Source organism: Halalkalibacter sp. HAAS-P013 (genome assembly GCF_056619925.1).
This window is the reverse complement of the sequence record NZ_JBWQTU010000001.1, coordinates 57,672-743,827: the sequence shown is the minus strand read 5'-3', so window position 1 is coordinate 743,827 and position 686,156 is coordinate 57,672. Positions and strand designations below refer to the sequence as shown.

Here is a 686,156-nt window from a genome sequence, read left to right as displayed (position 1 = left end):
CTAGACGACTTGACGTACGATCCACTGTTTAACTAGGAAAAAGCATAATTGTAAAATTGTGGATAAGGACTGCCGTTTTACTTGCCTGTTGTCCTTTTTTCACTTTGACCTGAACAACAAAAATTCTGAATGTTCAGACTTGTACAGGTGACTAAAAAACAGTGATTTGACATTAGTAGAATTTATTTATGCAATGCTACTGACTTTCATTAGAGATAATCTGAAAAATAGATTTGATGACATACAAATATTACAATATAAAGCAAAGGAAGAACGAGAACAGTTTTTTAATTATATGGAAAAGAAGAAAGTTTCTTTTGAACAAGCAAAGAAAGAACTTTACCTTCCAAATACTATTAAGTTAGGTGAGGAGATTCAACTAATCCACCAGGTTAAAGTAGAAGATTTAAGCTATGAGTTTGGAGAAGAAATAACCAAGAATTTTGTTAGTTTATTTTCAATGATACGACATGATAGTAGTTTCTTTTATTATACTGAAAAAAATCCTTTTGAAACTTCTCCAATGTGGAGGAAGTCTGATAAATTATTATTTGTTCCTATGTGTGTACAAATTTTACACGCTATACAAATTCAACTTACTTCTTTACTAGAGAGTAGTGAATATAAAGAAAGATTCTATAAAAATAGAGATAAGAACTCTGAAGAAAAAACATTAGAGATTTTCCAAGGGTTTATTAAGGATTCAGCTAATTACTATACTTCAGTTTTTGAAAACAACAAATCACAGAATGAACATGATTTGCTAATTGAATATGGAGATACAGTTTTTATAGTGGAAGTTAAGGCTTCTAAAGTGAAGGAACCCTTTAGAGACCCAGATAAAGCTTATAAAAGAATCAAAAGAGACTTTAGAAGTGACGGTGGTATCCAAAAAGGATATAACCAGGGATTAAATTTAAAGAATCTCATTCTATCAAAAAAAGAGACAATCCTATACGATTCAAATGGTAATGAATTACTAAGGATAGAAAAAGACAAAATAAAAAAAGTGTTTATACTTGTAGTTACGGCAGAAGATTTTGGGATACTTTCCACGAATTTATCATACTTACTTGAAAAGCCAGAAGAAGAACCTTATCCGTGGGCTTGTAACTTACATGATTTAGAAACTGCTTTGGATGGAATCATATATAAAAAAGGCAGCATAAGTTCATTTATTCAATACTTGCATGAAAGAGAAGAATTTCATAAGTATTTAGTTGCTTCAGATGAATTAGAGATACTTGGCTACTTCTTAGAAAATGGAAGTTTGCAATCTTTAAACGCTAGTGAAGAAAAGTTCTTTGGTTTTGACCCGGATTTTGCAACAGTATTTGATGAGATTTATTTTGAAAAGAGAGGGATTTCAAACAACCGCATTGGACCCAAGTTCAATCAAAAGATAGAAAATCAAAGTAATATAAAAGCGAGAAGAAAAGATATTAAAAAGAAGAAGCGAAAACAGTCTAAAGCAAATAAAAAGAGAAATAGAAAAAAGTAAACACATTCAGGGAGGTTAAGTGATGGAGGAAGTTTATAGAAGTGCTGATACAATTTACATTCATAAACCAATGGCGAAAAAGTTAGCTAACGTCTTTGACTTGATTCATCTTCTTAACTCTTTATATATCAACGAAATGAATGTACGTTTTTATATGATAAAAAACCACCTTTGAATGGTGGCTTTATTTCATTATCTAATTCGTAAATTGCTACGATTAATAGTGGCTTGTGGTGAATACTTCTCTATCAAGCTTTCTAATAGGAGAAATTGTGCTTCGGTAGATTTTGGTCCGAGTGTAAATTCTGCTTCATTGAATATACCCGATTCTAACGGAACGTCTATGAATGTATTCTTAATTGGATATTTTTCAAGATTTAGAATGTCTTTTGTCAACTCATCATTTGGAAGGTACACTTCATCTGGAAATGCAAGTATCTTAAATCTCCATTCTTGTTCGTATTCCCAACACTTTTGCTTGAACATACCTAAGTCATATAAATTTATTCTAATATGGTCGCCCACGTTACTAATTACATTTGAAAGAAGGTATTTTTCTTCGTCTGAATAATGTATTTTATTCGGTCCTTGAAGCATAGTGGTACGATAACCATATCCTAAGCATTCTCTATCAATTGCAATAGCTTCCCCTTGTATAATACTTGCACCACCTTTATCAAATACTCTCGGGTTTTCTCTACCCTTGAACATATTAACGGGGAGTTTAATCCTAACCCCGTCCATATCCCTTGTGTACATTCTCCACATTGGAATTGATTCGTCAGAATGACTTGTCCAACTAGAGGTAAACACGGCGGTATTTGTATATGGAAGGTTTAGAGAAGAAGCTTCATTCATGTCATTTACTTTGTCAAGCCTACTAAAACGTAGCGAGTTATATTTTAGTATTAATGCAACTGTTTCTAATGAAGTGTAATGGTAAAGATATTCTGGTAATTCATATATTTGCATTTCTTCCCACATAAAATCATCTGTATATATTGTGTTTCCAAAATAATCATTCATAATCTTTCCCCCTTTGTTCCAATATATCACAACTCACAATGGGAAGGACACGGGGGAAGGGGGTAGGGCTACGGCTGGATTGGGGGTTCTGAATATTCGTACACCATTTTTAACCCGTGAATGTTACTTAATTGTAAATCAGTCTAGGGGATAGGTTTTTCATTAAAAAAATCGAAAATTGCTACAAAAAATTTTTGCCAAAAATTAAACCTCCGAATGTTACTTTGAAAAATGTTACAATTCGCTGCATTTCTTCCCAATTTTATGTAGACAGTTTTACAAAATGAATTATGAATAAATTATTTCTTTCTATACAATAAGGATATAAAGTAAGGGCGTTATTTCTGCGGTAACTTTGTATAATATGTGGTAATATTGAAATGGAAGTATTGTATTATTTTGGGATTTCCGATTAAGAGAGGTGACTAGTATTTTATTAGATACTTTAAGCAAAAACACGGTTATTGAATCACTATCAAATATATTAAATGTAAGACAAGAGTATATTGATTACTACATTATAAGAAATATGTTTAAGATTAATAAAGGAACGGTCAAAGACATAGACGTAAATGAGTTCTTTAAATTTATTTCAAAACTAACAAAAGAAAACCTTGAACCTAAATTTGACATCACCCACGTTACTATTTCTCATCTATCCCCACAAATGATACTGAACTAAGTAAGTATTTGAGAAAAGTAGGTTTGGTTTTTACCAATGAGAATAATCTTGTTAAAGTAACACACAATGATATGAAGATTGATTGGACGAAGTATGATTGTCCAACCGCCCAGATGATTATTAATAGGCTTGAAGGTAATAGGGTCTGGACTACAAGTGACAATTGCATAAATGGGTTCTTATTCAACGGAAATCTATAAAAATGGAAATGTAGGTCATATATTTAGAAATCCTGAAATCATGGAAAATATATTGAGGGTACTTGGTAGGTTAGATTTAATAAGTGATTACAACAAAAAATCTAAACCATATATTATTTGTTTTAAAGTACCTATTTCAGACATTGTTTTTGATGAAAATGGAAATCATAGATTAAATAATAAGCAAAAGAACTTTCTAATTCTTAGGTATTGTTTGTATTATCTTAGCCTACAAAAGAGTCATAATTGGAGTGAAAATAATAATCCTATCATTCGACTAAAGGATAATATGAACGTAGATATTAACAATATGGTTGCAGTATACGAAGTGAACAAAGATGACGGCGAATTAGTTCGTCTATCAATTTAATAAAAAAGGACGCTATCCAAAACAGGTAACGTCCTTTCTTGTTTATAAAAATTTATCTACATAGCCTTTGAATTGTTCCCAACCAAGTACAATTGTAATAATTGAAGATATGAAGCCTATGAGTAGGATTACTAAGCTAAGTAATTTCACAAATAAGTTATTTGACCACTTATAACTTGTGGTGTAATTGGTTATTCCCGTCCAATAGAGAAGCATTATAGGAAGTGTAACAAAGAATTGAACGCCTTCTCTAAGTAACACTAAGGGGTTTTTCATATCCCTTCTAATTTCGTCCATAGTATCGTTATAAGTTGCCATTTTCATAATCAGTAAGTTGTTAACCCAACCAAATTCTTCCGACATTAAGGACGGATTACGTAACGCTTGAACGGTATTGATTAAAACTTGATAGTTATTATACATGTAGCCAGCCCCTGCGGGTTTGTAACTAATTAAACCGTCGCTTCCTAATAAACGTTGTGCTTTTGGTGCTTTACCTATTAATTCCCCGTAAAGTTTATTTTCTTCTTCTGAATTAACACTTTTACCAAGGTACTTATTTAAATAATCAACGTATTTTTTGTTGTAGTCATGTAAGAAATCTAGGTCTTTACCAAACTTTATTAAACTCATTACTTCCTTTATAAAGCCAATTAAGATTAAGCCTAAAACCGTAAAAATTGTATATAAACCCATGTAATACGCCCGCCCCTTGTCCTAAAAGATACTAATATAATTATACTATAAATTGGAAAGGAAGCCTTGAGAAAAAATTTATGAAAGGGGCTTGTACAAAGGATAATTAATTAATATAATGGATATTTTTATATAGTCGTATGAATAGCGACGCAGGGAAAACCACAATTAACGTTTGAATATACGGTAATATCACGGTTTCTCAATGATATATATACTAATGAAATTTTTAGCACGACTCAAAATCGTGTCCATACATAAAAAGCTTGTAATAGTAAAAATCCACTACATCGTTAAAGCAGTGGATTTTTTGACATTTATTTTGAGAAAGTCTAGCATGCTTATTCTATTTAAAAACTGAATTAATGGGTGAAAATGTATTATGTTGCCGTTTAACATCTGTATCAGTCATTTGAATATATTTTCTCACCATAGACATATTGGAATGTCCTAAAATTTTCTGTAAACTGAACGGGTCCCCACCGTTTAATACATAAAATAATGCCCCAGTATGCCTAAATGTGTGAGGAGAAACTCGTTTAGAAGTAAGATTAGCCTTTTTACCCCATTCTTGTAAGTTTTTCCGTACAGTGTTATCTGAGAGAGGCATACCATCATAGGTAACAAACAAAACCTCAGAATTAAATTCTTCTGTTTCTATTATATAATCTTTTAAAATTGTAATTGTTTTTGTGGAAAGTGGCACTAGCCTCGCCTTTTTTGTTTTAGTTTCAGGAGCTTCGAGTTGAATTAAGCCTGTATCTAAATCTACGTTTTCCCTCCTGATTTGAATTAATTCAGAGCATCTCACCATCGTATCAAGTAGGACATAAACCAAAACCAAATCTCTAAAGCCTCTAAAAGTTGAATCATCAATTGTATTTATCAAGTCCTTTACTTCGGAAGGAGTAAAGGACTCTAATGTGTCTTCTTGTGTTTTTAACGGTTTAAACCGTTCGTGAATCGGTTCTTCAATCCATCCCTCTAAATAACAATGCCGAAGGAATGCTCTCATTGTACGTATTCGAACATTAGCTGTTACTGGAGATAAACCTTTATCATGCAGCATAAAACCAATATAACCTCGAAAGAGGTCTAAATTGATTTCTTCTTTTGTGAGGTCTTCACCCGTAAAATCAAGTAGACATTTGAAGTGAATCTGGTAATCATTCAATGTTCTTTTAGTTAACCCTTCAGTTTCTTTAAAGACCATGAACCTGTCAAACATCACACTTAAAGAAGAATTAGCCTTCGATTTGTTGGAGTTTCTCTTACTGGTTTTACTCCTAGAGTATTTTCTAACCCTTTTCTGCTCGTGATTTGCCATAAAAAAAACCTCCCACATTTTGTTTGTAGAAGGATACAGATTGAATAAATATGTAGACGAACCCAAGCGGTCTTACCTAAACGGTCTGCCACGGTTTCGTCTAAAACCTAACCGAGACCGTTTGATACCTAAAACCCTTGAAACCGAAAAAACCTTAGTTTGGCGGGACTGTGTAGGAATCGAACCTACCGGAGATGGCACGCACCTCCCAAGCGGTTTTGAAGACCGTGGCGAACACCAGTGTCACAGCCAGCCCCATAGTATAAATGCTTTAACCCTGTGGATAAACGGACTTGTCCATTTTTTCCACGCGGTCTATATACCATTCACACGTTCATTATACCTATATGACAATAGTTTAGCAAGGATTTAATACCAAACGGATTAGTGTAATTTTTGAAGAAGAACGTTCTAAAATAGATTTTTTTCTAAAAGAAAAATTGACTAAATGGAGACCTAGGAATAGACGTTGAACTACTTGGATAGTGAGAAGAAAGGGATTTTAATTTCAAATGGACTTTTGTATTAAGAAATAGGTAAGTTGAAATTCTCTATTTTACTGAAATTAATTATATAAGAATAATAAATGAAAGGGTGATTTTATATAAAATTAATAGTTTTTTAGAAAATGATATTGCGTGTAACACTGTATAGATAAGTAACTGTGATACTTGCACACTAAAAAATACCATTTAAGTATTATATTGTATATCTTTTGTTTTTGGTATATCATAATAGTAACTTGTTTTATTGGATTAAAAGTTAAAGAGAGAGAGGGAAAATAAATTGAAGATTATAGAGGGATATGTTTATTCAATTTCTTACAAACTTAATTCTAAGGTGTTATTTGGAGGAACAAGTAGAGATGGTCATTTGAGACTGGAGGAACATATTGGTGATCTAAGGAAGGGGACTGAAAGAAATAAACTATTACAAGCTGATTTTGATAAGGATGGAGAAGATAATTTCGATTTTCAAATTGTCTTTAAGACTGAGCAGTATAAACTTTGTGAGTTATTATTAATTGAACTTTTTTCAAGGGTTAAATTGTCATATAACAAAAGAAGAGGGGAAGCAATTAAATTAGTAGAAAGAGGTGAGGTTGTTGTACCTGAGTCTTTATATGATGATATAAAGACATATATACAAGAAAAATATCAAAATTCACCTTTCTTGGAAGGTTTATTGAATGAATTAGAAGATATGCAGATTCAGTTTGAGTCTAAATCAGAGGGGTTATATGAAAGGGAATTTAAGAGGAAATTTCTTTCTCTAAAATACAATGAAAATACCCAAAGGGTAACAAAACAATTGTTTAAGAAGGCTTATAACTTTGAGGAGAGAATGAATAAAGACTTATACAATTTCACGTTCAATGAAGCAGAAGAGTTTTTAAGTTCGCTGTGTGCAACAACAGTAGATAGCTTGAGGAACTTAATTGCTAAACTTTCTAACTATTTGGATTTTGCGATTGAACAAGGAGTAACTGATAACAAAATTAATTACTATAAGGCTTTGAGTAAAAGGGATGAAGTATCAAAGTATCTGCATAAAGAAGCTGAAGAGAATATGATCTTTGACAAAGATGAGATTATGTCCATGGCTGAAGATGCGGATAATCCTCAAGATGGAGTCATTCTTGGCTTAATTTTTGATGGTGTATCTCACAAGAATGAGTTTGAAGAGTTGATTAATCTTACAGAAGATGATGTTGATTTAGTTAATAAGAAGATTAATCTTCCTACTAGAGGGATTCCGATTAGCAGTGAGACTGCAGTATTAATCAAAGGAGCTATTAATGAAGGTACTTACTATAGCATTAACGGAGATAAGGTTCGTGAGTACAAGATAACTGAGAGCGAGAACGTTCTTAGAGGTCTTAGAAATAAGCATAAAGTAAAGTCTCAAATAATCAGTCAGAGAATCTTGAGAATAGCTGAGAAGAATGACTATGAATATCTAAATGCAACTACCATTTCAAATAGTGGGCAATTACACTTTGCTTTAACATTACTAGATAATAAAAAAATGTCTGTAAATGAAATAATTTCTGTAGTTCTAAAAAGGTTTGGAGTTCCAGACAATGCAATGTCACGATTTTATTTGAGAAAGAGAATTGAGGATTTTTTGAAGAAGAAAAACAACAAACGATAGGTATAGTATAGATAACATGATTCTATGCTTAATTAAAATAAAGCTTAAAACTCTTAAAACCTTACTTTAATATTATTAATATTTTATATGAGATAGGAGGTAAGCCCATGATAGGTAGCTCTTGTCAAATTTATAAAACCTGCCGCATTTGTAGAAAAACTAAATGGTATAAATCTTTTGAAACAAAAGGAAAAGGGAAACGAAAGACATATTGCAAACAATGTAAAGATCGAAAAACTGAATTGGAAAGTTCATCTTCATCTCAATATATGTTTGACACAAATATTTTAAAAAAGTCACGTATTGATGTTCGTCTAAAGTTACCAACCAAGAAAAGCGTTCGGTATTCGGTTTCCTATGAACAAGCAGTACTAATGGTAGAAGAGGGTATTGCAGGAATAGTCCATGAGACATTAATACATAGGCTCTATGATATGCAAACATTTAGAGAAATGGTATTAAATAGGGACAATTATCAATGCTGCTATTGCGGTCAATACGGAGGTACAATTGATCATATTATACCTAAATCAAAAGGTGGTCTTTGTACCTTCAACAATGTTGTTTGCTCTTGCACTAAATGTAACGCTATCAAAGGAGATCTAACATTAGAAGAGTTTCTGTATTGTGTCGAACCTATTTCATTTATTAATAAGATTAAAAACAAACGAATTGTAGAACAGGTTCAAGCGTTTAATCAATTACTTAACAATGTTAACATTATAAATAAAAAATTTAATTTTAACAAAAAACTAACAGCTGCAATAGTTGGGGAAATTGAACAGTTAGAATATAACTTGAGTAAAATAAAGAAAAACCTAAATTTCTGAGAAGCAGTCAATTTGGTTGCTTTTTTGAAAAAGGTGTAGTGGGGATTTTCCACTTTCTTAATTTTTATTGTTAGAGATAGGGATGAGAACGCTTCAACCTACACCAACACGGTGTAAAAAAAACGACACGAGGCAGATTTTTCGTGGTTTCCATCCAATGGAAATACCTTATCTATAAGTATTTCTAAAGTGAATCTCGAAACGTGTATATCTGACTATAGATGATGTTAATTTTAACGATAAAGAAATTAACCTAAAAGATAGAACGATATCTTTAAGTAATGAGACCGTCGTCTTACTTAGGAATGCCATAGATAAGAAACTTATTATTATATTGATAAAGTTACAAAAATAGTGGATTGATTATTGTAGAGTGATTTATTTAAGGGGGAGCAGCCGTTATAGCTGCTCTTATTTTTCGCTGTCTTTATGTTTATCTATTTCATCGTTAACCACTTTTAATATTTTATCTTTACTTTCTTGATCAAGCACGCTTAAATCATTTCCTAATAAACCGACAAAAAAATTAAAATTACCTCTATCTTTCCTCATCGATGTTAACAATGAATGCAGATTGATGATAACACTTTCAAAAGTTTGTGCATTTTTATCTATATTAAATGCAAGTTCCTTCTTGATATCTTCATTTTTCCTTTCAAGAATTTTAATTAATTCAATCATCCATTCACTTTCAATATTAATCCTCTCTTTTTCTAACTTGGTTACTGAATATTCTGGATCAGTATTAATGTCTTCTAGTCTCTTTGATAACATTTCTTCAATTTCTGCCGCTCTTCTTTCCTCCCAATCTTTTACTTCTTCTACATCAGCTGCAATCCTTTCAGGTGATTTAATTTGATAAAAGTTGTCTAGAAATTCATCAATCCTACTCTCTGTAAACCCTATATGCTTCAAAATGTCGTATGCTGTATCATAATCGGGCTTCTTAATTAATCCTCTTTCTAGCTGCGATATATATGTTTCGGCTTTTCCGATTAATCGCGATAATTCCCTAGAACCAATTTTTCTTTTTGTTCTTAATGCTTTTATATCCCTACCAAAGTTATTAATACTCATGGTATGTTCCTCCAATAATTAAAATGTAGTGTATGTAAATTATAACATACTTCATTTCACTAAAAAAGCACGATATTGAAATTACTTTATACTTCAAATGGAATAAACTATTTACACTGTTGTGTAAATATGCTACACTGTGTTTAGTTGATTAAGACTACTTACCACTTTTAACCACGCGACGATTTTAATCAAAACACCGATACGATAAGGGATAAGTCACAAATTTGTACAGTTGATTTCATAGAAGTCGCTGTATTTGTAAATGGAATATCGATAAGGATTAGGTTTTCTATAATTAAGGGTAAAAAAGGTAATGTGTTCTAAGTCAATCAAATTATGTGAAAACAACGGAGGATAAAAAATTATGAAGAATTCAAATGCAAAACAAAAATCATGTGAGGCGAAATTTTATTATCGAGGTAATAATGACCTGTACAATGAGAATGGTGAAAAAATTTTTGCTGCCTTTGTCAATAGTAAGGGTAATGTGTTTAAGATTACTACTACTCCTTTTCTGGAAGCTGAAGCACAAGGAATGGAATCGCAATTTAAAAAGGTAAAGAAGGTATGGGGATGTGAATGGAAGAAAGCGGAATGAAATTACTTAAAATACATTTAGATATGACTTTAATTTATAAAAAACAACAGAAAATTTTAAAGGAAGTGAGAGTTTAACAAATTGGATTATTTCAAGAAATGTGAGCAATTAAAAATTATAGATGCTACATGTGGAAAGGGAAAAACGTCATGGGCAATACAATATATGAATGAAGCGGAGTTATCAGAGAAGTTCATGTACATTACCCCTTTTTTAATGGAGGTGCAACGGGTTAAAGAATCAGTTATAAGAAGAAAATTTCAAGAACCGACTAAAAATGAGGGCAATGTTACTAAGTTAGAAAGCCTAAAACGTCTTTTAGAAAAAGGAGAAAATATTGTAGCTACACACTCGCTGTTTCTAAATGTCGATGACGAGATATTAAAATTAATTTTTCTTCAAGATTATACGTTGATTTTAGACGAGGTTATTAATGTTATTGAACAAGTGCCAATTAAACAGGATGATATTAAGGTATTACTTCAAGCAAAAAATGATGAGGAACAACCTTTTATTACTGTAAAAGAAAATGGCTATGTTAAATGGAATCATAGAAAATATAATGGAGACAGATTTAGCCATATAAAGCATTTAGCTTATACAAACAATCTCATCATCCATAACGATATAGCTATGTATTGGACTTTCCCTGCAGCAGTTTTTAAATCGTTTAAAGATGTATATATCTTGACCTATATGTTTTATGGACAACTGCAAAGATATTATTTTGATTTGTTTAATGTTAAATATAAATTCCATTCTGTTGATTACAATGAGAAAAAGGAAAAGTATGAGTTAACACAATATATTAGGCCTACACAGGAAAAGGAACTTCCTGAATTAAAAAGAAAAATACGTATCTATTACAAGAAATTCAACGATAAAAAGGATTTAAATGCTATTGGTGAAGAGAGAGGTGTATTTTCAAGTAGGTGGATTAAGAATCATTTGAATGATAAGTCAATTCTGAAAATGATTACAGATAATGCTTACAATTTCTACCGTAATAAATGTCATTCTAAATCTAATAAAGTAATGTGGACTTGTGTTAAAGAATTTGAAAAGAAACTTGCTGTCCCTAAGGCAAAGAAACAGTTTGTAGAAGTCACATGTAGGGCTACAAATAATTATGTTGAAAGGGATACATTAATCTATTTTGCTAATAGATATATGAATCCAGTTACAAGCCACTTTTTTAAAAGTCATGGTATTAAAATAGACGAAGATTTATGGGCATTGTCGGAATTAATACAATGGTTATTTAGAAGTGCTATTAGAAAAGGAGACCATGTTAACCTGTATATTCCATCATCCCGTATGAGAGATTTGTTAGAAAAGTATTTAAATGGGGAAGCCGTTGCATACTTTGAAGAAAAGTTTTTTGAGGATCATTGGAGAAAGCAGTCACAGTTGCAAAAACACTCTGAGAAATCTATATCATAGGCTGTTTATTAGTTTTCAGAGATCCTTTTTCATTAAAAAGGGGTAAATGGAAATTTAAACCCTTATAAAATATAGGGTTGTAGAGGGTATCCCTTATAAAAAAATATAAAAAAAGGTACAAATGAAGGGAGAAAGTTTCTACAGTCGGTACTACCGCCTACGCTTCGCTCCGTTACTGTTACGTAGTCCACTTCGTTGGGACTACGTGACTTCAAAGGCATCAATAAGGAATTCTTATTAAGATTAAATTAAAATGATAGAGTATTGAAATAGTTAGAATAAATCCGATAAAGATTTAGATACTGTGGTTCAGATACAGTTGGCTTATCTTAGACTAATCGTAGCGAAGCGGAGATTAGTGCTATGATAAGTCAACTGGTCGGGGAGGAATGAGTGAGGCACGAACGAATGACGGGCTGACAAGCCGATCTTTTCTCGGGTAAACACTGGGCAGCCTGCCCGACACTTCTCTATCGCTGCGTTCCTCCTCGGCAGTTGCTCGTTCTTCACTATGTTCAGAACGGCAACTATCCTTATCATTGGGGACTTTTATGAGCATCGAAAAGAATTAAGCATAATCATTGGGGATATATACATGAAAAAGGATAATGGTGGAGGTATTTGTCTTGTGGGAAAATTAGAGATTAATAAAGATGTATTACGTAAATTTAATAAGATGGGACTTTCTCTCGTATTTATAAATGCTTATTTCCAAATGTACATTTTTGATCATCTAATCAAGTACACTTTTGCTCATTATAACTCTTTCTATACAGGAGAATGAATAATTACAACTTGACACGGAGCCTCTACGGGTATGACTATACAGCCAGAAAGCCAGCAATATTAGGGGCTGGCTAGCCAACCAAGGCTATCATGCCCGCCACTCCATGTAAAGTCGTAATATACAGGTGAAATCAAAAATGTACACGGTTAAACGATCACTTTTGTACATTCTTAATTTAGCATTTGTAGTATTTGACGAAGATACAGAAAGTGCTTATTTATACACGCAATTCGGGGATATTTTTAACGAAGGAAGAAACGATTGAAGTGGTTAGAGGATTAATGAATTTCGTCGAGATTGTAGACGATAACTAAATCATTGAATACAACCAGCAACCACAAGAATATGTTGATTACCATCGTCAAGAGTTTAACCACTATCGGAATCTGAGTAGAAGAAAAAAAGGTTATGTATTCATTTACAAAGGATTAGTGTCTAATAACTATCGCTTTGGTGAAACGAAGGAACTCAGTAAACGTAAGGAAGCGTTACAAAACTCCTCTCCTGTTGCGTTAGATTTTGTAGTTGAAATGTATAGTGAAGATACAGTTTCTTTAAAAGAATATCTTCAAAATATGTTTGCTAATAGAACGGTAACAAATAATTGGTTTGCGTTAATAGATGAAGACATTTCTTTCATTAGGAATAAAGAATTTCAAGGAGAATTTCAGGAAATGCATCAACGACGTTATAATAAAAGAAAAAAGAACAATTTGTATGTTTGAACCCTTCCTGTGGTAAACGTGTGACTGATGAACGTCAACAATATTACTATGAATATTATGGCAACTATCGGTATAAATTCTGCTCTAAGGAATGTGTGGAAGCCTACTTTAAGACGTATTCAGGAGCATGATATCTTGATTAATTTACTTTAATTACAATATTTCTTACTTGACTTTTAATTACTAATTTATCTAAAAGTATATAATTTTTGCTTGTTATGAAAGAGTGCAAAAAGGGATGACTTGGATTAAGTTATCCCCTTTTTGTGTCTTGGGGCGGATGTCTGAACATAAGGGGAGTTCAAGACATAACTGTATACGGATTAATAAAACTGTGATTTTATGAAGACTAAATAATCCGTTTTATCCTTCTTCCCCCGCTTCATTAACTCAATACCGCATATCTAATAGAAATGGACAAATAAGGAAGTAAGCCACGATTTCAATCGTGGCTTACCTTCTTGTTATTCATCTAAGGTTTATTGACTAATTCAAGACAAAAGAAAGGGTAATAAACTCAAACTTTTTATTATCTAATAGTATTTTGTTTGGTATAATTTTACTATATAGGTTAAATATTTAATTGGAGGAGTTATTTATGCCAGAGATGGGAGAACGTGAGGCTGAAGTAGTAGAATATGAGTCTGATGTAGGAGAAAATGAAGAATTAAGATTAACAAGAAAAGCTACAATGACTAGATTTATTAAATCGTTTTCAAAAAATGATAATACAAGAATTACAGATGAAGCTAAAGAAGTCCTAATGGGGCAGTTAGAACAATTGACAATAATCTTGTTTAGAAGAGCGGAAGAGTTATCTAGAGAAGCACAGAGGCTTACTATTTATCCCGATGATTTGGAGAAGGCTTACGAGGAATTAATGAAACCTCATGTTTTTATAGAGGAGATTGTTGATAAATTAGATGCTCAAAAAATTGAACTAAGAGAAATAGCTAGGAAATCTGTTTTAAGGCATATGGAGGATTAATAATGGCATCAAAAACCTTTTTCTTTAGGGAAAGTTATTCTATCAAAGAGATGGAAGAAAGAATATTTGCAGATGATTTCATTAAAGTTTTTAAAGGATATGCCGCTTATGTTTCCGATAGTGATGAAGAAGATATCGAAATTAACAAACGTAATTGTTATAGAGGTATTATAGCTGCATGTGTAGGAAATGAAGAAAGATTAGTCAAAGAGATGGAAAGATGCTTTAATGCTTATGGGAGAAAGGGGGATAGGTTAAATGTAAAATTGCATGTTTTAGAAGACTTCAATATTACTTCATTAGAGGCTACAAAAAGCAGGATTGATGACTTGGTTCTCCAAAATGAAAATATAAAAGAGATTGACTCTTTATCCATGGGTTTAAATGATAATATCTTTCTTGAAGCAACTAAGGCAAGTAGTAATAAAATAGACTTTAAATTTAAATTGGAACTAGTATCAATTAATACAGATTTGCCAATACCAGTTGAAGAAATCAGAATTATACATATTGAATGTAGATTATATATAAACTCAGGTTTAATAGCAGTGTTTAATCCTAATGGTACAGCTACACATACAAAAAATGTGTTATCAATTATCCATCTACTGTTTAAAGGATATTCCCCAAGATTTTACGAAGTGAGTTTAGACGAGGCACAATTAATAATGATTAACCTTCGTTTAAATGGTCAGGTTTCTTCTCCAAAGTTCACTTCTACTAAAGATGAACTAAGGATAGAAATATACGGGTTAAATCAAGGGAATCAAGAAAATCCTTTTGTTAAATTTGTTGGAGATTCACAATTAGAAATTTATGAATTGGCTATGAATGCTGTTATTCATGGTCATAATTGTACTGTAAAATTAAATGGTGACGGAAAAATCCAAATTGAAACATTTGTAACACCAGAGGTCTTAGATAGTATTATTTTAGATTTAGATTGGGTTATTTTCACAAAGGATTATTATAACGATTATAATGAACAGCTTGATAATTTTATCAAGCAGATAAATAGAGGGAGTCTTGAAGCTTTAAGAAAGAGGAAAATTAAAAAGATTGTAGACGAGTTTGAGAATTTGATAACAACACATATTCAAAAAGGCTTGATATTAAAAGAATTAAAACTAGTTACTACAATAATTTTCAATATTGGAATTCAGTTAATTGAATCTGATATGTTTAAATGTATTTCTCATGAAATCTTTGAAATTGGAAATGTATCCGTTTCCGAATACACTGAAATTTTAGAATCCTTGTCTAAGTATATGATTTTAAATAAAGGCTTAAATAGAAGTGAGTCTGATGAAAAAGCGTTATACATTCTTAGCTATTTACATAGTCTAGTAGTGGAGTCTAATGGAGATGGAGTTAAAATTATAGATATTTATGAGGAATGGTTAAAATGTCAAACTCAAATGTCGACTTCTATTCTGGAAGCGAGATAAAGTTAATAGATAGATTATTATCTTACAGTGAATGTAATAATGTAAACTCTTTAAATGTAAACTTAGATAATATAAGATATTTAGATTGGTTTGATGAACAGGACTTTCTTCAATTAAGATTAAAAGGGATAATCGATGTTCGAAGACTTTCAATTCCCAAAACGGAATTTGAAGACAGTCTTGAGAAAGTATCAATTCTTGAGAACGATTATTTATCCATTAACGAAGAAAATTTAATTCTATGCTGGATATATTCTGTATTTTATTACGCTGGTGAAAGTATTAGTCAAAACATAGAAATCATGAAAAAAGATGATTACTTTTATACTGAAATAGACATTGATATGGATTCTAAGATTCAAATTAAATTTATTGTTAACACAAGGTTTTCAGAAACACAGGGATTGTTTGTATCTTTTATAAATAACATTCATCAAGACTTATATGAAGACCTTATTTTTTGGGATGAACCAATTTCAAATCAAACATCAGCACTTGCATTTATTCAACATTTAAAACAACAAGGTAAGCTTTTAACTAATAAAAACTTCAATTATATCAATATCCCACCTCATCTAGAACCAAATGAATTAGAAGGGTTCAAATCTGTGATAAAAATTTATTTGGAAAAGCTGGGATATAGTACTTCTAATAGTTCTAAGGTTTTTCGACCAGAAAGTATTGATTATTCATTACCCGAGGAAATGATTAGAGAAGTGTATATACTTGGAGAACAAAAAATCTTTATTATTGAAAATCAAAAAAGAATTGAGTTTCATACTTTTACCAATGGGTTAAAGGAAGCAAATGATTTAATAACATTCCACATTAGTAAAATAAATCAACTTGTCGAAAAAAAGGTACAAATATATTCAGATAATAAATATCGAAAGAGTATGAATTTTGCAAAGGATATAAAATTTATATTAGCCTACATTATAAGTTTTGTTCCAAGTATCCTTACTTCTGCAAAAATTTTGTCTGCGGATAAATTGGATAATATAATAGGCACTAAGTGGTTGCTATACATCCACGTAGGGTCAGGTATTTTAATGATTATCCTTCTTTTTCTGATAGGACTTTATCCACAAATAAGGCTTTATTTCTTTTCGTGGAGTAGAAATGTAAGCAGCAAAGTGAAGAAATATAATAAGGAATTCAAAAAAAGGGTAAATCCCCGTATAGAGGAATCTGTTGGATAAGATAAATCTATAAAGCGGCAATAGGCTAATTAAAGTTTTTAAGTAAACTCTAAATAAAGTCATTTTCAAATGACCTTAAAAAGGACAGGGAGAATTATTAAACTCTCTGTCTTTTTGATTAGTAGTATGGTTACTATTATAAGAAACCATACTCACACACACTGTAATCCTTAAATATCCGACACGAGACGAATTATAGATAGGTTTTTAAGTACTCAAATAATGAAACAAGCAGTGATACACTAGTGGATTTCGATAAGAATTATTCTCGAATGAGGCTTTCTTTTTTGTTGCAGCAGTTGTTTGAACAAGGGTATCATCGTTCGAATTAAACTAATAAAACCCGTCTTTTATCTCGAGAACAATAACAGGTTGAATTGAACATTCTTATTACAGAATACAACAATTGCATTTATATGGACTTTTATGGAGTAGTAGTAGTTGCTGCTCTTTTTATTTATCTTCAAAAATTACGTATTAATATGGTATCATTTTCCTATATACTTGGTAAATTAGTAAGTTGGTTTTATGAGAATAGTTTCATTTAATCTGTAGAATAGAGGTGTTTAAAGGGTGGAATTACAACATAAAGAGGCTCTTGTTGTTCGCTTTTTAGAGTTGTTTGAACAATATGAATATGAATTTAATGAAAAAGGAAAAGAGGACTGGAATACTGCAAATATAGATGAACAGATTGAAATTATTACAGAATTTGCTTTTCATCACAAATTCATATGGGTAGCAAAAATTCTGTTAGAGTTTGCACAGAATCAAAATGAACGAATGTCCTTACAACCGCTCTTTGAGTCAACAAATAATTACTATGAAATTTCTTATTCCATTGATAAAGACAATACAAAATTTGATATAGAAGATTTAATAATTGAAGTTGTTAGCTACGGAGGTCAATTTGTCGGAGAACCATCATATTTAAAAAATAATACTTTAATTTATATATCTGTAGGGTTTGAGAATCCAATGCTTGCTTGGAAATTTCATAGAGAGTTTAGAAATGGAAAATTCTACAGTTGTACAAGAGAGTACCATAAAGAAATTGATGAAAAGATGATTAAAAAGGCAATAAATGAAGGTACGTTTGTATGGGATTATTATAATTTACATGATTTATTGCATAATAGTGGATTTTCTATTAGCAGAGGGACATATAATGATTGGTTGAATTTAGCTGCACTGTTACAAACAGGTTTTGTAGATATATCAGTTGAAGAATGTCCAATTCCAGAAATGCCAGAGCGTAAAATAGGTGACCCAATCAATGATAGTTATTTTAGTGCTTTATCTGTTAGAGGGACTGCTGAGCGGGGATTCCTTGCGTACTGTTCGTGGTATTGGCTAAACCAAAGAGGGGATGAAGAGATAAGTTTTCCTAGTAGTTTGTGCAATGTAAGTTCAGAACGATTGAAGACGTATGTAAAAGTAGGCGATGCTGAACCTTCACAAATAATCAGTTTTTTCTTATCTCAAGACAAAACATATGTTCATATGCCTTGTTTTACTACCCCTACTTTGATAATTTTCAAACCAAATGAGAAATATTTAGCTTATAAAAATGGAGATAAAAGAAGTAGGAGTCGTGTTAGTGAAGAATTTGAAAAAGTTATTGAATTAGAAGAGGAAAGAAAGGTACAAAGAGAGAAAAAAATGCAGCTGAGGAACTATAATTTGAGTCAGTTGAAAAAGCATGACGAGAACGCCATCTTTACTACTGGACAAGTTGGAAAAATTCTTACTAATGATGAAACAAGTCCATTTAAGGGTCAGAAGGTTTCGACCGAAAAGATAAGAAAGTGGATATTATCAGGTGAACTTAATGGTTTCAAAAATGATAATAAGTGGATGGTTAAAAAAGAAGATTTGATGGATTTTATGAATCGTAAAAGTAAATAAAAGTTAATTATCCATGAACTACTAGGGATGAATCTCTATTTCATTCAAAGTCTCGTCACTGGCTTGATAAACCTATCATTGGTTTGAATCCCGATGAAAGCGGAGGTTATCAAGCTATGGGAATACTTCACTTCATTAGATTAAACGATAAACACAAGGGAATTTTTAAGGACTTAAATACACATGAAGCAATAGCACTATTAGAACAGCAGGAGTTAAACTTTAGTCTAGTTATTCAATCTCTACAAAGGTATGAGAGATGGGAAAATATGGATTTGGAGGTAGTGGAGTCTAGAGCAGATAAGTTTATTCAATTAGAATCAATTGTCTCAGCTGTGCCAGCACAAATTGAAGTAACAGAGACTGAGAAAGAACAAGTCATTAAGTCTAGAATAGGTCAATCAACGTTTAAAAAGGCTCTTTTAGATATGGAAAAGAAATGTAGATTATGTGGTGTTGCTGATGAGCGATTTCTAGTAGCAAGTCATATCAAGCCATGGAGTCAATTTAATCATAAAGAGCGGTTAGATATTAATAATGGATTACTGCTTTGTCCAAATCATGATGCTATATTTGATAAAGGATATATTAGTTTTGATGATGATGGGTCGATTTTGATTTCTGATAGTTTGGATGAGGGTATAAGACAATTTTTGAATGTCAATGAAACTCTGAAAATCAGGTTGAATGAGAGTCAAAATAAGTATATGAAGTGGCATAAAGAAAATTTGTTTGAATCGAAAAAAACAGAAAAAAGTTAAAGACCTATTAACTAAAGATGAAAGGGTTAATGATAAGAATGATTACATTATTGTTAGGTATAGCTTTAATAGTTATAGGGATAGTAAATTGGACTGGATTATTTAATATAACTACAATAAGTTTATTCGGTTGTGTAATTTCAGCACTACTTTTTGTGATTTTTGACTTTTTTTGGGAAGTAACTGATAAGAAAAAAGGGCGGTTATTTTATTTATTAGCACAGATAACAGTTGTCGTCTCTCTAGTTATTTTCCCTTACATAACAAGTGAATTCCCAAATTTAGTAAAGGCAAATGATGCACTAACAATAATTGGGTTAGGAATAGTGATAGTAACAATCGCTTTTAGGGAAAAGAACTTATTAACAAGACTTATAGTAAGCCTAATTGATTTAATAAAACAAATCTCTAAAGAAAAAACATTAGAATCACGAAAAAGTCTCGAAAAAATGGAAGAACTCAATGATATCTGGGATAATACATTTAAACAAATGAAAGAGGTACATAAGCAACAGTTAAAACAAAAGGATGAAGCATGGGAAAAAGAACTTAAAAATGTTGCACATATTTTTAGTGGAAAAAATGATGAAATAGCAAATAAATATCAAAAGGTATTAAAAGAAGTAATTGAAATAAAGAATAAACAAATGGAAGAGTTATCAGTGAAATATGGAGAAGCGATGAAGCAGGCAATCAATAAGTTAATTGAAGAAGAACAAGAGAAAGAGAAAAAACAAAGAACAGACTAAGACTAATAAAATTTTGATTTTATTCAATCTGAAACTAATGTTTTTTGTTACTGCTTTAATAGAAAAATAAAGTTGTTATGAATATAGCATCTTTCTTAAGTAAATTTAGAAGAGTATAATTTATAAGCCTTAAATTCCAATAAAGGTAAAGAAAGTGAAGTTGCTTTCTTAATGATGGAGAACATGGAGGGACTAATGAAGTATTCAACTCAAATACAAAATAATCTTGAAGAAATTCAAGAAATTGTATCGAATTGGCCAGTTAACATAAGATTTGACGATGTTTTAAAATGGATTTTACAGTTTGATGTAGAAGATTTTGACTTGGCATTAAGAATAATCAGAAATCTAAATGTGTTGGGTTTTGATGACGTTAACGAAGCTATTAAAATAGCATATAGTAAATTAAATAGAGTAGCTATTAAAGAAGGCTCTAATATTAGTATGAAAAATACTGTGTATGCTGGGCTTGGTAATGCAGCTAAAAGTGGTTCAATGATTAGTTATCATTTTAGGGTCTTAAATGGTATATCTGAAAACAATTTCATTCATGAATCTCATATAGAGTTGATTAAGAATAAGGAGATTAAGAATATTGTTCTAGTAGATGATGTTATTGCTAGTGGTGATAACGCAGTAAAAGAAATAAATAATTTAAGGGAATCATTAATAATAATTAATCCTAGTATAAAGGTTTTTCTTTTGGCGGTATGTGGTATGAAAAAAGGGCTAGACCGAGTGAATGAAGAGGTTGGAGTTAGTGCTTTTGCAGCTTATGAATATACCGAAATTGATACTATTACTTCTTTAGACTCTCCATTTTATGAAGGTATTAACTTTGAAAGAAGAAACGTATTAAAAGAGAAAATAATTGAGTATGGTAAAATTACAAATAAAAGTGGACTTGGATATAAAGGTATAGGAGCGTTGATGGCTTTTCCATATAATACTCCAAATTGTACTTTGCCCGTTATTTGGGGAGATACAAATGGCTGGATTCCATTGTTCAGAAGGTCTGGGAGAATAACGGGTATTTCTTCTGTATTTGAGGACTTAAACAGAACAGCTGAAGAAAAGGTAGCTAAAGCAAAACAAGATAAAGGGAACCCCACAATAAAGACAGAATCTTCTGAACTAGACTTGTATGTTGAAGGTAAAAGAGATGAAGAAATGTTTAAATTTATATCGGAACGGTATAACCTTTCTTATGAACTTGGTTACTCAAAGGTTAATATTATTGCCATTGGAGGTTTAGTATTCTCTAAAAAGGTAATAGATTCATTAGAGTTTGCAAAGAATGACACTGTTTTAATTAGCGAGGAAGACACTAGACATCTCGAGGGAAAGTTTAAAAGTAAAGGTGGAGATGCCCCTATTATCTTCTTAAATCCATCTATAATGCAGTTTGTTGATTTAAAGAGATTTTTTGATACTGAGCAAATGAATACGTTCTTTTCAATAATACCAGGTTTTCTTTCAGATATAGCTGAAGAATTCAAGAATAAAGGCACGTTGTCTAATGAATCTTTTAGTAAATTAGAGCGTTACATCTTTACTAATAAGCTTTTAAATACTATATTGTTTGAAAAAGCTATTAACGATGAAGCAATAAAAGATTTTATAAAGGAATTAAAAGAAGTATTGAACAAGAAGTTATAATATACAGGTTCATCAAAGAGAGTGGCTTAATCAACCGCTCTTTTTAATTTGAAATCATAAAATGCATAATGAAATATCATGATTATTGAGTAATGGTTTCATAACATCGTTATTGTTAGAGTGTAGTTGAAAACAGGTTACTATTAATCTAAGTCTAGGTAACGGGGGATTAGTATTTATGATGGGGTTATATGGACATAGGAATTTAAATGATGAATTATTGCAAGAATGGATTTTGAATTGGAATGAACAAAAATATGTGGATTATGTAAATTCTAACATAACAATTAAATCAGATGGATTTAATAAGTATTTAGTAGAACATATTCAGCTTATTAAAGAAATTGCTTCACAGGGATGGAGTGGAGAAAAAGGTTACTTTTTTGATTCAATTATACAGTATATGAATCAGTTGATTTTTAATTGTTATTTTCGTTCGGGATTAACAATAGCTTCCGTTGCTAATTTTCATGAAGTATTAATTGAACCAGCTGATAACCATACTAAGAAGGCTTTACTAGAAGGATATGATTATATTGAAAAAGGTAATGTTAATATTCATTTAAACGGTGAAATTATAGGGAACATTGGTCATATGAGCGACTTATTTTGGCATGCTTTTTATGATGAATATATCGTACATGATGATTTTGGTGGAATAAGTCATTTGCGGGATAATCAGCAGGAATTGACCTTACAAATATGGGAGCCAAATATTATTAATAATAACTTTGAATTGGAGGAACTAATTGAAAAAATAATATATGATTGTACCGTTAAACTAGGGTTACATTTTAAAATAGCAAAATTTGATAGTTTCCAAAAAGATAAAGGAAATGCTAATCATTATTCACTTGAATTAAGCGATAAAAAACAAGAACGAATACCATTGCAATACTTTAATTTTGCAAACTATACGCATATAGGAAGACATAAATACTTGGCATATTACCAAGTAATAGAGTTTTTCTATGTAAGAGCAAGAAAGAAATTTAAAGGAGACAAGATTAAAGAAGTTGATATTGTAAAACACATTTTAACTGCTACAAATTACGATGATGAAATTAAAGAGTGGCTTTATTCTAATAATCAATTATTAGAATATTATACAATGGAAAACCATAGTTACTCCTCTATTATTCCTATTAATTTACAAGAAGATGTTATAGGCATAACGACCAGAAGAATATATTCAATTAGATGTTCACTAGTCCACTCTAAAGAATCGCCGCAAAATTCAAATTTCATTCCTAATCTAAATGATGAAATTTTAGATAAAGAAGTCCCCTTAATCAAATTTGTTGCAGCCAAAGTAATTGAAAATAGCAAATTGATTTAGTAATAATAAGATTTAATACAATGAATTTCTTATCTTAGTGAATTTCTTAGGTTTCCTGCTTATTTAAGTATGCACTTAAAATGAACCTGCTATATCGAAGAGTAAAGAGTCCAAAAAGCACACATGCTCCAACAGACACTCAGGATGGCTTGTAGTGGCTTTAAGAGGTCTCTTCTTCCTATTTCCTCCTCGATTCCCCGACCGTTATAAGTTATGTTTAGGATTAAATCTAAGGGCATAATATATGCCTTCTGTGGAGTTCAATGGTAGTGTGTCTGTTTGAGATAGAAACCACTCTCATCTACACACACATTCGGTAAATGTCCGACTCGATTCAAAATACAGGTACACTTTAGTGTGGTAAAACGGTAAATAGATTAGTAATACACTGATATAGTTCGATGATAATAACCGATAACAGGGATATAATCTATTAAGTAATATCAAAAGAAAAGATATCGCTGCTTTTTTCATGTTGTTATCGAAATTATTTGTAAATCTAGAGCGTGCCTTAAGTTTACAACCGATAAGCATTACCGTGATGTAAATCTGGGATTTGCATTCTGATTAATTTACAAATTGTAAATAAAGTTATAGATTCTAATTTTACATTATGCTATCTTTAATTCATCAGATAAGTACGGAAGGAAAGATGAATATGAACATAGCGTATATCAGAGTATCAACAGTTGAGCAGAACGAAGCAAGACAAAACGAAGTAATGAAGCAGTACAAAATAGATAAGGTTTATCAAGAAAAGGTATCTGCAAAGAATACAAATAGACCAAAGTTAATGGAAATGCTAGACTTTGCAAGAGAAGGAGATACTATTTATGTTGCTGACTTCTCCCGATTAGCACGCTCAACAAAAGACCTGTTAGAACTAATCGAACTATTAGAAATAAAAGGAGTTCAATTAGTATCAATTAAAGAGAATATTGACACTTCAACGGCAACAGGAAGACTAATGTTAAAAATGATTAGTGCAATTAACGATTTTGAGCGTGAAAATATGCTTGAAAGGCAGCGTGAGGGCATTGCGATAGCTAAAGCAGAAGGAAAATACAAAGGGCGAAAAGAAGTATCTATTCCAGACTTTGACAAGCAGTATCAACGTTATATGAATCGTGAAGTAACTAAATCTCGGCTTGCTAAAGAATTAGGAGTTTCCAGACCAACATTAGATAAGTTAATCAAAGAACATCAACAAGTAAGTTAATAAGAGACTCCTTAGGGGTCTCTTTCATTATGGTGAGGATATGGGGGATGTATTTCCACATTTTCGCTAGGTTTGAAAAGAGGCTAGAGCTATAGTTGGTTAAACCACACACCATGAAAATTTACAAGTGATTAAATATCTCATTACTGATTAAAAATTAGTTCAACAATACAGTATAATTTTAGTATTAAAGAGATGGTTTACGAAAGGAGAACATATGTCAGGGATTAAATTCTATTCTGAGTATGATATGGCTTGTGGTTGGGAACTAGAAAAAATAATAGAAAAAATTAATAATGAGGCTATTGATTCTGAATGGGGTATAATTGATTTATTAGAATTTCATAATGTTTTAAAATACATAAGCATTAAAAGGTTTAGTGACCATATTGTACAAGAGACAAGTATTGATATAAAAACGTATGAGAAGAAAATAAAGCAAAAAATCGGTAAGTTTATAGGCTGTCATAAGGATGACATCATTAATCTATATGATGAAATCGACTTTGATACCATTGATGATTTCTTTGAAGTTCTTGAAAGTTACAAGTTATATCAAAGAATTGAAATTACTAATTTTAGACAATTTCTTGAAAAGCAAAATTTACATATTTATCAGATACTCAAGTTCAAGAGGTTGACTGAGTACTTTAATGAACCAGTTAAAGATATAATATTATCTGACTCTAGAAATGCAGAGACCATTCTATCAAAGTATCTAAAAGAAGATGATTTATATTTGCCACCATCTTTGACTGAAGAAGATAAATTAAATTTGATTGATGAGTATATTGATTCACCATTAGTTAATATCAATGTATTGAGAAGAATCATTAACTTCCCAACAAAAAAAGGGTTAAGTATACCTGATAAAATCAAATTGCATGCTAAGAGAAAAGTTAAAGAAGAGGAAGAAAAAATCTTAAATGATGGAGTAGGGATTGAATCGGGAGTAAGGATTTCTTATCTGAAGGATCAAGATGAAGCTATATTAGTTACTATGGATGGTAGAACAGCAGACATTAAGGTAAGTCGAAATTGGATTGAAGATAATTTAGAATATCCTACACTCTGGAATAATTTTATTTATCTATTTGAATTTGTTGATGGTACGATGAGATTAGAATTCGATTCTAAAAAAAGTGAAAGTAGCACTCTAGAGTCAGTGTTTAGACCACAAGCAGCACACTTATATTATCAATCTACCTCTTTCTATTTCAAAGAAATTTTGTCTAATGCTGAGATATATAGTTATGTTAATGTGTTAAATGTACTTGGTGTAAGATTGGAAGAAATGATTGAATGGTTTTTTTGTGTATACGTCAAAGCAGAATTTCAAATTAATGATTTCATTGTTAAAATGCCGTCTAATGAAGCATCATATTTCGAAAAGTGTAGAACTATCCTTCCTGAGATAGAAAGAATTTTTAAACAATATAATACTCTAATTGAAGAAGGGATGATAGACCAAGAATTAATTCAAATGTCATCTTCAAGTGTGAAAACTAAAGATATTAAGTCGTTTAATAAAAAGAAGTATGTTTACTCTTCTAGTGACTGGTATAAAACAGCTTCATTCTTATTGTTTTCTGACCAGAGTAGAATATTCTATTTACCAAATAAAGAAGAGAAATATAAGAATTTTTACAACTTGATAATTTCTGAAAAATTAACTAGGAATGATTTTCGGGAATATCAATTGAAAAGGATGCAATGGTTATTTGATAATGAATTAATCTGTGAAAGTAACACGGGCTACTTAGAGTTTGTTGACCAAAGAATCATATATATTCTTAAGGAATTGTATTATAAAGAAGTAATTAATTATTGGTATTATCCTGAGGATATAAAAGTATCAATAGAGGAATTAAGAACTCGCAAACTTATTTATTTCGAAAACAGCCTGTTTTCAAAAAATGAACAAGATTATCTTGATTATTATCTCAATAAATCAAAATTCACCAATGGTCATGATATTCGAAATAGATACTTACATGGTACAAATACTAATGATGAGGAGCAATATGAGAAAGATTACTACTCGATTCTTAAATTGTTTGTCATAATAGTCATTAAAATAAATGATGACTTATGTATTAAAGCGGATGAACGCCAATAAATTTTTTTGGAAAGCGGTAAAGAAACGCCATCGCAGTGATTTAAAAATCAAAGAGTGTGGACATGCATGAATACCATTTACATAATCTCGACTGTACTTTTCAGATAGTTCAGCTATTTACTTTTGGTAACTTTGTTTGCTGATTTTCAAAGCGAAATTCAGATGTGAGAATTTGGACAAGCAACCAATGAAAATGGTTGCTTTAGTCAGGCAACATTATTAAAACGATTGAACCTGAATATAGAGATTTTGCAGAAGATTTTTTGAAACTATTCGGCAAATATAACATTAAAATGGAAAAGAGGAAGAAAAATGCAATTAATGTTAGACACAGTTGATGTGTATTCCTATTATACGCGAATGTGCGTTCTCTTATCGATGTAAAAGAAAAGCCTTCGCTTAAGTTAAGTGAGGCTTATTAAAGACTTTGTCAAAATAACTATGTTCATAAGCTAAATTAAATAAGATAAACTTCTTTAAATCTAATAATATAAATTGTTATTATCTTATGTCATTTTTTAGTTACGTATTAAATCGGAGTTGGTGAATCCCCCTCACATTCTCAATTTTTCACAGGGGAATAAGCCCCCCGTAATTATTTATAAACGCTTTTTAGTGCGCTATATGAGTTGTGACGTTTTTTAATATCTGTATTAGCCATTTGAACGTAGTGCTGAGTCATATTTATCGTGACGTGACCAAGAATGTCTTTAAGGCTGAATGGATCTCCACCATTCATAATGTAAAGAACAGCACCCGAATGTCTCCAAATATGAGGACTAATTGACTTACTAATTCCTGCCATTTCGCCATAGACTGCAAGTAATTTTCTTAAAGTATTGGATTGTAATTGTTCTCCGTCATAAGTAAGAAATAGTAATTCATTCTCAAAGTCTTCTGTTTCTTCAATGTACTCTTTTAGTAGTTTTACTGTTCGAGTGGAGATAGGTACAATACGTTCTGTTCTCGTTTTCGTATTATCGGCTTCTAGTCTGATTGTTCCTTCTTTGAGGTTGACATTGCTACGTTTCATAGATAATAACTCACTTGAGCGTACCATGGAGTCTAAAAGAGTAAATAACATGGCTTTATCTCGAAACCCTGCATACATTGAATCGTCAATCTGATTAAAGACTAGTTTTATTTCAGCTGGTGTCAATACGTTAATTTCTTTCTTAGGTGATTTAACTGTTTTGAATCGTTCATGGATTGAGTGTTCAATGTATCCTTCTTCAAAACAATAACGTAAAAATGCCCTCATAGTACGGATACGAATATTAACGGTAGATGGTTTTAATTGAAGTGTATTTAACATGTGACTACGATACTCTAGGAATAGTTCTGTTGTAATGTCTTCATTCATTAAATCAACTTCTACAAAGTCTAGGAGATAGTTGAAATGTAATTCATAGTCAGCAAGTGTACGTGGTGATAACGCTTCTGATGCCTTGTAGTTCATAAATTGTTGAAACATTTCTACAAGGGTGAAATTCGTTTTGATTTTACGTTGTGCGCTCTGTTGTATGCGTCCTGTGCGTCTGCCTTTTTTAATTGTTTTACGTTTATAAGACATGAAAAAACCTCCACAATTTTATTATTGTGAAAGGCATATAGACGCATTATATCCCACTCGGTCGTAGAGGTACGGTTCCCAACGGTCTATAGTGTAACCTCGGTTAAGACCGTGTGGCATAAGATTAATGAAACGTTTATGTACCAAGGGTTTGACGGCACGCGCCTCCCAAGCGGTTTTGAAGACCGTGGCGAACACCAGTGTCACAGCCAGCCCCATGAGTAATAATATTTACAACCTTATTTGGCTATCCCATATTTTTTTCGGAATCTCCAAACAAGACGATTTCTATTATGCACTATTTCGTTATAATATTCAAGTCGTATAATTGGGATTTGAGTGAAGAGTGTATGGAGGTTACTTGAAGAGTAAGAAGGAAAGGCATAATCATTATACGATTGATTATGCCAATTCTAACATGTACCTATCAAAAAATGTGTACTCTGAAATGATAACTTAATAGTACTGGACTAGTTGCTTGTTTGCTAGAATTTGATTTACATCTGCATTCTATTTGTCCATTTTTTATCATTTGTAAATGACACGGTAAGCCATTTTTTATATGTTACATCCATTGTCCGTTTGCTGATTTCTTCACGAATCGCATCTTGATCAGCAACTGTTTTTATTGTTGAGTGTTGATTAAGAACGAAGTCTATCTCAATAAAAAGCTTATTTCCAACTTTCGATATCCGTAAGATTGAGTCTTCAATCTGATAGCGTGCTTGAATCGAGTCGATAACCACTTTGATCTTCTTTTGAAGTTTTTGATCGGGTGCCATTTCAAGTACTTCCTTGAAGGCTTTTATCATTTCTAAAATTGGGACTTTGAGGAAGTATCCTGCTGCAATAAGAACCAATAGGGGATCAATATATGGAATAATACTATTATAAGAAGTAAAAGATATCGCAATTGCGGAAAAAAAACCAAAGAGGATTGCAGAACTTAATAACGTATCCATTTTCCATTGGTTTCTCTCAGCCTGAATGAAACTTGAATGTATCTTTTGTTTTTTTAGATAGAAGTAGATCCCCCAACACCCAACTGTTGAAAAAAAAGAGTAAAGCAGAGCGTAGCCAATGCTTGTTTCTCTTCCACCTGATAAAAGTGCTTCTATGGCTGACATAACGGCCGTAATACATAAGATTAAAATGGCTGTATATTTAATAATAATGACTATTGGTTCTAGCATTTCCTTACCAAATGGAAATCTCCGTGTATCGCTTTTATCAATAAATTGAGACGCTAGCAAGGAAAATAGCGACAAAATAACACTAATGAATGAATATAATCCATCAAATAAGACCATTTGGGAAGAAATGAATATCCCCCAAATGACCCCGACTACGGCAAACAATAACGCACTAAACACTGATATTTTTAATAACTTTTTTTCTAATGCATAAGACTTTTGCATGCAAAACACCCCATCTAGGTTTTGTTCATGAATGACAGTCAGTCAGCGCATTGTTAATAAAAGTTAAAACGTGAATCTTATTAATTTCTTTACCATTTTCGCATTGATTAGATAAATAATAAGCTTCCGCTGAGGTTTCAATTACATTTATGATCATCCGGGCCAGAGAAGAAGTTTCTACTTTTGACTGTATCAGTCCGCTTTCTATTGCCTTGTGAAGTTGTTCTTCCAGCCAGTTATAATAAGGCTGGTATAATTCTTCCCAACGCTCAAAGGAATGGTAATATGCTAAACCTGAATAACAAAATAAAATTAGTTCTTGGAAGTCTTTCGTTATCTCAAAAGTTACATTGATTATAGTTTCCATCGTTTTAAAGATAGAAGCTTCTAAATCCACACTTCCTATTATTTTTGTTAAGAGAGCATTTAATATCCTTTCAGCTATAGCAGGTACAACTGCACTTTTTGAGTCGAAGTATAAATAGAAAGTCCCTTGAGCGACCCCTGCTTTCTTAACGATCTGCGATACAGACGCTTTTTCAAATCCTTTTTCTTTCATAATGCTAATTGCCGCATTGACTAGTAATTCATATTTATTATCAATATTCATTATCAATCCTCCTACAATTCCACTCCAGAACTGACTGACTGTCATTCACTTTTATATTATCATATTGTATTTCTTTTTTCTACTCTGATTACAATAGAAAATGTTCTTTCATTCTTATACATCTGTATTAAAAAAACGCTTCATTATAAATAGTGTCCATCAATTTGTTTCAACTTTTCAATGACCCATTTACAAATCACACCAATAATAATATAAATAGGGAAGGAATAAATGTACTTCCAATGATAAATTTCGTATATCCCTAGCCATACAGTTATCGGTTCTAAAACAAATGATAAAAACAAAGCACATACAGTCATAACGAGTAAAAATGGTTTCCACTTAGGAAAATATTGATAAACAATCATATACACAATAGGTAGATGAAATTTATGGATTTCAATGATTGGAGGTATAATAGGAAAAATCCTATCAGGATAAGACCACATGACAAATGAAACTCCTGTTATATCCAAAAAGTATCCTATAGATCCAATCATAAGACCAAATGAAACAATTTCAACGATTCTTTTCTTATCTAATAATTTAAGCCAAATCAACACAAAAGCAATCGTTGTTATAATGAGGAACCACCAATTGAAAGTAAATAATGTTTCTGTTAGCCAATACTCCCATAGAAGGTTTCTTGATTCTCGACGTAATTCAATTATTTGACTCCAAAGAGAGCCGCTTTTCATGTTAATTATTGAGGAAGCGATTAAGATTTCCTGTATAAAAGTAAACATTTAGACCCTCCGATATACCATGACGTAATATATATTGTAGGTTATTTTAGCAATGTATATACGAGTGATGAAGTGAAGTCTGGGTAACAGTTTATGAACTGCCGATATATTTAGGCGATTAGATCAAATATTTCATTTACCGTATGAATTTGGAATTTATTGTTGACACCTAATTTCGAAGCGCTTACACTAAAGGTAGTTATTAGATATTAGTTTGATAGAAAAGCGAAAGAGTTGTTGTTGATGGCGTTAAGTAATGATAATCGGATTGGACGACACGCGATTCTTCTATTGCTTTCCGAGGATTCAGAGGGTCAGTTGAGAAAACTGGAACAGTCCAATTGGAGAAGTTGTACCGGAAAAGTCGGTTCAATGGAAGCGCATAAAGTAGTGGCAGCAATAGAGACTGCGGCGAAGAAAAATGGGATTATCCGGTCGAATGTATATCGTGAATCTCACGCGCTCTATCATGCAATTATGGAAGCATTGCATGGTGTAACGAGAGGCCAAGTTCAGTTAGGGTCCGTCTTGAGGACAGTTGGCTTATCGTTTGCCATATTGCGCGGGAACCCGTATGACAGTGAGTTAGAAGGAGATTGGATCGCAGTTTCCTTGTATGGCACAATAGGTGCACCTGTGAAAGGGTCAGAGCATGAAACGATTGGTTTAGGAATTAATCACATATAATTGCCCATAGTATTTTAGTTAATAGGGGGCTATATCTTGAGATCAATTTATTGATTTCAGTGATATAGTCCCCTTTTCTATTGCTCCTTTACTTAACTAAAGGAATGAAAGGAGAGAGAAAGATGGTTATTTTGAATGGTCAGACATTGACTTTTTCTGACGTGCGTAATGTACTGTTTGAAAAAGAGAACGTAACGTATTCAGATGAAAGCATGAGGAAAGTAAAAGAAAGCCGGAAAGCGGTTGAAAGAATCGTTGAAGAGGGAAAAGTAGTCTATGGCATAACAACGGGTTTTGGAAAATTTAGTGATGTATACATTGGCAAAGATGATGTTGAGGCTTTGCAATTAAATTTAATTCGCTCGCATGCTTGTGGCATTGGAGAGCCTTTTCCAGAGGTGGTCTCAAGGGCGATGGTTCTTCTCAGGGCTAATGCACTGCTAAAAGGATATTCAGGGGTACGACCGGTTGTTATTGAAAGGTTGATCGATTTAGTAAATGCCAATATTCATCCTGTTATTCCGCAACAAGGGTCACTCGGAGCAAGTGGAGATTTAGCTCCTTTATCGCATTTAGCACTCGTGTTAATTGGGGAAGGAGAGGTTTTTTATCATGGGGAAAGGATGAAAGCAATTGACGCTTTGACGAAGGAAGGAATTTTCCCAATCACGTTAACAGCAAAGGAAGGCTTAGCTCTTATTAATGGAACGCAAGCCATGACAGCAATGGGCGTCGTTGCTTACTTAGAAGCGGAAAGACTGGCTTTTCAATCTGAGGTCATTGCCTCAATGACGATCGAAGGGTTACGTGGTATTATTGATGCCTTTGACGAAGATATTCATCTAGCTCGGGGATATAAAGAACAAATTGAAGTCGCCAGGAGAATGCGCACGTATTTAGCGGATAGTCAGTTAACGACAAAGCAAGGCGAAGTAAGAGTACAGGATGCTTATTCGATTCGTTGCATTCCGCAAGTACACGGAGCAACTTGGCAGGCATTAAATTATGTGAAGGAAAAGTTAGAGATTGAAATGAATGCCGCAACAGACAATCCGCTTATTTTTGATGAAGGAAGGAAAGTGTTATCTGGCGGCAATTTCCACGGTCAGCCTATCGCCTTTGCGATGGATTTCTTAGCGATTGCGATGGCAGAACTAGCAAATATCTCAGAACGACGAATCGAACGGTTAGTTAATCCGCAGTTGAGTGATTTACCACCGTTTTTAAGTCCTGAACCAGGGTTGCAGTCTGGTGCGATGATTATGCAATATGCAGCCGCATCACTTGTATCTGAAAACAAAACATTGGCACATCCAGCAAGTGTTGATTCGATTCCATCATCAGCGAATCAAGAAGATCATGTCAGCATGGGAACGATTGGTTCAAGACACGCATATCAAGTCATTCAGAACGCACGTTGTGTTCTTGCTATTGAAACGATTTGTGCGATGCAAGCAGCTGAGTATCGAGGAATAGACAAAATGTCGCAAACTACGAATCTATTTTTCCAAAAAGGTAGAGAGTTAGTACCATCTATTACGAAAGATCGAGTGTTCTCAAAAGATATTGAAGCTATTTCAGATTGGTTAAAAGCTAGTTCGCACCATTTTGATCAAACAGAAACGAAAATTCATTCATAAAAGGAGCGAGGAACATGACAACAAAAAAACGCGTAGTCCGGGCAAAAACAGGTGTAGAAAGAGAATGTAAAGGTTGGGAGCAAGAAGCTGTATTACGTATGCTCTACAATAACTTGGACCCTGAAGTCGCAGAAAAACCAGAAGATTTAATCGTTTATGGAGGTATCGGGAAAGCGGCTCGAAATTGGGAGTCGTTTGATGCGATCGTGCGTTCTTTAAAAAAGCTTGAAGCAGATGAAACGTTGTTAATTCAATCTGGGAAACCTGTAGGAATGTTTAAAACGCATCCGGCCGCACCGAGAGTGTTATTGTCAAATTCAGTCTTAGTACCGAAGTGGGCCAATTGGGGTCATTTCAACAAACTTGAAAAAGATGGGTTGATGATGTACGGACAAATGACAGCAGGTAGCTGGATTTATATTGGCACGCAAGGAATTTTACAAGGGACCTATGAAACATTTGCCGAGATTGGCAGAAGACATTTTTCTAATAGTTTGAAAGGCACAGTAACATTAACAGCAGGTCTTGGCGGCATGGGCGGGGCACAACCTTTAGCGGTGACAATGAATGATGGAGTTGTTATAGCAGTAGATGTAGATGCAGAGCGTATTCAAAAGCGAATCGATACGAAATATTGTGACCAGATAACTTATTCGTTAGATGAAGCACTTGAATGGGCACAAGAAGCAAAGGAAAATGGTGAGCCTCTATCAATCGGTTTAGTTGGAAATGCATCAGCTATTCATCATGAAATCATTGAGCGCAATATTCATATTGACATTGTCACAGACCAAACATCAGCTCATGATCCACTAAATGGTTATGTTCCTGAAGGCTTCACCCTAGAAGAAGCTAAGCAGCTTCGTGAAAACGAACCAACTAGATATGTAAAACTAGCAAATGAAAGCATGAGAAAGCATGTGGAAGCGATGGTCACGTTGCAAAAAAGAGGCTCGATTGTATTTGATTATGGAAACAATATACGTCAAGTTGCAAAAGATGGAGGGTTTGAAGAAGCTTTTAGCTTCCCTGGCTTTGTTCCGGCCTATATCCGTCCTCTTTTCTGTGAAGGAAAAGGTCCTTTCCGTTGGGTAGCATTATCAGGTGATCCTGAAGATATTTATCGTACAGATGCGTTGATTAAAGAGCTATTCCCTGAGAATGAAGCCCTTTGTCGCTGGATTGGTATGGCTCAAGAAAAAGTCGCGTTTCAAGGTCTACCATCTCGTATTTGTTGGTTAGGTTACGGGGAGCGGAAAAAGATGGGGCTTGCAATCAATGAGCTCGTAAGAAAAGGAGAGTTAAAAGCACCAGTTGTTATTGGGCGTGATCACTTAGATTGTGGCTCTGTTGCTTCACCAAATCGTGAAACAGAAGCGATGTTAGATGGAAGTGATGCAGTAGGAGATTGGGCGATCTTAAATGCATTAGTCAATACATCTGCGGGTGCGAGCTGGGTATCGGTTCATCATGGTGGCGGAGTTGGAATGGGGTATTCGCTTCACGCGGGAATGGTTGTCGTTGCTGATGGTACGGAACTAGCAAAAGAGCGATTGGAACGTGTTTTGACAACTGATCCTGGTATGGGTGTCATTCGTCATGCAGATGCAGGGTATGAACTTGCAAAAGATGTCGCGAAGGAGAAGGATGTCGTTATTCCAATGAGCGAAAAAGAGTAATAAAAAGGAGGGAAACGTATGAAACAACATGTAGATTTACTACTTAAAAATATTGGGCAGTTACTAACGATGGAATCAGTTGGTCCAAAAGTAGGGAAAGACATGCAAGAGCTAGTTGTGCTTGAAGATGCTGTTGTCGGGATCACAAATGGCAAGGTTGCTTTTATTGGTGAGAGAGAGTCAGAAGGTGAAATTCAAGCTGCTGAAGTCATTGATTGTCAAGGAAAGCTCGTATCTCCAGGTTTGGTTGACCCGCATACACATGTTGTGTTTGGAGGTTCGCGTGAACATGAAATGGCATTAAAACAGAAAGGAGTTCCTTATCTTGACATTTTAAAACAAGGAGGGGGAATTCTTTCAACAGTTGAGCGTACTCGTGAAGCGACAGAAGATCATTTATTTGAAAAGGCAAGCTTTCACCTTGATCGGATGTTGTCATATGGGGTAACAACAGCTGAGATAAAAAGTGGCTATGGCTTAGATGTGGAGACAGAGTTGAAGCAATTGAAGGTGGCTAAACGGCTTCAGCAAAATCATCCGGTTGATCTTGTTTCGACGTTTTTAGGAGCACATGCCATACCTCATGAATATAAGGACGATCCGCAAGCCTTTTTAGATGAGATGGTAGGCATGCTGGATTTGATTAAAATTGAGAAGCTTGCTGAATTTGTTGATATTTTTACAGAGACAGGTGTGTTCACGGTAGAACAGTCTCGGGATTATTTAACGAGGGCACATGAAAAAGGATTTGGTTTGAAAATTCACGCTGACGAAATTCATCCTTTAGGTGGAACGGAGCTAGCGACTGATTTAGGGGCTATTTCAGCAGATCATCTCGTTGGGGCATCGGATGAGGGGATTAAAAAATTGGCTGAATCTGGAACAATAGCAGTACTGTTACCAGGAACAACCTTCTATCTAGGAAAAGAAACATTCGCACGGGCGCGAAAAATGATTGACGAGGGAGTGATAGTTGCATTAGCCACCGATTTTAATCCTGGTAGCTCTCCTACAGAAAACATTCAATTGATTATGACATTTGCTGCGCTAAAGCTGAAAATGTCTCCTGAAGAAATCTGGAATGCGATGACCGTCAATGCTGCTTATGCGATCGGGCGTGGTGAGCAAGCAGGTCAAGTGGTCATAGGACGCGAGGCAGATCTTGTCATCTGGGATGCTCCAAATTATCAATATCTTCCGTATCATTATGGAGTAAACCATGTAAATACCGTGATTAAGAGTGGTCAAATTGTTTCAAGAAGGAGGGAGATCAGTGAAACTATTTCCTTATCTCCAAAAAGCTAACACATCATTTATAGATCGTGAAGTAACAAAGATAGGCGATCTAATGAAAGAGTGGGACGGTGAAACGATCAGAGGGGTTGGGCTAATTGGAGCCCCCCTCTCCAAATCATCCATTAGTCACTCTGGAGCATGCTTTGCACCAGGTACGATCCGAAAAGCATTGTCAGGGTATTCAACCTATTCAATAGAGGAAAACATTGATTTAGCAAAGTGGATCATTCAAGACATAGGTGATATTTCGATACATGTGACAGATGTTCTTCAGTCTCAGAATCGCATTTATGAAACGGTTCAAAAATTGTTGAAAGAGAATTCATCATGGCTTCCCATTGTGTTAGGAGGAGATAATTCTATCAGCTATCCAAGCATTAAAGGGTTCAAGGAAGCAAAAGGGGAAGTCGGAGTTATTCAGTTTGATGCTCATCATGACGTCAGAAATTTGGAGGATGGGGGACCGAGTAATGGCACCCCGTTTCGAAGTTTACTTGAAACAAAAACGATTAAAGGCACCAACTTGGTTCAAGTAGGTATTCGTGATTTTTCAAATAGTAAACCATATCATGATTATGTAAACAAGCATGGTGTAACTGTAAATACGATGAAAGACGTACGTCAGACGAGTATAAAAGAGGTGATGGAAGCATCGTTAAAAAAGCTGGAACAGTCGGTTGATGCGATTTATGTTTCGGTTGATGTCGATGTAATTGACCAAGCACAAGCACCAGGTTGTCCGGCGATTGGACCAGGTGGAATGGATGCAGTTGACCTTTTTGAAGCGATCTCATATTTAGGAGAACATCCTATCGTTAAAGGGCTAGAAATTGTTGAAGTAGATCCGACGGTAGACTTCCGCGATATGACAAGTAGGGTAGCTGCTCATGTCATACTAAACTTTTTAAAGGGAAAAACAAAGAGGGGGATTAACGTTTGATTAATGCTGTACTCATATCTGTTATTGTAATGGTTGTTCTAAGTCTTCTTCGAGTAAATGTTGTATTGGCCATTCTTTTTGCTGCATTAACAGCTGGGATAGCCTCGGGTCTACCGGTAACAGATACAGTTGATATGCTCGTATCAGGTATGGGCGGTCAAGCAAATACGGCACTCAGTTACATTTTACTTGGGGCATTTGCAGTCATGATCGGTTATTCTGGTATTACTGGCTTTTTAGTAAGACATTTAGTCAATGCGTTAAAAGGGAAAAAAGCATTTTTATTACTGACAATTGCTGGTGTCGCTTGTTTATCCCAAAATGTCGTACCAGTTCATATTGCTTTTATTCCTATATTAATTCCTCCACTTCTTCAGTTATTTGATAAGATGAAGCTCGATCGCAGGGCTGTTGCCACTTCATTAACATTTGGTTTAAAGGCACCATACATCATGATTCCAGCGGGATATGGATTAATCTTTCACGGCATTATCGCAGATGAAATGACATCAAATGGAATGCCGATTAACATCATGCAAATTCCGATGGCGATGCTCTTACCGGGGCTGGGTATGATCATAGGTTTGTTAATCGCTATTTTCTTTACTTATCGGAAAGATCGAGTCGTAAATGCAGATTCTAATCACCATTCGGAAATTGCTGCGACTGTAGATGATGGATTAACTTTTTCTAGGAAGCATCTATTTACGATGATTGCTATAGTTAGTGCTCTTGCTGTTCAACTCCTTTTTAGTTCTTTAGAGTTGGGAGCACTTACAGGAATTGTCATTATGTTTTCGTTACGGGTTGTGCCATTTAAAGAAGGGGATTGGGTCGTCAATGATGGGATAAAAATGATGGGGATGATTGCTTTTGTCATGTTAATTGCTTCTGGGTATGCGACGATTCTAAAAGATACCGGAGCAGTCGACAGCTTAGTTGAGTCAGCGACCAGTTTTCTTGGTGGGAGCATGTTCTTTGCTGCAGTGATCATGTTGTTTGTAGGGATGCTGATTACAATGGGAATTGGTTCATCATTTGGCACACTTCCGATATTAGCAGCATTGTTTGTCCCGCTATGCGCGGCAATTGGATTTTCTCCTTTGGCAACAGCTGCGTTAATTGGAACAGCCGGTGCGATTGGGGATGCAGGTTCTCCAGCTTCTGATAGTACTCTTGGACCGACAGCAGGTTTAAATTCAGATGGCAAGCACAACCATATTTGGGATACATGTGTACCGACCTTCTTACACTTTAATATCCCTCTACTTATTTTTGGTTTGTTAGCAGCTTTGATTCTTTAATAATATGGAGAAAGGGTGTGATCTTGTGATTGCACTCTTTTTAGTTATTAAGTGGAGTGAAAAAAGAACTGATAGGGAAACTAAGTGTGAAAGGAGGGAATAGCATGACAAATATTATTGACGGTATGGATGCAGCTAGGTTTCAATCTGCCAATCATCCTGATGGAAAGAAACGTGAAAAGAACCTCAAGGAAGAAGAGAAAAAAATGCCTACCGTTTTACGAAACTTAAAGAACGGATCATGAAGATTTGATGAAAAAGGACCACACTTTAGAGTAATGTGGTCCTTTTTTATTAACTACTAGCGTTATGGTTCTGATTATGAGTTACATTACGTTGAATGCCTGAATTTGAATAGCTTTGAACCATTTTTTGCAGGTCTTTATGTGCCTCTCGTAATTCTAACGTTGCGTCAATAATTCTTTGAAACCCTTCCAAATCTTTATCTGACGCATTTAACAGCGATTTTGTCATGCCTTCGGCGATTTGTTGCAGGCTTAAGTCTCTGTTCACAACAACGACCACCTTTCTTTTCATTTTGTTGGATTTTTTTCTTCTTACTATTTTTTGATTGAATGAGCATTTTCCTGCAAAAACTTCTCTACATTTATCAGCAGATTGACGTAAATGTAAACAAATAACGAGTGAATGTCCTATATGTATTCAATTTGCGAATATGTGTTTAGTTAAAATATGTTTTGCAAGCTCATACATTTAATAGTTTACGCTATTATATTCGTAATTGGAAGGAAGTCGCTGTTTTCTCATTTTATTTGAGAAAATTATAGTTTTTTTAATAAATTTGTAATCTATTATTTTCTTTTAGTAAAGTAAGAGGATTAAAAATGGGTAATTGTGTTAGAATTGATAGATAATTCAAGTTTAACAAGTGGGTGGTCGTGTGGAGGAAAAACAACAACCGATTTTATCTCTCGAAGATGTAACGATGTCATTTAATAACAAAATGGTATTGCGGGCGATAAATTTAGAAGTTTATAACGGACAAATCATTGGTTACATAGGGCCAAATGGAGCAGGGAAAAGTACAACGGTGAAAATTATGCTCGGTTTAATTAAAGGTTATCATGGAAAAGTTACGATTTTTGGTAATGATATATCGACTGGAAAAGTAGATTATAAGAGGAAAATTGGCTATGTTCCAGAGACGGCTGAATTGTATGATAACTTAACAGCATGTGAATATTTATCATTTGTAGGTGAATTATACGATGTTCCTCCTGAACAAGTAGAGAGCAAAGCTAGAAGGTTAATGGCGAAGTTTGGCTTAGAGGAGGTCTATCATTCAAGGTTATCATCTTTTTCCAAAGGAATGAGACAAAAAGTACTACTTATTTCTAGCTTATTACATAACCCTGATTTATTATTTCTTGATGAACCGTTAAGTGGACTAGATGCTAATAGTGTCATGGTTTTTAAAGAAATTTTAGCACAGCTAGCAGCACAAGGAAAAACGATATTCTATTCTTCTCACATTATGGAAGTAGTCGAGAAAATCAGTAATCGAATCATCCTCCTATCAGAAGGGCAAATTATTGCAGATGGAAGCTTTAAACAATTAAAGGAACAAAATACGGAAGGGACATTGGAACAAATCTTTAATCAATTAACTGGGTTCCATCAACATCAAGAAATAGCAGAGGATTTTGTCTCTATTGTTCAAGAGGTGTAGGATGGAAAACTTTCAAACTCTTAAGCTACTAGATTATTTTAGAAAGCCATTTGAGAAATTGGGCGTAGATTACAGCATCATGAGGCGAATTTTGCAAGTGAAATTAACGATGGATAAAAGAAGAGTTCCGACGATTTTTACTCAATCAAACACAAAAAAAGAAGGAAATCAATTTCTTAAGTCTTTATGGCTTTATGCCCTATTTGGCCTTGCCTTCATCCCTTTTATTCTTCTTGGCGATAATTATTTGTTTCAAATGAGCATTGTCTTTGCGATTGCGATGTTTATTATTATGACGTCTATGATTTCAGATTTTTCGTCAGTCCTCTTAGATGTACGGGACAAAACAATTCTGCAAACAAAGCCTGTTAATCAAAAGACAATTAGTGCGTCGAAATTTATGCATGTTCTCATTTATTTATTTTTTTTAACAGGTTCGATTATGACCATTCCTTTGCTCGTTTCGTTGTTTGTAAAAGGGATTATATTTTTTCTCATTTTTCTGATTGAAATCATTTTTGTTAATTTGCTGATTATTGTCATAACAGCTTTGCTGTATTTGTTTACCTTACGCTTCTTTGATGGCGAGAAATTAATGGACCTTATAAATTATGTTCAAATTATGCTATCACTTGCTACGATCGTCGGGTATCAATTAGTGATCCGTTCCTTTGAGTTTATGAATGTTGATATTCACGTTACTCTGAATTGGTGGCATTTTTTCCTACCACCGCTGTGGTACGCAGCTCCATTTGAATGGGTATTAAATGGAAATGCAGCCGTGTATATCATGATTTATACGGTTTTAGCATTTCTAGGACCGGTTATTGCCGTTGCTTTCTACATTAAGTTAATGCCAGTATTTGAAAGAAATCTTCAAAAGCTCACGGCGCAAAGTGCGGGTAAATCAAGTGGACGTAAAGAGAGTTTCATAGGAAAGTGGATTTGTCGTAGCAATGAAGAAAGAACGTTTTTCCGTTTTGCTAATCTGATGATGAAACAGGAAAGAGAGTTTAAATTGAAGGTATATCCTTCTTTAGGTCTCGCATTAGCTCTCCCTATATTGCTTTTTTATAATGAGTTTCGCTATCGTTCTATGGAAGATATCGCATCAAGCCAATATTATTTGGCGATCTATATTTGCCTATTAATCGTTCCGACTATTATCATGATGCTGAAATATTCGGGAACGTATAAAGGGGCTTGGATCTATCAAACAGCACCAATTGAACACACAGCGCCAATTTTTAAAGGAACATTAAAAGCTTTTCTAGTTAAATTATTTCTTCCTGTATATATTCTGCAAAGTTTGATATTTGGGGTTATTTTTACAGTAGCGATCATTCCGCATTTAGTTGCTGTTTTATTAAGCTCTTTTCTGTATACAGTCTTGTGTTTCTTATCTCTAAAGAAGGCTTTGCCGTTTTCTGAATCTTTTACAGCAGGACAACAAGGTGAGGGCTTTACTATTTTTGTTTTGCTGCTATTAATTGGTCCTCTCATTGGACTCCATTATGTAAGTTCAATGGTTTCTTTTGGGGTTTATTATTACATCGCTGTTTTGTTACTTGCTAACTATTTTCTGTGGAGCGATCGTACTTTTAAAAGAGTAAAGATACGCTTTAATGATTAAGATAAAAACGAGGAGAGACGGGTGCTTTTGGTGAGCAAGCGTCTCTTTTTTTATTTGAACAAAGCATTAGTTTCTAAATTGCCCCTTTTCATGCACAAATTACGATGTTATAGTGTATATATAGATATACACAGTATAACAGTGAGGAGTTGTGAAGGTATGAGTGTTATTGAATTATTATGGGCATATATTCTAGTCTTTATTTTATCTGCTGTTCCTTTTCTTGAAGGGTATGCCGTTGTTCCTCTTGCCATTATCGCTGGTTTAGCGACAGTACCAGTTGTCATTTTAGGTTTACTTGGAAACATCGTAACGGTCTTTCTTGTCATCGTTTTTGTCAATAAAATTAAAGCTTGGCGCAAGAAGAAAAAGGGTGAAGAGGAAGGCCAAGTGGATAGCAAGCGCTCCATTCGTGCACAAAAAATTTGGAACAAATATGGGTTACCAGGATTATCAATCATTGGCCCGTTATTTGTAGGAAGTCATGTAACGGCATTTATGAGCGTGTCTTTAGGCGCCACTAAAAAGAAAGCTTTTGTTTGGATGACGGCTAGTATTACGATTTGGACGGTTGTATTTGTCATCTTGGCTCATTTAGGAATTGATTTGTTAGGTCATCAAGATGGTGGAGTATCGAATCGGTTCTTTAATTAAGGGAGGAATGGAGTATGTTAAATCAAGCATTTTGGCTTGTGAAAAAAGATTTAAGATACAATTGGAGAGGTCTTGTATTTACGTTCATTGCAGTTGTCTTCTTTGGATTGTTTACAACCATTTTTCTAGAACAAGCAGCTAGAACTTTGTTTGGCGATGGTGTGATGTATTATAACCATGTCGTGCTTGATATCTTTTTTGTTGCGATATTGCCTTCATTAGCAGCCATTTTCATGTCAGGTCCTTATTTATCATTTCAAACGATTAAAGACGATCCATTTACAAAAAGAATGGCTTTTTTGAGAACATTGCCGATTCCAGTTGAGTTAATAGCGTTAAGTCGAACGCTATTGATGTTGATCACTTTATTTATGATGTCTTTTGCTTTTTATGGAACGATTTTGACTCAACTACCTAATAGTTTTTATTCCTATTTAACAATGAATGAACTATTTATATTTATCCTTGTCTGGTTTGGATATTCTTTGGCACTTGGTGGAATGAACCCATTTATAGAGTACGGAACAAGCGGAAAAATATTGCATCTCTTACCATTTGTTTGGATTGCAATAATGATTGGTCTATTTATCGGATTTCGTTTAGTCGTAGGTCATAGCATTGTTGAATGGAGTCTTCTATTAGTGAAAGATTATGGCTGGATTATTGCTATTATTTCGATTGCTGTAGGTGTCGTTGGATGTTTTTTATGGCATAAATTGCTTACGTATCGTTTGGAAAAAAGAGATTATTTGTAATGGAAAGGAGGAAGGTCGATGAAGCTACCGATACGAGTTTCTGAAGAAAGCAGAGAACCTATTTATCATCAAATTGAAATACAAGTGAAATCACTCATTGTAGGCGGACAGCTTCCACCTGGTACACCGCTTCCTTCCATTCGGGTCCTTTCCAATGATTTACAATGTAGTGTGATTACAACAAGACGGGCTTATCAAAATTTAGAAAGCAATGGATTTATTAAGACTGTCCAGGGGAAAGGAACCTTTGTAAAAGAGATTGAAACAATCAAAATGGAAGAAACAAAACAAAAAGTTGTCATCGATGCTTTTGTGAAAGCGATTGAACAGGCTCAGCAAGTTGGATGTTCAAGTGAGGATATCCGACGTATTTTTAAAGAAGTGATGGAAAACAAGATGAACGGGGGAAGACTATGACCAGCTCTTTACTAAAGACAAACACATTAACCAAAAAATATAAGAAATTTACACTAGGTCCAATTGATTTGAAAGTCGAGACAGGAACAGCAGTTGCTATTGTAGGGGCAAATGGTTCTGGGAAAAGTACGTTCTTTCGCTTGCTTATGAATTTGATTCAACCCAATAATGGTTCTGTGCATGTATTTAATCACACGTATGAAGAAAATGAAGCGGAAATAAAGAAACAAATCGGTTATGCTGGAGAATTATTAGAGCCATTCGGTCATTTGACGATCCGTGAGCTTGCTACCTTCGTTTCTTTTTGGTATCCAAACTGGGACCGAAAATATTTTCATTATCTAATAAAAAGGTACCAAATTGATGATAATAAGAAGTATGCCAAATGTTCAAAAGGGATGAAAAAGAAAATAGAGTTTATCCTCTCGCTTACTCATCATCCAACATTGCTTATTTTAGATGAACCATCAACTGGTGTAGATATTATTTCTCAAAAGAAGATGAAAGAGGATTTGATTCAGTTTATGGAGGACGGTAACAGGAGTGTAATACTAGCAACTCATTCTATAGATGAGGTAAAGTCAATTTGTGATTGGATAACCGTTTTTCATGAAGGAAAAATCATTCAGGCTTTTGATAAAGATGAGATTTTTGAAAAATGGGGAAGAATATGGGTATCGGAGGTAACGGATAAAATTAGGGAACATCCAAATGTAATCGAAGTTAGCTCTAACCCAGTACAAATTGTTACAAATAATTTACGAAAACTTGAAATCGAATTGCAAAATGAACATATACAAATGACACATGTACAAAGGTTAACGCTAGAAGAAGGACTTGAGTATTTAATAGGTACTGAATTAACTGCAGATTAAATAAATGTAGGTACAAAAACCTTGATAGGTGATGACGATGGCTTATAAAAGAACCGTTTTGCTCGGCATATTGCTTTCTATGATCTTAAGTACGTACAGCTCGTCATACAACCAATTGCTGTATGAAGCTGATTACCAATTTTCCGAAACAATTGAAATGTCAATTAGTGAAGGAGGGCTTAATCCGCCTTCTTTTCAATCGGTAATTACTAGACTGTGGAACAGTCGTTTGATAGAAAGTAGTGCAATCCATTCGAACTACATTACGCAATTATTTCAATCACCAATTCCATCGGAGAAGCGGCTTTTTAATTTAATGACGGTGAAATTTCAAAGCACCTTTTTCTCTTCGTTGATTAGAAGTTAAATCAACGAAGAAAGAGGTGAAACCCATGCTGAAGAAAAAAGTCATTCATCCAGATTTAAAAGAACCGATTGGTGGCTTATTTGTAGGACTTGTTATGATGCTCATCGTATTTTTGATTGCCCATTTTGTATTTGGATTAGAATTTTTTTCATGAAAAAGATAAAGGGGGTGTCTCAAAAGGTCAAAAACATACCTTTTGAAACACCCCTTTACTATTAGTCTTGAGGACGAGTCCCTGGCTCCATCCCCGACTCAGATGCTGTCATTACAGGTTTAACGGTTAGATCTGATTGAACTCGAATTTGACAGGAAAGGCGAATGTTTTCTTCTCTAAATCCTTTAGCATCAAGAATTTTTGCTTCTGCCTCCTCAACTGGACCAGCATCTCCTTCAAGGATTTCAACACGACAGGTAGTACATTTTGCGTTTCCGCCGCAGCGATGCAGAATATCAACATCATTATCTTCTAAGGCAAGTACTAATTTTGTTCCTTCTTCAACTTGGAAAGAACCTTTTCCTTCTACTTGAATCTTTGGCATAACTATCTCCTCCTAAGGATTGTGGGACTTCAATGAAAACATTACCATAATTTGGACTAAATGTGTAATTTGTCTAATTTGCAGTGAGTTCCATGATCAAGGTAATTTGTCTGAGACTAAAAGATAAAGCTCGAAACAATTAATATATTTATAGTATAATGGGTGTTGGTGAATAATGGATTAGTTCAATATCATTTGGACTGATAATGACACAATTTAGATATAGTTGAAAGTGAGTGTTCATAATGGGGCGTAAGTGGAACAATATCAAAGAAAAAAAAGCGTCAAAGGATGCAAATACGAGTCGTATTTATGCTAAATTTGGACGTGAAATTTATGTAGTAGCTAAGCAAGGCGAACCAGATCCTGAATCAAACCGCGCGTTAAAAGTTGTACTTGAGCGTGCAAAAACGTACAGTGTACCAAAGGCAATTATTGATCGTGCCATTGAAAAAGCTAAAGGTGGTTCAGAAGAAAATTACGATGAGCTGCGTTATGAGGGTTTTGGACCAAACGGATCTATGGTCATTGTTGATGCTTTGACTAATAATGTTAACCGTACAGCGGCAGAAGTACGTTCTGCTTTTAAAAAGAATGGTGGAAACATGGGAGTTAGTGGTTCTGTGTCATTTATGTTTGATGCGACTGCAGTTATTGGCCTTGAAGGGAAATCAGAAGAGGAAGTACTTGAATTATTGCTCGAAGCAGATGTCGACGTTCGTGATATTATTGCAGAAGACGATTCGATTATTGTGTACGCTGAACCAGATCAATTCCATGAGGTGCAAGAAGCTTGTAAAATTGCGGGAATAGAGGATTTTACAGTTGCGGAACTAACGATGCTTGCACAAAATGATGTATCATTACCCGCTGATGCGAAGGAACAATTTGAAAAGTTAATTGACGCATTAGAAGATTTAGAAGATGTTCAGCAAGTGTATCATAATGTAGATCTAGGAGAGTAATGTTTCAACAGGCCTTTTAGGGACTACTTATTAGCACGTATAAAGCCAACAAGAGGGTGTACTCTTGTTGGCTTTATACGTGCTAATAGTGAGAAATTAATCTCGACTAGATCTCTCGTTAAGTACATCTTTTTGAAATTTTCTCAAGCGTTTCATCGTTAATCGCCAGTCACGCTGTTCACGCTTTTTCTTCCTTCTGAGCATAATTTTCAGCTCTTTTTTCCGAGAGTCTTCATGATTCATCACCAAACACACTCCTTTTTTTGTAGTAGCAAGGCGACTACGAAAGATACGTATGTCGAATATTGCCTGGACTATGCCTCGTAATTTGCATTTTCTTGGATAAGATGACATATATATTGCGTTTTACTTTCTTGCTTGTTGCGTACCATATAAGCAAACTCTTTAGCAGGAGGATGTAGAAATGGAAGAAAATTGTTTTTATTGTGGTGATGAAGTAAGTGATCGGTATAGCCATGGGGTGTTTATCCATCAAAACGAGCATGCCGACAAAACTCTTTGTCAAGATTGTTACAAAGAGTGGCTTGAAGGGACAAAGGAGTAAATTAAGTAAGCCTGAACTGGAAGAGTTCAGGTCTTATTTTAGTGGATACGGCGAGTGAAGTAGTAGTTACAAATGAAATACATTTCTCATGATTACTCATGGTTTTCCGGTTCTGTGATATCGAGGTCAATGTAGTCTTTTTGATCATTTTGTTGTTCTACTCGTGGTTCAAGAACATTTGTAATGAAAGAGTATGTGCTATCTATATCATTTAAGGTTTTTTCCGTGAAAACTTCTTTTGTATCTGGATCAAACACTTCAGCTGTAAAGTTCCGTTCTTCTTCGTTATAGTAAAGCTTTACTCCATCTCCAAATTCCTCGGGAGGCCTTGGATGTACAAAGATTTCATACTCGTTTTGATTAGCTGTTATGTTTTTAATTTTTTGCAGAATTTCCATTTTGTCCATCTTTTTTCTCCTTTATTGTGTGATTGCTTGTAGCTTGTACCTTTTCTAAAAGTAGCATTCATCGAGGCTACTGAAAAAGGTACGGTTTTGACCTTTTTCAGTGGCCTTTAAGCAATGAGCGGAACCGTTGCTTTGTCTTAAAGCCTGCTATGAGTGGTTTTCTCATAGCAGGCGCGCAACGTGTGGAGCCATTGCCGCTTCCTCGAATCCGCTAAAAAGGACTTTTTCAGCGGACTCCATTCATCGGCTTTCTTTTCTTTGTTTCCTGTAAGTGTATATAGTATGATAAAACACGATAGAAATTGGTCATAGTAGAGAGGGATTAGGTTGTTATGAATCATTATACAGTTGGAATGGCTGGTCATATTGACCATGGGAAGACAACGTTAACAAAAGCATTAACGAATATAGATACGGACCGTTTAAAGGAAGAAAAAGAGCGGAGTATCTCAATTGAGTTAGGCTATGCTCCTTTGAAATTAAACGAAGAAATGGAAGTGTCTCTTATTGATGTACCAGGGCACGAACGCTTTATTAGACAAATGATAGCGGGAGTAGCTGGAATAGATTTGGTGATGCTTGTTGTTGCTGCGGATGAAGGGATTATGCCTCAAACGCGTGAACATATAGATATTTTGCGCTTGCTCGGAATAGAAAAGGGGATCATTGTTGTAACGAAAATTGAGAATGTTGATGACGAGATGAGAGAGATTGTGGAACTGGATATACGGGAAGCGATAGAAGGTACTTTTTTAGAAGAAAGCCAGCTCTTTTTCGTAGATAGTCTTCGTTCTATTGGGATTGAAGATTTAAAGAAAGGAATAGTAAGTGAACTAGAAGGAAGATCAAGTCGTGATGTAAGTGGCGCGTTTCGCTTACCGATTGATCAAGTCTTTACAATTCATGGACAAGGAACCGTTGTAAGAGGCACTGTCTATGAAGGGATCGTGAACGAAGGGGATGTCCTAGATCTATTACCAAAGCGGATTCCAGTTCGAGCTAGACAATTACAAATACATCATCAAGCTCGAAAAAGTGGACGAGCTGGCCAACGTGTGGCTGTTAATGTCGGCGGCATTTCAAAGGATGAGATTAAACGAGGCGATGTTCTAGTTGCAAGTGGACATTATGAGACAACCTATACGATCGATGTTGGTCTCACAACAGTTGCAAAGCTAATGTATCCTCTAAAGCAAAGAGGAGCAATCAAACTACATATTGGTACGGCTGAAGTATACGGTAAGATTGTCTTTTTTGATCGAAATGAATTAGCAGAAGGCAATGAAAAAATAATGTGTCAAATTCGGTTGGATGAGCCAATCGTTACAAGAAGAGGGGATCGGTTTATTTTGCGACGGCCGACACCAATGGAAACGATTGGTGGAGGAACTGTAATTGACCCTCATGGAGCGAAATATCGCTTCGGTGAAGAGACGGTTCAAATGCTGGAACAAAAAATGGACGCAACACCTATTGAGCGATTGGAGCAACTTCTGCTAGATAAAAAATTGCTACCGGTAAAAGATGCTAGTAAAGAAATGAATTTGACAGAAGATGAAATGAAAGAAATGGTTCAACAAGAGGGAAAGACATATCAACTACCGACTGGGGAGATTACGAGTGAGAAAGTCATCCAGTCATTACGGGAGGCTTTTCAAATTGAGTTGGAGCGTTATCATATTGAATTTCCGTTCCGTACGGGGATTAAGAAAGCCGAAATAGTTCAAAGCTATACTCATACGTATCCAAAGCGATTATTGGATTGGTTGCTTGATGAGGGACATAAGCAAGGGTGGTTTGTCATTCAAGGACCATTTGTAGCTATATCTACACATACTCCTCACGCGCCGCGACAGTGGGAAAAACGGGTGGAGCATGTTTTAACAGCAATGAAGAATGAAGGGCTTCAAGTAACGCCAACTTCTGATCATTTAACAGCTCAACAAATACCGAAAGAATTGCATGAAGAAGTGATTCATTATTTTTACCAACAAGAACTTGTATATCAACTTGATGAGAAATTATCGATTCATAGAGAGCCTTTTAGAGAGGCTGTCGCTAAACTAGGAGAAGAGACAGATGACATTTTTGCCTTAAAAGAAGCCAAAGAGTCAACTGGATTATCACGTAAGTACTTAGTACCCTTTTTAGAAAAGCTAGATAAGCTCGGTTTGACGATTAGACAAGATCAAGAACGGAAATGGAGGGAGACTGAAGTTGAAAATTGGCTCGGTGACAAATCCTGAAATTATTCTATTCACTCCGTATTTTAAACAAAATCGTGGAAACTCTACAACGGCAAGACGTTTCGTAAAAGGGTTGAAGCAGTGGGGTGTAAGTGTTCGAGTCTTTGCTTATGAAGAAGAAGAGTGGAATTCAGATTGGGATTCTTCCTTCTTGGAGGCAGATATATATCATGTTATTCATTTGAAACGGTTTTCCCAATGGTTAAAAAAGTATCCACATCTGCATTTAAGTAAACCCTATATATTAACCTCTGGTGGAACGGATGTTAATGAGGATTTAAAGAACCCAGATGCTGTTAAATTAATGGTATCAGTAGCAGATGAGTCTTGTGGAATTACGGTCTTTAGTGAAGAAGGCAAAAATAAAATTATTCAAACGTATCCGGACTTAGCTGATCGCATCTATGTTATTCCACAAAGTGTAGATTTTCCAAAGGATGAGATGCAGGGCCCTAAGCCTGACATTTCTATCGGGTATCCAAAGTTTCTGCTGCCGGCAGGGTTACGGCCGGTTAAGGACGTCCTGTATGTAGCAGGTGAGTTGAAAAGATTGCGTCATAGGTGGCCTGAACTCACCTTTACAATTATAGGTCCAGTTCTTGATGACGGTGTATATCAAAAAGTACTGGAATTTGAAAAAAAGCATGAATGGTTTCGTTTTATAAAAGAAGTTCCGCTTGAACAAATGAAAGCTGTTTATCAATCTTGTGATTTTGTCTTAAATACATCCATTTCAGAAGGTCAGTCCTCAGCTGTACTTGAGGCGATGGCTATAGGAAAGCCTGTTGTAGCAAGAATGAATTCAGGAAATGCAAGTGTCATTTCTGATGGGGAAACAGGGGTGTTGTTTGAATCGCCTGAACAATTTCATAAAAAAGTACAAGAATTACTGACTTCTGAACGAAAGCAAAATAAAATCATTGAAAATGCAATCTTGTATATTGAAGAGCAGCATTCATTGGAAAAAGAAATGGAGCAATTTTTAGAAGTGTACGAGCATTGTTTAGCAAATGCTTATGTGTAAGGGTTATTTCTTTACAAAATCGGCTCTAAAATGGTAAATTCCTTCAGTAGATTAAATAAAAAGGTGGAGAAAAGATGAAGAAATGGATGATGACATTAGGGATGGCACTTGCATTAACTGCATGCGGAGCCGCAGACGATCCTGATGAAGTAGTACAATCACCGACTGTTGATGAACCTGGAGAAGAGGCTCCAGCAGCAGAAAATGACGATAGTGTATTCGAAATTGCTGTAATTCCTTCACAGTCAATGGGAGAAATGCAAACAGGACTTGATAATTTAGAAACTCATTTGACGGAACAACTAGGAAGAGAAGTCGTAGTAGAACAATACCCGAATTATAACGCTGTTGTTGAAGCGATTAATTATAACCATATTGATTTAGCTTTCTTAGGTCCGTTGACGTATTTAATTGCCCATGAGCAAAGCGGAGCGCAAGCGATCATTACTCAGGAAGTAGATGGAAGTCCCTATTACTATTCATACATCATTACTCAAAACGATCGAGAATGGGATGATTTAGATGATATGCTTGAGGACCGTGCGGATGTTGATTTTGCGTTTGCAAGTATCTCTTCTACATCAGGCCACTTAATTCCGGGCCTTCACCTACGCCAACTTGGTTTTTATGAAAGTGAAGATGATCATGAATTTAAGCAAATCCAATTTGCTGGATCTCATGATATTGTAACAACTCTTGTTCAAGATCAAACGGTCGATGCTGGTGCAGTAGATAGTGCGATCTTAGAAGCATTAATGAAAGAGGATGACCAAAACGGTGGAACAATGCGTGAAGACATTAAGGTTATCTGGCAATCGGAAGAACTATATCAGTACCCTTGGGTTGTCCCAGCTGGTATGAGTGATGAATTAATTGCAGAAGTACAAGAAGCTTTTTATGAAATTGCTGATGAAGAAATCCTCCGAATTTTCGGTGGTGCGACACGCTTTGTTGAAGCAGATGACAGTCAATATGCAGATGTGTTAGAAGCAGCTCGTGAATTCGAAATGCTTTCATTAGATTAGGAGCCTTTATACGATGGTTTGGTTTCGTAGGCGCTACATCATTTATCTGATCTTGATTATAGTTGCTCTTTGGTGGAGCATGGATATGACAGGGTTTGAATGGAGAAAGCTTACGCAAATCGGAAATATTTATCACATGGTGACCACTCGTTTTTTTCCGATTGAGTGGTCCCTTTTTCCGAGAATGGCGTATCACAGTCTTGTTACATTAGCTATAGCTTTTTTAGGGACGTTTTTAGCACTGATTGTAGCTTTGCCACTTAGCTTTTTGGCAGCAAAAAACACAAGTGGGTCTGTAGGGATGTATAGCACTATCCGTGGTGCATTAAGTGCATTAAGGTCTATTCCAGAGATTGTATTTGGTCTGATCTTTGTTTCGGCATTTGGGCTCGGACCATTTGCGGCTGTATTAGCAATTATTTTGCATAATATTGGTGTTTTAGGGAAATTAATTTCTGAATTGATTGAAGCAGCAGATTCTGGACCTCAAGAAGCCATGCGTTCAGTAGGGGCAACAAAATGGGTCGGACATTTATTTTCAATTTTGCCGCAAATATGGCCGAATGTATTGTCTCAATATTTTTATCGTTTTGAAGTAGCCATTCGGACGTCTCTAATCCTTGGGTTCATTGGAGGGGGCGGTATTGGTCAGCAGCTCTTTAATCATTTCCAAAGCTTCTACTACACAGCAGTAGCTCTAGATATCGTACTCATTATGATTATGGTTATCATAGTGGACTTCATCGGCGGCCGAATTAGAGCAAGAGTTATATAGAGTTCATTCAAAAAGGCGGTTTTCCTTTTTGAATGAACTCGAAGCGATGAGTGGAGCCATCGCAGCATGTTCGCACAATTACGAACAAGGTGAATTCCCTGAAAAGAAAATGAAGGATAGTAAAGTCATTCAAAAAGGCGGTTTTCCTTTTTGAATGAACTCTAGAGGAGGGGGCATTATGCTTACAATTGCAGATTTAGTTGTGCGTTATCCTAAAACAGATGAGAATGCCCTTGACCATGTCAATTTGACGTTTGAGAAGGGAGAATTTGTTTGTATCCTTGGTAAAAGTGGTGCAGGTAAGTCAACATTTATTCGTACAATAAATCGTTTGCAGTCGGCAACTACAGGGCAAATTACGTGGGAAGGGACGAACTTGACAAACCTCTCGGAAGGAAAGATGAGAAGGGTTCGCTCAGATATGGTTATGATCTTCCAGCACTTTAATTTAATTCCGAGAATGACTGTTTTGCAAAATACGTTAACAGGTTCTTTTGGAAAGCGACCACCATATAAAAATATTCTCGGGCTTTTTTCTGAACAGGAACAAAAGCGAGCATTAGAGGCATTAAAAGAAGTGGGATTGGAAAAGCATGTTCATAAGCGGGTGGAGGCACTAAGTGGAGGACAGAAACAGCGAGTAGGGATTGCAAGAGCCTTGCTACAAGATCCCAAGATTCTATTAGGAGATGAGCCTGTTGCTAGTTTGGATCCTACAACATCACGGAAGATTTTTGAACTGTTAAAACGAATTCATGAAGAACGTGAATTACTTTCCATTATTAATATCCATGATGTCAATTTGGCTAAAGAGTTTGCTACAAGAATTGTCGCTTTTCGTGATGGTCAATTAATTTTTGATGGAAAACCAAATGAGGTTGACGACCATATTTTTTCTGAAGTCTACCAATAATTCTTTCTTGTTAATCTTAAAGAACCCTCTGTTGTGATAGAGGGTTCTTTGTACGTTCAAAAATCCGATTTTAGGTCTGAGGTCACTTGCGGAATTTCTATTTACCAAATATTTTATAGTATTCGGGATGAAAAATAGATCTATTAGCATATGTGCTTTGTGATAAAATATCGGTTAGTACGTTAGTGGTCTAAGAAAAAGAAGAGGAGAAAGCGACATGCGGCAAAAACAAAAGCAATTACGAGCCAAAGTTAATGATGTTGTACAATCAAGATCATCACTGAATAAAGGTATTAAGCTTGTTGGTGTAGTGGTTGGTACTATAGCGATTTATTCCGTAACTCAGTATGAGCAATTATTTCGGTTGTTTGTTATTTTATTTTTAGTCGGCTTAGCCTATGTAATGAATAAAAAAATAAATAATCTTGCAGCGAAACAAACAGCGGAAGCAGCCACACCTGTAGTGGAACGAATTGAGGAGCAGCAAACACAGATTATTGAGGAAGCTGTAATTGAAAAAGAAGAAGCACTTGAGAAAATAGATTTCGATCGTACTCAATTGTTGGAGGAGCTTTTTTCAAAAGCGGATTTAGATGAGTTAGAAAAGCAATCGTATCGTGAAAAGATTAAAGAAAAAGAATCAGAAAGATCTAATACGATGCAAGACCTGCTAATTGTTAAGGGGAAGCTTCAAACAGCATTGCTTGAAACGAAGAAGTATTTTATCAAAGAAGACCCTATTAAAGAAATCGCGGCTTCACTAGAGCAAGAAAAAATTCAACACTCTTCGATTGCAGCTCTTAATGATGAAGTGTATGCCATTGTCACGCGGTTAAGTGAGCATACGATCAATGCGTTGAAAAAAAGCAATTATATTGATGAAGATCATAATTTAACTCGTTCCGGTTATAAAGCGTTAGTCAAAACAGTTGAAAAAGAATAAGCAACGCTATGGAAAAACCACTCCAGTTCGTTTCGAAACTGGAGTGGTTTTTGTTACTTCACAATAATAGGCTTGTCTTTTTTCTCAGTAACTGCACCTATTATAGACACATGAGCACCTGCTGCTTGCATAGATTCTACATAACGCTTTGCTTCATCAGGAGCCATGCTGATTAGCAGTCCACCTGATGTGATTGCGTCACAGAGGATGCTTTTTTCTACATCTGTAATGTCTGATGAATAGTCCACACAGCCTTCGAGCCAGCGCTCATTTGCTTTTGAACCTCCTGGAACAATTCCTTTTTCAGCTAGTTCTTTTGTCCCCTCAAGCATCGGAATACGCTCCATCTCAAGCTCAAACGTTACATCACTTCCATTAGCCATTTCATAACTATGGCCTAAAAGTCCAAAACCAGTTACATCCGTAACGGCATTTGGGTGTAAGCCTTCTAGCTGTTCTGCGGCCTGTTTATTTAATAGAGCCATCGTTTCAGTAACGGCTTTTTCTTGATCTGCTGTTACTGCTTCGCGTTTGATCCCTGTTGTTAATATCCCAACACCGATTGGCTTTGTTAATAGAAGAGAATCACCAGCATTAGCGCCAACATTTTTAAAAATACGATCAGGGTGTGCAAGTCCTGTTACAGATAAGCCGAATTTTGGCTCTTGGTCATCAATTGAGTGCCCACCAACAATAATGGCTCCTGCTTCTTTTGTTTTGTCTGCTGCCCCGCGTAAAATGTCTGCTAACGTTTCAGCTGGTAATTTCTTGATTGGGAAACCAACAATGTTCATTACTGTTGTTGGCTTGCCGCCCATAGCGTAGACATCGCTTAATGCATTAGCTGCAGCGATTTGTCCAAACATATATGCGTCATCAACAACCGGTGTAAAGTAATCAACGGTTTGAATCATTGCTAAATCATCTGTTAATCGGTATGCACCAGCGTCATCAGATGTATCTAAACCTACAAGTAAATTAGGGTCATGTGTCTGCTTTGGTAAATGACGCAAAACTTGCGCCAGGTCTTCAGGACCAATTTTGCAGCCTCAACCAGCTTTTGTTGAAAAAGAAGTTAAACGAATTTGTTCTTGTTTGTCCATTTTAGGACACCTCCTCCATCTTACTTTGGAACACGTATTAGTGTGTGTTTAATAAACAAATTTTTTGCATCATTCATCATATTATCCTACAATATAATGGAAACCAAAGTAAAGGAGTTTGATTCAAGCATGGAATTCAAAGTATCTGTAGAATTTTGCATGATGTGAAACTACGCACCAAAAGCCGTGAGTTTCACGGACGAGTTACTCGATCATTTTCGTGGGAAAGTGAAAGAGGTTAAATTAGTTACTAGTGGCGGTGGTGTTTTTGAAGTAACCGTCAATGATCAATTGGTTTACTCAAAAAAGGAAACAGGCTCATTTCCTGACCTTAAAGAAGTTATTGAAAAAATGGAAAAGATGGCTGAATAAATGAGGGGTGACGAATGAGTCACCCTTTTTTGAAGAAGGGTGGTTCATATAAAATGCATCAATTATTACGACAAATACCTGCGATTCATGAATTACAACAAGATCAGAACTTTTTGAGCTTGCTTGAAACAAGTAACATATCCAAAGTCAAGTTAACTGAGTGGTTACAAGAGACGGTTGCTGATATTAGGAAGGAACTACTTGCCGGTAACTTTTCAGTTGAACAAGACTCAATAAGATTTTCAGAAATCATTTTTAAACGGTTATCAGATCGTCTTAGTCATCATTCTACATATAAATTAAAACGTGTTATAAATGGGACGGGTACTGTATTACATACAAACTTAGGTCGAGCGCGCTTAAGTGAGCAAGCAATTAAACAAGTAGTTGAGACAGCTAATTCTTATTCCAATTTAGAATATAATCTTGAGCGAGGCAAACGTGGTTCTAGACATGAATTAATTGAAGAACTTGTTAAGGAAATGACCGGAGCTGAAGCGGCCATGGTCGTTAATAATAACGCTGCAGCTGTCTATTTGGTGTTAAAGGCGTTTGCAAAAGGAAAGGACGTCATCGTTTCTCGGGGTGAATTAGTTGAGATTGGCGGTTCGTTTCGTGTTTCATCCATTATGGAAGAGAGCGGTGCTCATCTAGTCGAGGTTGGGACAACGAATAAGACGCATTACTATGATTATGAACATGCCATTAGTGAAGATACTGCGATGATTATGAAAGTACATACGAGTAACTTTAAAGTAATCGGCTTTACAAAAGATGTCACAATTGAAGAACTTAAACCATTGGCAAAAGCTCATGATGTTTTGCTTTATGAAGATTTAGGCAGCGGCGCCATTTATGATTTGAGAAAAGATGCAATAGGGGATGAGCCAACTGTAATAGAAGCTTTAAATAAAGGGGCAGATCTTGTTACGTTTAGTGGAGATAAGCTTTTAGGAGGTCCGCAAGCTGGCATCATCGCAGGGAAGAAAAAGTGGATAGATAAGTTGAAGAAACATCAGCTTGCACGTGTATTACGAGTCGATAAAATGACACTTGCGGCTTTAGAAGCAACGCTGAAAGAGTATGCAAATGAGGAAACGGTGAAAGAAACTTTGCCTACGTTAAAATCTGTTTTATTGAAAAGAGAAGAGATCCTCACTCGTATTGAGAAGTTTTCAAGTGAGTTATCTCCTTTTTGGACCACGAAGGTAAAGTCGGATGTATCTCAAGTAGGTGGTGGGACGATGCCTGATGTCACACTTGATACAGCAATACTATTACTGTCCAATAGTAATCATACAGCTCAGGCTCTCCACAATCATTTAAGACTTGGAACTCCAGCTGTTGTTTCACGTATTATAGAGGATCAAATTGCTTTGGATTTTCGTACGATAGAGGAGCATGAATTCGCAGATCTACATAGACGTTTAAAAGAATTTGAATAGTGAAAGGTGAGGCATACGTGGAAGGAAAACGCGCATCGGAATCAAGAACGGTCATGACAGACCTTGTATTACCTCCTGATACAAATTATCATGGTACCATTTTCGGGGGAAATGTGATGGCCTATGTAGACAAGGTTGCAAGCATTGTTGCGATGAGACATGCACGTGCGATGGTTGTAACTGCATCAAGTGACAGTTTGGACTTTATTTCCCCTATTAGAACGGGAGAAGCTATCTGCTTGGAGGGCTATATTACGTATACACGAAAGACATCAATGGAAGTGTATGTAAAAGTTGAGGCTGAAAATTTATTGACTGGGGTAAAGCGGTTAACAGCCACGTCTTATTTGACATTTGTTGCATTAGATAACGAGGGGAAACCAACTAGTGTCCCTCCTATTATTCCTGAAACAGAAGAGGAAAAGTGGCATTATGAAGGTGCAGTAGAACGATTTGAACAAAGGAATAAAAGAAGACAAACACGAAAGGAAAGATTAAACCAAATAAGGGAGTAAGTTTTTTCGAGGGGACAAAAAAGGCTGGATTGCTTTTATTTGTCCCCTTCCTTTTTAACTGTATATCAGTTTATCCTTCACCATTAGTTTGATTAACTTGATTTCTTTTCTTTACCTTTTTCGAACCACTCAAAGGTTCAGGCTGCCCAGAGTTTTTTGGCTGATTTCTATGTTGGTCTTTATAAGTGTTATGCTCTGTCATCGCTAACATCCCTCCTCGGATGTAGTATAACTGGAAACGGCTGATGTATACGAATATTAGACGTTGTTTTTCACACCCTAAAATTGAGCTTTGTCAAAGGGGGGAGAACATGCAACTCTCCAGTAAGCAACAAATAGTTGAAGCGGGGCGTAAGGCAGTTGAGAAAGCTCGAAAAGCAGTTGGGAATATTAATGCTCATGAAGCAGATTTCTGTGCGGAAAGAAAAGACAACAATAATGATATAGATCATATTGATGAGTAAGTTTACATCTGCACCTTTTAGCAGATTTTCAAGGAAGAGGGGACTTTAGCATGATGAATCCCCTCCTTTTTACTTATTGACGCTTTTTCGTCTTTTTGTTGTGCTGGCGTTCCATTGTTGTTAAAGGTTCATTGGCTGTTTCTTCCTGGTGTTCTGCATTATAGTCAAGTACTCTTTTGTCTTTTTCATCTGGTTGTTGCTTCGCCATAATACCACCTCCCGTTGTAGTATGTTTTGTGTTTGTCACTGGGTTTATACAAGATCGTTAGCAAGGATGGGTGCTCGTAAAACAGAGTTTTTCCACTTTTGGAAGTTTACTTTAAAATTATTTGAAAAAATCATTTATTCTTCACAAAAGTTTTGATATTCTAAAGAGGGACTGTTTTGTCGAATCATTTAAGCGCTTTCTATTTTATTTGTGAAATAGACAGTCTAGTCGGTCTGATTTAGACAATGATGACAGTTTGCGGTATGATAGTCTTGTAAAGGGAGGGTATACATATGTCAACGAAAAACGATGTATTCAAAGCAAAAACATCCTTTTCTTTGGATGGAAAGACGATTAATTATTACTCTTTAAAAGCACTTGAGGATGCTGGTCTAGGCAATGTGTCAAAACTACCATATTCTGTAAAGGTATTACTAGAATCAGTTCTTCGCCAATACGATGGTTATGTTATTAAAGAAGAGCATGTTGAAAACTTAGCGAAGTGGGGAACAAACGAATTAAAAGAGATCGATGTTCCATTTAAGCCATCTCGTGTCATTCTTCAAGACTTCACTGGGGTACCTGCTGTAGTAGACCTTGCTTCATTACGTAAAGCAATGGCTGACCTTGGTGGGGACCCACAGCAAATCAATCCTGAAATTCCTGTAGATCTAGTTATTGACCACTCAGTACAAGTTGATAAAGCTGGAACAATGGATTCATTAGATTTCAATATGAATTTAGAATTCCAACGTAATGAAGAGCGTTATCAGTTCCTTAGTTGGGCAAAGAAAGCATTTGATAACTATCGTGCGGTTCCACCAGCTACAGGTATCGTTCACCAAGTGAATTTGGAGCATATTGCAAATGTTGTTCATGCTGTTGAACAAGACGGCGAAACATTAGCTTTCCCAGATACTCTTGTTGGTACTGACTCTCATACAACAATGATTAACGGTATTGGTGTACTTGGTTGGGGTGTAGGTGGTATCGAAGCCGAAGCTGGAATGCTTGGACAACCTTCTTATTTCCCTGTACCAGATGTAATTGGTGTTAAGTTAACTGGTTCCCTACCTAGTGGAACAACAGCTACCGATGTTGCATTAAAAGTAACGCAAGTATTGCGTGAAAAGAAAGTAGTTGGAAAATTTGTTGAGTTCTTCGGTCCTGGACTTGCAGAAATGCCACTAGCTGACCGTGCGACGATCTCAAACATGGCACCTGAATATGGTGCAACTTGTGGTTTCTTCCCAGTTGATGTTGAGGCACTTAATTACATGAGATTAACTGGTCGTTCTGAAGAACAAATTAAGCTTGTAGAAGCTTATTGCAGAGCAAATGGATTGTTCTACGTAGCTGGTGAAACACCTGATCCAACTTATACGGATACAGTTGAAGTGGATCTTAGCGAAATAGAAGCAAACCTATCTGGTCCTAAACGTCCACAAGATTTAATTCGTCTTTCAGACATGCAAAAATCGTTCCGTGATGCAGTTGTTGCACCACAAGGAACTCAAGGTTTAGGCCAAACTGAAGCAGAATTTGATAAAAAAGTACCAGTTAAGTTTAAAGATGGTCGCGAAACGGTAATGGAAACAGGTTCAATCGCTATTGCTGCGATTACAAGCTGTACAAACACTTCGAATCCATACGTTTTAGTTGGAGCAGGTCTAGTTGCTAAGAAAGCTGTGGAGTTAGGTCTTGAAGTTCCTGAATTCGTTAAAACTTCTTTAGCACCTGGTTCAAAAGTTGTTACTGGATACCTGACTGACTCAGGTCTTCTTCCATACTTAGAAAAACTTGGTTACAACCTAGTTGGTTACGGCTGTACTACTTGTATTGGTAACTCGGGTCCATTAGAGGACGAGATTGAAGAAGCTATTTCTAACAGCGATTTAACTGTAACTTCAGTACTATCAGGTAACCGTAACTTTGAAGGACGTATTCACCCGTTAGTAAAAGCAAACTATCTTGCTTCTCCACCGCTTGTAGTTGCATATTCTCTTGCGGGAACAGTGGATATTGATCTTCAAAATGATCCAATTGGTCAAGATAAAGACGGTAAGGATGTATTCTTTGCAGATATTTGGCCTACTGCAGATGAAATTTCTAAAGTGGTTTCTGAAACAGTTACACCTGAATTATTCCGTCGTGAGTACGAGAATGTATTTAGTAGCAATCCTCGTTGGAATGAAATTGAAACAACAGATGACGCTCTTTATAAGTGGGATTCTGAATCAACGTATATTGCAAATCCTACGTTCTTCGAAAACCTATCTCCGGATCCGGAAGATATTAAGCCATTATCAGATTTACGTGTCATCGGTAAATTTGGTGATACAGTCACAACTGACCACATTTCACCAGCTGGTGCAATCGGCAAGGATACACCCGCAGGTAAGTACTTAATCTCTAAAGGTGTTGAGCCTAAAGATTTCAACTCTTACGGTTCGCGTCGTGGTAACCACGAAGTTATGATGAGAGGTACATTTGCAAACATCCGTATTCGTAACCAAATTGCACCTGGTACAGAAGGTGGTTACACAACTTACTGGCCAACTGGCGAAGTTACATCAATCTATGATGCGGCAATGAAATACAAAGAAGAAGGTACTGGCTTAGCTATCCTAGCTGGTAAAGATTACGGTATGGGAAGTTCTCGTGACTGGGCTGCAAAAGGTACAAACCTACTTGGTATTAAGACAGTCATTGCTGAGAGCTATGAGCGTATCCACCGTAGTAACCTTGTTCTTATGGGTGTTCTTCCACTTCAATTTAAAGATGGCGATAGTGCTGAATCTTTAGGTTTAACTGGAGAAGAATCATTCGATGTTAAAATTACAAACGATGTTAAGCCACGTGAAATGGTGAAAGTCGTTGCAACAGATAAAGATGGCAAGCAAACTGAGTTTGAAGTTCTTGTTCGCTTTGATAGTGAAGTGGAGTTGGATTACTACCGTCATGGCGGTATCCTACAAATGGTTCTTCGTAACAAGCTTGCAAATTAATAAAAATAAGACCTTCTTTTACCCTCGGGTAAAAGAAGGTCTTTTACTATTTAAACTTAATTCTTTTCAAATTATCGCTTATATAGAACAAAAACTTGTGCATATTAAAACTGATAAATAAGGAAAGTGAGGTAGATATGATGGGGCGTCAGAAAAAAGGAAATGCAAATGCGCAAAGAAACAATAACGCTAAAAAACATGGAAAAGATAATCATCCTGAAACCGGATATGAAACATACGCTGAGCAAGAAGCACAGAAAATGAACCGAAATCAACGTTCCTAGGAGGAGGGATTAGATGACTGTTCAAACACAAATGCAACAAGCAATTGCCTCAGCGCAAAGCGTCCAAGCAAGCTTAGTGCAATTCTCACTCGAAACAGAGAACCAAAAGGCAAAACAGTTGTTCGAGGATTTAGCAGTGCAGCAAAAGAACATACTTACATTACTTGAAGGTAGATATCAACAAGTTTTGCAAGAAGAACCACAATTTAAGCAATCGAATCCTTAATAAATAGAGGTTGTCTCAAAAATAAGTTTCCTCTCCCTCGTTGTAAATGTTTTACCACATACACACGGGCAGGGTTCAATTTATGAGACAACCTCTTTACACCATGTAAAAGAGAGGAAGAACGGAGGAGTTTAGATTGTTTGACTTTTGGCAAGGGGCTGAAGGATTGCCGGTTTATGGCTATATGATTCGGGCAACAATTGTGTACTTTTATATCTTTCTTATTGTAAAAGTATTAGGACAGCGTTCGATGAGTTCCATTGATGCGCTTGACTTTATTTTTGGTGTTGTTATTGGTGATATTTTGGGAGAACCATTAACGGATGGAGAGCTTCCTCTAGCAGGTCCTGTTGGTGCTGCTGCGATGACTGCGGGGTTACATTTAGCACTATCTTTGTTCGCTTTAAAAGCACCGCGATTTCGTAGGGTCATTGAGGACGAACCGATTATCCTAATGAAAAATGGGAAGATCCTTCATAAGGAATTGAGAAAAGCTAAAATTACGATGGAAGCCTTTTTGATGGACTTGCGATTAAATAATGCGAGCGATTTGAACGAAGTGGATTATGCGATATTGGAGATGAATGGTTCAATCAGTGTCATTAAAAAATCAAATTATGATAGTGTCACTCCTAAAGATATGCAAATGAATGTTCCTTCGAAAGGGTATTCCTCTGTTTTAATTGAAGATGGACGAATTATTGATGCCAATGTTGAGAAGTTTGGTACTTTAGATTGGCTTAGAGAACAAGTTCACAAACATGGCTTTGCAAACCCTAGAGAGATCTTTTTAATGACAGTTGATGAAACTGGACAGATTTATACGAGTCCTAAATCGAATACCACTGAATCTTAATGTATAAAAGCACTTCTTTTTAGCCACAATGGTAAAAAGTTAAAGGAGTGTTTTGTCATGAGAAGAGTCAGAAAATTATCATTTGAGGAATTAGTTAGAGAAAATAAAGAAAAGTTGTTAAGAGATAAAGAGGCATTAGATCATTTGGAAGAAAAATGGGAACGGAAAAGAACCTCTGTTAATCAAGTGGAGATGTGAATAGGAATGCTTTTTAGAGGTAACCTATAGGTAGGGAGGGGTTACTTATGAAAAGCACAAAGTCACATTTTGCTCAGTTTCGACCTGACCATTTAGGTACACAACCTGTAAAGTCAAAGGCGAATAATGGAAAAAAGATGGCTCAAAAAAGCAATGAACAACCTAATTACGTTCCTCCTAAAGGATAATAACTACTATCCCTCAGATTATTTCTGAGGGATTTTGCATTTGGGATTTTACAAAAATTGTTGCTGAAGAAAGTTGTCGATGGAAAATGCTTGTCATATAGATGGATAAACGAAATAATGGAGTAGGAATGATGTCAGCAGGGGAGTGTAAAACATGAGACATCAAAAGTTAATTTTTACTACGTTATTTCTTTGTTACTTAATTGCTTTATTTTATGTGACGCTATTCGCGTGGAATTATGGAGCTTCCTTAGGACCAGCTGGACCAGGAGGTAGAAATTATAACTTAATTCCATTTCGAAGTATATATCGCATTGCTGTTTTCAGCCCTCAATTGGCAGATCCTATCCGTATACTACTTGGCAATGTCGTCTTATTTATGCCATTAGGATTTCTTTTGCCCATTATTTGGTCAAAAGCACGTCGGTTCGGTGTAATTATTGGGATTGGCTTTTCTATTTCATTATTTATAGAAATAAGCCAGTTTTTGTTTACTCAAAGGGTTGCAAATGTAGATGATTTAATTTTAAACACGTTAGGTGCGAGTATTGGTTTGGTCATTTTTTCGATAGTAAGATGGGTTAAACGAAGAACGGTTTATATTCATACATAAAAGGCGGCCAGTTGATTCTCTAAAAGGGAGAAGTTCAATCAAGGCCGCCTATTTTATTTTCTCGCTTGTGGAGTATATCGATTAAACAAACGAAAGAAAAAATAAACAATTAATAAAAAGGATCCGTAAAAAACAGTAATATAAAGTAAATCACTTGGGTTTGTCACAATAGTATTTCCAACTGTTGCGAACAAAATCATCGATGGTACTTTTCCTAGGGAAGAAGCAATGCTATAGCGCATAAAGGAAACGCGACTCAAGGCAGAATAAATATTGACAATGATCGAAGGGATCACAGGGATCAGTCTAGTTAAGAAAATAGTCATAAATGCATTCCGTTCAAAAAGGACGGTGACTTTAGATAACCGTTCATAACGGTAAAGCCATTTCTTCCCCCAGTCCTGATAACCGTATCTGACAAATACAAACATTACAATCGAAGCAAGTGATGACCCAACCCATGTAATGAGACTTCCAGCTACTGGGCCGTAAGCAGCACCAAGCACACCGCCGATGATAGGATATGGAATGATTGGAAACAATGCAAAAATCGTAGCAAGAATGGAAGTAACTAGCATATATTCAGTCCCGCCTTGCCGTATCCACTGGAGTAGCGACTCTCCGTAGAAGTACATCAAAACAGCAATTGATAAATATCCGATAAAGACAAAACCTTTTCTCATTTCAACCTTCCTTTCTCCACTGTTTATTTTCTCATATTGTTCCTCCGGTTGGCTTGTTTTCTTTTGTCACTTTCATGAACCTTTTTAAATAGACTGTGGTGTTAGCCTTGTTAAGCTAGGCTATTATTAATTACATCACAAATCGTTGCTCTTTTCGAACAGGCACTTATCTGCTAAAATAGGAAAAACAAACAGGATTACTAGGAAAAAGGTGAAAAGAATATGAAAAAAATGAAATGGTTATTTGTTATATGTATGGCGCTACTGTTGTTTCCTTTACATGTAGCAGCCCATTCCTATGTGACGGAATCTACTCCAAATGATGGGGAAGTAATAGAAGAGGAAGTTGAACAAATTGTACTACACTTCAATGCAGGTATTGAACGTGTCAGTACCGCTACGGTTTATAATGAACATGATGAAGAGATTGAAGTAGAAAATATTGACGTTGAAAGTCCTGATTTAACGATCTTTCTAATAGAGCCTCTGTTACCAGGTGAGTATGTAGTAGAGTGGAGAGCTTTAGGAGAAGATACTCACCAAACAGAAGGAAGTATCTCTTTTGAAGTACTAGAATATGAAATAGAAGAGGCAATGGAAGAACCTCCAGAGACAGAAATAGATGAAGTGACCATTGATGAGGAAGAAACAACAACGGATGTAGTGGATGAGCCTAATGTGGCTGAAAATGACGAGGTCGTAGTGGAGTCTTCAATGGAGCGGTTTCTCTTACCGATCATTATTACAGGTGCTATTGGTCTTCTTTTTACCCTACGTGTATTTTTAAAGAGGTTACGTAAATGATAGACTCATTAGCTAATGTGCTACTTTACATTTGCTTTTCTCTCTTAATGGGTTTCTTTTTCCTTCATGCTTTATCTATTCAATATCGTCCTAACATTAAAGTATCAAGTAATTTATTGAAGGGGTTAATTGCTCTCATACCGATTTTACTTCTAGTACCGGTTATTAGAGTTATACTAACTCTTTATAAACAATTTTCCGTGCCGCTCTTTGAAGCAATAGGCACGGTTGTTTTAGAATATTCAACGGGCCAAGCCTTTGTTCTTTCTGCTATTATTGCGATCATTCTCCTTGCATACTTTGCAAACTTAAAGGGGTCATGGCTAGCGGTCCTATTGGTCTTACTTCTCATTGTTTTAGCTAGTTGGTCAAGTCATGGTGCAGCAGTAGCGGGGATGTTTGGATTTATTGGAAACACACTTCATTTGGTTGCTGTTTCTATATGGATCGGTATCTTAGCCGTTGTTGGCTGGTTTGCCTCTGATTGGAAAGATCTGAGATTGTTTACACGTTGGTTTTCTTTCGTAGCGTTCGCAGCCGTTGCTATCATCATTGCCTCTGGATTTATGCTTATGGCAGCGATCGTGCCTGAATATGTTCAATCTTGGTTATTAACATATGGTCAGTTATTATTAGTAAAACATTTATTGTTCTTGCCACTGTTGGTATTTGGCTTACATCACTTTTTATTAGGGTTGCGTAATGCAATTGACAAGGTAAAGGTAACGAAGTCATTTCGAATTGAATCAGTAATCGCGTTGTTGGTGTTTGGAGTCTCAGCATTTATGACCGAACAAACTCCTCCACATGAAGTGGCACAGACGTTTCAAACTGAATCAGTTTCACCGCTGATGCAACTTTTTCTCACGGGTCCTATAAGTATTGGTGCTATTAATTTGTCTGTCTCAATCATATCGATTGGCTTCTTTGTTCTTGGATTATTCTTTTTTGTTTATGCGGCATGGATTCTTATTAAGTCAATGCATTTAAAAAAATCTGTAATTGCTTTTACGATCAGTATCGTCTTCCTTTATTTAACAATGATGTTTAGTGTAGAAATTGGAGGATACGAACAGGATGAAACGGTGTATTCATCTATCCAAGAAGCTGTTTCACAGACCTATCAGCCAGATGCAAGTATTGAAGTATTAGTTACAGAACAACACGCAGAAGAGGTTTACGTTGTATATACAGTTAATCAACATGATTTAGTAGCTGAAAAGGTTATTCATGTTGATGGCGGGTACAAACGTTTACCGGCCGCTATGTTGACGATTGGCGGAACAGCTGTTGTTTTCGAGAAACAAAAGATTCGAACGTTTCGTGTTCAAAGCGGAAACTGGCATGATGATCGGTATGCACACACATATGTCACGTTTGGTATGATTCAAGACCCAACTGATGTGGCGAGAGTACAAATTCACTATGAAGGTGGATCATACATTGCCCAGTTAGAGCAACAAACATTTTTAAATGTCGTATCGAGTAATGAGGATTGGGCAGATCAACATCCAATTGATTTCCTAGCAAAAAATGGCCAATTGATTGAAACATATTCGCGAAATGTGATGGAGGAAGGAGTTTACTGCCACTAACGGCTGTAAACTCCTTTCCATTTTCAAAAACACTATTTCGTTTATCGAAATAAAGGGGTAAAATGAAAAATAAAAAAGGAGAAGAGAAAATGGAGAGAAAAAAGCAGTGGGTAATCTATGGAATGTTAACTGTTGCGACAAGTACGTGGGGAAGTGCTTTTATTGCTGGGAAAATTGCTATTGAAAGTTTTGAGCCTGCAACGATATCCTTTTTACGTTTCTTTGGAGCTGCGTTACTTTTGTTTCCAATTATGTGGCTAGTGGAAAAAGATATCCCAAAACCAACGAGAATAGACTGGGGAATGTTTGCATTGCTTGGACTAACCGGAATTGCCATTTATAATATATGTTTCTTTTTAGCAAGTAAGCATGCGCCAGTGATTAAAAGCTCCTTATTTATTGCGGCAAACCCAATGCTTATTATGCTCTTGTCAGGACTCGTGTTAAAAGAGACTATCACGAAAAGAAACATCATTGGACTTTTGCTTGCTTTTGCTGGAATTGTGACGATTATTACAGAAGGAAATATCATGGCGTTGGTTCGTTTTCAATTTGAACCTATTGATTTCGTCTTGTTAGGAGCAGTTATAACGTGGGCTCTGTATAGTGTGCTTGGTCGGATTGTTCTTAGAAAGTACAGTTCCATTGTTTCAACGACCTATGCCGTCGGCTTTGGCACATTGTTTTTGCTCCCTTTTTCATTGTTTGAGAAGCCATGGGAACATGTTGCAACGAGTACATGGTCGGCTTGGTTAGCAATTGCACATATGAGTGTATTTGTGACAGTTCTAGGTTTCATTCTCTATTATTATGGAATTCAAAAAATTGGTGCAGCGAAAGCCTCAATCTTTATCAATGTTATGCCTGTATCTGCTGTGTTAATGGCTACAATCTTCTTAGGTGAAAAATTAACTGTATCGACAATAATAGGAGCTTTCTTTGTTCTATCAGGAGTATACGTTGGCACATCTGTGAAGCGTAGAAAAGAAGAACACATCAAACATGCAAAGACAGGATAATGATGATAAAATTGAAGAACGTGGATTTTTTTGGGTGTCTGAAAAGGTCTGTTTTTCAGTGCCCTCTGTTCCGGATTTTTGGGACAGTCCCTTAGTAATCGAAAAATACTGAAATAGGCTTGGTCTTTATCTATTTTGGTGGCTTCGTTTTTTAGAAAGTGGTGTAAATATGTTAAGAGATCGCTGGACGAACGAACAAATAGAAATGTGGCTTGACCGAATGGAACAGGGAAAGGAAGTGTTCCATGAAGGAAAAGCTTGGGAAATCCTTGAACAATTTGACCACACACATGGTGAAGATGACGAAAAAATGAAACTGTACCGATCAAAATTGCTTGCGCTGCTTGCTCAAACTAGGTACAAACGAGTGCAAAAGGTCGATCACTTAGTAGGGCGTTGGGTGAATGAGGCTTTGGAGCTTGATCACACGAATGCGTTAGCCCATCAGTTAAACGTTGAGACATTCTATGAGTTTTTATATCATATTCCGATTCCTAGCAAATTCCCGCCTATTCGGGAAACAGACCATGGATCTGCTAAGAAAAAGACAGCACATGAATACCATCAAATTGCTGAAACTTTTTTTCAATATGTAGATCAATACAAGGACCAATGGCAGGTTGTTAAAACGTCCCTTACTTATCTCGAGGACGTAGATCGTTCGCACGAAATTGAGCAGGTCATTCGCTTTTTTGATAATTTACAAAAACCGTTCAAAACGATACAGTCTGCTACAGCTGAATATGCAAACTCGTTAACTGGCGTATATTATTCAGCTGCACAATTTAAACAAATTCTTAATGCTACAAAAGAGATTGAACAAGTTAAGGAAGTATGGACGGAACTTTTTCCTTCAAAAAAGGTAGTTCAAGAACAAGAGACAGCGTTAGATGAATTACACCGATTAATAGGGCTAGATGATGTGAAGGATAGAGTGAAACAGCTCTACCAATTTTTGCATTATCAAAAAGAACGTCTGCGTCAAGGGTTTCAATCAAAAGATGGCATAAACTTACATATGATCCTTACGGGAAATCCAGGGACAGGAAAAACGCACTTGGCAAGGTTGATGGCTAAAATATATTATGAACTTGGGTTATTAGAGCGGGATGAAGTGTACGAAGTAGACCGTACTCAACTCGTCGGAGCTTATGTTGGTCAAACGGAAGAAAACACAAATAGAGCGATTGAGCGTGCTGCAGGCGGGGTCTTATTTATTGATGAAGCATATAGCTTAAAAAGAGCCGGAGCAGCCGGCAATGATTATGGTCAGACGGCCATTGATACACTCGTCTCAGCTATGACAAGTGGGAAGTATGCAGGAACATTTGCCGTCATATTGGCGGGCTATCCAGATGAAATGCGGACCTTTTTACGTTCAAATCCAGGTTTGAGAAGTCGATTCCCTGATCAAAATCAGATTGAAATAGAGAACTACACAGTAACTGAATTACTTCAAATTGCTGAAAAAATAGCTACAGATAATGATTATATCTTAACGAGTGGAGCAAAGCAGGAGTGCAGGAAACGGATTGAGAAAGCACAAGTTGATGAATCATTTGGCAATGCAAGAGCAGTGAAAAATATCATATTAGACGCTATTTTTCAAAAGGGTTCTACGATGTCTTTAGAACACCCGCAAACGGAAGACTTTATTCTTCTGCAAGCATGTGATTTTAAAGAAGAAACCGATCAATCAAGTGGTCAATCAGCGAAAAACGAGTTAAATCAACTTATTGGTCTGGAGCAAGTAAAAAAAGAAATGACACAGCTTACTTCATTTGTACAAATTCAACAGATGCGAAGAGAAAATGGACTTCAAGCATTACCCCTTCAGGTACATTCTGTCTTTACTGGGAACCCAGGAACGGGGAAGACGACAGTAGCAAAGCTATATGCAAAGTCGTTAAAGGAAATCGGTTTGTTGAAACGAGGACATGTCGTAATCGTATCTCGCGCTGATTTAGTCGCAGGGTATGTTGGACAAACTGCACAAAAAACAAAAGAAATTATCAAGGATGCCTTAGGTGGAGTCTTATTTATCGATGAAGCTTATTCACTTTTAGCTGAGGGCCAAGGAGACTTTGGAAAAGAAGTAGTAAATACACTTGTGCAAGAAATGACAGAACGTGAAGAAAACCTTGTTGTCGTGTTAGCAGGATATGGGAATGAAATGCAACGTCTCCTAGATAGCAACCCTGGACTTCGTTCACGTTTTAAGAAACACATTCATTTTGATGACTACTCCAAATCTGAGTTAGTTCAAATGATTGAAAGGCGTGCTGAGCAAACGGGATATCGTCTAACAAATGAAGCAAAAGATTTGTTAAAAGAACAATTGACTGAAGAGGGGCACGCTGGAAATGGCCGCTATGCTATGGACTTGTTTGATCGACTCGTACAAATTCAATCATTACGCCTCGTTGGCTTTGATCAGGTGAACATGGAGCAGTTAACTGTAATTGAGCAAGAAGACGTAGAGAGGCTACGAAAAGAAGGAGTATAAAACAGTATTTTTGGGAGGGATACATTTGTTTATATCTACAAGGGAAATTCAAGTGCTATACGCCGATACGGATATGATGGGAGTGATCTATCACGCAAATTATTTAAAATATTTCGAGCTTGGTCGTGGTGGGTTAGTTGAAGATGTTGGCTATAGCTATGTAGGAATGGAGGAAGCAGGTTATTTTGCACCAGTATACGATGTAACCGCAACATATAAAAAGCCAATACGTTATGGTGATCGAGCGTTCGTAAACACATGGGTTGAATTAAATGACGGCTTAAAAACAATTTATGGTTATTCAATTGTTAACGAACATGATGAAATTTGTGTAGAGGGAACGACGACTCACATCATTGTAAAAAAAGAAACGTTCAAGCCAACTGCTTTTAAAAAGGCTTTTCCAGACTGGTTTCAAAAGTATGAAGAAATTAAGAGAAAATAAAGCAAGGCGAATAAGTAGCAATGGCTCCGCACGCTATGCGCCTGCTATGAGAATACCACTTTTAGCAAAAAATCGACAGTGGGGACGTACATTGCTTAGAGGGTACTAAAAAAGGTAAATACGACTTTTTTTAGTGCCTCGTGAATAAGCCTATATTCGTTATCCATACTAAGCTTGCAAGTATTTCATTAAAAGGGGTAATGAAAATGGCTAAACCAGATAACCGTAATGACAATGTAGAAAAACTTCAACAAATGAAGGAAAACACGGAGCATAATATTGAGGCAGCGGAGGAATCTGTTGCTCATACAGATATGACTGAGTCTCAAAAACAATCTGTGCAAGAGAAGAATGAACGCCGCAAGGAAAGCATTAAAGGATTTGAAGCTGAAATGGCTGATGAAATGCAAGCAAGGCAAAATGGGTATCAAGACGAGCAATAAAATTACATGGGAAAATCGCTTGGGAATACTTTTCCAAGTGATTTTTCTTGTATGTACATCCTTATGTCAATTTATCTAACAAGAAATATTTTTCGATAGTGGAATTAGGTCTGACCTCGGAATTTATCATGAATTCGCCTCATAGGTTTCAAATTAGTAATCAGGTTGATCGATGTAAACAGTAGAAATGGTGTGCTATAATCAACCCAATCAATTCTAAAAGGTGATCATTTATGGCTTTTGGATTAAAAAGACGAACTCTGATCGAGTGGAAGCAGTTAGCAGAACAAGGAGAGATCGCTTTTTTAACTCACTTCTGGCTAGACGAACGTTTTCCTGGTTGTACGTCTGTTACAAAAGTAGCTTGTTCCGATATTTCTAAGCTTGAAAGTTGGGGAGCTCAGTATGGGTTAAAGCCGGAATGGATTCATCGCAGGGATAAGTACCCGCACTTTGATTTACTTGGAGAAAGGCAAAAAGAGATTTTAAGAAAAGAAGGCTTGGAAGAACAATTATCCAATCTAGGTTACGGCTTCCAACAATAGCGATTTCATGGTTATAATAAGTTATAAGTTGATAGGAGGATATGATATGGTAACACAAGCGACAATTATTAGTGATCTACAAACAAAGTCATCCATTGATCCAAAAGAGCAAATACGTACAAGAGTAGATTTTTTAAAAAATTATTTATTACATACTGGAGCAAATGGATACGTACTTGGAATTTCAGGAGGACAAGACTCTACGTTGGCTGGTAAGTTAGCACAAACTGCGATTAATGAGCTTAAAGACGAACATCCAGATAAAACATATTCGTTTTATGCTGTTAGACTTCCATATGGTGAACAACAGGATGAGGAGGATGCACAGGATGCCATTCGCTTTATTGAACCAACAAAGGCGATTACGGTAAATATTAAGGCTGCTGTGGACGCATCTGTAGAAGCCTTTAAGGCCGCTACAGGTGGAGAACAGCTTTCAGACTTTAACAAAGGAAACACGAAAGCCCGTGAACGTATGAAAGCACAGTATGATTTAGCAGCACATTACGGCTGTCTAGTTATTGGAACAGACCATGCTGCTGAAGCAATTACTGGTTTTTTCACAAAGCACGGCGATGGCGCGTGTGATATCGCACCATTATTTGGCTTAACAAAAAGGCAAGGAAAAGCTTTGCTTACGGAACTAGGAGCACCTGAACACTTGTACAAAAAAGCTCCGACAGCTGATTTAGAAGATAATAAACCTGGCTTACCTGATGAGGTAGCATTAGGAATGACATATGAAAATTTAGATGATTATTTGGAAAACAAAGAAGTAGCACCAACCATTGCCTCAAAGATTGAATCTCGTTACGAGAAGACGGAGCATAAACGTCAGCTGCCCGTTACAATTTACGATTCTTGGTGGAAGTCATAGTCATACTTAATCATTGTCTATCATAACTTAATTCGAGTGTCTTCAATTAATGCTTTTAAGATAATCGGTTAAGGAGAGAGAATGATGAAAAGGAAAGTCGTATTGTTAATTGGGTTATGTGTGTGTTTAGTATCTCTTGTTGGAGTATATAATTTCTTAGACTTTGGCACAGAGACATCTCAAGCTCAAACAATCGTTCAAGAGTCAAACGATGAAGAAACTGCCCGTGAAGTGAATGGAGTAAACATAACGTTAAATGGAGTTCGTACAGAAGAATCATCTCAATTAGATAGCCATTACGTTATTCTAGATCTAGAATTGATCAATAACAGAGAGACGGTTTATGAATTTTCAACGTTTAAAATAACATTAGTTGATGAAGAGAATTTTGCACATGGTGTAACTACACAGGTTGAAACAAAGGGAATACTTGGTGGTCAATTGCATCCTGGAAGAACAAACCGAGGAGAAGTGGCATTTCTAGTTCCGAAGGCCGAAGAGTATGAGCTTGTTTATACAGATCATTTACGAACAGGACAAGTTACGTGGCAAGTAAATGTTAATGAGGATGAGTAAATAAATGAATGGAAAGAAAAATAGCGACCTTCATATGCATTCAACAGCATCAGATGGAGGATATTCCCCAGCTGAATTAATGGAAAAATGTAAAAAGGCTGATTTAGAGATTGTCTCTTTAACGGATCATGATAGTGTTGAGGGCATTGAAGAAGCAATTAGAGTAGGGAATGATCTTGGGTTACAAGTTATTCCAGGTATTGAATTCTCGACAAAGTACAAAGGGAAAAGTGTCCATATTTTAGGTTATCAATTTGATTGGAATGATCAAAATTTACGAGCATTACTCGTTAATCAGAAACAACTGAGAAGGGAGCGGCTTGATACGATCATCCAACGTTTAGAAGCTGTTGGCTTACATATTCAAGCGCAAGATGTGTTAAAGCATGTGGATGGAGGCAGTATAGGAAGACCCCATGTTGCAAAAGCGTTAATAGCAGCTGGATATGTGGCAGATGTCGCTGAGGCTTTTGAACGATATTTGGCAGAGGGCAAACCATGTTACGTTGAGAAATCGCAAGAAATGACTGTTGAAGAAGCGATTGATTGGATTCACCGAACTGGAGGAGTCGCTATTGTCGCGCACCCTAACTATTATGGAGTTGATCATGATTTGATCGAATGGGTTAGAGACTGGGGATTAGACGGGATTGAAGTCTATCATCGTGATCATAACAAGGATGCTGTAAAACGTTACGAGAAGCTTTGTGATGAGATTAATGAACAACTAGGAATAACACTACTCCGAACGGGAGGGTCTGACTTCCATCATGAAGACTATGGAAGGGTTCCAGAACCTTTAGGCCTAACAAGACTGGACAATCATTTTGCTGAAATATTATTACAAAGAAATAAATCCAATAAATAAATCTAAAAAGAGGCTGTATAAAAAGTCCGTAATAGAGGTGGAAATGGCGTTCGCTACGCCCCTTGAGAGGAGAAACCCACTCCTCTCAAGGATTATAAAAGAGGTAGCGACGCCGCTCATTGCATCGGGGTGTCCTAAGATCAAAAGCGATTAGGACACCCCCTTTTTCATGAGTGAATCATACTTTTTCAATTACGCTTTCAATTTTCGTCCCTTCGAGTGCTTGAGTAGCCAGTTGATCTGCTTCTTTATTTAAACTTCTATCAATTAATTTATATTCTAACTTTAAGCCGAGCTTTGATGATAGCTCATCAATTCGGTCTAACCATTTACTATAATGTTCTTCATAGCAAGGCCATTCACCTGATGCTTGGTTCACAACAATCATGGAATCAGAATGAATTTTAACTGTTTGGTGATGAACATCCATCTCTTCTAACTGTCTGAATAATCGATAAAGAGCTGCATATTCAGCTTCGTTGTTATCTTCTAGAAGTTCAAATGTATCATTGAACCTCATTCGCCAGCTTTTATTATTTTGTTTGTAGTATATGGCGAGGCCGATTCCTGCATGGCGTGTATTAACGTCGAACCCACCATCAATGTATGCTTGAACATCGTGAGGTTCCGTCTCAAATTGCTTCAAGAATTTCGTTAAATCTTTTTTCGTCCATGTCGTATCATGATCATCTAGAAATTCAATGCATTTTAAGCGTCCCGTTTTTTCTAGATCCTCGCTTACCAATAGGGCAGATGCGACACTCATCCAATCAGACTTCATAAAAAAAGACTGTTTTGTTTTTGCGGGCGAATAGTACCATTCCAATCGAATTTTCATGAAATTCACCTCATGTATATAGAGTTAGGTAATTGCAGAATTTCTTTTTTCGTGATAAGTTAAATTATCGAAATGTTACGTTATTTCAGATGGTTCTAAGATCTTATCATGAATTTGAACGATAAAAACAATGTTTTTATATACTAGTAGTATACGCATTCGAAAAAGGAGTTCATGCATTATGCCTATTAAAATCCCTGATCATTTACCTGCAAAAGAGATCTTAAATGCAGAAAATATTTTTGTGATGGACGAGAGTCGTGCGTACTCTCAGGATATTCGTCCATTAAAAATCGTTATTCTTAATTTAATGCCAGTTAAAGAGACAACAGAAACTCAATTGTTACGGTTACTTGGGAACAGTCCTTTGCAAGTGGAGGTTTCTTTTCTATATCCGACTACGCATGTTTCAAAAAATACGTCACATGAGCACCTCCATGAATTTTATAAAACATTTGATGAAATAAAAACGAAGAAATTTGACGGGATGATTATAACAGGTGCTCCTATTGAAATGTTAGATTTTGAAGTCGTTGATTATTGGGAAGAGCTGCAAGAAATTATGAATTGGAGTGTCAACAATGTCACCTCAACTCTACATATTTGTTGGGGGGCGCAGGCTGGCCTCTATCATCATTTTGGAGTTAATAAATATCCGCTTGAAGCAAAGAAATTCGGGGTATTTCACCATACAATTGAGAAGCAAAATGTTAAATTGCTTCGTGGGTTTGATGATGAATATTTAGCACCTCATTCAAGGAATACAGATGTTCGCAAGGAAGACATTGAACAAGTAGATGACCTCGAAATATTGAGCATGTCAGATGAAGCAGGAGTTTATATTGCTGCTTCAAAAAATGGAAAGCAAATTTTTGTAATGGGGCATTCAGAATATGATGTCTGTACATTACAAGAAGAATATGAAAGGGATAAGGAAAAAGGGTTAAATATCGACATGCCTTATAATTACTTCCCGAATGATAATGACCAAAAACCCCCTCGTTTACGTTGGCGAGCTCATTCCAATTTGCTTTTCTCAAATTGGTTAAACTATTACGTGTACCAAGAAACTCCATATGACTTAGGAAAATAGTTCACAGAAAAACTTAGCTCTTTTGTAGCTAAGTTTTTTAGATCTTAATTGAGTGAAACGGATTGGTGCAAAAACACTTATTAATTTTTATTGGCTTTTTATTGGTTGTCTATTCTCACTAAATTATCTAAGCTATGATATAATAGATTTGCTAATATGAACGGGTATATAGTAGGTTAGGAAAGCGAAAGGCTGTACTTCAAAAGGAACATGTCTTTTGAGTGGAGGTGTGTGGAATGGATCCTTTAGATATTATGATGAATAAAGAACGGGTTATTCCTTATTATCAGCCAATCTTTAGTGCTGATAAACAACTTGTAGTTGGTTATGAGGTCTTGGCGAGACTTCAAACAGATGAAGGCGATAAAAGTTTAGGCTGGTTTTTTCAAGACAAGAATATTCCAGATGAGTATCGATTAGAATTAGATGATCACATCCAAAGGCTAGCTCTTGATCAATTTATTACAACAGATCAGAAGTCATATTTGTTTCTTAATTATGATACGTCATTACTCTTAAAGGACAATGGTGAGACGTTTATTAAATGTTTAGAAGGCTATCAACAAAAAGGCTTAAAACTAGAGCAAATTGTCTTGGAGTTAAAAGAAGATGACGTTGCTGACTATTTCTATAACAATAAGCACTTTTTTTATTATATTCAAAGTTTTGGATTTAGGCTTGCTCTCGATGACGTCGGTCATAATGGCAGCAACTTAGATCTAATTGCTATGTTAAAACCGAACATAATTAAAGTCGATGTAGCATTTATGGAAGATGAGGAGTTCCCGCATTTGTATTCTGAAGTCCATCAATCTCTTTCCATGCTTTCAAGAAAAATAGGTGCTACTTTGCTCTTTGAAGGAATTTCGAATTTTAATCAACTCAATTATTCATGGCGCAATGGTGGTCGTTATTATCAAGGATATTATTTGAGATCACCGAACGCTACATTTATTGAACCTGATTGTTGCAGAGAGAAAATGCAAAAGGAATTTCAACATTTTATTGTTTATGAACGCAAAAAGATGCAATCACAGTTTACTTTAACAAATGAGTTAACGATGCAATTGAAACATACGATGAAAACGATCAGTCCAGATGACACATATGACGAAATGATAACGAAAGTGGCAAATGATTGTGATCGCTATGCATTCCGTATTTATGTATGTGATGCAGAAGGATTCCAGCAATCATCAAATGCAGAGAAAAATGATGAAAATAAGTGGGTTTTAATTGAAGAAGGTCGCTCCAAAAACTGGAGCTGGCGTCCTTACTTTCTTGAAAATATCGTTCGAATGAACATTGAAAAAAGAGGCTTTTTATCAGATTTATATACGGATATCGAGCGTGATGAGAGAATTCGTACGTACTCGTATCCGATAACAGATAACTTATTTTTATTTCTTGATATTCCATATACGTATTTATTTGAACAAGATGGATTGCTGTGAGAGTTAGTCTGATTTAGTTGGAATACACAACTAGGTCAGACTTTATTATTGTAATGATCACCATGTGAATTCTATGAAAATACTGGTGCGTCATTGTTTAGGAGGACGTGTATGAATCACCGTTCGGTTTACCGTTTAATGGCTTATCTCTTTTTTGCTCATTCAACGATTACAATTATTAATGGCTATATCCCAGTATTCTTTAAATCCCAAGGGCTTACAGGATCACAAGTTGGTTTATTGATGGCAATTGGCCCATGTGCAACGATTATTGCACAACCTATGTGGGGATATTTAAGTGACAAGTATAAGAGTATTAAGAAGATGATATTAATTGCTTTAATCGGACTAAGTGTAACTGCGATTACGTTTATGTTTGTGAACACGTATGCAGGATATTTAGTCATGATGTTTATCTTGTTTTTCTTTGTATCACCAACCACTGCATTGGGTGATTCCCTTGCTCAAAAGACATCGGTTCAGAAAAAAGTTAGCTTTGGACGAATTCGGTTATGGGGATCGTTAGGATTTGCGATTACTTCGCTTGTTGTTGGCTATGTGTTAACATGGATAGGTGTCGAAAAAATAATGCTGCCAATGCTATTCATGGCTTTGACTGCATTAGCGGTAGCTTTCTATATCAAGGATGTTCCAGGAACAAATAAACCTGTAACCGTATTAGATGCTGTGAAATTAACGACAAACCCTTCGCTCTTTTTGTTCTTGCTTTTGGCATTTTTCATCTCTGTGTCACATCGAGCGAATGACATTTATCTCGGACTTTATATAGTAGAACTTGGCGGACCTGAAGCTATGATTGGTTGGGCATGGTTTGTTGGTGTCACAGCTGAAGCACTAATATTTGCTACAACTGCTTATTGGTATAGAAAATGGACTCCATTAACGTTTGTCATTCTTGCAGGTGTCCTATACGGTGCACGTTGGATTTTGATGGCATTCGTTGAAAACCCATGGTGGATCCTGCCAATCCAATTGTCACATGGATTAACGTTTGCTGTATTTTATATTGCTGCGTTCCAAATCATTAATAAATTAATACCTGAACATTTGCTAGCAACAGGTCATGTCCTCTTTATTACGGTTATCTTTGGACTTGCAGGAATTATTGGATCTTTGTTTGGAGGTTACGTTATTGAAGTCACTTCAATCCCGACACTTTATTTAATCGGTGCAGGAAGTGCTTTTATTGGTTCGATTGGTCTTGTTATTTTCCAAAAAAAAGCAAGTTCCAATCATACAAAAGAGGCGTCTTTTTAAAAAGACACCTCCTATTAACAAAATGAAAGGATGAGTTAGTATGAATATTATTCTAACGGAACGTGCAATTGATTTTTTTAATAGAACGGATCTTCATGAAAAAGCCATTCGTGTTAGAGCATATGATACGTTTGAATGAAGTACGATGGTTGCGTACGACCTCACTCTGGATGAGTCGAGGCTTAATGATTCACAAAAGGAGATAGAAGGACTTACTTTTGTATACGATGACAAAACAATTGAAGAGATTGGAGCATTTGTTAAAATCGATTACGTCCCTTCGCAAGGGCTTAAAATGATAAATGCTAATCAAACGCTCGCTTATGCTTTGCAACTAAAAATGTTGTAACTCATTTCTTAGCAAAGAGACTGCCAATTGTCTTTACAATAGGTGAAGCTTGATGAACTGTTTTAACAACTTGGTCAACGGTGCTTACCGTTTTGCCCATATCAAAATTTCCACTTTCATTTGTAAATGCAGATTTGAAAAAAGACGGCTTATTTGGCTTATAGCCCGGGTGTTTGCCCATTCCCATACCAGGTGCAAAAGGTGGTCTTGGTCGGCCTGGACCTTGCTGCATTGGTTGTATAAATCCATTCATCTGATGTGGTTGATGGTGATGAAATGGCTGTTGCCCAAACGGAGAGTATGGGGACTGGTACTGTGATGGATGGTGAAAATGTGGTGGCCTTTGCCCCATGGGATGCTGATGATTTTGACTAGGTTGAAACATTCCTAATCAACCTCCTTATTCAATTGGTATTTGTTTACGTTTGTTAGGAATAATGATTTTTAAAAGACCATTTTTATAAGTGGCTTTCACCTCTTGTTCATTAATGAAAAAAGGTACAGGAATGACTCGCTGTCTCGTTTGTGTTTGGTTGACTCGCTCTGTTATTCCGCTTTTATCATCTATATATTCAGAGCGTTCGTCCTGTGTGACCTGAATTCTGACTGCTTGGCGATAAATATCTAGGTTAATTTGACTTTTGCTAACACCAGGAAGTTCAGCTTCAATAATTAATGAATCATTCGTTTCGAAAACAGTGGTAGGAATAGGTGGTAAAAATAACGGATTATCATTAATTTGCTGCATCGTATTTTGAAAAAAGCCATCTATAGTCTTTAAAATATCTTGGTAGTTTTGAGGGAGTTTTTTTGACCAAGGTTGTTGATTTGACATCTTATGTCACCCCTTCTTAAGAGATTATTAGTATATATATATGAGAGAAAAAAAGTAATGGTGCAGGCAGAATAATTAAAGGAGGGATTATATGAGAATAAGAATTATTGATTCTCATTGTGACGCGTTGTTAAAATTGTGGGAGCGTCCAGAACGCAATTATTTGACTGATGTTGATATTGATGCAAATGTCGAAAGGCTAAAAGCGGGCAATGTTCATGTTCAACTATATGCTATATTTGTTGAACCGTTTATTAAACAAGATCAGAAGTTCCAGGTTGTAATGGAGCAAATTGAAATCTTTTATGAAAAGGTTTTGAAATCTAGTTCTAGGATACGCCATATAAAAAGATGGTCAGATTTTTATTCTTTAAAGGAGAATGAGATTGGAGCAATATTGACGCTTGAAGGTGTAGATGCAATTGGTGACGACTTAACAAAGCTTTCTATCCTATATCAATTAGGTGTTCTATCAGTTGGATTAACATGGAATCAAGCGAATCTTTGTGCTGATGGTGTAGGAGAATCTCGTGGAGCAGGTCTCTCTACTTTAGGAAAAAATCTTGTACGCATGAACAATGCAAACAAAGTGCTAACTGATGTTTCTCATTTAAGTATAAATGGTTTTTGGGATGTGATGGATTTAGCAAAATATCCGGTCGCCTCTCATTCTAATGCTCGTAATATTTGTGACCACCAAAGAAACTTATATGATGAACAAATTCAAGCACTCGTAGAAAAACAAGGGTACATTGGTCTCGTGTTCTGCCCAGAATTTGTAACCAGCAATGAACAGGCAACAATTAAGGACCTTCTGTTGCATGTAGATCATATGTGCAGTCTAGGTGCAGAAAATTATATTGGGTTCGGCTCTGATTTTGATGGAATTAGTAACAAAGTAATCGAATTAGAGCATAGCGGGCTATATGGAAACTTAATAGAGGAATTAATAAAGCATTATTCGGCTTCTCAAGTTCAAAAATTTGTAAGAGGTAACTTTGAGCAATTAGTAAATCGAATTGTATGATTTTCTTACGAGCTTTTAGTATAATTATCTTAAGTAGTAGAAATGAGGTGAAAGAAAGGTGAAAATTACAGATCGAGCAAAGGATTTTCTCGTAGAAACAATGAATGAACATGGATTAAATACAGTTCGTGTTGTTTTTGCTGGCATGGGTTGAGGAGGTCCTAAATTAGGGCTGGCTCTGGATGAACCAGCAGAATCGGATCAACAAGAAGTGATCAATGGTATAAATGTAGCTATTGAAAAAGACATAGTACAACAAGTAGCAGACTTGACTCTTGATTATCAAGAATCAGAGAGTGGAGCTGGTCTTGTTATGCTTGGCGGTGGCCAAGACTGTTGTTAATGATGGGAGAGGTGCCGCACACGGACCTCTTCTTTTAGTGAATAAAAAGTTAGTTTTCTTTAGTCCCTTCATTAGGTGCAGTTTTTTACATAGTTTTTCAAATAACATAGCGATGGAATAGACGGACCTTGTTATAGCGAGTGGGAATGTGTTTAGGTATTTCATAAGTTTTCATATTTGTCTTCGATTCAATAGGTAATTAGAAGGACTTAGACTGAAATTGAATTATATTTATGTTACAATAACCAAAGGTTTTCGAGATGAGAAGGGAGTTTGATTGACTTGAAAAAATTTGTAAGAGGAATTGGAATTTGTGCATTAGCATTTGGACTAGCTGCTTGTGGAGGAGATGAGGAGGCTGGACAAGAGGAGCCAGTCGCTTCTGAAGAGCCAGTTGAAGGCGAACAAGAAATGGATTCATTTATTGATACATCGGACATCCCTGATGTAATTGCAATTGTAAATGGTGAAGAGGTAGATAGAGAGATCTATGTCTCTACGTTAGAGCAAGAAGCGATGCAGCTTGCTATGCAAGGAATTGATGTTGACAGTGAGGAAGGCGCTGCCTATCTAGACCAAGTGAAAGATCAAGTACTAGATAGAATTATTAATTCTATCCTAGTTACACATGCTGCAAATGAGGAAGGTATCGAAGCAACAGAAGAAGAAATTGACATGGGTGTAACAGACTTGATGGCTCAGTTTGGACTTGAATCTGAGGAACAGCTCCAAGAATTATTAGAAGCACAAGGTGTCCCAATGGAAGAGCTTCGTGCTGATGTTGCTGAAAACGTGAAGAGCAATAAGTACGTAGAGCAAAAGGTTGCAGAAATTGAAGTTTCTGAAGAAGAGATTCAACTCTTTTATGATGAAGCTATCGCAGCTATGCCAGAAACAGAAGAAACAGAACTTCCAAGTCTAGACGAAGTACGAGGAGAAATTGAACAGCAATTGCAAATGGAAAAACTTCTTTCTACTTTAAGAGAAGAAAGTGACGTAACTGTTAACGTGTAATAGTTCCCAAAATAAAAGACTCGAACGAAGAAGCCGATTTTAAGTGGCTAACGTTCGAGTCTTTTTAAAATTGTAAGGACTTCTTGTAAATACTTCTTTCTCATGTCCCGGTCGTCATTTTCACTTCGCTGATTACTTCGGATCTTTATCATAAGGGTGAAAAAAGTAGGAGCTAATGCTCAAATTAGCAAGCCGGAACTTGTTCAACTCGTAGAAAGATTAGATGAATTAGTGGAAAGTAAATAGAAATAAGAGTAGGTTGTCTCAAAAACGGGGTTATCAAAAGGTTGAATCAACCTTTTGAGATAACCCCCTTATTTTTTTTGTAAGGATTTCTCCAACTGTTTCTTCTGTTCTTCTGTAAGTAAACCCATTTTATTAAACAAATGAGCATAATACAATGTGCGTTTCGTTATACTCATTTTCATTCCTCCTTTTTATTATATAGTATGCACACTTGTAAAAAAGTTGACAATGAGAAACTTTTTTTAGGAAGGTAAATAACTAAAGAAGTCTTTCATAGACAAGGCATGGAACATATTGATATGATGTGTAATAGGGAGTGACGTATATGAATATTCAAATTACAAAACCGGCATTGCAATGGTTTAAGGAAGAGCTTAATTTAAAAGGTGAAGGGGAATATGTGCGTTTTTTTGCAAGGTATGGAGGGTGTGGGTCCATTCAAAGTGGATTTTCATTAGGGATCAGTCAAGAAACACCTTCTATCATTGGTGCAAAAGAAGAGATTGATGGAATCACCTTCTTTATCGAGGAAGAGGACCTTTGGTATTTTAAAGGTCATGATTTGAAGGTGAAATTTAGTCGGAAGAATGAAGAGATCGACTTTGTATATGAGGTACAAGAATAAACTCACATATAAAAGAGAAAGCATATCCATTGATTTAGAAGGTGTCCAAAAGGCCCACATGGCCTTTTAGGACACCTTTTTTGTATATGCGAACAATAACTGCTCTATTATTAAAAGCTATGACTATTTAGAATTTATTTGCAATTTGTTAATGATTATTCTTCGTCCCGATAAATAGAAGGCTTTACCCATACAATTTGCTGAATCCGAACAAAAAATGGGCAATTTTTCACATCTATGACAACATGGTCTGCCTTTACATCGGCCACAACTCCGCGAACAAGACCTTCTGTTGTTTGAATAACGACATTCGTACGCAATAGAGATTGAAACGTTTGAATCATGAAAGGATCTACACCAGCAACCATTTGTGGACGGTTATGCTCAGTAGACTGAGGGGTAACGTTTTGATAATGCATGAAAAATGTCCTCCTTTAACTTTAAAATCCACTGTTATCCTATGCAGGTGCCCTCACATTGTCTAGGCTTCTGCCTAATAATGAATGAAAGATTAAATTGAATGTGCCTTATGCAATTCAAAAAGGAAGGAAAAAGTACAAGAAAGGAGCTATACTATTGCGAATAGGATACCCATGTTTATCGTGTGGTAGTTGAGGCGAAAGTAAAGAAATAGCAACAATTGAATGATTAAATACCAATAATTATAAAAAAGAAGGGGAATAGTATGAGTGAATTAACGTGTGAGAAGGCAACTTTTGCAGGGGGCTGCTTTTGGTGCATGGTACAACCATTTGATGAATTACCTGGCATCATAAAAGTGGAATCAGGATTTATGGGAGGACATGTTGAACAACCTACATATGAACAAGTCAAATCTGGGCAAAGTGGACACTATGAAGTGGTTCAAATTACATACGATCCGAAACGCTTCTCCTATGAGAAATTGCTTTCTCTTTACTGGCCGCAAATAGATCCTACTGATCCTGATGGACAATTTCATGATCGAGGATCGCAATACCGGACGGCTATCTTTTATCATAATCAAAGTCAAAAGGAAGAGGCCATAAAGTCAAAAGAAAAATTAGAGAATAGTAAACGTTTTGCAAAACCTATTGTGACAGAGATATTAGAAGCTTCGACGTTCTATGCTGCAGAAGAGAAGCACCAATATTTTTATAAAAAAAGTCCAAATAAATATAAAGAAGATCGGAGAAAATCAGGCCGTAATGAATTTATTAAATCGCACTGGGAGTGACGCTTCCATAAAAAATTAACCAGATGCTACTATCTGGTTAATTTTTTGTGAATAACAGAAAACAAAGCTAATAGTAGCACAATCTAAAAAAACTCACGTGAAATGTGTAAAAATATATAAAAAATTGTGAAAATATCTTATTGAAAAATCCTTTTTCTGATATAATAAAAGTATGGGAATAGTCTGATTCTTCTATGGGGGTGACGCTGTGAAAATAGTATTTGAGAAATTAGGCATATGGATGATGGTTGCGTCACTAGGGTTTGTAGTTAGTTCCCTTTTTGTTATCCTTTTTGTTCATTATTGGTCACATACAGAAGCAGGAAAAGTACCTCCAAAAACAGCTGTTTTGCTACATGCTGTTCATCATAACCTTGTTACACCAGATATGAGAGCTCCAAGATTTCTATCTAGTAGCGGGACACCTAGATTTATGAATGAAATGATTGAGATTCCAGTCTCTGATGGAACAACAATCGAAGGAAGGATGTATCGGCCAATTGAAGAAGGTCCTCATCCGATTATAATGTATTATCACGGTGGTGCCTTCATGGAGGGATATGGAAGCATCCATACCCATGATAATATTGTTCGCGCGCTAGCATCGAGAACGAATAGCATTGTCATTGCAGTAGGTTATCGTGTAGCGCCTAAGCATCCATTCCCGGCAGCAATAGAGGATAGCTACGATGCTCTAGTTTGGGCAAGGCAATATGCAGAAGAACTTGGTGGCGACCCTGCTAACATTGCTGTTGCTGGGGATAGTGCAGGTGGAAACATTGCAACGGTTGTTTCTCTTATGGCAAGAGACCGGAATGGTCCAGATATTAAAGCACAAGCTCTTCTATATCCGCTAACCACTTTTCAGGACATTGAGTTTGACTCTAGAACGACTTATGATAGTGGATATTACTTGCTTTCTAGGAGTGTAATGCTACGGGCACGTGATACGTATACACCGGATGAGTCTTTATGGATTCATGCTTACACTTCGCCGTTAGATGCAGAAGATCTCTATAATTTACCACCTGCTATTGTCATTACAGCAGAATTTGATCCTCTTCGTGATGAAGGGGAAGCTTATGCGAAGCGCCTTGCAGAACATGGCGTTCCAGTACAAACGATTCGTTATAATGGTGTGATGCACGGATTCATATCTTTCTATGAATTGATGTATCGCGGCAATCATGGGCTTAATCAAACGTCGAGATTTTTACGAGCAGCATTTGAAGAGGAGCCGACATATAAGCCATACCAACTTTATGTCTATGAAGGAACAACAACGAGATCGATGAAAGTGAGAGATCAAGCAGAAGCATACGCGATAGGAAGCTTTTTATTAGGAAAGCAAGCATTATCGATATTTGAATAAAGCAATAGGAGCCACTAGTTGGCTCCTATTGCTGTTGTTGTGCTCTTTTTACAAACATTCTTTCTTCCTCAATCAAACCGCAGGTCGCACATTGAACCCGCAATTCAGGACCTCGGTAAGTCATGTGTAATGGCCCTGCATTGTTATTTTCATATTGTTCAATAATATCGCCGCTTCTTGCGTCCATTTTTACAGGTGTGGCAACTTGTTGAATTAAATTAAAGCGAGAACGGTTCGTTTTACAGTTGGGACATAAATATGGATTTGTCATAACTATTCCTCCTTTACGGTTAGTCTTTCCAAAGAACGTATTGAAAGGAGAGGTAAGTTTAGGAAATAGAGTAAAAGAGTAAAAAGAGATCCTTAGGAATAAGGACCTCTTTTACTCTTTTTTATTTACTATTCATTTACAATACGTAAATCAATTCCGTGTGGATCTCCAGTTAGTTCAATAAGGTCAATTTTTGTCTTTGATTCAACATCAATAATGGAAACCCCAGGTGTCTCACCAGCCATATCATGTGTTCCTGTTGCTGGCTCAGGTCCACGGAGTGTTACGTAGAATAATGAACCATCAGGAGAGAATGTTACTAAATCTGGAGCATCTCCAACAAAGTCGATTGTATCAACTACTTCAAATGTTTCAACATCAATAATTGCAGCATCGTCAGTGACTCGATTAACCATCCAAAGGTGTTTTCCGTCTTTTGAAATGCGAACTCCATGAGCATCAATTCCGCCAGTTTCTCCTGTGAATATTAGCTCATCCGTTTCTGTGTCAAAAACATAGTACTCAGCTAGTTCTGTTGAACCGGAGTTAGCGAACATATACTTACCATCGGGCGAAAGAATTGTTCCACACCCATGAGCTCCTACTTGAGATTTGCCAAATGATTGAATGACTTCTAAATCTTCAACATCAACTACGACTAAGCCGCCACCGCCAAGAGTAACATAAGCTTTCTTACCATCCGCTGTGAATGCCAAGCAAATTGGATTCTGGTTAGGAAACTCCTCTTCATCTTGTAGAGCTTCAACAGCACTTAAATCTAATTCTCTTTCTACTACAAATTCTTCATTTTCTTTATCTATTGAGATATCCGAAAGAGAGCGAGCGGGTACATTTGCTACCAATACACGTTCTCCATCAGGACTAGGAATTGCAGCATGAGCTCCTTCGCCAGTTTCAAGAGTAGTTAGGACTTCACGGTCTTCTGCCCGAATAACAGAAACTGTTCCTGATCCCATATTTGCTACATAAGCATAATCGCCTTCATCATCGAATACTAACATATGCGGCTTATCACCAACATCATTAAAATCAATTGTTTCAATGATTTCATGGGTAGCACCATCAATTATATGTATTTCGTTTGTTCCTTGGTCCGCTACCCAAACTTCATAATTAGACGAAGTCGCTTCTTCAGTAATTTCTTCTTCCTCGTCACCGTTCGTATCAACTTCTGTACCCTCAGTTGATTCTTCAGTTGCAGTTTCTTCAGGCTGTTCATCAGTTGAAGAAGCCTCACCACATGCTGTAACAATGAATAAGATCATTGCTAGCATAAGGCTGAATAATACTTTTTTCTTAGTCATAATATCCCCCTAAAGTAAATAATTTTTAAAAACATATAAGATTAATATGTTTTTACGATTATAAACTATACCAAAAGTTTTAAATATTTACAACATTTTTACATTATTTTTATTGCTAATTATGAAATCAAACAAAAACAGCAATCTCTTGTTTGGAGGATTGCTGTTATATAAAATATTTTATTAAAACGCCCAATTCCCATCCCGGAAGATCGGCTCGCGCTTTCCGTCTTCGTACACTCCATCGATATTCATATCAGCAGAGCCAATCATGAAGTCAACGTGTGTTAGGCTTGTGTTTAAACCGTTTTTCTCTAGTTCTTCTTTATTCATATCTTTTCCGCCCTCGATACAGAATGCATAGGCTGAGCCAATAGCGAGGTGGTTTGATGCATTTTCATCAAATAGCGTATTGTAGAAAAGGATATTCGTATCTGAAATAGGTGATTTGTGTGGGACAAGCGCTACTTCTCCAATAAAACGGGCACCTTCATCCGTGTCAAGTAAACGCTTCAATGTTTCATATCCTTCTTCTGCTTTAAAATCAATGACTTTTCCGTCTTTAAACGTAAGAGAGAAGTTATTAATAAGTGTTCCGCCGTAATTTAATGGCTTCGTACTTGAAACCGTGCCGTTCACACCCGTTTTCTTAGCTGAAGTAAAAACCTCTTCTGTTGGCATATTTGCAACAAATTGCACGCCATCCTTATTCACGCTTCCACCGCTTACCCATAAATGAGTTTCAGGTAATTCAATTATTAAATCTGTTCCTTCAGACGTGTAGTGAAGAGCATAATAGTGCTTTTCATTTAACGTATTCATTTTATCATCAAGTAATGATAGGTGCTCCTGCCACGCTGAAACAGGATCGGCTTGATTAATACGAGTGGCTGCAAAAATTGCTTCCCATAATTTTTCAACGGCTTTCTCTTCAGAGTCTTCAGGGAATACCTTTTTTGCCCATCCTAAAGAAGGCACTGCAACGATAGACCAGCTAATTTTGTCAGACATAATGTATGAGCGGAAGCCTTCCATTGCTTTTCCGCTTGCTTTGTTTGCATTTGACACACGTTCAGGATCTGCATCTTTTAATAAGTCAGGATTTGATCCGGTAATGCTTAAGAAAGCAGCGCCTTTTTCAGCCATTTCTTCATAGCCTTTTGCCACCCATTCTGGAAATTCATTAAATGCTTCATCTGGCGCTAACTCATATTTTGTTTTTGTTAGCTCTTCATCGCTCCATTCAACATGAACATTTTTAGCGCCTGCTTCATACGCTTTTTTTGCTACCGCACGAACATATTCTGCAGCATTTAAGGGAGTTCTAACGACAAGTGTTTGCCCTGGTTGAATGTTAACTCCGACTTTCACCGCAAGCTCTGCATATTTTTCTAAATTCTCTTGAAAGGTTGACATATAATCAGTCCTCTTTTCTATTATGTATAAATTTACCTGCATTATCTATTTTATCAACTTTGCAACTGAGTGAAAAGAATAGCGGCCTAGAATACTTTTGTGATATTATATATAGTGGAAAAAGATAAGAGGTTCGCAAACTCCCTCTATAAAAAACTAAGGTGTTAACTGTACAGTCAAAAGAGTGCAGTTTCTTGTCATTTATAAAAAGACAATATTTTGTTCGTAATTAGAATAGGTACTTTCTAAATACACTATTCATAATGTCCCCTAATAAATAGACAATATGAGTAGTAGAGGAGAACAAATATACCCGTTTGGAGTTATCGAATGCTCTTTCTTCAAAGAGAGTTTATGTTGTCGTTTTGTTCGACTGTAAACTTTTTAAAAAAGGAGAAATGAGACATGAGAAATGAAAAAGCGGTCGTTGTTTTTAGTGGTGGTCAAGATAGTACTACTTGTTTATTGTGGGCTCTTGATCAATTTAAAGAAGTAGCAACAGTTACTTTTGACTATGGACAGCGCCACCATGATGAAATTGAATGTGCACGCGAAATTGCTGATGAATTGGATGTTTCTTTTCATGTGCTTGATATGACTTTAATTAACCAGTTATCTGCAAATGCACTTACTAGAAGTGATATAGAGGTTAAAGAGGGGGAGAACGGAGAACTTCCTTCAACGTTTGTTCCGGGTCGTAACCACTTATTCCTATCGTTTGCTGCCGTTTACGCACAAGCTATTGGGGCGCGTCATATTATTACCGGTGTATGTGAGACAGATTTCAGCGGATATCCTGATTGTCGTGATAGTTTTGTTAAATCATTAAACGTCACGCTAAATCTAGCAATGGATGAGCAGTTTATCATTCATACACCGCTTATGTGGTTAAATAAGGCTGAAACATGGAAGTTAGCTGATCAGTTAGATGCGCTTGATTTCATTAGAGAAAAAACATTAACTTGCTATCATGGTGTACGAGGTGATGGATGTGGGAACTGTCCTTCTTGTGATTTGCGCAAGAAAGGGTTAGAAGCATACCTTCTAGAGAAACAAGGGGGGAATAACGTATGATGCAGCAATTCTACCCGCAAGTGCCTCACTCGTATCGCTATGAGTTAAATAAAGATATGCATTTAGCTGCTGCTCACTTTATCCCAAATGATGCAGCAGGCCAATGCAGAAATATGCACGGACATACGTATTTTATTAATATTACTATTGGTGGAGATACTTTAGATGATTTAGGATTTCTCATTAATTTCAAACGAATAAAAGAACTTGTTCATAAACGTTTTGATCATACGGTCTTAAATGATCATCCTGAATTTAAACAAGTGTTTCCGACAACTGAAAGAGTAGCTGAGCAAATTTGGAAGGCTGTTCAAACAGAGCTGCAAACTCAGGATAACAAACCGAATTGCCTGCAAGTTGTCGTTCGCGAAACACCGACGAGCTATGTCGTTTACCGTCCGAAACCGGAGGAGTTAGCATGAAGATTCCGGTAATGGAAGTGTTTGGTCCAACGATACAAGGTGAGGGTATGGTAATTGGACAAAAGACGATGTTTGTTAGAACAGGTGGTTGTGATTACTCCTGTTCTTGGTGTGACTCTAGCTTTACATGGGATGGATCTGTCAGAAGTGAATTACTGGAAGCGGAGTCGATTGTTGAGCAGTTAAAGCAAATCGGTGGTGATTTATTCTCCCATGTAACGATTTCAGGAGGGAATCCTGCGCTTCATAAAGGTATTGTTGAACTTATCGACCTCTGTCACGAGCAAGGCTGGAAAGTGGCAGTTGAAACGCAAGGATCTATCTGGAAAGATTGGATGAGAAGAATTGACGATGTCACCATATCACCGAAGCCACCAAGTTCATTGATGGAAACGGACTATGAAAAGCTTGATTTCTATGTTAAAGAGCTTGAGAATAGAAACGTTAGTTTGAAAGTGGTTGTTTTTGATGATGAAGACTTCCGGTTTGCAGAGTCGATTCATTCGCGCTATCCACATATACCGTTTTATTTACAAATTGGTAATGAGGACGTAGCAACAACAGACGATCGTGCTTTATTATCAACATTATTAAGACGTTATGAATGGTTGATTGAAAAAGCGACAAAATCGCACGTTATGAATGATGCAAAGGTATTGCCACAGCTTCATACTCTGATTTGGGGAAACAAGCGCGGCGTGTAAAGAAGGAGAGAAAAAACAATGAGTGGAAGAAAAAAAGAAGAACTAGAAGGGGTAACGCTACTCGGTAATCAAGGAACAGCCTATGACTTTTCCTATAACCCTTCTGTGTTAGAAGTGTTTGAAAATAAACACCAAAATCGCGATTATTTTGTGAAATTTAACTGTCCGGAGTTCACATCTTTATGCCCGATGACAAATCAACCAGACTTTGCTACGATCTATATTAGTTATATTCCAGATGTGAAGATGGTTGAAAGTAAGTCATTAAAACTATATTTGTTTAGCTTTCGTAATCATGGTGATTTTCATGAAGACTGCATGAACATCATTATGAATGATTTAATTGAACTGATGGACCCTCGTTATATAGAAGTATGGGGCAAATTTACTCCACGCGGCGGGATTAGTATTGATCCGTATACAAATTACGGGAAGCGTGGAACAAAGTATGAGAAAATAGCAGAGCATCGATTAATGAATCATGATATGTATCCGGAGACGATTGATAATAGATAAATATAAAAATGAATGAGCTGTCACCAAATGCGAAGGGTTATCCCAAAGGTCAAAAATCTTTTTGGGATAACTCTTCTTTAATGTACAAACTTTGGTGATGAGCATGCTGACTATTAATCCCTGTTTTCGATAAGTGAATACAACCGCTCTTGCTCTATAATCTGTTTTTCTAAATCGAATCTTTCTTCAATGACCATTCTCGCTTGCTGAGCAAAGTTAGTCCAAATTTCAGGGTGATCAATCATATATTGCATACCAGCTGCTAGCTGCTTTGGTTTTTTTTCACTTACTAAAAAGCCACTTTCCATATGTTGAACTAACTCTGGAATTCCTGCGTGCTTTGTGGAGATAACAGGGAGGCCACTAGCCATCGCTTCTTTTAAAGCATTTGGGATCCCCTCAACATCGCCATCTTCGGCTGTTTCACTAGCTAGGCAAAATAAATGCGTCTGTTTTAGTTCTTCGACAATCTCTTCAGGGGTCATGAATCCTTTTAACAAAATAGCATGCTCTAAATTTTCTTTCCTAATAAGCAATCTGATACGTTGTTCATCCTGACCTGTACCGATAATGATTAATTGTGTATTTGGGTGTGATTTATTCACTTTCTTAAACGCTTTTAACAGTGTGAGAAACCCTTTTTTTTCTACCAGTCTAGCTATGGATACTATTCGTAGTTGATCATCGCTAGGATACTGTCTCTTAATAAAAGGGAACATCCCTAATTCGATTCCACCATATAGTACTTGAATTTTATCTTTGGAAAATCCTAATTCCAACATTTGGTCAGCTAAATATTGGCAAACAGGTAAAAATAGTGCTCCTTTCTTTGCTAGAAAAGAGTAACGTTCTATATTTGATTGCAGAGCTATTCCTTTTGCCGAGGCATCACGCCCCCTCATACTTACGATTAAGGGAACGTTATGTCTTACGCATATTGGCAAAATTTCAATTGCATGGCGGCCATGATGAGCATGGATGGCAATGATATTATGATCATTAAAGAATTGACGGAGATTAGGTATGTCATGAAGATTATAATAATTAGTAAATTGGAATGCAGCATCTGGACTTTGGGGAAAAAGCCCAATAACGATCGAATTATAATTTTGTAATTGTGTAATTTGATTATAAATAAACCGCTGATTCGGTTTGATATCTTCCATTAAAAAATGGCCAATTGTTTTCATTTTTGATCCCTTCCTATAATATAGATGCTATTTTTTCAATATTGAGAAACTTTTAAAAAAGGAACTCTCTCTTCTTTATCCTAGATTTGACTGAAGTATTTTTCGCATTAAATTTCTTAATTCAAGTTTATTTTTGCGTTTGAAATTTTTGAATGCTGACGATATTAACTCTTTGTTTACATCATTATTAAATAATAAGATTGACTTATTTGAGATAGCAACATGTTTATTTTTTGTCGAAGCAATAGGTTCAATAGAGCGGTTTTCTTTTTTCATAAATAGGTCGGTATTATCCTTTAGGTACTGATATTTTATAACTTCTCTTTCTGCAAGCAAAATGAGCTCATCCATAATATCGTCTATTTTAGTTATCATTTGTTTTTCAAATTGTCTGAGGATATGTCTGTGAAATTCATGAGGAAACATCATATCTACGCCATATATTTCTTTATATTTATCATCCTCTTTATTAATTTGAAAATAATAACGAAGTAGTCTCTTTAATTTAGGTTCTGGCGGGGAATTTGGTTTTCTTGTAAGAGACATCATTAAAAACCGAAAGTCCTCTATTGGTGGTCCATAATAAGCTCTGTCTAAATCAATTAAGATATAGTGACCATCTTCACTTAAATACGTATTTTGAGAGTTGAAATCGCCGTGGCAAATACTGTTACGATTTGAGACATCCGTTAAATATCGATCTAAATCAAGTCCTTTTAAGCGATTGTAAGTATCGTTAGCAATCGTAATCAATTTTGTTAGTATAGACTTTAATTTTTTCGATTTAGTGGTTGATAACCAATGTTGATAGTCTCTAATCTTGTCGGAATAATTCTTTAAGAAATCTTCTGAAGAGAGAGGATAACGAACTTTGTCAATCATATCCCTTAAGCTATCTGTCCTTGCAAATTGATGAAAGTTTGCAAGTGTTTCAATTCTTTGCAACTGTGTTAGTTTGGATGCTTTTCCAATGTATTCAGATAAATAAAAGAAATCTTGCTCTAATTCAACATACAGCTTTCCATTCCTTGTGCTGATCACTTTTGGGATTTGTAATCCCTTTTCAGAAAGGGTTTGCTGTAGACGAATTGGAAATAGTGTTTTTTTTGATTTCATACGTTTTAGTACATGTTTTTGTTTTGTTTTATGATTTTCCACAAACCAAACTTTATCTTTTTTAGGTTCTCCAAAAATAGAGACGTTTCTTGATAAGTTATACTCTGAAAGGATGTCATTTATTTTAATACCTTTATCTTTTGCCAACCCTTTTCTCCTCCTTTTTGATGACTGTGGGTTTGATGCGCAATTTTTGCCACTATTAATAAATGCTTGAAGATGAATCTTTGCTTGTACTGTTTACTAGTTCCTTAAAAGAAATTGAAAAAATAGGTGAGAGCTGACTGGATTTTTGAAGGTTTTTGAATGGGTAATTATTGCTTTCGGAGATAAGGAAGAAAATAAAGGGGGTGTCTCAAAAGGTCTGTTTTTGACCTTTTGAGACACCCCCGAAGCAATGAGCGGAGTCGCTACATCTTTTAAAAGCCTTTAGAGGAGTGGGGTTCTCCTCTCAAGGCGCGTAGCGAACGGAGCCATTGCCACGTCTGTTTCGGCCTTTTGGGACAGCCCCTTTATTGGTAACTTATTCAACTTTCTTATCATTTAAATTATGGATACTTGTAAGCAATTCAATATATCCTTCTTTCGTACCAATATCGTAACGTTCTCCTTTTATCTTATGGCCATAACATTTGCTTAATTGCAGCATCTCTTTTAAAGCATCAGTTAATTGTATTTCTCCGCCGCTTCCTAGTTTCACTTTAGACAAGTACGAAAAAATGGCAGGGTCTAGTACGTAGCGGCCGATAATAGCTAAATTGGATGGTGGAGACGTTTGCGGTTTTTCAACAAGGTCGTTGATTTCAATTAATTGCTCTTTAAAAGGTGTTCCGCTAATCACTCCATAATTTTTTAATAAATCCTTATGAACCTCTGTTACCCCAATAACATTTGACTGAACTTCATGATAGGCATTAATTAATTGTCCAATAACTGGTTTTTCGTCGATGAATAGATCATCAGGTAGAAGAACAGCGAAGGGTTCATCGTTAATAAATGGTTTCCCTAACCGAATAGCATCACCAAGCCCTCTTGCGACAGGTTGACGAACGAATTGAATATGGACATCTGGAACGGCGATCGATTTAATTAAATGACTTTTATTGTTTCTTTCTAAAAAAGTTTCAAGTTCAAGAGATCTGTCAAAATAATCTATGATCATATTTTTGTTTCTTGAAACAATGATTAAGATTTCCTCGATACCTGAAGAAATAGCTTCTTCAACAATATAATGAATCGCTGGTTTACCATCGATAGGGAACATTTCTTTTGGAACCACTTTTGTAATTGGGAGGCTTCTTGTACCATATCCTGCTGCTGGAATAATAGCCTTCTTAACTTTCATTTCATTCCCCCCTTACTTTATTACTTTTTCATATTATTCGGTCAAGCAAGGAAAAGGAAGTTGTCCTACGGAATTATCATTCTGTACACAAAAATTTAGGTTTATAGCGTTGGGATCGTCTGTCCGAAATCTGATACTGAAATTATGATGTTATAGACTAATGTTTATTTTTTTTTAACTAAATCACTATTAAGGTTCTATTTCAATAATATATATAAGATTTATTTAATTATTGTTATAGAGGAGTCGACGTTATGAATGTATGTGTGATCGGGGCAGGATATGTAGGTTTGACAACCTCTACTGTATTGGCAAATTATGGACATCGTGTTTATTGTGTTGATAAGCAAAAAGACAGAGTAGAAATGCTAAGAAGAGGTGAGGTTCCTATATATGAACCAGGGCTAGAAGAGATGCTTGTGGAAAATACAAAGATAGGTAATTTAATATTTACGACAGATTTAGCAACAGCTGTAAAAAAGAGCGATATGATTTTTATTGCAGTTGGAACTCCACAAGACGATGAAGGGAGAACGGACCTTCGGTTTTTTGAAGGTGTTATAAACGAGCTAGCCCCTTTAATTAATACGTATAAAGTCGTTATTACGAAAAGTACTGTACCTCTAGGGACAAATGAAGCTTTGGAGCAGAAATTAATTGAGGAGGGTGTAGTAAAGGAACACTTTGATGTCGTTTCTAACCCTGAATTTCTTCGTGAAGGTACAGCTATCCATGATATGCTTTACCCAGATAAAATTGTTGTAGGAGTTAAAGAATATAGGGCTGTACAAACATTACAAAAACTGTATCACTTTATCGATGCCCCGTATATTGTGACTAGTCTAAATGGGGCTGAAATGATTAAATATGCTTCGAATGCTTTTTTAGCAGTGAAAATTTCATTTATAAACGAACTTGCGAAAATTGGAGATGTTTATGGAGTAGACATTACAGATGTAGCACTAGGGATAGGTATGGACCCAAGAATAGGACATCACTTCTTGCAAGCTGGCTTAGGCTATGGGGGCTCATGTTTACCAAAAGACTTGTCCTCTTTAGAACACCAGTCGTTAAAGAAAAATATTACCCCGCATCTCTTACAAGCTGCCCAGACAGTAAACGATAGTATCATAGATCATTACCTGGCTAAACTTAAAAAAGTAATTCCTAATTACCAAAATAAAAAAATCACTGTATGGGGTGCAACATTTAAGCCAAACACAGATGATCTAAGACATTCTCAAGCACTTAAATTAGTCGAACGTCTTGTAAAGGAAGGCTCTCAAGTTCATTTATATGATCCGATCGTATCTCCGAATATTCACAACACGATCACATACAAGGATATGTATGACTCAATTAAAGATACGGATATTTTAATTATTGCAACTGAATGGAAGCAATTTATTAATGCAGATTGGAAGAAAGTAAGTGAACAAATGAGTGGTGACAAGGTATTAGATTGTCGAAATTGTCTACAGCCATACACCCTGAGAAAAAATGGATTAATGTATCTGGGGGTTGCTAGATCATGAATATACTAGTAACTGGTGCAGCAGGCTTTATTGGGTCCAATCTAGTCGAAAGGTTACTTGAGGATCAAAATGTTAAGGTGATTGGTATCGATTCATTTATCGGCCCCACTCCAGAAAACATTACTAGACAAAATCTAAAGTCGTTAATAAATCACCCACGCTTTACTTTTTATGAAGAAGATCTTTTAAAAGTAAATTGGAGATCATATCTTACTGGTGTGGATTATGTTTTTCATTTAGCTGGGATGCCTGGAGTTCGTTCCAGCTGGGGTCCAGATTTCCAAAGCTATGTAACGAATAATATAGATGTAACACAAAGACTGCTTGAAGCAAGCAAGCATTTTCCTTTAAAAAAATTTATATATTCTTCAACGTCTTCTGTGTATGGTGAAAAGATAGGGAAGGTGTCAGAAGACGCAACCTTAAAACCAATGTCCCCATATGGAATCACTAAATTAACAGGCGAATATCTATGTCATGTCTACCGTGAAAGTTTTGGCGTGCCTACAGTAATCTTAAGGTACTTCACTGTCTATGGTCCAAGGCAAAGAAGTGATATGGCCTTTCATAGATTTATTACAAATATTATGATGGGAAAACCGATTACCATCTATGGAGATGGCAAACAAACTCGCGATTTTACCTATATCAGAGATTGCGCCATTGCAACTGCATCTGTTTTACACGCAAAAGGAGTCATAGGAGAAACGATTAATATCGGTGGAAAAGAGAGAGCATCGGTATTGGATATTATTAACGAATTGGAAAAGTTATTAAATAAAAAAGCAACCATTCATTTCGTTGAAGCTGCAATCGGAGAACCAAAGCATACGTGGGCGGATATAAAAAAAGCAGAACAGTTGTTAGAATATAGGCCTAAATTTGATTTGAAGACAGGGTTAGAAGAAGAGATTAATTATATTAAAGGAATATATCCAAATAGTTGAATACAAAAAGTCAGCTTTTTGTTAGCTGACTTTTTTGGGGTTCTATAAGCTTCTTCTTCGCCTTTGGATACTTTGTTTTTTAAATGCTAATTTTTGAAATAGTTTTGCTGTAGTAATGTCATTTACTGTTTCAATTAATTCGTTCTTCTTCTCTTTTGGAGAATGTTGAGACTTGAGAAGGCTGTAGATATCGGTCATGACGGCATTCACGGCATCTCTATCATGTTCTGCATCATTATCATCAACAAATTCGGTTTTTTGTTGAACCTTTGATAATAGAATATCTAACAAATCTTCTTGTTTCGGCAGTTCGGATAAGAATAGCTTCTGCAGTCTTTTCTTTCTCAATAAAGGCTTCTCCGGGAGTTCAATAACTTTTGAATCTGAAGAATCCTTGCCATCCGAAGCAACTTGCTCATTTAAGTCATCAATGACGTCCTCAATCGGATTAGCCTTTTCATTAGAGGAAAACGGAACTAAACCCTCCTGGAAAGAATCTTCGTCATCGGAAGCGACTTGCTCATTTAGATCTTCAATGACATCCTTAATCGAATTAGTCTTTTCGTTAGAGGAAAATGGAACTAAATCCTCCTGGAAAGAATCTTCGTCATCAGAAGCGACTTGCTCATTTAGGTCATCAATGACGTCCTCAATCGGAGTAGTTTCTTCTTGAGAGGAGAACGTAGCTGAAACATCCTCGAAAGAACCCTCGTCATTAGAAGCTACTGTCTTATTCAAGTCCTCGATCACTCCATCTAATTGGGATGGATCAACAAAGTTCGCTTCTGTTCTTCGTTCGACTTGATCAACTTCTTTAACTGCAATCCCTTGTTTGATTCTATTTTCAACCTCAACCCAAACACTCTGAATTTCATTAATCACTCGATCCCATGTGTACTGTTTTTCAGCTAACTTTCTACCATTAGACCCTAGCTTTTCACAAAGAGAAGGACTAGAAAGCAAAGTATTGAGGTGTTCTGCAAATGGTTTAGGTTGCTCAGGTTGGTCGATAACAAACCCATTTTCATTTTGGTTGATTACTTCTGCATTTCCACCTCTATTGGTCGTAATAATAGGTAGACCTGAAGCCATAGCCTCATAATGTACACGCGCTAGAGGCTCTTGCCATTGAGATGTACACACAAAAACATCTGAAGCTGCAAACCATTCTTGAATATTAGTAGGGTGGACAAATCCAGTATTTATGACTGGAATAGGCAAACGTGCTGCGAGAGCACGGACGTAGCCGATATAGTCCGATACTTCATTCACACTAAACCATTTACTTCCAACGATAACTAGGGCTGCATCTGGGTGTTTTTTAGCTACTTCAGGCATTGCCCGAATTAGAACATCCACACCTTTATTTGGAGATAATCTACCTGCGAATAGAATCACTTTTTTGTTTTCGAGATTGTGTTCTTTCCGAATCATTTGGCGCATTTTTTTTGCTTGATCTGATTTTGGTGGAGCGAAGCGCGAGATGTCAACCCCAGAATAGATCGTTTTTAATTTGTTTGTTGCTTTTGGAAAACGGTCTGAAATGGTGCGTCCGATATAATCACTTACTGTAATAATCTTATCTAGTTCTTCAACTACTTCAGCAGCTTCTTCTTGATCTATTTTTTCTGGCTTAAACATATCATTATGCATACTCAATATAATTCTAGCATGCGGGGCGGCCTCTCTTACTGGGAGGACAAGTCTCGGTCTATTAAAGATATGAATCACATCGAACGTGTTTTCTGTAAGAAATTGTTTGACTCCTTCACGGTATATTTCCATGAGTCCACCAGGTTTTCTAACATAGCGAATGTTGTTAACTGTTTCATCTTCAGGAAGGGAAGAATCAGTTGTTCCTAAGATGGTTAGGTCGTGTTTATTTTTTAAATGAGAAGAGACGCCATCGATATAGGTTTGGATTGCTCCCCCCCTAACAGCTGGAACCGGAAGCTTTTCAGTACAGATTAATAGTATCTTCATTCCGTAAATGCTCCTTTCCATTCTTTCAGCTCTTCTAGTACAGGCCATTTTGATTGATCGAGTTTAATAATATTCTTTACGACAGAATTTACTTCTTCATCCAGAAAAACGGTAGGGTCATAGACCATGTCTTTTACTTGTAAATAGAACTCATTTGGTAGACACATGTCGATCCAAAGAATATTATAAAGATCTTTATCAATTGGATTTGTTTCATGATATGCTTCAATCATTCCTTTTATCCATTTTAAGTCCCAAACTCCTAGCTCTTCCATCTGATTTGTAATCAACTTGCGTAAATCCCTTATCGGAAGGTCATACGCTACACCGTCTAAGTCAATTAGCCAAACTCCGCCAGGTCCAAGCTGTCCATTTGCCCAACCATAATCTTGATGGACCAATCCCCATTCTTCATTACCTCTTTTTACTAACTGATCATAATTGGAGCTTTCTAATTGATCTAATGCTTTTTTTGCTTGATTTTCAAACATATCTAACACAGAAAGAATGGTTGAACTAGCTGGCATTTCTGGATATGAAGTTGTTATATCCCGAAACCATGCCATTTTCTTAATCATCTTTTCATATTTCCTAGGCCAACGATAAAGTCGTGATGGTTTTTCTGATCCATAAGGAGGTTCATATCCTTTTGAAAGGCGGTGGAAATCTCCGAGGCCAGCGCAAAGTAATTTTGCTCCTTCTAAATCTTCCGAGGCTTCAGTGAGGTCGATCCATTCGGCTATAAACCAAAGCTTTCCGCCCATTTCAACATAGTCGGCACCAGTTTTTGTCTTAAAAATAGGCGGTACTCTAGCTTTCTTTTCTTCAACTAAATAAGCCTGTGCGCCAAGACTAAACAAACTTCTTGTTGGGCGCCGATGTAAGACCTTCAAACTAAATGGTCCACGATTTGTTTCTATCTTCCAAATAAGCCCCCCTTTATCGGCTTTGGTTGCAATAACGTCAAGGTTGCTTACAGTGAGGTCGTAATGCTTCAACACTTTATATGCCATTTCTTCAATATAGGAAGGTACATAGGAGTCATCATTTAATGTACCGTCTACATCCCAAGGTGTGATGAGTTTTTCGGACATTTTTTTCCCTCCATTTCCTTTGTCATTAGTAAGGTATTCATCTATAGAAAATTCGTATAGATAATCACCTAATTTAAATAAAAGAAAGGAGGGATAATGAACTATAATCTTATCCTTTATTCCTTCTTTTTGTGTTCAATTTATTTAACAATTTAGCTGTTGTTAGCTCGTTTATATGATCGATAAATTCCTTAGGATTTTCCTTAGAATGAGCTAACGAGTTGTTATGAAGTAGATCAATAATTTGGCTAAAGTGATCATTGTTTACTAATTTTTTGCTTGGTTGTTGTTCATGATTATTAAAAAACGTTAACTGAGCAGCATTTCGCTTTGTTACTAGCTTGGATCTAAGGTTAGGGCGACTTGATATTTTTCTTCTTTTATTAAACTTCTCTGATAATGTTTTTGGATCGAGTAATGGAGATAGCATGTTGTTGTAAGACCTATCATCTGAAAATTGTTCTTTGGCTATGTTGTTTACTAAGTCAAGTACATCTTGTATAGTAGTGTTTTCATCATTGTAATCTGTTAAATCAAGCTCTTGTTCTAGATTTTCTTCGAGATTAGACTTTTTATCAGCTTCTTCAAGTGAATTGTTGTCAGAAGAGACTTCTGTAGCAGTACTTTCTTCAAGAGTGGTTTCGTTTTCGGAAGTATTTTCTTCATCTGTTACTTGTAAGTGATGATCTTCATTAGAGCTCTTTTCAAGAGGGGAGGTGCTTTCAGAGACCGTTTCCTCCTCGAAATCGGTAACGTGTTGATCTACAGAAGAGAGGTCTTCTAGAGTCTCGACATCGTTACTCTCGCTCTGTTCCTCCGTAGTTACAGGAATATTATTTTCTAGCCTATATTTAATTTCATCCCAGACATCGGCAATATCGGCTATTACTCGATCCCATGTAAACTTTTCTTCAACTAATTTTCTGCCGTTCCGCCCAAGCTTTTCTGAAAGTTTAGAGTCTGAGAGAAGTGGAATGATGAGGTCTGCGAAAGCTTTCGGATCCTCAGGTTGTTCAACAACAAAGCCATTTTTATTTGGTGTAATTACTTCCGGATTTCCGCCACGTTTGGTTGTAATGACAGGGAGTCCAGACGCCATCGCTTCATAATGTACTCTAGCTAGGGGTTCTTCCCATTGAGAAGGGCAAACAAATACATCGGCAGCTGCAAACCATTTTTGAATTTCACTAGGAGCTACAAATCCTGTATTCACAACTGGAATAGGAAGCCGGGAAGCGAGCGCACGTACATAGGCAACGTAGTCACTGACCTCATTCACACTAAACCATTTACTTCCAACGATAACAAGGGCTGTATCAGGATGTTTTTTTACCACCTCTGGCATCGCTTGAACAAGGATATCTGCTCCTTTATTTTTTGAGAGTCTTCCGGCAAATAAGATAACCTTTTTTCCTTCAAGATTGTGCTCTTTTCTAATTTCTTGCCGCATGTCTCGAGCATCTTTTGAATGAGGAGGAGCAAATCGATTAATATCAACCCCTGAGTAAATGGTCTTAAGTTTTGGGGCTGCTTGAGGAAATAAATCGGTAATTGCTGTACCAATATAATTACTAATCGTAATAATCTTATCGAGTTGTTCTATAGCAGCTGCAGCTTCGTCTGGTTCAATCTTTTCCCTTTTAAACATATCATTATGCATACTTAACACAATACGAGCGTTTGGTGCACATTCGCGAACGGCAAGGACTAATCTTGGTCTATTAAATATATGGATTAGATCAAAAGAGTCTGGTTCGCTTTGTAAAAATTGTTTTACACCATCTCGATAATCCTCAAGTAAGCCTCCAGGAGTTCGTACATAGCGAACATTGTTTACTTTCTCATCCATTGGCAATGAAGGGTCAGAAGAACCGAGAATTGTAAGTTCATGCTTTTCACTTAAACTTGAGGATACACCGTCAATATACGTTTGAATCGCCCCGCCTTTAACTGCAGGTACAGGCAACTTTTCTGTACAGATCATTAATATCTTCATATTGACGTAACTCCTTTCCACTCCCTTAGTTCTTCAATTGCTGGCCACTTTGATTTGTCTGTTTCGGCAATTGTATTACAAAGAGTCTCAATTTCAGCGTCTAGAAAAACGGTAGGCTCATATACCATTTCCTTAACATTTTTGTAAAATTCATTTGGTAGAGACATGTCTATGAGAAGTATTTCATATAGTGCATCTTCAATTGGATTTGCTTCGTGGTAGGCTTCAATCATACCTTTCATCCAATTAACATCCCAATACCCCATATCATCCATTTGCCCAGTAATAAGCTTTCGTAAATCCCTTATTGGCAAGTCATACGCGACACCGTCTAAGTCGATAATCCACATCCCATTCGGTCCCATTTGTCCATTTGACCAACCATAATCTTGGTGGACTAATCCCCAAGCCGTATTACCACGTGCAGCTAACTCATAATATGATGATTGTTGTAATTGTTCATAGGCTTTTTTTGCTTGTTCTTCAAACATATCAACATGGGCTAAAATTGCTTTACTAGCTGTCATCTCTGGATACACGTTGGCAATATTTCGGAACCAATCCATCTTCTTAATTGTCTTTTCATATGATTTAGGCCAACGATGGAGCCGCGAAGGGTTTTCAGATCCTTTTGGAGGTACATAGCCTTTTGATAGGCGGTGAAATTCTCCTAACGCATGGCAGAGTAATTTCGCTCCTTCTAAGTCATTGCCAACTGGGTAAAGAGGTTCGACCCATTCAGCCACAAACCAAAGCTTTCCGCCCATTTCAACATAATTTTCTCCTGATTTTGTTTTGTACAAGGGAGGTACTCTAGCACCTTTTTCCTTCACTAAATACTCTTGTGCTCCAAGACTAAAACGACTTCTTCCAGGACGGCGGTGTAAAATTTTTAAGCTAAATGGGCCTTTATCTGTATCCATTTTCCAAATAAGGCCCCCTTTGTCCGCTTTTGTTGTGATAACTTCAAGATTACTTACTTTCAGGTCGTAATGAGTTAAGACAACCTCAGACATATCCCAAATATATTGTGGTACAAAAAAATCATCTTCAAGAGTACCATCTATATCCCAAGGCACGATAAGTTGTTCTGACATGATAATCCCTCCAGTTTCAAATAATGTCATTAGTACAATATTCATAAAATAAGAATAGGTATAGATAAGCACCTAACTATGTAGAAAAAGCATGATTTTTGTGGAAAATAAAGGTAGAGCATTAGTAGAATAAATTACTAGACCATTCATTTAAAAAGGGAAAAAAATGTTAATTGAATAATAAATAAGTTCTGAATTTTTAAAGAAGATTATTAATTTTTCAGACCTTAATTGACTCAAGTATGAGGTTGAAATAAAAATTGATAATGATTATAGAAAAGCTTTTGATAGGTACTATAGAGGACTGATTACAAAGGAGCCAGCTTTATTTGAGGAATCAATGTTTTATTTCGAAAGGGCTGGAGATCAGTATTATAGGCAACTGCCTTTAAAAGAGTTAATAAAGATTTCTTAAAGGAGGTGATATTATGAAAAAATTAGTATTGGGTATGATTGTTGTATCAATTTTACTTGTTGGCGGTTCGTTAAGCAGTCTATCAATACCTAGTGATAATATTAGGGTGAATAGTGAGCCTGTAGAATTAGCGATTCCAAGTGATAATATAAGAGTTAATTCTAATACTTCTGTATAAAGGTAAAATTACATAAATACCTATTGAATCTGTCTAAGTTAATTAGATAGGTTCTTTTTCTATTCCAGTAGCAAGTAGTACTATATATTTCAATTCTTGATTCCTCCTATCTAAACCATTATGATTATAGTAAATTTAGTATGGAAGAAGGTAAGGTCTATGAATATCCCTAAATATCCGATGGATTTTAATGACAGCATAAGAAGCAAAAAAACTAGTGAGGAAGACCTTAATCATAAAATTAACGCTGAAATAGAAAAGATGATCCATTTTATGAATGAAAATCATACTAACAATCATTCCGTAGCCTTTGAGGATGTATTAATCATTATTGATCGAATTTATGAGGATGATGATAGTTATTTTGAGATTTCTGTTGCAAAACAACATAGCCGAGGAATTGTAAGATAAAAAGTTAAATTAATTCAATCAGCAGTTAAACCATAATATGAAATATAGAATTTACAACAAAAATCAAGTGAAAGCCTCAAAGGGCTTCCACTTGATTTTGTGTTTTAAAAAGGTAATAACGTTGCTTATTTCCGAGGCAAGCGCAAGAATTGATAAAAACAGACAAAATATTCTGTCATCTGTCGATTGCTCTGTTTTTTAACAATTCGGTGCAAGTAAGGGCAATTCAATGGTAAATGTTGTCCCGATTCCTTCTTGACTTTCAACTGTTAGTGAGCCCTCATGTGATTCAATGATCTTCTGACAGACTAACAAGCCAAGACCAGTTCCTTTTGGTTTCGTTGTGTAAAAAGGCTCTCCTAATTTCTTTAAGTTTTCTTTAGAAATTCCAGGGCCTTCGTCCTTTACGGAAAGAATCGCATGAGAGTTTGTTTTTTCTGCTGTAATCGAGATTGTACCTTGATTCATTACTTCAATTGCATTTTTAATTAAATTAATTAAAACTTGCTTAATTTTGGTGTCCTCACAATAAATACATAAGTTATTCGTTTTGAATTCAGTAATAATGGAAATGTTTTTTAAAATAGCTTGAGTTTCTAATAACATTTTCACATCATTTATAAGCGTCAGAATTTCATGTGGATGCCGCAAGTCTGAATGAGGTTTGGCTAAAATAAGCATTTCATTGGAAACTTGTTCAATTTTATCTAGTTCTTCCTCGATAATCTTGTAATATATTTCTTTGTTAGTAGATTCTTTAATAAGCTGAAAAAACCCTTTGATTGACGTTAATGGATTTCGTATTTCATGAGCAATACCAGCTGCAAATTGCCCAGCCATTGATAGTTTTTCTGAACGAATCATCAAATCTTCTGTCTTTTTCTCACGTTTGATTTGTTCATAGATAGAAGGGAAGGCAACCGATTTTTGATCTCCATTATAGAGATTAGAAGGTACTAACGATGTATCGGTCATAAAGTATTCATGGTAATATAACATATCTTCAAGCAGGGTAGCGGATAATTTATTCCCATCATAAGCACAAACCATTAATGTGTTACTATTCTCTTCTACGAATTCGTTACAAGTGCATTCATACACTTTAAGTAGATCAGCTTGAACATCGTATTTACTATTAACATTTCCCCATATTCGTATAGGTTTTCTAGATTGCAAGAAAGGCTTAATATACTGTCGGTAGTTCCAAAAGGTGTGCTCAATATTTTCTTGAAAAAAATAGTAGTCATCTGCATTCAAAAAAAGAATTTGATCAGAATGCTGCTTTGCTTTTAACAAAGGAATCAATTTATTCATATGTTCCTTTGAATCGAAAAATACGACTTGTTGGTCCTTATCCAGACCTTCTTGAATAAAACTGACAGCATTATTTACGTATGCATCTAATTGACTATAACTGTATAGTATATGGCAACCTGAAGATAGACGTAAGTTTGAGGTTAATTCAAAATCTCGTGAAGACATACGAAAAATATTCCTTTCCATTTAAGCCTTTTTATTAATAGTAATAGGTAGTGAGAGAATTGTCTAACTAATCTTATGAAAGAGAAAAGTACTTCTCTTTCCAACTATTAAAAAAGTAGCTTGCTTATACCTAGCAAAAGGAAAAGAATGCTCGGAATATAGGCCATATATCGAATAATAAATCGACTTTTGATTTCGTGACCATGGATGACCCCTATAATAAATGCGGCAAAGATTATAATTCCTGCCATTGGTGCAAACCAAAATGAACGATCCGATAATCCGGCTTGAATCCCGTATCCGAAACTATCAACATTCATTAATAATGCGATCATAACGAAATATGAACGTCGATAAAGAGGTATTTCATAGATAAGATTAAAGACTGCTATTCCAATTAGAAGTATTCCTGCCAAGGTTTGAATAATAGAAGTAGGAACTAAATCACCGATAAAACGCCCAATGCTCATGGAAAAGAATACGACAAAAGCTGAAAAAAAGGCAATCATTGCCACGATAATTAAAGGGATACGGATTTTCTTTAGTCCAAATAGAAATCCGATTGCGAAGGCGTCAATGCTAACAAGCATGGAGAGAAGAAGAAGCAAAATAAAAGCAAGCATATACTCACCCCAATGAAAGTCGTTCAAGTAAATATATGCAAGCCTGTCTTGTTTAGAAGCGTGTGGAAAAAGTAAGTGAAAAAAGTTGAAAACTGGCTATTTGTAGCCATTTTGCAATTCTCGAGCAACTGCGTGTAGAAGTTGTTGATATTCAGAAGGGTTTTGAAACTGGATCGGTTCCCAGTTTTTCTTTACCCAAGCAAGGAGTTCATGGCCACTTTGAAAGGTACGGTCACTTGTATCAAAAGTCTGTAGCTTAAAGATGCCATCTTTGGGTTCAACAGTAACGTAACATGGATCCTTGCTTTCGTTTGGCTCTAATTTCATCTCCACACGAATCAACTCCTATTTGAGTTTTTTTTAGGGTGTTTCGAAAACGAATAGTTATGCATGATCTACCTCGAGCTGATACACTATGTATATGAAAAGAAAGTGGAGGATGCATAACAAATGAAACAAATTTATTTAGATTACAATGCTAGTACCCCCCTTATTCCAGAAGTGGTTGAGGCGATGACACCATTCTTAAGCGAGCACTATGGAAATCCATCTACTAATCATTTTGCTGCAGTGGAAGCAAAAAAAGTAGTTGAAAAGGCAAGGGGACAAGTAGCAAGCCTAATTGGAGCTCACAAGGAAGAGATTATCTTTACTAGCGGTGGGAGCGAATCGAATAATCACGTGATAAAGAATGTCTTTGAAAAGCACCAAAGTAAGGGAAGGCATATGATTACGACAACAATTGAACACCCGGCTGTACATGAGCCATTACGATATCTTGAGAAATTTGGAGCAGAGGTCACGTATGTGGGTGTAGATCAATTTGGACAAGTTTCTGTAAAAGAGATTGAAAAGGCCATTCGTCCAGATACGATTCTTATTACAGTTATGCATGCGAATAATGAAGTTGGGACGTTACAACCAATTGAGCAAATTGGGGAAATTGCCCGTGAAAGAGGGATTCTCTTCCATACAGATGCAGCACAATCTATAGGGAAAGTTTCTGTCAATGTGGAACAGCTACATGTTGACTTTTTATCAATAGCTGGACATAAATTGTATGCTCCAAAAGGTGTAGGCGCACTTTATATACGTAAGGGTGTGAAGCTTGATCCATATATTCATGGTGCAGGTCATGAAAACGGCAGGAGGGCAGGTACAGAAAATGTTCTCTTACTTGCAGGATTAGGAGCTGCCAGTGAAAGTGCAAGTCGTTATTTAGAGGAGGGGACAGATTTCCTTAAGCTTAAAGAATATTTCCTTTCATTGCTTAAGCAAGCGTTCCCTAATCAAATTCGTGTGAATGGCCACCCGGTTGAATGTTTGCCAAACACAGTTAATGTAAGCTTTGAAAATAGGCTCGGTCAGGAAATTTTGGATGCTGTTCCTGAGGTTGCTGCTTCAACAGGATCAGCTTGTCATTCAGGTGAGGTGACATTATCACCAGTTTTAAAAGCGATGGGTGTAAATCCAGAGGATGGAAAGGGAACAATCCGCTTTAGTCTTGGCAGGAATACGACAAAGCAAGAGTTAGAAGAGACGGTTAGGTTACTTCAAAATCGATTAAGTTAAGCAATTTATTTTACAGAAAACGTATTTCTTCGAAACGATAAAAGGTATAAGAGTAAAAGGAGAGTCACATCATGTCAATAAGCTTAAGTCAACAAGAAAAACATGGTTTGTATAATATAATGGAAGAACGTCATTCCGTAAAGCATTACGAGCCTGGTTATAAGATCACAAAAACAGAGCTTGAGGAGATGCTTACAGTAGCAACTACTGCACCATCTGCTTGGAACTTACAACATTGGCGGTTCTTAGTTATCGAAGATCAAAAAAAGCAAGAGGAGCTACTCCCCATTGCTTATCATCAACAGCAAATTGCAGATGCATCTGCTGTAGTGGCCGTTTTAGGAGATTTAGAAGCAAACAAAGAAGCTGAAGGCGTCTATCAAGAAGCTGTAGAACAAGGGCTTATGTCTGAAGAAATAAAAAATACACTCGTTGGTCAGATTAATGGAGCTTATCAAAGAGGGGGCAGCTTTGCTCGAGATGCGGCATTTCTGAATGCGTCTTTAGCAGCAATGCAGTTTATGCTTGCAGCAAAATCAAAGGGCTATGATACTTGCCCAATCGGTGGTTTTAAACAACAGGAATTTGTCGATAAATTTGATATACCTGATCGTTTTACACCTATTATGCTAATAACTGTTGGGAAAGCAGCAAAAGAAGCGTATCCTTCCTCAAGAAAAACTTTGGACAAGGTAGTTACGTTCAATTCATTCTAAAAATAATTGTTTGTAAGGTGGCTAGTCTAAAAAAGGAAACTAGCCACTTTGCAGTTACTAACAAAATGGAGAAATGTTTCTTAATTAATGAGCACGATATCAATAAACTAGAAAGTGAGTAAACATATGATTGATTTGACGTTTGAAAAGTATACAGAATGTACTTTTACTAATTTACAAATAATCGACTCATATAATGTTCAACAATGGAAACATTATATTGTTTCATTTAAAGGAAACATTCCTGAAGAATTACAGGAGCCAGAAGCACTTGTTATTGTAGGACAGTCAAATGACATTTTACAAATTATTTTACGAGAAGAAGGTTGTGATTCTCCATTCTTTCAATTTACAGAGAATGAAAAGAATCAAATTTCAGAGTGGTTTCAAGCGCATCGAAATAATCAATCCAAATAAGGAGAGGTTGTCCAAAAAGTCCGAAACAGCGGAGGCAATGGCTCCGTTCGCTACGCGCCTTGAGAGGAAAAACCCACTCCTCTCAAGGCTTTTAAAAGATGTAGCGGCTACGCTCATTGCTTCGGGGGTGTCTCAAAAGGTCAAAAAACAAACCTTTTGAGACACCCCCTTCTAATTTTGTAAAGTTTTTAAATAGTGGACTACTGCGGAGGGATCTGACTGCAAGTCCACACCCAATTTCTTTAACGCTACTTCATGCGTACGTTGAAAAAGAGATTCTTCATGTTTAATTATATGTGTCCAAGATTGAAGCGACTCTTTTTCCTTCTTGTTTAAGTGAGCTTCAATTGAAAGGCAAATAAAGGAACGACAAACGGAGTTTTTAAATGAAGGGTCAAGAGAACACCCTTTTTCATTTTTGAAAAATTGACAAACCGAATAAGCATGCCGTAAGTCATCTGCTGCTAATTTTGAGAGCGACTCTTTATTTGTAATGTGTGCATAGTCAGGATGAACTTGTGCTTGAACTGTTATATGAAATGGAGAGGTATAAGCTTTTGGATGTCGTAATACATGATCAAGAAAAAAGACTTCGTCTTTGTTCACCATATTAGCAATTTCAAGTAAGTAAAATGTTGGACTATAAGAACAACATCCTACTTTTGGAATGTTGTTATTAGGTGGTTGAAAAAATTCATCCTCACATTGTAAGCATGCAGAAGATAGGATTTGTTTGTTGTTTTTGTCGAACTGAATCATTAATTTCATTCCCTTTTTTGAATACTAAATAAAAAAGTGAAAAAATTTCCTTTTTTTATGGAAAAACTAGATTTTCTATAAAAAAAGATTTACACTTTTTAGTGTAGAGTACATTTAATTTCTACTTTCTATATTGTAACGTTCATTGTCAAATGAGTGAATGAAATAAATCTATGAATAAGTAGATATATTCTTTAACAAATGTGACAATTATGTTAAAATGGTAATGAAAGCGTTACAATTATAAAAATTCATAGATTTAACTTGAAGTTAAACTAGGAGGTAATCATCTTATGTCAAGCAAGGGGCACAAAGCGGAAGAACCATGGCAAGGGTTTCATGGTCCGAATCTTGGCGTAGCAATTGAGCTTTACGAAGAATATTCCAAAAATCCAGAAGCTGTAGAAGAAGATTTGCGAGAATTATTTGATGTTTGGGGTCCACCACCTTCAGAAATTGAAAGTAAACCAAGTGCTACCCCAGATGTTTCTGCTGCCTCACCTAATATGGTTAGGAATTTTGTCAATGCAGTTAAGTTAGCGGATATGATTCGAAGAAAAGGGCATTTAGTTTCAGACATTAATCCTATTTTCAAACAATCAGAATACCCTCAGATTTTAGAATTGAGTCATTATAATTTAACTGAAGAATTCTTAAAGCAAGTACCTGTGGATATGATCTGTGAGCATTCACCCGCACATGTGAAAAATGGGTTGGATGCAATTAATTACTTAAAAGATGTTTATACAAAAACAACTGCATTTGAATTTAACCATGTTCATGATATGGATGAGAGAGAGTGGTTAATTAAAATGGTTGAGTCTGGTATGTATGTACCAAACTTAACAAAGCAGCAACGTCTTAATCTTTTGACTAGGTTAACGCAAGTAGAAGGTTTTGAAAAGTTTGTACATCGTACGTTCGTTGGTGCAAAGCGCTTCTCAATCGAAGGATTAGATATGTTAGTACCAATGCTTGATGAAGCTGTTCGCGAAGTTGTTCATGAAGGAACGCAAAATGTTCTTATTGGAATGGCGCACCGTGGACGATTGAATGTGTTAGCTCATACGTTAAGCAAACCATACAAGATGATCTTCTCTGAATTCTTATATGCACCAAGTAAAAATTTAGATCCAGCTGGCGTTTCAGCAGGAATAAATGGTTGGACAGGAGATGTGAAGTACCATCTAGGTGCTGATCGTCAAATTAGAGAAGAGAATACAGCTGAAGCTACTGTATCACTAGCAAATAACCCGAGTCACCTTGAATTTGTTAGCCCAATTGTTGAAGGTTATGCAAGGGCAGCTCAAGAAGTAAGAACTTCAAAAGGGTTCCCTGAACAATCAGTAACAAAAGCGTATTCTGTCTTAATCCATGGAGATGCAGCGTTTCCTGGTCAAGGAATTGTTACAGAAACGTTAAACCTTAGCCGATTGAATGGCTATCAGACTGGCGGGTCTCTTCATATAATTGCAAATAACAATATTGGATTTACAACTGAGACATATGATTCGCGTTCTACTACATATGCCAGTGATCCAGCGAAAGGGTTCGAAATTCCAATTGTCCACGTTAATGCGGATGATCCAGAAGCTTGCTTAGCTGCAATCCATTTAGCTGTTCAATATCGCAAGCGTTTCAAAAAGGATTTCCTCATCGATTTAATTGGCTATCGCCGTTTTGGTCACAATGAAATGGATGAACCAGCTGTGACACAACCGGCAACATATAATATTATACGTAAGCATCCAACAGTTCGTTCACTTTATGCAAATCAGCTTACAGTGAAGTCAGTTATTGATAACGATTATGGTGATAAGTTAGATAAAGAAACTCAAGATTACTTACAGTCTCAATATGATGATGTGATTGCCAACAAATCAAATCAACCAAAAGAGATGTCTCCACCTGATTATGTCGTCAATGGTTTACCTAGAGTGAAAACGAGTGTTCCATATAATACACTTAAGGAAATTAATGAAGACTTGTTAGCTTGGCCAGAGACTTTTAATGCAAATGTTAAGCTTGAGAAAATTTTAAAGCGTCGTCTTCAAGCATTTGAAGAAAACGCCAAAATCGATTGGGCGTTAGCAGAAACGTTAGCGTTTGCTACGATTTTACATGATGGAACTCCAATCAGGTTAACAGGGCAAGATTCAGAGCGAGGAACGTTTGCTCACCGTCATTTAGTGTTACATGATCGTGAAACAAATGAAGTTCACACACCATTACAGACGTTTGAAAAAGCGAATGCATCATTTGCTGTATACAATAGCCCGCTTTCAGAACAAGCGGTTGTCGGCTTTGAGTACGGTTATAATGTGCAAGCTCCAGAAACGCTTGTTCTATGGGAAGCTCAGTTTGGAGATTTTGCCAACGGTGCACAAGTCATGTTTGACCAATGGATTTCAGCAGGTCGTGCTAAGTGGGGGCAAAAATCTGGTCTTGTTGTTTTATTACCTCATGGATATGAAGGTCAAGGTCCTGAGCATTCGAGTGGGCGTGTAGAACGATTCCTAGTTCTAGCAGCTGAAAATAACTGGACGATTGCTAACTGTACGTCAGCAGCACAGTATTTTCATATTTTGAGAAGACAGGCGAAAATTCTCGAGAAGGATTCCGTTCGTCCACTCATTATTATGACACCGAAAAGCTTGTTACGGAATCAAGTTGTTGCTTCGGCTCATACTGAGTTTACAGAGGGAGAATTTAAGCCTGTATTTGAGCAAGTAGGACTTGGTCAAAAACCAGAAAAAGTAGAGCGACTTATTTTATGTAGTGGTAAGGTAGCTATTGATCTAGCTGATCGTATCGAGAAGAATAACGATCAAAACTGGGATTGGCTGCACGTTGCTCGCGTAGAAGAGTTGTATCCATTCCCGAAAAAGCCAATTAGAGAATTGTTGGCGCGTTTCAAAAATGTAAAAGAAATCGTTTGGGTGCAAGAAGAACCAAAAAATATGGGGGCTTGGCCATATATCGAATCTCGTATTCGTGACATCACACCTGAAGAGACAGCGGTTAGTTATATCGGTAGAACGCATCGTTCTAGTCCGGCAGAAGGTGACCCAGTCGCACATAAAAAAGAGCAAGAACGTATTGTAACAGAGTCTTTGACACGTAAACAATAGAGGAGGCCTTTTCCGTGATTGAGATTAAAGTACCAGAACTTGCAGAGTCGATTACTGAAGGAACCATTGCTCAATGGTTAAAAGCAGTTGGAGAGCACATTAATCAAGGTGAATATATTGCTGAGCTTGAAACAGATAAAGTTAATATCGAAATTGTAGCGGAGCACTCTGGTGTTATTAAGGAATTTAAGAGAGAGCCTGGTGACACAGTTGAAGTTGGGGAAGTAATTGCGATTATCGACGAAAGTGGAAGTGCTGCAGGTGAAACGAAGTCAGAAGCCGTTCAAGAAGACCCGAAAAAAGAAACGGTACCAGCAGGAAAAGAAGAAGCAAGTACACCATCTTCTACTGACCGACCGCTTGCATCTCCTGCAGCTAGAAAGTTAGCGCGTGAGAAAGGAATCGATTTAAGTACTGTATCAACTGGTGACCCATTAGGTCGTGTTCGTAAGCAAGACGTGGAATCTTATGGAACAAAGGCTCAGACGACACAGTCTGCACCTACTCCACCAGCTCCTACGGCACCTAAAAAGAGTCCTGCAGCGCCTGTTGCATCTGATGACCCAGCTAAGCCAGTAGAACGAGTAAAAATGACTCGACGTCGTCAAACGATTGCGAAACGCTTAGTTGAATCACAGCAAACAGCAGCAATGTTAACAACTTTTAATGAAGTTGATATGACAGCAGTGATGGATGTTCGTAATCGCCGTAAAGATGCATTTGTCGATAAGAATGGTGTGAAGCTTGGCTTTATGTCCTTCTTTACAAAAGCAGTAGTAGGTGCGTTGAAAGAGTTCCCATTACTAAATGCTGAAATTCAAGGCGATGAGCTTTTAATTAAAAAATATTATGATATTGGCTGTGCCGTATCAACAGATGAAGGCTTAGTTGTTCCTGTACTTCGTGATGCAGATCGCTTAAGCTTTGCAGGAATTGAAAAAGGAATTGGCGAATTAGGCAAAAAAGCACGTGATAACAAATTATCTATTGCTGATTTACAAGGTGGTACATTTACGATTACAAATGGTGGAGTTTTCGGATCACTAATGTCAACACCAATTTTAAATGCACCTCAAGTTGGAATTTTAGGAATGCATAAAATTCAATGGCGACCTGTAGCTCTTGATAAGGAGCGGTTTGAAAATCGTCCAATGATGTATATTGCTCTTTCTTACGATCACCGTATTGTTGATGGAAAAGAAGCAGTAGGCTTCCTTGTGAAAGTTAAGGAACTTTTAGAAGATCCTGAATCACTATTACTTGAAGGCTAAATAGAAGAAAGAGGCTGACTTAAGTCGGCCTCTTTTACTTGAGTAAATATTAAAGTTTCGTAACAGCTACGTAAATAAGTTGGCAATTTTTAATGATAGTCAGTATAATGGAAGCATACATATAGAATAGTTGAAAGAGAGTTGAGTTCATTGATCCATCAAATATGGTCTAATAAAGAAACGATCCGCACAATTGAGTGTGTTCATACAGATGCGAAAAAATATATGGTTAACCGTGCATTAACTAAAGGGAAGTCTTACGAGTTAAAGAACGAAACAGACGAGTTTTATTTTGTAATTGATAATACTGGGCAAATTGGCGGTTATTATAAAGATTACTTCAAAGGATAAGGCAGCGATTGCTGCCTTTCTTTTTCTTAATGGGACAAGAAAACAAGGAGGAGGTGTTCAATGGATACATTAATTTTTATTGATTTTATTAAGCAATATGGCTACATTGCATTGTTTTTTATCATAGCAGTTGGCTTGTTTTTCTTCCCTGTACCAAATGAAGTATTATTAATGAGTGGTGGCTTATTAGCAACAACCAAACTATTAGATCCTGTTCCTACGTTTCTTGTCATTTTTAGTAGTATTATTTTACATGGGACGATCCTGTATGTCATAGGGAATGCAGTGTACCAACATTCGAATTTTGATAAAAAAAGTCAATCAATCTGGTATTCTCGTGCTGAAAAAGGAAGAGAGCTGCTAGATCAATATGGTCTCAAAGCCGCTAGTTTTAGTTATTTCTTTCCTTTCATTCGTCATGCAGTTCCCTTTAGTATAGGAATGTCAGGTATTTCGTATCGCCTTTTTGCCATGATTGGTTTTAGTTCTGCTTTTATATGGTTATCAATCTATTTCTTCATTGGTTATTATTATGGTTCTTCAATCAGAGATTGGAACAGTTTTGTCCAAAATTTAATCTATACATTATTTGCCCTTTTAGCGGTTGTTATTGTTGTGCAAGTAATAAAAAGACGAAAACAGCGACAGCGCCGTTTGCTTTAATTTATAAAGCGAGAGCGGCAGCTGTTTTTTTGTCTAATCATGTATTAAATCGCTCATTTAGATGAGAGTCAATTTGTATGATCTACTATTCAATAAGAAAAAAGGATGACCCATAGCCATCCTTTCAAACCCTATTTCTTTGTTGTTTCTAAATATTCATTAAACGTCATTTGCTTATCAACTACACCATCAGCTGTTAATTCAATAACGCGGTTTGCAATCGTTTCATTAAATTGATGGTCATGAGAAGTAAAGATCATCGCACCTTTGTAATTAATTAGTCCGTTGTTCACCGCTGTAATGGATTCTAAGTCTAAGTGGTTGGTCGGTTCATCAAGAAGAAGAACGTTTGCACCACTTAGCATCATCTTGGATAACATACAGCGAACTTTTTCTCCTCCAGATAAGACGTTTGCTTTTTTCTTTACTTCTTCTCCAGAGAAGAGCATACGTCCAAGGAATCCACGTAAAAATGTATCACTGTCATCTTCAGGTGAGTATTGACGTAGCCAATCAACTAAGTTTAAGTCACTTCCTTCAAAATAAGCAGAGTTATCTTTCGGGAAGTACGCTTGAGAGGTTGTGATGCCCCATTTATACGTTCCACTATCTGGTTCCATTTCTCCAGTTAAGATTTTGAAAAGAGTTGTTTTGGCGATTTCATTGTCACCTACAAGGGTAATTTTATCTTCTTTATCCATCGTAAAGCTGATATTGTTAAGGACCTTTTCCCCATCAATAGTTTTAGTAATGCCTTCAACACGCAATACATCATTCCCGATCTCACGTCCGAGGGAAAAATGAACATATGGGTATTTACGTGATGATGGTTTAATGTCATCAAGTTCAATTTTATCAAGCAATTTTTTTCTAGATGTTGCTTGCTTTGATTTAGATGCATTTGCACTAAAGCGGGCAATGAAACCTTGAAGTTCTTTAATTTTTTCTTCTTTTTTCTTATTTTGATCTTGTGCCATTCTTTGAGCAAGTTGACTTGATTCATACCAGAAATCGTAGTTTCCAACATAGATTTGGATTTTGCCAAAATCTAAGTCAGCAATATGCGTACACACTTTGTTAAGGAAGTGACGGTCATGTGAAACAACGATAACCGTATTCTCAAAGTTAATAAGAAACTCTTCTAACCATTCTATCGCTTTAATGTCTAAGTGGTTGGTAGGCTCATCTAAAAGAAGTACATCTGGTTCCCCGAATAAAGCTTGAGCAAGTAGTACCTTTACTTTTTCAGAACCTGTTAAGTCAGCCATCTTCTTTGAATGAAGCTCTTCTGAAATGCCAAGGCCTTTAAGAAGAATGGCAGCTTCAGATTCTGCTTCCCAACCATTCATTTCAGCAAATTCTCCTTCAAGCTCTGCGGCTTTAATGCCATCTTCATCAGAGAACTCTTCCTTCATATAAATCGCATCTTTTTCTTGCATGACTTGATACAAGCGTGCATGTCCCATAATAACTGTTGTTAAAACTTCTACTTCTTCGTATTCGAAGTGGTTTTGCTTTAACACAGCAAGTCTTTGTCCTGGTTTCATATGAACATCACCTTGCTGAGGTTCAATTTCACCTGAAAGAATTTTAATAAAAGTTGATTTCCCAGCACCATTTGCTCCAATTAATCCGTAGCAGTTACCCGGTGTGAATTTAATATTTACCTCATCAAATAATTTGCGGTCGCCGTATTGTAATCCAACATTTGTAACAGTAATCATAAATATGTATGCCTCCAATGTCCATAATCGAATGAATTATACCATTCATTGTGGACAAGGGGCTAGTATTCTAACGATTTTTTTGAAATAAACCAACTTTTGTCTTTACTCGACCGATGATTTGGATCATGGTACGATGGAATAGTGTGTTATATATACCAGAAGAAATAAACGGCTAATCCAGCTATTGTTGCGAGCATCGTAATTGTGAGTAATTTCGTGGAACGCATTGAGTAGTTCACAATAATTGCTCCTAAAAGTACAGCGAAATAAAGTGAAAAGTCTAAAGGAAACAAACGAATCGCTGATACGAATCGTTCACCTGTAAATAACATAATGAAAATAGGTGCAAACATTATTAATGAAACAATAATTAAACAGAATGTATTTTTTTGTTTTAAAGTCATATTCATTGATATCACCTCGAAGTGTTATTAATTTATAAAGTGTCCAACGATCACTTTCTCATTCAAAAATAGAAAAGAGGAACTTTTGATGGAGAAAAATAAACTGCAGTTAGCGCAGGAAAAGTTGAAATCGATATATGGATATGATCAGTTCAGAGATGGACAAAGGGTCATTATCGAACAAGTGTTAAATGGCATTGATACAATTGGTATCATGCCGACTGGAGGAGGAAAATCACTTTGTTATCAAATTCCTGCATTAGTTTTGCCTGGAATTACACTCGTGATCTCTCCGCTCATTTCATTAATGAAAGATCAGGTTGATGCATTAAATGAACTGAATATACCTGCGACGTATTTAAATAGCACATTAAGTGCAAGTGAAGAAAGGGTGCGGCAATCGCGTATTAAGGAAGGTCATTACAAACTTGTCTATGTTGCTCCTGAGAGGTTGAATCATCCTTCTTTTCAACATTTGCTTGAGAAGATAACTATCTCGTTAGTAGCCATTGACGAGGCACATTGTATGTCTCAATGGGGGCATGATTTCAGGCCAAGTTATTTATCTATTTCATCATGGCTTGATGAGTTATCTCAAAGAGTTACAGTCTTGGCATTAACGGCAACCGCTACAAAGCAAGTTTGTTTTGACTTACAACAATTTTTACATATCGATGAACAAAATGTAATTACAACTGGCTTTGAAAGAACGAATTTAACATTCCAAGTAAAAAAGGGAGTAAGCAAACAAAAGTTTATGTCTTCCTTCTTAGCAGCAAGAAAGAATGAATCGGGAATTATCTATGCATCAACACGAAAAGAAGTTGAGCAAATTTTTGATGTACTGAGTTCAAAAGGTCTTGATGTTGCTTGCTATCATGGAGGGATGTCTGAAAGTCAGCGCTCAGCTAATCAAGAGGCTTTCATACATGATGAAGCTAAAATTATTGTTGCAACGAATGCCTTTGGAATGGGTATAGATAAGTCAAATGTACGGTATATTCTTCATTATAATTTACCAAGGACGATTGAGGCTTACTATCAAGAAGCAGGAAGAGCTGGACGTGATGGAGAAGCAAGTAATTGTGTGCTGCTTTTTAGTCCACAAGATGTCAGGACACAATCCTTCTTAATTGAACAATCTGATCGTACAAACGACAGACAGGAAATGGAATATAAAAAATTGCAGCAAATGACTGGATTTTGTCATACAGAACGTTGTTTGCAACAATATATTTTACATTATTTTGGTGAAGATACTAATAAGACTTGTGGAAAGTGTTCGAACTGTGTTCAAACAGGTGAGAAGGTAGATCGAACGAAAGAAGCACAGATGGTTTTTTCAACAGTTAAACGAGTGAGAGAACGTTTCGGAAAAACGATGATTGCTCAAATTTTAGTCGGATCATCGAATCAAAAAATTAAACAATTACAGTTAAACGATGTATCAACATATGGCTTAATGAAGGATTGGACTCAAAAAGATGTATCTGAATTTATTGACATTTTAATGGCTGAAGAATATTTACGAGCAACAGGAACTTCATATCCAACTATCCAATTAACAGAGAAAACGTTGGCAGTATTAAAAGGGGAGGAACAACTTTTTATCACTGAAACGTTAGCGCCGTCAGAGCCAGAAGAACAAGATGACGTCTTTGAAGCATTACGTCAATTGCGTAAGCAGCTCTCTACTGAAAGTAACATACCTCCATATATGATCTTTTCAGATCGCACCTTAAAAGAAATGAGCAAATATATACCAGTAACGCTGGATGAGTTGTCTGAAATTTCTGGTGTCGGTGAACAAAAAAAAGAAAAGTATGGACAAGCTTTTTTGGAGGTATTATTACAATTTAAAAATAATCAGCCCTTAATAAGTGAAAGAAAATTGAGAAAAAGCAGCGGCTCTTCCAAAAAAGGTCAATATTTGGAAACAGCAAAACGTTTTAAAGAAGGTGAATCGATCGAGCAGTTAGTTGAAGCCTTTTCTGTAACGGAGCAGACAATTGTTAAACACTTAATTCGTGCCGAACAAGAGGGATTAGAGTTACAATTAGCTCAATATGTAAAGGAAGAACATCGCCTCCTTATAAATGAAGTAGCAGAAGAGGTAGGAACCGAATTTCTTAAACCAATCAAAGAAAAACTCCCAGACCATATCACGTATCAGGAAATTCGCTTCACTTTAGGAAAGTAATTACTGGTATATAGTTTCATGATATGATGAGTTAGAATAGGCAATCTAAGTTAATTTTTTCTAGAAGATGTGATGAAGCTATAAAAGGGGAATGTAGAAATGACAATTAAGATCGTAACAGATTCAACTTCTGATTTAACGGAAGATCTAATTCAAGCATATGGAATTGAGGTAGTCCCATTATCAATTTCAGTGAATGGACAAACCTATTTAGATGGGATCGATATTACAAAAAGTGATTTTGTGAAATTATTGACTTCATCTGAGGAGCTTCCTAAAAGTTCGCAACCTTCTGTTGGTTATTTTGAGGAGACATATCGTCGGTTATTAGCCGAACCTGATACAACACACATCATTTCAATTCATCTTACGGAAGGGATGAGTGGTACATTTAATTCTGCTAGAACAGCAGCGGAAATGATCGGAAAAAATGTAACGGTTATTAATTCACTGTTCATCTCTCATGCATTAGCTTTTCAAGTGATTGAAGCAGCAAAGATGGCTAGCGCTGGACATAGTGTAGAAGAAATTGTTGGCAGGATAGAAGAAGTTCGTGAGCAAACTTCTTTATATTTAATGGTTGATACATTAGAATATTTAGTAAAAGGTGGTAGAATTGGACGAGGCAAAGCATTGCTTGGATCCATTCTGAAAATCAAGCCAATTGCTTCTCTGGCTGAGGGCGTGTATACACCTGTGAATAAAGTTCGTACTCATATGCAAATGATTGAGTATTTTAAGAAACAATTCATCGAGGAAACATCGTCATTAAAGGTAAAGGCAGTGGGGATTGCTCATATTGAGGCGGAATCACTTGCAAATAAATTGAAAGATGCTTTGCAACTGAAACAAATCCCTGTGACAATTACAGAAACGTCTCCTATTATTAGTACACATACAGGTCCTGGGGCAATTGCACTTATGTATTATTCAGACAAAGAATAAATATATATCATTCAATTAAATGGGAAGGATGAAAGAAATTTATGAGTATTCGTGAACTACTTAGTATTGACGACTGGAAAGAGATTTATCAATCATCTGGAGACAAGCCGGTTCTATTATTAAAGCATAGTACTACTTGTCCAATTAGTGCTGAAGCATTTAAAGAATTTCAAGCTTTTCAAAAAGGAGCAGAGAATGAATTTAGTTATGCTTTAGTAAAAGTGATTGAACAACGCCCTGTATCTAATGCCATTGCAGAAGAAACAGGTATCAAACATGAATCACCTCAATGTTTCCTCATAAAAGACCAGGAAATAACGTGGGTTGATTCACATTGGTCCATCACAAAGAGAGCGATTGAAAAAGCTATTAACGAATAAGGAAAAAGAGTGACAACATAGGTAACTATGAGTCACTCTTCTTTTTTTGACTTGTTTTAGCCATTTGAATATAAGTGAAAATTAAACAACCAGTTCCAAGAAACGTACATACATATTGTAAAATTCTCATCGTGTCCAAACCAAATACCTCCCTTGGTGATAGTATTGAAACGGAAAAGGGAACAATGCCTTTTTCTGCGCTTTCTACATGGTTTTACTTTTTCTAGAATGAATCGATCTTATTCGCTAAAATAAAAAAGGAATCGCTTACAAAATTAGTGAATAAATTAAGGAAGAAGAGTGATAGGAGGATGATGAGAATGAAGGCGGACGGGGAACTAAGAGAGTTGATTAGAAAAATGAATAATCATCCTGAGTATATTAGTAACGAGAAGGACCGTGTGTTCCAATTTGATTTAAAGGATGTTGGTACGTTTCAAGTTGTACTAAGAGAAGGCAAAGCATATTTACATGAAAGTCAAAAAGAGGAACCTGATGTTACATTGCAATTTTCAGAAAAAGATTTCTTGAAGTTGTTAGCAGATGAACTGAACACTACAGTTGCATTTATGACCGGGAAGGTAAAAGTAGATGGAAAGATAGGATTGGCATTAAAGCTACAAGAAATTGTGCGAGTGTATCAAACAGTATAACTGAGAGGCTGTCACAAAAGGTCTGCTCTTTGACCTATTGTGACAGCCTCGAAGCAATGAGCTAAGCCGTCGCAATCTTTTAAGCCGGATATGAGTGGGTTTCTCATAACAGGCGCGCGGCGAGTGTGCCATTGCAAATCTTTCAAAAGGTCTGCTCTTTGACCTATTGTGACAGCCTTCTAGATGTTAAGTGAAAAGTAATGCGTAAGATATGCCAACAACGCCAACAACTGATAAAATATAAACGGGCTTAATTGGCATTTCTCCATCTCTTTCCATAGCTTTTCCGAACATATAGAAAACAAGTGGGTGTACTAAAAATGGCATAGAAAAGATAAAAGGAATGAGTAAAGCTGCATCAGCACCAAACATTTCACCTTGAATGGCAGCAAATAAGCCAAAATGAGAAATAGCTGATGTTTGTGCCATAGCTGTATATTCAAAAGACATTGTACTAAAGCTTAAAAGCGCTAATCCCCCAAAAACGGCACAAATTTGCCAACCAAATGAAAATTGCATAAGAGCTTTTACTTCTTTTCGATCATCCCCATTGGCTTTACGTAAATTTAAGAGAGCTAAAATCGTTAGTCCGACTCCAATTGATACAATGATGGAAGAAGGTCCAATCCAAAGAGAGCCGCGCTCAGCACTGATTGCAAGAACTGAAAATACAAACACATGACCAAAGAAAGGAATATTAATCATAATTGGTGCACGTTGAGCCGCAACTTTTCCGAAATCTCCTGCAGTACAAGCTCCTGTTAAACCAGAATGAGAAAGAGAACCAGCCATACCAGGTGCTAAGTTTCGCGTATTTGCTGTTTTAGCAATAAGCATAATTAAGGAAATTCCCCCAAACATCCAAAAAAGCTGTCCGAAAAATCCGTACGCTAATACAGAATTCATCCCTTGAATTTCAAAGGCATCACCAATGCGAGACCCTCCAACCATAAAGTTTGCAGCAAGTACAACCGGAATCCCGGCAAAAAGTAGGGCACGTATAGTTGGACCAAATGTCCAATTGTGGAAAAACGCACCGAGGGCAGCTGAAATCATCATAGCGAAAAAGATTTGCGGTAACGCAATAATGGAAACGAATGCCTGAGCAATGTAAAAGGAAATAAGCAAAACGACAATGATTAAACCAAGTTCTACCAAACCTTTCCGAATATACAAATGCTTATTTTTTATGGTAGCTTTATTATCGATTAATATTACAGCGATAATAAGGCCAATGTAGGCAATGAGAGGATTATAAACAGCAAGTCCTTCAGCTGCTTGTCCTAGTAAGGTCATTCTGGTAAACCCTTCGATCCCAAGTAATAAGAAGAATGCTCGAACAATGTAAAAGAATTGAGTGCGTGTTGTTCCAAGAATTGTTTCTTCATCTGAGGGAACGACAATGTCAGAGACTTCAAGTTCCTTCTTACTTAGAATCTTTCGTAACTCCTGTCCTCCAACAAAGAAAGATACCGTTAGAGCAATAATGGTCGTACGAGCCATTAAATCAACAAATGGAAACTCAACTAAACCAGGTGTAGCGATTCCGACAGTAACTAAAAGAAAACCAAGCAATAAGCCAAAGATAACAATAATAAGTACAGGAGAAAATCTTGTACCGGCTACGATTGTTCTTGATATTAGTACCATAGGAACAAGGAAAAAGAGCAAAATCCAAAATTGATTTAATACTTGTAAATGAGCAATTTGATCAATAATTTCCATGATAGTAACTCCTTATTTATTTTTTGCTTTTAAAGCTTACCTCATAACGGTGCGGGGAGTAAACTTTTGTAAGCCTATACACGAATTTAACAGAATAGTAAATTAACCAAGTTGAAACCATTTAGCAGTTCCAGTCGTCCTATGTGTAGATTCTGGAGGTGTATAATGAAAAAAATAAAGGGTTTCCTTGGAATTGTTTTTTTAGTATTGGTTATTAGTGCGTGTAGTAGTCAGGAAGAGGTAAATGATTTGGCTGTTAGTGACCAAGTATTTGAAGAAGCAGAAGTAGCAACTCCTACCGAAAGCATGAATATGGATAGTGAAGTACTGAATCAAGTAAGTACAAAAGCAGAAGAGCGCATGGTCATTTATCAAGGATATTTGACTTTAGAAGTGAAAGACTTCTATTTAGCAAGAGACGAGATCCAAGAAAGGACTGATCAGTTAGGCGGCTATGTTGTTGAATCACATCATCATGAAGGGGCTGATGGCAACCTATTTGGGAGCGTTGTCCTTCGTGTGCCGAAGCAAGATTTCCACCCGTTTATCGAATATATAGGAACGACAGATGTCAAAATCGTTGAACAAAGCACACATGGCAATGACGTAACCGAAGAGTACATTGATTTAGAATCCCGGTTAAAAGCCAAGCGTGTAGTGGAAGAGCGACTGTTAGGGTTTATGGAACAGGCTGATAATACTGAAAATTTATTAAAGATCTCAAACGATTTAGCGAAAGTTCAAGGAGAAATCGAGCATATGACGGGAAGAAAGCTGTTCCTAGAAAATCAAGTTGAACTTTCGACAATAACCATTACAATTAATGAGGTTTCGATTGGAACATCAAGTATTCAAGGAGACGAATTGAATACGTGGGAACGGTCAAAAAAACTGTTTATTGATACAACTAATGTAGCTTTACTAGCAAGTTCAGCAATTGTAGTCTTTTTCATTGGTTTAAGCCCAGTTTTTGTACCAAGTATGATTCTTATTTTAATCATCATCACATATTACAAAAGGAAAAGGAAAAACCACGATCAAACGACGGATTAAAAAACAAGATTGTTGCAGGCTGCCAAGTGCATACTTTTTGCTTCAATTCAAACGATATAGATGAGGTGAACTAGATGAATCGACCAATGGTAACTGCGCTAACAACAATCGGAATTGCCCAATCATTAAAAATACCTATACACAAAGCAAAAACAGGGAAGTGGGATACAGGTTTGTTATTTGAAACAGGTGGGATGCCGAGTTCCCATTCAGCTGGGGTAACGGCATTAGCTACTTTTGTTGCCCTTGAACGTGGCATTTCTTCAGTTGACTTTGCTTTGTCTACTGTGTTTGGCTTAATTGTTATGTATGATGCACAGGGGATTCGTAGACAAACAGGTGAATTAACAATAAAAGTAAATGATATGAGTGAAGAAGTAAACCGTTTAACTGGATTGCATGACCCACACAAAAGCAGGGATCAAAGTAAAAAGTTAAGAGAGCGTCTTGGGCATATGCCTGAAGAGGTACTAGGAGGCGCGCTTTTAGGAATCGTAACTGGCACGCTTGGATATATGTTAACTGGTAAGTAGGCAATAAAGGTTTATTTTTTCCTTTGGGATTACCTCTGTTCCTGGCTTTTGAGACAGGGGAAAAAGAAGGCATTGACAAATTCTATTACAGTGCCTTCTTTACCTATATTAAGGTACCATCAAATTATGAGCGAGCCAAGATAAATAAAAAACCGTAATGATCCCTATCAACCCAATAATGCTATATTTGTCAAACATTGGGATATTGTCTTTTTGGTTTTTCCCATACATAATTTTTCACCTTTTTATGAGCCGTTTATTTTAACTTTCTTTCTTATGTTTTAACTTAAACGTAAGGTGTATACAGTATTTGAAAATAATTGCAGCTGTACACGAAAATAGGGGGGTGCACAGCTACTATAAAATTGAGCAGGATAATTTCCAGTTTGGTGGGAATTCATTTTTGGTTGTTTTTTCATATTTATAAAGGAGGAAACTGTCTCCTTATGCCGAATTAAGTTAGGTAAAGGGGGATGATACATAAATGTGTACTATTAATTTTTACATTGACGATAACTTAGTTAGGACAGCAAGTGGCGAAGAACTAGAAAAGGAAATGCCTAACTGGGATGGTAAATTTCATAAAGGTGAAAAAATGCTTTTTAAAGGTGAGGATAAGTTAATTAAGAATATAAAGGTCGAGTTCTCTGAGGGTACAATTAGTCTATTTTTAAAGTAAGTCACTCCTTGTGAGTGGCTTTTAATGTACTAAGAATTAGAACGATCTCTTTTAACTGAATAAATGTAATCAACAGGTAGACCAGACATCAAACTACTTTTGGTTTTTATGGACATCCTACTTTAATCAGGCAAGTAGAAGTAGCTAAATAATTCAATGCTTCTGTTGTGACTATATCGTGACCACTACAAAAAACAAAAAAACCATCTTACCAATGGGGCTCGCAAACAATTGATCCACTGTAGTTTTCGTGGTTAACCTCAATATCAAATTTATGCTTTTCATAAAAATGGATGAGTCTGTCAAGGTGGTCAAAGTCACGTTTGGCGAGGTCGCCTTTCATGTATTGGACGTTTTGGTCTTTGGTATGTTCACTGATGCTGCAAGTTCTATTCGTTATTACTTAAAATAGGAAGAGAAATTACAAGAGATTAATATATTTGGAAACAAAGAAGAGGAAGGCAGTCACAAGGAAGATAACTGCTTTTGTCTGTGAATAAAATCATTCCATTAAAAGTTTCATTAATATTGGAAGTGATAGTTTAAAAAGCCTATAAAATCTGAAATTTTTATAGGGTACAACAGAAAGGGGTAAGTGAAGAAAATTTTGGGAACATGGTGTGTGGTATTACTCTAGAGACTTTCGTAACTACACTTGAGATTAGTATTACTTATCTTTCTACTTAATCTTCCTATGGTATAATTCACTTAAAAGATAATATAAGAGGGATATCAATTTTTCTGAGGACAACACTAATTTCTTTCAATGAAATTATGAAATTCAAATGAATAAAAGTTAACATAGTAAAAGAAATGGGATTGTGAATAAGTTTTCAAATGATAGAAGTGGCATCAAAACAAGGAGTGGTTACTAATTATTATATCAGCACTATCTATTCTTTCTTTTTGGGTCATCACAACGTTTTTGTTCAAAATGACAAAAGGTCTTAGAACTATTCCTAATTTAACTGAAGCTGCAGGTGTTTTAAAAAAGGGACCCGCTGTTTCGGTTATTATTGCAGCAAAAGAAGAGGGCGAGCATATAGAAAAAACCATTCGTTACCTACTGGAACAAACCTATAAAAATTTGGAGATTATTATTGTTAATGATCGTTCGACCGACGATACGGGAGAAAAAATAGAACACATAAAAGAAAATTTAGTGAATATAGAAGGAATTACCTTTCGAACCCTTCATATTCAAAGCTTACCAGATGGTTGGTTAGGTAAAAATCATGCCTTGTATCAAGGTTATCTCCATTCTTCTGGGGACTACCTAATTTTCTCAGATGCAGATATTACCTTCAAGAAAGACACTATCTCGAAAGTTATGAATTATGTCGTTGAAAACAATGTGGATCATATGGCTATGTTACCTCGTATCATTTGTCGTCGTTTTGAATTGAGGGTGTTTATTCATGTTTTCCTACTTGTTTTTAGCATGTTTATTGAACCTTGGAAAGTATATGTCAAAGGTAAAAAAGGAAAGGGTGTTGGTGTTGGTGCCTTTAACTTAATCAGAAGAAATGTTTATGAAAAATTAGGAACACATGACTCATTTCCTCTACAGCCAATTGATGATATCGAACTTGGAAGAAAAGCGAATGACGTTCAGTGTAATCAACATTTCGTCGTAGGAAAAGAGTTAATCGAGGTAGAATGGTATCCAAGCTTAAAGCATGCAATAAAAGGTTTTAAGAAAAATTTTTTTGGTTCGGTCGGATATAAAATTGGTAATGTTATCGGTCTAGCATCCCTGCTTTTTTTACTAGGTATTTACCCATTTATCGGCATACTTTTATTTAATGGATGGGCGTTTATTTTACACGCTTCATCAATAATACTTTTGTTTATACTCTATGGAATATGTATCAAAAAACTTTCGAATAGTTCTTGGGAAGAGTTTTTTGCATTGCCTTTTATGCTATTGTGTTACATTTATACATTATTTTTATCTACCTTTTCTGTTTTAAAAGACGGTGGTGTTTATTGGAGAGGTACGTTTTACTCGTTAAAAGATTTGAAAAAACCTAACTTGGTACAAAAAGATCATTTACCAAAGGACGATTTGAAGTGAATTAAAGTCTATTAAAAATAGGTACAAACACAATATAAATAACCCCATCTTACCAATGGGGTTGCCAAACAATAGATCCACTGTAGTTTTCGTGGTTAACCTCAAAAATTATGCTTATCATAAAAATGGATGAGTCTGTCAAGATGGTCCCAAAACAGAATTGTGTCAACCTTTTGTGGGAGGGGTATTTTCCACCCTCATAGGTGTAAGCGAATTCATGATTTTATGGTTCTCCTCTGTCTAGAATCTTACTGTTTTAAAAGCCTTTCAAGTCTTTCAACGCTCTGTAAACTGGAATGTAAGCTCTGTGTTTGAGATAGATGATGTTGTTACGTGTCGCTTCACCAATCGTACTCTCGACCTTCTTCACAAAGTGCTTTGGAGGACGTTCTTCCTTTGGCTCTGTCCATTTTTCAACGCGTAAAATCAGTGTTTTGAGAGGGACTTTATCCATCAACGCAACCATCGCTGTCATCATGGCACTAGCGCCTTTATCCCCCCCAACTTCGTCTATTTTTGAGACGCTCCGCAAAGACACTCATGGTTCCCTCAGCACTTCCCATCGGGCGGAACCCTGTCGGAGCGATCCCCTGATCTTTCAGTCATTCTCTGTAATCTCCCAATGCTTCGGGGGATTGTTCAAGCTGATGAATCAACGCCTCTAAACGCTCTTCTTTCGCTTCTGTCTCAAGTGTTCCCACCGCACTGTTGAGCTCTGTTATAAGTGTTTCTCCATCGTACTTTGCGAGGGCTTTCTGCATAGCTCGATAACGCCTGTGATCTCGAAACAGTCTTCTGATGTCACGTGCCACATGAAAACGATCAATCGTGAAGAAGGCTCGTCTTTGAAAATAGTCTCGACAACCGGTAATCCAAGTCGCTCCATCCCCATTGATGACAAGTTGATGCACCGCTGGATCATAGGCGAACGTCTCCATGAGAAAGGTCTCTAAATAAACTGTCTATTTTTAGAGGCCGTTTATCTTTATAATGGAAGCGTTGCTTATCACGTTGTTGAACAATTTCTTCGTCATATGCCTCTGGCATGGAGGTCATCACACTTGAGAAGGTTTCCTGTAACTTCTTCCAGACTAGCTGTTCAAGTTCTTTTAAAGTTGGATATTCTGTGTTATTCTTTTGCATGGGGTTTCTCCTTTGAATCGGGTTTTCGTCGACTATGATTCTACCAAGGAGAGACCCTTTCTCATGTATTTTACTTAAACCCTACCGCGCTTTCGCTTGGTGGCCTCCTCAACCAGGTAATGGACTTCCATTACCTGGTTGAGGAGGTTATTTCTTCTCCCACAAACATTTTACTCATACCCAAAATATACTACTTGACTCTAATATTTTTTGAAGTAACTAGATATTAGGTTAACTTCTCTCTTATTTTGTAATACAAATGGAATTGATAAAGGAGATAATGAGTCTATAAGCAGAGAATTTTTAGTTACTAGTATATTAATTTCTCTTATTGGGGATATTGCAATCACACACAATAAAAGTGTGATGAATATGAGGGGATATATGTAAAGTGAAAAAGAATGAGTGAAAAAACTGCAATTTAATAAGGTTGAATCCAGTATCAATATTCCTAAAGAAATATTTACAGATCTAAAAAATGAAATTGAGAATAGTAGTATTATTTTTTCGGGTATATAACAGGGTTTATAAGCCGTTTCTACTTTTTGATTTATAAATATAATATTACCAAAGATAAGGAAGGAGGGGGAAATATGGGAATAATCTGTCCGCCGGGGCCACCGGGACCACCGGGACCACCAGGGCCACCAGGGCCACCAGGGCCAGCAGGACCAGCAGGACCAGCAGGACCAGCAGGTACGGCTGCTTCTACTGATTACGGTTACATTTATCAATCTACTGCTCAAAGCGTACCTGTTGGAAATGATGTTACGTTTGATACTAATGGAACTTTATTTGGAGGAATCGGTCATACACCTGGGGATGCAGAAATAGAAATAAACACTCCTGGTAATTACAAAGTAATTTTTTCAGTAACAGGAGAGCAGTCTAATCAATTCGCGCTATTTCTTAATAATAATATGCTAGTAGAAGGCTCATTATATGGTTCAGCTGATGAAAATCAACAAAACAATGGAGTTGTCATTATTTCGGTTCTTGAGCCGTCAACTATTACTTTGCGTAACCATATATCTGATGAAACGATTGACCTTGAGACTTTGGCTGGAGGAATAGAAGCAAATGTAACGGCTTCTATTTTCATTCAAAGATTGTAGCTAGATTATATGAAAGTATCGAATTTTGGAGGTGAACTAATTTGAGTAAAAGAAGTATAACGAGTTCCCAAGGGTCGCTAGGCCCAGAAGGCCCACCAGGCCCAGAAGGCCCACCAGGCCCACCAGGACCACCAGGACCACCAGGCCCAGAAGGCCCACCAGGTTTTTCATCAGACCATGGATATATTTATAATTTAAATACTCAGGTCGTTTCTCCAGGTGAAAATATCCAATTTTCCAATAATGGACCTATATTTGGAGGAATTTCTCATAGTCCAGGGTCAGATGAAATTACAATTGAAGAAGAAGGAGACTACGCTCTTCTTTTCTCTGTCACAGGTGCAACCATCAATCAATTTGCTCTTTTTCTAAATGGAAGCCCGATACAAGAGGTCATTTATGGCACCGATAATAATAACCAACAAAATAACGGGCAAGCGATCATCACGATTTCGGAGGTTCCGGCCGTTCTTACTTTAAGATATTTCGATAACATTCCCATTTTGCCGGTTACCTTACAAACACCGGCAGGGGGGAGCCAATCTAATACTACGGCATCTGTATTCATTCAGAAGTTAGGTGCACAAACCGTTGCCACAGTATTCACTGATGCAGAATTACTAGCTGCATTAGAAAACGAAATGATTAGCACGATTCAAGTTACTCCTGGAACATATGATCTAAGCGGGTTCCCACCAATTGTAAGAACGACTGCTGTAAGGCTAGAATCTGAATCACCAGGAGCAGTTATAGAGTTGAATCAAAATCAAGAATATGATTTTATAACGATTGGGGAAAACGTAACCATCATTTCAAACCGTATTCGCAACTTGAATCAAGGCATTGATTATCCGACCATTCCTTTAGCAATCGCAGCTGCAAGTCCTGGGGACACGATTCAGCTTTCACCAGGGCAATATACTCTGAACTCTCCCTTAATTATAGACCGACCTCTAACATTAAGAGGTATTTCAGCAAGGTTAACGGAAGTAGAATTTGTTCTTGCTCCGATACCTCCAACAGGGTTCTTATCTATTAGAGCAGATAATGTTATTATAGAAAATTTACATTGGAGTGGGCCAACTGCAGCAACTGGAGATAGTTGTTTATTCAATATACCGCCGTTAGGTTTTCCTGGAGTCATGTTTCAAAATATAATAATGCGATATAACACTTTTGAAGGGGGAAGGCGAACTGCCTTTATTAAAGCAGAGGATTTTTCTTTTATCGGTAACACGATTATACACAATGGAAACAGAGATGGATTAGTGTTAGAAAGAGTTGATGGCAACACATTTATATATGGAAACAGATTTAATGGAGGCCCCGTTAGCAGAAGAGTGTTTTCTATTGAAACAGCGAACGTATTTGATTTTGCAGGTGGAACGATTAATATCGCAAACAATTTTTCAATACGATTTTCTCAATATGTCTTATTTAATACCGTACCGGTTAATTTAGATTTGTTTATTCAGGAAAATTATATTGATCATATGGACCGAAGCGGCAGTTCTATTATCTTTTTACCATTTGGGGATTTTAATGAAATGGACACGATTCTAATAGACGACAATATTTTCATTAACCCAAACCCAGGTCGATTGGCTGTTTATTTAGATTATACGTTTGGCGGTACCTTTGTTCCATCAGATGACCAAATTCAAGTGTGGAATAACAAGTTCAGTATCCAAACACCATGGGGGTCTCCAACGGACACAGTTGATGATGATTTTCCTGTTGGTTTTAGCGTAAATGCTCCGGTTGCTATGAGTTTATCTGTATTCGACCTTCAAAATAATGTGAATTTTTAAATAGTATTAATGGTTTTACACTGTCATTAAATAATTAGGTGCCTATGACGTAAATGTTTTGGATAAGCATGTTTAGACTCAAATTTTGGAACCTAAAAAATGGGGAGTTCTCTTGTGACAATGCATCACAGAGAAGTCCCTTACTTTATTTATGTCCTTAAAGTCCTTTTACACAAAATATATGTCAACAAAGTAATACTTATCATTTAACCTGCACTTCATATTTAAACGGCAATTTACTGAAGAAATAACTTCTGCAAATGTATTTTTCCTTGATGCTGAAAAAGAGCAGCGCTAATAGACATTTTTATACCTTCTGCTATGGCTTTTCAAAATGCATCAATTATTACGTAACTATAACGATGTAACAAGAAGTAGCAGAACTATTAGATACCAACTTTTAATGTTTAAATTATGACTGTATGAAATCCTTTAGCAATACAAAAAAAACATCTTACAAATGGGGCTCGCAAACAATTGATCCACTTTGATTATCGTGGTCAACACAAACATCAAATTGATGTTTCTCATAAAAATGGATGAGTCTGTCAAGATGCTCCCAGTCCCGTTTGGCGAGGTCGCCTTTGATGTATTGGACGTTTTGATCCTGTGCATGTTCTTTTAAATAATCCATGCAGATCGAGCCGTAGCCTTTGTTTTCTTCGCCTTTAATGTCACCGATATGAATTGTTGATTGATTTTCATATTTAGCTTGAATGGAGAAGTCCCAGCTTCCGCGGAAGGCGGATTCACAGTCATTTAGCATGATCTTACATGCATGCCCATCATCTACAATAGACACAATCACCCATTTTTCTTCTTTTGTTTGTTCTATTCCTAAAATTTGTCGTTTTTTTGCAATTTCCTTGACGTTCGCTTGCATACGGAACATTTGAAACTCTAAATTTTCTAAGTCTTGCTCTAGTTCTTCAGGGTCTCTTTTCTCCTCCTCGGCCCCTAACTTAGTTAAAAGCACCGAATCACCTCTTCTATTAGTCTACTACTATTTTACAAGTTATATATTATAACGGGAGAGAGGGAAACGTGCAAGTTCTTAAAACCCAGATCTAATTTAAGAATCAATAAAAAATAGGTACAAATCAAGATGATCTGTACCTCAAATGTAATAAGTATGTTTATTTAAACGAATACGTCCAAAATCGCTCTGTTTGTAACCATTCAAGAGCGACTTTATCACCGCTTTCCCATTTGGGTTCAAGTTCTTTGAGCATCCATTCTGTTTGTGAAAGATGTGCTCGCATTGCTGCTTTCTTTTGTTCGGCAAATGGGGTGATGTCGTTTACGATATCAGCCGGACCAAGTTCTTGTTCATGGCCATTGGAGAAGGCGACACAATGAACGGTAGGGCGCTTGTGTTCTTCCAACCGTCTGACAGCTTCGATGACTGCACGGGCCGTAGCCTCATGGTCGGGATGAACGGAGTAGCCAGGATAAAAGGTAATGACTAATGAAGGATTCAGCTCTTCAATTAGGTTGTTCATTATAAAAATCATTTCTTCGTCGTCTTCAAACTCGACGGTTTTGTCCCGGAAACCTAACATACGTAAGTCATCAATTCCCATTGCCTCGGCAGCTTTAATTAATTCTTGTTTTCGGATTTTTGGTAGAGATTCCCTCGTTGCAAATGGTGGATTGCCAAGGTTTCTTCCCATTTCACCAAGGGTTAAGCAAGCATATGTAATCGGTGTTCCATTGGCAACATGCATCGAAATCGTACCTGAAACACCAAATGTCTCATCATCTGGATGGGGGAATATGATGAGGATCTGTCGTTCTTTTTTCATTTCAATTCATTCCTCTCTATTCAAAAGGTGTTTTGCTAATTTCTAATGCAACGGCTAACTTTCCATCGTTTCCGTGACCGGCAAGGAGAAGACGTCCTAATTCATCTTGCTCATAATGTGTTAATCCTTCAGCGTATACCCAACCGATTTCAAGCTTTAAGCCCACTCGGTAGGGACCATCTCCGATTATTTTTCCGTGCTCATACGTGATCTTTGCATTTCTTATGTAGGCACTTGCTGAGAAAAAAGATGAATCATTATGAGAAGCGTAGGCACCGTTTGTTGTCTCTAAGTGTAAATACACTTCTTGGTTAGCGTATGAATTAATCAAGTTCTGTACTTCCTGTATTGTAATAGCCTCCATGCGTTCCTCCTACGTATACAATCTTTTATTATTAGTATAATGCAAATTAGGGTGAACAACCAATGAATCGCCTGTCATGTAGTTGTGTTATCTCTTTTTCTTTTTTGTTAAAATGGAATAGATGATTTTAAAGATGGAGTGTCGTGTTGAAAGAAATTATGGATACTGCACCTGATTTAAAGATTATCGCAACTATGGTGCAGGGTTTAATAATATTGATGTAGAAGTAGAAACAGCTACCAAGAAAAAGATTCATGTAACCAATACTCCTGTTGTCTCAACGTACGCAACGGCAGAATTAATTAGACAATGTTATTTTAACCCCGCATATTGGAAATGCGACGGTGGAAGCTAGAAGAAATATGGCGGAATGGCTGCTAATAATATTATATCCGTGTTAAATGGTGGCGAACCGAAGACCCCGATTAATGTAGTTGACTAGTTGAGTTAGCAGCTATTATGTTGTAGAGTAGGTGATCTTATGAAAGATGATTATAGGTCTGAAGAAGAGGAGGAGTATGTCCCGAAGCCTGAGGATTTTCTTTTTGAGGAAGAGGATACAGAAGAAGAAATAAAAATGAAACAATCAAAGAGGAACCTCATCCGATTAGTAGGTGCTGGGATTGCTATTCTTCTTATTTTGCAAGTTGCCAACATTTGGTTTAACCTTTTTTCATCTGATTCCCGTGAATTAGTTCGGACGTCTGAAGAATTAAGTCAACAAGAACACATTGCTAATTTTAAAGAAGCGGTTGTGACGATTCAAGGTAGCGGAGGAAGAGGGACAGGGTTTGCGATTTCAGCTGATGGGTTTATATTAACGAATCATCATGTTATCCATAATCGGGAGCCGCTTGCTGTCGTATTTCCGAGTGGCGACATCTTTCATGCACAAATCATTCAATCTGAGGAAGACCTCGATGTTGCTTTGTTGAAAATTGATGGTAATGACGTACCTTATTTGCCACTGCGTTCGGAAGATGCAAAAGAACAGGAGAAGATCTATGTGATTGGCAGTCCACTATCCCAAACACAGATTGTCAATGAGGGGGAAATCTTAAATGAGGATGCTCCGTATCAAGTGTTGAAGATTTCAAATGCAATTTTCCCTGGACATAGTGGAAGCCCTGTTTTATCTGAAGAAGGAGAAGTGGTCGGGGTAGTTTATGCAAGGTCTCTTCCTTCGATCGGAAGTCAAGAAGAGGGACACGGGTTAGCTATTCCGATTGAACAAATTGTTGCTGAAATAGTTGAGGTAGAAGCACTCACGAATGAATAATAGGCGCCATCTATTTGGATGGGCCTGCTTTTTCTTTAAGATCATACTAACACTTGTACTATTCCTTAAACGATTGAAATAGGATAATAAAAAGAGGAATAGGAGGATATGTATGTCTACTGGTTTGCTTCTATTTTTTATAGCATCAACCGTTCTTTTTCTTTGCTATTATATGGTGATTGTACAAAACCGTCATGAGTCACAAATGAATCTTATGATGACAGCAATGGCCGGAGGTATGACAGCTGGTATCTTATTTGGGACTATTATGGGTTTATTGTTAAGAGGAGATTTTGTTCAGTCTACGATTCTAGGAATTGTGATTGGAATGACAATAGGTGCTTTTATCGGATTGCCTCACCAGTTAATTACAACACTTGAAGGGATGCTAGCTGGATTAATGGGAGGAATGATGGGGGCAATGATAGGGGAAATGTCTCCAATCGGTCAAGAAGATGTGCTATTAAAATTTTTATTTATGATTAGTTTAATCGTTTTAGTAATTACGACTCGAATGTTCCACGCTGAATCTAAATCAGTTATTGTGATTTTTTTAAGAAACCCTCTTATAGTGCTTCTTCTTGTTTTGTTAGTCTTTTTTGCTCTAGAACAAGTAGATACTTTCTTTCCAGAAAATCAGATCGATTCAAGTGATCATAAGCATTCTGTTTTAGGATAGTCGTTGACAAGCATTGTTTTTTATATGATAGTAGAATTATAAAAATAAGTTAAAGGAGATTCGCCGTGTCAAAAAAAATTGAGCTGAAGCAAATCGATCATCGACATTCACGTGAAAAAGAACAGTTGGTGAATCGACTAAAGCGAATTGAAGGGCAAGTAAGGGGAATTCAAAACATGGTAGAAAATGATCGATACTGTGTTGACATTCTTATTCAAATTTCTGCTATTAACGCAGCGATGAAAAAGGTAAGCTTGCAGTTAATGGAAAACCATACAAAGCACTGTGTAGCTGATGCAATCAAAAGCGGCAGTGGAGATGAATCAATTGCTGAGCTTATGGATGTCATAGAACGATTAACAAAAACTTAGTTTAGATTTTTTTGTTATCTTGATTACCCTAGGTGGGTATGGTACGATGGGTGTATCCTAATCAAATAAAAGGTGATGAACAACATGGAAAAAGCGACAATTCACGTAAAAGGAATGTCTTGCAATCATTGTGTATCTGCAGTTGAGGGAAGTGTCGGAAAACTGGATGGAGTACGTTCTGTTGAAGTAAACTTAGCAGCTGGTACAGTCGTTGTAGATTACGAAGTAAGTAGCTTATCACTCGATGCAATTAAAGAAGAGATTGAAGATCAAGGGTATGATGTAGTCTAGTTCCTAAAGTAACGTGCCCCAAAGGCACGTTTTCTTGTGTGAAAAAATATACCCTGCAGGGGTACGATATAAGGGCTTCTCAATGAGAGGGAGGGAAAGAATGATGGCAAAGGTAGAAGTAACGTTTTCCATAGGAGGTATGACCTGCGCTGCTTGCTCTGCAAGAGTAGAAAAAGGGATTAGGCGTATGGATGGGGTTCAAGCAGTCAATGTGAATCTGGCAACGGAACGAGCAAATGTTACTCTTGATACAGCTGAAACGAGTGTCAAACAAGTAACGGACAAAGTTGAAAAACTCGGATATGAATTGAGAGTTTTAAAGGCTGACTTTCATGTGACAGGAATGACCTGTGCTGCTTGCTCAAGTCGGATTGAGAAGAAGCTGAATCGTCTACATGGTGTTCAACAGGCAACGGTAAATTTAGCGCTTGAAACAGCAACGGTCGAATATTTAGATGGAGTGATTACAACTTCTGAAATGAAAAAGGCCGTTGATAAGCTAGGATTTGGATTAGAAGAGAAAAATGAAGAGACTACACAAATAGATGCAAAACAAAAAGAAATGGAAACCCAACTAGGCAAATTCTTATTTGCTGCTATTTTAACATTGCCATTATTTTGGTCCATGGTAACGCATTTTGAGTTTACATCGTTTATTTGGATGCCTGAGATGTTTATGAATCCTTGGGTACAATTAGCTCTGGCAACACCTGTTCAGTTTATCGTCGGAGCTCAGTTTTACGTTGGTGCATATAAAGCACTGCGAAACAAAAGTGCGAATATGGATGTCCTTGTTGCCCTTGGAACATCAGCTGCTTACTTTTACAGTATTTATCTAGGAATTGAGGCTATGGAGCAGGGGATTGCGATGCCTGATTTATATTTTGAGACTTCTGCTGTCATCATTACACTTATAGTGCTAGGGAAGCTTTTTGAAGCACGGGCGAAAGGAAAAACAAGCCAGGCGATTCAAAAGTTATTAGGACTTCAAGTGAAAACAGCAACGGTTATTCGCAATGGTGAGTCCGTTACTATTGCGCTATCAGATGTGCAAGTTGGAGATCATTTACTTGTGAAACCAGGAGAGAAAATCCCTGTAGATGGCAAGATTATTGAAGGACATTCAGCTGTAGATGAATCGATGATTACGGGGGAAAGTATCCCAGTCGATAAAAAAATAGGTGATGAAGTCATTGGTTCAACGATGAATAAAAATGGTTCGTTAACAATGGAAGCAACAAAAGTAGGAAAAGATACGGCCTTATCTCAAATTATAAAAATCGTTGAGAATGCCCAAGGTTCAAAAGCCAATATTCAGCGGATGACAGATAAAGTTTCGGGAATTTTTGTTCCGGTTGTCGTTGTCATTGCTATTGTCTCGTTTTTGGTATGGTATTTCATCCTTACCCCTGGCAACCTAGGTGCTGCCTTAATTCCGACAATCTCTATTCTTGTTATTGCATGTCCTTGTGCTCTCGGACTTGCCACACCAACATCAATTATGGCAGGTTCAGGCCGTGCAGCTGAATTAGGCTTGCTTTTTAAAGGTGGGGAACACCTTGAAAATACGCAATCGATTGAGACGGTTGTCCTTGATAAAACGGGTACAGTCACAAAGGGCGAACCGGTGTTAACGGATTTCTTTACTGAAGGTGCTCTTGAAAAGGCTACTCTTTTACAAATGGTTGCTTCGGCTGAAAGCAAATCAGAGCATCCATTAGCACAAGCAATTGTTCATTATGCTATAGAAGCAAAGATTAGTTTACTCCATACAGGTCAATTTGAAGCAATTCCTGGACATGGAATTCGAGCGGATGTAAATGGTCATACTCTATTAATTGGAACGAGAAAATTACTAGAAGACGAGAATGTCAGCTATGAAAAGGGAAATACAACGATGCTAGATTTTGAAAAAGAAGGAAAGACGTCCATGCTCATTGCTGTCGATGGTCGCTACGAGGGAATTGTGGCAGTTGCTGATACAGTAAAAGAAACGTCAAAACAGGCAATTACAAGGCTTATTAAGTTAGGCCTCGAAGTCATTATGCTAACAGGTGACAATGAACGAACAGCGAAGGAGATCGCAAAGCAAGTTGGAATTGAAAAAGTTGTTGCTGAAGTACTACCGCAAGAAAAAAGTGCTGTCATTGAAAGGCTACAACAAGAAGGAAAAAAGGTTGCTATGGTTGGTGATGGATTAAATGATGCCCCTGCTCTAGCTGTTGCTGATATCGGAATGGCAATTGGTACAGGAACTGATGTTGCGATAGAAGCAGCTGATATTACGCTAATGCGTGGAGATTTAAATAGTGTAGCGGATGCGATCATGATGAGCAGAAAAACGATGGTAAACATTAAACAAAATCTATTCTTTGCCTTCGTTTATAATTCGTTAGGCATTCCAATTGCAGCAGCTGGGTTATTGGCCCCTTGGGTAGCGGGTGCTGCGATGGCATTTAGTTCTGTTTCTGTTGTTTTAAACGCACTTCGTCTCCAAAAAACAAAGCTTGTTCAAAAAGAAATGGAGAGATCAATATGACGAATACAGTTCGTACATGGGTATTCTCCGCTATTGTGATTTTACTTGCTGTAGTAGGTATGTACAATGTAATAGGAACTAAGGATGAGGTAGATCATGCTCACCACCCGAATGATACACACGATGACGGTCGTGCTCATCATGCAAAAGGTGATTCAACGATTATTGTTGATGTCTCCTACAGCGATGACACATTAATGATCTCGTTAATGAATGAAGCTGGGGACATCCCAGAACTAGCCATCACACATGAAAAAAGCATGCATTTGATCTTAATTAGTCATGATCTAGATTCGTTTATTCACCTCCATCCAGAGGAAACAGAAGAAGGAACCTTTGTTGTGAATCAGCAGCTTGAACATACAAATTACCAAGTCTTTGTTGATATAAAGCCGGTAAACGAGGTATATGTACCTGAGCCGATCCCACTCGATCAGCATAATCATGATTATATAGAGATTCAAGTAGATGAAATGACGAAAATCGTAGAAGGAATTGAAGTGGAGCTTTCATATGACGAGCTTGTGGCTAGAGAATCGGCTAGATTACAGTTTGATCTGAAAAATGCTTCAGCAGAGCCGTATTTGGGAGCTTTAGGTCATGTCGTCATTGTTGATGAGCATCTCTCAACATTTATTCATGTTCATCCGCAGTCCAATGAAGAAACGGTTTTTGAAGCTTACTTTGAGGAGGATGGAATTTATAAGCTTTGGGCAGAATTTAAAGCTGATGGCAAAGTTTATGTTTTTCCGTTTATAATAGAAGTGAAATAAATTAGTTGAGAAGAGGGTTTCATCATGACAAAATCAGGAAAAGAGCGAAAAAACATTCAACCTGGAATAGAAGTTGATATTGTTCTAAAGCAAGATCAAAGAACTGGAAAAACAACTAGGGGGGTTGTTAAAGACTTGTTAACTAAATCCTCCAATCATCCGCATGGGATAAAAGTTCGATTGCAGAATGGGCAAGTAGGCAGAGTGAAAGAAATAGTAGAATAATAAATTGAAGCAGTAGTTTTAACTACTTTCGCTGAAAAGTTAGACACCTTATTACTAGGTAGGGGATAGGTTTTTATCTATTCTTTATATAGTATTAGGGTGTTTTTTTTTGACCGAAATTACTAAGTGTTTTCATATCAAAAAAGCAAACAAATCACTCAATCACTCTACTAAAGTCTTTAGAATAATAGTCTGTTAGACGAGTGCTAAATAGGTAATGGTGTTTCGAATTAAATGAGTATTCTACCTACTCACCATTTGATTCAAAGGACATATATATAAACTATGAATTTGTCACAAGTACAAACTCCCTTAAGGTACAAAAGTCAGATGATGATATTCATTTATTAAATTTTTAGATATTAGAAAGGGGAGGAAAAAATTGAAAAAAGCACATTTAGAAAAGCTACTTAATAGAGAGATTCAAATCTATAAAGGTGAGCCAGAAGCAAATGTTGGTAAATTATTGGATGTGAAGGATGATTATTTAGTTCTTCAAACGGATAGTGGGGAAACCATTTACTATGCTCACGAACACATCAAAAGTATAACTGAAAATGCTCAGGCTCGCTTTAATTCAATAGTAACACCAAATTCAAACAGTACTAACACAGATGAAGAGACTTCTAAGTTAGACTATACGGAGGCAAATAACCTAAGTGAGTTAGCTAAAATTATGAAAAAGCAACTTGTTTGTATTGATAGAGGAGGTCCTGAATCTAGAACTGGGACATTGTTAGAAGTAAATGGCGACTTTTTGATCCTTTATACTAATGAAGACGGACTGATCTTTTACAACAAACGCCATATAAAAAGCCTAAGTGCTGCTGTTAATACTCAGAAAGAAAAAAGTGAGGGGAATTTAGAATCAGCAGAAAACGCAGAAGAATCGGTTGAAAATAATGGCCAACAATTAGATAACCTTATGAAAATTTATGGTGATATTGCTGCAGATAACTTTCATGATCTTCTAAAAAATGTTAAATACACTTGGGTCAAATTAAACCAAGGCGGTCCTGAGAGTGTTGAAGGCTTATTAGTTGATAGTAATGAAGAACTCCTATTATTAGCAGTAAACAATGCAATTTTTAGGATCCCAATCTACCATTTAAAAAACTTCAGCATCAAACTGAATAATCAAGGTTCAAGTGAGAATTCAGAGAATGAAAACAATGAAGGAAATAAAGAAGATAAAGACAAGAATGGCAAAAAGAAAGATAAAAAAAATAAAAAAGATAAAAAAGATAAAAAGGATAAAGATTAATAGAAAAGTGATTCAGCATTACTAAAAGAGAATATGTAAAGAGGACGAAATATGGGTTTTATGGGGGAGGGGAAGAATGGTCATGTCTTATTTTATACTTTGTTCGGGTGTGTTTTTTATAAACTTTTGACACCTTCAAGACAAGAAACTCAAGTAGAAACTAAGTTGTATAAACAGAAAATGTTGAGTTTGTATAAAAATGAGGTAAATTCCAAAGGATAACATATTAGTGATTTTTACAATCGTTATATTTGCATTAACGATTTTATTTATTATGTGGCGACCTCATGTGCAATTCTATTAAATCGTAAGGATCACCCCGGTAATTTGGAGAAATACTATCGTTCTGACCCTTTTATTAATGCTCTCATATACTGTTAATAACTTGAAGTCGGGAGGTTGTATAAAGGGATGGAAAAAGTTGATTCTATGATTCGAGATAGTAAATTAGCAGTGAAAGGAAAACGTAAAATAGATTGGGTTAAAGGACGCATGCCGTTACTCAACACCATTGAGCAGCAGTTTGAGAAAGAATTACCTTTTAATGGTATGAAGGTGTCCATTTGCTTACATCTGGAAGCGAAAACGGGATATCTAGCCCAAGTGATCCAAGCAGGTGGAGCAAAAGTTGCTGTTTGTGGGAGTAACCCACTTTCAACTCAAGATGATGTTGTGGCAGCGCTTGTTGAAAGTGGGATTACGGCTTATGCTTGGCATGGTGCATCGGACGATGAGTACGTTATGTTTCTTAACAAGGTTTTAGATTTCAAGCCAGATTTAATCATTGATGATGGTGCTGATTTGATCAATCTTTTGCATACACAAAGAGTAGCTCAGTCAGAAGACATCATTGGTTGTTGTGAAGAAACGACTACTGGTATTATTCGTATTAAGGCACTTGAGAAAAAAGGTATGCTGAAATTCCCAGTGATGGCTGTAAATGATGCATATTGTAAATACCTTTTTGATAATCGCTATGGAACTGGTCAATCTGTATGGGATGGGATCAATAGAACAACAAACCTTGTAGCAGCAGGAAAAAGTGTTGTTGTTATTGGATATGGCTGGTGTGGGAAAGGCGTAGCTTTACGATCAAAAGGTTTAGGAGCAAAGGTAATTGTTGCAGAAGTTGACCCGATTAAGGCGCTAGAAGCACATATGGACGGCTTTGATGTTATGTCAATGAAAGAAGCGGCTATGTTAGGAGATGTATTTATAACGGTAACAGGAAGTCGAGATGTCATAAGGGGTGATCATTTCGATAAGATGAAAAGTGGTGCTATTATATGTAATGCAGGTCATTTTGATATCGAAATTAATAAAAAAGATTTGGCCAACCGAGCAAAAAAAGTAACGGAAGTACGTAAAAATATAGATGAGTATCTAATGAAGGATGGACGTAAACTTTATTTACTTGCCGAAGGGAGATTGGTCAATTTGGCCGCAGGAGACGGCCATCCGACAGAAGTTATGGACCTTACATTCGCACTCCAGGCTTTATCATTAAAGTATGTGTTGGAAAATAGAAAGAAACTTAAACCTGCAGCACATTCAGTTCCGGCGGAATTAGACCGCTATGTCGCCTCCCTATGCTTAAAGGCTCTCGGGATAAAAATTGATCAACTCACGAAAGAACAATCAGATTACTTTTTGGAATGATTACTGAAAAAAATGAAAGCTCAATCCATTTGTGGATTGAGCTTTCATTTTACAGTAGTTTTCTTATAAGTTCATCTTGTTTTATTTTCTGCGGGAGATCTCCACAAGTGTTTTCAGAAGATTCTAAGGTCCAACCGGCTATTTTTGTTCCACAAAAAACGGCTTTATTTAAAGGTAAACCCTGAATTAAACCCATTATAGAAAAATTTTTTCTAAAATAAGATCTGCTTCGAAATTGTTACATATAAAGCAATCTGTAGAGGAGAGGAAGGGGAACGATAGGATAGGGACAACAGGGAAAGGGATTGGTCCGTCTTAGGATTTTTTGATGATGTTTTAATCCAAGTTTTGCTAGTAAGTATAGAAGAATCGGTGTTGTAATTAATATACTGCCATCATTATTTAAAAAAAGAGTCATAAGAAAACAAAGCAGATTGACATACCAGAAAAGGCGCAACCCTGAACCACGAGCTTTTATTGCTAATCGATGTGCTACCCAAGTAAAAAAACCAAAGCTCTCAAGCACAAGGGACATGACTATTGTTGCTAAAATGGTAATTGCAGCACCACTTATTGTAGAAGTGATGACAATAAGGTCACTAAAGGTAACACTGCCAATTAAAAGAATACCTATTGCTCCTATCGTAGAGGGGATAGCTTCATTTATTCCTTTTGGACGCCACAGGATAAAAATAAGAGTGATGAGGAAGATGAAATGTAGCAATAGACAGACCAACCATAAGCTACCGCCTAACATTCGGTTCATTTTTATTTATTTTATTTTCATTTCCATTTCCAAAATGGTCATGTTTATGTTGCTTTTTAGGTGGTTTTAGTAAGAAATAAATACCTATTCCAGAAAAGATTGTTGCTATTAATTCGATAAACATACTATCCCCCAAGAAATTTTCAAGTGGCTGCTGAGTTATTCTATGAATGAAGGAAAGGTTAGGTGCAAGTCTAAGTTAGGTTACTTCGTGGGAATCAATAAGAAGGGATTTAGAAGATGAAATAATCATAATGGAGTCAAAGAAAGTAGAGGATTTCAAAAATCTGCATATTGTTAATTCTTTTCAAGGGGTTGTCCCAATAGGATAAACCCGAAGCCATGTCGATACATCTTCGGTTTTACTTGCTTTTCCCCATGTAACTAGATGTGTATTCAGCAAAAATATGAAACTATTTAGTTGTTCGAAATAAATGGTTGAATGTTGAGTGAAAAGGGTGTAAAATTTTATTAGAATAGTTAGGGGGCTAAGTAATTATGGATAGAAATTTAGAAGATCGAATTGGATATCAAATTGGCGTTGTGGCCCACCTTATGCAAAATCAATTTAATCAAAAATTAGCGGAATACGGGGTAACTCATGCCCAGTTTAAGGTGCTTTATCAATTATCAGAGCATAATGAACTTTTACAGTCTTCTTTACAAAATCGTCTATATATTAAAGCTTCTACAATGAATGGAATCATTGATTCTATGTTGAAAAATGGCCTGATAAATAAGAAAGAAAGTGAACAAGATAGGCGGTCGAAAATTATTAGTTTAACGGAAAAAGGAAAAGAACTCGAAGAAAAACTATGGAATGAAATGGGCCAAATGGATGAAAAGCTTATGAATAATTTTTCTGATGAGGAAAAACAGTTGTTTTTCTCTTTTTTACGTAGAGTGGCATATTTTTATCAAAACTAGAAAGTTGGTCATTACGAATGAAACAAAAAATGCAAAGTGAGCGCCTAGGAACCGAACCGATTCCGAAGTTGTTGAAAAACTTGTCCATCCCAGCTATGATTGGGATGTTTGTTATGGCGTTATACAATGTTGTTGATACGATTTTTATTTCTTATGGAGTAGGAATTGATGCCGTTGCAGGGGTAACCATTGCTTTTCCGATCATGATGATTATGATGGCAGTCTCAGCTGCTATGGGGATTGGGGGAGCTTCTGTCATCTCTAGAAGGTTAGGGGAGAGACGAGAAGACGAGGCGAATCATGTATTTGGGAATATTATTTCTGTCATTCTCATTATTAGTGTGTTAGGAATGATTGGTGCTTTTACGATACTAGAACCGACTTTGCGGTTATTTGGAGCAACTCCTGACATATTAGGCTATTCATTTGATTACATGTTTCCCATTTTGTTAGGAACTTTTTTCTTTTCTTTTGCATTTGCAACGAATAATATTGTCAGGTCAGAAGGCAATGCCCAATTTGCAATGATGACGATGATCATTCCAGCTGTCATTAATATTATATTGGATCCTATTTTTATTTTTGGATTTAACATGGGTGTACAAGGGGCTGCGATTGCGACAGTTATCTCTCAAGCTTCTGTGTCAATTGTTATTTTACGATATTTCTTAACTGGGAAAAGCTCATTACAGCTTCGGATGGTTGATTTAAAAATTAAGTTTTCTACTGTGAAAGAAGTAGTTGCAGTAGGATTACCTGCATTCGCGCAACAGGCAACTGGCAGTGTAATGATGATTGCGATTAATACGATGCTCATTCGTTTTGGAGGTGATCTCCATGTTGGGGTATTTGGGATTATTCAACGAATCATTATGTTTACAGTCATGCCAATGCTTGGTGTGATGCAAGGAATGCAGCCGATTGTCGGGTATAATTACGGAGCTCGGAACTTTGATCGTTTACGTGAAACAGTGATAATAAGTTTAAAAGTTACATTCTATATTTCTGTTTTCATTTTTATTTTAATTATGACTGTACCGCATTGGTTGATGAGGATATTCACGTCTGATCCAGTTGTCATTGCTGCTGGTGTGGAGTATTTACGAATTATGTTTGCAGCCTTTTTCTTAATCACCATTCAAGTAATTAGTAGTGGGTTATATCAAGCATTGGGTAAGCCAAAGCAAGCCTTAATCTTATCATTATCAAGACAATTGATTTTCTTAATCCCGCTCGTGCTAATTTTGCCACACTTCATTGGTGTGTATGGTGTCTTTTTAGCCTTTCCTATTTCAGATTTCTTTGCTTGCTTACTTGGAGCCTTATTGATGTATCGTGATCGTGATATCTTTTTTGGAAAAGGGAGAGGAAGAGACAAGGCAGAGAAAGACCCTGTTCCTGTGTCATCAGGTACGTAACTAGGCATGTATGAAGAGTATTGTTGAAAAAAATAGATATAAAAGTGAGTAACTCGACATGTGAGCTACTCTCTTTTTTTTAGTGGTACAATGATGTATGCTTACGTAAAAATAAAGCTCAATCTGTAATGTAAGAAAGTAGGGAAATAAATGAAGGATTTTCAAGCATTAGGTGTAAGTCAAGAGTTACATGCAAAGTTGAAAGAGTATGGCATTATAAGTCCAACTCCGATCCAAGAAAAAGCAATCCCCTTTGTTCGTACCGGAGGAGATCTCATCGCTCAAGCACAGACAGGAACAGGTAAAACATTAGCTTTTCTTCTCCCAATCATTGAGAGCATTGATCCAACCAAGTCAAATGTTCAAGCGTTAATTGTCGCACCAACAAGAGAACTTGCCCTGCAGATTACAAATGAAGCAAAAAAGATGGTAGAGCACTTACCTACTATTGATGTGTTAGCCGTATATGGAGGTCAAGATGTTTTGCAGCAGCTTCATAAATTAAAAGGAGCGATTCAGATTATTATTGCAACACCTGGTAGGCTCCTTGATCATATTAGGCGGGAAACAATTGATCTAAGCGAAGTATCGGTCCTTGTGTTAGATGAAGCAGACCAAATGCTACATATGGGCTTCTTACAGGAAGTAAAGGAAGTAATTCGACATACTCCTACCGTTAGGCAAACGTTGTTATTCTCAGCTACGATGCCTGAGGAAATCCGTGAGCTAGCAAATGAATATATGAAGCACCCTGAAAATATATATGTTGAACAAAAAAATGTGACGATTGACCGAATTAAACAAATTGTTGTTGAAACAACCGATCGAGCTAAGCAAGATACACTGAGAACGGTTATGAAACAAGAACAACCGTTTCTAGCGATTATTTTCTGCCGTACAAAACGAAGAGCAAGCAAGTTAAATGCAGCCCTATTAGCGAATCGATATCTCGTCGATGAATTACATGGTGATTTGTCTCAAGCAAAACGTGAAAAAGTGATGAAAGCATTTCGAGAATGCCAAATTCAATATTTAGTCGCTACGGATGTCGCGGCCCGTGGATTAGATGTGGAAGGGGTGACTCACGTCTTTAATTACGACATTCCACACGATGTCGAAAGCTATATTCACCGTATAGGGAGGACGGGCCGGGCTGGAGAGGAAGGACGAGCTTTTACATTTGTTGCACCGAAAGATCGCCGTCATTTAGAGTTAATTGAAAATGGAATTGGAAAGAGGTTAGAACGAAAAAGAATTGATCGTACTTAAAAGAAGTCTTAAAAACATATAGGTTTACAATAATTATGAAAAAACCACGGGAGATTTTCTGACCTGTATATAGAATACGTTTATTTTTTTTCGTATAGTAGCAGTGTAGTCAACTAAATAACTGCTTCTATTTTCGTATAACCTTGAGTAATATGGACCAAGGGTATCTACTTGGAACCGTAAATTCCTAGCTACGAAAAATGTGTATGATTGCTGCTTGAAAAGGTGAAAAGGGAACCATTTTCAGTGGCATTATTGCACATTTTTTGTGGCTTTTTTGTGCGGCTAAATTAATTTGGGGGTGGTTTCCTTGAGTAAAATATTACTTAAACAAGCTGAAATCGTAACAATGAACGAAAGTGAAGATATCTTTGTTGGAGATATTTTAATTGAACATGATCGAATAAAAGAAATAGGAGTTAATTTAGATTCGGCAACTGTAGATAAAGTGATTGATGCTTCTAATAAGACAGTCATTCCAGGGTTTGTACAGACACATATTCATTTGTGTCAAACCGTGTTCCGTGGAAGGGCGGATGATCTAGAATTGTTAGATTGGTTAAAAAAACGGATTTGGCCATTAGAGGCAGCACATGATGAAGAATCCGTATACTACTCAGCTTTGTTAGGTATCGGTGAATTGATCCAAAGTGGGACGACATCTATTGTTGATATGGAGACAGTGCATCATACGGATTCAGCTTTTCAAGCCATTGCTTCAAGTGGAATACGGGCATTATCAGGAAAAGTCATGATGGATAAAGGAGACGAAGTGCCAAAAATATTGCAAGAAAATACAAAACAATCGATTCAAGAAAGTGTTGATTTGTTAGAAAAATGGCATAACTATGATGATGGTCGAATAAAATATGCCTTTTCGCCCAGGTTCGTTGTATCTTGCACGGAACCTCTCTTAAAAGAGGTTGCAAAACTTTCAGCTAATTATGGGGTCAATGTCCATACTCATGCTTCGGAAAATCGCGGTGAAGTCAAAATTGTTGAACATGAAACGGGAATGAGAAATATTAAGTATTTGGATCATGTCGGCTTAGCTAATGATCGTCTTATTTTGGCTCATTGCGTCTGGTTAAGTGAGAATGAAAAACGAATTATAAAAGAAAAAGGAATTCATGTAAGCCATTGTCCAGGTTCTAATCTAAAACTAGCTTCAGGGGTTGCTGAGATTCCTAGTTTATTAAATGAACAAGTTTCTGTAAGTCTTGGTGCGGATGGGGCACCATGCAATAATAATCTTGACATGTTTAATGAAATGCGTTTGGCTGCCCTTATTCAAAAACCACTTCATGGACCTACTGCGATGGATGCCAAGACAGTTTTAAAAATGGCGACAATTGGTGGAGCAAAAGCAATTGGTTTGGAAAGTGAAATTGGAAGTATTGAAGTCGGTAAGAAAGCAGATTTAGTCATGTTAGATTTACACAACTTCCATACGTTTCCGTCCTTTGATGTTGATCCGATTTCTCGTATTGTTTATTCAGCTACTAGAGCTGATGTTATTACATCAATTATCAATGGGAACATCGTTATGGAGAACCGTATAATGAAAACGTTGGATAAGGCTACGGTTTTAGCAGAAGCAAATCGATCGATCCAACGAATGACAAAAAGAATCGCATCGATTGTTTAGTTAGATGTTTAAGGTTAAAAGGAAGTGATCGTTTGAGTGAACAAACTTATTTGGTCTTTGTTTACGGAACATTAAGGAAAGGAGGGGCAAATGCTCATTATTTAAATGAAGCGAAAGCCATCTCTTTAAAGTCCTGGGCTTTAGGCGAGTTACATGATACAGGGTATGGCTATCCAGTCTTAAAAGAAAACCCGGATCGAAAAGTATCAGGTGAATTATATGAAGTTACAATGGATGAATTAGAACATCTGGATCAATTAGAGGACTATGTATCTGGCCGGAAATCAAATGAATATGATCGAGTGGTGAGGGTTATATATACAGAGGAAGGCGAGAGAGAAGCTTTCGTGTACATTGCAGGGAAGCAACTGTTAGATTGTTACAATTTAATTAGAGGAAACGATTGGATTTCTTATAAAAAACGTTAATGCTCTTTTTTCTGTTTTTTAGAGAATTAAAACTTTGATACCTATTTTGAAAGAAGTAGGTCTAATCACTATTAGTGATTAGACCTACTCTTTTACATTTTTCTGACGTTTTTTGATAGCACATAATTCGACAATGAACTGGGAACGTTTTACTTATGGACCAAATTATATGGAGGGGTGCTTAATGAGTCGGAAGAGAAAGGGTTTCAAGTTTAAACAATTATTTCCCCCTCAACTACATGATGATAATAAAGCAAATCCGAACATTAAAGAGCCTATAACAAAAGATGCGATCCAAAAAAGCTTAGCCGATGTTGATGATTTTGTTATGAAAGATATAAAAATTGGTGATAAAACCGTAACAATCGTTTACTTAAATACGATTGTCGAAACGACTATTATGGATGAATTAGTTTATAATCCGCTTAATCAGTCAACCTCCACTAAAGCAGATGAAATTTTTAAAAATTATAAGACATTGAAAGAGGACGAACTTCCAAAGCTGATTCATGACGTATGCAGTGGCTATACAGTTTTACTATTTGAAGATGAGATAATTGAGATAGATACATTTAGTGCACCAGACCGAGCGATTACGATACCAGAGAATGAAACGACGGTTATGGGTCCCCAAGATGCATTTGTTGAAAGTGTGGCTACAAATATTTCCTTAATCAAAAAAAGAATACGATCACCACAATTAAAATCTAAGTCGTTTTTATTAGGAACAGAAACGAAAAACGATGTGGTGATGTTATATATGGATAATATTGCAAATGATGAAAATGTTAATCGAGTACAAAGAAGACTTGAAAATATCGAGTTTCATGGATTTATTGGCATGCCAGTTTTGAAACAAATGTTAGAAGATAAGCCATTCTCCCCTTTTCCACAGTTTGGGATTACGGTGAGAAGTGATAACTCAGTTGATGCTTTATTAAATGGAAAAATTCTCGTAATGATGAATGGAAGTCCAGAAGCGGCCATTTTACCAGCAACGTTTTGGGAAATGTTTATTTCACCAGAGGATTATTATAACCGCTGGACAACGGCAAGTCTCCTGCGAACGTTGAGAATGGCAGGTTTTTTCATTTCTATTTTATTAACGTCTACTTATGTGTCTGTGCTAACCTTTCATCCTGAGATGATGCCACCCCAACTGTTGCGGCTGTTAGCCGAGTCAAGAGCACAAGTTCCCTTCCCACCTGTAGTAGAGGCTCTTATCATCGAACTCGTCATTGAAGTACTTCGTGAAGCTGGGGCAAGAATGCCGACGAAAATTGGTCAAACGATTGGTATCGTTGGAGGGATTGTTATCGGTACGGCTGCCGTTGAAGCTGGACTTGCAAGTAATATTCTAATTGTTTTAGTTGCTGTAACAGCGTTGTTGTCCTTTATAGCTCCGAGTTACTTAATGAGTAATGCAATTCGATTTATCCGTTATATCTACATTGTTTTTGCCGGGCTATTAGGAATGTTTGGACAAATGATTGTACTTGCATGGATGATCAACCATTTGTCAAATATGACTTCATTAGGAACGCCGTATATTACACCAGTGATTCCGAGAAAATGGTCAGACTTGCTCAATTCAGTTATCAGAGTCCCAGGTAACTTTATGGTGGAAAGAATGGGGGTTGCAAGAGCAAAAAAAGATTTAGTGCGACCATTAGACGAGGAGTAATCACAGAATGGATACAGGTAATTTTAAAAAATTAAATGCTTATCATGTCGTGTTTTTAGTTCAAAATACAATGATTGGAATCGGGCTTTTTTCCTTACCTCACGCGCTAAGTAGTGTCGGTTATAATCAATGGCTTGTCCCTATCTTATTAGGGGCTTTGACTAACCTAACTCTCATTCCTATTATCATGCTTTGTAAGAAATATCCTGACGATTCTCTCTTTAAAATAACAGAGAAATTACTTGGGAAGATCATAGGAAAAGCAGTAAATGTTACGCTTTTGTTATACGGAATTGTTGGTGCAGCAACCGTTGGCCAGGAATATGTTCGTCTCGTTCAATCGATCGTTCTGCCTACGTTCACGATTGTATCATTTACTATTAGCCTCTTTTTTGTTTTAACCTGTATCGTCTTAGGGGGAATTAAGTCTGTAGCTCGTTTTTGCATGTTTTCCTTCTTTTTGACCGGTTGGATGATCGTCTTTCTTCAGTGGCCATTACAAGCAGGAAATTGGCTTCACGTTGTTCCCACATTTGAAGTAAGTGGAATTGCTTGGCTAGAAGCTTTGTATGACGGGTCCGTTGCGATGTTTGGCTACGGATTGATCATGTTTTACTTCCCATATATAAAAAAACCAAAAAAAGCATTCCTTCATGCGTCTTTAGGTATTTGGATTGCTGTTACGTATTATTTTCTAGTTTCAATAGCCGCGGTTGCTTACTTTTCACCATGGCAAATAGATAATTTGCTTTACCCTGTGTTAAATCTATTTCAAGCAATCCAATTACCGTTTGTTGAACGGATTGAAAATTTCGGTACTACTCTGTGGGTGTTTCTCGTACTTTCCACAGCGGCTACGTATTTATGGGTTGCGAAAAAAGGGATGGATGCCCTGTTTAACAAACATAAAAACCGAACGTGGCATGTCTACGTTGTTGCTCTAGTAGCCATTTTCAGTATTATCGGACCCATCCCCATTCATATTCAAGAACTAATTTTTGATGATTGGAGTACCTATTTTGCTTATACATTAAACACATCGCCAATCTTGCTGCTTCTCATTCATAAAATAAAAAATAAGTTAAGGAAGGAGCCGAAAGAGAAAGGAGTGGCTTCATGAAGAAAGCAGCACTATTAATGATGGCTGTTCTATTGTTGCTATTTGGTTGTGCTGATCCTAATTTGGAGCATCCGGTAATTGAGGACTTAGGAATGGTTGGGGTAATGGGTTTTGATTATGTTGATCAAAATACTACCAAGCTTTCGCTTACGCTGCCACAACCTTCAAAAGATGCCCAAGAACAGGTACAGCAATTTACATCCACCGTTCAGCTGCCACATGAAGCGATGATGGATATATCAACCTTAACAGAAAAAACTCTTACTGCTGCACAATTGCGGGTTGTGTTATTTAGCGAAGAGTTTGCAAGAAAAAGAGGGTTAATGAAAGAGCTAGAAAATCTTTATCGTGATCCACAAGTAGGCTCAAATGTTTTTGTGGCCGTTGTGAAAGGAAATGTAGAGGATATTTTGACAGCAACGTATAAAGATAAACCTGAAATTAATAATTATATAAATGAATTATTAACACCAAGAACCATGACGGCCTTTAGTCCTTTTTCGACGATTCATAACTTTATAAATCGAAAAACAGATGAAGTGTCTGATCCTTCTGTTCCTTATTTAGAACGTGTGAATGGCGATTCGTTAAAAATTACGAAAGTTGCGATCTTCAAAGAAGACAAAATGGTCGATGCATTGGCACCTGAAGAGGCTAAGTTAGTAGAAGCCATGAAGGGGAAAAAAAACCTGCCTCCTTTATCAATCACGATTCCTACACCTGAGCGGACAGGAAAAGAACAATTTATTATGAAATTTACAACGTCAAGAGTAAATGTAAAAGTAAATGGAGATTTGCAAAAGCCAGAAATATTCGTTCATTTATACGCAAGTGGAAGTATTGTTGATTACGATGGAACTAGGTATTTGTCTGTTCGAGAGAACAGGGAGGAAGTAGAAGCAGAAGCGAGTAAACATCTTGAGCAAAAGGTGTTACGAGCTTTGGCATTTTTCCAAGAAAATGAAGTGGACCCGATTGGAATTGGGGATTATTTCCGATTAAACAATGCCAAAGGATGGTCTAAAGAGAGGTGGATAGAAGCATTTAGCCAAGCTGATGTAACAACCCATGTAGAATTGAGAATCGTATCAACTGGTACTCTAAAGTAAACTAGCACTTAGCTAAGGTGCTAGTTCTTTAGTGTTTGTTGGTGCATCAATGGAAAGTTTACATAAATTTTGCTGTACAGGAAACGATAAAAGAGTGAAGAACGACGGAAACTTGGGGTGAACGTAAGAGTGGTTACCTTAATCTTTTTTGTTATTTTAGTTTCAATGTTGCTAGTAATGTCGATGTTTGACGCGATTATTTACGGAAGGGCTTTTTTTGAAAGCATTATTCATATATATCCATTTGAATTAGGGACGAGACGAACGATTGTTACAGCGGCTGCTGTCGTAGGGCTACTGGTTGCTATATATGTTGACTACAAAGAAAAGAAAGATCAAAAGGGGCAACAATCTGTAAACAAGTGAGTGAGTGCTATGAAGGCAATTGGGAACGAAAAAATATCATTATGGCAATTATTTATCTTGATCACGATTTTTGCGATAGGAACAGCCGTAGTCGTAGGAGCAGGAGAAGAAGCTAGGCAGGATCTATGGATTGCTGAAATATTGGCAGCATCGATGGGGGTAATCATCGTATGGAGTTACTTTCAACTTATCTCATTTGCTGATCAGAAAAATTTATATGAAATGCTTTATTTTGCATTTGGCAAAATTCTCGGTACAACCATGTGCATCTTTTACGCACTTTATTTTTTTTATATTGCTTCAAGAAACATTCGCGACTTTGGGGAGTTAATGAAAATTACCATTTTGCCGATTACTCCTATGGAAGTCATCGTAATCGTTATGATGCTTCCTGTTATGTATACCGTCTATTTAGGTCTTGAAGTGCTTGCTCGTGTGACAGAGATTATTTCTCCTTATATTATCGGGATCTTAGTTGTTGTTGGACTTTTCCTTTTTTTTAGTGACGGGCTTGAATTAACTCATTTATTACCGATTTTAGGGGACGGGTTTGGACCAGTGTTTGAGGCTTTATTCCCTACATTGCTAACATTTCCTTACGGTGAAGTCATTGTTTTTACTGTTATCATGACAGCTACAACACGATTTTCACATGTAGGAAAAGTGGGGGCAGCAGCCGTGGCAGTTAGTGGATTGTTAATTACGTATGCCAATATTATTCAAGTTGCTGCCCTCGGAGTTGATTTAAAAACGAGGACGCTATTTCCGTTAATGACAGCAGCAAGAGAGATTATGTTAATGGAGTTCATTGAGCGTGTAGATATATTGGTCGTTTTTATTTTAATGTGCGGAGTTTTTATAAAAGTAAGTGTTTTCTTTTATGCGGGACTAAAAGGGTTAGAGTACGTTTTTTCAATTCCTTTTAAAAAATATATTATCCCTATAGGTACGTTGATTCCGTTTTTTGCTATATTGAACTCTGTTAACATTGTTGAACATTTTGAAGAAGGCTTGGTTATTGTTCCTTATTTGCTGCACCTTCCATTACAATTTGGAATACCAGTGCTGTTGTTTTGTATCATTTGGATGAAAAAAAGAAAGAATAAATCAGTTTCGGGAGGGATCGCATCTTGAAAAAAGTATTTAAACAGATCACGTCCTCCATGAAAGTCGATGATACTAATTATAAAACGACTCCTGAAGACCTAGTAGATGATCAAAATGGCTTAATTAGCATATCACCGTCAATAAAAAAAAATGAAGAAGAATTTAATCAAACGTTCGAGAAGAATTATGATTTTTATATGGAGAAAGTCTTTGTCGGTAAGCAGGAAGGATTAATATTATACTTAACAAGTATGGTTGATCTTCCGACTGTAGCTGAGACGATTCGGCTGGCACTTGCTAATGCATACAGGGGACAAAAACAGGTATCGACAGCTTCAGAACTCGAAAATTTTCAAAAAGAATTTTTTTCTAGTAACGATTCCGTTGTTATAGAATACAACCATGAAGTGAGCTGGTATGCTCTCTCAGGCTATACAGTTATTTTAATTGATGGCTTATCAAAAGGGATTGCGCTCAGCACGATTACGACAGAAAGTAGAGCCGTTGAACAGTCGAAAACACAAACGATTGTTCGTGGGCCGCAAGATAGTTTCACAGAAGTGAAAGCAACCAATGTTAGTTTAATTAGAAGAAGAATAAAAAATCCTCATCTGAAGGTTGAGCAATTCACTGTAGGAAAAGATACACAAACATCAGTTTGTATTGCCTATTTGGACAATGTTGCAAGCGAGGATATTGTGAGTCAGGTTAGGCAACGAGTAAAGGATATTAAAGGAAGTGCGATTTTTGATTCTGGTAATATTGAAGAATTTATTGCAGACCGTGTCATTACTCCGTTTCCAATGTTATATCATACCGACCGTCCTGATACAGTATCGTCAAACATCGTAGAAGGAAAAGTAGCTGTCATTGTCGATGGGACGCCGTACGTTCTTTTGGCACCGGTTGTTTTTACTGATTTTTTTCAAGTAAGTGAGGACTATTACCAAGGCTTTATGATGGCATCGATGCTGAGGTTGCTCAGGTATTTGGCGTTTATAATTGCATTGTTGTTACCATCTTTCTATATTGGTTTAACAACATATCATCCGCAATTAATTCCAACGGGCTTAATTATTAGTATTCAAGCGCAAAGGGAAGGGGTGCCTTTTCCTGCTGTTGTTGAATTGTTGTTAATGGAAGTCACTTTTGAAATTCTGCGAGAAGCTGGAGTTAGGATGCCTAGAGTTGTAGGTCAGACAGTTTCGATTGTCGGAGCTCTCGTTATAGGACAAGCTGCCGTTGAAGCAGGGATCGTCTCTCATTTTCTTGTCATTATTGTCGCTTTAACGGCCATGGCAGGGTTTGTCTCCCCTGTTTATTCATTTGCTAATTCGACTCGTTTGCTGCGATTTTCCCTAATCTTCATGACAGCAGCTCTCGGGTTATTTGGAACCATCATTGGCTTTTTAATGATTATTGCTCACCTGGCAAGCTTAAGGTCATTCGGTGTTCCTTATCTAGCACCAATGGGACCTTTTATCTTGGAAGATCAAAAAGATGTATTCATCCGTTTCCCTATTCAACTTATGAAGCGTAGGCCAAATTATTTGCATCCGAAAGCAGATGTGAAAGAACCGAATCCTAATCCGTTACCTTCTAAGCAAAAGGAGGAGAGTTCATGAGAGGGAAAGGGATCTTACTTGTCCTTTCTGTAATTGTTATTCTAACTGGCTGCTGGGATCGTAAAGAATTAGACCAATTATCCTTAGTTACAGGACTAGCTTTAGAGATAAGTGATGATGAGGCGTTTAGCCTAACGATTGAAGCGATCAATGCGAGCGAGCTAAATGAACAAACGGCCGAAGGAATGACTCCGACAATTACGTATGAGCTTAAAGGACTAACAATGGCTGAATTGCTTAATAAAATGAATATGGGAATTACGAGAGAATTGAATTTTTCACATACGAGGACGTTAATTGTCGATGAGAAGGTTGCAAGAGAAGGAATATCAAGATTTTTACAGTTTTTAGAGAAAAGCGGACAATTTCGTAATGATTTTCAGATTATTGTCGCAAGAGGAGTGAGGGCTAAGGACATCATTACAACGACCTATCCAATTCAGAAAGTCCCTTCATTAAAAATGTACGAGCAATTTCGTACGATTAAAGATAATTGGGGAGGGTACCCAGAATCAGCTCTTACCGATTTTGTGTTTGCCTTGACATCACCGGGGAGACATCCTGTGGCTGCTGCGGTTACGATTAGGGGGGATCCTAGTGAAGGTCGTAATGTTGATGATAACAGAGAGCTAGATTTAGATGCGGTAATTGAATATGACGGTATGGCGATGTTTCATAAAGATCGCTTAGTCGGATTCTTATCTGTAGAGGAAACACGAAACTATATGTGGACTCAAGATATTGATCAAACAACGGCGACCGCTGATTGCGGAAAGGATGGATATTTTGCATTACAGATTTATAATTCTCATACAAAAGTGAGTGCTAATTATGAGGATGGGGCTCCCGCTTTAACTGTAAGAATTATCGTTGAGGGAGATATTCACGATAATCAATGCCCAGATGCTTTAGATGAAATAGAGACTTACGAAAAATATCAAAATATAATGGAAGAGCACTTAGAAAAAAAACTATCCACAACAATTACAAACGTGCAAGAAAAGTATGGAGTTGATGTATTTGGATTTGGGGAACACTTAAGCAAGCAACAATATAAAATATTTAAAGAACATAAGGATGACTGGGATGAGGAATTCAAAAAAGCTAAAATTAGTGTTGATGCTACGGTCTATATAAGAAGGGATGGAATGAGAACAAAGAGTTTTATTGAACAAGTGGATGAATAAGGGTAATATTAGAAGAGTGAAGAAATCAAACTGTAAAAGGTGTATTTGGAAGGGTGTTTTTTATTTGCAAGATTTACATTCATTTGGCTGGTATGCAGCAAAACTAAAACCTCACCTGCCGAAAAAAGCGTTTCAACCAGTTCCTACGAGGTTATGGGGTGGACTAGCTTATTTAGTCATTACGGTAGTGGGATTACTTACAATTGGGCTGTTAGACGTGTTTCCGCTGTTTTATGTACCTATCTCGATTGTTCTTGGAGCAAGCTTTGCTGCTTTAGGGTTTTTAGGTCATGAAATTTTACATGGTACGGTAGTTAGAAAACCATGGCTAAGAGATTTCTTAGGGGCTGTTGCTTTTTGGCCGTTAAGTACGGGGCCAAAGCTGTGGAGAAAATGGCATAACTTAACACATCATGTTCATACACAGCATGAGGAGCATGATCCGGATTCCTGGCCGACGCTAGAGAAAATCATGAAAAGTCGTTTCTTGCGCTGGGTATATAAACTGCCATTACCTGTTCGCGCTTTCTTTAGCTTTTGTTCGTTGTCGTTACAGTTCACAGTACACTCTGTAAATATGTTTGTGATCTATTTAAAGGAATTTAATCCTAAGAAGCGACCTGCAGTAATGTTCGAAGCAATCGTACCTTGGATGACATGGATTGGTTTGCTCATTTGGGTTGGACCAGTTAAATGGATCTTTATGTTTTTGATTCCATTGTTGATTGCCAACCTTATCGTGATGGCCTATATATCAACGAATCATCGCTTAAACCCAACGACAGAAGTAAATGATCCATTAGCTAATAGTTTAACGGTTACGGTTCCAAAATGGGTTGATGTTCTACATTTTAATTTTTCTTATCATACAGAGCATCATTTATTTCCAGGGGTGAGTTCTAAATATTATCCTGAAGTAAAAAAATTAATTACAGAACATTGGCCAGAGCGTTACCATGAAATGCGTTTTGATAAGGCTTTAATCGCGTTATGGAAAACTCCAAGACCTTATCAAGATCGTGTTCTCATTGATCCAAGTAGTGGAGAAGTATTCGGGGCTTTAGGTGAAGGATTAGACACCACAAACATTAAAAACGTGACAAAAAAGGCAAGGGAATCTGATCTTGTTTCTGCCTTATCTAATTCTAAAAATCAAAAATAATTGGTTACTACCAGAGAAGGACGCTGCGTCTTTCTCTTTTTTTTATAAGTGCATAGACAGAAGCTCAGTTAATATATTAAGAAGTGACCATTAAAGGAAAAATGCTACTTTAATGGTCACTTGATCGTTCTACGGATTTGTTGACCATAGGCCAGCAGATTTAATAAAGATTCGTGGATGGAGCTTTAGCTGGGCGACCATATATTCAGCAAGGTCTTCAGGCTGCATCACTTTTTCTGGGTTGCCATCTGTTAGGTTTTCTCTAAACGCAAGTTCGGTTGCAACTGTACTTGGTGTTAGTGCGGTTACACGAATATTATGTTTGCGAACTTCAAGGGCTAGCGATTCAGTAAGTCCGAGTAACCCAAATTTTGAGGCGCTATAAGCACTTGTGACCGGAGCACCTTTTTGTCCTGCTGTTGACGAGATATTAATAATATCTCCGCCAGTTTTTTCTATTAATTGCGGAAGTACGGTACGAGTCACATAATAGACTCCAAGTAAGTTAATGTCGATCATGCTCTTCCACTCTTCTGGAGTAAGTTCTAGAAATGATCCAAATTTACCCGTGCCTGCATTATTAATCAAAATATCAGCGAGTCCGAGCTTACTTGTTACATGGTCGATCGCTTGTTCAACTTGCTCTAATGATGAGACATCGACCGTAGCATAAGCTGCCTTTACGCCCATTGCTTCTATTTCATTTGCTACTTCAACAAGGTCAGACTCGGTTCGTGCAAGCAACCCAACTTGGACACCTTCTTTTGCTAAAGCAATGGCTGTTGCTCGACCAATCCCTTTTCCTGCTCCTGTAACGATGGCAACTTTTCCTTGAAGTGACTGTGCCATGACAACATCTCCTTTTCTTATGTAGAATAGAATTGTATTTTACAACTTGAGCATAATAGAGTCAAAAAAAATGCCTGCTTAACAATTTAGAGGAAACTGACAAGGTGAAAGTCGCCCGTTGAGAGTGAAGTTGGTGTTGGAAGTGCCTTTACTTTTTCGGTTCCCATCAAAGGAGAAGAAACATGAATAAAATAGAATTTGTTCCTTACGTAGAAGACATGGAGGAAATACTCAAGTACTACCAGCTTAAAGATGGTCAAGAGATGTTCGTCTTACATCCAAAGGAAGCCATTGATATTTGTAAATATGACCAAGAGAGACATCCATTTGTTTTGCAAGCTCGAGTTAAGATTGTTGGTTTCTTGGTTCTACACTGGGGAAAAGAAGTCCGTACCTTCAGTGAAGATGAACATACAGTGTTAGTTAGAGCGTTCTCGATTGATGCGAGAGAACAAGGAAAAGGGTATGCGAAAAAAGCTATGTCACAATTGCCGTCCTTTGTTGCTAAACACTTTCCTAAGACGACTGAAATCGTCTTAGCTGTGAATCAAAGAAATGTACGCGCACGGTCACTGTATGAAAGTATCAATTTTAAGTATACTGGAAGAAATATTGAAGGAAGAAGTGGTTTGCAAGACGTGATGCATTTTCCGCTGACTAAAATGAAAAATAAGTAAAATAAAAAAGGAGTTTAAAAAAGTGAGTAAGAAAAAAATTACCGTTATAGGTAGTATTAATATGGATTTAGTGACGATAACCAACATTCGCCCACAAGTCGGTGAAACGGTACTAGGTGAATCCTTTTCTACGGTTCCGGGTGGAAAAGGTGCGAATCAAGCCGTTGCAGCAGCGCGACTCGGTGCGGATGTAACTTTAATTGGCTGTGCTGGCTCTGATGCGTTTGGACAGGAATTAAGAAGTCGTCTTATGAATGAAGGAGTTTCTTTTCGTGAGGTGCAGAATGAGACAAAGAAACATACAGGGATAGCGGCTATTACGATAAGTGATCAGGACAATAGCATTATTGTCGTTCCTGGTGCAAACAAAGAAGTAACTCCTAATGGAATAGAGCCATTTATCGAAACAATTGCAGGTAGTGATATGATTTTGCTGCAATTAGAAATCCCAACACATACTGTTGAATATGTAATTAAAAAGGCAAGTCTTTATAAGGTTCCCATCATTTTAAACCCAGCTCCGTTTCATCCGTTCTCGATGGATACGTTGGAGAAAGTAACTTATATTACACCGAATGAGCATGAGGAGAAAATGTTACAGATCGTGAACATGAAAGAAAAGCTAGTAGTAACAAAAGGGAGTCAAGGCGTGTCTATTTGGGACAACGATGAATTTGTTGATATTGCCAGCTACAAAGTTGACGTCGTTGATACAACGGGTGCTGGAGATGCCTTTAACGGTGCCTTAGCTGTGGTATTAGCTGAAGGGGCCTCATTAAAGGATGCCTGTCGATTTGCAACGGCTGTAGGAGCCTTAGCTGTGACGAAGCTCGGAGCTCAGAGTGGAATGCCAACTAGAGAAGAAGTGGAAGCTTTTCTTGGATATCAAAAAAAATGATATGAAAGAAAAGCTTGACGTTCATAGCTTATTGTCAGAATATAAGCAAACAGAAAAAAGCTTATAAAAATACGCTTTTTTCTGTTAAACTAGCTTCTTACAATGCTAACATTTGTTTAATATCTTCAATGCTTAACGACTGTAATGTTTCTTCTCCTGGCTGGATAATGGAATCAACGAGTGCTTTCTTTTTTTCATGCATGGTAAGTATTTTTTCCTCAATCGTTCCATTTGCTATTAATTTAATGACTTGGACATTTTTCGTTTGACCGTACCGGTACACTCGATCAGCAGCTTGCTCTTCTATTGCTGGGTTCCACCATGTATCGTAGAGGATGACTGTATCTCCTCCTATTAAGTTAAGCCCAGTGCCACCTGCTTTTAAGGAGATCAAAAACAGTGATTTTTCACCATTATTAAATCGTTCGGCCATTTCTACTCGAGCTTTTGGTGGGGTTTGTCCATCAATATAATGGTACGTCCAACCTTTTTCATCAAATGATTTACTAATTAAGCTAAGCATGGAAGTGAACTGTGAAAAGATGACCATTTTTTGCTCTGATTGTAAACCTTCCTCTACATATTCAAGTAATCGTTCCATTTTCCCTGATTGATAAGTGGTATACGGGTCAATGAGATTTGGATGGCAGCAAATTTGACGTAAGCGCGTTAGGCCTGCGAGAATTTCAATTCGTTTTTGTTGAAATTCATTGCTCTTAATGGCCGCATCCACATCATTAGTCAGTTGTTTTACTTGTGCTACATACATTTTCTTTTGGTCTGGGCTTAAATCTGTATATTGGACAGACTCAACTTTATCAGGCAGTTCAGATAAGACATCTCGTTTTAACCTACGCATAATAAATGGCCGGACACGTTTTGAAATCGTCTCATTTGAAAGATCTTTAAATTGCTTTTTTGTCCCTAGCATTCCTGGTAAGATGCTATGAAAAATCGAATATAACTCATCTTGATGGTTTTCAATCGGTGTCCCGCTTAGTGCAAAACAACTATTCGATTGAAGGGTACGGACAGCTTTTGTTGTCTTCGTTGCGTCATTTTTTATTGCTTGAGCTTCATCTAAAATTAATGTAGAGAAATTACGAGATTCGTAAAGGTCACAATCTCGTTGAATTAATGGATAAGATGTAACAAGTACGTCAAAATCCGTTGCGATAAGTTCTTTTCTAACTTGTTTTGTTCCAGCAACAACCGCCACTTTTAAAGAAGGGGCAAACTTAGCTAATTCCTTTTCCCAATTATAAATTAAACTAGCAGGTGCAATAATTAATGCTTGAAAATTTGGTCTCTCTTCTTTTTCTCCTTGAATATAGGCGATGGTTTGCACCGTTTTTCCTAACCCCATATCATCAGCTAAAATACCACCAAGTCCAATTTGAGATAGGGTACGGAGCCAGCGGTAACCATTAATCTGATAATCACGTAACTCTGCATGCAGGTTAGAAGGAGTATTCCAATCACTAAATTCAGGTGACTGTATGTCAGATAAAAGTTGGTGAAGCTGTTTTGAGATTCTTGTCTGTCCATTTTGCCGATCTAGCTCAAATGCTTTATGCAAAGGGATTATCATTTCTTTTTGTAATTTTTGCTTTGGCGATGCCACCGTATTGATTACTTGCCTGACTGAATCAAAACGATTGTGATTCAGTTGAAGGTAAGATCCAGAAGACAATTTATAATATTTTGCATTTGTTTGTAAGGCGCGAAGGACATCGATTATGTCATCCTCTGCAATGCCTTCTAAAGAAAAAGTAACATCAAGCCAATTTGTCTCATTATTTACATCAAGCTGGACAGATGGCGTGGAACTTGGTGTGGCAATTACGTTCCGAACAGCAGACGTTGTATAGACTTCCATTTCTTTTTGCAAAATAGGAAGTTGTTCAAATAAAAATGGAACAATCGTTTCCCAACTTGTTAAAGTAAGTTGTCCGTCTACTATGTGGAAATCTGTTTCTTTCAAAGTAGCTAAGATCGATTCTTCTTTTTGAATGTCTCGTGTAATGATTTTCTCATTTATATGATTTGATTCCTCAAATGGATTACGTGCATGTTCTCCATATTCAAACGAAACTTTTCCTATGAGCGTTCCATCATGTAAATCGAGATAAAACTTAGCCATAAGAGGTTTTGTTTCAATTGCATCATATAGTTCTTCGGATAATTGAACGGTTCCGACCGTTTTAAGAGTAGGAAGAACATAGGAACAAAACGCCTCAAGTTGTTCTTTTGGAATGACATCAATTGTGTCCGTATCGTCGGCTTGTTCAGCGATAATGTGGACATGTTTTGCTTGATCGTCACTTAGCTGATAGATGTTATTTCCGTGAATCAGTGTGCAGAACTCTTCATCAACAAAGTCAAATTCGTATGCATTCTCACTAATTAGATGAACATGTGAATCATCCTCGTCAGACTCTAATTTAAAAGATAACACTTGAATATTTTCAAGCGACTTAATTTTAATCTGTTCTGATTGAAGTGTACCGTCGATTGTTAATACAACCGGCTTGTCTGCTAGTTGTTCGAGAAATGAAGGCAAACTAACTGCAGGAATTTCATATGATCGTTTTTGACTAGTACGATAATCATCATCTTTGTTAGCAGCTATAATTTCTAAATGAGTGTATAGCTGTTTCAAAAGGCTCGCATCACTCTCATTAATTTGATGACAACTAGGGTCATATGAAAAATTAGCTGTGAATGTATAGGATTCTGCCTTCATAAAAGAGTGTAAAAACTCTTCAATGTTTTTAACAACATAAAGGCGCTTTGTCCCAACTTTAAGCCTAAGTTCAACTCGATCTAGCAATGGGCTGAAAGAGGTGTGAGAGAATAAGAGCTCATATTGAACTTGAAGTGGTTCCTTTTCAATCGTAGTGTGCCTTTGATTTTTTGAGAATACGTTTTGAAACTTTTCAAGCATTTTACTGCGAAGTTGATTCGGTTGTGAAGAAGGAAAGGGGATGATAGACTCTTTCTCATCTTGCCATTCTTTAATGGCAAATAACATGGCAACGATATGCTTGCACGCACCTGGATACGTTGCTGATGCTTCACAATCACAAGAATAATAAATCGATTCTGGTCCTTTAAATGTAATTTCACATTCGTACAATAACGTTCCATCAATAAATGCATAAAACGTATTGGAAGCCGGTTCAAAATCAAGGTCAGCCACTCGCTCCAGTCGGAAGTAATTAATTCCTCTGTTAAAGGTAGATTGATTTGTCGCTATAGATAGTATATAGGTAGCAGTAAGCCACGGATAAGTCATTGAAAAAGTGCCTCCCCTAAAAAACAATATATCTATCATAACATGATATATGGAAATCGGACGATCAGCTAGGTAGTACGAAATAGATCGCTATGCTAGAAAACTTTTAAGCTAGTTTATTTGACTAAGTGAAAATTCTTGATTTATTGAAAATTAAGTGGTAAGATCCTTTTATTAAAGGGACTTTTTTCTTTGATCATTGGAATGAAAAAGAGTTTACCCTTACTATTAGTTCATAATTGAATAAGTTTCTTCGGGGCTGGGTGGAAATCCCGACCGGCGGTGATGAAGCAATGCTTCTTAGTCCGTGACCCGACTCTTTTTACAAGAGGCGGTGGACCTGGTGAAACTCCGGGACCGACAGTGAAAGTCTGGATGGGAGAAGGAACGAAACGGTACAGTACAGTAAGGTTTCTTTCATATTGTATTTTTGAAAAAAACGTTACTTTTTAGGGGAGTAGTCTATCCTTTTTTTGTACCAATTAACGTCAACTTTTTATTGTACGTTTATTTCGTGATATTTTTAACATGTAAGCCCTGAGGTATATTTGCTCAGGGCTTTTTCTGTATTTACTTGTAATGTGAGGGATCAGCATGAATGATGTTTACTATATGAGGCTTGCTCTTGACCTTGCAAAGAGCACAAAAGGGCAAACGTCCCCTAATCCAATGGTTGGATCTGTTGTGGTGAAAGATGGTGTAATTGTCGGTGTTGGTGCCCATTTAAAAGCTGGCGAGGGCCATGCCGAAGTGCAGGCACTTGCGATGGCAGGGGAAAAAGCGAGAGGTGCTACCATCTATGTGACGTTAGAGCCGTGCAGTCATTATGGGAGGACACCGCCATGTGCAGATCTCATTATTGAAAAGGGCTGTAAAAGAGTTGTTGTTGCGACAAAAGATTCAAATCCTGAGGTATCAGGTCGAGGTATTGCAAAACTTAAGGAAGCAGGGCTTGAGGTGGAGTTTGGCATTTGCCAGGATGAAGCCAATGAGATAAATGAAGTGTTTTTTCATTTTATGAAAAATCAAATCCCATATATTACCCTTAAATCCGCTACGACTCTTGATGGGAAAACAGCGACTGTAACTGGGAAAAGTAAATGGATTACAGGTTCAGATGCAAGAGAAGATGTTCATCGTTATCGCCATCAACATGATGCGATCCTCGTTGGCATTGGAACGGTGTTAGCCGATAATCCATCATTAACAACACGCCTTCCAAATGGTGGGAAAAATCCAATTCGAGTCGTTTTAGATCGCTCATTACGCATTCCAATTGAAACTAAGCTTGTTCAAGACCAAGAGGCCCCGACTTGGGTATTAACGACAGAACAAGCGTCAAAAGCGAAGCAATCAGAACTTGAGCAATTGGGTGTGAACGTCTATCGTTTACAAGATGATTCTGTTGAAGCGGCTTTAGCTTTACTAGGGACAAAAGGCATCACGTCTTTATTTGTTGAAGGTGGCGCAGAGGTGAATGGGAGCTTTTTGAAAGCTCGGGCCGTTAATCAAGTAATCACGTACTTAGCCCCAAAATTATTTGGTGGCAAAGAGGCACCAACTGCAATCGGTGGTGTTGGCTTTCATGATGTGGAAGAAGCAATTGAATTAGAAATTAAAGAAGTGACAACGATAGGAACAGATATAAAAATCGTCTCACGTGTGAAAGGTAGTGAGTAAATGTTTACAGGTATTATTGAGGAAGTAGGACAAATTCAAGAAATGCGATCAAGCGGTGAGTCGATGGTTATGAAAATAGGTGCGAACCGTATTTTGAATGACGTGAATCTTGGTGATAGCATTTCTGTTAATGGTGTTTGCTTAACCGTTACATCCTATACTTCTACTCATTTTACTGTCGATGTCATGCCGGAGACGGTTCGGGCAACGAGTTTACGTGGACTTGGCCGAGGTTCTCGCGTGAATTTAGAACGTGCCATGAGTGCAAAAGGCCGTTTTGGAGGACATTTTGTTTCTGGTCACGTTGATGGAATAGGGACAATTTTAGCGAAAACACCTGAACAAAATGCAGTTTACTATCGTATTGGCGTAACAGAAGAGCTACGTCATTATATGATTGAAAAAGGGTCAGTTGCTGTTGATGGCACGAGCTTAACGATATTTGCTGTGGATAATGAAAGTTTTACGATCTCGATTATTCCTCATACTATTGAAGAAACAATAATTGGAACAAAAGGGGTCGGAGATATCGTTAATATCGAGTGTGATATGGTTGGAAAATACATTGAACAATTTATTTCAAGACGATTGGAATCTTCGAAAAAGCCAAGTTCTTCATTAACAGAAAGTTTTCTTTCTGAACACGGATATAAATAATAGGGTAGGACGGTGAGAAGGATGGCGGAAAAAAAGGATGAAGCAAGATTATTTGATCCAATTGAAGAAGCGATTTATGAGCTGATGCAAGGTCGTTGTGTCATCGTATGTGATGACGAAGACCGCGAAAATGAAGGAGACTTTTTGGCAATAGCAGAGAAAACAACTCCTGAAGTGATTAATTTTATGGTTACACATGGACGAGGACTTGTGTGTGCACCAATTACAGAAGAGCGTGCCAAACAACTGGATCTTGTGTCAATGGTCGATCATAATACAGACCCACATGGGACGGCGTTTACGGTTAGTGTTGATCATTATACAAACACAACGGGGATCTCAGCGAAAGAACGTGCAGATACGGTAAGAGCTCTTGTTGACGATAATGCAAAAAAGCATCATTTTAAACGCCCAGGTCATACGTTTCCGCTCGTAGCGAAAAATGGAGGTGTCCTGCGTCGTGCGGGTCATACAGAAGCTGCGATTGACTTAGCTCGTCTTTCAGGTGCGAAACCCGCAGGAGTCATTTGTGAAATAATGAATGAGGATGGCACGATGGCACGAGTACCTCAGTTACGAAAGATTGCCGATGAGCATGAATTAAAGATGATCACGATTAAAGATTTAATTAAATACCGTCACCGCAAGGATAAACTTGTTAAAAGAGAAGTAGAAATTAAGCTTCCTACGGATTTTGGTAATTTCCGTGCAATCGGATTTTCTGATATTATCGATGGCAAGGAAAGTGTTGCTCTAGTAAAAGGTGAAATTATTGAAGGGGAACCGACGCTTGTCCGTGTCCACTCAGAATGTTTAACAGGTGATGTGTTTGGCTCACACCGTTGTGATTGTGGACCTCAATTGCATGCTGCTTTAGCTCAAATTGAACAAGAAGGTCGCGGGGTTCTTTTGTATATGCGCCAAGAAGGCCGCGGCATCGGATTAATGAATAAGTTAAGAGCTTATCAACTGCAGGAAGAAGGGTATGATACAGTTGAGGCAAATGAGAAGCTTGGTTTTCCTGCTGATTTACGCGATTATGGCATTGGAGCACAAATCTTGCGTGAACTGGGTGTAAGACAGATGCGCTTATTAACGAATAATCCACGTAAGATTACTGGATTAAAAGGGTATGAGCTTGAAGTGGTTGAACGTGTTGCACTTCAATTGCCTCATAACAAAGACAATGAGAAATATTTAAAGACAAAGTCAGAAAAACTAGGGCATATGCTTCATTTTTAATTAAGGAAAACAAGGCTGCATCACGCCTTGTTTACTACATAAAAAACAATAAAATAACATATTTCTTGAGGAGGAAAAGAAAAATGGGACAAGTTTTTGAAGGTCATTTAGTAGGTACTGGATTGAAGGTAGGGATCGTTGTTGGACGTTTTAATGAATTTATTACTAGTAAATTACTAGGCGGCGCACAAGATGCCCTAAAACGCCATGGCGTAAACGAAGTAGATGTGGATGTAGCATGGGTACCAGGTGCATTCGAAATTCCTTTTGCGGCAAAGAAAATGCTTGATACAGGTAAGTACGATGCTGTCATTACGTTAGGGACCGTTATTCGCGGAGCAACACCACATTTTGATTTTGTATGTAGTGAAGTGGCAAAAGGGGTAGGTTCTCTTTCTCTTTCAACAGGTAAACCAGTCATTTTTGGGGTATTAACAACTGATACAATTGAGCAAGCAGTAGAGCGTGCTGGAACGAAGGCTGGAAACAAAGGATGGGATGCTGCAACAGCTGCGATTGAAATGGCGAATTTAGGAAGAAGCTTCGAATAGATAGTAGCGTTGAGGTAATCTTAAAAGAATGAGAATCTATGTTTCCTAACTTAACATAAAGGGATGGGGAACAGTTCGATTTACTTTTTTAGATTGCCTCTTTTTTCTTTTACATGATTTTTTATTTCTCTTGTTTATTTCTGGCAAGAAAATTGATAAAATGGATGGTGGTTGTACATACCCTTCTAAAGGGATAAGGTTTCAAGGAATTATATTTTATACAAAAAAGGAGCAAAAAAATGGAAAAAGTTTTGATTTTTGGACACAAAAGCCCTGATACAGATACGATTACCTCTGCAATTGTTTATGCAGACCTTAAAAACAAACTAGGTGTCAATGCAGAGCCTGTTCGCTTAGGTGAAATCAATGGGGAAACACAATATGCGTTAGATCATTTTGGAGTAGAGGTCCCACGTTTAGTTGAGACAGTTGCAAACGAAGTGGAAAATGTTATTTTAGTGGATCATAACGAACGTCAACAAAGTGCCATGGATATTGACTCGGTACGTGTACTGGAAGTAATCGATCATCATCGGATTGCGAATTTCGAAACAAGTGATCCGCTTTATTACCGTGCAGAGCCTGTTGGATGTACGGCTACCATCTTAAATAAGCTGTACAAAGAACATGGTGTGGCAGTTGAGAAAAATATTGCTGGTTTAATGGTATCTGCTATTATTTCTGATTCTTTGTTATTTAAATCACCAACGTGCACGGATCAAGATATCGCTGCAGCACGTGAATTAGCTGAAATTGCTGAAGTAGACTTAGACAGCTATGGTCTTGAAATGCTTAAAGCAGGTGCTGATGTAAGCAGTAAGTCTGTTGCTGAACTTATTTCTTTAGATGCTAAAGAATTTACAATGGGAGAAAACAAATTAGAAATTGCCCAAGTTAATGTTGTAGATACGAATGATGTTTTCAATCGAAAAGTAGAAGTTGAAGAAGCATTAACAGCTGTTATTGAAGAAAAAGGCTTAGATCTTTTCTTATTAGTTGTTACAGACATTCTAGAAAATGATTCAAAAATTTTAGCATTAGGTAAATTATCAGATGCAGTAGAAAAAGCGTACAATGTAACGCTAGAAGACAATACTGCTGTTTTGAAAGGTGTAGTGTCTCGTAAGAAGCAAATTGTTCCAGGATTGGATACAGTATTAGCGAAATAATCGGGATTGAAGATTTATAAATAGTAGGGTAACTAAAAAGCGCTAAATAGCCATTATGTAATGGCTAGAGCCTTTTTAGTTACCCTTTTTTTCTTTCCGTATATCTAGCCTTTTAGGATCTTTGTAAGTTATTAAAATAATTGGATTTTAGTCAATAACAACTTTCATGTTCATTGCATATAGTAAAAACAAAACAAAATAAATGTTGAAAAAATCAAGACGAAATCTGCTGAATTGTGGTAAAATATTGTTGGTGAAAGCGCATACGATAACAACTCATCATCTGAGTTAGAATGTGAGAGGTCTATTATGCTTGTACCTTATAAGACTACGAATCAAAAAATTGCTATGGGGCTTCTTTCTTTTATGCCAAAGGAGAAAGATGTCAAAAAACTAACAAAAACAATGGAACGTTATGAAAATGATCCTGATTGGAAATTGTATTTATGGAAAGAAGATGATTTTGTCGGTGTGTTAGGTATTTCAGTCGAGGATGGAGAGGCAATGTTGCAACATCTTTGTGTGAATCCTTCACATCGGAGGGAAGGAATTGGCAAAACAATGCTCCAGGAGTTAAGGAAAATACTCCCTTGTGAATTGAAGCCGACAAAAGAAACAAAAAGTTTTCTATTAGCCTGTGTTGAAAAAGAAGAGAAAAGCGTATAATCGCTTTTCTCTTCTTATTTTTTAAACTTATTTTCGGTTATTTTTAAAAGCTAGCTGACGGGCTCTTTCTAAAATGACATCAGACCGGTCCCGCTTGGTATGTTTATGAATAATATCTTCATTGATTTTTTTTTGCACGTTCCAATCTATTCCTAACTTCTGACAACGCTCTTGGCAAGAAATGAGAATGTCTTCTTTTTCAAATGGCAAATCAATATCTGCAAAAGCTCCATTAGAAGAGGTAGCAAGAGTCTTTTGATCAACTAGTTGTCTTACTAATTCTGTACCATCTAAGCCAAGTTCTGATAAGGCAGCTTTGTTTTTGGAAAGGATCTTTATTGCTTTGTCATACATTCGATTAGCACCATTTAGATTGCCTCTTCGATGATGGTAAAGACCAACGGCAACTTGAATAAGCCCTACCCAGTGCGAAGAGCGGTTTTTAGGGTCATGTTCTTTCCAATATTCTTCTAGGACTTCATGACATTCAAAATAATCTCGTTCGACGTGAAAATAAATTAGGTAGTCTAGATAAGCGGAAGGGTACATTAGGAATCTCCTTTTTCGGACATATGTTTGTAAATAGTTTAACACAAAACAAGATGATGGTTCCCTTTACGTGTTTCAAATCAAGTCATTCAATTGTTTCGTTAAAAGAAGCTAACAGCTTAGGTTCCACGCATCTGTAAAGTATGATATAATCTCCTCTAGCAATAATTATATTAAGCTAGTGGTGGTTGGATGAATCCTTATAGTGTGAAGCTTGATACATTTGAGGGTCCTCTTGATCTACTTTTGCACTTAATTAATCAAGCAGAAGTTGATATTTATGATATTCCTGTTGCCGTTATTACGGATCAGTATTTAGCATATATTCGCGCTATGCAGGATCTAGAATTAGATATTGCTAGTGAATATTTAGTAATGGCTGCTACATTGCTTGCAATCAAAAGCAAGATGCTTCTCCCGAAACAAGAGGAGGAGCTTTTTGATGATGAATGGCAACTAGAAGAGGAAGAGGATCCACGAGATGAGTTAATGTATCGACTTATTGAATATAAGAAATATAAAGAAGCGGCATCAGAATTAAAAGAAAAAGAACAAGAACGTAGTCTTGTACATACACGGCCACCTGAAGATTTAGAGCCGTATATATCTGAAGAAGAGCGACGTGATATTGCCATTTCAGGTGTTTCTTTGTTTGATATGCTTAGTGCGTATCAAAAGCTAATGAAGCGAAAAGAATTAAAAGCGCCACGGACAACAACTGTGAAGAGTCAAGAATATTCGATTGAGGATCGAATGCAGGAAATTGTAAAAGAATTAAGAGCACGATTCAATGGATATTGTCACTTTCATGATTTGTTTCCAGTCCCTGAACGTAGTCATATTGTTGTAAGTTTTTTAGCGATTTTAGAACTGATGAAGACAAAAACGATTCGTTGTGAGCAATCCGGTAATTTTTCAGACATCATGATTTTCAGCATAGAGGAGGGAGTTCGCAGATGAAGATTCAGGAACTTCATGGAGCCATTGAAGGTTTATTGTTTGTAGTTGGGGATGAAGGGATGACAGTAGAAGATGTCGCGACTGTACTTGAGATGGAAGTACTCACGATCCAAGAAGCGATTCTCTCTCTTCAATTGTTATATAAAGAGCAGGAACGTGGGTTACAAATTGTTGAAATGGCTGGTGCGTTCAGGTTAACAACGAGACCTGAGCATGCACCTTATTTTAAAAAGCTAGCGGCATCTCCTCTCCATTCGAGTTTGTCCCAAGCAGCGCTTGAAACGCTAGCGATTGTAGCATACAGGCAGCCAATTACGCGAATGGAAATTGACGAAATTAGAGGAGTGAAATCAGATCGAGCAATTCACACGCTTTCCTCTAAATTGTTAATAAAAGAAGTAGATAGAGCGCCAGGCCCTGGAAGACCGATTTTATATGGAACAACGAAATTTTTCTTAGACCATTTCGGGTTAAATCATTTAGATGAATTGCCACCTTTACCTGAGAATATTGACGAACATTCACTTGAGGATGAGGCAGATCTATTCTTTAGAAAATTTGAAGAAACGCTAGAATCAGAGTAGAGATTAAACTGGAGTCCTCACAATTTTTTTTGTAAACAAACACACAGAGGCATCCATCTAACATAGTATAGAACGTTACTGCTATGTTACGAGGGAGGAATGCAGTGTGAATGAACATGAAAAAGCGATTTACGATTGGGCCAAAGAGGTAAAAAACATTTGGAATCAATATGGTTCTGAAGTAGAAGCACGGGTTGGATATGGTAAAATTAAACCTTTTATGAACTCATTGGTAACGTTACTTAATGAATGTGAACACCCGAATGAACAACGAGGACATAGCGATGAAACGAATTTAGACAGTCTTGCTGCTGAAGTGTATGAAAGGTGGGGGGAATTAGCACCTACTCGTGCAGAAGCGGCTCAAGCAGCTCAAGCTGCCTTTGACCCAGTTCCGATTGGGGGGCATAAGTTACCGCCATTGCCATATGCATATAATGCATTAGAACCCTATATTTCAGAGGAAATTATGCGTCTTCACCACCAAAAGCACCATCAAAGCTATGTCGATGGCCTTAATAAAGCTGAAAAGGAAATGCAAAAAGCAAGAAGGAAAAGCGACTATGATTTAATTAAGCATTGGGAAAGGGAAGCGGCTTTTAACGGAGCGGGACATTATCTCCATACAATTTTCTGGAATATTATGAGTCCTGGCGGTGGGGGGAGACCAAGTGGAGAACTAGCTCAACAAATAAATCGAGACTTTGGCAGTTTTAGTAAAATGAAAGAACATTTTTCAAATGCAGCAGAAAAAGTTGAGGCAGTTGGCTGGGCCCTCTTAGTATATTCACCGCGAACGCACCGCTTGGAGATTCTTCAAGCTGAGAAGCACCAAAATTTAAGTCAGCAAGATGTCATTCCTTTACTTGTTCTAGATATGTGGGAACATGCCTACTACTTACAATACAAAAATGAACGAAAGCCATATATAAATAATTGGTGGAATGTCGTAAATTGGCCAGAAGTGGAGAGGCGTTTTCTTGAGGCACGTCAATTAAGGTGGAAAACATACAAATAAATCCGAAAATGTTTTGAAGAGGTGCCTCATCGCGATTGAGTCACCTCTTTGATGTTATATATCCAATTATTTAATTACTCATCAAACAGTTCAAGAAAATATTCTTTTAAAGCTTCCATCCGTCGTTCATCTAGTTCCTTCTCTGTTCCAGAAACAATAATAGATGTAATGGTATCATTTTTATGGAGACCGCCATGTTCGCCACCTTCATTATGAACAGGTGCGCCTTCAGATTTCAACGTATATCCAGGCTTTGCAGTCACGATCATTGATTCAGAATGACTGTAAAGAGCCCCGTATAGTTGATGAAAAATATCGGGATAATCGCCATAGGCAATCGTTCCATCTTTTTCATTAACTTTAATATCAGCAATTTGTTCATTGCCTTCAAAAGACCACGTTTGTCCATATTGATCATGCCAACTTCCGCCTTCTTTAACCCGTAAATACCCTTCTGTTCCTACTTGATACAAAATTAATTCATTGCCAACGAGCCAAGCAAGATGATCAATTCGATTATCTTGCTGTAATTGATCTGCGATGTCGATAAAATCTATGTCTGGTTCAATTGCATATAAGTATGCTGAGCGGTGGTTGTTCGCTATAACAATATCACCGCTGGATGGCTCATCCATAAGTGATGCTACATGATAAGGGTCAAGCAAAGGTTCTAATTCTATAGAGGCTTTCTCTTTCTTATCTGTTAACAGGTCTTGCCCGTGGTCGCCCATGATCACAAAGATGTTTTCACGGAGAGCTTCGTCCCAACTGTCATATGCATTTAAAATACTTTGCAGGTACCCATCTGTTTTTGCAAAGTATTCAGGACTGACAGGACCGTGATGATGGGCATCTTTATCATAATCCGGAAAAAATACCATTAGAAAATCAGGTTGTTCATCTGCTTGAATCAGTTTTGCGGTTACTTCTGCTGAATAGGAGTCGTTAAGACCAAACTTTTGATAAAAGCTTTCGTCTAATTTGACTCCTTGAACCGCTTTTGGCTTAACTGCTTGACCAAAAGCAAGCAGGTCAGGTCCTTTTGTTTCTATTTTATCCGGTAGATGCAATAACGACTTTATATAGCCCGGAACGGTTACTTTGTGAGTTTGATCACCGCGATAAACAAGAAGGTTGATGGAACCACTCGTCCGACCTTTTTGTTTTAAGTCTTCATAAATGGTGCTTACTTTTGGTGAGATATGGCTTGTGTTTAGATGAGTTAATGTGTTCATTAGTGTATCGTTCATGCCTAATTTCCAATACTTTGAAATTGTAGAACCATAATCGACAATGACATCGCCATTAGGATCGTACCAAACAAGGCCTGGAACCTTATGTTCCTTTGGTGAGGTTCCAGTCACTAATGTGCTTTCAATAGCTACGGACATAGACGGAAATGGAGCGACTAAATCATTATAAATCTGTCCGCGTTCGGCTAAAAAAGACAGAGCAGGAAGAGAGCCGCGTTCCATTGTTTCCTCAATAACTGGTTTTGTCATTGAATCAATTACAACGACAATGACATTCTTCCCTTTCTCAAGAGTACCTGCTTCAGATGATTGTGCTAAGGTTTCACCCTCAGGACGTTCTTGTTGGCATCCAGTTACTAACATACATGCAATAAGGGTGTATATTAATATGATTCTCATACGACTCACCATCCATTTTTAGTACGTCTGAATTTCAAAACCTTCCCCATTTTGCCATTCTGCAATGAAGACTGCAGATGGTCCTGCGATTCCTCGGTTAAATAATTCATCCAGCAACCATGATTTCTCTTTATTTATTTGCGTTAACCCCTCCTCAATTACTTCTCCATCTAGAATAAGGAGGACAGGCAAATGAACAGCTTGTGGTGGAATTTGTAAATCACGATTAACTGGATAATCTACTGGTTGTTTACGCATTACATTAACTGCCCCGTTTGTCTCGAGAATTCCATATTCTACTTCTCGAATAGAAAAGACACCTTTATCACGTAATAAGTGCAGTAATTGATCTAGATCTAATTTGTTCTTTTTAAGCTCTTCATATTGAATCTTCCCTTGAGAGATAATAAGAGAAGGGGTTCCTTCAAGCCAAGGTCTAGACTTTCGTATTTTTTGTGTGATCATTTCAATCGTATAAATTAAAGATCCCCATACCACTATTGCATAAAGAACATAGTGGAGGCCGATATCTTTATCATAAATTGCATTTCCGACAAGCTCACCCAATACGAGGGCTGAGATGAAATCAAATGGTGTTAGCTGAGTGATTTGATTTTTACCAAGCGCTTTGGTCATGACTAGTAGAGCAAAAAAACCGACAAAGAGTTCTAAAGTTAAATGGAAAAAGTTCGTATTCACATTACTACCCCTTTGTTCGTGATCACATTTATTTTTTAGTGTGAGCGAACAAAGGGGTATTTATGAGGAAGAATTTAATTCAGTCAGCCAACGGTCTTTTCGTTTAAAGCCTTTATTTCGTTTTTACTTTTTTGTTGGTTACGTAAAATGATCCAAGTATATATAGTGTAGCACAAAATAACATAAAGGCTTTTCTTGACAATATTTGTTTCTTATAGTTTACACTCAACTCTCCATCCTACTAGTGAAGGACCACCTTCACCATAAACGAAACGATCTAGGGGTAACGACATTGACAGTAGCGGTTAAATTTAAACAAACATTAGCAGGGTTAAAAAGTGCACAGGCGAGTTTAGAAACATTTGCTCTTGATACGGAAAATCAACAAGCTAAGCAGTTATACCAACAAATGGCTCAGCAAACTCAAAGCGTCATTGATGGATTAGAGCCTCGCTTCCAGCAAATCCAAGAAGAAGAGCCCCAATACAAACAATAACCGTTTTAAAGTTGACAAAAATTGTATCTCATAGATACGAGCATTTTACTTAATCTAACAATACAACATTTGAGGAGGACGTCACCGTGACTGTCGCAGCAAAATTTAAACAAACAATAGCAGGTTTAAAAAGTGCACAAGCAAGCTTAGAAACATTCGCTCTTGATACAGAAAATGAACAAGCGAAACAGTTATATCAACAAGCCGCCCAGCAAACACAACAGGTTGTTGATGGACTAGAACCAAGGTTGCAGCAAATTGAACAGGAAGAACCACAATACAAACAGTAACGGAAAAAAGGTATCCCAAAAGGTAATAACACCCTTTTGGGGATACTCCCTTACTACATAGCGGTAAAAAAGGAGGAGTAAATCATGAAAGGATTCATAAGTGGAATGATCGTTTTATGCTTACTCGCAGGGTGCCAAAACCTAACAGGAGCTACTCCGGATGTGAAACCTATGCAATTACAAGAAAACGCTATAATCGATCAAGATCAAGCGGATGAAGCAAAAAAAATTGTTCTATCCATGGAGGAAGTTGTTGAAATCAAAGGAGTCTCAGATAACGATGACAACATTTATTTAGCACCTAGAGTAAAACACTTTGACCGATTTAGGTTAAAAGAAATAAGAAAAACAGGATTCGCCTCTGTAAAAAAACGCTATCCTGATGCAACTTTATTCTTATCAACGGACCAAAAGATCTTTATGGAACTAGAAAAGTTAGAAAAGGAATTAAAAAATCGAACAATAAGTGAACAACGGCTAAAAAAAGAATTGAAGAAACTTGAAGATATGATGAAAGGGTAAAGGGGCGAAATCAAATGTCGTCAAGTAAAGAAAAAAATATTACACCAGCTCAGCAAAAATATCAAATGTTGCAGAAGAAACATGAATTAAAGAGACCAGTCGTTAAAAACTGTTTCAGGGCATTTTTGGTTGGTGGTTTTATTTGTCTAATTGGTCAAGGACTTCATGTTTTTTATTATACTTTTTTTGATTTTACACAGAGAACAGCGGGTGACCCTACTGTAGCAACATTAATCTTTATTTCTGTTTTATTAACGGGGTTTGGAGTTTATGACCGAATTGCTCAGTTTGCTGGTGGAGGGACGGCTGTGCCTGTAACAGGGTTTGCTAACTCTGTAGCTTCAGCTGCTATTGAACATCGTACAGAAGGTTATGTTCTTGGCGTTGGAGGAAATATTTTCAAATTAGCCGGTTCTGTTATCGTTTTTGGTACAGTCGCAGCTTTTGTCATTGCTCTTATTAAAACGATTCTCATTCAATGGGGAGGGTTGTAGACGATGTTACAAGGTCATCAAACATGGGAGTTTGAAAACAAGCCTGTTATTTTGTCAACGGGTACTGTTGGTGGACCATTTGAAGCAGGCGGGAAATTAGCAGATGATTTTGACTTATTACATGATGATTTATGGATTGGACAAGATTCTTATGAAAAAGCTCAAAAGGTATTAGTTGAAGAGTCTGTGTCACGAGCTATTGAAAAAGCTCAGCTAAGAAATGAAGATATTCAATTTATGTTTGCTGGGGATCTGATAAATCAAATTACTCCATCTAGCTTTGCAGGACGTACACTAGCCATTCCTTATTTTGGATTGTTTGGTGCTTGTTCAACATCAATGGAAGGATTAGCGTTAGCTTCTTTTATTATTAATGCCAAAGGGGCAGAGCGAATTATTGCAGCAGCTTCGAGTCATAATGCTGCGACAGAAAAGCAATTTAGGTACCCAACAGAATATGGAGGGCAGAAGCCACCTACAGCCCAGTGGACAGTGACAGCATCGGGGGCTGCTTTGATTTCAAACGTTGGGGATGGACCAGTTGTTACATCGGCTACGATAGGGAAAGTAATAGATATGGGACTGTCCGACCCGTTTAACATGGGGGGAGCAATGGCTCCAGCAGCTGCTGATACGATTGTTTCGCATTTCCGTGATCGAAATTTACCGGCTGATTATTATGACTTGGTCGCAACAGGTGATTTAGGAAAGGTTGGACTTCCAATTGCAAAAGAGTTAATTGAAGAAAAGGGACTACAGTTACCTGAAGATACGTTTCAAGATTGTGGATTGATGATTTATCGAGAAGGACAGCCAGTTCTTGCTGGTGGGAGCGGCGCTGGCTGCTCTGCTTCCGTGACATATGGTCATTTGTTAAACCGCATGAAAAAAGGCGAACTAAAACGAATCTTAATCGTGGCAACTGGAGCGCTATTATCACCAATGTCTTTTCAACAAAAAGAAACGATTCCGTGTATTGCACACGCTGTTTCATTTGAAGCAGGAGGTGGCCTGCAATGATTTTTATTTCTGCCTTTGTTGTAGGAGGACTAATTTGTGTCATCGGACAAGTGTTAATGGATGTGTTTAAATTAACCCCTGCACATACAATGAGTACGCTTGTTGTGTCTGGTGCAGTTCTTGACGGGTTAGGACTATACGAACCATTAATTGATTTTGCAGGTGCAGGCGCAACGGTTCCAATTACAAGCTTTGGGAATGCTCTTGTACATGGAGCGATGGCTGAAGCTGAAGCGAATGGGATAGTTGGTGTCCTTACAGGGATTTTCGAGGTGACAAGTGCGGGGATCTCAGCAGCAATTATATTTGGTTTTCTCGCTTCTTTAGTATTTAGACCAAAAGGATAAAGGAGAATGATTCATGACAGTTGGAAGCAAAGTTCAAGGGCTGCTTATCTCATTACAGTCCATTGATGCCACATTAACTTCACTTGCATTGAAAACAAAGGAGCCGAAAGCTCGTGAAGCATTTCACCAAGGCGCATTAAAAACAAGAACAGTAATCCAAGAAATTAAAAAAAGAAAAGGTCAAATCGAATTTGATGAACCAACTTATCAACAAACATAAAGGAGGGGCTCTAAATGCTAGGATGGGTTGAAGTTGCGCTACGAAGTTTTGTTGGATTTCTATTATTGATTGCGATTGCGCGGCTTTTTGTTCGCAAACCCTTGGGTGAGACCTCACAATTAGAATTTGGCTTGATGGCTTCAGTTGCCGTGATCCTAGCTATTGGTTCGATTCAACTAGCGATCCCTATTGGATATTTATTAGTAGCTTTACTCATTTGGGCTGGTGGAGCAATTGGAATAATGTATTTTAGTGTCAAGAACGCATCATTCAGATCAGCTATTTATGGTAAAGGAATCCCGATCATGAAGGATGGAAAGATACTGGAAGATAATATGAAGAAACAGCATTTATCCACAGATGAATTATTACGAAAACTAAGAGGGAAACAAGTTTTTCAAGTAGCGGATGTTGAATTTGCTGTATTAGAAGGAAATGGTGAATTAAATGTTCTTGTAAAAAAAGAACAACAACCGATTACAGCGAAAATGCTTGATCATCAAGTGCCCCCAATCAAGGAACCGGAAACCGTTATTATGGATGGGAAGATAATACATGAATCGTTAGCAACAAGAGGGTTAAACCAAGAATGGTTAAAGGCAGAGTTAGAAAAGATGAATGCCATAATTGAAAATGTTTTTATGGCTCAAATCGATGAATACGGTCAATTAACCATCGATTTATTTGATGATGTTCTTCAAGTTCCACAACCGACAGAATTACCAATGCTTGAAGCTAATATAAAAAGCATTATAGCTGACCTTGAGACATTTACACTTGATACGGAGAATGCTCAGGCAAAAAAAAGCTATAAATGGTGTGCAGAACAAATGAAACAAGTTCATGATCAAGTCTCTCCGTTTACTAAAGCGTAAAATAACATATAAAACCTTCATAAAAAGGTAATTAACGTCCCCTTCGTTCTCGTTGCGAAGGGTTTTTTGATTATAAATTCTTTTAACATATGAGTTTATGATGCATTATTTGGGAATACTGGAAATAACCATCGTCCAGCTGTTGTATGTAAAATTTCGTATTTTAAAAAGGAGAGGAGAAGTGTTGGAATACATCATTTCATTTGGGAAAGCAATAGGATTGTTTGTTGTAGGGTTAACAGCATTTCGCTTTATGGGAAGCCAAGCAGTTAGCAGGTTAACTGACTTTGACTTGGTGGTGGCAATTGCGATAGGTGCGTTAATTGCTAAGCCATTGGCAGACCCAGAATTAAATCCATGGATTGCAATTGTAGCAATTTTTGCATTAGTTATAGCACAAATTGTTATAAGTTGGCTTTCACTTAAAAGTACAGTCTTTGAGCGAATTATTTCAGGTAAGCCTATTAAGATTATTGAAAATGGTTTAATTGTGATGAATGGGTTACGAAAAGCAAGGATCAGCAAAAATGAATTGAATGAAGAATTACGAGTAAAAGGATTTAAATCTCCCTCAGAAGTCCAACAGGTTATTCTAGAACCAAATGGTAAGTTTAGTGTATTTCCAAAATCTAAACAGGATGAGCTCAATAAGGATTAAAAAATTTACATTTGCAGTTCGTGTCCTCTTAATAAGTCAATTAAACTATCATATTGATCGGATAACTGTACAATAGAAACATCAAGGAGCTACTATAATGTTAATTGCACTCATTCAAAAAGTACTTCATAAAACAATTAAAATAGAACACTGGAAAATACTTCTAATGGGTTTTGTTTTTTTTGTTTTAAGTTCATTTATCGTTTATTTATTAGAGCCAAATGAATATAAAAATCCGCTTAACGGGTTTTGGTTTGTGATGACCACTGTATCACAAGTTGGTTTTGGTGATTATATTCCTAAAACAATCTGGGGTAGACTTTATACAGTTGTATTGTACCTTTTTGGGGTTGGCTTTTTTGCTATTATTATTGCTAAGTGGGTTGACTTAGTAAATAAATATGAGGAATTAAAGGAGGAGGAAATAATGGGGTATTCAGGAAAAGATCATATGGTGATGATTAATTGGTCTCAAAAAGCTAAAGAAACGATCGAGCAATTAGTAAATCTTCATCAAAATATTGATATAGTATTAATCGATCAATTGAATAATTCCCCTATCAACGATTCTAACGTTCACTATGTTAAAGGAGGTGCTACTAAAATAGATACTCTCGAAAGAGCCAATGTACTAGGTGCAAAGTCGGTATGTATTTTTGGACCTGATAATATAATGGATAACATCGCAGCTGATGGAAAGACTTTGTTAATTGCATCTACGATTAAACAATTGGCAAACCTAAAAAAGTCCAACCTTTATATAATTGCAGAAATTTCAGATGAAGACCATATTACGAATACGAATCTTGATTGTGTAAATGAATTCATTTTATCTAATAAGCCATTTTCTTACTTAATGGCGAAAACAGCCTTACATAAGCAACGTGATATTGTGCAGTAAATTGACAGGTAACTTATTTATGCTTATCTTATGTTGTCTATAAGTGTTTTTTAGCTGCCCTACGCGAAAGGCACATATAAGTCAAACTAATATATAAATCAAAGGTGTAAACAATAATCCACATGTAACTAATGATATTGAAAACTGGATTCTGAAACAATCCTTGATGTGGGTGTTGAAGCCATTCATTGAAATAAAACAATGGATAGCCAGGTAAACTATTTGATGTGTTGATATCGATGGCAAGCCAAGCTAGGTGAATAGCAAAAAAAGCAATGGTATGTATGAAAAATAACTGTTGCCGAAACTTTAAATAAAGTCGAATGTTATCGATGTTTCCAACTGCATTAGGTAAATTCCGGTGCTTTTTAAACTTGGTTTGTATATATTGATCGATACGTTTAAAATCTGCGCTTCCTAAAGTGCTGGCATATATAATAAAAAGAATTATAACGATTTGAAAAAAAGACACTTTGCCTGTGAAATAGTAATTAACGCTAGCTAATAAGCCTTGAAAAAGAGTGCAAAAGATAATGAGTGTCAAACACCACTGACTAATACGATCTAAATTATACCTGTATCGGCAAATGAAAAACAATAATGCCGCTAACCAAGTAAGTCCTTCTGAAAGAATAAATAAAATCCACCCATGTTCATATAGGAAAGGCACTCATTTCCCCCCTCTAATGCCTGTCTTAGTTAATTACCTATATGATATAAAGAGCACCATTATTCTGAAAGTCAGTTCTATGTCAATAAATCTTCTTATGAATGATTGCTATCATAAATATAAAGGCATTGGAAAAGGCGGAATCTCATAATAAATAAAACGATCATAGGGGGAAAATATATATGATAACTTGATAAGGAGGAGAGAAAAGTGACAGTAGGAACACAGGTTAGGCAAGCCTTAGCAAATGCCAAAAGTGTACAAGCAAATTTTGAGACATTTGCACTTCAAACGAAAGATGAAATGGCCAAAGAAAAGTATGCCAAAGCTGCTACGCAGATTCAAGAAGTTATTGATGGTCTTGAAACACGGATGAAGCAAATTGAGCAGGAAGAACCAAGTTTTAAAATGGATTCAGAAGTTTGAAGGGCTAGCATAAAATGTAGGGCTGACTCAAGATTAGGAGCTGGTCCTTTTTCTCTTCCTATACTTTTTACATATTATAAATAAAATTCAACCGATAGTGAATTTGTCTTAACCGTATTAAACTCTCTACTTGATCCTCATCCTTCACATTTTCTTTCAACAATTCAACTTCTAATTCAATGTCTTTATAATCATCTAGTGCAGCTAAAAGCTGTACCTTCCATTTTCGCATTGCATATGTATGTTCAAATTCTCTAATGTTCTCGAGGACATTGTCCCATTCTTCCTCTTCAATCAGTTGCTGTAGCTCTGAAATTATGCTGAATAATAATTCATCTTTTTCCGTTTTAACAAAAGCCCCAACATTACACCCTGAAATCGTCATGAAAATCAAACAGAATCCCAACATATAAGTAATTTGTTTACCCACATTCATTCTCCTTAATATCTAATAGTATGCTTACTATTACTTTACCCAATAATAAAAAAAGTACGCTTTACTTAGAATAAGAGGTGAGATAATGACAGAGCTAGAGACGGTTCTAATTAGAGGCGTTATCGGTATTCTTTTTATGCTTTTTTTAGCGAGGTTGATGGGAAAGAAACATCTTAGAGACATGACGTTTTATGAATATATAGTAGGAATTTCAATTGGAAGTATTTCGGCGGAATTAACGTTCGGAACTGAGGTCAGAATGTCTAATTTTCTTCTTGGAATGCTTATATGGGCGATCATTCCGATTATAATTTCTAAGATTGAATTGAAATCATTCCGCTTTCGTACAGTAACGGAAGGTCATCCTACTATATTAATCAAAAGCGGAAAAATCCTTGAAAAAAATTTAAAAAAAGAGAATTTAACAGTAGATGAAATGATGATTAGCCTACGGCAAAAAGATTTCTTTAAACTTTCCGATATTGAAACAGCTGTTATGGAGAAAAATGGACAAATAAGTGTTATGAAAAAAAGCGAGTTACAGCCATTAACTCCAAAAGATATCGGAAAAGTTGTTGAACAGGAACGTGAACCACGTATTGTCATAATAGATGGGAATGTGATGGAAAGAAGTTTAAGTGAATATGGTTATACGAAAGAATGGCTGCTTGGTGAAATTAAGAAACAGGGAGCAAAGAGTTTTTCTGATGTATTCGTTGCTCAAATTGATTCGATGGGAAATGTGTATATTGACTTGTATAACGATACGTTGAAAATGCCTCAAATTAAACAAAAATTATTAGTAGCAGCAAATATTAAGCAGCTTCAGGCTAATTTAGTTACCTTTTCTCTGCAAACGGAAAATAGTAATGCAAAAGAAATGTATAAAGGGTATGCAAAACAAATGGACAACTTGTTAGATGACATGAGTGGATATTTAAAAGAATAGTATACATAGTCCTTAAAGAAGATGTTCCCAAAGTCAAACTTGGGAACATTTTTTATTTTTTAAAAACTAAGACAATGAGAGAAGATTAAATAAGTTAAAAGCAGGTATTTCTATATTAAAAGCCATTCTTAGTGTTGGATTCGCTGATATTTGTCATCTTTTCGTGTGTAAGCAAGATGCAGTTGGCCCTCGTCATTCATCATGCAAAGGAAAATACTCTCTATGCGTACGATCCCTTCGTTTTGTAGACGTTGAAGAAGAGTTTCCTTTGTTACTTTTAGCTCCTGTAAAATTTCTTCTTGAATAACTCCTTCGATTATTACGGGGTAAGACATCCCGCTACTTTTCTTATTAATACCTAAATCTTCAATACTTGGAGTTGAGTTTTTAGGCTTTTTTTGAACACTAAGTTCACCATTTGCTTCAATTACACCAATTTGAACTTCACTTATATCGAAGACATTTTTCTGGCGTAGTAATTGAAGAATATTATCCATTGTATATTGGATTGTTTCTAAATTATGAATTAATAATTGTCCGTCTTTAATAACAACAGTAGGTTCAAATGTGATGAATTTTCCGAATTTCCGTTTTTTTAATGCTAGCTTTGCGATCGCTTTCTGAAAGAAGCCAATGGCCACAATAGCATAGGCTGTGTGAATATGGCTCACTGAAGGGTCTGCTAAATCAGCGCCGGTAACACTTGCGAGCGTAACGAAAATAAGGAAATCAAAAATAGGAACTTGTCCAATCGATCTTTTTCCCATAAATAATGTCATTGCTAGTAAAAGAGGAAAAATAGTTAAGATACGACCAGTTATATTCGCAAGTTCTAAAAGCATAGTAACCTCGTCCTTTTCTCTTATAGACTTCTAATTCATTATTGCCTAATTGAGTGAAGCTAAACTAATTAGTTAAGTAGTAATTCGTATAGTTGCTGTCATATCATTGGTTGTCCTGCATAGACTTGGCTAGTAAGAGAAGAAAAAAGACAGGCGCGAGATGTGTCACATCAGGAATCACATTATAAGACAGGACGGGGATCAGAAAATGGGGAAAAAACTTGGACTTATCATGATTGCAGTGTTATTGATTTTGCCAATATTGCCGCTTCATGCAAACGCAGAGCAACGCAATTTCTCGGTTTCTGCTCAGGCAGCTGTCTTAATTGAGCAGGAATCGGGACGAGTTCTATATGGGAAAAACGAACATACGCCACTGAGAATTGCGAGTATTACCAAAATCATGACAGCCATCCTTGCGATTGAATCAGGAAAAATGGAAGAGGTGGTAAAAGTATCTTCTCGTGCAGAAGGAACGGAGGGCTCCTCTATTTATCTGCGTGCAGGAGAAGAGATAAAACTGAAGGATCTCGTTTATGGACTCATGCTTCGTAGCGGCAACGATTCAGCAGTGGCAATCGCCGAACATGTTGGTGGTAGCCTTGAAGGGTTTGTTTATTTAATGAACGAAAAAGCTGGGCAGTTAGGAATGAATAATACAATGTTTCAAAATCCTCATGGTCTTGATGACCATGAAGACCACTATTCAAGTGCCTATGATATGGGAATCCTAACACAGTATGCAATGGATAATGCAATGTATCGTGACATTTCCTCAACGAAAAATTATCGTTCAGAAGGAGACCAAATCCGAGTTTGGCACAATAAGAATAGGCTATTAACCGAACTTTACAAATACTCAACAGGGGGAAAAACGGGTTATACAAAACGAGCAAAGCGTACCCTTGTTTCAACAGCGGAGAAAGATGATGAGAAACTGATCGCTGTGACATTAAATGCACCTAGTGATTGGCATGATCATATGAACTTATTTAACTGGGCGTTTGACACCTATGACTCGGAAGTCTTAGTTGAAGAAGGAATTTTAGAAGGGATCGAGGATGAGTTTTATAAGGACCATGTATATGCACCTTATTCGTTTCAATATCCATTGTCGCAATCTGAACAAGAATCTCTCTCAAAGGAGGTAACCTTATATAGACCACCAAGTGAAGAGAGAAAAGATAGATATGTTCCACCTCAACCAGTGGGCAAGGTAGAATTATTTATTAATAATGAAGAAATTGGGCAGGTTCCATTGCTATACGACCCTCCAAAACTAGAAGAAAAGAAAGGTTTCTGGACCCGTTTTCTCGATCTTTTTTCTTTGACTATTGGGGTGAGAAGTAGTGATTAATAAAATTTGGGTAGCGATGCTTGTCATTGGAATTGCCTTTGGAGCAGCAAATGGTCGCATGGAAGAAGTGAATGAAGCCATTTTTGCTGGAGCGAAGGATGCTGTGACTATTTGTCTTGGTTTGATAAGCATCCTCGTCTTCTGGCTCGGTTTAATGAGGATTGCACAAGAAGGTGGACTTTTAAATGTCCTTGCTAAGCTTATGCGTCCGATTGCTACTAGAATATTCCCTGAAGTGCCGGCCAATCACCCGGCAATGGGTTATATATTATCAAATATGACGGCTAATCTTTTTGGATTGGGAAATGCCGCAACACCGATGGGAATAAAAGCGATGCAGCAGCTAAAAGAATTAAATGGTGGACGAGACTCAGCTAGTCGCTCGATGATTACGTTACTCGCTATTAACACAGCTAGTATTACACTAATTCCAACAACGGTGATCTCAATAAGAATGAGTTATGGTTCTGTTTCACCTACTGAAATTGTCGGGACGACTCTTGTAGCAACGACTTGTTCGACAATTGGTGCGATTTTAATCGATCGGTATTTTTATTTTAGGCGAGTAAGGAAGGGGCGTGTCTAGATGGAATGGATCACGGTCATTTCGATTTGGTTTATTCCTGTCTTAATCGCGCTTGTCCTTATGTATGGAACGTACAAGCAGGTACCAACGTATGAAACATTTGTAGAAGGAGCAAAAGAAGGCTTTGGAATGGCGGTCTCTATCATTCCATATCTAGTAGGGATGCTCGTCGCCATTTCTGTTTTTCGGGCTTCAGGTGCAATGGACTTTATTATCGAACTAATGAAACCTGCCCTTCAAGCCATTGGTGTCCCTTCTGAGATCGTTCCATTAGCGATGATCCGACCAATTTCTGGAACAGGTGCTTTAGGGATGACATCTGATTTAATTGCCACTTACGGACCGGATTCCTTTATAGGAAGACTTGCATCAACAATGCAAGGTAGTACAGATACGACTTTTTATGTGTTAACAGTTTATTTTGGAGCAGTGGGAATTAAAAAGATGGGAGATGCATTGAAGGTCGGTTTGCTAGCTGATATTGTTGGGATCATTGCTTCCATTCTTATTGTTACGTACGTATTTGGAGTTTGAGAAACGCAGATAGAGATGTAGCGATTACGCTCATTGATTCGGGGTTATCCCAAAAGGTCAAAAGCAGACCATTTTGGGATAACCCCTTTTTTTAGAGCAAGTGAATTAATATCTTTTTAAGCAAATGGAAAGATTAAATTATAATAATGAATTGATAACGAATAACAACTAATAACAAAATTAAATGGCTTACCTTACCATGACAGATTCATAAAGGAGGAAGTGACATGGATCTACACTTTATTTGGAAAGCAGTTGTTATTGTCATTGGCGGGGTCCTTATTCTGCGATTAGCTGGAAGAAAATCTATTTCACAACTGACGGTTGCTCAGACCGTCATGATGGTTGCCGTTGGTTCATTGATTATTCAGCCAGTCGGCGACAGAAACATTTGGATTACTATGTTAATTACATTTTTACTTGTACTTACACTACTATTTATTGAGTATATTGTCTTGAAATTTGATTTCCTTGAAAGTTTTTTTTACAGCAAATCGATCTTGGTAGTTGAAAATGGACGAATTAATAACAGAAATTTAGCCAAATTACGTTTAACAGTTGATATGCTTGAAGTACGACTGAGACAGGAAAGCATTCAAAACATTAGTGATTTACAATGGGCTACGATCGAATCAAACGGTCAATTAGGGTATATGCTTAAGCCTGAAAAGCAATACGCTACAAAAGAAGATATTCAAATGCTACTATCTCTACTTCATGCAAACATGCCTAATTCACCTATTCAAACACCGGTTACTCAATCAAGTGAATCACCGAACTTATTTACGGAAGTGAAAAATAAAGAACATAGAATAAAGCATCCAAGGCATTTGAAATGAGGGAGAAAGAGTGAATGTAAAACTAAAGTATAAAACATTAATTTTTACCCTTTCAAAATGGATCGTTTTTGGGGCTATCATTGGGGGAATTATAGGATCCACAACGGCTCTTCTTTTACATACGAATGATTTACTTGGAGAAACACGCGAAAAAAATTCCTGGCTTATTATTTTTCTTCCTTTAAGTGGGGTCTTTTTGGGCTACATCTATATGAAATTGGGCAGGAAAGCTGGGAAGGATTTATATAAAGGCAATAATCTCGTAATAGAAGGCGTTCATGGCGAAACGAAGATGTTACGAAGGTTAGGTCCTCTCGTTTATTTGGGAACATTTATTACAGTCTTATTTGGCGGGTCGACGGGAAGAGAAGGGGCTGCCATCCAAATGGGAGGGAGTGCAGCTGAAGCGATAAACCGTTTTTTTAGAGTGAATCTAATTGACACAAAAATTTTGTTGATGAGCGGAATTAGTGCTGGCTTTGGGGCAGCCTTTGGGGCACCAATCACAGGAGCTATCTTTGGAATGGAAATGACTGCTTTAGGAAAAATGAAATATGACGCATTTGTGCCATGTCTTGTAGCAAGTTTCATCGGCCATTTTATAGCCGAGAAAGCTTGGAAAGTAGAACATGAAACATTCATTATACAATCAGTTCCAGAGCTATCCGCATTCTCCTTTTCTAAAGTAATTGTTTTATCAATTATGTTTAGTCTTTTAAGTGTTCTATACTGTCAATTGAGGCACGGGATACATAAAGTTTCTGAAAAATACACAAAGAAAAACCATATGGTAAGAGCGTGTATAGGGGGAATCATTATTGTTGTGTTAACAATGATACTAGGTACAGTAAACTACAACGGACGTGGATTAGACATGTTGGAACAATCTTTTACAGAAGAAGTTCCTCCCTTTGCCTTTCTAGCTAAACTCGTATTTACAGCAGTTACACTTGGAACTGGTTTTGTGGGGGGGAAGCAATACCTTTATTTTTTATGGGAGCAACTTTAGGAAATGCCTTGTATGGTCTTTTTGATTTGCCACTGTCTTTCCTTGCTGGAATTGGTATGATTGCTACCTTCGCAGGGGGAGCTAATACTCCAATAGCAGCGTTTTTATTGGCTGTAGAAATGTTTGATGGCAAAGGAATAGAGTTCTTTTTTCTTGCTTGTCTAATAAGTTATATTGTTTCGGGTCATCATGGACTTTGGCCTTCTCAAACCATATATGAGCCAAAAAGCAGATTATATAATATTCCAACCGGAGAAACAATTAAAAATATTGAACAAAAGAAACAATCTTAGGCTCCTCTTTATTTATTTGTATTGTTTCAATATAAGATTCTCCTTTTAATGAATAGGTGCCTCCTAAGTGCATGGAGGCCTCTGTACCTACCTTAGTAAAGGGGAGCAACCCTGGAGTTTATAGTTAATATCTTGCTTTGTCTATTAATCTATGGTAAAAATTTCATTATAAGGAAGAAAAGGAACGTACTAAGCAAAGGAGGAGAAGCAACATGAACAAATGGAATCTATTAATTGGTGGTGAGTGGGTAACACTCAATGAACAAATAAATGTAATAAATCCATCAACAGGTGAATTAGTTGGGAAAGTGCCAAAAGCAGGGGCAGCGGAAGCGAAACGAGCAGTAGATGCAGCTCACGTAGCCTTTTCAAAATGGTCTAATCTAACGGCAAATGAACGTAGTGAACTTATTATGAACTGGCATCAATTAATTAAAGAGGAAACAGAAGAGATTGCTAAGTTAATGACAGTGGAGCAAGGAAAGCCCTTAAAGGAAGCAATCGGAGAAGTAGGGTATGCCAATAGCTTTCTAGCTTGGTATGCAGAAGAAGGAAAACGAATTTACGGAGAAACGATTCCAGCTTCGGCTTCAAATAAACGACTTTTTGTTCATAGACAGCCTGTTGGCGTTATTGCTGCGATCACACCGTGGAACTTTCCGGCTGCTATGATTACAAGAAAAATTGCACCGGCTCTTGCTTCTGGTTGTACGGCTGTGATTAAGCCAGCGGAACAAACGCCTTTAACGGCTTTATATTTAGCTAAACTTGCTGAGAAGGCCGGAATTCCAGCAGGTGTCATTAATGTTGTTACGGGCGATCCAAAAGAAATTGGCACAACGTGGATGAGTGATGACCGTGTTAGAAAAGTGACGTTCACTGGTTCAACTGAAGTTGGTAAGCTTTTGATGAGACAAGCAGCTGACACGGTAAAGAAACTATCTCTAGAATTAGGTGGACATGCGCCATTTATTGTTATGAATGATGCTGATTTGGATTTAGCAGCAGAAGGGGCAATTGCTTCTAAGTTCCGTAATGCTGGGCAAACATGTGTATGCGCTAACAGAATCTATGTACATGAAGATGTTGTTGAACCATTTTTAGCAAAGTTTATTGAAAAAGTGAGAGATTTATCGGTTGGCGATGGTTTGAAAGATGGAAATGACATCGGACCGCTAATTAATGAGGATGCGGTTGCGAAAGTCGTAGAGCAGGTTCAGGATGCAAAAGATAAAGGGGCTCAAGTGTTAATTGGTGGAGAGACAATTTCTGGATTGTTTTATCAGCCAACTGTTATTGCGGGGGCTACAGATGAAATGATGTGTATGACAGAAGAAACGTTTGGGCCAGTGGCACCAGTTTCTACTTTTAAGACTATTGATGAAGTCATTCGGCGTGCCAATGATTCTCGTTTCGGTTTAGCTGCCTACCTTTATACACAAAATCTATCGAATTCTATTCAAATGAGTGAGGCGCTTCAATATGGAATTGTCGGTGTAAATGATGCTCTTCCTTCAGTTGCTCAAGCTCCATTTGGAGGCTTTAAGGAAAGTGGATTAGGGAGAGAAGGAGGACATCACGGTATAGAAGAGTTTCTTGAGACGAAGTATATTTCAATGAGGATTTAAACATACTGGTGTGATAGGAGCAAAGAACGCTATGGAGAGCTGTCAAATCTCCATAGCGTTCTTTTATTATATAATAAGCTGAAATTTCTTTCGCTTGAGAATTCATTAATGGAAGAGTATGATGGTACATGAGGTGAACGAGATGGAACGGTTACAGAAAGTAATAGCACAAGCTGGAATAACATCACGGCGTAAGGCAGAACAATTAATCATTGATGGAAAAGTAAGAGTAAACGGTAAAGTAGTACGTGAGTTAGGAGTGAAAGTAGCTCCGAACAAAGATGAGATCGAAGTAGAAGGTGTTCCAATTGATAGAGAGGAACCAGTATATTTTCTTTTGTATAAACCAAGTGGTGTTATATCGAGTGTAAAAGACGAAAAAGGTCGTAAAACAGTAACGGACTTTCTTGAAATTGAACAACGTGTGTTTCCAGTTGGGAGGCTTGATTATGACACATCAGGCTTGATATTGCTGACGAATGATGGGGACTTTGCTAATATGCTGATGCACCCCAAATTTAAAATGGAAAAAGTATATGTAGCGAAAGTTAAAGGCATCCCTTCGAGAGAAAAGTTAAAACAGCTACAGAATGGCGTCATTCTTGAAGATGGAAAAACAGCTCCTGCGAAAGTGAAAATGATGTCAATAGATAAGAAGAAACAAACAGCCATTATTCGATTAACAATTCATGAAGGGAGAAATCGCCAGGTACGTCGTATGTTTGATGCGATTGAACACCCTGTTATGAAATTAAAGCGTGAGCAGTATAGCTTTCTAGACTTAAGAGGGATGAACCCAGGCGACGTTCGACCTCTTAAGCCGATTGAAGTAAAGCATTTACGTGAATTAGCTGTCACGAAACCGTCATAAAGCTCCCATAGTTACATACAGTTTCTAACGTTATAATAGAGGAAATAGCGTATGGTGTTTTAGGAAGGGGGATCTGTTGTTGAAACAAAAAAGATTAATAATGAGATCGAGTATTTTGGCGATTATCGCGTTAGCGCTTGCCTATACATTTTACTCCAACTTCATGGCAGATCGTAGTGTAGCTAAAGCTGGAGATTTGTCTGTTAATTTTGTATTGCAAGACTTAGAAGGTGAACGCATTGAGCTCGAGGAATATAAAGGAAAAGGTGTCTTCTTAAATTTTTGGGGGACGTATTGTCCTCCGTGTGTAAAAGAAATGCCGATTATGGAAGAACTATACGCTGAATATAAAGAGAAGGGCGTCGAAATTATTGCCGTTAATGCCAATGAGCCAAAACTTACGGTTGAACGATTCGCAAGTCGTCTCGGCTTAACATTTCCAATTGTGATCGATAATGGGTTAAATGTCATTGAAGCATATGGAATTAGGCCGTTGCCAACAACTATATTGATCGATGAGCATGGAGTGATCGTGCGAGTGTTCACAGGCGGCATGACGGAGCAAATGGTGCGAGATTTCATGGAAGAGATTAAGCCTGGAACATAATTGAGGTGTGGGGAAATGAGTAATCTAACGTGTGAGTGCGGCCACGTAAACCCACGTGGAACGATTGTTTGTGAATCGTGTGGGAAGCCGCTTGGAACGAATGACAACCAAGAAAAGCTACTAGATATGAAATATGAAGGTGTGGCTAGAAGGTCTCAAACATATACAACTACATTTATAGATAAGGTTTGGATGTTTTTCTCTTCTGTAAAAGTAGGAATATGGATTATTATCATTACTCTTCTTGCTTCTGCATTAGGGACAATCTATCCGCAAGAAATGTACATCCCGCCTTCTGTTAGACCTGAAGATTATTATGCAGCGGAATACGGATTTACGGGCCAATTGTATTATCAATTAGGCTTTCACAATTTATATAGCTCATGGTGGTACATGCTTCTAATCGCTAGTTTAGGGGTATCCATTTTAATTGCTAGTATTGATCGTTTTTTTCCGTTGTACCGTGCGTTAAAAACGCAAAGGGTAACTAGGCATGCGAATTTTTTGAAAAGACAACGTGTGTTTGGGAATTCTGAAGCCGAAGACATTGACGGGTCGTTTGATGTTGTAAAAAAGAAGTTAAAAGAGAAAAAGTATAACATCTCTGAAGAAAACGGGAATCTAGTTGCAGAAAAGGGAAGGTTCGCGCGCTGGGGTCCATATATTAACCACATTGGTTTGATCATCTTTCTGATCGGTTGTATGTTGCGCTATTTTCCTGGTATGTACGTTGATGAGCATATGTGGATTCGAGAAGGAGAAACAACGGTTGTTCCAACTACAGGCGGGCAGTACCATATTGGGAATGAAGAGTTTATTATAGAACTTTACGATGAAGATGATTATATATTCGGCGAGGCGATGCAAAGAGCTGGAGGACCGATTGTTCGAACGTATCAAACTAACGCTGTTTTATACGAGAGAGAAAATACAGGAACAGTTGGTTCTGAAGGAGATTTAGTAGAAATAGATCGGGCGGAAATACGAGTGAACGAGCCTATGAAGTTTGATGATTTTGCCCTCTATCAAGTTGATTACAAGCTTCATGAATTAAACAGTATGAGTTTTGTACTAGAGGACAAAGAAACCGGTGAAACGTTTGGTCAAATTGATATTGATTTATTTAATCCAGAGTCAGTTTATGATCTTGGTGAGGGGTACATAATTGAAATAAGAGAGTATTTTCCAGACTTCGTGATGTCTAGCTCAAATGTCCCTTCAACTCGCTCGCAAATTCCAGATAATCCAGTGTTTATATTTGAGATGTTTACACCTGATACTCCAGAAGGAGAAGTCAGTTTTGTTGGAATTCGGACAAACCTTGAACCGATGGGGGAGAATGATTACAAGATGACCTTTGTAGATGTAGAAACAAAGCATGTCTCTGCTCTAATTGTTCGGAAGGATTATACGCTCCCTATCTTGATTATCGGTGGAATTATCTTTATGATTGGCCTTGTTCAAGGTTCTTACTGGGCACACCGTCGAATTTGGTTCCAACGAATAGCTGGACAGGTTTGGATAGCTGGTCATACGAATAAAAACTATCTTGCACTAAGAAAGGATATTGATTTCGTAATCTCTGATACGTCCTTATCTGCTCCGGTCGATCAGGTGGAAGAAGAAGAAGTAAACAATAAAAGTTAAATTAAAATATTTTAGGTTTTAGGAAGGGGATTGGGAATGGTGACATTCCTAGCCCTTTTTGTGAGGAGGATACATCAAATGGCAGCAATTAGTTCAAATTTCCTGCTTATTGCCTTTTTCGTCTATCTATTTGCGACGATTGCGTTTACTGTCTCTATTACAGGGAAGAAATGGCGTGACAAACAAGGGGAAATGACCGGAAACAGATGGGGCTTTTTTGGCTTCCTATTATCAATTTTAGGTTCTTTATTATCAATTGGGTATTTTAGCACGCGCTGGATTCATTCGGGACATGCTCCAGTTAGTAATATGTTTGAGTATATGACATTCCTTGGAATCGCGATTGGCTTTGCATTTGTTATTATTTATGCTATTTATCGCTCTAATTATCTTGGGTTGTTTACAATGCCAATAGTTATGCTCATTATTGCATATGGCTCAATGTTTCCTGGTGAAGTGGCACCGCTTATTCCAGCCCTTCAAAGTATTTGGCTGAAAATTCATGTTATTACAACTGCGATTGGTCAAGGAATCCTTGCTATTGGTTTTGTAGCAGGCCTTATTTACCTTATCCGGACGATAGATTTTACCAAAGCAAATAAACAAACTCGATCATTGGAATTTGTTTTGTATTCCATTTTAAGTTTAGTTGGCTTTATTTTAATGGGATCTATTTTTAATGCAATGAATTATGAAGCGAACTTTTCATACATCAATGAAAATGGAATGGAAGCCGAAATGACGTATACTCTCCCAGCCTTAGTCGGCCCGAATGAGGGGGAGCTTTTAACGGAAGGAGTTATGTCACCAATTGTTCACGCGCCGGCCATTATTGTAGCCAATGATTTAAATACAGTTATTTGGTCTCTGTTCACAGGTTTTGTTCTGTATTGGGTGTTAAGGCTCGTTTTACGGAAACGAATTGGTGCAGCAATCCAACCTATTTTAAAAGGAGTTAGCCCTCAAGCTGTTGATGAAGTCAGTTATCGTGCGATTGCAATTGGCTTCCCGATTTTTACCCTAGGTGGATTAATCTTCGCCATGATTTGGGCCCAAATTGCTTGGACTCGCTTCTGGGGATGGGATCCGAAAGAAGTGTGGGCACTTATTACATTTCTTTTCTATGCTGCCTATTTGCATTTACGTTTATCGAAAGGATGGCATGGGGAGAAATCAGCTTGGCTATGTGTAATTGGATTTGCAATTATTATGTTCAACCTAGTCTTTGTAAACTTAGTTATTGCTGGTTTACACTCATATGCATTATAAAGCACAATGAAGTAAGCGATAAGGCGAAAGTAACTGAGGCCTACTGAAAAAGGAGGAAGTCCCTTTTTTAGTAGGTCTCTGCTAAATGTACTGGGTTTTCTTTCATCTGATAATTTTGTGGTAAAATACATACAATAGCTTGATCCGAGGAGGAAAGAATAATGGAAAAAGAAGCACGAATTTTAGTAGTGGACGATGAGGATCGAATTCGCAGATTGTTAAAGATGTATTTAGAGCGTGAAAACTATGAAGTAGAAGAAGCAGAGAATGGTGAAGAAGCATTAGAAATGGCTCTTGGAGAGGAGTACGACTTAATCCTTCTAGATATTATGATGCCTGGAATGGATGGGATTGAAGTTTGCCAAGAACTTAGAAAAACAAAAGCTACACCTGTGATGATGCTGACAGCAAAGGGGGAAGAAGCAAACCGAGTTCAAGGGTTTGAAGTAGGGACAGATGATTACATCGTGAAACCATTTAGCCCCCGCGAAGTTATCTTGCGAGTAAAGGCATTATTAAGACGATCTTCTTCAACAAAATTCTTGCAAACGGACACACAGGCAAAAGATGTATTGGTTTTTCAACATTTGATGATTGATAATGACGCTCATCGGGTAACAGTATCAGATGAGGAAATTAGTCTGACTCCGAAAGAATATGAACTGCTTCATTATTTGGCTCAGTCGCCTGATAAAGTGTTTTCAAGAGAGCAGTTATTAAAAGATGTATGGAATTACGACTTCTTTGGAGATCTACGTACGGTGGATACGCATATTAAACGATTACGTGAAAAATTAAATAAAATTTCACCTGAAGCTGCTTCAATGATTTCCACTGTATGGGGGATCGGTTATAAATTTGAGGCTGTGAAATAAGAATGTTTTGGCGAAGTGTCGTAGGGAAGCTTTGGTTTACCATTTTAGCTTTAGTCTCTGTTGTCCTTAGTATTTTGATGGTGCTGATGCTTCAATCATTTGAGAGATTTCATGTAAATGAGGCAGAGTCCCAGCTCGTTAACCATGCGACAATGATTGCTTCTATGTATGAAGGCTATGAAAATGAAAGAGATGCTCTTTATACGATCGATCAATATGGACAGGCTTTTGATACCCATATTATTATCCTTGTAGATGGAGAGAAAACATGGAGCACAGATGAAGCTGAAGCTCATCAAGTAACGCTAGATACATTTTTTACAGATGAGACATTATCACAAGTGTTTTCTGGTGAAAAAGTCGTCATGACAGAAGGAGACTTTCTATTTGTAGGAGATGGGGAAGAAGTCCATTCAGAGATTATGGTTGTCGGCGTTCCGCTTTCTCCTGAGCGGTTTGATGATGGTGCTGTGTTTCTGTATCAATCATTAGCTGCCATTGAAGAGGCATCGAATGAAACAAAGCAAATTATTTATTTCTCCGCTGGTATTGCGTTAGTTCTAACAACGATTTTTGCTTTCTTCTTGTCGACTCGAATAAATGCACCATTGCGTAAAATGAGGGAAGTAGCTTTAGAGGTGGCTCAAGGTAAATTTGACACAAAAATACCGATCCTTACTCATGATGAGATTGGTCACCTAGCAATTGCATTTAACCGAATGGGCCGTGAATTAAATACGAATATTAATGCCTTAAACCAAGAGAAAGAGCAACTTTCCCGGATTTTAGGGAGTATGGCTGATGGTGTTATTACGTTGAACAAGAAAGGCCTCGTTGTTTTGACTAATCCACCGGCTGAGCGATTTATTCAATCTTGGTACTATGAGCAGGGAATGAAACATGATAGTGATGAGCCACTTCCAGCTGCATTACAAACATTGTTTGAGAAGGTTGTTTTGTTAGAAAAAGAACAAGTAGCTGAAGTAGAAATGCAAGGGAGAAGCTGGACGGTTTTAATGACACCATTATACGATCGTCAGGAAATCCGGGGAGCGGTCGCTGTTCTACGTGATATGACGGAAGATCGTAGGCACGATAAACTTCGTAAAGACTTTATTGCTAATGTTTCACATGAGCTACGGACACCTATTTCAATGTTGCAAGGGTATAGCGAAGCAATTATTGATGATATTGCTGGCTCTGATGAGGAGAAAAAAGAAATTGCTAAAATCATTTATGATGAGTCTTTACGAATGGGTAGATTAGTTAATGAACTTCTTGATATTGCTAGAATGGAAGCTGGACATGTTGAACTGAATATCGAAGAGTTGGATGTTCAATCATTTGCAGAACGTGTTATTCGAAAATTCCATGGTTTAGCTAGAGAGCAAGGAATTGAAGTTTCATTAGAGATGGTTGATATGACAACGATAAAGTGTGACCCAGATCGAATTGAGCAAGTATTAACAAATTTATTGCATAATGCGATTCGTCATACAAGTGAGAATGGCCAAGTCAAGCTAATTATTCGCGGTTATGAAGAAGGGTGTAAATTTGATGTTGTTGATACAGGCTCAGGCATACCTGAAGCAGATCTGCCATATGTGTTTGAACGTTTTTACAAAGCGGATAAAGCTAGGACGAGGGGACGTGGAGGGACAGGTCTTGGTCTTGCAATTGCGAAAAATATCGTCGAAGCGCATGATGGCCATATATCCGTTCACAGTAAAATGAAAGAAGGAACGACATTTTCCTTCTTCATTCCAGGAAATATACAATCTTAGGTAATAAAAGGGGCTGTCCCAAAAGGTGTGATTTTGACCTTTTGGGACAGCCCCGAAGCAATGAGCGGAGTCGCTACATTTTTTTAAAGCCTTGAGAGGAGTGGGTTTCTCCTCTCAAGGCGCGTAGCGAACGGAGCCATTGCCATCTCTGTTATCAAGCCAACCACTTTCTTTATCCTTATTAGTTCGATAACTTATAATAAACAGCAATCCAGCGTTCTTTTGTTTTCGGATCAGTGAATGAGAGATAATGAAATAATGTCAGTAAGCTCTTGCGGTCCATATTTTTAATAAAAGCAAGAATGACTTTCTCATCTTTTGTTTGATTTAAAAAGGTGATTAGTTCATATCTCATTAGCAGCTCCTTTTATTGAGTGACTTGTTTGGTTAGCTGATTTCTTGCAGATTTCGCAGCCTTCACCATGATCTCTAAAGTGGCAACTGTTTCTTTTTCACCACGTGTTTTTAACCCGCAGTCTGGATTTACCCAAAAGAGTTCAGCTGGTAAAACCGACAGTGCTCGTTCAATAGTTGAAGTCATTTCTTCTTCACTTGGAACACGAGGACTGTGAATATCGTACACGCCGAGTCCAATACCTTTGTCATAAACATTTGTTTCAAATGCAGAGATTATTTCCGCATGACTTCTTGATGTTTCAATGGAGATAACATCGGCATCAAGTTCTTTTATAGCTTCGATAATTTCATTAAAATCGCTGTAACACATATGTGTATGAATTTGTGTCGTTTCCGCTACATCTGATGTGCTCATCCGAAATGCTACAACGGCCCAATTTAAATACGTATCATGTTTTTCTTTCTTTAATGGAAGACCTTCTCTTAGAGCGGGCTCATCAACTTGTATCATGGTAATTCCCGCATTTTCTAGTGATTGTACTTCTTTTAGTATAGCTTCTGCAATTTGATAGGCCACTTCTTGGTGTGGGATATCGTTACGAACAAAGGACCAATTTAAAATCGTTACTGGACCGGTCAACATTCCTTTAACTGGGCGATCAGTAAGAGACTGAGCATAAAGTGTTTCATTAAGCGTCATCGGTTTATCGAGTGATACGTTACCGAAGATGATTGGTGGTTTGACGCAGCGTGATCCATATGATTGCACCCAGCCATTTTTAGAAAAGGCAAATCCATTTAACTTCTCACCAAAAAATTCAACCATATCATTTCGTTCAAATTCTCCATGTACGAGTACATCAATATCTAACTCTTCTTGAATGCGAATCCATCTTTCAATCATGGACTTGATATTTGCCTCGTATGTATCATTTGATAGTTCGCCTTTTCGCCATTTAAATCGAGCTTTCCTGATCTCCTTAGTTTGAGGAAAGCTACCAATTGTTGTTGTTGGAAGAAGAGGTAAATTCCATTTTTGGTTTTGTAATTGATATCTCTCCTGAAATTTCTTCGTTCGTTTTGTAAGAAGCCCGACAGTTTCCTTTCTCACACGCCAATTTGATTGGTTTAGCTTTTCAAACGTCTGTTGGTGACGGTTCAATAACGATTGTGATGACTGAATTGGGTCGTTTGTTACATCTCTTAGTAACCGTAACTCATCAAGCTTTTCGTCGCCAAAAGCTAAGGCATCTTTAACAATAGGATCTAGCTCTGTTTCATGCTTCAAACAAACAGGAACGTGCAGCAAGCTAGAAGATGGTTGAAGGATTTGATTTTTAAACGGAACAAGCTTGTTTAGCCTAGCTAAAAATTGATGGCTTTCAAGCAGGTTGCTTCTCCAAATATTCCTTCCATCAATGATCCCTACCCCTAGAATCTTGTCTTCAGGATAGCCGAATCGCTCAATAGCATCAACGTTTTCATTGAAGCCATATACAAAATCGAGCCCAATTCCTTTAACAGGAATTTGTACTAATTTTTCATAGTGAGAAACGGACTCAAAATACGTTTGCAAAATGATATCCACATTTGGTACGTTTGTTGCAATTTCACGGTAAAGGCTAGAGAATATCTCCATTTCCTCGTTTGTTATATCCATTACAAGATATGGTTCATCCACTTGTACGAGTTTCGCTCCTGCATCAGCAAGTTCAGATAACAATTGTGTATATACTGGAACAAAGCTGTTTAAGATGCTAGCAAACTCTTCTTCTTTATAGCCCTTTGCTAGTTTTAAGAAAGTAAAAGGTCCAAGAATAACGGGTTTACCAATTATATTTAATTCTTTTTTCGCTTCTAAGAATGCCTGAAGCGGTTTGTTTTCAACTAATTCAGGTTCTTTATCTTCTATTTCTGGAACGATGTAATGATAGTTAGTGTCAAACCACTTCGTCATTTCGCATGCATGTGCCCTTTGGTTACCACGGGCCATGGCAAAGTAAGTGGATAAAGAAACCGGGCCAGACGTATGGGCATAACGTTTCGGCACTAATCCAAACATAGAAGCCGTATCAAGTACGTGATCATAGTAAGAGAAATCACCGACAGGAATGTAATCAATACCTTTGTTTATTTGCTTTTGAAGGTGATGCAGGCGGTACTTTTTCATTTGTGTCAAAAATGTTTCCTCATTGAGAGTAGAAGCCCAAAATGCTTCTAATGTTTTTTTCCATTCGCGGTTCTCGCCTATGCGAGGATAACCTAAATTGCTGCTTTTTACTGTTGTCATGAATAGCCTCCTAAATAGTTTTAAAAACGACAAAAATGGATACCTTTACCGAAAATAGGGTAACGATATCCATAGAAAATCAATGATATATTGTTAACACCTCCCTATCTCCCGTAGGTAAAGCAGTGTTGTTAAAATAGGCAGGTCTCCTGGCTCTAGAATCAACGTCATCATGGTCTTCCCAGCATTGGCCAGTGACAATTCATGATAACTCCTCTAATACAGTGGCGGGACCGCTCCGGATTTTCACCGGATTCCCTTTTAAACCTTGAATCAACATTCAAAGTACCTATTTTCAACATATGAAATTGTTTTAAACTTTAGCTTAATAGGTGGTTGATTGTCAACAGTTATTTTTTTTACATTTGAAAATCTAGCGTTTTAAGTGGAAACAAAAGAATAAAAACAATAAATCATGTATACTAAAATGAACGGAGAGTCTCAGGTAATACTAATATCTAGGGTAGAGTGTACATATTTTTTAACAAGCGATTTTATAATAGATATTATTGTATTGAGATAATAAATAAGATGAAGGAGGATGTTAGATGAAATTATATACACGTACAGGAGATGAGGGAAAGACGAGTGTCATAGGGGGAAGGCTTGATAAGGATGATACTCGAGTTATTGCATATGGAACTACAGACGAATTGAATTCATTTATCGGTCAGGCTCTGGCACAATTAGATGAAGATCAGTTTCCTGATATAAAAATGGAATTAATAAAAATTCAACATGAATTGTTTGATTGTGGTGGCGACTTAGCAATGATGAGAGCAACAAAAGAATACCCTTACAAAGCCAAACAAGAAATGATAGATTTCTTGGAAAAGCGTATTGACGCTTATATTGAAGAGGCTCCTGAATTAGAAAGATTTATTTTACCTGGTGGTGCAGATGCCGCGGCTACTCTTCACGTGTGTCGAACGGTTACAAGGAGAGCAGAACGTTATGTGACAAGGCTTCAACGTGGGTCAGAGGTGAACCCGATTGTGTTAAAATATTTAAACCGATTGTCTGATTATTTCTTTGCTATTGCCCGAGTCGTCAACGCTAGGCTTGGGGTCAAGGATGTAGAATATGAAAGAAGTGCAATTGTTTTTAAAGGAGGAAAACGAAAGAAAGAGCAGTAAAATGAAGCCATACTATTAGAGAGGCCACTGAAAAAGGTACGGTTTTCACTTTTTTAGTGTCTTCCTATTTTTTAGTATGGTTTGTTCTCGATTTATAACAAAAATTGTGTATTTGCCTGGAATGAATCATATTTCTTCTCATATATTGGTAAATGTGTTTGAACAATTAGAGGGGGATATGGGATGAAAAAAAGTTGGCTTGTTGTTCTTTTATTATTAGCTGGGTGTAGTAATGATGTTTCGGCTGAAGGACCTAAACCTGTTGCTGCTCATTCTACCTATTTTCAGTCAGAATTGAGCTTTAAACAACCTGTATATTGGAAACTTAATTTAATTGATGAATGGAATGACGAACAACATGATGTCGTTCTAAATGACTATGGGTATATGTCTAGTCATTCGCTTGATGAAGAAGCTTTACAACAATTAGCTAGAGAGTTAGCTATGCAAATAGACACGGCGATGGAAAATCCACGCATCCTTGCAAATGGGGAATTTACTCCTGGGAAGGAACGGGTGATTTTGTCTGAGCAGGAGCTTGTTGAACAATTACAAGAGTTAAAAGCAGGAACAAGAGATCTGGTGATGCCGATTTCTGTCACTGCACCTTCTGTTTCAGAAGAAGATCTAGTTGGAATTGATCAACGAACGATAGGTGAATTTAAAACGCATTTTAACCCAGCCATTTCAGGCAGGTCAAAAAACGTGAAATTATCGGCAGAGGCTATTTCAGGGATTGTATTAGGTCCAGGTGACTCGTTTTCATTTAACCAAACAGTTGGAGAGCGGACGAGAGAGCGTGGGTATCAAGAAGCGAAAGAAATTGTGAATAAAGAGTTTGTTATCGGTATTGGTGGTGGGATTTGTCAAACATCCTCTACATTGTTTAATGCTGTAGATAAAGCTGGTTTAGAAATGGTAGAGCGATACACACATTCACGAGAAATTGGTTATGTAGCACCAGGTAGAGACGCAACGGTTTCTTGGGGAGGACCAGATTTTAGGTTTACAAACCCTCATCCTTACCCTGTACTAATAAAATCAGAAGTCAGTTTAGAGCGAGGAGAGGTCCTTGTGTCTGTCCATACACATTGAGAATGTAAGCTTGCAGATGCTTATGTTCTTTTTTTTGTGGGAAGAGAAGATGAGCTTAATTGAGTTTGTTACTAGAATGTTACCTTGCAACCGCATAATTGCCTCGATTCCATTTCATACTAACAGCGACAATGTATAGGGGAATCCGGAAAGGGTGATAGAAGTGCTTGGAAGATGGCTGTTGAAACAAATTCAAGATAAACGAAAAGAAACACTTCAAGATGCGTTACAGTTGTTTCAACAATCAAGTGATTTTGTCATGCATGATTTATTGATCGCCTCCAAAGGGTTTCATATTGCCTATTTTCAAACACTAATTGATACGGATCGTCTCAATAAGGACATCCTTCCATTTATCACGGAGTCAGAAAGTCAAACATTAGAGGAAATAGTAAGGGACATTCCCATTCAAGCTAAGGAAATCACTAAATCACCAAATGATTTACGTAAGAAGGTTATGCAAGGTTTTATTGTCATTTTTGAAGGGGGAAATCCTTCAAAATGTGCAATAGTTGAAGTGGCGCTGGATTCCGGTAGGGAAGTAGCTCCCTCTGAAAATGAATTTACCGTAGCTGGTCCACAAGAGTCCTTTATTGAGTCAATAGATACAAATATTAATTTAATCCGGAAACGTTTGCCTTTACCACAATTAAAAGTAAAAGAAATGAAAATAGGGAAAATGACACAGACTCGTGTGTCACTGTTGTACATAGATGGAATCGTTGATAAAGAAAACTTAAAAACAATAGAACAAAGACTATCAGACATTGAATTTGACCAGGTTATCGATTCAAATAGTTTAGCCCAAATGATTAGTGATAATCAGATGTCTGTTTTTCCTCAATTAATCAACACAGAAAGGCCAGAGCGAGTAGCCGCTGCTATAGCGGAAGGGAAGGTTGCCTTTTTAGCTGATGGGTCACCAGAAGCTATCTTCGGCCCAACAACTTTGGTTGAGTTTTTCTCATCGTTAGAAGACTATTATATGGCTTGGCACATCTCATCAAGTGTTCGTTTATTGCGTTTCTTCGCTGTCGCCTTTTCCGTATTAGCAACACCCGTTTATGTAGCTGTACTCACATTTCACTATGAATTAATTCCTAGAGACTTACTTTCGACGATAATTGCATCTAGGAGTAACATCCCTTTTCCACCGATTCTTGAGGCAATTTTTCTTGAATTAACGATTGAGCTATTACGAGAAGCCGGGGCTAGATTGCCGACGAAGGTTGGTCAAACAATTGGGATCGTTGGAGGAATTGTTATTGGACAAGCGTCGGTCGAGGCTGGACTTACGAGCAATATTCTTCTTATTATTGTTGCTTTGGCGGCACTTGCTTCCTTTACAACGCCCGTTTATCAAATGGGTAATACGATTCGGTTGATTCGATTTCCATTTTTACTAGCAGCTACTCTTATAGGTGGAATAGGGATAGCATTTTGTGCATTAGTAACAATAGTTCACCTTCTTCAACTGAAATCATTAGGCAGACCTTATTTTGAACCAATCTACCCACCGCGATTTAAAGATTGGAAAGATGCATTTGTCAGGTTGCCTTTTAACTGGATGTCATCACGGCCAGTTTATTTAAGGGCTCAGGATAAAGGCAGGTTTAATTTTTCCAGAGCCAGAAAGAAACAGGATATTGATGAATAATTGGAGGTGAGCAGATGGACAAGCCGATCAAAGAGAAATATTTAGTTTCAGGGTTTTTAACATTATTTCTTATTAATGGCATGCAAGTAGGAATGGGGGTTTTAAGCTATCAGCGTACGATTGTCAAAACCGCTGGATATGATGCGTGGATTTCTGTTTTAATGGGAGGAATGGTTGTCCATCTGATTATTGCCTGTATGTATATATTATTAAAGCGGGCCAATGGTGATTTAGTAACGATCCATCAACAAGTATTTGGAAAATGGCTTGGCAATACCATTAGTTTTTTTGCTTGTTTATATTTTATTGTCTTAGCAACTACCGTTTTAAGAGGATATATTGAGATTGTTCAAGTATGGATGTTCCCTGACCTTCCTACTTGGGCCATGGCGATTGTAGCAGCTGCTTTTTTTTATTATGTTGTGGCTGGAGGATTTCGGACTGTAGTTGGTCTCACGTTTTTAGGTGTCATTATTCCAATTGTTTTAATCCCGATTCTGTTACTACCATTAGAATTTGCTAACTTTATTAATATGCTTCCTATTTGGAAGCACTCGATTGTCGAGCTTGCATTAGGTGCAAAAGATACAACCTTAAGTTTTCTTGGATTTGAATTGTTATTGCTTTATTATCCATTTCTTAAAAACAAAGAGCTCACCCAAAAATGGGCTCAAATTGGAGCTGCATTAACAACGATGTCCTATACGGTACTTATGGTTGTTAGCCTGGCATTTTATAGTGAAGAGCAGTTGAATCGGACGATTTGGGCAACCCTCACCCTATACAAGGTCGTTCAATTGCCGTTTCTAGAGCGATTTGAATATATTGGAATTTCATTGTGGATGTTTTTGATCGCGCCAAATATTGCTCTTGCTTTATGGGGAGCAAGTCGTTGTGCAAAACGAATTTTTCAAATGAATCAGAGAATAGCATTGGTTATATCTCTAGCTATAATGGTTATAATCGTACTATTAATGCCGACTAGGCAAGAAGTAAGTATAGTTGATGAGTGGGTTGGAGAGATTGGGTTTTATCTCGTCTTTGTCTATATACCCGTACTTGTTGTTTTACAAGCAATCGTGCTGAAGTTCAGGAGGGGCAGCCATGAACAAACGACTACTATGTAGCTTGATGTTACTTTTATTGTTTGTTTTGTCAGGGTGTTTAGAGACAAGAATTGTTGATGAAGTTTCGATGATTCGTGCAGCCGCTTTTGATTTTGATGAGGAAAAAGGATTAAAATTTACGGTTACGTTTCCGACGTTCCCAGAACAAGGCCAAGAACAAGAATTGCAACAAGGAATTATTTCTGCAACGGGAGAAACGGCAAAAGGAACGAGAATATCTTTAAACAAACAATCTCAAAAGCCAATAAGGTTTGGGCAACTAAGACTGTTACTTTTTAGTCAGGAGTTAGCTGAACAAGGAGTGGAAAATGCCGTTAGAGCCATGTATCGTGATCCTTCCGTTGGAAATCGCATATTATTGGCAGTTGTAGAAGGAAATGATGCTGGTGCTGTGATTGATTCTGATTTAGGAATTGGTGAGTTGGCAGGGGTTTATTTGCCAGATTTAATTGAACAAAATAAAGATACGAGTATTTTACCTCCAACTAATATGCATGAATTTCTATTTAGTCTTTATAATGATGGGCGTGATCCTTACTTGCCAATGCTAGAACAAACGGAAGATAAACGAGTGTTGGTAATTGGAACGGCGTTGTTTGATGGAGAAACGTATCATTCCCACATCGATCTAAATGATTCTTTTCTTTTAAAAGTGATGGTTGATACAACCAAACAGGCCGTTCAGCAATTTGAAGTAGAATATGAAGGGGAGAAAAGTTATGTAGTACTAGATAAACTACATAGCAATGTGAAAAGGAGACTAGATAAATCAGGAGATGTCCCTGTATTTAAGATCGACATTTCAATAAAAGGAGCCATAGAGGATTATGACGGAAAGATGAATTTAGATGAAGCTGATATTATAGCTGACATGGAACAGTCTATTGAAGAACAAATAGCCAATCGAGGTCAGGAATTATTAGTTCAATTTCAAGAAGGAGGTATAGATCCGGTTGGAATGGGAGAAAAATATCGGAGCACAACCAGAAACTGGGATTCAGAGGAATGGGAAACGACATTATATCCAAGTGCTCAGTTTAACGTTCATGTTGATGTAAAGATCATTCAATCTGGAGCCATTGAATAAAAAGATTATGGAATAATTTGAACCTGGCATCCATAGGATAACTATGTAAAACAACTGGAAAATGAATAGTGAATATGAGGAGGAAAGTATGGTTGATTTTATTAAGCGCATTTGTATTGCCCTGGCCTTAGCTACGTTTATTGGCCTGTTATTCATAAGTACATCGACATCCTTTGCACAAACGAAGGAAGAGGTGCCAGAAGAGCTATTTGAAGCGCTCATCTGGCCCACCGTTGGTGAAATAACCGATACATATGGGACAAGATGGGGGAACCACTTTGGAATTGATATTGCTGCTCCGGAAGGAACAGTTGTTGTAACGATCGCAGATGGTACGGTCAGTAGATCGTACTATTCTGATACATATGGCAATGTCGTATTTGTGGACCATGAAAATGGACTTGAAACGGTATATGCTCATCTACATAAAAGAATGGTAGAAGAGGGACAAGCTCTAACAGAAGGTGAGAAAATTGGTACTGTTGGTACGACAGGAAGATCATCAGGTAATCATCTGCATTTTGAAGTACATAAAGGAAAGTGGAATTTAGAAAAAACTGAGTCAATTGATCCGTTTCTAGTTCTATCAAAAGAGCCTGAGTATATGTTTGCATCGCTCGGAGATGACTCTCCGTATGGACAAGACTGGAAGCAGCGAGAAACTATTTCAGTTATGAGTCCAACACGGTTGGAAGACGATGTTGACAGTAAGGAATACATAGAAAATATAATTGAAGTTACTGTAACAAAAGGAGATACGTTATGGAGTCTTTCACAAAAGTTTGGTGTATCAGTAGAGGAGTTAAAAGAGTGGAATAATCTCGCAAATGACGTGATTACAGTTAATGAAGTACTCGTTGTGTTTCAAACCAATCAGATCCACATCATCCAATTAGGAGAAACGTTAACCTCTATTGCAAGCAGCTATGGAGTGACAACAGCCGATATTATGGAACAAAACGATTTACAATCGGATATGATCATTCCAGGGCAGACAATTGTGATAAATTGATTGGACGAGTGTGTGAAAATCTTGTCGAATGTGGTAAAATTAAGTCAAGTTATGAGTGATAGGAATGAATATTTTGATGGGATTGGAACAAGTAAGGGCAAATACGGAGTTATTCCAGTGGCTCAATAAACAGACTGATTTGAATAGCTATCAAGTGGACTTGGTTGATGGTTTTATTTTTATGCTAAAAAAAATTAATCAGCACGGGTCGATTCGAATGATTAATGAAAAAGAGCTTCATCCACGCTTTTGGCGTTCTCATGATCGCACGTTTGGGTATGGATTGATGAGTCAAAGGACAAAACAAAATGGTGCGCATTTGTATCAATTTTATGTTGATGTCGCTTTTGCTGAGCGACTCGTTTGTCGAACTCGCGATCGGTTAACAATAACAGAACTAGGGAAAGCTTATTTATTAAAAGATATAGAAGAGCAGTTGGACCTTTTGTTCACATGTATTTGGTAGTTAAAAAAAGCAGGAACGTGAGAAAGAATTGTCCCTGCTTTTTTTATATTAGCACTCAATAGTATCAGCAAAGTGGATGCCTTCAATTTGTTTAAGTTCCTGAATAACCTTATCGTCAACAAGTTTATCGACAGCGACCATCATAACCGCTTCTCCACCTTCTTCTTTCCGACCAACTTGCATTGTCGCAATATTCACTTGATGTTCTGCTAAAAGCTGACCCATACGACCGATAACCCCTGGTCTGTCATTATGTTGGATGTAGATTAAATGGCCACTAGGAGTAAAGTCAACATTGAACCCATTAATATTAACAATTCGCGGGCCGTATTCTTTGACATACGTCCCTTTTAATTCAAATATCCGGTCTTCTCCTCGTACAACAGCGTGGACAATGTTTGAATAACCATACGTATAATTGATTTGTTTTTCGCCAAAGCTAATGCCTCGTTCTTTTGCAATTAAACTCGCATTTACGTCATTTACTGCTGCATCAACACGTGGTTGCAAAAAGCCTGCCATAAGACTACGTGTTGTAATAGATGTTTCTAAACCTGTAACCGTTCCTCCATAATTTACATTAATTTCTTGTACAGGTGTACGCATCACTTGAGAAAGAATATTCCCCATTTTTTTCGTTAGCTCATAAAATGGCTTAACTTTCTCATAAACTTCCTTTGAAAGTGTAGGTAAGTTAATGGAATTGCTAGCAGGTTCGCCTTCAAGGAAGCGCAAGACCTCTTCAGAAACTTGAGCAGCTACATTAAGTTGAGCTTCCTTTGTTGAAGCTGCAATATGTGGTGTTCCGATCACATTTGGAAAAGCAAGGAGCTCTTTATCTGTTGCTGGTTCTTCTTCAAATACATCAAGAGCGGCTCCGGCAATGTGACCGTTAGCTAAGAAATGTTTCAATGCCTGTTCATCAATGATTCCACCACGTGCGCAGTTAATTAAAAATGTACCAGGTTTTGTTTTGGCGATATTTTCCATACCTAGTAAACCTTTAGTTTCCTTCGTTAGTGGTGTATGGACGGTAATAATATCTGACCCAGCAAGGACTTCATCAAGAGTTGCTGTCGTTACACCAAGTTTTTCAGCACGCGATTTCGTTAAAAATGGGTCAAAAACGAGCAAAGACATTTCAAACGCTTTTGCACGTTGAGCCAATTGCGTACCGATCCTTCCAAACCCTACAATGCCAAGTGTTTTTCCGCGTAGTTCATACCCTTGAAATGCTTTTCGATTCCATTCTCCTGCCTTTATAGAAGCAACGGCTTGAGGGATATTTCTAAGTAAAGACATCATCATCGCAAATGTATGTTCAGCTGTGGAAATGGTATTGCCATCAGGCGCATTTACGACGACTACGCCCCTTTTTGTTGCTGCGTCAAGATCAATGTTATCTACCCCTACACCTGCTCTTGCAACAATTTTTAGATTAGTCATCTTGGCTAATAGCTCATCTGTCACTGTTGTTGCACTTCGAACAAGTAGTGCATCAAACAGAGATAAATCATCAACCTCGTTTACGTTTTTTTCAACACATTCAACTTGATTGCTCTCTAGTAGAGGGAGCAATCCCTCTCTGCTCATGCTGTCTGAAACTAAAATTTGGTATTTCTCTTTTGTTTGATTTCCTGTAGGACGATCGACAACTACTTGATTCTTCATTCTCTTCACTCCTCATCTTTTCAACTTATGTTAGTGAAATACGACAAAAAACCTTCTGCCCACACGACGGCTGTCGTGAGGGGCGGAAGGTTTAAACCGCGGTGCCACCCTCATTCATGCGCAAATATAGCGCATCTTAAGGAGATATGTCTCCAAGATAACGGATTATCCGAATGTACCTACTTACATTTCAGTACATGAACTCCGAAGGGCTATCAAGAATGGACCAAACTAGTTCGCAGCAAACACTAGCTCTCTGAATTGGTTTATCATTCTTTCATTCTTCATCATCGTTTCGTATATGTTGAATTGTCAATAAAGATGAAATAGTACTAATTGTTTGATAATTTACCACAATGTCGTTGAGCTGTCAATCTAAAATGTAGAAGTAAATTATGAAATTTATGAATTGGAAACAAGATAAATTTATTTCATTTGTATGGTCCAAAGCATTCGTTCATATAAATGAATCGAGGAGGGGTAGCATGAAACATATCGTTCAAAAAGGAGAAACCGTTAAAAAAATAGCGTATTTGTATAACATTCGTCCATTCGATCTTTTGTTATTCAACCCACATATTTATGCCGAAAATAGTTATGTACATCCGGGAATGGAAATTCATATACCAGCTATTCAAGCTGAACAAAACATTATTACTGATTGGGACAGTCAAACAGAATTTTCTCAAAGTGATTTAGAAAAAAAACTTCCTGATTTAAAGAATTTGGGTATTCGAGTAGAAATTCTAGGTTACTCCGTCATGAAACAACCGATTTATGCTCTTTCAATAGGGAGTGGCAAGAAAGAGGTGTTTTATTCAGGGGGATGGCATGCAAACGAATGGCATACAAGTAAATTCTTAACTCGTTACATACATGAACTTGCGACCTTTCATAAAAAAGGTGAGCTTATGTATGGATATGATGTATCAAAGCTGCTACAAGACGTGACTCTTTATGTTGTACCATTAGTCAATCCAGATGGAGTTGATCTCGTCCTTCAAGGAATATATCCAGATCATCCATTGTCCAAAGAGGTGCAACACATAAATAAAGGGGCAAAGAGATTTGAACATTGGTCGAGTAATATTAGGGGGGTCGATTTAAATCATCAGTGGCCAGCTGGATGGGAAGAGGAAGCAGAAGGTTCACCACAAATTCCATGGGCGAGGCACTATAGTGGTAAGGGACCGTTAACTGAACCAGAAGCGCAAGCTATATACCGATTTACAATGGAACATTCATTTGCTTATGTTCTAGCTTTTCATTCTCAGGGGCAAGTGATTTATTGGGGATACCGTGGATTAGAGCCAAAAGAAAGTAAAGAGATGGTTCATCGATTATCATTAGTAAGTTCATATACACCTGTTCGTACAGCTGAAAGTGACGGTGGATATAAGGATTGGTTTATTCAGGAGACAGGGAGAGCGGGCTTTACAATTGAAGTCGGTGTTGGCACCAATCCTTTACCTGTAGAAACTTTTGCAGAGGTTTGGTCCAATAATTGCTTACTTGCACTAGAAGGACTTACTCTTTAAGACGTTGCAACCGGAAAAAAAGATAGCTCAATTTTGAGCTATCTTTCAATGCTTATTCAAACTTAAGCGCATCCCCATCAAACGACTCATCTGCTACTTTGATGGAATCAGTTGGACAACCTTCTTGTGCGTCAATCATATCTTCTTCTAATTCTTCAGGAATTACTGCTGTTCCTTGATTATCGTCAAGAATTACAAATGCAATTCCTTCATCATCATAATCATAAATATCTGGTGCTGCAGCGCCACAAGCTCCGCATGCGATACAGGTATCTTTATCAACGATTGTGTACTTTGCCATCTTCAAAACCCTCCATTTAAATCCTATTCCATTTATTACTAGTTTGACAAAACTATATGATTTCTACTGACCTATTGTAAAACGGATTGCCAAACTTTTCAACCAATTTTGTTTCATATTAGAGAGAAATTTAAACGTGTTCGTTTTATTTATTTACTCATTGTGTACTTTTCAGCCGCTTTGTTCACTGGAATTTGTTACAATAAAAATATAGTTTTTTAAGGTGGTGAACACGTTTGGAGACAATAAGGCAGGCGATCATTGCGTCTATCGTTCAAGCTATTGGATCTGAGAGAACGATCTATGGTATTTTTCATTTGCTTAAGGGAAAAAAATCAGCACAAACTATTCAAGATGGAGCTTTTTTTGGTGTGCTTACTTATTTTGGATTGTTTCCGACGTTAACTCGTGAAAAGATTGAAAGTGATATTTCCAGTCTCATTTCTTATGGTTATCTTGAAAAGGTCGAAAATGACCGAGTTCGTTTAACCGAAGCTGGTCATAGGAAAATACATAAATTTCAAACAGAACATCCATATATTAACGATTTACAAGGTTGGAACTATCACCGTTTCTCGGGACAAGTATGGTTACGATTATCATTATATGTTCAAGTAATTACAAATGTTACTTTCGGTCAACATCGTTTTTTTCCAGTTACTCATCAAGTTGACGTTCAAGATTGGGTGAAATTGCACCTTCCAAAAGAGCAATGGAAAAGAGAAGAATTAGCTCGTCAGTTACACATTGAGCTAGAGAGTTTTCTTGAAGATTGTTCCGAAGTACAAGCTTTGGTTATGGTTTTACAGCTTAGTGGCAGGCGAAAAGTTGGTATGACGAAACAGCAAATAGCGGAGGAGTTGAAAATAAGTATTGAAAAAGTTAATGTAATCCACTTATCTACGTTGCATCGTTTGATTAAGAAGGCTGAACGTGATGAACAATTTGTGCATTTACCTCTATTAATTCAAGGGTTACAGAGCTCGTTTGTGTTAACTGAATCGGCAAGAGAGACGTATGACTTGTTGGAGGAAGGGAAAACAATTGAGCAAATAAGTCACATACGAAAGTTAAAACGAAATACGATTGAAGATCACATTGTCGAGATTGCCATTCAAAACCCTGATTTTTCGATCCGGCCATACATTCCTGTGGAGGTGGAGGAATCGATTGTGAAAGTATCAAGAAATCTCCAAACGACTCGCTTGCGTGATCTAAAAGAAAAGATTCCATTTGAAGTAGATTATTTTGTTATTCGATTGGCGTTAGCTAGAAAGAAGGTGAAACATGGAGATTGAGAAATCATTACAACATTATTTTGGGTATACAAGTTTTCGAACAGGACAAAAGGAAGTAATTGAGGCGTTACTTTCTGGAGAGGATATTGTCGCAATGCTTCCCACAGGAACTGGTAAATCGATTTGTTACCAGCTTCCATCCTTACTTTCATCAGGAGTTACGTTAATTGTTTCCCCATTATTATCACTTATGGAAGATCAAGTACAACAGCTGCGCAGTGATGGGATTAAGTCTGTAGCTGCCATAAATAGCTTCTTGTCAAAAGAAGAGCGACATTATGTGTTTTCAACATTACATATGTACAAGATGATTTATGTATCTCCAGAAATGCTGCAAATTCCGTACGTTCAAAACCAATTATCCAAAATTCATATTTCATTTTTTGTTGTTGATGAGGCTCATTGTATTTCTCAATGGGGACATGATTTTCGGCCTGATTATTTGCGCTTAGGTCAAGTGAAAAAAGCTCTTGGAAATCCTCCATGTCTTGCAATTACGGCGACAGCAACAAATGAGGTTCAACTAGATATCAGCGTTAGACTTCACATGAACGACCCTCGCTTTTTAATTTATTCTGTCGACCGTCCATCGATTACGTACCAGGTTGAAACATGTGAAACAAATCAAAAAAAAATGGAACGGGTTGAGCAACTTGTGGAATATTTGCAAGGGCCAGGAATGATTTACTTTTCTAGCAGAATATGGGCTGAAAATGTAGCAGCAACATTAAAACGTAAAGGTTTTGGGAGGATTGCTCATTATCATGGTGGATTGTCAACTGAAGATAGACTTTTAATTCAACAGCAATTTATGAATGGCCAGCTTGATGTCATTTGCTGCACAAGTGCATTCGGTATGGGAATAAATAAAAAAGATATTCGCTACGTTCTACACTTTCATTACCCTGTTGATATGGAATCGTATGTACAAGAAATTGGTCGAGCTGCTAGAGATGGAAAGCCAAGTGTAGCGATTTTACTCTTTTGTGAGGAAGATCGTGGCTTAAATACGCTTATACTGGAGGGAGAGAGAGCAACGGATCAGCAGCTAAATGAGATGCTGAACCACGTGAAAAATGTACGAACATGGACAAAGGAACAAGAGAGAATGTTATTGGAAAGGCTTAATGGAAATGAAATCGCGTGGCGTATGGTTCGATATCAATTAGAGACAAGAGGAATCATACAAGGTGGCAAGGTACGACCGTTTTCTGTTGATTCCGTCCGTTCTCGCATACGTGAAGATGAAGAAGAGTGGTTGCAGAGTAAGAGAAAGAAGCTTGGAACATTTTTAAGGTGGATACGTACGACCACCTGTCGTAGAGAGGAGCTTCTGCTTTATTTTTCAGAACAAATAGAGAGCAGGCCAAAGAATTGCTGTGATAATTGCGGGGCAACCTTACCAATGTTTAAAAATGAAAAGGAAGATAAGGTAGAAATAATTGAATCGTGGAGAGTCTTATTAGGCGATTTATTTGGGAGTAGTGTAAAGGTGAATGAAAAAACAAAGTGATGTTGTAGCTGAATTAACTGATCGGGAACTTAAGTTGAATGTTTATGCCACTCAAGCGATTATGCTTATTCTAGCTGGGATTTTTGGTTGGTTTGTATTTGAAAACTGGCACGAATTTATTGGCTTGTTTCAAGTAAATATTGGGCTTATTATAGGGGTAGGCGGGGGAGTTGCCTTTTTCATCGTTTTACTAGATATTATTCTTGATCGTTTGTTACCGAAATCATGGCTGGATGATGGTGGAATTAATGAACGAGTTTTTCGGCATTTATCTCTCCTAGAATTAACAATTCTTTGCCTCGTTATAGCAGTAGCTGAAGAGTTATTATTCCGTGCTGTTTTGCAATCAGCTTTTGGTTTAGTTATCGCTAGTACCCTTTTTGCTTTAATACATTTTCGTTATTTGTATAAACCAGTCCTTTTTTTAAATGTTTGGTTAGTAAGCTTTTTATTAGGAGCGTTGTTTTACTGGACAGGTAACATAATGGTAACGATCTTTGCGCATTTTTTGATTGATTTTTTATTAGGGTTATTTATACGTTACCGATACCGTGTTAAGAAAGGGAGTGAAGGAAATGGCTGAAAATTGGAAAGAGAATGATCAGGCAGATCCATTACGTGAAAAAGTGGAATCATTTCAACTGAAATCCGAAAGGGAGGAGCCGCTCCCACCAAGAAGTGAAATACATCGAAGAAGGTCAAGAAAAAAGAAAAAAACAATGACGCTTTCTTTTCCTCTTATAAAGGTGTTATTAATTTTGTTTTTTATGCTAATTATTGCTGCAGCCACTTCTACGTACTGGCTCTTTTAGAGGAAAAGAATTCATTGCTTCGTTCGTTCTTTTTATTCTAAAACATGTCCATCTTTCATACTAATGGTATAGGGGAGGTGGGGGATGAATGAAGCTATTAAAGGAATGGAATGTTAGAAAGTATTATGGACCAGAAATTGTTAAAGTGATGTTAGAAGAGCTTGTTGCGAGGAAAGAAAAGCTTGAGAAGTTTGAGAAAGCGAAAATGTATTGGTCTTTATTTGCTATGGGGTGTGCAGCATTATTCCTTTTGTTCGGGTCTACAGCATTAAGTAGACAACAAATGTCGTTAAATACAAATATATTAAGCGCAATGGTAGGTCATCCTCTCATATTATTATTAATGCTCCTTCTTTCGGTTGGTTTCATTCAATTGCGTTTATTTGTAAAAAAGGCAAAAAAGGCAGAAAAAGAATTTGATGAATTACGTGAAGAGATCATTGATCGAAGTTCGGAACTTTGGGAAAAGGATTCAGATTGGAAATCGCGAGAAGCGCTTTATTCCTATATAAAAAAAGAACATGATATAAATCTTTATCATAAATAAGAAGGGGTTATCCGAAAGGTTTGTTTGGACCTTTTGGATAACCCTTAAATAATGAGCGGAACCCATTGAAATAAAGTTTGTGCTATTTAGACAGCCTCTTTCTCCTCATGTATGAAGGGCATTCACACTTTTGATTTTTTTAAAGCAGGTTTTCCAAAAAAAAGGTAGGTGGAACGACAAAAATCATGATCACGTATGAGGATCTTTTGGTCATCGAATCCTTTTATTGGACCAAAAGCTAGCGTTTTGCCTTGTTTAGAGCAGAAAACTTCAACAGGAATCCCTAAACGGTGATTTAATTCAAGGTCTTGGTTTGTTACGAGCGATTTGTTCGTTAGTTTTGTTAAAATCAAGCCTATCACTCCTTGGTGAGAGAAATTTTATCACACTATGAAAGCGTTTCCTTTTGGCTCTTTCCTTAAGTATAGAATAAGTTTCCTAAATTTTCAATTTATTTGTAGGTTTTTCTTACAATTAATTCAAACGATGAATGGACAACCTAATAATACTTCCTTAATGAGTTGTCAACCTTATTTTGTGAAAAAACGGAAATTTCTTCAATTTGTCACAATGTTGTTTCTAAAGGTTTTCTCATTTATGCTACTATTTATATAGTGTAAATGTGAAAAAGTAAATGAGTTACTTAAACAGGGGAGTGAAGCAAAAAATGACAGCAGTACAACTTGTTGCAATTCTTAGCATTGGTCTATTGGCTATGGCTTCGGCTGTTGCAATGGCAATTTATATGATGAAGGTATCCGAGCATTCTGAATAAGTTGGTCAAGGAAGAGAGACAATGAGTCTCTCTTTTTTTATGTTTTCAGTTAGTAATTTGGGAAAAGTGCTAACATTCTGGGTTTTCTTTTCGGGGTACGAAGAGTACAATAGAATGATAAGGAGGGGTGTTCGTTGATAGATAAGTTGTTTATTAGATTAGAAGAATTATACCCAGAAATGGTTGATTTACGACGAATGCTGCACGCAGAACCTGAGTTATCGTTTCAAGAGGAGAAAACACCTGAAATGATTGCCGACTACCTTGAACGTTTAGGTGTGGTTGTAAAAAGAAACGTTGGTGGTCGAGGGGTAATAGGCTACATACACGGAGGAAAGCCAGGAAAAACAGTTGCATTACGAGCAGATTTTGATGCATTGCCGATTCATGAGGAAACAGGATTACCATTTGCATCGAAACGCCCTGGTGTCATGCATGCATGTGGACATGATGGTCATACCGCTACTTTACTTGTGCTTGCAAAAGTATTAATGGAACAGCGTGAACAAATAGAAGGCACGATTGTTTTGATTCATCAATTTGCAGAGGAGCTCGCCCCGGGTGGAGCAATTGAAATGATTAAGGATGGTTGTTTAAACGGTGTGGATGCGATATTTGGTACCCACCTTTGGTCAACGATGCCGCTTGGACAAATTGGATATCGTCAAGGTCCTATAATGGCTGCTGCAGATCGATTCGATCTTGTTATCCGTGGTCGCGGAGGACATGGAGCTAGCCCTCATGAGACGGTTGATTCAATTGCCGTAGCCGCTAGCATTGTTAGTCAACTACAACACATCGTAAGTAGAAATATTGATCCTTTAAAATCAGCAGTTGTTAGCATCGGTTCGTTTCATGCAGGTGGAGCGTTCAATGTGATTGCTGATTCAGCGACAATTGTCGGTACAGTTCGAACGTTTGACGAAACGGTACAAGAACTTATCATTGAACGAATCGAACAAATAACGAAAGGAATTTGTCAGGCGATGGGGGCGGATTATACGTTAGACTACAAAAAAGGGTATCCTGCCGTTGTGAATGATGAACAAGAGACAAATCATTTTGTTCAAGTAGCAAACCATATAGAACAAGACCTTGTTGTTCATGAAATGGATCCTGTTATGGGTGGGGAGGATTTTGCATATTATCTTCAACATGTACCAGGCACGTTCTTTTTTACAGGAGCAGGAAATGAAGAAAATGGAATTATTTATCCTCATCACCATCCGAAATTTGATTTTGATGAGAGAGCGATGCTTATTGCTGCTAAATGTTTAGGGAAAGTAGCACTCGAATTTTTAAGTCATACTGAACAAGTAAAAGAAGAACAACCTTCCTAGACATAAAACATAAAAATACGTAAAAGGGGTTCATAGGATTTGATCTTATGTACCTTTTTTCATTTGCTAGAATTTGTCTACTATAGATGGTTCTTATCGTGAAACAAGTCGTCTCTTTAGAAACATTGTGCATATAGTGTAATAGGAGGTGGCTTTCATGCTGGCAATATGGATTTATAAGAGATTTTTGTTGCTTATTGCGGCATATGGTGGAGTGTTGGTAGCGTTAAGTTTGTTCCCAAGTGTGCCAAATCGGTCACTGTCATCATTTCTTGGAGAAGTGTTATTTTCTCCATTAAAATTATTATTTGCTGTGTTTCTTTTTATAGTAGGTTTTCTTGCATATTCATTATTTGTCAGAGATGTCATCATCATATGGAAGACAAGTTATTCCGTTCCCTTCCACATTCCCCGAATGTTCTTTGTGGTTGCTGCTTGTTTATCTTGGATTCATTTATTATTTTATAATGGCATTGCAGCCTTTATCGTCTTAGGTTTGGCTTTGTGGTATGGTATTATGGATGTTGGATTAATTAGATAATGAAAAAGAGAAATGAAGGTGTTTCGTTCTTGGAAATGAGAGGATTCACGTTGTTATTTGTTGCAGGGGGAGCACTACTCATCCTATTCCTTTATATGGCATTCGAAGCAAAGAGAAATCGAATTAGAAAGAAAATCATTGCTTTTAGGTCACTTCCAAAGGCATTTGATGGTTATCGGCTCTTTTTTATTAGTGATATACATAGAAGAGTCATTCCGCAATCTCTACTGCAAAAAATAGCAAAAGAAACGGATATCATTATTATTGGTGGAGACTTGTGTGAAAAAAGAGTCCCGCTAGCACGAATAGAAACGAATTTAAAACATTTATCAAAGATTGCACCGTGTTTATTTATTTGGGGAAATAATGATGAAGAAGTCGGTGTTCATAACTTACGCAGGATGTTTAAGACACATGGTATTATCGAGTTAAGTGATAGTATGGAGTCTATTCAAAAGGGTGATGATGAACTAATTATTGCTAGTGTCAATGATGTTGAACATGATTTACCAATTGAGCACTATTTCATTCCTAAGAAGAAATTTTCGATTTTGGTTTGTCATTTTCCTGAAGTAACAGAGATTCTTAAACCAGATCATCCGTTTTCGTTAATATTAAGTGGCCATACCCATGGTGGTCAGATTAGAATTTTTGGGTGGGGGATAGCTAAAAAAGGTCAATGGATTGAGACCGCTTCTTTCAAACAGCTAATTAGTAATGGTTATGGGACCACAGGGCTGCCGTTAAGGCTAGGGGCACCTTGTGAAACTCATTTGATTACGTTAATGAGAGAAGAAGTTAGGTGAATTATGAGCTAATTGAGATTTTTAGATAATTTAAGCATAAAGGATGTACAAATTGGGAGGATTTTCCTAGGTGCATCCTCCTTTTGTTTTACACTTAAGTTTGTTTTCGCTATACTAAATGGATAATTAGGACGAATATGGTGTTCATTGAAGAATGGAATGTGTTTGTGGATCTAGGAGGAAAGAATATGGCTTCAAAAGAAGGGAAGTATAACATCAAGGCGATCTCAAAAATGCTTGGAATCCAAGCGGGAACCTTACGTGCTTGGGAACGTCGCTATCACATAATTGAGCCTGTTCGAAATACAGCGGGGCATAGACTCTATTCAGATGAACATGTCGCTATTTTAAAATGGCTAATTGACAAGGTCAACAAAGGTTTTACGATTGGACAAGCTGTTGACCTTTTTGAAAAAAGCTATGCTACGGTGGAGCCTGCTGAAACGATGTATGAGAATGACTATTCAATTCGGCTTGCTGATGAAATTTTAGGAGCCCTATTATCTTTTCAGGAGAACAAGGCGAATCAACTGTTGAATCAGGCATTTAGTATGTTTAGTATCGATAAAGTAACAATTGATATACTCGGTGCATTACTTGTTAAAGTAGGGAGCATGTGGGAAAGCAATGAAATTACTGTAGCACATGAGCATTTTGTGACTTCCTTTTTACGTACAAGAATTGGGATGGTCTTTCATGGGATGCCGATAGATGCGTTTAAACCCAACGTCGTTTGTGTATGTGGGCCAAATGAGAACCACGAGTTAGGGTTACTTATTTTCACGTTGTTTTTAAGACGGAAAGGTTTTGAAGTAGTATATCTAGGTGCAGGGATTCCAGAATCAGATCTTGAAGTAGTCATTCGTGAGGTAGAAGCTGATTTATTTTTCACATCGTGTACAATGGTGCAAAACCTTGATTCCACATTAAAAGTTATTGATGAATTGCAAGCACGTTTTCCTCATTTAATTATCGGAGCAGGTGGTTCTGGCTTTGATAGTCTTGGAGTTGATCAAAAGTCTACATATGAAAATAATATCATAGGGAAAACGCGAGAGGACTGGGAAATTTGGTTGAAAAATAACTTGTAAAATCGTAAATAATGGTCATGTGTATCGAACCTTCTTTTCTGTTTTCTCATATTGTGTAGTAAGACGATTTTGACGAAACGAGCAATGGGAATAGGTGTTCGTAAAAAGGAGGGTTTCAAATGCGTCTTGAGCGTTTAAATACAAACAAATTCAAAGCATTCCTAACCTTTGATGATATGCGTGAACGAGGATTAACGAAAGAAGACTTATGGCAAGACTTGCCGAAAGTTCATGATTTATTTCGTGATATGATTCTAGAGGCAGATGATGAACTTGGTTTTAAAGTAGATGGACCTATTGCGGTAGAAGTCTACGCAATGCCCGCGCAAGGAATGGTCATTATCGTTTCGAAAAGTACATCAGATGAAGATTTTGATGAAGAGGGATTTGAAGAAGGATATATTGAAATGCAAGTGACCCTTGATGAAACTGAAGATATCTTCTATGAATTTGCTGATATCGAAGATGTAATTGCTCTATCTTCTAGGCTTTTCCCGTTCGGAATTCAAGGTGGATCACTTTATTCATATAAAGACCAATATTTCATCAAATTTGAAGAGTTTGATGTCGATTTTGTCGATGAGGAAACATTTGTTGCGTTGCTTGCTGAGTTCGGAAACCCATCAACCGTTTCTTCTTATGTCGTTGAGGAGTATGGAAAACGACTCATTAAATACGATTCTATACGAGAGCTTTATGGAACATTCATTAATAAATAAGAACTGATAATTTTGTTGTCAGTTCTTTTTTTGTGAATAGGGAAGAGTAGCAAGTTTTTTTGAAATCTTTAAAGAAAAGTTATATTTAAGCTGGAAAAGTTAGGGCTGTTTCATTATAGTAAGAAGTGATAAAAAGCTTTAATCCCATTATTGAGGTGAAAAAGGAATGGCAGAAAATAAACAGCAAGCAGAACAATTAGACGTGCTTGCAGCGACACAAAGTGTCATTAAAAAGGCGTTGGACAAGCTTGGTTATCCAGAAGAAATGTATGAATTGATGAAAGAACCGATTCGTATGTTAACCGTTCGAATTCCTGTTAAAATGGATGACGGTTCGACTAAAATTTTCACTGGGTATAGAGCTCAGCATAATGATTCAGTTGGTCCAACAAAAGGTGGTGTCAGATTTCACCCAAGTGTAACAGAAAAAGAGGTGAAAGCTCTTTCTATTTGGATGAGTTTAAAAGCCGGCATCGTCGACCTTCCTTATGGTGGCGGGAAGGGAGGAATTATTTGTGACCCACGAGAAATGTCTTTCCGTGAACTTGAGCGTGTCAGTCGTGGGTATGTTCGTGCGATTAGTCAAATCGTAGGTCCTACAAAGGATATTCCTGCACCTGATGTTTTTACAAATTCTCAAATTATGGCTTGGATGCTCGATGAATATAGTCGCATTCGTGAATTTGATTCTCCTGGGTTTATAACAGGGAAGCCTCTTGTTCTTGGAGGTTCCCATGGCAGGGAATCGGCAACGGCTAAAGGAGTGACAATTTGCATTCGTGAAGCGGCTAAGAAAAAAGGAATTGATTTAGACGGAGCTCGCGTTGTTATACAAGGTTTCGGAAATGCAGGGAGCTTCTTAGCGAAGTTTATGCATGATGCAGGTGCATTAGTTGTTGGAATCTCGGATGCTTATGGTGGTCTATATGATCCTGACGGCTTAGATATTGATTACCTATTAGATCGTCGTGATAGTTTTGGTACGGTTACAAAGCTTTTTAGAGATACGATCTCCAATCAAGAATTGCTTGAATTAGATTGTGATATATTGGTGCCAGCGGCAATCGAAAATCAAATAACGGAAGCAAATGCGGACCGAATTAAAGCATCGATTGTCGTAGAAGCTGCCAATGGACCGACAACAATGGAAGCAACACGTATTTTAACCGAGCGTGATGTTCTTCTCGTGCCAGATGTTCTAGCAAGCGCCGGTGGAGTAACGGTTTCGTATTTTGAATGGGTGCAAAATAATCAAGGATACTATTGGACGGAAGATGAAGTAGAAGGAAAGCTGGAAGCTGTTATGGTTGGTTCCTTTGATAATATATATAGCTTAGCTAGAATTCGGAAAGTAGATATGCGTCTAGCGGCTTACATGATCGGAGTACGGAAGATGGCTGAAGCATCAAGGTTCCGTGGCTGGGTGTAATTAAATAAAGGATAAAAGGGAGACTCGGAAAGATCAAATGTGCCTACATATTAGAAATTTGGGACAATTTTGTGAGTTTCCCTATTTGATTTATGAAGAGAAGGTGAACATTATGATAAGGGAAGAGGTCGTTATAGTAGGTGGTGGGCCTTGTGGGCTTGCAGCAGCTATTGCTTGTATGGAGCAAGGACTCAGGCCACTTGTGATTGAGAAGGATAATGTCGTTAGTGCCATTCATCGTTATCCAACTCACCAAACATTTTTTAGTACGAGTGAAAAGTTGGAAATAGGTGGTGTGCCATTTGTAATTGAAGAACGAAAACCTAGACGAAACCAAGCACTTGTCTATTACAGAGAGGTGGTTAAGAGAAAAAATATACGGGTTAGAGCATATGAACAAGTTGAAACTGTTCAAAAGCAAAAAGAAGGTCATTTTTACATAAGAACATCAAAGGAAGAATACGTAGCCGATCACGTAATTATTGCTACAGGTTATTATGATTCTCCAAATATGATGAACATACCAGGGGAAGATCAGAGCCACGTATTTCATTATTTCAAGGAAGCTCATCCTTATTTTGATATGGACGTTGTTATAATCGGAGGTAAGAATTCAGCTGTAGATGCAGCATTGGAGCTAGAAAAGGCAGGGGCTCGAGTAACGAATTTGTACCGCGGCAGTGAATATTCTACTAGTGTTAAGCCTTGGATCCTGCCAGAATTTGACTCTCTTGTTCGTCATGAAAAAATAAACATGGTGTTTAATGCAGAGGTCGTAGAAATTACATATAATGAAGTTGTCTACCAAGTAGGAGAAAAGATAGAAAGGGTGCCTGCCCAATTTGTCTTTGCGATGACTGGTTATCATCCAGACCATTCTTTTTTAAGAGAAATGGGGGTTCTTGTTGACCCGGCGAGTGGACGACCATATTTTGATCCTGATTCAATGGAAACAAATGTAGAAGGATTATATATTGCAGGTGTCATCGCGGCTGGAAATAATGCGAATGAAATCTTCATTGAAAATGGACGTTTTCACGGGGGACAGATCGCTAACTCTATTCAAAGTAAGAAAAAATAAAAAATAGGCAGTCACAAAGGTGAGTTCTTTGACCTTTTGTGACTGCCTCGAAGCAATGAGCCAAGCCGTCGTAATCCTTTGAAGACTGTTATGAGTGGATTTCTTATAACAGGAGCGCGACGAGCATGCCATTGCTAATTTTTCAGAAGGTCTTTATCTGACCTTTTGAGACCTTGTATCGTATGATTTAAGAAGTCATTAATTTATAAAATGGGTGCTATGGGTTATTTATAAAAAAGTTCCTGAATCGTTGAGTGATCCGTCGATTGTTCTAAAACAGCCATGAGCTTCAGTCTTGCCTTTTGGCCATTTAAACCATTTGTAAAAATGATGCCGATTTCTTTTAACGAACGACCGCCGCCCTCGTACGCATAAGTATCTTGGACGACGCCGTTGAAACAACGCGATACCAGTACTACCGGAATGTTACGGGTGATCAATGACTTTAGTGCAGGCATAATGGTTGGAGGGACATTCCCTTGACCGAATGCTTCAATAACTAACCCGTCAATGTGAGTGGTAGCGACGGCTTCGATGATTGTTTCGTCCATGCCAGCATAGGTCTTTAACAAAGCTACTTTTTTCGTCATTTGTGTTACAGGATGGCAATCACGTTTCGTTAATGTATGGTGAAAAAACACCCCGCGTTTTGTAACAATTCCAATTGGGCCGTATTGAGGGCTTTGAAATGTCGCAATATTACTTGAATGAGTTTTCGTTACATTTTTTGCTGTGTGAATTTCGTCATTTAAGACAACGAGAACTCCTTTTCCTCGTGCCTCGTCACTTGCTGCTACTCTTACTGATGCAATTAGATTATGTGGACCATCTGCACCAAGCTCATTACTAGAACGCATCGCTCCTGTAATAATCACCGGAGTATCCCAATCAAGAATAAGGTCTAGTAAATACGCTGTTTCTTCAAGGGTGTCCGTCCCGTGAGTGACAACAATGCCATCTAATTGATCGTCTTTTACTCGCTCTTTTAACCTTTTTGCTAAATCAACCATTAAACTAGGAGTCATGTGAGGAGAAGGTAAATTTAAGTAATCATCCACAATCACAGAGGCAATGGTTGATAGCGATTCGATAGTGGAATATAATGGGTTTATTAAGTTTGGTTGGACTGCTCCATGTTCATTTTCTTGCATGGCGATGGTGCCACCAGTATGTAAAACAAGAATTTTCTTCAAAAAGGTCACCCCAATTTCACAATGTTTTGCATAATTATATTATATTACCATATAAGCTTTGGTTTGAGTAATAAATCGTAACGCAAGGAGAAAGGATTGGCGAATTGTTTGCACTTATTACAGCAGCAATAGCTCCAGGAATGGCATTATTATCATATTTTTATTTGCGAAATCATTATAGTTCGAATACGGTTTCGCTTGTTTTTCGAACGTTTTTAATTGGAGTGTTACTTGTATTTCCTGTTATGGTTTTACAGTATGCATTCACGACGGAAGGGTATTTTACACATCCGTTTACAAGAGCCTTCTTTTTGTATGGGTTCGTGGAAGAATTCTTTAAATGGTTTCTACTTTGGGTTTTTGTGTATCAACATGCGACCTTTGCGAGACGCTATGATGGAATCGTCTACGGCGCCTCTCTTTCACTAGGATTTGCAACATTAGAAAATGTTTTTTATTTAATAGCTAATGGCTTAGAAACAGCTTTTGGCCGAGCTTTATTGCCTGTATCTAGTCACGCTTTGTACGGTGTCATCATGGGATATTATCTTGGAAGAGCTAAAGTAGAAGAAGATAAAAGGGGGAAACATTTGACGTTGTCGTTAAGTTTGCCTATTATTTTACACGGCGTCTATGATTTTATTTTGCTTTTTTTCGGAATGTATTTCTTAGTTGCGATAATTCCATTTATGTTTTTTCTATGGTGGGTAGCGTTAAAAAAGGTGAAGCGAGCTCATCAATTAGATGTATAGGTTTGTAGAATTTAATAAGTAAAGGGTGATCAATATGGCTGAAGGACGTTATCGTGTTGTGATTCGTTGTCCAGTTTGTAGTGAAAAATATATTCTACGTGGGAGTAGAAATGAAAAAGGTGAATATGAAACAGGCTTCAAGCGTTGTGTCTGCGGAAATGAAGAAAACTTAAATATTGATGCTTCCTTAGAATAAAAAATTAAATATGTATTGATCGTTGCTGTTGCGCTTTTTTCTAATGATTTAATCTACTTGCAGGAAAAATTTTTCTTGCAAAAGTTCGAAATTTGTTGTAATTTTGATTAAATGAAAAATATGAATAATTGATTTTCTTATCAAGAGAGACGGAGGGACTGGCCCAAAGATGTCTCAGCAACCAGCCGATTTCGGTCAGGTGCTAAATCCATCAAGTTGACGGCTTGAAAGATAAGGAGAGGCGATTGATAACACAACCACCTTCTTCTTATTTTAAATAGAAGGTGGTTTTTAATATTTATTAATGAATGATATAAATGTGGAGGTCTTATAAATGAACCGTGAGAAACTTGAGACAATCTTAGTACAAATTGGAAATCGTTCAGATAATCCAACAGGGACCATTAATACACCTGTGTATTTTTCAACTGCATATAGGCACACGGGAATTGGGGAGTCGACAGGGTATGATTACGCAAGAACAGGTAATCCAACTAGAGAGGTCGTAGAAAAAGCGATAGCGGAGTTGGAAGAGGGGGAACGAGGTTTTGCTTGCAGCTCGGGGATGGCAGCCATTCAAACGGTTCTTTCTCTTTTTGAACAAGGAGATGAAATTTTAGCATCACAAGATCTGTACGGAGGAACCTATCGTTTATTTGAACAAGGATGGAATCGTTGGGGTTTAACTTTTTCTTTTGCAGACCCTCGTAACCTTGAACAGTTTGAAAACTGTATTACTGATAATACAAAGGCATTATTTATCGAAACGCCTACGAACCCATTAATGCAAGAAGCGTCGATTGTTGAACTAGCTAAAATAGCCAAAAAATACGGAATTTTATTAATTGTTGATAATACGTTTTATACCCCACTTTTGCAACAACCACTTGTGGACGGTGCAGATATCGTTATACATAGCGCTTCTAAATATTTAGGTGGCCACAACGATGTGATCGCTGGGCTCATTGCTGCAAAAGGAGAAGAGCTTTGTGAACGTATTGGTTATTACCATAACGGGATCGGAGCAATCTTATCAGCTTTCGATTCATATCAGTTAATTAGAGGGATGAAGACTCTGGCCCTTCGAATGGATAAACATCAAGAAAATGCGAAAGCAATCGTAAAATATTTAGAGGCGCAAGAAGGTGTAATAGACGTCCTATATCCTGGAAAAGGTGGAATGATTTCTTTTCGGATATTAAAAGAAGAGTGGGTCAACCCATTTTTACAGCAGTTGAAACTCGTCTCTTTTGCAGAAAGTTTAGGTGGGGTTGAGAGTTTGATGACGTACCCTGCTACGCAAACACATATGGACATTCCTGAAGATATTCGTATAGCAAATGGTGTTTGCAATCGCTTGTTGCGTTTTTCTGTTGGGATTGAGCGGGCAGAGGATTTAATTGCTGATCTTGATCAAGCATTCCGTCAAGTGAAAGAGAGGGAGAATGAATGAGCTTTTTAGAACAACTAGCATCAAAAGTCTTAATCGGAGATGGAGCAATGGGAACGTTGCTATATGAGCAAGGAGTCGACCAATGCTTTGAAGAAGTAAATGTAAAAAATCCAGATATCATACTAAATGCTCATAAGAAATACGCCTTGGCTGGAGCTGATGTGATTCAATCTAATACGTATGCTGCGAACAAACTGAAGCTAGAAAAATATGGGCTAGAGAAAGAGGTTCGCTCCATCAATCGCTCAGGCGTACGTTTAGCAAAAGAAGCTTCTGGTGAGAATACGTTTGTACTAGGAACTGTTGGAGGGATTAGACGGTTTCAATTAGAAGAATGGAGCCTTGACGAGATAGAGGAAGCCTTCAAAGAGCAAATGAATGAGCTATTAACGGAAGGCGTTGACGGCCTTTTGTTAGAGACGTTTTACGATTTGGAAGAAGCTACGATGGCTGCAAACCTTGCGCGAAAATTAACAGGTTTGCCTTTAGTTGTAAATTTGTCACTCGGAGAAATAGGTGTGATGAATGGTGGGATTGCCGTTTCTGATGCGTTTGAACAACTGACAGCTATAGGAGCTGATGTGGTTGGATTAAATTGTCGGACAGGTCCGTTTCATATGCTTCGTTCATTTGAAACGATTGCGTTACCGAAAAAGGGGTTTTTATCTGCGTACCCAAATGCAAGCTTACCTGATTATCGTGATGGGCGTGTGTTCTACCAATCGAATGCAGATTATTTTCAAGATATGGGAGAGAAGTTTATTAAGCAGGGGGTTCGTTTATTGGGAGGTTGTTGTGGTACGACGCCTGAGCATATTGAAGCATTTGCAAAGGTGAGAGAAACTACAGAACCGATCACTAGTAAAACGGTCCGGCCATTAGTTGGATTCATGCGGGAATCCATTGAAATTCCGCGAAAAGAAAAGCCGCTTCCAGAAATTGTGAAGGAACGAAAGTCTGTAATTGTTGAGTTAGATCCACCTAAAAAATTAAGTACAAAGCGGTTTATGGAAGGCGCAAAAGCACTTAAGGAAGTGGGAGTAGATGCTGTTACAATGGCTGATAATTCGCTTGCCTCCCCGAGAGTCGATAATTTAGCTCTTGGTGCAATGATTAAAGAACAGATAGGTGCAAGGCCGCTTGTCCATGTTACTTGCCGTGATAGAAACTTAATTGGGCTACAGTCTCATTTAATGGGATTAAGTGCATTAGGCATTGATGATGTATTGGCGATTACAGGCGATCCGACGAAAATTGGTGATTTTCCTGGAGCAACATCCGTTTATGATGTAAGTTCTTTTCAACTAATTTCATTTTTGAAGCAGCTAAATGAAGGAATTTCTTTTTCAGGAAAAGAATTAGGGCAGAAAGCGAATTTCTCTGTCGGAGCAGCGTTTAATCCGAATGTGAGACATTTAGATAAAGCTGTAAAGCGAATGGAAAAAAAGATTGAGAGTGGCGCAGATTACTTCATGACCCAACCAATTTACAGCATAGATCAAATGGAATCATTAGCGAATGAGACGAAACATATAAAAGAGCCTATCTATATCGGGATTATGCCATTAACAGGTACGAGAAATGCTGAATTTCTTCATAATGAGGTGCCAGGTATTAAATTAACAGATGATATTCGAGCTGCGATGGCTGCATGTGGAGAAGACAAAGAAGCCGCTGCAGCTGAAGGGATACAAATTGCGCGATCACTGATTGATGCAGCTTTGCAATATTTCAATGGAATATATTTAATTACACCGTTTATGCGTTATGAAATGACAGTCGAGTTAACAAAATATATAGAAGTACGGAAACCAATTATTCAAGGAAGTAAGTGAATTTAGGAGTATGCGGGAATAGAAAGGACGGACATATGGTTAAGTCTTTGTTTGAACAACAGCTAGAAAAGAAAATTCTAATCCTAGACGGTGCAATGGGGACGATGTTGCAACAAGCTGAACTAACAGCAGAGGATTTTGGTGGGGAAGAATATGAAGGATGTAATGAATATTTAAATGAAACAGCTCCTCATGTTATTGAAAACATTCATCGAGCTTATTTAGAAGCAGGAGCTGACATCATTGAAACAAATACATTTGGCTCGACAGATATTGTTTTGGACGATTATGATCTTGGCTATAAAGCAGAAGAACTGAGTCGCTTGGCAACGGCCATTGCGAAAAAAGTAGCGGATGAATTTTCAACACCAGAGTGGCCGCGTTTCGTTGCTGGTGCGATGGGTCCAACAACGAAGTCACTTTCTGTAACAGGTGGTGTGACGTTTGAAAAACTGGTTGAATCATACCATGAGCAAGCACGCGGAATTATCCGTGGTGGAGCCGATATCATGCTGCTAGAAACAAGCCAAGATATGCGTAATGTAAAGGCAGGTTATTTAGGGATTGAACGTGCATTTGAAGAACTCAATGTAAAGCTGCCAATTTTTATCTCAGGTACGATTGAACCAATGGGGACAACATTAGCCGGTCAAAACATTGAAGCATTTTATTTGTCTTTAGAGCATATGAATCCCGCTGTTGTTGGCTTGAATTGTGCGACAGGACCGGAATTTATGCGAGATCATATTCGTTCGTTATCTGAACTTGCAACGACGTATGTAAGTTGTTATCCAAATGCCGGTTTACCTGATGAAGAGGGACATTACCATGAGTCTCCAGAATCATTAGCGATGAAATTACGTGGATTTGCAGAAAAAGGCTGGCTAAATGTCGTTGGTGGCTGTTGCGGTACGACACCTGATCATATACGGGCAATGGTAGAGGCAACAAAAGATTTTGAGCCACGTACGTTTGATGAATCACATCCACATGCCGTTTCAGGGATTGAACCACTCATTTATGATGAGAGTATGCGTCCGTTATTTGTAGGGGAACGTACAAATGTAATTGGATCTAGAAAGTTCAAGCGGTTAATTGCTGAAGGAAAGTTTGAAGAAGCTTCAGAAATTGCAAGAGCGCAAGTGAAAAAGGGCGCTCATGTTATTGATGCCTGTCTAGCAGACCCAGACCGTGAAGAACTAGAAGATATGGAAAACTTCCTTCAATTCGTTGTGAATAAAGTGAAAGTTCCTTTAATGATTGACTCCACAGATGAAAAGGTTATTGAAAAGGCGTTAACTTATTCACAAGGGAAAGCTATTATTAATTCGATTAACTTAGAAGATGGCGAAGAACGATTCGAGGCTGTTATTCCGATTGTCAAAAAATACGGTGCAGCTATCGTTGTTGGAACAATTGATGAGGAAGGAATGGCTGTTACAGCTGAGAAGAAATTAGAAGTGGCAAAGCGTTCACACGATTTACTTGTTCATAAATACGGGCTTAAACCTGAGGATATCATCTTTGATCCTCTCGTTTTCCCTGTTGGTACAGGCGATGAACAATATATTGGCTCAGCCAATGCTACAGTTGAAGGAATTAGGCTAATTAAAGCAGCTCTTCCTAAGTGCTTAACGATTCTAGGAGTGAGTAACGTTTCTTTTGGGTTACCACCGGTAGGCCGTGAAGTGTTAAACGCGGTATATTTATATCACTGTACGCAAGCAGGACTTGATTATGCGATTGTAAATACTGAAAAATTAGAACGGTATGCTTCCATTTCTGATGAAGAGAAAGAAATGGCTAGCAAGTTATTGTTTGAAACAACAGATGAAACACTTGCTGAATTTACTGCTTTTTATCGTGGGAAAAAAGCCGAGAAAAAGGTTGATACATCAAACTTAACACTTGAAGAACGGTTAGCTTCTTACATTGTTGAAGGAACGAAGGAAGGCCTAATAGAAGATTTGAATCAAGCACTAGAAGCTTACGCCGAACCATTAGATATTATTAATGGTCCCCTAATGGTTGGTATGGACGAGGTCGGAAGATTGTTCAACAATAATGAACTGATCGTAGCAGAAGTCCTACAAAGTGCAGAAGTGATGAAAGCATCGGTAGCCCATCTTGAGCCACATATGGAACAGAAAGAAAACGACAATGGAAAAGGGAAGATTCTTCTTGCAACCGTAAAAGGTGATGTTCATGACATTGGTAAGAATTTAGTCGAAATTATTTTAGGGAACAATGGGTTTAAAATCGTTAACTTAGGTATTAAAGTAACGTCGAATGAATTAATTGAAGCTATAAAAAAGGAAAATCCTGATGCCGTTGGCTTATCTGGCCTCCTAGTAAAATCAGCGCAGCAAATGGTATTAACCGCACAAGATTTACGCCAGCAGGATATATCAATTCCGATTCTTGTCGGGGGAGCGGCGCTTACAAGAAAGTTCACGGATACAAAAATTGCAGCTGAATATGATGGTCTCGTCTTATATGCTAAAGATGCGATGAATGGGTTAGAGATTGCTAATCGACTGGCAAAACCAGACGAACGTGAACGGCTTGCTATTGAATTAGCAGAAGCAAGAGCGAAAAAAGATGCAGTACGCTTACCTGAAAAGAAACCAGTGCAAGATCGTCCAGTAGATGAGTTTGTTCAATCTGATGTTAAAAGGGACGGACCGATTTTTACACCTACTGATTTGGATCCGCATATTTTACGTGACTATAAGCTCTCCCATTTAGAACCGTATATAAATATGCAAATGCTACTTGGTCGTCATCTTGGTCTTCAAGGAAAAGTAAGTAGGTTACTTGCAGAAAAAGATGAAAGAGCTGTTGACTTGAAAGAACGAGTGGATGAATTTTTAGATCAAGCAAAGAAAAATCAGGTCATTCAGGCACATGGAATGTATCAATTCTTCCCTGCTCAAGCTGATGGAAATGATATTATTATTTATGATCCAAAAGATCAGAAGACTGAAATTGAACGATTTACATTTCCGCGTCAAAACCATAAGCCTTTCCTTTGTTTAGCTGACTACTTACGTCCAGTGTCAAGTGGGGGAATGGATTATGTTGGCTTTCTTGCAGTTACGGCTGGGCATGGCGTACGTGAATTAGCGGACCAAGCTAAACGAGATGGCGATTATCTATACAGTCATCTAATTCAGGCTGCTGCATTAGAAATAGCGGAAGGTTTTGCTGAAAGACTTCATCAACAAATGCGGGATAGAATGGGCTTTCCAGACTCAGCCGATATGACGATGGACGAACGATTTGCTGCCAAGTATCAAGGGGTTCGTGTCTCCTTTGGCTATCCTGCTTGTCCGAATCTTGAAGATCAAGAGAAGTTATTTAAGCTATTGCAACCAGAAAAAATAGGAATTCAATTAACGGAAGGTCACATGATGGAGCCGGAAGCTTCAGTTACAGCAATGGTATTTGCCCATCCTGAAGGCCGTTATTTTAATGTATTAGGATAATGTAAGAACTAGCAGGGGTAACAAGGGTTTCAGCTATTCTAAAGTGTTATTTCGCTTCTGAATTAGCTTGAAGTAATTGTAAATTCATTACCAATTATCCTTAAAATGAAATCATCTGCTGTTAAATTATTAAACCTCTTTTCGTTTATTACAAACGGAAGGAGGCTTTTTCTATTGGCTAAAGCAAAGCAGCGTAAAACCACTAGAACTAAAGCTGAGAAGCGGTTTTTATTTCCTTATTTAGAAGAGTTGATTATTCAGGCTAAAACAATCGAAGGAGTTAGACCAAATACAATTCGTAATTACGGAAAATTTTTCAAGCAATTTGAGAAGTGTTTCGGAGAACCAGATGTACGTGAGCTAACTGAACAAGATGCTAGAGATTTTATTACATACATGATTGATATAGGTTTAACCAACACAACTATCAACGCGTATCTTAATCAGGCTAAGTGTTCGTTTCAGATTCTGGAAAAGGAGGGTATTTGTAATAACATCTTCAAGGATATTAAACGTCTAAAAACTGATAAAAAAGAACCATTGAAATACTAACTGTGGATGAACTAAGACAGCTCTTAAAAGCTATGGATCAAGCAAAATATAATGAGTTTCTGGATTTTGTTTTAATTCACGTCTTGCTTGATGGAATGGGGAGAATTGAAGAGAGGGTAACATTGAGAGAATCCGATATTAATTTTGAGAAACAAACAATCACATTTCAAAGGTACTATGGAAACTAGTCTAGTTGATAAGGAAAATCAAAGTAAGGAAATTTATTTAGTGATTTTTCAAAACTATATGGATGATTACGCAGTTGAAGAGTTTAAATCGTTAGAGGATGCTCAGGGTTATGTTATGCAGTTAAATAATAAGGGTTTTAAAGACAACGTTCTAATTGTAAAAGAATTATACCGAAAGCATAAAGAGTTAAACTATTGAAAATGAATGAATACAAGAATATGTCAGCCTTATTTAAGCGACAGATAAAAGAAATGGTAAGGATATATGATAGCTCAGATGATGAGGGAAAAGAGATAGTTATGAGGAGCTTATTAGGGATGATTGATAAGCTGATAGGTGAAGGGTAGGTTAAATAATTTCATTATGTGCTTCAATAAAAAACACGATTACCAAGTCTATCTAAAAACTTTTTATTTTTATGACCAATTATCATGGGACAACATATAATAAAAAAAATTATTTAGGTGGTCAAAATGGAGCAAAATAACAGAAAGCATTTCATTACTACGAATAGGGTTTATGATTGGGTAATCTCAACAGATGAAATTAGGATAAAAGTACCCATAAAAAAACCTAAAAAGGTTTCTAAAGTTGATACTTATCAGTACAATGCTTTATCGGATGGAATTAGTGCAGTTTATACAAATGATGATGAACTTAAAGAATACGGAGAACGAGGTATTTTAGATCCTAAAAAAGTCTCATATACTAACCTATTCATAAATGGAGTATTACAACCTCCAAATACTTATGAGGTTGATAAAGGGTGTTTACGTTTAAAAACCAAAGATATTCCTATTAAAAATACTCCAATTAACCTTCAGTTTGTAACTATTTATCAGTCATAAAAAAGGTAAGGATATAAATCCTTACCTTTTTGGGTTAAGTTGCAACATCTGTCGTTGAAGTTGGAGAGAAGTTTACTATTTCTAATACAATTGGAGTACCTGTTAGGATTGGGTCTCCTCCTGCAGGAACGTCAACATCAAGTGAACCCTCAGTTGTTGCACCAGGTGTATAAGTTGATATTCCCTCCATTTGTAGAACCCCATTAATATAAACATTAAAGTAACTATTATCAGTATTTAAAACAGGCAGATCAGTAGCTACAGCACCGGCGTCATCAAAGAAATCTGCTGTATCAATTGACAGTGTAGTCCCGGCAGCAGTTTCTCCTGTAGTTACGTGAAAGAACTTTTCTTGTTCTGGGTCTACAGAGGTTGTGGTAGACGCAGTTACAAGTAATTTCATAAGTTGTAGTGCCATGGATAAGCCTCCTTTTTATATTTATCGTAGTACTGATTATCATAATATGATTTAGATATAAGAGTTGCTGTAGACAAGTTAATTAAATTAAAGTTTTTATATTGTTTATTGCAAAATCATTAGTGTTGCATAAATATTGACTGAATTTTCAGTTTCTGTATTCATCCTGCTTAGAGCCAAAAAGGTAAATACCCAGTTAAAGGTGGCTCCATCCATTTAGAAAATTATTTACAATTAGACATTTGTGACGGCGACAGATTGTTTATTAAGGAATGACTTTTTCTTCAATTTTCCGAAGCCAAATATGTGCCGGCTTCCACAAAGCAGCTCTTAGATAACGACTAATTTGTAAGGTCTTTCGCTTGCTTTCCGTCTCGAGTTGAATGAGAACATGTAGGCAAAAAACAATTAATGCGATAAACACTTGATTGTGGATCGCCCATTCACTTTGACCGTAGAACTTTTTGATACTGAGATGCTGCTTAATCCATTTGAAAAACAACTCAATCTCTTCGGCACTTAAATCAAAACGATTCGTAAGTAACTGAATTTCGTTTCCTTTTGAATCAATCACTCGTAAAAGACGAAAGTAATTCTCAGTACGGTTTTGAGTCGTACCAATTAACACCATTTGATCAGACAGAATCGTCGTATCCTCGGGTAGTTTGAAATCGTAGACTTCTCGTATGACTGCATTTTTACGTAGCCTGGATAGGAAGAAATAGCCGTCATCTGTCATACGATCAAAGCGTTCATAGTCTAGATAGCCACGGTCAAACACATACATGCATTCCTTGTCATCTATCATGATTTTTAGTTGACCACGATCATGTTCCTTTGCCGTTGTGAGCACCCTTTTCAGGATAGGAAATCCCTTTTTCCATAAATACAAGCCGCAAATGCAACTTTACACCCGCTTTTGTTTTGCGGAACTCAGCCCATTTATGATTGGTCAAATTAAGTGGCAATGTGCTTGAATCAATGATTTTTAATGGCATGATGAGTTTTGTGTAATGTGTTTTGGCATGGATTTTTACGACTAAATCCAGGAAAAGCCTTTGAAATAGATCTGGATTCATACCATTCAAACGCCGTGAGAGCTGAGAGATACTGATCGAATCAAGGTTGACACCTTTTTGAAGCTGGTCGTCGAAAAGACAATCACTCAGCGCATGAAGACTTTCTACTTCTTCGAGCTGTGCGTAGAGTAATAATTTTAAAAATGATTCCGTTGTAAGTTTTTTCGTATAGAAATCTAATTTCAATGTTTTCACTTGATCATCAAATAATTCATGATTAACCAGTCTCAATAAGATTAACAGCTACAAAATCGACCATTTGCACAACATGAGCTATAAGACTTACATGTATTTAACGGCTCAAAATAACTAGTCCATTTAAGTAGGAAGTTCTACGTTAATTAATCAAAACATGTGCTTATATTTAGTTGAAATTTATGGTCTAACCATCCGTTGTGTATAATATAAAATTAAATAAACAAAAAAAGGTTAATTTAACAAGGTTTATATACATTAATTTATTGAGCGCTTCATGATGGAGCCGGAAGCTTCAGTTACAGCTATGGTATTTGCCCATCCTGAAGGCCGTTATTTTAATGTATTAGGATAATGTAAGAACTAGCAGGGGTTATCCCAGAGGTCAAATATAGACCTTTTGGGATAACCTTTTTTGTTGTAAAGCCTATCTTTTCAAGGCTCTATAGGCGATGTTTAGGAAGAAGATTGGTAAGAATTTGATAAGAAATTGTATAAAACTAGGTCGAAAACAAACACTATCCATATCAATCATGACCATGTCATGAAACAGATACCACGAACACAAGGAGGTCTACAACATGAAACGTAATCTGTTTTCATTCAAGATTCCACTTATCATGACATTCATTTGTATTGGGTTAATTGTGAATACGTCACCCACTCATGCATTTACTGACCAAGTAATTCAAAGAGGGGCAACGGGTGATGATGTTGTTGAATTGCAAGCAAGACTTCAGTACAACGGTTTTTATACCGGCACCATTAATGGAGTGTACGATTGGAGTACTTATTGGGCCGTTCGTAACTTTCAGAGTGAATTTGGACTAGACGTAGATGGACTAGTAGGACCACAAATGAAAGATATGTTAGTGCGCTCAACGAATTATAACGAAGAGTTTGTCAAAAAAGCGTTAAATGAAGGCCGTAAATTTACTCACTACGGCGGCACACCTAAGGAGATCCAAAAAGGACCAAAAGGGAGCAGGGATGGTGCACAACCACAGCCAGGACCAGGTGAAGCAGCGCCAGAGCAGCCGCAGCCACAGCCAGGACCAGGTGAAGCAGCGCCAGAGCAGCCGCAGCCACAGCCAGGACCAGGTGAAGCAGCGCCAGAGCAGCCGCAACCACAGCCAGGACCAGGTGAAGCAGCGCCAGAGCAACCGCAGCCACAACCAGGAGCAGACCCAGCGCCGCAACCTGAGCCTGAACCAGCTGCACCTGAAGAGCCAGTGCCATATGCTGAAGAGCCAGAAGAACAGGATAATGAAGCAAATATCCAAAAAGCAACCAATGTACCTGCAGGGTATTCAGAAAATGATATTCAAATTATGGCCCAAGCGGTATATGGTGAAGCACGTGGCGAACCATATGTAGGTCAAGTAGCGGTAGCTGCAGTAATTATTAACCGTATTAATAGTCCGACTTTCCCAAATACAGCATCTGGTGTAATTTTTGAACCACGTGCGTTTACAGCTGTTGCGGATGGGCAGATCTACATGGAACCCAATGAGACAGCTCGTCGCGCTGTACTTGATGCAATTAATGGGCAAGATCCATCAGGAAATGCACTGTATTATTTTAATCCTGATACAGCGACATCTGGTTGGATTTGGACGAGACCACAAATTAAACGAATCGGAAAACATATATTCTGTCATTAATTTTTGGAGGTGATTATTATGGTACGTAATATTGTTATAGGTCTATTAGCCGTAGCCGTTGTTGCAACAGGGATATGGGGCTTTCAAGAACGTGAAGAGAAGCAGATCTTAAAAGTGACTGCAGAGAACAATTATCAACGAGCATTCCATGAACTTGCGTTTCATATTGACCAAATTGAAGATCAATTAGGTGCGACACTTGCGATGAACTCACGGCGCCAGCTAACTCCAGCGTTAGCAGACGTTTGGAGAATTGTAAGTTTAGCACAAGAGAATATTGGTCAACTACCATTAAGCTCTGTAGATCTAGGAAAAACGGAAGAGTTTTTGTTTAAGTTAGGAAGATTTAGTTATCTAACATCGATTCGTGATTTGGAAAAAGAGCCATTAACGGATAAAGAATATGAAACATTAGAGAAATTGTATGACTATTCTAAGGAGATTCGTGAAGAAGTTCGTAAATCACAAGCGATGATGCTGGCCAATGGTGATCAATGGATAGATATTGAAGAAGAAATGCGTGCGACGCAAGAACCATTAAGTAACATGGTTGTTAAAAATCTAGAAGTTATGAACAAATCAATCCAAAGTTATAGTGAAACGGAGTGGGGAGCAGGATTAGCTTCCATTGATGATCTAAATGGAGAATTAAAAGAAGCATTAGACGGTGAGCCTGTTACAAAAGAAGAGGCAGAAGAAATTGCACGTGAATACCTGCAATTAAATGAGAATACACCTGTTCATGTGGCTGATACAGGGAACGGCTTAGAGTACCCAGCCTATACAATTGTTGCTGAGGACCCTGATCATGAGACAAATTATTATATGGATATGAGTGTCAATGGAGGAGAACCAATTTGGATCTTACAAGACCGCCAAATTGAAGAGCAAAATATTAGCTTAAATGAGGCGGTTGAACTTGCGGAAGAATATCTAGAAGAACATGGAAAAGAAAGCATGCAACTTGTCGATAGTAGACAATATGATTCCATTGCTATGCTTGAGTTTGTTCATCTAGAGGATAACGTTCGTGTTTACACGGATTTGATTCGCCTTGAAATAGCCCTTGATGATGGAGATGTAGTTGGGTATGAGGCAAAAAGTTATTTAATCCATCATAAAGACCGTGATATACCAGATCCTGAGCTGACGAACGAAGAGGCGAGAGACCGCTTGAATCCTCGTTTAGATGTAATGGAAGATCATTTAGCTGTCATTGAAAATGATCTAGGGAAAGAAGTGCTTTGCTATGAATATTACGGGGTCATTGAAGACCAAACGTATCGATTGTTTATTAATGCAGAAGATGGGGAAGAAGAGAAAGTCGATCGACTAAATCAATCCGAACCTATCTACGATTTTTCTTGAAATAGAAAAAGAAGAAAGGAAGAAGCATCTCGTGCTTCTTCTTTTTGATTATTCATGAGATAATAGATGGAGTTTATGTAAGTGGGAGGAGTCAGGAGATTGATTAAAGTTGGATCTACCATCTTCTTAGAGTTACAAGAAGTAAAAGACTTTAAAAAGAGATTGTTGCGATATAAATGTCGCTTAGTAGATAAAAAAGATGGGATGTATATCATCGACTACCCAATAAATGAAGAGACAGGAAAAGGCAGCTTGCACTACGAAGAAAATCTGAAAAATTATAACGGTTATCTTAAAAACTAGTGTAATTAAGCTACAAGTAGCCGATTTTTTCTAGTTTATGACTGATAATTCGCAACCTTTAGTTAGACCGTGATGTAAGAATATGATAAGATTATGGAGAGAACAATTGGAAAAATACAGAGATGTAAACACTTTCAATTGTTTTATTGTATATGAGGTGTATAAGTTAATGAACAAAAAGATGAATATTGCTATTGATGGTCCTGCTGGTGCAGGGAAAAGTACTGTTGCGAAATTAGTCGCAGAACAGCTAAGTTATCTCTATATTGATACTGGTGCAATGTATCGCGCTCTTACATTAGCAGCATTACGAGAAGGGATAGATCTTCAAAATGGTCCTGCTTTAACTGAAATTTTAAGTAAGACAACCATTCACCTTCAACATGAACAAAGTGGTGTTCGTGTATTATTAAATAATGAAGATGTGACAGAAGCGATTCGAATGAAAGATGTAACTTCGAATGTGTCATTAGTTTCAAGTCATGAAGGTGTTCGATTAGAGATGGTTGAACGTCAGAGGAAACTTGCGGAAAAAGGCGAAGCTGTGCTAGATGGCAGGGATATTGGTACGTATGTTCTTCCTGATGCCAAAGTTAAAGTGTTTTTAACTGCTTCTGTGGATGAGCGAGCTAGAAGACGTTATGAAGAACAAAAAGAAAAAGGAATACCTGCTGATTTTGATCAATTAAAAGAAGAAATTGCCCGCCGGGATCAATTGGATTCAACAAGAGAATTTGCTCCTTTAAAAAAGGCAGATGATGCAGTTGAAATTGATTCAACTTCACTTACGATTCCAGAAGTTGCAAAATCAATTATTGAGCTAGCAAAAGAAAGGGCAAGATAAGATGCGAATTTATCAATTTGGTCAAAGTGTAAGCAGAATATTTCTCTCGACTTCTTATAAAGTGGAGATAATCGGTAAAGAAAACATACCCGATTCAGGGGCAACGATTCTTTGTTGCAATCATATCCATAATTTTGATCCACCTCTTCTAGGAGCCTATATTAAAAGACAGTTGCATTACATGGCAAAACAAGAGTTATTCGAAAAGCCAATATTAAAAGGGCTGCTACCTAAATTAGGTGCTTTTCCTGTAAGAAGAGGAATGAGTGATAAGCAAGCGATACGTACAGCCATGAAATTATTAAAAGAAGGCAAGATGATAGGCTTATTTCCAGAAGGAACGAGAAGCAAGGATGGCAAATTAGGAAAAGGTTTAACAGGAGCTGGATTTTTTGCTCTTCGAACAGATGCTGTTGTTATTCCATGTGCCATTATTGGCCCATATCGAACGTTCAAATCTTTAAAGTTAGTCTACGGACCACCTATTGATTTTAGTGAATTGCGGGAGCGTAAGGCATCTGCTGAAGAAGCAACGGAAGTCATCATGACTGAAATCAAAAAGTTAATAGAAGAACATAAATTGAAATCATAGTAATCACTTTTCTTTCGCTAGCGTGAAAGATAGTTAAAATAATAGTTAGATACCGCTACTAGACTGCGGGGATTGAAGGAGGCAAAAGTCAATGGTCGAAGAAATGAACAATGAAGTAACGGAAATGAAGTCTTTTTCTGTAGGGGATGTTGTAACAGGGAAAGTGACAAAAGTCGAAGATAAACAAGCGTTTGTCGATGTAGGTTTTAAAGTAGATGGCATTGTGCCAATTAGTGAGTTATCAAGTTTACATGTAGAAAAAGTCAGTGATGTTCTTTCAGTTGACGATGAGCTCGAATTAAAAGTTCTAAAATTAGAGGATGATGAGCTAATCCTTTCAAAGCGGGCGGTACAAGCTGAGAAAGCATGGGATGAGCTTCAACAAGCTTACGAGTCTGGCCAAATTCTTGAAGTGGAAGTGGCGGATGTCGTAAAGGGAGGACTCGTTGTCGATGTAGGTGTGCGCGGATTCATCCCTGCTTCTTTAGTAGAACGTCATTTCGTTGAGGATTTTTCAGATTACAAAGGACGTACATTACGTTTAAAAGTAGCTGAAATTGATAAAGAAAACAATAAGCTTATTCTTTCTCAACGTGCCGTTTTGGATGAAGAAGTAGAACAGAAGAAACGCAATGTTCTCCAAACTTTAAAAGCTGGCGATGTCGTTGAAGGAAAAGTACAACGTTTAACAGATTTTGGCGCATTTGTAGATGTAGGTGGTGTTGATGGTTTAGTACATATTTCTCAGCTTGCGCACCATCGGGTTGAAAAGCCATCTGATGTCGTTAATGAAGGTGATGTTGTTAAGGTTAAGATTTTATCTGTTGATGAAGATAGTGAACGAGTTTCATTGTCTATCAAAGACACATTGCCTGGTCCATGGGAAAGCTATTCAGGAAAAGTGGCTGCTGGTGATGTAGTTGAAGGTGTCGTAAGACGTCTTGTGTCATTTGGAGCATTTATTGAACTTGCTCCTGGGGTAGAGGGCTTAGTTCACATTTCACAAATTGCAAACCGTCACATCGGCACACCATCTGAAGTATTAACTGAAGGTGAGAAGGTTGAAGTGAAAGTATTAGATGTGAATATAGAAGAAAAGCGTATATCCTTAAGTATTCGCGATTTACTAGAGGAAGAGGAGTCTGGTGATGCAGATTACCAAGCTTATGAAGCTTCAAAAGAAGAGGAGTCAGCAGGATTTTCTCTTGGAGATATGATTGGAGATCAATTAAAGAAATATAAGAACTAATTTTATATCATGTAACAAAAATCGGCATCCTTAAAAAGGTGCCGATTTTTATTGGATAAAAAGGGAGTGACTTTACCGAATAGAACTTATGGACGTTGTTGCTGCCTAGCTTGATCAGGGCTTTGCATTTTTGCAGAACCTGTATAATCTAAACTTTGGTCTCGATCGGATTCAACTCGACCAGATTTTTTTAGTTTTTTTTCTTGGCGATCTTTCCCCATGTTATCCCCCTCCTTTATGTAGAATCAAAGAATCGTATTTATTGTCCCGCAAAGTCTTATTTCTATGTATTTTATGGTTAGAACGACTTCACTTCGTCGATACTTAAAAGGAAGGAGGTGGCATAATGGAAGGTATTTTTATTTATTGGTTTGGTTGGATATTTTGGGTAGTGATCACCTTTTTTTGGTCAAAATCAAAAGCAAGGTTTTGGAGTGCGTTCTCATTACTACTATTTTTTATTTTACTTCCCAAAACGTTAGTCTTTGCAAATACAACAGTTCATTTAGTTTATGTTATATTTTCCGGCTATTTATTTTGGCAGTTAAATAAGGTGAAAGAATGTAATTTGGTTCATGCCTTTATTGCTTCAATTACTATTGCAGCAGCTTATGCTGGCTTTCAAATGATGATGATATTTGATCCGGTTGTAGTGTACATTGATAGTCGCTGGATGATAGGATTAATGACAGCTATTATCTCCTTTTTCTTAGCTGCAACATTTAGGCATCGATTATTGTTTGCATTTTCTGGTCTAATTCAAGGCGAGCTTTTAACTGGGCTTGTTACGCAACATCATCTTTATATGGATTATAGCATAGGCAGTCTTTATTTCTTTGATATTGTTGCTGTAGTAGGGGGTCTATATAGTGTCGTTTGGGGATTAAAACAGGTTTCTGTTGCCCTTGGGAAACTTGTCCTGAGAGAACCGAAAACGAGTGTGTTAAAGCAAAGTTCATAAAAGTAGAAGTCGACAACAATGTAGAAATCAAGTAAAATAAATAAGTTGCAAGAAAAAATGGATGATTTTACATAGTAAAATAGAAAGGTTGTGACGTTATGACCAAGCCAGTTGTAGCGATAGTCGGACGTCCTAATGTTGGGAAGTCAACGATTTTTAATCGAATAGTAGGAGAACGGGTAGCGATTGTAGAAGATATGCCAGGAGTTACACGTGATCGTATTTATAGTAAGGGGGAATGGTTAAATCGTGAATTTAATCTAATTGATACAGGTGGAATTGAATTAGGAGATGAGCCCTTATTAGTCCAAATGCGTGCCCAAGCAGAACTAGCGATAAAGGAAGCTGATGTAATAATTTTTATCGTTAATGGTCGAGAAGGAATCACAGGTGCTGATCAAGAAGTAGCGAAACTTTTATTTAGATCAGACAAGCCTGTTGTTCTTGGGGTGAATAAGATTGATAATCCTGATATGCAAGAAGAGTTATATGAGTTTTATTCATTAGGAATGGATACCCCTTACCCAATTTCAGGATCTCACGGATTAGGACTAGGTGATTTACTAGACCAAGTTATTAAGCATTTTCCAGATGAAGAAGAAGATCCGTATGATGAAGATACGATTCGTATTTCATTAATAGGTAGACCTAATGTAGGGAAATCTTCCATTGTTAATGCGATGCTTGGAGAGGAACGAGTTATCGTAAGCAATATTCCAGGTACAACGAGAGATGCGATTGATACTCCTTTCACACAGGATGATCAAGATTATGTCCTTATTGATACAGCTGGGATGCGGAAACGTGGAAAAGTCTATGAGGCAACTGAGAAATACAGTGTACTGCGTTCTCTTAAGGCGATTGAACGTTCAAATGTAGTTCTTGTAGTTATTAATGCAGAAGAAGGCTTAATTGAGCAAGACAAAAAAATCGCAGGTTATGCTCATGAAGCTGGACGTGCAGTCATCATTGTTGTCAACAAATGGGATGCCGTAGCTAAAGATGACAAAACGATGAAGAATTTTGAAACAAAGCTTAGAGAAGAGCTTTTGTTTTTAACGTATGCACCGATCTTGTTTGTTTCTGCAAAGACAAAACAACGCCTTCATACGGTTTTGCCTATGGTTAAAAATGTATCGGAGAATCACCATCTTCGAGTTCCTACAAATGTTCTAAATGATATGATTATGGATGCAGTAGCGATGAATCCAACACCAACAGACAAAGGGAAACGACTCAAGATTAATTATGTGACTCAAGTGGCTGTGGAACCGCCGACTTTTGTTTTCTTCGTAAACGAACCTGAATTAATGCACTTTTCTTATGAAAGGTTTCTAGAGAATCGCCTAAGGGCTACATTTAATTTTGAAGGAACCCCAATTAAAATTTTTGCTAGAAAGAAAAATGTTTAACAGGACTTCAAAAAGGGATGTTTCCCTTTTTGAAGTCTAACGCTACTAATGTGATACATAGTGATAGTCACATTAAACTGCTTTTGCTAAATTTGTATCTAAGTAGCGAAGGAGCGTTAGAAATGGGGGATGGATTATGTATTTTATTGGACTTATCATAATTATTCTAATTGGCTATCTTTTAGGCTCTTTAAGCTTTAGCTATATTATTGCAAAAAAAATTAAAAAAGTAGATATACGGCAACATGGGAGTGGAAATGCTGGGGCTACAAATACATTACGAGTGTTAGGCCTCGGTCCTGCATTACTTGTGTTAGCTCTTGACGTTCTAAAAGGGATTGTAGCAGTGTGGATTGGTGTCGCAGTTGCACCTGATCAAACAGGTTTATATCCAGCTTTAGCGGGTCTCGCTGCCATCCTAGGTCATAATTGGCCTATATACTACGGATTTAGAGGTGGAAAAGGGGTTGCGACAACAATTGGCGTATTAGCAACCATTGTTTTCTTCCCAGCTTTGTTTGCTGGTATTGTTGCAATTGGAAGTATTGTTATAACAAGGTATGTTTCACTAGGTTCGATATTATTTGCAATTTTAACACCACTCTTTGCATTATTTCTCCTTGATTATTATGGTTATCCTGTTATTTATGGTTATTTAGCCATTGTTGTGGCCCTTCTTTCTATTTGGAGGCATCGAACCAATATAAAACGATTGCTTGCTGGAACAGAAAGCAAAATCGGACAGAAATCATAAAAAAGGAGTGAGTCAATTGACTAAGGTTGCTGTTATTGGTGCAGGTAGTTGGGGAACAGCCTTAGCTATGGTATTAGCTGATAATGAATTGGAAGTGAAGATTTGGGCAAGACGTAAGGAACAAATTGAGGAAATAAATCAGCACCATACTAATTCTAAATATTTACCTAATGTTGTCTTATCTAATCGGATTACTGGACATGTAGAGCTGAAAGAAACATTAGAAGGTGTCAAAATAGTCCTTCTAGTCGTACCGACAAAGGCCATTCGTGAGACGGTAACAGAGATACAAAAAGAGTTGCAAGCGCCGGTTACAATTATTCATGCTAGCAAAGGAATTGAACCTGGCACTCATAAACGAATTTCTGAAATGATTGAAGAAGAGTTTGGAGATTCAGATTTATTGAAAGATGTTGTTGTCTTGTCTGGGCCAAGTCATGCTGAAGAGGTAAGTCAGAGACAACCTACAACGGTTACGGTATCTTCAAAAAGTTCAGCGGCCTCGGAATTAGCTCAAGATTTATTTATTAATCAACATTTTCGTGTATATACAAATCCAGATCTTGTAGGTGTTGAGATTGGTGGTGCACTTAAGAATACGATTGCACTTGTGTGTGGTTTAACAAATGGGCTTGGGATGGGTGATAACACAAAAGCGGCAATTATGACTCGCGGATTAGCAGAAATTACACGTGTAGGAGTGAAACTAGGTGCAAGCCCATTAACATTTGCTGGACTTTCAGGTTTAGGTGATCTTATTGTTACGTGTACGAGTGTACACTCAAGAAATTTTCGAGCCGGGTTTATGATAGGCCAAGGAAAGACGTTAGATGAAGTATTAAATTCGATGGGAATGGTTGTCGAAGGTATTAGAACAACAAAGGCTGCTTACGAATTGTCAGAAAAATTACAGGTTGAAATGCCTATCACATCTGCACTTTATGCTGTCTTGTTTGAAGGGCTCAAACCAGAACAGGCAACGGAACGTCTCATGGGACGAGTGAAAAAGCATGAAGTGGAACAATTAAATATTGATTTATAGGTTGGTAGTTAAGTCCACTGAAAAAGGTTGAGTTCAAACTTTTTCAGTGGCTTCTTATGCACCTTCTCCTTTATATCGCATATGATATCGTGATATTACGAAAGAGGGAGGGCGCAACATGTTCCAAAATAATGACTCATCTTTCATGGACCAAATTCAAAAGAAGACTAATGTAAGACCTGACGAATTACTAAAGTTAGCTAATTCTGTTAGTAATACAAATCTTAAAGATGAAGCAGCAGTAAGACAGCTTATTGCACAAGTTGCAAAGCTTGCAAACAAACCTGTATCAAAAGAAAAAGAAGATCAAATTGTCAAAGCTATTACAACTAATAATATGCCAATGGACTTTGCTTCACTTGCAAAGATGTTCAATAAAAAATAAATATCCTGTGTAGGCAAAAGCCACAAGCAAATTAGTGGTTCTTGCATATACTTGTAGGGAACGAACATTACTATAGGGCTGTGTTTTAGACGAAGGGTTTCGTCAAGTTGGAGAAGTGTGCCCCCACTTCTCCAACTTTTTTTTAGTTAGATTGATTTAGTAATATAAAGCAAAAATCTATTTGTCCTTAGTCTGTCACCGACAATATGGACAAGCTGTGCTATAATGTGTTGGGCAAATAGGAAATATGGAGGATGATAGATCGTGTCACAAGCGATGATGAATATGTGGATATCATTTTTTGCGCTAGCGCTTATGTTTGTATCCGCAGGAACAGCTATTTTTAGTCGAGCAAAATTAAAAGGGTGGCTTCAAAAGCTCGTATTAGCCTTTTCTTTTATATGTTTGCTTGTTTCTGGGTGGATTGTCTTTCTTATTGTAATCGTTGGACCTACGGCTACTTTATAATAAGAAAGGAGTTAGAAAAGAATGAAAAAATGTAGTTTTGTCTTGTTATCAATAAGCTTATTGTTGTTAAGTGGTTGCTTATTTCCAGATGATCAACGTGCTGAGAATCGGATTGCCTATCCGGATCAACTTCAATCGGTTCAGCATGCTGTAGAGCAATTTCAAACGGATACGGGCGTTTTGCCTATTCGAACATTCGATGAAACCACCTCTCTTTATCAAAGATATATTATAGATTTCAATCAATTAGTTCCAAGGTACTTACAACAACCACCTGGTACTGCATTTGAGAATGGTGGCGTATTTCAATATGTCCTTGTAAATGTTGAGGAGCAACCGGAAATAAAAGTAATAGATTTAACGTCACAGCGAGAAATTCAGCAATTGCAACAACGGTTAAATGATTACATGAGGCAGCATCGTTTTGCTCCCATTGAAGAAATGCTGGATGTGGGGCTTTTTAAGCTCGATCACGAAGCCCTAAATTACAAAGAAGCTCCACATGTTAGAAGCCCTTATCATGATACGTATTTACCTTTATTATTAACAAATGATGGTGAGATCATCATTGATTATCGAATTGATCTAAACATGATGCTCAAAGGGCATGATCATTCATTCGAAGAAGGCGATGATATTAGGTCATTATTATACGAGCACACACCATTTGTACCTTTACGAAGTGTCCCATATGTATTAGATGAAAATGGGGAACCGACTTATGCAATGGAGCTTAGATAAAAACAATAGATTTATAAATATTTTTGGTATAATGCTCCTTCCGTGCTGATATACATATCAGAGGAAGGGGCATTTTTGTTTTTCCCCTTCTCGGTAGCCCAAAAACGAGAATCTTCTAACTTTCTAGTAAAGGTTGTCATAAACCTTGTACAACATCATAGATATGATAGTGTCAAAGGTTTTCGGAAAGTAGTTGAGACTCAAATTTTTACTCGATCGGGAGGGGATCACGTGGAAAAGGTTGATATTTTCAAGGATATTGCTGAACGCACTGGCGGCGATATTTATCTAGGAGTTGTAGGTGCGGTTCGAACAGGGAAGTCGACATTCATTAAGAAATTTATGGAGCTAGTCGTTCTCCCGAATATTGCAAATGAATCAGAAAAAGCGAGAGCTCAAGATGAGCTACCGCAAAGTGCAGCAGGAAAAACCATCATGACAACAGAACCAAAATTTGTTCCAAATCAAGCCATTTCCATTCATGTTGACGACGGCTTGGATGTGAATGTTCGTCTCGTCGATTGTGTTGGTTACGCTGTTCCAGGAGCAAAAGGCTACGAGGATGAACATGGGCCTAGGATGATTAATACTCCTTGGTATGAGGAACCTATCCCATTTCAAGAAGCAGCGGAAATTGGAACGCGAAAAGTCATTCAAGAGCACTCAACATTAGGTGTTGTCGTTACAACTGATGGTTCAATAGGTGAGATTCCGCGTCAAGATTATTTAGAATCGGAGGCGCGAGTTGTAGAGGAATTAAAAGAAGTTGGCAAGCCGTTTATTATGGTTGTGAATAGTGTTAGACCACACCATCCAGATACGGAACAACTTAGGGCCAAGCTAGCTGAAGAATATGACATTCCTTGTCTTGCAATGAGCATTGAAAGCATGACAGATCAAGATATTAACAATGTACTACGTGAGGTACTATATGAGTTTCCAGTACATGAGGTTAATGTTAATCTTCCAAGCTGGGTTATGGTGCTAAGAGAAGATCATTGGTTACGTCAAAGCTATGAAGAATCAGTCCGCGAGACGGTTAAAGATATTAAGAGGCTTCGCGATGTTGATCGGGTTGTCGGCCAATTTACTGAGTATGAATTTATTGATGATGCACGTTTAGCAGGCATTGAAATGGGGCAAGGGATTGCTGAAATTGACTTGTATGCTCCAGACGATTTATATGACCAAGTGTTAAAAGAAGTTGTCGGTGTGGAGATTAGAGGGAAGGATCATCTCTTACAACTAATGCAAGACTTTGCTCATGCGAAGGAAGAATACGATCAAGTGGCCGATGCTCTTAGAATGGTGAAACAAACGGGTTACGGAATCGCTGCTCCTGCTCTATCCGATATGAGTCTTGATGAACCAGAAATTATCCGTCAAGGATCAAGATTTGGAGTAAGGTTAAAAGCTGTTGCTCCATCTATTCATATGATTAAAGTGGATGTTGAGTCTGAGTTTGCTCCAATTATAGGAACAGAAAAGCAAAGTGAGGAGCTCGTTCGCTACTTAATGCAGGACTTTGAAGAGAATCCTCTATCTATTTGGAATTCAGATATTTTCGGACGATCGCTTAATTCGATTGTACGTGAAGGCATATCAGCAAAATTATCTCTTATGCCTGAAAATGCCCGTTACAAACTAAAGGAAACGTTAGAGCGCATCATCAATGAGGGCTCTGGTGGTCTGATTGCCATTATCCTATAACATGATAAAGTAGAGTCTACTAAGAACGGCGCTGAAAAGGCGAAAGTCGACCTTATTCCGAAAGTTGCAAGCCTTCTATGAAAAATCACTCATAGAAGGCTTTTTGGTGTGAAAAACTTCTCACACCAATGGCAAAGGCTCTGCACATTGCATAGAGGGCACTAAGGGGGTTCTTTTTGCTTTATTAATCATGTCTATGCTAAGATTTACAGGAGTGCCCTTTTTAAAAATAGCAACAGGCACTAGTCATCATTTGCGAATTTCACCCATAATAAAGCAAATTAAATCGGGGATTGAGTTTTTTAGCTCCTTAAGAAGCGAAAATTTCTAATCCATGATAAGATAGATCATGTTAGAATAGGTAGTATTGAATTACGTGAGAATAGGAGAGTTGAGATGAGTAATCAAAATGAATTTTTTGTCATAAAAGCAAAAGAAAATGGTGTCAATGTTATTGGCTTAACACGAGGGTCTGATACTCGATTTCACCATTCTGAAAAACTTGATAAAGGTGAAGTTATGATCGCACAATTTACAGAACATACATCAGCTGTAAAAGTCAGAGGGAAAGCGATCATTCAAACAAGTCACGGGACGATGGATACGGAAGAATAATACCTTTTACATAGTAGGTTATTGTAGAACCTATGATATAATAGATGGGGTTTTTAAATAGGCAACTACAACAATGAAGGACGGAATTTGGGGGATTTTTTATGAACAAAAGTAAGTTTAATGAGCAAGTAACAGAAATCAAAAGGAGCTTTTATAGCTTAACTGAGCATCTATATTTGCAATCGTATGTTCCTGAACCAGAAATAGATGATGATAAGGTTCGTTTTCTAATAGCTATGATGTACAAGCGATTGCCAAATACAGAAGCAAAAATGTTTGCGATTTCAGCATTATTACTTCAAGCTGCATTCGATATGCATGATGAGGTCTCCCTTCATCCAGTTACTTCAGACGAGTTGCGAAAAAACCGACAGCTGACCGTGCTTGCAGGTGACCATTATGTCAGCCTTTTCTATTTTTTGCTGGCGGAAAAAAAGCATGTTCCTATGATACGGATTTTTGGACAATCGATTCAAGAAATTAATGAATCGAAAATGAACTTATACAATAATTTAGAAAATGTTAGTTATGACGACCTGCAACATACAAGTGCGCAAATCGAGTCAGCCCTAATGCAAAATATGGCACACTATTTTGAGCAATTAACATGGAAATCCGTCATAAGTGATTTTTTTTATTTAAAAAAGCTTGTTCGAGAAAAGGCAGATTGGTTAAATGGAAAGAAAACTGTACTTATTGATTCCATTCTTCGTGATCGATTACCAGGGGAAGACAAGCTGCAAAGTATTGAAAGAAAGTTAGAAGACGTGAAAGATCGATTACTTACAAGCAGCAAAGAACTTAACACTTTTGAAAACTTCATCATTGAACACGTTGATGAATTATTAGGGCATTCGCCATATCAAGAGATAGCAGCAGAAGAAGGGTAAGGGTGAGCATGATGACACAAACGAAAGAAGAACGAGTTCATCAAGTATTTGAATCGATTTATAAAAAATACGATATTATGAATTCGGTTATTAGTTTCCAACGCCATAAAGCTTGGCGAAAGGATACGATGAAAAGAATGAATGTTCAAAAAGGAAATGAAGCATTGGATGTTTGCTGCGGGACAGCAGATTGGGCGATAGCTTTAGGAGAAGCGGTTGGTCCTAGCGGTCATGTAGAAGGTCTAGATTTCAGCAAAAATATGTTGAAGATTGGCCAAGAGAAAGTAGAAGAAAAGAAGCTTACTCAAGTGAATTTGCGTCATGGCAATGCCATGGAGCTACCGTATGAAGATAATCGCTTCGACTTTGTTACAATTGGATTTGGTTTAAGGAATGTTCCGGATTATATGAAGGTGTTACGGGAAATGCATCGTGTCGTAAAACCAGGCGGAACCGTTGTATGCTTAGAAACCTCTCAACCAACTATTCCAGGTTTTAAGCAGTTATACTTTTTTTATTTTCGCCAAGTTATGCCGGTGTTTGGGAAGTTATTTGCTAAGAGTTATGAAGAATATTCATGGCTTCAAGAATCAACGATGTCATTTCCCGATCGCGAAAGGTTGGCAGAAATGTTTCGTGAGGCAGGTTTTGTAGATGTGGAAGTGAAACCCTATTCAGGTGGAGTAGCAGCAATGCATTTAGGGAAAAAATCAGTTGGAAAATAGTAGAATTGGGGCAGATATTTCGTGATTAGAAAGTTGAAGATCATCTTAGAAATGATTAAGTTTGAACACACCGTTTTTGCCTTGCCATTTGCTTATTTTGGTGCAATGTTGGGTGGATTTATTGTTAATGGGACAATGCCAACATTATCTCAATGGATTTGGATTACCGTAGCAATGGTTGGGGCGAGAAGCGCAGCTATGTCATTAAACAGAGTGATTGATGAGCAGATTGATAAACATAACCCAAGGACGGCAACAAGAGCGATTCCTGCAGGTTTAGTTTCAAAAATAGAAGTGTTATTATTTATCATTATTTCATTCGCTTTGCTATTTTATGCAGCTTTTCAGTTAAACATGCTAGCAGTTTATTTATTGCCGGTTGCTGTCTTTTTTCTAGTTATTTATTCATACACGAAACGATTTACATGGATGTGCCATATCATTCTAGGGGGAACGATTGGAATTGCGCCTCTAGGCGGATGGGTTGGTGCAACAGGAACATTGACATGGGAAGCTCTTCTTTTGTTTTTGGCTGTTGCTTTATGGACGGCTGGATTTGATGTTATTTACGCAACACAGGATGCAGATTACGACAGGGAACATGGTTTGTTTTCTATTCCTAGTCGCTTTGGTATTGGACGAGCACTTAAGATTGCTCGTTTTCTGCATGTCATTAGTTTTCTAAGCTTTCTTGGCTTGTTTTTCTTTACTGAGCTTGGTTGGTTATATTTTATTGGCGTAATCATTGCTGGTGCGATAATGATTTATGAGCATTCCCTTGTCTCAGAAGATGACCTTTCCAAATTAAACGTAGCCTTTTTCACGATGAACGGGATTTTAAGTATTGTCATGTTCGTTTTCGCGATGGGAGATGTACTACTATGAGTGAAAGCATGAGAGGGATTTATACGGTTGGGATTACAGGGGCAAGTGGAGCCATTTATGGTGTTCGTTTAGTTCAACAGCTCCTATCTGAATCTTACAAAGTACACTTAATTTTAACAGAAGCTGCATGGCGTGTATTTCAAGAAGAACTCCTCTTAAATACAGAAGACAGAGACAGCGTCATTCAAGATTTGTTCGGTAACTATGGCGGAGAACTTCATACACATCATTTGCATGATTATGGAGCACCAATTGCTAGTGGTTCTTACCAAAACGATGGAATGATTATTATTCCATGCTCAATGGGGACTCTTTCAGGAATTGCTCATGGTGCTTCGGGTAACCTGCTAGAACGTACGGCTGATGTTATGTTAAAAGAAGGTCGTAAACTTGTATTAGTCCCAAGGGAAACCCCTTTAAATCAGCTTCATTTAGAAAATATGTTGCGAATTTCAAAAGTGGGGGCAAAAATTTTGCCTGCTATGCCTGGTTTTTATCATCTGCCTAAGACAATGGATGACCTAGTGAATTTCCTTGTTGGCAAAGCGCTAGATAGCTTAGGTGTAGAGCATGAGTTATTTACACGATGGGGGGAAGAAAGATGAGTGTTGTAATTGGTGAGATTTCCTACACAAATATTTTACCGTTTTTTTATCATTTAGATAAAAAAATGCTTACTGAGCATAACTGTCAATTTGTTCCCCAAGTTCCCACTCAGTTAAATAATGAAATGTCAAAAGGCCGGATTGATATTGGCGGGATTTCTTCTTATGCTTATGCTGAAAATGCACCGAGCTATACGTTGCTTCCCAATTTATCAGTAACTTCATATGGAGCGGTAAATTCGATTTTTCTTTTCTCAAAAGTGCCGTTACAAGAATTGAATGGGAAGAAAGTTGCTTTAACATGGAGCTCGGCTTCTTCTGTTCACCTTTTAAAAATAATATTGGAGCACTTTCATACGTTGCAAATCTCATATACGACGATGAATCCAAATGTAAAGAGCATGTTACAAGATCATGATGCATGTCTGTTAATTGGCGATGATGCCATTGTGGCACGGCGTGAGTATGCAACGTCTCTATATCATTATGATTTGGGTGAACTGTGGTTTGAAAAAACGGGGCTGCCTATGACGTTTGCCGTTTTTGCGGTCAGAAACGAAACATTACGAAATCACCCAAGCTTAGTTGGACTTATTTATCGTTCATTTCTACAAAGCAAATTAGAAAGTGAATCGAAAAATTATCAGCCGATGATTGCTGATATTTTAAAAACGCATGGTGGCGAGAAGGCATTTTGGGATTATTATTTTCAAAAGCTCTGCAATGACTTTGGTCCAGAGGAGCAAAAGGGATTATCCTATTATTTTGATCTTCTATATCAAATGAATTATTTATCTCAACCGGTTAAAGTACTACGTATTTGGGATGAGGTTGGAAGTAAGTAGTAGATAGAACACTAATTGACGATTTGAAATCGTCGTGACGATATAAGGTGGACGACATGAAACTAGCAGAAATTTATATGCAATTTCAATCAGATATTAATATAATTGAGAAAGAACTTGAAGAAACAGTTCAAACGAAAAATGATGTCTTGCAAGAGGCAGCAACTCAACTGCTAAGAGCAGGTGGAAAAAGAATTCGGCCTGTTTTTGTTTTGTTGGCAGCGAGGTTTGGACAATATGATATTAACAAGTTAAAGCACATTGCTGTTCCGCTTGAATTAATTCATATGGGTTCACTCGTTCATGATGACGTGATTGACGATGCTGAACTTAGACGTGGAAAAAAAACAATTAAGTCTCAGTGGGATAATCGTGTCGCGATGTATACCGGTGACTTTATTTTTGGAAAAGCTTTAGAAACGTCAACTTTCTTTGCTAATCCCCAAATTCATCAAATTTTATCGAATGCAATGGTAGAAATGTGTCTTGGCGAAATTGAACAAATTAAAGATCAATACAATTGGGGGCAAAACTTCCGGGTCTATTTACGCCGCATCAAACGAAAAACAGCTTTGTTAATCGCCGTTAGTTGTGAGTTAGGCGCCCTTGCAGCAAATGCAGACAGAGACATTCAAAGAAACCTTTATCAATTCGGCTACAATGTAGGGATGTCTTTTCAGATTACAGATGATGTATTAGACTTTGTTGGAACGGAAGAACAGTTAGGCAAGCCAGCAGGTGGTGATTTGCGACAAGGGAATGTAACGTTGCCTGCACTTTATGCGATGCATTATGATACTAAAATTAAGCATCTGATTAAAGAAATGCTCGCAACAAATTACCCTGAGAATATAGATGTTTCTCCGATTTTAGAGGCTATTAATAATTCAGGAGGAATTGAATATTCTATTTCGATAAGTGATCAATACTTAGAAAAAGCCTATCATGCTCTAGAAAGGTTACCTGATACGGAAGAAAAAACATACTTACGAGAAATTGCAGCCTATATCGGCAAGCGCAAATTTTAAGAGGGTACTGAAAAGGTCGGTTTTACAAGGCCGCTGAAAAAGGTACGGTTTTTACCTTTTCTCAGTGGTTTTTAAGCAATGAGCGGAACCGTTGCTTTGTCTTAAGCCTGTTATGAGTGGGTTTCTCATAACAGGCGCGCAACGTGTGGAGCCATTGTTACTTCATCGAATTTGCTAAAAGAGACTTTTTCAGTGCCTTCGGTTTTACCTTTTAGTACCCACTGTAGCATTAAGTACACTACTATAACTAAAATTATATTTTTTTTGATTTGATATGGAAATGATAGTGTTTTCTTTGAAATATTTCACAAGTAATATTGTGACTATTCTAGATGTTTGCTATACTAATAGTGGTTTTATTACATACTCTGATAGGAGCGATCAACAAATGGAACGTACATATTTAATGGTTAAGCCAGATGGTGTGCAACGTAATTTAATTGGTGAGATTGTATCGCGTTTCGAGAAGAAAGGTTTCACTTTAGTAGGAGCGAAGTTAATGACAGTTTCAAAGGAATTAGCTGAAACGCACTACGGTGAACATAAGGAGCGTCCTTTCTTTGGAGAGTTAGTTAGCTTTATTACATCAGGTCCTGTTTTTGCAATGGTCTGGGAAGGCGAGAATGTTATTTCTACAGCTCGTACGATGATGGGTTCAACGAATCCTGCAGAAGCGGCTCCAGGGACTATTCGAGGAGATTATGGTGTACAAGTATCTATGAATGTAATTCATGGATCAGATTCGCCGGCTAGTGCAGAAAGAGAAATTTCTCTTTTCTTTAATGAACAAGAACTAAATAACTATGAAAAAGAAGTTAGTAAGTGGGTATAATGTAAGCGTTTCTAAAAAGCTCGTCCAATTGGATGAGCTTTTTTTGTGGAAGTAGAAGAAGATAGTAGTCTTATTATTTTTGAGAATTTATTGATTGGATTCAAAGACAAGTTACTAGTCTTAGTTTAGTTTGCAAATTATCATAGCAATTTGCAATCATTCGTCGTATGATTAATCCATTACTTAACGAGAGGTTACATGCATGAGTCAAGACTACGAGCAATTTATAGTAAATATCAAAAAGAAAACAGTGATTGATTTGTCTTTGTATAAAGAGGCACAAATGAAGCGTCGTCTTGACTCTTTGCGCAGCAAAAAAGGGTATCCAGATTTTCAATCATTTTACCGAGCGATGTCGGGTGATGAGGATCTGTATAACGAATTTTCTTGAGCGAATGACAATCAACGTATCTGAATTCTATCGTAATGCAAAGAGGTGGGAAGTACTCGAACAGAAGATTCTTCCAAGGCTTTTACATGTACGTTCCAGCTTAAAACTATGGAGTGCTGCTTGCTCTACTGGGGAAGAACCTTATACACTAGCTATGATTATGTCTAAATTTATGCCAATTACAAACAATATTGGCGACCGATTTAGATCGGGCATTTCTTGAACGGGCTAAACTTGGATTATATACCGAACGTTCATTAAAAGAAGTTCCTGCAGATATATTATCAAGATATTTTGAGAAAGAGCCAATGGGGTATCATGTAAAAGAGGAAATTAAAAGGACTGTTGAATTTAGACATCAAAATTCACTTGCAGACCGCTTCGAAAATCAATATGATTTAATTATTTGCCGTAATGTTATGATCTATTTTACAGAAGAAGCAAAGAATGAGCTTTACCATAAGTTTAGCCAAGCACTAGAGCCTGGTGGAGTATTATTTGTTGGAAGTACGGAGTAAATCTTTAATCTGTCTATGTATCAATTTGAACCGGAAGATACGTTTTTTATAAAAAGATATAGCTTTTAGAATAGGTTATAAAAGTTTCCTTAGACGAATGGGCCTGAGTTTGATAAAATGTCTAAATAATAACGAAATTGTCTAAATTTTTTGAGACAGCACATTATAAACTATGTTATAATTTAACGCATAAAAGCGATAAAGAGAAAAGTGTTGTTGGAATTGGAGGAGTCGAGATGAGATATTTAACAGCTGGTGAGTCACATGGCCCGCAACTAACGACGATAATTGAAGGGGTACCTGCTCAACTTGAGTTAGTAGCGAGTGATATTAATTATGATTTAGCGCGCAGGCAAGGAGGATACGGACGCGGGAGAAGGATGCAAATTGAAAAGGACCAAGTCCAAATTTTAAGTGGAGTTCGCCACGGGAAAACAACAGGTGCACCAATTGCTCTTGTTGTTGAGAATAAAGATTGGACCCATTGGACAAAAATTATGGGTGCAGAACCGATTGGTGAAGACGAAGAAAAAGAAGTGAAGCGTAAATTAACACGTCCTCGCCCTGGACATGCTGACTTAAATGGAGCGATAAAATATGGCCACCGTGATATGCGCAATGTATTAGAACGTTCATCTGCGCGTGAAACAACCGTACGTGTGGCTGCAGGTGCTGTTGCGAAGAAGATTCTTGCAGCTTTTGGTATTAAAGTAGGAGGACATGTTCTTGAAATTGGTGGAGTAAAAGCTGAGAATGTTCACTATGATTCAGTAGACGATCTTCAGAAACGTTCAGAAGCGTCACAAGTTCGTTGTTTAGATGAAGAAGCTAGCGTGAAAATGATGGAAGCAATTGATGCAGCCAAAAAAGACGGTGATTCAATCGGAGGTATTGTAGAAGTAGTAGTTGAAAATGTACCAGTTGGGTTAGGCAGTCACGTTCATTATGACCGTAAGCTTGATGGGAAATTAGCTGCTGCGATTATGAGTATTAATGCTTTTAAAGGAGTCGAAATTGGAATTGGCTTTGAAGCTGCACAACTACCAGGGAGTCAAGTGCATGATGAAATCATTTGGGACGAAGAACATGGTTATAGTCGAAAAACGAATCGCTTAGGTGGGCTAGAAGGTGGAATGACAACAGGTATGCCAATTGTTGTACGTGGTGTTATGAAACCAATTCCTACATTATATAAACCACTTCAAAGTGTTGATATTGATACGAAAGAGCCATTTGAAGCAAGCATTGAACGCTCTGATAGTTGTGCAGTTCCAGCTGCTTCTGTTGTCGCTGAGTCAGTAATCGCTTGGGAAATTGCCAATGCGTTGCTTGAAACGTTCGGTCACGATCAAATCGGTACGATTCAAGAAAATGTAGAACGTCATCAGGCTAAAGCGAGGGAGTTTTAATGAATCACGTTCTAATTGAAGCGAAGTCAAAAACGTATAAAGTTTTTATCGATGCTGGATTACGTTCAAAGATAGGCGAAATGATGGATTCTATTTTGAGGAGTCATGTGTCATCTGTACTTATTATTACGGATTCATCTGTCGCACCGCTTTATTTAGATGATGTAGTAGGAAGCTTTCATGAGAAGCTTCCTATTTACACAACGGTTATAAAAAGCGGAGAAGCATCCAAATCATTTGAAGTTTATGAACAGGTTATGACTAAGGCTTTAGAAAGTGGACTAGACAGGAAATCAGTCATCGTCGCACTAGGTGGTGGAGTTGTTGGTGATTTAGCTGGGTTTGTAGCTTCTACATATATGCGTGGCATCCGCTTTGTTCAAGTTCCGACTACGTTGTTAGCTCACGACAGCAGTGTTGGAGGCAAAGTGGCAATTAATCACCCACTAGGAAAAAATATGGTAGGAAGCTTCCATCAACCTGAAGCGGTCTTTTATGATACAGAGGCTCTTTACTCGTTACCGGAAAAAGAATGGCGTTCGGGCTTTGCTGAAGTGATAAAACATGGATTTATTCGTAATCATACATTTTTAAATTGGTTACAAGAAGAAGTTACTTCGTTTGAGGAACTTCCTGTAGAGTTAGTTAATCAAATGCTAGAGAAATCCCTAGCTGTTAAAGCGAATATTGTTGCTGAGGATGAGATGGAATCTGGTGTTCGAGCTTATTTAAATTTCGGGCATACTCTAGCTCATGCTATTGAGTCAGAATCAGGCTATGGGGTTGTAACACATGGAGAAGCCGTAGCTATTGGAATGATTTTTGCATTGAAACTAAGTGAACAAATTTTTGAAGTAGACTTAGACGTGAAAAGATATGAAGCATGGTTTAAACAACTAGGTTATAAAACGAAAATATCAAATCAACTCCAAATTTCTAAGCTAGTAACGAAGATGCAAAATGATAAGAAGGCAGAAGCTGGAACGATTCGAATGGTTCTATTACGAAAGATCGAAGAGGCGGTATTAATCGAGGTTCCACCTAATACCATTGAACAGTTACTAGTTGAACAGATGGAGGTGGAGATAAATGGTTAGAGGGATACGTGGAGCTATTACAATTGAATCAAATACGGAGAGCGAGATTGTTGAAGCCTCAAAAGAACTTGTACAAGTCTTAATTTCGACGAATAACATTGATCCTAAAAGTGTAGCACAAGTACTTTTTACAGTCACGGAGGATGTTACAGCTACTTTTCCGGCAAAAGTATTAAGGGGATTTGAGGGCTGGTCATACGTACCAGTTGTTTGTGCACAGGAAATTCCTGTCCCTGGAAGCCTGCCGCTTTGCATTCGAGTATTAATGACGGTCAATACAGACATTGCTCAAGAAGAGATCGCACATGCTTATTTGCGTGAAGCAACGAAATTACGACCAGATTTAGCCTTGACGAATGAATAAGAAAACGTTAGACTAGGGGCAGATGAGATGAAGAAATGATTTTCTTCGAGCCTAGTTTAGTAATTATTTACATTGAAAAGAATGAATATTTAGATTAGTAGAGAATGAGATTGAGTTGAGGAGAGCTGAGTTTAGTTGAGGGATACATTTATCTATAATCCTCCTAAACGCTATGTTTAGGAGGTTTTTTATTTTATAAGAGAGCCAAATCTAAAGAATAAGTTTAGATTCGTTGGCCTGGATATACCCCACACCCCCTCCCACTCATTTCATTCATTCCCATTAAGGAGTGTTTGCAAATGATAACCCCAACTTTTTTAGAATTTGAAAAAGCAGCTGAAACATTTAATACCATCCCTGTAGTGGAACGTTTTTTTGCTGACGGTTTGACGCCGGTACAGATTGTTCATCAATTAGGTGATCAAGTGTCATTTCTACTAGAAAGTAAGGATGAGCAGTCTTCTTGGTCTAGATACTCTTTTATAGGGTTAAACCCTATGTTTGAATTAATTGAGGAAAAAGGCGTATGTCGCACTTATTCAAAGCATCGTGAAATGGTTCTTGAGAAAAAATCATTTCAAGAAGCGTTTGATGAAACGATGACCTATCTTAATGTTCAACCGTTAGATATTCCGATTCCTTTTCGCGGCGGCGCGGTAGGTTATATGAGCTATGATGCAATTGAGACGATTGAACCAACACTTGCTACGAGTAGTGAAGAAAGGTTAGCTCATTATCAGTTTCTATTTTGTCAAACGTTAATTGCCTATGATCATCAAAATAAAGAATTATCCGTATTAGTTCACGCCAGACCTAACGAAGAAGAATCATTAGTTAATACGTATCATTCTGCAAGAGCGGAAATAAAGCGAATTTCTTCACTACTAGAACAACCAGTTAATGCGTTAATGTTAAAAAACGTCCCAAAAACGGATGAAGAAGTGTCTTTTGAGAATGTTACTTCGAACTATGAAAAGGAAGCATTTTTGTCAGATGTGAACAAAATAAAAGATTACATTTTAGCTGGAGATGTTTTTCAAACAGTTCTTTCACAGCGATTTGAGATGAGTGTGTCGGCTTCTGCACTTGAAGTATATCGCGTATTAAGAATGGTTAATCCATCCCCTTACTTGTTCTATTTAAAGTTTGATGAGATGGAAGTGGTAGGAAGTTCTCCAGAAAGACTTGTTCAAGTACAGGATGGTCATGTAGAAATTCATCCTATCGCAGGAACGAGAAAAAGAGGTCAAAATGAAAAAGAGGATCAACAACTAGCAGAGGATTTATTAGCAGATGAAAAAGAACGTGCTGAACATTATATGCTTGTTGACTTAGCTAGAAATGATGTTGGTCGGATCGCTGAATATGGATCTGTTAAAACACCGACAATGCTTTCGATTGAACGATTCTCACATGTTATGCATATCGTTTCAAAAGTGACTGGAAGACTTCGACAAGGGACCCAACCGTTAGAAGCATTAATGGCATCTTTTCCAGCAGGCACTGTTTCAGGAGCACCAAAAATTCGCGCGATGGAAATATTACAGGAGCTAGAGCCAACGAAAAGAGGCGTATATGCAGGGGCGATTGGTTATCTTGGTTACGATGGCAACATCGATTCTTGTATTGCGATTCGAACGATGGTTATTAAAAATAAAAAGGCGTATATACAAGCAGGAGCTGGAATTGTTGCTGATTCCGTACCAGAGAAAGAATACGAGGAAACACAAAATAAGGCGAAAGCACTGATTCGAGCTGTACAATTAGCTGAAAAAATGTTTGGGGAAAAGGGGGTAACAACTCATGCTTAAAGATATTCTACGTTCATGTATGGATGGGCATACAATGACGGAATCAGAAGCAGAGAAAGCAATGAATGAAATTATGAAAGGAGCTGCAACTCCTAGTCAAATTGCGAGCCTATTAACGCTCATGCGTTTTCGTGGGGAAACAGTTGATGAAATGACAGGGTTTGCTCGTGCAATGCGTGCACATTCTCTTCGTTTAGAAACAGATGATATCCCAGTAGTTGATACATGTGGAACAGGTGGAGACGATCTAAGTACATTTAATATCTCAACGGCTTCTGCGATTGTTTTATCTGCTATGGGCGTGCCGGTTGCTAAGCATGGAAATCGTGCGGTTTCTTCCAAGAGTGGAAGTGCAGATGTATTAGAGGAGCTTTCTATTCCAACCCAACATAATAAGGAAGAAGCGAGAAGTGCTCTGTTAAATTCCAATCTTTGCTTTTTATTTGCACCACTTTATCATCAATCAATGAAGCATGCTGTTACACCTAGAAAGGAAATTGGATTTCGTACGATTTTTAATTTGTTAGGACCTATAACTAATCCAGCTGGAGCAAAGCATCAGCTAATTGGTGTGTACAACCATGAATTTGCAAAAAAATTAGCCGAAACACTAGTAAGGTTGGGGACAACTAAGACATTACTTGTAACTGGTGGAGAAGGCCTGGACGAATTATCAATCACAACGGAGTCAAACGTTATTGAGATAAATGGAGACGAACAAACAATCTATACAATTTCACCGGAAGATGTCGGCTTAAAAAGAGGAAATTTAGAGGATATTCAAGTGCGAACACCACATGAAAGTGCCTTGCTGATTAAAGAGATCTTAAAGGGGGAAGCAAACGCTTCGGCTTACGGAATTGTCGCGTTTAATGCCGCTGCTGCGTTATATACGACCAATCGAGTGAATTCTATCCAAGAAGGTGTGAAAGAAGTACAAAACGCCATTGATTCAGGTAAGGTGTATCGTCACTATCAATCACTGCAAAAGGAGAAACAACAATATGCTTGAGAAAATATTAGAAACGAAACGTGAAGAAATTGAGCAATTAATCATGCCTGAACATGAGGAAGTACTACACTTCTCATTATATAAAGCATTAAACAATTCGAATCGCTCCACTGGTCTCATTGCAGAAGTGAAGAAGGCGTCTCCTTCAAAAGGAATAATTTGTGAGGATTTTAACCCCGTAGAGATTGCTAAAGGGTATGAAAAAGGCGGAGCAGATGCAATTTCTGTGTTAACGGATGTTACCTATTTCAAAGGACATCGTGATTATCTTTCAGCTATAAAAAAAGAAGTACATCTTCCTGTGATGAGGAAAGACTTTATTATTGATAAAAATCAAGTTGAAGAAACACGGAATCTAGGTGCGGATGCGATGCTACTTATTGTAGGCACAGTTCCGATTCAAGAGTTAAAAGAATTATATGATTACGCCTATAGCCTTGGGCTAGAATGTTTAGTCGAAGTTCATGCGAAAGAAGAGTTAGAAGAACTCCTTTCTTGCTTTGCTCCGAAGATCATTGGCGTTAACAATCGCAATTTAAAAACGTTTGAAACATCCTTAACCCAAACGGAAGAGATGGCTACTCTTATTCCTGAAGGTAGTTTATTTGTTAGCGAAAGTGGCATTCACACAAGTGACGATATTAAGCGAGTTAAAAAAGCAGGAGCAGCTGGAGTACTAGTTGGAGAATCATTAATGAGAGCTGAGTCGCCTGAAAAAGGAATTGAAACGTTGTTTGGAGGAGAAGTCATTGCAGCCTCTTCTTAAATTATGTGGAAATCACTCCGCGCATGATACGACAGTAACACTGGCTAGTAGCGCAGATTATATTGGTTTTGTGTTTGCAAAGAGCAAAAGGCAGGTTGGTCGGGAACAAGTTCTCGAGTGGTTACGTGAACAGGAAAGCAAGAACGATAAAAAGCTCGTCGCCCTTTTTGTCAATGAGTCTGTAAAATCAATTTTAGAGGCAATCCGCGATCTGCCAATTGATGTGATTCAATGCCATGGGAATGAATCAGTAGAACAAGTGAAAGAACTAAAAGAACAAATTGATATCCCGATCTGGAAAGCCATCCATCATCATCAATCCGCGATCAGACTCATGCAAAGCTATGAAGGGATCGTCTCAGGTTATATCGTTGATTGTAAGGTTGGAGATCAGTGGGGAGGAACGGGTGTATCATTTGACTGGGACTACATTCCTTCTTATTTAGAAGAAGGGAAAAGACAAGGCGTTCAGGTTTTCATTGCTGGAGGAATCCGCCCAGAAAATGTCGAAAAAGTTTTACAATATTGTCCAGATGGAGTCGATGTTTCAAGTGGTATTGAAGAAAACGGTAAGAAATCTAGGGAGCTTATTAGGCAGCTAGAAGAAAGGATGAAGCGATATGGCAACAATGTATCCAGATAAGCGAGGACGCTTCGGTGATTTCGGTGGAAAGTATGTTCCGGAAACCTTGATGAGTGTTATTGAAGAACTAGAACAGGCTTTAGATGAAGCAAGTGCAGATGAATCTTTTGCTAAAGAGTACCTTACTCATTTACAAGAATATGCAGGTAGACCGACGGCTTTATCGTATGCAGAAAATTTGACTCAATCATTAGGAGGAGCCAAAATTTATTTAAAACGCGAAGACCTCTTACATACGGGGGCACATAAGCTCAATAATGCGATGGGTCAGGCGTTGCTTGCGAAAAAAATGGGGAAGACGAAAATCGTTGCAGAGACAGGTGCAGGGCAGCATGGGGTTGCCTCTGCGACCATTGCAGCAAAATTTGGCCTTGATTGTAAAGTGTTTATGGGTGCAGAAGATATGGAGAGACAGGCTCTAAATGTTTTCCGGATGGAATTACTAGGCGCAAAAGTCGTGCCTGCAACTTCAGGCAGCCAAACTTTAAAAGACGCAACAAATGAAGCCATTCGTTATTGGGTAGCAAACGCGGAGGACACATTTTATTTAATTGGTTCCGTTGTAGGACCTCATCCTTATCCGAAAATGGTTCGCGATTTTCAACGTATTATTGGAGACGAGGCGAAAAAGCAGTTTGTAGAAAGAGTTGGTCAGCTACCGACAGAAATTATTGCATGTGTCGGTGGTGGGAGTAACGCGATTGGGATGTTTTATCCGTTTCTTGAAGATGCAGTTAAATTAATTGGAGTTGAAGCTGCAGGCTTAGGAGTAGAGTCGGATAAACATGCCGCAACAATGACTCATGGAAGAAAGGGAGTTATACACGGGTCACTTACTTATTTATTACAGGATGAAGCTGGTCAAATTACAGAACCGTATTCCATTTCTGCAGGCCTTGATTATCCTGGTGTAGGTCCAGAACATGCTTACTTAGCGAGTAGTGGACGTGTATCCTATGAAGCAGTTACTGATCAACAAGCGTTAGATGCATTAAAGTTGTTATCTGAAACAGAAGGTATCATACCAGCAATTGAATCAGCACATGCTTTAGCAAAAGCATTTGAACGTGCAAAAGAGTTGACGCCAGATGACTCTATTCTCGTTTGCTTATCAGGTAGAGGAGACAAAGATGTTCATACATTAATGAAGCATTTTAGAGGTGATTCAAATGGCGAATAAGCGAATGGAAGTAGCTACAAGTACCGATAAATCATTGTTTATTCCGTTTATTACAGCTGGTGATCCATCAGCTGATGCAACAATCGAAATTGCTCTAACATTAGAAGAAGCTGGAGCTAGTATTTTAGAGTTAGGAATTCCATATTCAGACCCTCTCGCTGATGGACCGACGATTCAAGCTGCATCAAAGCGTTCCTTAAAAGGTGGCATGTCTTTAGAAGCGGCCTTAAAACTTGTCCCTGAAATGAGAAAGCGTGGGTTAACGATCCCTGTAATTATTTTTACTTATTTTAATCCATTGTTGCAGTATGGGGAAGAACGGTTTGTAAATGAAGCAGCGGAGCTAGGTATTGATGGATTGTTAGTACCAGATCTTCCTTTTGAAGAAAGTGAGCATTTAGATAAACTTTGTGAAGAAAATCATTTATCGCTCATCTCACTAGTTGCTCCAACTTCTAAGCAACGAATGATAAAGATTGCAGAACGTGCAAAAGGTTTTTTGTATTGCGTATCTTCATTAGGAGTAACAGGTGTTCGGAATGAACTAGATCCACGAGTATATGACTTTTTAAAAACTGTACGTGAAGCGAGCAAGATTCCAACGGCAGTTGGGTTCGGAATTTCTTCGAATGAACAAGTGAAAGCGATGAAACAACATGCTGATGGAGTTGTAGTTGGAAGTGCCCTAGTGTCTGTCATTGGAGAACAGGAAGAAGCATTGCGAAATAAGGAAACAAGACCAGCTGCACTTCAGGAAATAAAAAAGTTTGTCACTGCGCTCATTTCGTCGTAACATAATAGATAGAAGCATATTTTATAAGATGAGGTGCTACCATGAAAGCAAAACCACAATTACACGGTTTACCTTCGTACAAGCCAGGCAAACCTATAGAAGAAGTAAAAAGAGAATTAGGGTTGACGAAAGTTGTGAAGCTTGCTTCAAATGAAAATCCATATGGAGCTTCACCGAAAGCTGCAAAAGCGATTCAAGAAGCAGCGTCACAAACAGCGATTTATCCAGACGGATATGCAGCAGTGATTAGAGAAAAGGTTTCAGCTAAAATTGGTGTTGATGGGAATCAACTTGTGCTTGGGAACGGCTCAGACGAAGTTATTCAATTTTTATGTCGTGCATTTTTATCACCTGAGACAAATACCGTCACAGCTGATCCAACGTTTTCGCAGTACAAGCTAAACGCAACGATCGAAGGTGCTGAAGTTCGAGAAGTGCCATCAGTTGATGGTGTTCATGATTTGGATGCAATGTTAAATGCAATAGATGAGAATACTCGAATTGTTTGGGTGTGCAACCCTAACAATCCTTCAGGTACATATGTTGACGAAAAAGCATTTGTAAGCTTTTTAGAGCGAGTCCCTTCACATGTTCTTGTTGTTTCAGACGAAGCTTATTATGAATATGTTACGGCTAGTGACTACCCAGAAACTTTACCGTTATTGAAAAAGTACGATAATTTAATGGTGTTACGTACGTTTTCAAAGGCATACGGTTTAGCTGCATTACGAATTGGTTATGGAGTCGCTAATCCAGCGCTTATCTCTCTCATTGACCCTGTAAGACCGCCATTTAACAATACGACTTTTGCTCATGCAGCAGCAGTTGCAGCGCTTGAAGATGATGCATTTATCTCAACATGTGTTGAAAAAAATACAGAGGCTTTGAAACAGTTTGAGCAATTTTGTATGCAGCACGCTTTAAAATATTACCCATCGCAAACGAATTTTATCTTAATTGATTTTAACCTGCCGGGTGATGAGGTCTTTGACTTCTTACTAAAGAAAGGGTTCATCGTTCGATCAGGACAGGCACTTGGTTTCCCAACTTGCGTCCGAATTACTATTGGAACCGAAGAAGAGAATAAAGAGTTGTTCGCGGTTTTAGAAGAAATGTTAGCTTCAAAACCAGTCGGACAATAAGATGTTGAAGGAAAATCGTCTTTCATGATTGATGAGGGCACTGAAAAAGGCGTTTTTCTTTTTCTGTGCCCTCGAAGCAATGTGGCGAGTCATTGCTATTGGTTTGAGAAGTGTCTCACACCTAAAATGCTATGAGCGGGTTTCTCGTAGTGGACATCGCGGCTTAATCGAGGCATTGAAAAAGGATGGTTTGTACTTTTTTTGAGTGGCTTCATAAGTAATGAAGGGTGTTTTTTCTTAACAAGGGAAGGGAGCACAGCATGAAGCGAACGGTATTTGTCGTAGGACTTGGACTCATTGGTGGTTCTATTGCGCTTGCAATAAGAAAGGAACACGATGTTCATATTCGAGGCTACGATATTTCAGGAGAACAGTTAAAAGTAGCGTTATCATTAAAAGTCATTGATGAAGCGGCCACTTCATTAAGAGAAGGGGTTGAGGGAGCGGACTTAATCATTTTCGCTACACCGGTTTTAAAAACAGAGCAGTTAGTAGAAGAGATTGCACAGTTTTCATTGAAAGCTGGAGCGATTGTCACCGATGTTGGAAGCACGAAAGTACGTATTGTCGAAAAGGCTAAACATCTACAGGATAAAAAGGTGACGTTTATCGGTGGTCACCCAATGGCCGGTTCGCATAAAAGTGGTGTAGAGGCAGCAAGATCCCATTTATTTGAGAACGCCTTTTATATTTTAACGCCAGCAGAAGGAACTGATGTTCGTGCTTGCATTCAATTACAAAATTGGTTGAAAGGAACGAAAGCAACCTTTATTGAATTATCAGCTGAGCAGCATGACCGTTTAGCGGGAGCTATTAGTCATTTCCCACACGTTATCGCAGCGAGTCTCGTCCATCAAATCGCAAAAATTGAGGGAGAAGATCCACTTGTTTCGCGGTTAGCTGCAGGGGGCTTTAGAGATATTACACGTATTGCTTCATCCAATCCTACGATGTGGAGAGACATCCTATTACATAATAAGGATAGTTTATTGCAGCTACTTGAAGGTTGGACTCGCGAAATGGAATGTGTGAAAGCATTGATTGAAGAAGAAAGTGGAGAAGCTATATTTACATATTTTCAAGATGCGAAAGATTTTAGAGATGGACTACCGGTTCGAAAAAAAGGTGCGATCCCATCTTTTTATGACTTATTTGTTGATGTACCTGACCATCCTGGTGTAATTTCCGATGTTACAGGTATACTAGCTCAGCATCAAATAAGTTTAACGAATATTCGTATTTTAGAAACGCGTGAAGATATAATGGGGGTTCTAAGGCTAAGTTTTCGTTCTGAAGAAGACCGTGAGCGAGCTCAAATACATCTGCAACAAGAGATGTATGATACGTACATTATATAAATTGTGAAAATTTGAGATATTTTTAGGAGGAATATGATGAGTACTGCTATTGTGAAATATTCACATGTAGGATTAAATGGAACCATTCAAGTTCCTGGAGATAAGTCGATCTCCCATCGTGCTGTTATGTTTGGAGCGATCGCTGAAGGAACAACAACAGTGGAAGGTTTTTTGCCAGGAGAAGATTGTTTAAGTACGATCTCTTGCTTTCGTAAGTTAGGAGTTTCTATTAAACAAGAAGGAGAAAAAGTTACGATTGAGGGGCGAGGTTGGGATGGACTTACAGAACCAAGTGAAATTCTTGATGTAGGCAATTCTGGAACGACAACGCGGCTAATGCTAGGTATTTTGGCAACACGTCCGTTCCATTCAGTTATTATTGGAGACGATTCTATAGCAAAACGTCCAATGGCCCGTGTTACCGATCCATTGCGTGAAATGGGTTCTGTTATTGATGGACGACAAAAGGGGAACTTTACACCGCTTTCTATTCGAGGAGGGGCTACAAAAGGAATCCAATATCAATCAAAAGTTGCAAGTGCTCAAGTGAAATCAGCTATATTATTGGCTGGATTGCAAAGTGAAGGTGTTACATCCGTATCTGAACCAGCCTTATCTCGAGATCATACAGAAAGAATGCTTGAGGCTTATGGTGTTCAAGTGAAGCGCGATGGATTAACGGTCTCTGTAGAGGGAGGTCAAACGTTAAAAGCTCAACACATTGTTGTGCCTGGTGATATTTCATCTGCAGCATTTTTCTTAGTTGCTACTGCGATAGTTCCAAATAGTAATATTACGATCGAAGGCGTGGGATTGAATCCTACACGCTCGGGTATTATTGATGTGTTAGAGCAAATGGGGGCGAGCATGACGGTTCAAAATGAAAGAGTTGTTGGCGGAGAGCCAATTGCTGATATTACAATTTCTACATCAGCATTAAAAGGAATCGAGATTGGGGGAGACCTCATCCCGAGACTAATTGATGAAATTCCTGTTATTGCCGTATTAGCAAGCCAAGCAGAAGGGATAACAGTGATCCGTGATGCGGAAGAGTTAAAAGTAAAAGAAACCAATCGAATTGACACGGTCGTAAGTGAACTGACAAAGTTAGGTGCAAAGATTCAGGCGACTGATGATGGAATGATTATCGAAGGTCGAAGCTCTTTGAACGGTGCATCCGTAAGCAGTTTCGGTGATCACCGAATTGGAATGGCTTTAGCTGTTGCTGGTCTTATTACCGATGGAGATGTTGAAATAAGTCGTAGTGATTCAATTGCCGTATCATACCCAAACTTTTTTGATCATATTAAACAGCTTCAGCAAGACAAGTAGATAGACCTTAAAATAAGTATAACGATTGAATGACGTATGATTCCATCATACGTCATTTTTATGTTGAATCAGGTTTCCCGATTTAGAAGAGGTTGTTGAAAAAAACAGGGTGATGAAGAACAAAACAGCATAAGAAGAGCAAGGGAAATCCTTCATTAAGCTCATCTAAGGACAAGACTTCTAAAAAGAAAAAAATCCTCATCCGAAAACGTAAGCGTTTTCAAAATGAGGTCTTAGCAATATGCTAAAAATTGTATGGATAGGAGTGGAGAGAAACCATACGCTTACTATTTATTATAAACAGAAATAAAACAATGTCAATACAAAATTAAAAAATTCTGACATTCAATTATAAAAGAAAAAGAGTGTTTCAGTTCTCTTTTTTCATTTACGGTCATAGCTTGTCTATAACTAGTCATTGTAGGAGGAATGGTGATGTATTTATTAGACAAGGTTACGAAAATTGATGAAGAACGAAATCAATTACGGTCTTATTTAATAGAGGACGGTCAAATTAATTATGTCACAACTTCTTTTGATAAATGGAACAAACAAAGGATAGCTATGTCAGGGGTTTTGATGACAAATGGTCGTATTATGTATGATGACGAACTTCTTGCTTTTAAAGATTTTCAGGGGTTTCAAGATAGACAGAGCTATCTTATTAGAAAAGGTTGCACGGGAGTGGCTGTTGCTCCTAGTGTCCAATATGAACGAGAGATTGAAGCGGTTTTTAAACGAGCTAAACACTCAATGGCAAGTAGCACATTAGATTATGTTGTTGGCATGACGATCCCCTTTTCGTTATTGCGTCCAGCAGTCCTTCGAGTGTTTCAGCAGTTCCGGATTCCATTTGTGAGAGTGGAAATTCAGTCATTTCAACAGTTGAAAACCATACCTTGGACACATATATCCCAGACATTGCTAACCTATCCAACTGTGCTTATTCCTGTTATAGCTCCTTCATCAGATCGATTAGAAGCTGCATTGTTAAAGGAATGGATGGTTTATTGCTCGAACTTTCAAATTCACACAACAGATCCATTAGAAGTGCTTGCATGTTGGAAGAAGCCTTTGTTGCAAAAAGTTGGGCTGTATCCAAACAAAGGTACAATGCTTCAAGGCAGTGATGCCGATTATCTATTATTTATTGATGAAAGAGAAGATCATATTCATTCTATTGACCAAAAAGTTGCACGAGGAGGCGGGATTGTTTATTATGAAAAAGAACCTGTTGTAGTTGTCTTAAAAGGTGAAATTGTTAAAACGTATGAAGCAATTTCACTAAAGCCAGGCTACGGTCGTCTCATTGAAGTGATTCGGCCAGGGAGGTTCATGTCAATGCAAGATGTATCAGCTGATGTATATCAACAAGAAAATTACTTGTAATAAATTCTTTAGTGATTTACATTACCGTCATTCTTTGAATGATGGTTTCTTCTTTTTTTTAAAAGGGGATAAATTAAGAATGTCGAATGTAATTACGTAAGCTGGTGATTATGATGGGGGATATAAAATGAATGTACTTGAAAAGGCAATAAGTGCGATTGAAAGCGGAAGCGTAGAGCACGGATTAGAGCAATTAGCAAAACTTGAGGAAAATGCTGATCATCAATTAAAGCATGATATTGCTGAATTGTATCATGAATTAGGACACGTGGAGAAAGCGAAAAAAATAATTGATGAATTGTTGATGCTTTATCCTGATGAAGGAAGTCTTTATGCATTTGCAGCTGAACTATTAATCGATATGGACGAGGAAGACGAAGCCATTGAATTGTTGTTAGAAATTAAACAAGAAGATCCGGCTTATTTGCAAGCGCAGCTACTATTAGCTGATTTATATCAAATGCAATCACTTGATGAAGTGGCGGAACAGAAGTTGCTTTTAGCAGCTCAGGCTGCCCCTAATGAGACGATTATTTCTTATGGACTTGGGGAATTTTATTTAGAACGTGGGGACTACATAAAAAGCATTCCTTATTTAAAAAAAGCGGTACACGCAAGCGAACGATTACCGAATGTCCATGTTGAACTACTTTTAGCGGATGCTTATAGTGCCAGCGGTCAATTTGAGGATGCGTTAAAATATTACGAAAAAGGGTTGAAAAATCACCTTGATCCTAATGCTCTTTTTGGCTACGGATTTACGGCTTTTCAGTTAGGGGATATGATTTTAGCTATCGAGCAATTGGAAGCACTGATGGCTCTTGATCCTGATTACTCAAGCTTATATCCGTACTTGGCAAAAGCTTATGAAGCCGAAGGAAGGCTTGATGATGCATTTGAAACATTAGAGCGTGGCATGAAGGTTGATGAATTTAATGAATCACTTTATATCCATGCAGGAAAATTGAGTTTCAAGAAACAAAACCCTGTTGAAGGTGAAACGCTCCTGCGAAAAGTGATTGCTCTTAACCCATCAAATGTAGAAGCAGTCCAAACACTTGCTGCCTATCTTAAGCATACAGAATCATATGAAGAATTACTTGAACTCATGGAGCATATGCGTGAGTATGGAGAAGAAGACTCTCTCTATACTTGGTACTGGGCAACGGCTTTAAAAGAACAAGATGATTATGAAAAGGCATATGAAATGTACCGAGAAATTGAGGAAGTTTACCAAGACGATGTAGACTTCTTGGAGGAATACGGGTATTTCTTACTTGAATTCGGAATGAGAGATAAAGCCATTTCAAATTTTAAAAAGGTAATTGAGTATCAACCCGAAAGAGAAGATATTGTTGAACTACTTCAAAGTTTTTAGGAATTTCGATTTCTGAAAGGAAATTCAAAGAATTTAGCGAATACTAACATCATACAATCCATCAATTGAATAGTGATGAAAAGAAGGATGTAAGGAGGGTGAAGCGTGGGCAACATCATTCCAGTTGTAGATAAGAAGGAGTTTCTTAAGACCTTTTTGCAACAGTTTGAATTAAAAAGGCGTGAATGTGCATGGCTACTGAATTATTTAATGAGTGATGATGAGATAATGGAAAGAGTGCATTTTGTTGAACAGGCTACGCATACTCCAAAAGCGATGATAATCTCAGCAAAGGGAGTAGATAGCGTTCCGTTCTCTTTTCATAAAGAAAAGCACGTTACAACTGATGCAGAAAAAGCGTTTCATGATATTCGTTTAAATCAAACGGAGGACATTTATATCGAACTTCATTTTACTGGAGCAAGACAATACCCACCGTACCTAGTTGTTTTAGAAGAAAACCCGCATATTCCCGAGAATATAGAACTTGCAGTCGCTTTTCAAAAAGAGACGGAATGGTTATTAGACCGTGCATTAAAGTCATTTAAAAAGGAACAATTATTAGCAGACATTGACCGTGCACTTGATGAGCAGGATCAAGAACGTTTTAATCATTTAGTGATGGAACTTAAGCTATTAGAAGAAAGCTAAGAACGAGGGTGACTTTGACTTTCTCGTGCAGTAAGTTAGTTATATACTGTAGGAAGATTGTTAGAAAGTCACCCTTAAAAATGTGTGATGAATGTGGAAGGTGTGTACATATGAAATGGCAAGCAACTGAAATGGATACATATTTACAAGCGAAAGAATACGTAGATACAGCGATCATTCCGCTTATACCGTTATCATGGCAAAAAGAAGTAAAACAAACGGTAGCGATGGGTGAGTTTATTTCAATTATTACAAGTGAAGTAGAAAAACAATTTCACGGCAGAGTTGTCCAATTTCCGTCATTTGCTTATTTGAAATCAGAGAAGTTTGACAAGCGACTTGAGCGACTAAGTGAGTGGCAAGAGGAATTGCAAGCTGGAGGAATCAACCATATTGTTTACTTAACTTCTGATGGGGAGTGGAAAACGGTCGAAGGAGAATTAGATGGGATGTTATTGTGGATGCCAACGATTCCCCTTGAACATATGGATGCAAATTATAAGAAAGATGTTATAAGCGATCAAATGAAGCAGCTTATTCCTATTTTAACGAATCAGTGGCAAAATAAGTAAGCTGATTTCTTTCGATTACAATGTGAAGAAGGGAGTTATAACAAAAGGTTAAACTCAGACCTTTGGGATAACCCCTTCTTTTTTGAATTTCTTTATAGACAAGTTTTGATAAAGAATCAGAATCTGTTATGATAGTCAATGATGCTTTTCACACATATGCCCATAAAATTATGCCGAATTTGTGCCAGAATGCGGAAAATGTTGCGAATTCATTCGTGTTGTATTATCATGGGTATGTCCTAGTATAATATGTGCTTATTTTGTGCCCGTTTTTGGGTTTACCTTATTGTGTAAGGGGGGGAAAACAAGTGAGTGAAAAAGACCACAGAGTTTCACGACGACAATTTTTAACATACACACTTACAGGTGTTGGCGGCTTTATGGCAGCAGGTATGTTAATGCCAATGGCTCGATTTGCGCTTGATCCTGCGCTAAAAGCAGGTGCGGAGTCTGACCTGATTTATGTATGTGATGTGGACGAACTAACGGAAGAGCCACAAACATTCAGATTCTCATTTGAACAAGTTGATGCATGGTATGAATCTGAAGTGACTCGTGAAGCATTCATCTACATTCGTGATAATACGGTTACAGCTTTATCACCGACATGTACGCATTTAGGTTGTACAGTAGCATATGGAACGCAAGAACCTAACGAATTTTATTGTCCATGTCATTTCGGAAGGTTCGATAGAGATGGTATTAACGTTCCGGGTACACCTCCGCAACGTCCGCTAGACGCTTATGATGTCGTAGTGGAAGATGGAAGAGTATACTTAGGTCAAATTAATCAGCGAACATAAGGAGGGGCGTAATCGATGCTTCAAAAAATTTACGACTACGTTGATGAGCGTCTCGATATTACGCCAATGTGGCGCGATATTGCCGATCATGAAGTACCAGAGCATGTTAACCCGGCTCACCACTTCTCTGCGTTCGTGTACTGTTTCGGAGGATTAACATTCTTTATTACAGTAATTCAGATTTTATCTGGAATGTTCTTAACCATGTATTACGTACCAGATATAGTCAACGCTTATCAATCAGTAGCATACTTACAAAATGAAGTCGCTTTCGGTGTAATCGTTCGTGGTATGCACCATTGGGGCGCAAGTTTAGTTATTGTTATGATGTTTTTACACACTTTACGTGTCTTCTTTACGGGATCGTACAAGAAGCCTCGTGAATTAAACTGGGTAGTTGGTGTCCTTATTTTCTTTGTTATGCTTGCATTAGGAGTAACGGGTTACTTATTACCTTGGGATATGAAGGCATACTTCGCAACGGCGGTTGTACTTCAAATTGCTGAAAGTGTACCGATTGTTGGTGGATTTACAAAAACGTTGCTTGCCGGCGGTGAAATTATTGGTGCTGCTACACTTGCTCGTTTCTTTGCAATCCATGTCTTCTTCTTACCAGCAGCATTGCTTGGTTTGCTTGCGGCTCACTTCTACATGATCCGTAAACAAGGTATTTCTGGACCGTTGTAAGATTTACTAACTTACTACTATGCTAAAAAAGCTGACAATTGAAAAGGAGGGAACGAGATGGAACGTGGTAAAGGGATGAAGTTTGTCGGGGATTCTCGTGTCAAGGCAAACAATCGCAAACCCAATATTCCAAAGGATTATTCGGAATATCCAGGTAAGACAGAAGCGTTCTGGCCGAACTTCCTACTGAAAGAGTGGATGGTTGGTGCGGTATTTTTAATGGGTTACCTTCTCATTACGGTTGCTCACCCAGCACCTCTTGAGCGTATGGCTGATCCAACTGACGCTGGATATATTCCATTACCTGACTGGTACTTCTTATTCTTGTATCAGTTACTTAAATATCAATATGCATCAGGTGACTTTAATGTCATCGGTACGATCGTAATGCCAGGACTTGCATTTGGTGCACTTTTACTTGCTCCGTGGTTAGATACAGGGAAAGAGCGTCGTCCGTTTAGACGTCCGATTGCAACAAGTATGATGATGCTTGGTTTTATTTCTGTATTTTACTTAACTTGGGAGTCAGTTGACCAGCATGACTGGGAAGCTGCTGCTGAGCAGGGTGCAATTGTAGAAGAAGGTGACATCAATACAGACGTAGAGGGTTATGCTATATACTCTGCTCAAGCTTCATGTATTGGCTGTCATGGTGATACGATGACTGGTGGAGCTGGTGGTCCATCACTTCTAGATACAGAAAAATCTTCTGAAGAAGTAATGGATGTTATTATTAACGGTATTGGCTCCATGCCTGCTGGATTATTTGAAGGTACAGACGAAGAGCTTGAAATTCTTTCTGAATACATCGCAGCTCATGGTCAACCTGAAGATGAATAATAGAAAAAGCTGACTGCTACAGAGGGCGCTGAAAAAGGTGATTTTTCCTTTTTCAGCGCCCTCTAAGCAATGGACGAAGCCGTTGCAATAATTTAAAAAGCCTAATATGAGTGGGTTTCTCATAGAAGGCACGCAACGTGCGGAGTCATTGCTACAAATCGCGGCGCTGAAAAAGGTGATTTTTCCTTTTTCAGTGGCTTCCTGCTACAGTCAGCTTTTCTTTTCTTAAAATACATAAAAGGGTATGAACGCTATGGGAAAACAATTTGTTGAACGGTTTGGTCAAAAATGGGTGATCATATTGTTGTTACTTATCAATGTTCCTGGAACAATTTACGGTTATATATGGTATCAGGGTCAACTAGCAATGACGCCATCCCACTTTTTGTTGTTTGTTCCTGATAGTCCAACGGCAAGTTTATTTTTTATTTTTGTTTTAGTGGCGTTTTTAATGCGAAGGAATTGGCCGATTATTGAAGCATTAGCTGCAGTAACACTTATTAAATATGGCATTTGGGCGGTTGTTATGAATGTGGCTGCAGGATGGGCAGGGGATACGCTTGATTGGAAAAATTATATGTTAATTTTTTCTCATGCGGGGATGGCGTTGCAAGCTGTATTATATGCTCCTTATTTTAGGATAAAGCCACTTCACCTTGTTTTCGCAGCCGTTTGGACACTGCATAATGATATCATCGATTATGTCTTTATGATGCACCCATGGGTGTCAGCGCGACTCATGCCTGACATCGACTTGATTGGGTACTTCACCTTTTGGTTAAGTATCTTTTCAATTGCGATCGTTTACTTACTAAGTGTCAGAAGAAATCGATTAAAATTAGAAATTCAATGAGGGTTTGTCTCTCTTTCTTGGTCTACTCTTGTCCATTCTTTCATAGGATGTTAAGAGAAGAAGGAGGGACAAACATGCGTCAAGTAATCATGGCAATGGTTGCCGCACTCGTTTTAAGTTTTCCGATGAGTATTGAAGCAGATGAATCGACATCGCTACATACATGGAAAGAGTTAAATCACACATCAGACCAAATCCTTCAGTTAGTTAAACGAGAACAATTTGAAGAAGCTAAGCAATTGTTGGATTATTTTTCAATCACTTTCTTAGACGTTGATTTTCAACAGGAAGGAATAACGATGACTTCGTTACGAACAGTTACAGCCTCGTTTGAGGGGGCAGTTGAAGCTGTCACAGCTACAGATATGTCCATAGATCAACGAATCTATAAAGTGACAGCCTTTCGTCTAGCTGTTGATGCCTTGTCAAGTGAGCACCATCCACTATGGTTGCACACCGAAAAGCCAGTTTTGCATTCGTTAGCTACTATGAAAGAATCAGCTAAAGAAGGAGATAACCAAGCGTATCAACACCGCTTTAACGAATTTTTACGTCATTACGAAATGATTCGGCCTGCTTTATTTATAAATATTGAACCGCAAGAGTTGCAAAAAATTGATTCTCAAGTAACTTTTCTTGAACGTATGAGATCTGAAAGTCTAGATAAAGATAAGGTGTTCTCTCATATTGAAGTGATGGAAGCGGAGTGGACGAATCTTTATAACCGAGTAAAGGAAGATAGTGCAGATCCGTCCCTATGGTGGGTAATGTTTACAATTGGTGGGATGATTACAATGTCTCTATCATATGTAGGTTATAAAAAATACAAAGCAGAGAAACAAAAAGTTCGTGTGAAAGAATAAGGTTGTGACAAAATTGTGAGAACTGCTTGAAAACACTGTAAGGATAGGGTTTTTGTTTGACTTTGTTTGATGTTCAATTTAAAATATTAGATAAGATCTTACAACAGAGGTGGTACATTCGATGGGTTTTATCGTTTATTTTATTCTTCTTCTCATTATCCCAATTTGGGCACAGATGAGAGTGAAGGGTGCGTACAAAAAGTACTCACAAGTTCATGCTTCTTCTGGAATGACAGGAGCGCAAGTCGCAAGAAAAATTTTGGATGATAACGGTTTGTATGACGTTCGTGTAGAAGAAACAAAAGGGATGTTAACAGATCATTACGATCCTCGTTCAAAAGTAGTACGCTTATCTACTGATAACTACTTTGGAACATCTGTTGCAGGTGCGGCAGTAGCGGCTCACGAAGTCGGACACGCAATTCAAGATGCAGAAAACTATGCGTTTTTACGTTTTCGTCACGCCCTCGTTCCTGTAGCTAGTTTTGGTTCAAATGCATCGTTCTTTTTAATTTTAGCAGGGATCTTGCTAGGTGCTTCTAACTTTATTCTGCTAGGTATCTTTGCAATGGCTGCGGCTGTGTTATTCCAATTAGTTACATTGCCAGTTGAATTCAATGCTTCAAGCCGCGCTATGGAACAAATTGTCTCAACCGGAGTGATTCGTAATGACGAAGAGCGTGATACACGAAAAGTATTAAATGCTGCAGCATTAACATATGTTGCCGGAGCTCTAGTAGCATTACTTGAACTTGTTCGATTCATCTTAATGTACATTGGAATGAATAATGATGATTAGAAAGCTTGGAGCATATGCTCCAAGCTTTTTCTATAGATGTAATGGTTTCTTATTTTCATCAAGTGTAAACCCTTCTCCAATGACGTCTTGAACATCATTTACTGTAACAAATGCATGTGGGTCAATTCGTTCGACTAAGGTTTTCAAGCGAATTAACTCGTTCCTGCCAACAACACAATAGAGAATCTCTTTGTCTGTTCCTGTGAAACTTCCTTTCCCTTTCAGGATCGTTGCCCCACGGTCCATCTCGTTTAAAATCGCTTGAGCGATGTCAGGAACCTTGTCAGATATTATATGGGAAGCTTTTGCAGAATAAGCACCCTGTTGGATGAAATCAATCACTTTTGCTGCAATGAAAACAGCTAACAGCGTATACATGGCTTCACGATAATTTAAATAAATCAAAGACGTAGCGATAACGAGTGCGTCAAACAGAAACATGGTTTTTCCCATGCTCCAGCCTACATATTTAAATCCTAATTTTGCAATAATATCAACTCCACCCGTCGTACCTCCGTACTTAAAAACAATACCAAGGCCAACGCCGATAAATACACCGGCAAATAAAGCGGCAAGTGTCATATCATCATGTAATGGGATGTTGATCAAAGTGTAACGTTGGAAGATTTCAAGAAAGATTGAAACACCAACTGTCCCGATAATCGTATAAACGAAGGTTGCCTTTCCTAGGATTTTCCAACCGATGAAAAAGAGAGGGATGTTCAGTACAAGGTTTGATATGGCTGGATTAATGAGAAACATAAAATAGAGGATTAGTGTGATCCCGGTAAATCCACCATCAGCTAAATTGTTTTCCATATTAAAATAAACGAGTCCAAAAGAAAGGATAGCTGAACCTAATAAAATAAAAAGTATATTTTTGATATGAACCTTATAAGCCATTTTGTCCTCCTTATGATAAAATACAATTGTTGGAGTAAGATCTTCTTCTATCTAGTGTGTCCAATTAAGAGCTTACTGTTTTACATAATCGACATTTTGTTGAAGACAGTCGTCTGGACAATACGATTATTATATAAAAATTGGCATTAATCGGCAAATCGTTGTTTTTTTATTTGTCAAAATGGGAACAATTCGCTAACATGGATTGATAGGATGTGAGGTGAAGTCTAGTTGAATGAAAAGTCGATGAAGCAAATGCAAGACGAAGTTGATCAGTACATAGGGCAATTTAAAGAAGGGTACTTTAGTCCTTTAGCAATGCTAGCTAGAATGAGTGAAGAAGTAGGGGAATTAGCAAGAGAAGTGAACCATTACTACGGAGAAAAACCGAAAAAGACAACGGAAGAAGACCGAACTATGGAACAAGAAATGGGCGATATTCTGTTCGTCTTAATCTGTTTTGCTAATTCATTACATATTGATTTAGAAGAAGCTTTTGATCTCGTGATGAATAAGTTCGAATCACGTGATAAAGATCGTTGGACAAGAATAGAAGAAGAAGGTGTTTCAAGTGAGTAAAGTTAAGATTGTCGTCGCGGGGCCGCGGGGAAACATGGGAAAAGAAGCAATAAAAATGGTTTCAAATACAGAAGAATTTACACTTATTGCTGCTGTAGATTCTAAACACGATGGAATGAAGCTAAGCGAATTAGATGGGTTTCACGGGATCGACGTACCTATGTACACAAATATGCAACAATGCTTTGAGGAAAATGAAATAGATGTCCTCATCGATTTGACTGCTCCTGCGTTTGGGAAAAAACATATGCAAATTGCTTTTGAAAATGGTATCCGTCCTGTAGTGGGAACAACAGGTTTTACAGAAGAGGACATAACTGAGCTTAGAATGACTGCTGAAGAAAAGGGAATCGGTGCTATCATTGCACCTAATTTTGCAATTGGCGCGATTTTAATGATGAAGTTTTCACAAATGGCAGCAAAATATTTGCCAGATGTAGAAATCATAGAACGTCATCATGATCGTAAATTAGATGCTCCTTCAGGAACTGCTGTAAAAACAGCTCAACTTATTTCAGAAGCTAGAGAGCACAAAGCTCAAGGTCATCCAAGTGAAACAGAAGAATTGGCTGGTGCTCGCGGGGCAGATTTTGAGGGAATGAGAATTCATAGTGTCCGTTTGCCTGGGCTTGTCGCTCATCAAGAAGTGATCTTTGGAGGTGTCGGTCAAACGTTAACGATTCGTCATGACTCCATTGACCGTGCATCATTTATGCCTGGAGTAAAATTAGCTGTTGATGCTGTCCTTCGAATTGATACGTTAGTCTATGGTTTAGAACACATTATTGAATAACAATCTAATTACGTAAAAGGGGAGAAATACGGATGAGAATCGCACTTATAGCCCACGACAAGAAAAAAGAAGACATGGTTCAATTTGCAACAGCATATGAGCATATTTTAACTAAACATGAATTGTTTGGAACAGGTACGACGGGGACTCGTATTATGGAAGCAACTGAATTGTCTGTCACACGGTTTAAATCGGGCCCTCTTGGAGGAGACCAGCAAATAGGTGCACTTGTTGCAGAGAATAAGTTTGATTTGATTTTGTTTTTCCGCGATCCATTAACAGCACAGCCTCATGAGCCAGATGTAACGGCATTAATTCGCTTATGTGATGTTCGAAATGTTCCGCTTGCAACCAATCTAGGTACAGCTGAAGTTCTTATTAAAGGATTAGACCGTGGCGACTTTGCTTGGCGTGAAGCGGATAAGGATGAATATAATGGATAGGTTAGATATTCTTGCCTTTGGTGCCCATCCCGATGATGTTGAAATCGGGATGGGTGCAACTTTAGCTAAATATGCAAGCGAGGGCTATCGTGTGGGCATTTGTGATTTAACAAAGGCCGAGTATTCATCTAATGGGACGGTTGAACAAAGGCAAGAAGAGGCAAAGGCTGCAGGAAACATCTTAAACCTTACTAGCCGCATACAACTTACTCTTAGCGATCGAGGTTTGAAAAACGTTACAGAAGGCCAGCTGTCCGATATTGTTTCTGTCATTCGTAAGTTTAGGCCGTCGATTGTGTTTACCCCTTATCATGTGGATCGCCATCCAGACCATGGTGCCTGTACGGAAATTGTAAAAGAAGCTGTCTTTAATGCGGGAATAAAGCGATATAAGTGTAAACAAAAATTAGAAGCCTTTCGTCCTGATGATGTGTATTTTTATTTTATTAATGGATATGAGCATCCTGATTTTGTCGTAGATGTCTCTCATTTTTTTGAGACAAAAATGCAAGCGTTACAAGCATATAAAAGTCAATTTATCAAAACGTCAGATTCTGTAGAAACCCCGCTAACGAACGGATATATACCTGTTGTTGAAGCAAGAGACCGTTTATTCGGAAAAGAAGCTGGGGTAACTTATGCAGAAGGGTTTAAAACAACTAAACCAATAGTCTTAACGAATTTACTTGAAGGAAAGGAACGGCGTTTATGAGTCTTAAAATAGGAATCAGTTGTTACCCAACGGTTGGTGGTTCTGGGGTTATTGCAACTGAACTTGGAAAACTACTCGCAGAACGAGGTCATGAAGTTCATTTCGTTACTTCTAGTGTTCCATTTCGCTTAGATCGTGTTTATCCTAACATTTACTATCATGAAGTCGAAGTGAATCAATACTCTGTTTTCCAATATCCACCCTATGATTTAACACTTGCTAGCAAAATGGCTGAAGTGGTAAAACGACAAAAACTAGATATTATCCACGTCCATTATGCAGTACCGCATGCGATCTGTGCGATATTAGCAAAGCAAATGGTTGACCATGATGTGAAGATAATGACAACACTACATGGCACCGATATAACTGTTCTTGGGTACGATCCATCTTTAAAAGACATTATAAAGTTTGGGATTGAAAAATCAGATCTAGTTACAGCAGTTTCTGATGATTTAGTTCAGCAGACCCGTGAACTTGTTTCAACGGATAAACCGATTGAAACCGTTTATAATTTTATCGATGAACGTGTCTATATGAAACGAGAGGTTACTGGCTTAAAGGAGCATTACCGACTGCAAGAGGATGAAAAGATCTTAATTCATATATCTAATTTTCGTCCAGTTAAACGAGTGTCTGATGTGATCAATAGTTTTGCAAAAATATCTGCTAAAGTAAAATCAAAGCTGTTGTTAATAGGCAACGGTCCTGAACTTGCTGTTGCTAGACAGTTAGCAAAACAATTACAAATAGAAGAGAAAGTGTTGTTTTTAGGTAATCAAAAACATATTGCCGAGCTTCTTTCGATGAGTGACCTTATGCTGCTGTTAAGTGAGAAGGAGAGTTTTGGGCTTGTTGCATTAGAAGCAATGGCTTGTGGCGTCCCTGTTATAGGGACAAGAACAGGAGGAATCCCGGAAGTAGTAGTAGATGGTGAAACAGGATATCTTTGTGAGATTGGTGATACAGATTGTGTAGCTGATAAAGCTATTTCGCTTTTACAAGATTCTGCAAGCTATGAAGCATTCTCTCTTCGTGGGATAGAAAGAGTGAAAAATATTTTTCATTCTCAAATCATTGTCTGCAGGTATGAGAAGCTTTATCAACAAATATTGCTAAATGAGTAATTCGGAAATGAGGAATTCGCTTTGGCAAGTGAATGGAAGAAAGCACGAGAAGTTCTACATATATTAAAAGGTAAAGGGTTTGATTCCTTTATTGTCGGAGGTGCGGTCCGTGATTTACTATTAGAGCGTGAAATAGCTGATATTGATATTGTTACGACTGCCACTCCTGATGAGGTGTCTAAGTTTTTTTTGAAAACATATAGGATGAACAACCTACACGAAACAGTGATCGTCAAATATAGAGACGAACAATTTGAAGTGACCACGATTAGAGGAAAGAAATTAGTCGATGATGTAAAGTGCCGAGACCTTACGATAAATAGCTTGGTTATGGACCATGAAGGTAAACTGATTGATTTCGTCAGTGGACAGGAAGATTTATTACATAATGTTCTAAGGTCAAGTGAACCGTATCATCGCATGACCGAAGACCCACTAAGAATGCTGCGTGTCTTTCGTTTTGTAAGTGAACTAGGGTTTGATGTAGATCATGAACTAATGTCTGTCATTACGGCACAACATGAGCTGTTGAAAAAGGTTGCTATTGAACGGGTCATGAAGGAATGGACCAAGTTATTAAAAGGACAACACCGTAATCAAGCTCTACATATGATAACAACGACACAGTTGTTCAAATCAATTCCAGGATTAATGCTGACAGAACATGCATTTGAGCAATTAGCGCGTTTTCGGTTGTTAACACATACATCAGACACACTTTGTTTAACGGCATTCTGTCTTTGTTTAGATAAGGTTGTTGATGAACCATTTTTGAAAAACCTTGCATTGTCAAACGAACAATCAAAAAAGATCCGTGAACGTCTAACCTATTATGAACAACGAAACCATCAGCAATGGAGTCGGCTTGATCTTTACTATGCTTCAATACAAGTAGCAAGTGATGTTGAAACGTTACGACTTTTAGGAAACAAAGAAAGTCAGTCTATTGATCAATTGCAAGTAATGTGGGAAGCACTACCGATACACCATAAATCGGAGCTTGCGATATCTGGAATAGATGTCATCCATTCATTTGAAAAGCCACAAGGACCTTGGGTGAAGGAAGCTCTTACGTTAGCAGAACAGCTCGTTGTTACTGGTCAATGTCGTAATAACAAGGAAGATCTATTGAACACTTTACTCGAGAGGAGGGATGATCTTTGAAGGAAAAACTTCTCAAAATATTTGCCGAGCATTCAGGAGAGTTTGTTTCTGGAGAAATGATTAGTAAGCAATTAGGCTGTTCACGAACGGCGATATGGAAACATATTGATGAATTGAGAAAGAACGGTTATCAACTTGAATCAGCTCCAAGAAAAGGATATCGATTAGTCAGTAAAGGCGATGGAATCCATCCTCATGAAATTAAAGTGGGGTTATCTACAACACGATTAGGACAAGAATTAACCTATTTTGATGTGACAAACTCAACTCAATATACTGCTCATAAATTAGCTCAAGAAGGTGCAAGGGAAGGTCATGTCGTTATTGCTAATGAACAAACAGCTGGAAAAGGGAGACTTGGTCGTGATTGGCATTCGAGAAAAGGTACGAGTGTATCTATGAGTATAATTCTGCGGCCGGAGTTACCTCCGCAAAAAACGCCACAGCTTACTTTGCTTACGGCTGTTGCCGTTGTTCGAGCGATTAAAAACATAACGGGGATTCAGTGTGATATAAAGTGGCCTAATGATATTCTTTTTAAAGGAAAAAAGCTCATTGGGATATTAACGGAAATGCAAGCAGACCCTGATCGGGTACATTCGGTCATCATTGGCATTGGCATGAATGTTAATCAACGGCCAGATGACTTCGATCCATTGATACGAGACCTTGCGACATCATTAGCGATTGAGAAAGGTGAAACAGTCGAGCGGGCTCAAGTTATTTCAACGGTTTTAAATGAATTTGAGCAACTTTATGATTTGTATCTGAAAGAGGGATTTACAACAATAAGGTCGCTGTGGGAAGTTTATTCAATCAGTGTAGGAACCTATATTTATGCGCGAACGATGCGTGAGGTTATTTACGGTTACGCAAAAGGAATAACGAATGACGGAGTTCTTCTTCTAGAAGATGAACAAGGTCAAGAACATAAGATTTATTCAGCTGATATTGAAATTGCTTCCCAACATGAATAGAAATCTGTTATACTTTTGGGGAATGGGCGGTATCCAATAGGAACTGCACCGATAAAGTACAATGATAGCGGGTCTGCCTTGATCCATAAGGACTAGGACAGAGGGGTTCATAACATAACGTCAGCAAACAGTTTGTGTCATGCAAATTGTTTTAGAATGCGTGAAAAAAGGGTCTGCCCTCCTGTCGATTGACACATGACTGTGTATTTGATTGGAGGATCAGTCCTTTTTTATTTGACGTCATGAAGCCCTCCTCGTAAAAAAGGAGGAAAACAATATGAAAACAACAGCTAGTTTAATGAAGATGAAACAAATGAAAGAAAAAATTACAATGATGACTGCCTATGATGCACCTGCTGCACGTCTTGTAGAACAATCAGGAATGGATATGATCCTTGTTGGCGATTCGCTTGGAATGGTCGTTCTTGGCTATGATTCAACTGTGCCAGTAACAATTGACGACATGGTCCTTCACACGAAGGCAGCAAGACGAGGAGCTCAAAATACATTCATCGTTACAGATATGCCATTTTTGACATATCATGCTAGTTTACAAGATACATTTGCCTATGCGAAACGGTTACTTCAAGAAGGCGGTGCGAATGCCGTAAAACTTGAGGGTGCAGGGAGAGTCATTGAAACAGTTGAGAAACTGACAGAAGCAGGCGTTCCTGTAATGGGTCATTTAGGATTGACACCCCAATCGGTAGGTGTATTAGGTGGATATCGAGTGCAAGGGAAAGACCCTGAATCAGCAAGAAAGCTCTTAGCAGATGCTAAAGCGTTAGAAGAGGCTGGTGCGTTTGCTATTGTTGTTGAATGTGTCCCGGAGCAAGTAGGTGCGATGTTGTCGGAAAAGTGTAATATTCCAATTATTGGGATCGGCGCCGGTGTTGATACAGACGGGCAAGTTCTTGTATACCATGATATTCTTGGGTATGGGGATGTCCATGTACCTAAGTTTGTTAAGAACTATGCGAATATTTCACTGATAATTGAGCAGGTATTAAAGTCATATGTGCAAGAAGTAAAAGAACAGAAATTTCCTGCTAAAGAACACTCCTTCACAATGAGTGAAGAGGCGCTGTCAGGTTTGTACGGAGGCGTGAGCAAGTGAAAGTAGTTGAGACAATTGAAGCTGTACGAAATGAAGTGATAGCTGCAAAACAAGCTGGTTTATCAATCGGATTTGTTCCAACAATGGGTTACTTACATGAAGGTCATGAAAGTTTAATTGAAGCAGCAAGAAAAGACCATGATTTTGTTATTTTAAGTATTTTTGTAAATCCACTTCAGTTTGGACCAAATGAAGATTTGGATCGGTATCCAAGGGATTTTCAAAGGGATGAACAAATCGCCCAAAAAGCTGGGATAGATGTTATTTTTTATCCTTCTGTACACGAAATGTACCCTACAAATATGCCGATGTCCATTCATGTTACAAGTGGTGTAGATGTCCTTTGTGGCACGAGTCGACCTGGTCATTTTGATGGTGTCGCAACGGTTGTTATGAAGCTTCTTCAAATTGTACAACCGAACGAGGCTTATTTTGGGCAAAAGGATGCGCAGCAACTAGCTATTATTATGAACATGGTTGAAGCATTTAATGTACCTGTAAACATCCATGGATGTCCAACGGTTCGTGAAGAGGACGGTTTAGCAAAGAGTTCTCGAAATGTTTATTTAACGAAAGAGGAAAGAGCTGAAGCGCCGTTTCTTTATGAAGCTCTAAGGGAAGGAGCCAAGTTGGTCCGCGCTGGTGAAACAAGTCGTTCTGTTATTCGAGCTGAACTAGAGAATCGTCTTGAATCAGGATCGGGCAGGATTGATTATGTAGATGTCCTTCGTTACCCAAGCCTAGAACAATCGGAACAACTTAGTGGCAAAGTAATCCTTGCAGTTGCTTACTTTTATGAAAATGCTCGGTTAATTGATAATTATATAGTAGATATACAGGGGGATAAGTAAATGTATCGTACGATGATGAAGTCAAAAATTCACCGTGCACGTGTAACGGAATCAAACTTAAATTATGTAGGCAGTATTACGATTGATGAAGACATCATGGATGCAGTTGATATTTTAGAAAATGAAAAAGTGCAAATAGTAAATAATAACAATGGGCAGAGATTTGAAACGTATGTGATCAAAGGTCCACGAGGTAGCAATGTGTTTTGTTTAAATGGTGCTGCAGCAAGACTTGTTCATGAAGGAGATGTTATTATAGTCATTTCTTATGCACAAGTGGCAGAAGAGAAAGTAAGGGACCACGAGCCAAAAGTAGCAATCATGAATGAGAACAATCAAATTGTTCAAATGTTAGACAAGGAGCCAGCTTCTACCGTCTTATAATTCGAATATTCCCCTCCTCTTCGATAAACACTTTAAGTATAACCATCGAGAGGAGGGTTTTTTTTGAACGATTGGATTACATCCTGGAATGCTATATATGAAAATATAGAAAAAAAATGGACATTAATGTCTGAAGCAGAACAAGAAGATCAATTAAAATATTTAGAAGAAACAGCAGGAACGCTTTTAGATAAATGGACAGAACTTGATGAAAAGATAAATGAGTTAAAAGATCCGAAAAAGGGAAGAGAACCGTCCTTTTCTTATACTTCAAAAGGAACAACGTTTTATGAACTGGAGATGTTTGAGCAAGCTGCCCGTACGTTAAAACAAGAGTCAGGAAATGGACCTAATGATGAGTTGCGACGGCTTTATTTAGGGTTTGCATACTTATTTTCAGAGCAACTAGAAGAAGCAAAAGAATCATTTTTATATATAATACAAGTGAGTATTTACCCTTCCCTTAAGCATTTTGCACATGTAGGATTAGGTTGCGTACTAACGAGGGAAGAACGTCTAGATGATGCCATCGTATCATTTGAGAAAGCAAATGACCTTACTTCATCTCAAGATGTCGTGTATAATTTAGGTATCTGTTACTTTTTTAATGAAGTATTTCATATAGCAAAACAATATTTCTTATCCTATATTAAACAAGTTCCTGATGATGGAGAAGCATTCTTTTTTTTAGGGTGCTGCCAGTGGCAAGATGGGAACCAAGATGAAGCCTGGGCGTCATGGACAACGAGCATTTCACTTTTGGATTCTGAAGAATCCTTGTTTGCTCTTGCATACGTTTGTGAATGGCATGGTTATCATCAAGCTGCCATCCATTGTTACAAACGGGTGCAAGAAAAGCATTTAGGTTCAGTAAATGTTTTACATGGTCTAGCATGGAATTATGCATTATTAAATGATAAAACCAATGCATTAAAAATATTCCATGAAGCAATGCGTTTAGACCCAAATAATGAAAACATTACTTACTCGCTTAATTGGCTGCAAAAAAGTTGGCCCGAAATTTCGGAGCTGCAACTTGTTGATTAGGGTTTTTATAGAACGAGGTGTACTATGAACGAACGTTATGTTGTGGTTGATGTTGAAACGACGGGCCACTCTGTAGGAAAAGGGGACCGAATTATTCAAATTGGGGCGGTAGTTATAGAAGAGGGTGAAATTGTTGAAACTTTTGCCTCTTTTGTTAACCCTGGACAAGCTATCCCCCCATTTATTGAAGAATTAACGGGCATTTCTGACGATTTAGTAGAAAATGCCCCTTCTTTTCGTGAGATTATTCCTGAGTTACTCCCGTTATTTACAAATAGTAGCTTTGTTGCCCACAATGTTGATTTTGACCAAGCTTTTTTAAAGAATCAAATGGAATTAGAAGGCTATGAACTCCCTAATATGCCTGTTTTCGATACAGTTGAATTAGCAAGAGTACTACTACCAAAGCAGGAAAGCTACAAATTAGGCCAATTAGCTGAGCAACTTGGTTTCTCACATGACAGGCCACATCAAGCAGATAGTGATGCAGAAGTAACATCGACTCTTTTTTTGTCATTATTACATAAATTAAATCGATTGCCTGTGTTAACACTACAACAATTGGCACCACTTTCGAGAAGGTTTAAAAGTGATTTAGAACCTATGCTGCAATCAATCATTCACCAGAAGCTTTCTCAAGGGATATCGGATAATGAGCAATATGATTGTTACCGTCAAATCGCTTTAAAGAAAATCAAGGATGAATCCGAATTAAAAGAAAAAGGGATTCAACCGTCATTCAATGATTATTTGCAAACTTTATATGATGAAGATGGGAAGATGCAAACGGCTTTTACAAATTACGAGCTAAGACCTGGACAACAAAAAATGATGATGGAAGTAGATGAGGCATTTCAACATAATGAACATAAAATGATCGAAGCAGGAACGGGTACAGGTAAGTCATTAGCGTACTTACTTCCAGCTGCTTTTTTTGCCTATACAAAAAATGAGCCTGTTATTGTGAGCACTCAAACGATCCCACTTCAAGAGCAGTTACTATCAAGAGACTTGCCATTACTTAATTATCTCCTTCCGTTCCCGGTACGTGTTTCATTGCTTAAAGGAAGAAGTCATTATTTATGCTTGCGTAAATTTGAGCAATCGTTATTGCATACTCACGAAGACAGTTATGATGTGCTTTTGACAAAAGCATTGCTTTTAATTTGGTTAACAGAGACAGAGCATGGCGATATGGAAGAATTAAACCTACCTTCAGGAGGGAAAGGCTTCTGGTATGAGGTTCAAAGTGATGCAGCTTCAGACCTTGGCCGATATAGCCCTTGGTTTACACGTTGCTTTTATCACCGAGCGAGAAAACGTGCTCAATCTTCAGACATCGTGATAACGAACCATGCCCTTTTGTGCACAGATCTAGTCCATGAACAACGATTGCTGCCAACATATTCGTATGCGATTTTAGATGAGGCACATCACTTAGAAGAAACAGCAAGTGACCATTTAGGGGCAAAAGCAGATTTTGTCTCGTTCTCTTACCTATTTCAACGATTAGGTTTAGGTCAAGAAGATGACGGAATGTTAGAACTGCTTCGTCGTCTTATTCATGAATACCAAATTCAAGTTGGAGGTACGTCTGATACTAGTTTAGAATTAGTACAAAAGTTAAAGGATGAAGTAGATGAATTATTTCGTATGTTGCATGGCTATGTCTTATCAAAAAATCAAGCAAGTGCAACAGATGTAGGTCGACTGCGGTACCGTTACGCGAGCTATATGGAATCTAGTTCAACATGGCAAGCGATTCTTGAGTGTGCGATGCGTGTTCATATGCAGACAAAAGATTGCATAGCTGAACTTCAAAATTGGGTTAAACCATTCTCTGATAAGAAGGATGATATGACTTACAAAGACCGGAGTTTTATTGCTGATGTCGAAGGATTAATAGATCAAGTGTATGAGGAAGAACAAACGTTATACGAATTACTGCTCGAATACGATCCAAACATGGTGTACTGGGTAGAGGTAGAGCCAAGAGGTGCTAAAAATGCGACTTTTTTATATAGCAAGCCTATTGATGTGTCAGAAATTTTAGCAGATCGCTTTTTTGCTAAGAAAAAAAGTGTTGTTATGACTTCAGCGACACTTTCTATAAATGGTTCATTTAACTACCAAGAAAAGCGATTAGGGTTAACGGATTTTGGTGTAGCACAATGTGTCATCCCGTCTCCCTTTTCGTATATGGATCAAGTTAGGGTCCTTTTACCTAGTGATATTCCTGCAATTAAAGAAGTATCGGATGAAGATTTCGCCATTGAAGTGTCAATTAAATTATGGAGAATGATGGAAGCATCAAGTGGAAAGATGTTAGTCCTTTTTACGTCCTATGAGATGCTTAAACAAGTATTTTATCATGTGAAGAAATTTAATGAGTTTTCTACATTTCAGTTAATAGGTCAAGGAGTGACTAGTGGGAGTAGAGCAAAGCTGATGAAAATGTTCAAACAAACAAATCAAGCTATTCTCTTTGGCACAAGTAGCTTCTGGGAAGGAATCGATTTACCAGGAGATGAGCTTCGCAATTTAGTTATTGTTCGGTTGCCATTTTCCCCCCCTGACCAACCATTGCTTCAGGCCCAGTATGAAAAAGCAAAAGAAGAAGGAAGAAATCCTTTCATGGAAATTTCTTTGCCTCAAGCAATTATTCGGTTTAAACAAGGGTTTGGCAGATTAATAAGAACGACACAAGATCGTGGTTGTGTGTTTATTTTAGATCGGCGGATTTCGACGACTCGATATGGAAAACAATTTATTCGTTCCTTGCCAAATGTACCTGTCCATGAAGGGAAGCTAGAAGATCTACTTGAACAATTTCAAGATTATATGTAAGGCTGCCATCGATTAAAAATAATGGAGGGTTTAAGGCACTATGCGTAAAATTCTTATCGGACTTCTTTGTATGGGCATATTAGCTGGTTTATTAGGATTGGAAGTTCGGATGGTTAGTAATTCAGATGGACAAGAAGAAATGGAGCTAGATCTGCAGCTAGAGGAAAAGGAGGTTGGATTTGTATTTTTGGACCTACCAAATGGCGAGTCAACGTATTTGGAATTACCAAATGAGGAATCAGTTTTGATTGGCACAGGTGCAAAAGACTCTGCAGACTCGTTATTTTTCCGTTTGAAGAAGTTAAATGTAACATCCATTGACACCATAATCTTGCCGAGGTTTGAAAAAGAATATAGTGGGAATGTAGAAGAAATAGTAACACGTTTTGGGACGAAAACGTTAATCGTACCTGAAGGAGGTATGGACCAAGCAAATACGCAATATGAGAAACTTGATGTTCAGATTGTGGGTTGGTCAGACGATAAAACAAAGGAACTTGCCGAACATGTTACCGTAAAGGTTTTACCGAGCCCTTCTACGATCATGCCTACGCTTTCGTTTATTGTTACTATTCATGAAAAACATCAATTCTTCTTTTCATCTGAAGCTAACGAAGACATAGAAAGAGTATGGCTGAATGATGAGTTGACTCCTGTTTCTGTATTAAAAGTTGCCGAGTTTGGAACGAATGATGGAACGAGTCAGCGGTTTCTAAATGAAATAGACCCCCAAGTAGCTGTTTTGTTTACGAGAGAAAATCGAGAAGTAAGTGCACAGTTGTTAGAACGTTTGCAGGAAACGTGGATCGATACGTATCGAATGAAACAAAATGGAGCTGTTATTATAAAAGTAAATCAGGCTGATTATGAGCTTGTAACCGTTCATTTTAAAGGGTGATATTGAAGCACAGTTTTCGAGATGTATTGCTAATGGTATAATGATTTTGTCTCAAGAATGATGGATAAATGGAAAAGTGAAATGTTCTGCACGAGGCATTGTGCAGAACATTTTGAGGCGTGAGCGGGCAATTATTTAGGTTGTATTACATTCAGTCTTGGACGTATAACATACGTACAGTTTTCAATTTTGATCCTTCTCAAAAATAGAAGGAAATAACGTTTGTCTGATTGAAACCGGAAAAACTTGATGCCATTTCAGTCCTTTTCGACTTAGCAGAGCCACTTCTTCCTTTTCTTTTTGATAACGTGTTGCGATCGATTGATCATCGTTAGACAAGAGTTACGCCCCCCTTTTGTTTGGCGTACTAATAGTTTCACCTTATCCATTGTTACTATGTTTAGTAAAACTTGTACATCAAGGAAGGATCTAATATATTTTTGGAGGAGACAGCATGGAGCAGAATATGTTTGTTTTATCAACTACCCGAGTAAAAAAAGCACCAGATACGTATAAAAGTGTTGATACGCTAAATCGTACATTTAAAGAACAGGACTTATTATTCGGCATAGCTCTTGATGATAAAGATAATGACAAAATGGTATTTACGATTTATCGTACGTAACAGGAGATATATATGAAAAAATGGATGATTCTTATTGTTATTATTATTGTCTTAGCATTAACTGGACTAAGTGTTTACGCATATCAAACGATTCGCGAGCCTCTTCGTCATAATTATGAACAAGCAGAAAATTATGTAGTTGGACAATCGTTACTCAAAACGGTATTGACTGTCACTTATTATCATGGAACTGATGCTTATTATGTCTTTACCGGGTTAGATGAAGAGGATGAAGAAACAATTGTATGGGTATCTGCTGAATATGATTTTCATCATGTAGAAAAAGTAAGTGACGGAATCACAAGAGAAGAGGCTGTTGCCATTGTAGAGCATAATGAAGCAGTGTTACGTATCCAAACGGCTAAGTTAGGATATGAAAGAGGGTTACCTGTATACGAAATTACGTACATCAATGATGAGAACCGCAAAGGCTATTATTATGTGACGTTTGAAAATGGAACGTTCATGAAAAGATATTTATTACGAACAGATTAATCAATTTCATACTTGAATGATGGCTGTAGACAATTTATAGTGTATAGTATATTACTTGGGAGGGACATACATATGAGATTAGCGAAAAGAGTTTCGACACTAACACCTTCATCAACGTTAGCGATTACAGCAAAAGCAAAGGAATTAAAAGAACAAGGGCATGACGTCATTGGACTAGGAGCAGGCGAGCCTGATTTTAATACACCTCAATACATAATTGATGCTGCTGTTCGTTCTATGGAAGAGGGGCATACTAAGTATACTCCTTCTGCTGGGCTACCAAAGCTAAAAGAAGCAATCATTGGTAAATTTGAGCAGGATCAACAAATCAAGTATAAGCCAGCAGAAATTCTCGTTGGTTCTGGTGCAAAACATGTACTTTACACATTATTTCAAGCGATTTTAGATGAGGGGGATGAAGTTATTATCCCAACACCTTATTGGGTGAGCTACCCTGAACAAGTAAAGCTTGCTGGAGGAAGCCCAGTCTATATCGAAGGACTTGAAAGTAATGAATTTAAAGTCACGGCAGAACAACTAGAGCAAGCAATTACAGAGAAAACAAAGGCTTTTATTTTAAATTCACCAAGTAATCCAACAGGTTCTATGTATTCAGATGATGAGCTTCGTGAGCTTGGAGACGTATGTATAAAACATAATGTATTAATTGTTTCTGATGAAATTTATGAGAAACTTGTATATGGTGGGGCAACACATACATCTATTGCCCAGCTTTCTAATGAATTAAAAGAGCAGACAATTGTAGTTAATGGGGTATCTAAGTCTCACTCAATGACTGGTTGGAGAATCGGTTATGCTGCAGGTAACGCCGAAGTCATTAAAGCAATGACCAACCTAGCTAGCCATAGTACGTCTAATCCTACAACGAATGCACAGTATGGTACGATTGCTGCGTACACAGAGGATGACGGTTCAGTTGAGACAATGAGAGAAGCGTTTGAAGAACGTTTAAATGGAGTGTTTGAAAAGCTTGTAGCAATCCCAGGTGTGTCTTGCGTTAAACCAAGAGGAGCATTTTACCTCTTTCCAAACGTAAGTGAAGCTGTTAAATTAAACGGTTTTGCTGATGTTGATTCGTGGGTTGAGGCGATCTTAGAGGAAGAAAAAGTAGCACTAGTACCTGGTTCAGGTTTTGGTGCACCAGATAATGTTCGTTTATCTTATGCTACCTCTTTTGATTTATTAGAAGAAGCATTGACGCGTATCGAACGATTTGTACGTAATCATACAAAATAAGAAAAAGCCGCGCCATGCGGCTTTTTCTTATTTTTGTAATGCTTTCTTGCTTCTTTAATTAAAGGCAGTTTTTTTATGTTTTCAGTGAATAATTTGAATTTTTGTTTTTTACACGTTTCAATCAAGGATCGTTGACTTGAAATTTTAGACAAGGGTATAATGAAGATTGGTATACATAGTAGGAGGTATGAATGTGAAAACAACAATTTCAAAAGTCGGTCAATTTGTCGATCAAGAAGTCACAATTGGCGCTTGGCTTGCTAGTAAGCGTTCAAGTGGTAAGATTGCATTTTTACAGCTGCGTGACGGAACTGGCTTTATTCAAGGGGTCGTTGTAAAAGCAGACGTAGAGGAAGAAATTTTCCAAAAGGCAAAGAACCTAACGCAAGAGAGTTCATTATATGTTACTGGAGTTGTGCGTGCAGACGATCGAGCTCCATCAGGATATGAATTAACCGTAACAAAAATAGAAGTATTGCATGAAGCTACAGATTATCCAATTACACCAAAAGAGCATGGAACTGAGTTTTTGATGGATCATCGTCATCTATGGTTACGGTCTAAGCGCCAGCATGCCGTAATGAAAATTAGAAACGAAATCATTCGTTCAACATATGAATTCTTTAATGATAATGATTTTGTGAAAATAGATCCTCCAATTTTGACTGGAAGTGCTCCTGAGGGTACATCTGAGTTGTTTGCAACAAAGTACTTCGATGAAGATGCTTATCTTTCTCAAAGTGGACAGCTTTATATGGAAGCTGCTGCGATGGCAATGGGACGTGTATTTTCATTTGGTCCAACATTCCGTGCCGAAAAATCAAAAACACGTCGTCATCTTATTGAATTTTGGATGATTGAGCCTGAGATGGCATTTGTTGAATTTCATGAAAATCTAGAAATTCAGGAACAATACGTAACGTACGTTGTTCAATCTGTACTAAAGTCTTGTCAGTTAGAACTGAAAACTCTCGGTCGCGATTTATCTAAATTAGAAGCGATTAAAGCTCCGTTTCCACGTATTACTTATGATGAAGCGATTACGTTTTTACAAGAGAAAGGCTTTGATGATATAAAGTGGGGAGATGATTTCGGTTCACCACATGAAACGGCGATTGCAGAGCATTACGAGAAGCCAGTTTTCATTACCCATTACCCAACATCGTTAAAACCATTCTATATGCAGCCTGATCCAAATAGAGAGGATGTTGTATTATGTGCTGATTTAATTGCGCCAGAAGGGTATGGTGAAATTATCGGCGGATCTGAGCGTATTCATGATTATGACTTATTAAAACGTAATCTTGAGGTTCATAATCTATCACTTGATGCGTATCAATGGTACCTTGATTTACGTAAATATGGTTCCGTACCGCATTCAGGGTTTGGATTAGGACTTGAGCGAACGGTTGCGTGGATTTCAGGAGTAGAGCATGTTCGAGAAACCATCCCTTTCCCTCGATTGTTAAATCGTTTGTATCCGTAATCCATAATGGTATAAATGTATGTAGGCTTAGCAGTATTCTGCTAAGCCTGATTTGCCTATTGAAGGTTTTATCTTAGTTTTTGTGTAAGGAAAAGGAAACGACTAGTTCATGCTATCATGTTATAATAATGGATGAGGTGTTTTGAAATGGATCATAATTTACTTTTGAAATGGACAACCCAAAGACAACTATCCATTCCTACTTTGCTGCTTAAGCATTATTCCGAATTAGGTCTAAAAGAAAGCGAACTAGTTGCTTTGTTACATGTCCAATCTTTTATTGAGGATGGAGATGGCTTCCCGACGCCCGAACTTCTTAGTGAGCGTATGACGCTGTCGATGAATGATTGTGCAGATATGTTAGGTCAATTAATACGAAAAGGGTTTTTAACATTAGATAAAAAATGGGATGAGCAAGGGATCCTATTTGAATATTATACACTTGAACCGTTATGGATTCGCTTAATCCATTTGTTAAAAGGAGAACAAGTGGATTCCGAAGAACAACAAAAAGAGAGCGAAGAAGGACTTTTATATAAACGTTTTGAAGAAGAATTCTGCAGACCACTGTCACCCATTGAAGCAGAAACACTTGGGATGTGGTTAGATCAAGATAGACATACAACGGAGCTAATTACTGCCGCTTTACGAGAAGCGGTAGTCTCAGGCAAATTAAACTTTCGTTATATTGATCGAATTCTTTTTGAATGGAAGCGAAATGGTGTGAAAACCATTGAACAGGCTCGCGCACATGGGGAAAAATTTCGCAAATATCAGCAACCGCCTAAACAAGAACAAAAAAGAGCAAACGCTAAATCATATCCTGGTTTTAGCTGGCTCGATCAATCGTAAGTCGTTTTAAGGAGAGGATTAGGTTCATGTTATCAAAGAAACAAACAATCGAAGCACTTGATGTAATTGCGGATATGTATCCGGATGCTGAGTGTGAATTAACTCATTCTAATCCTTTTGAATTAGTGATAGCTGTTTTACTATCCGCTCAATGTACAGATGCACTCGTAAATAAAGTGACTCCACATCTTTTTGCAAAATATAAAAAGCCTGAAGATTACCTAGAGGTACCATTAGAAGAGCTTGAGCAGGATATACGATCAATTGGATTATTTCGTAGTAAAGCTAAAAATATAAAAAAGCTGGCACAAGCATTACTTGAAGATTACAACGGGGAAGTACCTAAGGAGCAAGATGAACTTGTTAAGTTGGCGGGTGTTGGAAGGAAAACGGCCAATGTCGTTGCCTCAGTAGCTTTTGGAGTACCAGCAATCGCTGTGGATACACATGTCGAACGAGTTTCAAAACGTCTTGCCATCTGTCGTTGGAAGGATAATGTCCGCCAAGTCGAAGACACGTTAATGAAGAAAATCCCGATCGAACGCTGGTCAGATTCCCATCATCAACTGATCTTTTTTGGTCGTTATCACTGCAAAGCACAATCTCCTCAATGTGACATATGCCCATTACTTTCAATGTGTCGTGAAGGACAAAAACGAATGAAAGCAAGAGAGAGAATATGAAAATAGACATCCCGCAAGATTTTCAGGTTCCACCTTTTTACAACGAATCATATGTTAGTAAGGACGATACACTTTCGTCTTTAAAAGACATATGTCAAGCTATTCCCTTCTATTATGATATAACGATGGAAAAAAAGCCTTGGGAAAAAAAGCATACGTATGTTCCTCAGCTCCTCGAGTGGTGGAAAGATGAAGAGCCTGAACTTGAGCATTTCTATGCTAAACGAAATCCAAATGCAGCTAAAGGAAAAATGGTCATCATGACAGCCGTTTTTATCGATGCGCTATTTTGGTTGAATGAAACTAAAGTTCAAGGAATAACAACGGTAAGTAAGGACGTCAAGTCGCTACAATATAAGCCAGTAAATTGTGGAGAGAGGCTTGAATTTATTCTTACTGGGCCAATTCGTTATCATACGTATGTTCAGCTAAAAGCATTGTTTGTGGAGCTTAGAAAAATTTATGCAAAATCAAAAGTGATAGAGGCAAATAAAAACAAGCGAGGAAACTAAAAAAAGGACACTATTCCCTTTCTTCGTTTACATATTAATGATTTTTTCTTATTTATTTTCAGAATACATAGATAGATTTTGTAGGAGCAGGTGATCAGATGAGCAAAGCAATGGGGATAAAAACACCAATCAAGATTATTGAGGTAACAGAGAAAGAACGTGAACGTCAACGATTAGTAGATGAAAAAAGAGAAAGCGGTAAGTTTCAAGTATCCTTTTGTGGACATTTTTCTGCCGGGAAGTCAACGATCTTAAATTATTTACTTGGAGCAGAAATGCTGCCAACAAGTCCGATTCCAACGAGTGCCAATATTATTGGAATAAAAAATGGTGAATTAGGGCTTACGGTTCATTCATTGAATGGCGAGAAAAAAGAATGGACAGGGGAAATCCCTTGGCAAAGAGTAAGAGAATGGGGAATGAATGGTGGAGAGATTTCATCATTAACGATTGAGGCGCCTTTACCATTTTTAGGGGATCACAGTGTAATTTATGATACACCAGGGGTCGATTCAACGGATCCAACTCATCAGGCTGTAACATTAGAAGCGTTATATACAACTGATTTTATTGTGTATGTAATGGATTATAATCATGTTCAATCAGATACGAATTTAACGTTTTTAAAACAGTTATCCGATGAGAAGAAGCCTCTCTACTTAATTGTTAACCAAATCGATAAGCATGATGAATCTGAGCTGTCTTTTGAAACGTTTGATAAGTCCGTACGAGATATATTTGCGGCGTGGGGAATTAATATAATTAAACTGACTTACACGAGTATGAAAGCTCGTAGTCATCCACTAAATCAACTCACTCAATTTGAGCATGACATGAAAGCGGTATTATTTCATGGTGGAAAGCTTCTTCCTTATGCGAAGCAGCGCCTGCAACAAGGCTTCTACTTAAGCATCATTCATCGACTTGAAGAGGAGAAAGAAGATGAATTAGAACAAGTAAAAGAGCGGATGAAGCAGGAAGGTTACTCGGTAGAACAATTAGAAAGAAGGCATGAAGTAGCTGCAAAGTACGATGAAACCTTCCATGCTAAGAAAGTTTTTGAAGAGGCTTTTGAAAAAAAATGGCAAGAACTTGTTAAGGATGTCACGATTTTTCCATATACGACAACTGAATTAGTGCGTAATTGGCTTGAGAGCATCCAACCTGGTTTTAAAGTAGGGTTCTTATTTTCAAAAAAGAAGACAGAAGAAGAACAAGAGGCAAGATTAAAAGCCCTTATTGAAGAAACACAAGACAAAGTAAAGAGTCAAGTAGAGTTTCATCTTCATCAAATCTTTCAAGCGTATGATTTAACGAAGCTATCGAATCGAGAAAGCGTAGAACAAGAGCTTAAACATTTACATGCAACAATTGATCGAGACTTTTTCCAACAGGCCGTTCAAGCCGGTCCTAAAAATAGAGAATATGTCTACACCTTTACAAAGGAAAGGACTGCAGCTGTCATTAAGCAGCTTCGCCAAAAAGCAGCAACTGTACTTGATCTCTTGTCTAAAGGGATGGAAAAGCATTGGGATGAAGAACGAATCGAGTTAGAGAAAGAGCTAGAGATGTTACATGAGTTAGATGCTTATGTTATGCAGTTAACAAATATTAATGATCGTTTTACAGAGTGCATAAATGTTCAAAAAGAAAAAGTAAATCAATATCAAGATGCTGGCGCTTTTGAAAACGTTCTTGTCGAGACGATGGATAAACCGGTACCGAATTTCCCAAAAACCTCTTCCTTTGATTCAATTACTTTGCCGGAGGAGACAGTCATTGATACAGACTGGGAAGAAGAGCAAACGACCGAACAGATGGACTTTGATGAAGAAAAAGCGGGTCAGTGGGCGAAGCAAGTAGAATCTGTCCTTGATTCTTATCAGGAAGATGAACGAATGAGCTATGAGCGATCAGTCCTGACAAATAGAATAGAACGGTACCGAGACCAAACGTTTACAATTTCACTATTTGGTGCGTTTAGTGCAGGGAAGTCAAGCTTTGCTAATGCATTACTCGGTGAAACGGTATTGCCAGTATCGCCACATCCGACAACAGCAACGGTTAATGTTGTGAAGCGATCAGAAGAAGGTCACCGTTCTCGAACGGCCGTTGTGCAAGTGAAGTCAAAGGAACAATTAAACAAAGAAATTGAATCTGTAGCGTCTCAATTAGATACAAATGTACGTTTAGAAACGATTCATATGTGGAAAGAAGACACGAATGCGACAACAAGTTGGCAAAAAACATACCAAGCCTACTTAACAACATTAAAAAATAGTATCACAGATGGGAAGTGGGAGTTAGGGAGTTCTTTTGAAGTGAAGTTAGAAGAGCTGCAGCCATTTGTCGCAAACGAACATGATGCATGTCTCATTGAAAAAGTAACACTGTATTTTGACTGTCCGTTAACAGAAAAGGGGATTATCTTAGTTGACACACCTGGAGTCAATTCGATTCATGGCAGACATACGAATGTTGCTTTTAAACAATTGCGAGATTCAGACGCTATCTTTTACTTAACGTACTATAATCATGCCTTTTCAAAGGCTGATCAGCAATTTTTACAACAAATGGCAAAAGTGAACGAAGGGTTCCGAGCAGACAAACTTTACTTTATTTTAAATGCTGCCGATTTAGCTAGTAGTCCATATGAATTAAATGGTGTAAAAAAGCATGTGTATGATCAACTCGTTCAAAATGGGGTACAGCACCCGAGGCTTTATCCTCTTTCTAGTAAGCAAGGCCTTGCAGCTAAACGGGATGGTCGGTCTTCTGATGACTTGTTCGCCATGTTTGAGAAATCATTTTATCAAAATACGGTTACTGAATTAAAACGGTTAAGCTTTGAGTTAGTGAAAGAAGAGTCTAAACGATATAAAGCTATTTTAGAAAAAGGGCTCGAATATGCAAATGGGGAAGAGGCAACAAAAGCCTCGAGAAGACAGGAGATTGAGGAAGCCATTTCAGTTTGGAATGAGAAAATTCAATCCTATATGCCTCTAACTGCAGAACAAATGAGTACACATGAAGTAAGCCAGCTTTTCTTGTACTTACGTGACCGGGTTCGGTACGTATTAGGGGATCAATTTTCTGAGTCTGTTAATGTTTCTACTGTTGTTGGGAGTAGCAAGCGAGCTCAACAACAGGCGTTGCTTTCGTCATTAAAGGAATGGAGAAGTGAAGGAGAGCATTTTATCAAGCAAGAGCTCGAGACAACGTTTGTAAGGATTGAATTAGCACTCAACCAAGCCTTAGAAGAATGGATTGAAGAGACGATTCTGGAAATACGTAAAGACTTCCAGGCGTTTTCCATGTCTCATGAAATAGAAAAGGTGGATTTAAGCCCAGCAGAAATTAAGAGATATATCCCGATTGAGGTGGAGCCATATAAAAACTATTTCCAATCGTTAAAGGCGTTCTTTGAACAAGGAAAGGTGAAACAGCTTAAAGAAGACCTAGTTCAAGAAGGTGCGAAAAAAACAAGCGACGTATTAAGAGATATAGAAGGAGAAACAAAGGAACAATTACAACGAAACTTTGAGCAGTTAGTTCATGCAGCTAAACAATCCATGCAAACAGCTCTAAAGCGTGAATTAGATCGCTTCGATTCACTTTCTGATCCCAAGCACGTGGAGTCGTTAAGAGAAGAGCTCAAACAATTACACGCAATCAAGTAACAGTAGAATAATAACAAAGAGCCCCGCATGAATGCGGGGCTTCTTTGTTTATTCAGTATCAGCTTCTTCTTCAACTTCTTCATTTGTTGTTGTGTCACCGTCATCAGCTTGATCGTCATCATCATCATCATCATCTTCTGGCTCATCATCTTCGACTTCATCAAGAGGATCAGGAATCGTCACTTCTTCTTCTTCCTCAATATCTTCCTCGATCTCCTCTTCAACTTCTTCTTCAATTTCTTCTTCAATTTTCACTTCAACAGAAGCCGGGTCGCTTCGCAGACTACTATCTTCATCTGAAATAGCTATAACACGGAAGACATAACTTGAGCCTGGCTGCGGTTCACCGAATATATATTGCATTTCTTTCTTTCGGTCAAGCGTTTGAGCATTTCCGCCATCAATAGCTACTTGAATTTCAAATGTCACATTATCGGCATGCTCTTCTGGATAATCCCATGTGACAACAATTTGATTCGCGCTTTCTTCGTAGCTTGCCATTAAATTCGTAGGAGCATCAAGGCGTTTAAATTGTTCAGATACTCGAGTTGGCTCATTCCCACGAACGAATAGCTCATAAATGATTTCACTTTGTGGTGTGAAATCACTAGGCAGTAAGCCGGTAGAGCGTTCAACTCCAACACGTACAACGGAGTTTGGCATCGTGAAATCCTCTGTTTCAATATCAGCAGAGATATTTTGCATAATGGCTTTAAAGATTTGCTGAGCTGCTTGACGTGAATTTGCTCCACTTGGGAAGTAATTATTACTTATATCCTCTGGTTGACGAGAGAAACCTGTCCAAACAGAAAGTGTATAGTTGGTTGTATAGCCAGAAAACCAAATGTCAGGAACGGCGCCTTCAGGGTAACCGCGGGCTTCACGAGTTTCACGAGCAAAGTTTGTCGTACCTGTTTTTCCAGCCATTGGAAGGTTAGGTATATTGGCTACGCCACCAGTTCCATTTGTAACTGCCGTTTTTAACATATCTGTAATCATATAAGCTGTGTAATCACTCATCGCTTGGCTTGATTCCGGCTGCAAATTAATAATACGACCATCAGGAAACTCGACTTTACGAACCGTATATGGTTCTGTATACATCCCATTGTTTCCAAATGCTGCATAGGCCCCAGCAAGTTCTTTTGTTGTCACACCTGTGTGAAAGCCTCCTAGTGAATATGCTTCATCTATCTGCGTTTGTCCTTCTGGTAATTCAAATGTAAGCCCTAAGCCTTCACCAAATGATTGGGAACGACTTAGTCCAACTTCTTGTAATGCTTTTACGGCTGGGACATTCCTGGAACGTGCTAAAGCCGTACGCATCGACATAGGCCCTTGGAATTGACGGTCAAAGTTATTAATCGGTGTTCCGTCAGAATAAGAATGGGCTTCATCAATGATTCGGTGAGCGGTTGACCATTGTAAATATTCAATCGCTGGGCCGTAGTCTAGAATTGGCTTAATCGTTGATCCAGGCTGTCTGCGGTCATCAGTTGCAAGGTTATAACCACGTTGGTAGCCTGTATCTTCACGACCGCTTCCGAGCGCCTTAATTTGTCCTGTTTTCGTATCGAGTAAGGTAACCGCGGCTGTGAAATCTTCATTGTCAGGATAGACATTCACAAATTCATCAGTCTGAAGTACTCTCTCGACGTGCTCCTGTGCACTAACATCAAGTGTTGTATAAATTTTCAATCCTGCATTATAAATATCGTTAATTGTGATTCCTTCCATAGCTTCAAGCTCAGCTAGAACTTGATTATAAAAAGCTTCATATGGATAGGATTCACGTTCAGTTAACACTAATTGATCCGCAAGAGGGATCGCCATTGCTTCTTGAGCTTGCTCACTTGTAATTTTACCGTGGTGCTCCATTAACGATAGAACAAGATTCCGTCTACTTTCAGCGGCTTCAGGGTTTTTCGTTGGGTCATAGAAGCTCGGACGACGTGGGATTCCTGCAAGTAATGCAGCATCTGCTAAACTAAGTTCTTCAACAGATTTGTTAAAGTACGTACGTGATGCTAATTCCACACCATATACACCAGAACCAAGATAAATTTGATTTAAATACATTTCAAGAATTTGGTCTTTAGAATATTGTTGTTCTAGTTTAATAGCTAAATATTGTTCTTGAACTTTTCTCGTTAACTGCTTTTGTTCATTTAAAAATAAGTTTTTAACAAGCTGTTGGGTAATTGTACTAGCTCCTTCAGCTCCAAACCCTTCTCTAATATTTGCTCGAACAGCACCGAAAAGTCGTCTAATATCAATTCCAATATGATCTCTGAATCGAATATCTTCAACGGAGATAAATGCATCTTCCACAACTTGTGGTACGTCATGAATACTGACATTTTGTCTGCGTTCAGACGATTCTAATTGTGAGACAAACACGTCGTCTTGATCATAAAACTGTGACCCTTGTGTCAGCATAAGCTTCTCTTCGTCAAGAGGTGGAGCACCTTGAATCATTGCAAAGACGGTAATCCCTCCAGCAATAACAGCAATAGCAGATATTGCGACAATCGCTACCAATATTTTTTTCCAAATTCCTTTTTTACTTGTCTTTGTTTTCTTTTTCGATTGTTCACGGGCTTGACGACGCCCTTGCCTTGTATTCTTCGTTTCATTCGACATCGTAATTTCTCCCTTTCTCTCTAAGTTCATTTATCTTGTAAATAAACTGTGTCTATAACTTGTAAGTAATCAATACGTGGATGATATCCTATTTTAATCAAAAACCCCAATTTTTCAATATCTAACTTTCGAATTGATTTTCTAGATGTTTCTTTTTGTTCATAAAATCGTATTAAATGTTCGGCATCAAGCAAGTAAATTTCATCAGTAAGTGAAAAACGCAAAATGACAAAAGCAATTCCATTTTGTTGTTTTACTTGTTTCATATGTTCAATTTGATGCTTGTGAAAATTTTGCAATGGAAAAGAAGTCTTACTTTTTGTTTCCTTTGCTTCAAAATCAAGATAATGTCCCTTGTAAACTCCGTTATAATCGGTTGTTGATGCTTGTTTAAAATATGCTTCTTTGATCACTGCTGCACTACGTTTTGGATAGTCTACTTGAACTATTTGTACAGGTGTCGGCTTCTTATGAATAACAGCAATTGATTTTTCTAGGTAATATTGATTCGTTTCGTTTAAATCCTCTTCTAACGTCATTCCACGATTGCTATACGTCAACTCTTTTTTTTGAACTTTTTTTGTAGGGGACTTTTGCTCGTTAAAACGCCGTCCATTTGGATAACGTATCGCCATTATTTTCACAAACCTTTCAAAAGCTAAATCATTTATATGAATGGAACTACTGAAAACTAGAAACAGTAAAAGTAGACTCCATCACATAATCTTACCATAATAAGTCAAGTAACTGATATAGATTTTCTTGTAAAACTACCGAGGAGAAGTCAAAATATGAAGCAATCAAAAATTATAAATGAAATCAAAAGAAAAACCGAGAATGGCAACAGCGATAATATTTCACGTACCATAATGTATGAAGACTTCTATAATAAATATCCTGAAATAAAATGGGCTTTATTAGCAGGACTGGTATCAAGGAATGCTGGCTGGAATATGACGGATTTAAAAAGCAAATGGTTTCAACAATTAATAACGGGACCATTTAGTGACTTGTTGTTCCAAACATTTGAAAGGGCAAATTGGACGATTTTCGCTGATGCATATCCACAACTACTCTGGTACGAATTTTCTAAGAAACAAAAGCATGCTGACTTTTCAATACTTAAACAATTAGAAGTGTCGGAATTTATGCAAAAGGAATGGAAGTGGTTTTGGGATTTTGGAGATGAAGAAAGACTTTGTACATCATTAATTATCAATGAACAATTTACGATTGAGGAACCCGTTATGAAACATCCTCTTTATCGGAAGAAGGTTTTTTCATCTCTTGTTTATTTCTTAGAAGAACATGCTCATATGAGCTATGTCATTTTTCCAAGCATGGAGGAAAAAATATATGGCCTGTACGTCCGGAATTTTAAAAAGGTTAAGTCGAGGATTTGGTTAGGGAGGCAGTTACAATCCCTTTTATTTCACCCTGAGATTCATGATTCTATTTACCAATTTTGCTTAGCTACAGTTCCAACAGGTTCAAGAGATGATTATGAACAATACTTAATGTGGTCCACTGGAAATTCCAGCCCAATACTTAGAGAAACATATCCTATAGTAGCTCATCATTGGAAGGAGAAGATTGATTGGTCAAAATCGGTAAAGAAAACGGAGTGCTATTTCTCAAATCTAAAAAAAATTCAGCCTGTTGATCGAACGAAATGGTTACAAAAAAAATGGATTGAAATTTATTTAATGCAAAAGGTAAAAGGATCTCTTTGAATGGAAGAGGGGAGAACTCTAAATTAAACACACTAAAAGATATTAATTTAGGGTACTGAATCAGTTTCTTTAACTGCTTCAGTACCCTTTTCATACATTATTCAGCAGGACGGTTTGGTCCCCCCAGCTTCTTATCGCCTGTGTACCCTTCTTTTCTTTGTTCTTTTGTTTTATCTGCAGTATTCATTTCACTGTTACGTTTACGCTCTTTTTTCATATCGGACGCCTCCTTTCCTTTCTAGTATGTGATTCCACAGTCTTCGACATTCATAACGAGCGAGAACAAAAAATAACAAGTTTTGTCAAAATCCGAATGTGTTTGTTTTAGAAAGGGTTATTCTCACTTTCTTTGCCGAATCAGTTCTAGTTTTGTCAGGCTTGGAGGGATTTCATACGCTAGGGAGAATTCGTTGTACAAGACCAAAAATATAGGGAGGTACGTCTGATGGAAATGACTATGAAAACAAAAGAGGTATCTGAGCAGTTAGGTGTGAATCCAACAACGGTACAACGGTGGGCGAAATATTTTGGTTTAGTGTGTGAGACAAATGAACATGGACATTATTTATTTACAGATGAACATGTTGCGATTATGCGGAATGTGCAAGATCAACTTAAAGAAGGAAAACGGATGAAGGATATTCAAATAGAGGGTAACAATGTGAAGACTGTTGACGCGAAAAAGCATTTTGTAGAAACATCGGTATACGAAGAAAAGCTGGAAGCAGTTATGAGTCGGGTGAATGAATTAGATGAGAAAATCTCTCAAAAAGCAGATGATGTTGTTAGCTATCAGTTGTTAAAACATCGTACGGAATTAGAGGATATGATGAAAATGATTAAAAGTCTTGAAGAACGTCTTAGCGAGATGGAAAGTAAAGTTCACCAGCCAGTAAGGGCAGTATCAGACAATGATGAATTGCCTATGGTTGTTGGAGGAAACGTTAAACCGAAAAAATGGCGCTCTTTTATGCAACTATTTTCATTATAAGATTTTGTTCAAAAAGGGATGATTTTCCCTTTTTGAACAAAAATCAGATGACTTCCTTTTAATTAGAAGGGCCTTTCTGCTAAGATTGGGAGCGGAGGTGCTGGAATGAATGAAGTAAACTGTTCCCAATTAACTACTTTAACCGAAGAGTTACGTCGTTTAAATAAAGAAGCTGAAAAAATGTATGTTGAGACCGTAAGAGCAGATGAAGATTATGAACCTGATTTTTACGGAGTCGTTAAACCTTTTGCCGAAAATGTAGATCGTGTAAGGAGTGAATGGTTGCCATTGGCGAAAAATTTCGTTCAAAATGAGAAGCCAATGCATTTACATCCTAGTCAATTACAACAAACTGAAGAAAACCTAGAAATTGTTGCGATCAAGACTTTTTATAAAGGTACAGGGAGGAAGCGGCAAATGGAAACATATAAGTCAGTTGAATACGTTTTGAAACAACTGATCGATGCATTACAACAACAAAAATAGAAAAAGATGACACATTTCCATATTAGATGTGTCATCTTTTTTATTAGAGGCTTGTATTTGTTTTTTCGGGAAAGCTCTTTAACTCGCGTCTTGGGAGCTGCCATTTGTAATGAACCGATAACATCCTAAGAATAATGACAGACAAAAATAAAAGCGTATAGCCCATAGGAGTCGTGACAACATGTAGACCAATAAGCGCACCAGCTACCATTGTCCAGACAATGTAAATTTCTTGTTGCAAGAATAATGGCTTCCTTCCAGCAAGGACATCTCGTATCATCCCACCACCTGTTCCGGTTAAGGCAGCAGCTACAATAACAGCAGACAATGGGTGACCCATGTCCGTTGCATACATCGCACCTTGAATGGCAAAAGCGGAGAGACCAATCGCATCAAACAAAAGACCAAATTTAATCCATTGTTGATGCAGCAGAACAGGAAACAGGAAGGCGATCGTCATAACAACGATAGCAATAATAAATAAAGCCCCTTGTTCCCAAAGTGCTGAAACCGGAACCCCAATTAAAAGGTTACGTACAGCCCCTCCCCCGAATGCAGTAACAAGACCTAGAATATACACACCCATTAAATCATATTTTTCTTCCATCGCAACAATGGCTCCACTTAGCGCAAAAGCAATCGTTCCGATAATAGTTAGTACTTCCCACATCTCGGTCATCTCCTATTGTATCGTAAGCATGAAAAAGGAGTGTCTGTAACGAGGGCACTGAAAAAGGCCGGTTTTTCAGTGGCTTCCGGTTTTTACCTTTTCAGTGCCCTCGAAGCAATGTGCAGAGCCGTTGCCTTAGGTGTGAGAAGTGTCTCTCACCTAAAAAGCCTTCTATGAGTGGTTTTCTCATAGAAGGCGCGCAACGTGCGGAGCCCATTGCCTCCTCTTTTTCTTGGGTAGACAGTGTCATTAACCATTATCACGAAATGAATAAAAAATCATAGTAACAAGTGTTAATATTGACATAATTGTAAGAGCTAGGACAAGCATACCTGAAGGTTCACTGCTTGCTGCTTCTTCAGCTCCGCCACCTGCACCTAGTACTTGCGCTGGCAAAAGAAACAACACAAACATAATTGCTGTTAATAATGAAATCTTTTTTCCCATGGACCAACCCTCCTTGAATAAAACAAACAATGTTTCAAATGACATATGTATTTGTTATAAATTTCAATGTATCCTCTTTATTATAGTTACGAATGATTAAATAATCAATCATCAAAAAGTGAATTGAGTGCAAACGCCATCATTTGCTCTTTTCACGCATTGCAGGGGTTACGCAATGATAGCCGGTATGATAAGATATACGTATTGTAAAAATAGAGACAGTTTTTAAAGTGAAAGGATTACGATTATGGGAACCGTACATATTGAAGATATTATCATTGCGAACCAACGTTTAAAAGATGTAGTGACACATACTCCGTTACAAAAGAATGAAGTATTATCAGAGCGTTATCAATGTAACGTGTATTTAAAACGAGAAGACCTGCAAGTAGTTCGGTCATTTAAGATTAGAGGTGCGTTTCATCAAATCTCTAGTCTTACGAGAGAAGAATTAAATAATGGTGTTGTTTGTGCAAGTGCTGGAAACCATGCTCAAGGAGTGGCTTACTCTTGTCGAACGTTGAAAATTAAAGGAAGAATCTTTATGCCTTCAACGACACCACGTCAAAAAGTTGATCAAGTGAAATTTTTCGGTAAAGAATATGTTGACGTTGTGTTGTCTGGGGATACTTTTGATGACTCATTTAATGAAGCAATGGAATATTGTAATGAACATGAAATGGCATTTATCCACCCATTTGATCAAGAAAAGATTGTTGCTGGTCAAGGTACGGTGGGAATGGAGATCATGAATGATATTGATGAAAATATTGATTACTTATTCTCCTCGATTGGTGGAGGGGGATTAATAAGTGGAGTTGGGACTTACATTAAAAGCATTAGTCCACACACGAAAGTTATTGGCTGTGAGCCTGCAGGCGCTCCTGCTATGAAAGAATCGCTTAAGAAGGGGCAAGTACTCGAACTTGAAAAAATAGATAAATTTGTAGATGGCGCAGCTGTGAAGAAAGTTGGACAAATTCCTTTTGAAATTTGCCAAAATGTTATAGATGACATTGTATTAGTTCCTGAAGGGAAAATTTGTACAACAATTCTTGAATTATATAATCAAAATGCGATTGTCGCTGAGCCAGCTGGTGCTATGTCAATTACGGCACTTGACTTTTATAAAGAAGAAATTAAAGGCAAAACCGTTGTATGTGTTGTAAGTGGAGGAAACAACGATATTGGGAGAATGCAGGAAATGAGAGAGCGATCTTTAATTTATGAAGGACTTCAATATTATTTTATCGTTCAATTTCCTCAGCGTGCTGGAGCACTAAGAGAATTTATTCAAGAGGTTCTAGGGCCTGATGATGATATTACGCGGTTTGAATATACAAAGAAAAACAACAAATCAAATGGACCTTGTCTGCTTGGGATTGAGCTGAAATGCCGTGATGACTATCCTGGCCTCATAGATCGACTTTTGAAAAAAGGCTTTGATTACCAAGAAATTAATAAAGATGAGAGTTTATTTCATTTACTTATTTGAGGCTAACATGAGGCTTACTTACCGGACGGTCCAGTAAGTAAGCCTGAAAGAAATTATCAAGCTAATTGAAACGATTGATCAATTGATTTTATAAAGAAAAATAAAACGAGAACGATAGGTATGTTCTTTTATATATTTTGTTTTCAGAAATGAACAAAGTATATAACGTTATACCTATGATTGTTCTCGTTTTTTTATGTTTAATAATGTATAAAAAATTGCATATTTTCCGTTGTATAATTAAGATGTCTGTTGATAATATCTATTTGTCTGACAATTCTGATGAATAAAAATTCAGATGTATACATTGACCAATCTACTTTTTTCTCGTAAGGTAGATAGTATAGTAGAGGAAGTCGAGGTGAGGACTGGTGATAGAAAGATTAAAAATGGTTTCTTTAGTTATTTTAGGTTTATTCCTTACATCAATTGGCTTGAAGTTTTTAGCTTTACATGAGCTAACCTTTGGAGGAACAGCAGGACTTGCGACAGTATTAACGTTTGTGAGCCCATGGTCGTGGGGTGTGCTGTTTTTCTTAGTAAACTTACCGTTTTTCTGGATGTCATTTAAGAAGCTTGGTAAGTGGTTTACCATTTCTAGCTTTATGTCGATCATTGGGATCTCGATCGTTCGTGACGGGTTAGATCTATTGCCATTCTTTTCGGTCCCTATGTGGCTTTCAACCTTTTTAGCTGGATTATGCATAGGGTTTGGAGTCACGTTAGTTTTAAATAATGGATCCTCACTTGGAGGAATCCACATTTTGGCACTTTACATTGATCAGAAGTGGAAGGTCAATCGCGGGTTATCGATTTTTATCTGTGATTTATTAATTATTATTTTTGCAGGTCTTTTAGTTGGATGGGGTAATGCATTGCTTTCTGTTTTTGTGATCCTTGTAGCAAGTACGATCATAGGACGTTACAAAAAATCACAGATTAAAGCACCATCTGAACAACCTGTATATGAAAAGGCTCATACACAAACAATCAATGAATCATAATCAAAATGTAAGTGTGAATTGGTTTGTATATAAAGCCAGGCACAGAGATGGCAGTGGCTCCGTTTGCTACTCGCCTTTAGAGGAGAGCCCACTCCTTTAAAGGGATTTAAAAGATATAGCGACTCCGCACATTGCTTCGGGGTTATCCCAAAAGGTCAAAACCTTTTGGGATAACCCTTTTCTTGTGTTAACGGTTAAGAGCGTTATCGTTTTTGCTGATGATTTAGTCATGCTATACTTAAAATGTACATAAGTGAAAAGGAGTGATAGCAGTGCGATTAGAAGGCAAAAAAGTAATGGCTATTTTAGATGAGGAGTTCGAAGATTTAGAACTTTGGTATCCTGTTATGCGGTTGCGTGAGGAGGGGGCAACTGTTCATTTTGTCGGAAATGAAAAGGATAAGAAATATATAGGAAAGTATGGAGTGCCGGCTACTTCTGAATTTAGTTATCAAGAAGTATCATCTAATGATTATGATGGAATTCTTGTCCCAGGTGGATGGGCACCCGATAAATTACGACGCTATCCAGAAGTGTTAACTTTTGTCAAAGAAATGGATAAAGACGAGAAACCAATAGGTCAAATTTGTCATGCAGGCTGGGTCTTGATTTCAGCGAAAATTTTGACCGGAAGAAAAGTAACAAGCACACCAGGAATTCGTGATGACATGGAAAATGCGGGAGCAGAGTGGTTTGATGAGGCGGTCGTTGTAGATGGCCATATTATTTCAAGTCGTAGACCTCCAGATTTGCCTCCTTATGCAAAAGCATTTGCGGATGCATTAGCTAAGTAATAGAAAAGAATAGGTGAGGTATATGGAGTTTCATTTTTTAGGAACAGGTTCAGGAGTTCCTTCGACAAGTCGAAATGTGAGCGGCTTAGTTGTGCGTTTCTTGCAGAAGAAAAGCACGCAATGGTTATTTGATTGTGGAGAGGCGACACAGCACCAAATCTTGAAAAGTCCAATTACGTTATCAAAAATCGATCGTATTTTTATAAGTCATTTACATGGTGATCATTTGTTTGGCCTTCCTGGCTTGCTTTGTTCCAGATCTGCCCAAGGTGCCAAAACACCATTAACGATTTATGGACCAGATGGTGTAGAAACATTTGTCCAAACAGCACTCACCATTTCTAAATCATACCTTTCGTATGACATCCATTTCATTACGATTGATGAGGGCATGATATATGAGGACGATTCAATCAAGGTAGAAGTGATGGGCCTAGATCATGTTATGCCAAGTTTTGCCTTTAAACTAACAGAAGCCGATCAACAAGGGGCACTGAAAGTTGAAAAATTGCAAGAACTAGGTATTGAACCTGGCCCGATATATCAACGGATAAAACAAGGAGAAACGATTGGACTCCCTGATGGTCGAATTATCGATGGGAATGAGTTTCTTCATGAAAAAAAGAAGGGAAGAACGGTCGTTATCGCAGGCGACACAAGACCGTTACAGCAAATGATTTCTTTTAGTGAATCAGCTGATTTACTAATTCACGAAGGGACATTTCGAGAAGATAAAAAAAGCCATGCTGAACAATTTGGGCATTCGACGATTACAGAAGTTGCGTCACTTGCAAAACGAGCGAACGTTGGTCAGTTAATATTGACCCATATTAGTTCAAGGTATGCAGGGGCGGAGAATGAGTTTGAAGAAGAGGCTCGCTCAGTTTTAGGTGGGACGATTGTCGCTCATGATTTAATGGTATATAAGTTGAATAACGTTTGATTTAGTTGCGCAAAGTAAGATCATACATCACACATTATTAGGAGGAATGATCATGGCAGAGCGCACTCATCTTGAACATTTTCTAGAAAAAGCGGAAACAACACTTGAAGAAGCGCAGAAGACATTTGACGATTCACAGCGAGTACAAGAAGGAGACTACGGGGAGTACATACAAGCGCAAAGGAATTTGCAAGACTTAAATGATGAGCTTGGAACTCTTATGCATGCAGCGACTCCAGAGCAACGCGATCAATTGTACCGTACGCAAATTCAAGTAAATCAACTACAAAACCATTTTATTCTGAAACGCTAGTTAGGAATCGATTATCTTCGGGGTTGTCGTAAAGGTCAAAAGTAGGCCTTGGGCAACCCCTTTCTTGTTTATAAATGGATTTCTATGCATAATTGTTCTTTTTCTGCTAAAATAGGGAATGAAGAAATGAGGGAGTGAGATGGAGGAAATATCACATAGTATCTTGGAAAAAATGTTGGCAGCTCGATCCCCAATAATGGTTGTTTTCGTTTATACACCATTATGTGGAACGTGTAAGTTAGCAGAAAAAATGGTAGCAGTTGTTGATTCCACCTTTTGGTCATTGCCTATTTATTCACTAAATATTAACCACTCACCTGCATTTGCACAAAAGTGGAAGATCAAAAGCGTACCATGTTTACTATTGTTTCAAAAAGGACTAGGCGTAGAGCGAATTTATGCATTCCAATCGATTGGATTCATTCATGACATACTGAAGCCTTATGCGGCAGCTTGGTCTTTGCTAGAAAAAGAACAGACTGAAAGGGGATAAATAAAACATGTCAATGGCTTACGAAGAATACATGCGTCAAGTAGTTTTACCTATGAGAGCAGAATTAACAGAGAACGGTTTTAAAGAATTAACAACAGCTGAGGAAGTTGATCAGTATATGGAGCAAGCAGAAGGTACGACATTAGTTGTCATTAACTCCGTATGTGGCTGTGCTGCGGGATTAGCTCGTCCAGCTGCTGTAACGTCTCTTCAACACGACAATACACCTGAAAATCTTGTAACTGTATTTGCAGGTCAAGATAAAGAAGCAACTGCGCAAATGCGTTCTTATTTTGCGGATATCCCACCTTCTTCGCCATCAATGGCCATCTTAAAAGGGAAGGAAGTTGTTCACTTTATTCCGCGTGAACAAATCGAGGGAGCGGCTCCTGAAGATATTATTCGTAATTTAGCCCTTGCTTACAATGAGCATTGTAGTAAATAAACATAAGATTGGTGACTCAAACTAAGGTTAGATCGAGGGCACTGAAAAAGGAAGACCCTCCTTTTTCAGTGCCCTCCTTGAGTTCACCTTATTTTAATAAAAAGGGATGATTGAGATGAAACAAGCACCTGACTTTACATTGCCTATGGCAAGGCAGGAGAAGGAATGGTCACTTCATGAAGCCACTAAAAAAGTAACGATGATATCATTTTGGACTTCATGGTGTCCGGATTCACAAAGAGACTTACAAGCAAAACAGATGCTTTACCAATCAATGGAAACCGATCAAATTGATATGATGATGATTCATGTGACAGGTCGAGACCCAGAAGTGGACGTCAATGTATTTCTTGAAAAGAATGGCTATACGTTCCCGGTGTTAAAAGACAATGGAACGAAAGTGTATGATTTATACCAGTGCATGGGGGTACCAACAACTGTTCTATTAAATGAAAAAAAAGAGGTTGCCTTCATATATCATGATAAGGCAACCATTATGGAGATTATGAAAGGTGTTGCATCAATACTTGAGGCATAGGTCGGTTATGATTACGGTCTAACACCATAGAAAATAACTCGTCCCATTGTTTCGATGTTAGGATACCCACCTTGCTTATAAATTTCAACGACATGTTCTCTGTTGTATGGAACGCGATTTAAATGGAGGCGATGGCGTCCCTCCTCAATTTCGGCTACTAAATAAGAAGCGAGTGGGTGTCCGTCAAATGGCATACCAACACTTCCAGTATTTACGACATTTTTTCCATGAAGCGAACGGATATATGGATGGTGAATATGTCCATATACATAAAGGTCAGCGTCGTCTCTTTGCATAAGTGTATTTTCAATTTCTGATGTTTGATCAGGTAGTACGACGTCAAACAAGCTGTTAGGTGTCGCATGAAAAGCATGAACGATTGAATCTAACCCATCTTCTAATACCAATTCAGTTGGAAGTCCCTTCAAATATGTAAGGTCTTCTTCGCTAAGGCGCTGTAATGTCCACTCTCGTTCCTGTTTCATTATAGTAAGAGCGCTTTCAGGGACTTCTCCTTCGTTTATCCCGCGAACAAGCCATTCATCGGCATTTCCTTTAATGACATCCGCATCAAGACTGCGAACGATGTCTAAAACGCGCCTTGGCTCAGGACCACGGAAACATAAGTCACCAAGGAAACAAATCTTATCAACACGTTGAGATTGTACATCGCGCAATACCGCTTCTAAAGCAGTAGCATTTCCGTGAATATCAGATAAAAAAGCTATTCTCATTGAAAAAACCCTCCCTTTTGTTCTATTATAACAGACTAGCTCCATTTTTCATGTTTCTAATGATATTTTTTACATACTTGTTAGTATCTTGCGTGAGATTCATCTGATTGGCACGAAAATGGGTGCTATGATAAGATCAAAGGGAGAAGATATATAAAGCAGTGGAGGTTTTTCATTATGAAAATAATATCAATTGAACCAACACCAAGCCCTAATACGATGAAGTTGACGTTAAGTGAGAGTCTTGGTGAAAGTGCTAGAAATAGTTACACGGAGAAAAATAAGAACGAAGCCCCGGCATACATACAATCATTATTTAATATTGAGGGTGTAAAAGGTGTATACCATGTAGCAGACTTCATTGCGATTGATCGACATCCAAAGGTAGATTGGAAAATCATCCTTCCACATGTACGTGCTGTATTTGGAGAGGATGTTGAGTCACAATCAGAGAAAAATGAAGTAAATGAGCATTTTGGTGAAGTGAATGTATTTGTCCAAACTTTTAAAGGGATTCCGATGCAAATCAAATTATCAGATGGGGAACAGGAAAAACGAGAAGGATTGCCAGAACGTTTTTCTCTTGCGATTGCTAAGGCTCAAAAAGAGGACGACAATGTTGTGATGGAACGAAAATGGGTTGAAAAAGGCGTACGTTATGGTGAATTAGATGAAATTGCAAAAGACGTTGCTGAGGAAATATCAGCTGCGTATTCCCAAGATCGATTAAATGGACTCGTGGCGATGGCAAATGGGAAAGAGGATATCCAAGCTGCAAAGCGGGAACGGTTTATTGATGTCACGTTAGATATGCTTGATCAAGAAGATTGGCGTGATCGTTATGCTGTACTCGAGAGAATGAATCCAAAGGAAAAAGATATTCCTGTTTTAGCAAAAGCATTACAAGATGAGAAAGCATCAATTAGACGTTTAGCTACTGTCTATTTTGGAATGATTGAAACAAAAGAAGTATTGCCTTATTTATATCAAGCATTAGAGGATGCATCCGTTACTGTTCGCCGGACAGCTGGAGACTGTTTATCAGACTTAGGTATGGAAGAAGCAATCCCATCTATGATGGAAGCATTAAAAGATAAAAACAAACTGGTTCGTTGGAGAGCTGCGATGTTTTTATATGAGGTTGGAGACGATCAGGCAATTGAGGCATTAAGACAAGCTGAATCAGATCCTGAGTTTGAAGTTGCCTTACAAGTGAAAATGGCACTAGCGCGAATTGAAGGTGGCGAAGAAGCAAAAGGGTCTGTTTGGAAGCAAATGACCGAATCGCGAAAAAATAATGAATAGGGGTGGCAAGGGTGACAAAGGAAGCGGTGCTGAATGAGCTGAAAAGCCGAGAGATGGATGATATGGTGGAGCTAATTGAAGATGCGGAAGCAGGTCATCTTGAGGAGTTAGAGCTAGTGGAATCTATCGGCTTAGTTTATGACAAGGTACTAAACAGTGCCTTACTAAATGTATTGAAAGATTTAGGTGTACAAATTAGTTACGTAACAGATGAGGAAGAAGGCTCGTAGATTATTTTGATATTAGGAGGTTGTGCTTTGCGCCACGAACCATCCCAATTCTTATCTAAAAAAGCATTGCCAGTTTGGAGACTTCGCGCATGTTTTGAGAGTCTGTTTATTGCGCTCATCCCAATTGGTTATGGTGTTCTTGTATATTTCTTTTCTATTCCTTTATGGATCTTCTGGATATTACTAAGTGGGTTTATTGTCTATTTTGTTATTACGGTTTTTGTTATTCCGCCGATACGTTGGAAGAAATGGCGGTATGAAGTATTGGCAGATGAAATCGACTTACAGCGTGGGGTATTTATCGTTAAACGTACGTTAATTCCTATGACTCGTGTCCAACATGTTGACACAGAGCAAGGCCCGTTATTAAGAAAGTATAAATTAGCGGCGGTGTCAATATCTACTGCTGCTACCGTTCACCAAATTCCTTCTTTAACAATGGAAGTTGCAGATGAATTAAGGGATAGAATCGCTGAACTAGCGGCGGTGGCTGAGGATGAGTGAACTTAAGCGACTACATGTTGCCGCTATCTTTGTTTCATTCCTAACTACTTTACGAAGTTTTTTACTTCCGTTTATTTTAACTTTCTTTTTAGGTAGTACAAGTGATCAGGTAGGTTTTTTCCGGTTTGAATATATTTGGTTAGGGATACTTATTTTTGTCTTTTTGAGCGGTATTGCTCATTGGTTTACGTTCAAATATCGAATTGTGGAAGGAGAACTTTACATTCAAAAAGGACTCCTTATTAAAAAAAAGCGCTATATTCAACAGAAGCGTGTCCAAAGTATCGATATTACGGCAGGGGTGTTTCAACGATTATTTGGTTTAGTAAAAGTGAAAATTGAAACCGCTGGCGGGGGAGCAGAGCCAGAGGTGAGCTTGATTGCTATAAGTCGTGAAGAAGCTGAGGAAATTCGTTCTGAACTTCTAAAAAAACAGGTGGAAGCCTCAATGGATGAAGGGGATCAAAAGGAAGAACAAGCAGATTTTATTTGGCATTTGTCTTCAAATCGTTTATTCATTGCCGCTTTGACATCTAGTGGGTTAGGGTTAACGATCTCCGCGGTAGCTGCATTATTTAGCCAAGTTGAACAATTTCTACCGGAAGCGATTTATGAACAAGTATTTGGTTTTTTGTCAGGTTCAGGAGTGGCAATCATTCTCATGATTATCGTTTTTGTTGTAGTTATATCTTGGTGCATTTCGTTTTTGGGGACACTTTTGAAATATGGTCGGTTCAAAATTGAGAAGTTCGACAATGAGTTGGTCATTTCTAGAGGGTTGCTTGAGCGCAGGCAACTAACGATACACACGCATAAAGTGACGGCTGTACGTGTTGTTCGAAATTTATTTCGCCACCCCTTTGGTTTCGGCTCTGTATATGTTGAAAGTGCTGGTGGAGGGACAAATGATGAACAATTATCGACCGTCCTTTTTCCTATCACTAAAGATGAAGAGATGATTGAGGTGTTGTCTAAAATTTTACCGAAGTATGCCGAAGGATTTGAAATAACGCCTGTTCCTAGACGATCACTCATTCGTTTTTTCATTCGGTCAACAGCAGTTCCTTTACTAGCTACAATCATTATTGGGTGGTTCATCCATCCTGCTGGTTATTATGGGTTTATTCTTGTTGCCATATGCCTTGTTTTTGGTTTTTGGCAATACCGAGATGCCGGGGCAGGAATCACTCACACACATGTATGGATTCGTTATCGGAAAATAAGTCAAATGCTCGTTGTCTCAGAAAAACCTAAAATTCAAGCAGCTGAAATACAGACATCCTTTTTTCAAAGGCGAAAACAATTAGCTACCTTCCGCTTTTCGATATTATCAAGTGTTATTGGAAAATCATTTACCGTCGTAGATCTTGACAGAAAGACAGCTGATCAGTTGCTTAAATGGTATTCAGGCCGAACAAACATAATAGATGAATAAAAAAAGCCCTTTACTCCTATTCAATTATAGAGTAAAGGGCTTGTCATTATAGAGAATATTCATTTGTATATGTGGCGATTGCTCGTTTTCCTTGATCGGTCGTAAATTCAAACCGATCGTAAATTCGATCATTTTTGTAATGATGAAGGGTTCGTTCATAATGATGCTGCACGAGGATCATACCTTCAGGGCCTTTATAAAGTAAAAAATTAGCACCACGAAACGTTCTTTGATTTTTTGTATTTAGTAGTTGAGTTAATAGTGAGTTATGACAATCTACCAAATCTTCGTGAGTAAGTTGGAAATGTTCCAAGTTTTTTTCAAGAGATGATAGAGCAGCCGGCTCTAGTTCATTCCGAAGAATGACATAAGGATCAAATTGTTCACGATCGATCATAAAGAGATCGCCTTCTTTTGGGCTATATCGATATCCGTGCTCTGAAACAAATATACCATTTCGATCATATGTACCAATCATTTTTTTATTTTGCGCTTCCCACTTCATCGTAAAAGGACAGTCCTCTAAATCAAGTCGTTCTTCGTTCTCGTCAATTAAAATAAAGCGATCGCCATCGTGGTGAAACGTATAGGTGATAACGTCAGAGTGTTTGTTTGATTGGAAGTTATCGAGATTTACATTAGAAGTAGAAAAATAGTGCAATAACATATCTTGTTTTGTTTTAAGAGTTTCAATTTCCCTTTGCCACTCTAAATGTCGGGTTCTTACAGCTTTATTGACACTCATCTCAAATGTATCTGGAAGATTGTCTTCTGATACTACCGATAACTTCATTCCTTCAAATTCAAGTGTTTCTCCTTGTTTATATAGAAGCGGCTGGATTTTTGTGTGCTTTTCCCTATCTACTAAATTAGGTAGGTCAAAAACGCCTTGGATAACAACAATACCCCGCCATGGTTTTCTAGGTTCAGCAATTACTTTCTCTAGTATACCGTAATAAGTACCTAAATCACCCTCATCTATTTTCACCACATTGCCAATGTTTGATTGTGCTTGTTTCCGGTCCATAAAACCCCTCACTTCATCGGTGATTGTATCTATTCATATAAAATGGTATTCATATTATAATAAGCTGGGCCTACTTTACGCAAGTAGGCCGTTTTATCCTGTCTCATGACGGAGTACTTACTGTATTGCATTTTTTTGAAGGTAATGAAAAATCCCCATTGAACAAATTTGCAAGTCAAGTTGTATATGGTCATAAACGGAGTGATTTCTCGGAATCTGTTGTTGATCAAGTTCTTCTTGAATCATTGCAAGTAACGTTTCAGCAAGATTCTCTTCACTTTCTTTTTTGTCGTAAATAGATTGTCCTACAGAAACGAAAAGAGGGAGCCATTTTCTAATTTGACTATAAACCAAACTAGGTTCATAAGAGGCACTAAAATGACCAAAATAGATTGCTTCTACATTAAGATCTTCAATCCTTTTCAATGACTCTAACATAGCTTTTGGATCAAATTGACTTGGGGACGTTGAAGGGAGGACAAAGTGATATCCTTCTTTTTGGAGCAGTTCATAATGTACACCTAATGTATCCCCAGTAAAGATTCCTTTCGATTTTGAATCATAAATACTAAAGTGATGAGCAGAGTGACCAGGTGTGTCATAAAAAGTAAGTATCGAATCCTGCCCGATTTGCAATGATTCACCATCATTTTTTTCAATAACACGCTCTTTTGAAACGGGTACGATTGGATCAAAGAAACTCTCAAATTTATCCCTATACACAGATCTTGCACCGTCTATAAGGCGAGAGGGATTAATCATATGTCTTGCCCCTCGAGGGTGGACGATAAGTTTTGCATTTGGACAGTGTTCAAGTAAAAGCCCGGCTCCACCTGCATGGTCTAGGTGAATGTGAGTTACAATAAGATAAGCCACATTTAATGGATCGATTTCAAGTGCTTTAAGGCCCTTTAATACATGTGAAACAGAAGGGGACGGACCGCTTTCTATTAACGTTGTTTTTTCCTCGTGTAAAACGTATGTACCTGTTCTGTAGGAAAGGTTTGAGTCATAGCCGTCTATTAGGGAGATAGACGGTGACAGCTTTATAATAGTAGACATGTAATTAAGCCTCCAATCAATTGAAAACACTTACGTTAAGTGTAAGCAAAGAAAAGAAAGGAGACAAGGAAAAAAATTACAAATTACAGAGGCTATTTTTAAAATGTTCTATTTATCATACCTTACAGATTGTAATTTTAATAAATGATTCATACGTTCCACACGGAGTTGTTCCAAACGCTCGACAAAACGAATCAATGTTAATTCCATTTTAGATAAAGCGACATAAAGCTCTTCTTTATGATCTAACTGATGTTTTAATGAAAGCGATAAATAAGTATGAATAATGGAGGGTACGTCTTCTTTAAACATACGCCTTACTGTATGACGTTCCTCAAAATCTAACAATGTAAAATCAGTTTGTAATTTCTCTCCTTGCTGTATGAGTCTCTGCATTTTGCTTTCGATGAGTGGATCAACGGAAAACTGATTAACTGTTCGAACATAGCGCTTCGCTTCTTCAAGTAACATGGATAAATCATTTGTTTTTGTTTCTTGTAACAGGTGTTGCTGGTTTGTTAATAATTCTTTAGCTGATTGTTGAATCGTTACCGCATCGTTTGAATAGGCTAAATCAAGATGGTGAATACGGTAAAAAAGACTTTGAAATAAGGAAGGTTCACGAACGGAGCGAATGTGCGCTCGTCCATCCTTGATGTAGCGAATCGAAGCTTCTTTACATATGCCAATTCCATTTTTAGCTTTCATATATTTTCGAAAACATATGATGACGATACGTTTTTTAATAGGGGAAGATGAGTGCTTTTGATCCAGCATTACGACAGAGATATATTTATGAGTTACTTTTACTTTAATCAGCCATTCTTTTTGTTTGCGACGGATGGATTTCTTTTGATTAGAAGAAGGGGCATTTTCAGCCATTCTAACAAGCAAATCTTCTGCATCCTCTAGCATACTTCTTGTCGCGGTATCTCTAATAATGTGATCCTCGACCGGCTTTTTGTGAGCCGGTGTAAACATCAACTTCATTTTATCTACCCACTCCATCAAACCCCGCCTTTCTAAAATACACGACCATTAATTTAATAATTTTGTTCTCATTTCCTTATTTAATGAATCAAGCTCTTGAATAAAGTCTTGACCAGTCTGCACTATCCGTTCATTTGATTTCTCCGTTAATTCAATGGCTTCAAAAACATTGTTGTATGCTTTGCGAAACGATTCAATCGCAATAGCAGGCTCTTCAAGAGTTTTTAATGTTTCTTCTGTGTTTTGTTTTAACAGTTCAGAGTTAGACAATAACATCGATTCAGTTGCCTCATTAACATGTTTGACTGCTTTGATGACCTTCTGCTGATTTGATAACGCTAACTGGATCGAAGCCGATACCGTTATCACGTTTTTCGTCATTGTAATTGCGTTAAAGATCGCTTCTTCAAGCTTGTCGTTATTTTCAACAATTAAATCAACAGAAGCCAATGATTGCTGTAATACCATAACTGCCTGAGACATGTTCTTTACACGAGAAATGACTTTCAACTGGCCTTTTTTTAATTCATTTGGGTTATCAGCCCATTGTTCTTTTACCATTTCATCTTCGAGCATCTTATTTAGTTGATTGCCTAAATCAATTTGTTCATTTAAATTAGCAATCCGCTCCTTAGCGACACTTTTTAGTTGATGAAGCATGAGTGTATCTTCTTGCAACTTATCTTTTCCACTTAAAAGCCCTTCAACGATATCATCGACTTGTGCTTCGACCGTTTGATATTTACGAGCATATTGTTCAATAGGGTTGCGTCGCAATAGTTTGTTGATCCATTTTTTTGTCTGACTTTCCTTCAAATAAGTTGGTTCTAACTGACTGACTGTTTCCTTTAATTGATGCAGCTGAGTAGGTAATTGATTTGATTGATCTTGCATCATTTCTTTTACGGGGCGCTTTAATGCTTCTAAAGATTCTCCGGCTTCACGTTGTTCATCTTCTCCTAATGAATCTAATGAGTTTAGGAGTTTTGAAAGATCTTCATCTTGCTTGTATTGGTCTAGTACATTATTTGTTTGATTGCTAGCCTTACTCATAGGAATCAATCCTCCTCTATTATTGACAATGGTGTGTTCTTGTTTTTTATTGTTAAAAGGTTAAGGTCGATCTTTTAGCAATTTCTTATTTCTTTCCTTTATTTTATCTTACGCATTGAATACTCATCCAGTTTCAAGCTATGTAATATTATGATGGATTTTAGGGTTGAATACAATCATTCTCTAGGTGGATGTAATGAATTGAATAAGTATGTTAAAGATGGAAGGGAAAGAAATATTAATAGTAAGATTTAAAAATTTCTTGTTTAGATAAAGCTTGTGTGAAAGGTGTGATCATATGTGTCTGCTTGCTATAGGTTTACATGTGCATTCAGAATACGACGTAGTGTTAGTTAGCAATAGAGATGAGTTTTTTAATCGTGCAACAGAACGAGCACATTTATGGACGGGTGATACCGGTGTAGTAGCAGGTAGAGATCTTGAAAAGGGAGGGACATGGTTAGGGGTGACGAAGAGTGGAAGGCTTGCAGCAGTGACGAATGTGAGGGAACAGCTGAGCGTAGAAGGCATGAAATCACGAGGAGCATTAGTTACCAACTTCTTACATCATAATGATGAACCAGAAGCTTATGTAGGGGAGGTATTGAAAGAAAAAGATCGATATCAAGGTTTTAACCTAATTACTGGTGAAGGTGATCAATGGTATTATAGTTCTAACAGGGCAAATAGCGAAAGATTAGAAAGTGGGTTACATGTAGTTAGCAATGCCCAGTTGAATACAGACTGGCCAAAGGTTAGAAAACTGAAAGAAAAACTTGAAGATGTTTTTTTAGAGTCTATGAACGAAGAGTTTCTTATTGAACGATGCATGGATATTCTAAAGGACGAAGCATCTTTTCAAGATGACCAACTCCCTAGTACGGGTGTTCCTATTGAGATCGAGCGAATGCTTTCGCCCATTTTTATTAAGGGGTCTTATTACGGAACTCGCGCTTCAACGGTCATTCTGTTCACTAAAAAAGGGGCCATTCGTTTTATTGAGCAAGGATATGGACCTAATGGAGAGAGTTTAGACAAAGTTGACATGTTGTTTGAAACCTAAAAAAATAATTTATGAACAGAACTATTTAACGAACAAAATAGTTGAATTTTTATACAATGAAGAGTGGGTAATATACAAAAAACTATTAAGTCGTTTTGAACAAATAATAAAATTTTTTTGCGGAAATACCGTATAGGAAGCGCTTTCAATACAAATTTCAGCAAATTTCAATTTGCCGAAATGTCAGAAAAATGATATGATCCTGTATATTAGCTCATAAATTTTGGGGAGAGTTGATTGATTTTTACTTTTTTGGAGAAAGGGTTGATGCCAATGCGGTACGCACAATTACCGAAAAAACAAGGCCTATATGATCCACAATTTGAGCATGATAATTGCGGTATCGGCTTTTTAGCCCATATGAAAGGGAAGAAGTCGCATCAAGTAGTTGAAGATGCACTTCAAATTCTGCGAAATTTAGAACATCGCGGTGGGCAAGGTGACGAAGTAAATACAGGAGATGGTGCAGGGATCTTGTTACAAATTCCCCATCGTTTCTTTGAAAAAGTCTGTTTAGCAGACAGTATAGCTCTTCCTGAAGCAGGCGACTACGGAGTAGGTATGCTATTTTTGCCACAGGATGAAGAAGCGCGGGAAAGCTGCGAAAAAGGGCTAGAAGCCATTATAGAAACAGAAAACTTGGAGCTTCTAGGTTGGCGCGATGTTCCTGTTGATGATTCCATGCTTGGTAATGCGGCAAAAGCAGCAATGCCATTTATTCGTCAACTTTTTATTAAGCGTAGCTCAGAACTTAAAACGGAATTAGATTTTGAACGCAAGCTTTACGTGATTCGCAAACGTGCTGAACATGAACTAGCTGATCTTGTTCCCCCAGATGAGTCACTATATTTTGCGAGTTTTTCAAGTCGTACAATCGTCTACAAAGGGATGTTAACGACAGAACAAGTTGATCAGTTTTTCTTAGATATTCCAGACGCTGACTTTGAAACAGCGATTGCACTTGTTCATTCAAGGTTTAGTACAAATACATTCCCAAGCTGGGAGCGGGCACATCCAAACCGTTATATGATCCATAACGGGGAAATTAACACAGTAAAAGGAAATGTTAACTGGATGCATGCACGTGAAGCTATGTTTGAAACAGATGCGTTTGGAGAAGACATTGAGAAAATTTCTCCAGTTGTTGATAGCAGTGGTTCGGATTCATCAATGTTTGATAATACGATTGAATTTTTATCGTTAGCAGGCCGATCGATGGCTCATTCAGCAATGATGATGATTCCGGAGCCATGGCAAAATGATGAGCAAATGAGTGCTGAAAAGAAAGCATTCTACCAGTTCCATAGCACGTTAATGGAGCCTTGGGATGGACCTACTGCCATTGTATTTACAGATGGAAAGCAAATTGGGGCATGTTTAGATCGAAACGGATTACGTCCGTCTCGTTATTATGTAACGAAAGATGACTATATCGTTATGTCGTCTGAAGTTGGGGTACTGGATATTGATCCTGAAAACGTCCTTTATAAGGAACGTCTTCACCCAGGTCATATGCTTTTAGTTGATACGGAAGAAGGACGTATTATCCCTGATGAAGAAATTAAGCATCAGATTGCTAGTGAACACCCTTACGAAGATTGGGTGAAAGAACACTTAATCAATCTTGAAGACGTCCTTGAAACTGCTCATGTTGAAAATACGGACTTTAAAAACCTTGGTACACGCCAACTTGCTTTTGGCTATACGTATGAAGAGTTGTCTAAGGTCATCCAACCGATGGTAAAAGATGGAGTCGATCCTGTTGGTTCAATGGGCTACGATTCACCACTTGCTGTTTTATCAAAGAGACCTCAACTTTTGTACAACTATTTTAAACAGCTATTTGCTCAAGTAACGAATCCAGCAATTGATGCGATTCGTGAAGAAGTGGTTACGGCTACTGGTACGACTATTGGAGCAGAACGTAACTTGTTGAATCCAGAACCATTAAGCTGTCGTCACATCCATCTTCCTTATCCAATTTTGGACAATGAAGAGTTAGCGAAGCTTCGCCATAATAAAATGGAAGGTTTCAAATCTATTACGTTACCAATCTTATTTGATGTTTCAAAGGAAGAAAGTCAAATAGAAGATGCACTTAATTCGCTATTTGCTCGCGCTGACGCTGCGATTAAAGGCGGCCACACGCTAATCATTTTAAGTGACCGTGGAATGAGCGAGACACAAGCAGCGATCCCTGCACTACTAGCTGTTTCAGGATTACACCATCACCTAATCCGTCAAGGAACGAGAACAAAAGTAAGTTTGCTAGTTGAATCTGGTGAGCCTAGAGAAGTTCATCACTTTGCATGTTTGTTAGGATACGGTGCTGAAGCAATTAATCCTTATCTTGTATTTGATTCGATTGATGGACTGATTCAAGATGGATTACTTGAAGATATTTCCTATGTAGAAGCAGTTAACAAATATGTTAAAGCTGCGGCAAAAGGAATTATGAAAGTTTTATCTAAAATGGGCATTTCAACAATTCAAAGTTACCGCGGTGCACAAATTTTTGAAGCTGTTGGTGTACATGAATCGGTTGTAGACCACTACTTTACGTGGACAACAACAAGAATTGGTGGAGTAAATTTAGAAATAATTGAAAAAGAAGTGCGTACACGTCATAATCGTGCCTATTCAAAACAAGAAGGTGTAGATAAGGCGTTAGATCCTGGTGATGACCTTCAATGGCGTCGTAATGGGGATCCGCATCAGTATAATCCTCATACGATTCATATGTTGCAAAATGCATGTCGGAATAACAATTATGACTTATTTAAGAAGTATTCCAATGCAATCAATGAGCAGACAAAAGAGCAAACAACGTTACGTGGATTGCTTGCGTTTAAGAATGGCCGTAAATCCATTCCGCTTGAGGAAGTTGAACCGGTAGAAGAAATCTTCAAACGTTTTCGTACAGGTGCTATGTCATTTGGTTCGATCTCAAGAGAAGCACACGAAACACTTGCCATTGCTATGAACCGTATTGGCGGAAAGAGTAATACAGGAGAAGGTGGAGAAGATCCAGCTCGTTTTACTCCTGATGAAAATGGAGATTTACGTAGAAGTGCTATTAAACAAGTAGCTTCTGGTAGATTTGGTGTTACAAGTCATTACCTTGTAAATGCGGATGAGATTCAAATTAAAGTAGCACAAGGGGCAAAACCGGGTGAAGGTGGTCAATTACCTGGAAACAAGGTTTATCCTTGGGTGGCAGAAGTTCGTGGTTCTACACCAGGTGTAGGTCTAATTTCACCACCACCACATCATGATATTTATTCTATTGAAGATTTAGCCGAGCTTATTCATGATTTGAAAAATGCGAACCCAACAGCGAAAGTGAGCGTGAAGCTTGTTGCTGGAACAGGTGTTGGTACGATTGCAGCTGGGGTTGCAAAAGGCCGTGCAGACGGAATAATCATTAGTGGATATGATGGTGGTACTGGAGCTGCAGCTAGAACAAGTATCAAGCACACTGGTTTACCGTGGGAAATTGGTTTAGCAGAAACTCATCAAACGCTTCTACTAAACAACTTACGTGACCGTGTAACACTTGAAACGGATGGAAAGCTAATGACGGGACGTGATGTCGTTGTTGCTGCATTACTTGGAGCTGAAGATTTTGCTTTCTCAACAGCACCACTTGTAGTGTTAGGCTGTATCATTATGCGTGTATGTCACTTAGATACTTGTCCTGTCGGTATAGCAACACAAAACCCTGAACTTCGCAAAAAGTATATGGGTCAAGCTGAGCATGTTGAGAACTTTATGCACTTTGTGGCACAAGAGATCCGCGAGCTTTTGGCTGAGCTAGGATTTAAGAAGTTGGATGACTTAATTGGTCGTACAGATCTTCTTGAACCAAATAAAGAGGTTGATAACTGGAAAGCTGAGCATATTGATTTATCAAACTTGCTTTACCAACCGAATCCGGAAGATCATGAGAGTAATTACTGTACGAAGAGCCAGGATCATCAGCTTGAGCTGTCACTAGATGCAAGAGAACTTTTAGCAGCTAGTAAGCCAGCTCTAGAAAATGGTGAAAAAGTTCAAGGTACATTTGAGATACGAAACACCGACCGTGTTGTTGGTACAATTGTCGGAAGCGAAATTAGTAAACGTTACGGGGCAGAAGGATTACCAGAAGATACGATTACGTTTGACTTTAAAGGTTCAGCTGGTCAAAGCTTTGGTGCCTTTGTTCCAAAAGGAATGACTTTACGCCTTGAAGGTGACGCGAATGATTATACTGGTAAGGGATTGTCAGGTGGAAAGATTATCGTTCATCCTCCGGTAGGATCTTCATTCAAAGCTGAAGAGAATATCCTAATCGGGAACACTTCTTTCTATGGTGCAACAAGCGGAGAAGCATACATCAATGGTATTGCTGGTGAGCGTTTTGCTGCTCGTAACTCTGGTGTGAGTGTTGTTGTTGAAGGTGTTGGAGACCATGGTCTTGAGTACATGACTGGCGGAGTTGTAGTGAACCTTGGATCATTTGGGAAAAACTTTGCTGCTGGTATGTCTGGCGGTATAGCGTTTGTACTTGATGAAGATGGAATATTTGATGCTAAATGCAACAAAGAAATGGTGCATTTAGAAGATCTAACTGCACAAGAAGATATGGATCTATTACGTACACTACTTGAAAAACATACTGCTTATACGAAGAGTTCAAAAGCAGCTGCTGTTCTTGCAAACTGGAATGAATCATTAGCGAAGTTCGTAAAAGTGATTCCGAAAGATTACAAGAGAATGCTTGAAGCTATTAATCGAGTGAAGCAAGAAGGGCTTACAGATAGTGATGCTGTAATGGTTGCTTTTGATGAAAATAAGAGTGATAAGTCTCGTGTAAGTGGAAAATAGTTAAGATGTCTCAAGGAGGGCGGCATTATCGATCTTAAGCTGACGGATCATATCTTTAAGATCAGGCCGTCCTTCTGAGTTCATCTTTCCTTCTAATTTTGTAGAGATAGAAGAGATTGGAGTGAATGCGATGGGGAAGCCAACTGGATTTATTGAATATAAAAGAGAGAATCCAACGAAACGAGATCCATTTGAACGGACAAAAAGTTGGAAAGAATTTCAAATTTTAATGCCTGAACCAGCTTTACGCCAACAAGGAGCTCGCTGTATGGATTGTGGCGTTCCTTTTTGTCAAACTGGAACAACAATGGACGGGTCTGGAGAAATTGGGTGTCCTGTATACAATTTAATTCCAGAATGGAATGATTTAGTATATCGTGGTAAATGGAAGGAAGCACTTGAAAGACTTCACAAGACAAATAATTTCCCTGAATTTACAGGTCGAGTTTGTCCTGCACCTTGTGAAGGATCTTGTACAGTGGCCATTAGTGATGATTCTGTTTCTATTAAGAGCATTGAGTATCACATTGTTGAGCGTGGATTTCAAGAAGGCTGGATCGTACCACAACCACCTTCAAAAAGATCGGGCAAGAAAGTTGCTGTTGTAGGTTCAGGTCCTGCGGGTCTTTCAGCTGCAGCACAGCTGAACAAAGCAGGTCATTCTGTGACTGTGTTTGAGCGTGATGACCGTATTGGTGGGCTTTTAACATACGGAATTCCTGATGTTAAACTTGCCAACCATATCGTTGAACGCCGTGTGAAAATTCTTGAAGAAGAAGGAATCACATTTAAGACAAATGTAGAGATCGGGAAAGATGTCTCTGCAGCTCAATTAAAAAAGGACTTCGATTCTGTTCTATTATGTACTGGTGCTACAAAGCCGCGCGACGTAGAGGTAGAAGGTCGTGAATTAAAAGGAATTCATTATGCGATGGATTTCCTTACAGCTAATACGAAAAGTCTATTAAACTCAAACCATGAAGATGGCAATTACATTTCTGCAAAAGACCAAAATGTCATTGTTATCGGTGGTGGAGATACAGGGGTTGACTGTATTACAACATCAGTGCGACACGGAGCAAAATCAATTACACAATTTGATATTAACCGCCAAAAGCCTGATGAGCGTTCAGAAAAGAATCCTTGGCCATTATTCCCTATTATCCACACAATAGAAGATGGTCAGAAGGAAGCAAAAGCAGTCTACGGTACAGATCCTCGTAGTTACCAAGTTAGCACAACGAAGTTTGTAGGTGACGAAGATGGAAATGTGAAAGAAATTCATACAATTGGTGTAGAAACAACGATTGATGATAAAGGTAGAAAGATCCGTACCCCTATTCCTGGTACTGAGAAAGTTTGGCCAGCTGATCTAGTTCTTTTAGCAATCGGTTTTACTGGTCCGGAAGAACGCATTATCGAAGAGTTATCAATTGAAACGACATCTCGTTCTACCATTGAAGCAGAGTATGGTAAATACATGACAAGTGTTCCTGGCGTGTTCGCAGCTGGAGACAACCGTCGTGGGCAAAGCTTAGTCGTTTGGGCGATTCATGAAGGACGCGAAGCAGCTAGAGAATGCGATCGTTACTTAATGGGAAGTTCAAATTTACCATAGAATTTCATAAGCTTGTAACGGGATTGTAATGGCGCTTTCATAGATTTCATGAGAGAATAGAGTTAATAGAAAATTGAAACTATGAAAGGGCGTATAAGTATGCTTCGACAAGTGAAGCGTGGCCTCGTCATTTCATCAGCTCTTCTTACATTTGGACTGTTTGTTCCTTCGATCGATTTTGTTCGAGACGTACAAGCCGAAGAGCCACAGAAGACACAAGGTGAAAGTAATGAGAATCCGCTAATATATCAGGTAAATGAAGATAGTTATGATTTGTTCGGGGATGTATTACCAGCTAAGACTGAGCAATATATTCACAGGAATGCATCATCAGCTGATGTAATTAATGATTATATTATGAAACAAGCAGCCGAACAGAGTATGTTTAAATTTGGCACAGTGATTAGTGAGAAAATAAGTATGCCTTTTGAAGAGCAGATTTTGCCCAGACTCGATTTTGTCTTACGTGAGACAACTCAAACATTGTCTGATCGAGATTGGGAGCAACTTAAAATGTCTTCAAGTCCATCAGCTGGATTAGGAGAGAAAATTTTTCATCTTTACAATGAAGAAAGTGGAGAAGATATCCTCCGGTTTCATGTGCGAAGAGATCAACCACCTAAGCAAGGCTATGTATTTAATTTTCACTACCATACGTACCTAGATCAACATGAAAAACATCATACTATTGGAAATATTCATTGGGGCAAAGATATGCCTCCAAGATGGAATAGTACAGACCGTGTATATTCATAATATACACGGTCTTTTCTTATATCCTGTATTTTTCTAATAGTGTGATCTAACATACCCCTTAGTAGAGTCTATAACTCATGAAGATAGAGAAGGTGTATTACAGGTTGCCACTAAAGAGAGAAAACTTGTGGAATTAGCCGAGGACAATTCTAAAAGTGAAGAATTGAATGAGTCTACTTATGGGGAAGAGAATAAAAAGGAAGAAACAGCGATCATAAATCTTAAAGATTTTGATTTTAGTGATGTATCAACGCCAGAGGGTGCACCAATACAGGAAATCCTTACCAAGCTTAATCTAGATTAGTGCGTTGTTCATTATTTTTTCGTAAATTTTTCTTAATTTCTTTGTTTTTTTTGGTAGGATAAAGGTATGAACGATCAATGCTGTTGGAGGGGTTTTTTTGGAATCACGTATGGAAGAAAAAAAACGTCCAGAATGGTTAAAGTGGACGATTCGAGTTATACTAGCATATGCGCTTGTGTTAGCTGTCATCTTAGCGATTACGATTATTGCTATTTTAATAACTTTTACGTTTATCATTATTGACAGTTTTTCAGATACAAGTTCTTTAGGAGCCATATCTGAACAATACTTTGTACCTGTTTCTGAATTTATGTGGCGGCTCTTTACTTGGCTAGTGCCTGGATTATAAGGAGGGTATATGGATCAGGAAATCATCATCGTTATAACCGCGTTTTCATTGTTTCTATTGACAGGGTTGTTTGGTGGCATCGGTATTTATAGTATTCTACATCATAAAAAGAAACGAGCCATATGGTGCTTTGCTATTGGATTTTTCTTTATTATTGTTTACTTGATTGCTATGTTTATAGTAGGGTTTGGTGGTATATAAAGGAGGGGGAACATTGCCAGAGGTTGAATATGTACGAGCATTTTACAAAACAGGGGCTTATATTGCGGAATTAATTGAAAGGCAAGAGGAGAATGGTCGTGCTCTTGTGAAAATTAAAGCTGTTGTTAAACATCCTACACAAGGAGATCTTCACAGCCCGAAGATGACCGATGTACCTTTATTTCATCAGCGTAAAGCATTGGCTGAGTTTGAAAAAACGTGGGTGCCTCTCTCGTCTTTAAAGGCATATGAAGGAGAAGTACCGAGTTATAAGGATTCACTTCAGCAAGCTCTGCATGACGAGATTACAAAGTTAGAGGATGAGCAGACAGAGTGGGCCCATCTTTCGTTAGAAAAGTTAGAAGAGTGTAAGAAAGAATATGGATTCTCATAATTGAAACAAAGCCGAGTATAGAATTACGTTCTATACTCGGCTTCTTTCATATCCATTCCATGAAGCCACAATCGAATACTTAAATCCAGTAAAAACAATTCGTCAGGGTCATCTAAGGAACAATTCGTTAACGATTCAATTTTTCGTAAACGGTATAGAAGTGATTGACGGTGTAAATTTAAATCTCTTGCTGTTTGACTTACATTCCCATGATTATGATGGTATGCGGTAAATGTATGGAGAAGGTCAATTTGTCTTTCTTCAGCATAGCGAAGAAGAGAATCAAGAATTGATTTTGCGATATCAATTAATTCATCGTTTTTTAATAAATTATCCATAACACGATCAACTTTTGTATCAGCATAGACAGATATGCTATTTCTTCCATTCCTTTTACGACCTATTTCTAATGCTTTTTTTGCTTCTTGATAACTAGTTGCAAAGCAAGAATAGCCATATTGCTTAGCAACGCCCCAAGTAATGAAGATCGAAGGATTGAGGAATTGAAAACGAGTTTGTAGCTTGTTGATATAGGTTCTTGCTAGTTCCATGACATGATGATTGACTTCCAAAAAGATGATTAGTTCTTCATTTTGGTAAGTTACCATTGATTTTAATGCCATCGATTTAGCCATCGATTCAGCTTCTTCTTCCATATGACGAATCCATTCATGTAGCCAATGGTCAAATGTAATTGATAAGTGCGTCATTGACCGAAAACTTTCTTCAAGCTGTTCTGGTTTCCCGACTATACATATATAAGGTAGATTAATTTGATAATTAAGAGATTTCGCTCTTGAGAGCATCAGCTCGGTTGAAGGGATGGCATCTCTAGATAACTCCCAAACAAAATCATCCCGTAATCTCCATTCGGCCTCCTTTGCCGCTTGTTCGTGTAAGAAATGAATGGCTACAGCGGTCGTAACGTGTTCAAGCAACATAACCCACTCAGAATGTTCCTCTTCACTAAAAGGATCAGCTCCAAAGCCACCGACAACGATATAACCTTGAATGTTTCCGGTAGAATGAATCGTTAATTGTAAGGCATACCCACCGTCATACTCAATCCATTCAAACGTTTGGTCAAGAGAGTGATAAATCCCGTCCTCTTCTAGTTGCTTATGCAAAAAATCAGCCCACTTAGTTAATAAATCGTCAGGAAATGGGTCTGACTTGCCGCGGATGACGCCACGCTTATCGGCAATTACCACTCCACAATCAATTGACTTAGCTACATGATCAGCAACTAGGTTTAAGGACTCACCAGATAGGATGAAGTTGAGTAGAGATTTTCGAATATTTTCAATTTTTTCAAGATATAGATGTTTTTGTTCATGAATTTCTGCAAGGACTTGCTCTAAGATATCAGAAAAGCGAATGGACCAATCTAATTCGATTAAAATGAATTGATGCTTGTTTGCAAGCTCGATGATTGAATTTGGGATCACTTTCACAAAAGGGCCGATTGCAATAGCAAGACCTGAAGCACCTGCTTCGATTATTTCTTTTACAAATTCATAGAACGTTTGTTCATTATTGGCACAGCCAACCCCGGTTGTGAGAACGAGTTCATTTTTACGAACAAAAGTTTCGACAGGTGTTTCAATCACGGATACCCAATCTACAGTGGTCTTGTCTAATTCGGAAACGCACGTCCGAATGACTGCTGATTTGAGGATTTCTAACGACTGAACATGATTCATTGTAATTGTCATAAAAACGTCCTCCTTACAACAAGGTTATTAAAATGCAAGATGAATATGATTATGTTCTATTGTAAGGCATAGTCAGAACACTTGTAAAAAAAGATGAATAACCGTCTTTTTTTTTCATACAAATTGTTGAATGTTTTGCTCTATGTAAATGAATATGATGAAAGTAACAAAAGAAAGGGGTGGCAACATGGAAGCAAAAAATTGTTTACAAGCAGGTACAAAGTCAGTTTGGGCTGGGGAAAAAGAATATTTGGTACACGGGGCAACTCAAGTTCCAGTCGTGCATAGTGTTGCCTACAGTTATGATGATATCGATGAGTGGTATGAAGTAGCAATTGGAAAACGAAAAGGCCATATTTATGGCAGAAATACGAACCCAACTGTGCAATCCTTTGAAGACAAAGTAAAAATATTAGAACATGCAGAAGCTGCTACTAGCTTTTCAACAGGAATGGCAGCAATATCAAACTCACTTCTTACGATACTTAAGCCAGGTGATAGAGTTGTCTCTATTAAAGATACCTATGGAGGAACAAATAAAATATTCTCGGAATTTCTACCTAGACTAAATATTGAAGTCGAGCTTGTTGAAACAGGAAATCATGAGGAGATGGAAAAAGAAATTGCAAAAGGGTGTAAATTGGTTTATTTGGAAACGCCAACGAACCCAACGGTGAAAATTACGGATATTGTCCGAATTACAAAAGCGGCAAAGAAAGTTGACGCGCTTGTATTTGTTGATAATACGTTCGCAACCCCGATCAATCAAAATCCGTTAACGCTTGGAGTGGATCTTGTTATTCATAGTGCTACTAAGTTTCTTGGTGGTCATGCAGATGCGTTAGGTGGGGTTGTCTGTGGGTCAGAATCCCTAGTTAAGGATATTTATCATTACCGTGAAATAAATGGAGCTACGATGGATCCTATGGCAGCTTATCTCATTCTGAGAGGGATGAAAACATTAAAGCTTCGCGTGGAAAAGCAACAAGAAAATGCAATGAAAGTCGCTCAATTTTTAGAGAATCATGAAAAAGTAGAACAAGTGTATTACCCAGGGCTTCAAACACACACAAACCATGAGATCGCCAAAAAGCAAATGAAGGGCTTTGGCGGGATGCTGAGCTTTGCCTTAAAAGGTGAATTAGATGCTGTTCGTCAATTTTTACCAAAGTTAGAATATGCTCACCGTGCAGCAAATTTAGGTGCTGTTGAAACAACCGTTGGGCCTGCAAGAACGACAAGTCATGTTGAAAATACACCGGAGGAACGTGCTGCTTTAGGGATACCAGAAGGATTAGTACGCTATTCTGCCGGGATTGAAGATATTGACGATTTACTTAATGATTTAAAGCAAGCACTCGATGAAATAAGAGGGCATTGAAAAGGAAAAAACCAACCTTTTCAATATTAACTAGCAATGGCTCCGCACGATGCGCGCCCTCTATGAGAACCCCACTCATAGAGGCCTTCAAGACAAGGCACCGGCTCTGCACATTGCTTCGGGCATTGAAAAGGAAAAAACCAACCTTTTCAATGCCCTCAAATCAAGCGCTAATGTAAGGATGATCGCAAGTGAAAAAAGGTCAGTGGCAGAATCGATTAATCAAATGGAGAAGACATCTACATCAGTATCCAGAATTAAGTTTTGAAGAAAAAAAAACAACTGCCTATATTATTAGGCAAATTAAAGGATTGCCTGGTGTGTCGATTCAATCAGGGAGAGATCAAATCGGATTAGATACAGGGGTCATTGCAACAGTTGGGGATGGAGAGAGCCCGGTTATTGGGCTCCGTGCCGATATTGATGCCCTGCCGATATCAGAGGAGACGAAAGCACCTTATCAGTCATGTCATAGCGGAGTGATGCATGCATGCGGGCATGATGGACACACGGCGATGCTTATTGGAGCAGTTTACTTTCTATCTAGTTTATATGAAGCGAATTTGCTACACGGAACAGTAAAATGCTTATTCCAGCCAGCTGAGGAAACAGAAGATCAATTTGGAAAAACAGGTGCACAGTATGTTTTAAATAGTGGCGCATTAGATGAGGTGGAAGCAAGTTTTGCCCTACATTTAGATCCAGATATTCCAATAGGTGAAGTGAAGCTAAAGGCGGGAGTAGCAATGGCTAATGTCGATACTTTTACGGTGACGATTAATGGAACAGGGGGACACGGGGCTTATCCTGAACAATCCGTTGATCCAATCTATTTAAGTTCCTTGATATTACCATATTTGTATAGTTTGCCTTCAAGGCAAACTTCGGCCCTGGAACCATCGGTGTTAAGCATTTGTCAAATTACAGGTGGAGCCTCCTCAAATGTTATCCCATCTGAGGTAACGATTCGTGGAACGATGAGAACATATTCTGAGAAAGCTAGGAATCACCTTTCAACTGAACTTGAAAAAGGATTAGCTCAAATTGAAGCGCTAGGTGGTTCCTATCAACTATACCTTCATCATGGGGAACCTGCTCTTATAAATGACCCCGACATGGTGAGTGTCCTTTCAAAAGCGATTAGATTAGTAGAACCCGATGTTGTTATTCATTCGATACCATACGGACTAGGCGGTGAGGACTTCAGTCATATAACGAAACAAATTCCTGGAGCGATGATGTTTATTGGAGCAGCTGATCAGAACAACATGAAAACAAGTCTTCACCAGCCTTCGTTTTGTTTTGATGAACGTGCGTTAGAAATTGGCACACACACACTTGTGAAAGCAGCCTTACTTTTGATGAAAAAAGGGAGGGATTGAAGGTGGCACATAAAGTAGATTTAATTGGTTTTGGTGGAGTCGGTCAAGGGTTTGTTGAAATTTTAAGAGAAAAACGGTGGAAGTTGAACAAGGAACATGAACTAGACTTTAAAGTTGTTTCCATATCTGATTTGTATAAGGGGTCCCTTCATCATCCAGATGGACTCTGTTTAGATAAGGTGATGAGTTCAATCAATGAAACAGGAAGCTTAGAATCATACCCTGATCAACCAGGTCTTATCAGGGGCTGGTCAACTCAGGAGACTATCGAGAATTCTAATGCAGATTCTGTTGTTGAAATGACGTTTACAGACGTTGTTACAGGCCAGCCTGCTATCGATCATTGTACTTGGGCTTTCTCAAATAAGAAAAATGTTGTAATGACAAATAAAGGCCCGGTTGCCTTAGCGTATGAGACACTATCCAAGCTTGCTCGAGAAAATGGTGTCCGTTGGTTTTTTGAAGGCGCCGTAATGAGCGGTTCTCCGGCGTTGCGTTTACCAGTAGAAACTTTAACCGGAAATGATATCAATGAAATACGCGGTATTTTAAATGGTACAACGAATTATATGTTAATGCGTATGGAAGCAGGACTTAGTTATAAAGAAGCACTTCAAGAGGCAAAGGAGAAAGGTTATGCAGAAGCAGATCCAACTGCTGACGTCGAAGGGTACGACGTTTTATATAAGGTGTTAATTTTAGCGAATGTTGTCCTTGGTGTTCCATTGAAACGAGAAGATGTTACGTGTAAAGGAATAACAGGTGTTACACAGAGTGCGATAAAAGAAGCAAAGAAAGAAGGGAAATGCTGGAAATTAATTGGTTCATTGAAAATAACAGAAGAGGGAGTAAAGGGTTATGTTGCACCGGAGATGGTGGCATTAGATGATCCATTAGCCGGGGTATCAGGTGCGATGAATGCAATAACCTATCAATGTGACTTATCAGGACCAATTACGCTTGTCGGAGCAGGAGCAGGAATTAAAGAAACGGGATTTGCCGTTCTTATCGATTTGATACACATGGAACGCGGCAGATAACAAGAGGGGGGATAAAATGAAAAACCAAATCGTTCAAGAGCGCATGTTAATTGGAGGCGAATGGGTTAAGGCAAAGGAAGAAATGGATGTCTTTGATCCGGGTACGGGTGAATTAATTGCAACGGTACCGTCAGCAAGTGTTGAAGATGTAAAGGAGGCCATAAAAAAGGCACGAGATGGTGCAAAAAAAAGTGCAAATTTATCTGTGCATGAGAGAATGAACATTCTTCATAAGGCAGCTTCCTATATAGAGGCAAATAAAACTAACTTTGTAAATACCATCGTAGCAGAAAGTAGCAAAACGATTCGTGAAGCTAGGAAAGAAGTGACAAGGTGTATTGAAACACTCCGATTAAGTGCTGAAGAAGCAAGAAGAATTGATGGGGAGACGATCCCTTTTTCACAGATGCCCGGTCATGAAACGAGAGTTGGATATGTATATCGTTTTCCAGTAGGAATCGTTGCAGCAATTACCCCATTTAATGATCCTCTTAATCTTGTTGCTCATAAAGTAGGTCCAGCTATTGCAGCAGGCAATGCAGTTATCGTTAAGCCAGCATCACTGACTCCATTAAGTGCTTTGCGATTAGCAGAAGCGTTCTTACACGCGGGACTGCCAGCAAATATACTATCTGTTATTACAGGACGTGGTTCTAATATATGCGATCCATTAGTAGAACATGACGATGTCAGATTTGTTTCTTTCACGGGAGGCTATGAAACTGGGAAAGAAATTACGAAAAAAGCAGGAGTTAAGAAAACAGGAATGGAGTTAGGTTCTAATTCACCAACAATCATTCTTAAAGATGCAAATGTAGAAGATGCAATTTCGTCAACAGTATCTGGTGCATTTGGAGTTGCAGGTCAAAATTGCATTGGAGTCCAACGAATTTATGTTGAGTATCCCTTGTATCAAACATTTTTAACTCGATTTGTTAAAGAAACAAAGAATTTAAAAGTAGGAACAAAAAGGGAAGAGACAACAGATATCGGTCCGATGATCTCTGAAAAAGAAGCAAAACGAGTTGAAAGCTGGATAGCTGAAGCAAAGAAACTAGGTGCATCCATTTGTTGTGGAGGGGAAAGGAAGAAAGCTTATGTTGAGCCAACTGTTTTAACGAATGTTCCGACACATGCAACGATTGCAACACAAGAAGTCTTCGGTCCAGTCGTACTCATTGAAGCTGTTGATTCGCTCCAAGAAGCGATTGAGCAATCAAATGACAGTGGATATGGTTTGCAAGCCGGCATTTTTACAGAGAAGCTAGAAACAGCATTTCAAGCAATTCATGAGCTCCAATTTGGAGGGGTCATGATTAATGATAGCAGTGATGTGAGGATTGATGGAATGCCCTTTGGTGGGATAAAGGGTTCTGGAATTGGTCGTGAAGGAGTTCGGTATGCTATTGAAGCGATGACGGAACAAAAAGTCGTGGCGTTTAAACTACAAAAATAGCTGTGCTCCTAATTGAGAGTGGGGCTTAGAAAGAGGGTGAAATCTTTGTTTGCATTAGAAGAGTACACGAGAAGGTTGGAGGCGGTCAAAAAGAGGATGGTTGATGAAGGGGTCGATGTTCTTCTTATTTCCAACCCTTCCAACATGTATTATTTAACAAATTATTCGGCTTGGAGCTTTTATGTTCACCAAATGATGGTTGTAACGTTAGAAGACGCTCAGCCGTTATGGATTGGGCGTCAAATGGACGCAAATGGTGTAGCGAAAACAACGTGGCTTGATGAACACCATATTATTGCCTATCCCGACTTTTATGTTCAGTCAACGGAACGACACCCGATAGACTTTGTCGCAAATATATTAACGGAAATTGGTCAAAGCAGGAGAACGATTGGTATAGAAATGGATGTTCATTATTTTACGGCTCTTTGTTATGAACGGTTAAAACACGGCCTGCCAAATGCGACATTTAAAGATACGTCAAGCTTGGTAAATATGATTCGGCTTATAAAATCAAATAATGAAATCACTTATATGAAAAGAGCAGGAAAGATTGTGGAAAGTGCCATGACAGCAGCATACGAACGTGTTCAAGTCGGTGTTCGAGAATCGGATGTTGCAGCAGCGATTTATTATGCTCAAATAAAAGGAACGAAAGAATTTGGTGGGGATTATACTTCGATTGTACCTATGATGCCAACAAATGAAAATACGTCTTGTCCCCATCTCACATGGACGGATCGACCTTATCAAAAAGGTGATTTTTTAACTTTAGAAATCGCTGGTGCCTATAAACGTTATCATGCACCAATGGCAAGAACGATGGCAATTGGCACAGCCCCAAACGAGGTTAAGGAACTTGCTAAAGTCGTTGAAGAAGGAATTGAGGCAACACTTGATTTTATTCGGCCCGGAATTCGTGCTGAAGAAGTTGAACGAATCTGGAGCAAAACGATTGGTAAACATGGGCATAGAAAAAGCTCCAGGCTTGGTTATTCCGTTGGATTAAGTTTTCCACCTGATTGGGGAGAGCATACTGTTAGTTTCCGACCAGGAGATGAAACAATCTTAAAGCCAAATATGACGTTTCATTTAATGCCAGGTATTTGGTATAACGATTATGGAGTGGAAATAACGGAAACGATTCGCATAACAGATCAAGGTGTTGAGCTTCTAACAAACTTCCCACGTGATTTATATGAAAAGCCAATGTTATCGATCATTTCAGATGAGCATACGTCTTAATGAACAAGGTGGCTCATGAGGTACAGCAAACCTTTTGAGTCAGCTTTTTTTTGTGTTTTAGCACGTAAAAATAATGTAAGGGCTCTCATTTTAAAAGTTGTTACGTAATACGAAAAAATTAGTGACCATACATATTGGCGGTGGTAAGATACAACTACGGAATGTAGAGAGGACGGTTTGCTATGAAAGAAAAATCTCTGCTTTTCACATATGGCATTGTCTTTTTGGTGATGATGATTTGGGGACTAAATGTTGTTATGTTGAAAGTGTTAGTTGAGGCGTTTCCGCCGATAACAATGACTGTATTTCGAATTATGGCTGCAGGATTGGCAACAGCTGCTATCATTATTGGAAGTCGAGTAATGAGAAAGCTAACGAAAAAAGAATGGAAATACACGCTTTTAGGAGCCCTCTTTGGTGTTGTTGCTCATCATTATTTTTTAGCAATGGGCTTAACAATGACTAATGCTTCGAATGCTGTATTAATTTTAGCGCTTCTCCCGCTATCGACGTCGATCCTCGCTGTTATCTTTCTTGGTGATCGTTTAACGAGGTGGAGGATCGTTGGAATTGGTTTAGGGTTTATTGGAGTACTTTTTATTCAAGGCGGGGGAGGAGATAGTGCTCTATCTCTAGGTGAGTTGTCTATTTTTATCGCGATGTTCGCTCAAGCGATTAGTTTTATTTATATTAAAAAAGCGACTGTAACTCTTGATTCAAGACAAATGACAAGCATGATGCTGCTAATTGGCTCAGTTGGACTTCTTTTCATAAGCTTTCTGTTAGAACCAGGAAGTTTTGGAAGTATGATTGGCGCACCGTTAGGCGTCTATGTTATCTTTTTTGTTTCAGCGATTGTTGCTACTGCGGTAGGTCATTTTTTGTTTAATGCTGCGATTCAAAAAATTGGAGCAGGACAAACGGCTATTTTTAATAACTTCGTGCCTTTTTTTGGTTTAATCAGTTCGGCTATCTTTTTAAACGAACAAGTATACTGGTATCAAACGTTCGGATTTATCTTTATTGTAGTAGGTGTTTTATTTGGAACTGGTTATATTGATAATGCATTGTTAAAACAGAAGAAACTGCCTAAAGCGTTACACAAAAAAAGCGTGTAGTATTTCTTAACTCTTCAAATTATTGTTAAAGATGATATTGGATACTTTAAAAGGATATAGTTGATTTGACGACTGTAAGATCATACAAGCGTCTTGTTAGCGTACTTCAATACATTAAGTAGCCGTTTTAAGTGAATAATAAATAAGCCGCTCAGAGATCACTCTGAGCGGCTTATTTATTGATTAGCTAACAAAAAAGTTCATCGTTGGTTGCACTATTGATTGAAGTTCTTGCTGCTGTTCTGCAGTTAATGGAATAAGAGGCAAGCGAACAGGACCTGCTTTGATTCCTTTCATTTCCATTGCAGCTTTTACAGCTGTCGGGTTAGGCGCCATAAATAGAGACTTCATCACTGGGAGAAGTTGACGATGCTGCATAGCAGCTGCTGTTACTTGACCTGCTTGATAGTTTCGAACCATTTGCTGCATTTCGTTACCAACAATATGGGAAGCAACGGATACAACTCCAGCTCCACCAATGGATAACATAGGCAATGCTAAACTATCATCTCCACTATATACGGTAAAACCTTCAGGTGCGTGTTCAATGATTGTTGCAATTGCATCTAAATCGCCACTAGCCTCTTTGATTGTGACAACATTAGGTAGCTGTGCTAAACGTAATGTTGTTTCAACGTTCATATTGACCGCACTTCTTCCAGGAATATTATAAAGCATGACAGGAAGTTTCGTTGCATTTGCAATCGTAGAAAAATGCGCATAAATTCCTTCTTGAGAAGGTTTGTTGTAATAAGGTACGACAAGCATAATTCCATCTACACCTATTTCTTCGGCTTGTTTTGTAAGTTCAATTGAGGCTTGAGTATTATTTGAGCCTGTTCCAGCGATGACTGGAATTTGGCCATTCGCTGTTTCAACGACCGTTTTAAACAGCAATAATTTCTCCTCTGTAGAGAGAGTAGGAGACTCTCCTGTCGTTCCAGCTACGACGACTGCATCCGTTCCATTTGCGATAAGATGTTTTACGAGCTCTTGTGTTGCAGGTACATCAAGTTGTCCATGTTGATTAAATGGTGTGACCATTGCCGTGATAATACGACCAAAATTCATCCAATTCACCCTCAATTCATAAATATTTTCCATATACGTAGGGGAAGATGGGCTACTGGGAGGCACAAAAAAACAACAATGAGGCCTCTACTCATTGTTGTTAGGTTTAGCAATTGCAGCAAAACCAATTCAATGTGTGAGATAGCCCTCCATATAGCAATTTTTGCTATATGACAGTACTGCCCTTATTTAGAACAGTCCCAGCTAATGAGATATGAGATCTCATATAACTTCGGCAAGTATCCCTTTCCATTTAGCATCTTCAGATCTCATTCTCCTCCGCTAAAGTACTTATGATCCTTGCACCTCTACCCTCACTTCAATGTATGAAGTAAGATATAACGTAATTTGTGTCTACCTTACCAAATGTTTTCGACGATTGCAATGCTTTAATGAGAATTTCTTTGTAATAAATTTAAAAGCTTGTCCAGTTCTTGACTACACTCAACGGTTACTTTTGCTGTCATTCCATACTTTTTAGCAAGGTTCAGCATTAGTAATCGCTTTTGCTCTATTTCTACACATAACATATTGCACTCCACCTCAAAAAGAATGAACAAACAGACGACTTGATTAGGCTGAAATGAGAAAATAGCGCTGATGTGACTAAGCAAATGTCTATTTATAAAAATTATTATACCCATTAGAAATATGTTGAAAAGTGTTTCTTCTAAAGTAGTCATAAATAGATGAAAATAGTAAAAATCCGACAAAAATTGCAAGTTGATTTCTAGATATTTTCAGGTTGAGATGCGGAATTATTTCGCACAATAGAGGTAGGAGGGATTCCAATGAAATGTGTAGGTTATTTGGTCATCACGGCCGCATTATTAACAGGATGCACCATACCTCAAGAAGCGGAAATGGGAGCCAGCCCTGACAGGAATGAAGGTTTTAATGGGTATGGAGTACAACAGGTGCGTGCTCTAGAAGGCCCACTTAGTGATATGATGGTCCCAGATCATTCACCAAAAGGATTAACAGATCCAGTACGTCATTTAACAGATAGAGGATCATATACAACAAGGCATCGGAATTTGAGTATGAAACATGAGGGACTTAATCAACAAGGAGCCCGAATACTTAGTAATCGTCCTGGTGTTTTGCGTGATAAATACTCATACAGCAACGATCCTCATGTTGCGCGAAAGAACAATGGATTTATGAATCAGCAAGCGACAACGGAAATAACGAGGGAGATTGAGACGCGAGTTGAATCATTAGAAAATGTTAGGGATGCCCATGTTATGACAGATGGTAACCATATCATAATTGGTGTTGAGTCAAGTGAACAAGATCGAGTAAAGCTAAAAAGGTTGGTGGAAGAAGAGGTACAACAAGTAACAGACCTTAGAAATGTCCGTATTGTAACAGATCGAAAAATGATTAACCGAATGAATGCTGTCGAGCATCATGTTGGTCTTGATAAACCATTTGATTCCATTGGTGGAACAGCGGGAGACCTAGCTGATTTAGTGGATGATGCAATACACGGTCGTAGATAAAAGCAGGGAAGAAAAATCCCTGCTCTTTTTGTGTTTAACACAATTCTGTTTAATGAATTCCGAAGTCTTCAGTTACTGAAAGGAATTCACGTTCCATTAATTTATGCGACAAAATAGCATTTTCGTAATAGACACGAGCGTTTGTCACTTGAAGATGATGAACTGGATCTTTCATGTCTTTCAAAATCCTCTCCAATGCATCAAGTTCCATTAATGTTGAAATATGTACATGATGCATACTATCAAACGGCTCTGGTCGATTTAAATCAATGAATTCAGAGCTTTTATCGCGAATGTTTTTTATTTTACTTAACGTAGTGTCGACATCATCTGATTGAACATTTGGTTGATCAAAGAACGGAGCGATCTCTTCTAACAAGGTAGCGGTGTCACTAATATAATGTCCGGCTTCATCTGCATAAGATTGAAGCGCAGTAAAACGAGGAACTCTTTGTTTGTTTTGATCTCTAATACTCGGAGGGGCGGGGACATCATTTTGATAATGAGCTCTAAATTGTTGAGCTTCTACATCATCTACAATATCTGCTTCCGAATCGGCTCCGCAACTTGCAAGAATCAAACTGGTTCCAAACAAGATCAAGACATGTTTCTTTTTCAAGGTGCATCTACCTCCGATATACAAATGTTTCCCCTAGTATGAATCAAGAAGGAAAAAGTATGCATTAACGTTAAAGTTCCTCCGTATGATGTAGCAAAGGGATGAGGAGGAGCGCAAATGTACACAGCGTTATTAGTTATTTCAATCTCTATTTTATTTCTACTATTCTTTGGGGTTATGATGCTAGGATACAGGGTTGCCCATACGCTTGAATATTTGCAGGCAAAAGAAGCAGATCAAGATCTTGCTGAAATTGAGGAAATGATGAAGCAATACAATAAAAAAGAGAACGTAAAATAATGAAGTAAAACACGAGCATGCCGATGGTATGCTCGTGTTTTATGTCCGAGGGGTTCTTTTGTTATATTTTGTATTTCTATATATGCTATAGTAAAAGGATTGAAAATAACTTAAAGAGATAAAACATAGGGGTGGGAATACATTGGTTAAGCTAATAGCGATTGATATGGATGGTACATTACTAGGTGATGCACATGAAATAACAAAAGAAAATGCAAAAGCAGTTAAAGAAGCGCAACAACTAGGTGTGGAGGTTGTTGTTGCAACAGGCAGAGATGAAAGAGAAGCTAGGTACCCATTAAAGCAAGCTCAAATTACTTGTCCTGTTATTAGTGTGAACGGAGCTCAGTTTCGAGATAAAAATGAAACATTGTTATCGACGATCCCACTTTCAAAAGAAAATAGCAAAGAAATATTTGATATGTTACTAACACATGATATTTATTTTGAGTTATATACAAACAAAGGGACGTTTTCTGATAATTATGAAAAAGCAATACAAGCAGTTATTGACTTTTTCGTTTCATCAGGTTCTGATGAGGATTTTGAAACATTGCAAACGATGGCTAAAGAGCGATTTGAAATGGGGTCGATATCTTTAGTGGGAAGTTACGATGAGCTACTAGATCAAGAAGAAACGGTTATTTTAAAAGTATTAGCCTTTTCAAAAGACGTTCAGAAACTAAATGAAGTAAGGGGAAAGCTTTATGAAATTGCAAACATAGCGGTTAGTGCCTCTGCTCCAGATAATATCGAGATTACGAATATTCAAGCTCAAAAAGGGATCGCTGTACAAGCTTATGCAAAACAACTAGGGATTTCCATGAATGAAGTAATGGTAATAGGAGATAGTTTTAATGATGTATCCATGTTTAAAGTGGCAGGATATAAAGTGGCAATGGGAAATGCGGAACAAACGATCAAAGAACTTGCTGACTTTGTAACAAAGCAAAATGATGAAGATGGAGTCGCATTTGCCATTCGAGGCAAACTGAATGATAAGTAGATAAGAGGTGAAGGTGTGCGGACGTTTGCTAAGCCAAAAGTGGTTGTCAGTAAATGTATGGAGTTTGCTGCTTGCAGATATAATGGCGATCAAATTAAAGAGCCTACCGTTGCGAAGCTAGCTGACTATGTTGAATTTATCCCTATATGCCCGGAGATGGAAATTGGTTTAGGAACACCAAGAGAAGTGGTGCGGCTTGTTTCCGATGGAGATGAAAATAAATTAATTCAACCGAAAACGAATGAAGATTTGACGCCTCAAATGACTGAATTATCAGCATCAAAAAATTCCATTAAGCAGTGTGCTTGGGATTCTACATTCGTGGTGCCATCGTTTTGAAAATGACTACTTATTAAATCAAACATATTTTGAACCTTATCCTATTGGGCTAATAGCAATTAGCGATTCTGGAAAAGGAAGGTCTTTATCGTAGGTTGGCTTTATGTCAGCCTATTTTTTTTGCTGTTTGTGTCAGTTTTGACAGTACTTACATAAGAATGTATTAATACAACTACAAAAAAGGTGTTGACTGATATAGAACAGATGATATATAATAAAACCAAGATAAAGAGAAGGAAAATTCAAACTATTAACAGAAGGGTGAGAGGAAAATGAAAAAAGTAAAAACAAATTCATCACAAAAGCCAGTGGAAATCAAGGAAGATCAATCGATTCTTAAATCTATTAACGAATATTATAGCCGTAATTAAGAAAAGGAAAAAACAGTTCAGAGCTTCTTTTTAAAGAAGCTCTGTTTTTATTTTAGTCTTCTGTTATGAAACAGACTGCGAAATGGGATGAAATCTATACATTACTTTCCAATTTCAGGACATTTTTTTAACAAAAGAATGGAAAGTTACTTGCAATTTACAAATAAATAGGCTATAATTAATTCAACGGTCGTCAACTTCAGTTTTAAAAGGTAGCGCTTTTCATTCAGCTGGCGCGGTCAAGGAGCCGCAAGGATGAACGAGAGGCAGGGCTTTCATCGTCTGGAGATTGATTGATGGATCCTTATATTTACCCATAGAGGGTAACAATTTAGAAACAAATTGCATCAATTAGCAGCACATAAAAGAGTTCAGTATTCACATGTTATAAGGGATATTCACTCGATTTTCGTGGTTGATGTTCCTTATAATATGTGAATTTTTATTTACCTCGGATTGTAAATACGATTGCATATTAAGTAAATAATTTTTAGATTGGGGTTTTTTAGCATGGCACAAACTGGTACAGTTAAATGGTTCAACGCAGAAAAAGGATTCGGTTTCATTGAAGTAGAAGGCGGAAACGACGTATTCGTACACTTCAGCGCTATCACTGGCGAAGGTTTCAAATCACTTGACGAAGGTCAATCAGTTGAATTTGAAATCGTTGAAGGCGACCGTGGACCACAAGCAGCTAACGTAGTAAAACTATAAATTGCTTTTAAAAGACAATGTCTCATTTATGAGACATTGTCTTTTTTGTGTTTGCTCTGTGTTTTAACAAAGGAAGTAAAGAGAATAGAATACAGCGAATAAATGTGGCATGATTTTAAAAACGTGAATATAATAGTATTGTAAGGGCTTACATTAGTTGGCGTAAACGAATAGGGAAGAAGGCACTGAAAAAAAGTCTATTGTTTCGGTTATTTGTATACACATTAGTATTACCTGATTCGTACAATAAATGTGAGGGGTGTTCAAATGGAAGCAACGCATTATGATGATTTATCCATTTATGTTCCTAAAAACCAATTAGATAAGCTAATAAATGGGGTACTCCATGATAAATATCGAATTTTTTGGGGATTCAATAAAGGGAGAATGATCTTAAACATTTATAATAGTGAAGTAAATAATAAATTAATCTTTAAAAGACATAAAGGGTTTCTTGAATTAGTAGAAGCAAAACTTAAAAGTCCTAATGTATTGAAACTATTGGACAATGATATTGACTTTACAATGAAAGCAGCCTCCAAAAATAGTATTGACGTAAAAAGAAATAAGGAGACTGTTTATAACGAGATCGACCATTTTTTAATTGAATTGTCTTATTTTAAAAAAATTGGTGACGAACAATCTGTAAATAACATTAAAGATAAGTTAGCTGAGCTTACTCATGAATGGAACAGACTAACATTATCCCGTTAAGGAGGTTTATAACAGATAAAATGACCCGTTACAGAGTGTACGGGTCATTTTGTGAGCTGTCATTTAATCATGCAAGGGGGTTAATGCCTTTGTTTGTTCAAGATGAATAAAAGCATCATAACGCTCCGAAATTCTTGAAGGAACATAATTGCCTAAATGTTCGTATTGGTTATTGTAGACGACGCCAATGGCTCTGTGACCTATTGTCTCAGAAAATAGGGAGTGATTTGCCTCATTAAACATGATAAATTTATCGAATGCTCCTGCTTGATGTAGCTCGTCTTCCCAACTTCCAGTTATCGCTTTAGGGACGACCATTTTTTGTGCTCGTTCACCCCATTTTTCACCTGCGATCACTGTCCCTTCGTAAGTTCCAAAGCCAATCGCGTAAACTTGATTAACTCCATACTTTTCTCGTGTTAACTGTCCAACGTTCACCATACCTTCTTCCGCCATATCTGTTGCACGGGCATCTCCAATATGTGTATTGTGTTCCCAGATGATTCCTTTCGCATTTGGACCATAGTAATTCGAAATTTGATCGAGAGCTTCAACCATATGTTCATCCCTAACATTCCACGATTCTCTATCATTGGTTACCATCGTTCGGTAGTAGCTTTCTGCGTTCTCTACAGCTAGCGCATTCATTTTAAGGTTTAAATCTGCTTCCGCGTTCTTTTCATAAATCGAACGATTGCTATGCATGGATTTTAGAAGGGTTACGAGCTCTTCAAAACAATCTTGACCATAAAAAGTAGCCGAAACACCATATATTTGCATTTCTTTATGATACGGTTCAAAACAGGTGAAAGCTGCTTTTGCTTTTTCTACATCAGGTGACTCAATTCTTTTAAGATAATTTACAATTTTAGACATGGATTCCCAAAGGCTATACACATCAATACCGTGAAAACCAATTTTACCAGTTGCCTCTTTTTGAGAGTTATAATGCTTTAACCATTCAATGAATGGAACAATCTCAGCATTAGCCCACATCCATGACGGCCAGCGTTTAAATGAGGAAAGAGCATCTGTTGCATTTGAATATGGATTATTATAATTTTTAATGTATCGGTTTGCTTCATAACATGAAGGCCAATCTCCTTCTACTGCAATGAATTGAAATCCTTTCTTAGAAATTAGCCATTTTGAAATTTCAGCACGCAATGAATAAAATTCAGATGTGCCATGGGTAGCCTCTCCTAAGAGGACATAGTTTGCTTGGCTTGCCTGTTGTAATAATGGCTCTAACTCTTCTAAAGAATCAAAACGCTTGGCATGCATTAAAATGGCTTTAGAAAGGTCCATCGTCTTAATCATAATCGTACTCCTTTTTTAGTGTAATTTTGTTGATATTACTCGTAGTATGGAGAAATTACGACACAAATTAGTCATTTTTTTAAAAGAAAGGGTTTACAGATTATGAAAACGCGTTTATAATTTGTTTTGCATACGTATTCAAATTTAAACGTCTTTCATATTCAAGATTGCAATGGCAAAAGGTTTTTTATTTGATTATTTTTGCATACGTATGCAAAAAGAAAAGGAGAGTGAACAAAATGGCTACTTTTTTAAAAACAGGTAAAAGTGAAATGGAAATTAAAGAATCAAATACGAAGGTACAAGAAATAGTAAGCGGAATCATTGATGATGTTGAGGAAAATGGTGACAAAGCTGTTCGTGCATTAGCTGAAAAGTTTGATAACTGGAAAGCTGCAAGCTTCCGTTTAACGGATGAACAGATTGCTGAAATTGTAAATTCAGTTTCTGAACAAACAATAGAAGACATTAAATTTGCTCAAGCGCAGGTTCGCAATTTTGCAGAAAAACAAAGAGAGTGTATTAAAGATCTTGAAGTAGAAACATTGCCAGGTGTGACACTTGGACATAAAAACATCCCGGTAAATAGTGTCGGTTGTTACATTCCAGGCGGAAGGTATCCAATGGTTGCTTCAGCCCATATGAGTATTCTTACTGCCAAAGTTGCTGGAGTGAAGCGAGTAATTGGGTGCACACCTCCAATAAAAGGAGAAATTCCTGCTGCAACGGTAACAGCAATGTACTTAGCTGGCGCTGATGAAATTTACATTTTAGGTGGCGTTCAAGCTATGACAGCAATGGCTGTTGGAACAGAAACAATTGAGCCAGTAGATATGATTGTAGGACCTGGTAATGCGTTTGTTGCTGAAGCGAAGCGTCAATTATTCGGAAGAGTTGGAATTGACTTATTCGCAGGGCCAACTGAAACACTTGTTATTGCAGATGAAACATCAGATGCAGAAATCATTGCTACAGATCTACTTGGTCAAGCAGAGCACGGTCCAACATCTCCATCTGCACTAATTACGACATCTAAAACGTTAGCTGAAGAAACCGTAAAAGAAATTGAGCGTCAGCTTGAAACACTGCCAACAGCGGATGTGGCAAGCGTAGCTTGGAATGATTATGGTTCTATTATTCTAGTAGATAGTTTAGAAGAAGCAGTGGTCGAAGCAGATAAGCTAGCTTATGAGCACGTGGAAATCTTAACGGAAAACCCAGACTACTTCTTAGAGAACATGACAAACTTCGGTGCATTATTCTTAGGACCTGAAACAAATGTTGCTTATGGAGATAAAGTGATTGGAACAAACCATACACTTCCAACAAAAGGAGCAGCTAGATTCACTGGCGGTCTATGGGTTGGTAAGTACCTTAAGACATGCACATATCAAAAAGCTACTCCTGAAGCAAGTGTTGTTGTCGGTGAATATGGTTCTCGTCTTTGTGAACTTGAAGGGTTCATGGGGCATAAGGCACAAGCTGACCTTCGTGTAAGACGTTACAAAAAAGAAAAAATAAACAACTAAATATGATATAATTTCCCTGACTCAAGGGGGAATAAAAATGACCAAAAAGAAAGTTACTTCAATGGATGTTGCTAAATTAGCGGGTGTTTCGCAGTCTACGGTTTCAAGAGTTTTTGGTTCAGGTGCAAATGTGTCAGAAAAAAAACGCAACCAAATTCTTGCTGCAGCTGACATATTAGGTTATCAACCGAATGCTATCGCAAGAGGTTTGATCACCAATAAAACAAAAATGATTGGGATCGTGATGAGGAACATCCAAAATCCATTCTATCCAGAAGTACTTGAGAAATTTTATACAAAACTATCTGAAAAAGGCTATCACTTAATTTTTATGAATTCAGAGCACAACCTTGTTGAAGAAGATGAGATCAGTCATTTGATCGAATATCATGTCGATGGGGTCATCATTACTGACGCTTTGCTTTCTTCATCTGCTGTCAATCGGTTTCTGAAAAATGATATTGCCGTGATTTTGTTTAACCGTTATATAGAAAACTCTAATTATAGTGCTGTATTTTGCGATAACTATTTAGCAGGTCAGGAAATTGCCAATTATTTAGTAGAAACCGGGCACAAGCATTTTGCCTTTATTTCTGGACCATTAGAGACATCAACAACAATTGACCGAAAAAAAGGATTTGAAGAATCATTAGCGAAACATGGTTTTTTTGATATAGCCGTTGAGATAGGTAACTATTCTTATGAAAGTGGATTTGAAGCAGCGAAAACACTGCTACAATCAAAAAGACAAATTGATAGTATTTTCTGTGGTAATGATATTACAGCACTTGGAGCGATTGATGCGGCTAAGTCATTAGGGTTACGAGTGCCTGAGGATCTTTCCGTTATCGGATTTGATGATATTAGTATGGCTAGTTGGCCTTCCTATTCGTTAACAACATGGAAACAACCCGTTGATACCATGGTCAATTCGACGGTTGATTTATTAATGAATGAGATGGATGAGGAAGAGAAAAAAGCATCTATACATGCTTTACCAGGAGAACTAATCATTAGAGATTCTGTAAAAAAGCGATTGTAAAAAAAAGTGGGCAAAGAGAATGAAAGGAATTACTTCTACTTCTGCCCACCTTCTCTATAGATAAAAACTAGCATACGAAAAGGAAAGCGCTTTATTATGTGTTAGATGAACTGCTAGTTTCAGGGCTTAGCAGGTTAAAGGAGAGAGAAAAATGCTAAGTTTTATTGGACTAATTGGTGGACTGGCTCTACTAATTATTTTGACGGTTCGGGGAATGAATTTATTAGTTGCTGCTCCATTTGCAGCATTACTTTGTGCGATCTTTAGTGGCTTACCGATTTTTCCACAATTGGCAGAAGCGGGAGCGGCTGACTTTTTAACGAGTTATATGAACACATTTTCTGGGTTCGTGGCATCATGGTTTTTAATGTTTTTAGTTGGTGCCATATTCGGTAAGTTAATGGAAGATAGTGGGGCAGCAGATAGTGTTGCTCGTTGGATCGTAGGAAAAATTGGAATGAAACAAGCGGCTCTTGCTATTGTGATTGCATGTGCAGTTCTTACGTATGGTGGAGTCAGCTTATTCGTTGTAGCTTTTGCAGTATATCCAATGGCTGTCAGCTTATTTAAGAAAGCGGATTTACCAAGGCGGTTTATTCCTGCTGCGTTAGGTTTTGGGTCCGTCACCTTCACAATGACTTCAGCTGGTTCACCCGAAATTCAAAACTGGATTCCGATTGAATTTTTAGGTACTACGCCATACGCAGCTTGGGAAGTCAGTTTAATTGTTGCTGTTTTTATGATCATTTTTGGTTATTGGTGGTTAAAACAGATGATTAAGAAAGCAGTAAACAAGGGAGAAAGATTTGAAGCAAGAGACAATGATCCCGAAGATAGCCGTGAAGAATTACCAAATCCATATATTAGTCTAATTCCGCTAATTGTTGTGTTAGTTGTCACTTTCTTTACACATGGCTTCTTAGAAAAGTCAGCATTGATTATTGCTTTGTTATCAGGGGTAATTGCAACATATGTACTAAATTATAAATATTTCAGGAATTTCTCAAACGCTATTCAAGAAGGAACAACAGGGGCTTTGATTGCTATTGGGAACACAGCAGCTGTTGTAGGCTTTGGTGGAGTGGCACGAGAAACTCCGGCATTTGCTGATGCGGTAGCATTTATGACGAACTTACCTGGTGATCCATTAATCGGAAGCGCTGTTGCCATTTGTTTAATCGCAGGGGTAACTGGATCTTCTTCAGGTGGACAAGCAATTGCCTTGCCACTTCTCGCTCCTCATTATTTAGAAATGGGAGTGAATGCTGATGCGATGCACAGAACAGCGGCACTCGCATCTGGAGCACTTGATTCCCTTCCGCATGGTGGATATGCGGTAACGACAATACGCGCCATTGCAGGAGAAACTCATAAAGATGCGTATCCAGCTTTCGGGGCATTAACGGTTGTTGTGCCACTTCTAGGTGTCGTGTTAGCAATTGCATTATTTGCAATCGGACTTTAAATGAATACAAATGATCCAGCATGAATGACCGATCATGCTGGATCATTTTTTGTTTTAAAAAAATTAATTTGAACGCTCAATAGGTGTATGCATACCATAGATACTGTAACTAAGTATGGAAGGGAGCAATTGTAAATGAATCAATTTTCACATAACCACTGGCAACAACCGATGAGCAAATCAACTTGTCCAGGGTGGGAAATCCAAAAGCCAAAGCAAGTTGCTAAAGGATGTAAATGCGGCAAATGCGGCACCACTCCTATGAGCTTTCCTGGAGCTGGAATGCCACACGCGCCAGTTGGAGCAGGCCATATGCCAGGACCGGGCTTTCCGGGTGCAGGAATGCCGCACGCACCTGTAGGAGCAGGTTATATGCCGGGACCAGGGGTTCCAGGTGGAGGAATGCCGCATGCACCAGTAGGAGCGGGTCATATGCCAGGACCAGGATTTCCGGGTGGAGGAATGCCGCACGCACCAGTAGGAGCGGGCCACATGCCAGGACCAGGATTTCCAGAGGCAGGAATGCCGCACGCACCAGTTGGTCAATGGGGGCCAGGCCACGTGGCGGGACCAGGGTTTCCAAGTACGGGAATGCCACAAGTACCAGCTGGTCAATGGGGAGAAGCTCTACCGGGATTCCCCGGGCATGATGAGACATATACACCGGATAGTGCCAACTGGCAAGCTGGTCAACAAGCGCCAATGAACCCGTGGGACAATAACAATAACTGGAACAACAACTGGGATTAACAGAAAACAACAAACACACTAAAAAGGGGTTGTCCCAAAAGTACGGAACAGAGGTGGCAATGGCTCCGTTCGCTACGCGCCTTGAGAGGAGAAACCCACTCCTCTCAAGACTTTTAAAAGATGTAGTGACTTCGCTCATTGCTTCGGGGGTGTCTCAAAAGGTCAAAAACAGACCTTTTGAGACACCCCATTTGACTATGTTAACTCCTCTAAAATCCAAGGAGCTGCTGCTAATAAGTGGGGGAACACGATGTTTGCATCTGCGAAATTCTCTGATGTTTCTCCGATAAATACGGTTTTACACCCAGCTTTCTTTCCTGCCTCTATGTCTGGATCACGATCTCCTACCATAATACTAGATGATAAATCAATATTATGTGTGGAAGCTAAATCCAAAAGCATTTGTGCTTCTGGTTTTCGACATGTACAACCGGCTTTAGGTTTATGAGGACAATAGGCAATATCATCAATATGAGCTCCGTATTTTGCTAGTTCTTCCATCATTTTTTTGTGGACCTTCTTTAGAGATATTTCTTTCATGAAGCCAAGTCCGACACCACCTTGATTTGTGACAACGAATGTCGGAATACTTGCCTCATTAAACAGACGTATTGCTTCACCTACACCTTCTAATAAGTAAAATTGACTAGGGTTGTTCACGAATTTAACCCTTTTGCTTAAAACTTCATTAATAACCCCGTCACGGTCTAGAAAAACGGCTTTTTTCATCTTTTCCCTCCATTTTAGAAACTAAATAGTACGGATCGCTAAGTTTTCGATTGAGCTTATTTGATTTTGGTGCTGAATTGATATCTGACATTAGATGCTCTATTAGATATTTATCCTCGTTTGATAAGAATATCTTTTGCTTTAGAAAAACAAAATAATCATGGCACGATAATGATTATTGAGGGGCGATGCTTTGTGAAATGGCAAAAAGCACTACTGACAACACTTCAACGTCATCATGGAAAGCGGATAGCATTAGCAGTTGATACATCAACAAACGAAGTCAATACAGAATTAATTGATAACATCATTTCTCTTTTTGCACAATTAAACCCAGAAACACAGCTAGTTCAGTCGGATTTTAAAATTAGAGACGTCTCTGCTATCGACAAAGCAAAAGTGACGTATTATAAACATGGGAAATCTTCTTATACGGAAGTTCTTGAATGGGGAGAAAGCGAAAATATCGACATTTTGTTTTATATTACAGATGTAACAGGTTATTTTTATGAAGATTTAAAGGTAGATTATGATGTTATGTGGTTAGTTCCTAATGATTTTGTTCCCAAGGTGCCTTTTGGCAAAACACTTAAAATCGCATAGATGAACATATAAATAGGACTGTCTCAAAAGTCAGGAATAGAGATGGGCTCATTGCTTCGGGGTTATCACAAAAGGTCAAAAGCAGACCTTTTGTGATAACTCCTTATTTTTGTCAAAGAAAAGGGGATAAGTCGATTGACTTATCCCCTTTTCTTTTTCGTTTAGCGTTGGTTTTGATTTTGGCTCAACATATCTTTGATGGGCTCCATGTTCATGTTGTTCCCACCATTATTTCTGTTTCTCATCATCGTATATGCAGCCGCTCCAACTCCTAAGCCTACAACTGACATCATTAAACCATTTCCATTCTTTTTACGTTTACGACCAAACATTTGCATTTTGCTTCCCCCTTCAAAATTGTTTGAATCTGTGTATCAAACATTAGTTATGGTCAGTTTTTTCGTGCATTGTTATGCGCTGAGTTCCTTGCCAACTTATGCTAGAAACCGAATATTATTAGTTTTAAATTGCATAAATTTACCACCGAAAAAAACCTATTTTTCAAACAAATATGATGAACAATAAAAATAAAAAGGAAGGGAGCAAAAAATATGAAGAGAACATTTATCTTTGTCGCTTTTATGAGCGCTTTTCTACTATTTATTGGCGGTTGTCAAGATGATCAAAATGCAATGGAAGGAATGGGGGTTGGAGAGGGGCAAATTTCAAGTGATTTTACAACGGCTTCAAGTGAACAATACCCTCACACAAGACCAATCCAAGTCCAACATGCAAAATATGACTTTGAAGTACAACACTCTGTTCAATTATCTAGAGAAGAAATTGCAAGGCTTTTACCGGGAGATGTGATGCAACATTTGCCTGAAGGTGCTAATCAATTAACACCGGAAGACATTGCTCGGTTATTACCAGATGGAGCAACAAGACTTTCTCCTGAAGACATAGCTGAACGTTTACGAAGAGGGGGGGCACCAGGGCAAGGCGGTGGACCAGCTCCTGAGCCAGAAGTTGTTCAACCAGAGCAACAACAACCTGAAGCAGGTCAACCAGAAGCTCCTGCAGAGCAACAGCCTGAAGCACCAGCAGCAGATCAACAAGAAGAGACACCTCAAGCAGAAACAACTGAGGGAATTAGTGAGATTGAGCAAAGGGTTATTGAACTAACAAATGTGGAAAGAAGAAACAATGGGTTGCCAGATTTGCAGGCAGACGCACCACTTAGCAATGTTGCGAGAGTAAAGTCGAATGATATGCAAGAAAATAACTATTTTTCACATACGAGTCCAACATATGGATCTCCTTTTGATATGATCAGGGACCACGATATTTCTTATCAAGCTGCAGCAGAAAATATTGCCCAAGGTCAACGTTCAGCAGAAGAAGTCGTACAAGCATGGATGAATAGTGAAGGACACCGAGCAAATATTTTAAATGGTTCCTATACACATATTGGTGTAGGATATCAGGAGAATGGACATTACTGGACGCAAATGTTCATAACTCGTTAAAAAGAATTAAACAGGCTCAAGGTAAGGAGCAAAGAAAGGTATAATCAACCTTTATCAATGTTCCTCAATTATGAGCCTGTTTTCTTTTATTTCTATAATTTAGCATCCAGTATCATCTCTAATAAACGTAACCGATCTCGATCATTCACATGATTAAACGTGCGATTTAAAAAATGATCCGAATCTACTCGATGCACAAAAACAAGGTTTTCTTTTGGAACAATGTCAATTGATTGGCCGTAACGTCCTATTGCTGAGTACAAACCTAAATCCTGAAATCGACCATTGTGCGCCACCCACCACATATAGCCATATCCATATTCTTTAGAAGCTGGTACAGCTGTATGCTTAGATGTACTTGTTTTGACCCAATCTTTTGGAATCAACTGTTGTCCAGCCCATTGGCCATTTTGAAGATACAATTGCCCGAATCTAGCCATATCTCTTGCTGACATACGGAATAAGTAAGATGGGTGGATCGTACGATTAAGCTCATACTTATAGAAAGAATCTTCCGGTGTATAGTCTTCCATACCAAGAGGTAGGGCAATTCTTTCATGAAATTCGCTAAAAAGGTCTGTATTCGTTTTTTCATTAAAGATCGTTCCTAATACATTGAAATCCCAGTTATTATAATGAAAGTACGTTCCAGGTATATGGGCTTCACGTTCTGGACGATTCCATCTCATCATTAAAGACTCCTCGCCAGCCCTTAAAAAAATGCCAGAGCGGGAGGTGAGAAGATCTTCGACTCTTGCATTTTGTTCTAAAACGGATAAAGGTTCATGATCCGAAACAGCTAGCTCCTCTAACGTATCATCTAGATTAATCAACCCATTTGCAACATGAATGCCGTAGAGGGCACTTAAAAAGCTTTTCCTTACCGAATGAACATTGCTTTTTTTTGTGACATCTCCCCATTCAACAAGAACCTTTCCATCATAAATGACCATGGCAGCTGTAGAGCCAAGTGTATCATAGAAATCTTTTGCTTCATTTAATTTCTTTTTGGACCAACCTGCTTCTTCTGGATTGGTGTGGTATTCCCAAGTTGAATCCCCTTGAGTGATTGATTGTTTGCAGTTAATAAGGCTGAAAGCTAAAATATTAACCATTCCTGCCAGCAGCAGGAGTTTCTTTTTTCGTCCGATCATAATCATGCACCCTAACTAAAGTATGTTTGTTGTTATGTCTCAGAATTTGAATGTTGATTATTGCTGGCAAAAACAGCTTCTGATCTAACTTTTTTTACTTTTGTCGGTATATCAACCTTTCCAACAATATACTTTCCAAAGTGATATCGATTTAAATAATAAATCGTCATAATTGAGAATAATGTACTTGCTACAAATAGAATGAGAATCGTAAATATCCCAAAATTTACTGACAACAACGTGAAGAAAACAATTAGTATAGAAATATAACTTGTATGCAGCAAATAGATCCCATATGAATACTTATTGACCATCATAAATAAAGAAGGAATTCTTTTCATTTTCATTGCGAAATATACGACAAATGCAATGACACTTAACGTATGGAATAAAATATCAATCCTTTTTGAACTATGGATCGTAATCAACCCGCTATGATAAAAATAGAGGAGGGCAATCCCAGTAACAAAAGGAGCAGCTATGACAATGGCTTTGTATTTTTGAATATATCGGATGAATGTTTCATAGTTTTGCCCGACGTAATAAGCAATTGAAAAATAAAAAATCCAGCCAGGGAAGGGGATCCAATAAAATCGATCCCACACATAGTCACTAAAAACAAAGTCAATAGGATTTGTAAAATTAAAAATAAATAAATACGCTCCATTAATCAAAAGCGAATAAAAAATGACTTTGCTTGGATGAGCGTGATCTAACCATTTTTTGCACAAAACAAACAATAAATAAAATTGGAAAATGATTAGAACAAAATAGGCATGGAAATCTCCGATGAAAATGTTCAAAAGTACTTTCAGCGTGTATTGCTCTAACGATAGTAGGGCATAAGGGGCCGCGTATAGACAAGCCATAAAGACATAAGGGATTAGAATAAATTTTAATCGCTTAGTAAGAAAGCCCTTTGGTATACTAGTTTTCTCCTTATAACTATATCCTAATATGAAAGCGGTAATAAAAATAAAAGTAGGCGTTCCGTAATACAAGAAAACATTAATGGAATCGAGAATCATTTCACTGTATTCAGGCAGGTTTAATAAAAAACCAACATATTCCATTCCCCAAGCAATCGAATGAAGCAGCACAATGCTTAAACAAGCAATACTACGCAAGAAAGAAATTTCATTTATATGTTTTTTTCTCATAACGAATCAACATCTTTCTATCTATTTTTCTTCTTTCGAGTGCTTCATAAGTTAAAATTTGACTAGTTTAAAAGCTAAAGAGAAAGTTATTACGTACTTAAGGATTACTCATGCCCCAAGTAATCTATACCCTTTATTACAAAATTGTAAACTGTAGATTTCTAATTTAGCTAAACCATGTTTCGTACAATGGTAAAAGGAAGGCGAATAGATGTCAATCGTTATCCATTTTGTTTGAAGAACTACCAATTATTAATAAGTGATTTAATCGTATTTTTTCATAAGATTCATAGCGTTCATGCTAGAAAAACAAACAAACATTCGCTAAAATAAAAAAGTAAACTAGATTTAGTGATGTTGACGACAGACGTATTTATATAGAAGAAGGACTGTAGCTTATTTTTTAATATAGGAATTTGAGGTGTGTAATGTTTAAAAAAAGCTTACAACATATATTAAATGATTTTCGTACGAATGATGATTGGAAAGAACGAATTGTTCATTGGCATGAAATGGAAGAAGTTGAAGCGAAATCGATTGATTTTCCTAGTAGCTTAGACATAAAAATCCAACAGGCACTTAGAAAACGGGGGATTGGCTCTCTTTATTCGCATCAGGCCGAGGCTTTTCAATACACTAGGAAAAAGGAAAATGTTGTTGCTGTTACACCAACAGCATCTGGAAAGACGCTATGTTATAACTTACCTGTGCTGCAAGAAATTATCGAGAATGAGGAAAGTCGAGCTCTTTACTTGTTTCCGACAAAGGCGCTAGCACAAGATCAGAAAAGCGAACTCAATGAAATCATAGATGAAATGGGCATTGACTTGAAATGTTTTACCTATGATGGAGATACGGCGCCAAATATCCGCCAGGCAGTTAGGAAAGCTGGCCATGTCGTGATTACAAACCCAGATATGCTGCATTCGGCCATCCTGCCACATCACACGAAGTGGGTCGCTTTCTTTGAAAACTTAAAGTACATCGTGATTGATGAGCTTCATACGTATCGAGGTGTGTTTGGTAGCCATGTTGCTAACGTCATCCGCAGGCTGAAACGAATCGCAAATTATTATGGAAGCAATCCCATCTTTATTTGTACATCAGCGACCATTGCGAATCCGAAAGAACTAGCCGAAGAATTGACGGGAAGTCCGATGCGGTTAGTTGATCAAAACGGTGCTCCAAGAGGGAAAAAGCATTTTCTTTTTTACAATCCACCAATAGTGAATCAAGCGCTAAATATCCGCAAAAGTGCAACAGTTGAAGTCAATGACCTTGCTAAACGATTCCTAGCAAATAACATTCAAACAATCGTATTTGCTAGGAGTAGGGTACGTGTTGAGATTATTTTAAGCCACTTGCAAGCATTAACAAAAAAGCATATTGGACCTGATACGATACGCGGATATCGTGGCGGGTATTTACCGAAGCAACGACGGGAAATTGAACGTGGGCTAAGACAGGGTGAGATCGTTGGTGTCGTCAGTACAAATGCACTTGAATTAGGGGTTGATATTGGTCAACTACAAGTTTGTATTATGACAGGATACCCTGGTTCAGTTGCAAGTGCATGGCAGCAAGCAGGAAGGGCTGGGCGCAGACAAAATGAGTCCGTGATCATTATGGTTGCTAGCTCAACGCCAATGGACCAATATATAGTCCAGCACCCTGAATATTTTTTTGATAAAAGCCCGGAATCAGCTCGGATCAACCCAGATAATCTCGTTATTCTCGTTGATCATCTAAAATGTGCCGCTTATGAACTCCCCTTTAAAAGGGGTGAATCGTTTGATGGTGTGGAAATTAAGGATATCCTTGAATTTCTAACTGAAGAAAATGTCCTGCATGAACGAGCAGATAAATGGTATTGGATGAACGATGCGTTTCCTGCTCATGGCATTAGCTTACGTTCTGCTTCTCAGGAAAACGTTGTAATTATCGATCAAAGTGATGCGTCTAAGCCTTCTGTCATTGGTGAAATGGATCGTTTTAGTGCAATGACATTGTTGCATGATGAAGCCATCTATTTACATCAAGGAACGCAGTACCAAGTAGAATATTTAGATTGGGATGAGAAAAAGGCTTTTGTCCGTGAGGTAGACGTAGAATATTTTACTGATGCCAACTTAGCTGTTCAATTAAAAGTATTAGAAGAGGATTTAATTCAAACAGAAAAAGAGGTTACAGTGAGCTACGGGGATGTCATGGTAAATGCGAAAGCAACGATTTTTAAGAAGATTCGTCTATCAACCTTTGAAAATATTGGTTCAGGGCCCATTCATTTACCAGAGGAAGAACTTCATACAAATGCAATGTGGATCAGCTTTTCTTCTACTATAACCACCCAATTTGGAGAAGGCCCTTTTGACCAAGCATTAACAGGGTTAGCACAATTGATCCAACAAGTCGCTCCTGTTTTTGTCATGTGTGATCGTCACGACCTCCATGTTGTTCCTCAAATGAAAGCAGAACACTCTGAAATGCCAACGATCTTCCTCTATGATCGTTACCCAGGTGGAATTGGGTTAGCGAAAGAGGTGTATCAAAATTTGCCGACGATTTTAGGACAAGTTGATCATCTTATTACAAATTGTCGATGTGAACAAGGCTGCCCTGCTTGTGTTGGTGCAGGTGAAGGCAATATAAAGGCTTTAGTAAAACGATTTATACGACTACTAAGAGCGAAGTAGGGGAGGGGGGTAGGCATGAAAAATAAGCTGCAGCGAATGAAACAGCACATGGGAATCGAAAAGAAAAAAGAAGAAGAATCCATACAACAGCTACCTACAAGTAATACGGAGGAAAAGAAGCTCGTTCCTTTTGAGAATGATTGGTGTCTTTTTCAAACCACTCCGTCTTGGTTTGAGGATCAATATACGATGATAAGGGAACAACATTATCCATTAGACCACCAACATGGGAAATATGACTTTTCCATGACGAAAGAAATAGTGAATAGGTGGCAGGAACATATTTATTCGCATCCTTTGTCAGCGAAAGATCGTGAGGTTGAAGAATTAATTTTTTTTGATACAGAAACAACAGGTCTGAGCAGCGGTGTTGGGAATACAATATTTATGCTAGGGTATGCCAAATTTAAAGAAGGGTATGTTGGAATAAAGCAATATTTTTTACCTGGTCCAGAATCAGAAGTAGCTCTTTATCAAAATTTTTTATCAGATGTAGGAACTTTAGGGAGTCTTGTAACATACAACGGGAAAGCATTCGATTGGCCACAAGTGAAGACTCGTCACACGTTCGTTCGTGATCAAGTACCAAAACTTCCGAAATTTGGCCATTTTGATTTGCTTCACGCATCCAGACGAATGTGGAAAGATCTTCTTCCATCTTGTAAATTAGCTGTTGTTGAAAAGGAAATATTGGGATTTGAAAGGGTAGAAGATACGCCTAGTTACATGGCACCTATGCTGTATTTTGATTTTTTGCAAGATCCGAATCCTGAATATGTGAAAGGAATCTTCCAACACCATGAGTGGGATGTCCTATCTTTAATGACGCTATATAGCCATTTATCATCGATGATCCTTAAGTGGGATTCATTTTCTTTGAATTGTAAAGAAAAATATGAAGTAGCAAGATGGTACGAGGCAATTGGGGAGAAAGAAATTGCTTTGGCTCAATACGAATTATTAAAGGGAGTAGGATCAAGTGCAGCTGAAGCGAGCATGTTTGCTTACGCTACGTGCTTAAAGAAAGATAAGAGCTGGCAAAGTGCATTAGACAGCTTTTCTTTGCTTGTTGGGACAAAAAGGTATACGTACTTAGCAGCGATTGAATGTTCTAAAATAAATGAACATCAAATAAAAGATTATGAAAAAGCGATTTATTATTCAAAATTAGCTCTTGCAGATGAAGAATATTTAGTAAATCAACCGAAAGAGAAGCGAGAAAAAATGCTCAATGATCTTCATGTAAGAATCAAAAGATTAGAGAAAAAAATCAGTAAGTAACATGTATCGCTCATTTCCTGGGGAAGCGCGCTGTTAGTGGTTTTTTTACAAGTTTCAACATAGGTCATAGGTATTTTTGTAAGTTTATGTAATGCAAAAAAAGGAATTGTCAAGACGTTCAGAAACGATTACAATATGTTTCGGTAATTCTTTTCAGGAAATGAGTGAGCAAAATGTATCGTGCTATTTTAGTATTATTTTTTGTAATGATTGGTTTAACTTTGTTTATTATGAGTGAAATTCGTGACTCGGCTCTCTTTTTCTTATAGACTGAGACCCAAACCATTGAGTTTAAAGGGATTAGGCGGTTAATTAGGTCAAACAACTAGTACAACAAATACTTTTGTGACATAGGTTAATATTGACTCAAATAAAAAAGGAGGAATTAACTTATGTTTTGCAAACCTAGACCTAAAGTTTGTAAGCTTCCAACAACAACTCAGGTGATGCCTGCACAAGTAGCACCGACTCAACAACAAGTTGTCGATAAGACGTGTGAGTATATCGTGCCACATGTATATCCATCACACACTCACTATAATACAAATCACGTTTATAAACATGTTGCGAGCTTCCCGCATACAACATCTCAGAGTCAACAAATCTTTCACCAGCAATTCGCGCGGCCAACCGCTCCAGGCTTCGGCCCAGGATTTGGCCCGCAAGCAGGCCCAGGATTTGGTCCTCAAGCAGGCCCAGGATTTGGCTTCGGCAGACGTTATTAATGGCGAAAAAAAGAGCGAACTGATATCAGTTCGCTCTTCCTATCAGAAAGAGGCGATAAAATGAAAACCATTGCCGTTTCAGGATATAAAGGACATGAACTAGGAATTTTTGATCAAAAACATAAAGGAATTTATTACATAAAAAAAGCGCTAGAACATCGCTTGCGTTCATTAGTTGAAGAAGGGTTAGAGTGGGTCATTATTAGCGGTCAGCTAGGAGTTGAATTATGGGCTGCTGAAGTCGTTTTTACATTGAAAGAAGAATACCCACAATTGCAATTGGCTGTTTTAACGCCATTTCTAAATCAAGAAGAGCGTTGGCAAGATGCTACAAAATCATATTACCAAGACATCATTAGTCAGGCCGATTTTGTTGATAGCATAACGAAAAGACCGTATGACAATCCAGTTCAATTAAGGCAAAAAAACGAATTTATTATCGCAAAAGCAGAAGGCTTGCTATTGCTTTATGATGAAGACAAGCCCGGTTCTCCAACATACTATTTAGAAATAGCTAAAAAACGACAAGCGAGCGAGTCCTTTCCTGTATTATTTATTACCCCGACAGATCTAGGCTTATTAGTGCAAGAAGAACAATTCGACAATTTTAGTACAGAGTGGGAATCGTAATTTAAATTGACAAGAAGGCAAACTTTTGGAAAAATAGAGAGTAAAGCTGTTCATACACGTGGGTAGAGGTGAGGGAAATGAACCAACAAAACATTCGCTTTACGGCGAAAGAAATACTTGAAAAAGATTTTAAAACAAGCATGAGAGGCTATAATCCGGATGAAGTCGATAAGTTTTTAGACGCTATTATACAAGATTACGAACTGTTTCAACGAAAAGTTGAGCTTCTAGAGCAAGAGAATGCACATCTTAAGCGTGAAGTGAAGAAATTATCTGATAGATCGCAGCGTCAAGCACCAACGCAAACAGTTGGCAGCACAAACTATGATATTCTTCAACGATTATCTAATTTAGAGAAGAAAGTATTTGGTAGTAAATTGTACGAGTAGGAGATTCATCAATGATCGACGTTTATATTGATGGTGCAAGTGCGGGAGACCCTGGTCCTTCTGGAGCGGGTGTATTCATTAACTACAAAAACGGTCAGGTTGAAAATCATTCTGTTCCACTTGGACAAATGTCCAATCACGAGGCGGAATATGAGGCTCTCATTATTGCGCTAGATTTATGCATCGAACGTGGAATCAAGATTGTCTCGTTTCGGACTGATTCGAAGTTAATTGATGATGCACTTGAAAAACGCTACGTAAAAAACAAACGATTTCAACCGTATTTAGAGAAGGCGATCTCTCGAATTGACCAATTCGAATTGTTTTTTATGAAATGGGTGCCAAGCAACCAAAATAAACATGCCGATTCTTTGGCAAGGCAGGCTATTCGAAAAAATTGAAATAATTTCCTGTTGAAACTATTCTTTTTTTAAGGTATACTTATTTTTGTCGCTTAAGACAACGTTAAACATTCAGGTAATCGCTGCACGCTTGTCGTGTAGAGGAAAGTCCATGCTCGCACGGACTGCGATGTCCGTAGTGATCGTGCCTAGCCAATCAATAAGCTAGGGTAGTCTGGTTTTGACTGGACTAACGGCAAGGTAAGCACCTACGTCATTTTGATATGGTGTGATGCCTTTGAAAGTGCCACAGTGACGGAGTCCATTTGGAAACGAATGGAGTGGAACGAGGTAAACCCCACGAGCGAGAAACCCAAAATATGGTAGGGGCATCTTCTTAAACGGGAATTGAACTGTTGAGAAGGACAAGGGAGAGATCCCTTGTAGATAGATGATTGCCACCGGAGTACGAGGTTCATCACCGTTTGTAGTACAAAGGTACAGAACATGGCTTATCGAATGTTTAATGGATGATTTTCTTACAGAAAACCCCTTTTAGGGGCTTTTTTTATTTTGCGATGTTTGTCATCACAAGTTTGAAATCGTATAATAGAAGCAATATCTTTGGTAAGGAGTACATAATGGAAAAAGTGACGTTAATTGCAACGGCAACGATGGGGCTTGAAGCTCTTGTTGCTCGTGAAGTAAAAGAATTAGGGTATGATGATGTACAAGTTGAAAATGGAAAAGTAACGTTTACAGCAGATATTTCAGCAATTCCTAAAGCGAATTTATGGCTAAGAACAGCAGATCGTGTCAAATTAAAAGTAGGAGAATTTAAGGCTTATACATTTGATGAATTGTTTGAAAAAACAAAAGCTCTTCCATGGGCTGATTTAATTCCTGTTCACGCGGAATTCCCGGTTATCGGTAAGTCGGTTAAGTCAAAGTTGTTCAGTGTTTCTGATTGCCAAGCCATTGTTAAAAAAGCAGTTGTTGAGAGTATGAAGAAGCGTTATAAACGCGGCTGGTTTGATGAAGATGGACCATTTTATCGAATAGAAGTCGCTTTGCATAAAGACGTCGCGACATTAACGATTGATACAAGTGGGACAGGCCTTCATAAAAGAGGCTATCGCTACTTACACAATGAAGCCCCACTGAAGGAAACATTGGCGGCAGCGATGATTATGTTAACGCCATGGAAGCCTGACCGTCCTTTTGCAGATCCTTTCACTGGCTCAGGAACGATTCCAATTGAGGCAGCAATGATTGGTCAAAACATTGCACCTGGCTTTAATCGTGACTTTGTATCGGAAGACTGGCACTGGATTGGAAAAGATCGTTGGAATGAAGCTCGACAAGAGGTAGAAGATGTTGCGAACTACGATCAGCCTCTAGACATTTTAGGAACGGATATCGACCATAGAAGTGTGGAACTTGCAACGAACAATGCGATGGAAGCTGGATTTGGTGATATGATTACGTTTAAGCAAATGCAGGTGAAAGATTTTAGACATCGCGGAGAGTATGGGATTTTAATTGGGAATCCTCCATACGGTGAACGGTTAGGGGAACGTCCAGAAGTAGAAGAAATGTATCGAGATATGGGGAAGACGTTTAATCAATTTCTAGATACATGGTCGATTTATATGCTGACATCTCATGAAGGGTTTGAAGAGCTTTATGGGAAAAAAGCGACAAAAAAGCGGAAACTTTATAATGGGAATTTAAAGGTTGATTATTACCAATTTTTTGGACCGCGTCCGCCGAGAAAAGAAGCAGACTGATAGTAGAGGTTAACTCACATTTTGAGTTAACCTCTTTTTTGAGGTGTATTCATTAATTATGGTTCTTGTGCTTGCGTAATAATGAAAGTGCATTTTGCTAAAATAGAGAAGAAAAAGCTTAAATCCTAATTTATTCACTAACATTGACATAAATAGAGTCCATTCCCATTTTATCTTTCATACATAATATATAGGAAGAAAGAGAGGTGTGAAAAGCTTGAAAAAAGATTACTTGCGCTGGTCAAAAACTCCTTACGCCGGGGAATCGACACCACCAACTAACCCGGTGACTCCTTTAGCTGGCTCATGGTCTCTATTTTATTTTAAACGTAACAAAAAAGGAAAGATTGTTGATCCTAATGGAAAAAAGCTGAAATTACCTATAACACACCCTAAGTTAATTGATTTCGACCAAGAGTTAACGGTCGTTCAGAATACACTTGAGAATCTTACTTCTGAGCAAAAGAACATCGGGATATACTATGGAACAGGCGTCCCTACGAAGCAATGGACACCGGTTATTGACCGCTTAATTGATACGTATGGATTAAGTCCTACGTATGCAGTACGGTTGTTAGCAGTCATACAGGCTGCTATAAATGACACAATGATTATCGTATGGGAATTGAAATATCGTTGGGATGTAGCAAGGCCCAATCAATATGATCAGTCGATGAAAACTGTGTTATGTACACCACGCTTTCCTGCATACCCATCAGGTCACGCAACTATGTCTGGTTGTACAGAGGTGTTACTAAGTTATTTATTCCCAAAAGAGACGGAAAAACTGAAAAAAATTGCAGAAGACAATGCAGTAAGCAGGTTATATACTGGCGTGCACTTTCCTTCAGATAATGATGAAGGACTCCGGTTAGGAAGATATATTGGTAGACTTATTGTTAATCATTTGATAACGCAACAAGATGGTGAATTAAGACCAATCGATCAACCATACACTGACTTTTTAGATGCAAATATTTTTCCAGACAACTTCCGACAATTCATCCCTTATGATTTCCCTACCACCTGTACTTCTCTTGTACAAGGCGATGTGAAATTTATCAATAATGTTAGTAAAGTATCAAAACCGTTGTTATATCTAAATCGCTTGATTGAGTACCAAATCAAGGAACCATGGAAAAAAACATAAATGCAACACTACAGATTGAGTCATCATCCAAAAGATAATGGCTCTTTTTTGGGACTACTAAAATTAGTCTGACGAGTCGTTATTAGATGAAGAGGAGAAGCAATAAAAGGCAATGGCTACAACTTTTGTATCCTTTGTTTTTTCTATAGAACAGCCGATTACCCGGACGTAAATTTATTTTGATGAACAAGGATATAAAGATCATAAAGGATGTAAAAATAAAAAAGCTGTATAATGGATCGGTTCATGGAAGAATAATAAGGAAAATTGTGAGGAGAAATATATAAATTCCATGAATCAAAATTACATCAAAAAGACAAATGAACTTTATAATCTAGTGGCTCAAGCACAATCTGAAATGATACAAGAATGGATTAACAATGTAGTTTTTACTGGACCTTGGTGGTTAGGTGTAAGTTTAAGCATCATACCTTGGGTAATTTGGGCATATTTTCACAAGAAAGAAAGTAGAAATCGAATGCTTTTTGCTGGCTTTGGTATTATTATGGTTTCTTCTTTTTTAGACTTTTTAGGTGTGCAATTAGGTTTATGGGTTTATTACTATGAGATGATCCCGTGGATTCCTGCGTATGAACCTTGGGATGGGACTCTGTTACCTGTTTTTATTTTAATGTTGATCGAATATAAACCGAATGCTTCACCGTATCTAAAAGGGCTCATTTTTTCAGTTGTTTCAGCTTTTTTAGCTGAGCCATTTTTTGAATATGTAGGATTATATAAAGAGATTCATTGGAGCAATTTTTACTCATTTCCTATTTATTTTCTGATTTTTTTATTCGGTTATTGGTTAAGTAGAAGAAATCATTTTCAAATTTATTGGTCTGTTAAATGATTGTATTAGTTATCATACTACTTTTGAGTCAACACCTTTAAAAGGGGTGTTGGCTCTTTGCTTTGTTTCTTAGTACAAACAAACGTTCCTGCAGTTAAGAAGGTTCTAAATTGAATCATCAGTCGTATCATAATTATAGAGGTACTTATGGGTTATACAAAACAAATCTATTGATTAATTTATGTTGAAGGGACGATATATATGATTGCAATCGGGTGGATTGACTTGGTGATTTTGGTTCTCGCTTCTTACAGACTTACGAGATTAATTGTTTTTGATGAAATTACTTCTTTTATTCGAAGCCCTTTTTTGACGGTGTCTTATCAAGAAAATGATGCTGGACAATTAATTGAAAGTATTGAATATAAAGGAGATGGATTACGTAATTGGGTTGGGAGGCTTCTCAGCTGTTATTGGTGTGTAGGAATTTGGTCTTCGTTTGGGGTCGTCTTACTATATATTTATATGCCTTCCTTTTTTCCATTACTTCTAATTCTAGCAGTGGCAGGGGCTGCAGCTTTTATCCAGTCGAAATCTGAATATTAATAAAGATTTCATACAAATAAAACGATCCCATGTATGTTATAAAATAACTTAATCCGAATAATGGACATATGAAAATGTCTCCTATTCGGATTTTGTCATTTTATACCGAGAATTAATGTTTGTATAAAAACAAATCATTTTTGTGGTATAGACTAGTTATCCAAAAGTAAAAAGGGCTGTTCCTGTTTAGTTTGAAATAAATTTGATATGGAATAAAACAGTCGCATGAGAAAAATTACGAAAGGGCTTGTTTAAAAGAGAAAAGTCTAAACAAACGGAGCATGAATTGAATACGATAAGATTAGTAAAGAAGGGCTAAGTAATAAAGCTATTACTATTAGAAATGCAAACGTAGAAACAACAGTATAGCAATTAATAATCAATTTAAATAGACTAAATAAACAAGTTCAATTATAACAAATCGTAGCAATGAATATACTTTTGCAGTTTAATTGTATACTTTTTTAAAATTTTTACACAGAAGTAATTACCTTCACAAAAAAGGAGTGAATTTAAATGAAGCCTCGTAAACCAATCGTGATAAATAGACCCGCGAAGAAAGCATCTGTAGAAAAAGTAAGAAATGAAACATCACAACCTAAAGTAAAGAGAAAGAAAACTATTGTCAGGGCAGGATGCTGCTTACGAAAAAAGGGTTAAAGCAACTAAATAAATACACACTTCCAAATGCGTTACGTTACGCTAGATATCCAGGTTCTTTCAATGCTGTACTTTTCCATTTACCTGCTTAGGTAAGCAAGCGAAGTTCACAAGAAAGTGAAATCACATACTTCTAAGGAGGTTATAATGGTACGATATTTTATTAAAGTGAAGGGAAAAGTACAGGGCGTCGGCTTTCGGAAATATACAAAAAAAATAGCCCGAAAATATAATATTGTAGGATGGGTTCGTAATGTAGTAGATGGAACAGTTGAAGCTGAAATCCAAGGTGAAAATGAGTACGTGGATCAAATCCTAAAAGCATTGCATAGAGGAAGTTCATCATCGAAAGTGCGCTCGGTGGAAGTGAAAAAAATGAAAGGTCTGAAAAACTACAAGTCTTTCAAGATATTGTATAACTCAAAAGTATAAGCCGTTTCTTAGGCTGCTGAAAAAGGTACGGTTGTCACCTTTTTTCAGTGGCCTTATACTTTTTCAGCAGCCTTCTATTGATAAAAAAACTTATAATGATTGAATGGTTTCTATTTTATTAAATTACATACTTTCCCTCCTTCATATGCCCTTCCTAATTACACCTTCAAGAATAAACTAGTTAGAAGAGAACCGTAATCGCATGAACGGAGGGGGATAGAATGAAAATAAATGGTAGAGACAAATGGAGAATGTATCTTGCTATGAAAAAAAACAAGAAACTTAGCAAGTATCTTGTTGATACAAAGAGATGGTCGAAAAAGAACTTTGATCTGATGTTATCGAAATATAAATCAATCGTAGTGAAGCCAAATAAAGGCTTAAAAGCTAGGGATATATATTTTATTACTGAAAAGGAAAAAGGCTATGAGATTCAAATATACGACAGAAAATACTTTTTTATAAAAAGAGAAGAAGTATATAACCTTATGAAAAGCAAGATACGACAGGCCACCTATATTATTCAAAAACGTATTTCAATGGCGAATATAGACGGAAGACCATTTGATATTCGGGTCATTATTCAAAGAAAATCATTGTCTTCTCCTTGGACAGCAACAGCTTATAAAATAAGAGTAGCGAAAGAAGGGAGGATGGTTACGAATGCAAGTAAAGGCGGGACTATTCTTACCTATAAAGTAGCAATGAACATGTGTAATATTCCTAACCATATAAAGAAGAATTTATTAGCGAACATCAAGGAAGTGTCCATCCTGGCGTCCAAAACGTTAGGGCCTTATTATCACAATCAGCGTCTTTTTGGTATCGATATAGGAATAAAAGAAGATGGGTCTCTTCACATTTTTGAGATCAATCGCAGACCGTTATTAAAAGGATTCTCTAAACTCCAGCAAAAAAGAATTAGAAGGTTTATTAGAAGGAAGTAAGTTTAATAAGTATTTCTTTTCCATTACTAAAAAAGGAGGATGAATGATGGCAGTGCGGTTAAGAGGAAGAAATAAATATAAAATGTACTTAGCATTGAAACAAAATAATTACCTTGAATCGACTCTTCCTCACACAATGATGTGGAGTGAAAAAAATTTTATAAGTATGTTACGAAAATATAAGTCAGTTGTTATTAAACCAAACAACGGCCAGCAAGGACAAAAGATATACTTTGTGAAAAAAATTGAATCTAAGTACTTTGTCTATATTAATAAGAAACGTAAGGTATTTAAAAAAAGAAAAAGCGTTAGTAACTATATTAAAAGAGTTACGAGCAAAAGAAAATTTATTATTCAAGAAGAAGTGGATCTTGCTAGAATTGACGGGAAACGATTTGATTTTAGAATTATCGTTCAACGAAAAGAGAGGAATCTTCCTTGGATGGTAAATGGGATGATTGTCAGAAAAGCAGGTAAGGGCTATAAGGTAACAAACAGACGGCGCCATGGGGTTGTCATGTCAGTAGAAGAAGCAAGGAAAAAAATCAATTTTAATGAGAAAGAAATAAAAAAGGTAGCTCATTTGGCAGCTGAAACATTAGGGCATTCTCTTCCTAACCAAAAGATCTTTGGTGTCGACATTGGGATGAAAAAGGATGGTTCTCTTTATATTTTCGAATTAAATCGATGGCCTTTATTAGGTGGGTTTCGAAGCTTGAACGATAAAAGCCAAATAAAAAGAATAATGTCTTTCAAAAAAGCGGCTAGAAAGAGATGAGAATTAGAAGCAAAATGGATAGAACCATGAGGAAAAAACGGAAATTCTCAAAAAAAGGGATTAAAATAAAATAGTACCTTGTAAGGGTGGAGATCACTAGTTCGATCCCAGTACGGGTATTGTATAACAGGAATTTAGTTTTGGAGTAGTATAGATGAATTGTGGCAGATTGGTGGCAAAATCAATCAAACTATATCATATACGTAATTAATTATGACTTTACGAATGTTGATTTCGCAGTTGGTCAAGCTGAATGTTCAAACATTGAAAAATTATAAAAAGGCATATGACTTCATATATAGTCATATGCCCTTTTTAGGCTTATTAATAATGAGTTTGAACGTTAAAAGTTAGATTACATATTATGGTATGAAATAAGAAAGGAGACGACTTATCTATGATCCATCCACACACGGAGCTGCGGTTTGTAAATGAAGAAATTGGATTCGGTGTTTTTGCTACAAAGTTCATTCCAAAGGGAACGATCACTTGGGCTTTAGATAATCTTGATCAAATTTTAGATCATTCATTTGTTGATACTCTTGACCTAGAACGAAAGGAAATTGTAGAAAAATATTCTTATCGCGATAGTGAGGGCAAATATATTCTTTGTTGGGATCTTGGGCGATATGTTAATCATAGCTTTAATGCAAATTGCATTAGTACACCATATGATACGGATATAGCTGTTCGAGATATACAACCTGGAGAACAGTTAACTAATGATTATGGGTTTCTGAATCTAGACGAGTCATTTACTTGTTTGCCTGAAGAAGGAACGGACAGAACACAAGTAAATAAGGAGGATATTCTTCATTACTACAAGGAATGGGATCAATTAATTTTGAATGCATACCAATTTTTTGATCAAGTCGAACAGCCTTTAGTCCATCTTATTCCTACAGTATATAAACAAAAAATGAAGCTCGCAGCAGAGAAACGGGAAGTTATTGATTCGATAAAAACTCTATACTATGAAGGAAGAAATAGTAAGTAATTATACTAGTAACTAGTTAAATAGTTTGGAGAGGTAGAGGAAAAGGATGTCAAAAATAACATTAAAAGCGATTGATGCTCCGTTTCGTCAACTAAGAATAAATAAAACAATAGCAGAAAAACACAGTATTCATAATGATAACATCATACTTAAATATGACAATTTTATTAAATATAAAAAGTCCAATAATTCAGGCTTTAAGTAAATCATTTTATTCATAACTTCTTATATTTAATATATAGATAAAAGAACGTAAGAAATACGGTCTTAAAGCAGCACGTCGTGCACCTCAGTTCTAAAAAAACGTTAATATATCTACGTTTCAAAGCTCTCAAGGCTCTATGCTTGGGGGTCTTTTTTTGTCGGGAAAGAGGGATTTGACCACGGACGTATTTATTTTAGCTAAATTCGTTTCAATTTGGCTTGTGCACGATTTTTTTAATAGTGTGATAATATATCATCTAAACTAATTAATCGCTTAGAAGCCTTGTGGACGTTTGAATAAGAAATTCACCTTCAACATTGGTAAGTGTCTTGGAAAAACGGGGTATATTATCCATTTTTCATTAAGTGAAAAAAGCCCTATAAAATAAGGCTTTTAGCAAATCGTTTTATTCCCAGTTTCTTAACAATTAACTGTTAATTTTCGTTACATCACAATTATCGACTTAATTATCCATAAGCATCTTTAGGATTTTACTTTTAGTCTGTCCGCATGATAACACATTCCTTTTGGTTAATGTAAAATGGAATATCCATGTCAAAAAAAATTGTTCATGCGGACTTTATTTTTTGCCTTCTTGAAGATTAAGGGGGTAACGAGGTGTGAAGCTTAAGATATTAAATTAAACCAACTACTTTTTGTCGGCTTGGTTATTGATAATGACTTGCGTATTTTCGCACGCTCTTTTCTTGTGCAATATATTTGGCATACTCAAGTAGATTTAAAAAAGATTGATTGACTGTTTGTTGATCAAACGCTTTGTGAAGAGAGACTTTTGCGCTTCGTGAATTACATTCAATTAACCATAACTTATTGTTTTTATCGAGAGCAAAATCAATGCCCATTTCTCCGCATCGACCATATCCTTCTTCAACCTGCTCATATACTCCTTTAAGAAATTGCGTTACTTCATTCTTGAAGATATTTACATATTCATCTGAATACTTAAGAACGTTCTTATAAAACGAGTCAAAAGTATAACTTTCTGAATGTGTCGTGATTGGTGAGTTCTTTTTTCCACGGCGAACAGCAATGGCTGTGACTTCTATATCACCATAACCGTTGCGCTGCACTTCTGCTCTCATATCCACCAAATGTCCATCAACCGTCAAAAGATTAATCCCTTCTTGCATGATGAATTCCTTCTTATAAAAAGAACGAATGGTTTTCTGAAATGCTTCAAATGTATTTACGCGATGTTCTATAAGGTTCTTGTTGAAATAGCTGCAATGATACCCTTTGTCCGGTTGCTTAATAATACGCATAACCTTCTTGCCACGTCCACCAATATAAGATTTTAAGTAAACAGTATTTGTGCGTTTAAACATTTTGGTCAAATCTTTAAAGTTTTGGCATTTTCGGGTTAACGGAACATGTGAACATAGGTCTTTATTCTGAAGAAGAAGTAGAGAGACCTCCCAATTATTAAATCCTTTAGGGCTATTTAAAAATTTTACTCCTCTTTTTTGTAATTTACTTCGAATAGTTTGATTTAGACTTCCGCTTCGACGGTAAAATACATCGGGAAGTGAAAATTCGCCTTTTTCCCATCGGTTTGTGGATGGATTAAAATATATGCCATAAATAATATCGCGATTAAAATCAATCTCCTTAAGGGTGAACATATATAATTTCGTTTTGGCTTTTTCATTGGCTTCCTGGAGTTTAATTATGTTTAACGGTGGTTTTTGTTTTTGTAATCGCCGTAGTGTCCTACGGGTGATCAAAACTCCAACAGTTGTTTCCTTGTTATTGTTGGTGGTTGAAGACAATGTACTCATGTATTTTATCCCTCTTTCTAATAACGTTTAATATCCAATATTAATAGATAGTAAGACCCCCAGATCAGGTGAAAACACCGATCAAATGAATTCTTTCATAGTTTTTATATAAGGAGCTGTTACGCGCTTAACACATGTGCTTGCTCTTATGTTATGTAAGCCAGTGGGGAATGTATAGGCTGTTGGGTAGTAGAGAAATCATTATTTGGTATCTCTCAATCAAATGGGCAGTAGCGTATGTGTGGAGCTATTGCCAATCCCTTTAGAAATTTTATAAAGGCACGTTTATTAACCTTTTTTTATCCATTATAGTTAACTAGCCCTTTTTATTTTTTTAGACAGATATGTATACATTCCTCTAGTCAGATTCGTAATATGTTTTGAAGACGGCGAAGAGGTTATTTTTATTTGTTTAGTGAATTACAAAATTAGCACAACCTTCTAATCCGTTGGAATATGGGGGTGACATCAGCCAACAAGTGTTTGAAAAATATAAAAAAATATCAGTTTAACTAGGGGGATATAAGGTACAATTCTGTCTATTTTAGAATAAATTAAAAAGAAGTCTAGAAGGAACTACCGAAGGAAAGGTGGTAAGTACATGATCGGCATTATACTTTCTACAAGTATTACAAAGCGCGTTTCAGTTAAAGACGAAAGTAACTGGGATCCATATATTCAGTTTTACACTAAGCAAGCTCGTAAACATCAAGTGGATCTTTGTTTTTATTCTTTAAAGGATATTTCTGTAAAAAGTAAACAGGTTAAAGGTTTTGTCTATTCATACAAAGATCACAAATTAGTCAAAAAACAAGTGCCTCTCCCAAAAATAAATTTATATAAAGTTAAAGCCTATTTAACCAATAAAAAAGCGATTGAGAAAGTGAAACGGTTAAAGGAAGATGGTTTTATTATTTTCAATGCTTGTTCCAAGCGTGAGCACAGAGACAAATATAAAAGTTATAAATATTTATCAACATTTAGCCATATTAGACCGCATTTACCGGAAACAACAACATTATCGTATGAAAAACTTTCTAACATGTTAAATAAATACACCGAGGTTTTTATTAAACCAAAAAGAGGAGGCCAAGGAAATAAAATATCTATTATCCGAAAAGAGGGCAATGCATATCGGATTGTTTATGTTTACAAACGAACAAAAAAAGAAGAAAAAATCTCCAATAACCAATTAAGAGATTTTTATAAACGGAAATTTCTATCTCCGTCCAAATTTATTGTTCAACAAGGTATTCCTTTAAAAACATATAAAGGCAACAAATTTGATTTTCGGGCTTCTCCTCAGAAAAACAAACTTGATCGATGGCAAGTAACAGGGGTGATGGCAAGAATTGCTACAAGAGGATGGGATGTAACGAACATAGATCAAGGTGGAAAATCCTTTTATAAATTAAGCAAACTAATCAATCCGCAAACAAAAAAGAAAATTAAACGTTTAAATATTCAAATTGCTAAAGTGCTTGAAAAACGCTTTCCCTATTTAAACGATTTAGGTTTGGATTTTGCGGTAGATAAAAATGGGAAAGTTTGGTTCTTAGAGGACAACTTTGTACCTAACCGAAAGAAAGCTAGTCAGAGAAGAAATCGTATTCCTTTTGCAAATGTGTGCTCACTTTATAAAAAACAGTAGGAGCAAACGAATAGAGTGAATGAATGTATCATATTAAAAACAAAGAAATCTTTTGGAGAGGTGAAAGAGTGAATGGGAGAAAAACATGAATACGGTTTTGACACGAAGACATTGCATGCGGGGCATGAAGCTGATCCGACAACTGGATCAAGTATTGTACCGATTTATCAAACGGCCGCATACCAATTTAAAGATATGGAACACGCTTCAAGAGTATTTGCATTAGAAGAAACAGGGAACATTTATAGTCGAATTATGAACCCTACGGTGAAGGTTTTTGAAGAACGAATGGCCGAGTTGGAGGGAGGAGTGGGTGCTTTAGCGCTTTCCTCTGGTCAGGCGGCAACTACCTATTCAATTTTGAATATCGCTTCTTCTGGTGATCATATTGTCGTTTCATCATCTTTATATGGAGGAACCTATACCTTGTTCTCTCATATTTTCCCCAGGTTCGGGATAAACGTTAGCTGGGTAAAGACGGATGATTTAAACTCTTTCCGTGAAGCCATAAACGGTAAAACGAAAGCTGTTTTTGTAGAAATGCTCGGTAATCCGAAAATGGACGTTCCCGATATTGAAGCAATTGCGTCGATAGCTCATCAGGAGGGAGTACCTCTGATCGTAGATAGTACGTTCTGTACACCGTACTTGTGTAGACCTATTGAACACGGTGCTGATATTGTCGTTCATTCAGCAACTAAGTTTATTGGAGGGCACGGTACTACGATAGGAGGAGTAATTGTTGATTCCGGTAAATTTAATTGGACTAATGAAAGATTTAAAGAATTTTCGGAGCCGAATCCACAACGTGATGGCAAATCACTTATTGATGCTTTCGGAGATATGGCCTACATTATAAAAGCCCGAGTAGAACTTCTGAGCAACTTAGGAGCATCCCTCTCACCTTTCAACGCTTTTTTATTCATCCAAGGATTAGAAACGCTTTCCTTACGTATGCAAAGGCAGAGTGAAAATGCTTTACAAGTTGCGCAATTTTTGAATGACCATCCTCAAGTAGGCTGGGTTAATTACCCTGGATTGGAGGATGATTCCTATTATAAACAGGCCAAGAAATACCTTTCTAAGGGGAAAGGAGCTATTTTAGCATTTGGCGTGAAAGGCGGTCAAGAGAGTGTAAAGAAAGTGATCAATAGTGTTAAACTCTGTTCTCATGAGGCAAATGTAGGAGATGTTAAATCACTGATCATTCATCCTGCTACAACAACGCACGGGAAATTAACGGCAGAAGAGCAAGCTAAAGCCGGTGTAACGCGTGATATGCTGCGTCTATCGGTTGGACTTGAAAATGTAGAAGATATCATTTATGATCTGGATTGCGCTTTGAAGTTATGCGATAAATAACTTAGTTGAACCGATAAATATGGCATCTGAAGCAGTTAAAATACTCGAACTTTTTGGGGTAGAGAAGAAGTTAAAGTGAAAGGGCACCCTATAGATTAGGCACTTTGAAGAGTGATTTTCTATAGGGTGCGTTAATGTGAAATTTTAAAAATAGAGTCGGATTGATGGGGGGGGAATGAAACCCTAAAGTTTTAAAGATTGATGTATTTATACAGCCCTTGTGAATTGAAAAAGAAATAAATCTAACTATTACCGTAGATTTTAATAGAATTTAAAGAAGATGATGTCTGTACTGTACAGGCATCATCTTCTTATGTGGGATCATTCACCCTTATTTTTAAGATTATCCGTATTTTTCTTTCTTTGGGGAGTATCTGGAAGTTCGTTTACCGATATGACATCATTGGTCTTTTTGATCGGTTTTTTCCAATGCTGTTCATTGTTCGGCAAATCATCAAACCAAGCAGCATCCGGAGGACAATCGAGTACCATAAACTTGCCATAGTCCTCATCCCTAGATTGATGGTATTTAAGATAGGCCTTACCCTTATCAATAGCCAGTATCTCAATTTTCCCTGAAGTGTGGCTCATCACAAGTTTTACACGTTTTCCTAAACCGGAAGTTTTTGCTTTTGCTTTTTCAACAATTTTATAAGCTCGCTCAAGTGAGAGGACAAATGAATCGTTACCTGCGACGGGTCTATTTATAAAAAAGTAATATGGTGTTACCCCTGCCCAAGATAATTTATCTAGCAATTCGCTAAGTATAGCAGAATCATCGTTTATTCCTCTTAATACCGGTGTTTGGTTTACTACGATTACACCGGCATCATGTAGCGCCTTGAAGCATTCTTTTGCCTCTTTGGTAATTTCTCTAGGGTGGTTAATATGCGCCATTAAATATATACGGTTTTCTTCTGTAGAATTTTCCCTTAGCAATTCTAGCAGCTCTTTGTCTTCATATATTCTCATAGGGTTAAAAACAGGCATTTTTGAACCGAGTCGTATGATTTTGACATGTGGGATGGATCTTAGTCTTTCAATAATTAAACGAAGTTTTTTTGTAGCTAAGGTCAAAGGATCCCCGCCGGTTAACAATACGTTGTTAATTTCGGGGTGGTTCTCGATATAGTCGAGACCCTCACTTACATCCATCATGGCCTCCTTTACATCGGTACGGAATAAACGCTTGCGGAAGCAGTATCGGCAATAAGCTCCACAGACCTCGGATACTAGCAATAAGGCCGTTGTACTATACTTATGCTGGCACCCTTTCACTACATAATTTGTATCTTCATCAGAAGCATCCCAGCGACCGTATTCCTGAAGTTCGTCAGTAGAAGGGATAACCAATCGCTTCAGTGGGTCATTTGGATCTGACCAATCAATGAGATTTAAATAATAGTCATTTACACGGAAAACATATTTTTCAGTTATTTTTTTTAAATTCATTTTTTCTTCTTCAGATAAATAGGTAATCTTTTCTATATTGGTTATATATTTTGGTTTCATAACATTTCAATCCTTCCTTGTACATGTTTAAAAAAAGAAAATTCAGTGCATCGAAGAATATAATTTTTAAAACGATGCATTATGAATCATAATCTAAGACTAAGAGGGATTGACTTTAGCCATGGTAATATAACATAACTATAAATAAATGTGATAATTAAACTAGGCTGCTAGATTATTCCTCTCAAATAAATACTCAGAGTCAGTGAATCAAATAAAAAATTCAGACGGTTACTCTCAAAAGCTATCAATTATTCTGATAAATAAATTTTCCATATTCCAATGGGTTTAAAAAAGCTTTTTTAACTGTTTCTTCATCATAAGCTTTGTGTAAAGAAACTTTTGCTGATTTCGCATTACACTCAATAAACCAAAGACCTCCTTGATCATCCATACCAAAATCAATACCGATTTCACCAAAAGAACCAAAATTTTCCTCTACGTTTTCATATACTTTTTTTAGAAAACTGTCTACGCTATTCCTTTTTTGGATGATTTCATCAACACTATAGTTAAAAAATTTGTTGAAGAATTCTCCAAAGGAATATGCTTTTGAATGAATGGTGATAGGAGAATTTTGCATTCCGAAACGAACAGAAACACCTACAACTTCCAAATCACCACTTTTATTCCTTTGGACCTCTGCACGAAAGTCAACTAATCTATTATCTATGGACATTAGAGGAATTGCTTGCTGAATAATAAATTCTTTACCTTTAAAGAAGGAGCGCAAGAATTTGTATACATCGTCAAGACTCTGTATATGTTTAATAACTAATTGATTAATAAAGTATTTGAGTTCAAAGCTCCCATCTTTGTTCTTTTTCAATCGAATGATTTTTCTTCCTCTGCTGCCATTAATTCCTTTTATATATATTTTATCTTTGTTCTTCATAAAAGACCTTAAATCACTAAGGTCTTTACAGCGTTTAGTCTGAGGAAGGTGAGGTTGTAATTCAGGAACCTTTTTGAGGACTTCATGCGTTCTCCATTTATTAAAATGCCCTTGTGAGTTTACCTTTTTAATACCTAACTTTGAGAATTTTCTTCTTATTGACTTCACTTTTCTTTTCTGTGATTTTAGAAAGCCACCAGATCTATCATAGAGAATATCAGGAAGAGGAAACTTCTTTTTCTTCCAAATGCCCTCATGCTCATTAAAATACGTACCTCTAATAGTAGAATTTTTTAAATTTACATCAAGGGCTGAAAAAAAATATAATGTAGTACCTGCTTTTATGCTTTCGTTTGCTAACATTTCTATACGAAAGTAAGATGTTAAATTATAGTTTTGATTATTTAATTTTCGGATGACCCCGTTGTTTATAAATACTCCAATAATTGGTCTTTTCATAATGTTTCTAAATACCTCCTGATACTAAAATAGCTTCACTTACTCCAATTTTTTTTATCTTGAAGGTGATAAATCTTGGATTATGCGCAACTCCTCTCAGTTTCTCTGATTTGGTTATCAGTCTCATCAATGCCCAGATTCGAAAATCGAGGGGGCAATTTGAATTCCGTATTCGGTGCTTACCTCATTTATGATATGCTGTAACCGTATGATGTGTCCGCCCTCATCGACACTAATCCAAGACGCCGCAAGCATAGCTCACCTATAAGAAAATGGATATCAATGTAGAAGGTGTTTCTATTTGACCTAGGTGTTGATAAAAAACGATATCGTCGCTGTCCTTCTTGTTAATCCTGTATACCGACGGCCCTTTAATATACAACTACCATAGATAGTACTTAGTTCCATACATACTACGAGTTAAACTAGAGGATTGTATACATATTTACCCAATAAAAGGAAAAAACTATATTGCTCGTAGTTTGGTTCGCTGTCGGTAGATCGATCGTGGCATCATTATCATGGTGCCTAAATAAGACATGCGATTTTAAACACCCTCTACTAGGTAAGTTTTTATATGAAACATTAACTTGTATCATAAAGGAGGATGAAACATTATGATTAAAAGACCTGTAAAATATATGTCTAGAAATGAAAGGGAAACACGGGTACAACAAAAGTACCTTAATCCAATGTACAGCCCCAGATAGTAAGCAGGGGAGTTGCAGCTTACGTGGAACATCTTAACTGATCAAAGATGAATGAAAAATGGGTTCGGGGGTCCATATGTTGTCAGCCCCAAAACCCACTCATAGAAAGCTTAAACCCATGCATCGTATTCACTGATTGCTTAGAAAATGTTCAAATTGAATATTCTCTATAAAGTTAAACGGAAAGGTGAGTAAGTAAGCATTAGGACTAACGAAGTGAGTTTTTATCGTATTAAAGGAACATCCCTTAGATAAAGCCAACATTATACAAATTTGGCTTAACAGAGGGATTAGTCCGTAAAGAGTAGATTACGTTTCTATTAAGTGGTTAAATTTGAATCGTCTTTTTTTGAGATCGATTCTTCTCGATGAATATTGTCTTGCAACTCTTCAATTTCATGAGATAATTCCGCTAATTTGTTCTCTAGTTCACTAATGAGTATAACCTTCGAATCTAGCTGTTCCTCGTAATCAAAGGATTGTTTGAGAAGCCCTTTAAATTGATGCTCTAATTGTTTCAGTATGTCCAGTTCGTTTATTTCAATATTATTATTTACCAAGGAAGGACCATTAGGAAGGAACAAATGTGTATTCTGATTTGATTCATTAAACTTCATAATTATCTCGTTTAAATGATCTTGTGAAGTTTTCATTTCTTGCTTTAGCTGTTCATGTGCTTTTTGCAAAGAGGAATAATTTTCATAATCTTTTTGTAAAATAGCTGCTTTTTCTTGTAATTCTTGATTGAGTTTCTGATTTTTGGTTAGATCTTCCTCGAGTTGAGCAGTTTTTGATAGTAAATTTCGGTTTTTTTGATTCAACTCGGTAATGGTATCTTCATCTACTTGATGTTTTTGTAAAGCCTCTTCTAGTTGTGATTTGGATTGTTCAACTTGCAGTTTGATGTCTTTTTCAACGGAAGTAAATTCCTTCAATTCTGAAATTTCATTCTTTAGTTTTTTTATTTCTGCGTGTAAATAATTATTATCCTTCTCAAGGTTTAGTTTAGCTTGATTAGAATCATGAAGTTCATTTTCCAGCTTTTTAATTTTTTCATTGAGCTTTGTTTGTTGAAGATTTTCTGAATCACGATTCTTTTTAAACTTTTGAATAGAGGCTTCAAGCTCTGATATCTTAGCTTGGGAAGTTTGTTTTTCTTTGGCTAAAAGTTCGGTCTTTAATTTTAAATCTTTTTCGATCGTAGTTCTTTCATCCTTTAGCTTTTTAATTTCTTGTTGCTTTTGCGAAAGAGTAGAGTTGAAAGTTTCTTCTTGTTCCGAATACGCGTCAATTTGATTTCTCAAACCTTCAATTGTCTTCTCATATTTTTCATTGATTGTTTTTAACTCGTTGGACATGATATCGTTCTCTTCGATTAATTGAAGATTTTCATCTTTTAGTTTCTTTAACTGAGAATAGTGATAGTTATTTTCATAATCCTTGACTTTTGCTTGATACTTAGCGAGTTCTGATTTAAAATAGATAATTTTTTGTTGAAGTTGAATCGTATCGGTCATCTTAGTATTGTTTGAGTACAAAGTACAAACCTCCTGTATCATTTTTATATTTTGTTACATATGGAATGTATAATATTAATATGATAAAAGGATGGAGGGGTTACATGTCTAATTGTCCTTATTCGGTAGTTAATTAAGTTTCCTCTTTTAAATAATTAAGAATTTCTTCAAAATCTTCTTTGTTATTAGCGATAACTGTATTCAATTCTTCAAATATCTCCTCAGGAAAAGACTCACTTTCATAGCTACTTTCTGTTCCACGACTTTGTTGAGGGTCTAAATTCTTCAATAAATAGATGAGCAGCATATTTAAAGTGTTACTTTCTAAATAAACAAAACTTCTATTTTTATCTTTTTTATTCCCTTTTAACTGTTCAAGCTGCTCTTTCATAAAATGTTGGGTTAATTGCTTAAACAAGAGTTCACGCTCATGGTTCTCATTATTTTCCATTAAATCCACCTCAATTCACTTTTAAGTTCCATTAACGTAAATTTGATTAACTGCAGGAATGCCTTCCTTATATTCATCACAATAGGAAAATCCCATAATACTACCTGAATATGATTCTTTTGGCAGCCACTTTATTTGGAAGTTTGGAAACGAAATGATCTGATCAGGTTGAAGCGTTTTTTTACCAATGGGTCTTAGCCAATATTCATCCTTATCCGTTTGTTCATTTATTCGTTCCCAGGCACCAGGTGTTTTCATTGAAAGGTTTGTTTTTTTGTTTGCATATTTACCAGAAAAAGTAAATGGAGAATCAGGTGAAAGTTTAATACAAATATATGGGTTGGTAAGTAATTTATTCCCTATGTTATGAATATGATAAGTACCAATAATTAAGCTTTCCTGTTCCTTGTCGTACGAAATTCTAAATGAATATGTAAAATAGCTAATCATATTCATTTTCTGTTTTTGTTTCATTTGTGAAACTAAATCTTTAATTTCATTTAAATATAAACTTGTTTCATTGTTTAGTTGTACAATTTTCTGTTTAAGCTCATCATATTGATTTTTATACATTTTTCTCACCCTTAAATAAAAAATAATGAGAGGAGTATCTCCTCTCATTAAATCTATGCTTTGTTATTAATCATCATCACCACTATTTGGGAATAGTACTGGGCATTGTGGTGGAATTGTAGGTGTTGGGCATTCTGGAGCGAATGGAGATGGTAAGGAAACGATATCTCTAGGTTGACAGAAGTCTGCAAGTAACTCAAGAGTAACTGGGAATGTTGATTGAATGCTTTGACATAAGCGTACAGTTACTCCTAAATCGATAGTAGTCTCTTCATCCTCCTCATCCTCAGTGCCCGCACAATTAAACTGAAATACGAAACAATCTACATCAGTGTAATTAACTGTAACCAATGTACCTTCAGGTGCACATAGAACTACCTGTTCACGTCGTGTGAATGGGAACGTTCCAGCTGAGACCGTTTGACCAGTCGTTGTTGTAACAAAAATGGTAACCTCAAAGCTCTTTTGAATCGTTACGACTTGAAGTGTAATTTGTTCACCATCAATGATAAAGTCTTGATCTTGACGACTTAGAATGACAGCTTCACCTGGTTCAACCGAACATGTAACATTTTCAATGTCCTCACACAATAGTTGTTCTCCATTTACCTCTGGCAAATCTACATCATCTAAGGATAAGTCAAAAGTTGCTTCATTTATGATCCAGTCGTAAACCTTCTCTGTGTTAATACAAAGGAGCTCTTCTTGGCCGCCTTTAAGATTTTTGGCTTGCATGTCGCAAACACCTCCAAATAAAATTAATTTCTTTTCACTTGTAGCATATGATGATAAATAAAGATGGTTACACGTTTAGTAGAATATTTTAAAAACCCTGATGTTGGCCCATTAATGGGACAGTTTGATCCATAATAGAGAGCTCTGTTTTGTCTTAACAGGCTAGAATCTTGTTGAAGATTAACCTTATATATCTGTCACGAATTACTGGTGAAAAAACTAATATATTTGGAGAAGGGTGATGAATAATGGAACAGTATAAATTCAAGGGAACTCAAGATATTGAGACATTAAAGAAAAAACTGTTTGTTTACAAACAGACTTTAGAGTCAATAAAATCGGATAATGTAGTGGAAGATTACCTTTTGACGAAAAATGAGTGTATAGAAATAAAAAAACAAGTTTCTACATTAAAAGGAGAAATACGAAAAATGAAAGAAAATCAAGATTTGCAAAAAAGTGGGTATAACAAAAAAATTAAAAATTTATCAAAACAGGTTGAGTCTTTTAATGATTCGATTCAGCTCTTAAAACAAGATGTGGCTTTTTTAATGAATAAAGTGAACAACCCGAATTTTAATGACCTTATTAATAAAATAGATAAAATGATCGACATTCAGAATACCTCGATTTCCTTAATACAAGAAGGACATATTGAAATGAAAGGTCTTAAAGAAGAAATTGCCCAATCAAAAAAGCAAGATAAAAATGGAAAACAAATGCCTGTCACGGATAGTCCAAGTCAAAAGCATCAACCATCAGGTTACAAGCAACTGCAAAACATGCTTCAATCTTCAAAAAATATTCAATCTTATTTGAATGAAGAAAAAAGAGCTATGCCTAGGCGGCAAGATTATACCCAAAAGTTGCAAACTAAACCGCCATTTCAGCAAGCCATTCCCGTTAAAGGCAAGCAGGTAAAACAAGGTTCAATAAATCCCACTATACCGACACACTATCAAGATCTTAATAAGATGAATGTTTCAAAAAACAAAGTAAAACAAAAATTTAACAAATCTTCGTTTTCATTCAATGAAAAAAATAAGTTGACTTCTAAGTATATGCATAAGACAGAAACACAAAACATTTTTCAGGGGAAATATGATCAAAATTCATCTAAATCAAATCGCAAAAGTATACCGATTGAAACGCAAAATCTAACGAGCAAAGATATGAAAAATGGCACTACTGAAAGTAAGACGGTGAATCAAAAAAGTAGCCAAAATGAAAATCCTGAAGCACAAGTAAGGGAAAATAAGCATACAAATACGAATATAAAGCCACCTATTGAATAGAGAAATGAACCAATGTTAATTGGAAAAAATCCATTACTTTGTTAAAACGTTTAAAGGAGGTATGGGCTATAAAAATTGACAAAATTATTATTCCTGCCACCTGTTTTGAAGAAATAGTTGAGCATGGCAGATCTAACCTACCATATGAAGTATGTGGCTTACTCTCTGGAAATAAGAATAATGTTCAGTCAGTTTGGAAATTAGTAAATGAATTAAAATCTGATAGACGTTTTTTTGTTGGAAAGAAGGTTATTGAAGAGACTTTTAAGCAAATTAATAAGCATAATGAGAAAGTTATAGCCATTTATCATTCACACCCAACGACAAAACCTATCCCTTCAAGTTATGATATTGCTAATCACTTCGATGATGAAATAGTTATGGTTATTATCTCTTATAAATTTAAAAAGCCAAAAATAAAATGTTACCGCATCGAAGCTGGAGGATATAAAGAATGTTTTTTTTTAATTGAGCCGACATCATAGTCTAACCATTTTTTAGGAAATAGCATAAAATAGACTAAAAAGGAGATGTTGGCTTTGAAGAAAAAAAGAGTAATTAAGCAGAGTAGTAGTATTAGACCTTTAAAAAAACCTATTAGTATAGAAGCAACTCCTAAGATCAGGAAAGTAATAAAAAAAGGGGGATGCTGCGGCCGCAGTAGTTAGTTGAGGTGAAGAATAAGGATGGACCGTTCTTTTTTGAGCGGTCTATTTTTTATGTATGTAAGGACTCTAGGTTTTCGATAGTTAATTTTTGCTAGTTTGGAGATTACATTTTTGACTCATTCTTACTACAAAGTCATATCTCGATTATCCATTACCCTCAAATGCCCTTCCTTTTATATTTATTTTTGAATAAACTATCCTAACTTCTTAAAAAGGGAAGAGGGGGAGGGAGTTAAAGTGTCAAGATTAAAAGGAAGAGACAAGTATAAAATGAATTCTGTGATGAGAAAAAATAGACACCTTCAACCTTATTTGCCACATACAGTGAAGTGGAGTAAATTGAACTTTTATGACATGCTGCGTAAACACAAATCCATTGTCATAAAACCAAATAAAGGTAAGAAAGGACAAAACATTTATTTTATAAAAAGCAAACGAGGAAAATATTTAGTTTATATAAAAAGCGCAAAGTGTTTAAGAGTAGGCTTACTGCTTATATATTAGGAAGGCGACAAGAAAAAGAAGATTTATTATTCAACCAGAAATCAAGCTTACTAGAATTGGCAACAAACGCGTTGACTTTAGAGTAATTGTTCAGCGAAAAACGGTGAAAGCCCCTTGGGTAGTAACGGGGATCATCGCTAGAAAAGCAGGGAAGGGGTATAAAGTGACAAATAGACATCGTAACGGTACCGTACTTCCTATACAGCGAGCAATGAAAAAGATGAACCTAGATAAAAATATGATAAATGATAAAGTGAGGGATATGAAAAGAATCTCCTTAATGGCGGCAAGAACGTTGGGATCTTCTTTTGCTCGTCAAAGAATTTTTGCTGTAGATATTGGTATGGATATAAATGGTACTATCTATATTTTTGAATTAAATCGCTGGCCTGGATTGAGAGGGTTCTATAGTCTGAAAAACAAATCTCAAATTAGGAGGATTAGAGCTTATCAGTCTCTTAATGATTGATGGTTCCATATCAAGTGAGTGAAAATCCTATTTAGACAGGGACGCAAAGCACGTTGTATTAGGTAAGTAAACATGTTTTAGATAAGGTAGGTCTATGTTTAATCTTAAGAACAGATGTATCGACCCAAGTTCAGAGAAGATGCCTTACAATAACCGAGAGTGGTTGGCTTACTAGAGGGGATACTATATTCAACAGGACCTATAAGAGTATGGTGTAGTTGTTATGGGTCTAGTCGCTATGTGAAAAAGGAATTAGAAATAAAAAAATATCATAAAAGACAGGGAACCGAAAATATTAATAAAGAGGTAATTCCCTGTTTTTTAAAGAGTACTGTAAAGTTTTTGACTAAAATAATAGATTCATATTCTTTAAGGCCCGAATCTATTAAAGGGTACTATTAGTTCGAATAACTTTTGCTGGAACACCAACTGCGACACTGTTATCTGGAATATCTGAAATAACCACAGCTCCTGCACCAATTGTACAGTTTTTTCCTATTTTGATATTAGGAATAACTGTTACTCCAGCTCCAATATCTGTTAATTTTCCAATAGAAACATTTCCAGTTAATCTACTACCTGGTCCCACGTTAGCATAATCCTCAATTCTACAGTCATGATCAATACTAGCTGAAGTGTTAATAATGCAGCCTTTTCCGATTGTTGTTTGTGGGTTAATGACAGTACCTGCCATGATAGAAGTTCCTTTTCCTATTCTTGAACACTCAGAAATAATACTTTTATTGTGAATGGCTGAAGTAATAGCGAATTCGTTATCAAGTAGAAATGTTATTTTTTCTTTGCGGATTTTTGGGTCTCCAATAGCTACGTGCCATAACTTAACTTTAGATTTCCAATCGAATAAGTTCTTAGTAGAATCCTGATAAACTTTGTATTTTTCCAAAAAGCTTGACAGTGAAGTAGAAAAAAAGATCAATTCGGAAGACTCTTTTTTAAGAATGTTTGTAATCACCTTCGCATGGCCGCCTGCCCCTATAATTCCAATCATCAGTGTGAAGCCCCTTTCTAATTCCCACACTTCTTAATGAACATTTATTTTCGTACAAATATTCTCTCCCTCTTATTTAATTAAGTTATGCACAAACCAGTAAATTCGTGTAACAGAAGAGGGGATGTTTATAATAAAGTTTGCCTTTTTATGATAACCTCATCACGTTTTTTTGTTGATCTCTACTAACTCATGGATCTTTACGGCGCTTTAACAGGGTGTAATCTGTAGAAGAAAGATCTGTCACTAATAAAATGGTGAGGGAATATAGTAATAGGAGATCGTATTATGAAAGTTATGAATGGCATACCGAAACATGATGCTCTAGAAATAGATGTTTAAAATATATTTTAAACATTATTGTGATCCTGAAAGTATATACATGTAGCCTTTTTGCAAAAGCCTTATTTAAGGGAAGGATGGTCATTCTAAATACTTCTGTTGTTTAGAGATAATGTTTTTTTGTAAAGTCTTAACTATGGTATTCCTTTTAATGTCTTAGAACTGTTGGGTTAGGTTGGCTGAAATTTTATTCACATCTGAAAACTAAATATTTAACAAGGCAGGGGTGAGAGATGTGTATGGCGGAGAGATATTAAATCAACATTTGATCTTAAGGTATGGTTTAACGAAAGAGTTTTTTGAAACATTTCAGTCATTAGAGTATAAAACAATTGAACTTCCTTTACTATTAATCAATCATTATTATAAAATTATCCAACCGATTGTTGATCAAAAAAGGTTTGATTCATTGTATATTGAAAAAAAGAGATATTCGTTTAAGTCAATGCCGGATATTCAAAGGAATTTGCATCGGGGACCAACATGTGTAAGAGATTTATCATCTGTAACTCATCGGAATGCTGTTCTCGTACCAGGTATATTTCTGCCGTTAGCATTGAAACAACTGAATAATGATCGCGTCATTCTTATAATATCGAATAAAAAAGATGAGATGGCTATTCGGAAGTACTCTATTCCATCAAATTTTGAAATTTTTTATTTTAGAGATTCAGTAAGAAGTACGAAGACTTCAAAAAGTGAAATAGAAACGTTGAAGAATAATGTGGGACGAATCATCACCTCTAATATTGAGCATGAAGTATTTGGTACATCTAAATTTCAAACATGGATAGTCGCAAGAAGTATAGCAGCTATGAAAGAGGTAGAAGTTCTTGAGAATTTAATTCGTCAAAAAAACATTGGTGTAATACTAGATCATACAGAATTAGTGAATCCCGGCAATGCATTAGCTCTACTGGCTCTTAAATTTAATCTTCCATTCATTAATGTTCAGCATTACCTAGCAACAGATGCATCCATCATTCCCTCACGTGCATCCTATTACTGTGTTTGGGGGGAGAATTTTAAAAGATGGCTGGTAAATAAGGGTATTTCTCAAAAAAAGATTATACCTGTAGGTAGTCTTCGATTAGAGATGGATAATTTATCATCAACGGTTAATCGCGCTGAATTAACGATGCAGTTAAACATACCAACCAATCATCAAATTATACTATTAACGACTCAACCGTTTTCCGAAAGAGTTAATACGACCATTATACAGTGGCTTTTAAATGCAATTAAAGATCAACCGTTTTCAGTTATTGTTAAGAGTCACCCAAACGATCATGTAGACTATAGTAGTTATGTTCAATATGTTACAGAGAAACAAAACATGATCCTCAATCCCTCTGGATTTAATTTATATGATCTTCTGAAAAATTCTGATTACTGTATGACTATTTCCTCCAATACAGCGATAGAGGCTGCAATGTTTGGAAAAGGAATACTAGTTCTACAGCCACAACTCGAATATAACTTCTTTCTAAACTATAATGACTATCATTGCCACCTTGCGAAGGCAACTGCAGGAGCAGTTATTGAAAATGAAAAAGATTTAATTGTTACATTAAAAAAACTAGATCAAGACCCAGTGTTTAAACGTAACTTAATTAGAAAAGCTGAGCTATTTTTAAATAATACGCTAAGAGCAGGCGGGGCTCCTTCTTATCGCATTCGTAAACTAATAAAATCTCTACTAAAAAATAAAAGTTGAAAATTTTTAGTTTTATACAAAATAACTAAAACTAAAAAAGGCAGGGTGAGAAATGTGTATGGTGGAGAGGTATTAAATCATCATTTAATTTTAAGGTATGGTTTAACAAAAGAGTTTTTTGAAACATTTCAGTTATTAAAGTATCAAAATATTGAACTTCCTTTACTTTTAATCAACTATTATTATAAACTCATCCAGCCTACAGTTGATCAAAAAAGGATTGATTCATTTTATATTAAAAGAAAGAAATATTCGTTTAAGTCTATGGCAGACATTCAGAGGATCTTGCATCGGGGGCCAAAATGTGTAAGCGATTTATCATCTGTAACTCATCGGAATGCTATTCTCTTGCCAGGCATTTTTCTGCCATTTGCACTGAAGCAGCTTTATAATTATCCCGTCGTTCTTACAATATCAAATATTAATGACGAGATGGTGATTAGAAAGCATCGTATCCCATCAAATTTTGAAATTTTTAAATTTAGAGATATAGTTAAAAACACGGAGATATCAAGTAATGAAATAAAGTTGTTGAAGAACAATGTGAAGCGAATAATCGCTTCTAATCAAGAACATGAAATATTTGGTACTGCTCAATTTCAAACATGGATAGTAAGAAGAAGTATAGCAGCTATGAAAGAAATAAAAGTTCTTGAGAATTTAATTCGTCAAAAAAATATTGGCGTAATGCTCGATCATACAGAGCTAGCAAGTCCAGGGAATATATTAGCTTTACTGGCTCTTAAATATAATCTCCCATTTATTAATATACAATATCTTTTTCCATCGGATGGATCCATTATTCCCTCACGTGCGTCCTATTATTGTGTTTGGGGCGACAATTACAAAAGGTGGTTGATGAGCAAGGGTATTTCTCAAGAAAAGATAATACCTGTTGGCAGTCTTCGCTTTGAGATGGATAATATATCAACAATAACGGTTAGTCGTGCAAAATTAATAAAACAGTTAAACATACCAACCAATCATCAAATTATAATTTTAACGACTCAACCGTTTCCTGAAAAAGTAAATAAGACCGTTTTACAATGGCTTTTGAAAGCGATTAAAGGTCAGTCGTTTTCTGTGATTGTTAAGAGTCACCCAAATGACCGAACAGACTATAATATTACTATTAAAAATCAAAAAGTTTCGGAGAATCAAAAATTTATCTTCAATCCCTGTGGGTTTAAACTATATGATCTTTTAAATAACTCAGACTATTGTATGACTATTTCCTCGACTACCGCTGTAGAAGCTACTTTGTTTAAAAAAGGAATTATTGTTTTACAGCCAGTTATACCGTATGATTTTAAAATTAATTATAATGATTTTCATCAGCATCTTGTAAAAGGATCTGCAGGTTATGTTGCATATAATGAAAGTGATTTAAATTCTATATTGAATAGGTTAAATGTAGATGAACAGTATAGTAATAATCTAATAAAAAAAGGGGAGGCTTTTTTAAAAGAAACGTTAAAACAAGGAGGATCCCCCTCCTATCGGATACGTAAGCTGATTGAAACTTTACTTAGGGGGAAATAACGGGGGGACACCCCGTTATTAGTCCATTTTTCATGGGTGAAGTCTTTGAATAAGTGCAGTAGCCACTTCAAAATCAAAAGCAGTATCAATATCGATAGACTCCTCTGTAGTCATTATATAAGGATAGGTGCTTTGGCAGTAAAAGGATTGATGGTGAAGCAGGGATGAGGTTTTTACTGCATAAATAGCTCCGTTTAATCGTACTGGATTAGAGAAATTACTTTCTTTATCTTGAATAAAGGGAAAAAAGGGGGACATTTTTCCTTCTTTATTAACGCTCATGAAGGTATCAACTGCATGTTCTAGTGGACAAGCACTAATTACGGATTCAGCATTCTTTTGTTTTAGTAAGTGAATAGCTTCATCTATATGTTTTTCAGTTCTAAAGGGGGAAGTCGGTTGTAATAATACAACAATGTCAGGTTGATATCCCTCTTTCCTTTTTAATTCTTTCAAAGCATGCAGGCACCCATCAATCGGTGAAGCATGGTCGTTCGATATTGAGGAAGGTCGTAAAAAAGGAACCTCGGCTCCGGCATTCTTAGCAATATTGGCGATTTTTTGGTCATCTGTTGATACGAGGAAACGGGTAATTTTCTCAGATCTTTTCGCTGCGCGAATTGTATACTCTATAAGAGGAATTCCTTCTAATTCTTTGATATTTTTTCCGGGTAATCTCTTTGAACCGCCTCGGGCAAGAGTGATCGCTAATATTTCTTCCATTTTAATTACCTCCTTTTCTTTAATAAAGTTTTCATGACCTTCGCAACAGATGCTGAGGAGGAAACTGGGGTGAGTGTCTGATTTATAAAATGGGCACTTTGTTTCACAAGGGATTGTTTGTAATAAAGGGCATTCGTGATTTTTTTAAATATTTTTGAAAGGTCTTCCTTGTTCGAGACAACAGGACCTGCCTTAGCTTTAACTAAATGAGCATGGTAGTCGTTATGGCTTCGGTCATAGTGGTAAGGGATAGTTGGTTGTAAGACAATGATTGCTTTTTTAAACATAGCAGCTTCAATTGCACTGTTAGATGATACGGTCATTAAATAGTCAGTATGGCAAAGAACGTCATATAGTGAGTGGTCTTTTGACAACACGATGATTTTTGCGGTCGGTCTAAAAAGTGCTTTAAAATCAGTTTTATCGTTAGGGTGTGGTTTGATTAAAACTGTTGCATTCCGCAAAGAAGATAAGCTCTGTTGAATCCAACCAACAATTGTTGAATTCACTTGTTTATTAAAAGGTTGTGAAGCAAAAGTGATGACAGTGTGGTCTTCAGGAATTGATAACATTTTATAAAATTGTTGTTTGCTTCTACATTTGAAGTCTTTTGCTGATTCAAAGTTAATATTTCCTGTTTTGGTTATTTTTGACGGTGGTATCCCCCTTTTAATCAGCCAATCCTGTTGGTTTTTTCCCCACACACAATAATGCGAAGCTCTTGTAGGTATGAGCGATGCATCCCCAATTAAAACTTGAGGGATATTTACAAATGGCAAATGATATTTTGCAGCTAGGAGGGATAGTGTTGTACCAGGGTTAATGATTTCCGATCGAGCAGTAATGACCTTAATAGGTTCCTTCCTGATAAGAATGTCTAATATTTTTATATTCTTTATTGCAACTTTAATATGAGTGATTAGCCATTTCTTAAAGGTTGAACGACTAAACAACCTGTGATTTCGCATCTTTCTCAGTATGATATTCATTCGATTTAACAATACTTTTTGTGCTTTTTTAGGAATTTTCTGAGTGGTTAATTTTTTACTGTAATTAAATACTTTCATCTGTCTTGGCAAAGTAGATCTCTTGAGGATTTTTTGATCTTCTCTATCTGATATTGTAAACAAAATATTAGCTTTCGGGAAAGACTTTAATGCAAATGGAGCTAGCCTTCCAGGGAGTAAAATGGTATTCCTATGCTTTACGGTAAGGAGATTTCTTTTTATCCTTGGTAATCGTGCTAACTTTAATTGAACGTCTCTCATTGTTGTAATCTGATGTTTTTTTTTGAGTGTAGTTATTAATTTTGTATTCGTTACATTTTTGTTTACAAAAGATTGTATATAGCGGTGAAAAGGCCTTAATACAACCGGGGGAATTTCAATCCCTCTATATTTTAAAGATTGGAATGTTTCAAAGAACTCTTTTGTTAATCCATATCTCAAAATAAAATGGTTATTTAATTGTAGGTCACCGTACATCGTCATCTCTCCTTTGAAGACATAACTATAGTTTTCTTTACCGTAACAACTCTATTACATATTCATCCATTATTTCCCACTAATGAATAGTTAATTTTTTGATACCACGAAAGGGTTTTTCGATATTGCTCTTCAATCGAAACTAGGGCTGAATCTGTATGAGAAGAAAGAAAGGATTGCACTAGGGAAAATAAACCAGGTTTAAAGTCTTTATCAATTTGCTCTTTGGTGGCGACTCTTTCCAAAGAGAATGTTTCAAATTGTTGTTCCTGTAATTGTTCTAAAGGACGTAAAATTAGGCGTCTTTTTTTCGTTATTAATTCGATCCCCCATCTACCTGGGCCATCCCAATTAGCGTGGTAAGAAAAAAGAGCGTTCTTTTCTGTGATGCCTGCTCCAGCAAACACTGAAGCAGAAGGATGCCAATCCGTCCCCCCTTTGGAGTAACAAGTGATTTGTTGAGGTTCTCCTCCTAAATAAAAGGCCAAGTCAATCACATGTGAAGAATTGGCTAATAACCAATTTTCTTTCACTTTAGAGTTAATGGAGGTTTTAGAAATAAGATGGGATAGTTCGGTAAACTCAAAATGAAAGGAGTCAATTCCTCCATCTTGTTCAATAATTGCTTTAGCTTTTTTAGTTGAAGCATAAAAACGTCTATTATATGCAACATACACCTTAGCTTTTTGTTTTTTTGTTTCTTGCACGATCATTTCAATTTCTTTCCCATTTACTCCACCGGGTTTTTCAACAAGTATATGTTTGCAGCCGTATTTCAACAGGGTAAGAGTGGAAGAAGAAAGTTCTTCCACGTTTACACATACAATTGCAGAGGAGACAGGCCAAGTGTTCTCTTCTAAAAAATTAGTTAGACCACCAGTTTCAGGGGTTATACCTGTTTGGTCTTTGAACCTTTCAGCAGAAGCAGTACTACGCCCTACACAAATAAAAGGTACATTTTGTTTCTTTAGTACGTTAGCATATTCAATTGCCATTTTTCCTGCCCCAACCAATAGAATCGGATTTATGTTATTGGACATATTGGCTCCCCCCAATTTGAGTAAGTTTGGAGATGTTGAGTTAGAGAATCAAGTAAAGGACGATGTAATTGCCATGATGTTGAATAAGCAGGAAGGTCGCATTTATTCTCATCAAATATTTGTTGAGCGATTAAATGCGTAAGTTTACTTTGAAAAGGCACTTCGAAATCAATTTCTTTCCATTTCCAATGTGGAGAGGATGAAATCCATGCTTTATTCTCATTAAACTTAGCAATACACCGTATATCCACAGTATTTATTTGTAATAAGAGAGGGGCTTCCCCTGTTGGATAAGAAGTAATGGTAATATGATTTCCTCCCTTGCTTTTTCCTTTCAATGTCCCTGTAAACTCAATAAATCCCTTGCGTTTGTTATCGATGAAATTTTTGTCAAGATTCGATGCATCTAACGTAATATTCGTTTCATTCGTTAAATAAGAAAAAAGGTCAAGGTGATGTATGGTGTTAGATGCTAGATTAAAATTTTGACCGCTTAAAGAATACTCTATCAGATTAGGAACTTCAGTTTTTTTGATTATTGACTTTTTAAGCTTTTGAAATAATGGATACATTCTAAGTGGACAATTTACCCAAGTCTTGACTTCTTTTTTTTGTAGTAAATTATTTATTTCTATAAAATGAGCAGGGTGTTGGAAGACAACTTTTTCAAGAATAAGGTTTTGAACATTTTTTAGAGATAGTAACTTTTCCACGATCGATTTTCTGACATCTGCTGTAGTTGCGATGATGACCAAATCTAAGTTAGCAGAAAGAGATGTAATATCGGTTAAGTACTCAACCTGTTGAGTACATCTTGGAGCTTCCATTTCTAGATAACATTTACTTGCTTGCTTTAATGCATGAAGATTTGGATCTACCACTTGGATATGAATAGGCCGATCAATCAGTGTAAGGGCTTGAAGGTGTCGTCTTCCAATCTGACCCATCCCAATAATCGCAATTTTCTTGGTCATATTACATTCACCCTTTCACTAAAGATATAATTCTATTTACCTAGTACTTAGACCATATAGGGGTTATATATTTTTACTCCTATTTTGATAATTTGTGTTCAATTATAAGAGGGCTGATAGGAAAAGGTTCCACTTTATCTTTTAAAGATACTTGCTTTGAGAGAGTAGATAGATAGATAGGATTTTTTACTAATTGTAAAAATAACTGGTTTGTGTCATCTTCACTACTTATAAACTTCGGGCGACCTTTTAAATAATAAAAGTGTTTCGGTGATCCATAGAAAACTACTGGCTTTTTACATAAAAAACCCTCATAAGCCACAGTTGAAAAAGGAGTGATAATTAAGTGACACCATTGCATTAAGCTTTGCAGGGTGGTTTCTTCATGAGAATATAGTTTGGCGTGAGCCGAATTAATCATATTTTCATAGTTACTTCTTTTTTGATCTGGATGTAATTTATAAGAAATTGAAATTTTACCTTGGAAATTTTTAGCGGCATTTTCTATATTTCTGATCATTGTACGATTAAATCGTAAACCTAAAGGTTGCAGAGCTATTAAGATTTTGACAGGTTCGTTGTTTTGTAGAGAACAATCTTTCTGCTTATTAGGTAAACTCAGGTTGTTCCTTTCTATAAGAATAGGGGGGACTATTTTTATTTTTTGGGAAGGAGCCCCAAATGATAATAAATAATCTCGGTGAGAGGCTCCCCATACCAAGTTTAAATCGGCATTAACTGGTAAATGTCCAAGTTCCCCCATAATACCGTGTTGAAAGTTAATTGTTTTTATTTTTCTGCTTTGGGCAAATGTTGTAATTAATGCACCATAACGGTTAATGGTCGAGCCATACAAAACCTTTGTAATGGAATACTTTTTAAACAATGTATGGACTTTTCTAATTTTTATTAGAAGATTTTTCGTGTTTTTCCTCATCCATCTCCTAAAAGACTTTGACCGCAAGAAAGAGGGAGTAGTTCGTGACTTGAAAATTTTGTTCAATTTATTTTGTACTCTTAGCTCTTTTATCTTATTTATTTTTGCTTCTGGAATGTGAGGTAAATACAATAAGGGTCTACATCCTTTATTTTTTCGAGCTTTTGCATATTCCTTCTTATGATGAGCTAAATAGACGCATTGGTGATTTTTAAAGTGCCTAGTCAATGGGTACAAATTTGAGCGCACTAGTAATTTTTTTTCTTGTTGAATTCTTGGCTGTTCGTTTATTAAAAAAGGTTCACAAGCAGTGTGAATCTGCTTCTGTAAAGGCGTATTCTTTTTCCAATAAAAGGCCGACTTATAGTTCTGTTTTACATATTTTTGAAACTCCCTGAGGAGGGGGAGGTTGATTGGTACATGGTCATAATAGATATTTTTAAAAACAGTTAGAAACTCAACCGTACATAACCAAATAATATGATTGTATTCTTTCATATAAACTCTACTCCTTTTTGGGAGAAAGGCTTTTAGATAATAACGATCTATCTCTAAAAAGCTGTTCTAGTTAGATTAATAAGGGAGTATTCTACTGATTAAAATGGTGAAAATGTTGTTTCTTGATGGCTGCAAGTATAGGTAAATGCTATATAAATTAACTCCATTTTCAGTGATAGGTAAAAGCTGACTTCTATCACTTGATAAATTTACAAATACCAACCCTCTCCTCAATTATCTTCGTTCTTTTTCATATGCATCTAATAATTCTATAATCTCTCTTTCATCAATTGGATCTATTTGATCAGATCGAAGAATGGGCATTGATGTTTTGGTAAAGTGATAAAAAGATGAACAACCTTCGGGGAGCACTACATATAATTCATTGTCTTCTACAACACGTTCACTTTCATGAAAAGATATTAATTCCTCGAATAATTTTTCCCCAGTTCGTTTACCAATTGATTTAATCGGCGGTATGTTGAACCCTTTTTTTTCATAATATTTTTTAAGCGTTTTAGCTAATGTCAATATCTCCAGAGACTTCATTTTAAAGATGAATGTTTCTCCTCCTTTCGAGTAAAATGCAGACTTTAGAGTAAGCTGTGCGGCATCGGCAATACTCATGATAAATCGTGTCATCTTAGGGTCAGTAATTGTTAGTGTTTTACCAGACTTAACTTGATTAATAAATAGTGGAATGACAGACCCTCTAGAGTTAATCACATTACCAAAGCGAACGGAACAAAAAATGGTTTGATGATTGTTTAGTAATAGGTTTGCGTTATAGAAAAGCTTTTCAGCTATATGCTTTGTTGCACCCATGGTGTTAGTAGGGTTAACAGCTTTATCTGTACTAACGTTTATAACTTTTTTAACCTTATTAAATATGCATGCTTTGATGACATTTTCACTGCCTAAAATATTGGTTTTTACGGCCTCGAAGGGATGATCTTCACAAATAGGTACCTGTTTTAAGGCAGCTACATGAAAAACAATATCTATGCCTCTTGTTGCGTATTCTACAGAATCGTAATCACGAATATCACCTAAAATAAAGTCTATATTGGAATAGTTTGTATAGGTTTGTTTCATTAAATATTGCCTGCTATCATCTTTATTAAAAATAATAATTTTTTTAGGTTCACATTCTAATAAGGTAGTGACAATACATTGGCCGATTGATCCAGTCCCACCTGTAACTAAGATCTTTTTGTCTTTAAAATAATCTTGTATTAACGAGAAGCCATCCATAAGAATTTCCCTCCCTACAGTACATTTCTTATAGTTAAGGTATGTATCAGAGTTTTTCATGTCTAGATAAAAAACTACTTTTGTAAAACAAATGATTAATTCGGGCTTTCATTTGAAACCTATTGGTCTATGTAAGCTGAAAATCTAATAACATATATATTGATGCTTAGTGTGAAGGAGGAGGAGGAAAATGATTATTCCACTGTCAAAGCCGGACATTTCTAATTTAGAAAAAGGCTATGTAAGTGAAGTTTTGGAATCTGGTCAATTAAGTATGGGAAGAAAAACTCAAGCGTTTGAAAGCCAATTTCGATCCCAATTTAATGCTGGCTATGCTGTGGCAATGAATAGTGGAACAAGTGCCCTGCACATCGCTGTAAAAACACTTGGGTTAAAAAAAGGTGATGAAGTTATTACAACCCCTTATAGCTTTATTGCTTCAGGTAATTGTTTAGTTTATGAGGGGGTAAAGCCTATTTTTATAGATATTGATTCAAGTACTTTAAATATGGATGTTTCAAAAATAGAACAAGCGATTACCTCTAAGACAAAAGCGATTTTAGCAGTTCATATTTTTGGTCAGCCATGTAAGATGGATGACATTTTAGCGATAGCTAACAAATATAATTTATTTGTAATTGAAGATGCTTGTGAAGCAATTGGAGCGGAATGGGATGGGGCTCCGGTTGGTCTTTTAGGAGATGTCGGTGTATTTGCTTTTTATCCAAATAAACAAATTACTACTGGTGAAGGGGGAATCTTAGTCACAAACAGAGAGGATATTTATAAAATGTCTTCTGTTCTAAGAAACCAAGGAAGAAGCTTAACGAGCCAATGGCTTGAACATGATTTTATTGGCTATAATTATCGGATGTCAGAACTACAAGCTGCTGTTGGAGTGGCGCAAATGGAACGCTTAACGGAGATTCTCCACAAGAGAGAGCACGCAGCTTTACGCTATATTGAATTAATAAATAAATATAAGCTGCCAGTAACGATGCCAACAATATTAAGTAAATGTAAGATAAGTTGGTTTGTTTTTATTATTATTCTTCCTGAAAATACGAATAGAGAATCGGTAATGTCATTCCTTGAAAATAATGGCGTACATACAAAGCCTTATTTTCCTTCTATTCATTTGCAGAATAGCTTTAAAACTCTATTTAATTATCGGCCTGGCAGCTTTCCTGTTAGCGAAGAAATGTCTACACGTACGTTAGCAATTCCATTTTTTTCGAATATAACTATGGAAGAGCAAACTTATGTAATTAATAAATTACAACAAGCTTTATGACTATACAACAAACATCAATGTAAGAAAGGGTTGGGGAAATGCCTTTCAAACTTGGAACAAAAACGGTGACGGAAGAGAGTCAAGTGTATATCATTGCTGAAATTGGAATAAACCATAACGGATCATTATCATTAGCAAAACAACTGATAGATGTAGCAAAAGAGGCTGGAGCTGATGCAGTAAAGTTTCAAACGTATCAAACTGAACATTTGGTGACCATGAAAAGTCGATTAGCATCCTATCAAAAAAATGGTAAACATTCCTCTCAATATGACATGCTAAAAAAATATCAATTAAATAAACAAGAGTTCAAAGATCTTAAGATGTTCTGTGAAGCCAAGGGAATCACTTTTATTTCTACTCCATTTGATATGAAAAGTGCAGAAATATTAGAAGAATTAGACGTGGATGCTTATAAAGTTGGAAGTGGTGATTTAACACATTACCCTCTGCTTGAGCAGCTTGCATCCTATAACAAACCACTTATCCTTTCAACGGGGATGGCAACATTAGAAGAAATACAAGATGCTGTACAAATCCTTCCCCAAAATACACCACTAGCCCTTCTACATTGTACTTCAGCCTATCCAGCTCCTTTTAATGACATTCACTTAAGGGTAATAAATACGTTAAAGGAACATTTTGATTGTATCATTGGTTATTCAGACCATACATTAGGAGTAGAAATACCATACGCAGCTACATGTCTTGGTTATAAAATCATTGAAAAACATCTTACTCTTGATAATACTTTAGAGGGACCTGACCATAAATCATCTTTAAACCCAAAAAAATTCAGTAAAATGGTCAAAGGGATAAGACAAATCGAAGTCGCACTTGGCGGTACAATAAAGCAGGTAACACCATCCGAATTAGATACAAAAAATACGGTAAGAAGAGGAATTTATCTTTGCAATGAGATAAGCAAGGGGCATACAATTTCCAGAGAAGATTTAACTTACTTAAGACCAGCAGACCATATTGAGGCAAAATATTATAAAGAAGTCATAGGAAAAAAAGTCAAATGTGGGAAGAAGGTTGGATCACCGTTACGGTGGGAAGATTTAGAAACATGAAAGAAAGGAAGGTTTGTTTTGGAAAAAAATACTAAGAAGCTCTTATGTTTTACAGGTACTCGAGCAGACTATGGTATTTATAGGCCTTTATTATTTGAAATAGAAAGATGTCCCTTTATTAATTTGCAACTTGTTGTAACTGGTATGCATCTATTGGAAGAATACGGAAAAACAATCAATGAACTGCGAAAGGATCCATTTCATATCCTTTCTACTCCCTCCATTTTAATAAAGGGAGACTCTAGAGAAGCTATGGCCAAGTCAACAGGATTGGCCTCTATACATTTTGCAGACATTATTAAACAAGCAAAACCAGATGGGATTCTTATTCTAGGAGATCGAGGAGAAATGATATCTGCTGCTATCACGGCTCACTACCAAAATGTATCGATATTTCACCTTCATGGAGGTGAGAAGTCTGGATCTGCAGATGATGCGATCCGGCATGCAATATCAAAATTATCCAACTACCATTTTGTATCTTCGTTTGAATCAAAAAAACGCTTAGTTTCAATTGGTGAAAAAGAATCAAACATCTTTGTTATTGGGTCTTTACGTAAACACGATGTCCAAAACATAAAAAGTATGGACCATGAAACAAAACAATCCCTTTCTAAAAAATTAAAGTTATCTAAAAGTAAAAAAAAGATTTTGTTTGTCATGCATCCAGATTCTAAAGAAAATATTTCTTTCTATAACCAAATTAATGAAGCTTTAATTGCTTTAAAGGAGTTTCGTGAGACACAGATTTTTCTTCTAGGGACGAATAGTGATGCTGGTGGGGAAGTATTTCATAAATACATTAGTGAGTTTGTTGGTCAAAATGAAAATGCTAACTTTTTTGAGTCTCTTCCACCGAATGAATATTTGTTTTTGTTGTCCCAGGTAAATGTAATGGTGGGTAATAGCAGTAGTGGTATTATCGAAGCCCCTTTTTTAAATTTGCCATTTATTAATATAGGGAATAGACAAAAGGATAGGGAGCATGGTAATAATGTTTTTCATGTAGATTATCATTCGTCACACATTAAAAAGGAGATACAAACGGGATTATCCTTACAGATCAAAAACACAAAAAATCCTTATGATGTTGTAAATTCGCCTGCTGAAGAAATGATCAAATTTTTGAATCAACTTCTTAACAACCAGAAATAGGGATAACAAAATAATAAAATATAGGAAGTTATTGGTTGCGCAGAAAAGGGGATTAAGTTTACTCCTCTTTTTTTTTGCGCTACAACCTCATAAAATGGATTGGGGCTGTCACCTTTTTTTGGAACTGTACGAAAATTTTTTCATAACATGTACTATAAAAAGGTAGCAACAGAAAGGGGTGTAAATATGAATTTCTTAAGAGCCCTGCAACCTCAGAAGGTTAAAATCGGAGTATATATAAGTTCAAAAGCTATTCACAATCTATATATAAAACAAGAAACGAAATTTGCAATTAGAGAACTTGTGAAAGCAAATAATAGTTTAAATACTACTTTATTTTTCTTTTCACGTAAAGATGTAAACTTCGAACAGCTAACAATAAATGGAGTTTATTTTGATAATCAATCCCAAAAATGGATAAGGAAAGAGTACTCCTACCCGGATGTATTATATAGTCGTACACGGGAAATTAATAATAAAGTAAATATGGAACTACGTGAGAGTTTTATAAAAGAAGGAGTTTCCTTTTTAAATTCCCGAAGCGCCTTTGATAAATGGAACGTTCATAAGGAACTATCAATGGACCCAAAAGTCTCACAACATTTACCTGTTACAAAGTTGTACAACCACCCAAGGGACCTACGAAAAATGTTTGCTTATAATCGTTCAGTTTATATAAAACCAAGAATAGGAAGATTAGGAAATAGTATCATCCATGTGAGAATGGTTCCAAGGCAGGGGTATGAATACAAGTTTTTTTCGAAAAAGTCAGGAAGATTAGTATATCGAAAGGTAAAAACTTATAAGAAGTTAACTAAAGTTATCAGAAGAATATTAAGAGGTAAAAGCGCAATAATGCAGTCTGCTATTCATTCTATTAAGATTAATAATAGGATGGTAGATATGCGGGCGGAGATACAAAGAACAGGGAATGGTGAGTTAAAAGTAATGGATGTTTTTTCACGAATTGGAGCTAACAACTCCCCTATTACAAACTTGCCATCTGGTGCAGAGTTTTTTCGCTTTGATCCATTTGCTCGATCCTATTTAAATTATTCAGATGAAGAAGCAGACTTATTAAAACGTAGAATAGAAGTATTCCTAAAAACCATTCATGAAAGCATAGAAAAAGTGTATGGACCTATGGGTGAAACAGCTATAGATTTTGCTTTAGATTCCAAACAGATGCTATGGTTTATTGAATGTAACTCTACCTCTACTAAATTAGCTTTTTTAGTAGCAAAATCTCCTGAGCAAATAACAAAAAATGCATTTATTAATCCTTTGGAATACTGTATTTATCTTGCTAAACAAAAAAATAAGAACTAACAACAATCATTGACCAAAGTAGTGATTGCGACCTTTTGGCTGAATATTGAGTACAAATGTAGCCTTGTAGTAGTTTACAGGGCTTTTTAACATGGGGCTAATTACGGAACTTCACATTATTGGAAAAGACGTTTTTTTGTCCAATTAAAAAATCTATTCAAAAGGGATATTAAGTTACGTAGTGTCGTAGATTTTACCAAAGAAAAGGGTTTAAGGGAATAAAAAAAGCGTCTATTAAGACGCTAAATTTGGAGGTGCTAACTTTTGTAGTTAACCTACTAATTATTATATGTGAGTTCTCTTGAACTGCTTAGGTGAAAGGGACGTACTAGTAAAAAAAGGCTTATGATAGGGGCAGAAATATTTTGTACCTAAGGAAAGAGAGGATGAGTTTTGAAGTTCTCATTAACGCCGTTAATCAGCAATTATTGTTAAGTTCTAATTAGAATGCACTTCTACTGATCGTTATCTCAGGATAGTGGAAGAAGAGTTATTCTTAAGACCAAGAAAAAGACAACTCCATAGAATCCAAGGAGTTGCCTGTTAACTTAGGAGTTTCACTTCCTGACCTTAATATAGCTGTTTCAGCATCAAAACAGTGGTTTTCATGTGACCCTCTTTTGATGCGGTAACTACGCATTATTTGCAGGTTGAGCCTGAATTAAAAGAGTAACTTCCCCAATACCTTCTACTGTGATGGTTTCTTCTAAATTTACTGCTGGACAAGGAATTGTTAAAGTTTCACCAAGAACTTCAATCGTAACGAACCCATTCGCTTCAGGAAATGCCGCTTGTGCAAATACTGTAATTGGTTCAGGAAGTACAAGCTCACCTATTGCAGTTATTTCTACGGTAACTAAACAAAATGCTACTACACCCATTCGTAATCCTCCTTTCATCCTTTGTAGTACAGCTTATGCCTCCTCTCTCATTTTGTCTGGATGTTTAAGCTAGTAAAAAGATACATTTCACTTTTGGTTGCGGAGATAAGTGATCAACTTCTCAAATTTATTTCTTAGGAGGTAATTTAGTTAGAAATAAGGCATACTCTATCGGCTTTAAATAGACGGTTCGTATAAGTTGGTCATCCATTACGCGTTTAACGAACTTCTTCTGTGTCCTACCGTTCACTTCAATTATCCACGGTTTACAAAGATGATCGATTCCAAAATCTACGCTCATTTCCCCTAAATGTCCCAGCTTTCTTTCGATAGCCTTGGCAGCTTGTAAACTGATGTTTTCCATGTCTTTTAGATTAGTTGTTGAAAGCAAGGTCTTTCCCTTCTGCATATCATCGATGCTTCTTAACTCAGTAGAGAGATTAGTAAGGTAAGAATCGACTGTACCCACTCGGCTAAATCCTCCGGAAGTCGTCCATTGGCCTTGATGATCTTTCTGAACGTACATACGAACATCGTAAATTTTTTGATCGATACGGTCTAAAGGAATAAACTGTTGAATTAGATACCTCTTATTAGCTATTAGTTTATTGACTCCTCTTATAAACTCTTGTTTATTTGTTGTATAAATTTTTGAATGCAATCTGTCACTATTAATTAATTCAAGGAACTCTTTTTTTAAGTCTTGTTTATTATTTAACGTTTCCATTTCTGTTTCCGTATTTAAGCTCAAAGCCTCTTCTTTTAAGGGGGCTAACAAAGATGATAATAGTGTCTTGGCTCTTGTACTGCTTTTTGATAGATCGAAAAGCTTCTCGATTAATCCATTAACTTCTTTAATAGAATTCTGTTCACTTGTCGTATTTTTTTGTGGGTACACACTAGAATATAATCTGTAATCATTGTTTGTTTGTACAACCAAATAAACACCACGGCCTAACTGACCAATACTTGGTTTGAGGATGAGTTTGTCATATTTTTTCATTAATAACGATAGGGTGCTTGAGGAATATAGATGAGTTTCCGGTACATTATGACAAGCTGCACTGTCTTCTAATATGTTGTGGATTTCCCACTTGTCAAATCGAGTTATACAATTGAATACTCTTCCTTTTCCAATAAGCCTTTCTAGCTTGTTAGTTGTAGTTCTGTTAGACGAGTAACATCGGTTGTAGACTGCTTTAGGAAAGGAACAAGTTTTCCATTTCCATCTCCCATTTTTGAAAAGAAGCCCGCGGATTTTTTTCTTCGACCATTTAATTCCTCGAGGTCTAAATACTAACAAGTCGACATGTAAATCTTTTACCATTTCTAAAGCCGTTAATTGCTTTGGGTTGTGAACCATAATACCAATTAATGTTTTTTTCATAGACATCACCTAGAATAATATATGCGGCCAAGCTATGCCTAGTTTAGTCAATTATCTTGAAGTTTTGTCCCATTTCTTTACTTTTAATAGAATGGTCATTTTGGAAGCTTTAACACTAAAAATTTTACTGGGTACGTGCTCAAATTGTTTGTCATAATCATAGTTTAGTTTGATTAGCTAAAACAAATGCAGGGGGACTGACTAACAAAAATTAAATCTATATCTAATTTTAGCCGCCCGCCAAGGCTAGAACATTTTTTCTTATATGGTTTCTAAGGAATATTTATAGGAGTTGGGATCATGCGGACTATTGTGTTCATTGAAACAAATAAATCTGGTTCAAGCAGGGAAGCAATTAAGGCAGCAGAACGAATGGGGTATTTGACTGTGCTTTTAACAAAAAGAAAAAAGTTTTTGGCACAACGGGAGGAGTTCCCAGATGTGCATCAGATGTATTATGTAAAAGTCATTGAAATCAATAATTTAGCAGAGAAGGTGGTTTTTCTTAGACGACAAGGGAAACAGATCGTTGCTGTACTTAGTTTTATTGACCCGTTCGTTCAGGTTGCTGCAAAATTATCAAACGTATTTTGTGACGCGGCCTTTGACATGGATGCCATATCAAAAATGGAGGATAAAATTCTAACTCGACAAACGTTAGAAGGACTATCGATATCTCCTTGCTATACGATCATTGATCAAAATGATGGTGAAATCGGTCAAATGAAGGATGCTTTACCTTGTTTACCTTTGATAGTAAAAGCACCTGTTTCGACAGGTTCTAAGGATGTATTTTATGTAGAGGATGAACAACAATTACAATTAGCATTTCAATCAATAATCGAGAAATACCCAAACCAGCAAATACTTATAGAAGAGTATTTGGATGGTCCTCAGTATTTATTGGAAGTGTTGGTGCAAAATGGTGTTGGTAGAGTCGTTGCGGTCATTGAACAGGAGGTTTCCAAACAAGATCGTTTTATTGTTACTGGATATGGGTTACTAGCTATGGTGAATAAAAAAATGAAACAAAGTCTAGATCAAGTAGTGAAGTCCATTATAAATGCATTTAACATGCAAAATGGTTCATTTCATTTAGAGTTAAAACGCGTTAATGATCAGTGGAAGCTAATTGAAATTAACCCGAGGATTTCAGGAGGCGTCATGAATCGCCTCATTGAAGTAGCGTTTGGTATCAACCTTGTTGAAGAAACGATTAATTTGTATACAGGACAAAAAGTCATGCTTCGAAAACGAAATGCAAAATTTGCTTACGCTCACTATTTAACGGTTCAATCAAAGGGAAGATTGAAAAAGGTAACAGGAAAACAGCGTGCATTACGTCACGATGGAGTGGAGGAGGTATATATAAAACCTCGTAAAGGGGCATTCATGACATCGCCTTTGTCGATGGGGCATAGGTATGGTTACGTGTTATCTTCTGCTTACACCTTAACCGAAGCAAAAACAATTGCAAAAAACGCTGCGGAAGAAATTCAATTTCATTTGCAACCAGTCTAACGAAAAGGAGGTTCATGAACATTGGTAACGGTAGGGATGCTTTCACATCGTAAAGACCCAAAAACGGTATTTAAATCCTATGCCTATGCAGCTGCTGCCAAAATGGAAGGAGTGGAATTTTATTTTTTCTCACCTGGTCGTGTTCATTTTGATTCCGGAACAATAGAAGGGTGGGTTTATGAAAACGGTCAATGGATTCAAAAAGTTGTCCCTTTTCCGGATGTTATTTATAACGCCAGTCCACCTCAGACTGACAAACAAGAGGAGATAGTTGAGCGGTTAGGTGAAATGATTCCGTTCACAAGTCATTCAATCGGTAGTAAGTTGGACGTTTTTCAAAAGATAAAAGGTGCCAAAACATTTGCCGAATATTTAATTCCATCCATAGAGGTGATAAAACCCCAAGATGTGTTTGAATTTCTTATGCAATATAAGGACATTGTTTTAAAGCCACTTTACGGACATAAAGGACAAAACATTATCCATGTTAAGAAAAACGAAGAAACCTATTTCATTCAACAAGATAAGAACAATACAGTTTTCATGAATTCAGCAAAATTTACGGATTTTATAACTTCCTTATTAAAAAATATGACTTATCTTGCCCAAGTTTTTATAGAGTCAAAAACGAAAAGTGGATTGGCTACGCATTTCCGGTTACATGTACAAAAAGATGGGGAAGGAGAGTGGAATTTAACAACCATTTTTCCTTGTATTGCGCAACAAGGATTTGTAGCTAATATTAGCAGTGGTGGCTTTACAATGATATTTGAGGATTTTTTAAAACAGGAATTTCATGATGAATATTACAATATAAAAAGGTATTTGGAACAGTTTTCTATTCAATTTTCGAAACACTTTGACGGTTTATATCAATACAAACTTGATGAATTGGGGATAGATATAGGATTGGATAAGAATCAGAAAATCTGGATTTTTGAAGTGAACTGGAGACCAGGTACCCCGCCTACATTTTCTCTTGAGTTAGATGTTGCAAAACAAATGATCCGTTATGCTCGTTATTTAGCAATAAAAAATTAATACGTATGTAAGAAGGGAGTTTCAACTGTGATTGCAAAAGAATGTGTTAATGCAACGAACTGTATATGCAAGTCAGCAATTAAAATTGAAAGGTTACAAAATAAATATGATTGCTCTTGTGATAAAATTATTGTACCAATCATCTTATATAGTAAAGATTTCACACCTCTCAAAGCTTTTGGAAATGTTGGAGATGTTGAGGATGATTGCTTTGGGTGCTTTGAGACGAATATTTTTAAAATAGAAGAAATTTGCAAAACAACTTGTTGTGGAAAATTATCGTTGTTACGACCTATTGATGAAAATGGCTGCATAGCTAAATCGATATGTGAAACGTCTCGTTTAGAGGAGACTGATTTTTGTATAGAGGTTAATTTTCATTGCTTTTTTGCTCTCCAACGTTTATCAATGGCACTAGTAAACCGACCTTTAGGCGGTAATGGCCCTAAATGATTATAAACTAAAAAGGATAGGAGAGGGTATCCCTCACTATCCTATTCTCATGATAGGACTCCTTTCATTAGAATTTGTTAGAGTTGTTATATGCCATATACTTCTTAATCGTTCGATACATACGTAAATCACTTAATTTACGAAATCCCTTAATTCCAGGTAAAGAGTTCGCTTCAATGATCCAGACTTTTCCACTTTTATCAACGGCAAGGTCGATTCCCCAAATTGTTCGTTTTGGAAATGAAGAAGTTATACATGTTACAGCGTTTAAAGCTACCCTATCCAAATCGGTAATAATTTTGTTTAGATTTGAATGTTTAATATTAGACTTTTGAAGAGCTTTTTTTACAGTAATCACACGGGCCCCTTTTTTCAAATTTGTAGTGATCAATCCAGCTCTCGCTATTTTTGCATACTTACCTGTTATGACCCAGTCTGATTTCACTCCTTTTCGCTGAACGATATAACGAAAGTCAATTGGCTTTTTATTTATTGTTGCTAATGGAATGCAATATTGAACAATGTACGAATGTTTTCCTTTTTTTTGTTTTCGTAAATAATGTTCAAGATTTTCTCTTCCTTTAACTACCTTTTTATTAGGGCCATTATGAACTTCAAACACTTTATCGTTGATCTTAGAAATTTTAATAACGTTTTTCCCGCCGAACCCTATTAACGGTTTAACCATCACTACTTGATGTTTATGAAGCATTTCCCAAAAAAAATGTCTACTAAATTTATGTGTTTCAGGCAAGTGCGAGCCTAGGTGCTTATTCTTCATTAAAAGTTGGTTTTTATACAATTTACTTTCTCTTCTAAACCAATAGCTTCTACCCAATGTTATGAATCACCTCCACGCAATGTTCTTATACGATTGTTATATGAGGTTTTCATAAAAATGATTGTTTGAATGTCCCATTTTTCAAATATTAAACCAATACAGGATTGTTGGAAAGGTATAGCTTAATGGGCTATATTAAAATTTCACGTACTCTATTGTGGTAAGATTTGAAAAGAATAAAAACCGAACCTAAGAACATTCTATAATTGAGGTTAGCTAAGCTTAACCTCCTAAACCATATCCCATCAAGTTGATGTTGACATATACAATAGGAAATTTCACGATTCAAGTCACAGTAGATATGAATATCTACTGTGACAAGCACTCGTTCGAACCAGATTGTACTATGAAATATGATTCTTGAGTTTAGGTAATGGTTACGTTAGGGGAGAAGGTCTATGACTTTCTTCTCTTTTCTGTGTTAAAGAAAATAAAAAAAGAAGGGATGACCAACGCAATTGGTGGTCATCCCTTCAAACCAAACACCTTTCTCTCTCTATTCTCTGCGGCCGTATCGATTATTACGTTCCATAGACACCCCTCGTTTCATTTATGTTATAAATAACATTCTTGAAAATTCCGGAATGTGTACAATAGAATCACCTCAAACAATTGAGAATCGATTAGCTTTACTAGTAGTACCCTATGCGGTCGTAACGATTATTGTCTTTCACAGACACCCCTCATTTCATTTATGTTATAAATAACACTCTTGAAATTTCTGGATCCTGTTCAACGCAATCACCTCATTAAAGGATGATAAAATCGTTCACATACTATTTAGTAACTCTCTGCGGCCTTAACGATTATTGTCTTTCACAGACACCCCTCATTTCATTTTATGTTACAAAGAACATGTTTGAAATTCTTGGACTGTGTACAACGCAAACCACCTCAATTAGAGTTGATAAATCGTTCATCGAATTGATTAAGTTGGTGAATGGTGTGTGAGAAGCAATAACTGCTCCTCGGTTATTATGATGTCCGCTTTAGAAAAGAATATGCTTCTTTTTAAAAAATTTTTTCTTGATACAGCTAAAAAGTATGATTTTGTCAGAGATGGACAACCTGAAATTGTAGATTGTCAATTAGTTGAAGGGAGAATATGCTATGTCAGAACAATATAATAATCAAACAGGATTCAACGACATAAAACAAGTTGAGATGTCTGTACTGTCTGCAGAACATATGGTTGGTAAAGCGACTCGAAGTATGGATGAGGAGCAGCTTGAAGCTGCAACAAATGCGTTAAATGATGCAAAAGCACAATTACAAAGAGCAATGGCTCACCAAACAGGTGTTGACGAAGCTTTTTTTGAAATGTCACAAGAACTGATAGCCAAAGCGGATCATCAGCTAAAGGAAGCAAAGGAATAAAGTGAGTACAGAAATAATAAAAGGACGATTCGTTTGAAACGTCCTTTTTCCTATTTTATATATTTTCAGGATGATCAAGTTGTTCGAATTTAGGGTTTGAAAAATGTAAATAGCCTAAGTCTTCATCATAGTCGATCGTCATCCCATCCAAATACCAAAAGTCATCTTCAGTCACAAAAAAAGTGATGCCATTTTTTTTGATCTTATATGATGTTGGGGTTGGATCTGCTTTTATTACACCTACAGAAAACCCACCAGATCCGATCCCACCTACTCTTACAAAAAGTCTAAGTGAATCCCCTTGTTTTAGCGGTATCTCCTTTATATATAATGTTACGGCTGAATCAGTAATCGTTACATGCAATGGTTTCCCCTCCTCGTAAAAACAATATCATAGCAGTCGACATTTTTCTATAATTTGATTTATCGTGCAGGATAAACTTATTCGTATAGCGAAATGACTAAGGATGAAATTTAATATTTGAGTAAAGGTGGGACGTCCAAATATGACAGAACAAATACAAAAACTTGAAACAGAATTTAGGCAGTTTGTAAAGAAAATGGAGGATTATGGGCAAGCGCTTGCTCTATTAGCTTGGGACTCACGTACAGGTGCTCCGAAAAAGGGAGTATCGCAACGATCGGAAGTGATCGGTACATTGTCATCAGAAGTATTTGCTTTGTCCACTTCTGAAGAAATGGGCAATTATTTAAAAGCATTACGCGAGGAAAGTACATATAGTAAGTTATCGGATATCACAAAAAAGACAGTAGATGAGTGTCATAAGACATTTGAACGAAATGCCAAAATCCCAAAAGATGAATTTAAAGAATATGTCATGCTGCAATCTCAGTCAGAATCATTATGGGAAGAAGCAAAGGATAAGGCTGACTTTGAATTGTTCCGTCCCAACTTAGAAAAATTAGTGGAATTTAAAAAGAAATTTGTTGGTTATTGGGGTTACGAAGGGCATCCATACAACACATTATTAGATGATTATGAACCAGGTGTCTTTGTTGATACGATTGACAAAGTGTTTGGAGAGTTACGTGATCAACTAATTCCGTTAGTAAAAGGGGTGATGGAATCATCTCATCAGCCCAAAACAGATTTTCTTTTCAAGAAGTTCCCTAAAGAAAATCAACAGGCATTAAGTTTAGATATCCTAAAAGAAATTGGCTATGATTTTGAAGCTGGTCGTTTAGATGAGACCGTTCATCCGTTTGCAATTGGGATCAATCCTAATGATGTTCGTGTAACGACCAAATATAATGAAGATGATTTTCGTGTAGCGTTATTCGGAACGATTCATGAAGGCGGTCATGCTTTATATGAGCAAAATATTTCACAAGAATTAATCGGAACGCCGCTTGCTGATGGAACATCAATGGGGATTCATGAATCCCAATCGTTATTCTGGGAGAAATTCGTTGGGAAGAATTTTGGGTTCTGGGAGCGTAACTATGACTTATTAAAGAGCCATTCATCTGGTCAATTTGATGATGTTTCTTTAGAGGATTTCTATTTTGCTGTCAATCAAGCGAAGCAATCGCTTATTCGAATTGAAAGTGATGAGCTTACTTACTGTTTACATATCATTTTACGTTATGAACTTGAGAAAGCTCTTATGGAAGATAAGATTACGGTTGCTGAACTTCCACAAGCTTGGAACGACAAAATGGAGGAGTATTTAGGTATCCGTCCTTCTCATGATGGCGAGGGTGTTCTTCAAGATGTACATTGGTCGTTTGGGGCATTTGGTTACTTCCCATCATATGCACTTGGTTATATTTATTCAGCTCAAATAAAAGAAATGATGGAGAAGGATTTACCTAACTTTGATCAATTGGTGAAAGAAGGTGAGTTTGCTCCTATTCGTGAATGGTTAACGAATAAAGTTCACCAACATGGAAAAATGAAAAAGCCAGCTGAGATCATTAAAGATATTACAGGCGGGGGCATTGATTCTAAGCCCCTTGTTCGTTACCTGGAAGAAAAATATCGTAGATTATATAAGTTTTAGGTGAAAATGGTTGGATCTTAGTTTTTTTGGCAATACTATTGACACAATCTTTAGTTGGAGTGAAATAGCGTATGCGTATAGTTGAAATGCATCCAAGAGAAGAGAGTTCAGTAATAGCTTTAGAAACGGATCCACAAACTTATTTTCATGGTGAGGCGCAAATTCTTAGTTTAGCATTAGGAGAAAAGAAATATAGCTTCGTTTGTCACCAAGACGGTGTACAAGTAAAGAACAATGAAGTTAAGGCTCTATATGGTCCAGCTATCGTTTGTAGTGAAGCGTTACAAGGACTATCAGAACAAGAAGCGAGCCTCGTACAGCGATATTTGAATGAATTTCAGTTTGATTTATCCAATATATCTTGCATTGAACCAGACTAGGTTATGCAAAAGGGATAGAACATGGAGGTGACGAAAAGGGGAATTGAACCTTTTGGGTCACCTCCTTCTTTTTTTTGGTGAAACGAATTGTAGGAATAGATCGTTTTATTATAAAAAGCAGGAAGGTGAAAAGGTAATGTTACCGTTAACGAAAAAGGCTTGGAGCTCTTTCTTTAGTCCGTATTTTCCCAAAAAAAAGAAGCAAGTCAGTTTAACAGCTTTAGTGGAAGAAAAAGCAGATCTCTCAAGTGATGTATTTAAGGTAGAAGACCATTGGTTGTTACTTTGTAATAATATTTACGTTGATATACGAGATGCGTCTCTATTTGATGAAAATTTACGTGCCGTTAAGATTGATCAGATAAAAGAGGGGGATATAGTGGATGTATGGATAGAAGAGGGCGAAGTGATTCGAACGTATCCAGCATTAGCTACAGCTCGTATTGTTAAGAAAAAAAGTGATCTTCACGTAATCTGAAAGGAAAGACACGAAATGAAACGACTATGTTCAGTACTACTAATTGTCTCTTTTTTAGCTATTATGACTGTATTCACCTATATTGGGAAAGGAGAAGTCATTCCGCTTTATACTGAGGAGATTGAATCTTCTCCACACTAAACAAAGAAAATTCACCCTTGCTCCAAACGCTTTTGTCTAATTAGAAACGGAAGATAGAGGAGAAGAAACATCACAAAAGCAATAACTTCAAGGGAAAGAATATACCAAGGGTATGGTCCTAAGTAGTCAAGAATGCTCGGGTTTTGTGGTTTCCGAGCAAGAAACATATAATTGGCCCCCGTTGTGATATTAGTAAAGAATGCTATCAGGGCAAATAGGTTTAATACAAAAAATGATTTAAAGACTGATCTAAGTGTAATGCTTGCTCCTTCAACCCAAACCATATATAGAATAGATAAGATAATCGCATAATGAGCTATGAAAAAATGCAGAAAGCGAAAGTGAGGAAATGTATAAAATAATTCAGGTGTTATGAGTGCTTGCAAAGCACCTGCCAAACCAAAAAAATAAACAATTTCAAAAATAAAGCGCCTCTTCGTGATAAGCATAAATATACACAAATAGAGGCTTATTGTACATAGTTGTAAAGGTAAATTGAACCGAATATCCCAGAGTCCAACGGTAATACTCCATTTTATGATAGTTATTTCAGATAAGATTAAAGTGACAATAAGAATCAAGTGACCATATTTGTTGATAAACGAGAAATGACGGAATAAAAAAAGCAATAAAACGAGTACAGTGAAAAGAACTAACGTTGTTATATGAACAGGAGTAAGAAAGAGTCCGTCGTTCACATAAGACCCTCGTTCTAATATAGTTCCCACATTACGCCTCCTTTCCTCTTATATATTTCGTAGGCTTATTAAGTCGGTTTATTTGAAGTGTTTGAGGCAGCCATGCGTTTCTTCTTATTTGGTCGTTTGTCTGTATGTTGAAACCTAGATCGCTTATATTTTTTATATTGGTTTTGGATTTCTTTTTCGGACAATGTATTCTCTTCTAACTCAATACGGTCAATAAACTTAATAAAAAGTTGGGCTGTATTTATCGCATCATCAATTCCTCGGTGTGCTTTTCCGGTTGGTTCAATTCCTGCAATTTTCAAAGCATTTTTTAATCCTAATTGATTGTTAGGGTCTGCAGTTATTAATTTCCCGATAGGCTTTTGGATGTCATTGTAATTTCGTAGCCAACCTAGGTTTATCTTGCTTTGAGCAGCTTGATTAATAAAGTGTGCTTTGTCATCTTTGCCCCATGAACATAAATAATAGTCATCACCAAGCCAGCTAGCAAATTGTTGAATGGCTTCCTCGAATGATACGGCTTTATCTACATCCTCTTCTTTCATTTTAATGAATTTCCTTGTGCTTTTTGAGATATGACCTCGTTTTGGTAAAATATAGAGTTGGAACTGGTCAATAATTTCTTTTTTCTTAAGGTGAACTTTACAGGCCCCAATTTCAACGATTTCACTAGGCTGACCTTTTCTAAATCGTTTGATGAGTTCCAGATCAAATATGACGGCTACCAACAATCATCATCCTTTCATCATTCCTACTTATACTCTGTGCTTCAATGGCTATTTAAATGCAGATCATAAGCAGAGCATTCTCCTTTTATTAATAGTTATTTGAAAAGATAAAGTGAGAGGGTGTAAATTTTCTTTATTAATATGTAGTATGAGTTTGTTCTTCAGTCTTGTACAAGCCATTAGTTTGACAAAAGTAGTGGAAGGAAACGTCAGTGTTGTTACAGAAGTAATTCTTATAGCAGTAATATTATTTAAGATAAACGAGGCAAAACAAGGGAGGATGAATGAGGTGAACATTCAATTTCAAGCATTTGTATTAAATATAGTAGATGGAAAAACAAAGAGGGAAGTAAAGCAGTTATCGACGTCTGATTTACATACAGGAGATGTAACGATCCAAGTTCAGTATTCAAGTGTAAACTTTAAAGACGGATTGGCCACGATTCCAAATCAAATAATTCAGTCATATCCGCTTATTCCAGGAATAGATTTGGCGGGGACAGTAATTGAGTCAAAAGATGAACGGTTTTCTGAAGGAGACGAGGTCATTGTAACAAGTTATGAATTAGGGGTTTCTCATCACGGGGGGTTTAGCGAACTAGCATGTGTTCCAGCTGAATGGGTCGTTCCCCTACCTGAAGGATTAACTCTAAAAGAAGCAATGACCCTAGGGACGGCAGGATTTACAGCGGCTTTATCGATTCAGCGTTTAGAGGAAAATGGCTTAACTTCTGATCAGGGACCAGTACTTGTAACAGGAGCAACGGGTGGTGTAGGGAGTCTTGCTGTCGATATGTTAGCGAAATTAGGGTATGACGTCACTGCAAGTACAGGAAAAGAAGAGGAACACGACTATTTACGTCAATTAGGAGCATCAACTGTACTTCATCGTAACGATTTAGTTGCCGAAGATAAAAAAGTGTTACGAAAGCAGCTCTTTTCGGCTGCGGTTGATCCAGTCGGAGGAAAAACGCTGGAATTTGTTCTTGCGTCACTTAAATACGGTGGTTCTGTTGCTAATAGTGGCTTAACGGGTGGAACGAAGGTCGAGGCGACGGTGTTTCCATTCATATTAAGAGGAGTAAATTGGTTAGGAATTGATTCCGTTTATTGTCCAATGAACACACGAGTGAAGGTGTGGAATCGTTTAGCATCTGATTTGAAACCAGTACATTTACATAATGAACTTGTTACAGAAGTTTCATTAGATCAATTACCAGAAGTGTTGGACAAAATTGTTGCAGGGAAAATTCGTGGAAGGACTATTGTAAAGCTATAGTTGTCTGCTAAAAAAATCAAGTGATTTAACACATATTTCAATCCCTTCAAGGTTAATTTATCTTTGTACCATAAATATCTAATCTTTAGGAGGAATGAAATATGTTTCAACAACCAAATCAAATGAGTTCAATGACACCCATGAACATGTCATCAATGACAGGGCAATTACAGCAGATGTTACACCAAATGCAGCAAATGGAACAACAACATGCTTCTCAATTAAAACAAATTACTAGCCAGCTTCAACAAATTGCTCAGCATGAAGGGATGGCAGGTCAACAAATTCAACAACTTTCTCACATGTGTAACCAATTAATTCAAGAAAATCAGCGCTTATCTCAAACACATTCCATGCAATCTACTTCAATGCAACCTACACATATGCAACCATCGACACATAGTACGAACCATATGAATATGAATCATATGAATCAAACACCTAATCAATTTCAATAACTTCTAGATATAACATACCTTTACACATTTGGTGTTATAAGGCTGTCTCAAAAGCTAGGAACAGAGAAGCAATGTCACCATTCGCGACTAATCGCCTTGAGGGGAAAACCTCTCCTCTCAAGGCCTATAAAAAAATGTAGCGCCTCCTCACATTGCTTTTCAAGATGTCAAAACCATACCTTTTGAAATCAAATCCATTAGTACACCATTTCAATATCATGATAATATTTAAATTCCAAAAGGTTATTTGCAGGATCGATTAAAAAGAACATAATGTGTTCCTCTTGCTTTCCTTTAAAGCGAGTAGTTGGCTCTAAATAGAACGGTAGGGAGTTCTTTTTGGCTAAATCAAGAAGTTGATCAAATTCTTCTTTATTAATAAGAGTGAGTCCGAAATGTCGTGGGTACATCTTTGGTGATAAGTCAATGTCGTTTGGATTTAAGTGACACACCACTTGATCTCCAAAAAAATTAAAGGTTACCCGGTCATCATACCTTCTTGCTAATTTACAGCCTAATTTCTCATAAAAGTCTACTGTTTCATCTAACTCCTTACAAGGGATCGCAAGGTGAAACAACTTGTTTGTCTCTCTCATTTTTCTAACTCCTTAATATCAAATAAATTAAATGTATCAGAGCGTAGTCCTAATCGAAGAGTTTCCAATGAAATGGTGTCATGAAAAGGGATATTTGCAAGGTTCACATTTGATCCAAGTAGTTGTATGAAGAATGTTTGCATCTTTTTAGTTGGGGCTTCAAAAATGATATCCTCTTTATTAATGGAAGAGGCAAGTATCTCCTCAATAACGTGATAGCGCATGTCTCCATTACTTTGACAAATGCCACTTGTACCACTTTCTCTTGCTTCTGTCATTACTTTTGTTGATCCCGCATCCAAATCCTCGTGTAATTGTTCAATCCATTCAGATGTACAAAAATTATCGGATTTTTCCGAATTTTTACTTCCGACCTCGCTGAAAACATGAAAGTCTGCTGAGAACTCAGATATATATTTTGCTTTTTCTTTATTTGAAAGATCGATCGTACCGTTAGAGATCTCAATGTATTTACAGTTGTGCATTTTACAATAATCATAATATTGTTCAATTTTATTTTGACTTAGAAACTTCTCAAAAAGGGTGCCGCCAAAAAAGTAATGAATGCTATGTTCCAATAAACAGTTTAATTTTTCTTGAAGTTGTTTCGTTATGAGAGACGTCCCCCAGCCAAATTTAACAAAGTCGACCAATTCAGGGGAGCTAGCGATTGTGTCTTTAAATGCATGTAGTGATAACCCGTTATCGATCAACACAGTGAGTCCTTTTGTTCTCGGTTTTAATTGTCTTTCAGGAAGAATTAATCCAGAAGTTGATGTAACATTCATACGTTTTTCCTCTCAATCACTGGTATTTTTCTGTTTTTGTTCACTTCCATTATAAAATGGCTGTTATGTTCCATTGAGCAAAAGCTAATATCCTCAGGATCAAAATCTAAATTGGCTTCTTCATCAAAGAATTTCTGTGTAACGTGTGAGTGAATGATTCTAGTTACAACTTCTTTTGCTGTGATCGTATTTGATCCTATAATTACGTTTTTTATATATTCTGCACAGGCTAAATCATCATCTCCAGTAGGATGAGAAGCAATGATATTAACGATGAGCTTTTTGTCGGCTAATGAATATAACTCCTTAACATATTCGGCTGTACATTTTGCGTTTGAAAAGCCAGTAACTAAGAGGTGTTTCGTATTTAAAGAGTGTAGTGTTGCTTTTACACCATTTGTTGTTTTTTGAACAAGCGTTTTATCAGTCAACCTTTCCTGTGAAATTTGTTTAGGAGAGTTACCTAAGTCAAATCCTTTTATCGCAATGCCGTGTTCTTCGCCAGCTAGTAAGTAGTGTGGGTGTGTTTTTTTTAATTCTTTTGCCTCATCAGTCGACCCAACAAGTAGTATGTTTCTTACTCCACCTAAAAAGGCATAATGAGCTACTGTGAAAGCACGTATGACGTCAATAACAATATTGACATCTGATTGTTCCAACTCGATATTATTTCCCTGGTAGATGGCAATAGTCATTTTATATCTCTCCTAGAGGCTTAGTGTCAAGGTTACTATATTCGCCTAGCAAAAGAGTTGTTACTAAAAACTGTCTGCATCATCTATTGTAATTAAGGAAGTGAGCTTCTTGTAGTAAGATGAAGATAATACGTTGTATTCAACGTCACATTTAAAATGGGAGTGTGTAACAATGACAAAATCAATGATTTATCGGAAACGCATATAGAAAATGCAGTTAAGGCAATGTATCATGCGAAAAGAAAAGGCAAAAATCATTATCAATTTTATACAGAAGATCTGAGCGATGTTCAATCTCGTACGTTTGATATCTTTGAAAAAATATTTAAAAGTGTTTCAAAAATGAGAAATTAGGGGAGACGAAATGTAAATTTTATTACATTTACTGTATTTTGTCACATTTTTGAATAGCTTGAATAGAATGGAGCTACTAACGAATAAAAAAGTTAGTAGCTTTTTTTATTGCATTGAAAAGGTGTGTTTACCTTTTTTGTACTTGTGTTGATCATTTTTGTCTAAAAAGTGAAATGACCGATTATTTTAATGAGATATATTCTGACGAAAGGTTTGAGGGGACGACCATATGAGATATAAGATTTAAAAAAGAACTGAAATAAAAGGTCAATCTTTTATTATAAATTGGATTTAAAAAGAAAGGTGTGATTTCTTTGATTGAACACTACTTAAAGGAACGGTTTGGGATTGTTAAGGAGGACATTTTGGTATCTCCATTGACAAACAAAAAAGCAACGGTCAAAGAAGTCTTACGCAGGATTGAACAAAGAGGACATGCGGATCGAGTATTAAAAAAGATTAAATCCATTCAGTCTTTAGGGAGAAAAGGGGTTATTGTTTATCTAACCGGGCAGTTTGAACTGGATCAAGGAAAAATATAAAAAGCAGAGGGGACTGTCTTAAAAGCTAGTAACAAAGGTGGCAATGGCTCCGTTCACTACGCGCCTTTTAGAGGAGAACCCCACTCCTCTAAAAGGCTTTTAAAAGGTGTAGGTGCACAATGCTTCAGGGTTTTGATAGTAAAAAGAGTAACAGAAACCAATCTATCGATGGAAGGATAGTGGTTTGCTGTTACTCATTATTTCGCTATTTCGTTACTTATTCAGATTGATCATTTTTCTTTGCCTTAAAGAGGTCCTTTAAAGAAGTCTTTGCTACTACTTTTTGATCTTCTTTTTTTTCATTCTTGTTTTCCTTGTGCGCATACCATGAAATAATCTTCAATTTAAGCACCACCGTTCATTGTTTTAATTATTTTATATACGCTTTGTCCAAGTATATGAGTATAGGAGATTAATATGACAAAAAAGTAGTATTACTAGATTTCTAGGACAACTCTTTCGAACAAGCAACACGACCTGAAAAGAACGTAGCCCCTCCACCCATATCGGATAGACGGTCAGGTGTTAAGGCATTGACAAGTTGCTTCTTACCAGGCATATCAGCCCATAAGCCTTGACTGACAAGAACACCAGGAAGAACATTTTTTCCTACTGCGGTCATTAATTCACATTCGCCTTGATTATTCCAGATTCGAATCATGTCACCGTCTGCAATTCCGAGCTTTTGTGCATCCAATTGATTCATATGAACTTTAGGTTCTTTTTCTAACGATATGTGCTTATCGTTATTGGAAAATGTTGAATTTAAGAAATTATGATTCGGGCCAGGAACAAATAGAAATGGAAACTCGCCGTCGTTTACCAAAGGAATGTGTGTCGGTAGACCAGGATATCCATCTTTGACCATAGTCTCTGAATAAAGCTCAATTTTTCGACTTGGTGTAGTAAGGTCAAGTAAGGAAAATGGCTTTCGATCTGCTTTGATATACAGTTTTTCATCTAATTCATCATACTGTACATGTTTTAAGTAAGGATTTTCTGGATGATGGACAGCTTGACGAACTAATTCCTCGTCTGAGTCTTGTAAGGTATCTTCTGTAAAACCCATGGCTCTTGCTAACAAGCGGAATACCTCAGTGTTTGACTTACTATCTCCAAAGGGTTCTACAATAGGCTTTTGCATATGAATGTAATGATGCCAATAAGACGTATAGAAATCCGTGTTCTCAAAAGCTGAAGTGGCTGGTAATACTAAGTCAGCAAACGCTGCTGTCTCTGTTAAAAATAAGTCATGAACAACGGTAAACAAATCCTCCCGTGCCAATCCTTCACGCACTTTGTTACTATCAGGTGTGACGACTGCAGGATTGCAATTATAAATAAAAAGTGACCTTACAGGAGGAGATGTGTCTAGTAACGTTTTTCCTAGTTCATTCATGTTAAACACGCGAGTTTGTTTATTTTTTAGCAGATCTGGTCGCTGCAATGATGCCGAATTGTGAGACAAAAACCCTGAATTTGATTTGAGCGCACCACCGCCTTTTTCAAGCCATGCTCCTGTTAGGGCTGGCAAACATGAAATCGTCCGTACAATCATCCCGCCATTATCGTGGTGCTGTAACCCATTCCCGATACGAATAAGGGAGGGGGAGGTGGTACCGTACATACGAGATAATCTATAAATGTCATCAACTGGGACACCAGTAATCACAGAAACCGTTTCAGGATCATATTGTTTTACGTGCTGTTCTAATTGTTGATATCCAACTGTGTATTCTTCCAAAAATGGTTGATTAACTAACTTTTCTTTGAAAAGTATATGCATCATTCCAAGAGCTAGCGCGCTATCTGTACCTGGAACAATCGGAATAAACCAATCAGCCATTTTGCCTGTTTGATTTTTATGGACATCAATGACGATGATTTTCGCCCCATTTTTGCGAGCTTTTTGAGCCAGCATCATTTGGTGCATGTTAGTGCTTACAGCATTGATCCCCCATAAAATAAAAAGTTTCGTTTCCGTTGTTTCCTCAGGATCTGTTCCATATGCTCCACCCATCGTATAGCGATAGCCTACAGACCCTGCAGTTTGGCAGATCGTCCGGTCAAGCTGACTGGCGCCTAGTCGATGAAAAAAGCGACGATCCATTCCTTCTGCATTGATGTTACCCATATTTCCATAGAAGCTGTAAGGAAGGATTGACTCAGGTCCTTCGTTTTCAATTAATTTTTTCCATTTTGAAACAATGATTTCGATGGCTTCCTCCCAAGAAATAGGAGTAAAGTTCCCTTCCCCTTTAGCACCGGCACGTTTTAGCGGAGTCGTTAGTCGTTTTGGATCATAGAGACGTTCTGTCATATGTCGAACTTTATTGCAAATCGCTCCTTGTGTAACAGGGTGATTGGGATCACCCTCAATCTTGACAATTTTTCCCGCTTTTTTATGTACTAATAGTCCGCACTGGTCTGGACAATCTAAAGAACAGACTGATGGGAAAATTCCATCTACTTTTGATACAAATGATGTCATGGTTTTAACCCTTTCCAAAATGAAGTTAGTAGATTATATCATTTAATTGAATAGTAGAAAAGTTTAAGAGGCAACTAAAAAAGGTGATTTTCCCTTTTTCAGTTGCCTCTATGCAATGAGCGGAACCGTTGCAACTTTTTTAAGCCTGATATGAGTGGGTTTCTCATAGCAGACGCGCAACGTGTGGAGCCATTGCTGCTTCCTCGAATCTGCTAAAAAGGACTTTTTCAATGGCCTCAACTGTTATTGGGTAATTTCTTTATTTAACAAAAAGCAGCTCCTACAATAACAAGTAGGATGAAAAGCACAACGATTAACGCAAATCCGCTACCACCTGTGCCGTAGTAACCCATGTGGAATACCTCCTTTTTGAGTTGCTATACTACACTCTATGATGACATGCTGAATTTGATTGGGCAGGGGACTATATAATGAAAAATAAAACGAGTGCCTAGTGATCATAAGCCAATCAAATATATGGGAGCCTGATCATTTGAAAAAGTTATGATAAAATAAAGGAAATGAAACTAGAGGGGTTTATCATGCATATCGATCATTTAAAAATATTTGTCACTGTTGTAGAGTTGAAGCATTTTTCAAAAGCGGCAAAGGTTCTAAATTTATCACAGCCAAATGTCAGTCTTCATATTCGTAATCTCGAGAGTGAATTGGAAACAACGTTGTTTATTCGTTCACCGAAACAGGTAAAAGTAACAGCTGCAGGAGAGATGTTTTATATTAAGGCAAGACAAATGTTATCTCTTTATGAAGAAGCAAAGCAGGAAATTGCCGATCAACACCATATTGTTCAAGGTACGATCAAAATTGGGGCTAGTTTTACGATAGGAGAATACATCCTTCCGAGAGTCCTTGCTGAATACGCGAACGATCACCCTAAGGTCAATGTTGAAGTAATGGTTGGAAATACAGAAGAAGTCATGGAGAAAACACGGACAAATGAATTAGATATTAGCTTAATTGAAGGAGAAGTTAGCGATCAGGAAGTAGAAGTTGTTCCGTTCATGGATGATGAAATGATTATAATTGCTTCAAGTTCCCATCCATTAGCACAAGTCAGTGTAGTAAGCCCTGACTTATTACAAAATCAAGTATGGATATTAAGAGAGAGTGGATCTGGAACAAGGGCGTTCAGTAACCAACTGATTCAGCATCTAGAATTACAAATGAAGCGTTCCTTTGTCTTTAGTAGCAGCCAAGGAATTAAAGAGGCTGTTTCTGCAGGACTTGGTATAGCGATGATTTCACGCTTAACTGTAAGGAAGGAATTAGAATTAGGTGAGCTAAAGGAAATCAATATTGCAAACCAGAGGTTCACACGAAAACTATCTATTATAAAAGGGAAACATGATTTTGTCTCACGAGCGCATGATTTATTTATCGAGAAAATACTAAATATAAAAAAAATGTAAAAATCGAGCCACGATGAGTAGCAAGGTGTTCTTTGCAAGTCTTCTATGAGAAAGCCACTCATAGAAGGCTTTTTTAAATATATAAAATCGATAAGCGGGGGAACTAACAAATGGCATAACTTAACCTTTCCCCTCTCCTCTGTAAAATAAAACAAATTTTTTTGAAAAGTTGTGATTTTTTTGCAGGAATAAACATAAATTGGTCGAATTTAAGTATGTGTAAGGGAAACGAATACATTTTTTTGTCGCAGGAGGAGTAAAAGATGAGAGAAGTAGTCATTGTAAGTGCAGTACGTACGCCAGTTGGGACATTCGGTGGTTCATTAGCGAGTGTATCAGCAGTTGATTTAGGGGTTGTCGCAACAAAAGAAGCAATCAAACGAGCAAATATTGATCCAGAACTAGTAGATGAAGTATTAATTGGAAACATCTTGTCAGCTGGTCTTGGCCAAAACGTAGCACGTCAAGTTGCTATTAATGCCGGCTTACCGGAAACTACGCCAGCTACAGCGATTAATAAATTATGTGGTTCAGGTCTTCGTACGGTTAGTATGGGAGCGCAATTTATTGCTTTAGGCGATGCAGATGTAGTTTTAGCTGGTGGAATTGAGAGCATGAGTAACGCTCCTTATGTTCTTCCAAATGCACGTTGGGGTCAACGTATGGGACATGGTCAGTTAATGGATACAATGATTCACGATGCTTTAACAGACAAATTTAATGATTTTCATATGGGCGTAACTGCTGAAAACATTGCAGAACAATGGGAATTAAGCAGAGAAATGCAAGATGAGTTTGCCCTACATAGTCAACATAAGGCAGAAAAAGCACAAAAAGAGGGCCGCTTTAAAGATGAAATCGTTCCAGTTGAAATCCCGCAAAGAAGAGGCGAGCCTACTGTAATTGATACAGATGAGCATCCAAAGCATGGTCTAACTATTGAAAAGCTTGCTAAGCTACGTCCTGCCTTTAAGAAGGATGGTACGGTTACTGCAGGGAATGCATCTGGAATTAACGATGGAGCAGCGATGGTCGTCTTAATGGCAAAAGAAAAAGCAGAAGAGCTAGGACTTGAGCCATTAGCGACAATTAAATCATACGGAAATGCAGGACTTGATCCAAAAATTATGGGATATGGGCCTGTACCAGCAACGAAACAAGCTCTAGAGCGTGCTGGACTAACAGTTGAAGATTTAGATTTAATCGAAGCTAACGAAGCATTTGCTGCACAATCATTAGCTGTCGTAAAAGATCTTGGCTTAGATCCTGAAAAGGTAAATGTAAACGGTGGTGCGATTGCGTTAGGTCACCCTGTAGGTGCATCTGGTACACGTGTATTAGTAACATTGTTACATGAAATGCAACGTAGAGATGCGAAGCGCGGATTAGCTACGCTTTGTATTGGCGGCGGTCAAGGAACAGCACTTATTGTTGAACGTTAATAGTATGAGAAAAGGACTCAAATAATAGAAGTCCTATTGTCGAGAAACCCCCACTTTTATAAAGTGGGGGTTTCTCATGATTTGATTTTTCGCTTCTATATCGGTTAGTTTTAATCGGTTTAAACACTTCAAAGATACAAGATGTCCCAAACCTAAATAATCGAGTACTTCACGTGAAAAATAGGGATGTCTCAAAAGGTCTGTTTTTGACCTTTTGAGACATCCCCGAAGCAATGAGCGAAGTCGCTACATCTTTTGAAAGCCTTGAGAGGAGTGGGTTTCTCCTCTCAAGGCGCGTAGCGAACGTAGCCATTGCCACCTCTGTTCCGGACTTTTGGAGCAGCCTATGCTCATAAAAGCCTAAACAGCAGTGATGCTCAGAAATATGGTTCCTAATTGTGTGAATTAAATTTATGAACTAAATTGAATCTAGTGATTACTTTTTAAGCTAAACACACTCTAGTACTCAAAATCCTATGACCTGTATGAGTACATTTTTACTTTTTGAGACAAGAGAACAAAAATAATTTCAGTAATTGCATAGAATAGAAATAAAACATATTCAGGAGGTGACTTCTTAAATGGCTAGTCAAAATAAGTATACTGATACTAAGAGGCAACGTCGTAGAGGAAAATATAGAAAGTATAGGTTAATGAAGCAAAACAAAGAGCTGGCAGCATATTTACCTGAAACGCAGTTTTTTAGTAAACAAACATTATGGAAGATGCTTGAAAAATATCGTGAGGTCATTGTGAAGCCCAATTATGGGAGTTTTGGCAAGAAAGTTATTAAAATATCCTTTCTCGGAGAGGGGAAATATGAAATACACCAAGGACAAAACCGGTTTATGTTTAGTAGTAAAGCAGAAACATATAGTTTTTTAAATGCAACTTACCTTGATAATAAACGCTATATCATTCAAAGGTTTATTCCTTTCGCTACAATAAGAAATTGTCCTTTTGATATTCGTGTAATGGTTCAAAGAAAAATAGGAAGTGATAGATGGGTTGTAACGGGGTTAGCTGCAAAGGTAGCTGCTAGTAGGTATGTTATAACAAATGCGGCACAAATAATTTCATCTATAGAAGAAGCTATTGAACAGTCTACAATCAATTGTCAGGGTACAGTAGCTAAGATAAAAAGAATTTCTCTCATGGCTGTTACTAGTATAAAACACCGATATAGAAAATGTCGTACGATAGGCTTAGATGTTGGATTAGACGAAAAAGGAAGGATTTGGGTCATTGAAGCTAATTTAAAACCTTCAATTTCCTTATTTAAAGTATTAAATGATTTACCAACGCTTCAAAAAATAGAACAATATCGAAGGGGATAAGAATAAAAGATTAGTCTGAATAAAGACTAATCAATATAGGACTATAGCTTTGCTTGGCGGAACTTACTACCATTTGTATCAACTACTCTATGGCTTGATCTACAAATTAAATGGTAGTATATTTCTGAACAAAGAAAGTCACAAGATATGAGTAGGAGCGTACTTATGATCGGATCAGACATTTATTAGTATTACATTGAGCGGAATGTATAAAAAGTCTTCTAACCGAAAGAGGAACATGGTATGATGATATAGAATTAATGAATGAGTACTCACTCAAAAGAGAGGGGAGAGGTTGTGAAGGGAAAAGCAGTCATTGTAACAGGTGGAAGCAATGGAATGGGAAAGGCTATGGCCAAACGATTTGCAGAACAAGGAGCTTTTGTGACGATAAGTGGGCGAGATCAGGAAAAATTGGAACGAGCAAAACAAGAAATTGAGACGTTTGATGGACAAGTGTTACCAATCGTCATGGATGTTCGTGACCCAGAAAAAGTCCAATTGATGGTCAGTCAAACGAAGGAGAAGTTTGGAACGGTTGACTACCTTGTCAACAATGCAGCAGGAAATTTTCTCGTCCCAGCAGAGCAGTTATCTCTAAACGGTTGGAACTCTGTTATTGATATTGTCTTAAATGGAACATGGTATTGCACACAAGCGGTAGCCAAAGAGTGGATTAATGAGAAAAAGTCTGGGAGCATCATTAATATTGTCGCAACATACGCTTGGACAGCTGGCCCGGGTGTCGTTCACTCCGCTAGTGCAAAGGCAGGTGTATTAGCTATGACGAGATCGCTTGCTGTTGAATGGGGAAGCAAATATGGAATACGCGTCAATGCAATAGCACCAGGACCAATTGAAGGAACTGGAGGAGTCGATAAGTTGGTTGCGAATGAAAGCGTGCACAAAAAAATTATAGAAGGAATTCCGGCAAAACGATTTGGTAAAGTAGAAGAAGTAGCCGGAGTCGCTGCATTTCTCTTCTCAGAAGAAGCCCGTTATATTAACGGAGATTGCATTACCATCGATGGCGCGCAATGGTTAAGTGGAGCTTCTTATAAGTTATAAAAAGTGAGGCCTAAAATTTACGGACTCCCGTTATATTGCTCAAAGTACTTTACCAAATCTTTGAGCACATAACGGATCCGTTGCCAACTTGTATTTTCTAACTTTATAAAGGATGGTATTCATTAGCGTGTTTTGTATGAATGGCTAATTTGTAGATTTTTTCATTTAGATACTTACGATCAAGCTCCAATATCTCTTCTTTTTTGATTCCTTGCTGTATATAGCGAGAGAATTGCCATACCATCTTTTTTATTCTTGTCTCATTTTGTGAGGCGATTAATTGTAAGGAGTCGATCATAGCAGCAACAACAGATACATCCTCGATCCCGTAATGCCTGATTTGGTAATAGCAACGATATAAATAGTCTTCAAAATGTCGCTGTTTGACTATGACACGTAAGCTTTCGTACTTATCGTTGTAATAAGAACGATGAAGGTTCTTTTTTGCTAACACTTTCAGGATGCGAGCTAGTGCACGAATGCCGCTAATGGCCGTATTAGGGTCATTCGTACCTGGAGATAACGCTCGTAAAGTAATTTCAACAAGCTTTGTAAGGCCAAAATCAATGTCTTGAATGGTCGCTCGTTCTTCTCCAACATGAAACAAATCTTGATAAGTAGCCTGATCTACGTTGCTTTTCTTACTTCCCCAAAACGAAAGGATGGTCGAGCCTTCTTCAATAAAATCACCAAGGCCAACTTCAACTTTGGTAATGATATCGTCATCACTTGCTTGCTCAACTAATTTGTCGATTTCAACAACAAGTAAATACCCAGATTTATCAGACTGAATGTAGGTAGGTTCAACTAAATTCAGCTCTTCACTCTCCCAATCTTTCCATGGCTCGTCCGCAGCTTCAATCATCTCATCTTCATAATTGGAATGAATCGATTTAATTGTATTTCGCGTAATGTGATGAATTAAATTGCTCACTTGAATCCATCTCCCTACATGATGGACAAAAAATACAAAAAAGCCTACACAAATGATCGCATACAAAACAGCTAACGTCGGTGAGAGAAACAAAACTTGCTCATTTGTTTCTCGAATAAATAACAACAAAATCAAGGCATATACAAACCCACCAATGAAAACGCCAAGAATTCGCTGTGTGTTGTCATCCGTTAAAAAATCCTGCATCGTACGTGGAGAAAATTGTGATAAGTAGGTCGTAAGTACGACCATAATCGTTGAAAATGAAATAGTTGTCATCGTCAACAATGAAGAAGCAATCGTACTTAACAGAGTTTGAGCCAATCCAATGTCAACGATAAAAAATACAGGCAAAAAATCATTGCTTACATACATATCAAATAGAACGCTCAAGAAGGCGAGTAAGACAGAGATGAGTCCATATAATGCCGGGATAAACCAAAATTGTGAGCGCAACATAAGCCATGTAGGACGATTTTTCATGGAAAACAACCTCCCTCAAGAATGTATTACGTATTATTTTTTGTTATTTTGTCAAAATTAAACATTTATCTTTACTTTCATGCAGGAAAATGAGCCAATCATGCGGAAACATGTGAAGAGTGAAAATGAATAAAGGAGTGTTAAGATGGCTATTCAATACCCAAGTAATGAAGAAGTGAAGCAATTATTACAAGAAAGCAAACGAATTGCAGTTGTCGGTCTTTCTGCAAATCCAGAGCGCACGTCATATATGGTGTCAGAAGCGATGCAAAAAGCAGGCTATGAAATCATCCCGGTCAATCCTACAGCAGATGAAGTACTAGGGGTAAAAGCGGTTAAATCACTTAAAGAAATTGAAGGAGATATTGACATTGTTAATGTTTTTAGAAGAAGTGAGTTTCTCCCGGAAGTAGCGCGCGAAACGATTGAAGTGGGTGCTAAGTCATTTTGGGCACAGCTCGGCCTTGAAAACGAAGAGGCATACGATATGTTGACTGAAAATGGAATTCAAACGGTCATGAATCGCTGCATAAAAGTCGAACATGCAAAGTGGAAATAGCTCAATACGAAACAGTGGAAAAATAGGAAGAAGAAGTACTGAAAAAAGGTGATAAATCACCTAATGATCAGTAGTTTTATCTACTAGCAATGGCTCTGCACGTTGCCGCCTTCTATGAGAAACCCACTCATAGAAGGTTTTTTAAAATATTACATAATCGATTAGAATAGGAAAAATGGATTCTTTTCTCGTCTAAACAATGAACACTTAATACTCATTGATTCAAGGCTACTGAAAAAGGTTACCATTATGAGGGCACTGAAAAAGTCCTTTTTAGCAGATTCGAGGAAGCAGCAATGGCTCCACACGTTGCGCGCCTGCTATGAGAAAACCACTCATAGCAGGCTTTAAGACAAAGCAACGGTTCCGCTCATTGCTTAAAGGCCATTGAAAAAGGTCAAAACCATACCTTTTTCAGTGGCCTCTACCATTATCCTTTTTCAGTAGCCTTTCGGAGCTCACCCTTTTCTTTTCAGAATGTTAAAGAAAAGGCAGGATAATCGAAAAGAGGTTGCGAATACAGAAATAACCGCTACAATAGATAAAGCAGCACTGTTCGATAAATAGAAACATTTGTTCGTTTGTGCTACAATACGAAAAGTAGCATGTTGAAAGGAGTACCAACTTTGGCTAAGAAACAACATTTGGATTATAACGATGATGCAATACAAGTATTAGAAGGGTTAGAGGCAGTTAGAAAGCGTCCGGGGATGTACATCGGGAGTACAGACGCTCGTGGTCTCCATCACCTTGTCTATGAAATAGTTGATAACTCCGTTGACGAAGCACTTGCTGGACACGGATCATACATAAATGTTACGGTACACCGCGACAATAGTATTTCTGTTAGTGATGAAGGTCGAGGCATGCCAACAGGGATGCATAAGTCCGGGAAACCAACACCAGAAGTTATTCTTACAGTCTTGCATGCCGGTGGGAAATTCGGCCAAGGAGGCTATGCGACGAGTGGAGGTCTGCATGGGGTAGGGGCTTCGGTCGTAAATGCCTTATCTGAATGGCTCGTTGTTGAAATTAAGCGAGATGGGCAAGTATATAAGCAACGATTTGAAAATGGCGGTAAACCTGCAACAACACTAGAAAAGACAGGGAAGACGCGCAAGTCAGGCACAACGATTCATTTTAAACCAGACACAACTATTTTTAGCGCAACAACGTATAACTTCGAAACGTTAACAGAACGATTACGTGAAGCGGCATTCCTCTTAAAAGGACTAAAAATTGAACTAATCGATTTACGTGGCGAAGGCTCACAGCAAGAATTTTATTTTGAAAATGGAATTGAAGCGTTTGTTGAATATTTAAACGAGGACAAAGAAACGTTAAGTCCTGTTGTCTTTTTCTCGGGGGAGCAAAACGATATTGAAGTTGAATTCGCTTTCCAATTTAACGATGGTTATACAGAAAATGTCCTTTCTTTCGTTAACAATGTTCGTACGAAAGATGGTGGAACGCATGAACTTGGTGCAAAAGCAGCGATGACACGCGCTGTAAATGAATATGCACGTAAAGTGAAATTGTTAAAAGAAAGAGATAAGAATTTAGATGGATCAGATATTCGCGAAGGTTTCACTTCAATCATTTCCGTTCGCGTACCTGAAGCAAAGCTTCAATTCGAGGGACAAACAAAAGGAAAGCTCGGTACAACTGAAGCACGGTCGGCAGTAGATAGCGTCGTTTCTGAGAAGCTTTCCTATTTCTTTGAGGAAAATCCTGATGTCAGTACAATGCTGATAAAGAAAGCTGTAAAAGCTGCACAAGCACGTGAAGCGGCAAGAAAAGCACGTGAAGATGCTAGAAATGGAAAAAAGAGCAAGCGAAAAGACGTCCTATTAAGTGGAAAGCTCACACCAGCTCAATCGAAAAATCCACAACGAAATGAACTTTATTTAGTTGAGGGTGACTCTGCTGGCGGGTCGGCTAAACAAGGACGAGACCGAAAGTTCCAAGCCGTTTTACCTTTACGCGGGAAAGTTATTAATACAGAAAAAGCAAAGCTTGAAGATATTATGAAAAATGAAGAAATCCGCACGATTATTCATACGATTGGTGCAGGCGTTGGCTCTGATTTCACGTTAGAAGATGTCAATTATGATAAGATCGTCATTATGACCGATGCGGATACAGATGGAGCGCACATTCAAGTCCTTTTGCTAACATTCTTTTATCGTTATATGCGTCCGTTGTATGATGCAGGGAAAGTATACATCGCCTTGCCACCACTTTATAAAATCAGTAAAGGCAGCGGAAAAAAAGAAATAATCGAATATGCGTGGGATGAGCGTGAACTTGATAAAGTGACGAAAAAAGTCGGTCGTGGCTATACATTACAACGTTATAAAGGTTTAGGTGAAATGAATGCGACTCAGCTTTGGGAAACAACGATGGATCCAGAAACGAGAACGTTAATTCGAGTGAAGCTAGATGACGCAGCACGTGCTGAAAAGCGTGTCACGACATTAATGGGAGATAAAGTAGAACCTAGACGAAAATGGATTGAGTCTCATGTTGCATTTGGGATGGAAGAAGACTCAAACATCTTAGAAAACGAAAACTTAGCAATTATTGAGGAGGAGTAAGCTTGGCACAAACAGAGCGTTACTTAGACCTTCCCTTAGAAGAAGTCATCGGCGATCGATTTGGTCGCTATAGTAAATACATTATTCAAGAGCGTGCGTTACCTGATGCAAGAGACGGTTTAAAGCCCGTACAACGAAGAATTTTATATGCAATGTACAAAGATGGAAATACAGCAGATAAACCATTCCGAAAATCAGCGAAAACCGTTGGTAACGTCATCGGTAACTATCACCCACACGGTGATTCATCTGTGTATGAAGCGATGATTCGAATGAGTCAGGAATGGAAGGTTCGTAACCTGTTAGTTGATATGCACGGAAACAACGGATCAATTGACGGCGATCCACCGGCAGCGATGCGTTATACAGAAGCGAGATTATCGAGAATCGCATCTCAGCTTCTGCGCGACATTGATCGCGATACTGTTGACTACATTCCTAACTTTGATGATACAGAGGATGAGCCAGTTGTCCTTCCAGCCATGTTTCCGAATTTGCTCGTCAATGGCTCAACAGGAATCTCTTCTGGTTATGCAACGGACATCCCTCCGCATCATTTAGGGGAGATTATTGACGGTGTTATCATGCAAATGGAAAAGCCGAGTACAACGCTTGATGATCTGTTACATGTCATTAAAGGCCCTGATTTTCCTACAGGAGGAATCGTTCAAGGTCTCGATGGCATACGTCAAGCATACCGTACTGGAAAAGGAAAGGTCGTCGTTAGGGCAAAAACAGAAGTGGAAGAGCTTCGCGGAGGCCGTGAGCAAATCGTTATCACGGAAATTCCATTTGAAGTCGTTAAGTCTAACTTAGTGAAAAAAATGGATGAACTTCGCTTTGATAAGAAAGTAGACGGAATTGCAGAAGTTCGAGATGATACCGACCGTACTGGCTTACGGATCGTCGTTGAGTTGAAAAAAGAAGCGGATGCAAATGCAATCTTAAACTATCTATTAAAAAATACTGATTTACAAGTTACATATAATTTCAACATGGTAGCCATCGCCAACAAAGCTCCGAAATTAATGGGACTTCAAGCACTAATACAAGCATATATTGACCACCAAAAGCTTGTATTCACAAGACGTGCCAAATACGATCTAAATAAAGCGTTGGATCGTCAACATATTGTTCAAGGGCTAATTAAGGCGATTTCGATCCTTGACGAAGTTATTGCAACGATTCGTGCGTCAAAAGATAAAAAGAATGCGAAAGATAACCTTATTGCACAATTTGAATTTACAGAAGCACAAGCAGAGGCAATTGTTACATTGCAACTATACCGTTTAACAAATACGGATATTACAACACTTGAAGAAGAAGCAGCTGAGCTAGAGCGCCGCATTCATGAGCTAGAAGCGATTCTTGGCAGTGAGAAAAAGCTTATTCAAGTTATTAAGAGCAATCTTCAAACGATTAAGAAAGAGTTTGCTGACCCTAGACGTACGGTCATTAAAGAAGAAATCGAGGAAATCAAAATCAACATGGATGTCCTCATTGCATCTGAAGACGTCATGGTTACCGTTACAAAAGAAGGCTATGTGAAACGAACAAGCATCCGTTCATATGGCGCATCAAATGGGGAGAATCCCGGGATGAAGGAAGGAGATTACCTTCTTGGGCATTTTGAAATTAACACAACAGAAATATTGTTATTGTTTACAAAGTCCGGAAACTATCTCTATATTCCAGTTCACCAGCTCCCAGATATCCGTTGGAAAGACAATGGTCAACATGTAGCCAACCTTGTTAGCGGGTACAACTCAGATGATGAAATTATTAAAGCATTGCCAGTTAAAGAGTTTAAAGAAGAGCAATCGCTCCTATTTATAACGAAAAATGGGATGGCGAAAAAGTCACAATTGTCCCTTTATCAAGCTCAACGTTTCTCGAAGCCTTTAATGGCCTTAAAGTTGAAAGAAAATGATGAAGTGGTAGCTTGTATGTTAACAAATGGAAATGAAGAATTGCTTATCGCAACCCATTTAGGATACGGGCTCTGGCTCGGTGAAGAAGAAATTAACCTAGTTGGCCAAAGAGCAGCTGGTGTCAAAGCAATTAATTTAAAGGAAGAAGACCATGTTGTCGATGCGTCCACATTCCTAGCAGATGATAAGAAAGTTGAATTTATCATCGTCACACAGCGTGGAGCGGTGAAAAAGGTACCAATTACCGAATTTGATAAGTCGAGTAGAGCCAAACGCGGACTTGTCATGTTACGTGAATTAAAATCAAATCCACATCGAGTCATCGCATGCAAACGAGTGAAAGACCAAGCTGAAATGTTTGTAGTTGTCACTGATAAGAATCATGAAGAAACATTGGAAGTAGCTAACTATCGAAATAGTGATCGTTATAGCAATGGATCGTTCCTTGTTGACGTTTCAACTAGTGGCAATGTGATTGAAGTTCGAGAAGAGATTGATACAACACTTAAAAACGACGAGGATTAATTGAACCAATAAAAGGTATAAACGAACCTTTTTCATTAGGGGCGCTGAAATGGTGTAATATAACCATTTTCAGTGCCCTTCATTAATCTAGTCGTTATTTCAAATTAATACAAAAGAAGTAACCATAACAATGTTATGTAAACTAAAGGTAAAGGAAGAAGACGATGAAAGGAACAACTCACCTGATTGGTGGAGTGACGGCAGCTGTTATTTTTGAAAATCAGTTTCCCGGATCAATCAATGAACCATTTTTATTTTATACAACGGCATTAGCAGGAGCCATTATTCCAGACATTTGCCACCCTAAATCGATGATCGGTAGAAGACTGCCGATATTATCAAGAACGATTAGCACGGTTTTTGGACATCGCTCATTTAGTCATAGTTTATTATTTCTATTGCTTGTTTATTTCCTTACCGAGCAATTAACGATACAAGGAGCGGGTGCAATCCAACAAGGATTACTTCTAGGTGTAGGCAGTCATATCATTCTTGATGCGATGACCCCGCAAGGAGTGAAATTGTTTTATCCGATCAAAATGAATGTGAGAACACCCATTTATGTCAAAACAGGTTCAGTCATTGGAGAAACCGTTGTTACGATTTGTTTGGGAGGACTGCTTGGTTACTATTTGTTTTCATAGAAAAGGAAGGTAGCCATTTCCGGTGCCTTCCTTTCAGCGTTTACTGATATCTTGGGCGGTAGAAGAGTAAAATGATAAAACCACATAAAGAAATGATTCCACATAAGAAAAAGACAAAAGGTAAGCTTATTTTGTCAGCGAACTCACCTGCAACCAACGGACCAGCCAAAATTCCAATGGCATAAAATGATTGATAAAACCCCATGGCTGAGCTTTTCAAATCATTTGTGGCTAATTGGATCACCATGCCCAAAAGTAGAGGGAAAATAATTCCAAGCAATAAGCCAATCCCAGCATGGATGAGACAGAACAATAAAAATGAGTTTACGAGAGGAGACATGAACATTAACAGAGCAATGAAAACAAAACAAACAAGTAAAACAAGTTTCTGCTTTCTCATATCAATTTGATAAAACATAAGCCAAACTGAAGCAAGCGCATGCGGAATAAAAAATGAACAAACTAACAACGTGATGGCATGGCTCCCTGATGAAAGCTGTGCCGTATACATGGGTGAAAATCCAAAAATCGTAATGAACAAAATTGCATGACCACTTAATGATAATAGTGTAATCGTTTTTAGTCCGTAAATTTGATACGTCTTTTGTATATGAGAAGTTATATTAACGGATTTTTTATTTGTTGAAATAGCAATTTCTTTAATACGAAAGGCTAAGACGAGCCCAATAATAGAGGTAACAGCAGCAACCAAAAACGGAAACGACCAACCGAGTTGAATCACTAAATAGCCGCTAATCATCATGCTAAAGAATTGCGCAAACACTGTTAAAAATTGAATGCGACTCATCGCTTTGGAAACATGTTCTGACTTAAAATATTGAGAATACAACACAGTTGCCATCACCCACATCGCAGCTGTTATTCCTGCTAAAAGACGTGAAGTAAAGATACCAATAAATGATTGCGTAAAAATAAGCAGAAGGCTGCTTACTAAAGCGATAACAAAACCAGAAATGAGTAATGGCTTTCGTAAACCTGTCAGACGGTCTGAAAGGACGCCTAAAGGAAAACGGAGGATGATTTGCGTCACTCCATAACTTCCTAAGATGATTCCAATAACAGAATAGCCAAAACCAATATCCTCTAAATATAAGCCGAAAACAGGTATGTAAATATAGGTGCAAAACCAAAAACAAAAGACAACGCTTAAAAATACGAGGTGATCAGTTTTGGATGCGATTTGTTCCTCTCCTGCTTCCTTTCTTACGGCTTCTTCCAATTATCCCACTCCCATCTTTTTTACAAAACCGTTTTCTTTACTGTAACATGGAAAATTAGACTGTCAATTGCAAAAAGCAAGCTCATTCATGGTAGGTATAACTATGCCCGATTATTGAAATACTTGCTAAAAGATAGTGAAATTATAGCTAGGAGTGGGTAGATTGAAACGAATTGCTGTATTAACGAGTGGAGGAGATTCACCAGGAATGAATGCGGCCGTTCGTGCCGTTGTTCGTAAAGCGTTATACCATGATTGCAAAGTATTTGGTGTGTACCGTGGGTATGCTGGGATGATGGAAGGTGACATTAAGGAACTCAATTTAGGTTCTGTAGGTGATATTATTCATCGCGGCGGGACGATGCTTCACACAGCAAGAAGTGAAGATTTTAAAACAAAAGAAGGTCAATTAAAAGCTGTTGAGCATTTAAAAAAACATAACATTGAGGGCGTCGTAGTTATAGGCGGCGATGGGTCCTACCGCGGAGCTCAAAAGCTTTCCGAACATGGAATTGCAACGATTGGAGCACCAGGAACCATTGATAATGACATTCCAGGTACTGATTTTACAATTGGCTTTGATACATCGTTAAATACGATCATCCACGCTATTGATAAAATTCGAGACACCGCATCCTCACACGAGAGAACGTACGTCATCGAAGTAATGGGACGGCACGCTGGCGATCTCGCATTATGGAGTGGACTCGCGGCAGGTGCAGAAACCATTATGCTCCCTGAAGTCGAACATAATATGGAAGAGATTATCGACCGATTGAAACGAGGCGCCAAACGTGGAAAGAAGCATAGTATTATTGTTGTCGCTGAAGGAGTAGGCTCAGGCGTTGAAATCGGAGAAAGCATCCAAAAGCAACTGAACATCGAAACTCGTGTAACGGTCCTCGGTCACATCCAACGCGGCGGCTCACCAACAGGGTTTGACCGTGTACTAGCCAGCCGTTTAGGCGCTCATGCCGTTGATTTACTATTAGAAGGCAAGTCTGGCTTAGCTGTTGGAATTGAAAAGAATGACTTAGTTAGCACTTCATTTGATGAAATTTTTTCAAAACCGCATGAAATCGATACGAAGATGTATGAATTATCGAGTCAGCTTTCGACCTGATCGAAAAAAGACGTGTCAGCAGTGACACGTCTTTTTGTTAGTTTAGCAAGTGAGGGGAGGGGAGGTTCTTGTCCAAAATTTACGAATGGTAAATATAAATGAATAATGTGCTTATAAATCTTGAAAATAGCAGACAAATAGAAAGCTGAGAAATTGAGCCCGAGCAATCAAACGTTCTTGCCAGCATCCCTTAAAGCCTCACGCTTAAACACCCACACATATAGCAACCCTGCAAAAAAGATAAATCCCCCATACCCTACAGCCGGATATAAATACGTCACTAACGTGGAAAATCCAACTTGGCTGACAATAAAAGCAGCAATGGTTGTCGCGACGATCAGCCAAATTCGAGATCTCTGGTCAATAAAGGTCATTCTTGAAACAAACCCATATAAATTACTAACAGCAGTAGAGTAGACAGCTGAAAATAAGACAACTGCAAACAATAGCTGAATGAACGGAGAAATGAGAGAAGCGATATAGATCATCGGAACTTCCACTGCAGCCACTTCCAAAATATTTGACAATACACTAAAATAAATCGCTAACACACCAAGGCCTAAACCAAGAGCTCCTAACAGCGCACCCCAGAAAAGAGTACTTTTCTTTTTGGCATTCGGTCCCATTGGGGCCAAAATGGCAACAGCAATAACTAAATTAAAGGAAGCATAATTTAATGCAGCAATGAACCAATTAGGTGCGGCGCCTACTAAGTTCGCCGTACGTTGAATATCTTCTACTGTTACAGGACTACGATAAATTCCGTATAACGAAATTAATAAAACCGAAATTAATAAAACGGGAACGACATAGCTAATCGCATTTATGACTCCTTTTATTCCACGAATGACCGTAAAAAGTGCTAGCAGTGCCATCAACATCGTACCCCACCATGAGGACAAGCGAAATTGTTCAACAAAAATAGCACCAGCTCCAGCAATCATCGCTGCAAGTGCTCCAAATAAAAAAATCGTAATGATTAAATCGATCAATGAACCGAGAAACTTCCCATTTGAAAAGCGAACAACTTCCACATAAGCAGAAGCGCTTAAAGCTCGCCCAATAACTAAAATCATATAACCAAAGACAAAGAAAAGTGAGGTTGCTAGAACAATTCCCCATATTCCTAATAAACCAAATGCACTAAAAAATTGCAGTACCTCTTGCCCGGATGCGAAACCAGCCCCAACAATTGTACCTATATAAGTCGCAGCAATTTTGAAAGCATTTAAATGAGTAGGAGATTCATTCGTCACAATCGTCACCACCTCTGTGAATATTTGTAAGGAGTTATTATTATTAGTTGGAACGAACAAATTTATTTATGGGTGATAAATAGCATACAAAACCAAATATGAATCTTGTGAAAACGGGTGCAGCTGAGAAATGAAATGACAGGGCAAGCGACGGGAATGAAGAGAAGAAATTTATAATTTCACGTACTGTACGTATTATCTAAATTAAAATACAACTTATATTAGGGGAAAACAAGAAAGCTACAGCACTTAAAGAAGATGCCATAGCTTTCCATGTTCTATTCTGATCTTTGTTCTGTTTCTTTGGATGTTGCTGTAGCACCGTCGTATTCTCTGTCGATCTGGCCTGTCGTATCTTTCTTCGGTGAAAGAGAGTAATCGGCGATCTCATCGGGACCAGTTAATCCAAACAGTCCCATTGTTCCACCTTGACCCATTCGGACATGTTCTTGAACATCATTTTTTTTATTAGCCACATCAATCACCTCATAGATCCAGGTTTATTCTTCAGCAGGATTCGCTTCAACAGCAATTTCATATGCTTCTAAAATAGAATCTCTTTCTTTTGGGTCATTGATCCCAACAAGGTATTGCTCATCTTCTTCATCTTCGACTCTCATCAAAATGGTTTCTTCATTCGATGTTAACAGAGCATATGAATGGTCCTCCATATCAAATAAAGCTTCAACTGCGTAATCTTTCATATGTCCTTGTTCATCTTCTATCGTTATTTGGTCTCTAACTTCATTTGGTTCCATTCAAGCTCACCACCATATCATCAAGTGTACGCCAGGTAACGTACTAGTTATAATTTGCCCTTTTTATTGTTGATTATTTTTAATAAGAATTGGTTTATCGTTCATTTTGCATACTAATAAAGGTAAAGGAACCTTTTCTTGATGGAGGAGAAAGATCTTATGCGAAAATTTCTTGTAGCAATCATAGTCATTTGTTTTATATTACATACTCCACTTGTCCAAGCAACAACAAAGATGGACCATATGAAGAATCAAATTGAGCACCTTGTAAGAACCGATCCAACGCTGGAAGGTGCAATAGCAAGCATCAGTATTCGATCAGCCGAAACAGGTGAACTGTTAATGGACCACAATGGCAGAACTCGCCTCAGGCCAGCTTCAAATATGAAGCTTTTTACTGCAGCTTCGGCTTTGTCAGTATTAGGTGATGATTACACGTTTTTTACAGAGTTAGTAACGGATGGAAATATAAAGTGGACCTTATTAGATGGAAATCTTTATATAAGAGGAAAAGGAGATCCAACCTTACTTAAAGAAGACATCGACAATTTGGTAGGGACTCTTCAAAAGAAGGGGATCAAGTTCATTCGAGGCGACGTAATTGGAGATGACTCCTGGTATAATGACACCCGTTATTCAGTCGACTTACCGTGGAGTGATGAAACCGCCTATTATGGGTCAGCTATTTCTGCTTTAACAGCAGCAGCTGACCACGATTACGATGCCGGGTCAATTATTGTAAAAGTTTTCCCACAAGACATAGGTCAAAGTGGCAAAATTCACATCGAACCACAAACGGATTTTGTTTACATTGTAAATGAAACAAAAACCGTTTCTGCTGATCAAACAACAAAGATAACGGTCAAAAGAGAACATGGCACAAACACCATTTTTATTGAAGGAAAAATTTCAAAGGACACCCCGGAAGAAAAAAACACAGTTGCTGTATGGGAACCAACAGATTTCGCACTTGCTCTGTTTGAAGAAGCGTTACAACGAAAGGGGATTAAGCTACTTGGTAAAGTGAAACGAGGAGTAACACCTGAAAATGCAAGCCTTCTAGCCGCACATGAATCCATTCCACTTTCAGAGTTCATGGTACCGTTTATGAAGCTCAGCAACAATGGACATGCAGAAGTGCTTGTTAAAGAGATGGGGAAGGTGATGAAAGAGGAAGGTAGTTGGGAAAAGGGACTAGAGGCAATGAACGAACAATTGCGCTTCTTTGGGGTAAAGACAGATACACTAGTAATAAGAGACGGATCAGGCATATCCCACATTAACTTAGTTTCAGCGAATCAATTATCTCAATTATTGTTTTCAGTTCAATCCGAGGACTGGTTTCCTGTATTTTTACGTTCGCTGCCTGTTACAGGAGGAGAGGACAGATTAGAAAGAGGAACGTTGTATAGACGTTTAGCAAATACAGAGGCAGCAGGAAAGGTAAAAGCGAAAACGGGAACACTAACCACCGTTAGTACATTATCTGGTTACGTAGAAACAAAGTCTGGAACAACGTTGATTTTTTCAATCATGTTAAACAATGTATTAGACGGAAAGAAAGCGAAGCAATTGGAAGATCAAATCGTCATGCAGCTAGTCAATCTGTAACCAGTGAGTAGGAATAGCTTTGTTTGGCATGAGGAATTATAAGTATCATCTTAACAGATGCAGGAGGGTTCAGATGGAACATCAACCATTAACTTATTTCGAAAAACTTGAGAATGTCTATGTCCTTATGGAAACAAAAAAAATGCTCCAAGCAAAGCTGGCACAAGTAAAGCAAGAAAATCAACCGACAAATCTGATTGAGGAAGACTTACGTAAAATTGAAGAAGAAATTGCAGAGTATACAGAAGGAGCTTTGCCTGACCCATATGTTACGGTAACTAGTTCTTTATTTAATCCTGCAGTTATCGAAGAAATGGAAGGAACCGATTCATAGTACTTTCCTGTTTAAAACAACGGAAAACGATCGATAAAAAATAAACAGGAGTCAGACAAATGAAAAAAATAATCATCTTGCTCTTTGTCCTTAGTTTAATGTTACCATCTGCTATAGCTGCAGCAGAAGGCAATGGACAAGTATCTCTTATAGTAAAATCTTCGAGCCAATCGTTACATCAAACTGTCCTTAAGATTAAGTCAGAAAAAATCGTTCAAGCTCTTTTCCAAGCAAAAACGATCGAACCTGTCTCAGAAGTACCCCATTCCAACCACTACCTTTTACTTGAAGATAAAGGGACCGTAAGAATTTTTGTACTTGATTATAAAAATGGGTTATATGATGTTCAACAAAAAGAGAAAATTCAAGTTGAAGAAAAAATTATCAATAAACTTAATGATTACTTTGATGGGTTAGAGGCGCATCATTTCGGTACAATTCTCTCATGGGAGGAAGTTGACAAGCTAATCCCGCGCTACACTTCTTTTACGATTACCGATATCGAAACAGGGTTAAAATTTGAAGCGCAAAGACGAGCAGGATCAAGTCATGCAGATGTTCAACCACTAACAACGAAAGATACAAAAATCATGAAAGAAATCTATAGTGGAAAGTGGAGTTGGAAAAGACGAGCGATCCTCGTTCATCATGAAGGAAAAATGATTGCGGCTTCTATGCATGGAATGCCTCATGGCGGGGGAGCGCTAGCGAATAATTTTCCAGGTCACTTCTGTATCCACTTTAAAGGCAGTACGACCCACAGATCGAATAGTCTTGATTTATCCCATCAAGTGATGGTGTATAAAGCAGGAGGAATGCTTGCTCCGTATGTGCAGCAGCTACCACCAAACAAAGTTGTTGAATTGTTTTTAATAGCATTGAATCAAAATGATCTTGATTTGCTTAATTTAATCTATAAGGATAAAAACGGGGAATCAGAAAAATTAATTGAAGAAATTGAGTCCATCAGACTTGTGAAAAAGAAAAATCCGCCGTCCATAAATGGACCGCTTGTATATGAGCTTCCGCTAACTTTTCTCGTGAAAAAGAAAAACCAATCAGAAGTAGGGTCTTTCCACACATTCCAAGTGCGAAGAGACTCACCAACTAGTGAATGGAAGTTAGTGAGTGTACCAACAGACTTACTTCATTGAAAAGAGGATGACCAATAAGGAACTAGTTCCTTATTGGTCATCCTCTTCTATATTAATTTCTCTCGGTAATTTTTGCGGTGCACGTGGCACATTGCGTTGCTCTACATTGATGGAATCAGAGGAAAGAACAACGACACTCATTTGCCCGCCATATACTCTTGCTTGCAATAATATCGGTTGATTCAATTCATTTCGAAAAACAAAATCAGGCCCATACCAACTGACTGTCGCATCACGACCACGCGGAACATAAGGAACCCTGCGACTATGAGAATAACGCTGAACTATGGCTAATCCCGCCCGGTCGACTGCATTATACAAAGTAGAAGATACTTGACAGATACCACCACCAATTCCTTCAGAAAGCTCACCTCTGACAATGACAGGAGCCGGAAGATAACCTCTTTCCTTTGTCCGCTTTCCAACAATTTGATTAAACGAAAACGTTTCTCCAGGGAAAACAACTTGATTATTAATTGATTCTGTAGCCAATTTTATGTTATGAGAGCGTTGCTTGTTACGACTATTAAAGTAAGTAACATACTGACCAATTCTCCGAGTACGGATATCAGAAAGAAGTTCACTATCTACTCGCGGGTGAAGTACCTGTCTTGGAACAACTATCTCCATCGAACCTTTGCCATAATAATAATGATAAAATACCTGTTTGAACTTATACTTGTTTAACCGGTACCCAACTTGCTCAGAAACGAGGTTCCCTAATTTATCAATCTGAGCGTTTACTGGAGGTTCAAATGTGAGCTGATCCATTTGTTGTACCAATTGGTCATACTTCTCATGATCGATCATTTCTCTTCCTAATATGTCATTCGTAAAATCAGATCGATTTACTGACGCAATGGTCTCATCTTTATATTCAATTAATAAGTCATCGGCAATATCGGAAAAAGGAACAAAAAGCAAAAGAAATCCAAGAAAAATATGTATCATGTGCTACACTACCTCCTGTATTTAGTATGAGTTTATGGAGAGGTTTTCATGTGATAATTGGGGAGTGAAGTGAAGAAAAAAAGACCCAGTTAGCAACTGAATCTTCATCGCGAAATGATATTTGAGATCTTACTTACTTCCAATTCCTTATTCTCAAGCACTTCAATTGAATTCGTGGAGGTTTTTGCAGCTTGCTTTGTCTTTTCAACTAACTTTGATATGTTCGGAAACGTTTTTTGTGCTCCTTTCACAAGCAAAGGAATACCGATAAAATCAATATGCATTTTGTGCGAAAACAACCCGCCAAATGTCATTTGAAGCGGAACGGTAGGAGACGCGTTGGAACAGATCACTTTTTCATGCTCATAGCCTTTACCCTCTAACAACAGAAGGAGCTCGCTCATTGCTGTCACCATTTTATGAGAAAGACCACGACCAAGTGTAAACACCTGACTGCCTTCTTCATCTTTCCCGTGATAAATAAGCTTCCCTAAAGATTTTGACGTTAATTTGTTAAAAGTATCAATTCCTAAAATCTCTTCTTTCGTTGGAACTCGGTCATTCGGAATCTTTTTTAAATGATAAGCTGCACAAAGGGCAGAAGAGTGGGTCCCTGCGTAACAATTGTATATATAGATCATGTCAAATCACCTCTTATTAAAAGGGATAAGATAGTTTCCCACTCATACTGCGCATTATACTTACCAGCGACTTTTCACCCAACGCTCAAGTTTCCGTTTAAGTACAATTTGAATCGGCTCATGCTCTTGACCAATCGGCTTCACAAGAGCCGTCTTCATCCCCGCACGTTTCCCGCACCAAACGTCAGTAAATAATTGATCCCCTAAAAAGAGGCTTGTCTCTTTCGTCGCACCAACGCTTTTCATATGTTTTTCAATTCTTGACGCAGCCGGTTTGTTACATTTCCCAAACCCAATAATGCCATTCGGCTCACAAAAACGATCGACACGCCCTTGACTATTATTCGATGCAACGATTAATTGCACACCTTGTTCTTTTAACATCGCAATCCAATTCTTTAGGTCGTCACCAGCAGGACGGTCGTGACTAGCAAGAGTACTATCAAGATCAGAAAAGATTGTTTTGATTTGGTTTTTCTTTAACCAATCTGCTGTAATATCTGAGAAGTGGTGAAGCTCGAAGTCTGGTTTGAAATATTTCATGTTATCATTCACTGCCTTTATGTTTAAGTATGTGTATCATCATTTCTTATTTTAGCAAAATCTAGACAAACTGTTTAGTAATAGTAATACTGCTTACAGCAAGAATAGTATCAGATGAATGTTAGACCAAGGAATCAATTTTTAATACAAATATTTGGACAGTTAACGTTCTAGATATAATTAAACGCTTGTATTAAATATAAGTTGAGATTCGTTTATAAATTCGGAGCGGTTATGGGGATTTGTGGGAATTCAACAATAAGTTAATACAGGTTGGAGCAGCAATGCGATCCCGAACTTTTAATTTAGATTTATAATCCTCTAGAGGTTAATATTCATCTTTTTATAAAGAGGGAAATTTAGGCCTTAATCATTACATAGGTATTAATTGATAAAAATTTTTATTTGACACTCAGTAAGGTTCTTGTGTATAATTACTTCGAAACTGAGATATTTTTAAGGATTTGATCATATGAAGTCAACCGAAGTAAATAATCAAGACCAATCGCTCAAATTATTTGTTGTCATGACTCGTGCGATGCAAGCCATAACTAAACGAGTCGAAGAAGATATCAAGGGGTATGGTTTAAATCCTACTGAATTTGGTGTTCTTGAACTTCTTTACAGCAAAGGTGATCAACCAATTCAAAAAATTGGCCAGAAAGTGTTACTTGCAAGTAGCAGTATCACGTATGTAGTCGATAAACTTGAGAAGAAACAGTATATAAAAAGGCAGCCATGTCCTAAAGATCGTCGCGTTACGTATGCGGCAATCACAGAGGAAGGAACTCAGTTAATGGAAGAAATCTTTCCGAAACATAAAGAAGCTATTGAAGAAATCTTTGGAGGGCTTAAAGCGGAAGAAAAGGAACTAATGATTGAACAATTAAAAAAATTAGGCTTTTATGCACAAGAGCTCTAATTTTTTTACCTAATTATCTCGAATTGGAGTTATATGAATTCGTAGTATGATGGAAGCGTGCAGGAGGGGCTAAAATGAAGTCGATTGATCCAAACAAGCTAGCTGAACGGGAGAATTATAAGTTTTTAACAGGAAGCATTATTCCAAGACCGGTTGCATTCGTGACAACTCTATCAAAGGAGGGCGTCTTAAACGCTGCACCATTTAGTTACTTTAATGTCGTCTCGTCAAACCCGCCGTTGATTTCTGTTTCTGTCGGTCGGAAAGACGGACAAATGAAAGATACATCGAGAAATGCGATTGAGCGTAATGAATTCGTTGTTCATATTTCTGATGAATCCTATATTGAAAAAATCAACATGACCGCGAAAAATCTTCCTTCAGATGAAAGTGAAGTGGCAGATTCAGGCTTAACACCCGTTGATAGTTTGAGAATTGGTGTACCGGGTATTAAGGAAGCAAGGATTCGGATGGAATGTGTGCTTGAAAAAGCGTTATCTCTTGGTGGAACAGATGAGAGTCCTTCTTGTGAATTATTAATTGGGCGTGTCGTTCAATACCACATTCGAGAAGATTTGTTTAAAAACGGGAGAATTGATGCTTCAAATTTACAACCAGTCAGCCGTTTAGCTGGGTATGCTTATTCAAAGTTAGGAGAGACCTTTGAGCTTGACCGTCCAGAATAAATAGCCCTTCTACATCGTAAGGACTTTCCATGACGCATATCTCGAATTCATATTGTATGAACTCGTTTTATATAAATTAGAACTAGTTTAAGGTGGTGATGGTCTTCATGTGTAAGTACATATAAAAAGGGAGTGTGAGAGGGTATGAGTTTTATTAAGAAGTTATTTGGTCAAACTAATAAAAATGAAGAGGAGACGATAAATATGTCAAACGTAAAATTAGCCATTATTTATTACAGTTCAACAGGTACGAACTACCAACTAGCAAAGTGGGCAGCAGAAGGCGGGAAAGCAGCAAGTGCAGAAGTAAAAGTCCTTAAAGTACCTGAGCTTGCACCTGAAGCAGCGATTGAATCAAACCCAGCATGGAAAGCACATGTCGAAGAAACAAAAGATGTACCAGAAGTTACATTAGATGATCTAGAGTGGGCAGATGCGATTATTTTCAGTGTTCCGACTCGTTTTGGTAACATGGCAGCTCAAATGAAGCAATTCATTGATACAACTGGTGGATTATGGTTTGAAGGAAAACTTGCTAACAAAGCGGTTAGTGCGATGTCTTCAGCAAGTAATGCACATGGTGGGCAGGAAGCAACGATTCTATCCCTTTATACGACAATGTACCACTGGGGTGCGATCGTTGCATCACCTGGCTACACAGATCCGTTACTATTTGCTTCAGGCGGGAACCCGTACGGAACAAGTGTAACAGTAGGTCAAGATGGAAAGATGCAAGAAAATGTAGAAGAAGCAGCGAAGTACCAAGCGAAGCGTACAGTTCAAGTTGCTGAGTGGATTAAAAAAGGTAATCAATAACAAAAAACACCCTCGCTAATAGAAGCTTTTCTATGCGAGGGTGTTTTTTTGTCTGGTTAGATGGTAGGAAACGTCGAGAATCGTATGGAAATGTTGCTTTATGCGCTTGCCCAGGAAAGGAAAGGAGATTCTTTTTTCCGAGCTTGAAAGAAAATGGTGGTAACCTTTAAAAATAACAAGTTAAGTTACTATTTTCAAAGCAATACCCCTTATCTCGACTTTTGCTGACAAGTATTAATCAAACGTTTGTTTAAATTTCGACACGATTAATCAAACGTTTGTTTAATTTTTAAAAACTCATCAAAATCTGCCGTGGTACAACAAAAGAGGCACCACTCAAGCGCCTCTTAAACTCCTTACTGATGCTTCTCCAAAAAATCGAGCATCTTCTCATAAACGTTAATCTCATTTTCTTTTTTCGAGAATCCGTGCCCTTCGTCGTCTAAAACAAGGTATTCCACATCTACACCGTTTCCTTTAAGTGCGTCTACAATTTGATCAGATTCTTCTTTCACAACTCGAGGATCGTTGGCCCCTTGAATAACGAGCATTGGTTTGACCATGTTATCTAAATACGTAATCGGTGAATCTTTTTCTAAGCGTTCTTTGTCTTCAATTGGATCACCTAACCAGCGCTTCATAATTGGTTTCCAATGCTCTGGAACAGAATTAAGGAACGTGAACAGGTTGCTCACTCCAAAAATATCAACCGTTGCTCGGAAGTATTCAGGATGTCTTCCAGCAAGAAGCAACGTCATATAGCCACCATAACTGCCGCCGACGACAAATAGCTTTTCTTTATTCGTAATTCCTTGTTCGAATAACCACTCAATGCCGTGTACGCAGTCAAGTCGAGGGCCTTCACCCCAGTCTCCTTCAACAAGCTTTGTAAAAGATGCACCGTAGCCCGTACTCCCGCGGAAGTTCGGTGCAAAAATCGTATAGCCGCGGTTTAAAAAGCATTGGAACATTGCTCTGAACCATTTTCTTTCCGCAGATTGTGGTCCACCGTGTGGCCAGAAGATCGTATAGCCATTTGAGAGTTCTGGTTTTGCTTTGAAGAGAAGGGCTTCGATGTCCATCCCATCAAACGATTTGTATGTGATGACGTCAGGTTCGACCATTTGTTCTTCGGAGACACCTAGGACGTTATTTTTTGTTATCTGTTCAAATGGTTGATCTGCTTTTTGTACATAAATATTGCTTGGAACGGTTGCGCTTCTGCCGCGAAGATAAAGGCTGCCTTGTTCACTGACAACAAGCTCTTCTATAACGTCCGTTGGGCATTCAATACGCTTTGGAGATGTTGGACCTAGTTCAAAAGAATAAAGGTGATCGATTACGCCTTTTTCTGTTGCAAAGTACAGCTTCTTTTGTTTTTCATTCCATTTAATGAACTCAACATTTTCTTGTTCTAGTTTTAATTGTGGTGTGAACGTTCGGCTAGGAATATCAAATGAAGCAATATAGGAAAACTCTTCACCATAATTAGTCACAAAATAAATAGTTGATTCATCAACATAAACAGGGCTAGATACGGTGTGTACCTCTTCTTTTGAAGGGGTAAGCAGCACTTCTTCACCGTTAATATGAAGATAGGCTACTTGGTACGTGTTGGCAAAGATTCGAGCTGTGACAAAGCTTGCTTCATCCTTCGCAACAGCATAAAGGTATGTCGGTGCTTCTACTCCCTTATAAAGAATCGTATCCTTTTTGGATTTCAGGTTATAACGATGAATGTTTAAATACTGAGAATTGTTTTTACTCGTAATGTAATAGAGGATGTTTCCGTCTTTTGATTGGTCGGCAAAAAAGAACTTATCGGTTTTGTCACCTGTAATAAGTGGTTGTGGTTTTCCTCCTTCTTCAGGAAGGGCGTAAATATGATAGTTTTCATCACCGTCATCGTCAAATCCAGCTAAGACGAAGCGATTGTCAGGATCCATTTTTATGAAATTACATTGCTGGTCCGCTTGAGCAAATAGAGAAGGAAACTGGTTTGGAAAGTCAATTGTCCATAGATTATTTTTCCCGTTTAAATTGCTGCTGAAAATGAGTTTGCTTTCATCCTTGCTTACAGCAAACGTAGAAATCGCGTATGTACGAAAAAATTGTTCCACATCAGGCTTAGGGAATTGGATCAAATATCTCACTCCTTCATTTGATAAATAGATTGCTAGTTCTATTTTAACAGATCGCTTCGATATTCTAAATATTTCCATTTCGAATAAGCAGATTTTTTGCTATTGATTTCGTAAATGATTATAGTGTAGATGTTGCCTTTGTTATTTTTTAACACTGGATACATAAATAAAAAACATGTAGTTGGAGGGAACGTTATGGTTGTTATTCATGCTTATCTTCATGTGTTGCCAGAAAAAAGAGAGCTGTTTCTTGATCATGTTCAGAACTTAATTACGAACTCGAAAGCGGAAGAAGGTAACATTACATATCATCTGTATGAAGATACAGAAGAAAAAACGAAATTTGTGATGGTCGAAGAGTGGAGAGATGAAGCTGCAGTTCGGTTCCATAATCAAACGGAGCATTTTAAAAATTTTGGTGCTAGAGCAGGCGAATGGTTTGCCACTCCTCCACAAGTACAGCAGTTTGCTGTTTCAAGAAAGTATTAGAAAGGAAGACGATTTATGCCAACTTTGTTAGATTCATTTGAATATAAAGGATTACAGCTGAAAAATAGAATTGTTATGCCGCCGATGTGTCAGTACTCTGTTACAGCAAAAGATGGGAAGCCAAATGATTGGCATTTCACACATTATACAAGTCGTGCGATTGGCGGGACAGGGTTAATTATTATGGAGATGACAGACGTTGAGCCGGATGGAAGAATTTCTGATTTTGATTTAGGAATCTGGTCTGATGATCATATTCCGGCATTTGAACGAATTGTGAAGGCTTGCCAAAGCTACGGCGCGAAAGTAGGCATTCAAATTGCACATGCTGGTCGGAAAGCAGAAGATGCAGAGGTTCCTGTTTCCTCAACATCTGTTGCTTTTTCCGATGATTATAAAGCGCCTCGAGAATTAACCACACAAGAAGTAGAAGAGATGGTAGTGAAGTTTGAACAAGCCTTTCAGCGCGCGGTAGCAGCTGGTGTGGATACGATTGAAATTCATGGAGCTCATGGGTACTTAATTCATCAGTTCCAATCTCCGCTTACAAATAAACGCGAAGATAAATACGGGCAAGATAAAAGTTTATTGGGACGTGAAATCATAAAAGCTGCGCGTCGAGTGATGCCAGAATCGATGCCTTTAATTATGCGTATTTCAGCAAAAGAGTACGCTGAAGAAGGCTACGATGTAAATTATGCAATTGAGCTTGCTGCGAAGTATAAAGAAGAAGGCGTGGATATTTTCCATATTTCTTCAGGTGGAGAAAGCAACAACGGACCAGAATATTCTGGTCAAGGATATCAAGTTGACCTTGCAGTAGCTGTGAAACAAGCACTAGATGTTCCTGTTATTGCCGTTGGAAGAATGGAAGATGCTCAGTTTAGTGATGAGGCTGTACGTGAAGAAAAAGCGGATCTTGTTGCTGTTGGTAGAGGAATGCTTCGCAGCCCGTTTTGGGCGAATGAAGCGTCGCTTGCATTAGGTGGAGAAATTTTAACTCCGAATGCGTTACGAGCAGGGTATAGTTTCTAATAAAAAAGGTATCCATCAAGGATTTTTTACCCTGTTGGATACCTTTTCTATCCTAAGTTGCATTATGCTGACTTTCTTCGTACGCAATTAAAACAACATCTTTATCGGTGCTGCTTTTAATTTCGTCTTCTAACGATACGATTCTCTCTAGCATGTCAGGGCTTAAATCTGCCGCTGTGTAGCGATCAAATTCTACAGGTTTATTTGACTCCATTCGGATCAACTCCTTCACTTATTCAATAATAAAATTCTCTTAAATTAGATGTTCTATACCGACTTGGAAAATGTAATGATTTGGAATTGTTGTTATAGTGCTTCATTAGTAGGTAAATGCTATGACTAAAACTAAGCATGAAAAGGTGAGGATCTTGAAGATTTTATGCCTTGACGGTGGTGGGATTCGAGGAGTGTTTGAAGTAGCGATCTTACAAGCGCTCGAAGAAGAATACAACCAGCCGATTACGAATTTATTTGATCTCGTAGCAGGAACGAGCACAGGTTCAATTATTGCTACTTCGGTTATTTTAGAAAAAAGCATGTCTGATGTATTAGATAGCTATCAGCAATTTGGAAAGAAGGTTTTTAAGCGACAGGCGAAAATTGGGATATTTAAAAGTGTTTATAGTGATAAGGATTTGCGCCAATATTTTAAGGGAATGTTCGGGAATCTAACGTTATCGGATATAGCGAAACCGCTTTTAATCCCAGCGGTCGATGTTACTCATGGAAAACCGTATGTATACCGGTCAAATTATGGTCATCCTGGGAGCGATGATTTATCAATTAAATTATGGGATGCTGTGCTCTCATCTTGTTCAGCACCTGTTTATTTTCCACCAAACAACATTAAAAATAAATATTTATCTGTTGATGGAGGGTTATGGGCCAATAATCCATCATTAGTTTGTATTACAGAGGCACTCGATTATTTCAAGTTGAATGTAGCCGACTTGAAGATTTTATCGCTTGGAACAGGATTACAAGACATTGAATACAACATTGAACCAGATAAATATTGGGGAATAAAAAAATGGCTGCCTTTTCGTTTAATGACGATGAAAGTTCAACCTAAGTTACTTGATTTAGCTCTTGACCTCTCGTCTGAATCGATCTCCTATCACTGTCAAATTCTTTTAGGCAGTCGATATTTTCGTTTGAATCGGGATTTAGGAGATGAAATTCCTTTTGATGATGTGACATTTGTCGATGAATTAATTGTATTAGGACAGCATGTGTTCGAAGAGAAAAAAGATGAAATTAAGAAGTTTTTAGATTTAGAATGATAGTATATATGCAACTGCAAGCATATAAATATACAAAATAGAGTAAATGAGGTGAGGATAGTGGTAACGGAAGTCTTTTTAAACGATGTATCAATTCGGGTAATCAGTTTCAGGTCTGAGCAGGTAGAATCAAGTGAAGGGAAATCTTTAACGAAAATCACTTTTGATTTTAAAGTGAGAAGTGGAGAGGAATATCACAAAATCACTACATTGCTCTATAAAATGAATTTTGATGTGAAGATTCCATCAGAAGAGATAGCGTTCAAGGGGACGATCCATAACTATTCTACGTCATTTACGAATTTGTATGAAGAAAATAATGTAGGGGTGTTTCACCTCAAACTCATTGAGATAGCTTAAATAGCATGCAAAAAAGAGGAGAGGATGACAAAAGTAAAAAGGAATAACAACGTCATCCTCTCATTGGATTAATAAAAATAAGGGAAGAAGAACCTTCTTAAGAAATGGAATGGAAAATGATGACGTCTGAAACGACGAAATCTTCTAGGGAAACCATAACCATAGCCATATCCAGGGAATCCGCCATAACCTCCATAACGAAGATCTGTTTCGTCATCGCGGTCCATATCCCCAACTGGCATAAGCATGTTCACACCATTACGATCGATTCCATCAATAATTCCATCATGAACTTGCCCGTCTGCCGTTTCAAATTGCATTAAGTGGTGATGATACCTCTGACATAAATCATGTAATTGTTGAAGATCATCAGGACTTAATCCCATTTGTGGCTGTTGTTGCATAGTAGGATCCATCGCCGTATGTGGTTGCTGTGGCATCATTCCGTGCTGAACTGGTTGACCTTGTGGCATTTGATTCATTTGCTGATTGTGCATTGATTTTCTCCTCCTTTTCTAAAACCAAGATATTCATCTATGGGTAAATGTGACACTATGAATTTGAGAGAATTTGAATTTTATGGGATAGCTGTGTAAAAAGGAGGTTATAGAGGAGAAATGGGGGAATAGGGTTTGTGAAACCAAAGAAAAATAGAAGGGAGACCTTCTGGTACGCAAGATAGTGGAAGTAGAAGGGAAGTTGGGATACAGAATAGAGGCTGATTCCCAGAAAAAGAGCATTAGAAAGTGTATCACTGTACTCTCTAATGCTAATTATTCTTTCAACAAGATTTATGGCTTCAGTACAACCTTAATACAATCATCGTCATGATTATTAAACAACTTGTACGCTTCACTCGCATCATCAAGGGTAGCAATATGTGTAATGATTTCTCTTGGATCATACTCATGATTGACAATTTGCTCATATAATGTCGGCATAATCGGAATGACAGGAGCTTGTCCCATTTTTATCGTGACGTTTCGTGAGAAGAATGGGCCTAATGGAAAGTTATTATAATGGCTGCCATACACCCCTGTTAATTGAACCGTTCCAGCTTTTCTAACGGCTTTTGTAGCAATTTGAATCGGGCCGAGAGTACCACCTTGAAGCTTTAATTTTTGTTCAATAAACTCTAGTGGAGATTTCTTTCCGTCCATTCCCACACAGTCAATGACCACGTCGGCTCCACCTGAAGTGATTTCTTTTAAATGTTCACCCATGTCAGGGAACTCGGTAAAGTCAAATGTCTCAACATTGTTTGTTTTTTTCGCGTGGTTTAAGCGGTAATCTAAATAGTCAACAGCAATTACACGTTTGGCGCCTTTTCTCCATGCGTATTTTTGCGTCATGAGACCAACTGGTCCGGAACCTAGGACAATAACGGTATCTCCTTCTTTTACACCTGCATGCTCCACACTCCAATATGCGGTTGGTAGGACATCGGATAAAAAGAGAAGAGCTTCATCCTCTAGCTCACATGATTCTGGTATGACAAATGGGGTGAAATTACCGAATGGGACTTTTAAGTACTCAGCTTGACCGCCTGGATGATTGCCGAATTTCTCTGTGTAGCCAAAGTATCCACCTGAATCAAAGTGTGGGTTAGAATTGTCACATTGGCTTGTAAGATCATGTTCACAATAAATACAGTGACCACACGCTACATTAAAAGGAACAACGACTCTATCTCCTTTTTTTACTTTTGTTACATCAGGCCCAACTTCTTCTACAATTCCCATTGGTTCGTGACCGATGCTATATCCTTTTGGAACAGGGAAGTTGCCTTGGTACAAATGTAGGTCAGAGCCACAAATGGCTGTACTCGTTATTTTAACAATAATATCGTCTTGTTTCTCAATTTTAGCGTCCTCTACGTTCGTCACTTCCACGTGATTCGGACCTTGATATGTTACAGCTCTCATGATGACACTCCATTCATTTATCTTTTTTACATCTTCAGTATTTCCACTAAGTAACTTCGAACGTCAGTAAATTATTAACATCTTTTATGCGGTGTGAGGATTACTGATTTAGATTATTAAAGATGGGTAACATAAAAAATATAATACCCGAGACCGACAAGATAATGGGAAATAAGGGGGACCTTATTCATGAAAATAACACCAGAACAACGAGTGACGCTGCATGAATTTAATAATTTAACAAAGTCATTAAGTTTTAATATGTATGATGTATGCTATACGAAAACGAAGGCTGAGCGCGAAGCTTATTTAGAATATATTGATGAGCAATATAATGCCGATCGTCTTACGAAAATCCTTGAAAATGTAACAGAGCTTATCGGTGCGCATGTGTTAAATGTGTCCAAGCAAGATTTTGTTCCACAAGGGGCGAGTGTCACATTACTAGTATCAGAGGGACCAGTAGTAGAAGTACCGACCGAATCATATGATGAATCACCTGGTCCTTTGCCAGAATCAGTTGTTTTGTCTTTAGATAAAAGTCACATTACCGTTCATACGTATCCTGAATATCATCCGGTAGAAGGGATTAGTACGTTTAGAGCAGACATCGATGTCTCAACATGTGGAGAAATCTCACCTTTAAAAGCTCTGAATTATTTGATTCACTCGTTTGAAACGGACATTATGATAATGGATTACCGTGTTCGTGGTTTTACACGGGATATTCAAGGACAAAAGTTATTTATTGACCACGAAATCAATTCCATCCAAAATTACATACCGGATGAAGTGAAAAAATTGTATGACATGATTGATGTTAATATTTACCAAGAAAATATCTTTCACACGAAATGTAAACTAAAGGAATTCGATCTCGATAATTATTTGTTCGGTGCAACAAAGGTAAATTTACATCCAGGAGAAGCGGAAGAAATAACCGCAAAGCTAACGACAGAGATGGATGAGATTTTTTACGGGAAAAACATTCACTAATAAGAGTTTCAATGGTTAGTTTAGACCGTTGGAACACCTTATTTCATTATTATATGGATGAAAGATTTCTCTTAGAAAGGGAATGATAAGAGTAGAAATGGAGTTGAATCAAATGGCGAGCAGAAGACGATTACTTGTACCTGAAGCAGAACAAGCGGTTAATCAATTCAAAGGACAAGTGATGGCTAGAGAAGGATTCACAGCATCAAATCCTGAGAATGTAAAATATGAGGTGGCAAAAGACTTACATGTTCCATTTAAAAAAGGCTACAACGGTCACCTTACGTCCAAACAAGCAGGTGAAGTCGGTGGGAAAATTGGGGGGAGCATGGTAAAAGAAATGATTAGAATGGCACAGCAAAACCAAAATAAATGAGGTGATCTTATGAAGAGACGAAGTGATGTTTGTGAAGAACCGGTAGAGCATCTATTGCAAGAACAAGAATATGAACATGAATTTACAGAGGAATTATCAGATGGTGGAGAACGAAATGAGTTAGCTGAAAAGCAGCAAGAACTACCATCAAGACGCAAGCGGATTAGAACTGGCTGAAGTAGTGAGATTTTGTTATCAAATAACGGTTGGTGAGGAGGTACTTTTCGTATCTCCTTTTTTGTGTCGGTGTTCACGCTGTTAGCGATACCATGGATTGCAACAACGCTAACAGATAATACTCTTTATATTTCATTAGGCTCAGTAGCGATTATTCTTCCATGGTTTTTGTTTTGCTTGCGAGCGGGAGTATTGATCGATCGCTTCTCCCATAAAACGATTATAGTTTTAAGACGTTAAAATACGTAATGCCAATGTAAGCAGTTAAAATAAAAAAGTAGTGTATATAATAAACGTTTATAGTTTCTTGATTGACAAGTCCCCTCTTAATGCAAATAGAGAGATAATAAGAAAATAGTATTTCAGCATGAATTATACGAACAACTAAAAATTAACAACGCATCTTACCTTCATTCTAAATCTCAACTACAGTATAATAGTTATTATGAAATTATTATACTAGGAGAAGATTCAGGTGATTAACACAAACATAGATTTATCCTCTGAGATGAAAAACAATCATCTGACAGCCGATTTAACCGAACATGAGGTGAAAATGCTTAGTAAGTTTTCCGAGCTTGTTCATTTTAAAAAAGGTGAAAGCATTATAAAAGAAGGGGAACCGAATTCGTCCTTATATATGATTAAAAATGGAATGGTTAGCCTCTATAAAGGAAGCCACAACCTTGTTTCTACTTATAAGGATGGAGATGTTTTTGGAGAGTGTTCTCTCTATAATGAATCTGGTCATCAACCTGAAACGTTCATATCTCAAGAGACGACATCAGTTATCAAAATAAATGTAGGGCTGCTCTTTTTGGCAGATCGATATAAGGATCTTCAAGTACGCTTATTGAGCAAAGTCGTTTCTCAGCTTTCGACCGAATTAGATAAAAAAAACAAACTAATGATCGACAAAGAAACGAAGGTAAAGAAATCATATAAAGCATTAGGCTTATTAACAACCAATCTATTAACAGTAACATCTATTTACACGCTTTTGTTAATTTCACTTACCGTATTTATTGAAATAATAGGTGTTTCCACCTATGTTGATATTAGTATACTAATCATTTTTGCATTAGTTATGGTGATGATTATGAAAAAAAGCGGCTATTCGTTTGAATCATTTGGCGTAACTATGAAAAATTGGAAACAGCATAGTAAAGAAGCGATCCTATTGACACTCCCTATTTTATTGTTTTTCTTAATCTTAAAGTGGGGGTTAATTACGTTTATCCCTGCTTTTTCTCATATTCCTTTAATCAACATAGAAGCAACGTTTGAAGACATTGGATTTACGTATTCCATGTTTGCATTTTCCGTTATTGTCTATATTTTGTTTTCGATTGTTCAAGAGTTTATCGCAAGAGCAGGACTACAATCTGCTCTGTACAAGTTTCTTCCCGATACCAAAAGAAAAGTACTCATATCAATTGTGTTATCAAATTTATTGTTTGCGATGGCACATTCGCATATTAATGTTTGGTTTGCACTAACGGCTTTTCTGCCTGGTCTGTACTGGGGATGGATATTTGCGCGTCAACGTTCTCTTGTGGGAGTTTCAATCTCTCATATGTTGATTGGGATCTGGGTGCTATTTATTTTAGGTTTTACAGAATTCTTAACTCTGTAAAAATCATTTAGCTAGGCATGAAAAAGTTAAAAATGTAGCCACTATATTCACTTCTTCAGGGATGTACCAATAGATCAATATCCAACCTTTATTATTGGTACTCTCCTCTTGCTTTTAATTTTTTGCGAAACTAGGTAACCTGATTGTAGAAACAGTGAAGGGGGATATTTGATGTTAGTACGTTATCAGGCAATCGCTCACGGGAAGGTTCAAGGAGTTGGGTTTCGTTATTTTACTCAGCATGAAGCTTTAAAGTACAACATTAAAGGGACAGTTCGGAATTTAGAAAATGGATCCGTTGAGATCGATGCAGAAGGCTCTAGAGAGGACATGTCAGCATTCATTCAAGCGGTGAAAAAAGGTCCTATGTTTTCAAAAGTTGCAGATGTTGAGTTATACGAACAAGAAGAAACAAAGCAGTATACATCCTTTTCAATTGTCTACTAATCCGAGAATATTGTGTTCAAGAAGTGAGCCATTAATTTAAGAAACTGTGGAACAATGAAGACGCAACCTTACACAGTAAAAAAGACTGGATTAACGACGTTTTAAAGGTAAAAATAAATGAACAAGTGAAGTTGTTTCAAAGGGGGCTGACTTAGAAGCAGATACTGATTTGAGACAACCTTTCTTATGAAAGTCCAAAATACAAAGAAAAAATCGCAGCATGTCCTTCAAAAATAAGAGGACATGCTGTAATATAGTTTATAGGAGATATTATGACCTAGTCATAATTAAAGTTAGGGTGATGAAATGAAGCGTGTTGGTATCATCGGAATTGGTGCGTTTGTTCCAGAAAACATTGTAACAAATCGTGACTTAGAAAAACGTGTAGATACAAATGATGAATGGATACGGACAAGGACTGGAATTGAGGAACGTAGAATTGCTGGTGATGATATTGATACGTCTCATATGGCAATTTTGGCTGCGAAAGAGGCGATACGTGATGCTGGTATTGAAGCAGAAGATATCGACTTAATATTAGTAGCGACAGCAACTCCGGATTATCCGTTTCCATCTGTAGCTTGTTTAGTACAAGGTGCACTAGAAATTAAAAATGCAGCGGCAATGGACATTAGTGCTGCTTGTTCAGGCTTTGTTTATGGAGTCGTTACAGGCCAACAGTTTGTTCAAAGTGGTACTTATAAAAATGTTTTGGTTATCGGTAGTGAAAAATTTTCCAAAATTGTTGATTGGTCTGATCGAAATACGTGTGTGTTATTTGGTGATGGCGCCGGAGCCGTTGTATTAAGTGCCGTTTCAGAAGAAAGAGGTATTCTGTCATTTGATTTAGGTGCTGATGGAAGTGGTTCTGATCATTTATTGGTAGAAAAAGATTCGAACTTTGTGGCAATGAATGGGAGAGAAGTATTTAAGTTTGCAGTAAGGCAAATGCCTGAATCTAGCTTGAACGTAGTAGAAAAGGCTGGTTTATCGAAAGAAGATGTGAATTTTCTAATCCCGCACCAAGCCAATATGAGAATTATCGAAGCAGCAAGAGAACGGCTAGGACTTGAGAAAGGAAGAGTCTCAACCACTGTTAGAGAACATGGAAATACATCTGCCGCATCGATTCCACTGGCACTTTATTCAGAAATTCAAAATGGCAACATTCATGAAGACGATGTCATTGTCATGGTTGGTTTTGGTGGAGGATTAACCTGGGGTTCGATCTGTTTAAGATGGGGAAGATAATACGTTAAAAAGGGGAGGAAACAAATGAAAAGACGCGTGGTTGTAACGGGAATTGGAGCAGTGACACCGTTAGGAAATGATGTTTTCACAACATGGGACAATGTGAAACAGGGTATCTCTGGTATAGGACCGATAAGTAGAGTAGATTCAGACCAGTTTAACGTAAAAGTTGCTGGTGAGGTAAAAGAGTTTGTTCCATCTGAGTTTATGGATGGAAAAGAAGCACGAAGAATGGCTCGTTTCACGCAATTTGCTATTGCAGCAAGTAAGATGGCTGTGAATGACGCAGGACTACAAATGGGTGATAACATTGACGCTGAACGTGTGGGCGTATGGATTGGTTCTGGAATTGGTGGATTGGATGCGTTTGAAGAGCAACATAAACGCTTTTTAAATAAAGGACCAAAACGGGTGAGTCCTTTTATTATCCCAATGCTAATTCCTGATATGGCATCAGGAAGGGTGTCAATTGAGACAGGAGCGAAAGGAATTAATAATTGTTCAGTAACAGCCTGTGCCTCAGGCGCTAATTCCATTGGTGATGCATTTCGTGTCATTCAAAATGGTCAGGCTGACGCGATGATTACCGGTGGAACAGAAGCTGCAATTACAGATATGACGATTGCTGGATTTGCCAATATGACGGCCTTATCTACAAATCCAGATCACAAGACTGCAAGTCGTCCGTTTGACAAAAATCGTGATGGCTTTGTGATAGCCGAAGGTTCAGGTGTTCTCATTTTAGAAGAATTAGAACATGCAAAAGCGCGTGGAGCGACGATTTATGGAGAGATCGTTGGATACGGAGGAACTGGTGATGCTCATCATATTACCACTCCGGCACCTGAAGGAGAAGGTGGTCAACGAGCAATGAAATTAGCACTGTCTGATAGTGGAATATCTCCAGAAGAAGTAGATTACATTAATGCTCATGGGACAAGTACTTATTATAATGACCTATATGAAACAGCTGCAATTAAGCACGTCTTTGGTGAGCATGCCTATAAGCTTTCCATTAGTTCAACGAAATCAATGACTGGACACTTACTAGGGGCTGCTGGTGCAATTGAAGCGATCTTTTCTTTGTTAACAATGAGAGACGGGATTATTCCACCGACGATCAATTATGAAACGCCTGATGAAGAACTTGATTTAGACTATGTTCCGAATGTAGCGAAAGAAAAAGAAGTCAACGTTGTGTTCTCGAACTCATTAGGGTTTGGTGGTCATAATGTCACGTTGGCATTTAAAAAAATATAATTTTTACCGACCTAATCATCAATTTGATTAGGTTCTTTTTATGTCAAAAATATCATTCTTGTAAGAAGAACTTAATCAATTATTTATAGGAATATGCCTGAGGATCCCCCATAAAATGTGAAAAAAGGGGTGTGAGAAAATGGCTATTCATGTCGTACAGACCGGCGATTCATTGTGGAGAATCTCACAACTTTATAACGTTCCCATACCAACCTTAATGGAAGTCAATGGGTTAGAGTCACCTTTACTTGTCCCAGGTTTAGCACTGTATATTCCTGCTAATACGCTTACCAATCGTGCCTATGAAATAAGTGCTGGGGATACGCTTTGGTCGATCGCTAGAAGGTATCAAACAACGGTTGAAGCAATTTTAGCAGCGAATCCGCAAATAAACGTTTATTTTCTTCAAATTGGTCAAAGAATTACTGTGCCGACACCTTTAAAAATGAACATGACAACATTAGGATTTTTCGTCCCGTATTCCATTCCTTATTTCCTCTCAGTATTTGATCAGTTTGCGGATCAATTAACGTATTTAGCCGTTGTTTCCTATTCTTTTACGGAAGAAGGATGGGCGTATGTAGATCTTCCCGATAATCAAATTCCTGAAAGAGCCCGTGAATTAAATGTTGTCCCATTGTTAATGATCCGAAACATTACAGCGGGAGGAGTGTTTAGTGCAGAATTAGCTGGAAGAGTCCTTGAAAATCCAACCTATCGAGGAAATCTAATTCGAAGTCTAATGAATTTTGTCGAGCAAAAGGACTATGGTGGGATTAGTATTGATTTCGAATTCATTCCACCACCAAGGCGAAATGATTTTGTTACTTTTTTAACTGAATTGAAAACGGCATTAGGAGATTTGGTTTTACATGTGAATGTTCATGCGAAGACAGTAGATATCCCAACCAATCCAATTATCGGCGGCCATGATTATCGGGGGATTGCTGATGCTGCTGATATTGTCGCTGTTATGACAATGGATTATGGTTATCCAGGTGGTCCCCCTGATCCGGTAAGTCCAATTTGGTGGGTAGAAGAAGTGATTCGTTATTCTTTAACAGAAATCGACCGAAACAAACTGCAAATTGCCTTGCCGATGTATGGATATGATTGGATACTTGGTACAAATATAACGAGAGGGTTGTCGCTAAATGCTGCGCAAAATCTAGCTATTAATTCCGGTGCTGTTATTAATTTTGATCCGACGGCAATGTCACCGAACTTTTTATATTGGGTGGGGACAGAAGGGCATATTGTATGGTTTGAAGATATACGTAGCTATGAAGAAAAATACAAACTGATTGATTTTTACGGGCTATTAGGAGCTACTTATTGGGAAACTCGATTGCCGTTCCCACAGAATTGGGTATATATGGACCAGCATATAAACGTACAGAAATAGAATCTATAAAAAATAAACCTTATTCATTATTAGCTATTCCGGTAATGTGAAGAAATACTTAAAAGTAATTCAGATAACATACACAGTGTAAATCGCATAATAGTTAACTAGCCAAATCGCTCAGGAATTTCTGAGCGTGTTGGCTTTATTGATGTATTAATTATTGGTTCCGATTATGTTTCATTTTCTTTAAATTGATTTATCTTCATCTTCTGTTTATTATCTAAATACCTAACGACTCCAATGAAGAATCTGGTTGCTGAAGACTTAATCGTAACACTAATGAGAGTATGATACCATTTCCATCCCTTTTTCCATTCAACTAAATCAGTTTTTTTCTCCGCCCAAAGTTCCACTAATAACATTGGAATTGAGAAAAATAACAATTTTAAGAATATCATAATGGGCTTATCTTTATAAGTCATTTGGTTATACATAATGGTAATGGTAGGATACACTAAATAGTCAAATAAGATATGTTTTTTAAATAACTTTGGTAAAAAACGAACAGGATATTTAACCGTATTTTGTTTAACAATAATTTGATCAATTATTCCATTTGTAGTTGCATTAAAGAAGAAAACCATTAACCAATCTTTAATTGGCGGTTTTCTAAGTAAGAATGGTAACAATCCTAATGTAACAAAGAGTAAGACTCTTAAAAAAGTCTTCTGCGATTTATTATTTTTCATTGAGCATCAATCCTTCCTTCATTAAAATGCTTCCCGAATAATTTCTTATAATACATTTTCATTGCCTTAAACTAGACACGAAACCTTGTATGATTCGAACCTTTCGTTGTTAATTCAATCTACTTTAGCAACCCCTAAAGCGAGGTTTTCCCAGAGAATTTTTTCAACTTTTTCGACTTGGTCCTTCGTGCAATTTATCACCAAAACTACTTCAGACTTCTTTCCTTTGATTTGCCTTTTCCTTTTATGAACTATTTTAAAGAGAAAGTAATCAATGATAAAACCCAATATAAATCCACTCGCTGCACCAATTAGGCCCCAATAAATAGGACCCCATTCTAATATAAATCCAACACTTGCCCCAATGACAGAGAAAGCTGTTCCAATTGCAGCGCCCTTATCAAACAAGCTAACTCCATCTGCTCGGTGTAATGTGTCAAACAATCTTCTTTCTTCCACTCGATTATAAAGAGGAACAGCAAGTATGTTCTCTTTTCCAATTCCTATTTCTTCTAAAGCTGTTATAGCTAATTCTAGGTAAGAGGAGTGTTCATAAGTTGAAAAAATTTGCAACTTTTCTCACCTCACGTTTCACTTTGGAATTTCACGCGGAACTGCTGGTAGCTCTTTTTTAAAAATTTTCTTTGTTCACTTTCAAATAGTTTGTTATTTTCCACTGTATTTACATAGGAGTCATAAACAGCAAAACCAATATGAGAAGGTATGAATAGTAACCATTGTGGATCAAGTACTTGTGTAGCTTGAGCTATTTCTCCTAAAAAAAGATAATGAACAGCAACTAGTAGGTTCGAAAAATAAACAAAAACAATCGTCCATACAGTTGTAAATAGGGCTGTAACGACACGATGAATGTAGAGCTGTCCCAGACCCGGCGAAAATAGTGACCAAATAGCAGCCATTAGAGGTCTTCTTTTATCTAAGTAATTGATTTCTAGTGCACCTATACTGTATGTATTAAAATCTGCATTTTCTCGTTCAGAGAGGAGAAATAATCTATTCATATCAACAGTCGTTCGATAACTATCCCAAATAGAAAATAGATAGACAGGAATATAAAGCAAAAACCATTTTGGATCGAGAACTTCTTTAGCCAGATCGATATTGCCTGTAAATGAATAAACCATAGACAAGTTTAAGTTTGTCATATTATTGATGAAAATCTCCCACATAAATAAGGTGAAACCTCTAAGGTACTTTGATAATAGCAAGTGTCCAAAACCTGGAAATGCGGCTGACCACCAAGCTATGATAAAAGGATTTCGCAAATGCAATTGCGTTGTACCCAGTGTACTCACGTGAGCTTTATATCGTCGTTCATGATTTGTTGGCCTGAAGTTGTTCATGTTGTATTTCCTTATCTGTTGTTAGTCGTTTTACTCTTAGTAATTATCATTTACAATTCTTTCTTATTAATCCAAAAAGAATAGACTCTTTTTGTGAAGTTATTAAGAAAGACCTATTCAATTTGCAGAATAGGTCTGGTCATTAGTATGCTAGTAACATTATTTCCCTACATGGTATTATTGCACTTTTTAAAAATTCATTGTTTTAAGCAGCTTTTTTGCTGAAGTCATCACAGCGAATTTCTGCATTTTTTCTTTGGTAGTAATACCAATTAAGGCCGATCGAGATCACATAAAATGCAATGAAGTAATACAATGCTGAAATTGGTGTACCAGTTGTTGATACAGACCAACCAAATAACTGCGGTATAAAGAATGATCCATATGCGGCAAAGGCTGCTGTAAATCCTAAAACAGGCGCTGCTTCTTTTACCGGGAAGATGATAGGGATCATTTGGAATGTTGAACCAGAACCCATGCCTGCAGCAATAAATAATAGTAAGAACGATACTAAGAACCCAACAAAGCTTTGTTGCCCAATAAAGTAAATAACAGAAAGGGCTCCAAGCGTCATAGCAACAAGTACGTAAGTTGTTACGCGAGCACCACCAAATTTATCAGAAACCCATCCACCTACAGGTCTAAATGCAGCTGCTAAAAAGGCACCTAGAAAGGCTAATGCAACGTAGTCAGGGAATTGAGAGCGTAATAATAATGGAAATGCCGCTCCGTATCCAATAAATGAACCGAATGTAGCAACGTATAAAATAGTCATGATCCACGTGTGCTTACGTTTGACAATAACAAACTGGTCTTTTACTGACTGCTGAGCAGTTGGTAGGTTATCCATTCCGAAATACGCTACAATTGTCATCACAACAATAGGAATGACCCAAATGAATGCCGCGTTTTGTAACCAAATTTCCTGGCCATTTGCTAACACTTGACTTTCTCCGCCAATAAAAGCAAATGTACTTACTGCAATGATAAGTGGAGTTACGAATTGAACAACAGAAACCCCCATATTTCCTAATCCACCGTTAATACCAAGCGCTGTTCCTTTTTCTTTTTTCGGGAAAAAGAAACTAATGTTTGCTAAAGCAGAAGAGAAGTTTCCTCCACCAAGTCCACATAATGCAGCTAACAGCAACATGACCCAGTAAGGTGTATCAGGATTTTGAACAGCAAAACCGATACCTACTGTAGGGATTAATAGAACCCCTGTCGAAAATACGACCCAGTTTCTACCGCCGAATTTCCCTACAGCAAATGTATACACAAATCGTAGTGATGCACCAACAAGTCCTGGAATAGCCGCTAACGTGAATAATTGTTCATCTGTAAATGCAAAACCAATGTCATTCAACCTAACTGCTACAACTGACCAGATTTGCCAAACGATAAAGGCAAGCATTAGTGTTGGAACTGAGATCCATAAGTTTCTTTTTGCGTGCCTTTTTCCTTCCTTTTCCCAGAATTCTTTGTTCTCTGGATTCCATTCTTTTATTCTTCCCATGTCGATTTCCCCCAATAATGGATTAATATATTTGAAATACATCTTTTTTTCATACTCAAATCATACAAAGTAACCATCTGCATGAAAGTGATGAATGTCACATTCCTAAATGTTTTGCAAAGCACAAAAGCTTGTTTTATGTTTTATATATAATAGGAAAAAAACAGGGGAAGACAAGTTGAAAAAAATAAATAATAAATATGAATAAATTGTTTAACCAACACCTTGTGAAAACTTGAACATTATTTTTGGAAGTGTGACCTTTCTCACATAAATGATGAAATTTTTGTCCTACAATGAGCAGTAGATAAAGAATGTGAATTACTGAACAACTTGGAGGGATAATTGATGGCAAAGAGAAAGTTAGTCATGATAGGAAATGGAATGGCAGGCGTTCGCGTCATAGAAGAGATATTAAAACTTAACCGTGATTTATTTAAGATTACAATCTTCGGGAATGAGCCTCATCCTAACTACAATCGTATTCAGTTATCAAATGTGTTACAAGGGAACACGACATTTGAAGAAACGATTATTAATGATCTAAATTGGTATGAATCAAACAATATTCAGCTATTTACTGGTGAGACGGTAATTGGCATTGACACCAATAAAAAACTTGTCATTTCAGAAAAGGGACGAGAAGTAGCTTATGATGAATTGATTCTAGCAACAGGGTCGTTGCCATTTATCTTGCCGGTACCTGGAGCAGATAAAGAAGGTGTCATCGGTTTTCGCGATATTAAAGATTGTGAGGATATGATTCAAACTGCAAAGCAATACAAAAAGGCCGTCGTCATTGGTGGAGGATTGTTAGGGTTAGAAGCTGCAAAAGGATTGATTCATTTAGGAATGAAAGTAGATGTTGTACATTTAATGGAACATTTAATGGAACGACAACTAGATGCAGTTGCTGCAAATATGTTGAAGAGAGAATTAGAATCACAAGGAATGAACTTCCTAATGGAAAAAGCAACGGTCGAACTAACTGGTTCAAATCGAGTTGAAGGAATCCGATTCAAAGACGGTACAGAATCGGAAGCTGATTTAGTTGTAATGGCTGCGGGCATCAAACCAAATGTTGAGGTTGCAAAAGAAAGCGGAATCTACGTAAACAGAGGGATTGTTGTAAATGACTTTATGGAAACAAACATTCCGCACGTGTATGCAGTTGGTGAATGTGCGGAACATAGAGAGATTGTTTACGGTCTCGTTGCTCCTCTCTATGAGCAAGGAAAAGTGTTGGCACAAGTACTTTGCAATCAGAAAGATAAAGGCTATGAAGGTTCTATAACTGGAACACAATTGAAAGTTTCAGGGATTGACCTTTTCTCAGCTGGTGAAATTTACGATGATAACACGTCTAAAGCAATTGTTGTTCACAATGAATATGAAGGAATCTATAAAAAGGTATTAGTTCGTGATGATCGTATTGTAGGGATTGTTTTATACGGTGACACAAAAGATAGCAACCGATTGTTTAAAATGCTAAATGAAAAACAAGATGTATCTGACTTTACGTCTGTATCATTTCTTCAATCAGGAGAAGCTGAAACAAATGATGTGGCAAGTATGCCAAATGATGAGGTCGTTTGTGGATGTAATGGGATTAGCAAAGAAACGATTGTTCAAGCAATTCAAGAAGAAGGGGTCACAACGGTTGAGCAAGTCGGAGGATGCACAAATGCGGGTCGCTCATGTGGACGATGCAAACCTGTTATTCAAGATATCATTGCCTACACTCTTGGAGATGAATATGAGCAAGTAGCCGAGAAAAAGACCGTTTGTGGTTGTACAACATTAAGTCGTGATGAAGTAGTTGAAGAGATCCGTGAAAAAGGATTAACAACAATTAAAGAAGTTATGAATGTATTGCAATGGAAAAACGAAGAAGGTTGTTCAAAATGCCGCCCTGCTCTTAATTATTTCTTAGGGATGATTTACCCTGACTACGCGGATGAAAGAGATTCCCGTTTAGTGAATGAAAAAATGCATGCAAACATTCAAAAAGACGGTACGTACTCAGTCATTCCGAGAATGTACGGTGGAGTCACGACAGCCAAAGATTTACGCAAATTAGCGGATATTGCAGAGAAATATGATGTTCAATTATTAAAAATAACGGGCGGGCAAAGAATTGGTTTATATGGACTAGAAAAAGAACAATTGCCTGCTGTTTGGGAAGAGTTAGGAATGCCTTCTGGTTATGCTTACGGAAAAACGTTACGTACTGTTAAAACTTGCGTTGGAGCACAATTTTGCCGCTTCGGTACTCAAGATTCTATGAGTCTAGGAATTGAATTAGAGAAACGTTTTGAACGTCTTGATACGCCGCATAAAGTAAAAATGGGTGTGTCTGCTTGTCCACGAAACTGTGCAGAAGCAGGGATTAAAGATGTAGGAATTGTCGGTCTTGATGGAGGATGGGAAATTTACGTAGCAGGAAACGGTGGAACAGACCTAAGAGCTGGAGACTTGTTATGCAAAGTGAAAACAGAAGAAGAAGTTTATGAAATTACAGGAGCGTATTTACAATATTACCGTGAAACAGCTCTATATTTAGAAAGAACATCTACATGGGTTGAGCGTGTTGGGTTAAACCATGTCAAGGAAGTCTTAGCCAATGAAAAAACAAGAAATGAGTTAAATGAGAGATTAAACCAAACGCTTGTACGTTATGAAGAGCCTTGGCAAAAAGCGGTAGAAGAAGAGCAAATCCGTAATGCTTATTATTCAAAGCGTGAATTATTAAAATTATAAAAATAGAAGGGAGAGGAATCTAATGATTTCTACTGGAACTCGAATTAATATTTGTAATTATAATCAACTACCAAGTATGATTGGACAAGTTTTTGTTATAGATCATGAAGAAATTGCTGTGTTTCGACTATCAAATGGAGAGGTACGAGCAATCGAAAACAACAGTCCGCATCCAAAGGGTGGAAAATTGGCCGATGGTCTAGTAAGTGGTGAATTTGTTTATTGTCCGATTCATGATTGGATTATTTCACTAGTTGATGGGAAAGTTCAAGCTCCTGATAAAGGACTTGTCAAAACATTTTCAATTGAAATAGACGGAGAAGATGTTTTTCTCATTGTTTAACATCACTTTACGTATTCAATAATTTGTCACGAATGAAAGTGGTATTTGTGATAAAAATCACATTGTTTTATTCGAATATCTAGTAATCTTATATGTGTAAGGTAATAAAAGTTATTTAAAAAGCTAGTGAAATGGATAGGTGTATAGATGAGATTTATGATCTAAGTGTAATGGCTATACACCTTCCCTTGTGAATTAATTCACATTGTTTTAGTGAAAAATTAACCTTTAGATGTAGAGAGTGAGGGTGAATGTAAATGAACCACTGGAGAACATTCAATCAAGGAAAATGGCAAAAGGATGTAGATGTAAGAGATTTTATTCAACGTAACTATGTTTTATATGAAGGGAATGACGAGTTCTTAGAAAAAGCAACAGATCATTCAAGTAAGCTATGGGATCAAATAATGGATCTAAGTAAAAAAGAACGCGAAAATGGTGGCGTGTTAAACATGGATACTTCAATTGTTTCAACGATCGTATCTCATGAGCCAGGATACTTAAATCAAGAATTAGAACAAGTTGTTGGTTTGCAAACAGATGAACCTTTTAAAAGATCGATGCAACCATTTGGCGGCATTCGAATGGCTGCTGATTCGTGCAACGCATACGGATATACATTATCTCAAGAAGTAGAAGAAATCTTTACGAAATATCGTAAAACACATAATCAAGGCGTGTTTGATGCCTACACTCCAGAGATGAGGATGGCTCGTAAGGCAGGAATTGTTACTGGTCTTCCAGATGCTTACGGACGAGGAAGAATCATCGGAGATTACCGAAGAGTAGCCCTTTACGGCGTAGACTTCTTAATTAAACAAAAACAAGATGAATTAAATACAACTGGTTCGACTATGTCAGAAGATGTGATTCGTGACCGCGAAGAAATCGCTGAACAAATTAAAGCACTTAAGGAATTAAAGGAAATGGCAGCGTCTTATGGTTTTGATATCTCACAACCAGCCACGACGGCGAAAGAAGCTTTCCAATGGTTATACTTTGCTTACTTAGCAGCGATCAAAGAGCAAAATGGAGCAGCGATGAGCTTAGGCCGAGTCTCTACGTTCTTAGACATTTATATAGAACGTGACTTACAGGAAGGTACATTAACGGAAGTGGAAGCTCAAGAGCTTGTTGACCATTTCGTGATGAAACTACGTCTAGTGAAATTTGCAAGAACACCAGATTATAATGAATTGTTTAGTGGCGATCCTACTTGGGTGACAGAATCAATTGGTGGAGTTGGCGTAGACGGTAGACCGCTTGTAACGAAAAATTCATTCCGATTTTTGCATACATTAGACAACTTAGGGCCAGCTCCAGAGCCAAATTTAACGGTATTATGGTCCAACCAGTTACCTAAAGGCTTCAAAGAGTATTGCTCAAACATGTCGATTAAAACAAGTTCGATACAATACGAAAATGATGATCTCATGAGAGCAAGTTACGGTGATGATTATGGAATTGCTTGTTGTGTAAGTGCTATGAAAATTGGTAAACAAATGCAGTTCTTCGGGGCACGAGCGAATTTAGCGAAAACACTATTGTATGCTATTAATGGTGGAATTGATGAAAAGTTAAAAGTGCAAGTGGGTCCTTCATTATCGCCAATTACAGATGAATACCTAGATTATGATAAAGTTGTTGCAAACTTTGATAAAGTAATGGATTGGTTGGCCGAGTTATATATGAATACGCTTAACGTCATCCACTACATGCATGATAAGTATAGTTATGAGCGGATTGAAATGGCTCTTCATGACAAAGAAGTGATTCGCACAATGGCGTGTGGAATTGCTGGTCTATCTGTAACAGCTGATAGTTTAAGTGCTATTAAACATACGAAAGTAAAAGTTATTCGTGACGAACAAGGAATTGCTGTTGATTACGAAATTGAAGGCGATTATCCAAAGTATGGAAATAATGATGATCGTGTAGATGACATTGCTGTTTCATTAGTGAAAACGTTTATGAATAAATTGAAAAAGCATAAAACATACCGCAATGCAATTGCGACGATGTCTGTTTTAACCATTACAAGTAATGTTGTATACGGTAAGAAAACAGGAAACACACCTGATGGAAGAAAAGCTGGTGAGCCATTTGCACCAGGTGCAAATCCGCTACATGGACGCGATCAAAAAGGAGCTCTTGCTTCACTTACATCGGTTGCGAAAATTCCATATGAGTATTCACTTGATGGTGTATCAAATACGTTCAGTATCGTACCTAAGGCATTAGGAAAAGAAGATCAAGATCAAACAGCAAATCTAGTGGGAATTTTAGATGGTTATGCTAAGCAAGGGGGCCATCATTTAAATATTAATGTATTTAACCGTGATACATTGATTGATGCGATGGAACATCCAGAAGAGTACCCACAATTAACGATTCGTGTATCAGGTTATGCTGTTAACTTCATAAAGTTAACACGTGACCAACAAATAGACGTCATTAATCGTACATTCCACGAATCGCTGTAAGATGCTAAATGGCCCCCAGCTAAGAACAAAAAAATGATAGTAACTAGCGGGGGCAATTTTCGTCACCTTGGTTATCTAGGAAAATGAGGGATAAATGATGATTGGAAAAATTCATTCAATAGAAACTTGTGGAACTGTTGATGGTCCAGGATTACGATATATTGTTTTTATGCAAGGTTGCTTGCTGCGCTGTCAATATTGTCATAATCCAGATACGTGGAAAATTGGTGAAGGAAAAGACATTACTGTAGATGAGGTCGTTAATGATTTGAAGTCTTATTTGCCTTATTTTGAAAGTAGCGGTGGAGGAATTACAGTTTCAGGAGGCGAGCCATTGCTTCACCTCGATTTCCTTATCGAACTATTTACAAAATGTAAGGAATTAGGGATCCATACGACGATTGATTCATCTGGAGGCTGTTTCCAAGAACATCCTGAATTTTTACGAAAGCTAGATAAACTATTATCAATGACAGATTTAATTTTGTTAGATATTAAGCATATTGATTCAAAAAAGCATCATGCATTGACAGGAATGAAAAATGAGCACATTTTAAAATTTGCTAAGTTTCTTTCCAAAAAAAATATCCCAATTTGGGTTCGACATGTATTAGTCCCAGGTATTTCTGATGATGCCGAAGATTTGAAGAGCTTACGACTATTTATTGATGAACTAGAAAATGTGGAAAGAGTTGAAGTATTGCCTTATCACAAATTAGGTGTTTATAAATGGAAAGAGCTAGGGTTAGAGTATACATTAGAAGATGTGGAACCTCCAACGGAAGAATCGGTATTGGAAGCAAAAACGTTACTGAGAAGTAGATAATATGTGAAGCACTCGAATATCATTGTTCGAGTGCTTTTTACATGATTTAATATGTTCATGTGAAACAGACTCAGTGTCCGTATTATAACTTAGCTAAGATTTTCAAATAGTGATCAATGTCACAGCGGCCCCCTTAAATATGTATATAAAATACTTGTTATAGAAGGATTAAATTTTACTTCAAATTTGGAGGGGAAGTATATGTTTTGTCATCAATGCGAGCAAACACCAACAGGGGGCTGTAACATCGTAGGCGTTTGTGGAAAGAATGAAGATATTGCCAGTTTGCAAGATACACTTGTTTTTGCGTTAAAAGGAATTGCGGCTTATGCAACTCACGCAAGACAATTAGGATTCTCTGACCCAGAGGTGGATGCTACAACACATGAAGCCTTGTATATGACATTAACAAACTCGAATTTTAATATGCAAGAACATATTGATATGGCGATGAAAGTGGGAAGCTCTTCTGTCAAAGTAATGGAATTATTAGATCAGGCCCATACAAGTAGATTAGGTGTACCGGAACCAATTACTGTTTCCCAGAACAAAGTTGAAGGAAAAGCGATTATTGTAACAGGCCACAATTTATTTGCATTAGAAGAATTACTAAAGCAAACAGATGGGAAAGGAATCAATATTTATACACACTCGGAAATGCTTCCAGCACACGGATACCCTGAACTCAAGAAATATCCGCACTTAAAAGGGAACATTGGGAAAGCATGGTTCGATCAACGTCGCTTGTTTGAAAAATTTCCTGGAGCCATTCTTGCAACGACTAACTGCGTTATGCCAATCAAAGGGAGCTATTCACACCGATTCTTCTCGTATGATATTGCTGGGTTAGAAGGCGTAGAAAAAATCTTGAATGACGATTTTACACCTTTAATCGAGAAAGCATTATCACTACCTGATGCAGATATGGGGAGTGAAGAAGTCTTAACTACAGGATTCCATCATAACACTGTAATCGGAATTGCTCCTGAAATTGTCAATGCTGTCAAAGCAGGAAAAATTCAGCGTTTTTTTGTTATCGCAGGGTGTGACGCTCCAGGGCCTGGAGGCAAATACTATCGTGAACTAGCAACATCCCTACCGAATGATACGGTCATTTTAACGACTTCCTGTGGAAAGTTTCGATTCAATGATTATGATTTTGGAACGGTAGCTGATACAGCCATTCCTCGTTATATTGATCTAGGGCAGTGTAACAATTCTGTATCGACAGTAAAAATTGCACTAGCTTTAGCTGAAGCATTTGACTGTGAAGTAAATGAGTTACCTGTAAGCATTGTCTTATCATGGTTTGAGCAAAAAGCTGTTGCGATCTTACTTGGTTTATTCAGCTTAGGAATCAAAGACATTCGAATCGGTCCAAAACCACCAGAGTGGATTACACCAGGAGTTCTGAACGTGTTACAAGAGGCATTTGATTTGAAGCTGATTACTACTGCTGAAGAGGATATGCGAGATATGCTAGCGTTGAACTAATTTGTAACAAGACTCTCAGTATTACAAATGGCCAATTTAGTACTTTCTGAAAGTTTTTCCTACACTTAATTAAGAATTTAATATAAGCTTTTCATCGATGGACTGAATTGGTGGGAAGCTTTTTTCCATATCAATATTCACATGTGCTTACATAGTATAATTGTGTCGATATCTGTGTTGCTTAGGCGTTGTTGAATTTGTTCTATACATACACCCTACTAAAAGCTATAGTTTACATTAGCAATAGATATAGTAAAGAAAGAAAAATAAAAAGATTAGAAAAAAGCAGGAAAGTTATTAATTTTATTAGCAACTTGTTATTTTTCATAATACACTAAAAAACTGCCATAAGAATCATCTTAAAGCAGTTCAGTGGTACTCTTTTAGTTCATATGCCAATAATATAACATGATACTTAAAGCTCTAGTTTTCTTTTACTTTTGGGGGTGACTCTAGCCATTGGTGTTTTATCATTATTTTTGCTCCATCCTCAGCATATAATTCCACTTCGGCTAGGAATCGATTATACATCGCCCCTAAATCTCTTCGTTGGCTAGTTCCGATACCGAGACCATAGAATGCCGCTCCGACACTTGTCAGGGCACTAGCTATGTACATTATCAACTTATCTGAAAAAACTGATTGTGTATTTTCAATCACCTCAGAATCCCAGTACCTGGACGTGGATAAATCATTCTTTCTTAAGTAAGAACCTAGTATTTCACAATGTTTTTCCGCGATCTCTTTTCCTCTAATGAGATATTTTAACACATCATTCGAGTTTGTCATTTGCATAAATCCTATAAGAGTTGCTGCTCCAAAAGCATTACGTTGAAAATTATTAAATAAATTAGTGATTTCAGTAGCTGTCAATGCTCTTTTCTCTCCCAAAAATCCAGCCAAAAAATTTTGATGTTCTACATAATCTATTTCCTGTTCTTTCTCGATATATGGAGATCGAACGTAAAGCCCCTTTGATAGCATAAGTTCCTTAGTGCTCTCATAAAGCTTAACAGAATCGCTTAAACACTTCTTAAAAAATTCTGAACAGTCTTTTCTAACTGCTACTGATAAGTTCGTAGCGTGAGCCCTTAAACCAATTTTTGAAAACTCATGTAAATACTCAATCATAAAGTTATCGGTATAAATTCTCAGTGATGTGGGTTTCACATCTTCGTTTTCTTTAAAACCATGTGGAACTACACGACCGTCCTCACTAAACATCTCTGCAATTTTTTGTATATGAATAGTTGCAGCATCATTAGTAAACTGGATTACCTTTTTTACCTCTGCATCCTCAACAGTTTTTAGAAAATAGCTTAATATGCATACTTGAGAACTATCGCTCATATAGGTAGCCCATAGCTGAGAAATTTCAGCTGAAGTCAATTCGTTAATCAGACCATTATCATTATCCATTGGTTAATCCCTCCGAATAGTTATTATCTTTATTGTTATGTCCTATACTTTACCAATTAATGTATTGATATTAAGTCGTACCCTTAGCACAAAACAAGAAGTGCACCATCTAATGGGAACGGCTGCACGAGTGTGGCTTTTTTTCTTATTCAAGTTAAGGGTAGAATGAAACAGAGTATGCTTAAACTGAAAAGCGTTGCTCTGTTTATTCAGGTTTCCCATGCTAGAATGAGTTTGGGATTATATGTAATTTTAGTAATATGAGACTGCCTTCAAAAGGAATATGGGAACTTAAAGCTTATGTTAATGATGACTTATTTAACTTGGGAAGAAGCTGGTGTATTATCGCTCGCAGCTCTTACAGCATATCGTGTATTGTTTACGAGGGGGCGTATACACAGAGAAATGAAGGTTCTTATCTCTGGAATCGGCAGTGGAGTAGCAACATTTTTATTGCAATTTGCAAAAGCTGTGGGCGCTACGGTATATGTCACTTCTCGTTCGTTTGAGAAATGTAAGTACGCCCTAGAACTTGGTGCTGATAAAGCGATTGATAGCAATGAAGATTGGAATAAAGCGCTTGGTGGCGAAAAAATAGATCTAGTAATTGAGTGCGTTGGAGCTGTTACGTTTAATAAGTCTCTCAGCCACATTAGCCTTTTACATTTCCAATAAAGTGAAAAAAGTATCGAATAATTAGTACGATGAAAAAGGAGTTGACTACACAGCTCCTTTTTCCTATTAACTCTAATAAGCAGTTAGTGTTGAAATATATACTTAAGGTGGTGAAGAGATTGAAGATTACAGACGGGCAAACGGATATCATATCTGTTTGTCCTTTGTCCAGAAAAAACTAGTTATAGGCGGTCCATAGAGATCGGAAACATACTAAAATTAATAATATATTTTGCTACTAATGGTATCATTTATATTAACTTATGCTAGTTTGAACGAAATGTATAAGAGCATAACCTAAGCGTATAAAAATTCAAGTTATGTATTAGTATAGTTGACTTCTCAAGAATGAAGGTAATATATGTTCACATTTATCGGTGTGTAATTTGATATTATGAGGGACTTTTATAATGAGGAGTGAAACGATGGGAAGAAATAACGGTATACCCGGACCATCGGGACCCTAAGGAGAGCAAGGTCGCTTGTAACCATACTGATCAACAAGCTGAATCACCAGTAGAACCTCAAGCAGAAATAAAAGAACAAGATTCCCCTACAAGCCCCTTACCTGAAATATTTTGATAGAATGACAATTTAAAATTTGGAGATGAGATGATGATTGTTGCACAGGATGACACCGGCCAATTTAATACAATTCAAGCAGCGGTAAATAGCATTCCAATTGAAAATAAAGAAAAAATTACGATTCAAATAAAAGAAGGCGTATATAAAGAAAAATTGGTTATTGATAAACCGAATATTACACTTGAAGGTACTGGACGAGACAAGGTCATAATTACATTTGGAGATTATGCTAGGAAAATACAAAAGAATGGAGAGGAAATGGGGACGTTCGGATCTTATACTAGCTTAATTATAGGGGATAATTTTTCAGCAAAGAATGTCACGTTTCGAAATCATGCAAGATCCGGATCTATAGTTGGACAAGCTTTAGCTGTATATATAGACGCGGATCAAATTTCATTTGAAAATTGCTCTTTTTTAGGTAATCAAGATACAGTGTTCACAGGCCCATTGCCACCTAAGCCAATGAAGGGGGATAGCTTTGGTGGTCCTAGAGATGGTCTTGAAAGAAAAGTAGGTAGAAGCTACTTTAAAAACTGTTATATCGAAGGGGACGTTGACTTTATTTTTGGTTCAGCGATTAGTGTTTTCCATCAGTGTGAGATCTTTTGCCTTGATCGATCGATGGATGTGAACGGTTATCTCACTGCTGCATCTACACCCGAAGACACCAAATTTGGTTATGTTTTTATTGATTGTCATTTAACAAGTAACGCTGCGCCAAACTCTGTTTATTTAGGACGACCGTGGAGAAATTATGCGAAAACAGCATTTATTAATTGCTGGATGGGAGAGCACATAAAAGAAGAGGGCTGGCATAATTGGAATAAGCATGAAGCAGAAAAAACAACATGCTATGCAGAATATAACAGTCAAGGACCAGGTGGGAATATGGATAAAAGAGTAAGTTGGGCAAAGCGACTAACAAAAGAGGAAACAAAAGAGTATTCAATTGAAAACATATTAGGAATTTGGCAAAATCAACTCTAAAAGGAAGAAAAGATGGACACGTATTAAAACGGCTATTTGAGTTCGAAGTAGTATAAAATCATTTATCAAAATATATACTAATCAAAAATAGGGAAAGAATTATTTAACTTCCCGTAATCCCTTCCCTTCATGAATCTCTTGAATCCCTTCTTTACAAAAACCAAAAGAACGCCAGGAACAAGTTTCGTTGGCACTGAAAAAGTCTTTTTTAGCAGATTCGAGGAAGCAGCAATGGCTCCACACGTTGCGCGCCTGCTATGAGAAAACCACTCATAGCAGGCTTTAAGACAAAGCAACGGTTCCGCTCATTGCTTAAAGGCCATTGAAAAAGGTCAAAACCATACCTTTTTCAGTGGCCTCACAAGTTTCACAGATAATTTCTATATCAGAGGGAATGGCATGCTTTCTAATACAGGACTCGATGTACTCCCATTTTACAATTTGCCCGCTTTCAAGCTCCATCTTTGCTAAGATAACGGTGTCTTTTTCATAAATATTTTTGCTATGGCAATGATATTCTCCTGAGTTCGGATACTTTTCACACAAGTCGTCTGGACCTTCTACAAGCTGGATCCACGTGTCGGGTTTTTCTCTCAACGTCTGGTGCAACTGGGTCATGTTTTCCACGTATTCTTGGGAATAGCCCATCCCCCTATAGCCCAAAAGACAAAAAAGGTGATGTCCTCGTAGTTTATACATAATTCGCCCCCTAGTTCTAAGTTCAATCAGGTTAATTATGTCAACTTATAAATGTAATCAGTTAACAATATTCATTTTATCACAACATATTACATCAACTGTAACTTTTAATATATATAAACAAAAAATATAGGCTATTTTCTTTATTTATTGAATAATCCTTCCTTTTTTATCAAAAATAACATTGTATTACTATTTTATAGGAGATGAATAGATGAAAAAGAAAATGTTGCAATTGATGTTTGTTGTTGTTCTTTTATCTTGTTTCCATACCTCAGATATCATGACTGTTAATGCGAATGAACCAGGCTCAGGAGAGATGTCGCAACAGTTCTGGTGGAAAAAAGACAAGACAGATAAGCCTAAGGAAGACTTTCCTGATCTTAGAGGAGGGCCTGAAAACCCGGAGAGAGATCGTCAGCAACCTGTTGATATGACGATCTTACAGCAACGGTATCCAGATACGTTTATCTTACAAGGTCCTACTGATCAAAACAGGATCGCTTTAACCTTCGATGATGGTCCTGATCCACGTTTTACTGAGGATGTACTAAATGTCTTAAATCAGTATAATGTACCAGGTACGTTTTTCTTGATGGGGTCAAGGGCTATTGCTTATCCAGAAATTGTACAGCGTATTAATAATGAAGGTCATGTCATTGCTAACCACACATATTTCCATCCTAACCTTGTTAAAAAAGCCGATATCCCAACACTTGAAAGGGAAGTAACAAGAACTGAAGATGTTCTGAATGACATTATTGGTTATCGAACAAGCCTATTCCGACCGCCATATGGCTTTTTATATAATGAATTAGTCGAGAAGCTTGCTGAGATGCAATATTTAATTATCGGCTGGACAGTCGATTCATTGGATTGGGAGGAAGATCCACCAGAAGTAATTGCTTCGAATGTGTTAGATAGTGTTCATCCAGGAGCGATTATTCTTATGCATGACGGTGCAGATTGGGATGGTGATAGAACGAATACAATTGAATCGCTTCATCAAATTATCCCAACTTTACAAGAACAAGGCTACGAATTTGTCACAGTACCTGAATTATTGAATGTTCCATTTGCGAGATAAACAATGAACCGACAGCTGAGGCTGTCGGTTTTCGTATTCTAAGGATAAGCTGTATTATTTAAATTTAAAGTGGAAGACTCTCTAGATTAGTTCATCAGTTCTCGTTATTATTTATAGAGAAATGATTCTTACACATTTCAAGGGATTCTGATATAACAGTCATGATCATCGATACAGGAACAACAGAACCTGCTCCAAGTGGAGTGCAACATACCCATCGCTACTTTACCTTTACAAGCTTTGATGCTGAACATAAGCATATGATTAAAGGTTGTCACTGGCCCCGCTATTTTTCTCCCTAGTGGAGGGCATTATCATGAGTTCAGTGGGGTTACTTCTATTGATGGTCCAACACCACACAGACACAAATATCGTGGTAGAACAAGTTTATAGTCAACAAAATAATAGATTGAAAATAGAGTAATTGCCCTCAACAAATACCGTGTCTCTCAAAATCTCGCAACATAAACTATCTAGTAAGAAGGGTATCTTTTATTGAAAGGAGGGACACGACATGTCTTACGGAAGCAACTTTGCGTTAATTGTAGTGTTGTTTATTTTATTAATCATTGTTGGAGCAGCGTTTTGTTAAGACTTACTAAGTAAGGAGAAAAGAGTCAACATTTTTTTGTGTTGACTCTTTTCTTTATTTGAACATTATAGAAGACTGCTATTGGGCTAAACCTAAAAGGTGAACTTAAGTATAACGAAGTGTCATAACATTAAATTCCTCTTTTTTATAAAAGGTGTGGTTTTGTCACAATTGCTATATTAAAGTTATTTCCTGTTTTTTGAAAAGCGTGAATAAAATTCTAGCATTATAGTAATTGAAGTAGCACAATAAAATAACTAGAAATGTAAAATTCCGAGGTAATATTATCCAATTGTGTATAGATATTTACAATAGTCTGAAAAGATATTATAGTCGGAAGTGTAAGACTCATAATACTTAAGGAGGGGGAAGGCAGATGTTATTTGACTTTGTTAAAATGAAGTCTATATTAATCGGGATTATTGCTGGAATTCTCATTGGGGCTATAGGAACTTTATAGTAGTTACAGTTTCCTAGACAAATTTTTTATTTATTGAGCCTTTAGGATTTATTACTAAATTCTAAACGGCATATTTTTTTTGGTGACTTGAACCTTTATAGATTCAAGTCTCTTTTGTCTTATATCTGAACGAAGTCTAAACGAGGGTTACCTTCTAAATTCTTCTTAATCGTAGACTGATCAACAATAGAAGAATTTACATGAATTCACGAGGAAAGAAAATGTAATTTAAACAATAATAATTTTTGTGGAAGACGGATAGGGCTTTCGATATTAAATGAAAAAGAACTCATTAAAAAAGGCAGTAAGAAGGAAGAAATAAATGAGAAAAGTTGGTTACTCTAATCTATATCAATAAGGAATAGGAGAGTAACTATGTTTTCGGCAGTAATGTGGGGAGCTGTAGCAGGTTCATCCCTCGTATTAGGTGCATTACTTGGAATTTATAAGGATATTCCTAACAAAGTGTCAGCCTTTGTGATGGCATTTGGAACAGGTGTACTCATTGGAGCAGCAACCTTTGAACTATTGTCCGATGCAGTTCGAGATGGCGGCATTATTTATCCATCTCTTGGCTTTCTAATTGGCGCAACATTGTTCATTGTTGCTGAACTCATCATAAGCAAAAAAGGAGGACAGGAGCGGAAACGCTCAAAAGAAAATCCTTCAAGTCACTCTGGAATGGCTATTTTTATAGGAACGATTATTGATGCCATTCCTGAGTCTGTCATTATAGGAGTAAGTTTGCTTGAAAACCAGTCTGTAAGCTGGGTTATTGTTATTGCCATTTTCATAAGTAATTTTCCAGAGGGATTATCAAGTAGTATAGGTTTCAAAAAGGATGGCTATAAAAAAGGGAGAATTTTATTTCTCTGGTTAGTTGTTATGGTTTTGTCTTCTGTAAGTGCCCTTTTAGGATATGCGTTAATCGATCCTGCTTCAACAAAAGTTATTACAACAATTGGCGCTTTTGCCGCAGGTGGGATTTTTGCAATGGTGTCATCAACCATGCTTCCCGAGGCTTTCGAAGAAGGAGGCCCGATTGTGGGGTATGTGTCTGCTTTAGGATTATTAACTGCTTTGATTTTAACGTATTTTGAGTAATTCATAATTTGAAAAAAGGCACAACTTAATTTTAACTGGTTCTGTTCCAAGGGGGAAAATTTAGTTATTTGGCTAAACAAACATAGGGGGTCATCTACGACTAATTCACAGTATAATTAACATAAAAACGCCTGGATTAAGCTTTTTTATTTTGTTTTATTTCCCGCATATGCGAAAAATCATCTCAACATAGCTTAAAAATTAACTTTTGTAAACAACCATAGAAGAATAAAGATAGTTGAACTTATTCCGCAAATTTGAATTAAGGTGCGTTTTCTTTGAGCGTTGTTTTTTACAAAGTATATCGCAGCCCATATCGCAGAGACTACTCCTAATACTGCAATGCTAATCCAAAATAACATAATAAATTCCCCCTTCGAGATAATTAAAAGTATATGTAAGTTAATTTGGATAATACGAACTCCTGCATGAATCGCAAGTAGAGCCTCTGTAAATATGAAATTCATACCGAGTACTAAGCAACTAATTATTTATTATTTAGTTTATCAATTTTATTAGAAATCTCGTCTAGTTTTTTTAGAAGTAATATATCATTATGATTTTTTGCGCGCATAAAACGTAGAATGCTAATTAAGAAATAAATGATAAAACCAATGATAGATAAGTATAAAAGTAACCCAATCCCATAACCACTCATAGAAGAACACCACCTTAAATAAGAAATGTAAATATCATTTCTTATTTTATCATTGATAAAGAGTTATTTGGAACTTATATCCATCAGTTACTAAAATTTGTGTAATTGTTTTTATGTATGGGGGAATGACAATCATTGTTACAGAATTATTATGTGTAAATAGTTTGTTCGGTCAAAGTAACAAAAAGCTCGGGTGACCGAGCTTTTTTGTATAGTAAATTTTATTAAATATTATTGAACTTCGTTTAGATCAATCGTTACTTTCAACTTCTTCAGAAAGTTAGGCGAATCCATCAAAACTGTATTTAAAACGAATTCTTCTTGATGAAATGAATGAGAGAATGTAAGTTGAAATTTATTGTTCGTACCTTCAACTCGTGTCGCTGATTGGTCAGAATCATATCTGGTGCCTTTAGAATCTTCAATCCATATAGCGTTTGCTTGTTCGTATAAATGATCGCCATCTACCGTATAGATTAATGTCAAAACCCCATCTATTTCAACTACGTCCAATACAGTCACTTCTCCTATATCTCCTTGAGGAAGGGTGAGCTGTTCTCCCTGCCATTTTCTCTTTATAATGTTTGGAATGGATTCATCTCTTTCACGGAGAAATGGCTTAATTGTAATTGAATTTGGCAGGGGATCAAGTGCTTCAAAATAATGTTTAAAAGTATGAATCACTTTCCCGCCCTCTGGGCCGCCACCACCACCGCCGCCGCTAAATGGTTCCAGTACGCGACCTTGATCGTCGACTAGTTGGTAATCTAACATCATGTATTTATCATCAAAAAAAGTTTCTTCCTCCATTATTAAGCGAAGATCTATCTCTGTAGATGTTGGAAAAAATGTTATTTTATCATAAAGAATAGTAAGATCAGCTCGCTTTTTCGCATCGTTTATGATAAACATTTTATGATTTCCCTGCAATGTAACTGGAAGTTCAACTGACCAAGATCTTCCTTCACGAGGTCGGATCCCTAGCACAAATGAATCTGGTATATGATCGCGAACACTTATATTAAAAGTTCCTGCATAAAGGCCTTGTTCAATTTTTCTTACATTTCCTCCCATACCTACGTTTCCAATATAGTTTCCATCAATTAATATTTCAAAATCCTGTAGATAATAAGGTCTTTCTTCCGTTTCTATTGTTTCCATTACATAACCTATATGAATTTCACCACCATCATATAGTGTTTCAGTAAATGTAATCACTTGACCATCGACTTCAATTTGCTCTCCAAGTTCTGTTGTTAGACCTTCTTTTGTCCCTTTTTTTACACCTTTGTCGCCAACAAATTCAAATGCAGAGCCAAAGAACGGGAGACTTTTCATTGTATCGGCAAAAGCTGGTGAGAAAAAGGAAGCTCCGAAAGAAATCGAAAGGATAACTATTGCAGCAGTTAATCCAATAAAATATTTCGATCTTTTCTTTCTACGAGGTAATTGTTGAAGTGTTCGTTCAATTCGCTCATCGACACTTTTTGAGAGGGAGGGGTTAACATCTTCTTTTAATTGTTTTTCCCATTTTTCCATGTCGAAACCTCCTCATGTTTTGTTAACTGTTCCCGTATTTTTTCTCTTGCGCGACGTAACCTTGTTTTGATCGTATTCTCCGGTACTTCAAAGATAAGTGACAATTCATAAATAGAAATGTCGTCGAGATGATAGAGCTTAAGCAGTTGCTTTTGCTCTTTTGGAAGAGAATCGAGCATTTGTTCAAGGTCAATTTTGTCATATCCGTGATCCTTTGAATATGGCTCCGTTAATTCTTCTATTGAAACAAGATTCTTTCGATTTCTATTTAACTGATGACACTCATTCAAGACAATCCGCACCAACCAAGTTTTGAAATAAGCTGGCTCTCTTAATGTATGAATTTTTTGATAGGCTTTGAGAATGGCTTCTTGAATTGCATCTGCACAGTCTTCATCACGAGATAAAATCGTCTTGGCGACTCGATACATCGTAACCTTATACGTCACAATCAGCTTTTCGAAAGAGGAAACGTTTCCCTTTTTGGCTTTCTTGACTTCCTTTATATGATCCAATACCGGCGCTCCTTCCTAGGTGTTCTATTTGTTAGATACATAAGTGGTATGTTAGGTTTCATAAATAAAAAATATTCTTTCTTAAGCTTACTACATAGCTGAAGTTGTACAATGATCAATCTTAAAGAGGAAGTCATTCGAGTTTATTTTTGAGAAATCCTTCCAGTAAATAAACCTTCGTGATAAGATCAACATGAAGTATATCTTTTCATAGAGGTGAGTAGAGATGAGACAAGTAGAGCAGAGTACAAAGTTAGATTTAGAGAGAATTGTGTTTATTGGGAGAACATTTGAAGAGTATATGGCGATGTTTTTCCTTTCCAATGATGAGTTAAAGGGAAAAAAGGTACTTGATTGTCCGGCTGGTGTCTGCTCTTTCACGGCAGTGGGAAGTAAAAAAGGTTTGGATATAACCGCTTGTGATATTGCTTATGATCATGCGTGTGAGGACCTGAAAAATAAAGGGACTCAAGACGTTGAGCATGCGATGAAGCATATGGAGCAGGCAAAGGAGAACTACGTTTGGGATTATTTTGAAGATGTAGACGCCCTACGAAATCATAGACTGAATGCATTACATGATTGTTCGAATGACATGAAAGAAAATAATGCACGGTATATTCCCGTTACTTTGCCCTCCTTACCATTTCATAATGATGAGTTCGATGTTGTGTTGTCTGCACATTTTCTATTTATGTATGGAGATCGTTTAGATTACGAGTTTCATTTAGAAACGATAAATGAGTTGCTTCGAGTTACTAAAAAGGAAATAAGGATTTTTCCTTTAGTAAATTTGGAAGGGAAACGTTACGAACACTTGGATCAGTTAAAAAGTGTGCTTGTAGGTAAGGGGTATTCTGTTGTGGAGAAAGAAGTCCCTTATGAATTTCAAAAAAATGCAAATTCCATGATGATTATTCATAAAGCGTAACAATAGAAGGGCAGCATTCGCTTGCCCTTCTATTGGTTTTTTAGATAAAGAGGAATCCCTTCAAGAACGAACTTTTGTTATTGTTTAAGTGAGCTACTAAAGTATCGAGCTTATTTTTTATTAATTTGACGTCCACTTTTCTTTTGGCTCTGTGAACTTGTGTTTCCGATTTGAAATTCATTACCTAATTCTACATCATTTCTTTTATCTTGTTTCTCAATTTGCTCTCTCGTTTGATTCTTGCTTTGTACTCCTTGTTTAGACATTATTTAAATCCACCTCGCTTTCAAATTATTATGGTTTTAATATGCTCAATTAAAAAGAAATTAAAAGGTCAAATTATTACAGAGAAATCTAATATATGAACAATATGGTAAAATAAAGTATTATTAGGTTTTGCTGGCAAATGGATAATGAAATAAAACAAGGAATTCAACTTTTAAAAAAAGCCCGGTTTTAACTCATTTTTGGATTAGGTTACAGGGGAAAATAACTTTAGGATGTAACATACATTACAAGAAAAAAATGGTAATCTATGTTATCATAATTAGGTTGTTATTTTTGGTAGCAACTCAATTTAGAGAGGAGGGATCATGTTATGAGAAGACTTGCTATTATACTTACTGTTCTTTCGTTTTTTGTTTTAACGGCATGTGGAACAGAGACGTTTAGTCAAACTGATATTCTAGGAAAATCAATTGAAGCCGTTGAAGATTTAGAGAGTTATTCAGTGGAAATGGATATGGCAATTAACATGATGGAAATGGAAACAAGCATGACATTAACAGGCGATGTGACACACAATCCAGACGCAATGTATTTAGTCATGAATATGGGCATGCCAGGAATGTCGATGGACTTTGAGGCGTATGCGCTCGAGGAGACTGTTTACATGAGCATGTTCGGTGAATGGATGAAGGTCGATGCAAGCGAGATGGGCTTAGAAGATTTTGATCAACTGAATGAAGAAGAAATGCGAAAATTATTAGAATTTAGTGAAGAGTTTACAATGGTGGAAGAAAACGATGTGTATGTATTAACCCTTTCTGGTAAGGGAGACGAATACAGCGTTTTAATTGAGGATTATTTGAAATCTGGTATGGGCGAATTCAACGACGATGCTAATATGGAAGAAATGATGAATGCTATCCAGGTCAATGATTTTAACATGGAAATTCATATTGATAAAAACACGTTCATGCTAACAACACAAATCTTTAATGCTGACTTACTCATTGAAGAAGGTGGCTTTACGATGCCATTAAGCATGAGCGGCACTGTGAAAATGTCCAATGTGAATGGTGTTGCTCCAATTGAAATTCCTGCAGAAGTTAAGGAAAGTGCTGTAGAAGAAGATGCGACATTTTTAAATTTTGATGGAGAAGGACTTGAGCTATTCGGAGATTATCAAGAATTAAGTATTGCAGAAATACAAGAGATCGTAGACTACGATATTCCAGAAGTACAAAGGATACCTGAAGGATATGAATTAACGGAAAGCTTATACGATGAAGCGATGAAGATGGTGATGATCAGCTATGAGAAGGATCTTGAAAATAGCTTCATGTTATCTGTGATTCCAATAGAAAATGATCCATTTTTCGATCAGTCATTCATTGAAGGAGAAGAAGTGACTGTAAAAGGAAACGAAGCAACCCTTCACGATATGGGCTTTTTTATAAGTCTTAGTTGGGAACAAGATGGTTTGTTGTTTGAATTAGCTGGTAGCGGGGCTGACCTTTCAAGTGAAGTGTTTCTAGAAATGGCTGAGAATTTAGAATAGAGTTTGAATGCCGAGTCTGAATATAATTCAGACTCGATATTTTTATATACGATTACTTGGGATATAAACGCCAGAGAAAATGTAATTTAACTAATGACTTGAATAGGTCGTCCATTTCGGTCTATTTACATGTATTTAATAAAACAAATGAAGAAGGTCGTAGCCAAAGGTAATGAGTAGAGCATATAATCCAATGATGACACTTAGCCCAGAAAATGCAGCCAAAAAATGATCAGAGCCAGAACCAAATTTCTTTTGTAAAATAATCCATATACCTATACCGAGCAGTAATGGAAGAAAACATATAAAAACATATAAAAAAAGTATACTAACCAACCTCTCAAAATTTGTTGTTATCATTAGATTGTCTTGTTGTACAACTTTTATCCAATTATTTTGCTATTAATTAACAAGAGTTTCTTCGGCTTATTAGCTAAGTGACATGTATGGTAAAATAAATAATAAGGAAAAAAACACCAAATACGAAAAAGGTAGGTGTCATTAGATGTACGAACAGAAAACAAAAGAAACTGATAATAGTGTAATTGAATTTATTGAAAAAGTTGAGAGTGCCAAAAAACGACAAGACGCCTATCAATTACTTGAACTATTTACTGAAGCTACAGGATATGAAGCAAAGATGTGGGGGCCGAGTATAATTGGATTTGGTTCCTACCATTATAAGTACGAATCTGGCCACGAAGGTGATGCACCATTAGTTGGCTTTTCTCCTCGAAAAGCAAAAATAAGCTTGTATTTTGCAACGGGCGATCAAGAGAGGGAGGCGTTACTATCTGATTTTGGGAAGCACACAACCGGTAAGGCGTGTGTTTATATAAATAAAGTTGCCGATATCAATACAGATGTTTTGGTTGCGTTGATAAAACGATCTGTAACATTTCTACAAGAGAGGTATCCAGATAGCAAATAAATGATTATTAATCCGAAATCTGATTCGTTTAAGGAAAGATTTGTAAGCGTTGGCGTATTATACTGTCTTCTGAAATAGAGTGTATAAAGAATTGGGATAAGTAAAATCTATACACATAATTGCAGCTGAAAAGGAGATAGTACATTATGGCATATGAAATTAAAGACATGATTATTGACGACGGATTCGATGGTGAGGAGTCAGTGACAGCCGCATTTTCTCAAAATAATAAAGACTATAGTATTACTTTTAATAAATCAGACCTAGAAGTCATTAATACGTGGGTTTTTGAAGATGAAACCTCTTTGCCAGCCAATTTATCTGACAACCTTATTGAATCAATTAGAGAAGATGTTAAAAAGAGAATCTAAATAATCAATAACAAGCTATATTAAGCGAAATTTGCGCTGTTGTTTTACTCACTGTGAGAGGAGAAACCCATTCCTCTCACGCATTTTTCTTCATGACGTTAAAATATTTCCTTACATATTCTTCAACTGATTGCTTCATTAAATGGGGAAACAATCTAACTTCCCTACGATAACCTTTACACACAAATAAATATACTGATAACTCTCCAACTTTTCCTTGGTTATAAACACTGAGTCTTCTCTGAAACATTTCTTTTTTGACCTGACCTAAATCTTTGCCAATTTGTATGATGACTTGTTCAACGAAATCTATATAAGGTTCATTGAATTTTAATTTTGCATTTCGTAAAAAATGCAGATCTCGTTCAAGTACTTTTCTCACTAATGGCAAATAAATAAATTGATTAGCTAAATGTTCATCATCCTTATCGAACATACATTACCAGCTCCACCATTTTTACTTATATCATACACGAATGTACGTTCGTTATACAACTATTTATAAACTAGAAATGAAACGTGCTGCAAATTAGCACGTTTCACTGATTGATCCTTAGACCGCTTTTAAAAATTTGTTTGCTTGATTCTTTTTAATTCTCTTAATATCGAGCTTAATCATAACAGAAACGATTAAAGCAACCATTAACATGATGGTAATGAGAAGAAATGCCGGAGTGTAGCTACCTGTAGCTTCATGAATATAGGACACAGCAATTGGACCGACCACACCTGCTAAAGACCATGCTGTTAAAATATATCCATGAATCGCTCCTAATTCCTTCGTACCAAATATATCTCCTATAAAAGCTGGAAGAGCAGCAAATCCCCCTCCATACGTTGTCATAATAAGAAAAATTAAGAGCTGAAACAAAATGACATTTGAAACGATAGGAAGAGTTAAAAAAGCAATGATTTGGATTATGAAAAAGATAGAAAAAACAGTAGGCCGTCCAATATAATCGGATACACTTGACCATCCAATCCTTCCTCCACCGTTGAAAATTCCCATAAGGCCGACCATAGAGGCAGCAGATGCAACACTTAACCCGACCATTTCTTGTGATAATGGTGACGCAACTGAAATAATCATGATCCCTGAACTAATGTTAATGAAAATCATCGTCCACAGCATCCAGAATCGCTTCGTTTTCACAGCTTCATTTGCAGTAAGTTGAGATAAATCTTCTTTTAATGCGTTTCTACCATTTTCTTTGATTTCATTTGATCCTTGAGGTACCCACCCTTTAGGTGGTCGAACAATATAGGATGCACCAGCAAACATTAAAAGAAGGTATGTTATTCCTAAAATGTAGAAAGTATTCGTAACACCGACACTTTCAATTAATCTTGCGGCAATAGGGCTAGTTACGAGCGCGCCTGCACCGAATCCAAATACAGCTATACCTGTAGCTAATCCTCTTCGGTCAGGGAACCATTTTACTAAAGTCGATACTGGTGAGATATAGCCCAAACCTAATCCAATTCCTCCAATGACACCATACATAAAAAGAAACAAAGGCAGTGATTGAATTGAAACTGCAAACCCAGCCCCAACCTGACCTAAACTAAATAAAATAGCTGCGATCGTCGCTGATGTACGAGGCCCCTTTTTTTCAACTAGACGACCAAGCGTAGCGGCAGATATTCCTAGGAAGGCAATCGCTAAGGTAAATGCAAGTGTTACTTGAGTACTTTTCCATCCGACAGTTTGTCCTATTGGATTTGAATAAACACTATAGGCATACGCAGATCCAATCGATAAATGAATTGCGACAGCTGATAAGGCAATCAGCCATCTGTTTTTTTCCTTGTTCAATGATGATCACTCACTTTCTAATTGATCTTTTTATAGCCGGATATTGTGCAACGATCAATTTCATCGGAATACTCCTCTCATTAATGATTTGGTATATCCAGCTACCCCATTACTAAGAACCAACGGATACTTTTCTTTTTCATTTTATTAAACTAAAGCAACTCTGTATGTGAAAATAATCACAAATAAGTAAAAGAAAAATATAAATAACTCAGACATGAAGGAGAAAGTTTGAAGTATTAAAAGTAGATAGTTTAATCTTTATTGGGAATGCACTAAGGTTATTTGTTTAGTGGAGAGAAGGGGATATTAATGAGAAAAGTAAAAATAGTTTTCACTTTTAGTCAGCTATTTAAATTAAAAGCCCTCACTAGGAGGGACTTAATACTGTTAGTCTTTTTGATCTTCTAACTCTCTATTTACTTTTGAGATTGTAATACGCTCTTCTCCTGTACTTGGTTGTACAGCATCTTTGCTTTTGATCATGTTGCGTTTAGACTTTGAACGCTTACTCATTAGTTAATCACCTCGTTTTAAAATGTGTACAATACAAAATATATTTTTTGCGTAACTAGTCGTTTTTATGTAAGGCTGTTTTCGCATACTTTGTTTTTTTTATGAGTTACGCGTCCTTTACATGTTCGTTGCATTACGCTCCATTTCACTTCGAGGAAAACTACCTTTATAGAAACAATCTTTACAAAAACAGCCTTATGTAAAAAGCACAGTGTTAAAAAAATTAAATAGCAATGGTGATGTAATTATTTTCTTCTTAGTCCCGGTAACTTTTTACCTTTTTATTTCGTTGTACATAGGGGTGATAAAGATGAGAAAAGTAATGCTTTTAGTATTTCTTCTATTAGTAACAATCATTTCAGCTTGTAGTGTCCACAATGATGCTCGAAAGGGTGAATTAGCTGAATATGAAGTCACAAATACTCATGCTGAATTGGAAGAAGGAGATTTTATTTATCGGCTAGTTACAGAAAGAGGTGAGTATAATCAAGGAGATCGAGTAACGATCTATGCAGAATTAGAGTATATAGGTGAAAAGGACGAGGTTACAATTTATCATGCGGCTTCACCGTTCCACTTTCCAATAGTTGAAAAGGTACGTAACTATAAAGTTGATTATTTTATGAATGAACCATTAGTAAGTACAGTTCTAAAAAAAGGGGAGTCTTATCAAGAAGAATATAAGGGGAGTGGTGGTTACAGTTCAGAAGATGATAAACAATATGTAGTCTTTGTGCAAAAAATTGCTGAGAATCAATTCCCAAGTGGATACTATGTTGTGAACGGATTTGCTGACTTCTTTTTAGCTAATGAGGAAGGTCAAAAGAAAAAAGGGTTTCAGATGAATGCACAAATTGATTTTAAAGTCTTACCGCAATAATGAAATGTAACGTGTAATGGATATCATTGCACGTTTTTTTGTCCCTATTGATTAGTAAGTAAGATTTTAAAACGATTTCTATGTATGAAGGAAGATTCTCATCCTCGCTTCAATTGTAACTGCATGACTGGCTTAACTATATAATCATCTAAAATCAATACTTTTGATGAACACGTATCGTGTTCCTCAAATATTTGTAAGAAGTCATGATAAAACGCTACTAATTTCTCAACGAGTAACACATTTTCTTTATCAAATAATCCTGAACGATTGATTAGTATATTATTGTACTTCTTCACTAAATTTCGCGTTCTTTTAAGTAACTTACGAGCTTCTTTCATTTGAAAAATGTCATGGTGATCGATTAGTGATGAGAGATCACAGATTAGTTTATCTTTCAGTTGTAGGTTGATTCGAGCTACCGAATACGGTTCTTTCTCAAAGATAAAGTGCTTCAGCATTAATAAATCTGATTCGACAGGAGTATGCAAGAAATTCAAATAAATACGAAGTGTATTGTACGAATCATACATCGGGTTATGCTTTTCGCCGATAAACTGTAATCCGTACAGTTGTAGTGCCGATTCAACTGAAGCGTTCGTTCGTGAAACTCGCTTCGTGAAAATTTCTTGGAAATCAACGTATCGTTTTTCGATCTTTGTAATCGTTGTATTGGGTATCGCATGTTCAGCAGCATCTATTCTTAAACGGTTTAAATCACTAGGCGACCATGAGAAAAACCGTGACTTTTTAATTCCACCTACCCAAGTTAAAAAGTCTTCAAAAACAGTTTTAAAATCATTTGCCTTAACTAATTGCTTATCTTCTATTCCCGTTAAATTTTTACAGAAGAGACTTAATGGTTTCGTTGATGTAGGTTTAATATACTGGTCAAATGTTGATACCTTTTCAGTTCTAAGATCATATTTAACTGCGCCAATTCGTATAGCTTCCATTGATTCAAATGTCATACCTTTATCAGAACAGAGCATCTCGAAATCAAAGAAGATATATTGTTTTAATTCCGCCATATTAATTTCCCTCCCTCCAACAGGAAATTATATGGAAGAATCGTAAAAAAGAAAAGGACCAATTGATTCCAGTTTAGGATATTTGGTGGTTACTTGGTTTGTTATTGTAATTTTTAAGTATTCGTTACATTCCCGAAATACATTCAAATCAAAAGGAAACGCTTACACAAATGTGTAAGCGTTAATGTGTTTAGCGTGAGCCACCTAATTGTTGTTCGGCCATTTGAACAAGGCGTTTTGTTATCTCGCCACCAACTGAACCGTTTGCGCGGGATGTTGTGTCTGGCCCTAATTGAACACCAAATTCAGAAGCAATCTCATACTTCATTTGATCCAGTGCTTGCTGGACACCTGGTACTAATAATTGATTTGAACTGTTATTATTACTTGCCATGTTTAGAACACCTCTTTCTTGTTTTGTAATGATAGTATGTTTGTAAGTTAGAAATCTTATTCTGGTAATATAATCCATCATCCTAATACAGCGAAACTCAATAGTCAGGAAACCACCATTTGGCACCTGACTATTAGAAAGGATTATTCAGCAATTTTTCCTTCTAGATCTAATTCCTCTAATAAATGATTAATTCTTTTATCAAAAGTGAAAAAGTAAGGTGTATTATCTTTATCAAAAATCAACAAAAGTGGAGAATCATTAGATGGAATGATAAAAATAACTTCACTGACTGAAGTTTGTACCCAATCATTTGTTAGTGATATAGATTGCTCAAGTGGTACTCGGACTAACTTTCCTTTTTGGGGCATCGGTTTGAACTTCTTATAAATATCATTTATATTTTCAAGGTACATTTCTGTTATTGATAAAATGGACGTATTAACTGGAAGTGTACTTATAATTTTATCATGCTCAATGTCATAAACTTCTACAATATTGTCTTCTTTAGCATGAATGTGTATTGGAATTAGTAACATAATGACTAAGAATACGAAAAAAACTTTATACAAAGATAGCACCCCTTTCAATGGTAATATAACCAGAGTAAGAACAAATACTCGGATCTTACATGGAAATCATACATGTCTAACATCAGAATTTGGTTGATCTGTATAATTCACAAAAAATTCTACAAATTGAGTTCTGAGTATGGTAAGATGAACCAAATATTAAAAAGTGGAGGTTTTAGTGTGGATGACTTAATATTTGCCGTTACCATTCTTGGTAGCTTGGTCATTTTTGGTTGTTTTGCTTGGCTTTTCGCATCATTAGGGAAACGTATCCATTTTGAAGAAAAAGAAGCTAGAAAAGACCTAACATACGAAACAAATCCATTTACAGGGTCTGCGAAAAGTACATATAGGAAGTGAAAGTAAGGTCACAACTGGATTTATAGAGATTGATAAAAGCCTAAACAGTTTTGTTTAGGCTTTTATCGTGCGCAAATTGCTGTAATGTTTTTAATGGTTAAGAACTTATTTTAGGATTAATCGCGCTGCAAAATGTTTTTTCGTTTATAATGATAGGCAAAAGAAAGAGATGTAAAGGATGAATATGAGAAATGAATGCAATAGAGCCAATGAGCTATCTTTATACCTATTCATGCCATGAAGACGAACGAGATTTATGTAACATGGAAATGAGGTCTTTTTTTGGATCGGATACAAATGAATCGGTAAAGATAAGCAAAGTGAAAATTGATCCAAGAAGAAGTCCATTTATGAAGGAACGACTTGATATTATCTATAGAGGGAGAACAGTTGAAGAGTTAGCAAAACAAGTAGATGGTTTCAAAATAAACGAGTCATTCAAAGTCATCTTTGTGAAAAATCCTTCTCATTCAAATAAGGAGGCTGTTCGCTTTGAAATGAGGAGGGAGATGGAGCGTAAAATCGGTCTTTTAATAATAGGTGAAGTGGACCTTATTCATCCAACTGTGTTATTTGGGATTATGAAAGTAGACAAAGAGTGGGTTTTTGGGAAATATTATAAAAGTGAAGCCGTGTGGTTACAGCATCAAAATAAGCCTCATCAGTATTCAACAGCGTTAAGTACTCGTGTCGCAAGAGCTGTAGTAAATATCGCTGTCCCTAATTCAACTGGGATAAAAGCGATTGATCCTTGCTGTGGAATTGGAACCGTACTAGTAGAGGCTCTATCAATGGGAATTCATATTGTTGGAAGAGATATTAATCCACTTGTGCTGCCTGGTACTCGAGAAAACATCGCTTATTTTGGTTTTCATACAGAAGTAACTCTTGGAGACATAAAAGATGTGACAGAAAGTTATGATGTTGCGATTATTGATATGCCTTATAACCTTTGTTCAGTACTTGAACCAGAAGAGAAGCTTGAAATGCTAATATCGGCTAAGAAAATTGCGCAAAAAGTAGTTATTGTTACGATTGAACCGATTGATTCGGTGTTAGGAGAAGCTGGATTTGTTCTCATTGATCGTTGCGTCGTTAAAAAAAGCAACTTTTCGCGTCAAGTTATTCTAGCCGAATAGATTTACGATAATATATCGAATTATACTTGCGCAGAATTAAACTGTATGCTATACTACAAATACAACATCTGAAATAACGTTCAGGTAATCGCTGCATCATTTGATGTAGAGGAAAGTCCATGCTCGCACGATCTGAAATGATCGTAGTGTTCGTGCCTAGTGAATAAATAAGCTAGGGCAATCTGGTAAACACTGGATTGACGGCGGGGAAAAACACCTACAGCAGTAATGCCATGGTCGAGTACCCCTGAAAGTGCCACAGTGACGAAGCTCTTTTGGAAACGAAAGAGGTGGAACGCGGTAAACCCCACGAGCGAGAAACCCAAATTTGGTAGGGGAACTATCTCGAAGGAATTGTAACGGAGAGATAGACAGATAGCAATTGTTATCTGTAGATAGATGATTACCACCGGAGTACGAGGGTAAAACCGTTTGCAGTACAAAGGTACAAAACATGGCTTATCGAACGTTAGAACACAGAGTGTTGTACATACGTTATGCTGCGTTGTACGCTACTATATTTCTTTGATTAGGGAGTTCATGCTAAATAAATGTATGAATGATGAACAATCTGTAGATATATGCTTAGCGGCACATGCGGCAATACATAATTACTCTTTTAACATTTCATCAAATAACGGTGAGGTGTTTTTTGTTATTTTTTTAAAATGGATTGACATCTTAATTCTGATGTGATAAATAAAAATAGAGGTTAGCACTCGGTCTGTTAGAGTGCTAAATATCTTGATTCACTCTATTGATTTATATTTAGGTACATGAAAGGAGAAAGAACAATCATGGCAAAAAAGCAGTTTAAAGCAGAATCAAAGCGATTATTAGAAATGATGATTAACTCTATTTATACGCAAAAAGAAATATTTCTAAGAGAATTGATTTCTAATGCGAGTGATGCGATTGATAAAATGTATTACAAGGCTTTAACAGATGAGACGATTACCTTTAATCAAGACGATTATTACATAAAAGTGGCCGCAGACAAGGAAAAGAGAACGCTGACTATTTCTGACACTGGGATTGGTATGACGAAGGATGATTTGGAAACAAATCTAGGAACGATTGCCAAAAGTGGTTCACTGGCATTTAAAAATGAAAACGAGATTAAAGATGGTCACGATATTATCGGTCAATTTGGAGTAGGCTTTTATTCAGCGTTTATGGTAGCTGATGTTGTAACAGTCACTAGTAAAGCAGTTGGCAGTGATAAGGCTTACAAGTGGGAATCTGATGGTGCTGATGGATACACGATCGAAGAAATAACGAAAGATTCAGTCGGAACAGAAATAACGATTAAAGTAAAAGACAATACAGAAGATGAAAGTTATGATGAATTTCTAGAAGACTATCGTTTAAAAGCCATTATTAAAAAGTACTCTGATTTCATTCGCTACCCAATTAAAATGGATGTGACTCAAAAGAATCGTAAAGAAGGCACAGAAGATGAGTGGGATGAGTATACAGAAGAGCAAACGATTAACAGCATGGTGCCAATTTGGCGAAAAAATAAAAATGAACTCACAACAGAAGATTACGAGAATTTTTACCAAGAAAAACATTATGGTTTTGATAAACCGTTAAAGCACATTCATATTAGTGTAGATGGTGCGGTAAGATACAACGCCATTTTATATATTCCGGAAAACATTCCGTTTGACTACTATTCTAAAGAATTTGAAAAGGGATTAGAGCTATATTCAAATGGCGTGTTAATTATGGACAAGTGTGCAGACCTGCTCCCTGATCATTTTAGCTTTGTAAAAGGAATGGTCGATTCTGAGGATTTATCTCTCAACATTTCTCGTGAGATCCTGCAGCATGATCGTCAGTTAAAACTAATTGCAAAAAATATTAAAAGCAAAATTAAAAGTCAACTGCAAAGCTTGCTGAAAGAAGAACGAGAAAAGTACGAGCAATTCTACAAATCCTTTGGAAGACAGTTGAAATACGGTGTATATACGGACTTCAGCAGCAAAGATGCTTTGCAGGATCTGTTAATGTTCTACTCTTCCAAAGAAAAGAAAATGGTCACATTAGAGGAATATGTATCTAGGATGCCAGAGGATCAAAAGTATATTTACTATGCTGCTGGTGAAACACACGAACGAATTGAAAAATTACCACAGTTAGAGCTCGTTACAGATAAAGGTTATGAAGTATTATACTTTACAGAGGATATCGATGAATTTGCCATTCGAATGTTATCAAGCTACAAAGAGAAAGAATTTAAATCAGTTTCAAGTGGCGACTTAGGAATTGAAGAAGATGAAAATCAAGAAACAACGAAATCAGAAGAAAACGAGCATAAAGAACTATTTGATTCCATGAAACAAATTTTATCTGGGAAAGTAACCGATGTCAGAGTGTCCAAACGTTTGAAAACCCACCCTGTTTGTTTAGCAACAGAGGGAGAAGTATCGATCGAAATGGAAAAAATTCTTCAAGCTATGCCTGACAATCAAAACATTAAAGCGAGCAAAGTATTAGAAATTAATATGAATCATGAAGTCTTCCAATCACTAAAGAGAGCATTTGAAACAGACAAAGAAAAGCTAAACCTTTACACAAATCTTTTGTATAACCAAGCCTTGCTTATTGAAGGTTTACCAATTACTGATCCTGTTGAATTCACAAATGATGTGTGTAAAATTATGATCTAATTTCTTTTGAAAAATCCCTGTCCTACCGACTACTCGGTAAAGATCAGGGATTTTTCTGTTTTTTCCATTATTATCTAGTCATGAACGAAAGAGTGTGAGATAGTATATAACAACAAGATGATAAGGAAGGTGTTCAAGATGGAAGATGTCGTTCAGGCGAAATGGTTACATAATGAATTGAGAAATAACCAAGCAAACTATGTAATCGTAGATACTCGTTTTCAGTTAGCAGATTCAGAAGCAGGAAGAAAAGCATATGAAAAAGGACATTTACCAGGATCTTTCTATGTAGATCTCGAACAGGATTTATCATCTCCAATTAGGGAACACGGCGGAAGACACCCGTTACCAAAAGTAGGGGATTTAGCATTAAAATTAAGCAATATAGGAATCGACAAAGATACAAAAGTCGTTGTATACGATGATCAAGGTGGAATGGTTGCATCACGCTTTTGGTGGTTGTTGAAGCATCTTGGCCACAAAGAAGTAGCTCTTCTTGATGGAGGATTCTCAGCTTGGGTAAAAGAAGGCTATGAATTGACAACCGACATCCCAGAAATAAAACCAAAAACATTTCAGATACAATTGAACGTGGCGTTTTCATTCGTAAATGCTAGTGAAATATTGGAAAAATTAAATGATAAAGATCGTATTTTAATAGATTCTAGAGAATCAAATAGATATAAAGGAATCGAAGAGCCAATTGATCCTATTGCAGGACACATACCTGGGGCTATAAATTATTTTTGGAAAGATGTTTTATCGCATGACGGAACGTGGAAAAAAAGCGAGGAACTAGCTAATCATTTTTCTGATCTCCCTAAGTCAAAAGAAATCATCGTTTATTGTGGATCAGGAGTATCGGCTTGCCCGAATGTATTAGCTCTAAAAAAAGCTGGATTTTCAAATGTAAAGCTTTATAGCGGAAGCTGGAGTGATTGGATCACTCACAAAGATTACCCAATTGAAACAACCGATTAGGAACAAACCTAATGTCAGCTTGCCTTTTAGTTGAAGCGCTTACCGCTTTTACTCTATAATAAAGGAAATACATATGTGGAGGTAAATGATGTCAAAAGAAAGCTCATTCGATATTGTTTCAAAAATTGACATGTCAGAAGTGACAAATGCTGTTACAATGGCAACGAAAGAAATCCAAAATCGTTATGATTTTAAAGGTAGTAAAAGTAGTATTGCCCTTGAAAATGAAGAACTTGTTTTAGTTTCAGATGATGAATACAAATTAGAGCAATTAAAAGATGTATTGATTAGTAAATTGATTAAGCGCGATGTCTCTATTAAAAATTTAGATTATGGGAAAATAGAGGGAGCATCAGGTGGGACCGTACGTCAAAGAGCAAAGTTAATTCAAGGAATTGATAAGGAACAAGCGAAGAAAATTAACACGATTATAAAAAATAGTGGTGTAAAAGTAAAAAGTCAAATACAAGATGATCAAATCCGAGTGACTGGAAAAAAACGTGATGACCTACAAGCTATCATTGCTGCTATTAGAGGAGCAGACTTGTCAATTGATGTGCAATTTATTAATTATCGCTAATATAAATATGTAAAAGCAGAAGCTATGCCTTTTATACGAGGGCATAGCTTCTGCTTTTTTCTATTAGAAAGTATCTTAAACTAACCTTAGATGGATAAATATTCATTTAAGTAAAAACACATACTACCATTAAGTCCATATTGGAGGTTCAAAAGATGTATCGTACCATGACTAAAATAATCCTATCACTTATAGTAATTAGCTTTCTTATTATATGTAATGAGGCTTTAATGGAAGCAAAGCCACAAGATGACAAACAAATTGATGAATTCATTCAAGGAAATAATTATCTCCCAGCAAAGGAAGCAATTAATCGTTTTGAAAAAGAGCAAGGAAAAGAAGTAAGTCTGCCGAAAAAGTTACCGTTTCGCCCGACTCATAAATTTGGTCAGTTGACAATAGAAGGGGATTTAAGATTACATTACTTACGTGTCTTCAATAAACCACATCAAGATTTTATCATTTCAGTTTTGGCACCAGAGAGTAAAATTGAAAAACACATAACTTCGGAAGAGAAGGTTGTAACCCTAAAAGACGGAACGAAGGCTTATTTCCAAAGCAGTGATCACATTCATACGTTAGTGTTTAAGAAAAAGGGGTGGGGGTATCTACTTACCGGTAGTATAAAGCAGTCTAAAGATTATGATTTGGAAGGCATAATGGAAATTGCTGAATCCATTTAGAACTAGAAAAAAGCCTGCTGAGTTCGTTCTCAACAGGCAGCAATTTAGTTCATGACTTCTTCTAATGTTAGTTTTTCAATTAGCCTTTCAGCTAATGCGCGGTATTCATCAGCTAAAGTAGGATCTTGTGTTATTAGTACAGAAGGTTCACCATCAGCCTGCGGGTTCGCAAGTGGAATAGATGCCAATAATTCTGTATCTAAATTTGAGGCGAGAGTACTTCCGCCTCCTTTCCCAAATAAATGATACTTTTCATCTGAATGAGGCGGCGTGAAGTAAGACATATTTTCTATCACGCCTATGATCGTATGATTCGTTTGTTTAGCCATCATTCCAGCTCGTTCAGCTACATGAACGGCATTTGGGTGAGGCGTAGTTACGATAATCTCTTGGCACTTAGGTAATTTATGATGCAAGTCTAGAGCTACATCTCCTGTACCTGGAGGGAGATCTAAAATGACGTAATCTTGTTTCCCCCAAATGACATCGTCAAAAAAATGATCAATCATTTTGCCAAGCATGGGACCGCGCCAGACGACAGGGTCATTGCCTTTTAATAAAAATCCCATCGACATGACGGTAATATTTTCATGTCCAACTGGAATGATTTTATTATTCATTGTTTTTGGCTTCGAATCAATATTTAATATTTTAGGTACGCTGTATCCATAAATATCTAAGTCAATAAGAGCTACTTTTTTTCCAAGGTTCGCTAAAGATAATGCAAGGTTAACGGCGACGGTTGATTTACCTACTCCACCTTTTCCACTTGTAATCGCAATAACATTTCCGCTTAACAATATAATCACTCCTTTAGTAATAGAGTAACGAATATACAGTTACAAAACTGTGATGATGATCACTTCTATGATTATTTTAGACAAAAAAATGAGACTGACATATTGTCAACCTCATTTCGTCTTACATTCTGCAAATTTCTAATGGGCAGTTTTCGCAGTGACAAATATCTTTTAATGCATCGAGATCCCGAATGATAAGATACCCTTTTTCTTGAGCAAGAATTTCCTTTCCTCGTAAGTCTGAAAGCATTCGATTAACGCTTTCTCTTGTTGCCCCAATGTATTCTCCTAGTTCACCATTTTTTACTTTCTTTGTAAGACGAATTCCGCCACTGAAAGATTCTCCATATGAATTGGCCATACGGATTAATGTTGAACAAAGGGCACCCAGTTTGCCATGAAACGTGAGATCACGAAGTTTTGACTGAGTAATCTGGTTTAATAAAGAAGTCCATTTCAAGAATTCAACAGCAATTTCCCCATGTTGCCATAAAAGGATTTCCAAGTCTTTCTGTTGGATCACTCCTATAACACAATCCGTTAATGCCATTGCATTATAGCTATAATTGATAGACATGAAGCTACTCAGTTCACCAAATAAGTCACCATTATCAAACATATTTAATATATATTCTTTTCCATCTGAAGTAGCTTTTGTTAATTTTACATTACCTTTTTTTATATAAAACAGCTTATCAGCTGTGTCACCTTCCCAAAATAAATACGTACCTGCTTCAACATGTTGTTCATACATAATTTCAGTAAGTGCTGTTAATGTTTTATCTGAAAGATGAAATGTATTTTGATTAATAGTCCGATCTAACGTTAGTTTTGTCATAATAAAACCCCTCCTAACAACTGTTAGCTTCATTATAGAAGAAAACGAAAATGAAAAATGTGATAAAAATCACACTTAAACAAAACTAGGCACTTATTTTTCAAAAAATAAAGTGTGACACACTTAACAGTATTAATCTTCAATTCGTTTTATAGTGGGTGTACAAGGAGGTGAAACCCTATGGAGCTAACTGGTGTCATATTAGACAGTGAAAGTTACAAAATAGATAATGATCAATTAATTAGTTTACTAAAGTTAGGTGAGGAAACGTTAATCGAGAGACAAGTAAAAGAAATGAAAAAGGTTTGTAATGAAGTGATTCTTGTCACAAATAATCCATACGTATATTTGCCTATGTTCGGAAACAGTATCAGGATTATCACAGATTACTTTAAAGGAGCTGGTACATTAAGTGGTATGCATGCTGCGTTATCCCTGGCAAAGAATCAGTCCTTGTGGCTTGTAACATCAGACATGCCATTTCTTAGGTCAGATGTTGTAACTAGTATGGTAGAACTAAAAAACAACAGTGGGGTTCAATTGATCGCACCGGAATGGAATGGAAATTTGCAATTGTATCATGGAGTTTATGACCGATCGTGTTTGGATGTTACAAAAGAATTAGTAGAAAATAATCAAGTGGGACTAATGAAGATCCTAGAGAAGGTTTCATTTAAAGTTATGAATCTAGATGGATTAAGTGATCAAACAATTAAAGATCAAATGTCTTACTCTTTCCGTATTCGAAATTGTGAGGACTATCAAAAGGTTTTACAGTTGAGAAAAGATCATGCTTATTAATTTAATATGATAGAAAGCGAGAGACCTGGAGAGATCAAAAAAGGTATCTCGTTTTTTGTTTTTTGACTAGTTGTTCATAAGTTTGTCATCTTGAATTTTTGAAATGTGATCAACGTCACAGTTAATTGTAGTTAGAAAATCTACAATGAACATATCAAATTAAGTGTTACAAATAAGGAGTGGCAACATGAGCGAGATTGAAAAATCATTTTATTCAAAAGCGAGTATGTATTCATTTGTCGTAGTTATGATCTTAATTTTCTTAATGTGGGTTGGTACCGGACAATTTTCTCATGTTGATATGATGTTGTTTGGCTATCTCATTTCATCTTTTGTTTTTGCTATTGGGATGACCATTCGTTTATGCGCATGGGCTGTGAGGCCAGCTACCCATCAAGTTTTAAAAAGAAGTTTCAGCAATATGAAGAAGAAAAAGAGAATGAAGAGGAATTGGAAGGCGATTGCAAAAACAGCCTTTGACAACATAATTCTTCAAAAGTTTATTTTCAAACGTGGAATTTATAGAGGCATTATGCACTGGTTGATTGCATGGGGCTGTATTGGATCGTTTGCGATTACATTTGGATTAACGTTTGGATGGATCCATTTTAAGCTTATCGATCCAACAACTTATCAAATTGTTGTAATGGGAATTCCGACTATTTCGATGGCTGCAAATGGACTATTTGCTGAGCTAGTGTACAACGGATTGAACATTACTGCCATGATGGTATTAATTGGTGTAACGATGGCGCTTATTAGACGTTCGAAAAATCAAGATGTTAAAGTGACACAACGTATCGAGTTCGACTTAGTCCCATTATATGTCCTTTTATGGGTTACGGTATCTGGACTATTACTAACTGTTTCATATAAATTTTTAGGTGGATGGATGCACAACTACCTAGCTCTCATACACCAAATTACAGTTGTTATTTTCTTAGTATATTTCCCATTTGGGAAGTTATTCCATCTTCCGGTAAGACCGTTAGCAACAGCGGTCCCAATGAACTATCAAGAAGTAGTCGGTGTTGATACGAGAGAGTGTAAATCATGTCAATCACCTTATAGTAATGATGACCAAATTAATGATGTGAAAGAAATACTTGGAGTACAAAGTTTTGACTTGCAGCTTGCTGATGGTTCGTATTTAGCTGATTACTGCCCAAGCTGCCGTAGAAGAATTCGTGTGATGAAGCAATTAAATATCAATTCAAACTTACCTTCTCCAAATGGACCGATTCAAACAAATAATGGAATTCATATTCCTGGGTTCGGTCAAAAGAGAGATGATTCTTATTATGAGAAAACGGGGGACGAATAAATGAGTGAATTTCTTGTCAAAGACGGTGTGAAGAATTTACAAAAGCCAGGTGAAAAACTTGTCACAACCCATTGTTGTTATTGTGGGATGCAGTGCGGAATGCATATCCGAGTAAATGAAAAGTCAGGGAAAGTCGTAGGGGTAGAGCCAAGGTATGATTGGCCGGTAACACTCGGGAAAATGTGTCCAAAAGGGGTAACCGCTTATCAAACGGTTAACCACAAGGAGCGAATATTAAAGCCACTTATTAAAAAGAATGGTCAGTTTGTTGAGTCAAGTTGGGAAGAAGCGTATGACTTAATTGAGAAGAATTTCAAACGACTTCAAGCTGAGCACGGGAAAGACGCAGTTGGGGTATTCGGTGGAGTATCGATGACAAACGAAAAATGCTATTTAGTTGGGAAATATGCTCGTGTTGGTCTTGGTACAAGATTCTTAGACTACAATGGTCGCTTCTGTATGTCATCAGCGGCTGGTGGATTAATGAAAACATTAGGTGTTGACCGTGGATCGAGCCTGCCGTTACCAGAATTCGAGCATACAGATTGTTTGTTTATGGCTGGATCAAATACAGCTGAATGTCATCCGACAATGATCCAATGGTTATGGAAAGCAAAAGATAAAGGTGCAAAGTTAATTGTAGCCGACCCAAGGGAAACACCAACAGCTCGTGTAGCTGACGTTCACTTAGATTTAAAACCAGGATCTGATTCGGCCCTAGCAAACGGCATCATGCATTTGCTTGTAGAAGAAGGTTATGTCGACGAAGAGTATGTAAACGAAAGATGTAATAACTATGAAGAATTAAAAGCGATGGTGAAAAAGTTCACCCCTGAATTAACAGAATCAATTACTGGAGTAGCGAAAGATAAAATTATAAAAGCTGCTCGTATATACGGAAAGTCTCCGCGCTCGATTGTAACGTTTTGCCGAGGGATCGAACAACAAAATAAAGGGGTAGACAACGTTACTCTTTACACATCTATGGCATTGCTCAGAGGACAGATTGGAAAATTCGCTTCAGGTGTAGCAACAATAACAGGTCAAGGAAATGGGCAAGGCGGTCGGGAGCATGGACAAAAAGCTGATGCACTACCTGGATACAGAAAAATTGATAACACTGAACATGTCAAGTATGTAGCTGGCGTATGGGGAATCAAACCTGAAGAAATGCCAAAAGCGGGTGTGTCTGCTTACGAGATGTTTGATGAAATCCAAAATGAAAACATTCGTGCGATGCATATTATGTGCAGTAATCCAGCTGTATCTGCACCAAATCTAGAGCACATTTGGAGTGGTTTAAAAAAGCTAGAGTTTTTAGTCGTAAGTGATTTCTTCTTATCAGAAACAGCTGAATTTGCTGATGTCATTTTGCCAACGACGACTTGGGCAGAAGACGAAGGAACAACGACGAATTTAGAAGGCCGTGTTATTCGTGTACGAAAAGTTACGGAGCCTATAGGTGAAGCAAAAACCGATTGGGAAATTATGCGTGATATCGCAAAGAGAATGGGAAAAGGAAAATTCTTTAATTATGAAAATCCTAGACAAATTTTCGAAGAATTACGGATTGCATCAAAAGGTGGAAAGGCAGATTACCACGGGATTACATGGGAGCGTATTGATAAAGAAGATGGAGTGTTTTGGCCTTGCCCTTCCGAAGATCATCCTGGTACACCAACGATGTTTAAAGAAAAATTTGGAACCGAAGACGGAAAAGCAAACTTAGCGGCTGTTGATTGGGCAGAACCTGGTGAAACACCGACGAAAGAGTATCCACACATTTTAACAACGGGTCGGGTCGTCTTTCACTACCTATCAGGAACTCAAACGAGACGTGTCGACTTTTTAATGGAGCAATGCCCGTTGCCATATATTGAAATGCACCCTGAACTGGCTAGTCAGTACAACATTTCAAATAAGGATAAGGTGTTAATCACGAGCCCGCGTTCCAATATGACAGTTGAAGCTAGAATTACAAAGGCAATTCGTAAAGATACAGTATTCATTCCTTACCACTGGGGGAAAGAACTTGCTGCGAACCAATTAACGAATCCGGCCCTAGATCCTGTTTCTAGAATGCCAGAATTCAAAGTAGCTGCAGTAAAATTAGAAAAAGTATAAATCAGAAGCTAACTGGGGGAACTTCCAATGAATAAAATTATGTACCTTGAATTTGAACGATGTATCGGCTGCCGTGCATGTCAAGCGGCATGCCGAGAGTGTGGAGATCACGATGCCAAAGAACGGAATTATGTAGAGTACATTGACTTTACTGAAAGCAGACAAACATTTCCAATGATGTGCATGCAATGTAAAGATCCCGCTTGTGCAAGAGTGTGTCCAGCCAATGCGATCCAAATTACAGAAGAAGGTGTTGTCCTTTCTGCGATGGATGAAAAATGTATTGGTTGTCGTAATTGTACATTTGCTTGTCCATTCGGAATTCCTAAGTTTGATTTTGAGGAAAACAAAATGTACAAATGCGATATGTGTTACGACCGTTCAAAATATGACATTGCTCCAATGTGCGCATCTGTTTGTCCGAGTGAAGCAATTCGTTTCATTGATTTTGAAGAGATGCAATCATTACGCAGACGTCGTACACAAATGAATTTAATTGAAGGCAAGAAGCCGAGTGAAAATGATAAGTGGAAATATGTACCTGAATTTTTCGGAGTGTATTCAGACTAGAGAGGAGGTCCACAATGACTGATAAAATACAATGTAAGAGAGAAAAAAACCAAAGCAAAGACGATATGATTAATTTAAAGGATAATGTTAGTCGTTATGATGACTTAAAATTTAATCGAAGAGCCTTTTTGAAAACTGCAGTCGGTGCAACTGTAGCACTAGGTCTTTCAACCCTGCCATTTTCCGTAAAAGCGTTTTTGGGAGATTTTGAAGAGGAACGAGAACTTGTTGAAATTGCCAAATTAGATGACGTACCAAAAGGCTCATCCATTACCTTTAATTACCCAACTGAAAAAGACCCAGCGCTTTTAGTTCATACAAAAGCAGGTGAATTAAAAGCATATAACAGTGCTTGTACTCACTTAATGTGTCCCGTTTTTTATGAAAAGGAAAGCGAAGTACTGCTTTGCCCTTGCCACCAAGGATACTTTGACTTAAATAATGGTCATCCAATAGCTGGACCTCCACAAAGAGAGCTGCCATTGATTGAAATTGAAGTCCAAAATGGTATCGTATATGCAGCGGGAAGGAAGATTCGACATGGCTAAAACGATTTGTTGGACCATTATCTTCATTGCATTAGCTGTAAATGTTGTGATGTTACAATGGACCATTGAAGCGTATCTAGGTTTAGAATTTGACCTTGTATTTCGTAACACCATCGTTGCACTCATCTCTTCAGTTGTAGCCTTACTAACGATGTTTAAATGGAGAAAAATTGAATATAAATAAGAGAAGGAAGCCTGCTATATTAGTTAGGCTTCCTTTATGTAGTTATTACCATTAATATTAACTATATAGTAATAATCCAATTTACTTCCTTTTCTATAAATGTTAGGCTATATAAAGTTAACTTAAAATTGTGAGGAGGGAAACAATGGAAAAAAAAGAACAAAGAATGGTCCGTTTCTTTGAACAGTTAAGTGCAGAAAATAAACAATTAATGTTTTCAAAAGGAACGAAAATAAAGGTGCAGTCAGGTTTTGTTCTTTTTTCCGAAGGAGATACCCCAAAATACATTTATTTAGTGTTGTCAGGGTTGATTCGGCTAAGCAAGATGACTTCGGACGGGAAAGAATTCTCCTTGAGCCTTCTTCAAAAAGATGAATTAGCCGGAGAAGCAGGCTTATTTAATGAATTATCTGTTGCTGTTACAGCGACAGTAGAGGAAGATGCCGAATTGATTCGTTACGATCGTTCGATGATCGAGAAGTTATTTATTGAGAATGGAGAACTGGCTGTAGCCTTTATGAAGTGGTCAGCTATCCAAAATCAATCAACACAGTCTAAATTCCGTGATCTTATTTTGTGTGGTAAAAAGGGTGGTTTGTACTCAACGCTTATACGTTTTAGTAACTCTTATGGAGAAGAGCATGATAAAGGCATCTTAATAAATGTAAATTTAACAAATGTGGAGATTGCCAATTATATCGGTACAACTCGTGAAGGTGTAAACCGCATGATGAATGAGTTAAAAAAAGAAGAAATCATTTTTTATGAGAACAATCACATTGTTCTCCGTGATATTCAATATTTAAAAGATTTTTTGCAATGCGGCGATTGCCCGGTTGAAATATGTACGATTTAGAGAAGCAGTTAGTTAGGGTTACCTTGCTAACTGTTTTTTCTATTATATAAACTTCGGATTCGTAAAAACAAAAATAGGATTGCTTAAATGTATGTAATAGAAGTTAACATATATATTAAAGTCCGCTTTTAAATCAAAAGCAATACCCTAGAAAGAACAAGCTTTTTACGGTTTTAAATGGGTATTTAGCTAAAAACTACAAATCAAATAGTTTGTAATAATACCTGACAATGTAATAGATAATTTATAATTTTTAATCTAGACTTTACTCTATGCTAATCATAAATATGTAAAACAAATATATCTTTAAACAGCTAGAGGAGGGTTACAAATGCAAGCTCGAGGACAAAAAGCTGCATTAGTATTATCAACCGTTGCAATGGTGATTTCATTTGCCGTTTGGTCGGTATTTTCACCAATTGCATCGACTTTACAAGAACAATATCAATTAACAGAGACCCAAAGAAGTTTTATTATTGTCATACCAATTTTATTAGGATCCATTATGCGTATTCCGATGGGAATTATTGCAGATAAATATGGCGCAAGAAAAGTATATACGTTAACGATGCTTTTTAGTGTGATTCCGATGTTTGCTGCAGGTTTTGCAAACTCCTATGGTGCTTTACTCTTTTGGGCATTTTTTATCGGGATGGCAGGTACAACGTTTACAATCGCGATAACGTATGTGACAAAATGGTTTCCAGCTGAGAAACAGGGTTTGGTTTTGGGGATTATTGGTATTGGTAATTTAGGGACAGCCGTTGCATCCTTTACAGTTCCTTCAATCGTGAATCTTTTTGGATTACAATGGGCTTTTTGGGGACTGGCGTTTGCCCTTAGTATCATGACCGTTATTTTTTGGTTAGGAACAAAAGAATTACCAAAACCAAAAGAAGTCAAGACATTAAAAGATGCACTTTCTGTTACAAAATATAAGGCTACATGGTTACTATCGTTATACTACTTTTTAACTTTTGGTGGATTTGTTGCCTTTAGTTTTTATTTACCCACTTTACTGCAGGAAACATTTCATTTTTCTTCTGTAAATGCAGGGTTAAACGTAGCAGTCTTTGTTGTAGCAGCTACCTTAATTAGACCGATTGGTGGATATTTGGCAGATAAATTGGGTGCAAACCAAGTCATTATGGTTCTCTTTAGCGGAATCATTTTAAGTGCATCAATCATGGCTCTTACTTTGGATAATTTCTCTGTTTTTAGTATCAGCTGTATAATGATGGCTCTTTTATTGGGAGCAGGGAATGGTGCAGTTTTCAAACTTGTTCCGGCTGTTTCTCCCAATAATACAGGAGCTGTCACTGGAATTATTAGTGCGATCGGTGGAATTGGAGGTTTTTTTCCGCCACTTGTCATGGGGTTAGTAAAAGAAGTAACGGGAACATATAGTGCAGGTTTTATCTTTTTAGCTCTTTTTGCCGCAGGTTGTTTAATGGTTAATGTTTTTTCTATGATCCGTACAAGTAAGATTACATTTCGAGCGAACAACGTAAATGAAAGCTAGTCAATTTAGAGGGCACTGAAAGGTAAAACTTCAGTGCCCTCTTCGATATTCAATAATAAAGAGGGAAAATAACTTAACAGCTAGAATCACGGTGATGCTGCTTCCCTCATCCATTGAATTTCAGTTTGAAGAGTTATCCCTTCACCTTTTGGAATTTCTACAATAAAGGGGAAATTAGTTAACAAGCTTAATGTGAGAAGTTCACGAAGTTGCTCCTCTTTGATTTGGCCAAATAATAGGTTTGCGTGTCGATCCTTTCGAGAAGAGAAAGGGTATTCTGATTTAATATAGTGAATGGCTCGAATACTGACATAACTTCCAAAGTGCATAACTTCTCACCTACTTACTAACAATAGATTCATTTAGTATGAGAGGAACAATGTACATTCATTCATTAAACAAAGGAAAATGAGGTGTAAAGATGAACGAAGGTCAATTTTCTCGAAACGCTCCTATTGTTGAAACCATAACTCATGGCATGGGTTATTTTGGGGACCTGATGCTCGGTTCGGGCATCTACCTGGAGTTATTAGAACACGCGTTGGTTATGCCGGTGGGACAAAAACAAACCCAACCTATAGACAAATGGGTGACCACACAGAAACGGTCGAAATCGATTTTGACCCTTCCATTTTTGACCAATTGTTAACTATATTTTGGAGTAACCATTCCCCACGTAAGGTTGGTTATGGTGGTCGACAATACATGTCTCTATTTTTGTATCGAAATCAACAACAAAAGGATCGAGCTAATCTAGTTAAAAATAAGTTGGAAGAGCAAATGCAAAAAGAAATTGAAACTGAAATAAATCCATTTGATCAATTTTTTCTTGCAGAAGATAAACATCAAAAATATTACTTAAAACGATATAAACAAGCCTATGAATCCGTTCTTCGTCTATTTCAGTCGCAAGATGCATTTGTAAATTCGACTTTTGCTGCTCGCTTAAATGGCTTTGTACGTGAATTTGGAAGTTTATTAGAAATAAAAGAAGAGATTCATCATTGGGAACTTAATGACAATGAAATTGAATTGTTAAAAGAAACATTAACCAAATTGAAATGGTAAGGGTGAACGCTAATGGAGGAATGTGCAACATTTGCAGGGGGTACTTTTGGTTTATGATGCGTCCTTTTTCTGAGTTGCCAGAAGTAACGGAACCAGCAGGTTGGTATGTAACCAAACCGGCTGATTACAGAAACGCCGGTTTGGTTTTTTAGGCTGCGATTTGTTTCTCATTCTTTCTAAAATACCATTTTAAAAATGGTGGGACAAACATAATGATAATAAGTATACGTACAAGTTGAAACGCACTAACAATGGCTGGATCTGCACCCACAATAGAGGCAGTTAATACCATCTCAATTAATCCACCGGGAGCTATGCTTAATGTGGCTGTTGCTAAATCTAATGTTGTTATTTGAGCTAACAAAATTCCTAAACCAAAGGAGATGGTAATAAGACTTAGAGACACCCCTAAATAAACAACGCTATATTTCCCACCCATTTTCAAATCAGTGAAAGAGATGTTTTTTCCAAGACCAATTCCTACGGCAATTTGAGCAAGGATTAAGAAGGTGTCAGGAACAGTTGCTAAGTCAACAATACTTATATTCAAGAGCGCTGTTATCACGAGCGGACCAATGACTATTCCTGCAGGGATTTTATTACGACAAAACAACCCAGCAACGACAGGAAAAACAAACAATAGATAATTCCAATCCACAAATACAAACCCTTCTGACTGAGACAAAATAGCAGAAGGTGAACCTGATTGAGAAAAATAAAAGATGATTGTTGTCGGAACAACAAATAAAACGGTAATTAAGCGAACAGTTTGAAATATGACAACCAATGAGGATTTGGCATTAAGAGCCTCACTAGCAATTACCATTTCGGTTAATCCACCAGGTATAGAACCAAATACACTTGTTATTTTGTCAACATTGATCCACTTCGTAATAACAATGCTAATAACGATACTTGCAGCGATTAGAGCAACAGTTAATACAATAAAGGATAAAAAATATGGTCCTATGGTCGAAAATGTTTGGAGTGTAAAATACATTCCAAAATAAATTCCAAGAACAATTAACCCACTGTTTTTCACTGAACTTGGCCAGTGCGCTTGGCGTTTCGTGAAACCTTGCCAAAGCATGACGAACGTCAGTGATCCTAACACCCAAGGCAATGGTAGATTAGCTAAGTTAAATAGATAGCCGCCGATAATACCAATAAGAAATGTTTCCAACAAACGTAGGATACTACCTGTTTTCATAGAAAAACCCCTTTTTAATAAACAAGGATATACAAATTGTACCATATATACATCCGTTTCGCCTGTCGAAATAATTCAGAACTATAATGATCTAGGCATGAACATTGCTTCTTTACTAGATGTTCGTTAAAATATATTTTGGTAAATAAAAGAAAAGCAGGAAGAAGGTATTTTCATGATTAATCGTACCGTTTTAGTAAAGTTTGCAGACACTACAACCCCAGAGCAATTACAAGAAGTTGTAAATCGCTTTAAAGCGCTAAAAGACCACTTGACTGGCATTCTTGATCTTCAAGCTGGGCTTAATATTTCTGAGAAAAGCAAGGATTACCAAGTTGTACTAACTGTTCGATTTGAGGACAAAGCTGCACTTGATGCATATGTAGAAAACGCAGAACACCAAGCAGTGGCTGCTTTTATAAGAGAAGTTGGAAGAGTAGACAGCATTGGTGTTGACTTTGAACTTTAAGAAAGAAATAGATTCCAACACAATTAACGGGTTCAGTTTCGGGAGGGAAAACGTGAATTTACAAGCTAAATATTTAACAGCTCATTTAGCATTCCTATCCCAACCAAATTAACACTAAAATTGGCATACAAACATACTAACATTAGTAGTACAGACCCCGGCCAGGGTTTGTGCTACTATTTTTTTATAGTAGAAGTGAAGTAAGGTCGAACACCCCCTGGGGAGACCATTAATGAGTCCGTATATTAAACCGGCCAACTTCACACCCTTATCTGAATCAGTTTAGTATGTTGGGTCCTTAAGAGATCGAGTAAAAGAAAGTGGAATCGAAGGCAATGTGATGGCTTCTATGATTGGCAAAAGAAGGAGAAATGAACATGAAACATGTACTGGCATTCGATGTTAGTATGGGAAAAAGTACTGTTGCACGGTTTAAAGAGTTATTCTTTAGTACTATTATATAGGAGTAACTAGTTGGATAGTGAATAAGCCAAGTTAAAAAAGTCGGTTCCTTACTTAACAGGGACTCGACTTCTTGATTTTTCTTTCTAAATTTTAGTGGAATTATTTCGATTTACCATTGTTGGACGAACAGAAACCATTCGTTTAGAAAAGGTAAAAATGCTTGGGGAGGCTTAATTAATCCCGTTAAATCAGATATCAATATATTTGTAAATGCGTTTACTGTCACAAATTTTTCTAACCAGCCTTTTGTCATTGAGGTTTGGTTTAATTCAAAACCTCCCGGGAAACCACAAATTTCAGATCATGTTACCCCTACAAACACCACTCTTTCTCCTCTCCCGCAGCCCAAATCAAAAACCGCATTTGCTGAACTTGTGAAAGGTTTTCCGAAGAAAGGGATAAATTCATTTAAACGAATTGTATCACCAAATAGTACGTTGGCGAGTGATGAGGATGGAAAATTCATTTTTCCACCAGGTGGTTCCTTTGTTTTCTTTTTAGTTTCACCAAATCATAAAATCATTGATGCAGAAGTGGCATTCGGTTGGTTTGAGGAAAAAGTCTATGAAAAGCACTGTAATAGTAAAGGGAGGAGGAACAAAAATCGAAAAAAAAAGTAATAAAAATCGGAGCCATTTATCCTCTCACTGGTCCTTTGGCTGCCGTCGGAAGAGACATTCGACAAGCCATCGATTTGGCTGTTGATATTGTAAATAAGCGATTCGATTTACCATTACCGTTAGCACGTTCGAAAGGCCTTCCCTTATTAGGAAATCGAAAAATCAAAGTAATTTACGGAGATTCCCAAGGAAACCCTGCGATTGGCCGGGAAGAAGCAAGACGGTTGATTGAAACAGAAAAAGTTGTTGCACTGATCGGTTCTTATCAAAGCAGTGTAACCCTGCAAGCTTCGACCGTGGCAGAGGCGGAAAAAGTTCCTTTTCTAACTCCAGAATCCTCAGCACCATCTCTTACAGAGCGAGGCTTTCGTTGGTTTTTTCGATCAGCGCCAAATGATCGTTTATATACGGAGCTTTTCTTTGAATTTTTTTGTTTTTTAAGATCTAAAGGAATAGATGTTAAGCGTTTTGGTATATTGACTGAAGATTCCATTTTTGGATTAGAAGCGGCAAATATTGAAATGGAACACATCCATGAATTTTCGGGTCGACTTGTTGCACTTGAAATGTACACTCCGCCAGTTAATTCCTTATTGGCTGAACTGAGTAGAATTCGAAAAAGGAACGCACAAGCTGTCTTTGGACAGCAATTTTTAGCAGACGCCATTCAAGTTGTTCACGATTTGAAGACATTAAATTGGTTTCCGGATGGTCTTGTTGTGCAAAATGCAGGGTGCACGATTCCCGAATTTCTAGAGACAATTGGGGAAGATGGAAATTACATTATCAGCCGTGTTGCCTGGGCACTTGGTTTAGGAAGAGTAAAGCCAATTGTCACGGAAGTCAATAACATTTACCGTGCAAGGTATGGTCAAGATATGGATGAAACCAATACTCGGAGTTTTACAGGATTGCTAATTTTAGCAGATGCAATCAATCGAGCAGGAAGTACAAATAGAAATGATATAAGAAGAGCTCTTCGTCATACAAGAATTCGAGGTGAAAGGCTGATCATGCCATGGCGTGGTGTTCTCTTTGATTCGAATGGGCAAAACATACTGGCGGATGCATTATTGGCTCAAGTTATAGATCAGGAATATAAGATTATATGGCCATTATCTCTTGCCGAAACAAAAATTGTGTGGCCAGCACCTTCATGGGATGAGAGGTGATAAAGTAGACCCCCTCAAATCATAATCGGGTCTATTTTTTCGCAAATCAATAATTTCTCATATTATTATCATCATTCACCATAACACACGTTGAGGTAGTAGCGTTGATAGAGTTGAAATAGCTATGTGAGAAGGGGATTTAAAAAACTGGCTTCCCAATATATTGGGGATGCCAGCTTTTTTAAGTAGAAAGTTTTAAAAACAATTTTTCTTAAGCCTGAGGAGGTAAAAAAGACTAAGTAAATTCAGGTGTAATTTACGGATTACTTTCTCTATATTCGGAAGTAGAGAAGTAAGCAAAATTGTTAATAACTTTTTCATTTTATCGCGCCTCCTTATTCTTTAGTTTGATCTAAGTAGGATAATATAACTCCGAAATTATTTAGTTTAAAATGGCAATTTTAAGATAACCCTGAAGATAATGTATCTCGGTCTATGGCTTCAGGAGGTTGCTCCATCCATCCTTGATCAATCATAATTTCCGCTCCATCCTCAAGGTACAAGCCAATATTCATTAAAAAGCGAATATATGTTGTGCCGAGATCATGCCTGGCCGAAACAGATAAACCATTTCCATAATGGCGTATCTTCATTGAAAACATGTCAATTTTATGTTGCATCATTAATTTATCCGAGAAAGGTGAAGAGGTAGTCGTTGTCACTAAATGATCTAAAAGCGGAGGGGACGGTAAATTCTCTTTTTCAAGTATTTTTGAAAAACTTTTGATATGTTTATTTGTGATATCTCTACCCCTAACCATGTATTCCCTAACTTTTTTCAATTGAGTAACTTGACTAAATCCAGTTAATAAGGCTTTACTAGTCACATTACTTTGAATAATGTCGTAAAGATGGGTAATTTCGATTGCTGAGAGAGGTCTAACAGTTCCTAACACTCCATTTAAATAATTTTGTTTTTTTACGAAATCAATTGTTTTTGGTGTAGGTATATATGGTGGTTTCTCTAAATAACCTTTTTTATCTAATATGTCATTGATTTGATTTGTTAATTTCAATGTGGAATCAAGACATTTCGTGAAGAAATCTCTCATGTCTAATCTAACCATAATTGGAACAGCTACTCCATAAAGGTTTAGTCCCGCTTTACAAGCATATTTTAGGTAATGCAGATAAAACTCATCGAGAAATAATCTAGGAGCGCCTAAATTCACATCCTCTTCCGTTAAACCTTTTGGGAGAGGAAATTGCTCTTCCTTAAATTTCTCAGTAATTGTTTGCACGAACTCTTTACTTAGATTTAAAGCATTATTAACCACTATTTTAATATCAGGATCTTCTATATGTTGAATAAAATAACTCAGAACGCATATCGATTTTGTATTCCCTATGTAAGAAACCCATAGTTTTGCAATTTCTGCTGATGTCAATTTACCAGAACAATTACCCATTGATTTTTTACTCCTCGTAGCTTTTATTGTTTATACCAGATAGATATTGTTTTATTTGTATTAATGTATATTCTCCCCTATCTATAATAAATTTATTGCACTAAAATAGAATAGAAAGACATTCATATTTCCATAAAAAACTGTAATAAGAAGCAAAAACAAATCGTTCGCATGTTACCTTGAGTTGGAATAATACATTTACAGAAGTAGACACTAAAAGAGCTGCCCTTAAGAAATTAAAGGGGTATTTTATAAAAAGTAATAATTTGTTAATACTTTATAGGAATTGTGTGGATACATCGGACTATAGTAAAAAGGAGCTGCTATGACAAAGACAGAGTGTAATTCAACCAATGAAGCAGGATGGAATTTAGATAACAGTTATGCACGATTACCTGAATCTTTTTTTTCAAGCATCGATCCAAACCCTGTTCGTTCACCAAAGTTAATTATTCTAAATGAGAAACTAGCAGCATCGTTAGGACTGAATGCCGAGGCTCTTCAGAATGATAGCGCTCTAGATATATTGGGCGGAAATCGTTTTCCTGATGGTTCTATTCCACTAGCACAAGCTTATGCAGGTCATCAATTTGGACATTTTACGATGCTAGGAGACGGGAGAGCCTTGCTAATAGGCGAACAAATTACTCCCCAAGGTGAACGGTTTGATATTCAACTAAAGGGGTCAGGTAGAACACCATACTCTCGCGGCGGCGATGGTCGAGCGACTCTTGGACCAATGCTTCGAGAATATATTATTAGTGAAGCAATGCATGCTTTAGGCATTCCTACAACACGAAGTTTAGCGGTGGTGACAACCGGAGAGTCAGTGATCCGTGAAACGAAACTTCCTGGTGCCATTCTATCTCGTGTAGCAGCTAGTCATCTTCGTTTTGGCACGTTTCAATACGTTGCAAAATGGGGCTCAATTGACGAACTTAAGACGTTAGCAGACTATACATTAGATCGGCATTTTCCAAATGTAGAGACGGGGGATAATCAATATCTTTCCCTACTAAAGGAAGTAATAAAACGTCAGGCTTCATTAATCGCGAAATGGCAATTGGTTGGTTTTATTCATGGTGTCATGAATACAGACAATATGACTCTAAGTGGAGAGACGATCGATTATGGACCCTGTGCTTTCATGGATACATTTGATCCGGAAACGGTATTTAGTTCTATTGATATTCATGGTCGTTATGCATATGTTAATCAACCAAAAATTGGTGCTTGGAATTTAGCAAGATTTGCTGAAACTTTATTGCCATTGTTACATGACGATCAGGAAAAGGCGGTTGAATCAGCCCAGGACGCCATTTCAGAATTTCCAAATGTGTTTCGTGATATTTGGCTTTCTGGAATGAGAACGAAACTAGGTTTATTTAATAAAGAAGAACAGGATGAATCTTTAATTGAAGACCTACTTAGCACAATGCAGATGTATCGTGCTGATTATACGAATACCTTTATTGCATTAACCTTTGAAAATCTTGCGGATTCCATTCTGTTTGGTAAAGAGGAATTTGATCAATGGTACGAGAGATGGCAAGAAAGATTAAGCAGGCAGCAAGAATCAAAAGAGGAATCGCAGCAATTGATGAAAAGAAACAACCCTGCTATCATTCCTCGGAACCATCGGGTAGAAGAAGCGCTAGAAGCTGCAGTGGAACAAGGAGACTATAGTGTAATGGAGAGACTTCTTAGCGTGCTTTCTGATCCGTACGCACACTCTTCTAAGCAAATAGATTATTCAAAGCTACCTGAACCATCAGTTCGCCCTTACCAAACTTTTTGTGGAACTTGATAAAAGCCATTTGATAACGGTTGAAAATATTTGGTCATTTAGGGATAATCCAAAAGAAGCAGACCTCTTTGGATTATCCCTATTTCTGTTGGAAAAAAATAGATTGAAACTTTTCATTTCCCTTTACGTATAAAATAAATATAAAGCTACCATTTCTTCAAAATAATGGTAGAATGACTATAGCTTTTCCGAGGAAAGGATAGAATAAGGATGACATTATTACTAAAAAACGTCACGAAACGATTCGGCAATTTCACCGCAGTGAATGATTTATCACTGGAAGTTCCGGTTAAAGAAATGTTTGGTTTCTTAGGGGCAAACGGTGCGGGGAAAACTACTACATTTCGTATGATATTAGGTTTGTTAGACCAAACAGAAGGAACAATTACATGGGATGGGAAAGAAATTAATTATTCTACAACACCAGAGATCGGTTACCTGCCTGAAGAACGCGGATTATATCCAAAAATGAAAGTAAGTGATCAAATTATTTATCTCGCTCGTTTACGAGGGATGAAAAAACACACGATCTTAAAGGAGTTGGATATTTGGCTTGAGCGCTTTAATGTACCGGAATATAAGAACAAAAAAGTAGAAGAACTTTCAAAAGGGAACCAGCAAAAAATTCAATTTATTGCAGCAGTCATACACAAACCAAAACTTCTTATTTTAGATGAACCATTTAGTGGCTTAGACCCTGTAAATGTAGAACTGTTAAAAGAAGCAGTGAAAGAAATAAAAGAAAGTGGAACGACAATTGTTTTTTCAAGTCACCGAATGGAGCATGTTGAAGAATTATGTGAAAATCTTTGTATTATGCATCATGGAGTGCCTGTTGTTTATGGCGAATTAAGGTCGATCAAGCGTTCGTTTAGTAAGAAAAATATTTCAATTCATGCTGATTTCGACTTATCCATGTTAGAGGCAATACCTGGTGTCTTGAAGTGGAAAAAAACAACAGAGGGTGTCCACTTACAAGTTGAATCAGAATCTATAGCAGAAGATGTGTTTAAAAAAGTCGTTTCAATAGGCTTTGTTAGGAAGTTTGAACTAGAGGAACCTTCTTTGCATGATATTTTCATTGAAAAGGTGGGTACTTCTTATGAGTAATTTTTGGATAATGCTTGGACATGCGTATATGTCTAAAATAAAGGCTAAATCGTTCATTGTAACAACTATATTATTAGCGGTAGGAATCGCTATTATGGCTAATATCGGTTTGATAATAGATGCATTCCAAGGTGAAGACAGAACGGAACAAGTTGCAGTTATTGATGACACGGGTCAATTATTTCCAGTTCTTGAAGATGAAATGAGGATGTTAAATGAAAATATAGATTTGGTATTACCAACAGCTTCACGAGCAGAATTAGAAACACAAGTAGAAGCAGGAACGTATGTTGGACTTTTAATCTTATCTTTTGGTTCAGATCAATTACCAGAAGCGGTCTATATATCTCCTTCATTATCAGGAAATGCGATTACATCAACTATCCATGCTGCACTTGGACATATCCAATCAACCATTGCGGCTTCTCAGCTTAATTTATCAATGGAAGAATTAGCGCATCTTAATGCTCCAATAACATTTACTCAAGAGGCGATCAATGAAGGCGCAAGGTCAGCAGAGGAGTTAAATCAGGCAAGAGGAATTGTATACATCTTATTATTTTTTATTTATTTCTCTGTCATTATGTACGCAAACATGATTGCGACAGAAGTTGCTACGGAAAAATCGTCACGAGTCATGGAAATTTTGATTTCTAGTGTCTCGCCTGTTAAGCAAATGTTTGCAAAAATAATTGGGATTGGTTTTGTTGGGTTAACACAGTTAACGGTATTGCTTCTAGTTGGATACTTATCCATAATGAGAAACCAAGAAGCACTAGTTGGAGGATTCTTTGATGTGTTTGGTTTCGATGATCTATCAGCTGCGATTATAATTTATGCCATTGTCTTCTTTTTGTTAGGATATTTTCTATATGCTACTCTCGCAGCTTTATTAGGCTCACTTGTTAGTCGAATTGAAGATGTACAGCAAATGATATTACCGATGACATTTTTAGTTATGATTGGATTCTTTATCGCCATGTTTGGATTAGGCATGCCTGAGTCGACATTTGTTACAGTTACCTCATATATACCATTCTTTACACCAATGGTTATGTTCCTTCGGGTTGGCATGTTAAACATTCCTCCTGTTGAACCAATTTTAGGCATTGTTGTGTTACTTGTATCAATCGGCATACTTGCTATTTTCGGTGCCAGAATCTATCGTGGTGGTGTATTAATGTATGGAAAATCAAATTCATTCAAAGATATTAAAAAAGCAATTGAATTAACGAAAAAATAAATAGGTTAGGTTAATCTTTTAAAGAACGAACAATAGTAAGAGCAGTGGATAAAATCATACTTCCATTGCTCTTTTTTCTAAAGGAAAGGAAGTGAAAAGGTGCAACCATTTACAGAGCGTGTACTCAATATTATCTTGGAGATACCTAAAGGAAAAGTGATGACATATGGGCAAATTGCCAAACTAGCAGGTAATCCGAGGGCGGCTAGACAGGTTGTTCGTATTCTTCATTCATTGAGTAAAAAATACAAGCTCCCTTGGCATAGGGTGATTAATGCAAAAGGGGAAATAAGCTTTCATGATGACGAGTTCTAAATGGTTCAAAAGCTATCATTAGAGGGGGAAGGGGTTCAGGTTATTGATAACAAGATCGATTTGAAAACATTTCAATACAATCCCGCAAAAGATCAAAGAGGGTGTCTCAAAAGGTCCGTTCTTTGACCTTTTTGAGACACCCTCGAAGCAATGAGCTAAACCGTCGCAATCTTTTGAAGCCTGTTATGAGTGGGTTTCTCAAACCGGTGCGCGACGAATGTGCCATTGCAAATCCTCTCAAAAGGTCTTTCTTGGACCTTTTGAGACAAACCCTTTGACAGAATTAAACCTCTCTACGAAACTTTTCAATAAAACGATTTGGATATTCTGAAGGCAATGCGCTCACTTCATCTAGTTCATTGAAATGTTCCTCCGAAAGCCTCCAGCCGATCGCACCAATATTTTCTTTATATTGTTCAAGTGTACGAGCGCCAAAAATAGGAGATGTAACGCCTTCTTTCATTAGTAACCAATTTAAAGAGACTTGTGTTGGCGTCTTCTCAATTTGTTTCGCAATTTCTTTCACTTTGTTAACGATATGGAAGTTACGCGCAAGTCCTTTGTTTTCCCAACTTGATTCCCCTTGAAGCCCTTGCGATAATCGGCCAAATGTCGGAGTTTCCAACCCTTCATATTTACCTGATAAAAAGCCACTTCCAAGAGGGCCCCATGGAAGAACACCAATGCCTTCTTCAATACATAATGACATGACTTCTCGATCCATTTCTCGATTGACTAAGCTATATTGCGGCTGAATGGAGATGAACTTAGCAAAGCCTTTTTGTTCACTGACAGACAAAGATTTCATTAATTGCCAAGCTAAGAAGTTAGAACAACCAATATACCTTACTTTTCCAGATGAAATTAAATCATCAAGTGTTCGCAATGTTTCTTCGATAGGAGTTAAATGATCCCATACATGAAGCTGGTAAAGGTCCACATAATCTGTTTGTAATCGCTTTAAACTTGTTTCGATTCCATCCATTACTCGTTTACGTGAATAACCAACGTCATTAGGACGGTCTCCTACTTTCATACGTACTTTTGTAGCTAATATAACATCCTGACGCTTTTCTTTAATCGCCTTACCGACGACCTCTTCAGATGTTCCACCAACATAAACATCTGCTGTATCGATGAAGTTCCCGCCATCTTCTAGAAATTGATCAATCATCGTAATAGACTCATCTTCCGGTGTAGCTTTACCGAATGTCATAGTCCCAAGACATAATTCGGATACAACTAATCCACTTTTTCCAACCGTTTTATATTGCATGTGTTCACCACTCCCAAGAAAAAGTATGTATAGGTCATATTGTACCAGTCTCTTTACTTCTTTGACAAAAATTTCCCCTTTTCAAAGGTAAGACTTACAGTATGTCTAATTACTGATATAATATTATTCATTACATAGAATTTGCCAAAGGAGAGGAATGAATCATGGCGATTGCTTTATCTAAAAAGATGAATGCTTTTCAGACGAGTATTTTTAATGAGCTAAATACATATAAAAAGAAAAAAATCCAAGAGGGTCAACAAATGATTGACTTAAGTATTGGAAGCCCCGACCTGCCTCCTCCTAGTTTTGTGATGGAAGAACTAGCTACAAAAGTAAAGGACCCTAATTTGTACCGTTATTCTCTAGAAGGAACACCAGAGTTTCTTACTGCTGTAGCAAACTATTACCACAGACAATATGAGGTCTCTATTCAACATAAAAAAGAAGCCTTGATGGTCATGGGGTCACAAGATGGACTCGTACATCTCCCATCAGTCATTACAGACCCAGGGGATATAATCCTAGTTCCAAATCCAGGTTATACAGCGTATGCTGCAGGAATTTCATTAGCCGAAGCTGTTCCATATTCGATGCCAGTTCGTCAGGAAAATCAATTTTTACCAGACTTGGTTTCAATTCCAGAAGAAATTCGCCACAAAGCAAAAATGATGATCGTAAACTTTCCAGGGAATCCAGTACCGGCTATGGCGACGAAGGATTTTTTTGAAAAGGTCGTTGATTTTGCAAGGAAATATAACATTATTGTCCTTCATGATTTCGCTTATTCTGAGTTATATTACGATAAAAAGCCAATTAGTTTCTTATCTGTTCATGGAGCTAAAGAGGTAGGAATTGAATTTAACTCTTTATCAAAGAGCTTTAATATGGCAGGATGTAGAATCGGATATGTTGTAGGGAATGAATATGTCATTGAAGGATTAAATCGATTGAAATCAAACCTCGATTTCGGTGTATTTTTACCGATTCAACATGCAGCCATTCGGGCATTAGAAAACACCAATAATTTTAGCGACGAACTTAGAAAGATATACAAACAACGTCGTGACATTCTCGTAGATGGCTTACATTCTTTAGGCTGGAATGTTGATCGACCGAGTGCTTCCATGTTTATTTGGGCGAAGACTCCGAAAAACTATAGCTCAACAGAATTTAGTTATAAATTAATGGATCAGACCGGCATTGTAACGATACCCGGAGTCGCTTTTGGCTCTGAAGGTGAGGGTTATACACGAATTTCTCTTGTTCAACAAGAAGACGTGTTGAGATTGGCTTTAGATAGACTAAAAGAGAGCTGCATGTTTTGAATGTATATCTTCAAGGTGTTCTTTCATATTTATAGGAGAACACCTTTGCTTTTATTGGTCTTACGTTGCATGAAGCGAGTATAAATTAAAGGAAATAATAAATCCTAATGATCTGAAGATGATTATTTACAAAAAGAAGAGAGGTCATTTGATGAATCAAGATTACGATAAAATCAGTAAAATTCAAGAAAAGCATAAGACTCCATATCTTGGAGGTGCGAAAAAACCAAAGTTAGGTGTAGAAGATCAAAATGCATCAACTAACTCAGGCATTTCTGTTGGAGCTGAAGGCAGAGAGGTTAGAGAGAGAAAATAGCATGCTTGAGATTGGGGTGTTCCCAAAGGTCAAAAACAGATCTTTAGGAACACCCCCTTACTTTATCGATAAAAATTCCCGAAGCTATAATTCAAAGCAAAATATATCGGGAAGCATGTTTTAGAAAACAATTAATTATTGCAGGGGATTATAATGTAAAAACGAATTATATTTATTTAAGAAAGCGTCACTTAGAACATGAGTATAGTTGAAGGAATAAACCAAAGAATAAAGTACTTTTTGCGTGATATAGATAAACTATTAATCAAATACAAGTTTATATAATTCAGGTTCAAATGGCTGGAGCTTAATTCATTATTTGCAATGACAAAGGAGGATTTACCATGACGGATACGCTCACAAAGGAATATGCTCAACGCTTAGACCGCCAAGATGAACTTAGCAAGTACCGTAACGAATTTTATATAAAAGAAGATACAATTTATTTTGATGGGAACTCACTTGGCCTTCTTTCAAAAAGAGCTGAACATAGCTTGTTGACTCTTTTAGATGCTTGGAAAAACCACGCTATTGATGGCTGGACTGAGGGAGAGAACCCATGGTTTTTCCTTTCAGAAACACTTGGGGAAAATATGGCCGCGCTTGTTGGCGCGAGTGTTGAAGAGGTTGTTGTTACTGGATCTACTACCGTGAACCTCCATCAATTGGTGGCAACTTTTTATAAACCAAGTGAAAAAAAGACGAAAATCCTCGCAGATGAATTAAACTTTCCAAGTGATATCTATGCTCTAAAGTCTCAAATTCAGCTTAAGGACTTGGATCCAAACGATCATCTGATTCAAGTTAAAAGCGATGACGGACATATGATCCGGGAAGAGGATATCATTAAAGAAATGAAAGATGATGTAGTCTTAATCGTTTTACCAAGCGTTTTATATCGAAGTGGTCAAATTCTCGATATAAGACGTTTAACGAAGGAGGCACATCAACGTGGAATTTTAATCGGATTTGATCTGTGCCATTCAATTGGATCCATTCCTCATCAGTTAAGTGAATGGGGAGTTGACTTTGCTTTTTGGTGCAATTACAAGCATTTAAATGGAGGCCCAGGTAGTGTGGGGGGACTATATGTGAACAAAATACATTTTCAACGTGCTCCAGGCTTAGCAGGTTGGTTCAGCTCAAAGAAAGAGAAGCAATTTGATATGGAGCATATATTAACACCTGCAGAGAATGCAGGTGCTTATCAAATCGGCACGCCTCACATTTTAAGCCTAGCACCATTAATCGGCTCCCTTTCTCTTTTTGAGGAAGTGGGAATAGGCGCGATACGAAAGAAGTCTCTTCATTTAACTCGTTATTTAATGAACTTAATTAACCATGAGTTAACAGAGTACCAATTTGTCATTCGTAACCCAGAAGAGGATGTGAAACGTGGCGGTCACGTCTATATTGAACACCCCGAAGCCGCAAGAATCTGTAAGGCTTTAAAAGAACATAAGATCATTCCTGACTTTCGTACCCCAAACGGGATTCGCTTAGCACCAGTTGCCCTATATAATACATTCGAAGAAGTATGGACGAGTGTACAAGTACTGAAGAAGATTATGAAAGAGGACCTTTATAAAAAGTATAAAAACGAGCGCGGAGTGGTGGCATAAATGATGAAACAACCCAATAAGGATAAGCAATGGATTGATATATCACAGCCCTTACAAAAGAACCTCGCCCATTGGCCAGAAGACACCCCTTTTTCATATAAAGTTACGTTTTCAAAAGAGCAAACGGGTTCTGTAAATATTGGACAAATCACGACAAGTGTCCATTCTGGGACACATGTTGATGCTCCGTTTCACTTTATCAATAATGGAGCTAAAATATTGGATTTGGATATTCATATTTTTATTGGAAGAGCACGAATCATTGATATTTCTGCCTATGATAAAATCGATCGAAATACGCTCAGTCAGTTTGATTTAAAAGGCGTATCCAGGCTCTTAGTGAAGACCTCGATTCCCAATCAGCCACATGTGTTCCCAGAAAAGATTCCATACGTGACAGAAGATGGGGCTGCCTATTTACAAAAGAAAGGAATTTTCTTAATTGGAGTAGACGTTCCTTCTGTTGACCCACTAGATAATAAAGAGTTAGAGGGGCATCATGCACTATACCAACATAATATTCACATTTTGGAGAATTTAATGTTAGATCATGTAAGTGTCGGTGACTACGATTTAATTGCATTGCCTTTGCCTCTAAAAGACGCGGATGGAAGCCCAGTACGTGCTGTTATTAAACCTTGTGACTGAGAGGAGCAGTTCTATGTCCAATCAAAATGAGGACCTTCAAAATAAAGCAACAAAAACAGAAAAGGGAATTCATACAGACTTCAGAAACCAGATGACATATGGGGAGTACTTAAAGCTAAACGATATTCTCTCAAGTCAAACTCGTTTGTCGAATCATCATGATGAAATGTTATTTATCATCATTCATCAAGTAAGTGAATTGTGGATGAAATTAATTCTTCATGAAATCAATGCCGCTATTCTTACTATTACAAATGATGACTTACAAACGTCCTTTAAACGTTTAGCTCGTGTGTCAAAAATACAATCACAAATTATTCAAGCTTGGGATGTACTTTCAACGTTAACTCCTGCAGAATACATGGAGTTTCGCGACTCATTAGGGCAGGCCTCCGGATTTCAATCATATCAATATCGATTAATTGAATTTGCTCTTGGATATAAAACTGGACATATATTAAAGATTTATGAAAAAGAACCAAATTTACATGCTATTTTGAAGCAAGCCTACCATTCACCAAGTCTTTATGATGTAGCGATACAAGCCTTAGCAAAAGCAGGATTAAAGATTAATAAAGATAAGCTTCAGCGAGATTTTTCAAAACCATACGAAGAAGATAAATCTGTGAATGAGGCATGGTTAACCGTATACAGAGATGTAGAACAATATTGGGATTTGTATCAACTAGGTGAAAAACTCGTCGACATTGAAGACTGGCTGCAGCAATGGCGCTTCCGACACATGAAGACAGTTGAGAGAATTATCGGTTTTAAAGTAGGAACAGGTGGTTCGTCTGGTGTTCATTATTTAAAAAAAGTTTTAGATCAACGTTTTTTCCCAGAACTTTGGAATCTGCGTACGGAAATATAATAGAAATGCATGAATCTATTTTACAAATACGAATGATTTCATTTTAGTTCGCTCAAACTAACACAAGAGAATTGAAAAGTGGGAGAAGATTTACAATTGAAATACTCTAAACCAATTATTGGTATAACCAGTACCGTGGTAAACCATAATCAGATTCGTAGTGTCAATTTACATGAAAAATTTATACGTGCGGTAATAAATGGCGGTGGGGTACCTATTGTCATTCCAATAGGGAAGGATGAGTTAGCAGAAGAATTGGTGTCTGTATGTGATGGCATTATATTAAGTAATGGTGAAGATGTTGATCCGCATTCGTACGGTGCAGACCCTGATCCTAAAACCCAAAAAACATATGGAAAGCGCGACCAAATGGAAATAGCGCTTGTTAGACAAGCAATCAACCAGAACAAGCCTATTTTAGGAATTTGTAGAGGCATCACCATGCTTAATGTTGCATTAGGTGGGACTGTCATTCAAGATATAGAGAAATTTATTCCAAATGCAATGAATCACTACCAACAAGCTGAACGTACAGAACCGACTCACGTAGTTTCTATTTCTGAAAGTAGCAGGTTATATAAAATGATCAACAGTAAAAACATTCGGGTTAACAGTATGCATCACCAGTCAATCGATAAACTTTCAACTGATCTGAAACAAGTAGCTATGGCACCAGACGGAGTCATTGAAGCAGTTGAGGGAGCAAGAAAACATCCCTATCTATTAGGGATTCAATGGCATCCGGAAGAAATGGCGACTGAGGATGTAAAGATGCAACAAATATTTACGGATTTTATCACTGAGTGCAGGCTTGCAAACACTGATTTCATAACAGGAAGTGATGGAAGTGAGTAATGGTAAGAAATATGTTTGGTACGCAAGTTATGGTTCTAATTTAAGTAGAGAACGATTTTTATGTTATATCCTAGGCGGTAAACCTGAAGGTTCAGAAATGGTGGAAGTAGGGTGTAGAGACAAGTCACTTCCAATAGATGAGGCAACATTTATTATAAATTACCCTTTATATTTTGCTAAGAATTCTAAGCGGTGGCAAAATCAAGGGGTTGGATTTATTGGGTTAACAAAGGATTCACAATACAAAACGTATAGCAGGAAGTATTTAATTACGGAAGAACAATTTAAAGATGTGGTAAGGCAAGAAAATAACGGACTTGAATTAGACATTAACTTAGAAAGAGTAGAATCAAGTAAGTATGAAACACTTCGAGATTCATGGTACGGGACAATTTTATTTCTCGGAAAAGAAGACGGGGTACCTATTTTTACTTTTACAGCTGATTGGGATTTAGATGTTCCATTCTCTAAACCTTCTAATGAGTACCTAAGTATGATTATTGAAGGGTTAAAACAATATGTTGAAATAAGCCATGAAGAAATCATAGATTATTTACTATTAAAACCAGGAGTAGACGGAAACTTCTCAAAAGAGGAAATTGAAAAACTGATTACCTAACTAAATGTTGAATCATCTATTTTTAGAGGCTGTCCCAAACGTCTGGAATAGAGGTGGGGGGTGTTTCAAAAGGTCTGTTTTTGACCTTTTTGAGACACCCCTTTTTTGTGTTGTTTTTAAAAAGTTGTTCATTCATCCTATTTTTTATCATAAGCATTTAATAAGAATTCCTTTCCCTTAACAGAGGTTTTATTAAAACGATGTCATGGGAGGTGCAAATTATGAAGGTTAAAAAATGTTTGAATTTCATCTATGAGAGCGAAAATTACTTACAGAGTCAATTTAAGATTTCTAAACAACATGCACACCATGGATTAGAAGGGGTATGTGAAACAATTCGATGGTTAAATTCTTCTATCTTCAAAGAAGCCGTTGCTGATTTAACCTGCTATATTACCGATGAGCCAATTAATTTTCCTGGAGAATTAGCCATTGATGATGTAGGATCCTTTGAACCCATTATTTATATTAACATTATGTCAGTAACAGAGTGTTTTCAGAATAAGGAATACATTATTGATTTGAAGAAAAATCGTACAACCTGTTTTGAATATGCTGCATTTGTGCTCTTACACGAAGTCGGTCACTATATCCATGCTCTTATTGGTGGGAATGGAAAAAGTAAGAAAGAACGGTTATTTGATTACTTTGACCGAGGAGAGTATCATTATGAGCGTTTTATCGATAACATGATAGACGGAAATACGAATAAAGAGAAAAAGAGGTATCGAAACATTCCTCATGAAAAAGCAGCAGACAATTTCGCCAGACAATATGTAGATTATATCTGTGATCAATGAAAGATCAGCCGACTTCGGTTGATTTTTTTCGTTTTTTTGCAAATACCTAAAAGATAATAGATCAAGAATAGGGAAAACTAATTTCACAATAAATGATTCGTTTTTCTAAGATAAGTTTTTCAAATGATTGAGATAACAAAATCCAATTTGACTTATAGGAATTATACAGATACGATTAAATTAATCATTTTATACAGTGAAATTTGTTGAATCTAGTCATTCATACTAAAATGATCTATATAATACTACGATATATTTGTGAGGTGGGTATTGTTGCAACTTCAGGTAATGAATAGTCCGTTTAATCAGGAGCAGGCAGATCTCCTTAACCGTCTTCTGCCGACATTAACAGAATCTCAAAAAGTATGGTTGACAGGATATCTTGCAGCCAGTCAATCACTTGCTGCTACTACAGGGACAACAGAACAGCAGTTGGTTGCGCCAACAGCGGCTCCATCAGTAGCGCCCGTTGTAGAGCAAACCATTTCTAAGGAAGTAACCATCCTTTTCGGATCGCAAACAGGAAACGCTCAAGGACTGGCAGAAAATGCAGGGAAAACACTTGAGGGCCGTGGGTTTGATGTTACTGTCGCATCGATGAATGATTTCAAACCGAATAATTTAAAGAAGCTACATAATTTACTTATTGTCGTTAGTACTCATGGAGAAGGGGATCCACCAGATAATGCATTGTCGTTTCATGAATTCCTTCATGGTAGAAGGGCCCCTAAGTTAGAGAATCTTCGCTATTCAGTGTTATCACTTGGTGACAGCTCTTATGAATTTTTCTGTCAAACAGGGAAAGAATTCGACCAAAAGCTAGAGGAGCTTGGTGGCAAGCGCCTTAATGATCGTGTTGATTGTGATCTTGATTTTGATGAGCCTGCAGCTGAATGGCTCGAGGGTGTTTTGGCTGGTCTAAGTCAAGCACAAGCAGGAGGGACTGAACCAGTTTCGTCAACAGCTGTAGCTCAAGAAGCGGATACGGTCTATTCAAGAACCAATCCATTTCGAGCAGAAGTCCTTGAAAATATTAACTTAAATGGACGAGGATCGAATAAAGAAACACGTCACCTTGAATTATCGTTAGAAGGATCTGGATTGACATTTGAACCTGGTGATAGTCTTGGTGTCTACCCTGAAAATGATCCAACTCTTGTAGACAGCCTTATTAAAGAATTAAATCTAAACCCTACTGAAGTGGTACAGATTAATAAACAAGGCGAAAGCCGCTCACTAAAAGAGGCTCTCACTACAAATTTCGAAATTACCGTTTTAACGAAAGCTCTTCTTGAAAAAGCATCTGCATTTCTCAAGAACAATGACTTAAAAGAACTTTTAACAAATGATGAGAAAGTGAAAGAATATATTGATGGTCGCGATATGCTTGATTTAGTTTCCGATTTTGGACCATGGAATGGATCAGCTCAAGATTTCATTTCAATTTTAAGAAAGTTGCCATCTCGTCTTTATTCAATTGCTAGTAGTTTATCAGCAAATGAAGAAGAAGTGCATTTAACGATTGGTGCGGTTCGATATGAGGCACATGGAAGAGAAAGAAATGGTGTATGTTCAATCTTGTGTGCAGATCGACTCCAGCCCGGTGATACACTTCCTGTCTACATTCAACATAACCAAAACTTTAAGTTGCCAGAAAATCCAGATACCCCAATCATCATGGTTGGACCTGGCACAGGTATCGCCCCATTCCGTTCATTTATACAAGAACGAGAAGAAATAGGTGCAGAAGGTAAATCTTGGCTCTTCTTTGGTGACCAGCATTTTGTCACGGACTTCTTGTATCAAACAGAATGGCAAAATTGGTTAAAGGACGGAGTATTAACGAGAATGGATGTTGCCTTCTCACGTGATACAGAAGAAAAAGTGTATGTACAGAATCGCATGTTAGAAAACAGCAAGGAATTATTTGAATGGCTTGAAGAAGGTGCTGCTTTCTACATTTGTGGTGACGAGAAAAAAATGGCGCACGATGTTCATAACACGTTACTTGATATTATTGAAAAAGAAGGCGGCATGAGTCGTGAGGATGCAGAAAAATATCTTTCTGACATGCAGCAACAAAAACGTTATCAGCGCGATGTATACTGATTTAGGTATTGGAAGGAGTTTATAATAGATGGTGAATAAATTATTATTAAAAGCGCCGGACGGCCCTCCAAGTGATGTCGAACGCATCAAAGAGGAAAGCAATTATTTACGTGGTACACTTGCAGAGACGATGTTGGATCGAATTAGTGCGGGAATTTCAGATGATGACAATCGCTTAATGAAATTCCACGGAAGCTATTTACAAGATGACCGCGATCTTCGAATTGAAAGACAAAAACAAAAGCTAGAACCTGCATATCAATTTATGTTACGCGTTCGTACTCCAGGTGGGGTTTCAACACCGGAGCAATGGTTAGTCATGGATGAGCTTGCTCAAAAATACGGCAATGCTACGTTAAAGCTAACAACACGTCAAGCATTTCAAATGCACGGAATTCTAAAATGGAATATGAAGAAAACGATTCAAGAAATTCATGCATCTATGTTAGACACGATTGCAGCTTGTGGTGACGTCAACCGAAACGTTATGTGTAATCCAAACCCTGATCAATCTGAAGTTCATGAGGAAGTATTCAAATGGTCCAAGCAGTTGAGTGACGATTTACTACCTCGTACAAGAGCGTATCATGAGCTTTGGCTTGATGAAGAAAAAGTTGCTGGCACACCAGATGTAGATGAAGTAGAACCAATGTATGGAGCGCTTTATTTACCGCGTAAATTTAAAATTGGTGTAGCGGTTCCTCCATCTAATGACGTTGATATTTTCTCACAGGACTTAGGCTACATTGCTATTGTGGAAGAAAACAAATTAGTTGGTTTTAACGTTACTATTGGTGGCGGTATGGGAATGTCACATGGTGATAAAGAAACGTACCCGCAGCTAGCAAAAGTCATAGGCTTCTGTAAGCCAGAACAAGTGTATGATGTTGCTGAAAAAATCATTATGATTCAACGTGACTATGGGAACCGTTCTGAACGAAAAAATGCTCGTTTTAAATATACGGTTGATCGACTTGGTCTTGATACAGTGAAGGAAGAATTAGAAAATCGTCTAGGATGGAAACTAGAAGAAGCAAAGCCTTATCATTTTGACCATAACGGTGATCGCTACGGTTGGGTGAAAGGCTCAAAAGGCAAGTGGCATTTTACGTTGTTCGTTCAAGGTGGTCGAATCACAGATCTTGACGATTATAAATTAATGACAGGTTTACGCGAAATTGCCAAAATCCATAAAGGTGATTTCCGTCTTACAGCAAACCAAAACTTAGTCATTGCTAATGTATCGAGCCAAAAGAAGAAGAAGATTAGTGAACTAATCGATCAATACGGACTTACGGATGGGAAGCATTACTCTGCTATTCGTCGTAGCTCACTAGCCTGTGTTTCGCTTCCAACATGTGGATTAGCAATGGCAGAAGCAGAACGCTATTTACCTAAATTAATCGATAAAGTTGATGAGATCATCGATGAAAGCGGCTTGAATGATAAAGAAATTACAATTCGTATGACAGGCTGTCCAAACAGTTGCGCTCGTCCAACGTTGGCCGAGATCGGCTTCATCGGGAAGGCTCCTGGTAAGTACAATATGTATTTAGGTGCAGCTTTTGATGGCAGTCGTTTAAGTAAAATGTATCGTGAAAACATTGGCGAAGATGAAATTTTAAAAGAACTAAAGGTACTTCTTCCACGTTATGCGAAAGAACGTGAGGAAGGTGAACACTTTGGAGACTTTGTGATCCGTGCAGGTGTAATTCAAGCTACAACGGATGGAACGAATTTTCATAATTAATTGGTAAGGTTGAGGCAGGAATTTAATCCTGTCTCTTTTTCTATACATTATCTTCAAATTAAAACATATGATCTTTATCAAACACAAAGGTGTCTAAGATCATATAATAACGTTTTGAAAGGTCAGGTGGTATGGTGAATGATGAATTTACTTGTTTCATGAAGTGTCCGATCTGTAAGAATGAAAATCATTGTGGCTTGCACTCATGTTGGTGTACGAAAGAATGGTTCCCACATGAAATTTTTGAATTAGTTCCAAATGAACTTAGGGATAAGTCGTGTATATGTAAAGCGTGTCTAGATTCATTTAAAAAATGAGTATCAACATGTTTCCTGTTTGCAACAATGCATGGCTCCTGTCCCGCTACTTAGGCCTTACTCTGTTGATCAATGTATGGTCTTTGTAGAAGAAAGGAACTTTCAATTATACAAAAGTCAATTTTTTCGATTGAAATTTACAAACAAAAAAATAATCCCTTGAACATACATATATCAGGGGATTATATGATTTGTTATTTATCTTTGTTTATAATCTTTACTGCATATTCATGATAATTTGCTTCTTCATATGCTTTTACTAGTCCAATTTTATGAATGTCATGTTTCATAATTTCTTTATATTTAATCTTAATATCGAACTCATCTTTAAAAGGGAATGGGGCAATCGACACTTGTTTAGTATTTAGCCAAATTGCAGTAATGTTCTTGCCATTTGTACATGGAAGTTGGTCTGAATTTTTGAACTGATAATTTTTCTGTTGTCCAGGTTTATTCATACATAAATATAATGACAAGTGATCACAAAATTGAAGCAAATAAAAATGAGAAATTAGCAAACTTTCGTGGCATGCGGGATTGATTTCGAGTTGATTTTTTAACTTTTCTTGCCTTTCTTCTTCATGAGATAAAAACCACTGGTATTCATTGTCATTAGAACTTAATAAAGCACAAAAATGGAGACTACATAGCAAAGCTGCGTATGAATTCTCTCTTTCCACTTCATCAATCCCGTGTTTATAGTGCACTAGTTTAGGTACAAGTGGAAAGTCGATAAACGAATACGGCACCTTATTCAAATCATTCCAAAAAGGTGTATGATCTAAGGCAATCCATCCTCGATCATGCTGATATACACTGTATATAACGTCGTTTCTTTTGTTTATTCCTTGAAATATGTCCTCATTCCAATTTTCAGCTAGTTGACCAGAAATAATAGCATGGTCATGCTGCTTTACCAAAACAAAGCTATTTACTTTTTCGCGAACGATCACCAGTGTTCCCCCTCACCCTGTGATTTTCTTACATACTTCTACATTAATATGTTTATCCCTTTTTTATCTGATATGTGATTACTTCTTTAGTGTTTATTCCGTTTCATTATAGAGAAACTCTAATACTGATTAAGTAGAAATAATTTAAAGACGCACTTCTTCAGAGACGTGCGCCATATACTACTTCTCTTATTTTTATCGTTTGCCGATTATTCCGTAAAAAAAGATATTAGTTATGTCTTCAGTTAGTGGAAGGATCTTGTGATAAACATCTTCTCTTTGAATATAGTCTTTTAACATTTGAACATAAAAAAGGATCGCTTCTTCCGATAAGTTCGGATCAATAAACCCTTGTTCTTTTCCTTCTTTAAACAAAACAGTAAAATAAGGAACTGCTTTTTCAACGTAAATCTTCTCAATATAATTTCCTTCGGTTGAATATTCTTTCATTAGATGTTGATAAAATTCTTCATTTATCTGTTTTGCTACTTCTTTCTTATTAAAAATAATTTTTTGGATTTTGTCAGGAAAAGGGGTGTCGCTATAAATAATCTTTTCAAAATCGCTCGATGCCTTGTCTACGTAATAAATAAATACATCGTGAATTAATTGATGTTTGCTTTCAAAATAATTATATATGGTCACTTGTGATACATTGGCTTCCTTAGCTATTTCTGAAATGGACACTTTTGAAATGCCGTATTCCATGAACAACATTAATGCAGCCTCAAGGATATTCCGTTTCTTTTGTTCTTTACGTCGTTGAAAACCATCCATTTCATTCACCTCTATAAAGATTGTAATAAAAAATATGAAATAAAACAAACGATAAAGTTCATAACCCCTTGTCAGAAAGTTATTATATATATATTATGAAATGTATAAGTAAAATAATTTCATAACTTTCATATTTTATAGAGAGAGGAATTTTATTCCCATAAGGAGGTTTTTAAGATGACCATAATAAAAACAACGAATTTAACAAAGAAGTTTGGCAAATTTACAGCTGTGAAAAGTGTGAATTTGGAATTGAATCCAGGAGAAGTGTTTGGCTTTATCGGTCCTAATGGAGCTGGAAAGTCAACAACAATTCGAGTTTTGCTTGGTATATTGAAAGCAACTGAAGGGGAAGCAAAGATATTCGGAAAAGATGCTTGGAAAAATGCAGTAGCGATTCATCGACATCTTGCATATGTACCTGGAGATGTGAATCTTTGGCCAAATTTAACAGGTGGGGAAGTCATTGATTTATTTATGAAATTAAGAGGAAGTCATCAAAAAAATCGCAGAGAAGAGTTTATTGAAAGATTTAAACTAGATCCATCAAAAAAGTGTCGTACGTATTCAAAAGGAAATCGCCAAAAAGTTGCGTTAATAGCGGCTTTTGCATCAGAGGCAGATTTGTATATCTTGGATGAACCAACTTCAGGACTTGATCCGTTAATGGAAAAGGTGTTCCAAGATTGTGTACTGGAAGCAAAGAGGGCTGGAAAGAGTATATTGTTATCAAGTCACATTTTATCTGAAGTAGAGCGATTATGTGATAGAGTCGGAATCATTCGGCAAGGTGAAATGATTGAAACGGGAACATTAAATGAATTGCGTCACTTAACTAGAACGAACTTGCTTATCGAAACAAAGCTTCCCATCACTGGACTGTACGAAGTAAAGGGGATTCATGATATTCAAGAAAAGGAACAAGCACTTTCTTTTCAAGTGGACTCTGAGCATTTAGACGAAGTCATGAAATATGTTAGTCAGTATGGACTGATAAAACTAGAAAGTTCACCACCAACATTAGAAGATTTATTCATGCGTCATTATGAAGGTCCAGGAAAGAGTTCTCATTTAGGAGCAGGAGGTGCCTCGTAATGTGGACGCAGCTATCTAATCAAACAGGTGAAATGGCTCGCTTCATCATTCGACGTGATCGAATTCGTTTTCCGATTTGGATTACGTCTCTTGTCCTAATTACAATTGTAACAGCATCAGCTTTTACGAATTTATATCATACAGATCATGAAAGACAGGCAATGGCTGAAACAATGAAAAATCCAGCCATGACAGCTATGCTTGGACCTGGATATGGATTAGATAACTACATGGAAGGCCCAATGATGGCTCACCAAATGTTACTATTTACAGCAATCGTCGTAGCCATCATGAGTATTTTATTCGTAACACGACATACACGAGCAGATGAAGAAGAAGGACGGATTGAATTAATTAGGTCTCTTCCCGTTGGTCGTTTATCAAACCTTTCAGCAACCGTTATGGTAATAAGTAGTTTGAATGTTATTTTAGCTATTGTAATTGGGGTCGGATTATATAGTTTACAAATTGAAAGTATGAATCTAGAAGGGTCACTATTATATGGAGCTGCGTTGGGGGCAACTGGAATCTTTTTCACAGCCATCACAGCATTATTTGCTCAGCTTTCAGAGAATTCTAGAGGGACCATTGGCTTATCATTCACTATATTAGGAATTGCTTATCTCATTCGAGCAGTTGGTGATGTAAGTAGCGCAACGCTTTCTTGGTTTTCACCGCTTGGTTGGATTTTAGGAACAGAGGTATATGTAAACAATTTTTGGTGGCCAATTATCCTAACAATTTGTGCAGCGATCGCGCTGACTGCACTCGCTTTTTATTTAAATACAATTCGGGACTTGGATTCAGGGTTTCTGCCTTCAAAACCAGGGAGAAAGCATGCTTCACCGTTTCTACAAAGTCCTCTTGGTTTAGCGTTTAGGCTCCAACGTACAGGGATCATCACATGGGCGATCGGCATGTATGTGTTAGGTCTTTCTTACGGTTCTGTTTTTGGCGACCTAGAATCTTTCTTTTTAAATAATGAAATGATGAGTCAAATATTAACACCGGTAGAAGGTTTATCGTTAACAGAACAATTTTTAACGATGTTAATGTCCGTAATTACGATGGTTTGTACTGTGCCTGCATTGATGTTTATGATGAATCTTAAAGGAGAGGAAAAAAAAGCTCGTACTGAACATTTAATATCTCGCTCTGTATCTCGAACGAAAGTGATAGGCAGTTATTTTGTATTAGCTTTCTTTTTAGGGTTTGCTATGGTATTTTTAGCCGTTCTAGGGTTATGGTCTGCATCCGTTTCAGTCATGGAGGAACCCATTTCGTTTATGGTCATGTTCAATGCAGCGATGGTTTATTTGCCAGCTATTTGGATTATGATCGGACTTTCGGTACTCGTAATCGGTTATAAGCCGCAGTTTACAGGCTTATCCTGGCTTTATTTAGGTTACTCATTTCTAGTCGTTTATCTAGGGGGATTACTACAATTTCCTGAATGGCTAGGGAAGCTTTCACCATTTGGTCATATCCCACAGCTACCAGTTGAAGATATGAATTTTGTTATTTTTTTCGTGTTGAGTAGCATTGCTGTTGCATTCATCCTTGTTGGATTTATTGCATATAAGAAGCGCGATTTATCTGGATAACTAGCTTAAAACACCAATCGCCCAAAAGCAATTGGTGTTTTTTTATATTAAATCAAATAAGTTATTAAGGGGTATTTGATTATAGAAAATAAATTCAGGATAAACTGGTTTACTATACTTTTAAATTTACAATGATATGAATTAAGGAGTTACTATGGGAAGCGAAACAAATATGTTAACAAATAGAGTAATTTATTCTAAACGTAATGTATGGTCAGGGGTTTTATTTGGACTAGGTCTGATTGCTTTTTTTGATGAGATGGTATTTCATCAATTGCTAAGATGGCATCATTTTTACGATAGATCAACGACTGATATTGGGTTAATTTCTGACGGTCTTTTCCACGCGTTTAGCTGGTTTGCAACAATTGGTGGATTGTTTTTGTTTGCAGACTTGCGCAGACGTAATGCTGTTTGGATGACTCGGTGGTGGGGAGGCGTCTTCTTCGGGGCAGGAGTATTCCAATTATATGATGGAATCGTTCAACACAAGATTATGCGTATACACCAAATTCGATATGTGGAGAATGTAATTGTTTATGATCTATTCTGGAATATTGGTGCTATAGTGTTAATCATCATAGGATGGATTCTCATAAGAAGAACTAGCCCTAACAATCAACAAGGGAGAGCTGTTGCAAGTGAACACGCATGAGCATATCCACCATACGAATAGTACGCATGTTGAACATATGATAGGAATCATTCCACAATTTATTTTGGCTATTCCATTTTTAATAGCGCTCATTGTCTATATTATGGCAGTATTGATTTCTAATAGGAAATACAAACAATGGTCTTTTTATCGGATTTTATGTTGGTCAGTCGGTGTTATCTGTGCTATTGCGGCAGTTGCAGGGCCTTTAGCTGAACGAGCACATGTTGATTTCACGATGCATATGCTTGGTCATTTATTACTTGGAATGCTTGCACCTTTACTGATGGTGCTTGCTGCGCCAATGACTCTTATATTGCGTACCCTAAGTGTGACATCAGCTAGGAAACTTACGAGATTTCTTAAAAGTAAACCTATTCAAATCGCAACGGACCCATTTGTCGCATCTCTCCTCAATATTGGAGGGCTATGGATTCTTTACACAACGAATTTATACCAAGCTATGCACGAACAGATGCTTCTTTATATTTTGATTCATGCCCATGTATTTTTAGCAGGGTATGTTTTTACCGTATCCATGATCTATATTGATCCAACTCCACATCGAACAAGTTATGTGTATCGTTCGATTGTCTTAATAATAGCCCTAGCTGGTCACGGAATTTTATCAAAATATATATATGCGAACCCACCAGCTGGTGTAGCAGTGTCTCAAGCAGAAATGGGCAGCATGATAATGTACTACGGCGGAGATGTTGTAGATATCATCATTATCTTTATACTTTGCTTGCAATGGTATAGATCCACTAGACCACGCACGATGTATCAGTCAGGATATTCAATTGAAAATTAGTAGATACTCATCTATAAGAGATATGTTTGCTTCTTACATATTTTAAGTAAGAATATGTGTAAAGGAGGGACACTGGATGAAAGATAAAGAAAATATGCAGAAAGATGAACCAACTATAGCAACTAGGATTGACAAAAGAATTAAGCGAAAAAGCAACACAGGAAGAAATAGAAGAGGAGATTCAACTAGGAACTGAAAGGCTCGGCGTTCCTACCTGATGTAAACTTAAGGTCTGTTTAATGAAATCATCTGCGTGCATACATATCATTACTCCTTTTTAGTTAATGGTTTATTAACACGGTTTGAAAGCAGGATGAGAATGTGCGAAGTCCTATAATAGTGGTTACCTTTCCAAGGAATCTTTCACATAACAAAACGCATTGAATTTCAGATAGAAATAGACTTTTTCCCCAATTGTAGTGAAATTCCAGTTATAATGAGAATGGCAGTACTTTACAGAGAAGATTGGAGTGTATACATATGGAACAGAATCTCTATGAAAGAGTTGGTGGAGAAGAAGCGATTGAAAAAGTTGTAGATTATTTTTACAACGAGTTGGTTTTAAAAGATGAGACTGTAAATCACTTTTTTACAAATACTGATATGGAAAAACAACTGCAGCATCAGACCAAATTTATTAGCTATGCTTTAGGTGGTCCACAAACATATAAAGGCAAGTCAATGGAAAAAGCGCACCAAGGATTGAACATTCAACAGTTTCATTTTAATACGATTGCTAAACATCTCCACGATGCTCTTGCTCATTTTGGAATAGCCGAAGGTGATATAACCGAAGCTTTGGAAAGAGTAGCTTCGTTAAAGGAAGATATAGTACATAAGTAATATTACATGCATATGAGCGTTTCTGATTTTCTTAGAAACGCTTTTTCGTAATTGATGACGTTTGGACAGCATTCATATTTGTAAATTGAAACCATTTCTTTTATGTATTATCCCCCAATAATTGAACATGTGGAAGATGAGTTAAAACATCTTAATGAAGAGTAGAAGCGCACTCGATTATAGAGCTCTCGATCAGTAAGTTTGTTAGAAATGTAGACATCCACATGGACAGTAAACTGAATAACCATTGTACTTTCATTAACAAAATAATACAGAAGTACAATGGTTATTTTTACGCTTCTAATTACTATAAGGTTTGAAAGTTAGCTTTAAGGAACGTACGTTCTGTTCTAATGGTTATTCCGTGATTGATCATTTTGTGGAATCATATCGGATGTAGCATCACTGACGATATCCGCTGCCTTCTTTGCTTCCTTCTCATCTTCTTTTGCTTTTTTTATAATGTGACGAATATCATCCGAGGTATTTTGAGACATTGATATCACTTCCTTTATTTTTTTCTTATAATTCCTTGAAATCAAACCAATATTACTGGAAATTATTGTTGGTAAACGTTTATGTAATACCAAATACTGATAGTTTAGCAAATCTCCCTTTGAGCCATGATAATCCAAAGGGGGGAATCTCAAAGTGTTAAAAAAAATAATATCATTAACAATATCGATACTGTTCTTAGCTCTGACCGGCTGCGGGATAGATGATCATGCAACGAATCCAGGTGGAATAAGAGGGCAAGGGTTTGATTATGAAGTGACAGAAAAAGATGTGGCGAGAAGAGTAGCTAACGAAGAACATGCTAATCAAGAGGACGAAAGACATACAATTCAAAAAATAGAAAAACAGGTTGAAGACATTAATGGGGTAGATGACGCCCGAGTTATCATTCAAGAAGATAATGTTCTGATTGGTTTACAAACTGGGGAAGAAAGCAATGAAGTAGACACAAGAATTCAGCATATGGTTAGAGCATCCAATGTGGAAAAACATGTCCATGTTGCAACTGATAAGAATATTGTTCAACGTATTTACGCATATGATAACCAGTTACGTAATGGGATGACTTTCGATCAAATCGGTGCAAATTTCACAGATATTCTTAACGATATAGCAAGAGGTACACAACATCATTATCAACTTCCAAGATGAATTATAAAAAAAGGCTACTTATTTATTTAGCCTTTTTTTATTGTTAAAAATAATAAAAAAATTGAAACTTTTAACAGTTTTTTTACGTCTATGTATATAGAAGGAAATGTTAAAAAAATGCTATTTGTTGCCGAAGAATACATAGATGTAAATAATTTAGATATTTCTATTGCAGATGTAAAAGTGTTTGATGCAGCAAGAAGCGATGAAAAAAATAAGTGGGATGTGTATCTAGAGGTTGAGAAAGATTCAAATGAATTTGACTTAACTGCGTTAGGATGGGTTTCTGTATCAGACGAGGAAAAAGTCATTGAATATTATTTGTGGGCCGAGTAAATGAACGATATCATATTAATTTTCGGTTAATCGAAGTCATTAATAATATTTGTTTGAACAAAAGGGGGTAGCGACACCCCTACACTTTATTACGTAAAATATAAATTTGACGTAATAAAGTGTAGGTATTATAATAATAATATAGAATATTATTATTCGAGGTGTTTTCATGGGAAATCAACAACAGCATTTTCAAAAACTTAATGCGTTACTCAATCATTTACCATGGTATGTTGGTGAATATATAAATCATAAACAAAGAAAATTATCGGCAGCTTCATTACTTAATTACGCTCATGATTATAAAATTTTCTTTAACTGGCTTAAAAATGAAGGCTTACATACTGGTGAACTGAAAAATGTTCCGCTTGAACTGTTAGAATCCTTAACAACCCAACAAGTTGAAGGTTTTTTAAGCTTTTTGCAATATCAATTAAACAATAAAGAAATTACGGTAAACCGCAAATTATCTGCATTGAAATCTCTTTTTAATTACTTACAAAACATTGCAGAAACACGCGAATTAAAACCTTACTTACAACGAAATGTCATGGCTAAAATCGAGTTTAATGAGATTAAAGAAAGCATGGAAACGATCGCCAATAAAATGGAAGGCAAAATCTTAATGGGCGATGAATATGAAAAGTTTAGGCAATTTATAGCGTCTGACTACGGTCTACTCAATAAAGATAATAAAAAACTTTATAACTTTCATCTTTTCAATCGTGAACGTGATACAGCTATTGTCTCCCTTATTTTAGGTTCTGGACTACGACTTTCAGAAGTCGTAAATTTAAATATAGATGATATTGACTATAGCAAATATACCGCACGAGTTATAAGAAAAGGTAACAAAGAACAATTTGTTTTCTTTAGTAAACTAGCAATGGATGACCTTCAGGATTACTTACAAATTCGAGAAAGTCGTTATAAAGTCGATAAGTCTAACAAGGCACTATTTGTTGCAGCCCCAATGGGACCAAAAGGAAAGCCTAGAAGATTAACAGCACGATCCATTGAAAAATTAATTGAGAAATATGCTGTAGCATTTGGAAAACCATCATTATCAGTACACAAACTAAGACATTCATTTGCTACAAGGTATCATACTGAAATTAACGATGTACCCAAATTACGAAGGCAACTCGGACATTCTTCCATTCAAACAACAATGATCTATACCCATATTAATAATGATGATCTAAAACAAGCGGTTGATAAAATGGATATACCTAAAGGTGATTCTTGATGCCTTTAGGTCTCTTTATCATTTCGAACTTTATTACGCAAAATATTATTTTTTCTTAGTTTACATAACATTAATTATCAGAAGTTATTTTTAAATCGTTTTTATATCTCAATTCCAAAGTTTACTCTTAATTTTGAGACGTAAGATAAAATTCCTTTTTTGATCTATTATTAACACTCATAAATAAAACAAAATTCATCCTTTTAGTATCAAACAAAATAAATACTTCCCCTCTTTCCCCCTCCCTTATAAAATTAAATCCTGTCCTAATTACTAATGATATAACATAACTTGTATCAGAAAGCTTTTACTCTTAGATTGGATGGTGATTCGAATCCATTACTCAAATCGTCAGTGGATTGGTCTTTATCTTGGTCCGATTTTAGCTTTAATATTGTATTTCATTCCGGTGATAACTAGATTGGCAAATGAGCCTAGAGCAGTTTTATCCATAACCGTATTGATCGCTATATGGTGGATGACAGAACCATTACCCATTGCCGTCACTTCCCTCCTTCCTCTTATTCTTTTGCCTATAAGTGGTGCTGTGAATTATGAAGTAACTTCCGCTGCTTACTTTAACCCGATCATATTAATGTTTTTAGGGGGATTTACAATTGCTCTGGCTATAGAAAAGTGGAATTTACATAAGCGAATAGCTATGTCGATTTTGCTTCTTATTGGGACAAGTACGAAGAGAATTATATTAGGGATCATGTTATCAACCGCCTTCCTCTCTATGTGGATCTCAAATGCAGCAACGGCATTAATGATGTTCCCTGTCGTAATGGCATTAATTTCAGAAGTTAAAAACAAAGAAATATTTGATCCAATTTCTACGGAGTCTTTCACGAAAGGATTATTGCTAACCGTTGCTTATTCAGCTTCCATTGGCGGACTTGCCACACTAATTGGTTCTGTACCTAATGCTATTTTTGCAGGGGTTGCAGATTCAGTACTTCATCAGAAGATTTCGTTTGCTGATTGGTTTGTGTTTGCTTTTCCAATTACAACTATTTTGTTACTTCTACTTTATGTTTTAATTCTATTTCGTTTTCCTTTTCCATCAGGTACTCATATTCCAGACAGCATCGTTAAGCAACAGTTGAAAAATTTAGGCGATATGACACACGAGGAGAAATCTATATTATTCATTTTTATTACTACAGTTGCCCTTTGGATTTTTAGTGGCTTTTTACCCTTTCAATTAACAGATACAACAATTGCACTGCTTGGAGCTTTCATCCTTTTTCTTGTACCAAGTCAATCACAAAAAGGGATGCTCATGAGCTGGAATGATATGAAGCAACTTCCTTGGGGAATTTTATTACTATTTGGCGGCGGGTTATCCCTTGCGGCTGCTTTTGTTGAAACGAATTTAACAGGTTGGATAGGAATTCATCTAACTAGCATAGGGTCATTGCCTTATGTGTTGCTTTTATTTGCCTTTGCTACGTCTTTGCTTTTTATGACCGAGTTTTTGTCTAACACAGCAGTTGCCAATATGTTTATTCCCATTTCAATTGGCATTGCTTCTGGCATTGGAGTAGATCCCTATGCATTAATGACTATCGTTGCCTTATCTTCTACTTGTGCTTTTATGCTGCCTGTATCAACGCCTCCAAACGCCGTCGTTTTTGGATCGAACTTTATTTCAATTCAAGACATGCTAAAAACGGGCTTCCGACTAAATATCATTGCTATTATTGTCATTGTCGCAGCGGTTTATTTTTGGCTGCCATACTTCTTTCATTAATAATAAAAGAGCAAAGTGAAGAACCTTATAATGGGTCCCCCACCCTTTGTTCTATTTACACTTTTAACCCTTTATCAATCACTCTATTCTTACGGTAATTGTTAGACGCTCTCATTTTAATAGTCTTATTTTACATTCATCAGAGAAATAACTAGGCATTTCCTGGGGAAGCGCATAATATTACAAAAAAGTCAATACTTCCGCGAATAAACTCGATCGTAGTCGATTTTTTTGTACTAGCTTCTTTTTAAACTAATCAAACGTTTGTTTAAAAATAACCTATTTTTTTTAATTCTTAAATAAACCTATATACAGTACTATTATTAATATGAGATGACTCTAACGTAAACCCCTTTAGTAGCCTTAGCATATGCTTCATCATTCATTTTTCTTATCCTCGATGATAATGTAGACGATTTGATGACATGAGTACCAAAGATAGAATCGTTAATAATCATGACGTAACTCCTTTTAGCATTTAATTCTTTTACCATTCTACCCTAATACTAAATATCCACTTAAAATATTTATTGTAGTGACAGAACCTAAAAAAAGAAGAGATAAGAAAAAGTTACATTCCGTTTGATTTTCTTGAACGGAGAACGTATACTAAAAATATACATGCATACAATAGAAAAAACCGACGGTGCTGGTAACACCATCGGTTTACACAATAGAACTGCCCTTCAAGGGGGCGGCAGATCACACAATACAATGGATCCACCCTGCTTCTCTAGAGCAAGGGTGGATTATTTTTCTTTTGACGTAAGGATCACAACTACTAATGTTGCAAATGCAATCATAAGCATTAGTGATTCAAATACAGTCACCGGCCTCACCCCCTTTCATTTGGGGATGATATACCGTCCACCCTTTAGAAGCGATATTCTATTGCCTTATCATTATAGCATAAGAAATTGGTAGATTTAAACATAAAACAAACACACGTTCTGAACTAGATGATTTCTCTATTACGAATTCCTCATTTTATCTGCTATTAATCGATAGGAGTTAATCCTATCTACTGGATCATGCGTAATTGATATGATCATTAATTCATCAAAGACATATTTTTCTCTAAGTCTCATAATTTGTTCTCTAACTGTTTCTGGATCACCAATGATCATTTTTTCTTTCATTTTTGCTATTGCTTTTAGGTCTTGCTCTGACAATGGATATTCTTTTGCTTTATCAATGGAAGGAACTCCCTGTTTGCCTTCTCCTTTTCCCGTTTGGATTTTCCACACTAATGAACTGAGAGCTATTTTTTCTGCTTTTTCGATTGTTTCCGCGCAAATAATCGAAACGGTTAGAATGATTTCCGGACGATTTCCAGCCTTTTTTGGTTTAAAGTTATCTCTATACATACCTATAATCATTTGGCCATCATAGTCACTCATAAATAAACCAAAGGCATAAGCCATTCCATATTCCGCAGCGAGTAAGGCACTTTTTTTACTAGTGCCAAGAAGCCATGGTTTAGGAGGACTGTTTGGGACCGGTGCTGCAGTCACATTTGCATATTTATGTTCCGGGGGAAAATCCTGATCTAAAAAATGGAGAAGTTCTTTCACTGACGTCGGCATCTCAAATACTTGTTGTAAAAATTTATCTGACAACGCATTTGTGACCTCAGCAGAACCACCAGGAGCTCGACCAATTCCTAAATCAATTCGACCAGGAAACAATGTAGCTAAAGTATTATACACCTCTGCTACTTTAAAAGGTTTATAATGGGGCAATAAAACCGCCCCGCAACCAATTCGAATGGTTTTTGTGTTTGCACCAATATACCCTAGAATCACTTCAGGTGTTGAGCAGGCTAGACCCGGAAGATCATGGTGTTCAGCAATCCAGTAGCGCGTGTACCCTAGTCCTTCACCAGCTCTTGCAAGTTCCATTGACTGTTTTAGAGCCATACCTGCTGTTTGATTGGTTGAAATTGGTGCTTGGTCCAAAATACTTAATTTCAATACATTCCCTTCTTTCATCCTATGAATTATTAATGAGTAGAAATGTTGCTATTCATTGGATTGACGTCTCGTTGTCTGTACTCATCCTGTTGTGTAAAATTAGTAATCACTAGATTTACTACAATAAATACAACAATTACTGCTCCTATTAATAGCCATTTTCTGTTGTAATTCATATATTTCTCCTTCTTTTTTACGAATTAATCCTATGATTCGATTATGAATAATACTTACATTTTGTGCAAATAGTATGAATTGAAAAAGACGAATGGAGGAACCAAAATGAATAAGCAACGCGCGCAAGAAATCGCAACTTCACCTGTTATGGCGAATGTCACTTATAATGGCACCCCGATTTATATTCAAAACGTGAGCAATGACCACGATATTGCCCGAATCTTTCCACTAGATGATCCAGAAAATGAACAAGAGGTAAATTTATCAAGTTTAGTTGAACATTAAATGAAACCACCCATTCAGGGTGGTTTTTGTGTACTATTTAAGAATTATTACTGATTTGAGCAATTTCCTCTTCAGCTATATCTTCATTTGCTCTTTCTAATTCTTTATGTTCATTCACTGAATCTCCAGCATAACGATCGATCGTATGTTCTGGATGATCTGGATCTATTTCTGTTCTTATTCCTATTTCACCACTTGAATTTGCCTGTGTCGGCATTTCGAATTCACTTTTCTTATTTGATTTCATTTGATCACCTCTACATTATCATTAACTGAACTTTTCTTTTCATTCAAATTGTTGATTGATGTCCATTTGTGTATTTAAGACGTTAAGGGGAAACACCGTAATTTGAAAGTATTTTCTATATTAAAAGAAAAATTCAAACGTTAAAACAAATCAGAACAGGACTGGGGCGTTCCTTCCCTGTTCTGTTCCGTTCGTTTTCATTCGTTATCTTTCTCTTCAGTATCTTCTTGATTATGTTCATTTAAATATACGTTTTCACTCGTAGCAAAGTTCACCGACAACAAACTTTCAGCAGGGTTTAAGCCGTATAATCCTTTTCTAAAATCCGATACATCTTCTCCGCTTTCAAATTGTGGGTCTTTTCTCTTAGTCATTAATTACACCTCTTGTTCTTAACTAACCTTCCTCATCATTATTTGAAAAAAAACACTTTTTATTTATCAAAAAAGTATAATTCCTCTACATATTTTGCTTATAAATTGGCGAAGATAAGATTTGTACCACGATCAATATCACTTTCCTAGGAGGTTTTCATAATGGGCTTTTTTGATTTATTTAACGAAGAAGAAACTCAAAAGGAAATCCGCAAAGAGGCACGTGAAGTAGATCGAACTGCAGATACAGAATTTGCACAAGAAAGTGCACATTTAGATCTGCGTGAAGAAGAATTAGATATAGATAAATACCGTGTAGAAACTGGTGATGTGACTCTTCATAAAGATATCGTTGAAGAGGAAAAAGCAGTTAATGTTCCTGTCTCTCATGATCAAGTCGTTATTGAACAAAGAGCAGTTGATCATGAACCAACAGACGATCCTATTACCGAAGAAGAAACGATTCATATTCCAGTTACAGCAGAAAAGATTGATGTGGATAAACATACTGTTGTTACGGGTGAAGTTTCTGCTCATAAGCGTTCTGTCCAAGAAACGGAACAAGTACGAGATGTCCTTCATAAAGAAGTGGCAGAGATTGAGGAACATGGTGATACGGATATCATTAGAGAAGATTAATATTAATCGGACCCTACTTACTATTGTAAGTAGGGTTTTTCATAAAAATAAAAGGTCGGGGAAAGATAAAAAAAATTAATCAGGAGGTTTCCTATGGGAAAGTATATCCTTGTTGGTGCCATAATTGGAATACTTTTAGGATGGCTATTAAATTTCTCACTTATAACTGGAGGGATTATTGGAGGGGTTTTTGGAATCATGGGTAACGTGGTAATCAATAGAAGACATACAAAAGCTTTTAATGACACGACTGAAGACTCAGAAACGCTCCGTCTCAGAGAAGAGGAGCTAGAAGTAACAAAAAAACGAGTACAAACAGGAGAAGTAAAAATACATCATGAAGTTGTAGAAGATAAAAAGACCATTACCGTTCCAATAAAGCGTCAGGAAATGGTGATTGAAGCAGCAAATGAAGAAGAAATACGAATTCCAATTAAAGAAGAAGAAATAGAAATTCATAAGCACCCTGTTAAGGTGAATGAAGTATCTGTTGAAAACCGCCAAATTGAAGAAAATGTAACCGTTACTGAAAAACTAAAAAAAGAAGTAGCCGATATAGACGTAAAAGGTGAGGCAGATGTCAAAGAAGAAGAACACTAGATCTCCTTCATAACGCTTTACATTAAAGCGTTATGATATTTTTTATTCTCTGTAATTGGTAATATTTACAAAACGTTTTACTACATAAAAGAAAGCAAACTTTAACATACTATTCTCAAAACCAAGAAAGAGGTGTTTTAACATGGCAAGTAACAACAATAATTCAAATCAATTATTAGTTCCAGGTGTACAGCAAGCATTGGATCAGATGAAGTACGAAATTGCATCAGAATTTGGGGTTCAACTAGGAGCTGACACGACTTCCCGTGCAAACGGCTCTGTTGGTGGAGAAATTACAAAAAGATTAGTTCAAATGGCTGAGCAGCAAATGGGTGGATCTCAGTTTTAAAAGTTATTCCGAACAAGAACAGATTAAATACAATAAAGTGCGCTGATGTTCAATCAGTGCACTTTTTAATTTAGGTAGTTCCTCTCCACTTTTCTGCTTTATTAATAATTTCTTTTAAATAATTGTTCTTGCCTTACGAAAGAATTAGTAACCTATACAACAGGTGTCAACTTTTCGGTTCCTGTTTTGTTCATATTGGTGGTATTTAGTGGAAGGATCCTTGTTACTTTTAGAATTCTGTAAGACAAAACAAATTTGGTATTTTACTTAGTTTTTGTGTCTCTGTTTTACTCCCACAACACATTTGCATAATCAACAATTTCCAACTCTTCTGGAATTTTTAAATATAGCACTTCTGGTGCCATATGTGTATGGTGTCCGTTCAATAATCTCTCTTGTTCTGAAAATTGAGTAATAGTAAACTCTTGGTTGAATTGAGCAAAGTGCCGTTCAACCACTTCAGCTCGCATAAGCTCAAGCGTACTACCATCAAGTTCTAAATCAACCCTACTTACAACTTCGGAAATATCAATGTTCCCTGCTGTGGATACACCTGTATAGTAGTACACTTCAATTGTACTGTCGTTCGTTGACTTTCGCTCCGTTACGACCGAGACAGAAATAGGATTACTATATTTAGTTCTTAAATGAAGCTTCGGTTGATCATAGTCAAATACCCATTCTTCCATTTTTATACTACCCTCTAGTGAGTCTAATTCACCCTCTAGGGCAGCATTATGAAAATCGTTATAGAACTGATTCATCTCAGATTGAGAAATGTCTGGTACGTTAACTTCATCAGCCTTTGGAATCAATTGATAGATAAAGACAGAAGCAATTAATATCAGCGCATACCCTACAATAAACCACTTTGTACTATTCCCAGAAAACCATTGTGACTGTCTTGTCCCCGATCCTTTTACGACGCCTGCAATTACAATTGCAATGATCACTAATAGGGTAATACTCATTATCATTGTCTAACCTCCAATCGATTTAATAGAAGGAACGAACTTACGAAAAACATCCCGGTAAGAACGATGATTTTACAAATGAAAATAAATAAGGATGTTTCGCTAAATAAAAATTCATTAATCCAAACAATCACATTTCCTACACCAGACTGGTCTCCAATAAATAAAGCCCCAAAGACGATTGCTGGTACCGAAACAGCGAAGAATCTGTGAAGCTGAACAAGCGTTCCGATGAAATAACCAGCTGAACTAAACAGAATCACATACATAATTGTTGCAATCGTGCCTACGATAAACTCACCTGGTGCAGTCTGATAAACACCTCCTGCTAGCGCTATATCAATAAAAAAGAAGTAAATAATGTTCTTCAATAAAAAACTCGATAACATCGCTGAAATTCCTGCAGCAGCACATGCAAATAGGAGAAAAAGAACCGTAGAAAGACTACTACTTAGACGATTGGTCACAAAAGAAAAATCATCATATCGATATGCTCTTGTTGTCAGCATAATCGCTGTAATAAAAGCCCATAGGAACGTAAAAGTGATCACCATATTCGCTGAATAACGACTAACCGTAACAGAAAAGCTATCCGAGCCACTACCGTACGAGCTGACACCATTAAAGGAAAAAACAATCGCAATGAGCTGCAGGATCATTAATGATACAAACACACCTAAATACGCTTTTATTTTATAGCGAAACTGCCTTGTGACCACAGTCGCAAAGTTAACCTCATTTAAAGACATCATCAATCCCTCCTTTTGTTTTGTTCGTTAGGTACACATATAAATCGCTCGAAGCAACAGGGGAAACTTCAACCCCTTTTACCTTTGCTTCATGAAGGTCCGCTTCTGTGTAGTCATTTTCCACAACCACATACGTCCGTTCGATCCCATTTTCTTCTAAATGGTACACTTCCTTATCCGAGATTAATTGATTTACGATACTTATATCTCCACTAAACCCAATCGCCATTTCTTTAAAATCCGTTAATGGCAAGTGGAAAAGGGTTTTCCCTCCTTTAATAATAAGAACATCTTCTAAGAGATCTTCCACTTCATGTAAGTGATGACTCGATAACAAAATCGTTCTCGGATAAGCGATATAATCTTTAAGTAAAGCACGATAGAAGTCTTTCCGTACAGCTTCATCCATGCCAATTGTCGGCTCATCGAATATCGTAACTGCACAACGAGCCGCTAAGCCTATAATCATGTTGAAGGTGCTTTTCATTCCTTTTGAAAGGTTGTTGTGACGCTGCTTAGGATGAAAAGAAAAATAGTTAAATAGCCGCTTTGCAAGTTCCCTATCCCAATTTTGATAAAAACTACCAGCTTGTTCTAATATTTCGCTTAAAGTTAACGATGTTGGAAAGCTCATTTGATCATCTACAAAGATCGAATTGGCTGACACCTTTAAATTATCAAATGGACGCTCGGACAAAACTTGCACTTCTCCTGATGTTTCTTTCAGAAATCCAGCAAGTATTTTTAACATCGTTGATTTTCCGGCTCCGTTTCGCCCAATTACACCGGTTATCTTGTTTTCTTCAATCGCAAATGATACACCTTTTAACGCCGCCATGTTCCGATATACTTTTGTGACATCCTTGCACTCAATTACACCCATTATACTTCCCCCTTACGCTTCATTGATTTTATCATGTCGATTAATTCTTCTTCATCTACATCAAGGTATTCAGCCTCCATAACTAGCTCAAAAATGAGTTTCTTTAGCGTGTGATTTTTTCGCTTGTTTTTGATCCTCTCTCTCGCATCTTCAGCTACAAACATACCTAGCCCTCTTTTTTTAAAAAGAATATTCTCTTCTACAAGTAAGGTCAGACCTTTACCGGCTGTAGCAGGATTAATATTAAACTTGTCAGCAAGTTGATATTGAGAATAAACTTTTTGATCCGTTATAAAATTACCGCGTAAAATCTCAGCCTCGATCCATTCAGAAATTTGCACATAAATCGGTTTTGAACTTTCTGAATCTAAAATCAAATCTTCCCCTCCTCTCAGGAGCAGTGCATTAGTGTTGTAATGTAGTATATAATATGATCCAATGTTTTACAAGATGTCGATTAGTACAGAATAATCTTAAATTTGTGTATAGAAAAAGACAAAAGGGATATGGTGGTAATAATATTCGAATAGAAAGGAGGGGCATTTGTTGGAGATTTGGCATGGTACAGACGACTTACCTATATATGGATTTATCATAAGAGCAACAATTATATATGTTTATATTTTTATGGTGGTAAAAATATTAGGTCAACGCTCAATGGTTTCTTTTCATCCCATTGACTTTATTTTTGCAGTTATTATAGGGGATGTGGTCGGAGAACCATTATCAAGTGGGGACATTGCGCTTGGCGGACCATTGGCTGCAGCTTCATTCATTGCTGGATTACACTTATCCTTATCTTACTTAGCACTTAAGAATACAAGAATTAGACGTATTGTAGAGGCTGAACCAATTATTATTATTAATAAAGGACATATCTTAGTAGACGAGATGCGTAAAGCCAAAGTTACAGTTGAATCACTGATGATGGACTTGCGACTAAACCAAGCAAGTGATTTAACAGAAATTGATTACGCCATCTTAGAACCTAATGGACAGATTAGTGTTATAAAGAAATCTAAATATGACTCATTAACCCCTAATGATTTTATGAAAGATTCACCAGAGAAAGGATATCCCTCGGTACTGATATTAGAAGGAAAGGTCAATTATTCAAATTTAAAAAAATTGAATCTTACCACTGAATGGTTACAGGAACAAGTTGAAAGGCATGGTTTTGATAGCATTAAAGAGATATTCTTACTAATGGTTAATGAAAGAAGCGATCGGATTTTTTTAAGTGGGTATACGAAGAAAGATATTAGTTAGAGTTATAAATGGAGATTGAGCAGATTCAGCTAAGAATAGAAACTAGCAATGAACTAGCATCAATATGATGATGTGAATATAACAACAAAGAAATAAGCAACCGAAATTATAATAGCTATCGGTTGCTACTGTAGTGTTATTTATCTTTAGACAATACAATGCTTATCTTTAGACAACTAAGGTTAGATCGTTTTTTTCAATTTAGCGTTTTTATTCATGTTACCATGAAAGCCATTATATTTCTTGTTTACTTCTTCTATTTTTTTCTTTAACTTCTCCTCGTCTAAATCTGGTTCTACGTAATCTTCATAGATGACTTTCCTTTGCCATTCAGTCCACTTTTTGTCCATTTTTTTATACATCTTTTCATTCACCTCTGTCATATGCTCTAAATTATGTTACGGAATACATAAAGCCCAAATAAAAAAGCAGAATATTCCAAATGTTATTCACACAGTAATCTTATAGGCCTGCTTACTTTTCTAACGAAACGATCGAAATAAATTGTTCTACTTGTATTTTAATTTTGTAAATCGATCTTATCAATACGGATAAAAGATAGGATTCATATCGAAATGATATGAAATAGTGACAAAAAAGGGGGAATAAAGGTGTTTTTGCCTTGAGACCCCCCTCTTTTTGTAAAACTACACCCAAGAACCACTACAACATGAGGCGTATCCCCACAACTTCCCACGTGATAAAACCATGAAGTACTACTGTTGAACAAATAAACCTGTTAACCCCCATGAACTAGCACCTAGCATAACTAATAAATAAGCCTTGAATCTTGACAACGTAAATCACCTTCAAATTAATTTCTCGTTTGTTTTATTCGTACTAGATTTTGTCTTTCTTCACAGCGTATCTCTCTCTTTAAAAAAGCCTGTGAGAAATTCATAGAATAACTTTTCGGTAGGTAATAATTGTCGTTCACTTGGTATGAGAATTCCCACTGTACGAGTTACAGCTGGCTTAATAACAGGTATTTTCACGGTTGCATGAGGCACACTGTCAACTAATGTAATTTCGGGTATTAACGTAATACCTAGACCTGCCGATACCAAACCCTTTAGCGCATCAATATCATCTCCTTCGAATAATATCTTTGGATTAAACCCTGAGTGCGAACAAGCTTCTACTATAAGATCTCTCAAAACAAAACCTTTTGGTAATAAAATAAATGGCTCTTCTTGTAATTCATTTAACGTTAATGATTGTCTATTAGCTAATGGGTGATTTTGAGGCAATAGCGCAACAACACTTTCTGTAAAAAGAATTTTGCTCTTTACCTTTTTGTTTTCCTCTGGTATCGGACCAATCATTGCCATATTAAAATCTCCATTAATAACACCAAAAATTAAATTACGGTATGTAGCTTGTTTAAGCTGAAATTTTGCTTTGGGATACATCTCTCGAAAAGCAACAATTGCACTAGGGAGTGTATATGCTGCCATACTAATAGGATATGCAATACGAATCGTCCCTTGCTCTGGGTCTAAGTACTCTTCCACTTCTATACGTGCATTATCAATGACATTCATTGCTTGCTTCATTCTCTCTAGAAACATTTTCCCAATTGGTGTTACCTTTACTCTTCTTCCTTCTCTTATAAATAAATCAACTCCTAATTCTGATTCTAAATTTGATATTTGTCGACTAACAGCTGATTGTGCAACATGTAGAGCATCTGCTGCCTCTGTAACATGCTCTCGCTTTGCAACTTCCATAAAATACCTAATTTGTCTCAATTCCATATTTAGTCCCTCACTATTCATCTCATTTCGGCATGAAGTTTATCTCTTTTCTATATTGTTCAGAACATTTATAAATTATAAGATATACCATAACAGAAAATTTAACAAACAATCGTAAAGTAATTTGTAATTGCTTTATGTTATTGTAATATAAATTTATTTTTAAAGCCTGGGGGTAAAACATGTCTACATTAATACAGCACCAGAATCAAGAAACACAATTCGCAAAATGTTACGTCGACGATGTTTATAACTTAGTAAAAAAGCGTAATCCAAACGAAAGCGAATTTCATCAAGCAGTAAAGGAAGTTTTTGACTCTTTAGTTCCAGTACTTGCTTCTAATCCAAAGTACATTGAACATGGAATACTAGAAAGAATGGTAGAACCAGAACGCGTCATAAGTTTTCAAGTCCCTTGGGTTGATGATCAAGGCATGGTACAAGTAAACCGAGGGTTTCGTGTCCAATTTAATAGTGCAATTGGTCCGTACAAAGGTGGTCTCCGTTTCCATCCATCAGTAAATGCAAGTATTGTTAAATTTCTTGGATTTGAGCAAATTTTCAAAAATTCCTTAACTGGTCAGCCAATTGGCGGTGGAAAAGGTGGATCTGACTTCAATCCAAAAGGAAAATCTGACAAAGAAATTATGCGCTTTACTCAAAGCTTCATGAGTGAACTCTCAAAATACATTGGTCCGGACGTTGATGTACCTGCTGGAGATATCGGGGTAGGTGCTAGAGAAATTGGATATATGTTTGGTCAATATAAAAAGATACGTGGTGGTTTTCAAGCTGGTGTCTTAACAGGGAAAGGTTTAGCTTATGGTGGTAGTTTGGGCAGAAAAGAAGCAACTGGTTATGGAACGGTTTATTTTGTTGAAGAAATGCTAAAAGACAAAGGATTTAGCTTCAAAGGAAGCACAGTTGTCATATCAGGTTCTGGTAATGTATCTATCTACGCTATCGAAAAAGCGCAACAGCTTGGCGGGTATGTAGTAGCTTGTAGTGATTCAAGTGGATATATTTTTGATCCTCAAGGTATTAATGTTGATACTGTTAAACAATTAAAAGAGGTTGAAGGTAAACGAATTAGTGAGTACGTACAAGAACACCCTCACGCACAGTATTATCCAGGATGCTCAGGTATTTGGTCGATTCCTTGTGATATTGCTTTACCGTGTGCCACACAAAATGAAATCGATGAAATAGCTGCTAACTTATTAGTATCCAATGGAGTAATAGCTGTTGGTGAAGGTGCTAATATGCCTTCAACGTTAAACGCAATAGATATATTCCATGCTAACAAAGTACTTTTCGGTCCAGCTAAAGCTGTAAATGCTGGTGGAGTTGCTGTGTCAGCATTAGAAATGGCGCAAAATAGTATGAGACTTTCTTGGACACTTGAAGAAGTTGATGCGAAGCTCCAAGACATAATGAAAAACATTTATAGAAACAGCATTGAAGCTGCACAAGAGTACAATGCTCCTGGAAACCTTGTTGTCGGTGCAAATATTGCTGGTTTTAAGAAGGTTGCTGATTCCATGATTTCACAGGGAGTTATCTAATTTCACAAAAATAGGACTTACACTAGTAAGCCCTATTTTTTATGAATCAATTTAGTCTTTTCAAAATTTCTCGACAATACATTTCTACCTACAAAATATAATATGAAAAAGGGAATCATTCCAATTAAACTTGGAATTTCCAATATAGTTTCTTCGACCATGTTAAAGGTTTAACTTTTTCAGAGGAGTGATTGCAGTGAAAAGGCATGAACATGTTCGTATGGGTACCCGTTCCGTTTGGGCTGGAGAGAAAGAATATCTTGTACATGGGGCGACACAAGTACCCGTTGTCCACAGCGTATCATTTGGGTATGATGACATTGATCACTGGTTCCAAGTTGCTACTGGTAAAAAGCCTGGTCATATATATGGAAGAAACACGAATCCCACGGTTCAAGCTTTTGAAGACAAGGTGAAAAATCTAGAAAATGCCAAAGCGGTCACTAGTTTTTCAACAGGTATGGCTGCTAATAGTAACTCTTTGGCTACAGTACTATCACCTGGAGACCGTCTTGTTTCTATTAAAGACACGTATGGTGGAACAAATAAAATCTTTTCAGAATTCCTTCCTAAACTCAATGTAGACGTCACACTTTGTGAAACTGGCAATCACGAAATCCTTGAAGCCGAAGTGAAAAAAGGCTGCAAAATTCTTTACTTAGAGACCCCTACAAATCCGACCGTAAAAATTACAGACATCGAACGAATGGTCAAAGTCGCTCACAAAGTTGGTGCCCTTGTCTTTGTCGATAATACATTCGCTACTCCTCTCCTCCAAAATCCTTTGGAGTTTGGAGCTGACTTAGTCATCCATAGTGCAACTAAATTCTTAGGTGGCCACGCTGATGCACTAGGAGGTGTCGTTTGTAGTAATGATGAGAAACTCAAAGAAAGAATTTTTCATTATCGTGAAATTAACGGTGCTAGCCTTGATCCTATGGCCGCTTATTTGCTATTACGCGGGATGAAAACGCTCCATTTAAGAATCAATCAGCAATGTCAGAGTGCCGAGAAAATTGCTCGCTTTTTACAGAAGCACGAGAAAGTAGATGCAGTATTTTATCCTGGATTAGAAACCCATCCTAACCATGAAATTGCAAAAAAGCAAATGCGTGGCTTCGGTGGTATGTTAAGCTTTGCTGTTAAAGGTGAATTGGAGTCGGTTCGCGAATTTTTACCTAAATTGAAATTTGCAAATAGAGCAGCTAACCTTGGGGCAGTTGAAACAACTGTAGGTCCAGCTCGTACAACGAGTCATATAGAAAACACACCAGAAGAGCGCGCTGCATTAGGAATTCCAGAGGGGCTTGTTCGCTACTCGGTAGGGATTGAGGATGTTGATGATTTGATTGATGACCTAAAGTCTGCATTAAGCTCAATTAAAATAACAAATAAAATAGCAGAAATCAAAAAAGGGGGGTACTGACGAAATCCTGTACCGTTAGTTAAAAGCGCTCCTGCTGCAGGAGCGTTACCCTTTATAGTTATGACTGAAAAATAATTGCTGCTAATTTCACCATTTTTCCATAAAGCCTCCTTCCTATCAAATTCACCTCAATAATTAAATTTTTAACCTGAACTGTTGTCGAATAAAAAATACTTACCCCTGTAATATCTAAACTAGACACCCGATCAATTTGCAATAAACTAGGGTTAAAAGGAAATCGCAATTTAACTGTCCTATCAGTACAATAACTACAATAATAAAAAGCGCTAACCCTTTATTGGATTAACGCAGTCTCTAACTCAATAAAAGGACTTTTAAGCCTGATAATTTACCGAGACTAAGTTTAATATTTTCTAATGTATAAGTTACAAGAGTTAAAATTAGGAGTGGATTACCATCTACTCCCCCATTCTACTTGAAAATTTCTTTATGCTCTTCTTTTATAGTATTTAGTGTGTCATTAATGGATTGGCGATCAACATCTAGCCGATAACTACAAACTCTCTGTAATAGATCTGCTTTACCGTAGCCATGAAAAATGTATATGATTTCTTCCGTTCCCTGATTTCTTTCTTCCACTCTGTTCTCCTTAAGCAAAGCCTCAATGTTTTCAAATTTCTCATAGACAACATAGTAATTCACTTTTGTTTCATCGACAAAATACTGTTTTGACTCAATTAAATTATGAATTTCCATTCATAATCCACCTCTCTATTATTAGGAGTATACTACAATAAAAAATTACCATAGAGAGTAACTTGAGTATAGTTTACATAAATAAATTGATTATTTTTTATTTAAAATCATATTGTTCATTTTTTTCACATAATAAAAAACTGAGTAATTCAAACTTAAACAGAAACAGTTGGTTCAAGTACAGTTAATGTATTATCTATTGTATTGAGGTTTACAGATGCACCTATTGGAATAGCAGCTTTATAAATTCCATGTCCTGTAGCAAGGTTGACCATCAGAGGTTTTCCTAAGGGGACTAACCAATCTCTGATTAAATCTATATATGTCGTGCCATAAGACACAGGACAATTGGTGCATTCCCCCATAATAATACCAATACAATCTTGGAATTTTCCTGACATCGATAGCTGAGTAAAGTAGCGATAAATCATTGTCGTAGGAGAATTGATTTCTTCTAAGAAAAGTATTTTACCTTTTGTATCAAATTCATATGGTGTACCCAGTGTATTAATGAGCGAAGTCATATTTCCACCTACTATGGGACCCGTTACATTACCTTGAACTAAACTCATCAGTGGCATATTGGGTGGATTTTGAATAGATCTAGGAGAAAGTAATGTAGAATTAGCTTGAAAGAATTGATTATAATTATAAGATGGAGTATCTGCTCTAAAATCAACAAGCATTAAGCTATGAAAGGTAATTAAATTACTAAATTGATTCAAAATATTAAGTAGTACTGTAATGTCACTATAACCGGAAATTATTTTAGGGTTATCTCTTATTACAGCGTAGTCTAGATATGGAAGAATGGTCTGAACCCCAGTCCCTCCACGTGTTGTGAGTATCATTTTGACACCTGGATCTGTAAACATGTTCATCACATCTTCAGCTCTTTGTTCTGCCGTTGTAGCGACGATGCCCTCAAATGAATAAACGTTCCTGCCAAAAGCAATATTAAAACCCATATCCCTAATTGTTTGAACTCTAGTATTTATGATATTAGCATCAAGAGGGCTGCCAGCTGTAACCAATCCAATCGTATCTCCTCTTTGTAACAATGGTGGTCTTATAGCCATTTTACTCCTCCCTTGTCTTCACTTTTCTGAAACGGCTAGAGTTATTAATGTGCGTATATATAAATGTATGAAAACATATTTATTTTATAAACATTTTTTTCTAATGGACCCATAAGATAACTTATGAACAGTGTATCACTAGATAGGATGACTTGCATGCGATCATATACATCACGTGTTACATCATTAGGCTGTGCAGTAAACGATCCGTTCTTCCCCTTTTGTCCACTGCTCATACAAACCGCCATCTCAAATACTTTTTTATTTTCCATGATAAAACAATAAGGCTGCTTTTGATCAGCCGTCTTTTTCCATTCAAAAAGTTACTTCATTAGCATCGCATCCAAATATGAGGTTTATTATGATATTAGCTTTATCTCCTCCGGGGTATTAATATGTTCAAACACCGGAATAATTTCTGTGATTATTTCATCTTTAAATACTTGTTTTAGCTGGCTTTTCTTTTGTTTGGCTATTTTTAATTGATTAAAATTATTAAAGAAAATAAAGGACTGATTCTTAAATTGCTGACCTTGTTTAATTGTTGGGTTATGCAAATCAAAAAACAAATCTAATAATTCATTATAGGATACTTTCCAAGGGTCAAACCATATTTCTACTATATCTACATTTGTTCCTTTTAATTGTCTAATTTGAACATACTCAATACCACGAAAATCTGTAATAAAAGCCTGTTGACTGAAAAATTCACTTGCACCAAACACTGCTCTTTCCATTAATGATCGCTCCTTTTGAGCGATAAGCCTTCTTTCCATTAAAAAAACCTCTCTTTTTTGAAAGAGAGGTTAGTATTAATAAATACATTTCTCTCATCTTTCAAAGGTTACACCTTTGCAGGAATTAGCACCGTTCAAGTTAATATTTAAACTTGATGGTTGCCGGGTTTCATAGGGCCTGTCCCTCTACCACTCTGGATAAGAAGTTTATCGCTATTTATTTTTTATGTTTATTAGTGTTACTTTTAATAATATCAATCTCTAATTCAAAATTCAACTAATACTTTTAAATATATTAAAAAACTTTCATCCTCTTATTAAGAAATGCTCCTAAGTAGGGATCTCAATACCCCTTCGTTGTTATTATTTTTCAATAAATTTATCAACCATCGCTTTATCATTGCCTATAAAATAAGTTGTAAACGTAGTTAATTAATATCGTCGTAATTTGGTCTTCAAAGGGATAAGGTAGGTTCGGCTCCTTTTACTCTTGCTCCTAATATAATGACATAATCAATGCCTCGCTCAAGTTTGAAATGACTGTAATGTATGATTTGAACATGTAAAAAACATACATAAATAAATAAAATAAAACTGGAAATCAGTATTATGATTAGGCTCTTTTTCCCCCATATCCCTATTCCCTTTCTATAAGGTCTCAACAAACAAAAAGAGTTGCCATACTGAACTGACAACTCTTTTTGTTTTACTGTAACTGTTCTAATTCTTGTTCTAAAAATACCATTAATTCTTGAATCATCGAATCTGAGAAATCAAAGCGAATTCCTGCCGCCTCATATACTTCAGGTAAAGATTTCGATGAACCGAGAGCCAATGCTTTTTTATAATTTTCAAGTGCTTGTTCTGGATTTTCCCGGTATTGTTTGTACATTTGGACTGCTCCTAGTTGGGCAATCACATATTCTATATAATAAAATGGCACCTCAAAAATATGAAGAACACGCAACCAAGCTGTTTGTTGCCATTTCTCATAACCATTCCAATTTACCACATTCGAGTCTATATTTAGCATCAGTTCTTTGTACTTTCTATCGCGTTCATCAGATGTATGATCTGGATTTTCATACATCCAATGCTGGAACTGATCAATGATCATCCCAAGAGGAAGAAAATCGATTATTCCTTTTAACTGCTCTTTCTTTGCACGTATAAGATCTGCCTCATCTTTATAAAAGAGATTCCACTGGTCCATAGTCAAAAGTTCCATTGACATACTTGCTAATTCTGCTGATTCCATTGGTGTCTCACGATAGTCTCCAATTGGTTGCTTTCTCATTAAGTCATTATGAATACAATGCCCCATTTCGTGAAGCAAAGTAATCATATCATCTTGTGTCTTGGATGCATTCATAAAAATAAACGAAAGCTGTGATACAGGGAGATTAGAACAAAAACCGCCAGGCGCTTTGCCTTTTCGACTATTTAAATCAAGCATCCCACGTTCATCCATCGTTGTTAGAAGCTCAGCAAACCGTGGATCAAGGTTTCCAAGGATAACCTTCGACTTTTCAATAAGCTCCTCAGTTGTTGTAAAAGGTTGTAATGGCTTTTGCTCTTGTGGAACACCTTGTCTATCCCATGGTCTATACGTGTCAACACCTAGTTCAGTCTTATGCTGTTTCTGTAATTTTTCTTTGAGCGGTTTGACATACTTACGAATTGATACTGCTAAGTTTTTACAGTCCTGTGGCGTATAATCAAAGCGCTCATATTTTTTAAACATATAATCCCTGTAATTCGTTAACCCTGTGTTTTGAGCTTTTTGATGACGTAACACAATAAGCTCATTCATAATTTGTTGCAGCTCTGCTTCCTTGGAGAGGATGGCTTCAGAAATTAAAGTAAGAGCTTGTTGTCTCGTATTACGATCAGGGTCTTGTATGTATGGAGAAAGTTCACTTAATGTCAGTTCTTCATTACCCCATTGAACGGTTAATCCTCCTGTATGTTCAAAATAATTCGTTGCAAGCGCATCTTCTTTTACTTCTAAGTCAATATTTTCTAATCTGAAAATTTCTTTTGCATTTTGTTTTCTTTTAATCAACTGTTCATACAAAATAGGGTCTAATTGGCCGTTTGCCTTAGAAGATAAAAATGCCTCATCAAATAAAGAATTATATTTCTTAAAAAGGGGGTCAATGACACTTTGGTCATGCTCAAAAATCTCTTTTGCCTTTTTAGAGTCACTTTGACATTGAAAGTCGATGTAATGCCCAGACATTGCTTCCTCAATGGCATCAAATAGCTCTGACTGTTTTTTAAGCCATGATTCTAATTCCTCTACATTGTCCGTAGATTCCTGTAACAACGCATCAAACATCTCCGCTATTTTCTTAGGTTCATTAAAGTTCAGTTTCTCTACATAAAATGTTGACATGAATCGTCCTCCTTTTCAGGTAAGCTCATCGTACCAGAATACAATGTAATAATAAATACAAAATTATCCAAACAAAAAAGGCAGCCTCGACTAAGTCGAAGCCACCTTACACAATTTATTATTTTTCCATCCAGTTTGTGTGGAATGTTCCTTCTTTATCAACACGTTGATACGTATGAGCACCAAAGTAATCTCTTTGCGCTTGTAGAAGGTTAGCCGGAAGTGTTTCTGTACGATAGCTGTCAAAGTATGCTAACGCACTTGCAAGACCTGGAACAGGAATTCCAAGCTTAACAGCTGTAGCCACTACGTCACGAGCAGCTTCTTGGTAGCCTTCTACGATTTCTTTGAAGTAAGGATCTAGTAATAGGTTCGTTAAATTTGTGTCACGATCGTAAGCTTCTTTAATGTTTTGAAGGAAACGAGCTCGGATGATACATCCACCTCTAAAGATCATAGAGATATTTCCTAAGTTTAAGTTCCAATCATACTCTTCAGAAGCTACTTTCATTTGAGCAAACCCTTGAGCATAAGAACAAATTTTGCTTAAGTACAATGCTTTACGGATTTTTTCAACAAATTCTTTTTTATCGCCTTCAAACGTAGTGTTCGGTCCGCTTAGAATTTTGCTTGCTTTCACACGCTCTTCTTTCATCGCTGAAATAAAACGAGAGAAAACAGATTCTGTAATGATCGATAAAGGTACACCTAAATCAAGCGCACTTTGGCTTGTCCATTTTCCAGTCCCTTTTTGGCCAGCTGTATCTAAAATAACATCAACCATAGGCTTTCCAGTTTCATCGTCCACCTTAGTGAAGATGTCTTTTGTGATCTCAATTAGGTAACTATCAAGTTCGCCTTCATTCCACTCTTTAAATGTTTCATGTAATTCCTGTGCACTTAGTCCAAGAACATCTTTCATAAGGTGGTAAGACTCACAAATTAACTGCATATCACCATATTCAATTCCGTTATGAACCATTTTTACATAGTGCCCAGCACCATCTGGACCGATGTATGTGCAACAAGCATCTCCGCCAACTTTTGCAGAAATATCCTTGAAGATAGGCTCTACAAGATCATATGCTTCTTTTTGCCCACCTGGCATAATAGAAGGCCCTTTAAGCGCTCCTTCTTCACCACCAGATACCCCTGTTCCAATGAAATGAACGCCTGACTCAGCAAGCTCTTTGTTTCTACGACGAGTATCTTCAAAGAACGTGTTTCCACCATCAATTAAAATGTCGCCTTTTTCTAAGTGTGGCAAAAGCTGCTCAATTGTTGCATCTGTAGCAAAGCCAGCTTGTACCATTAATAAAATTTTTCTTGGTGTTTCTAGTGAAGCAACAAATTCTTCAATACTATATGTACCAACGACATTCTTACCTTCTGCTTCTTTCAACATAGTCTCCGTTTTTTCAGAAGATCTGTTAAATACAGAAACACTATACCCTCTGCTTTCAATGTTAAGCGCTAGGTTACGACCCATTACTGCAAGTCCAATGACTCCAACTTGTTGTTTGCTCATTTCTACCACTCCTAATATTTTCTGTCTTTAGTGTGCTCGAACTATTCCCATAACATTACATGTTATTTTCTCACAACAAATATTGTTTTGGGAAAAGTTTTTTTTGAATTCTCTATCTATATTACTACCACTACACCTTATGCGCAAACATTTCTTATTGATTTAGTCGAATTTTAGGGATAGTAGCCTTAATTTTCTGATTTCACTAATAAATATAGCTTGCTTGCATATGATGGATATTATACCAAGTAAATGTAGGTGATCATTTGAAACGACAAGAAAGGTTACACTACAAATTTCAAAATTTGCAAGAAAAAAACATGTCGTTTGAACAAGTCTTTAAGCGAATTATTAAATTTATAAAATTAAATCCACGTGGCAATTATCGACTGATGGTTGGAACGGATTCACAAGTTCATGCACGATGCACGGTTTTTATAACTGGAATCGTGATTCAAAATACTGGGAAAGGTGCTTGGGCTTGCATCCGAAAAATCACGATACCTAAGCCAATGCGTCATTTGCATGAACGAATATCGTTAGAAACCACATTAACAGAAGAGATTGTCTCTATGTTTACAGATTCAAAAAAGAACAAAATGATTGATATTGTCTTACCATATGTATACCAAGGAGCTACATTTTCAATTGAAGGACACATCGATATCGGTTCAGGGAAACGCAATAAAACACGAGAATATGTAAAAGAAATGGTGGCCCGGTTGGAAACAATGGGTGTTGAACCTAAAATTAAACCAGATGCCTTTGTAGCCTCTAGTTATGCGAATAGATACACAAAAAAAGTAGGCAAATAATACTTTAGATTACTCTTCTCCCGCTACTAAAAAAGTACCAGCAATCGTAGGAACTGCCCTACCTCCAACTTTAATGGTTGGCTTGTCATCATCGATATGGATGATAATGTCAATCTTCCCTGGCCTTCCAACTGCATGCCCTTGAGCAATACAAAAGACATGATCTACTTTTGAATTTAAGATTCCTTCGAGTACTAAATAACCAGCTAATGCCCCATTTGCTGAACCTGTAACAGGATCTTCATGAATTCCTACAGCAGGAGCAAAGTCACGTGTATATATCAAGCAATTTTCTTCTTGACTATCAAATGTAAATAGATGAGTCGTACAGATATTATGGATTTCGTTATGCTTTTTCAATTTGAGAATCTGCGGTACAGCTTGGTCAATGGCTTCACGTGTTTTGACAGGTATGAGTAGGTGCCAATTCCCAGTATACCCAAGTCTAACCGGATAATTTGTATCAATATCATCCTTAGTTAAACCGATATAGCTTGCTAACTCAGCTAGGTCTGTCTCTATCTTTTTTATTTTTGGTTCTACCTGTTTCATAATAACAGCATGTAATGCGCCTTGCTTTGTTACGAATTCAACCGGAACATGACCAATGTTTGTCTCAAACGTGATCATGTTCTTTTTTTCTGCCCAATCATATACCGTACCAAGTAACCAAGCTGATGCAACGGTGGCATGCCCACAAAAATCAATCTCACTGCTCGGCGTAAAATATCGAATACGAAAATCTGTATTTGTACTTTTTGAAGGTATGAGAAAAGCTGTCTCCGACAAATTAAGTTCTTTTGCGATCGATTGCATTTCGAAAGAGTCAATTGATTCTGCGTTTGGTACAACCCCAGCAGGATTTCCTCCAAACGGTTGATCCGTAAACGCATCAACATGATACACTTTAATGCCTTTCATTCACTATCACTCCAATGTAGTTCTTTGTATTTCTATCATAGAAGAGTTAGATGTTGCTATCTAGTACTTAAGCCTTTTTATTTTAACGTTTAGTAAATATTACCCCGCTACTCGCTAACAGAAGCTACCGAATAATGAGGTTATCCTTGAGATTTTTCTACCTTTAATTGTTTATTTTGTACTTTATTCGCCCTTCTTGACTTAACCCAATTTACGATAACTAGTATGAATACGATTGAAAGCCCTATTATACTAGACTGCCAAACATGTTCCGATATCCATTGAAAAATTAGACCAAACCGAGGAATTACCCATAAGAAACTTAAAAACAATGAAAATACAAGGATTTTTAAAAGATCTGACACTTAGATTCTCCTCTCAAAGTTTGTCCTCATACCACATATATGATAAAACCTGAGTTTCATGCTAGGAATTTCTTTCAATCCTGTTGAAAACCACAGAAGTTGTTTTCTACCTAAAGAATAACGGTAACTCTCCAGATAAGATTGAACTCGGCCTTGGTCTAACAGCCATGAAGGAACGTGTAGATGAGTTAAGCGGAACGTTAGAAATTGATACGACTGATGGCTTTACCATCCAAATCACTTTACCAAATTGATAAAACATCCAGGACTGTCCATTTCTAGCATTAGTAATTTAAGCCTATTTCCCACTCATATAGATCATGGTATGATTTGGCTACTTACGAAGAGGTGAAAACATGAAATATGTTATTCTTTTAGTTTCATCAATGTTTTACTTGCTTTTGCACACCTCTTTTCAAGTTGAAAAGACCTTTGCGGAAAAAAGCTACGATCCTGACGGAGTAATTGAAACTAGTCAGTTACACGACTTTCAAGAATTGAAAATACAAAGTATTAAACCTGCGTCACTTACGTTGCTCATTTGTTTAATTTTTTTGCCGAAACTAGCAACCTCTGAAAATCAGTATGTAACATCAATAAAACATTTCTTGTTAGCTGTATTTTATAAGTCGAATTATTTTCAAAACAACATTTATTCCGCATAAATCCCTTGTTGAAAGGAGGAATCAATGTGTTTTGGATTCGTCTAATTGCAGTTGCTTTGTTCTCGGCGAGTGCACTGAGTATTTTGTTATATCAAGGAATTGAATTTGCGCAAGCTATGTTGTATTTGTGGAAAAATAAAGCTTAGTCAAGAGAAAAAGGGGTGTCTCAAAAGGTTTTGACCTTTTGAGACACCCCTATTATAACTTAAAATGGTCCCCATGTAATTGCATGAGCAACTAACAAAAATGCACATCCTATTAAAAACCAAACGATCAATAATGGAAAAATAAATTTAGCCCATTTACCGTAGGAAATTCCAACTGCAGCAATCGTCGCCATAAAGTATCCTGAAGTCGGGAATATAATATTCGATAGTCCATCTCCGACTTGGAAAGCCAAAATAGCAGTCTGTCTTGTCGTTCCTACAATATCTGCTAATGGGATCATAATCGGCATCGTAATTAATGCTTGGCCACTACCAGAAGGTACAAAGAAATTAAACAAACCTTGGGTTGCCAGCATCCCTAATACTGTGATGGATGATGGTAAACTACTAACTACATGTGATAACCCATAGATGATCGTATCAATGATTTGACTTTCTTCCATAACAACTGCAACACCTCGGGCAACACCGATAATCATTGCACCAAGTAAAACATCCCTGAACCCTTTGTTAAAAGATTCACTAATTTGGTTTCCAGACATTCCTGCAACAACCCCTACAATGACTCCCATTGCAAGGAAATACCCAGCTAATTTTATGAAGTCCCATTGATGTGTCAATACTCCATAAATCATACCAACAAACATCAAAATCACGACAATCCCCGCAACCTTTTGTCTTGTTGTAATTTCATAGTTCTTCTCTTCATAAATGTGCTGAGAAGCTGTCTCTTTTAAACTTTGTTTAACTAAGTGTGGGTTCTGTTCTAACTTCTTAGCATATCGAATTAAAAATATTACACCTGAAGCAATAATAGCCATTAATAATAAAAATCTATAACCCGCACCTGAATAAATAGGTAATTCGGCTATTTGATGAGATAATCCAACAGTACCCGGATTCGTTAGTGCCGCTAAAAAACCCCCAGTTGTAGAAATCAAAGCTACTCCAGCGGCCATCATCTTGTCATAGCCTAGCTTAATCATTAAAGGAATTAAAATAGGGACATACACTAAAGCTAACTCTGGTGTACCAATAAAAGCGGTTATTACCGAAAATGTAACTAATAAAACCGGAATAATTAATACTTTTCTACTGATAAACGTTCTCGTTAATCGATCCACGCCAAAATGTATAATTCCTGTGTCTTTTAATACCATAAATGCTCCACCTATCATAAAGGTGAAAAACACGACTGAGCTAGCACTCACCATCCCTTGAGGAATAGCTGTTAGAAAATCCATCAATCCGATCGGTGTTGAATCAATGAATGTAAAAACATCTGGATTAATCATCATCCTCCCCATTGGGCCTTCGATTCGTTCATACTCTCCAGCGGGGATGAAATAGGACGCAATACTCATCACAGCTACAAAAATCAATAGAATAACGTAAATGTGAGGAAAAGCAAACTTCTTCTTTTTCGGGTGTTCTTCTTTTACTGGCATAACTTTCGCTTCTGCTCTCATGTTCTTCCACTCCTATTCCCTCAATTTGAAGGTTCTGCTTTTTAATTCAAAATATTCAGTCTTATTTTTGGTTACTAGTGTTAAACACTAGTCTTGCTATTCAAGTCTTCGAATACGCAAACGCCTCTTGAAAATGTATACATGGTCTTTCCAATGAAGTTCTTCCCAACATACGGGCTAAGTTTATGACGATATTTAAGATCTTCTGCTTTCAAAACGAATTCTTCATTAAGATTAATGATTGTTAAATCGGCATCCGAACCAATTCGAATCGATCCTTTATTTGGATATAAACCAAAACGCTTTGCGGGTTGAAGAGCGGTAAGCTCTGCAATTTTTGACAATGACACTGCGCGTTTGTGGTAACCTTCCGTTAAGAGAGCATGTAATGTATTCTGACAACCAGCAATTCCTCCCCAAACATCAAAAATATGTTCGCCTTGTGTTTTTAACTCTGGAGGTGATGGTGAATGATCTGAGCTAATGATGTCAATATCCCCATTTTTTAAAGCTTGCCATAACAGTTCTACTTCTTCTCTTTCTCGCAAGGGAGGTGCACATTTAGCAGCAGGACCAATCTCCTCAAATTCATCAATAGATAAACATAAATAATGTGGACACGTTTCGGCCGTTACGTCGACCCCTTGTTCTTTTGCTTCTTTAATCCGATCAATAACCCTCTTACTACTTACATGAACAATATGTAATTTACAACCTGTTAGCTCTGCATAACGTAAAACTCTTTCAACTGCTTCGAGTTCTGAGAGGATCGGACGTGAGTTGCAGTAATCTCGGATCGATAAACGTTGTTCCTTTTTTGCCTTTTCAGTTAAATAATTTATCATCTCATTCGATTCTGCATGTAGCGCTAAAATTGAATCTAGTTCTGCTATCCTTTCCATTCCTTGAATTAAAGTACTATTATCAGCATACCGGAAATCATCCGTACCACATTCCGACATGAATGCTTTAAAACCAATAGCACCTTCTTCATGTAGTTCTGTTAGATTTTCAATATTATCTGGTACCAAACCACCCCATAGACGGTAGTCTACAATCGACTTTTCGTTAGCTAACTGTTGTTTTTCTAAATAGCGCTCCTTAGTAGTAGTAGGGGGATTGCTGTTTAAAGGCATATCAAAGAATGTTGTGATCCCCCCCGCAGCTAAGCTTTGGCTTCCTGTTTCAAGTCCTTCCCAATTATCTCTTCCAGGTTCATTAAAATGAACATGTACATCAATCAAACCCGGAAATATGTGTAATCCTTTAGCATCAATTATCTTTGCACTTCCTGCTTTAATCGTTCCTGGTTCACAGATTGTGACTATTTTTCCATTATGTATTCCTAAATCCGCTTCAACCACATCGTTTTCAGTTACAAGCGTTCCAAAGAGTATGACCGTATCAAACAACATTTACCTGCCTCCTTTTTATAACGTTGATTAGAGTGTAAAAGATTCTCTCAAAATCATCATTAGCCACCTCAGCTAAATCAACTTGTTTTTATTGGTCATCATGCATAATGCACATATAAAAAAAATAAAATGTCCGTATGTTCTTATCTCATAATTCAGTTTTATCAGATGCTTCAAAAACTTTGGTTAATATTGTCAGATAATATAACGATGTTTTTATAAATCTCACAACTTTAAACAGTTAGATGTTTAAAAGAGTGTAATTTTATTTCTATTCATGCTCTTTAAGCTCATTACAATAAGACTTAAACAAGCAAAATAAAAAGACAAACGAAGTGCAGATCTTACAAGATACGGATACATTCTGTAAATAAACCTCACAGAATATATCCATCTTGCTATCTTTCACTAAGTTTGCCGATCTCAATTTAATTAATAGCTCAATCACGCTTCTGCGATCCCGCACCAATCTATTAACGTTAAGGCGATGATTTCTGCTGTAACAAATACTTTGTCAAGTTCTATATATTCGTTAGGGAAATGTGCTTTTTCTGTTACTCCTGGTCCAAATACAATGGACGGAGTCTCTCCTACCTTTGTTAAGAGCCCCCCATCTGTTCCCCAAGGGGATGCTTCAACTATTGGTTCATCTTTTAAAACTAATTGATAATTTTTTGCTAAAGAGGTTACTAGCTGATGACTAGTTGGAATAGAACCAGGAAGCCATCTCGCACCAAACCATTCTATTTTTGGCGGGGTTTGCTTAAACCATGAATCTAACTCCCTTAGTTTTCTTACCCACTGTTCCATTTCTGCTTTAGCTTCCTCCATTGTTTCCTCTGGTGAAACTCCCATTCGTCCTTCAATTTGGACTAGGTCACAAACGGAAGAAGGCCATTCTCCTCCTTCAATTTTCCCAATATTAATCGGGATAGGAATGGGGATCTTTTCATACAAAGGGTCTGTTATGCGGTTATTTCTCTCTTTCTCAAGTTCAAGAATATGATTAACGACTAACATACTTTTTTCAATTGCACTGATTCCTTCATACCTCGTTCCACCATGAGCCGATCGTCCTTTCACAAAGATGCGAAACCACATTGACCCTTGTTGCTTCGGAAATATTTTCATATTTGTCGGTTCAGGGATAATTGCAGCATCGGCTTTATATCCCCTTTCAATACTAGCTAATGTTCCCGTTCCTCCACTTTCTTCTTCAATGACACTCTCAAAGATTACATCTCCTTTAAGAGGAATATTAAGAGCCTGAATAGCTTGAATAGCTAGAAGCAGCGAAACATTCCCCCCTTTCATATCCGTCACTCCTCGACCAAACATCTTTCCATCCTTTACTTTGCCACTATACGGATCATCATCCCATTGTTCAGGATCCCCAGCCGGAACGACATCAATATGGCCATTTAAAATGATGGAACGTCCATTTCCTTTGCCTTTTAATACACCAACAACATTTGGACTTCCGTGAAAATCGACTTTAGAAGAAGCAAAATACGGATGTGTTTGTAACTCTTTTCCTTCAGGGTCCCAAACATCAATATTTAAGCCCATTTCTGTTAACGTTTCAATAACAATTTTTTGAGCCTTCACTTCGTTACCTTGAGTACTTTTAGCTTGAACTAGCTTCTGCAGCAAATGAGTCCCTTTGCACCGATGAGACTTTATCCAGCTTGAAATTTTGTCTCTAAGCTGATGATGATTCTCCATTGCTCTTCTCCCCTTTGTCTAGCTTCCTTTCACTATTTTGACCTCACTCGGGACCAGAAGATGTGCTTCTGTTGCTTCGATAACTTCCTCTGTAGAATATGGCGCCATTACCTCCTTTAATAATAGCCCTTGATCTGTTACTTCAATTACTGCCATATCAGTGATAATCAAATTGACACAAGTTTTAGCTGTTAGTGGAAGTCGACATTGCTTCACGATTTTGGCATCACCGTTTTTATTTGTATGATTCATTACAACGATCACTTTTTTGGCTTTTTTTGCCAGTTCCATGGCACCCCCTATTCCTGGCACTCGCTTTTTAGGGACGATCCAATTAGCAAGATCGCCTTGTTCACTTACCTCTAGTCCTCCTAAAATAGTGATATCTAAATAACCGGAACGAATCATTCCAAATGCAACCGCGCTATCAAAATAAGAAGCACCTGGAACTGTCGTAACAGGAAACCCAGCTGCATTACATAGTGTCGGATCTTCCTTCCCCTTTTCTGGCGCTTTCCCAATACCGAGTACCCCATTTTCTGCATGAAACATAACCCTGCACTCAGGTGCGAGATAATTGGCAACGAGAGAAGGGATTCCTATTCCTAAATTCACCATCATTCCGTCCTTTATTTCTTGCGCGGCACGCTTGGCTATCCTTTCTCGAATACTCATTCCCATGCCCATTTCCAATCTACCCCTTTGCTTTGAATCACAAAATCTACGAAAATACCTGGTGTTTGAATATCATGGGGATCTAACACCCCAACAGAAACAATTTCCTCGACTTCAGCGACTGTAATACTTCCAGCCATCGCAACTAAAGGATTCGTATTCCTTGCACTTGTTTCGTAAATTAAGTTGCCAAATTCATCTGCTTTCTTTGCATAAACAATCGCAACATCAGCTCTAAGTGCAGATTCTATTAAAAATGTCTTCCCATCTACCTCAACTTTTTGTTTTCCTTCCTCCATCATGCTGTCGAGTCCAATATCCGTTAAAACGCCTCCTAACCCAACTCCTCCTGCACGAATACGTTCAGCTAACGTGCCTTGGGGTGAAAATTCAACTTCTAGTTTCCCATCGACCATTAACTGTCCAGCAACAGGATTTGAACCAATATGCGAGGCGATTAGCTTTTTTGCTCTGCCTTGGCTAATAAATTTTCCGATTCCGATTGTTGGAAACCCAGCGTCATTTCCGATCAAAGTTAGGTCTTTCACACCTTTTTCTATAAGACCATTAATTATTGTTGGAGGATTGCCGACACCTCCAAATCCACCAAACATGAGAGAACAGCCATCATTAATATAGTTCATTGCTTCTTGTAGAGTACGCACTTTATTTAAAGATTGGCGAGTATTTTGCAAAGGCTTCAACCTCCTATCCTCCTTGGACTTCATGTAATGTGTCTGAAAAAAGCTCAATTAAATGATTAATCTCTTTTTCTGTAATGGTAAAAGGGGGTGAAATAATGATGGCATCTCCTTCGACACCTTCTCTTCCTGCTGAAGCAGGATATAGAAGAAGCCCCTTTTCTCTTGCCGTTGCTACTATTTTTTGTGTTAGACTCCCATGTGATTTCGAGATGAATTCCACACCGATTAATAGCCCTTTCCCACGAATGTTGCCAATCATAGAAAACTGTTTGGCTAACACATGTAGTTTTTGAAGGAGAATATCCCCTTTATTTTCAACTTTTTCTACTAAATTTTCTTTTTCAATATAGTTTAAAACAGCTAAAGCAACTGCAGCAGATTGCGGATTGGCACTAAAAGTATGTCCGCTCATAATCGATTTAGATCCTTGTAAAATAGGCTTCATTACTTTATCACTAGCGAGTGCCGCAGCAATAGGGGTATATCCTGCACTGAGTCCTTTTCCAAGTGTCATAATATCAGGCAACACATCCCAATGATCAAGAGCAAACATTTTCCCTGTCCGACCTAGTCCTGTCATGACTTCATCCGCAATAAATAAAATGTTATATCGGTCACATATCTTTCGAATTTGTTGATAATAGCCTTCAGGTGGTACAATCACTCCTCCTGCTGCACCAACAATCGGTTCGGCGATAAAGGCCGCAATATGTTGAGCTCCCATTCTCTTAATAGCTGTTTCGAGTTCGCTGGCACAAGCAAGCTGACAGTCTGGAAATGTTTTTTGAAATGGACATTGGTAACAATACGGTGCTGAAATGCTAGGATAACCCTCTAAAAGAGGAACAAATCGTTCACGACGTTTCACATGACCAGACATCGATAACGCCCCGATTGTAATTCCGTGATAGCTAATCCAGCGAGAGAGAATTTTGTTCTTTTGGGTTTTCCCTTGTTCTTGAAAATGTTGAATGGCAATTTTCATAGCAGTTTCAGCTGCTTCTGATCCACTATTTACAAAGAATGACCAATAGTTCTCTTTTGCATTTATCAGTGTGTTTAATTTTTGTGCTAATTGTTCAGCAGGGATCGTTGTAAATTGTGAACGGTAAACAAATGATACTTCTTTCGACTGCTCATGGACAGCTTCAATGATTTCAGTAACCGCATGACCAAGACTTGCGGTTACTGCTCCTGAAGAACCATCTAGATACTTCTTCCCATGGTCATCATAAATATAGATTCCCTCTGCTCGAACAGCCGTTGGGTAGTCTTCATCCATCATAGGTTTAATTAGTAATGAACGTTTCATTTTCATCCCTCTCTCTTTATGAAGGGCTTTTTTTAAGTTTAAGAGCGTATTAAAGTTTGTTCAAAAAGGGAAAAATCTCCCCTTTTTGAACAAACTCTTTAATTAAAAACGAAAATAATTATATTTCAGAAAACGTTTTTTCTTCATTAGTTGCTCGTAGTTAATACTTTTTTCTAGTTTAGTTGTATCAATTAGGAGTAGCTGATCTTCTATTTTTTGAATTACTTCTTCAGCTTGATACTCCATACCACAACTTCTACATTCCATCCCTGGTGTGTCTGTTATTTCTATGGCGCGCGTTCCATTGGGAAGCTCCCAGTAAACAGTACAACTTATTTCTTCAGCTTCATGTTGCCCACACCATTCGCACCTCATTTTTCCTCTCCTTTCTGAGACTGTGAATTTGAATCATAATTATATTTTTTTACTTCAGTTTGATACTTTTTCTCTTTCAATTCATCACGCTTCTGGCGGCGATCTTTTAGTGTTGAATATCCTTCATTTTCTTGATAACTCGAGCGTCGATTGTAACGTTCCAACGATTTTGGAACGATTGTTTTTTGTTCATCGTTTAATAACGACGATATTCCTGTATTTGAATGGTTTTCTTCGTAATTATGATAAATATCGCTGAAATAATCATCTGCACGCCCAGGAACGTACCCTTTTGGTTCAGGATAGCTTGTAATAACACCTTCAAAATTTCGAAGTACAACTTTTTCTGGACTTTGAGAAATCATATAGTTCGGTTGAAGTGTAATTTTCCCCCCACCACCAGGAGCGTCGACTACAAATGTAGGTACACTATAACCAGAGGTATGACCTCGTAATCCTTCAATAATTTCAAGACCTTTTGAAATAGGTGCTCTGAAGTGACCAATCCCCTCTGATAAATCACACTGATAAATGTAATAAGGACGAACTCGAATTTTCACTAAATCATAGTTCAACTTTTTCATTATTGGTAAGCTATCATTAATCCCTGCTAAAATCACAGCTTGATTCCCAACTGGAACCCCAGAATTTACAAGCATTTCACATGCCTTTTTGGACTCTTCTGTAATTTCAATTGACGTATTAAAATGCGTATTTAACCAAACTGGGTGGTATTTCTTTAAAATGTTGCATAAATTTTCTGTAATACGTTGAGGGAAAACGACTGGTGCTCTTGTTCCAATTCGAATGATTTCAACATGTGGAATTTCACGTAAGTTCTTTAATATATATTCAAGAATCTTGTCATTAATTAACAATCCGTCACCACCAGAAAGAAGAACATCTCGTACCTTTGGGGTGTTGCGGATATAATTAATTGCATCATCTAATTGCTTTTTCGGGACTCCCATGCCGATTTGACCAGAGAACCTTCGCCTAGTACAGTAGCGGCAATACATAGAACATTGATTCGTAACTAGAAACAGTACACGATCAGGATATCGATGCGTTAATCCTGGTACAGGAGAGTCCTCATCTTCTTCTAGTGGATCCTCTAAATCATATTTTGTTTTGTTAATTTCTTCTCCAATGGGTACAGACTGCATTCGTATCGGACATCTTGGATCATCTGGATTCATGAGTGAAGCATAGTAAGGAGTAATATTTAAAGGAATCGTTTTCGTTGAAATTTTAACACCTTCTTCTTCTTCAGGTGTTAAATTCACTACTTTTTTTAGATCATCAAGAGTTCGAATGGTATTGGTTAATTGCCAAATCCAGTCATCCCACTGCTCTTGCGTTACATCTTTCCAAAGTTCTATGTCCTTCCATTGACGATTTGGTTTATATAAATCCATTTTCATGACAGACCCTCCTATAAATTGACTCATTCATTATAAATGCAATTTTTAAGCCAACTTCCTTTGTTCCTGATACTCCTGCTATACGAAGTACTCTTCCCACACAACAATAAGAAACGACTAAAAAACTGCCAGAATTTTGGCACGAACTTTTCTAGAAGTCGCTCCGATTCCCTTCTTCCATTGCCGAATATTGAGCAGCAAATGCAAGAATTTTGGCACAGTTTTCTCACACTATAATGAGGTTGTTTTCAAATTTTTTTGTCATTACATCTGTGAAGTGTTACAATTTACAAAAAAAAAGAAACAAAGTTTGTTTGGGGGAATGAGAAATGAGTGGATTACGCTCTTTTAGTCAATTTGTAAGTAAATATTTTGCGGTTATCGTTATCTTAATTAGTGTGATTGCTTTTCTATCACCAGATACTTTCACGTGGATTGCACCTCATATCACATTATTATTAGGAATTATCATGTTTGGTATGGGCTTAACATTAAAGTTATCTGACTTTGGTGTTGTCTTAAAGAAGCCAACACCAGTTATTATTGGTGTCATCGCACAATTTGTTATTATGCCACTTGTTGCTTTTGGAATAGCTATTGCATTAAATTTGCCTCCTGAGCTCGCAGCAGGTCTTGTATTAGTAGGAGCATGTCCAGGGGGAACGGCATCCAATGTGATGGTGTACTTAGCTAAAGGGGATGTGCCAGTTTCTGTCGCTATGACTTCTTTTTCAACGTTACTGGCTCCGATTCTAACTCCATTTATTTTATTTCTTTTAGCTGACCAATGGTTACCTGTTGATGCAGGAGCTATGTTTATCTCAATTATTAAAGTAATTATTATACCAATTGCTTTAGGAATCATTATAAGAAGATTATTACCTAATTTTGTTGATAAGAGCACAACTGTTCTTCCTTTAATTTCGATTGTTGCTATTTTAGCTATTGTTTCTGCTGTTGTTGGTGCGAACAAAGATAACATTGCTACTACTGGATTACTACTGTTTGTTGCTGTTATGCTTCATAACTCTATTGGTTTAGTCTTAGGTTATATTACAGCTAAACTTGTTGGATTAGATGAAGCGAAACGAAGAGCCATCTCCATTGAGGTAGGTATGCAAAACTCAGGCCTAGGCGCTTCACTTGCAACCGTTCACTTTTCACCATTGGCTGCATTACCAAGTGCTTTATTTTCTGTATGGCACAACATTTCCGGCCCGCTTCTTGTTAGTATTTGGGGGTGGATTGACAGTAAAAAATCTAAGGTAGACGTTAATACAAAAACACCACCTATGTAAAGATAAAGGGTTATCCCAAAGGTCAAAAAGCCTTTGGGATAACCCTTTTCGTACGTTAAAGCTATTTGTAATAGAGTTTCTTTTGTCTTACTGCACAAACCGATTGAGCGAAAATTGAGATATATCTACATCATTCTCCCCCGAAATAATTAAATTACTTAATGCTTGTCCGACGGCACTGCTAAATTTAAACCCATGGCCGGAGAACCCTGCTGCAATAGCAACGTTGGAATAGTTAGGGTGTAAATCGATGATAAATTTTTCATCAGGCGTAAGTGTATACATACATGTTTTACCATACTTCAATTGCTGAACACCAGGTATATATTGATTTAAGTATTTTACTAAATCTCCTTTATCTGCTTCTACTTCACCAAAAGCTAACATTGATTCATCAGGATTTATTGGATCTCCTCCATCATGACGACCGACCTTTATCCCGGCACCATCTATACTTGGAAAGCCGTAGTACATACCTTGAGAAGTCTCAAACGCAAAAGCTGGAAATTTGGTATGGTGATACATCTTTTCGTCAGCTTGAAACCATGCAAAAGTCTTTCTTACTGGTTGAAGAGGAAGCTCTAAATCTAACATGGAAAAAAGCTCTCCTGACCATGCGCCAGCAGCGACAACCAAAGACTCGGAACAAAATGTATGTTCATCTGTTTGAATCGTCACTTTTTCATTCTTAATAGAAATACTCCTCACTCTGCTATTTGTGATGATTTTAGCCCCGTTGTTCTTTGCAAGCTCTTGGTATGCTTGAATACTTTCCTCACATTTTAGGACTCCTGACGTTGGTTCAAAGCAACCAATATAATTGTTAGGCAACGAAAAGCCTGGCCAACGGTTTTGGACTTCTTTTGAGCCCATAATATCTACTGGCAACGAATACTTCTTGGAACTAGAAATTATATTTTGAATAAAATCGGATTCTTCATTGCCGACATTAATGACACCTGTTTGTAAAAACAAGTTTTTGCCTGAGCTTTTCTCTAATTCACTCCATAATTCTTGAGCTCTAAGTACGAAAGGCACATACTCTTCACCCTCTCCATATGCATAACGAATAATTCTTGTCTCCCCATGGTGACTCCCTTTGTTGTGCGGTGGATTAAATGAGTCTAATAATAAGGTTTTCTTTCCACTCTTAGATAAATAATACCCTGCAGCCATTCCTATTGAACCAGCACCAATGACTATTACATCATAATTCATTTACTTACCCTCCACATATTGATAAAAACCGCATTTCCTTTTCTAACCTTTGATCCAAATTTATATGTATTGACTATTATTAGATCATAATTTATTGCGATTTTAATAGCAATGATTAAATAGCAACGCTTAATTACACGAACGAAAAAGATAGTTTCATGAACGAAACTATCTTTTTTCTTGAAGATTTCACCTATCTACTGCCATCAGGTGAGGAGCCTGCTGGAAGAATCATGCCCCCGCCTTCTGAGTAGTATTCAGGGACTTCTCCTTGGATATGAATTAATCCAACTGGTATGGTCGTCTTAACCGCTTCCTCTCTAGTTGCAAATGGAATGACGATCTTTGCATCTACTATCACATCAAAATTGACAGATATCGTGGTATTATTTATCCCCGTATTTATAACGTCCCAATTTAAGTCCGTCTTTACATCCCCAATAGCAGAAAAGCGCACAGGGATCTTTGGTCCTAATTGAGCAAGTAATGCATTATTCGTTGCTTGACCTAATGGGATGTTATATATAAGTCCACCGTCATTTGTCGAAATTGGATCACTTTCTGTGTCAATCGATATATCAAAAGCCTCACCTCGTTCAATAGCCTTTAAATGTCTCTCAACACGCAATGTCGCTTCAGATAAAATCCGATTGTAAATTTGTGTATTAAATTGTATGATATTCTCACTATTTGTAATAAACAATTCATTCTGATCAAGGTCAGAAGCGATTTTCTTTGAGACGGCATCATTAATAGCCCTTGTCGCAATGACTTTTGTTTCAGTAGTTGCGATTTCCATAAGTGTAGGCCGAATGCCCTTCTCAATAATCCATAACCCTTGAACGGTTAAAGCAACAAAGATAATAAAAGATATAAGCAAAACATAACGAAATGGCAGCGGACCTTTTCGAGCTCGGGGCCTGCTTCTCCTTGGTGCTCTCATGCTGATAACCCCCTTCGCAACAATTATATGCAGCAAAGGTGACAGTTTGACCAAAAATTTTGTTCAAGCTTGAGCATCCCGTAATACATTTCATTATTTGCTTACACTATTTAAATCATGAAAGGTAGCAAACGCTTGTTCTACATAGAAAAAAAGCCATAGTTACCTACGACTTTTAAACTACTCTTCATCTCTGATAGGAATCCCTAATTTCTCTTTTTCTTTTACTGGTATAAGACGATACAAGCGCACTGTTAGTAAGCCACTTTTATAAGATGCATCAATTTTATCTTTACGAACTGAAAAAGGTAACTCAACTATCCGCTTATAAGAGCCGTGTGGAAATTCCTGCTGGATAATTTGAAATCCATTATACTCGAGAGAATTAGCCCCTTTCACCTCTAATGTACTCCCATTTACAGACAAGTGGATATCTCCTACTTTTTTGATTCCAGGTAAAAAGACATTACAGATTAATTCATGCCCAGATTGATAAAGATTCACTCTAGGTTCAGAATGAGCTCCATTAAAGAGGTTGTTGAAATTATTCCAGAATTCCCCTTGAAATTGGTTTTGAAATGGATTGTTCCAATCTTTAAAGTCCAATTCGATTCACCACCTTAAAAGAGAGACTAAAATCCCCTAACTAAACATTGCCACCAATGTTTTGATCAGCAACATCTGGATCAAAGGTATTATTTACACTAAATCCGTTATTAGTAATAACAAAGTCACCTGTAATTGCACTCCCTGACCCTGTTACAGATTTCCCGGTAGTTTTTGGCGAGATATTTTTGGCGTCACCAAAATTTATTACTCCTTCATTTGAATTAATTTTAAATGGTCCTCCTACAATGGAAGGCATAAAAAACACCCTTTTCATTTTATAGTTTTATTAAATTATTATGTTCGTTGCATTATTCGTCATTATCTTTTTGACCATGTAATAACTGTCTAATGTGCTTGACTCTAGATTCAGAATCAATTAATTGGGTTGATCCTATATGCAACACACTTGCTGCCGCTGCAGCCGTAACAAAAATATTGTTCACTTTAATTGTAGGAGATTCATTATACCTTACAAAACGGACATGTTCGCCAAAGTCTGGCTTGGGCAATGGTCTCGTAAAAACAGGGTCTCTAAAATGGCCTTCATTGCCGTAAAAAAGTTCAAATTGACGTTGTAAAGCCAATGCTTTCGAACGTGGTTTAATTGAAAATGAATCTCCAATTTCGAAGATTGAACCAAGACCTACATTAATTACTTTCATGTTATGAACGATAGAAGTTCGTTTCAACAATATAGACACTCCTTATTATGCCGAAGCAAGTGGAACAAATGGCCCTATAATTAATGATTCTGGTGGTGTATCAAAGGCTGAAGATAACGAAATCGTTTCTGCGTCACCGACTAAAAAAATAGATGCGCCAGAGCAGTCACCCATCCGAATATTATCTACACACATATTTTTATTCACAACAGTAAAGTTCATTTTACGAATCAATCTCCTCTCGTGGTAGTTTTGCAACAAATTCTTCATAGGTTTTGCAAATATCCTCTTTCACTTTATTAAACGTCAATTCTTCAATCTCAGCTAATTGCGCTTGGTTCAAATTATGTGGTTTTATTTGTTTAAGGTAATGCTGAATGCGCTGATCAATTTGCTTTCGAATATCTTCGATTATAAATTGACGGTACTCGTTATTTAATTGATATTTGAGGCGCTTTTCGATTGTATCGATGTCTTGATAGCATGATTCATTTAAATATTCATGTACACGCTGTTGAACATTTTGATAAATAGGCGGATATTGTGGAGCAGGAGGAACATTAAATTCACCTTGATGAACGGCAAAATCTTCAATTGAATTGTCTCCGTTCTGAGGTGTAATCCCGATATTTAACGTACCTTCTAACCTTTCAACTTTTAGTTGATCAAACTTATATTCAATTTTTTCGATATTCGAAGTTTGATTTTGTTTTAAAGTATTCATTTCAGTTTGTAGCTCTTGAACTTGTAACTCTAATTGAGTAATTCTTTGCTGCTGAGTTTGTAAATATCCATACATTTGTTGGAGATTTTGTATTAATGTCGAGTAATCATAGTACACGAAATCTCCCCCTTTTACCTAATAAGAAAATAACCTTAAGCAGTGGGCGGAATGAGAGGGGCAATTGGAGCCGGTGTAGTCGCTTCTGGTGCCGGTTCCGTAAACCCTCCTGTATTATAAAGGTTTGAAAGTGATTTAATCATTCCCGCACTACCAATTTGCAATACAGATGAATTTGATATCCCCTCAATCTTCAAAAGATGAATCGATATATTTTGATTGATATGAAAATTCATTTGCTCCTCCTACCTAAATAATTGTTTTAATATTGGAATCATTGAGATCTTTGTCATATGTGTTCGTTTGACTATGATGATTACTTACCGTTAAATAATCACCTGTATTAAATGATCCTGCACCTGCATAGGTTTTTGCAGTACTAGATGGAGACATGTTTAATACATCCCCGATGTTAAAAACACCACTACCTTCAACACTTAATACTTTTACCGTTCCTACGATTGCGGGCATAAGAAACCATCCTTTTTAATGATGCTAATAGTAAAATATGATGACCCGTGATAAATGTTCATATAAATAACTATGTTGTTTTATAATTTCTTTTTAAGGCAATCAAAAAGGGTTATCCCAAAGGTAATTATGGCCTATTGGGATAACCCCGTAGCATACGAATATCCACATTGTTTTCACTTGTCAGCCACCAAGTAACTCACGTGTTTTTTCTAATATCTCTTCATCTTTTAAACGAAACTTAAATTCTACTCGACGAGAGGCTTGATTGCTATAGTTTCCTTCTTCATCGGTCCGCCCTTCCGTGTATGACTTTCCGTTTACCGTTAATTTATCTTTTAAATGGCCCTGAATGTTTTTATAAGGAAAATCTTCACTTAAAATATATTCCGCTACACTAAATGCCCTTTGCTGCGACAGTTCTAGATTGTATAAATAGCTGCCAATTTGGTCGGCATGGCCTTCAATAATGATTTCAGAAATATAATCATCATATCCACTTTCTAATAACACATCTAAATAGGCAGGGACAAACTCATCTAAAAACTCGAACGCCTCTGGCTTTAAAACGGCTGCATCAAACTCAAACAATATATCCGTATTAAAAATTAAAGCACCCGTTTTCTCATCAATTTCAATGTTAAGAGAAGAATTGCTAAATTCTTCATTCAAATCGTTGATTAAGTCTACTCTGACCCCCATAATTTGGTCAATGGTTCGTTTCATTTCTTCAATTTGAAATGATTTAATTACCATCATTATGATAAAGATGAGGATAAAACAAAGTAAGATCGCTGTTAATAAATCTGTGAATGACGGCCAAAAATGACTTTCTTCTTCTTCACGATGAAATAGTCTTTTATACTTTCTAATCATTTGTTCCAACCCTTATACGACTGCTTTGTATCTTTGCCTCTTGAGAGAAAGACTGAAGCTGGCGATTTAACTGGTGAAATTCTTGACTTAATTCATTAAGTGTTTGCTGTAAAAAGCGAGTATTTCTTTGTTGATTATCGTCTGTAATTTCACTAATTTGCTTAAATTCCTTTTTGACCGCTTCATTCATATCAAGCACATACTCACCTATGTTTTTACTTACTTTGTCCAATCGATCACCAAGAGTCCCTTCCAAGTTTACAACATATTTAGAAAGGGTGTCTTTTAATGCCGTAACACTCGACTCAATCTGATTTTCTTTATGATTGAACGAATCCGACATTTGCGTAATAATTCGATTGATGTCATTTAATAGCTGATTGTTCTTCATACCTAGTTGCTCATAGGACCGCGAGACATCATTCATATAGTTCTCTAAGGCATGTGCATTGGATGAATGTGCCTGTAAATGATTTGAAAAGTCAAGATTAAACTGCTTTAGTTCGTCAAAACGGTAAGATAATAAACTCTTATACTCCGATTGTGCTTTGTTCACTGTTTCTAACGCATCAGGGAGACGAACGACAGAATTCCCAAGTGTATGAAAATCATTTCGAAGTTCTCTTAAATAAGAATTCATTTCAAATAATTTTGAACTTACATCTTCTCCAAAAATTCGTTCAAACTTTTGATTATTCTCTTTCATCAGCTTAGCAAATTGATCACTTTGTGAAATCATTTTCTCAAAAGATGAATAAATCGATTCTTGTCTATGAGCAACTGAAGAAAAAAAGTCTCTCAAGTCTTCAACAGAATGCTGGAAATGATTCATTGTTTCTGTTTGGGAATTTGTTAGTTCAGCTACCTTCTTATACGTTTCAGTAAAAGCACTTGTCATTTTTTCATTTCTCTGATCCATTTTGTAAAAATAGGAGAATAATTGATCAAAGTTTTTATTTAGTTTCGTGACCCCTTTATCAAAGCCATTAGTTACTTCTTGAACATTATTAAAAATAACCGTGAAATCCTTAAGGTTTGCTGATAAACCCTCATTAAACTTCGCTAAATCTTTAGCAGATTGCTGCAACCCCACTGTATATTCTTGAAAGCCATGAAAAGAGTCAACAATACTCTGTAAAGATTGTTCATTTGTTTCCCGTAGTTGATTAATGGAGGAATTAATCGTTTCAGATACATCAATGAGACGAGCCATCGCATCTGGTTCCGTCTCCTCTAAAAAAGATTCTGTTTTTAACATAATATCTGTTAGCATCATTTCCGTATTCGCTACTCGAGTTATAACTGTCATAATTAACGATAAACCCATACCTGCAATACTCGTATAGAACGCCACATCAATACCTGCTAGTACCAACGCGACATTTTCAACAAGTTGGTCGCCTGTAGCATCAATGCTTCCAAGTGATATAGCAAGTCCAATGAAAGTCCCTAATACACCAATTAATATAAAAACGGATACGGTCATTTGAATCATTTTGATGAGACTTACAACTGGTATATTAAACACACGCCAACTGGAGAACTTATTTTGGACAAATGTCTCCACCTTTACAGATTCCTGTTGATTCTTATGTCCAAATTCCATCTGAAACCTATTTACAGGGGAAATCTCAAGTGAATTTGTATCATTAATAAAGTTGCGTATTCTTCGTAACTTACTAAATAAGACAAAATGAATAACAACAGTGACAGTAAATGTCAAAAATAGTACCAAGAAAATGAATTCAATTAACGAATTGGATAAAATAGATTGTGCTTGCTGTTCACTAACAAAAAATTTTAAAATAGCTTCAACCATTCAAAGTCCCCCTATTTGTAAAACATAGCATGTCACGTAACTTAAAGGTCCTACAATACAAAAAAATGTCAGAAGATCGTTTTTTTATATTTATTCAGGAGCTGGACAAATCATGCATGGAAACAAGGGGATCATGTTCAAAAGCTAAATTATATAACAGCTAGTTATTAAAGCTAAAAATCCGCCCATTATTTCTTTGGGCGGATTTGAATAGCAGTACTTCGACGAACTTCATTATTAATTACTCTATTTAAAACTCTTCATAAATAGCAGGATCTTGATTATTTATTCTGCCATCAGTTTGATTTAAACCTAATATATGATTCATATCTGCTTCATCTAAGGAAAAGTCAAAAATTGATATATTTTCAAATTGTCTTTCAGGAGACGAAGATTTAGGAATTGAAATAGCTCCAAGTTGATAATGCCAACGCAAAATAATTTGCGATATTGATTTGTTATGCTTTTCTGCAATTTGTTGCAAAATACTATTTTTTAAAACTTCATTCGCTCGAGCTAACGGGCTCCAAGATTGTGTTGTAATGTTATTCTCTTCATGCCATTTTCTTTGTAGTGCTTGATTAAATAAAGGATGTAATTCGATTTGGTTTATACTCGGCATAACACCGGTTTCCCTTTCTAAACGAGCTAAATGTTCAGGCAGAAAGTTACAAACACCAATTGATCGAATTAGTCCCTTCTTTTTAGCATCTATTAATGCTTGCCAAGCTTCTAAGTAGTTATCTTGTTTTGGATTAGGCCAATGAATGAGGTATAAATCATAATAATCTAAATTCGCACGATATAAAGATTCTTCTATCGTTATTACAGCTTTTTTATACTCTTGATATCGTCCTGGTAGTTTAGAAGTAATCCTTAATTCTTCTCTTGAAACAGAACTTCGTCTAACAGCCTCACCTACTGTTCCTTCGTTCTCATAATTATAAGCAGAATCAATTAACCGATACCCTCTTTCATCAATAGCGCTTTGTATTGCATCGGCTCCTTGACTACCCTTAAGAGTATATGTACCTAATCCAATAACTGGAATAGTAACACCATCATTTAGTGTTATTTCAGGAATTAATATGGTCACAACTAACCCCTCCTCTTTAATAATACTTTAACATTACCATAATTTTGAATAATTTATTACATAAAACTCTGTTAAAAGCCGAAATACATTAAATAGTTCTTTCATCTTATTTTGAAAGGAATCCCCATTTTCCAAGATGTTTTCTGTTACACTATAAATCGCATATCTCATTAACTGATTGTAGGATATGATAAACGAATGAAAAGTAAGGACGCAATACTATATGAAACAACAGAAAACCTCTGTTAGTCAGCTGCCAATGAATACAACTCCTTCGATAACAGATATAAAGACTCATTAGTAAATATTTATTAAGGAGTGTTTGGAAATGATGAACGTAAAAGAATCTGAACTAATAAATGCCCTACAGCAATTTGACGAATTAATAATGGAAACACCTGATGAAAGGAAATATGTACAAAAATTCAAAGATTTCATCATAACCTTATTAAAAACAAGAACAACAACTGTCACATTACCTATTGTTGAGATTATGACAGTAATTAAAACGAAAAAACCTCTTGTATTTTCAATTTTAAAAAGAGAGTACGACAAAAATATCGTCATGAATGTTGTCACTCACATAGATGTTGAGTACCAAGAAGCATATAGAAATCTAAATGACTTAAAGCAGCATTTGAGGGTTATTAAAAGATATTAGATCTAATAAGGAAAAATAAGAATAATATACTACTTTAAATATGTATTTGAAATGTATGTTTCTTGTTATATTTTCTAACAGGAATGCATTCAACATATAAAATAATTGTTACTATAAAGTTACCCGAAAAACGTTGGATTGTAGTCCAATTCATGGAATGATTTGGCGATTCAATTCCATCTTCTAATAAAAAAAGCCTTTGGCATTTGCCTTGGCTTTTTTTATTATTACTCTCCTCTATAAATACTCTACATAGGTTTGTTTAATTGCTTGATAGCTTCTTTTACTTCATCAATATGACTAACAGACAAAATTTCAATCAATAATTCTTCTTGAAACTTCACTCTTTCTGCTTCTTCAACATTTTGCATTGGTATGATAATCCATGGTAGCCCTTTTTGTTCGGAAATTAACATTTTCTCTTTAATCATTCCTACTTCCAAAACATCCCCATTAGGTTGAATCGTTCCTGTAACTCCAAATGGAATATTATTCACTAATATTCCTTGATGAATCATAGCTGTTAGCGCTAGTGCTAACCCAGCACTGTTTCCGATCATATTTTCTCGTTCCAAGAAAGCATTAATAAATTCAATGTCTTCCTGAATGTAATTTTTCACATTCTCCCCCATTTGATGGAAGTCTTCTTTTTCAAGCCCCAACGTTTTTACACTCTCTCTTATTTTACTTTTATAGCGATCTTGATTTGTCATTTCGTATAACTCATAAATTTCAACATCACCACTAGTATAGGTGTCTCTAATTACTTCTTTGTTATCTATGTAATGAATATCGATTAATTTCACTGATAATATATGTATACCTGAATCTTTAAGTAGTTCTTCAGGTTCCTCGTATCCAGTTATGACATAAGTATGACTTTCATAGTTTAAGAGAGGAAATTCATAATAAAAGTAGAGCAGTAAGAACAATATTAAAAATACACTTGTCAGTCTTTTCCGTTTGTTATTCCGATAGATAACTAAAAAGATTAACGCAGTAACCATCGTCATAATTAGTGAACCCAAAAATAAAAAACCATTAATAATATTAAAATAATAGATGCTACCCAAAATGGCATAGATAGGAATTGAGATGAAAAGACTTTGCAGTAACGAAAGGACCTTCTTCGGCTCATTATTATTTTTAATTGGTTTATACCTAACAAGACGTGTGTCACCTTCCATACAATTTCCCCCTTTTTTCATAGTTTTTTTACTTTCTCTGGCGTTTAAATCTATTTTTACAAGGCAAATTCAAAGTTGTGTTAAAAAACAAAGAATTCTTAATTCAAAGTGTTCCTCAGGAATATTTTTCATATAGCCATTTCAATTTGTGACCCAATTAGTTTAACATAAATTGTTAATCACACTTAAATTAAACAGAGTATTGGTTAATTTAGCTATACTTCCTCTTAAGTTTATAAGAATTCTATTTTCCCCTAAAAAACAGGAAGAGTAAGACAAGATATCGAAATACCTTATTATCACCCTTTTGATAAAAGGAGGAAAAAAAGAGTATGAAATTAAACAAACATTACTTCACCCTTTATTCTACTCTGGGTCCTACTGATGCTCAGGTATATATTTCTCAAATTGCTGATCTTCTTTCCTGCTCGGAACGCCATGCCAAGTCTGTTATTAAACAAATGCACGCTCAAGAATGGATTCGCTGGAAAGCAAGTTCTGGAAGAGGAAAAGCCTCCACCTTAGCCTTTCTATTGAAACCACAAGAAGTGGAACAACAATATGTTCAAACATGGATGGAAGATGGAGATATTAAACGAGCACTAAGGTGGATCGAAAATCAACCTAAGTTGGAGACTTCGTTCGTTAAATGGTTAGAAGATCAGTTCCAATTGGTACGAGATAATAAAATGGATGTTCTTAGATACCCATTCTACGGCGAAATCCACACATTGATCCCTTTCAATATGACAACAAAACATGAATGGCACCTTGCCAAACATATATACAATCATCTTATACAATATAATTACGAGAAACACGAATTTGTCCCAGAGCTAGCTCATCACTGGGAACAACTAGATAATGGACGTATTTGGCGTATTTATTTACGTAAAGGTATCTTATTTCACGATGGAAGTCCTTTAACGTCGCAAACAATCAAGGAGAATATTAAACTATGGAAAAAAGTAAAGGTGGATAGGTGGAGAATGAAAGTCATTGAGGATATAACTCATATAGAAGAAAATTCATCAACCGTCATTACTTTTCATTTACATCAACCAAACAAACTTTTTCTGCATTTATTTACAGATTTCCAATCGATGATTATTCCTGTTCACTTATATAAAAAAGACCCGGAAGCGTTCAACATGAGACCAATAGGAAGCGGTCCTTTTCAAATATCTGACCATATTAAAGGGTATCTCGTTCTCGAAGCATTCTCTAGTTATTTTGGCTATCGCCCCTTTTTAGACAAAGTGGAATTATTTAATTTACCTAACTCTTCTTATCCGCCATCTAGACAGATTCGCTATAAACTTTTAGATCAAAAAACTAAGTCAACGAAAACACATGACTCTGTTTTTCCGGAATTAGGAGGCATTTACGTTGTCGTCAATCACAAAAAGGCAGGAATCCACCGTCACACCAATTTTCGAAGAATGCTTTCTTATGCAATTGATCGAGCGAAGCGATTTAACAATCACCCAAAACATGAAGTCTGGTTTCCAGATAGCCTTTTCGATGAACATGCAAGCATATTACGGCAAAAATCTAATTTTGACGAAGCAAAAAAATGGTTCTTAGAGCAAGGCTTAACAGGTCAAACGCTAAAGCTTACTGCAACAAACTACGAACAAAATCCATATTTCAGCTTTGAGTTAGAACAACTAACAGAAGTATTTAGCGAGTTAGGAATTAAACTACAATCTGAAATGATCAATATAGACAAACTAGCCGAATCGGATCAGCTTCATAAAACTGATCTAATTGTAACAGAAATTAGTCTTAGTGAAGACAGACTTTTTTCTTTGTTAAATGCAATCACAGATAATACTAGTTTTATCCTTAACACATTGCCACCAGAAGCAAAAGGGTATTTACACTCATTGTTGGATGTTATTAGCCAAAGCTCAGATACACAAATTGCATACAAAAAACTGAGAAACATTGAGTCATTTCTTTTAGACAACTATTACCTTATTTTCCTATATCAACGACAAACGCATGCTTTTATTGAAGCTGACGAGAAGTTCCAAGGGATTGAGTTAAACAGTTACAACCTGTTAAATTATCATAAATTGTGGTACAAATCATGAATTGTAACAGTCTATAATACTTGAGAGTAACAAAAGGGCATGTCTCTTTAACCTTTTGAAACCCTCCCGCCCGTCAGAAAACTGTAGCAAAATTCCTTTGTATAAAAGGTGATAGAAGTTGTTTCCTATTTAATATTCCTTTTCTTGTTTCTTGCTTCAATAAAAACTCTCTTCTACGTAATGTTATACGTTATATAACTAACAACGATAAAAATGTTGAAAATTCAAATAATTGAAGTCATAGGACAAAGCAGTACAGAATACCCATTAAAAAAATAAGTTAGGTGATGCGATAAATGAAACTAAGAAAAATTCGGCTTGATGATATCATTCTTGAAGGGAATTTTTTTGAAGATGAAATGGATTTACCGTCAACTAAACTCCATGACCAAACTCCCCCACTCGTCGTTGAAGGACCAACAATAGACAATAAATATTATTTAGTAGATGGAATGATACAGTATTACAATCTTACTAACCATAACAAGACCCACACCTTTTGTTTAGTGATGAAAGAAACCAACAAGCTTGAACGTGTGATTACACGCTTAAAAATTGAGCTAAATACAATAAGAAAAAACCGTACCAAAATATCGGATATGATTAACTATTTACGAACCCATAACTATTCCGTTTCTGACATTGCCAAAGAATGCCAGCGTCATAAAGCTACCATATATAGATACTTAAAAAAACCAAAAGAAGATGTAACAATAAAAAACATATCTGAAGCTAATAAAGTGAATTATAAAAAATTAAACGATCTGATTAATTCAGCAACATTAAAAGATTCGGTTAAGGAGGAAACAATAAATAAAATACTGAACTCTGAATTTTTAGAAACACATATTGAAACGATTAAAGAATTTCATGATATTAGAGAATTTGAACACCTCTCAGCTGAGTCTCAGCTAGCTTGTATTAACAAAACAATTAATCAAACAAAATTAATTGAACAAAAAACTCTCGTCTATGAAGAAACATTAAAGCAAAGATTTAACAAAATAGCCCACAAACACTTATATAACGCCATGTTAAAATCATTAAAGTGGATCACAGAAAATTGCCACTCTAGATTTTCCAAGTATTTAGACCTCCATCAAAAAATGGAATTACAAGAGCAACTAAGTAAAATATCTGATCAAATACATGAGCCTGTGAAAATTAAAAAAAGTTCTCATCGTCCTAAATCAACACGCTATCAAAATAAGCTGGTTGTTTCAATCGAAGCTAAAGTTAAGGGGCATCAAGAGGATAAAGAGCACCACTATTAAACATGGTTTTCAATTAATGTCTGTTCTCTAAATTCATAAATGCATGAATCCGTTCTTTGGATTCCAAGATTAGAAATAATTCTTCTAGAAGGAGAAACTAAGCCTTTTCCGGAATTTGATCGATATTCACATTTAAATGAGGAAACTAAATGTACTATGAATCAAAAGCTGTCAGAGTTTAAATGTATTAGAGTAAAAAATATAAAAAAATTAAAATCACTTATCAAACCTAACTCACACCTTGAATTAACAGGATTACACCCTGCATTTGGAGTAGTAAAAGTAAGAGAATTGCTGTCTACATGGGCTATTCATGATTTAACACACATTTCTCAAATCGTTAGATTATTGGCTAAGAGATACAGCGAGGATGTTGGACCGTGGAAAGAATACTTAGGAATCTTGAATAAGAAATAATGACCAGAGCTATATTTTAAAATGAAAACTTAAAAATATATATTTATTCTCACTTCATTTAGGCGACCCTGAGCATAAAGTAAATGCAATTCAAACTATATACCATGACAAGTTCACTAATTTTACTTACTTCCATTTACCTAGATTGAAACTCACAAAAATGTATATTATTGAATATGTCTCTTAACTCTCATCCACAGTTCTTACCAGCCTGGGCTGCATCATAAGATAGTTAGGAGACGCCATAGTTTAGATTGCGGATAAAATTTTGCATACTTTCACCCCTCTAAATTGGTGAAATTTACATCTCTTTGGTTACATAAAAGTAAGATAATTATAGATACTAATCTCAAAACCAAGAAAGAGGTGTTTTAAACATGGCAAGTAACAATAATAATTCAAATCAATTATTAGTTCCAGGTGTACAGCAAGCATTGGATCAGATGAAGTACGAAATTGCATCAGAATTTGGGGTTCAACTAGGAGCTGACACGACTTCCCGTGCAAACGGCTCTGTTGGTGGAGAAATTACAAAAAGATTAGTTCAAATGGCTGAGCAGCAAATGGGTGGCTCTCAGTTTTAATTAAAAGTAAGAAAGGGGTGTTCAAAAGGTTTTTTAACCTATGACACCCCTTTATTGAGTACTACATTGAAATTTTTTCATTCTTCCCTAAAAATCCAGTCAACTTCTGCATCTTCAACAAGCTCTTCAACCTTCAAACTAGCTCTTATCTTCCAAGTCAATTTGGTTAATCACTCTAGCCGGATTACCAGCCACAACCGCATTAGATGTAAATTAATTATATACTCAGCCCTGCTCTCCATCAGATCCTAAAAAGTGATTTATAAAGGACTAGGGTTCATATAAGCTGTTATAGCTATAATAGAAAACAATATTGGTAGTAAAATACCAATGCTACTACATACGATCCCTATGATTGCTAATTTCTTTTCACCTTTTTCAGAACGTTCCATTTCTCTTAACGCTATTATACCGAATATGAGTCCAACCATCCCCACAACGATCCCTATAAACATAATAATTATAGTGAGAATTGAAAGTATCCCCAAAACAAAAGAAGTGATAGCCTTTCCATTTCCCATCGATCCTACAACACCTCTCAAAAGTTACCCCTCCTATATAATGACACATGCTTCTTCAAAGACGGACTTATATAAATAGACACTTCCTATTTATAGGAAAGTGCCTACTTTTTATGATAAAAATATAGTAGCCTACATCCTATTCATTGCTATAAGGAAGAGGAAAATAATCAACTAAGCAAACGATATTTTTCGAGTTATGAATCATTACCTCATAGCTACGTATATTTTGACCATCTTTAAATTGCTTATATAAATTATTAAATGCCTCAATATCTTGAATGAATTTACATTTCAGTTGCACTTCTGGAAGAATAGCTTTTGCTTTTGGATTTACATTCACTATCTTCCCTTCTTTATTCAGTACAATATGACCTGTTGTCGATTGTTCCAACATCATTTGATTCATTTTGTCTAAATATCGATTTTCCTCACGTAAGTCTAGCTCACTCTTAATAGAATCAACAACTGTTTCTAATGTGGCTAAAATCATTGGATGGGCATAATCCAAAAATGTCATTATAGAAATCGTACCAACCAATTTATCATTAACATATAAAGGGACACTATAACAGGCTGCCGTATGTAGGAAGTTATGGTAGTGATCCGTTCCTAGAACTTGAATGGGCCTTTCTAGTTCAATAGCAGCAAGAATCGAACTAACGCCAGCTTTGCTTTCCGTAAATTGAACCCCTTTTTGCAATCCCACTTGATGAACGATAGTCTGCTCCAAACTTTCGTCTCCCATATATTCAATAAATGTTCCTCTATCATCAGTCACTGTTACAAATAATGGCGTCCCTTTAGTTTTAGATAGAAATTTATTAATGAAAAGTCTGATGACAGATAAAGTATCCCTGTATTCCTCTTGAATACTCATAAGTTCGTAATCTGTAACCCTTGTAAACAAAGGAATCTTATTTGGGTCTATTCCAGAGTCAAGGCAACGCTTTCTCACCTCAGCTATATATTTATCAACCATTCTGCTCATTCCTTTTGAAATCGTTGTACTAAACTACTAATAGTTAATAATACCACGAAGATTATAGAATAGTAATAATGAAATCTTGTTAAACTAGTACATACAAATGTATATATTACAAAGTTACACATCAATAAGGGGCTATCCGAAAAGTTGTATTTTAACATTTCGGATAGCCCCTATTTCTTACATTTTCTCAGTATCATGAGGAGGATCATATGTTACATATGTTCCTGCAATCATGTCATGAATTGAACGTTTATCATCTCTTAGCCCAACCATAAAAGCACTAACAATAACCGTAATTCCTAATGTAATCGCATAAACAAACCCGCCTACAAGTTCCCTCAAAAGCATTGTGCCAATACCTACTTTTTCACCATCCACTCTGACAATTCGAATACCTAATGCTCTCTTACCTATCGTATAACCGTACCAAAATACTGGCAAGAGCAAGTAGTATAGTAAATTAAACGAATCGATAAAAGAGAAACTATCAGTAAAAAACTGTCTGTAAACAATAAATGAAATAAAACCAAGTGCTACAAATAATATAATCGAATCTAAAATACCTGCACCAAGTCTAACCCAAAAACCAGCTGGATTACTTACATTCATATAACTCCTCCCCTCATTCTTTTATCTAAATATTTTATTCTAGAAATAGCTTGTTCTATTACAGATAATGATTGAATTTCCCTGATTTATTTTTGGGGGTCCTAACTCAACATTAGGTAATTTCAGGATAATGTGTACGTATTTTTTGGTAATACTAATAATTAAACAACTAAAAACAGGGAGTTGAGACAATGCCTCGTAAAACTACTGCAAATAACGAGACAGAAAAGGAAACAGATGAACTATCAGCTATCAAGATAAGATACGAAGATGAAATAAAGAATCTTAATCGGTGGCTAGTTGCTGTATTGAATTATCTGTCTGATGATGAAGTCGAGGAAATTGACATTGAATATCTTTTAAGTAACACAGAAGGATTACGTGAATGGTGGGATCAATACCGCGAAAACAACAGGAAACTAATTGAAGAAGAAATAAAGAAATCGTTAGGAGCGTTGTCTTTAGAAGAGCTTGAAAGTATTCGAGAAAAGATCAAAGCTAATGAATAGTGAGTATCAGTTTTTTGCAGAGCGAAATATTAACTACACTATATCAAATCATAAAAAAACACCCAAACATGAGAGGGCACCGAAAATGTGATCCATTCTCCTTTTTAAGTGCCCTCAATATGAGGTGTTTCTTCAAGAAAAAATAATCTTTCTACTTCTCTTAAGTTTCCATAGATAAATCTTTGACCCATACATTCATATCTTCTAACTTATCATAAATATAGCAATTCTTTATTAGTCTACCTGTATAGTGATAGCCAAGCTGGTAAAATGCTGAGTTCATACCAAAAGATAAGGATCGAGCAATGGAGAATGCACAAAATATTTGTTCCTTCTTTAATTCAGCTTCCAGCTCACTTAATAATGTCTTCATCAATCCGTACTTACGATGTTCAGGCAAAGTCGCGCAATCAGTAAGTTCTGCATTGTTATACGTATAGTTGACATCAGCTGAGGCCGCACTCACTATTTCATCGTTATATTCAACAAGATAAAAAATTGAACCAGCTTTCATGACTTTATTCACATATTCAGGTTCATTCATGGGAGTTGGATACACTTTAAAAACTTTTCGATAAAGCATGGCGAGTTTGTCTATATCCTTTTTAGTTGCTCTTCTATAGATATAATAGTCAGGTGCTTCTTTTGTTTCAGATTCCCTTCCTTTCTTATAAACATCCGCTAGAATTTCATCTTCTTTTATCCAGTCTTCACTCGTTCTACGTTCATTTGTTTTAAAGAAAGCCATCGTATATTGGTCTGTCCCATTGTTATAACCTTTGAAAATAGCTTCTAATTCATATCCATACTCTAACAATTCTTTCCAATGTTCAGGTTTCGAATGGAAAATTACTTTCGTAAATTTGCTTTCCTTGAGCAATTCTCTTATTTCACACACAATAGCTTTAACATTACCTCTATAATCATCGACTCTAAGTCGCTCATTAAAATGATCTAAGAATAAATCCACTGTATATTGAGCCGTTTTCAACTTTTTGTTTTCAGGTAGCTTCACATCCATTCCCCTTCCTACTTCAATGTTTCAAAGAGATGCCGTGTTTTTTCATTTTATATTGTAAAGTTTGTCTAGGGATATCTAATCGATTGGCTGCTTGTAAGATGTTTTGATTGGATTCTTTTAATGCTTGGTGAATCATAGAAATCTCTGTTTGTTCTAATGTTTGGCGAAGAGATAAAGAAGTTGTTTGTTCCCTTACACTTTCTTGTTCTTGAAGATAAATAGGTAGATGTTCCACAGTAATGGTGTCTTCATCTACCAGATTCATTGCATATTCAATCGTATGCTCAAGTTCTCGAACATTCCCAGGCCAATCATGACTTTCAAGCTTTTGCAATACTCTTTCGTCAATCGAAACAATCAATTTATTAAATGAATAATTATATTTCTTTACGAAATGCTCGACTAACAATTGAATGTCGTGCTTTCGCTTTCTTAACGGAGGAATTTCAAGAAAGAAAACATTTAAACGATAATAAAGGTCAGAGCGTAGTAGTTTTTTCTCAATACACGCTAAAGGATGTTCATTCATAGCAACAATCATCCTTACATCAACTAAATAAGAATCGATACCACCAACCCTCCGAATGACTCCATCTTCAATTACACGTAAAAGCTTTGTTTGAAAATCGAGTGACATCGTGTTGATTTCATCTAAAAATAACGTCCCTTTATGAGCAAGTTCAAATAAACCAATTCGGTCAACCGAGCCTGTAAAGCTCCCTTTTTTCGTTCCAAATAACGTACTTTCAAGTAATGAAGCAGGCAATGCTGCACAGTTTTGAGCAATAAAAGGCTCTCTTTTTCTCATCGATGCATTGTGAATCGATTGAGTAAGTAATTCTTTCCCTGTCCCAGTTTCGCCATAAACCAAAACTGGAGAAGACGTCTTAGCTGCTTTTTGAGCGAGTTTCTTTACCCGATTCATTTCAGGGTCTCTCGTAATAATGTCATCAAAACTATACTTTGCACCCATAATGGGAACCGGCTTTGATTTTTTGTTGTTCACTTTCTCTTGAAGATCTATTAATGTTTGTGAGAGCTTTTTTACTGTCGTTAAATCCTTTGCGATTTCAACTGCCCCAATAATCTTATCGCCGACTTTAATCGGTAACGTAGTATTCACTGTATCAATAAGCTGCCCTTTTATGTTTGTGTATGTTTGAGTTTGCTGAAAGATCGGTTTCCCATTTTCGATTACTTTTAGCAACGTGCTTGATTGTTTATTTAGAGATGGAAACACATCTAAAATATGTTTCCCAAGGACATCCTCTATACTAGATCCGTCATTAGTTGCGGCAACTTGATTGTAATAAATCGTAATTCCCTCTGAGTTCACGGCATGTATCGCTTCATCAATGCTACCTAATATTGCCTCAAGCATTTGCTTTGTTTCAAAAGGTTTTAAAAACAAAAAAGAACACCTCCACCACTCAAACATGTTCCATATCCAAATGAATTAAAGAATAGGAGAAAGCAATCTAGAAACAGATTCTTTAAAGCGAATCTTTAACGAACGCTGTTCATACTGCTCAAGTGTCAACTCTCTTGAATGTTCCATATCTTTATAAAAAATATCCGTTAAGCCAACGACTTCTTCGGAAGAGTATAGAAATGCGTTAACCTCAAAATTTAAACGAAAACTCCTTACATCTATATTGGCCGTCCCAACAGATCCAATTTCCCCGTCAGAAACAATCGTCTTACAATGAAGAAAACCATTTTCATATATATATACTTTTGCACCGATTTTCAAAAGCTCTCCTATATTGGAATACGTTGCCCAGTAAACGAATGGGTGATCTGGCTTATTTGGGATCATAATACGTACATCTAATCCAGAAAAGCAAGCAATTTTTATGGCGTCTAGAAGACTCTCGTCTGGTATGAAGTACGGTGATTGAATGTAAACATATTCTTTGGCGGACAAAATCATCTTAATATATGCTTTTTTTATTTGTTCAAGTTGAGAATCTGGTCCACTTGATACAATTTGTATTCCGCATTGGCCATATTCCTTCTCAAAAGAAAGGCGGTAATCTTTAATTAATAACTCTTTTCTTGCCGCTTGATTCCAATCTTGAATAAAACGTGTTTGAATGTTATTCACAGCTTCACCAACTATACGCAAGTGGGTATCACGCCAATATCCAAACTTCTCATTTAATCCTAGATATTCATCTCCGACATTAAATCCCCCAATATACCCTACTTTCCCATCAATAATTACTAGTTTTCGATGGTTTCTAAAGTTAATCGTTAAATTGATAAAAGGAATCTTTGGGGGAAAGAATGATTCCACCTCTCCACCGGCAGATTTAATCTTTTGTACAAATGTTTTACTTAATTTACGTGAACCTAAGTCATCATACAACAATCGGACTTTAATACCTTCACTTGCTTTTTTAGCTAAAGCATCAGCTAACTTATTTCCAAGTTCATCATCACGAATAATATAATATAAAATATGTATATGCTGCTTTGCTTGTTCAATATCAGCTAATAAAGAGTGAAACTTTTCTTTCCCATCAATAAATACGTCTAATTTATTATTTTGAGTTAAAAGAGATGCGTTATGAGCCAAATTCATAATGATGAAATCTTTATATTTCTCTATTGTATCGTCTCTAATTTCTACTCTGTTTTCTCGAAACGACGTTAACTGTGTAGCAACAAGTTTTTTTAAAATATGATAGCTTTTTTCGTCCCATCTAAATAACTTTGATTTACTTAAATTCCGACCGAAAATAATGTATAAAAAGAAACCAGCTAACGGAAGTAGGGTTAAAACTAACACCCACATCCAAATAGAACTGACATTGCGTCGTTCTAAAAATATAATCATAATCGCCAAAGCAATATTTAATATGAAGATGAACGGGACGATTATTGAAATATAATTCATTAATGGCCTCCACTTTTTTAGAATAAATTGTATTACCAATAGAATAACACGTTTCATCATTTTGTCTAATTTTTCTAGAAGAGCCCTCCATTATACTAACTGCTGTTATCCATTTATTTAAAAAAGTGACTTTATGGCTATGATTTAGAGATAAGGAGGGATTTATGTGAATCATTTATATTTCTATATTCTTGCTGCTGTCATCATTACATTTATCCCGTTTCTTAAGTCACTTTTCGGCACTGTTCACACCTTAATTCACGAAAGTGGTCATGCAATCGCATCCCTTTTAACAAGTGGGAAAGTTTATTCAACTTCTTTATACCGAACAACAGAGGGCGTCGCCTATACAGCGTCAAGATCCTGGCTTAGTTCAGTTATCGTTACTTATGCTGGATATACATTCGCATCAGTTGTCACTGTTTTAAGCTTCTACCTTATAGCTGAGGGACACGTTTCACTTTTATTTTATTTATTTTTGGGGTTAGCTATAATAAATTTGCTACTTTGGGTTCGTAACTTTTATGGGATCATTTGGCTCCTATTCTTTATTGGAAGTTGTTTTTTATTAATATACTTTCAGCTACGTTTAGTCATGGAGATAGTCGTTTACTTTCTTTCGAGCTTCATTTTAGTTCACTCTATTCTAGCATCAATAACTATTTTTCTTTTAAGCATGTCCAATAAACAAAACGCGGGAGATGCCTATGGTCTACAAAAGCTAACATATATCCCTGCATTTGTTTGGGGCTTTCTCTTTTTCTTTCAATCGATAAGTAGTGCGTATAATATCTTTCGTTTTCTTATTCCCTAAATTTGTCACCCTTTGTAGAAAGGATGTACTTATCCATTTCTACAAAGGATGCTGTTATGTCGATTAAGATTCAAGCCAAGTTGTAACTTCTTTGTATGGAGTTTTCTTAACTTTAGGAGGTTTCATATTTGAATAACCGAGATAAATAAACGCTAACATTTCACCTTCTTTAGACATTCCAAAAAATTCATTGACTTTCTTATCGTAACATATTGTACCCGTGCGCCAAATTGCTCCCAAGCCTAACCCATGGGCAGCAAGCAGCATATTTTGAATGGCACTACTGACAGCTGCATACTCCTCTTTAACAATCACATTCTTTTTCTTACTTGGTTCAACTCCAACCGCAATGATCACTGGAGCTCGTAATGGGTTGGTTTGACTTCTTTTTAATTTTTTTTGACTTTCCTCTGTTGTTGGATCCTCAAGACTTGCTTTTGTAATTTCCTCAAACACATTACCTAATCGGGTTCTCGCGTTTCCAGTTAAGACAAAGAACCTCCATGGTTCTGTGCGAAAATGATTAGGGGCATGCGTACCGGCATGGAGGATCTGTTCAATTAATTCTTTAGGAACAGGAACCTCCTTCACAAGCCCGATGGTCCTTCTCGTTAATATTGCCTCCATAATGTCCATAACAAACACCCTTTCTATAGGTAAGGATGAAAAATGTTTTATCTCATCTTTATCAAGCTATCAGCTATTTTATTACGGTAAATCTTCACTTTTTACACAACACTTTAATAATCTGACTTACTTTTTCCTTTACGCAATCGCTCACTCACTTTAAAATAAAGTGAATGGAGAAATAGCATTTGAATTCAACAGGAAAAAGGAGATGGCTGTTACGCATTTTCATTTGTTCACACGCGTTTTAGGAGTCCTTTGTTATGTAACTTCGATCCTTTACCTAATTGATTCATTCTATCCAAGTTCCATTTTAAAGGTTACTTATAGTGCTTTTTCAGCTATTTTGCTTATTTGTGCACTCTTTTTCTTAACAACAATAAATCGAGTAATTGTCTTGCTCTTACTCGCTGCTGGAACCGTATGTTTAATTATTGAAAACAGTGGTTTCACTGTAGCTCTTCTTGGGTTCGGTGAAAATGTTAATTTACTTACTTTGTTTTTGCTAATCCCTTTAATTGGGACATTTATGTCAACAGCTGGTTATTTATCCGCTTTAAAAGAAAAGGTACAAGAACGACAAAAAGAAGCCGGACAACATCCATATCGCCTTAGTTTTATCTTAACTGCTACAATGAGTGTCTTGTTAAACTTCGGTTCAATGGCCATTGTGAAGAGGATTGCAGATGAAAGTTTCTCAAGCTACCGAAATCAAGCATTAACGTTAACCATTATGCGTGGATTTGCTACGTCGATGCTATGGTCTCCTTACTTTGTTAATGTTGGTCTTGTCCTTGTTTTGTTTGATGTTGCTTGGTTTGACATTGGTGGTTACGGCTTAATTCTTGCGTGTATATACATTGTTTTTTGTATGATTATGTTTAAGAGAATATCATTTCAAGATGATCCCCTCATTGAAAAAGTGGACCAAACACCGAACGATCATTCGAATCAATCCTCCATAGGTGGATTCGTCACTTTCTGTGGGGTTCTAATAATCTTATCTTTTTTATTAGATTTCTTACTACATGTCCAAATGCTAACAGTCGTATCATTACTAGCAATTGTTTTGCCGGTCTGTTTTGCTATCATGACTAACAACTTAAAAACATTTATTCAAGATGTTTCCGAACAGGTTCAAACAGCTTTCATCAAGTTAAAAAATGAACTGGCTGTATTTATTAGTGCAGGTTTTCTCGGAATGGCTATGTCACTTACAGATATCGGAAACTTTTTATCGAAGGTGCTGTTCCAAGCTTCATTTGGATCTGTCTTTTTCATTAGTTTATTATTGGTCATATTAGCTACTCTTCTTGCACAAATAGGAATTCATCCTGTTATTATCGTTATCGGAATTGGGAGTGCTCTATCACCTGATCAATTTGGTGTGAGTCCAGAATACCTAGCATTAGTCTTATTAATTGCTTGGACTGTTTCAACTCAATTATCACCTTTTTCTGGTCAAGTGCTCATGGCTGCAAAACTCATGGATAAGCCGACAAGTGTTATTGTAAAACAAAATTTGCTTTTTGTTTGTATGATAGGATTATCGTTAACAGCAGTTCTGTATAGTTTTTATGTTGTTGGATGGTTGTAGACAAGAGAAATTGGAAGGAATGTATTATGGAGAGTAAGACACACAAACACCTTAAGATACAATCGTTATATTGGTTAAAAGATAAAGTGACGGACCTGTGTGCAAACGAAGTAAAGCTTTTTGTACATAGGAAGCGTTTTAAAGCAGATGCTTTAGGAATTAATTTAAAAAGGAAAGAAGCTCGCATTATTGAAGTGAAAGCTACTCGTTCTGACTTCCTTCGCGATGAAGTCTTGCATTCAGACTATGGGTATCATCAAATAGCCGATTATGCCTATTTGATGACACCGGTAGGCTTACTAACAATCGATGAAATCCCTAAAGGATATGGGTTATTAGAAATGGATGAGTATGATAATATTACAGTTAAGAAAAACCCAGTTAGAAACCCCAAACCATTGCTAACTCTTGAAACATTAATTAAACGAACAGCTCGAGCTGCAACAAATGCTGTGTTGTTTCAAGAATTATCCAAGGAAACAAAAGATAAAACGGACGGGGCCTTTTCACGAGGTGCAACTGTACATTTAATTAGTGCTACATGCCCTGCATGCAAAAAACGTAAAAAGTACTTAATTCAGATGAATCAAGATGATGTAGCCTGCCAGGGTCGCGGTTGCAAAGCCGTAATTCCCCTTTCGAAGGCAAGAACTCATATCATTACATCTTATAACAAAAACTTCTATAAACAATTAAACTCACTAATGAATGAAACAGATTAAAGGAGCAAAGTAACAATGAAACATAAAGAAGTCGAAGAACGAATCATTGGCAACTTCCAACGTGATGAGCACATGATGATCCTTGTTTTTGCACAGTGGTGTATCAATCATGATTTAGATCCTGCTGCTATTTATGGAATAGCTTATCCTAACCAGACTGCGAATCCCGCACTACAACAAGCAATTGAATTAACCGTTCCAAAAGACGAATCAGAGGAGATCGCTGATGATACGTTACTTGGCGTACTTTCACTCTTTGGAAATGAAGATCTTGCTTTTGTAGTAACTCAAGAAATTGAAAAACGTAAACAATAGGACAATAAAGCAGGACGATTAACGTTCTGCTTTTTCAATTATTAGTCTTATCTCCACTACCGACACATATTATAGGAGACATAATAAGTGGAGGTGTGACATGATTCCAGCCATTTTAATAAAAATAGCTTTAATTATTATTGTAATTAGGTCTGGTTACGTTGCATTGAATATGCTTAGTAAATCCTTTGGAAGGAATACGTTAGATCTTTTATATCATTTATCGATTTTTGTGATCGCATTATCGTTTTTAATATGAGCGCATTAATAAGACGAATTCTAAATACGATCTTCTGAATTCGTCCTATTTCTTGATCGGTCAATCTGACCTTGCTTGTCTATTCACGTAGGCTAATAATCCAACATAAAGAACATTTGCTACCACTGTGAACAGAAGGATCTCCATTATATAATCCCTACCAGTAAATAAACTTCCAATTAAAAGTCCGTTGACAAAGAAAAAACCGATTAATATTAATACTTTCTCCTTACTCATATAATCACTCCTACAAATATAGCGCTAATTTCATTTTACAAATTTTTGAAGATAATTCAAAATTCGTGCGAAGACTGTTTATAAAAATAGAACAGACACCAAAATTATCAAAAACACTAGAAAATTTAAATAAACATGGATACCTTGAAGTGGAGTGATAACTCTATGCAATATACTTCGCATGTTAAAACGAGGTATATTGCATTCTTTATCTATAATACTTACGGTTCCGGTAGCCTCCTCTCTCCCTTTGTCGATATCGTGATTTGTGGCAGTCATCACACATTGTAAATTCATGCTCCCATGACATGTTTTTACCGCAGTATTTACATTTTTTTGATAAATTCCTTACATCATTTTTTAGGACTTCATGGACTCCATCACTTATTTCCTCACGTACACGCTCCCAATACATTGCTTCTGTTCTTCTCTCCAATCGATATAAAAACAAAAGATGCAAACCGATCGATTTGTAAGAAAGCTCAAGTTCTTCGAGCGACCCTTTCACAATTTGAGGCTCAGGTAAATCATCCCCCCTCACAATAGCAATCATTTTCTCTTGCCATTGCTCGGTTAGGCCTGGCTCTTTTGATGAAAAGGGCAAATGTAAAAATCCATATAAGTCCATCATTGAGAGACGTGCTTCAATTTCAGTACCACTTATTGTTTCATATAAATCCCGTTCTTCTGATAGGCTTGCTTTTTTCGTCCCTTTAGGACTTTCAAATTTCTCCCAAAGCTCAAAGAAAGTCCCTAGATCACGATAATACTTTTGAAATCGTTCAAACACAGCATTTGTAGGTGCAATCGCAAATGACTGAATCGATTCATCTTCTTGTTGTAAAAGGTGCTTCATGATTTTGATCTCACTTGTAAAGGCGACTTTTCCAACATCGTAGATCCCTTTTCGACCTGCCCGTCCTGCTATTTGTTTAATTTCCTGTGAAGTAAGTCTTCTTCTTCTAGTTCCATCAAACTTTTCATTTTCTAAAAACACAATTCTACGTATCGGCAAATTCAAGCCCATGCCAATTGCGTCTGTCGAAACAATGACTGTCGTCTCGCCATCAATAAATCGTTGCATTTGTTTTTTTCTAGTTTCAGGTGGCATACTCCCGTATATCATACTGACAGAGTGCCCATTCTTTTGTAGCTGTGAAGCTGTTTCAAGAACTCCTCTTCTTGAGAAACAAACTAATGCATCACCTTTTTTCGTGTGGCTCATTTTAAATTCTTTTCTTTCAACTTTAAGTGGAATATCTCTCGTATAGTCATGGATTTCTACTTCTTCAGAATCCCCTAATAACTCAAGCACCATTGATTCTGCGTTTCGACTCCCAATAATATGAACTTCATTTGCGTTTGCTTTCGTTACTGCTTTATACCAAGAAAAACCACGGTCTTTATCTGCTATCATTTGCGTTTCATCAATAACAATCACATCATAGAACTCTTTTTCATGAAACATTTCAACCGTACAAGAATTATGAGCTGCTCCTTCTACAGTTTTTTCTTCTTCCCCTGTTTTTAATGTACAAGGTATTCCTTCTGCATTTAATTTGTCATAAACCTCTAAAGCAAGTAACCGAAGTGGAGCCAAATATAAACCACTTGAAGCTTCTTTCATCCGTTCCAACGCATGATGAGTTTTACCAGTGTTGGTCTCACCAATATGCAAGACATAACGAATATTTCTCCCCGCTGATGGTCTGTATTCACGCCCGAAGATATCGTCAAGGATTCTTGCTTCCTCTTCTTGCTTTCTTTTTGCCTCCGCCTCTTCTTCGGCTTTCTTTCGTTCTCTTTCAATCAAGTCATTATGATAAATCTTTTTGTGTTCATCCACATCAAACGGAACATCTGCAAGACTTAATAGATCATCAAGCAACTCTGATTGTATATTTGAAAAAAAGCGTTTCTCCCAATAAGGAAGATATGGTTTAACGATCACACTTACTCTTATATCCGTTAAGGGTTGATTATAAATTTCCTTATACTGTACATAGTTTTCAGATGAAAGACGTTCTAATACTAGCTTGCTTACATACAACCTTAATTTTTCATAGATAAAACGCTGATATGCGAATAAATATCTTTCATATTCCCAGTAATACGCTTTTTGTACAGCTCCAGTTAATTCATCAAAGAACTTTGAAACAGTAAAATAGTCTTTTGGAGAAAACGGTCCAATTTCTTCTAATTCTTCTTCAATCTTAAATGTCTCAACTTTTCGATACTTTGACTTCGTATTAAAATCAGACGCCAATTGCTGGCTTACACGGTGACGTATATAAAGATACAAGAGTTCTTGATCTTGTTCCATTATTTCTTGTAAAACAGCTTCAATATTTGATTCAACCATCTTACGCTTTTCCGCTAAACGTTCTTCTTCTTTTCGCTTAGCGTAATTAATTTTGGCTTTATCAAATAGTTCATTCCATTCTAGATCTTTGCCAGAAAACCTCTCTTTCAACCATCCGATCACATTAAATGGCCGGTAGTCCCTCATTTCATTACGGAATAGGCGATTAATGATTTTTTTATCTATTCCGTCTACTTCATAATTCCTTTCTGTTAAAAAAGCTTTCTTTTCTCTTTTTGACACATCATTTGTAATTTTATTTAGCCATACATTAACCCAAATTTGCTCTACATAGTTATGGCGATCAGCTATGTACTGCTCATAAGTCGGTATGGATTCTTTTTCTTCTAAATAACGTTCTATATCTTCCATTATTTTTCTTTTTGTATGCTCAACTGCTTGTGGATAGACGGTAGTTAATTTGTTCATTTTGTACTCCTTCAGAAGGTGTGACATGACAGAGTCAGAACTGCCTGACAAGAAAAGTACTTGTTACTATTATTTTATGCTGTAATGTCCATTGTAATCAAATCAAAACCTTTACATATTTTGTATCGGTATCTCTGCTGTGTATTTCATAATAAAAAACGACTAGATAAATTCTAGCCGTTTTACTTTTACTCTTCTCCAATTACCACTTCAGCAATATTTACAGCATGATCTCCTACTCGCTCTAAATTACTTACAATATCAACGTAAATAATTCCTGCTGACCCTGTACAACGATTTCATTTTAAACGAGTAATGTACCAATTCCATAATATTTTCCATATAGTCACCAATTCGTTCAATATCCCTTACTGTATCCATTAACGTAGAATGCAGCTTGGAGTCTTCAACTGTGAAGGAGTGTGAAGATAGTTGAATTAAATAATCTGTAATTTTTCGATCTAAATTATTAATCGCATCCTCAAATTGAGGCACTAGTTCACCATGTTTCTTTTCATGGATCTTCATATACTTTCCAACTTCTTCTAGACCCTTTTCCGCTGTCCACGTTTAATTGATTACTCTTGTATTTTTAGACAATTACGCTTTTAGTATTCAAACTTTAAAAATACATAAACTATGTGAAATGTATGATAAAGGAGGTAAATTTTAATGACAACAAATGATCATTATGAAGAAGTATATAATCAATACCGAAATGAGGCTCAAGAAGAGATGGCTATGACAACAAGTAGTTCTCAAGAAGCCATTGTTGCAGTTCGAAAAAATGATGATGGTGACTTAATTGCATTTAAAACTAGTAGCGGTCGTGAGCTCGACTACATTTCCGCCTTAACTGAAGCGAAACAAGGAAACCTAGCTCATGTAGATGTGTTTCATAAGTATGGACGTGATATTTTACGAAGTGAACCCGATGGGATAAAAGCCAATAACCTTGATAATTTACCAGAATTCTAATGATAATATCTTTACAAACCGAAAAGGCCTCTCCAATGTACGGAGGGCCTTTTACCTTTAATATCCCGTATCTAAACTTTGTATTGAATCCATATGACTGGCGATCATTGCAATAATCGTACTAGCTTCATCCTTACTGAAGATGAAGTTAAATTCATCTTTAATTAACTCATCATCCTCTGTTTTCACACGGTTCATTCTTTGGAGGATTCCATCTCCTGTTTCTTGGATAACACCGAATTTATAAGTGATTTCAACATCTTCATTCTCATCAATATAGGCAGTCACCTCTGGTGTTTCCCAATCAACTTCTAACGTCTCATATTCATCTTCATCACTGTCGATGTGATCCTCATCCTGATCATCATACTCGTATTCATATGCTAAAACATAGTCCTCATCCTCCATAAATTCATGGAAACTTTCATGAACAACGTCGATAATATCATCAATATCTTCGAGTATCGTTCGTGAACTTAGGTCGAGATCTAAGTCAAATGACTCAATATAGAACTCATTATTAAATGGATCAAAAAAGAGCGTGCAAAAATATTCACGTTCGTTTTCCTCAGATTCAACAAAAAATTCAATTCGAGGGTGTTTAGCTCCTTTATCAATAGACATATGACCAATTTGATCATACTGTTCACAAATTGATTCTAGATCGTCTTGCAGCTCTGCAGATACTCTATCAAACCAATCTAATGTCATGAACGATCACCTCTTTAATAGTATTAGCCTTTTTGCATAAATTTTTTCCTGCTAATCCTATTTTGAACCAAAGCTGTGATTTTCAATCCAAAATGCATTCTTTTCTTCAATTTTTCATGATGTTAGAATGGATTAACGTAATACACCATGTGGCAATATTGCATGGACCCCTTTAACTTGATTTACGATTTGTGTAATTCGTAGATCAACTACCACACTGGCTAATGCGGTTGCTTCTGATTTACTAACTTTGTATTGTTGTTGAATAAGAGAAATCATTCCATCTAATGCTATTATTGTCGCTTTATTTAAATCTTCATCGAATCCATAAGTAATCCAACCTGAAGGTGTGTTGGCATACGGCATATGGGAATATATGCCTTCCCTTACGTAAAACGTTAAATCAACGAGTTCCATCGGGCATTCAATTGCCTGTCCTGATACCTCACCATCGCCTTGTGCTGCATGGCCGTCTCCGACTGAGAACAACGCACCATCGACTGATATCGGTAAATATAACGTACTTCCCTTGACAAGCTCCTTACAATCGATATTACCTCCACAGTAACGAGGGGGAATCGTTGAATGAACACCCGGTTCACTTGGTGCTGTCGCCATTACGCCCATAAAGGGCTGAATTGGAACGGTGAATTCTCTATTATTCCTTTTCCCTATTGCAATGCGTTTTTCTTTGTCAATTGTCCAATCAAATCTAATTTGTTCTAAATATGATAATCCTAACTGATCATTCTGCCAATTTGATTTACCTGCAGCACAGTTCCACCCATACCAACTAGGAATAATCTCATTAATTTCAACTTCAAGAGTCATTCCAGCTCTGGCTTCACTAATTTCTATAGGTCCGACAACTGGATGTCCCCACATCCGTTCATGTTCCCTTGAAGTATATTCCGTTCTCCTTCCATTTCTTTCGGTAAATCCCCATCCAATATCAACCGTTGAATATTGGACTGAGTCACCTGGTTGAATAGTTAGGATTGGATGATAATCTTTACTAAAAGAACCGTGCAAAGTAAAATTACTTGCATCAATAATATGTTTCATATTTGGAAGCCTTCTTTCCTAACGATTTGATAAAATACTTGAAAAAAGTTTTTGATTGGCTTCGACTCCTTTATCCAAGTTCAATTCTAGAACTAATTCATAATATTGACCAAACTTCTCCTGATAATTAGCTAGCTCAATTGCTTGTGCTTCTAGCAATGTGATCTTGTTTTGAAGCTTCTTTTTATCCTTATATAAACACGTTTGAATTGCGACAACTTCTTTTAACTCATTCAATTGATCCATTTTCTTTTTTATTACTTGACGCACATAACAGTTTTCAATGTTGACGATCGTATCCCGTTGAATCTGGTGCATATATACTAACGCCCTAAATCCTTTTTCTTTTCCTGAGTCAAATAACCAATATATTGGTCGTTTATGATACATTTTTTGATGGTCTCTGAAAAACTCATCTAAAAAATAACGCTTTATTCTTTCTTCAGCTGTTTCGTACCGCTTCATCTTTAAGGATTGTGCCAACCATAATAAATTAGCTTCAACGAAAGAACTTCCGAAACAAGCTTCCAAAAATTTCCGTAAACGGGTAAGAACATCGCCCTCAAATGAATCCTCAACTGTTAGCAGTTGAATTCCATCCTTATTAGGGTGGAATGATTGGTATAAAGAGTGATCCCATTCTCCCCCTGCAAAAACTAACCCCTGTACATCAAGACTGTATCTTCCAAATAAACACCCAATAAAATAAGAAAGAAATGATCTAGTATCGCGCTCTCTCTCAGCTAGCGAAAGAGTTATATCTCTCTCCTTAACTTCTGGTGTTAACTCCTCTTGTAGGTCGTAAATCTCAATAAAAATTTCATTCAATCTTTCTTCGTTCTCTTTCAATGAAGCGAATGTCTTCTTTTTTGTTTCTTTCCATTTATTGAAAATTGAGGATAAAAAACGTTCATTCTTAAAAGCTAGAAATGGATGTTGAGGATAATCCCAAGACGTTTCTTCATAATCCCAATCCTGCTTCGCTATATCAATATTCTCTTTCGTTAACCTGTCAATTTGTTCGTTTCGTTCTTTTTGAATAATAGGAAGTTTCCCAATAACACCCGAACTATAATTAATTGTTGGGTTCAATGTATGTAAAAGAGTACTTGCAACTGTAGAATTTAAAAAGCTTGCAAAGTAATAGTAGTCTGCTTTATCACAAAAGAAAGCATGAGAACCAACATCAAAAATCATTCCCTTTGGATAACAACGTACACCGAATTTACTTGAGCTTATTAACGACCACGTAATTCCTTCTCGAAAGTAATATGGTACATTTTTTGGTTTCGAATTACTCAGCAAGCATTTTCCAATCGATAGTTTATATAGTTTATCCTCTCGTATCTCATTCCCATCATGCTGCCAATTTACAACCATCTCGTTATTTCCATACCACTTCCGTATAGGGCCACCTTTATTTAATGGAAACCATTTTCGTTCACTTGCTTGAGCAGACTCACGATCGTGTGAAAAGCCGATATCTGAAAATCGAACTTCATACCAATAACGATGAAAACGATTATTATCAGCTGTAGCTAGCCCCTGTCTTGGTTCTGCAATTTGCTTTAATGGTATTCCCTTTAAAAAAACGTTTGTTAATTTCTTAGTCAACCAATATACGATAGGTGTTTCAGGAATAATCGAAAATCTTTCTTGTATACATGTGTATTTGCCTTTGCCTTCTAGAAAAGCTTTTCTCTTACTTTCTGTATTCTTATAATCAACAAGTCGATAATAGATGCTATTATATTTGCTAATATAACTGCGTTTTGAAACAAATGCTGTACTTTGAACAACTTCCCCATCAATATCTTCAAATGTATGTGCCCCTAAATGTAACATGGACATAATAGTACTCTTATTCAATAGCTGCAAACGCAGCTTCTCATAGCTTGTTAAAAACATCCATGATTGCTGGTTGAGCATAGAAAAGACACCATTCTCTTTTGTGAAATGGATCACTCGTTCCATAAAAACGGCTGACATGTCATACTTACTATAGGGAAAATACCTTTTAATATAATCACTTGTTGATTTATTTAACCCTCTTATTCCTATATACGGTGGATTCGTGGCAGTAATATCATATGTAGTCGCTAACATCTTTCCTTGTATTAAAAGTTGAAGTACAAGATCTAATTGCTCAACTACATGATCATTTTCGAACGTTAGCTCTAGTTGCTCCGGTGCCTTGATTCTGTTTATATACTTATCAAAATTGATTTGATCAGGTTGCAGAACGGATCCTAGTTGTTTCGCATTAACAAATGATGTAAATAGCTGTTTGAGTTCAGCTGATTCATTCTCTTCATTTGCTAATAAATTTACGACAGAAGTTACATCAAGGTCATTCGATTCTTGTATCGGAACAATATTTATTTGTATGTCATTTTGTAATATTGTTTTAGATTTTTGACAAGCTTTCATTAACAAACTAAAGATTGCAAGCTGTGCTGCACGATCATCAATATCGATTCCATAAAGATTATTTTCTAAAATTAATTGAGGAATCGCCTCTTGTTCATAGCCAGCCTCAACATACATTTCGTACAACAAATCAAATGCAAACACAAGAATATGACCTGATCCTACACATGGATCAAGAAATGTGATCTCTTTTAGCTTAACAGGGGAATAATTTACCTCTTTGTCGTGAGAGATAACTTCCTTTTCAATTGGTTCAATATAATATTGCATGGAGTGCTTTAAATTTGAGACTGGATTGGCATTTATCCATAACTGTCCTAACGTATTCTCAACCATATATTTTACAATCCATTTAGGTGTGAAAAGCTGCGTAGCTACAGGTATATCTTGTGTTTCCATTTTTTTATTTTGTTTAAGATTAGCAAATACTTGATCTTTAGGTTCACTATTATAAAATTGGTACATCCATCCAATGGCTTCGACCTCGGAAAAACTTTTCATAAAACTTTCTCTTCGTAAAAATTGATTCACACCAGAATAGCGGTCTAATAATAAATCTGACATCAACAATTCGGTGTAACCTTCAATTTTATCAAAAGAAGCAGGTAAGATCGCATGCAACATATTACATTGAGCAAGGAAAAGCTCACGATTCAGCAAATCGATTGCTCCTTCTTGGAAAGAAGAGAATAGTGCTTCATCATCCAGATCAACGTACACCTGTAATGCCGTTATGAATTGTGTAAGAGTGGATTTAGAAAGGGAGTCCATTGTCTGTAACCGGTCCGGAATCACCTTATTTACTTCCATGTATCGGATGGCTACCATTCGAACAAACCACGTATAGGCAACTTCCTCAATTAACTGATCAAAGCCCTTATCAGTCAGTTCCCTTTGCAATGACTGAAAAGAAGACTTCATTTTTATTGGGTACACATGCCCATTAATGCGAAGTTGCTCATGTTTTTCTTCCATTTTTAACATATTATTTTTTTCCAGGCCAAATAATTCAGCACGTTTAGACACCTCATAGAGCAGGTCACGTCTTGTTTGTATAGCAAACGTCTTTAATTCTGATCGATTCATACAAACCTCCCAAATAAGGGATATTTTCTATTTTCTTTACCTTTTTATTTATTGTAGCACTAAGAACTATTTCATTCTTACAGTAAGAAAAAGCCAATGAGCGTTCCGACTCCTCCATACAAAATTGCAAACGGCATATTTCTAACGGTAATTCGATAAGGACTTTGATTTGTGTTCATAGAGGTGATCGTAACAGTTACACCATATGCCCCAACCGTTGCTGTTGCCAATGCACCTGTAATTAAGACCATACCAATACTAAGGGGATTAATAACCTCGTATAATGGCTGCAACACTTCCATTAATATACCTATTGTTGCAATTGGATGCACTCCTATCATGCTCATCACAAGGTATGTTGATTGGATTAGCAGTAAAATTAAAAACGGGGTTTCCGACGCAACTATAAATGGATGTTGGATGATTGCAAGAAACGGTGTTTCATTTAAGCTACTTGAAAAAAAAGCTAACGATAAAAAGAGAACCACAAAGTTTTGCATACCATTCGTTCGTAGTTTCCATGAGTTCCAGCCAATTGCAACGAAACTTCGAATCCGTTTCATTATGAAAGCCCAAGCAAAAGAAAATGGCAAAATAACTAATGTAACAGAAAGGATAAAGTTCAATTGAAAGGAATTGCCGATACTAACAACAATCATTAGAAAAATAGAAAGAGCAATAATGAGCTGTGCAATTTTCACTGCGATTTTTTTCGGTTCTAACTCACGAGTCTTACGTAGTTCAATGGGCTCATATGGGATGTGATTAAATTTCTTCCTCCCCCATAACAGATCAATAGAAAAAACGACAAATGAACATAAAAATAACCAAGGTAAAAAGGTTAAGTAACTCACTCCAGTAGCATCAACTGTGATAGCAACCATGACTTCCATTGGACTCCAAGCTAGAGCAACAGCAAATGCTCTAAGAGTTGACCTACTAATAAAGGAGTCTTGTATTTTTTTCTTAAGGTTCATCATGTTTTGCTTCAATACTTCTTGAGAAAGTGATAACGCTGATAAATTGATAAAGGTACAAAGTATATAGGTGGTAAAAGAACTTCTCCCATATAATTTTCCTAAGCTAGTAACATTCACTTTCATTATTTCATTAATTCGACGATCAAATCGCCCTGCTCGCACAACACTGTTCATCCATGGCAACATAGCTAAAAAAGCTAATAATGGCATGGTAGACGTCATAAATAAAGGTATTTGATAGATTGGTAATCCAGAATATATAAACAAAGCGAGACCAATAGAAAGAAATACCACACCTAAAATTCGAAATAACTTAGCAGCACCCCAAAACGATACACATAGCATTGGTATCGATAATACCCCTACAACATACGCCAATGCGGCATTTGCTGTGAACGTATTTAACACGAAGAGGAAGAGCACACATGTATATATGACATACATATATTCTTCAATGAAACGTTTCATTGTCATCACCACTCTATCCACTATTTTACCTATCTACTTTACTCCTTGTATTACAATCCTTCAACTAAATCGCAAACAAAAAAACGGCTGAGCCGCCTTTATAATTGTTTATAGTGACATTTAATCGGTGTCTTCCCTTACCCTTACCTATCTCCATTTATCGGAAGAGTAATTCTAAAAACCGTACCTTTTTCGGAAGATGAAAGCAACTTAATTTTCCCATTGTGATTGTCAATAATTCTTTGTACAATCGTCAAACCTAGTCCCGTCCCATTTTCTTTTGAAGTTAAAAATGGAGCGAACACTACATCTTGTAGATCTGCTGGAATACCTGGTCCATTGTCTTCTATAAAAATCTGATACTGATCTTCAATTTTTTTAGAGTAAATAGAAAGCTTTCCCTTTTCCGGAATAGCTTCTATACTATTTCTTATCAAATTATGGAACACTTGTTTCATTTGCTTTGTATCAAGTTGCAAAGGAACAGGTTCTAAATTCACCTGAATATCTACCTTTCCATTTGCTACTGATTGCATTATTAGTGGAAGGATTTCATTTATTACATCATCTAGTATAGTTTTATTAAACACTGGCGCACTCGGCTTGGTTAGCAATAACAATTCTTCAATAATTGAATTAATACGCTCAAGTTCTTTCCTTAAAAGTGGCATATGAAATTTCTTACTATCTGTTTCAGATAATGATTGACTCATTAATGACATAAATCCATCAATGACCGCTAACGGATTACGAATCTCATGTGCAGCTCCAGCGGCTAACTCTCCAATCAAAGCCAACTTTTCAGACTGGTGCATCCTTTTTTCAAGCTCTTCTGTTTCTGTAATGTCAACAAAATAAAAAATTCGACCAATTACCTTAGCATGTTGATCGCGAAGTTCAGACTGAGAAACTAATAACGCATGTGCAGCATCCCGCGAATGATAAGGGACTTTAACGTTTTTTATAATTTTTTTAGAATGTAGAATATCCCAAAACATTCGGTTTCGAGTCTCGTATTCAGGATTATCTTCTTTTAATAGATGGTTTGCCGCATAATTATAGGTTACATTCTTGGTTTCTTCATCAACAGTTATAATTCCAACTGGTAAGGAATTCAGGATTTGTTCTCTAAAAATTTTATCCATCATAATTGTGTGAAATGAATCTTTTAATTTCGTAGACATTTGATTAATAGAACCAGTTAATAGCTGAAATTCTACTTGTTCGCTAGATTGAATAGTAAGTCCATACTCACCATTAGCAATACGGTCAACTTTCTGAACCATTCCCTCTAAAGGTTTCGTCAAACTTCCACTTAAACGGTATGCTGATACAAAAGAAATAATAACCGTTCCTATTGTTAAAAAAAGCAACAAGTACACAGATTGATTAATAATGGTAGAAACATTATTTGAATGATCCGTTAAAGACATGAAGACATTTTCTTTTTCTTCCTGCAACTTATTAGAAATTCCCCTATGATGTGGGAGAAATTGTTTTTCAATATAATTTCTTATCGCAACCTGATCACCAAATGAAATTAACCCCTGTACATAATTCTTCATCTTAAAATCTAGCAGATGAATTTCAGTTTTGAGATACTCAATAGATTCAGGTGGTACTGCGCTATGTTCAGACAGTAAATGATTCATAGTAGTAACAGTGACTGAATTATAAGTGTCCACTAAGTCACAACATAAGTCATTCAATAGAAATTGTTCAACAATATATCCCTTAATGTGCATTTCATCTTCCCAATATGAAATCCAAACTAATTCAGGAATGTTTTGCTCATTTATTTCGTTATTTACATTACTTATTTGATCAATCGATTGAATAAGAATAAATGAGAAACTACTTAAAAGAATCGTTGTCAAAAGAAGGATTGTTAAAATTTTACTACGAAAACTTATTTTTTTAAAAAAGTGAATCATAAATCCTCCTTTAACGAACGATCTATTTTTAAAAATGTTATTCGGATTGATGTATTTTTTCTAATTCAGAATTAATATATTGCTTCTCTTGATCTGAAAACATAGAACCAAGGGGAGCAAGTTTATACACACCATCTTTATCTGTTAACATAACTGTCCCAGCCGGAATTCCATCAGGCGAAAAGAAATCCTCCATAATTGAAACATAGGCTTGCGACACATCATTAATGACACTAGTTAATACTAAATCTTCAGCAATATAGGACTGATCATCAAGATAACCAATAATATAAATATCATACTTTTTGGCATGTTCAATAACATCTCGGTTAAATGCATTACCTTTTGAGTAAACAACATCTACTCCCTCTTCAATAAATTCTTCTAGAATTTCTACAGCTCGTTTCCCGTCATCTCGGCTACCGACGAGCTGATAATAAAGTAAAGAATCTGGACTATAGTAATTCAATCCTTTTTTAAAATCAGTTTTGCTTTCTCTTGCTTCAATAGCATCAAGTATTCCAATTTTATTGCTCTTTGATTTTAACGAAGCAACTAATGCAGCAATATGTTCGATGCTGCCTTGATTAAAAGTGTAAACAGACTGATTTTCATACTCTGAAGTACCATGAATTGTTACAAAATGCGTATCCAAATACATTGGTGCTAGTTTAGTAAATACATCTGAGAACTCTCGGCCGTGGCCAATAATTACTTCTGTATTCTCTGCAATTGTTTCTTTTATAGTTGCTTCAATTAATTCATCTGAATGTATTTCACTATATAACGATACAGTCACTGGAAATTTTTCTTCTATTTTTAATTGACCTTTATAGGCTAGACCACCCCAACTTTGGTCAATAACTTGGTCTGATGTAATAATAGCAACTTTTACGTTCTCTTGATCACCGCTCACAGTTTCAGAGTCAAATAGCAAGGAACTGATTCTCAGTATTAATAAACTAATAAAAAGTATTGCAACAACCATAGTAATGAGCATAAGATTTCTAGATTGTTTAAATTGTTGCAGCATAACTAACTCTCCCTTTTTCTATATATAAAAATAATCTTACTGAAAAAAAGGTTAGCGGTCTACCTTTTTTCTATTTTGTTTGACAAAATACCACATAATCTATCATTTTTAAATGAATTATTTCTCAATACAGTTAACATAATATCGTTATGGTGAATAACCTCCGACGTTTACGTGTTACGTTAGATCACCCAAACAAAATATACGATAACAACCGTTACTATTAAATACAATAGATTAAGGGGAATTCCTATTTTCAAATAATCAGAGAAACGATATCCTCCAGGACCGTAAACAATTAAATTCGTTTGATAGCCAATTGGCGTTGCAAAGCTTGCTGAAGCAGCAATTGCAATCGTTACAAAAAATGCCATAGGATCAATAGAAAGTTGGTTTGCGATATGCAGAGAAATCGGAAACATCAACACTGCTGCTGCATTATTTGTAATAATTTCTGTGAAAAAGCTAGTTAGTAAATAGACAACGAATACTGCACCTAGTATACCGAATCCTTTTGTCAATTGGACAAACTGATTAGCAATTAACTCTGCGGCTCCTGTCGTCTCAAGCGCAATTCCTATTCCAATCGCACAAGCAATGACAATTAACACATCAAATTGAATATACTTTCTTGCTCCCTCAAACGATACGGTCTTCGTCAAGAACAAGACTACAACGGCAAGGACAGCAGCTTTAAACATTGGCAAGATCTCAAATGAAGCGAGTAAAATCATCAATACTAAAGTAATAATGGCAATATAGGATTTTTTTGTATCAATAATTTCCGGTTCATCAATCGGTGAGAGTAAATAGAAATCATTTGAACTAGACCATCTATTAAGAAAATCTTTGTTAGCTAACAATAGTAACGTATCCCCAGGCTTTAATTTAATATCTCCAACCTTATTATTAATTCGCTCATCATTTCGATGAACCGCTACTACCCCCGCATCATATTTACTTCGAAATTTACTCTCCTTAACAGTCTTTTGGATTAAGCTAGATTGATGAGACACAACCGCTTCAACTAAAGAGGCACTTCCATTTTGCAGATCTTCTAATTTAAGATCTGTACCTGTTTCTACAGTTAACCCGCGGATATTCTGCAATTCAACGATCGTACTAAATAGTCCCGTAAAAATTAAACGATCATTTTCTTTAATTTTATAAAAGGAAGGAACAGGAGCAGTCCGCTCTCCATTACTAATAACTTCTATAAGATATAAGCCTTTTAAATTCCTTAAACCGGCTTTTTCAATTGACTTGCCAATTAAAGGGGACTGCGTTTCAACTATTGCTTCCGAAAGATACTCTCTTGAACTCTCATCGAATGTCTCTTCAGATGTTTTGCGATCTGGGAGAATCTTGTAACCAATGGTCACCATGAATATGATACCGACAATACTTGCTGGGATACTTACTATGGCTAGTTGAAACATCGAAAACCCACTCATTCCTTTCTCTAACATAAATCCATGAATGACTAAGTTCGTCGACGTGCCAATTAATGTCCATGTTCCACCAAAAATGGCTGCATAGGACAAGGGTAATAAAAATTTAGATGGAGAAATATTTCGGTCTTTGCACCATTTACGTACAACAGGTGTAAACATTACGACAATTGGTGTGTTATTTAAAAAAGCTGACATACCAGAAATCGGTATCATCATTCTTATGAGAGACATTCTTGGATTTTTTCCAGTGCTTAGAGCTTTCACAATAAGTTGATTGAGAGTCCCGCTTTGTTTTACAGCTCCTGCGACAATAAATAACAATGCAACGGTTAACATACCTTCATTAGAAAATCCTTTTAGTGCATCCGCAGGTGTTAAGATACCCGACAATAACAAAATAGCTAATGTACAAAACAAAATAAAATCTGGTCTTGCTACTTCTTTTATAAGACAGATAAGCATCCCAATTACTACAATTATCACAATTACAATCTCGAAGTTCATCTTATCCATCCCCTGTTCTCTTAAATCTTATAAGCTACACCACCGATAAAACCAATGAGTTTAGTATGAATTAGATATACAAAAAGGCTTCTACTTTTTAAAAGTAGAAGCCTTTGGTATTTCCAATCAGCTTTCACGATTTAATTTTCTAATGTTCATTATATTTATTTCTTATGGTTATATTATTCTGTTAATTCATATATGTCAAGTCGGTTTTAAAGTTAACTAGAACTTTTAGAGGAATAGTCAAAAACTCCACTATTTGCTGTTATTTGTTCGCAAATAGTGGAGTTTCTTTAATTTATTCACTTAAACAATTTAATAACTTTGTTAAAGATTTTTTTATCCTTTGAGTTCATTTTTTTACTGACCGTTGTGGAAGTTAAATTTGTGTTATCTTTTGAATCAAAAGAAACGATTTGTAAGTAAAAAGGTTTGGTTTTTCGGTCTCCTCCGAGATATCCTCTTAAAAAACTCACCTTTTCAAAGGATCCAGTAATCTTACCATTATAATCCCATTCAATTTTATTGTTATAAATCGTATCCATTTTCCTTTTTAGAGCTAATGCTTCAACGACCGCTTCTTGAGGAGTATTAAAAAAAGAATTTGTCCTCTTTAAACCAGTCCTCTTAAAACCATCTCCTGCTTTTGCTTGATAAACCGTATCCGTCATATTGGTCATCCTTTCGTGATTGGTCTCACGCCTTCTGCTAGTGAGTCTGCACATCAGAAGACCAAAGGGTATTCCCTTACTAAAAGTATACCCTAGATTACCAATTTTTACTACAAAACAGTTAAATTAACAAATTATATTTAGAAATAATTAAAAAATGAACATAACTTCAATTAGTATGAGATAATATAAATATGTAAATTTCACTTAAATTAAATAGGAGAATTATTATTATGTATGGAATGATCATTTAACCATGATTTTTTCATATATACCTTTACAAAAAGAAACATTATATTAAAATTGAAAGTTGGTTTTTTTTATGAAAAGTAAAAATAAGTTTCAAGCTAATGAAAAGGTAATTTTAAAAGCAACAGGTGAGACCCTTACGATTAACAAATTTAGTTATGTACCAAATATGAAAAGATACTCCTATACTTGTTTAGAACACCCGAGTACATTTTTCTTTGAAGAAGAAATGCAACATTCGAAATCATAATAATAACTAACTGAATTTAGCCCAATTGCGAATTGTTCTTGCAATTCCAAAAGATGGATGTTATGATAAATATAATTATTTTTGTTCGGGTAAACTGATAGAATTAAGACTTTCTTACTATGTGGTTTTGTCTTGATGGGTTATGCATGGGCAAGGATAGTAATAAATAGTGGATAATCCACGTTGGAGGCAATATCATGACACAAGGTACAGTAAAATGGTTTAATGCAGAAAAAGGTTTCGGTTTTATCGAAGTTGAAGGTAGCGACGATGTATTCGTACACTTCTCTGCAATTCAAGGCGAAGGTTTCAAAAGTTTAGAAGAAGGTCAAGCTGTTACATTTGAAATTGAGCAAGGTGCTCGTGGACCACAAGCTGCTAACGTTCAAAAGTAATCAAAAAAGACTCCAATAGGGGTCTTTTTTTGATTGGAGTATGAGAAGAAGGCATTAGCAAAAGAATTAGGAACACCTGTACTACCCTTCCTATTTAACTAATGCATATAGAAAACTTATGACCAATAATAGCAATGAACTGAGTAACAATGGATTCAGTGTAAGCAATTTACTTCCTTCACGCGGAACATGATTACCAAGTGTCTTCATTGCTAAGTGCGCTTCATTAGAAAGTCCGCTTGTAGATATTAACAATGAAATAGCTCCGACAATAAAGGCCACATTAACCAATTGTAATCCAAAATACCATCCAATCAGAGCACTAATTACAACTAATATAATAAAGAAAACCGCAGTGTTTCCGATGTATTGTTTAATGTCATGCACTCTCCCTTCAACGTTATTTATTTTATAAATGAATACTAAAATTGTAAAGCTCCAAAAAAGCTAAGCATTTGAAGTGAAATTAAGGGTTATCCAAAAAGGCTGATTTTGACCTTATGGGATCCCCCTTAAAACAATGTCTGAAATTACAAGAAAGTTGATTCCCTTGTTTTTTACACCTCTTTTTGAACGGCACTATATTTGTGGTTTTTATTGTTACTTTTCATCATATCCTATCTTTGAGGCATATTATGGAGTTACATACAAAAGAGCCCCACACTAACAATCGTGGGGCTTTACATATTTGTAATTTATCCTCTAAACAAGAACGTCGTGTTCTTTAAATATATGCTTACATTCTCTCTTAACTTTAGCTAAAGAATCTTCAATGTTACTTGTTTTGTCAACTAAAAACGAATACATTGGTACAAGCGAACTACTTTCACTTTGTTCATACATTACTTTCACAAATTCTTCAGTCGAAGCTGATTCTGTTTCATCTAAACAAACCTCAACTTGTTCCCATACAACATAATAATGGTTTTTTACTTCTTCTCTTAAATACTCTTTCATGTTGATCAGTTCTTTCGCTACCAATTTAATCACTCTTTCAATTATATTTTGCAGTCTTTACCGATTAAATAACATGAACGAGAAGAGTTGAATTCTTATCGGGTAATTACTGCAACCCCAATCTATTTGGTTGTGTTAATTATAAATAGAAGTTGATTTGATTATCTGTGCGTTTCATCACATTCGTATCAGTTTTTTTATAGTTATATCCAAAATAAAAAAGAGTCACTTCAAAATGAGGGCACATCCAAGGTCGACTTTCACCTTTATAGTGCCCACTATGGAACGTACTGAGGCATATCTACTTAATCGAGCCATTGAAAAAGGTTGTTTTTTACCAATTTCAGTGGCTTCTTCAAAATAGCTACCTCTCTTTAAAGAAGGCATTATTTTCCCTTTGTTAATGCTTGCACTAAGATTTCGATTTCTTCTTCTGACAAAGTTACTCCTTTGCCCATTTTTGAATAGTCAGGTGCCCAGTCTCTTATATCATATTTAGCATCTCGACCATTCCAACTTATTAAGTTTAACTCTTTTTTCCAACCCTTTGATCCTTCTGATAATACAGCTACAGTTTCAACAATTTCAAATTTAATTTCCGCCACTCTTCAAACCTCCGATAAAATACATTTCAACTATACCGTACCCCTTTTGTTAAGCAATTACAATATAATTGAACATCAAGCGCTTCATTGTTCCGTCTCCTTCTAAATTATTCCACAATTCTATTGGCTAGGTTTGTCGTTTTCTTCAAAGTCTACCTACTATTCTCTTTCTTTGTACAAACTTTGAGATGAATAGTAACCGCATATAATTAAAATTAAGATTGAAATTGGATATAAGTCAAATTTCGTTACTGTATGTGCGTTTATTTGATTAAGCGTTATATCTACAACTAGTATCAACAGAACTGGAAAGATACCAAGCAAGATAAATTTTGAATACTGCAGTTTCCACTCCCCATAGATTCGATATTGTTTAATTAAATGCTTGCTTGCAAGTAGCACTCCGAACAATATAAATATCGTTATTGGAGTTGCAACTGAAAAAACATGTAGAGTTCTTGATGTAGAGAAAAAAGAAGTATGATACCAACTATTTGTTAGTTCTAATAATAAACCTGTTATGAGTAGAAATATACACCATGCTACTAAGTTTATAATATGCATCATCGGCTCTCCCCCAAGCTTGAGACGAATTATTCTATTGCAAGGTAAGTCACGCTTCCATAAATGTTCTTTTTCTATTAACTGAATTTTCCCTTTTATTCAGTTTCCTTCTCTAATTACCTATTTTTTACTCTTTGACGATAATATAAAAAGACTAACGAATAACAACTTGCACTAGCTACAGCGATAAATATTCAAATGACATTAAATGTTCCCTTGAATATTCAAAATGTCGCATCTGAAAACAAAGCTAATATAGCAACCAACCAAAATAAATAAACCTATCACAAACATTAAATTTATCAACTTGTACAACAAATCCGTCAAAGAAAAAGTGCATCCCTAAAACGTGTTATAAAAAGGTGCCAATTTCAAATGCTTTCATTTTCATCCTCCTGATCCTATAAATTGAGTGTTATATATATACGTTATGACAAGTCAAAAGCTTCATTTTATCTAAAAATTCAATAAAGTCAGTCTCCATCAAAAAAGCAAAATGTTGCTTTGGATAAAACCCTACTTACTTATTACTTATGAAAGTAATTTATGAAACATGTAAAGCTAAGACCAAAGAACTGAAATTTTTACTTTTCATAACAAAAGCACGTTGTTTAAAAAGATACATACTAGTTAAGTAGGGCATAGGGTTATATACAAAGGAACTAACGAACAAGGGTTACCCAGTCGGCCGGTTTTTGACCTCTTCGGAATAACCCCTTCTTAACTCCCTTTCCGTCCTTTAACTAAAAAAAGCACATGTTGAATCAATCCATCAGATACCTTATACACTGCTACTACATGGTTCTGTTCGTTGCTGCCTCTAGATCCTCCTCTTACATGTTCCTCATCTAACACATAATTTCCAATTACTATCCGCGCGACTAACTTGCAATGTAGATTTGGACTTGGTTCAAATAATGCAGTATATCTTTGTTATCATAGGCAATTAATTGTTTTTCAACTGAAATGGATACATCCGTCATTTTTTCCTATATTTCTTGCTTAATATAATAACCTTTCATTAACATTTGATATTTATAAGAAAATGGGAGAGGTCATATCAATTAACCTCTCCCACTTTTCTTCTTATTTTTGTTTGTTTCTTTGTTTCTTTTGTGCACGCTCATCTGCTTGCTCCATTCGATCCATTGCTTCTTTGTCTTCAGAGTCAGCTAGTTCCTCCGAATACTCTACATCATCATATTGGCCTTGCGTGTTTTTCTTGCTCATATGTTAGATCCCCCTAAAAGTGTAATGGTTGGAAGATAAGGATATTCAACTTATCTGCGCTTAGTATTAGCGACCATTATTCATACATGAATGGTATATTCTGGCTTCAATACATATCGACTATCTTAAAGGGAATTCTAACAATACGTCTTTTATGGAATGGGTGAATGAACAATGTATAACATTTTTCTTATACTATTACTTCAAATTATCTTAGTACCCGTATTGTCACTTAGGATCATTTTTGTCGTAAAAAACATGACGATTCTAGCCTCAGCTTTTGGTTTCTTAGAAGCATTAGTCCATATTTTCGGTTTATCTATTGTACTTAGTGGAGAACAAAGCATGGCTGAGATGCTTACATATGCAATCGGATTTGGTGCAGGTATTTATATTGGAGGATATATTGAAAACAAATTAGCGTTAGGTTACACAACACTCACTGTAAACCTGCTGACAAGAAACACAGACCTAATTTCCACGCTTCGTAATGAAGGTTTCGGTGTAACCGTTTTTGAAGGAATGGGGAAGGATAGTACTCGGTACCAGTTGCAAATTTTGACAAAACGAAGTATGGAACAAAAACTAATTAATATGATTGAGCAGTACGAGCCTCATGCCTTTATTATTTCTTATGAACCGCGTAAGTTTAAGGGCGGTTACCTTCTTAAAGGAATGAAAACAAAGCCGTCCGAACAAAGCTCTCACTAACTGTGGAACTGTTCTTTAGCTTCGAATCCTTAATTGTTCTCTGACCTCTGCGATAACCATTCACGTATAAATTCTGGTATTTCTCCGGTCATCGCAAGTGAGACATGCCCCCCTTTAATCTGTTTATACAATTTATCTTTACTGGACACATTTTTATAAAGGGGAAGGATAAGATTCTCTGGTACGAGTTGGTCGCCACTAGTTGAAATAAGTAGTAAATTCGCCTTAATATTCGATAATAAAACGGGTTTCTGATGGATCATTAGCTCACTTTTGATCAATTTATTATCTCTTATAATTTCATTTATTAATTGCTTTAATGTAGCTCCTGAAAATGGAATATGCCCGTTTACCCATCTATTAAATAACCTCCATTTCCTAACAGCCTCTGGATCGTCTGCACGCTGAATTAGTGATAAATACGAGCTATACGTAAATGGAGAGACGGCTAGCCGCATACCCAATTCAACGATCTTTGCTGGAACAACCCCATAATCATCTAAAAAGGCATCCATGCTTATTGCGTTTTTTTTCAACTTGTCGAACCACTTTTGCAACACTGGAGATTCACTAAAATTAATCGGTGGTGCAAAAAGGATTAAATTTTTAATTGGCTCCTTAGCCAATGAGGCATAAATGGTGGCTAATGTACCTCCTAGACAATACCCTACAATACTAATATCCGCTGATTTTGAATGAATTAACGTTTTTTGGACTCCCTTTTGAACATAAGTCAAAATATAATCGTCTAGTGTGATATCTCTGTCCTCATAGCCAGGCTTTCCAAAATCAAGCAAGTACACGTCATATCCTTCTTCTCCAAATGCCTCAATCATGCTAATCCCTGGTGATAAATCGAGGATATAGGACTCATTAAGTAATGAATAAATTAAAAAAAGTGGTGTCCTATATTTTTTATTCGAAGCTGGATAGTACCATAATGTTGCTTTGTTTTTTTTCCATATTGCCTCTTTAGTTGTTTGGCCATGTTTGGGTTTAGGATCGATTAGTGCTGAACGAATCCCTCCCCACCTACCCTTTTTCTTTTTCACTTTTTCTCCCTCCCAATTGTACCTTGTATTTTTCTATTTATTTGTTCTAGTTGTATCAAGTATATTTTTGATTAGAATTTTTCTTAACTGCTCCTTATCAATCTTTTTCTTGCAACTAGCCTTTTCATGTACAGGATATACAGACATTCTCTCCTCTATTGCATCTACTTTATCTTCAATTTGTTTAGCTAGCCTTGCTACATTTGCTACATCGTCTTTAGTTGGTACGTTTAAAAAAAGGGAAATAACTTCCATGTGCTCTCTTATCTCCTTCATCATATTCATATGACTTTTTGCACCAAGCTTTATAAGGTCCATGTACCTTTCATCTTCTAATAGTTGATGTAGCCATTTATTCAACTTTTTTTCTGATTTAATGCCTATTAATTTAATTAGATCAAAAATATCAACCGTCTCATCTTTTCTTTTTTTCTTTTTTTTTCCCATTTCTATTTCCCCTCTCTTTGCAACGTATTCATTCTATCTAGATTACTATTTCTATATTCAAGGAAACTTTCGAGCGTTTATAGGTTTGACTATATAAAGAGCCCGTTTTTATCATTTCACTCACATATCTTTTATAATGTTCCGCTAGCGTACAAGCCAAAACAAGCCACAGTCATAAACTAACTGTGGCTGATCACTTACGTTTTTAAAGGAGGAATAGCTAGTGACTAGTAACAATAAATACACGCATAAGAACCCGAGTGGGAATTGGTTGACTGGTCATCTAAAAGACTTTCAAAAGGATCCACTCGGTTTCTTAACATCGCTATCACAGGATTATCACGATATGGCACAAATTCGCTTTGGTCCATTCAAAAGGGTACATGTTGTTACAAACCCTCATTTAATTAAAGAAATTCTTGTTACAAAGCAAAAAAGCTTTGTTAAGTCACACGACTTACGGGTACTGAAAGATGTAGTTGGAGAAGGACTATTAACTAGTGAAAAGACTGTTCACTTGCGGCAAAGAAGGCTTATTCAGCCTTCTTTTCAACATTCTCACATAAATAGTTACGCGACAGATATGATTGAAACAACGAAGAAATATCTTGAAAAGTGGGAAAATGGACATGAATATGTAATCACTGATGAAATGATGGATGTTACGCTTGGAATTATCAGCAAAACGATGTTCAGTATGGATTTTGATGAAGGAGTCTCAAAGATTGGTAAACCCATTGAGACATATATGAAGCTAGCTGTAAAAAGGATGCGTTCTCTTATGCCTCTTCCATTATGGGTTCCGACCAGTGCAAATCGAAAGTATAAAAAATCAATTGAATCTTTGAATCAAGTGATCTACGCTATTATTGAAAGAAGAAGACAAAATAAAGAAACGTATAATGATCTTCTTGGTGTGCTATTAGATGCTCGAGATGAAAAAGATGGCTTAGGAATGTCTGACGAACAACTAAAAGATGAGTTAATGACGATCTTTTTGGCAGGGCATGAGACAACAGCTAATGCCCTTTCTTGGACGCTTTACCTGCTATCTCAGAACCCTTTAGTTGAGCAGAAATTGCATGAAGAAGTAGAGCGAGTGATCGGCAATAGTCCAATCGATCCGAAACATTACAGAGATTTGAAATATACACAAAATGTGATCTGGGAGTCGCTGCGCCTGTATCCACCCGCATATATTATCGGGCGGGAAGTAGATCATGACATAGATATAGGGGGTTACGCCTTAAAAAAGGGTGACATGGTTCTCATGAGTCAGTATGCTATGCATCGGAAAGATGACTATTTTGAACAACCGCATGCATTTAGGCCTGAGCGTTTTGAAAATAACTTCATCAGGTCCATACCAACGTATGCGTTCTTCCCTTTTGGCGGCGGACCACGGGTCTGTATTGGTAATCACTTTGCCATTATGGAAGCTGTTCTCGTCTTAGCTTGTATCGCTCAACGCTTTAGGTGGAAGCTTGCGCCTGAGCATCATGAAGTAAGACCGCAACCACTTATTACTCTTAGACCAAAACACGGCTTACGTATGATTGTAAAAGAAAAACAGTAAGTGGCACTTGTTTGAAACAAGAATAGTGTTAGGTGATATCATATCACCTAACACTATTCTTACCCAGTACTCCGAATGAACAATTTATTACAACAACATTTTCGGGCTGTTCTCTATGTATTCATTAAAGTAAACTAACAAAATTTTTGTTCAGCAAGTTACAATCATACTACATCCAATACAATATTCTTTATTGACAATAAATTCAACTTTCCTCCATAAATATCCAGTGCCCTTCCTTTCCTTTTTGAAACCTTCTCCTTCCTAGGAAAATACCTCCAATAAAATATGTGTATTTGTAAGCAAATGAAAGGAAATAGCATATATAAAAAGGACTAAATTGATTTAGAAGTAGAAACCAAAGCAAATATTGCCTTACCATCATATCTGAATGTTTTACCGTGTTGAGGATATGTTCGGATTTCGTTACGATATACGTCGTTGGTAACAAACATAATTTTTAAAGGAGGAATAATGATGAAGAGCAAAATTACCTTAAGCTTAGTCATACTACTTTCCTTCCTAGCTGGATTTCTTTATTTCGAAAATACAAAATTACAACAAACAATAACAGAAACTGAAAATGAAATAGAAGAACAAAAAACTAAGCTAGAAATGAAGGAAATGGAAGAATATTTTGCTACAAATTCTGAAGCAATGGATGTTACTCTCACTTATGAAACTTGGGTTGAATCTACGATGCTTGCAGAACAGTTATTGGAAGATAGTGAAGGTAAGTTTGAAAAAGAATGGGGTATTTTCTTAGGAGAAATTGCCGCACAACGTGATATTGATCCATTTATCGTATATGAATTGTTACGAACTGAAACAGGCGGCTCCTTTGACCCTTCCCTTGTTGGTCCAGAGACTCGCTTTGGACATGCTTATGGGATGGCTCAATTTATGAAGAATACTGCACCTTGGATTGCAGAAATGGCTGAATTGCCATATAACGATGACTTGTTATTTGATCCACTTTATTCAATTCAGTTATCTGTTGAGTATTTAAGCTACCTTCATAGCAAATATGATGATTGGGATTATGCATTAACTGCATATCATCGTGGTGTAGGCGGACTTGAAAATTACATTGATGCAAATGGCCATGCAAAAAGTGCCTACGCTGTTGAAATTCAGGAAAACGCAGAAGAATTAGGGGATTTAGTAGCCTATTCGAACTAAAAAGTTGAATTTACCATTAATGATCAGCTTTTAAGGAGATTCCGTAGCTTTGGCTGGGATCTCCTTTTTCCTCATCTTACATATTCAGCTTGATAGGAATTCGGACCTGCATGAACTGATAATAGTGTGTTCGCATAACCTACAAGACGGTTAACTAATTCATCTGCGATTGCAAAAACAAGCGAGTCCAACTCTTCTTTATAAAGCTCCGGATCATCAAAGATGATCGTCGTATTAATATAAATATCACGGTTACCTTGGAGATCATAATGGATAATTGCTTTCCCTGCCGCTCCTCCAGTTTTAGGATCATGATAACTCTCAAGAAAAACATACCACTCTTCAGCTGTTGCAGATCGAAAATTTTTCGTAAAGCGTAATGCTTTGAGTTCCCTTTTAATCTTCTCTTCCATTTCTTGGTTCGCCAAATCAATAATTTTCTTTGTCATACCATCACCACTTTTGATCTTATCTTATATGAATAATAAATAATGTTCCCTACTTAATGCAGTTCAACACAAAAAGCACTAGCTTTTATATTCTAGTGTTTTCATTCAGTCGTGTAGAATGCGGAATTCCTTTTTTGCTTCATTTATTTACGGATATAGTTCTCTTACCCATTTTTTAAGAACATGTGAAGTGGGCTCTCACGGTTAATGAGCAGCCCTCTCACTGATAATATATCATTGAAGTGCCTTAATTGGTTCTCCCTCCGAAGCTAGCACTTCCCAACTTTCACCATGATTAATCGTTCTATATATGTTTTGTTGGCTTGTACCAACAATAATTTCGCTCTCAAAAACCGGGTGAACACTTATATAGGTAACTGCATCTTCATCTAATTGTAAGTTAAGTGATCTCCACGTATTTCCAAAATCTTCACTGATATATAGTCCCTCCTTCTCTCCAAAGAGGTAGGCAATTAGACCACCCGATTGGCCTACTTCTTGAAAAGCTGTTGAAAATATTTCTGTCTTATACTCCTCCCAACTTTGACCACCGTCTTCTGAAACAAATATTCCTAAACCTGTTCCAGCTAAAAGTAATTCAGCATTTTGTGGATGAGACGAAAGGGCATATACTTCACCAAAAGGCACTGGCAGGCCACTAGCATTAACTTGCTGCCACTCATACCCGCCGTCTGCTGTACGATATAATTCAGAATGGTAAGAGTCAATCCCATACATAATCCGTTCGTTTTCCCTACTTACATGAAGAACGTGGAAATCCACTTCACCATGTAGAGCGATCGGCTCCCAGGTTTCCCCTTCATCCTGACTAACAATGACCCCTAAAGGATTTTCAAGTTCCGATCGGTAACTAGGATGACCACTTGATATCATTTTGCCATCTTCTAATAATGTAAATCCCATTAAATCATGATGCTCTTTTTCGTCCCCTACTTGCTTCCAACTTGATTCATCAACATGAATTAAACCGTGGTGTGTAGCTAGATAGAAACTATTCCCCTCTTTGTCAAACTCTAGTCCATGAACATGCATAAATGATTCAACTTCGTCCGACTGACCGCACGCAGTCAAAAATAGCATTAATATGACCATTAACGTTATCTTCCTCATAATGATCCCTCCTTTTTTAGTTCCTTGATAAAAAAATTGTGAAGGTTGTCCCCTCTCCTAACGTACTTCTAACTTTGATCTCACCTCCATTAAGCGTAACCAATTGTTTCGTAATCGCTAATCCAAGGCCGCTTCCACCATGCTTCGTTGATCGTGATTGATCTACTCGATAAAATCGATCCCAAATATTATTTAGTTGATTAGATGGTATATCATCTCCATTATCTTGTACGGTAATTGAAATTTCAGATTGATTCTGTTTTATATTTAACGTAATTTTCCCATTTGGGGGCGTATGTCGAATTGCATTATTTAATAAATTTAAAATAATTTGCTCCATCCGTTCTGGATCGATTGTAGCCATAATCTCATTACGTTCGTATAAAAAGTCTAAATGAAGCTCCTTTGCAGAAGCAGCTAGTTTCACTTTTTGAATCGTCTTTTTACCTATTTCAATTAAATTACAATTCTCTTTTTCAATCGTAAATTTCCCTTCATCTAATTTCATTAACTGAAAAATATCATTCACTAGACGTTCCATCCTGACAGCTTCTTGATAAATCACTTTTGAATGGTCCCTGATATCAGCACGCACATCATTTTTGTCTTTCAAAATCGCAGCATAAGCCTTGATATAGGTTAAAGGGGTGCGAAGATCATGGGAGACATTTGATAAAAATTGTTGTCTCGAGTCGCGATATTCCTTTAACTGTTCAGCCATCGACGAAATATCGTTCATTAAATCAGCTATTTCATCTTTTCCTTTTGCCTTTAACTGAACCTCAAAGTCCCCTTTTGCAATCTTTCTTGTTGAATTACGAATTTTCACTATAGGGTCTGTCCACTTTTTTGATAAATAAATCGTGATAAGACCTGATAACAGTAGTGAAAATAAACTCATAACGCTCGAAATGAATAACAACTGTGATTTAGCCTGTTCAAACTCTCCTGTATCTTGGTCAATAAACAAATAGCCAACAACCGCATCGTTTTGCTTTATAGGAATCGCTGCCCAAATATGCGGAATGTGATAAGCAACTGTTTCAACAAATTCTGTTTTTTTGGATGTTCCTACTTGACTAACCCAGTCTCGGTAAAAAATAAGCCTTTCAGAATCAATTGGGTATGAATGATCGATCACTCCAAAATTCTGATCGAAAATAATAAAAGAACTTTCTGAACCTCTTCTCTCCATTAGAACAACATGATGAAGTGTATGGTGTGAAAAATCATCTTCAATAACATCCAGGTGGGCTTGCATTCGGAATTCTATATCCTGCTGGAGCTGATTTTTATAGAAAGTCTTTGACACTTGATAAAAAGCTACACTCATCGAAACAATACCGATTAAAGATGAAACAAAGACAAGGATGATTAACTTGGTTGAAAGTTTCATTGTACATACTCTGGTTGTGATAGTTTATAACCGACTCCCCAAACGGTTTCGATGATCCGCTTTTCTAAGCCTGCATTTTTTAGTTTTTCTCGGATATTTTTAATATGAGTATCAATATTCCGATCATACCTTTCTCCCAAATCATCCCATTCCAATTCTAATAGCTGATCTCGTGTAAATACTTGACCTGGATTTGAAAATAAGCGCAAAAATATTTGATATTCTTTCCTTGTAAGACCAACGATCTGACCGTCTATCATAAATAGTTTCTGATTCTCATTTAATGTAACTCCATACAGGTTAGTCACTTTTTCTCTTGTATTTGCTTTTTGGAACCTTCTTAACACAGAACGAACTCGTGCCTTTAGCTCACTTGGTTCAAAAGGCTTTGTTATATAATCATCTGCTCCTAAATTTAGCCCTTTAACAACATCATCTGTTTCCCCTAATGCCGTTAATAGTATGACAGGTAGTGATGCATGTTCCTGCTCTATATTTTGTAAGACTTCATATCCACTCACGCTAGGCATCATTACATCTAATAATAATAAGTCATATTCATTTTGGCTTAACATGTAAATAGCCTCTTTACCAGAAGAGGCTGTATCAAGGATATAATTTTCTTCTTGTAAGCAAACTACAATTAACTTCTGCATTTGAACTTCATCGTCCACTATTAAGAGCTTTTTCATTCTAATCCCCTTCTTTTAGAGAGCGTTTAAAAAGACGGCAATGGCAGCACACGCTACACGCCTCTAGGAGAACCCCACTCCTAGAGGCTCAAAACCTTGTTGTACCTTCCTTTTGTATTTAATTAATGATGTGCATGATCATTCCCATCCAAAGAGACAATCTCTAACTTTTCATCAAGAATTCCTTGCGTTTGAAATGGAATTAGATCAAATGACCCAAGTAAATATCCATGATTATATGGACCTTCCGTTGGATCAGTAGTAAAGGCTGGTTTTAGCTTTGCTAAATACTCATATAACGACTTCGTTACTTCCCCATCTTCTAACCATACCATCGGCGCGTGCTTTCCTAAATGAGCAAACGGAGCTGCTGCAATAGCAAGTTCAGGACTTTCCGTTGATACAAATACTAATCCATGACCAGGAGTGGTAATTCCCCAACCGAAATTATTATCATCTTTAAAAGAAGAGAAAGCAATAGATTGTTCAATTTCGTTATCACCGGAAATGCGTTGAACCGTTCCGTACTCTCCAAGTTGACTTTCTACTTCTTCAGATATAATTTCTTCTGGACCAACAATGTATATCTGCGCTTTTCCTTCACGCTTTTCTAATGCTTTTATTGTTTCTTGTGGGACTGTATCTGTCTCTACATATAAAAGTGATTCATTCATATGAGCGATCCAGTTTCCTACTGGGACCGTATATCCTTTAGCCTCTTCATCAGATGAACCAATAATAACAGCTTGGTGTACATGACCGATCGTTTCAAAAAAGGATTCTTCAATTTTCTCCGCAAAATCAGCTGGGTTTTCACCAACAATTTGTTCTACGTTAAAACCATTTAATTTCCTTAACTCATTATCCTCATAATCACCAATGACTAACACTTGAGTTCCGTTGTCATTTCCTTTTGGCTGAAGGCGATTAATCTCCATTAACACTTGATCAGATATCTCCTCACCAACATATAGCAATGGACCATCATTCGGGTGATGAACCAACGTTAATGCAGCTAATGAATATTGCCAGTTATCAACTGGAGCTAAGATAACGGTTCCTGGCTGATTTTCCTCATGTGTTGCCGGCCATACTGTTTGCGAAACGGATATTGAGGCAGTTATAGGATCTTCCTCATTAATCCGTGTAATATTCTTTGTATTTTCTACAACAAGACCATTCAAGGCATTTTCATTAAAAGCATTAGGCTCCGTTGCCCCATCACTCTCCACCTGTTCTCGTGAGTCGTTTCTAGAATGATGATTTTCATGTTCGTGCTGCTCTTCTATTTCCTGATGGTCCTCATGATTTTCACTTGTTTCATCATTAGCACAACCTGCTAGTATGATTCCTACCCCTAACAAATTGGCAAGCAATACTTTTCTTGTAACTTTCATTATTACATACTCCTCTCGACTGCAGATATGACTACACGAAACATCATACTTGTAATTTATGTAGAAAAAATGAAGATTCGAGCTTTTCATTAAACGTTCAATAATGTTTTGATTCCTCCTATTATATCCATACTTAATTTGGAAAAACGGCTTCTTTCTGTATGTTTGTTTATTAATACAATCTGAAGTTGGGAATACTTTACCTAAGTAATTATTCTTACATTTGGATTTTCTAATCCTTCTTTATCTGTTTGAGGGGTGATATTTTGTCTGAAGTGCCCATAAATATCGTTATTTTATTAATTTCGTTATTAGCTATATCTGCTTTTTTTTCTTCTGCTGAAACTGCATATTCAAGTGTAAATAGAATACGTTTAAAAAATTATAGCGATGAAGGCTTTAGGGGTGCCAAAAAAGCCTTACATATTTCAAACAATTTTGATGAAGCGTTATCTACCATTTTAGTTGGAAATAACTTAGTGAACATTGCAGCTGCTACCTTATCATCGCAGTTAGCTATACAATTGTTTGGTCCTAATATGGGGGTTTTTATTAGTACTGTTGTGTTGACCATTCTTGTTTTAATATTTGGTGAAATATTACCTAAGTCATTTGCAAAAGAATATGCTGAGTCCTATACTTTGAAAACCTCAGGTATCATGACTCTCTTGATTACTATATTCAAACCAATTACATGGGCTTTTATTCAATTGCGTAAAGGGGTTTCAAGGTTTATAAGAAAAAAGGAGCATCATCCTTCTATGACGGAAGAAGAAATCAAAGTGATGATTAATATTAGCGAAGAAGAAGGAGTTATTGAAAGTCACGAAAAGGAACTCGTTCATCGTTCACTAGAGTTTAATGACATTATTGTCGCAGAAATTATTAAACCAAGAACAGACATTGTAGCGATAAACGTAAAAAGTTCGATTGACGACATTAAAGAAGTATTCTTCCGTGAACATTATTCTCGCATTCCCGTCTTTGAAGAAAGTATTGATAATATCGTCGGTATTCTTTCAGAAAAAGACTTTCTTAAATCTCTACTTATGAAAAGTGAAACCCAGATAACAGATCTTTTACGTGATCCTTTATTTGTAGTTGAATCAATGAAAGTATCAACTTTATTACCACAGCTTCAAATACAAAAAACACATATGGCTATTGTGATTGATGAATACGGCGGAACAGCTGGACTTGTTACCCTCGAAGATATACTAGAAGAGATCGTCGGAGAAATTTGGGACGAACACGATGAAAAGATAAAACCCTTTAGTCAACTTGACTCACATACTTATGTAATCTCTGCCGATTTTCCTCTTGATGATTTTGCAAGGTTAACAAATGTAGAATTACCTAATTCTTCTTACCACACTCTAGGAGGCTGGTTAACAGAGAGATTCGAGCGTATTCCTAGGGAGGGTGAGCAATTCACATATGAACATGTGGAGCTTGAAGTAGAATCATCTGATGACAAAAGATTGCGGCAAATCAAAGTGTCGATTCACTCTTCATAATTAAACAAGCTCCCTTTCTGTCTTACAGGTTTATTTTAGGCATTCATCGCACTGATTAAGGTGGCTTTACCTTTTCAGTGCTCTCCGTTTTTCTACTCCTCCCCTAACTAACATTTTTTCAATTATTGATAAAATACTATATCAATGTTATTAAATCTAACACAGTTTTTTCGTTTTCCCCTAACTAATTGATACATAATTACAGACAATCTTCTCCATTTCATGTACGATGAGTGTATAAGTAAGCGTAACTCTTCGTCCTTTCATATTAAAGTCGAATTTGCGCTTATGAATACGTTCTTACTATAACAATATTGTGTTAATAGGAGTGAGTCCCTTGCATCTAACTAGCTATACAGACTATGCGTTACGTACTCTTTTGTATTTGAGTACAAGAGATAACCTTGAATTGGCAAAGATTAAGGATATAGCAACAATTTACAACATTTCTAATAACCATATGAGTAAAGTCGTTTATGAATTAGGTCAACTTGGATTAATTAAAACGATTCGAGGAAAGAATGGAGGGATCAAATTAGCTTTAGACGCAAAAGATATTAATATTGGCTCTGTTGTTCGAAAAACGGAGAACTTACACATTGTTGAATGTTTTGATCGGAAAAATAACACATGCATTATTAGCTCTGCTTGCAAATTAAAGTTCGCATTAAATGAGGCACTTCAAGCTTATTTAAGTGTTCTCGATAAATATACTTTAGCAGATGTAGTTACAAACAAACATGATTTACTAGAAATTTTTACTTTTCATGAGCAGAATGCTTAATGAGCTATATAAAAAAGCTGAAACAAAGCTTAACTATTCTTTTTCAGCAATAGTTAAGCTTTGTTTCAGCCTATTCTTCATTAGCGGTTAACTCCAACCTGCTTTTTGCTTTCTTTCACTTTGAAAAAATCTCCTCCCTTCTTATTTTTCAAATCACTACTTAGGTTATCTATCTTTTGTAATTTAGGGACATGCTTAGAACAATGTATAAATGTCTCTTCGACTTCAATAACAACCCACCTCTCCGCTTTTTCTCCTTCTCTTAGAAGAATATCTTCCTTCATCTTCTTTGTTAATTGTAATGTATCTAATTCCTTATTTTCGCATATAAAAGCTTTCCCATTCACATGTAAACCGTAGCGACTATGAAAGAAATCAATAAACATTAAACCAATATGAGGGTTTTCGATAATGTTACCCATACTTGCCATGACGCCGTTTCCCCGATATTCTGGGTACATAACCATATTTTTATTGATCACTCTGACAAATCCTGCTTCACCTGCACGAAAGGATGAATCACATTTCCCACTTCTATCAGCAGTTGAAATAAACATCATCTCTTGTGCTTCAATAAATTCCTTCATCGCTTCATTTACATGTGATAACATCTGATTGTTATAAAATGCCTTAGCACGCTTTTCAGTATTGTATTTTTCCTGTAAAAATTGTTCTCCCGATTGTTTAAACAATTTGTTCAACCCCTTTTCACTACTGAAATAGGTGAAACGTATCTTCCTTCATCTTAACTGAATATCCAAACAAAAAAGCACATGATGTCAGATTATCTAACGTGTATTTTAAATCCATCAAAAAGGGGGTGTCCCAAAGGTCTGTTTTGACCTTTGGGACACCCCCTAAGCAATGAGCGGAGTCGCTACATCTTTTAAAAGCCTTGAGAGGAGTGGGTTACACACTCACGGCGAGTAGCGAACGGAGCCATTGCCTCCTCTCTTTTGGACTTTTGGGACAGCCCAGCTTTTCGTAAGATTTTTTTATATGGACACTTTATCCAGCCGCTTATTTAATTTTTTATACAATTCATCTCCGGTTTCACATGAAAATACTTTTCCATCAACCAAGGAAAATGGACAGCTCTTACACGTTTTACACTTACCGAGACAGCCTTTTCGTTTAATTGTTACGTCAGGATATTTTCCTTTAAGAGTCTTGTAAGTTTTCTTTGTTTTGAACTCATTCTCTTTACAGAAATAGACTTTCCGCATGGCTCTTTCTCCTATCACCAATTGATAATTAGAATCATTTTCACTAAATCTATCATATCATGTGTAAACGAATATGTATAGTCTTAACAATCTGATAATTAGAATAAAAAATTGACTCCCTTTAATACATTGGAGTCAATTTTCAACTAATATTTTTTAGAAACTGTCGGTATTTTTCATATAGCTTCTCTCTATTTTTTTGGGTTTTAAACTCCATATGCTGAAGCTTGTATCCTACTTGATTGTATAGGAGAAGTCCTGTCTCTTTTCCGACCAACTCAGAACGTTTTCCCATTCTGTATTTATAGTTAATAATTTTTAACCAGTCTTTTGAACGTTTTCCCACTTGATATTTCGATTGTGGCTTTTTGACAATAATACCTTCAAGGTCGTATTCTTTTACAACTTCGAAGTACGTCTGAGAATTGCCCTCTACCCATTGAGAGCTCACAATTGTGATGATATCTGTTGGGATAACTTCATTTAATAATGTTTTCCGTTTAATAAGTGGTAGCTGAGTAATTTGTTTGCCTTTATAGAATAACAGATCAAAAGCTACATATTGTATTGGTATTGTTGCATTCAGCTTATCGGATCTAAACCTTTCCATCAAACGCGGAAAATCTGGTTTGTTTTCTGCATTTACTGAGATGATTTCTCCATCTAAAACGATTCCTTTTGGAAGAGGAGTCTTTGTAATTTCTGGAAATAAATGAGTGACCTCGAGACTATGTCTAGTGAATAATTTTGGCTTACCCGATACGTTATTATATATTAGCCGGACCCCATCTAACTTTAATTCAGTAATGACATTTGCATAATCTTCCGGCGGAGAAGTTGACTCTTGTAACAACATTGGAGAAATAAACATATGCACCACCTCCCACTTTATCTTACATGGGCTATTTGTTCATTTCATTAGTGAGTAATTGGAAGTTAGTAAAAATTTAGGAATAAATGCGGTTCGTTCAACTCATTCTAACAGTATCTTTCATAATAAGCAGGAGTGAAAATAAAATGAAATTTGTTGACGAATTGTATGAACTATATAAAAATCATTTAACTGGGGATGAGGAAGATGCGCTAATTATTATTAACGGAATTCTGCATGATTTCAATGATAGAGATATAAAAAAGTTGGTTGACGATATGCCCGATCAAGAGAGATTTGAAATGGTAGCTTTGTATTTATATGAGAAATTTCGAATAAAAGTTGCTGAAGAAGGAATCGGACAAACAAGAAATAGAGATGACCAAGATGAGGTGAAATTTTATCATTAATTATAAAAAAATGCGTCCGGTGTCTAGACGCATTTTCATTCATTAGTGACTAGGATACTTGCTTATCTACTTCTTTTGATGGCACCTTTTTCGGTGTATAGGACAGGATTCCAAGCCCTACAAATAACAATCCAACACCAACCCATGACAAGAACGGTAAATATTCTCCGACAAGAAAGACTCCAAGCACAGCTGCCGTTAGAGGTTCTGCAAGTGAAAAAGTTACCGCAGAAGAGGCTGTAATCCCAGTAAGACCGCGGACAAAGAGGAGGTATGCAATTGCTGTAGCAAAAACGCCAAGATGTAGAGCTACACCAACTCCATTCACTTGAAACAACCATGATAAGTCATAAATAAAAAGAATCGGCGTTAACATGAATGCACTTAAGGTGAATACTACTGCTACAACTACTTCAGAGGCGTGTCGTTCTAGCAACTGCTTACTAACGAGTGTATAAATGGCAAATGATAATCCTGCTCCAAGTGCCATAATGATTCCAAGAGGACTGATACTCATTTCACCCTCATTTGTATTTGAAAAAAGGAGTAAACTTCCCGTAATCGCCACCATCGTAGCCAACCACCACTTTTTATTTGGCAACCTACTTCTGACAAGCCACTCTAAAATACCAGCTAAAATGGGAGCACTGCCAATTGCAACCACTGTCCCTACTGCTACTCCTGTCATCGACACCGCTTGAAAAAACAAAGGCTGATATGCAGCCATACTTAATGCAGCTACAAGCGTTACACTGACTGGCCAATTTTCCAACGTTAATTTCCCTTGAATGACAACAAATAACAGTAGCGCAACCCCCCCTACTGCTAGTCGAACGGCTCCAATTACAACTGGATGTGCATTTTCAGGAGCAAAAGTTTGTGCTGTACCCGTTGTTCCCCATAATATAGCAGCAACTAACACTAACAATACGGAAACATTTTTCAATTTATCTCCCCCCTAAAGAAGTACTTCGTTTATCTATTGTACCTTTACAAAAAAAGGCTGCATTACATTTTTTCATATCTTATTTAACTTTTTTAAAGCTATTCCTGTACATTTGAGGTGAAATGCCTACATTTCGGATAAAAGCTCGTGTAAAAGATGAGGGATATTCGAAACCAACTTCATTGCAAATCTCTGTAATTGATAACGTTGTTTGAACCAACAATCGCTTTGCTTCCTCTAACCGGACCTGCTGAATATAGGCTCCTGGACTCAAGCCAGTTAATTTTTTAAACCAATTTGTGTAATAGGATGGATGGTAGTGTCCTAGCCTAGATAACTCCTCAATCGAAATTTTTTCCGCATAGTGGTCATGTATATATTGAACTGATTTCTCTGTTTTTTCATTGAATTTTTCACTAATGTAGCGTCCTAGATAAGTTAACGAAGCAGAAGAAGAACCTTTATTTTGTAGCTCTTCAAGCAACAAATAACGAATCGATCGCCACTGTTCATTTAACTTCATATATTTCCCATAGGATTGACCTTCCTCTTTTATTAATAAATGGTCTGGTAGATCAACAATTAAAAACTCATTCGTATTAATCGCACGAAATGTATGTAAACACCCTGGTGGGAGGTAGAAGCAGAACTCATTTTCAAGCTGAAATTCTTGTTCATACACTTTTATTTGCATTCCTCCTTGAAGAGGAAACAATAATTGACCATATGTATGGTCATGTGTATTAAAATGTTTCGAGTACGTTCTTTTTTCGCAAATCACTCGTTCAAGCTGCACCTCAAACTCCTCCTACTTCAATATATGTATTTACAAGTGTAGTTTTCCATCTTTGATTCTTCAATTATACTCTTCTTTTCGTTCAATCACATCAATTATCCAAGTTAAATGCCTATTTCATTCACCGAAGTCTGTCCCATTACGTATGATACTTTCGAATAACAAAGGTGGTGAAAAAGTGAAAAATAGATCAAACGTATCATTTATCGTTCTTGGGGTCGTTTCTCTGTTATTTCTTTTCTCCCTTACCTTTTTTAGTCAATCGAATACACCTGTACCAGTTACTGCTTCTTCCGATGACTCACAGGCAGAACAAACCGATTTAGGTAAGGATGAATCATCAAATTCCAGTAACAGTGACAATGGATCCAAAGAAAGCAATGTCACAAATCATGTTGTTAACTCAATCAATGCAAAGGATGGAGAAGTTGATAACTCTCTTGAAAATCACATTGACTCCTCTAACTCAAATATAGAAAATCATGTGACAAATGAGATCAACTCTACCCAATCCTCAGTTAATAATACAATTGAAAACCATATTAACGGAGAAAATGCAGATGTTGATAATGCCATCGACAATAACATTCATAGTAACAACAATGATGTCACAAATAGCATCGGAAATGATATTAATGTTAGTGTTGATGTAAACGTAACAAATCAGATAAATAATCATATTACAGATGCAACAAAAAACAGCGATGGATCTGAGAACGGAGACAATGGAAACGGAGAAGAGAACGGCCAAGTTGAAAATGGTGAAGACTCTGGCAATAAAGACAAGGGGACTGGAGAGAATGGGAACAGAAATGAAGAAACTCCTGAAACTGTATGGGGTGTTGATTCAGCCAGTATTACTACAGAAGATATGCTTGCTTGCGTTCGAAATAACTTTGGTGACCCCGAAGTTTGGGGTCGTTATTTAGGTACGAATGAAGGAGCTTCGTATGGCTTAACCGCTGAAGAGGTTGATTTGCTCCATTCTGAGAATATCCGAATCCTTGTTATTTATAACCACTTTAACGATGGTACAGGATATGAACATGGGCAAGACCACGCAAATGCAGCGCTTGAAATGGCAAGAGACTTCGGGATACCTGATGGAGTAGCATTATTCGCTAATGTAGAACCGATTTATCCTATTGATTCGGCTTTTATCCAAGGCTGGCATGACGTTGTTTCAGAATCAGAATACAGTTCTGGAATCTATGGAATTTTTGACCCAAGTGAAGAACTTTATGTAGCATTTGAAGCCGCTGTAGATGCTGATCCAAGCATTCTAGATGAAATGTATGTATGGACCGCAGCTCCAAATGAAGGCATTACAACGGAAGAAAATGCACCTGCATATAATCCTAGTTACCCTGATGGAGCTTTAATCGGTGGATGGCAATACGGTCTTGATGCCGAAACCTGTAACATTGATACAAATATTTTTGATGGAAACGTTCTTGAGGTCCTATGGTAATTACTAAAAGTAATGGTGTTCGCATCATTACTTTTTCTTCTGTTTTTTAAAGTAATTATAATTTAATATTGATTTCTCCTTAATAAATGTTATTATTAAATTAACAACATTACTATGATGAGCGAAGGGGAACTTCATGTCAACTAAGAAAACAGTTTGTCCACAGTGTCAATCGATAATAAAACAACTTAAACATAGTATTTTATGCGATTGTGGTATTAAATTCAAAACGATTAAATTCATATAGTAGCAAACGAACTTGCTAAAGGAGGTGCATCAAAAGGTTTTTTGACCTTTTGATGCACCTCCTTCTTAAGTCGTAGATAACTTCAGTATCTAGTCCGAAGACATTCCTTTCCTTTTGCTATATCCTTTATTTATAAGGACTATATGTATTGGAGGAATGGATATGACGTTTCATTTTCTACTTTTTACAATAACAATTAATAAAAGAACATACACTGAACAAGAGTTGCAGCAAATTATTCATGACAATAATATTCAAGCTCAGCTAGACCAATACAGAACTAAGTACTGGATTTAGGTTGTAGGAAAACAGCAATGCTCCATCTTGTTAAGTCGTTAGCGGTTTGGTATCCCCCTCTCACGGTTGCTACTTAGTTCCTGCCTTTTTTCGATCTCTTCCTCTTCTTTACCCCGTTCTTTCATTCCGTTTTAAATGTCCGATGGGTTTAGCTGCTTTAAATAGGCCGTATCACTTTCCATCGTTTCAAGCCACATCGTAACCAATTCCACCCCATTTATTAACTCGATTCCTAACCCATCCGCATATGCAACTGCCTTTTCTGTAAAACCTGACGTAGTAATTACATAGCCACCTACAGCTCCCCATTTTTTGATGTTCGAATGCACGAGAGCAATAGCTTCAAAGCTTACATCTTTGTTCGTGCATTTTACCTGACCCAAATAAAGGCCATCTTCTCTTCTATTTTCAAAGTCAACGCCGTAGTCTCCACTTGCCTTACTTACAAACATATCTCCCCCGTACTTAGCTTCAATAATATCTGCAACAAAATGTTCAAAAGAGAGAGGATCTTCCTTTAAAAAATTCGAACTATATGTCGTGGTACTACTAGGCTCTTCATTTTCAAAGCGCATATACAACCCCATTGCAAGAGTCTTCCTTAATTCTAAATCATGTTCTATTTGATCAAGAAGAAGCTCTGTAAAATCATTATGTTTGCTTTTAAGACGAATCCAATTCACAACCGCAATGAGCGTGATCAAAATTGCTCCAATTACTATAATCATTTGCATATTAATTTGTATATTCATTCGTAGCACCTCCACTTGTTAAGTTTATACAAAACACTAATATGGCAAACATTCTTCTACCTCCTCTAAATTTAATAAAATAATGCTGGTAATTTCTGAAAAATAAAGTATATTTTATATAGCCATATTAAATGGAAGTTTACTGGAGGGATATAAATGTGTGGTTTCATAGGTGAATGTAGAAAAAAGGATATGCCCGCAATTGATTCACATACATGGTTTAAAGCAATCGAAGCAATTCATCACCGTGGTCCTGATTCGACAGGACACTATGTAGATGAACATGTTCAATTAGGATTTAAAAGATTAAGCATTATTGATCTTGAACATGGGACTCAACCGATGTCTTTGCAAAATAGATACCACATCGTTTTTAATGGGGAAATCTACAATTATATTGAACTAAGAAATAGCCTTATAAATGAAGGCTTTGTATTTCAAACCGATTCAGATACAGAAGTTTTGCTAGCAATGTACGCTTCACATGGGATAGAGTGTGTGAAAGAGCTTCGCGGCATGTTCGCATTTGCTATTTGGGACAAAGTTGAACACACGCTTTTTGCTGCCAGGGACCCTTTCGGAATTAAACCATTTTATTATACTGAGACCGAAGATCGTTTCTTTTTTGCTTCAGAGCAAAAAAGCATTCATTCCTATATCTCAATGGATGAACTATCAAAAGAGGCCTTACAACATTATTTAACTTATCAATATGTTCCTGAACCTTTGTGCTTATCGAACAAAATCTCAAAGCTTCTTCCAGGATATTATTTGCTCACATCACCGGGACAAAAGGTATCGATAGAATGTTATTTCAAAAAAACATTCACTCCCGTCAAAGAAAGCATGAAGCATTATTCTAAAAAAACAAGGGACATTTTACTTGATTCGGTCGAGAAACATATGAGAAGTGATGTGCCTGTTGGTGCATTTTTGTCATCTGGTATTGATTCTACAAGTATCGTTGCATTAGCTAAACAACACAATCCGAACTTAAAAACGTTTACAGTTGGATTTGACCGTCAAGGTTTTAGTGAAATTGATATTGCTAAAGATACAGCTGAGAAATTACAAGTAGAAAACATCCACAAGATCATTACAGCGGAAGAATTTATGAAAGAGCTTCCTAACATTATTTGGCATATGGATGATCCGGTTGCAGACCCTGCTGCCGTTCCTCTTTATTTTGTTGCCAAAGAAGCTAGCAAACATGTAAAGGTTGTCCTTTCTGGTGAGGGAGCAGATGAATTGTTTGGTGGCTATAATATTTACCGTGAGCCCTTGGCGTTAAATTGGTTTAATTATATGTCTGGTTCTATGAAATCACTTTTGCATAAAGTGGCATTAGGATTGCCTGAAGGGATGAAAGGAAAAAGCTATTTGTTAAGAGGAACCACTCCTTTGTCTGAGCGGTATATTGGAAATGCTAATATTTTGAGTGAGCTTGAAAAACAGCACTTACTCACCGTCTATGATACATCTAATCCGTTTATTAAGATGACAAGAAATCTATACGACGAAGCGGCGCTATTTGATGACTCCTCAAAAATGCAATACATTGATCTTCATACGTGGCTCCCTGGCGACATCCTTGTTAAAGCAGATCGTATGACAATGGCTCATTCCATTGAACTACGAGTTCCTTTTTTAGATAAAGAAGTATTCGCTGTTGCAAGTGAGATCCCTACCTATGCTAAGATTTCTCATGGAACGACGAAGTACGTTCTAAGAGAGGCTATGAGCGAGTTTATTCCTGAATCCGTCTTGCACAGAAAGAAACTTGGATTTCCTGTACCAATCCGTCACTGGTTAAAGGACGAGCTCTACGATTGGGCCCGGAACCTTCTATTAACTAGTCCAACAGAGTATTTATTCAAAAGGGAAGAAACAGTAAAATTGTTAGACGAGCATGTACAAGGCAAAAAGGATAATAGTAGAAAGATTTGGGTGATTTTGTGCTTTATGGTATGGCACTCGCTCTATATCGAAAAAAATTCTTGGAATCATAGTTTACTGAACGAACCTAAAGTACCTGTTACTACCTAAAGAAGAGGGGGTGTCTCAAAAGGTCTGTTTTTGACCTTTTGATATACTCCCCTTTTCTACTCTTACTTTCCAACCAATTGTTCAATCTCTGCTAGAATCTCTTTTTGAATTTCTTCTACTTTAGTGAAATCCATCGCTTCAATATAGAAAGCTTCTAATTCATCACGGAGAGCTTTCGCCTCTTTTAAATAGGAAATTCCTTTTTTCATTTTGTCTTTGTATGGTTTGGTCGTTATCTCGATTTCTGTTGAAAACTTTTCATCTGTACCTGGCGTGATGCATCTTGTATACATATCAATGATTTCATCTGAATCACGATCAGGGAAATATTCGTGCGGAGCCGTACTATCAAAAATGGCAAAGCCCAGCTCTCTTACAATGACCATATCTAAACTATTTGGATCAAAACCGCAATGATACACTTCAACATTAAAGCCTCTCTCTTCACCTGCAGCTGCTATTTTCTTTAGCATCGTCGATTTTCCAGATCCAGCTCTTCCTTTAATAAAATAGCGTTTACTAATATCCTCAGTTAAATTTGGAATAAAGTCTACTGCTCCATTTGGGGTGGCAGCGCCTAAAAAACGGTGTTTTACTTTCGCTTGTTTTGTGTCTGAATTCTCTCCGTAAAAACGTGAGATTAACTCATCCGTAAGTTGGTTTGCTTCCGTGAAATCCATATTAGAAATATAGATATCTTCAATATCATCATGTGCCTTTAATGCTTCCGAAAATGTATCGTAAGCGGTTTGAAAGGTAGCAGAAATTTTTTGATTTAATGTAAGTATTTCTTTTTTATGCTGTTGCAATTTGTTTGAATCCCACGCCACACCCAAGTTCACATATTCCTCAATGACACCAGGTGCTTTCGGTTCAATTACATGAGGAGCTGTACCATCGACAATTCCAACCCCAAAGTCAGGAATAATCACTCCATCAATCGATTCGTTGTCTGAGGAACAATGTAAGAACTCAATATTAAGACCTTTATTTACCATTTGTTGTCCGACTGCCTTCATTAAAGAGGATTTTCCAGTCCCAGGCCCTCCTTTTAAAATAAAAAGACGCTCTAAATCTTCTAATGCAGAATCATATAAACTGTAAAATCCCTTTGCTGTGTTTCCTCCTGCATAAAAGTTTTGAACTTTTCCTTTCATCCAATCACCCTTTCCGCTTTTACCACAACATATGTAAGTATTCTTACAAGGGTGATTGCCTACCGCAGTAAATTCAATCTAAATGTTACATACCATTTGTTAGATTACTTTCCAGCTCTTCTAACACTTGTAGCAACAAGTCTGGTCGATCTGTAATAATCCCATTGACCCCTAAAGGGACCTTAAGAAACACTAGTCAGGCGTCAATAAAAAAAGAATTCCACTATTTTATAGGGAATTCTAAAGTAAAAGAAATGCGTTCATTTGAACGAAGCCATGCCTTTTTATCCTGCTATCTGGTTTTCACTACTTGTTCTTATGAAATCTAATGATACTTCATTAAAATGTTCATGTGCTTCCACGTTGCAAACGTGCCCGCTTTCTTCTATGACGATTAACTGGCCAGGAAATGTCTGATTAATTTCTTTTTTTACTTTTGGAAGAAACATATAATCATTTTCTCCCATGATACATAATGTTGGAATTTCTAAATATCTATTTTGGATTTCCTGATGATTCGAGTCCACATCTCTTGTTATTCGAAACCATTTAATAAACTCCATTTGGTTCATCCTTTTTGCTTCTCTTCCAAATAACTGTCTTGATTCCTCATGTTGTTTTCTTGGCATCATAATCCAAGCAAATAAATTATACAACCACATATAAGGTATTCGTTTTTTTACTAAATTTCCTGCAGTAATTAAGATCCTAGAGCGAAGATTAAATCCTATAATTAATCCTCCGAGGATCATTGACTTTACCTTTTCCGGAAAAGAATAGGCTATATTTCTAATGACAATGCTGCCTAAGGAAATCCCCATAAAATGGGCTTTTTTTATATTTAAATGATCCATTACTTCTACTACGTCCTTGCTAGACTGTGCAAAAGTATACCTTTCATCCTTTGTTTTTCTATTAGAGGACTTTCCATGTCCCCTTAGTTCTACTAATAGCAAATTATAATGCTTCCTGAGGTCTTTTATTTGTTTATACCAAATGGTCGAACTTCCGCCTAACCCATGAATCATAACAATCCATTCGTGTTTAGGTGAGATCTCATAAGTTTTGTAATATAACATGAATTCTCCTTTTTCATGGGCAAAATTTATACTAAGACTAGTACCTTATCTTGCTTTTTATATCCATCTATAATCGTCCTCAACATTTCATTATCCATGTTTAAAACTTGGTTATTCGTCGCCTTTAGCAGCTGTTGAGTATTGGTTATATTAAAATCAATATCCCGATTTACATAAATGGTAAAATTTGATACGAACTCATTTAAAATCATTTCCTCTTTTGTTAATGCTGTATCTTCTTTCGAATTAAATTGAATATGCGGGAAATCTAGTAGTTCTCCTATCATTTTTAGCCCTTCATGATTTAGTGGAGGGTTAGGATTGGTAACGTGATAAATTGTTTTATTTTTTGCCTTTTCTAACCCAGCCATTAGAACGCGACAAACATAATCTACTGGCACTAAATTTTGAGTACCTAATTGATTTCCAATAATATTATACCTTTTACCGATATCGTTCCCTGCTCTAGAAATTCTTTTCTTAAATATCTCAAGTCCTTTTATAAATCCATATAATCCAAAGGTAGAATCCGTTTTTCCTGTTATAGAATGACCGACAATAATGGATGGTCTGAAAATTGAAACGTTCATCTGTTCACTATAGGACATGACGATATGCTCAGCTTTGCATTTCGTTTCCTCATATGGATTATTAAATTCTTGGTCCATTTCATGTAATGATTCATCAGCAATGCTTTTCTTTCCAAGAGTATAAGCTGTACTAATATAATAATAAGATTTCACGCCGATATCTTTTGCAAATTCTAACGAATGTTTTGTTCCCATTTCATTTACTTCATACAATCGATCTGCCATTTTAAAGTCAAACGACAGCAATGCTGCTATATGAAAGAAAGCATCTATTTTTCCTTTAAGATTGCTTTGATCTTTCTTAGAGATTCCTAGTTGATTGTCCGCAAGATGTCCTTCTATCATCTCTATTTGTGAATGTTGATGTTTCGGAATTTTATTTAATAAAGTTTGGCTCTTCTTAGATGATCTTACTAACACATAAACTCTGTTATCTGAATCTAGTAGTTCCTGGATAAATTGGGTACCTAAAAAGCCTGTTCCACCTGTGATAAATATATTCATATAGTTCCCCTTTCGTTATCCGCTTTCATGAAGTTACCGCCATTATACACAACATTTCCAACATAATCGTGCTGTAAATCTTTCAATTATGTGAAGTCTTATTCTTTTTAACCATAAATTTACAAATCCTCTCCTAAAAAGTGGGTTTGACACTAAGAGGCTACTAAAAAGGATGTTTTTTCCTTTTCAGTAGCCTCTGTTTTTACTTTTCTAAAAGTGTTTGCACTGTAACAAATTCGTATCCTTGTGCTTGTAACTCATCGATCATTCTTGGCAGAGCCTCTACCGTTCCATCGAGGAGGCGAGCATCCGACTGAAAATTATGCTGGAGGATAATCCCACCTGGTGAGATATCTCGACGTACAATTTGTAGTATTTCCTCTGCTGATTGACCACTCCAATCAATCGTATCAACAGACCACATAATGGTTCGCATCCCCATCTCATGTAGAACGATGTGATCCGACTTTGTCATTGCACCATATGGTGGACGGAAAAGATCAGGCATTCTACCGACTGTTTTCATCATCTCTTTTTGAGTCGATTGTATTTCTTCTACTAAAGTCGATGTCATAACGGTCGGTATACTGGGATGATTCCATGTGTGATTAGCTATCCCATGTCCCTCCCTTACAATTCGCCTCATCATATCGGGGAATTCTTCTATTTGTTTGCCCATGACAAAAAAGGTTGCCGGAACGTTTTTTTCGTTGAGGATTTCTAATATTCTCGGTGTATAATAACTATCCGGTCCATCGTCAAAGGTCAGAGCCACTTGTTTCTTTGCTGGATCTCCTCTGTATATAGCACTTGGAGGCGCTGGAATATTCGTTGTTATAAATGTATGTCCTCTCTCTCTTTGATACGATACGTCCATTCCAAGTTTTCGAACGACATCAATAAGTGGAACAAATGCGTCACCATTAAATTCAATTGTTTTCGTTGAAAGATTTTGACGCCTCCAGGTCCCGGTGGCACGACCGTAGACATCGGCATAATCCCTTCCTACAGGCAGAGCAAATTGAATGTCTTTATGATTAAACACAACAGAGCGATACTGCTCATTCCAACTAATTTTGGCACCGGCATGTTTTAGAAATAACGCCGGGACGAGTAAATGACCTTCTCTCATTATGTAGCGTGTCTCAAAGGGCTGATTATCAATGTAGATCGGTGCTTCTGGCAACTGCGACTCTTGTGCCAATGTAGGAGCAGAGCAAGTGATTAAAATAATGAAGCAAAAAAGGATGAGTGTTCCATTTTTATTTAGCATAACGATTCCTCCTTACCAATTATGTTTAGTCTTTCCTACTCTAGGAGGTTTATGAAGAGGTTACTAAAAAAGCTGGTTTTAGAGGCTACTGAAAAAGGTCGGTTTTCACCTATTTTCAGTGGTCTTTAAACAATGAGTGGAACCGTTGCTTTGTCTTAAGCCAGCTATGAGTGGGCTTCTCATAGCTGGCGCGCAACGTGTGGAGCCATTGCTGCTTCTTTGAAATTGCTAAAAGAGACTTTTCCAGTGCCCTTCGGTTTTACTTTTTCAGTCCCCTCGGCAGCTTAAAACTATTGGACTGCTTGGGAGAATCACAGCGTAGAAAAATGGTACCCTTTCTCTTTTAGCTTTTGAATAAGTTTTGGCAAAATTAAAAGTGTTTGCTCCAGTTCATGCAGAAGAATGATCGAACCATTTTGAACATGACCGGCCACGTTTTCTATAATTTGATTAGGATCTTGTTTTAAATTCCAATCAAAGGATGAAATATCCCACATAACCGTCTGTAGTTGTAAACGCTCTGCGATCTTCAATGTATCTCGATTGTACTGTCCAAAAGGAGGTCTAAAATACTTGACGGTCTGCCCTGTGATGGTTTCGATTGCTTCTTTACTCGTTTGTATTTCATGCATTTGCTTAGCAAAACTCAACTTAGTCAGATTCGGGTGACACTGGGTATGAGCACCGATTAGATGACCATCATTAAGTACGCGCTTCCATGGCCTATTATGGTGGAGCAATCTGGTTTGCCAAAAAAAGACTGCATTCACTCCCTCTTTTTCTAAAGTGTCTAGAAATTGGGGTAAGTATCTACTCGGGCCATCATCAAATGTTAAGACGATTCCTGTTTTATTACACTTTGTCATATTTGATAAGACACTTGCTTCTTTTGAGTTGTACACAACCTCGGTAGTAACCACTCATGGACTTTTTTGCATTTGTTACACTTCCTTCTATCTATCTACTTTTTACTAACAAATTAACCGCTTCTTGAATCATTTCTTCCGTATCTTCACCTTTGTTTATTTGTTCACGGACACATTGCTCTAGGTTCGTGCTCACAACAAGTCCGATTGTTCGATCTAGTGCATTTCTTGCAGCAGACATTTGAGCTACAAGATCTTTGCAATCCTTTTCCTCTTCCATCATACGAATTAATGCCTTAACTTGTCCTTCTACACGCTTTACTCTATTTTTCATTTGATCATTATATTTCATTTTACTTCCCCTTTCTGAAAATACAACGGACCTAATCCTATACCATCATATCCTACGTTCCTTCACACTTTCAACATTTGCTAGCCTTCATTATAACACTTGGCACAAAATGTATGTTGAATACCGAACGTACTTTCGTATATAATAATAACACGAACATTCGTTCTTGATATGGAGCGTGAATTCAATGAAAACAATCTTTCTTGTTGATATGCAATCTTTTTATGCATCTATTGAAAAAGCAAGATACCCTCATTTAAAGGACAAACCGCTCGTTGTATCTGGAGACCCGAAACGGCGTTCGGGAGTTATTTTAGCCGCCTGTCCTCTAGCAAAGAAAAGCGGCATCAAAAATGGCGAACGCTTATGGGAAGCTGAGCAAAAATGTCTTGAGTTAGTTGTAGTCCCTCCAAAAATGCAAGACTATATTACTATCTCTGTTGAGATTACAAATATTTTAGAGCAGTATACCGATTTAGTAGAGCCTTTTTCCATTGATGAACAATTCATCGATGTAACCGGCAGTCACACGCTTTTTGGTCCTCCTCTTGAAATGGCTGAGAAGATTCAACAACAAATTTGGGAGAAAACAAAGGTCCGAGCGCGTATTGGAATCGGAGAAAATAAAGTGTTAGCTAAAATGGCTTGTGATCATTTTTCTAAGAAAAACAAATCCGGTATCTTTTGGTTAAAAAAAGAAGAATTAGAAAAAACATTATGGCCCCTGCCCGTTGAGAAGATGTTTGGAGTTGGGGGTCGAATGGCGGGTCACTTACGGAATATGGGAATTCGTACAATTGGTCAATTAGCAGCTGTTCCCTTAAAACGTCTACAGGACAAGTGGGGGATTAATGGGCATGTTCTTTCTATGACAGCTAACGGCGAGGACTTTTCCCCTGTCACAACCTCTTCTCACGACGGACAAAAAGCGATCGGCCATGGTATGACCCTCCCACGTGACTACATAGGACTTGCTGAAATACGCGTTGTCTTACTTGAGCTCTGTGAAGAAGTTTGTATGAGAGCGCGAAAATCAAACGTGATGGGGCAAACCGTAACCGTTAGTGTCAGCGGGGCTAGCTATGAAATACGAAGCGGCTTTCATCGTCAATCAACTTTATATGAGCCAACGAACTACGTAATGGATATCTTTCGTGTTGCTGAAAAGATCTTTCTTCAATTTTGGGACGAAAATCCGATTCGAAGACTGGCTGTTAGCTTAACAAAACTTTGTCGTGATGATGAGCTACAACTTAGCCTATTTGATACAGGAAGAGATAAAAAGACCGATCTAGGCTATGTGATGGACGGAATAAAAGAGAAATATGGCACAACAGCTCTTATTCGAGCTTCTTCTTTGACAAAGGCTGGTCAGGCTTTTGAACGTGCCAAAAAGATAGGAGGACATTATAAATGAACGAGCAGCATTTACACCGCGGAAACCTTCTTTGGGAAAGCAGCAGAATGTTTTTACCTGAGCATAAAGAGGCTCTCCTTGAGCGGCGAATAGAACTAAATAAAGTCGCAAAGCCCGAATTAGACGAACAAGAGTTAGAAGAAATCGGGATTATTGTGACCGATTCACTCAAACATGAGCTCGATGTTCAAATCACCTACTGGAAAGATGGGATGTTTCATGAACTTATAGGAATCGTCGATCGTATTGACTGGTATTGTAAGAAAGTAAAAATAAAAGCTGAAGATGAGCCATCTTACATTGCGATTGATTGCTTAAAATCAGTCGTCCGACTATAGCTGGAAAGCATTGCAAAACGCCTTGTTCAAATGACCGAGCAACAATTAGGCGGTTCTCTAACGTATGATCAATACCCTTAGCCTACACATTCTTTCCTAGCAGCTAGAACCTACAACGGTCTAGCTGCTTTTTCTATTACCCGCCTCCCCACTTACATAAATTCCGCTTAATAGGAAATAATTACACTCATACCGATAAACGGAGGACTAATGTCACCTTAGTAGAAGCATATTCTTTTTACGAGCTTTGGGAAGAACTAGGTTAATATATATAAAAGAGACAAAAAACCCGAAAAAGATATCCACCTTTTCGGGCTGACGAATCGTCCAAAAGTTCATTTTCCCTAAACTAATTACTATCCTTAGTCCATTTCAGGTAATGTTACATAGGCTAGTTTCTTAATAATCTCTTCAAGTTGTGGGTATGTACCAAGAAGATCTTTTTGTGTAAAGAGTTCGAAGTCTTCATATTCAAACCCCGGCGATACCATACAACCGACAAGAGAAAAGGCCTCCTCTTCCTCTTGTGACAGGGATGAGCCAAAGATTGCATTTTTCGGTACTAACACTTGTGGTACTTCCCCTTTTTCAAGATCTAAACCTAAACGAGCTTCCTCGTATTCTCCATTTTCATGAATAATATGTACAGATAACGAATTTCCTGCATGGAAATACCACAATTCATCCGACTGTAAACGGTGAAAATGCGAAACATCACCGGTACGTAATAAAAAGTAAATACTTGTATAAAGCATTCTTGCTTTTCCAGGTACTTCTTCCGTAGAACGGAACGATCTCTTAAAAAATCCGCCTTCAGGATGAGCCTCCAACTCAAGATACTTAATCCAATCTTCTGCCTGATAGTTTTTCATATACAAAAACCTCATTTCTAATAAGTCAATATACCAAGTAAACCAAATGCAAGAAAAAGATTCAACAAAGAACCAATTTCTCACTAAACTGTAAAAAGGGCGTTTTTCTATTTATGGTCATTCATTTCTGTTTGCTTTGATAGAATACTTACCCATAAGCGCTCTTCCTCCCACTTCAATCTCAAGGGAAGTTGAAATGTTTTTTCCAAGTTTTCTTCAGTTAACGTCGATCGCTTTTCCCCTTTTGCAACAATTGAACCGTTATTAAGTAATAATGCATGTGAAATGGCAGGAACGACTTCCTCAATATGATGTGTTACATACAGAAGTGTTGGTCCTCCTTTTGTTTCAGCTAACGATTGAATCGTCTCTAGAAGTTGTTCACGTGAGAATATGTCCAATCCATTACATGGTTCATCTAAAATAAGTATTTTCGGTTTTGCCATTAAAGCTCGGGCGATAATGACTCGCCTTTTTTCTCCTTGTGAAAGACTCGAAAACCTTTGCCCCGATAACCGTTCAATCTTTAATTCTTGTAGCAATAGTCTCGCCTCTGAAACATCCTCACTAGTAATTTCATCATAAATTCCAATGGAAGCATGTTTTCCACTTAGGACAACTTCAAGGGCCGTATCACTCCCCCTTGCAGCATAACGTTCATCAATAGAGGCGCTGACCCAGCCGATCGATTTGCGAAGCTCTGGAATATTAACCTGGCCAAATTTTTGATCAAGTACATGAATCTCCCCTTTTGATACCCACTGATATCCCATTAACAACTGTAAGATCGATGTTTTCCCTGAACCGTTTAATCCTAAAATGACCCAATGCTCATTAGGAGTGACATTCCATGAAATATTATGTAAAATTAGTTTTCTTTCTCTTTGCCACGAAACATTCTTTAAAGAAACTACTACTTGTTCTGTCATTATTTTCCTCCTCCCTATATAAATATATTGTATAGTGTTCAACTATTTATGTCACTTTCCCCAAACTGAATCTTATAAGATTTTTAAAATTCATAAGTTCCCCTAGCATAATTTACAAATCACTTTCTTTCTATTACTATTTTTATGTGTAAACTAAAAAGAATGGTGGGATGTTGATGTTTAAAAATATATGTGTGTTTTGTGGATCAAGCTTCGGAACGAGGCCAAGCTATGTTGAAGGCGTACATACATTCGCCCAAGCTCTTGTCACAAGAAACATAAACCTTGTATACGGTGGCGGGAACCATGGTTTAATGGGTGAGCTAGCACGCTATGTTCTCGAAAGAAAAGGAGAAGTAGTAGGTGTAATTCCTAAAAAAATACATGAAAACGTTCAACATATCGAGCTGACTGATTTAATTATTGTGGACGATATGCATCAACGAAAAGCAAAAATGTATGAATTAGCTGATGGTTTCATCGCCTTACCAGGAGGTATTGGTACCATTGAAGAATTAGCAGAATCATTAACGTGGCAACAAATTGGTTATCATCACAAACCAATCGGCATCTTAAATCCAAATGGCTTCTATGATAAATTGCTTTCATTACTAGAGCATATGACCAACGAAGGGTTTCTGAAAGCTAATTTTCTTGAAAACATCATTATCTCCGAATGTCCAGAGGAGCTCTTACAAAAAATGGAGAACTTCAAACCAGCTTACGTAAGTAAATGGGATACGTAACAAGGCTGTCTCAAGGGAAATATCCCTTAGAGACAGCCTTTTACCTTTTCTTAGTCAATATTTACTTCTTCTAGTAGTGGTTCATCAATTGGTTTTGCGCCATTTCGTTTTTCTTTTAACTCAAAGTAAGCTTCAAGTGCTGACTTCGAAATTTCTTGAGCAATTCCTTGGCGACCACCATTGCTACCAAGCTTCACATCTGGTACAACGACAGCAAATGCTATTTCCGGATTATTAAACGGTGCATATCCGACTAATGATTGAGTGTTGCCATCAACGACTCGGCGATGATCACCTTGACCAACAGCAACTTTCACTTGAGCGGTACCCGTCTTACCAGCTGGTTGATACGAGGCATTTGCAAAATTACCTCTTGCTGTTCCTCGTGTCATCACATCACGAAGCCCTTGTTGAACACGACTAATATGCGCATCACTCATGTCAATTCGATTGAGAATCGTTGGTTCAAACTTTTGAATAACCGCTCCTTGCTCATTTTGGTTCGTAGAAGGTTCACGGATTTCTCTTACAAGCCGAGGTTCCATTCTATAACCATCATTTGCAATCGTAGCAATATACTGGGCTAATTGAAGAGTCGTATAGTTGTCATATTGTCCAATCATTAAGTCGAGAAGGTTTCCAGGGTTTTCACTCCCTCCAGTCAAACCTGATGAATAAGAAGGAAGGTCGATCCCCGTTTCTGAGCCTAACCCAAATTGACTAAAGCTATTTCGAACCTCTTGATAGGCACGTTCAACCGTACCTCCAGAACCCGTCGTCCAACCACAACTTGTGTTTGGAGCAGTGTAATAACAGTTAGCCATTCTCATTCCAATTTCAAACATATACACGTTGGACGATTGCTCAAGTGCGCGTCGATCATCAATCCATCCAAACCCACTTGTGTTCCAAGAACGTTTTGGCGGTGTAGATGGTAAATAAATAGGTCGGTCATTAAAGCGAGTACCTGGTGAAGCGACCCCTGCATGGAAGCCTGTTAAAACTGACGCTGCCTTTACAGATGACCCCATTTCAAATGCTTTATTTATATTACCATCATGATCAGCATAGCTATTACGCTCACGGTCTACCCGATCCCAGAACCCTGCCAAAGCTAAAATGTCACCCGTACGCGGATCCATCAATACAGCATAAGCTGATCGATCTAAAATGAATGAGTTTCCAGATTTTCGAATCTCCTCATCAATAATGTCTTCAAGCCTTTGTTGAAGCTCCATATCTAAGGTGAGGACAAGATCATTTCCACGCTGACCTAATCGCTCATTCACTGTTCTATCAATCGTTCGCGTACCTTCTCGTTTTGTAACGCTTTCCACTATCGCTTTTTGCCCCCGTAACACTTCTTCATATTGAGCCTCTAAGAAGCTCGTTCCTACGATATCCGAGCGCTCATAACCACGTGATAAATAATAATCGACTCTTTCACTTGGTATTTGATTTGTTCGTCCAAATAAACTTTGAAAGGAATCCCCATAAGGATAGGATCTGCTTGAATGCCTTGCGATATCAATACCTGGTAGTCTATCTAAATTTTCACTTATAAGATGTGCTTCCTCATCCGTTATTCGCTGCTTGATTCTTTGTGGCGAATTAGCATATCCTCTGGCCATTTCACGATAAATTGCTGCAACTTGTAATTCTTGATCAGAGAGGTTATCAATTTGTTCATCGGTGACCCGCTCAACCTCAAGCTGATACTCTGCAGAAGGGCCATCAAGTTCCCTTCTTTCCTCTCGAGTCACAAGCTCATAACGCTCTTCCTCTGACATATTCAATAAAATATAATCCCTTTTATCTCTTGGCGTTACTCGATCCGTCTCAACTTCAATGAATTGCGCCAAATCCTGAGCAATGTCAAGCATTGTTTGCGCCCTTGTTGTTCTAGAAGGATTTGTGTATGTAACGGATAATTCCAATTGATTGTCGACAACAACATGACCGAAACGATCATACATCACTCCTCTCGGTGCATCGTGTCGTTCTGTTGCATTTGTAGTTGAAGCCAGTTCACTAACAAATGTTTCACCTTCAACTATTTGAACAAAGCCTAAACGTAAAATCAATGCGGAAAACAAGAGAAATACGACAAAAAAGAGGACATTTAATCGAAATGAGAGATGATTTCTTTTCTTTTGCCTATGTTTTGGTTTGTTCTTTTTCTTCATAGTCCTCTCACCTTTTTACCTACTTTTAGCCCCGTAAGAACGAAGCAAAAAAATTTATTTAACTGGAATAAATCTCTAAACTTACGTGACTAAATACTATTTTAACATATTTCCCCATAAAAATAATGGTTTTTCCAGTAATTTAGTAATACGGCTTATTAAAAACCTACATTTCATAGAATCGTAGTTGAACCGTAAAAAAGAAGTAGCTAGTTGTTGAACTGTTCGTCCTCCCTAACTACTTCTTGACTAGTTGTAGAAATATAGTGTGCCGCTTTTTTAAGTTGTTATGTAGACTGCCCCCTCAACATGTATTCAATCCCCTACTTTTAATAAAGCATTCTTTCTTCTTGTTCGGTATGGCGTGACACTTTTCATCCATTTTAGCAGTGGACCTTCATAAAAACCTTTGCTTAAAGGTGGTTTAAAAATCAAAAGAACACAAATGACAGACGCAACAGATGCACTGATAATCATTAGTGGTTTTTTTGTTAATAAATAGCTAAACAAATACATTTTTATATACACGCATATAGACCAAAAGATCGTCCATCGGTGATGAAATGTAATTAATTGTATCTTATGGAAAAGAAAAAACTCAATTGATGCTGAAATGGCAATCCATTTCACAATATGAGTGAATTGTTTATAAAGGCGACTAGGAAACTCAGATAAATAGAGAAGAATGATATGAGGCATAATAAAAAAAATGTACAACGCCCTAAGATATTTGACTTTTACAAATGGAGATTTAAACTCCCAAAGCAGAAAATGTTTAAAAAGATAATAATAAAGCGAATTAAAAAACATGACATAAAGCACACTTGGGAAAAATTGTTTAAAATTTGAATGCGTTTTCCTTCTTACGTTCAACCATAAAACAACTAGCGACAGCGCAAGATGCATTTCATAACCCCTCTTACAATAGGTGTACCTATATGATGTACAGTTATAGTAAAAAAATGTAACGAAAATAGAAATTTGTAAAATAACTGGAAATACCCTATAAGTCTTGCCGTTAATCTAAAAACCTTTTGCGTTCATCTGGTGGCAGTAGCATACAACTTTCACTTCTTCCAAACCTATAACGATTCTTCGCAACGACATGATACAAACTATCTCTGATTGGTGTCGGTATAAACAAAAAAAGGGAAAACAAGCTCCAAGGCCATTTTAACTTTCTGCAAATCTTTAGAGCTGCAGATGACTTGATAAAATAAGTTTGTCGATCTACTAAAACCAAACTATTAAGGTTGGAATCTATCCCGTATTGTTCCATAATCTTTTTACCAGTTACACTTTGTTGTGATGCAAATGTAAATATTGCTTTTGGATCTCTTTTTATAATAAATTGAACACTCTTATTACAAACGTTACATTCACCATCAAATAGAATAATTTGATTCATCATACCGCACCTGCCTTTACTATATACATACATTTTATCATAGCCTTTTCTTTTGAGATTTCTCATATCACTGAATATCCACATTTTTATATAACAAAATATGAGGTACAAAATAGAGTGGCTCATCTTAATATAAGCCACCCTAAACAATGATCATACACTATGCTTTCTAACAATACATTCCATTTACACTCGTTTGTTCACAGTAAAATTGGCATCTATCAACAACCAATTTTGTGGGAACTCCCATCCTAGCACCCAATAATAGAAGCCGCGTAATCCAAATTCTTTCACCAGATCGAATTTTGCTTGCATGCTTCTTGCATCTTCAAACCATACTTCATGTTCTTGCCCTTCTTCATCAACATAATTAAAGAAAGGTGACTGCGCAACTGTATCATACTCAATATTAGCGTTATGCTCTGCTGCAAGACGGATTGCTTCCTGATGATCGATCGCACGTGCTCTTGTAACACCTTCTACAAAAGGCAAGGTCCAATCATACCCATATAGTGGAATACCCATCATAATTTTATCATTTGGCATTACGGAAGCCGCGTATTCGATAACTCTTCTAACTTCATTTAGTGGTGCTACTGCCATAGGAGGTCCGCCAGTCCAGCCCCATTCATAGGTCATCAGGAAAACAAAATCAGCAATTTCTCCATGCGCAGCATAGTCGTGTCCCTCATATAATACACCTGGCATACCAGGCTCAACTTGAGGCGCTAATGCACTAGAGAGAAAATAACCTCGCTCATCTAGTCTAACTCTCGCTTTTCTCATTAGTTCGTTATATTGTTCTCTGTTTTGTGCACCTAAGTATTCAAGATCAAAATCTAAACCTAAATACCCCTTTTCATCCATAATTGCAATCGCTTCGTCAAGCAAGCGATTTTGTAGCTCTTCACTTTGCAAAACAGTAGTGACAAGCTCCGTATCAAAAGCACCGTTTTCAAGATTTGTAATAACCATTAACGGTACGACTTGATTTGCCAAAGCCGTATTTATTATTGCTTGATCATCAATTGGTGTAAGTGTCCCATCAGCATTCAATTCATAACTAAAAATTTGTACATACGTTAAATATTGGCCAACTTCATCTACGTACTGTGGAGATTCTTCACCCGTAATTCCTAAATCAACATACGCTCCAACATCTACAGCTGGCTTTTGACGGTAATCACTTGGGATATACAACCTAAACCAAGTCGGAATATTATTTGGGTATTCAATATTGTTAAAACTCACAATTTCTTCAACTGGTACTTGAAAACGTTCGCTAATAGATGATAAAGTTTCCCCCTCTTCAACCCAATAAACACGACCGCCTACTGGAATGACAAGCGCTTGACCAATAACTAATTGATCGGGGTTAGGCAATTGATTTGCATCGGCAATCGTTTGAAAATCCACCCCGTACATTTGAGCAATGCTCCATAACGACTCACCAGCGGAGACAACATGTATTTCCACTATCTCGTCCTCCTAATCTATACATTTATTCCCTTACAACCTTATTCAAAAAACTAGAACAAGGTGCCTGGCCCATCATATTTTGTTAGCAACCATAAAAAAGGGTCACTTCAAAGGTTGCGTTTTTAACCTTTGAAGTGACCCGAAGCAATGTGTGGAGTCGCTATATCTTTTAAAAGCCATGAGAGGAGTGGGTTTCTCCTCTCATGGCGAATAGCAGACGGAGCCATTGCCGTCTATGACCTCGCTATTGAGACAGTCGTTAATAACTATTTTAATAAACCTACGAGCTTTAGACCATGCAGAATTCCATCTTCATCTACATCATTCGTTACATACCTTGCTGCTTCTTTTGCCTTATCATGTGCATTCCCCATTGCTACACTATTAGTAATTTGACTAAGCATTTCGATATCATTTAATCCATCTCCGAACGCATACTGATTTTCCTTCGCGATCCCTAGCTCTCTAGTAATTTTTTCAATGCCAATTGCTTTTGAACCACCTGCAGGGATCACATCCACCGAAAGTGGATGCCAACGTATAAAATCAAACTTCTTGTACTGTTCCTCATAGATGGCTTCCTCTTTGTCTTTTAAAAATAATAACGATTGATAGATCTCTCTTTCTTGGTGATAAAGAGGATCATGGCTTGGAAAATGACCAATTTTAAGAGAGTCGATACTTTCTACAATATAATTATGATGAGCAACGTTTGCTTTCATATCCTCGTGATCCATATAAACAATTGGATGATTGTTTGAAACAGCCAGTTCTGTCAATGCATGCAGAGCTTGTTGATCCAATGGATTTTTATATAATACACGGCCATTTAGAACAACATATTGTCCGTTATAGCTAACAAATGTATCGATTTCTAATTCCTCACGTAAATCTGCAAACATAAAAGGGGCACGTCCAGTAGCAATTGCTACCTCATGTCCTTTTTCTTTTAAATTTACGATCGCTTTTTTTGCCGTTACAGGCAATTTCTTATCGTGATCTAACAACGTTCCATCAATATCAAAAAATACAATGCTCTTTTCTGCCATTACTATACTCCAACTCCTAACTTTCACTAATTTTCTTTATCTCTTTTCATGATACACGTAAATAAAACTTATTTCATGTTTTATATGGTACATGATGAAACGCGTTTCATAACAAGCAAAGAAAACGACATGTGCTTATTGTTGACATGAAATGCGTTTCATCGTCTAAAATAAATTCAAGTAATATATTCATTAGAGCAAGTGAAGGGGAGAAAAATGGCAAATATAAAAGATATTGCTAAAATGGCGAATGTATCGATCACAACTGTATCACGTGTTTTAAATAATCACCCTTACGTGAGTCAGAAAAAGAGAGAAGCGGTATGGCAAGCAATGAAAGAAAGCAATTATCAAAAAAATTTAAATGCTGTTCACTTAAGTACGGGGAAAACACATTTAATAGGAGTCGTTCTTCCTTTTTCAAATCACCCCTATTTTGGCTTATTGTTAGAAGGAATAGCGGCAGAGGCTGTAAAAAACAATTATAAACTCGTTTTGTTTCAAACAAATTATGAGGAAACGAGAGAGATCGAAGCATTAAATATGTTAAAACATAAGCAAATTGATGCACTTATTGTCTGTTCAAGAATTTGCTCTTGGTCAACGATAAAAGACTATGCGGGCTATGGACCGATTGTATTTTGTGAGGATACACGAGAGCAGCCTTTTTCCGCTACGTTTGTCGACCATTACAAAAGCTTTCAAACGGCATTACATTACTTAGCTGACAAGGGACATAAAAAAATTGGTTATTGCATTGGCCGTAGCAGCGGCGCAAATAGTACAAACAGAGCTCTAGCATATAAAGACTTTTTAACAAAAAGAAAATTACCATTTCATCCTGAGTATATTTTTGAACAATGCTTGCATTTAGAAGATGGAGAAAATGTCATGTCAAAAATTACAAACATGAAAGAACCTCCCACAGCTCTTCTTGTAACAAGTGATCAAGTAGCCGCAGGTATAGCTGCATCTTGTCTAGCTAACAAGATTTCGATACCACAAGAAATAGCAATAATAGGTTTTGATAACCAACCTATCTCAAAAGTTATGGGGATTACAACAATGGAAATTCCATTAGTGGAAATCGGCAGGAATCTTTTTTCCCAGTCTGTTCAAAGTCACCTTTCTTATAGAGAAATGGATGCTACTTTAATTGAAAGAAATACCGTTTAACGTTTCACTACTCTTTACGTAAAGAAAACAATTCACTCTCATAGTTAAATTGGGATTCATCCTTCCATTTAATAAAAAAAAGCAACTCCTCTTCTTCATCGTAATACCCGCAACTATTGCATTCATATTGATACACTTGATCTTTATTAATATCCTCAACATTTATCCACCCTCCTCCGTAATGAGGGTGGATGTCATATTCAACTTGTTTTACCTTTTTATTTTCTTTGTATTTAATGAAAATAGAATAGCTTCCTTCAGTACCTATAAGCTTTGATTCAATACTTACATGCCATTTTTCAGTTTCTCCGGAATACGTCACTGCCGGAACTCGCAGAAATAACTGATATAGTAAAATCAACAGAATAAGAGTAGTCATGATCAAAAGTTTATTTTTCACACTTTTCACCTCTTATTCTATTTGATGTACAAGCAGGAAGCATTATACTTTCTTTTACATATTTAATTATTTTAAAAAATTACGATACGTGAAATTATCAAGTTAATGGTTAAAAACCGTTAGCAGAATAAATTTTTCCACTAACGGCAAGTAGTAATCTAAGACGTTGCGACCCAATCCTGCCTAGAATCGTCCCCTTCTATGTACAATTAACCCACTACAGGCTAAAGTGATTCTTTCCATGCATCCGAAAGCTCCCTTAATTCGAGCAATCTGTGGATGGCTTCTTTATTATGCTTATCCTGATACGATACTTTATTTACAAATTCTATGCTACTATCAGTCTTACGCTCTAATAAGATAAGTGAGTCGTTAACAGAAATATTTCCTTCTTGTAACACTCGTAAGTAAAAACCAGAATATCCTGTTTCTTGAATATATAAAGGAAACTTTTTAACCCCATGGCGCTTGGCAACTTTAAAACAAGGTCTTCTCGGCTGGCTTACTTGAACGACGGCTTCTCCCCATTGAAATGTATCACCGATGAACACATCTGTCTCCGTTAGTCCACGCAACGTAATATTTTCTCCAAATGCTCCAATCGGAAGTGATAATTCTAATTTGTCGTTCCAATAATGATAATGTTCATACGGATAAACGCAGACAGCTTTATCTAAGCCACCATGATTGATCAAATCTGCTTGCTCATCCCCTTCAATTTGAGTTGAAGATAGATAAAGTACTTGCTCGTTTACTGATTGCTTATTAATCGCAGACAAAACTTCTTTTTTTCCACAAGCAGCAATATTTTTCGAATTACCTATATTTAATGAAACAATGGTGCCTTTAATCACAATTTGAAACCTCCATCTTATTCCTTTATAAAATTATTGTTTCTGCATTCGCTCTTTAATTCCTGCCATACTTTTTCAAATAGAAAGGTAATTTCTACGTATAAAAGATTTTCCTAAGGTAAGTATTGTAATAAATATGTCAAGGAGGTTACGATATGGAAGTAAATATGAGTGCTGAACAAGTCATTACAGAAATTCAACAATTAAATGCAGCTGGTGAAAGTCTTAATAAGAAAAAGGTAAAAAAATCACACCCTGAACTGATGAGAAGTGCTTTGCACTATTTTCCAAATTGGGACAATGCCATTGAAAGAAGTACAATGTAAGTAATCAGGCTCCCCACAAATGCCTGTTCAAGCTTCATTTCTACATACCTACAGGCATTTGTTTGAGCCACACTTATTTAAGTCGATGAGGATAGCATCCTCCTCTATATGCTTCTTCGCTTAGAGATAAGATGTTCAGAACCACTTGTTGGTGAGCTATTACCGCTAATAACAGTCGCAATCCCACCATCGTCATTGAGCTAACTAACTCTTTTAAGAATATCGTAGCCTTTATATCATCCATAGGAGTTCGTACGAAGCTGTTTACTGCTATCTTACTGATCATAGCAGCAAATGCATTGACCGTACTGACTCCTTTTTGATTTTCATATTCCCAATCATATAAATTAGTAAGCACACCTTCTTCAATTTCTAAAATGGTCGAAAATCGATATAGTCGTTAGTTGATTTTCCTTCACATAAAAAATCCTTTTCAAAATACTAGCCAGCATTATAATCATCATGACTTTAGTATTTTAACCGCTTTCACTAAAGTAATGGTGGAATAGGGCTAGTCTCTCTCCTTATTTTCATTTATAGTTAGTTTATAGTCTCTTACTAAAGAAAGGAATTAAAACATGATATACAAAATGATTGTTCTTGATTTAGATGACACATTGCTTCGTGACGACCACACCATTTCTGAACGAACAAAGAAGGCACTAATGACTGCACAGCAACAAGGTGTAAAAGTGGTTCTCGCTTCTGGACGCCCAACTTTTGGAATGAATGCTATTGCGGATGAATTACAATTAAAAGAGTACGGAAGCTATATTCTCTCTTTTAATGGAGCAAAAATTATCAATTGTAAAACAAAAGAAGAACAGTATAGTAGTACACTTCCTCCTGATGTTGCTCATCGTCTATACGAGCTAAGTCAAAAAGAAGGCGTGTATATCCATACATACATTGGAGATGAAATCGTTACAGAATTGGAAAATCAGTATACGACAAGAGAAGGTGAAATTACAGGGTTACCCGTAAAAAAAATTGATAACTTTATTGAAGGCGTCAATGAGCCTGTCGTAAAAGTATTAATGTGTGAAGACCCTGATAAGCTCGTAAAAGTCGAACAAAAGTTAAAAGAAGAATTTGCAGGTACTTTAAGTATTATGCGTTCAAAACCTTATTTCTTAGAATTCCTTGAAGAAGGAGTGACTAAAGGCTCTAGTTTGGATTCCCTCATTCAATCACTTGGTATTAAACAAGAAGAGGTCATAGCTATGGGAGATAGTTATAATGACTTAGCAATGATTGAATTTGCTGGCCTTGGCGTTGCCATGGGAAATGCACCTGATGACATTAAAGAAATGGCAGACTATATCACGGATACGAACATGAATGATGGAGTTGCAAAAGTCGTAGAAAAGTTTATTTTAGCAAAGGCTTCTGTCTAAATAGAGAAACATTGATAATTCATCAAATGATTTATTAAGCTAATAGTGGATTATTTCTCTGCCAGCAACGGTTGTTTCAAAACGTTGCTGGCCCCTTCTTTATCTTAGATAGTTAGCTCTACTTCAACCGGACAGTGATCACTTCCTAGCACATCTGAATGGATTTCTGCCTTTTTTATAGATCCTCTTAGTCGATCAGAAACAATAAAATAATCAATCCGCCAACCAATATTTCTCTCTCGAACTTTATTCATATATGACCACCATGTGTAGCAATCTTCTTTATTTGGATGTAAATAGCGGAACGAGTCTACAAAACCTGATTGAAGTAGCGTTGACATCTTCGCTCTCTCTTCAGGTGTAAAACCTGAATTCTTTTGATTGGACTTATGGTTTTTCAGGTCGATCTCTTGATGAGCAACATTTAAATCTCCACATAGAACGACTGGTTTTATTGTATCAAGCTCAATCAAGTACGTACGAATCCGCTCTTCCCACTCAAGTCGATATTCAAGGCGCGACAAGTCTCTTTTTGAATTAGGTGTATAAACATTCACCAAATAAAATGAATCAAACTCTAAAGTAATGACTCTGCCTTCATTTTCTTTAAAGTCACCCCCTAATCCAAACTGGACAGATAATGGTTTCACTTTTGTAAAAATAGCTGTACCTGAATAACCTTTTCTTTCAGCTGAATTCCAGTATTGGTCATACCCATCAAGCTGTAATTGAATTTGTTCCGGCTGACACTTTGTTTCTTGCAAACAAAATATTTCTGCATTCACTTTATGAAAATACTCTAAAAAACCTTTATTCACACAGGCACGTATGCCATTGACATTCCAAGAAATAAGTTTCATATTTTCAAAGTTTCTCCTTGTTATTAGATTAAATACTAATCTTACAATAAGTTGTTCCTAACCGTAAATGAAAATAAACCGAACAACAGTAATGGCACTAAAAAAGTCAGTTTTTTAAGTACCTGTTAAAAGTGTCCTGTTTATTTTCACTTATGTTCTTCAAGCACTTCCGCTATTGTGTCCTGATCGTTGTGATTGTCTATATCAAGTTGATCTAATAATTCATTTATAGATGTGGGCTGTTTAAACAGTTCTCCTAAATAACCTTCAGACATCATTGGGATCAATTTATCCTGGATAAACACTGTCCCCTTTTTCACTGATTCAACTCCACCCTCAGCAAGATCTTCCGGTGCCATATCAAATAAAACCACTGCCCCTATTCCGACTACGAGTAGGATAACAACAAATCTAAATAACGTTTTTAATAAGGAAATAAGCAAAAAAACAACGATCACAACACCAATTAAAAATAACCATATCTGTTGCGTTTCGACAAACTCAATTAGCTGTTCCACACTTCCTCCTTTATGACTGCAATGTATTGTGTCTATTTCCCATTATGAACCAAATAGCTATGTTTAAACATGATAAAATCATTGAAATTACATCTTATGTTTCTATCAATATTGGGAATACTATCATTGATAAAGACTGATAAAAACTGGGGGATCATAAATGTCAATTTTTTCTAAGCAACAACGAAAGCCGTTTGCAAGAAGTGAATATGATGTTTTAAAACAAGTCATTTTATGCAAACCAGAATATATGACGATTCGCGATGTCATCAATGAAACACAAAAGAAATTTAAGGATGAAGGGATCCATATTGAACTAGCAATGGCTCAACATAAGAAATTTGTGAAAACACTTGAGGAACATGGGGTAGATGTTGTTTTGTTACCTGCATTAAAAATGTTCCCAGAGCAAGTGTTTACACGCGATATTGGATTCACCTTTGGGCATATCTTGTTTGTTGCCGAAATGGCTCATAAGATAAGACAAGGTGAAGAAGAAGTATTACGTGGCTGGATTAAACAGGAGCGAATGTCTTATTTCAATTTAATTGGTGATATGATTGAAGGTGGAGATGTAATTATCGACGGAGAATCGATCTACGTCGGTTTAAGCAATCGTACGAATCAAAATGCGATTGATCACCTACAGAGCATTTTGCCTCACTATGAGGTTGTGCCTGTTCCTTTCACAGAAAAATATTTGCATTTGGACTGTGTATTTAATATTGTTTCTCCTAAAGAAGCACTTATTTACCCTGGCGCTTTAAAACCAAAAGAGATCGACTTCCTTGCTTCTCGGTTCGATTTAATTGAAGTCACAGAAGAAGAACAATTTACACTAGGAACAAATGTCTTATCGATTGGCAACAAAAAAGTATTTAGCTTGCCAGTTAATACGAAAGTAAATGAGCAGTTACGAGCACGCGGGTTTGAAGTGGTTGAAGTCGATATTACCGAAATCATCAAATCGGGAGGATCGTTTCGTTGCTGCACTCTTCCTGTTTTAAGAGAAGGAGATAACCATTAAAGGAAAGGTGTAGCAAAACAGCTACACCTTTCCAATTGGCTCTGCACGATTAAATGAGGAGTGATCTGTTTTGAAGAGACCGTTTCAAAACTTAGATAATATCGATAAAAATAAGGTAAATCTTCGAAAGTTGTATCATTATTTTCGAATTCGTAATAAAGGCAAGGATTTAACAAGCCGTATCCCCGTAGAAGAGAATACGAATATTCACTATCTCCAACAAAACCGCTCCGATATGACCTATACATGGATCGGTCACTCTACCTTCTTCATACAATGTAATGGACTCAATATTTTAACAGACCCTGTCTTTTCTAAACGAATGGGAACGGAAAGAAGATTAGTTCCATTAGGGATTGAACTCGAAGGATTACCCGAAATAGATATCGTCGTGATCTCTCATGCTCATTTTGATCATCTTGATTTTTCATCCATTAGAAGGCTAAAAGGCAATCCTCATTTTTACGTACCTCAAGGATTGAAAAAACTATTTAAACAACGAAAAACCACATCAGTTAGTGAGGCCAATTGGTGGAATGCATTCAAGTACAAAGATATCAAACTCCATTTCGTTCCCGCTCAACATTGGAGCCGAAGAAATCTCTTTGATAAAAATCGTGCACATTGGGGAGGCTGGATCATTCAATCTGATCATCATACATTTTATTTTGCTGGAGATACTGGTTATTTTCGTGGGTTTTATGATATTGGGAATCGTTTTACGATTGATACGGCTTTTATGCCAATAGGCGATTATGAGCCAGAATGGATGTCAGGATTGCAACATATGAACCCAGAACAGGCGGTGCAAGCCTTTTTAGACCTTGGTGCACAAACATTTATACCGATGCATTACGGAACTTACCGACTATCAATGGATACGGGACCTGAAGCGCTGCAAAGGTTGAATGCCGAATGGAACCAAAGAAACATATCACAAAAACAGTTAAACACTTTAAAGATAGGAGAGACTATCTTTTTGCAGAGTAAGCACACATAGACCTCTATTAAAAAAGCCAGTTTGCTTTCAATGCGAACAAACTGGCTCCACAGTTTTTACTACCTTTAATCCACCACTAATATATCGTCAACTTATCTAAGCCCCCATTTATCCTTCCAGCTCTAAATTCCTTCTTTTATCATAGAAATATTTCATAAATTCCTGCATATACTATATAGGTTTACTATAGGAGGGAGAATCTAAATGGATTTATCAGAAAAACAATTTTCTCGCTTAAGCAAAAAGTCACTAAAGCACCTTGAGAAACTACAGCACAAATATTCAGAGGAATTTGGAGATTTTATTTCAAAAGCGGAGCTTATGTCGATTATCGTAAGGTATCAACGTGAAAGAACGAAAAATACTCATAACCAAGAAAAGAAAGAGTGAACTAATTGTCACTCTAATCTCGGTTAATGTTAATATATTCAAACAAAAAAGATGAACCGTCCCGATAAAAGCGCGGATCATACACCCCAAGTATTTCATCTGTTTCAACTACTACGACAAATGGTGACCATTCCACTAATACTTCCGCTTTCGGATTTGTTTGATAAAGTGGCTCTAAATTAGCCTCGTCCATTGATACAATGGATTCATTCACAACTTTACCTCCCCAAACTGTTGCATTAGAAAGTGTGACAATATCTGAGTTTTTTCCAATAACCGAAAAGTGACCTGGGAGGAAACTAGCTGAGAGAGCCACTTCTTCATACTCTTTTATCGCTTCTTGATAAATGATTATCCCTTGAGTTCCCTGGATGAATATGTGTAAAGTAATACCAACCCAAACATATCTCCATACTTTATATCGTTGTATATGTCTTTTGATCCTAATAATCACGAAACCAAATAATATAATCGACCAGATCACAAAGTCAACAATCGGGATAACTCCAAGCGTCACCCTCATCTGTGAAAGTGGTTCAAAAACCCCTGTTCCCCAAGCATTTAATGCATCCGACGCGTTATGTATTGCGACATTTATCATAGCCAAATAGAAAATCAGTAAGTCTTTACGCTTCCAAATAAAATAAGCAACCACATAAATAAGTCCAGCCCATATTGGCACAAGAAAAAACGAATGCGTTAACCCTCTATGCCACATTTGTTCCATCACTCTACCAGTCTCCGTCATGTTAGCAACCACATCTATATCCGGAATTTGGCTTGCGGTCAAAGCAGAAAATAGCAATGCTCTTTTTTTATTTCGATCCATTTCCTCTTTCTTCACTGCGCCGTACGTTGTTAAACCAAACAACGTGTGAGTTACTGTGTCCATAATGCTTCCCTGCCCTTTTTGTCCTTCCTATATCATAACCATTTCTACGATGTAATCCAAATGAAAGACGCTTCCCATTAATAAATCATAAATTCTATCTCATTCATTACATAAACAACGCTTCTTTTTCGAACAATAATTTCGAATGAGGAGTGATAAACTTGAAGACAAAAGCTGGTGAACAAGCGGAAAAACCATTGAAATGGTGGGAACTATCCTTACTAGGTATAGCCGGTACAATTGGTACAGGTTTTTTTCTCGGATCAAGCATTGCTATTGATATGGCTGGCCCTTCCGTTTTATTTGCCTTTGCCTTAGCTGCTGTGGGAACCTATTTTGTTTATGAAGCACTGGCAAAGATGACAATGGCTGATCCGCAAAAAGGATCGTTTCGTTCATACGCAAAAAAAGCCTTTGGTCGCTGGGCAGGCTTTAGTAGTGGTTGGGTATATTGGTTATCAGAAATGCTAATTATGGGAAGTCAAATGACTGCATTATCGATCTTCACAAGATTTTGGTTCCCAGCCGTTCCTTTATGGGTATTTGCTTGTGTATATGCTGCTCTTGGAATTCTTGTTATAGTAGTTGGAACAAAGAGCTTTGACCGTGTTGAAAACCTCTTGGCAGTTCTAAAAGTTGCGGCCATTCTCATGTTTATTATTATAGCGATTTTAGCCTTATTTGGAATTTTTGGACAAGGGGGAGAAGATGTGCCCCTTCCAAGAACATACGATTCTCTTTTTCCGAACGGACTTCTTGGATTACTCCCTGCGTTCATCTATGGCTTTTACGGATTTGCCGGGATCGAAATTATGGGTTTAATTGCAATACGTTTAAAAAATATGGAAGAAGCACCTAAATCGGGTAAAGTGATGCTCACAGTCCTCGCGATTATCTATATTGCTTCTATTGGACTAGCCTTACTTATGGTTTCATGGGATAACTTTACGACAGAACAAAGCCCGTTTGTAACTGCACTGAATGCTTTTAATGTTCCTTATGTAAATCATTTCTTTAATGCTGTATTTATTATTGCAGGCTTTTCAACGATGGTCGCCTCTTTATTTGCTGTCATTCGAATACTTGTTACCTTAGCGGAAGACCGTGATGCCCCAACTTTATTTTCTAAAAGAATCGGGAAAAACATTGCTTTACCAGCAATTGGTCTAACAGCTGCTGGAATGGTCGTCTCTATTATTCTGGCCATTGTCATCCCAGGCCGCCTTTACGAGTATGTAACGACGGCTGCTGGAATAATGTTGCTATATAACTGGATTTTCATTTTAGGATCGTACGGACGTTTATTAGAATTAACGACAAAGGACAAAATAAAGCGCGTTCTTGGTTTTGTCTTCATTCTCCTTGCTGTTATTGGTACGATGTTTCATCAAACAAGCCGACCAGGCTTCTATATAAGCCTTGTTTTTATCCTAGTCGTAGCAATTGTTACATTAATTATGAGCCATTTTTGGAAGAAGAAAGAAGATGACAAACCGCCTAGCCCTTCTTTATTTACGAAGTTAGAATAAGAAATGCTTGAATCCCAAAGTAAACTCCAAATCCAATAAGGGAAAAACCAGAAACGATTGATATGATGGTTAACAATCTATTCGTCAAGTATTTTCGCAATGTACTAGCAAGTGCTGCCATTGTTATATCCCACACAGTTATACCAATAAAGATGGCAGCACTATATAAAATTACTTGACTTGTCCCATAAGTTGTCACCGTTTTTGCCAAAATGGATCCAAAGATTCCGAGCCAAAATAATATCGTTAGTGGGTTAAAAAGTGACATAAAAAAGCCCGAGAAAAAGGATTTCAAATGTGAATCCTTCGAACTCCTCATATTTGTAGCGGAAATCCTTCCTGCACCAGAGATACTCTCAATCCCCGTATACACTAAAACGAAAAAGCCAAAAATCCATAGAAACGTTTGAATGATTGGTATTTCTATAAATTGTACGACTCCGACAAAAACAAGTAACATATAAAAAGCATCCGCAACGGTAGCACCTAACCCGACAAGCCACGCATGGAAAAAGCCGCTTTTTATCCCACGATCTAATTGGGCTGCATTAACTGGACCAATAGGAGCAGCCAAACTTAATCCTAAAAATATGTACCCCAAAAATACACTCATAGAACCATCCTCCAATATCATACAGTTACGACGGACAACCTAATCGCTTGTACAGTCTATGAATTGATTGAGGTTATTAGGACAAGAGAATAAAATTTAATGAAAAAGAAGAAAAGAGCCGACTCCTTCGAGTCAGCTCTTTCTTAAGCAAATTAATAGCCGTAGCCGCCTGCCCAGCTAGCTCCGATAATGATTAACAAAATGAAAAGCACTACTAATAAAGCAAATCCGCCGCCGTAACCTGGAGTTGCGTGTGACATGAAAAACCATCTCCTTTAATTCATTGTTAACTTACAATCTTATCCTATGTTCATTGTTTGATTTCGTTTGGGCTCTTTACAATTTTCCCAAAAAAATTAAGCTACGTAATCCAAAGACTTAGCTAAAACTGCTAACATAAATTTGAAAAAAGCTAATAAAATGAGGTAAGGACAAGAACTCGACAATAACAAATAAACTATAGGAGCTACCATGGTACATTCATTACGGTCATATTTTTTAATTACGTGCGGAGGTTTCATCCAAGGCATTGGAATGGCCCTGTTTCTCTTTCCTCATTCAATTCCTTCAGGAGGTGCTGGAGGCCTTGCAGTATTGCTCAATTATTGGGTAAATATACCATTAAGTTTTGCTCTATGGCTTGTAAACTTTTCAATGCTTGTGGCTGCCATATATTGGCTTGGAAATGCAAGTGCAATTGGAACGATGTACGGGATTACCATTACATCCTTAAGTGTTCATTTATTCAGTTTTGAGTTGTACAGGCCCTATGACAATGTTTGGATTGATTTAGTAATTGGATCTATTATATTAGGGATTGGTGTAGGCATCCTCCTACGCCAAGGTGTCTCAAATGGAGGAATGGGTGTACTTGCCCTTATTATAGCCAACATAAGGGACATGGCCCCAGGAAAACCCCTCTTTCTTTTGAATGGTTCTATTTTTATTGTAACTGGTTCAATCATTGCCTGGCCGATTGTTATTCAAGCACTAATTTCTCAATGGCTCTCTACAAAAATGGTTGATGTTATTTTCCGTTTAAAAACAATGTTACTTTTTGAGCAACCCATACAAGGTTGGAGGAAAACAAGTAAGAGTGTAAAGCGATAGATCTCCGTATATCTAAAGGATATTTCTAATAGACAACATTCCATTATGATTTTTTCGCATATTCTTCATATGAAGGAAAAATTTTTGAAGGATGTGTAACTATGAAAAAAAGCTTGGCCGGGGAATGCGGGTTTATATGTAGGTCAACATTTGGCGACTTTATTGCTTGAGAACGCAGCTCCAGCGCCTTTCTAGATTTCCCTTGTTTGGTCATTGGGTAACCGTCAAAGGTTGTTGCAACATTTGCAGGTGCACCAGGAACATTAAATAATATCGCTGGTATGGACCCTCCAAATACACTTCCGCAATAAATACCACCTAGTAGAATTAACCCATCTGTTGGACCAAGTGCAAACGTAAAAGGGATCATAAGAGCAACACCCATAGTTGGCGTTAGTCCCGGCAGTGCTCCTACAACAATGCCAAGTAGTAAACCTAGAAACCGGACGAGCACGTGATGGATCTCGAACACCTGCAAAAAAAACCATATCCTAGCCCCCCTTTTTTAAGCTAGGATATGATATTCACCTAATTCTGAATTAGTGTGTATACACAAATTTAGAGACTATTCTTCTTTTTTATCCTCTTCTCCTAATTCAACTTTTTTCCCACCAACTGATAAGTAAGAATACACTTCTAGTTCTGGTTTTAATTTTTTTAATCCTTCTAAGTATGGTTTCACTAAATCTTTAAAGTCTTCATATACTCCCTCTTCTTGCAACTGTCCATAAACATACATTTTTTTCTTTTCTTCTTCCATTAAAAAGGCCATGTATCCAACCGGCTTATTCGCGTCTGTTACAACATTTAATACTTGTGCATCCTCTTTCAAAAATTCGGGAGAAAAATAAATTTGCAAAATGAACTCCTCCTAGTTCTTATTCTGTCGTTAATTGAAGTTTCTTAAATAATGTATTCGTTTCGCTGTCTTCACTTGTTTTCTTTTGATTTTTCACATGAATTAAAAACAAACATAATAATCCGACGAGAAGAGTTAATCCAGCAGTTGCTAAAAACATTCCTGCCCTAGACCAATTCATTAATGTTTCAAATACCGGTGGACCAGCAGCTACTCCTAGAAATCGAACTGAACCATAAAGCGACGTCACAAATCCTCTTCGTTCCGCTCCAACTGATCCTGTAATTAAACTATTTAAACAAGGTAGGACAAGGCCCGTTCCGATACTTGAAATAGCGAGAACACCAATGAAGGGAACTAGCCTTGTAAAAAAGACCAATGTAGCAAATGAAATGGTCATTAATAAAAAGCCCGTTATAATCACTTTTTTCATTCTTTTTATGTCTTTTCCAATTTTACTACCTGTTGTTAAAGACGTTATCATCATAAAAAGTAGTGGAATTGCTAAAATTGCACCCTTTAAGACACCATCAATATTATATTGTGTCTCCAACGTATCAGATAAATAAAACAAAATTCCAAAAAGTGTAAACAAACAAGTCGCTCCGGCTAAATAAGCTGTAAATAACCACCTGCCCTCATGCTTGAAGACAGTAAACAACCCCTTAGCATATTTGCCTAATGGAGGAGCCTCTTTCTTTTTCTTTTTTTCTTTAATAAAGAAAATAGTTAAAAATACAGATATTAATACAAATACTGGGAATCCCCAAAACGGTCCATACCAAACTAACAAAGCCAAAAGAGAACCAACAATTGGCGAAAGTACCTTACCAAACCCATTCGATGCTTCCACAATCCCTAATACTTTACTTTGACTCCCACCTTTAAACAAATCACCTGTTAGAGCCATAGCAATCGGAGTTGTTCCAGCAGCACCAATCCCTTGTAAACCTCTTCCAATCATAATCCAAATATAGGCTCCATTAAACCAAGCAGCAGCGACCCCCGCTAGCAGACCACCTACTCCATATAATATAAGTGCAGGGACAATGATTGATTTTCTTGAAAATCTGTCAGACATATATCCAAGAATCGGTATGGCAATGGCTGCAGTTATCGAGAAAATTGTAATTGTCAAACTTGCTTGAAAAGCAGTTATCCCTAATTCAGTTTCCAATCTCGGCAAGATCGGTATGAGCATTGAATTTCCTAATGTCATAATTAAAGGGATCGACCCAATTGCTAATATGACTAAGCCTTTGCCTTTTTTCGCCAATCGTCATAACACATCCTTCATTCATCTTGAAACGTATCAAAAAGTAGGTCGAATGGGTCAAATCATGCTTTTTCATACGTTTTATTCCTTTATAAGATGCGGTGGAATTACATTTTCATACATGGGAAAAAGATCAAGGACATGAAAAAGAAGGGGTTATCCCAAAAGGTCTGAATTTTGACCTTTGAGATACTCCCTTCTCATAGCAAAAATTATAGTTTTGAAAATTCATCAACTAACTCACCGAATATCGATAATGCATTTTTAATTGGCTCAGGTTTGGTCAAGTCAACACCTGTTGCCTTTAATAACTCAAGTGGGTAATCGGAACTCCCACTCTTTAAGAATGTAAGGTACTTCTCGAGAGTTTCTGGCTTTCCTTCAAGAAGCTGGTCTGCAATATGGATGGCTGCTGCATAACCAGTTGCATATTTATATACATAAAACGGACGATAAAAATGAGGAATTCGAGACCAGCCGTATTTAACTTCCTCATCAAAGACAACTTCACCCCCATTAAATTCTCTAAAAATACTCTCATATACCTCATTAAATACATCTGCATTTAATGGGTCTCCATTCTCAGCCTTTTCATGTGTGACTTTCTCAAACTCAGCAAACATTACTTGAGTAAAAAGCGTGCCTCTAAAACTGTCAATAAAATGATTAAGTAAATGCTTTTTCATTTTCTCATCTTCAGTCGTTTTTAACAAATAGCGAATAAGAAGCACTTCATTCACAGTGGATGCTACTTCGGCAACGAAGATTGAATACCCCGCCGTAATTTGGGGTTGATGTTTGGATGAGTACCATGAATGCATCGCATGCCCGCACTCGTGTACAAGTGTGAATAAACTATCTAAGTCATCTTGATGATTAAGCAGTACAAATGGATGAACCCCGTAAAGCCCTAAATTGTAAGCTCCTGATCTCTTTCCCGGTGTTTCTCTAACATCAAAATAGCGCTTTTCTTTGAAGCTACGTAAAGTTTCAACATATTCTTCTCCAAGTGGCGCCAAGCTTTTTAACATGGTGTCATATGCTTCCTCAAAAGAAATGTCCTCTTTAACATCCTTTACTAAAGGAACATTCAAGTCATACTGACGTAGCTCTTCAAGCCCAAGGACCTCTTTTCGAATCGCCGCATAACGATGTAACGGTGCAATATTTGCTTTAGTTGCTTCAATTAAATTATCATACACTTCTTTTGGAACCATATCAGAGAATAAAGATTTCTCTAAAGCAGAAGGATATTGACGCATTTTCGATAACGTCACATTGTTTTTAATCGCCGAAGCTAAGGTAGATGCAATCGTATTTTTTAGTTGAACATATGGCTGATAGTAAGCTTTGTATGCTTCAAGACGGACATCACGATTTTCGTCTTCAATTAATTTTGAGTACATACCTCTAGTCAGTTCAACTTTCTCTCCCTCTTTTGTTGTCACTTCACCAAACTTAATATCAGCATTATTAATCATTCCAAACGTATTACTTGGAGCTGAAAGAGCCTCTCCTAGATCTGATAAAACTTCCTCTTTTTCTTTTGTAAGTACATGCTTTTTATAACGATATGATTCTAAAAGATCTTCTTCAAAATACGTAAGGCCATCAATTTCGCTAATATGGCCTTTCAATCTACTCTCCTCTAAACTTAAGAGAAATGGCATAAAGAACGATGTTGCTGAACTAAGTTTAACACCAAGTGTTTTAGCACGATCTAGATACGATTGAGAATTAGAATCTCTCGTGTCCAAATCCACCTGAAGCATTGCATAAACATACACTTTTTTAAACGTATAACCTGTTTCCTCACTAAGAACAAGATAATCATATAACGACTTTGCATCGTTAATGCTCCCATCAAACTCTTTTAACTTTGGCAATCGATCTTCAACTGATTGCAAATCCTTTTCCCATTGTGTAATGTCTTCATAAATATCAGCTAAATTCCACTTTTCCTCTAATGGGACTTCTTCTCTTGATTTATACTGTGGCATTTGATCAAGCTCCCTTCCATCGACTCCTATGTATTCCATTTCAGTTATATGTTACTACATTTTGAATTAGTTACAAAGAAAAAGGACAATATGACTTACTCAATATTAGACAAAGAAATAAAAGCCCAAAACAACGAAGGCACTAAAAAAAGTTGGTTTCCTTTTTTCAGCGCCTTTTAAAACAACCTATTTGTTTAATTTTTCAAGTTACTAATAAACCCAACTAAACTCATCAAGAATCACCTTTAACTCTCGACCAAATCCTTCACTGAATTCAATCATTTCTAAATTGTCTATGCTAAATGAACTTGTTCTTAGGAAATAATAACCATCTACATGTTCAACTGGCACTACATGAGCTTTCACGCCATCTTTTTCAAACATAAATTCTTCCACACCTTGCCCTGGAACCCCTATAGTCTCAAAATAGTTATTTGTTTCAACTTCCAAATACCCTGACTCAAGCATCATTGTCTTATAAGCTTCAACTACTTGATCATAGCTGCTCGAATCTGCAAATTTGTAAACCTCAAACAGTACTGGTTCGACACGACCTTGACCGTAATTTACAAAAACTTGAACGGATTGTTCCTTCTCATTTATGAAATGTTCCACTTCAAACTCATGATCATAATATGTTGTAAAAGAAAGACCTTCGATTTCTAACCTACGAACTAGCTTCTCATCGTCCATTCCCTCTTCATCAACAATCTGAATCCACTTTGTCTCTTCTTCACCAGTAAAGGATTCAAGAATTCTATTCTCACTAACAGCTTCTTCTTTTTCAGGCTCATCTTCTGCCACCGTAATACTCATACTCTCCATAGGTGCTTGATCAGCTGCTGAATTGATTGGCGATGCTGATTCATTACCACCTGAAAGCTGACTAGCTCCTAACACGTAGCCAATTCCCAACATAAGAACAACCAATGCTGCTACTTGCCAACGTTGATACGACCTCGCCCAAGACCAATTTCGTTTCTTTTTCTTTTTTATGTTAGCCATTATATCCGCAGAAGATGATTGAGTCGGCATTTTTTCATAGTATTTATTTAATCGTTCCATCGTCTCATCAAAATTATTTCTACTCATAGTTGCTCACCTACTTTTTCATACTCCGCCTTGAGTTTTTGCTTTGCACGTAAAATTCTCGTTTTGATTGCCCCTTCTGTTACCCCTAGTACCTTAGCGATCTCTTGATAATTTTGCCCATGGAAAAAATGTAGGACAATTGGAATTTTGTATTTTTCTTCTAACCTATGGATCATTTGATGCAGTTCTTGGGCTTCCTCATCAAAATGGTCATTAAAATACATTTGCTGTGAGGCATACTTTTGTAGTTCAACTGTTTTTCTTTTCATTTGTTTTTCTTTCCGATAAAAATCTCTGATAACATTTAACGTAATGGAATACAGCCATGTTGTAAATTTTCCACGGTTGTGTTTGTGAATAAAACGATACACCTTTATAAAGACTTCTTGAGTTACATCTTCAATATGAGTTGGTGAGACACCAATTTGAAATGCGAATTTTTCGACTGTTTTAAGATGTTGCTCAATTAATTGCTGGAAGGCGTCATCGTCGCCTTTCTTGGCCCGCTCGATTAATTGTTCTTCCATGTTTGCAACCTCCGTCTATACTCTCAACTTATTTCTCTACTGATGAAACGACCAATCATGACAAAAGGTTTCAACTTACAAAGATTTCTCTTCTTCTTTTAGCGACTAACTTATTCTACGTAGTTTACCTGAAGTTTACTAGTTTGTGTTAATGAAAGAACTCTTTTCGGTAACTCTTATTATATTAGTTTTCTAAAAAATCTAGCAATAGGAATAATCTAGCAATAAAGAAAATACACCTATTATGTAAGGGGTTAAAAAAGATGAACAGAGGGATAGTTCTCTCTTTGTTAAGGAGGAAATAAATAATGATCTACGCTCAACCAGGTACACCTAATTCGAAAGTAACCTTTAAGAGAAGGTATGAGAATTATATTAATGGCGAATGGGACAACCCCTGTGAAAGGTCAATATTTTGAAAATGTAACCCCTGTCACTGGGGATGTTTTTTGTGAGGTTGCTAGGTCAACTGCTGAAGATATTGAACTTGCCCTTGATGCTGCGAAAGCCTCATGGGGAAAAACATCGGTTTCAAACGTTTTTTAACACGTTCAAGAGTGTTCACGCCAAAAGAACGTGCTCTTTTAGATAAAAAGAAACAAGAATAACTCTCTTTTCAAACGACCCTAGCCCCCATGCATACAAAAAACAGGTTGTTGAGAAGTGATTCTCCACAGCCTGCCCTTTTATTATAAAGTTATAGATTAATCTGGAGCATCCGTTAAATCATCAATATCTTTTGATCCAAATACTAATAAAGAAAGCAATACCCCCACTAAAATAGCACCTGTAAAACCTTTCCCATCAAATCCACTTTCATAGTTTCCCGATCGTTTTTTTCCCACTTAATTTAATCCTCCTCAATTCTTTGTTGAAAGGCATCAAAAACATCATCAAGTGTCATATCTCCATTTTCTTTTAAGAAGTCTGCTAAAGCATTCGATTTACCATTTCCAGGAGTTAGATACTCTCCTAATAAAGTAACTGTAACTACAGGTGATGATCGGTATAACTCAACAGCATCCACCTTTAACTTACCTGATAATAATAAAGCTGCTGCAATTATATCTAAATTTTTTCCTGTAAATAAATCATGAATATTGTATGATGATGCCTTAGGCTTCTTAGCTTTAGGAGTCTTTGCATTTTGTTGATACGGATGATAAGGTGGGCCTACAGGTGGCCCTGGTGGTCTTCCATACCTGCCATACATGATGAAAAACACCCCCTGAAACTAGTTTATGTTCAGAGGGTACTTCGGTGAGACCAAATTCGAATATGATTTATGAAACTTAGTAATCTTTCCTTACTATATGACCTAGTAATATAAAGCTTCTACCTTTTGACAATGCAAACACCTTTTATAAAGTGGAGTACTTTCAAATGAATGGTGACACTTATTTTGTACGTCCTTTAAGTGAGTTTCCCAGAGATGCAGATCCTCCCTCAATTTATCAATTTTTCTTTGAATATCAGGCACCTTCACCACGAAAACCTCCTTGTTGTTTACTGGTAAATTTCTCCGCCAGACTTCTTAAACTGCTCAGCTTTTTCCTTCAAACCTTTTTCAATCGCTTCACTTGTTTCTAGTTTATTTTCTTTCGCATATTGACGAATGTCATGTGAAATTCTCATACTGCAAAACTTCGGTCCGCACATCGAGCAAAAATGGGCCGTTTTTGCCCCTTCAGCAGGCAGCGTTTCATCATGGTATTCTAGTGCACGTTCCGGATCAAGTGCTAGATTAAATTGGTCTCTCCAGCGGAATTCAAAACGAGCTTTTGATAAAGCGTCATCACGAACTCGTGCACCTGGATGCCCCTTCGCTAAATCAGCTGCATGAGCGGCAATTTTGTACGTAATGACCCCTTCACGTACATCTTCACGGTTTGGTAATCCGAGATGTTCTTTTGGTGTTACGTAGCAAAGCATCGCTGTACCAAACCAACCAATCATCGCCGCACCAATAGCTGATGTTATATGATCATATCCAGGAGCAATGTCAGTCGTTAATGGACCTAGTGTATAAAATGGTGCTTCGTGGCACATTTCCAACTGCTTATCCATGTTTTCTTTAATTAAGTGCATTGGTACATGTCCCGGTCCTTCCACCATGACTTGAACATCATGCTGCCAAGCTAGTTTTGTTAGTTCGCCAAGAGTTTCTAATTCGGCAAATTGCGCTTCATCATTTGCATCAGCAATGGATCCTGGTCGTAACCCATCTCCTAAAGAAAACGCAATATCATATGTTTTCATAATTTCGCAAATTTCTTCAAAATGAGTATATAAGAAGTTCTCTTGATGGTGATATAAACACCATTGTGCCATAATCGACCCACCTCGAGAAACAATACCTGTTAGACGTTTTGCCGTTAGTGGAACGTAACGCATGAGAACACCTGCATGGATTGTAAAGTAATCAACCCCTTGCTCTGCTTGTTCAATCAACGTATCACGATATACTTCCCACGTTAAATCCTCTGCAATCCCATTTACCTTCTCAAGTGCTTGGTACAGCGGAACCGTGCCAACAGGAACAGCAGAATTCCGAATGATCCACTCACGTGTTGTGTGAATGTTTTTACCTGTCGATAAATCCATCATCGTATCAGCACCCCAGCGCGTTGCCCAAGTCATTTTTTCAACTTCTTCTTCAATTGATGAAGAAACCGCAGAATTCCCAATATTCGCATTAATTTTCACATGAAAATTCCGTCCAATAATCATCGGTTCTGTTTCCGGATGGTTGATGTTTGCTGGGATAATCGCCCTACCACTCGCAACCTCCAAACGCACGAACTCAGGATCAAGATTTTCTCGTATTGCGATAAACTCCATTTCTGGTGTAATGATCCCTTTTTTTGCATAATGAAGCTGTGTTACATTTTTACCGTTTTTCGCACGCAACGGCTTTCGTTCTAACCCAGGGAAAATATGAGAATTGGCACGTGGGTCTTCAGCCGATATGTACCCATTATCCTCTGGTTTAATCTTACGCCCTTCGTACTCTTCCACATCATTTCGTTCTTGAATCCACGTGCTGCGTAGAGCAGGAAGCCCTTTTGTTATATCAACTTTGTAATGATGGTCCGTGTATGGACCACTTGTGTCATATACGCGAACTGGCGGATTTTCCTCTTCTCCAACCGTTCCTGATGTTGGACTTAATTCAATTTCTCGCATAGGTACTTGAATGTCAGACCTTGAACCTTGGACATACACTTTTTTACTGCCTGAAAAGCTAGACATAATGGAAATGTTTTTTTCGTTTAATGAAGGTGTGGACATTGATCTCTCTCCTTTTGAAATAGAAAGGACAAAATCTAGACCATAAAAAGGAAGGAAGCTGAAGATACATAAAAAAGCCGGAACCAAACAAATGGTTTGGACCCGGCTAATTGATAGAAGTATAGTCATAAAAAACTTTCTTAAACTTCCCCACGCTGGTATGAGCCAGATCAGGTCCAAAGGGTCAACAATCTTTATCGTTCATGTTTCTCAGCCCAACTCGTTGGACTCCCCTAGTTAATTCTATTAAATTAATTTATATTGTCATTATATAGTAATCTACAATAAATTCAAACACTTTTTTAGAATTTTTTTCATGCACCTCCATTCATTGCCTATGAACATTGGTTAAAAAAGTTACTTTGTGATAAAGTTTTTACGTATTATCGATTGAAAGGAGTCTTTATGAAACCAAACGTTCTTGTCTATATGAGAGTTGATGATCGAGTCATTAAAGAGTTAGAAGAAGAGTACGAGGTGACAAGTTTCCATAACCATGAATACATAGGAAATCCAGATTTTAACCTTGCATTAAAAAAAGCTGATGGCATTATTGGACTTGCATTAAAAGTAACGAAAGAACTATTAGACAACGCTCCCAATCTTAAAGTGGTTTGTAACGTATCCGTTGGCTATGATAACTTAGACCTTGAAGAATTAACGAAACGAAAAATTATAGCTACAAATACCCCAGGAGTCTTAGATGATACAACAGCGGATGCAATCTTCGGTCTACTGCTATCAACTGCTAGAAGAATTCCCGAATTAGATGAGTTTGTAAAGTCAGGGCAGTGGGATATTTCTCTTCAACCAGATCAATATGGTGTAGATGTACATCATAAAACTTTAGGTATTATCGGAATGGGGAATATTGGCCGAGCTATAGCGAGAAGAGCTCATTTCGGTTTCGGGATGGATATTCTTTACCATAACCGTTCAAGAAACAAAGAGGCTGAAGAATTGTATCAAGCAGTTT

At 36.9% G+C, this 686,156-nt stretch carries 700 protein-coding genes, 1 tRNA gene, 2 other RNA genes, 18 pseudogenes, 8 riboswitches and 1 other annotated feature (1 of these 730 only partly in view); of the genes and pseudogenes, 468 read left to right on the top strand and 253 right to left on the bottom strand.

From position 1 onward, the window contains the following. The first annotated feature begins 166 nt into the window (after positions 1-166). Positions 167-1,501 (top strand): hypothetical protein, encoded by a 1,335-nt coding sequence (locus tag AC1FXP_RS03925; RefSeq protein WP_480058872.1) that lies wholly within the window; start codon positions 167-169, stop codon positions 1,499-1,501. Between the two features lie 22 nt (positions 1,502-1,523). After that, the gene (locus tag AC1FXP_RS03920) at positions 1,524-1,676 is read left to right on the top strand and encodes a hypothetical protein (RefSeq protein WP_480058871.1); all 153 of its coding nucleotides are present in this window, start codon (positions 1,524-1,526) and stop codon (positions 1,674-1,676) included. Between the two features lie 17 nt (positions 1,677-1,693). Here the strand turns inward: AC1FXP_RS03920 and AC1FXP_RS03915 are convergent, their stop codons facing one another. Further along, positions 1,694-2,527: a DUF2971 domain-containing protein gene (locus AC1FXP_RS03915; RefSeq protein ID WP_480058870.1), complete on the bottom strand. Its 834-nt coding sequence runs from the start codon at positions 2,525-2,527 to the stop codon at positions 1,694-1,696. 853 nt (positions 2,528-3,380) lie between these two features. On the opposite strand from AC1FXP_RS03915, the gene AC1FXP_RS03910 reads away from it, so the two are divergent. Then, positions 3,381-3,779: a hypothetical protein gene (locus tag AC1FXP_RS03910; RefSeq protein ID WP_480058869.1), complete on the top strand. Its 399-nt coding sequence runs from the start codon at positions 3,381-3,383 to the stop codon at positions 3,777-3,779. A 42-nt stretch (positions 3,780-3,821) separates the two neighbouring features. On the opposite strand, the gene AC1FXP_RS03905 is transcribed toward AC1FXP_RS03910, so the two are convergent. The 3 genes from AC1FXP_RS03905 to AC1FXP_RS03895 all read right to left on the bottom strand — a co-directional run bounded on the left by AC1FXP_RS03905 (position 3,822) and on the right by AC1FXP_RS03895 (position 6,059). Beyond that, entirely contained in the window at positions 3,822-4,475 is a 654-nt protein-coding gene (locus tag AC1FXP_RS03905; protein ID WP_480058868.1) for a hypothetical protein, read from the bottom strand. A 346-nt stretch (positions 4,476-4,821) separates the two neighbouring features. Then, positions 4,822-5,802: a tyrosine-type recombinase/integrase gene (locus AC1FXP_RS03900; protein ID WP_480058867.1), complete on the bottom strand. Its 981-nt coding sequence runs from the start codon at positions 5,800-5,802 to the stop codon at positions 4,822-4,824. Between the two features lie 160 nt (positions 5,803-5,962). Then, positions 5,963-6,059: transfer RNA gene (locus tag AC1FXP_RS03895), tRNA-Sec, on the bottom strand. Between the two features lie 529 nt (positions 6,060-6,588). Here AC1FXP_RS03895 and AC1FXP_RS03890 point away from each other — a divergent pair. Together AC1FXP_RS03890 and AC1FXP_RS03885 are read left to right on the top strand one after the other, a co-directional pair. Beyond that, the gene (locus tag AC1FXP_RS03890; RefSeq protein WP_480058866.1) at positions 6,589-7,956 is read left to right on the top strand and encodes a phage lytic cycle repressor MrpR family protein; all 1,368 of its coding nucleotides are present in this window, start codon (positions 6,589-6,591) and stop codon (positions 7,954-7,956) included. 107 nt (positions 7,957-8,063) lie between these two features. Further along, positions 8,064-8,786: an HNH endonuclease gene (locus AC1FXP_RS03885; RefSeq protein WP_480058865.1), complete on the top strand. Its 723-nt coding sequence runs from the start codon at positions 8,064-8,066 to the stop codon at positions 8,784-8,786. A 411-nt stretch (positions 8,787-9,197) separates the two neighbouring features. Here the strand turns inward: AC1FXP_RS03885 and AC1FXP_RS03880 are convergent, their stop codons facing one another. After that, positions 9,198-9,863, bottom strand: coding sequence for a helix-turn-helix domain-containing protein (locus tag AC1FXP_RS03880; protein ID WP_480058864.1), 666 nt, complete (start codon positions 9,861-9,863; stop codon positions 9,198-9,200). Between the two features lie 367 nt (positions 9,864-10,230). Between AC1FXP_RS03880 and AC1FXP_RS03875 the strand changes: the two genes are divergently transcribed. The 15 genes from AC1FXP_RS03875 to AC1FXP_RS03805 all read left to right on the top strand — a co-directional run bounded on the left by AC1FXP_RS03875 (position 10,231) and on the right by AC1FXP_RS03805 (position 26,811). Then, the gene (locus tag AC1FXP_RS03875) at positions 10,231-10,464 is read left to right on the top strand and encodes a hypothetical protein (protein WP_480058863.1); all 234 of its coding nucleotides are present in this window, start codon (positions 10,231-10,233) and stop codon (positions 10,462-10,464) included. Positions 10,465-10,545: 81 nt separating this feature from the next. Continuing rightward, on the top strand, positions 10,546-11,907 hold the full coding sequence (locus tag AC1FXP_RS03870) for a DEAD/DEAH box helicase family protein (RefSeq protein WP_480058862.1): 1,362 nt from the start codon (positions 10,546-10,548) through the stop codon (positions 11,905-11,907). 628 nt (positions 11,908-12,535) lie between these two features. Beyond that, complete coding sequence (locus AC1FXP_RS03865; RefSeq protein ID WP_480058861.1) at positions 12,536-12,691, top strand: hypothetical protein; 156 nt, start codon at positions 12,536-12,538, stop codon at positions 12,689-12,691. Between the two features lie 139 nt (positions 12,692-12,830). Then, entirely contained in the window at positions 12,831-12,959 is a 129-nt protein-coding gene (locus AC1FXP_RS03860; protein ID WP_480058860.1) for a hypothetical protein, read from the top strand. 166 nt (positions 12,960-13,125) lie between these two features. Next, positions 13,126-13,419: a GIY-YIG nuclease family protein gene (locus tag AC1FXP_RS03855; RefSeq protein WP_480058859.1), complete on the top strand. Its 294-nt coding sequence runs from the start codon at positions 13,126-13,128 to the stop codon at positions 13,417-13,419. A gap of 598 nt (positions 13,420-14,017) precedes the next feature. Next, positions 14,018-14,407, top strand: coding sequence for a histone-like protein (locus AC1FXP_RS03850; RefSeq protein WP_480058858.1), 390 nt, complete (start codon positions 14,018-14,020; stop codon positions 14,405-14,407). A 2-nt stretch (positions 14,408-14,409) separates the two neighbouring features. After that, positions 14,410-15,855 carry a hypothetical protein gene (locus AC1FXP_RS03845; RefSeq protein WP_480058857.1) on the top strand — a complete coding sequence of 482 codons (1,446 nt, stop codon included), beginning with the start codon at positions 14,410-14,412 and terminating at the stop codon, positions 15,853-15,855. Continuing rightward, a complete protein-coding gene (locus AC1FXP_RS03840) occupies positions 15,813-17,057 on the top strand; it encodes a hypothetical protein (RefSeq protein WP_480058856.1) in 1,245 nt (414 codons plus the stop codon). The genes AC1FXP_RS03845 and AC1FXP_RS03840 overlap by 43 nt, the downstream gene beginning before the upstream one ends. Before the next feature lie 573 nt (positions 17,058-17,630). Beyond that, on the top strand, positions 17,631-18,965 hold the full coding sequence (locus tag AC1FXP_RS03835) for a helix-turn-helix domain-containing protein (protein ID WP_480058855.1): 1,335 nt from the start codon (positions 17,631-17,633) through the stop codon (positions 18,963-18,965). Positions 18,966-19,081: 116 nt separating this feature from the next. Next, positions 19,082-19,726 (top strand): HNH endonuclease, encoded by a 645-nt coding sequence (locus AC1FXP_RS03830; protein WP_480058854.1) that lies wholly within the window; start codon positions 19,082-19,084, stop codon positions 19,724-19,726. A gap of 38 nt (positions 19,727-19,764) precedes the next feature. Further along, entirely contained in the window at positions 19,765-20,475 is a 711-nt protein-coding gene (locus AC1FXP_RS03825; protein WP_480058853.1) for a hypothetical protein, read from the top strand. Between the two features lie 195 nt (positions 20,476-20,670). Beyond that, positions 20,671-22,134 carry a phosphoribosyltransferase-like protein gene (locus tag AC1FXP_RS03820; protein WP_480058852.1) on the top strand — a complete coding sequence of 488 codons (1,464 nt, stop codon included), beginning with the start codon at positions 20,671-20,673 and terminating at the stop codon, positions 22,132-22,134. Positions 22,135-22,312: 178 nt separating this feature from the next. Next, positions 22,313-23,473 (top strand): hypothetical protein, encoded by a 1,161-nt coding sequence (locus AC1FXP_RS03815; RefSeq protein ID WP_480058851.1) that lies wholly within the window; start codon positions 22,313-22,315, stop codon positions 23,471-23,473. Positions 23,474-24,131: 658 nt separating this feature from the next. Continuing rightward, positions 24,132-24,692, top strand: coding sequence for a recombinase family protein (locus AC1FXP_RS03810; RefSeq protein ID WP_480058850.1), 561 nt, complete (start codon positions 24,132-24,134; stop codon positions 24,690-24,692). A 217-nt stretch (positions 24,693-24,909) separates the two neighbouring features. Continuing rightward, positions 24,910-26,811 carry a hypothetical protein gene (locus AC1FXP_RS03805; RefSeq protein WP_480058849.1) on the top strand — a complete coding sequence of 634 codons (1,902 nt, stop codon included), beginning with the start codon at positions 24,910-24,912 and terminating at the stop codon, positions 26,809-26,811. Positions 26,812-27,406: 595 nt separating this feature from the next. On the opposite strand, the gene AC1FXP_RS03800 is transcribed toward AC1FXP_RS03805, so the two are convergent. The 4 genes from AC1FXP_RS03800 to AC1FXP_RS03785 all read right to left on the bottom strand — a co-directional run bounded on the left by AC1FXP_RS03800 (position 27,407) and on the right by AC1FXP_RS03785 (position 31,158). Next, positions 27,407-28,384, bottom strand: a complete 978-nt coding sequence (locus AC1FXP_RS03800; RefSeq protein ID WP_480058848.1) for a tyrosine-type recombinase/integrase — start codon at positions 28,382-28,384, stop codon at positions 27,407-27,409. Between the two features lie 497 nt (positions 28,385-28,881). Continuing rightward, the gene (locus AC1FXP_RS03795) at positions 28,882-29,802 is read right to left on the bottom strand and encodes a cation diffusion facilitator family transporter (protein ID WP_480058847.1); all 921 of its coding nucleotides are present in this window, start codon (positions 29,800-29,802) and stop codon (positions 28,882-28,884) included. Positions 29,803-29,827: 25 nt separating this feature from the next. Next, positions 29,828-30,412, bottom strand: a complete 585-nt coding sequence (locus AC1FXP_RS03790; protein WP_480058846.1) for a TetR/AcrR family transcriptional regulator — start codon at positions 30,410-30,412, stop codon at positions 29,828-29,830. A 143-nt stretch (positions 30,413-30,555) separates the two neighbouring features. Continuing rightward, positions 30,556-31,158 carry a CBO0543 family protein gene (locus AC1FXP_RS03785; RefSeq protein WP_480058845.1) on the bottom strand — a complete coding sequence of 201 codons (603 nt, stop codon included), beginning with the start codon at positions 31,156-31,158 and terminating at the stop codon, positions 30,556-30,558. Between the two features lie 243 nt (positions 31,159-31,401). Here AC1FXP_RS03785 and hutP point away from each other — a divergent pair, with 243 nt between their 5' ends. The 7 genes from hutP (at position 31,402) to AC1FXP_RS03750 (ending at position 38,949) form a co-directional block, all read left to right on the top strand. Next, entirely contained in the window at positions 31,402-31,845 is a 444-nt protein-coding gene (gene hutP, locus AC1FXP_RS03780) for a hut operon transcriptional regulator HutP (protein WP_480058844.1), read from the top strand. A gap of 122 nt (positions 31,846-31,967) precedes the next feature. Beyond that, positions 31,968-33,485 (top strand): histidine ammonia-lyase, encoded by a 1,518-nt coding sequence (gene hutH, locus AC1FXP_RS03775; RefSeq protein WP_480058843.1) that lies wholly within the window; start codon positions 31,968-31,970, stop codon positions 33,483-33,485. A gap of 14 nt (positions 33,486-33,499) precedes the next feature. Then, positions 33,500-35,164 carry a urocanate hydratase gene (gene hutU / locus AC1FXP_RS03770; protein WP_480058842.1) on the top strand — a complete coding sequence of 555 codons (1,665 nt, stop codon included), beginning with the start codon at positions 33,500-33,502 and terminating at the stop codon, positions 35,162-35,164. 18 nt (positions 35,165-35,182) lie between these two features. Further along, positions 35,183-36,469: an imidazolonepropionase gene (gene hutI, locus AC1FXP_RS03765; protein WP_480058841.1), complete on the top strand. Its 1,287-nt coding sequence runs from the start codon at positions 35,183-35,185 to the stop codon at positions 36,467-36,469. Beyond that, positions 36,438-37,400 (top strand): formimidoylglutamase, encoded by a 963-nt coding sequence (gene hutG / locus AC1FXP_RS03760; protein WP_480058840.1) that lies wholly within the window; start codon positions 36,438-36,440, stop codon positions 37,398-37,400. The genes hutI and hutG overlap by 32 nt, the downstream gene beginning before the upstream one ends. A gap of 29 nt (positions 37,401-37,429) precedes the next feature. Continuing rightward, positions 37,430-38,704, top strand: a complete 1,275-nt coding sequence (locus AC1FXP_RS03755) for a Na+/H+ antiporter family protein (RefSeq protein WP_480058890.1) — start codon at positions 37,430-37,432, stop codon at positions 38,702-38,704. A 104-nt stretch (positions 38,705-38,808) separates the two neighbouring features. Next, on the top strand, positions 38,809-38,949 hold the full coding sequence (locus tag AC1FXP_RS03750; RefSeq protein WP_480058839.1) for a hypothetical protein: 141 nt from the start codon (positions 38,809-38,811) through the stop codon (positions 38,947-38,949). A 49-nt stretch (positions 38,950-38,998) separates the two neighbouring features. On the opposite strand, the gene AC1FXP_RS03745 is transcribed toward AC1FXP_RS03750, so the two are convergent. Beyond that, positions 38,999-39,217: a hypothetical protein gene (locus AC1FXP_RS03745; RefSeq protein WP_480058838.1), complete on the bottom strand. Its 219-nt coding sequence runs from the start codon at positions 39,215-39,217 to the stop codon at positions 38,999-39,001. Positions 39,218-39,650: 433 nt separating this feature from the next. Between AC1FXP_RS03745 and AC1FXP_RS03740 the strand changes: the two genes are divergently transcribed. The 8 genes from AC1FXP_RS03740 to AC1FXP_RS03705 all read left to right on the top strand — a co-directional run bounded on the left by AC1FXP_RS03740 (position 39,651) and on the right by AC1FXP_RS03705 (position 45,249). After that, the gene (locus AC1FXP_RS03740) at positions 39,651-40,394 is read left to right on the top strand and encodes an ABC transporter ATP-binding protein (protein ID WP_480058889.1); all 744 of its coding nucleotides are present in this window, start codon (positions 39,651-39,653) and stop codon (positions 40,392-40,394) included. Position 40,395: 1 nt separating this feature from the next. Further along, the gene (locus tag AC1FXP_RS03735; RefSeq protein ID WP_480058837.1) at positions 40,396-42,027 is read left to right on the top strand and encodes a hypothetical protein; all 1,632 of its coding nucleotides are present in this window, start codon (positions 40,396-40,398) and stop codon (positions 42,025-42,027) included. 159 nt (positions 42,028-42,186) lie between these two features. Beyond that, positions 42,187-42,681 (top strand): small multi-drug export protein, encoded by a 495-nt coding sequence (locus AC1FXP_RS03730; RefSeq protein ID WP_480058836.1) that lies wholly within the window; start codon positions 42,187-42,189, stop codon positions 42,679-42,681. A gap of 14 nt (positions 42,682-42,695) precedes the next feature. Next, a complete protein-coding gene (locus tag AC1FXP_RS03725; protein ID WP_480058835.1) occupies positions 42,696-43,436 on the top strand; it encodes a hypothetical protein in 741 nt (246 codons plus the stop codon). A gap of 18 nt (positions 43,437-43,454) precedes the next feature. Next, positions 43,455-43,853, top strand: coding sequence for a GntR family transcriptional regulator (locus tag AC1FXP_RS03720; RefSeq protein ID WP_480058834.1), 399 nt, complete (start codon positions 43,455-43,457; stop codon positions 43,851-43,853). After that, complete coding sequence (locus tag AC1FXP_RS03715) at positions 43,850-44,728, top strand: ABC transporter ATP-binding protein (protein ID WP_480058833.1); 879 nt, start codon at positions 43,850-43,852, stop codon at positions 44,726-44,728. The genes AC1FXP_RS03720 and AC1FXP_RS03715 overlap by 4 nt, the downstream gene beginning before the upstream one ends. A gap of 37 nt (positions 44,729-44,765) precedes the next feature. After that, positions 44,766-45,095, top strand: coding sequence for a hypothetical protein (locus tag AC1FXP_RS03710; RefSeq protein WP_480058832.1), 330 nt, complete (start codon positions 44,766-44,768; stop codon positions 45,093-45,095). Positions 45,096-45,120: 25 nt separating this feature from the next. Further along, positions 45,121-45,249 carry a hypothetical protein gene (locus AC1FXP_RS03705; RefSeq protein ID WP_480058831.1) on the top strand — a complete coding sequence of 43 codons (129 nt, stop codon included), beginning with the start codon at positions 45,121-45,123 and terminating at the stop codon, positions 45,247-45,249. 61 nt (positions 45,250-45,310) lie between these two features. Here the strand turns inward: AC1FXP_RS03705 and AC1FXP_RS03700 are convergent, their stop codons facing one another. Further along, positions 45,311-45,634, bottom strand: a complete 324-nt coding sequence (locus tag AC1FXP_RS03700; RefSeq protein ID WP_480058830.1) for a 2Fe-2S iron-sulfur cluster-binding protein — start codon at positions 45,632-45,634, stop codon at positions 45,311-45,313. 245 nt (positions 45,635-45,879) lie between these two features. Here AC1FXP_RS03700 and AC1FXP_RS03695 point away from each other — a divergent pair, with 245 nt between their 5' ends. Next, positions 45,880-46,599, top strand: coding sequence for a YebC/PmpR family DNA-binding transcriptional regulator (locus AC1FXP_RS03695; protein ID WP_480058829.1), 720 nt, complete (start codon positions 45,880-45,882; stop codon positions 46,597-46,599). Positions 46,600-46,695: 96 nt separating this feature from the next. On the opposite strand, the gene AC1FXP_RS03690 is transcribed toward AC1FXP_RS03695, so the two are convergent. After that, positions 46,696-46,845, bottom strand: a complete 150-nt coding sequence (locus AC1FXP_RS03690) for a hypothetical protein (RefSeq protein ID WP_332632066.1) — start codon at positions 46,843-46,845, stop codon at positions 46,696-46,698. 178 nt (positions 46,846-47,023) lie between these two features. Between AC1FXP_RS03690 and AC1FXP_RS03685 the strand changes: the two genes are divergently transcribed. After that, positions 47,024-47,164: a hypothetical protein gene (locus tag AC1FXP_RS03685; RefSeq protein ID WP_480058828.1), complete on the top strand. Its 141-nt coding sequence runs from the start codon at positions 47,024-47,026 to the stop codon at positions 47,162-47,164. A gap of 92 nt (positions 47,165-47,256) precedes the next feature. Here AC1FXP_RS03685 and AC1FXP_RS03680 read toward each other — a convergent pair whose 3' ends face one another. Beyond that, positions 47,257-47,571 (bottom strand): hypothetical protein, encoded by a 315-nt coding sequence (locus AC1FXP_RS03680; RefSeq protein WP_480058827.1) that lies wholly within the window; start codon positions 47,569-47,571, stop codon positions 47,257-47,259. 332 nt (positions 47,572-47,903) lie between these two features. On the opposite strand from AC1FXP_RS03680, the gene selB reads away from it, so the two are divergent. The 7 genes from selB to AC1FXP_RS03645 all read left to right on the top strand — a co-directional run bounded on the left by selB (position 47,904) and on the right by AC1FXP_RS03645 (position 54,497). Further along, positions 47,904-49,817 carry a selenocysteine-specific translation elongation factor gene (gene selB / locus AC1FXP_RS03675; RefSeq protein ID WP_480058826.1) on the top strand — a complete coding sequence of 638 codons (1,914 nt, stop codon included), beginning with the start codon at positions 47,904-47,906 and terminating at the stop codon, positions 49,815-49,817. Further along, entirely contained in the window at positions 49,789-50,841 is a 1,053-nt protein-coding gene (locus AC1FXP_RS03670) for a glycosyltransferase (RefSeq protein ID WP_480058825.1), read from the top strand. Before selB ends, AC1FXP_RS03670 begins: the two co-directional genes overlap by 29 nt. A gap of 74 nt (positions 50,842-50,915) precedes the next feature. After that, a complete protein-coding gene (gene phnD / locus AC1FXP_RS03665; RefSeq protein ID WP_480058824.1) occupies positions 50,916-51,866 on the top strand; it encodes a phosphate/phosphite/phosphonate ABC transporter substrate-binding protein in 951 nt (316 codons plus the stop codon). A 13-nt stretch (positions 51,867-51,879) separates the two neighbouring features. Next, positions 51,880-52,641, top strand: a complete 762-nt coding sequence (gene phnE, locus AC1FXP_RS03660; protein ID WP_480058823.1) for a phosphonate ABC transporter, permease protein PhnE — start codon at positions 51,880-51,882, stop codon at positions 52,639-52,641. 28 nt (positions 52,642-52,669) lie between these two features. Beyond that, a complete protein-coding gene (locus tag AC1FXP_RS03655; RefSeq protein WP_480058822.1) occupies positions 52,670-52,795 on the top strand; it encodes a hypothetical protein in 126 nt (41 codons plus the stop codon). A 24-nt stretch (positions 52,796-52,819) separates the two neighbouring features. Beyond that, the gene (phnC, locus tag AC1FXP_RS03650; RefSeq protein ID WP_480058821.1) at positions 52,820-53,554 is read left to right on the top strand and encodes a phosphonate ABC transporter ATP-binding protein; all 735 of its coding nucleotides are present in this window, start codon (positions 52,820-52,822) and stop codon (positions 53,552-53,554) included. A gap of 217 nt (positions 53,555-53,771) precedes the next feature. After that, entirely contained in the window at positions 53,772-54,497 is a 726-nt protein-coding gene (locus AC1FXP_RS03645) for a hypothetical protein (RefSeq protein WP_480058820.1), read from the top strand. 53 nt (positions 54,498-54,550) lie between these two features. Here the strand turns inward: AC1FXP_RS03645 and selD are convergent, their stop codons facing one another. After that, complete coding sequence (gene selD, locus AC1FXP_RS03640; RefSeq protein ID WP_480058819.1) at positions 54,551-55,600, bottom strand: selenide, water dikinase SelD; 1,050 nt, start codon at positions 55,598-55,600, stop codon at positions 54,551-54,553. A gap of 180 nt (positions 55,601-55,780) precedes the next feature. Here selD and AC1FXP_RS03635 point away from each other — a divergent pair. The 3 genes and pseudogenes from AC1FXP_RS03635 to AC1FXP_RS03625 form a co-directional block, all read left to right on the top strand. Beyond that, positions 55,781-55,972: pseudogene (locus AC1FXP_RS03635) on the top strand (Rdx family protein); the annotation flags it as partial. Positions 55,973-56,025: 53 nt separating this feature from the next. Further along, positions 56,026-57,417, top strand: a complete 1,392-nt coding sequence (gene selA, locus AC1FXP_RS03630; protein ID WP_480058818.1) for an L-seryl-tRNA(Sec) selenium transferase — start codon at positions 56,026-56,028, stop codon at positions 57,415-57,417. A gap of 53 nt (positions 57,418-57,470) precedes the next feature. Then, positions 57,471-57,932 carry an acyl-CoA thioesterase gene (locus tag AC1FXP_RS03625; RefSeq protein ID WP_480058888.1) on the top strand — a complete coding sequence of 154 codons (462 nt, stop codon included), beginning with the start codon at positions 57,471-57,473 and terminating at the stop codon, positions 57,930-57,932. 70 nt (positions 57,933-58,002) lie between these two features. On the opposite strand, the gene AC1FXP_RS03620 is transcribed toward AC1FXP_RS03625, so the two are convergent. Further along, positions 58,003-58,134: a small acid-soluble spore protein P gene (locus AC1FXP_RS03620; protein ID WP_480058817.1), complete on the bottom strand. Its 132-nt coding sequence runs from the start codon at positions 58,132-58,134 to the stop codon at positions 58,003-58,005. 109 nt (positions 58,135-58,243) lie between these two features. On the opposite strand from AC1FXP_RS03620, the gene AC1FXP_RS03615 reads away from it, so the two are divergent. Then, complete coding sequence (locus AC1FXP_RS03615) at positions 58,244-58,396, top strand: hypothetical protein (protein WP_480058816.1); 153 nt, start codon at positions 58,244-58,246, stop codon at positions 58,394-58,396. A gap of 73 nt (positions 58,397-58,469) precedes the next feature. Here AC1FXP_RS03615 and sspO read toward each other — a convergent pair whose 3' ends face one another. Beyond that, positions 58,470-58,604 (bottom strand): small acid-soluble spore protein O, encoded by a 135-nt coding sequence (gene sspO, locus AC1FXP_RS03610; RefSeq protein WP_480058815.1) that lies wholly within the window; start codon positions 58,602-58,604, stop codon positions 58,470-58,472. Positions 58,605-58,897: 293 nt separating this feature from the next. On the opposite strand from sspO, the gene acnA reads away from it, so the two are divergent. The 7 genes from acnA (at position 58,898) to AC1FXP_RS03575 (ending at position 63,977) form a co-directional block, all read left to right on the top strand. Beyond that, entirely contained in the window at positions 58,898-61,612 is a 2,715-nt protein-coding gene (gene acnA, locus AC1FXP_RS03605; RefSeq protein ID WP_480058814.1) for an aconitate hydratase AcnA, read from the top strand. Positions 61,613-61,749: 137 nt separating this feature from the next. After that, complete coding sequence (locus AC1FXP_RS03600; protein WP_332634111.1) at positions 61,750-61,896, top strand: hypothetical protein; 147 nt, start codon at positions 61,750-61,752, stop codon at positions 61,894-61,896. A gap of 13 nt (positions 61,897-61,909) precedes the next feature. Then, positions 61,910-62,122 carry a DUF1657 domain-containing protein gene (locus AC1FXP_RS03595; RefSeq protein WP_480058813.1) on the top strand — a complete coding sequence of 71 codons (213 nt, stop codon included), beginning with the start codon at positions 61,910-61,912 and terminating at the stop codon, positions 62,120-62,122. A gap of 136 nt (positions 62,123-62,258) precedes the next feature. After that, positions 62,259-62,978: a DUF421 domain-containing protein gene (locus AC1FXP_RS03590; RefSeq protein ID WP_480058812.1), complete on the top strand. Its 720-nt coding sequence runs from the start codon at positions 62,259-62,261 to the stop codon at positions 62,976-62,978. A 57-nt stretch (positions 62,979-63,035) separates the two neighbouring features. Next, complete coding sequence (locus AC1FXP_RS03585; RefSeq protein ID WP_480058811.1) at positions 63,036-63,176, top strand: FbpB family small basic protein; 141 nt, start codon at positions 63,036-63,038, stop codon at positions 63,174-63,176. Positions 63,177-63,223: 47 nt separating this feature from the next. Continuing rightward, entirely contained in the window at positions 63,224-63,364 is a 141-nt protein-coding gene (locus AC1FXP_RS03580; protein WP_332634075.1) for an acid-soluble spore protein N, read from the top strand. A gap of 154 nt (positions 63,365-63,518) precedes the next feature. Continuing rightward, complete coding sequence (locus tag AC1FXP_RS03575) at positions 63,519-63,977, top strand: VanZ family protein (RefSeq protein ID WP_480058810.1); 459 nt, start codon at positions 63,519-63,521, stop codon at positions 63,975-63,977. Between the two features lie 53 nt (positions 63,978-64,030). Here AC1FXP_RS03575 and AC1FXP_RS03570 read toward each other — a convergent pair whose 3' ends face one another. Next, positions 64,031-64,660: a TVP38/TMEM64 family protein gene (locus AC1FXP_RS03570; RefSeq protein ID WP_480058809.1), complete on the bottom strand. Its 630-nt coding sequence runs from the start codon at positions 64,658-64,660 to the stop codon at positions 64,031-64,033. Between the two features lie 222 nt (positions 64,661-64,882). Here AC1FXP_RS03570 and AC1FXP_RS03565 point away from each other — a divergent pair, with 222 nt between their 5' ends. From AC1FXP_RS03565 to AC1FXP_RS03520, 10 genes are all read left to right on the top strand, one after another. After that, a complete protein-coding gene (locus AC1FXP_RS03565) occupies positions 64,883-65,464 on the top strand; it encodes a copper resistance CopC family protein (RefSeq protein WP_480058808.1) in 582 nt (193 codons plus the stop codon). Then, complete coding sequence (locus AC1FXP_RS03560; protein WP_480058807.1) at positions 65,461-67,059, top strand: copper resistance D family protein; 1,599 nt, start codon at positions 65,461-65,463, stop codon at positions 67,057-67,059. Before AC1FXP_RS03565 ends, AC1FXP_RS03560 begins: the two co-directional genes overlap by 4 nt. A 62-nt stretch (positions 67,060-67,121) precedes the next feature. After that, on the top strand, positions 67,122-68,078 hold the full coding sequence (locus AC1FXP_RS03555; RefSeq protein WP_480058806.1) for a DMT family transporter: 957 nt from the start codon (positions 67,122-67,124) through the stop codon (positions 68,076-68,078). Positions 68,079-68,247: 169 nt separating this feature from the next. Further along, complete coding sequence (locus tag AC1FXP_RS03550; protein WP_480058805.1) at positions 68,248-70,584, top strand: AAA family ATPase; 2,337 nt, start codon at positions 68,248-68,250, stop codon at positions 70,582-70,584. 25 nt (positions 70,585-70,609) lie between these two features. Then, positions 70,610-71,029, top strand: a complete 420-nt coding sequence (locus AC1FXP_RS03545; protein ID WP_480058804.1) for an acyl-CoA thioesterase — start codon at positions 70,610-70,612, stop codon at positions 71,027-71,029. 206 nt (positions 71,030-71,235) lie between these two features. Further along, entirely contained in the window at positions 71,236-71,472 is a 237-nt protein-coding gene (gene tlp / locus AC1FXP_RS03540; protein WP_480058803.1) for a small acid-soluble spore protein Tlp, read from the top strand. Between the two features lie 233 nt (positions 71,473-71,705). After that, a complete protein-coding gene (locus tag AC1FXP_RS03535; protein ID WP_480058802.1) occupies positions 71,706-72,017 on the top strand; it encodes a hypothetical protein in 312 nt (103 codons plus the stop codon). Between the two features lie 46 nt (positions 72,018-72,063). Further along, positions 72,064-72,894 (top strand): ammonia-dependent NAD(+) synthetase, encoded by an 831-nt coding sequence (gene nadE / locus AC1FXP_RS03530; protein WP_480058801.1) that lies wholly within the window; start codon positions 72,064-72,066, stop codon positions 72,892-72,894. A gap of 81 nt (positions 72,895-72,975) precedes the next feature. Further along, positions 72,976-73,470 (top strand): DUF4352 domain-containing protein, encoded by a 495-nt coding sequence (locus AC1FXP_RS03525; protein ID WP_480058800.1) that lies wholly within the window; start codon positions 72,976-72,978, stop codon positions 73,468-73,470. 4 nt (positions 73,471-73,474) lie between these two features. Next, the gene (locus AC1FXP_RS03520) at positions 73,475-74,338 is read left to right on the top strand and encodes a PHP domain-containing protein (RefSeq protein ID WP_480058799.1); all 864 of its coding nucleotides are present in this window, start codon (positions 73,475-73,477) and stop codon (positions 74,336-74,338) included. 178 nt (positions 74,339-74,516) lie between these two features. Here AC1FXP_RS03520 and AC1FXP_RS03515 read toward each other — a convergent pair whose 3' ends face one another. Further along, positions 74,517-75,176 carry a reverse transcriptase-like protein gene (locus AC1FXP_RS03515; protein WP_480058798.1) on the bottom strand — a complete coding sequence of 220 codons (660 nt, stop codon included), beginning with the start codon at positions 75,174-75,176 and terminating at the stop codon, positions 74,517-74,519. Between the two features lie 181 nt (positions 75,177-75,357). Here AC1FXP_RS03515 and metA point away from each other — a divergent pair, with 181 nt between their 5' ends. From metA to AC1FXP_RS03500, 3 genes are all read left to right on the top strand, one after another. After that, positions 75,358-76,269 carry a homoserine O-acetyltransferase MetA gene (gene metA, locus AC1FXP_RS03510; protein ID WP_480058797.1) on the top strand — a complete coding sequence of 304 codons (912 nt, stop codon included), beginning with the start codon at positions 75,358-75,360 and terminating at the stop codon, positions 76,267-76,269. Positions 76,270-76,505: 236 nt separating this feature from the next. After that, positions 76,506-77,723 carry an EAL domain-containing protein gene (locus AC1FXP_RS03505; RefSeq protein WP_480058796.1) on the top strand — a complete coding sequence of 406 codons (1,218 nt, stop codon included), beginning with the start codon at positions 76,506-76,508 and terminating at the stop codon, positions 77,721-77,723. A 111-nt stretch (positions 77,724-77,834) separates the two neighbouring features. Continuing rightward, entirely contained in the window at positions 77,835-79,001 is a 1,167-nt protein-coding gene (locus AC1FXP_RS03500; protein ID WP_480058795.1) for an MFS transporter, read from the top strand. 350 nt (positions 79,002-79,351) lie between these two features. On the opposite strand, the gene AC1FXP_RS03495 is transcribed toward AC1FXP_RS03500, so the two are convergent. Together AC1FXP_RS03495 and AC1FXP_RS03490 are read right to left on the bottom strand one after the other, a co-directional pair. Continuing rightward, positions 79,352-79,735 carry a YppG family protein gene (locus tag AC1FXP_RS03495; RefSeq protein ID WP_480058794.1) on the bottom strand — a complete coding sequence of 128 codons (384 nt, stop codon included), beginning with the start codon at positions 79,733-79,735 and terminating at the stop codon, positions 79,352-79,354. A 15-nt stretch (positions 79,736-79,750) separates the two neighbouring features. Beyond that, on the bottom strand, positions 79,751-80,185 hold the full coding sequence (locus AC1FXP_RS03490; protein WP_480058793.1) for an Hsp20/alpha crystallin family protein: 435 nt from the start codon (positions 80,183-80,185) through the stop codon (positions 79,751-79,753). A gap of 91 nt (positions 80,186-80,276) precedes the next feature. Between AC1FXP_RS03490 and AC1FXP_RS03485 the strand changes: the two genes are divergently transcribed. The 5 genes and pseudogenes from AC1FXP_RS03485 (at position 80,277) to AC1FXP_RS03465 (ending at position 83,440) form a co-directional block, all read left to right on the top strand. Continuing rightward, positions 80,277-81,212 carry a dipeptidase gene (locus AC1FXP_RS03485; protein WP_480058792.1) on the top strand — a complete coding sequence of 312 codons (936 nt, stop codon included), beginning with the start codon at positions 80,277-80,279 and terminating at the stop codon, positions 81,210-81,212. A gap of 58 nt (positions 81,213-81,270) precedes the next feature. Beyond that, positions 81,271-81,555 carry an iron-sulfur cluster assembly accessory protein gene (locus tag AC1FXP_RS03480; RefSeq protein WP_480058791.1) on the top strand — a complete coding sequence of 95 codons (285 nt, stop codon included), beginning with the start codon at positions 81,271-81,273 and terminating at the stop codon, positions 81,553-81,555. A 282-nt stretch (positions 81,556-81,837) separates the two neighbouring features. Continuing rightward, positions 81,838-82,569: a SurA N-terminal domain-containing protein gene (locus AC1FXP_RS03475; RefSeq protein WP_480058790.1), complete on the top strand. Its 732-nt coding sequence runs from the start codon at positions 81,838-81,840 to the stop codon at positions 82,567-82,569. Positions 82,570-82,664: 95 nt separating this feature from the next. Continuing rightward, positions 82,665-82,815: pseudogene (locus AC1FXP_RS03470) on the top strand (chemotaxis protein CheV); the annotation flags it as partial. 325 nt (positions 82,816-83,140) lie between these two features. Continuing rightward, positions 83,141-83,440, top strand: a complete 300-nt coding sequence (locus AC1FXP_RS03465) for a HesB/YadR/YfhF family protein (RefSeq protein ID WP_480058789.1) — start codon at positions 83,141-83,143, stop codon at positions 83,438-83,440. Between the two features lie 155 nt (positions 83,441-83,595). On the opposite strand, the gene AC1FXP_RS03460 is transcribed toward AC1FXP_RS03465, so the two are convergent. Continuing rightward, the gene (locus tag AC1FXP_RS03460) at positions 83,596-83,859 is read right to left on the bottom strand and encodes a YuzF family protein (RefSeq protein WP_250096313.1); all 264 of its coding nucleotides are present in this window, start codon (positions 83,857-83,859) and stop codon (positions 83,596-83,598) included. Between the two features lie 266 nt (positions 83,860-84,125). Between AC1FXP_RS03460 and msrA the strand changes: the two genes are divergently transcribed. Together msrA and AC1FXP_RS03450 are read left to right on the top strand one after the other, a co-directional pair. Then, on the top strand, positions 84,126-84,656 hold the full coding sequence (gene msrA / locus AC1FXP_RS03455) for a peptide-methionine (S)-S-oxide reductase MsrA (protein WP_480058788.1): 531 nt from the start codon (positions 84,126-84,128) through the stop codon (positions 84,654-84,656). 208 nt (positions 84,657-84,864) lie between these two features. After that, entirely contained in the window at positions 84,865-86,028 is a 1,164-nt protein-coding gene (locus tag AC1FXP_RS03450) for an alpha/beta hydrolase (protein ID WP_480058786.1), read from the top strand. A gap of 25 nt (positions 86,029-86,053) precedes the next feature. Here AC1FXP_RS03450 and AC1FXP_RS03445 read toward each other — a convergent pair whose 3' ends face one another. The 3 genes from AC1FXP_RS03445 to AC1FXP_RS03435 form a co-directional block, all read right to left on the bottom strand. Beyond that, positions 86,054-86,299, bottom strand: coding sequence for a DNA alkylation repair protein (locus tag AC1FXP_RS03445; RefSeq protein WP_480058784.1), 246 nt, complete (start codon positions 86,297-86,299; stop codon positions 86,054-86,056). A gap of 128 nt (positions 86,300-86,427) precedes the next feature. Continuing rightward, positions 86,428-87,624, bottom strand: a complete 1,197-nt coding sequence (locus AC1FXP_RS03440) for a YncE family protein (protein ID WP_480058782.1) — start codon at positions 87,622-87,624, stop codon at positions 86,428-86,430. Positions 87,625-87,807: 183 nt separating this feature from the next. Further along, a complete protein-coding gene (locus AC1FXP_RS03435) occupies positions 87,808-89,040 on the bottom strand; it encodes an aminopeptidase (protein WP_480058780.1) in 1,233 nt (410 codons plus the stop codon). 122 nt (positions 89,041-89,162) lie between these two features. Further along, positions 89,163-89,206, top strand: a riboswitch (PreQ1 riboswitch). A 239-nt stretch (positions 89,207-89,445) separates the two neighbouring features. Here AC1FXP_RS03435 and queC point away from each other — a divergent pair. Genes queC through queF form a run of 4 tightly spaced genes read left to right on the top strand, consistent with a single transcriptional unit; the run spans position 89,446 to position 91,756 of the window. After that, positions 89,446-90,114, top strand: a complete 669-nt coding sequence (gene queC, locus AC1FXP_RS03430) for a 7-cyano-7-deazaguanine synthase QueC (RefSeq protein WP_480058778.1) — start codon at positions 89,446-89,448, stop codon at positions 90,112-90,114. Then, positions 90,111-90,536, top strand: coding sequence for a 6-carboxytetrahydropterin synthase QueD (gene queD, locus AC1FXP_RS03425; RefSeq protein ID WP_480058776.1), 426 nt, complete (start codon positions 90,111-90,113; stop codon positions 90,534-90,536). Before queC ends, queD begins: the two co-directional genes overlap by 4 nt. Continuing rightward, positions 90,533-91,240, top strand: coding sequence for a 7-carboxy-7-deazaguanine synthase QueE (queE, locus tag AC1FXP_RS03420; RefSeq protein WP_480058774.1), 708 nt, complete (start codon positions 90,533-90,535; stop codon positions 91,238-91,240). Before queD ends, queE begins: the two co-directional genes overlap by 4 nt. An 18-nt stretch (positions 91,241-91,258) precedes the next feature. Next, positions 91,259-91,756, top strand: a complete 498-nt coding sequence (gene queF, locus AC1FXP_RS03415; protein WP_480058772.1) for a preQ(1) synthase — start codon at positions 91,259-91,261, stop codon at positions 91,754-91,756. A gap of 113 nt (positions 91,757-91,869) precedes the next feature. On the opposite strand, the gene AC1FXP_RS03410 is transcribed toward queF, so the two are convergent. The 3 genes from AC1FXP_RS03410 to AC1FXP_RS03400 form a co-directional block, all read right to left on the bottom strand. Next, a complete protein-coding gene (locus tag AC1FXP_RS03410) occupies positions 91,870-92,946 on the bottom strand; it encodes a glycosyltransferase (RefSeq protein WP_480058770.1) in 1,077 nt (358 codons plus the stop codon). 75 nt (positions 92,947-93,021) lie between these two features. Continuing rightward, entirely contained in the window at positions 93,022-94,209 is a 1,188-nt protein-coding gene (locus tag AC1FXP_RS03405) for a phosphotransferase (RefSeq protein WP_480058768.1), read from the bottom strand. A gap of 376 nt (positions 94,210-94,585) precedes the next feature. Next, the gene (locus AC1FXP_RS03400; RefSeq protein WP_480058766.1) at positions 94,586-95,407 is read right to left on the bottom strand and encodes a UTP--glucose-1-phosphate uridylyltransferase; all 822 of its coding nucleotides are present in this window, start codon (positions 95,405-95,407) and stop codon (positions 94,586-94,588) included. 254 nt (positions 95,408-95,661) lie between these two features. Here AC1FXP_RS03400 and AC1FXP_RS03395 point away from each other — a divergent pair, with 254 nt between their 5' ends. Next, positions 95,662-96,942 carry a UDP-glucose dehydrogenase family protein gene (locus AC1FXP_RS03395; protein WP_480058764.1) on the top strand — a complete coding sequence of 427 codons (1,281 nt, stop codon included), beginning with the start codon at positions 95,662-95,664 and terminating at the stop codon, positions 96,940-96,942. Further along, complete coding sequence (locus AC1FXP_RS03390) at positions 96,939-97,889, top strand: NAD-dependent epimerase/dehydratase family protein (RefSeq protein ID WP_480058762.1); 951 nt, start codon at positions 96,939-96,941, stop codon at positions 97,887-97,889. Before AC1FXP_RS03395 ends, AC1FXP_RS03390 begins: the two co-directional genes overlap by 4 nt. 42 nt (positions 97,890-97,931) lie before the next feature. Here the strand turns inward: AC1FXP_RS03390 and AC1FXP_RS03385 are convergent, their stop codons facing one another. From AC1FXP_RS03385 to AC1FXP_RS03370, 4 genes are all read right to left on the bottom strand, one after another. Continuing rightward, positions 97,932-99,872, bottom strand: a complete 1,941-nt coding sequence (locus tag AC1FXP_RS03385) for a glycosyltransferase family 4 protein (RefSeq protein WP_480058760.1) — start codon at positions 99,870-99,872, stop codon at positions 97,932-97,934. Beyond that, the gene (locus tag AC1FXP_RS03380; protein WP_480058758.1) at positions 99,869-100,966 is read right to left on the bottom strand and encodes a CotS family spore coat protein; all 1,098 of its coding nucleotides are present in this window, start codon (positions 100,964-100,966) and stop codon (positions 99,869-99,871) included. Before AC1FXP_RS03380 ends, AC1FXP_RS03385 begins: the two co-directional genes overlap by 4 nt. A 109-nt stretch (positions 100,967-101,075) precedes the next feature. Then, a complete protein-coding gene (locus AC1FXP_RS03375; RefSeq protein ID WP_480058756.1) occupies positions 101,076-102,962 on the bottom strand; it encodes a glycosyltransferase family 4 protein in 1,887 nt (628 codons plus the stop codon). Next, complete coding sequence (locus tag AC1FXP_RS03370; protein ID WP_480058754.1) at positions 102,959-104,059, bottom strand: CotS family spore coat protein; 1,101 nt, start codon at positions 104,057-104,059, stop codon at positions 102,959-102,961. Before AC1FXP_RS03370 ends, AC1FXP_RS03375 begins: the two co-directional genes overlap by 4 nt. Positions 104,060-104,312: 253 nt before the next feature. Here AC1FXP_RS03370 and AC1FXP_RS03365 point away from each other — a divergent pair, with 253 nt between their 5' ends. The 3 genes from AC1FXP_RS03365 to AC1FXP_RS03355 all read left to right on the top strand — a co-directional run bounded on the left by AC1FXP_RS03365 (position 104,313) and on the right by AC1FXP_RS03355 (position 105,063). Continuing rightward, positions 104,313-104,474, top strand: a complete 162-nt coding sequence (locus tag AC1FXP_RS03365; protein WP_480058887.1) for a hypothetical protein — start codon at positions 104,313-104,315, stop codon at positions 104,472-104,474. A 13-nt stretch (positions 104,475-104,487) separates the two neighbouring features. Next, on the top strand, positions 104,488-104,652 hold the full coding sequence (locus AC1FXP_RS03360) for a hypothetical protein (RefSeq protein ID WP_480058752.1): 165 nt from the start codon (positions 104,488-104,490) through the stop codon (positions 104,650-104,652). Between the two features lie 159 nt (positions 104,653-104,811). Further along, on the top strand, positions 104,812-105,063 hold the full coding sequence (locus AC1FXP_RS03355) for a hypothetical protein (RefSeq protein ID WP_480058750.1): 252 nt from the start codon (positions 104,812-104,814) through the stop codon (positions 105,061-105,063). Between the two features lie 198 nt (positions 105,064-105,261). Here the strand turns inward: AC1FXP_RS03355 and AC1FXP_RS03350 are convergent, their stop codons facing one another. From AC1FXP_RS03350 to AC1FXP_RS03340, 3 genes are all read right to left on the bottom strand, one after another. Further along, positions 105,262-106,545 (bottom strand): ATP-binding protein, encoded by a 1,284-nt coding sequence (locus tag AC1FXP_RS03350; RefSeq protein ID WP_480058748.1) that lies wholly within the window; start codon positions 106,543-106,545, stop codon positions 105,262-105,264. A gap of 107 nt (positions 106,546-106,652) precedes the next feature. After that, entirely contained in the window at positions 106,653-107,168 is a 516-nt protein-coding gene (locus AC1FXP_RS03345; protein ID WP_480058746.1) for a manganese efflux pump, read from the bottom strand. Positions 107,169-107,264: 96 nt separating this feature from the next. Further along, positions 107,265-107,501 (bottom strand): hypothetical protein, encoded by a 237-nt coding sequence (locus AC1FXP_RS03340; protein ID WP_480058744.1) that lies wholly within the window; start codon positions 107,499-107,501, stop codon positions 107,265-107,267. A 117-nt stretch (positions 107,502-107,618) separates the two neighbouring features. Between AC1FXP_RS03340 and AC1FXP_RS03335 the strand changes: the two genes are divergently transcribed. The 3 genes from AC1FXP_RS03335 (at position 107,619) to AC1FXP_RS03325 (ending at position 109,873) form a co-directional block, all read left to right on the top strand. Continuing rightward, the gene (locus tag AC1FXP_RS03335) at positions 107,619-108,740 is read left to right on the top strand and encodes a cysteine desulfurase family protein (RefSeq protein WP_480058742.1); all 1,122 of its coding nucleotides are present in this window, start codon (positions 107,619-107,621) and stop codon (positions 108,738-108,740) included. Positions 108,741-108,811: 71 nt separating this feature from the next. Further along, positions 108,812-109,456 carry a nitroreductase family protein gene (locus AC1FXP_RS03330; RefSeq protein ID WP_480058740.1) on the top strand — a complete coding sequence of 215 codons (645 nt, stop codon included), beginning with the start codon at positions 108,812-108,814 and terminating at the stop codon, positions 109,454-109,456. A gap of 126 nt (positions 109,457-109,582) precedes the next feature. Next, positions 109,583-109,873, top strand: coding sequence for a hypothetical protein (locus tag AC1FXP_RS03325; RefSeq protein WP_480058738.1), 291 nt, complete (start codon positions 109,583-109,585; stop codon positions 109,871-109,873). Between the two features lie 171 nt (positions 109,874-110,044). Here the strand turns inward: AC1FXP_RS03325 and AC1FXP_RS03320 are convergent, their stop codons facing one another. After that, a complete protein-coding gene (locus AC1FXP_RS03320; RefSeq protein ID WP_480058736.1) occupies positions 110,045-110,632 on the bottom strand; it encodes a hypothetical protein in 588 nt (195 codons plus the stop codon). Positions 110,633-110,925: 293 nt separating this feature from the next. On the opposite strand from AC1FXP_RS03320, the gene AC1FXP_RS03315 reads away from it, so the two are divergent. From AC1FXP_RS03315 to AC1FXP_RS03300, 4 genes are all read left to right on the top strand, one after another. Next, positions 110,926-113,763 carry a 2-oxoglutarate dehydrogenase E1 component gene (locus AC1FXP_RS03315; protein ID WP_480058734.1) on the top strand — a complete coding sequence of 946 codons (2,838 nt, stop codon included), beginning with the start codon at positions 110,926-110,928 and terminating at the stop codon, positions 113,761-113,763. 14 nt (positions 113,764-113,777) lie between these two features. Continuing rightward, the gene (gene odhB / locus AC1FXP_RS03310; RefSeq protein ID WP_480058732.1) at positions 113,778-115,034 is read left to right on the top strand and encodes a 2-oxoglutarate dehydrogenase complex dihydrolipoyllysine-residue succinyltransferase; all 1,257 of its coding nucleotides are present in this window, start codon (positions 113,778-113,780) and stop codon (positions 115,032-115,034) included. Between the two features lie 150 nt (positions 115,035-115,184). Next, positions 115,185-115,385: a DUF6501 family protein gene (locus AC1FXP_RS03305; RefSeq protein WP_480058730.1), complete on the top strand. Its 201-nt coding sequence runs from the start codon at positions 115,185-115,187 to the stop codon at positions 115,383-115,385. A 60-nt stretch (positions 115,386-115,445) separates the two neighbouring features. Beyond that, entirely contained in the window at positions 115,446-116,048 is a 603-nt protein-coding gene (locus AC1FXP_RS03300; RefSeq protein ID WP_480058728.1) for a DedA family protein, read from the top strand. A gap of 131 nt (positions 116,049-116,179) precedes the next feature. Here AC1FXP_RS03300 and AC1FXP_RS03295 read toward each other — a convergent pair whose 3' ends face one another. Both AC1FXP_RS03295 and AC1FXP_RS03290 read right to left on the bottom strand, forming a co-directional pair. Further along, the gene (locus tag AC1FXP_RS03295) at positions 116,180-117,772 is read right to left on the bottom strand and encodes an ABC-F family ATP-binding cassette domain-containing protein (RefSeq protein WP_480058726.1); all 1,593 of its coding nucleotides are present in this window, start codon (positions 117,770-117,772) and stop codon (positions 116,180-116,182) included. Positions 117,773-117,921: 149 nt separating this feature from the next. Beyond that, positions 117,922-118,185, bottom strand: a complete 264-nt coding sequence (locus tag AC1FXP_RS03290) for a hypothetical protein (protein WP_480058724.1) — start codon at positions 118,183-118,185, stop codon at positions 117,922-117,924. Positions 118,186-118,267: 82 nt separating this feature from the next. Between AC1FXP_RS03290 and recQ the strand changes: the two genes are divergently transcribed. The 4 genes from recQ (at position 118,268) to AC1FXP_RS03270 (ending at position 122,357) form a co-directional block, all read left to right on the top strand. After that, positions 118,268-120,379: a DNA helicase RecQ gene (recQ, locus tag AC1FXP_RS03285; protein WP_480058722.1), complete on the top strand. Its 2,112-nt coding sequence runs from the start codon at positions 118,268-118,270 to the stop codon at positions 120,377-120,379. Between the two features lie 99 nt (positions 120,380-120,478). Next, entirely contained in the window at positions 120,479-121,324 is an 846-nt protein-coding gene (locus tag AC1FXP_RS03280; protein WP_480058720.1) for a DegV family protein, read from the top strand. A 41-nt stretch (positions 121,325-121,365) separates the two neighbouring features. Next, positions 121,366-121,704 carry a bacillithiol system redox-active protein YtxJ gene (ytxJ, locus tag AC1FXP_RS03275; protein ID WP_480058718.1) on the top strand — a complete coding sequence of 113 codons (339 nt, stop codon included), beginning with the start codon at positions 121,366-121,368 and terminating at the stop codon, positions 121,702-121,704. Positions 121,705-122,015: 311 nt separating this feature from the next. Beyond that, positions 122,016-122,357 (top strand): SCP2 sterol-binding domain-containing protein, encoded by a 342-nt coding sequence (locus AC1FXP_RS03270; protein WP_480058716.1) that lies wholly within the window; start codon positions 122,016-122,018, stop codon positions 122,355-122,357. 186 nt (positions 122,358-122,543) lie between these two features. Here AC1FXP_RS03270 and AC1FXP_RS03265 read toward each other — a convergent pair whose 3' ends face one another. Further along, a complete protein-coding gene (locus tag AC1FXP_RS03265) occupies positions 122,544-124,082 on the bottom strand; it encodes a hypothetical protein (protein WP_480058715.1) in 1,539 nt (512 codons plus the stop codon). Positions 124,083-124,247: 165 nt separating this feature from the next. Between AC1FXP_RS03265 and AC1FXP_RS03260 the strand changes: the two genes are divergently transcribed. The 4 genes from AC1FXP_RS03260 to AC1FXP_RS03245 all read left to right on the top strand — a co-directional run bounded on the left by AC1FXP_RS03260 (position 124,248) and on the right by AC1FXP_RS03245 (position 128,424). Further along, a complete protein-coding gene (locus AC1FXP_RS03260) occupies positions 124,248-125,135 on the top strand; it encodes a DUF4349 domain-containing protein (RefSeq protein WP_480058713.1) in 888 nt (295 codons plus the stop codon). A 74-nt stretch (positions 125,136-125,209) separates the two neighbouring features. Next, positions 125,210-125,668, top strand: a complete 459-nt coding sequence (locus AC1FXP_RS03255) for a divergent PAP2 family protein (RefSeq protein WP_480058711.1) — start codon at positions 125,210-125,212, stop codon at positions 125,666-125,668. Positions 125,669-126,152: 484 nt separating this feature from the next. Beyond that, positions 126,153-126,347 carry a hypothetical protein gene (locus AC1FXP_RS03250; protein WP_250096351.1) on the top strand — a complete coding sequence of 65 codons (195 nt, stop codon included), beginning with the start codon at positions 126,153-126,155 and terminating at the stop codon, positions 126,345-126,347. Between the two features lie 934 nt (positions 126,348-127,281). Next, positions 127,282-128,424 (top strand): glycosyltransferase family 2 protein, encoded by a 1,143-nt coding sequence (locus AC1FXP_RS03245; protein WP_480058709.1) that lies wholly within the window; start codon positions 127,282-127,284, stop codon positions 128,422-128,424. 256 nt (positions 128,425-128,680) lie between these two features. Here AC1FXP_RS03245 and AC1FXP_RS03240 read toward each other — a convergent pair whose 3' ends face one another. The 3 genes and pseudogenes from AC1FXP_RS03240 to AC1FXP_RS03230 all read right to left on the bottom strand — a co-directional run bounded on the left by AC1FXP_RS03240 (position 128,681) and on the right by AC1FXP_RS03230 (position 129,567). Further along, on the bottom strand, positions 128,681-128,962 hold the full coding sequence (locus AC1FXP_RS03240; RefSeq protein ID WP_480058891.1) for a hypothetical protein: 282 nt from the start codon (positions 128,960-128,962) through the stop codon (positions 128,681-128,683). After that, positions 128,916-129,335: pseudogene (locus tag AC1FXP_RS03235) on the bottom strand (UPF0236 family transposase-like protein). The gene AC1FXP_RS03240 and the pseudogene AC1FXP_RS03235 overlap by 47 nt, the downstream one beginning before the upstream one ends. A 7-nt stretch (positions 129,336-129,342) precedes the next feature. Further along, the gene (locus AC1FXP_RS03230; RefSeq protein ID WP_480058707.1) at positions 129,343-129,567 is read right to left on the bottom strand and encodes a UPF0236 family transposase-like protein; all 225 of its coding nucleotides are present in this window, start codon (positions 129,565-129,567) and stop codon (positions 129,343-129,345) included. A 593-nt stretch (positions 129,568-130,160) separates the two neighbouring features. Here AC1FXP_RS03230 and AC1FXP_RS03225 point away from each other — a divergent pair. Together AC1FXP_RS03225 and AC1FXP_RS03220 are read left to right on the top strand one after the other, a co-directional pair. Further along, a complete protein-coding gene (locus AC1FXP_RS03225) occupies positions 130,161-130,682 on the top strand; it encodes a collagen-like protein (protein WP_480058705.1) in 522 nt (173 codons plus the stop codon). A gap of 41 nt (positions 130,683-130,723) precedes the next feature. Beyond that, on the top strand, positions 130,724-132,493 hold the full coding sequence (locus AC1FXP_RS03220; protein ID WP_480058703.1) for a right-handed parallel beta-helix repeat-containing protein: 1,770 nt from the start codon (positions 130,724-130,726) through the stop codon (positions 132,491-132,493). 454 nt (positions 132,494-132,947) lie between these two features. Here AC1FXP_RS03220 and AC1FXP_RS03215 read toward each other — a convergent pair whose 3' ends face one another. From AC1FXP_RS03215 to AC1FXP_RS03205, 3 genes are all read right to left on the bottom strand, one after another. Beyond that, positions 132,948-133,469 (bottom strand): hypothetical protein, encoded by a 522-nt coding sequence (locus tag AC1FXP_RS03215; RefSeq protein ID WP_480058701.1) that lies wholly within the window; start codon positions 133,467-133,469, stop codon positions 132,948-132,950. A 160-nt stretch (positions 133,470-133,629) separates the two neighbouring features. Then, positions 133,630-134,298, bottom strand: a complete 669-nt coding sequence (gene bshB2, locus AC1FXP_RS03210; protein WP_480058699.1) for a bacillithiol biosynthesis deacetylase BshB2 — start codon at positions 134,296-134,298, stop codon at positions 133,630-133,632. A 16-nt stretch (positions 134,299-134,314) separates the two neighbouring features. Then, a complete protein-coding gene (locus AC1FXP_RS03205) occupies positions 134,315-134,662 on the bottom strand; it encodes a YojF family protein (RefSeq protein WP_480058697.1) in 348 nt (115 codons plus the stop codon). Positions 134,663-134,829: 167 nt separating this feature from the next. Here AC1FXP_RS03205 and AC1FXP_RS03200 point away from each other — a divergent pair. The 10 genes and pseudogenes from AC1FXP_RS03200 to AC1FXP_RS03155 form a co-directional block, all read left to right on the top strand. Next, positions 134,830-134,963 (top strand): annotated as a pseudogene (locus AC1FXP_RS03200) (hydroxyacid dehydrogenase); the annotation flags it as partial. A gap of 180 nt (positions 134,964-135,143) precedes the next feature. Further along, the gene (locus AC1FXP_RS03195) at positions 135,144-135,941 is read left to right on the top strand and encodes a S1C family serine protease (protein ID WP_480058695.1); all 798 of its coding nucleotides are present in this window, start codon (positions 135,144-135,146) and stop codon (positions 135,939-135,941) included. 112 nt (positions 135,942-136,053) lie between these two features. Beyond that, entirely contained in the window at positions 136,054-136,620 is a 567-nt protein-coding gene (locus AC1FXP_RS03190) for a hypothetical protein (protein WP_480058693.1), read from the top strand. A 65-nt stretch (positions 136,621-136,685) separates the two neighbouring features. Next, complete coding sequence (locus tag AC1FXP_RS03185) at positions 136,686-136,991, top strand: metal-sensing transcriptional repressor (RefSeq protein WP_250096358.1); 306 nt, start codon at positions 136,686-136,688, stop codon at positions 136,989-136,991. A gap of 84 nt (positions 136,992-137,075) precedes the next feature. Continuing rightward, on the top strand, positions 137,076-137,282 hold the full coding sequence (copZ, locus tag AC1FXP_RS03180) for a copper chaperone CopZ (protein WP_480058691.1): 207 nt from the start codon (positions 137,076-137,078) through the stop codon (positions 137,280-137,282). Between the two features lie 100 nt (positions 137,283-137,382). Then, on the top strand, positions 137,383-139,821 hold the full coding sequence (locus tag AC1FXP_RS03175) for a heavy metal translocating P-type ATPase (protein WP_480058689.1): 2,439 nt from the start codon (positions 137,383-137,385) through the stop codon (positions 139,819-139,821). After that, on the top strand, positions 139,818-140,594 hold the full coding sequence (locus AC1FXP_RS03170) for a hypothetical protein (RefSeq protein WP_480058687.1): 777 nt from the start codon (positions 139,818-139,820) through the stop codon (positions 140,592-140,594). The genes AC1FXP_RS03175 and AC1FXP_RS03170 overlap by 4 nt, the downstream gene beginning before the upstream one ends. Positions 140,595-140,618: 24 nt before the next feature. After that, entirely contained in the window at positions 140,619-140,819 is a 201-nt protein-coding gene (locus AC1FXP_RS03165) for a YwbE family protein (protein WP_480058685.1), read from the top strand. A 382-nt stretch (positions 140,820-141,201) separates the two neighbouring features. Further along, the gene (locus AC1FXP_RS03160; RefSeq protein ID WP_480058683.1) at positions 141,202-142,083 is read left to right on the top strand and encodes an LSm family protein; all 882 of its coding nucleotides are present in this window, start codon (positions 141,202-141,204) and stop codon (positions 142,081-142,083) included. Positions 142,084-142,494: 411 nt separating this feature from the next. Further along, complete coding sequence (locus tag AC1FXP_RS03155) at positions 142,495-143,742, top strand: adenosylhomocysteinase (RefSeq protein WP_480058681.1); 1,248 nt, start codon at positions 142,495-142,497, stop codon at positions 143,740-143,742. A 319-nt stretch (positions 143,743-144,061) separates the two neighbouring features. Here AC1FXP_RS03155 and AC1FXP_RS03150 read toward each other — a convergent pair. Together AC1FXP_RS03150 and AC1FXP_RS03145 are read right to left on the bottom strand one after the other, a co-directional pair. After that, positions 144,062-144,499, bottom strand: a pseudogene (locus AC1FXP_RS03150) (ArsB/NhaD family transporter); the annotation flags it as partial. Then, on the bottom strand, positions 144,486-144,632 hold the full coding sequence (locus tag AC1FXP_RS03145; RefSeq protein ID WP_480058679.1) for a hypothetical protein: 147 nt from the start codon (positions 144,630-144,632) through the stop codon (positions 144,486-144,488). The gene AC1FXP_RS03145 and the pseudogene AC1FXP_RS03150, both read right to left, overlap by 14 nt. 374 nt (positions 144,633-145,006) lie before the next feature. On the opposite strand from AC1FXP_RS03145, the gene AC1FXP_RS03140 reads away from it, so the two are divergent. The 13 genes from AC1FXP_RS03140 to desB all read left to right on the top strand — a co-directional run bounded on the left by AC1FXP_RS03140 (position 145,007) and on the right by desB (position 159,558). Further along, positions 145,007-145,435 carry a MarR family winged helix-turn-helix transcriptional regulator gene (locus AC1FXP_RS03140; RefSeq protein ID WP_480058677.1) on the top strand — a complete coding sequence of 143 codons (429 nt, stop codon included), beginning with the start codon at positions 145,007-145,009 and terminating at the stop codon, positions 145,433-145,435. Between the two features lie 17 nt (positions 145,436-145,452). Further along, positions 145,453-146,853: an MATE family efflux transporter gene (locus AC1FXP_RS03135; protein WP_480058675.1), complete on the top strand. Its 1,401-nt coding sequence runs from the start codon at positions 145,453-145,455 to the stop codon at positions 146,851-146,853. 150 nt (positions 146,854-147,003) lie between these two features. Next, on the top strand, positions 147,004-148,122 hold the full coding sequence (locus AC1FXP_RS03130; RefSeq protein WP_480058673.1) for a DEAD/DEAH box helicase: 1,119 nt from the start codon (positions 147,004-147,006) through the stop codon (positions 148,120-148,122). Positions 148,123-148,235: 113 nt separating this feature from the next. Continuing rightward, positions 148,236-148,336: riboswitch (purine riboswitch) on the top strand. Between the two features lie 96 nt (positions 148,337-148,432). Beyond that, positions 148,433-149,770, top strand: a complete 1,338-nt coding sequence (locus AC1FXP_RS03125; protein WP_480058671.1) for a 5'-deoxyadenosine deaminase — start codon at positions 148,433-148,435, stop codon at positions 149,768-149,770. A gap of 32 nt (positions 149,771-149,802) precedes the next feature. Then, positions 149,803-150,198: a gamma-glutamylcyclotransferase family protein gene (locus tag AC1FXP_RS03120; protein WP_480058669.1), complete on the top strand. Its 396-nt coding sequence runs from the start codon at positions 149,803-149,805 to the stop codon at positions 150,196-150,198. 184 nt (positions 150,199-150,382) lie between these two features. Next, positions 150,383-151,882: a spore germination protein gene (locus AC1FXP_RS03115; protein WP_480058667.1), complete on the top strand. Its 1,500-nt coding sequence runs from the start codon at positions 150,383-150,385 to the stop codon at positions 151,880-151,882. Positions 151,883-151,889: 7 nt separating this feature from the next. Continuing rightward, positions 151,890-153,002, top strand: a complete 1,113-nt coding sequence (locus AC1FXP_RS03110; protein WP_480058665.1) for a GerAB/ArcD/ProY family transporter — start codon at positions 151,890-151,892, stop codon at positions 153,000-153,002. After that, positions 152,999-154,111, top strand: a complete 1,113-nt coding sequence (locus AC1FXP_RS03105) for a Ger(x)C family spore germination protein (protein ID WP_480058663.1) — start codon at positions 152,999-153,001, stop codon at positions 154,109-154,111. Before AC1FXP_RS03110 ends, AC1FXP_RS03105 begins: the two co-directional genes overlap by 4 nt. A gap of 129 nt (positions 154,112-154,240) precedes the next feature. After that, positions 154,241-154,477 carry a hypothetical protein gene (locus AC1FXP_RS03100; RefSeq protein ID WP_480058661.1) on the top strand — a complete coding sequence of 79 codons (237 nt, stop codon included), beginning with the start codon at positions 154,241-154,243 and terminating at the stop codon, positions 154,475-154,477. 9 nt (positions 154,478-154,486) lie between these two features. After that, positions 154,487-155,611: a GerAB/ArcD/ProY family transporter gene (locus tag AC1FXP_RS03095; RefSeq protein ID WP_480058659.1), complete on the top strand. Its 1,125-nt coding sequence runs from the start codon at positions 154,487-154,489 to the stop codon at positions 155,609-155,611. After that, on the top strand, positions 155,608-157,209 hold the full coding sequence (locus AC1FXP_RS03090) for a spore germination protein (RefSeq protein WP_480058657.1): 1,602 nt from the start codon (positions 155,608-155,610) through the stop codon (positions 157,207-157,209). The genes AC1FXP_RS03095 and AC1FXP_RS03090 overlap by 4 nt, the downstream gene beginning before the upstream one ends. Next, on the top strand, positions 157,206-158,396 hold the full coding sequence (locus tag AC1FXP_RS03085) for a Ger(x)C family spore germination protein (RefSeq protein WP_480058655.1): 1,191 nt from the start codon (positions 157,206-157,208) through the stop codon (positions 158,394-158,396). Before AC1FXP_RS03090 ends, AC1FXP_RS03085 begins: the two co-directional genes overlap by 4 nt. A 64-nt stretch (positions 158,397-158,460) precedes the next feature. Beyond that, on the top strand, positions 158,461-159,558 hold the full coding sequence (gene desB / locus AC1FXP_RS03080; RefSeq protein WP_480058653.1) for a Delta(10) desaturase DesB: 1,098 nt from the start codon (positions 158,461-158,463) through the stop codon (positions 159,556-159,558). A gap of 129 nt (positions 159,559-159,687) precedes the next feature. Here the strand turns inward: desB and AC1FXP_RS03075 are convergent, their stop codons facing one another. Then, entirely contained in the window at positions 159,688-160,407 is a 720-nt protein-coding gene (locus tag AC1FXP_RS03075; RefSeq protein ID WP_480058651.1) for a 3-ketoacyl-ACP reductase, read from the bottom strand. A 182-nt stretch (positions 160,408-160,589) separates the two neighbouring features. Here AC1FXP_RS03075 and AC1FXP_RS03070 point away from each other — a divergent pair, with 182 nt between their 5' ends. After that, complete coding sequence (locus tag AC1FXP_RS03070; protein WP_480058650.1) at positions 160,590-161,084, top strand: GNAT family N-acetyltransferase; 495 nt, start codon at positions 160,590-160,592, stop codon at positions 161,082-161,084. 22 nt (positions 161,085-161,106) lie between these two features. Further along, positions 161,107-161,982, top strand: coding sequence for a ribokinase (gene rbsK / locus AC1FXP_RS03065; protein ID WP_480058648.1), 876 nt, complete (start codon positions 161,107-161,109; stop codon positions 161,980-161,982). Between the two features lie 97 nt (positions 161,983-162,079). Here the strand turns inward: rbsK and AC1FXP_RS03060 are convergent, their stop codons facing one another. Further along, positions 162,080-165,280 carry an SNF2 helicase associated domain-containing protein gene (locus AC1FXP_RS03060; RefSeq protein WP_480058646.1) on the bottom strand — a complete coding sequence of 1,067 codons (3,201 nt, stop codon included), beginning with the start codon at positions 165,278-165,280 and terminating at the stop codon, positions 162,080-162,082. A 245-nt stretch (positions 165,281-165,525) separates the two neighbouring features. Beyond that, positions 165,526-165,671: riboswitch (FMN riboswitch) on the top strand. Positions 165,672-165,874: 203 nt separating this feature from the next. Between AC1FXP_RS03060 and ribD the strand changes: the two genes are divergently transcribed. From ribD to AC1FXP_RS03030, 6 genes are all read left to right on the top strand, one after another. Beyond that, complete coding sequence (gene ribD, locus AC1FXP_RS03055) at positions 165,875-166,960, top strand: bifunctional diaminohydroxyphosphoribosylaminopyrimidine deaminase/5-amino-6-(5-phosphoribosylamino)uracil reductase RibD (protein ID WP_480058644.1); 1,086 nt, start codon at positions 165,875-165,877, stop codon at positions 166,958-166,960. After that, the gene (ribE, locus tag AC1FXP_RS03050) at positions 166,961-167,617 is read left to right on the top strand and encodes a riboflavin synthase (protein WP_480058642.1); all 657 of its coding nucleotides are present in this window, start codon (positions 166,961-166,963) and stop codon (positions 167,615-167,617) included. 21 nt (positions 167,618-167,638) lie between these two features. After that, positions 167,639-168,859, top strand: coding sequence for a bifunctional 3,4-dihydroxy-2-butanone-4-phosphate synthase/GTP cyclohydrolase II (locus tag AC1FXP_RS03045; RefSeq protein WP_480058640.1), 1,221 nt, complete (start codon positions 167,639-167,641; stop codon positions 168,857-168,859). An 83-nt stretch (positions 168,860-168,942) separates the two neighbouring features. After that, positions 168,943-169,410, top strand: coding sequence for a 6,7-dimethyl-8-ribityllumazine synthase (gene ribH, locus AC1FXP_RS03040; protein ID WP_480058638.1), 468 nt, complete (start codon positions 168,943-168,945; stop codon positions 169,408-169,410). Positions 169,411-169,649: 239 nt separating this feature from the next. Further along, complete coding sequence (locus AC1FXP_RS03035; RefSeq protein WP_480058636.1) at positions 169,650-170,579, top strand: manganese-dependent inorganic pyrophosphatase; 930 nt, start codon at positions 169,650-169,652, stop codon at positions 170,577-170,579. A gap of 309 nt (positions 170,580-170,888) precedes the next feature. Continuing rightward, a complete protein-coding gene (locus AC1FXP_RS03030) occupies positions 170,889-171,245 on the top strand; it encodes a GNAT family N-acetyltransferase (RefSeq protein ID WP_480058634.1) in 357 nt (118 codons plus the stop codon). 27 nt (positions 171,246-171,272) lie between these two features. Here AC1FXP_RS03030 and AC1FXP_RS03025 read toward each other — a convergent pair whose 3' ends face one another. Beyond that, entirely contained in the window at positions 171,273-171,794 is a 522-nt protein-coding gene (locus AC1FXP_RS03025; protein WP_480058632.1) for a DUF309 domain-containing protein, read from the bottom strand. A gap of 192 nt (positions 171,795-171,986) precedes the next feature. On the opposite strand from AC1FXP_RS03025, the gene AC1FXP_RS03020 reads away from it, so the two are divergent. The 3 genes from AC1FXP_RS03020 (at position 171,987) to AC1FXP_RS03010 (ending at position 174,356) form a co-directional block, all read left to right on the top strand. Next, entirely contained in the window at positions 171,987-172,754 is a 768-nt protein-coding gene (locus AC1FXP_RS03020) for a segregation/condensation protein A (RefSeq protein ID WP_480058630.1), read from the top strand. Continuing rightward, entirely contained in the window at positions 172,751-173,338 is a 588-nt protein-coding gene (scpB, locus tag AC1FXP_RS03015) for an SMC-Scp complex subunit ScpB (RefSeq protein ID WP_480058628.1), read from the top strand. Before AC1FXP_RS03020 ends, scpB begins: the two co-directional genes overlap by 4 nt. 106 nt (positions 173,339-173,444) lie before the next feature. Then, complete coding sequence (locus AC1FXP_RS03010; RefSeq protein WP_480058626.1) at positions 173,445-174,356, top strand: superoxide dismutase; 912 nt, start codon at positions 173,445-173,447, stop codon at positions 174,354-174,356. 74 nt (positions 174,357-174,430) lie between these two features. Here the strand turns inward: AC1FXP_RS03010 and AC1FXP_RS03005 are convergent, their stop codons facing one another. Both AC1FXP_RS03005 and AC1FXP_RS03000 read right to left on the bottom strand, forming a co-directional pair. After that, entirely contained in the window at positions 174,431-176,008 is a 1,578-nt protein-coding gene (locus AC1FXP_RS03005) for an alkaline phosphatase family protein (protein ID WP_480058624.1), read from the bottom strand. A gap of 18 nt (positions 176,009-176,026) precedes the next feature. Further along, positions 176,027-176,707, bottom strand: coding sequence for a DUF421 domain-containing protein (locus AC1FXP_RS03000; RefSeq protein ID WP_480058622.1), 681 nt, complete (start codon positions 176,705-176,707; stop codon positions 176,027-176,029). A 292-nt stretch (positions 176,708-176,999) separates the two neighbouring features. Here AC1FXP_RS03000 and AC1FXP_RS02995 point away from each other — a divergent pair, with 292 nt between their 5' ends. The 10 genes from AC1FXP_RS02995 to AC1FXP_RS02950 all read left to right on the top strand — a co-directional run bounded on the left by AC1FXP_RS02995 (position 177,000) and on the right by AC1FXP_RS02950 (position 182,530). After that, the gene (locus AC1FXP_RS02995) at positions 177,000-177,203 is read left to right on the top strand and encodes a DUF1657 domain-containing protein (RefSeq protein WP_480058620.1); all 204 of its coding nucleotides are present in this window, start codon (positions 177,000-177,002) and stop codon (positions 177,201-177,203) included. 86 nt (positions 177,204-177,289) lie between these two features. After that, entirely contained in the window at positions 177,290-177,493 is a 204-nt protein-coding gene (locus AC1FXP_RS02990; protein ID WP_480058618.1) for a DUF1657 domain-containing protein, read from the top strand. An 84-nt stretch (positions 177,494-177,577) separates the two neighbouring features. Further along, a complete protein-coding gene (locus AC1FXP_RS02985; RefSeq protein ID WP_480058616.1) occupies positions 177,578-178,015 on the top strand; it encodes a hypothetical protein in 438 nt (145 codons plus the stop codon). Positions 178,016-178,029: 14 nt separating this feature from the next. Then, the gene (spoVAC, locus tag AC1FXP_RS02980; protein WP_480058614.1) at positions 178,030-178,509 is read left to right on the top strand and encodes a stage V sporulation protein AC; all 480 of its coding nucleotides are present in this window, start codon (positions 178,030-178,032) and stop codon (positions 178,507-178,509) included. A gap of 3 nt (positions 178,510-178,512) precedes the next feature. Then, positions 178,513-179,529 (top strand): stage V sporulation protein AD, encoded by a 1,017-nt coding sequence (gene spoVAD / locus AC1FXP_RS02975; protein ID WP_480058612.1) that lies wholly within the window; start codon positions 178,513-178,515, stop codon positions 179,527-179,529. Then, the gene (gene spoVAE / locus AC1FXP_RS02970) at positions 179,526-179,876 is read left to right on the top strand and encodes a stage V sporulation protein AE (protein ID WP_250094772.1); all 351 of its coding nucleotides are present in this window, start codon (positions 179,526-179,528) and stop codon (positions 179,874-179,876) included. Before spoVAD ends, spoVAE begins: the two co-directional genes overlap by 4 nt. 13 nt (positions 179,877-179,889) lie before the next feature. Beyond that, positions 179,890-180,096, top strand: coding sequence for a DUF1657 domain-containing protein (locus tag AC1FXP_RS02965; RefSeq protein WP_034631763.1), 207 nt, complete (start codon positions 179,890-179,892; stop codon positions 180,094-180,096). A 14-nt stretch (positions 180,097-180,110) separates the two neighbouring features. After that, entirely contained in the window at positions 180,111-180,971 is an 861-nt protein-coding gene (locus AC1FXP_RS02960; protein WP_480058609.1) for a DUF421 domain-containing protein, read from the top strand. 184 nt (positions 180,972-181,155) lie between these two features. After that, positions 181,156-181,629, top strand: coding sequence for a DUF421 domain-containing protein (locus AC1FXP_RS02955; protein WP_480058608.1), 474 nt, complete (start codon positions 181,156-181,158; stop codon positions 181,627-181,629). Positions 181,630-181,726: 97 nt separating this feature from the next. Next, positions 181,727-182,530, top strand: a complete 804-nt coding sequence (locus AC1FXP_RS02950) for a potassium channel family protein (protein WP_480058606.1) — start codon at positions 181,727-181,729, stop codon at positions 182,528-182,530. A 37-nt stretch (positions 182,531-182,567) separates the two neighbouring features. On the opposite strand, the gene AC1FXP_RS02945 is transcribed toward AC1FXP_RS02950, so the two are convergent. Next, positions 182,568-183,200, bottom strand: a complete 633-nt coding sequence (locus AC1FXP_RS02945; RefSeq protein ID WP_480058604.1) for a hypothetical protein — start codon at positions 183,198-183,200, stop codon at positions 182,568-182,570. A gap of 210 nt (positions 183,201-183,410) precedes the next feature. Between AC1FXP_RS02945 and AC1FXP_RS02940 the strand changes: the two genes are divergently transcribed. After that, on the top strand, positions 183,411-183,626 hold the full coding sequence (locus AC1FXP_RS02940) for a DUF1657 domain-containing protein (protein ID WP_480058602.1): 216 nt from the start codon (positions 183,411-183,413) through the stop codon (positions 183,624-183,626). 67 nt (positions 183,627-183,693) lie between these two features. On the opposite strand, the gene AC1FXP_RS02935 is transcribed toward AC1FXP_RS02940, so the two are convergent. After that, entirely contained in the window at positions 183,694-184,056 is a 363-nt protein-coding gene (locus AC1FXP_RS02935) for a hypothetical protein (RefSeq protein ID WP_480058600.1), read from the bottom strand. Between the two features lie 91 nt (positions 184,057-184,147). Between AC1FXP_RS02935 and AC1FXP_RS02930 the strand changes: the two genes are divergently transcribed. Further along, the gene (locus tag AC1FXP_RS02930; RefSeq protein WP_480058599.1) at positions 184,148-185,011 is read left to right on the top strand and encodes a DUF421 domain-containing protein; all 864 of its coding nucleotides are present in this window, start codon (positions 184,148-184,150) and stop codon (positions 185,009-185,011) included. Positions 185,012-185,139: 128 nt separating this feature from the next. Here the strand turns inward: AC1FXP_RS02930 and AC1FXP_RS02925 are convergent, their stop codons facing one another. Beyond that, positions 185,140-185,853, bottom strand: a complete 714-nt coding sequence (locus tag AC1FXP_RS02925; protein WP_480058597.1) for a DUF421 domain-containing protein — start codon at positions 185,851-185,853, stop codon at positions 185,140-185,142. A 208-nt stretch (positions 185,854-186,061) separates the two neighbouring features. Here AC1FXP_RS02925 and AC1FXP_RS02920 point away from each other — a divergent pair, with 208 nt between their 5' ends. From AC1FXP_RS02920 to AC1FXP_RS02865, 12 genes and pseudogenes are all read left to right on the top strand, one after another. Beyond that, positions 186,062-187,210 (top strand): D-alanyl-D-alanine carboxypeptidase family protein, encoded by a 1,149-nt coding sequence (locus AC1FXP_RS02920; RefSeq protein ID WP_480058596.1) that lies wholly within the window; start codon positions 186,062-186,064, stop codon positions 187,208-187,210. Then, positions 187,203-187,796, top strand: coding sequence for a nucleoside recognition domain-containing protein (locus tag AC1FXP_RS02915; protein ID WP_480058594.1), 594 nt, complete (start codon positions 187,203-187,205; stop codon positions 187,794-187,796). Before AC1FXP_RS02920 ends, AC1FXP_RS02915 begins: the two co-directional genes overlap by 8 nt. After that, positions 187,797-188,330, top strand: coding sequence for a spore maturation protein (locus tag AC1FXP_RS02910; protein ID WP_480058592.1), 534 nt, complete (start codon positions 187,797-187,799; stop codon positions 188,328-188,330). Between the two features lie 227 nt (positions 188,331-188,557). After that, positions 188,558-189,169 (top strand): DUF421 domain-containing protein, encoded by a 612-nt coding sequence (locus tag AC1FXP_RS02905; RefSeq protein ID WP_480058590.1) that lies wholly within the window; start codon positions 188,558-188,560, stop codon positions 189,167-189,169. Positions 189,170-189,380: 211 nt separating this feature from the next. Then, positions 189,381-190,471: pseudogene (locus AC1FXP_RS02900) on the top strand (chloride channel protein). Positions 190,472-190,683: 212 nt separating this feature from the next. Next, complete coding sequence (locus tag AC1FXP_RS02895) at positions 190,684-192,099, top strand: NAD-dependent succinate-semialdehyde dehydrogenase (protein ID WP_480058589.1); 1,416 nt, start codon at positions 190,684-190,686, stop codon at positions 192,097-192,099. Positions 192,100-192,241: 142 nt separating this feature from the next. Next, a complete protein-coding gene (locus AC1FXP_RS02890) occupies positions 192,242-192,970 on the top strand; it encodes a pseudouridine synthase (RefSeq protein ID WP_480058587.1) in 729 nt (242 codons plus the stop codon). 79 nt (positions 192,971-193,049) lie between these two features. Next, on the top strand, positions 193,050-193,577 hold the full coding sequence (gene resA, locus AC1FXP_RS02885) for a thiol-disulfide oxidoreductase ResA (RefSeq protein ID WP_480058586.1): 528 nt from the start codon (positions 193,050-193,052) through the stop codon (positions 193,575-193,577). Positions 193,578-193,592: 15 nt separating this feature from the next. Beyond that, the gene (gene resB / locus AC1FXP_RS02880) at positions 193,593-195,224 is read left to right on the top strand and encodes a cytochrome c biogenesis protein ResB (RefSeq protein ID WP_480058584.1); all 1,632 of its coding nucleotides are present in this window, start codon (positions 193,593-193,595) and stop codon (positions 195,222-195,224) included. A 78-nt stretch (positions 195,225-195,302) separates the two neighbouring features. Continuing rightward, positions 195,303-196,493: a c-type cytochrome biogenesis protein CcsB gene (gene ccsB, locus AC1FXP_RS02875; RefSeq protein WP_480058582.1), complete on the top strand. Its 1,191-nt coding sequence runs from the start codon at positions 195,303-195,305 to the stop codon at positions 196,491-196,493. A gap of 161 nt (positions 196,494-196,654) precedes the next feature. Beyond that, positions 196,655-197,368, top strand: a complete 714-nt coding sequence (locus AC1FXP_RS02870; RefSeq protein WP_480058580.1) for a response regulator — start codon at positions 196,655-196,657, stop codon at positions 197,366-197,368. Between the two features lie 2 nt (positions 197,369-197,370). After that, on the top strand, positions 197,371-199,152 hold the full coding sequence (locus tag AC1FXP_RS02865) for an ATP-binding protein (protein WP_480058578.1): 1,782 nt from the start codon (positions 197,371-197,373) through the stop codon (positions 199,150-199,152). 181 nt (positions 199,153-199,333) lie between these two features. On the opposite strand, the gene AC1FXP_RS02860 is transcribed toward AC1FXP_RS02865, so the two are convergent. Together AC1FXP_RS02860 and metE are read right to left on the bottom strand one after the other, a co-directional pair. Then, positions 199,334-199,507, bottom strand: a complete 174-nt coding sequence (locus AC1FXP_RS02860; protein ID WP_480058577.1) for a hypothetical protein — start codon at positions 199,505-199,507, stop codon at positions 199,334-199,336. 12 nt (positions 199,508-199,519) lie between these two features. After that, on the bottom strand, positions 199,520-201,799 hold the full coding sequence (gene metE, locus AC1FXP_RS02855) for a 5-methyltetrahydropteroyltriglutamate--homocysteine S-methyltransferase (protein WP_480058575.1): 2,280 nt from the start codon (positions 201,797-201,799) through the stop codon (positions 199,520-199,522). A gap of 122 nt (positions 201,800-201,921) precedes the next feature. Next, a riboswitch (cobalamin riboswitch) is annotated at positions 201,922-202,108 on the bottom strand. 239 nt (positions 202,109-202,347) lie between these two features. Between metE and AC1FXP_RS02850 the strand changes: the two genes are divergently transcribed. The 7 genes from AC1FXP_RS02850 (at position 202,348) to AC1FXP_RS02820 (ending at position 209,379) form a co-directional block, all read left to right on the top strand. Then, positions 202,348-202,935 (top strand): cob(I)yrinic acid a,c-diamide adenosyltransferase, encoded by a 588-nt coding sequence (locus tag AC1FXP_RS02850; protein ID WP_480058573.1) that lies wholly within the window; start codon positions 202,348-202,350, stop codon positions 202,933-202,935. A 183-nt stretch (positions 202,936-203,118) separates the two neighbouring features. Then, the gene (locus AC1FXP_RS02845) at positions 203,119-204,030 is read left to right on the top strand and encodes a VanW family protein (protein ID WP_480058572.1); all 912 of its coding nucleotides are present in this window, start codon (positions 203,119-203,121) and stop codon (positions 204,028-204,030) included. Between the two features lie 154 nt (positions 204,031-204,184). Beyond that, complete coding sequence (locus tag AC1FXP_RS02840) at positions 204,185-205,687, top strand: spore germination protein (protein ID WP_480058570.1); 1,503 nt, start codon at positions 204,185-204,187, stop codon at positions 205,685-205,687. A 14-nt stretch (positions 205,688-205,701) separates the two neighbouring features. Further along, positions 205,702-206,814, top strand: coding sequence for a GerAB/ArcD/ProY family transporter (locus AC1FXP_RS02835; RefSeq protein ID WP_480058569.1), 1,113 nt, complete (start codon positions 205,702-205,704; stop codon positions 206,812-206,814). Next, entirely contained in the window at positions 206,792-207,901 is a 1,110-nt protein-coding gene (locus AC1FXP_RS02830; protein ID WP_480058567.1) for a Ger(x)C family spore germination protein, read from the top strand. The genes AC1FXP_RS02835 and AC1FXP_RS02830 overlap by 23 nt, the downstream gene beginning before the upstream one ends. Positions 207,902-207,989: 88 nt before the next feature. Then, positions 207,990-208,913, top strand: coding sequence for a peptidoglycan DD-metalloendopeptidase family protein (locus AC1FXP_RS02825; protein WP_480058565.1), 924 nt, complete (start codon positions 207,990-207,992; stop codon positions 208,911-208,913). A 64-nt stretch (positions 208,914-208,977) separates the two neighbouring features. Next, positions 208,978-209,379, top strand: coding sequence for a hypothetical protein (locus tag AC1FXP_RS02820; RefSeq protein WP_480058563.1), 402 nt, complete (start codon positions 208,978-208,980; stop codon positions 209,377-209,379). A 48-nt stretch (positions 209,380-209,427) separates the two neighbouring features. Here AC1FXP_RS02820 and serA read toward each other — a convergent pair whose 3' ends face one another. Continuing rightward, positions 209,428-211,050 carry a phosphoglycerate dehydrogenase gene (serA, locus tag AC1FXP_RS02815; RefSeq protein ID WP_480058561.1) on the bottom strand — a complete coding sequence of 541 codons (1,623 nt, stop codon included), beginning with the start codon at positions 211,048-211,050 and terminating at the stop codon, positions 209,428-209,430. 75 nt (positions 211,051-211,125) lie between these two features. Next, positions 211,126-211,350, bottom strand: a binding site (T-box leader). Positions 211,351-211,535: 185 nt separating this feature from the next. On the opposite strand from serA, the gene AC1FXP_RS02810 reads away from it, so the two are divergent. Beyond that, the gene (locus AC1FXP_RS02810; RefSeq protein WP_480058559.1) at positions 211,536-212,588 is read left to right on the top strand and encodes a M14 family metallopeptidase; all 1,053 of its coding nucleotides are present in this window, start codon (positions 211,536-211,538) and stop codon (positions 212,586-212,588) included. Between the two features lie 52 nt (positions 212,589-212,640). On the opposite strand, the gene AC1FXP_RS02805 is transcribed toward AC1FXP_RS02810, so the two are convergent. Further along, entirely contained in the window at positions 212,641-212,889 is a 249-nt protein-coding gene (locus AC1FXP_RS02805; protein ID WP_250094804.1) for a ferredoxin, read from the bottom strand. Between the two features lie 236 nt (positions 212,890-213,125). On the opposite strand from AC1FXP_RS02805, the gene AC1FXP_RS02800 reads away from it, so the two are divergent. The 5 genes from AC1FXP_RS02800 (at position 213,126) to AC1FXP_RS02780 (ending at position 217,059) form a co-directional block, all read left to right on the top strand. Then, positions 213,126-214,187 (top strand): YpbB family protein, encoded by a 1,062-nt coding sequence (locus tag AC1FXP_RS02800; protein ID WP_480058558.1) that lies wholly within the window; start codon positions 213,126-213,128, stop codon positions 214,185-214,187. Then, positions 214,177-215,700: a RecQ family ATP-dependent DNA helicase gene (locus AC1FXP_RS02795; RefSeq protein ID WP_480058556.1), complete on the top strand. Its 1,524-nt coding sequence runs from the start codon at positions 214,177-214,179 to the stop codon at positions 215,698-215,700. Before AC1FXP_RS02800 ends, AC1FXP_RS02795 begins: the two co-directional genes overlap by 11 nt. Further along, positions 215,684-216,283, top strand: coding sequence for a CPBP family intramembrane glutamic endopeptidase (locus AC1FXP_RS02790; RefSeq protein WP_480058554.1), 600 nt, complete (start codon positions 215,684-215,686; stop codon positions 216,281-216,283). Before AC1FXP_RS02795 ends, AC1FXP_RS02790 begins: the two co-directional genes overlap by 17 nt. Continuing rightward, complete coding sequence (locus tag AC1FXP_RS02785) at positions 216,276-216,512, top strand: hypothetical protein (RefSeq protein WP_480058552.1); 237 nt, start codon at positions 216,276-216,278, stop codon at positions 216,510-216,512. The genes AC1FXP_RS02790 and AC1FXP_RS02785 overlap by 8 nt, the downstream gene beginning before the upstream one ends. Before the next feature lie 88 nt (positions 216,513-216,600). Further along, complete coding sequence (locus AC1FXP_RS02780) at positions 216,601-217,059, top strand: DUF2663 family protein (RefSeq protein ID WP_480058550.1); 459 nt, start codon at positions 216,601-216,603, stop codon at positions 217,057-217,059. 122 nt (positions 217,060-217,181) lie between these two features. Here the strand turns inward: AC1FXP_RS02780 and AC1FXP_RS02775 are convergent, their stop codons facing one another. Next, positions 217,182-217,412, bottom strand: a complete 231-nt coding sequence (locus AC1FXP_RS02775; RefSeq protein WP_480058548.1) for a hypothetical protein — start codon at positions 217,410-217,412, stop codon at positions 217,182-217,184. Between the two features lie 556 nt (positions 217,413-217,968). On the opposite strand from AC1FXP_RS02775, the gene AC1FXP_RS02770 reads away from it, so the two are divergent. The 7 genes from AC1FXP_RS02770 to AC1FXP_RS02740 all read left to right on the top strand — a co-directional run bounded on the left by AC1FXP_RS02770 (position 217,969) and on the right by AC1FXP_RS02740 (position 224,841). Next, positions 217,969-219,174, top strand: coding sequence for a M20 family metallopeptidase (locus tag AC1FXP_RS02770; RefSeq protein WP_480058546.1), 1,206 nt, complete (start codon positions 217,969-217,971; stop codon positions 219,172-219,174). A gap of 157 nt (positions 219,175-219,331) precedes the next feature. Beyond that, positions 219,332-219,715 carry a hypothetical protein gene (locus AC1FXP_RS02765; protein WP_480058545.1) on the top strand — a complete coding sequence of 128 codons (384 nt, stop codon included), beginning with the start codon at positions 219,332-219,334 and terminating at the stop codon, positions 219,713-219,715. Next, on the top strand, positions 219,715-220,521 hold the full coding sequence (locus tag AC1FXP_RS02760) for a metallophosphoesterase (RefSeq protein WP_480058543.1): 807 nt from the start codon (positions 219,715-219,717) through the stop codon (positions 220,519-220,521). Before AC1FXP_RS02765 ends, AC1FXP_RS02760 begins: the two co-directional genes overlap by 1 nt. Positions 220,522-220,709: 188 nt before the next feature. Further along, positions 220,710-221,612 (top strand): MerR family transcriptional regulator, encoded by a 903-nt coding sequence (locus AC1FXP_RS02755; RefSeq protein WP_480058541.1) that lies wholly within the window; start codon positions 220,710-220,712, stop codon positions 221,610-221,612. 119 nt (positions 221,613-221,731) lie between these two features. After that, positions 221,732-222,331 carry a genetic competence negative regulator gene (locus tag AC1FXP_RS02750; protein WP_332630057.1) on the top strand — a complete coding sequence of 200 codons (600 nt, stop codon included), beginning with the start codon at positions 221,732-221,734 and terminating at the stop codon, positions 222,329-222,331. A 166-nt stretch (positions 222,332-222,497) separates the two neighbouring features. Beyond that, positions 222,498-223,760 carry a Glu/Leu/Phe/Val family dehydrogenase gene (locus tag AC1FXP_RS02745; protein ID WP_480058539.1) on the top strand — a complete coding sequence of 421 codons (1,263 nt, stop codon included), beginning with the start codon at positions 222,498-222,500 and terminating at the stop codon, positions 223,758-223,760. A gap of 112 nt (positions 223,761-223,872) precedes the next feature. After that, a complete protein-coding gene (locus AC1FXP_RS02740) occupies positions 223,873-224,841 on the top strand; it encodes a YpdA family putative bacillithiol disulfide reductase (RefSeq protein ID WP_480058538.1) in 969 nt (322 codons plus the stop codon). A gap of 224 nt (positions 224,842-225,065) precedes the next feature. Here the strand turns inward: AC1FXP_RS02740 and AC1FXP_RS02735 are convergent, their stop codons facing one another. Further along, positions 225,066-226,034 carry an asparaginase gene (locus AC1FXP_RS02735; RefSeq protein WP_480058536.1) on the bottom strand — a complete coding sequence of 323 codons (969 nt, stop codon included), beginning with the start codon at positions 226,032-226,034 and terminating at the stop codon, positions 225,066-225,068. Between the two features lie 104 nt (positions 226,035-226,138). Between AC1FXP_RS02735 and prsW the strand changes: the two genes are divergently transcribed. The 8 genes from prsW to AC1FXP_RS02695 all read left to right on the top strand — a co-directional run bounded on the left by prsW (position 226,139) and on the right by AC1FXP_RS02695 (position 235,347). Beyond that, a complete protein-coding gene (prsW, locus tag AC1FXP_RS02730; RefSeq protein WP_480058534.1) occupies positions 226,139-226,786 on the top strand; it encodes a glutamic-type intramembrane protease PrsW in 648 nt (215 codons plus the stop codon). A 34-nt stretch (positions 226,787-226,820) separates the two neighbouring features. Then, the gene (locus AC1FXP_RS02725) at positions 226,821-226,982 is read left to right on the top strand and encodes a hypothetical protein (RefSeq protein WP_250094818.1); all 162 of its coding nucleotides are present in this window, start codon (positions 226,821-226,823) and stop codon (positions 226,980-226,982) included. A 134-nt stretch (positions 226,983-227,116) separates the two neighbouring features. Beyond that, positions 227,117-227,220: riboswitch (SAM riboswitch) on the top strand. 96 nt (positions 227,221-227,316) lie between these two features. After that, positions 227,317-228,435, top strand: coding sequence for a methionine biosynthesis PLP-dependent protein (locus tag AC1FXP_RS02720; protein WP_480058533.1), 1,119 nt, complete (start codon positions 227,317-227,319; stop codon positions 228,433-228,435). Then, entirely contained in the window at positions 228,432-230,270 is a 1,839-nt protein-coding gene (locus AC1FXP_RS02715; RefSeq protein ID WP_480058532.1) for a bifunctional homocysteine S-methyltransferase/methylenetetrahydrofolate reductase, read from the top strand. Before AC1FXP_RS02720 ends, AC1FXP_RS02715 begins: the two co-directional genes overlap by 4 nt. A gap of 35 nt (positions 230,271-230,305) precedes the next feature. Beyond that, entirely contained in the window at positions 230,306-233,758 is a 3,453-nt protein-coding gene (gene metH, locus AC1FXP_RS02710; protein WP_480058530.1) for a methionine synthase, read from the top strand. Between the two features lie 174 nt (positions 233,759-233,932). Then, positions 233,933-234,310, top strand: a complete 378-nt coding sequence (locus tag AC1FXP_RS02705; protein ID WP_480058528.1) for a phage integrase N-terminal SAM-like domain-containing protein — start codon at positions 233,933-233,935, stop codon at positions 234,308-234,310. A 228-nt stretch (positions 234,311-234,538) separates the two neighbouring features. Then, positions 234,539-234,697 (top strand): hypothetical protein, encoded by a 159-nt coding sequence (locus tag AC1FXP_RS02700; RefSeq protein WP_480058526.1) that lies wholly within the window; start codon positions 234,539-234,541, stop codon positions 234,695-234,697. Between the two features lie 275 nt (positions 234,698-234,972). After that, the gene (locus AC1FXP_RS02695) at positions 234,973-235,347 is read left to right on the top strand and encodes a DUF4183 domain-containing protein (protein ID WP_480058524.1); all 375 of its coding nucleotides are present in this window, start codon (positions 234,973-234,975) and stop codon (positions 235,345-235,347) included. Positions 235,348-235,381: 34 nt separating this feature from the next. On the opposite strand, the gene AC1FXP_RS02690 is transcribed toward AC1FXP_RS02695, so the two are convergent. Both AC1FXP_RS02690 and AC1FXP_RS02685 read right to left on the bottom strand, forming a co-directional pair. Next, positions 235,382-235,765 carry a DUF4183 domain-containing protein gene (locus AC1FXP_RS02690; protein ID WP_480058522.1) on the bottom strand — a complete coding sequence of 128 codons (384 nt, stop codon included), beginning with the start codon at positions 235,763-235,765 and terminating at the stop codon, positions 235,382-235,384. Between the two features lie 265 nt (positions 235,766-236,030). Further along, positions 236,031-237,081, bottom strand: a pseudogene (locus AC1FXP_RS02685) (IS4 family transposase). 226 nt (positions 237,082-237,307) lie between these two features. Here AC1FXP_RS02685 and AC1FXP_RS02680 point away from each other — a divergent pair. From AC1FXP_RS02680 to rpsA, 7 genes and pseudogenes are all read left to right on the top strand, one after another. Next, positions 237,308-237,394, top strand: a pseudogene (locus AC1FXP_RS02680) (vitamin B12 dependent-methionine synthase activation domain-containing protein); the annotation flags it as partial. Between the two features lie 226 nt (positions 237,395-237,620). Then, positions 237,621-238,703, top strand: coding sequence for a cell wall hydrolase (locus tag AC1FXP_RS02675; RefSeq protein WP_480058520.1), 1,083 nt, complete (start codon positions 237,621-237,623; stop codon positions 238,701-238,703). An 18-nt stretch (positions 238,704-238,721) separates the two neighbouring features. Next, a complete protein-coding gene (gene ypeB, locus AC1FXP_RS02670) occupies positions 238,722-240,071 on the top strand; it encodes a germination protein YpeB (RefSeq protein ID WP_480058518.1) in 1,350 nt (449 codons plus the stop codon). Between the two features lie 99 nt (positions 240,072-240,170). Next, positions 240,171-240,374, top strand: a complete 204-nt coding sequence (locus AC1FXP_RS02665; RefSeq protein WP_480058516.1) for a hypothetical protein — start codon at positions 240,171-240,173, stop codon at positions 240,372-240,374. 169 nt (positions 240,375-240,543) lie between these two features. Next, positions 240,544-241,218: a (d)CMP kinase gene (gene cmk / locus AC1FXP_RS02660; protein WP_480058514.1), complete on the top strand. Its 675-nt coding sequence runs from the start codon at positions 240,544-240,546 to the stop codon at positions 241,216-241,218. Position 241,219: 1 nt separating this feature from the next. Continuing rightward, positions 241,220-241,810: a lysophospholipid acyltransferase family protein gene (locus tag AC1FXP_RS02655; protein WP_480058512.1), complete on the top strand. Its 591-nt coding sequence runs from the start codon at positions 241,220-241,222 to the stop codon at positions 241,808-241,810. A 91-nt stretch (positions 241,811-241,901) separates the two neighbouring features. After that, the gene (rpsA, locus tag AC1FXP_RS02650) at positions 241,902-243,059 is read left to right on the top strand and encodes a 30S ribosomal protein S1 (RefSeq protein WP_250094826.1); all 1,158 of its coding nucleotides are present in this window, start codon (positions 241,902-241,904) and stop codon (positions 243,057-243,059) included. Positions 243,060-243,145: 86 nt separating this feature from the next. On the opposite strand, the gene AC1FXP_RS02645 is transcribed toward rpsA, so the two are convergent. Next, the gene (locus AC1FXP_RS02645; RefSeq protein ID WP_480058511.1) at positions 243,146-243,280 is read right to left on the bottom strand and encodes a YpzI family protein; all 135 of its coding nucleotides are present in this window, start codon (positions 243,278-243,280) and stop codon (positions 243,146-243,148) included. Positions 243,281-243,405: 125 nt separating this feature from the next. Here AC1FXP_RS02645 and AC1FXP_RS02640 point away from each other — a divergent pair, with 125 nt between their 5' ends. The 39 genes and pseudogenes from AC1FXP_RS02640 (at position 243,406) to AC1FXP_RS02450 (ending at position 279,608) form a co-directional block, all read left to right on the top strand. Further along, complete coding sequence (locus tag AC1FXP_RS02640) at positions 243,406-244,020, top strand: YphA family membrane protein (RefSeq protein WP_480058509.1); 615 nt, start codon at positions 243,406-243,408, stop codon at positions 244,018-244,020. A 98-nt stretch (positions 244,021-244,118) separates the two neighbouring features. Beyond that, entirely contained in the window at positions 244,119-245,432 is a 1,314-nt protein-coding gene (der, locus tag AC1FXP_RS02635; RefSeq protein WP_480058508.1) for a ribosome biogenesis GTPase Der, read from the top strand. Between the two features lie 136 nt (positions 245,433-245,568). After that, the gene (gene plsY, locus AC1FXP_RS02630) at positions 245,569-246,186 is read left to right on the top strand and encodes a glycerol-3-phosphate 1-O-acyltransferase PlsY (protein ID WP_480058506.1); all 618 of its coding nucleotides are present in this window, start codon (positions 245,569-245,571) and stop codon (positions 246,184-246,186) included. 16 nt (positions 246,187-246,202) lie between these two features. Then, on the top strand, positions 246,203-247,228 hold the full coding sequence (locus tag AC1FXP_RS02625; RefSeq protein ID WP_480058504.1) for an NAD(P)H-dependent glycerol-3-phosphate dehydrogenase: 1,026 nt from the start codon (positions 246,203-246,205) through the stop codon (positions 247,226-247,228). 118 nt (positions 247,229-247,346) lie between these two features. Next, positions 247,347-247,613 (top strand): stage VI sporulation protein F, encoded by a 267-nt coding sequence (locus AC1FXP_RS02620; RefSeq protein ID WP_250094832.1) that lies wholly within the window; start codon positions 247,347-247,349, stop codon positions 247,611-247,613. A gap of 264 nt (positions 247,614-247,877) precedes the next feature. Next, positions 247,878-248,081: a DUF2768 domain-containing protein gene (locus AC1FXP_RS02615; RefSeq protein WP_250094833.1), complete on the top strand. Its 204-nt coding sequence runs from the start codon at positions 247,878-247,880 to the stop codon at positions 248,079-248,081. A 21-nt stretch (positions 248,082-248,102) separates the two neighbouring features. After that, positions 248,103-248,822, top strand: coding sequence for a hypothetical protein (locus AC1FXP_RS02610; RefSeq protein ID WP_480058502.1), 720 nt, complete (start codon positions 248,103-248,105; stop codon positions 248,820-248,822). A gap of 231 nt (positions 248,823-249,053) precedes the next feature. Then, a complete protein-coding gene (gene spoIVA, locus AC1FXP_RS02605; RefSeq protein WP_480058500.1) occupies positions 249,054-250,532 on the top strand; it encodes a stage IV sporulation protein A in 1,479 nt (492 codons plus the stop codon). A 396-nt stretch (positions 250,533-250,928) separates the two neighbouring features. Further along, positions 250,929-251,147, top strand: coding sequence for a trp RNA-binding attenuation protein MtrB (gene mtrB, locus AC1FXP_RS02600; RefSeq protein ID WP_034628532.1), 219 nt, complete (start codon positions 250,929-250,931; stop codon positions 251,145-251,147). A gap of 101 nt (positions 251,148-251,248) precedes the next feature. Then, positions 251,249-252,037 carry a heptaprenyl diphosphate synthase component 1 gene (locus AC1FXP_RS02595; RefSeq protein WP_480058498.1) on the top strand — a complete coding sequence of 263 codons (789 nt, stop codon included), beginning with the start codon at positions 251,249-251,251 and terminating at the stop codon, positions 252,035-252,037. An 11-nt stretch (positions 252,038-252,048) separates the two neighbouring features. Then, a complete protein-coding gene (gene menG, locus AC1FXP_RS02590; protein WP_480058886.1) occupies positions 252,049-252,762 on the top strand; it encodes a demethylmenaquinone methyltransferase in 714 nt (237 codons plus the stop codon). Positions 252,763-252,783: 21 nt separating this feature from the next. Next, positions 252,784-253,647 carry a UbiA-like polyprenyltransferase gene (locus AC1FXP_RS02585; protein ID WP_480058496.1) on the top strand — a complete coding sequence of 288 codons (864 nt, stop codon included), beginning with the start codon at positions 252,784-252,786 and terminating at the stop codon, positions 253,645-253,647. Then, positions 253,644-254,252 (top strand): UbiX family flavin prenyltransferase, encoded by a 609-nt coding sequence (locus AC1FXP_RS02580; protein WP_480058495.1) that lies wholly within the window; start codon positions 253,644-253,646, stop codon positions 254,250-254,252. Before AC1FXP_RS02585 ends, AC1FXP_RS02580 begins: the two co-directional genes overlap by 4 nt. Continuing rightward, complete coding sequence (locus AC1FXP_RS02575; RefSeq protein ID WP_480058494.1) at positions 254,249-255,097, top strand: menaquinone biosynthesis protein; 849 nt, start codon at positions 254,249-254,251, stop codon at positions 255,095-255,097. The genes AC1FXP_RS02580 and AC1FXP_RS02575 overlap by 4 nt, the downstream gene beginning before the upstream one ends. 56 nt (positions 255,098-255,153) lie before the next feature. Then, positions 255,154-256,125 carry a heptaprenyl diphosphate synthase component II gene (gene hepT / locus AC1FXP_RS02570; protein WP_480058492.1) on the top strand — a complete coding sequence of 324 codons (972 nt, stop codon included), beginning with the start codon at positions 255,154-255,156 and terminating at the stop codon, positions 256,123-256,125. A gap of 388 nt (positions 256,126-256,513) precedes the next feature. Continuing rightward, the gene (gene ndk / locus AC1FXP_RS02565; RefSeq protein ID WP_480058490.1) at positions 256,514-256,957 is read left to right on the top strand and encodes a nucleoside-diphosphate kinase; all 444 of its coding nucleotides are present in this window, start codon (positions 256,514-256,516) and stop codon (positions 256,955-256,957) included. A 202-nt stretch (positions 256,958-257,159) separates the two neighbouring features. Beyond that, a pseudogene (locus tag AC1FXP_RS02560) lies at positions 257,160-257,863 on the top strand (CheR family methyltransferase); the annotation flags it as partial. 239 nt (positions 257,864-258,102) lie between these two features. Next, complete coding sequence (aroC, locus tag AC1FXP_RS02555) at positions 258,103-259,275, top strand: chorismate synthase (protein ID WP_480058489.1); 1,173 nt, start codon at positions 258,103-258,105, stop codon at positions 259,273-259,275. Beyond that, entirely contained in the window at positions 259,275-260,372 is a 1,098-nt protein-coding gene (gene aroB, locus AC1FXP_RS02550) for a 3-dehydroquinate synthase (RefSeq protein WP_480058487.1), read from the top strand. The genes aroC and aroB overlap by 1 nt, the downstream gene beginning before the upstream one ends. Then, positions 260,365-260,736: a chorismate mutase gene (aroH, locus tag AC1FXP_RS02545; protein WP_480058485.1), complete on the top strand. Its 372-nt coding sequence runs from the start codon at positions 260,365-260,367 to the stop codon at positions 260,734-260,736. Before aroB ends, aroH begins: the two co-directional genes overlap by 8 nt. 299 nt (positions 260,737-261,035) lie before the next feature. Beyond that, positions 261,036-262,547 (top strand): anthranilate synthase component I, encoded by a 1,512-nt coding sequence (gene trpE, locus AC1FXP_RS02540; protein ID WP_480058483.1) that lies wholly within the window; start codon positions 261,036-261,038, stop codon positions 262,545-262,547. Continuing rightward, the gene (gene trpD, locus AC1FXP_RS02535; protein ID WP_480058482.1) at positions 262,540-263,559 is read left to right on the top strand and encodes an anthranilate phosphoribosyltransferase; all 1,020 of its coding nucleotides are present in this window, start codon (positions 262,540-262,542) and stop codon (positions 263,557-263,559) included. Before trpE ends, trpD begins: the two co-directional genes overlap by 8 nt. Next, the gene (gene trpC / locus AC1FXP_RS02530; protein WP_480058480.1) at positions 263,552-264,325 is read left to right on the top strand and encodes an indole-3-glycerol phosphate synthase TrpC; all 774 of its coding nucleotides are present in this window, start codon (positions 263,552-263,554) and stop codon (positions 264,323-264,325) included. Before trpD ends, trpC begins: the two co-directional genes overlap by 8 nt. Then, entirely contained in the window at positions 264,309-264,968 is a 660-nt protein-coding gene (locus AC1FXP_RS02525; protein ID WP_480058478.1) for a phosphoribosylanthranilate isomerase, read from the top strand. Before trpC ends, AC1FXP_RS02525 begins: the two co-directional genes overlap by 17 nt. Continuing rightward, positions 264,946-266,148: a tryptophan synthase subunit beta gene (gene trpB / locus AC1FXP_RS02520; protein WP_480058477.1), complete on the top strand. Its 1,203-nt coding sequence runs from the start codon at positions 264,946-264,948 to the stop codon at positions 266,146-266,148. Before AC1FXP_RS02525 ends, trpB begins: the two co-directional genes overlap by 23 nt. Continuing rightward, positions 266,138-266,941 carry a tryptophan synthase subunit alpha gene (gene trpA / locus AC1FXP_RS02515; RefSeq protein ID WP_480058475.1) on the top strand — a complete coding sequence of 268 codons (804 nt, stop codon included), beginning with the start codon at positions 266,138-266,140 and terminating at the stop codon, positions 266,939-266,941. Before trpB ends, trpA begins: the two co-directional genes overlap by 11 nt. A gap of 41 nt (positions 266,942-266,982) precedes the next feature. Then, the gene (gene hisC / locus AC1FXP_RS02510) at positions 266,983-268,083 is read left to right on the top strand and encodes a histidinol-phosphate transaminase (RefSeq protein ID WP_480058473.1); all 1,101 of its coding nucleotides are present in this window, start codon (positions 266,983-266,985) and stop codon (positions 268,081-268,083) included. Positions 268,084-268,343: 260 nt separating this feature from the next. Then, on the top strand, positions 268,344-269,441 hold the full coding sequence (locus AC1FXP_RS02505; protein WP_480058471.1) for a prephenate dehydrogenase: 1,098 nt from the start codon (positions 268,344-268,346) through the stop codon (positions 269,439-269,441). A 36-nt stretch (positions 269,442-269,477) separates the two neighbouring features. Beyond that, positions 269,478-270,773, top strand: a complete 1,296-nt coding sequence (gene aroA / locus AC1FXP_RS02500) for a 3-phosphoshikimate 1-carboxyvinyltransferase (RefSeq protein WP_480058469.1) — start codon at positions 269,478-269,480, stop codon at positions 270,771-270,773. A 435-nt stretch (positions 270,774-271,208) separates the two neighbouring features. Continuing rightward, positions 271,209-272,162 (top strand): hypothetical protein, encoded by a 954-nt coding sequence (locus AC1FXP_RS02495; RefSeq protein WP_480058467.1) that lies wholly within the window; start codon positions 271,209-271,211, stop codon positions 272,160-272,162. A gap of 127 nt (positions 272,163-272,289) precedes the next feature. Further along, positions 272,290-273,540 carry a tetratricopeptide repeat protein gene (locus AC1FXP_RS02490; protein ID WP_480058465.1) on the top strand — a complete coding sequence of 417 codons (1,251 nt, stop codon included), beginning with the start codon at positions 272,290-272,292 and terminating at the stop codon, positions 273,538-273,540. A 105-nt stretch (positions 273,541-273,645) separates the two neighbouring features. After that, the gene (locus AC1FXP_RS02485; RefSeq protein WP_480058464.1) at positions 273,646-274,191 is read left to right on the top strand and encodes a ReoY family proteolytic degradation factor; all 546 of its coding nucleotides are present in this window, start codon (positions 273,646-273,648) and stop codon (positions 274,189-274,191) included. A gap of 110 nt (positions 274,192-274,301) precedes the next feature. Then, a complete protein-coding gene (locus AC1FXP_RS02480; RefSeq protein WP_480058462.1) occupies positions 274,302-274,763 on the top strand; it encodes a YpiF family protein in 462 nt (153 codons plus the stop codon). 308 nt (positions 274,764-275,071) lie between these two features. Next, positions 275,072-275,566, top strand: coding sequence for a Rieske (2Fe-2S) protein (locus AC1FXP_RS02475; protein ID WP_480058461.1), 495 nt, complete (start codon positions 275,072-275,074; stop codon positions 275,564-275,566). Between the two features lie 15 nt (positions 275,567-275,581). Beyond that, entirely contained in the window at positions 275,582-276,253 is a 672-nt protein-coding gene (gene qcrB, locus AC1FXP_RS02470; protein ID WP_034628475.1) for a menaquinol-cytochrome c reductase cytochrome b subunit, read from the top strand. A gap of 57 nt (positions 276,254-276,310) precedes the next feature. Next, positions 276,311-277,093, top strand: coding sequence for a c-type cytochrome (locus AC1FXP_RS02465; protein ID WP_480058459.1), 783 nt, complete (start codon positions 276,311-276,313; stop codon positions 277,091-277,093). A gap of 253 nt (positions 277,094-277,346) precedes the next feature. Continuing rightward, a complete protein-coding gene (gene lhaT, locus AC1FXP_RS02460; protein ID WP_480058457.1) occupies positions 277,347-277,946 on the top strand; it encodes a lipoprotein heptaprenylglyceryl N-acetyltransferase LhaT in 600 nt (199 codons plus the stop codon). Positions 277,947-278,020: 74 nt separating this feature from the next. Beyond that, positions 278,021-278,809, top strand: a complete 789-nt coding sequence (ypjB, locus tag AC1FXP_RS02455) for a sporulation protein YpjB (protein WP_480058455.1) — start codon at positions 278,021-278,023, stop codon at positions 278,807-278,809. 121 nt (positions 278,810-278,930) lie between these two features. Then, entirely contained in the window at positions 278,931-279,608 is a 678-nt protein-coding gene (locus tag AC1FXP_RS02450; protein ID WP_250094863.1) for a zinc metallopeptidase, read from the top strand. Between the two features lie 30 nt (positions 279,609-279,638). Here the strand turns inward: AC1FXP_RS02450 and AC1FXP_RS02445 are convergent, their stop codons facing one another. Next, a complete protein-coding gene (locus tag AC1FXP_RS02445; RefSeq protein WP_480058454.1) occupies positions 279,639-280,511 on the bottom strand; it encodes a YitT family protein in 873 nt (290 codons plus the stop codon). Between the two features lie 246 nt (positions 280,512-280,757). Here AC1FXP_RS02445 and AC1FXP_RS02440 point away from each other — a divergent pair, with 246 nt between their 5' ends. The 13 genes from AC1FXP_RS02440 to AC1FXP_RS02380 all read left to right on the top strand — a co-directional run bounded on the left by AC1FXP_RS02440 (position 280,758) and on the right by AC1FXP_RS02380 (position 293,450). Next, positions 280,758-281,090 (top strand): nucleotide pyrophosphohydrolase, encoded by a 333-nt coding sequence (locus tag AC1FXP_RS02440; RefSeq protein WP_420842474.1) that lies wholly within the window; start codon positions 280,758-280,760, stop codon positions 281,088-281,090. Next, positions 281,083-281,883, top strand: coding sequence for a 4-hydroxy-tetrahydrodipicolinate reductase (gene dapB / locus AC1FXP_RS02435; protein ID WP_480058452.1), 801 nt, complete (start codon positions 281,083-281,085; stop codon positions 281,881-281,883). The genes AC1FXP_RS02440 and dapB overlap by 8 nt, the downstream gene beginning before the upstream one ends. A 32-nt stretch (positions 281,884-281,915) precedes the next feature. Further along, a complete protein-coding gene (locus AC1FXP_RS02430) occupies positions 281,916-282,326 on the top strand; it encodes a methylglyoxal synthase (protein ID WP_480058450.1) in 411 nt (136 codons plus the stop codon). Then, positions 282,319-283,038 (top strand): bacillithiol biosynthesis deacetylase BshB1, encoded by a 720-nt coding sequence (bshB1, locus tag AC1FXP_RS02425; protein WP_480058448.1) that lies wholly within the window; start codon positions 282,319-282,321, stop codon positions 283,036-283,038. Before AC1FXP_RS02430 ends, bshB1 begins: the two co-directional genes overlap by 8 nt. Further along, the gene (gene bshA, locus AC1FXP_RS02420) at positions 283,035-284,165 is read left to right on the top strand and encodes an N-acetyl-alpha-D-glucosaminyl L-malate synthase BshA (protein ID WP_480058446.1); all 1,131 of its coding nucleotides are present in this window, start codon (positions 283,035-283,037) and stop codon (positions 284,163-284,165) included. Before bshB1 ends, bshA begins: the two co-directional genes overlap by 4 nt. A 21-nt stretch (positions 284,166-284,186) precedes the next feature. Then, positions 284,187-285,329: a CCA tRNA nucleotidyltransferase gene (locus tag AC1FXP_RS02415; protein WP_480058445.1), complete on the top strand. Its 1,143-nt coding sequence runs from the start codon at positions 284,187-284,189 to the stop codon at positions 285,327-285,329. After that, positions 285,326-286,306, top strand: a complete 981-nt coding sequence (locus tag AC1FXP_RS02410; protein ID WP_480058444.1) for a biotin--[acetyl-CoA-carboxylase] ligase — start codon at positions 285,326-285,328, stop codon at positions 286,304-286,306. Before AC1FXP_RS02415 ends, AC1FXP_RS02410 begins: the two co-directional genes overlap by 4 nt. Positions 286,307-286,583: 277 nt before the next feature. Continuing rightward, positions 286,584-287,423 carry a 3-methyl-2-oxobutanoate hydroxymethyltransferase gene (panB, locus tag AC1FXP_RS02405; protein WP_480058442.1) on the top strand — a complete coding sequence of 280 codons (840 nt, stop codon included), beginning with the start codon at positions 286,584-286,586 and terminating at the stop codon, positions 287,421-287,423. Further along, positions 287,420-288,274, top strand: a complete 855-nt coding sequence (gene panC, locus AC1FXP_RS02400) for a pantoate--beta-alanine ligase (protein WP_480058440.1) — start codon at positions 287,420-287,422, stop codon at positions 288,272-288,274. The genes panB and panC overlap by 4 nt, the downstream gene beginning before the upstream one ends. Further along, positions 288,275-288,658, top strand: a complete 384-nt coding sequence (panD, locus tag AC1FXP_RS02395; RefSeq protein WP_250094874.1) for an aspartate 1-decarboxylase — start codon at positions 288,275-288,277, stop codon at positions 288,656-288,658. It begins immediately after the preceding gene. 63 nt (positions 288,659-288,721) lie between these two features. Beyond that, positions 288,722-289,705: a tetratricopeptide repeat protein gene (locus AC1FXP_RS02390; RefSeq protein ID WP_480058439.1), complete on the top strand. Its 984-nt coding sequence runs from the start codon at positions 288,722-288,724 to the stop codon at positions 289,703-289,705. A 24-nt stretch (positions 289,706-289,729) separates the two neighbouring features. Next, positions 289,730-292,552, top strand: coding sequence for an ATP-dependent DNA helicase DinG (gene dinG, locus AC1FXP_RS02385; RefSeq protein WP_480058438.1), 2,823 nt, complete (start codon positions 289,730-289,732; stop codon positions 292,550-292,552). 40 nt (positions 292,553-292,592) lie between these two features. Beyond that, positions 292,593-293,450 carry a ComEC/Rec2 family competence protein gene (locus AC1FXP_RS02380; RefSeq protein WP_480058437.1) on the top strand — a complete coding sequence of 286 codons (858 nt, stop codon included), beginning with the start codon at positions 292,593-292,595 and terminating at the stop codon, positions 293,448-293,450. A 183-nt stretch (positions 293,451-293,633) separates the two neighbouring features. Here the strand turns inward: AC1FXP_RS02380 and AC1FXP_RS02375 are convergent, their stop codons facing one another. After that, positions 293,634-293,789 (bottom strand): hypothetical protein, encoded by a 156-nt coding sequence (locus AC1FXP_RS02375; RefSeq protein ID WP_480058435.1) that lies wholly within the window; start codon positions 293,787-293,789, stop codon positions 293,634-293,636. A gap of 115 nt (positions 293,790-293,904) precedes the next feature. On the opposite strand from AC1FXP_RS02375, the gene AC1FXP_RS02370 reads away from it, so the two are divergent. The 8 genes from AC1FXP_RS02370 to AC1FXP_RS02335 all read left to right on the top strand — a co-directional run bounded on the left by AC1FXP_RS02370 (position 293,905) and on the right by AC1FXP_RS02335 (position 303,040). After that, positions 293,905-294,075: a DUF4264 family protein gene (locus tag AC1FXP_RS02370; RefSeq protein WP_480058433.1), complete on the top strand. Its 171-nt coding sequence runs from the start codon at positions 293,905-293,907 to the stop codon at positions 294,073-294,075. A 12-nt stretch (positions 294,076-294,087) separates the two neighbouring features. Then, positions 294,088-294,570 carry a cell wall elongation regulator TseB-like domain-containing protein gene (locus AC1FXP_RS02365; RefSeq protein ID WP_480058431.1) on the top strand — a complete coding sequence of 161 codons (483 nt, stop codon included), beginning with the start codon at positions 294,088-294,090 and terminating at the stop codon, positions 294,568-294,570. 72 nt (positions 294,571-294,642) lie between these two features. Then, entirely contained in the window at positions 294,643-295,827 is a 1,185-nt protein-coding gene (locus AC1FXP_RS02360) for a pyridoxal phosphate-dependent aminotransferase (protein WP_480058430.1), read from the top strand. 193 nt (positions 295,828-296,020) lie between these two features. Next, positions 296,021-297,313: an asparagine--tRNA ligase gene (gene asnS, locus AC1FXP_RS02355; protein ID WP_480058428.1), complete on the top strand. Its 1,293-nt coding sequence runs from the start codon at positions 296,021-296,023 to the stop codon at positions 297,311-297,313. A gap of 147 nt (positions 297,314-297,460) precedes the next feature. Beyond that, entirely contained in the window at positions 297,461-298,165 is a 705-nt protein-coding gene (locus AC1FXP_RS02350; protein ID WP_480058427.1) for a DnaD domain-containing protein, read from the top strand. Positions 298,166-298,191: 26 nt separating this feature from the next. After that, positions 298,192-298,848, top strand: coding sequence for an endonuclease III (nth, locus tag AC1FXP_RS02345; RefSeq protein ID WP_480058425.1), 657 nt, complete (start codon positions 298,192-298,194; stop codon positions 298,846-298,848). Then, positions 298,845-299,360 (top strand): YpoC family protein, encoded by a 516-nt coding sequence (locus AC1FXP_RS02340; RefSeq protein WP_480058423.1) that lies wholly within the window; start codon positions 298,845-298,847, stop codon positions 299,358-299,360. Before nth ends, AC1FXP_RS02340 begins: the two co-directional genes overlap by 4 nt. Positions 299,361-299,458: 98 nt before the next feature. After that, positions 299,459-303,040: a dynamin family protein gene (locus AC1FXP_RS02335; RefSeq protein WP_480058421.1), complete on the top strand. Its 3,582-nt coding sequence runs from the start codon at positions 299,459-299,461 to the stop codon at positions 303,038-303,040. A 48-nt stretch (positions 303,041-303,088) separates the two neighbouring features. Here AC1FXP_RS02335 and AC1FXP_RS02330 read toward each other — a convergent pair whose 3' ends face one another. Continuing rightward, a complete protein-coding gene (locus AC1FXP_RS02330) occupies positions 303,089-305,683 on the bottom strand; it encodes a PBP1A family penicillin-binding protein (protein ID WP_480058419.1) in 2,595 nt (864 codons plus the stop codon). Between the two features lie 26 nt (positions 305,684-305,709). Then, entirely contained in the window at positions 305,710-306,318 is a 609-nt protein-coding gene (recU, locus tag AC1FXP_RS02325) for a Holliday junction resolvase RecU (protein WP_480058418.1), read from the bottom strand. A gap of 156 nt (positions 306,319-306,474) precedes the next feature. On the opposite strand from recU, the gene AC1FXP_RS02320 reads away from it, so the two are divergent. Then, positions 306,475-307,416 (top strand): DUF2515 family protein, encoded by a 942-nt coding sequence (locus AC1FXP_RS02320; RefSeq protein WP_480058416.1) that lies wholly within the window; start codon positions 306,475-306,477, stop codon positions 307,414-307,416. Between the two features lie 97 nt (positions 307,417-307,513). Here AC1FXP_RS02320 and AC1FXP_RS02315 read toward each other — a convergent pair whose 3' ends face one another. Next, positions 307,514-307,633: an acid-soluble spore protein SspM gene (locus AC1FXP_RS02315; protein ID WP_480058414.1), complete on the bottom strand. Its 120-nt coding sequence runs from the start codon at positions 307,631-307,633 to the stop codon at positions 307,514-307,516. Between the two features lie 228 nt (positions 307,634-307,861). On the opposite strand from AC1FXP_RS02315, the gene racA reads away from it, so the two are divergent. After that, on the top strand, positions 307,862-308,407 hold the full coding sequence (gene racA, locus AC1FXP_RS02310) for a chromosome-anchoring protein RacA (protein WP_480058413.1): 546 nt from the start codon (positions 307,862-307,864) through the stop codon (positions 308,405-308,407). A gap of 105 nt (positions 308,408-308,512) precedes the next feature. After that, positions 308,513-308,893, top strand: coding sequence for a YppE family protein (locus AC1FXP_RS02305; RefSeq protein ID WP_480058412.1), 381 nt, complete (start codon positions 308,513-308,515; stop codon positions 308,891-308,893). A gap of 43 nt (positions 308,894-308,936) precedes the next feature. On the opposite strand, the gene AC1FXP_RS02300 is transcribed toward AC1FXP_RS02305, so the two are convergent. Together AC1FXP_RS02300 and AC1FXP_RS02295 are read right to left on the bottom strand one after the other, a co-directional pair. After that, on the bottom strand, positions 308,937-309,563 hold the full coding sequence (locus AC1FXP_RS02300) for a trimeric intracellular cation channel family protein (RefSeq protein ID WP_480058411.1): 627 nt from the start codon (positions 309,561-309,563) through the stop codon (positions 308,937-308,939). 249 nt (positions 309,564-309,812) lie between these two features. Then, on the bottom strand, positions 309,813-310,010 hold the full coding sequence (locus AC1FXP_RS02295) for a hypothetical protein (protein ID WP_480058409.1): 198 nt from the start codon (positions 310,008-310,010) through the stop codon (positions 309,813-309,815). Positions 310,011-310,257: 247 nt separating this feature from the next. On the opposite strand from AC1FXP_RS02295, the gene ilvA reads away from it, so the two are divergent. The 8 genes from ilvA (at position 310,258) to AC1FXP_RS02255 (ending at position 316,035) form a co-directional block, all read left to right on the top strand. Beyond that, positions 310,258-311,505: a threonine ammonia-lyase IlvA gene (gene ilvA, locus AC1FXP_RS02290; protein ID WP_480058408.1), complete on the top strand. Its 1,248-nt coding sequence runs from the start codon at positions 310,258-310,260 to the stop codon at positions 311,503-311,505. Positions 311,506-311,876: 371 nt separating this feature from the next. Beyond that, positions 311,877-312,509: a YitT family protein gene (locus tag AC1FXP_RS02285; RefSeq protein WP_480058406.1), complete on the top strand. Its 633-nt coding sequence runs from the start codon at positions 311,877-311,879 to the stop codon at positions 312,507-312,509. 272 nt (positions 312,510-312,781) lie between these two features. Further along, positions 312,782-313,303, top strand: a complete 522-nt coding sequence (locus AC1FXP_RS02280) for a type 1 glutamine amidotransferase domain-containing protein (protein ID WP_480058405.1) — start codon at positions 312,782-312,784, stop codon at positions 313,301-313,303. A 22-nt stretch (positions 313,304-313,325) separates the two neighbouring features. Then, positions 313,326-314,246, top strand: a complete 921-nt coding sequence (gene rnz, locus AC1FXP_RS02275) for a ribonuclease Z (protein WP_480058404.1) — start codon at positions 313,326-313,328, stop codon at positions 314,244-314,246. 52 nt (positions 314,247-314,298) lie between these two features. After that, complete coding sequence (locus AC1FXP_RS02270; protein ID WP_480058402.1) at positions 314,299-314,559, top strand: DUF2524 family protein; 261 nt, start codon at positions 314,299-314,301, stop codon at positions 314,557-314,559. A 139-nt stretch (positions 314,560-314,698) separates the two neighbouring features. Continuing rightward, entirely contained in the window at positions 314,699-315,052 is a 354-nt protein-coding gene (locus tag AC1FXP_RS02265; RefSeq protein WP_480058400.1) for a thioredoxin family protein, read from the top strand. Positions 315,053-315,059: 7 nt separating this feature from the next. Then, positions 315,060-315,497, top strand: a complete 438-nt coding sequence (locus AC1FXP_RS02260) for a BrxA/BrxB family bacilliredoxin (protein ID WP_480058398.1) — start codon at positions 315,060-315,062, stop codon at positions 315,495-315,497. A 115-nt stretch (positions 315,498-315,612) separates the two neighbouring features. After that, complete coding sequence (locus tag AC1FXP_RS02255; protein WP_480058397.1) at positions 315,613-316,035, top strand: TlpA disulfide reductase family protein; 423 nt, start codon at positions 315,613-315,615, stop codon at positions 316,033-316,035. Between the two features lie 11 nt (positions 316,036-316,046). Here AC1FXP_RS02255 and AC1FXP_RS02250 read toward each other — a convergent pair whose 3' ends face one another. Continuing rightward, on the bottom strand, positions 316,047-316,769 hold the full coding sequence (locus AC1FXP_RS02250) for a metallophosphoesterase family protein (RefSeq protein WP_480058395.1): 723 nt from the start codon (positions 316,767-316,769) through the stop codon (positions 316,047-316,049). 177 nt (positions 316,770-316,946) lie between these two features. On the opposite strand from AC1FXP_RS02250, the gene AC1FXP_RS02245 reads away from it, so the two are divergent. From AC1FXP_RS02245 to AC1FXP_RS02230, 4 genes are read left to right on the top strand one after another with little or no spacing between them, the layout of a single operon-like run. Further along, positions 316,947-318,074 (top strand): conserved virulence factor C family protein, encoded by a 1,128-nt coding sequence (locus AC1FXP_RS02245; RefSeq protein WP_480058393.1) that lies wholly within the window; start codon positions 316,947-316,949, stop codon positions 318,072-318,074. A gap of 11 nt (positions 318,075-318,085) precedes the next feature. Further along, positions 318,086-318,304 (top strand): hypothetical protein, encoded by a 219-nt coding sequence (locus AC1FXP_RS02240; protein ID WP_480058391.1) that lies wholly within the window; start codon positions 318,086-318,088, stop codon positions 318,302-318,304. A 27-nt stretch (positions 318,305-318,331) separates the two neighbouring features. Beyond that, positions 318,332-318,808 carry a PH domain-containing protein gene (locus tag AC1FXP_RS02235; protein ID WP_480058389.1) on the top strand — a complete coding sequence of 159 codons (477 nt, stop codon included), beginning with the start codon at positions 318,332-318,334 and terminating at the stop codon, positions 318,806-318,808. Continuing rightward, on the top strand, positions 318,801-320,243 hold the full coding sequence (locus tag AC1FXP_RS02230; protein WP_480058387.1) for a PH domain-containing protein: 1,443 nt from the start codon (positions 318,801-318,803) through the stop codon (positions 320,241-320,243). Before AC1FXP_RS02235 ends, AC1FXP_RS02230 begins: the two co-directional genes overlap by 8 nt. A 46-nt stretch (positions 320,244-320,289) precedes the next feature. Here AC1FXP_RS02230 and AC1FXP_RS02225 read toward each other — a convergent pair whose 3' ends face one another. The 4 genes from AC1FXP_RS02225 to AC1FXP_RS02210 form a co-directional block, all read right to left on the bottom strand. Continuing rightward, on the bottom strand, positions 320,290-321,270 hold the full coding sequence (locus AC1FXP_RS02225; protein WP_480058386.1) for a DUF2777 family protein: 981 nt from the start codon (positions 321,268-321,270) through the stop codon (positions 320,290-320,292). A gap of 117 nt (positions 321,271-321,387) precedes the next feature. Beyond that, the gene (locus AC1FXP_RS02220) at positions 321,388-322,332 is read right to left on the bottom strand and encodes an MBL fold metallo-hydrolase (protein WP_480058384.1); all 945 of its coding nucleotides are present in this window, start codon (positions 322,330-322,332) and stop codon (positions 321,388-321,390) included. 108 nt (positions 322,333-322,440) lie between these two features. Continuing rightward, on the bottom strand, positions 322,441-323,340 hold the full coding sequence (locus AC1FXP_RS02215; RefSeq protein ID WP_480058383.1) for a hypothetical protein: 900 nt from the start codon (positions 323,338-323,340) through the stop codon (positions 322,441-322,443). 30 nt (positions 323,341-323,370) lie between these two features. Beyond that, positions 323,371-324,375 (bottom strand): toxic anion resistance protein, encoded by a 1,005-nt coding sequence (locus tag AC1FXP_RS02210; RefSeq protein WP_480058381.1) that lies wholly within the window; start codon positions 324,373-324,375, stop codon positions 323,371-323,373. 298 nt (positions 324,376-324,673) lie between these two features. On the opposite strand from AC1FXP_RS02210, the gene AC1FXP_RS02205 reads away from it, so the two are divergent. From AC1FXP_RS02205 to kapB, 8 genes are all read left to right on the top strand, one after another. After that, positions 324,674-325,438 carry an NRDE family protein gene (locus AC1FXP_RS02205; protein ID WP_480058379.1) on the top strand — a complete coding sequence of 255 codons (765 nt, stop codon included), beginning with the start codon at positions 324,674-324,676 and terminating at the stop codon, positions 325,436-325,438. Positions 325,439-325,711: 273 nt separating this feature from the next. Then, positions 325,712-330,307 (top strand): glutamate synthase large subunit, encoded by a 4,596-nt coding sequence (gene gltB / locus AC1FXP_RS02200; protein ID WP_480058885.1) that lies wholly within the window; start codon positions 325,712-325,714, stop codon positions 330,305-330,307. 130 nt (positions 330,308-330,437) lie between these two features. Further along, complete coding sequence (locus AC1FXP_RS02195) at positions 330,438-331,925, top strand: glutamate synthase subunit beta (RefSeq protein WP_480058378.1); 1,488 nt, start codon at positions 330,438-330,440, stop codon at positions 331,923-331,925. Between the two features lie 99 nt (positions 331,926-332,024). Next, positions 332,025-332,681, top strand: a complete 657-nt coding sequence (locus AC1FXP_RS02190) for a YpjP family protein (RefSeq protein ID WP_480058376.1) — start codon at positions 332,025-332,027, stop codon at positions 332,679-332,681. Between the two features lie 127 nt (positions 332,682-332,808). Further along, the gene (locus AC1FXP_RS02185; RefSeq protein WP_480058375.1) at positions 332,809-332,985 is read left to right on the top strand and encodes a hypothetical protein; all 177 of its coding nucleotides are present in this window, start codon (positions 332,809-332,811) and stop codon (positions 332,983-332,985) included. 97 nt (positions 332,986-333,082) lie between these two features. Further along, positions 333,083-333,334, top strand: coding sequence for a hypothetical protein (locus AC1FXP_RS02180; protein WP_480058373.1), 252 nt, complete (start codon positions 333,083-333,085; stop codon positions 333,332-333,334). Positions 333,335-333,343: 9 nt separating this feature from the next. Next, complete coding sequence (locus AC1FXP_RS02175; protein ID WP_480058371.1) at positions 333,344-333,535, top strand: hypothetical protein; 192 nt, start codon at positions 333,344-333,346, stop codon at positions 333,533-333,535. A gap of 13 nt (positions 333,536-333,548) precedes the next feature. Beyond that, complete coding sequence (gene kapB / locus AC1FXP_RS02170; RefSeq protein ID WP_480058369.1) at positions 333,549-333,929, top strand: kinase-associated lipoprotein KapB; 381 nt, start codon at positions 333,549-333,551, stop codon at positions 333,927-333,929. Positions 333,930-333,952: 23 nt separating this feature from the next. On the opposite strand, the gene AC1FXP_RS02165 is transcribed toward kapB, so the two are convergent. After that, positions 333,953-335,644 (bottom strand): PucR family transcriptional regulator, encoded by a 1,692-nt coding sequence (locus AC1FXP_RS02165; RefSeq protein ID WP_480058368.1) that lies wholly within the window; start codon positions 335,642-335,644, stop codon positions 333,953-333,955. Positions 335,645-335,831: 187 nt separating this feature from the next. Here AC1FXP_RS02165 and AC1FXP_RS02160 point away from each other — a divergent pair, with 187 nt between their 5' ends. The 6 genes from AC1FXP_RS02160 to AC1FXP_RS02135 all read left to right on the top strand — a co-directional run bounded on the left by AC1FXP_RS02160 (position 335,832) and on the right by AC1FXP_RS02135 (position 343,266). Next, positions 335,832-337,025, top strand: coding sequence for a cystathionine gamma-synthase family protein (locus AC1FXP_RS02160; RefSeq protein ID WP_480058366.1), 1,194 nt, complete (start codon positions 335,832-335,834; stop codon positions 337,023-337,025). A 191-nt stretch (positions 337,026-337,216) separates the two neighbouring features. Then, positions 337,217-338,407 (top strand): M20 metallopeptidase family protein, encoded by a 1,191-nt coding sequence (locus AC1FXP_RS02155; RefSeq protein ID WP_480058364.1) that lies wholly within the window; start codon positions 337,217-337,219, stop codon positions 338,405-338,407. Between the two features lie 2 nt (positions 338,408-338,409). Continuing rightward, positions 338,410-339,447 carry a homoserine dehydrogenase gene (locus AC1FXP_RS02150; RefSeq protein ID WP_480058363.1) on the top strand — a complete coding sequence of 346 codons (1,038 nt, stop codon included), beginning with the start codon at positions 338,410-338,412 and terminating at the stop codon, positions 339,445-339,447. 16 nt (positions 339,448-339,463) lie between these two features. Further along, a complete protein-coding gene (locus AC1FXP_RS02145) occupies positions 339,464-340,903 on the top strand; it encodes an aldehyde dehydrogenase family protein (RefSeq protein WP_480058361.1) in 1,440 nt (479 codons plus the stop codon). Between the two features lie 45 nt (positions 340,904-340,948). After that, complete coding sequence (locus AC1FXP_RS02140; RefSeq protein ID WP_480058884.1) at positions 340,949-342,148, top strand: M24 family metallopeptidase; 1,200 nt, start codon at positions 340,949-340,951, stop codon at positions 342,146-342,148. 182 nt (positions 342,149-342,330) lie between these two features. Then, positions 342,331-343,266, top strand: a complete 936-nt coding sequence (locus tag AC1FXP_RS02135; protein WP_480058359.1) for a DMT family transporter — start codon at positions 342,331-342,333, stop codon at positions 343,264-343,266. 183 nt (positions 343,267-343,449) lie between these two features. Here the strand turns inward: AC1FXP_RS02135 and dapA are convergent, their stop codons facing one another. Both dapA and AC1FXP_RS02125 read right to left on the bottom strand, forming a co-directional pair. Then, a complete protein-coding gene (gene dapA, locus AC1FXP_RS02130; RefSeq protein ID WP_480058357.1) occupies positions 343,450-344,337 on the bottom strand; it encodes a 4-hydroxy-tetrahydrodipicolinate synthase in 888 nt (295 codons plus the stop codon). A 134-nt stretch (positions 344,338-344,471) separates the two neighbouring features. Beyond that, a riboswitch (Lysine riboswitch) is annotated at positions 344,472-344,656 on the bottom strand. A 70-nt stretch (positions 344,657-344,726) separates the two neighbouring features. Beyond that, positions 344,727-344,867: an aspartyl-phosphate phosphatase Spo0E family protein gene (locus tag AC1FXP_RS02125; protein WP_480058355.1), complete on the bottom strand. Its 141-nt coding sequence runs from the start codon at positions 344,865-344,867 to the stop codon at positions 344,727-344,729. A 261-nt stretch (positions 344,868-345,128) separates the two neighbouring features. Here AC1FXP_RS02125 and AC1FXP_RS02120 point away from each other — a divergent pair, with 261 nt between their 5' ends. Beyond that, positions 345,129-345,842, top strand: a complete 714-nt coding sequence (locus AC1FXP_RS02120; RefSeq protein WP_480058354.1) for a YhcN/YlaJ family sporulation lipoprotein — start codon at positions 345,129-345,131, stop codon at positions 345,840-345,842. A 49-nt stretch (positions 345,843-345,891) separates the two neighbouring features. On the opposite strand, the gene AC1FXP_RS02115 is transcribed toward AC1FXP_RS02120, so the two are convergent. Continuing rightward, complete coding sequence (locus AC1FXP_RS02115) at positions 345,892-346,461, bottom strand: hypothetical protein (RefSeq protein WP_480058352.1); 570 nt, start codon at positions 346,459-346,461, stop codon at positions 345,892-345,894. Positions 346,462-346,578: 117 nt separating this feature from the next. On the opposite strand from AC1FXP_RS02115, the gene AC1FXP_RS02110 reads away from it, so the two are divergent. From AC1FXP_RS02110 to AC1FXP_RS02085, 6 genes are all read left to right on the top strand, one after another. Further along, the gene (locus tag AC1FXP_RS02110) at positions 346,579-346,761 is read left to right on the top strand and encodes a hypothetical protein (protein WP_480058351.1); all 183 of its coding nucleotides are present in this window, start codon (positions 346,579-346,581) and stop codon (positions 346,759-346,761) included. A 142-nt stretch (positions 346,762-346,903) separates the two neighbouring features. Then, positions 346,904-347,767 (top strand): Cof-type HAD-IIB family hydrolase, encoded by an 864-nt coding sequence (locus AC1FXP_RS02105; RefSeq protein WP_480058349.1) that lies wholly within the window; start codon positions 346,904-346,906, stop codon positions 347,765-347,767. Positions 347,768-347,782: 15 nt separating this feature from the next. Next, positions 347,783-348,106 (top strand): 2-thiouracil desulfurase family protein, encoded by a 324-nt coding sequence (locus AC1FXP_RS02100; RefSeq protein ID WP_480058347.1) that lies wholly within the window; start codon positions 347,783-347,785, stop codon positions 348,104-348,106. Then, positions 348,069-348,200 carry a DUF1722 domain-containing protein gene (locus AC1FXP_RS02095; RefSeq protein WP_480058345.1) on the top strand — a complete coding sequence of 44 codons (132 nt, stop codon included), beginning with the start codon at positions 348,069-348,071 and terminating at the stop codon, positions 348,198-348,200. Before AC1FXP_RS02100 ends, AC1FXP_RS02095 begins: the two co-directional genes overlap by 38 nt. 787 nt (positions 348,201-348,987) lie before the next feature. Next, positions 348,988-349,191 carry a cold-shock protein CspD gene (gene cspD, locus AC1FXP_RS02090; RefSeq protein WP_034633915.1) on the top strand — a complete coding sequence of 68 codons (204 nt, stop codon included), beginning with the start codon at positions 348,988-348,990 and terminating at the stop codon, positions 349,189-349,191. Between the two features lie 267 nt (positions 349,192-349,458). After that, positions 349,459-349,905, top strand: a complete 447-nt coding sequence (locus tag AC1FXP_RS02085; RefSeq protein ID WP_480058344.1) for a hypothetical protein — start codon at positions 349,459-349,461, stop codon at positions 349,903-349,905. Between the two features lie 63 nt (positions 349,906-349,968). Here AC1FXP_RS02085 and AC1FXP_RS02080 read toward each other — a convergent pair whose 3' ends face one another. Further along, positions 349,969-351,225, bottom strand: coding sequence for an erythromycin esterase family protein (locus AC1FXP_RS02080; RefSeq protein ID WP_480058342.1), 1,257 nt, complete (start codon positions 351,223-351,225; stop codon positions 349,969-349,971). Between the two features lie 239 nt (positions 351,226-351,464). Between AC1FXP_RS02080 and hisD the strand changes: the two genes are divergently transcribed. From hisD to AC1FXP_RS02060, 4 genes are all read left to right on the top strand, one after another. Continuing rightward, positions 351,465-352,754 carry a histidinol dehydrogenase gene (gene hisD / locus AC1FXP_RS02075; RefSeq protein WP_480058340.1) on the top strand — a complete coding sequence of 430 codons (1,290 nt, stop codon included), beginning with the start codon at positions 351,465-351,467 and terminating at the stop codon, positions 352,752-352,754. 37 nt (positions 352,755-352,791) lie between these two features. Continuing rightward, entirely contained in the window at positions 352,792-353,796 is a 1,005-nt protein-coding gene (locus AC1FXP_RS02070; protein WP_480058339.1) for a LacI family DNA-binding transcriptional regulator, read from the top strand. 151 nt (positions 353,797-353,947) lie between these two features. Continuing rightward, complete coding sequence (locus AC1FXP_RS02065; protein ID WP_480058337.1) at positions 353,948-355,261, top strand: GntP family permease; 1,314 nt, start codon at positions 353,948-353,950, stop codon at positions 355,259-355,261. A gap of 135 nt (positions 355,262-355,396) precedes the next feature. Continuing rightward, a complete protein-coding gene (locus AC1FXP_RS02060; protein ID WP_480058335.1) occupies positions 355,397-356,011 on the top strand; it encodes a hypothetical protein in 615 nt (204 codons plus the stop codon). Positions 356,012-356,206: 195 nt separating this feature from the next. On the opposite strand, the gene AC1FXP_RS02055 is transcribed toward AC1FXP_RS02060, so the two are convergent. After that, positions 356,207-356,740 carry a D-glycero-alpha-D-manno-heptose-1,7-bisphosphate 7-phosphatase gene (locus tag AC1FXP_RS02055; RefSeq protein WP_480058333.1) on the bottom strand — a complete coding sequence of 178 codons (534 nt, stop codon included), beginning with the start codon at positions 356,738-356,740 and terminating at the stop codon, positions 356,207-356,209. Between the two features lie 195 nt (positions 356,741-356,935). Here AC1FXP_RS02055 and AC1FXP_RS02050 point away from each other — a divergent pair, with 195 nt between their 5' ends. After that, positions 356,936-357,343: a VWA-like domain-containing protein gene (locus tag AC1FXP_RS02050; protein WP_480058331.1), complete on the top strand. Its 408-nt coding sequence runs from the start codon at positions 356,936-356,938 to the stop codon at positions 357,341-357,343. 161 nt (positions 357,344-357,504) lie between these two features. Here AC1FXP_RS02050 and AC1FXP_RS02045 read toward each other — a convergent pair whose 3' ends face one another. Next, positions 357,505-357,681: a hypothetical protein gene (locus tag AC1FXP_RS02045; protein ID WP_480058329.1), complete on the bottom strand. Its 177-nt coding sequence runs from the start codon at positions 357,679-357,681 to the stop codon at positions 357,505-357,507. A 213-nt stretch (positions 357,682-357,894) separates the two neighbouring features. Here AC1FXP_RS02045 and AC1FXP_RS02040 point away from each other — a divergent pair, with 213 nt between their 5' ends. Next, positions 357,895-358,812: a CAP domain-containing protein gene (locus AC1FXP_RS02040; RefSeq protein ID WP_480058327.1), complete on the top strand. Its 918-nt coding sequence runs from the start codon at positions 357,895-357,897 to the stop codon at positions 358,810-358,812. 92 nt (positions 358,813-358,904) lie between these two features. Here the strand turns inward: AC1FXP_RS02040 and AC1FXP_RS02035 are convergent, their stop codons facing one another. Next, the gene (locus AC1FXP_RS02035) at positions 358,905-359,966 is read right to left on the bottom strand and encodes a serine hydrolase domain-containing protein (protein WP_480058325.1); all 1,062 of its coding nucleotides are present in this window, start codon (positions 359,964-359,966) and stop codon (positions 358,905-358,907) included. A 32-nt stretch (positions 359,967-359,998) separates the two neighbouring features. Further along, positions 359,999-361,126: an acyltransferase family protein gene (locus AC1FXP_RS02030; RefSeq protein ID WP_480058323.1), complete on the bottom strand. Its 1,128-nt coding sequence runs from the start codon at positions 361,124-361,126 to the stop codon at positions 359,999-360,001. A 428-nt stretch (positions 361,127-361,554) separates the two neighbouring features. On the opposite strand from AC1FXP_RS02030, the gene AC1FXP_RS02025 reads away from it, so the two are divergent. From AC1FXP_RS02025 to AC1FXP_RS01955, 15 genes are all read left to right on the top strand, one after another. Then, on the top strand, positions 361,555-363,819 hold the full coding sequence (locus tag AC1FXP_RS02025; protein ID WP_480058321.1) for a DEAD/DEAH box helicase: 2,265 nt from the start codon (positions 361,555-361,557) through the stop codon (positions 363,817-363,819). 15 nt (positions 363,820-363,834) lie between these two features. Further along, positions 363,835-365,100 carry a ribonuclease H-like domain-containing protein gene (locus AC1FXP_RS02020; RefSeq protein ID WP_480058319.1) on the top strand — a complete coding sequence of 422 codons (1,266 nt, stop codon included), beginning with the start codon at positions 363,835-363,837 and terminating at the stop codon, positions 365,098-365,100. 392 nt (positions 365,101-365,492) lie between these two features. After that, the gene (locus tag AC1FXP_RS02015; RefSeq protein ID WP_480058317.1) at positions 365,493-365,825 is read left to right on the top strand and encodes a spore coat protein; all 333 of its coding nucleotides are present in this window, start codon (positions 365,493-365,495) and stop codon (positions 365,823-365,825) included. A 60-nt stretch (positions 365,826-365,885) separates the two neighbouring features. Beyond that, entirely contained in the window at positions 365,886-366,455 is a 570-nt protein-coding gene (locus AC1FXP_RS02010; protein ID WP_480058315.1) for an SLOG family protein, read from the top strand. Positions 366,456-366,532: 77 nt separating this feature from the next. Beyond that, positions 366,533-366,844 carry a cell division regulator GpsB gene (gpsB, locus tag AC1FXP_RS02005; RefSeq protein WP_480058313.1) on the top strand — a complete coding sequence of 104 codons (312 nt, stop codon included), beginning with the start codon at positions 366,533-366,535 and terminating at the stop codon, positions 366,842-366,844. 11 nt (positions 366,845-366,855) lie between these two features. Continuing rightward, a complete protein-coding gene (locus AC1FXP_RS02000; protein WP_480058311.1) occupies positions 366,856-367,245 on the top strand; it encodes a reverse transcriptase-like protein in 390 nt (129 codons plus the stop codon). A 68-nt stretch (positions 367,246-367,313) separates the two neighbouring features. Continuing rightward, positions 367,314-367,705: RNase P RNA component class B (gene rnpB / locus AC1FXP_RS01995), an RNA gene on the top strand. Positions 367,706-367,826: 121 nt separating this feature from the next. After that, positions 367,827-368,975 (top strand): THUMP domain-containing class I SAM-dependent RNA methyltransferase, encoded by a 1,149-nt coding sequence (locus tag AC1FXP_RS01990; RefSeq protein ID WP_480058309.1) that lies wholly within the window; start codon positions 367,827-367,829, stop codon positions 368,973-368,975. Positions 368,976-369,192: 217 nt separating this feature from the next. Beyond that, complete coding sequence (locus AC1FXP_RS01985) at positions 369,193-370,125, top strand: vanadium-dependent haloperoxidase (RefSeq protein ID WP_480058307.1); 933 nt, start codon at positions 369,193-369,195, stop codon at positions 370,123-370,125. A 292-nt stretch (positions 370,126-370,417) separates the two neighbouring features. Beyond that, the gene (locus AC1FXP_RS01980; RefSeq protein ID WP_480058305.1) at positions 370,418-370,978 is read left to right on the top strand and encodes a CBO0543 family protein; all 561 of its coding nucleotides are present in this window, start codon (positions 370,418-370,420) and stop codon (positions 370,976-370,978) included. Positions 370,979-371,179: 201 nt separating this feature from the next. Beyond that, positions 371,180-371,524, top strand: a complete 345-nt coding sequence (locus AC1FXP_RS01975) for a DUF1360 domain-containing protein (protein ID WP_480058303.1) — start codon at positions 371,180-371,182, stop codon at positions 371,522-371,524. An 807-nt stretch (positions 371,525-372,331) separates the two neighbouring features. Next, positions 372,332-372,616, top strand: coding sequence for an acylphosphatase (locus AC1FXP_RS01970; RefSeq protein ID WP_480058301.1), 285 nt, complete (start codon positions 372,332-372,334; stop codon positions 372,614-372,616). Between the two features lie 221 nt (positions 372,617-372,837). After that, on the top strand, positions 372,838-373,563 hold the full coding sequence (locus AC1FXP_RS01965; protein ID WP_480058300.1) for a YheC/YheD family protein: 726 nt from the start codon (positions 372,838-372,840) through the stop codon (positions 373,561-373,563). Positions 373,564-373,609: 46 nt separating this feature from the next. Beyond that, a complete protein-coding gene (locus AC1FXP_RS01960; RefSeq protein WP_480058298.1) occupies positions 373,610-374,341 on the top strand; it encodes a YheC/YheD family protein in 732 nt (243 codons plus the stop codon). A gap of 397 nt (positions 374,342-374,738) precedes the next feature. Beyond that, on the top strand, positions 374,739-375,338 hold the full coding sequence (locus tag AC1FXP_RS01955) for an SET domain-containing protein (protein ID WP_480058296.1): 600 nt from the start codon (positions 374,739-374,741) through the stop codon (positions 375,336-375,338). A gap of 873 nt (positions 375,339-376,211) precedes the next feature. Here the strand turns inward: AC1FXP_RS01955 and AC1FXP_RS01950 are convergent. Beyond that, positions 376,212-377,342, bottom strand: a complete 1,131-nt coding sequence (locus AC1FXP_RS01950; RefSeq protein WP_480058294.1) for a YheC/YheD family endospore coat-associated protein — start codon at positions 377,340-377,342, stop codon at positions 376,212-376,214. Positions 377,343-377,943: 601 nt separating this feature from the next. Between AC1FXP_RS01950 and AC1FXP_RS01945 the strand changes: the two genes are divergently transcribed. Both AC1FXP_RS01945 and AC1FXP_RS01940 read left to right on the top strand, forming a co-directional pair. Then, positions 377,944-378,993, top strand: a complete 1,050-nt coding sequence (locus tag AC1FXP_RS01945; RefSeq protein WP_480058292.1) for a YheC/YheD family protein — start codon at positions 377,944-377,946, stop codon at positions 378,991-378,993. Positions 378,994-379,065: 72 nt separating this feature from the next. Then, on the top strand, positions 379,066-380,355 hold the full coding sequence (locus tag AC1FXP_RS01940) for an O-acetylhomoserine aminocarboxypropyltransferase/cysteine synthase family protein (protein WP_480058290.1): 1,290 nt from the start codon (positions 379,066-379,068) through the stop codon (positions 380,353-380,355). A 321-nt stretch (positions 380,356-380,676) separates the two neighbouring features. Here the strand turns inward: AC1FXP_RS01940 and AC1FXP_RS01935 are convergent, their stop codons facing one another. The 6 genes from AC1FXP_RS01935 to AC1FXP_RS01910 form a co-directional block, all read right to left on the bottom strand. After that, on the bottom strand, positions 380,677-381,867 hold the full coding sequence (locus tag AC1FXP_RS01935) for a KamA family radical SAM protein (protein ID WP_480058288.1): 1,191 nt from the start codon (positions 381,865-381,867) through the stop codon (positions 380,677-380,679). 247 nt (positions 381,868-382,114) lie between these two features. Beyond that, positions 382,115-383,221, bottom strand: coding sequence for a YheC/YheD family endospore coat-associated protein (locus AC1FXP_RS01930; RefSeq protein ID WP_480058286.1), 1,107 nt, complete (start codon positions 383,219-383,221; stop codon positions 382,115-382,117). Between the two features lie 1,030 nt (positions 383,222-384,251). After that, a complete protein-coding gene (locus AC1FXP_RS01925) occupies positions 384,252-385,469 on the bottom strand; it encodes a hypothetical protein (protein ID WP_480058284.1) in 1,218 nt (405 codons plus the stop codon). A 112-nt stretch (positions 385,470-385,581) separates the two neighbouring features. Next, positions 385,582-385,899 (bottom strand): hypothetical protein, encoded by a 318-nt coding sequence (locus tag AC1FXP_RS01920; protein WP_480058282.1) that lies wholly within the window; start codon positions 385,897-385,899, stop codon positions 385,582-385,584. Between the two features lie 21 nt (positions 385,900-385,920). Then, positions 385,921-386,472, bottom strand: a complete 552-nt coding sequence (locus tag AC1FXP_RS01915) for a hypothetical protein (protein ID WP_480058281.1) — start codon at positions 386,470-386,472, stop codon at positions 385,921-385,923. Positions 386,473-386,538: 66 nt separating this feature from the next. Beyond that, on the bottom strand, positions 386,539-387,207 hold the full coding sequence (locus tag AC1FXP_RS01910) for a BMQ_0737 family morphogenetic spore coat protein (RefSeq protein WP_480058279.1): 669 nt from the start codon (positions 387,205-387,207) through the stop codon (positions 386,539-386,541). Positions 387,208-387,455: 248 nt separating this feature from the next. Between AC1FXP_RS01910 and AC1FXP_RS01905 the strand changes: the two genes are divergently transcribed. The 4 genes from AC1FXP_RS01905 (at position 387,456) to AC1FXP_RS01890 (ending at position 390,143) form a co-directional block, all read left to right on the top strand. After that, positions 387,456-388,502, top strand: a complete 1,047-nt coding sequence (locus tag AC1FXP_RS01905) for a hypothetical protein (RefSeq protein ID WP_480058278.1) — start codon at positions 387,456-387,458, stop codon at positions 388,500-388,502. A gap of 38 nt (positions 388,503-388,540) precedes the next feature. After that, positions 388,541-388,987, top strand: a complete 447-nt coding sequence (locus AC1FXP_RS01900; RefSeq protein ID WP_480058277.1) for a M67 family metallopeptidase — start codon at positions 388,541-388,543, stop codon at positions 388,985-388,987. Between the two features lie 420 nt (positions 388,988-389,407). Then, positions 389,408-389,674 (top strand): YheC/YheD family protein, encoded by a 267-nt coding sequence (locus AC1FXP_RS01895; protein ID WP_480058275.1) that lies wholly within the window; start codon positions 389,408-389,410, stop codon positions 389,672-389,674. Beyond that, positions 389,670-390,143 carry a YheC/YheD family protein gene (locus tag AC1FXP_RS01890; RefSeq protein WP_480058883.1) on the top strand — a complete coding sequence of 158 codons (474 nt, stop codon included), beginning with the start codon at positions 389,670-389,672 and terminating at the stop codon, positions 390,141-390,143. Before AC1FXP_RS01895 ends, AC1FXP_RS01890 begins: the two co-directional genes overlap by 5 nt. Positions 390,144-390,528: 385 nt before the next feature. On the opposite strand, the gene AC1FXP_RS01885 is transcribed toward AC1FXP_RS01890, so the two are convergent. Continuing rightward, positions 390,529-391,152 carry an acetyltransferase gene (locus AC1FXP_RS01885; RefSeq protein ID WP_480058273.1) on the bottom strand — a complete coding sequence of 208 codons (624 nt, stop codon included), beginning with the start codon at positions 391,150-391,152 and terminating at the stop codon, positions 390,529-390,531. A gap of 577 nt (positions 391,153-391,729) precedes the next feature. Between AC1FXP_RS01885 and AC1FXP_RS01880 the strand changes: the two genes are divergently transcribed. Further along, positions 391,730-393,211, top strand: a complete 1,482-nt coding sequence (locus tag AC1FXP_RS01880; RefSeq protein WP_480058271.1) for a UDP-N-acetylglucosamine 2-epimerase — start codon at positions 391,730-391,732, stop codon at positions 393,209-393,211. Between the two features lie 54 nt (positions 393,212-393,265). Further along, positions 393,266-394,753, top strand: coding sequence for a UDP-N-acetylglucosamine 2-epimerase (locus AC1FXP_RS01875; RefSeq protein WP_480058269.1), 1,488 nt, complete (start codon positions 393,266-393,268; stop codon positions 394,751-394,753). 30 nt (positions 394,754-394,783) lie between these two features. Here AC1FXP_RS01875 and AC1FXP_RS01870 read toward each other — a convergent pair whose 3' ends face one another. The 6 genes from AC1FXP_RS01870 to AC1FXP_RS01845 all read right to left on the bottom strand — a co-directional run bounded on the left by AC1FXP_RS01870 (position 394,784) and on the right by AC1FXP_RS01845 (position 401,663). Then, entirely contained in the window at positions 394,784-395,476 is a 693-nt protein-coding gene (locus AC1FXP_RS01870) for an acylneuraminate cytidylyltransferase family protein (RefSeq protein ID WP_480058267.1), read from the bottom strand. A gap of 5 nt (positions 395,477-395,481) precedes the next feature. Beyond that, the gene (locus AC1FXP_RS01865) at positions 395,482-396,960 is read right to left on the bottom strand and encodes a CDP-glycerol glycerophosphotransferase family protein (RefSeq protein WP_480058265.1); all 1,479 of its coding nucleotides are present in this window, start codon (positions 396,958-396,960) and stop codon (positions 395,482-395,484) included. Positions 396,961-397,022: 62 nt separating this feature from the next. Beyond that, positions 397,023-398,000, bottom strand: coding sequence for a Gfo/Idh/MocA family protein (locus tag AC1FXP_RS01860; RefSeq protein WP_480058263.1), 978 nt, complete (start codon positions 397,998-398,000; stop codon positions 397,023-397,025). Then, positions 397,985-398,974 (bottom strand): Gfo/Idh/MocA family oxidoreductase, encoded by a 990-nt coding sequence (locus tag AC1FXP_RS01855; RefSeq protein WP_480058261.1) that lies wholly within the window; start codon positions 398,972-398,974, stop codon positions 397,985-397,987. Before AC1FXP_RS01855 ends, AC1FXP_RS01860 begins: the two co-directional genes overlap by 16 nt. 79 nt (positions 398,975-399,053) lie before the next feature. Next, the gene (locus tag AC1FXP_RS01850; protein WP_480058259.1) at positions 399,054-400,409 is read right to left on the bottom strand and encodes a CDP-glycerol glycerophosphotransferase family protein; all 1,356 of its coding nucleotides are present in this window, start codon (positions 400,407-400,409) and stop codon (positions 399,054-399,056) included. Between the two features lie 234 nt (positions 400,410-400,643). After that, complete coding sequence (locus AC1FXP_RS01845; RefSeq protein WP_480058257.1) at positions 400,644-401,663, bottom strand: SDR family NAD(P)-dependent oxidoreductase; 1,020 nt, start codon at positions 401,661-401,663, stop codon at positions 400,644-400,646. A gap of 190 nt (positions 401,664-401,853) precedes the next feature. Here AC1FXP_RS01845 and AC1FXP_RS01840 point away from each other — a divergent pair, with 190 nt between their 5' ends. From AC1FXP_RS01840 to AC1FXP_RS01825, 4 genes are all read left to right on the top strand, one after another. Beyond that, complete coding sequence (locus AC1FXP_RS01840; RefSeq protein WP_480058255.1) at positions 401,854-402,957, top strand: DegT/DnrJ/EryC1/StrS family aminotransferase; 1,104 nt, start codon at positions 401,854-401,856, stop codon at positions 402,955-402,957. Positions 402,958-403,040: 83 nt separating this feature from the next. Continuing rightward, a complete protein-coding gene (gene neuB / locus AC1FXP_RS01835) occupies positions 403,041-404,033 on the top strand; it encodes an N-acetylneuraminate synthase (protein ID WP_480058254.1) in 993 nt (330 codons plus the stop codon). Positions 404,034-404,051: 18 nt separating this feature from the next. Beyond that, positions 404,052-405,188 carry a UDP-N-acetylglucosamine 2-epimerase gene (gene neuC / locus AC1FXP_RS01830; protein WP_480058252.1) on the top strand — a complete coding sequence of 379 codons (1,137 nt, stop codon included), beginning with the start codon at positions 404,052-404,054 and terminating at the stop codon, positions 405,186-405,188. Positions 405,189-405,374: 186 nt separating this feature from the next. Continuing rightward, positions 405,375-406,517: a YheC/YheD family endospore coat-associated protein gene (locus AC1FXP_RS01825; protein ID WP_480058251.1), complete on the top strand. Its 1,143-nt coding sequence runs from the start codon at positions 405,375-405,377 to the stop codon at positions 406,515-406,517. Positions 406,518-407,149: 632 nt separating this feature from the next. Here the strand turns inward: AC1FXP_RS01825 and AC1FXP_RS01820 are convergent. Both AC1FXP_RS01820 and AC1FXP_RS01815 read right to left on the bottom strand, forming a co-directional pair. Further along, positions 407,150-407,398, bottom strand: a complete 249-nt coding sequence (locus AC1FXP_RS01820) for a hypothetical protein (protein WP_480058249.1) — start codon at positions 407,396-407,398, stop codon at positions 407,150-407,152. A gap of 127 nt (positions 407,399-407,525) precedes the next feature. Then, the gene (locus AC1FXP_RS01815) at positions 407,526-408,785 is read right to left on the bottom strand and encodes a YheC/YheD family protein (RefSeq protein WP_480058247.1); all 1,260 of its coding nucleotides are present in this window, start codon (positions 408,783-408,785) and stop codon (positions 407,526-407,528) included. 300 nt (positions 408,786-409,085) lie between these two features. On the opposite strand from AC1FXP_RS01815, the gene AC1FXP_RS01810 reads away from it, so the two are divergent. From AC1FXP_RS01810 to AC1FXP_RS01800, 3 genes are read left to right on the top strand one after another with little or no spacing between them, the layout of a single operon-like run. Continuing rightward, the gene (locus tag AC1FXP_RS01810) at positions 409,086-410,306 is read left to right on the top strand and encodes an ATP-grasp domain-containing protein (protein ID WP_480058245.1); all 1,221 of its coding nucleotides are present in this window, start codon (positions 409,086-409,088) and stop codon (positions 410,304-410,306) included. 21 nt (positions 410,307-410,327) lie between these two features. Next, positions 410,328-411,347: a YheC/YheD family endospore coat-associated protein gene (locus tag AC1FXP_RS01805; RefSeq protein WP_480058244.1), complete on the top strand. Its 1,020-nt coding sequence runs from the start codon at positions 410,328-410,330 to the stop codon at positions 411,345-411,347. Between the two features lie 27 nt (positions 411,348-411,374). Beyond that, positions 411,375-411,800: a CotY/CotZ family spore coat protein gene (locus AC1FXP_RS01800; RefSeq protein WP_480058243.1), complete on the top strand. Its 426-nt coding sequence runs from the start codon at positions 411,375-411,377 to the stop codon at positions 411,798-411,800. 67 nt (positions 411,801-411,867) lie between these two features. Here AC1FXP_RS01800 and AC1FXP_RS01795 read toward each other — a convergent pair whose 3' ends face one another. Beyond that, entirely contained in the window at positions 411,868-412,602 is a 735-nt protein-coding gene (locus AC1FXP_RS01795) for a YheC/YheD family protein (RefSeq protein WP_480058241.1), read from the bottom strand. 1,149 nt (positions 412,603-413,751) lie between these two features. Here AC1FXP_RS01795 and AC1FXP_RS01790 point away from each other — a divergent pair. Next, positions 413,752-414,018, top strand: coding sequence for a DUF2564 family protein (locus AC1FXP_RS01790; protein WP_480058239.1), 267 nt, complete (start codon positions 413,752-413,754; stop codon positions 414,016-414,018). 55 nt (positions 414,019-414,073) lie between these two features. Here AC1FXP_RS01790 and AC1FXP_RS01785 read toward each other — a convergent pair whose 3' ends face one another. Further along, positions 414,074-414,382: a HesB/YadR/YfhF family protein gene (locus tag AC1FXP_RS01785; protein WP_332632838.1), complete on the bottom strand. Its 309-nt coding sequence runs from the start codon at positions 414,380-414,382 to the stop codon at positions 414,074-414,076. 142 nt (positions 414,383-414,524) lie between these two features. Between AC1FXP_RS01785 and AC1FXP_RS01780 the strand changes: the two genes are divergently transcribed. The 4 genes from AC1FXP_RS01780 (at position 414,525) to AC1FXP_RS01765 (ending at position 417,041) form a co-directional block, all read left to right on the top strand. Continuing rightward, positions 414,525-416,042, top strand: a complete 1,518-nt coding sequence (locus tag AC1FXP_RS01780) for a carboxypeptidase M32 (RefSeq protein ID WP_480058237.1) — start codon at positions 414,525-414,527, stop codon at positions 416,040-416,042. 71 nt (positions 416,043-416,113) lie between these two features. Continuing rightward, the gene (locus AC1FXP_RS01775; RefSeq protein ID WP_480058235.1) at positions 416,114-416,422 is read left to right on the top strand and encodes a hypothetical protein; all 309 of its coding nucleotides are present in this window, start codon (positions 416,114-416,116) and stop codon (positions 416,420-416,422) included. A 136-nt stretch (positions 416,423-416,558) separates the two neighbouring features. Then, on the top strand, positions 416,559-416,900 hold the full coding sequence (locus AC1FXP_RS01770) for a hypothetical protein (protein ID WP_480058233.1): 342 nt from the start codon (positions 416,559-416,561) through the stop codon (positions 416,898-416,900). A 15-nt stretch (positions 416,901-416,915) separates the two neighbouring features. Then, entirely contained in the window at positions 416,916-417,041 is a 126-nt protein-coding gene (locus AC1FXP_RS01765) for a hypothetical protein (RefSeq protein WP_480058232.1), read from the top strand. 11 nt (positions 417,042-417,052) lie between these two features. On the opposite strand, the gene AC1FXP_RS01760 is transcribed toward AC1FXP_RS01765, so the two are convergent. Together AC1FXP_RS01760 and AC1FXP_RS01755 are read right to left on the bottom strand one after the other, a co-directional pair. After that, positions 417,053-417,769: a YwaF family protein gene (locus tag AC1FXP_RS01760; protein ID WP_480058230.1), complete on the bottom strand. Its 717-nt coding sequence runs from the start codon at positions 417,767-417,769 to the stop codon at positions 417,053-417,055. A 38-nt stretch (positions 417,770-417,807) separates the two neighbouring features. Further along, the gene (locus AC1FXP_RS01755) at positions 417,808-418,476 is read right to left on the bottom strand and encodes a 3'-5' exonuclease (RefSeq protein WP_480058229.1); all 669 of its coding nucleotides are present in this window, start codon (positions 418,474-418,476) and stop codon (positions 417,808-417,810) included. A 289-nt stretch (positions 418,477-418,765) separates the two neighbouring features. On the opposite strand from AC1FXP_RS01755, the gene AC1FXP_RS01750 reads away from it, so the two are divergent. Then, complete coding sequence (locus AC1FXP_RS01750; RefSeq protein WP_480058227.1) at positions 418,766-419,755, top strand: acrylyl-CoA reductase family protein; 990 nt, start codon at positions 418,766-418,768, stop codon at positions 419,753-419,755. Between the two features lie 101 nt (positions 419,756-419,856). Further along, positions 419,857-420,213, top strand: coding sequence for a hypothetical protein (locus AC1FXP_RS01745; RefSeq protein WP_480058225.1), 357 nt, complete (start codon positions 419,857-419,859; stop codon positions 420,211-420,213). 197 nt (positions 420,214-420,410) lie between these two features. Here AC1FXP_RS01745 and AC1FXP_RS01740 read toward each other — a convergent pair whose 3' ends face one another. From AC1FXP_RS01740 to AC1FXP_RS01730, 3 genes are read right to left on the bottom strand one after another with little or no spacing between them, the layout of a single operon-like run. After that, positions 420,411-420,809: a VOC family protein gene (locus AC1FXP_RS01740; protein WP_480058223.1), complete on the bottom strand. Its 399-nt coding sequence runs from the start codon at positions 420,807-420,809 to the stop codon at positions 420,411-420,413. After that, a complete protein-coding gene (locus AC1FXP_RS01735) occupies positions 420,806-421,597 on the bottom strand; it encodes a phosphosulfolactate synthase (protein ID WP_480058221.1) in 792 nt (263 codons plus the stop codon). The genes AC1FXP_RS01740 and AC1FXP_RS01735 overlap by 4 nt, the downstream gene beginning before the upstream one ends. Next, positions 421,594-422,292, bottom strand: a complete 699-nt coding sequence (locus AC1FXP_RS01730) for a 2-phosphosulfolactate phosphatase (RefSeq protein WP_480058219.1) — start codon at positions 422,290-422,292, stop codon at positions 421,594-421,596. Before AC1FXP_RS01730 ends, AC1FXP_RS01735 begins: the two co-directional genes overlap by 4 nt. 668 nt (positions 422,293-422,960) lie before the next feature. Here AC1FXP_RS01730 and AC1FXP_RS01725 point away from each other — a divergent pair. Continuing rightward, on the top strand, positions 422,961-423,188 hold the full coding sequence (locus tag AC1FXP_RS01725; protein ID WP_480058218.1) for a hypothetical protein: 228 nt from the start codon (positions 422,961-422,963) through the stop codon (positions 423,186-423,188). 217 nt (positions 423,189-423,405) lie between these two features. Here the strand turns inward: AC1FXP_RS01725 and AC1FXP_RS01720 are convergent, their stop codons facing one another. The 3 genes from AC1FXP_RS01720 to AC1FXP_RS01710 form a co-directional block, all read right to left on the bottom strand. Further along, positions 423,406-423,531 carry a hypothetical protein gene (locus AC1FXP_RS01720; protein ID WP_480058216.1) on the bottom strand — a complete coding sequence of 42 codons (126 nt, stop codon included), beginning with the start codon at positions 423,529-423,531 and terminating at the stop codon, positions 423,406-423,408. Between the two features lie 102 nt (positions 423,532-423,633). Next, a complete protein-coding gene (locus AC1FXP_RS01715) occupies positions 423,634-425,679 on the bottom strand; it encodes a molybdopterin oxidoreductase family protein (RefSeq protein WP_480058214.1) in 2,046 nt (681 codons plus the stop codon). 263 nt (positions 425,680-425,942) lie between these two features. Continuing rightward, positions 425,943-426,032 carry a YjcZ family sporulation protein gene (locus AC1FXP_RS01710; RefSeq protein ID WP_480058212.1) on the bottom strand — a complete coding sequence of 30 codons (90 nt, stop codon included), beginning with the start codon at positions 426,030-426,032 and terminating at the stop codon, positions 425,943-425,945. A 189-nt stretch (positions 426,033-426,221) separates the two neighbouring features. On the opposite strand from AC1FXP_RS01710, the gene AC1FXP_RS01705 reads away from it, so the two are divergent. From AC1FXP_RS01705 to fadH, 4 genes are all read left to right on the top strand, one after another. Then, on the top strand, positions 426,222-427,109 hold the full coding sequence (locus AC1FXP_RS01705; protein WP_480058210.1) for a LysR family transcriptional regulator: 888 nt from the start codon (positions 426,222-426,224) through the stop codon (positions 427,107-427,109). Positions 427,110-427,372: 263 nt separating this feature from the next. Then, a complete protein-coding gene (locus AC1FXP_RS01700) occupies positions 427,373-428,551 on the top strand; it encodes an acetyl-CoA C-acetyltransferase (RefSeq protein ID WP_480058209.1) in 1,179 nt (392 codons plus the stop codon). 581 nt (positions 428,552-429,132) lie between these two features. Continuing rightward, positions 429,133-429,888, top strand: coding sequence for a YheC/YheD family protein (locus tag AC1FXP_RS01695; RefSeq protein ID WP_480058207.1), 756 nt, complete (start codon positions 429,133-429,135; stop codon positions 429,886-429,888). A 297-nt stretch (positions 429,889-430,185) separates the two neighbouring features. Continuing rightward, positions 430,186-430,956, top strand: coding sequence for a 2,4-dienoyl-CoA reductase (gene fadH / locus AC1FXP_RS01690; RefSeq protein ID WP_480058205.1), 771 nt, complete (start codon positions 430,186-430,188; stop codon positions 430,954-430,956). Between the two features lie 103 nt (positions 430,957-431,059). On the opposite strand, the gene AC1FXP_RS01685 is transcribed toward fadH, so the two are convergent. After that, a complete protein-coding gene (locus AC1FXP_RS01685; RefSeq protein ID WP_480058203.1) occupies positions 431,060-432,373 on the bottom strand; it encodes a DUF2254 domain-containing protein in 1,314 nt (437 codons plus the stop codon). A gap of 145 nt (positions 432,374-432,518) precedes the next feature. Here AC1FXP_RS01685 and AC1FXP_RS01680 point away from each other — a divergent pair, with 145 nt between their 5' ends. From AC1FXP_RS01680 to AC1FXP_RS01665, 4 genes are all read left to right on the top strand, one after another. Then, positions 432,519-432,932 (top strand): CoA-binding protein, encoded by a 414-nt coding sequence (locus AC1FXP_RS01680; protein WP_480058201.1) that lies wholly within the window; start codon positions 432,519-432,521, stop codon positions 432,930-432,932. Positions 432,933-433,558: 626 nt separating this feature from the next. After that, entirely contained in the window at positions 433,559-435,529 is a 1,971-nt protein-coding gene (gene parE / locus AC1FXP_RS01675; protein ID WP_480058199.1) for a DNA topoisomerase IV subunit B, read from the top strand. Between the two features lie 2 nt (positions 435,530-435,531). Then, positions 435,532-437,985, top strand: a complete 2,454-nt coding sequence (parC, locus tag AC1FXP_RS01670; protein WP_480058197.1) for a DNA topoisomerase IV subunit A — start codon at positions 435,532-435,534, stop codon at positions 437,983-437,985. A 164-nt stretch (positions 437,986-438,149) separates the two neighbouring features. Continuing rightward, complete coding sequence (locus AC1FXP_RS01665) at positions 438,150-438,629, top strand: metal-dependent hydrolase (RefSeq protein WP_480058195.1); 480 nt, start codon at positions 438,150-438,152, stop codon at positions 438,627-438,629. A gap of 40 nt (positions 438,630-438,669) precedes the next feature. Here AC1FXP_RS01665 and AC1FXP_RS01660 read toward each other — a convergent pair whose 3' ends face one another. Then, positions 438,670-439,869, bottom strand: coding sequence for an MFS transporter (locus AC1FXP_RS01660; RefSeq protein ID WP_480058193.1), 1,200 nt, complete (start codon positions 439,867-439,869; stop codon positions 438,670-438,672). 163 nt (positions 439,870-440,032) lie between these two features. On the opposite strand from AC1FXP_RS01660, the gene pfkA reads away from it, so the two are divergent. Then, the gene (gene pfkA / locus AC1FXP_RS01655; RefSeq protein WP_480058191.1) at positions 440,033-440,992 is read left to right on the top strand and encodes a 6-phosphofructokinase; all 960 of its coding nucleotides are present in this window, start codon (positions 440,033-440,035) and stop codon (positions 440,990-440,992) included. A gap of 167 nt (positions 440,993-441,159) precedes the next feature. Here the strand turns inward: pfkA and AC1FXP_RS01650 are convergent, their stop codons facing one another. The 3 genes from AC1FXP_RS01650 to AC1FXP_RS01640 form a co-directional block, all read right to left on the bottom strand. Beyond that, positions 441,160-442,248, bottom strand: a complete 1,089-nt coding sequence (locus AC1FXP_RS01650) for a YkvI family membrane protein (RefSeq protein ID WP_480058189.1) — start codon at positions 442,246-442,248, stop codon at positions 441,160-441,162. A 278-nt stretch (positions 442,249-442,526) separates the two neighbouring features. Beyond that, a complete protein-coding gene (locus AC1FXP_RS01645) occupies positions 442,527-442,724 on the bottom strand; it encodes a hypothetical protein (protein WP_480058188.1) in 198 nt (65 codons plus the stop codon). 24 nt (positions 442,725-442,748) lie between these two features. Further along, the gene (locus tag AC1FXP_RS01640) at positions 442,749-443,006 is read right to left on the bottom strand and encodes a DUF1292 domain-containing protein (RefSeq protein WP_480058186.1); all 258 of its coding nucleotides are present in this window, start codon (positions 443,004-443,006) and stop codon (positions 442,749-442,751) included. A 159-nt stretch (positions 443,007-443,165) separates the two neighbouring features. Here AC1FXP_RS01640 and dacB point away from each other — a divergent pair, with 159 nt between their 5' ends. The 3 genes from dacB (at position 443,166) to AC1FXP_RS01625 (ending at position 446,105) form a co-directional block, all read left to right on the top strand. After that, positions 443,166-444,617, top strand: coding sequence for a D-alanyl-D-alanine carboxypeptidase/D-alanyl-D-alanine endopeptidase (gene dacB, locus AC1FXP_RS01635; RefSeq protein ID WP_480058185.1), 1,452 nt, complete (start codon positions 443,166-443,168; stop codon positions 444,615-444,617). A gap of 73 nt (positions 444,618-444,690) precedes the next feature. Continuing rightward, a complete protein-coding gene (locus tag AC1FXP_RS01630; RefSeq protein WP_480058184.1) occupies positions 444,691-444,951 on the top strand; it encodes a hypothetical protein in 261 nt (86 codons plus the stop codon). A 59-nt stretch (positions 444,952-445,010) separates the two neighbouring features. Continuing rightward, positions 445,011-446,105: a hypothetical protein gene (locus AC1FXP_RS01625; RefSeq protein ID WP_480058183.1), complete on the top strand. Its 1,095-nt coding sequence runs from the start codon at positions 445,011-445,013 to the stop codon at positions 446,103-446,105. Positions 446,106-446,135: 30 nt separating this feature from the next. Here AC1FXP_RS01625 and AC1FXP_RS01620 read toward each other — a convergent pair whose 3' ends face one another. The 3 genes from AC1FXP_RS01620 to AC1FXP_RS01610 form a co-directional block, all read right to left on the bottom strand. Next, the gene (locus AC1FXP_RS01620) at positions 446,136-447,056 is read right to left on the bottom strand and encodes a VanW family protein (RefSeq protein WP_480058182.1); all 921 of its coding nucleotides are present in this window, start codon (positions 447,054-447,056) and stop codon (positions 446,136-446,138) included. A gap of 104 nt (positions 447,057-447,160) precedes the next feature. Then, positions 447,161-447,697 (bottom strand): DUF3189 family protein, encoded by a 537-nt coding sequence (locus AC1FXP_RS01615; protein ID WP_480058181.1) that lies wholly within the window; start codon positions 447,695-447,697, stop codon positions 447,161-447,163. Between the two features lie 60 nt (positions 447,698-447,757). Continuing rightward, entirely contained in the window at positions 447,758-448,240 is a 483-nt protein-coding gene (locus AC1FXP_RS01610) for a YqeG family HAD IIIA-type phosphatase (RefSeq protein ID WP_480058180.1), read from the bottom strand. Positions 448,241-448,712: 472 nt separating this feature from the next. Between AC1FXP_RS01610 and AC1FXP_RS01605 the strand changes: the two genes are divergently transcribed. The 3 genes from AC1FXP_RS01605 (at position 448,713) to wrbA (ending at position 450,664) form a co-directional block, all read left to right on the top strand. After that, entirely contained in the window at positions 448,713-449,162 is a 450-nt protein-coding gene (locus tag AC1FXP_RS01605) for a MarR family winged helix-turn-helix transcriptional regulator (RefSeq protein WP_480058179.1), read from the top strand. A gap of 74 nt (positions 449,163-449,236) precedes the next feature. Next, positions 449,237-449,848 (top strand): flavin reductase family protein, encoded by a 612-nt coding sequence (locus AC1FXP_RS01600; RefSeq protein ID WP_480058178.1) that lies wholly within the window; start codon positions 449,237-449,239, stop codon positions 449,846-449,848. 144 nt (positions 449,849-449,992) lie between these two features. Beyond that, entirely contained in the window at positions 449,993-450,664 is a 672-nt protein-coding gene (gene wrbA / locus AC1FXP_RS01595) for an NAD(P)H:quinone oxidoreductase (protein WP_480058177.1), read from the top strand. 356 nt (positions 450,665-451,020) lie between these two features. On the opposite strand, the gene AC1FXP_RS01590 is transcribed toward wrbA, so the two are convergent. Continuing rightward, the gene (locus AC1FXP_RS01590; protein WP_480058176.1) at positions 451,021-452,808 is read right to left on the bottom strand and encodes a S9 family peptidase; all 1,788 of its coding nucleotides are present in this window, start codon (positions 452,806-452,808) and stop codon (positions 451,021-451,023) included. 195 nt (positions 452,809-453,003) lie between these two features. On the opposite strand from AC1FXP_RS01590, the gene AC1FXP_RS01585 reads away from it, so the two are divergent. Both AC1FXP_RS01585 and AC1FXP_RS01580 read left to right on the top strand, forming a co-directional pair. Continuing rightward, the gene (locus AC1FXP_RS01585; RefSeq protein ID WP_480058175.1) at positions 453,004-453,297 is read left to right on the top strand and encodes a putative quinol monooxygenase; all 294 of its coding nucleotides are present in this window, start codon (positions 453,004-453,006) and stop codon (positions 453,295-453,297) included. Between the two features lie 15 nt (positions 453,298-453,312). Continuing rightward, positions 453,313-454,332, top strand: a complete 1,020-nt coding sequence (locus AC1FXP_RS01580; protein WP_480058174.1) for an NADH:flavin oxidoreductase/NADH oxidase — start codon at positions 453,313-453,315, stop codon at positions 454,330-454,332. A 52-nt stretch (positions 454,333-454,384) separates the two neighbouring features. On the opposite strand, the gene AC1FXP_RS01575 is transcribed toward AC1FXP_RS01580, so the two are convergent. Next, complete coding sequence (locus tag AC1FXP_RS01575; protein WP_480058173.1) at positions 454,385-454,546, bottom strand: hypothetical protein; 162 nt, start codon at positions 454,544-454,546, stop codon at positions 454,385-454,387. A 154-nt stretch (positions 454,547-454,700) separates the two neighbouring features. On the opposite strand from AC1FXP_RS01575, the gene AC1FXP_RS01570 reads away from it, so the two are divergent. Both AC1FXP_RS01570 and AC1FXP_RS01565 read left to right on the top strand, forming a co-directional pair. Then, positions 454,701-455,615 carry a CBASS cGAMP-activated phospholipase gene (locus tag AC1FXP_RS01570; RefSeq protein ID WP_480058172.1) on the top strand — a complete coding sequence of 305 codons (915 nt, stop codon included), beginning with the start codon at positions 454,701-454,703 and terminating at the stop codon, positions 455,613-455,615. A gap of 60 nt (positions 455,616-455,675) precedes the next feature. Next, complete coding sequence (locus tag AC1FXP_RS01565) at positions 455,676-455,975, top strand: DUF3219 family protein (RefSeq protein ID WP_480058171.1); 300 nt, start codon at positions 455,676-455,678, stop codon at positions 455,973-455,975. 68 nt (positions 455,976-456,043) lie between these two features. On the opposite strand, the gene AC1FXP_RS01560 is transcribed toward AC1FXP_RS01565, so the two are convergent. Further along, positions 456,044-456,472: a hypothetical protein gene (locus AC1FXP_RS01560; RefSeq protein ID WP_480058170.1), complete on the bottom strand. Its 429-nt coding sequence runs from the start codon at positions 456,470-456,472 to the stop codon at positions 456,044-456,046. 294 nt (positions 456,473-456,766) lie between these two features. Further along, a complete protein-coding gene (locus AC1FXP_RS01555) occupies positions 456,767-457,900 on the bottom strand; it encodes a zinc-dependent alcohol dehydrogenase (protein WP_480058169.1) in 1,134 nt (377 codons plus the stop codon). A gap of 189 nt (positions 457,901-458,089) precedes the next feature. Here AC1FXP_RS01555 and speD point away from each other — a divergent pair, with 189 nt between their 5' ends. The 8 genes from speD (at position 458,090) to AC1FXP_RS01515 (ending at position 465,448) form a co-directional block, all read left to right on the top strand. Beyond that, complete coding sequence (gene speD, locus AC1FXP_RS01550; RefSeq protein ID WP_480058168.1) at positions 458,090-458,896, top strand: adenosylmethionine decarboxylase; 807 nt, start codon at positions 458,090-458,092, stop codon at positions 458,894-458,896. Positions 458,897-459,008: 112 nt separating this feature from the next. Further along, the gene (locus AC1FXP_RS01545) at positions 459,009-459,272 is read left to right on the top strand and encodes an alpha/beta-type small acid-soluble spore protein (RefSeq protein ID WP_480058167.1); all 264 of its coding nucleotides are present in this window, start codon (positions 459,009-459,011) and stop codon (positions 459,270-459,272) included. Positions 459,273-459,281: 9 nt separating this feature from the next. Continuing rightward, positions 459,282-459,449, top strand: a complete 168-nt coding sequence (locus AC1FXP_RS01540) for a hypothetical protein (RefSeq protein WP_480058166.1) — start codon at positions 459,282-459,284, stop codon at positions 459,447-459,449. Between the two features lie 475 nt (positions 459,450-459,924). Next, complete coding sequence (locus AC1FXP_RS01535) at positions 459,925-461,085, top strand: cyclic nucleotide-binding domain-containing protein (protein ID WP_480058165.1); 1,161 nt, start codon at positions 459,925-459,927, stop codon at positions 461,083-461,085. A gap of 171 nt (positions 461,086-461,256) precedes the next feature. Continuing rightward, positions 461,257-461,532 carry an acylphosphatase gene (locus AC1FXP_RS01530; protein WP_480058164.1) on the top strand — a complete coding sequence of 92 codons (276 nt, stop codon included), beginning with the start codon at positions 461,257-461,259 and terminating at the stop codon, positions 461,530-461,532. 306 nt (positions 461,533-461,838) lie between these two features. Then, complete coding sequence (locus tag AC1FXP_RS01525; protein ID WP_480058163.1) at positions 461,839-462,783, top strand: beta-ketoacyl-ACP synthase III; 945 nt, start codon at positions 461,839-461,841, stop codon at positions 462,781-462,783. Between the two features lie 24 nt (positions 462,784-462,807). Continuing rightward, positions 462,808-464,043 (top strand): beta-ketoacyl-ACP synthase II, encoded by a 1,236-nt coding sequence (gene fabF / locus AC1FXP_RS01520; RefSeq protein ID WP_480058162.1) that lies wholly within the window; start codon positions 462,808-462,810, stop codon positions 464,041-464,043. A gap of 139 nt (positions 464,044-464,182) precedes the next feature. Then, positions 464,183-465,448 (top strand): LysM peptidoglycan-binding domain-containing protein, encoded by a 1,266-nt coding sequence (locus AC1FXP_RS01515; protein WP_480058161.1) that lies wholly within the window; start codon positions 464,183-464,185, stop codon positions 465,446-465,448. A 173-nt stretch (positions 465,449-465,621) separates the two neighbouring features. Here the strand turns inward: AC1FXP_RS01515 and AC1FXP_RS01510 are convergent, their stop codons facing one another. From AC1FXP_RS01510 to AC1FXP_RS01495, 4 genes are all read right to left on the bottom strand, one after another. Further along, positions 465,622-466,140: a CBO0543 family protein gene (locus AC1FXP_RS01510; protein WP_480058160.1), complete on the bottom strand. Its 519-nt coding sequence runs from the start codon at positions 466,138-466,140 to the stop codon at positions 465,622-465,624. 114 nt (positions 466,141-466,254) lie between these two features. Beyond that, positions 466,255-466,713, bottom strand: coding sequence for a hypothetical protein (locus AC1FXP_RS01505; RefSeq protein ID WP_480058159.1), 459 nt, complete (start codon positions 466,711-466,713; stop codon positions 466,255-466,257). Positions 466,714-466,724: 11 nt separating this feature from the next. Further along, positions 466,725-467,306, bottom strand: coding sequence for a hypothetical protein (locus AC1FXP_RS01500; protein WP_480058158.1), 582 nt, complete (start codon positions 467,304-467,306; stop codon positions 466,725-466,727). A 403-nt stretch (positions 467,307-467,709) separates the two neighbouring features. Further along, complete coding sequence (locus AC1FXP_RS01495) at positions 467,710-469,020, bottom strand: NarK family nitrate/nitrite MFS transporter (RefSeq protein ID WP_480058157.1); 1,311 nt, start codon at positions 469,018-469,020, stop codon at positions 467,710-467,712. Positions 469,021-469,368: 348 nt separating this feature from the next. On the opposite strand from AC1FXP_RS01495, the gene nirB reads away from it, so the two are divergent. The 5 genes from nirB (at position 469,369) to hcp (ending at position 476,926) form a co-directional block, all read left to right on the top strand. Beyond that, positions 469,369-471,780: a nitrite reductase large subunit NirB gene (gene nirB / locus AC1FXP_RS01490; RefSeq protein ID WP_480058156.1), complete on the top strand. Its 2,412-nt coding sequence runs from the start codon at positions 469,369-469,371 to the stop codon at positions 471,778-471,780. Positions 471,781-471,802: 22 nt separating this feature from the next. Next, the gene (gene nirD, locus AC1FXP_RS01485) at positions 471,803-472,123 is read left to right on the top strand and encodes a nitrite reductase small subunit NirD (protein ID WP_480058155.1); all 321 of its coding nucleotides are present in this window, start codon (positions 471,803-471,805) and stop codon (positions 472,121-472,123) included. 257 nt (positions 472,124-472,380) lie between these two features. Further along, entirely contained in the window at positions 472,381-474,606 is a 2,226-nt protein-coding gene (pflB, locus tag AC1FXP_RS01480) for a formate C-acetyltransferase (protein ID WP_480058154.1), read from the top strand. Positions 474,607-474,700: 94 nt separating this feature from the next. Further along, positions 474,701-475,432, top strand: a complete 732-nt coding sequence (pflA, locus tag AC1FXP_RS01475; RefSeq protein WP_480058153.1) for a pyruvate formate-lyase-activating protein — start codon at positions 474,701-474,703, stop codon at positions 475,430-475,432. A 201-nt stretch (positions 475,433-475,633) separates the two neighbouring features. After that, positions 475,634-476,926 carry a hydroxylamine reductase gene (hcp, locus tag AC1FXP_RS01470; RefSeq protein ID WP_480058152.1) on the top strand — a complete coding sequence of 431 codons (1,293 nt, stop codon included), beginning with the start codon at positions 475,634-475,636 and terminating at the stop codon, positions 476,924-476,926. 423 nt (positions 476,927-477,349) lie between these two features. On the opposite strand, the gene AC1FXP_RS01465 is transcribed toward hcp, so the two are convergent. Beyond that, positions 477,350-478,345: a DUF3231 family protein gene (locus AC1FXP_RS01465; RefSeq protein WP_480058151.1), complete on the bottom strand. Its 996-nt coding sequence runs from the start codon at positions 478,343-478,345 to the stop codon at positions 477,350-477,352. 315 nt (positions 478,346-478,660) lie between these two features. On the opposite strand from AC1FXP_RS01465, the pseudogene AC1FXP_RS01460 reads away from it, so the two are divergent. The 3 genes and pseudogenes from AC1FXP_RS01460 to AC1FXP_RS01450 form a co-directional block, all read left to right on the top strand. Next, a pseudogene (locus AC1FXP_RS01460) lies at positions 478,661-478,999 on the top strand (zinc-binding dehydrogenase); the annotation flags it as partial. A 438-nt stretch (positions 479,000-479,437) separates the two neighbouring features. Further along, on the top strand, positions 479,438-479,602 hold the full coding sequence (locus AC1FXP_RS01455; protein ID WP_480058150.1) for a hypothetical protein: 165 nt from the start codon (positions 479,438-479,440) through the stop codon (positions 479,600-479,602). 30 nt (positions 479,603-479,632) lie between these two features. Continuing rightward, positions 479,633-480,595, top strand: coding sequence for a pectinesterase family protein (locus tag AC1FXP_RS01450; protein WP_480058149.1), 963 nt, complete (start codon positions 479,633-479,635; stop codon positions 480,593-480,595). A gap of 312 nt (positions 480,596-480,907) precedes the next feature. On the opposite strand, the gene AC1FXP_RS01445 is transcribed toward AC1FXP_RS01450, so the two are convergent. After that, complete coding sequence (locus AC1FXP_RS01445; protein WP_480058148.1) at positions 480,908-481,294, bottom strand: DUF1284 domain-containing protein; 387 nt, start codon at positions 481,292-481,294, stop codon at positions 480,908-480,910. Between the two features lie 214 nt (positions 481,295-481,508). On the opposite strand from AC1FXP_RS01445, the gene AC1FXP_RS01440 reads away from it, so the two are divergent. From AC1FXP_RS01440 to AC1FXP_RS01425, 4 genes and pseudogenes are all read left to right on the top strand, one after another. After that, entirely contained in the window at positions 481,509-482,381 is an 873-nt protein-coding gene (locus AC1FXP_RS01440; RefSeq protein ID WP_480058147.1) for a polysaccharide deacetylase family protein, read from the top strand. A gap of 160 nt (positions 482,382-482,541) precedes the next feature. Further along, positions 482,542-482,774: pseudogene (locus tag AC1FXP_RS01435) on the top strand (YmaF family protein); the annotation flags it as partial. A 121-nt stretch (positions 482,775-482,895) separates the two neighbouring features. Then, a complete protein-coding gene (locus tag AC1FXP_RS01430; RefSeq protein WP_480058882.1) occupies positions 482,896-482,973 on the top strand; it encodes a YjcZ family sporulation protein in 78 nt (25 codons plus the stop codon). Between the two features lie 835 nt (positions 482,974-483,808). Then, positions 483,809-484,537: a ZIP family metal transporter gene (locus AC1FXP_RS01425; protein ID WP_480058146.1), complete on the top strand. Its 729-nt coding sequence runs from the start codon at positions 483,809-483,811 to the stop codon at positions 484,535-484,537. 889 nt (positions 484,538-485,426) lie between these two features. Here AC1FXP_RS01425 and AC1FXP_RS01420 read toward each other — a convergent pair. Beyond that, complete coding sequence (locus AC1FXP_RS01420; RefSeq protein WP_480058145.1) at positions 485,427-486,734, bottom strand: DUF4179 domain-containing protein; 1,308 nt, start codon at positions 486,732-486,734, stop codon at positions 485,427-485,429. Further along, positions 486,710-487,249 carry a sigma-70 family RNA polymerase sigma factor gene (locus tag AC1FXP_RS01415; protein ID WP_480058144.1) on the bottom strand — a complete coding sequence of 180 codons (540 nt, stop codon included), beginning with the start codon at positions 487,247-487,249 and terminating at the stop codon, positions 486,710-486,712. The genes AC1FXP_RS01420 and AC1FXP_RS01415 overlap by 25 nt, the downstream gene beginning before the upstream one ends. 226 nt (positions 487,250-487,475) lie before the next feature. Between AC1FXP_RS01415 and AC1FXP_RS01410 the strand changes: the two genes are divergently transcribed. Continuing rightward, on the top strand, positions 487,476-488,180 hold the full coding sequence (locus AC1FXP_RS01410) for an SAM-dependent methyltransferase (RefSeq protein ID WP_480058143.1): 705 nt from the start codon (positions 487,476-487,478) through the stop codon (positions 488,178-488,180). Positions 488,181-488,290: 110 nt separating this feature from the next. On the opposite strand, the gene AC1FXP_RS01405 is transcribed toward AC1FXP_RS01410, so the two are convergent. Beyond that, the gene (locus AC1FXP_RS01405; RefSeq protein WP_480058142.1) at positions 488,291-488,446 is read right to left on the bottom strand and encodes a hypothetical protein; all 156 of its coding nucleotides are present in this window, start codon (positions 488,444-488,446) and stop codon (positions 488,291-488,293) included. Between the two features lie 332 nt (positions 488,447-488,778). Here AC1FXP_RS01405 and AC1FXP_RS01400 point away from each other — a divergent pair, with 332 nt between their 5' ends. From AC1FXP_RS01400 to AC1FXP_RS01390, 3 genes are all read left to right on the top strand, one after another. Continuing rightward, positions 488,779-489,963, top strand: coding sequence for a DUF6612 family protein (locus AC1FXP_RS01400; protein WP_480058141.1), 1,185 nt, complete (start codon positions 488,779-488,781; stop codon positions 489,961-489,963). Between the two features lie 505 nt (positions 489,964-490,468). Next, positions 490,469-490,894, top strand: coding sequence for a DUF1801 domain-containing protein (locus AC1FXP_RS01395; protein ID WP_480058140.1), 426 nt, complete (start codon positions 490,469-490,471; stop codon positions 490,892-490,894). 146 nt (positions 490,895-491,040) lie between these two features. Then, positions 491,041-491,265: a hypothetical protein gene (locus tag AC1FXP_RS01390; RefSeq protein WP_250097569.1), complete on the top strand. Its 225-nt coding sequence runs from the start codon at positions 491,041-491,043 to the stop codon at positions 491,263-491,265. A gap of 76 nt (positions 491,266-491,341) precedes the next feature. On the opposite strand, the gene AC1FXP_RS01385 is transcribed toward AC1FXP_RS01390, so the two are convergent. The 3 genes from AC1FXP_RS01385 to AC1FXP_RS01375 all read right to left on the bottom strand — a co-directional run bounded on the left by AC1FXP_RS01385 (position 491,342) and on the right by AC1FXP_RS01375 (position 493,597). Then, a complete protein-coding gene (locus AC1FXP_RS01385; protein ID WP_250097570.1) occupies positions 491,342-491,701 on the bottom strand; it encodes a YhjD family protein in 360 nt (119 codons plus the stop codon). A 117-nt stretch (positions 491,702-491,818) separates the two neighbouring features. Then, positions 491,819-493,081, bottom strand: coding sequence for an L-lactate MFS transporter (locus tag AC1FXP_RS01380; RefSeq protein WP_480058139.1), 1,263 nt, complete (start codon positions 493,079-493,081; stop codon positions 491,819-491,821). A gap of 390 nt (positions 493,082-493,471) precedes the next feature. Then, on the bottom strand, positions 493,472-493,597 hold the full coding sequence (locus AC1FXP_RS01375) for a hypothetical protein (RefSeq protein ID WP_332632398.1): 126 nt from the start codon (positions 493,595-493,597) through the stop codon (positions 493,472-493,474). A gap of 310 nt (positions 493,598-493,907) precedes the next feature. Between AC1FXP_RS01375 and AC1FXP_RS01370 the strand changes: the two genes are divergently transcribed. Next, positions 493,908-494,477, top strand: coding sequence for a hypothetical protein (locus AC1FXP_RS01370; protein WP_480058138.1), 570 nt, complete (start codon positions 493,908-493,910; stop codon positions 494,475-494,477). 98 nt (positions 494,478-494,575) lie between these two features. Here the strand turns inward: AC1FXP_RS01370 and AC1FXP_RS01365 are convergent, their stop codons facing one another. From AC1FXP_RS01365 to AC1FXP_RS01355, 3 genes are all read right to left on the bottom strand, one after another. Next, on the bottom strand, positions 494,576-495,508 hold the full coding sequence (locus AC1FXP_RS01365) for a 3'-5' exonuclease (protein ID WP_480058137.1): 933 nt from the start codon (positions 495,506-495,508) through the stop codon (positions 494,576-494,578). Positions 495,509-495,698: 190 nt separating this feature from the next. Continuing rightward, on the bottom strand, positions 495,699-495,902 hold the full coding sequence (locus tag AC1FXP_RS01360) for an alpha/beta-type small acid-soluble spore protein (RefSeq protein WP_250097574.1): 204 nt from the start codon (positions 495,900-495,902) through the stop codon (positions 495,699-495,701). A 143-nt stretch (positions 495,903-496,045) separates the two neighbouring features. Continuing rightward, positions 496,046-496,474, bottom strand: a complete 429-nt coding sequence (locus AC1FXP_RS01355; RefSeq protein WP_480058136.1) for a hypothetical protein — start codon at positions 496,472-496,474, stop codon at positions 496,046-496,048. Positions 496,475-496,654: 180 nt separating this feature from the next. On the opposite strand from AC1FXP_RS01355, the gene AC1FXP_RS01350 reads away from it, so the two are divergent. The 7 genes from AC1FXP_RS01350 to AC1FXP_RS01320 all read left to right on the top strand — a co-directional run bounded on the left by AC1FXP_RS01350 (position 496,655) and on the right by AC1FXP_RS01320 (position 502,892). Then, positions 496,655-496,834 carry a hypothetical protein gene (locus tag AC1FXP_RS01350; protein WP_480058135.1) on the top strand — a complete coding sequence of 60 codons (180 nt, stop codon included), beginning with the start codon at positions 496,655-496,657 and terminating at the stop codon, positions 496,832-496,834. A 191-nt stretch (positions 496,835-497,025) separates the two neighbouring features. Continuing rightward, a complete protein-coding gene (locus tag AC1FXP_RS01345) occupies positions 497,026-497,973 on the top strand; it encodes a TRM11 family SAM-dependent methyltransferase (protein WP_480058134.1) in 948 nt (315 codons plus the stop codon). A gap of 76 nt (positions 497,974-498,049) precedes the next feature. After that, an RNA gene (gene rnpB, locus AC1FXP_RS01340) (RNase P RNA component class B) lies at positions 498,050-498,440 on the top strand. Positions 498,441-498,770: 330 nt separating this feature from the next. Beyond that, the gene (gene htpG / locus AC1FXP_RS01335; protein WP_480058133.1) at positions 498,771-500,648 is read left to right on the top strand and encodes a molecular chaperone HtpG; all 1,878 of its coding nucleotides are present in this window, start codon (positions 498,771-498,773) and stop codon (positions 500,646-500,648) included. Between the two features lie 138 nt (positions 500,649-500,786). Further along, positions 500,787-501,629, top strand: coding sequence for a sulfurtransferase (locus AC1FXP_RS01330; RefSeq protein ID WP_480058132.1), 843 nt, complete (start codon positions 500,787-500,789; stop codon positions 501,627-501,629). An 88-nt stretch (positions 501,630-501,717) separates the two neighbouring features. Further along, a complete protein-coding gene (locus AC1FXP_RS01325) occupies positions 501,718-502,209 on the top strand; it encodes a YajQ family cyclic di-GMP-binding protein (RefSeq protein ID WP_250097587.1) in 492 nt (163 codons plus the stop codon). 155 nt (positions 502,210-502,364) lie between these two features. After that, positions 502,365-502,892: a hypothetical protein gene (locus tag AC1FXP_RS01320; RefSeq protein ID WP_480058131.1), complete on the top strand. Its 528-nt coding sequence runs from the start codon at positions 502,365-502,367 to the stop codon at positions 502,890-502,892. A gap of 44 nt (positions 502,893-502,936) precedes the next feature. On the opposite strand, the gene AC1FXP_RS01315 is transcribed toward AC1FXP_RS01320, so the two are convergent. Both AC1FXP_RS01315 and AC1FXP_RS01310 read right to left on the bottom strand, forming a co-directional pair. After that, positions 502,937-503,692: an Mrp/NBP35 family ATP-binding protein gene (locus AC1FXP_RS01315; protein ID WP_480058130.1), complete on the bottom strand. Its 756-nt coding sequence runs from the start codon at positions 503,690-503,692 to the stop codon at positions 502,937-502,939. Positions 503,693-503,813: 121 nt separating this feature from the next. Continuing rightward, complete coding sequence (locus AC1FXP_RS01310; RefSeq protein WP_480058129.1) at positions 503,814-504,530, bottom strand: Crp/Fnr family transcriptional regulator; 717 nt, start codon at positions 504,528-504,530, stop codon at positions 503,814-503,816. A 180-nt stretch (positions 504,531-504,710) separates the two neighbouring features. On the opposite strand from AC1FXP_RS01310, the gene mobA reads away from it, so the two are divergent. The 8 genes from mobA to AC1FXP_RS01270 all read left to right on the top strand — a co-directional run bounded on the left by mobA (position 504,711) and on the right by AC1FXP_RS01270 (position 512,459). After that, entirely contained in the window at positions 504,711-505,331 is a 621-nt protein-coding gene (gene mobA, locus AC1FXP_RS01305) for a molybdenum cofactor guanylyltransferase (protein ID WP_480058128.1), read from the top strand. 187 nt (positions 505,332-505,518) lie between these two features. After that, the gene (locus AC1FXP_RS01300; protein ID WP_480058127.1) at positions 505,519-506,655 is read left to right on the top strand and encodes an MFS transporter; all 1,137 of its coding nucleotides are present in this window, start codon (positions 505,519-505,521) and stop codon (positions 506,653-506,655) included. Further along, the gene (fdhF, locus tag AC1FXP_RS01295; RefSeq protein ID WP_480058126.1) at positions 506,656-508,779 is read left to right on the top strand and encodes a formate dehydrogenase subunit alpha; all 2,124 of its coding nucleotides are present in this window, start codon (positions 506,656-506,658) and stop codon (positions 508,777-508,779) included. It begins immediately after the preceding gene. Between the two features lie 27 nt (positions 508,780-508,806). After that, positions 508,807-509,349, top strand: a complete 543-nt coding sequence (locus AC1FXP_RS01290) for a 4Fe-4S dicluster domain-containing protein (protein ID WP_034633364.1) — start codon at positions 508,807-508,809, stop codon at positions 509,347-509,349. Positions 509,350-509,363: 14 nt separating this feature from the next. Next, on the top strand, positions 509,364-509,897 hold the full coding sequence (locus AC1FXP_RS01285; RefSeq protein ID WP_480058125.1) for a QcrA and Rieske domain-containing protein: 534 nt from the start codon (positions 509,364-509,366) through the stop codon (positions 509,895-509,897). Next, a complete protein-coding gene (locus tag AC1FXP_RS01280) occupies positions 509,890-510,081 on the top strand; it encodes a hypothetical protein (RefSeq protein ID WP_250097596.1) in 192 nt (63 codons plus the stop codon). Before AC1FXP_RS01285 ends, AC1FXP_RS01280 begins: the two co-directional genes overlap by 8 nt. 145 nt (positions 510,082-510,226) lie before the next feature. Continuing rightward, positions 510,227-510,937 carry a Crp/Fnr family transcriptional regulator gene (locus AC1FXP_RS01275; protein ID WP_480058124.1) on the top strand — a complete coding sequence of 237 codons (711 nt, stop codon included), beginning with the start codon at positions 510,227-510,229 and terminating at the stop codon, positions 510,935-510,937. 331 nt (positions 510,938-511,268) lie between these two features. After that, on the top strand, positions 511,269-512,459 hold the full coding sequence (locus AC1FXP_RS01270) for an MFS transporter (RefSeq protein ID WP_480058123.1): 1,191 nt from the start codon (positions 511,269-511,271) through the stop codon (positions 512,457-512,459). 86 nt (positions 512,460-512,545) lie between these two features. On the opposite strand, the gene AC1FXP_RS01265 is transcribed toward AC1FXP_RS01270, so the two are convergent. Next, complete coding sequence (locus AC1FXP_RS01265; protein ID WP_480058122.1) at positions 512,546-512,788, bottom strand: hypothetical protein; 243 nt, start codon at positions 512,786-512,788, stop codon at positions 512,546-512,548. 199 nt (positions 512,789-512,987) lie between these two features. On the opposite strand from AC1FXP_RS01265, the gene AC1FXP_RS01260 reads away from it, so the two are divergent. Further along, positions 512,988-513,527 carry a peptide-methionine (S)-S-oxide reductase gene (locus AC1FXP_RS01260; protein ID WP_480058881.1) on the top strand — a complete coding sequence of 180 codons (540 nt, stop codon included), beginning with the start codon at positions 512,988-512,990 and terminating at the stop codon, positions 513,525-513,527. A gap of 148 nt (positions 513,528-513,675) precedes the next feature. Here the strand turns inward: AC1FXP_RS01260 and AC1FXP_RS01255 are convergent, their stop codons facing one another. Beyond that, positions 513,676-514,737: an AbrB family transcriptional regulator gene (locus tag AC1FXP_RS01255; protein WP_480058121.1), complete on the bottom strand. Its 1,062-nt coding sequence runs from the start codon at positions 514,735-514,737 to the stop codon at positions 513,676-513,678. Positions 514,738-514,912: 175 nt separating this feature from the next. Here AC1FXP_RS01255 and AC1FXP_RS01250 point away from each other — a divergent pair, with 175 nt between their 5' ends. The 3 genes from AC1FXP_RS01250 (at position 514,913) to AC1FXP_RS01240 (ending at position 517,463) form a co-directional block, all read left to right on the top strand. Further along, on the top strand, positions 514,913-515,206 hold the full coding sequence (locus AC1FXP_RS01250) for a Dabb family protein (RefSeq protein ID WP_480058120.1): 294 nt from the start codon (positions 514,913-514,915) through the stop codon (positions 515,204-515,206). A gap of 563 nt (positions 515,207-515,769) precedes the next feature. Next, positions 515,770-516,291 (top strand): DUF6143 family protein, encoded by a 522-nt coding sequence (locus AC1FXP_RS01245; RefSeq protein ID WP_480058880.1) that lies wholly within the window; start codon positions 515,770-515,772, stop codon positions 516,289-516,291. Then, positions 516,291-517,463 (top strand): ABC transporter substrate-binding protein, encoded by a 1,173-nt coding sequence (locus AC1FXP_RS01240; RefSeq protein ID WP_480058879.1) that lies wholly within the window; start codon positions 516,291-516,293, stop codon positions 517,461-517,463. Before AC1FXP_RS01245 ends, AC1FXP_RS01240 begins: the two co-directional genes overlap by 1 nt. Before the next feature lie 401 nt (positions 517,464-517,864). Here the strand turns inward: AC1FXP_RS01240 and AC1FXP_RS01235 are convergent, their stop codons facing one another. Then, entirely contained in the window at positions 517,865-518,872 is a 1,008-nt protein-coding gene (locus AC1FXP_RS01235) for a DUF3231 family protein (protein ID WP_480058119.1), read from the bottom strand. A 325-nt stretch (positions 518,873-519,197) separates the two neighbouring features. On the opposite strand from AC1FXP_RS01235, the gene AC1FXP_RS01230 reads away from it, so the two are divergent. From AC1FXP_RS01230 to AC1FXP_RS01215, 4 genes and pseudogenes are all read left to right on the top strand, one after another. Then, positions 519,198-520,679: a protein adenylyltransferase SelO gene (locus tag AC1FXP_RS01230; RefSeq protein ID WP_480058118.1), complete on the top strand. Its 1,482-nt coding sequence runs from the start codon at positions 519,198-519,200 to the stop codon at positions 520,677-520,679. A gap of 210 nt (positions 520,680-520,889) precedes the next feature. Next, on the top strand, positions 520,890-521,789 hold the full coding sequence (locus tag AC1FXP_RS01225) for an ABC transporter ATP-binding protein (protein ID WP_480058117.1): 900 nt from the start codon (positions 520,890-520,892) through the stop codon (positions 521,787-521,789). Beyond that, positions 521,782-523,032 (top strand): ABC transporter permease, encoded by a 1,251-nt coding sequence (locus tag AC1FXP_RS01220; RefSeq protein WP_480058116.1) that lies wholly within the window; start codon positions 521,782-521,784, stop codon positions 523,030-523,032. Before AC1FXP_RS01225 ends, AC1FXP_RS01220 begins: the two co-directional genes overlap by 8 nt. Positions 523,033-523,131: 99 nt before the next feature. After that, a pseudogene (locus tag AC1FXP_RS01215) lies at positions 523,132-523,473 on the top strand (MGMT family protein). A gap of 157 nt (positions 523,474-523,630) precedes the next feature. On the opposite strand, the gene AC1FXP_RS01210 reads toward AC1FXP_RS01215, so the two are convergent. Beyond that, complete coding sequence (locus AC1FXP_RS01210; protein ID WP_480058115.1) at positions 523,631-524,623, bottom strand: aldo/keto reductase; 993 nt, start codon at positions 524,621-524,623, stop codon at positions 523,631-523,633. A gap of 164 nt (positions 524,624-524,787) precedes the next feature. Between AC1FXP_RS01210 and AC1FXP_RS01205 the strand changes: the two genes are divergently transcribed. The 11 genes from AC1FXP_RS01205 (at position 524,788) to AC1FXP_RS01155 (ending at position 535,858) form a co-directional block, all read left to right on the top strand. Next, positions 524,788-525,951 (top strand): LL-diaminopimelate aminotransferase, encoded by a 1,164-nt coding sequence (locus tag AC1FXP_RS01205; protein WP_480058114.1) that lies wholly within the window; start codon positions 524,788-524,790, stop codon positions 525,949-525,951. Between the two features lie 151 nt (positions 525,952-526,102). Next, on the top strand, positions 526,103-526,267 hold the full coding sequence (locus AC1FXP_RS01200; RefSeq protein ID WP_480058113.1) for a hypothetical protein: 165 nt from the start codon (positions 526,103-526,105) through the stop codon (positions 526,265-526,267). Between the two features lie 344 nt (positions 526,268-526,611). Further along, positions 526,612-527,889 (top strand): kynureninase, encoded by a 1,278-nt coding sequence (gene kynU / locus AC1FXP_RS01195; RefSeq protein WP_480058112.1) that lies wholly within the window; start codon positions 526,612-526,614, stop codon positions 527,887-527,889. After that, positions 527,890-528,537 carry an arylformamidase gene (gene kynB / locus AC1FXP_RS01190; protein ID WP_480058111.1) on the top strand — a complete coding sequence of 216 codons (648 nt, stop codon included), beginning with the start codon at positions 527,890-527,892 and terminating at the stop codon, positions 528,535-528,537. It abuts the gene before it with no gap. Between the two features lie 13 nt (positions 528,538-528,550). Continuing rightward, positions 528,551-529,408, top strand: coding sequence for a tryptophan 2,3-dioxygenase (kynA, locus tag AC1FXP_RS01185; RefSeq protein ID WP_480058110.1), 858 nt, complete (start codon positions 528,551-528,553; stop codon positions 529,406-529,408). A gap of 78 nt (positions 529,409-529,486) precedes the next feature. Next, positions 529,487-530,263, top strand: a complete 777-nt coding sequence (locus tag AC1FXP_RS01180; RefSeq protein WP_480058109.1) for a gamma-glutamyl-gamma-aminobutyrate hydrolase family protein — start codon at positions 529,487-529,489, stop codon at positions 530,261-530,263. Further along, entirely contained in the window at positions 530,250-530,882 is a 633-nt protein-coding gene (locus AC1FXP_RS01175; RefSeq protein ID WP_480058108.1) for a hypothetical protein, read from the top strand. Before AC1FXP_RS01180 ends, AC1FXP_RS01175 begins: the two co-directional genes overlap by 14 nt. 221 nt (positions 530,883-531,103) lie before the next feature. Further along, the gene (locus AC1FXP_RS01170; RefSeq protein ID WP_480058107.1) at positions 531,104-531,682 is read left to right on the top strand and encodes a hypothetical protein; all 579 of its coding nucleotides are present in this window, start codon (positions 531,104-531,106) and stop codon (positions 531,680-531,682) included. Positions 531,683-531,955: 273 nt separating this feature from the next. After that, complete coding sequence (locus AC1FXP_RS01165) at positions 531,956-533,791, top strand: assimilatory sulfite reductase (NADPH) flavoprotein subunit (RefSeq protein WP_480058106.1); 1,836 nt, start codon at positions 531,956-531,958, stop codon at positions 533,789-533,791. A gap of 28 nt (positions 533,792-533,819) precedes the next feature. Further along, positions 533,820-535,541, top strand: a complete 1,722-nt coding sequence (gene cysI / locus AC1FXP_RS01160) for an assimilatory sulfite reductase (NADPH) hemoprotein subunit (RefSeq protein ID WP_480058105.1) — start codon at positions 533,820-533,822, stop codon at positions 535,539-535,541. A gap of 131 nt (positions 535,542-535,672) precedes the next feature. Then, entirely contained in the window at positions 535,673-535,858 is a 186-nt protein-coding gene (locus AC1FXP_RS01155; RefSeq protein WP_480058104.1) for a cysteine-rich CWC family protein, read from the top strand. Between the two features lie 194 nt (positions 535,859-536,052). On the opposite strand, the gene AC1FXP_RS01150 is transcribed toward AC1FXP_RS01155, so the two are convergent. Together AC1FXP_RS01150 and AC1FXP_RS01145 are read right to left on the bottom strand one after the other, a co-directional pair. Next, entirely contained in the window at positions 536,053-536,811 is a 759-nt protein-coding gene (locus AC1FXP_RS01150) for a DUF3891 family protein (RefSeq protein WP_480058103.1), read from the bottom strand. Positions 536,812-537,006: 195 nt separating this feature from the next. After that, on the bottom strand, positions 537,007-537,588 hold the full coding sequence (locus AC1FXP_RS01145) for a TetR/AcrR family transcriptional regulator (RefSeq protein ID WP_480058102.1): 582 nt from the start codon (positions 537,586-537,588) through the stop codon (positions 537,007-537,009). Between the two features lie 177 nt (positions 537,589-537,765). Here AC1FXP_RS01145 and AC1FXP_RS01140 point away from each other — a divergent pair, with 177 nt between their 5' ends. The 5 genes from AC1FXP_RS01140 to AC1FXP_RS01120 all read left to right on the top strand — a co-directional run bounded on the left by AC1FXP_RS01140 (position 537,766) and on the right by AC1FXP_RS01120 (position 542,599). Further along, complete coding sequence (locus tag AC1FXP_RS01140; RefSeq protein ID WP_480058101.1) at positions 537,766-538,683, top strand: ABC transporter ATP-binding protein; 918 nt, start codon at positions 537,766-537,768, stop codon at positions 538,681-538,683. Then, positions 538,683-540,287 carry an ABC transporter permease gene (locus AC1FXP_RS01135; protein WP_480058100.1) on the top strand — a complete coding sequence of 535 codons (1,605 nt, stop codon included), beginning with the start codon at positions 538,683-538,685 and terminating at the stop codon, positions 540,285-540,287. The genes AC1FXP_RS01140 and AC1FXP_RS01135 overlap by 1 nt, the downstream gene beginning before the upstream one ends. Before the next feature lie 154 nt (positions 540,288-540,441). Then, the gene (locus AC1FXP_RS01130) at positions 540,442-540,942 is read left to right on the top strand and encodes a DUF2243 domain-containing protein (protein ID WP_480058099.1); all 501 of its coding nucleotides are present in this window, start codon (positions 540,442-540,444) and stop codon (positions 540,940-540,942) included. 37 nt (positions 540,943-540,979) lie between these two features. After that, a complete protein-coding gene (locus tag AC1FXP_RS01125) occupies positions 540,980-541,756 on the top strand; it encodes a cytochrome c oxidase assembly protein (RefSeq protein ID WP_480058878.1) in 777 nt (258 codons plus the stop codon). 480 nt (positions 541,757-542,236) lie between these two features. Then, entirely contained in the window at positions 542,237-542,599 is a 363-nt protein-coding gene (locus tag AC1FXP_RS01120) for a group I truncated hemoglobin (protein WP_480058098.1), read from the top strand. 350 nt (positions 542,600-542,949) lie between these two features. Here the strand turns inward: AC1FXP_RS01120 and AC1FXP_RS01115 are convergent, their stop codons facing one another. Then, positions 542,950-543,096: a hypothetical protein gene (locus AC1FXP_RS01115; protein ID WP_480058097.1), complete on the bottom strand. Its 147-nt coding sequence runs from the start codon at positions 543,094-543,096 to the stop codon at positions 542,950-542,952. Between the two features lie 154 nt (positions 543,097-543,250). On the opposite strand from AC1FXP_RS01115, the gene AC1FXP_RS01110 reads away from it, so the two are divergent. The 4 genes from AC1FXP_RS01110 (at position 543,251) to AC1FXP_RS01095 (ending at position 547,107) form a co-directional block, all read left to right on the top strand. Then, positions 543,251-543,766, top strand: coding sequence for a YhcN/YlaJ family sporulation lipoprotein (locus AC1FXP_RS01110; RefSeq protein WP_480058096.1), 516 nt, complete (start codon positions 543,251-543,253; stop codon positions 543,764-543,766). Between the two features lie 117 nt (positions 543,767-543,883). Continuing rightward, positions 543,884-544,102, top strand: a complete 219-nt coding sequence (locus AC1FXP_RS01105) for a hypothetical protein (protein WP_480058095.1) — start codon at positions 543,884-543,886, stop codon at positions 544,100-544,102. A 169-nt stretch (positions 544,103-544,271) separates the two neighbouring features. Beyond that, positions 544,272-545,351, top strand: coding sequence for a tyrosine recombinase XerS (gene xerS, locus AC1FXP_RS01100; RefSeq protein ID WP_480058094.1), 1,080 nt, complete (start codon positions 544,272-544,274; stop codon positions 545,349-545,351). A 322-nt stretch (positions 545,352-545,673) separates the two neighbouring features. Beyond that, positions 545,674-547,107 carry an SLC13 family permease gene (locus AC1FXP_RS01095; RefSeq protein ID WP_480058093.1) on the top strand — a complete coding sequence of 478 codons (1,434 nt, stop codon included), beginning with the start codon at positions 545,674-545,676 and terminating at the stop codon, positions 547,105-547,107. A 749-nt stretch (positions 547,108-547,856) separates the two neighbouring features. On the opposite strand, the gene AC1FXP_RS01090 is transcribed toward AC1FXP_RS01095, so the two are convergent. The 3 genes from AC1FXP_RS01090 to AC1FXP_RS01080 all read right to left on the bottom strand — a co-directional run bounded on the left by AC1FXP_RS01090 (position 547,857) and on the right by AC1FXP_RS01080 (position 549,256). Further along, entirely contained in the window at positions 547,857-547,937 is an 81-nt protein-coding gene (locus AC1FXP_RS01090; protein WP_420842554.1) for a putative holin-like toxin, read from the bottom strand. 141 nt (positions 547,938-548,078) lie between these two features. Next, positions 548,079-549,080: an LLM class flavin-dependent oxidoreductase gene (locus AC1FXP_RS01085; RefSeq protein WP_480058092.1), complete on the bottom strand. Its 1,002-nt coding sequence runs from the start codon at positions 549,078-549,080 to the stop codon at positions 548,079-548,081. Positions 549,081-549,109: 29 nt separating this feature from the next. Continuing rightward, positions 549,110-549,256, bottom strand: a complete 147-nt coding sequence (locus AC1FXP_RS01080; RefSeq protein WP_480058091.1) for a hypothetical protein — start codon at positions 549,254-549,256, stop codon at positions 549,110-549,112. Positions 549,257-549,362: 106 nt separating this feature from the next. Here AC1FXP_RS01080 and AC1FXP_RS01075 point away from each other — a divergent pair, with 106 nt between their 5' ends. Then, positions 549,363-549,542 carry a small acid-soluble spore protein H gene (locus AC1FXP_RS01075; protein ID WP_480058090.1) on the top strand — a complete coding sequence of 60 codons (180 nt, stop codon included), beginning with the start codon at positions 549,363-549,365 and terminating at the stop codon, positions 549,540-549,542. A gap of 37 nt (positions 549,543-549,579) precedes the next feature. Here the strand turns inward: AC1FXP_RS01075 and AC1FXP_RS01070 are convergent, their stop codons facing one another. Together AC1FXP_RS01070 and AC1FXP_RS01065 are read right to left on the bottom strand one after the other, a co-directional pair. Further along, a complete protein-coding gene (locus AC1FXP_RS01070) occupies positions 549,580-549,789 on the bottom strand; it encodes a hypothetical protein (RefSeq protein ID WP_480058089.1) in 210 nt (69 codons plus the stop codon). Positions 549,790-549,986: 197 nt separating this feature from the next. Further along, positions 549,987-550,163 (bottom strand): hypothetical protein, encoded by a 177-nt coding sequence (locus AC1FXP_RS01065; protein ID WP_480058088.1) that lies wholly within the window; start codon positions 550,161-550,163, stop codon positions 549,987-549,989. A gap of 162 nt (positions 550,164-550,325) precedes the next feature. Here AC1FXP_RS01065 and AC1FXP_RS01060 point away from each other — a divergent pair, with 162 nt between their 5' ends. The 3 genes from AC1FXP_RS01060 to AC1FXP_RS01050 all read left to right on the top strand — a co-directional run bounded on the left by AC1FXP_RS01060 (position 550,326) and on the right by AC1FXP_RS01050 (position 551,751). Beyond that, positions 550,326-550,802 carry a YsnF/AvaK domain-containing protein gene (locus tag AC1FXP_RS01060; protein ID WP_480058087.1) on the top strand — a complete coding sequence of 159 codons (477 nt, stop codon included), beginning with the start codon at positions 550,326-550,328 and terminating at the stop codon, positions 550,800-550,802. Between the two features lie 93 nt (positions 550,803-550,895). Further along, on the top strand, positions 550,896-551,402 hold the full coding sequence (locus tag AC1FXP_RS01055) for a YsnF/AvaK domain-containing protein (RefSeq protein ID WP_480058086.1): 507 nt from the start codon (positions 550,896-550,898) through the stop codon (positions 551,400-551,402). A 142-nt stretch (positions 551,403-551,544) separates the two neighbouring features. Next, positions 551,545-551,751 carry an alpha/beta-type small acid-soluble spore protein gene (locus AC1FXP_RS01050; protein ID WP_034742580.1) on the top strand — a complete coding sequence of 69 codons (207 nt, stop codon included), beginning with the start codon at positions 551,545-551,547 and terminating at the stop codon, positions 551,749-551,751. Positions 551,752-552,038: 287 nt separating this feature from the next. Here the strand turns inward: AC1FXP_RS01050 and AC1FXP_RS01045 are convergent, their stop codons facing one another. Genes AC1FXP_RS01045 through AC1FXP_RS01030 form a run of 4 tightly spaced genes read right to left on the bottom strand, consistent with a single transcriptional unit; the run spans position 552,039 to position 554,734 of the window. After that, positions 552,039-552,728 carry a hypothetical protein gene (locus AC1FXP_RS01045; protein WP_480058085.1) on the bottom strand — a complete coding sequence of 230 codons (690 nt, stop codon included), beginning with the start codon at positions 552,726-552,728 and terminating at the stop codon, positions 552,039-552,041. Next, positions 552,725-553,477 (bottom strand): hypothetical protein, encoded by a 753-nt coding sequence (locus AC1FXP_RS01040; RefSeq protein WP_480058084.1) that lies wholly within the window; start codon positions 553,475-553,477, stop codon positions 552,725-552,727. The genes AC1FXP_RS01045 and AC1FXP_RS01040 overlap by 4 nt, the downstream gene beginning before the upstream one ends. Beyond that, a complete protein-coding gene (locus tag AC1FXP_RS01035; RefSeq protein ID WP_480058083.1) occupies positions 553,461-554,357 on the bottom strand; it encodes an ABC transporter ATP-binding protein in 897 nt (298 codons plus the stop codon). The genes AC1FXP_RS01040 and AC1FXP_RS01035 overlap by 17 nt, the downstream gene beginning before the upstream one ends. Continuing rightward, a complete protein-coding gene (locus AC1FXP_RS01030) occupies positions 554,357-554,734 on the bottom strand; it encodes a GntR family transcriptional regulator (protein WP_480058082.1) in 378 nt (125 codons plus the stop codon). The genes AC1FXP_RS01035 and AC1FXP_RS01030 overlap by 1 nt, the downstream gene beginning before the upstream one ends. Before the next feature lie 166 nt (positions 554,735-554,900). Between AC1FXP_RS01030 and AC1FXP_RS01025 the strand changes: the two genes are divergently transcribed. Next, complete coding sequence (locus AC1FXP_RS01025) at positions 554,901-555,626, top strand: YetF domain-containing protein (RefSeq protein WP_480058081.1); 726 nt, start codon at positions 554,901-554,903, stop codon at positions 555,624-555,626. Between the two features lie 182 nt (positions 555,627-555,808). Here AC1FXP_RS01025 and AC1FXP_RS01020 read toward each other — a convergent pair whose 3' ends face one another. After that, positions 555,809-555,988: a hypothetical protein gene (locus AC1FXP_RS01020; protein ID WP_480058080.1), complete on the bottom strand. Its 180-nt coding sequence runs from the start codon at positions 555,986-555,988 to the stop codon at positions 555,809-555,811. Between the two features lie 495 nt (positions 555,989-556,483). After that, positions 556,484-557,383, bottom strand: a complete 900-nt coding sequence (gene gltC, locus AC1FXP_RS01015) for a glutamate biosynthesis transcriptional regulator GltC (RefSeq protein WP_480058079.1) — start codon at positions 557,381-557,383, stop codon at positions 556,484-556,486. A 182-nt stretch (positions 557,384-557,565) separates the two neighbouring features. Here gltC and gdhA point away from each other — a divergent pair, with 182 nt between their 5' ends. Together gdhA and AC1FXP_RS01005 are read left to right on the top strand one after the other, a co-directional pair. Beyond that, positions 557,566-558,948 carry an NADP-specific glutamate dehydrogenase gene (gene gdhA / locus AC1FXP_RS01010; protein ID WP_480058078.1) on the top strand — a complete coding sequence of 461 codons (1,383 nt, stop codon included), beginning with the start codon at positions 557,566-557,568 and terminating at the stop codon, positions 558,946-558,948. A 196-nt stretch (positions 558,949-559,144) separates the two neighbouring features. Next, on the top strand, positions 559,145-560,374 hold the full coding sequence (locus tag AC1FXP_RS01005) for a cystathionine gamma-synthase family protein (RefSeq protein WP_480058077.1): 1,230 nt from the start codon (positions 559,145-559,147) through the stop codon (positions 560,372-560,374). Positions 560,375-560,806: 432 nt separating this feature from the next. Here the strand turns inward: AC1FXP_RS01005 and AC1FXP_RS01000 are convergent, their stop codons facing one another. The 6 genes and pseudogenes from AC1FXP_RS01000 to gndA all read right to left on the bottom strand — a co-directional run bounded on the left by AC1FXP_RS01000 (position 560,807) and on the right by gndA (position 566,833). Beyond that, positions 560,807-561,091, bottom strand: coding sequence for a hypothetical protein (locus tag AC1FXP_RS01000; protein WP_480058076.1), 285 nt, complete (start codon positions 561,089-561,091; stop codon positions 560,807-560,809). 155 nt (positions 561,092-561,246) lie between these two features. After that, positions 561,247-562,170 carry a S66 peptidase family protein gene (locus tag AC1FXP_RS00995; protein WP_480058075.1) on the bottom strand — a complete coding sequence of 308 codons (924 nt, stop codon included), beginning with the start codon at positions 562,168-562,170 and terminating at the stop codon, positions 561,247-561,249. Between the two features lie 44 nt (positions 562,171-562,214). After that, positions 562,215-562,478: pseudogene (locus tag AC1FXP_RS00990) on the bottom strand (hypothetical protein); the annotation flags it as partial. A gap of 51 nt (positions 562,479-562,529) precedes the next feature. After that, positions 562,530-562,946, bottom strand: coding sequence for a peptide-methionine (S)-S-oxide reductase (locus AC1FXP_RS00985; RefSeq protein WP_480058074.1), 417 nt, complete (start codon positions 562,944-562,946; stop codon positions 562,530-562,532). 51 nt (positions 562,947-562,997) lie between these two features. Then, positions 562,998-563,112, bottom strand: a riboswitch (SAM riboswitch). Between the two features lie 501 nt (positions 563,113-563,613). Then, on the bottom strand, positions 563,614-565,305 hold the full coding sequence (locus AC1FXP_RS00980) for a M3 family oligoendopeptidase (RefSeq protein WP_480058073.1): 1,692 nt from the start codon (positions 565,303-565,305) through the stop codon (positions 563,614-563,616). A gap of 118 nt (positions 565,306-565,423) precedes the next feature. After that, positions 565,424-566,833: an NADP-dependent phosphogluconate dehydrogenase gene (gene gndA, locus AC1FXP_RS00975; protein ID WP_480058072.1), complete on the bottom strand. Its 1,410-nt coding sequence runs from the start codon at positions 566,831-566,833 to the stop codon at positions 565,424-565,426. Positions 566,834-567,153: 320 nt separating this feature from the next. Here gndA and AC1FXP_RS00970 point away from each other — a divergent pair, with 320 nt between their 5' ends. Continuing rightward, entirely contained in the window at positions 567,154-567,648 is a 495-nt protein-coding gene (locus tag AC1FXP_RS00970) for a ribonuclease H-like YkuK family protein (protein WP_480058877.1), read from the top strand. A gap of 9 nt (positions 567,649-567,657) precedes the next feature. Here the strand turns inward: AC1FXP_RS00970 and AC1FXP_RS00965 are convergent, their stop codons facing one another. Both AC1FXP_RS00965 and AC1FXP_RS00960 read right to left on the bottom strand, forming a co-directional pair. Continuing rightward, positions 567,658-568,569 carry a PhzF family phenazine biosynthesis protein gene (locus tag AC1FXP_RS00965; RefSeq protein WP_480058071.1) on the bottom strand — a complete coding sequence of 304 codons (912 nt, stop codon included), beginning with the start codon at positions 568,567-568,569 and terminating at the stop codon, positions 567,658-567,660. A gap of 140 nt (positions 568,570-568,709) precedes the next feature. Continuing rightward, on the bottom strand, positions 568,710-568,934 hold the full coding sequence (locus AC1FXP_RS00960; RefSeq protein ID WP_480058070.1) for a hypothetical protein: 225 nt from the start codon (positions 568,932-568,934) through the stop codon (positions 568,710-568,712). Between the two features lie 83 nt (positions 568,935-569,017). Here AC1FXP_RS00960 and AC1FXP_RS00955 point away from each other — a divergent pair, with 83 nt between their 5' ends. Further along, entirely contained in the window at positions 569,018-569,188 is a 171-nt protein-coding gene (locus AC1FXP_RS00955) for an ATP-binding protein (protein WP_480058069.1), read from the top strand. A gap of 102 nt (positions 569,189-569,290) precedes the next feature. Further along, positions 569,291-569,599 (top strand): hypothetical protein, encoded by a 309-nt coding sequence (locus tag AC1FXP_RS00950; protein WP_480058068.1) that lies wholly within the window; start codon positions 569,291-569,293, stop codon positions 569,597-569,599. A 205-nt stretch (positions 569,600-569,804) separates the two neighbouring features. Here the strand turns inward: AC1FXP_RS00950 and AC1FXP_RS00945 are convergent, their stop codons facing one another. From AC1FXP_RS00945 to kamA, 8 genes are all read right to left on the bottom strand, one after another. Next, positions 569,805-571,235, bottom strand: a complete 1,431-nt coding sequence (locus tag AC1FXP_RS00945; RefSeq protein ID WP_480058067.1) for a YfcC family protein — start codon at positions 571,233-571,235, stop codon at positions 569,805-569,807. 80 nt (positions 571,236-571,315) lie between these two features. Beyond that, on the bottom strand, positions 571,316-572,650 hold the full coding sequence (locus AC1FXP_RS00940; protein WP_480058066.1) for an allantoinase: 1,335 nt from the start codon (positions 572,648-572,650) through the stop codon (positions 571,316-571,318). A gap of 444 nt (positions 572,651-573,094) precedes the next feature. After that, positions 573,095-574,375, bottom strand: coding sequence for a peptidase (locus AC1FXP_RS00935; protein ID WP_480058065.1), 1,281 nt, complete (start codon positions 574,373-574,375; stop codon positions 573,095-573,097). Positions 574,376-574,393: 18 nt separating this feature from the next. Continuing rightward, a complete protein-coding gene (locus AC1FXP_RS00930; RefSeq protein WP_480058064.1) occupies positions 574,394-575,062 on the bottom strand; it encodes a 3-oxoacid CoA-transferase subunit B in 669 nt (222 codons plus the stop codon). Beyond that, on the bottom strand, positions 575,047-575,754 hold the full coding sequence (locus AC1FXP_RS00925) for a CoA transferase subunit A (protein WP_480058063.1): 708 nt from the start codon (positions 575,752-575,754) through the stop codon (positions 575,047-575,049). Before AC1FXP_RS00925 ends, AC1FXP_RS00930 begins: the two co-directional genes overlap by 16 nt. Before the next feature lie 4 nt (positions 575,755-575,758). Continuing rightward, positions 575,759-577,066, bottom strand: a complete 1,308-nt coding sequence (locus AC1FXP_RS00920; protein ID WP_480058062.1) for an aspartate aminotransferase family protein — start codon at positions 577,064-577,066, stop codon at positions 575,759-575,761. Between the two features lie 102 nt (positions 577,067-577,168). Then, positions 577,169-577,441 (bottom strand): YokU family protein, encoded by a 273-nt coding sequence (locus tag AC1FXP_RS00915; RefSeq protein ID WP_480058061.1) that lies wholly within the window; start codon positions 577,439-577,441, stop codon positions 577,169-577,171. Next, the gene (gene kamA, locus AC1FXP_RS00910) at positions 577,438-578,865 is read right to left on the bottom strand and encodes a lysine 2,3-aminomutase (protein WP_480058060.1); all 1,428 of its coding nucleotides are present in this window, start codon (positions 578,863-578,865) and stop codon (positions 577,438-577,440) included. The genes AC1FXP_RS00915 and kamA overlap by 4 nt, the downstream gene beginning before the upstream one ends. Before the next feature lie 329 nt (positions 578,866-579,194). Between kamA and AC1FXP_RS00905 the strand changes: the two genes are divergently transcribed. Then, positions 579,195-580,163 carry a bile acid:sodium symporter family protein gene (locus tag AC1FXP_RS00905; RefSeq protein WP_480058059.1) on the top strand — a complete coding sequence of 323 codons (969 nt, stop codon included), beginning with the start codon at positions 579,195-579,197 and terminating at the stop codon, positions 580,161-580,163. An 87-nt stretch (positions 580,164-580,250) separates the two neighbouring features. On the opposite strand, the gene solA is transcribed toward AC1FXP_RS00905, so the two are convergent. From solA to AC1FXP_RS00845, 12 genes are all read right to left on the bottom strand, one after another. Further along, on the bottom strand, positions 580,251-581,381 hold the full coding sequence (gene solA, locus AC1FXP_RS00900; RefSeq protein WP_480058058.1) for an N-methyl-L-tryptophan oxidase: 1,131 nt from the start codon (positions 581,379-581,381) through the stop codon (positions 580,251-580,253). Positions 581,382-581,574: 193 nt separating this feature from the next. Continuing rightward, a complete protein-coding gene (gene yunB / locus AC1FXP_RS00895) occupies positions 581,575-582,324 on the bottom strand; it encodes a sporulation protein YunB (protein WP_480058057.1) in 750 nt (249 codons plus the stop codon). Positions 582,325-582,504: 180 nt separating this feature from the next. After that, complete coding sequence (locus AC1FXP_RS00890) at positions 582,505-582,930, bottom strand: Hsp20/alpha crystallin family protein (protein ID WP_480058056.1); 426 nt, start codon at positions 582,928-582,930, stop codon at positions 582,505-582,507. A 40-nt stretch (positions 582,931-582,970) separates the two neighbouring features. Next, a complete protein-coding gene (locus tag AC1FXP_RS00885) occupies positions 582,971-583,189 on the bottom strand; it encodes a spore germination protein (protein ID WP_480058055.1) in 219 nt (72 codons plus the stop codon). A gap of 52 nt (positions 583,190-583,241) precedes the next feature. Next, on the bottom strand, positions 583,242-583,625 hold the full coding sequence (locus AC1FXP_RS00880) for a spore germination protein GerPE (RefSeq protein WP_480058054.1): 384 nt from the start codon (positions 583,623-583,625) through the stop codon (positions 583,242-583,244). Positions 583,626-583,640: 15 nt separating this feature from the next. After that, positions 583,641-583,817, bottom strand: coding sequence for a spore gernimation protein GerPD (locus AC1FXP_RS00875; RefSeq protein WP_480058053.1), 177 nt, complete (start codon positions 583,815-583,817; stop codon positions 583,641-583,643). Between the two features lies 1 nt (position 583,818). Then, positions 583,819-584,436 carry a spore germination protein GerPC gene (gene gerPC, locus AC1FXP_RS00870; RefSeq protein ID WP_480058052.1) on the bottom strand — a complete coding sequence of 206 codons (618 nt, stop codon included), beginning with the start codon at positions 584,434-584,436 and terminating at the stop codon, positions 583,819-583,821. Positions 584,437-584,471: 35 nt separating this feature from the next. Continuing rightward, a complete protein-coding gene (locus AC1FXP_RS00865; protein WP_480058051.1) occupies positions 584,472-584,672 on the bottom strand; it encodes a spore germination protein GerPB in 201 nt (66 codons plus the stop codon). A gap of 13 nt (positions 584,673-584,685) precedes the next feature. Continuing rightward, entirely contained in the window at positions 584,686-584,907 is a 222-nt protein-coding gene (locus tag AC1FXP_RS00860) for a spore germination protein (protein ID WP_480058050.1), read from the bottom strand. A gap of 183 nt (positions 584,908-585,090) precedes the next feature. Further along, a complete protein-coding gene (locus tag AC1FXP_RS00855) occupies positions 585,091-585,783 on the bottom strand; it encodes an OmpA family protein (RefSeq protein WP_480058049.1) in 693 nt (230 codons plus the stop codon). Then, positions 585,776-587,602, bottom strand: coding sequence for a MotA/TolQ/ExbB proton channel family protein (locus AC1FXP_RS00850; RefSeq protein ID WP_480058048.1), 1,827 nt, complete (start codon positions 587,600-587,602; stop codon positions 585,776-585,778). The genes AC1FXP_RS00855 and AC1FXP_RS00850 overlap by 8 nt, the downstream gene beginning before the upstream one ends. 250 nt (positions 587,603-587,852) lie before the next feature. Beyond that, positions 587,853-588,698: an aldo/keto reductase gene (locus AC1FXP_RS00845; protein WP_480058047.1), complete on the bottom strand. Its 846-nt coding sequence runs from the start codon at positions 588,696-588,698 to the stop codon at positions 587,853-587,855. Positions 588,699-589,026: 328 nt separating this feature from the next. Between AC1FXP_RS00845 and AC1FXP_RS00840 the strand changes: the two genes are divergently transcribed. Further along, a complete protein-coding gene (locus AC1FXP_RS00840; RefSeq protein ID WP_480058046.1) occupies positions 589,027-589,359 on the top strand; it encodes a hypothetical protein in 333 nt (110 codons plus the stop codon). A 248-nt stretch (positions 589,360-589,607) separates the two neighbouring features. Here the strand turns inward: AC1FXP_RS00840 and AC1FXP_RS00835 are convergent, their stop codons facing one another. After that, positions 589,608-590,546, bottom strand: coding sequence for a S16 family serine protease (locus tag AC1FXP_RS00835; protein WP_480058045.1), 939 nt, complete (start codon positions 590,544-590,546; stop codon positions 589,608-589,610). 332 nt (positions 590,547-590,878) lie between these two features. Between AC1FXP_RS00835 and AC1FXP_RS00830 the strand changes: the two genes are divergently transcribed. From AC1FXP_RS00830 to AC1FXP_RS00815, 4 genes and pseudogenes are all read left to right on the top strand, one after another. Then, on the top strand, positions 590,879-592,645 hold the full coding sequence (locus AC1FXP_RS00830) for an ABC transporter substrate-binding protein (protein ID WP_480058044.1): 1,767 nt from the start codon (positions 590,879-590,881) through the stop codon (positions 592,643-592,645). 296 nt (positions 592,646-592,941) lie between these two features. Beyond that, positions 592,942-593,919, top strand: a complete 978-nt coding sequence (locus AC1FXP_RS00825) for a hypothetical protein (protein WP_480058043.1) — start codon at positions 592,942-592,944, stop codon at positions 593,917-593,919. A gap of 57 nt (positions 593,920-593,976) precedes the next feature. After that, positions 593,977-594,336 (top strand): annotated as a pseudogene (locus AC1FXP_RS00820) (DinB family protein); the annotation flags it as partial. Between the two features lie 377 nt (positions 594,337-594,713). Continuing rightward, positions 594,714-594,920: an alpha/beta-type small acid-soluble spore protein gene (locus AC1FXP_RS00815; RefSeq protein WP_034742580.1), complete on the top strand. Its 207-nt coding sequence runs from the start codon at positions 594,714-594,716 to the stop codon at positions 594,918-594,920. Between the two features lie 260 nt (positions 594,921-595,180). On the opposite strand, the gene AC1FXP_RS00810 is transcribed toward AC1FXP_RS00815, so the two are convergent. The 3 genes from AC1FXP_RS00810 to AC1FXP_RS00800 all read right to left on the bottom strand — a co-directional run bounded on the left by AC1FXP_RS00810 (position 595,181) and on the right by AC1FXP_RS00800 (position 597,041). Continuing rightward, positions 595,181-595,462 carry a DUF4190 domain-containing protein gene (locus AC1FXP_RS00810; RefSeq protein WP_480058042.1) on the bottom strand — a complete coding sequence of 94 codons (282 nt, stop codon included), beginning with the start codon at positions 595,460-595,462 and terminating at the stop codon, positions 595,181-595,183. Positions 595,463-595,580: 118 nt separating this feature from the next. Next, the gene (locus AC1FXP_RS00805) at positions 595,581-596,423 is read right to left on the bottom strand and encodes a hypothetical protein (protein WP_480058041.1); all 843 of its coding nucleotides are present in this window, start codon (positions 596,421-596,423) and stop codon (positions 595,581-595,583) included. A gap of 186 nt (positions 596,424-596,609) precedes the next feature. After that, positions 596,610-597,041, bottom strand: coding sequence for an RDD family protein (locus AC1FXP_RS00800; protein WP_480058040.1), 432 nt, complete (start codon positions 597,039-597,041; stop codon positions 596,610-596,612). Between the two features lie 191 nt (positions 597,042-597,232). Here AC1FXP_RS00800 and AC1FXP_RS00795 point away from each other — a divergent pair, with 191 nt between their 5' ends. Continuing rightward, positions 597,233-597,550 (top strand): hypothetical protein, encoded by a 318-nt coding sequence (locus AC1FXP_RS00795; RefSeq protein ID WP_480058039.1) that lies wholly within the window; start codon positions 597,233-597,235, stop codon positions 597,548-597,550. A 160-nt stretch (positions 597,551-597,710) separates the two neighbouring features. Here AC1FXP_RS00795 and ablB read toward each other — a convergent pair whose 3' ends face one another. From ablB to cls, 3 genes are all read right to left on the bottom strand, one after another. Then, positions 597,711-598,565: a putative beta-lysine N-acetyltransferase gene (gene ablB / locus AC1FXP_RS00790; protein ID WP_480058876.1), complete on the bottom strand. Its 855-nt coding sequence runs from the start codon at positions 598,563-598,565 to the stop codon at positions 597,711-597,713. A 19-nt stretch (positions 598,566-598,584) separates the two neighbouring features. Further along, positions 598,585-599,952 (bottom strand): sigma-54 interaction domain-containing protein, encoded by a 1,368-nt coding sequence (locus tag AC1FXP_RS00785; RefSeq protein ID WP_480058875.1) that lies wholly within the window; start codon positions 599,950-599,952, stop codon positions 598,585-598,587. 75 nt (positions 599,953-600,027) lie between these two features. Beyond that, entirely contained in the window at positions 600,028-601,473 is a 1,446-nt protein-coding gene (cls, locus tag AC1FXP_RS00780; protein ID WP_480058038.1) for a cardiolipin synthase, read from the bottom strand. Between the two features lie 166 nt (positions 601,474-601,639). On the opposite strand from cls, the gene AC1FXP_RS00775 reads away from it, so the two are divergent. Then, positions 601,640-602,287, top strand: coding sequence for a M50 family metallopeptidase (locus AC1FXP_RS00775; protein ID WP_480058037.1), 648 nt, complete (start codon positions 601,640-601,642; stop codon positions 602,285-602,287). 63 nt (positions 602,288-602,350) lie between these two features. Here AC1FXP_RS00775 and AC1FXP_RS00770 read toward each other — a convergent pair whose 3' ends face one another. Continuing rightward, positions 602,351-602,923: a nitroreductase family protein gene (locus AC1FXP_RS00770; protein ID WP_480058036.1), complete on the bottom strand. Its 573-nt coding sequence runs from the start codon at positions 602,921-602,923 to the stop codon at positions 602,351-602,353. Positions 602,924-603,125: 202 nt separating this feature from the next. On the opposite strand from AC1FXP_RS00770, the gene AC1FXP_RS00765 reads away from it, so the two are divergent. The 4 genes from AC1FXP_RS00765 to AC1FXP_RS00750 all read left to right on the top strand — a co-directional run bounded on the left by AC1FXP_RS00765 (position 603,126) and on the right by AC1FXP_RS00750 (position 605,807). After that, complete coding sequence (locus AC1FXP_RS00765) at positions 603,126-604,511, top strand: hypothetical protein (protein WP_480058035.1); 1,386 nt, start codon at positions 603,126-603,128, stop codon at positions 604,509-604,511. 26 nt (positions 604,512-604,537) lie between these two features. Then, a complete protein-coding gene (locus AC1FXP_RS00760) occupies positions 604,538-605,233 on the top strand; it encodes a hypothetical protein (RefSeq protein ID WP_480058034.1) in 696 nt (231 codons plus the stop codon). A gap of 15 nt (positions 605,234-605,248) precedes the next feature. Then, positions 605,249-605,548: a hypothetical protein gene (locus tag AC1FXP_RS00755; protein WP_480058033.1), complete on the top strand. Its 300-nt coding sequence runs from the start codon at positions 605,249-605,251 to the stop codon at positions 605,546-605,548. 100 nt (positions 605,549-605,648) lie between these two features. Then, the gene (locus tag AC1FXP_RS00750; RefSeq protein ID WP_480058032.1) at positions 605,649-605,807 is read left to right on the top strand and encodes a hypothetical protein; all 159 of its coding nucleotides are present in this window, start codon (positions 605,649-605,651) and stop codon (positions 605,805-605,807) included. Positions 605,808-605,867: 60 nt separating this feature from the next. Here AC1FXP_RS00750 and AC1FXP_RS00745 read toward each other — a convergent pair whose 3' ends face one another. The 3 genes and pseudogenes from AC1FXP_RS00745 to AC1FXP_RS00735 all read right to left on the bottom strand — a co-directional run. Continuing rightward, on the bottom strand, positions 605,868-606,044 hold the full coding sequence (locus tag AC1FXP_RS00745) for a hypothetical protein (RefSeq protein WP_480058031.1): 177 nt from the start codon (positions 606,042-606,044) through the stop codon (positions 605,868-605,870). Between the two features lie 208 nt (positions 606,045-606,252). Beyond that, positions 606,253-608,835, bottom strand: coding sequence for a helicase-related protein (locus AC1FXP_RS00740; RefSeq protein WP_480058030.1), 2,583 nt, complete (start codon positions 608,833-608,835; stop codon positions 606,253-606,255). 188 nt (positions 608,836-609,023) lie between these two features. Further along, positions 609,024-609,396 (bottom strand): annotated as a pseudogene (locus AC1FXP_RS00735) (PhoU domain-containing protein); the annotation flags it as partial. A 111-nt stretch (positions 609,397-609,507) separates the two neighbouring features. Between AC1FXP_RS00735 and AC1FXP_RS00730 the strand changes: the two are divergent. Beyond that, the gene (locus AC1FXP_RS00730) at positions 609,508-609,813 is read left to right on the top strand and encodes a DUF3892 domain-containing protein (protein ID WP_480058029.1); all 306 of its coding nucleotides are present in this window, start codon (positions 609,508-609,510) and stop codon (positions 609,811-609,813) included. 57 nt (positions 609,814-609,870) lie between these two features. On the opposite strand, the gene AC1FXP_RS00725 is transcribed toward AC1FXP_RS00730, so the two are convergent. From AC1FXP_RS00725 to AC1FXP_RS00690, 8 genes are all read right to left on the bottom strand, one after another. Continuing rightward, a complete protein-coding gene (locus AC1FXP_RS00725) occupies positions 609,871-610,524 on the bottom strand; it encodes a hypothetical protein (RefSeq protein ID WP_480058028.1) in 654 nt (217 codons plus the stop codon). 132 nt (positions 610,525-610,656) lie between these two features. After that, a complete protein-coding gene (locus AC1FXP_RS00720; protein ID WP_480058027.1) occupies positions 610,657-611,589 on the bottom strand; it encodes an acetamidase/formamidase family protein in 933 nt (310 codons plus the stop codon). Between the two features lie 18 nt (positions 611,590-611,607). After that, entirely contained in the window at positions 611,608-615,105 is a 3,498-nt protein-coding gene (pglX, locus tag AC1FXP_RS00715; RefSeq protein ID WP_480058026.1) for a BREX-1 system adenine-specific DNA-methyltransferase PglX, read from the bottom strand. Positions 615,106-615,182: 77 nt separating this feature from the next. After that, positions 615,183-616,553: a hypothetical protein gene (locus AC1FXP_RS00710; RefSeq protein WP_480058025.1), complete on the bottom strand. Its 1,371-nt coding sequence runs from the start codon at positions 616,551-616,553 to the stop codon at positions 615,183-615,185. A gap of 143 nt (positions 616,554-616,696) precedes the next feature. Further along, complete coding sequence (locus AC1FXP_RS00705) at positions 616,697-618,487, bottom strand: sensor histidine kinase (RefSeq protein ID WP_480058024.1); 1,791 nt, start codon at positions 618,485-618,487, stop codon at positions 616,697-616,699. 37 nt (positions 618,488-618,524) lie between these two features. Then, positions 618,525-619,520 carry a BMP family ABC transporter substrate-binding protein gene (locus tag AC1FXP_RS00700; protein ID WP_480058023.1) on the bottom strand — a complete coding sequence of 332 codons (996 nt, stop codon included), beginning with the start codon at positions 619,518-619,520 and terminating at the stop codon, positions 618,525-618,527. A gap of 182 nt (positions 619,521-619,702) precedes the next feature. Then, positions 619,703-621,478, bottom strand: a complete 1,776-nt coding sequence (locus tag AC1FXP_RS00695) for an SLC13 family permease (protein ID WP_480058022.1) — start codon at positions 621,476-621,478, stop codon at positions 619,703-619,705. 305 nt (positions 621,479-621,783) lie between these two features. Further along, positions 621,784-622,152, bottom strand: a complete 369-nt coding sequence (locus AC1FXP_RS00690) for a hypothetical protein (protein ID WP_480058021.1) — start codon at positions 622,150-622,152, stop codon at positions 621,784-621,786. Between the two features lie 322 nt (positions 622,153-622,474). Here AC1FXP_RS00690 and AC1FXP_RS00685 point away from each other — a divergent pair, with 322 nt between their 5' ends. Both AC1FXP_RS00685 and AC1FXP_RS00680 read left to right on the top strand, forming a co-directional pair. Further along, positions 622,475-622,651: a hypothetical protein gene (locus AC1FXP_RS00685; RefSeq protein WP_480058020.1), complete on the top strand. Its 177-nt coding sequence runs from the start codon at positions 622,475-622,477 to the stop codon at positions 622,649-622,651. 197 nt (positions 622,652-622,848) lie between these two features. Further along, positions 622,849-623,046 (top strand): cold-shock protein, encoded by a 198-nt coding sequence (locus tag AC1FXP_RS00680; RefSeq protein ID WP_250097305.1) that lies wholly within the window; start codon positions 622,849-622,851, stop codon positions 623,044-623,046. 90 nt (positions 623,047-623,136) lie between these two features. Here AC1FXP_RS00680 and AC1FXP_RS00675 read toward each other — a convergent pair whose 3' ends face one another. The 6 genes and pseudogenes from AC1FXP_RS00675 to AC1FXP_RS00650 all read right to left on the bottom strand — a co-directional run bounded on the left by AC1FXP_RS00675 (position 623,137) and on the right by AC1FXP_RS00650 (position 626,402). After that, a complete protein-coding gene (locus AC1FXP_RS00675) occupies positions 623,137-623,433 on the bottom strand; it encodes a hypothetical protein (RefSeq protein WP_480058019.1) in 297 nt (98 codons plus the stop codon). Between the two features lie 315 nt (positions 623,434-623,748). Continuing rightward, entirely contained in the window at positions 623,749-624,027 is a 279-nt protein-coding gene (locus AC1FXP_RS00670) for a hypothetical protein (protein WP_480058018.1), read from the bottom strand. Positions 624,028-624,389: 362 nt separating this feature from the next. Further along, entirely contained in the window at positions 624,390-624,608 is a 219-nt protein-coding gene (locus AC1FXP_RS00665) for a YdbC family protein (protein WP_480058017.1), read from the bottom strand. 159 nt (positions 624,609-624,767) lie between these two features. Then, on the bottom strand, positions 624,768-625,175 hold the full coding sequence (locus tag AC1FXP_RS00660) for a hypothetical protein (RefSeq protein WP_480058016.1): 408 nt from the start codon (positions 625,173-625,175) through the stop codon (positions 624,768-624,770). Positions 625,176-625,892: 717 nt separating this feature from the next. Further along, positions 625,893-626,087, bottom strand: a pseudogene (locus tag AC1FXP_RS00655) (hypothetical protein); the annotation flags it as partial. 171 nt (positions 626,088-626,258) lie between these two features. Beyond that, on the bottom strand, positions 626,259-626,402 hold the full coding sequence (locus tag AC1FXP_RS00650; RefSeq protein WP_480058015.1) for a YfhD family protein: 144 nt from the start codon (positions 626,400-626,402) through the stop codon (positions 626,259-626,261). A gap of 174 nt (positions 626,403-626,576) precedes the next feature. Here AC1FXP_RS00650 and AC1FXP_RS00645 point away from each other — a divergent pair, with 174 nt between their 5' ends. Continuing rightward, the gene (locus tag AC1FXP_RS00645; RefSeq protein WP_480058014.1) at positions 626,577-627,113 is read left to right on the top strand and encodes a DUF2179 domain-containing protein; all 537 of its coding nucleotides are present in this window, start codon (positions 626,577-626,579) and stop codon (positions 627,111-627,113) included. 29 nt (positions 627,114-627,142) lie between these two features. Here the strand turns inward: AC1FXP_RS00645 and AC1FXP_RS00640 are convergent, their stop codons facing one another. Together AC1FXP_RS00640 and AC1FXP_RS00635 are read right to left on the bottom strand one after the other, a co-directional pair. Further along, positions 627,143-628,165, bottom strand: coding sequence for an alpha/beta fold hydrolase (locus AC1FXP_RS00640; RefSeq protein ID WP_480058013.1), 1,023 nt, complete (start codon positions 628,163-628,165; stop codon positions 627,143-627,145). Between the two features lie 33 nt (positions 628,166-628,198). Further along, positions 628,199-628,612 (bottom strand): hypothetical protein, encoded by a 414-nt coding sequence (locus tag AC1FXP_RS00635; protein WP_480058012.1) that lies wholly within the window; start codon positions 628,610-628,612, stop codon positions 628,199-628,201. A 223-nt stretch (positions 628,613-628,835) separates the two neighbouring features. Here AC1FXP_RS00635 and AC1FXP_RS00630 point away from each other — a divergent pair, with 223 nt between their 5' ends. Continuing rightward, entirely contained in the window at positions 628,836-630,188 is a 1,353-nt protein-coding gene (locus AC1FXP_RS00630; protein WP_480058011.1) for a cytochrome P450, read from the top strand. 474 nt (positions 630,189-630,662) lie between these two features. Continuing rightward, a complete protein-coding gene (locus AC1FXP_RS00625; RefSeq protein ID WP_480058010.1) occupies positions 630,663-631,370 on the top strand; it encodes a lytic transglycosylase domain-containing protein in 708 nt (235 codons plus the stop codon). A 71-nt stretch (positions 631,371-631,441) separates the two neighbouring features. Here AC1FXP_RS00625 and AC1FXP_RS00620 read toward each other — a convergent pair whose 3' ends face one another. From AC1FXP_RS00620 to AC1FXP_RS00600, 5 genes are all read right to left on the bottom strand, one after another. Next, positions 631,442-631,783: a hypothetical protein gene (locus tag AC1FXP_RS00620; RefSeq protein ID WP_480058874.1), complete on the bottom strand. Its 342-nt coding sequence runs from the start codon at positions 631,781-631,783 to the stop codon at positions 631,442-631,444. Positions 631,784-632,053: 270 nt separating this feature from the next. Beyond that, a complete protein-coding gene (locus tag AC1FXP_RS00615; protein WP_480058009.1) occupies positions 632,054-632,950 on the bottom strand; it encodes a F510_1955 family glycosylhydrolase in 897 nt (298 codons plus the stop codon). A gap of 16 nt (positions 632,951-632,966) precedes the next feature. Beyond that, on the bottom strand, positions 632,967-634,346 hold the full coding sequence (locus AC1FXP_RS00610) for a sensor histidine kinase (RefSeq protein ID WP_480058008.1): 1,380 nt from the start codon (positions 634,344-634,346) through the stop codon (positions 632,967-632,969). Next, positions 634,343-635,038, bottom strand: a complete 696-nt coding sequence (locus AC1FXP_RS00605) for a response regulator transcription factor (protein ID WP_480058007.1) — start codon at positions 635,036-635,038, stop codon at positions 634,343-634,345. The genes AC1FXP_RS00610 and AC1FXP_RS00605 overlap by 4 nt, the downstream gene beginning before the upstream one ends. 122 nt (positions 635,039-635,160) lie before the next feature. Continuing rightward, positions 635,161-636,435, bottom strand: coding sequence for a cell wall-binding repeat-containing protein (locus tag AC1FXP_RS00600; protein WP_480058006.1), 1,275 nt, complete (start codon positions 636,433-636,435; stop codon positions 635,161-635,163). Between the two features lie 266 nt (positions 636,436-636,701). Between AC1FXP_RS00600 and AC1FXP_RS00595 the strand changes: the two genes are divergently transcribed. Both AC1FXP_RS00595 and AC1FXP_RS00590 read left to right on the top strand, forming a co-directional pair. Beyond that, positions 636,702-637,952 (top strand): hemolysin family protein, encoded by a 1,251-nt coding sequence (locus AC1FXP_RS00595; RefSeq protein WP_480058005.1) that lies wholly within the window; start codon positions 636,702-636,704, stop codon positions 637,950-637,952. A gap of 337 nt (positions 637,953-638,289) precedes the next feature. Further along, positions 638,290-638,736, top strand: a complete 447-nt coding sequence (locus AC1FXP_RS00590; protein ID WP_480058004.1) for an Rrf2 family transcriptional regulator — start codon at positions 638,290-638,292, stop codon at positions 638,734-638,736. An 80-nt stretch (positions 638,737-638,816) separates the two neighbouring features. Here AC1FXP_RS00590 and AC1FXP_RS00585 read toward each other — a convergent pair whose 3' ends face one another. The 3 genes from AC1FXP_RS00585 to AC1FXP_RS00575 form a co-directional block, all read right to left on the bottom strand. After that, a complete protein-coding gene (locus tag AC1FXP_RS00585; protein WP_480058003.1) occupies positions 638,817-639,428 on the bottom strand; it encodes a pyridoxamine 5'-phosphate oxidase family protein in 612 nt (203 codons plus the stop codon). A gap of 303 nt (positions 639,429-639,731) precedes the next feature. After that, complete coding sequence (locus AC1FXP_RS00580; protein ID WP_480058002.1) at positions 639,732-639,962, bottom strand: DUF1450 domain-containing protein; 231 nt, start codon at positions 639,960-639,962, stop codon at positions 639,732-639,734. 142 nt (positions 639,963-640,104) lie between these two features. Then, positions 640,105-640,833 (bottom strand): ATP-dependent DNA ligase, encoded by a 729-nt coding sequence (locus AC1FXP_RS00575; RefSeq protein WP_480058001.1) that lies wholly within the window; start codon positions 640,831-640,833, stop codon positions 640,105-640,107. Positions 640,834-640,979: 146 nt separating this feature from the next. On the opposite strand from AC1FXP_RS00575, the gene AC1FXP_RS00570 reads away from it, so the two are divergent. After that, positions 640,980-641,243 carry a DUF6154 family protein gene (locus tag AC1FXP_RS00570; RefSeq protein ID WP_480058000.1) on the top strand — a complete coding sequence of 88 codons (264 nt, stop codon included), beginning with the start codon at positions 640,980-640,982 and terminating at the stop codon, positions 641,241-641,243. 49 nt (positions 641,244-641,292) lie between these two features. Here AC1FXP_RS00570 and AC1FXP_RS00565 read toward each other — a convergent pair whose 3' ends face one another. Beyond that, positions 641,293-642,189, bottom strand: a complete 897-nt coding sequence (locus tag AC1FXP_RS00565; protein ID WP_480057999.1) for an EamA family transporter — start codon at positions 642,187-642,189, stop codon at positions 641,293-641,295. A gap of 79 nt (positions 642,190-642,268) precedes the next feature. Next, positions 642,269-642,985 (bottom strand): helix-turn-helix domain-containing protein, encoded by a 717-nt coding sequence (locus tag AC1FXP_RS00560; protein ID WP_480057998.1) that lies wholly within the window; start codon positions 642,983-642,985, stop codon positions 642,269-642,271. Positions 642,986-643,163: 178 nt separating this feature from the next. Between AC1FXP_RS00560 and AC1FXP_RS00555 the strand changes: the two genes are divergently transcribed. Together AC1FXP_RS00555 and AC1FXP_RS00550 are read left to right on the top strand one after the other, a co-directional pair. Continuing rightward, positions 643,164-644,456, top strand: a complete 1,293-nt coding sequence (locus AC1FXP_RS00555) for a glycoside hydrolase domain-containing protein (protein ID WP_480057997.1) — start codon at positions 643,164-643,166, stop codon at positions 644,454-644,456. Positions 644,457-644,865: 409 nt separating this feature from the next. Continuing rightward, the gene (locus tag AC1FXP_RS00550; RefSeq protein ID WP_480057996.1) at positions 644,866-645,000 is read left to right on the top strand and encodes a YrzI family small protein; all 135 of its coding nucleotides are present in this window, start codon (positions 644,866-644,868) and stop codon (positions 644,998-645,000) included. Between the two features lie 131 nt (positions 645,001-645,131). Here the strand turns inward: AC1FXP_RS00550 and AC1FXP_RS00545 are convergent, their stop codons facing one another. After that, positions 645,132-645,752 (bottom strand): restriction endonuclease, encoded by a 621-nt coding sequence (locus tag AC1FXP_RS00545; RefSeq protein WP_480057995.1) that lies wholly within the window; start codon positions 645,750-645,752, stop codon positions 645,132-645,134. A 156-nt stretch (positions 645,753-645,908) separates the two neighbouring features. On the opposite strand from AC1FXP_RS00545, the gene asnB reads away from it, so the two are divergent. Continuing rightward, positions 645,909-647,798 (top strand): asparagine synthase (glutamine-hydrolyzing), encoded by a 1,890-nt coding sequence (gene asnB / locus AC1FXP_RS00540; protein WP_480057994.1) that lies wholly within the window; start codon positions 645,909-645,911, stop codon positions 647,796-647,798. A 62-nt stretch (positions 647,799-647,860) separates the two neighbouring features. Here asnB and AC1FXP_RS00535 read toward each other — a convergent pair whose 3' ends face one another. The 6 genes from AC1FXP_RS00535 to AC1FXP_RS00510 form a co-directional block, all read right to left on the bottom strand. Next, the gene (locus AC1FXP_RS00535) at positions 647,861-648,955 is read right to left on the bottom strand and encodes a PRK06851 family protein (protein WP_480057993.1); all 1,095 of its coding nucleotides are present in this window, start codon (positions 648,953-648,955) and stop codon (positions 647,861-647,863) included. A gap of 284 nt (positions 648,956-649,239) precedes the next feature. After that, positions 649,240-650,034, bottom strand: coding sequence for an alpha/beta fold hydrolase (locus AC1FXP_RS00530; RefSeq protein WP_480057992.1), 795 nt, complete (start codon positions 650,032-650,034; stop codon positions 649,240-649,242). A 26-nt stretch (positions 650,035-650,060) separates the two neighbouring features. Further along, positions 650,061-651,128 (bottom strand): SDR family oxidoreductase, encoded by a 1,068-nt coding sequence (locus AC1FXP_RS00525; RefSeq protein ID WP_480057991.1) that lies wholly within the window; start codon positions 651,126-651,128, stop codon positions 650,061-650,063. A 202-nt stretch (positions 651,129-651,330) separates the two neighbouring features. Continuing rightward, entirely contained in the window at positions 651,331-652,401 is a 1,071-nt protein-coding gene (locus AC1FXP_RS00520) for a polysaccharide deacetylase family protein (RefSeq protein ID WP_480057990.1), read from the bottom strand. A 311-nt stretch (positions 652,402-652,712) separates the two neighbouring features. Further along, positions 652,713-653,267 carry a polysaccharide deacetylase family protein gene (locus AC1FXP_RS00515; protein WP_480057989.1) on the bottom strand — a complete coding sequence of 185 codons (555 nt, stop codon included), beginning with the start codon at positions 653,265-653,267 and terminating at the stop codon, positions 652,713-652,715. 91 nt (positions 653,268-653,358) lie between these two features. After that, positions 653,359-653,619, bottom strand: coding sequence for a metal-sensitive transcriptional regulator (locus AC1FXP_RS00510; RefSeq protein WP_250097275.1), 261 nt, complete (start codon positions 653,617-653,619; stop codon positions 653,359-653,361). Positions 653,620-653,806: 187 nt separating this feature from the next. On the opposite strand from AC1FXP_RS00510, the gene AC1FXP_RS00505 reads away from it, so the two are divergent. Both AC1FXP_RS00505 and AC1FXP_RS00500 read left to right on the top strand, forming a co-directional pair. After that, positions 653,807-655,036: a DNA polymerase IV gene (locus AC1FXP_RS00505; RefSeq protein WP_480057988.1), complete on the top strand. Its 1,230-nt coding sequence runs from the start codon at positions 653,807-653,809 to the stop codon at positions 655,034-655,036. Beyond that, positions 655,033-655,374 (top strand): YolD-like family protein, encoded by a 342-nt coding sequence (locus tag AC1FXP_RS00500; RefSeq protein WP_480057987.1) that lies wholly within the window; start codon positions 655,033-655,035, stop codon positions 655,372-655,374. The genes AC1FXP_RS00505 and AC1FXP_RS00500 overlap by 4 nt, the downstream gene beginning before the upstream one ends. A 362-nt stretch (positions 655,375-655,736) precedes the next feature. Here the strand turns inward: AC1FXP_RS00500 and AC1FXP_RS00495 are convergent, their stop codons facing one another. After that, on the bottom strand, positions 655,737-656,246 hold the full coding sequence (locus AC1FXP_RS00495) for a cupin domain-containing protein (protein WP_480057986.1): 510 nt from the start codon (positions 656,244-656,246) through the stop codon (positions 655,737-655,739). A gap of 107 nt (positions 656,247-656,353) precedes the next feature. Beyond that, positions 656,354-657,175 carry an ABC transporter ATP-binding protein gene (locus AC1FXP_RS00490; RefSeq protein ID WP_480057985.1) on the bottom strand — a complete coding sequence of 274 codons (822 nt, stop codon included), beginning with the start codon at positions 657,173-657,175 and terminating at the stop codon, positions 656,354-656,356. 176 nt (positions 657,176-657,351) lie between these two features. Between AC1FXP_RS00490 and AC1FXP_RS00485 the strand changes: the two genes are divergently transcribed. Beyond that, the gene (locus tag AC1FXP_RS00485) at positions 657,352-657,921 is read left to right on the top strand and encodes an LOG family protein (RefSeq protein WP_480057984.1); all 570 of its coding nucleotides are present in this window, start codon (positions 657,352-657,354) and stop codon (positions 657,919-657,921) included. Between the two features lie 50 nt (positions 657,922-657,971). On the opposite strand, the gene AC1FXP_RS00480 is transcribed toward AC1FXP_RS00485, so the two are convergent. The 5 genes from AC1FXP_RS00480 to AC1FXP_RS00460 all read right to left on the bottom strand — a co-directional run bounded on the left by AC1FXP_RS00480 (position 657,972) and on the right by AC1FXP_RS00460 (position 664,043). After that, positions 657,972-660,107, bottom strand: a complete 2,136-nt coding sequence (locus AC1FXP_RS00480) for a peptidoglycan D,D-transpeptidase FtsI family protein (RefSeq protein WP_480057983.1) — start codon at positions 660,105-660,107, stop codon at positions 657,972-657,974. 315 nt (positions 660,108-660,422) lie between these two features. Beyond that, complete coding sequence (locus AC1FXP_RS00475; protein ID WP_480057982.1) at positions 660,423-661,013, bottom strand: CBO0543 family protein; 591 nt, start codon at positions 661,011-661,013, stop codon at positions 660,423-660,425. Positions 661,014-661,125: 112 nt separating this feature from the next. Continuing rightward, the gene (locus AC1FXP_RS00470; protein ID WP_480057981.1) at positions 661,126-661,518 is read right to left on the bottom strand and encodes a thiol-disulfide oxidoreductase DCC family protein; all 393 of its coding nucleotides are present in this window, start codon (positions 661,516-661,518) and stop codon (positions 661,126-661,128) included. A gap of 183 nt (positions 661,519-661,701) precedes the next feature. Further along, positions 661,702-662,991, bottom strand: coding sequence for a glycosyl hydrolase family 18 protein (locus AC1FXP_RS00465; protein ID WP_480057980.1), 1,290 nt, complete (start codon positions 662,989-662,991; stop codon positions 661,702-661,704). Between the two features lie 269 nt (positions 662,992-663,260). Then, a complete protein-coding gene (locus AC1FXP_RS00460) occupies positions 663,261-664,043 on the bottom strand; it encodes a Cof-type HAD-IIB family hydrolase (RefSeq protein WP_480057979.1) in 783 nt (260 codons plus the stop codon). A 216-nt stretch (positions 664,044-664,259) separates the two neighbouring features. Here AC1FXP_RS00460 and AC1FXP_RS00455 point away from each other — a divergent pair, with 216 nt between their 5' ends. Then, entirely contained in the window at positions 664,260-665,219 is a 960-nt protein-coding gene (locus AC1FXP_RS00455; RefSeq protein ID WP_480057978.1) for a LacI family DNA-binding transcriptional regulator, read from the top strand. Positions 665,220-665,226: 7 nt separating this feature from the next. Here the strand turns inward: AC1FXP_RS00455 and AC1FXP_RS00450 are convergent, their stop codons facing one another. Then, positions 665,227-665,619 carry a hypothetical protein gene (locus AC1FXP_RS00450; RefSeq protein ID WP_480057977.1) on the bottom strand — a complete coding sequence of 131 codons (393 nt, stop codon included), beginning with the start codon at positions 665,617-665,619 and terminating at the stop codon, positions 665,227-665,229. A gap of 224 nt (positions 665,620-665,843) precedes the next feature. Next, positions 665,844-666,473 carry an MOSC domain-containing protein gene (locus tag AC1FXP_RS00445; protein WP_480057976.1) on the bottom strand — a complete coding sequence of 210 codons (630 nt, stop codon included), beginning with the start codon at positions 666,471-666,473 and terminating at the stop codon, positions 665,844-665,846. A 155-nt stretch (positions 666,474-666,628) separates the two neighbouring features. Between AC1FXP_RS00445 and AC1FXP_RS00440 the strand changes: the two genes are divergently transcribed. Continuing rightward, positions 666,629-666,799, top strand: coding sequence for a hypothetical protein (locus AC1FXP_RS00440; RefSeq protein WP_480057975.1), 171 nt, complete (start codon positions 666,629-666,631; stop codon positions 666,797-666,799). A gap of 122 nt (positions 666,800-666,921) precedes the next feature. Here AC1FXP_RS00440 and AC1FXP_RS00435 read toward each other — a convergent pair. Continuing rightward, positions 666,922-667,154: pseudogene (locus AC1FXP_RS00435) on the bottom strand (iron-containing alcohol dehydrogenase family protein); the annotation flags it as partial. Between the two features lie 223 nt (positions 667,155-667,377). On the opposite strand from AC1FXP_RS00435, the gene AC1FXP_RS00430 reads away from it, so the two are divergent. After that, positions 667,378-668,196 (top strand): Cof-type HAD-IIB family hydrolase, encoded by an 819-nt coding sequence (locus AC1FXP_RS00430; RefSeq protein ID WP_480057974.1) that lies wholly within the window; start codon positions 667,378-667,380, stop codon positions 668,194-668,196. Positions 668,197-668,300: 104 nt separating this feature from the next. Here AC1FXP_RS00430 and AC1FXP_RS00425 read toward each other — a convergent pair whose 3' ends face one another. Next, positions 668,301-669,056, bottom strand: a complete 756-nt coding sequence (locus tag AC1FXP_RS00425; protein WP_480057973.1) for an exodeoxyribonuclease III — start codon at positions 669,054-669,056, stop codon at positions 668,301-668,303. A gap of 146 nt (positions 669,057-669,202) precedes the next feature. Next, positions 669,203-669,574: a hypothetical protein gene (locus tag AC1FXP_RS00420; RefSeq protein WP_480057972.1), complete on the bottom strand. Its 372-nt coding sequence runs from the start codon at positions 669,572-669,574 to the stop codon at positions 669,203-669,205. A 160-nt stretch (positions 669,575-669,734) separates the two neighbouring features. On the opposite strand from AC1FXP_RS00420, the gene AC1FXP_RS00415 reads away from it, so the two are divergent. The 3 genes from AC1FXP_RS00415 (at position 669,735) to AC1FXP_RS00405 (ending at position 671,991) form a co-directional block, all read left to right on the top strand. Further along, a complete protein-coding gene (locus tag AC1FXP_RS00415; RefSeq protein WP_480057971.1) occupies positions 669,735-670,601 on the top strand; it encodes a dimethylarginine dimethylaminohydrolase family protein in 867 nt (288 codons plus the stop codon). A 70-nt stretch (positions 670,602-670,671) separates the two neighbouring features. Next, complete coding sequence (locus AC1FXP_RS00410; protein ID WP_480057970.1) at positions 670,672-671,601, top strand: MBL fold metallo-hydrolase; 930 nt, start codon at positions 670,672-670,674, stop codon at positions 671,599-671,601. Positions 671,602-671,805: 204 nt separating this feature from the next. After that, positions 671,806-671,991: a hypothetical protein gene (locus AC1FXP_RS00405; RefSeq protein ID WP_480057969.1), complete on the top strand. Its 186-nt coding sequence runs from the start codon at positions 671,806-671,808 to the stop codon at positions 671,989-671,991. A gap of 13 nt (positions 671,992-672,004) precedes the next feature. On the opposite strand, the gene AC1FXP_RS00400 is transcribed toward AC1FXP_RS00405, so the two are convergent. Continuing rightward, the gene (locus AC1FXP_RS00400; RefSeq protein WP_480057968.1) at positions 672,005-672,883 is read right to left on the bottom strand and encodes a metal-dependent hydrolase; all 879 of its coding nucleotides are present in this window, start codon (positions 672,881-672,883) and stop codon (positions 672,005-672,007) included. Positions 672,884-673,035: 152 nt separating this feature from the next. On the opposite strand from AC1FXP_RS00400, the gene AC1FXP_RS00395 reads away from it, so the two are divergent. Further along, entirely contained in the window at positions 673,036-674,412 is a 1,377-nt protein-coding gene (locus AC1FXP_RS00395) for an amino acid permease (RefSeq protein WP_480057967.1), read from the top strand. On the opposite strand, the gene AC1FXP_RS00390 is transcribed toward AC1FXP_RS00395, so the two are convergent. Together AC1FXP_RS00390 and AC1FXP_RS00385 are read right to left on the bottom strand one after the other, a co-directional pair. After that, on the bottom strand, positions 674,396-675,025 hold the full coding sequence (locus tag AC1FXP_RS00390) for a LysE family transporter (RefSeq protein ID WP_480057966.1): 630 nt from the start codon (positions 675,023-675,025) through the stop codon (positions 674,396-674,398). The two genes, AC1FXP_RS00395 and AC1FXP_RS00390, sit on opposite strands and share 17 nt — an antisense overlap. Before the next feature lie 152 nt (positions 675,026-675,177). Beyond that, on the bottom strand, positions 675,178-675,285 hold the full coding sequence (locus AC1FXP_RS00385) for a YjcZ family sporulation protein (RefSeq protein WP_480057965.1): 108 nt from the start codon (positions 675,283-675,285) through the stop codon (positions 675,178-675,180). Between the two features lie 211 nt (positions 675,286-675,496). Between AC1FXP_RS00385 and AC1FXP_RS00380 the strand changes: the two genes are divergently transcribed. Continuing rightward, entirely contained in the window at positions 675,497-676,135 is a 639-nt protein-coding gene (locus AC1FXP_RS00380) for a YitT family protein (protein ID WP_480057964.1), read from the top strand. A gap of 43 nt (positions 676,136-676,178) precedes the next feature. Here the strand turns inward: AC1FXP_RS00380 and AC1FXP_RS00375 are convergent, their stop codons facing one another. From AC1FXP_RS00375 to AC1FXP_RS00350, 6 genes are all read right to left on the bottom strand, one after another. Continuing rightward, on the bottom strand, positions 676,179-676,589 hold the full coding sequence (locus tag AC1FXP_RS00375; protein ID WP_480057963.1) for a tripartite tricarboxylate transporter permease: 411 nt from the start codon (positions 676,587-676,589) through the stop codon (positions 676,179-676,181). A gap of 111 nt (positions 676,590-676,700) precedes the next feature. After that, positions 676,701-676,994: a hypothetical protein gene (locus AC1FXP_RS00370; protein ID WP_332628921.1), complete on the bottom strand. Its 294-nt coding sequence runs from the start codon at positions 676,992-676,994 to the stop codon at positions 676,701-676,703. 19 nt (positions 676,995-677,013) lie between these two features. Then, positions 677,014-678,213, bottom strand: coding sequence for an MFS transporter (locus AC1FXP_RS00365; protein ID WP_480058873.1), 1,200 nt, complete (start codon positions 678,211-678,213; stop codon positions 677,014-677,016). Between the two features lie 269 nt (positions 678,214-678,482). Further along, on the bottom strand, positions 678,483-680,270 hold the full coding sequence (pepF, locus tag AC1FXP_RS00360) for an oligoendopeptidase F (RefSeq protein ID WP_480057962.1): 1,788 nt from the start codon (positions 680,268-680,270) through the stop codon (positions 678,483-678,485). 210 nt (positions 680,271-680,480) lie between these two features. Continuing rightward, positions 680,481-681,362 (bottom strand): hypothetical protein, encoded by an 882-nt coding sequence (locus AC1FXP_RS00355; RefSeq protein WP_480057961.1) that lies wholly within the window; start codon positions 681,360-681,362, stop codon positions 680,481-680,483. Continuing rightward, a complete protein-coding gene (locus AC1FXP_RS00350; RefSeq protein ID WP_480057960.1) occupies positions 681,359-681,889 on the bottom strand; it encodes an RNA polymerase sigma factor in 531 nt (176 codons plus the stop codon). Before AC1FXP_RS00350 ends, AC1FXP_RS00355 begins: the two co-directional genes overlap by 4 nt. A 308-nt stretch (positions 681,890-682,197) precedes the next feature. Between AC1FXP_RS00350 and AC1FXP_RS00345 the strand changes: the two are divergent. Then, positions 682,198-682,423 (top strand): annotated as a pseudogene (locus AC1FXP_RS00345) (aldehyde dehydrogenase); the annotation flags it as partial. Positions 682,424-682,593: 170 nt separating this feature from the next. On the opposite strand, the gene AC1FXP_RS00340 reads toward AC1FXP_RS00345, so the two are convergent. The 3 genes from AC1FXP_RS00340 to thiC form a co-directional block, all read right to left on the bottom strand. Next, positions 682,594-682,734, bottom strand: coding sequence for a hypothetical protein (locus AC1FXP_RS00340; protein WP_480057959.1), 141 nt, complete (start codon positions 682,732-682,734; stop codon positions 682,594-682,596). Between the two features lie 5 nt (positions 682,735-682,739). Continuing rightward, positions 682,740-683,102, bottom strand: a complete 363-nt coding sequence (locus tag AC1FXP_RS00335; protein WP_480057958.1) for a hypothetical protein — start codon at positions 683,100-683,102, stop codon at positions 682,740-682,742. A 293-nt stretch (positions 683,103-683,395) separates the two neighbouring features. Further along, a complete protein-coding gene (thiC, locus tag AC1FXP_RS00330; protein ID WP_480057957.1) occupies positions 683,396-685,180 on the bottom strand; it encodes a phosphomethylpyrimidine synthase ThiC in 1,785 nt (594 codons plus the stop codon). Between the two features lie 130 nt (positions 685,181-685,310). Further along, positions 685,311-685,425: riboswitch (TPP riboswitch) on the bottom strand. Between the two features lie 160 nt (positions 685,426-685,585). Here thiC and AC1FXP_RS00325 point away from each other — a divergent pair. Then, positions 685,586-686,156: the 5' portion of a 2-hydroxyacid dehydrogenase gene (locus AC1FXP_RS00325; protein ID WP_480057956.1), read on the top strand. The gene runs 410 nt beyond the window's last position; the window shows 571 of its 981 coding nt (coding positions 1-571); it begins with the start codon at positions 685,586-685,588; its stop codon lies off the right edge, out of view.

What these genes read in the sequence shown, in the direction of transcription:
- AC1FXP_RS01270 (WP_480058123.1), top strand. Translation starts at nt 511,269, where the DNA reads ATGCAAGCTCGAGGACAAAAAGCTGCATTAGTATTATCAACCGTTGCA.
- AC1FXP_RS01935 (WP_480058288.1), bottom strand. Translation starts at nt 381,867, where the DNA reads ATGAAACCAAAATATATAACCAATATAGAAAAGATTACCTATTTATCT.
- AC1FXP_RS03850 (WP_480058858.1), top strand. Translation starts at nt 14,018, where the DNA reads ATGCCAGAGATGGGAGAACGTGAGGCTGAAGTAGTAGAATATGAGTCT.
- kynA (WP_480058110.1), top strand. Translation starts at nt 528,551, where the DNA reads ATGTCCAATCAAAATGAGGACCTTCAAAATAAAGCAACAAAAACAGAA.
- AC1FXP_RS01135 (WP_480058100.1), top strand. Translation starts at nt 538,683, where the DNA reads ATGTGGACGCAGCTATCTAATCAAACAGGTGAAATGGCTCGCTTCATC.
- plsY (WP_480058506.1), top strand. Translation starts at nt 245,569, where the DNA reads ATGTATTTTATTGGACTTATCATAATTATTCTAATTGGCTATCTTTTA.
- AC1FXP_RS02675 (WP_480058520.1), top strand. Translation starts at nt 237,621, where the DNA reads ATGAAACGTAATCTGTTTTCATTCAAGATTCCACTTATCATGACATTC.
- AC1FXP_RS00750 (WP_480058032.1), top strand. Translation starts at nt 605,649, where the DNA reads ATGATTCCAGCCATTTTAATAAAAATAGCTTTAATTATTATTGTAATT.
- AC1FXP_RS01610 (WP_480058180.1), bottom strand. Translation starts at nt 448,240, where the DNA reads ATGAAATATTTCAAACCAGACTTCGAGCTTCACCACTTCTCAGATATT.
- aroC (WP_480058489.1), top strand. Translation starts at nt 258,103, where the DNA reads ATGAGATATTTAACAGCTGGTGAGTCACATGGCCCGCAACTAACGACG.
- AC1FXP_RS02260 (WP_480058398.1), top strand. Translation starts at nt 315,060, where the DNA reads ATGTCAATGGCTTACGAAGAATACATGCGTCAAGTAGTTTTACCTATG.
- AC1FXP_RS01510 (WP_480058160.1), bottom strand. Translation starts at nt 466,140, where the DNA reads ATGAAAAATAATAAATCGCAGAAGACTTTTTTAAGAGTCTTACTCTTT.
- AC1FXP_RS00405 (WP_480057969.1), top strand. Translation starts at nt 671,806, where the DNA reads ATGGATTTATCAGAAAAACAATTTTCTCGCTTAAGCAAAAAGTCACTA.
- AC1FXP_RS03465 (WP_480058789.1), top strand. Translation starts at nt 83,141, where the DNA reads ATGAATATTCAAATTACAAAACCGGCATTGCAATGGTTTAAGGAAGAG.
- AC1FXP_RS01980 (WP_480058305.1), top strand. Translation starts at nt 370,418, where the DNA reads ATGAATCAAAATTACATCAAAAAGACAAATGAACTTTATAATCTAGTG.
- metE (WP_480058575.1), bottom strand. Translation starts at nt 201,799, where the DNA reads ATGACAACAGTAAAAAGCAGCAATTTAGGTTATCCTCGCATAGGCGAG.
- acnA (WP_480058814.1), top strand. Translation starts at nt 58,898, where the DNA reads ATGTCAACGAAAAACGATGTATTCAAAGCAAAAACATCCTTTTCTTTG.
- AC1FXP_RS02315 (WP_480058414.1), bottom strand. Translation starts at nt 307,633, where the DNA reads ATGAAAAAAGAGCGTAAACGTAACAGTGAAATGAATACTGCAGATAAA.
- AC1FXP_RS03815 (WP_480058851.1), top strand. Translation starts at nt 22,313, where the DNA reads ATGATGGGGTTATATGGACATAGGAATTTAAATGATGAATTATTGCAA.
- lhaT (WP_480058457.1), top strand. Translation starts at nt 277,347, where the DNA reads ATGGGAAAACAATTTGTTGAACGGTTTGGTCAAAAATGGGTGATCATA.
- AC1FXP_RS00680 (WP_250097305.1), top strand. Translation starts at nt 622,849, where the DNA reads ATGACACAAGGTACAGTAAAATGGTTTAATGCAGAAAAAGGTTTCGGT.
- AC1FXP_RS03705 (WP_480058831.1), top strand. Translation starts at nt 45,121, where the DNA reads ATGCTGAAGAAAAAAGTCATTCATCCAGATTTAAAAGAACCGATTGGT.
- AC1FXP_RS02065 (WP_480058337.1), top strand. Translation starts at nt 353,948, where the DNA reads ATGCTAAGTTTTATTGGACTAATTGGTGGACTGGCTCTACTAATTATT.
- AC1FXP_RS02745 (WP_480058539.1), top strand. Translation starts at nt 222,498, where the DNA reads ATGGCAGAAAATAAACAGCAAGCAGAACAATTAGACGTGCTTGCAGCG.
- AC1FXP_RS00945 (WP_480058067.1), bottom strand. Translation starts at nt 571,235, where the DNA reads ATGAGAGCAGAAGCGAAAGTTATGCCAGTAAAAGAAGAACACCCGAAA.
- hutH (WP_480058843.1), top strand. Translation starts at nt 31,968, where the DNA reads ATGGTTATTTTGAATGGTCAGACATTGACTTTTTCTGACGTGCGTAAT.
- AC1FXP_RS03800 (WP_480058848.1), bottom strand. Translation starts at nt 28,384, where the DNA reads ATGTCTTATAAACGTAAAACAATTAAAAAAGGCAGACGCACAGGACGC.
- AC1FXP_RS00795 (WP_480058039.1), top strand. Translation starts at nt 597,233, where the DNA reads ATGCCTCGTAAAACTACTGCAAATAACGAGACAGAAAAGGAAACAGAT.
- AC1FXP_RS01960 (WP_480058298.1), top strand. Translation starts at nt 373,610, where the DNA reads ATGGCAGTGCGGTTAAGAGGAAGAAATAAATATAAAATGTACTTAGCA.
- AC1FXP_RS00700 (WP_480058023.1), bottom strand. Translation starts at nt 619,520, where the DNA reads ATGCTGCAACAATTTAAACAATCTAGAAATCTTATGCTCATTACTATG.
- AC1FXP_RS02195 (WP_480058378.1), top strand. Translation starts at nt 330,438, where the DNA reads ATGGGGAAGCCAACTGGATTTATTGAATATAAAAGAGAGAATCCAACG.
- ribH (WP_480058638.1), top strand. Translation starts at nt 168,943, where the DNA reads ATGGGACAAGTTTTTGAAGGTCATTTAGTAGGTACTGGATTGAAGGTA.
- AC1FXP_RS03555 (WP_480058806.1), top strand. Translation starts at nt 67,122, where the DNA reads ATGAAAAATAAAAAAGGAGAAGAGAAAATGGAGAGAAAAAAGCAGTGG.
- AC1FXP_RS03500 (WP_480058795.1), top strand. Translation starts at nt 77,835, where the DNA reads ATGAATCACCGTTCGGTTTACCGTTTAATGGCTTATCTCTTTTTTGCT.
- AC1FXP_RS00915 (WP_480058061.1), bottom strand. Translation starts at nt 577,441, where the DNA reads ATGAGGTGCGAATGGTGTGGGCAACATGAAGCTGAAGAAATAAGTTGT.
- AC1FXP_RS02335 (WP_480058421.1), top strand. Translation starts at nt 299,459, where the DNA reads ATGAGCAAAGCAATGGGGATAAAAACACCAATCAAGATTATTGAGGTA.
- AC1FXP_RS01080 (WP_480058091.1), bottom strand. Translation starts at nt 549,256, where the DNA reads ATGAATTACAACAGAAAATGGCTATTAATAGGAGCAGTAATTGTTGTA.
- AC1FXP_RS00740 (WP_480058030.1), bottom strand. Translation starts at nt 608,835, where the DNA reads ATGAACAAATTAACTACCGTCTATCCACAAGCAGTTGAGCATACAAAA.
- ribD (WP_480058644.1), top strand. Translation starts at nt 165,875, where the DNA reads ATGAATGATGTTTACTATATGAGGCTTGCTCTTGACCTTGCAAAGAGC.
- AC1FXP_RS03840 (WP_480058856.1), top strand. Translation starts at nt 15,813, where the DNA reads ATGTCAAACTCAAATGTCGACTTCTATTCTGGAAGCGAGATAAAGTTA.
- AC1FXP_RS02715 (WP_480058532.1), top strand. Translation starts at nt 228,432, where the DNA reads ATGAGCTTTTTAGAACAACTAGCATCAAAAGTCTTAATCGGAGATGGA.
- AC1FXP_RS01905 (WP_480058278.1), top strand. Translation starts at nt 387,456, where the DNA reads ATGGAACAGTATAAATTCAAGGGAACTCAAGATATTGAGACATTAAAG.
- hutU (WP_480058842.1), top strand. Translation starts at nt 33,500, where the DNA reads ATGACAACAAAAAAACGCGTAGTCCGGGCAAAAACAGGTGTAGAAAGA.
- AC1FXP_RS02620 (WP_250094832.1), top strand. Translation starts at nt 247,347, where the DNA reads ATGTTCCAAAATAATGACTCATCTTTCATGGACCAAATTCAAAAGAAG.
- resB (WP_480058584.1), top strand. Translation starts at nt 193,593, where the DNA reads ATGAGTAATCTAACGTGTGAGTGCGGCCACGTAAACCCACGTGGAACG.
- AC1FXP_RS01965 (WP_480058300.1), top strand. Translation starts at nt 372,838, where the DNA reads ATGAAAATAAATGGTAGAGACAAATGGAGAATGTATCTTGCTATGAAA.
- AC1FXP_RS01120 (WP_480058098.1), top strand. Translation starts at nt 542,237, where the DNA reads ATGGAACAGAATCTCTATGAAAGAGTTGGTGGAGAAGAAGCGATTGAA.
- ribE (WP_480058642.1), top strand. Translation starts at nt 166,961, where the DNA reads ATGTTTACAGGTATTATTGAGGAAGTAGGACAAATTCAAGAAATGCGA.
- AC1FXP_RS01855 (WP_480058261.1), bottom strand. Translation starts at nt 398,974, where the DNA reads ATGACCAAGAAAATTGCGATTATTGGGATGGGTCAGATTGGAAGACGA.
- recU (WP_480058418.1), bottom strand. Translation starts at nt 306,318, where the DNA reads ATGGCGATACGTTATCCAAATGGACGGCGTTTTAACGAGCAAAAGTCC.
- AC1FXP_RS01930 (WP_480058286.1), bottom strand. Translation starts at nt 383,221, where the DNA reads ATGAAAAGACCAATTATTGGAGTATTTATAAACAACGGGGTCATCCGA.
- AC1FXP_RS02825 (WP_480058565.1), top strand. Translation starts at nt 207,990, where the DNA reads ATGGTTGATTTTATTAAGCGCATTTGTATTGCCCTGGCCTTAGCTACG.
- AC1FXP_RS03225 (WP_480058705.1), top strand. Translation starts at nt 130,161, where the DNA reads ATGGGAATAATCTGTCCGCCGGGGCCACCGGGACCACCGGGACCACCA.
- queE (WP_480058774.1), top strand. Translation starts at nt 90,533, where the DNA reads ATGAAGATTCCGGTAATGGAAGTGTTTGGTCCAACGATACAAGGTGAG.
- phnE (WP_480058823.1), top strand. Translation starts at nt 51,880, where the DNA reads ATGGTTTGGTTTCGTAGGCGCTACATCATTTATCTGATCTTGATTATA.
- AC1FXP_RS03325 (WP_480058738.1), top strand. Translation starts at nt 109,583, where the DNA reads ATGATTGATTTGACGTTTGAAAAGTATACAGAATGTACTTTTACTAAT.
- AC1FXP_RS03460 (WP_250096313.1), bottom strand. Translation starts at nt 83,859, where the DNA reads ATGCATTATCAAAACGTTACCCCTCAGTCTACTGAGCATAACCGTCCA.
- AC1FXP_RS00390 (WP_480057966.1), bottom strand. Translation starts at nt 675,025, where the DNA reads ATGAGTGTATTTTTGGGGTACATATTTTTAGGATTAAGTTTGGCTGCT.
- AC1FXP_RS02495 (WP_480058467.1), top strand. Translation starts at nt 271,209, where the DNA reads ATGTATTTATTAGACAAGGTTACGAAAATTGATGAAGAACGAAATCAA.
- AC1FXP_RS03795 (WP_480058847.1), bottom strand. Translation starts at nt 29,802, where the DNA reads ATGCAAAAGTCTTATGCATTAGAAAAAAAGTTATTAAAAATATCAGTG.
- AC1FXP_RS02300 (WP_480058411.1), bottom strand. Translation starts at nt 309,563, where the DNA reads ATGTGGGAAGTACTAACTATTATCGGAACGATTGCTTTTGCGCTAAGT.
- hutP (WP_480058844.1), top strand. Translation starts at nt 31,402, where the DNA reads ATGGCGTTAAGTAATGATAATCGGATTGGACGACACGCGATTCTTCTA.
- AC1FXP_RS01425 (WP_480058146.1), top strand. Translation starts at nt 483,809, where the DNA reads ATGTTTTCGGCAGTAATGTGGGGAGCTGTAGCAGGTTCATCCCTCGTA.
- AC1FXP_RS03680 (WP_480058827.1), bottom strand. Translation starts at nt 47,571, where the DNA reads ATGGACAAAATGGAAATTCTGCAAAAAATTAAAAACATAACAGCTAAT.
- AC1FXP_RS01105 (WP_480058095.1), top strand. Translation starts at nt 543,884, where the DNA reads ATGCTATTTGTTGCCGAAGAATACATAGATGTAAATAATTTAGATATT.
- AC1FXP_RS01070 (WP_480058089.1), bottom strand. Translation starts at nt 549,789, where the DNA reads ATGAAATCAAATAAGAAAAGTGAATTCGAAATGCCGACACAGGCAAAT.
- ndk (WP_480058490.1), top strand. Translation starts at nt 256,514, where the DNA reads ATGGAACGTACATATTTAATGGTTAAGCCAGATGGTGTGCAACGTAAT.
- AC1FXP_RS02805 (WP_250094804.1), bottom strand. Translation starts at nt 212,889, where the DNA reads ATGGCAAAGTACACAATCGTTGATAAAGATACCTGTATCGCATGCGGA.
- AC1FXP_RS01200 (WP_480058113.1), top strand. Translation starts at nt 526,103, where the DNA reads ATGAATCAAGATTACGATAAAATCAGTAAAATTCAAGAAAAGCATAAG.
- AC1FXP_RS00350 (WP_480057960.1), bottom strand. Translation starts at nt 681,889, where the DNA reads ATGGAAGAACAATTAATCGAGCGGGCCAAGAAAGGCGACGATGACGCC.
- AC1FXP_RS01285 (WP_480058125.1), top strand. Translation starts at nt 509,364, where the DNA reads ATGACTGATAAAATACAATGTAAGAGAGAAAAAAACCAAAGCAAAGAC.
- AC1FXP_RS03190 (WP_480058693.1), top strand. Translation starts at nt 136,054, where the DNA reads ATGTCTACTGGTTTGCTTCTATTTTTTATAGCATCAACCGTTCTTTTT.
- AC1FXP_RS03110 (WP_480058665.1), top strand. Translation starts at nt 151,890, where the DNA reads ATGGATACAGGTAATTTTAAAAAATTAAATGCTTATCATGTCGTGTTT.
- AC1FXP_RS01055 (WP_480058086.1), top strand. Translation starts at nt 550,896, where the DNA reads ATGGGAAAGTATATCCTTGTTGGTGCCATAATTGGAATACTTTTAGGA.
- AC1FXP_RS00800 (WP_480058040.1), bottom strand. Translation starts at nt 597,041, where the DNA reads ATGAATGTAAGTAATCCAGCTGGTTTTTGGGTTAGACTTGGTGCAGGT.
- AC1FXP_RS01495 (WP_480058157.1), bottom strand. Translation starts at nt 469,020, where the DNA reads ATGGGAAGAATAAAAGAATGGAATCCAGAGAACAAAGAATTCTGGGAA.
- AC1FXP_RS02985 (WP_480058616.1), top strand. Translation starts at nt 177,578, where the DNA reads ATGAAAGGATTCATAAGTGGAATGATCGTTTTATGCTTACTCGCAGGG.
- AC1FXP_RS03155 (WP_480058681.1), top strand. Translation starts at nt 142,495, where the DNA reads ATGGAAAAAGTTGATTCTATGATTCGAGATAGTAAATTAGCAGTGAAA.
- AC1FXP_RS03600 (WP_332634111.1), top strand. Translation starts at nt 61,750, where the DNA reads ATGATGGGGCGTCAGAAAAAAGGAAATGCAAATGCGCAAAGAAACAAT.
- pepF (WP_480057962.1), bottom strand. Translation starts at nt 680,270, where the DNA reads ATGCCACAGTATAAATCAAGAGAAGAAGTCCCATTAGAGGAAAAGTGG.
- metA (WP_480058797.1), top strand. Translation starts at nt 75,358, where the DNA reads ATGCCTATTAAAATCCCTGATCATTTACCTGCAAAAGAGATCTTAAAT.
- AC1FXP_RS01560 (WP_480058170.1), bottom strand. Translation starts at nt 456,472, where the DNA reads ATGCACAATCAGCAAATGAATCAAATGCCACAAGGTCAACCAGTTCAG.
- dinG (WP_480058438.1), top strand. Translation starts at nt 289,730, where the DNA reads ATGAACGAACGTTATGTTGTGGTTGATGTTGAAACGACGGGCCACTCT.
- nirB (WP_480058156.1), top strand. Translation starts at nt 469,369, where the DNA reads ATGGCAAAGAGAAAGTTAGTCATGATAGGAAATGGAATGGCAGGCGTT.
- AC1FXP_RS01975 (WP_480058303.1), top strand. Translation starts at nt 371,180, where the DNA reads ATGATTGCAATCGGGTGGATTGACTTGGTGATTTTGGTTCTCGCTTCT.
- AC1FXP_RS00455 (WP_480057978.1), top strand. Translation starts at nt 664,260, where the DNA reads ATGGCAAATATAAAAGATATTGCTAAAATGGCGAATGTATCGATCACA.
- AC1FXP_RS03445 (WP_480058784.1), bottom strand. Translation starts at nt 86,299, where the DNA reads ATGACAAATCCATATTTATGTCCCAACTGTAAAACGAACCGTTCTCGC.
- AC1FXP_RS03410 (WP_480058770.1), bottom strand. Translation starts at nt 92,946, where the DNA reads ATGAAAACAATTGGCCATTTTTTAATGGAAGATATCAAACCGAATCAG.
- AC1FXP_RS01615 (WP_480058181.1), bottom strand. Translation starts at nt 447,697, where the DNA reads ATGATCTATATATACAATTGTTACGCAGGGACCCACTCTTCTGCCCTT.
- AC1FXP_RS00840 (WP_480058046.1), top strand. Translation starts at nt 589,027, where the DNA reads ATGATGAACGTAAAAGAATCTGAACTAATAAATGCCCTACAGCAATTT.
- AC1FXP_RS02125 (WP_480058355.1), bottom strand. Translation starts at nt 344,867, where the DNA reads ATGTTATGTGTAGAAATAGAGCAAAAGCGATTACTAATGCTGAACCTT.
- AC1FXP_RS01225 (WP_480058117.1), top strand. Translation starts at nt 520,890, where the DNA reads ATGACATTATTACTAAAAAACGTCACGAAACGATTCGGCAATTTCACC.
- AC1FXP_RS02640 (WP_480058509.1), top strand. Translation starts at nt 243,406, where the DNA reads ATGGAAGGTATTTTTATTTATTGGTTTGGTTGGATATTTTGGGTAGTG.
- AC1FXP_RS01140 (WP_480058101.1), top strand. Translation starts at nt 537,766, where the DNA reads ATGACCATAATAAAAACAACGAATTTAACAAAGAAGTTTGGCAAATTT.
- AC1FXP_RS00770 (WP_480058036.1), bottom strand. Translation starts at nt 602,923, where the DNA reads ATGGACATTATGGAGGCAATATTAACGAGAAGGACCATCGGGCTTGTG.
- mobA (WP_480058128.1), top strand. Translation starts at nt 504,711, where the DNA reads ATGGAGCTAACTGGTGTCATATTAGACAGTGAAAGTTACAAAATAGAT.
- yunB (WP_480058057.1), bottom strand. Translation starts at nt 582,324, where the DNA reads ATGAGAGCACCAAGGAGAAGCAGGCCCCGAGCTCGAAAAGGTCCGCTG.
- AC1FXP_RS02695 (WP_480058524.1), top strand. Translation starts at nt 234,973, where the DNA reads ATGGAGCAAAATAACAGAAAGCATTTCATTACTACGAATAGGGTTTAT.
- AC1FXP_RS00835 (WP_480058045.1), bottom strand. Translation starts at nt 590,546, where the DNA reads ATGGAAGGTGACACACGTCTTGTTAGGTATAAACCAATTAAAAATAAT.
- AC1FXP_RS00720 (WP_480058027.1), bottom strand. Translation starts at nt 611,589, where the DNA reads ATGAAACATATTATTGATGCAAGTAATTTTACTTTGCACGGTTCTTTT.
- AC1FXP_RS01845 (WP_480058257.1), bottom strand. Translation starts at nt 401,663, where the DNA reads ATGGATGGCTTCTCGTTAATACAAGATTATTTTAAAGACAAAAAGATC.
- AC1FXP_RS03730 (WP_480058836.1), top strand. Translation starts at nt 42,187, where the DNA reads ATGAGTGTTATTGAATTATTATGGGCATATATTCTAGTCTTTATTTTA.
- ccsB (WP_480058582.1), top strand. Translation starts at nt 195,303, where the DNA reads ATGGCAGCAATTAGTTCAAATTTCCTGCTTATTGCCTTTTTCGTCTAT.
- AC1FXP_RS00940 (WP_480058066.1), bottom strand. Translation starts at nt 572,650, where the DNA reads ATGTTGTTTGATACGGTCATACTCTTTGGAACGCTTGTAACTGAAAAC.
- AC1FXP_RS02860 (WP_480058577.1), bottom strand. Translation starts at nt 199,507, where the DNA reads ATGAGATATGAACTAATCACCTTTTTAAATCAAACAAAAGATGAGAAA.
- AC1FXP_RS01075 (WP_480058090.1), top strand. Translation starts at nt 549,363, where the DNA reads ATGAATAAGCAACGCGCGCAAGAAATCGCAACTTCACCTGTTATGGCG.
- AC1FXP_RS00765 (WP_480058035.1), top strand. Translation starts at nt 603,126, where the DNA reads ATGGCTGTTACGCATTTTCATTTGTTCACACGCGTTTTAGGAGTCCTT.
- AC1FXP_RS02725 (WP_250094818.1), top strand. Translation starts at nt 226,821, where the DNA reads ATGGCTGAAGGACGTTATCGTGTTGTGATTCGTTGTCCAGTTTGTAGT.
- AC1FXP_RS03320 (WP_480058736.1), bottom strand. Translation starts at nt 110,632, where the DNA reads ATGATTCAGTTCGACAAAAACAACAAACAAATCCTATCTTCTGCATGC.
- AC1FXP_RS03490 (WP_480058793.1), bottom strand. Translation starts at nt 80,185, where the DNA reads ATGTCAAATCAACAACCTTGGTCAAAAAAACTCCCTCAAAACTACCAA.
- pflB (WP_480058154.1), top strand. Translation starts at nt 472,381, where the DNA reads ATGAACCACTGGAGAACATTCAATCAAGGAAAATGGCAAAAGGATGTA.
- AC1FXP_RS03695 (WP_480058829.1), top strand. Translation starts at nt 45,880, where the DNA reads ATGGGGCGTAAGTGGAACAATATCAAAGAAAAAAAAGCGTCAAAGGAT.
- AC1FXP_RS01410 (WP_480058143.1), top strand. Translation starts at nt 487,476, where the DNA reads ATGAGACAAGTAGAGCAGAGTACAAAGTTAGATTTAGAGAGAATTGTG.
- AC1FXP_RS02910 (WP_480058592.1), top strand. Translation starts at nt 187,797, where the DNA reads ATGGAATGGATCACGGTCATTTCGATTTGGTTTATTCCTGTCTTAATC.
- AC1FXP_RS03390 (WP_480058762.1), top strand. Translation starts at nt 96,939, where the DNA reads ATGAATATACTAGTAACTGGTGCAGCAGGCTTTATTGGGTCCAATCTA.
- racA (WP_480058413.1), top strand. Translation starts at nt 307,862, where the DNA reads ATGGAAATGACTATGAAAACAAAAGAGGTATCTGAGCAGTTAGGTGTG.
- AC1FXP_RS01145 (WP_480058102.1), bottom strand. Translation starts at nt 537,588, where the DNA reads ATGGATGGTTTTCAACGACGTAAAGAACAAAAGAAACGGAATATCCTT.
- AC1FXP_RS02645 (WP_480058511.1), bottom strand. Translation starts at nt 243,280, where the DNA reads ATGGGGAAAGATCGCCAAGAAAAAAAACTAAAAAAATCTGGTCGAGTT.
- AC1FXP_RS02690 (WP_480058522.1), bottom strand. Translation starts at nt 235,765, where the DNA reads ATGGCACTACAACTTATGAAATTACTTGTAACTGCGTCTACCACAACC.
- AC1FXP_RS01320 (WP_480058131.1), top strand. Translation starts at nt 502,365, where the DNA reads ATGTATCGTACCATGACTAAAATAATCCTATCACTTATAGTAATTAGC.
- AC1FXP_RS03380 (WP_480058758.1), bottom strand. Translation starts at nt 100,966, where the DNA reads ATGTCCGAAAAACTCATCACACCTTGGGATGTAGACGGTACATTAAAT.
- AC1FXP_RS00355 (WP_480057961.1), bottom strand. Translation starts at nt 681,362, where the DNA reads ATGAGTAGAAATAATTTTGATGAGACGATGGAACGATTAAATAAATAC.
- AC1FXP_RS02785 (WP_480058552.1), top strand. Translation starts at nt 216,276, where the DNA reads ATGGCTGAAAATTGGAAAGAGAATGATCAGGCAGATCCATTACGTGAA.
- hepT (WP_480058492.1), top strand. Translation starts at nt 255,154, where the DNA reads ATGAAACTAGCAGAAATTTATATGCAATTTCAATCAGATATTAATATA.
- AC1FXP_RS00995 (WP_480058075.1), bottom strand. Translation starts at nt 562,170, where the DNA reads ATGGCTATAAGACCACCATTGTTACAAAGAGGAGATACGATTGGATTG.
- AC1FXP_RS00500 (WP_480057987.1), top strand. Translation starts at nt 655,033, where the DNA reads ATGAACGAGCAGCATTTACACCGCGGAAACCTTCTTTGGGAAAGCAGC.
- AC1FXP_RS00400 (WP_480057968.1), bottom strand. Translation starts at nt 672,883, where the DNA reads ATGGACACAGTAACTCACACGTTGTTTGGTTTAACAACGTACGGCGCA.
- AC1FXP_RS01265 (WP_480058122.1), bottom strand. Translation starts at nt 512,788, where the DNA reads ATGCACTTTGGAAGTTATGTCAGTATTCGAGCCATTCACTATATTAAA.
- AC1FXP_RS01625 (WP_480058183.1), top strand. Translation starts at nt 445,011, where the DNA reads ATGAAAAAAATAATCATCTTGCTCTTTGTCCTTAGTTTAATGTTACCA.
- AC1FXP_RS02000 (WP_480058311.1), top strand. Translation starts at nt 366,856, where the DNA reads ATGATCGACGTTTATATTGATGGTGCAAGTGCGGGAGACCCTGGTCCT.
- AC1FXP_RS00440 (WP_480057975.1), top strand. Translation starts at nt 666,629, where the DNA reads ATGGAAGTAAATATGAGTGCTGAACAAGTCATTACAGAAATTCAACAA.
- AC1FXP_RS03875 (WP_480058863.1), top strand. Translation starts at nt 10,231, where the DNA reads ATGAAGAATTCAAATGCAAAACAAAAATCATGTGAGGCGAAATTTTAT.
- AC1FXP_RS02035 (WP_480058325.1), bottom strand. Translation starts at nt 359,966, where the DNA reads ATGATCGGACGAAAAAAGAAACTCCTGCTGCTGGCAGGAATGGTTAAT.
- AC1FXP_RS02950 (WP_480058606.1), top strand. Translation starts at nt 181,727, where the DNA reads ATGTTAATTGCACTCATTCAAAAAGTACTTCATAAAACAATTAAAATA.
- AC1FXP_RS01420 (WP_480058145.1), bottom strand. Translation starts at nt 486,734, where the DNA reads ATGGAAAAATGGGAAAAACAATTAAAAGAAGATGTTAACCCCTCCCTC.
- dapA (WP_480058357.1), bottom strand. Translation starts at nt 344,337, where the DNA reads ATGAATTTTGGTCGTATTATCACGGCAATGGTCACACCATTTAATCAA.
- AC1FXP_RS03070 (WP_480058650.1), top strand. Translation starts at nt 160,590, where the DNA reads ATGAATAAAATAGAATTTGTTCCTTACGTAGAAGACATGGAGGAAATA.
- copZ (WP_480058691.1), top strand. Translation starts at nt 137,076, where the DNA reads ATGGAAAAAGCGACAATTCACGTAAAAGGAATGTCTTGCAATCATTGT.
- AC1FXP_RS02330 (WP_480058419.1), bottom strand. Translation starts at nt 305,683, where the DNA reads ATGTCGAATGAAACGAAGAATACAAGGCAAGGGCGTCGTCAAGCCCGT.
- AC1FXP_RS02865 (WP_480058578.1), top strand. Translation starts at nt 197,371, where the DNA reads ATGTTTTGGCGAAGTGTCGTAGGGAAGCTTTGGTTTACCATTTTAGCT.
- AC1FXP_RS03785 (WP_480058845.1), bottom strand. Translation starts at nt 31,158, where the DNA reads ATGTTTACTTTTATACAGGAAATCTTAATCGCTTCCTCAATAATTAAC.
- kynB (WP_480058111.1), top strand. Translation starts at nt 527,890, where the DNA reads ATGATGAAACAACCCAATAAGGATAAGCAATGGATTGATATATCACAG.
- AC1FXP_RS03845 (WP_480058857.1), top strand. Translation starts at nt 14,410, where the DNA reads ATGGCATCAAAAACCTTTTTCTTTAGGGAAAGTTATTCTATCAAAGAG.
- AC1FXP_RS01220 (WP_480058116.1), top strand. Translation starts at nt 521,782, where the DNA reads ATGAGTAATTTTTGGATAATGCTTGGACATGCGTATATGTCTAAAATA.
- AC1FXP_RS02890 (WP_480058587.1), top strand. Translation starts at nt 192,242, where the DNA reads ATGGAACGGTTACAGAAAGTAATAGCACAAGCTGGAATAACATCACGG.
- AC1FXP_RS03910 (WP_480058869.1), top strand. Translation starts at nt 3,381, where the DNA reads ATGGGTTCTTATTCAACGGAAATCTATAAAAATGGAAATGTAGGTCAT.
- AC1FXP_RS01130 (WP_480058099.1), top strand. Translation starts at nt 540,442, where the DNA reads ATGGGAAGCGAAACAAATATGTTAACAAATAGAGTAATTTATTCTAAA.
- AC1FXP_RS00815 (WP_034742580.1), top strand. Translation starts at nt 594,714, where the DNA reads ATGGCAAGTAACAATAATAATTCAAATCAATTATTAGTTCCAGGTGTA.
- AC1FXP_RS02655 (WP_480058512.1), top strand. Translation starts at nt 241,220, where the DNA reads ATGCGAATTTATCAATTTGGTCAAAGTGTAAGCAGAATATTTCTCTCG.
- AC1FXP_RS00885 (WP_480058055.1), bottom strand. Translation starts at nt 583,189, where the DNA reads ATGCCTTCCATTGTAGGAGGACCATTTAAAATTAATTCAAATGAAGGA.
- AC1FXP_RS02060 (WP_480058335.1), top strand. Translation starts at nt 355,397, where the DNA reads ATGAATCAATTTTCACATAACCACTGGCAACAACCGATGAGCAAATCA.
- AC1FXP_RS00970 (WP_480058877.1), top strand. Translation starts at nt 567,154, where the DNA reads ATGTCGTTTGAACAAGTCTTTAAGCGAATTATTAAATTTATAAAATTA.
- AC1FXP_RS03825 (WP_480058853.1), top strand. Translation starts at nt 19,765, where the DNA reads ATGATTACATTATTGTTAGGTATAGCTTTAATAGTTATAGGGATAGTA.
- queC (WP_480058778.1), top strand. Translation starts at nt 89,446, where the DNA reads ATGAGAAATGAAAAAGCGGTCGTTGTTTTTAGTGGTGGTCAAGATAGT.
- AC1FXP_RS01370 (WP_480058138.1), top strand. Translation starts at nt 493,908, where the DNA reads ATGAGAAAAGTAATGCTTTTAGTATTTCTTCTATTAGTAACAATCATT.
- AC1FXP_RS03255 (WP_480058711.1), top strand. Translation starts at nt 125,210, where the DNA reads ATGAATCGACCAATGGTAACTGCGCTAACAACAATCGGAATTGCCCAA.
- AC1FXP_RS03860 (WP_480058860.1), top strand. Translation starts at nt 12,831, where the DNA reads ATGTACACGGTTAAACGATCACTTTTGTACATTCTTAATTTAGCATTT.
- AC1FXP_RS01365 (WP_480058137.1), bottom strand. Translation starts at nt 495,508, where the DNA reads ATGGCGGAATTAAAACAATATATCTTCTTTGATTTCGAGATGCTCTGT.
- AC1FXP_RS03920 (WP_480058871.1), top strand. Translation starts at nt 1,524, where the DNA reads ATGGAGGAAGTTTATAGAAGTGCTGATACAATTTACATTCATAAACCA.
- AC1FXP_RS03085 (WP_480058655.1), top strand. Translation starts at nt 157,206, where the DNA reads ATGAGAGGGAAAGGGATCTTACTTGTCCTTTCTGTAATTGTTATTCTA.
- AC1FXP_RS03620 (WP_480058817.1), bottom strand. Translation starts at nt 58,134, where the DNA reads ATGACAGAGCATAACACTTATAAAGACCAACATAGAAATCAGCCAAAA.
- AC1FXP_RS02870 (WP_480058580.1), top strand. Translation starts at nt 196,655, where the DNA reads ATGGAAAAAGAAGCACGAATTTTAGTAGTGGACGATGAGGATCGAATT.
- AC1FXP_RS01955 (WP_480058296.1), top strand. Translation starts at nt 374,739, where the DNA reads ATGATCCATCCACACACGGAGCTGCGGTTTGTAAATGAAGAAATTGGA.
- AC1FXP_RS01605 (WP_480058179.1), top strand. Translation starts at nt 448,713, where the DNA reads ATGAAGTCAACCGAAGTAAATAATCAAGACCAATCGCTCAAATTATTT.
- AC1FXP_RS01950 (WP_480058294.1), bottom strand. Translation starts at nt 377,342, where the DNA reads ATGAGTACATTGTCTTCAACCACCAACAATAACAAGGAAACAACTGTT.
- AC1FXP_RS00850 (WP_480058048.1), bottom strand. Translation starts at nt 587,602, where the DNA reads ATGGTTGAAGCTATTTTAAAATTTTTTGTTAGTGAACAGCAAGCACAA.
- AC1FXP_RS02810 (WP_480058559.1), top strand. Translation starts at nt 211,536, where the DNA reads ATGAAACATATCGTTCAAAAAGGAGAAACCGTTAAAAAAATAGCGTAT.
- AC1FXP_RS03700 (WP_480058830.1), bottom strand. Translation starts at nt 45,634, where the DNA reads ATGCCAAAGATTCAAGTAGAAGGAAAAGGTTCTTTCCAAGTTGAAGAA.
- AC1FXP_RS03495 (WP_480058794.1), bottom strand. Translation starts at nt 79,735, where the DNA reads ATGTTTCAACCTAGTCAAAATCATCAGCATCCCATGGGGCAAAGGCCA.
- AC1FXP_RS03165 (WP_480058685.1), top strand. Translation starts at nt 140,619, where the DNA reads ATGACAAAATCAGGAAAAGAGCGAAAAAACATTCAACCTGGAATAGAA.
- AC1FXP_RS02255 (WP_480058397.1), top strand. Translation starts at nt 315,613, where the DNA reads ATGAAACAAGCACCTGACTTTACATTGCCTATGGCAAGGCAGGAGAAG.
- AC1FXP_RS00415 (WP_480057971.1), top strand. Translation starts at nt 669,735, where the DNA reads ATGTCAATTTTTTCTAAGCAACAACGAAAGCCGTTTGCAAGAAGTGAA.
- AC1FXP_RS02320 (WP_480058416.1), top strand. Translation starts at nt 306,475, where the DNA reads ATGAAGCAATCAAAAATTATAAATGAAATCAAAAGAAAAACCGAGAAT.
- AC1FXP_RS00985 (WP_480058074.1), bottom strand. Translation starts at nt 562,946, where the DNA reads ATGGAAAGAAGGCTTATCGCTCAAAAGGAGCGATCATTAATGGAAAGA.
- AC1FXP_RS00580 (WP_480058002.1), bottom strand. Translation starts at nt 639,962, where the DNA reads ATGCGGAAAGTCTATTTCTGTAAAGAGAATGAGTTCAAAACAAAGAAA.
- AC1FXP_RS00760 (WP_480058034.1), top strand. Translation starts at nt 604,538, where the DNA reads ATGGAGAGTAAGACACACAAACACCTTAAGATACAATCGTTATATTGG.
- AC1FXP_RS03595 (WP_480058813.1), top strand. Translation starts at nt 61,910, where the DNA reads ATGACTGTTCAAACACAAATGCAACAAGCAATTGCCTCAGCGCAAAGC.
- AC1FXP_RS02960 (WP_480058609.1), top strand. Translation starts at nt 180,111, where the DNA reads ATGCTAGGATGGGTTGAAGTTGCGCTACGAAGTTTTGTTGGATTTCTA.
- AC1FXP_RS00615 (WP_480058009.1), bottom strand. Translation starts at nt 632,950, where the DNA reads ATGAGGAAGATAACGTTAATGGTCATATTAATGCTATTTTTGACTGCG.
- solA (WP_480058058.1), bottom strand. Translation starts at nt 581,381, where the DNA reads ATGAATTATGATGTAATAGTCATTGGTGCTGGTTCAATAGGAATGGCT.
- sspO (WP_480058815.1), bottom strand. Translation starts at nt 58,604, where the DNA reads ATGGCGAAGCAACAACCAGATGAAAAAGACAAAAGAGTACTTGACTAT.
- AC1FXP_RS03625 (WP_480058888.1), top strand. Translation starts at nt 57,471, where the DNA reads ATGACAGACCTTGTATTACCTCCTGATACAAATTATCATGGTACCATT.
- AC1FXP_RS00600 (WP_480058006.1), bottom strand. Translation starts at nt 636,435, where the DNA reads ATGAAAGTTACAAGAAAAGTATTGCTTGCCAATTTGTTAGGGGTAGGA.
- dacB (WP_480058185.1), top strand. Translation starts at nt 443,166, where the DNA reads ATGCGAAAATTTCTTGTAGCAATCATAGTCATTTGTTTTATATTACAT.
- AC1FXP_RS03145 (WP_480058679.1), bottom strand. Translation starts at nt 144,632, where the DNA reads ATGTTTATCGAATTAATAGCAACAATCTTTTCTGGAATAGGTATTTAT.
- AC1FXP_RS01790 (WP_480058239.1), top strand. Translation starts at nt 413,752, where the DNA reads ATGTCAGAACAATATAATAATCAAACAGGATTCAACGACATAAAACAA.
- AC1FXP_RS00860 (WP_480058050.1), bottom strand. Translation starts at nt 584,907, where the DNA reads ATGCCCGCAATCGTAGGAACGGTAAAAGTATTAAGTGTTGAAGGTAGT.
- AC1FXP_RS02505 (WP_480058471.1), top strand. Translation starts at nt 268,344, where the DNA reads ATGAAGCGAACGGTATTTGTCGTAGGACTTGGACTCATTGGTGGTTCT.
- AC1FXP_RS01290 (WP_034633364.1), top strand. Translation starts at nt 508,807, where the DNA reads ATGAATAAAATTATGTACCTTGAATTTGAACGATGTATCGGCTGCCGT.
- AC1FXP_RS03295 (WP_480058726.1), bottom strand. Translation starts at nt 117,772, where the DNA reads ATGATTACTGTTACAAATGTTGGATTACAATACGGCGACCGCAAATTA.
- AC1FXP_RS02250 (WP_480058395.1), bottom strand. Translation starts at nt 316,769, where the DNA reads ATGAGAATAGCTTTTTTATCTGATATTCACGGAAATGCTACTGCTTTA.
- selA (WP_480058818.1), top strand. Translation starts at nt 56,026, where the DNA reads ATGCATCAATTATTACGACAAATACCTGCGATTCATGAATTACAACAA.
- AC1FXP_RS03560 (WP_480058807.1), top strand. Translation starts at nt 65,461, where the DNA reads ATGATAGACTCATTAGCTAATGTGCTACTTTACATTTGCTTTTCTCTC.
- AC1FXP_RS02905 (WP_480058590.1), top strand. Translation starts at nt 188,558, where the DNA reads ATGGATCTACACTTTATTTGGAAAGCAGTTGTTATTGTCATTGGCGGG.
- kynU (WP_480058112.1), top strand. Translation starts at nt 526,612, where the DNA reads ATGACGGATACGCTCACAAAGGAATATGCTCAACGCTTAGACCGCCAA.
- der (WP_480058508.1), top strand. Translation starts at nt 244,119, where the DNA reads ATGACCAAGCCAGTTGTAGCGATAGTCGGACGTCCTAATGTTGGGAAG.
- AC1FXP_RS03685 (WP_480058828.1), top strand. Translation starts at nt 47,024, where the DNA reads ATGGAAGAAAATTGTTTTTATTGTGGTGATGAAGTAAGTGATCGGTAT.
- asnB (WP_480057994.1), top strand. Translation starts at nt 645,909, where the DNA reads ATGTGTGGTTTCATAGGTGAATGTAGAAAAAAGGATATGCCCGCAATT.
- AC1FXP_RS01230 (WP_480058118.1), top strand. Translation starts at nt 519,198, where the DNA reads ATGACAAAGACAGAGTGTAATTCAACCAATGAAGCAGGATGGAATTTA.
- AC1FXP_RS01310 (WP_480058129.1), bottom strand. Translation starts at nt 504,530, where the DNA reads ATGACAAAACTAACGTTAGATCGGACTATTAATCAAAATACATTTCAT.
- AC1FXP_RS02430 (WP_480058450.1), top strand. Translation starts at nt 281,916, where the DNA reads ATGAGAATCGCACTTATAGCCCACGACAAGAAAAAAGAAGACATGGTT.
- aroH (WP_480058485.1), top strand. Translation starts at nt 260,365, where the DNA reads ATGGTTAGAGGGATACGTGGAGCTATTACAATTGAATCAAATACGGAG.
- hisC (WP_480058473.1), top strand. Translation starts at nt 266,983, where the DNA reads ATGAAAGCAAAACCACAATTACACGGTTTACCTTCGTACAAGCCAGGC.
- panB (WP_480058442.1), top strand. Translation starts at nt 286,584, where the DNA reads ATGAAAACAACAGCTAGTTTAATGAAGATGAAACAAATGAAAGAAAAA.
- AC1FXP_RS00480 (WP_480057983.1), bottom strand. Translation starts at nt 660,107, where the DNA reads ATGAAGAAAAAGAACAAACCAAAACATAGGCAAAAGAAAAGAAATCAT.
- AC1FXP_RS00695 (WP_480058022.1), bottom strand. Translation starts at nt 621,478, where the DNA reads ATGAACTTCGAGATTGTAATTGTGATAATTGTAGTAATTGGGATGCTT.
- AC1FXP_RS02575 (WP_480058494.1), top strand. Translation starts at nt 254,249, where the DNA reads ATGAGTGTTGTAATTGGTGAGATTTCCTACACAAATATTTTACCGTTT.
- wrbA (WP_480058177.1), top strand. Translation starts at nt 449,993, where the DNA reads ATGAGTTTTATTAAGAAGTTATTTGGTCAAACTAATAAAAATGAAGAG.
- htpG (WP_480058133.1), top strand. Translation starts at nt 498,771, where the DNA reads ATGGCAAAAAAGCAGTTTAAAGCAGAATCAAAGCGATTATTAGAAATG.
- AC1FXP_RS00515 (WP_480057989.1), bottom strand. Translation starts at nt 653,267, where the DNA reads ATGACAAAGTGTAATAAAACAGGAATCGTCTTAACATTTGATGATGGC.
- AC1FXP_RS02210 (WP_480058381.1), bottom strand. Translation starts at nt 324,375, where the DNA reads ATGAGTAAGGCTAGCAATCAAACAAATAATGTACTAGACCAATACAAG.
- cmk (WP_480058514.1), top strand. Translation starts at nt 240,544, where the DNA reads ATGAACAAAAAGATGAATATTGCTATTGATGGTCCTGCTGGTGCAGGG.
- AC1FXP_RS00605 (WP_480058007.1), bottom strand. Translation starts at nt 635,038, where the DNA reads ATGAAAAAGCTCTTAATAGTGGACGATGAAGTTCAAATGCAGAAGTTA.
- AC1FXP_RS02450 (WP_250094863.1), top strand. Translation starts at nt 278,931, where the DNA reads ATGGGTTTTATCGTTTATTTTATTCTTCTTCTCATTATCCCAATTTGG.
- AC1FXP_RS03075 (WP_480058651.1), bottom strand. Translation starts at nt 160,407, where the DNA reads ATGGCACAGTCACTTCAAGGAAAAGTTGCCATCGTTACAGGAGCAGGA.
- AC1FXP_RS00380 (WP_480057964.1), top strand. Translation starts at nt 675,497, where the DNA reads ATGGTACATTCATTACGGTCATATTTTTTAATTACGTGCGGAGGTTTC.
- gltC (WP_480058079.1), bottom strand. Translation starts at nt 557,383, where the DNA reads ATGGAATTGAGACAAATTAGGTATTTTATGGAAGTTGCAAAGCGAGAG.
- AC1FXP_RS01065 (WP_480058088.1), bottom strand. Translation starts at nt 550,163, where the DNA reads ATGACTAAGAGAAAAGACCCACAATTTGAAAGCGGAGAAGATGTATCG.
- AC1FXP_RS03300 (WP_480058728.1), top strand. Translation starts at nt 115,446, where the DNA reads ATGGATACATTAATTTTTATTGATTTTATTAAGCAATATGGCTACATT.
- AC1FXP_RS02795 (WP_480058556.1), top strand. Translation starts at nt 214,177, where the DNA reads ATGGAGATTGAGAAATCATTACAACATTATTTTGGGTATACAAGTTTT.
- AC1FXP_RS02830 (WP_480058567.1), top strand. Translation starts at nt 206,792, where the DNA reads ATGAACAAACGACTACTATGTAGCTTGATGTTACTTTTATTGTTTGTT.
- AC1FXP_RS00935 (WP_480058065.1), bottom strand. Translation starts at nt 574,375, where the DNA reads ATGGAGAATCATCATCAGCTTAGAGACAAAATTTCAAGCTGGATAAAG.
- rpsA (WP_250094826.1), top strand. Translation starts at nt 241,902, where the DNA reads ATGGTCGAAGAAATGAACAATGAAGTAACGGAAATGAAGTCTTTTTCT.
- AC1FXP_RS01250 (WP_480058120.1), top strand. Translation starts at nt 514,913, where the DNA reads ATGATTAATCGTACCGTTTTAGTAAAGTTTGCAGACACTACAACCCCA.
- AC1FXP_RS02080 (WP_480058342.1), bottom strand. Translation starts at nt 351,225, where the DNA reads ATGATTAAGACGATGGACCTTTCTAAAGCCATTTTAATGCATGCCAAG.
- AC1FXP_RS02920 (WP_480058596.1), top strand. Translation starts at nt 186,062, where the DNA reads ATGGGGAAAAAACTTGGACTTATCATGATTGCAGTGTTATTGATTTTG.
- AC1FXP_RS01665 (WP_480058195.1), top strand. Translation starts at nt 438,150, where the DNA reads ATGAAAGGAACAACTCACCTGATTGGTGGAGTGACGGCAGCTGTTATT.
- AC1FXP_RS02465 (WP_480058459.1), top strand. Translation starts at nt 276,311, where the DNA reads ATGGAACGTGGTAAAGGGATGAAGTTTGTCGGGGATTCTCGTGTCAAG.
- AC1FXP_RS00855 (WP_480058049.1), bottom strand. Translation starts at nt 585,783, where the DNA reads ATGATTAGAAAGTATAAAAGACTATTTCATCGTGAAGAAGAAGAAAGT.
- AC1FXP_RS02165 (WP_480058368.1), bottom strand. Translation starts at nt 335,644, where the DNA reads ATGACAATTACAATGAATCATGTTCAGTCGTTAGAAATCCTCAAATCA.
- gndA (WP_480058072.1), bottom strand. Translation starts at nt 566,833, where the DNA reads ATGAGCAAACAACAAGTTGGAGTCATTGGACTTGCAGTAATGGGTCGT.
- AC1FXP_RS02790 (WP_480058554.1), top strand. Translation starts at nt 215,684, where the DNA reads ATGAAAAAACAAAGTGATGTTGTAGCTGAATTAACTGATCGGGAACTT.
- AC1FXP_RS01325 (WP_250097587.1), top strand. Translation starts at nt 501,718, where the DNA reads ATGTCAAAAGAAAGCTCATTCGATATTGTTTCAAAAATTGACATGTCA.
- AC1FXP_RS03720 (WP_480058834.1), top strand. Translation starts at nt 43,455, where the DNA reads ATGAAGCTACCGATACGAGTTTCTGAAGAAAGCAGAGAACCTATTTAT.
- AC1FXP_RS03395 (WP_480058764.1), top strand. Translation starts at nt 95,662, where the DNA reads ATGAATGTATGTGTGATCGGGGCAGGATATGTAGGTTTGACAACCTCT.
- AC1FXP_RS03750 (WP_480058839.1), top strand. Translation starts at nt 38,809, where the DNA reads ATGACAAATATTATTGACGGTATGGATGCAGCTAGGTTTCAATCTGCC.
- AC1FXP_RS00730 (WP_480058029.1), top strand. Translation starts at nt 609,508, where the DNA reads ATGACAACAAATGATCATTATGAAGAAGTATATAATCAATACCGAAAT.
- AC1FXP_RS01385 (WP_250097570.1), bottom strand. Translation starts at nt 491,701, where the DNA reads ATGTTCGATAAGGATGATGAACATTTAGCTAATCAATTTATTTATTTG.
- AC1FXP_RS00470 (WP_480057981.1), bottom strand. Translation starts at nt 661,518, where the DNA reads ATGATGAATCAAATTATTCTATTTGATGGTGAATGTAACGTTTGTAAT.
- AC1FXP_RS03525 (WP_480058800.1), top strand. Translation starts at nt 72,976, where the DNA reads ATGATGAAAAGGAAAGTCGTATTGTTAATTGGGTTATGTGTGTGTTTA.
- AC1FXP_RS03725 (WP_480058835.1), top strand. Translation starts at nt 42,696, where the DNA reads ATGTTAAATCAAGCATTTTGGCTTGTGAAAAAAGATTTAAGATACAAT.
- AC1FXP_RS03260 (WP_480058713.1), top strand. Translation starts at nt 124,248, where the DNA reads ATGAAAAAAATAAAGGGTTTCCTTGGAATTGTTTTTTTAGTATTGGTT.
- AC1FXP_RS01850 (WP_480058259.1), bottom strand. Translation starts at nt 400,409, where the DNA reads ATGAAAGAATACAATCATATTATTTGGTTATGTACGGTTGAGTTTCTA.
- AC1FXP_RS03290 (WP_480058724.1), bottom strand. Translation starts at nt 118,185, where the DNA reads ATGAATATGACTTTAAAACAAAAAAATACATTCTGTTTAATTATTGTT.
- AC1FXP_RS01580 (WP_480058174.1), top strand. Translation starts at nt 453,313, where the DNA reads ATGCCAACTTTGTTAGATTCATTTGAATATAAAGGATTACAGCTGAAA.
- AC1FXP_RS03645 (WP_480058820.1), top strand. Translation starts at nt 53,772, where the DNA reads ATGCGGCAAAAACAAAAGCAATTACGAGCCAAAGTTAATGATGTTGTA.
- phnD (WP_480058824.1), top strand. Translation starts at nt 50,916, where the DNA reads ATGAAGAAATGGATGATGACATTAGGGATGGCACTTGCATTAACTGCA.
- gpsB (WP_480058313.1), top strand. Translation starts at nt 366,533, where the DNA reads ATGAACCAACAAAACATTCGCTTTACGGCGAAAGAAATACTTGAAAAA.
- aroA (WP_480058469.1), top strand. Translation starts at nt 269,478, where the DNA reads ATGAGTACTGCTATTGTGAAATATTCACATGTAGGATTAAATGGAACC.
- AC1FXP_RS00530 (WP_480057992.1), bottom strand. Translation starts at nt 650,034, where the DNA reads ATGTTATATTACAAAACTTATGAGATCTCACCTAAACACGAATGGATT.
- AC1FXP_RS03505 (WP_480058796.1), top strand. Translation starts at nt 76,506, where the DNA reads ATGGATCCTTTAGATATTATGATGAATAAAGAACGGGTTATTCCTTAT.
- AC1FXP_RS02245 (WP_480058393.1), top strand. Translation starts at nt 316,947, where the DNA reads ATGAAAATAATATCAATTGAACCAACACCAAGCCCTAATACGATGAAG.
- AC1FXP_RS02370 (WP_480058433.1), top strand. Translation starts at nt 293,905, where the DNA reads ATGGAGCAGAATATGTTTGTTTTATCAACTACCCGAGTAAAAAAAGCA.
- AC1FXP_RS01575 (WP_480058173.1), bottom strand. Translation starts at nt 454,546, where the DNA reads ATGGAGTCAAATAAACCTGTAGAATTTGATCGCTACACAGCGGCAGAT.
- AC1FXP_RS00980 (WP_480058073.1), bottom strand. Translation starts at nt 565,305, where the DNA reads ATGTCAACATTTTATGTAGAGAAACTGAACTTTAATGAACCTAAGAAA.
- AC1FXP_RS01735 (WP_480058221.1), bottom strand. Translation starts at nt 421,597, where the DNA reads ATGAATGTTACATCAACTTCTGGATTAATTCTTCCTGAAAGACAATTA.
- AC1FXP_RS03885 (WP_480058865.1), top strand. Translation starts at nt 8,064, where the DNA reads ATGATAGGTAGCTCTTGTCAAATTTATAAAACCTGCCGCATTTGTAGA.
- AC1FXP_RS02820 (WP_480058563.1), top strand. Translation starts at nt 208,978, where the DNA reads ATGAATATTTTGATGGGATTGGAACAAGTAAGGGCAAATACGGAGTTA.
- nadE (WP_480058801.1), top strand. Translation starts at nt 72,064, where the DNA reads ATGGTAACACAAGCGACAATTATTAGTGATCTACAAACAAAGTCATCC.
- AC1FXP_RS01345 (WP_480058134.1), top strand. Translation starts at nt 497,026, where the DNA reads ATGAATGCAATAGAGCCAATGAGCTATCTTTATACCTATTCATGCCAT.
- AC1FXP_RS02925 (WP_480058597.1), bottom strand. Translation starts at nt 185,853, where the DNA reads ATGCTTTTAGAACTTGCGAATATAACTGGTCGTATCTTAACTATTTTT.
- AC1FXP_RS01715 (WP_480058214.1), bottom strand. Translation starts at nt 425,679, where the DNA reads ATGACATCATTTGTATCAAAAGTAGATGGAATTTTCCCATCAGTCTGT.
- cls (WP_480058038.1), bottom strand. Translation starts at nt 601,473, where the DNA reads ATGAATTATATTTCAATAATCGTCCCGTTCATCTTCATATTAAATATT.
- hutI (WP_480058841.1), top strand. Translation starts at nt 35,183, where the DNA reads ATGAAACAACATGTAGATTTACTACTTAAAAATATTGGGCAGTTACTA.
- AC1FXP_RS00685 (WP_480058020.1), top strand. Translation starts at nt 622,475, where the DNA reads ATGAAAAGTAAAAATAAGTTTCAAGCTAATGAAAAGGTAATTTTAAAA.
- trpD (WP_480058482.1), top strand. Translation starts at nt 262,540, where the DNA reads ATGCTTAAAGATATTCTACGTTCATGTATGGATGGGCATACAATGACG.
- AC1FXP_RS02720 (WP_480058533.1), top strand. Translation starts at nt 227,317, where the DNA reads ATGAACCGTGAGAAACTTGAGACAATCTTAGTACAAATTGGAAATCGT.
- AC1FXP_RS02610 (WP_480058502.1), top strand. Translation starts at nt 248,103, where the DNA reads ATGAAAAAATGTAGTTTTGTCTTGTTATCAATAAGCTTATTGTTGTTA.
- spoVAD (WP_480058612.1), top strand. Translation starts at nt 178,513, where the DNA reads ATGTTACAAGGTCATCAAACATGGGAGTTTGAAAACAAGCCTGTTATT.
- AC1FXP_RS03115 (WP_480058667.1), top strand. Translation starts at nt 150,383, where the DNA reads ATGAGTCGGAAGAGAAAGGGTTTCAAGTTTAAACAATTATTTCCCCCT.
- AC1FXP_RS01740 (WP_480058223.1), bottom strand. Translation starts at nt 420,809, where the DNA reads ATGAGAGAGACAAACAAGTTGTTTCACCTTGCGATCCCTTGTAAGGAG.
- AC1FXP_RS02020 (WP_480058319.1), top strand. Translation starts at nt 363,835, where the DNA reads ATGAAAAATAAGCTGCAGCGAATGAAACAGCACATGGGAATCGAAAAG.
- AC1FXP_RS00570 (WP_480058000.1), top strand. Translation starts at nt 640,980, where the DNA reads ATGAAATTTGTTGACGAATTGTATGAACTATATAAAAATCATTTAACT.
- hisD (WP_480058340.1), top strand. Translation starts at nt 351,465, where the DNA reads ATGGCTACTTTTTTAAAAACAGGTAAAAGTGAAATGGAAATTAAAGAA.
- phnC (WP_480058821.1), top strand. Translation starts at nt 52,820, where the DNA reads ATGCTTACAATTGCAGATTTAGTTGTGCGTTATCCTAAAACAGATGAG.
- AC1FXP_RS01640 (WP_480058186.1), bottom strand. Translation starts at nt 443,006, where the DNA reads ATGGAACCAAATGAAGTTAGAGACCAAATAACGATAGAAGATGAACAA.
- AC1FXP_RS01205 (WP_480058114.1), top strand. Translation starts at nt 524,788, where the DNA reads ATGGCGATTGCTTTATCTAAAAAGATGAATGCTTTTCAGACGAGTATT.
- AC1FXP_RS01820 (WP_480058249.1), bottom strand. Translation starts at nt 407,398, where the DNA reads ATGGGTGTAGTAGCATTTTGTTTAGTTACCGTAGAAATAACTGCAATA.
- AC1FXP_RS02755 (WP_480058541.1), top strand. Translation starts at nt 220,710, where the DNA reads ATGGCTTCAAAAGAAGGGAAGTATAACATCAAGGCGATCTCAAAAATG.
- AC1FXP_RS01840 (WP_480058255.1), top strand. Translation starts at nt 401,854, where the DNA reads ATGATTATTCCACTGTCAAAGCCGGACATTTCTAATTTAGAAAAAGGC.
- bshB2 (WP_480058699.1), bottom strand. Translation starts at nt 134,298, where the DNA reads ATGAAAAAAGAACGACAGATCCTCATCATATTCCCCCATCCAGATGAT.
- scpB (WP_480058628.1), top strand. Translation starts at nt 172,751, where the DNA reads ATGAAGATTCAGGAACTTCATGGAGCCATTGAAGGTTTATTGTTTGTA.
- AC1FXP_RS01155 (WP_480058104.1), top strand. Translation starts at nt 535,673, where the DNA reads ATGGTGAATGATGAATTTACTTGTTTCATGAAGTGTCCGATCTGTAAG.
- AC1FXP_RS02265 (WP_480058400.1), top strand. Translation starts at nt 314,699, where the DNA reads ATGGAGGAAATATCACATAGTATCTTGGAAAAAATGTTGGCAGCTCGA.
- AC1FXP_RS02030 (WP_480058323.1), bottom strand. Translation starts at nt 361,126, where the DNA reads ATGAGAAAAAAACATATAAATGAAATTTCTTTCTTGCGTAGTATTGCT.
- AC1FXP_RS03045 (WP_480058640.1), top strand. Translation starts at nt 167,639, where the DNA reads ATGGCGGAAAAAAAGGATGAAGCAAGATTATTTGATCCAATTGAAGAA.
- AC1FXP_RS03140 (WP_480058677.1), top strand. Translation starts at nt 145,007, where the DNA reads ATGGATAGAAATTTAGAAGATCGAATTGGATATCAAATTGGCGTTGTG.
- qcrB (WP_034628475.1), top strand. Translation starts at nt 275,582, where the DNA reads ATGCTTCAAAAAATTTACGACTACGTTGATGAGCGTCTCGATATTACG.
- AC1FXP_RS03330 (WP_480058740.1), top strand. Translation starts at nt 108,812, where the DNA reads ATGTCAATAAGCTTAAGTCAACAAGAAAAACATGGTTTGTATAATATA.
- AC1FXP_RS01705 (WP_480058210.1), top strand. Translation starts at nt 426,222, where the DNA reads ATGCATATCGATCATTTAAAAATATTTGTCACTGTTGTAGAGTTGAAG.
- AC1FXP_RS00335 (WP_480057958.1), bottom strand. Translation starts at nt 683,102, where the DNA reads ATGTATGGCAGGTATGGAAGACCACCAGGGCCACCTGTAGGCCCACCT.
- AC1FXP_RS02205 (WP_480058379.1), top strand. Translation starts at nt 324,674, where the DNA reads ATGTGTCTGCTTGCTATAGGTTTACATGTGCATTCAGAATACGACGTA.
- AC1FXP_RS03400 (WP_480058766.1), bottom strand. Translation starts at nt 95,407, where the DNA reads ATGAAAGTTAAGAAGGCTATTATTCCAGCAGCAGGATATGGTACAAGA.
- AC1FXP_RS00475 (WP_480057982.1), bottom strand. Translation starts at nt 661,013, where the DNA reads ATGCATCTTGCGCTGTCGCTAGTTGTTTTATGGTTGAACGTAAGAAGG.
- AC1FXP_RS01865 (WP_480058265.1), bottom strand. Translation starts at nt 396,960, where the DNA reads ATGTACGGTGACCTACAATTAAATAACCATTTTATTTTGAGATATGGA.
- fabF (WP_480058162.1), top strand. Translation starts at nt 462,808, where the DNA reads ATGAAAAGACGCGTGGTTGTAACGGGAATTGGAGCAGTGACACCGTTA.
- AC1FXP_RS03250 (WP_250096351.1), top strand. Translation starts at nt 126,153, where the DNA reads ATGTGTACTATTAATTTTTACATTGACGATAACTTAGTTAGGACAGCA.
- AC1FXP_RS00510 (WP_250097275.1), bottom strand. Translation starts at nt 653,619, where the DNA reads ATGAAATATAATGATCAAATGAAAAATAGAGTAAAGCGTGTAGAAGGA.
- AC1FXP_RS00625 (WP_480058010.1), top strand. Translation starts at nt 630,663, where the DNA reads ATGATGAAGAGCAAAATTACCTTAAGCTTAGTCATACTACTTTCCTTC.
- AC1FXP_RS02305 (WP_480058412.1), top strand. Translation starts at nt 308,513, where the DNA reads ATGAATGAAGTAAACTGTTCCCAATTAACTACTTTAACCGAAGAGTTA.
- AC1FXP_RS02230 (WP_480058387.1), top strand. Translation starts at nt 318,801, where the DNA reads ATGAGTGAACTTAAGCGACTACATGTTGCCGCTATCTTTGTTTCATTC.
- AC1FXP_RS01810 (WP_480058245.1), top strand. Translation starts at nt 409,086, where the DNA reads ATGCGGACTATTGTGTTCATTGAAACAAATAAATCTGGTTCAAGCAGG.
- AC1FXP_RS02965 (WP_034631763.1), top strand. Translation starts at nt 179,890, where the DNA reads ATGACAGTTGGAAGCAAAGTTCAAGGGCTGCTTATCTCATTACAGTCC.
- rnz (WP_480058404.1), top strand. Translation starts at nt 313,326, where the DNA reads ATGGAGTTTCATTTTTTAGGAACAGGTTCAGGAGTTCCTTCGACAAGT.
- AC1FXP_RS01280 (WP_250097596.1), top strand. Translation starts at nt 509,890, where the DNA reads ATGGCTAAAACGATTTGTTGGACCATTATCTTCATTGCATTAGCTGTA.
- AC1FXP_RS01530 (WP_480058164.1), top strand. Translation starts at nt 461,257, where the DNA reads ATGTTAGTACGTTATCAGGCAATCGCTCACGGGAAGGTTCAAGGAGTT.
- trpC (WP_480058480.1), top strand. Translation starts at nt 263,552, where the DNA reads ATGCTTGAGAAAATATTAGAAACGAAACGTGAAGAAATTGAGCAATTA.
- AC1FXP_RS01035 (WP_480058083.1), bottom strand. Translation starts at nt 554,357, where the DNA reads ATGGGTGTAATTGAGTGCAAGGATGTCACAAAAGTATATCGGAACATG.
- AC1FXP_RS01775 (WP_480058235.1), top strand. Translation starts at nt 416,114, where the DNA reads ATGCGTATAGTTGAAATGCATCCAAGAGAAGAGAGTTCAGTAATAGCT.
- metH (WP_480058530.1), top strand. Translation starts at nt 230,306, where the DNA reads ATGGTTAAGTCTTTGTTTGAACAACAGCTAGAAAAGAAAATTCTAATC.
- AC1FXP_RS02740 (WP_480058538.1), top strand. Translation starts at nt 223,873, where the DNA reads ATGATAAGGGAAGAGGTCGTTATAGTAGGTGGTGGGCCTTGTGGGCTT.
- AC1FXP_RS00745 (WP_480058031.1), bottom strand. Translation starts at nt 606,044, where the DNA reads ATGAGTAAGGAGAAAGTATTAATATTAATCGGTTTTTTCTTTGTCAAC.
- spoVAE (WP_250094772.1), top strand. Translation starts at nt 179,526, where the DNA reads ATGATTTTTATTTCTGCCTTTGTTGTAGGAGGACTAATTTGTGTCATC.
- pglX (WP_480058026.1), bottom strand. Translation starts at nt 615,105, where the DNA reads ATGAATCGATCAGAATTAAAGACGTTTGCTATACAAACAAGACGTGAC.
- AC1FXP_RS00635 (WP_480058012.1), bottom strand. Translation starts at nt 628,612, where the DNA reads ATGGGAAAAAAAAAGAAAAAAAGAAAAGATGAGACGGTTGATATTTTT.
- AC1FXP_RS03355 (WP_480058750.1), top strand. Translation starts at nt 104,812, where the DNA reads ATGAATATCCCTAAATATCCGATGGATTTTAATGACAGCATAAGAAGC.
- AC1FXP_RS01275 (WP_480058124.1), top strand. Translation starts at nt 510,227, where the DNA reads ATGGAAAAAAAAGAACAAAGAATGGTCCGTTTCTTTGAACAGTTAAGT.
- AC1FXP_RS02360 (WP_480058430.1), top strand. Translation starts at nt 294,643, where the DNA reads ATGAGATTAGCGAAAAGAGTTTCGACACTAACACCTTCATCAACGTTA.
- AC1FXP_RS03905 (WP_480058868.1), bottom strand. Translation starts at nt 4,475, where the DNA reads ATGGGTTTATATACAATTTTTACGGTTTTAGGCTTAATCTTAATTGGC.
- AC1FXP_RS00535 (WP_480057993.1), bottom strand. Translation starts at nt 648,955, where the DNA reads ATGAAAGGAAAAGTTCAAAACTTTTATGCAGGAGGAAACACAGCAAAG.
- tlp (WP_480058803.1), top strand. Translation starts at nt 71,236, where the DNA reads ATGGCTAAACCAGATAACCGTAATGACAATGTAGAAAAACTTCAACAA.
- AC1FXP_RS02225 (WP_480058386.1), bottom strand. Translation starts at nt 321,270, where the DNA reads ATGGACCGGAAACAAGCACAATCAAACATTGGCAATGTGGTGAAAATA.
- AC1FXP_RS03715 (WP_480058833.1), top strand. Translation starts at nt 43,850, where the DNA reads ATGACCAGCTCTTTACTAAAGACAAACACATTAACCAAAAAATATAAG.
- AC1FXP_RS00805 (WP_480058041.1), bottom strand. Translation starts at nt 596,423, where the DNA reads ATGGTTGATAAATATATAGCTGAGGTGAGAAAGCGTTGCCTTGACTCT.
- AC1FXP_RS02045 (WP_480058329.1), bottom strand. Translation starts at nt 357,681, where the DNA reads ATGCAAATGTTTGGTCGTAAACGTAAAAAGAATGGAAATGGTTTAATG.
- serA (WP_480058561.1), bottom strand. Translation starts at nt 211,050, where the DNA reads ATGAAGAATCAAGTAGTTGTCGATCGTCCTACAGGAAATCAAACAAAA.
- AC1FXP_RS01125 (WP_480058878.1), top strand. Translation starts at nt 540,980, where the DNA reads ATGATAGGAATCATTCCACAATTTATTTTGGCTATTCCATTTTTAATA.
- AC1FXP_RS01915 (WP_480058281.1), bottom strand. Translation starts at nt 386,472, where the DNA reads ATGTATAAAAATCAATATGATGAGCTTAAACAGAAAATTGTACAACTA.
- AC1FXP_RS02480 (WP_480058462.1), top strand. Translation starts at nt 274,302, where the DNA reads ATGAAATGGCAAGCAACTGAAATGGATACATATTTACAAGCGAAAGAA.
- AC1FXP_RS01860 (WP_480058263.1), bottom strand. Translation starts at nt 398,000, where the DNA reads ATGTCCAATAACATAAATCCGATTCTATTGGTTGGGGCAGGAAAAATG.
- AC1FXP_RS00710 (WP_480058025.1), bottom strand. Translation starts at nt 616,553, where the DNA reads ATGAAACGTTTCATTGAAGAATATATGTATGTCATATATACATGTGTG.
- AC1FXP_RS02850 (WP_480058573.1), top strand. Translation starts at nt 202,348, where the DNA reads ATGAAATTATATACACGTACAGGAGATGAGGGAAAGACGAGTGTCATA.
- AC1FXP_RS03915 (WP_480058870.1), bottom strand. Translation starts at nt 2,527, where the DNA reads ATGAATGATTATTTTGGAAACACAATATATACAGATGATTTTATGTGG.
- AC1FXP_RS02110 (WP_480058351.1), top strand. Translation starts at nt 346,579, where the DNA reads ATGTACACAGCGTTATTAGTTATTTCAATCTCTATTTTATTTCTACTA.
- AC1FXP_RS02380 (WP_480058437.1), top strand. Translation starts at nt 292,593, where the DNA reads ATGCGTAAAATTCTTATCGGACTTCTTTGTATGGGCATATTAGCTGGT.
- AC1FXP_RS02930 (WP_480058599.1), top strand. Translation starts at nt 184,148, where the DNA reads ATGACAGAGCTAGAGACGGTTCTAATTAGAGGCGTTATCGGTATTCTT.
- AC1FXP_RS00490 (WP_480057985.1), bottom strand. Translation starts at nt 657,175, where the DNA reads ATGACAGAACAAGTAGTAGTTTCTTTAAAGAATGTTTCGTGGCAAAGA.
- AC1FXP_RS00385 (WP_480057965.1), bottom strand. Translation starts at nt 675,285, where the DNA reads ATGTCACACGCAACTCCAGGTTACGGCGGCGGATTTGCTTTATTAGTA.
- AC1FXP_RS02780 (WP_480058550.1), top strand. Translation starts at nt 216,601, where the DNA reads ATGAAGCTATTAAAGGAATGGAATGTTAGAAAGTATTATGGACCAGAA.
- AC1FXP_RS03615 (WP_480058816.1), top strand. Translation starts at nt 58,244, where the DNA reads ATGCAACTCTCCAGTAAGCAACAAATAGTTGAAGCGGGGCGTAAGGCA.
- ilvA (WP_480058408.1), top strand. Translation starts at nt 310,258, where the DNA reads ATGGGAACCGTACATATTGAAGATATTATCATTGCGAACCAACGTTTA.
- AC1FXP_RS03030 (WP_480058634.1), top strand. Translation starts at nt 170,889, where the DNA reads ATGCTTGTACCTTATAAGACTACGAATCAAAAAATTGCTATGGGGCTT.
- AC1FXP_RS01235 (WP_480058119.1), bottom strand. Translation starts at nt 518,872, where the DNA reads ATGGGTAATTGTTCTGGTAAATTGACATCAGCAGAAATTGCAAAACTA.
- AC1FXP_RS00520 (WP_480057990.1), bottom strand. Translation starts at nt 652,401, where the DNA reads ATGCTAAATAAAAATGGAACACTCATCCTTTTTTGCTTCATTATTTTA.
- gdhA (WP_480058078.1), top strand. Translation starts at nt 557,566, where the DNA reads ATGTCTACATTAATACAGCACCAGAATCAAGAAACACAATTCGCAAAA.
- AC1FXP_RS03565 (WP_480058808.1), top strand. Translation starts at nt 64,883, where the DNA reads ATGAAAAAAATGAAATGGTTATTTGTTATATGTATGGCGCTACTGTTG.
- AC1FXP_RS02350 (WP_480058427.1), top strand. Translation starts at nt 297,461, where the DNA reads ATGGATCATAATTTACTTTTGAAATGGACAACCCAAAGACAACTATCC.
- AC1FXP_RS01700 (WP_480058209.1), top strand. Translation starts at nt 427,373, where the DNA reads ATGAGAGAAGTAGTCATTGTAAGTGCAGTACGTACGCCAGTTGGGACA.
- AC1FXP_RS00525 (WP_480057991.1), bottom strand. Translation starts at nt 651,128, where the DNA reads ATGAATATATTTATCACAGGTGGAACAGGCTTTTTAGGTACCCAATTT.
- AC1FXP_RS02215 (WP_480058383.1), bottom strand. Translation starts at nt 323,340, where the DNA reads ATGGAGTGGGTAGATAAAATGAAGTTGATGTTTACACCGGCTCACAAA.
- AC1FXP_RS03035 (WP_480058636.1), top strand. Translation starts at nt 169,650, where the DNA reads ATGGAAAAAGTTTTGATTTTTGGACACAAAAGCCCTGATACAGATACG.
- trpE (WP_480058483.1), top strand. Translation starts at nt 261,036, where the DNA reads ATGATAACCCCAACTTTTTTAGAATTTGAAAAAGCAGCTGAAACATTT.
- mtrB (WP_034628532.1), top strand. Translation starts at nt 250,929, where the DNA reads ATGAGTAATCAAAATGAATTTTTTGTCATAAAAGCAAAAGAAAATGGT.
- AC1FXP_RS02895 (WP_480058589.1), top strand. Translation starts at nt 190,684, where the DNA reads ATGAACAAATGGAATCTATTAATTGGTGGTGAGTGGGTAACACTCAAT.
- AC1FXP_RS03375 (WP_480058756.1), bottom strand. Translation starts at nt 102,962, where the DNA reads ATGAAGATATTAATGATCTGTACAGAAAAGTTGCCTGTACCTGCAGTT.
- AC1FXP_RS01020 (WP_480058080.1), bottom strand. Translation starts at nt 555,988, where the DNA reads ATGTATAAAAAAATGGACAAAAAGTGGACTGAATGGCAAAGGAAAGTC.
- AC1FXP_RS01170 (WP_480058107.1), top strand. Translation starts at nt 531,104, where the DNA reads ATGAAGGTTAAAAAATGTTTGAATTTCATCTATGAGAGCGAAAATTAC.
- AC1FXP_RS01765 (WP_480058232.1), top strand. Translation starts at nt 416,916, where the DNA reads ATGAAACGACTATGTTCAGTACTACTAATTGTCTCTTTTTTAGCTATT.
- AC1FXP_RS00550 (WP_480057996.1), top strand. Translation starts at nt 644,866, where the DNA reads ATGACGTTTCATTTTCTACTTTTTACAATAACAATTAATAAAAGAACA.
- AC1FXP_RS02365 (WP_480058431.1), top strand. Translation starts at nt 294,088, where the DNA reads ATGAAAAAATGGATGATTCTTATTGTTATTATTATTGTCTTAGCATTA.
- AC1FXP_RS00620 (WP_480058874.1), bottom strand. Translation starts at nt 631,783, where the DNA reads ATGGAAGAGAAGATTAAAAGGGAACTCAAAGCATTACGCTTTACGAAA.
- AC1FXP_RS03230 (WP_480058707.1), bottom strand. Translation starts at nt 129,567, where the DNA reads ATGCAAAAGAATAACACAGAATATCCAACTTTAAAAGAACTTGAACAG.
- AC1FXP_RS01360 (WP_250097574.1), bottom strand. Translation starts at nt 495,902, where the DNA reads ATGGCAAGTAATAATAACAGTTCAAATCAATTATTAGTACCAGGTGTC.
- AC1FXP_RS01940 (WP_480058290.1), top strand. Translation starts at nt 379,066, where the DNA reads ATGGGAGAAAAACATGAATACGGTTTTGACACGAAGACATTGCATGCG.
- AC1FXP_RS03755 (WP_480058890.1), top strand. Translation starts at nt 37,430, where the DNA reads ATGGTTGTTCTAAGTCTTCTTCGAGTAAATGTTGTATTGGCCATTCTT.
- menG (WP_480058886.1), top strand. Translation starts at nt 252,049, where the DNA reads ATGACACAAACGAAAGAAGAACGAGTTCATCAAGTATTTGAATCGATT.
- AC1FXP_RS03550 (WP_480058805.1), top strand. Translation starts at nt 68,248, where the DNA reads ATGTTAAGAGATCGCTGGACGAACGAACAAATAGAAATGTGGCTTGAC.
- AC1FXP_RS01710 (WP_480058212.1), bottom strand. Translation starts at nt 426,032, where the DNA reads ATGGGTTACTACGGCACAGGTGGTAGCGGATTTGCGTTAATCGTTGTG.
- AC1FXP_RS01885 (WP_480058273.1), bottom strand. Translation starts at nt 391,152, where the DNA reads ATGATTGGAATTATAGGGGCAGGCGGCCATGCGAAGGTGATTACAAAC.
- AC1FXP_RS02010 (WP_480058315.1), top strand. Translation starts at nt 365,886, where the DNA reads ATGAAAACCATTGCCGTTTCAGGATATAAAGGACATGAACTAGGAATT.
- spoVAC (WP_480058614.1), top strand. Translation starts at nt 178,030, where the DNA reads ATGTCGTCAAGTAAAGAAAAAAATATTACACCAGCTCAGCAAAAATAT.
- AC1FXP_RS02070 (WP_480058339.1), top strand. Translation starts at nt 352,792, where the DNA reads ATGACCAAAAAGAAAGTTACTTCAATGGATGTTGCTAAATTAGCGGGT.
- AC1FXP_RS00930 (WP_480058064.1), bottom strand. Translation starts at nt 575,062, where the DNA reads ATGGGCATGGGAATGAGTATTCGAGAAAGGATAGCCAAGCGTGCCGCG.
- AC1FXP_RS03135 (WP_480058675.1), top strand. Translation starts at nt 145,453, where the DNA reads ATGAAACAAAAAATGCAAAGTGAGCGCCTAGGAACCGAACCGATTCCG.
- AC1FXP_RS01770 (WP_480058233.1), top strand. Translation starts at nt 416,559, where the DNA reads ATGTTACCGTTAACGAAAAAGGCTTGGAGCTCTTTCTTTAGTCCGTAT.
- ypjB (WP_480058455.1), top strand. Translation starts at nt 278,021, where the DNA reads ATGCGTCAAGTAATCATGGCAATGGTTGCCGCACTCGTTTTAAGTTTT.
- AC1FXP_RS02595 (WP_480058498.1), top strand. Translation starts at nt 251,249, where the DNA reads ATGAACAAAAGTAAGTTTAATGAGCAAGTAACAGAAATCAAAAGGAGC.
- AC1FXP_RS00920 (WP_480058062.1), bottom strand. Translation starts at nt 577,066, where the DNA reads ATGAAACGTTCATTACTAATTAAACCTATGATGGATGAAGACTACCCA.
- AC1FXP_RS03345 (WP_480058746.1), bottom strand. Translation starts at nt 107,168, where the DNA reads ATGCTTGCTTTTATTTTGCTTCTTCTTCTCTCCATGCTTGTTAGCATT.
- AC1FXP_RS01430 (WP_480058882.1), top strand. Translation starts at nt 482,896, where the DNA reads ATGTCTTACGGAAGCAACTTTGCGTTAATTGTAGTGTTGTTTATTTTA.
- AC1FXP_RS03280 (WP_480058720.1), top strand. Translation starts at nt 120,479, where the DNA reads ATGACAATTAAGATCGTAACAGATTCAACTTCTGATTTAACGGAAGAT.
- AC1FXP_RS00755 (WP_480058033.1), top strand. Translation starts at nt 605,249, where the DNA reads ATGAAACATAAAGAAGTCGAAGAACGAATCATTGGCAACTTCCAACGT.
- AC1FXP_RS02295 (WP_480058409.1), bottom strand. Translation starts at nt 310,010, where the DNA reads ATGGGAAAAAAGATTTCATTATTAACAGCAATTATGTTTGTGTTGTTT.
- AC1FXP_RS03335 (WP_480058742.1), top strand. Translation starts at nt 107,619, where the DNA reads ATGAAACAAATTTATTTAGATTACAATGCTAGTACCCCCCTTATTCCA.
- gltB (WP_480058885.1), top strand. Translation starts at nt 325,712, where the DNA reads ATGCGGTACGCACAATTACCGAAAAAACAAGGCCTATATGATCCACAA.
- AC1FXP_RS03810 (WP_480058850.1), top strand. Translation starts at nt 24,132, where the DNA reads ATGAACATAGCGTATATCAGAGTATCAACAGTTGAGCAGAACGAAGCA.
- AC1FXP_RS00825 (WP_480058043.1), top strand. Translation starts at nt 592,942, where the DNA reads ATGAAACTAAGAAAAATTCGGCTTGATGATATCATTCTTGAAGGGAAT.
- AC1FXP_RS03585 (WP_480058811.1), top strand. Translation starts at nt 63,036, where the DNA reads ATGAGAAGAGTCAGAAAATTATCATTTGAGGAATTAGTTAGAGAAAAT.
- AC1FXP_RS01620 (WP_480058182.1), bottom strand. Translation starts at nt 447,056, where the DNA reads ATGATACATATTTTTCTTGGATTTCTTTTGCTTTTTGTTCCTTTTTCC.
- AC1FXP_RS01745 (WP_480058225.1), top strand. Translation starts at nt 419,857, where the DNA reads ATGTTTCAACAACCAAATCAAATGAGTTCAATGACACCCATGAACATG.
- AC1FXP_RS00425 (WP_480057973.1), bottom strand. Translation starts at nt 669,056, where the DNA reads ATGAAACTTATTTCTTGGAATGTCAATGGCATACGTGCCTGTGTGAAT.
- AC1FXP_RS02490 (WP_480058465.1), top strand. Translation starts at nt 272,290, where the DNA reads ATGAATGTACTTGAAAAGGCAATAAGTGCGATTGAAAGCGGAAGCGTA.
- AC1FXP_RS02055 (WP_480058333.1), bottom strand. Translation starts at nt 356,740, where the DNA reads ATGAAAAAAGCCGTTTTTCTAGACCGTGACGGGGTTATTAATGAAGTT.
- xerS (WP_480058094.1), top strand. Translation starts at nt 544,272, where the DNA reads ATGGGAAATCAACAACAGCATTTTCAAAAACTTAATGCGTTACTCAAT.
- ytxJ (WP_480058718.1), top strand. Translation starts at nt 121,366, where the DNA reads ATGAGTATTCGTGAACTACTTAGTATTGACGACTGGAAAGAGATTTAT.
- AC1FXP_RS01095 (WP_480058093.1), top strand. Translation starts at nt 545,674, where the DNA reads ATGGTGATTCGAATCCATTACTCAAATCGTCAGTGGATTGGTCTTTAT.
- trpA (WP_480058475.1), top strand. Translation starts at nt 266,138, where the DNA reads ATGGCGAATAAGCGAATGGAAGTAGCTACAAGTACCGATAAATCATTG.
- AC1FXP_RS03535 (WP_480058802.1), top strand. Translation starts at nt 71,706, where the DNA reads ATGGCTTTTGGATTAAAAAGACGAACTCTGATCGAGTGGAAGCAGTTA.
- AC1FXP_RS00545 (WP_480057995.1), bottom strand. Translation starts at nt 645,752, where the DNA reads ATGAATATACAAATTAATATGCAAATGATTATAGTAATTGGAGCAATT.
- AC1FXP_RS03245 (WP_480058709.1), top strand. Translation starts at nt 127,282, where the DNA reads ATGACAAAAGGTCTTAGAACTATTCCTAATTTAACTGAAGCTGCAGGT.
- AC1FXP_RS03790 (WP_480058846.1), bottom strand. Translation starts at nt 30,412, where the DNA reads ATGAATATTGATAATAAATATGAATTACTAGTCAATGCGGCAATTAGC.
- AC1FXP_RS03360 (WP_480058752.1), top strand. Translation starts at nt 104,488, where the DNA reads ATGAAAAAATTAGTATTGGGTATGATTGTTGTATCAATTTTACTTGTT.
- AC1FXP_RS02750 (WP_332630057.1), top strand. Translation starts at nt 221,732, where the DNA reads ATGCGTCTTGAGCGTTTAAATACAAACAAATTCAAAGCATTCCTAACC.
- AC1FXP_RS03830 (WP_480058854.1), top strand. Translation starts at nt 19,082, where the DNA reads ATGGGAATACTTCACTTCATTAGATTAAACGATAAACACAAGGGAATT.
- AC1FXP_RS03880 (WP_480058864.1), bottom strand. Translation starts at nt 9,863, where the DNA reads ATGAGTATTAATAACTTTGGTAGGGATATAAAAGCATTAAGAACAAAA.
- AC1FXP_RS01730 (WP_480058219.1), bottom strand. Translation starts at nt 422,292, where the DNA reads ATGACTATTGCCATCTACCAGGGAAATAATATCGAGTTGGAACAATCA.
- AC1FXP_RS00965 (WP_480058071.1), bottom strand. Translation starts at nt 568,569, where the DNA reads ATGAAAGGCATTAAAGTGTATCATGTTGATGCGTTTACGGATCAACCG.
- AC1FXP_RS01630 (WP_480058184.1), top strand. Translation starts at nt 444,691, where the DNA reads ATGGAACATCAACCATTAACTTATTTCGAAAAACTTGAGAATGTCTAT.
- AC1FXP_RS03315 (WP_480058734.1), top strand. Translation starts at nt 110,926, where the DNA reads ATGTCAAGCAAGGGGCACAAAGCGGAAGAACCATGGCAAGGGTTTCAT.
- AC1FXP_RS01000 (WP_480058076.1), bottom strand. Translation starts at nt 561,091, where the DNA reads ATGGAAATTCATAATTTAATTGAGTCAAAACAGTATTTTGTCGATGAA.
- AC1FXP_RS01175 (WP_480058108.1), top strand. Translation starts at nt 530,250, where the DNA reads ATGGAAGTGAGTAATGGTAAGAAATATGTTTGGTACGCAAGTTATGGT.
- AC1FXP_RS00365 (WP_480058873.1), bottom strand. Translation starts at nt 678,213, where the DNA reads ATGACATTAGGAAATTCAATGCTCATACCGATCTTGCCGAGATTGGAA.
- cspD (WP_034633915.1), top strand. Translation starts at nt 348,988, where the DNA reads ATGGCACAAACTGGTACAGTTAAATGGTTCAACGCAGAAAAAGGATTC.
- AC1FXP_RS02340 (WP_480058423.1), top strand. Translation starts at nt 298,845, where the DNA reads ATGAAAATAGACATCCCGCAAGATTTTCAGGTTCCACCTTTTTACAAC.
- recQ (WP_480058722.1), top strand. Translation starts at nt 118,268, where the DNA reads ATGGAGAAAAATAAACTGCAGTTAGCGCAGGAAAAGTTGAAATCGATA.
- AC1FXP_RS02160 (WP_480058366.1), top strand. Translation starts at nt 335,832, where the DNA reads ATGGAAGCAAAAAATTGTTTACAAGCAGGTACAAAGTCAGTTTGGGCT.
- AC1FXP_RS02040 (WP_480058327.1), top strand. Translation starts at nt 357,895, where the DNA reads ATGAAGAGAACATTTATCTTTGTCGCTTTTATGAGCGCTTTTCTACTA.
- AC1FXP_RS00875 (WP_480058053.1), bottom strand. Translation starts at nt 583,817, where the DNA reads ATGAACTTTACTGTTGTGAATAAAAATATGTGTGTAGATAATATTCGG.
- AC1FXP_RS03710 (WP_480058832.1), top strand. Translation starts at nt 44,766, where the DNA reads ATGGCTTATAAAAGAACCGTTTTGCTCGGCATATTGCTTTCTATGATC.
- AC1FXP_RS03205 (WP_480058697.1), bottom strand. Translation starts at nt 134,662, where the DNA reads ATGGAGGCTATTACAATACAGGAAGTACAGAACTTGATTAATTCATAC.
- queF (WP_480058772.1), top strand. Translation starts at nt 91,259, where the DNA reads ATGAGTGGAAGAAAAAAAGAAGAACTAGAAGGGGTAACGCTACTCGGT.
- AC1FXP_RS00830 (WP_480058044.1), top strand. Translation starts at nt 590,879, where the DNA reads ATGAAATTAAACAAACATTACTTCACCCTTTATTCTACTCTGGGTCCT.
- AC1FXP_RS03440 (WP_480058782.1), bottom strand. Translation starts at nt 87,624, where the DNA reads ATGACTAAGAAAAAAGTATTATTCAGCCTTATGCTAGCAATGATCTTA.
- AC1FXP_RS00645 (WP_480058014.1), top strand. Translation starts at nt 626,577, where the DNA reads ATGTATAACATTTTTCTTATACTATTACTTCAAATTATCTTAGTACCC.
- AC1FXP_RS03570 (WP_480058809.1), bottom strand. Translation starts at nt 64,660, where the DNA reads ATGAGAAAAGGTTTTGTCTTTATCGGATATTTATCAATTGCTGTTTTG.
- AC1FXP_RS01375 (WP_332632398.1), bottom strand. Translation starts at nt 493,597, where the DNA reads ATGAGTAAGCGTTCAAAGTCTAAACGCAACATGATCAAAAGCAAAGAT.
- AC1FXP_RS01525 (WP_480058163.1), top strand. Translation starts at nt 461,839, where the DNA reads ATGAAGCGTGTTGGTATCATCGGAATTGGTGCGTTTGTTCCAGAAAAC.
- aroB (WP_480058487.1), top strand. Translation starts at nt 259,275, where the DNA reads ATGAATCACGTTCTAATTGAAGCGAAGTCAAAAACGTATAAAGTTTTT.
- AC1FXP_RS03385 (WP_480058760.1), bottom strand. Translation starts at nt 99,872, where the DNA reads ATGAAGATACTATTAATCTGTACTGAAAAGCTTCCGGTTCCAGCTGTT.
- AC1FXP_RS01990 (WP_480058309.1), top strand. Translation starts at nt 367,827, where the DNA reads ATGGAAAAAGTGACGTTAATTGCAACGGCAACGATGGGGCTTGAAGCT.
- selB (WP_480058826.1), top strand. Translation starts at nt 47,904, where the DNA reads ATGAATCATTATACAGTTGGAATGGCTGGTCATATTGACCATGGGAAG.
- nirD (WP_480058155.1), top strand. Translation starts at nt 471,803, where the DNA reads ATGATTTCTACTGGAACTCGAATTAATATTTGTAATTATAATCAACTA.
- AC1FXP_RS01395 (WP_480058140.1), top strand. Translation starts at nt 490,469, where the DNA reads ATGTACGAACAGAAAACAAAAGAAACTGATAATAGTGTAATTGAATTT.
- AC1FXP_RS01515 (WP_480058161.1), top strand. Translation starts at nt 464,183, where the DNA reads ATGGCTATTCATGTCGTACAGACCGGCGATTCATTGTGGAGAATCTCA.
- AC1FXP_RS03900 (WP_480058867.1), bottom strand. Translation starts at nt 5,802, where the DNA reads ATGGCAAATCACGAGCAGAAAAGGGTTAGAAAATACTCTAGGAGTAAA.
- queD (WP_480058776.1), top strand. Translation starts at nt 90,111, where the DNA reads ATGATGCAGCAATTCTACCCGCAAGTGCCTCACTCGTATCGCTATGAG.
- nth (WP_480058425.1), top strand. Translation starts at nt 298,192, where the DNA reads ATGTTATCAAAGAAACAAACAATCGAAGCACTTGATGTAATTGCGGAT.
- AC1FXP_RS03575 (WP_480058810.1), top strand. Translation starts at nt 63,519, where the DNA reads ATGAGACATCAAAAGTTAATTTTTACTACGTTATTTCTTTGTTACTTA.
- AC1FXP_RS01465 (WP_480058151.1), bottom strand. Translation starts at nt 478,345, where the DNA reads ATGGATAATGATAATGGTCTGATTAACGAATTGACTTCAGCTGAAATT.
- AC1FXP_RS01060 (WP_480058087.1), top strand. Translation starts at nt 550,326, where the DNA reads ATGGGCTTTTTTGATTTATTTAACGAAGAAGAAACTCAAAAGGAAATC.
- AC1FXP_RS03485 (WP_480058792.1), top strand. Translation starts at nt 80,277, where the DNA reads ATGAGAATAAGAATTATTGATTCTCATTGTGACGCGTTGTTAAAATTG.
- AC1FXP_RS02015 (WP_480058317.1), top strand. Translation starts at nt 365,493, where the DNA reads ATGTTTTGCAAACCTAGACCTAAAGTTTGTAAGCTTCCAACAACAACT.
- AC1FXP_RS03740 (WP_480058889.1), top strand. Translation starts at nt 39,651, where the DNA reads ATGTCATTTAATAACAAAATGGTATTGCGGGCGATAAATTTAGAAGTT.
- AC1FXP_RS00905 (WP_480058059.1), top strand. Translation starts at nt 579,195, where the DNA reads ATGAGTGGATTACGCTCTTTTAGTCAATTTGTAAGTAAATATTTTGCG.
- AC1FXP_RS03350 (WP_480058748.1), bottom strand. Translation starts at nt 106,545, where the DNA reads ATGTCTTCACGAGATTTTGAATTAACCTCAAACTTACGTCTATCTTCA.
- AC1FXP_RS03005 (WP_480058624.1), bottom strand. Translation starts at nt 176,008, where the DNA reads ATGAGAATCATATTAATATACACCCTTATTGCATGTATGTTAGTAACT.
- AC1FXP_RS01780 (WP_480058237.1), top strand. Translation starts at nt 414,525, where the DNA reads ATGACAGAACAAATACAAAAACTTGAAACAGAATTTAGGCAGTTTGTA.
- AC1FXP_RS03580 (WP_332634075.1), top strand. Translation starts at nt 63,224, where the DNA reads ATGAAAAGCACAAAGTCACATTTTGCTCAGTTTCGACCTGACCATTTA.
- AC1FXP_RS01600 (WP_480058178.1), top strand. Translation starts at nt 449,237, where the DNA reads ATGAAGTCGATTGATCCAAACAAGCTAGCTGAACGGGAGAATTATAAG.
- AC1FXP_RS01045 (WP_480058085.1), bottom strand. Translation starts at nt 552,728, where the DNA reads ATGATAATGAGTATTACCCTATTAGTGATCATTGCAATTGTAATTGCA.
- panD (WP_250094874.1), top strand. Translation starts at nt 288,275, where the DNA reads ATGTATCGTACGATGATGAAGTCAAAAATTCACCGTGCACGTGTAACG.
- ypeB (WP_480058518.1), top strand. Translation starts at nt 238,722, where the DNA reads ATGGTACGTAATATTGTTATAGGTCTATTAGCCGTAGCCGTTGTTGCA.
- AC1FXP_RS01870 (WP_480058267.1), bottom strand. Translation starts at nt 395,476, where the DNA reads ATGGAAGAAATATTAGCGATCACTCTTGCCCGAGGCGGTTCAAAGAGA.
- AC1FXP_RS01050 (WP_034742580.1), top strand. Translation starts at nt 551,545, where the DNA reads ATGGCAAGTAACAACAATAATTCAAATCAATTATTAGTTCCAGGTGTA.
- AC1FXP_RS01945 (WP_480058292.1), top strand. Translation starts at nt 377,944, where the DNA reads ATGATCGGCATTATACTTTCTACAAGTATTACAAAGCGCGTTTCAGTT.
- AC1FXP_RS00950 (WP_480058068.1), top strand. Translation starts at nt 569,291, where the DNA reads ATGAAATATGTTATTCTTTTAGTTTCATCAATGTTTTACTTGCTTTTG.
- hcp (WP_480058152.1), top strand. Translation starts at nt 475,634, where the DNA reads ATGTTTTGTCATCAATGCGAGCAAACACCAACAGGGGGCTGTAACATC.
- bshA (WP_480058446.1), top strand. Translation starts at nt 283,035, where the DNA reads ATGAGTCTTAAAATAGGAATCAGTTGTTACCCAACGGTTGGTGGTTCT.
- AC1FXP_RS01555 (WP_480058169.1), bottom strand. Translation starts at nt 457,900, where the DNA reads ATGAGAGCTGTAACATATCAAGGTCCGAATCACGTGGAAGTGACGAAC.
- AC1FXP_RS01685 (WP_480058203.1), bottom strand. Translation starts at nt 432,373, where the DNA reads ATGAAAAATCGTCCTACATGGCTTATGTTGCGCTCACAATTTTGGTTT.
- AC1FXP_RS03520 (WP_480058799.1), top strand. Translation starts at nt 73,475, where the DNA reads ATGAATGGAAAGAAAAATAGCGACCTTCATATGCATTCAACAGCATCA.
- AC1FXP_RS01255 (WP_480058121.1), bottom strand. Translation starts at nt 514,737, where the DNA reads ATGAAAACAGGTAGTATCCTACGTTTGTTGGAAACATTTCTTATTGGT.
- AC1FXP_RS03175 (WP_480058689.1), top strand. Translation starts at nt 137,383, where the DNA reads ATGATGGCAAAGGTAGAAGTAACGTTTTCCATAGGAGGTATGACCTGC.
- AC1FXP_RS01405 (WP_480058142.1), bottom strand. Translation starts at nt 488,446, where the DNA reads ATGTCTAAACAAGGAGTACAAAGCAAGAATCAAACGAGAGAGCAAATT.
- AC1FXP_RS03020 (WP_480058630.1), top strand. Translation starts at nt 171,987, where the DNA reads ATGAATCCTTATAGTGTGAAGCTTGATACATTTGAGGGTCCTCTTGAT.
- AC1FXP_RS02190 (WP_480058376.1), top strand. Translation starts at nt 332,025, where the DNA reads ATGCTTCGACAAGTGAAGCGTGGCCTCGTCATTTCATCAGCTCTTCTT.
- cysI (WP_480058105.1), top strand. Translation starts at nt 533,820, where the DNA reads ATGGTGAATAAATTATTATTAAAAGCGCCGGACGGCCCTCCAAGTGAT.
- AC1FXP_RS00865 (WP_480058051.1), bottom strand. Translation starts at nt 584,672, where the DNA reads ATGAATTTTCATATCAATCAAAATATATCGATTCATCTTTTGAAGATT.
- AC1FXP_RS03025 (WP_480058632.1), bottom strand. Translation starts at nt 171,794, where the DNA reads ATGTACCCTTCCGCTTATCTAGACTACCTAATTTATTTTCACGTCGAA.
- AC1FXP_RS02085 (WP_480058344.1), top strand. Translation starts at nt 349,459, where the DNA reads ATGGAAGCAACGCATTATGATGATTTATCCATTTATGTTCCTAAAAAC.
- AC1FXP_RS02835 (WP_480058569.1), top strand. Translation starts at nt 205,702, where the DNA reads ATGGACAAGCCGATCAAAGAGAAATATTTAGTTTCAGGGTTTTTAACA.
- AC1FXP_RS03270 (WP_480058716.1), top strand. Translation starts at nt 122,016, where the DNA reads ATGATGAGAATGAAGGCGGACGGGGAACTAAGAGAGTTGATTAGAAAA.
- speD (WP_480058168.1), top strand. Translation starts at nt 458,090, where the DNA reads ATGAAAATAACACCAGAACAACGAGTGACGCTGCATGAATTTAATAAT.
- AC1FXP_RS03170 (WP_480058687.1), top strand. Translation starts at nt 139,818, where the DNA reads ATGACGAATACAGTTCGTACATGGGTATTCTCCGCTATTGTGATTTTA.
- trpB (WP_480058477.1), top strand. Translation starts at nt 264,946, where the DNA reads ATGGCAACAATGTATCCAGATAAGCGAGGACGCTTCGGTGATTTCGGT.
- AC1FXP_RS03130 (WP_480058673.1), top strand. Translation starts at nt 147,004, where the DNA reads ATGAAGGATTTTCAAGCATTAGGTGTAAGTCAAGAGTTACATGCAAAG.
- AC1FXP_RS00610 (WP_480058008.1), bottom strand. Translation starts at nt 634,346, where the DNA reads ATGAAACTTTCAACCAAGTTAATCATCCTTGTCTTTGTTTCATCTTTA.
- AC1FXP_RS01330 (WP_480058132.1), top strand. Translation starts at nt 500,787, where the DNA reads ATGGAAGATGTCGTTCAGGCGAAATGGTTACATAATGAATTGAGAAAT.
- AC1FXP_RS03735 (WP_480058837.1), top strand. Translation starts at nt 40,396, where the DNA reads ATGGAAAACTTTCAAACTCTTAAGCTACTAGATTATTTTAGAAAGCCA.
- AC1FXP_RS03515 (WP_480058798.1), bottom strand. Translation starts at nt 75,176, where the DNA reads ATGAAAATTCGATTGGAATGGTACTATTCGCCCGCAAAAACAAAACAG.
- AC1FXP_RS03060 (WP_480058646.1), bottom strand. Translation starts at nt 165,280, where the DNA reads ATGACTTATCCGTGGCTTACTGCTACCTATATACTATCTATAGCGACA.
- AC1FXP_RS01910 (WP_480058279.1), bottom strand. Translation starts at nt 387,207, where the DNA reads ATGCAAGCCAAAAATCTTAAAGGCGGCCAAGAAGAGCTCCTTTGTATT.
- AC1FXP_RS03820 (WP_480058852.1), top strand. Translation starts at nt 20,671, where the DNA reads ATGAAGTATTCAACTCAAATACAAAATAATCTTGAAGAAATTCAAGAA.
- AC1FXP_RS03805 (WP_480058849.1), top strand. Translation starts at nt 24,910, where the DNA reads ATGTCAGGGATTAAATTCTATTCTGAGTATGATATGGCTTGTGGTTGG.
- AC1FXP_RS01300 (WP_480058127.1), top strand. Translation starts at nt 505,519, where the DNA reads ATGAGCGAGATTGAAAAATCATTTTATTCAAAAGCGAGTATGTATTCA.
- kamA (WP_480058060.1), bottom strand. Translation starts at nt 578,865, where the DNA reads ATGAAAATGGATTTATATAAACCAAATCGTCAATGGAAGGACATAGAA.
- AC1FXP_RS02270 (WP_480058402.1), top strand. Translation starts at nt 314,299, where the DNA reads ATGGCAGAGCGCACTCATCTTGAACATTTTCTAGAAAAAGCGGAAACA.
- msrA (WP_480058788.1), top strand. Translation starts at nt 84,126, where the DNA reads ATGAGTGAATTAACGTGTGAGAAGGCAACTTTTGCAGGGGGCTGCTTT.
- AC1FXP_RS00430 (WP_480057974.1), top strand. Translation starts at nt 667,378, where the DNA reads ATGATATACAAAATGATTGTTCTTGATTTAGATGACACATTGCTTCGT.
- AC1FXP_RS01545 (WP_480058167.1), top strand. Translation starts at nt 459,009, where the DNA reads ATGGCGAGCAGAAGACGATTACTTGTACCTGAAGCAGAACAAGCGGTT.
- AC1FXP_RS03105 (WP_480058663.1), top strand. Translation starts at nt 152,999, where the DNA reads ATGAAGAAAGCAGCACTATTAATGATGGCTGTTCTATTGTTGCTATTT.
- AC1FXP_RS03195 (WP_480058695.1), top strand. Translation starts at nt 135,144, where the DNA reads ATGAAAGATGATTATAGGTCTGAAGAAGAGGAGGAGTATGTCCCGAAG.
- AC1FXP_RS01390 (WP_250097569.1), top strand. Translation starts at nt 491,041, where the DNA reads ATGGCATATGAAATTAAAGACATGATTATTGACGACGGATTCGATGGT.
- AC1FXP_RS03435 (WP_480058780.1), bottom strand. Translation starts at nt 89,040, where the DNA reads ATGTCAACCTTTCAAGAGAATTTAGAAAAATATGCAGAGCTTGCGGTG.
- AC1FXP_RS01920 (WP_480058282.1), bottom strand. Translation starts at nt 385,899, where the DNA reads ATGGAAAATAATGAGAACCATGAGCGTGAACTCTTGTTTAAGCAATTA.
- AC1FXP_RS01815 (WP_480058247.1), bottom strand. Translation starts at nt 408,785, where the DNA reads ATGAAAAAAACATTAATTGGTATTATGGTTCACAACCCAAAGCAATTA.
- AC1FXP_RS01440 (WP_480058147.1), top strand. Translation starts at nt 481,509, where the DNA reads ATGAAAAAGAAAATGTTGCAATTGATGTTTGTTGTTGTTCTTTTATCT.
- AC1FXP_RS00660 (WP_480058016.1), bottom strand. Translation starts at nt 625,175, where the DNA reads ATGATGCATATTATAAACTTAGTAGCATGGTGTATATTTCTACTCATA.
- AC1FXP_RS00650 (WP_480058015.1), bottom strand. Translation starts at nt 626,402, where the DNA reads ATGAGCAAGAAAAACACGCAAGGCCAATATGATGATGTAGAGTATTCG.
- AC1FXP_RS01500 (WP_480058158.1), bottom strand. Translation starts at nt 467,306, where the DNA reads ATGACAAACTTAAACTTGTCTATGGTTTATTCATTTACAGGCAATATC.
- AC1FXP_RS02580 (WP_480058495.1), top strand. Translation starts at nt 253,644, where the DNA reads ATGAGTGAAAGCATGAGAGGGATTTATACGGTTGGGATTACAGGGGCA.
- AC1FXP_RS02120 (WP_480058354.1), top strand. Translation starts at nt 345,129, where the DNA reads ATGAAATGTGTAGGTTATTTGGTCATCACGGCCGCATTATTAACAGGA.
- AC1FXP_RS00785 (WP_480058875.1), bottom strand. Translation starts at nt 599,952, where the DNA reads ATGCTTGAGGCAATATTAGGTAGCATTGATGAAGCGATACATGCCGTG.
- AC1FXP_RS01445 (WP_480058148.1), bottom strand. Translation starts at nt 481,294, where the DNA reads ATGTATAAACTACGAGGACATCACCTTTTTTGTCTTTTGGGCTATAGG.
- AC1FXP_RS02175 (WP_480058371.1), top strand. Translation starts at nt 333,344, where the DNA reads ATGGATCAGGAAATCATCATCGTTATAACCGCGTTTTCATTGTTTCTA.
- AC1FXP_RS00505 (WP_480057988.1), top strand. Translation starts at nt 653,807, where the DNA reads ATGAAAACAATCTTTCTTGTTGATATGCAATCTTTTTATGCATCTATT.
- AC1FXP_RS00575 (WP_480058001.1), bottom strand. Translation starts at nt 640,833, where the DNA reads ATGTTTATTTCTCCAATGTTGTTACAAGAGTCAACTTCTCCGCCGGAA.
- AC1FXP_RS01585 (WP_480058175.1), top strand. Translation starts at nt 453,004, where the DNA reads ATGGTTGTTATTCATGCTTATCTTCATGTGTTGCCAGAAAAAAGAGAG.
- AC1FXP_RS01970 (WP_480058301.1), top strand. Translation starts at nt 372,332, where the DNA reads ATGGTACGATATTTTATTAAAGTGAAGGGAAAAGTACAGGGCGTCGGC.
- AC1FXP_RS02765 (WP_480058545.1), top strand. Translation starts at nt 219,332, where the DNA reads ATGCTGGCAATATGGATTTATAAGAGATTTTTGTTGCTTATTGCGGCA.
- pflA (WP_480058153.1), top strand. Translation starts at nt 474,701, where the DNA reads ATGATGATTGGAAAAATTCATTCAATAGAAACTTGTGGAACTGTTGAT.
- AC1FXP_RS02845 (WP_480058572.1), top strand. Translation starts at nt 203,119, where the DNA reads ATGAAAAAAAGTTGGCTTGTTGTTCTTTTATTATTAGCTGGGTGTAGT.
- AC1FXP_RS02145 (WP_480058361.1), top strand. Translation starts at nt 339,464, where the DNA reads ATGAAAAACCAAATCGTTCAAGAGCGCATGTTAATTGGAGGCGAATGG.
- fdhF (WP_480058126.1), top strand. Translation starts at nt 506,656, where the DNA reads ATGAGTGAATTTCTTGTCAAAGACGGTGTGAAGAATTTACAAAAGCCA.
- AC1FXP_RS00725 (WP_480058028.1), bottom strand. Translation starts at nt 610,524, where the DNA reads ATGACATTAGATTGGTTTGATAGAGTATCTGCAGAGCTGCAAGACGAT.
- AC1FXP_RS02025 (WP_480058321.1), top strand. Translation starts at nt 361,555, where the DNA reads ATGTTTAAAAAAAGCTTACAACATATATTAAATGATTTTCGTACGAAT.
- AC1FXP_RS00460 (WP_480057979.1), bottom strand. Translation starts at nt 664,043, where the DNA reads ATGGCAGAAAAGAGCATTGTATTTTTTGATATTGATGGAACGTTGTTA.
- AC1FXP_RS01540 (WP_480058166.1), top strand. Translation starts at nt 459,282, where the DNA reads ATGAAGAGACGAAGTGATGTTTGTGAAGAACCGGTAGAGCATCTATTG.
- AC1FXP_RS01450 (WP_480058149.1), top strand. Translation starts at nt 479,633, where the DNA reads ATGATGATTGTTGCACAGGATGACACCGGCCAATTTAATACAATTCAA.
- AC1FXP_RS02135 (WP_480058359.1), top strand. Translation starts at nt 342,331, where the DNA reads ATGAAAGAAAAATCTCTGCTTTTCACATATGGCATTGTCTTTTTGGTG.
- AC1FXP_RS03095 (WP_480058659.1), top strand. Translation starts at nt 154,487, where the DNA reads ATGAAGGCAATTGGGAACGAAAAAATATCATTATGGCAATTATTTATC.
- AC1FXP_RS03370 (WP_480058754.1), bottom strand. Translation starts at nt 104,059, where the DNA reads ATGTCAGAACAACTTATCGTGCCTTGGGATATAGATGGTACTCTTGAA.
- AC1FXP_RS01695 (WP_480058207.1), top strand. Translation starts at nt 429,133, where the DNA reads ATGGCTAGTCAAAATAAGTATACTGATACTAAGAGGCAACGTCGTAGA.
- AC1FXP_RS01115 (WP_480058097.1), bottom strand. Translation starts at nt 543,096, where the DNA reads ATGTCTCAAAATACCTCGGATGATATTCGTCACATTATAAAAAAAGCA.
- AC1FXP_RS01210 (WP_480058115.1), bottom strand. Translation starts at nt 524,623, where the DNA reads ATGCAATATAAAACGGTTGGAAAAAGTGGATTAGTTGTATCCGAATTA.
- AC1FXP_RS02220 (WP_480058384.1), bottom strand. Translation starts at nt 322,332, where the DNA reads ATGTCTACTATTATAAAGCTGTCACCGTCTATCTCCCTAATAGACGGC.
- AC1FXP_RS00705 (WP_480058024.1), bottom strand. Translation starts at nt 618,487, where the DNA reads ATGATTCACTTTTTTAAAAAAATAAGTTTTCGTAGTAAAATTTTAACA.
- AC1FXP_RS01040 (WP_480058084.1), bottom strand. Translation starts at nt 553,477, where the DNA reads ATGATGTCTTTAAATGAGGTTAACTTTGCGACTGTGGTCACAAGGCAG.
- bshB1 (WP_480058448.1), top strand. Translation starts at nt 282,319, where the DNA reads ATGGATAGGTTAGATATTCTTGCCTTTGGTGCCCATCCCGATGATGTT.
- AC1FXP_RS00495 (WP_480057986.1), bottom strand. Translation starts at nt 656,246, where the DNA reads ATGAAAAACTATCAGGCAGAAGATTGGATTAAGTATCTTGAGTTGGAG.
- AC1FXP_RS00690 (WP_480058021.1), bottom strand. Translation starts at nt 622,152, where the DNA reads ATGACGGATACGGTTTATCAAGCAAAAGCAGGAGATGGTTTTAAGAGG.
- AC1FXP_RS00485 (WP_480057984.1), top strand. Translation starts at nt 657,352, where the DNA reads ATGTTTAAAAATATATGTGTGTTTTGTGGATCAAGCTTCGGAACGAGG.
- AC1FXP_RS02760 (WP_480058543.1), top strand. Translation starts at nt 219,715, where the DNA reads ATGAAAAAGAGAAATGAAGGTGTTTCGTTCTTGGAAATGAGAGGATTC.
- AC1FXP_RS03265 (WP_480058715.1), bottom strand. Translation starts at nt 124,082, where the DNA reads ATGGAAATTATTGATCAAATTGCTCATTTACAAGTATTAAATCAATTT.
- AC1FXP_RS02440 (WP_420842474.1), top strand. Translation starts at nt 280,758, where the DNA reads ATGAAGCAAATGCAAGACGAAGTTGATCAGTACATAGGGCAATTTAAA.
- AC1FXP_RS01680 (WP_480058201.1), top strand. Translation starts at nt 432,519, where the DNA reads ATGGCTATTCAATACCCAAGTAATGAAGAAGTGAAGCAATTATTACAA.
- AC1FXP_RS01400 (WP_480058141.1), top strand. Translation starts at nt 488,779, where the DNA reads ATGAGAAGACTTGCTATTATACTTACTGTTCTTTCGTTTTTTGTTTTA.
- AC1FXP_RS02445 (WP_480058454.1), bottom strand. Translation starts at nt 280,511, where the DNA reads ATGGCTTATAAGGTTCATATCAAAAATATACTTTTTATTTTATTAGGT.
- thiC (WP_480057957.1), bottom strand. Translation starts at nt 685,180, where the DNA reads ATGTCCACACCTTCATTAAACGAAAAAAACATTTCCATTATGTCTAGC.
- AC1FXP_RS01825 (WP_480058251.1), top strand. Translation starts at nt 405,375, where the DNA reads ATGAATTTCTTAAGAGCCCTGCAACCTCAGAAGGTTAAAATCGGAGTA.